This window comes from Micromonospora lupini (genome assembly GCF_026342015.1).
Lineage (GTDB): Bacteria > Actinomycetota > Actinomycetes > Mycobacteriales > Micromonosporaceae > Micromonospora > Micromonospora lupini_B.
On the sequence record NZ_JAPENL010000001.1, the window covers coordinates 2058930 to 2968308 of the forward strand.

The 909379-nt window shown below is 72.0% G+C and carries 854 protein-coding genes, 37 tRNA genes, 2 other RNA genes, 19 pseudogenes and 1 riboswitch; of the genes and pseudogenes, 460 read left to right on the forward strand and 452 right to left on the reverse strand.

The window, feature by feature from the left end; translation table 11 throughout:
* Window positions 1-144: 144 nt before the first annotated feature.
* Window positions 145-432: a winged helix-turn-helix transcriptional regulator gene (locus OOJ91_RS08995; RefSeq protein ID WP_266244182.1), complete on the reverse strand. Its 288-nt coding sequence runs from the start codon at window positions 430-432 to the stop codon at window positions 145-147.
* A 148-nt stretch (window positions 433-580) separates the two neighbouring features.
* On the opposite strand from OOJ91_RS08995, the gene OOJ91_RS09000 reads away from it, so the two are divergent.
* Both OOJ91_RS09000 and OOJ91_RS09005 read left to right on the forward strand, forming a co-directional pair.
* Window positions 581-1162, forward strand: a complete 582-nt coding sequence (locus tag OOJ91_RS09000; RefSeq protein WP_266244183.1) for a carboxymuconolactone decarboxylase family protein — start codon at window positions 581-583, stop codon at window positions 1160-1162.
* Window positions 1163-1413: 251 nt separating this feature from the next.
* Entirely contained in the window at window positions 1414-1848 is a 435-nt protein-coding gene (locus tag OOJ91_RS09005; RefSeq protein WP_266244184.1) for a PQQ-dependent sugar dehydrogenase, read from the forward strand.
* Window positions 1849-2002: 154 nt separating this feature from the next.
* Here the strand turns inward: OOJ91_RS09005 and OOJ91_RS09010 are convergent, their stop codons facing one another.
* The gene (locus OOJ91_RS09010; protein WP_266244185.1) at window positions 2003-4630 is read right to left on the reverse strand and encodes a tetratricopeptide repeat protein; all 2628 of its coding nucleotides are present in this window, start codon (window positions 4628-4630) and stop codon (window positions 2003-2005) included.
* Between the two features lie 591 nt (window positions 4631-5221).
* Between OOJ91_RS09010 and lanKC the strand changes: the two genes are divergently transcribed.
* The 4 genes from lanKC to OOJ91_RS09030 all read left to right on the forward strand — a co-directional run bounded on the left by lanKC (window position 5222) and on the right by OOJ91_RS09030 (window position 11467).
* Complete coding sequence (lanKC, locus tag OOJ91_RS09015; RefSeq protein ID WP_266244186.1) at window positions 5222-7900, forward strand: class III lanthionine synthetase LanKC; 2679 nt, start codon at window positions 5222-5224, stop codon at window positions 7898-7900.
* On the forward strand, window positions 7897-9444 hold the full coding sequence (locus OOJ91_RS09020; protein WP_266244187.1) for an ATP-binding cassette domain-containing protein: 1548 nt from the start codon (window positions 7897-7899) through the stop codon (window positions 9442-9444). The genes lanKC and OOJ91_RS09020 overlap by 4 nt, the downstream gene beginning before the upstream one ends.
* Window positions 9445-9753: 309 nt before the next feature.
* A complete protein-coding gene (locus OOJ91_RS09025) occupies window positions 9754-10014 on the forward strand; it encodes a hypothetical protein (RefSeq protein WP_266244188.1) in 261 nt (86 codons plus the stop codon).
* 268 nt (window positions 10015-10282) lie between these two features.
* Entirely contained in the window at window positions 10283-11467 is a 1185-nt protein-coding gene (locus OOJ91_RS09030; RefSeq protein ID WP_266244189.1) for a low temperature requirement protein A, read from the forward strand.
* A 373-nt stretch (window positions 11468-11840) separates the two neighbouring features.
* Here the strand turns inward: OOJ91_RS09030 and OOJ91_RS09035 are convergent, their stop codons facing one another.
* The 12 genes from OOJ91_RS09035 to OOJ91_RS09090 form a co-directional block, all read right to left on the reverse strand.
* Window positions 11841-14510, reverse strand: coding sequence for a cation-translocating P-type ATPase (locus OOJ91_RS09035; RefSeq protein ID WP_439117033.1), 2670 nt, complete (start codon window positions 14508-14510; stop codon window positions 11841-11843).
* Window positions 14511-14575: 65 nt separating this feature from the next.
* Entirely contained in the window at window positions 14576-15616 is a 1041-nt protein-coding gene (locus OOJ91_RS09040; protein WP_266244190.1) for an Acg family FMN-binding oxidoreductase, read from the reverse strand.
* Between the two features lie 38 nt (window positions 15617-15654).
* Window positions 15655-18060, reverse strand: coding sequence for a phosphoketolase family protein (locus OOJ91_RS09045; protein WP_266244191.1), 2406 nt, complete (start codon window positions 18058-18060; stop codon window positions 15655-15657).
* 485 nt (window positions 18061-18545) lie between these two features.
* On the reverse strand, window positions 18546-21359 hold the full coding sequence (locus OOJ91_RS09050) for a cation-translocating P-type ATPase (RefSeq protein WP_323178430.1): 2814 nt from the start codon (window positions 21357-21359) through the stop codon (window positions 18546-18548).
* A 161-nt stretch (window positions 21360-21520) separates the two neighbouring features.
* Window positions 21521-22555: a magnesium transporter CorA family protein gene (locus OOJ91_RS09055; RefSeq protein WP_266244192.1), complete on the reverse strand. Its 1035-nt coding sequence runs from the start codon at window positions 22553-22555 to the stop codon at window positions 21521-21523.
* Window positions 22556-22964: 409 nt separating this feature from the next.
* The gene (locus OOJ91_RS09060) at window positions 22965-23408 is read right to left on the reverse strand and encodes a hypothetical protein (RefSeq protein ID WP_266244193.1); all 444 of its coding nucleotides are present in this window, start codon (window positions 23406-23408) and stop codon (window positions 22965-22967) included.
* A gap of 412 nt (window positions 23409-23820) precedes the next feature.
* Window positions 23821-24372 (reverse strand): DoxX family protein, encoded by a 552-nt coding sequence (locus OOJ91_RS09065; RefSeq protein WP_439117055.1) that lies wholly within the window; start codon window positions 24370-24372, stop codon window positions 23821-23823.
* A gap of 256 nt (window positions 24373-24628) precedes the next feature.
* Complete coding sequence (locus tag OOJ91_RS09070; RefSeq protein ID WP_266244195.1) at window positions 24629-25501, reverse strand: slipin family protein; 873 nt, start codon at window positions 25499-25501, stop codon at window positions 24629-24631.
* Window positions 25502-25565: 64 nt separating this feature from the next.
* On the reverse strand, window positions 25566-26513 hold the full coding sequence (locus tag OOJ91_RS09075; RefSeq protein ID WP_266244196.1) for a universal stress protein: 948 nt from the start codon (window positions 26511-26513) through the stop codon (window positions 25566-25568).
* 23 nt (window positions 26514-26536) lie between these two features.
* Window positions 26537-26779, reverse strand: coding sequence for a hypothetical protein (locus OOJ91_RS09080; RefSeq protein WP_266244197.1), 243 nt, complete (start codon window positions 26777-26779; stop codon window positions 26537-26539).
* Between the two features lie 157 nt (window positions 26780-26936).
* Window positions 26937-27983 carry a zinc-dependent alcohol dehydrogenase family protein gene (locus OOJ91_RS09085; RefSeq protein WP_266244198.1) on the reverse strand — a complete coding sequence of 349 codons (1047 nt, stop codon included), beginning with the start codon at window positions 27981-27983 and terminating at the stop codon, window positions 26937-26939.
* A 57-nt stretch (window positions 27984-28040) separates the two neighbouring features.
* Window positions 28041-28328: a hypothetical protein gene (locus tag OOJ91_RS09090; protein WP_266244199.1), complete on the reverse strand. Its 288-nt coding sequence runs from the start codon at window positions 28326-28328 to the stop codon at window positions 28041-28043.
* Window positions 28329-28760: 432 nt separating this feature from the next.
* Here OOJ91_RS09090 and OOJ91_RS09095 point away from each other — a divergent pair.
* A pseudogene (locus OOJ91_RS09095) lies at window positions 28761-28958 on the forward strand (response regulator transcription factor); the annotation flags it as partial.
* A 97-nt stretch (window positions 28959-29055) separates the two neighbouring features.
* Here OOJ91_RS09095 and OOJ91_RS09100 read toward each other — a convergent pair.
* The 5 genes from OOJ91_RS09100 to OOJ91_RS09120 form a co-directional block, all read right to left on the reverse strand.
* Complete coding sequence (locus OOJ91_RS09100) at window positions 29056-31023, reverse strand: amino acid transporter (RefSeq protein ID WP_266245321.1); 1968 nt, start codon at window positions 31021-31023, stop codon at window positions 29056-29058.
* Between the two features lie 418 nt (window positions 31024-31441).
* Window positions 31442-31978: a tyrosine-type recombinase/integrase gene (locus OOJ91_RS09105; protein WP_266244200.1), complete on the reverse strand. Its 537-nt coding sequence runs from the start codon at window positions 31976-31978 to the stop codon at window positions 31442-31444.
* Window positions 31979-32239: 261 nt separating this feature from the next.
* Window positions 32240-32575, reverse strand: a complete 336-nt coding sequence (locus OOJ91_RS09110) for a hypothetical protein (protein ID WP_266244201.1) — start codon at window positions 32573-32575, stop codon at window positions 32240-32242.
* Between the two features lie 1521 nt (window positions 32576-34096).
* Window positions 34097-34516 (reverse strand): hypothetical protein, encoded by a 420-nt coding sequence (locus OOJ91_RS09115; RefSeq protein WP_266244202.1) that lies wholly within the window; start codon window positions 34514-34516, stop codon window positions 34097-34099.
* A 103-nt stretch (window positions 34517-34619) separates the two neighbouring features.
* Entirely contained in the window at window positions 34620-35006 is a 387-nt protein-coding gene (locus OOJ91_RS09120; protein WP_266244203.1) for a hypothetical protein, read from the reverse strand.
* 224 nt (window positions 35007-35230) lie between these two features.
* On the opposite strand from OOJ91_RS09120, the gene OOJ91_RS09125 reads away from it, so the two are divergent.
* Complete coding sequence (locus tag OOJ91_RS09125; RefSeq protein ID WP_266244204.1) at window positions 35231-39709, forward strand: AAA domain-containing protein; 4479 nt, start codon at window positions 35231-35233, stop codon at window positions 39707-39709.
* Complete coding sequence (locus tag OOJ91_RS09130) at window positions 39706-40539, forward strand: hypothetical protein (RefSeq protein WP_266244205.1); 834 nt, start codon at window positions 39706-39708, stop codon at window positions 40537-40539. The genes OOJ91_RS09125 and OOJ91_RS09130 overlap by 4 nt, the downstream gene beginning before the upstream one ends.
* Before the next feature lie 505 nt (window positions 40540-41044).
* On the opposite strand, the gene OOJ91_RS09135 is transcribed toward OOJ91_RS09130, so the two are convergent.
* Window positions 41045-42115, reverse strand: coding sequence for a tyrosine-type recombinase/integrase (locus OOJ91_RS09135; protein ID WP_266244206.1), 1071 nt, complete (start codon window positions 42113-42115; stop codon window positions 41045-41047).
* Window positions 42105-42269 carry a hypothetical protein gene (locus OOJ91_RS09140; protein ID WP_266244207.1) on the reverse strand — a complete coding sequence of 55 codons (165 nt, stop codon included), beginning with the start codon at window positions 42267-42269 and terminating at the stop codon, window positions 42105-42107. Before OOJ91_RS09140 ends, OOJ91_RS09135 begins: the two co-directional genes overlap by 11 nt.
* A 486-nt stretch (window positions 42270-42755) precedes the next feature.
* Between OOJ91_RS09140 and OOJ91_RS09145 the strand changes: the two genes are divergently transcribed.
* Complete coding sequence (locus tag OOJ91_RS09145) at window positions 42756-43841, forward strand: Fic family protein (RefSeq protein WP_266244208.1); 1086 nt, start codon at window positions 42756-42758, stop codon at window positions 43839-43841.
* A 159-nt stretch (window positions 43842-44000) separates the two neighbouring features.
* Here the strand turns inward: OOJ91_RS09145 and OOJ91_RS09150 are convergent.
* Window positions 44001-44087, reverse strand: a tRNA-Leu gene (locus OOJ91_RS09150).
* Between the two features lie 230 nt (window positions 44088-44317).
* Between OOJ91_RS09150 and OOJ91_RS34360 the strand changes: the two are divergent.
* Window positions 44318-44756: pseudogene (locus OOJ91_RS34360) on the forward strand (tetratricopeptide repeat protein); the annotation flags it as partial.
* Between the two features lie 1234 nt (window positions 44757-45990).
* Here OOJ91_RS34360 and OOJ91_RS09160 read toward each other — a convergent pair.
* The gene (locus tag OOJ91_RS09160; protein WP_266245402.1) at window positions 45991-46221 is read right to left on the reverse strand and encodes a hypothetical protein; all 231 of its coding nucleotides are present in this window, start codon (window positions 46219-46221) and stop codon (window positions 45991-45993) included.
* Between the two features lie 4 nt (window positions 46222-46225).
* On the opposite strand from OOJ91_RS09160, the gene OOJ91_RS34560 reads away from it, so the two are divergent.
* The 5 genes from OOJ91_RS34560 (at window position 46226) to OOJ91_RS09185 (ending at window position 54469) form a co-directional block, all read left to right on the forward strand.
* On the forward strand, window positions 46226-46945 hold the full coding sequence (locus OOJ91_RS34560) for a fibronectin type III domain-containing protein (RefSeq protein ID WP_439117065.1): 720 nt from the start codon (window positions 46226-46228) through the stop codon (window positions 46943-46945).
* Between the two features lie 236 nt (window positions 46946-47181).
* A complete protein-coding gene (locus OOJ91_RS09170) occupies window positions 47182-49809 on the forward strand; it encodes a fibronectin type III domain-containing protein (protein WP_266244209.1) in 2628 nt (875 codons plus the stop codon).
* A 27-nt stretch (window positions 49810-49836) separates the two neighbouring features.
* Entirely contained in the window at window positions 49837-50832 is a 996-nt protein-coding gene (locus OOJ91_RS09175) for an AAA family ATPase (RefSeq protein WP_266244210.1), read from the forward strand.
* Window positions 50833-50846: 14 nt separating this feature from the next.
* Window positions 50847-52010 carry a DUF58 domain-containing protein gene (locus tag OOJ91_RS09180; protein ID WP_266244211.1) on the forward strand — a complete coding sequence of 388 codons (1164 nt, stop codon included), beginning with the start codon at window positions 50847-50849 and terminating at the stop codon, window positions 52008-52010.
* Window positions 51986-54469 (forward strand): transglutaminaseTgpA domain-containing protein, encoded by a 2484-nt coding sequence (locus OOJ91_RS09185; protein ID WP_439117034.1) that lies wholly within the window; start codon window positions 51986-51988, stop codon window positions 54467-54469. The genes OOJ91_RS09180 and OOJ91_RS09185 overlap by 25 nt, the downstream gene beginning before the upstream one ends.
* Window positions 54470-54518: 49 nt before the next feature.
* Here OOJ91_RS09185 and OOJ91_RS09190 read toward each other — a convergent pair whose 3' ends face one another.
* Both OOJ91_RS09190 and OOJ91_RS09195 read right to left on the reverse strand, forming a co-directional pair.
* Entirely contained in the window at window positions 54519-55043 is a 525-nt protein-coding gene (locus tag OOJ91_RS09190) for a hypothetical protein (RefSeq protein ID WP_266244212.1), read from the reverse strand.
* Between the two features lie 65 nt (window positions 55044-55108).
* Window positions 55109-56053: a hypothetical protein gene (locus tag OOJ91_RS09195; RefSeq protein ID WP_266244213.1), complete on the reverse strand. Its 945-nt coding sequence runs from the start codon at window positions 56051-56053 to the stop codon at window positions 55109-55111.
* A 263-nt stretch (window positions 56054-56316) separates the two neighbouring features.
* Here OOJ91_RS09195 and OOJ91_RS09200 point away from each other — a divergent pair, with 263 nt between their 5' ends.
* Window positions 56317-57120: a class I SAM-dependent methyltransferase gene (locus OOJ91_RS09200; protein ID WP_266244214.1), complete on the forward strand. Its 804-nt coding sequence runs from the start codon at window positions 56317-56319 to the stop codon at window positions 57118-57120.
* Between the two features lie 6 nt (window positions 57121-57126).
* On the opposite strand, the gene OOJ91_RS09205 is transcribed toward OOJ91_RS09200, so the two are convergent.
* Complete coding sequence (locus OOJ91_RS09205; protein WP_266244215.1) at window positions 57127-57918, reverse strand: SDR family oxidoreductase; 792 nt, start codon at window positions 57916-57918, stop codon at window positions 57127-57129.
* Window positions 57915-58898 (reverse strand): LLM class F420-dependent oxidoreductase, encoded by a 984-nt coding sequence (locus OOJ91_RS09210; RefSeq protein ID WP_266245325.1) that lies wholly within the window; start codon window positions 58896-58898, stop codon window positions 57915-57917. Before OOJ91_RS09210 ends, OOJ91_RS09205 begins: the two co-directional genes overlap by 4 nt.
* 154 nt (window positions 58899-59052) lie before the next feature.
* Here OOJ91_RS09210 and OOJ91_RS09215 point away from each other — a divergent pair, with 154 nt between their 5' ends.
* Window positions 59053-60270 carry a low temperature requirement protein A gene (locus OOJ91_RS09215; protein WP_266244216.1) on the forward strand — a complete coding sequence of 406 codons (1218 nt, stop codon included), beginning with the start codon at window positions 59053-59055 and terminating at the stop codon, window positions 60268-60270.
* 39 nt (window positions 60271-60309) lie between these two features.
* The gene (locus OOJ91_RS09220; protein ID WP_266244217.1) at window positions 60310-61173 is read left to right on the forward strand and encodes a DUF1028 domain-containing protein; all 864 of its coding nucleotides are present in this window, start codon (window positions 60310-60312) and stop codon (window positions 61171-61173) included.
* A 326-nt stretch (window positions 61174-61499) separates the two neighbouring features.
* Here the strand turns inward: OOJ91_RS09220 and OOJ91_RS34565 are convergent, their stop codons facing one another.
* The 3 genes and pseudogenes from OOJ91_RS34565 to OOJ91_RS09235 form a co-directional block, all read right to left on the reverse strand.
* Window positions 61500-62168, reverse strand: a complete 669-nt coding sequence (locus OOJ91_RS34565; RefSeq protein ID WP_439117056.1) for a maleylpyruvate isomerase N-terminal domain-containing protein — start codon at window positions 62166-62168, stop codon at window positions 61500-61502.
* Window positions 62169-62186: 18 nt separating this feature from the next.
* Window positions 62187-62513: pseudogene (locus OOJ91_RS09230) on the reverse strand (maleylpyruvate isomerase N-terminal domain-containing protein); the annotation flags it as partial.
* A gap of 8 nt (window positions 62514-62521) precedes the next feature.
* Complete coding sequence (locus tag OOJ91_RS09235; RefSeq protein ID WP_266244218.1) at window positions 62522-63409, reverse strand: phosphatase PAP2 family protein; 888 nt, start codon at window positions 63407-63409, stop codon at window positions 62522-62524.
* Window positions 63410-63627: 218 nt separating this feature from the next.
* On the opposite strand from OOJ91_RS09235, the gene OOJ91_RS09240 reads away from it, so the two are divergent.
* The gene (locus OOJ91_RS09240) at window positions 63628-64281 is read left to right on the forward strand and encodes a DUF3159 domain-containing protein (protein WP_266245327.1); all 654 of its coding nucleotides are present in this window, start codon (window positions 63628-63630) and stop codon (window positions 64279-64281) included.
* Window positions 64282-64565: 284 nt separating this feature from the next.
* Here OOJ91_RS09240 and OOJ91_RS09245 read toward each other — a convergent pair whose 3' ends face one another.
* Window positions 64566-67472, reverse strand: a complete 2907-nt coding sequence (locus OOJ91_RS09245; protein WP_266244219.1) for a glycoside hydrolase family 48 protein — start codon at window positions 67470-67472, stop codon at window positions 64566-64568.
* A gap of 844 nt (window positions 67473-68316) precedes the next feature.
* Between OOJ91_RS09245 and OOJ91_RS09250 the strand changes: the two genes are divergently transcribed.
* Complete coding sequence (locus OOJ91_RS09250; RefSeq protein ID WP_266244220.1) at window positions 68317-69660, forward strand: GH1 family beta-glucosidase; 1344 nt, start codon at window positions 68317-68319, stop codon at window positions 69658-69660.
* A gap of 79 nt (window positions 69661-69739) precedes the next feature.
* Here the strand turns inward: OOJ91_RS09250 and OOJ91_RS09255 are convergent, their stop codons facing one another.
* The 3 genes from OOJ91_RS09255 to OOJ91_RS09265 form a co-directional block, all read right to left on the reverse strand.
* Window positions 69740-70162, reverse strand: a complete 423-nt coding sequence (locus OOJ91_RS09255) for a roadblock/LC7 domain-containing protein (protein ID WP_266244221.1) — start codon at window positions 70160-70162, stop codon at window positions 69740-69742.
* Window positions 70159-72711, reverse strand: a complete 2553-nt coding sequence (locus OOJ91_RS09260) for a sensor histidine kinase (RefSeq protein ID WP_266244222.1) — start codon at window positions 72709-72711, stop codon at window positions 70159-70161. The genes OOJ91_RS09255 and OOJ91_RS09260 overlap by 4 nt, the downstream gene beginning before the upstream one ends.
* A gap of 95 nt (window positions 72712-72806) precedes the next feature.
* The gene (locus OOJ91_RS09265; protein ID WP_266244223.1) at window positions 72807-74219 is read right to left on the reverse strand and encodes an FGGY family carbohydrate kinase; all 1413 of its coding nucleotides are present in this window, start codon (window positions 74217-74219) and stop codon (window positions 72807-72809) included.
* Between the two features lie 271 nt (window positions 74220-74490).
* On the opposite strand from OOJ91_RS09265, the gene OOJ91_RS09270 reads away from it, so the two are divergent.
* Window positions 74491-76395 (forward strand): anthranilate synthase family protein, encoded by a 1905-nt coding sequence (locus OOJ91_RS09270; RefSeq protein ID WP_266245329.1) that lies wholly within the window; start codon window positions 74491-74493, stop codon window positions 76393-76395.
* A 138-nt stretch (window positions 76396-76533) separates the two neighbouring features.
* Here OOJ91_RS09270 and wrbA read toward each other — a convergent pair whose 3' ends face one another.
* The 4 genes from wrbA to OOJ91_RS09290 all read right to left on the reverse strand — a co-directional run bounded on the left by wrbA (window position 76534) and on the right by OOJ91_RS09290 (window position 79022).
* A complete protein-coding gene (wrbA, locus tag OOJ91_RS09275) occupies window positions 76534-77151 on the reverse strand; it encodes an NAD(P)H:quinone oxidoreductase (RefSeq protein WP_266244224.1) in 618 nt (205 codons plus the stop codon).
* A gap of 289 nt (window positions 77152-77440) precedes the next feature.
* Window positions 77441-77809, reverse strand: coding sequence for a DUF3037 domain-containing protein (locus OOJ91_RS09280; protein WP_266244225.1), 369 nt, complete (start codon window positions 77807-77809; stop codon window positions 77441-77443).
* Window positions 77806-78564 (reverse strand): HipA family kinase, encoded by a 759-nt coding sequence (locus tag OOJ91_RS09285; RefSeq protein WP_266244226.1) that lies wholly within the window; start codon window positions 78562-78564, stop codon window positions 77806-77808. The genes OOJ91_RS09280 and OOJ91_RS09285 overlap by 4 nt, the downstream gene beginning before the upstream one ends.
* Before the next feature lie 65 nt (window positions 78565-78629).
* Window positions 78630-79022 carry a hypothetical protein gene (locus OOJ91_RS09290; protein ID WP_266244227.1) on the reverse strand — a complete coding sequence of 131 codons (393 nt, stop codon included), beginning with the start codon at window positions 79020-79022 and terminating at the stop codon, window positions 78630-78632.
* A 111-nt stretch (window positions 79023-79133) separates the two neighbouring features.
* Here OOJ91_RS09290 and OOJ91_RS09295 point away from each other — a divergent pair, with 111 nt between their 5' ends.
* Window positions 79134-80243, forward strand: coding sequence for a winged helix DNA-binding domain-containing protein (locus tag OOJ91_RS09295; protein ID WP_266244228.1), 1110 nt, complete (start codon window positions 79134-79136; stop codon window positions 80241-80243).
* On the opposite strand, the gene malQ is transcribed toward OOJ91_RS09295, so the two are convergent.
* The 6 genes from malQ to OOJ91_RS09325 all read right to left on the reverse strand — a co-directional run bounded on the left by malQ (window position 80225) and on the right by OOJ91_RS09325 (window position 87185).
* Entirely contained in the window at window positions 80225-82264 is a 2040-nt protein-coding gene (gene malQ / locus OOJ91_RS09300) for a 4-alpha-glucanotransferase (protein WP_266244229.1), read from the reverse strand. The genes OOJ91_RS09295 and malQ overlap by 19 nt on opposite strands.
* A 114-nt stretch (window positions 82265-82378) precedes the next feature.
* The gene (locus tag OOJ91_RS09305) at window positions 82379-83590 is read right to left on the reverse strand and encodes an ABC transporter ATP-binding protein (protein WP_266244230.1); all 1212 of its coding nucleotides are present in this window, start codon (window positions 83588-83590) and stop codon (window positions 82379-82381) included.
* Window positions 83591-83600: 10 nt separating this feature from the next.
* Entirely contained in the window at window positions 83601-84437 is an 837-nt protein-coding gene (locus tag OOJ91_RS09310) for a carbohydrate ABC transporter permease (RefSeq protein ID WP_266244231.1), read from the reverse strand.
* A 1-nt stretch (window position 84438) separates the two neighbouring features.
* Window positions 84439-85419, reverse strand: a complete 981-nt coding sequence (locus tag OOJ91_RS09315; protein ID WP_323178431.1) for a carbohydrate ABC transporter permease — start codon at window positions 85417-85419, stop codon at window positions 84439-84441.
* Window positions 85416-86705, reverse strand: a complete 1290-nt coding sequence (locus OOJ91_RS09320) for an ABC transporter substrate-binding protein (protein ID WP_266244232.1) — start codon at window positions 86703-86705, stop codon at window positions 85416-85418. The genes OOJ91_RS09315 and OOJ91_RS09320 overlap by 4 nt, the downstream gene beginning before the upstream one ends.
* A 225-nt stretch (window positions 86706-86930) precedes the next feature.
* Window positions 86931-87185, reverse strand: coding sequence for a flavin reductase (locus OOJ91_RS09325; protein WP_266244233.1), 255 nt, complete (start codon window positions 87183-87185; stop codon window positions 86931-86933).
* A 278-nt stretch (window positions 87186-87463) separates the two neighbouring features.
* Between OOJ91_RS09325 and OOJ91_RS09330 the strand changes: the two genes are divergently transcribed.
* From OOJ91_RS09330 to OOJ91_RS09350, 5 genes are all read left to right on the forward strand, one after another.
* On the forward strand, window positions 87464-88264 hold the full coding sequence (locus tag OOJ91_RS09330; protein WP_266244234.1) for a helix-turn-helix domain-containing protein: 801 nt from the start codon (window positions 87464-87466) through the stop codon (window positions 88262-88264).
* Entirely contained in the window at window positions 88258-88440 is a 183-nt protein-coding gene (locus tag OOJ91_RS09335) for a DUF397 domain-containing protein (RefSeq protein ID WP_266244235.1), read from the forward strand. The genes OOJ91_RS09330 and OOJ91_RS09335 overlap by 7 nt, the downstream gene beginning before the upstream one ends.
* A gap of 17 nt (window positions 88441-88457) precedes the next feature.
* A complete protein-coding gene (locus tag OOJ91_RS09340; RefSeq protein WP_266244236.1) occupies window positions 88458-89159 on the forward strand; it encodes a VOC family protein in 702 nt (233 codons plus the stop codon).
* Window positions 89160-89344: 185 nt separating this feature from the next.
* Window positions 89345-89776 carry a hypothetical protein gene (locus tag OOJ91_RS09345; RefSeq protein ID WP_266244237.1) on the forward strand — a complete coding sequence of 144 codons (432 nt, stop codon included), beginning with the start codon at window positions 89345-89347 and terminating at the stop codon, window positions 89774-89776.
* A 47-nt stretch (window positions 89777-89823) separates the two neighbouring features.
* The gene (locus OOJ91_RS09350; protein WP_266244238.1) at window positions 89824-90141 is read left to right on the forward strand and encodes a hypothetical protein; all 318 of its coding nucleotides are present in this window, start codon (window positions 89824-89826) and stop codon (window positions 90139-90141) included.
* 402 nt (window positions 90142-90543) lie between these two features.
* Here the strand turns inward: OOJ91_RS09350 and OOJ91_RS09355 are convergent, their stop codons facing one another.
* A complete protein-coding gene (locus OOJ91_RS09355; RefSeq protein WP_266244239.1) occupies window positions 90544-91254 on the reverse strand; it encodes an HAD family hydrolase in 711 nt (236 codons plus the stop codon).
* 86 nt (window positions 91255-91340) lie between these two features.
* Here OOJ91_RS09355 and OOJ91_RS09360 point away from each other — a divergent pair, with 86 nt between their 5' ends.
* Window positions 91341-91976 (forward strand): hypothetical protein, encoded by a 636-nt coding sequence (locus OOJ91_RS09360; RefSeq protein WP_266244240.1) that lies wholly within the window; start codon window positions 91341-91343, stop codon window positions 91974-91976.
* Window positions 91977-91987: 11 nt separating this feature from the next.
* Here OOJ91_RS09360 and OOJ91_RS09365 read toward each other — a convergent pair whose 3' ends face one another.
* The gene (locus tag OOJ91_RS09365; RefSeq protein WP_266244241.1) at window positions 91988-92566 is read right to left on the reverse strand and encodes a TetR/AcrR family transcriptional regulator; all 579 of its coding nucleotides are present in this window, start codon (window positions 92564-92566) and stop codon (window positions 91988-91990) included.
* Window positions 92567-92717: 151 nt separating this feature from the next.
* Here OOJ91_RS09365 and OOJ91_RS09370 point away from each other — a divergent pair, with 151 nt between their 5' ends.
* From OOJ91_RS09370 to OOJ91_RS09395, 6 genes and pseudogenes are all read left to right on the forward strand, one after another.
* The gene (locus OOJ91_RS09370) at window positions 92718-93257 is read left to right on the forward strand and encodes an ArsR/SmtB family transcription factor (protein ID WP_266244242.1); all 540 of its coding nucleotides are present in this window, start codon (window positions 92718-92720) and stop codon (window positions 93255-93257) included.
* Complete coding sequence (locus tag OOJ91_RS09375) at window positions 93254-94534, forward strand: MFS transporter (RefSeq protein WP_266244243.1); 1281 nt, start codon at window positions 93254-93256, stop codon at window positions 94532-94534. The genes OOJ91_RS09370 and OOJ91_RS09375 overlap by 4 nt, the downstream gene beginning before the upstream one ends.
* Window positions 94535-94582: 48 nt before the next feature.
* Window positions 94583-95350 (forward strand): GNAT family N-acetyltransferase, encoded by a 768-nt coding sequence (locus tag OOJ91_RS09380; RefSeq protein ID WP_266244244.1) that lies wholly within the window; start codon window positions 94583-94585, stop codon window positions 95348-95350.
* 134 nt (window positions 95351-95484) lie between these two features.
* Window positions 95485-96687: a low temperature requirement protein A gene (locus OOJ91_RS09385; protein ID WP_266244245.1), complete on the forward strand. Its 1203-nt coding sequence runs from the start codon at window positions 95485-95487 to the stop codon at window positions 96685-96687.
* 15 nt (window positions 96688-96702) lie between these two features.
* Window positions 96703-96951 (forward strand): annotated as a pseudogene (locus tag OOJ91_RS09390) (DUF4291 family protein); the annotation flags it as partial.
* A gap of 38 nt (window positions 96952-96989) precedes the next feature.
* Window positions 96990-97382, forward strand: coding sequence for a hypothetical protein (locus OOJ91_RS09395; RefSeq protein WP_266244246.1), 393 nt, complete (start codon window positions 96990-96992; stop codon window positions 97380-97382).
* 21 nt (window positions 97383-97403) lie between these two features.
* Here OOJ91_RS09395 and OOJ91_RS09400 read toward each other — a convergent pair whose 3' ends face one another.
* A complete protein-coding gene (locus OOJ91_RS09400) occupies window positions 97404-97871 on the reverse strand; it encodes a hypothetical protein (protein ID WP_266244247.1) in 468 nt (155 codons plus the stop codon).
* Window positions 97872-97989: 118 nt separating this feature from the next.
* Here OOJ91_RS09400 and OOJ91_RS09405 point away from each other — a divergent pair, with 118 nt between their 5' ends.
* Both OOJ91_RS09405 and OOJ91_RS09410 read left to right on the forward strand, forming a co-directional pair.
* The gene (locus OOJ91_RS09405; RefSeq protein WP_266244248.1) at window positions 97990-98445 is read left to right on the forward strand and encodes a MerR family transcriptional regulator; all 456 of its coding nucleotides are present in this window, start codon (window positions 97990-97992) and stop codon (window positions 98443-98445) included.
* Between the two features lie 18 nt (window positions 98446-98463).
* Complete coding sequence (locus OOJ91_RS09410; RefSeq protein WP_266244249.1) at window positions 98464-99516, forward strand: NAD-dependent epimerase/dehydratase family protein; 1053 nt, start codon at window positions 98464-98466, stop codon at window positions 99514-99516.
* A gap of 156 nt (window positions 99517-99672) precedes the next feature.
* Here the strand turns inward: OOJ91_RS09410 and OOJ91_RS09415 are convergent, their stop codons facing one another.
* Complete coding sequence (locus OOJ91_RS09415; protein ID WP_266244250.1) at window positions 99673-102381, reverse strand: MGH1-like glycoside hydrolase domain-containing protein; 2709 nt, start codon at window positions 102379-102381, stop codon at window positions 99673-99675.
* 42 nt (window positions 102382-102423) lie between these two features.
* Here OOJ91_RS09415 and OOJ91_RS09420 point away from each other — a divergent pair, with 42 nt between their 5' ends.
* From OOJ91_RS09420 to OOJ91_RS09470, 11 genes are all read left to right on the forward strand, one after another.
* Window positions 102424-104367, forward strand: coding sequence for an amylo-alpha-1,6-glucosidase (locus OOJ91_RS09420; protein WP_266244251.1), 1944 nt, complete (start codon window positions 102424-102426; stop codon window positions 104365-104367).
* A gap of 137 nt (window positions 104368-104504) precedes the next feature.
* The gene (locus OOJ91_RS09425; protein WP_266244252.1) at window positions 104505-105839 is read left to right on the forward strand and encodes a glycosyltransferase family 4 protein; all 1335 of its coding nucleotides are present in this window, start codon (window positions 104505-104507) and stop codon (window positions 105837-105839) included.
* An 83-nt stretch (window positions 105840-105922) separates the two neighbouring features.
* Complete coding sequence (locus tag OOJ91_RS09430; protein ID WP_266244253.1) at window positions 105923-107797, forward strand: serine/threonine-protein kinase; 1875 nt, start codon at window positions 105923-105925, stop codon at window positions 107795-107797.
* Window positions 107798-107895: 98 nt separating this feature from the next.
* Window positions 107896-109611, forward strand: coding sequence for a serine/threonine-protein kinase (locus tag OOJ91_RS09435; RefSeq protein WP_266244254.1), 1716 nt, complete (start codon window positions 107896-107898; stop codon window positions 109609-109611).
* Between the two features lie 103 nt (window positions 109612-109714).
* A complete protein-coding gene (locus tag OOJ91_RS09440; RefSeq protein ID WP_266244255.1) occupies window positions 109715-110524 on the forward strand; it encodes a metal-dependent hydrolase in 810 nt (269 codons plus the stop codon).
* A 305-nt stretch (window positions 110525-110829) separates the two neighbouring features.
* Window positions 110830-111879: a LacI family DNA-binding transcriptional regulator gene (locus OOJ91_RS09445; protein ID WP_266245332.1), complete on the forward strand. Its 1050-nt coding sequence runs from the start codon at window positions 110830-110832 to the stop codon at window positions 111877-111879.
* A gap of 85 nt (window positions 111880-111964) precedes the next feature.
* Window positions 111965-113269, forward strand: a complete 1305-nt coding sequence (locus tag OOJ91_RS09450) for an ABC transporter substrate-binding protein (RefSeq protein ID WP_266244256.1) — start codon at window positions 111965-111967, stop codon at window positions 113267-113269.
* A gap of 67 nt (window positions 113270-113336) precedes the next feature.
* Complete coding sequence (locus OOJ91_RS09455; RefSeq protein ID WP_266244257.1) at window positions 113337-114308, forward strand: carbohydrate ABC transporter permease; 972 nt, start codon at window positions 113337-113339, stop codon at window positions 114306-114308.
* Window position 114309: 1 nt separating this feature from the next.
* Window positions 114310-115185, forward strand: coding sequence for a carbohydrate ABC transporter permease (locus OOJ91_RS09460; RefSeq protein WP_266244258.1), 876 nt, complete (start codon window positions 114310-114312; stop codon window positions 115183-115185).
* Window positions 115182-117422: an alpha-xylosidase gene (gene yicI / locus OOJ91_RS09465; RefSeq protein ID WP_266244259.1), complete on the forward strand. Its 2241-nt coding sequence runs from the start codon at window positions 115182-115184 to the stop codon at window positions 117420-117422. The genes OOJ91_RS09460 and yicI overlap by 4 nt, the downstream gene beginning before the upstream one ends.
* On the forward strand, window positions 117419-118828 hold the full coding sequence (locus OOJ91_RS09470) for a GH1 family beta-glucosidase (RefSeq protein ID WP_266244260.1): 1410 nt from the start codon (window positions 117419-117421) through the stop codon (window positions 118826-118828). The genes yicI and OOJ91_RS09470 overlap by 4 nt, the downstream gene beginning before the upstream one ends.
* Window positions 118829-118920: 92 nt before the next feature.
* Here OOJ91_RS09470 and OOJ91_RS09475 read toward each other — a convergent pair whose 3' ends face one another.
* Entirely contained in the window at window positions 118921-119514 is a 594-nt protein-coding gene (locus OOJ91_RS09475) for a nucleotidyltransferase family protein (RefSeq protein ID WP_266245334.1), read from the reverse strand.
* Window positions 119515-119737: 223 nt separating this feature from the next.
* Complete coding sequence (locus tag OOJ91_RS09480) at window positions 119738-121444, reverse strand: bifunctional 3'-5' exonuclease/DNA polymerase (protein WP_266245335.1); 1707 nt, start codon at window positions 121442-121444, stop codon at window positions 119738-119740.
* A gap of 99 nt (window positions 121445-121543) precedes the next feature.
* Between OOJ91_RS09480 and OOJ91_RS09485 the strand changes: the two genes are divergently transcribed.
* Both OOJ91_RS09485 and OOJ91_RS09490 read left to right on the forward strand, forming a co-directional pair.
* Complete coding sequence (locus OOJ91_RS09485) at window positions 121544-123280, forward strand: ABC transporter ATP-binding protein (RefSeq protein ID WP_439117057.1); 1737 nt, start codon at window positions 121544-121546, stop codon at window positions 123278-123280.
* A 50-nt stretch (window positions 123281-123330) separates the two neighbouring features.
* Window positions 123331-125028, forward strand: a complete 1698-nt coding sequence (locus OOJ91_RS09490) for an ABC transporter ATP-binding protein (RefSeq protein ID WP_266245336.1) — start codon at window positions 123331-123333, stop codon at window positions 125026-125028.
* Between the two features lie 4 nt (window positions 125029-125032).
* Here the strand turns inward: OOJ91_RS09490 and OOJ91_RS09495 are convergent, their stop codons facing one another.
* The 5 genes from OOJ91_RS09495 to OOJ91_RS09515 are packed head-to-tail and all read right to left on the reverse strand — an operon-like array spanning window position 125033 to window position 130055.
* Window positions 125033-125962 carry a carbohydrate ABC transporter permease gene (locus tag OOJ91_RS09495; protein ID WP_266244262.1) on the reverse strand — a complete coding sequence of 310 codons (930 nt, stop codon included), beginning with the start codon at window positions 125960-125962 and terminating at the stop codon, window positions 125033-125035.
* Window positions 125962-126870 (reverse strand): carbohydrate ABC transporter permease, encoded by a 909-nt coding sequence (locus OOJ91_RS09500; RefSeq protein ID WP_266244263.1) that lies wholly within the window; start codon window positions 126868-126870, stop codon window positions 125962-125964. Before OOJ91_RS09500 ends, OOJ91_RS09495 begins: the two co-directional genes overlap by 1 nt.
* A gap of 18 nt (window positions 126871-126888) precedes the next feature.
* On the reverse strand, window positions 126889-128328 hold the full coding sequence (ngcE, locus tag OOJ91_RS09505) for an N-acetylglucosamine/diacetylchitobiose ABC transporter substrate-binding protein (RefSeq protein WP_266244264.1): 1440 nt from the start codon (window positions 128326-128328) through the stop codon (window positions 126889-126891).
* Between the two features lie 27 nt (window positions 128329-128355).
* Window positions 128356-129105 carry an SIS domain-containing protein gene (locus tag OOJ91_RS09510; RefSeq protein ID WP_266244265.1) on the reverse strand — a complete coding sequence of 250 codons (750 nt, stop codon included), beginning with the start codon at window positions 129103-129105 and terminating at the stop codon, window positions 128356-128358.
* Complete coding sequence (locus OOJ91_RS09515) at window positions 129102-130055, reverse strand: MurR/RpiR family transcriptional regulator (RefSeq protein WP_266244266.1); 954 nt, start codon at window positions 130053-130055, stop codon at window positions 129102-129104. The genes OOJ91_RS09510 and OOJ91_RS09515 overlap by 4 nt, the downstream gene beginning before the upstream one ends.
* A 205-nt stretch (window positions 130056-130260) precedes the next feature.
* On the opposite strand from OOJ91_RS09515, the gene OOJ91_RS09520 reads away from it, so the two are divergent.
* Both OOJ91_RS09520 and OOJ91_RS09525 read left to right on the forward strand, forming a co-directional pair.
* The gene (locus OOJ91_RS09520) at window positions 130261-131247 is read left to right on the forward strand and encodes an N-acetylglucosamine kinase (RefSeq protein ID WP_266244267.1); all 987 of its coding nucleotides are present in this window, start codon (window positions 130261-130263) and stop codon (window positions 131245-131247) included.
* Between the two features lie 927 nt (window positions 131248-132174).
* On the forward strand, window positions 132175-133068 hold the full coding sequence (locus OOJ91_RS09525) for a glutamate cyclase domain-containing protein (RefSeq protein ID WP_266244268.1): 894 nt from the start codon (window positions 132175-132177) through the stop codon (window positions 133066-133068).
* On the opposite strand, the gene OOJ91_RS09530 is transcribed toward OOJ91_RS09525, so the two are convergent.
* Both OOJ91_RS09530 and OOJ91_RS09535 read right to left on the reverse strand, forming a co-directional pair.
* A complete protein-coding gene (locus OOJ91_RS09530; protein ID WP_266244269.1) occupies window positions 133052-133873 on the reverse strand; it encodes a hypothetical protein in 822 nt (273 codons plus the stop codon). The two genes, OOJ91_RS09525 and OOJ91_RS09530, sit on opposite strands and share 17 nt — an antisense overlap.
* An 18-nt stretch (window positions 133874-133891) precedes the next feature.
* Entirely contained in the window at window positions 133892-134788 is an 897-nt protein-coding gene (locus OOJ91_RS09535) for a hypothetical protein (RefSeq protein WP_266244270.1), read from the reverse strand.
* A gap of 87 nt (window positions 134789-134875) precedes the next feature.
* Between OOJ91_RS09535 and OOJ91_RS09540 the strand changes: the two genes are divergently transcribed.
* The gene (locus OOJ91_RS09540; protein ID WP_266244271.1) at window positions 134876-135835 is read left to right on the forward strand and encodes a hypothetical protein; all 960 of its coding nucleotides are present in this window, start codon (window positions 134876-134878) and stop codon (window positions 135833-135835) included.
* Window positions 135836-135868: 33 nt separating this feature from the next.
* On the opposite strand, the gene murD is transcribed toward OOJ91_RS09540, so the two are convergent.
* On the reverse strand, window positions 135869-137215 hold the full coding sequence (gene murD, locus OOJ91_RS09545; RefSeq protein WP_266244272.1) for a UDP-N-acetylmuramoyl-L-alanine--D-glutamate ligase: 1347 nt from the start codon (window positions 137213-137215) through the stop codon (window positions 135869-135871).
* A gap of 83 nt (window positions 137216-137298) precedes the next feature.
* Between murD and OOJ91_RS09550 the strand changes: the two genes are divergently transcribed.
* Window positions 137299-138648 carry a hypothetical protein gene (locus OOJ91_RS09550; protein WP_266244273.1) on the forward strand — a complete coding sequence of 450 codons (1350 nt, stop codon included), beginning with the start codon at window positions 137299-137301 and terminating at the stop codon, window positions 138646-138648.
* A gap of 611 nt (window positions 138649-139259) precedes the next feature.
* Here OOJ91_RS09550 and OOJ91_RS09555 read toward each other — a convergent pair.
* The 3 genes from OOJ91_RS09555 to OOJ91_RS09565 are packed head-to-tail and all read right to left on the reverse strand — an operon-like array spanning window position 139260 to window position 143315.
* Window positions 139260-140981: a PucR family transcriptional regulator gene (locus OOJ91_RS09555; RefSeq protein ID WP_266244274.1), complete on the reverse strand. Its 1722-nt coding sequence runs from the start codon at window positions 140979-140981 to the stop codon at window positions 139260-139262.
* 41 nt (window positions 140982-141022) lie between these two features.
* Window positions 141023-142474 carry an argininosuccinate synthase gene (argG, locus tag OOJ91_RS09560; protein ID WP_266244275.1) on the reverse strand — a complete coding sequence of 484 codons (1452 nt, stop codon included), beginning with the start codon at window positions 142472-142474 and terminating at the stop codon, window positions 141023-141025.
* A gap of 28 nt (window positions 142475-142502) precedes the next feature.
* Entirely contained in the window at window positions 142503-143315 is an 813-nt protein-coding gene (locus tag OOJ91_RS09565) for a TrmH family RNA methyltransferase (protein WP_323178432.1), read from the reverse strand.
* Window positions 143316-143433: 118 nt separating this feature from the next.
* Here OOJ91_RS09565 and OOJ91_RS09570 point away from each other — a divergent pair, with 118 nt between their 5' ends.
* From OOJ91_RS09570 to OOJ91_RS09585, 4 genes are all read left to right on the forward strand, one after another.
* A complete protein-coding gene (locus tag OOJ91_RS09570; RefSeq protein WP_266244276.1) occupies window positions 143434-145281 on the forward strand; it encodes a thiamine pyrophosphate-requiring protein in 1848 nt (615 codons plus the stop codon).
* Between the two features lie 87 nt (window positions 145282-145368).
* Entirely contained in the window at window positions 145369-146244 is an 876-nt protein-coding gene (locus OOJ91_RS09575) for an MBL fold metallo-hydrolase (protein ID WP_266244277.1), read from the forward strand.
* On the forward strand, window positions 146241-146714 hold the full coding sequence (locus OOJ91_RS09580) for a MarR family winged helix-turn-helix transcriptional regulator (RefSeq protein WP_266244278.1): 474 nt from the start codon (window positions 146241-146243) through the stop codon (window positions 146712-146714). The genes OOJ91_RS09575 and OOJ91_RS09580 overlap by 4 nt, the downstream gene beginning before the upstream one ends.
* A 36-nt stretch (window positions 146715-146750) precedes the next feature.
* Window positions 146751-147191: an SRPBCC family protein gene (locus OOJ91_RS09585; protein WP_266244279.1), complete on the forward strand. Its 441-nt coding sequence runs from the start codon at window positions 146751-146753 to the stop codon at window positions 147189-147191.
* A 99-nt stretch (window positions 147192-147290) separates the two neighbouring features.
* Here the strand turns inward: OOJ91_RS09585 and OOJ91_RS09590 are convergent, their stop codons facing one another.
* The 4 genes from OOJ91_RS09590 to OOJ91_RS09605 form a co-directional block, all read right to left on the reverse strand.
* The gene (locus OOJ91_RS09590) at window positions 147291-149489 is read right to left on the reverse strand and encodes a transglycosylase domain-containing protein (RefSeq protein WP_266244280.1); all 2199 of its coding nucleotides are present in this window, start codon (window positions 149487-149489) and stop codon (window positions 147291-147293) included.
* A gap of 254 nt (window positions 149490-149743) precedes the next feature.
* Window positions 149744-150511 (reverse strand): hypothetical protein, encoded by a 768-nt coding sequence (locus tag OOJ91_RS09595; protein WP_266244281.1) that lies wholly within the window; start codon window positions 150509-150511, stop codon window positions 149744-149746.
* Window positions 150512-150736: 225 nt separating this feature from the next.
* Complete coding sequence (locus OOJ91_RS09600; RefSeq protein ID WP_039908693.1) at window positions 150737-151843, reverse strand: SPFH domain-containing protein; 1107 nt, start codon at window positions 151841-151843, stop codon at window positions 150737-150739.
* A gap of 5 nt (window positions 151844-151848) precedes the next feature.
* Complete coding sequence (locus OOJ91_RS09605; protein ID WP_266244282.1) at window positions 151849-152322, reverse strand: NfeD family protein; 474 nt, start codon at window positions 152320-152322, stop codon at window positions 151849-151851.
* A gap of 120 nt (window positions 152323-152442) precedes the next feature.
* Here OOJ91_RS09605 and OOJ91_RS09610 point away from each other — a divergent pair, with 120 nt between their 5' ends.
* Window positions 152443-153756: a serine hydrolase domain-containing protein gene (locus OOJ91_RS09610; RefSeq protein ID WP_266244283.1), complete on the forward strand. Its 1314-nt coding sequence runs from the start codon at window positions 152443-152445 to the stop codon at window positions 153754-153756.
* Window positions 153757-153958: 202 nt separating this feature from the next.
* Here OOJ91_RS09610 and OOJ91_RS09615 read toward each other — a convergent pair whose 3' ends face one another.
* Window positions 153959-154771, reverse strand: coding sequence for a DUF3097 domain-containing protein (locus tag OOJ91_RS09615; RefSeq protein ID WP_266244284.1), 813 nt, complete (start codon window positions 154769-154771; stop codon window positions 153959-153961).
* 181 nt (window positions 154772-154952) lie between these two features.
* Between OOJ91_RS09615 and OOJ91_RS09620 the strand changes: the two genes are divergently transcribed.
* Window positions 154953-155747: a hypothetical protein gene (locus tag OOJ91_RS09620; RefSeq protein ID WP_039908695.1), complete on the forward strand. Its 795-nt coding sequence runs from the start codon at window positions 154953-154955 to the stop codon at window positions 155745-155747.
* 206 nt (window positions 155748-155953) lie between these two features.
* On the opposite strand, the gene OOJ91_RS09625 is transcribed toward OOJ91_RS09620, so the two are convergent.
* From OOJ91_RS09625 to fabG, 4 genes are all read right to left on the reverse strand, one after another.
* On the reverse strand, window positions 155954-156733 hold the full coding sequence (locus tag OOJ91_RS09625) for an HAD-IIA family hydrolase (protein ID WP_007462546.1): 780 nt from the start codon (window positions 156731-156733) through the stop codon (window positions 155954-155956).
* Entirely contained in the window at window positions 156726-157778 is a 1053-nt protein-coding gene (locus OOJ91_RS09630; RefSeq protein ID WP_266244285.1) for a ferrochelatase, read from the reverse strand. The genes OOJ91_RS09625 and OOJ91_RS09630 overlap by 8 nt, the downstream gene beginning before the upstream one ends.
* 100 nt (window positions 157779-157878) lie before the next feature.
* Window positions 157879-158646 (reverse strand): enoyl-ACP reductase FabI, encoded by a 768-nt coding sequence (fabI, locus tag OOJ91_RS09635; protein WP_266244286.1) that lies wholly within the window; start codon window positions 158644-158646, stop codon window positions 157879-157881.
* 27 nt (window positions 158647-158673) lie between these two features.
* On the reverse strand, window positions 158674-159378 hold the full coding sequence (gene fabG, locus OOJ91_RS09640; protein WP_007462552.1) for a 3-oxoacyl-ACP reductase FabG: 705 nt from the start codon (window positions 159376-159378) through the stop codon (window positions 158674-158676).
* A gap of 155 nt (window positions 159379-159533) precedes the next feature.
* On the opposite strand from fabG, the gene OOJ91_RS09645 reads away from it, so the two are divergent.
* The 4 genes from OOJ91_RS09645 (at window position 159534) to OOJ91_RS09660 (ending at window position 163668) form a co-directional block, all read left to right on the forward strand.
* Complete coding sequence (locus OOJ91_RS09645; RefSeq protein WP_266244287.1) at window positions 159534-160763, forward strand: sensor histidine kinase; 1230 nt, start codon at window positions 159534-159536, stop codon at window positions 160761-160763.
* Window positions 160760-161422: a response regulator gene (locus OOJ91_RS09650; RefSeq protein ID WP_266244288.1), complete on the forward strand. Its 663-nt coding sequence runs from the start codon at window positions 160760-160762 to the stop codon at window positions 161420-161422. The genes OOJ91_RS09645 and OOJ91_RS09650 overlap by 4 nt, the downstream gene beginning before the upstream one ends.
* Before the next feature lie 99 nt (window positions 161423-161521).
* The gene (locus OOJ91_RS09655; protein WP_266244289.1) at window positions 161522-162418 is read left to right on the forward strand and encodes an alpha/beta hydrolase; all 897 of its coding nucleotides are present in this window, start codon (window positions 161522-161524) and stop codon (window positions 162416-162418) included.
* The gene (locus tag OOJ91_RS09660) at window positions 162415-163668 is read left to right on the forward strand and encodes an acyltransferase family protein (protein ID WP_266244290.1); all 1254 of its coding nucleotides are present in this window, start codon (window positions 162415-162417) and stop codon (window positions 163666-163668) included. The genes OOJ91_RS09655 and OOJ91_RS09660 overlap by 4 nt, the downstream gene beginning before the upstream one ends.
* Before the next feature lie 348 nt (window positions 163669-164016).
* On the opposite strand, the gene OOJ91_RS09665 is transcribed toward OOJ91_RS09660, so the two are convergent.
* Genes OOJ91_RS09665 through OOJ91_RS09675 form a run of 3 tightly spaced genes read right to left on the reverse strand, consistent with a single transcriptional unit; the run spans window position 164017 to window position 167044 of the window.
* Window positions 164017-164967 (reverse strand): VWA domain-containing protein, encoded by a 951-nt coding sequence (locus OOJ91_RS09665; RefSeq protein ID WP_266244291.1) that lies wholly within the window; start codon window positions 164965-164967, stop codon window positions 164017-164019.
* A complete protein-coding gene (locus tag OOJ91_RS09670; protein ID WP_266245337.1) occupies window positions 164964-165959 on the reverse strand; it encodes a DUF58 domain-containing protein in 996 nt (331 codons plus the stop codon). The genes OOJ91_RS09665 and OOJ91_RS09670 overlap by 4 nt, the downstream gene beginning before the upstream one ends.
* The gene (locus tag OOJ91_RS09675; RefSeq protein WP_007462567.1) at window positions 165938-167044 is read right to left on the reverse strand and encodes an AAA family ATPase; all 1107 of its coding nucleotides are present in this window, start codon (window positions 167042-167044) and stop codon (window positions 165938-165940) included. Before OOJ91_RS09675 ends, OOJ91_RS09670 begins: the two co-directional genes overlap by 22 nt.
* Before the next feature lie 239 nt (window positions 167045-167283).
* Here OOJ91_RS09675 and OOJ91_RS09680 point away from each other — a divergent pair, with 239 nt between their 5' ends.
* From OOJ91_RS09680 to OOJ91_RS09695, 4 genes are all read left to right on the forward strand, one after another.
* Window positions 167284-167514, forward strand: coding sequence for a hypothetical protein (locus OOJ91_RS09680; RefSeq protein WP_266244292.1), 231 nt, complete (start codon window positions 167284-167286; stop codon window positions 167512-167514).
* Complete coding sequence (locus OOJ91_RS09685) at window positions 167511-167636, forward strand: hypothetical protein (RefSeq protein ID WP_266244293.1); 126 nt, start codon at window positions 167511-167513, stop codon at window positions 167634-167636. The genes OOJ91_RS09680 and OOJ91_RS09685 overlap by 4 nt, the downstream gene beginning before the upstream one ends.
* 278 nt (window positions 167637-167914) lie before the next feature.
* Window positions 167915-168454, forward strand: a complete 540-nt coding sequence (locus OOJ91_RS09690) for a PH domain-containing protein (RefSeq protein ID WP_266245338.1) — start codon at window positions 167915-167917, stop codon at window positions 168452-168454.
* A 43-nt stretch (window positions 168455-168497) separates the two neighbouring features.
* Window positions 168498-170120 (forward strand): PH domain-containing protein, encoded by a 1623-nt coding sequence (locus tag OOJ91_RS09695; protein WP_439117035.1) that lies wholly within the window; start codon window positions 168498-168500, stop codon window positions 170118-170120.
* Window positions 170121-170138: 18 nt separating this feature from the next.
* Here OOJ91_RS09695 and OOJ91_RS09700 read toward each other — a convergent pair whose 3' ends face one another.
* Window positions 170139-171164: a phosphatase PAP2 family protein gene (locus OOJ91_RS09700; RefSeq protein ID WP_266244295.1), complete on the reverse strand. Its 1026-nt coding sequence runs from the start codon at window positions 171162-171164 to the stop codon at window positions 170139-170141.
* Window positions 171165-171290: 126 nt separating this feature from the next.
* Here OOJ91_RS09700 and OOJ91_RS09705 point away from each other — a divergent pair, with 126 nt between their 5' ends.
* Both OOJ91_RS09705 and OOJ91_RS09710 read left to right on the forward strand, forming a co-directional pair.
* The gene (locus OOJ91_RS09705; RefSeq protein WP_266244296.1) at window positions 171291-171695 is read left to right on the forward strand and encodes a thioesterase family protein; all 405 of its coding nucleotides are present in this window, start codon (window positions 171291-171293) and stop codon (window positions 171693-171695) included.
* Entirely contained in the window at window positions 171692-172522 is an 831-nt protein-coding gene (locus OOJ91_RS09710) for an MBL fold metallo-hydrolase (protein WP_266244297.1), read from the forward strand. Before OOJ91_RS09705 ends, OOJ91_RS09710 begins: the two co-directional genes overlap by 4 nt.
* Here the strand turns inward: OOJ91_RS09710 and OOJ91_RS09715 are convergent.
* Both OOJ91_RS09715 and OOJ91_RS09720 read right to left on the reverse strand, forming a co-directional pair.
* On the reverse strand, window positions 172519-173454 hold the full coding sequence (locus tag OOJ91_RS09715) for a carbohydrate kinase family protein (protein WP_266245339.1): 936 nt from the start codon (window positions 173452-173454) through the stop codon (window positions 172519-172521). The genes OOJ91_RS09710 and OOJ91_RS09715 overlap by 4 nt on opposite strands.
* A 134-nt stretch (window positions 173455-173588) precedes the next feature.
* Complete coding sequence (locus OOJ91_RS09720) at window positions 173589-174740, reverse strand: XdhC family protein (RefSeq protein WP_266244298.1); 1152 nt, start codon at window positions 174738-174740, stop codon at window positions 173589-173591.
* A gap of 475 nt (window positions 174741-175215) precedes the next feature.
* Between OOJ91_RS09720 and OOJ91_RS09725 the strand changes: the two genes are divergently transcribed.
* Window positions 175216-176367: a lytic polysaccharide monooxygenase gene (locus tag OOJ91_RS09725; protein WP_266244299.1), complete on the forward strand. Its 1152-nt coding sequence runs from the start codon at window positions 175216-175218 to the stop codon at window positions 176365-176367.
* 85 nt (window positions 176368-176452) lie between these two features.
* Here OOJ91_RS09725 and asnB read toward each other — a convergent pair whose 3' ends face one another.
* Window positions 176453-178414 (reverse strand): asparagine synthase (glutamine-hydrolyzing), encoded by a 1962-nt coding sequence (asnB, locus tag OOJ91_RS09730; protein ID WP_266244300.1) that lies wholly within the window; start codon window positions 178412-178414, stop codon window positions 176453-176455.
* Between the two features lie 134 nt (window positions 178415-178548).
* Between asnB and OOJ91_RS09735 the strand changes: the two genes are divergently transcribed.
* The 3 genes from OOJ91_RS09735 (at window position 178549) to OOJ91_RS09745 (ending at window position 185010) form a co-directional block, all read left to right on the forward strand.
* Window positions 178549-180030, forward strand: a complete 1482-nt coding sequence (locus tag OOJ91_RS09735; RefSeq protein ID WP_266244301.1) for an aminopeptidase P family protein — start codon at window positions 178549-178551, stop codon at window positions 180028-180030.
* Window positions 180031-180717: 687 nt separating this feature from the next.
* Window positions 180718-183063 carry a hypothetical protein gene (locus tag OOJ91_RS09740; protein ID WP_266244302.1) on the forward strand — a complete coding sequence of 782 codons (2346 nt, stop codon included), beginning with the start codon at window positions 180718-180720 and terminating at the stop codon, window positions 183061-183063.
* Window positions 183064-183363: 300 nt separating this feature from the next.
* Complete coding sequence (locus OOJ91_RS09745; protein ID WP_266244303.1) at window positions 183364-185010, forward strand: hypothetical protein; 1647 nt, start codon at window positions 183364-183366, stop codon at window positions 185008-185010.
* A 68-nt stretch (window positions 185011-185078) separates the two neighbouring features.
* Here the strand turns inward: OOJ91_RS09745 and pulA are convergent, their stop codons facing one another.
* Together pulA and OOJ91_RS09755 are read right to left on the reverse strand one after the other, a co-directional pair.
* Window positions 185079-190622, reverse strand: a complete 5544-nt coding sequence (gene pulA / locus OOJ91_RS09750; RefSeq protein WP_266244304.1) for a pullulanase-type alpha-1,6-glucosidase — start codon at window positions 190620-190622, stop codon at window positions 185079-185081.
* A gap of 110 nt (window positions 190623-190732) precedes the next feature.
* Window positions 190733-191020, reverse strand: a complete 288-nt coding sequence (locus tag OOJ91_RS09755) for a cellulose binding domain-containing protein (RefSeq protein WP_266244305.1) — start codon at window positions 191018-191020, stop codon at window positions 190733-190735.
* Here OOJ91_RS09755 and OOJ91_RS09760 point away from each other — a divergent pair.
* Window positions 190995-191447, forward strand: coding sequence for a hypothetical protein (locus tag OOJ91_RS09760; RefSeq protein ID WP_266244306.1), 453 nt, complete (start codon window positions 190995-190997; stop codon window positions 191445-191447). The two genes, OOJ91_RS09755 and OOJ91_RS09760, sit on opposite strands and share 26 nt — an antisense overlap.
* Before the next feature lie 49 nt (window positions 191448-191496).
* On the opposite strand, the gene OOJ91_RS09765 is transcribed toward OOJ91_RS09760, so the two are convergent.
* The 3 genes from OOJ91_RS09765 to OOJ91_RS09775 all read right to left on the reverse strand — a co-directional run bounded on the left by OOJ91_RS09765 (window position 191497) and on the right by OOJ91_RS09775 (window position 193479).
* Entirely contained in the window at window positions 191497-192165 is a 669-nt protein-coding gene (locus OOJ91_RS09765; protein ID WP_266244307.1) for a hypothetical protein, read from the reverse strand.
* Window positions 192166-192300: 135 nt separating this feature from the next.
* The gene (locus OOJ91_RS09770) at window positions 192301-192690 is read right to left on the reverse strand and encodes a hypothetical protein (protein ID WP_266244308.1); all 390 of its coding nucleotides are present in this window, start codon (window positions 192688-192690) and stop codon (window positions 192301-192303) included.
* A gap of 36 nt (window positions 192691-192726) precedes the next feature.
* On the reverse strand, window positions 192727-193479 hold the full coding sequence (locus OOJ91_RS09775) for a hypothetical protein (protein WP_266244309.1): 753 nt from the start codon (window positions 193477-193479) through the stop codon (window positions 192727-192729).
* 19 nt (window positions 193480-193498) lie between these two features.
* On the opposite strand from OOJ91_RS09775, the gene OOJ91_RS09780 reads away from it, so the two are divergent.
* Together OOJ91_RS09780 and OOJ91_RS09785 are read left to right on the forward strand one after the other, a co-directional pair.
* On the forward strand, window positions 193499-193687 hold the full coding sequence (locus OOJ91_RS09780; RefSeq protein WP_039906551.1) for a hypothetical protein: 189 nt from the start codon (window positions 193499-193501) through the stop codon (window positions 193685-193687).
* 492 nt (window positions 193688-194179) lie between these two features.
* On the forward strand, window positions 194180-194839 hold the full coding sequence (locus OOJ91_RS09785; protein ID WP_266244310.1) for a C39 family peptidase: 660 nt from the start codon (window positions 194180-194182) through the stop codon (window positions 194837-194839).
* A gap of 68 nt (window positions 194840-194907) precedes the next feature.
* Here OOJ91_RS09785 and OOJ91_RS09790 read toward each other — a convergent pair whose 3' ends face one another.
* Window positions 194908-195624 carry a DedA family protein gene (locus OOJ91_RS09790; RefSeq protein WP_266244311.1) on the reverse strand — a complete coding sequence of 239 codons (717 nt, stop codon included), beginning with the start codon at window positions 195622-195624 and terminating at the stop codon, window positions 194908-194910.
* A 259-nt stretch (window positions 195625-195883) separates the two neighbouring features.
* Here OOJ91_RS09790 and OOJ91_RS09795 point away from each other — a divergent pair, with 259 nt between their 5' ends.
* From OOJ91_RS09795 to OOJ91_RS09805, 3 genes are all read left to right on the forward strand, one after another.
* Entirely contained in the window at window positions 195884-198736 is a 2853-nt protein-coding gene (locus OOJ91_RS09795) for an aconitate hydratase (RefSeq protein WP_266244312.1), read from the forward strand.
* Window positions 198737-198855: 119 nt separating this feature from the next.
* Window positions 198856-199110 (forward strand): type II toxin-antitoxin system Phd/YefM family antitoxin, encoded by a 255-nt coding sequence (locus tag OOJ91_RS09800; protein WP_266244313.1) that lies wholly within the window; start codon window positions 198856-198858, stop codon window positions 199108-199110.
* A complete protein-coding gene (locus tag OOJ91_RS09805; RefSeq protein ID WP_266244314.1) occupies window positions 199107-199481 on the forward strand; it encodes a type II toxin-antitoxin system VapC family toxin in 375 nt (124 codons plus the stop codon). The genes OOJ91_RS09800 and OOJ91_RS09805 overlap by 4 nt, the downstream gene beginning before the upstream one ends.
* A gap of 4 nt (window positions 199482-199485) precedes the next feature.
* Here the strand turns inward: OOJ91_RS09805 and OOJ91_RS09810 are convergent, their stop codons facing one another.
* Window positions 199486-199800 carry a hypothetical protein gene (locus OOJ91_RS09810; RefSeq protein WP_266244315.1) on the reverse strand — a complete coding sequence of 105 codons (315 nt, stop codon included), beginning with the start codon at window positions 199798-199800 and terminating at the stop codon, window positions 199486-199488.
* Here OOJ91_RS09810 and OOJ91_RS09815 point away from each other — a divergent pair.
* On the forward strand, window positions 199732-199956 hold the full coding sequence (locus tag OOJ91_RS09815) for a DUF397 domain-containing protein (RefSeq protein WP_266245340.1): 225 nt from the start codon (window positions 199732-199734) through the stop codon (window positions 199954-199956). The genes OOJ91_RS09810 and OOJ91_RS09815 overlap by 69 nt on opposite strands.
* Before the next feature lie 14 nt (window positions 199957-199970).
* On the opposite strand, the gene OOJ91_RS09820 is transcribed toward OOJ91_RS09815, so the two are convergent.
* From OOJ91_RS09820 to OOJ91_RS09860, 9 genes are all read right to left on the reverse strand, one after another.
* Window positions 199971-201230 (reverse strand): RNA polymerase sigma factor, encoded by a 1260-nt coding sequence (locus OOJ91_RS09820; RefSeq protein ID WP_266244316.1) that lies wholly within the window; start codon window positions 201228-201230, stop codon window positions 199971-199973.
* 4 nt (window positions 201231-201234) lie between these two features.
* Window positions 201235-201570, reverse strand: a complete 336-nt coding sequence (locus OOJ91_RS09825; RefSeq protein ID WP_266244317.1) for a YciI family protein — start codon at window positions 201568-201570, stop codon at window positions 201235-201237.
* Window positions 201571-201654: 84 nt separating this feature from the next.
* The gene (locus tag OOJ91_RS09830; RefSeq protein ID WP_266244318.1) at window positions 201655-202266 is read right to left on the reverse strand and encodes a GTP-binding protein; all 612 of its coding nucleotides are present in this window, start codon (window positions 202264-202266) and stop codon (window positions 201655-201657) included.
* Window positions 202247-202633, reverse strand: coding sequence for a DUF742 domain-containing protein (locus OOJ91_RS09835; RefSeq protein WP_266244319.1), 387 nt, complete (start codon window positions 202631-202633; stop codon window positions 202247-202249). The genes OOJ91_RS09830 and OOJ91_RS09835 overlap by 20 nt, the downstream gene beginning before the upstream one ends.
* Before the next feature lie 5 nt (window positions 202634-202638).
* A complete protein-coding gene (locus tag OOJ91_RS09840) occupies window positions 202639-203061 on the reverse strand; it encodes a roadblock/LC7 domain-containing protein (RefSeq protein WP_007462632.1) in 423 nt (140 codons plus the stop codon).
* Between the two features lie 91 nt (window positions 203062-203152).
* A complete protein-coding gene (locus OOJ91_RS09845; protein WP_266244320.1) occupies window positions 203153-205738 on the reverse strand; it encodes a sensor histidine kinase in 2586 nt (861 codons plus the stop codon).
* Window positions 205739-205860: 122 nt separating this feature from the next.
* Window positions 205861-207471 carry a prenyltransferase/squalene oxidase repeat-containing protein gene (locus OOJ91_RS09850; protein ID WP_266244321.1) on the reverse strand — a complete coding sequence of 537 codons (1611 nt, stop codon included), beginning with the start codon at window positions 207469-207471 and terminating at the stop codon, window positions 205861-205863.
* On the reverse strand, window positions 207464-208381 hold the full coding sequence (locus OOJ91_RS09855; protein ID WP_266244322.1) for a terpene synthase family protein: 918 nt from the start codon (window positions 208379-208381) through the stop codon (window positions 207464-207466). The genes OOJ91_RS09850 and OOJ91_RS09855 overlap by 8 nt, the downstream gene beginning before the upstream one ends.
* The gene (locus OOJ91_RS09860; protein ID WP_266245341.1) at window positions 208378-209715 is read right to left on the reverse strand and encodes a cytochrome P450; all 1338 of its coding nucleotides are present in this window, start codon (window positions 209713-209715) and stop codon (window positions 208378-208380) included. The genes OOJ91_RS09855 and OOJ91_RS09860 overlap by 4 nt, the downstream gene beginning before the upstream one ends.
* Window positions 209716-210169: 454 nt before the next feature.
* Here OOJ91_RS09860 and OOJ91_RS09865 point away from each other — a divergent pair, with 454 nt between their 5' ends.
* Window positions 210170-210418: a DUF2630 family protein gene (locus OOJ91_RS09865; RefSeq protein ID WP_266244323.1), complete on the forward strand. Its 249-nt coding sequence runs from the start codon at window positions 210170-210172 to the stop codon at window positions 210416-210418.
* A 67-nt stretch (window positions 210419-210485) separates the two neighbouring features.
* Here OOJ91_RS09865 and OOJ91_RS09870 read toward each other — a convergent pair whose 3' ends face one another.
* The 3 genes from OOJ91_RS09870 to OOJ91_RS09880 all read right to left on the reverse strand — a co-directional run bounded on the left by OOJ91_RS09870 (window position 210486) and on the right by OOJ91_RS09880 (window position 213188).
* Window positions 210486-211418 carry a serine protein kinase RIO gene (locus OOJ91_RS09870; protein WP_266244324.1) on the reverse strand — a complete coding sequence of 311 codons (933 nt, stop codon included), beginning with the start codon at window positions 211416-211418 and terminating at the stop codon, window positions 210486-210488.
* 199 nt (window positions 211419-211617) lie between these two features.
* Entirely contained in the window at window positions 211618-212262 is a 645-nt protein-coding gene (locus tag OOJ91_RS09875; protein WP_007462648.1) for an HAD family hydrolase, read from the reverse strand.
* A gap of 65 nt (window positions 212263-212327) precedes the next feature.
* Entirely contained in the window at window positions 212328-213188 is an 861-nt protein-coding gene (locus tag OOJ91_RS09880) for a carbon-nitrogen hydrolase family protein (protein ID WP_266244325.1), read from the reverse strand.
* A gap of 77 nt (window positions 213189-213265) precedes the next feature.
* On the opposite strand from OOJ91_RS09880, the gene OOJ91_RS09885 reads away from it, so the two are divergent.
* From OOJ91_RS09885 to mug, 6 genes are all read left to right on the forward strand, one after another.
* A complete protein-coding gene (locus OOJ91_RS09885; protein ID WP_039906560.1) occupies window positions 213266-213838 on the forward strand; it encodes a TetR/AcrR family transcriptional regulator in 573 nt (190 codons plus the stop codon).
* An 86-nt stretch (window positions 213839-213924) separates the two neighbouring features.
* Window positions 213925-214863: a TIGR04222 domain-containing membrane protein gene (locus OOJ91_RS09890; RefSeq protein ID WP_266244326.1), complete on the forward strand. Its 939-nt coding sequence runs from the start codon at window positions 213925-213927 to the stop codon at window positions 214861-214863.
* Window positions 214860-215678 carry a DUF692 domain-containing protein gene (locus OOJ91_RS09895; RefSeq protein WP_266244327.1) on the forward strand — a complete coding sequence of 273 codons (819 nt, stop codon included), beginning with the start codon at window positions 214860-214862 and terminating at the stop codon, window positions 215676-215678. The genes OOJ91_RS09890 and OOJ91_RS09895 overlap by 4 nt, the downstream gene beginning before the upstream one ends.
* Entirely contained in the window at window positions 215675-216145 is a 471-nt protein-coding gene (locus tag OOJ91_RS09900) for a hypothetical protein (RefSeq protein ID WP_266244328.1), read from the forward strand. Before OOJ91_RS09895 ends, OOJ91_RS09900 begins: the two co-directional genes overlap by 4 nt.
* Window positions 216146-216241: 96 nt before the next feature.
* Window positions 216242-217003, forward strand: coding sequence for an SDR family oxidoreductase (locus tag OOJ91_RS09905; RefSeq protein WP_266244329.1), 762 nt, complete (start codon window positions 216242-216244; stop codon window positions 217001-217003).
* A 107-nt stretch (window positions 217004-217110) separates the two neighbouring features.
* A complete protein-coding gene (mug, locus tag OOJ91_RS09910) occupies window positions 217111-217686 on the forward strand; it encodes a G/U mismatch-specific DNA glycosylase (protein ID WP_266245342.1) in 576 nt (191 codons plus the stop codon).
* Here the strand turns inward: mug and OOJ91_RS09915 are convergent, their stop codons facing one another.
* From OOJ91_RS09915 to OOJ91_RS09925, 3 genes are all read right to left on the reverse strand, one after another.
* Window positions 217687-219663 (reverse strand): ABC transporter ATP-binding protein, encoded by a 1977-nt coding sequence (locus tag OOJ91_RS09915; protein ID WP_266245343.1) that lies wholly within the window; start codon window positions 219661-219663, stop codon window positions 217687-217689.
* Window positions 219664-219777: 114 nt separating this feature from the next.
* Window positions 219778-220545, reverse strand: a complete 768-nt coding sequence (locus OOJ91_RS09920) for an enoyl-CoA hydratase/isomerase family protein (RefSeq protein WP_266244330.1) — start codon at window positions 220543-220545, stop codon at window positions 219778-219780.
* A gap of 46 nt (window positions 220546-220591) precedes the next feature.
* A complete protein-coding gene (locus tag OOJ91_RS09925; RefSeq protein ID WP_007462679.1) occupies window positions 220592-220819 on the reverse strand; it encodes a helix-turn-helix domain-containing protein in 228 nt (75 codons plus the stop codon).
* Window positions 220820-221031: 212 nt separating this feature from the next.
* Here OOJ91_RS09925 and OOJ91_RS09930 point away from each other — a divergent pair, with 212 nt between their 5' ends.
* Window positions 221032-221631 carry a cadmium resistance transporter gene (locus tag OOJ91_RS09930; RefSeq protein ID WP_266244331.1) on the forward strand — a complete coding sequence of 200 codons (600 nt, stop codon included), beginning with the start codon at window positions 221032-221034 and terminating at the stop codon, window positions 221629-221631.
* Between the two features lie 63 nt (window positions 221632-221694).
* Here the strand turns inward: OOJ91_RS09930 and OOJ91_RS09935 are convergent, their stop codons facing one another.
* On the reverse strand, window positions 221695-223299 hold the full coding sequence (locus OOJ91_RS09935; RefSeq protein ID WP_266244332.1) for an ABC-F family ATP-binding cassette domain-containing protein: 1605 nt from the start codon (window positions 223297-223299) through the stop codon (window positions 221695-221697).
* 263 nt (window positions 223300-223562) lie between these two features.
* Here OOJ91_RS09935 and ypfJ point away from each other — a divergent pair, with 263 nt between their 5' ends.
* Window positions 223563-224489 carry a KPN_02809 family neutral zinc metallopeptidase gene (gene ypfJ, locus OOJ91_RS09940; protein WP_266244333.1) on the forward strand — a complete coding sequence of 309 codons (927 nt, stop codon included), beginning with the start codon at window positions 223563-223565 and terminating at the stop codon, window positions 224487-224489.
* A 56-nt stretch (window positions 224490-224545) separates the two neighbouring features.
* Here ypfJ and OOJ91_RS09945 read toward each other — a convergent pair whose 3' ends face one another.
* The 12 genes and pseudogenes from OOJ91_RS09945 to OOJ91_RS10000 form a co-directional block, all read right to left on the reverse strand.
* Window positions 224546-224911 carry an SgcJ/EcaC family oxidoreductase gene (locus OOJ91_RS09945; protein WP_266244334.1) on the reverse strand — a complete coding sequence of 122 codons (366 nt, stop codon included), beginning with the start codon at window positions 224909-224911 and terminating at the stop codon, window positions 224546-224548.
* A gap of 2 nt (window positions 224912-224913) precedes the next feature.
* Window positions 224914-225225: a muconolactone Delta-isomerase family protein gene (locus OOJ91_RS09950; RefSeq protein WP_266244335.1), complete on the reverse strand. Its 312-nt coding sequence runs from the start codon at window positions 225223-225225 to the stop codon at window positions 224914-224916.
* 239 nt (window positions 225226-225464) lie between these two features.
* Complete coding sequence (locus OOJ91_RS09955; RefSeq protein WP_266244336.1) at window positions 225465-226127, reverse strand: acVLRF1 family peptidyl-tRNA hydrolase; 663 nt, start codon at window positions 226125-226127, stop codon at window positions 225465-225467.
* 232 nt (window positions 226128-226359) lie between these two features.
* Complete coding sequence (locus OOJ91_RS09960) at window positions 226360-226992, reverse strand: LysE family transporter (RefSeq protein ID WP_266244337.1); 633 nt, start codon at window positions 226990-226992, stop codon at window positions 226360-226362.
* A gap of 1054 nt (window positions 226993-228046) precedes the next feature.
* A pseudogene (locus OOJ91_RS34365) lies at window positions 228047-228445 on the reverse strand (metal-sulfur cluster assembly factor); the annotation flags it as partial.
* A 292-nt stretch (window positions 228446-228737) separates the two neighbouring features.
* Window positions 228738-229211 (reverse strand): Fe-S cluster assembly sulfur transfer protein SufU, encoded by a 474-nt coding sequence (gene sufU, locus OOJ91_RS09970; RefSeq protein WP_266245345.1) that lies wholly within the window; start codon window positions 229209-229211, stop codon window positions 228738-228740.
* A 2-nt stretch (window positions 229212-229213) separates the two neighbouring features.
* Complete coding sequence (locus tag OOJ91_RS09975) at window positions 229214-230518, reverse strand: cysteine desulfurase (protein ID WP_266244338.1); 1305 nt, start codon at window positions 230516-230518, stop codon at window positions 229214-229216.
* Window positions 230519-230538: 20 nt separating this feature from the next.
* Complete coding sequence (gene sufC / locus OOJ91_RS09980) at window positions 230539-231312, reverse strand: Fe-S cluster assembly ATPase SufC (RefSeq protein WP_266244339.1); 774 nt, start codon at window positions 231310-231312, stop codon at window positions 230539-230541.
* On the reverse strand, window positions 231312-231638 hold the full coding sequence (locus tag OOJ91_RS09985) for a non-heme iron oxygenase ferredoxin subunit (protein WP_007462703.1): 327 nt from the start codon (window positions 231636-231638) through the stop codon (window positions 231312-231314). The genes sufC and OOJ91_RS09985 overlap by 1 nt, the downstream gene beginning before the upstream one ends.
* Window positions 231638-232780 (reverse strand): Fe-S cluster assembly protein SufD, encoded by a 1143-nt coding sequence (gene sufD, locus OOJ91_RS09990; RefSeq protein WP_266244340.1) that lies wholly within the window; start codon window positions 232778-232780, stop codon window positions 231638-231640. The genes OOJ91_RS09985 and sufD overlap by 1 nt, the downstream gene beginning before the upstream one ends.
* Before the next feature lie 91 nt (window positions 232781-232871).
* Window positions 232872-234302, reverse strand: a complete 1431-nt coding sequence (gene sufB / locus OOJ91_RS09995; RefSeq protein ID WP_266244341.1) for a Fe-S cluster assembly protein SufB — start codon at window positions 234300-234302, stop codon at window positions 232872-232874.
* A complete protein-coding gene (locus OOJ91_RS10000) occupies window positions 234299-234952 on the reverse strand; it encodes a helix-turn-helix transcriptional regulator (RefSeq protein WP_144057198.1) in 654 nt (217 codons plus the stop codon). Before OOJ91_RS10000 ends, sufB begins: the two co-directional genes overlap by 4 nt.
* 242 nt (window positions 234953-235194) lie before the next feature.
* On the opposite strand from OOJ91_RS10000, the gene OOJ91_RS10005 reads away from it, so the two are divergent.
* Window positions 235195-236157: a COX15/CtaA family protein gene (locus OOJ91_RS10005; RefSeq protein ID WP_266244342.1), complete on the forward strand. Its 963-nt coding sequence runs from the start codon at window positions 235195-235197 to the stop codon at window positions 236155-236157.
* A 601-nt stretch (window positions 236158-236758) separates the two neighbouring features.
* Here OOJ91_RS10005 and OOJ91_RS10010 read toward each other — a convergent pair.
* The 3 genes from OOJ91_RS10010 to OOJ91_RS10020 form a co-directional block, all read right to left on the reverse strand.
* Window positions 236759-237679: an ATP-grasp domain-containing protein gene (locus OOJ91_RS10010; RefSeq protein ID WP_266244343.1), complete on the reverse strand. Its 921-nt coding sequence runs from the start codon at window positions 237677-237679 to the stop codon at window positions 236759-236761.
* Between the two features lie 14 nt (window positions 237680-237693).
* Window positions 237694-238029 carry a hypothetical protein gene (locus OOJ91_RS10015; protein WP_039906575.1) on the reverse strand — a complete coding sequence of 112 codons (336 nt, stop codon included), beginning with the start codon at window positions 238027-238029 and terminating at the stop codon, window positions 237694-237696.
* A 285-nt stretch (window positions 238030-238314) separates the two neighbouring features.
* Window positions 238315-239268 (reverse strand): heme o synthase, encoded by a 954-nt coding sequence (locus OOJ91_RS10020; protein ID WP_266244344.1) that lies wholly within the window; start codon window positions 239266-239268, stop codon window positions 238315-238317.
* A gap of 265 nt (window positions 239269-239533) precedes the next feature.
* On the opposite strand from OOJ91_RS10020, the gene tkt reads away from it, so the two are divergent.
* The 6 genes from tkt (at window position 239534) to pgl (ending at window position 247978) form a co-directional block, all read left to right on the forward strand.
* Window positions 239534-241672, forward strand: a complete 2139-nt coding sequence (gene tkt / locus OOJ91_RS10025; protein WP_266244345.1) for a transketolase — start codon at window positions 239534-239536, stop codon at window positions 241670-241672.
* 15 nt (window positions 241673-241687) lie between these two features.
* Window positions 241688-242863, forward strand: a complete 1176-nt coding sequence (tal, locus tag OOJ91_RS10030; protein WP_266244346.1) for a transaldolase — start codon at window positions 241688-241690, stop codon at window positions 242861-242863.
* A complete protein-coding gene (locus OOJ91_RS10035; RefSeq protein WP_266244347.1) occupies window positions 242860-244509 on the forward strand; it encodes a glucose-6-phosphate isomerase in 1650 nt (549 codons plus the stop codon). Before tal ends, OOJ91_RS10035 begins: the two co-directional genes overlap by 4 nt.
* Before the next feature lie 2 nt (window positions 244510-244511).
* Window positions 244512-246065 (forward strand): glucose-6-phosphate dehydrogenase, encoded by a 1554-nt coding sequence (gene zwf / locus OOJ91_RS10040; protein ID WP_266244348.1) that lies wholly within the window; start codon window positions 244512-244514, stop codon window positions 246063-246065.
* Window positions 246062-247078, forward strand: coding sequence for a glucose-6-phosphate dehydrogenase assembly protein OpcA (locus tag OOJ91_RS10045; protein ID WP_266244349.1), 1017 nt, complete (start codon window positions 246062-246064; stop codon window positions 247076-247078). The genes zwf and OOJ91_RS10045 overlap by 4 nt, the downstream gene beginning before the upstream one ends.
* A 129-nt stretch (window positions 247079-247207) precedes the next feature.
* The gene (gene pgl / locus OOJ91_RS10050) at window positions 247208-247978 is read left to right on the forward strand and encodes a 6-phosphogluconolactonase (RefSeq protein WP_266244350.1); all 771 of its coding nucleotides are present in this window, start codon (window positions 247208-247210) and stop codon (window positions 247976-247978) included.
* A 30-nt stretch (window positions 247979-248008) separates the two neighbouring features.
* Here the strand turns inward: pgl and OOJ91_RS10055 are convergent, their stop codons facing one another.
* The 8 genes from OOJ91_RS10055 to rapZ form a co-directional block, all read right to left on the reverse strand.
* Window positions 248009-248353 (reverse strand): RNA polymerase-binding protein RbpA, encoded by a 345-nt coding sequence (locus OOJ91_RS10055; RefSeq protein WP_007462733.1) that lies wholly within the window; start codon window positions 248351-248353, stop codon window positions 248009-248011.
* Window positions 248354-248492: 139 nt separating this feature from the next.
* Window positions 248493-248753 (reverse strand): preprotein translocase subunit SecG, encoded by a 261-nt coding sequence (secG, locus tag OOJ91_RS10060; protein ID WP_007462735.1) that lies wholly within the window; start codon window positions 248751-248753, stop codon window positions 248493-248495.
* Window positions 248754-248848: 95 nt separating this feature from the next.
* Window positions 248849-249640, reverse strand: coding sequence for a triose-phosphate isomerase (gene tpiA / locus OOJ91_RS10065; RefSeq protein ID WP_266244351.1), 792 nt, complete (start codon window positions 249638-249640; stop codon window positions 248849-248851).
* Window positions 249641-249642: 2 nt separating this feature from the next.
* Window positions 249643-250842 (reverse strand): phosphoglycerate kinase, encoded by a 1200-nt coding sequence (locus tag OOJ91_RS10070; RefSeq protein WP_266244352.1) that lies wholly within the window; start codon window positions 250840-250842, stop codon window positions 249643-249645.
* Entirely contained in the window at window positions 250839-251843 is a 1005-nt protein-coding gene (gene gap, locus OOJ91_RS10075; RefSeq protein ID WP_124853956.1) for a type I glyceraldehyde-3-phosphate dehydrogenase, read from the reverse strand. The genes OOJ91_RS10070 and gap overlap by 4 nt, the downstream gene beginning before the upstream one ends.
* A gap of 265 nt (window positions 251844-252108) precedes the next feature.
* A complete protein-coding gene (gene whiA, locus OOJ91_RS10080) occupies window positions 252109-253089 on the reverse strand; it encodes a DNA-binding protein WhiA (protein ID WP_074312802.1) in 981 nt (326 codons plus the stop codon).
* A 54-nt stretch (window positions 253090-253143) separates the two neighbouring features.
* A complete protein-coding gene (locus OOJ91_RS10085; protein ID WP_266244353.1) occupies window positions 253144-254340 on the reverse strand; it encodes a gluconeogenesis factor YvcK family protein in 1197 nt (398 codons plus the stop codon).
* Window positions 254337-255227, reverse strand: coding sequence for an RNase adapter RapZ (gene rapZ / locus OOJ91_RS10090; protein ID WP_266245349.1), 891 nt, complete (start codon window positions 255225-255227; stop codon window positions 254337-254339). Before rapZ ends, OOJ91_RS10085 begins: the two co-directional genes overlap by 4 nt.
* A 267-nt stretch (window positions 255228-255494) precedes the next feature.
* On the opposite strand from rapZ, the gene OOJ91_RS10095 reads away from it, so the two are divergent.
* Window positions 255495-255839 carry a hypothetical protein gene (locus OOJ91_RS10095; protein ID WP_266244354.1) on the forward strand — a complete coding sequence of 115 codons (345 nt, stop codon included), beginning with the start codon at window positions 255495-255497 and terminating at the stop codon, window positions 255837-255839.
* 76 nt (window positions 255840-255915) lie between these two features.
* Window positions 255916-257757 carry a DNA helicase RecQ gene (gene recQ, locus OOJ91_RS10100; protein WP_266244355.1) on the forward strand — a complete coding sequence of 614 codons (1842 nt, stop codon included), beginning with the start codon at window positions 255916-255918 and terminating at the stop codon, window positions 257755-257757.
* Between the two features lie 64 nt (window positions 257758-257821).
* Here recQ and OOJ91_RS10105 read toward each other — a convergent pair whose 3' ends face one another.
* The 5 genes from OOJ91_RS10105 to rsgA form a co-directional block, all read right to left on the reverse strand.
* Complete coding sequence (locus OOJ91_RS10105; protein ID WP_266244356.1) at window positions 257822-258484, reverse strand: C39 family peptidase; 663 nt, start codon at window positions 258482-258484, stop codon at window positions 257822-257824.
* A gap of 1853 nt (window positions 258485-260337) precedes the next feature.
* Window positions 260338-262326, reverse strand: coding sequence for an excinuclease ABC subunit UvrC (gene uvrC / locus OOJ91_RS10110; protein WP_266244357.1), 1989 nt, complete (start codon window positions 262324-262326; stop codon window positions 260338-260340).
* A 142-nt stretch (window positions 262327-262468) separates the two neighbouring features.
* Window positions 262469-262951, reverse strand: a complete 483-nt coding sequence (locus tag OOJ91_RS10115) for a Rieske (2Fe-2S) protein (protein ID WP_266244358.1) — start codon at window positions 262949-262951, stop codon at window positions 262469-262471.
* A gap of 152 nt (window positions 262952-263103) precedes the next feature.
* Window positions 263104-266049 (reverse strand): excinuclease ABC subunit UvrA, encoded by a 2946-nt coding sequence (gene uvrA, locus OOJ91_RS10120; protein ID WP_266244359.1) that lies wholly within the window; start codon window positions 266047-266049, stop codon window positions 263104-263106.
* A gap of 191 nt (window positions 266050-266240) precedes the next feature.
* Window positions 266241-267311 carry a ribosome small subunit-dependent GTPase A gene (rsgA, locus tag OOJ91_RS10125; RefSeq protein ID WP_266245351.1) on the reverse strand — a complete coding sequence of 357 codons (1071 nt, stop codon included), beginning with the start codon at window positions 267309-267311 and terminating at the stop codon, window positions 266241-266243.
* Between the two features lie 242 nt (window positions 267312-267553).
* Here rsgA and OOJ91_RS10130 point away from each other — a divergent pair, with 242 nt between their 5' ends.
* Window positions 267554-268207, forward strand: coding sequence for an MBL fold metallo-hydrolase (locus tag OOJ91_RS10130; protein WP_266244360.1), 654 nt, complete (start codon window positions 267554-267556; stop codon window positions 268205-268207).
* A 227-nt stretch (window positions 268208-268434) separates the two neighbouring features.
* Here the strand turns inward: OOJ91_RS10130 and OOJ91_RS10135 are convergent, their stop codons facing one another.
* Both OOJ91_RS10135 and OOJ91_RS10140 read right to left on the reverse strand, forming a co-directional pair.
* Window positions 268435-269043 carry a DedA family protein gene (locus tag OOJ91_RS10135; RefSeq protein ID WP_266244361.1) on the reverse strand — a complete coding sequence of 203 codons (609 nt, stop codon included), beginning with the start codon at window positions 269041-269043 and terminating at the stop codon, window positions 268435-268437.
* Window positions 269044-269144: 101 nt separating this feature from the next.
* Window positions 269145-269828: a class I SAM-dependent methyltransferase gene (locus OOJ91_RS10140; protein ID WP_323178438.1), complete on the reverse strand. Its 684-nt coding sequence runs from the start codon at window positions 269826-269828 to the stop codon at window positions 269145-269147.
* A 195-nt stretch (window positions 269829-270023) separates the two neighbouring features.
* On the opposite strand from OOJ91_RS10140, the gene OOJ91_RS10145 reads away from it, so the two are divergent.
* A complete protein-coding gene (locus OOJ91_RS10145) occupies window positions 270024-270227 on the forward strand; it encodes a cold-shock protein (RefSeq protein WP_007072071.1) in 204 nt (67 codons plus the stop codon).
* Between the two features lie 48 nt (window positions 270228-270275).
* On the opposite strand, the gene OOJ91_RS10150 is transcribed toward OOJ91_RS10145, so the two are convergent.
* From OOJ91_RS10150 to OOJ91_RS10170, 5 genes and pseudogenes are all read right to left on the reverse strand, one after another.
* Window positions 270276-271556 (reverse strand): MFS transporter, encoded by a 1281-nt coding sequence (locus OOJ91_RS10150; RefSeq protein WP_266244363.1) that lies wholly within the window; start codon window positions 271554-271556, stop codon window positions 270276-270278.
* On the reverse strand, window positions 271553-272128 hold the full coding sequence (locus tag OOJ91_RS10155; protein ID WP_266244364.1) for an ArsR/SmtB family transcription factor: 576 nt from the start codon (window positions 272126-272128) through the stop codon (window positions 271553-271555). The genes OOJ91_RS10150 and OOJ91_RS10155 overlap by 4 nt, the downstream gene beginning before the upstream one ends.
* A 105-nt stretch (window positions 272129-272233) precedes the next feature.
* The gene (locus OOJ91_RS10160; protein ID WP_266244365.1) at window positions 272234-273115 is read right to left on the reverse strand and encodes a hypothetical protein; all 882 of its coding nucleotides are present in this window, start codon (window positions 273113-273115) and stop codon (window positions 272234-272236) included.
* A 165-nt stretch (window positions 273116-273280) separates the two neighbouring features.
* Window positions 273281-274949 (reverse strand): annotated as a pseudogene (locus tag OOJ91_RS10165) (CocE/NonD family hydrolase); the annotation flags it as partial.
* Between the two features lie 14 nt (window positions 274950-274963).
* Entirely contained in the window at window positions 274964-275479 is a 516-nt protein-coding gene (locus OOJ91_RS10170) for a MarR family winged helix-turn-helix transcriptional regulator (RefSeq protein WP_266245353.1), read from the reverse strand.
* A gap of 122 nt (window positions 275480-275601) precedes the next feature.
* On the opposite strand from OOJ91_RS10170, the gene OOJ91_RS10175 reads away from it, so the two are divergent.
* Entirely contained in the window at window positions 275602-277728 is a 2127-nt protein-coding gene (locus OOJ91_RS10175) for an MMPL family transporter (protein ID WP_266244366.1), read from the forward strand.
* A gap of 45 nt (window positions 277729-277773) precedes the next feature.
* Here OOJ91_RS10175 and OOJ91_RS10180 read toward each other — a convergent pair whose 3' ends face one another.
* Together OOJ91_RS10180 and OOJ91_RS10185 are read right to left on the reverse strand one after the other, a co-directional pair.
* Window positions 277774-278661 carry a lytic transglycosylase domain-containing protein gene (locus OOJ91_RS10180; protein WP_266244367.1) on the reverse strand — a complete coding sequence of 296 codons (888 nt, stop codon included), beginning with the start codon at window positions 278659-278661 and terminating at the stop codon, window positions 277774-277776.
* 33 nt (window positions 278662-278694) lie between these two features.
* Window positions 278695-280104 (reverse strand): DedA family protein, encoded by a 1410-nt coding sequence (locus OOJ91_RS10185; RefSeq protein ID WP_266244368.1) that lies wholly within the window; start codon window positions 280102-280104, stop codon window positions 278695-278697.
* Between the two features lie 133 nt (window positions 280105-280237).
* Here OOJ91_RS10185 and typA point away from each other — a divergent pair, with 133 nt between their 5' ends.
* Window positions 280238-282106: a translational GTPase TypA gene (gene typA / locus OOJ91_RS10190; protein WP_266244369.1), complete on the forward strand. Its 1869-nt coding sequence runs from the start codon at window positions 280238-280240 to the stop codon at window positions 282104-282106.
* A gap of 113 nt (window positions 282107-282219) precedes the next feature.
* Entirely contained in the window at window positions 282220-283071 is an 852-nt protein-coding gene (locus OOJ91_RS10195) for a serine hydrolase (RefSeq protein WP_266244370.1), read from the forward strand.
* A gap of 10 nt (window positions 283072-283081) precedes the next feature.
* On the opposite strand, the gene OOJ91_RS10200 is transcribed toward OOJ91_RS10195, so the two are convergent.
* Window positions 283082-283879 carry a tyrosine-protein phosphatase gene (locus tag OOJ91_RS10200; protein WP_266244371.1) on the reverse strand — a complete coding sequence of 266 codons (798 nt, stop codon included), beginning with the start codon at window positions 283877-283879 and terminating at the stop codon, window positions 283082-283084.
* A gap of 44 nt (window positions 283880-283923) precedes the next feature.
* Between OOJ91_RS10200 and OOJ91_RS10205 the strand changes: the two genes are divergently transcribed.
* Together OOJ91_RS10205 and OOJ91_RS10210 are read left to right on the forward strand one after the other, a co-directional pair.
* Window positions 283924-285021, forward strand: coding sequence for a mandelate racemase/muconate lactonizing enzyme family protein (locus OOJ91_RS10205; protein WP_266244372.1), 1098 nt, complete (start codon window positions 283924-283926; stop codon window positions 285019-285021).
* A gap of 59 nt (window positions 285022-285080) precedes the next feature.
* On the forward strand, window positions 285081-285998 hold the full coding sequence (locus OOJ91_RS10210; protein ID WP_266244373.1) for a C40 family peptidase: 918 nt from the start codon (window positions 285081-285083) through the stop codon (window positions 285996-285998).
* A 12-nt stretch (window positions 285999-286010) separates the two neighbouring features.
* On the opposite strand, the gene OOJ91_RS10215 is transcribed toward OOJ91_RS10210, so the two are convergent.
* The 3 genes from OOJ91_RS10215 to pnuC form a co-directional block, all read right to left on the reverse strand.
* A complete protein-coding gene (locus tag OOJ91_RS10215; RefSeq protein ID WP_266244374.1) occupies window positions 286011-287009 on the reverse strand; it encodes a TerC family protein in 999 nt (332 codons plus the stop codon).
* A gap of 308 nt (window positions 287010-287317) precedes the next feature.
* Complete coding sequence (locus OOJ91_RS10220; RefSeq protein WP_266244375.1) at window positions 287318-288442, reverse strand: AAA family ATPase; 1125 nt, start codon at window positions 288440-288442, stop codon at window positions 287318-287320.
* Window positions 288439-289107 carry a nicotinamide riboside transporter PnuC gene (pnuC, locus tag OOJ91_RS10225; protein ID WP_266244376.1) on the reverse strand — a complete coding sequence of 223 codons (669 nt, stop codon included), beginning with the start codon at window positions 289105-289107 and terminating at the stop codon, window positions 288439-288441. The genes OOJ91_RS10220 and pnuC overlap by 4 nt, the downstream gene beginning before the upstream one ends.
* A 96-nt stretch (window positions 289108-289203) precedes the next feature.
* Between pnuC and OOJ91_RS10230 the strand changes: the two genes are divergently transcribed.
* A complete protein-coding gene (locus OOJ91_RS10230; RefSeq protein WP_266244377.1) occupies window positions 289204-289497 on the forward strand; it encodes an antibiotic biosynthesis monooxygenase family protein in 294 nt (97 codons plus the stop codon).
* Between the two features lie 108 nt (window positions 289498-289605).
* On the opposite strand, the gene OOJ91_RS10235 is transcribed toward OOJ91_RS10230, so the two are convergent.
* Both OOJ91_RS10235 and uvrB read right to left on the reverse strand, forming a co-directional pair.
* Entirely contained in the window at window positions 289606-290463 is an 858-nt protein-coding gene (locus OOJ91_RS10235) for a helix-turn-helix domain-containing protein (RefSeq protein WP_266244378.1), read from the reverse strand.
* 150 nt (window positions 290464-290613) lie between these two features.
* On the reverse strand, window positions 290614-292722 hold the full coding sequence (gene uvrB, locus OOJ91_RS10240; protein WP_266244379.1) for an excinuclease ABC subunit UvrB: 2109 nt from the start codon (window positions 292720-292722) through the stop codon (window positions 290614-290616).
* Between the two features lie 340 nt (window positions 292723-293062).
* Between uvrB and OOJ91_RS10245 the strand changes: the two genes are divergently transcribed.
* On the forward strand, window positions 293063-294739 hold the full coding sequence (locus tag OOJ91_RS10245) for a hypothetical protein (protein ID WP_266244380.1): 1677 nt from the start codon (window positions 293063-293065) through the stop codon (window positions 294737-294739).
* A 29-nt stretch (window positions 294740-294768) separates the two neighbouring features.
* Here the strand turns inward: OOJ91_RS10245 and coaE are convergent, their stop codons facing one another.
* Both coaE and rpsA read right to left on the reverse strand, forming a co-directional pair.
* The gene (gene coaE / locus OOJ91_RS10250; RefSeq protein WP_266244381.1) at window positions 294769-295953 is read right to left on the reverse strand and encodes a dephospho-CoA kinase; all 1185 of its coding nucleotides are present in this window, start codon (window positions 295951-295953) and stop codon (window positions 294769-294771) included.
* Window positions 295954-296099: 146 nt separating this feature from the next.
* Window positions 296100-297599: a 30S ribosomal protein S1 gene (rpsA, locus tag OOJ91_RS10255; protein ID WP_266244382.1), complete on the reverse strand. Its 1500-nt coding sequence runs from the start codon at window positions 297597-297599 to the stop codon at window positions 296100-296102.
* A gap of 439 nt (window positions 297600-298038) precedes the next feature.
* On the opposite strand from rpsA, the gene OOJ91_RS10260 reads away from it, so the two are divergent.
* The 4 genes and pseudogenes from OOJ91_RS10260 to OOJ91_RS10275 all read left to right on the forward strand — a co-directional run.
* A complete protein-coding gene (locus OOJ91_RS10260) occupies window positions 298039-298845 on the forward strand; it encodes a class I SAM-dependent methyltransferase (RefSeq protein ID WP_266244383.1) in 807 nt (268 codons plus the stop codon).
* A gap of 57 nt (window positions 298846-298902) precedes the next feature.
* On the forward strand, window positions 298903-299505 hold the full coding sequence (locus tag OOJ91_RS10265) for a Uma2 family endonuclease (RefSeq protein ID WP_266244384.1): 603 nt from the start codon (window positions 298903-298905) through the stop codon (window positions 299503-299505).
* 36 nt (window positions 299506-299541) lie between these two features.
* On the forward strand, window positions 299542-299760 hold the full coding sequence (locus tag OOJ91_RS10270; RefSeq protein ID WP_266244385.1) for a DUF2945 domain-containing protein: 219 nt from the start codon (window positions 299542-299544) through the stop codon (window positions 299758-299760).
* Window positions 299747-300094 (forward strand): annotated as a pseudogene (locus OOJ91_RS10275) (DUF3140 domain-containing protein); the annotation flags it as partial. The gene OOJ91_RS10270 and the pseudogene OOJ91_RS10275, both read left to right, overlap by 14 nt.
* Window positions 300095-300324: 230 nt before the next feature.
* Here the strand turns inward: OOJ91_RS10275 and polA are convergent.
* The 8 genes from polA to OOJ91_RS10315 form a co-directional block, all read right to left on the reverse strand.
* Window positions 300325-303024, reverse strand: coding sequence for a DNA polymerase I (polA, locus tag OOJ91_RS10280; protein ID WP_266244386.1), 2700 nt, complete (start codon window positions 303022-303024; stop codon window positions 300325-300327).
* Window positions 303025-303158: 134 nt separating this feature from the next.
* The gene (locus OOJ91_RS10285; RefSeq protein WP_266244387.1) at window positions 303159-303872 is read right to left on the reverse strand and encodes an ABC transporter ATP-binding protein; all 714 of its coding nucleotides are present in this window, start codon (window positions 303870-303872) and stop codon (window positions 303159-303161) included.
* On the reverse strand, window positions 303859-304776 hold the full coding sequence (locus tag OOJ91_RS10290) for an ABC transporter ATP-binding protein (RefSeq protein ID WP_439117058.1): 918 nt from the start codon (window positions 304774-304776) through the stop codon (window positions 303859-303861). The genes OOJ91_RS10285 and OOJ91_RS10290 overlap by 14 nt, the downstream gene beginning before the upstream one ends.
* A 16-nt stretch (window positions 304777-304792) precedes the next feature.
* Window positions 304793-305950: a branched-chain amino acid ABC transporter permease gene (locus OOJ91_RS10295; protein ID WP_007462817.1), complete on the reverse strand. Its 1158-nt coding sequence runs from the start codon at window positions 305948-305950 to the stop codon at window positions 304793-304795.
* Complete coding sequence (locus OOJ91_RS10300; RefSeq protein WP_266244388.1) at window positions 305947-306930, reverse strand: branched-chain amino acid ABC transporter permease; 984 nt, start codon at window positions 306928-306930, stop codon at window positions 305947-305949. Before OOJ91_RS10300 ends, OOJ91_RS10295 begins: the two co-directional genes overlap by 4 nt.
* Before the next feature lie 66 nt (window positions 306931-306996).
* Window positions 306997-308148: a branched-chain amino acid ABC transporter substrate-binding protein gene (locus tag OOJ91_RS10305; protein ID WP_266244389.1), complete on the reverse strand. Its 1152-nt coding sequence runs from the start codon at window positions 308146-308148 to the stop codon at window positions 306997-306999.
* A gap of 354 nt (window positions 308149-308502) precedes the next feature.
* Window positions 308503-309705, reverse strand: coding sequence for a hypothetical protein (locus tag OOJ91_RS10310; protein ID WP_266244390.1), 1203 nt, complete (start codon window positions 309703-309705; stop codon window positions 308503-308505).
* 57 nt (window positions 309706-309762) lie between these two features.
* Window positions 309763-310386: an ANTAR domain-containing response regulator gene (locus OOJ91_RS10315; protein WP_266244391.1), complete on the reverse strand. Its 624-nt coding sequence runs from the start codon at window positions 310384-310386 to the stop codon at window positions 309763-309765.
* A 96-nt stretch (window positions 310387-310482) separates the two neighbouring features.
* Between OOJ91_RS10315 and OOJ91_RS10320 the strand changes: the two genes are divergently transcribed.
* Both OOJ91_RS10320 and OOJ91_RS10325 read left to right on the forward strand, forming a co-directional pair.
* Window positions 310483-310558, forward strand: a tRNA-Leu gene (locus OOJ91_RS10320).
* Window positions 310559-310590: 32 nt separating this feature from the next.
* Window positions 310591-311340 (forward strand): transcriptional regulator, encoded by a 750-nt coding sequence (locus tag OOJ91_RS10325; protein WP_266244392.1) that lies wholly within the window; start codon window positions 310591-310593, stop codon window positions 311338-311340.
* A 9-nt stretch (window positions 311341-311349) separates the two neighbouring features.
* Here OOJ91_RS10325 and OOJ91_RS10330 read toward each other — a convergent pair whose 3' ends face one another.
* A complete protein-coding gene (locus tag OOJ91_RS10330) occupies window positions 311350-311577 on the reverse strand; it encodes a hypothetical protein (RefSeq protein WP_266244393.1) in 228 nt (75 codons plus the stop codon).
* A 52-nt stretch (window positions 311578-311629) separates the two neighbouring features.
* On the opposite strand from OOJ91_RS10330, the gene OOJ91_RS10335 reads away from it, so the two are divergent.
* Complete coding sequence (locus OOJ91_RS10335) at window positions 311630-312280, forward strand: NAD-dependent epimerase/dehydratase family protein (protein WP_266244394.1); 651 nt, start codon at window positions 311630-311632, stop codon at window positions 312278-312280.
* Here the strand turns inward: OOJ91_RS10335 and OOJ91_RS10340 are convergent, their stop codons facing one another.
* Entirely contained in the window at window positions 312281-313459 is a 1179-nt protein-coding gene (locus OOJ91_RS10340) for a trans-sulfuration enzyme family protein (protein ID WP_266244395.1), read from the reverse strand.
* Between the two features lie 83 nt (window positions 313460-313542).
* Between OOJ91_RS10340 and OOJ91_RS10345 the strand changes: the two genes are divergently transcribed.
* Window positions 313543-314022 (forward strand): Lrp/AsnC family transcriptional regulator, encoded by a 480-nt coding sequence (locus OOJ91_RS10345; RefSeq protein ID WP_007462834.1) that lies wholly within the window; start codon window positions 313543-313545, stop codon window positions 314020-314022.
* A gap of 15 nt (window positions 314023-314037) precedes the next feature.
* Window positions 314038-315081: an LLM class flavin-dependent oxidoreductase gene (locus OOJ91_RS10350; RefSeq protein WP_266244396.1), complete on the forward strand. Its 1044-nt coding sequence runs from the start codon at window positions 314038-314040 to the stop codon at window positions 315079-315081.
* 199 nt (window positions 315082-315280) lie between these two features.
* On the opposite strand, the gene OOJ91_RS10355 is transcribed toward OOJ91_RS10350, so the two are convergent.
* A complete protein-coding gene (locus tag OOJ91_RS10355; RefSeq protein ID WP_323178448.1) occupies window positions 315281-317566 on the reverse strand; it encodes a cellulose binding domain-containing protein in 2286 nt (761 codons plus the stop codon).
* Between the two features lie 238 nt (window positions 317567-317804).
* Between OOJ91_RS10355 and OOJ91_RS10365 the strand changes: the two genes are divergently transcribed.
* Window positions 317805-319244: a pyridoxal-dependent decarboxylase gene (locus tag OOJ91_RS10365; RefSeq protein ID WP_266244397.1), complete on the forward strand. Its 1440-nt coding sequence runs from the start codon at window positions 317805-317807 to the stop codon at window positions 319242-319244.
* Window positions 319245-319436: 192 nt separating this feature from the next.
* Here the strand turns inward: OOJ91_RS10365 and OOJ91_RS10370 are convergent, their stop codons facing one another.
* Together OOJ91_RS10370 and OOJ91_RS10375 are read right to left on the reverse strand one after the other, a co-directional pair.
* On the reverse strand, window positions 319437-320435 hold the full coding sequence (locus OOJ91_RS10370; protein ID WP_266244398.1) for a sulfite exporter TauE/SafE family protein: 999 nt from the start codon (window positions 320433-320435) through the stop codon (window positions 319437-319439).
* Between the two features lie 182 nt (window positions 320436-320617).
* A complete protein-coding gene (locus tag OOJ91_RS10375; protein WP_007462839.1) occupies window positions 320618-321082 on the reverse strand; it encodes an RrF2 family transcriptional regulator in 465 nt (154 codons plus the stop codon).
* Window positions 321083-321317: 235 nt separating this feature from the next.
* Between OOJ91_RS10375 and OOJ91_RS10380 the strand changes: the two genes are divergently transcribed.
* Window positions 321318-321980, forward strand: a complete 663-nt coding sequence (locus OOJ91_RS10380; protein ID WP_266244399.1) for a YceI family protein — start codon at window positions 321318-321320, stop codon at window positions 321978-321980.
* A gap of 25 nt (window positions 321981-322005) precedes the next feature.
* On the opposite strand, the gene OOJ91_RS10385 is transcribed toward OOJ91_RS10380, so the two are convergent.
* The 4 genes from OOJ91_RS10385 to OOJ91_RS10400 form a co-directional block, all read right to left on the reverse strand.
* On the reverse strand, window positions 322006-322890 hold the full coding sequence (locus OOJ91_RS10385) for an acyl-CoA thioesterase (protein WP_266244400.1): 885 nt from the start codon (window positions 322888-322890) through the stop codon (window positions 322006-322008).
* Entirely contained in the window at window positions 322887-324335 is a 1449-nt protein-coding gene (gene pyk / locus OOJ91_RS10390) for a pyruvate kinase (protein ID WP_266244401.1), read from the reverse strand. The genes OOJ91_RS10385 and pyk overlap by 4 nt, the downstream gene beginning before the upstream one ends.
* A 199-nt stretch (window positions 324336-324534) precedes the next feature.
* Complete coding sequence (locus OOJ91_RS10395; protein WP_266244402.1) at window positions 324535-325917, reverse strand: FAD-binding oxidoreductase; 1383 nt, start codon at window positions 325915-325917, stop codon at window positions 324535-324537.
* 131 nt (window positions 325918-326048) lie between these two features.
* Entirely contained in the window at window positions 326049-326414 is a 366-nt protein-coding gene (locus tag OOJ91_RS10400) for a YciI family protein (RefSeq protein WP_266244403.1), read from the reverse strand.
* Window positions 326415-326628: 214 nt separating this feature from the next.
* Here OOJ91_RS10400 and OOJ91_RS10405 point away from each other — a divergent pair, with 214 nt between their 5' ends.
* A complete protein-coding gene (locus tag OOJ91_RS10405; RefSeq protein WP_266244404.1) occupies window positions 326629-326943 on the forward strand; it encodes a hypothetical protein in 315 nt (104 codons plus the stop codon).
* Window positions 326940-327404 carry a hypothetical protein gene (locus tag OOJ91_RS10410; RefSeq protein ID WP_266244405.1) on the forward strand — a complete coding sequence of 155 codons (465 nt, stop codon included), beginning with the start codon at window positions 326940-326942 and terminating at the stop codon, window positions 327402-327404. The genes OOJ91_RS10405 and OOJ91_RS10410 overlap by 4 nt, the downstream gene beginning before the upstream one ends.
* 7 nt (window positions 327405-327411) lie before the next feature.
* Here the strand turns inward: OOJ91_RS10410 and OOJ91_RS10415 are convergent, their stop codons facing one another.
* The gene (locus tag OOJ91_RS10415) at window positions 327412-331368 is read right to left on the reverse strand and encodes a CHAT domain-containing protein (RefSeq protein ID WP_266244406.1); all 3957 of its coding nucleotides are present in this window, start codon (window positions 331366-331368) and stop codon (window positions 327412-327414) included.
* Between the two features lie 189 nt (window positions 331369-331557).
* On the opposite strand from OOJ91_RS10415, the gene OOJ91_RS10420 reads away from it, so the two are divergent.
* Window positions 331558-332430, forward strand: coding sequence for an aldo/keto reductase (locus OOJ91_RS10420; RefSeq protein ID WP_266244407.1), 873 nt, complete (start codon window positions 331558-331560; stop codon window positions 332428-332430).
* A gap of 45 nt (window positions 332431-332475) precedes the next feature.
* Here OOJ91_RS10420 and OOJ91_RS10425 read toward each other — a convergent pair whose 3' ends face one another.
* Window positions 332476-333258 carry a lipase family alpha/beta hydrolase gene (locus OOJ91_RS10425; RefSeq protein ID WP_266244408.1) on the reverse strand — a complete coding sequence of 261 codons (783 nt, stop codon included), beginning with the start codon at window positions 333256-333258 and terminating at the stop codon, window positions 332476-332478.
* A 180-nt stretch (window positions 333259-333438) separates the two neighbouring features.
* Window positions 333439-334014, reverse strand: a complete 576-nt coding sequence (locus tag OOJ91_RS10430) for a TetR/AcrR family transcriptional regulator (protein WP_266244409.1) — start codon at window positions 334012-334014, stop codon at window positions 333439-333441.
* 216 nt (window positions 334015-334230) lie between these two features.
* Between OOJ91_RS10430 and OOJ91_RS10435 the strand changes: the two genes are divergently transcribed.
* From OOJ91_RS10435 to OOJ91_RS10450, 4 genes are all read left to right on the forward strand, one after another.
* Window positions 334231-335697 carry an MFS transporter gene (locus tag OOJ91_RS10435; protein WP_007462852.1) on the forward strand — a complete coding sequence of 489 codons (1467 nt, stop codon included), beginning with the start codon at window positions 334231-334233 and terminating at the stop codon, window positions 335695-335697.
* Between the two features lie 105 nt (window positions 335698-335802).
* Window positions 335803-336780, forward strand: a complete 978-nt coding sequence (locus tag OOJ91_RS10440) for an SEC-C domain-containing protein (protein ID WP_266244410.1) — start codon at window positions 335803-335805, stop codon at window positions 336778-336780.
* 165 nt (window positions 336781-336945) lie between these two features.
* Complete coding sequence (locus OOJ91_RS10445; RefSeq protein WP_266244411.1) at window positions 336946-337413, forward strand: nitroreductase family deazaflavin-dependent oxidoreductase; 468 nt, start codon at window positions 336946-336948, stop codon at window positions 337411-337413.
* A 68-nt stretch (window positions 337414-337481) separates the two neighbouring features.
* Window positions 337482-337889, forward strand: a complete 408-nt coding sequence (locus tag OOJ91_RS10450; RefSeq protein ID WP_266244412.1) for a hypothetical protein — start codon at window positions 337482-337484, stop codon at window positions 337887-337889.
* Window positions 337890-338134: 245 nt separating this feature from the next.
* Here OOJ91_RS10450 and OOJ91_RS10455 read toward each other — a convergent pair whose 3' ends face one another.
* Together OOJ91_RS10455 and OOJ91_RS10460 are read right to left on the reverse strand one after the other, a co-directional pair.
* Entirely contained in the window at window positions 338135-338398 is a 264-nt protein-coding gene (locus OOJ91_RS10455; protein ID WP_007462863.1) for a DUF6244 family protein, read from the reverse strand.
* A 336-nt stretch (window positions 338399-338734) separates the two neighbouring features.
* Window positions 338735-338953, reverse strand: a complete 219-nt coding sequence (locus tag OOJ91_RS10460) for a winged helix-turn-helix domain-containing protein (RefSeq protein WP_266244413.1) — start codon at window positions 338951-338953, stop codon at window positions 338735-338737.
* A 297-nt stretch (window positions 338954-339250) separates the two neighbouring features.
* Between OOJ91_RS10460 and OOJ91_RS10465 the strand changes: the two genes are divergently transcribed.
* The 4 genes from OOJ91_RS10465 to OOJ91_RS10480 all read left to right on the forward strand — a co-directional run bounded on the left by OOJ91_RS10465 (window position 339251) and on the right by OOJ91_RS10480 (window position 341702).
* On the forward strand, window positions 339251-339487 hold the full coding sequence (locus OOJ91_RS10465; protein WP_266244414.1) for a hypothetical protein: 237 nt from the start codon (window positions 339251-339253) through the stop codon (window positions 339485-339487).
* Window positions 339484-340095, forward strand: a complete 612-nt coding sequence (locus OOJ91_RS10470; RefSeq protein ID WP_266244415.1) for a hypothetical protein — start codon at window positions 339484-339486, stop codon at window positions 340093-340095. Before OOJ91_RS10465 ends, OOJ91_RS10470 begins: the two co-directional genes overlap by 4 nt.
* Window positions 340089-340535 carry a hypothetical protein gene (locus OOJ91_RS10475; RefSeq protein ID WP_266244416.1) on the forward strand — a complete coding sequence of 149 codons (447 nt, stop codon included), beginning with the start codon at window positions 340089-340091 and terminating at the stop codon, window positions 340533-340535. Before OOJ91_RS10470 ends, OOJ91_RS10475 begins: the two co-directional genes overlap by 7 nt.
* Window positions 340536-340601: 66 nt before the next feature.
* On the forward strand, window positions 340602-341702 hold the full coding sequence (locus OOJ91_RS10480) for a phosphotransferase family protein (RefSeq protein WP_266244417.1): 1101 nt from the start codon (window positions 340602-340604) through the stop codon (window positions 341700-341702).
* Here OOJ91_RS10480 and OOJ91_RS10485 read toward each other — a convergent pair.
* Window positions 341590-342873: an FAD-dependent monooxygenase gene (locus OOJ91_RS10485; protein ID WP_266244418.1), complete on the reverse strand. Its 1284-nt coding sequence runs from the start codon at window positions 342871-342873 to the stop codon at window positions 341590-341592. The genes OOJ91_RS10480 and OOJ91_RS10485 overlap by 113 nt on opposite strands.
* A 592-nt stretch (window positions 342874-343465) precedes the next feature.
* Here OOJ91_RS10485 and OOJ91_RS10490 point away from each other — a divergent pair.
* Window positions 343466-344731, forward strand: a complete 1266-nt coding sequence (locus tag OOJ91_RS10490) for a condensation domain-containing protein (protein WP_266244419.1) — start codon at window positions 343466-343468, stop codon at window positions 344729-344731.
* Complete coding sequence (locus OOJ91_RS10495; protein ID WP_266244420.1) at window positions 344728-346008, forward strand: MFS transporter; 1281 nt, start codon at window positions 344728-344730, stop codon at window positions 346006-346008. The genes OOJ91_RS10490 and OOJ91_RS10495 overlap by 4 nt, the downstream gene beginning before the upstream one ends.
* 29 nt (window positions 346009-346037) lie before the next feature.
* Here the strand turns inward: OOJ91_RS10495 and OOJ91_RS10500 are convergent, their stop codons facing one another.
* The 8 genes from OOJ91_RS10500 to OOJ91_RS10535 all read right to left on the reverse strand — a co-directional run bounded on the left by OOJ91_RS10500 (window position 346038) and on the right by OOJ91_RS10535 (window position 357227).
* Entirely contained in the window at window positions 346038-346949 is a 912-nt protein-coding gene (locus tag OOJ91_RS10500; RefSeq protein WP_266244421.1) for an NAD-dependent epimerase/dehydratase family protein, read from the reverse strand.
* The gene (locus tag OOJ91_RS10505) at window positions 346946-348031 is read right to left on the reverse strand and encodes a hypothetical protein (protein ID WP_266244422.1); all 1086 of its coding nucleotides are present in this window, start codon (window positions 348029-348031) and stop codon (window positions 346946-346948) included. Before OOJ91_RS10505 ends, OOJ91_RS10500 begins: the two co-directional genes overlap by 4 nt.
* A 21-nt stretch (window positions 348032-348052) precedes the next feature.
* Window positions 348053-349324: a hypothetical protein gene (locus OOJ91_RS10510; protein ID WP_266244423.1), complete on the reverse strand. Its 1272-nt coding sequence runs from the start codon at window positions 349322-349324 to the stop codon at window positions 348053-348055.
* Between the two features lies 1 nt (window position 349325).
* Complete coding sequence (locus OOJ91_RS10515; RefSeq protein ID WP_007462887.1) at window positions 349326-349577, reverse strand: acyl carrier protein; 252 nt, start codon at window positions 349575-349577, stop codon at window positions 349326-349328.
* A gap of 4 nt (window positions 349578-349581) precedes the next feature.
* On the reverse strand, window positions 349582-350760 hold the full coding sequence (locus OOJ91_RS10520) for a radical SAM protein (protein ID WP_266244424.1): 1179 nt from the start codon (window positions 350758-350760) through the stop codon (window positions 349582-349584).
* Between the two features lie 192 nt (window positions 350761-350952).
* On the reverse strand, window positions 350953-351873 hold the full coding sequence (locus OOJ91_RS10525; RefSeq protein WP_266244425.1) for a hypothetical protein: 921 nt from the start codon (window positions 351871-351873) through the stop codon (window positions 350953-350955).
* Between the two features lie 2 nt (window positions 351874-351875).
* On the reverse strand, window positions 351876-354431 hold the full coding sequence (locus OOJ91_RS10530) for an FtsK/SpoIIIE domain-containing protein (protein WP_266244426.1): 2556 nt from the start codon (window positions 354429-354431) through the stop codon (window positions 351876-351878).
* Window positions 354432-354530: 99 nt separating this feature from the next.
* Window positions 354531-357227 (reverse strand): hypothetical protein, encoded by a 2697-nt coding sequence (locus OOJ91_RS10535; RefSeq protein WP_266244427.1) that lies wholly within the window; start codon window positions 357225-357227, stop codon window positions 354531-354533.
* A 144-nt stretch (window positions 357228-357371) separates the two neighbouring features.
* Here OOJ91_RS10535 and OOJ91_RS10540 point away from each other — a divergent pair, with 144 nt between their 5' ends.
* Complete coding sequence (locus OOJ91_RS10540) at window positions 357372-358904, forward strand: M1 family metallopeptidase (RefSeq protein WP_266244428.1); 1533 nt, start codon at window positions 357372-357374, stop codon at window positions 358902-358904.
* Window positions 358905-359675: 771 nt separating this feature from the next.
* On the opposite strand, the gene OOJ91_RS10545 is transcribed toward OOJ91_RS10540, so the two are convergent.
* The 3 genes from OOJ91_RS10545 to gltB all read right to left on the reverse strand — a co-directional run bounded on the left by OOJ91_RS10545 (window position 359676) and on the right by gltB (window position 366525).
* On the reverse strand, window positions 359676-360164 hold the full coding sequence (locus tag OOJ91_RS10545; RefSeq protein WP_266244429.1) for a hypothetical protein: 489 nt from the start codon (window positions 360162-360164) through the stop codon (window positions 359676-359678).
* 120 nt (window positions 360165-360284) lie between these two features.
* On the reverse strand, window positions 360285-361820 hold the full coding sequence (locus OOJ91_RS10550) for a glutamate synthase subunit beta (protein WP_266244430.1): 1536 nt from the start codon (window positions 361818-361820) through the stop codon (window positions 360285-360287).
* A complete protein-coding gene (gltB, locus tag OOJ91_RS10555; protein ID WP_266244431.1) occupies window positions 361813-366525 on the reverse strand; it encodes a glutamate synthase large subunit in 4713 nt (1570 codons plus the stop codon). Before gltB ends, OOJ91_RS10550 begins: the two co-directional genes overlap by 8 nt.
* 153 nt (window positions 366526-366678) lie before the next feature.
* Here gltB and OOJ91_RS10560 point away from each other — a divergent pair, with 153 nt between their 5' ends.
* Window positions 366679-367515 carry a GNAT family N-acetyltransferase gene (locus tag OOJ91_RS10560; protein ID WP_266245358.1) on the forward strand — a complete coding sequence of 279 codons (837 nt, stop codon included), beginning with the start codon at window positions 366679-366681 and terminating at the stop codon, window positions 367513-367515.
* Window positions 367516-367546: 31 nt separating this feature from the next.
* Here the strand turns inward: OOJ91_RS10560 and OOJ91_RS10565 are convergent, their stop codons facing one another.
* Window positions 367547-368734 (reverse strand): FAD-dependent monooxygenase, encoded by a 1188-nt coding sequence (locus tag OOJ91_RS10565; RefSeq protein ID WP_266244432.1) that lies wholly within the window; start codon window positions 368732-368734, stop codon window positions 367547-367549.
* Window positions 368735-368749: 15 nt separating this feature from the next.
* Window positions 368750-369940: a prolipoprotein diacylglyceryl transferase gene (gene lgt, locus OOJ91_RS10570; RefSeq protein ID WP_266244433.1), complete on the reverse strand. Its 1191-nt coding sequence runs from the start codon at window positions 369938-369940 to the stop codon at window positions 368750-368752.
* 101 nt (window positions 369941-370041) lie between these two features.
* Here lgt and OOJ91_RS10575 point away from each other — a divergent pair, with 101 nt between their 5' ends.
* Window positions 370042-370656 (forward strand): NUDIX hydrolase, encoded by a 615-nt coding sequence (locus tag OOJ91_RS10575; RefSeq protein WP_266244434.1) that lies wholly within the window; start codon window positions 370042-370044, stop codon window positions 370654-370656.
* A 214-nt stretch (window positions 370657-370870) separates the two neighbouring features.
* Here the strand turns inward: OOJ91_RS10575 and trpA are convergent, their stop codons facing one another.
* From trpA to trpC, 3 genes are read right to left on the reverse strand one after another with little or no spacing between them, the layout of a single operon-like run.
* Window positions 370871-371674, reverse strand: a complete 804-nt coding sequence (gene trpA, locus OOJ91_RS10580) for a tryptophan synthase subunit alpha (protein ID WP_266244435.1) — start codon at window positions 371672-371674, stop codon at window positions 370871-370873.
* A 1-nt stretch (window position 371675) separates the two neighbouring features.
* A complete protein-coding gene (trpB, locus tag OOJ91_RS10585; RefSeq protein WP_266244436.1) occupies window positions 371676-372914 on the reverse strand; it encodes a tryptophan synthase subunit beta in 1239 nt (412 codons plus the stop codon).
* Between the two features lie 37 nt (window positions 372915-372951).
* The gene (gene trpC, locus OOJ91_RS10590) at window positions 372952-373755 is read right to left on the reverse strand and encodes an indole-3-glycerol phosphate synthase TrpC (RefSeq protein WP_039906616.1); all 804 of its coding nucleotides are present in this window, start codon (window positions 373753-373755) and stop codon (window positions 372952-372954) included.
* 488 nt (window positions 373756-374243) lie between these two features.
* Here trpC and OOJ91_RS10595 point away from each other — a divergent pair, with 488 nt between their 5' ends.
* Window positions 374244-374513 carry a hypothetical protein gene (locus tag OOJ91_RS10595; RefSeq protein ID WP_266244437.1) on the forward strand — a complete coding sequence of 90 codons (270 nt, stop codon included), beginning with the start codon at window positions 374244-374246 and terminating at the stop codon, window positions 374511-374513.
* On the opposite strand, the gene OOJ91_RS10600 is transcribed toward OOJ91_RS10595, so the two are convergent.
* The 4 genes and pseudogenes from OOJ91_RS10600 to OOJ91_RS34370 form a co-directional block, all read right to left on the reverse strand.
* Complete coding sequence (locus OOJ91_RS10600) at window positions 374514-375044, reverse strand: Trp biosynthesis-associated membrane protein (protein WP_439117059.1); 531 nt, start codon at window positions 375042-375044, stop codon at window positions 374514-374516.
* A 103-nt stretch (window positions 375045-375147) separates the two neighbouring features.
* Window positions 375148-376701, reverse strand: coding sequence for an anthranilate synthase component I (locus tag OOJ91_RS10605; RefSeq protein ID WP_266244439.1), 1554 nt, complete (start codon window positions 376699-376701; stop codon window positions 375148-375150).
* On the reverse strand, window positions 376698-377126 hold the full coding sequence (hisI, locus tag OOJ91_RS10610; protein ID WP_266245360.1) for a phosphoribosyl-AMP cyclohydrolase: 429 nt from the start codon (window positions 377124-377126) through the stop codon (window positions 376698-376700). The genes OOJ91_RS10605 and hisI overlap by 4 nt, the downstream gene beginning before the upstream one ends.
* A gap of 180 nt (window positions 377127-377306) precedes the next feature.
* A pseudogene (locus OOJ91_RS34370) lies at window positions 377307-377993 on the reverse strand (phosphoribosyl-AMP cyclohydrolase); the annotation flags it as partial.
* A gap of 192 nt (window positions 377994-378185) precedes the next feature.
* Here OOJ91_RS34370 and OOJ91_RS10620 point away from each other — a divergent pair.
* The 3 genes from OOJ91_RS10620 (at window position 378186) to OOJ91_RS10630 (ending at window position 380348) form a co-directional block, all read left to right on the forward strand.
* Window positions 378186-378911: an ABC transporter ATP-binding protein gene (locus OOJ91_RS10620; RefSeq protein ID WP_266244440.1), complete on the forward strand. Its 726-nt coding sequence runs from the start codon at window positions 378186-378188 to the stop codon at window positions 378909-378911.
* Window positions 378908-379663, forward strand: coding sequence for an ABC transporter permease (locus tag OOJ91_RS10625; RefSeq protein WP_266244441.1), 756 nt, complete (start codon window positions 378908-378910; stop codon window positions 379661-379663). The genes OOJ91_RS10620 and OOJ91_RS10625 overlap by 4 nt, the downstream gene beginning before the upstream one ends.
* An 88-nt stretch (window positions 379664-379751) precedes the next feature.
* The gene (locus tag OOJ91_RS10630; RefSeq protein WP_266244442.1) at window positions 379752-380348 is read left to right on the forward strand and encodes a TetR/AcrR family transcriptional regulator; all 597 of its coding nucleotides are present in this window, start codon (window positions 379752-379754) and stop codon (window positions 380346-380348) included.
* A gap of 25 nt (window positions 380349-380373) precedes the next feature.
* On the opposite strand, the gene OOJ91_RS10635 is transcribed toward OOJ91_RS10630, so the two are convergent.
* The 3 genes from OOJ91_RS10635 to OOJ91_RS10645 all read right to left on the reverse strand — a co-directional run bounded on the left by OOJ91_RS10635 (window position 380374) and on the right by OOJ91_RS10645 (window position 384876).
* The gene (locus OOJ91_RS10635; RefSeq protein WP_266244443.1) at window positions 380374-381123 is read right to left on the reverse strand and encodes a DUF2470 domain-containing protein; all 750 of its coding nucleotides are present in this window, start codon (window positions 381121-381123) and stop codon (window positions 380374-380376) included.
* An 85-nt stretch (window positions 381124-381208) separates the two neighbouring features.
* Window positions 381209-382996 (reverse strand): ABC transporter ATP-binding protein, encoded by a 1788-nt coding sequence (locus OOJ91_RS10640; RefSeq protein WP_439117036.1) that lies wholly within the window; start codon window positions 382994-382996, stop codon window positions 381209-381211.
* Window positions 382993-384876, reverse strand: coding sequence for an ABC transporter ATP-binding protein (locus OOJ91_RS10645; RefSeq protein ID WP_266244444.1), 1884 nt, complete (start codon window positions 384874-384876; stop codon window positions 382993-382995). Before OOJ91_RS10645 ends, OOJ91_RS10640 begins: the two co-directional genes overlap by 4 nt.
* Before the next feature lie 173 nt (window positions 384877-385049).
* Between OOJ91_RS10645 and OOJ91_RS10650 the strand changes: the two genes are divergently transcribed.
* From OOJ91_RS10650 to OOJ91_RS10660, 3 genes are all read left to right on the forward strand, one after another.
* Window positions 385050-385679, forward strand: a complete 630-nt coding sequence (locus OOJ91_RS10650; protein ID WP_266244445.1) for a TIGR03085 family metal-binding protein — start codon at window positions 385050-385052, stop codon at window positions 385677-385679.
* Window positions 385680-385880: 201 nt separating this feature from the next.
* A complete protein-coding gene (locus tag OOJ91_RS10655; RefSeq protein WP_266244446.1) occupies window positions 385881-386759 on the forward strand; it encodes a terpene synthase family protein in 879 nt (292 codons plus the stop codon).
* Between the two features lie 137 nt (window positions 386760-386896).
* The gene (locus tag OOJ91_RS10660; RefSeq protein ID WP_266244447.1) at window positions 386897-388723 is read left to right on the forward strand and encodes an AMP-dependent synthetase/ligase; all 1827 of its coding nucleotides are present in this window, start codon (window positions 386897-386899) and stop codon (window positions 388721-388723) included.
* A 63-nt stretch (window positions 388724-388786) separates the two neighbouring features.
* On the opposite strand, the gene OOJ91_RS10665 is transcribed toward OOJ91_RS10660, so the two are convergent.
* A complete protein-coding gene (locus OOJ91_RS10665; protein ID WP_266244448.1) occupies window positions 388787-390244 on the reverse strand; it encodes a PLP-dependent aminotransferase family protein in 1458 nt (485 codons plus the stop codon).
* Window positions 390245-390303: 59 nt separating this feature from the next.
* On the opposite strand from OOJ91_RS10665, the gene OOJ91_RS10670 reads away from it, so the two are divergent.
* Together OOJ91_RS10670 and OOJ91_RS10675 are read left to right on the forward strand one after the other, a co-directional pair.
* Entirely contained in the window at window positions 390304-390963 is a 660-nt protein-coding gene (locus OOJ91_RS10670) for a YczE/YyaS/YitT family protein (RefSeq protein WP_266244449.1), read from the forward strand.
* A gap of 102 nt (window positions 390964-391065) precedes the next feature.
* The gene (locus OOJ91_RS10675; protein WP_266244450.1) at window positions 391066-391527 is read left to right on the forward strand and encodes a hypothetical protein; all 462 of its coding nucleotides are present in this window, start codon (window positions 391066-391068) and stop codon (window positions 391525-391527) included.
* A 63-nt stretch (window positions 391528-391590) separates the two neighbouring features.
* On the opposite strand, the gene OOJ91_RS10680 is transcribed toward OOJ91_RS10675, so the two are convergent.
* A complete protein-coding gene (locus OOJ91_RS10680) occupies window positions 391591-392133 on the reverse strand; it encodes a GNAT family N-acetyltransferase (protein WP_266244451.1) in 543 nt (180 codons plus the stop codon).
* Window positions 392134-392147: 14 nt separating this feature from the next.
* Entirely contained in the window at window positions 392148-393365 is a 1218-nt protein-coding gene (locus OOJ91_RS10685) for a helix-turn-helix domain-containing protein (RefSeq protein WP_266244452.1), read from the reverse strand.
* Between the two features lie 177 nt (window positions 393366-393542).
* On the opposite strand from OOJ91_RS10685, the gene OOJ91_RS10690 reads away from it, so the two are divergent.
* Entirely contained in the window at window positions 393543-393791 is a 249-nt protein-coding gene (locus OOJ91_RS10690) for a hypothetical protein (RefSeq protein ID WP_266244453.1), read from the forward strand.
* 283 nt (window positions 393792-394074) lie between these two features.
* Here the strand turns inward: OOJ91_RS10690 and OOJ91_RS10695 are convergent, their stop codons facing one another.
* The 13 genes from OOJ91_RS10695 to hisD form a co-directional block, all read right to left on the reverse strand.
* The gene (locus OOJ91_RS10695) at window positions 394075-394281 is read right to left on the reverse strand and encodes a DUF397 domain-containing protein (RefSeq protein ID WP_266244454.1); all 207 of its coding nucleotides are present in this window, start codon (window positions 394279-394281) and stop codon (window positions 394075-394077) included.
* A gap of 176 nt (window positions 394282-394457) precedes the next feature.
* Window positions 394458-395225 carry an imidazole glycerol phosphate synthase subunit HisF gene (hisF, locus tag OOJ91_RS10700; protein ID WP_007462965.1) on the reverse strand — a complete coding sequence of 256 codons (768 nt, stop codon included), beginning with the start codon at window positions 395223-395225 and terminating at the stop codon, window positions 394458-394460.
* Window positions 395226-395299: 74 nt separating this feature from the next.
* A complete protein-coding gene (locus OOJ91_RS10705; protein WP_266244455.1) occupies window positions 395300-396298 on the reverse strand; it encodes an NADP-dependent oxidoreductase in 999 nt (332 codons plus the stop codon).
* A 47-nt stretch (window positions 396299-396345) separates the two neighbouring features.
* Window positions 396346-396777, reverse strand: coding sequence for an organic hydroperoxide resistance protein (locus OOJ91_RS10710; RefSeq protein ID WP_323178449.1), 432 nt, complete (start codon window positions 396775-396777; stop codon window positions 396346-396348).
* 5 nt (window positions 396778-396782) lie between these two features.
* On the reverse strand, window positions 396783-397229 hold the full coding sequence (locus OOJ91_RS10715) for a MarR family winged helix-turn-helix transcriptional regulator (RefSeq protein ID WP_266244457.1): 447 nt from the start codon (window positions 397227-397229) through the stop codon (window positions 396783-396785).
* 78 nt (window positions 397230-397307) lie between these two features.
* Window positions 397308-397697 carry a RidA family protein gene (locus tag OOJ91_RS10720; protein ID WP_266244458.1) on the reverse strand — a complete coding sequence of 130 codons (390 nt, stop codon included), beginning with the start codon at window positions 397695-397697 and terminating at the stop codon, window positions 397308-397310.
* Window positions 397694-398419 carry a bifunctional 1-(5-phosphoribosyl)-5-((5-phosphoribosylamino)methylideneamino)imidazole-4-carboxamide isomerase/phosphoribosylanthranilate isomerase PriA gene (priA, locus tag OOJ91_RS10725; RefSeq protein WP_266244459.1) on the reverse strand — a complete coding sequence of 242 codons (726 nt, stop codon included), beginning with the start codon at window positions 398417-398419 and terminating at the stop codon, window positions 397694-397696. The genes OOJ91_RS10720 and priA overlap by 4 nt, the downstream gene beginning before the upstream one ends.
* A gap of 14 nt (window positions 398420-398433) precedes the next feature.
* A complete protein-coding gene (locus tag OOJ91_RS10730; protein WP_266244460.1) occupies window positions 398434-398757 on the reverse strand; it encodes a hypothetical protein in 324 nt (107 codons plus the stop codon).
* 39 nt (window positions 398758-398796) lie between these two features.
* Window positions 398797-399432 carry an imidazole glycerol phosphate synthase subunit HisH gene (hisH, locus tag OOJ91_RS10735; protein ID WP_266244461.1) on the reverse strand — a complete coding sequence of 212 codons (636 nt, stop codon included), beginning with the start codon at window positions 399430-399432 and terminating at the stop codon, window positions 398797-398799.
* Window positions 399429-399602 carry a hypothetical protein gene (locus tag OOJ91_RS10740; protein WP_266244462.1) on the reverse strand — a complete coding sequence of 58 codons (174 nt, stop codon included), beginning with the start codon at window positions 399600-399602 and terminating at the stop codon, window positions 399429-399431. The genes hisH and OOJ91_RS10740 overlap by 4 nt, the downstream gene beginning before the upstream one ends.
* 117 nt (window positions 399603-399719) lie before the next feature.
* On the reverse strand, window positions 399720-400331 hold the full coding sequence (gene hisB / locus OOJ91_RS10745; protein ID WP_007462985.1) for an imidazoleglycerol-phosphate dehydratase HisB: 612 nt from the start codon (window positions 400329-400331) through the stop codon (window positions 399720-399722).
* Window positions 400328-401401 (reverse strand): histidinol-phosphate transaminase, encoded by a 1074-nt coding sequence (locus tag OOJ91_RS10750; RefSeq protein ID WP_266244463.1) that lies wholly within the window; start codon window positions 401399-401401, stop codon window positions 400328-400330. The genes hisB and OOJ91_RS10750 overlap by 4 nt, the downstream gene beginning before the upstream one ends.
* On the reverse strand, window positions 401398-402720 hold the full coding sequence (hisD, locus tag OOJ91_RS10755) for a histidinol dehydrogenase (protein WP_266244464.1): 1323 nt from the start codon (window positions 402718-402720) through the stop codon (window positions 401398-401400). The genes OOJ91_RS10750 and hisD overlap by 4 nt, the downstream gene beginning before the upstream one ends.
* Window positions 402721-402826: 106 nt before the next feature.
* Here hisD and OOJ91_RS10760 point away from each other — a divergent pair, with 106 nt between their 5' ends.
* Window positions 402827-403531: an LON peptidase substrate-binding domain-containing protein gene (locus OOJ91_RS10760; RefSeq protein WP_266244465.1), complete on the forward strand. Its 705-nt coding sequence runs from the start codon at window positions 402827-402829 to the stop codon at window positions 403529-403531.
* Here OOJ91_RS10760 and OOJ91_RS10765 read toward each other — a convergent pair.
* The 25 genes from OOJ91_RS10765 to mraZ form a co-directional block, all read right to left on the reverse strand.
* Entirely contained in the window at window positions 403446-404345 is a 900-nt protein-coding gene (locus OOJ91_RS10765; RefSeq protein ID WP_266244466.1) for a DUF2567 domain-containing protein, read from the reverse strand. The two genes, OOJ91_RS10760 and OOJ91_RS10765, sit on opposite strands and share 86 nt — an antisense overlap.
* A 56-nt stretch (window positions 404346-404401) precedes the next feature.
* A complete protein-coding gene (locus tag OOJ91_RS10770; protein ID WP_266244467.1) occupies window positions 404402-406141 on the reverse strand; it encodes a MinD/ParA family ATP-binding protein in 1740 nt (579 codons plus the stop codon).
* 95 nt (window positions 406142-406236) lie between these two features.
* Window positions 406237-407274 (reverse strand): hypothetical protein, encoded by a 1038-nt coding sequence (locus OOJ91_RS10775; protein ID WP_266244468.1) that lies wholly within the window; start codon window positions 407272-407274, stop codon window positions 406237-406239.
* Between the two features lie 42 nt (window positions 407275-407316).
* Window positions 407317-408261 (reverse strand): RluA family pseudouridine synthase, encoded by a 945-nt coding sequence (locus OOJ91_RS10780; protein WP_266244469.1) that lies wholly within the window; start codon window positions 408259-408261, stop codon window positions 407317-407319.
* Window positions 408258-408872, reverse strand: coding sequence for a signal peptidase II (gene lspA, locus OOJ91_RS10785; RefSeq protein ID WP_266244470.1), 615 nt, complete (start codon window positions 408870-408872; stop codon window positions 408258-408260). Before lspA ends, OOJ91_RS10780 begins: the two co-directional genes overlap by 4 nt.
* A gap of 65 nt (window positions 408873-408937) precedes the next feature.
* Window positions 408938-409357, reverse strand: a complete 420-nt coding sequence (locus OOJ91_RS10790; protein ID WP_007463005.1) for a TraR/DksA family transcriptional regulator — start codon at window positions 409355-409357, stop codon at window positions 408938-408940.
* 223 nt (window positions 409358-409580) lie between these two features.
* Window positions 409581-411080, reverse strand: coding sequence for a potassium/proton antiporter (locus OOJ91_RS10795; RefSeq protein WP_266244471.1), 1500 nt, complete (start codon window positions 411078-411080; stop codon window positions 409581-409583).
* A 22-nt stretch (window positions 411081-411102) separates the two neighbouring features.
* Window positions 411103-411414 carry a DUF167 domain-containing protein gene (locus OOJ91_RS10800; RefSeq protein WP_266244472.1) on the reverse strand — a complete coding sequence of 104 codons (312 nt, stop codon included), beginning with the start codon at window positions 411412-411414 and terminating at the stop codon, window positions 411103-411105.
* A 5-nt stretch (window positions 411415-411419) separates the two neighbouring features.
* Window positions 411420-412007: a hypothetical protein gene (locus OOJ91_RS34570; RefSeq protein WP_439117060.1), complete on the reverse strand. Its 588-nt coding sequence runs from the start codon at window positions 412005-412007 to the stop codon at window positions 411420-411422.
* Between the two features lie 347 nt (window positions 412008-412354).
* Window positions 412355-413161, reverse strand: coding sequence for a DivIVA domain-containing protein (locus OOJ91_RS10810; protein WP_007463015.1), 807 nt, complete (start codon window positions 413159-413161; stop codon window positions 412355-412357).
* A gap of 44 nt (window positions 413162-413205) precedes the next feature.
* Window positions 413206-413511 (reverse strand): YggT family protein, encoded by a 306-nt coding sequence (locus OOJ91_RS10815; protein WP_266244473.1) that lies wholly within the window; start codon window positions 413509-413511, stop codon window positions 413206-413208.
* 30 nt (window positions 413512-413541) lie between these two features.
* On the reverse strand, window positions 413542-414246 hold the full coding sequence (locus OOJ91_RS10820) for a cell division protein SepF (RefSeq protein WP_266244474.1): 705 nt from the start codon (window positions 414244-414246) through the stop codon (window positions 413542-413544).
* Between the two features lie 189 nt (window positions 414247-414435).
* Complete coding sequence (locus OOJ91_RS10825; RefSeq protein ID WP_266244475.1) at window positions 414436-415179, reverse strand: YggS family pyridoxal phosphate-dependent enzyme; 744 nt, start codon at window positions 415177-415179, stop codon at window positions 414436-414438.
* Between the two features lie 9 nt (window positions 415180-415188).
* On the reverse strand, window positions 415189-416304 hold the full coding sequence (gene ftsZ, locus OOJ91_RS10830) for a cell division protein FtsZ (RefSeq protein ID WP_266244476.1): 1116 nt from the start codon (window positions 416302-416304) through the stop codon (window positions 415189-415191).
* A 244-nt stretch (window positions 416305-416548) separates the two neighbouring features.
* Entirely contained in the window at window positions 416549-417367 is an 819-nt protein-coding gene (locus OOJ91_RS10835; RefSeq protein ID WP_266244477.1) for a cell division protein FtsQ/DivIB, read from the reverse strand.
* Window positions 417364-418929, reverse strand: coding sequence for a UDP-N-acetylmuramate--L-alanine ligase (murC, locus tag OOJ91_RS10840; protein ID WP_266244478.1), 1566 nt, complete (start codon window positions 418927-418929; stop codon window positions 417364-417366). The genes OOJ91_RS10835 and murC overlap by 4 nt, the downstream gene beginning before the upstream one ends.
* Window positions 418926-420032, reverse strand: a complete 1107-nt coding sequence (gene murG / locus OOJ91_RS10845; protein ID WP_266244479.1) for an undecaprenyldiphospho-muramoylpentapeptide beta-N-acetylglucosaminyltransferase — start codon at window positions 420030-420032, stop codon at window positions 418926-418928. Before murG ends, murC begins: the two co-directional genes overlap by 4 nt.
* Window positions 420032-421444: a peptidoglycan glycosyltransferase FtsW gene (locus OOJ91_RS10850; protein WP_266245362.1), complete on the reverse strand. Its 1413-nt coding sequence runs from the start codon at window positions 421442-421444 to the stop codon at window positions 420032-420034. The genes murG and OOJ91_RS10850 overlap by 1 nt, the downstream gene beginning before the upstream one ends.
* A gap of 471 nt (window positions 421445-421915) precedes the next feature.
* On the reverse strand, window positions 421916-423040 hold the full coding sequence (gene mraY / locus OOJ91_RS10855; protein ID WP_266244480.1) for a phospho-N-acetylmuramoyl-pentapeptide-transferase: 1125 nt from the start codon (window positions 423038-423040) through the stop codon (window positions 421916-421918).
* Window positions 423037-424434 carry a UDP-N-acetylmuramoyl-tripeptide--D-alanyl-D-alanine ligase gene (locus OOJ91_RS10860; RefSeq protein ID WP_266244481.1) on the reverse strand — a complete coding sequence of 466 codons (1398 nt, stop codon included), beginning with the start codon at window positions 424432-424434 and terminating at the stop codon, window positions 423037-423039. Before OOJ91_RS10860 ends, mraY begins: the two co-directional genes overlap by 4 nt.
* The gene (locus OOJ91_RS10865) at window positions 424431-425993 is read right to left on the reverse strand and encodes a UDP-N-acetylmuramoyl-L-alanyl-D-glutamate--2,6-diaminopimelate ligase (protein ID WP_266244482.1); all 1563 of its coding nucleotides are present in this window, start codon (window positions 425991-425993) and stop codon (window positions 424431-424433) included. The genes OOJ91_RS10860 and OOJ91_RS10865 overlap by 4 nt, the downstream gene beginning before the upstream one ends.
* Window positions 425994-426045: 52 nt before the next feature.
* Entirely contained in the window at window positions 426046-428271 is a 2226-nt protein-coding gene (locus tag OOJ91_RS10870; protein ID WP_266244483.1) for a penicillin-binding transpeptidase domain-containing protein, read from the reverse strand.
* A 3-nt stretch (window positions 428272-428274) separates the two neighbouring features.
* Window positions 428275-428880, reverse strand: coding sequence for a hypothetical protein (locus OOJ91_RS10875; RefSeq protein ID WP_266244484.1), 606 nt, complete (start codon window positions 428878-428880; stop codon window positions 428275-428277).
* 59 nt (window positions 428881-428939) lie between these two features.
* Entirely contained in the window at window positions 428940-429980 is a 1041-nt protein-coding gene (gene rsmH / locus OOJ91_RS10880; RefSeq protein ID WP_266245364.1) for a 16S rRNA (cytosine(1402)-N(4))-methyltransferase RsmH, read from the reverse strand.
* A gap of 206 nt (window positions 429981-430186) precedes the next feature.
* On the reverse strand, window positions 430187-430618 hold the full coding sequence (mraZ, locus tag OOJ91_RS10885; RefSeq protein ID WP_007463034.1) for a division/cell wall cluster transcriptional repressor MraZ: 432 nt from the start codon (window positions 430616-430618) through the stop codon (window positions 430187-430189).
* 356 nt (window positions 430619-430974) lie between these two features.
* Between mraZ and OOJ91_RS10890 the strand changes: the two genes are divergently transcribed.
* Genes OOJ91_RS10890 through OOJ91_RS10900 form a run of 3 tightly spaced genes read left to right on the forward strand, consistent with a single transcriptional unit; the run spans window position 430975 to window position 433611 of the window.
* On the forward strand, window positions 430975-432222 hold the full coding sequence (locus OOJ91_RS10890; RefSeq protein ID WP_266245367.1) for a MurT ligase domain-containing protein: 1248 nt from the start codon (window positions 430975-430977) through the stop codon (window positions 432220-432222).
* Window positions 432212-432931, forward strand: coding sequence for a type 1 glutamine amidotransferase (locus OOJ91_RS10895; protein WP_266244485.1), 720 nt, complete (start codon window positions 432212-432214; stop codon window positions 432929-432931). Before OOJ91_RS10890 ends, OOJ91_RS10895 begins: the two co-directional genes overlap by 11 nt.
* Window positions 432928-433611 (forward strand): TVP38/TMEM64 family protein, encoded by a 684-nt coding sequence (locus OOJ91_RS10900; protein ID WP_266244486.1) that lies wholly within the window; start codon window positions 432928-432930, stop codon window positions 433609-433611. Before OOJ91_RS10895 ends, OOJ91_RS10900 begins: the two co-directional genes overlap by 4 nt.
* 277 nt (window positions 433612-433888) lie before the next feature.
* Here the strand turns inward: OOJ91_RS10900 and leuS are convergent, their stop codons facing one another.
* Window positions 433889-436729: a leucine--tRNA ligase gene (gene leuS, locus OOJ91_RS10905; protein WP_266244487.1), complete on the reverse strand. Its 2841-nt coding sequence runs from the start codon at window positions 436727-436729 to the stop codon at window positions 433889-433891.
* Between the two features lie 402 nt (window positions 436730-437131).
* On the opposite strand from leuS, the gene OOJ91_RS10910 reads away from it, so the two are divergent.
* The 3 genes from OOJ91_RS10910 to OOJ91_RS10920 are packed head-to-tail and all read left to right on the forward strand — an operon-like array spanning window position 437132 to window position 441975.
* Complete coding sequence (locus OOJ91_RS10910) at window positions 437132-438184, forward strand: AAA family ATPase (protein WP_266244488.1); 1053 nt, start codon at window positions 437132-437134, stop codon at window positions 438182-438184.
* Between the two features lies 1 nt (window position 438185).
* Complete coding sequence (locus tag OOJ91_RS10915; RefSeq protein WP_266244489.1) at window positions 438186-439484, forward strand: DUF58 domain-containing protein; 1299 nt, start codon at window positions 438186-438188, stop codon at window positions 439482-439484.
* 16 nt (window positions 439485-439500) lie between these two features.
* Window positions 439501-441975, forward strand: a complete 2475-nt coding sequence (locus OOJ91_RS10920) for a transglutaminase family protein (protein WP_266244490.1) — start codon at window positions 439501-439503, stop codon at window positions 441973-441975.
* Window positions 441976-442315: 340 nt separating this feature from the next.
* Here OOJ91_RS10920 and OOJ91_RS10925 read toward each other — a convergent pair whose 3' ends face one another.
* The 9 genes from OOJ91_RS10925 to OOJ91_RS10965 all read right to left on the reverse strand — a co-directional run bounded on the left by OOJ91_RS10925 (window position 442316) and on the right by OOJ91_RS10965 (window position 452928).
* Window positions 442316-442714 carry a DUF3040 domain-containing protein gene (locus OOJ91_RS10925; protein WP_007463044.1) on the reverse strand — a complete coding sequence of 133 codons (399 nt, stop codon included), beginning with the start codon at window positions 442712-442714 and terminating at the stop codon, window positions 442316-442318.
* Between the two features lie 116 nt (window positions 442715-442830).
* Window positions 442831-444090, reverse strand: coding sequence for a DNA polymerase IV (locus OOJ91_RS10930; RefSeq protein WP_266244491.1), 1260 nt, complete (start codon window positions 444088-444090; stop codon window positions 442831-442833).
* 62 nt (window positions 444091-444152) lie between these two features.
* Window positions 444153-445325, reverse strand: a complete 1173-nt coding sequence (locus tag OOJ91_RS10935; protein ID WP_323178450.1) for an alkaline phosphatase family protein — start codon at window positions 445323-445325, stop codon at window positions 444153-444155.
* Entirely contained in the window at window positions 445322-446092 is a 771-nt protein-coding gene (locus OOJ91_RS10940; protein WP_266245369.1) for a methyltransferase domain-containing protein, read from the reverse strand. Before OOJ91_RS10940 ends, OOJ91_RS10935 begins: the two co-directional genes overlap by 4 nt.
* A complete protein-coding gene (locus OOJ91_RS10945; protein WP_439117061.1) occupies window positions 446089-446268 on the reverse strand; it encodes a hypothetical protein in 180 nt (59 codons plus the stop codon). The genes OOJ91_RS10940 and OOJ91_RS10945 overlap by 4 nt, the downstream gene beginning before the upstream one ends.
* 93 nt (window positions 446269-446361) lie before the next feature.
* Window positions 446362-449745, reverse strand: a complete 3384-nt coding sequence (locus OOJ91_RS10950; protein WP_266244493.1) for an error-prone DNA polymerase — start codon at window positions 449743-449745, stop codon at window positions 446362-446364.
* A 264-nt stretch (window positions 449746-450009) separates the two neighbouring features.
* Window positions 450010-451656 (reverse strand): DNA polymerase Y family protein, encoded by a 1647-nt coding sequence (locus OOJ91_RS10955; RefSeq protein WP_266244494.1) that lies wholly within the window; start codon window positions 451654-451656, stop codon window positions 450010-450012.
* Window positions 451653-452378: a hypothetical protein gene (locus OOJ91_RS10960; protein WP_266244495.1), complete on the reverse strand. Its 726-nt coding sequence runs from the start codon at window positions 452376-452378 to the stop codon at window positions 451653-451655. Before OOJ91_RS10960 ends, OOJ91_RS10955 begins: the two co-directional genes overlap by 4 nt.
* A 100-nt stretch (window positions 452379-452478) precedes the next feature.
* The gene (locus OOJ91_RS10965) at window positions 452479-452928 is read right to left on the reverse strand and encodes an SAV_6107 family HEPN domain-containing protein (protein WP_007463070.1); all 450 of its coding nucleotides are present in this window, start codon (window positions 452926-452928) and stop codon (window positions 452479-452481) included.
* Window positions 452929-453381: 453 nt separating this feature from the next.
* Between OOJ91_RS10965 and OOJ91_RS10970 the strand changes: the two genes are divergently transcribed.
* The 6 genes from OOJ91_RS10970 to OOJ91_RS10995 are packed head-to-tail and all read left to right on the forward strand — an operon-like array spanning window position 453382 to window position 458718.
* Window positions 453382-453870, forward strand: a complete 489-nt coding sequence (locus tag OOJ91_RS10970) for a YbaK/EbsC family protein (RefSeq protein WP_266244496.1) — start codon at window positions 453382-453384, stop codon at window positions 453868-453870.
* Window positions 453867-454637 carry a monooxygenase gene (locus OOJ91_RS10975; RefSeq protein WP_266244497.1) on the forward strand — a complete coding sequence of 257 codons (771 nt, stop codon included), beginning with the start codon at window positions 453867-453869 and terminating at the stop codon, window positions 454635-454637. The genes OOJ91_RS10970 and OOJ91_RS10975 overlap by 4 nt, the downstream gene beginning before the upstream one ends.
* Window positions 454634-455185 (forward strand): GNAT family N-acetyltransferase, encoded by a 552-nt coding sequence (locus OOJ91_RS10980; RefSeq protein ID WP_234589082.1) that lies wholly within the window; start codon window positions 454634-454636, stop codon window positions 455183-455185. Before OOJ91_RS10975 ends, OOJ91_RS10980 begins: the two co-directional genes overlap by 4 nt.
* On the forward strand, window positions 455182-456096 hold the full coding sequence (locus OOJ91_RS10985; protein WP_266244498.1) for a carotenoid biosynthesis protein: 915 nt from the start codon (window positions 455182-455184) through the stop codon (window positions 456094-456096). Before OOJ91_RS10980 ends, OOJ91_RS10985 begins: the two co-directional genes overlap by 4 nt.
* The gene (locus OOJ91_RS10990) at window positions 456093-457220 is read left to right on the forward strand and encodes a glycosyltransferase (RefSeq protein WP_266244499.1); all 1128 of its coding nucleotides are present in this window, start codon (window positions 456093-456095) and stop codon (window positions 457218-457220) included. The genes OOJ91_RS10985 and OOJ91_RS10990 overlap by 4 nt, the downstream gene beginning before the upstream one ends.
* A 10-nt stretch (window positions 457221-457230) precedes the next feature.
* Window positions 457231-458718 (forward strand): phytoene desaturase family protein, encoded by a 1488-nt coding sequence (locus tag OOJ91_RS10995; RefSeq protein WP_266244500.1) that lies wholly within the window; start codon window positions 457231-457233, stop codon window positions 458716-458718.
* 50 nt (window positions 458719-458768) lie between these two features.
* On the opposite strand, the gene OOJ91_RS11000 is transcribed toward OOJ91_RS10995, so the two are convergent.
* The gene (locus OOJ91_RS11000) at window positions 458769-459458 is read right to left on the reverse strand and encodes a CDP-alcohol phosphatidyltransferase family protein (RefSeq protein WP_266244501.1); all 690 of its coding nucleotides are present in this window, start codon (window positions 459456-459458) and stop codon (window positions 458769-458771) included.
* A 44-nt stretch (window positions 459459-459502) separates the two neighbouring features.
* On the reverse strand, window positions 459503-460420 hold the full coding sequence (gene metF / locus OOJ91_RS11005; protein ID WP_266244502.1) for a methylenetetrahydrofolate reductase [NAD(P)H]: 918 nt from the start codon (window positions 460418-460420) through the stop codon (window positions 459503-459505).
* A gap of 215 nt (window positions 460421-460635) precedes the next feature.
* On the opposite strand from metF, the gene OOJ91_RS11010 reads away from it, so the two are divergent.
* Together OOJ91_RS11010 and OOJ91_RS11015 are read left to right on the forward strand one after the other, a co-directional pair.
* Window positions 460636-461037 (forward strand): helix-turn-helix domain-containing protein, encoded by a 402-nt coding sequence (locus OOJ91_RS11010; RefSeq protein ID WP_266244503.1) that lies wholly within the window; start codon window positions 460636-460638, stop codon window positions 461035-461037.
* Window positions 461038-461046: 9 nt separating this feature from the next.
* On the forward strand, window positions 461047-462129 hold the full coding sequence (locus OOJ91_RS11015) for a polyprenyl synthetase family protein (RefSeq protein ID WP_266244504.1): 1083 nt from the start codon (window positions 461047-461049) through the stop codon (window positions 462127-462129).
* A 101-nt stretch (window positions 462130-462230) separates the two neighbouring features.
* On the opposite strand, the gene OOJ91_RS11020 is transcribed toward OOJ91_RS11015, so the two are convergent.
* Window positions 462231-462620, reverse strand: a complete 390-nt coding sequence (locus OOJ91_RS11020; RefSeq protein WP_266244505.1) for an Rv2175c family DNA-binding protein — start codon at window positions 462618-462620, stop codon at window positions 462231-462233.
* Between the two features lie 156 nt (window positions 462621-462776).
* Between OOJ91_RS11020 and pknB the strand changes: the two genes are divergently transcribed.
* Window positions 462777-464765 (forward strand): Stk1 family PASTA domain-containing Ser/Thr kinase, encoded by a 1989-nt coding sequence (gene pknB, locus OOJ91_RS11025; protein WP_266244506.1) that lies wholly within the window; start codon window positions 462777-462779, stop codon window positions 464763-464765.
* A complete protein-coding gene (locus OOJ91_RS11030) occupies window positions 464765-465631 on the forward strand; it encodes a deoxyribonuclease IV (RefSeq protein WP_266244507.1) in 867 nt (288 codons plus the stop codon). The genes pknB and OOJ91_RS11030 overlap by 1 nt, the downstream gene beginning before the upstream one ends.
* Window positions 465632-465661: 30 nt before the next feature.
* Here OOJ91_RS11030 and OOJ91_RS11035 read toward each other — a convergent pair whose 3' ends face one another.
* From OOJ91_RS11035 to OOJ91_RS11050, 4 genes are all read right to left on the reverse strand, one after another.
* Window positions 465662-466693: a threonine aldolase family protein gene (locus OOJ91_RS11035; RefSeq protein ID WP_266244508.1), complete on the reverse strand. Its 1032-nt coding sequence runs from the start codon at window positions 466691-466693 to the stop codon at window positions 465662-465664.
* A gap of 35 nt (window positions 466694-466728) precedes the next feature.
* Window positions 466729-468135: a class II 3-deoxy-7-phosphoheptulonate synthase gene (locus tag OOJ91_RS11040; RefSeq protein ID WP_007463096.1), complete on the reverse strand. Its 1407-nt coding sequence runs from the start codon at window positions 468133-468135 to the stop codon at window positions 466729-466731.
* 87 nt (window positions 468136-468222) lie between these two features.
* Window positions 468223-468738, reverse strand: a complete 516-nt coding sequence (locus tag OOJ91_RS11045) for a nuclear transport factor 2 family protein (RefSeq protein ID WP_266244509.1) — start codon at window positions 468736-468738, stop codon at window positions 468223-468225.
* A 180-nt stretch (window positions 468739-468918) separates the two neighbouring features.
* Window positions 468919-470553, reverse strand: coding sequence for a glycosyl hydrolase family 18 protein (locus OOJ91_RS11050; protein ID WP_266244510.1), 1635 nt, complete (start codon window positions 470551-470553; stop codon window positions 468919-468921).
* 242 nt (window positions 470554-470795) lie between these two features.
* On the opposite strand from OOJ91_RS11050, the gene OOJ91_RS11055 reads away from it, so the two are divergent.
* Together OOJ91_RS11055 and OOJ91_RS11060 are read left to right on the forward strand one after the other, a co-directional pair.
* Window positions 470796-471284: a glutathione peroxidase gene (locus OOJ91_RS11055; protein ID WP_266244511.1), complete on the forward strand. Its 489-nt coding sequence runs from the start codon at window positions 470796-470798 to the stop codon at window positions 471282-471284.
* A gap of 257 nt (window positions 471285-471541) precedes the next feature.
* The gene (locus OOJ91_RS11060; protein WP_266244512.1) at window positions 471542-472216 is read left to right on the forward strand and encodes an NADPH-dependent F420 reductase; all 675 of its coding nucleotides are present in this window, start codon (window positions 471542-471544) and stop codon (window positions 472214-472216) included.
* A gap of 27 nt (window positions 472217-472243) precedes the next feature.
* Here the strand turns inward: OOJ91_RS11060 and OOJ91_RS11065 are convergent, their stop codons facing one another.
* A complete protein-coding gene (locus tag OOJ91_RS11065; protein WP_266244513.1) occupies window positions 472244-473845 on the reverse strand; it encodes a glycosyltransferase 87 family protein in 1602 nt (533 codons plus the stop codon).
* 88 nt (window positions 473846-473933) lie between these two features.
* Here OOJ91_RS11065 and OOJ91_RS11070 point away from each other — a divergent pair, with 88 nt between their 5' ends.
* The 3 genes from OOJ91_RS11070 (at window position 473934) to OOJ91_RS11080 (ending at window position 476403) form a co-directional block, all read left to right on the forward strand.
* On the forward strand, window positions 473934-474605 hold the full coding sequence (locus tag OOJ91_RS11070) for a class I SAM-dependent methyltransferase (protein ID WP_266244514.1): 672 nt from the start codon (window positions 473934-473936) through the stop codon (window positions 474603-474605).
* Between the two features lie 299 nt (window positions 474606-474904).
* Window positions 474905-475762: a DUF4397 domain-containing protein gene (locus OOJ91_RS11075; protein WP_266244515.1), complete on the forward strand. Its 858-nt coding sequence runs from the start codon at window positions 474905-474907 to the stop codon at window positions 475760-475762.
* Window positions 475732-476403 carry a class F sortase gene (locus OOJ91_RS11080; RefSeq protein WP_266244516.1) on the forward strand — a complete coding sequence of 224 codons (672 nt, stop codon included), beginning with the start codon at window positions 475732-475734 and terminating at the stop codon, window positions 476401-476403. The genes OOJ91_RS11075 and OOJ91_RS11080 overlap by 31 nt, the downstream gene beginning before the upstream one ends.
* A 116-nt stretch (window positions 476404-476519) precedes the next feature.
* Here OOJ91_RS11080 and OOJ91_RS11085 read toward each other — a convergent pair whose 3' ends face one another.
* The 8 genes from OOJ91_RS11085 to OOJ91_RS11120 all read right to left on the reverse strand — a co-directional run bounded on the left by OOJ91_RS11085 (window position 476520) and on the right by OOJ91_RS11120 (window position 482844).
* Complete coding sequence (locus tag OOJ91_RS11085; protein ID WP_266244517.1) at window positions 476520-476870, reverse strand: DUF2203 domain-containing protein; 351 nt, start codon at window positions 476868-476870, stop codon at window positions 476520-476522.
* A 79-nt stretch (window positions 476871-476949) separates the two neighbouring features.
* Complete coding sequence (locus OOJ91_RS11090; protein ID WP_266244518.1) at window positions 476950-477438, reverse strand: NUDIX domain-containing protein; 489 nt, start codon at window positions 477436-477438, stop codon at window positions 476950-476952.
* Window positions 477435-478595: a hypothetical protein gene (locus OOJ91_RS11095; protein ID WP_266244519.1), complete on the reverse strand. Its 1161-nt coding sequence runs from the start codon at window positions 478593-478595 to the stop codon at window positions 477435-477437. The genes OOJ91_RS11090 and OOJ91_RS11095 overlap by 4 nt, the downstream gene beginning before the upstream one ends.
* Window positions 478592-479326: a hypothetical protein gene (locus OOJ91_RS11100; RefSeq protein WP_266244520.1), complete on the reverse strand. Its 735-nt coding sequence runs from the start codon at window positions 479324-479326 to the stop codon at window positions 478592-478594. Before OOJ91_RS11100 ends, OOJ91_RS11095 begins: the two co-directional genes overlap by 4 nt.
* Before the next feature lie 224 nt (window positions 479327-479550).
* On the reverse strand, window positions 479551-480369 hold the full coding sequence (proC, locus tag OOJ91_RS11105; RefSeq protein ID WP_007463113.1) for a pyrroline-5-carboxylate reductase: 819 nt from the start codon (window positions 480367-480369) through the stop codon (window positions 479551-479553).
* Window positions 480370-480578: 209 nt separating this feature from the next.
* The gene (locus tag OOJ91_RS11110) at window positions 480579-481607 is read right to left on the reverse strand and encodes a 6-phosphofructokinase (RefSeq protein WP_266245370.1); all 1029 of its coding nucleotides are present in this window, start codon (window positions 481605-481607) and stop codon (window positions 480579-480581) included.
* Between the two features lie 158 nt (window positions 481608-481765).
* On the reverse strand, window positions 481766-482269 hold the full coding sequence (locus tag OOJ91_RS11115) for a pyridoxamine 5'-phosphate oxidase family protein (protein WP_266244521.1): 504 nt from the start codon (window positions 482267-482269) through the stop codon (window positions 481766-481768).
* Between the two features lie 77 nt (window positions 482270-482346).
* A complete protein-coding gene (locus tag OOJ91_RS11120; protein WP_266244522.1) occupies window positions 482347-482844 on the reverse strand; it encodes a polyadenylate-specific 3'-exoribonuclease AS in 498 nt (165 codons plus the stop codon).
* Window positions 482845-483151: 307 nt separating this feature from the next.
* On the opposite strand from OOJ91_RS11120, the gene OOJ91_RS11125 reads away from it, so the two are divergent.
* Window positions 483152-483844 carry a Crp/Fnr family transcriptional regulator gene (locus tag OOJ91_RS11125; protein WP_007463121.1) on the forward strand — a complete coding sequence of 231 codons (693 nt, stop codon included), beginning with the start codon at window positions 483152-483154 and terminating at the stop codon, window positions 483842-483844.
* A 117-nt stretch (window positions 483845-483961) separates the two neighbouring features.
* Here the strand turns inward: OOJ91_RS11125 and OOJ91_RS11130 are convergent, their stop codons facing one another.
* Window positions 483962-484159: a hypothetical protein gene (locus OOJ91_RS11130; RefSeq protein WP_266244523.1), complete on the reverse strand. Its 198-nt coding sequence runs from the start codon at window positions 484157-484159 to the stop codon at window positions 483962-483964.
* A gap of 152 nt (window positions 484160-484311) precedes the next feature.
* Between OOJ91_RS11130 and OOJ91_RS11135 the strand changes: the two genes are divergently transcribed.
* A complete protein-coding gene (locus OOJ91_RS11135) occupies window positions 484312-487875 on the forward strand; it encodes an ATP-binding protein (RefSeq protein ID WP_266244524.1) in 3564 nt (1187 codons plus the stop codon).
* A gap of 6 nt (window positions 487876-487881) precedes the next feature.
* Here the strand turns inward: OOJ91_RS11135 and OOJ91_RS11140 are convergent.
* A pseudogene (locus OOJ91_RS11140) lies at window positions 487882-488599 on the reverse strand (lysophospholipid acyltransferase family protein).
* A gap of 190 nt (window positions 488600-488789) precedes the next feature.
* Between OOJ91_RS11140 and OOJ91_RS11145 the strand changes: the two are divergent.
* Both OOJ91_RS11145 and OOJ91_RS11150 read left to right on the forward strand, forming a co-directional pair.
* Complete coding sequence (locus OOJ91_RS11145) at window positions 488790-489650, forward strand: DUF308 domain-containing protein (protein WP_266244525.1); 861 nt, start codon at window positions 488790-488792, stop codon at window positions 489648-489650.
* Between the two features lie 168 nt (window positions 489651-489818).
* A complete protein-coding gene (locus tag OOJ91_RS11150) occupies window positions 489819-491300 on the forward strand; it encodes an alpha,alpha-trehalose-phosphate synthase (UDP-forming) (protein WP_266245371.1) in 1482 nt (493 codons plus the stop codon).
* Window positions 491301-491313: 13 nt separating this feature from the next.
* On the opposite strand, the gene OOJ91_RS11155 is transcribed toward OOJ91_RS11150, so the two are convergent.
* From OOJ91_RS11155 to OOJ91_RS11180, 6 genes are all read right to left on the reverse strand, one after another.
* Window positions 491314-492126: an alpha/beta hydrolase gene (locus OOJ91_RS11155; protein ID WP_266244526.1), complete on the reverse strand. Its 813-nt coding sequence runs from the start codon at window positions 492124-492126 to the stop codon at window positions 491314-491316.
* Window positions 492123-493529: a flavin-containing monooxygenase gene (locus OOJ91_RS11160; RefSeq protein WP_266244527.1), complete on the reverse strand. Its 1407-nt coding sequence runs from the start codon at window positions 493527-493529 to the stop codon at window positions 492123-492125. Before OOJ91_RS11160 ends, OOJ91_RS11155 begins: the two co-directional genes overlap by 4 nt.
* Before the next feature lie 114 nt (window positions 493530-493643).
* The gene (locus OOJ91_RS11165; RefSeq protein WP_266244528.1) at window positions 493644-494348 is read right to left on the reverse strand and encodes an endonuclease/exonuclease/phosphatase family protein; all 705 of its coding nucleotides are present in this window, start codon (window positions 494346-494348) and stop codon (window positions 493644-493646) included.
* An 11-nt stretch (window positions 494349-494359) separates the two neighbouring features.
* Complete coding sequence (locus OOJ91_RS11170; protein ID WP_266244529.1) at window positions 494360-495307, reverse strand: ROK family glucokinase; 948 nt, start codon at window positions 495305-495307, stop codon at window positions 494360-494362.
* Window positions 495308-495384: 77 nt separating this feature from the next.
* A complete protein-coding gene (locus OOJ91_RS11175; RefSeq protein ID WP_266244530.1) occupies window positions 495385-496077 on the reverse strand; it encodes a hypothetical protein in 693 nt (230 codons plus the stop codon).
* Between the two features lie 31 nt (window positions 496078-496108).
* Window positions 496109-496564: an SRPBCC family protein gene (locus tag OOJ91_RS11180; RefSeq protein WP_266244531.1), complete on the reverse strand. Its 456-nt coding sequence runs from the start codon at window positions 496562-496564 to the stop codon at window positions 496109-496111.
* A 122-nt stretch (window positions 496565-496686) separates the two neighbouring features.
* Between OOJ91_RS11180 and OOJ91_RS11185 the strand changes: the two genes are divergently transcribed.
* The 7 genes from OOJ91_RS11185 to OOJ91_RS11215 all read left to right on the forward strand — a co-directional run bounded on the left by OOJ91_RS11185 (window position 496687) and on the right by OOJ91_RS11215 (window position 504938).
* Window positions 496687-498501 (forward strand): AMP-dependent synthetase/ligase, encoded by a 1815-nt coding sequence (locus OOJ91_RS11185; RefSeq protein ID WP_266244532.1) that lies wholly within the window; start codon window positions 496687-496689, stop codon window positions 498499-498501.
* A gap of 77 nt (window positions 498502-498578) precedes the next feature.
* Window positions 498579-500207: a sensor histidine kinase gene (locus OOJ91_RS11190; RefSeq protein WP_439117062.1), complete on the forward strand. Its 1629-nt coding sequence runs from the start codon at window positions 498579-498581 to the stop codon at window positions 500205-500207.
* Between the two features lie 7 nt (window positions 500208-500214).
* Window positions 500215-500883 (forward strand): response regulator transcription factor, encoded by a 669-nt coding sequence (locus OOJ91_RS11195; RefSeq protein WP_007072219.1) that lies wholly within the window; start codon window positions 500215-500217, stop codon window positions 500881-500883.
* Between the two features lie 187 nt (window positions 500884-501070).
* Complete coding sequence (locus OOJ91_RS11200; protein ID WP_266244534.1) at window positions 501071-501880, forward strand: SAM-dependent methyltransferase; 810 nt, start codon at window positions 501071-501073, stop codon at window positions 501878-501880.
* A 79-nt stretch (window positions 501881-501959) separates the two neighbouring features.
* Window positions 501960-503618, forward strand: coding sequence for a putative bifunctional diguanylate cyclase/phosphodiesterase (locus OOJ91_RS11205; RefSeq protein WP_266245372.1), 1659 nt, complete (start codon window positions 501960-501962; stop codon window positions 503616-503618).
* A 53-nt stretch (window positions 503619-503671) separates the two neighbouring features.
* On the forward strand, window positions 503672-504256 hold the full coding sequence (locus OOJ91_RS11210) for a TetR/AcrR family transcriptional regulator (protein ID WP_266244535.1): 585 nt from the start codon (window positions 503672-503674) through the stop codon (window positions 504254-504256).
* Window positions 504257-504269: 13 nt separating this feature from the next.
* Complete coding sequence (locus OOJ91_RS11215) at window positions 504270-504938, forward strand: lysophospholipid acyltransferase family protein (protein ID WP_266244536.1); 669 nt, start codon at window positions 504270-504272, stop codon at window positions 504936-504938.
* 13 nt (window positions 504939-504951) lie between these two features.
* On the opposite strand, the gene OOJ91_RS11220 is transcribed toward OOJ91_RS11215, so the two are convergent.
* From OOJ91_RS11220 to OOJ91_RS11230, 3 genes are all read right to left on the reverse strand, one after another.
* Entirely contained in the window at window positions 504952-506076 is a 1125-nt protein-coding gene (locus tag OOJ91_RS11220; protein WP_266244537.1) for a glycosyltransferase family 4 protein, read from the reverse strand.
* Window positions 506073-507332, reverse strand: a complete 1260-nt coding sequence (locus OOJ91_RS11225) for a M48 family metallopeptidase (protein ID WP_266244538.1) — start codon at window positions 507330-507332, stop codon at window positions 506073-506075. The genes OOJ91_RS11220 and OOJ91_RS11225 overlap by 4 nt, the downstream gene beginning before the upstream one ends.
* 342 nt (window positions 507333-507674) lie before the next feature.
* Entirely contained in the window at window positions 507675-507890 is a 216-nt protein-coding gene (locus OOJ91_RS11230) for a hypothetical protein (RefSeq protein ID WP_266244539.1), read from the reverse strand.
* A 306-nt stretch (window positions 507891-508196) separates the two neighbouring features.
* On the opposite strand from OOJ91_RS11230, the gene OOJ91_RS11235 reads away from it, so the two are divergent.
* Window positions 508197-508589: a hypothetical protein gene (locus tag OOJ91_RS11235; RefSeq protein WP_266244540.1), complete on the forward strand. Its 393-nt coding sequence runs from the start codon at window positions 508197-508199 to the stop codon at window positions 508587-508589.
* Between the two features lie 33 nt (window positions 508590-508622).
* Window positions 508623-508955, forward strand: coding sequence for a hypothetical protein (locus OOJ91_RS11240; protein WP_266244541.1), 333 nt, complete (start codon window positions 508623-508625; stop codon window positions 508953-508955).
* 127 nt (window positions 508956-509082) lie between these two features.
* On the opposite strand, the gene OOJ91_RS11245 is transcribed toward OOJ91_RS11240, so the two are convergent.
* Window positions 509083-510513 (reverse strand): NYN domain-containing protein, encoded by a 1431-nt coding sequence (locus tag OOJ91_RS11245; protein WP_266244542.1) that lies wholly within the window; start codon window positions 510511-510513, stop codon window positions 509083-509085.
* A gap of 127 nt (window positions 510514-510640) precedes the next feature.
* On the opposite strand from OOJ91_RS11245, the gene OOJ91_RS11250 reads away from it, so the two are divergent.
* The 5 genes from OOJ91_RS11250 to OOJ91_RS11270 all read left to right on the forward strand — a co-directional run bounded on the left by OOJ91_RS11250 (window position 510641) and on the right by OOJ91_RS11270 (window position 516821).
* Window positions 510641-512395, forward strand: coding sequence for a DEDD exonuclease domain-containing protein (locus tag OOJ91_RS11250; RefSeq protein WP_266244543.1), 1755 nt, complete (start codon window positions 510641-510643; stop codon window positions 512393-512395).
* 128 nt (window positions 512396-512523) lie between these two features.
* Entirely contained in the window at window positions 512524-514317 is a 1794-nt protein-coding gene (locus OOJ91_RS11255; RefSeq protein WP_266245373.1) for a RelA/SpoT family protein, read from the forward strand.
* Between the two features lie 53 nt (window positions 514318-514370).
* Window positions 514371-514913: an NUDIX hydrolase gene (locus tag OOJ91_RS11260; RefSeq protein WP_266244544.1), complete on the forward strand. Its 543-nt coding sequence runs from the start codon at window positions 514371-514373 to the stop codon at window positions 514911-514913.
* An 86-nt stretch (window positions 514914-514999) separates the two neighbouring features.
* Window positions 515000-515869: a nucleotidyltransferase family protein gene (locus tag OOJ91_RS11265; RefSeq protein ID WP_266245375.1), complete on the forward strand. Its 870-nt coding sequence runs from the start codon at window positions 515000-515002 to the stop codon at window positions 515867-515869.
* A gap of 664 nt (window positions 515870-516533) precedes the next feature.
* Window positions 516534-516821, forward strand: a complete 288-nt coding sequence (locus OOJ91_RS11270; RefSeq protein ID WP_007463184.1) for an Lrp/AsnC family transcriptional regulator — start codon at window positions 516534-516536, stop codon at window positions 516819-516821.
* An 87-nt stretch (window positions 516822-516908) separates the two neighbouring features.
* Here the strand turns inward: OOJ91_RS11270 and OOJ91_RS11275 are convergent, their stop codons facing one another.
* The 5 genes from OOJ91_RS11275 to ctaE all read right to left on the reverse strand — a co-directional run bounded on the left by OOJ91_RS11275 (window position 516909) and on the right by ctaE (window position 522075).
* Window positions 516909-517589: a DUF4142 domain-containing protein gene (locus tag OOJ91_RS11275; protein ID WP_266244545.1), complete on the reverse strand. Its 681-nt coding sequence runs from the start codon at window positions 517587-517589 to the stop codon at window positions 516909-516911.
* Between the two features lie 193 nt (window positions 517590-517782).
* The gene (gene qcrB / locus OOJ91_RS11280) at window positions 517783-519414 is read right to left on the reverse strand and encodes a cytochrome bc1 complex cytochrome b subunit (RefSeq protein WP_266244546.1); all 1632 of its coding nucleotides are present in this window, start codon (window positions 519412-519414) and stop codon (window positions 517783-517785) included.
* The gene (gene qcrA, locus OOJ91_RS11285) at window positions 519411-520499 is read right to left on the reverse strand and encodes a cytochrome bc1 complex Rieske iron-sulfur subunit (RefSeq protein ID WP_266244547.1); all 1089 of its coding nucleotides are present in this window, start codon (window positions 520497-520499) and stop codon (window positions 519411-519413) included. Before qcrA ends, qcrB begins: the two co-directional genes overlap by 4 nt.
* Before the next feature lie 64 nt (window positions 520500-520563).
* The gene (qcrC, locus tag OOJ91_RS11290; RefSeq protein WP_266244548.1) at window positions 520564-521403 is read right to left on the reverse strand and encodes a cytochrome bc1 complex diheme cytochrome c subunit; all 840 of its coding nucleotides are present in this window, start codon (window positions 521401-521403) and stop codon (window positions 520564-520566) included.
* Window positions 521404-521475: 72 nt separating this feature from the next.
* Window positions 521476-522075, reverse strand: a complete 600-nt coding sequence (gene ctaE / locus OOJ91_RS11295; RefSeq protein ID WP_266244549.1) for an aa3-type cytochrome oxidase subunit III — start codon at window positions 522073-522075, stop codon at window positions 521476-521478.
* A 108-nt stretch (window positions 522076-522183) separates the two neighbouring features.
* Between ctaE and OOJ91_RS11300 the strand changes: the two genes are divergently transcribed.
* The 4 genes from OOJ91_RS11300 to OOJ91_RS11315 all read left to right on the forward strand — a co-directional run bounded on the left by OOJ91_RS11300 (window position 522184) and on the right by OOJ91_RS11315 (window position 525273).
* On the forward strand, window positions 522184-523173 hold the full coding sequence (locus OOJ91_RS11300; RefSeq protein ID WP_266244550.1) for a cytochrome c oxidase assembly protein: 990 nt from the start codon (window positions 522184-522186) through the stop codon (window positions 523171-523173).
* A gap of 105 nt (window positions 523174-523278) precedes the next feature.
* Window positions 523279-523674 (forward strand): hypothetical protein, encoded by a 396-nt coding sequence (locus OOJ91_RS11305; protein WP_266244551.1) that lies wholly within the window; start codon window positions 523279-523281, stop codon window positions 523672-523674.
* 89 nt (window positions 523675-523763) lie between these two features.
* The gene (trpD, locus tag OOJ91_RS11310; protein WP_266244552.1) at window positions 523764-524828 is read left to right on the forward strand and encodes an anthranilate phosphoribosyltransferase; all 1065 of its coding nucleotides are present in this window, start codon (window positions 523764-523766) and stop codon (window positions 524826-524828) included.
* Window positions 524829-525066: 238 nt separating this feature from the next.
* On the forward strand, window positions 525067-525273 hold the full coding sequence (locus tag OOJ91_RS11315; RefSeq protein ID WP_266244553.1) for a hypothetical protein: 207 nt from the start codon (window positions 525067-525069) through the stop codon (window positions 525271-525273).
* Window positions 525274-525528: 255 nt separating this feature from the next.
* Here the strand turns inward: OOJ91_RS11315 and OOJ91_RS11320 are convergent, their stop codons facing one another.
* Entirely contained in the window at window positions 525529-525954 is a 426-nt protein-coding gene (locus OOJ91_RS11320; protein ID WP_266244554.1) for a cytochrome c oxidase subunit 4, read from the reverse strand.
* A 9-nt stretch (window positions 525955-525963) separates the two neighbouring features.
* Window positions 525964-526935, reverse strand: coding sequence for an aa3-type cytochrome oxidase subunit II (gene ctaC / locus OOJ91_RS11325; protein WP_266244555.1), 972 nt, complete (start codon window positions 526933-526935; stop codon window positions 525964-525966).
* A gap of 287 nt (window positions 526936-527222) precedes the next feature.
* Here ctaC and OOJ91_RS11330 point away from each other — a divergent pair, with 287 nt between their 5' ends.
* Window positions 527223-528374 (forward strand): cysteine desulfurase family protein, encoded by a 1152-nt coding sequence (locus OOJ91_RS11330; protein WP_266244556.1) that lies wholly within the window; start codon window positions 527223-527225, stop codon window positions 528372-528374.
* Window positions 528371-528604 carry a sulfurtransferase TusA family protein gene (locus tag OOJ91_RS11335; protein ID WP_266244557.1) on the forward strand — a complete coding sequence of 78 codons (234 nt, stop codon included), beginning with the start codon at window positions 528371-528373 and terminating at the stop codon, window positions 528602-528604. The genes OOJ91_RS11330 and OOJ91_RS11335 overlap by 4 nt, the downstream gene beginning before the upstream one ends.
* 6 nt (window positions 528605-528610) lie before the next feature.
* Here the strand turns inward: OOJ91_RS11335 and OOJ91_RS11340 are convergent, their stop codons facing one another.
* The 3 genes from OOJ91_RS11340 to OOJ91_RS11350 all read right to left on the reverse strand — a co-directional run bounded on the left by OOJ91_RS11340 (window position 528611) and on the right by OOJ91_RS11350 (window position 531467).
* Window positions 528611-529588 (reverse strand): carbohydrate kinase family protein, encoded by a 978-nt coding sequence (locus tag OOJ91_RS11340; RefSeq protein ID WP_266244558.1) that lies wholly within the window; start codon window positions 529586-529588, stop codon window positions 528611-528613.
* 199 nt (window positions 529589-529787) lie between these two features.
* Window positions 529788-530156, reverse strand: coding sequence for an iron-sulfur cluster insertion protein ErpA (gene erpA / locus OOJ91_RS11345; RefSeq protein WP_007463211.1), 369 nt, complete (start codon window positions 530154-530156; stop codon window positions 529788-529790).
* A 171-nt stretch (window positions 530157-530327) separates the two neighbouring features.
* Window positions 530328-531467, reverse strand: a complete 1140-nt coding sequence (locus tag OOJ91_RS11350; protein ID WP_266244559.1) for a glycerate kinase family protein — start codon at window positions 531465-531467, stop codon at window positions 530328-530330.
* A 68-nt stretch (window positions 531468-531535) separates the two neighbouring features.
* Between OOJ91_RS11350 and nadA the strand changes: the two genes are divergently transcribed.
* The 6 genes from nadA to OOJ91_RS11380 all read left to right on the forward strand — a co-directional run bounded on the left by nadA (window position 531536) and on the right by OOJ91_RS11380 (window position 542059).
* Window positions 531536-532711 carry a quinolinate synthase NadA gene (nadA, locus tag OOJ91_RS11355; RefSeq protein ID WP_266244560.1) on the forward strand — a complete coding sequence of 392 codons (1176 nt, stop codon included), beginning with the start codon at window positions 531536-531538 and terminating at the stop codon, window positions 532709-532711.
* 212 nt (window positions 532712-532923) lie between these two features.
* On the forward strand, window positions 532924-534279 hold the full coding sequence (murA, locus tag OOJ91_RS11360; protein ID WP_007463216.1) for a UDP-N-acetylglucosamine 1-carboxyvinyltransferase: 1356 nt from the start codon (window positions 532924-532926) through the stop codon (window positions 534277-534279).
* Window positions 534280-534393: 114 nt separating this feature from the next.
* Window positions 534394-534987 (forward strand): DUF3043 domain-containing protein, encoded by a 594-nt coding sequence (locus OOJ91_RS11365; RefSeq protein ID WP_266244561.1) that lies wholly within the window; start codon window positions 534394-534396, stop codon window positions 534985-534987.
* Window positions 534988-535176: 189 nt separating this feature from the next.
* Complete coding sequence (locus OOJ91_RS11370; protein ID WP_266244562.1) at window positions 535177-535737, forward strand: helix-turn-helix domain-containing protein; 561 nt, start codon at window positions 535177-535179, stop codon at window positions 535735-535737.
* 374 nt (window positions 535738-536111) lie between these two features.
* The gene (locus tag OOJ91_RS11375; RefSeq protein ID WP_266244563.1) at window positions 536112-541016 is read left to right on the forward strand and encodes a WG repeat-containing protein; all 4905 of its coding nucleotides are present in this window, start codon (window positions 536112-536114) and stop codon (window positions 541014-541016) included.
* Between the two features lie 44 nt (window positions 541017-541060).
* The gene (locus OOJ91_RS11380; protein ID WP_266244564.1) at window positions 541061-542059 is read left to right on the forward strand and encodes an aldo/keto reductase family protein; all 999 of its coding nucleotides are present in this window, start codon (window positions 541061-541063) and stop codon (window positions 542057-542059) included.
* Between the two features lie 93 nt (window positions 542060-542152).
* Here OOJ91_RS11380 and OOJ91_RS11385 read toward each other — a convergent pair whose 3' ends face one another.
* Complete coding sequence (locus OOJ91_RS11385) at window positions 542153-542950, reverse strand: site-2 protease family protein (RefSeq protein ID WP_266244565.1); 798 nt, start codon at window positions 542948-542950, stop codon at window positions 542153-542155.
* A complete protein-coding gene (locus OOJ91_RS11390; RefSeq protein ID WP_007463228.1) occupies window positions 542950-543150 on the reverse strand; it encodes a hypothetical protein in 201 nt (66 codons plus the stop codon). The genes OOJ91_RS11385 and OOJ91_RS11390 overlap by 1 nt, the downstream gene beginning before the upstream one ends.
* A 248-nt stretch (window positions 543151-543398) precedes the next feature.
* On the opposite strand from OOJ91_RS11390, the gene OOJ91_RS11395 reads away from it, so the two are divergent.
* From OOJ91_RS11395 to OOJ91_RS11405, 3 genes are all read left to right on the forward strand, one after another.
* Window positions 543399-545360, forward strand: coding sequence for a bifunctional adenosylcobinamide kinase/adenosylcobinamide-phosphate guanylyltransferase (locus OOJ91_RS11395; protein ID WP_266244566.1), 1962 nt, complete (start codon window positions 543399-543401; stop codon window positions 545358-545360).
* Window positions 545350-546123 (forward strand): adenosylcobinamide-GDP ribazoletransferase, encoded by a 774-nt coding sequence (locus tag OOJ91_RS11400; RefSeq protein ID WP_266244567.1) that lies wholly within the window; start codon window positions 545350-545352, stop codon window positions 546121-546123. The genes OOJ91_RS11395 and OOJ91_RS11400 overlap by 11 nt, the downstream gene beginning before the upstream one ends.
* A gap of 66 nt (window positions 546124-546189) precedes the next feature.
* The gene (locus OOJ91_RS11405; RefSeq protein WP_266244568.1) at window positions 546190-547485 is read left to right on the forward strand and encodes a DUF2314 domain-containing protein; all 1296 of its coding nucleotides are present in this window, start codon (window positions 546190-546192) and stop codon (window positions 547483-547485) included.
* 269 nt (window positions 547486-547754) lie between these two features.
* Here OOJ91_RS11405 and OOJ91_RS11410 read toward each other — a convergent pair whose 3' ends face one another.
* Window positions 547755-549032 (reverse strand): glycine cleavage system aminomethyltransferase GcvT, encoded by a 1278-nt coding sequence (locus OOJ91_RS11410; RefSeq protein ID WP_323178455.1) that lies wholly within the window; start codon window positions 549030-549032, stop codon window positions 547755-547757.
* A gap of 123 nt (window positions 549033-549155) precedes the next feature.
* Here OOJ91_RS11410 and OOJ91_RS11415 point away from each other — a divergent pair, with 123 nt between their 5' ends.
* Window positions 549156-550730 (forward strand): leucyl aminopeptidase, encoded by a 1575-nt coding sequence (locus tag OOJ91_RS11415; protein WP_266244570.1) that lies wholly within the window; start codon window positions 549156-549158, stop codon window positions 550728-550730.
* Between the two features lie 49 nt (window positions 550731-550779).
* Here the strand turns inward: OOJ91_RS11415 and OOJ91_RS11420 are convergent, their stop codons facing one another.
* The gene (locus OOJ91_RS11420; protein WP_266244571.1) at window positions 550780-551109 is read right to left on the reverse strand and encodes a hypothetical protein; all 330 of its coding nucleotides are present in this window, start codon (window positions 551107-551109) and stop codon (window positions 550780-550782) included.
* A 178-nt stretch (window positions 551110-551287) separates the two neighbouring features.
* Here OOJ91_RS11420 and lpdA point away from each other — a divergent pair, with 178 nt between their 5' ends.
* Both lpdA and sucB read left to right on the forward strand, forming a co-directional pair.
* Window positions 551288-552679: a dihydrolipoyl dehydrogenase gene (gene lpdA / locus OOJ91_RS11425; RefSeq protein ID WP_266244572.1), complete on the forward strand. Its 1392-nt coding sequence runs from the start codon at window positions 551288-551290 to the stop codon at window positions 552677-552679.
* A gap of 67 nt (window positions 552680-552746) precedes the next feature.
* Window positions 552747-554591, forward strand: coding sequence for a 2-oxoglutarate dehydrogenase, E2 component, dihydrolipoamide succinyltransferase (gene sucB, locus OOJ91_RS11430; RefSeq protein WP_266244573.1), 1845 nt, complete (start codon window positions 552747-552749; stop codon window positions 554589-554591).
* Window positions 554592-554654: 63 nt separating this feature from the next.
* Here sucB and OOJ91_RS11435 read toward each other — a convergent pair whose 3' ends face one another.
* Window positions 554655-555590 carry an SDR family NAD(P)-dependent oxidoreductase gene (locus OOJ91_RS11435; protein WP_266244574.1) on the reverse strand — a complete coding sequence of 312 codons (936 nt, stop codon included), beginning with the start codon at window positions 555588-555590 and terminating at the stop codon, window positions 554655-554657.
* Between the two features lie 152 nt (window positions 555591-555742).
* Here OOJ91_RS11435 and OOJ91_RS11440 point away from each other — a divergent pair, with 152 nt between their 5' ends.
* Both OOJ91_RS11440 and OOJ91_RS11445 read left to right on the forward strand, forming a co-directional pair.
* Window positions 555743-557080 (forward strand): low temperature requirement protein A, encoded by a 1338-nt coding sequence (locus tag OOJ91_RS11440; RefSeq protein WP_266244575.1) that lies wholly within the window; start codon window positions 555743-555745, stop codon window positions 557078-557080.
* A 91-nt stretch (window positions 557081-557171) separates the two neighbouring features.
* Complete coding sequence (locus OOJ91_RS11445) at window positions 557172-557666, forward strand: hemerythrin domain-containing protein (RefSeq protein ID WP_266244576.1); 495 nt, start codon at window positions 557172-557174, stop codon at window positions 557664-557666.
* Here OOJ91_RS11445 and OOJ91_RS11450 read toward each other — a convergent pair.
* Complete coding sequence (locus tag OOJ91_RS11450) at window positions 557656-558069, reverse strand: MerR family transcriptional regulator (protein WP_266244577.1); 414 nt, start codon at window positions 558067-558069, stop codon at window positions 557656-557658. The genes OOJ91_RS11445 and OOJ91_RS11450 overlap by 11 nt on opposite strands.
* 60 nt (window positions 558070-558129) lie before the next feature.
* Here OOJ91_RS11450 and OOJ91_RS11455 point away from each other — a divergent pair, with 60 nt between their 5' ends.
* Together OOJ91_RS11455 and OOJ91_RS11460 are read left to right on the forward strand one after the other, a co-directional pair.
* A complete protein-coding gene (locus tag OOJ91_RS11455; RefSeq protein WP_266244578.1) occupies window positions 558130-559131 on the forward strand; it encodes an aldo/keto reductase in 1002 nt (333 codons plus the stop codon).
* A gap of 136 nt (window positions 559132-559267) precedes the next feature.
* Complete coding sequence (locus OOJ91_RS11460) at window positions 559268-560167, forward strand: TIGR01777 family oxidoreductase (RefSeq protein ID WP_266244579.1); 900 nt, start codon at window positions 559268-559270, stop codon at window positions 560165-560167.
* 112 nt (window positions 560168-560279) lie between these two features.
* Here the strand turns inward: OOJ91_RS11460 and OOJ91_RS11465 are convergent, their stop codons facing one another.
* Window positions 560280-561515, reverse strand: a complete 1236-nt coding sequence (locus tag OOJ91_RS11465) for an extracellular catalytic domain type 1 short-chain-length polyhydroxyalkanoate depolymerase (RefSeq protein ID WP_266244580.1) — start codon at window positions 561513-561515, stop codon at window positions 560280-560282.
* Window positions 561516-561726: 211 nt separating this feature from the next.
* On the opposite strand from OOJ91_RS11465, the gene OOJ91_RS11470 reads away from it, so the two are divergent.
* Window positions 561727-563553 (forward strand): DUF2079 domain-containing protein, encoded by a 1827-nt coding sequence (locus OOJ91_RS11470; RefSeq protein ID WP_266244581.1) that lies wholly within the window; start codon window positions 561727-561729, stop codon window positions 563551-563553.
* 64 nt (window positions 563554-563617) lie between these two features.
* A complete protein-coding gene (gene lipB, locus OOJ91_RS11475; RefSeq protein ID WP_266244582.1) occupies window positions 563618-564259 on the forward strand; it encodes a lipoyl(octanoyl) transferase LipB in 642 nt (213 codons plus the stop codon).
* Window positions 564260-564360: 101 nt separating this feature from the next.
* On the opposite strand, the gene aspS is transcribed toward lipB, so the two are convergent.
* On the reverse strand, window positions 564361-565647 hold the full coding sequence (gene aspS, locus OOJ91_RS11480) for an aspartate--tRNA(Asn) ligase (RefSeq protein ID WP_266244583.1): 1287 nt from the start codon (window positions 565645-565647) through the stop codon (window positions 564361-564363).
* 448 nt (window positions 565648-566095) lie between these two features.
* Between aspS and lipA the strand changes: the two genes are divergently transcribed.
* Together lipA and OOJ91_RS11490 are read left to right on the forward strand one after the other, a co-directional pair.
* Window positions 566096-567103, forward strand: coding sequence for a lipoyl synthase (gene lipA / locus OOJ91_RS11485; RefSeq protein ID WP_266244584.1), 1008 nt, complete (start codon window positions 566096-566098; stop codon window positions 567101-567103).
* A gap of 53 nt (window positions 567104-567156) precedes the next feature.
* A complete protein-coding gene (locus tag OOJ91_RS11490; RefSeq protein WP_266244585.1) occupies window positions 567157-568821 on the forward strand; it encodes a hypothetical protein in 1665 nt (554 codons plus the stop codon).
* Window positions 568822-568837: 16 nt separating this feature from the next.
* Here the strand turns inward: OOJ91_RS11490 and OOJ91_RS11495 are convergent, their stop codons facing one another.
* Both OOJ91_RS11495 and OOJ91_RS11500 read right to left on the reverse strand, forming a co-directional pair.
* The gene (locus tag OOJ91_RS11495) at window positions 568838-571729 is read right to left on the reverse strand and encodes a helix-turn-helix transcriptional regulator (RefSeq protein WP_266244586.1); all 2892 of its coding nucleotides are present in this window, start codon (window positions 571727-571729) and stop codon (window positions 568838-568840) included.
* A 215-nt stretch (window positions 571730-571944) separates the two neighbouring features.
* Window positions 571945-572115, reverse strand: a complete 171-nt coding sequence (locus tag OOJ91_RS11500) for a hypothetical protein (RefSeq protein ID WP_266244587.1) — start codon at window positions 572113-572115, stop codon at window positions 571945-571947.
* A 205-nt stretch (window positions 572116-572320) separates the two neighbouring features.
* Here OOJ91_RS11500 and OOJ91_RS11505 point away from each other — a divergent pair, with 205 nt between their 5' ends.
* Window positions 572321-573007 carry a DUF4191 domain-containing protein gene (locus tag OOJ91_RS11505; RefSeq protein ID WP_266244588.1) on the forward strand — a complete coding sequence of 229 codons (687 nt, stop codon included), beginning with the start codon at window positions 572321-572323 and terminating at the stop codon, window positions 573005-573007.
* A gap of 361 nt (window positions 573008-573368) precedes the next feature.
* On the opposite strand, the gene OOJ91_RS11510 is transcribed toward OOJ91_RS11505, so the two are convergent.
* Window positions 573369-573767, reverse strand: coding sequence for an RDD family protein (locus OOJ91_RS11510; RefSeq protein ID WP_266244589.1), 399 nt, complete (start codon window positions 573765-573767; stop codon window positions 573369-573371).
* Between the two features lie 261 nt (window positions 573768-574028).
* Here OOJ91_RS11510 and glnA (OOJ91_RS11515) point away from each other — a divergent pair, with 261 nt between their 5' ends.
* The 3 genes from glnA (OOJ91_RS11515) to OOJ91_RS11525 all read left to right on the forward strand — a co-directional run bounded on the left by glnA (OOJ91_RS11515) (window position 574029) and on the right by OOJ91_RS11525 (window position 576987).
* Window positions 574029-575453: a type I glutamate--ammonia ligase gene (gene glnA, locus OOJ91_RS11515; RefSeq protein ID WP_266244590.1), complete on the forward strand. Its 1425-nt coding sequence runs from the start codon at window positions 574029-574031 to the stop codon at window positions 575451-575453.
* 197 nt (window positions 575454-575650) lie between these two features.
* Window positions 575651-576016 (forward strand): PadR family transcriptional regulator, encoded by a 366-nt coding sequence (locus OOJ91_RS11520; RefSeq protein WP_266244591.1) that lies wholly within the window; start codon window positions 575651-575653, stop codon window positions 576014-576016.
* A complete protein-coding gene (locus OOJ91_RS11525; protein WP_266244592.1) occupies window positions 576013-576987 on the forward strand; it encodes a hypothetical protein in 975 nt (324 codons plus the stop codon). Before OOJ91_RS11520 ends, OOJ91_RS11525 begins: the two co-directional genes overlap by 4 nt.
* Window positions 576988-577045: 58 nt before the next feature.
* Here OOJ91_RS11525 and mptB (OOJ91_RS11530) read toward each other — a convergent pair whose 3' ends face one another.
* Both mptB (OOJ91_RS11530) and mptB (OOJ91_RS11535) read right to left on the reverse strand, forming a co-directional pair.
* On the reverse strand, window positions 577046-578539 hold the full coding sequence (gene mptB / locus OOJ91_RS11530; protein ID WP_266244593.1) for a polyprenol phosphomannose-dependent alpha 1,6 mannosyltransferase MptB: 1494 nt from the start codon (window positions 578537-578539) through the stop codon (window positions 577046-577048).
* Between the two features lie 16 nt (window positions 578540-578555).
* Window positions 578556-579956, reverse strand: coding sequence for a polyprenol phosphomannose-dependent alpha 1,6 mannosyltransferase MptB (gene mptB, locus OOJ91_RS11535; RefSeq protein WP_266244594.1), 1401 nt, complete (start codon window positions 579954-579956; stop codon window positions 578556-578558).
* A 44-nt stretch (window positions 579957-580000) separates the two neighbouring features.
* Between mptB (OOJ91_RS11535) and OOJ91_RS11540 the strand changes: the two genes are divergently transcribed.
* On the forward strand, window positions 580001-581599 hold the full coding sequence (locus OOJ91_RS11540; RefSeq protein ID WP_266244595.1) for a hypothetical protein: 1599 nt from the start codon (window positions 580001-580003) through the stop codon (window positions 581597-581599).
* Window positions 581600-581604: 5 nt separating this feature from the next.
* On the opposite strand, the gene OOJ91_RS11545 is transcribed toward OOJ91_RS11540, so the two are convergent.
* Both OOJ91_RS11545 and OOJ91_RS11550 read right to left on the reverse strand, forming a co-directional pair.
* Window positions 581605-584766: a bifunctional [glutamine synthetase] adenylyltransferase/[glutamine synthetase]-adenylyl-L-tyrosine phosphorylase gene (locus OOJ91_RS11545; protein WP_266244596.1), complete on the reverse strand. Its 3162-nt coding sequence runs from the start codon at window positions 584764-584766 to the stop codon at window positions 581605-581607.
* Window positions 584766-585533 (reverse strand): type 1 glutamine amidotransferase, encoded by a 768-nt coding sequence (locus tag OOJ91_RS11550; RefSeq protein ID WP_266244597.1) that lies wholly within the window; start codon window positions 585531-585533, stop codon window positions 584766-584768. The genes OOJ91_RS11545 and OOJ91_RS11550 overlap by 1 nt, the downstream gene beginning before the upstream one ends.
* 235 nt (window positions 585534-585768) lie before the next feature.
* On the opposite strand from OOJ91_RS11550, the gene OOJ91_RS11555 reads away from it, so the two are divergent.
* Window positions 585769-586704 carry a S66 peptidase family protein gene (locus OOJ91_RS11555; RefSeq protein ID WP_266244598.1) on the forward strand — a complete coding sequence of 312 codons (936 nt, stop codon included), beginning with the start codon at window positions 585769-585771 and terminating at the stop codon, window positions 586702-586704.
* A gap of 116 nt (window positions 586705-586820) precedes the next feature.
* Here OOJ91_RS11555 and OOJ91_RS11560 read toward each other — a convergent pair whose 3' ends face one another.
* Complete coding sequence (locus OOJ91_RS11560) at window positions 586821-587708, reverse strand: Vgb family protein (protein ID WP_266244599.1); 888 nt, start codon at window positions 587706-587708, stop codon at window positions 586821-586823.
* 392 nt (window positions 587709-588100) lie between these two features.
* Between OOJ91_RS11560 and OOJ91_RS11565 the strand changes: the two genes are divergently transcribed.
* Window positions 588101-588586: a hypothetical protein gene (locus OOJ91_RS11565; RefSeq protein ID WP_266244600.1), complete on the forward strand. Its 486-nt coding sequence runs from the start codon at window positions 588101-588103 to the stop codon at window positions 588584-588586.
* Window positions 588587-589032: 446 nt separating this feature from the next.
* Here OOJ91_RS11565 and OOJ91_RS11570 read toward each other — a convergent pair whose 3' ends face one another.
* From OOJ91_RS11570 to glnA (OOJ91_RS11585), 4 genes are all read right to left on the reverse strand, one after another.
* On the reverse strand, window positions 589033-589410 hold the full coding sequence (locus OOJ91_RS11570) for a VOC family protein (protein ID WP_266244601.1): 378 nt from the start codon (window positions 589408-589410) through the stop codon (window positions 589033-589035).
* Between the two features lie 163 nt (window positions 589411-589573).
* The gene (locus OOJ91_RS11575) at window positions 589574-590266 is read right to left on the reverse strand and encodes a helix-turn-helix transcriptional regulator (protein WP_266244602.1); all 693 of its coding nucleotides are present in this window, start codon (window positions 590264-590266) and stop codon (window positions 589574-589576) included.
* Between the two features lie 154 nt (window positions 590267-590420).
* Entirely contained in the window at window positions 590421-590846 is a 426-nt protein-coding gene (locus OOJ91_RS11580) for a DUF350 domain-containing protein (RefSeq protein WP_266244603.1), read from the reverse strand.
* Between the two features lie 87 nt (window positions 590847-590933).
* Window positions 590934-592283, reverse strand: a complete 1350-nt coding sequence (gene glnA, locus OOJ91_RS11585; protein WP_007463316.1) for a type I glutamate--ammonia ligase — start codon at window positions 592281-592283, stop codon at window positions 590934-590936.
* Window positions 592284-592523: 240 nt separating this feature from the next.
* Between glnA (OOJ91_RS11585) and OOJ91_RS11590 the strand changes: the two genes are divergently transcribed.
* The 4 genes from OOJ91_RS11590 to OOJ91_RS11605 all read left to right on the forward strand — a co-directional run bounded on the left by OOJ91_RS11590 (window position 592524) and on the right by OOJ91_RS11605 (window position 597028).
* A complete protein-coding gene (locus tag OOJ91_RS11590; protein WP_266244604.1) occupies window positions 592524-594281 on the forward strand; it encodes an NAD+ synthase in 1758 nt (585 codons plus the stop codon).
* 151 nt (window positions 594282-594432) lie between these two features.
* Window positions 594433-595278 (forward strand): 3-methyl-2-oxobutanoate hydroxymethyltransferase, encoded by an 846-nt coding sequence (gene panB / locus OOJ91_RS11595; protein ID WP_266244605.1) that lies wholly within the window; start codon window positions 594433-594435, stop codon window positions 595276-595278.
* A gap of 152 nt (window positions 595279-595430) precedes the next feature.
* On the forward strand, window positions 595431-596681 hold the full coding sequence (locus tag OOJ91_RS11600) for an HNH endonuclease signature motif containing protein (RefSeq protein ID WP_266244606.1): 1251 nt from the start codon (window positions 595431-595433) through the stop codon (window positions 596679-596681).
* A 134-nt stretch (window positions 596682-596815) separates the two neighbouring features.
* Complete coding sequence (locus OOJ91_RS11605) at window positions 596816-597028, forward strand: Imm32 family immunity protein (protein ID WP_266244607.1); 213 nt, start codon at window positions 596816-596818, stop codon at window positions 597026-597028.
* A gap of 44 nt (window positions 597029-597072) precedes the next feature.
* On the opposite strand, the gene npdG is transcribed toward OOJ91_RS11605, so the two are convergent.
* The 4 genes from npdG to OOJ91_RS11625 all read right to left on the reverse strand — a co-directional run bounded on the left by npdG (window position 597073) and on the right by OOJ91_RS11625 (window position 600828).
* Window positions 597073-597771, reverse strand: a complete 699-nt coding sequence (gene npdG, locus OOJ91_RS11610; protein WP_007463329.1) for an NADPH-dependent F420 reductase — start codon at window positions 597769-597771, stop codon at window positions 597073-597075.
* 184 nt (window positions 597772-597955) lie between these two features.
* Window positions 597956-599386: an RNB domain-containing ribonuclease gene (locus tag OOJ91_RS11615; RefSeq protein ID WP_266244608.1), complete on the reverse strand. Its 1431-nt coding sequence runs from the start codon at window positions 599384-599386 to the stop codon at window positions 597956-597958.
* A gap of 188 nt (window positions 599387-599574) precedes the next feature.
* Entirely contained in the window at window positions 599575-600543 is a 969-nt protein-coding gene (locus tag OOJ91_RS11620; RefSeq protein ID WP_266244609.1) for a histone, read from the reverse strand.
* Between the two features lie 81 nt (window positions 600544-600624).
* The gene (locus OOJ91_RS11625; protein WP_266244610.1) at window positions 600625-600828 is read right to left on the reverse strand and encodes a hypothetical protein; all 204 of its coding nucleotides are present in this window, start codon (window positions 600826-600828) and stop codon (window positions 600625-600627) included.
* 199 nt (window positions 600829-601027) lie between these two features.
* Here OOJ91_RS11625 and OOJ91_RS11630 point away from each other — a divergent pair, with 199 nt between their 5' ends.
* Window positions 601028-602302, forward strand: a complete 1275-nt coding sequence (locus OOJ91_RS11630; protein WP_266244611.1) for a M48 family metallopeptidase — start codon at window positions 601028-601030, stop codon at window positions 602300-602302.
* Window positions 602303-602361: 59 nt separating this feature from the next.
* A complete protein-coding gene (locus tag OOJ91_RS11635; RefSeq protein WP_266244612.1) occupies window positions 602362-602859 on the forward strand; it encodes an NUDIX hydrolase in 498 nt (165 codons plus the stop codon).
* Window positions 602860-602869: 10 nt separating this feature from the next.
* On the opposite strand, the gene OOJ91_RS11640 is transcribed toward OOJ91_RS11635, so the two are convergent.
* The 4 genes from OOJ91_RS11640 to OOJ91_RS11655 all read right to left on the reverse strand — a co-directional run bounded on the left by OOJ91_RS11640 (window position 602870) and on the right by OOJ91_RS11655 (window position 606612).
* Window positions 602870-603736: an AraC family transcriptional regulator gene (locus tag OOJ91_RS11640; RefSeq protein ID WP_266244613.1), complete on the reverse strand. Its 867-nt coding sequence runs from the start codon at window positions 603734-603736 to the stop codon at window positions 602870-602872.
* 99 nt (window positions 603737-603835) lie between these two features.
* A complete protein-coding gene (locus OOJ91_RS11645) occupies window positions 603836-604408 on the reverse strand; it encodes a GNAT family N-acetyltransferase (protein ID WP_266244614.1) in 573 nt (190 codons plus the stop codon).
* Window positions 604409-604443: 35 nt separating this feature from the next.
* Window positions 604444-605385 carry a redoxin family protein gene (locus OOJ91_RS11650; protein WP_266244615.1) on the reverse strand — a complete coding sequence of 314 codons (942 nt, stop codon included), beginning with the start codon at window positions 605383-605385 and terminating at the stop codon, window positions 604444-604446.
* Complete coding sequence (locus OOJ91_RS11655) at window positions 605386-606612, reverse strand: epoxide hydrolase family protein (RefSeq protein ID WP_266244616.1); 1227 nt, start codon at window positions 606610-606612, stop codon at window positions 605386-605388. It abuts the gene before it with no gap.
* A 430-nt stretch (window positions 606613-607042) separates the two neighbouring features.
* Between OOJ91_RS11655 and OOJ91_RS11660 the strand changes: the two genes are divergently transcribed.
* From OOJ91_RS11660 to OOJ91_RS11670, 3 genes are all read left to right on the forward strand, one after another.
* Window positions 607043-607966: an expansin EXLX1 family cellulose-binding protein gene (locus OOJ91_RS11660; protein WP_266244617.1), complete on the forward strand. Its 924-nt coding sequence runs from the start codon at window positions 607043-607045 to the stop codon at window positions 607964-607966.
* A gap of 652 nt (window positions 607967-608618) precedes the next feature.
* Window positions 608619-609005 carry a hypothetical protein gene (locus OOJ91_RS11665; RefSeq protein WP_266244618.1) on the forward strand — a complete coding sequence of 129 codons (387 nt, stop codon included), beginning with the start codon at window positions 608619-608621 and terminating at the stop codon, window positions 609003-609005.
* Between the two features lie 167 nt (window positions 609006-609172).
* The gene (locus tag OOJ91_RS11670) at window positions 609173-611971 is read left to right on the forward strand and encodes a TIM-barrel domain-containing protein (protein ID WP_266244619.1); all 2799 of its coding nucleotides are present in this window, start codon (window positions 609173-609175) and stop codon (window positions 611969-611971) included.
* Between the two features lie 66 nt (window positions 611972-612037).
* Here OOJ91_RS11670 and OOJ91_RS11675 read toward each other — a convergent pair whose 3' ends face one another.
* Together OOJ91_RS11675 and OOJ91_RS11680 are read right to left on the reverse strand one after the other, a co-directional pair.
* Entirely contained in the window at window positions 612038-612304 is a 267-nt protein-coding gene (locus tag OOJ91_RS11675; protein WP_266244620.1) for a hypothetical protein, read from the reverse strand.
* The gene (locus OOJ91_RS11680) at window positions 612301-612594 is read right to left on the reverse strand and encodes a hypothetical protein (protein WP_266244621.1); all 294 of its coding nucleotides are present in this window, start codon (window positions 612592-612594) and stop codon (window positions 612301-612303) included. Before OOJ91_RS11680 ends, OOJ91_RS11675 begins: the two co-directional genes overlap by 4 nt.
* Before the next feature lie 242 nt (window positions 612595-612836).
* On the opposite strand from OOJ91_RS11680, the gene OOJ91_RS11685 reads away from it, so the two are divergent.
* The 3 genes from OOJ91_RS11685 (at window position 612837) to OOJ91_RS11695 (ending at window position 614224) form a co-directional block, all read left to right on the forward strand.
* Window positions 612837-613643, forward strand: coding sequence for a helix-turn-helix domain-containing protein (locus tag OOJ91_RS11685; protein WP_266244622.1), 807 nt, complete (start codon window positions 612837-612839; stop codon window positions 613641-613643).
* The gene (locus OOJ91_RS11690) at window positions 613630-613821 is read left to right on the forward strand and encodes a DUF397 domain-containing protein (RefSeq protein WP_266244623.1); all 192 of its coding nucleotides are present in this window, start codon (window positions 613630-613632) and stop codon (window positions 613819-613821) included. The genes OOJ91_RS11685 and OOJ91_RS11690 overlap by 14 nt, the downstream gene beginning before the upstream one ends.
* Window positions 613822-613891: 70 nt before the next feature.
* A complete protein-coding gene (locus tag OOJ91_RS11695) occupies window positions 613892-614224 on the forward strand; it encodes a glyoxalase superfamily protein (RefSeq protein ID WP_266244624.1) in 333 nt (110 codons plus the stop codon).
* Window positions 614225-614234: 10 nt separating this feature from the next.
* On the opposite strand, the gene OOJ91_RS11700 is transcribed toward OOJ91_RS11695, so the two are convergent.
* Both OOJ91_RS11700 and OOJ91_RS11705 read right to left on the reverse strand, forming a co-directional pair.
* Window positions 614235-614702: a DUF4265 domain-containing protein gene (locus OOJ91_RS11700; protein ID WP_266244625.1), complete on the reverse strand. Its 468-nt coding sequence runs from the start codon at window positions 614700-614702 to the stop codon at window positions 614235-614237.
* A gap of 98 nt (window positions 614703-614800) precedes the next feature.
* Window positions 614801-615283, reverse strand: a complete 483-nt coding sequence (locus tag OOJ91_RS11705; protein WP_266244626.1) for a DUF7660 family protein — start codon at window positions 615281-615283, stop codon at window positions 614801-614803.
* Between the two features lie 113 nt (window positions 615284-615396).
* Between OOJ91_RS11705 and OOJ91_RS11710 the strand changes: the two genes are divergently transcribed.
* A complete protein-coding gene (locus OOJ91_RS11710) occupies window positions 615397-616911 on the forward strand; it encodes a cellulose binding domain-containing protein (protein ID WP_266244627.1) in 1515 nt (504 codons plus the stop codon).
* A gap of 61 nt (window positions 616912-616972) precedes the next feature.
* Here the strand turns inward: OOJ91_RS11710 and OOJ91_RS11715 are convergent, their stop codons facing one another.
* Both OOJ91_RS11715 and rnpB (OOJ91_RS11720) read right to left on the reverse strand, forming a co-directional pair.
* Complete coding sequence (locus OOJ91_RS11715) at window positions 616973-619465, reverse strand: ATP-binding protein (protein ID WP_266244628.1); 2493 nt, start codon at window positions 619463-619465, stop codon at window positions 616973-616975.
* 275 nt (window positions 619466-619740) lie between these two features.
* Window positions 619741-620157, reverse strand: an RNA gene (gene rnpB / locus OOJ91_RS11720) — RNase P RNA component class A.
* 129 nt (window positions 620158-620286) lie between these two features.
* Here rnpB (OOJ91_RS11720) and OOJ91_RS11725 point away from each other — a divergent pair.
* On the forward strand, window positions 620287-621048 hold the full coding sequence (locus OOJ91_RS11725) for a sulfite exporter TauE/SafE family protein (protein WP_266244629.1): 762 nt from the start codon (window positions 620287-620289) through the stop codon (window positions 621046-621048).
* 114 nt (window positions 621049-621162) lie between these two features.
* Here OOJ91_RS11725 and OOJ91_RS11730 read toward each other — a convergent pair whose 3' ends face one another.
* Together OOJ91_RS11730 and OOJ91_RS11735 are read right to left on the reverse strand one after the other, a co-directional pair.
* Window positions 621163-622287 (reverse strand): IS30 family transposase, encoded by a 1125-nt coding sequence (locus OOJ91_RS11730; protein ID WP_266244630.1) that lies wholly within the window; start codon window positions 622285-622287, stop codon window positions 621163-621165.
* 171 nt (window positions 622288-622458) lie between these two features.
* Window positions 622459-623691 carry an MFS transporter gene (locus OOJ91_RS11735; protein ID WP_266244631.1) on the reverse strand — a complete coding sequence of 411 codons (1233 nt, stop codon included), beginning with the start codon at window positions 623689-623691 and terminating at the stop codon, window positions 622459-622461.
* A gap of 54 nt (window positions 623692-623745) precedes the next feature.
* On the opposite strand from OOJ91_RS11735, the gene OOJ91_RS11740 reads away from it, so the two are divergent.
* Window positions 623746-624204 carry a MarR family winged helix-turn-helix transcriptional regulator gene (locus OOJ91_RS11740; RefSeq protein WP_266244632.1) on the forward strand — a complete coding sequence of 153 codons (459 nt, stop codon included), beginning with the start codon at window positions 623746-623748 and terminating at the stop codon, window positions 624202-624204.
* A gap of 435 nt (window positions 624205-624639) precedes the next feature.
* Here the strand turns inward: OOJ91_RS11740 and mctP are convergent, their stop codons facing one another.
* The 7 genes from mctP to OOJ91_RS11775 all read right to left on the reverse strand — a co-directional run bounded on the left by mctP (window position 624640) and on the right by OOJ91_RS11775 (window position 631430).
* Window positions 624640-626289, reverse strand: a complete 1650-nt coding sequence (gene mctP, locus OOJ91_RS11745; RefSeq protein WP_266244633.1) for a monocarboxylate uptake permease MctP — start codon at window positions 626287-626289, stop codon at window positions 624640-624642.
* Between the two features lie 58 nt (window positions 626290-626347).
* A complete protein-coding gene (locus OOJ91_RS11750) occupies window positions 626348-626590 on the reverse strand; it encodes a DUF3311 domain-containing protein (RefSeq protein ID WP_266244634.1) in 243 nt (80 codons plus the stop codon).
* 165 nt (window positions 626591-626755) lie between these two features.
* Window positions 626756-627916, reverse strand: coding sequence for a bifunctional RNase H/acid phosphatase (locus OOJ91_RS11755; RefSeq protein ID WP_266244635.1), 1161 nt, complete (start codon window positions 627914-627916; stop codon window positions 626756-626758).
* 3 nt (window positions 627917-627919) lie between these two features.
* Entirely contained in the window at window positions 627920-628657 is a 738-nt protein-coding gene (locus OOJ91_RS11760) for a zinc ribbon domain-containing protein (RefSeq protein ID WP_266244636.1), read from the reverse strand.
* Window positions 628647-629483, reverse strand: coding sequence for a Nif3-like dinuclear metal center hexameric protein (locus tag OOJ91_RS11765; protein ID WP_266245379.1), 837 nt, complete (start codon window positions 629481-629483; stop codon window positions 628647-628649). The genes OOJ91_RS11760 and OOJ91_RS11765 overlap by 11 nt, the downstream gene beginning before the upstream one ends.
* 131 nt (window positions 629484-629614) lie before the next feature.
* On the reverse strand, window positions 629615-630187 hold the full coding sequence (locus tag OOJ91_RS11770) for a flavoprotein (RefSeq protein WP_266244637.1): 573 nt from the start codon (window positions 630185-630187) through the stop codon (window positions 629615-629617).
* 16 nt (window positions 630188-630203) lie between these two features.
* Window positions 630204-631430: a helix-turn-helix domain-containing protein gene (locus tag OOJ91_RS11775; protein ID WP_266244638.1), complete on the reverse strand. Its 1227-nt coding sequence runs from the start codon at window positions 631428-631430 to the stop codon at window positions 630204-630206.
* A 249-nt stretch (window positions 631431-631679) separates the two neighbouring features.
* On the opposite strand from OOJ91_RS11775, the gene OOJ91_RS11780 reads away from it, so the two are divergent.
* Window positions 631680-632351 carry a bifunctional DNA primase/polymerase gene (locus OOJ91_RS11780; RefSeq protein WP_007463422.1) on the forward strand — a complete coding sequence of 224 codons (672 nt, stop codon included), beginning with the start codon at window positions 631680-631682 and terminating at the stop codon, window positions 632349-632351.
* A 428-nt stretch (window positions 632352-632779) separates the two neighbouring features.
* Here OOJ91_RS11780 and OOJ91_RS11785 read toward each other — a convergent pair whose 3' ends face one another.
* From OOJ91_RS11785 to OOJ91_RS11805, 5 genes are read right to left on the reverse strand one after another with little or no spacing between them, the layout of a single operon-like run.
* Window positions 632780-633502: an FAD:protein FMN transferase gene (locus OOJ91_RS11785; protein WP_266245382.1), complete on the reverse strand. Its 723-nt coding sequence runs from the start codon at window positions 633500-633502 to the stop codon at window positions 632780-632782.
* 49 nt (window positions 633503-633551) lie between these two features.
* On the reverse strand, window positions 633552-634151 hold the full coding sequence (locus OOJ91_RS11790; RefSeq protein WP_266244639.1) for an FMN-binding protein: 600 nt from the start codon (window positions 634149-634151) through the stop codon (window positions 633552-633554).
* 11 nt (window positions 634152-634162) lie between these two features.
* Window positions 634163-635581 (reverse strand): ferredoxin reductase family protein, encoded by a 1419-nt coding sequence (locus OOJ91_RS11795; RefSeq protein WP_266244640.1) that lies wholly within the window; start codon window positions 635579-635581, stop codon window positions 634163-634165.
* On the reverse strand, window positions 635578-636969 hold the full coding sequence (locus tag OOJ91_RS11800) for a DUF1501 domain-containing protein (RefSeq protein ID WP_266244641.1): 1392 nt from the start codon (window positions 636967-636969) through the stop codon (window positions 635578-635580). Before OOJ91_RS11800 ends, OOJ91_RS11795 begins: the two co-directional genes overlap by 4 nt.
* A gap of 8 nt (window positions 636970-636977) precedes the next feature.
* Window positions 636978-639101 carry a DUF1800 domain-containing protein gene (locus OOJ91_RS11805; protein WP_266244642.1) on the reverse strand — a complete coding sequence of 708 codons (2124 nt, stop codon included), beginning with the start codon at window positions 639099-639101 and terminating at the stop codon, window positions 636978-636980.
* A gap of 430 nt (window positions 639102-639531) precedes the next feature.
* Here OOJ91_RS11805 and OOJ91_RS11810 point away from each other — a divergent pair, with 430 nt between their 5' ends.
* The gene (locus tag OOJ91_RS11810; RefSeq protein ID WP_007463435.1) at window positions 639532-639789 is read left to right on the forward strand and encodes a DUF3040 domain-containing protein; all 258 of its coding nucleotides are present in this window, start codon (window positions 639532-639534) and stop codon (window positions 639787-639789) included.
* A gap of 4 nt (window positions 639790-639793) precedes the next feature.
* Here OOJ91_RS11810 and OOJ91_RS11815 read toward each other — a convergent pair whose 3' ends face one another.
* The 3 genes and pseudogenes from OOJ91_RS11815 to OOJ91_RS11825 form a co-directional block, all read right to left on the reverse strand.
* Window positions 639794-640693, reverse strand: a complete 900-nt coding sequence (locus tag OOJ91_RS11815; protein WP_266244643.1) for an SWIM zinc finger family protein — start codon at window positions 640691-640693, stop codon at window positions 639794-639796.
* A complete protein-coding gene (locus tag OOJ91_RS11820; RefSeq protein WP_266244644.1) occupies window positions 640693-643956 on the reverse strand; it encodes a DEAD/DEAH box helicase in 3264 nt (1087 codons plus the stop codon). The genes OOJ91_RS11815 and OOJ91_RS11820 overlap by 1 nt, the downstream gene beginning before the upstream one ends.
* Window positions 643957-644142: 186 nt before the next feature.
* Window positions 644143-644283 (reverse strand): annotated as a pseudogene (locus tag OOJ91_RS11825) (mini-circle protein); the annotation flags it as partial.
* An 82-nt stretch (window positions 644284-644365) separates the two neighbouring features.
* On the opposite strand from OOJ91_RS11825, the gene OOJ91_RS11830 reads away from it, so the two are divergent.
* Window positions 644366-644572 carry a hypothetical protein gene (locus OOJ91_RS11830; RefSeq protein WP_266244645.1) on the forward strand — a complete coding sequence of 69 codons (207 nt, stop codon included), beginning with the start codon at window positions 644366-644368 and terminating at the stop codon, window positions 644570-644572.
* A 7-nt stretch (window positions 644573-644579) separates the two neighbouring features.
* On the opposite strand, the gene OOJ91_RS11835 is transcribed toward OOJ91_RS11830, so the two are convergent.
* Window positions 644580-645722 carry a polysaccharide pyruvyl transferase family protein gene (locus OOJ91_RS11835; protein ID WP_266244646.1) on the reverse strand — a complete coding sequence of 381 codons (1143 nt, stop codon included), beginning with the start codon at window positions 645720-645722 and terminating at the stop codon, window positions 644580-644582.
* An 80-nt stretch (window positions 645723-645802) separates the two neighbouring features.
* Window positions 645803-646291: a GNAT family N-acetyltransferase gene (locus OOJ91_RS11840; protein ID WP_266244647.1), complete on the reverse strand. Its 489-nt coding sequence runs from the start codon at window positions 646289-646291 to the stop codon at window positions 645803-645805.
* Window positions 646292-646326: 35 nt separating this feature from the next.
* Here OOJ91_RS11840 and OOJ91_RS11845 point away from each other — a divergent pair, with 35 nt between their 5' ends.
* On the forward strand, window positions 646327-646506 hold the full coding sequence (locus tag OOJ91_RS11845; protein ID WP_266244648.1) for a hypothetical protein: 180 nt from the start codon (window positions 646327-646329) through the stop codon (window positions 646504-646506).
* A gap of 41 nt (window positions 646507-646547) precedes the next feature.
* Here the strand turns inward: OOJ91_RS11845 and OOJ91_RS11850 are convergent, their stop codons facing one another.
* Complete coding sequence (locus OOJ91_RS11850) at window positions 646548-647174, reverse strand: HAD-IA family hydrolase (protein WP_266244649.1); 627 nt, start codon at window positions 647172-647174, stop codon at window positions 646548-646550.
* 425 nt (window positions 647175-647599) lie between these two features.
* On the opposite strand from OOJ91_RS11850, the gene OOJ91_RS11855 reads away from it, so the two are divergent.
* Entirely contained in the window at window positions 647600-648511 is a 912-nt protein-coding gene (locus OOJ91_RS11855; RefSeq protein ID WP_266244650.1) for a hypothetical protein, read from the forward strand.
* A 7-nt stretch (window positions 648512-648518) separates the two neighbouring features.
* Here OOJ91_RS11855 and OOJ91_RS11860 read toward each other — a convergent pair whose 3' ends face one another.
* Window positions 648519-649070: a DinB family protein gene (locus tag OOJ91_RS11860; RefSeq protein ID WP_266244651.1), complete on the reverse strand. Its 552-nt coding sequence runs from the start codon at window positions 649068-649070 to the stop codon at window positions 648519-648521.
* A gap of 89 nt (window positions 649071-649159) precedes the next feature.
* Between OOJ91_RS11860 and OOJ91_RS11865 the strand changes: the two genes are divergently transcribed.
* Both OOJ91_RS11865 and OOJ91_RS11870 read left to right on the forward strand, forming a co-directional pair.
* Complete coding sequence (locus tag OOJ91_RS11865) at window positions 649160-650032, forward strand: class I SAM-dependent methyltransferase (RefSeq protein ID WP_266244652.1); 873 nt, start codon at window positions 649160-649162, stop codon at window positions 650030-650032.
* 256 nt (window positions 650033-650288) lie between these two features.
* Window positions 650289-650477, forward strand: a complete 189-nt coding sequence (locus OOJ91_RS11870; protein WP_266244653.1) for a hypothetical protein — start codon at window positions 650289-650291, stop codon at window positions 650475-650477.
* Window positions 650478-650670: 193 nt separating this feature from the next.
* On the opposite strand, the gene OOJ91_RS11875 is transcribed toward OOJ91_RS11870, so the two are convergent.
* Window positions 650671-651096: a hypothetical protein gene (locus OOJ91_RS11875; RefSeq protein ID WP_266244654.1), complete on the reverse strand. Its 426-nt coding sequence runs from the start codon at window positions 651094-651096 to the stop codon at window positions 650671-650673.
* A gap of 398 nt (window positions 651097-651494) precedes the next feature.
* Here OOJ91_RS11875 and OOJ91_RS11880 point away from each other — a divergent pair, with 398 nt between their 5' ends.
* Window positions 651495-652940: an RICIN domain-containing protein gene (locus OOJ91_RS11880; RefSeq protein ID WP_266244655.1), complete on the forward strand. Its 1446-nt coding sequence runs from the start codon at window positions 651495-651497 to the stop codon at window positions 652938-652940.
* Window positions 652941-652951: 11 nt separating this feature from the next.
* On the opposite strand, the gene OOJ91_RS11885 is transcribed toward OOJ91_RS11880, so the two are convergent.
* The 3 genes from OOJ91_RS11885 to OOJ91_RS11895 form a co-directional block, all read right to left on the reverse strand.
* Complete coding sequence (locus tag OOJ91_RS11885) at window positions 652952-653125, reverse strand: hypothetical protein (RefSeq protein ID WP_266244656.1); 174 nt, start codon at window positions 653123-653125, stop codon at window positions 652952-652954.
* Between the two features lie 211 nt (window positions 653126-653336).
* On the reverse strand, window positions 653337-653840 hold the full coding sequence (locus tag OOJ91_RS11890; RefSeq protein WP_266244657.1) for a hypothetical protein: 504 nt from the start codon (window positions 653838-653840) through the stop codon (window positions 653337-653339).
* 291 nt (window positions 653841-654131) lie between these two features.
* Entirely contained in the window at window positions 654132-654491 is a 360-nt protein-coding gene (locus OOJ91_RS11895; protein WP_266244658.1) for a hypothetical protein, read from the reverse strand.
* A 440-nt stretch (window positions 654492-654931) separates the two neighbouring features.
* On the opposite strand from OOJ91_RS11895, the gene OOJ91_RS11900 reads away from it, so the two are divergent.
* A complete protein-coding gene (locus OOJ91_RS11900) occupies window positions 654932-656059 on the forward strand; it encodes a helix-turn-helix domain-containing protein (protein ID WP_266244659.1) in 1128 nt (375 codons plus the stop codon).
* Window positions 656056-656634, forward strand: coding sequence for an HD domain-containing protein (locus OOJ91_RS11905; protein WP_266244660.1), 579 nt, complete (start codon window positions 656056-656058; stop codon window positions 656632-656634). The genes OOJ91_RS11900 and OOJ91_RS11905 overlap by 4 nt, the downstream gene beginning before the upstream one ends.
* Window positions 656635-656946: 312 nt before the next feature.
* Here the strand turns inward: OOJ91_RS11905 and OOJ91_RS11910 are convergent, their stop codons facing one another.
* Entirely contained in the window at window positions 656947-657669 is a 723-nt protein-coding gene (locus tag OOJ91_RS11910) for a hypothetical protein (RefSeq protein ID WP_266244661.1), read from the reverse strand.
* A gap of 222 nt (window positions 657670-657891) precedes the next feature.
* Between OOJ91_RS11910 and OOJ91_RS11915 the strand changes: the two genes are divergently transcribed.
* On the forward strand, window positions 657892-658539 hold the full coding sequence (locus OOJ91_RS11915; protein ID WP_266244662.1) for a hypothetical protein: 648 nt from the start codon (window positions 657892-657894) through the stop codon (window positions 658537-658539).
* A 387-nt stretch (window positions 658540-658926) separates the two neighbouring features.
* On the opposite strand, the gene OOJ91_RS11920 is transcribed toward OOJ91_RS11915, so the two are convergent.
* Window positions 658927-659415, reverse strand: coding sequence for a helix-turn-helix transcriptional regulator (locus OOJ91_RS11920; protein WP_266244663.1), 489 nt, complete (start codon window positions 659413-659415; stop codon window positions 658927-658929).
* 208 nt (window positions 659416-659623) lie between these two features.
* On the opposite strand from OOJ91_RS11920, the gene OOJ91_RS11925 reads away from it, so the two are divergent.
* The 28 genes from OOJ91_RS11925 to OOJ91_RS12060 all read left to right on the forward strand — a co-directional run bounded on the left by OOJ91_RS11925 (window position 659624) and on the right by OOJ91_RS12060 (window position 673863).
* Window positions 659624-659893, forward strand: coding sequence for a hypothetical protein (locus OOJ91_RS11925; protein ID WP_266244664.1), 270 nt, complete (start codon window positions 659624-659626; stop codon window positions 659891-659893).
* Complete coding sequence (locus tag OOJ91_RS11930) at window positions 659886-660179, forward strand: hypothetical protein (RefSeq protein ID WP_266244665.1); 294 nt, start codon at window positions 659886-659888, stop codon at window positions 660177-660179. The genes OOJ91_RS11925 and OOJ91_RS11930 overlap by 8 nt, the downstream gene beginning before the upstream one ends.
* A gap of 385 nt (window positions 660180-660564) precedes the next feature.
* Window positions 660565-660789, forward strand: a complete 225-nt coding sequence (locus OOJ91_RS11935; RefSeq protein WP_266244666.1) for a hypothetical protein — start codon at window positions 660565-660567, stop codon at window positions 660787-660789.
* A complete protein-coding gene (locus OOJ91_RS11940; RefSeq protein WP_266244667.1) occupies window positions 660786-661013 on the forward strand; it encodes a hypothetical protein in 228 nt (75 codons plus the stop codon). The genes OOJ91_RS11935 and OOJ91_RS11940 overlap by 4 nt, the downstream gene beginning before the upstream one ends.
* Window positions 661010-661342, forward strand: coding sequence for a hypothetical protein (locus tag OOJ91_RS11945; protein ID WP_266244668.1), 333 nt, complete (start codon window positions 661010-661012; stop codon window positions 661340-661342). Before OOJ91_RS11940 ends, OOJ91_RS11945 begins: the two co-directional genes overlap by 4 nt.
* Window positions 661343-661359: 17 nt before the next feature.
* Window positions 661360-661542, forward strand: a complete 183-nt coding sequence (locus OOJ91_RS11950) for a hypothetical protein (RefSeq protein ID WP_266244669.1) — start codon at window positions 661360-661362, stop codon at window positions 661540-661542.
* Window positions 661539-661892, forward strand: a complete 354-nt coding sequence (locus OOJ91_RS11955; protein WP_266244670.1) for a hypothetical protein — start codon at window positions 661539-661541, stop codon at window positions 661890-661892. Before OOJ91_RS11950 ends, OOJ91_RS11955 begins: the two co-directional genes overlap by 4 nt.
* A complete protein-coding gene (locus OOJ91_RS11960) occupies window positions 661885-662130 on the forward strand; it encodes a hypothetical protein (protein WP_266244671.1) in 246 nt (81 codons plus the stop codon). The genes OOJ91_RS11955 and OOJ91_RS11960 overlap by 8 nt, the downstream gene beginning before the upstream one ends.
* Window positions 662127-662324, forward strand: coding sequence for a hypothetical protein (locus tag OOJ91_RS11965; protein WP_266244672.1), 198 nt, complete (start codon window positions 662127-662129; stop codon window positions 662322-662324). The genes OOJ91_RS11960 and OOJ91_RS11965 overlap by 4 nt, the downstream gene beginning before the upstream one ends.
* A gap of 87 nt (window positions 662325-662411) precedes the next feature.
* Window positions 662412-662849, forward strand: a complete 438-nt coding sequence (locus OOJ91_RS11970) for a hypothetical protein (protein WP_266244673.1) — start codon at window positions 662412-662414, stop codon at window positions 662847-662849.
* A gap of 147 nt (window positions 662850-662996) precedes the next feature.
* Entirely contained in the window at window positions 662997-664226 is a 1230-nt protein-coding gene (locus tag OOJ91_RS11975) for a hypothetical protein (protein WP_266244674.1), read from the forward strand.
* On the forward strand, window positions 664223-664714 hold the full coding sequence (locus tag OOJ91_RS11980; RefSeq protein ID WP_266244675.1) for a hypothetical protein: 492 nt from the start codon (window positions 664223-664225) through the stop codon (window positions 664712-664714). Before OOJ91_RS11975 ends, OOJ91_RS11980 begins: the two co-directional genes overlap by 4 nt.
* Window positions 664711-665274: an HNH endonuclease gene (locus OOJ91_RS11985; RefSeq protein ID WP_266244676.1), complete on the forward strand. Its 564-nt coding sequence runs from the start codon at window positions 664711-664713 to the stop codon at window positions 665272-665274. The genes OOJ91_RS11980 and OOJ91_RS11985 overlap by 4 nt, the downstream gene beginning before the upstream one ends.
* Window positions 665271-665783: a hypothetical protein gene (locus tag OOJ91_RS11990; RefSeq protein WP_266244677.1), complete on the forward strand. Its 513-nt coding sequence runs from the start codon at window positions 665271-665273 to the stop codon at window positions 665781-665783. Before OOJ91_RS11985 ends, OOJ91_RS11990 begins: the two co-directional genes overlap by 4 nt.
* Before the next feature lie 12 nt (window positions 665784-665795).
* Window positions 665796-666917 carry a hypothetical protein gene (locus OOJ91_RS11995; RefSeq protein ID WP_266244678.1) on the forward strand — a complete coding sequence of 374 codons (1122 nt, stop codon included), beginning with the start codon at window positions 665796-665798 and terminating at the stop codon, window positions 666915-666917.
* Window positions 666910-667380, forward strand: a complete 471-nt coding sequence (locus OOJ91_RS12000) for a hypothetical protein (RefSeq protein ID WP_266244679.1) — start codon at window positions 666910-666912, stop codon at window positions 667378-667380. The genes OOJ91_RS11995 and OOJ91_RS12000 overlap by 8 nt, the downstream gene beginning before the upstream one ends.
* Entirely contained in the window at window positions 667380-667553 is a 174-nt protein-coding gene (locus OOJ91_RS12005) for a hypothetical protein (RefSeq protein WP_266244680.1), read from the forward strand. Before OOJ91_RS12000 ends, OOJ91_RS12005 begins: the two co-directional genes overlap by 1 nt.
* Window positions 667544-668125, forward strand: a complete 582-nt coding sequence (locus tag OOJ91_RS12010) for a hypothetical protein (RefSeq protein WP_266244681.1) — start codon at window positions 667544-667546, stop codon at window positions 668123-668125. Before OOJ91_RS12005 ends, OOJ91_RS12010 begins: the two co-directional genes overlap by 10 nt.
* Window positions 668118-668768 carry a J domain-containing protein gene (locus tag OOJ91_RS12015; RefSeq protein ID WP_266244682.1) on the forward strand — a complete coding sequence of 217 codons (651 nt, stop codon included), beginning with the start codon at window positions 668118-668120 and terminating at the stop codon, window positions 668766-668768. The genes OOJ91_RS12010 and OOJ91_RS12015 overlap by 8 nt, the downstream gene beginning before the upstream one ends.
* Window positions 668761-669786 carry a DUF5131 family protein gene (locus OOJ91_RS12020; protein ID WP_266244683.1) on the forward strand — a complete coding sequence of 342 codons (1026 nt, stop codon included), beginning with the start codon at window positions 668761-668763 and terminating at the stop codon, window positions 669784-669786. Before OOJ91_RS12015 ends, OOJ91_RS12020 begins: the two co-directional genes overlap by 8 nt.
* A complete protein-coding gene (locus OOJ91_RS12025; RefSeq protein WP_266244684.1) occupies window positions 669783-670298 on the forward strand; it encodes a DUF4326 domain-containing protein in 516 nt (171 codons plus the stop codon). The genes OOJ91_RS12020 and OOJ91_RS12025 overlap by 4 nt, the downstream gene beginning before the upstream one ends.
* A complete protein-coding gene (locus OOJ91_RS12030; RefSeq protein WP_266244685.1) occupies window positions 670295-670588 on the forward strand; it encodes a WhiB family transcriptional regulator in 294 nt (97 codons plus the stop codon). The genes OOJ91_RS12025 and OOJ91_RS12030 overlap by 4 nt, the downstream gene beginning before the upstream one ends.
* A 34-nt stretch (window positions 670589-670622) precedes the next feature.
* Entirely contained in the window at window positions 670623-671135 is a 513-nt protein-coding gene (locus OOJ91_RS12035; protein ID WP_266244686.1) for a single-stranded DNA-binding protein, read from the forward strand.
* Window positions 671135-671335 carry a hypothetical protein gene (locus OOJ91_RS12040; protein WP_266244687.1) on the forward strand — a complete coding sequence of 67 codons (201 nt, stop codon included), beginning with the start codon at window positions 671135-671137 and terminating at the stop codon, window positions 671333-671335. The genes OOJ91_RS12035 and OOJ91_RS12040 overlap by 1 nt, the downstream gene beginning before the upstream one ends.
* Window positions 671336-671349: 14 nt before the next feature.
* Window positions 671350-672027: a hypothetical protein gene (locus OOJ91_RS12045; protein WP_266244688.1), complete on the forward strand. Its 678-nt coding sequence runs from the start codon at window positions 671350-671352 to the stop codon at window positions 672025-672027.
* 39 nt (window positions 672028-672066) lie between these two features.
* The gene (locus OOJ91_RS12050) at window positions 672067-672729 is read left to right on the forward strand and encodes a hypothetical protein (protein WP_266244689.1); all 663 of its coding nucleotides are present in this window, start codon (window positions 672067-672069) and stop codon (window positions 672727-672729) included.
* Window position 672730: 1 nt separating this feature from the next.
* On the forward strand, window positions 672731-673009 hold the full coding sequence (locus OOJ91_RS12055; RefSeq protein ID WP_266244690.1) for a hypothetical protein: 279 nt from the start codon (window positions 672731-672733) through the stop codon (window positions 673007-673009).
* Window positions 673009-673863: an SPFH domain-containing protein gene (locus OOJ91_RS12060; RefSeq protein ID WP_266244691.1), complete on the forward strand. Its 855-nt coding sequence runs from the start codon at window positions 673009-673011 to the stop codon at window positions 673861-673863. The genes OOJ91_RS12055 and OOJ91_RS12060 overlap by 1 nt, the downstream gene beginning before the upstream one ends.
* Window positions 673864-674163: 300 nt before the next feature.
* On the opposite strand, the gene OOJ91_RS12065 is transcribed toward OOJ91_RS12060, so the two are convergent.
* Window positions 674164-674352, reverse strand: coding sequence for a hypothetical protein (locus OOJ91_RS12065; protein WP_266244692.1), 189 nt, complete (start codon window positions 674350-674352; stop codon window positions 674164-674166).
* A 294-nt stretch (window positions 674353-674646) separates the two neighbouring features.
* Between OOJ91_RS12065 and OOJ91_RS12070 the strand changes: the two genes are divergently transcribed.
* The 28 genes and pseudogenes from OOJ91_RS12070 (at window position 674647) to OOJ91_RS12200 (ending at window position 688610) form a co-directional block, all read left to right on the forward strand.
* Window positions 674647-675930, forward strand: coding sequence for a hypothetical protein (locus OOJ91_RS12070; RefSeq protein WP_266244693.1), 1284 nt, complete (start codon window positions 674647-674649; stop codon window positions 675928-675930).
* Window positions 675930-676283: pseudogene (locus OOJ91_RS34575) on the forward strand (DnaB-like helicase N-terminal domain-containing protein); the annotation flags it as partial. The gene OOJ91_RS12070 and the pseudogene OOJ91_RS34575, both read left to right, overlap by 1 nt.
* Window positions 676284-676370: 87 nt before the next feature.
* Window positions 676371-677309: a replicative DNA helicase gene (locus OOJ91_RS12075; RefSeq protein WP_439117063.1), complete on the forward strand. Its 939-nt coding sequence runs from the start codon at window positions 676371-676373 to the stop codon at window positions 677307-677309.
* Between the two features lie 14 nt (window positions 677310-677323).
* The gene (locus OOJ91_RS12080; RefSeq protein WP_266244695.1) at window positions 677324-678085 is read left to right on the forward strand and encodes a DnaB-like helicase C-terminal domain-containing protein; all 762 of its coding nucleotides are present in this window, start codon (window positions 677324-677326) and stop codon (window positions 678083-678085) included.
* The gene (locus OOJ91_RS12085) at window positions 678085-678450 is read left to right on the forward strand and encodes a hypothetical protein (protein WP_266244696.1); all 366 of its coding nucleotides are present in this window, start codon (window positions 678085-678087) and stop codon (window positions 678448-678450) included. The genes OOJ91_RS12080 and OOJ91_RS12085 overlap by 1 nt, the downstream gene beginning before the upstream one ends.
* Window positions 678447-678677, forward strand: a complete 231-nt coding sequence (locus tag OOJ91_RS12090; protein WP_266244697.1) for a hypothetical protein — start codon at window positions 678447-678449, stop codon at window positions 678675-678677. The genes OOJ91_RS12085 and OOJ91_RS12090 overlap by 4 nt, the downstream gene beginning before the upstream one ends.
* Window positions 678674-679552 (forward strand): hypothetical protein, encoded by an 879-nt coding sequence (locus OOJ91_RS12095; RefSeq protein ID WP_266244698.1) that lies wholly within the window; start codon window positions 678674-678676, stop codon window positions 679550-679552. The genes OOJ91_RS12090 and OOJ91_RS12095 overlap by 4 nt, the downstream gene beginning before the upstream one ends.
* Window positions 679552-679746, forward strand: a complete 195-nt coding sequence (locus OOJ91_RS12100; RefSeq protein WP_266244699.1) for a hypothetical protein — start codon at window positions 679552-679554, stop codon at window positions 679744-679746. Before OOJ91_RS12095 ends, OOJ91_RS12100 begins: the two co-directional genes overlap by 1 nt.
* The gene (locus OOJ91_RS12105; protein ID WP_266244700.1) at window positions 679743-680009 is read left to right on the forward strand and encodes a hypothetical protein; all 267 of its coding nucleotides are present in this window, start codon (window positions 679743-679745) and stop codon (window positions 680007-680009) included. The genes OOJ91_RS12100 and OOJ91_RS12105 overlap by 4 nt, the downstream gene beginning before the upstream one ends.
* Window positions 680010-680014: 5 nt before the next feature.
* Window positions 680015-680191, forward strand: a pseudogene (locus OOJ91_RS12110) (BldC family transcriptional regulator); the annotation flags it as partial.
* A 29-nt stretch (window positions 680192-680220) separates the two neighbouring features.
* The gene (locus OOJ91_RS12115) at window positions 680221-680646 is read left to right on the forward strand and encodes a hypothetical protein (RefSeq protein ID WP_266244702.1); all 426 of its coding nucleotides are present in this window, start codon (window positions 680221-680223) and stop codon (window positions 680644-680646) included.
* Window positions 680643-680897: a hypothetical protein gene (locus OOJ91_RS12120; protein ID WP_266244703.1), complete on the forward strand. Its 255-nt coding sequence runs from the start codon at window positions 680643-680645 to the stop codon at window positions 680895-680897. The genes OOJ91_RS12115 and OOJ91_RS12120 overlap by 4 nt, the downstream gene beginning before the upstream one ends.
* Window positions 680894-681700, forward strand: coding sequence for a hypothetical protein (locus OOJ91_RS12125; RefSeq protein WP_266244704.1), 807 nt, complete (start codon window positions 680894-680896; stop codon window positions 681698-681700). Before OOJ91_RS12120 ends, OOJ91_RS12125 begins: the two co-directional genes overlap by 4 nt.
* A 307-nt stretch (window positions 681701-682007) precedes the next feature.
* Window positions 682008-682208: a hypothetical protein gene (locus OOJ91_RS12130; RefSeq protein WP_266244705.1), complete on the forward strand. Its 201-nt coding sequence runs from the start codon at window positions 682008-682010 to the stop codon at window positions 682206-682208.
* The gene (locus OOJ91_RS12135; RefSeq protein ID WP_266244706.1) at window positions 682205-682447 is read left to right on the forward strand and encodes a helix-turn-helix domain-containing protein; all 243 of its coding nucleotides are present in this window, start codon (window positions 682205-682207) and stop codon (window positions 682445-682447) included. The genes OOJ91_RS12130 and OOJ91_RS12135 overlap by 4 nt, the downstream gene beginning before the upstream one ends.
* Complete coding sequence (locus tag OOJ91_RS12140) at window positions 682444-682731, forward strand: hypothetical protein (RefSeq protein WP_266244707.1); 288 nt, start codon at window positions 682444-682446, stop codon at window positions 682729-682731. The genes OOJ91_RS12135 and OOJ91_RS12140 overlap by 4 nt, the downstream gene beginning before the upstream one ends.
* Window positions 682731-683105, forward strand: a complete 375-nt coding sequence (locus tag OOJ91_RS12145) for a hypothetical protein (RefSeq protein WP_266244708.1) — start codon at window positions 682731-682733, stop codon at window positions 683103-683105. The genes OOJ91_RS12140 and OOJ91_RS12145 overlap by 1 nt, the downstream gene beginning before the upstream one ends.
* A gap of 328 nt (window positions 683106-683433) precedes the next feature.
* Window positions 683434-684357, forward strand: coding sequence for a hypothetical protein (locus OOJ91_RS12150; RefSeq protein ID WP_266244709.1), 924 nt, complete (start codon window positions 683434-683436; stop codon window positions 684355-684357).
* Window positions 684354-684602, forward strand: a complete 249-nt coding sequence (locus OOJ91_RS12155; RefSeq protein WP_266244710.1) for a hypothetical protein — start codon at window positions 684354-684356, stop codon at window positions 684600-684602. Before OOJ91_RS12150 ends, OOJ91_RS12155 begins: the two co-directional genes overlap by 4 nt.
* Before the next feature lies 1 nt (window position 684603).
* On the forward strand, window positions 684604-684975 hold the full coding sequence (locus OOJ91_RS12160; protein ID WP_266244711.1) for a DUF6221 family protein: 372 nt from the start codon (window positions 684604-684606) through the stop codon (window positions 684973-684975).
* Window positions 684972-685286, forward strand: coding sequence for a hypothetical protein (locus OOJ91_RS12165; RefSeq protein WP_266244712.1), 315 nt, complete (start codon window positions 684972-684974; stop codon window positions 685284-685286). Before OOJ91_RS12160 ends, OOJ91_RS12165 begins: the two co-directional genes overlap by 4 nt.
* A 27-nt stretch (window positions 685287-685313) precedes the next feature.
* Window positions 685314-685634, forward strand: a complete 321-nt coding sequence (locus OOJ91_RS12170) for a hypothetical protein (RefSeq protein WP_266244713.1) — start codon at window positions 685314-685316, stop codon at window positions 685632-685634.
* Between the two features lie 19 nt (window positions 685635-685653).
* A complete protein-coding gene (locus tag OOJ91_RS12175) occupies window positions 685654-686058 on the forward strand; it encodes a hypothetical protein (protein ID WP_266244714.1) in 405 nt (134 codons plus the stop codon).
* Between the two features lie 123 nt (window positions 686059-686181).
* A complete protein-coding gene (locus OOJ91_RS12180) occupies window positions 686182-687003 on the forward strand; it encodes a hypothetical protein (protein WP_266244715.1) in 822 nt (273 codons plus the stop codon).
* Window positions 687000-687401: a hypothetical protein gene (locus OOJ91_RS12185; protein ID WP_266244716.1), complete on the forward strand. Its 402-nt coding sequence runs from the start codon at window positions 687000-687002 to the stop codon at window positions 687399-687401. The genes OOJ91_RS12180 and OOJ91_RS12185 overlap by 4 nt, the downstream gene beginning before the upstream one ends.
* Before the next feature lie 118 nt (window positions 687402-687519).
* On the forward strand, window positions 687520-687876 hold the full coding sequence (locus OOJ91_RS12190; protein WP_266244717.1) for a hypothetical protein: 357 nt from the start codon (window positions 687520-687522) through the stop codon (window positions 687874-687876).
* Window positions 687877-687930: 54 nt separating this feature from the next.
* Entirely contained in the window at window positions 687931-688203 is a 273-nt protein-coding gene (locus OOJ91_RS12195) for a hypothetical protein (RefSeq protein ID WP_266244718.1), read from the forward strand.
* A gap of 38 nt (window positions 688204-688241) precedes the next feature.
* Window positions 688242-688610 (forward strand): hypothetical protein, encoded by a 369-nt coding sequence (locus OOJ91_RS12200; protein WP_266244719.1) that lies wholly within the window; start codon window positions 688242-688244, stop codon window positions 688608-688610.
* Between the two features lie 62 nt (window positions 688611-688672).
* Here OOJ91_RS12200 and OOJ91_RS12205 read toward each other — a convergent pair whose 3' ends face one another.
* The gene (locus OOJ91_RS12205; protein WP_266244720.1) at window positions 688673-689284 is read right to left on the reverse strand and encodes a hypothetical protein; all 612 of its coding nucleotides are present in this window, start codon (window positions 689282-689284) and stop codon (window positions 688673-688675) included.
* Window positions 689285-689378: 94 nt separating this feature from the next.
* Between OOJ91_RS12205 and OOJ91_RS12210 the strand changes: the two genes are divergently transcribed.
* Together OOJ91_RS12210 and OOJ91_RS12215 are read left to right on the forward strand one after the other, a co-directional pair.
* Window positions 689379-691574, forward strand: coding sequence for a pyridoxal-phosphate dependent enzyme (locus OOJ91_RS12210; RefSeq protein WP_266244721.1), 2196 nt, complete (start codon window positions 689379-689381; stop codon window positions 691572-691574).
* 44 nt (window positions 691575-691618) lie between these two features.
* A complete protein-coding gene (locus OOJ91_RS12215) occupies window positions 691619-691876 on the forward strand; it encodes a hypothetical protein (protein WP_266244722.1) in 258 nt (85 codons plus the stop codon).
* Window positions 691877-692027: 151 nt separating this feature from the next.
* Here the strand turns inward: OOJ91_RS12215 and OOJ91_RS12220 are convergent, their stop codons facing one another.
* Window positions 692028-692399, reverse strand: a complete 372-nt coding sequence (locus OOJ91_RS12220; protein WP_266244723.1) for a hypothetical protein — start codon at window positions 692397-692399, stop codon at window positions 692028-692030.
* Window positions 692400-692494: 95 nt separating this feature from the next.
* Between OOJ91_RS12220 and OOJ91_RS12225 the strand changes: the two genes are divergently transcribed.
* The 14 genes from OOJ91_RS12225 (at window position 692495) to OOJ91_RS12290 (ending at window position 706176) form a co-directional block, all read left to right on the forward strand.
* Entirely contained in the window at window positions 692495-692941 is a 447-nt protein-coding gene (locus tag OOJ91_RS12225) for a hypothetical protein (protein ID WP_266244724.1), read from the forward strand.
* Window positions 692892-694412: a phage terminase large subunit gene (gene terL, locus OOJ91_RS12230; protein ID WP_266244725.1), complete on the forward strand. Its 1521-nt coding sequence runs from the start codon at window positions 692892-692894 to the stop codon at window positions 694410-694412. The genes OOJ91_RS12225 and terL overlap by 50 nt, the downstream gene beginning before the upstream one ends.
* A gap of 17 nt (window positions 694413-694429) precedes the next feature.
* Window positions 694430-696499, forward strand: coding sequence for a phage portal protein family protein (locus tag OOJ91_RS12235; RefSeq protein WP_266244726.1), 2070 nt, complete (start codon window positions 694430-694432; stop codon window positions 696497-696499).
* Between the two features lie 2 nt (window positions 696500-696501).
* The gene (locus OOJ91_RS12240) at window positions 696502-696744 is read left to right on the forward strand and encodes a hypothetical protein (protein ID WP_266244727.1); all 243 of its coding nucleotides are present in this window, start codon (window positions 696502-696504) and stop codon (window positions 696742-696744) included.
* A complete protein-coding gene (locus tag OOJ91_RS12245) occupies window positions 696741-697037 on the forward strand; it encodes a hypothetical protein (RefSeq protein WP_266244728.1) in 297 nt (98 codons plus the stop codon). Before OOJ91_RS12240 ends, OOJ91_RS12245 begins: the two co-directional genes overlap by 4 nt.
* Window positions 697038-697053: 16 nt before the next feature.
* Window positions 697054-699357, forward strand: a complete 2304-nt coding sequence (locus tag OOJ91_RS12250; protein WP_266244729.1) for a hypothetical protein — start codon at window positions 697054-697056, stop codon at window positions 699355-699357.
* Between the two features lie 2 nt (window positions 699358-699359).
* Window positions 699360-699719, forward strand: coding sequence for a capsid cement protein (locus OOJ91_RS12255; protein ID WP_266244730.1), 360 nt, complete (start codon window positions 699360-699362; stop codon window positions 699717-699719).
* Window positions 699720-699877: 158 nt separating this feature from the next.
* On the forward strand, window positions 699878-700813 hold the full coding sequence (locus tag OOJ91_RS12260) for a phage major capsid protein (RefSeq protein WP_266244731.1): 936 nt from the start codon (window positions 699878-699880) through the stop codon (window positions 700811-700813).
* An 11-nt stretch (window positions 700814-700824) separates the two neighbouring features.
* On the forward strand, window positions 700825-701337 hold the full coding sequence (locus tag OOJ91_RS12265) for a hypothetical protein (protein WP_266244732.1): 513 nt from the start codon (window positions 700825-700827) through the stop codon (window positions 701335-701337).
* A gap of 147 nt (window positions 701338-701484) precedes the next feature.
* Window positions 701485-703191 carry an SGNH/GDSL hydrolase family protein gene (locus OOJ91_RS12270; protein WP_266244733.1) on the forward strand — a complete coding sequence of 569 codons (1707 nt, stop codon included), beginning with the start codon at window positions 701485-701487 and terminating at the stop codon, window positions 703189-703191.
* An 87-nt stretch (window positions 703192-703278) separates the two neighbouring features.
* Window positions 703279-704784 (forward strand): SGNH/GDSL hydrolase family protein, encoded by a 1506-nt coding sequence (locus OOJ91_RS12275; protein WP_266244734.1) that lies wholly within the window; start codon window positions 703279-703281, stop codon window positions 704782-704784.
* Window positions 704785-704803: 19 nt separating this feature from the next.
* Window positions 704804-705289: a hypothetical protein gene (locus OOJ91_RS12280; protein WP_266244735.1), complete on the forward strand. Its 486-nt coding sequence runs from the start codon at window positions 704804-704806 to the stop codon at window positions 705287-705289.
* A 33-nt stretch (window positions 705290-705322) separates the two neighbouring features.
* Window positions 705323-705640, forward strand: coding sequence for a hypothetical protein (locus OOJ91_RS12285; RefSeq protein WP_266244736.1), 318 nt, complete (start codon window positions 705323-705325; stop codon window positions 705638-705640).
* 2 nt (window positions 705641-705642) lie between these two features.
* Window positions 705643-706176 carry a hypothetical protein gene (locus OOJ91_RS12290; RefSeq protein WP_266244737.1) on the forward strand — a complete coding sequence of 178 codons (534 nt, stop codon included), beginning with the start codon at window positions 705643-705645 and terminating at the stop codon, window positions 706174-706176.
* Between the two features lie 10 nt (window positions 706177-706186).
* Here OOJ91_RS12290 and OOJ91_RS12295 read toward each other — a convergent pair whose 3' ends face one another.
* Both OOJ91_RS12295 and OOJ91_RS12300 read right to left on the reverse strand, forming a co-directional pair.
* A complete protein-coding gene (locus OOJ91_RS12295; RefSeq protein ID WP_266244738.1) occupies window positions 706187-706741 on the reverse strand; it encodes a hypothetical protein in 555 nt (184 codons plus the stop codon).
* Entirely contained in the window at window positions 706738-707070 is a 333-nt protein-coding gene (locus OOJ91_RS12300) for a PadR family transcriptional regulator (RefSeq protein ID WP_266244739.1), read from the reverse strand. Before OOJ91_RS12300 ends, OOJ91_RS12295 begins: the two co-directional genes overlap by 4 nt.
* 73 nt (window positions 707071-707143) lie before the next feature.
* On the opposite strand from OOJ91_RS12300, the gene OOJ91_RS12305 reads away from it, so the two are divergent.
* The 15 genes from OOJ91_RS12305 (at window position 707144) to OOJ91_RS12375 (ending at window position 721372) form a co-directional block, all read left to right on the forward strand.
* Complete coding sequence (locus tag OOJ91_RS12305; protein WP_266244740.1) at window positions 707144-707575, forward strand: hypothetical protein; 432 nt, start codon at window positions 707144-707146, stop codon at window positions 707573-707575.
* Between the two features lie 22 nt (window positions 707576-707597).
* Window positions 707598-708020, forward strand: a complete 423-nt coding sequence (locus OOJ91_RS12310) for a hypothetical protein (protein WP_266244741.1) — start codon at window positions 707598-707600, stop codon at window positions 708018-708020.
* A 67-nt stretch (window positions 708021-708087) separates the two neighbouring features.
* A complete protein-coding gene (locus OOJ91_RS12315; RefSeq protein ID WP_266244742.1) occupies window positions 708088-708666 on the forward strand; it encodes a hypothetical protein in 579 nt (192 codons plus the stop codon).
* A complete protein-coding gene (locus OOJ91_RS12320) occupies window positions 708659-708838 on the forward strand; it encodes a hypothetical protein (RefSeq protein WP_266244743.1) in 180 nt (59 codons plus the stop codon). The genes OOJ91_RS12315 and OOJ91_RS12320 overlap by 8 nt, the downstream gene beginning before the upstream one ends.
* On the forward strand, window positions 708835-709311 hold the full coding sequence (locus OOJ91_RS12325) for a hypothetical protein (RefSeq protein ID WP_266244744.1): 477 nt from the start codon (window positions 708835-708837) through the stop codon (window positions 709309-709311). Before OOJ91_RS12320 ends, OOJ91_RS12325 begins: the two co-directional genes overlap by 4 nt.
* 206 nt (window positions 709312-709517) lie before the next feature.
* Window positions 709518-713378 (forward strand): hypothetical protein, encoded by a 3861-nt coding sequence (locus OOJ91_RS12330; RefSeq protein WP_266244745.1) that lies wholly within the window; start codon window positions 709518-709520, stop codon window positions 713376-713378.
* A complete protein-coding gene (locus tag OOJ91_RS12335; protein WP_266244746.1) occupies window positions 713378-713752 on the forward strand; it encodes a hypothetical protein in 375 nt (124 codons plus the stop codon). The genes OOJ91_RS12330 and OOJ91_RS12335 overlap by 1 nt, the downstream gene beginning before the upstream one ends.
* The gene (locus tag OOJ91_RS12340) at window positions 713749-714021 is read left to right on the forward strand and encodes a hypothetical protein (protein WP_266244747.1); all 273 of its coding nucleotides are present in this window, start codon (window positions 713749-713751) and stop codon (window positions 714019-714021) included. The genes OOJ91_RS12335 and OOJ91_RS12340 overlap by 4 nt, the downstream gene beginning before the upstream one ends.
* 1 nt (window position 714022) lies before the next feature.
* Window positions 714023-715144, forward strand: coding sequence for a hypothetical protein (locus OOJ91_RS12345; protein WP_266244748.1), 1122 nt, complete (start codon window positions 714023-714025; stop codon window positions 715142-715144).
* The gene (locus tag OOJ91_RS12350) at window positions 715129-715836 is read left to right on the forward strand and encodes a flagellar biosynthetic protein FliO (protein ID WP_266244749.1); all 708 of its coding nucleotides are present in this window, start codon (window positions 715129-715131) and stop codon (window positions 715834-715836) included. The genes OOJ91_RS12345 and OOJ91_RS12350 overlap by 16 nt, the downstream gene beginning before the upstream one ends.
* Window positions 715837-715847: 11 nt before the next feature.
* Entirely contained in the window at window positions 715848-717983 is a 2136-nt protein-coding gene (locus OOJ91_RS12355; protein ID WP_266244750.1) for a hypothetical protein, read from the forward strand.
* 85 nt (window positions 717984-718068) lie between these two features.
* Entirely contained in the window at window positions 718069-719043 is a 975-nt protein-coding gene (locus OOJ91_RS12360) for a peptidoglycan-binding domain-containing protein (protein WP_266244751.1), read from the forward strand.
* Window positions 719040-719507, forward strand: coding sequence for a hypothetical protein (locus OOJ91_RS12365; protein ID WP_266244752.1), 468 nt, complete (start codon window positions 719040-719042; stop codon window positions 719505-719507). Before OOJ91_RS12360 ends, OOJ91_RS12365 begins: the two co-directional genes overlap by 4 nt.
* A gap of 59 nt (window positions 719508-719566) precedes the next feature.
* Window positions 719567-719974 (forward strand): hypothetical protein, encoded by a 408-nt coding sequence (locus OOJ91_RS12370; RefSeq protein WP_266244753.1) that lies wholly within the window; start codon window positions 719567-719569, stop codon window positions 719972-719974.
* A gap of 822 nt (window positions 719975-720796) precedes the next feature.
* Window positions 720797-721372 (forward strand): hypothetical protein, encoded by a 576-nt coding sequence (locus OOJ91_RS12375; protein ID WP_266244754.1) that lies wholly within the window; start codon window positions 720797-720799, stop codon window positions 721370-721372.
* A gap of 695 nt (window positions 721373-722067) precedes the next feature.
* Here the strand turns inward: OOJ91_RS12375 and OOJ91_RS12380 are convergent.
* Together OOJ91_RS12380 and OOJ91_RS12385 are read right to left on the reverse strand one after the other, a co-directional pair.
* A complete protein-coding gene (locus tag OOJ91_RS12380) occupies window positions 722068-722649 on the reverse strand; it encodes an RNA polymerase sigma factor (protein ID WP_266244755.1) in 582 nt (193 codons plus the stop codon).
* A gap of 130 nt (window positions 722650-722779) precedes the next feature.
* On the reverse strand, window positions 722780-723157 hold the full coding sequence (locus tag OOJ91_RS12385; RefSeq protein ID WP_266244756.1) for a hypothetical protein: 378 nt from the start codon (window positions 723155-723157) through the stop codon (window positions 722780-722782).
* 97 nt (window positions 723158-723254) lie between these two features.
* Here OOJ91_RS12385 and OOJ91_RS12390 point away from each other — a divergent pair, with 97 nt between their 5' ends.
* The gene (locus OOJ91_RS12390; RefSeq protein WP_266244757.1) at window positions 723255-723692 is read left to right on the forward strand and encodes a hypothetical protein; all 438 of its coding nucleotides are present in this window, start codon (window positions 723255-723257) and stop codon (window positions 723690-723692) included.
* A 144-nt stretch (window positions 723693-723836) separates the two neighbouring features.
* On the opposite strand, the gene OOJ91_RS12395 is transcribed toward OOJ91_RS12390, so the two are convergent.
* From OOJ91_RS12395 to OOJ91_RS12410, 4 genes are all read right to left on the reverse strand, one after another.
* The gene (locus OOJ91_RS12395; RefSeq protein WP_266244758.1) at window positions 723837-723965 is read right to left on the reverse strand and encodes a hypothetical protein; all 129 of its coding nucleotides are present in this window, start codon (window positions 723963-723965) and stop codon (window positions 723837-723839) included.
* Between the two features lie 143 nt (window positions 723966-724108).
* Entirely contained in the window at window positions 724109-724324 is a 216-nt protein-coding gene (locus tag OOJ91_RS12400) for a hypothetical protein (RefSeq protein ID WP_266244759.1), read from the reverse strand.
* A complete protein-coding gene (locus OOJ91_RS12405) occupies window positions 724321-724512 on the reverse strand; it encodes a hypothetical protein (protein ID WP_266244760.1) in 192 nt (63 codons plus the stop codon). The genes OOJ91_RS12400 and OOJ91_RS12405 overlap by 4 nt, the downstream gene beginning before the upstream one ends.
* Window positions 724513-725116: 604 nt before the next feature.
* A complete protein-coding gene (locus tag OOJ91_RS12410; protein WP_266245384.1) occupies window positions 725117-726322 on the reverse strand; it encodes a helix-turn-helix domain-containing protein in 1206 nt (401 codons plus the stop codon).
* Between the two features lie 259 nt (window positions 726323-726581).
* Between OOJ91_RS12410 and OOJ91_RS12415 the strand changes: the two genes are divergently transcribed.
* Both OOJ91_RS12415 and OOJ91_RS12420 read left to right on the forward strand, forming a co-directional pair.
* Complete coding sequence (locus OOJ91_RS12415; protein ID WP_266244761.1) at window positions 726582-726746, forward strand: hypothetical protein; 165 nt, start codon at window positions 726582-726584, stop codon at window positions 726744-726746.
* Window positions 726747-726770: 24 nt separating this feature from the next.
* On the forward strand, window positions 726771-727433 hold the full coding sequence (locus OOJ91_RS12420) for a hypothetical protein (protein WP_266244762.1): 663 nt from the start codon (window positions 726771-726773) through the stop codon (window positions 727431-727433).
* Here OOJ91_RS12420 and OOJ91_RS12425 read toward each other — a convergent pair.
* Window positions 727412-728143, reverse strand: coding sequence for a metal-dependent hydrolase (locus OOJ91_RS12425; RefSeq protein WP_266244763.1), 732 nt, complete (start codon window positions 728141-728143; stop codon window positions 727412-727414). The two genes, OOJ91_RS12420 and OOJ91_RS12425, sit on opposite strands and share 22 nt — an antisense overlap.
* Before the next feature lie 66 nt (window positions 728144-728209).
* Here OOJ91_RS12425 and OOJ91_RS12430 point away from each other — a divergent pair, with 66 nt between their 5' ends.
* A complete protein-coding gene (locus OOJ91_RS12430; protein ID WP_266244764.1) occupies window positions 728210-728407 on the forward strand; it encodes a hypothetical protein in 198 nt (65 codons plus the stop codon).
* On the opposite strand, the gene OOJ91_RS12435 is transcribed toward OOJ91_RS12430, so the two are convergent.
* The 4 genes from OOJ91_RS12435 to OOJ91_RS12450 all read right to left on the reverse strand — a co-directional run bounded on the left by OOJ91_RS12435 (window position 728400) and on the right by OOJ91_RS12450 (window position 734822).
* Window positions 728400-730733 carry a hypothetical protein gene (locus tag OOJ91_RS12435; RefSeq protein WP_266244765.1) on the reverse strand — a complete coding sequence of 778 codons (2334 nt, stop codon included), beginning with the start codon at window positions 730731-730733 and terminating at the stop codon, window positions 728400-728402. The two genes, OOJ91_RS12430 and OOJ91_RS12435, sit on opposite strands and share 8 nt — an antisense overlap.
* Before the next feature lie 1770 nt (window positions 730734-732503).
* The gene (locus OOJ91_RS12440) at window positions 732504-732755 is read right to left on the reverse strand and encodes a hypothetical protein (RefSeq protein WP_266244766.1); all 252 of its coding nucleotides are present in this window, start codon (window positions 732753-732755) and stop codon (window positions 732504-732506) included.
* Complete coding sequence (locus OOJ91_RS12445; protein WP_266244767.1) at window positions 732752-732946, reverse strand: hypothetical protein; 195 nt, start codon at window positions 732944-732946, stop codon at window positions 732752-732754. The genes OOJ91_RS12440 and OOJ91_RS12445 overlap by 4 nt, the downstream gene beginning before the upstream one ends.
* 16 nt (window positions 732947-732962) lie before the next feature.
* On the reverse strand, window positions 732963-734822 hold the full coding sequence (locus tag OOJ91_RS12450) for a DUF2637 domain-containing protein (protein WP_266244768.1): 1860 nt from the start codon (window positions 734820-734822) through the stop codon (window positions 732963-732965).
* Between the two features lie 237 nt (window positions 734823-735059).
* Between OOJ91_RS12450 and OOJ91_RS12455 the strand changes: the two genes are divergently transcribed.
* The 3 genes from OOJ91_RS12455 (at window position 735060) to OOJ91_RS12465 (ending at window position 736065) form a co-directional block, all read left to right on the forward strand.
* Window positions 735060-735308, forward strand: coding sequence for a hypothetical protein (locus OOJ91_RS12455; RefSeq protein WP_266244769.1), 249 nt, complete (start codon window positions 735060-735062; stop codon window positions 735306-735308).
* 73 nt (window positions 735309-735381) lie between these two features.
* A complete protein-coding gene (locus tag OOJ91_RS12460) occupies window positions 735382-735855 on the forward strand; it encodes a hypothetical protein (protein WP_266244770.1) in 474 nt (157 codons plus the stop codon).
* Window positions 735856-735864: 9 nt separating this feature from the next.
* Complete coding sequence (locus OOJ91_RS12465) at window positions 735865-736065, forward strand: hypothetical protein (RefSeq protein WP_266244771.1); 201 nt, start codon at window positions 735865-735867, stop codon at window positions 736063-736065.
* A gap of 42 nt (window positions 736066-736107) precedes the next feature.
* On the opposite strand, the gene OOJ91_RS12470 is transcribed toward OOJ91_RS12465, so the two are convergent.
* The 31 genes from OOJ91_RS12470 to OOJ91_RS12620 all read right to left on the reverse strand — a co-directional run bounded on the left by OOJ91_RS12470 (window position 736108) and on the right by OOJ91_RS12620 (window position 753557).
* Window positions 736108-736362, reverse strand: coding sequence for a hypothetical protein (locus tag OOJ91_RS12470; protein ID WP_266244772.1), 255 nt, complete (start codon window positions 736360-736362; stop codon window positions 736108-736110).
* A complete protein-coding gene (locus tag OOJ91_RS12475) occupies window positions 736359-737111 on the reverse strand; it encodes a hypothetical protein (protein WP_266244773.1) in 753 nt (250 codons plus the stop codon). Before OOJ91_RS12475 ends, OOJ91_RS12470 begins: the two co-directional genes overlap by 4 nt.
* Window positions 737108-737416: a hypothetical protein gene (locus OOJ91_RS12480; protein ID WP_266244774.1), complete on the reverse strand. Its 309-nt coding sequence runs from the start codon at window positions 737414-737416 to the stop codon at window positions 737108-737110. Before OOJ91_RS12480 ends, OOJ91_RS12475 begins: the two co-directional genes overlap by 4 nt.
* 2 nt (window positions 737417-737418) lie before the next feature.
* Window positions 737419-737775 carry a hypothetical protein gene (locus OOJ91_RS12485; RefSeq protein ID WP_266244775.1) on the reverse strand — a complete coding sequence of 119 codons (357 nt, stop codon included), beginning with the start codon at window positions 737773-737775 and terminating at the stop codon, window positions 737419-737421.
* Window positions 737772-738458 (reverse strand): NUDIX domain-containing protein, encoded by a 687-nt coding sequence (locus OOJ91_RS12490; RefSeq protein ID WP_266244776.1) that lies wholly within the window; start codon window positions 738456-738458, stop codon window positions 737772-737774. Before OOJ91_RS12490 ends, OOJ91_RS12485 begins: the two co-directional genes overlap by 4 nt.
* A complete protein-coding gene (locus tag OOJ91_RS12495) occupies window positions 738455-738694 on the reverse strand; it encodes a hypothetical protein (RefSeq protein ID WP_266244777.1) in 240 nt (79 codons plus the stop codon). Before OOJ91_RS12495 ends, OOJ91_RS12490 begins: the two co-directional genes overlap by 4 nt.
* Window positions 738687-739157, reverse strand: coding sequence for a hypothetical protein (locus tag OOJ91_RS12500; protein WP_266244778.1), 471 nt, complete (start codon window positions 739155-739157; stop codon window positions 738687-738689). Before OOJ91_RS12500 ends, OOJ91_RS12495 begins: the two co-directional genes overlap by 8 nt.
* 11 nt (window positions 739158-739168) lie before the next feature.
* A complete protein-coding gene (locus OOJ91_RS12505; RefSeq protein ID WP_266244779.1) occupies window positions 739169-739345 on the reverse strand; it encodes a hypothetical protein in 177 nt (58 codons plus the stop codon).
* The gene (locus OOJ91_RS12510; RefSeq protein WP_266244780.1) at window positions 739342-739833 is read right to left on the reverse strand and encodes a hypothetical protein; all 492 of its coding nucleotides are present in this window, start codon (window positions 739831-739833) and stop codon (window positions 739342-739344) included. Before OOJ91_RS12510 ends, OOJ91_RS12505 begins: the two co-directional genes overlap by 4 nt.
* Window positions 739834-739849: 16 nt before the next feature.
* On the reverse strand, window positions 739850-740161 hold the full coding sequence (locus OOJ91_RS12515) for a hypothetical protein (RefSeq protein WP_266244781.1): 312 nt from the start codon (window positions 740159-740161) through the stop codon (window positions 739850-739852).
* Window positions 740162-740254: 93 nt separating this feature from the next.
* Entirely contained in the window at window positions 740255-740626 is a 372-nt protein-coding gene (locus OOJ91_RS12520; RefSeq protein WP_266244782.1) for a hypothetical protein, read from the reverse strand.
* A gap of 64 nt (window positions 740627-740690) precedes the next feature.
* Window positions 740691-741068, reverse strand: coding sequence for a hypothetical protein (locus OOJ91_RS12525; RefSeq protein WP_266244783.1), 378 nt, complete (start codon window positions 741066-741068; stop codon window positions 740691-740693).
* Window positions 741069-741192: 124 nt separating this feature from the next.
* Window positions 741193-741759 carry a hypothetical protein gene (locus tag OOJ91_RS12530; protein WP_266244784.1) on the reverse strand — a complete coding sequence of 189 codons (567 nt, stop codon included), beginning with the start codon at window positions 741757-741759 and terminating at the stop codon, window positions 741193-741195.
* Window positions 741760-741920: 161 nt separating this feature from the next.
* On the reverse strand, window positions 741921-743201 hold the full coding sequence (locus OOJ91_RS12535; RefSeq protein ID WP_266244785.1) for a hypothetical protein: 1281 nt from the start codon (window positions 743199-743201) through the stop codon (window positions 741921-741923).
* Window positions 743202-743331: 130 nt separating this feature from the next.
* Window positions 743332-745143 carry a UvrD-helicase domain-containing protein gene (locus OOJ91_RS12540; protein ID WP_266244786.1) on the reverse strand — a complete coding sequence of 604 codons (1812 nt, stop codon included), beginning with the start codon at window positions 745141-745143 and terminating at the stop codon, window positions 743332-743334.
* 40 nt (window positions 745144-745183) lie between these two features.
* Window positions 745184-746074, reverse strand: a complete 891-nt coding sequence (locus OOJ91_RS12545) for a hypothetical protein (RefSeq protein ID WP_266244787.1) — start codon at window positions 746072-746074, stop codon at window positions 745184-745186.
* Window positions 746071-746460 (reverse strand): hypothetical protein, encoded by a 390-nt coding sequence (locus OOJ91_RS12550; RefSeq protein ID WP_266244788.1) that lies wholly within the window; start codon window positions 746458-746460, stop codon window positions 746071-746073. The genes OOJ91_RS12545 and OOJ91_RS12550 overlap by 4 nt, the downstream gene beginning before the upstream one ends.
* Window positions 746461-746665: 205 nt before the next feature.
* Window positions 746666-747397, reverse strand: a complete 732-nt coding sequence (locus tag OOJ91_RS12555; RefSeq protein WP_266244789.1) for a hypothetical protein — start codon at window positions 747395-747397, stop codon at window positions 746666-746668.
* 163 nt (window positions 747398-747560) lie between these two features.
* Window positions 747561-748154, reverse strand: coding sequence for a DUF6573 family protein (locus OOJ91_RS12560; protein WP_266244790.1), 594 nt, complete (start codon window positions 748152-748154; stop codon window positions 747561-747563).
* A gap of 32 nt (window positions 748155-748186) precedes the next feature.
* Window positions 748187-748489, reverse strand: coding sequence for a hypothetical protein (locus tag OOJ91_RS12565; RefSeq protein ID WP_266244791.1), 303 nt, complete (start codon window positions 748487-748489; stop codon window positions 748187-748189).
* Between the two features lie 113 nt (window positions 748490-748602).
* Window positions 748603-749202 (reverse strand): hypothetical protein, encoded by a 600-nt coding sequence (locus tag OOJ91_RS12570; RefSeq protein ID WP_266244792.1) that lies wholly within the window; start codon window positions 749200-749202, stop codon window positions 748603-748605.
* A gap of 122 nt (window positions 749203-749324) precedes the next feature.
* On the reverse strand, window positions 749325-749981 hold the full coding sequence (locus OOJ91_RS12575) for a hypothetical protein (RefSeq protein ID WP_266244793.1): 657 nt from the start codon (window positions 749979-749981) through the stop codon (window positions 749325-749327).
* A 156-nt stretch (window positions 749982-750137) separates the two neighbouring features.
* Window positions 750138-750386, reverse strand: a complete 249-nt coding sequence (locus tag OOJ91_RS12580) for a hypothetical protein (protein ID WP_266244794.1) — start codon at window positions 750384-750386, stop codon at window positions 750138-750140.
* A 68-nt stretch (window positions 750387-750454) separates the two neighbouring features.
* Window positions 750455-750679 (reverse strand): hypothetical protein, encoded by a 225-nt coding sequence (locus tag OOJ91_RS12585; RefSeq protein ID WP_266244795.1) that lies wholly within the window; start codon window positions 750677-750679, stop codon window positions 750455-750457.
* A complete protein-coding gene (locus tag OOJ91_RS12590) occupies window positions 750679-751248 on the reverse strand; it encodes a hypothetical protein (protein ID WP_266244796.1) in 570 nt (189 codons plus the stop codon). The genes OOJ91_RS12585 and OOJ91_RS12590 overlap by 1 nt, the downstream gene beginning before the upstream one ends.
* Window positions 751249-751380: 132 nt before the next feature.
* Window positions 751381-751512: a hypothetical protein gene (locus OOJ91_RS12595; protein WP_266244797.1), complete on the reverse strand. Its 132-nt coding sequence runs from the start codon at window positions 751510-751512 to the stop codon at window positions 751381-751383.
* A gap of 105 nt (window positions 751513-751617) precedes the next feature.
* Window positions 751618-752079: a hypothetical protein gene (locus OOJ91_RS12600; protein WP_266244798.1), complete on the reverse strand. Its 462-nt coding sequence runs from the start codon at window positions 752077-752079 to the stop codon at window positions 751618-751620.
* Window positions 752076-752348, reverse strand: a complete 273-nt coding sequence (locus tag OOJ91_RS12605; RefSeq protein ID WP_266244799.1) for a hypothetical protein — start codon at window positions 752346-752348, stop codon at window positions 752076-752078. Before OOJ91_RS12605 ends, OOJ91_RS12600 begins: the two co-directional genes overlap by 4 nt.
* Entirely contained in the window at window positions 752345-752833 is a 489-nt protein-coding gene (locus tag OOJ91_RS12610) for a hypothetical protein (protein ID WP_266244800.1), read from the reverse strand. The genes OOJ91_RS12605 and OOJ91_RS12610 overlap by 4 nt, the downstream gene beginning before the upstream one ends.
* Window positions 752833-753021: a hypothetical protein gene (locus OOJ91_RS12615; protein WP_266244801.1), complete on the reverse strand. Its 189-nt coding sequence runs from the start codon at window positions 753019-753021 to the stop codon at window positions 752833-752835. Before OOJ91_RS12615 ends, OOJ91_RS12610 begins: the two co-directional genes overlap by 1 nt.
* A 101-nt stretch (window positions 753022-753122) precedes the next feature.
* Window positions 753123-753557, reverse strand: a complete 435-nt coding sequence (locus tag OOJ91_RS12620; protein WP_266244802.1) for a hypothetical protein — start codon at window positions 753555-753557, stop codon at window positions 753123-753125.
* 157 nt (window positions 753558-753714) lie between these two features.
* Between OOJ91_RS12620 and OOJ91_RS12625 the strand changes: the two genes are divergently transcribed.
* The 63 genes from OOJ91_RS12625 to OOJ91_RS12930 all read left to right on the forward strand — a co-directional run bounded on the left by OOJ91_RS12625 (window position 753715) and on the right by OOJ91_RS12930 (window position 777008).
* Complete coding sequence (locus OOJ91_RS12625; protein WP_266244803.1) at window positions 753715-753951, forward strand: hypothetical protein; 237 nt, start codon at window positions 753715-753717, stop codon at window positions 753949-753951.
* A 138-nt stretch (window positions 753952-754089) separates the two neighbouring features.
* Entirely contained in the window at window positions 754090-755028 is a 939-nt protein-coding gene (locus OOJ91_RS12630; RefSeq protein WP_266244804.1) for a helix-turn-helix domain-containing protein, read from the forward strand.
* Between the two features lie 70 nt (window positions 755029-755098).
* Window positions 755099-755437, forward strand: a complete 339-nt coding sequence (locus OOJ91_RS12635) for a hypothetical protein (RefSeq protein ID WP_266244805.1) — start codon at window positions 755099-755101, stop codon at window positions 755435-755437.
* A gap of 222 nt (window positions 755438-755659) precedes the next feature.
* Complete coding sequence (locus tag OOJ91_RS12640) at window positions 755660-758278, forward strand: MXAN_6230/SCO0854 family RING domain-containing protein (protein WP_266244806.1); 2619 nt, start codon at window positions 755660-755662, stop codon at window positions 758276-758278.
* 193 nt (window positions 758279-758471) lie between these two features.
* Window positions 758472-758963 (forward strand): hypothetical protein, encoded by a 492-nt coding sequence (locus OOJ91_RS12645; protein WP_266244807.1) that lies wholly within the window; start codon window positions 758472-758474, stop codon window positions 758961-758963.
* A gap of 22 nt (window positions 758964-758985) precedes the next feature.
* Window positions 758986-759795, forward strand: a complete 810-nt coding sequence (locus OOJ91_RS12650; RefSeq protein ID WP_266244808.1) for a phosphotransferase family protein — start codon at window positions 758986-758988, stop codon at window positions 759793-759795.
* Between the two features lie 219 nt (window positions 759796-760014).
* Window positions 760015-760479 (forward strand): Panacea domain-containing protein, encoded by a 465-nt coding sequence (locus OOJ91_RS12655; RefSeq protein ID WP_266244809.1) that lies wholly within the window; start codon window positions 760015-760017, stop codon window positions 760477-760479.
* 181 nt (window positions 760480-760660) lie between these two features.
* On the forward strand, window positions 760661-760942 hold the full coding sequence (locus OOJ91_RS12660) for a hypothetical protein (RefSeq protein WP_266244810.1): 282 nt from the start codon (window positions 760661-760663) through the stop codon (window positions 760940-760942).
* 380 nt (window positions 760943-761322) lie between these two features.
* Window positions 761323-761395 (forward strand) — tRNA-Trp (locus tag OOJ91_RS12665).
* A 126-nt stretch (window positions 761396-761521) separates the two neighbouring features.
* Window positions 761522-761595: transfer RNA gene (locus OOJ91_RS12670), tRNA-Ala, on the forward strand.
* Between the two features lie 236 nt (window positions 761596-761831).
* Window positions 761832-761904: transfer RNA gene (locus tag OOJ91_RS12675), tRNA-Phe, on the forward strand.
* Between the two features lie 54 nt (window positions 761905-761958).
* Window positions 761959-762031: transfer RNA gene (locus OOJ91_RS12680), tRNA-Glu, on the forward strand.
* 10 nt (window positions 762032-762041) lie between these two features.
* Window positions 762042-762113 (forward strand) — tRNA-Gly (locus OOJ91_RS12685).
* Between the two features lie 141 nt (window positions 762114-762254).
* Window positions 762255-762326 (forward strand) — tRNA-Gln (locus tag OOJ91_RS12690).
* Between the two features lie 6 nt (window positions 762327-762332).
* A tRNA-Leu gene (locus tag OOJ91_RS12695) sits at window positions 762333-762410 on the forward strand.
* Between the two features lie 739 nt (window positions 762411-763149).
* Window positions 763150-763225, forward strand: a tRNA-Thr gene (locus OOJ91_RS12700).
* 1 nt (window position 763226) lies between these two features.
* A tRNA-Gly gene (locus OOJ91_RS12705) sits at window positions 763227-763299 on the forward strand.
* Between the two features lie 71 nt (window positions 763300-763370).
* Window positions 763371-763814, forward strand: coding sequence for an HNH endonuclease (locus OOJ91_RS12710; RefSeq protein ID WP_266244811.1), 444 nt, complete (start codon window positions 763371-763373; stop codon window positions 763812-763814).
* A gap of 34 nt (window positions 763815-763848) precedes the next feature.
* A tRNA-Gln gene (locus tag OOJ91_RS12715) sits at window positions 763849-763922 on the forward strand.
* Between the two features lie 127 nt (window positions 763923-764049).
* Window positions 764050-764126, forward strand: a tRNA-Leu gene (locus OOJ91_RS12720).
* Window position 764127: 1 nt separating this feature from the next.
* Window positions 764128-764204 (forward strand) — tRNA-Thr (locus OOJ91_RS12725).
* A gap of 6 nt (window positions 764205-764210) precedes the next feature.
* Window positions 764211-764283 (forward strand) — tRNA-Thr (locus tag OOJ91_RS12730).
* A 5-nt stretch (window positions 764284-764288) separates the two neighbouring features.
* Window positions 764289-764362: transfer RNA gene (locus OOJ91_RS12735), tRNA-Met, on the forward strand.
* A 12-nt stretch (window positions 764363-764374) separates the two neighbouring features.
* Window positions 764375-764457, forward strand: a tRNA-Leu gene (locus tag OOJ91_RS12740).
* Between the two features lie 175 nt (window positions 764458-764632).
* Window positions 764633-764708 (forward strand) — tRNA-Ala (locus tag OOJ91_RS12745).
* 1 nt (window position 764709) lies between these two features.
* Window positions 764710-764784 (forward strand) — tRNA-Asp (locus OOJ91_RS12750).
* A gap of 5 nt (window positions 764785-764789) precedes the next feature.
* Window positions 764790-764878 (forward strand) — tRNA-Ser (locus tag OOJ91_RS12755).
* A gap of 1 nt (window position 764879) precedes the next feature.
* Window positions 764880-764954 (forward strand) — tRNA-Ile (locus OOJ91_RS12760).
* A gap of 9 nt (window positions 764955-764963) precedes the next feature.
* Window positions 764964-765323, forward strand: an RNA gene (gene rnpB, locus OOJ91_RS12765) — RNase P RNA component class A.
* 11 nt (window positions 765324-765334) lie between these two features.
* A tRNA-Arg gene (locus tag OOJ91_RS12770) sits at window positions 765335-765407 on the forward strand.
* Window positions 765408-765411: 4 nt separating this feature from the next.
* Window positions 765412-765485: transfer RNA gene (locus OOJ91_RS12775), tRNA-Pro, on the forward strand.
* 5 nt (window positions 765486-765490) lie between these two features.
* Window positions 765491-765564 (forward strand) — tRNA-Pro (locus OOJ91_RS12780).
* 5 nt (window positions 765565-765569) lie between these two features.
* Window positions 765570-765657, forward strand: a tRNA-OTHER gene (locus OOJ91_RS12785).
* Window position 765658: 1 nt separating this feature from the next.
* A tRNA-Lys gene (locus tag OOJ91_RS12790) sits at window positions 765659-765734 on the forward strand.
* A 3-nt stretch (window positions 765735-765737) separates the two neighbouring features.
* Window positions 765738-765811: transfer RNA gene (locus OOJ91_RS12795), tRNA-Arg, on the forward strand.
* Window positions 765812-765821: 10 nt separating this feature from the next.
* Window positions 765822-765895: transfer RNA gene (locus tag OOJ91_RS12800), tRNA-Lys, on the forward strand.
* A gap of 1 nt (window position 765896) precedes the next feature.
* Window positions 765897-765975: transfer RNA gene (locus OOJ91_RS12805), tRNA-Met, on the forward strand.
* A gap of 86 nt (window positions 765976-766061) precedes the next feature.
* Window positions 766062-766133, forward strand: a tRNA-Val gene (locus OOJ91_RS12810).
* 5 nt (window positions 766134-766138) lie between these two features.
* A tRNA-Glu gene (locus OOJ91_RS12815) sits at window positions 766139-766212 on the forward strand.
* A gap of 1 nt (window position 766213) precedes the next feature.
* Window positions 766214-766290, forward strand: a tRNA-Asn gene (locus tag OOJ91_RS12820).
* A gap of 1 nt (window position 766291) precedes the next feature.
* Window positions 766292-766363: transfer RNA gene (locus tag OOJ91_RS12825), tRNA-Val, on the forward strand.
* A 20-nt stretch (window positions 766364-766383) separates the two neighbouring features.
* A tRNA-His gene (locus OOJ91_RS12830) sits at window positions 766384-766457 on the forward strand.
* A 287-nt stretch (window positions 766458-766744) separates the two neighbouring features.
* Window positions 766745-766817, forward strand: a tRNA-Arg gene (locus OOJ91_RS12835).
* Between the two features lie 5 nt (window positions 766818-766822).
* Window positions 766823-766896: transfer RNA gene (locus tag OOJ91_RS12840), tRNA-Cys, on the forward strand.
* A 158-nt stretch (window positions 766897-767054) separates the two neighbouring features.
* Entirely contained in the window at window positions 767055-767732 is a 678-nt protein-coding gene (locus tag OOJ91_RS12845; RefSeq protein ID WP_266244812.1) for a hypothetical protein, read from the forward strand.
* Between the two features lie 5 nt (window positions 767733-767737).
* Window positions 767738-768331: a hypothetical protein gene (locus tag OOJ91_RS12850; RefSeq protein WP_266244813.1), complete on the forward strand. Its 594-nt coding sequence runs from the start codon at window positions 767738-767740 to the stop codon at window positions 768329-768331.
* The gene (locus tag OOJ91_RS12855; protein WP_266244814.1) at window positions 768328-769635 is read left to right on the forward strand and encodes a DUF7221 family queuine tRNA-ribosyltransferase-like protein; all 1308 of its coding nucleotides are present in this window, start codon (window positions 768328-768330) and stop codon (window positions 769633-769635) included. Before OOJ91_RS12850 ends, OOJ91_RS12855 begins: the two co-directional genes overlap by 4 nt.
* 88 nt (window positions 769636-769723) lie before the next feature.
* Window positions 769724-770221, forward strand: a complete 498-nt coding sequence (locus OOJ91_RS12860; RefSeq protein ID WP_266244815.1) for a hypothetical protein — start codon at window positions 769724-769726, stop codon at window positions 770219-770221.
* 27 nt (window positions 770222-770248) lie between these two features.
* A complete protein-coding gene (locus OOJ91_RS12865; protein WP_266244816.1) occupies window positions 770249-770644 on the forward strand; it encodes a DUF6205 family protein in 396 nt (131 codons plus the stop codon).
* Window positions 770644-771030 (forward strand): hypothetical protein, encoded by a 387-nt coding sequence (locus OOJ91_RS12870; RefSeq protein ID WP_266244817.1) that lies wholly within the window; start codon window positions 770644-770646, stop codon window positions 771028-771030. The genes OOJ91_RS12865 and OOJ91_RS12870 overlap by 1 nt, the downstream gene beginning before the upstream one ends.
* Window positions 771027-771524 carry a hypothetical protein gene (locus OOJ91_RS12875; protein ID WP_266244818.1) on the forward strand — a complete coding sequence of 166 codons (498 nt, stop codon included), beginning with the start codon at window positions 771027-771029 and terminating at the stop codon, window positions 771522-771524. Before OOJ91_RS12870 ends, OOJ91_RS12875 begins: the two co-directional genes overlap by 4 nt.
* Window positions 771521-772003 (forward strand): AAA family ATPase, encoded by a 483-nt coding sequence (locus tag OOJ91_RS12880; RefSeq protein ID WP_266244819.1) that lies wholly within the window; start codon window positions 771521-771523, stop codon window positions 772001-772003. The genes OOJ91_RS12875 and OOJ91_RS12880 overlap by 4 nt, the downstream gene beginning before the upstream one ends.
* Before the next feature lie 71 nt (window positions 772004-772074).
* Window positions 772075-772296, forward strand: coding sequence for a hypothetical protein (locus OOJ91_RS12885; protein ID WP_266244820.1), 222 nt, complete (start codon window positions 772075-772077; stop codon window positions 772294-772296).
* A gap of 12 nt (window positions 772297-772308) precedes the next feature.
* On the forward strand, window positions 772309-772578 hold the full coding sequence (locus tag OOJ91_RS12890; protein WP_266244821.1) for a hypothetical protein: 270 nt from the start codon (window positions 772309-772311) through the stop codon (window positions 772576-772578).
* On the forward strand, window positions 772575-773360 hold the full coding sequence (locus tag OOJ91_RS12895; protein ID WP_266244822.1) for a hypothetical protein: 786 nt from the start codon (window positions 772575-772577) through the stop codon (window positions 773358-773360). Before OOJ91_RS12890 ends, OOJ91_RS12895 begins: the two co-directional genes overlap by 4 nt.
* The gene (locus OOJ91_RS12900) at window positions 773353-773796 is read left to right on the forward strand and encodes a hypothetical protein (RefSeq protein ID WP_266244823.1); all 444 of its coding nucleotides are present in this window, start codon (window positions 773353-773355) and stop codon (window positions 773794-773796) included. Before OOJ91_RS12895 ends, OOJ91_RS12900 begins: the two co-directional genes overlap by 8 nt.
* The gene (locus OOJ91_RS12905) at window positions 773789-774178 is read left to right on the forward strand and encodes a hypothetical protein (RefSeq protein ID WP_266244824.1); all 390 of its coding nucleotides are present in this window, start codon (window positions 773789-773791) and stop codon (window positions 774176-774178) included. Before OOJ91_RS12900 ends, OOJ91_RS12905 begins: the two co-directional genes overlap by 8 nt.
* A complete protein-coding gene (locus OOJ91_RS12910) occupies window positions 774175-774498 on the forward strand; it encodes a hypothetical protein (RefSeq protein WP_266244825.1) in 324 nt (107 codons plus the stop codon). The genes OOJ91_RS12905 and OOJ91_RS12910 overlap by 4 nt, the downstream gene beginning before the upstream one ends.
* 80 nt (window positions 774499-774578) lie before the next feature.
* Complete coding sequence (locus tag OOJ91_RS34465) at window positions 774579-774815, forward strand: WhiB family transcriptional regulator (RefSeq protein ID WP_353962108.1); 237 nt, start codon at window positions 774579-774581, stop codon at window positions 774813-774815.
* Window positions 774812-775336 (forward strand): hypothetical protein, encoded by a 525-nt coding sequence (locus OOJ91_RS12915; RefSeq protein WP_266244826.1) that lies wholly within the window; start codon window positions 774812-774814, stop codon window positions 775334-775336. The genes OOJ91_RS34465 and OOJ91_RS12915 overlap by 4 nt, the downstream gene beginning before the upstream one ends.
* The gene (locus OOJ91_RS12920; RefSeq protein WP_266244827.1) at window positions 775333-775578 is read left to right on the forward strand and encodes a hypothetical protein; all 246 of its coding nucleotides are present in this window, start codon (window positions 775333-775335) and stop codon (window positions 775576-775578) included. The genes OOJ91_RS12915 and OOJ91_RS12920 overlap by 4 nt, the downstream gene beginning before the upstream one ends.
* Entirely contained in the window at window positions 775575-775943 is a 369-nt protein-coding gene (locus OOJ91_RS12925) for a hypothetical protein (protein WP_266244828.1), read from the forward strand. The genes OOJ91_RS12920 and OOJ91_RS12925 overlap by 4 nt, the downstream gene beginning before the upstream one ends.
* A 501-nt stretch (window positions 775944-776444) precedes the next feature.
* Window positions 776445-777008, forward strand: coding sequence for a hypothetical protein (locus tag OOJ91_RS12930; protein WP_266244829.1), 564 nt, complete (start codon window positions 776445-776447; stop codon window positions 777006-777008).
* Here OOJ91_RS12930 and OOJ91_RS12935 read toward each other — a convergent pair.
* From OOJ91_RS12935 to OOJ91_RS12965, 8 genes and pseudogenes are all read right to left on the reverse strand, one after another.
* On the reverse strand, window positions 777005-777946 hold the full coding sequence (locus OOJ91_RS12935) for a tyrosine-type recombinase/integrase (RefSeq protein WP_266244830.1): 942 nt from the start codon (window positions 777944-777946) through the stop codon (window positions 777005-777007). The genes OOJ91_RS12930 and OOJ91_RS12935 overlap by 4 nt on opposite strands.
* Window positions 777947-778207: 261 nt before the next feature.
* Window positions 778208-778279 (reverse strand) — tRNA-Val (locus OOJ91_RS12940).
* A 77-nt stretch (window positions 778280-778356) separates the two neighbouring features.
* On the reverse strand, window positions 778357-778821 hold the full coding sequence (locus OOJ91_RS12945) for a peroxiredoxin (protein WP_266244831.1): 465 nt from the start codon (window positions 778819-778821) through the stop codon (window positions 778357-778359).
* An 89-nt stretch (window positions 778822-778910) separates the two neighbouring features.
* The gene (locus tag OOJ91_RS12950; RefSeq protein ID WP_007463483.1) at window positions 778911-779348 is read right to left on the reverse strand and encodes a DUF3052 domain-containing protein; all 438 of its coding nucleotides are present in this window, start codon (window positions 779346-779348) and stop codon (window positions 778911-778913) included.
* Between the two features lie 112 nt (window positions 779349-779460).
* Window positions 779461-781434, reverse strand: a pseudogene (locus OOJ91_RS12955) (thiamine pyrophosphate-dependent enzyme); the annotation flags it as partial.
* Between the two features lie 84 nt (window positions 781435-781518).
* Window positions 781519-781866 (reverse strand): annotated as a pseudogene (locus OOJ91_RS34580) (transketolase); the annotation flags it as partial.
* Between the two features lie 51 nt (window positions 781867-781917).
* Window positions 781918-782322 (reverse strand): MarR family winged helix-turn-helix transcriptional regulator, encoded by a 405-nt coding sequence (locus OOJ91_RS12960; protein WP_266245386.1) that lies wholly within the window; start codon window positions 782320-782322, stop codon window positions 781918-781920.
* A 131-nt stretch (window positions 782323-782453) separates the two neighbouring features.
* On the reverse strand, window positions 782454-782858 hold the full coding sequence (locus OOJ91_RS12965) for a YjbQ family protein (RefSeq protein ID WP_007463493.1): 405 nt from the start codon (window positions 782856-782858) through the stop codon (window positions 782454-782456).
* 185 nt (window positions 782859-783043) lie between these two features.
* On the opposite strand from OOJ91_RS12965, the gene aceE reads away from it, so the two are divergent.
* Window positions 783044-785782, forward strand: coding sequence for a pyruvate dehydrogenase (acetyl-transferring), homodimeric type (gene aceE / locus OOJ91_RS12970; protein WP_323178459.1), 2739 nt, complete (start codon window positions 783044-783046; stop codon window positions 785780-785782).
* Window positions 785783-785971: 189 nt separating this feature from the next.
* Here the strand turns inward: aceE and OOJ91_RS12975 are convergent, their stop codons facing one another.
* A complete protein-coding gene (locus OOJ91_RS12975; protein WP_266244833.1) occupies window positions 785972-786418 on the reverse strand; it encodes an SRPBCC family protein in 447 nt (148 codons plus the stop codon).
* A gap of 188 nt (window positions 786419-786606) precedes the next feature.
* Here OOJ91_RS12975 and OOJ91_RS12980 point away from each other — a divergent pair, with 188 nt between their 5' ends.
* Genes OOJ91_RS12980 through gltX form a run of 3 tightly spaced genes read left to right on the forward strand, consistent with a single transcriptional unit; the run spans window position 786607 to window position 790690 of the window.
* Window positions 786607-787956, forward strand: a complete 1350-nt coding sequence (locus tag OOJ91_RS12980; protein WP_266244834.1) for a GH1 family beta-glucosidase — start codon at window positions 786607-786609, stop codon at window positions 787954-787956.
* Window positions 787953-789230 carry an MFS transporter gene (locus OOJ91_RS12985; RefSeq protein ID WP_266244835.1) on the forward strand — a complete coding sequence of 426 codons (1278 nt, stop codon included), beginning with the start codon at window positions 787953-787955 and terminating at the stop codon, window positions 789228-789230. Before OOJ91_RS12980 ends, OOJ91_RS12985 begins: the two co-directional genes overlap by 4 nt.
* 50 nt (window positions 789231-789280) lie before the next feature.
* Window positions 789281-790690 carry a glutamate--tRNA ligase gene (gltX, locus tag OOJ91_RS12990; RefSeq protein ID WP_266244836.1) on the forward strand — a complete coding sequence of 470 codons (1410 nt, stop codon included), beginning with the start codon at window positions 789281-789283 and terminating at the stop codon, window positions 790688-790690.
* Window positions 790691-790737: 47 nt separating this feature from the next.
* On the opposite strand, the gene OOJ91_RS12995 is transcribed toward gltX, so the two are convergent.
* Window positions 790738-791367 (reverse strand): copper resistance CopC family protein, encoded by a 630-nt coding sequence (locus OOJ91_RS12995; protein ID WP_266244837.1) that lies wholly within the window; start codon window positions 791365-791367, stop codon window positions 790738-790740.
* A 242-nt stretch (window positions 791368-791609) separates the two neighbouring features.
* Between OOJ91_RS12995 and OOJ91_RS13000 the strand changes: the two genes are divergently transcribed.
* The gene (locus OOJ91_RS13000) at window positions 791610-792260 is read left to right on the forward strand and encodes a hypothetical protein (RefSeq protein ID WP_266244838.1); all 651 of its coding nucleotides are present in this window, start codon (window positions 791610-791612) and stop codon (window positions 792258-792260) included.
* Window positions 792261-792357: 97 nt separating this feature from the next.
* Here OOJ91_RS13000 and OOJ91_RS34380 read toward each other — a convergent pair whose 3' ends face one another.
* Window positions 792358-792690 carry a hypothetical protein gene (locus OOJ91_RS34380; protein ID WP_323178476.1) on the reverse strand — a complete coding sequence of 111 codons (333 nt, stop codon included), beginning with the start codon at window positions 792688-792690 and terminating at the stop codon, window positions 792358-792360.
* Between the two features lie 111 nt (window positions 792691-792801).
* Window positions 792802-793101 (reverse strand): annotated as a pseudogene (locus OOJ91_RS13005) (hypothetical protein); the annotation flags it as partial.
* Between OOJ91_RS13005 and OOJ91_RS13010 the strand changes: the two are divergent.
* The 5 genes and pseudogenes from OOJ91_RS13010 (at window position 793053) to fabF (ending at window position 797955) form a co-directional block, all read left to right on the forward strand.
* Complete coding sequence (locus tag OOJ91_RS13010) at window positions 793053-794456, forward strand: PucR family transcriptional regulator (protein WP_439117037.1); 1404 nt, start codon at window positions 793053-793055, stop codon at window positions 794454-794456. The pseudogene OOJ91_RS13005 and the gene OOJ91_RS13010 sit on opposite strands and share 49 nt — an antisense overlap.
* A gap of 78 nt (window positions 794457-794534) precedes the next feature.
* A pseudogene (locus tag OOJ91_RS13015) lies at window positions 794535-795452 on the forward strand (ACP S-malonyltransferase); the annotation flags it as partial.
* A 5-nt stretch (window positions 795453-795457) separates the two neighbouring features.
* Complete coding sequence (locus tag OOJ91_RS13020; RefSeq protein ID WP_266244840.1) at window positions 795458-796402, forward strand: beta-ketoacyl-ACP synthase III; 945 nt, start codon at window positions 795458-795460, stop codon at window positions 796400-796402.
* 84 nt (window positions 796403-796486) lie between these two features.
* The gene (locus OOJ91_RS13025; protein ID WP_007463517.1) at window positions 796487-796726 is read left to right on the forward strand and encodes an acyl carrier protein; all 240 of its coding nucleotides are present in this window, start codon (window positions 796487-796489) and stop codon (window positions 796724-796726) included.
* A 2-nt stretch (window positions 796727-796728) separates the two neighbouring features.
* The gene (gene fabF, locus OOJ91_RS13030) at window positions 796729-797955 is read left to right on the forward strand and encodes a beta-ketoacyl-ACP synthase II (RefSeq protein WP_266244841.1); all 1227 of its coding nucleotides are present in this window, start codon (window positions 796729-796731) and stop codon (window positions 797953-797955) included.
* A 91-nt stretch (window positions 797956-798046) separates the two neighbouring features.
* On the opposite strand, the gene OOJ91_RS13035 is transcribed toward fabF, so the two are convergent.
* From OOJ91_RS13035 to OOJ91_RS13045, 3 genes are all read right to left on the reverse strand, one after another.
* Window positions 798047-798265 carry a hypothetical protein gene (locus tag OOJ91_RS13035; RefSeq protein WP_266244842.1) on the reverse strand — a complete coding sequence of 73 codons (219 nt, stop codon included), beginning with the start codon at window positions 798263-798265 and terminating at the stop codon, window positions 798047-798049.
* A gap of 101 nt (window positions 798266-798366) precedes the next feature.
* On the reverse strand, window positions 798367-800100 hold the full coding sequence (locus OOJ91_RS13040) for a glycoside hydrolase family 3 protein (RefSeq protein ID WP_266244843.1): 1734 nt from the start codon (window positions 800098-800100) through the stop codon (window positions 798367-798369).
* Window positions 800101-800185: 85 nt separating this feature from the next.
* Window positions 800186-800677, reverse strand: a complete 492-nt coding sequence (locus OOJ91_RS13045; protein ID WP_007463525.1) for a DUF3145 domain-containing protein — start codon at window positions 800675-800677, stop codon at window positions 800186-800188.
* A gap of 307 nt (window positions 800678-800984) precedes the next feature.
* On the opposite strand from OOJ91_RS13045, the gene OOJ91_RS13050 reads away from it, so the two are divergent.
* Complete coding sequence (locus OOJ91_RS13050; RefSeq protein WP_266244844.1) at window positions 800985-801314, forward strand: hypothetical protein; 330 nt, start codon at window positions 800985-800987, stop codon at window positions 801312-801314.
* Between the two features lie 410 nt (window positions 801315-801724).
* Here OOJ91_RS13050 and OOJ91_RS13055 read toward each other — a convergent pair whose 3' ends face one another.
* Window positions 801725-802348, reverse strand: a complete 624-nt coding sequence (locus tag OOJ91_RS13055; protein ID WP_266244845.1) for a carbonic anhydrase — start codon at window positions 802346-802348, stop codon at window positions 801725-801727.
* A 148-nt stretch (window positions 802349-802496) separates the two neighbouring features.
* Here OOJ91_RS13055 and OOJ91_RS13060 point away from each other — a divergent pair, with 148 nt between their 5' ends.
* From OOJ91_RS13060 to OOJ91_RS13080, 5 genes are all read left to right on the forward strand, one after another.
* Complete coding sequence (locus OOJ91_RS13060) at window positions 802497-803441, forward strand: alpha/beta fold hydrolase (RefSeq protein WP_266244846.1); 945 nt, start codon at window positions 802497-802499, stop codon at window positions 803439-803441.
* Between the two features lie 107 nt (window positions 803442-803548).
* Complete coding sequence (locus OOJ91_RS13065; protein WP_266244847.1) at window positions 803549-805666, forward strand: HelD family protein; 2118 nt, start codon at window positions 803549-803551, stop codon at window positions 805664-805666.
* A 107-nt stretch (window positions 805667-805773) separates the two neighbouring features.
* A complete protein-coding gene (locus OOJ91_RS13070) occupies window positions 805774-806691 on the forward strand; it encodes a cation diffusion facilitator family transporter (protein WP_266244848.1) in 918 nt (305 codons plus the stop codon).
* Between the two features lie 142 nt (window positions 806692-806833).
* A riboswitch (cyclic di-AMP (ydaO/yuaA leader) is annotated at window positions 806834-806965 on the forward strand.
* A 5-nt stretch (window positions 806966-806970) separates the two neighbouring features.
* Complete coding sequence (locus OOJ91_RS13075; RefSeq protein ID WP_435821160.1) at window positions 806971-808038, forward strand: coiled-coil domain-containing protein; 1068 nt, start codon at window positions 806971-806973, stop codon at window positions 808036-808038.
* A gap of 122 nt (window positions 808039-808160) precedes the next feature.
* Entirely contained in the window at window positions 808161-808685 is a 525-nt protein-coding gene (locus tag OOJ91_RS13080) for a hypothetical protein (protein WP_266244849.1), read from the forward strand.
* Between the two features lie 93 nt (window positions 808686-808778).
* On the opposite strand, the gene OOJ91_RS13085 is transcribed toward OOJ91_RS13080, so the two are convergent.
* Window positions 808779-809246, reverse strand: coding sequence for an SRPBCC family protein (locus tag OOJ91_RS13085; protein ID WP_266244850.1), 468 nt, complete (start codon window positions 809244-809246; stop codon window positions 808779-808781).
* Window positions 809247-809418: 172 nt separating this feature from the next.
* Here OOJ91_RS13085 and OOJ91_RS13090 point away from each other — a divergent pair, with 172 nt between their 5' ends.
* Together OOJ91_RS13090 and surE are read left to right on the forward strand one after the other, a co-directional pair.
* Window positions 809419-810396 carry a 1-phosphofructokinase family hexose kinase gene (locus OOJ91_RS13090; protein WP_266244851.1) on the forward strand — a complete coding sequence of 326 codons (978 nt, stop codon included), beginning with the start codon at window positions 809419-809421 and terminating at the stop codon, window positions 810394-810396.
* Window positions 810393-811220 (forward strand): 5'/3'-nucleotidase SurE, encoded by an 828-nt coding sequence (surE, locus tag OOJ91_RS13095; protein ID WP_266244852.1) that lies wholly within the window; start codon window positions 810393-810395, stop codon window positions 811218-811220. Before OOJ91_RS13090 ends, surE begins: the two co-directional genes overlap by 4 nt.
* Before the next feature lie 17 nt (window positions 811221-811237).
* On the opposite strand, the gene OOJ91_RS13100 is transcribed toward surE, so the two are convergent.
* The gene (locus tag OOJ91_RS13100) at window positions 811238-811600 is read right to left on the reverse strand and encodes an STAS domain-containing protein (protein ID WP_007463546.1); all 363 of its coding nucleotides are present in this window, start codon (window positions 811598-811600) and stop codon (window positions 811238-811240) included.
* Between the two features lie 390 nt (window positions 811601-811990).
* On the opposite strand from OOJ91_RS13100, the gene OOJ91_RS13105 reads away from it, so the two are divergent.
* Window positions 811991-812131, forward strand: coding sequence for a hypothetical protein (locus OOJ91_RS13105; protein WP_266244853.1), 141 nt, complete (start codon window positions 811991-811993; stop codon window positions 812129-812131).
* 138 nt (window positions 812132-812269) lie between these two features.
* Entirely contained in the window at window positions 812270-812677 is a 408-nt protein-coding gene (locus tag OOJ91_RS13110; protein WP_007463548.1) for a hypothetical protein, read from the forward strand.
* Between the two features lie 275 nt (window positions 812678-812952).
* Here the strand turns inward: OOJ91_RS13110 and OOJ91_RS13115 are convergent, their stop codons facing one another.
* The gene (locus tag OOJ91_RS13115) at window positions 812953-815733 is read right to left on the reverse strand and encodes a cellulose binding domain-containing protein (RefSeq protein ID WP_266244854.1); all 2781 of its coding nucleotides are present in this window, start codon (window positions 815731-815733) and stop codon (window positions 812953-812955) included.
* 421 nt (window positions 815734-816154) lie between these two features.
* On the opposite strand from OOJ91_RS13115, the gene OOJ91_RS13120 reads away from it, so the two are divergent.
* The 3 genes from OOJ91_RS13120 (at window position 816155) to OOJ91_RS13130 (ending at window position 817961) form a co-directional block, all read left to right on the forward strand.
* On the forward strand, window positions 816155-816841 hold the full coding sequence (locus OOJ91_RS13120) for a BON domain-containing protein (protein ID WP_266244855.1): 687 nt from the start codon (window positions 816155-816157) through the stop codon (window positions 816839-816841).
* Window positions 816842-816918: 77 nt separating this feature from the next.
* Window positions 816919-817416 (forward strand): redoxin domain-containing protein, encoded by a 498-nt coding sequence (locus tag OOJ91_RS13125; protein ID WP_266244856.1) that lies wholly within the window; start codon window positions 816919-816921, stop codon window positions 817414-817416.
* A complete protein-coding gene (locus OOJ91_RS13130) occupies window positions 817413-817961 on the forward strand; it encodes a DsbA family protein (RefSeq protein ID WP_266244857.1) in 549 nt (182 codons plus the stop codon). Before OOJ91_RS13125 ends, OOJ91_RS13130 begins: the two co-directional genes overlap by 4 nt.
* Window positions 817962-817995: 34 nt before the next feature.
* On the opposite strand, the gene OOJ91_RS13135 is transcribed toward OOJ91_RS13130, so the two are convergent.
* The gene (locus OOJ91_RS13135; RefSeq protein ID WP_266244858.1) at window positions 817996-821019 is read right to left on the reverse strand and encodes a helix-turn-helix transcriptional regulator; all 3024 of its coding nucleotides are present in this window, start codon (window positions 821017-821019) and stop codon (window positions 817996-817998) included.
* 67 nt (window positions 821020-821086) lie between these two features.
* Between OOJ91_RS13135 and OOJ91_RS13140 the strand changes: the two genes are divergently transcribed.
* The 5 genes from OOJ91_RS13140 to serS all read left to right on the forward strand — a co-directional run bounded on the left by OOJ91_RS13140 (window position 821087) and on the right by serS (window position 826539).
* Window positions 821087-821536, forward strand: a complete 450-nt coding sequence (locus OOJ91_RS13140) for a hypothetical protein (protein ID WP_266244859.1) — start codon at window positions 821087-821089, stop codon at window positions 821534-821536.
* A complete protein-coding gene (locus OOJ91_RS13145) occupies window positions 821533-822681 on the forward strand; it encodes an alcohol dehydrogenase catalytic domain-containing protein (RefSeq protein ID WP_266244860.1) in 1149 nt (382 codons plus the stop codon). The genes OOJ91_RS13140 and OOJ91_RS13145 overlap by 4 nt, the downstream gene beginning before the upstream one ends.
* Window positions 822682-822731: 50 nt before the next feature.
* Window positions 822732-823979: a saccharopine dehydrogenase family protein gene (locus OOJ91_RS13150; protein WP_266244861.1), complete on the forward strand. Its 1248-nt coding sequence runs from the start codon at window positions 822732-822734 to the stop codon at window positions 823977-823979.
* Between the two features lie 25 nt (window positions 823980-824004).
* Window positions 824005-825159, forward strand: coding sequence for a MerR family transcriptional regulator (locus OOJ91_RS13155; RefSeq protein WP_266244862.1), 1155 nt, complete (start codon window positions 824005-824007; stop codon window positions 825157-825159).
* A 96-nt stretch (window positions 825160-825255) separates the two neighbouring features.
* Window positions 825256-826539: a serine--tRNA ligase gene (gene serS / locus OOJ91_RS13160; protein ID WP_266244863.1), complete on the forward strand. Its 1284-nt coding sequence runs from the start codon at window positions 825256-825258 to the stop codon at window positions 826537-826539.
* Window positions 826540-826560: 21 nt separating this feature from the next.
* Here serS and OOJ91_RS13165 read toward each other — a convergent pair whose 3' ends face one another.
* From OOJ91_RS13165 to OOJ91_RS13180, 4 genes are read right to left on the reverse strand one after another with little or no spacing between them, the layout of a single operon-like run.
* Entirely contained in the window at window positions 826561-827451 is an 891-nt protein-coding gene (locus OOJ91_RS13165) for a cytochrome c biogenesis CcdA family protein (RefSeq protein WP_266244864.1), read from the reverse strand.
* A complete protein-coding gene (locus OOJ91_RS13170) occupies window positions 827448-828074 on the reverse strand; it encodes a thioredoxin-like domain-containing protein (protein ID WP_266244865.1) in 627 nt (208 codons plus the stop codon). Before OOJ91_RS13170 ends, OOJ91_RS13165 begins: the two co-directional genes overlap by 4 nt.
* A 41-nt stretch (window positions 828075-828115) precedes the next feature.
* Entirely contained in the window at window positions 828116-829579 is a 1464-nt protein-coding gene (locus OOJ91_RS13175; protein WP_266244866.1) for an NADH-quinone oxidoreductase subunit NuoF family protein, read from the reverse strand.
* On the reverse strand, window positions 829579-831237 hold the full coding sequence (locus OOJ91_RS13180; protein ID WP_266244867.1) for a hypothetical protein: 1659 nt from the start codon (window positions 831235-831237) through the stop codon (window positions 829579-829581). Before OOJ91_RS13180 ends, OOJ91_RS13175 begins: the two co-directional genes overlap by 1 nt.
* A 268-nt stretch (window positions 831238-831505) precedes the next feature.
* Here OOJ91_RS13180 and OOJ91_RS13185 point away from each other — a divergent pair, with 268 nt between their 5' ends.
* Both OOJ91_RS13185 and OOJ91_RS13190 read left to right on the forward strand, forming a co-directional pair.
* Window positions 831506-832951: an alpha-amylase gene (locus tag OOJ91_RS13185; protein WP_266244868.1), complete on the forward strand. Its 1446-nt coding sequence runs from the start codon at window positions 831506-831508 to the stop codon at window positions 832949-832951.
* Window positions 832952-833017: 66 nt separating this feature from the next.
* A complete protein-coding gene (locus OOJ91_RS13190) occupies window positions 833018-833923 on the forward strand; it encodes a L,D-transpeptidase (RefSeq protein WP_266244869.1) in 906 nt (301 codons plus the stop codon).
* Window positions 833924-833933: 10 nt separating this feature from the next.
* On the opposite strand, the gene OOJ91_RS13195 is transcribed toward OOJ91_RS13190, so the two are convergent.
* From OOJ91_RS13195 to OOJ91_RS13210, 4 genes are read right to left on the reverse strand one after another with little or no spacing between them, the layout of a single operon-like run.
* Window positions 833934-834566 carry a response regulator transcription factor gene (locus OOJ91_RS13195; protein ID WP_266244870.1) on the reverse strand — a complete coding sequence of 211 codons (633 nt, stop codon included), beginning with the start codon at window positions 834564-834566 and terminating at the stop codon, window positions 833934-833936.
* A complete protein-coding gene (locus OOJ91_RS13200) occupies window positions 834563-835696 on the reverse strand; it encodes a sensor histidine kinase (protein ID WP_266244871.1) in 1134 nt (377 codons plus the stop codon). Before OOJ91_RS13200 ends, OOJ91_RS13195 begins: the two co-directional genes overlap by 4 nt.
* 26 nt (window positions 835697-835722) lie before the next feature.
* Window positions 835723-836556, reverse strand: coding sequence for an ABC transporter permease (locus tag OOJ91_RS13205; RefSeq protein WP_266244872.1), 834 nt, complete (start codon window positions 836554-836556; stop codon window positions 835723-835725).
* Between the two features lies 1 nt (window position 836557).
* Window positions 836558-837457 carry an ABC transporter ATP-binding protein gene (locus OOJ91_RS13210; RefSeq protein ID WP_266244873.1) on the reverse strand — a complete coding sequence of 300 codons (900 nt, stop codon included), beginning with the start codon at window positions 837455-837457 and terminating at the stop codon, window positions 836558-836560.
* Between the two features lie 189 nt (window positions 837458-837646).
* Between OOJ91_RS13210 and OOJ91_RS13215 the strand changes: the two genes are divergently transcribed.
* Window positions 837647-838501, forward strand: coding sequence for an alpha/beta hydrolase (locus OOJ91_RS13215; RefSeq protein WP_266244874.1), 855 nt, complete (start codon window positions 837647-837649; stop codon window positions 838499-838501).
* Between the two features lie 18 nt (window positions 838502-838519).
* Here OOJ91_RS13215 and OOJ91_RS13220 read toward each other — a convergent pair whose 3' ends face one another.
* A complete protein-coding gene (locus tag OOJ91_RS13220; RefSeq protein WP_266244875.1) occupies window positions 838520-838930 on the reverse strand; it encodes a type II toxin-antitoxin system VapC family toxin in 411 nt (136 codons plus the stop codon).
* A complete protein-coding gene (locus OOJ91_RS13225) occupies window positions 838927-839208 on the reverse strand; it encodes a hypothetical protein (protein ID WP_266244876.1) in 282 nt (93 codons plus the stop codon). The genes OOJ91_RS13220 and OOJ91_RS13225 overlap by 4 nt, the downstream gene beginning before the upstream one ends.
* 96 nt (window positions 839209-839304) lie before the next feature.
* Between OOJ91_RS13225 and OOJ91_RS13230 the strand changes: the two genes are divergently transcribed.
* Both OOJ91_RS13230 and OOJ91_RS13235 read left to right on the forward strand, forming a co-directional pair.
* Window positions 839305-839502 (forward strand): type II toxin-antitoxin system VapB family antitoxin, encoded by a 198-nt coding sequence (locus tag OOJ91_RS13230; RefSeq protein ID WP_266244877.1) that lies wholly within the window; start codon window positions 839305-839307, stop codon window positions 839500-839502.
* A 61-nt stretch (window positions 839503-839563) separates the two neighbouring features.
* The gene (locus tag OOJ91_RS13235) at window positions 839564-840709 is read left to right on the forward strand and encodes a site-2 protease family protein (protein ID WP_266244878.1); all 1146 of its coding nucleotides are present in this window, start codon (window positions 839564-839566) and stop codon (window positions 840707-840709) included.
* Here the strand turns inward: OOJ91_RS13235 and OOJ91_RS13240 are convergent.
* Window positions 840694-841971, reverse strand: a complete 1278-nt coding sequence (locus OOJ91_RS13240; protein WP_266244879.1) for a D-arabinono-1,4-lactone oxidase — start codon at window positions 841969-841971, stop codon at window positions 840694-840696. The genes OOJ91_RS13235 and OOJ91_RS13240 overlap by 16 nt on opposite strands.
* Window positions 841968-842738, reverse strand: coding sequence for a hypothetical protein (locus OOJ91_RS13245; protein ID WP_266244880.1), 771 nt, complete (start codon window positions 842736-842738; stop codon window positions 841968-841970). The genes OOJ91_RS13240 and OOJ91_RS13245 overlap by 4 nt, the downstream gene beginning before the upstream one ends.
* A gap of 101 nt (window positions 842739-842839) precedes the next feature.
* Here OOJ91_RS13245 and OOJ91_RS13250 point away from each other — a divergent pair, with 101 nt between their 5' ends.
* Complete coding sequence (locus OOJ91_RS13250; RefSeq protein WP_266244881.1) at window positions 842840-843262, forward strand: hypothetical protein; 423 nt, start codon at window positions 842840-842842, stop codon at window positions 843260-843262.
* A gap of 34 nt (window positions 843263-843296) precedes the next feature.
* On the opposite strand, the gene OOJ91_RS13255 is transcribed toward OOJ91_RS13250, so the two are convergent.
* The 3 genes from OOJ91_RS13255 to OOJ91_RS13265 form a co-directional block, all read right to left on the reverse strand.
* The gene (locus tag OOJ91_RS13255; protein WP_266244882.1) at window positions 843297-844226 is read right to left on the reverse strand and encodes an LLM class F420-dependent oxidoreductase; all 930 of its coding nucleotides are present in this window, start codon (window positions 844224-844226) and stop codon (window positions 843297-843299) included.
* 234 nt (window positions 844227-844460) lie between these two features.
* Window positions 844461-845498, reverse strand: a complete 1038-nt coding sequence (locus tag OOJ91_RS13260) for a hypothetical protein (protein ID WP_266244883.1) — start codon at window positions 845496-845498, stop codon at window positions 844461-844463.
* The gene (locus OOJ91_RS13265; protein WP_266244884.1) at window positions 845498-845767 is read right to left on the reverse strand and encodes a hypothetical protein; all 270 of its coding nucleotides are present in this window, start codon (window positions 845765-845767) and stop codon (window positions 845498-845500) included. Before OOJ91_RS13265 ends, OOJ91_RS13260 begins: the two co-directional genes overlap by 1 nt.
* Window positions 845768-846354: 587 nt before the next feature.
* Here OOJ91_RS13265 and OOJ91_RS13270 point away from each other — a divergent pair.
* Together OOJ91_RS13270 and OOJ91_RS13275 are read left to right on the forward strand one after the other, a co-directional pair.
* Window positions 846355-847557, forward strand: a complete 1203-nt coding sequence (locus OOJ91_RS13270; RefSeq protein WP_266244885.1) for a hypothetical protein — start codon at window positions 846355-846357, stop codon at window positions 847555-847557.
* A 112-nt stretch (window positions 847558-847669) separates the two neighbouring features.
* A pseudogene (locus OOJ91_RS13275) lies at window positions 847670-850765 on the forward strand (amino acid adenylation domain-containing protein); the annotation flags it as partial.
* Here the strand turns inward: OOJ91_RS13275 and OOJ91_RS13280 are convergent.
* Genes OOJ91_RS13280 through OOJ91_RS13295 form a run of 4 tightly spaced genes read right to left on the reverse strand, consistent with a single transcriptional unit; the run spans window position 850752 to window position 856517 of the window.
* Complete coding sequence (locus tag OOJ91_RS13280) at window positions 850752-851789, reverse strand: GntG family PLP-dependent aldolase (protein ID WP_266244887.1); 1038 nt, start codon at window positions 851787-851789, stop codon at window positions 850752-850754. The pseudogene OOJ91_RS13275 and the gene OOJ91_RS13280 sit on opposite strands and share 14 nt — an antisense overlap.
* On the reverse strand, window positions 851786-854059 hold the full coding sequence (locus tag OOJ91_RS13285) for a pyridoxal-phosphate dependent enzyme (protein ID WP_266244888.1): 2274 nt from the start codon (window positions 854057-854059) through the stop codon (window positions 851786-851788). Before OOJ91_RS13285 ends, OOJ91_RS13280 begins: the two co-directional genes overlap by 4 nt.
* Window positions 854059-854994 (reverse strand): GHMP family kinase ATP-binding protein, encoded by a 936-nt coding sequence (locus OOJ91_RS13290; RefSeq protein WP_266244889.1) that lies wholly within the window; start codon window positions 854992-854994, stop codon window positions 854059-854061. Before OOJ91_RS13290 ends, OOJ91_RS13285 begins: the two co-directional genes overlap by 1 nt.
* Before the next feature lie 2 nt (window positions 854995-854996).
* The gene (locus OOJ91_RS13295; RefSeq protein ID WP_266244890.1) at window positions 854997-856517 is read right to left on the reverse strand and encodes an argininosuccinate lyase; all 1521 of its coding nucleotides are present in this window, start codon (window positions 856515-856517) and stop codon (window positions 854997-854999) included.
* A 152-nt stretch (window positions 856518-856669) separates the two neighbouring features.
* Between OOJ91_RS13295 and OOJ91_RS13300 the strand changes: the two genes are divergently transcribed.
* The 4 genes from OOJ91_RS13300 to OOJ91_RS13315 are packed head-to-tail and all read left to right on the forward strand — an operon-like array spanning window position 856670 to window position 866706.
* Window positions 856670-858457: a non-ribosomal peptide synthetase gene (locus OOJ91_RS13300; protein WP_266244891.1), complete on the forward strand. Its 1788-nt coding sequence runs from the start codon at window positions 856670-856672 to the stop codon at window positions 858455-858457.
* Window positions 858454-858675 carry an MbtH family protein gene (locus tag OOJ91_RS13305; RefSeq protein ID WP_266244892.1) on the forward strand — a complete coding sequence of 74 codons (222 nt, stop codon included), beginning with the start codon at window positions 858454-858456 and terminating at the stop codon, window positions 858673-858675. Before OOJ91_RS13300 ends, OOJ91_RS13305 begins: the two co-directional genes overlap by 4 nt.
* Before the next feature lies 1 nt (window position 858676).
* Window positions 858677-866008 (forward strand): amino acid adenylation domain-containing protein, encoded by a 7332-nt coding sequence (locus OOJ91_RS13310; RefSeq protein ID WP_266244893.1) that lies wholly within the window; start codon window positions 858677-858679, stop codon window positions 866006-866008.
* A 5-nt stretch (window positions 866009-866013) separates the two neighbouring features.
* On the forward strand, window positions 866014-866706 hold the full coding sequence (locus OOJ91_RS13315) for an aspartate/glutamate racemase family protein (RefSeq protein WP_266244894.1): 693 nt from the start codon (window positions 866014-866016) through the stop codon (window positions 866704-866706).
* A gap of 166 nt (window positions 866707-866872) precedes the next feature.
* Here OOJ91_RS13315 and OOJ91_RS13320 read toward each other — a convergent pair whose 3' ends face one another.
* Both OOJ91_RS13320 and OOJ91_RS13325 read right to left on the reverse strand, forming a co-directional pair.
* Complete coding sequence (locus tag OOJ91_RS13320) at window positions 866873-868666, reverse strand: AfsR/SARP family transcriptional regulator (protein WP_266244895.1); 1794 nt, start codon at window positions 868664-868666, stop codon at window positions 866873-866875.
* Between the two features lie 4 nt (window positions 868667-868670).
* Window positions 868671-870320, reverse strand: coding sequence for an AMP-binding protein (locus tag OOJ91_RS13325; protein WP_266244896.1), 1650 nt, complete (start codon window positions 870318-870320; stop codon window positions 868671-868673).
* Window positions 870321-870545: 225 nt separating this feature from the next.
* On the opposite strand from OOJ91_RS13325, the gene OOJ91_RS13330 reads away from it, so the two are divergent.
* The 4 genes from OOJ91_RS13330 to OOJ91_RS13345 are packed head-to-tail and all read left to right on the forward strand — an operon-like array spanning window position 870546 to window position 874059.
* Window positions 870546-871433 (forward strand): ATP-grasp domain-containing protein, encoded by an 888-nt coding sequence (locus tag OOJ91_RS13330; RefSeq protein WP_266244897.1) that lies wholly within the window; start codon window positions 870546-870548, stop codon window positions 871431-871433.
* 48 nt (window positions 871434-871481) lie between these two features.
* The gene (locus tag OOJ91_RS13335) at window positions 871482-872336 is read left to right on the forward strand and encodes a family 3 encapsulin nanocompartment shell protein (RefSeq protein ID WP_266244898.1); all 855 of its coding nucleotides are present in this window, start codon (window positions 871482-871484) and stop codon (window positions 872334-872336) included.
* A 30-nt stretch (window positions 872337-872366) separates the two neighbouring features.
* On the forward strand, window positions 872367-873275 hold the full coding sequence (locus OOJ91_RS13340) for a sulfotransferase (RefSeq protein WP_266244899.1): 909 nt from the start codon (window positions 872367-872369) through the stop codon (window positions 873273-873275).
* A gap of 13 nt (window positions 873276-873288) precedes the next feature.
* Complete coding sequence (locus OOJ91_RS13345; RefSeq protein WP_007463653.1) at window positions 873289-874059, forward strand: SDR family NAD(P)-dependent oxidoreductase; 771 nt, start codon at window positions 873289-873291, stop codon at window positions 874057-874059.
* Between the two features lie 48 nt (window positions 874060-874107).
* Here OOJ91_RS13345 and OOJ91_RS13350 read toward each other — a convergent pair.
* The 8 genes and pseudogenes from OOJ91_RS13350 to lysW form a co-directional block, all read right to left on the reverse strand.
* Window positions 874108-875286 (reverse strand): annotated as a pseudogene (locus OOJ91_RS13350) (MFS transporter); the annotation flags it as partial.
* Window positions 875283-876290: a transketolase family protein gene (locus tag OOJ91_RS13355; protein WP_266244900.1), complete on the reverse strand. Its 1008-nt coding sequence runs from the start codon at window positions 876288-876290 to the stop codon at window positions 875283-875285. The gene OOJ91_RS13355 and the pseudogene OOJ91_RS13350, both read right to left, overlap by 4 nt.
* The gene (locus OOJ91_RS13360; RefSeq protein WP_266244901.1) at window positions 876287-877252 is read right to left on the reverse strand and encodes a transketolase; all 966 of its coding nucleotides are present in this window, start codon (window positions 877250-877252) and stop codon (window positions 876287-876289) included. Before OOJ91_RS13360 ends, OOJ91_RS13355 begins: the two co-directional genes overlap by 4 nt.
* A gap of 1 nt (window position 877253) precedes the next feature.
* Window positions 877254-878483 carry a [LysW]-lysine hydrolase gene (locus OOJ91_RS13365; RefSeq protein WP_266244902.1) on the reverse strand — a complete coding sequence of 410 codons (1230 nt, stop codon included), beginning with the start codon at window positions 878481-878483 and terminating at the stop codon, window positions 877254-877256.
* A complete protein-coding gene (locus OOJ91_RS13370; protein WP_266244903.1) occupies window positions 878476-879324 on the reverse strand; it encodes a [LysW]-aminoadipate kinase in 849 nt (282 codons plus the stop codon). The genes OOJ91_RS13365 and OOJ91_RS13370 overlap by 8 nt, the downstream gene beginning before the upstream one ends.
* Window positions 879321-880367, reverse strand: a complete 1047-nt coding sequence (gene argC, locus OOJ91_RS13375; RefSeq protein WP_266244904.1) for an N-acetyl-gamma-glutamyl-phosphate reductase — start codon at window positions 880365-880367, stop codon at window positions 879321-879323. Before argC ends, OOJ91_RS13370 begins: the two co-directional genes overlap by 4 nt.
* Window positions 880364-881221, reverse strand: coding sequence for a RimK family alpha-L-glutamate ligase (locus OOJ91_RS13380; protein ID WP_266244905.1), 858 nt, complete (start codon window positions 881219-881221; stop codon window positions 880364-880366). The genes argC and OOJ91_RS13380 overlap by 4 nt, the downstream gene beginning before the upstream one ends.
* On the reverse strand, window positions 881214-881399 hold the full coding sequence (gene lysW / locus OOJ91_RS13385; protein ID WP_266244906.1) for a lysine biosynthesis protein LysW: 186 nt from the start codon (window positions 881397-881399) through the stop codon (window positions 881214-881216). Before lysW ends, OOJ91_RS13380 begins: the two co-directional genes overlap by 8 nt.
* A 213-nt stretch (window positions 881400-881612) precedes the next feature.
* Between lysW and OOJ91_RS13390 the strand changes: the two genes are divergently transcribed.
* Window positions 881613-882278 carry a response regulator transcription factor gene (locus OOJ91_RS13390; protein ID WP_266244907.1) on the forward strand — a complete coding sequence of 222 codons (666 nt, stop codon included), beginning with the start codon at window positions 881613-881615 and terminating at the stop codon, window positions 882276-882278.
* Between the two features lie 9 nt (window positions 882279-882287).
* Here OOJ91_RS13390 and OOJ91_RS13395 read toward each other — a convergent pair whose 3' ends face one another.
* A complete protein-coding gene (locus OOJ91_RS13395; protein WP_266244908.1) occupies window positions 882288-883079 on the reverse strand; it encodes a class I SAM-dependent methyltransferase in 792 nt (263 codons plus the stop codon).
* Window positions 883080-883394: 315 nt separating this feature from the next.
* Here OOJ91_RS13395 and OOJ91_RS13400 point away from each other — a divergent pair, with 315 nt between their 5' ends.
* The 3 genes from OOJ91_RS13400 (at window position 883395) to OOJ91_RS13410 (ending at window position 885946) form a co-directional block, all read left to right on the forward strand.
* Window positions 883395-883646: a hypothetical protein gene (locus OOJ91_RS13400; protein ID WP_266244909.1), complete on the forward strand. Its 252-nt coding sequence runs from the start codon at window positions 883395-883397 to the stop codon at window positions 883644-883646.
* Between the two features lie 84 nt (window positions 883647-883730).
* Complete coding sequence (locus OOJ91_RS13405; RefSeq protein ID WP_266244910.1) at window positions 883731-884675, forward strand: RNA polymerase sigma-70 factor; 945 nt, start codon at window positions 883731-883733, stop codon at window positions 884673-884675.
* Window positions 884676-884758: 83 nt separating this feature from the next.
* Entirely contained in the window at window positions 884759-885946 is a 1188-nt protein-coding gene (locus OOJ91_RS13410; RefSeq protein ID WP_266244911.1) for an NAD(P)/FAD-dependent oxidoreductase, read from the forward strand.
* 11 nt (window positions 885947-885957) lie between these two features.
* On the opposite strand, the gene OOJ91_RS13415 is transcribed toward OOJ91_RS13410, so the two are convergent.
* Window positions 885958-886848, reverse strand: a complete 891-nt coding sequence (locus tag OOJ91_RS13415) for an NmrA/HSCARG family protein (protein ID WP_266244912.1) — start codon at window positions 886846-886848, stop codon at window positions 885958-885960.
* 84 nt (window positions 886849-886932) lie between these two features.
* Between OOJ91_RS13415 and OOJ91_RS13420 the strand changes: the two genes are divergently transcribed.
* The 6 genes and pseudogenes from OOJ91_RS13420 (at window position 886933) to OOJ91_RS13445 (ending at window position 889870) form a co-directional block, all read left to right on the forward strand.
* Window positions 886933-887472 (forward strand): TetR/AcrR family transcriptional regulator, encoded by a 540-nt coding sequence (locus tag OOJ91_RS13420; protein WP_266244913.1) that lies wholly within the window; start codon window positions 886933-886935, stop codon window positions 887470-887472.
* Window positions 887473-887817: 345 nt separating this feature from the next.
* Window positions 887818-887959 (forward strand): annotated as a pseudogene (locus tag OOJ91_RS34585) (cell division protein DivIVA); the annotation flags it as partial.
* A 313-nt stretch (window positions 887960-888272) separates the two neighbouring features.
* Window positions 888273-888536 (forward strand): hypothetical protein, encoded by a 264-nt coding sequence (locus OOJ91_RS13430; protein WP_266244914.1) that lies wholly within the window; start codon window positions 888273-888275, stop codon window positions 888534-888536.
* A 2-nt stretch (window positions 888537-888538) separates the two neighbouring features.
* Complete coding sequence (locus OOJ91_RS13435) at window positions 888539-888799, forward strand: hypothetical protein (RefSeq protein WP_266244915.1); 261 nt, start codon at window positions 888539-888541, stop codon at window positions 888797-888799.
* The gene (locus OOJ91_RS13440) at window positions 888796-889491 is read left to right on the forward strand and encodes a hypothetical protein (protein WP_266244916.1); all 696 of its coding nucleotides are present in this window, start codon (window positions 888796-888798) and stop codon (window positions 889489-889491) included. The genes OOJ91_RS13435 and OOJ91_RS13440 overlap by 4 nt, the downstream gene beginning before the upstream one ends.
* Window positions 889442-889870 carry a hypothetical protein gene (locus tag OOJ91_RS13445; RefSeq protein WP_266244917.1) on the forward strand — a complete coding sequence of 143 codons (429 nt, stop codon included), beginning with the start codon at window positions 889442-889444 and terminating at the stop codon, window positions 889868-889870. The genes OOJ91_RS13440 and OOJ91_RS13445 overlap by 50 nt, the downstream gene beginning before the upstream one ends.
* A 75-nt stretch (window positions 889871-889945) precedes the next feature.
* Here OOJ91_RS13445 and OOJ91_RS13450 read toward each other — a convergent pair whose 3' ends face one another.
* The 5 genes from OOJ91_RS13450 to OOJ91_RS13470 all read right to left on the reverse strand — a co-directional run bounded on the left by OOJ91_RS13450 (window position 889946) and on the right by OOJ91_RS13470 (window position 892828).
* Entirely contained in the window at window positions 889946-890113 is a 168-nt protein-coding gene (locus tag OOJ91_RS13450) for a DUF397 domain-containing protein (RefSeq protein ID WP_266244918.1), read from the reverse strand.
* A 27-nt stretch (window positions 890114-890140) separates the two neighbouring features.
* Complete coding sequence (locus OOJ91_RS13455) at window positions 890141-890365, reverse strand: Scr1 family TA system antitoxin-like transcriptional regulator (RefSeq protein ID WP_266244919.1); 225 nt, start codon at window positions 890363-890365, stop codon at window positions 890141-890143.
* Between the two features lie 271 nt (window positions 890366-890636).
* Window positions 890637-891806, reverse strand: coding sequence for a serine hydrolase domain-containing protein (locus OOJ91_RS13460; protein ID WP_266244920.1), 1170 nt, complete (start codon window positions 891804-891806; stop codon window positions 890637-890639).
* A 125-nt stretch (window positions 891807-891931) separates the two neighbouring features.
* Entirely contained in the window at window positions 891932-892453 is a 522-nt protein-coding gene (gene pyrE / locus OOJ91_RS13465) for an orotate phosphoribosyltransferase (RefSeq protein ID WP_266244921.1), read from the reverse strand.
* 114 nt (window positions 892454-892567) lie between these two features.
* Window positions 892568-892828 (reverse strand): hypothetical protein, encoded by a 261-nt coding sequence (locus OOJ91_RS13470; RefSeq protein WP_266244922.1) that lies wholly within the window; start codon window positions 892826-892828, stop codon window positions 892568-892570.
* Between the two features lie 180 nt (window positions 892829-893008).
* Between OOJ91_RS13470 and OOJ91_RS13475 the strand changes: the two genes are divergently transcribed.
* Window positions 893009-893527 (forward strand): hypothetical protein, encoded by a 519-nt coding sequence (locus OOJ91_RS13475; RefSeq protein WP_266244923.1) that lies wholly within the window; start codon window positions 893009-893011, stop codon window positions 893525-893527.
* A gap of 123 nt (window positions 893528-893650) precedes the next feature.
* On the opposite strand, the gene OOJ91_RS13480 is transcribed toward OOJ91_RS13475, so the two are convergent.
* The 4 genes from OOJ91_RS13480 to OOJ91_RS13495 form a co-directional block, all read right to left on the reverse strand.
* Window positions 893651-894559, reverse strand: a complete 909-nt coding sequence (locus OOJ91_RS13480; protein WP_266244924.1) for a hypothetical protein — start codon at window positions 894557-894559, stop codon at window positions 893651-893653.
* Window positions 894547-895269 (reverse strand): hypothetical protein, encoded by a 723-nt coding sequence (locus tag OOJ91_RS13485; protein ID WP_266244925.1) that lies wholly within the window; start codon window positions 895267-895269, stop codon window positions 894547-894549. Before OOJ91_RS13485 ends, OOJ91_RS13480 begins: the two co-directional genes overlap by 13 nt.
* Window positions 895270-895361: 92 nt before the next feature.
* Window positions 895362-898142 carry an AfsR/SARP family transcriptional regulator gene (locus tag OOJ91_RS13490; RefSeq protein ID WP_266245393.1) on the reverse strand — a complete coding sequence of 927 codons (2781 nt, stop codon included), beginning with the start codon at window positions 898140-898142 and terminating at the stop codon, window positions 895362-895364.
* Between the two features lie 83 nt (window positions 898143-898225).
* Window positions 898226-899020 carry a hypothetical protein gene (locus OOJ91_RS13495; protein ID WP_266244926.1) on the reverse strand — a complete coding sequence of 265 codons (795 nt, stop codon included), beginning with the start codon at window positions 899018-899020 and terminating at the stop codon, window positions 898226-898228.
* Between the two features lie 226 nt (window positions 899021-899246).
* On the opposite strand from OOJ91_RS13495, the gene OOJ91_RS13500 reads away from it, so the two are divergent.
* Window positions 899247-902297, forward strand: coding sequence for a BTAD domain-containing putative transcriptional regulator (locus OOJ91_RS13500; protein WP_266244927.1), 3051 nt, complete (start codon window positions 899247-899249; stop codon window positions 902295-902297).
* 9 nt (window positions 902298-902306) lie between these two features.
* Here OOJ91_RS13500 and OOJ91_RS13505 read toward each other — a convergent pair whose 3' ends face one another.
* Window positions 902307-903113, reverse strand: coding sequence for a helix-turn-helix transcriptional regulator (locus tag OOJ91_RS13505; RefSeq protein WP_266244928.1), 807 nt, complete (start codon window positions 903111-903113; stop codon window positions 902307-902309).
* Window positions 903114-903909: 796 nt separating this feature from the next.
* On the opposite strand from OOJ91_RS13505, the gene OOJ91_RS13510 reads away from it, so the two are divergent.
* Entirely contained in the window at window positions 903910-904191 is a 282-nt protein-coding gene (locus OOJ91_RS13510) for a PqqD family protein (RefSeq protein ID WP_266244929.1), read from the forward strand.
* Between the two features lie 31 nt (window positions 904192-904222).
* Here the strand turns inward: OOJ91_RS13510 and OOJ91_RS13515 are convergent, their stop codons facing one another.
* Complete coding sequence (locus OOJ91_RS13515; protein ID WP_266244930.1) at window positions 904223-904627, reverse strand: lasso peptide biosynthesis protein; 405 nt, start codon at window positions 904625-904627, stop codon at window positions 904223-904225.
* 352 nt (window positions 904628-904979) lie between these two features.
* Window positions 904980-905354: a YciI family protein gene (locus tag OOJ91_RS13520; protein WP_266244931.1), complete on the reverse strand. Its 375-nt coding sequence runs from the start codon at window positions 905352-905354 to the stop codon at window positions 904980-904982.
* A gap of 244 nt (window positions 905355-905598) precedes the next feature.
* Here OOJ91_RS13520 and OOJ91_RS13525 point away from each other — a divergent pair, with 244 nt between their 5' ends.
* Both OOJ91_RS13525 and OOJ91_RS13530 read left to right on the forward strand, forming a co-directional pair.
* A complete protein-coding gene (locus OOJ91_RS13525) occupies window positions 905599-906483 on the forward strand; it encodes a PhzF family phenazine biosynthesis protein (protein ID WP_266244932.1) in 885 nt (294 codons plus the stop codon).
* A gap of 486 nt (window positions 906484-906969) precedes the next feature.
* Window positions 906970-907356 (forward strand): hypothetical protein, encoded by a 387-nt coding sequence (locus tag OOJ91_RS13530; RefSeq protein WP_266244933.1) that lies wholly within the window; start codon window positions 906970-906972, stop codon window positions 907354-907356.
* Window positions 907357-907436: 80 nt separating this feature from the next.
* Here the strand turns inward: OOJ91_RS13530 and OOJ91_RS13535 are convergent, their stop codons facing one another.
* Window positions 907437-909224: a carboxypeptidase-like regulatory domain-containing protein gene (locus OOJ91_RS13535; protein ID WP_266244934.1), complete on the reverse strand. Its 1788-nt coding sequence runs from the start codon at window positions 909222-909224 to the stop codon at window positions 907437-907439.
* Between the last annotated feature and the right edge of the window lie 155 nt (window positions 909225-909379).

Consider the following 909379-nt stretch of genomic DNA (forward strand, 5'->3'; position numbering starts at 1 on the left):
CCTCCTCGCTCAGGATGTCCTGAAGGAGCAGCGTGTTGACGTGCGCCACTTCAGCCTGGGGAGCAGGTTGAAGTCGCATGTGGGCGAAGGACCGAAGGCCTCTCACAGGCGGCGTGAACTCCGGGGCCCAGGCCTCCCCTGCCTTCATGCCTCCACAGGATTCTGATCGTTCTGCTCTTGCGCCTGCGCCCAGGTGATCGCCCATTCGTCGAGCGGTCGGAGGGCGTGACCGAGTGCTGTCCCCAGCCGCGTGAGCTCGTAGCCATCGGCTGAGGGGACGATGATCCCGCTCGACGTGAGTTCGCGAAGCCGCTGGTAGAGGACACTGGATGACAGACCTGCGCAGCGTGCCAGCAGCGCACGCGCACCGAGCGGACCCGCACGCAGCTCCCAGAGAATTCGCAGCGCCCACCGACGGCCGAAGAGATCCATCGCGGCCATGATCGGACGGCCGGTAGTCGATCCACGAACCGGTGTTCCTGGGCGCGGTGTCGGCATGCTCCTCCTTGTGTTCCGTTATTCGAAACGCTAGCATCCATCCGCTGTTTCTAATTTAGAAACAACCTCAACGGGAGCGCCGATGTCGCGAATAGCCCTGCTGGAACCGCCGTACGCCGACCAGACCGGCGCGCTACTCGCGCGCATGATGCCCGGGGAAGTGCCGCCGATCGGGCTGTTCCGGATGTTCGCCAAGAACCTCCCGATGGCCAGCGCCATGCACGGATGGGGGCGCTATGAGCTGGGCCGACAGCTGACCCTGACCATGAGGGAGCGCGAGATCGCCATCGACCGGACATGCGTGCTGTGCGGCTGCGAGTACGAGTGGGGCGTGCACATGATGATGTTCGCCGAACGGGTCGGGCTCACCCGCGAGCAGGCGGCCTCCCTGGTGCACGGCGGCCCCGCCGACGAGTGCTGGACGTCCGAGCGGGAACGGCTGCTCATCCTCGCCGTCGACACGCTGCACGAGCGTTCCGACATCGATGACGCGCTGTGGGCACGACTCGCGTCGGTCTTCGACGAGGTCCAACTGCTCGACCTGCTTCTGCTCTGCGGGTGGTACCACGCCGTCAGCTTCGCCGCGCGCGCCGCGCGCCTGCCGCACGAGCCCGGCGCGCCTCGCTTCGCCGACTTCCCCATCACGACCAGGACCAACCGATGAGCGCTAACCGGGAGCACTGTGAGGCGTGGCCGCTGTCCCCTCCCATGTTCATTGCCCTGGTAGTGGCGGCAGTCGCCAGCCTCGGGGGGCACCGCTGATCACCGCAGTCCCGACCGGCGCGCCCAGCCAGGGCCGGCCACGATGCTCATGTGCGGCCTCGCCGACCCCCGCATGAAGATCGAGATCGAGGTGTACGCACGGCGCGTCACCGCGTAGCAGCCCGCACACCAGGTCTGGGGGGAACGGGCGATATGCCGGTCAACACCGACGCCTACAACAACCTGCTCGCCGCGGCGGCCCCGTCCTGGAACACGCCCGCGTCGAAGGTGGCGGTGCAGGGACTGGCGTGGGACCGGCGGGGCCGGCTCTACGCGACCGAGGTCGGCGCGGGCGCCTGGGACGAGGTCAACGCGATCGTGCCCGGCGGCAACTACGGCTGGCCGGTGGTGGAGGGTCGGGCCGGCGACCCGCGCTTCCGTGACCCGCTGGTGTGGCGGTCCGCCGAGGCGTCGCCCAGCGGCCTGGCCATCGTGGGGAACACGCTGTGTCTCGCCGCCCTGCGAGGAACCCGACTCTGGGTCGTACCGCTGGACCGGACGGCGCCGGCACGCCCACCGCGCGACTCGTCGGCTCCTACGGCCGACTGCGCACGGTCGTGCGCGCACTCGACGGAGCGCTCTGGGTGACCACCAGCAACCGGGACGGTCGCGTCACCCCGGGGCACGACGACGACCGGATCCTGCGCTTCTCGCCGCTGCGCCGCTGGTGGTGACGGGTACGGTGACGATCGCCGGCCTGGGGGTGGCGCGTGGCATGCCACGGGAGTGATCCGATTCGTGCTCAGCGTGGTTGGGCGTTCCGCGCGGCCGTAGCCGGTCGGCGCTCCGCACCGCCGTTGTCGTCGATGCCGGTGAGCCGCGCACGAACCAGGTCGGCCTCCGGTGTGCCGAGCTCGGTGTAGAGGATCAGGGCCTGCTGGTAGTGCTGCCGGGCCAGGGCCGGATCGGACAGGGTCTCGCGGGCTCGCCCGATGCCGGTGTGGGCGCGGGCCTGCTGCTCGAGTTCGCCGATGTCGACCGCGATGGTATGGGCTGCGGAGTGCTCGGCCAGGGCGCCCCAGGGGTCGCCGGCGGCGTGGGATGCTTCGCCGAGACCGTTGAGCGCGCTGGCTTCGCCCGATCGGTCGCCGGTCTCGCGGAAGATCGCAAGCGCCTGCCGGTGGTAGCGGTCCGGCCGGCCGAGGCGGGTCTTCACGGTCCCGAGAATGTCCAGCGTCCAGGCCTCGCCGACACGGTTGCCGAGCTGCCGGTACAGCCCCAGAGCCTGCCGGAGATGGTTGATGGCCGGTCCGTGTCGGCCCTGGCGCAGCTCGGCCTCGCCCAGACTGTTGAGCGTCCATGCCTCGCTGGTGCGGTTGCCGAGCTGCCGGATCAGGGTCAGCGCCTGCCGGAAGTGGTCGGTGGCCGGTCCGTGCCGGCCCAGTCTCGACTCGACGCTGCCAAGGTTGGTCAGCGAGTGGGCCTCGCCCGCCTGGTGGCCGGCCTGTCGGAACATCACCAGGGCCTGCGCGCAGTGCTCTGCGGCCAACCGGTTGCGGCCCAGGCGTGCCATGACGACGCCGAGGTTGATCAGGGCGCGGGCCTCCCCGACCCGGTCACCGCCCTGTCGAAAGAGGCGCAGGGCCTCCCGGAGGTTCTCGGCGGCCGGTCCGTGCCGGGACAGCTGCGCGTGCGTGGCACCGAGGCCGGCCAGCGCGTGCGCCTGCCCGTTCGGGTCGCCGAGGTCGCGGGCAGCGTCGCGGGCGTGCTCGTGGACGGTCAGGGCGTCGGTGAAGTATCCGCCGTCGAGGTATCGGAAGAGGACGCCGGACAGCCGGATGGCGTGGGTGGCCCAGCCATGGCTGGCGGTGTGCGCGGCGACGGCGACCAGGGTCGGACGTTCGGTGTCCAGCCAGACGCGGGCACCTGCGGGTTCGCTCAGGTCAGGGGCGGGGCCCGCGGGTCGCGGGACGGCCGGCCGCCGCTCGGCCTCGGCCGGGTACAGGGTGTCCATGGCGGCGGCCGCGCCGGCCAGGTAGAAATCGAACAGGCGGGTCAGGGCGGTGCGTCGTCCGGATGGGGGATCCTCGTCGGCGGCCCGGCCGGCGGCATGGGCACGCACCAGGTCATGCAGGGTGTAGCGGCCGGGGGCGGCCGGTTGCACCAGATGATCGCGGCTCAGGTCCAGGAGGAGGGACCGGGTGGTCGGCAGGTCGCTGCCGGCCAGGGCCGCGGCGGCGTGCGCGTCGAGGTCCTGGCCAGGGTGCAGCGCCATCAGCCGCAGCAGTCGCTGTCGCTCGGCGGGCAGGTGCTGATAGGACAGGTCGAGTGCGAGCTGGACGTTGGTGTCCAGACGCCGCTGGCGGTGGCGTTCGTCAAGCCGGTCGGCGTGGTCAGTCAGCGTCCAGCCAGGTGTGGCGCGGATGTGCCCGGCCACCAGGCCCAGCGCCAGCGGTAGGTGGCCGCAGCGCAGGGCGATCCGGGCCGGCGCCTGCGGGTCGTCACCGACGGGCGTCCGTGGTGCCGCCAGGGCCAGGAACTCCATGGCCTCGCCGGGGGCGAACACGTCCATCGTCAGTTTGGTCCCGGCGCGCAGGGCCGTGAGGTCGCGCCGGCTGGTGACCAGCATCGGGCAGCCGGCGGTGTCGGTCAGCAGCGGCCTGACCTGCTCGACGCCAGCGGCGTTGTCCAGCACCACGAGTGTGCGGCTGCCGGCGAGCCGGCGGCGGTAGGCGGCGGTGCGGGCGGCCAGGTCGAGCGGGATCTGATGAAACGGCATGCCCAGCAGGCGCAGGAAACCCTCGAGAACAGCGGCCGGGTCGACGGCCGGCTGGGCCGGATCGGCGTGGAACCCACGGAGGTTCACGAACAGGACCCGGTCGAAGCGCTGCTCGCGCGTGACGAGGTGCGCGGCATGCACGGCGACGTGAGTCTTGCCAGCCCCGGCCATGCCCGACACCACACAGAGCGCCGCCGCGCCACCTCCGGTGTCGCGCAGCGCGCGGAGGAGCTCACTCAGCTCAGCGGCCCGGCCGGTGAAGGTCGCCGGCTCGGGTGGCAACCGGTCCTGGACGTGGACCTGCGATGCTGCCCGGGCCTCCCCCGTGATCATCTGCAGCGCCTGCCGCCACTGGGTGACGTACCCCTCGTCCGGGTGCAGGGCCCGCACCACCGAGATGACAAGGTCGGTGTTGAGCCGCCGCCGACCAGCCCGAAAGCAGTCCGCGACGGTGGTCTTGCCCGTCAGCTCCCCGGCGGGCCGGCCGGCCGCCGTCCAGGCCGCGTTGACCCGACTCCTGATCGCGTCGTAGGACGGGTCGCCGGCCCAGACCTTGAGCACCCGCAGCAGGTCGACGAGCTCCTCGAGCGAGCCGGCCCGGCCCGGGTCCGGTGGCACCACGAACGCACGCTCCGGCGGCTGCACAGACATGGGGTGGATCCTCTCGGCGGGTGTCCGTGAACCCTGCGTTCCTCATCGGAACACATGGCACCGGCGGCTCCCGGGGATCTGTCCGCAATCCGCCTCAAGCAGCGATCACTATCTATGTGAATGCGTTCGGGATCGTCCGGGATTCCGCCACGGCTCCCGCCGCTGGCGAACGCTCAACGGCAGACCGCCGGCAGTTCTGGCGTGGAACCGCTTCCCGCCGGACGGCCGCCGGATCGCAAAGGAGCCGCCCGCGTTCGCGGGCGGCTCGGATGGACGGCCCAGGAGGAGGTGACACCACATGAGCGTTCTCAGCCTGCAGACTCTGCAGCCGCTCGCCACGGATCGCGGCACGCGCGGCAGCAGCTGCTCGAGCAGCCAGAACCAGTGCTGCTGGTGGCAGCAGTAATCCGGTGACCGCGTGGGGGGCGGCACCGCCGCCCCCCACACGGCTCGACTCCCGCCTTCCGTGCGGCAGGGGCCCGCCCCGGAGACGGCGCCGCGCGCCCCACCACCGCCCGTGCACGCCGCCTCCGGCGCCAACGGCGCCCCTGCCGGCGCGGCAACCTCCCGGCTCAGGACAAGGTGATAGACATGCGTGATGATCGATGGGTTAACCGCTTCTTCTTCGCGTGGAACGACACGTTGTTCTACGACCCGCTGGAGGTGTACTACCGGCCGTTGTCGGAGAACTTCCTCTCCTCGCTGAACGAGGAGCTGCGGTCGCGACTCGTCCGCATGGGCATCTGGTGGAACTACCGGAGCAACCCGTCGCTGCCGGCGCAGGGGTGGAAGATCCATGTCTCCGCGACCTACCACAACATGTACGACACCGCCGCCGTGGTCCTGGACTATCTGATCGGGCGCGACATCGACTTTAAGATCGCGCTCGACCGCAACATCTTCGAGATGCTCAACTCCAAGGCCATCGCACGGGGCAGCGGCGGCAAGTTCCTCACCGTCTATCCGCCCGACGACGACACCTTCCGGGCCTGCCTGGCGGACCTGGCGCGGCTGCTCGGCGACGCCGAGGGCACCTACGTGCTCTCGGACCTCCGCTATCGCGACAGCAAGGCGCTCTACTTCCGGTACGGCCAATTCCTCGACACCCACACTGTCGACGCCATGGGCAGACAGGTGCCGTACGTCGTCGGGCCGGAAGGACCGATCTCCGACGAGCGTCGCACGGCTTTCGTCCAGCCGTGGTGGCTGCCCTGGCCCTTCGCCGACTGGAAGCCGGACCCCGAACCCGAACAGATCGAGCCGTTGGGAGGGCGGTTCCGTGTCACCGAGGCCATCCAGTTCTCCAACACCGGCGGGGTGTACCTGGCCGAGGACACCGCGGACGACGATCGTGTCGTGGTGGTGAAGGAAGCCCGCCCGCACACCAATCCCAATCCGCGCCAGGGCTACGACGCCGTCGACATTCTCGCCCGCGAATGGCAGTTCCTCCAGCGCCTGGCCGGCACCGGTCGTTTCCCGGCTCCCATCGCCAAGTTCCGCCACTGGGAGCACCACTTCATCGCCGAGGAGCGCGTCGTCGGGGTCGACATCCGGGATGTCTTGTTCGCGCACAACCCCTTGGTGCAGCCACGGTTCACGCCCGAACAGTCGCGGCACTTCCTGCGGGTCTTCCTCGCGGTCTTCCGCGGGCTGACGCGGGCGATTCAGGCGGCGCACGAGCGGCAGGTGGTCCTGGGCGACCTGAACGCCACGAACCTGCTCATCGACCCCGACACCTTCGAGGTCACCGTGATCGACCTGGAGTCCTGCCGGCTGGCCGGATCCGCCGCGGCCGACCAACACCTGCAGGGGCTGGTCGAGCTGTACACAGCCGGATTCAGCCACTCCCGGCGCGGCGTCGAGGACTCCACCCCCGAGGGGGACCTCTACAGCCTGGCGGCCGTGATGGCGTACCTCATCTTTCCGATCGTCGCGATGTCGTTCCTCCGCGACGACGTCTTCGACCTCTACCGACTCTATGTCGAACGGCTCGGATGGCCGACGCGGATCCACGAGCTGATCACGGACCTGGCGCACGCGAGGATCTCCCTCACCGAGGTGCTCGACGCCCTACAGGACGAGGCGGCACTGGTCGACCGCGTCGCCGTCCCACCCCGCGCACCCATCGTCGAGCAGCAGCTCGCCATGCCCGAGACCCGGGCGAGGGTGGCCGCGTTCATCACGGCCGTCGCCGACCCGCAACGGGCGACCCTGTTCCCGGTGGACCCGTTCGCCCACCTCACCAACCCGCTGAGCCTCGGGTTCGGGGCGAGCGGCGTGCTGTGGGCGCTGGACGCCTCGGGGGTCCCGGTTCGGCCCGAGTGGCTGCGATGGTTGCGCGACCGGGTCGCCGGCATCGACGTCGCCCAGTACCCTGCCGGGCTGATGAGCGGCCTCGCAGGCATCGCCTGGGCGACCGGTGACCTCGGGCTCCGCGCCGAGGCGCGGGACCTGCTAGCGCAGGCCAACGAGCGGGTGGGCGAGCAGGACGACTACACGTTTTACTACGGTCTCGCCGGGCTCGGCATGACGAACCTGAAGTTCTACCTTCGTGACCACGACGAGGGCGACCTCGCCGCGGCCGAGCGGTGCGCGCGGACGCTGTGCGACACGGTGCAGCGCGACGGCCGGCTGGCCTACTGGTTGAACGACTTTGCGACCGACGGACCGCTGACCGGTCTCGGCTTCGGGCAGGCTGGCGTCGCGTTGTTCCTGCTGCGGATGCACCAGATCACCAAGGACGAGTCCTACCTGCGGCTCGGACGGGAGGCGCTGGCCTGGGAGATGGCACATACCGAGCTGTGGGACGGCGACTCGGTCATCTTCGAGCACGACGGGACCCTGCTGCCGTACGTCGAAGTGGGCTCGGCCGGTGTCGCGCAGGTCCTGCTGCGCTACGGCGACGCCGATGCCGCGCGGACCGTCCTACGCGGGCTCGCGATCGACTACACCGCGATGCCCGGATACGCGTTCGGGATGTGCGGGATCGCCGACGCGATGCTGGACGCGGCAACGATCCTCGGCGAGCCCGCGTTCCGCGACACCGCGCTGCGGCAGCTCGAGTACGTGCGTAACGTCTTCCTGTTCGAGCCGCCGAAGCGATTCGAGGTGCCGCACGACGGCGGGATCTCGCCGCTGGCCGTGCCCGGTGAGGGTCTGCTGCGTTGCAGTTGCGACTACGTGACCGGCTCCGCCGGCGTGCTGCGGGTGCTGCACCGCGTGACCAACGGCGGCACGGCGGACTTCCTCCTCGACGAGGTGCGCCCATGAAGGAACTGTGGCGCACGCTGCACAGGCATCGACGCCAGCTCACGATGATCGTCGCCTTCGAGGCGGTCCTCAGCGGCGTCGAGGCCGCAGCGCACCCGCTGCTGCTCAAGGAGCTGTTCGATCATGCGATCCTGGCCGGCGACGTGGCGGTGTTCCTCGTCCTCGGCGCCGGCTATCTGGCGCTGGGTCTCGCCATGAATTTCGGCTCCTACTGGACCTCCGTGCGGCGCAAGCGGTACGAGAACGCGTTCGTGCTGTCGCTCGAGGCGGAGTTGCTCGACCGGGCCCTCGACCAGGACGGCCGGGGGATCTCCGCGGCGGGCAACGCCTCGTTCGTCAGCCGCATCCACAACGACGTCGCCGAGGGCGTCCTGCCGGCCATCGACGTCGCCGTCCGCGTCGCCAAACAGGCGACGGCCTCGGTCGTCTTCGCCGGTGTGCTGCTGTACCTGTCCTGGCAGGCCAGCATCGTGCTGCTTCTCGTCGTGCCGCCGCTGGTGCTCATCAGTAACCGCCTCGCCCGGCGGATCGAGGAGAACACCGAGCCGGAGCGGGAGGCAGAAGCGCGGTACATCAACACGCTGACCCGGACACTCGCCTCGTTCCGCGCGGTTCGCGGCCTGCCGTTGCTGCGGCCCCTTGCCCGAGCGGTCAGCGCGGACGCGTTGCGGGGCTTCCTGGACATCACGCTCGTGAACTCCCGGCTGCGGCTGCGACAGCGCACGCTCAGCGACCTCACCATGAACCTCTCCGACACCGCGTCCCTGGTCGTCGGGGCGTTCTTCGTGTTCGCCGGTCGGATGTCGTTCGGCAGCTTCCTCGCCTTCGTGAACTCCCTGTGGCGCGCCGTCACGGGCATCGTCGGCGTCATCAACCTGATCCCGCAGCTGCGCCGCAGCTCCGCCGTGCTCCGGCGGATCCAGGTCCTGCGCGGTACGCGGGCACCATCGGGTCACGGACGGGGATCGATGGTGGCGCTGCGGGGGGTACGGGCCGCCTTTGGTTCCGGAGCCACCGTCTCGATCGACAACTTCACGCTGCGGGTGGGCGAGCACGTGCTGCTGCGCGGATCCAACGGCTGCGGGAAGACGACGCTGCTGCACGTCATCGCCGGAATACTCGCGCCGGACGCCGGGACGGTCACGGTGCCGCCCAGGGTCGCCTGTCTGAGCGCGCCGGTGGAGCTACCGCCGTTGCCGGTGCACGCGCTGGTCGCCGACGAGCGGCTGCGCGAGACGCTGGGGCTGCAGGGCCTGGCCGGGCAGCTGCCGGCGGACCTGTCGTCCGGCCAGCGGCAGCGGTTGGGCGTCGCCGCGCTGCTCTGCGAGGATGCCGACGTCTACCTCGTCGACGAGCCGTTCGCGAACCTGGACCCGGACGGCAGGGATCTGGTGCTGCGCGTTCTGCAGTCCCGCACCGTGGGTCGCGGTCTACTCGTCGTGCACCACGGCGACGAGGTCCTCGACGGCCAGTTCGATCGGGTGGCGACCCTTTCGGGGACCTCCAGGGCGGCAGCGCTGCCCACGTCTGCCGCACCCGTCTGACCGAGCTTCATCGTTCGACCGCCACGTAGCACCTGCGGTAGCTGGGGCGGGCAGCCGACCGGAACGCTCGGCGGGACACGTTCGTCGCGGGGGATCGCCCGCGCGATGTCCTCCCGCTGCTCATCGTGCGGCGCGCGCGGGATGACTGGCCGGTGGACGAGGACGGGGAGACGCGCCTGCGCGTGACGCTGCTCGGCGCTGTCGAGGTGCGTCGCGGCGACGCCGTCCTGCCCGTTCCCGGCGCCCGGCGCGGTCACCCGGCCGCAGCGTGCGGGAAGAGCCATCCACGGCAGCAACTCGGAAGGGCCGGTGGGTGCCGACGGGACGACCCGGGCAGGTAGCGCGGGCATCGGCACCGGGAATGGGCTTGGGCTGGCGGGATCAAGTCTCGACCCGGCAGCCGAGACGACCGCCCGGGACCTGACCGACCGGGAAAGCTCCTGCTGCTCGTTCTTCACCTTCACTTACACCCACGTCACAGGCGCACTGCGCCTCGACGTGCAGGTACCGGCCGCACGCGTCGACGTCCTCGACGCACTCACTCAGCGAGCCGCCTCCAACGCCTCGTGATGCACAAACCACCGGATCACGGGCTTCGGATCGACTCGCGGAGCATACGCGCAGCGCTGACGCAGCTCATCGGGGTACTTTTTCGGTGCCGCCACAGAAACTTCCTCCCACGGCCATCAGACCATGATTACGAACCTCCATGAAAACGGGGTTAGCTCAGGTCGTCGGAGCATCTGTGGCGATGATCGAATCGCCCGTCGGCCTGACCTGCCCGTGGTATGACTCTTCCGGGAGCCGGTAGTCCGGACGGGTGAAGAAACGGGTCGGAATGAAGACGGAGAAGCGCCCCGGGCTGGTCCGCGATCTTGACCAGCCGAAGCAGGCCACCTACGTCGAATTGTTCTTCGATGTGATTTACATCTTCATCCTCTTCCGGCTCTCTCAGACCCTGCTCAACCAGCTGGACTGGACCGGCGCTTACCAGACGCTGATCCTGCTGTTGGCAGTGTGGTGGGTCTGGTCCTACACCAACCTGGTGACCGACACCCTGGACTCACGGCTCATCCATATCCAGTTGCTGGTAATCGCCACCATGTTCGGTGGCCTACTAATCTCCACGACCATCCCGGAGGCGTTCGAACAGCGCGGAATACTGTTCGCGATCGCATACGTCGCGATCAACCTGGGCCGCAGTTCCCTGCTCGCCATCGCTCTGCGGCGGGATCCGCTCGGCTGTCGACCGCTGCGCGCAGTTCCCTGGTTCGCGGTCTCGGCGGTGCCCTGGTTCGCCGGCGCACTGGTCGATGAGACAGCCCGGGTGGCGCTATGGAGCCTGGCCATCGCAATCGACTACCTGGCCGCGCTCTCCGGATGGCCGACGCCGAAGATCGGTCGCACGAACCCCTCAGAGTGGAACCTGGCCAGCGAACATCTCGCCGAGCGCTACCGGCAGTTCATCATCATCGCGCTCGGTGAGACGGTCATCACCACCGGGCGAACATTCCACGCCAGCGAATTCAGCCTCCACCGAGGTACGGCGTTCACGGTGGCTTTCGTTACCAGCGTGCTGCTCTACTTCACCTACTTCTACCGCACCCGAGAAAAGCTCGGTACGGCCTTCTCCCATGCGCACGAGCCGGGCTTTCGAAACAGGGAATCCGCCTTCGCCCATCTGCTCATGGTGGCCGGCATCGTCGCCATCACCGTCTCCGACGAGATGGCGATCGGGCACGCGACCGCAACGGCCCCGGTGTCCTGGCTGGTCATCATCCTGAGCGGACCGGCGCTCTTCCTTGCCGGACATGCACTACTCGGGCGGCACGTGTTCACCCGCGTGTCCATGCCTCGGCTGATCGGTCTGGGCGTGCTCATCGCCATCGGCCCGCCCCTGGTCGGGCAACCCGTACTGGTGCCCGCTGCGGCAGCCGCCGTCGTGCTCGCAGGGGTCGTCGGCTTCGACCTACTGCACGGTGGCCGGGAGGTGGGCGATCAATCCTTGCCCCCGCGGCTCTGAACCCGCCCACCCCAGCTTGGCAGCAAGCCTTCACTCAGCTAACGATCTTGTGGGTGATTGAGTGGGGCATATCAGCTGCTCTGTTGCGGGTTGGCTACCAGGTAATCATGCGGTCAGATACCAGGTCAGCGATGGCGTTGATGCTCTCGGATGAGAGTTCTCGGCGACCGGTGAAGCGTTGGAGTTGACGTCGCCACTTCAGTTCAGCGATCGCGTGTCCACCGGCGCCGGGGCGAAAGGACACCGCTACTACGACGAGGCGTTCGTGACGATTGCGATGCCGAACAGCTCGAGCTGCTGGCGGGCCAGTGCCGTCAGGGAGAACCTCTGCATGACAGCTCCTGTCAGTCTCGTCGTAAGCCGCCCGGCCAGCTCAGATCGACGCCGGAACGGGCCGACTATCCCCCGCCTGTGGCGGGGTCGAGTGGATGCGGCGGTCGAGACGGATGGCGGCGTAGCCCAGAGCGGACACGGCCGTCACGATCAGTAGGTCGGTGGCGGCGACCGGTTCGGTGCCGAGCAACTCACGCAGCGGTGGGGCGTAGATGGCGGCGAGTTGCAGCAGTAGAGCGGCGCCGACGGCGGCGAACAGCATGGGGTTGGCCGCTGTGCCGGGACGGGCCCGTGATCCTAGGGCGACGGCGAGTTGGGTGAGGCCCAGGGCGAGGAACGTCAGGGTCTGCCAGGGCCGGTCGGTGGTGTGCGCCCACACGCCGACGCCGATCGTGACGGCGGCGATGACCGCCGCGACGCGTAGGACGCGTTGCCACAGTCCGGCGCCGAGGACGGTTTCTGCCGGCGGGCGTGGGGGCCTGCGCATGGCGTCGGGGTCGGCGGGTTCGCTGCCCATGGCCAGGCCGGGCAGGCCGTGGGTGAGCAGGTTGATCCAGAGGATCTGGGCCGGGAGCAGCGGCAGGGGCAGGCCGACGAACGGCCCGACGAGCATCACGGCGATCTCGGCGGCGCCGCCGGACAGGGCGTAGAGCAGGAATCGGCGGATGTTGGCATAGACGCGGCGACCCTCCTGCGCGGCGGCGACGACGGTGGCGAGCTCGTCGTCGGCGAGCACCAGGTCGGCGGCTTGGCGGGCGACTTCGGTGCCGCGCCTGCCCATGGCCACACCGATGTCGGCGCGATGCAGTGCGGGGCCGTCGTTGACGCCGTCGCCGGTCATCGCGACGACCTCGCCGGCGGCACGCAGGGCGTCGATGATGACAACCTTCTGCTGCGGGGTGGCGCGGGCGAAGACCCGCACGCCGCGGGTGGCCGCCGGGCCGGGATCGGTGGTACGACAGTCGACCGCCGTCTCGCCGGCTCCGATGATGTGCAGTTCGGTCGCGATCGCGGTGGCGGTGGCGGGGTGGTCGCCGGTGATCAGGACCGGGATGATGCCGGCGTCGCGGCACGCGGCGATGGTGGCTGCGGCAGACGCGCGCGGCGGGTCGAGGATCGCCACGAGGCCCAGCAGCCGCAGGCCGTGCTCGTAACCTGCGGCGTCGCCGGGCACGGTGTCGCGGTCGGCCTGGGCCACGCCGAGGACCCGGTAACCCTCACCGGCGAGGGTGTCGGCACGGTCGGTGGCCTGACGCAGCACGTCAGGATGGTCGCTGAGGACCGCCGGCCGCAGCAGCGACTCCGGTGCCCCCTTGCAGATGATCCATATACGGCCGTCGGCCAGCCGGTGAGCGGTGCTCATCCGTTTGCGGTCGCTGTCGAACGGCGCCTCAGCATGCCGGGGCGACGCCTGGTGCAGCGCGTCGACGTCGATGCCGAGCTTGCCGCCGGCGGTCAGGAGCGCGGCCTCGGTGGGATCACCGACGGCCGCCCATTCGTCGTTGTCGGGGCCGGGCGCCCGCAGTGACGCATCGCTGCAGAGCACTGCCGCCCGCATCAGCTCCACGAGGTCGGGAGCCTGGCAACCGGCTTGGCCTGCGATGATGTTCTCGCCGTCGCGGTGGATCTGCCCGTTGGGAGCGAAGCCGAAACCGCTGACCGAGGCGTCCCCGTGTGGGGTCCACAACTGCCGCACGACCATGGTGCCTTCGGTGAGGGTGCCGGTCTTGTCGGTAGCCAGGATCGTCACCGATCCGAGGGTTTCCACCGCCGGCAGCCTGCGGATCACGGCGTGGCGGGCGGTCATCCGCCGTGCGCCCAGGGCCAGGCTGAGGGTGACCACGGCCGGCAGGGACTCCGGTACGGCGGCCACCACCAGGCTGATCGCCGTAACGATCATCAGCTGCAGCGGTTGTCCGCGCACCAGGCCGAGGGCCAGGACCAGCCCGCAGAGCAACAACGCGCCGACAGCGAGCTGGCGGCCCACGCCGGCCAGGCGACGCTGCAGGGGCGTCAGGCCGGGCCTGGTGACCATCATGGCGGCGATGCGGCCCATCGCGCTGTCCGCGCCGGTCGCGCTGATGACGGCGCGCCCGCGGCCCCGGACGACGACCGTGCCGGCCGACACGACCGCTGAAGAAGCCGAGTCCGCGCCGGCGGCGGAGAACTTGTCGACAGGCGCGGATTCTCCGGTCAGCGCCGCCTCGTCGACGAGCAGCGCGACCGACTCCACGAGGCGGGCGTCGGCGGGTACGACGTCGCCTTCGGCCAGGATCAGCAGATCGTCCGTGACCAGGTCCGCGGCGGGGACCTCACGTTGCCTGCCGTCGCGGACTACCCGGGCGGCCGGGGCGGTCAGGGCGGACAGGGCGGTGATGGCCCGCTCCGCCTTGATCTCCTGAAGCACCCCTACGGTGGTGTTGACGGCGATGACCAGCAGGATGACGGCCGCGTCGGTGAAGTCGGCAGTCGCCAGGGTGAACCCTGCCGCGGCGAGCAGGACCAGCACCAGCGGGTCGCGCAACTGCGTGACGATCCTTCGCCACAACGGCGTGGCCTTCGGCGTCGGCAGCACATTTCCGCCATCACGCGCCAACCGCGCCGCAGCGTCGCCCGACGACAGGCCACCGGCCGGGGCCGGGCTCAGACCGCCGTTCGACCGGGGCTCCGAGCCCACACCCGGTGCGAATTGCGTCTTCGGTACGGTCACTGTGGTTCGCCCGCCTTCTCGGTCGTGGTGACAGCCTCGCGGGGCCGGTGGTGCGCGACGGCTGGTCAGGCCCGCTCGATGACCTGATCGGCAGGGATTCGCGGAGTGTGCGCAGCGGCGGTGCCGCCCGGGTCCGCGGTGGTGAAGCGCAGCACGAGCTGCGGGTGACCGAGGTCGGCCAGCAGGCGACGCAGCTGCTCACGGGTGCCGGCCACCTCGATCGTGGCACTCAACGGCAGGACGGACACCCCGAGTTCGGTTGCGGAGAGCCAGGCGGCGGAGAGCGCCTCGCCGGCGCGGAGCCAGTCGAGCTTGCCATCCTCAAGCCCGTAGAGAATCGCGAAGGTGGCCGCGTTCTCGTGCGCCTCGGAGATGGGCAGGTCGCCGTAGTGGCCGAAGTCGCGACCGGGCACTGTCGTTTGCGGGGCGCGGTCACCGATGGCGGAGTCCGGAATGCCGGTGCCCAGCGGCCGGGTGCCGCCGGTCCAGTAGGCGAGTTCGGCCTGCCAGGCGACCTCGTCGGCCTCCGTGCGCTGAGCGTGATCGACGGCGGTGGCCAGGTCGTACACCTGGTCGGGCCGGAGCAGGTGAAGGTGAGCGCCGGCGGATTCGACGGCCGTGACGACGGCGTGCAGCTTGTCGGCGGTAACCGGGTCACTCACGACGGGCCTGCGGTCGGTGTGCCGTAGGGCGATGGTTTGCAGATGGCGTACCGCAGCCGGGGTGACCGGGGTTCGGTGGTCGACGCGCACCTGCGCGAGGTGGTCGGGGTGCGCGGGGTTCGGCATCCGGGCGACGCGCGTGTGCCAGCCGGCTGCGGCCAGGCTGACCAGAGCATGGTGCAACGCCGCACCACAGCTCAGGACGGCAAGGCGGGAGTCGGGGTCGGTGATCTCGAGGCCCCGGCTGTGATCGAGGTAGAGGTCCAGCTCGTTGCCGGTCACACGCCAACGCCAGGGTTGTGTGTTGTGGATCGACGGGGCGTGCCCCGCCGCTGCGGCGGCGGTGGACAGCGCCCGGGCCTCGGCGCCGGTGTCGGCGGCCCGGGTGTCGGTGCGGGTGTCAGCCCGGTTGTCGGCGGCTCGGATGGAAGCGTCAGTGCTCATGCTCGGATCTCCTTCGGGATGACTGGACGTCGGACCGGTCAGGGCCTGTGCGGCCACGTCCAGCCGCGGATCTCGGGCAGGTCCTCGCCGGTACGCCGCACGTAGGCGCGGTGCTCGGCGCGTTTGTCGACCATCTGCTGGCGCAGGACGGCTGCCTTGCGTCCGAGGCCCGGAACCCGATCGATGACGTCCATGACGAGGTGGAAACGATCCATGTCGTTGACGACGAGCATGTCGAACGGTGTGGTGGTGGTGCCCTCTTCCTTGTACCCGCGCACGTGCAGGTTGTGGTGGTTGGTGCGGCGGTAGGTCAGGCGGTGGATCAGCCACGGGTAGCCGTGGTAGGCCAGGATGATCGGCCGGTCGGTGGTGAAGATGGCGTCGAACTCCGGGTCCGGCAGGCCGTGCGGGTGCTCGGAGTCGGGCTGTAGGCGCATCAGGTCGACGACGTTGACCACCCTGACCTTGAGGTCGGGCAGGTGGTGGCGGAGCAGGTCGGTCGCGGCGAGGATCTCGCCGGTCGGTACGTCCCCGGCTGCGGCGAGGACCACGTCGGGGTCGCCGTCGTCGTTGCTCGCCCAGTCCCAGATGCCGAGGCCGCGGGCGCAGTGCAGGGCGGCCTCGTCCATGTCGAGCCAGGTGGGGGCGGGTTGCTTACCCGCGACGATGACGTTGACGTAGTCGCGGCTACGCAGGCAGTGGTCGGCCACCGAGAGCAGGGTGTTGGCGTCCGGTGGCAGGTAGACCCGGACGACTTCGGCCTTCTTGTTGACGACGTGGTCGATGAAGCCGGGGTCCTGGTGGGAGGTGCCGTTGTGGTCCTGGCGCCAGACGTGCGAGGTGAGCAGGTAGTTCAGCGACGGCACGGGCTTGCGCCAGCCGAGGTGCCGGGTGGTCTTGAGCCATTTCGCGTGCTGGTTGAACATCGAGTCGACGATGTGAATGAAGGCCTCGTAGCAGGAGAACAGCCCGTGCCGGCCGGTGAGCAGGTAACCCTCCAGCCAGCCCTGGCAGGTGGTCTCGGAGAGGATCTCCATGACGCGGCCGTGCCGGTCCAAGTGCTGGTCCACGTCGTCAACGCGGGCCTGCCACGCCTTGCCGGTGGTGTCGAGGACGGCGCCGAGCCGGTTCGATTCGGTCTCGTCCGGACCGACGAGGCGGAAGTTGCGGTATTCGACGTTCGCTGCCATGACGTCGCGCAACCACCCGCCCAGCACCCGCGTCGCCTCGGCGATCTCACCGGCCTTCACCGCGTAGTCACGGAAGTCAGGCAACTCCAGGTCCCGGGGGAACCGACCGCCGTTGGTGTGCGGGTTCGCCGACATGCGCAACTCGCCTCGGGGCAGCCAGTCGACCACCCAGGACTGCGGCGCGCCGTCGGCGTCGAACAGTTCCTCCGGCCGGTAGGAGCGCATCCACGTCTGGAGGGCGTCGAGGTGGGCGGCGTCGTCGCGGGCCGCCGTCAGCGGGACCTGGTGGGCACGCCACGTCCCCTCCACCTGCAGCCCGTCGACAACCTGCGGGCCGGTCCACCCCTTGGGGGTACGCAGCACGATCATCGGCCAGCGCGGCCGGTCGGTGACCTCATCCTCGCGGGCGGCCCGCTGAATCTCGGTGATCTCATCGAAGACCACGTCGAGGGTGGCGGCGAGGAGCTGGTGAACGGTGGTGGGGTCGTCACCGGCGACGAGGTAGGGCTTGTGGCCGTACCCCTCGAGAAGTTTGCAGAGTTCGTCGTCGCCGATGCGGGCCAGAACGGTCGGATTGGCGATCTTGTAGCCGTTGAGATGCAGGATCGGCAACACCGCACCGTCACCGACCGGGTCGAGGAACTTGTTCGAGTGCCACGACGCCGCCAGCGGGCCGGTCTCGGCCTCACCGTCGCCGATGACGCACGCCACGACCAGGTCGGGGTTGTCCAGGGCCGCGCCGTAGGCGTGCGACAGCGAGTAGCCCAGTTCACCGCCCTCGTGAATCGACCCAGGCGTCTCCGGCGCGACATGTGACGGGACGCCGCCGGGGAAGGAGAACTGCGTGAACAACCGTTGCATACCGACCGCGTCCTGCGATATCCGCGGATAGATCTCCGAGTAGGTGCCTTCCAACCAGGTGTTCGCGACCAGCCCGGGGCCACCATGACCCGGACCGGTCACGTAGATGACCTCCCGGCCACGGGCGGCGATGATCCGCGACAGGTGGGCGTAGAGCAGGTTCAGACCGGGAGTGGTGCCCCAGTGCCCGAGCAGCCGCGGCTTGACCTGCGCCGGCTGCAGCGGCTCACGCAGCAGCGGATCGCCCATCAGGTAGATCTGCCCGACCGACAGGTAGTTCGCCGCCCGCCAGTACGCGTCGATACGGTGCAGCTCGTCGGAACCCAACGGCTCGCCCGCCGCCACCAGGAGAGTGGATGCGGTGTCCAGAGGTGCGGTGCGGGTCGCGGTCATCAGGACCGCCGCCTTTCCTATCGGTATGGGAGGCAGTGCCGTGCACGCGTGCATGACGACGGTCAGCCGAGGGCGCGAGGCGTTCACCCGGGCAACCGTCAGAAGCCCGGGGCGTGCCAGCGGTCTGCCAATGGCCACCGGGGCGGTGGCCGCGGCTGATCGGCTCGGCGGTGACGTGAGCGCCGCGCTGCTCTCGCGGAAGACGAACGCCCACGTTCGCCGATGTGCTCAGTCTGCGCTCGCCACCGGCACATGGTCAGGGCCAGAAGACCCCTTCAGCCCGGCCTGTCTCCTCGGGCTGCTACCGAGGTCTGGAACAGATGACGGACGTGTCGCTACGGCGGCGCATGGCGGGCGCGAATACAGGCGCGCATCGAACGCTCCTCGATCATCTCAGCGCGGGCCCGGGGACCCCGGCCGCACCGCCGCCGACAAACTGGTTCCCGGCTGGAACCTGTCGGCCCGATGTCATTTCGGGTCGGGTATCACCGAACAGCCTTCGACGGCCCGGTCGCTGCGGTTCCTACGCTCACCGAGCCCGCGTGGCGTCGCTGTGCACGCAGCACGGCCTTGCGCATCTCGTCCGCTGCCAGCAGCAGAACACCGCAGGCCACGAGGATCGCCCAGTCCGCCACGGACAGCGCGGCGGTGTGGAACAGGCGCTGCAGCGGCGGCAGGTAGGTGATCGCACAGATCGCGACGAGGCTGAGGCCCTGGGCGGCGAGCATCCGGCCGCTGGACCGCAGGCCGAGGGTGACAATGCTGAGCCGGTCGCTGCGCAGGGTCAGCCCGACGAAGATCTGGCTGATCACGATGCCCGCCTGGGTCATGGTCAGGGCCTCCCGGTAGACCGTGTTGTCGGCGGTGAAGGCACTGAAGGGCAGTCCGGCGCTGTGGATGTGCCAGAAGAAGACGCCGGTGACCCCGGCGGCCTGGATACCGCCGAGGAACAGGATCCTGCGGACGACGGCGGCCGAGAACAACGACTCACGAGGGTTACGGGGCGGCTTGTCCATCGTGCCGGGTTCGGGCTGCAGCGTGCCCAGGGCGAGAGCGGGCAGCACGTCCGAGCCAAGGTCGATCGCGAGTACCTGAACGGCGGACAGCGGCACGAGCGGGAAGCCGGCGAAGGTGGCCGCCACGATGGGGACGAGCTCGCCGACGTTGGACGTGAAGACGTAGATGAGGAACGTGCGAATGTTCTGGTAGACCGACCTTCCCCGTTCGACCGCGGCGGCGATGGAGGCGAACGAGTCGTCGAGCAGCACCATGACAGCGGCTTCGCGGGCCACGTCCGTACCGGAGGCGCCCATCGCCACGCCGATGTCGGCGCGGCGCAGGGCGGGAGCGTCGTTGGCGCCGTCACCGGTCACCGCGACGATCTCTCCCAGGTCCTTGAACGTCGACACGACGCGCATCTTGTGTTCGGGCTTGACCCGGGCGAACAGGACCGGCGACGGGTCCGCCAGCAACGTGCGCAGCTGCTGATCGTCCAGGCGGTCGAGATCTGCGCCCGTCAGGGCGCGAGGGGATGCTCCGGTGATGAGGCCGACCTTGCGGGCGATGGCTTGGGCGGTCAGCACGGAGTCTCCGGTCACCATGACGATCCGGATGCCGGCGCGCTGACAGGTCGCGATCGCCGCGGACACTTCGGGGCGCGGCGGGTCGAGCATCCCGATGAGGCCGAGCAGGATCAGATCCCGCTCCGCCTCGGCCTGCCCGGTGTCCGCCGGAACCGGCCGGTAGGCGACGCCCAGTACGCGCAGTGCGTCGCGGGACATGTCATCGGTGACCGCGATCGCTCGCCTGCGCATCGCGTCGCCGATGGCGACGACATCGTCGCCCTGCGCGAGGTGGGTGCAGCGGGCGAGCAGCTCCTGCGGTGCGCCTTTGACGTACGCGACGACCGCATCGTTCTCGCGGTGCACCGTGGTCATCAGCTTCCGGTCGGCATCGAACGGGAACTCCTCGACGCGGGGGGCAGCGCGTTGCTCCGCGTTGATGTCCACGCCTGCCTTGGCGGCCACCACGAGCAACGCGCCCTCGGTCGTATCCCCCAGCACCCGCCAGCGCCCACCAGGCTGAGGTGGCAGGAGCCTGGCATCGCAGCACAGGGCGGCGGCCCGCAGCATCCGGCGCAGCGGCTCGGGATTCTCGACGTCACCGACCGGTTCGTAGCCCGCCCCGGACACCGCGTGGATCTGGTCGGGGACCCAGACCGCCTGCACCGTCATCTCGGCCTTCGTCAACGTGCCGGTCTTGTCGGTGCAGATCACCGTGGTGGATCCCAGGGTCTCCACCGCGACCAGCTTCTTGATCAGCGCCTTACGGCGCGCCATCCGCCGGACCCCGACCGCCAGGGCGACCGACATCGTCGCCGGGAGCCCTTCCGGCACCAGTGCGACCATCACGCCGAGCGCGAACACGAAAGACGTCACCACCGGACCACCTGCGGGCAGCCGGATCGCGAACACCAGAGCACCGATGCAGAACGCGCCGACGGCCACCCGGCGCGCCATCCCGGCGACCTGCCGTTGCAGCGGGCTTCGCTCGGTGCGGGTCTGGGCGGTCAGCCGGTAGATGCGGCCGAACTCGGTGTCCGTGGCGGTCGCGACGACGACCGCGCGACCGGTACCCGCTGAGACCGTCGTGCCCATCCACACCCGGTTGCCGGCGTCCAGCGGCGCCACGCCTGCCGCAACAGCGTCAGATGTACGCCGAGCCGGCTCGCTCTCGCCGGTCAGCGCAGAGTTGTCGACGCTCAACCCGTGCGCCTCGACGACCCGAGCGTCGGCGGGCACCGCGTCGCCCGCCTCGAGCACCAGGGTGTCGCCGACGACCAGGCTGACCGCCGACACGTCGACGCGTTCACCATCGCGCAGGACCACACTCCGACGCGGCACCATGGCCCGCAACGCCTCGGCCGTACGTTCGGCGGCGAACTCCTGTCCGAAGCCGATCACCGCGTTGAGCAGCACCACCGCCAGGATCGCGACCGCCAGCTGCAGGTTCCCGGCGTCACGCGGCCGGCCCAGCTCGTAGGCAATCAGCGTGATCACCGCAGCGACCAGCAACATCACCGCGAACAGGTCGGTGAACTGGGCCACGAACCGGCGAAGCACCGACGGACCACGGGCTGCCGGCAGTTCGTTGGGCCCGTCGCGGGTCAGCCGCACCGCAGCCTCGTCGGCCGACAGCCCGCGCGGACTGATATCCAATCGGTCCAGTTCTCCCGTCACATCCAACGAGGCGGACCTAACTCCGCTCTGTGGGATGGACGTCTGCGGACCGGATGTCACCGTGGCTCCCTTTCGACCGCTCAGGGCGGCTCTGTTGGCGAAACACAGGCGAGGGCTTCAGGAGAGTTCCGCCGCGTCGAGGGCGATGAGAACTGCCGGCCGGCCGGCGCTGTGCAATCCGGCCGCGTGTTCCCGCCAGTCGCGGTGTTGCTAGCCCTGCGCTACAGCCAGTCTTTGCGTTTGAAGACCCCGTACAGGCCGGCGGAAAGCGCCGCGATCAAGGCTGTCGAGGCCAGCACTCCCCCTTGGGAGCCGAATCCGGGGTACGGCAGGTTCTGGCCGTAAAAGCCGGTGACCGCAGTGGGGACGGCGATAATCGCCGCCCAGCTGGTCACCTTTTTCATGATCAGGTTCATCTGGTTCGCCTGGATCGTCAGATTCGTCTCAACTGTCGTCGCGACGAGGTCGCGCAGAGACTCGGTCCACTCCGTGACCCGCAGGACGTGGTCGTAGACGTCCTGATAGTACGGCGTCATCACCTCGTCGACGACCTGCAGGTCCCGACGCAGCAGGCTGTTGAGGACCTCCCGCATCGGCAGCACCACCCGACGCAGCACCACAAGGTCGCGACGCAGCGCGAAGGAGCGCCGCTGCACGGCCTGGATCTGCGCCCGGCGCTCGCCGAACAACAGCTCCTCCAGCCGCTCGATGCCCTGGTCGAGCTGCTCCACCGCGCGGAAGTGCCCGTCGACGATATGGTCGAGCAGGCCGTGGAGCAGGAACGCGACGCCGTGACCCGCGAGATCGGCCGAGGAGTCCCAGCGGGCGAGGACCGGCGCCATGTCGAAGCCCTCGTCCTTGCGCACGGTGATCAGCGCCTGGTCGGTCAGGAACACGGCTATCTCACTGGTACGCAGGCGAATCCCCGGGGACTCGGTCGTGACCGCGTAAGCACTGATGAACAGGTGCGTGGCGTACCGGTCAAGCTTCGGGCGCTGCGACTCCTGGAGGGCGTCCTCGATGGCGAGCTCGTGCAACCCGAACTGGGTGTCCACCATCTCGAAGTCGCCAGCGGTGGGCCGACACAGATCGAGCCACACCACGGAGTTGGGGTCAGCGAGATGCGCGGAGATCTCAGCGACCGGAAAGTCCCGCGCGACACAGACGCCTTTGTCGTACAACCGGGTTCGGACGCGGGACTCCGGTCCGGTCAGGTCACCCGTCTCCTGGGGCACGGCCTCGACAACCGCAGTCATCGCAGCGGGCTCCGGGATGTCCGGACCCTGTCCCCTGCGATCGCGCCGGGAGAGTTCCCCACGACGGTCGTCCGCTGTGTGCCTGTCACCACGTCGCCGCCTCCTGTCCTCGTGCTCGACTCAACCGTGCCTCGGGAGGCGGCGTGTCGGACAGGGCCACAAGACCCGAACGTTTGACCGCTCTCCCGCTGCCCTCCAGGGATGTTGGCCCTGACGTCGGTCGGTCGCGCACCGACGGTGGCGCTGAAGCGCTGCCGCCCGTTCCGCTGATTTCGGGTCCTGCTGGGTCACCCGCACCAACTGCTGCACCCGGTCGCGATCTGAGACGGCGCGCCTCAGGTACCGCTCGACCACCGGCGGAAGCGCGCCAGATGACGCCGAACCGGGTGACCGACGATCGGGTGAACGGTCACGGGGTGCGCTCCGTGGTGAGATAGCGACGCACCGGCACGAGCATGGGGAGCACGGTGAGAGCGGCGCCGACCGCGCCATAGACGAACAGCAGGAGCGACGGGCCGACGTAGCGGAACTCCACCAGGAGCCAGGCCAGTTGGCCCAGCCCGAGCAGAATCGTGGCCGGCCAGGACCAGTGACGGCCGGTCAGGCGCCCGACGGTCGCGAACCACGGCCATGGTGGCCGAAGTAGGACACCGTAGGCGGCGATCAGCGATCCCAGGCCGAAGCCCACGGCCAGCACCAGCCCGGGAACGAGCCAGCTGTCAATGAGGGGAATACGGGCAAGTGGTTCACGGGGTATCTGGTCCATGCCCCAGATACCGAAGATCAGACCGACTCCGCCGAACAGTCCGCTCATGCCGAGGAACGCCAGCAGCCCGACAGTGGCCCACACCATCGCCGAACGACGTCCTGCTGTCGCTAGCGGAGTTCTCGCGTGAACCCTTGTTGTCTGCACTGTTTCCACGGTCCCCCTGCGCAGGCAGGCAGAACAGAGTCGAAGGGCCTCTATGACCGCGCTGGCGCCTACCAGAGCTTCTGGTTCGCCCTCGTACGCAGGCCGGCTGGGCCGCAGCCGCCGGCCTCAGTCGCTGATCCCACCCCCACCGGAGCGGAACGTGCCCGTCGAGGCGTCAGCTCGCCGCAACTGCTGATCAGTCGCGGTCATGGCCGTCAGCGAGCGCCAATCGTCCGCGATGGCGGTGACCAGCACCGGAGCGTCGGGGTGGGCCCGAAGCGTTGCTGCCGGGGCGGCCGAATCCCGGGCGCTGCGGGCCACCGCAACATCGGGTGACCCGCAGCGGGTCGGGCTACTTGAGCCAGGTGGCGTTGCGGACCAGCGGGGTGGCCGACCACGCCTTGCCGAAACCGAACGTGTTCCCGGCGTTGAGCAGGGCCAGGACGATCAGGATGGCCGCGTAGACGAGGTGGTCGTCCATGAACGGGTTGCTCGACGGCGGTAGGACCGCTGCCCACATCATGACGACCAGGACCGCGCCGCCGACAGCGGCGAGCCGCATCCCGATGCCGAGGATCAGCGCCGTGCCGATGGCCAGCAGCGCACCCATGAACAGCACGTTGGTGACGGTGTCACCGGCGATGGCGGTGAAGAAGCCACTGAACGGGCCCTCGGAGCCGCCGAGGAAGCCCGCGGTGGGGCTGCCGCCGTTGAGCCAGGACCGCGCCGACGGGGTGGCGAATCCCCACCCGAACAGCTTGTCCAGGAAGGCCCAGAGGAAGACCCAACCCAGCGCGATCCGGATGCCCGCCAGCAGGTAACGGGCCGCGACGGCGGAGCGGCTTTCGACGCCGGGTAGTGCCGCTGACGACTCGCGACCGGCGTGCCGGACGTCGACGTCCACGGAGCGCCGGCCGTCCGCGGTCCGGCGGGCTGCGGTGTCGGGCACAGCGACGGCCAGGGGCGCCGTCGGTGCCAACGTGGGGCCGGCCGCCGTGGGGGTTACGGTGTTGTGGTTCCGGGCGATGTCGACCATCGCACTCACGTTCCTTCTTGGGCTGGTCGTGCGGTGTCCCGCGGGGCGTGCGCCCGATGGGTCGGCTGACTGATCCCGGCCGCCGTCGGTCCTTAAGACAGACGGCGACCAGACACTCGATCTTCTATGTGGTGGCCTCGGCGAGCGCGGCCTTGCCGTTGGGTGCGGGCTGAGCAGGCAGCGACTGGTCAGAAGCTGGCGTGGCTGTCACGTTCGGCGGGGTTGCGGCGGCGGCCGCGTTCTCCCGAGCCAGGAACGAACCCAGCTCACCGATGGTGGACATCAGCGGGGCGGGGAAGACGACTGTGGAGTTCTTGTCGACGCCGAGCTCGACGAGGCTCTGCAGGTTGCGCAGCTGCAGGGCGAGCGGGTGGGCCATCATGATGTCGGCGGCGGTGCCGAGGGCGTCGGCGGCAAGCGCCTCACCCTCCGCGGCGATGATCTTCGCGCGCTTCTCCCGCTCGGCTTCGGCCTGGCGGGCCATCGCTCGTTTCATACTCTCGGGCAGTTGAATGTCCTTGAGTTCGACCAGGGTGACCGCGACACCCCATTCTTCGGTGGCGACGTCGAGGATCTCGCGGATGTTGAGGTTGATGCGGTCGGTCTCGGACAGCGTCTCGTCGAGAGTGTGCTGGCCGACGACCTTGCGCAGGGTGGTCTGGGCGATCTGGTTGATGGCGGCTTCGACGTTCTCGATCGCCACCACCGACTTGACCGCGTCCGTCACCCGGTAGTACGCGACGGCGGAGACGTCGACGCTCACGTTGTCACGGGTGATGATGCCCTGCGACTGGATCGGCATCGTGATGATGCGCAGGCTCACCCGGTGCAGCACGTCGACGAACGGGATGATCGCGGTCAGCCCGGCCTTCTTGACGCCGATGACCCGGCCGAGCCGGAACAGCACCCCCTGCTCGTACTGCTTGACGACCTTGAGGGACAGCGCCAGCAGGAGCACTGCCAGCGTCGCGACGATGATCCAGATGGTGGTGGTCATGATGCGTTTCCCCTTGCTGGCACCGGAAACCCGGAGCCGTCTACGTGCAGGGACGAGCTGGTGATCAGTGCGTGCCGGCGTGGATGACCGCAACCGGCCCATGAGCGTGGTGAACGAGCGCGCCGCTGAGCGAGCCGAGCAGCAGCCCGGAGAAGCCACCGCGGCCACGACAACCGACGACTGTCAACGCCACGTCACCGGACACGTCGACCATGCTGTGCTCGGCGTTGAGGCTTCGGATCGGCCGGGACTGCACGTCCACACGCGGGTGGCTGGCCCGCACGGTCGCGGCCGCGTCGGCGAGGACCTGCTGAGCTTCCTGCTCGGCGGCGCGCTCCGCGGCGGCCTGCGCCTCGACATCGGTGCCGGCAAAGCGCTCCCACGGGCCAGGCCAGTAGACATGCGCGAGGATCAGCGGCACCTGCCGCTGGTCGGCTTCGGTGGCCGCGAAGTCCCGGGCCGCGTCCGCGGCCGGTGAACCGTCGAGGCCGACCAGCACCGGCCCGAGGGCAGGCACCGGCAGGTCCGGCTGCTCCGGGCCACGCTCGACGACGGTGTCGGCAACCGGGGGCCGGACCACGATGACCGGGCCGTGGGCGTGCGCGGCGAGCTGCGCCGAGACGGAGCCGAGCAACAGTTCGGCGAAGCCGCCGACGCCACGGGCGCCCACCACGGTCACCGCAGCGGTGCGCGACTGCTCAACGAGCACCGACGCGGCGCCGCCGGCGATCCGCTGGCACTGCACCTCTCCCAACTCCGGGTGCTGCTTGCGCAGCCGCTCGGAAGTCTCGTGCAGCAGGGCGTTGCCGGCCTCCTCCACGCCCTGATCGACACCGCCCAGGTAGGGATCAGACATCATGGTCGGTCCGAAACCGTAGAACGGGGTGAGGTAACCCGACACCAACCGCAGCTCGGCTCCCCGGCGAAGCGCGAGGGTGGCCGCGTAATCGGCGGCCGCCAGGCTGGACGGTGAGCCGTCCAGCCCTGCGACAATGAGCGGAATCTGGGACATGGGAGTTCCTGTCTGGTCGACGTTCACGGGCGCAGCGGGACGTGCGTGCTCAGGTCGTTGCCGATTCGCCGGGGTGCAGTTGCTGGCTGCCCGGCGGGCGCTTGCTCGACCCGGAACGCCTCGCGGTCGGTGTACAGGTGCAGACCTGACGCGTCGACGTTCCCGCGCCACGGCTGGGTGTTCACGATCAACGGCTCGGAGCCAGCGGTGCGAAACTGTCGCTCCCGGATGGCTGCCGTGTTCGCCGTGTCGCTGTCGGTCTGCATACGCTCAGCCTGCGCCTGCACTGCTGTGCGGGGCAGAGGCGGTGGGCCCTGCCGGTGGGGGCCGTTGTACCCGCGTTGGCACGTGCCGAACGCTGGATCCCCAGGTCGAACGCGCCCGACGAAGCTATCGTCGAGCGGGACGGCGGCCCGGCGGACATCAGCTGGCGCGGCTGAGCACCACCTCGAGCGCGCCGGTGTCAGCAGCGTTGGCGAACACGTCGTAGGCGTGTACGAACTCGTCGAATCCGTACCGGTGTGTGACGAAGCGCTGCGCGTCGATCCGCCGGGTCGTCAGCAGGCGCAGCAGGGTGGGCGTCGAGGAGGTGTCGACGAGACCGGTCGTGATCGTGACGTCACGGTTCCACAGCCGCTCGAGGTGCAGGGTGACCGGCTTGCCGTGGACGCCGATGTTCGCGATCCGGCCCACCGGTCGCACCAGGTCGGCGGCGAGCTCGAACGTCGCGGGCAGGCCGACAGCCTCGATCGCGACGTCAGCGCCGAGCCCACCAGTGAGGTCCCGGACCGCGGCGATCGGATCGTGCTCCGCGTTGTTGATCACGACGTCGGCGCCGAACTGCTTGGCTGCCTCCAGCCGCGATGACGCCTGGTCTATCGCGACGACCAGGCTGGGGCTGAACAGCTTGGCGCCGCTGATCGCCGACAGCCCGATCGGCCCGGCGCCGACCACGGCCACCACGTCACCAGGGCGGACCTGCCCGTTGAGAACTCCGACTTCGTACCCGGTGGGCAGGATGTCGGCGAGCATCAGCAGTTCCTCGTCGCTGACGCCAGCCGGCACCGGGTAGGTGGAGTTGTCGGCGAACGGGACTCGCACGAACTCGGCCTGGGTGCCGTCGATCTCGTTACCGAGAATCCAGCCGCCACCACCGGCGCACTGCCCGTAGCGACTCTCCCGGCAGAACCGGCATGCCCCACACGCGCTGACGCAGGACACCAGCACCCGATCGCCGACCTTCAGCTTCTTGACGCCGGAGCCGATCTCAGTGACGGTGCCGACGGCTTCGTGGCCGATGATCCGTCCGTCGACCACGGCGGGCACGTCGCCCTTGAGAATGTGCAGGTCGGTGCCGCAGATCGTGGTCGTATCCACGGAGATGATGGCGTCGGAGTCAGCGGCCAGTCGGGGTCGGTCGACCTCTTCCCATGCCTTGACGCCGGGTCCGTGATAGACGAGTGCCTTCATGACGACCTCCGTAGTCGAGTGGCTGGAAACGAACTGGATCGACGTCGTGCAGCGCCGTCAGGCGGCAGGGCCGGCCAAAACTGCCTGGGCGCGCAGGCTGTGAGTGGTGGAGACCATGACGTCAAAGTGGCTGGGGATGGTGGCGCTGCGGGAGGTGAAGTCGCCACGTCCTCGGGTCATCGCGTAACCGACAGCGGCGAACACGAGCCCGAATGCGACACCCCAGAGGATCCCGAGAACCATCGCCCGCGCGAATCCGACGGCGCCGAGCAGGTTGATGAGCAGGCCGAGAAGACTCCGAACCAGGCGCCGCTCGCCGAGCCGGACAGCAGGGCACGCGGCCACGGTGCCGACGATCTGGGTGGTGGCGACTCAAAGTCGTGGTCGGCAAGGTAGTCGACGAGCTGCTGGGCCTCGGGGTAGGTGTCGAATGAACCCAGTGAGGTCTGCGTGCCAGCAGCGAACGGCGTTCCTCCACCTGCGGTGGTTGTCATAGTCATGATCGGTCGCCTCCCGGCGCTTTCCAATGAATTGGCAGCTTATCGGCCGTGGTGCCGCGTTATGGCGAGGATCCGTCTGGGCCACGACGAAGACGGCTACCGCAGGCCGGCGAGCGTGAGTTGTTGCTGGCGGCTTACGCGTAACTGGCAGCGTGCGCTGGAAGGGGGCGGACAGGCAGGGCCATAAGACCTGAAACCTTCGTGTGTCTCATGGCGAAATGCCAGGAAGGGCCGTTGGACCCTGCTCAACCAGGCCGCCACGGAGTACAACGGAAAGGTGATTCGTGTTTTTCTGCTCGATGACCATGAGGTCGTCCGTCGCGGCATCTGTGAGTTGCTGACTCAGGACGGTGACATCGAGGTCGTCGGACAATCCGGATCAGCGGTCGAGGCCGTACACCAAATACCGGCCCTGCGGCCGAATGTGGCAATCCTCGACGCCCGCCTGCCGGACGGCAACGGAATCGACGTCTGCTACCCGCAGGCCACGGCCAGTGCGGAACGCGCGGGTTGACGTGAGATCGCGCCGGCTCGCCCTGGGAGCTCGAGACGATGGTTCAGGCGAGCGGGTGTCAGCCGCCGACGTGGATGCCCGGTCGGCGAGCCGGATCGGGTTCGACCTTGCGGATGATCTCCCGGACGACGGGTGGGGTGTCACCGCGGCCGAGCAGGAGGTACCGCAGTAGGTGCGCCACCGGGTTGCCTTCGGACCATTCGAAGTGGGCGTGGGGTCGGACGCCGGTGGCGTCGCGCAGGGCGAGCAGGATCGCGGCGATGGCGTTCGGGGCGGCGGGAGCGGTGGTGCGCAGGACCCGGTGGCCGCCGACGTCGATGCCGGTGACGTGCAGGATGCCGCTGAATTCCGACGGGTCGGCCACGTCGATTTCGAGGAAGAGCACGTCGGCGGCGCCGGGGACCGGGTTGAGGCCTCGTTGGGCGCGTTCCTTGAGGCGGTACTCACTCGCGACGCCGCTCTGACGGCGGTTGGCGATCAGGTGCAGCCGCCCATCGTGGGCGATCGAGTCGGCGATGAACCGGCGGGCGGTGTCGTCGAACTCGATGCGCTCGGCCCGCAGTTCCGTGGTGCGCGAGATCCGGGAGATGAGGGAGACGGTGATGATTCCGGCGATGAACAGCCCGGAGATGGCGATGCCGTCGGGTTTCTCGATGACGTTCTCGACCAGCGCGTAACCCAGCACGGCCGTCAGCGCCGCGAACCCGGCGGTGGCGGCGCGTTGCCGGCGGCGCAGCGCGGAGATGGTGACCGCGACGGCCCCGGACACCATCATCGCCAGGATCCCGGTGGCGTACGCGCCGGCCTGGGCGTCCACATCCGCGGCGAACGCGACGGTGATCGCGATACTGATCAGGGTGTAGACAATGACCACGGGCCGCACGGCACGTCCCCACTCGGGGGCCATGCCGTAGGAGGGCAGGTAGCGGGGCACGATGTTGATCAGTCCGGCCATCGCTGACGCGCCGGCGAACCACAGGATCAGCACGCTGCTGACGTCGTAGACCGTGCCGAAGGCTTCGCCGAGGCGTTCGTGGGCCAGGTAGGCGAGCGCGCGGCCGTTGGCCGCCCCGCCGGGCTGGAACTCCTCGGCGGGGATCAGCACGGTGGTGACGAGCGTGGTGGCGATCAGGTAGCCGGACATGACCAGCGCGGCGGTGGTGAGGAGCTTGCGGGTGTTGCGGATCCGCGCGGCCAGTCGCTGCTCGGCGTCGAGACCGTCACCGCGCACGAGGGGCATCATGCTGACTCCGGTCTCGAAGCCGGACAACCCGAGCACGAGCAGCGGGAAGGCCAACACTGCGGGGCCGACGACATCGCCGACGCCGCTGCTGCCGGCGGTCAGCGCGTCGGTCCACCCGGACAGCAGCGCCGGATCCTGCGCAATCGCCACGAATCCAGCCACGACAATGGCAGCGTTCAATGCGAGGAACACCGCGACCAGGGGGATGGCCACGCCGACGGCCTCGTTGAAGCCGAGCAGGAACACCCCGCCGAGGACCAGCAGCAGCACCACCGTCACCACCACGGCCGCGGTCGTGCCGTGCGGAAAGCTGTCGGGCAGGACCGGGTTTTCCAGCAGGTGCACCGTGGCGTCCGCCGACGACAGGGTGATCGTGATGATCCACGACGTGGCCACGAACCCCAGCAGGACCAGGACGAACAGCTTGCCCTTCCAGAACGGCAGAAGTCGTTCCAGCATCGCCACCGATCCCTGCCCGTTGGGGCTCTCCCCGGCCACCCGCCGGTACATCGGCAGCACCCCGAACAGCGTCAGCGCCACGATCAGCAGCGTCGCCAGCGGTGAGAGCGCCCCCGCAGCGAGGGCCGCGATGCCAGGCAGGTACGACAAGGTGGAGAAGTAGTCCACCCCGGTCAGGCACATCACCTTCCACCAGGGATGCGGCGTGGTGTGCGACTCGCCGCTCTCCGGGCCCGCCGGCTGCACCCGGTGCTTGAGCAGCCACCGCGTCACCGTCTTCGACGGCGGGCGCAGCGAACTGGGCACCTCCACTCGAGCGGGCATCGTCGGCGCGCCGGCTGGACTCGGGTCGGCGTCACGGTCGGCGGCAGAGGCTTGTGAGGAGACCGGCCGACGCGACCGCGCGCTTGTGTCCTGCCCACTGCCCATGTCGGCTCCGTCCCCTACGTCGGCCACCTCGTCACGCGAACCTCGAATGATCACGAGTGCGGCAAGCAGCGGACAGCGTACCCAGCCGACGCATCGTTCATCCGGGCTGAGCACCGTGATCGACACCGATCCAGCGCAGCCGAGCGGCGTCGGAGACGGGTTCGACGTTGCGGCAGCGCAACGCCGCGAGCCTGTATCTTCCGACGAGGTTGCGGTCGATCCCTGGTCTGTGCCCGCGAGGCTGGCCAGGCGTTGGCCGATGCCGTACGTGAGGTCAGCGGACCGGACCTGGCCGATGACCCCACCTTGTTCATCATCGACTGGCACGGCGGGCGCAGCGCGGACCGGTATACCAGCGCCGGCGCCGACCAGACGCGTGCCAGCATGGCGCTGCCCTACTGACGACCGGCAGCGCATCAGTCGGTGCGAAAGCGCCGCGGGCTCGGGCATGGTCATCCAACCGGCTGGCGAGCATCGGGGTGATGGGCTGCCAGCGTTGCGTGCCGCCCTTCTCGCGTAGCCGGATGAGCGCGTGGTCGGTGTCCAGGTCGGTCAGGCGTAGCGCGAGGGCGCCGCCGCGTCGGCAGGCCGTTTCGGTGTGCAAGCGCAGCAGCAGGGCGTCGAGCACGATGTCGTTGCCGCCGCTGCGGGCGGCGGCGTTGATGTCGGACAGTTCGTCGGGGGTGAGGGCACGGCGGGTGTTGGGCAGCCGGCGGGGTTTGCGGACCCGATGGGCCGGGCTGTCCGCGATGGTCAGGTAGCCGTCGGCGACGGTGCGGTTGTAGAAGGCGCGGGCTGCGGCGATGAGGTGCTCGCCGGCCGTTTCGGCAGTTGCGGCGAGGGCGGGCACCGGCGACGGCCTGTCGCATGAGGGCTTCGATGTCGCTGGCGCGCACCGCGTCGATACGCCGATCGCTGAGGGCGGCGGCCATGCGCCGCCAGGAGCTGCCGTAGGTGCGTCGGGTGCCTGGGCTCGCCGCGGCGACGACAGCAGGCAGGTACTCGGCGACTGTCGGCACGGCAGGCCAGTTACTGCCGGTGAGGTCGGCGGCGGTGAGGCCGAGATGCGCGAGGAGCGCTCGGGCGGTGGCGACACGATCGGGATCCGTGGTCATGAGGGCTCTGCGAGGATGCGGGCGTGCAGGTCGGCCAGGACCGCCGTGACGGTGTTTGAGGGGTGCACGACGATGCGGTTGCGGCGGGGCAGGGCGGCCAGGAGGACGGGTTCCCCGGTGGCGATGCCGCACAGGTGTCGGGCGGCGGCCGGTAGGGGCAGCTCCTCCCGGGCACCCACGACATGCGCGCCAACGGCGGCCGGGGTAATCAGGATCGCGCCGCGCACGACGTCGACGTACAGCGCGAGGCCCGGTGTCCAGCCCAACGCCCGCAACAGCGCACGAGCGGTGACCCGGCCGGCGGCGTCGGGGCGGCCCACATCGAACAGCACGCCATCGCCCGTGCGGGCGGCGGGCGCGGGCAAAGTCGGCAGCGGCGCCGGTTCCGGCGACGCGACCGGCAGTGGGTAGGAACGAGCGCCTCGACGAGCTGCTCGTCGGGCCAGCGACGGCGCGAGCGGTCGCGATTCACCTGGGCCCCCGCCAGCGCGGAGGCAAGGGTGTCAATGCAGGTGGCACCGATTTCGTGGGGCCGGTGCACACATATGAGTCGTCGCAGCTCGCGTCCCCACGCGAGAGGAAGTTGATCTCGCGTGGATATCCACGAACTCTGGTGTCCGAGGGGGGATTCGAACTCTTGTACGTATCATCGGTGCTCCATTTCGGGTGCACATGCTCATAGATTACGGCACGTTCAGGGTTGGCTCAACCTCGCGCGCCCATTACCGGGCGTGAGCATGAATCGAAGTCGGGCCGCTTATGGTCCAATCTTGCCAGCCAGCTGGCTCGGTTATCGACTGACCGAAATGACCGTGCAGGCATCAAGCTGGAGCCCACCGCTTGGGTCCTGGTGAGTTTCAGTCGGCCGGCGTTGACGGCAACCCGTGCCGCTCGCGTTCTTCGGTAGCGAGCGCACCAGGTTCACCGCCTTCGGCGAACTCTGAAATTCACCACAACCGCGGACAGCGCACAGCGCATCCGGCGCCGACCAACGCCATGCAACGAGGTATTCCCGCAACGCGCAGATCTGCGCTCGCACCGCCAGGGCGAGGGCCTGGATCCGGATGAGTCGCCGGACCGCCGCGGTGTCGGAGCTGGGGTAGACAGTCATGGCGACGGCATAAGCCCTGACGAGCAGGCTGGCATACCAGGCCGGGGCAGGCCTCGAGGCCACCCCGCACCTGCTTCGCGCAGAGCATCACTCCACTTGACCCTGCGCACTCTGATCGATACTTTCCGTGCATGACTCAACGTGCGTTGTCCCTGAGTAGAGGGGACCTCGATCGGGCCTCGGGCAGCATCCGCTCATGGCTGCCCCTCGCATCAGCCCTGAAGCCTTACAGCGAATGCAGTGGCAAATCCCCTCTGGACGCCGATCGGTGCCAGGAGCGTCCGCCACGGGAGGTCGCTACCCTTGGCTCACTGTGACGTCTGTTGTCTGCGTCTGAAGCTCACGAAGATCAAGACTTTGCCGAAGCATTACGGCGAAGAGACGTACGGCATGTTCGGCCACGGTGCCCAGAAGGAATGCGATGGCTCGGGAACGACTCGTCACACTGCGGATCGTGATATCCCAAGACAGTGCAGGCGTCCACGCAGCCGTCAGATCTGTCCATCCTGCCGTCGCACGTCCCTGACGCTGAACAGGAACGGCAGATTCCCGAAGCACCTCTCCCCCGACGGCACCAACTGTTCCATGTCCGAGGCGAACAACCGCAGATAGGATTCTGAGCAAGCGCCGCGCTTTACGGTCACGCTTCACGCGCTTTTGGCGGACACGTGAGGATCCTGCTTAGAGGCCTGAGCCATCGGAAGTGATCACATTGACCGCCGCGCTGCATGGGGGATCCGAATCATCCGAAAAGTTCGCGGATAACTCCCATTGCTCGTGGCGAGATCGCTTCGTCGGGGTAAGAGTCACTGCACAGACGTATAGCGTCGTCCACCGTCGTTACCTTGGCCAGCGCCGCCAGGGCGCGAAGGTCGTCCACGTCGAGGGTTCGCCCTGCGAGCGCTTTCATCGCGAAGATGTGCTCCGGCGAGGCGGCCATCACGCGCAGGCCAGGGTGGTCGAAGACTCGTCGCTTGCCCGGGTCGTCCTTGCCGGAGACATAAACGCTGGCCTGCTCGTTGAGCCACCACGGCGGTAGGCCCAGTTCGTCGGCCACTGCACGCGCCTCATCGAGGACGACTCCGTGCGGGACGAACATTGCGTCGACGTCCCTGGTCACCCGTTTCGCGTCGTGGGCGAGCGCTATCGCGGCACCACCCACGATGAGATGTCAGCGACGACTCCGCGGCGGACCATCCGGTCGCCCAGGTGAGCGAAAGCGCGTTCGAGTTCCGCGCGCCCCATGAGGACGCCGTCTGATCCGCTCACGCTGCGGCCAGGTCGTGAACGGACAGGTACACCCCGTGCTTCCGGAATGCAGCCGGGGCCCATGCCAGGGCGTCGGCCCGGTGGATGGCCAGTTCGGCCGGGAACCATGCCCGGCGCAGAACACGTGCGTCGACCCATGCGGGCGGGGCAAGATCCGCCTGAGCTAGCAGGTGCTCCGCGAGCGCGGCAAGCAGCGCGTCCCACCGTGGGTCTCCGCTCAGCGCGGGTTCATCTCGTAACAGGTCGACCCTGGTGTCGGCGGGTTCCCAGCGGTACTCCTCCAGAAACTCCCATACGAGCTTCCAGCGAGTCTGGTCGGTGTCCGCGGATGCCAGATGGGTGGCCAACCTGGCCAGACTCATCGGTTCGTAGCTGGTACCCATCGGGCAAGCCTTACCTTCGAGCCGACGGCTTCATCCGTTGCAGACTATCGCGGTGCCGCCCGCGAGCACCGCAGAGGTGAGGTGGCGGCGGGTGCGCGATTTTGGCCCGCGCCCCTGCTCGGACCGTTCACTCATGCCGCGCCACGGCATCACCCTTGTGATCTTGGTTGTAGGCAGCGCAGTCTGTGACGTTGCCTGTCAACTAACAGGGGGTGCATGCGAGCGTGACTCTCAGTCAGGATGCGATCGGGAAGACTACGAAGCTGATTGATTTTCTCGCGGATGTGACAGCCGCAGTCGAACGGGATCCGGTTTGCGACATCCTGGAGGATCTCGACCTACCAGATCTCCTTGTCTGGCTCGATGCCCTGCCGCAGGGTGTCCAGTGGGTAGCCAGCCCCGCCGACGATGTGATCATTCGTTTACGCCCGGCCCGGGCGCCAGCGGAGCCGGCGCCACCGGAGTTGCTGCACGAGTGGCTTGACATGAAGTCCATGCGTAAAGCAGGTGGTCCCGCGCCGCGCCTGTTGAGCGCCCCGCCTCAGGACGAGGACGGTCGCGCAGGGCCGCCCGGTCGCATTGTGCGTGCCTTCGACGCCTGGTCCGAACAGTGGCAGGCCTGGTCCGACGAGACACAGCGCGTACACGCGGTCCGGCGGCTATACGAGCAACTTGAGCGCGCTGCCAAGCTGTTGGAGCAGCAAAACGACGAGTACGAGCTCATTCTCGGGATCGGCCTGCTCCGGTGGACGGCCCCGGACGGCACGCGTTTTCGTCGCCACCTTGCGACCGAAGGTGTCGTGGCGCGGCTGGATCGAGCCACGGCTGAGGTATCGGTGTCGATGGGGACTGGACGCCGCCGGACCGAGGACCGGGAACTTCTCGGCGACCAGGAGTTGTTCCGCAGCGAGCGTGGAAGACCTCACCGTCAGGCGATCGTCGATGGCAACCGGCCATGGCTGGAGCTGCTGCGCCCGATCGTGGAGCTGCTGGAGGAATGTCTCGACACCGACGTGCAGACCGAAGCTCCACCGATCGTGATGGAAGACGAGCTGCCGAGCGCACCGACGGTTAGTCTCTCGCCGGCGCTGGTGGTACGTCGGCGCAGTCGGGTACTGCTGACCGAGGCCTACCAGCACATTGGTCAGGCGCTGCGCCAACCTGACACGCAGGTGCCCGTCGCGCTTGCTCAACTGGTGGTGGACACCGAGCCCGAGCATCGCAACCAGTGGCTCAAGCATCAGGGCGCTGCCAGCGGCGACGTCCTCGGCAGCGACCCGCTGTTTCCGTTGCCCACCAACGATGAGCAGATGCACGTCATCGAGCTGCTTCGCTCGGAGACGGGTGTCGTAGTCCAAGGGCCTCCCGGGACCGGCAAGACGCACACGATCGCCAACCTGGTGTCGGCACTGCTGGCTCGCGGTCAGCGGGTGCTCGTTACCAGCCAGAAGGATCAGGCGCTGCGTGAGCTTCGCGCGAAGGTACCGGCGTCGTTGCGTGACCTGTGCGTGTTGATGACCGATGGTAGGAACGCCGCAATCGAGGTCGGCTCGGGCCTAGACGCGCTGTCGGACCTGACGGCGGGCACGGACAACGAGACGTTGTCCAAGCTGGTGGAGGTGCTTCGCGGTGAAAGGCATGAGCTGAGGTCTCGGTCCGCCGGCCTCAACCAGCGTATTCGCCAACTCCGCGAGATCGAGTTCATCGCGCACGACCCGGTCGCTCCCTGGTTCAGCACCGAGCTGTATCGGGGGTCGCTGGGTCAGATCGCTCGTCAGGTCAAGAGCAACGCAGGACGGTGCGACTGGATACCGGCCGCGGTCCCCGACCCGCCTGACACGCCGCCCCTGACGGCTGCGGACGCTGTCGAGCTGGTTCGCCTGATCCGGTCAACGAATCCGCTCCGCAATGCGCGGCTCACGCAGACGATTCCCGACTTGGCGGAGCTGCCCTCGCCGGCGGCGCTCGCCGAGGCGTTCACCGCCGAACTCGACGCCGCGAGCGCGGTGGAGGAATACACCACCGTGTGGGCGCCCCGCCTGGCGGCCGCCGGTGAAGGCCTGCTGAACAACCTGGACCTGCTCGGGCAACGACTCACCGCCCTCATCGACCGACTCGGCGTCGACCCTGACACGGCATCGCCTTCCTGGGTGACCCGTGCCATCGGCGATCACTTCGTGGGTAGGCGGCAGTCTCTGTGGCGGCACTTGGCCGAAGTGGCCGGCCGCGCCGACCGCTTGCAGGCGAAGCTGCGAACGCACGCGTTAGGTGCGGAGGTGCGGTTTACGAAATTTGGCGAGTTGGACCTGGGGCAAGCCCGCCACATGCTCACCGTGGGCCGTGACTTGCGCACCCACCTGCAGAGCCTGACCTGTCGCACACTGCTCACCGTCCCACCGGCCCGCATCAGGGCCGCGGCGCTGATCAACGGCATACGCGTTGATGGACGGCCGCCGACCACGGTGCCGCTGCTGGATGCGGCGCTGGACCACCTTGAGGTGCATATCGAGACAACACAGCTCCTGCGGCTGTGGGCTGACGTCGGCGTGGCGATCAAAGCTGGCAGCATCACCACGGCCCTGGCTGAGCTGCAAGATTCCTATCGGCTCCTTGCGCAGGTCCAGGAAATCAGCGCCGTCCACACCACCATCCGGGACCACATGGAAGCCGCCGGCCTACCGGCCAGGATGTCCACCACTGACGACGTCATCAAGGTGACCTCATCCACGACGGCCGCTCGCCACCACATCCGCCTAGAAGCAGCGCAGCAGACGATAGTCGGACACCGAGACGTTGTCCGACAGCACCTCACCTACGACAATCCGTGCCCCGAGGTTGAGCTACTCATCACCGCCGTCGACGAGCGATCCCTCGACAGATATCGCCGAGGACTCGTGGCGCTGAATACGGCACGCCAGGAACGCCACGCCGAGCAGCGCCGTCTCAGACTCACCCACCTCCTGCACAGCACTCACCCGCAGCTGCTTCACCTCCTACAGGACAGCATTCACGATCCGCAGTGGGAGGACCGCATGCGGGATCTCCCTGCGGCATGGGCCTGGCAACACGCGAACCGCTTCGTGCGCGGGCAGCGCACTGCCGAGGCGGAACAACAGGTCAGGCGAGAATACGACGGTGTCGAGACACATCTTGCCGAGGTCACGGCGCAACTCGCGGCGGCCGAGGCCACGCTCGCGTTCGTCAACCGCACGACGGACGCCGACATGCGGGCCATCCGCGCCTTCCGCGGTTTCCGCAAGCAGATCGGCGCCGGCACCGGACGTAAGGTCCGCGAGTTGCGCCAGGCGGCGCAGGCCGCGATGGACCAGGCTCAGGGCATTGTGCCCGCCTGGGTGGTTCCCCTGCCGAGCCTGCTAGAACATCTGACTATCACACGCCATGCCTTCGACGTGATCATCGTCGACGAGGCCAGTCAGGTGGGCGTAGAACATCTCTTCCTCCTATGGCTGGCCCCCAGGATCATCGTCGTCGGCGACGACCAACAGTGCACACCGGCGCCCAACCGAATGGGCAAGAGCTTCGACGAACAGTTTCAGGCACTTCAGGAGCACCTCGGGGACCTCCCCGCCGAGATCCGGTACCACTTCACTTCCAAATCGCACCTCTACGGCCTGCTGTCGGCGCGATCCGGGAAAGACGCGGTTGTCCGCCTTCGAGAGCACTTCCGCTGCATGCCGGAGATTATCAACTGGTCGAAGGACCAGTTTTATCGCGGCGCCAGCGAAATTATTCCGCTACGCGAGCGGACGGCTGACGACCTGGAACCCCTTCGCGTCGTTCAGGTCGACGGCGCGTATCTCGACGGAACCGCCCAGGCTGTCCGCAACCCCGTCGAAGCCAAACGCATCGTGTCGCAGTTGCTGGACTGCCTCAACAACCCAAAATATGCGGGCAAGACGTTCGGCATCATCGTTCTGCACGGGCAGGGGCAAATCAAACTTCTCGACCACGAGATCAATGCAGCCATCGCGCCGGAAGTCCGCGCCGCTCGGCAGATCAGCGTCGGGTCGGCGCCGAACTTCCAGGGAGCGGAGCGTCACATCATCTTCCTGTCCACAGTCGTCACCGCAGCACCTCGACGGATCAGCCAGTACCTCTACCAGAACTACAACGTCGCCGTTAGCCGCGCCCAAGATCAGCTCTGGCTGTTCACCTCTGTGGCACCCCACGACTTCAAACCCGACGACTTGCGCTCCTCCCTGGTCAACTACATGCTGAACCCCCCATCCGTCTACGGGGTATCGCCGGAACTCAAAAGTGTCAGCGCCGATCGCCAGAGTCCCCCGTTCGAATCCTTGCTCGAACAGCGCGTCTACCGGATCCTCAAGCGGCGCGGCTACCACGTCGTGCCTCAGTTCAAAGTGGGGTCCCGCACACTGGATCTCGTGGTCGTCGGAAGCGGTGGAAGACTCGCAGTCGAATGCGACGGCCATCGCTGGCACACCAGACCAACCGATGTCACCGCCGACGGACGGCGCGACCGAGAACTATCCCGTATGAGATGGGAAGTCATTCGGATACGCGAAAGCGAGTTCGAGCTCGACCCCGACAAAGAACTCGCGCCCCTGTTCACCCGCCTCGCCGAACATCGAATCAGCCCTCGGCGCGCGCAGGACGTGACCACCGAAGCGTGGACGCCGATCGAGTTGCCTTCCGACAACGAGGAGGAACTGAACCGATGACAACCGATCCCGTCAGCCCCGGCAACAACCGGCCGATCGAACTCGACGGTAACGTCCTCGACCGACTCGCTGAAATCATCTGCGGCGACGACAGCACCCCCTACTACCGTACCGGCCGACAGATCACCGCCCTGTTCGAAGCCGCAGGCTGGCGGCGCGTCGGCGACGTCGGCGGCGGTCGCCGCGAATGGGTCCTGCAGACGCTACGTCGCCGCCGCGACCCCGACGGGCTCCGTCGACTGCTCCTGCGCCTCGCCGACCCCCGCGAATACCTCGACGACGACGAGGCCCGGCGGCATCTCGTCGGTGACCTCAACGGGATCCTCGCCTTTGAGGGCTACCAGATCCGCTATACATCGGGCCGCCCGGAACTCGTCACGCAGACGCCGACGATGAAACGACCCGCCATGCAGGCACCTCTGGAACTCACTGCGAGCCTGGCCACGATCCTGCAAGACCCGGACTTCGGCCACCACCTCACCGCTCGTCTCAACGAAGCCCACATCTGCTGGCAATCCGGCGCCTACACCGCCGCTGTCATCATGCTCGGAAGCCTCCTCGAAGGCGTCCTCTACGACGTGGCAGTAGCTGAGCACCGCGGAGGGCAGCGGCCGACCGATCACCTCGAGTCACTGATCGACTTGGCCGGTGAGAAACAGTGGGTTGCTCGGGATGTGATCGACTACGCCCACGTCCTGCGCAATCACCGCAACCTGGTCCACCCGAAGAAGCAGATCAAGCAGCACTACTCCCCCGACGACGACACCGTCCGGATCGCCTGGAACGTCGTCGTCGCCGCACTCAATGACCTCGAACAACTGCGCAAGTAACACCGGTGTCTGCGCGACATCAAGATCGGCGTTTACCACATTCGTATCGCCCGCGACCCGGTAGACATGACGCCGGCTATCGGTGCGGTGGCGACCGTGGCGGGCCACGACGGAGGCTGCGATCAGGACGGTGTTCGGCGCGTCGCGCAACCCGGGGCCGAGCAGAAGCGCGGACAGCAACTATGCGAGCGCGACCACGGGGAGGCGGGCGGCAGGCCCGTCGCAGAAAGGCCTGTCGGCGAGCCAGGTTCCGCCGGACCAGCCAGCAGCGTGATGACGCTGACGCCAGCCACAAACGCTGGCGCGCCCTGGGCGGACAGATGCAGCGCAAGAGTCCGCCGCTTCACGGTTGCTGGCCGAGCCGGATCAGCGTCTGGACGTCGCACCGGTCGGCCGCGTCGAGGTAGACGGCGACCAGGCACGCTGGCCGGCTTCGGCAACGCGCCGAGCCGCGTGCGGCGCATCCGGAGCTGGTTCCCCCAACACCGCACGCGGCTGCTGTCCCCTACTCGGACTTGGGCGATGCGACGTGGTTCACCTGCGACCACCTGTCGGCGTGATCTGTCAGACGGGCCAGCGGATGAGGTTGGCCGGTCATGGCCGACAGCGCGTTGGCCACGTCGTGCAGATCCGCCTTGATGTAGGTGGTGGTGGAGGAACCAGGACTGTCGGTGTGTCCGGCGTAGGCGCGGGCAATGCCATAGCCGAAGTGCCGTTCGACCCAGGTCAGCGTGGTGTGCCGCAGCCAGTGGGTCGAGATGCCGTGCACGGCTACCCAGGGCAGGCGCTCACCTAAGCGTTTCCACAGGTGGTCGTAGCGGCGGCTGGTGATGGGTTGGCCGTTGCGCGCGCGCAGGAGCGGATCGGTCGGCAGGAGCGCGCCGCGAGCGGCGGCGTGCTCTCGCAGGTGTCCGGCGAGATCGAGGGTGATGGGCTGCCAGCGGACAGTGGATCCTTTCTCGGTGAGGCGGACGAGCCCGTTGGTGGTGTCGAGGTCGACCAGCCGTAGGGCCAGGGCGCCGCCGCGGCGGCACGCGGTCTCGGTGTGCAGGCGCAGGAGCAGCGCGTCGAGGATGACGTCGTTTCCGCTGGTGCGCGCTATCGTGTTGATTTCCTCCAACTCGTGTGCGGTCAACGCGCGGCGGGTGCCGGGTAGGCGTCGGGGTTTCGCGACTCGGTGCGCGGGGCTGGCGGCGGCGTCGATCAGCCCGTCGGCGATGGCACGTCGGTAGAACGCGCGGGCGGCGGCGATGACGTGCTCACCGGCGTGCCGGCCGTTGCGGCTGTTGCGCCGCGACACGGCGCTGGCGATCATCGCCTGTTTCAGGGCCTCGACGTCGCTGGCGGTGACGGAGTCCACGGGCCGCTCGGACCACGCGGCGGCCATCCGTTCCCAGTAGGTGCCGTAGGTGCGGCGTGCTCCGGGCCCGGCAGCGGCGACAACGCGGGGCAGGTACTCGGCGACCGTCGGCACAACGGACGGCGTCGCGGGATGCGATTGCAGATCGGTCACCGTGACGCCCAGGTGAGCCAGAACCTGTCGTGCGGCAGCGACGGCGGCGGGGTCAGCGGTCATTGCCCACTCCCGCCAGGTGAGTGTGCAGGTCGGCGAGCAGGCGTACGACGGTGCTGACGGGATGCACGACGAGCAGGTCGTGCGCAACGATGGCGGCGAGCAGCACGGGTTGACCGGGCTCGATGCGGCACATCTGCCGGGCACTCGCCGGCAAGGGCAGATCACCTCGGCTGCCCCACCTGATGGCGGCCGTCACTGGCCGAGCAGATGACGACCATGCCGTGGCGCGTCTCAATGTCGAGGCGGTGGTACGGGGGCCAGCCCAACGCGCGCAGGAGGTGCTGCACGCTCACCCGGCCACAGCGTGCCGGAAGAGCCATCCCCAGGACCAGGCTGGCGTCGGTAATCGCCGGTGGGCAGACTCGGGCAGGTAGAGCTGGCATCGGCATCGGGCTTGGACCCGGACGCGCGGGCAGGACAGCAGGTACGAGTGGACCGACGAGATGTTCCTTCGGTCGGATAAGTGGTGTCATGACCGAACAACCTCATGCAGTGCGGTACGCGACGGGGCGTGACGCGTCAGGAGCGGCCTGGTGCCCCCACCCCGTAATGCTGGAATCAATCTGGGATTAAGCGGGAAGTATTGTATGATTGGCGTATGCTGTATCGGACTCCTGCACTTGACGATGACGATAAGCGCGTGCTCGGCGAACTGGACACCATGCGGGACAACCTGCGGTATCAGATCGCTGAGCCACACCGCTGGACCGGGCAACTCCGACGAACCCTGATCGCCCACGCGATCCAGGGATCGAATTCGATCGAGGGCTACCAGGTCTCCCTGGACGACGCCGCCGCAGCCGTCGCCGGCGACGAACCGGTAGAGACCAACCCGCAAACCTGGGAGGTCATCACCGGCTACCGCGACGCCCTGACCTACGTGCAACAACTCGCCCGCTCACGCGAGTTCACCTGGCAGCACATGCTGCTCAACGCGCTGCACTTCATGATGCTCCGCCATGACCTCAGCAAGTGGCCGGGCCGCTACCGCCCGGGAGACATCCACATCGACGAGGCGCACACCGGCCGACGCGTCTACACCGGGCCAGACGCCGACGACGTTCCATCGCTGATCTCCGAGCTGATCGACTGGCTGGCCAACGGCGAACCGGAAACCCCGCTGCTCGTCCGAGCCTCCATGGCCCACCTGAACCTGGTCAAAATCCACCCCTGGCGGGACGGAAACGGCCGAATGTCACGCTGCCTACACACCCTCGTACTCGCCCGCGACGGCGTCCTCGCCCCGGAGTTCTCCTCGATCGAGGAGTGGCTCGGCGTCGGCCGAAACACCTACGCCTACTACGACGCGCTCGGTGACGCAGGCGGCCCAACCTGGCAGCCCGACAACGACACCAGCAGGTGGATCCGATTCTGCCTCAGCGCCCACCACCAACAAGCCCAACTGGTCCGGCAACGCCTCGACCAAGCCGCGCATCTCTGGGAACTGCTCGACACCTGGGTCCGACGTCACGGCCTGCCGGAGCGGGTGGTCAGCGCCCTACACCTCGCCGCGACCGGCGGCCGAGTGCGCCGCACCCTCTATCAACGCGACGAGAACCTCACCGACGACCAAGCAACCCGCGACCTACGCGCCCTCGTCCGGGCGGACATGCTCGAACAACACGGCGAGACCCGCGGCAGGTTCTACCTCACCTCGCCGACGCTGCGCGACCTCGCCGCCCCCGCGCTACGCCCAAAGGAAATCATCGACCCATACCGACAGTGACGCGCAGGCCCCGGCACTGCCACTCTCCGACGGTCAACGCGCTGCGGATAGACCAAATTGGGCCCACCCACCAGGCAAACCAGACTCATGACATTTGGGCCCAAATAGGCACAATAGGACAGTCAATCTTTCCTATTTATCGTGATTTTCCACGAAATTTGGTGTCCGAGGGGGGACTTGAACCCCCACGCCCTATACGGGCACTAGCACCTCAAGCTAGCGCGTCTGCCATTCCGCCACCCGGACCTGCTCGTTCAGCCTACCCTGCCGCCCAGATGATCTTTCCATCCGAGGTCGGCACGGCGAGCCGCACGGGGAGTTACTGTACACGGCACTCGTGGATCATGCACATCGCCTTCCGGGCCCCGCCGACACGCTCTCCCGCCGCTGCTCACACCCGTCACCAAAGGTCACCGAAGCGGGATCGGGTGTAGGCCCGGGTAGCGTCGGCGGCCCCGTGACGGCAGCATTGCCCTGTGTCCCATCCCTCTCCTCTGGCCGCCGTCCAGCAACAGGCCCTCGCACTGCGCACCGCGGGCGACCTCAGCACTGCCCGGCAGCTGCTTGCGGACGCTGTCGGGTCCGCCCGTCCGCCGTTCGGCGAGGACCATCCCGAGATGCTGCACACCGCGCACCTGCTGGCGCGCCTGCACCGCGAGGCGGACGATCCGCTTGCCGCCCGCCGGGTGCTGGAGGAGGCCTTCGCGGCGGGCGAGCGGCGCTGGGACCACTCCGAGCCGATGATGCTCGCACTCGCCTTCGAACTGGCCGAGGTAGCCGAGGAGTTGGGCAACAGGCACGAGGCCCGCCGCAACTACACGCGCGTGGCCAGCGCCGGGCCCGCCGTGCTCGGCGAGCACCACCCGGTGGTACGCGCCGCCCGCGACTACCTCGGCGAGGCCGACCCTGGCCCGAACCGGCCGGACGTCAGGCCGTCGACGTCCACCTCTGCTACCACGGCGGGGACCTCCGGAGCGTTGACCGGACCGACGCTGTCCCTGGCGACCCTGGCAGCGATGCGGCCGGCAGCGGGCAACCCTGCGGCTCCCGCGTCGCCCTGGGCCCCGCCGCCTCCCCCGGCCCCCACCCAGCCGGCGCCCCAGACGTCCACCATGCCTCCGACGCGAGGCACCCCTGCCCAGCCGGCGCTGCCCGCCTCGGCCACGTCACCGGCGGCCACCCCCACACATCCCGCACCGCCCACGTCCGCCACGCCTCCGGTGGCAGCCACCCTCGATCGTCCGGTGCCGCCGCGCCAGCGAGCGGAGCAGCAGCCAGCGGCTTCGCCCCGGCCACCGGTCACGCCAGCGCCTCGGGCGGCCGGCCAGCAGGCGCCCGTCCGGCAGCAGCCGCCACCCGCGCCACCGCGTCAGCGCACTGGTGATCAGCCGATCCAGCCGGTCGTCGAGGCGCCGCCCCCGGCGCTGGCGGCCCCGGCGCTGGCGGCCCCGAACCCGGCCCCGCCGGCCGCCGCGCAGCCCGCCGTCGCCCCGCCGGCACCCCCACCGCCGGTTCCGGCTCCACGGTGGGCCGACCCGACCATTCAGGTACGGCAGATCGAGCCCCTGCTGGCCGAGGAGGCCGCCCGGATCGCGGCGACCGGACCGACCCGTACGACGGACGGGCCGGGGCCCTCCGGGGCGCTTCCGACGACGTCGGGCGCAGGTCCCTCCCGCCCGGTGAGCGGGCCGCCCCTGCACCACGCGGTCGGCGCGACGCCCGTCGCCCCGCAGCAGGTATCCGCGCCGCCTGTGCAAGGCGGCCCAGCCCTCGCACCGGCTGGGGGTCCTTTCCGTCCGGTGTCGGCCCCGCCCGATCACGGCCAACCCGTCTCCGGACCGCCCGACCGGTCCCACGTTGCCTCCGGGCCACCGGCGCCCCACAGCCAGCCGGTGTCCGGACCACCGGGCCACAGCCAGCCCGTCTCCGCGGCACCCCTCCACACGTATCCCGTGTCGGGGCCACCAGCACCGTCGTTCCCGGTGTCCGGACCACCCGGCCACCCGTACCCCGTGTCCGGACCACCCGGCCACAGCCAGCCCATTTCCGGACCACCCGGCCACGCGTTTCCTGTTTCGGGACCACCAGCACCGACGTTCCCGGTGTCCGGACCACCCGCCCACCCCTACCCCGTGTCCGGACCACCCGGCTACAGCCAGCCCGTCTCGGCGCCGCCGGTGAGCGCGCCGCCCTGGGGACTGACCGCCCCGCCCTGGAGCAGCAGCGCGCCCCCGCATGCGCTGCCCACGGCTGGCGGCGACCCCGTGGTGCCGAGCCGGGCGACCTTCGGGGAGCCCGCACCGGACGGGGAGACCACACCGGATAGCGCGGCCACCGTGGGCGACAGGTCCACCGCGGGTGACGAGGGCACGTCGGACACCAGCGTGATGTTGTCGACCGCGCAGGGCGAGCCGTCGGGGCTCGCGTCCGCGTCGACGGAGGTGTTCCCGGCCGTCGGGCCGGCGCCGGCACCACCCCCGGACACGACGGCGGAGCAGCTCGCGACCTACCCGCCGCCGGTCACTCCCACGTACCCGCCCGCTGCGCAGTACGCGGCCAGTCAGCAGTACCCGGGGCAGCCCTATCAGCAGAGCCACGAGGTGTACCCGGGACAGCACTACCGGCAGGACGCCTACTCCACCGCGTACGCCGACGAGGGTGGTTCTACGAGCCGCAGTCGGGCGACGCTGATCGGTACGGCGGTGGCGGCCGGGGTTGCCCTGGTCGCGGTCGTCGGCCTGGGCGCGGTGGTGTTGAACCGCGACGACGCGCCGCCGCCACCCGGTGCCACAGTGGTAGCGACGCCGTCGGCGAGCGGGCCCCCTCCCGGCGACCTGAAGCTCCGCGACGACCTCGTGACGATCACTCTGACCTGGACGGATCCGTCCGGGGGCGCGGTGCCGTTCATGGTCGCCGGCGGGCGGGCCGGTCTGGCGCTGGGGGTGATGGCCACCGTGGAACCGGGGCGGACCAGCCACACGGTCAACGGGCTCAGCTCCCGAGTGGACTACTGCTTCACGGTGCTGGCGGTCTACTCCACTGACAGCTTCGCCACCTCGGGCCAGGTTTGCACGAACCGCGAACGGTCCACGCCCCCGAGTTGACACGGAACGGATTCCGTCGCCAGGGTGACCGCGAACGGTAGACGCCGCCGAGCCGACACAGTCGGGTTCGCGATCGTCGAGTTGAGCTGGGCGTCCACTGCGCACGCTCGGTATCCACAGGGGTGACCGTGCGGGTTCCCCCGTTCCCGGCCGGGCCATATGATGGCACCCGGCTCAGGGGAGGGGTCGCCGCGAGGCGTACGCCACCTGCCACGACTCAGGGAAGGCAGCCGGCTGTGGCCAGCATCGACGACGCCGAGCGGACCGACGCCCCCCGTTCCCGGTCCCGACTGCGCGGCGGGCTGGTGACGGTCGGCACGGTCACCGCGCTGCTGGCCGCCATGGGGCTTACCGTCCTGGGGCTGGGGGCGGCGGACAACGCGGTGGCCAACTACGACGCAAGTTCCTGGCTGTGGAGCACGGTGCGCAGCGAGCTGGCCCGGGTCAACGGGGTCACCGCCAGGGTGGACACCCGCACCGAGGTTCCCGGCGCCCGCCGACACCCGATGCAGGTCGCCCAGACCGATCGGCTGCTGATCCTGCGCGATCTGCAGACCGGGCAGATCAGCTCGCTGGACCTGGCCACCCTGCAGCTCACCGCTACCACGCCGACCACACCCGGCCTGGGCGTGAGCGTCGCCCTGCACGAGGACGCGGCGTTCGTCGTCGACGCCGTGCAGGGCATCGTGCGGCAGCTCGACCCGCGGTCGTTGAGCCCGATCGGCGAGCCGGTGCGCTATCCGCCGGGCATCACCGGGGGCACCTTCGACGGCGAGGGCCGCCTCTGGATCGCGGTGCCCAGCGAGGGCACCGTCTCGGCGGTCACCGCCGCGAAACTGCCGTCCGCGCCGGCCTCGGCCGCGCCGGCCGGGGGCGGGCTCAGCCCGGAGCGGGTCGAGACGTACGACGTGGCCGACGCCAGCCACGAGCTGGTGGTCTCCACCCTGGACGACGGGGTGGCGGTGCTCGACCGCACGGCCGCACGGCTGGTGCGGGTGCAGCGCGGTGCGGTCCACCCGACGCCGTTGACGCTGCCCGGCCCGGCGGCGATGCCGACCCGCACCTCCGGCCCGCGGGTGCCGGTGACGGTGCCGGCCGAGCGGCGGGTGCTGGTGGTGGGTGACGCCGGTGAGGAGCGGGCGTTCACGGTGCCGGGCAGCGGCGACCGGCTGAGCCCGGCGGTGGCGTGGGCCGACCGGTTCTACTGCGCCGACGAGGCGACAGGCACCATCTACTCCTTCGACGCGGGCGGCCAGTTGGTCGACACGATCAAGGGCCGGGCGAACGGGCCACTGGAGATGGAGGTGCGGGAGAACCACCTCTTCATCAACTCGCCCGACTCGGCGACGGCCCGGGTGGTGGACGACAAGCACCAGGTGCGCGAGGTCGACAAGTACGCCAACGACGTGCTGGGTGGTGACCCGCCGCCTGCTCCCCCGCCGCCGCCCCCGCCGAAGAAGCCCCGGGTGGGCAAGCCGAGCGCGCCGCGCAGCGTCACCGCCGCCGCCGGCAACGCTCAGGCCCGGGTGAGCTGGCGGCCGGCCGCCGCGAACGGCGCCGAGATCACGAAGTACGTCGTGCAGGGCGCCGACCAGCGCCTGGAGGTGGGCGCCAACCAGCGTTCGGTGGAGGTCAAGGGGCTGACCAACGGCGAGACGTACCGTTTCGCGGTGCATGCCGTCAACGCCAAGGGTGACGGCCCGGCGCGCAGCAGCAACCCGGTGACCCCGACCGCCGCGGTGCCCGATCCGCCGGCCAGTGTCACGGCGCAGGAGCGGCCGGACGGCACGGTGGTGGTGAAGTGGCCGGCCGCGAACGGGCAGGGCAACAAGATCGCCAAGTACGCGGTGACTGCCACGTCGGCGGGGACGAACGCGCCGGCCGGTGAGTCGACGAAGACGGAGCTTGTGGTGCCGGCCGGTGAGCTGGAGTTCGGCACCCAGTACGCGTTCACAGTCGTGGCGGTCAACGACAAGGGGGCCGGCTCGGCGGCGTCGCCGGTCAGCAACACGGTGGTGCCGTTCGCGGCGCCCGGCCGGCCGCTGGACCTGCAGGCCGGGACTGTCGCCGACCAGCCGGGCGCGGTCACTGTGCAGTGGTCACCGGCCGAGGCGAACGGTCGGCCGGTGACGAAGTACCAGGTGGACGTCGGTGGCAAGACCAGTGAGGTGACCGAGACCCGAACGACGGTCACCGGTCTGGGCAACGGCCAGAACGTCACGGTGAAGGTGAAGGCGGTCAACGAGGCCGGGCCGGGTCCGGAGGCCACCGCCACGGCCCGTACGGTCGCCGCGCCGCAGGTCACTGTCACCGGCTCGTCGGCGACCGCCACGTCGGCGACTGTCACGTTCACGGTGGACGCGGGCGGCGGCAGGGCCACCTGCTCGCTGAGCACGTCGGGTGAGCCGGCGAAGGCCGGGGCGTGCTCCAGCATCACGATGACGGGGCTGACGCCGGGCACGAAGTACGCGTTCACGGTGACCGCCACCAACGCGGCCGGCAAGGGGACCGCGCAGCGGGCTGAGGACACGCTGGCGTTGTACGGCGTCGCCACCTGCAACAACGGGCCGGACGGCGATCAGCGGACCTACTGCGACAAGGAGGTCGCCAGCCGCCGCAACGGTAATGAGGTCTTCTCGGTTGCCGCGCAGGACAACGACAAGCAGGTGGGCTGGGCGAAGCCGGGCCGCCGACTCCAGGCGTACTGCAAGAAGTCCGGCGAGGACGTCGACTCGTGGATCTACAACAACCAGAAGCGCAGCACCTGGTGGGTGCAGGTCGAATTCAACGGGAAGAACTACATTCCCTGGGCCTGGCTCAACCTGGAGGGCGGCGACAACATCAACGTCCTGCCCACCTGCTGAACCACCAGCCGAGGAGCACCGCCGACCGTGAACACCCACGAGCCGCTCACCCAGCCGGAGGTGCAGGGCTTCGCCGCCCTGGCCGCCCGGCTGGCCGAGAACGTCAACGCGGTGGTGCTCGGCAAGCCGCAGGTGGTCCGGCTGGCCCTGACCGCGCTCTTCGCCCAGGGTCACGTGTTGCTTGAGGACGTGCCGGGGGTCGGTAAGACGACCCTGGCGCGGGCCATCGCCGCGACAGTGAAGGGTCAGTGGCGGCGCATCCAGTTCACGCCCGACCTGCTGCCCTCGGACGTGTCCGGTGTGACCATCTTCAACCAGGCGAGCAGGGACTTCGAGTTCCATCCGGGGCCGGTGTTCGCCAACATCGTGATCGCCGACGAGATCAACCGGGCGTCGCCGAAGACCCAGTCGGCGCTGCTGGAGGTGATGGAGGAGCACACGGTCACCGTGGACGGGGTCCGGCACCCGGTGCCGTCGCCGTTCCTGGTCGTCGCCACGCAGAACCCGGTGGAGATGGACGGCACCTACCGGCTGCCCGAGGCGCAGCTCGACCGTTTCCTGGTGAAGCTGTCCGTCGGCTACCCGGACGAGGCGGTCGAGGTGGAGGTGCTGCGCGGCGCGACGGTCCGCTCCCCCGAGGCGCTCGCCCCGGTCACCGACACCGCGACGGTCGGGGAGATGGTCCGGATGGCCCGCCGGGTGCACATCGCCGAGCCGCTCTACGCGTACGCGGTCCGGCTGGCCGCCGCCACCCGCACCCATCCGCAGGTACGCGTCGGTGTCAGCCCCCGGGGTGTGATCGCGCTGACCCGGGCGGCGTGCTCGTACGCGCTTATCGACGGCCGAGGCTGGATCATGCCGGAGGATCTGAAGATGCTCGCCGAACCGGTGTTCGCGCACCGGCTGCTGCTCACCCCGGACGCGCAGGTGCGCGGGGTGACCCCCGCGGAGGTGCTGCGCCAGGCCATCGCCTCGGTGCCGGTGCCGCTGCCGTCCGGGCAGCCGGCCCCGGTGCAGGGCTGACCGGCAGCAGCGCCATGGGGATCACCGCCCGCGGGGTCGGGCTGCTCGTCGCCGCTGTCGTCCTGCTCGGCCTGGGGTTCCGCTTCGCGTACCCCGAGTTGACGTTGCTCGGCGCGGCGGCCGGCGCGGCAGTCGGCTACGCGGCGCTTACCGCGGCCTGGCGGCCTCGCCTGCTGGTCAGCCGCCGGGCGGACCCGGACCGGGTGGCGCGCGGGGAGCCGGCGAGCATGACGCTCACCGTCCGCAACGCCGGCCGGCTGCGGTCGGCGAATCTGCTGGCCGAGGACCGGTGCGGCAGCCGTGCGGTGCCCGTGCCGCTGCTGCGCCTGCGGCCGGGTCGGGACACCGAGGTCCGCTACGACGTGCCGACCGTCCGTCGGGGGGTGGTGCCGGTCGGTCCGCTGCGGGTCACCCGGCGCGACCCGTTGGGTCTGGTGGCGTTGGCCCGCCCGTACGGAGAGACGGCGCCGGTCTGGGTGCACCCGCGGATCCATCCGCTGACGGCGGTGCCCACCGGCGCGGGGCGCAGCCTCGACGGCCGGGTGGACGGGGTGCCGAACGGGTCGATCACGTTCAATTCGCTGCGGGAGTACGTGGTGGGTGACGACCTGCGTCGGGTGCACTGGCGTACGAGCGCCCGGGTCGGCGAGCTGATGGTGCGCGAGAACGTGGACACCAGCCTGCCCCGCCTGATCGTCCTCCTGGACAACCGCGCCGCCGCGCACCCGCAGCAGGTGGACGGGGTGGCCGAGTCGTTCGAGTCCGCCTGCGAGGCGGCGGCGTCGGTCGTCACCGCCGCACACCGTGCGGACCTGCCGGTGGTGATGCTGCTGGTCGGCCCGGAGCTGATCGAGCGCGGGCCGGCGGGGGCCGGCGAGATGCCGCCGCTGGACCGGCTCGCCGCCGCCGAACTGTCCGACGAGGACGACGCGTTGCACGCGGTCACCACCCGGCTGCGCCAGGACCGGCTCGGCGACACGCTGATCTTCCTGACCGGCCCCGGTGGGCGGGACGGGTTGGGACACGTCGGTGCGCTGCGCGGCGCGTACCCCTCGGTGGTGGTCGGGGTGTTCGGGGCGGCCGAGCCGACGCCTGCGGGCACGGCCGGCCTGGTGGTGGTCGACGCGGTGGACGGCGCACAGTTCGCCGCCGAGTGGGACGGGGTACGCCGGTGGTGACGGGCGTCGAGCCGCTGCGCGCGCCGGACGTCGCGGCGACGGACCCGCGGCGGACGCCGTCGCCAGCCGGCGGCGCGACCGGGCGGGTGGTACACGCGCTGCGGGCGGCCGTCGTGCCGCTGGCGCTGATCGCGCTCACCGGGCTCGCCGGGGTGGTGCTCGGCCGGGTGTACGCGGGCGACCTGCTGACCCGGCTGGTCATCGGCGCGGCGGTGGGCTCGGTGCTGGTAAGCGTGGCCGCCCGACGGCTGCCGTCCTGGCTTGTCGCGCCGGTGTCGATGGCGGCGTTGGCCGGTTGGACGCTGTGGTCGTTGCGGCTGGCCGCCGCCCGCGCCGATCTGCCGGGAAGCCTGCTGGAGGTGAGCGCGGACGCGGCGCGCAATGGTATTCCCCGGCTGCTCACCGCGATGATCCCGGTGGAGCCCACACCGGACACGGTGCTGGTCCCGGTGGTGGCGGCGTGGCTGGCCGGCCTGGCGGGGGCGGAGGTGGCGCTGCGCACCGGCCGGGTGCTGCTCGGCTACCTGCCGGCGGCGGGGCTCTACGCCGCGGCCCTCTACGTGGTCGGTCCGAACGCCGAACCGGCGATCGGGACGACTGTTGCCTTCGTCGCGATCGCGGCGGTCGGGCTGGCCGCGCCGTCGGGTGCGTCGCCGGCTGGCGGTGACCCGACGGCAGGTCTCGCCCCGGGGATGCGCGCGGCGGTGCGGCTTCGGCTGGCGGCGTCGGCGGCGCTCGGCGTGGCCCTGGTGATCGGCCTGGTCGCGCTGCTCGGCCCGGTGGTCGCCGGTCAGGTCGACGGGCGGCCGGTGGACCCGCGCCGGTACGTGGAGCCGCCACAGGTGCAGACGCTCGACGAGAACCCGCTGATCCGGATCTCCGGGTGGGCGCTGCGCCCGGAGCAGAAGCTTCTCGACGTGCGCACGATGGGCGTCGCACCACCGCCCGGCGGCGCGGACGACGCGACGGCGACCGGCGCGGCGGACGACCCGACGTCGTCCCGCAGCGTGCGGATCCGGTTGGCGGTGCTCAGCGACTACGACGGGATCACCTGGCGGGTCGGTGCGACGTACCGCAACGCGGGGCGGATCCTGCCGGCCACCGCGCCGACCCGGGACAGCGCGGTGGAGACGGTTCGGCAGGAGATCACCGTGGCGGAGCTGAGTGGTCGGCTGCTCCCGGCCGTGGCGACGCCGCGTGAGGTCAGCGGCGCGCGGGTGGCGTACGACCCGGCGACGGGGACGCTGATCCGGCCGGAGGGGCTGACGCCGGGGCTGCGGTACACGGTGACGTCGGCCCGGGAGCGCCCGGACAACAATCTGCTGGCCACCGCGAACGTGCCGGCCGGCGAGGAGGTGGCCCGGGTGCTGCGGGTCGCCGACGGGGTGCCCGACCCAATGCGGCGGCTGGCGGCTCAGCTCGCCGAGGAGAACGGCGCCCCGTACGCGCGGGCGGCGGCGATCGAGCAGTTCCTGGCCGAGCACTACCGGGTGGTGGCGGACGCGCCGAGCGGGCACGCGTACCCGAACCTGGCCTTCTTCCTCTTCGGCCCGCGCAACGGGGGCGGGCAGCGGGGCACGTCGGAGCAGTTCGCGGCGGCGTTCGCGGTGCTGGGCCGGCTCTCCGGGCTGCCGACGCGGGTGGTGGTCGGCTTCGAGTCCGGTGGGCAGGGGCCGGTGCGGGCCGGTGACGCGTACGCCTGGCCGGAGGTGCTCTTCGACGGGTTGGGCTGGGTGGCCTTCGACCCGCTGCCCCGCCCGGAGAACGAGCCGAGGCCGGTGGAGGAGGACTTCCGTCCGACCCCGGAGGACCCGCCGCCGTCGGAGGTGCCGGCGCCCACAGTGGAGCCGACGGCGTCGCCGGAGCCGGCAGCCGCCGCCGACGGGCCGCCGGTACGAGGTGGCGTGTCCACGCCGGTGCTGGTCGCGGGTGGCAGCGGTGGTCTGCTGCTCGTGGTGGGGGCGCTGCTGCTGACCCTGTTGGCGATGCGCCGCTCCCTCTCCCGCAACCGGCTGGTGCGGGGTGACCCCGGCCAGCGCATCGCCGGCGCCTGGCGGGAGGTCACCGACGCGTTGCGACTGGCCGGCCGCCCGGTCGGCGACGACCTGGCGGCGACCGAGGTCGCCGCGCGGGCCCGGCAGGCCCTCTCCGACGCCCGAGCGGGCACGACCGGAGGCGGCACGACCGGAGGCCGCGCAACCAGCAGCGGCGCAACCAGCAGCGGCGTGCCCCGCCACGAGCCGGCCGGCGACGACGGGCCGGCCGTCGACGAGTTGGCGGCCCTGCTCAATCAGGTGGGCTTCGCCCCGGGTGCCGCAACGCCTGATCAGGCGGCCCAGGCCGCCGAGGTGGCCACCGCCTACGTGGCCACCCTGCGCTCCGCGCGCCCCCGGTGGCGTCGCCTGCTCTGGTCGCTCGACCCAGGTCCCCTGCGCCGAGCCCGCCGCTCTCCGCAGTGATCAGGAACCCATCCGCCTCGGGGCAGGGATGCTCTCGCGTCGACGGACGTTATCGGGCCGGTGATCGAACCAGGGCCGCCCGACGACCGTAGTCAACGGCCACGGCTATGACGAGCGGCCCCCAGGCCAGCATCGGGGCGTAGTACCGGAGCACCTCCCAGCCGGGACGCGGGTGCACCGGTTCGTCTTCTCCGACTCCGACCCACGTGCGCTGCACGAAATGAAACCTCTGGTTCAGGAGGAAGTACGCGCAGATGGCGACCAGCAACGATCCGCCGATCAGCGCGACGAGCACAACTGCGCGCGCCGGGACCCGGCGACCGCCCAGCACCGGCACCCAGCCCGGCAGCCGTTGTCCCCAGCGCTGCACCAGCCCGAGTGTCAGCAGCGCCAGTCCCATCGACAGGACGGACAGGAAGATCATGTACCAGGTCGTGACGGCGCTGTCGGTGAACACGAGCGACAGTCGCCACAGCGCGGACGGCAGGACGCAGAGCGGGACGGCGTAGGCGGCCCGGACGGCCCAGGGGTTCGGGGCGGCCGCCCAGGTGCGGCCGACGTCAGCGGGGCTCATGGTTGCTCCGATCTGTGCGGGCCAGAGCCGCGGAGGCGCTGGCGATTGTGGACGCAACGCCAGCCTCACGACGACATGCCTGCGGTGGCCGTCTGCTCCTGGCGTGCTCGGGTGGTGCGGGCGTAACCCGTGGTCGTGACGCCCAGCGCGACTCCCCAGCCGAGGAACACCAGCAACGTGGCGGCCACCGCCCACTCCTGCGCCACCTCGGACCAGGACAGCTCGCCCGTCACCAGTCGGCCGACGGCGATGCCACCGCTCAACACGCCGTAGGTGACGAGCGTGAGCGCCACCGCCCCGGCCGGGATCAGCGCCAACAGCCGGGGAACCGGTCGACCGCGCAGCCCCGGCACCCAAGCGGGGAACTGCTGCCCCCACCGCTGTACCAGCCCGAGAACGAGCAGGCCGGCGAGCGGCGGAACGAGCGTGATCGCCACGCCTGTCCATGTCGAGAGGCCCCCGCGGTTGTCGTTCAAATCCCCCGCGGGAATGCCGAACGGAACGCCGAGCGCCCAGAGCCCGTGCGGCACGGCCCAGCCCACGACCGGTAGAGCGACGGCCGCGTACGCCCAACGGCGTGCCCACCGTGGCACCGGACGGTAGCCGGCGGCCACCGGCGCACGCCGGGGACCGGAGGCGTTCGCGAGCCCGGCGAACAGGACGCCACCGGCCACCAGCGCGAGCCGGCCGCCCAGGTCACGCCAGTCCGAGGGACGCCCCGACAACGCGGCTGGCAGCTCGAAGATCAGGTGCAGCGGGAAGGCGAGGACCGCCAGCAGGGCCGCCGCGGCCCAACTGACCGCCGACGCGAGGCGGCCGGGGAACCGGACCGCGTGGAGGACCACCGCCGCGAGGACGACGCCGGCTCCCACCGCTCCCCATCCCGCCCCGAAGGGCAGCGACTCGACGCGGTCGGCGCCGCACCCACCCCCGGGGTCGACCAGATCGGTGCGGTCGCAGGCGGTGTACCCCCACCGGCCACCCGCGATCCAGTACAGACGCAGAGCCACCTCACCCGCGACGAAGACGACGCACGCCACCGCCCACGGTCTGGTCGGGCCGGACGCTGCGGATGGGCGAGGACGAGCGGCGACAGTCATGCACCGATGATCTGCGCCGCTGGACGGTCTGGTCCTCCCCGGCGGAGGGGAACCCGCTCCCGTCGCCGGGGGATGCCCGGTTCCCCACCGCCGCCCGCCCGGCTCGTGCCGACGGGTCGGTCGACTGGTGAAATGCGTTGGCGCGCGCGCGGCACGGCGAAGACCATCAGCGTGTGGACCAGCATTCGAGCGACATCGTCGACTACTACACGCAGCACTACCGTGAGGACCAGCGGCTGACCGGGCGACCCCAGGCCCGTCTGGAGTGGATCCGGACGCTGGAACTCCTGCGGGATCTCCTGCCGAAAACCGGCGCCCGCGTCCTGGATGTCGGCGGCGGCACAGGCGCGTACGCTCGCGCGCTCGTCTCCGCCGGTCACGAGGTGCGCCTCGTGGACCTGGTGCCGGGTCACGTCGCACACGCCCGTGCTGGCCAGCCGTCCATCGAAGCGCAGGTCGCCGACGCGCGTGCCCTCCCCTACGCCGGCGACACGTTCGACGCCGCGCTGCTGCTGGGCCCGCTCTATCACCTGGTGCGGCGCGCGGATCGGCTACGGGCCCTACGGGAGGCCGTCCGCGTCACCCGCCCCGGTGGCCGGGTCGTGGCGGCGGTCATCTCGCGGTTCGCGGGGGCGCTGGACTTCGCGGCCACCGGCCGACTGGACGAGCGGACTCTCGCGGAGGCACGCTCGCTGCTCACCGACGGCACCAACGACCCGCGGATCGGTTTCACCCACGCCTACTTCCACCGGGTCGAGGAGATCACCGACGAGTGCCTGGCGGCGGGGTTGACCGAGGTGGTCGTGCACGGGGTCGAGGGTCCGGCGTGGACGGCAGCGGAGGCAGCAATCGGCGGCACGGCGGAGGAGACGGTCTTCGGTGGCGCGCTGGACCTCGCTCGGGTGTACTCCAGCGAGTCGGCGCTTGTCGCGTCGAGCGCGCACCTCCTCGCCATCGCGCGCGTGCCCGAGCGGTAGCGGCGGTCAGGCGGTCAGCCGGCGGACCAGCTTGCGGAGGCCGGCCTGCCAGCCGTCCGGGTCCTCGGCGCGGCGGCGCGCGTAGTCGGCGACCTCCGGGTGCGGCAGGATCAGGAACCGCTCCTCGGCCAGCCCGGCGATTGTCGCCTCGGCGACCTGGTCCGGGGTGAGCACCGCTCCGGAGGCGGCGATCACCCGCGCGCCCAGGTGACCCTCGACGATGCCGTCGGCGAGCATCGGGGTGTCCACTCCCTGCGGGCAGAGGGCGCTGACCCGGATGCCCCGGTCACGGTAGGTGATGGCGAGCCACTCGGCGAAGCCCACCGAGGCGTGCTTCGTCGCGGTGTAGGCGGCGTCGCCCACCGCGGTCAGCACCCCCGCCGCCGAGCAGGTGTGCAGCAGGTGGCCGCCGCCGCGGGCGAGCATGCCGGGCAGCACCGCCCGGGTCGAGTAGACGTGGGCGAGTACGTTCACCCGCCACGCGCGGTCCCAGGCCGCGTCGTCGACCTCCACTCCCCCGCCGGTGGTCACCCCCGCGTTGGCGCAGAACAGGTCGATGCGGCCGAAGCGCCGTTCGGTGTCGTCGACGAGCGCGCGGACCTGCGCCTCGTCGGTGACGTCGAGGGCGGCGGCGTGCGCCACCGGGCCGATGCCCTCGGCCACCGCGTGGGCCGCCTCGGCGTCCAGGTCGGCGACCACCACCGCGGCGGCGCCCTCGGCGGCGAAGCGCCGCGACAGAGCCGCCCCGATGCCGCCGGCGCCGCCGGTGACCACCGCGATCCGGTCGGTCAGGTTCACGCCGACGCTCCCACGGGCTCGGTGCCCAACCGGGCGATGAGGGTCATCAGCGCGGCGGCGCTGCCGGCGCTCACCTCCGGGGTCGGCAGCAACGCGAGGACCGGCACCTGGACTCCGGCGTCCGCGTAGCGGCGGACCTGGGCTCGGCACCGCTCCGGTGAGCCGTGCAGCACCAGGGCGTCGACCACCTCGTCAGGGACGGCTGCGCTGGCGCCGCGCCGGTCACCGGCGGCCCACGCCTGCCACATCGGCGCGAGGACCTCGTCGCGGCCGAGCCAGCGGTGGAACTCGGCGTACGCCGGCACGGTGAGGTAGCTGGTGATCAGCCGGCGGCCGAGTGTCCGGGCGTACGTGGCGTCCTCGGTGGGGCAGACGAAGATCCGTGCGGCGACCTCGAAGCCGGCCCGGCGCTCGCCCAGCTCGGCGAGGGTCCGCGGCACGTCGTCGGCGCTGAGCCAGTTGAGGATGACGCCGTCGGCTTCCGCGCCGGCGAGCCGGAGCATGCCCGGGCGCAGCGCGGCGAGCAGGATCGGCGGCGGCACCGCCGGTGGACGTTCGAGGGTGAACCGGCGCACGGTGAAGGTGTCGTAGACCTCGTCCACCGTCTCGCCGCGCAGCGCGGCGCGCAGGAACCGCAGGACGTCGCGGGTGCGTCGGAACGGCTCGTCGAACCGCACCGCGTTCCAGTCCCGGACGAGCACCGGCGAGGACGCGCCGATGCCGAGCGCGAACCGGCCCGGGGCCGCCTCGGCGAGCGCCGCCGCGCTCATGGCGAGCAGCCCGGGGCCACGGGTGAAGACCGGGGTGATCGCGGTGCCCAGCCGCAGCCGTGGCTGCCACGCCGCCGCCAGCGCCAGCGGGGTGAACGCGTCGGTACCGGCGACCTCGGACGACCAGACGTCGGTGAACCCGGCGCGATCGAGGGTCGCGTAGACCGCCTCGTGATCGGCAAGCGGGATCCCGCCCAACGGCACAGTCATGCCCCATCGATTCGTCACCGGTCGATCGTGCCCGTTGACGGGGCCCGCGAGCAAGATCCCCGAAGTGGGCAGAATCGCCGGTTTCCGGCCGTGCGCGCGGACCGGGGTGCTACGACTTCGGGGTGGACCGGAGCATCGGCGCAGGCCGCTGACCATGGGTTTCAGGGAATCTGGGCGCCTGGAGCCCGTCGCCTCGGCGGCCGCGCCCGGCCGGGCCACCTTCCTGGAACTCTTCTTCGACCTGGTCTACGTCTTCGCCCTCACCCGGATCTCCACGCGCGCGTTCGAGGACCTGACCGACCCGGAGGCCGACCACGGCGCGGCGGTGGTCACCGGCGGCGGCAAGACGTTGCTGTTGCTGCTCGCGCTCTGGGCGGTCTGGCAGGGGACCGCGTGGACGACCAGCCGCTATGACCCGTACCGGCTGTCCCTGCAGGCCGTGGTGTTGATCGCGTTGGTGTGCAGCATGGTGATGGGGGTGGCGATCCCCCGGGCGTTCAGCCAGACCGGGTTGATGTTCGCGGTGGCGTACGTGGTCGCGCAGGTGTCCCGGCCGCTGATCCTGGCGGTCGCGCTGGGTCCGCACCCGTACCGCCGGTTGAAGGTCCGCATGACTGTGGTGTTCGCCGCCACCGGGGTGTTGTGGATCGTCGGAGCGCTGCTGCCCACCAACGCGCAGGTGATGCTCTGGGCGGCGGCCCTGCTCGTCGAGTACCTGGACGCCCGGTGGGGCTGGCCGGTGCCGGGGCTGGGCCGGTCGACGGTCTCGAAGTGGGAGATCGCCGGGGAGCACCTGGCCGAGCGGTACCAGCAGTTCTTCCTCGTCGCGCTGGGCGAGACGATCCTGGTGGCCGGCTTCGCCTACACCAGGGGGACGGGCGAGTCGGGGCAGGTGTGGGCGATCACGCTGGCGGTGGCCACGTCGATCCTGCTGTGGCGGATCTACGTCCAGCGCGCCGGGCAGATCCTGGGCGAGGCGGTGATGAAGGCCCGACATCCGGCCAACATCGGGCGCTCGGCGGCCGACACGCACCTGGTCATGGTGATCGGCCTGGCCGCCACTGCGATCGGCTACGAGCTGATCATCGAGCATCCGTTGGGCCACCCCCCGGCGTCGTGGCTGGTCGTGGTGCTCGGTGGACCCGCGCTGTTCCTGGCCGGCCGGGCCCGTTTCGAGTACGAGGTGTTCGGGCGGATCTCGCCGTCGCGGTGGATCGCCGTCCTGGTGCTGGCGGCGGCCGCCGTACCGCTGCTGTTCCTGCCGGGGTTGCTCGCGTCGGCCACCGGCGTGCTCGTGCTGGGCGGCGTCGCGGTCGCGGACGCCCGCCGGGCGCACGGCGCGCCGCCGGAGGCCGCCGCGACGCCGTTCTGACCCGTCGGCGTACGCCCCGAGGCCGGTTAGTCTCGGCGGGTGACCTTCTCCCTCGTCGCCCGCTCCGCCGACGGCCGCCGCCACGGAGTCGTCGTGGCCAGCAAGTTCCTCGCCGCCGGCGCGTTGGTGCCGGCGGCGGAGGCCGAGGTCGGCGCGCTGGCCACCCAGGCGCACGTCAACCTCGCCTACCGCCCGCAGGGGCTGACGCTGCTCCGCACCGGGGTGGCCGCCGCCGACGTGGTGGCCGGCCTGGTCGCCGCCGACGCCGAGCGGGAGCACCGGCAGCTCGGCGTGGTGGGTGGCAGCGGCCCGGGCGCGAGCTGGACCGGCCCGGCCTGCCACCCGTGGGCGGGCGGGCGGACCGGTGACGGCTGGGCCGCGCAGGGCAACGTGCTCACCGGCCCGGAGGTCGTCGACGCGCTGGGCGACGCGTGGCTGGCCTCCACGGCGCTGCCGTTCGCCGAGCGGCTGGTCGCCGCGCTGCGCGCCGGTGACGAGGCCGGCGGGGACCGGCGGGGCCGGCAGAGCGCGGGCCTGCTGGTGGTCGAGCGCGGCGGAGGGTACGGCGGCACCAGCGACGTGCTGGTCGACCTGCGGGTGGACGACCATCCCGACCCGGTCACCGAGCTGGGTCGACTGCTGGCCGTGCACACCATGCTGTTCAGCCGACCCGACCCGGCGACCCTGCTCGACCTGAGCGGCGCGGTCGCCGACGAGGTGGCGGCGTTGCTCACCGCGCTGGGCCATCCGGTGGGCCACGCCGGGGCCGAGGCGGCGCTGGTCTCCTGGGCGGGGCTGGAGAACCTGGAGGAGCGGCTGGTGCCGGGGCGGATCGACCCGGTGGTGCTCACGCACCTGCGGGGCGTCGCCCCGCACGTGCCCGCGCCGCGCAAGGCGAGCTGACCACCAGCCTGGCTGGCTATCCCGGGACGACGCCGTGCCGACGCCGTGGCGACGCCGTGCCGACGCCGTGCCGACGCCGTGGCGACGCCGTGCCGACGCCGTGGCGACGCCGTGCCGACGCCGTGCCGACGCCGTGGCGACGCCGTGCCGACGCCGTGGCGACGCCGTGCCGACGCCGTTAAAGATCCGCACAGTTTCGGGGAAACTGCTGCATCAGGGGCCGGCGAGGCAGCAGTTTCCCCGAAGTTGCGCGAATCTTGGGCCGCATGGGCCGGGCTCACGCCGCCTCGTGGGCGGTGGTGACGCCGGCCTGGCCGGTAGGTAGGTCAGCGACCGAAGACGAGCCAGCGGAAGCCGGCGGCATCGATCGCCGCCTGTTCCGCGACTGTCAGCGTCGCCCGCCCGGTAGTCTTGCGGATCACTGTCAACCGATCCCACCGCAACCCCGCCGGCGCCGGTCGCCCACCGGTGAGCAGGTCGGCGATCACCACCTCCGCCTGCGGGGTGAGCCACGGCGGTCGGCCCAGCGCGGCGGCCAGGTCCAGGCCATGCACTCCCACCTCGACCACGCGCGTCCGCAGGAACTCGGTGAGGCTCATCGCGTCACCATGCCGGGTCTGGACCACCCGCTCGGATGGGGCGTCAGCGACCGCGGCGTCGGCAGCCTGCCAGGTCTGTTCGAACTCGATCGCCAGCGCCGCCCGCCCCACCTGCCCCGCAACCCGCCCGCTGCCACCGATCCGCACGGCGTCGGACGGCGCGGCGTCCATCCGCGCAGAGTCGGATCGCGCGGCCTCGGAACGCGCAGAGTCGGACCGCGCGGCCTCGGACCGCGCGGCGCCGGACCGCGCGGCGTCAGACGGCGCGGCGTCCATCCGCGCTGCTTCGGACCGCGCTGCTTCGGACCGCGCGGCGTCGGACCGCGCTGCTTCGGACCGGGCGGCGTCCATCCGCGCTGCTTCGGACCGCGCTGCTTCGGACCGCGCGGCGTCCATCCGCGCTGCTACGGACCGCGCTGCTTCGGACCGCGCTGCTACGGACCGCGCTGCTTCGGACCGCGCTGCTTCGGACCGGGCGGCGTCGATCCGGGCGGCGTCCACCTCCGAGGTGAACTTGGCCGCGCCGAAGTAGCTGGCGGCGTCGACCTCGGCGCGCGGCGGGGCGGAGGCGGCGAGCATGTCGGCCAGCCGCCCGGCGCCGGTGCGGACGTGTGCGATCAACTCACGGACTGTCCACGGCGGGCAGGGGGTGGGCCGGTCGAGGTCGGCGTCGTCCACCTCGGACAGGATGCCGGTGAGCCGTGCGCACTCGGCACGGAACGCCGCGCGAACCGGGTCCACCTGTCGACTCAGCCCTTGACCCGGGGCACCAGCCGGTGCACGACGGTCAGCACCAGCGCCATCACCAGCGCCATGGTGCCGGCGATGCCGGCGGCGCTGCCCGCGTACCCGACGAAGAGCGGGCGGCGGCTCAACTCCTCCGGGCCGGTTCCGCGCAGGTCCACCAGCCAGGTGAGGGCCAGGCCGGAGGCGATCAGCGCGAGGACACCGGCCACGCCGAGCACGATCGCGGCGACACGGTGGGCGTCGCCGGACGCGATCTGGGCCTGCTCGCGCTGGGTGATCAGCAGGACCAGGCCGGCCAGCGCCGCCCAGACGCCCACCACCAGGTAGGCGGCGACCGCGTCGCTGGGTCGGTGCCAGCCGGCGGAGAGGGTCGCCACCCCGGCGATTGCGGCGTAACTCGCGCCGACGAAGGCGCCGACGGCCCGCACCTTGGGCGGCAGGACGAGCATGAGCGCGAGCGCCACCGACGCGGCCACGGCGGTGTGCCCACTGGGGAGACTGTTGCCCACCGCGGCGCGATCGGGGTCGAGGCCGAGGTCGGGCCGGCTCAGGCCGTACTTGAGCAGTTGGGTGGAGACGTTCGCTCCGGCGATGAGCAGGGTCGCGGTGACGGCAAGGGCGATCCGCCCCCGGATGAGCGCGATGAAGCCGATCATCGCGGTGGCGACGAGCAGGGAGACGATCGACATCGCGTTGAGGATCCGGTCCACCGGCCCGTCGATGCGATCGTGGCCGATCTCGTTGCCCGTCAGGGCGACCGTGTCGATCCACTGGCCGATCTCGGTATGCACGGCAACCCGCCAGACGGCGAGGAAGGCAGCCGCCTGGACGAGGGCCAGTACGACCAACCAGACCGCGGTCCAACCCCGTGCCGTCGCGCGCATCCGCACACCGTAGCGGCCGGTGCCGGCCGGTCGGCCGGTGGCCCACCGGCTCCCGGCGGTTAGGTTGAGGCGGAGGCGAGGAGGTGGCGGTGGGCGGCACACCGGAGCGGGAGTCCGGCCAGGTCAAGCCCGGTCCGGACGGGCCGACGACGGCCGGTCCGGGCGGGTCGACGACGGCCGGTCCGGGCGCCGGTGGGGCGGCCCGGCCCGAGTCTCTGGCGGACCTGCTGGGCGGGTGGCGTGGCGCGGTCGACGCCACCCTGCCGCCTGTGGCGTTCGCGCTGGGCTGGCTGCTCGGCGACGAGTCGCTGTGGGCCGGGGTGGGCGCGGCGCTCGCCGCGGGCGTCGTGGTGGCCGGCGTACGCCTGCGGCGGGGTGACCGGCCGCGCTCGGTGCTGATCGGGCTGCTCGCCGTCTGCGTCGCGGCGCTGATCGCGGCGCTGACCGGCCGGGCCGAGAACTTCTTTCTGATCCAGTTGCTGTCGAACGGCGCCAGCGCGCTGGCCTGGGCCGTGAGCATCGTGGTGCGCTGGCCGCTGCTCGGCATACTGGTCGGCACGGCGCTGGGCCAGCGGGCCCGGTGGCGACGGGATCCGGCGCTGTTGCGGGGGTACGGCCGGGGCAGTTGGGTGTGGACGGCGACCTACCTGGTGCGGCTGGCGGTGCTCGTCCCGCTCTACCTGGGTGGGCAGGTGCTCGCGCTCGTGGTCGCCCGGGTCGCGTTGACCTGGCCGCTGGTCGCGGCGGCGCTTGCCGTGAGTTGGGTGGTGGTGCGCCGGTCGCTGCCGGCCGGGCACCCGGGGCTGCGTCACCCGGTCGTCGGCGGCCCGGACAACCGGCCCGACGAGCCGGCCGGGAAGGGGCCTCGACGGGCATAAAAGTGGAGAGGCCGCCACGGGGGGAGCGGCCTCTCCGGTGACGTACGTTACTCCGTCATCCTCATCGGTGTGATCCCGCGCCAGCCCGAATTTCTGGGCTTTTTCGCGGCAGTCTTCAGTCCGGGCGGTGGGGTGGGCCGGTCGACCCGCTGCGTTGACCAGATGACCGGCCCACCCCGGCCTGACCGTGGGTGTCAGGCCGTCCGCCGGCCGGGTCCCGTCGTTCCCCCGGACCCGGCCGAACCCCGGGGTGGGCGGGGCACTCCACCCACCCCGGGTCGCTCTCAGCCGTTCGGGAACAGGCTCCCGTAGTCGGCGTATGCCATGGCCACGTCGGCCTGCGCCCAGAAGCGGTGGTAATTGAACGTGGGTTCCGGGCCACCGTTCAGGTACGCCTGCACCTTGGGCCAGTCCGGGTCGTTCTTGTAGAAGGACCGGATGTCGAGGAAGCTCTTCCCGGCGGCGATGGCGTCGCCGTTGGGCATCTTCCCGGTCCAGCCCGGCGGGACGTAGAGGCCCTGCCCGGTGGACGCGTCGTAGGTGTCGTCGAAGCGCTTGTAGTCGCCACGCGTCTCGGTGGTGGAGACGCCCTTCGCGTCACTGGCGGCGTCGAGCGCGTCGAGGAGCCCCTTGGCGGTGGTCTTCGCCGCCGCGTTGCCCGACTTGGCGGCGTACGCGATCAGGATCCGGGCGTAGGAGGCGGCGACGCCGACGTCCTGGCCCTTGCTGATCACCTCGACGTGCAGGTTGGTGTTGGGCTGCGGGCTGGACGGGTTCCAGGTGGTCGGCTGGCCGGTCCACTTCATGTCCGACGGGATCGACCAGTTGGTGCCGACTGTCGTGTTGGCGATCGCCCAGGGCACCCACTTGTCCAGCAGCGCCTTGGCCTTCGCGTTGCCGGTCTGCAGGTACAGCTCGGCGATGCGCTGCATCGACCACGCCTGCATGCCGAACCACTGGTTCGACGGCGGGTCGTTGTAGACCGGGTCGACGTCGTAGAACATGCCGTAGAAGGTGCTGGTGCCCGACGGCGGCTGGGCGTAGCTGCCGTCCCAGCTGTTGGTCGCGCCGCCGGCGATGCCGCCCTCGCTGGACTGCAGCCAGGTGTAGAACTCCAGCTGACGGTCGAAGCTCTTGGTCCAGTCGGCGACCGCGGTCGACGACTGCGGCTTGAGCTCCGGGGTGTTGGTGAGCGCCCAGGCCGCGAACGGGTTCTGGTAGCCGAAGTGGTTGTGGCTGGAGCCGATCCGCCAGGACCAGTTCTGGCTGGCGTCGTACGCGCCGCCCCAGGCGTAGTACCAGGACAGCAGGTAGTGCGCCGAGTCCTTGCCGCTGCCGGCGGGGCAGGTGCTGGCCCCGACGCAGTTGCCGATCTTCTTGAAGTACTTGTCGAACATCGCGTACCGCAGGTAGTCGCCCATCTTGGCGGCCTTGGCGACGGTGGCGGCGACGTCGGCCTGCTTGCCCTGCGCCTTCGCCCAGGTCAGCGCCCAGTACGCGGCCTGCACGGCGCGTGCGTCGGCGTCCGGGGCGTTCGTGTACTTCCACTGCTTGGCGGGAGCGCCGGTGTCCTTGACGAAGAGGTCGAGGTAGCCGTACTGACCGCCGTGCTTGAAGGTGTCGCAGGACGGCTGCGGGACGGTCTCCCACACCGACTCCTGGGTGCCCCGCTGGAAGGTGTTGATGTACGCCGGCTTGGTGGTGCCGTCACCGCAGTGGCCGAAGCCGTAGGTGTTGTCGACGTCCATCAGCCAGTGCATGCCGTAGATGTCGCCGGTGCCGTAGGTGGACTGCAGCTCCGAACGCAGCGGGTCCTGCCCGACGGAGATGTTGGGCTGCAACGCGGACGGGTACTGGCTGGGCAGGTTGTACTCCGCGGCGTACTGCGGCGTGCCGGCGGAGCCCGCGGTGGGCTGGTCGGCGTGCGACGGGATGATGTACTTCTCCATCACCGTCCAGGCGTTGTTGAACGGCGCCCAGTTCTGGGTGACGCGGCCGTACTGGGCCTCCAGCCAGATCCAGAAGCTGAACGCCTCCGAGGTGGTCTCGTGGCCGTAGTCGGGCGCCTCGACGATGAGCGTCTCGACCGAGTGGTACGGCACGCCCTCGGGGCTGAAGTAACCCGAGTTCTTGATCTTGCCGTACTGGTCGAGGAACTTCTTGATGTAGGCGTTGTCGCCGCCGGGGGTGTCGTTGTCGATCTCGGTGGCGGTGACCGCCAGGGACGCGAGACCGGTGGCGGACGCGGTGATGGTGGCGGCGCCGCCGACGGTGTCGGTGTCCTCCGCCGCGGCGACGGTGACGGTGACCCCGGTGTTCCAGTTGCTCGACGTCAGCGTGGCGCTTGTCGGCGAGACCGTGACGTCGGTGTCCCCGCTGGGGGTGAGGGTGACCGGCACGCTTGAGCTCGGCGCGGCGCTGAGCTTCAGGTTGAAGGTGGTCGTGCCACCCTCGTTCACGCTCACCGCGGACGGCGTGGCGATAAGCGTCGGGCCGCTGGCGGCGCCGACGGTGAACGCCTTCTCGGCGACACCGATGCCGTTGGCGTTGTCGTACGCCTTGGCCTGCACGGTGTAGCTGCCGGCCGGCAGGTCCTCCTGCGTGTACGCGTACGGCGCGCTGGTGTCGGTGTTGATCAGCAGGCCGTTGCGGTAGAACTCGACCTTGCTGATCGTCCCGTCCGGGTCGCTGGCGGTGGCCGTCAGCGGCACGTCGGCGGGCGCGGTGAACGGCCCGGTCGGCAGGCTGAGGGAGACCGACGGCGGCTGGTTGGCCGGGGTGCCGTTGCAGGAGGTGCCGTTCAGGGTGAACGAGGTGGGCTTCGGGTTGCTGCCCGAGTAGGAGCCGTTGAAGCCGATGGTGGTGGAGGCGCCGGTGCCGAGGTTGCCGTTGTACGACTCGTTCGTCGCGGTGACCTCACTGCCCGTCTGGCTGAACCTGGCCGACCAGCCCTGGGTGACCCGCTGGCTGCTGTTCGGGAAGGTCCACTTGAGCGTCCAGTTGCTGACCGCGTCGCCCAGGTTCTTGATGGTGACGTTTGCGGTGAAGCCGTTGTTCCAGTCGTTGGTCGCGTAGACCACGTCGCAGGCGGGTGCGGCCTGCGCGGCGCCGGCGGGCAGGGTCACCCCGCCGATGACGAGCGCGGCGGCGGCGATGATCGCCACTCGGCGGCGTCGTGCCAGTTGTCTCATGTGCGCGGTGTCTCCTCGGACCAGGCCGGGGTGGTCCCCGGCGTGGCGCCTGCCCGCGGGGTGTGGTGGTACGCGGGGGATTCGAGGCGCCGGGAAGGTGGTCGCCCCGGGCCCGGCCGGGGTGCGGCGGTGCGGCCCGGCGGGAGGGGGTCCCGCCGGCTGCGTTCGGGTGCCGTGACCGGAAGTCGTGCTGCCGGCTGCCCTCGGCGGACCCGCGCCCACGCGATCTGGCTCCTGTCGCGTTGAATCGACAGTCTGCCATGGAAGCGCTCCCACAACAAGCGCGCTGGGGACAGGATCACCCAGTTGTTTCGATCTCGTTTTGGGTCTTTCACAAAGGCGTGACGGGGGTTACAGTCGCAACATCGGTCGATGGGAGCGCTTCCATCGACAAAGGTTCCAACTGGAAGATCACCGGGACCGTCCTCGTGGCGGGCCCGGGGAACCAACCCGAAGGCCGACGGCGGGCCAGCCCGGACGCCGCCGTCAGCCATCATCCCGCCACAGGGAGGGAGGTGGAACCAGAGCCACTCGCGTGGCCCGGCTCCCGCGCGACACGCACGGCAGGACCCAAATTCCGCCCGTGTGTGTGCAGTTACGGTGGGGACGGGGGTTGCCCTCCCCCGTCCCCACACTAAACCCCCGTACACAATGGGAAAAGAGGCCGACGGGACAGGCGCGAAGCGCCGCCCGGTCGGCCTCGTTCGCTGTCCGGGGCCCTCACCCGCCTCGACCCGCCATGTCCGGCCGCCGTGACGGCCGGCTCACGGGGCCGGCCGCTCCTGGCCTATCCTGGGAGCGCTCCCGAATCTCGGCGGCGGCCCCGTATCCACGAGGAGAATCCATGTCGATACCTACCGGGCCCGCCGGCCCGCTGCGCTTTCCCCGCGACTTCGGCTGGGGCGCGGCCACCTCCGCCTACCAGATCGAGGGCGCTGCCAAGGAGGACGGCCGCGGCGAGTCGGTCTGGGACACCTTCAGCCGTGTCCCCGGGCGCACCCGCAACGGCGACACCGGCGACGTGGCCGCCGACCACTACCACCGGTACGCCGAAGACCTCGACCTGATGCGCGACCTCGGTCTGCGCAGCTACCGCTTCTCCATCTCCTGGCCCCGCGTCCAGCCCGACGGCACCGGCACGCCCAACCAGCGCGGGCTCGACTTCTACCGCCGGCTCCTGGACGGCCTGCACGAGCGCGGCATCGCCCCGATGGCCACCCTGTTCCACTGGGACCTGCCGCAGGCGTTGCAGGACGCCGGCGGCTGGGAGTCCCGCGACACCGCCCACCGCTTCGCCGACTACGCCGACGCGGTCTTCACCGCCCTCGGTGACCGGGTGCCGGTCTGGCTCACCATCAACGAGCCCAAGACCGTCGTGCAGAACGGCTACCTGATGGGCCACCACGCGCCCGGACGCCAGGACCCGGACGCCGCCTACCTCGTCGCTCACCACCTCCAACTGGCCCACGGCCTCGCGGTGCGCGCGCTGCGCGCCGGCAACGCCACCGGCCGGATCGGCCCCGCCCTCAACCTGCACCCCTGCTACCCCACCGACGACTCCCCCGAGGCCACCGCCGCCGCCCAGCTCTACGACGGCTACGAGAACCGCCTCTACCTCGACTCGCTGCTCAAGGGCAGCTACCCGCAGGACGTGCTTGCCGACCTGGGCCCGCAGAGCCGGATGGTTCGCGGCATCCACGACGATGACCTCGCGGTGATCTCGTCCCCGGTCGACCTGCTGGCCGTGCAGTACTACACGCCCATCTACGTCACCGCCGACGGCAGCACCGAACACCGCTGGCCGACCTCCGAGGCCGGTTGGCAGCAGATCTACCCCGACGGGATGTACGACATCCTGACCCGGGTCACCCGTGACTACGGCCCGATCCCGCTCACCGTCACCGAGAACGGCCTGCCCACCCCCGACACCCTGGCCGGGGACGACACCGTCGACGACAGTGGCCGGATCACCTTCCTGCGCGACCACCTGACCGCCGCGCACCGCGCCATCGGCGCCGGAGTGCCGCTGGAGAGCTTCCACGTGTGGTCGATGCTCGACAACTTCGAGTGGGACGAGGGGTACGACCAACGCTGGGGCCTGGTCTACGTGGACTACGCCACCCAGCGCCGGGTGCTCAAGCGCAGCGCCCACTGGTACCGCTCCGTCATCGCCGAGGGCGGTTTCTGAGCAGGCCGCCCGGACGGCCGGGCCCGGACGGCTCGGCTCCGGGTGAGCCGGTGACCGTCCGGGTCACGGTCGGAAACGCTCAGCGGGGCAGCGCCTGCTGCAACTCCGCCCGCAACGCAGGGGTGAGCATCTCCCCCGCCTGCTTCGCCAACCGGGCCATCTCGTAGCCCACCACGCCGATGTCCGCGTCGCCTGCCGCGAGCGTGGCCAGGATCGACCCGTCACGCACCTGCATCACCAGGAAGTAGCCCCGGCCCATCTCGACGACCGTCTGCTTGACGATGTCGCCGTCGAACATCTGCGCCGCGCCCGCAGTGATGCTCATCAACCCGGACGTCACCGCGGCGAGCTTGTCCGCGTGGTCGCGGGGCAGATGATCGGAGATCGCCACCAGCAGCCCGTCGGAGGAGACCACCACCGCGTGCGCCACACCCGGCACCCGGTCGGCGAACGCGCTCACCAGCCAGCTCAGGTCACGTGCCTCCTGGCTCAACGTCGTCACTGTCGTCGTCCTCCTTCGTCGTGCCCCCACGAGGGTGGCACCGGTATCTCGGTGGTGTCCTCGGCCTCGGCACGCCGCACTCCGTTGTAGAGCCGGGAGAGCATGCCGCCGACCGCCTCCGGGTCCAGCTCGGCGCGCGTCGGCGCCGACTCCGGCTGGGCCGGACGGGTGACCGCGGAAAGCTGCGCCATCGGCACCCGTACCGGCAGGCCCCGCTCGTTCGTGCCGGCCGTGACAGGAGTGGCGGGCGGCACGGCCGGGCCGGGGGCCGCCGCCCCCGGGGTCGGCCCCTGCCGGGACCACCAGCCGCCACCGTCGTCCGAGGCTGCGGCGGCGGCCGGGGCCAACACGTCCTCGGCGCGTACCGGCACGGGTCGGGTCTGACGCGGCACGGCTGCTGCCGGCGGACGGCCGGCCACCGGCAGGTCCAGCGGCGCGGCGGCCGGCCCACGGGCAGCAGCGGAGCGGGACGCCCCCGACATCCGCTGCGCCGCGGCGCCCCGCGCGGCACTGGCCGCCAGCATCCGGGCCGGCGCCGGCGGGTCCAACTCCACCGCACCTGCCGGCGCCAGCAGGGCGGCCGGCAGCACCAGCCGCGCGACCAGCCCGCCCTGGCCCGCGTCGAGCTGCACCCGCACGCCCAGCCGGCTCGCCAGGTGGCTGACCACGAACAGGCCCATCCGCTCGACCGCCGCGACGTCCGCGGCCGGCGGGGTGGCCAGCACGGCGTTCGCCTCGGCAAGCGCTGCCGGACTCATGCCCAGGCCGTCGTCCACGATCTCGATCAACGCGGCGGAAGCCTCGGCCCGGGCGTTCACCAGCACCACCGTGTCCGGCCGGGAGAACGCCGTCGCGTTCTCCAGCAGCTCCGCCAGCATGTGCACCAGTTCCCCGACCGCGTGCCCGAGCACGTTGACCTCGCCCACCGAATCCAGCCGGACCCGCTGGTACTGCTCGATCTCGGCGGCGGCGGCCAGCAGCACGGTGCCGAGACCCACCGGACGGTTCCACCGACGGGTCGAGTCCGTACCGGCGAGCACCAGCAGGCTCTCGTCGTTGCGGCGCATCCGGGCCGCCAGGTGGTCCAGTTTGAACAGGTTGTCGAGCTGGTCCGGGTCGCTCTCCTCGCGCTCCAGGTCGTCGAGCAGCTCCAGTTGGCGCTCCACGAGCACCTGGCTGCGGCGGGCCAGGTTGACGAACATCGCGTTGACGTTGCGGCGCATCAACGCCTGCTCGACGGCGACGGTCACCGCGCTGCGGTGCACCGCCACGAACGCCTCCGCCAGCTCACCGATCTCGTCGAGCGAACGGACCACCGCCGGCGCGACCTCGATGCCCGGCACGCCGCCGGTGACGGTCCGCAGCCGATCCAACGCGTCCGGCAGCTCGATCTGCGCGATGCGCAGAGCCTGGCTGCGCAGCAGCCGCATCGACCGGGCGACCGACCGCCCCACCAGCAGTGAGATCAGCAGGGCGACAAGCAGGACGGCGACGACACCGCCGACCACCAGCAGGGTGGTCCGCAACTGGCCGCTGCTGGCATCGTCGGCCTGGCGTACCGCGTCGTCCAGGACACCTGCCTCGACCTGACGCAGCAACTCCTGGCGCTGCTGGCTCGCCGACCACCACTGCTCCGACGGCAGCACCTCGGGCGCGGCGTTCCCCACCGGCAGGCTGCGCTCCTCCAACTGGGCGGCGACCAGGAACAGCGGGTTCACCGACGTCTCGTCGTACCGGCGGATCTGATCCGAGGTGGCGGCCACGCGGAACGCGCCGAGGGCGGTCAACTGCTGGGCGCGCAGATCGCTGAGGAGCACCCGGTCCTCCGTGCCGTAGCGACCGGCGCGGGCGGCGGCGTAGAGCTGGGCGCGGACCCGGGAGGAGAGCTCCTTGACCCGGGCCAGCTGCACGTAGCGCAGCACCGAGTCGCTCAGCGCCGCCTGGTCCTGACCCGGCGTCGGCTCGGCGAGCAGATCCAGCAGCGCGCCCACGGCCCGGTGGTAGTTGCTCAGGATGGTGTCGTTGCTGAGCACCGCCGGCGGGATCGCCGGACGGATGTCGATCACCTGGTCGTACGCCTCCTGCGCCTCGGAGAAGGCCACCCGCCAGGACGCGTCGGCGTCGGCCAGCGGTCGGGCCGCTCGACTCAGGTCGGCCATCGCCCGGTCGGAGGCCACCTGCAACGGCCGCAACGCGCTGGCGGCGGCCTGCCGGTCGCCACCGCGGCGCAGCTCGCCCAGCTCACCCGCCGAGCGATCCCGCTCCTGCTGGAGCTGGTCAACCACCGCGGTGATCTGCCGGCCGATGTCGACCTGCCGGGAGAAGTCGTTGAGCGCGGTCGTCCGTCCGACCAGGGCGCTGGTCTGCACGCCCGCGAGCACCAGGAACGCCAGAGACGGCACCACCAGCACGGTGGCCAGCTTGGTGCTCATCCGCCAGTCCCGCAACCGGAACGGCGAGCGGCGGCGATGCGGAACGACGCGGACGTCGAAGCGTCGCCGGCGGTGGTTCGACACCCCGCCGGTCGCCGGGTCGGGACCTGCCGCCACCCTGCCTCCTCCTGCCGCGTCCACCGCGACCCGGGGAGCGCAGTCCATCCAACCAGGCTCGGTAGCTCTGTCAACGGCCCGGGCAGGGCGAAAGTTCAGGAAGGATACTGCGGGTGGGAACGTCCTGTCGTGGTCGGTAAGACCAGCTCATCCGTCCGGCCGATGTCGGCGAGCTCGGCCGCCGCGCCAAGGCGGCCCAGCGCCACCAGCGCGGCGCCGGTGGCGCCGATCTCCGGATTGCGTTGGTGCGACACCGGTCGCGGCGCGAGCGCGGCGGCGAACGCCTGCCGCCACCACACCGAGGCGGCCACCGCGCCGCCACCCAGCACCACCCCGACCGGCTTGTCGACAGTGGACTCCAGCACCGCGAGATCGTCCGCGACCAGCTCGCACAGCCCCTGCATCAACCCGGCCAGGATGTCCACAGCAGTGGTGCTGAAGCTCAGACCGCGCAGCTCACCCGAGCCCGCCGGGGCCAAGCCCGGGGGACGGTCACCCCCGAAACGGCTGTCGGCCGGCCGACCGCCGCCCGCCGGCACCAACGCCAGCGCCGCGTCCAGCTCGTCGCCGCTGGGCAGTCGCAGCTCCCGGTTGGCCCAGGCGAACAGGTTGCCACCGCTGGAGTACGCCGCACCTGTCACCACGTGGTCGTGGTCGACCCGGTAGCGCCAGAGTCGTTCGGGCAGCCGCGGCAGCGGCTCTCCGGCCGGGATCCGCTGCATCAGGCGTACGGCCGCGGAGGTGCCCACCGTGACCGCGGCCCGGCTCGGGTCGGCGCAGCCCGAACCGACGTTCGACGCCCCGCCGTCACCCACCGGCGGCGCCCACCGGGCCTCGGCCAACTGCGGCCAGCGGCGGGCGCGGTCGGGTCGGAGCCGGCCGTGCCAGTCCAGCTCGCCCAGGGACGGCAGGTCGCGCGGTCGCGCGCCGGCAAGCGTCAACGCCTCCTCGTCCCAGCGCAGGCTGCTCAGGTCCAGCAGGCCGGTTCCGGAGGCCTGGGAGACCGACATGGGCGCCGCCTGCAGCAGCTCGCCCAGCACGTACTCCGGCAGGCCGACGAACCGGGCGATGGGCGTGCCGGACTGTTCCCGCAGCCAGGGCAGGCGCATCGACCAGTAGGAGCGGTGCCACCAGCAGCCGGTGCGCTGGTGGAACCCGTCCGGGTCGGCGGGGCCCGACGTGTCGCCGACCGGCCTGGGCCGGGTGTCCAGCCAGGTGACGACCGGGCCCAGCGGGCTGCCGTCGCGGTCCAGCGGAAGCACCGAGTGCCACTGCGCGGAGGTCGCCACCAGGTCGACGTCGTGCAGGTGCCCCGCCTCGGCCAGCTCGTCCAGACACTCGATGAGGCAGGCGAGGTAGTCGGGGCCGGAGAGCGTGCCGGTGCCGTCGTCACCGATGGCGAGGTTGACCTTCCGCCGGGCCAGGGCGCCGGGCAGTGGCTGGGTCTCCCCATCAAGCACCAGCCCCCGTACGGAGGAGGTGCCCAGGTCGAGCGCGAGAATGTTCATCGCCGGTCAAGTTACCCGGTGCCGGGCGCGCGGTAACGGTGGTCCGGCCGGGCACACCGGTACGCCCGAAGGGGTCCCGAGCCGGGCCGCGACCGCGTAAGGTGGATCGCATGCTCGCGCACCCAACCTCCTGGTGGCCCGCCGACCCGGCGGCCACCCCCCGCGCGTAGCTTCATCCACGCGGCCGCCACCGAGGCGGCCGCCGGATCTCCCGGCCCGGATGGCCGCCACCGCTGGCGGCGCCCGGCCCACGGAGACCACGATGACCAGCCTGACCCACCTGACCGACCTGCTCGCCGCCATCTCCCGTGGCGACGACCCCGGCCCGTTCGCGTTGCTGCGCCGCGAGGGCGCCGACGAGCTGGAACTCTTCACCGGCGTCGTCACCACCGTCGACCGGCTGGCGGACATCCCGCTGTCGCCGGGTGCGCCCGGGGCGCGGACGCTGGCCCTGGTGCCGTACCGGCAGATCGCCGAACGCGGCTTCGCCTGCGTCGACGACGACGCCCCGCTGGAGTGTCTCCAGGTCGGCGAGCACCACCGGATTCCCCTGGCCGAGGCCCTGGCCGCGCTTCCCGACCAGCCGGTCCGCACCCGCGACGCCGCGTTCGACGTCAGCGACGAGGAGTACGCGCGGATCGTGCAGCAGGTGCTCACCGAGGAGATCGGCCGCGGCGAGGGCGCGAACTTCGTCATCCACCGCACCCTGCACGCCACCGTGCAGGGCGCCCCGCTGGTGGCCGCGCTGGCCGCGCTGCGTCGCCTGCTGGTCGCCGAGCGCGGCGCCTACTGGACGTTCGTGGTGCACACCGACACGCGGACCCTGGTCGGTGCGAGCCCCGAACGCCACGTGAGCGTCGACGACGGGCTCGTGATGATGAACCCGATCAGCGGCACCTTCCGGCCCGGCGGCGACACCCCGAACCGGGAGGCGCTGCTGCGATTCCTCGCCGACCCGAAGGAGGTCGAGGAGCTGTACATGGTGCTCGACGAGGAGCTGAAGATGATGGCGACCGTCGCCGAGCACGGCGGCCAGGTCATCGGCCCGTACCTGAAGGAGATGTCGCACCTGGCGCACACCGAGTACCTGCTCGCCGGGCGGGGCACCCGCGACGTGCGGGAGGTGCTGCGGGAGACGATGTTCGCGCCCACCGTGACGGGCAGCCCGATGGAGAACGCCTGCCGGGTGATCGCCAGGCACGAGCGCCGGGGCCGGGGCTACTACGCGGGTGTGCTGGCCCTGCTCGGTCACGACGACGCCGGCCGCCAGACGCTTGACGCGCCGATCCTGATCCGTACCGCCGAGATCTCCCCCACCGGCCGGCTGCGGGTGCCGGTCGGCGCCACCCTGGTCCGGCATTCGACGGCGGCCGGCGAGGTGGCCGAGACGCACGCCAAGGCGGCCGGGGTGCTGGCCGCGCTCGGTCTCGGCCCGGCGGCGCCCGCCGGCGACCGCGGGCCGGTCGTGCGGCTGGCCGACGACCCGGCGGTACGCGACGCGCTCGCCGCGCGGAACACCCCGCTGGCCCGGTTCTGGCTGGACCAGCGGGCACCTGACGCGCCGGGGCTGCCCGGGTTGGTAGGTCTGCGGGCACTGATCGTGGACGCCGAGGACACCTTCACCGGCATGTTGGCGCACCAGTTGGGCGCGTTGGGTCTGGCGGTCACGCTGCGGCCCTGGCACGCCGGCGGCCCGGTCGACGAGTACGACCTCGTGGTCGCCGGGCCGGGACCGGGCGACCCGGGCAGCCCGGACGACCCGAAGATGGCCGCGTTGCGGGAGCTGCTGGACGGGCTGCTGGCGACCGGCCGACCCACTCTCGCGGTCTGCCTGGGGCACCAGGTGCTGGCCGGGCTGCTGGGGTTGCCCCTGCACCGCCGGGACGCGCCTTATCAGGGGTTGCAGCGGGAGGTCGCTCTGTTCGGCCGGGCCCGCCGGGTCGGCTTCTACTCCTCGTTCACCGCGCGGGCCGACGTGGACCGGCTGGACACCGCGTACGGGACGGTGGAACTGGCCCGCGACGAGCGCGACGGGTCCGTGCACGCCCTGCGCGGGCAGGGTTTCGCGGGGGTGCAGTTTCACCCGGAGTCGGTGCTCAGCCCGGACGGCGTGACAGTGCTGACCGAGTTGCTTGCCGATCTGCTGCCGGCGCCGCGTCCGGCCCGGCAGGCGTAGCCGCGTCCGGCCCGGCAGGCGCAGCACGTCTGCTGGCTCCGCACGGCATGGTCACCGCCGTTGTGGGGTAGGGCTGGTGCGACCGGTGGTGCGAGCGGGCCGAGAGCCCCCGCCCGCGCCACCGGTCGCCCGCGTCGGTCAGCCGGCCATGCCCTGCTTGAGCGCGGCGCCGATCAGCACCGCCCGGCGGGCGGTGAGGGCGCACGCGCCAAGCGCCACCGCGTCCGGGGCGATCTCCCCGTTGTTGCTGGTGTGCGAGGCGCCGTACGGGTTGCCGGCGATGAACTGGCTGGAGTCGGTGTAGCCGGGGGGCACCACGACACCACCCCAGTGGTAGAAGACGTTGAAGAGCGAGGTCAGGGTGGTCTCCTGACCGCCGTGCGAGGTCGCCGTCGAGGTGAAACCCGCGTAGACCTTGTTGGCCAGCGCGCCCTGCGCCCACAGCGGACCGGTGGTGTCGATGAACTGCTTCAGCTGGGCGGCGATCATGCCGTACCGGGTGGGCGATCCGAAGATCACCACGTCGGCCCAGGCCAGGTCGTCGATCATCGCCTCGGGCACGTCCTGGGTCTCCAGGTGGTGTGCCTGCCAGCCGGAGTTGGAGCGGATCGCCTCGTCCGGCGCCAGCTCCCGCACCTTGCGCAGGCGCACCTCGGCGCCGGCTTCCCCGGCGGCCTCGCACACGGCCTGCGCCATCTGGTACGTGATGCCGGTGGCACTGTAATAGATCACCGCTACCTTGGTCTGGGCAGCCATCAGATGTGTCCCCTTCTCGTCTCGGGTCAGCTCCCGCGACTACCCCTGGGGTTCTGTGACAAACGACCGACGGCGGGCTTCCGGTAGTCGGGGCTCAAGTTTTCCGCAAGTTCCCGGTCGTTCCGGCCCGGCCGCCCGTGCGTGCGGCGATCCTGATGCCATCCGGTGTCGGCGCGCTCCCGCGCCCCCCGGACACCGGGCGCCTGAACGGGGGATCGCGCTCCGCCGGCAACGACGCTGGCGTAGCGCGATCAGGGGACGCCTCCCCCGCGGGCCACCGCCGGCCCGCTCAGCGGACCAGCGTCGCCATCAGCCGGTCCAGCTCCGCCGCCGGGCCGGCGGTGAGCCCGGTGTGCACCGGCCCGGCCTGGATCATCGTGCTGCGGGGCGCGACAAGCCAGTGGAACCGCTCACCGAGCCGCATCCGGGTCGCCGGCCCGTCGCCGGAGCAGGTCCGGTCCAGGGAGTCGAGCACCGCGGCCACCGCCGGCAGATCGACATCGGGCGCCAGCGCCCGGACCCGGTCGGCGTCCAGGTGCGTCCGCGCGGCCAGAAAGTCGCGCTGCTGGCAGTAGAGCAGCACCCCGACGTTGATCTGCTCGCCGCGCTCGATGCGGGGCACCAGCCGGATGAGGGCGTACTCGAACGGATGCCTCATGCCACGCCCCCCGCCGGTAGCCAGTCCGCCCGGCTGGCGACCCGCCGCGACAGGTGCGCCACGTACGCCTCCCGCGCGCCGTCGGCCGAGTCGAAGTCGGCGGCGGTCAGCCATTCGGCCGGCACCAGCGCGAGCACCTCCCGCAGGAGGTCCGGGGTGACCCGGGGCGCAAGCTCGGCGTCGGCCTCGGCCATCCGTGACGCGTACGGCTCCAGCACGTGATCGTCCGCGCGGTAGGCACGGTGCACGGCGGCGTCGGCGCGCGGCCAGTTGTGGTGGAAGTACAGCGCGGCGCCGTGGTCGATGAGCCACAGCTCCCGGTGCCAGACCAGCAGGTTCGGGTTACGCCAGCTCCGGTCGACGTTCTCCACGTACGCGTCGAACCAGAGCACCCGCGAGGCCAGCGCCTCGTCGACGGGGTGCGCGACCGGGTCGAAGCCGAGCGCTCCCGGGAGGAAGTCCATCCCCAGGTTGGCGCCGCCGCTGTTGCGCAGCAGCTCCTGCACCTCCTGGTCGGGCTCGGCCCGCCCGATCACCGGGTCGATGTCGAGGACCACAAGCGGCGGCACCCGCAGTTCCAGGCGGCGGGCCAGCTCACCGCAGATCACCTCGGCGACCAGCGCCTTGGGCCCCTGCCCGGCGCCTCGGAACTTCGCCACGTACGTGCCGAGGTCGTCGGCCTCCACGACACCTGGCAGCGAGCCACCCTCGCGCAGCGGCGTGACGTAACGGATCGCGGTGACCTGGCGGAGCACGTCGCCCACCCTACTGGGGCCGGCCGGGCCGGGTGCCGGGCCGGCCCAGCCCCGGCACGCGCGTGTCAGTCGAGCTTGTCGCGCAGCTTGTCGACCTGGGTCTGCAGGCGGTTCACGGCGTTCTCGTTGTTGACGAAAGTGGTGATGCCCGCGGCGAGGCCCAGGCCGATCAGCACCGCCAGGATGCTGAGCACCAGACCGCCTATCGACACACCGCGCCCGGTCACCCCCGGTCGGCGTGCCATCTTGAGCCCGACGATGCCGAGGATGATCCCGATGATGCCGAGCACCAGCCCCAGCCAGGCAAGGATCGCGGTGAACACACTGAACAGGCCGGCCACCCCGAAGACCAGTGCGAAGGTGGCGGCCGCGCTGGTCTTGGCATCGGTGGACGCCCGGTGCGTCCGGGACCCGGCCGGCATGCCGGCGCCCCGGGCCGGCTCGCTTGCGGCAGTCATGAGACTCCCCTTTCGTACGCGCGGCTCGCGTACTTCCGGTCGGCCGCCTTCCCGCTGCTCCGGTCGTTATGCGCAGGCGATGCTGTCGGTCGGGTGTCCTACCCTGACCCGATGACCGGGGAGCTCACCGCATCCGAGGCGCTCGACCTGCGGATGACGAGCCTGCTGCTGCGCCCACACCCGGCCGTCCGGCCCGCTGACGTGGCCGAGGTGGTCGAGTGGTTCGGCGCGATGCAGGCGCAGGATCTGGCGAGCGGCCTGTGGTCGCTGGGCGCCCGGCTGCCGGGGTGGACCAGGTCCGACGTGCAGGCCGCGCTGGAGCGCCGTGAGGCCCTGCGGACGTGGCCGATGCGGGGCACCGTGCACCTCGTACCCCCCGCCGACACCCGCTGGATGCTGGAGCTGACCGGCGTCCGCTCGCTTGCCGGTGCGGCGACCCGTCGAGCGCAGCTCGGCCTCACCGAGGCCGACGCGGACCGGGCGCTGGACGTGCTCGGCGCCGCGCTGGCCGGCGGGGGGCGGCTCACCCGGGCGCAGTGCCTGGCGGCCCTTCGCGCGGCGGGCCTGTCGACCGACGAGCAGCGCGGCTACCACCTGCTCTGGTACGCGAGCGCGCGCGGGGTGACCTGCGTGGCGCCGAACGTCGGAAGCGACCAGACGTTCGCGCTGCTCGACGAGTGGGCGCCGGAGCAACGTCGGCTGGAGCGGGACGAGGCGTTGGCCCTGCTCGCCCACCGCTACGTCCGGGGGCACGGGCCGGTCACCGCCCGCGAGTTCGCCGGCTGGAGCGGCCTCACCCTGACCGACGCGCGGCGCGGCCTGGCCGCCGCCGGCGACCTGCTGAGCACGGTACGTGTCGACGGCGAGCCGATGCACGTCGCCGCGGCGCTGGCCGATGCGCCGCGCACCCCGCCCGACGACGTGCTGGCGCTGCCCGGCTTCGACGAGTACCTGCTCGGCTACCGCGATCGCACGCTGATGCTCGACCCCGCGCACCAGGCGGCCGTGGTGCCGGGAAACAACGGCATCTTCCAGGCGACAGTGGTCCGCGCCGGCCGGGTGGTGGGCGTCTGGAAGCGCACGCTCGGCCGGACCGCCGTCACCGTGACGATCCGGCCGTTGACCTCGCTGAACGCGGGCGTTCGGGCCCGGGTGGAGCAGGCCCTGGGGCGGTACGCCGACTTCCTCGGGCTGCCGGCCCGCTACGACTGGTCGGCCTGACCGCCGCTCGCCGCCGGCCGACGCGTGCCACCCGCCGGCGGCGCGGCCGGTCGGGGGCGCGCGGCGGTGAGCAGGTCGACGATCCGGGTCACCCGTTCATCGGCGCGGATCTGCGCCACAGTCGCCGGCAGCGGCAGCCGCCAGTTCGGGTACTCGTCGACCGTGCCCGGCATGTTGGGTTGTCGCACCTCACCAAGCACGTCGTAGAGGGAGACGCCGAGCAGCCGGGTGGGGCTGGCCGCGAGGGCGGCGTGCATCGCCACCACCACGTCATCGTCGGGTGGGGCGGGCTCGCCGTCGGCCGCCGACCCCGCGTCTGCCGGCTCGGGCAGCAGCGCCTCGTCGCGCAGCATCGCCAGCAGCCGCTCGCGGTCGGCGGCGGCCCGGGCGCGCTCGACCGCCACGTCGGTGCCGAGCAACTTCAGCTCGTCACGGACGCGGACGTGCTCGCCGGCAAGGAAGCCCGGCGCGGTGGGCAGGTCGTGGGTGGAGATGGTGGCCAGCGCGTTACGCGGCCAGCGGGCCGGCGGGATGAAGTTCCCGTCGTCGTCCCGGGCGAACCACAGCACTGTCGAGCCGAGCATGTTGCGCCCCCGTAGACCCCGGGTCACGACGGGTTGGACCGTCCCGAGATCCTCACCGACCACCACCGCGCCGGCCCGGTGGGCCTCCAGCGCGAGGATGCCGAGCATCGCCTCGGCGTCGTACCGGACGTAGGTGCCCTCGGCGGCGCCGGCGCCCGGCGGCACCCACCACAGCCGCCACAGCCCCGCGACGTGGTCGACCCGGAGGCCGCCCGCGTGCCGCAGGGTCCGCCGCAACATGTCCCGGTACGCCGCGTACCCGGTCTCGGCGAGTCGGTCCGGCCGCCACGCGGCGAGGCCCCAGTCCTGGCCGAGCTGGTTGAAGTCGTCCGGTGGGGCGCCGACCCGCACGCCCTGGGCGAGGACGTCGGCGAGCTGCCAGCCGTCCGCGCCGCCCGGGTCGATGCCGACGGCCAGATCGTGCACCACGCCGACAGGCATCCCGGCCGCGCGGGCCGCCGCCGTGACGGCGTCGAGCTGCTCGTCGCACAGGTGTTGCAGCCAGGCGTGGAAGGCCACCCGGTCGGCGAGCTGCCGACGCTGCTCGGCGACCGCCGGGCCGTCCGGGTGGTGCAGCTCCGCCGGCCAGGCACGCCAGTCGTTGCCGTGCCGCTCCGCCAGCGCGCACCAGGTGGCGAAGCTGGCGAGCGCCGGGTCCGCGGCCAGGTCGACCGGCTGGGCGTACGGGTGCAGCAGCTCCAGGGCGTGCCGCTTGGCGGTCCACACCACGTCGTAGTCGATCAGGTCGCCACGGTCGGGGCGCAGCGCGTCCACCACCGCCCGGGTCGCCGGGTCCGCCGCGGCGTACGCGGCGGTGTCGCTGACGCGCAGGTAGAGCGGGTTGACGAAGCGCCGACTGGCCGGGGAATACGGTGAGGCGGCCACCGGATGCGCGGGCCCCACCGCGTGCAGCGGGTTGAGCAGCACCAAACCCGCGCCGGTGGCACCGGCCCAGCCGGTGAACTCGGCGAGGTCCCCGAGGTCGCCCATGCCCCAGGAGCGTTCCGAGGTGAGCGCGTAGAGCTGGAGCATCCAACCCCAGGTGCGCGGCGGCGCGGGCAGCCGCCGGGGCACCACCACGAGCGTCACCTCACGGCCGGCGCAGCCCAACCGGTGCCAGCCCAGCGGCAGGTCCCCCGGCAGTTCGCCGTCGACGTCGCGGCGGCCGCCGTCCTCCAGGGTCACCACACCGGGGCCGGGCAGCGCCCGGGTCGTGCCGTGGGTCAGCACCACAGTCGCCGGCAACGCGGCCCGGTCGACCGCGCGGGCGGCGGCGAGCGCGTCGGCCACGGCAGCCGGGCTGGTGGCGTCCACGCCCAGCAGGCCGAGCACGCCCACGACGGTCTCCGGCGCGACCTCCACGCGACGGTGTCGCCAGTCCTCGTACCACGTGGACACGCCGTGCGCCTTGGCCAGCGCGGCCAGTCGTCGGTCCATCACGCCCCCCGCCTCACGATGCGACCTCCGACCACCTTGCCACGACCTGCGGCGCGGCGCAGGGCACGGACGGGGCCGGCGGGCGATCCGCCGGCCCCCACGTGGTCGACGCCGTCAGTCGGCCAGTGCGCCGGCCGCCCGGCCCTCGTGCAGGGTGAGGTTGCGGCCGTTGGTCGGGTCGAACAGGTGGATCTTCTCCAGGTTGAACCAGACCCGGCGGGACTGCCCCTCCGCGACAGGCGACTCGGCCGACAGCCGGGTGACCAGGTTGCCGCCGCCGCCGCCCGCGAAGTCGCCAGCCCCCGCGTCGGCGGCCAGCTCCTCCAACTCGGCGGCGCTGGCCCGCTCCCCCTCCACGGTGAAGTAGACGTACTTGTCCGAGCCCATCGACTCGACGATCTCCACCGGGGCCTCGAACTCCAGGCCGCGGCGGCGGGTGTCCTCGTCGACCAGTTCGGCGTCCTCGAAGTGCTCGGGGCGTACGCCGAGGATCAGCTCGCGGGGCGCGTCGGCGGCCTCCAGCTCGCGGCGGACCCGGTCGCCGAGCGGCACCTCGCCCAGCGCGGTGTGCAGGCTGCCTTCCTGCACTTTGGCGTGCAGGAAGTTCATCGACGGGGAGCCGATGAAGCCGGCCACGAACAGGTTGCGGGGGTGGTCGTACAGCTCCTGCGGAGGCCCGACCTGCTGGATCGCGCCACCCCGCATGATGACCACCCGGTCGCCGAGGGTCATCGCCTCGGTCTGGTCGTGGGTGACGTAGACGGTGGTGGTGCCGAGCTGCTTCTGGAGGCGGGACACCACGGTGCGCATCTGCACCCGCAGCTTCGCGTCCAGGTTGGACAACGGCTCGTCCATGAGGAACGCCTTGGGCTGGCGGACGATCGCCCGGCCCATCGCCACCCGCTGACGCTGCCCACCGGAGAGGTTGGCCGGCTTGCGGTCCAGCAGCGGCCCCAGCTCCAGCACCTTGGCCGCCTCGTCGACCTTGGCGTTGATGGTCTCCTTGTCCAGCTTCGCCAGCCGCAGCGGGAACGCCATGTTCTCCCGCACGGTCATGTTCGGATACAGCGCGTACGACTGGAACACCATCGCGATGTCCCGGTCCCGCGGGGCCTTGTCGTTGACTCGCTGGCCCGCGATGCGCAGCTCGCCGGAGGTGATGTCCTCCAGGCCCGCGATCATGTTGAGGGTGGTCGACTTCCCGCAGCCCGACGGGCCGACCAGGATGACGAACTCGCCGTCGGCGATCTCCAGGTCGACGTCCTGCACGGCGACGGTCCCGTCGGGGAAACTCTTGCTCACCTTGTCGAGCACGATGTCAGCCATGACTACTCACCTATCCCTTGACTGCGCCGGAGGTCAGGCCGGACACGATGCGGCGCTGGAAGAAGAGGACGAACAGGATGATCGGTACGGTGATCACCACGGCGGCGGCGCAGATCGCCCCGGTGGGGTCCTCGAACTGCGACGCGCCGGTGAAGAACGACAGCGCGGCCGGCACCGTGCGGGACCGCTCGGTGGAGGTCAGCGAGATGGCGAACAGGAAGTCGTTCCAGCAGAAGATGAAGACCAGGATCGCCGTGGTGAACAGGCCGGGCGCGGCCAGTGGCGCGATCACCCGTCGGAACGCCTGAGCCTGGGTGGCGCCGTCCATCTTCGCCGCCTTCTCCAGATCCCAGGGGATCTGCTTGAAGAACGCCGACAGCGTGTAGATCGCCAGCGGCAACGCGAAGGTGATGTACGGCAGGATCAGCCCCACCCAGGTGTCGAAGATCTTGAGCTGACGCTCGATCTCGAACAGCGGCGACACGAGTGACACCTGCGGGAACATCGCGATCAGCAGGGAGACCCCGACCAGCAATCCCTTGCCGGGAAAGTCCAGCCGACTGATCGCGTACGCCGCCATCGCGCCGAGCACGACCGCGACGAGCGTGGCCACCAGGGCGATGCCGATGGAGTTGACCAGCGCGCGGACGAACTGGTCGGTGTCGAAGATCGTCTTGTAGTTGTCGAGCGTCCACTCCCGGGGGATGAAGTTCCCGTCGGTGAGGGTGGCCGGCGTCTTGAACGACAGCGAGGCGATCCACAGCACCGGGACCATCGCGAAGACGACCACGAGAACGTCGAGCAGACCCCAGCGCAGCTTCGCCCGGGTGGTGGTTTCGACAGCCATGTCAGCGCCTCTCCCCGTCGTCGCTGCCGGGGGCAGCGGTGCCGAACAGCTTCACGAAGACGAAGGCGATGATCGCCACGGTGATGAAGATGAGGACCGACATCGTGGAGCCGATGCCGAGGTTCAGACCCCGGATCAGGTTGTTGTAGGCGAGCATCGACACCGATGAGGTCTCGTTGCCGCCTGCCGTCAACACGAAGATGTTGTCGAAGACCCGGAACGCGTCCAGGGTGCGGAACAGCAGCGCGACAAGGATCGCCGGCTTCATCACGGGCAGCATCACCTTGGTGAACTTCTGCCAGGAGGTCGCCCCGTCGGTGGAGGCGGCCTTGAGCAGGTCCTCCGGGACCAGCGCCAGCCCGGCCATCAGCAGCAGCGCCATGAACGGGGTGGTCTTCCAGATCTCCGCGAGCATGATGATCGCCAGCGAGCTGGCCCGCTCGGTGAGCGGAGCGCCGTCGCTGAACAGGTCTGCCAGGTAGCCGGTGCCGGGCGTCCAGGCGTACCGCCAGGAGAACGCGGCGACCACCGTGACGATCCCGTACGGGATGAGCGCCGAGGTGCGGACGATGCCCCGCCCGACAAGCGTGCGGTGCATGATCAGCGCCAGCCCCATGCCGAGCACCAGTTCGACGGCCACGGTGACCACCGTGATCAGCGCGGTCACCCCGAACGCCGTCCACCAGAACTCGTTGGTGAGCACGGTGACGTAGTTCTCCAGCCCGATGAACTCACGCTGGTCGGGGAAGCGCAGGTCGTAACGCTGCAACGACAGCCAGACCGAGTAGATGATCGGGTACGCGGTCACCGCGACCATCACCAGCGCGGCGGGCGCGCAGAGCAGCCAGCCGAGCCGGCGTTCGGCCTTCTTGTTCTCACTCAGCGGCGGCTTGCGACGGCCGCCCCGCTGGGTGGGCACCCTGCTGGGTCGTTCCGCCTCGGCGCTCACCTGCGCGCCGGCCGGCGTGGCGTTGACACTCACGGCAGGACCCCCTTGGACTGAAGGGCGTCGGCGATGGCGCCGCGCAGCTCGTCGGCCGTCTGCTGCGGACGGATCGCCGACGGCGGCGACAGGATCGCCGACATGACTGTCGAGATGCTCTGGTAGGCCGGGGTCAGCGGACGGGTCCCCGGGTCCTTCAGCTCTTCGAGGATGGTGTCCTTCATGGGGTACGCCTCGGCCATCTCCGGCTCGTCGAAGACCGCCTCGATCGTCGGTGGGACGCCGTCGTTGATTGCGGAGAACTTCTGGTGCTCGGGGCTACGCAGACACCGGGCCGCCTCGAACGACTGCTCCGGGTGCGTGGAGTAGGCGCTCACCGCCAGGTTCACGCCGCCGATGGTGACCTTGCTGGGGGTGTTCTCGTCGACGCCGGGCACCCGCGCCCAGCCGACCTGCTTGGCCAGCTCCGGGTTCGCCTCCTGCAACGCCGGGTAGACGAACGGCCAGTTCACCTGGAACGCGCCAGAGCCGGACTGGAACTCCAGCCGTACCGGATCCTCGGTGGCGTTGCTGAACGACGGCGACGTCACGCCCGACGTGGCGAACTTCTTCAACTGCTCCAGCGCCCGGACCGTGCCGTCGTCCATCACGGCCTTCTTGCCGTCGTCGGAGAGGACCTTCCCGCCGGCACTCTCGGCAAGCGTGTTGTAGAGGACTACCAGCCCCTCGTACTGAGCGCCCATGGTGAGCACCTGGTACGGCTTGCCCTGGTCCTTGAGCTGCTGGGCAGCCGTGATCATCTGGTCCCAGGTGGTCGGCGGCTGCGGCACCAGGTCCTTGCGGTACCAGAGCAGTTGGACGTTCGTGTTCTTCGGCGCGGCGTAGAGCTTGTCCTCGTAGCGGGCGGTGTCCAGCGGCCCGGCGAGGGTGCCCTGCTCGACGTCGGAGCGGTCCTGGCCGGTCCACTCGCGGATCCAGTCGGCGCTTGCGAACTCCTGGGTCCAGGTGACGTCCAGGCCGAGGACGTCCATCCCGCTGTCCTCGGCGGCCAGCCGGCGCACCATCTGCACCCGCTGGTCGTCGGCCTGCCGGGGCAGCACCCGATAAACGATCTTGTATCGCCCCTGGGCCTGCGCGTTGCAGTCGTCGACCACCTTCTGCAGGTTCTGCTCCGGCGGGTAGTACAGGTTGATCGTCGGCGTACCGCCGCCACCGTCGTCGGCGCCGCACGCGGCCAGCGGCGCGACAAGCGCCAGCGCGGCGGCAGCGGCGCCGAGCCGGGCAACCGGCCGACGCCGGTGTCGAGCCGTTTCGGGGTCCGTCATCGCCCTCCCCCTCTGTTCGGCGAGAAACCGGGGAGGGGCATCCGTGCCCCGGCGCACGGCGAGACCTTTCCGGGCCAATGAGCTGCGGAAACGCCCCGGTCCGGATGCTCCTGGCGGCTACACTGCCCCACCTGCCATGTCACGAAACCTGCCTGTCACAGCGGGACACGCTCGGGCGCCAACAGAAAGTCACCGCACAGACCCGCCGCTGGCTGAGCGGCGACCTCAGCCGCGGGCCCTCGCCCAGGAGAGGAAGCGCTCGGTCATCTTCGCCGGCGGGTGGTTCGGGTGAAGCTGGGTGAGCTGGGCCGTCGCCTCGTTCATAAGCGTGCCGAGATAGATCAGCAGCCCGATCCGGTTGGTCCGGTACTCCGTCAGCAGGGCCAGCTTGGCCGGCTGGCAGGGCCACTCCCGGCCGCAGCTCCGGCACCGCCACAGCGGGCGCATGGCGACGTGCGGGACGGGTGGACGCACCACCATCACCGCCACCACGTTTCGTCGTGGTGGTCTGTCGGGCTCAGCACGGTGACCTCCTCGGGGATTGGGTAAGGGGGTCGCTCCCGCAAGGGGGGACGGGAGCGACCCCGACGCAGAGCCCGCCGCCGCCTGTCCGGCCACCAGCGAGCCCGCCACTGGTGACAGTTTGCGAGGACCCGACTACGGTCGATACATGCTCGCGCCATCCGCGCAGCTCAGCGGTCGGGTCGAGCGGCCACGAAGGACACGCCGGTTCAGGTTGGGCAGGGATTGGGGATTCGATGGGCAACGTCACCGACTACGTGTTGGAGGAGCTGCGGTTGTTCCGCACGGGGCTCGGGCTCAGTCAGGACGACTTCGGCCGGGGAATCGGCTATTCCGGCTCGCACGTCAGCTCGGTGGAGACCGGCGGGCGACCGCCCACGAAGGAGTACATGCGGGCGGTCGACGCCCACCACGAGACCAGCGGACGCTTCCAGCGCATGCTGGATCGGTTGGCCCGACTCGACGCCGAGCCGGCCTGGCTGCGCGAGTGGATCGAGTTCGAACGCGAGGCGACCACGCTGCGCTGGTTCGAGTTGGCGTACGTGCCGGGCCTGCTCCAGACCGAGCGGTACGCGCGGGCCACACTGGCCGGTGGCCGGTTCGACGCCGAGGACGTGGACCGCATCGTGGCCTCCCGGTTGGAGCGGCAGTCGATCCTGCACCGTCCGCGTCCGCCGCAGCTCATCGCCGTTCTGGACGAGGCGGTGCTGCGCCGGCCGGTGCTCGACCAGCCGGGCCTCATGGTCGAGCAGTGCGAGCACCTGGCGCAGTTGGCGACGGCGGAGCATGTCCAGGTGCACGTCGTGCCGGTGGACGCCGGGATGTATCTGGGGATGGGCGGTCAGTTCATCATCGCCGAGATGCCCGACGGTGAGCGAGTGACCTATGCGGACAACCAACTCACGGCGCAGATCGTCGATGCACCGCCCGACGTGGCTAAGCTGGCGAAGACGTGGGAGATCGTGCGCAGCGAGGCTCTCCCTCGTCGGCAGAGCATCGAGCTGATCGAGAGAGTGGCGAAGTCATGGACATGCTGACCCCTCAGTGGCGCAAGTCGACCAGGTCCGGCGGCAACGGCGGAGCCTGCGTCGAGGTCGCCGACAACCTGCCGCACGTGGTGCTGGTGCGCGACACCAAGGACCGCGAGGGCGGCACCCTGCGCGTCGACCCCACGGCCTGGAAGGCATTCGTCGCGTACGCCAAGCGACACTGATCGGGCATCCTGGGGGCGTGATCGCACGCTTCAAGGACCTCTGCCTGGACGCCTCGGACGCACGCCTGCTGGGCGCCTTCTGGGCCCGGATGCTCGACGGTGACGTGGCCGACGCCGGCGGCGACGACACACGCGTGGACCCCCGCTCCGCGCGTTCCGACGCCGAGTCGATCTGGGTCAACCAGGTGCCCGAGCCGCGGGTCGGCAAGACTCGCGTACACCTGGATCTGCGGTTGGGCGACGCGGACCCGGCGGCGTTGCTCGCGGCCGGCGCACGGTTGGTCCGGAAGCCGGCCGGTGCGGCCACCTGGTGGGTGCTTGCCGACCCGGAGGGCAACGAGTTCTGCGCTTTCCCGGCACACGAGGGCACGCGGCCGGGCCCGTTCGAGCTGGTCGTCGACTCGGCCGGCCCTGCCGCGCAGGCCACCTGGTGGGCCGGTGTGGTCGGTGGCGTGGTCGAGCACGGGCCGTCCACGGCGTCGGTGGTCGGCGCGGCCGGGTTCCCCTGGGAGCACTGGGTCTTCCCCGCGGTGCCCGAGCCCAGGACGGTCAAGAACCGGATGCACTGGGACGTCGAGATGGTCGCCCCCGAGCCGACCGCGTTGCTCGACGCGGGCGCGACGCTCGTACGCGAGCCGCGCGACGAGGCGCACTGGTGGGTGCTCGCCGACCCGGAGGGCAACGAGTTCTGCGCCTTTGCGCCACGCCCCACCGGGTGAACGACCGACTACCCAGCGCGGGTGGCGTCGGCTAGCGTTTCCGTAGCGCCGCAGCCGGCGCGTTCGCCGCCGACGTCGACACGCCTCCGGCCGGCCCAGCCTGCCCGATCGGTTGGTTATCGCGGGAATGTCCCACCGCCGCTGCACCGGTTCGGCAGGATCGTCCCAATGAGGGAGGTGCCGTCGTGCAGGACACCCGCGCTCTCGCCCTGACGTTCGAGGTGAGCGGCCTGCCACCGGTCAAGACCGAAGCGTTGTCCCTCTTCGCCGCCGGGCATCGGCAGGCGACGAGGGTCCGTACCCTGCTCCAGGCCGCCCTGGGCGCGGCCCAGCGCACCGGCTGGACGCCGTTGCCCGGGCCGATCGAGGTGGACCTGGTTCTGCGCTGCCCGCCCGGGCACCGTACGTCCGACGCCAGCACCCTGCTCGGCGGCGTCTGCGCGGTGTTGCAGGACAAGAAGCGCGTCTCCACCATCGGCCTGGCGCACCTCGGGGTCCTGGTGGACGTCGCTCTCTACGACGACGACAGGCAGATCCGCCGCTTGTCGTACCACGAGGAGCCGGCGGAGGACTTCTCGTACCAGGTTCGGGTTGCCGCCGTACCGACAGGCGTTTGACCGACGGCCGCGGTGGGGTATCGCGGACGCCGACGAAGGGAGCACCGATGTCGGAGCCACATGTCACGCTCGACCCGCGCGGGCTCGATCCCGTGCAGCAGAAGCTGCGCGGGCCGCTGGAGGACCAGCTGACCTCGGCTCTCCAGGCAGCCACCGACCGGATTCGGGCCGGCTACGCCGGTGAGCCTGTCGAGTCGGTGTGCCAGCGGCTGTTGGACGAGACCCGCTCCGGGTTGCATCCCGACATCGCCGCCGGGTTCAACCCGGACATGGACGAGTTCTGCCGGGTGGCGATATCGATCGTCCGCGGCGGGTCCGACGAGTCGGACGCCCGCCACACCGGCGACGGCCGGCACCGCGCTTAGGGGCCTGCACCGCGCTTCAGGGCCGGCACCGCGCTTCAGGGCCGGCACCGATCGCAGTGGCCGGGTCAGGACCGGGTCCGCAACTACCCGGTCCTGACCCCCGGCCGTCCGACGGGGGAGCGGACAGGCCGGCACCCACCACGCGCGTGGGCGTGGCACGACGCCACGCGGCTCGGCGGGGAGGTCCGGCCGCCCTGCACTCAGCTCCACGGTGCTCACCTGCCGGACGCCGGTGCGCCCCGGCACACCCCGAAAGGCCGTGAGCGCCGGCCCAGGTTAGGCCGATCGCGGAGGGCCGGACAAGCGTCGCCGGGCCGTCTGCGACGTGACTGATCTCAAGGGCGAAAAGCGGCATGTGCGCGTAACGAGACCATGATCGTCGACGCTGTTCGGGTTCGACGGTCAGAAGTGTCGGAGCAGGTCCCGGAAGGCGGCCAGGCGCAGCACGCCGCCGTCGGTCGGGTCCAACTCGTCGTCCTCCAGCACCCACGTGTTCTCGTTCGGAATGAACACCGCGTTCAGCCCGGCCGCCCGCGCCGGGAGGATGTCGGACTTCGGGGAGTTACCGATCATCCACGCGCTGGCCGGCTCGAACCCGTGCTCGCGGATGAGCCACCGGTAGGTGTCCACGTCCTTCTCGGCGACGATGTGCGCGGCCCGGAAGTGGTGCAGCAGGCCGCAGGCATCCAGCTTGCGCTGCTGTTCCTCCCGCTCGCCCTTGGTCAGCAGCAGCAGTTCGTGCCGGCCTGCCAACTCGTCGAGCGCCTCGGCGACACCGGGCATCAGCTCCACCCGGTGCTCCACGAGCGCCAGGGCCAGCCGGTCGATCTCCCGGCGCTCGGCGTCGGTGGCCGGCCGTTCACGCAGCCGCTCCAGGCACTCGGCGAGGCTGCGGAGGAAGACCTTGCTGCCGTACCCGTGCGCCACCGCGTTGGCCCGCTCGATGTCGTCGAGGATCGCCCGGGTCTCGGCCCGGTCCAGCGTGGGGTGGTCGAGCCAGGCCAGGAAGTCGTCGATCACCCGCTCGAAGACGACGTTGTTCTCCCACAACGTGTCGTCCGCGTCGAAGATCAGCACCTTCGCCTGCCGCCGCGCCGTCTCGCCGACAGTCATCTGTCCCTCCCCCGCACCGGCGATGCCCGAAGGCCGAGGGCCCAGAATAGGCGGGCGAGAGTCCGGGACCGTTCGAGGAGTACGCCATGTCCACGGTGAATCGAGTTGCCGGCGCGGTGCTGCTGGCGTGCGCCGGCGCGCTTGTGGCGTGCGGCAGCAGTCCCGACAAGGCGCCGGGCGCCCCGACCGGCACCGCGTCGCCGTCGGGCGCCGCGGCGAGCACGACCGCCGCGGCGGCGACGCCGAGCGCCGCGCCACCGGCGACCGACCCGCTGTTGTCCGGCAAGCGTGAGGTCTCGATGGTGCGGGTGCAGGGGTCCGGGAGCACGCTGGAACTCAGCGGCCGGCTCGAGGAGGGCGGCGACACAGGTGGCCGTGTCCTGTTCGTTCCGACGCCGATCGGCAACGGCCAGTACGTCATCAAGGCGTACGGCACGAAGGACGGGCACCCCGCCAACGACGATCCGTCCTGCTGGCAGGTCAACGGCCTGGACATCGAACCGGAGCTGACCATCGAGGCCGCCGTCTGCGACGAGGACAATCCGATCCAGCGGTTCACGATCACCCCCAAGGGCAAGGCGACGTACGCGATCGGCAGCGAGACCCGGTTCCTGCAGCACAAGGCGGGCAACGGCCTGATTCTCAAGGAGTTGGGCACTACCTCGCTGACCACGTTCCGGTTCGTCGACAAGGGCCCGGCCAACCGCGAGCCCCTCAACTGAGCCCGATGTGGTCACGGCCACCGCAGTAGCCGTCGTGCGATCAGCGCCTCCCGATCCTCCTGCCCCTCGGGTCGCAGTCGGCCACCCCGGGTGAGCATCACCACGCCGTGCAGCAGGCTCCAGCCCACCTCCGCGAGGGTGTCCGGGTCACGGCCCGCCGCCAGTGGGGTCAGCGCCGCCCGCAGCTCGGCGAAGACCGCCCGCGGCGCGGCCGGCACGCCGTCGACGCCGAGGGCGAGGTCGGGGGTCAGCGCGAGCATCGCGTCATAGACCTCGGGATTCGTGTACGCGAAGTCGAGGTACGCGGTGGCGACCGCCGGCCAGACGCCCTCGGGGCTGTCGACGGCCCGACTGTGCGCCTGCGCGAGAGCGGCGGCCAGGTCGGCGAAGGCGCACACGGCGACGGCGGCGAGCAACGCCTCCAGGTCCGCGAACTGCCGGTAGAGGTCGCCGACGTCGACCTCGGCTCGCTCGGCCAGCCGTCGGGTGGTCATCCCCGCCCAGCCCTCCGCCTCGGCCAGCTCTCGCGCGACCGTGACGATGAGGTCGCGCCGGTCCTGTTCAGTGGCCTTCTCTGCGGGTCCGGGCACGCCCACGAGCGTAGAGGCGAACACGTGCCGTGGTCATCGGCTGACGGATTGGTGACTGGCACGGCACCCCCGGACAGCCTGCACACACCTTTCACATCCCGCACCACGAAACCCCTTGCGCAATGGTCAAGAAACGTTGACCATTGCTCGCATGCCTACCGACGATCTCCCCGAGACGGTCCACGTCACCACCGACGAGCAGCTACGTGCCGTCTCCAATCTCACCCGTCACCGGATCATGGCCATGCTCCGCTTCGAGCCCGCGACGATCACGCAGATCGCCGAGCGGGTGGGCCTGGCGAAGGGAAGTTCCAGCTACCACGTACGCCTGCTGGAGCGGGCCGGCCTCATCACAGTGGTGCGGACGCGGAAGGTCCGGGGGGTCACCGAGCGGTACTACGCGATGGCCGCGCGGTCGATCGTGCTGCCGGATCCGGGCGAGGGAGGGCCGGACATGCTGATGCGGCATGCGGTGGCCGACCTGGAGGCGGCGCCGGCGCAGAGCGAGCGACACGTACGGATGGCCCACCTGCGGCTCACCGAGGAGCAGTTCGCGGAGCTGGGGGCGCGGCTACAGGCACTCGCGGACGAGTACCGGGAGCTGTCGGATCCGTCGCTGCCCGACGCGTCACTCGTCTTCGCGCTGTTCCACCCGGCCCGGCGCCAGCAGGCCGAAGGAGACGTCAAGTGACCGCAGACCAACAGAAGTTGCCGACCGGGTTCGGACGACTGTGGACCGCGCAGACGGTCTCCTCACTCGGCGACGGGGTGTCGCGTGCCGCGTTGCCACTGCTCGCGTTGACGTTGACGCGGGATCCGATGGCGCTCGCCGTCGTCGCGGCCGCGGGGACGCTGCCGTGGCTGCTCTTCGGAGTGCTCGGCGGTGCGCTCGTGGACCGCTGGGACCGTCGGCGCACGATGTGGATCACGGATGCCGCGCGTGCGGTGCTGCTCGGGATACCCGCGGCGGCGGCCCTGCTCGACGTGCTGAGCATTCCGCTGCTCGCGACCGTCGCCTTCCTGCTCGGCCTCGGCGGCCTCTTCTTCGACACGGCCGCCACTGCCTACCTGCCGGACCTGCTCGGCCGTCACCCCGCACTCCTGGAGCGCGCCAACTCCCGCCTGCGCGGCGCCCAGACCGCCATGTCCGGCTTCGCGGGGCCGCCCGCGGGCAGTGCCCTGCTCGCACTCGGACGGGCGGTGCCGCTGCTCGCCGACGCGGTGTCGTTCGCGCTCTCCGCACTGCTCGTACGGTCGCTGCCCGCCGTACCCCGGCCCGTGCCGCAGGTCCGTGAGTCGCTGCTGCGGCAGGCGCGGGCCGGCGCCTCGTACGTCTTCCGGGATCGGCTGCTGCTCGGCCTCGCGCTGCGTCCGGCGGTCGGGAACGTCGCCTTCCTCGCCGTGGAGACCGTCCTCGCCCTGTTCGCGCACGACCGCCTCGGCATCGACACCTACGGCTTCGGCCTGCTCCTCACCGCGGAGGCCACCGGCGGTCTGCTCGGCGCGGGAATCGCCTCTCAGCTCGGCCGACGACTCGGCACCGGCACCGCACTGACCTGCACAGCCGCCCTCGAAGGGCTCGCCATCCTCGGTCTGGCCGCCGCCCCGAACCCGTACGTCGCCGGTCTCGCGCTCGCCGTCTGCGGAGCGGGCATGGGCGCCACGATGGTGCTCGGCCCCTCCCTCCGACAGACGATCGTCCCCGCCCACCTGATGGGCCGGGTCGCCTCCACGTCCCGCATGCTCGCCATGTGCGCCGCCCCGCTCGGCGCCTTCCTCGGCGGCTGGCTGGCCACCGCCTACGACGTACGCGCCCCGCTCTACGCCGCCGCGGGCCTTCTTCTCGCCATGACCGCCGTCACGGCGACCATGACCAGCAACCGTCGGGTCGAGGCGGCGCTCCGGCGGTCTTCCGAGCCGGAGAGTCCGGCGGAGGACAGCCACACCGACGTACTGACCTCTGTCTGATCGACGCACCCACCCGCGCCGACCTCTCGACTGCCGGAAAGGCACCAGATGCTCTACTCGACCGCACGCCTGAGCACCGACCGCCCCCGCCGCCACATCACGCAACTCGTCTCCCACCTGGGGCACGAGGCGTCCACCGAACTCGACGAGGAACGCTTGTCCATCACGTTCGGTGGCGGCACCTGCCTGCTCGTGGCGTCGGCGACCCACTTCGACATGATCGTCAAAGGCGGCGGGGCTGACGCCGTCGCCGCGGTGGAGGACACCATCACCCGCCACCTGCTGCGATTCGTGACCGGGGACGAGCGCACCGTTGACTGGCGGCCCCTGGTGCGGCCCGCCACAAGCGACGACGACGGCGCGCTCCGCACCCTCGACCGTGCGGCGTGGACCGCCGGATCGGGGCTCCCCTCCACCCTGAGCGAGGAGCGAACGGCGTACTTCACGGAACGACGCAGGCCCGAAACCCACCTGGTCGCCGCTCTCGGCGGCCAGATCGTCGGCGCCGTGAGCACCCACCCGACGACCCCCTTCCCGGAAGGGGCTCACGTCTTCGGCCTGTGGAACCTGGTGGTGGCCGAGGAGGCCCGCCGCAGGAACATCGCCTCGGCCCTGCTCTCGGCCGCCGAACGCCGCGCCGGCGCACATGGCGCGAAGAAGGTGGGCCTGCGCGTCCTGGCGACCAACACCGGCGCGGTACGCCTCTACGAACGGCACGGTTACGCCGTCGAAGGCCGACACGTCGACGAGTTCCTGATCGACGGCGCCTACGTCGACGACATCAGCATGGGCAAGCGCCTGACGCCGCTCTCCTGACGGACGTCGCCGCCGAAGCCCGCGCCCCGTAGCTGCCTCCGCGTGCCACAGCCGATCCCTCGCTCGTTAGGCGAGGAGATCACCACGACGGGAGGGCACGTGGCCGTTGGGCGGCACCCGCCCGTGGCGGGCCGATGAGCGGGAAGCCTGGCGTGCCGCTGGTGCGCGGCGAGGCCAGCCTCCAGCGGGCCACCTTCCTGGAGCTCTTCCTCGACCTGGTCTTCGTCTTCGCCCTCACCCGGATCTCGGCACGGGTGATCGCCGACTTCACCGACGGCCAGCGCGGGGTGCTCGCGGGTCTCGGTCAGGCCCTCCTGCTGTTCCTGGCCCTGTGGGCAGTCTGGTCGCTCACCGTCTGGTCGACCAGTTGGCTGGACCCGGAGGCGCCGATAGTCCAGACCGTGATCGTCCTGACGATGATCGGTGCCATGACGATGGCAGTCGCGGTGCCCGACGCCTTCGGCGCGCGGGCCGCCCTCTTCGCCATCACCTACGTGAGCCTCCAGATCGGCCGCGTGGTCTACTTCCACGTCGCCGGGCGCGGCCGACCGGATCCGCGCCAGACCCTCCGGGTCCTGCTCTGGTTCGGAGTGAGCGCGCCGCTCTGGATCATCGGCGGGCTGGCCGACGACGGCACGGTCCGCGGACCGCTGTGGACCATCGCCGTCCTGGTCGACTACACCGGGCTGTACCTCGGATGGCCGACCCCCCGCATCGGCGCACAACGGATCGGCGGCCGGATGATCGCGGCCGAGCACCTGGCCGAGCGGTACCAGCAGTTCCTCCTCATCGCGATCGGGGAGGCGATCTTCGTGCTCGGGCTGGCGTTCAGCGGCAGCGGGTTCCACGCCGACCAGACGGGCGGCTACGTCCTGGCGCTGGCGACCACCGTGCTGCTGTGGCGGATCTACTTCCATGTCGCGGGCCGGGTGCAGGACGCCGCCGTCAGTCACTCCCACAACGCTCCCCGGCTCGCCACCGAGATGGCGTTCGCTCACCTGGTCATGATCGCGGGGATCGTGCTGACAGGCGTCGGCTTCGAACTGTTCATCGCCGAGCCACGCGGGCCCCTCCGGGCAGCCTGGCTCATCGCCATACTCGGCGGCCCCGTGCTCTTCCTCGCCGGACGGTCGGCCCTCGAATACCAGGTGTTCGCACGGGTCTCCCGCTCCCGGCTGGCGGGTCTGCTGGCCCTCGGTCTGCTGGTGCCGGTGACGATCCGCCTCGAACCGCTCAGCGCCGCGGCCGCAGCCGCCGTCGTGCTGGCTGCCGTCGCCGTCGGGGACGCGCGCCGCTCCCACGGCCGGCTGGCGGAGACACCCCGGCCCCCGTTCTAGCTCCGTCCGGCGGCTCAGCGAGGCGCGCTGCCCTACCGCTCGCTACAGGTCGGGCTGTCCGGCGAGGCTGTCGACCGGTACGTCGACGACTGGATCGTCGCGGTCAGCGACATCACCCCCACTGTTCACCGCATCCACGAACTGCTCGTCGTCAACGACGAACCAGCGGCGGCGGCGCTGCTCCCCGCCGAGGGGGTCTACCCACTGCCGGCGGGGATCGGCGCCCGGGTGGACGCCAGCCAGGACGCCGGCGCGGAGACCTGAGCCGCATAGCTTCGATCTTGCCCCGCTACCCTGGCGTCATGACGTTGGAGGCCGCGCCGAGGAGACGCCGGGCGAAGCGCGTCCTCGTGGCCGTCTCCGTCACGGTGGGTCTGCTGTCGTGCCTGTGGGTTCTGTGGTTCCTGTCGCTGCGGGCATTCGGCGACGAGGGAGCCCTGCCGCCGAAGTCGCGACTGCCCGAGGTGCCGGCCGGGGCGAGCGTCGTCGACGAAGGCACGGAGTGCGCCTCCGGTGGTTGCTGGCGGCAGATCACCGTGGCGCCCGCGGCCGGGCAGACCCCGGAGGACCTGGCACGCGAGATGGGCCTCACCGAGGAGCGGACGTTGCCTCCGAAAGTGTTCGACCCCGGGTCCGTCTACGTGGGGGCCCGCGTCGCCGAGGGCAAGCTGGTCGTGCACGTCGGCTACGAGTGAGAACCCGGGCTCCCGGAGGGCTCAGGGGTCGGACAGCGTCTTGATGCCGTGTTGCTCGAGCAACGCAGGCAGCGGGTCCGCGAGGCGCCGACGACGGGGGCGCCAGATGCGTCCCACTGTGGTCGGCGTGTTCGGTCCCGGCACGTCGTAGGGACCGCCTCGGGGGTAGACCGTCAGGGTGCTCCCCCACAGCCCCGCATCCACCCAGCCCAGGCGCACGATCTCGGCCCAGGCGTACGAGCGTCCCAGGCCGCCGCTGCCACGGACCAGCAGCCCCACATCATCGGCGAGCACCGCGTTTCGCCGGGCGATGACGGCGACGATTATCGAAGCGGCGGCAGCCGCCAGAATGTTCCAGCCGAACAGGTCGAAGACCACCCCGACGACGATCACCACGACCAGGACCGCGACGGGTATCGCGATGGCGGGCCAGGCCCGGGACTCGCCGAGGACACGCACCTCACCCACCGGCCGCACCGACTCACCCACAGCCGTTCACGATAGTGAATGAGTCACACATTCTCGCCCCCGAGCTGGTGGGTGTCTGACGCGTACGTCGCGTCACATCGTTTGACTTGAAGCGCTTGAAGTTGGGGACGCTTCACCCATGGCAGCGACGACGGCGGGGCGCACCGGATTTCCCCTGACCATCCAGGAGATGGCCCAGCGGTCGGGCTTCAGCGAACCAACGCTGCGGTACTACGAGAAAGTCGGCCTGCTCGGCGTGGTGCCACGCGACGACAGCAGCGGCCACCGCCGCTACGACACAGGACTCGCCGAGCGCGTCGACGCCCTGGCCTGCCTGCGATCGTCCGGGATGAGCGTGGCGGACATGCGCCGGTACCTGACGTTGCTCGCCGAGGGCGACCGCGAGGCGGCCGCCGCGCAGCGCGACCTGTTCGCCCGGCACGCCGAACGGCTCTCCGCCGAGATCGAGCGCCTCCGGGTACGCCAGGCGTACATGCGTGGCAAGGCGGACATGTGGGACGCCCGACACCGAGGTGACGCCGCTGCCGAGACCCGCGCGATCGAGCAGGTCGAGCGCGCTCTTCAGGATTTCTGAGAAACGGAGGAACAAATCATGTCGAACGACATTCAGCTCCGCGCCACCGACGACCCGCTCGTCCTGGTGACAGGTGCCACCGGGCACGTCGGCGGGTACTCCGTCGCACGACTGCTCGACGAGGGCTACCGGGTACGGGTGACAGTCCGCGAGCCGAGCCAGCAGGACGAGGTGCTCGACCGGGTCCGGCAGACCGGCGCCAACCCGGACGGCCGCGTCGAGTTCCGGAGCGCGGCCCTCTCCGCCGACGAGGGCTGGGCCGAGGCGGTCGGGGGGGCGCGGTACGTGCTGCACCACGCGTCGCCCTTCCCGTTCACCCCGCCCGAGAACGACGACGAGGTGATCCGCCCGGCCCGCGACGGAGCGCTGCGGGTCCTGCGGGCCGCCCGCGAGGCCGGGGCACGGCGGGTCGTGCTGACCTCGTCGTACGCCGCGGTGGGCTACACGGTGAAGCCCGACGGCCGGTACAGCGAGGCGGACTGGACGAACGTGGACGACGACATCCCGGCGTACCACCGGTCGAAGACGCTCGCCGAGCGGGCCGCCTGGGACTACGTCCGGGACAACGGCGGGCTCGAGCTGAGCGTGGTCAACCCGACAGGCATCTTCGGGCCGCTGCTCGGCGCACGGATGTCCGCGTCGACAGGGCTGGTGCAGGCGTTCCTTGAGGGCTCGATGCCTGTCGTACCCCGGATGTACTTCGGGGTTGTCGACGTCCGCGACGTCGTCGACCTGCACCTACGCGCGATGCTGCACCCGGCCGCCGCCGGCGAACGGTTCATCGGCGTCGGCGGCCCGTCGATCAGCTTCCTCGACATGGCGGGAATGCTGGCGCGGCACCTGCCCAGCCTGGCCGACAAGGTGCCGGCCCGGGAACTCACCGCAGAGGAGGTCCGCGAGGCCGCGAAGACCGAGCCGGCGCTACGCGACGCGGCCGCCCTGCGGGGCCAGGTGCCGGTGATCAGCAACGACAAGGCGCGCAATGTCCTCGGCTGGCAGCCCCGTCCGGTGGAGACGACCATCACCGACACCGCCGACAGCCTGATCAAACTCGGCCTGATCACCGCCTGACCGACGGTCCGCGCCCCCGCGGATCGCCCCGCTGTTGCCCGCAAGATCCGCGGAGTTTCGGTGATGTTGCTGCCTCCAGCGGCACTGAGGCAGCAACATCAGGAATATTGCGCGGATCTTGCGGACCGGCGCGGACCAGCGCGGGCGCGCGACCCGTCAGCGGCGCAGGGTCAGGATCAGGTCGGCGATCAGGGCCGTCCAGCCGGTCTGGTGCCAGGCGCCCAGACCGGCGCCGTTGTCGCCGTGGAAGTACTCCGGGAAGGCCACCAGGTCGCGCCAGTCGGGGTGGGTCTGGAAGAGCCGGCACGCGCCGTAGATCGGTCGGCGACCCCAGTCGTCCTGGGTGAAGAGCGAGATCAGCCGGGCCGACAGGTCGTCGGCGATCTCGTCCAGCGAGCGCTTCACCCCGGAGCGGGTCGGATACTCCACCTGCAGGTCGTCGCCGAAGAACGCCGCGTAGTCGCGCAGCGCGCTGATCAGCAGGAAGTTCGTCGGCATCCAGATCGGCCCGCGCCAGTTCGAGTTGCCGCCGAACAGGCCGCTCGTCGACTCGGCCGGTTCGTAGCCGACGGAGAACTCCTGCCCGCCGAGCGTGACCGAGAACGGCTTGTCCAGGTGCGCGCGGGACAGCGTCCGCAGGCCGAAGTCGGAGAGGAACTCGTCGGGGTCGAGCATCCGGGCGAGCAGCCGGACCACCTGCTCCTGGCCGACCATTGACAGCAGCCGCTGCTGGCGGCCGTCCGGCCCGAGCCGGCGGGTGCCGATCACCTGGGCGTACTCCGGGCGGTTGGTGAGGAACCAGCGCAGCCGGGCGCCCAGCTCCGGCAACCGGTGCAGGGTTTTGGCGGTGAGGCGGGTGGTGGCGGCCAGCGGCAGCAGCCCGACCACCGAACGGACCTTCAGTGGCACCTTCGTGCCGTCGGCGAGGCGCAGCACGTCGTAGAAGAAGGCGTCCTCGTCGTCCCACAGCCCCTGCTCGTACGCGGCGGCGGCGATGTAGAGGAAGTGCTCGAAGAACTTCGTGGCGGTGTCCACCCACGTCCGGTCGTGCTCGGCCAGCACGATGGCCATGTCCAGCAGGTTGAGGGCGTACATGGCCATCCAGCCGGTGCCGTCGGACTGCTCCAGCACGCCTGCCACCGGAAGCGCCGCCGAGCGGTCGAACGGCCCGACGTTGTCCAGCCCGAGGAAGCCGCCCTCGAAGACGTTGTTGCCACCGGTGTCCTTGCGGTTGACCCACCAGGTGAAGTTGAGCAACAGCTTGTGCATCACCCGGCCCAGGAACTCGAAGTCCCGGCCGCCGTCGATCTCGAACACCTTGAGCGCCGCCCACGCGTGCACAGGCGGGTTCACGTCGCCGAACGCCCACTCGTACGCCGGGATCTGCCCGTTGGGGTGCAGGTACCACTCGCGCAGCAGGAGCAGGATCTGCTCCTTGGCGAAGCCCGGATCGACCCGGGCGATGCTCACGCAGTGGAAGGCCAGGTCCCAGGCCGCGTACCAGGGGTACTCCCACGGGTCGGGCATGGAGATGACGTCGAAGCTGGTCATGTGCCACCAGGCGCTGTTGCGCCCGTGCCGACGCCCGGTCGGCGGGGGCGACGAGCCCGGGTCACCGTCCAGCCAGCGCTTGACGTCGAAGTGGTAGAACTGTTTGCCCCACATCAGCCCGGCGATGGCCTGCCGCGCCACCAGCGCCTCGTCCGCCGTCGCGGCCTCCGGGATCACGCCGGCGAAGAAGCGGTTCGCCTCGGCCCGCCGTGCCCACACCACTGCCTCGAAGCCGTCGCGGAGGTCGGCCGGGGGCGGCGGGGCGGCGGCCGGCGGGGACGCGGTACGGGTCAGCCGCAGCCGGATCTGGCGCTGCCCGCCGGCCGGCACGTCGAGCACGTAGTGCAACGCGCCCTTGGTGCCCTCGCGGGCCGGGTTGACCGTGGCCGCGCCGTTGACCACGTGGTCGTTGATGCCGTCCTTCGGGTACGGGGAGCGGCCGGGCAGCCCCCAGAGCCGTTCGGCGTTCGTGTCGTTGTCGCAGAGCAGCGGCACCGGGCCGCCGTCGCCCTCCAGCAGCAGTTGGCCGAGCACCCGGTGCTCACCGACCAGCCGGGTGCCCTCCCCGGTCAGCCGGGGGATCCGGTCGCCACCGGGCAGCCCCCAGGCCCACGTGTTGCGAAACCACAGGGTGGGCAGCACGTGCAGGGTCGCCGTCCGGTCGCCCCGGTTGGCAACTGTCACCACGATGCACAGGTCGGTAGGTGACGCCTTGGCGTAGTCGACGGTCACCGCCCAGTACCTGTCGTCGTCGAAGACTCCGGTGTCCACCAGCTCGTACTCGGTGTCGTCCCGGCCGCGCAGCGCGTTCACCGCGACGAGCTCGTCGTACGGGAAGGCTGCCTGCGGGTAGTGGTACCGCCAGCGCATCCAGGAGTGGGTGGGCGTGGAGTCCTCGTACCACCAGTACTCCTTGGCGTCCTCCCCGTGGTTGCCGCTGTCGCCACCGAGCCCGAACATCCGCTCCTTGAGGATGGGGTCCCTGCCGTTCCACAGCGACAGGGCGAAGGCGAAGGTCTGCCGGTCGTCGCAGACGCCTGCCATCCCGTCTTCGTTCCAACGGTAGGCTCTGGACCGCGCATGGTCGTGTGGGAAGTAGTCCCACGCCGTACCGTGCTCGCTGTAGTCCTCCCGTACCGTCCCCCACGCCCGTTCGGACAGATAGGGACCCCATGCGCGCCAGTCCTGCTCCCCCGAGTCGGCCTGGGCGAGCCGGAGCCGCTCAGCGTCGGGTGGCGAGGCGTCGGAGGACGAGCGGTCATTGATCACGTGCACATCTTTGACGCCGCCGCGGTGCTTGACCACAGCGGCCATTCTCGTCGTGGCGTGTTACACCTCGGCGGCGGTGGAGGAAAGTTGATCGACATTAACTTCGGCCCGCAGGTCTGCGGCGATCTGACCAGCGCGTCCAGCCGGGAGTGGCTGGTGCCCGACGGCCTCGGCGGGTACGCGATGGGCACCGTTGGCGGACTGCGGACCCGCCGTTACCACGGTCTGCTGGTGGTGCCGGGCGAAACTCCCGCGTCCCGCCAGGTGGGACTCGTAAGCCTCGACCCGACTGTCACCCTGCCGTCCGGCGCGCGGGTCCGGCTCGGCGCCCACGAGTGGTCCTCCGGCGACGTCGACCCGCGTGGCTTCGAGCTGCTGGAACGTTTCGAGCTGGTCGACGGACTGCCCCGGTGGCGGTGGCGGATCGGCGCGGTCGTGATCGAGCGGGAGCTGGCCATGCTGCCCGGCCGCTCCTGCGTGGCGGTCGTCCACCGGCTGGTCGCCGGCGGTCCGGTCCGCCTGGAGCTGTCTGCCGCGTGCACCTGGCGCGACGCGCACGGCGAGCGACGGGCCGACGGCCCGACGCCGCAGGTCGAGGCGGTCGCCGACGGCGCGGTGGTCGAGGGCGCGTACCGGCTCGCCGGGCCCGGCTGGGCGCCGGAGGGGCAGTGGTGGCTGGGCGTGCACCACCGCGAGGAGGCCGTCCGGGGTCTGCACCCGGACGAGGACGTCTGGTACGCGGGCCGCTTCGCCGGCGAGCTGGAACGCCCCGGCGACACGGTGTCGGTGCGGGCCTGGGCGGGTCGGCTGGACGAGGAGCCGCCGCCGGCCGCCGAGGTCGTGGCGACGGCCCGGCGACGCAACCGGCAGGTGGTGGCCGCGGCGAAGCCCGCCGACGAGGTGGACGCGACGCTCGCGCTGGCCGCCGACGCGTTCGTGGTCCGTCCCGGCGGCGCGGCCGTCGACGTGGTGGCCGGCTACCCGTGGTTCGGCGCCTGGTCGCGGGACACGATGATCTCGTACGAGGGGCTGTTCCTCTGCACCGGCCGGGCCGCCGAGGGGCGCGAGCTGCTGCGGGCGTACGCGGCGACGCTGTCCGAGGGGATGCTCGCGAACACGGCCGACACCGGCCGGGTGGAGTACAACACAGTCGACGGCACGCTGTGGTTCCTGCACGCGGTGAGCCGGCACGTAACGGTCACCGGCGACACCGATCTCGGCGACGACCTGCTGCCGGCGCTGCGCACGGTCGTCGACGCGCACGTGGCCGGCACCCGGTACGGGATCGCCGTCGACCCGGCCGACGGGCTGCTCGCCCAGGGTGCCCCGGGCGCCGCCCTCACCTGGATGGACGCCCGCGTGTACGGGGTGCCCGTCACCCCACGCACGGGCAAGCCGGTCGAGGTGAACGCGTTGTGGATCAATGGGCTGGCCGGTCTCGCCGAGCTGACCGAGCTGGCCGGCCAGGACGCGGCCGAGCTGTGGCGGCGGCACGCACGAGCGACAGCGTCGTTCCGGGACCGCTACCCGGCCCCGACCGGCTGGCTGCACGACGTGCTGGACGCGCCCGCGCCGGCGTACCCGCTGGGTGGGGCGGCCCTGCACGACGACGACGCGCTGCGCCCCAACCAGTTGCTGGCCTGGTCGTTGCCGTTCGCGCCGTTGGAGCCGGACGAGCCGACGTTGCGCCGGATCGCGACCGGGCTGCTCACTCCGCTCGGGCCGCGCAGTCTCGCAGCGGATTCGGCGGAGTTCGTCGCTCGGCACCGGGGCGGCCCGGCCGAGCGGGACGGCGGCTACCACCAGGGCACGGTGTGGCCGTGGCTGCTGGGGCCGTACGTGGACGCCTGCCGCCGGGGCAAGATGTCGGTCGATGACGTATTGATCGGCATAGAGTCCCATCTGACCGAATATGGGCTAGGATCGGTAAGTGAGACGGCCGACGGCGTCGCGCCGCACTCCGCGACCGGCTGCCCGTTCCAGGCGTGGTCGGTGGCCGAGCTGCTGCGGGTGCGCCGAAAAGGCCAGTAGCGCTTTACACGACCGCAACGGCGGTGTCTCCGCTGGTTATCTCGGCCCCGGCAGGATTGGCCCCGATCCAGACGCGACGGCGACATCGACTCCGGTGTCGGTCGGCGCGCGCCCGGGGACAACTCAAAGGGGGCCGCATGTCACCCGACGCCCACGTGATCGACATCCACCCCGCTCGTCACCTGCGGGTGCTGATGCTGTCCTGGGAATATCCGCCGGTGCTCGTCGGCGGCCTCGGCCGCCACGTGCACGCCCTCTCCGTCGCCCTCGCCGCCGCCGGCCACGACGTCACGGTCGTCACCCGCCACGCCGAGGGCGCACCCCTTGAGGAGTACGCCGACGGCGTGCGCATCCTGCGCGCACCCGAAGACCCCGTCGCCTTCCCCCTCGCCACCGGCTCCCTCCTCGCCTGGACGATGGCCTTCAACCACACCCTCACCCGCACCGCGCTGCGCGCCACCCAGGCCGGCAGCTACGACGTCATCCACGCCCACGACTGGCTCGTCGCCCACACCGCGACCACCCTCGCCGAACACCTCGACCTGCCGCTCGTCACGACCATCCACGCGACCGAGGCGGGCCGGCACCAGGGCTGGCTGCCCGAGGAGATGAACCGCACCATCCACGGCGTCGAGCACTGGCTCAGCGGCTCCTCCACCCGGGTGATCACCTGTTCGGGTTACATGCGCGAGCAGGTCAGCGCGCTTTTCGACGTACCGGCGGGGCTTGTCGACGTGGTCCCCAACGGGGTCGACGACCGGGCCTGGCGGGCCCGCCCGCGCGCGGTCGCCTCGGCCCGCGCACGGTTCGCCGCGGACGGCCCCCTCGTCGGGTACGCGGGACGCCTGGTCTACGAGAAGGGCGTGCAGCACCTCGTGCACGCGGTGCCCCGGCTGCGCGAGCGGCACCCCGGGCTGCGCGTGGTGATCGCCGGCGACGGCCCGTACCGCCCCGAGTTGGAGGCGCAGGCCCGCCGCCTGGCACTGGGCTCGACCGTCAGCTTCACAGGCTTCCTCGACGCCACCCAACTGCCGGCGGTGCTCGGCGCCACCGACGCGACAGTGGTTCCCAGCCTCTACGAGCCGTTCGGCATGGTGGCCCTGGAAGCGGCCGCGGCCGGGGCGCCCCTCGCCGTGGCCCGCACCGGCGGCCTCGCCGAGATCGTCGAACCCGGCGTGACAGGCGTGACGTTCCCGCACAGCGACCCGGCGGCCCTCGCGGGCGCGGTCGACCAGCTGCTCGACGACGAGGTCTTCGCCCGGCGGGTGGCCCGACGGGCCCGCACCATGGTCGGCGAGCGGTACGGCTGGGCCACCATCGCGGCCCGCACCGCCGCCACCTACGCCACCGCCCGTCGCGAGCACGGCCCGCTCCAGGCCCGCCGCGCCGCCGCCCGACTGGCCGGCGGACGTAACCGGATCGCCATCCCCGAGGGCAACCTGCTCGCCGCCGCCGACCACGCCGCCTGCTGAGCAAAGTCGGACGACCGATAGGTGACTTCCGATCCGCTGGTTAGGGTGTACCCCGGACAGCGGCTGAGGAGGAGCGTGCGCAGGTGCTGATCGCCGGTCGGTACCGGCTGCTCGACCTGGTGGGTCGCGGGGGCATGGGTCGGGTGTGGCGAGCCCGCGACGAGATGCTGCACCGCGAGGTCGCCGTCAAGGAAGTCGTACCGCCGACTTGGCTGGCCGACCACGAGCGGGCCGAGCTGCGCTCGCGCACGCTGCGGGAGGCGCGCGCCGCGGCCCGACTCAACCACCCCGCCGTGGTCCGGCTCTACGACGTCGTCCCGGTCGAGGGCAGCCCGTGGATCGTGATGGAGTACGTCCCGTCGCGCACCCTGCAGGACGTCATCGACACCGAGGGGCCGCTGGAGCCGGCCCGCGCGGCCCGGATCGGCCTGGCCCTGCTCGGCGCGCTGGAGGCCGCGCACACGGCCGGAGTGCTGCACCGTGACGTCAAACCCCAGAACGTGCTCGTCGCCCACGACGGCCGGGTGATGCTCGCCGACTTCGGGCTGGCCACCTTCGACGGCGGGGACGGCGCGATGACCCGCCCGGGGATGGTGCTGGGCTCTCCGCAGTACGTCGCTCCGGAGCGGGCCGCCGAGGGGGTGTCCACGGTGGCCGCCGACCTGTGGTCGCTCGGGGCCACCCTGCACGCCGCCGTGGAGGGCCGCTCCCCGTACGCCCGCAGCAACGCGATGGCCACGCTCAGCGCCCTGGCCGCGGGCCCACCGGATCCGGCCCCGCACGCCGGACCGCTCGCGCCGGTGCTCGCCGGGCTGCTGCGCCGCGACCCGAGCGACCGCCTCGACCACGACGGGGCCCGCCGGCTGCTCACCGCTGCCGCGACCGGACAGCCCAGCCGGCCGACGCTCCCGCCGGAAGCCGTACCCGACGCCCCGACCCGCTCCGCAGGCTCGACCGGCTCCGCAGGCGCGATCGGCTCCGCGGGCTCGGGGGCGTCCGCTGCCGGGGAACCGGCCGACCAGGACGCCACCGTCTCGCTGTCCGAACCCGGCCCGACCGCCGCCACCAACGGCAGCGGGGCCGTTCCACCTGGGAACACGTCGACGGGCGCCCGCCCGAGCGCCGAACCGGGCGTCCGGGCCTCGGCCGAGGCGACCGCCGCCACCCCTGCCGCGCCGGAGCGACCGGGCGGAAGACTGGGCGGGCGTCCCACCGCGCGGCGGGCGGCGCTTGCCGTGACCGCGCTGCTCGTGGCCGCCGCGGCCGGCGTGGGCACCGCGCTGGCGGTCGCCGGTGACGCCCCGACCGACACCGCCGGGCGGTCCACCGCGCCACCGACGGATCGTCCGAACGACGGCGGCGGCCCGTACGGCGGTGGCGGCCCCGGCGGCCCGTACGGGGGTGGCGGCCCCGGCCGGCCCGGCCCGCCGCCGAACGGGCGCGACGTGCCGCCGCCGCCCTTTCCCTGCGTCCGCCCGGACGTCGCCGGCCCGCCGGTCCCGACCGGATCACGCCTTCCGGGCGAGCGGTTCCGGCCGCCCCCGGGGTGGGTCTGGCACACCGACAGCGCCGGCTTCCGGATCTCGGTCCCGGCGAGATGGCACTACTCGCGCGAGGGCACGGTGGCCTGTTTCCAGGACCCGGCCACCGGCCGGGCGTTGAGCGTCACGCAGGGCGGCACCGCCGACCCGCTGACCCGACTGCGGTCGGTACGCGACGACGCGGCAGACGCCGGGGCGCTGCCGGGCTACGACGAGATCCGGTTCGCCGCGGACGGTGGCGGCGCGGAGTGGGAGTGCCGGTGGACGGCCCCGTACGGCGGCCCGCTGCTGCACGCCCGGCAACAGGTCCTCCCGGACCGGCGCTGGATGCTGGGCTGGATCACCGACGACAGGGACTGGACGGCCGCCGACGCAGACTGGACGGTAGTGCGAGACAGTTTCCGACCACCCCGCTGACCTGCGCCGTATGGCCCTGATCGGCCCTCCGTCCGGCGTGGATCGAGGCCGCTCAGCGGATGGGAAAAACAGCGTTGGTGGCTATCGTGTAACTCGGGGTGACCGAGGGGGAAGCGACAGTGCGGCAGTTGCTGATCGCGGGTCGGTACCGGCTGCTCGACCTGGTCGGCACCGGCGGGATGGGCCGGGTGTGGCTGGCCCGTGACGAGATGCTGCACCGGGACGTGGCGGTGAAGGAGGTCGTGCCGCCGGCCTGGCTGGCGGAGGCCGACCGCGCCGAGCTGAGACTGCGGACTCTGCGCGAGGCGCGCACGGCGGCGCGGCTCAACCACCCCAACGTCGTGCGGCTCTACGACGTGGTGCACGACCGGGAGAACCCGTGGATCGTGATGGAGTACGTGGCGTCCCGGTCGGTGCAGCAGATCATCGGCGATGAGGGCCCGCTGAGTCCACAACGCACCGCCCGGATCGGGCTGGCAGTGCTCGCGGCGTTGCGGGCGGCGCACACCGCAGGCGTGTTGCACCGCGACGTGAAGCCGCACAACGTGCTTGTCGCCGACGACGGGCGGGTGGTGCTCACCGACTTCGGGCTGGCCACCTTCGACGGCGGCGACGGGGCGATGACCGGCCCGGGCCTGGTTCTCGGCTCGCCGCAGTTCGTCGCGCCGGAGCGGGCCCGTGAAGGCGTGTCGGATCCTCGTACCGACCTGTGGTCGCTGGGCGCGACGCTCTACGCCACGGTCGAGGGGCAGTCCCCGTACGCCCGGTCGAGCGCGATGGCGACGTTGAGCGCGCTGGCCACCGAGCCGCCGGATCCGATGCGTCGGGCCGGCCCGTTGCATCCGGTGATCACCGGCCTGTTGCAGCGCGATCCCTGGCGGCGGTTGACCGCCGTGGAGGCCGAGCCGCTGCTGCGCGCCGCGGCCGCCGACCACGACCGGCCGGCCGGACCGGCCCCCTCCTCGGCGGTGGCGGCGGTCCGCAGCGCGGGTCGTTCCGCGGTACCCGTTCGGGGCGGCCAGGCCGGTCCGCCGGACGACGCGCCACCGCCGACCCGCCCGCCGGTGGCCCGCCCGCTGGCGATCCACCCACCGGACGACGCGCCGCCGCCGGCCCGCCCACCGGTGACCCGCCCGGCCGGCCGGCGCGGCCGGCTGATCGCGCTGGGTGCCGTGGCGACGGCCGCGGCCCTGCTCGTCGCCGGGGGTGTCACGGCGGTGCTGCTCAGTCGCCACGACGAGCGGACGCCGCCGTCCGGGTCCGGAGGAGGCGCGACCGCCACCCGACCGGCCGCGTTCGCCTGCGCGGCGGCTCCGCCGTCGACGGCCACCCCGGTGCCGTCGGTGTCGCCGCCCGCCGACGCGCGGTACGGGCTGCGCGACGGTTGGACCTGGCACGTCGACCCGAGCGGCTTCCGCATCGCGGCGCCGGTGGACTGGGCACGCTGGACCGAAGGGGCGGTGACCTGCTTCCGGGAGCCCAGCGGCGCCCGGGTGCTCAGCGTCGAGGCGGGGCCGCCGCAGGCCGATCCGGTGGCGCACTGGAAGGCCGAGGAGAAGCGGCTCGTCGGCGGTGACGCGCTGCCGGGATACCGCAAGCTGGACATCTCGCCGCTCGACGTCTTCGACGGCGGCGCCCTCTGGGAGTGCAGTTGGGAGAACGCCGCCGGTGAGCGGGTGCACAGCATCCGGCTGCTCGCCAACACCTCGGCCGGACGCGCCTACACCGTCTCGTGGTTGACAAAAGAGTTCGACTGGCAGGTCAACGCGGCATACTTCGTGATGATCCGGCAGAGCTTCACGCCCACCCACTGACGATGTCCGTTGTGGACGCTCGGACTGACGCCCCTGCGACACCGGCGCTGGCCACAGTGGCGTAGTTTTGGGCGCTCAAGATCCCTGGGGAGGGTGAGCCGAGATGATGGGACCGTCGCACGCGCTGTCCGGCGCGGCGGTATGGCTGGCCGGGTCCTGGGCGCTGGACCAGTTCGCCGACTACCACCAGTCGCCGCTGGCGCTGGCGGTGGGCACTGCGGTGTGCGCGGGTGGGGCGCTCTTCCCCGACCTCGACCTGTCCGGCAAGGTGACCCGCAACCAGGGTGGCGCCACCGTCGCCCGCACGTTCGGGGTCTTCTCGCTCTTCGTCGCCGAGGTGATGGAGAAGATCTCGCTCGGGGTCTACTACGCCACGAAGCTCAGCAAGGATCCACGCCGCAACAACGGGCACCGGACGCTCACCCACACGCTTCCGTTCACGCTGCTGGTCGGCTGGGGCACCACAGCGCTCTGCGCCGCGTACGGCAAGTGGGCGGTGATCACGATCCTGTTCTTCATGTTCGGCCTCGCCCTGCGCGGGCTCTTCGACGAGTGGGCCGAGCGGGCCGGCTGGGTGATCGTGACGCTCGCGTCGGCCGGGGCTGCCTGGTTCACCTTCGCCACCCTGCCGGGCGGGCGTGGCTATCCACTGATCGGCACGGCCGTCGGGGTGGGCTGCTTCGTGCACATCCTCGGCGACATGATCACCAGAGCCGGGGTGCCCATCCTCTGGCCGATCCCGATCCGTCGGCGCATGTGGACGATGATCGGCCTGCCCAACAGCATCGCGCTGCGTACCGGTAGCAAGACCGAGGTGGTCGTGCTGCGCGCCGTCCTGACCGTCGTGGCGGCGCTCGCCACCGCCGGCCTGATCGCCCCGTCGGTGTTGCAGCGGTTCAACATCGACATCTGACCGACCCCGCGCCGCAGTCACCTCCGGCGCAGGACGCACGGGTGCCGGAGTTCTGGGGCGCGCTCGGGCTGCCCGGCCTGGCGGACGCGCACGTGCGGGAGGCAGCGGATCTTGACAGGCAGGCGGCGCGGAAGGGCGTGGCACGCGGTGCGGGGCCCCGCGCACGCCTGACTTCTTCTCGACACCGACTGTTGACGTCGCCGCAACAGGTGGCCTAGCGTCTGTCGAACCGCTTCGTCGAAACGCTTCGACGATCATTCGGGAGCGATCCCACGCCGGGCCGGAGGAGGTGCGCGGTGGCCACCATGCACGACGTCGCCCGCCTCGCTGGGGTCTCCGCCAGCACCGTGTCGTACGTGCTCACCGGCGCTCGGCCGATCTCCCAGGCCACCCGGGACAAGGTCCTCGCCGCGATGGCCCAGCTCGACTACCAGCCCAACGCGATGGCCCGTGGTCTGGCCAGCCGGCGCAGCCGGATCCTGGGCCTGCTGATGCCGATGGACGAGCGCGGCCTGGGCGCTACCGAGACCGCGTTCGTCACCGGCGCCGCCGCGGCGGCCAGCGCCGTCGGCTACCACCTGGTGCTCTCGCCGGTCGGCGGCGGCAACCTCGACGACCTGCGGCGGCTGGCAAGCCAGCGGATGCTCGACGGCGTCGTGTTGATGGAGGTGCAGCTCGCCGACGAGCGGGTCAGCGTGCTCCAGGAGGCGGGCGTGCCGCTGGTGCTGATCGGGCGCACCGGCGACACCACAGGGCTCTCCTACGTCGACATCGACTTCGAACAGACCGTGCGGGAGGCAGTCGCGCACCTGGTCGGCCTGGGGCACCGTCGGATCGTCTACGTCAACCACTCGGCGGCCACGCTTGCCAGCGGCTACGGTCCCGCGTTGCGGACCCGGGACGCGTTCGTCTCCGCGATGAGCGGGCACGGCCTGGAGCCGGTCATGATCCCGGCCGAGGACAGCGCCGCCGGCGGACGGGCCGCCCTTGCTGCCGCGCTCGCGCGGACGCCGGAGCTGACCGCCGTGCTGGCGATGAACGAGACCGCGATCTTCGGCATCCTCGGCGAGCTGACCGGGCGGGGGCTGTCGGTGCCCGGCGACGTCTCGGTCGTCTCGATGGTCACCTCGCCACAGGTCGCCGAGCTGGCCACCCCGGCGCTGACCGCGATGACGTCGCCCGGGTCGACCCTGGGCCGGATCGCGATCGAGGCGCTTGTGCGTCACCTGGACGGGCGTGGCAACGAGCGCCACCAGCAACTGCTGCCGTGCGCGCTGGAGATCCGGGGATCGACCGCCGAGCCACGACGGCAGGCCCCGGCCAGCGCCGAACCGTCTCCGACGAGCGGAGGCTGACCAGCCAAAACGGCCCGCCGCCGCGCGGCAACGCGACGACGGACCCAGTGAAGTACCGGCTCGATACTCAACGAGGAGGATAGCAATGCAGCGATTCCGCCGGATCGTCGCGGCGCTCGCCCTGGCGGCGACCGCGACGACAACCGTGGCCGCGTGCGGCGGCGGCGAGAGCGAGGACGACAGCGGGGCCAAGACCCTCAAGCTCTGGCACTACGAGGGCGAGAACAGCGCGATGGGGGTCGGCTGGAACCGGGCGATCGAGATCTTCAAGGCCGAGCACCCCGGCGTCGAGGTGCGCTTCGAGCGCAAGGCGTTCGAGCAGATCCAGCAGAACGCCGGCATGATCATCAACTCGTCCGAGGGCCCGGACATCATGGAGTACAACAAGGGCAACGCGACGGCCGGCCTGCTGTCGTCGCAGGGTCTGCTCACCGATCTGAGCACCGAGGCCGACAAGCGTGGCTGGGCCGGCAAGCTCAGCCCCAGCCTGCAGACCACCGCCCGGTACAGCGACAAGGGCGTGATGGGATCGGGCAAGTGGTTCGGCGTGCCGAACTACGGCGAGTACGTCACGGTCTACTACAACAAGGACCTGTTCGAGCGAAATGGCGTCAAGGTGCCGACAAACATGGCCGAGATGACCGCCGCGATGGACACCTTCGTCGGCAAGGGCGTCACGCCGCTCGGCATGGCCGGCGCCGAGTACCCGGCCGGGCAGCTCTTCTACCAGTTGGCGCTCTCCAGGGCCGACCGGCAGTTCGTCGACAACTACCAGCTCTACAAGAACCCGGTCGACTTCACGGCGGACCCGCTGAAGTACGGCGCGGACACCTTCGCCGAGTGGGTCCGTAAGGGCTACGTGGCCAAGAACTCGGCGAGCCTCAAGGCCGAGGACATGGGCACCGCGTTCATCGCCGGCAAGACCCCGATGATCGTTTCGGGCAGCTGGTGGTACGGCCGGTTCAAGACCGAGATGAAGGCCAACTGGGACACCTTCCTCTTCCCCGGCAACACCCTGCACGCCGGCTCGTCGGGCAACATCTGGGTGGTCCCGGAGAACAGCAAGGCCAAGAGCCTGGCGTACGACTTCATCGACATCACCCTGCGTCCGGAGATCCAGGACCTGATCGGCAACAACGGTGGTGTCCCGGTCGCCGCTGACGCGTCGAAGATCAGCGACCCGAAGGACCGCAAGCTGATCGAGGACTTCAACACGGTAAGCAAGCAGGACGGCCTGGCCTTCTACCCGGACTGGCCGGTGCCCGGCTACTACGACGTGCTCGTCGGTGGCTTCCAGGGCCTGATCAACGGGTCGAAGTCCCCCGACCAGGTGCTCGACACGATCGCCAAGCCGTACGCCGACGGCGTCAAGGAGATCACCGGCAAGTGACACGGCGAGCGGCGGGCACGACAGGCACGACAGGCGTGCCCGCCCGCTCCACCGGGAAGGATCTTCCATGGCAGTCTCCGAGACCGTCGCCGCCACCTCCCCGACGGCAACGACACCCACCCCGCGCACGCCCCGCCGCGCACCGCGCGGCCGCAACGCGGCGTACTGGCTCTACCTGCTCCCCGGAGCGGTGCTGTTCGTCCTGGTCATCGGCGCTCCGCTCGTCGGCACCGTCTACCTGTCGCTGACGAAGTGGTCCGGGATCGGCGACCCCACCTTCGTGGGGTTCGACAACTACCAACGGCTGCTGCACGACGACGTGTTCTGGGCGTCGTTCCGCAACACCGTGGCGATGATCGTCGCGATGGTGGTGGTGCCCACAGTGCTCGGGCTGCTGCTCGCCTCGGTGCTGTTCGACGTCATCGGGCGTCGGTTCAAGCCGCGTACCGCCGCCGCGCTGCGGGCCGCGTTCTACCTGCCGCAGGTGCTGCCCGTGGTGGTGGCCGGCATCGTCTGGGGTTGGATCCTGCGCCCCGACGGCGCGTTCAACAGCCTGCTCGACGCGGTCGGCCTCGGCGCGCTGCGCCACGACTGGCTCGGCGACCCGGGTACGGCCCTGCCGGCAGTCATGGCGGTGATGATCTGGGTGCAGATCGGCTACCCGGTCGTCGTGTTCATGGCGGCGTTGCAGCGGGTCGACCCGGAGCTGTACGAGGCGGCCGAGGTCGACGGCGCGAACTGGTTGCACCGGTTCCGGGCGATCACCCTCCCGCAGATCCGGCCGGAGACCTTCGTGGTGGCCCTGACCTGCACCATCGCCGCGTTGAAGGTGTTCGGGCCGATCTTCGCGCTCACCCGGGGTGGCCCGGAGAACGCCACGAACGTGCCGTCGTACTTCGCGTACTACACGTTCTTCAAGAAGCTCCAGGTCGGCTACGGCTCCGCGATCTCCACAGTGCTGACGCTGATCATCGTCGTGGTGGCCGCGGTCTTCATCGGGATGCAGGCGCGCAGCGAGCGCCGGGACCGGGGGTTCTGACATGGCCGTCACGCTCACGCCAGTACCGGTGCACCGGCCGGTACGCGACAGGCACCACCGCGGCGTCAGCCGCTGGGTCGTGCTCGTCCTGGTCACCCTCGGCGCGCTCGTCATGCTGGTGCCGTTCGCGTTCATGCTGCTCAACGCGTTCAAGTCGCCCGGCGACTACTCGTCGGGCGGGCCGCTGAGCTGGCCGACGGAGTTCTACACCAAGGGTCTGCGGACGTACTGGACCGCTGTGAACTTCCCCCTCAAGCTGTGGAACTCCGCGCTCATCGCCGGCTCGGTGGCGGTGCTCGGCGTCGTCGTGTCCCTGCTCAACGCATACGCCCTGGGCATCGGCCGGGTCCGCGGCCGGCTGTGGATCGTCGGGTTGTTCCTGCTGGCCAACATGCTGCCGCAGGAGGCGCTGATCTACCCGCTCTACTACGTGGCCAAGGAGGTCGGGCTCTACAACACCCGACTCGCGGTGATCATCATCTTCACGGTGATCCAGAGCGCGTTCGGCACGTACCTGCTCGCCTCGGTGCTGGGCACGTTCCCGCGTTCGCTGCTGGAGGCTGCCGCGCTCGACGGCGCCGGCAAGTGGACGGTGCTGTGGCGGGTGGTCTTCCCCAACCTGCGGCCCACCCTCGCCGTGCTGCTCATCTTCTTCTTCATCTGGACCTGGAACGAGTTCCTCATCCCGCTTGTCATGCTCATCGACAACCAGACGCAGACCATCCCGGTCGCGCTGGCGTCGTTGCAGGGCGACCGGCTGATGGACGCCCCGACGACAAACGCCGGCGCGTTGATCAGCCTGGTGCCGGCCATCCTCTTCTTCCTCATCTTCCAGCGCACCCTGGCGCGCGGCATCACGGCAGGAGCCGAGAAGTGAAGTTCACCGACGGGTACTGGCAACTGCGCCCGGGGGTACGCGTGCTGCGCCCCGGCACAGTCGAATCGGTCGAGCCGGACGACCGCGGCTTCACCGTCTTCGCGCCTGCCGGTCAGATCACCGGGCGGGGCGACACCCTCAACCGGCCCGTCGTCACCGTCCGGTTCTTCTCCCCCGCCCCCGGCGTCGTCGGGGTGACAATCGGCCACCACAGCGGCGGACTGCCCCGCGAGCCGCACTTCGGGCTGAGCACCGACGAGGAGCACCCGGTCACCGTCGACATCACAGGCATCACCGCGTCGCTCACCACAGGCGAGCTGACCGCCCGGGTCGCGCTCATCGACGGCTGGCGGGTCGAGTTCCTGCACGGCGACCGGTTGCTCACCGCGTCCACCGCGCGCAGCGTCGGCATCGTCACCGACGGCGAGGGCCGCCGGCACGTGCACGAGCGGCTCGCCCTCGGCGTCGGCGAGACGGTGTACGGGCTTGGCGAGCGCTTCGGCCCGTTCGTGAAGAACGGCCAGACCGTCGACATCTGGAACGCCGACGGCGGCACCGCGAGCGAGCAGGCGTACAAAAATGTGCCGTTCTATCTGAGCAGCGCCGGCTACGGGGTCTTCGTGGACCACCCGGAGCACGTGTCGTTCGAGGTCGGCTCGGAGGTCGTGGCGCAGAACCAGTTCAGCGTCGAGGGTCAGTCCCTGACCTACCACGTCATCGACGGGCCCACCCCGAAGGACGTGCTGCGCCGGTACACGGCGCTGACCGGCCGGCCGGCCCGGGTGCCCGCCTGGTCGTACGGGCTGTGGCTGTCCACGTCGTTCACCACCTCGTACGACGAGAAGACGGTGACCGAGTTCGTCGACGGGATGGCCGAACGGAACCTGCCGCTGTCGGTGTTCCACTTCGACTGCTTCTGGATGCGCCAGTTCCACTGGGTCGACTTCGTCTGGGATCCGGCGACCTTCCCCGACCCGGAGGGGATGCTGCGCCGGCTGCACGAGCGCGACCTGAAGGTGTGCGTCTGGATCAACCCGTACATCGCGCAGCGCTCGTACCTCTTCGAGGAGGGCCGCGAGGCCGGCTACCTGGTCCGCAACCCGGACGGGTCGGTCTGGCAGTGGGACAAGTGGCAGGCCGGCATGGCGCTCGTCGACTTCACCAACCCGGACGCGGTCCGCTGGTTCACCGGCAAGCTCAAGGTCCTGCTGGACATGGGCGTCGACTGCTTCAAGACCGACTTCGGCGAGCGCATCCCGACCGACGTGGTGTGGCACGACGGGTCGGACCCGCAGCGGATGCACAACTACTACTCGTACCTCTACAACAAGGCCGTCTTCGAGCTGCTGGAGACCGAGCGCGGCGAGGGCGAGGCGGTGGTGTTCGCCCGCTCGGCCACCACAGGCGGGCAGCAGTTCCCGGTGCACTGGGGCGGCGACTGCGAGTCGACGTTCGTCGCGATGGCCGAGTCGCTGCGCGGCGGGCTGTCCCTGGCAGCCTCCGGCTTCGGCTACTGGAGCCACGACATCGGCGGCTTCGAGGGCACCCCCGACCCGGCAGTCTTCAAGCGGTGGATCGCGTTCGGCCTGCTCTCCTCGCACTCCCGGCTGCACGGCTCCGGCTCGTACCGGGTGCCGTGGGCGTACGACGAGGAGGCAGTCGACGTGCTGCGGCACTTCACCCGACTCAAGCTCAGCCTGATGCCGTACCTGGCCGCCGCCGCGCAGGAGGCGCACCGCGACGGCATCCCGATGATGCGTCCGATGATCGTGGAGTTCCCGGACGACCCGGCCGCGGCGCACCTGGACCGGCAGTACATGCTCGGCGCCGACGTGCTCGTCGCACCCGTGCTCAACGCCGACGGCCAGGTCACCTACTATGTGCCCGCCGGCACGTGGACGCACCTGGTGACCGGCGCGCAGCTCACCGGCCCGGCCTGGGTCACCGAGAAGCACGAGTTCGACAGCCTTCCGGTGCTCGTCCGGCCGGGCGCGGTCATTCCGTTCGGGGCGCGCTCCGACCGGCCCGACTACGAGTGGGCGGACGGCGTGCGCCTGTGCCTCTACGCCCCGGCGGAGGGGCAGCGGCAACGGGTACGGATTCCGTCGCCCGGCGAGGGGCCGGGCGCGGAGTTCGAGGTGAGCTTCCGCGACGGCGTGGCCAGCGCGGAGCTGGTGGCGGGTGAATCGTCGGCGTACCACTGCGTGGTCGCCGGGACGGAGGTAGCAGGACGATGACGGCACGCACCTTTCCGGAGAGCTTCCTCTGGGGTTCGGCCACTGCGGCGTACCAGATCGAGGGCGCGGCCGCCGAGGACGGCCGCGGGCCGTCCATCTGGGACACCTACAGCCACACCCCTGGGCGGACGCTCAACGGCGACACCGGCGACGTGGCCGCCGACCACTACCACCGCTGGCCGCAGGACCTCGACCACATCGCCGAGCTGGGCCTGGGCGCGTACCGCTTCTCGATCTCCTGGCCGCGCGTGCAGCCGGGCGGGTCCGGCCGGTTCAACCAGGCCGGCCTGGACTTCTACTCGCGGCTGGTCGACGGCCTGCTGGAGCGCGGCGTTCGCCCGGTCGCCACCATGTACCACTGGGACCTGCCGCAGGAGCTGGAGGACGCCGGTGGGTGGCCGGTGCGGGACACCGCGCTGCGCTTCGAGGAGTACGCGTCGGGGATCGTCGCCGCGCTCGGTGACCGGGTGCACACCTGGACGACGCTCAACGAGCCGTGGTGCTCGGCGTACCTGGGCTACGGCTCCGGGGTGCACGCGCCGGGGCGGACCGAGCCGGCGGCCGCGCTGGCTGCGGTGCACCACCTGAACCTGGCGCACGGCCTGGCCGGCCGGGTGGTCCGGGAGCTGGCCCCGACCGCCGAGCTGTCGGTGACGCTGAACCTGCACGTGATCCGCCCGGCGTCGGACTCGGCGGTGGACGTCGACGCGGCCCGCCGCATCGACGCGCTGGCGAACCGGGCGTTCCTCGGCCCGATGCTCAACGGGGCGTACCCGGCCGACCTGCTGGCCGACACCGCGGGGGTCACCGACTGGTCGTTCGTCCGCCAGGGCGACGAGAAGGTCGCCGCCGTGCCGCTGGACGTGCTGGGCGTCAACTACTACTCGAGCACTCTGGTTCGCGCCTGGGACGGGCACTCGGCCCGCTCGGACGCCGACGGGCACGGCGCGTCGACGCACTCGCCGTGGGTCGGCGCCGACGACGTCGACTTCCTGCCGCAACCCGGCCCGTACACGGCGATGGGTTGGAACATCGACCCGCCGGCCCTGACCGAGCTGCTGCTACGGCTGGGCCGGGAACACCCGGGGCAGCCGCTGATGATCACCGAGAACGGCGCGGCCTTCGACGACGCCGTGGCGGCCGACGGCCGGATCCACGACGACCTGCGGATCGACTACCTGCGCCGGCACATCTCCGCCGTGGCGGACGCCCGCGAGCAGGGCGTGGACGTGCGGGGTTACTTCGTCTGGTCGCTGCTCGACAACTTCGAGTGGGGCTACGGCTACGACCGCCGGTTCGGGATCATCCGCGTCGACTACGACACCCAGGAACGCACCTGGAAGGACAGCGCGCACTGGTATCGGCGGCTCGCCGCCACCGGAGAACTGGACCAGTCGGTGGACTGACGGCTCCGATCGGGCGATCGGTGGCAGTTCAGCAGCGCGCTGCGCGGCGTGTCGAATTGCTCAGCTGCCACCGATCATGAAAACCCCAGCGCTCAGACCCCTACGCGCTGGGGCGGGACCGTGAGCCCGTAGAGCGCCATCAGCTCCGGAGTGTCGACGCGACTGCCGTCGGCAACCGTGTCGCAGGCGATGTCGACGATCTGGTCCTTGTGCGCCAGCAGGTACGGCCGGGCGCCCACGTCGGCGCTGGCCAGGGTCGCGATGCCGGGCCAGTGCCGGCGGCCGAACAGCATCGGGTAACCGCGCAGCCCGTCGTAGGTGGCGCAGACCAGCACATCCGGGTACGGCAGAGCGGCCACCCGGCGGACCGCCGCGGCGGTCAGGCCCGGCATGTCGACGGGCACCACCACCACCGCCTCGATCCCCGCGTCGTCCATGGCGGCCAGACCGGCGCGGATGGACGAGCCGACCCCGGTGCCCCACGCCTTGTTGATCACAACGGTCGCCTTGCCCAGGTCGGCGGTCTCCCGGACCTGCTCCGCGGCGGCCCCCAGCACGACCACGATCTGCTCGCAGTCCGCCTCGGTCATCGTGTCGATCATCTGGTTCACCAGGGGCTTCTCACCCTGGTGCAGCAGCGCCTCGGGCCCGCCGATGCGGCGTCCCCCGCCTGCGGCGATGATCATTCCTGCGATCCGGTTCAGCTGCGCCCCCTCAAGCACGGGACCGACCGTGACGGCCGGCCCCCTCCTACGGACACTGCAACGAGGAGGGCCGCGCACGAGTGGCGGGGCAAAAAGGAGAAATAGCGCAACCGTTACACGCCCGGCACCTCCCGGCGCAGTCTGAGGGGAATGCGCACCGTGCACAGTCGAGCGGCGGCAGCTCCGGCCCGCCCCGGCTCGCCGGTCAGGCGTCGGCGTAGCACTCGACGATGGACAGGTCCAGGGGAAAACGCACAGGCGTGTCACCGAACAGCAGGGCGGTGGCCCGCTCACCCGCCCGGCGCACCGCCGCCGCGACGGTCTCGGCCTGCTCGGCCGGACAGTGCGCCACCACCTCGTCGTGCTGGAAGAAGACCAGCTCGGCGTCGGTGCCGGCCAGCTCGGTGCGCAGGGTGGCCAGCAGAGTCGAGGCCCACTCCGCAGCGGTGGCCTGGATGACGAAGTTGCGGGTGAAGCGCCCCCGGGACCGGGCTGCCCGCGCCCGGGGGCTCTGCCGATCGGCCGCGGCGTCCGGATCGGCAGGCCCCTCGTCGGGGTCACCGAGCCCGACCGCGCCGGGCGGGCAGGTGCGCCCCAGCCACGAGCGCACCAACCCGCCCGCCTCGCCGGTGCGCGCCGCCGCCTCGACGTAGCCGAACGCCGTCGGGTAGCTGCGTTTCAGCACCGCCAGGGCCGGCACCGCCGCACCGCCGGTCTGCCCGTACATGGCACCGAGCAGGGCCACCTTGGCCCGGGGGCGGTCACCACCGAACGAGTCCCGGGCGAGCGCGGCGTACAGGTCGCCGGCCCCGCCCGCCGCCGCCAGCCGCGCGTCCCCGGAGACCGCCGCCAGGACGCGGGGCTCCAACTGGCCGGCGTCGGCGACCACCAGCCGCCAGCCCGGGTCGGCCACCACCGCCCGGCGGATCACCTTGGGGATCTGCAACGCGCCACCGCCCCGGGTCGCCCAGCGGCCGGAGACCACCCCGCCCGGCACGTACTCCGACTGGAACCGCCCGTCACGCACCCACTGCTCGCGCCAGGACCAGCCGTGCGCCGTCCAGATCCGGTACAGCTCCTTGTATTCCAGCAGCAGGGGCACCGCAGGGTGGTCCACCCCGCGCAACACCCAGGCCCGGGTGTTGGGCAGCTCCACCCCGGCCCGGGCGAACGCCTTCAACAGCTCGGCCGGGGAGTCGGCGTGCAGGTGGCGGACGCCGAACGCGTCGGCTATCCGGGCCGCCAACTCGGCCACCCGGCGCGGTGGCCCGCCGACCGGGGACGGCTCCCCCAGCAGCTCGGCGAGGATCGCGTCGTGCACCTCGGCCCGCCAGGGCAACCCGGCGACGCCCATCTCCACCGCGATCAGAGCACCGGCCGACTCGGCGGCCACCAGCAGCCGGAACCGGCCCGGGTGCGCGGTGGTGGCGACCCGGGCGAGCTGGTCGGCGTACACCTGGGTCAGTGCTTCGATGCCCGGGCCCGGCGGGCCGGGCAGCGTGTCGAAGAGGGCGCCCTGGCCGTGCCCGGGTGGCGCGGCGGCGCGCGGCGGCGGGTCGGCCGGCACCGGCCCGCCGGTCAGGCGGCCCCAGGCGGCGGCCAGCGAGCGGGGCTCGCCCCAGCGGCCGGCGTGCCCGAGGAGCAGCGCCTCGGTCAGCTCCACGTCGTGGCAACGCTCGACGCGCACCCCGGCCCGCAGCAGGCTCGGGTAGATCGCGCCCGCGGTGGCCCAGACCCACCGCGGATGCTCGGCCGCCTCCCGTGCGGCCATCGCTGCCGCGAGGTCGCTGACGGTCTCGGCCGGGCCGACGGGTCGGCCGGCGGCGTCGAGCGGACGCAGCTCTCCCCCACCCCGCTCGCCCGCCACCACCGCCACCAGCACGAATGTGATTCTGCCTTCCCCCTCCGACAGGAAAACGGGTCGGTGGGTCGGCCCGGCGCTCGGTAGCGTGACCAGGTGCCTCCCCAGATCCCGCACGCCGACCCCGGCACCCCCGACACCCGCGGTCCGATGCGGTACCTGTGGTGGCTGGTCCGGTGTCAGCCCTGGCGGGTGCTGCGCGGCAGCCTGTTCAGCATGGCCTGGATGACGGGACTCTCGGCCCAGCCCTACCTGATCGCCCACGCCGTCGACGACGGCCTGCACGCCCGCGACACCCGCGCCCTGGCCCTGTGGGTCGCGGCGGTCGTCGTGGCGGGGGTGGCTCTGTCGTACCTGGGCATCATGCGACACCGGACGATGACCTTCATCCGCGAGGACGCCAAGGCCCGCTCGGCGGAGGTGCTGCTGCGCCAGCTGTCCCGGGTCGGCGCGGCGCTGCCGCGCGGTTCCGCCGCCGGTGAGGTGGCCACCGTGGGCGGTTCCGACATCGACTGGACGGCGCAGGTGCTCACCCTGACCGGGCCGGGGGTCGGCGCGATCGTCGCCTGCGGGGTCATCGCCGTGGTGCTCTGGTCGATCTCGCCGCTGCTCGCGCTCTGCGTGCTGGCGGGGGTGCCTGCGGTCGCGCTTGTCGTCGGGCCGCTGCTGCGCCGACTGGAACGGGCGGAGTCGATCTACCGGAGGCAGCAGGGCGCGCTCACCGCCCGGTCCGGCGACATCGTGGCCGGGCTGCGCGTGCTCGCCGGGGTGGGCGGGCGGGACCTCTTCGCCCGACGGTACGCGGCCCGATCCCAGGACCTGCGCGCCGAGGGTTACCGCGTCGGCGCGGTCGTCAGCTGGATCGACGCGGCGACAGTCGCCATTCCCGGGCTGTTCCTGGCGGTGGTGGTCTGGTTGACGGCCCGGATGGCGGTCAGCGGCGCCGTCAGCGTCGGTGAACTCGTCGCCGTCTACGGCTACGTCGCGAGCCTGATCGTGCCGGTCTGGTTCCTCATGGAGGGCAGCCACCAGCTCATCCGGGGTCGGGTCGCCGCCCGGCGCATCGCCGACCTGCTCCGGCTCACCCCGGACGATGTCGGCGGGCCGGGTCGCCGATGGCCGGGCGCCGTCGTCCCCGACGCGCGGCACCCGGACGCGGTGGCCGCGCCGAGCGGTCCCGCCGACCTGCACGACCCGGTGACCGGGCTGACCGTCCGCGCCGGCCAGCTCACCGCGGTGGCCGCCGACGACCCGGCGGCGGCCGTGGCACTTGCCGACCGGCTGGGCCGGTACGTCGTCAGCGACACCACCTGGGGCGGCGTACCGCTGACCGGGGTCGCCCTGGACGAGGTCCGCGCCCGGATCCTGGTCGCCGACCACGACTCGTACCTCTTCGCCGGAGCGCTGCGCGACGTCCTGCGCCCCGGAGTCGACGACGAACGTCTCCGCGCCGCCCTGCGGACCGCGTCGGCCGACGACATCGTCGACGCCCTCCCGGCCGGGCTGGACACCCCGCTGGACGCCCGGGCCCGGACCCTCTCCGGCGGTCAACGCCAACGGGTACGCCTGGCCCGGGCGCTGCTCGCCGAACCGGAGGTGCTGATCCTCCTGGACCCGACCTCGGCCGTGGACGCGCACACCGAGGCGCGGATCGCCGAGCGGCTGCGGACCGCCCGTGCCGGGCGGACCACAGTGGTGCTCGCCACGTCGCCGCTGCTGCTCGGCCGCGCCGACGCCGTCGCGCTCCTGAGCGGGGGCCGGATCACCGCCACCGGCACCCACGAGGGCCTGCTCGAATACGTCCCGGGCTACCGGCACCTGGTGGCCCGCGGCGGCGACGATCCGGTGGCCGAGCGGCCCGCCGACGCCGAGGAGGCGTACCGGTGACCCGGCTGCCTGTCGCGGACCGCCGCGCCGTACGCCGCGCCCTGCGCGTCATGATCAGCCGGCATCGCCGGGCGGTCGGCGTCGTGTTGGCGCTGCACAGCGCCGCCGCGCTCGCCGGACTGGCCCCACCCTGGCTGCTGGGCACCATCGTCGACCGGGTCACCGCAGGTACCGACGTGGCAACAGTGGACCGGCTGGCACTCGCGATCGCCGGCTGCGTCCTGGTCAGCGCGCTGCTCTCCCGCTACGCCCAGTACGCCGGTCACCGCTTCGCCGAACGGGCCGTCGCCGAGCTGCGCGAGCAGTTCGTCAGCCGCACGCTCGGGCTGCCCGTCTCGGTCGTCGAGCGCGCCGGCTCCGGCGACCTGGCGACCCGCAGCTCGGTCGACGTGGCTACCGTCGGGACCACGGTGCGGGACGTGGTGCCCGTCATCGTCATCGCCTCGGTGCAGTTGACGTTGCTGTTCGGGGCGGTGTTCCTGCTGCATCCGCTGCTCGGGCTCGCGGCGCTGGCCGGGCTTCCGTCGATCGTGGCGGTGACCCGGTGGTACCTGCGTCGGGCCAGCTCCGCGTACCTCACCGAGGGCGCCGCGGCGGCCGAGTTGACCGAGACCCTGACCACCACCGCCGAGGGCGCCCGAACTGTCGAGGCGCTGCGGCTGGCCGACGACCGGATCCGGCACGGCACCGCCCGCGTCACAAGCGTGTGGCAGGCCCGGCGGGCGACCCTCGCGCTGCGTACGGTGTTCTTCTCGGCCGTGGAGGCCAGCTACCCGCTGCCCATCGCCATGGTCCTGCTCGTCGGCGGCTACCTGCTCACCGCCGACCGGGTCTCGCTCGGCGCGGTGGTCGCCGCCGCGCTCTACCTCCAGCAGGCAGTCGACCCGATGGACCGGCTGTTGCAGTGGACGGAGCAGGCGCAGCGCGGGTTCGCGTCGTACGCCCGGGTGCTCGGCGTCGGCCTGGTTCCCCCGGAGCCGCCCGGCGCCACGGCCACCTCGCGGGGCGAGCGGCTCGTCGTCCGCGAGGCGCGGTTCTCGTACGCCGACGGGCACGACGTGCTGCACGGCATCGACCTGGAGGTGCAGCCCGGTGAACGGCTGGCGGTCGTCGGCCCGTCGGGCGCCGGCAAGTCGACCCTGGCCCGGCTGCTGGCCGGCATCGACGCGCCTCGGCAGGGCGTCGTCAGCATCGGCGGCTGCCCGGTCACCGACCTGGACCCGGCCGAACGTCGGCGGCGGATCGCCCTGGTCACCCAGGAGCACCACGTGTTCATCGGCTCGGTGCGCGACAACCTCGCGTTCGCCGCGCCGGACGCCTCGGACGAGCAGATGCGCGCCGCGCTGGCCACGGTGGGCGCCGACTGGTACGAGGAGCTGGCCGACGGTCTGGCCACGGCGCTCGGCGACGGCGCCCGGCAGCTCGGCGCGGCCGAGGCCCAGCAACTGGCGTTGGCTCGGCTGGTGCTCGCCGACCCGCACACGCTGATCCTGGACGAGGCGACCGCGGCGCTCGACCCGAGCACCGCCCGACGGACCGAGCGGGCCCTGGCCGCCGTGCTCGTCGGGCGGACAGTCATCGCCATCGCGCACCGGCTCAACACCGCGCACGACGCCGACCGGGTGGCCGTCCTGGCCGACGGCCGGATCACCGAGATCGGCAGCCACGACGACCTCGTCGCGGCCGGCGGGGCGTACGCGGCGCTCTGGCGCTCGTGGCACGCCCACGCGGACGAGCGCCAGAGGTGAGCCCCTACTTGACGGCGCCGGAGGTGAGGCCGGCCTGGATCTGACGTTGGAAGACCGCGTACACGATGATCATCGGGAGGATGGCGATGGTCAGCGCGGCGAACAGCCCGGACCAGTCCGCCTCGTAGCCGGCGTTCACCGAGATGTCGGCGATGCCCTGGGTGAGCACCCACTTGTCCTTGGCGTTGGAGAGCAGCACCAGCGGGAGCTGGTACTGGGCCCACTGCCCGATGATGTTGAAGATCGCCACGCTGATCAGGCCCGGCTTCGCCATCGGCATCATGACCTGGAAGAACAGCCGGGTGTGCCCGCAGCCGTCGATCAACCCGGCCTCGGCCACCGAGCTGGGCAGCGTCTTGAAGAACGCGGCCAGGAAGAAGATCGTGAACGGCAGCGAGTACGCGATGTAGACCAGGATCACGCCCTGGTAGGTGTCAAGCATGCCCAACTGCTTCACCACGAAGAAGAGCGGCACCAGGGCCAGGAAGACCGGGAACGCCAACCCCGAGACGAAGAGGTAGTAGATCGCCCGGTTGCCCCAGAACCGGTAGCGGGCCAGCACGTACGCCGCCATCGAGCCGAGCAGCATGGTACCGAAGGTGCTGCACGCGACCACGAAGACGCTGTTGAGGAAGTACCTGCCGACGTGCGCCTTGGTCCACGCCCGGCCGAAGTTCTCCCACCGCAGCTCCGCCGGGAGAGTCCACGGGCTGCTGAAGATCTCGCTGGTGTTCTTGAACGCGGCGAGGAAGGTCCAGAGGATCGGCACGATCACGATCACCGCCCACACGGCGAGCGCGACGTGCCCCAGGCCGGCGAAGAGCCGTACCTCGGAACGGGGGTCCTTGCCGCGCCGGCCGCCGGGCGCGGACTCCTCGCCGGTCTTCGGCGGTAGGGCCGCCGGCGTCGGCGGCAGCGTCGACTGCGGGTTCATCAGTACTCCACGCTTTCCCGCTTGGTGAGCCGCAGCGTCAGCGCCGCGAACGTGAGGGTGAGGAAGAACAGCGCCACGCCCATCGCCGAGGCGTAACCGTACTTCGAGTAGACGAACGCGTTGCGGTAGATCTCCATGGCCAGCACTGTGGTGGCGCCGTCCGGGCCGCCACCGTCCACCGAGAGCACCGCCACGATGGCGAACGCGTCGAACGCCGCGATGCCCAGATACACCCACGCGACCTGGAGCGTGTCCCAGAGCAGCGGCAGGGTGACCCGGAAGAACAGCGTCACCCTGCTCGCCCCGTCCATCTCCGCGGCCTCGTAGATCTCGCCCGGGATGGAGGCCATCCCGGCCGAGAAGAGCACCACGTAGAAGCCGACGGCCTGCCAGACCAGCACCGCGAGGATCGACCAGAGGGCCAGGTTCGGCTCGACCAGGAAGAGGATCGGATCCAGGCCGAGCTTCATCAGCACGCCGTTGATCAGACCCGACTCGTTCGGCCGGTAGACCATCTGGAACAGCACCGCGATGATCGCCACCGCCAGGACCTGGGGGAAGAAGAACACCACCCGGTAGAACTTCGCCCCCCAGACCCCCTGGCGTTGACCGCCACTGCTCTTGCCACCCACGTTGAGCAGGAAGGCGAAGAACAACGCGATGGCGATGGTGATCAGCGGCAGGGCAAGCAGCAGTACGCCGTGGTGCTGGACCGCCTTCCAGAAGGCGCCGTCGTCGAGCAGCCTCCGGTAGTTGTCGAAGCCCACCCACTGCGGGGCGGAGAGCCCTCGCCAGTTGGTCATCGAGATCTGGAACGCCTGCGCGTACGGCCAGATCACGAATGTCACGTACAGCGCGACCGGGGCGAACAGGAACCCGACCACGAATGGATACTTGCCGTGCCGCATGACCCTAGCTCCGATCGATCAGCGCTTGAACTTGGCGACCGAGCTGTCCTTCTTGATCGCGTCGGCGCGCTTCTGGATCCGCTCCACGAAGGCGTCCGCGTTGATCCGGCCGAACATCAGCTCGTTGGTGGCGCTGCGCGCCTCCGTGTCGAGCTCCTTGTACCAGCCGTCGAAGTACAGGTTGAACACGTCCTGCCCGGCCGCCTTGAGCGCGGCCTGCGAGCTGGCCACACCGGGCGGGAAGGCGAAGCCCTCCGAGCCGGCGGTGACCACGGTAGGGGCCTTGACCACCTCGGTGAAGCCCTTCGCGCCCGCCTTGGAGAGCATCTGGCGCATGTACTCCAGGCCGCCCTTGGGGTTCTTGCTCTTCGCCGAGACGAAGTAGCCCTCGCCCGCGGTGGCCCGCAGCGCCGTGACCGGGAGCTTGTCCGACGCGGTGAGGCTCGGCACCGGCATGAGCTGGTAGTCGAAGCCGGCCGGGGTGTCCTGCTTCTGCTCGCCCTCCAGCCAGTCACCGCTGGGGTACAGGGCCACCTTGTACTGGTTCTGCCGCAGCTGCACGTCGGTGTGCTTGAGCCCCTCGAAGCTCTTGTCGCTGAACTTCGCGCCGACCTCGGCCCACGCCGTGGCCGCCTGCTTGACCGCGTCCTGCTTCCAGGCGCCGTCCTCCAGGTTGTCGATGTTCTTCAGTACGTCCACGCCACCGATCTTGGCGGCCTGGGTGAGGATCACGTTCCACTGGTAGTAGGCCGCGTTCGCCCCGGCGTAGCCGTACGGGGTGATGCCCTTGGCCTTGATGGAGGTGAGCAGGGCGATGAACTCGTCCCAGGTCTTCGCCGGCGCCCAGTTGTTGTCCTTGAACAGCTTGGCCGAGTACCAGATGCCGAAGACAGTGGAGACGTAGTACAGCACGTACGGCTTGCCGTTGAACGAGCCCGCCTCGACGGTGCCCGGCACCACGGTGTCGCGGACCTTCTTGGCCGGGTCGTCGACCGACGGGGCGTCCCACAGCTCGGTGAGGTCCTGGAGCTGACCGTCGGCGACCAGCGCGCCGAAGTCCATCAGCTTCTCGCCCGAGTTGTTCACGAACTCCGGCGGGTTGCCGGACGCGAACCGCGGCTGCAGGACGGTGGAGACGGCCTGCGTGGACTGGTGCTTGATCTCCGCCTTGGGGAACGCCGTCTTGTACAGCGGCTCGTGCACGTCGGTGGCGTACTTCTCGCCGTAGCCGCCGTTGAAGATGATCACCTCGATGGGCGCGTCCTCCTTGACGCCCAGCGGGTTCTTCGCGCTCTTGGTGCCTTCGGCGGCCTTCTCGTTCTCCTTGTCACCGCCGCTGCTCGTGGCGCAGGCGCTGAGCAGGCCGATGGCCGGGGTGGCGAGCATGCCCACGGCGGCGGCGCGACGCAGCACCGTGCGCCGGTCGAGTGCGGCCGGGTGCTCGGGGGTAATCGACATCGTCGTCTCTCCTTGTGGAATTTCGGGTCAGGCGGTGCGCCGGAGACGCCCGGCGTACCGCGACTCGAGGGCGATGTTGTGCTCGTCCCCGCCGGGGACGTTGGCGGAGAGGTAGATAGGGGGTACCTCCCCGGCCTGGTGGAACCGTCGTACGACCTCGGCGGTCAGCAACTGCGCCAGCAGCGCCGTGGTGACCGAGGAGACCGCACAGACCGCGCCGCCGCCCTCGAGCGGCAGCAGTGCGTCACCGTACGGCGCGCCGTTGTCCAGCACGACGTCGGCGAGGTCGGCGAGCCGTTGACCGGACGGGTGCCGTGGCGCCACCCGTGCGGTGTGCTCGACCGAGGTGACCGCGATCAACGGGTGACCGCGCTCGGTGACCAGCGCCGCCAGCTCGACCACCGAGCCGTTGATGCCGGACTGGGACGCCACCACGAACACGTCGCGCGACTGGGGCGCCGCGAGCGCGTAGATCTGGTGGGCGATGGAGGGATCGCGTTCCAGCTTGGGGTCGGCGAGCACGCCGCGCGGGGCGTCGCCGTGCACCACCAGATCCCGTACCGAGAGCCGGTTGGTGGGGACCAGCCCACCGGCGCGGGCGACAAGTTCGGCGGCGAACGCCTCGGAGTGCCCGGCGCCGAACGCCTGGAGCACGCCGCCGGCGCGCAGGCTGTCGGCGATCAGGTCGGCGGCCCGGGTGATCCCGTCGGCCTCCGAGTCGAGCAGGCGGTCGAGCACCGGGCGGACGGCGTCCGCGTACCCCTGGGCGCTGATCATGAGACGACCCCTTTCGCGGCCTTGTGCCCGTCGACGGCCTGCGCGGTACGCCGGAAGGCCGCGTGGGCGCGGTCGTGGGTGCGCTGGGCGACGGCGATGTAGAGCAGGTCGAGGACCACCAGTTGCGGGTGGCGGGCGGAGAGCGCGTCCGGCCGGAAGGTGGTGGCCTGGCTGGCGGTGAGCAGCACGATGTCGGCCAGTTCGGCAAGCGGTGAGCGGGGAAAACCGGTGAGGGCGAGGGTCGTGGCGCCCCGGCTGCCCGCCTCCGCGAGCATCTCGATGGTCTCCCGGGTCTGGCCGGTGTGCGAGATGCCGAGCGCGACGTCGCCGACGCCGAGCAGCGCGGCGCTGGCCAGCCCCTCGTGCACGTCGCTCCAGGCCCAGGCGGCCACCCCGATGCGGTGCAGGCTGAACTGCATCTCCTCGCCGACCAGGGCGCTGCCGCTGGCGCCGAAGATGTTCACCCGGTTGGCCCCGGCGATCGCCACCGCGGCGCGTTCCACCTCGCCCAGGTCGAGCAGCGTGGCGGTGTCGTGCATCGCCCGGGTGTCGGCGGCCATGATCTGGTCGAGGACCCGCGCGAGGGGGTCGTTCGGCTGGATCTCGCGGCCGATGTCGACTGTCCAGCCGGCCGAGCGGGCCCGGCCGGTCTCGGCGGCGATGCCCAGCCGCAGGTCGGCGTACCCCTCGAAGCCCATCGCCCGGCAGAAGCGGGTGATGGTGGCCGGTGAGGTGCCGCTGCGCTCGGCCAGCTCCACGATTGTGGCGCGTGCGGCGGCCTCGGGGTCGCTGAGGACGTGCTCGGCGACGCGGCGCAGCGCGCCGGTCAGCTCGCCGAGCCCGTTGCGCACCCGGGCCAGCACCCCGTCGGACGGTGAGTTCCTCCGGTCGGTCACGTGGGCGTCGACCACCGCGGTCACCGCGGCGGTGTCCACCTCGTGATCAACCATGGGTCGCCTCACCTTTCCGAAAAGACTGTTAACTGTTAGTGGTAAAAGTTCTTACTGAACGGCCCTCTGTGTCAAGACTGTGGGCGAAGTTTTCAAACTGTTACCTGCTGCACAGGCTCCCGCGCTCGCCCGAGGTTGCCCCGCGCGGCCGCGCCGACCAGCATGAACAGGCCCAGCACCGCGCAGCGCAAGGAGGCCCGTGCCGATGTCCGACACCGTCGTGGTCGGTCTCGACGTCGGGGGTACGTCCACCCGGGCGACCGCCCTGACCCTCGCCGGCGAACGCCTCGGCACCGGCCGAGCCGGCGGTGGCAACCCCACCAGCCACGGCGCCGAACGGGCCGCCGCCGAACTGTTGACCGCGCTCCGCGAAGCGCTCGCCGACGTCGACCCGACCCGGGTGGCCGCCGGCACCATCGGGCTGGCCGGCGCACCCCGGCTCCTCGCCGACCCCGCCGGGCGGGCCGCCTTCGACCGGGCCTGGCACGACGCCGGCCTGCGCTGCCCGTACGCCGTGCACGGCGACGCCCTGGTCGCCTACGCCTCCGGCACCGCCGAGCCCGACGGGACGGTGCTCATCGCCGGCACCGGCGCGATCACCGCACAGGTCACCGACCTGCGACTCGACCGGATCGCCGACGGCCACGGCTGGCTGCTCGGCGACGCCGGCTCGGGCTTCTGGCTCGGTCGCGAGGCGGTCCGCCGGCTCCTCGCCGACCTGGACGCCGGCCACGCGCCGGGCACGCTGGGCACGGCGGTGCTCACCGACCTGCTGGGCAGCGCCGACGTGGCCCCCCGCCCCCGCGACACCGTGGACGCCACGATCCAGGCGGTCACCCGCAAACCGCCGATTGAGCTGGCCCGGCTGGCACCACTTGTCGTCACCGCCGCGACCGACGGCGAACCGGTCGCCACCGCGCTGATCGCCGAGGCCGCCGCCCACCTCGCCGGGAGCGTCGGCCGGATCCGCCCCGCCGGGGCGACGACGCCCGTCGTGCTCGGCGGCGGGCTGCTCACCGCGGACACCCCGCTGGCCACTGCGGTCCGTGCCGAGATCGCACGACACTGGCCGACCGCTCCCGTGCGCACCGCCGGCGACGGAGCCGCCGCCGCAGCCTGGCTAGCCGCCCGCGGCCTATCCGAGGTGACCGACCCAGCCGCCCTGCACGCCCGCCTCTTCCCCACCCCCTGACCCGCGCACCCCCGCGCCCCACCACGCGCCCCCCGCGCCCCCCGCGCCCCGCCACGCCGCGCCACGCCACGCCCCGCACCCCCGCGCCCCGCGCCCCGCCGCGCCCCCGCACCCCAAGATCCGCCACGCCCCGCGCCACGCCCCGCGGCCCGCGCGCCCCCCGCGCCCCGCGCCCCACGCGCACCCGCGCCGCCCGCCCCGCGCCCCAAGATCCGCGCAACTTCACTGAAGTTGCGGCCTCAGCGCGCCGGGAGGCAGCAGTTTCACTGAAGTTGCGCGGATCTTGGTCGCGGCGCGGGCGGCGCGGGCGGGCGCGGGCGGGAGCGGGCGGGAGCGGGCACCTCGGGGCGGGTGGGCCTGCGCCGCACCGCGATGATGGAAATCGGTCAGGCGCGACTGCGGGATGTCGGGCAGGGGGTGCGGAGCCGGGGTTCGTCGAGGCGATTGTCGCCCCTGCCACGCCGCATTCGTCGGGTCGGTCGCGACGGCCCAGCGGGCCGGGGGTCAGAGGGCTTGGGCGGTCCTGCACGAGTTGGCCGGCGGTGCCCCCCGCCTGGAACCACTGTTGAAGGACCACCTGGTTCACCAGCCCCGGTACCGCGATGCCCAACTGGCGAAAGGCCGACCGTAGCCGCCCGCGTAGCCCCTGACCCACAGGCAACGCGACCAGCCCTCCGGGCTCGCAACCACGAGGACTCGTTGCGCTGCATCAGCACCTGCGGCGGCAGGGACTGGTCCGGCGGATGAGGGAGGTGGAAGATCCGTATCCTGATCACTAACGGACGCATGATCGCCTGCATCACCCGGAGGGCAGCCGAACGCGACCGCCTGGGCCGCCGAGGTCGGCAGGGTCCGGAAGAACGCGCTCAGGGGCCTGGCCCGGGCCTCCTACCCTGGGTCCGTCCACTGTCGCCGGGGAGGCACGCGGTGCGTATCGACGAGACCATCGCCGCGTTGGAACGCGTCGCCGCGCGCGAGGTGGGCCGGGGCAGCGAGGCACTGGCCCGGCCGGCTGCCGGCGGACTGCTGGCCGCCGCCCGGTCGCTCGCCGCCGCCGCGCCGGACGCCGCGGTGTTCACCGGCTTCTTCATCCCGGGCGCCGAGCCACCGGCCGCGGAGACCGACGGTCCGCTCGGCGCGGTCCAGATCGCCGCCGCGCTGTGCCTGCTCGGTGGGAGGTGCCGGCTCGTCACCGACCAGCCCTGCGCACCGGTGGTCGAGGCGGCCGTCGCCGCCGCCGCGCCGGGCCTGCCGGTCGACGTCGCGCCACTGCGGGGGTACGAGGAGTGGGCCGCCGCGCTCCTGCCCCGCTACGGCCGGCTGACGCACCTCATCGCGTGCGAACGGGTCGGGCCCGGAGTGGACGGTCGACCCCACAACATGCGCGGCGAGGACATCGGCGCGCACACGGCACCGCTGGACCGGCTCTACACCGTCGGGTCGGCGTACCGGATCGGCATCGGCGACGGCGGCAACGAACTCGGCATGGGCCGCCTGCCGGCGGACCTGATCGGTCGGGTGGTCGCCTCGGGCGAGCGGATCCGGTGCGTCGTGGGCGCGGACGCGCTGCTCGTCGGCGGCACCTCCAACTGGGCCGCCGCCGCCCTCGTCGGCGCGCTGTCGCTGCTGCGCCCCGAGGTGCCCGCGCTTCGGACGCTGCTGGCGCCCGCCTGGTCGTCCGACCTGTTGGCCGCGATCGTCTCGGCGGGCGCGGTGGACGGGATTCGCCGCCGCCCCACGCTCAGCGTCGACGGCCTCGACTGGCCCGCGTACGCCGAACCGCTCACCGAGATCGCCGACCTCGTCAGGGCAGGCCGGTAGGGGTGGGTGGCTCGGCCGCCGGCCGCAGAGGTGTCGACGCGCGTCTCGATGGGTCGGCCCGGGCGGCACCACGGCGGCGCAGCGGCAGGTGCAGGGCGGCGGCGACCACCGCGAAGGCCACCCATCCGGCGCCCAGTGCGACGGCCGACGAGGCGTCCTGAACGTAGTGGTACGCGGTGAGGAAGCCGACGAGCGCGAGGCTGTTGCGGGCGAAGTGCCCGCTGAACTCGAACAGCTGCCGGCGAGCCTCGACGGCGACCAGCACCCCGGAGTACGGAAACGTCACCACCATGCCGCGCAACACCGCGCCGAGCAGCGCGGTGAGGATCGCCCCGACGAAGATCACCACCAGCTTGAGCAGGGCGGGCAGCCCGTCCGTACGCGTCTCGGCGACGGCGGGGGCCTCGGCGGGTGCGGTGCCCGGGCCGGCACCGGGGCGGGCGCGACGGCGCAGCAGCAGCATGGCCGCCACCCAGAGCACGAGCGTGCCGGCGAGGGCCGCCTCGAACGGGATGTCGACGGCAAGCAGGCCGGCGCTCAGCGCCACGTACACACCGATCCCCGCGGCGTCGGCGAGCAGGATCGGCCACCGCAGCCGGTGGTGGGTGACCGCCACGGTGACGAAGAAGAGGTTGAGCCCGAGCACGCCGAGCACCTGCGCGCCGCCCACTCCGTAGGGGGTGCTGACCAGGGCCAGCGTCATCGGCAACGGCAGGCTGTAGACGAGCGCCCGGAGCCGGACCGAGCGGATCACGCTGACCGCCCAGACCACGGCCGTCACCAGCAGGACAGCACTCCACGTCATGGCTCCCCGTCTCCGCCGTCAGTCCTGGAAGGTCGCGGCGTTCACGCAGACGTCGAACACGCGGGTGAGGCGCTCGACGTCCGTCCGGTTGACCGAGAACTGGTTCTCGCCGATCTCGCCGTGTGCGGTCATCCGCGCCTCCCAGCAGCTCGACCCGTCCCAGACAGTCAGGTTGACGAGGAGCTGTGGACTGACCACACCGAAGGGCAGCAGCCCCACCCGCGCCCCGGCCGCGCGCTGCCGCTGCACCAGGGCGGACAGCTCGTCGGTGAGCGTGGCGTAGACGAAGACCCGGGTGATCCGGACACCCCGTTGCAGGGCCGCGAGGTTCGCCTCCCAGTAGCGCCGGCCGATCTCGCTGCGCCACCAGCTCAGCTCCCCGCTCACCCGGGGCATCACGTTTGTCAACGCGTCCAGCCGGTGCACGCAGCCGCGGGTCGCGCCGACCAGGTCCTCGTCCTCGTCGCCGCGCCGGATGATCCGCCCCTGCGCGAGCTGCTCGGCCTCCAGCCGGAACTGTTCGTAGCGCCGCTGCGCCTCCGCCGCGACACGGGTGCCCGCGTGCTGCTCGGCCGCCTCCCGCATCGCCCCGGCCAGCTCCGTGGTGGTGTGCACGAGCCACGGTGGGCCGTCCAGCAACGTCCGCAGGTGAAACCGGCGTTCCGCGCGGGCCAGCGAGTCCACCAGCAGCGAGATCGTGATGCCCATCAGGCCGGCCAGCAGCGACTCCACCCCGGAGGCGGCGTTGGTGAGGTCGAGAATGACGCTGAGGCTGATCGACAGCGTGATGCCGACCAGCGCCACCGGGTCGGTGTGTGCCACCAGACGGGCGAAGCCGTCGGACGCGCCGCCGCGCCCCCGCAGCCGTCGGCGGGGCACGTCCCGGGGCATGTCAGGGGCCATGTCACGGGCCATCGAACGTCTCCCATCCGCCGGTGCCGCCAGGGTAGACGCCTCCCACAATCGCCGGCCCCGCCGAGCCGGGGCGGTAGCATCCGGCAGGTGCAGAGCGCGGACGCGGCCCCGTCGACCGGGACGGTCGCCGACCAGATCACGGCGGACATCCGGGCCTGGGTCGACTCCACCCCGCTCCGTGGCCTGGTCCGGCACTTCGGCGGTCACTGGCCGGCCGGCGACCTCGCCGAGGTGCTCCGGTTCCTCGACGACTTCTCCGCCCGGCACTGGGACTTCCGGCAGGGGCGAGAACGCCCGGACGCCCGGGAGCCGACCTTCGACGCGCCCACGGCCAGGTTGGTCCTCGACGCGGCCGCCACGCTCGGCATGGTGCGGGCCACGCCGCCGGCCCGTCCGACGTACGCCCATCTGGTCGTGCTGGGCGGCCTGGCGCACGCCTGCGTGCGTCGCGTCGCGTACGCCGCGCACCTACTGCGTACCGGCCTGCGGGTGACCGGCGAGGTCGCGGTGCTGGGCAGCTTCCGACAACTGTCCGAGTGGGAACGCGCCACACTCGCCGACGCCTGCCTGCCGCCGGACGAGACCGAGGTGGACGTGCTGGACACGGCGGTCCGCCAGGTCTTCGGGGTGACCGCCCCGAGCGAGCAGGCAGGCGTCGACGCCGGCCACCCCCACCACTCCTGGTCGTCGCGGACCTACCGGCCTGCGGGCCTGCCCGCGGTACGCGTGCTGGCCGCGCCGTCCAGCGAACCGCACCGGCGGCGTGCCCACACGGCCGACACGCAACGGTTCTGGGCCGAGCACGTCCGGCTCGCGCCGGGCGACGAGGTGTTGATGGCGACCGCGCCGATCTACGTGCCGTTCCAGCACTGCGACGCGCTGCGCACCCTGGCCGTGCCGTACGGGTCCGCCATCGAGACCGTCGGGGTGGACCCGACGCTTGCCGACCTCGCGGTGCTGCCCGAGCAGACGCTCACGCCGGGGCGCTACCTCCAGGAGATCCGCTCGGCCATCCGCTCGATGCGCGCCCTGCACGACCTCCGCTGACCCGGGTCACCGGAGGGTGTCTCCCGAGCCGGGTCAGCCGGCGGTGTCGGCGACGGCCTGGGCGAAGACCTCGGAGCGGTGCTCGAAGTTGCGGAACCGGCCGTAGCTCGGGGCGGCCGGGGACAGCAGCACCACCCCACCGGCCGGGGTCACCTCCCGGGACAGCCGGACCGCGTCCATCAGGTCGTCGACAAGCTCCGTACGCACCTTGGGCAGGCCGTCGAGCGCCGCCACGATGCGGGCGCCGCTGTCCGGGATGCCGATCACTGTCAACTCCCGCTCGGCGAGGTGCTCGGCCAGCGGCGTGTAGTCAAGCCCTCGGTCGTTGCCGCCGACGATCACCGTCAACGGCCGCCCCTCGTACGCGTCGATGGCGTGCATGGCCGCGTACGGGCTGGTGGCCAGGGTGTCGTCGACGAAGGTCAACCCGGACGGGTCGGTGATCTCGGTGAGCCGGTGGGCCAGCCCCTGGAACTCGGCGACCGCGACGGCGAGGTGGTCCTTGGCGGCCACCACGTCGATGCCGAGCGCGTCGAGCACGGCCAGGGCCACGCACAGGTTGCCCTCGTTGTGCCGGCCGACCAGCGGAAGCACGGCACGCGGGAAGAGCGGCCGGTCACCGAGGTGGAACCACTGCGTGCCGTCCGCGCCGGTGGCGACGTGTGTGGTGTCGGGGCGGCCGGCGCGGACGGCAGGCAGCTCCCCCAACTCGGCGGCGAGCCGGGGGTCGGCGCCGTTGACAACTATCGTCTGCGGGTCGTGGGCGAGCAGGTTGAGCTTGTCGCGGTAGTACTCCCGCTCGCCGCCGTGCGCGTCCAGGTGCTCGGGGAAGAGGGCGGTGACCACTGCCACCCGGGGCGAGTCGGTGAGGTCGCTGCACTGGTAGCTGGACAGCTCCAGCACGTACAGCTCCGCCTCGGGCAGGTCGAGGGTGGGCACGCCGATGTTGCCGCCGAAGACGTTCGGGCGGCCCATCGCGGTGAGCAGGTGGCTGATCAGGCTGGAGGTGGTGCTCTTGCCCTTGCTGCCGGTGACCCCGACGGTCCGCGCGGCGTGGTCCGCCATCCACAGCGCGGTGCCCTGGGTGACGGGCACGCCGCGTCGGCGCAGCTCGACAAGCCAGGGGTGGGTCTGCGGTACGCCTGGCGAGCGGACCACCACGTCGGCGGCGGCCAGCCGGGCGAAGCCCGCCTCGCCGGTGACCAGCGGGGCCGCCTCGGCCAGCGGGCCGTCCCAGGGCAGGGACAGGAAGTTGGCGCTGTCGTCGACGGCGACCAGCTCGGCGGGGCCGTGCGCGGCGATCGCCGTCACAGCGGCCCGGCCCTCCCGGCCGGTCCCCCAGACGGCGACTGTACGTCCGCGCAGGTCAGACAGGCGCACTGGGCTCTCCTCGGGGTCGCGGCGGCGGCAGGGCGGGGGCCCGGTCCGGACACGGCCGGACGAACCAGGGCCTAGTATGGCGTGTGCCCAACGAGCAGCTCCGGCGGATGGACGCCTTCACCTTCCCGTCCTACTCGATCGACTTCGCCACCGGCGAGGTGTTGTTCGACTACGCGCTCACCGGTCCGGCAGGTGAGCAACGGTTCAGCGAGGTGATCACCCTCCCGTTGCCGGCGCAGCCGCCGTCGGACGAGACGGTGGCCACCCTGAGCCGGGTGCTGGAGGTGCTGCACCTCGTCGCCGGGGTCAGCTACTACAAGGTCGCCGCGCCGCCCCGACTGGTGCTGCCGGCGCCGCTGGGCGCGGCCACAGTCGACTACGTCACGGCCGTCTACACCAAGGGCCTCGCGGAGTACGCGTACCGCAACCAGTTGCCGCACGTGCTCGCGTTGCGTCCGGAGGTGCCGGCCGGCTCACCGGAGTCGCCGCGCGTCCACGACGACTCGGACCGTCGCCCCCTCTCGGCGGTCGGCGGCGGCAAGGACTCGATCGTGAGCTTGGAGGCGCTGCGCCGCGCCGAGCTGGACCCGGTGCCGTTCTCGGTCAACCCGAACCACGTGATCGTCTCGGTAAACGAGGCGTCCGGGCTCACCCCGTTGGCCGCCCGGCGGCGCATCGACCCGGTGCTGTTCGACCTGAACGCGGCGGGCGCGCTGAACGGGCACATCCCGGTCACCGCCATCAACTCGCTGATCGCGGTGGCGACGGCGGTGCTGCACGGGCTCGGCCCGGTGGTGATGTCCAACGAGCGCTCCGCGTCCGACCCGAACCTGGTCTGGAACGGCCACGAGATCAACCACCAGTGGTCCAAGGGCGTCGAGGCCGAGGGACTGCTGCGGGGGGCGCTTGCCGAGCACGCCGGCCTCACCGAGCCGTACTTCTCGCTGCTGCGCTCGCTGTCCGAGCTGCACATCGCCCGACTGTTCGCCGAGTTCACCCGGTACGACGACGTGGTGACGAGCTGCAACCAGGCGTTCAAGCTACGCGACGCGTCCGCCCGCTGGTGCCGGGACTGCCCGAAGTGCCGGTTCGTCTTCCTCGCGATGGCGCCGTTCATGCCCCGCGAGCGGGTCACCCACATCTTCGGCGGCGACCTGCTCGCCGACCCGGAGCAGATCCCCGGCTACCGGGAGCTGCTGGGCGTGGACGGGCACAAGCCGTTCGAGTGCGTGGGCGAGGTCGAGGAGTCGGTGGTGGCTCTCGGCCTCCTCGCCGAGCAGGACCAGTGGCGCGACGCCCCGGTGATCAAGGCCCTGGTCGAAGCCGTACCGGAAACGGCCTGGTCCGCGGTGGCCACGTCGGACGTCTTCACTCCCGGCGGCCCCAACCACATCCCCCCAACCTACGCAAAAGCCCTAGCTGCCCTCACCTAATCCGGAGAGTGCAGCAACCTCCTCCCGGTCAAGGCCTCTTCGTGAGGCGAGGCAGCAGGGGCCAGCCCTCGCACCACTGCGCCCCGGCCCGCCGACACTCCGCCGCTGCGACGCCGCGCCGCCGACGCCGCGCCACACCGACGCCGCGCCACACCGACGCCGCGCCCCACCGACGCGGCGCCCCCACCGACGCCGCGCCCCCCACCGACGCCGCGCCCCCGGGACGTCTACCGCAGCCCCTTTGGAGTTGATGTCGTAGACGAATCGGGGCCGGGCTCGACCCGACCCGACCCGAGCCGAGCCGAGGCCGGACCGAGCCGGACCGAGCCGAGCCGAGCCGAGGCCGGACCGAGCCGAGCCGGACCGAGCCGAGCCGAGCCGGGCCGAGGCCGGACCGAGCCGGACCGAGCCGGGCCGAGCCGGACCGAGCCGGGCCGAGCCGGGCCGAGGCCGAGCCGAGCCGAGCCGAGCCGAGCCGAGCCGAGCCGAGCCGAGCCGAGCCGAGCCGAGCCGAGCCGAGCCGAGCCGAGCGATTCGTTCACGGCATCAACTCGACAGCGTGCCGAACCCACCTGCCCAACCCCTACGCCCGGGCCAGAAGCCTCCCGGCGTCAGGGGGTTCGGACTGCTTCCAGGGCCAGCAGGGCCACGTGCAGGGAGAGGCTTGCCTCCACCGAGTCGAGGTCCACGTCGAGGATGCGGGCGATGCGGGCCAGACGTTCGTAGAAGGCCGGTCGGGACAGGTGAGCGGCGGCTGCGCCTGCGGACTTGTTGCGCCCCTGCTCCAGGTAGGCCCGGAGAGTGTCGAGCAGCCGCTCCCGCGGGTGCTGGGCGTCGTACTCCAGCAGTGGGCCGAGTTCGCGTTCCACGAAGGTCTGCAGCCGGGGCTCGTCGCGCAACAGGTGCAGCAGCCCCGCCAGGCCCACGTGCGGCAGTCGGAAGATCGGCAGGTCGCGCCGATCCCGCCGGGCCGCCTCGGCGATCTGCCTCGCCTCGACGAGCGACCGTCGCGCCTCGCGCAGGCTGCTCACCCCGGACCCGGCGGCCACGATCACCGCGCCGAGGCCACCACCCCGGGAGCCGTCGCCGGCTGCCGCGCGGCCCGTGCCGGCGTCGAGGCGTACCCGACGAAGCGCGCTTGCGAACGCGGACAGCGCGCGGTCCTCGGCGGCCGGGTCGGGGAGCGCCAGCAGCGCGCCCACCGAGTTGTCGTCGACCGCGCTTGTCAGCGCGGTCAGCTTCGCCTCCCGCAGCGCCTGGCCGACGGCCTCGGAGAGGTCCCGCAGTCGGGCCTGGCCGGCCTCGGGGCCGCCCTCTCCGGCGGGGTCGTCGGCCCGCTGGCGAACCATCACGCCGACGAGGTGCCGCCGGTCCAGCGCCACGCCGAGCGCCTTGGCCCGCAGCGCCACCTCGTCGACAGGTCGGGAGTGGTCGAGCAACGCCGTGAGCAGGGTGCGGTGGAGCTGCCGTTCCAGCCCTTCGGCGTCGCGGCGGATCAACCGGCCCAACGCGAGGGTCGACGCGGCCCGCTCGATGAGGATGGTGAGCCGGGTGGGCGGGGCGACTGTCGGCTCGTCGGCTCGGGCGCTTGGCGCATCCCCGCTGGCCGGCCAGCGCAGCAGCAGCCGCCCCCAGTCCTGTCCCCGGGCGCCGACGACGGTCACCAACCAGCCGCTGTCCGGGTCGTACGCGGTGCGCCCGGCCGGCCGGATCCGCCGGGAGTGCTGCTCCCAGCCGTCCAGCAGCAGTTCGGCGCTCTCCCCCGCCGGGTCGTACCCGAGGACCTGCCGGGACAGGTTCTCCAGCACGACGGGGCACCCGGACAGCTCGGCGGCCTGCCGGATCACCTCGGCCGCGTCGGCGCCCTCGACGGAGAGGTCGGTGAACCGCTGGTGGATCTCCTCGGTGGCCCGCAGCTCGGTGAGCTGCGCGTCGACGATCAGCGCGTGCACCGCCTCGGTGATCCGCACGAACGGGGTGGCCCGGCGCAGCTCGACCAGCGGCAGGTCGCGCCGCTCGGCGGCGGCGACCATCACCCGGGGCACGCCGCTGACGTACCGGCGGCCCAGCTCGACGACGAGCCCGGAGACACCCACGTCGGCGAGGTCGCCGATGAACGCGCGCAGTCCCGCGTCGTCGGCCGGCAGCCCGATGCCCGTGGTGAGCACCAGCTCGCCGCCGCCGAGCAGGGTGGCGATGTCGGGCACCTCGGCGACGTGCACCCAGCGCACCGGCCGGTCCAGCCCGGCGTCCCCGGCCACCACGCGCGGAGCGCCGTGGCGGACGGGATCCAGGGCGAGGACCTCACGGACGGTAGGGAACACGGCCGCCACGCTACCGTCCGTGATCCCGGACCTCGACGTGCCGGGGCCGGTCAGTCGACGCCGAACTCCATGGCGGCGCGGTCGAGCGCCTCGTCGGCGGCGGAGGCGACACCCCGGGAGGCGATGGCCTCCGCGCCACCCTCGGGCATCGCGCCGATCAACCCGGTCGAGGCCGCCTGCGCGGCGCCGATCATCGGCTGCCGCGCCGCGCCGCCGACCATGCCGAGGGAGGCGTACTGCTCGAGCTTCGCCCGCGAGTCGGCGATGTCCAGGTTGCGCATGGTGAGCTGGCCGATCCGGTCGGACGGGCCGAACGCCGAATCCTCGGTGCGCTCCATCGACAGCTTGTCCGGGTGGTAGCTGAACGCGGGGCCGGTCGTGTCCAGGATCGAGTAGTCCTCGCCCCGGCGCAGCCGCAGCGTCACCTCGCCGGTGACCGCCGTGCCGACCCAGCGCTGCAACGACTCGCGCAGCATCAGGGCCTGCGGGTCGAGCCAGCGGCCCTCGTACATCAGGCGGCCGAGGCGGCGGCCCTCGCTGTGGTAGTTGGCCAGGGTGTCCTCGTTGTGGATGGCGTTGACAAGCCGCTCGTACGCGGCGTGCAGCAGCGCCATGCCGGGCGCCTCGTAGATGCCCCGGCTCTTGGCCTCGATGATCCGGTTCTCGATCTGGTCGGACATGCCCAGGCCGTGCCGGCCGCCGATGGCGTTGGCCTCCAGCACCAGGTCGACGGGGCTGCCGAACTCCTTGCCGTTGATCGTCACCGGTCGGCCCTGGTCGAAGCCGATCGTGACGTCCTCGGTCGGGATCTCCACCGACGGGTCCCAGAACCGGACTCCCATGATCGGGCTGACCGTCTCGATGCCGGTGTCGAGGTGCTCCAGGGTCTTCGCCTCGTGGGTCGCGCCCCAGATGTTGGCGTCGGTGGAGTATGCCTTCTCGGTGCTGTCCCGATACGGCAGGCCGCGTTCGAGCAGCCACTCCGACATCTCCTTACGACCACCCAGCTCGGTGACGAAGTCGGTGTCGAGCCACGGCTTGTAGATGCGCAGTTGTGGGTTGGCCAGCAATCCGTAGCGGTAGAACCGCTCGATGTCGTTGCCCTTGAAGGTCGAGCCGTCGCCCCAGATCTGGACGTCGTCGGAGATCATCGCCCGCACCAGCAGGGTGCCGGTCACGGCGCGGCCCAGCGGGGTGGTGTTGAAGTACGCCCGCCCGCCGGTGCGGATGTGGAAGGCGCCGCAGGTGAGCGCCGCCAGGCCCTCCTCCACCAGGGCGGCGCGGCAGTCGACCAGCCGGGCGACCTCGGCGCCGTAGCTGAGCGCACGGCCGGGCACCGAGCCGATGTCGGGCTCGTCGTACTGGCCGATGTCGGCGGTGTAGGCGCAGGGGACGGCACCCTTGTCGCGCATCCACGCGACCGCGACAGAGGTGTCGAGGCCGCCGGAGAAGGCGATGCCGACACGTTCGCCGATGGGCAGGGAGGTGAGAACCTTGGACACGGGGAAGATTATTCAACAAGACGCATGGTCATGCAAGCGGATCGTCGCGACCCAGTTCCCAGAACGCCACCGCCGCGGCGGCGGCGACGTTCAACGAGTCCACGCCGCGCCGCATCGGGACGACCACCCGCACGTCGCTTGCCGACTGCGCCGCGGCGGTGAGGCCGGGACCCTCCGCGCCGAGCAGCAACGCCGCCCGCGCGCGCTGCGCAGGGGTCAACCGCTGAATGGGTACGGCGTCCGGCGCCGGCGTCATGGCGAGCACTGTGAAGCCCGCCTCCCGCACCTCGTCGAGGCCGGCGGGCCAGCGCTCCAGCTTGGCGTACGGCATCGCGAAGACCTCGCCCATGCTGACCCGGACGCTGCGCCGGTAGAGCGGATCGGCGCAGGACGGCGACAGCAGCACGGCGTCGATGCCCAGCGCGGCGGCGCCCCGGAAGATCGCGCCGAGGTTCGTGTGGTTGTTGACGTCCTCCAGGATCACCACCCGGCGCGCGGCGGCGAGCACCTCGGCCGCCGTCGGCAGCGAGCGGCGGTGGAACGACGCCAGCACCCCCCGGTGTACGTGGAAACCGGTGGCCCGTTGCAGCACGTCCTGGGTGGCGGCGTAGACGGGCGCGTCGCCGGTGTCCAGGTCGGCGAGCTGGTCGACGCGCTTGGCGTCGACCAGGTACGACCGGGCCGGGTAGCCGGCGCGCAGCGCCCGACGCAGCACCAGCTCGCCCTCGGCGATGAACAGGCCGTGCGGAGGTTCCCAGCGGGTGCGCAGCTCGACGTCCGTGAGCGCGCGGTAGTCGGCGATCCGGTCGTCGTCGGGGTCGGTGATCTGGTGGACGGGCACCCGACGATTCTGCCGGACGGCCGGCCCTCACCCCCACGCCCGCCCGACGGGGTGTTTTGTCCGGTCAGGAACGGGAACGACCGGTGCAGTACCGGACTCGACGGGAAGGACCAGCCAGGTGAGCGCAGACCACACGGCACCGGGCGAAGGGGGCGCCCTGCCCCGGCGTCCGACAGTCGCGGACCACATCGTGTCCCGCCTGGCGAGCTGGGGCGTGCGCCGCTACTTCGGCTATCCCGGCGACGGCATCAACGGCATCACCTCGGCCCTGCAACGCACGAACGAGCGCGCCCAGTTCGTCCAGGTACGGCACGAAGAGACCGCCGGCTTCGCCGCCTCCGCGCACGTCAAGTACGGCGGCGGGCCGCTTGGGTGCGCGCTGGTGACCAGCGGGCCCGGCGCCATCCACCTGCTCAACGGCCTGTACGACGCCAAACTCGACCACCAGCCGGTGGTCGCCCTGGTCGGGCACACCGCTGTCACCGCCGAGGGCGGCGGCTACTACCAGGAGGTCGACCTCCTCGCCCTCTACAAGGACGTCGCGGCGGCGTTCCTGGCCCAGCTCGACCACCCGGCGCAGGTCCGCCACCTCGTCGACCGGGCGTGCCGCACGGCGCTGTCCCGGCGTACCGTCACCGCTCTGGTGCTCCCCTCGGACCTGCAGGACGAGCCGGCCATCCCCGATCCGCCGCACGCGCACGGCTACTACCACACGAGCAACGTGCCGAGCAGCACGCCGACCGTACCGCCGCAGGCGGACCTGCGCCGCGCCGCCGAGGTGCTGCGCGGCGGCGAGCGGGTGGCCATGCTTGTCGGGCAGGGCGCGCTTGGCGCCGAGGCCGAGGTCCGCGAGATCGCCCACCGGCTCGGCGCAGGGGTGGCCACCGCGCTGCTCGGCTTCACCACAGTCGACCATCGCGAGCCCTGGGTGACAGGTGCCATCGGGCTGCTCGGCACCCGGCCGAGCTGGCAGCTCATGAGCGGCTGCGACAGGCTGCTGATCGTCGGCAGCAACATGCCGTACTCGGAGTTCTACCCGCCGCCGGGACAGGCCCGCGCGGTGCAGATCGACCTGGACGGCACCCAGCTCGGGCTGCGCTACCCGACCGAGGTGAACCTGACCGGCGACGCCCGCCCCACGCTGCGGGCGCTGCTTGACGAGCTGGGCCCCGGCCCCGGCCCGACCGCCTGGCGGGGGGAGATCGCCGAGGCCACCTCGGCGTGGCGGCGCGTCCAGCGCGACCTGGCCGCGCAGACCGCCGACCCGGTGAACCCGCAACTGCTGTTCACCACGCTCAGCGACCGGCTCCCCGACGACGCGATGCTCGCCGTGGACTGTGGCACCGCGACCGCCTGGTACGCCCGGCACGTGCAGGTCCGGCCCGGGATGCTGGCCAGCCTCTCCGGGACGCTGCTGTCGATGGGCGGCGCCATGCCGTACGCGCTGAGCGCCAAGTTCGCCCACCCGGACCGGCCCCTGATCGCGATGATCGGCGACGGGGCCATGCAGATGAACGGCGTCAACGAGCTGATCACCGTGGCGAAGTACTGGCGCGGCTGGACCGACCCGCGGTTCGTGGTGCTGGTGCTCAACAACCGGGACCTGGCGTTCGTCAGCTGGGAACAGCGCTCCAGCGAGGGCACGCCGATGTTCCCGGACAGCCAGCAACTGCCGGACATCGGCTACCACCGGTGGGCCGAGGTGCTCGGGCTGCACGGGGAACTCGTCGACGCGCCCGAGCAGGTGCCCGGCGTCTGGGAGCGCGCGCTGACCGCTGACCGGCCGGTCGTCATCAACGCCCTGGTCGACCCGGCCGAGCTGATGCTGCCGCCGCACTTCACCGTCGAGCAGGCCCGCAAGACCGCGGCGGCGGTGCTTCGGGGCGACACCGACTGGGCCGGCATCATCCGCCGCGGCCTGCCCGCGACTGTCGCCAGCTACCGCCCCCGCCGCCGCGAACGCTGACGGCGCGACACCGCTTGACACCGGGGCTCCAGAGTCGTCTAATTCATGTCGCGACATACATGTCGCGACATGAAAAGGAGTACCCCGATGAACCCGATCAAGCGCGTCGCCATCGTCAGCACGGGCACCGTCCGGATCCGTCCGGAGCACGTCGAGACGAACGGCACTCCATTTCTGTGGTGGCTCAACACGTCACGTCGGTGGACCGACCCCCTCCCGATCAACGTGTACGTGATCGAGCACGACAAGGGGCTGGTGCTGTTCGACACCGGCCAGGACCGGCGCTCGGTCACCGACCCGGGATACTTCCCCGGCGGCGCGGCCGGACACATCTACCGCCGGCTCGCCACCTTCGACGTGCCTTCGGGCGCGACCCTGACCGACCGCCTCCGCGAGCAGGGCTACGACATCGCCGACGTGCGCGTGGCCGTCCTCTCGCACCTGCACCAGGACCACATCGGCGGTCTACGGGAACTGCCCGGATCGGCGCGGATCCTCGTCCACGCCGCTGAACTGGCCGAGGTCGACAAGAGGTTCGCGGCCTTCGCCGGTCTGCTGCGGGAGCACATCCGCGTGCCAGGTGTCAGCTTCACGGCCGTCACGCCGCAGCGGCTCGACGACCCGTCGATCGCGCCGTTCACCCACGCACACGACGTCATGGGTGACGGCTCCCTGCTCCTGCTGCCCACCCCCGGGCACACGCCCGGATCGATGTCGCTGCTGCTGCGCGGTCAGGGGATGCCGCCCATGTTGCTCGTCGGCGACGTCACCTACGACGTGCGGCGGCTCGCTGCCGACCGCGTCCCCGGAGTCGGCGACGCCGCCCGGCTGCACGAGGTCACCGGGCGAGTCAACGCGCTGGCCGCCCGCTACCCGAGCATGCCGATCCTCGCCGCACACGATCCCGCGGCGGCCGGGCTTCTGGCCAGCGCGCTGGGCGAACACGGCACCATACCTGTGTGAGAACAGCCGAACAGCTCCGCTACCTCATCCTCGCGGCACAACGAGAAGGCAATCGTCAGCTCACCGTGCTGCTGTCCGCGATCGGCGTCACGCCGGCGCAGTCCGAGGCGCTGCGCATCATCGCGGACCACGGACCGCTTGCACTCCGGGAACTCGGCGACATGCTCGTCTGCGACACCGGCACCAACCCCAGCCGCATCGTCGACAGACTCGTCGCCGCCGGCCTCGTGGAGAGAACCAGTAGTGAACACGACCGGCGGCAGGTCACGCTCACGCTCACCGCGGCGGGCCAGGACAAGGCCCTGCGCGTCGCAGAGATCGAGAACCAGCTGTACGACCTGCTCGACCATGCCAGCGCGGGCACTGACGTGGGCGCCTTCCTCGCGTTCCTGGACGGATTCACCCGACAGTCACCCGCCGGAACCGCCCTCGCGAACCGCCTCGCCGCCGAGAAGAAACAACCCGACTGAACCGTCGCCGAGTGCGACACGCCCCAAGGGAATCGCATGAGCTTCCAGCTAGCCCTCGACATCAAGGCCCCCGCAGCGCAGGTGTTCGACTTCGTCGCCGACTTCACCACCATGCCGAGGTGGTACTCCGCCGTGCGACGCGTGGAGCGCGTCGACGGCACCCACGGCCTCGGCACGCGGTACCAGGTGTATCGGGACCTGCCCGGCGGGCCAGCCCGCAACGACGTCTCGATCACCACGTACGCGGCGGGTGAGGAGGTCACCTTCACCTCGGTGAGCGGGCCGACCCCGTTCACCTACCGCTACCTCGTCCGACCGTCGGGCGGCATGACGACACTCGTCCTCGAGGGCACGATCAGCGCCGCCGGGCTCACCGGACCTGCGGCACTCCTCGGACCGCTCGCCGAGAAGCTCTTCCGCGGTGGGATGCGCGACAACCTCGGCACGCTCAAGCAGATCCTGGAGGCGGCCTCCTGAAGCGAGTTGGTGGACGTCGAGCAGTTGACGAACAAGAAATAGGTCGGACGCGTCGGCGCCTCCCCACCCTGCGGTGGGGAGGCGCCATCGCGTTGCGGGTCAGCCGCGGCGGTCGAGCCAGCGTTGCAGGGCCGAACGCGGGTCCTGGGTGGGCTGCTGCGGACGGTCCGGGACGGCGGGGCGCTCGACCGGGCGGCGGGGTTCGCCGGCCAGCTCCTTGCTGGGCGCGGCGAACGCCTTCTCCGGTTGGCCCTGCACCGCCGTGGCGATGACCCGGGCGACCGCGTCGATCACCTTGCTCTGCACCGCCGAGCCCACCGAATCGGCCGGGTCGTCCGGGTTCGCGGCGATGCCGGCAACTGCCACCTGCGGGGTGAAGCCGACGAACGTCTCGGTGGCGTTCTCCTCCGAGCTGCCCGTCTTACCTGCCACCGGCCGCCCGTCGAGGATGTCGTTCACGCCGGTCGCGGTGCCGCCGTTGCACTGCCCGAAGGCCGACTGCTGGCCCACCGGGCACCGAGCGGCGTCGGTCGCGGCACGGGCGACGTCGGCGTCGAGGACCCTCTTGCAGGACGGCTGGCCGACCGGCACCTTCGCGCCGTTCGCGTCGGTCACCGAGACCACAGGCACCGGCGTGCAGTAGGTGCCCTCGGCGGCCACCGTGGCGTACGCGTTGGCCAGGTCCAGCGGCGTGGTGGCGGCGACGCCGAGGGTGAACGACCCCCAGTTCGCGGCGTTGTCCTTGGCGAAGGCGGCGTCCGAGTCGGCGCGGAAGGTGATGCCGAGGCGCTGCGCCATCTGCACCACCTTGTCCTGGCCTACCTGCTCGGCCAGCCAGACGAAGTAGGTGTTCACCGAACGGCCGAAGCCGTCCCACATCATTCGGTACCCGTCCATCCAGTCCGGGTTGGCGTTCGCCGGGCACCAGTGCCCGTCGCAACTGCCCGGGCCCTCGGCTGCGTACCGCGTGGGCAGTTTGGCGGGCGCGTCGAACCCGGTGGAGAGGGTACGGCCCGACTCCAGCGCGGCGAGCATGGTGAACAGCTTGAACGTCGAACCCGCCTGGTACCCGTCGACACTGGTCCCGCCGGAGATCAACGGGTTGACGGTGTTCGGGTAGTTCGCCTGCCCGGCCGGGTTGTCGGCCAGGCTGTAGTGCCTGTTGACCGCCATCGCCAGCACCTGCCCGGTGCCCGGCTGCACGGCCGCGATCGGCAGGGCGCGCTTGTTGTCGTACCCGTACACCTTTGTGGCCTGCTGCTGCGCGGTGGCCTGGACCTGCGGGTCCAGCGAGGTGACGACTGTGTAGCCGCCCGAGCGCAGGGCCTGCTCGCGCTCGGCGGTGGTGGCGCCGAAGGCCGGCTGGGTCAGCCACCACTGGCGCAGATAGTCACAGAAGTAGCCCCAGTCGTCGTGGCCCTGGGCGACGGCGGTGCAGCCGTTGGGCTGCGCGGTCGCGTGCAGGGCCAGCGGCTCGGCCTTCGCCTGCGCGGCCTGGACGGCGGTGATCGCGCCGGTGGCGACCATCGAGTCCAGCACGTACGACCGGCGGGCCACCGCCTCGTTCTTGTCGCCACCGATCGGGCTGTACGCGTCCGGGGACTGCACCAGGCCGGCGAGCAACGCCGACTCGGCCAGGGTCAGCTTCGCCGGCGGCTTGCCGAAGTAACGCTGGCTGGCCGCCGCGATCCCGTACGCCCCGGCGCCGAAGTAGGCGATGTTCAGGTACCGGTTGAGGATCTCGTCCTTGCCGAGGCTCTTCTCCAGCGCCCCCGCGTACCGGATCTCCTGGAGCTTGCGGCCGACGGTGGGGTCGGTGGCGGCGGCGCGCTCCTCCGGCGTGCGGGTGGGGTCGGTCTTGAGCACGTTGCGGACGTACTGCATGGTCAGCGTGGAGCCGCCCTGTTCGGTGCCGCCGCCCTTGACGTTGGCGACCAGCGCTCGGGCCAGGCCCCGCAGGTCCGCGCCGCCGTGGTCGTAGAACCGCCGGTCCTCGGCCGCCACGATCGCCTGCCGCATCACCGGGGCGACGTCCGCCAGCGCGACGTCGGTGCGGTTCACGTCGTAGAACGTGGTGAGCAGCGTCCTGCCGTCGTTGGCGTAGAGGTACGAGCGCTGCGGGGTGGCCGGCGTCTTCAGCGAGGCCGGCAACGCGGCGTACGACCCGATCGCGGCGCGCGCGGCGAACCCGACCAGCAGGTTGCCGGGCAGCGCGGCGACGGCCAGGGCGAGCCCGGCCAGCACGCCGGCGAGCAGCACGGTGAACAGCCGCGACAGCGGCGAGCGAGAGGCGGCCATGCTCCCCAGGATTGCCACAAAAACCGCCAACCGACCACCCCCCAAACCCAACTGTCACCAACTTCACCCACCCCCCTCCCCCCACGCCCGGGCCCCCCGGCCCCCCGGCCTTCGCGCGGTGATCAAGAGATTTGCGTCAGAATCGGCCCTCCGGCTGACGCAAACCTCTTGATCACCGGGACGGGCGGGGGCCGGGGGCTGGGTGGGAGCTGGGTGGGTGGGTGGGTGGGTGGGTGGGTGGGTGGTGGGTGGGTTTAGGGGGTTGGGGTGCTTAGGCTGGCGCTTGCTGCGTCTCTGGCGGTTTCTCGGGGCATCAGGCGGCCGGAGCGGTAGCCGATGCCGATGCCGGCGATCAGCACGAAGATCGCGCCGAACGTCTGGAGTGAGCCGATCAGGGCGCCGCCCAGGCCGAGCAGCGGCGCGGCGATGATCAGCATGACGCCGTCACCGAGGCTGAAGGTGCCCGAGCGAGCCACCGCCCACCCGGTGAGGAACCAGCCCACGCTGTAGAACGTCGCGCCGAGCAAGACCAGCGACCGCGCGGTGGTCCCGAAGACCGGCGTCTGCTCTTCCAGCCCGGCGAAGGGCAGCATCAGCACGGTGCCGGCGATGCTGACCAGCAGGCCGGCGGCGGCCACCCGGCGACTGCGCGTGGCGGCCAGCAGGCCGGTGAGGGCCAGCAGCGCGAGCAGGCCGAGCCAGACCGCGGCCACCCAGCCGATCAGGTACACGGCACGGCCGTCGGCCGGATACGGGTCGTTGCCCACCCCGCCGTCGCTGGCCATCGCCACCGCGCCGTAGAGGATGGCGTACGCGGGCAGCAGCCACACCGCGGCCCGCGCGAACCGGCGTACCGACCAGGCCCAACTGGCGTTCGTGGCCGGCCCGGCCGGGGTCGGCTCGCCCACGAAGGGCAGTACGCCGAACCCACCGCCGGTGCTCCGGGAGCCCAGTGGAGCGGCCGGATCGTGCGCGCCTGGCACCGGGGCCGAGGACCACATCCGATTCGCCGGATCCTTCATGCGTCACCTCGCTCGTCCGCGAGCGGTGCGGAACGCGCCGGGGCGCCCCGATTGCCTGGTCACCACCCGTCCTAGGACCGATCGTGGCAGGCATCGGAGCGCCCCATGAGTCTTTCTCGCATTAGGCCCTGCAGCAAAGCCCTCGGCCGAGTGCTTTGAACAGGCCCCGAGGCCGAGCATGGGAGCCCTCGGTCGAGGCTCACCCTGCCCGGCCGGTGTGCCGGATCAGCCGCGCTCGCGCTGGTCGGCCGGGTCCTCGGTCAGGCTGGCCGGGGTGACCGGCTCCGGCGCGGGCAACCCCTGCGGCTTGTTGCCGCCGGTGGCCTGCGCCTCGGCGACGCGTACCTCGTCGTGGATCTGCTGGGCGGCGTCCGCCGCGGCCTGCGCCGCCTCCGCTGCCTCGCGCTCCACCTGGCTCGCGTGGTCGGCAGCCTCCGGCGAGGGCAGGTCCCCCACCATCTGGCTCAGCCCACCGAGCGCGCCACCCATGCCCTCCAGGGCCTTGGTCAGCTCGGCCGGGATGATCCAGACCTTGTTGGCGCTGCCCTGGGCGATCTGCGGCAGAGCCTGCAGGTATTGATACGCGAGGACCTTCTGGCTCGGGTTGGCCTGGTGGATCGCGTCGAAGACCGTCCGGATGGCCTTCGCCTGACCCTCGGCCTGCAGGATCCGGGCCTGCCGGTCACCGTCGGCCCGCAGCACCGCAGACTGCTTGTCACCCTCGGCGGTGAGGATCACCGACTGCTTGTGGCCCTCGGCGGTCAGGATCGCCGCGCGACGGTCCCGCTCGGCGCGCATCTGCTTCTCCATCGAGTCGCGGATGCTGGCCGGCGGCTCGATCGCCTTGATCTCGACCCGGGTCACCTTGATGCCCCACCGGCCGGTGGTCTCGTCCAGCACGCCGGAGAGGTGCCGGTTGATCTCGTCCCGGCTGGTCAGCGCCCGCTCCAGGTCGAGGGAGCCGATCACGTTCCGCAGCGTGGTGACGGTGAGCTGCTCGATGGCCTGGAGGAAGCTGGAGATCTCGTAGGTCGCCCGGACCGAGTCGACCACCTTGAAGTAGAGGACCGTGTCGATCGAGACCACCAGGTTGTCCGAGGTGATCACCGGCTGCGGCGGGAAGCTGACGACCTGCTCCCGCATGTCGACCTTGGTGCGTACGGCGTCGATGAACGGCACCAGCAGGTTGAGGCCGGGGTTGAGGGTGCGCTTGTACTTGCCGAGCCGTTCCACCACGTCCTGGCGCTGCTGCGGCACGATCCGCACCGCCTTGGCCAGCGTTATCACGGCGATCAACGCCACCGCGATCACCAGCACACCCAATATCGTCATCCCGTTCACCCTCTCGCTTCCGGCAGCTCGCCGGCGGAAGAAACGTCGTCCTGCCAGACCAGGGCGGTCGCGCCCCGGACCTTTATCACCCGAACCCGTTGACCGGGCTCGAAAGTCTGCGTCGTGTCGTAGGGCCGGGCGGTCCACAGCTCCCCGTCGATCTTGACGAGGCCGTGGTCGGCGTCCACCCGCTCCAGCACCAGGGCCGTGGAGCCCTCGATCGCCTCCACGCCGAACGGCTGCTCGCCACTCTCCAGCGCCGAACGGCGATGCCGCCGGATGACCGGACGGGCCACCACCAGGCTCAACGCGGACACCACCGCGAAGACCAGAGCCTGCACGGCCACCGGCGCACCGAGAGCGGCGGCGCCGGCGGCAGCGAACGCGCCGAGCCCGAACATGATCAGAAAGAGCGTCGTCGTGAAGATCTCGGCGACCGCCAGCACCACACCCAAAACGATCCACACCACCGCGTCCACCCCCTGATCGTGACACGCAAATGCACGCACGGCCTCCCCGGGAAGATCAGTAGGCTCATCGACGCCCTTTCCGGCCCGCCGAAACGCCACCAATCGGCGCCCGACCCGAGGAGGTCCCCCTTGACCCTGTTGCCCGAGACCGCCCGTCAGATCGACGCCCGGGTCGCGCAGGCCCAGGCCGACGGCCATGTCCCCTCGCTGGTGCTTGGCGTGGTACGCGACGGCACCCTGGCGCACCTGGCCATGGCCGGAGAGCATCCGCGCCCGGACGTCGATCTCCAGTACCGTCTGGGCTCGATCAGCAAGACCATGACCGCGACCCTGATCATGCAGTTGCGCGACGCCGGCCGGCTCGCCGTGGACGACCCGCTGGAGCGACACCTGCCGGGCACCGGCGTCGGCACGCTCACCCTGCGCCAACTGCTCGCGCACGTCAGCGGCATGCAGCGTGAACCCGAGGGCGACTGGTGGGAACGGGCGGCCGGCGTGGACCTCACCACCCTGCTCGCCGGGATCACCCCCGACCGGATCGCCTACCCGCCACACACCACCTACCACTACTGCAACCTGGCGTACGCACTGCTCGGCGGCGTCCTCGAACGACTCACCGGGACACCCTGGGCCGACCTGCTCGGCGAGCGGATCCTCACCCCGCTGGGCCTGCGCCGCACCACGTACGCGGCCACCGAGCCGTTCGCCCGCGGCTACGTCGTACACCCCTGGCACGACACCCTGCGCGAGGAGCCGCGCACCGACACCGGGGCGATGGCCCCGGCCGGGCAGCTCTGGTCGACGATCGAGGATCTGGGCCGCTGGGCCGCGTTCCTGGCCGACCCCGACCCGTCGGTGCTGACCGCCGAGACGCTCACCGAGATGTGCTCCCCCGTGGTGATCAGCGACCAGGAGTCCTGGAGACACGGCCACGGCCTCGGGTTGGAGCTCTTCCGGGAAGGCGACCGGGTGTACGTCGGACACGGTGGCTCCATGCCCGGTTACGTCGCCACGCTTGCCGTGCACAGGCCCAGCCACACCGCGGTCGTGGGCTTCGCCAACTCGTACGGTTTCCGCACCGGCTACCTGGGCGGGCTGGGCCGGCAACTGCTCACGCTGGTGCTGGACGCCGAACCCACCCCGGTCACCCCGTGGCGGCCGGCCGCCGCCCCACCGCCCGCCGAACTCGCCGAGCTGACCGGCCGCTGGTGGTGGATGGGCACCACAATCGAGGTGTACGCGGACGCCGCCGGCGACCTGCACGCCGGACCGGTCGGGGCGCCGAACCTCCGCTTCGTCGCCGAGGGCACGGACCGCTGGCGGGGCCGGGCCGGCGGACAGGACGGCGAGATCCTCACGGTGCGCCGCGACGAGCAGGGCCGCGCGGTCGCGCTGGACATCGCCACGTTCGTCTACTCCCGCAACCCCGACCAGGAGCCGTGAGCGCCCACCCGCGCCGCGCCGACCGCGCCACGCGGGGGTGCGCCGTCGGCCCAAGATCCGCGCAACTTCGCTGATGTTGCTGCTTCCAGTCGCGCGGAGGCAGCAACATCAGCGGAACTGCGCGGATCTTGCGGGCGGGCGGGGCACGGCGTCGGCGCGGGCGGGGCGGGGCGAGGGCGGGGCGAGGCCGGGGCGGGGCGGGTCAGGCGGGCTCGGTGACGAAGTCGATCAGGCGTTCCATGGCGTTGATCAAGGGGGTCTCGACGTCGGCGAAGCTGTTCACCCGGGACAGGATGTGTCGCCACATGTCGGCCGGCTCGGCCACTCCGAGAGCCGCGCAGACCCCCTCCTTCCACGGGCGTCCCGGCGGCACCACAGGCCACGCCGCGATGCCCAGCGCGGCCGGCTTGACCGCCTGCCACACGTCGACGTACGGGTGCCCGGTCACCAGCACGTACGGCGAGTTCACCCGGGCCACGATCCGGCTCTCCTTGCTGCCCGGCACGAGATGGTCGACGAGCACGCCCAGCCGCCTGGTGGTCCCGGGGCCGAAGTCGCGTACCGCGGCGTCGAGGTCGTCGATGCCGTCCAGCGGCTCCACGACCACGCCCTCGATCCGCAGGTCGTCGCCCCAGATGCGCTCGACGAGCGCGGCGTCGTGGATGCCCTCCACCCAGATCCGGCTGGCCTTGGCCACCTGGGCGCGAACGTTGTCCACCGCCACCGAACCGGACGCGGTACGTCGACGGGCAGCCGGCACCGGCGCGCGGCTCGGGCGGCGCAGCGTCACCGGACGGCCGTCGAGCAGGAACGCCGCGGGCAGCAGCGGGAAGTTACGCCGTTTACCGTGTCGGTCCTCAAGCACCACCGCGCCCGCCTCGAAGCCCACCACCGCGCCGCAGAACCCGGAGTCGGCGTCCTCCACCACAAGCTCCGGTTCGGCGTCCACCTCGGGGGTTACCTTCCGCCGCCGCCAGTCCCCCGCCAGCACGTCCTCGCCGTATCGCCCCGCCATGTCGATCACGCTAACCCCGCGCCACCGACCCGTTCACCCCGACACACCGGCACGTGTGCGACCGGGGGCGGGAGGTGGGCCAGCCCGGGAGCGGATGGGGCGAAGGGGGCAGTTCGGGGCACGCAGGGCAGCCGGAGCGGCAGTCGAGACAGGGCCACCGATGACCACGTACCCTTTCGGCATGTCCACCCCCGCAACGGGCGCGGCCACTCTTGCGCCGCGCCGGTCCAGCCGGTTCGTTGCCTGGGTGCGCGCGTGGCGCGCCGGGCTGGTGCCGTACGACGAGGTCGCCGACGCCATCGCCGGTGACGAGGAGCACCTCGTCGCAGACGCCCCCGGCACCTGGACCGACGTCCCGCTGGGTGCCGCGCTGCCCACTCTGGCCAAGCTCTCCCCCGACGAGATCCGTCTGGTGCTGCCCGCGCCGGGCGACCCTCGGGGTCTGCCCGGCCCTGGGGACTTCGCCGGGGCGGCGCTGGTGGCGGGCGAGGCGGTGGTGGCCGGTGGGCTGGGTCTGATTCCGCAGGTCCGCAGTCACACGTCCGGCTCGGGGGACTGTTTCGAGACGGTGCTGTGGCGGGTGTACCCGCTGCCGGCCAACGCCCCGGCGGCCTCGCTGTCGCTGCCCGGCGCCGCCGAGGCGGAGGCCGAGCTGGCCGCCGCGCTGGCCGAGACGACTGCCGCGCTGACCCGCCTCGACGTGGCCCAGTGGCGGCCCGAGTTGGCCGGAGCGCTCGCCGCGCTACGCCGCCCGGACGGCGCCACCGACCTGCCGCCCGGCTTCGACCCGCGGGCCCGCCGGCTCTTCGCCCGGGCCGCGGTGCTGGACCGGGTGCTCGCGCTGGCCGGGCACGCCGCCCCCGGTGGCGCGATCAACAACTACGAGGCCCAGCAGCGCGACGCCGCCCTGCGCCCGCTTACCACTGCCTGCCGGCAGGCGCTGGTCGCCGCCTGCAACGCGCCACTACGCCCCTGACCCGCCGGCAACCGGCGACCAGCGACCGGCAACCGGCGACCAGCGACCGGCGACCAGCGACCGGCGACCGGCGACCGGCGACCGGCGACCGGCGACATGATCGCGCTCGATCCATGATGTCGTGGCCTCGGGCACGACAGTGACCACTACATCCTGGATGCAGCGCGATCATCGCCGCCGCAGCGCGGCGCAACGCGGCGCGGGTGTCAGATCTCGTCGAGCAGGTCGGCCACCGAGTTGATGATCCGGGACGGGCGGTACGGGTAGCGCTCCGCCTCGGTGCGGCTGCTGATGCCGGTGAGCACCAGGATGGTCTCCAGCCCGGCCTCCAGGCCGCAGAGGATGTCGGTGTCCATCCGGTCGCCGATCATCGCGGTGGTCTCCGAGTGCGCGTTGATGGTGTTCAGCGCGGAGCGCATCATCATCGGGTTGGGCTTGCCGACGAAGTACGGCTCCACCCCGGTCGCCTTGGAGATCATGGCGGCGACCGAGCCGGCGGCGGGCAGCGCGCCCTCCACGGACGGGCCTGTCACGTCGGGGTTGGTGCAGATGAACCGCGCCCCGTCGTTGATCAGCCGCACCGCCTTGGTGATCGCCTCGAAGCTGTAGGTGCGGGTCTCGCCGAGCACCACGTAGTCCGGCGCGAAGTCGGTGAGCACGTAGCCGACCGCGTGCAGAGCCGTGGTCAGGCCGGCCTCCCCGATGACGTACGCGGTGCCGCCCGGCCGCTGGTCGGCGAGGAACTGGCCGGTCGCCAGAGCGGACGACCAGATCGACTCCTCCGGAACGTCCAGGCCCATCCGACTCAGCCGGGCCGTGAGGTCCCGCGGGGTGTAGATCGAGTTGTTGGTCAGCACCAGGAACGGCTTGCCGGAGGCGCGCATCCGGTTGATGAACTCGGGTGCCCCGGGCACCGGCTGGCCCTCGTGCACCAGCACGCCGTCCATGTCGGTGAGCCAGCTCTGCACGGGCTTGCGGTCATGCATCGGTGCTCCCAGCGGGTGTCGGACGGCGGGTCGGCACGCAGCACACGGTGGGACAGCTGTCCCACATGGGCAGTTCGCCGAGACGGCGACGCAGCTGCGCGCCGTCCGGGTCGGTCCGTTCGGTGACCAGCTCCCGGACCATGGTGACGAAGCGCGTGTCGGTGCCCGGGGTGCCGGCCCGGACGAAGTCCAGGCCGAGCTGCTTGGCCGTCTCCAGCGCCTCGGTGTCGAGGTCCCACACGACCTCCAGGTGGTCGGAGACGAACCCGATCGGGCTGACCACCACGCTCGTGGTGCCGTCCTCGGCGAGGGCGGCCAGGTGGTCGTTGATGTCCGGCTCCAGCCACGGCACGTGCGGGGGGCCCGAACGGCTCTGCCAGACCAGGTCGTACGCCAGGTCGGGGGCGGCGGCAGCGGCCACCAGCGCGGCGGCCTCGCGCAGTTGCGCCTCGTACCGGCCGCCGTGCGGGCCGGCGTTGGCCGCCATCGAGGTGGGGATGGAGTGGGCGGTGAACACCAGCCGGGTGGTGTCCCGCCGGGCCGGGTCGAGCTGGCCCAGCGCGGCGCGGACGGCGTCGACGTGCGGCTCGATGAAGCCGGGGTGGTCCCAGAACTGCCGGATCTTCTCGATCACCGGGGCGTCCGGGCCGACGGCGGCGCGGGCGGCGGCGATGTCCTCCTGGTACTGCCGGCAGGACGAGTAGCCGCCGTACGCGCTGGTGACGAAGGCGAGCGCCCGGGTCACCCCGTCGTCGCGCATCTGCGTCACGGTGTCGGCGAGCATCGGGTCCCAGTTGCGGTTGCCCCAGTAGACGGGCAGGTCGACACCGTGCGCGGCGAAGTCGGCGCGGACGGCGGCCAGCAGCTCGCGGTTCTGCTTGTTGATCGGGGACACCCCGCCGAAGTGCTGGTAGTGCTCGGCGACCTCGGCCAGCCGCTCGGGCGGCACGCCTCGGCCGCGGGTCACGTTCTGCAGGAACGGCATCACGTCCTCGGGCCGTTCGGGCCCGCCGAAGGACACCAGCACCACCGCGTCGTACACCATGGGGTCATTCTCGCCCCTCGGCCGCGACGGCCCGGCGACGCCCCCTGGTCCGGACGCGTGGATCACGCGGACGGCGACCAGGGAGCGGCGCGGTGCGGCGTCAGGAACCGATGGCGTGGTAGCCGCCGTCGACGTGCACGATCTCCCCGGTGGTGGCCGGGAACCAGTCGGAGAGCAGCGCCAGGCAGGCCCGGGCTGCCGGCTCCTGGTCGGTGAGGCTCCAGCCCAGCGGAGCACGCTCGGCCCAGGCCTCCTCGAACTGGTCGAAGCCGGGGATCGACTTCGCGGCGATGGTCCGCAGCGGCCCGGCGGCGACCAGGTTGCTGCGGATGCCCTGCTTGCCCAGGTGCATGGCGAGGTAACGGGACGCGGACTCCAGGCCGGCCTTGGCCACGCCCATCCAGTCGTAGACCGGCCACGCCTTCGTCGCGTCGAAGGTCAGGCCGACCACCGCGCCGCCGGACGACATCAGCGGCAGCGCCGCCATGGCCAGCGACTTGTACGAGTAGGTGGAGACGTGCAGGGCTGTCGCCACGTCCTCCCAGGGGGCGTCGAGGAAACCGCCGCCCAGGCAGCTCTGCGGGGCGAAACCGATCGAGTGCACCACGCCGTCGAGGCCGTCGACGTGCTCGCGGACCCGGTCGGCGAGGCTGGCCAGGTGCTCGGTGTTGGTCACGTCGACCTCGATCACCGGCGCGGGTTCGGGCAGCCGCTTGGCGATCCGCTCGACAAGGGAGAGCCGTCCGAAGCCGGTCAGCACGACCTGCGCGCCGTTCTCCTGGGCGAGTTTCGCCACCGAGAAGGCGATCGAAGCCTCGGTGATCACACCGGTGACGAGCAGCCGCTTACCGGCGAGCAGTCCGGACATCGCAGATTTCCTCCGTAGTCAAAAAGGTCAGTGGCCCATGCCGAGGCCGCCGTCGACCGGGATCACGGCGCCGGAGACGTACCCGGCGCTGTCCGAGGCCAGCCAGGCGACCACGGCGGCCACCTCGTCCGGGCTGGCCATCCGACCGGCCGGGATGGACTTGCGGATCTCCGCCTTGCGGTCGTCGCTGAGGCTGGCGGTCATGTCGGTGTCGATGAAGCCGGGCGCCACCACGTTCGCGGTGATGTTGCGGCTGCCCAGCTCACGGGTGATCGAGCGGGCCACGCCGACCAGGCCGGCCTTGCTGGCGGCGTAGTTGACCTGGCCGGCGCCGCCGGAGAGGCCCACCACCGAGGAGATGAAGATCATGCGGCCCCACTTGGCCCGCAGCATCTTGCCGGAGGCCCGCTTCGCGACCCGGAACGCTCCGGTGAGGTTGGTGTCCACCACACCTGTGAACTGCTCCTCGGACATTCGCAGCAGCAGCGTGTCGTCGGTCATGCCGGCGTTGGCGACAAGCACCTCGACCGGCCCCAGCTCGGCCTCGACGGCGGTGAACGCGGCGTCGATCGAGGCCGCGTCGGTGACGTCGGCGCGTACGCCGAACAGCCCGTCGGGGGCGTCGCCGCTGCGGTGGGTGACCGCCACCCGATCGCCCTGCTTGGCGAAGGCCTGCGCGATGGCCAGGCCGATCCCCCGGTTACCCCCGGTCACCAGCACGGTTCGGGCCACGGTTCCTCCTTGCGAATGGTCAGCGCGGACGCGTCGGAGCCTAGGCGTTACCGGCAGGTAAGCGCTAACGGGAGTCGCGTCACACTGGGGTACGACACCGGGATCAACCCCTGGTGGCACGCCCCGTGACGGGGTCGGCCCGTAGCCTCCGGGTGGTGAACCGGCAACCGATCGTCACGCCCCTGCGGGCGCTGCGGCAGACCCTGTGGGGGCCGGACGCCCCGCCGGGTCGACAGCTGTTGGCCCGCTGGCCCCGGCTGGCCCGAGCCGCCGCCCCGATCGGGCTGCTCGCCGCGCTCGGCCTTTTCTGGATCACGCTCACCGTGGAGAGCGACTGGGGTCTGCCGCCTCCGATCGCTGTGCTGTTCGCGGCGATGACAGTGGCGCCGCTGCTGGCGCTGCCCAGGCGTCCGCTGCTGGCCTGGCGGCTCACGGTGCTGGCCCTGCTGATCTGCACGTTCAACGCCCCGGCCGGGCTGCCCGGACCGTGGACGCCGCCGCTGGCGCTCGGGTCGATCGCGGTGGTCGCGGTGGTCGTCGCGCGGGTCGACAGGCCGGTGCTGGCCTGGGTGGTGGCGATCACCACGGTGCCGGTGCTCACCCTGGCGCACGCCGAGAACCGGGCCGCCGTCCTGGCGCTGCTCGGGGCGCTGGCGATCGTCGGTGACCTGATCCGGCGCAACAGGCTGTCCCGGCGGGCGCTGGCCGCGCAGACCGAGCTGAGCGAGCGGGAGCAGGAGCGCCGCGCGGTGCTTGAGGAACGCACCCGCATCGCCCGCGAGCTGCACGACGTGGTGGCGCATCACATGTCGCTGATCGCGGTGCAGGCCGAGACCGCGCCGTACCGGCTGACCGACGTGCCGGCGCCGGCAGCCGCGGAGTTCGCCGCCATCGCCGGCTCGGCCCGCGACGCGCTCACCGACATGCGGCGGCTGCTGGGGGTGCTGCGCAGCGAGGCCACCGGCCCGCAGACCGCTCCCCAACCCGATTTGGGCGACCTGGGCGCGATGGTGGACGCGGCCCGCCGCGCCGGGCTGCCGGTGACGCTCGACGTCGACCCGCCGGTCGACGGGCGGGTGCCCGCGCCGGTCGGGCTGGCCGCGTACCGCATCGTGCAGGAGGGCCTCGCCAACGCGGCCCGGCACGCGGCCGGCGCCGCGGTGCGCGTCACCGTCCGCGACCGCCGGTCCGGTCTGGGAGTACGCGTCGAGAACTCCCCGGCCGACGCCCGACCGACCGCCGACGGCGGCCCGGGGCACGGGCTGACCGGCATGCGGGAGCGGGCCACCTCGCTTGGCGGTACGTTCACCGCCGGGCCGCTGCCCGACGGCGGTTACGCGGTGGCGGCCGAGCTGCCGTACCAGGCGGAGAGCGGAGACGCATGATCAAGGTGCTGATCGCCGACGACCAGGCGATGGTCCGGCAGGGCTTCGGCGCGCTGCTGGCCGCCCAGCCGGACCTGCTCGTGGTGGGCGACGCCGCCGACGGCGCGCAGGCCGTCGCCGCCACCCGCCGGCTCGACCCGGACGTGGTGCTGATGGACGTGCGGATGCCGGTCATGAACGGGCTGGAGGCCACCCGCAAGCTGCTGGGCGACAGGTCGGCGCAGCGTCCCCGGGTGCTCATCCTCACGACGTTCGACCTGGACGACTACGTGTACGAGGCGCTGCGGGCCGGAGCCAGCGGCTTCCTGCTCAAGGACGCCCCGGCGGCCGACCTCGTGCAGGCGGTGCGTGTGGTGGCGGCCGGGGACGCCCTGCTCGCGCCGGCGGTGACCCGCCGGCTGATCGCCGAGTTCGCGGCCCGCCCGGACCGCCGCCGACCCCGCCCCACCGACCTGGCCGGACTCACGCCCCGCGAGACCGAGGTGCTGCGGCTGATCGCCCGGGGCCGCAACAACACGGAGATCGCCGGTGATCTGGTGGTGGCCGAGCAGACCGTGAAGACGCACGTCGGGCGGATCCTCGGCAAGCTGGGGCTGCGCGACCGGGCCCAGGCCGTGGTGCTGGCGTACGAGACGGGTCTGGTCGCCGCCGGCGAGTAGTCCCCCGGAGCCAGCCGGAAACGGCTCCCCGGTGCGACGACCGCGACCCGTACGCTCCCGCACTCTCCCTCCGGACGACATATCCGGAGGGAGAACGTGATGCGACGACGAGGTGCCGCCCGTTTCGCACTGAGCGCACTGCTCGGCGTGAACCTGGTCCTGCCCACCCGACCCGAGCCGGTCGCCGCGGCGGGGTTCGTGGAGGCGTACCCGGTCAGCGCGGCGGCGATGCGCGCGGCCGGCCCCCCGTACGCGGACTGGGCCGCCGACGGACGCCGGTTCCTGACCTTCGACCCGCGCGGTGACGGCCGTGCCGTGGAGGTGCTCGGCGACCTGGCCGGCGCGGACCGGATCGCCGTGCTGGTGCCCGGGGTGGGCAGCACCCTCGCGGACTTCGACCGCGGGTTGGGCGGCGTCGCCCGGCGGGCGCCTGCGGTGCAGGCGACACAGCTCTACGCGCAACTGCTGTCGACCGACCCGACGGCGCGTGTCGCGGTGCTGGCCTGGCTCGGCTACGACCCGCCCGACGGAGTGCTGACCGCCGTCAGCGACGCCGGCGCCCGGCGTGGGGCGGCAGGGCTGGCCGGGCTGCTGCGGGAGCTGGCCGCACGTCGTCCCACGGCGACGATCACGGTGATCGGGCACAGCTACGGGGCGCTGGTGGCGGCGCTGGCGACGACGCACGCCCCGGCGCAGGTCGCCGACGTGGTCAGCCTCGGTGGCGTCGGCGCGGGGGTGCAGCGCGCCGCCGACCTGCGCGACGGACTGCGGTTCTGGGCGGCCGAGGCGCCGTCGGACTGGATCCGCCGGGTGCCACAGGTGCGGCTGCCCGGACTCGGCTACGGGCGTCGCCCCGGCGATCCGGCGTTCGGTGCCCGGCCGCTGCCTGTGGACGGGGTGGACGGGCACGACGGCTACCTGGCGACCGGCAGCGCCACACTGGTCGCGGTCACGGCGGTCGTGCTCGGTGTCGGCCCGGTCGGGGACGCCCGGTGAGCCGCGACCGCGCTGTCGACGCGCTGCGGGCGTACGCGATCGGTGGGGTGGTGCTCGGGCACTGGCTGGTCACCGGTCTGGTGCTGGCCGGTGACGGCGGGCTGCACCAGGCCAGCCCGCTGACCACGATGCCCGACCTGGCCCCGATGACCTGGGCGCTGCAGACGCTCGGCCTGTTCTTCTTCGCCGCCGGCTTCGGCTCGGCCCGCTCGCTGGCCCGGCACCGCGGCGGGACCTGTCGCTGGCTGGCCCGCCGGTCGCGCCGGCTGCTGCTGCCCACCGTGGCGCTGCTGGGCGCCGGCGCCGCCGTGCTGCTGGCCGCCACCGTGGCGGGCGCACCCGACGACACGCTCACTGTCGGACTGCACCTGGCGGTGAGTCCGCTCTGGTTCCTGGCGCCGCTACTGCTCCTGGTGGCCGCGAGCGGCCCACTGCGCGCCGCCGTACGCCGGTGGGGGGTGACCCGCTGCGTCGTCCCGGCGGTGGCCGTGGTGGCGGCGAGCGACGTGGCGGTCCGCCTGCTACCGCACGGGGTGGCCGTGGCACCGGTGAGCGTGGTGGCGGCCTGGGCGGTGCCGTACCTGCTCGGCCTGGCGTACGCCGACGGGCGTCTGGCCGGGCGGCGGGCGGCCGGCCTGCTGGCGGCCGGTGGGGCCGCGGCGTTGGCAGTGCTGCTGGCGGTGGGCTACCCGGTCAGCGCGGTCGGGGTGCCCGGGGACGGGGTGTCCAACCTGAACCCGCCGTCGCTGCTTGCGGTGGCCCTGGCCGTCACCCAGGTCGGGCTGGGTCTGCTGGCCCGGCCCGGCTGGGAACGGCTGCTGGCCCGACCACTGGCGGGCCGGGCGGTGACCGCGGTGAACCGCAACGCGGTACGGATCTACCTGTGGCACCAGCCGGTGCTTGTCGCGGTGACGGCGCTCACCGCCCGGAGCGGTCTGGCCCTGCCCGGGCTGCACACCGCGCCGGACGTCCCGGGGTGGGTGCTGGCCCGCTTCTGCTGGCTGCCCGTGCTCGCCGCGGTGCTGGTCACGGTCGTGCGTACGGGCCGGCGGAGCGGGCCGGCGGACCGCACCGACCGGTGGCGTCGGCCGCGCGGTGGAGCGGTGGCCGACCGGTCGGCCGAGTGCGTCCCGGCGTCGGCTCAGGTGTACGATCATCGACGTTCCGGCCGGCCCGACTTGCAGGAGGTGATCGCTGTGCGAGATAGCGATCCTCCCAGTCGTGGCCGGGCCGATGGTCAGCCCCACTGAGCCACGACTCAGTCCGGCGAGCTGACCCCGCTCCGCTCCCCCACCGCCTCGGCTGACGCCGGGGCGCGTGTGCCGCACCGTCCGATCACCGGACGGTCGCCGGGAGCCGCCCGGTCACGACTTCGTGTGCGCGTCCCCACCCCCTGCGGTCCGCCCCCGCACGCGGACCGTCCAGCCGCCACTCGGAGCCGTCCATGAGCCGCTACGTCGCCCCGCTGGGCTTCACCCTCGCCGCCGTCTGGGTGGCCGTCGTCTTCGTCCTGGCCGGCGGCGGCCACTGAACCGCGCTCGGCTGGCTGGCCGAACCGCGCTGCCGGCGGCGGTCGCTGACCACCGCCGGCCCGGCGATCAGACGATCCGCGACGACCAGAGCAGGCTGAGCGCTCCGGCGCAGAGCGCCAGCAGCAGCGCCAACCCCGCGTACCACTGGGTCACCTCGCGCGGCTCGGTGCGGAACCCGATCGAGCTACCCATGTCCTGGTAGACCTGCTTCAGCTCGCTCACCGAGGCCGCCTCGTAGAAGTAGCCCTCGGTGGTCTCGGCCAGCTCCGCGAGGGCCAACCGGTCCACCGGCACCCGCTGCAACTGCCCGCCGATGTCGACCTGACCGGTGTCGGTGCCGAACGCGATCGTGGAGACCGGCACGTTCGCGGCCTGCGCGGCGGCCGCCGCCTCCTCCACCGACCGGCCGGAGGTGCGGAACCCGTCGGACAGCAGCACGATCCGCGCCGGTGGCACACCCGCCGCGCCGTCGGCAGGCACCGACCGGATCGCCTCCAGGCAGGTGAACACCGCCTCGCCCGTCGCGGTCGCCTCGGCCAGCACCAGCCCGTCGATGGCGGTGGTCACCGCATCCCGGTCCTTGCCGGGCGGCACCAGCACGTTCGCCGCCTTGGCGAACGAGACGAGGCCCAGGTTGTAGCTCTCCGGCAGCTCACCGACGAACTGCTTGGCCGCCTCCTGCGCGGCCTCCAGCCGGTTCGGCGCCACGTCGTCGGCCTGCATCGACAGCGACACGTCGATGGCGAGCATGACCGTCGCCCGCTCCAGCGGCTCCTTCGTGTCCACCGCCGGACGGGCCAGCGCCGTGGCGAGCACCAGCAGGCAGAGCAGGAACGCGGTCGCCGGCACGTGCCGCCGCCAGCCCAGACCCTTCGGCGCGACGGTCCGCAGCAGGTCCACGTTGGTGAACCGCATCGCGTACGCCCGGCGGTGCAGCTGCCGCCACACGTAGAACGCGGCGAGGGCGAACACCGGCAGCACGGCCAGCAGCCACCACGGTTGCAGAAAACGGATCATCGTGTCGTCCCCCGGGTGCGGGCGTGCCGCTGCGCGGCCACGAAACGCACCATGTCCAGCAGCCAGTCTCGGTCGGTACGCAGACGCAGGTGGGCCGCGCCGGCGCCGCGCAGGGCAGCGGCGATCGCGGCCCGTTGGGCGGCGGCGGCCTCGGCGTAGCGCTGCCGCAGCCGCGGGTCGGCGGTCTGCACCTCGTGCAGCTCACCGCTCTCCGGGTCGACCACCGGCAACACCCCCACGTCGGGCAGTTCCAGCTCGCGCGGGTCGACCACCTCGATCGCCAGCACGTCGTGCCGGACGCGCAGCTTGCGCAGCGGCCGGGCCCACTGCTCGGTCGGTGCCAGGAAGTCGGAGACCACCACTGCCACCCCGCGCCGCCGGGGCGGGCGGTTGAGCATCTCGACAAGCGCCCCCAGGTCGCCCCGGCCGGGCTGGATCGCGGTGCCGGCGACGGCCCGCAGCAGGCCCTGTGCCTCCTTGCGGCCGGAGCGGGCCGGCAGACGGGTGAGCACCCCCGGCCCGACCGGCGGCGGGCCACCCCGCCATCGGCGCGCCGGTGCGGACGCGCCGCCGCCGGTGCCGATCACCGCGCCGATCCGGTTGCCGCCCCGCACGGTCAGGTGGGTGATGGCGGCGGCGGCGGCCACCACCACCTCCCGCTTGAGCCACTGCCCGGTGCCGAAGTCCAGGCTCGCCGAGAGGTCGAGCGCCAGCCACGTCTCCAACTCCCGGTCCGCGACCGTCCGCCGCACGTGCGGGGTCGTGGTCCGCGCGGTCACCGGCCAGTCCATCCGGCGTACGTCGTCGCCGGGGCGGTACTCCCGCGACTCCCCCGCCTCGCTGCCCGGCCCCGGGAGCAGGCCGGCGTAGTCACCCTGGAGCAGACCGTCGAGCTTTCGGGTGACAAGCAACTGGAGTCGGGACAGCACGGCCTCGCTGCGGTCGGGGGCGGGACGAGGGGTGGGTGAGGTCACGGCCGCTGCCCGGGCCAGCCGGCACCCGGCGGCGGGGTGCTCGACGGCGGGGTGGCCTGCTGTCGGGGCGCGACCGCCGGGAGCGGGATGGTCGACATCACCCGGTGCACGATGTGGTCGGCCGGCACGTCGTCGGCGAGCGCGTCGTAGCTGAGCACCAGCCGGTGGCGCAGGATGTCCGGGGCGATGTCCTGCACGTCCTGCGGCAGGGCGTAGTCGCGCCCGCGCAGCAGCGCCAGCGCGCGGGTGGCCCGGACCAGACCGAGCGAGGCACGCGGGCTGGCCCCGTACTGGATCAGTTGGGCGACGTCCGGCATGCCGTGCTCGGCGGGCGCGCGGGTGGCCAGCACCAGGCGCACCGCGTAGTCGACGAGCGCGTTGTGCACGAAGACCTGGTCGGCCTTGCGTTGCAGAGCGATCAGCTCGGGGGTGTCGAAGACCGCCGTCGGCTCCGGGGCGGTCACGCCCATCCGGTAGACGATCTCCCGCTCCTCGGCGTCCGTCGGGTAGCCCACGACGATCTTCATGAGGAACCGGTCCCGCTGCGCCTCCGGCAGCGGGTAGACGCCCTCCTGCTCGATCGGGTTCTGGGTGGCCATCACCAGGAACGGATCGGGCACCCGGTGGCTCTCCCCGCCGATGGACACCTGGCGCTCGCTCATGACCTCCAGCAGTGCCGACTGCACCTTGGCCGGAGCGCGGTTGATCTCGTCGGCGAGCAGGAAGTTGACGAACACCGGGCCCAGCTCGACGTCGAACTTCTCGCTCGACTGCCGGTAGATCCGGGTGCCCATGATGTCGGCCGGCACCAGGTCCGGGGTGAACTGCACCCGGGCGAAGGACCCCCCGACGACCTTGGCGAGGGTCTCCACGGCCAGGGTCTTGGCCACGCCGGGCACGCCTTCGAGCAGGCAGTGGCCGCGGGCGAGCAGCGCGACGAACATCCGCTCGACCATCCGGTCCTGCCCGACGATCACCCGTTTGATCTCGAAGAGCGCCTTCTCCAGCAGGGTGGCGTCCTGCGCGGGTGTGGTCACCGGCGCGGGTTTCTCCGGTGCCACCCCGTTCGGCGTCGGGGCGTCGGGCATGGTCGGCTGGGCCACCGGTCCTCCACAGCGTTTGTCGGTCGTCGCGGCTGGTGCGGTATCAAGACTCGCATGCCTTCCTGAGTGTCGAGGTGGGGAGAAGCCGATTTTCGCCGCGGCATCCAATGTCCGAATCGCGCATCACGGGTGGACAGGAACCCGCCCGCCGTGTGTACGATTCACCCCGTCGCCGGGCGGCTCCCCCCGTGGCCGCCCGGCGCTCAAGCTCTCCGTCCGGCCGCCCTAGACTGGCCCGGATGAGCATCCCCTCCCCTGCCGACGAGCCCCTGGTCTGCTCGGCCCGGGGCTGCCGCGCCCCCGCCGTCTGGGCGCTGGAATGGAACAATCCACGCCTGCACACCGCCGATCGGCGCAAGACCTGGCTGGCCTGCGCCGAGCACCGCGGCAGCCTCGGCGAATTCCTTGAGGTTCGCGGCTTCCTTCGTGCCGTCACTCCGGTGCCCGGATCGCCTACCCTCGACACGTGAGCGAGCGCAGCGAGCGACCGATGAGGCACGGCAGCGTGGCGCTCGGCGCCGCCGACGGGCAGGGCGAGGCGGCGGCACGGATCGTGCGGCGTCGCGGCGTGCGGAACGGCGCCCGCCGGTGAGCGCGGAGGACCGCGTCGACCGCCCGACCTCCCCCGACCCCACCTCCCCCTCCGGGCCATCCACCCCGGCCAGCGCACCTCCCGGCGTCGCGCCGCCGCCCGGCGCGTTCCCGGCACCCGGCACACTCGGCCCGGACCCGTCCCCACCGGACGTGTCCTGGCCGGCCCCACTGCCGCCGAGCGCCCTGCCCCCGCCCGGCGGGCACCACGCCGGCTCTCCCCCGCCCGGCGGGCACCACGCCGGCTCTCCCCCGCCCGACCTGCCGTTCCCTGGTCTCCTGCCGCCGGGCCCTGGACCGTTGGCCGACTCCGGCCCGCGGTCGTCGGGGCGCGGTCCGCTGGAGCCCTGGCCGGACAGCGTCAGGTGGCAGCCGATCTCCACCGACCTGATCTGGGTGGAGCTGATCCGGCTCGCGGTAGTGGTGGCCATCGGCCTGGCGGTGACCGCGATCGGCTGGGCGCTGAGCGGCCACTGGCTGCTCGGGCTCGCGCTCGCCCTCGTGGTGGTGCTCGGCGCGTGGCGGGCCACGGCCGTCGTCCGCGCGGTACGCGCCTGGGGTTACGCCGAGCGCGACGACGACCTGCTGGTGCGGCACGGGCTGCTGGTCCGGCGGTTGTCAATCGTCCCGTACTCCCGCATGCAGTTCGTCGACGTGAGCGCCGGCCCGCTGGAGCGTGCCTTCGACCTGGCCACCGTGCAGTTGCACACGGCCGCGGCCGCCAGCGACGCGCGGGTGCCGGGCCTGCGTCCGGCGGAGGCGTCCCGGCTGCGCGACAGGCTCACCGCGCTCGGCGAGGACCGGGCGGAGGGCCTGTGACCGCCCGCGCTGGCGACCGTCGGCGCCGCCGAGAGCCGGCCCGATGAGCGACGGCCCCGCCGAGCCGGGCACCCGGCCGCCGCTACCGGCCGGCAGCGCGCCTCCCACCGGCACACCACACCCTGCCGGCCCGCCCGGTCCGCCGCCCGCCGGCCCGCCGGTGCCGCCGCCGCCCGCCGGCCCTCCCGGTCCGCCGCCCGACGGCCCTCCCGGCCCGCCCGACGGCCCTCCCGGCCCGGCGCACGCAGCCGGCCCAACTGGTCCGTCATACCCCGTGGGTCCGCCCGGCGGGCCATACCCCGCCGGCCCGTCCGGGGCGGTGCACCCCTGGCCGACGGCGCCGGACGGCGTTGACGGTGAGCCCCGGCGGCGGCTGCACCCGCTCAGCCCGCTGCTGCACGGCGTCAAGTCGCTGGTCGTGGTGATCGCGGGCCTGTCCTGGTCGACGCTGTCGCGGGTCGGCTTCGGCTGGTTCGCCGCGATGGTGGCGGTGCTGGCGCTCGGCGCGACAGTGCTGTCGGTGATCAGCTGGTACAACACCGGCTACCACGTGGTGGGCCGCGAACTGCGGGTGCACGAGGGGCTGCTCTGGAGGCGTACCCGGGCCATCCCGCTGGAGCGGTTGCAGGCCGTGGAGGTGGTCCGGCCCCTGCTCGCCCAGCTCACCGGCCTGGCCGAGCTGCGCCTGGAGGTGGTCGGCGGAGGCAAGACCGAGGCGCCGCTGGCGTACCTTCCAGTGGCCGACGCCGCCCGCCTGCGCGAGCGGCTGCTGGCGATCGCCGGACGGACGACGCCGCCACCCCCGCCCGGCGTCACCGCGCCCCCGACGGAACCCGGGACTCCGGCGGCCACGCCGGGCCGGCCGCTACACGCGGTACGCAACAAGGACCTGCTGGTCAGTCAGTTGCTCACCCCGCAGGCGTTCCTGCTCCCGTTCGGTCTGGCCTTCGTCGTGGTGCAGTTCGTCACCGCCGGGTCGTGGTCGTTCGTCGCGGTGGCGAGCACGCTGACCGCGATGGCCGGTGTGCTGCTGCAACCGATCCGCCGCGTCCTCGACGACTGGAACTTCCGGCTGGCCCGCGACGGCGGCATCCTGCGGGTACACAACGGCCTGCTGGAGACGCGTGCGCAGACCGTGCCGCTGGACCGGGTCCAGACCCTGCGGGCCACCTGGCCGCTGCTGTGGCGGGTGAACGACTGGCTGCGACTGCGGTTGGAGGTGGCCGGCTACTCCGTGGCGGAGGCCGACGACCGCAACCGGCCGGACCGGTTGCTGCCGGTCGGCGACCTGCCGACCGCCACGATGATCGTCGCCGAGGTGCTGCCCGGCGTACGCCTGGACGCGCTGGCACTGAGCCCACCACCGCCCCGGACGCGCTGGCTGCACCCGCTCGGGCGCGGCGCGCTCGGGGCGGGTCTGTTCGAGCGGGTGTTCGCCACCCGGTCCGGTCTGCTCACCCGGCAGGTGGCGATCGTGCCGTACGGGCGGATCCAGAGCGTGCGGGTGGTGCAGGGGCCGGTGCAGCGCCGGCTGGGCCTGGCGACCGTACACGCGGACACGGCGGGAGGTTCAGGCGCGACCGCCCAGGACCGCGACGTAGCCGAGGCATGGACCCTGGCAGCCGAGCTGACAACCCGAGCGCAAGCGGCCCGCGCCACCCCCTAGACCGCGTCGATCATGAAGTTATTGCCTCGACACGCCGGTCGGGACGGCAACAACCTCATGATCGACGGAGTCTTGGGTGGGGGGCCGGGGGTGGCGGGGGTGGCGGGTGCGCCAGGCTCGCTCGGCGAGGCCGACGACCAGGTAGGTGAGCCCGACGTACGTCCAGCCCACCAGCACGTCGATCACGTAGTGCTCACCGGAGTAGACCAGGGTGAACGTCATCGCCAGCGGGTACGCGAGCAGAAGCGGCCACCAGCGGCGGCGGGTGGTGCGCAGGAAGAACAGCACCACGAACAGCGCCCACGCGGTGTGCAGCGACGGCATCGCGGCGACCGGGTTCGAGGCGATCTGGCCGGCGTTGAGCACGTTGCCGGCGCCGTGCATGCCGAACGCCTTCCAGCCCCGGGTGGAGATCCGGGCGACTTCGGTGAGCAGGCCGTTCTGCGCGGCCCACCAGGGCGGGGCAGCCGGGTAGATGAAGTACGTGGCCAGGCCGGCGGCGCAGAGGAAACCCCAGCGCCGCATGTACGAGGCCCAGCGGTGCCGGTCCCGCAGCCAGAGCACCGCGGCGGCGGCCAGCGTCACCACGAAGTGCGAGAAGTACACCCAGCTCGCCGCGATGTCCCACCACTGCACCTCCGGGCGGTAGAGGTGCTGCTGCAACCAGACGGTGGGCACCTCCCCGCCGGTGGCCCAGCCGAACATGAACCGGTCGGCGACGATCAGCTCCATGGCGTGCGGGGTGGCGCCGTTGTCGGCGAACCCGCGCGACAGGTTGTACGCGGCCAGCAGCAGCACCACAGGCACCCAGTCCCGGGCGAAGCGCAGGTGGCTGCGCCACGGGCGGTCGCTGTTCCAGGCGATGGTCCCGAGCCAGATCCACACGAAGGCGTACGCGGGGTCGGTGGGCAGCCCGATCGCGAGCCAGGCGGCGACGAAGGCGACCGCCCAGACCGTCATGGCGACGATGCGCCGACGGCCCCCGTCCGGGGACGCGGGCGGGTCGGTCCGGGCGGGGGGCTGGGGGTCAGTCACGACGGCCATCGCGGTCAAGGTTAACGACGGGTACGGCATCGACCGACGGGGACCCAACTGGGCCGCTGCGGACGGGTGCGCCCGGATCGCCGGGCGCGTGCCCGACGCATCCGGCGAGCACCTAGGCTGACGACCATGCAGGAGCAGCCCGAGCCGGCCCTCGCGCCGGGTCTGACCGCCCAGGTCGAACTGACCGTCACCGACACGGACACCGCCCAGGCGGTCGGTTCGGGGGACGTACCGGTGCTGGGCACACCCCGGGTGCTCGCGCTGGCCGAGGCGGCCACCGTCGCGGCCACGGCGGCCACGCTGCCTCCCGGGTCGACAACTGTCGGCACCCGGGTCGAGTTGGAGCACCTGGCGCCGACTGTGGTCGGGCGCACGGTGCGGGCGCAGGCCCTGCTGGCGACTGTCGACGGTCGCCGGTTGTCGTTCGAGGTCACCGTCGCCGACGGCGACCAGACGGTGGCCCGGGGCCGGGTCGACCGGATCGTGGTGGATCGGCAACGCTTCGTCGACCGGGCCGGGCGGCAGTCGTGAGCGCCGGGTTCGCCGAGGTCGCCGACCGGGTGTACGTGCTGCGCGAGCCTCTGCTGCGTGTCAACGTCACACTTGTCGTCGGCGACGACGAGGCGCTGCTGGTGGACACGCTCTCCTCGGCCCGGCAGGCCACGGAGCTGGCCGCCGCCGTCGGGCGGGTCACCGACCGTCAGTTGACGCTCGTCAACACCCACCACCACTACGACCACTGCTTCGGCAACGCCGTCCTGGCCGGCGACCCACCCCGCCCGGTGTACGCGCACGAGCGGGCCGCCGCGGCCCTGCGCGAGGAGCCGGAGCGGCTGCGCCGGGAGGCGTACGAGGAGGTGCGTACCGAGCACCCGGAGCTGGCGGCCGAGCTGGTCGACACCCCGCTGCTCGCTCCGACGCACCCGGTGCACACCGAGACGGCGCTCGACCTGGGCGGCCGGCGGGTCGTGCTGCGGCACCCGGGGCGCGGGCACACCGACGCCGACCTGGTGGTGCACGTGCCCGACGCGGACGTGCTCGTCGCCGGTGATCTGGTGGAGCAGAGCGGCCCGCCCGCCTTCGAGGACTCGTACCCCCTGCAGTGGCCGGACGCGGTCGCGGACCTGCTGCGGCTGACGTCCGCGCGCACTGTGGTCGTGCCGGGCCACGGCGACCCGGTGGACGTCGGGTTCGTCCGCGCCCAGCACGCCGAGCTGGTGCGACTGGCCTGGCTGATCCGGGCCGCGCACACAGGCGACGCGCCGCCGGAGCGGGTGGCCGCCGAGGCGCCCTTCGGCGCCCGCGCCGCCCTGATCGCCGCCCGCCGCGGCTACACCGAACTCAACGGCTCGCCCTAACGTCCGAAGCGGCGGGTGACGTCGGTGCGGGTGGGCATGGCGGTGGCGCCACCCGGGGATTCGCAGACGAGACCCGCCACCCGCAGCGCGAAGGCCACCCGCTCGACCCAGCCCGCCGGGTCGTCCGGCTCGCCGTCGAGGAGCAGGTCGGCGATCAGCGCGGCCATGACCGAGTCGCCGGCGCCTGTGGCGTCGATGGCGTCGACCTTGGGAGCGGGCACCCGCACCGGATCGGCGCCGGCGGCGGCCAGCACCGCGCCGGCCGCGCCGAGCGTCACCACCACCGTGGCCGCGCCCAGCTCACGCAGGTACGCGGCCACCCCCTCGACCGGCTCGCCCGGGTAGAGCAGCTCGGCGTCGGCGGTGCTCAGCTTGACCAGGTGCGCGCCCGCGGCCAACTCGGCCACCACCTCGCGCAGCCCGTCCAGCGCGGCCGGCCCGTCGAGCAGGCGGGGGCGTACGTTCGGGTCGAGGACGCGCACCCCGGCGGCGAGCGACCAGGCCCGACGCGCGGCGGCAAGGGTGCGCGGCTGCAGCAGCACGACCGAGCCGCAGTAGAGCACGTCCGCGCCCTCCAGCAGCGCCAGGTCCAGATCGTCCGGGCCGAGCAGACCGTAGGAGGGCGGCTCTCCGTAGAAGCGGAAGTCGGGTTCCGGCCCGGAGTACGTGACCACCGCGAGCGTGGTCGACACCGGCGCCGTGACCGCACCGGCGAGACCGACGCCGACGTCGGTCAGAAAGCCGCGGATCCGCCCGCCCAGCACGTCGTCACCGAGCGAGCCGACGAACTGTGCCGCGCCGCCGAGCCGGGTCACCCCGACGGCGACGTTGAGCGGCCCACCGCCGATCGCCTGCAGGTAGACCCGTTCCCCGTCGCGCTCGGTGTCGAGCAGGTCGACGAGCGCCTCGCCGAACACCACCGCGTACCCCATCGAAGTCCCTTCGTCGTCGTCGGCCGGCAGCGCCCCGGCCCGCCGGGGACGGTCGGGCCGGACATGGTCGGCTGGCACCAGGCTGGCACAACGGACGCCCTGCTGGGCGGCGAAGACGCGGTACCGGTGCGGCGTCAGCCCGGGTGGTGGATCGGTCCGTCGAGCGCGGACAGGGGCCGGCCGCTGCCGCCCCAGCGGGCGGCGACGATCTGCGCGGCGACGCTGACCGCGGTCTCCTCGGGTGTACGCCCGCCGAGGTCCAGCCCGATCGGTGAGGCGAGGCGGCCGAGCTGCTCCGGGCTGAGCCCGGCCTCGCGCAGCAGCTTGTGCCGCTCGTCGTGGGTGCGCCGCGACCCCATCGCGCCGACGTACGCCACCTGTTGGCGCAGGGCCAGCGCCAGCAGCGGCACGTCGAACTTCGGGTCGTGGGTGAGCACGCAGACGACTGTGCGCGCGTCGACCCGGCCGGCGTCGATCTCGGCCCGCAGGTAGCGGTGCGGCCACTGCACCACCACCTCGTGCGCGTCCGGGAAGCGCCGACCGGTGGCGAAGACGGCCCGGGCGTCGCAGACGGTCACCCGGTAGCCGAGGAACGCGCCGATCCGGGCCACCGCGGCCGCGAAGTCGATCGCCCCGAAGACGATCATCCGGGGGGCGCTGGCGTACGCGGCCACGAAGAGGCTGAGGCCGGTGCCGCGGCGCTGCCCGTGGTAGCCGTACCGGAGCACGCCGCTGTGTCCGGCGGCGAGCAGCCCGAGCGCGTCGTCGGCCGCGGCGTCGTCGAGCCGGTCGTCGCCGAGCGAGCCGGTCACCTGCCCCCCGGCCAGCGCCAGCCGTCGACCCAGTCGCCCCGCCGGGTCGGTAGGCGTCGCGCCCGGGGGGTCGCCGGCGTCGGCCGCCACGCAGGTGACGACAGCTGCCGGTTCGCCGGCCCGCCGCGCGGCGGCGACCGCGTCCAGGTGCGCGAGGGCGCCGTCGTCGATCCGCTCCACGAACACGTCGAGCATCCCGCCGCAGGTCAGGCCCACGGCGTACGCCTCGTCGTCGCTGACGCCGTAGTGGACCAGCTCCGGTACGCAGGTGTCGAGCACGTGGCGGGCGCGCTCGTAGAGGTCGGCCTCGACGCAGCCACCGGAGACGCTGCCGGTGACCGTGCCGTCGGCGGTCACGAGCATCGCGGCGCCGGGCGGCTGCGGCGCGGACCGCCAGGTGGCGACGACTGTGGCCAGGGCCACCGCCTCGCCGGCGCGGCAGCGGCGGTGCAGGTCGTCGAACACGTCGGGCACGCGCTGCCGCCTCCTTCGTCTCGTCGCCGTCCGGTCCCGTCGTCCGACCGACCGGGCGACGTGCGCCGCGCGCCGAAGCGGGTGATGCCCGGACGGCTGTCGTCGCCGTGGGGATGCAGACCATCACTATAGGAGAGAACCCGTCGATCCGATCGGGAGACGAGCGAGCCGGCGGCCACGCCAGCCGTGTTTGGCACATCGAGGTTCGACTATTGCGCTGACGGCGGACGGCGTGATGGGATGACGCATACCGGGCGGTGCGAGGGCTGCCGCGCCGCCGGTTGCCGGGTTGGTTCAACGCGAGGGCACCGGTCCAGGACAGGACCGTTGATGGCGTGTGTCCGCTGGCTGATCTTCTGCCGGGGCACGTCACAGTGATCGCCGCATCCGCCCCCACGGCGCTGTGCCGACACCACACCCCACCCGATTGCGGCGGGGCGGCTCGGGCGGCACGCCTCGCGAGTCAGGAGAACCCGTGAACCGTTCCCGTACGGCCGCAGTGCTCACCGCGGCCCTAACCTTCGCTCTGGGCGCCGTCGCCCTGGCGTCCAGTCCGCAACCGGCGGCCGCGCACGGCGCGGCGATGACGCCGGGCAGCCGTACCTACCTCTGCTGGCAGGACGGCCTCAGCCAGACCGGCGAGATCAGGCCGAACAACCCGGCGTGTTCCGCCGCCGTGGCGCAGAGCGGGTCGAACTCGCTCTACAACTGGTTCAGCGTGCTGCGCTCCGACGCCGGTGGTCGCACCACAGGCTTCATTCCGGACGGGCAGCTGTGCAGTGGCGGCAACTCCGGTTACAAGGGCTACGACCTGGCGCGCACCGACTGGCCGCTGACCCACCTGACCTCCGGCGCGCGGCTGGACTTCCGGTACAGCAACTGGGCGCACCACCCGGGCACCTTCTACTTCTACGTCACCAAGGACAGCTGGAGCCCGACGCGGGCGCTGGCCTGGAGTGACCTGGAGGAGCCGTTCCTGACGGTGACCAACCCGCCGCAGCGCGGCAGCGTCGGCACCGCCGACGGGCACTACTACTTCAGCGGCAACCTGCCGTCGGGCAAGAGCGGCAGGCACATCATCTACTCCCGCTGGGTGCGCTCGGACTCGCAGGAGAACTTCTTCGGCTGCTCCGATGTGACCTTCGACGGCGGCAGCGGTCAGGTGACAGGTGTGGGTCCGGGCGGCTCGAACCCGCCCACCACGCCGCCGCCCACGACGCCTCCGCCGACCACCCCGCCGCCCACGACGCCGCCGCCGACCACCCCGCCGCCGACCACGCCGCCGCCCACCACCCCGCCGCCGACCACGCCGCCGCCGGGTGGCAGCGACTGCATGGCCGTCTACAAGGTGACAAGCGCCTGGCAGGGCGGCTTCCAGGGCGAAGTCACGATCATGAACCACGGCAGTACGGCGTTCTCCGGCTGGACCGCGAGCTGGACCTGGCCCAACGGGCAGGCGATCAATCAGATCTGGAGCGCCACCCAGACGACCTCCGGGGCGTCGGTGACGGCGACGAACGTCGGGTACAACGGCACGGTCGCACCGGAGGGCACCACCACGTTCGGCTTCCTGGCCAGCAGCACAGGAACGAACGGCATTCCGACTGTCACCTGCGCCCGCCGCTGAGCCTTCCCTGAAATGATCAAGAGGTTTGCGTCACCCGGAACCGCTCGGGTGACGCAAACCTCTTGATCGACAGGGTGGAACGGGGTCAGCGGACCATGCTGCCGACCACCGGCTTCGTCAGCAGGGCGGACTGGTTGCGCTGGATGCCCGGGTCGAGGGTCTTGGCCACAAAGATGGCGTGCCAGATGCAGAAGATCAGCACCGTCCACACCTTGCGGGAGTGGTCGGCCTCCTCCCGCTTGTGCTCGTCGAGCAGCCGCAGCGCGTACGACAGGTCGAGCAGGTCACCCGCGCCCGAGGTGCTCAGCACGTGCCGGGCCCACTCGTACATCTCGCCGCGCAGCCAGACCCGGGTGGGCGTCGGGAAGCCCAGCTTCTTACGGTTGACGATCGCCGGCGGCACGACACCCTGCAACGCCTGGCGCATCGCGTACTTCGTGGCGTCCGAGCGCGGCGGCAGCTTCAGGTCCACCGGGATCTTGGCCGCGACGTCGAAGACCTCACGGTCGAGGAACGGCACCCGCACCTCAAGCGAGTGCGACATCGAGATCCGGTCGGCCTTGACCAGGATGTCGCCGCGCAGCCAGGTGTAGAGGTCGACGTACTGCATCTTGGTGACGTCGTCCAGCTCGGTGCACTCGGCGTAGATCGGGGCGGTCACGTCCGTGTAGCGCACCGAGGGGTCGTAGCGCCGCAGCAGGTGCTGCTTCTCCTCCTCGGTGAACATCCGGGCGTTGCCGTAGTAGCGCTCCTCGATCGGAGTGGTGCCGCGCTCCAGGAAGCTCTTGCCCTTGACCCCCTGCGGGATCGCCTTGGAGACCGCCCGCAGGCCCTTCTGCACACCGCCGGGCAGGCCGTTGACGGTGCCGAGCGACAGCGGCTCCCGGTAGATCGTGTAACCGCCGAAGAACTCGTCGGCCCCCTCGCCGGAGAGCACCACAGTGACGTGCTCGGCGGCCTTCTTCGCCACGAAGTAGAGCGGCACCAGCGCCGGGTCCGCCACCGGGTCGTCGAGGTGCCAGACGATCTTCGGCAGCGCGTCGATCATGTCCTGCGGACCGATCTTGGTGGGGATGGTGGTGACGTCCAGGTGCCGGGCCGACTCCTGCGCGACGTCGATCTCCGAATATCCCGGCACGTCGTAGCCGACGGTGAAGGTGAGGATGTTCGGGTTGAACTCGCGGGCCAACGCGACGACTGCCGTCGAGTCGATGCCGCTGGACAGGAACGAGCCGACCGGCACGTCGGAGCGCATGTGCATGCGGACGCTCTCGCGCAGCGTCTCCCGGATCTCGTGGTAGAGCTTCTGTTCGTCGTCGACCGGCGCGGGCCGGAACACCGGCCGGTACCACCGGCGTACGTCGATGCGTCCACCCGGGGTCCAGCTCAGGTACTCCCCCGAGCCGATGCGGCTGATGCCCTTGTGCAGGGTGCCGGGCTCCGGAACGTACTGCAGGGTCAGGTAGTGGCTCAGGTTGGCCGCGTCGACACCCGCGTCGCCCTGGTAGTTGCTGTGCGCGAACGGCAGCAGCGCCTTCTTCTCCGACGCCAGGTACAGGCCGTCGGCGGTCTCCAGGTAGTGCAGCGGCTTGATGCCGAAATAGTCGCGGGCGCCGAACGCACGCCGTTCCTGCCGGTCCCAGATGACGAAGGCGAACATGCCGCGCAGGCGGGTGAGCACCTGCTCGCCCCAGAAGTGGTAGCCGGCGACGACCACCTCGCCGTCCCCGGCGGTGGCGAACTGCGCGCCGAAGGTCCGGACGAGCTCGTCACGCAGCTCGATGTAGTTGTAGATCTCACCGTTGAAGGTGAGCAGATAACGGCCGTTCGCGTAGGGCAGCGGCTCGTGACTCGACGCGACGTCGATGATGGCGAGCCGCTTGTGGGCGAACACGCCGTCCGCGTACCGGCCGGAGGCGTCACCGACCACCTCGACCCCTGTCTCGTCGGGGCCGCGGTGGTGCAGGCATTCCAATGCTCCGGCGATGTGGTCGCGGTGCGCTGCGGCGTTGCCGTTCGCGCTGAAGAAGGCCAGGAGTCCGCACATGGTGGTCATCTTTCCACGCGGTCCGTCGGCCCGTCGCAGCCGTCCGTCGATCCGGAGGGCTCCCGGGCCTCACCAACACGAACCGGGCACGCGGTACCGTCGGGACCAGCAACGACGCGGAGGGAGCGGCGCACATGACCGAGGAACGCACCGACGGTACGCCGACAGACGGCACGGAATCGCACGATCCGGACTTCCCGGAGGCGTTCCTGTCCTTCATGCGGCAGGGCTGGCGCGACACCGAACTTCCGGTCACGCCCCGCCCCGAGGCGCCCAACTACGCCAAGCGCCGCGCCGCGCTGTCGGCGGCCTTCCCCGGCGAGACACTTGTCATCCCGACCGGCGGCGAGAAGGTCCGCGCCAACGACACCGCCTACCCGTTCCGGCCGGGCAGCGACTTCGCCTACCTGACCGGGGACCACGACCCGGACAGCGTGCTGGTGCTGCGCCCGAACGGCTCGGGGCACGACGCGACGCTGTACATGCGGCCCCGCTCGTCCCGCGAGACCGACGAGTTCTTCCGCAGCCGCCACGGCGAGCTGTGGGTCGGCCGGCGGCACACCCTCGGCGAGAAGTCCACCGAGCTGGGCCTGCCCACCGCCGACCTGACCGGCCTGGAGGCGACGCTCGCCGACCTGGCGCCCGGCCGCACCCGGGTGCTGCGCGGCTTCGACGCCCAGGTCGACGCGGCCGTCCGCCCGTACGACGGGGTCCGCGCCGAGGGGCAGCCGCCGCGCGACCGGGAGCTGGCGATCGCCATCTCGGAGCAGAAGCTGGTCAAGGACGAGTGGGAGATCGGCCAGCTCCAGGACGCCATCAACGCCACGGTGCGCGGCTTCGAGGACGTGGCCCGGATCCTGCCGGCCGACCGCGCCGTCTCGGAGCGTCTGCTGGAGGGGATCTTCGCGCTGCGGGCCCGCCACGACGGCAACGACGTCGGGTACGGCTCGATCGTCGGCGCCGGTGAGCACGCCACGATCCTGCACTGGGTGCACAACCACGGCGCCACCCGTCCGGGCGACCTGCTGCTGATGGACATGGGCGTCGAGGGCCGCAACCTCTACACCGCCGACGTGACCCGGGTGCTGCCGGTCAACGGCCGGTTCACCGCCCTGCAGCGCCAGGTCTACGACATCGTGTACGCCTCGCAGCAGGCCGGCATCGACGCGATCCGGCCCGGCGTCACGTTCAAGGACGTCCACCTGACCTGCATGCGGGTGCTCGCCGAGGGCCTCGCCGACCTGGGCCTGCTGCCGGTGAGCGTGGACGAGGCCATGGACGAGAAGTCCTCGGTCTACCGCCGGTGGACGTTGCACGGCTTCGGTCACATGCTCGGCATCGACGTCCACGACTGCTCGAACGCCCGCAAGGAGACCTACCGCGACGGCGCCCTCGGCGAGGGCTACGTGCTCACCGTCGAGCCGGGCCTGTACTTCCAGCCGGAGGACGAGCTGGTCCCCGCCGAGCTGCGCGGCATCGGCATCCGCATCGAGGACGACGTACTGGTCACCGCGACCGGCGCGGTGAACCTGTCCGCCGGCCTGCCGCGCACCGCCGACGAGGTGGAGACCTGGCTCGCCGAGCAGCGCGAGGCGGGCCCTCGCCTGCCCGCCTGACCTCTTTTCCGCCTCACCGCCTGACCGCAGGCCCCGCCCCGCCCCTTCCCCGCCCCCGACCTCCGGGGTGCCGGCGGGAGGGGCGCGGCGTTGCTCCACCCCGTCGCGCCGACGTAGCGGTATCCGGCCGCCGAATTACCGCCCTGTCGGCGCAACGGAGCGGACCACAGTCCCCCGCGCGCCAGCCGTCGATCGACTCGACTTCCTTGATCCGGGGCTTCCGACCCGCTCGGACAGCGCGCTCCCAAGGAACCCGAGTGGAGCACGCCCGAGAACGGGCACGCCCTGCCTGGCGGGGTCCGGGACCACCGAACTCGGCCCGCCGCCATTGATCCACTCCAGATCGCCGATGGTGCGCTGTCCGGGCGCCGGGATACCGCGATATCGGCGCAACGGAGTGGATCACGCCCAACGGCGGCGCTCGGCGGGGGCGTCGAGCGCCTTCACGCCCGGTCCGGGCGAGCGCCGGTACCGCGTTTGGGCTGGTCACGCCCCTTCCTGTCACCCCCGCACGCTTAGCGGGTCCCTGCCCTAACCTGAGGCATATGCGGGGTTTTCTCGGATACGTCCGCCTCGCGAAGATAGTTCTCATACGGTGGGCATCGGAGGCTGCAACCGATTTGTGGCTGGTCGTGGCGCTGCGGGCGGTGCGACCCCGTCTGGTAGTAGGAAGGGCGGAAGGCTCTGATGTCCAACGACGTAACGAGTACCGACGGCGGGGCCTCGACGGCTCCGCCGACACGACGACGACGGGCCCTGTGGGTTGCCGGCGTCGCCGGCCTGACCGGGGTGGTCGGCCTGGCCGCCCTCGGTGGTGTGGCCGCCCGGGACGACAAGCCCACCTCCGATCGGGTGTCCGACGCCCAGCCGTCGACCAACAGGCAGAAGAACGTCAGCGACGCCGGCGGGAGCACCGACGGTGGCGGGGAGAGCGGCGCCAAGGACAACGGCGACGACGACTGGAGCGGCGACGACTGGAGCGGCTTCGACGACCGCGCCGGCAAGGACGACAAGCGGGACGAGAAGGACCGCACCAAGCAGGTGCCCTGCGACTCGGACAAGCTGATCCAGGCGATCACCTTCGCCAACAACGGCGACGGCGGTGTGCTGGAGTTGGCCAAGGGCTGCACGTACACCCTGACCCGCAACCAGGACGGCAACGGCCTCCCGGTGATCACCGAGCCCATCACGCTCAAGGGCGAGCACACGACCATCGGCCGTGAGGCCACCGCCGACTACTTCCGCATCCTGAACGTCGGCCCGGGCGGGCAACTCACCCTCAAGGGCCTGAGCATCAAGGGCGGGCAGACAATCCAGCAGGCCATGACCGTGGAGCCGGCGACGGTCTGGGCGCCGTACTCGACCTCGGTCCGGGCCACCGCGCCGACGGCCGAGTCGGCGGCGGCCAGCGCGTCCGGTGCCGCAGCCAAGCCAGCAACGGCGACGGCAGCCAAGCCGGCAGCGGCGACGGCAGCCAAGCCGGCAGCGGCGACGGCAGCCAAGCCGGCAGCGGCGACGGCAGCCAAGCCGGCAGCGGCGACGGCAGCCAAGCCGGCAGCGGCGACGGCAGCCAAGCCGGCAGCGGCGACGGCAGCCAAGCCGGCAGCGGCGACGGCAGCCAAGCCGGCAGCGGCGACGGCAGCGAAGCCGGCAGCGACGGCAGCGACGGCAGCCAAGCAGACAGCGACCAGTGCGGGAGCTGCCAAGGCGGCGGAGCCGGGAGCAGCCACAGCGATCAAGCCGGGAGCAGCCAAGGCGGCGGAGCCGACGGCGGCAACCAAGGCTGCGACCAAGCCGGCAGTGCCGACGGGAGCAGACAAGGCGGCCGCGGAGGCGGCGGCAGCCAAGCAGTCAGCGGCAGCGGCCAAGACGGCTGCGGCTGCGGCTGCGGAGGCAGCGGCCAAGACGGCTGCGGCTGCGGAGGCAGCGGCAGCCAAGCAGGCGGCCGTGGCAAAGCAGGCCGAGACCAAGCAGGCGGCCACGGCCAAGCAGGCCGACGCCAAGCAGGGCGAGGCCAAGCAGGGCGAGGCCAAGCAGGCAGCCGCAACCGAGCAGGCAGCCGCCAAGCAGGCAGCGACCACAGCGCCGCAGCAGCCAGCGACAATCGCCAAGGCCCCGCCGGCCGCGGCGAGCACGGCGGCTGTCGTGCCGCTGGTCGAGGAGCCCGGGTTCAACGACGGCGCCGGGGTGCTCGTACAGCCTGGGGGCCGGGCGGAGATCCTGGACAGTGAGCTGCTCTACAACCAGTCCGGCGGCAACGGCGGCGGGTTGGCGAACTTCGGCACGACCAGGCTCAGCAAGAGCACCGTGGCACGCAATACCGCCTTCTTCTACGGCGGCGGCATCTTCAACACAGGTGTGCTCCAGGTCGACGAGTCCAAGGTCACGGACAACACGGGGATCGTCGGTGGCGGCGGCATCGCCAACGGCGCGGCCTCGATCGTCACCGAGAGCATCGACGGCGGCGCGGTCTGGGTCTACAAGAGCGAGATCACCGATAACGAGACGCTCGGTGTCGGCGGCGGCGTCCTGGACGTCGGGGGCACCACGACCCTGCACGACACGAAGGTCACCGACAACACCGCGGTCCTGGACGGCGGCGGCGTGGGCGTGGCCGACGGTCAGCTCACCCTCACGCACGCCACGGTGGCCAGGAACAGCGCCGGCCGCGAGGGTGGTGGTGTGGCTGTCGTCGCCGACAGCACCGCGACGATCGAGGACACCGCCATCGCGGACAACACCGCGGGGTCGACGGGCGCCGGCCTCTTCAACGATGAGAGCCGCACGACGCTGCGCGACAGCGAGGTCGTCGGCAACCGGGCCATCGGCCCGTTCGCCCGGGGCGGCGGCATCCTCAACGCCGAGGGGAGCGAGGTCACGCTCTACCGGACGACTGTGGCGCACAACTTCGCCACCCTCGAGCCGGGGGGCATCTTCAACAGCATCGGCGGCACGGTCCTGCTTGACGACGAGTCCGTGGTCACTGCCAACCGCCCGACGAACTGCTTCAACGTTCGGGACTGCTTCGCCTGATCGGGTGGGGCTGAACCACATAGAGGGCGCGCCCCTCCGAGCCGGTCACGGCACGGAGGGGCGTACCCATTTGGGCTGGTCAGAGGCCCGACGGCCCGTCTTGGGGGCGGCGTGCCCGGCCGGGGTCTCCCGCCCGGCGAACGCGGAACATGAACCTAATGTGGGGTTGTTTCGGATACGCCCCCGAGGCGAGGAACATTCTCATACGGTGTTTTTGGGAGCTACAACCGATTTGTAGCAGGGGACGACCGCCTGAGGGCGGCGACCCTGTCTGGTACGAGGAGAGGGCAGAGAGCTCCGATGTCCAACTACCTAACGAACAACGAAGCCTCCGGGCGGGCGACGGCCAAGCGCCGCCGCAAGCTCTGGCTCGCCAGCGGCGTGGCCGGTCTGACGGGCGTGATCAGCCTCGCGGCGGTGGGCGTCGCGGGCAGCGCCGGAGCGGTCGGCCTGAACTGGAACACCGCCCAGGTCAGCAAGGACGGCGACCAGCACGGTGACGAGGGTCGCGACTGGGACAAGGACCAGGACAAGGACAAGGGCAAGGACCGCGACAAGGACCACGAGCGCGGGAAGGAGGTGCCCTGCGACACCGACAAGCTGATTCAGGCGATCGTGTTCGCCAACAACAAGCACGGCGGTGTGCTGGAGCTGGCCAAGGGCTGCACCTACAACCTGAGCCGTAACGACTACCAGGGCAACGGCCTGCCGGTGATCACGGAGAACATCACCCTCAAGGGTGAGCACACCACGATCGTCCGGGAAGCCACTGCCGACTACTTCCGGATCCTGAACGTCGGTAGCGGTGGGCACCTCACCATCAAGGGCCTGACCATCAAGGGCGGCCAGACCCTCGAACTGGACAACGCCGTCGAGCCGGCGGCCGTCTGGGCGTCCTACTCGGACTCCGAGGCGATCGCGGCGCAGGTGAAGGCGGGCGTTCCGCTGAACCAGGCGCTCGCGACGCGGCAGGCCAACCCGAAGGCGGGCCTGAAGGCCGCGCCGAAGGTGACGCCGAAGGCCGCGACGAAGGCGGCGCCGGGCGTCGTCACGCCGCTTGTCGAGGAGCCGGACGAGAACGACGGTGCCGGCATCCTGGTCCAGCCGGGTGGCACCGCCGAGATCCTGGAGTCCGAGGTCGTCCTCAACCAGTCGGGCGGCAACGGCGGTGGCGTGGCCAACTTCGGCACCACGAAGATCTGGCACAGCACCGTCACCCGCAACACCGCGTTCTTCTTCGGTGGGGGTGTCTTCAACGCCGGCCTGCTCAAGGTCGAGGAGTCGAAGATCACCGACAACACCGCAGTCATCGGTGGTGGCGGTATCTCCAACGGCGCCGCGGAGATCTTCACCGACGACGTCGACGGCGGGACCGTCGAGCTCAAGAAGGCGGAGATCACCGACAACGAGACGCTTGGCTTCGGCGGCGGCTACCTCGACATCGAGGGCAACACCACGGCGTACGAGACGAAGTTCGCCTCGAACACCGCCGTCCTCGCCGGTGGCGGTCTGGCCGCGGCCGACAGCCAGCTGAACCTCTACAACAGCACTGTCGAGAAGAACAGCACCGCCGGTGTCGGCGGCGGCGTGGCCATCGCGTTCGACAGCGCGGTCACGTTCGAGAAGGGCGCCATCAAGGACAACACCGCCGGCTTCTTCGGCGGCGGGCTCTTCAACGCCGGCAGCCTCACCACGCTGCGTGAGACCGAGGTCGTCGGCAACCGGGCGATCGGTCCGATCGGGGTCGGTGGCGGCATCTTCAACATCTTCGGCGAGGTCAACCTGTCGAAGGCGAAGGTCGCCTACAACTTCTCCACCTTCGAGCCGGGCGGGGTCTTCAGCTTCTTCGGCGAGGTGCACGTGGACGACAAGTCCGCGATCACCGCGAACCGTCCGACGAACTGCCTGGCCATCCCGGGCGGCACCATCGAGAACTGCTTCGCCTGATCAGGGCGCAGCGCCAGCACGACGGGCCGGCCCCCTTCCGCACGACGCGGAAGGGGGCCGGTCGCCGCTCACTTCTGGACGAACACCGCCACGCTGCGCGCCGGGACGGTGAACGTGCCGGCGGCCCGGTCGAACGACGCCTTCCGCAGCGCCGGGTCGGCCGAGTTCACCAGCACCGGGTGTAGTGCCACGTCCGCCCCCCGCAGACCGGTGACTGTCTGCGTCGCCGTCTGCGGCGTGCCGTTGAGGACGACTGTCACCGACTTCCACTCCCCGCCCAGGCCACGGGCGTCGAGAGTCATGGTCAGCACACCCGGGGTCTCCTGCTCCCCGGACAGCGGGAACGCCACCCGCCGCTGCACCTGCTCGGCGGTGCCCAGCCCGAACACCGGCGAGGACGCCCGGATGCGCAGCAGCTCGGCGTACCGGGCGTCGGTGGTGGTGATCGCCGCGCAGTCGGGCACCAGGGCCGGGTCGGCGAGCAGGGGCTTGGCGTACGGCCACTTGTCCTGGTTGTCAGGCGCCGGCGGCAGGCCGGCGCCGAACCCGTTGCCCCGTGCACAGTCCCAGCGGATCTGGTTGAACCAGTCACCGGAGTTGAACGAGTTGCGGTCCAACGACTTCGACCGCAGTCGCTCGGTGCCGGCGGTGACGAATCCGGTGCCCTGCCCCAGCACCACTGTGCTCAGCGCCAGCACCTGCATCCGCGAACGGTCCGCCGCCGAGGTGACCTGCGGCAGCTTGTACGCCAGCGCGTCGTACAGGATCTCGTTGTCGTGCGCGTCGACGTAGGTGACGGCCTCCCCGGGCGCCGCCGTGTAGCCGGCCGGGGAGCCGTTGTAGTCCACCTGCGCGCCGGTGACCGTCCGTCCCGAGGTGTCGGTGAACCGGTAGTCCCGCAGGTTGCCGGTGAGACCCACCTTGATCACGTCGTGGGCGTGCAGCAGGCGGGCCTTCTGCGCGGCCGCCGACCCGTTCACCGGGTCGCCGTTGGGGTCGGTGTAGAGCCCGGAGGCGAAGCCCTGCACGCGGGGGTTGGTGTCGAACGGTCCGCCGCCGCGCACGGCGTCGCGCAGCCGGTCGTTGAACGTGCCGATGCCGGTGCCGGCCATGTTGGCCTGGGTGGCCTGCACGAACCGGGCGTCGTCCGCGACCTCGCCGAAGTTCCAGCCCTCGCCGTAGAGCATGATCGCCTTGCCGTCCACCCCGTCGCGGGCGACGGTCAGCCGGTCCAGCGCGGCGCGTACGGCCAGGATGTTCGCCTTCGGGTGGTGCCCCATGAGGTCGAACCGGAAGCCGTCCACCCGGTACTGCTTCGCCCAGGTGACAAGCGAGTCGACGACCAGCTTGCCCATCATCGCGTGTTCCGGGGCGGTGTTGGCGCAGCAGGTGGAGTTGGCAACGGTGCCGTCCTCCAGCAGCCGGTGGTAGTAGCCGGGCACGATCTGGTCGAGCACCGACGTGTCGTCGACGCCGGCCGCCGAGGTGTGGTTGTAGACCACGTCCATGACCACCCGCAGGCCGGCCTCGTTCACCCCGGCGACCATCCGACGGAACTCGGTGGTCCGCGCCGCGCCGACCGGGTCGACGGCGTACCCGCCCTCCGGGACGGTGTAGTGCAGCGGGTCGTACCCCCAGTTGTAGCCGTCGGTCTCGGCCACCGCCGCCACGCACTTCTGCTGCTGCTCGGAGTCCGGCGGGAGCGCCGCCAGGTCACAGGCCGGCTGGCGCTGGTCGGCCCGCTTCTCGGGGATCGTGGCGAAGTCGAACGCCGGCAGCAGGTGCAGGTGGGTGACACCGGCGTCGCCCAACGCCCGCAGGTGGGTCATCCCGGCGGACTTCGGGTCGGTGAAGGCCAGGAAGGTACCCCGCCGCTCGGCCGGCACCGTGTCGTCGGCGATGGAGAAGTCGCGTACCGACAGCTCGGAGATCTGCGCCTTCGACGCCGGCACGGCCGCCGGTTTACGCAGGGTCCGCCAGCCCGGCGGGGCCAACGCCGAGTCGTTCAGGTCGACGAGCTGACTGTGCGTGGAGTCCGCGGCGAGGGCCACGGAGTACGGGTCGGTCACCGACGCGGTGACCATCCGCTGCGCGGCCGGCTGCCACGCCTGCACCTGGTAGCGGTAGTACTTCCCCGTCCAGGCGTGGCTGCCGCGTACCGACCAGACGCCGGTGCGGTCGTCGCGGCGCATCGGCACCGTCTTCGGTGTCGCGGTCGGCGCGTCGAACAGTTGCAGCGCCACCGTCCGGGCGGTCGGCGCCCAGAGCGCGAGGCTCGGCGTCCGACCGGTGAAGGTCGGGCCGAGCGTGACCTGGGTGGCCCGGGAGTACACGTCGTCGAGCACGCCGGGGATCTGCACGCCTGTCGCGGCGAGCAGGGCGCCCGACGCGTCGCGCTCGGTGACCAGCAGCTGCCCGCGCAGCGCCGCCGGCACCTTCGCCAGGTCACCCCGGTCCAGCGTGAAGGCACGGTAGGACCACAGGTGCGGGAACGCCGCGCGCTGGGCCTCGGTGAGCCCGTTGCGCTGCGCCCGCAACCGCAGACTTGTGTACGTCCCGGACAGCTCGCCGTCGACGACGCTCACCCCGCCGGTCGGGGCGGCCACCACTGCGTACACCCGGCCGTCGGTCGGTGGTGTCCGCCAGGCCACTGTGGCCCTGTCGATCCAGTGCGCGTTCTGCTCGCCGATGTCGGTGTCCCCGCCTGCGCTTGTCGCGGTCGACGGCAGCAGCCGCCCCGGGGTGGCGGCGAGCAGCCACACCTCCCGGCCCGCGCCTGCGAAGTCGAGCCGCTGATCGTCGGGCAGATCCTTGGTGTCGCCCTTGTGAAGGATGTAGTTCAGCCCGGTGGCTCCGGTCGCCAGCGGCACCCGGAACACCGCGCCGAACGCGTCGGTGGAGGTCGGCGTGAGCGGGGTGGCCCAGTCGGTCGGGTTGGCCGCCCCGTCCCACAGGTGCAGCCCCCACCCGTCGTAGTTGCCGTCTGCCCGCCGGTAGTGGATGACTGCGGTGCCCTCCTCGACTGGCGGGTCCGGTTGACCTGTCGCCGCCTGCCTGCTCGGATAGACCGTCGGGTCGCCCTGCTTGAGCCAGACCTCACCGGTCTGCGTGACGTCGATGGTGCGGTCCTGGGCGACGTCCTTCGTGCCGTCGGCGTCGACCACCACGAAGCCCACCGACGTCGCGCCCGGCTTGAGCTTCACCCAGGCGAACCGACCGTAGGAGTCCGCACCGGCGAACGGCTGCCCCTTCGGCCACTCGGTGACGTACGCCGGGTCGATGTCACCCCACGCGTACAGCGACCAGTCGTCGTACCCCCCGGCCGGACGCTTGTAGTGCACCACCGCCCACTCCCGGGATCCGCCCTGCTCGGGTGTCCCGACGACGGCGACGGACCGCGCGGTCGCGGTGCGGCCCCGGCCGTCGCGGACGACGGCGCGGTACTCGATCCGGGTGCCACCGGCCAACCCGTCCAGGTCGTGGTGCACGGTGTACGGCGCGTGGTCGGCGCTGCCCAGCAGCGTCCACCTGCCGCCGGCCACCCGGGCCGCCACGGTGACGGTCGCCAGCGGGTCACCTGTCACCTTCGCGGTGACCGCCGCGCGGGTGGCCACCGACGCGCCCGGCGCGGGAGTGGTGATGGTGATGGCCGGGTTGCCGGTCGGCCGGGCGATGGCGGTGCCCGCCCGGTACACGGCCGCCGACAGCGGCGGCACGGTCAGCGTCAGCCTGCCGTCGCCGCCCGCCGTCGCGGTCGGACGGCCCGGGGGCGCTCCGGCGCCGCCGGCCTGTTCGCCGTTCGATCCGCCGTAGATGCCGGTGAAGGTGGCGCCGGCCGACCAGGTGTCCACTGTGACAGTCTGCGCGGTCGCGGCGTTGTTCACCGCCACCACGTACTCGGTCCGGTCGGCGGGAGCGATACGGGAGGCGGCGAACACGCCGGGGCCGTCGGCGGCGTACCGGGTGACCTGGATGCCGTCGCGCAGCGCCTGATGCGCCTGACGCAGTCGGCTCAGCTCGGCGATCGTCCGGTACAGCGGGTGGCCGGTGTCGAACTGGTCGCTGGCGTGGGTGCGGTCGGTGCCGAGCAGGTCGTCGTCGAGATAGTCGGGAACTTTCGACGCGAACATGTCCTGCCGGGCGTCCTTGTCGCCGCCGGGACCTGTGAAGCCCTGCTCGTCGCCGGAGTAGACCACCGGCTGGCCACGGGTCAGGAACATCAACTGGTGGGCCAGCTGGTCCCGACGCAGGTGGCTGGCCGGGTCGGTGCCGCCGCCGGCGATGAACGACCCGATCCGGCCCATGTCGTGGTTACCGAGGAAGGTGGTCAGGCGACCGGCGTCGGTGTCCCGGGCGGCGTAGAGGTCGTCGCGGGCGTACACGTCGGCGAGGGCCTTCGCCGAGCCGGCGCCCGCCGTGTAGCCCCGCGCTGCCTCCTGGAACGCGAAGTCGATGGTGGCGGGCAGGCCACCCCGCCGCACGTACGTCGACGTGACCTCCGGGTTGGCGCTGTACACCTCGCCGAACAGGAAGAAGTCCTTCTTGCCGGCCTTCTCGGCGGCCCGCTCGACACCCCGGGTGAACTGCGGCCAGAAGTCCATGTTGACATGCTTGACGGTGTCCAGCCGGAACCCGTCGACGCCTGTCGCGCCGATCCAGTCGCCGTACGCCTTCGTCATTCCCCGCACCACCTCGGGACGCTCGGTCCACAGGTCGTCGAGGCCGCTGAAGTCGCCGTACTCGCTGTTCTCGCCGGAGAAGGTCGAGTCACCCCGGTTGTGGTACATGGTCGCGTCGTTGAGCCAGGCCGGCACCTTCACGGTGGCGTCACCGGGGTCGGGAAAGACCGGCGTGTACGGGCCGGAGTTCCTGTCGACAGTCGGGAAGTCACGGCTGCCGTCGGCGTAGTTGCGGTCCTCGAAGGCCCGCCCCTGCGCGTCGGTGTACGGCGAGGTGGCCTTGTCCACGTAGGCGTAGGAGTCCTCGGCGTACCTGATGACGTCGGCGGTGTGGTTGACCACGACGTCGAGGTAGACCTTGATCCCCCTGCGGTGCGCGAGCGAGACCAGCTCCTTGAGCTGCGCGTTGGTGCCGAAGTGCGGGTCGACCTGGGTGAAGTCGGTGATCCAGTAGCCGTGGTAGCCGGCCGAGACGTCATCACCCCTGCCCTGCACCGGACGGTTCTTGAAGATCGGGGCGAGCCAGATGGCGGTGGTGCCCAGACCCTGGATGTAGGCCAGCTTGTCGATGACGCCCTTGAGGTCGCCGCCGTGGTAGAAGCCCTTGTCGGTCGGGTCGAGCCCGGTGCGCAGCCGGTCACCGGTCAGGCCACCGGAATCGTTGCGCCGGTCGCCGTTGGCGAACCGGTCCGGCAGGACGAAGTAGAACTGCTCGGCACGCGCGCGGTCGGCGCCGGCGGCAAGCAACGCCTCGGCGGTGGGCTCGTCGCGCCACTGCACGGCGCCCGCCGCGGCGAGGGGGTCACCGCCGGACGGTGAGGGGCCGGCCTCGGCGCCGAGGGGACGCGCGGATTCCGGCGTACCGACGAGGGTGAAGGTGAGCAGGCAGACGAGCGCGAGCACTGCGGTACGCGGGATCGGCGGGGGTTTCATCGACGGCCTTCCTCTGGTCGTGATTGGCCGCACGCTAACTCTTGCCGAAACAATCTGCAATACCTTGCAAACAAAGTCGTAACCGAGCAAGGTCTTTGCGGAAGGGCAGCTCAGAACCCGCTGCAGCGCACCCCGTCGACTGTGCACCCGCGCGGCGTCGTGGACGCCCGCTCCAGGTGGAACCGCAACGGCACCGACCTGCCGGCCGGCACGTCCACCCCACTGACGTACGTGAAGCTCCCGTCAAACTGCCGCAGCGTCCCCTGTGGCGCCCCCTCCACCCAGGTCGTCACCAGCCGCCCACCGGCGAAGTCGAACCGCACCGTCCAGCCCTGGTCCGCACCCGACGCGTTGACGATCAACACCTCGCCGATGAAACCCCCGTCGAAGCTCTGCACGACCCGGTACCGCCCGCTCACCGCTGGCGGCCGCTGCGGCGACCGGGTCGACGGCCGCGCCAAGGTCGGCGCCACAGTCGGGCCTACCACCGGTGGCCGCGACACGGCCGGCGTACTCGGCGGCAACCCGCTCGCCCGCGGCGACAGCCCCGGCGCCCTCTCCGGCAGCGGCGTCGACGACGTGTCGGACGGCACGACCGGCGCCTGCGGCAACGGCAACCCCGCCGGCGGCGGCCCGTCGTCGGACGCCGGACTACGCCCCCGGTACGCCCCCAGGGCAACGAAGAGCAGGACCAGCATCACGACGAGGCCGGCGCACGCCACGATCCACGGCGACGACGCGATGGCGGCCGGACCGTGCGACGATCGCGGCGCGCGGCGCATGCCGGACATGTACCTCCCTCAGCGGGCCGTCCGGGCAGCGTAGCGATCGACGGTCCGGCCCGGAAGCGCCGACGGCCACCACCGGCGCTCCTTCAGCCGAAGCGGCAGTCGACCCCGTTGACGGTGCACCGCACCGGCCGCTGCCCCGACCCGTCCCAGGCCAGCCGCAACCGCAACGTCTGCGTGTCACCCGGATCCAGCGCCGCCCCGCCGCTCAGCACGAACTCGCCGTCACCCTGCGCCGACACCGAGATCCCCGCTTCACCGCTGACCCGCAGACCCCGCATGTCGTCCTCGAACGCCAGCTCCACCCGCCAGTCCGTCGAGCGGGCCGACTCGTTCGTCAGCGACAGCACCGCCTCGGTCGCGTTCCAGCCGTCCGTTCCGACCTGGTAACGGGCGGTCACCGCCCCGGTCGCCGCCGCGACCGCCGGGGCGCTCGTCCGGGCCGGCGACGGCGAACCGGTGGTGGCGCGCGGCGACGGCGTCCGGCTGCTGCGCGACGGTCGCGGCGACGCCGTGCGCCGCTCCACCCCAGCGGGCGTCGGCGGCAATGACGACGCCGTGGCCGGCACGGTCGGCAGGAACACCGGCGGCGCGGCCTGCGGCGCGCTCTCCCGCTCCCGGGTACGGAACGACAACAGCGCGACCACCAACAACACCACAAGCGCGCCGATGCCGAGCAGCACCACGATCCACGGCACCGACACCAGTACCCGCGCCGTCCGCGGACCGCCCGCGCCCTCCGGCCCCACCGCCATCAGGTCTCCCCTCGTCCCACCGACGCGACAGCGTAGCCAGCGGCGGCCAGACCGAAAACCTGGCGGGTACGGATCGGACCGACCGGCCCACATGATGCGGAAAACGGCTCGCCCGCGTGGACGGTCCGCCGCCCGTCAGGCCGTCCGGATGACAGTGCAGATGAGCGGACCCTCACCCGACGTACGCAGCAGGTAGCGGTACCGCTCCCCCGGCACCGCGTGCCCCCGGCTGTCCAGGAACTCCCACTCCACCGACACCATGGTCAGCAACGCCGACACCTGTTGCACGTCCTCGATCCGAGCGTGCGCGGCGATCAACTCCCGGTCCTGGTAATCGGGTGCGGCGCCCACGAAGGACAGCGCGACCGCCGCCAGCGACGTGAACGAGAAGCTGTACGTGTCGGCCACCACCAACCCCGGCAGGGCGTAACAACCAGCGAGGGACGGCAGATCGCCGGAGGTCATCGCGGCGCCGTACCGGTCGAAGAAGCCGGTAAGCGTGTCGAGATCCGTGGAGGCGTTCACGCGACAGCAATTGCCGCTCACCGGGCGGGCCAAACCTCAGCGGGGCGGAACCCGCACCTCGATCTCCGCACCCAACCGGGCGCCGCCGGTCAACCCCAGATCGTCACCACTCCAGAACCGCCCCGGGTCGTACCAGTTTGGACGCTTACCGGCCGGCAGCAGGCCCATCGCCTCGTAGGTCACCGCCACCACCTCGGCGCAGTACGCCGTCTCCAACGCCCTCTCCCGCGCAGCAGCGCTGACCGGAGCGGCCGGAGCGGTCGGGTTCGCCCGGCTGGCCGCGGGCCCGGGAGCAGCCGGGTTGACCCGGGTCGCCTGGGCGGCCCGCGACACGGCTCGGAGTGCGGCCCGGCCGGGGACCGGCAGCGACGGCACCCGCCCGCGGACCCACCGCCACGCCAACTGCGCGGTCGACGGGAACGGTGTGCCGTCCAGCCGCGCGACGGTCCGCAGCACCGCCCGCTCCATCTCGCCGGCCGCCGGCGGGTCGAGCTGCCGCAGCCAGGCCCGCTGACCGTACCGGTTGGCCCACACGCAGACCGCGTCCCGCAGGTCGTGCAGCTGCACACCGCGCTGGTGCGTGCCCGACCACAGGTCCGGCAGGGACCTGCCCAACTCCGCGTGCCACATCAGCGGCGGCATGTCGTCCAGCACCACCGCCATTCCGACGTGGTTGACCGGGCTGTTCGTGGTGAACTGAATCGCCCGGTCCGGCACGCTGCGACCCCGGAACACCCACACGTCACCGGTGCGGGTCAACTCGACGGCCTCATCCAGGCTGATGCTCATGAGGGACTAGCCTAGGCCGATGCGGCAAGGAATGCGGTGGTGGAAGGTCCTCGGGCTCGCCGGTCTCGCCGGGGTCGCGGCGTCCGGCGTGGTCATAGCGCGGGCCGAGCGGCGCCGACGGGCGTACACGCCGGAGGAGATCCGGCAGCGGCTGCTGGAACGACACGCCCAGGCCAGCGAGGCCCCGAAACCCGCCGACCCCGCCTGACCCACCCGGCAGGTCCTACCTCCCCTGTGGCCAGTCGCCGGACACCGCGCGGCCTGGGTGGTTTGGGTGGTTTGGGGTCGGCCGTCCCGTGGTCGGTGCCACCCGGGCGGCGGAATCGTGGGCCCGGCGCGGTCGTTATACCTGGCATGCCGCCGCGACCCCCGGGCCGCGGCGCACGGCAGCCGCCGGGAACACCCGACCGGCCGCCACGGTTACACCCCCGCACGGCCGAGCAGCACCACGTGCTGGCCCGTGCGGCCGTCGCCGGGAACACCCCGCCGGTCGCCACGGTTACACCCCCGCACCACCCGAGCACCGCGACCGTCGAGAGCCCGGCGGAATGACCCGCCGCCCCGCACGGTTACACCTTGTCCCGACGCCGGCCCCCTCGGGCCGCCGGGCAGAACCCCAGAACCTTCCCCCCAGCACGCCGCGGCACCCCGTCCCCCATGGGGTGTGCCGCGCACCCCCGATGCAGAGGAGCACGCCATCATGCGTACCGATCTGATTCGTAAGACCGCTCTGACCGCTGCTGGCCTGGCGTTCACCGGTGGCGCCATCGCCGGCCCGGTGACGACCGCGTTCGCCGCGTCGGACGCCAAGCCCACCACCCAGACCCAGACCGACCGTAAGCCGTCGGGTGAGCGTCAACTCGGCGTCCGCTACCAGGCGCAGCCGAACTTCTACTACTGCGGCCCCGCCGCGGCCCGTAACGCCCTGTCCGTGCAGGGCAAGGACATCAGCGTCGACGACATGGCCAAGGAGATGGGCACCACCGAGGCCGGCACCAACAGCATCAACGACATCACCCCGGTACTGAACAAGGAGACCGGCAAGGCCGACGCCTACCACTCCGTGGAGATCAGCAAGCCCGACGCCGACGCCACACAGACCGACACGCTGCGCGCCGACGTGGTCAAGACCGTCGACAACGGCCGGGCCGTGGTCGCCAACATCGCCGGCACCACCACCGACACCGACGGCGGCACCCACTCGTTCGAGGGCGGGCACTACATCAGCGTCGTGGGCTACCGCGACAACGGCACGATCGTGAGGATCGCCGACTCGGCCGACCCGAACACCGCCTCCTACGACGTCACCATCGAGCACCTCGCCGACTGGATCGCCACCCGCGGCTACGCCACCAGCTGACCCCGCGAACACACAAACCGAAAAGGGCCGGACCCCCACCAGGGGTCCGGCCCTTCGGCATATCCGGGTCAGCGACTCCTGCCGGTACGGGTCGGCTCGGCACCCACCACCGGGGTCGGCTCCACGGACTGTGCCGGCTCCGTGGACGGCGCCGGCTCCGCGGACGGTGCCGGCGCGGTCGCGTCCACGCGGTGGGCCCGTCGGCGTAGCCACCACGTGCTGACCAGCCCGGTGAGCACCGCCAGGACCAGGCCGGCCCACGAGATGTCCTTGAGCCAGTGCTCGGCGGCCCGGCCGACTGTGAACAGCAGGTACGTGGTGCCGAACGCCCACACCAGCCCACCGGCGGCGTTCGCCAGCAGGAACCGCCGGTACGGCACGTGCAGCGCCCCGGCGAGCGGGCCGGCCAGGATCCGCAGCAGCGCCACGAACCGGCCGAAGAACACCGCCCAGACGCCGTGCCGGGCGAAGCTCTGCTCGGCCCGGGTGAGCTGGGCGGGGCCGAGATGGCGGGGGAAGCGTCGGCCCAGCCGGGCCAGCAGCGGACGGCCACCCCGGCGCCCCACCGCGTACCCGATGGAGTCGCCCACGATCGCACCGGTCGCGGCGGCCGTGGCCACCCACTCCGGCTCGACCACTCCGGTGGCCGCGAGCAGGGCGGAGCTGACCAGGACGATCTCGCCGGGCAGGGGGACGCCCATGCTCTCCACGCCGATCACCCCGGCGACGAGCAGGTAGACCGCGATCGGCGGCAGCGACACGAGCCAGTGCTGGACGTCGAACACGGGTGACCCTCCTCCGACCGGGCCTCGAACCCTACCCGCGGCAGGTGTGCTCGACCGGCCCGCAGCCAGGGCCCACACCCTCTACCCGTCCTAGGAGGCTAGGTGCAAGGCGGGCGGCGGGACGTGCGGCCGGGTTGCGGAACTAGCAAGACGGACGTACGGTTTTGTTTGAGAGCGGAATCGGCGGTAAGTGTCACCTAACCTCGGCGGCACCCCGGCCGGTGCGACACACTGCTCAGGACTACTCACGGTCGCTGGTGTGAAGGAGTACGACGTGGCGAGCCTCGACACCTTCGGTGCGAAGACCCAGCTACGCGTCGGAGACGCGAGCTACGAGATTTTCAAGATCGAGAAGGTGGACGGCCACGAGCGGCTGCCGTACAGCCTGAAGATCCTCCTGGAGAACCTGCTGCGGACCGAGGACGGCGCGAACATCACCGCCGACCACATCGAGCAGCTCGGCGGGTGGGACCCGACCGCCGACCCGAGCGTGGAGATCCAGTTCACCCCGGCGCGGGTGCTCATGCAGGACTTCACAGGCGTGCCCTGCGTGGTCGACCTGGCCACCATGCGCGAGGCCGTACGTGAGCTGGGTGGCGACGCCACCAAGGTCAACCCCCTCGCCCCCGCCGAGCTGGTCATCGACCACTCGGTGATCGCCGACCTGTTCGGCCGCGAGGACGCGTTCGCCCGCAACGTCGAGCTGGAGTACGAGCGCAACAGGGAGCGCTACCAGTTCCTGCGCTGGGGCCAGACCGCGTTCAACGAGTTCAAGGTCGTCCCCCCGGGCACCGGCATCGTGCACCAGGTCAACATCGAGTACCTGGCCCGCACCATCATGGAGCGTGGCGGCCAGGCGTACCCGGACACGGTGGTCGGCACCGACTCGCACACCACGATGGTCAACGGCCTGGGCGTGCTGGGTTGGGGCGTCGGCGGCATCGAGGCCGAGGCCGCGATGCTCGGCCAGCCCGTCAGCATGCTGATCCCGCGCGTGGTGGGCTTCAAGCTCTCCGGCGAGATGCCGGCCGGCACCACCGCCACCGACCTGGTGCTGACCATCACCGAGATGCTGCGCAAGCACGGTGTGGTCGGCAAGTTCGTCGAGTTCTACGGCCCTGGCGTGAGCGCCGTACCGCTGGCCAACCGGGCCACCATCGGCAACATGTCCCCGGAGTACGGCTCCACAGTCGCGATCTTCCCGATCGACGCCGAGACGATCCGCTACCTGGAGCTGACCGGCCGCGACGCCGCGCAGGTCGCGCTCGTCGAGGCGTACGCCAAGGAGCAGGGCCTCTGGCACGACCCGAACCACGAGCCGGAGTACTCCGAGCGCCTGGAGCTTGACCTCGGCACCATCGAGCCGTCGCTCGCCGGCCCGAAGCGTCCGCAGGACCGGGTGCCGCTGGGCGCCGCCAAGACGCTGTTCCGCTCGGCGCTCACCGACTACGTCGCCGACGACTCCGTCGGTGAGCGTGACCTCAAGCCGGGTGTGGCGCGCGAGCAGTTGCCGGTGGGCGCGAACGGGCCGGCCGACGAGGCCAGCGCCGAGTCGTTCCCGGCCAGCGACCCGCCCGCCAACCAGTTCAGTGACCCGGCCGACGAGCCGCGCGACCTGGAGACCGCGGCGGTCGGCGCGGGCGGCCGGGCCAGCAACCCGGTCCGGGTCACCGCCGCCGACGGCGTCGAGTACGAGCTGGACCACGGCGCGGTGGTCATCGCGGCGATCACCTCCTGCACCAACACGTCCAACCCGCAGGTGATGATCGGCGCGGCTCTGCTGGCCCGCAACGCCGTGGAGAAGGGCCTGACCCGCAAGCCGTGGGTGAAGACCACCCTGGCGCCGGGTTCCAAGGTCGTCATGGACTACTACGAGCGGGCCGGCCTCACGCCCTACCTCGACAAGCTGGGCTTCAACCTCGTCGGGTACGGCTGCACCACCTGCATCGGCAACTCGGGCCCGCTGCCCGAGGAGGTGTCGGCGGCGGTCAACGAGCACGACCTGTCGGTCGTCTCGGTGCTCTCCGGCAACCGGAACTTCGAGGGCCGGATCAACCCGGACGTCAAGATGAACTACCTGGCGTCCCCGCCGCTCGTGGTCGCGTACGCGCTCGCCGGCACGATGGACATCGACCTGGCGAACGAGCCGATCGGTGAGGACAGCGACGGCAACCCGGTCTTCCTGCGCGAGATCTGGCCGAACAGCGCCGAGATCCAGGACGTCATCGCCCAGGCGATCGGCGCGACCGGGTTCAGCGCCGCGTACGCCGACGTCTTCGCCGGCGACGAGCGGTGGCAGTCGCTGCCCACCCCGACCGGTGACACCTTCGCCTGGGCCGACGACTCGACCTACGTGCGCAAGCCCCCGTACTTCGAGGGCATGCAGCCGGAGCCGAGCCCGGTCGTCGACATCTCCGGCGCCCGGGTGCTGGCCAAGCTGGGTGACTCGGTGACCACGGACCACATCTCGCCGGCCGGCTCGATCAAGGCCGACTCGCCGGCCGGCGCGTACCTCGCCGAGCACGGCGTGCCGCGCCACGAGTTCAACTCGTACGGCTCCCGCCGGGGCAACCACGAGGTGATGATCCGGGGCACCTTCGCCAACATCCGGCTGCGCAACCAGCTGGTGCCCGGGGTGGAGGGTGGTTTCACGGTCAACCACCTCACCGGCGAGCAGACCTCGATCTACGACGCCTCGATGGCCTACCAGGAGGCCGGCATCCCGCTTGTCATCCTGGCCGGCAAGGAGTACGGGTCGGGCTCGTCGCGGGACTGGGCGGCCAAGGGCACCATGCTGCTGGGCGTCCGGGCGGTCATCGCCGAGTCGTACGAGCGGATCCACCGCTCGAACCTGATCGGCATGGGCGTGCTGCCGCTGCAGTTCCCGGTGGACGTCACCGCCGAGTCGCTCGGGCTGACCGGCACCGAGATGTTCACCATCACCGGGGTGACAGCCCTCAACGACGGTGACACCCCGCGCACGGTGACTGTCACGACCGACACGGGCGTGGAGTTCGAGGCAGTCGTGCGGATCGACACTCCGGGCGAGGCGGACTACTACCGGCACGGCGGCATCCTGCAGTACGTGCTGCGCCGCATGATCGCCAACTGACGTACCGACGTCGCCAGGCTCCTTCCCGCCCTCGGCGGGAGGGAGCCTGCGTCGTTCCCGGGTCGTTCCTCGTGCCGGGCCCCGCCACGGGCTAACCTCTTAGCTAAGGAGGTGCCACGGTGGCCGGTGAAGCTGCGGCGCAGTTCAACATCCACGATGCGAAGACGAACCTGTCACGCATCATCGAACGGGTCGAGCACGGCGAGGAGATCGTGATCAGCCGGGCTGGTAACCCGGTCGCCAAGGTCATTCCTCTGCGTCGTACCACACGCACCGGTCGCGGGTCTCTGCGCGGTGCGCTTGATCTCACCGGTGACTGGGATTCCGACGAGGTCAACGACGAGGTTGCTCGCAACTTCGGGCTGTCCGGATGAGGCTCTTGCTCGACACGCACGTGGTGCTCTGGTGGCTGACCGACGACCCGATCCTCGCCTCGGACATCAAGGACCGCATCGACACCGAATCCGACGTGTACCTGAGCCCGGTCACGCTGTGGGAGGTCGCGATCAAACAGTCGTTGGGCAAGTTGGCCGGCCCGGCCGACCTCGCCGAACGACTCCGCGACGCCGAGCTGCGGGAACTTCCGGTCCGCCACGGTCACACCATCGCGGCTGGTCGGCTGCCGCTGATCCACCGGGATCCCTTCGACCGGATGCTTGTCGCGCAGGCCCTGCACGAAGGGCTGACCCTGGTCACCCGGGACGACCGCATCCAGAAGTACGACGTGCCGATCCTGGTGGTGTGAGCGCTCAGCGCAGCCGCAGCGCGACCGCGCGGGACCCTTCGTCGCTGAGGGGCAGGAACCAGAGGAAACGGCGAACGATGGCGACCGGGTCGGGCCCGCCCGGCCGGCCGCGCAGGTCGCGGATCGCCCGGCGGGTGATCCGGGAGAACTCGGGGATCAGGGTCGCGCGGCGGGCGGCGTCCGTCGGGGTCGCCCGCACCGTCGGGCAGGGCCAGTCCCGCCCGCAGGCGTCGCACGTCCAGGAAGGACCATCGGCGGTGCGCCCGACCGGCGGGCCGCACCGGGAGCGCCAGCGCGCCTCGGGTACGACGTTCGGCACGCGACCCGCAAGCGCAGCTTCGCGGACAAGGCGGTCGACGTTGCAACCCTGGACCGACGGTGGGAGCGCATTCGCGATGGTGACCCGGCCGGTCCGGCGCTCACCTTCGCCCCGGCGGCCTGGACCCGATTCCTGGTGCTCGCCAAGCGGGGCTGACCCCGAGGTCCGGCCTACCCCGCGAGATCCGCCGCCCGGTCGAGCAGCGCACGGCGCTCGCCGGCCGAGCCAGCCATCTCGGCGGCCTCCCGGAAGAGCGCGGCGGCCCGCGGCCGGTCACCCTGCCGGGCGACCAGATCGGCCCGCACCGCAACGGCGAGCGGGTTGCCGTCCAACCCTCCCCCGGCCTGCGCCGCGTCGAGCAGACCCAACCCGGCGGACGGCCCGTACGCGTAGCCGTGCGCGACGGCGCGGTTGAGCGCGATCACCGGCGAGGGCCGGATGTCGACAAGCGCGTCGTAGGCCCGCGCGATAGCCGGCCAGTCGGTGTCGTCGGCGGACGGCGCGATGGCGTGGCAGGCGGCGATCCGGGCCTGCCACGCGTACGGCCCGTCATCGCGTACCCGGGCAAGGGCGGCCTGGCCCTCGGCGATGGCCGCGCGGTCCCACCGCGCGCGGTCCTGCCGATCCAGGGTGAGCAGGTTGCCCGCGGCGTCCCGGCGGGCGTCGCGGCGGGAGTGCTGGAACAGCAGCAGCGCCAGCAGCGCGGCGATCTCGGACTGCTCGGGCATCAGCCGGTCGAGCAGGCGGGCCAGCCGGACCGCCTCGTCCGCGAAGGCCGGCTCCCCGTCGACGACGTAGCCCCTGGTGAACAGCAGGTACAGCACGGCGAGCACGCCGGGCAGCCGTTCGGCAAGCGCCGGCCCGCTCGGCACCCGGTACGGGATGCCCGCCTGCGCGATGCGGGTCCGGGCGCGGGTCAGCCGGCGGGTCATCGTCGACTCGCTGACAAGCAGGAGCCGGGCGATGTCGGCGGTCGGCACCCCGCAGACGGTCCGCAGCGTCAACGCCACCCGGGCCTCGATCGCGAGCGCGGGATGGCAGCAGGTGAAGATGAGCCGCAGCCGGTCGTCCACCACGGCCTCCCCCGTCGGGGTCTCGGGCCACGCGTCGTCCGGCGCGAGCACCGCCAGCTCGTGCAGCTTGCGGCGCTCGACGGCGGCCCGACGCAGCACGTCGATCGCGCGGTTACGGGCCACTGTCAGCAGCCAGCCGCCCGGGTTCGCCGGCACGCCGTCGTCGGGCCAGCGTTCCAGCGCGACAGCGAGGGCCTCCTGCGCGCAGTCCTCGGCCAACGCCCAGTCCCCGGTCAGCCGGATCAGGGTCGCGACGATCCGGGGATACGCGTCCACGCCGACGGCCGCGACGGCCTGAGCCGCCGCGGCCACGCCGACGCTTTCGGGCGCACCGGTGGTGGTGTCGGTGCCTGTCATCCGATCAGGCGGACAGGTCCGCGTACGGGCGCAGTTCCAGTCGCCCCTCCCGCGCCATCGGGTGGGTGCGCGCCACCTCGATCGCCTCGTCGAGGTCGGCGCAGTCGAGCAGGTCGAAGCCCACGATGACCTCCGTGGTCTCGGCGAACGGCCCCTCGGAGACGAGCAGTTCCCCGTCGCGGACGCGGACCAGGGTCGCCGCGCTTGTCGGTGCCAGCACGTTGCCGGTGAGGCGGCGGCCACGGGAGTCGTTCTCGGCCACCCACTTGTGGATGTCGGGCAGCTCGGTCGGGTCGGTGTCCGGTGCGGTGTCGGTGCAGACGAACATCATGAACTTCATCTGGCGCTCCCTCGTGTGTCCGGGTGTCGCCAGCATGACGAACGGCCGGAGCCGTTCCGGACAGCCTCCCCGAAAAAACCTCTCTCAGTCCGTGCCGGCAGCCCGGCGACGGGCCTCGCGAGTCTTCATGGCGTGCTCCATGAGGGTCACGAGCACCTCCTTGCTGGACTCGCGCTGACGCGCGTCGCAGAGCAGCACCGGCACGCCCGGGTCCAGGTTCAGCGCGGTCTGCACCTCGTCGAGCCGGTACTGGCGGGCGCCCTCGAAGCAGTTCACCGCCACCACGAACGGGGTGCCCCGGCCCTCGAAGTAGTCGATCGACGGGAAGCAGTCGGCAAGCCGGCGCGTGTCGGCAAGCACCACCGCGCCGATCGCGCCCAGCGCCAGCTCGTCCCAGACGAACCAGAACCGGTCCTGCCCGGGTGTGCCGAACAGGTAGAGCACCAGGTCGTCGCTGATGGTGATCCGGCCGAAGTCCATCGCCACGGTGGTGGTGGTCTTACCCTCCACCCCGGACAGGTCGTCGATACCGACGCCGGTCTCGGTCAGCACCTCCTCGGTGCGCAACGGCCGGGTCTCGCTCACCGCTCCGACCATCGTGGTCTTGCCCACGCCGAAGCCGCCGGCGACCAGTATCTTGATCGCGGTGGGCAGTGGCGTCGCTCCCGCCGGCCGGTCAGAGTGCCCGTAGTCCATTGATTACCGCCTCGAAGATGCTGTTGTCGGGAAGACCGGCCGTGGTCTGCGGTTCGCGTACCTGCACGAGGTTGCGGGCCGCCAGGTCGCCGAGGAGCACCCGGATGGTCCCCACCGGCAGGTCGAGGTGGGCGGCGATCTCGGCGACGGACTGTATTCGCTGGCACAGTCCGACGATCGCCAGGTGCTCGGGACCGATACCGACCTCCGGCGTCACGTCGGCTCGGGTCGCGGTGACCAGGGAGATCAGGTCGAACGTGCCGGTGACCGGGCGGGCGCGCCCGCGAGTCACCGCGTACGGGCGCACCACCGGGCCCGCGTGGTCATCCACCCACTGATGCTCTGCGGACTCCCCCTGCACCGTCATGGCCGCTACCTCTCGCCAGCCGACTGTTCGGTGCCCCGCGACGGGGACGCCACGTACTTCCCGACCCGGGTGACGAGCATCGCCATCTCGTACGCGATGAGACCGACGTCGGCGTCCTCGCTGGCGAGGACCGCCAGGCAGGCGTTGCGGCCGGCGGCCGTGACGAACAGGAACGACGACTGCATCTCGATGATGGTCTGCTGCACCTGCCCGCCGCCGAAGCGCTTGCCGGCGCCCCGGGCCAGGCTCTGGATGCCGGCCGCCATCGCCGCGAGGTGCTCGCCGTCGTCGCGGCTCAACCCCTGCGAGGAAGCCATCAACAGCCCGTCGGTGGAGAGCGCGACCGCATGCTCGGCCTGCTTCACCCGACCTACCAGATCATCCAGCAACCACGTCAGGTCGGCACTCGAAGCCGTCTTCTGGGCCACTTCGTCGTCCTCTTCTCGCCCGGCAGTTGCGCCGTATTCGTCGTGGGCTTGACCGTCACACCGCGCGGAAACCCGCAGCACCGGCGCTCGGTCAGGTGGCTTGCGATTCCTCGTCGGTCGGCTCGGGCGTCGCGCTGGACGAGGCGTCGGACGCGCCACCGAGCAGTCGCGCCGCGTCGGTCCGACCGCGCCGGGTGCCGGTCTGATACGAGCTCATCATCCGGCGTACCTGCTCCGGCGGCCGCACCACGTCCTCCTCGTCGGACTCCGTCGTCGCCGGGTCGTCGCGCAGCTCGGGAACGATGTTCGCCTGGCGAACGCGGACCGGCAGGCCGGAGCCGGTCCGGTCCGTCTCGGCCAGCGCCGGAACCGGCCCGCCGTCGGCGCCCGGCTCGCTGCCGCCGCCGCTCGGTGCGGCACGGTCCACCGCGGGCAGACCGGTGGGCACCGTCGGGCCCTCCAGGGCCGGCTGGCCCAGGCCACGGCGGGCCCGGGTGGGCAGCTCCGCCGCCGTGGCGCCGAGGGTCGTCCGCCGCCGGGTGGGGAGTACGACGTCGGTGTCGGTTCCGTCCACCTGCTGCTCGGTAGGGGTGCTGCTCTCGGCCAGCACCGGGGCGAGGGGGGTCACCGGCTGCGCCGCGCCGGGACCGTTGGTCTCCGTCGCCGCGGCTGCCACCGCGACCGAGGAGAGGCTGGCGGTTCGGCCGCCGTCGGTGGGGCCGGTGGTCGTCGGGCCTGCGGGCAGCGCGATTGCCGTCGGCCCGGCCGGCAGCGCGCCGGAGTCCTCCGGGTTGGTCCCGTTGGCGGTGACCAGGTCCTGCGGGATGAGCACGACGGCTGTGGTGCCGCCGTACGCCGACTCCTTCAGCCGGACCCGCACGCCGTGCCGCTCGGTCAGCCGGCTCACCACGTAGAGGCCGAGCCGGGCGGCGTTGGCGAGGTTCAGCTCGGACTGGTCGACGATGCGGTGGTTCGCCGCGGCCAGGTCCTCCTCGCTCATGCCGAGGCCCCGGTCCTCGATCTCGATCGCGAACCCGTTGGCCACGAGCTGACCGCGGACCTCCACGCTTGTGTGCGGCGGCGAGAACGACAGGCCGTTCTCGATCAGCTCGGCGAGCAGGTGGATGATGTCGCCGACCGCCCGGCCGGCGAGCGAGACGGGCCCGAGCGGCAGCACGTTTACCCGTGTGTAGTCCTCCACCTCGGCGACCGCGCCGCGCACCACGTCCACCATCGGGACGTTGCGTCGCCAGGCCCGACCAGGGGTGGAGCCGGAGAGCACGATCAGGTTCTCCGCGTTACGCCGCATCCGGGTGGCCAGGTGGTCGACCCGGAACAGGTCCTCCAGCTCCTCCGCGTCGTGTTCCCGCCGCTCCATCGCGTCGAGCAGGGTGAGCTGGCGGTGCACGAGCGCCTGCGTACGCCGGGCCAGGCTGAGGAAGACCTCGCGGACGTTGCGGCGCAGCTCGGCCTGCTCCACGGCCGTGCGCAGGGCGGTCTCCTGGACGGCGTTGAACGCCTTGCCGACCTGGCCGATCTCGTCGACGCCGAACTCCAGCGGGGGCGCCTCGGTGGCGACGTCGACCTCCTCGCCGCGGCCGAGCCGCTCGACCACCCGCGGCAGCCGCTCGTCGGCGAGCTGCCAGGCGGCCTGCCGCAGCCGTTCCAGCTGGCGCAGGAGGGTCCGGGCCGTGGTGATCGAGACGACGACCGAGGCGATGACGGCGAGCAGACCGAGACCGGTGGCGAGCACCAGCCGGACGACGACCATCACCGCCACGCCGGTGGCCCGACCGACGATGCCCTCGCCGCCGTCGGCGACCGCGTCGTTCACCTCGGCGAGCGCCGGCTCGACGGTGCCGCGCCACTGCTCGGCGCTCACCGGCAACTGGGTGGTCGGCCGGCCGTCGTGGATGATGCTGTCCTGCACGGCGCGCAGCCGGGTGAACGCCTCACCCTCGACGAGCTGCTGGTAGCGGCGCTGGTCGGTGTCGGCGAGCCGGGCCCGGGCCTCCTCGCCGAGGAACCGCTCGGCGGAGACCAGGCTTACGTAGCGGGCGTACTCCGGCCCACTCATCCGGCCGTTACCGAAGAGGCCGCTGAGCAGCGCGTCCTCCTGCGAGATCAGCTCCTTCATCCGGTTGAGCTGGATCAGGGCCGCCGCGTCGGCGGCGATCTCCTTGTCGTCCAGGCTGCCGGTGACGTCGTAGACCCGGAAGATCGATTCGATCGCGTCCGTGTAGGCGTCGGCGGCGGAGATCCGGTCGACCTTGCGGGCGAGCACGTCGGTGCGGGTCTGCTGCAGCCCGTCGATCTGCGCGATCGTGAGGTCCAACTGGGCGTTGAGCGCCGCGCTGCCGGCCACGTCGACCTGCCAGTTGCGGACCGAGCTGGCGAAGTCGCCGGCCAACTGCGCGGCCTTGCGCTGTTCGGTCTCCAGCGCCGCGCGCTGCTCGGCGTCGGGGTTGCTCAGATACGCCTGGGTCAGCCGTCGTTCGAGCTGGAGCTCCTGGAGCAGCGGGTCGGTGGGCGTGTAGACCTTGCTGTTGATCGCCTGGACGCCGAGCAGGTTGAAGCCGTCGCGCAGGGTCACCCATGCCGCGAACATCCAGAGGGCGACCAGGGAGAGCAGCAGGGCGACAACCTTGGTGCGGATACTCGTACCGCGAGAACGCATTGAACCGTCCCAGGCCGGGCGTTGACTCAGCTCATCAACGGGTGATCATGGAAGACGACGTCCCGCCACAGCGGGCATCGGGGCTGAGGCTCTGCGTACGCTAGCAGTGTCCACACAACCCCTCAAGTTGTTGTTTTTGTTGCCTGGTAACCACAATCCACCATCGAACGGTCGGCGTCCGCCAGGTGGACGGAGGCCAGCCGGCAGGCGGCCAGCACCGTCGCGTGAACGATCGCGGTAGGACAGTACAACTCCTTGCCGTACCACAGTGGAGGGTGCGGCCGGTCGGACGGTTGGTGCAGGTAGGCGTGGCCTCGGGCCACCGCGTCGTCGACACGCGGCGCTCCCGTCGGCGCGGCCAGCAACACCTGCAGGGCGTACGCGGTCTCCTCGGCCGTCCCGCCCCAGCGCCCCCACGAGCCGTCGGCACGTTGGCTCTCCAGCACCCAGCGGGCCGCCCGGTCCACCGCCTCGGCCGCCGCGCCGCCGCGACCGAACTCCGCCAGGGCCAGCACGCAGCAGGACGTCGCGTAGTACGGCGAGGCGTGCCACCGGTCCTGCCAGGGGCCCTCGGGGAGCTGGTGGGCCGGCAGGACGACGCTGAGCCGATCGACCACCCGGCGGTACCGCGCGTCCACGTCGGGCCGCGCGGCCAGGTGCTGGCCGAACGCGTCCAGCACGTGGGCGTTCGTGGTGACCGAGAAGCCGTCCTCGCTCCCCGGCCAGGTGCAGAAACCGTCAGCCGTCTCGTACGCCCACAGGCTCGCCGGATCGGCGGGGCGGCCGAGCCGGGCCAGCGCGTCAAGCGTGACCGAGGTGGTGTCGGCGTCGGTCGGCAGACCCTCGCCGGTGGCGACGCCCTCGGCGGCGCCTGTCGCGGCGGCCAGGGTCCGCAGGACGGTGGCCGGCGGGTCGACCGCCACACCGGCGCGGCGCAGCCCGCTGAGCACCCAGGCCCGCTCGAAGACGGTGATCGGGGTGGGGCAGGGCACCGGCCCGTCGCCGTCGCGGATCAGCTCCCGCAGGAAGGCGTCCGCGGTGGGGCCGGCGTCCGGGCCGACGGCTGTCAACCAGGCGGCGGTTGCGGCGGGCGACGCGCCGACTGCGGTGAGGGTCGGCCCGGCGTCGGCAGGGGTCGCGCCCAGCACCTCGTAGAAGTGGGCCACCTTGGTCGGCAGCGCCGCCCCGGCGGCCACCGCGGCCCGTACCGCCCGCAACCGGTCGGGGCCGAGCCCCGGTGGCAGGGTCAGCGGCGGGTGGGGCAGCCGGTCGGCGACCGCACGGTCCAGCCGGGTCAGCCGGTCGTTGAGCGACTCGACGAGCGCCGGGACGATGAGGTCCAGCGCCGGGGTGTCCGGCAGTGCCCGCGCGGGCGTGGCGAGCAGCCGGCCGCCGAGCGCGTCCAACCCGCGCGCCACCGGGGCGAGCAGGTCCGCACCGGACCACAGGCCGTCGGCCAGCACGGCGAGCAGCGCGTCGGTGGCGCTGAGCGTCGGCACCAGGGCGTACCCCTCGGGTGGGCCCCACGCGCCGTCCGGGCGCTGCTGACGCAGCAGGAACCCGATGCGCTCGTGGTGCCCCGGCAGCCAGGACGCGTCGGCGACCAGCCGGGCGCTCTCGTACACCGAGGCGGCGACCTGCCCCCACGGCCGCAGCGCGACACCCGCGATCAGCTCGCGCGCGGCGGCGTCGGCGGCCGGCTCGGCCAGTACGCGGGAGGAGCCCTCACTCACCGCGTTCTCCCCAGAAGTCCGACACCTCGTAGAAGCCACCCGTGAAGGAGATCTGCCGGTGCAGGTACTCCGCCTGACGGGGGCAGCGCTCGGCGAGCGCTGCCAGGTCCCCCCGGGACCTGGCGGTCAGCTCGGCCAGCCGGGCGTGCACCCGCGCCGGATCGTCGACGAGCTGCAACGCGTTCAGGTCGCCCCACTCGGCGTCCCGGTCCTGGGTGGCGAGGTCGTTGACCAGCCGCAGCACGCGCTGCACACCCCGGCCGGCGTCCAACAGGTCGGTCAGCTGGGCGAGCGTCCGGTCGTCGCCGGTGGCGATCCAGTGGGTGACGTTGACGAAGGAGCTGCCGGAGTTGTCGGCGTTCTCCAGGTAGCGGTCCAGGTCCGGCAGACGCCGCCCGGTGGTCGGGTCGGTCGGCAGGTTCTTCCAGTCCCACTCCCGGGCCGCAGCGGCGAGCATCCGGGCCAACTCGTCGCGCCAGATCGGGCGCAGCCGGGCGAACGCCGGCACGGTGGCCAGCTCGTCGCGCAGGTCGGCCAGCAGCCGCGCGAGGTGCCGGCCCGGCGGGGGCGCGGCGCCGTCGGCCACCGCCAGGCAGTCGGTCACGATCGCCCGGACGTCGTCGGCGGACCGGGCCAGGTAGTCGACCTGCCAGTCGGCGGCGAAGACCCAGAGCACGGTACGGGTGGTGATCCGCAGTTCGGCGGCGGTGTGCCAGGGCGCGATGAAGGCGACCACGGTGGCCACCGAGCTGAGCAGCGCCGGGTCGAACGGCGCGGCGTCGAACAGCTCCGGGTGGGCGGCGGTGACGGCCTGCAGGTCGCGGACGCCACGCACGGCGAGCGCGCACACCCGGCCCTGCTCGGCGACCGCGTCGGTGCCGGCCTGCACCGGCCACGGCGTGCCCGTCATGAGGCGACCGGGCGCTCGACGGGGGTGACGATCAGCTCGGCCCGCTGCTTGGGTTGCAGCGAGGCGCCGAGCCGGGGTGTCAGGCCGACGGGTTCGCGCAGTCGGAACCGGAAGCGGCTCAGCACGGTGCTGACGATGAGCTGCGCCTCCAGCAGGAAGAGGTACTGCCCGAGGCACTGGTGCGGGCCGCCGCCGAACGGGAAGTAGGAGTAGCGGTAACGCCGCCGGGGCCGCTCCGGCGCGAAGCGCTCCGGGTCGAACAGCGTCGGGTCGTCCCAGAACGTCGACATCCGCTGGGTGACGTACGGGCTGACCAGCACGGTGCCACCGGCCTTGATTCGCACTCCGCCCAGTACGTCGTCGCCGACAGCGGTCCGCGGGATCATCCAGCCGGCCGGGTAGAGCCGCAGCATCTCGTCGAGCACCATCCGGCCGTAGCGCAGCTGGGGCAGGTGCTCACGGCCGACCCGGTCGGCGCCGACCACCCGCTCGATCTCGTCGGTCATCCGCTCGGCCACGTCGGGTCGGTTGGACAGCACCGGCCAGAGCCAGGAGAGCAGGGCGATTGTGGTCTCGGTGGCGGTGGAGAACATGGCCACGACGTCGCCGCGGATCGCGTACTCGTCGGGTTCGCTGCCGTCGGCGCGCGGCCGGCAGAGGGTGGAGATGATGTCGTCCCCGTCGCTGGGGTTGGCCCGGGCCTGCCTGATGATCGGCAGCACCACCTCGTCGATGGTCCGCACCGCCTCGGTGAAGGCGCGGTCGCGGGGCATCGGCACCGCGTACGGCACGAAGGGCACCAGCAGGCGCGGAAGCATCGCGGTCGTGAGGGTGTCCAGTGCGGCGCTGATCCGCAGCGCGTCCGGCACCGAGATCCGGTCGGCGAAGAGCACCCGCATGGTGGTGCGGAGCACGATCCGGGTCAGCTCGGCCCCGCCGTCGATGGGGCGGCCCTCGCGGGCCGGCTCCAGCCACTCGTCGACGGCCTCGTTGATCGCCTCGGCCATCCGGTCGACGAGCGTCTCGGCCCGCTTCGCGGTGAACAGCGGTTGCAGCGCGCCCCGGCTGGACTCCCAGATCTCGCCCTCGGCGACGAGGATGGCGTCGCCGACGATGCGGCGTACCGGCCGCCACAACAGGCCGTCTCCGTCGCGGGTGTAGTTGGCAACGTTGTCCCTCAGCACGCGTTGCAGGTGCTCAGGGTGGCTGACGAGGTAGGGGCGGAACGAGCCGAGGTTGAGCCGGACGACCTCGCCACCGGCGTCGTCCGCGAAGCCGACGAGCGCGCCGAGCGGGTCGCGGACCAACGCGGGCAGGGCGCGTCGCAGGGGGATCATCCGGGGTTCGGTGCTGACGGGGGCGGGGCCGGCATCGGACACCTGGGTCATGCAACGTCTCCTCGTCGTTCCGCCGGCAGCCGAGCTGTCCACTGTGGCCGGACGGGACTGTGAAAATTTCACCTTCTGGGCGACGGAAGCATCTCACCAAATCCGAGGCACCTCCATAGCTGCGACAGGTGAGATTCCCCGCTCGATTCTGACCGGCATCGATGTCACGGGCCAACTTTCGTCCTGAGTGGATGGTCGGGTCGAGGCACCCGCGCAGGTCGCGCCCGTACGCCCGGGCTCGCGCGGGCCGCGCGGACGGCCCGCCGACTCCCGGAGGCCGGGCCGCCCGCCGCCGGGTCCGGGCGGTACGGCAGCGGGCCGGGCCCACGGGAGTGAGCCAGGACCCACCGGTACCCCCGAATCCGGGCGATGCCGGGCACCCTGTGCCAGGCTCTGTGGCATGGACGACAAGACCATCCTGAACCGGATCTCCGAGCTGGTCGACGAGGAACACAAGCTGCGCTCCGATGCCCAGGCCCACGAGTCGGGCACCGAGGGCGAGGCCAGCGAGCGGCTGCGCGCCCTGGAGGAGTCCCTCGACCAGTGCTGGGACCTGCTGCGCCGCCGCCGGGCCGCCCGGACCAGCCACGGCGACCCGGACTCCCAGGGCGAACGCCCCAAGCCCGAGGTGGAGCGCTACCTGCAATGACCCCTGCGGGCGGGTCGGGCAGCCGCTGGGGCCGCCCGACCGGCCCGTACCGCCCGACCCGCTCCGGTCAGCGCAGGCCCGCCTCCCGCAGCAGCTCCCCGGTCAGCGCGCCGGGGTCGACAGGCTCGGCGGTCAGCCCCCGGGCCACGAACCAGGCGCTGACCACCCGCACGTCGCGGGCCAGGAACTCGGGCCCCTGCGGGTTCGCCACCACGTCGACCACCTGCGGCAGGTCGATCACGACCAGCCGCCCGGCGTGCACGAGCAGGTTGTACGGCGACAGGTCGCCGTGCGCGTAGCCGGCCCGGGCCAGCACGCGCAGCGCCTCCACCAGTTGGTCCCACAGGTCGCGCAGCTCGGCCGGGCCGGGCCGCAGCTGGGCCAGGCGGGGCGCCGCCTGCCCCGACTCGGCGTCGCCGACGAACTCCAACATCAGCTCGGTGCCCCGCAACTGCACCGGGTACGGCACGGCGATCCGGTCGTGCCCGGCGCCGATCTCCCAGAGCCGGGCCAGCGCGGCGAACTCGGCCGCCGCCCACTGCCCGGCGATCATCTCCCGGCCGAAGGCCGTCCGGCCGGCCATCGCCCGGTTCTCGCGGGACCGTCGCACCCGGCGGCCCTCCAGATAGCCGGCGTCGCGGTGGAACAGCCGGTGCTCGGCGTCCCGGTATCGCTTGACCGCCAGCAGGCAGGACCGGTCCGTGTCCGGTACCGCACGGCGGACCAGGTGGACGTCCGCCTCCTTGCCGGTCTTCAGCACACCCAGCTCGGTGTCCTTCGCGGCCAGCTCGGTGACCAGCCACTGCGGGTGCGGCGCAGGGCCGTGGACAGCGTCGTCCCAGGACGACCAGCGCTCGCCGGTCGCCGGGTCGGGTTCGCTGTCGGGGTCGGCGGGCGGCTCAGTGGGCCGCCCGCGCTTCAGAAACTGCGGTTCGTCGTCGTCGAAGCGGCTCTTGCCGCGGCTGCGGCGCTCAAGCGCCGGCAGGTCATGATCGCGCACTGTGGTGAGGTTCCCTTGGTCGAGGCTGAGATAGGCAGCTGGAAGCGACCTGCGAAGACGGCCATGACCGACCCCCTCTCCTCGACCGGGCGTACGCCCGGGTGCACGATGCGCGCTCATCCTGTCGCCGCCCCGACGGCCGGTCAATCGAATTACGGCCGCCTCGACCGCTTGACAGCGCGTCCGGCGGCGAACCGCGTCAGCTCGCCAGCACCGTGGCGACCGCGGCGATCAACCCGTCCACCGTGCGGCTCGGCGCGAACCGGACGTCCGACCAGGTCCGCCCCCGGTGCAGCCAGACGCTCGGCAGCCCGACCGCGGCGGCGCCACCGATGTCCGCCTCCGGGCTGTCGCCCACCACCCAGGCGCCCCGCAGCGGCATCCGGACCCGCTGCGCGGCGAGCGCGAAGATCCGCGGGTTGGGCTTGCTGACCCCGGCCTCCTCGGAGATCACCCAGTCCGCGACGTACCGGTCCAGGCCGGTACGGCGGATCTTGGCGTCCTCCACGCGTACGGTGCCGTTGCAGACCACCACCGGCACCCAGCCCGCGTCGTCGGCGATCCGCAGCGCGCAGGCGGTCAGCGGATCGAGACGGGTCTGTGCCACCACCCCGTCGTGCAACTCCTCCACCAGGTCGATCGAGGGGATGCGCAGCTCGTAGCGGTCCCGGATCGCGTCGGCCAGGTCCCAGCGGTCGGTCAACCCGTCCGCGTCGATCGAAAGCAGCCAGTCGATGTCGGTGGGGGGCGCGCCGATGCTGTCCAGGAAGCGCTCACCCCAGCGGCGGAACGGCCCGGCCCGATCCAGCAGGGTGTTGTCCAGGTCCAGCAGGAGCAGTGGCACTCGGGCACCCTACGGGACCGACGTGTCCGCCAACAGATCCCAGGGGTGTCGACCTCACGGTGGGCTCAACCGGTCAGCGAGACCCGTGGGCCCCCCTGGCTCGGCAGCAGATCGGCGAGCATCGAATGGGCCGCCCGGGTGTCCGCGAGCACGGCCGGATCGAGCGTCGCCACAAGCACCGCCGTGCCCTCGTCGGCACCCCGGGCGAGCGTACGTCCCTGCGGGTCGTAGATCGCCGCGCCGCCGTTGAACCGCCACGGGTCACTGCCGCCGACCGCGTTGGCGAAGACCACGAACATCGTGTTGTCCAGGGCCCGCGCGGCGTAGTACAGGTCCCGGCGGTGCTCGGAGCCGGCCAGGTAGCCGCTGGGGCACAGGTAGGCGTGCGCGCCGTCGAGCGCTGCGGCGCGGCCGTGCTCGGGGAAGCAGCCGTCGTAGCAGATGCCCAACCCGAGCCGCCAGTCGTCGACGAGCAGCGTGGCGCCCCGACCGCCGGCGCTGAACAGCTCGCGTTCGTCGCCCCAGAGCTGCTGCTTGTCGTACCCGACGCGGACCGTGCCCGCGTGGTCGACCACCAGGGCGGCGATGGTGCGCCGGCCGTCCGGGTGCCGTGCCGCCGCGCCGACCACCACGGTGATCCCGGCCGTCCGCGCGGCGGCGCGCAGCGGGTCGAGCCGACCGTCGGCGACCACCCCGGCCGGGTCGGCCACGACGTCGGTGCCGACCGGGTCGGCAGCGAGGGTCGGCGGGTGGTACGCGCAGAGGTACAGCTCGGGCAGGACGACTACCCGGGCGCCCTGCCCGGCGGCCCGACGGGCCAGCTCGGCGGCGGCGAGCGCGTTGCCGGCCACGTCACCTGGCGTCGGTGTGGCCTGGACGGTGGCCACGGTCAGCGGAGTCGACGGCACGGGGTACGGCGGGGTCACCGGCCGATGGTAGACGGCGACATACCAAGCCGTACGTACGGTTTGCGTGGCCCGGGGTGACCTGCGACGATCGCCGTGTGCCCAGAGTAAGCCAGGACCAGCTCGACGCGCGCCGGCAGGAGATCCTCGCCGCCGCGCGGGCGTGTTTCGCGCGGCTCGGCTACGAGGGAGCCACCGTTCGCCGCCTCGAGGAGGCCACCGGGCTGTCCCGGGGCGCCATCTTCCACCACTTCCGGGACAAGGACTCGCTCTTCCTCGCCGTCGCCGAGGACGACGCCGCAGTCATGGTCGAGACGGTGGCCCGCAACGGTCTGGTGCAGGTCATGCGCGATCTGCTGGCCCGCGCGATGTCTCCCGACACCACCGGCTGGCTGGGCAGTCAACTGGAGGTCTCACGCCGGCTACGCACCGATCCGGCGTTCGCCAGGCGCTGGGCCGAACGGTCCGCCGCGATCGCCGAGGCGACCCGCGACCGCCTGGCCCGCCAACGCGACGCCGGGGTGCTGCGGGAGGACGTACCAATCGACGTGCTGGCCCAGTTCCTGGAGCTGGCCTACGACGGCCTGGTGCTGCACCTGGCGATGGGCCGGCCGGCAGGCGACCTGGGTCCGGTCCTCGACCTGGTCGAGGAGGCGGTCCGCCGCCGCTGACCTCCGCCGCCGCACACCGGCGCGGGGCCCGTGGCGGTGGTGCTCCACAATGGGGCCGCCGATCCCTCCGGCGACAGGAGCAGCCGATGATCGTCCACGCCGCGTCGGGCGACACCTGGGGTGTCCCGGGCCCTACCTTCCTCCGGTTCTACCTCGTCGCGGCCGCCGTGGTGGTCGCGTTCGCGGTGCTGCACCGGGTCCGTCCCGCCACCGCAGGCGGGCACGCCACAGTCGACCCGCTCGGCCCGCAACAGGTCGCGTACCTCAACGGTGGTGCCGGCCTCGCCGTACACGCCGCGCTCGGCGGGTTGCGCGGCAGCGGCGCGATCGGCGTACGGCCGGACCGCCGGCTGACCACCGTCGGGCCCGTGCCGACGGGGCTCACCCCGCTGGAGGGCGCCATCCACTGGGCCGCCCACCAGCACTCCCGTGTCCGGGACCTGAGCCAGAACGAGCGGGTGGTCACCGCGCTCCACCAGCTCCGCATCGGTCTCGAAGAGCGTGGGCTGCTCGTGAGCCCGACGCGACGGGCCACCGCGGGACGGTGGGCGCTGCTGCTCACCGGGCTGTTGGTGCTCGGCGTGGTGCGGCTGTTCGCCGGCCTGGCCAACGGGCGGCCCGTGGGTTACCTGCTGCTCACCCTGGTCGGGGTGCTGGTGGCGACGCTGCTGCTTTGGCGCATTCCGCGGACCACCCGGGCCGGTCGCGCCGCGCTGCGCGACCTGCGCAAGCAGCACACCCACCTGACCCCCGGCTCGTCCCCCGCGTACGCCACCTACGGCGCGGCCGGCGCGGCGATGGGCGTGGCCCTGTTCGGCACCGCGTCGCTCTGGGCGATCGACCCGGGCTTCGCCGAGCAGGCCGAGATCCAGCGTCAGGCCATCGCCGGCGGTGGCTGGTCCTCGGGCTCCGGCAGCGGAACGTCGAGCAGCGGCAGCTCGTGTGGCGGTGGCAGCTCCTGTAGCGGTGGCAGCTCCTGCGGTGGTGGCGGCGGGTGCGGCGGCGGTGGTGGGTGCGGCGGATGACCGGCCCGTCCGGCGTCGGCATCGGCTGGCGTCCCGAGATCGCCGGTTTCGTGGCCGAGCTGCCCGGGTTGCGCTTCGTCGAGGTGGTGGCCGAGTCGGTGCCGCCGACCGGGCCACTCCCGCCGGGGCTGGCGCAGCTACGGGAACGCGACGTGACAGTCGTACCGCACGGGGTGCGGCTCTCCCTCGGCGGCGCCGAGCCGGTCGACCCGAGCCGCGTCGCCCACCTGGCCGCGGTGGCGCAGCGGGTCGACGCTCCGCTGGTCAGCGAGCACATCGCCTTCGTTCGGGCCGGCGGGCTGGAGGCCGGGCACCTGCTGCCGCTGCCGCGCAGCCGCGAGGCGGTCGACGCGGTCTGCGCCAACGTGGCCCGGGCACAGGCCGAACTGCCCGTGCCGATCGCGCTGGAGCCGATCGCCGCCCTGTTCGACTGGCCCGACGACGAGTTGGACGAGGCGGACTTCCTCACCGAGATTCTCGACCGCACCGGCGCGCTGCTGCTGCTGGACATCGCCAACGTGCACGCCAACGCCCGCAACCGGGGCGCCGACCCGCTCGCGCTGCTCGACCGGCTGCCGCTGGACCGGATCGGCTACGTGCACGTCGCCGGCGGGGCCGAGCACGGCGGGTTCTACCACGACACGCACACCGATCCCGTACCGCCGGAGGTGCTCGAGCTGGTCGGCGCGCTCTGCGCCCGGCAGCGGCCACCGGCGTTGCTGCTCGAGCGCGACGGCGGCTATCCCCCGGCCGCCGAGCTGCGCGCCGAACTGGACGCCCTCGCTGCCGCCGGGGGCTTCCCGGCCGTGACATGACGGGCACGCTCGCCGAGCGGCAGGCCGAGCTGGTCGCGGCGCTTGTCGCCGGAGGCCCGTCACCCGCCGGGTTCGCGGCCGGGCCGCTTGCCGCCGCCCGGGCGGCGCTGCTCCGCAAGCGGGCCGGTGAGGTGGCCCGGCACTGGCCGCTGCTCGCCGCCGGCCTCGGCACGGCCTGGCCGTCGACCTTTGCCGACTGGGCCGCCGAGCGCCCCACCGCCGGATCGCTGCGTGACGGCTGGGACCTGGCCCGGGCGCTGCGGGAGCGCGACGCGCTGCCGCCGGGCGGCGCCGAGGAGCTGACCGTCCGGGACGCGGGCCTGCGCTACGACGGGCGTCGCGCGCCGCGCCCGCGCCGGCTGCCGGCCGTGGCCCGCGCCGGCGGCGCCGTCGCGGTGCAGATCGCCGGTCGGGTACGCCTGGTGCGCCCCGCCGCGCGTCCACCCGCCCAGGTTGGCGGGCGGTAGGCCCTGTTTCCTGAGGGCTGTCGAGCCGAGGCGGAGTCCGGGGCCCGCCGGGGGGCTTTGCCACGGGCCCGAGCCCGATGCGGCAGGATCGGCGGCATGGATCTCGGACTGACCGATCGGGTGTACGTGCTCACCGGCGCCTCGCGCGGCCTCGGTTACGCGACGGCGCAGTGCCTGGTGGCCGACGGCGCGCGGGTGGTGCTCTCGGCCCGTGACGCCGACGCGGTCGCCGCCGCCGCCGAAGGGCTGGGCGGCCCGGACCGGGCGGTCGGCGTCACCGCCGACCTGAGCGACCCGCAGACCCCGGATCGGCTCGTCGCGGCGGCCCGGAAGCACTTCGGCCGGATCGACGGCGCGCTCATCTCGGTCGGCGGCCCACCCCCCGGCAACGCCGCGTCGATCACCGACGAGCAGTGGCGGCACTCCTTCGAGACAGTCTTCCTGGGCACCGTCCGCGCGGCGCGCACGGTCGCCGCCGCCCTGCCCGACGGGGGCGCGATCGGACTGGTGCTCTCCACCTCGGCCCGTGGCCCGGTGCCCGGCCTCGGCATCTCCAACGGCCTGCGGCCCGGCCTGGTCGGCGTCGCCAAGGACATCTCCGACGAATACGGCCCGCGCGGCGTACGTGTGGTGGGCCTGCTGCCCGGCCGGATCATGACCGACCGCAACCGGGAGCTGTTCGCCGCCACCGGTGACCCCGACCGGGCCCGCGCCGAGGCGGAGGCGAACATTCCGCTGCGGCGCATCGCCGACCCGGCCGAGTTCGGTCGGGTCGCCGCGTTCGTGCTCTCCCCCGCCGCCAGCTACCTGACCGGGCTCACCGTGCCGGTCGACGGCGGCGCGCTGCGCGGGCTGTGACAGCCGACCCGGTCCAGCCCCGTCACCCGGCCGTTGCCCGACTCGGCTGCACGGAAGTCGAGCTGTCGACGCGATCAGGACACCCCGACTCCCAGGAACCCGAGTCGATCAGCACGCGGGACGCCGGGACGTTCCGGCCGACGCGAGCGGACCTGGCGGCCGCCGCCGACCGGACCATCCCCGACGTGCTCGCGCCGGGGCTGGCGGTGGTGTTCGTCGGCATCAACCCGGGCCTCTGGTCGGCCGCCACGGGCTGGCACTTCGCCCGACCCGGCAACCGGTTCTGGCCGGCGCTGCACTCCGGCGGGTTCACCCCTCGGCTGCTGCACCCGAGCGAACAGGGCGAGCTGCCCGCCCTGGGCCTCGGCATCACCAACATGGCCGCCCGGGCCAGCGCCCGCGCGGACGAGCTGACCGCCGCGGAACTCCTCGACGGCGCGGCGATCCTGACCGACAAGGTGACCCGGTACCGGCCGCGCTTGGTGGCGGTGGTGGGGGTGACCGCGTACCGGATCGGTTTTCAGCGGCCGAAGGCCACCTTCGGGCCGCAGCCGGAGTCGTTGGCCGGGGCGCGGCTGTGGGTGCTGCCCAACCCGAGCGGCCTGAACGCGCACTTCACGCCTGTCACGCTGGGCGCCGCGTTCGCCGAGCTGCGGGCCGCGACCGAGCTGGCGGACTGTTGATCAGTTGGCGGCGGCCGGAGGCATGGCCTCGTCGGCGACGTACGTGCCCAGGGGCATGACCACCGGCTCGGGGCCTGTCGCGTCCACGTACGGCTTCGGCGAGTCCACGACAGCGAACTGCGTGCGGTACAGCTCGGCGTAGAGCCCGCCGACCGCGACCAGCTCGTCGTGGCGGCCCCGCTCGACCACCCGCCCGCCGTCGAGCACGAGGATCTGGTCGGCGTCGCGAACTGTGGAGAGCCGGTGCGCGATCACCAGGGCGGTACGACCGGCCAGCGCCACCGACAGCGCCCGCTGCACCGCTGCCTCGCTCTCCGAGTCCAGGTGTGCGGTCGCCTCGTCGAGGATCACTATCGACGGGGCCTTGAGCAGCAGTCGGGCGATGGCGATGCGCTGCTTCTCGCCGCCGGAGAACCGGTAGCCGCGCTCGCCCACAGTGGTGTCCAGCCCGTCGGGCAGCGCCCGGACCAGATCGGCCACCTGCGCCCCGGCCAGCGCGGCCCAGATCTCGTCGTCGGTGGCGTCGGGCTTGGCGTAGCGCAGGTTCTCGGCGATCGTCTCGTGGAACAGGTGTGAATCCTGGGTGACGACGCCGATCTCGTCGCGCAGGGAGGCGAGGGTCGCGTCGCGCACGTCGACCCCGCCGACAAGCACCTGCCCGTCGGTGACGTCGTAGATCCGGGAGATGAGCATGGACAGCGTCGACTTGCCGGCGCCGGACGGGCCGACGAGGGCGACCATCTGCCCCGGCTCGACGCTGAACGAGACGCCCTTGAGCACCGGCTCGTTGACGGTCCGGTCGAGCGTGGCGACCTCCTCCAGCGACGCGAGGGAGATCTCGGCGGCGCTCGGGTAGCGGAAGCGCACGTCGCGGAAGTCGACCCGGCCCGTGCCGCGGGGCACCGGCACCGCGCCGGGCTTCTCCACGATGCCGGGTTCGAGGTCGAGCACCTCGAAGACGCGGTCGAAGGAGACGAGCGCGCTCATCACGTCCACCCGGACGTTGGAGAGCGCGGTGAGCGGCCCGTACAGCCGGGTGAGCAGCAGCGCGAGGGTCACCACGGTGCCCGCGCTGACGCCGCCGGTGACGGCGAGCCAACCGCCGAGGCCGTAGGTGAGCGCCTGCGCCAGCGAGGCGACGAGCAGCATCGCCACGAAGAACGTCCGGGAGTACATGGCGGACTGGATGCCGATGTCACGCACCCGCTCGGCCCGGTCGGCGAACCGGCGGGCCTCGATCTCGGGCTGGCCGAACAGCTTCACCAGCAGCGCGCCGGCCACCCCGAACCGCTCGGTCATGGTCGCGCTCATCTTCGCGTCGAGGTTGTACGCCTCGCGGGTGATGTCGGCGAGCCGCCGCCCGACCCGTCGCGCCGGGATGATGAAGATCGGCAGCAGCACCAGCGAGAGCGCGGTGATCTGCCAGGAGAGGGTGAACATCACCGCGGCGGTGAGGACCAGCTGGATGACGTTGCTGACCACACCGGACAGGGTGGAGGTGAACGCCCGCTGGGCGCCGAGCACGTCGTTGTTGAGCCGGCTGACCAGGGCGCCGGTCTGGGTGCGGGTGAAGAACTGCAACGGCATCCGCTGCACGTGGTCGTAGACCCGGGTGCGCAGGTTGAGGATGATGCCCTCGCCGATGCGTGCCGAATACCACCGCTGGGCCAGGGACAGCAGCGCGTCGGCGACCGCCAGCCCGGCGATGAACAGGGCCAGCCGGACCACGAGCCGGCCCGCCTCGCTGCCGCCCCGGTTGATCGCGTTGATGACGTCACCGGCGAGCACAGGCGTCGCCACGCCGATGATGGCTGCCAGCACCACTGTGGCCAGGAAGACGATGATGTCGCGCCGGTAGGGCTGGGCGAAGGCCACGATGCGGCGGGCCACGCCGCGCGTGAGTCGATGGGTGGAGACCTCGTCGCGGTTGCGCATCGACCGGAGCATGCTCCACCCGGCCATGCCACCGCCGGACATCGGGTTGGACACCGCTCACCTCCGGGTCGTCGGGCGGACCTCACACGTCAGGTCAATTCTCCCGACGACTCTGACAACCTCGGTCGTAACCCGGATCTTCCCGCGCGGTCCTTACTATTCTCCCCGGCCGGCCAGATCCCGCAGGCGGCGGGTCTGCGCCTCCCGCTCGGCGCGCTGCTGATCGGCGTGCGACCGGCCGGACGCGCCCGCGAGCAGAGCCTTGATCTCCACCACCGCGTCGCGAGCCCCGGCCAGCAGGCCCGCGGTCAGGTCACGGACCGCGTCGTCCAGCTCGGCAGGCGGTACGACGAGAGTGGCCAGCCCGATCCGGTCCGCCTCGGCGGCGTCCAGCCGGCGGCCTGTCGCGCAGATCTCCAGCGCACGGGAATAGCCGACAAGCTCGACGAGGCGCTTCGTGCCGGCCAGGTCGGGCACCAGCCCGAGGGTCACCTCGGCCATCGACAGTTTCGCGTCGGCTGCCAGGACGCGCAGGTCACAGGCCAGCGCAAGTTGGAAGCCGGCGCCGATCGCGTGCCCCTGCACGGCGGCCACGGAGATGACGTCCGGACGGTGCAGCCAGGTGAAGCCGGCCTGGAACGCCGCGATCTGGTCGGCGCACTCCTGATCGGGCAGCGTGGCCAACTCGGCGAACGATCCCGGGCCGGAGGCGCCGGCCACCGCGAGGTCGAGACCGGCGGAGAACGCACGCCCCTCGCCCCGCACCACCACCACCCGGACGTCGCCGGGCAGGTCGCGGGAGAAGTCGCTCATCGCGCGCCACATGGCAGGCGTCTGGGCGTTGAGCACGTCGGGCCGGCACAACGTCACCGTGGCAACCGGCCCGTCGCAGGTCAGCCGGACCCCGGTCGCCTCGGCGGTCACCGGGCGGCCCGGGGCGCGGCGCTGGTGGACGACGCTGAGGGGCGGGTCACGCCTTCTTGCGGCGCCGGGCACCGCCGCGCTGACGCAGCTGAACCCCGGACTCGGTGAGCACTCGGTGGATGAACCCGTAGGAACGGCCGGTCGAGGCCGCAAGCGCGCGGATGCTCTCCCCCGACGTGTACCGCTTTACCAGGTCCTTGGCGAGCGTCTGACGCTCGGCTCCGACGATCCGGCGACCCTTCTCAGTGCTGGTGGCTGTGCCAGTGGCTGCCATGCTGTGTCCTCACGTCCCAGACTGTGCGGTTCGGATACGGTCCCACCTATTAGACCGTCTCGGACGATCATGCGCCAGATATCAACTCTTCGCCAACCGACACGCTATGCAATGTCAGCTACCCGATAGAGTGATCCTCGCGATCGGTTCCGGCGCACCGCCCGGAAGGGCCACCACCGAGGGGCGACACCTCGGCCCGTACGCTCCCGGACGTGATCGACCTGCTGGGCACCGCAGCGGGAGCGGCAGTGGTCTTCGCCGCCACCGACATCGACGACATCGTCATCCTCACGCTGTTCTTCGTGGCAGCCCGCACCACCGGCCGGCCCCGGACCTGGCAGATCGTCGCCGGCCAGTACCTCGGCATCGGTGCGCTGGCGCTGGCCAGCGCGGTGGTCGCGGCCGGGCTGCTGGTCGTGCCGGACCCGTGGACCGGGCTGCTCGGCCTACTGCCGATCGCGCTCGGCGTCCGTGCCCTGGTGCGGCGCGACGACGACGAGGCGCCGAGCGTGGTGGCGTCCACTCTCGGCGTGGCCGGGGTGACCATCGCCAACGGCGCCGACAACGTGGCCGTCTACGTACCCGTGTTCCGGGCCCTCGGCCCCGCCGACAGCGCTGTCTTCCTGCTGGTCTTCGTGGTGCTCGTCGGTCTGTGGTGCGCCGCCGCTGCCTGGCTTGGTGGTCACCGCAGGGTGGTCCGGCTGGTGGAGCGCGCCGGCCACTGGCTGGTGCCGGCGATCTTCGTCGCCATCGGCGTGGTCATCCTGGTCAGCTCCGGCGTGCTCGGCCGGCTGCTGGACCTGCTCGGCTGAGAACGGGCCGGCCCGCCGACCCGACCCCGACGACCCGGGCCGGACGGCCCCGAGCCGGGCCGGTCAGGCCAGCTCGACCAGTTCGAGGAGGTCGTCGCTCCAGGCGTCCTCGTCGCCGTCGGGCAGCAGGATCGCGCGGTCGGGCTTGAGCGCGAGCACCGCGCCCGGGTCGTGCGTGACAAGCACGATGGCACCCGGGTAGTTGGCGATCGCGTCGAGCACCTGCTCGCGGCTGACCGGGTCGAGGTTGTTCGTCGGCTCGTCGAGCAGCAGCACGTTCGCGCCGGAACAGACCAGGGTGGACAGCGCCAGCCGGGTCTTCTCGCCGCCGGAGAGCACCCCCGCCGGCTTGTTGACGTCGTCGCCGGAGAACAGGAACGCGCCGAGAATCTTGCGCAGGTCGGTGTCGGACTGCTCGACGGCCGCGGCGCGCATGTTCTCCAGCACCGTCCGCTCCACGTCCAACGTCTCGTGCTCCTGGGCGTAGTAGCCCAGGCGCAGCCCGTGCCCCGCGTGCACCTCGCCGGTGTCCGGGTTGAGCAGCCCGCCGAGCATCCGCAGCAGCGTCGTCTTGCCGGCGCCGTTGAGCCCGAGGATGGCCACCCGGGAACCCCGGTCCACCGCGACGTTGACGTCGGTGAAGATCTCCAACGAGCCGTACGACTTGGACAGGCCGGTCGCGGTGAGCGGCGTCTTGCCGCACGGGGCGGGGCTCGGGAAGCGGACCTTGGCCACCCGGTCGGCGACGCGTACCTCCTCCAGGCCGGAGATCAGCTTCTCGGCACGGCGGGCCATGTTCTGCGCGGCGACGGTCTTGGTGGCCTTGGCCCGCATCTTGTCGGCCTGCGCCATCAGCGCGCCGGCCTTCTTCTCCGCGTTGGCGCGTTCCCGGCGGCGGCGGCGCTCGTCGGTCTCGCGGGCCTCCAGGTACGCCTTCCAGCCCAGGTTGTAGACGTCGATCACGGACCTGGTGGCGTCGAGGAACCAGACCTTGTTGACCACCGACTCCAGCAGCGCGCCGTCGTGGGAGATCACGATCAGGCCGCCCTTGTGGTTGGCGAGGAAGCCGCGCAGCCAGGTGATCGAGTCGGCGTCGAGGTGGTTCGTCGGCTCGTCGAGCAGCAGGATGCCGCCGCCGTTCTCACCGGCGTCGCGGAACAGGATCCGCGCCAGCTCGATGCGCCGGCGCTGACCACCGGAGAGGGTGCCGATGGTCTGGGCGAGCGCGCGGTCGGGCAGCCCCAGGTTGGCGCAGATCCGGGCGGCCTCGGCCTCGGCCGCGTACCCACCCAGGGCGGCGAACTGGTCCTCCAGCGCGCCGTAGCGACGGACCAGCTTGTCGCTGGCGTCCTCGGCGAGTTGGGCCTCGATCTCCTGCATCTGGGACATCAGCACGTCCAGGCCGCGGGCCGAGAGCACCCGGTCGCGGCCGGTCACCTCCAGGTCGCCCGTGCGCGGGTCCTGCGGGAGGTAGCCGATGGCGCTGCGCTGATCGATCTGCCCGCCGTACGGCTGCCCCTCGCCGGCGAGCACCTTCAGGGTTGTCGTCTTGCCGGCGCCGTTGCGGCCGACCAGGCCGATCCGGTCACCGGGCTGCACGCGCAGGGTGGTGTCGGACAGCAGGATCCGGGAGCCGGCACGCAACTCCAGGCCGGTGGCGGTGATCATGAATTCGGGCTCGCTCTCGGGGTCTGGAAGGCTGACTCGGGGCACGCGAAACGGCCGACGGGCTCAAGGGGCCCGGCGGCGCGGGGCGGTTCAGCCTTCGCAGCGCAGCACCCGACAAGTGTACCGGGCGCTCCCCGGCGCCCCGCCCGGATTACCAATCAAGATCATCGGGTACCGGAACGCCTGTCCGGACCCCGTCCGGCACTGAAGCGACACAACGACACACAAACGACATTCACCGGCATACGGCGATCGGGGTCACCATGGAACTCAACGAGCGGGCCGAGCTCGACACCTCGCAGGCCAACGACCTGGGGCGTGGATCCGGAGGTGGGGGCGGCGGCATGGGCATCCCCATCCCCGGCGGCGGCGGTCGGGGCGGCATCATCGGCATCGTGGTGGCCGTGCTCATCGCCCTGCTCGGCGGCGGGTTCGGCCTGAACGCCATGACCAACGGCGACGACGGCAGCCAGGGCGGGGGCGGCGGCGATCTGGAGCAGGCGTGCGGCACCGCCAACCCCGACCGTCTCCAGGACGCGCGCTGCCGCAACCTGCTCTACGTCAACAGCATCCAGGCCTACTGGCAGAAGGAGTACCCGGAGTTGGGCAACGGAAAGTACGAGCCCACCACCACCAACTTCTTCCAGCAGGCCGTGAACACCGGCTGCGGCCAGGCCGACTCGGGTGTCGGCCCGTTCTACTGCCCCGCCGACAAGCTCGTGTACATCGACCTGAGCTTCTACGACGAGCTGGCGACCCGGTTCGGGGCGAAGGGCGAGTTCGCCCAGCCGTACGTGCTCGCGCACGAGTACGGCCACCACATCCAGGACCTGCTCGGCACCAACGCGAAGGCCGGCCAGGGCGACCAGAGCGGCCCCAAATCCGCCTCCGTACGACTGGAGTTGCAGGCCGACTGCTACGCCGGCGCCTGGGCGAAGCACGCCACCGAGAGCAAGGACAAGTCCGGCCAGCAGCCGCTGTTCAAGTCGATCACCGAGGCCGACATCAGCCAGGCCGTCGACACCGCCGAGGCGATCGGTGACGACAGCATCCAGGAACGCTCCGGCGGAAAGGTCAACCCGGACCAGTTCACCCACGGCACGTCGGAGCAGCGCAAGCGCTGGTTCACCCAGGGCTACGACGGCGGCGACCCGAAGAACTGCGACACCTTCGGCACCGACCAGCTCTGACACCCACCGAACGTCGTGGCAGGTCCTCCGGGGCCTGCCACGACCATGTCCGCGCCTCAGTCGAGCCGGGAGACCTGGTAGTGACCTATCAACCAGGCGTCGCCGATCCGCCGGACGACCACGCCGAGGTGCACGGTCAGCGTGGGCCGGTCGGTGAAGCCGAACTCGACCTCCAGATAGCCGAGCACCGCGTCGTCGGCGAGACGCCGGGTCTCCCGGATCTCGTACGTGGCGGTGAGGCCGAGCGGCTGCGCGTCGTAGTACGCGGCCACGCCGTCCCGGCCCACGCTGTACGGGTGCAGACCCTGGAAGATCGCGTCCTCGGTGAAGGCCGACGCGACGCGCTCCGGCTCGTGGGCGTCGACCGCCGCTCTCCAGCGGTCGAGGACGCTCCGCAGGATCTCGGCCTCACTGTTGACCATTGTCAAGCCCCCGGTTGCCGGGGCGGCTGACCCGGGTCGTTCGGGTGCGGCGTCAACGGGGTGACGGTCTCTCGCCGCCAGGCGCGCAGCGGCATCGACGCGAGGACCGCCTCCAACTCGTCGGCGTCGGCGGCCTGGAAGAGCCCCCACGTACGCCACTCCCCCGGCGCCAACGGTGGCCGCCACAGCCGTAGGAGACTGCCCTGCGCCGCCAGCTCGGCCGAACGCGCCGCCTCGCGTGTGCGCATGTCGGCGACCTCGTCCTCGGACGTGCCGTCGGGCACCGTCGTCACCATGTCCACCAGGAACTCCACAGGCCCATCCTCCGACGGCCGATCCGGGAGCACCGCGGGAACCCCGATCCGCGTGGCGGTCGTCTCCCCTGCGGCCGCCGTAGCTGGTGCCGGAGAGCGCCGGCGGCCCCCCGTGGAACGCGGTGCCGGAGAGGGCCGGGCGGTCCGCCCCGCGCATCCGGCCGAACGCGGTGCCGGAGGGCGCCGGGCCGTCTACACACCCGGCGGGGCGGCCCGCACATCCGGAACGCGTGCCGGCGTCACCCGGCGAGGTCGGGTGCCGGGTCGCGCAGCCGGATACGTACCGCCCGAGCCGCGCCCACCGCCGCGACCAGCACCGCGTGTCGCGGCTCCGGCACGTCGAGCAGCCGCTCGGCCCGCAGCGGCACGAGCGGGGCCAACCGCCGGTCCTCCAGCACCGTGTCCACGGCACGCCGGTCACCGCCGCACACGACCGCCGCCAGCCGCGCCGCCTCCGGTAACAGCAGGCGTACGGCCAGGTCCGCCGCGTCACCCAGCGCCGCCTTGGCCTGGTTGTCGCGCCGGCGCGCGAACCGGTGCTGCGACCATCCCCCGGCGGCGGTGCGCCCCTGCACGTACCGGGTGTCCACCTTGGAGACCACGAGGTCGGGGCCCTGCGCCACACCGACCGCCACCGCGCCCTTACGGGCCAGCAGCAGGCCGATCCGGTGCGGCGTGCCGGCGGCGGCCACGAAGGCGTCCACGTCCGCGCCGACCGGAGCGCCCGGTGGGGCGTACAGCTCGGCGGTGCTCCCGTCGGGGGCGGTGAGCAGCAGCCCGTACTCCCGTGCGGTGGTGGTGGGCGGGCCGTGCCGGTCGGCGAAGCCCTCGACCCAGCGGCCGACGCGGGCCGGGTCGACCTCGACCCACCGGCCGCCCCCGGCTGCGGGTCGACTGGTCACGGCCCCGACCGTACGCCACTGCCGCTCCGACCGGGCCGTCGGGCGGTGCGGCTCAGCCAGGCAGCAGCGCCACCACCCCGAGCGCGACTCAACCCGGCAGCAGCGCCACCACCGCGAGCGCGACTCAACCCGGCAGCAGCGCCACCACCGCGAGCGCGACTCAGCCCGGCAGCAGCGCCACCACCGCGAGCGCGACTCAGCCAGGCAGCAGCGCCACCACCCCGAGCGCGACTCAGCCCGGCAGCAGCGCCACCGCGGCGAGCGCGGCGATGAGCGCGCTGGAGACCAGGCCGGTGAGTAGCCGGCCACGCGGCCCGGTCAGCGCCCGACCGACAATCGTGCCGCCGCCGGCGATGAGCAGTTGCCAGCTCGCCGACGCCAGGAACACGCCGGCCACGAAGAGCGCGGCGGTCAGCCCGTTCGCGTCCGTGGTGTCCCGGCGGCCGAGCACCAGCGCGGCGAAGTAGAGCACCGTCGTCGGGTTCAGCAGGGTCAGCCCGAGCACCGCCGCGTACGCCCGCCCGGGAGTGCGCAGGCCCCCACCGGCCGACCGCTCCGGCGCCTGCCGGGCGCGGTGGGTGGCGCACGTGCGCCAGAGGCCGTGCGCGGCGAGACCGAGCAGGACCACGGCGGCGACCACCCGCAGCGGGCCGGCCGCAGGCGCGACGACACCGGCCAGGCTCGCGCCGCCGAGCGCGGCGACCGCCGCGTACAGCCCGTCGGCCGTCGCCACCGCGAGCGCCGCGGCCGCGCCGACCCGGAACGAGGTACGGGCACTGAGCCCCAGAATGAGGACCGCGATCGCGCCGACCGGGATGGCGACGCCGTACCCGGCCACCAGACCGGCGAGGAACGCCCCGCTCACGACGGCGGGCGATGGATCGAGGCCATTCCGGGCACGGTCCGCTGTCGACGCGCGGCAGTGGCCGCACGGACAGAAACCTGCTTCGGGTACGCCTCGATCACATGCGCATCCTCCGCGCCAAACCCCCGCCCACGCCACCAATTTCCCCCGCCCCCCGCCGGCGCCCCCGCCCCCCGCCCCCCGCGGTGATCAAGAGGTTTGCGTCACCATGACCGCGATTCCTGACGCAAACCTCTTGATCACCCCGGGCGGGGTGGGGCACTGGCCGCGCTTTGCGCACCTTCGGGGATGTTGCTGTCTCTGGGATTGCGGAGGCAGCAACATCGCTGATGTTGTGCGGATCTTCGGCTCGGTTGGGCCGAGATCGTGCTCGATCCTGGAACTAGTGGCCTTGCCGAGTCGCGGACACCACTACAACCAGGAAACTGTGCGATCTTGCCGCGCGGCGGGAGAACGGCCACGTGCGAGGCGGGCAGCGCAGCGCAGGGCAGGAGGGGACAGCTCGGGGCGGCCAGTGCGGCGGGCGGGAGCGGGCAGCGAGGTGGGCGGCGCAGCGCGGGCAGCGCAGCGCGGGCAGCGCAGCGCGGGCAGCGCAGCGCGGGCAGCGCAGCGCGGGCAGCGCAGCGCGGGCAGCGCAGCGCGGGCAGCGCAGCGCGGGCAGCGCAGCGCGGGCAGCGCAGCGCGGGCAGCGCAGCGCGGGCAGCGCAGCGCGGGCAGCGCAGCGCGGGCAGCGCAGCGCGGGCAGCGCAGCGCGGGCAGCGCAGCGCGGGCAGCGCAGCGCGGGCAGCGCAGGGTAGGCAGCGCAGGGTAGGCAGCGCAGGGTAGGCAGCGCAGGGTAGGCAGCGCAGGGTAGGCAGCGCAGGGTAGGCAGCGCAGGGTAGGCAGCGCAGGGTAGGCAGCGCAGGGTAGGCAGCGCAGGGTAGGCAGCGCAGGGTAGGCGGCGCGGGGTGGGAGAGGGCGTTGTCGGTGCGCGTCTGCTTCGACGTGAAACGGGTCGAGCGCGGCGCCCCTGGTGGGGCGTCGCGCTCGACGGGTGGAGCCGACCGGGGTCGGGTCAGACGTTGAAGCCGAGGGAACGGAGCTGGTCCCGACCCTCGTCGGTGATCTTGTCCGGGCCCCACGGCGGGAGCCACACCCAGTTGATCCGGATGTCGTTGACCAGACCGCCGCCGGGGCCGGTGGTCAGCGCCTGCCGGGCCTGGTCCTCGATCACGTCGGTAAGCGGGCAGGCGGCGGACGTGAGCGTCATGTCCAGGGTCGCGACGTTCTCGTCGTCGACGTGCACCCCGTACACCAGGCCCAGGTCGACCACGTTGATGCCCAACTCGGGGTCGACGACGTCCTTCATCGCCTCCTCGATGTCGGCGATCATGGCCTTGCTGACGCCGCCCGTCGAGGTGACGGCATCGCCGGCACCCGCCGTCGCAGTGGCGTCGGCCGCAGCGCCGTCGCTCGCAGCGACATCGGCCGCAACGACATCGGCCGCAACGACATCGGCCGCAGCGACATCGGCCGCAACGACGCCGTCGCCGGCGGCCGGCGTCGCCGCGGCGTTGGTCGTCGCAGCGGCGCTCGCCGTCGCGGCTCCGTTGGTCGTCACGGCGTCGGTCTGCGGCGCCGCGGTGGCGTCACCGGCCTCAGCCGTCGCCGCGGTAGCGGTGTTCTCGCTCATGCCGTCCCTCCGGTTCGCTTCGTGATGCCACCGGGCACCACAGTGCTGCTGGAACTCGCTCGCTGGCGCTCGCTCACGCCTTCACCTCCGGGCTCGCGCCCACGCCGGCGCGTGCCGCGGCGTCCTTGAACGCCATCCACGGCAGCAGCGCGCACTTGACCCGGGCGGGGTAGCGGGCGACGCCCGCGAAGGCCACCCCGTCACCGAGTACGTCCTCGTCCGGCGTGACCTGGCCACGTCCGGACATCAACTCGACGAACGCCTCGTGCACCTCGAATGCTTCCCCGGCGCCCCGCCCGCGCAGCAGCTCGTGCAGGACGCTCGCCGACGCCTGGCTGATCGAGCAGCCCATGCCGTCGTACGAGATGTCGTGCAGCACGTCGCCGTCGGTGGCCACCCGGACGGTGACCTCGTCACCGCAGGTCGGGTTGACGTGGTGCGCCTCCGCGACCCGGTCGGCAGCGTCGTCGGCGTCGCGCAGGCCACGGCCGTGCGGATGCTTGTAGTGGTCCAGGATGATCTCCTGGTAGAGCTGGTCGAGTTGCACCATCAGTCGAACACCTTCCGTACCTGCTCCAGACCGCCCACCAGAGCGTCGATCTCCTCGGTGGTGGTGTAGAGGTAGAACGAGGCCCGGGTCATCGCCGGGACGCCGAACCGGCTGCACACCGGCTTCGCGCAGTGGTGGCCCACCCGCACCTGCACGCCGAGCGAGTCGAGCACCTGGCCCACGTCGTGCGGGTGCACGTCACCCAGCGCGAACGAGATGGTGCCGCCCCGGCCGATCGGCACGGTCGGGCCGAAGATCCGCAGGTCCGGCACCGTGCCGAGGGCGTCCAGCGCGTACGCCGTCAGCTCCTTCTCGTGCCACTGGATGGCCTTCATGCCGATGCCGGTGAGGTAGTCCACCGCCGCGCCGAGCGCGACCGCCTCGGCGATCGGCGGGGTGCCCGCCTCGAAGCGGGCCGGCGGCGCGGCGAACGTCGAGCGGGCCATGGTGACCGTCTCGATCATCGAACCGCCGCCGAACACCGGTGGCATGGCCGCCAGCAGCTCGCCCCGGCCCCAGAGCACGCCGATGCCCGTCGGGCCGCACATCTTGTGCCCGGTGAAGACGATGTAGTCGGCGTCCAGGTCGACCACGTCGATGGGCAGGTGCGGCACCGACTGCGAGCAGTCCAGCAGCAGCAGCGCGCCCACCTCACGGACCCGCGCGGTGATGCGGGAGGTCGCGTTGACGGTGCCGAGGATGTTCGACATGTGCACCAGCGAGACGATCTTCGTCCGTTCGGTGACCAGGTCCTCCAGGCCGGACTCGTCCAGCCGGCCCTGCTCGGTGACCGGGAACCAGCGCAGGGTCGCGCCGGTGCGCTCGCAGAGCAGCTGCCACGGGACGATGTTGGAGTGGTGCTCCATCTCGGAGATCACCACCTCGTCGCCCGGCCCCAGCCGGAACCGCGGGTCACCGTCCGCGCGCAGCGAGGCGTTCGAGAAGGCGTACGCCACGATGTTGATCGCCTCGGTGGAGTTCTTGGTGAACACCACCTCGTCGACGCTCGGCGCGTGAATGAACGCGGCGATCTTCGCGCGCGCCCCCTCGTACGCCTCGGTGGCCTCGGTGCCCAACGTGTGCACCGAGCGCGACACGTTGGCGTTGTGCCGCGTGTAGTGCTCGTCGAGCACGTCGAGCACGTGGCGGGGCTTGTGCGAGGTGTTGGCGCTGTCGAGGTAGACCAGCGGGTGCCCGTTGATCTCCCGATCGAGGATCGGGAAGTCGGCGCGCACCCGGGCCACGTCGAAACGCGGCACGTCGTCGTACTGCGGCATCCCCTGCGGGATCGCGATGCTGGTCATCTCGGCAGCGCCTCTCTCGCTCAGGCCTTGGCCGTGCCGGCCCCGGCGGCGTACCGCTCGTAGCCCTCGGCCTCGAGCTTGTCGGCAAGCTCCGGGCCGCCCTGCTCGACGATCCGGCCGGCAACGAAGACGTGCACGAAGTCCGGCTTGATGTAGCGCAGGATCCGCGTGTAGTGGGTGATCAGCAGCACGCCAGTGTCGCCGTTGTCGCGGACCCGGTTGACGCCCTCGCTGACCACGCGCAGCGCGTCGACGTCGAGGCCGGAGTCGGTCTCGTCGAGGATCGCGATCTTCGGCTTGAGCAGCTCCAGCTGGACGATCTCGTGCCGCTTCTTCTCACCGCCGGAGAAGCCCTCGTTGACGTTGCGCTGGGCGAACGCCGGGTCCATCTGGAGGCGCTCCATGGCGCCGCGCAGCTCGCCGCCCCAGGTGCGCAGCTTCGGCGCCTCACCGTCGATGGCGGTCTTCGCGGTCCGCAGGAAGTTCGCCACCGAGACGCCGGGCACCTCGACCGGGTACTGCATGGCCAGGAAGAGGCCGGCGCGGGCGCGCTCGTCGACAGTCATGGCCAGCACGTCCTCGCCGTCGAGCGTCACCGAGCCGCCGGTGATCTCGTACTTCGGGTGGCCGGCGATGGAGTACGCCAGGGTGGACTTGCCGGACCCGTTCGGGCCCATGATCGCGTGGGTCTCGCCTGACTTCACGGTCAGGTCGACGCCGGCCAGGATCGGCTTGAGCTCACCCTCGGGCAGCTTGACCGACACCTTCAGGTCGCGGATCTCCAGGGTGCTCATTATCGGGTCACTCCATTACTCGGCGTCAGGCTGAGGTAGATGTCGCCGTCGCGGACTTCGACGGGGTAGACGGGGACGGGTTCGGTGGCGGGCAGGCCGCTCGGCGCGCCGGTGCGCAGGTCGAAGCGCGAGCCGTGCAACCAGCACTCAAGCGTGCAGCCGTCGACCTCACCCTCGGAGAGGGCGACCGCGGCATGCGAGCACTCGTCGTAGGCGGCGTAGAACTCGCCGTCCTCGCCGTGCACCAGGGCGATCGGGGTGCCGTCGACATCCGCGCTGATCGCGGTGCCCTTCGGCACGTCCTCGGTGGAGCAGATCCGGATCATCAGGCGCCGCTCCTCGCCAGGCGCTCCTCGATCGCGTCGCCGAGGCGCTCGCGCAGCTCCTCGACCGGGATCTTGTTGATCACCTCGGCGAAGAAGCCGCGGACCACCAGACGGCGGGCCTCACCCTCCGGGATGCCCCGGGCCATCAGGTAGAACAACTGCTCGTCGTCGAAGCGGCCTGTCGCGCTGGCGTGGCCGGCGCCGGCGATCTCGCCGGTCTCGATCTCCAGATTGGGTACGGAGTCCGCACGCGCGCCGTCGGTGAGCAGCAGGTTCCGGTTGATCTCGTACGTGTCGGTGCCTGTCGCCTCGGCGCGGATGAGCACGTCGCCCACCCAGACGGTGTGCGCGTCCGCGCCCTGCAGGGCGCCCCGGTAGCCGACGTAGCTGCGGCAATCCGGCACTGAGTGGTCGACCAACTGGCGGTGCTCCAGGTGCTGGCCGCCGTCGGCGAAGTAGACGCCGTACAGCTCGGCCTCGCCGCCCCGGCCCGTGTACTCCACGCTTGTGAACTGGCGCACCAGGTCACCGCCCAGGCTCACCTGGACGTGCGTCACCCGGGCGTCCCGACCGAGCTTGATCTTGAGGTGCTGCGCCTGCACCGCGTCCGGCGCCCAGTCGGCAACGGTGACAAGGGTCAGCTTGGCCCCGTCGCCCACCGACACCTCGACGTTGTCGGCAAGGGTCGCCGAGCCGACGTGCTCCAGCACCAGCGTCAGCTCCGCGAATCGGCCCACCTCGACGAAGGTGTGCCCGAACGCCAGACCCTCGCCGCCGTCGCCGACCACCCGCACGCTCACCGGGGCGCCCACCACGACATCGCTCGCCACCGAGAGCAGCAGCGCCTGCTCGGCGCCGCCGTACGCGAGCGCGCTGACCCGGTCGACAGGGGTGAGCACGCTGCCCACCCGCGGGTCGTCGGTGCCGATGCGCTCGATGGCCACGCCCTCGGGCAGGTCGCCGTACTCGTGCCGGACCGTGCCGGCGCCGGCCTGCGGCTCGCCCGCGAGGCCGCGGAGGCGCTTGAGCGGGGTGAAACGCCACTCCTCCTCCAGGCCGGTGAGGGCCGGGAAGTCGGCGACGTCGTACGAGCGCAGCGCCTGCGACTTGGTGCTGGGCGGCGCGGAAGCCTGGGTAGTCATGTCTTCCTTGGTCTGTCTGTTCCGTGGCGACGAGGGTGGGGCGGGGTGCGGGCGGGCCGAGGTTCCGGCCCGCCCCGCGGGAGCGGCGGCGTCAGCCGACCGCGCCCTCCATCTGAAGCTCGATCAGGCGGTTCAGCTCCAGGGCGTACTCCATCGGGAGCTCCTTGGCGATCGGCTCGATGAAGCCACGCACGATCATGGCCATCGCCTCGTCCTCGCTCAGGCCCCGGCTCATCAGGTAGAAGAGCTGGTCGTCGCTGATCTTGGAGACGGTCGCCTCGTGCCCCATCGACACGTCGTCCTCGCGGATGTCGACGTACGGGTAGGTGTCCGAGCGGGAGATGGTGTCGACAAGCAGCGCGTCGCACTTGACGGTGCTCCGGCTGTGGTGCGAACCCTCCAGCACCTGCACCAGACCCCGGTACGAGGTGCGGCCGCCGCCCCGGGCGATCGACTTGGAGATGATTGTCGAGGAGGTGTGCGGCGCGGCGTGCACCATCTTGGCGCCCGCGTCCTGGTGCTGGCCCTCGCCGGCCATCGCCACCGAGAGCACCTCGCCCTTGGCGTGCTCGCCGGTCATGTAGACCGCCGGGTACTTCATCGTCACCTTGGAGCCGATGTTGCCGTCGACCCACTCCATTGTCGCGCCCTCGTGGCAGACGGCGCGCTTGGTGACCAGGTTGTAGACGTTGTTCGACCAGTTCTGGATGGTCGTGTACCGGCAGCGCGCGTTCTTCTTGACGATGATCTCCACGACCGCGCTGTGCAGCGAGTCGGAGGAGTACAGCGGCGCGGTGCAGCCCTCGACGTAGTGCACGTACGCGCCCTCGTCGACGATGATCAGCGTCCGCTCGAACTGGCCCATGTTCTCTGTGTTGATCCGGAAGTAGGCCTGCAGCGGGATCTCCACCTGCACGCCCTTCGGCACGTAGATGAACGAGCCGCCGGACCACACGGAGGTGTTCAGGGCGGCGAACTTGTTGTCGCCGACCGGGATCACCGTGCCGAAGTACTCCTTGAAGACGTCCTCGTGCTCGCGCAGCGCGGTGTCGGTGTCCAGGAAGAGAACGCCCTGCTCCTCAAGGTCCTCACGGATCTTGTGGTAGACGACCTCGGACTCGTACTGCGCCGCGACGCCGGCGACCAGCCGCTGCTTCTCCGCCTCCGGGATGCCCAGCCGGTCGTAGGTGTTCTTGATGTCCTCGGGCAGGTCCTCCCAGCTGGTGGCCTGCTTCTCGGTGGACCGCACGAAGTACTTGATGTTGTCGAAGTCGATGCCGGTGAGGTCCGCGCCCCAGGCCGGCATCGGCTTGCGGCCGAACAGCCGCAGACCCTTCAGGCGCAGGTCGAGCATCCAGGCCGGCTCGTTCTTCTTGGCCGAGATGTCCCGCACCACCGCCTCGTTGATGCCGCGCTGGGCGACCGCCCCGGCGGCGTCCGGGTCGGACCAGCCGTACTCGTAGCGACCCAGGGCGGCGAGCTGCTCTTCCTGGGTCAGGGGCTGGACGATCTGCTCGGTCATCTATCTGTCCTCACAGTGGTGACGGGATTACCGGATTGGGCGCGGCCCGGCTGGGTCGGGATGTGCGTGGTGCACACCCCGTCGCCGTGCGCGATGGTGGCCAGGCGCTGTACGTGGGTGCCGACCAGACGGGAGATCACCGCGGTCTCGGCCTCGCACAGCTGGGGAAACTCGGCGGCCACGTGCGCCACCGGGCAGTGGTGCTGGCAGAGCTGGCCGCCGGAGGCGATCGTGGTCGCGTTGGCAGCGTAACCCTCGGCGGTGAGCGCTCCGGCGAGTGCCTCGGCCCGCGCGAGGGGCTCGTCGCCGGCGTCCTCCATGGCGGCACGGCAGCGCGACTCCAGCGCGGACACCTGCTCGGCGGCGAACGCCTCGACCGCGTCCGGACCACCGCTGCGGGCGATCCAGCGCAGCGCGGCGGTGGCCATGTTGTCGTAGTGGTGCGTGCCACAGCGGACGCGCGCCGCCTCGGTCAGCACGAACACCTTGGCCGGACGCCCCCGACCGCGGCTGCCCTGCACCGTCTGCTCGCGGGCGACGACGTCACCGTCGGCGAGCATCGCGTCCAGGTGCCGGCGGATCGCCGCCGGGCTCAGGCCGAGCGCCAGACCGAGCTGCGCGGCGGTGGTCGCGCCCCGCTCCAGCAGCAGCTGGGTGACGCGGTCACGGGTCGAGGTCTCGGTGGCGGCGCCGCCGAGGGTCGGCGACGGGGCCCCGACGAGGGCGGACGCGGACGCGCCGACGGCCGGAACAGCCGTCGGCTGGTGCCCGGAGAGCGCCGCCGCGTTTTTCACAACGCCAACGTTACGTAATTACCTCAACGGCCGCAAACCCGGGCCCCGGTGATCCGAACCACCGAGTCGCCGGAGTCGGACGAACCTCGATCACTACGGTGCGTAGGATTTGCGCCGTGAACCGCATCGTCCGCCAGGTCTCCGGCACCCTGCTGCGCCGCCTCGCGCTCGCCTCGATCATCGCGAACGTCGGCATCGTCGTCACCGGCGGGGCGGTCCGGTTGACCGCGTCGGGCCTCGGCTGCCCCACCTGGCCCCGGTGCACCGACGACTCGTACGTCACCACCCCCGAGATGGGCGTGTACGGGGTGATCGAGTTCAGCAACCGGCTGCTGACCTTCGCGGTGGGCCTGATCGCGCTTGCCACGGTGCTGGCCGTGCTTGCGCACCGGCCGCGCCGCCGCGGGCTGCTGACCCTCGGCGTCGCCGTCTTCCTGGGCATTCCCGCCCAGGCGGTGATCGGTGGCATCACGGTGCTCACCAACCTCAACCCGTGGGTGGTCGGGCTGCACTTCCTCGCCTCGATGGCGGTGATCGCCGCCGCGTACGCCCTCTGGCGGCGGGCCGGCGAACCGGACGCTCCGACCGTCGCCGTGGTGCCCACTCCCCTGCGCGCGCTGGCCCGGGTCACCACAGGCGTCGCCGTGGCGGTGCTGGTGATCGGCACCTGGGTCACCGGAAGCGGCCCGCACGCCGGGGACCACGGCGCGGCCCGTAACGGGCTCGACCCGGAGTCGATCTCCCAGGTGCACGCCGACGTCGTCTTCCTGCTGATCGGCCTGTCGGTGGCGTTGATCTTCGCGTTCCGCGCGGTCGGCGCGGCCCGGGCCACCCGGGCCGCAGTCGTCCTGCTCGGGGTGGAGCTGGGCCAGGGGCTCATCGGCTTCGTGCAGTTCTTCACCCACGTGCCGGCGATCCTGGTCGGCGCGCACATGCTCGGCTCCTGCCTGGTGCTGCTTGCCGCGCTGTCGGTCCAGTGGTCGACACGCGAACGCCGCCCGAGCACCCCGGCACCCCAGACCACCGCAGCCGACGTCGAAGCCGTCCCCGCCAACGCCTGACGGCCCCCACGCCCCGCGCCCGCACGCCCCACCGCCCACGCCCCACGTCCGCGCCCACGCGGCGCCGCCCCAGGCACGCCTCACCGCCCCGCGCCCCGCGTCCGCGCCCACGCGGCACCGTCCCAGGCACGCCCCACCGCCCACGCCCCACGTCCGCGCCCACGCGGCACCGTCCCAGGCACGCCTCACCGCCCGTGCCCCGCGCAACTTCAGGGATGTTGCTGCCTCAGATGCGCCGGAGGCAGCAACATCGCTGACGTTGCGCGGATCTTGGCCATGAGCAATCCCGTGACCGCCCGGGAGCGGGATTGGGCGCCCCAGGCGGGCCCGACCGGCACCGACGGGGCGCGCGCCTGTCAAGAGCGCGCTTGATCCAGGAAGTAGTGGCCTCGCCGCCGCACCGATGCCACTACTTCAATGAAGTTGCGCGATCTTGGTGGGTGTTGCGGTCGTTGAAGCAGAGCAACGGCTCCGGCGCGACCGCCGCCGCTGTCCGATCCGAGGTCCGCGCAACGTCGGGCCGGTGCTGCTCCCTCGCGTGATAAGGCAGCAGCACCGATTGACGGTGGCACCGCAGCCGCGGCGCCCTCGCTGAGGCCGCTCAGGCGCGCAGGGCCAGGTGGGTGGCGATCGCGGTGGCGAGCCGGTCGGGAGCGCCGTCGGCGTACCCGATGAAGAGCGAAGGCTCGGTCAGCTCCAGCTCGACCAGGACCGGGTCGCCGTCCGGGCCGGGGATCAGGTCGACCCGGGCGTAGAGCAGGTGCCGCGTGCCGCCGGGCACCGCGGCGAGGGTCTTCTCGGCGACCGCGAGCTGTTCGGGCAGGGCGGTCCGGGAGGTGATCTCCTCGGCCTTGTAGAGGCCGTCCGGGCCGAGGTCCGGGCCGGTAAGCATCGGGCCCTTGCGGATCGCGTGGCTGTACGTGAGCCCGTCCGGGCCGGCCAGGAAGAGCAGTGCGGTCTCGCCCTCGCTGTCGACAGCGCTCAGGTACGGCTGGACCATCGTCGTCCGGCCGGCCCCGGAGAGCCGGCGTACGTGCGCGGCGGCCAGGTCGCGGTGCTCCGGGTCGGCCAGGTCGTACCGGCCGGTGTCCTGACTGCCGGCGCTGACCGAGGGCTTGAGCACGTACTCGCCGGTCTCGGCGGGAGGCGACCAGGTCTCGCCCGGCTCGACCCAGGACGTCGGCACGGTCGGCACCCCGGCGGCGCTCAGCTCGGCCAGGTAGCGCTTGTCGGTGTTCCACCGCACCACGTCGGCCGGGTTCACAAGGGTCGGGACCGTTGCCGCCCAGGCGACGAACTCGTCGCGGCGCAGCGCGTAGTCCCACGGTGAGCGGAGCACGACGAGGTCGTACGAGGTCCAGTCGACGTCCGGGTCGTCCCAGACGGCCGCCTCGACGGCGATCCCCCGGGCGGCGAGCGGGTCGAGGACGAGGCGGTCGTCGGGGTCGAGGGCGACAAGTTCGGTGCAGGTGACGAGAGCGACCCGGGGTTCCCCCCGGGTCGACTGGTGGTGGTTGGTCAATTCAGCTCTCTATCTCAACGGGCCATCGTGCGCCGGGCCATCGACCGCCAGAGGTCGTTGCTCGGTCGCATCTGGTCCATCAGTTCACGCTCCCAGGCGTTCTCGACGGTGACTCCCGCCTTGGCGCACGCCTCCCGGGCGGTGACGGTGTCCTCGGCGAACTGGTCGCCCCACTCACCGTCGGTGCCCACGAGGACGATCCGTGCGCCGCGCTTACCGACGTACTCGATGACGGCCTTCGCGCCGCCGTGCTCGGCGGCGAACGACTTGAGGCCCGCGACCAGGCCGTGCGGGGCCTGCTCGCCGGCGGTCTGCTCGGCCGTCAGCGTCGTATCGGAACCATCTGCCATGACGCGAAGCCTAAGCAGAGTTGCACTCGCGCGGGCGAGAACCATGAACCTTTTGTGATGCCAATTACCTACAGGTTTACGGAAGACCACTGCCTACCTGCCCGGTTATATCCGGACTTTCCCGTACTAACCAGTCGGCTAAACCCGGCTCGATCCCCGCGAGTTGAGTCGATCCGACTCATGCCGAAAGTTACTCTGATGTGACGTTAAACCCGGACAACTCATCCATGGCCATGATTAGCCGGCTGATTTCCGCCAGAGACGCGCGGGATCCCGCGACGCGCGTCAGATCAGCGCGTCGAGCGCGACGGCGACGAAGACGATCGTCAGGTACGTCGTGGACCAGTGGAACAGCCGCATCGGCTTGACCGCCTCGCCGCGGGTCGCCCGTCGGCAGAGCCGGTGCGCCTCGACCACGAAGAGGGCGCCCACCACGAGCGTCGGCACCCCGTAGATCGCGCTGAGGCCCAGCGGCCAGACCGCGAGGGAGGTGAGCACGGTGAGCCACGCGAAGATCAGGATCTCGGCGTTCACCCGACGGGTGGAGGCCACCACGGGCAGCATCGGGATGCCGGCGCGGGCGTAGTCGTCCTTGTACTTCATCGCGAGGGGGTAGAAGTGCGGCATCTGCCAGAAGAAGACCACCGCGAACAGACCCCAAGCCGCCGGGGCCAGCCCGCCGGTCACCGCCGCCCACCCGATCAGCACCGGAGCGGCCCCGCAGGCGCCACCCCAGAACGTGTTCGTCGGGGTGGAGCGCTTGAGCCACAGCGTGTAGATGACGTCGTAGTAGACGATCGCGGCCAGGGTCAGCCCGGCGGCGAGCAGGTTGGTGAACGCCGCCATCAGGACGATCGAGATCGCCGCCAGCACCAGACCGAAGACGAGCGCGTTGCGCGGCGACACCGTGTGCGCCGGCAGCGGACGCCGCTTGGTCCGCCGCATCAACTGGTCGATGTCCCTGTCGATGTAGCAGTTGAGCACGCTTGCCGCGCCCGCGGCGAGGGAGCCGCCGACGAGCACCACTGCCATCAGCCACAGCGACGGCAGTCCCCCGTCGGCGAGCATCATCGCCGGGATGGTGGTGACCAGCAGCAGCTCGACGATGCGCGGCTTGGTGAGCGCCACGTACGCCGAAATCATCGCGCGCACGTCCCGCCGCGCCACCGGACCCTCGGCCGCCCGCGCCGGGGGCTGCCCGGCGGGGTTGCTCGCGGGGCGCTCGGTGATCATGCTCACGGATTGCCACCTTCCGGCATCGGCACGGGGAGATCGAGTCGGCGGGGCCCGCTCCGGGACCGCACACCGACCCACACACTACGCGTTGTCGTTTTGGCTGCCCGGCCGACCCGACAACGGTGCGGGCCGTCACACCACCGGGTTGAACGTCTGGGCGCAGAGTCACGTACCGCACACCATGCGGAGATCCCCGGGCGGACGTTTAGTCGCGCTCGATAGGGTCATCAGTGAGGGTTCCGCCCATCTGCCGAGGAGCACAACCATCGTGGCTGCCAACCGACCCGAGCACTCCGAACTCAACTGGTCCGACCTCGATCGCCGGGCTGTCGACACCGTCCGCGTCCTGGCCATGGATGCCGTCGAGAAATCCGGCAACGGCCACCCGGGCACCGCGATGAGCCTGGCGCCCGCGGCCTACCTTCTCTTCAACCGGGTGATGCGGCACAACCCGGCCGACCCGAACTGGCCCGGCCGGGACCGGTTCGTGCTCTCCGCCGGGCACTCCAGCCTGACCCTCTACATCCAGCTCTTCCTCTCCGGCTACCCGCTGAGCCTGGAGGACCTGAAGTCGCTGCGGCAGTGGGGCTCGATGACCCCGGGTCACCCGGAGCACGGCCACACGCCGGGCGTGGAGACCACCACCGGCCCGCTCGGGCAGGGTCTGGGCAACGCGGTCGGCATGGCCATGGCGGCCCGTCGCGAGCGCGGCCTGTTCGACCCGGAGGCCGAGCCGGGCGCGTCGGTCTTCGACCACAACATCTGGTGCATCGTCTCCGACGGCGACATCGAGGAGGGCATCAGCCACGAGGCGAGCGCCCTCGCCGGGCACCAGCAGTTGGGCAGCCTCACGGTGATCTACGACGACAACGAGATCTCCATCGAGGACGACACCCGCATCGCCAAGAGCGAGGACGTGGCGGCCCGCTACGAGGCGTACGGCTGGCACGTGCAGACCGTCGACTGGCGTCTCGGTGACGCCGACCAGGGCGACTACCACGAGGACGCCGAGGCGCTGTACCGCGCGCTGGTGGCCGCCAAGGCGGAGACCGCTCGTCCCTCCTTCATCGCGCTGCGCACCATCATCGGCTGGCCCGCGCCCAACAAGCAGAACACCGGCAAGATCCACGGCTCGGCGCTGGGCGCCGACGAGGTGAAGGCCACCAAGCGGATCCTCGACTTCGACCCGGAGCAGACCTTCCAGGTCGACGAGGAGGTGCTCGCGCACGCCCGCAACGTGATGGGCCGCGGCTCCGACGCCGAGCAGCAGTGGACGAGCGCGTTCGACGCCTGGAAGAAGGCCAACCCGGAGCGCACCGCCCTCTACGAGCGGATGGCCGGCCGGGTGCTTCCGGACGGCTGGACCGACGCGCTGCCGGTCTTCCCCGCCGACGCCAAGGGTGTGGCCACCCGGGCCGCGTCCGGCAAGGTGCTGGAGGCTCTCGCGCCGGTGCTGCCGGAGCTGTGGGGCGGCTCGGCCGACCTGGCCGAGAGCAACAACACCACGATGAAGGGCGAGCCGTCGTTCATCCCGGCCTCGCACGCCACCAAGGACTTCCCCGGCCACGAGTACGGCCGCACCCTGCACTTCGGCATCCGTGAGCACGCGATGGGCGCGGTCCTCAACGGCATCGCGCTGCACGGCGGCACCCGCCCGTACGGCGGCACGTTCCTGGTCTTCAGCGACTACATGCGTCCGTCGGTGCGGCTTGCCGCGTTGATGAAGCTGCCGGTGACGTACGTCTGGACGCACGACTCGATCGGCCTGGGCGAGGACGGCCCGACCCACCAGCCGGTGGAGCACCTGACCGCGCTGCGCGCCATCCCGGGCCTGGACGTGGTCCGCCCGGCGGACGCCAACGAGACGGCGTGGGCCTGGCGGCAGGCGCTTGTGCACACCGACCGGCCCACCGCGCTGGCGCTGAGCCGCCAGCCGCTGCCGACCCTGGACCGGGACGTCCTGGGCAGCGCGGACGGGGTGGCCAAGGGCGGCTACGTGCTGGCCGAGGCGTCCAACGGCAAGCCCCAGGTGATCATCGTCGGGACCGGCTCCGAGGTGCAGCTCTGCCTGACCGCCCGGGAGCGGCTGGAGGCCGACGGCACCCCCACCCGGGTGGTTTCGATGCCCTGCCAGGAGTGGTTCTACGAGCAGGATGAGGCGTACCGGGAGTCGGTGCTGCCACGCGGGGTAAAGGCACGTGTGAGCGTGGAAGCGGGCATCGCCATGTCCTGGCGCGGCGTCGTCGGTGACCTGGGCGAGAGCGTCAGCCTGGAGCACTACGGGGCGAGCGCCCCGCACACAGTGCTCTTCGAGCAGTTCGGGTTCACCCCCGACCGGATCGTGGCGGCGGCACACGCCTCGCTGGCCCGGGTGGGCGACATCACCGGTTTCACGACCGGCAACTGAGGGAGCGTGGACGGCATGACGGACAAGTTGCAGGAGCTCACCGCCGCGGGTGTGGCGGTGTGGCTCGATGATCTTTCCCGGGTACGTTTGAGCTCCGGCGGGCTGGACCAGCTCCGCCGTGAGAAGCACGTCGCCGGCGTCACCACCAACCCGACGATCTTCGCCAAGGCGTTGAGCGACGCCGACGAGTACAACTGGCAGCTGCGCGACCTCGCCATCCGTGGCATCGAGGTCGAGGAGTCGGTGCGCATGCTCACCACGTACGACGTGCGGTGGGCGTGTGACGTGATGCGCCCGTCGTACGACGGCAGCGAGGGCGTCGACGGCCGGGTCTCCATCGAGGTGGACCCCCGGGTGGCGCACGACAGCGACAAGACCGTGGCCGAGGCCAAGGCCCTGTGGTGGCTTGTCGACCGCCCCAACCTCTTCATCAAGATCCCGGCCACCGAGGAGGGCCTGTCGGCGATCACCGACACCCTCGCCGAGGGGATCAGCGTCAACGTGACGCTGATCTTCGGTCTGGACCGCTACTCGGCCGTGATGGAGGCGTTCCTCACCGGTCTGGAGAAGGCCAAGGCCAACGGTCACGACCTGTCGAAGATCGGCTCGGTGGCGTCCTTCTTCGTCTCCCGCGTCGACTCCGAGGTCGACAAGAGGCTTGAGAAGATCGGGTCCGAGCAGGCCAAGGCCCTGAAGGGCAAGGCCGCCGTCGCCAACGCCCAGCTGGCGTACGAGCGCTACACCGAGGTGTTCTCCTCCGACCGTTGGAAGGCGCTCGCCGCCGCCGGCGCGCACCCGCAGCGGCCCCTGTGGGCCTCCACCTCGACCAAGAACCCGGACTACCGGGACGTGATCTACGTCGAGGAGCTGATCGCGCCCGGCACTGTCAACACCATGCCGGAGTCGGTCATCCACGCGTACGCCGATCATGGCGAGACCCGCGGCGACACCATCACCGGCGCCTACGACGCGGCCCGCAAGGTCTTCGCGGACCTGGAGTCGGTAGGGGTGGACATGGACGACGTGATCGTCACCCTGGAGCGCGAGGGCGTGGAGAAGTTCGAGGCGAGCTGGCAGGAGCTGCTCGACGGCGTCCGCAAGTCGCTGGAGGCGGCGGCGAAGGGCAAGGGCTCGCCGAACAAGGCCGCCAAGGGCAACGCCAAGGGCGCCGAGAAGGCCGGTGGAGCATGAGCGACCTGTTGTCAGGGCCGGTGGAGGCCGCCGCCGGGCTCGCCGTGTACGGCGCGGACGCGGTCGACAAGTCCGCGCCCGCCTCGACCCGGGAGGCGCTGGTCAAGGCCGGCGTCCCGGGCAAGCTGGCCGGCAAGGACGCGAGCCTGTGGGGTCCGGACGCCGAGGCCGAGGCGAAGGTCCGGCTCGGTTGGGTGGACACCCACAGGCGCAGCCGGGAGCTGGTGGCCCAGTTGGCCGAGCTGAAGGCCGAGCTGGCCGACCTGGACCACGTGGTGCTCGCCGGGATGGGCGGCTCGTCGCTCGCCCCCGAGGTGATCACGCGGACCCTGGGCCGGCCGCTGACCGTGCTGGACACCACCGACCCGGGCCAGGTCCGGGCGGCCCTCGGTGACCGGCTGGAACGCACAGTGGTGGTGGTCGCCAGCAAGTCCGGCTCGACGGTGGAGACCGACAGCCACCGTCGCGCCTACTGGCAGGCGTTCCTGGACGCCGGGATGACCGAGGCGGAGGCCGGCCGGCACTTCGTCATCGTCACCGACCCGGGTTCGCCGCTGGAGACGACAGCGACCGAGATGGGCGCGTTCACAGTTATCGCCGACCCGAACGTGGGCGGCCGGTACTCGGCGCTCACCGCGTTCGGGCTGGTGCCCTCGGCGCTGGCCGGCGTCGAGGTCGCCGAGCTGCTCGACCAGGCCGACGCGCTGGCCGAGTCGCTCGCCGGTGACCGCGACAACCCGGCGCTGGCGTTGGGCGCCGCGCTGGGCGCCGCGGCCACGCTGGCCCGCGACAAGGTCGCCCTGGTGTCCGACGGGACCGGCATCGACGGCCTGGGCGACTGGGCCGAGCAGTTGATCGCCGAGTCGACGGGCAAGGCCGGGGTGGGCATCCTGCCCGTCGTCGTCGAGTCGCCGCAGAGCCCCGGCGCCACCGGTCCGGACGTGCTGACAGTCAGCTACGGCGGCGCGCTGGCCCCCGGTGACGTGCCGGGCGGCGGCGCCGACCCGGACGTGGCCGTCAACGGCCCGCTCGGCGCGCAGTTCCTGGCCTGGGAGTACGCCACCGCGGTGGCCGGCGTGGTGCTCGGCATCGACCCGTTCAACCAGCCGAACGTCACCGAGTCCAAGGAGAACACCAACAAGATCCTGGCCTCGGGCCTGCCGGCGGAGACGCCGTCGTTCACCGAGGGCGCGATCGAGGTGTACGCGCCGCAGGGCGCACCAGGTGACCTGGCGGGAGTGCTGCGCTGGCTGCTCGACGGGCTGGGCGACGACGGTTACCTCGCGGTGATGGCGTACCTGGACCGCTTCGCCGACGCCGACGCGGCCCGGCTGCGGCCGCTGCTGGCCGGCGCGTCCGGCCGGCCGGTCACCTTCGGCTGGGGGCCACGGTTCCTGCACTCCACGGGCCAGTACCACAAGGGCGGCCCGCAGGTGGGCAGCTACCTCCAGGTGACCGGCGCGGTCGCCGAGGACCTGGCGGTGCCGGGCAAGCCGTACACCTTCGGTGAGTTGCAGGCGGCACAGGCCGCCGGCGACCGGCAGGCCCTCGCGGGTCGGGAGCGGCCGCTGCTGCGGCTGCACCTGACCGACCGGGCAGCCGGCGTCGCCCAACTACTCGACGCGGCCGGTGAGCTGCGCGCGTGAGGATGGACGCTGTGACAGAAGCGGAGCGAGAAGGCGGTTCGGTGAACCCGCTGCGCGACCCGCAGGACCGCCGGTTGCCCCGGATCCCCGAGCCGTGCGCTCTGGTGATCTTCGGGGTGACCGGCGACCTGGCCCGCAAGAAGCTGCTCCCCGCGGTGTACGACCTGGCGAACCGGGGGCTGCTGCCGCCCGGTTTCGTGGTTCTCGGCTTCGCCCGCCGCGACTGGGGTGACGGCGACTTCGAGACCCTGGCGTGCGAGGCGGCCCGCAAGCACGCCCGCACCCCGTGGCGGGAGGAGGTCTGGGCACGGCTGGCCGGCAACATCAAGTTCGTCGGCGGGTCGTTCGACGACGACGCGGCGTTCGACCAGCTCGCCTCGACGCTTGACGACCTGCGGCAGACCCACGGCATCGCCGGCAACGCGGCGTTCTACTTCTCCATCCCCCCGGCCGCGTTCCCCGTCGTGCTCAAGCAACTGGCCCGCACCGGGATGGCCGACAACGAGAAGTCCGGCGGCTGGCGCCGGGTGGTGGTGGAGAAGCCGTTCGGCAACGACCTGCCGTCGGCGAAGGCGCTCAACGACCTCGTCGACGACGTGTTCACCCGCCAGGACGTCTTCCGGATCGACCACTACCTGGGCAAGGAGACCGTCCAGAACATCCTGGCGCTGCGGTTCGCCAACAACCTGTTCGAGCCCTTGTGGAACTCGAAGTACGTCGACTCGGTGCAGATCACCATGGCCGAGGACGTCGGCATCGGCAGTCGCGCAGGCTTCTACGACACCGTCGGCACCGCCCGCGACGTGCTGCAGAACCACCTGCTCCAACTCCTGGCCCTGGTGGCCATGGAGGAGCCGACAAGCTTCGACGCCGACGAGATCCGCGCCGAGAAGCTGAAGGTGCTCAAGGCGATCACCCTGCCGAAGGACGTGGCCCGGGACACCGTCCGCGGCCAGTACCTGCCCGGCTGGGTGGGCGGCGAGCGCGCGGTCGGCTACCGGGAGGAGCAGGACGTCCCCGCCGACTCCACCACGGAGACGTACGTGGCGGTGCGGCTGGGCATCCAGAACCGGCGCTGGGCCGAGGTGCCGTTCTACATCCGGGCCGGCAAGCGGCTGCCCCGGCGGGTCACCGAGGTCGCCATCATGTTCAAGAAGGCGCCGCACCTGCCGTTCAACGACGCCGACATGGAGTCGCTGGGCAACAACCAGCTCGTCATCCGGGTGCAGCCGGACGAGGGCGTGGTGCTCAAGTTCGGCTCGAAGGTGCCCGGCACCACGATGGAGGTCCGCGACATCGCGATGGACTTCCAGTACGGCGAGGCGTTCACGGAGTCCAGCCCGGAGGCGTACGAGCGGCTGGTGCTGGACGTGCTGATCGGGGACCGCACCCTGTTCCCGGACGCGGCCGAGGTCGAGCAGAGCTGGCAGGTGATCGACCCGCTGGAGCACGCCTGGGAGGGCACCACGCCGGAGCCGTACCGGGCCGGTGAGTGGGGGCCGCGGGCGTCCGACGAGATGCTGGCCCGCGAGGGCCGCGCTTGGAGAAGAGCATGATCGGGCTGTGGGACACCACCGGCAACGAGGTGGTCAAGGCGCTCGCCGCCGAGCGGCGCAGCGCCGGTGGTGTGGCCAGCGGCATGGCGCTCACCCTCATCGTGGTGGTGGACGAGAAGCGGGTGCGGGAGGCGGAGGCGGCGGCGACGATCGCCGCCGCCGCCCACCCGTGCCGGCTGGTGGTCGTGGTCCGCTCCGACATCGAGCGGGAGCGCAACCGGCTGGACGCGGAGATCGTGGTCGGTGGTCGACTCGGCCCCTGCGAGGCGGTGGTCACCCGGATGTACGGGCGGCTCGCCCTGCACGCCGAGTCGGTGGTGATGCCGCTGCTGGTGCCGGACGTGCCCGTGGTCACCTGGTGGCACGGCGAGCCGCCCGCGGAGATCGCCACCGACTTCCTCGGAGTGGTCGCCGACCGCCGGATCACCGACTCGGCGCAGGCCGCCGACCCGGTGGAGGCGTTGCGGCAGCGAGCCCGCGACTACGCCCCGGGCGACACGGACCTGGCGTGGACCCGGATCACCCCGTGGCGGACCCTTGTCGCGGGGGCGTTCGACACCGCCAGCGAGCAGGTCGTCGAGGCGACAGTCGTCGCGCCGCCCACCGACCCGACGGCGGCGCTTATGGTCGGTTGGCTGTCCAGCCGGCTCGGCATCACCCCGCACCGGGTGGACACCGACGAGTTTCCCCGGATGCGGGAGGTGCGGTTGAGCTGCGCCAACGGCGACCAACTGACGCTGACCCGCGAGGACAGCATGGCGGTGTTCCGGCGCACCGGTCAGGACGACCGGGCCCTGCCGCTGGTCCGTCGGCCGCTCGGTGACGAGCTGGCCGAGGAGCTGCGTCGGCTGGACGCCGACCAGGTGTACGCGGAGGCGCTGGGCGCGACCGCCGGGCTGCGGGGTCTGGAACAGCGCCCCCCGCAGCGGGTACACGTCTGGAAGGATCCGGCCACGGCCCAGCGCGCCGAGGCCGGGGTCACCGCGCACACCGGCACGAGCGGCGAGAGCTGAGCCGCAACGACCGCAGCACGACAACCGGGAGGGCCGGGATCGTTCCGGCCCTCCACCGGAGCGCCTCCCGGCGTACCGGCCCGGAGACGACGCGACAGCGACCGCCCAGCGGTCGGGAAGGCACAACCCATGAGTGAGGCGAGTGTCGCCGTCCACGCCGACGCCGACCTGCTGGCGCAGGCCGTGGCCGCCCGGCTGCTGGTGAAGATCCTCGACGCCCAGGCCGACCGGGGGGAGGCGTCGGTGGTGCTCACCGGCGGTCGGATCGCCGCTGCCGTGTACCGGGCGGTGGCGGCGCTGCCGGCCCGCGACGCGGTCGACTGGTCCCGGGTCGACGTGTGGTGGGGTGACGAGCGGTTCCTGCCCGCCGGCGACCCGGAGCGCAACGAGACCCAGGCCCGCGCCGCTCTGCTGGACGTGGTGCCGCTGGACCCGGCCCGGGTGCATCCCATGCCGGCCTCCGACGGCCCGGCCGGCAACGACCCCGAGGCGGCCGCCGCCGCGTACGCCGACGAGTTGGCCCGGGCCGCCCGGCCGGGGCACGCCGCGCTGCCGCACTTCGACGTGCTGATGCTGGGTGTCGGCGAGGACGGGCACGTGGCGTCGATCTTCCCCGAGCACCCGGTGCACTACGACACCCGCCCGTGCAGCGCGGTGCGGGGCAGCCCGAAGCCACCGGCTGTGCGAACCACCCTCACCCTGCCGACGATCAACACCGCCGAGGAGGTCTGGCTGGTGGCCGGCGGCGCGGACAAGGCCCGTGCGGTGGGCATGGCGCTTGCCGGCGCCGGCTCGGTGCAGCTGCCGGCCGCCGGGGTGCACGGCGTGGACCGCACCCGCTGGCTGCTGGACCGCGCGGCGGCCGCCGACGTGCCGGCCCGGCTGCGTAGCCTGCGCTGAGCGGTGGGAGGCCCCTCCGCGGGGCCTCCCCTAGCTTTCGCCCCGGCGGCGGCGCAGCGCGGCGAGCGCCTCCGCCAGCAGCGCCTCGCCCTCCTCGGCGGTACGCCGCTCCTTCACGTACGCCAGGTGGCTCTTGTAGGGCTCGGCGCGGACCCGCCCGGGCGGGTTCTGCGCGTCCGGGCCGGCGGGCAGCCCACAACGGGGGCAGTCCCACAGCGGAGGCGCCGTGGCGTCGGCAGCGATCCGGATGTCGGTCCGGTGGTCGTTGCGACACCAGTAGGTGACGTCCTGTCGGGGTGCGGGTTGGTGCCGCTCGTCCGGGCGCATGGGTGCGGACCCGACGCGGGCGCCGCGGATGACGTTGCCACTGGGCACGGCTGCTCGCTCCTGTCGTCGGAGGGGACCCGCCGTCGTCAGGGGTGGGCGGCGGGCGACGCGGTGCAGCGGAGAAAGAACTGCGCGCGGCCCGTCGAGTGACGGACCGCGCGCAGATTGTACGACTTCGCGGGCCTGCTCAGGTGCCGCTGTTCATCTGGAGGCGGAGCCAGAGCCCCAGCCCGACGATCGCCGCGAACCAGACGACACCCACCAGAACGGTGTAACGGTCCAGGTTCTTCTCGGCCACCGAGGAGCCGGCGAGGCTGGAGCTGACGCCACCGCCGAACATGCTCGACAACCCGCCGCCCTTGCCGCGGTGCAGCAGGATGAGCATGGTGAGCAGGATGCTCGTGATGACCAGCAACACGATCAACGTGTATGCGAACCAGATCGGCATGGCTGGGGGCAGTCCTCTCGTAGCGATCCTCGCCCGGACAGGTCGGGCACGGCGGCACCGGCCGGTGGACGGGCGGTGTCCAGGATAGCGAGCGATCAGCGAGCGATGTGCTCGGGGAACCGGCAGATCTGCGCGAATTCTTCCGCGTCCAGGCTGGCGCCGCCCACCAGGCCCCCGTCCACGTCCGGCTGGGCCATGATCGAGGCGACGTTCGACGCCTTGACCGAGCCGCCGTAGAGGACCCGGACGGCGTCGGCGGTCTCCTGGTCGAGGCGCTCCGCCAACCGCTTGCGGACCGCACCGCAGACCTCCTGGGCGTCCTCAGGCGTCGCGGTCTTGCCGGTGCCGATCGCCCAGACCGGCTCGTACGCGATGACGACCTGGCGCACCTGCTCGGGGGTGAGCCCGGCGAGGCCCCCGTCGAGCTGGTCGGAGCAGTGCGCCACGTGGGTGCCCTGCTCGCGGATGTCCAGCCCCTCCCCCACGCAGAGGATCGGGGTCAGGCCGTGCGTGAGCGCCGCCTTCACCTTCGCGTTGACCACCCCGTCGTCCTCGTGGTGGTAGGCCCGCCGCTCGGAGTGGCCGACCACCACGTACGTGCAGCCGAGCTTGGCGAGCATCGCGCCCGAGATGTCCCCGGTGTACGCGCCCCCGGCGTGCGGGGAGAGGTCCTGCCCGCCGTAGCCGATCAGCAGCTTGTCGCCGTCCACAGCCGTCTGCACGGTGCGCAGGTCGGTGAACGGCGGCAGCACGACCGTCTCGACCTCGGTGAGCTGCTTCTCGGTGAGGCTCGCGGCCAGCTTCTGCACGAGCAGGTTGGCCTCGAGGTGGTTGAGGTTCATCTTCCAGTTGCCGGCCATCAACGGTCGGCGGGTCGTGCTCGCCATGCTCAGTTCTCCAGGGCCGCGATGCCGGGGAGGGTCTTGCCCTCCAGGTACTCCAGGGAGGCGCCGCCGCCTGTGGAGATGTGACCGAAGCTCGACTCGTCCAGCCCCAACGCACGTACCGCCGCGGCGGAGTCGCCGCCACCGACGACGCTGAACGCGTCGGCCTTGGTGATCGCCTCGGCGATCCCCCGGGTGCCGGCCGCGAACGCCGCCATCTCGAACACGCCCATCGGGCCGTTCCAGAAGATCGTCTTGGCCTGGGACAGGGCGGCGGCGAAGCCGGCGACCGTCTCCGGGCCGACGTCCAGGCCGAGCCGGTGGCTCGGGATGCCGTCGACGCGGACCGTGTCGTGCGCGGCGTCCGGGGCGAACGCGTCCGCGACCACCACGTCGACCGGGAGCATGATCTTGCCCTCGGACCGCTCCAGCAGGTTGCGGCAGGTCTCGACCATGTCCTTCTCGAGCAGCGAGGTGCCCACCTCCAGGCCCTGGGCCTTGAGGAAGGTGAAGCACATCCCGCCGCCGATGAGCAGCCGGTCGACGGTGGGCAGCAGGGCCTCGATCACCGCGAGCTTGTCGGAGACCTTGGACCCGCCGAGCACCACCACGTACGGCCGCTCGGGCTCGCTGGTGAGCTTGGAGAGCACCTCGACCTCGCGCAGCACCAGCCGACCGGCCACGTGCGGCAGCCGCGCCGGCACGTCGTACACGCTTGCGTGCTTGCGGTGCACGGCGCCGAACGCGTCGTCGACGTACGCGTCGCCGAACGCGGCGAGCTGGTCGGCGAAGGCGCCCCGCTCGGCCTCGTCCTTGCTTGTCTCACCGGCGTTGAAGCGCAGGTTCTCCAGGAGGGCGACCTGGCCGTCGGCCAGGTCGGCGACTGTGGAGCGGGCCGAGTCGCCGACCGTGTCGGTGGCGAAGCGCACCGGAGCGCCGAGCAGCTCACCGAGCCGCGCGGCGACCGGGCTCAGGCTGAACTGCGGGTCCGGAGCGCCCTTCGGGCGGCCCAGGTGCGAGCAGACGACCACCTTCGCGCCGGCCTCGACCAGCGCGCCGAGCGTCGGCAGCACCGCGCGGATCCGGCCGTCATCGCTGATGTCGCCGGTCTGCTTGTCGAGCGGGACGTTCAGGTCGGCGCGCACCAGCACGCGCCGACCCGACACCCCCTCGGCGAGCAGGTCGTCGAGGGTCCGGATGCTCACAGCGAGGAACCCACCAGCTTGACGAGGTCGACGAGCCGGTTGGAGTAGCCCCACTCGTTGTCGTACCAGCCGACGACCTTCACCTGGTTGCCGACGACCTTGGTCAGCGGCGCGTCGAAGATGCACGACGCCGGGTCGGTGACGATGTCGGTGGAGACGATCGGGTCCTCGTTGTAGACCAGGATGCCCTTGAGCGGGCCGTCCGCGGCGGCCTTCAGCGCGGCGTTGACCTCGTCCACGGTGGTCTCGCGACCCACGTTGACGGTGAGGTCGGTGACCGAGCCGGTCGGGATCGGCACCCGCAGCGCGTACCCGTCGAGCTTGCCCTTCAGGTCCGGCAGCACCAGGCCGATGGCCTTCGCGGCGCCGGTCGAGGTCGGGACGATGTTCAGCGCGGCGGCGCGGGCCCGACGCAGATCCGAGTGCGGCGCGTCCTGCAGGTTCTGGTCCTGGGTGTACGCGTGGATCGTCGTCATCAGACCGTGCTGGATGCCGAACGTGTCGTGCAGGACCTTCGCCATCGGGGCGAGGCAGTTGGTCGTGCACGAGGCGTTGGAGATGATTGTGTGCTTCGCCGGGTCGTAGGTGTCGTGGTTGACACCCATGACGACTGTGACGTCCTCGTTCTTCGCCGGGGCGGAGATGATGACCTTCTTGGCCCCGCCGTCGACGTGCGCCTTCGCCTTGGTGGCGTCGGTGAAGAAGCCCGTCGACTCGATGACGACGTCGGCGCCCACCTCGCCCCACGGCAGCTTCGACGGGTCCTTCTCGGCGTACGCCTTGATGGTCTTGCCACCGACGGTGATCTCGTCGGCGGTGGCCTTCACCTCGTACGGCAGGCGGCCGAGGATGCTGTCGTACTTGAGCAGGTGGGCGAGCGTGGCGTTGTCGGTCAGGTCGTTCACCGCCACGACCTCGATGTCGGCGTCGGACGCCAGCACTGCCCGGAAGAAGTTACGGCCGATTCGGCCGAAGCCGTTGATGCCAACCCGGATGGTCACAGGTCCCATCTCCTCGCGTTCTGGTCCGCCGGCTGCAGACAACGCGCCGGCGGGAATGGTGTGCGCCGACCGTTGGAGCCGGCCGCTGACGGTTCATCTCGGCCACCCCGCCGCGCGGTCTGAGGACCTGACCGCCCGAGGCGGTGGGCACGGCGAGGAGTGCCGGTGTCGGCCCCCTTGCCGTACGCAGCGACCCTATCCGAGCGCGTGAGACCACGCTGCGCCGGGGCGTGCTCCCGCCGCACCGTACGGCCCCACCGTCCTATCAGACCACGAGCATGTCGGGCGTGACGGCCGCTTCGGTATCAGGGATGCCGAGGTCCCGGGCCCGCTTGTCGGCCAACGCCAGCAGACGCCGGATTCGTCCGGCGATGGCGTCCTTGGTCAGCGGAGGCTCGGCCAGCGCGCCCAGCTCCTCCAGCGACGCCTGCCGGTGCTCCAGGCGCAGTCGACCGGCGTCGGTGAGGTGGTTGGGCGCCTCGTCGGCAAGGATCTCCAGCGCCCGGGTCACCCGGGCGGCGGCGGCGACCGCCGCCCGCGCCGAGCGGCGCAGGTTGGCGTCGTCGAAGTTCGCCAGCCGGTTGGCGGTGGCCCGCACCTCGCGGCGCACCCGGCGCTCCTCCCAGGCCAGCACGCTTGAGTGCGCGCCGATGCGGGTGAGCAGCGCGGCGATCGCGTCGCCGTCCTTGACCACCACCCGGTCCACCCCGCGCACCTCGCGGTTCTTCGCGGTGATGCCGATCCGTCGGGCCGCGCCGACGAGCGCCAGCGCCGACTCCGGCCCCGGGCAGGTGATCTCCAGCGCGCTGGAGCGGCCGGGCTCGGTGAGCGAGCCGTGCGCCATGAACGCGCCCCGCCACGCCGAGACGGCGCAGCAGACGTTTGCCGCCACCACGTGCGGGGGCAGCCCGCGCACCGGCCGGCCGCGCACGTCAAGCAGGCCGGTCTGCCGCGCGAGCGCCTCACCGTCCTTGACCACGCGGACGATGAAGTGGCTGCCCTTGCGCAGCCCACCCGACGCCAGCACGTGGATCTCGCTGGGGTAGCCGTAGACCTCGGCGATCTCCCGCCGCAACCGGCGCGCGACCGCCCCGGTGTCCAGCTCAGCCTCCACCACCACGCGGCCGGAGACGATGTGCAGCCCGCCGGCGAAGCGCAGCAGCGCGGCCATCTCCGCCCGCCGACAGCAGGGCTTGGGCACGTCGACCCGACTCAGCTCGTCCTTGACCGCAGCCGTCATCGCCATTGTGCGTCCCCTCACGGACCTGTTCCGGCGTGTCGCCGGAGATTACGTACGTGTCTAACGATCGGCGCCCAGGACAGGCACCAGCGCGGCGCCCAGGGCAGCCGGATCATGGCGGGGAGTGCCGTCGGTGACGGCGACGGGGGCGAGGACCAGGCGGGCACCAAGCGATTCTGCCGCACGTTCGACCGGTTCAGGGTCACCCACCGCCTTGGCGTCCGCGAGCACGAAGTCGACCTTGAGTTCGGGCAGGTACCAGCGCAGCGCCGCCAGATGATCGGCGACCGAGAGGCCGAGAGTCTCCTTCTCCGCGGCCAGGTTCAGCGTGACCAGCCGCCGGGCCGAGCTGGACACGATCGCGTCGGCCAACTGCGGCACCAGCAGGTGCGGCAGCACGCTCGTGTACCAACTGCCCGGGCCGAAGATCAACCAGTCCGCTGCGCCGATCGCCGCCAGGGCTTCGGCACAGGCCGCCGGGGCGGCCGGGGTGAGGCGCAGCGACTCGACCCGCCCGGTGGTGACCGCCACCTGGTGCTGGCCGCGTACGGTGCGCACCTCGTCCGGGGCGGCCGGGTCGGCGCCGCGTACCCGCGCCTCGATGCCGACCGGCTGGCGCGACATCGGCAGGACCCGCCCGACCGCGCCCAGCATCGCTCCGGCGTGTTCCAGCGCGGCCACCGGGTCGCCGAGCAGCTCCATGAGGCCGCAGAGCACCAGGTTGCCCACCGCGTGCCCGGCCAACCCGTCGGCGCGCGCCGCCGTCGGTCCCGCGGCATCCTGGCCCGAGCCGTCTGCGCCCGGGCCGCGCGAGTCCGCGCCTCGGCTCGCGCCGCCCGCGCCCTGGCCTGCGCCGCCCGCGCCCTGGCCTGCGCCGCCTGCGCCCTGGCCGTGCGGGTCCGGACCGTTCGTCCCCGGTCCGCGCGGGTCGGGGTCGTCGGTCGCCGGCGGGACCGGGTCGGCTTCACCGAGCGGGGGTACGCCTGCCGGCACGGCGGCGAAGCGGTGCTGGAACAGCCCGGCGCTGCGTCGGGTGGCCGGGTGGTCGCCAGCAAGCGCCACCAGGGCCTGCCGCAGGTCGCCGGGGGGCAGACCGCCCCGTTCGGCTCGCAGCCGGCCGCTGGAACCGCCGTCGTCGCCGACCGTGACCACCGCCGTGATGTCCAGGTCGAGTTCGGGGGCGCAGTGGCGCAGCGCGCGCAGCGACGCGGACAACCCGTGCCCTCCGCCGAAGGCCACCACCCGACGCGCCGTCATTCCCGCCCCAGGTCGCGGTGCTGCGCGTTGGCGGCCAGCCCCGACTGGCGCAGCCGACCGGCCAGCTCCTCGGCGATTGCCACGCTGCGGTGCTTGCCGCCGGTACAGCCCACGGCGACCGTCAGGTACCGCTTGCCCTCCCGCTCGAACCCGGCGGTCGTGGCGTTGACCAGGTCGGCGTACGAGGCGACGAAGGCGTCCGCGCCCTCCTGGCCCAGCACGTACGCGCTTACCGCCTCCTCCCGCCCGGTGTGCTCGCGCAGCTCCGGCACCCAGTACGGGTTCGGCAGGAACCGGGCGTCCAGCACGAAGTCGGCGTCCGGCGGCAGGCCGTACTTGAATCCGAACGACAGCACTGTGACACGCAGCCGGCGGGCGTCCTCGCCGCCGAACAGCTCCTCGATCCGGCGACGGAGCTGGTTGACGTTCAGGTGGCTGGTGTCGATGATCACGTCGGCCTGGTCGCGGGCCTCCTCCAACAGCCCGCGCTCCACGGCGATGCCGTCCGCGAGCCGCCCGTCGCCCTGCAACGGGTGCGAACGCCGGACGCTCTCGAACCGGCGGATCAGCACCTCGTCGTCGGCGTCGACGAACACCACCCGGGGCGAGAAGCCCCGCTCCTTCAGCTCGCGGATCGCCCCGGCCAGGTCAGTGGAGAAGGCCCGCGAGCGCACGTCCAGGACCATCGCGGTACGCCGGGCCGCGCCGCCGGCCTTGAACGCCAGCTCGGCCATGTCGAGCATGAGTGCCTGCGGCAGGTTGTCCACGACGTAGTAGCCGACGTTCTCCAAGGCCCGGGCGACGGTGCTGCGACCGCCACCGGACAGCCCGGTGACCACCACGAGGGTGGTCTCCGACTCGGCCGCCGGCTGCCCGTCCGCGGCCACCGGAGGATCGGTCCGGTCCCCGTCTGCGCGCGCCTCGCTCACCCGTACCCCCAAGCCGTGGCGCCGCGGCCGCCATCGGCCGCGATTGGTCAATCAGCGACTCTATCCCGCCGCCTGCGGAGTGGTCGGGCACCCGTGGCCGATCGGACGCCGACGGACTCGGCACCGGTCGTCCTCCCGACAGTCACCACTCTTGATGACGATCAGTAGTCGTCTATACGCTCTTCGTGATCGCCGCAGGTCAACGCCGACATCTGGGAGGGTGCGATGCACGATCTGGCCGACAAGAACAAGTACGTCGGTTTCCTGTTCATGCGGATCAGTCCGGAATACTTCGCCCTCGGCCGGGAGGGCATCCACGAGGTCTCCGCCGAGCACGCCCGGGATCTGGGCCGCTTCGCCAAGCAGCTCACCCACGTGGTCTGCACGGGGGTGAACGGAAAATACGACCAGGTCACCATGGTGGAGGCCGACACCCTGGAGGAGATCAACGCTGCGGCCACCGCGTTCCGGATGGGCGCCAAGGCCCGCTACATCGAGATCGTCGACATCGTGGTCGGGATGAAGGCCCCGCCGCGCGGCCTGGCCAACCGGTCCAGTCAACCGAGCTGACCGCGTCGCCCGTCCGGTGTGCCCGGCCCGGGTGCGCCGGGCGAGCGGTGTCGGGGTGGGCTCGTAGACTCCGCGAATGGCTTCCCCCACCGACCTGCGTACCGAGGACGCGCTGCCGGTGCTGCGCCGGGTGTTCGGGTACGACGCCTTCCGTGGCTTCCAGCAGCAGGTCATCGACCATGTCGTCGCCGGTGGCGACGCGCTGGTGCTGATGCCCACGGGTGGCGGCAAGTCGCTGTGCTACCAGATCCCGGCGTTGGTCCGCGACGGTGTCGCGGTCGTGGTCTCCCCGCTTATCGCGCTCATGCAGGACCAGGTGGACGCCCTCACCGCGGTCGGTGTCCGCGCCGGATTCCTGAACTCCACCCAGACCCTGGACGCCCGACGGCGGGTGGAGGCCGCGTTCGTCGCCGGCGAGTTGGACCTGCTCTACCTGGCACCGGAGGCGCTCGGCGTCCGATCCACCCTCGCTCTGCTGGACCGGGGGCGGATCTCCCTGTTCGCGATCGACGAGGCGCACTGCGTGTCCCAGTGGGGGCACGACTTCCGGCCCGACTACCTGGCGCTGTCGATGCTGCACGAGCGCTGGCCGCAGGTCCCCCGGATCGCGCTGACCGCCACCGCGACGAGCGCCACCCGCACCGAGATCGCCAGCCGGCTGGGGCTGGACGACGCCCGGCACTTCGTGGCCAGCTTCGACCGGCCCAACATCCAGTACCGGATCGTGCCCAAGCGCGAACCCCGCAAGCAACTGCTCGCCCTGCTGCGCGACGAGCACCCCGGCGACGCCGGCATCGTCTACTGCCTGTCCCGCGCCTCGGTGGACAAGACCGCCGAGTTCCTCGTCGCCAACGGCATTGCCGCCCTGCCGTACCACGCCGGCCTGGACGCGACCACCCGCGCCGCCAACCAGCAACGGTTCCTCCGCGAGGACGGCCTCGTCATGGTGGCCACCATCGCCTTCGGGATGGGCATCGACAAGCCGGACGTACGCTTCGTCGCCCACCTCGACCTGCCGAAGTCCGTCGAGGGCTACTACCAGGAGACCGGCCGCGCCGGCCGCGACGGGCTGCCGTCCACCGCCTGGCTGGCGTACGGCCTGCAGGACGTGGTCCAGCAGCGCAAGATGATCGAGACGTCCGACGGCGACCTCGCGCACAGGCGCAACCTCGCCGCACACCTGGACGCGATGCTCGCGCTCTGCGAGACGGTCCGCTGCCGACGGGTGCAACTGCTCGAATACTTCGGCGAGACGACCCCGACGGCCTGCGGCAACTGCGACACCTGCCTCAACCCACCGGAGTCGTGGGACGGCACCGTCGCCGCCCAGAAGCTGCTCTCCGCGATCTTCCGCCTCGACCGCGAGCGCAACCAGCGGTTCGGCGCCGGGCACTGCGTCGACATCCTGCTCGGCAAGCAGACCGACAAGGTCAGCCAGTACGGTCACGACTCGCTTACCGTCTTCGGCATCGGCACGGAGCTGAGCGAGGCCGAGTGGCGGGGCGTGGTCCGGCAACTCCTCGCCGAGGGGCTGCTCGCCGTGGAGGGCGACTACGGCACCCTCGCGCTGACCGCGGCGAGCGCCGACGTCCTGGGCCGCCGCCGTACCGTCACGATGCGCCGCGAGCCGGAGCGGCAGGCGTCGAGCCGGTCGTCGAAGCCGCGCGGGGCGGCCACGGTCGTCGCCGAGCTGACCCCGGCGGCCGCGTCGGTCTTCGAGCGGCTGCGGGCCTGGCGCGCGGCCACCGCCAAGGAGCAGGGCGTCCCGGCGTACGTCATCTTCCACGACGCCACCCTCCGACAGATCGCGGGCGACGCGCCCACCTCTCTCGCGGAGCTGTCGCGGGTCAGCGGGGTCGGCGAGAACAAGCTCGCCAAGTACGGCGAGCAGATCCTGGCCGTCCTCGCCACCGACTGAGGTCATGCCGAAGGGCCGGACCCCTGGTGGGGGTCCGGCCCTGTCGGTTTGTGTGTTCGCGGGGTCAGTTGGTGGCGTAGCCGCGGGTGGCGATCCAGTCGGCGAGGTGCTCGATGGTGACGTCGTAGGAGGCGGTGTTCGGGTCGGCCGAGTCAGCGATCCTCACGATCGTGCCGTTGTCGCGGTAGCCCACGACGCTGATGTAGTGCCCGCCCTCGAACGAGTGGGTGCCGCCGTCGGTGTCGGTGGTGGTGCCGGCGATGTTGGCGACCACGGCCCGGCCGTTGTCGACGGTCTTGACCACGTCGGCGCGCAGCGTGTCGGTCTGTGTGGCGTCGGCGTCGGGCTTGCTGATCTCCACGGAGTGGTAGGCGTCGGCCTTGCCGGTCTCCTTGTTCAGTACCGGGGTGATGTCGTTGATGCTGTTGGTGCCGGCCTCGGTGGTGCCCATCTCCTTGGCCATGTCGTCGACGCTGATGTCCTTGCCCTGCACGGACAGGGCGTTACGGGCCGCGGCGGGGCCGCAGTAGTAGAAGTTCGGCTGCGCCTGGTAGCGAACGCCGAGTTGACGCTCACCCGACGGCTTACGGTCGGTCTGGGTCTGGGTGGTGGGCTTGTCGGTGCTCGGCGCGGCGAACGCGGTCGTCACCGGGCCGGCGATGGCGCCACCGGTGAAGGCCAGACCAGCAGCGGTCAGAGCGGTCTTACGAATCAGATCGGTACGCATGATGGCGTGCTCCTCTGCATCGGGGGTGCACGGCACACCGCATGGGGGACGGGGGTGCCGCGGCGTGCTGGGGGGGAAGAATTCGGGGAACCCGGCGGCTCGGCCTGCTCGGGTGTCCGGGGGTGTAACGGTCCGGGGCGGCGGGTCATTCCGCCGGGCTCTCGACGGCCGCGGTGCTCGGGTGGTGCGGGGGTGTAACCATGGCGACCGGCGGGGTGTTCCCGGCGACGGCCGCATGGGCCAGCACGTGGTGCTGCTCGGCCCTGCGGGGGTGTAACCGTGGCGACCGGTCGGGTGTTCCCGGCGGCCTCCCCGATGGGGGAACGCCGAAGTGGTGCTCTGGCGCGCCGGGGGTTGAACCGTGGCGACCGGCGGTGTGTTCCCGGCGGCGGCCGCACGGGCCAGCACGTGGTGCTGCTCGGCCCTGCGGGCTTGTAACCGTGGCGACCGGCGGGGTGTTCCCGGCGACGGCCGCACGGGCCAGCACGTGGTGCTGCTCGGCCCTGCGGGGGTGTAACCGTGGCGACCGGCGGGGTGTTCCCGGCGGCCTTGGGGGAACGCCGAAGGTGTTCTGGCGCGCCGGGGGTGTAACCGTGGCGACCTGGCCGGTGTTTCCGGCGGGGGCGCCGGCGCGCACCGGGCCGGTCAGGCGCGGTGGCATGCCAGGTATAACGACCCCGGCCGGGCCACGATTCCGCCACGGGGGTGGCGCCGACCACCCGACACCCGATCCCAAACAAGACAGGTCGGCGGCGTCGAACCGGACGATCGGGACGTGGGCTGCTTGATCGACTCCAGGTCGGCGATGTGGCGGTGTCCGGGCCCCCCGCATACCCCCACATCCGCGACATGGAGTCGATCAACTGGCGCACCGGCCAGCTTCGCCGCACTTCGCCGACTTCCACGGCACCGCGCCCCGCCCTACCTCCGACATCGCCGCGCTCGCCCGGCCTCCGGGCGCCGCCCGCGCCCCCCCGCCGGGACTCCGGGGTCGCAGGGCCCGGGCACTGAAGGCCCCCGCCGAAGCGCAACGCAAACCGACGCCCCGCAGCGGATGTCAAACCGGACAACCAACCCGATCCGACCCATCGCCCGGTGAACATCGGCCCGAGCACTGCCACCTCACGCCACCTCCGAACCCGCCCACAACGACGCACCCACCCAAGATCGCGCTCGATCCAGGAAACAGGCCCCTCACCACGCGGACGAGGCCACTGGTACCTGGATCGAGCACGATCATGCGAGAGGGCCGGCCCACCACCGCCCCAGTGCCGACACGCACCGTAGGTGACGGTCGCGCTGCCGTGATCCGCGCACTATCGGGGAAACTGCTGCCTCCCCGCCGCCGTGAGGCAGCAACTTCCCCGAAGTTGCGCAGATCTTGACCGGAGGGCGGGGCGGGGGCGCAGGGGGCGGCGGCGGGCGGCGGGCGGCGGGCGGGGGCGCAGGGGGCGGCGGGGCAGCGGGCGGCGGCGGGCGGCGGCGGGCGGCGGGCGGGGGCGGCGGAGCGGCGGGCGGCGGAGCGGCGGGCGGCGGAGCGGCGGGCGGCGGGGCAGCGGGGCAGCGGGGCAGCGGGCGGCGGGCGGGGGCGCAGGGGGGCGGCGGGCGGCGGGCGGGGGCGCAGGGGGCGGCGGGCGGCGGGCGGGGGCGCAGGGGGGCGGCGGGCGGCGGGCGGCGGAGCGGCGGGCGGCGGGCGGCGGGCGGCGGGCGGCGGGCGGCGAGCCGACCCCCCATCGGAGGCACGCTGACGTCGGGGACCGCGCAGGAACCGCCTACCGGCAGCCGCAGCTCGGGGCCGCTCAGTGGCAGCGGCATTCACGTGCTTGGAGTCGCCTCGGTGCTGTCGGCGGCATTCAGGTGCTGGGGGTCGCCTGGGTGCTGTCGTCGGTTGTGGCGCCCTTGTCGAGGGCCGCCAGGATCGCCTCGGCGGTGCGTCGACCTACACCGGGCACCTCGGTGATCTCTTCGACGGTCGCCGTGGAGAGTCGCTTCAGCGAGCCGAAGTGCCGTAGCAGCGCCTTGCGGCGTACCTCGCCCAGGCCGGGGACGTTGTCCAGCGCGGACTCGGTCATCCGCTTGGAGCGACGCTGGCGGTGGAACGTGATGGCGAAGCGGTGCGCCTCGTCGCGGACGCGTTGCAGCAGGTAGAGACCCTCCGAGGTGCGCGGCAGGATGACCGGGAACTCGTCGTCGGGGAGCCACACCTCCTCGAGCCGCTTGGCGAGGCCGCAGAGCGCGACGTCGTCGATGCCCAGGTCGGCGAGTGCCTGGGCGGCCGCCGCGACCTGCGGGGCGCCGCCGTCGACGACCACCAACTGTGGCGGGTACGCGAATTTTCGCGGCCGGCCGGTGGTCGGGTCGACCAGGATGCCGACCTGTGGATCCGTGGCGCCTCCGGGCGCGGTCGGGTCGTCGGCCGACTCCACGCCCACCTCGCCCGTCTCGGCCCGCGCGTCGAGGAAGCGGGCGAATCGGCGGCGCAGCACCTCGGACATGGCGGACAGGTCGTCGGTGGCGCCCCGGACGATGAACCGCCGGTACTCGCTCTTGCGGGGCAGCCCGTCCTCGAAGACCACCATGCTGGCGACCACGTCGGTGCCCTGGATCTGGGAGATGTCGAAGCACTCGATGCGCAGGGGTGAGGTGCGCATGTCGAGCGCCTCACTGATCTCGTCCAGCGCCTTGCCGCGGGTGGTCAGGTCGCCGGACCGCTTGAGCTTGTGCCGGGCCAACGCGTCCTTGGCGTTGCGCTCCACCGTCTCCATCAGCGAGCGCTTGTCGCCGCGCTGCGGCACGCGCAGCGACACCCGACTGCCCCGGTGGTTGCTGAGCCACTCGGCAAGCGCGTCGGCGTCGGCGGGCAACTCGGGCACCAGCAGCTCGCGGGGCACGTCGGCTTCGCCGTGCTCGCCGCCGTACACCTGGGTGCAGAAGTGGTGCACCAGGTCGCCGGTGCTCAGGTCCTCGGTCTTCTCCACGACCCAGCCGCGCTGGCCGCGGACTCGGCCGTCGCGGACGTGGAAGACCTGCACGGCCGCCTCGAGCGGGTCGTCGGCGAACGCGACCACGTCGGCGTCGGTGCCGTCGCCGAGCACCACGGTCTGCTTCTCCATGGCCCGGCGCAGGGCGGCCACGTCGTCACGCAGGCGGGCGGCACGCTCGAACTCCAGCTGCTCGCTCGCCTCGGTCATCTCGCGCTCGATCTTGCGGACCATCGTGTCGGTGCGTCCGGCCATGAAGTCGCAGAAGCCGTCGACGATGGCACGGTGCTCGTCGGCGGAGACGGTGCCGACGCACGGCGCCGAGCACTTGCCGATGTAGCCCAGCAGACACGGACGCCCGACCTGGCCGGCGCGCTTGAACACGCCTGCCGAGCAGGTGCGCGCGGGGAAGACTCGCAGCAGCAGGTCGAGGGTCTCCCGGATGGCCCAGGCGTGCGAGTACGGACCGAAGTAGCGCACACCCTTGCGCTTCGCGCCGCGCATCACCTGCAGCCGCGGATATTCCTCGTCGAGGGTGACGGCGAGATAGGGGTACGACTTGTCGTCGCGGTAGCGGACGTTGAACCGGGGGTCGTACTGCTTGATCCAGGTGAACTCCTGCTGGAGCGCCTCGACCTCGGTGCCGACGGTGATCCAGTCCACCGACTCGGCGGTGGTGACCATCTGCCGGGTGCGCTCGTGCAGGTTCCAGACGTCGCCGAAGTAGGAGTTGAGCCGGCTGCGCAGGTTCTTCGCCTTGCCGACGTAGATCACCCGGCCGGTGCCGTCGCGGAAGCGGTAGACCCCCGGTGACTCCGGGATGGTGCCGGGTGCGGGACGGTAGGTCGAGGGGTCAGCCACGTCGACAAGCCTAGTCCGCACCCCCGACACCCCACCGCGAGCGCTTGATCCACTCGGCTTCCGGGAAGGCGGGGTGTCGGCGGGCCGCGGACACCCCGACTTCCCGGAACACGAGTCGATCAAGCCGCCGAGCCGCGCGGTGTCAGGCGAGGGAGATCTGGTCCCCGGTCACCTTGATCTCCTTCGGCGGCAGCGGCTTCTTGGCCGGCCCGGCCTTCACCGAGCCGTCCTCGATCGAGAACTTGCTGCCGTGGCAGGTGCAGTTGATGGTGCCGCCGTCGACGTTCGTGACCGGGCAGTTCTGGTGCGTACAGATGGGGCTGAAGCCCTTGAACTGGCCGGCCGCCGGCTGGGTGATGACCACGCCCTCGGCGGCGAGGACCTTGCCGCCGCCGACCGGGATGTCGGCGGTGGTGGCCAGCGACTGGGCGTTCTGCCGGTCGCCGCCGCCGGCGTCGCCGGTGCTGGGCACGGCGGGGCCACCACTCGTGGGACCGCCACTGCCACCGCCGTCGTCACTGCCGCAGGCAGCCAGGACGACAGCCGCGCCGACTGCCCCGACGCCGGTGAGCAGGGTACGACGTGTCTGCGTACCCGGACCGGTCAGCGCCTGATCGTCACTCATGCCTCGCCTCTCTCTCGCCCGCTGCGCCGGTCAACAGCCGACACACTTTTCCACACGGGCAACTGTGCCGGATGGTTCATCGCGGCAACCGTCCGACCCGGGAAATGGGTGCGGGGCGGAGCGCCGAGCGCCCCGCCCCGCAGAGATGGAGGTCAGCGTGCGCCGGCCGGCACCTTGCGGCTGGCCCGCGCCTTGGTGACGCCGTTGGCCTTGGCCGCCCGGGTGGTGGCGGCAGCAGCACCCTTGGCCTTGCCGTCGAGCTTGAGCACCTGGCGCAGGAACTCGCCGGTGTGACTCTCGGCCACCTCGGCGACCTCCTCGGGGGTGCCGGTGGCGAGCACCATGCCGCCCCGGTGGCCGCCCTCCGGACCCATGTCGATCAACCAGTCGGCCGTCTTGATCACGTCGAGGTTGTGCTCGATGGTGATCACCGTGTTGCCCTTGTCGACCAGGCCCTCCAGCACCATCAGCAGCTTGCGGATGTCCTCGAAGTGCAGGCCGGTGGTCGGCTCGTCGAGCACGTAGACCGTCCGACCGGTGGAGCGCTTCTGCAGCTCGGACGCGAGCTTGACCCGCTGCGCCTCACCGCCGGAGAGGGTCGGCGCGGGCTGCCCGAGACGGACGTAGCCCAGGCCCACGTCGACGAGGGTCTTGAGGTGCCGGTGGATGGCCGGGATGGCGGAGAAGAACTCGGCGGCCTCCTCGATCGGCATCTCCAGCACGTCCGAGACGGTCTTGCCCTTGTAGTGCACCTCCAGGGTCTCCCGGTTGTACCGGGCGCCCTTGCAGACCTCGCAGGGGACGTACACGTCGGGCAGGAAGTTCATCTCGATCTTGATGGTGCCGTCGCCGGAGCACGCCTCGCAGCGGCCGCCCTTGACGTTGAACGAGAACCGACCCGGCCCGTACCCCCGGACCTTGGCCTCGGTGGTCTCGGCGAAGAGCTTGCGGACGTGGTCCCAGACCCCGGTGTAGGTGGCCGGGTTGGAGCGCGGAGTACGGCCGATCGGCGACTGGTCCACGCCGACGACCTTGTCCACGTGCTCCAGACCGGAGACCCGGGTGTGCCGGCCGGGCACCAGCCGGGCGCCGTTGATCTGGTTGGCCAGCACGGCGTACAGGATGTCGTTGACGAGCGTCGACTTGCCCGAGCCGCTGACCCCGGTGACCGCGATGAGCTGGCCCAGCGGGAACGAGACCGTCAGGTTGCGCAGGTTGTGCTCGCGCGCGCCGTGCACCACCAGCTCACGGGCCGGATCCTGCGGCCGTCGGCCGGCCGGCGTCGGGATCGACCGCTTCCCGGAAAGGTACGCCCCGGTGATCGACTCCTTGTTCTTCAGCAGCGCCGGCACCGAGCCGCTGTGCACGATCTTGCCGCCGTGCTCGCCGGCGCCGGGCCCGATGTCGACGATCCAGTCGGCGACGCGGATGGTGTCCTCGTCGTGCTCCACCACGATCAGCGTGTTGCCCAGCCCGCGCAGCCGGATCAGGGTCTCGATCAGCCGGTGGTTGTCGCGCTGGTGCAGGCCGATCGACGGCTCGTCGAGCACGTAGAGCACGCCGACCAGACCGGAGCCGATCTGGGTGGCCAGCCGGATGCGCTGCGCCTCGCCGCCGGAGAGCGTGCCGGCCGGCCGGTCCAGCGAGAGGTAGTCCAGGCCGACGTCGAGCAGGAACCGCAGCCGGGCGTTGATCTCCTTGAGGACGCGCTCGGCGATCATCTTCTGCCGGTCGGTCAGCTCGATGGCGGCGAGCAGGTCGGCGCACTCCCCCACGGACAGGTTGCAGACCTCGGCGATGCTCTTGCCGGCGAGGGTGACCGCGAGCACCTCCGGCTTGAGCCGGGCGCCGCCGCACGCCGCGCACGGCACGTCGCGCATGTAGCCCTCGTACTTGTCGCGGGACCACTCGGACTCCGTGTCGGAGTGCCGGCGCTCGATCCACTGCACGACGCCCTCGAAGCCGGTGTAGTAGGAGCGCTCGCGCCCGTACTTGTTGCGGTAGCGCACGTGCACCTGGTCGTCGGAGCCGTGCAGGATCGTCTTCTGCGCCCGCGCCGGCAGCGCCCGCCACGGGGTGTCGACGTCGAAGTGCTGGGCCTCGCCGAGCGCCTCCAGCAGGCGCAGGAAGTATTCCAGGTTGTGCCCGGTGGACCAGGGCTGGATGGCGCCCTCGCGCAGGCTGCGCTCCGGGTCCGGGACCAGCAGCTCCGGGTCGACCTCCTTCTTGGTGCCCAGGCCCGTGCACTCCGGGCAGGCGCCGTACGGCGCGTTGAAGGAGAAGACCCGCGGCTCGAGATCCTCGATGGCGAGCGGGTGGTCGTTGGGGCAGGCCAGGTGCTCGGAGTAGCGACGCTCCCGGTCCGGGTCGTCCTCCGGCAGGTCGACGAAGTCGAGCAGCACCAGCCCGCTGGACAGGCCCAGGGCGGCCTCGACCGAGTCGGTCAGCCGCTGCTTGGCGCTCGGCTTGACGGTGAGCCGGTCGATCACCACCTCGATTGTGTGCTTCTCCTGCTTCTTGAGCTTCGGCGGCTCGGTCAGCGGGTGCACCACGCCGTCGACGCGGGCTCGGGCGTAGCCCTTGGCCTGCAACTCGGCGAAGAGGTCGACGTACTCGCCCTTGCGGCCACGGATCACCGGCGCGAGCACCATGAACTTGGTGCCCTCGGCCATCGCGAGGACCCGGTCGACGATCTGCTGCGGGCTCTGCCGGGAGATCCGCTCGCCGCAGACCGGGCAGTGCGGCTCACCGATGCGGGCATAGAGCAGACGCAGGTAGTCGTAGACCTCGGTGATGGTGCCGACTGTCGAGCGCGGGTTACGCGAGGTGGACTTCTGGTCGATCGAGACGGCCGGGCTCAGCCCCTCGATGAAGTCGACGTCGGGCTTGTCCATCTGGCCGAGGAACTGCCGGGCGTACGACGAGAGCGACTCCACGTAGCGCCGCTGACCCTCGGCGAAGATCGTGTCGAAGGCCAGGCTCGACTTGCCCGACCCGGACAGCCCGGTGAACACGATGAGAGCGTCGCGGGGCAGGTCGAGACTGACGTCACGCAGGTTGTGCTCGCGCGCGCCACGGATGATCAGACGGTCGGCCACAGTGCGTGTACTCCCGGGAGAAGACGAAGCGAAGGATGTGTCCCGCTCTGGGTGCCTTTGAGCGGTCGTGCGGGCGCGGAAAACACGCCTCGGCAACTCTAGCCCCGAGGTGTGACAGTTTCCCCCGCCCGCACATTCCCCCAGCTCAGCCCGGTCGGCCGCGTCGTCGGCGAGCCCGCGTACGGCAGCCGTCAGAAACCTCCGGGCGACGGTGGCCGGGCCGCCCTGCGGCGTGCCGAGCGCCATCCGCCGCGCCGCTCGGCGGCCAGCCGCGCCTCGCGTCGCCGGCTCTCGTGGGTGACCTCCGACTGCAGACGCCGCCAGCTCTCCCACCGGCGGGTGGACAGCTCACCGGTCCGCAGCGCGTCGCGGACCGCGCAGGCAGGTTCGCCGTCGTGGCCGCAGTCGGCGTACCGACAGCCCTGGGCCAGCCCGGCGATGTCGGCGAACGCCAGGTCCAGGCCGGCCACGCCGTCGAGCAGGCCGACCGCCCGTACACCTGGTGTGTCGATCACGGCGCCGCCGCCCGGGATCGGCACCAGGGCCCGCCACGTGGTGGTGTGCCGGCCCTTGCCGTCGACCCGACGGATCGCCTGGGTCGGCATCATCAGCGCGCCGGCGAGCGCGTTGACAAGGCTCGACTTGCCCGCGCCGGACGGCCCGAGCAGCCCCAGCGTGCGACCCGGCGCGACCTCGGCGCGCAGCGGGTCCAGACCGGTGCCGCGCTCGGCGCTGACCGACAGCACCGGCACGCCGGGGGCGATCGCGGTGAGCTGGCGGGCCAGCGCGGCCGGGTCGGCCGCGAGGTCGGCCTTCGTCAGCACCACGAGCGGCCGAGCCCCGGACTCGTGGACCAGGGAGAGCAGCCGCTCGATGCGGCCGACGTCCGGCTCCGGGTGCACCGGCTCCACCACGGCTGCGGCGTCGAGGTTGGCGGCCAGCACCTGGCCGCTGGCGTCCTTGCCTGCGGTACGGCGGACCAGCGCGGCCCGCCGGGGCAGCACGACCACCACGGTGATCCGGCGGTCCGGCCAGTGGTGCAGCAGCACCCAGTCGCCCGCGCAGGGCAGCGCGGAGGGGTCCTGGGCGGCGGCGGCCAGCACGGACGGGCCGAGGCTGGCCCGGACCGGGCCGTCGACGGTGAGCACCGTGCAGACCCCCCGGTCCACGCGGGCCACCCGGCCGGGGTGGTGTTCGCCGCGTCGGGCGGCGTAGGTAGCCCGGTCGGCGTCCCAGCCGAGGGCGGTCAGATCGATGGTCATGGCATCCTCATCGGTGTCGAGCTGGTGATGGCGGAACACGCGTGCCACGTCCGGCATGAACACCACCTCCGTCCGACGTCCCGGTGCCGCTTGTCAGGCCGACGGTAGGGCGCGGGGCGACGCGCCGAAAGCGATTTCCGCGACGACGGCGCGGCGCCGGCCGGCTAGGGTCGGCTGGGCCACGTACGCCGTCGACCCCGACGGTCCCCTGCCTACTCCACCGGAACGGATACGGACACGACATGACCTACAGCGGAGATGTCACCCACGGCGGCCCGCCAGCGGTACGGGAGTTGGACGGGCTCACCATCAGCAAGTTGTCGGTGGGCCCGATGGACAACAACGCCTACCTGCTGCGCTGCACCGGCACCGGCGACCAGGTGTTGATCGACGCCGCCAACGAGGCGCCCCGGCTGCTGGAGCTGGTCGGCGACGGCGGTCTGGCCGCTGTGGTGACCACCCACCAGCACATGGACCACTGGGTGGCGCTGGAGGAGGTGGTCGCCAAGACCGGCGCGCGGGCGCTCGTGCACGCCGACGACGCGGCCGGGCTGCCGATCGAGGCGGAGCAGCTCGCCGATGGCGACACCGTCGCGGTCGGTGACTGCGCGCTGGAGGTCATCCACATCAAGGGCCACACGCCTGGCTCGATCGCGTTGCTCTACCGCGACCCCAACGGCACCGGCCACCTGTTCACCGGCGACAGCCTCTTCCCGGGTGGCGTCGGTAACACGGACAAGGATCCGCAGCGCTTCGCCGCGCTGATCGACGACGTCGAGCACAAGCTGTTCGACAAGCTGCCGGACGACACCTGGTTCTACCCGGGCCACGGCAAGGACAGCACCCTCGGAGCAGAACGCCCAGCCCTCCCCCAGTGGAAAGCCAGAGGCTGGTAACCCACCACCACGTGCAGGGTCACCAAACGCTGACCGCGAACCCCAAAAGATCCACAACCAGTCTGCGGCCGCAACCCGGTCGACGAACCGCCACCACGACGGGGGCGGGGGCCTGCCGTGCCGGGCGCAGGGATCAAGCCTGACCGCCGGAGCCGGGCACGGCAGGCCCCCCAACCACGGCAGGCCCCGCCCCAGCGCAACCGACAACAAGCGACCAGCAACCACGCTCAACCAGCAAGGGCAGCGAACCGCCGCCGCGCCCCCACCAGCACGACAAACGCCAGCACCAACCCCACCCCCATGGTGACAAGCAGCGGGCTGGGCGCCCCCGGCAGCAGCCCGGCAAGCGAACGCGACGCGGTGCCCAACGCCAGGTAGAGACCGGCCCAGGCCGCCGCGCCGAGCGTCGCGCAGCCGAGGAACCGGCGGTACGACATCCGCAGCCCGCCGGCGGCCAGCGGCAGCAGCGCGTTGAACACCGGCAGGAACGGCGCGACCACGATCATCCGACCACCGCCGGAACTGAGGATCCCCTCCGCGGCGCTCCAGCGCGACTCACCGATCCAGCCTCCGATCCGGCTGCGGCGCAGGCGTTCGGCGTAGCGGCGACCGACCAGGAAGCTCAGCGACCAGCCGGCCAGGCAGCCGGCCAGCACGGCGGCGAAGGTGGCCAGCCCGGTGGCCGGGCGGCCCACCCCGACCGCGGCCAGGATCGCCACGTCACCGGGGATCAGCACACCCAGCAGCGGTACGGCGTCGAAGAGCATGACCAGCCCGAGCGCGCCCATCAGCACCAGGATGGGCAGTTCTCCTACCTGGGCCAGCCATTGCGTCATGACTCGTACGCTATGGGCGCCGCACCTGCGCGGACATCCGGTCGCAGCCCCCAGCGTCCCCTGGTATCCGCCTCGGGGTCGCCCCTGAGGGAGCCCGGGCGTCAGGCGGGTCGCAGCACCTGCACCCGGCGCAGCGACGAGTCCACCGACGGCTCGGTGGTGGGCACCGGATAGTCGGCCAGCACCCGTAGCCCGTCGGCCGGCAGGTGCCCCCGGCCGGGGTCCCCGACCAGCACCTCGGCGCCGGAGGCGACGGCCCGTTGCAGGAACGGCAGCATTCGCTCGGCCATCGTGCGGCTGTAGAAGACGTCTCCGGCGACCACCAGGTCCGCGTCGACGCGGGCGCTGTCGAGCAGGTCCTCGCCGCTGGCGTCGACGGCGACCCGGTTGGCGCGCGCGTTGACGGTGATGGCCGCCACGGCGTACGGGTCGATGTCGTTGGCCACGACGTCGGCGGCGCCGGCAAGCGCGGCGGCGATGGCCACCAGCCCGGAACCGGCGGCGAGGTCGAGGACGCGGCGTCCGGCGGCCAGCTCCGGGTGGTCCAGCAGGTGCCGGGCCAGGGCCTGGCCGCCGGCCCAGGCGGAGGCCCAGTACGGCGGCGGCAGGGCGTGCCCGGCGAGCGCCTCCATCCGGGCCCACCAGACGATCGCGTCCTCGGCGAGGTGCAGCCGCACCTCCGGGACGAACGGGGTGGGCACCAGATGGAGCCGGTCCAGGCCGAAACCGGGCGCGTCGATCTCGCGTTCCAGCTCGGTCAGCGCGGTGGCTGCGGCACCCCTCATCGGCGCAAGCATGCCGCAGCGGAGGGTGGTCGGGGCGGCTTTCGCATGCCGGCGCGCACAGAGTTCATCTGAGTTCGAGTAAACACCTACGGCACTTCGGCCGGCAGATCGGGGTTTCTCCCGTTACTGTCGAACAGGTACGGGCGACCATCGGCCACAGGCCGGTGGTCCGCCGCTTTGAACAGGGAGAGATGCATGGCAACCGGCACGGTTAAGTGGTTCAACTCGGAAAAGGGCTTCGGCTTCATCGAGCAGGATGGTGGAGGGCCGGACGTGTTCGTCCACTACTCCGCCATCGCGACGAGCGGTTACCGGGAGCTCAACGAGGGCCAGAAGGTCGAGTTCGAGGTGACCCAGGGGCAGAAGGGCCCGCAGGCGGACAACGTCCGCCCGATGTAGCTCCGTGCCGGTGACGGCGGTCGGTTCCCGGCCGCCGTCGCAGTGCACTCAAGACGCTGCCGGGGCGGCGGGCAGGTCCCGCCGCCGCCGGAGCGGTCCGATCAGCAGGATCAACGGGGTGATCGCCAACCAGGCGGTCATCACGCTGATAGCCGTGCCGACGCCGTAGCGCGCGCCCAGGGCTCCGGCCAGCACGGCCGCCAGCGGAATGGCACCGAAGTTGAGTAGCTGCATGCTCACCGTCACGCGGCCGAGCAGGTGGTGCGGCGTGTACGTCTGCCGGAAGGCGCCCTTGACCACGTTGCCGATGGCCACTCCGAGGCCGATCAGCACGCCGCCGAGGGCTGGCCAGACCAGCCCGACGCCCGGCGCGGCCAACGGGATGAGCAGGGCGGGCGGGCCGGTGAGCGCTGCCCCGATCAGCATGGCGCGCGCGGTGCCACACCTGCGGGCCAGGGCGGTGGCCACTAGCGCGCCGATGATCCCCCCGACGCTCATCACTCCGACAAGCACGCCCACCAGGCCCGGTGCGAGCCGCAGCTCACGCACCAGAAACACCACAAGGACGGCCTGGTAGCCGGTCAGCCCGATGTTGCTCGCCGCGCCGAAGACCGTCAGCACCCGCAGGTACCTGTCGCGGACGACGAAGCGCAGTCCCTCGGCGATGTCCCGACGCAGCGACCGGGACCGGTCCGGCCGGGCGGGCCGCGGCTCGACGGCGCGGATGCGCAGCAGGAGAATCGCCGAGAGCAGGAACGTCAGCGCGTCCAGCAGCAACGCGGCGACCGCACCGGTGAGCTGGGCGATCAGACCGGCGATGCCGGGCCCGACGACGTAACTCGCGGTCTGCGTGGCCTGTAGCTTCGCGTTTCCCTCGGGCAGTTGTTCGGGCCGCAGCAGCACCGGCAGGTAGACCTGGTCGGCGGTCTCGAAGAAGACCCGCGCGGTGCCGGCGCCGAGCGCCACCAGCAGCAACTGCCCGACGGTGAGGCGGCCCAGGGCGGCGGCCACCGGCACGCTGAGGAAGGCCAGCGCGCAGAGCAGGTCGCAGACCACCATCAGCGGCCGGCGGGACAGTCGGTCCACCCACGCGCCGGCCGGCAGGCCGATCAGCAGCCAGGGCAGCCAGGCCGCGGCGGTGAGGACCGCCACCTGGAAGGTGCTGGCGTCGAGGACGGCGACAGCCACCAGGGGCAGCGCGACTGTGGTGACGTTGCTGCCGATGCTGCTGATCGTCTGCCCGGCCCAGAGCAGGCGGAAGTCGCGGTGCCGCAACAGCCCGCCGGCCGTTCGGACCGGGCTCGGGTCGATGCGGGTGGCCGCCGTCACGGCCGGGCCGGTACGCCATGGACGAACACGAAGACGGGCTGCCGTTCGCGGCCGTCGTCGGGCAGCGGCCGGGCGGCCCAGCGATCCAGCAGGTCGATCATCTCCCGGCTCAGCTCGGCCAGTTCCTCCGGCGCGAGGTGCAGCCACTTGTCAGTCGAGAACGGGGCGTCCGCCCAGGCGGCCTGCGCGGACTCGTCGGCGGCGTGCCAGGCCCGGGCCAGGGCGACGTGCCGGTCCAGGTTGAGCGAGGTGGCGGCGTCGGCGACGGCGCGGGCGGCCGGGTCGGCGTCGAAGTCGCGGCTGGACCAGGCAACCCCCCTGGTGACCAGCCGCCACCACCGTTCGCGGCGGTCCCGGGCCAGCTCGGGGGCCTCGGTGACGAGGTCGGCGGCGGCGAGCACCTTGAGGTGGTGGCTGACGTTCGCGGGCGCCTGGTCGGTGCGCTCGGCGAGCAGGCCGACTGTCGACGGGCCGTGCACCTTGAACACGTCCATGAGACGGCGGCGCAGCGGGTGGGCCATGGCGGCCAGCACCCGGGAGTCGGTGACCTGGCGTACGTCGGGCGTGTCCATGTCCCCACCATCGCATCCGCAACAACAGTTGCGCAACAGTTATTGCTCAATTGTTGTTGCGGATGCTGAAGAGGGGCGGCCCGGTGGGGACGGGCCGCCCCTCGCTCAGGCGACGAGCCGACGAGCCAACTCGTCGGCGACCTGCTTGGCGATGGTGGGCGGGATGGCAGCGGCGATCTTCTCCGGAGTCAGCCCGGCCAGCACGGCCGCGATGATCGCCGGCTCGTCGGTGAAGTCGCGCCCGGCCAGCGCGTTCAACGCCGCCTGTATCGCGGTGATCTGCACGCCGAGGCTCTTGAGGTTCGGATGGCCGGTCACCGGCGCGCCCGTGTCGTCCCGGCCCTCCGCCATCCGGGTGTAGATCTGCCCGATCGGGTTGCGCCCGTCGAGCACTGTGAGGTTCTTGTGGACGGTGGCCAGCCAGTTGTGTTCTTCGGGGGTCATGTCGTCGTCCTCCAGGAGTCCGATGGAGCTGAGGTAGCGGCGGAACAGCGGCCGCTGGTCGCGGCCTGCCTTGGTGGCGTCACGGAAGAAGCTGAAGTGGGTGTGCCAGCGGTGTGAGCTGTCGCCGCTCGTGCGCTTGCCGAGCCGGTCCCACCGCTTCACGGCCGTACCGTCGGGGCTGTAGATGATCTCGCGGATGTCCCGCGTGTCCGCCGCGTTCGCGGCGCACTGACCCACACACCAGATCGAGAAGCTGGGCAGTGTGTGCGTACGTCCGCCGGAGCGGACCTCGAAGCCGCCGACGTCGAGCGCAGCCGCGTCGAGGGTCAGGCCGTTGCGGTCCCGCGACGACTCCACCACCGAGTAGTCGTCGGTCACCACCCGGTCCGATCCGCAGTGGTAGCCACCCCGGTGGGCCGGGTCGCCGACGATCCCGACCTCCGCCGGTTCCAGGTCGGCGGGGCGGTCGGTGTTCGGGTCGACGTTGAGGTGGGTGAGAAGGAGACTTCGGACGGCCAACAGGTTCGTCGGAGCCCGGGTCATGGGGCCCCCCTTTCGATTGGCGGGGGCCGAGCGCACGACATCACACCGCGTACGCGGTGTCGGTTTTTCGGGCGAGCCCGGCCTACTTGTGCACGGCGCCGGGCGTTGACCTAACCATAGCCCGCATAAAACGTGAATGCCCAGCTCAGAGGGGGTCTATTCGTTTCAGATGCTGCGCGGAGCAGTGTGGACGATCGGCAGCCACAGCGCCGAGGGGTGCGCCGGGTCGTGCAGGACCTGCCGCCAGCCGGCACGCAGCGTCACTGCCGTGCCGAGGGGTTCACCGCTACCCGGGTTGCGCGCCCACCGTGGATGCGCGCCCCCGGCGACCTGGACGCGCAGTCGGTGTCCGGCCGCGAACCGGTACGCGGTCGGCCAGAGCGGCACCGGGACCCGCAGCGCCCCGGACCCGTCGGCGGGGAACCGACCGGGCGCGACGCGGACCAGCCCGTCGCACACGTTGCGGGAACGCCCTCGCCGGTCCACATCGCACAGTCGGACGTAGACGTCCAGGTACGCGAGGTCGCTGCGGACGTGAATCTCCGCGCGTACGCCACCGATCACCTCGACCGGCTCGGCGAGCGGGGCGCTGGTGTACGTCAGCACGTCGGGTCGGGCCTCGACGGGCCGGTTGTCCACCGGGCCGGCCCGCTTGGCGACCAGCAGGGGGCCACCAAGGGACGGGGTGGGATCGGCCGGGTCGTACCGGAACTCGTCCGGCGCCGAGGGGGTCGGCGGGCGGATCGCCAGCTCGCCGCCCGGGTGCAGGTGCCACGGGGTGTCGGTGGCAGCCGGCGGCCAGTCCGGCAGGTCCCGCCAGCCGCCGCCGGGACCGCCGACGTGCAGCCGGACCGGGGCCCTGCGGGAGAACTCGGTGAGCCGCCGCCCGTCGGCCTCGACCCCGTCCAGGTGCTCGTCCAGCCAGGCCAGCCCCTCGCGCAGCGCGGCCACGAAGAGGCCGGGGCTGCCGTGCGTCCACCTGCCGATCACCAGCCGCGGCCGAGCGCCCGCGGCGCGCAGGGTGGCGTGGTCGTCGAGCTGGGCGGGCAGGAAGATGTCGTGCCAGCCGGTGACCATGACCACTGGCGCGCGCACCCGGGCCACCCGGTCGGCGAAGACCCGGCTGCGCCAGTACGCGGCGTCGGGGTCGTGGTGGCGCAGCCACTCCTGGAAGAACGGGATAGTGACGCCTGTGGCCACCCGGTCCGCCTGGGCCAGCGGCAGGTGGTTCAGGGCCGCCGCCAGGCGAGGCTGCCCACGCTTGAGCTCCCACTGCCGGGCCAGCCTCGGCACGGTCTGGGCGTGCAGCAGCTCGGCCCAGGTCAGCACGGTGTCCAGGGCGAACGACTCCCCCGCGTACGTCGAGTCCCGGGTGGACGACGCGGTCACCACCGCGACCATCGCGCGCAGCTCGTCGCCGGCGTCGGCGGCGAGCGCCCACTGGGCGAAGCCCTGGTAGCTGACCCCGAACATGCCGAGCGCTCCGGACCACCAGGGCTGGCGGCGCAGCCAGTCCAGGGTGTCCACCCCGTCGTCGCGTTCGTGCACCAGCGGGGCGAACGTGCCGCCCGACCCTCCGGTGCCCCGGCAGGACTGGATCACCGCGTGTCGGCCGCGCGCGGCGAGCAGCATGCCGAGCAGCCGCAACGGCCCACCCCGCCCGTACGGGGTGCGGATCAGCACGGTCGGGGCGGGCCGGCCCCCCCGGAGCGTAGTGGTCGGTGCGCAGCACGACGCCGTCACGTGCGCGGACCGGGATGTCGCGGGTGATCCGGACCGGGCCGGGGCGCACGGCTGGCAGCCGCAGCGCGGCGGCGGCGAGACGGGCGAGGAGTCGGCCCGGCACGCTCAGCCCGTCGCCCGGCGGGGCGACTCGGGCCGGGCGGCGCGGACCGCGTCGCGGTGGGCCCGCAGCGACTCGCCCATCTCCGCCAGGAACCGGTGCACCACCTCCAGCTCGTCCTCGCCGAAGCGGTCCATCACCGTGTCGGTCCGGGTGCCCAGCGGCCGGAAGAACTCCATGGCCAACGCAGCGCCCTGGTCGGCGTAGTGCAGCAGCACCTTGCGTCTGTCGACGGTGTCCCGGTCCCGGCGGATGTGCCCGGCCCGTTCCAGCCTGTCGACCAGGGCGGTGACCGAGCCGGACGACAGGTTGAGCTGCGCACCGAGGCGGCCGGGGGTGATCGGGTCACCGAACAGCTCGGCGTCCATGACCGCGATCAGCGCGTTCAGGTCGGTCGGGTTGAGGCCGTGCAGGTTGGCGAAGGCGTGGCCGACCTGCTGGGCATCCACCGCGTACCGCCGGAGGTTGTTGGTGATCTCCGCGACCAGCCGCTCGCGGCGCGTGTCGCGCCGCCGGTACATGCCGTGAGTCGCCACCTCGCGCCGCTTCTCCCCGTCGTCGGTTCCCGGCTTGCAGCATAGAACAGCCACCGATAATCTCGGCCATCAAGATACTCGGCTCTCGAAGGACCTAGGGGTCAGTGATGTCCGTCTTCACCACTGTCGCGCGCGGCCGGCTGGCCGCCTGGCTCACCGTGGCCGCCGCGCTCGTCGTCGGCGCGGCAGTCTTCGGGATTCCCCGACCGGACAACCCGGCGCCGGTCTCCGCCACCGGCCTGTCGGCGCAGTGGCAGTCGACCCAGGTGCAGCGCCTCCAGGACCAACTGCCGTCAAGCGAGGTCCAGCCGGCCATCGTGGTGGTCAGTCGCGGCGACGGTGGGGCGCTGAACGAGACCGACCGGGCCGACCTCGCGGCCCGCTCCGGCGACCTGGGCCGCTTCGCGGTGGGCGGGCAGGTCAGCCCCGCGCAGCTCTCCCCGGACGGCACTGTCGCGCTCGTCGCCGTGCCGCTGGACACCGGCGGCGGTCAGGAGGCGGTCACCGCGACGGTCACCGACCTGCGCGACGCGCTGGCGGCCCTGCCCGACGGGCTGACCGCCGAGGTCACCGGCGCCCCCGCCTTCACCGCTGACCTGTCCTCGGTCTTCGAGGGCGCCGACGTCACCCTGCTCGTGGTGACCGCCGCCGTGGTCGCGTTACTGCTGTTGATCACGTACCGCAGCCCGTTCCTGTGGATCGTGCCGTTGGTCGTGGTCGCGGCCGCCGAACAGCTCACCCTGCGCGCGGTGGACACGATCGTGCCGGCCGTCGGGATCAACCTCCAGCAGGGCCAGGTCACCGGCATCGCCAGCGTGCTGGTCTTCGGCGCCGCCACCGACTACGCCCTGCTGCTCATCGCCCGCTACCGGGAGGAGCTGCGGCGCGAGGAGGACCGGTACGCGGCGATGCGCGCCGCGCTGCGGCGTACCGCCGAGCCCATCCTGGCCAGCGGCGGCACCGTGGTGCTCGGCGTGCTCACCCTGCTGCTCAGCGAGCAGGAGACGAACCGGGCGTTGGCAGTTGCCTGCGCGACAGGTGTGGTCGTCGCCATGGCCTCGGCGCTGTTCGTGCTGCCCGCCGTGCTGGTGCTCTTCGGTCGCGGCCTGTTCTGGCCGTTCGTACCCCGCGTCGGCGGCCCGGTCCGGGAGGGCCGACTCTGGGGCCGCCTCGGCGCGTCCGTGCAGCGCCGCCCGGTGGTGGTCGCGGTGCTGGCCACACTGCTGCTCGGCGGCCTGGCGCTGGGCGGGCTCGGAATCCGCACCGGCCTGTCCGAGACCGAGCAGTTCCGGGCCGAGCCCGAGGCGGTCACCGGCGCGAAGACCCTCGCCCGCGCGTTTCCCGCCGGCAGCACCCAGCCGGTGGCCGTGCTCACCACCCCGGCGGCGGCGCGGGCGATCACCGACGTCGCCGCCGCCGTGCCCGGCGTCGCCTCGGCGCGACCCGGCGACGCCGGCCAGGCCGTCGCCCAGGTCGACGTGGTGCTGGACGCCGAACCCGGCACGACCGCCTCGGACCGCACGATCGAGGCGCTGCGCGACGCGGTCGCCGCCGTTCCCGACTCCGCTCCCCCGGCCGCCGCCGGGGCCGAGGCGCCCACCGGGGCGATCGTCGGCGGCACCGTCGCCGCCACCTACGACTCGGAGCAGGCCAACGACCGGGATCTGCGGCTGATCCTGCCGATCATCCTGCTGCTCGTCGGCGCGGTGCTCGTGCTGCTGCTGCGGAGCCTGCTGGCACCGGCGCTGCTGGTGCTCACCGTGATCGCGTCGTTCTTCGCCAGCCTCGGCGCGGCGTGGCTGCTCTTCGACCACGTCCTGAATTTCCCGGCGCTCGACAGCGGCGTGCTGCTGCTCGCCTTCGTGTTCCTGGTGGCGCTCGGTGTGGACTACAACATCTTCCTGGTCACCCGCGCCCGCGAGGACGCCCGCAGCACGGGCACCCGCGCCGGGATGTTGTCCGCCCTGCGGGTCACCGGAGGTGTGATCACGAGCGCCGGTGTGCTGCTCGCCGCGGTGTTCGCCGTGCTCGGCGTGCTGCCGCTCATCACACTCACGCAGATCGGCATCATCGTCTGCATCGGCGTCCTGCTGGACACCCTGCTGGTCCGTACGGTGCTGGTGCCGGCGCTGGCGTTCGTGCTCGTGGACCGCTTCTGGTGGCCGGGCCGCGTCGACGCCCACCCGGGCGTGGACGTGCCGCCGACGCGCGAGCCGGTGGCCGCGCGGGACTGACGCGCACGAAAAGGGGCGGGCTCGACCCCGCCCCTTTTCGTGTGCTCAGTACCCGAGGCAGACGCACTCGGTCATCAGCGCCCGCACGTTGCGCACGTACGACGGATTGGGGATGGCGAGGGGCTCGCCCTCCTGCGCCACCGCCCCGTGCCCGTAGTTGTACGCGGAGATGACGGCGTTGAGCAGGCAGGAGTCCAACTCGGCGGTGCACAGGTCCGCGTCGAGCCGGTAGTCGGCCTCGAAGTACATGTCGCCGATGTACTTGGTCAGCCAGGCCAGGTAGTTGGCCCCCAGGTAGGCGTTGTCCCGGTAGTCGGCGATGTCGTAGCTCTGCTCGAACCGCTGGTTCATCCAGGTCGCGGTGCCCGGCATCACCTGCATCAGCCCGACGCCGCCGTCGCAGGCGTAGATGTTTGACTGCCAGCCGCTCTCCTGCCAGGCGGTGGCCTTGACCAAATCCAGCGGGACCTTGAGCTCCGGCGCCGAGCCGGGCCAGTAGGTGCGGCCGGCGGCGGCGCTCAGCGCCGCCTTCACGTCGGCACGGCTCGCCTGGGTGCCCTTGTAGGTGGGCTTGCAGGACGCGGGGGCGGGCTTCGGCGGCGGCGGCGGGACCTTCGTCTCGGTGGGCGGCTTGGCGACCGCGCGCGGCTTCGGCGCGGCGCTCGTCGAACGGGTCGGCTTCTTCGACGGCGTCGGGGACGCCGACGGCTTGCGGCTCGGGGCGGCGCCCATGGCGGCCACCGCGCTCGCCGACGGGCTCGGTTCGTCGGCGGCCTCGTCGACCGGGGCTTCCCCCGTCGGACCCTCGCTCACCGAGACGGGAGCGGCCTGGTCCTGCGGGCGTTCCCCCTTGCCGGCGCAGCCGACCACACCGCAGGCGACCAGGAGCCCGGCGAGCACGAGTGCGCCCACCCGACCGGTCCGTTCACGCATGGTGGTCCTCCCCTGTCCGACAGCCGCCGCAGATTAGCAAGGTTCGACCGGTCGGCGGGGCCCCTGCGGCGGCGCGACCGGGTCGGTCTGGTGCTCCCGGTCACCCACCGCGCGGTCCCGGGTGGCCCAGGCGACCATGAACACCACGGTCCACAGCACGCCGAGCAGCACCGCCGCGGCCGTACCGCTCGCCGTGTCCAGACCGAGGTAGAGCCGAGCGGCGCCGACCCCCAGCACGCCCGCGGCGGCGACCGTCCACGCCGCCACCGCCACCGGCCAGTGGGCGCTGCGCGACACCAACCACGCCAGGGTGCAGAGGCTCGCCGCGACCACGGCGTTCTGGGTCGAGAACGGGACCGCCTCGTGCCCGCCCCCGTCGGAGGCGCCTGTCAACTCGGCCACCACGGCCAGCACGACCAGCGGCACGAACGCGCCCACCGTGCCGACCACACTGAGCAGATCCGTACGCCAGGGTCGGTTGCGCCACGCCAGCACCGCGGCCATCACGGCCACCAGCACGATCAACACCCACCCGCGTACCAGGGACACCACGACAAGTGTGGCGTCGGCGGCGTCCGGGGTCCGGCGGGCGGCGAACCAGGCCCCGATCGCCCCGTCCAGCGCGGCCAGCCCGCTGTTGCGTACCACCACAGCGAGCAGGCCGGCGATGGCCAACCCGGCGGCGAAGAGCAGCAGCAGCCCGGCGGCCAGGTTGAGCAGCAGCGTCCAGGCCGGCCCGATCCGCATGGCCACCAGGAAGAACAGCACCCCGTAGCGGGCGGTGAGCCAGCGCACCGGCGGCAGCGCGGCGGCCCGGGACAGCAGCGCGCGTACGGGGTCGGGGTTGCGGCCGAGCCACCGCCCGGCGAGCACCACCCCCAGCAGCCCGGCGAGCAACGCCAGCGCCGCGCCGGTGGCCCGGCCGAGCAGCCGGGAGACCGTGTCGTACGACTCACCGGCGAGGTGACCGAGCAGCACCGAGCCGCCGACCCAGGTGACGATGCCGGCCAGGTTCCACGGCGCGAACCGCCGGTACGACATGCCGGCCGCGCCCGCCAGCCGGGGCACCAGGGTGCGGGCGAAGGCCACCCAGCGCGCCGCGAACACGCCCCGGCCGCCGAGGCGGGCGAGCATCGCGTCGGCCCGACTCCACCGCTCGGGCCCGACCCGGTGGCCCAGGCCGGCGCGCAGCTTCGGCCCGTAGCGCCGCCCGGCGCGAAACGCCAGCGCGTCCCCGGCGAACGCCGAGACGATCATCGCGAGCAACGCCGGTCCGAGCCGCAAGGTACCGTTGTAGGTGAGGAAGCCGACGAGCAGCAGGGTAGCCTCACCCGGCACCAGCAGGCCGAAGATCACCGCGGTCTCGCCCGCCACGATCAGCGCGGCGACCAGGTAGATCCACAGAGTGGGCAGACCCTGCACCCAGGTCAGCAGGTCGTGCACTCAGGCCCCCGGGACACGGGAGCCAGCATGCCAGCCGGCGCAACGACCAGGACAGCAGTTTCACCATAGATCAGGGGCACCTGGGGGTGACCCCGACGCAGCCTGCGCGAGCGCAGGCGGAAGGATAGAGGGTATGCAGCTTCGCACCGACCTCCGCAACGTCGCCATCATCGCTCACGTCGACCACGGCAAGACCACCCTGGTCGACGCCATGTTGCGGCAGGCCGGCGCCTACGGTGCCCGTGGCGAGAACACCGAGCGGGTGATGGACTCGGGTGACCTGGAGCGGGAGAAGGGCATCACGATCCTGGCCAAGAACACAGGCGTGCGTTACCTGCCTGCGGACGGCTCCGACCCGGTCACCATCAACATCATCGACACCCCCGGCCACGCCGACTTCGGCGGCGAGGTCGAGCGTGGCCTCACCATGGTCGACGGTGTGGTCCTGCTTGTCGACGCCAGCGAGGGCCCGCTGCCGCAGACCCGCTTCGTGCTGCGCAAGGCGCTGCGGGCCCGGATGCCGATCATCCTGGTGATCAACAAGGTGGACCGCCCGGACGCCCGGATCAAGGAGGTCGTGGACGACACCTACGAACTCTTCCTCGACCTGGACGCCGACGAGGAGCAGATCGACTTCCCGATCGTGTACGCCTGCGCCCGCGACGGCATCGCCTCGCTGACCCAGCCCGCCGACGGCTCGGTGCCGGACGACAGCACCTCGCTGGAGCCGCTGTTCCGCACCCTGCTGGACACCATCCCGGCCCCCGCGTACGAGGACGGGGCGTCGCTGCAGGCGCACGTCACCAACCTCGACGCCTCGCCGTTCCTCGGCCGTCTGGCGCTGTGCCGGGTCCGCCAGGGCACGATCAGCAAGGGCCAGACGGTGGCCTGGTGCCGCACCGACGGCAGCACCCAGCGGGTCCGCATCTCCGAGATGCTGATGACCGAGGGCCTGGAGCGCAAGCCGGCCGAGTCGGCCGGCCCGGGCGACATCATCGCGGTCGCCGGCATCCCCGAGATCATGATCGGTGAGACCCTCGCCGACGTGGAGAACCCGGTCGCGCTGCCGCTGATCACCGTCGACGAGCCGGCCATCTCGATGACCATCGGCACCAACACGTCGCCGCTCGTGGGCCGGGTCAAGGGCTCCAAGGTCACCGCGCGGATGGTCAAGGACCGGCTCGACAAGGAGCTGATCGGCAACGTGTCGCTGCGGGTGCTGCCCACCGAGCGGCCGGACGCCTGGGAGGTGCAGGGCCGTGGTGAGCTGGCGCTGGCCATCCTGGTGGAGCAGATGCGCCGGGAGAGCTACGAGCTGACCGTCGGCAAGCCGCAGGTCGTCACCAAGGAGATCGACGGCAAGACCTGCGAGCCGGTCGAGCGGCTGACCATCGACGCCCCGGAGGAGTACCTGGGCGCGATCACCCAGCTCCTCGCCACCCGCAAGGGTCGGATGGAGCAGCTCGTCAACCACGGCACCGGCTGGATCCGGATGGAGTGGCTGGTCCCGGCGCGCGGCCTGATCGGCTTCCGCACCGAGTTCCTCACCGACACCCGGGGCACAGGCATCCTGCACCACGTCTTCGAGTCGTACGAGCCGTGGTTCGGCGAGCTGCGCACCCGCAACAACGGCTCGCTTGTCGCCGACCGGTCCGGCGCGGTCACCGCCTTCGCGATGATCAACCTTCAGGAGCGCGGCCAGCTCTTCGTCGACCCGACCACCGAGGTGTACGAGGGCATGATCGTCGGGGAGAACTCCCGCTCCGACGACATGGACGTCAACATCACCAAGGAGAAGAAGCTCACCAACATGCGGGCCTCGACCTCCGACGAGACCGAGAAGCTGATCCCGCCGCGCAAGCTCTCGCTGGAGCAGGCGCTGGAGTTCTGCCGCGAGGACGAGTGCGTCGAGGTCACCCCGACCTCGGTGCGCATCCGCAAGGTGGTGCTCGACCAGCAGCAGCGCGGCCGGGCCGCCGCCCGCCGCAAGCACGCCGGCTGACGACACCAGCACCCGACACCGGGCGCGTCGGCCGCTTGCGGCCGGCGCGCCCGTCGGTCTTCCGGCGGGGGTACGCGGGCCCGGCCGCCCCGTGATCGGCTACGGTCACCCGCATGAGCTGGGACGATCTCGACGCCCATCTGGACCGGGTGCCGGGCACCGTCTCGGCGTACGTCTGTCGACTCGACGCGCCCCCGACCTGGGCCCGGCACGCCGACGCCGCCCACTACGCCGCCAGCACCATGAAGGTGGGGGTGCTGGCCGCGCTGCACCGCGCCGCCGAGGCCGGCACGCTGGAGCTGGACGCCGACGTCCCGGTGGTCAACGAGTTCGACTCGGCCCAGCCCGGCGCACCCCGGTTCTCCTGCGCCCCGCACTACGACAACGACGACGCCGTGTGGGACCGGCTCGGCGGCGTCGCGCCGCTGCGCTGGCTCGCCGAGCGGATGATCGTGCGGTCCAGCAACCTGGCCACCAACCTGGTCATCGGGCACGTCGGGCTGCCCGCGGTGGCCGAGGTGTGGTCGCTGGCCGGAGCCCGCAACAGCGTCACCGGCCGGGGCATCGAGGACTTCGCCGCCCGCGAGGCAGGCATCACCAACACCGTCACCGCCGCCGACCTGGCCGCCCTGCTGGGCGCGCTTGCCAGCGGCGCCACGACTCCCGGCCGCCTCGCCTCGCCGGCCGGCTGCGCCGCCATGCTCGACGTGCTGCTCGCCCAGGAGCACCGCGACGACCTGGCCGCCGGCCTGCCCGAGGGCACCCGGATCGCGCTCAAGAACGGCTGGGTACGCGGTGTGCGCCACAGCGTCGGCGTGGTGCTTCCCGACGACGCCCCGCCGTACGTGCTCGCCGTGTGCACCACCACCGACCTGGCCGGTGGCGACGAGGGGGTCGAGGACGACGCCTGCCGCCTGCTCGCGCACATCTCGGCGCAGGTCTGGGCCGCCCGCCACCGGCTCTGACCCCGGCGGCTCACTCCAGCAGGTGCGCCCGCAGCGCCATGAGGACGTCCTCGGTCAGCCCGAGCCCGTCGCGCAGATAGCCGTCGAACGAGCCGTGCACCCGGCGCACCTCGTCGTAGCCGGCATCGAGGTACTCGGCGCGGACCTCCAGCACCGGCAACACCGCGTCGACGTCCAGCTCGGGGTTCCGCCGGCGCATCGCCTCGACGATCACCGCCCGCAGGCTGTCGGTCAGCTCGTTGTTGCGCAGGTAGTCGGCGCGAATTGCCGCCTCGTCCACCCCGAGCGCCGTCAACAGGATGACGGTCAGCCAGCCGGTGCGGTCCTTGCCTGCGGAACAGTGGTAGAGCAGCGGCAGATTTTCCGGCCGGGCCGCCAGCCGCACCGCCTCGGCGAAACCGACCCGCGCCGACTCACCCGTGACGAACCAGCGGTAGATCGCGGCCATCGCCCCCGCCGTGCCCTGTCGGGCCAGCTCGGCGTACGCGTTCAGGTCGTGACCGAGCAGCACCGCCGAGACGTACGTGAAAACTGGGTGCTCCGCGTCGTGCACCGGCAGGCGCGCCACCCGTGGCTCACCGGCGAAGCGGTCCTCCGGGGCGACAGCGATCTCCGAGGCGTCGCGCAGATCCACCACGCACGCGGGACCGAGCTTCGCCAGCACCGGTAGGTCCTCGTCGGTCAGCCGACCCAGCGCCGGAGTGCGAATCAACTGCCCGACGCGGACCCGCCGCCCGTCCGCGCCGACGAGCCCACCCAGGTCACGCGCATTCGGCGCACCCAACAGCTCCCAGCCCTGCCCGGTCATCCGGTCCCCCCTCCCGCCGCGTGCATACGTATAGGGTGCCCGACATGACGATCTCGGCGGTACGCACCCACCGGGTTTCTGCCCCCTTACACACCCCGTTCGTCACCGCGCTGCGCCGCACCACCACCGTGGACACCCTGGTCGTCGAGCTGATCGACGCCGATGGTCGGTCCGGCTTCGGCGAGGCGCCGCAGGTGTGGCAGGTCACCGGCGCGTCGGTCGCCGGCGCGCAGGCGTGCGTACGGGAACTGCTCGGACCGCTGCTCACCGGGCGTGACCCGGACGACCTGGTGACCCGCTGCGCCGAGGTGCAGCGGGCGGTGGTCGGCAACGAGGCCGCGAAGGCGGCGGTGGACGTGGCCCTGCACGACCTGGCCGCGCGGCGGTTGGGCGTACCCCTGGTGCGGTTGCTCGGCGGCACCACCCTGCGGGTTCCGACGGACGTCACCCTCGCTGCGGGCGACGCGGTGGATCTGGCGGCGGCCGCGCGCCAGCGGCAGGCCGACGGCTTCGGCGTGCTGAAGCTGAAGGTCGGTACGGACGCGGCCGGCGACCTGGACCGGGTGCGGGCGGTCCGCGCGGCGGTCGGCGCCGGTGCCCGGATCCGGCTCGACGCCAACCAGGGCTGGACGCCGCGCGAGGCGGTCCGGGTGATCCGTGGGATCGAGGACGCCGGGCTGGACGTGGAGCTGGTCGAGCAGCCGGTCGCCCGCTGGGACCTGGACGGGCTGGCGTGGGTGAGTGACCGGGTGTCCGTGCCGATCCTGGCCGACGAGGCGGTCTTCGGGGTCCGCGACCTGGTCGAGGTGATCCGCCGTCGGGCCGCCGACCTGGTGAACGTGAAGCTTGCCAAGTGTGGCGGGCTGCACCCGGCGCGCACCCTGCTGGAGCTGGCCGCCGCGCACGGCCTCGGCACTGTGGTCGGGTCGATGATGGAGAGTCAGGTCGGCATCGGCGCGGCGGCGAGCCTGGTCGCCGCGTACGGCACCACGGCGGTCTCCGACCTGGACGCCGCCTGGTGGCTGGCCTGGTCCCCGGTGCAGGGCGGGATCCGCTACGAGGGGCCGACCGTGGTGCTGCCGGACGCCCCTGGCCTGGGCATCTCCGGCATCGCTGAAGCAAAGATGCAGAGTCATGGTTGATGATCGTTGGTTTCTTTCATAGGGTTCCCCTGGACAGCCGACACGAGCTGGGGGTTGACGTGGAGCTCCAACCGGGCCGCGAGGCCATCGTCCGAGTCGCGGTGGCGACGCTGTGGTCCTCCCCCGAGGCGGTCCGACCGGTCGACGGTCCCGCCCTCACGGCCGGCGTCGACATCCCGACCTGGGTCTCCGGAATGGACACCGACCAGCAGGTCGGCGACTGCGTGCTGAGCCAGCTCCTGCTCGGCGAGCGGGTGCTCGTCGACGAGCTGCGCCCGGACGGCTGGGCGCGTGTCGTCGCCGTCGAGCAGCCGGCCGCCAAGCTCGATCCCCGCGGCTACCCGGGCTGGCTGCCCGCCGACCAGCTGACCCCCGTGGATCCCCACGTCAGCGGTGACTCGCTTGTGGTGGACGCCACCAGCACCGAGCTACGCGCCGCCCCGGGCGGGCCGGTGGCCCTGCCCGGCGTCGTCGTCGGCACCCGCCTCGTCCCGGCCGGCCCGGTCCACGACGGCTGGCAGCCGGTCCACGTCCCCGCTCGGGCCACGCCGCTCTGGCTGCCCGACGGGCAGCTCGCCCCGGCGCCGACCGCGCCACCAAGCGCCGCCGACGCGCTCGCGGTGGCCCAGCGGCTGCGGGACGTGCTCTACATCTGGGGCGGCCTCTCCGCGTACGGCATCGACTGCTCCGGCCTCGTCCACCTGGCCTGGCGCCGGTTCGGCGTGCTGCTGCCCCGCGACGCCGACGACCAGGCCGTCGCCACGACCCCGCTGCCCCTGGGCGCGGAGCGCCCCGGCGACCTCTACTTCTTCGCCCGCCCCGGGCGGAAGATCCACCACATCGGCATCGTCACCGCGGTCGCCGGGGACCTGACCGACCGGCGGATGCTGCACGCCTGCTACCGGCGGCGACGGGTGCTGGAGGAAGCGCTGCCGGCCGACCGGATCGCCACCCTGGTCGGCGTCCACCGGGTCTGACCGCCCGACGGGTCAGCGTCGGGCCCCGGCCAGCTCGCGGCGCCTGTCGCGGGCGGACTTGACCAGGCTGGCGATGGTGGCGATGCCGAGCGTGCCGAGGATGACCAGCAGGGACAACCAGATCGGGATGTGCGGCGCCCACGCGACGTGCTTTCCGCCGTTGATGAACGGCAGGTTGTTGTCGGCAAGCGCCTCCAGCACCAGCTTGACGCCGATGAAGCCCAGCACGACGGCCAACCCGTAGCTCAGGTAGATCAGCCGGTCGAGCAGGCCGCCGAGCAGGAAGTAGAGCTGGCGCAGACCCATCAGCGCGAAGACGTTGGCGGTGAAGACCAGGTACGGCTCCTGCGTGATGCCGAAGATCGCCGGGATCGAGTCCAGAGCGAAGATCAGGTCGGTGGTGCCGATCGCGATCATCACGATGAGCATCGGCGTGAACAGCCGCCGCCCGTTCTCGTGGGTCGTCATCTTCGCGTCGTCGTAGCCCTTGGAGATCGGCAGCGCCCGCCTGCTCCAGCGGATCAGCAGGTTCTCGGAGAACTCGTCCTCGTCCGGCTCACCCTGGCGGGCCAGGTTGACAGCCGTGTAGATGAGGAACGCGCCGAAGATGTAGAACACCCAGGAGAACTGCGAGATCAACGCCGCGCCGGCGGCGATGAATCCGCCGCGCATCACCAGCGCCAACACGATGCCGATGAGCAGCACCTTCTGCTGGTACGGCCGGGGCACCCCGAAGCGGGCCATGATGATGACGAAGACGAACAGGTTGTCCACCGAGAGGCTGTACTCGGTGAGCCAGCCGGTGTAGAACTGGCCGGCGGAGCTGGCCCCGGCGGTCAGCCACACGCCGGCGCCGAAGAGCAGCGCGAGGCCCACGTAGAAGGCGACCCAGAGGCTCGACTCCCGCACGCTCGGCTCGTGCGGGCGCCGACCAATGATCAACAGGTCGACGAACAGCACCGCAGTCAGTGCGACGAGGGTCCCCGCCCACACCAATCCGGACACGTCCAACGTTCATTCCTCCGGCAGACACGCGGCGTCGGGCACACCGTACGCCCCCGCGGGGGCCGGCGTGCCGCTGTCGCTCACTCTGGTGACTGTCGGAGGTCTCTTCCGCCCCCGACCCGCGAACGGGACGGCGACCGACGAAGCCGGGTCGAACGCCTGGGTGCCGGCGAACGTCCGTGCTGACGACTTCGTCACGGGGGAATACTCCCCTCCTCGGTGACCATTGTTGCCCACCACTCGCCGTGATCACACCCCGGGCGGGCGGTGGCGCCCGGCCGTGCCGCCACACACCCCGCGGGAATCCTAGGAGGCTAGTGCGTATGGGGTGCGGCGAGGGGATCGGCGAGGGACCAACCGGCGGCGAGCAGGGCGTCACAGGCCTCCACGGCCCGCGCCAGCCGCGCGGTGTGCGACCCGGTCAGCTCCACCACAGGCACGCCGCAGCCCGCCAGCTCGGTCCGGAACCGCCCGGTCATCCAGCTCCGCAGGTGCTCGCCGTCGCGCAGCCCGTCGTCGTCGAAGGGCACACCCCTGTCGTCGGTCAGCAGGTACAACGCCGGCCGGCGGGCAGCCGCCCGAACCTGCGGCGACGCGCTGCCGAGGTAGCGCTCCTCCCAGACCGCGGTGGCCCGCGCGTCGGTGTCGCAGATCAGCAGCGGCCCCGACGAGCGGGCCGCCGCGTCCTCGGCCGCCTGCTGCTCGCGGACCACCGCGCGGAAGTCGTCGGAGTCCCAGCGGACGTCGAAGACGCTCGCCTCCGGCGATCGCTCCCGTAGCCGGGCGAGTTTGCGGGCCGTCAACTCCCGGCCGTACTCCGGCACCCAGGCCGTGCCGTAGTGCGCCGCGAGCGCCGCCGCCATCGTGGTGGTGCCTGTCGACTCGGCGCCGACCACCACCACCCGCCGCACGAACCAGGCCCGCACCGGCGGGCTCAGAAACCGCCAGGAACCCGCCGGGTCCGCGCGGACCGCTGTGCCGGACACCGGCACGGTCCGCCGATCCGGATCCACCGCCACGGGTACGGCGTCGAAGCGGCGGGCCAGCTCCACGCCGTACGCCTCGGAGGAGAAGACCGCGTCCACCGGCCCCGGTCCGACGGCCTCGCGGAAGACGACGCAGTGCGCGTCCCAGATCGCCGGGTCGGCGTAGTCCACCGGGTGGTCGTCGTACCGACCGACGAACCGGACCCACGGCGTGTCCGCGTGCACCTCCCGCAGCCAGTCCAGCCGCAGGTCGAGCGGGATGGACTCCCGCCGCGACGGCGCCACCACCACGGTGACCGTGGCGCAGCGGGCCGCGGCGGCCGCGATCAGCGCGTGGTGCCCGGCGTGTGGCGGGTAGAACTTCCCCACCACCATCCCGTGCCCGAACTCCGGAACCGACGCCCGCCCCGACTGGCCCGGTGTCGACGTGCGCTCGGGAGTCCCGGCGGTCACGCGGTGGCCGGAGCCGGGCCGGGTGGCACCGGGGTCGGGGTCGGGGTCGGGCGGTCGGGGCGGCGCAGATCGGCTCGCCAGGCACGCAGCCCGACCACGCACAGGGCGAGGAACACCAGGTACAGCGCGGCGGTCAGGTGCAGCCCCTTGTACGCGTACAGCGGGATGTAGATCAGGTCGGCGGCGATCCAGAGCCACCAGCTCTCCACCCGCTTGCGGGTCTGACCGTACGTGGCAAGCAGGGACAGCGCCGTGGTCAGCGCGTCCGGCAACGGCACCGTCGAGTCGGTGGCCCGGTCCAGCAGGGCCCAGAGCGCGCCGGTGAGCAGCACTCCGACGACGGCCAGCGTCAGCCACTCGCCCCGGCCGGTCCGGCTCACCTCGATCCCGGTCCGCCGCTCGCCCCCGAACAGCCAGTGCCACCAGCCGTAGCAGCCGAGCGCGACGTAGACGACCTGCAACCCGGCGTCGGCGTACAGGCCGGCGGTCCCGAACAGCAGCATGAGCAGCAGCACGTTGGCGATGCCGATCGGCCAGTTGGCGATCCGCTGCCGGGCCACCAGCCACACGTTCACCACACCTGTGGCGAACCCGAGCAGTTCCGCCCACGTGGTGCCGGTGCCGCCCACCCGGAACGCGGTGCCGGTGAGCCAGTCGATGATCACAATGCCCCTCCCGGGCACCCACCCTAGGGTCTGCGCCGACACGGGAACAGACCCCGCGACACCCCCGCGACACCCCGCCGTGGGAGGCTTCCCGGCATGGTGCTTGAGGTCGCGCTCATCGACGTACTGCCCGGACACGAGGACGCGTTCGCCGCCGCGTACGCCGAGGGTCACCCGGTGCTCGCCGGGACGCCCGGCTGCCGGTCCGTGCGGATGACCCGGGGCATCGAGTCTCCGACCCGGTTCGTGCTGCTGGTCGAATGGGACTCGGTCGAGGCGCACGAGAAGAACTTCCGGGACACCGAACGGTTCGCCGAGTGGCGGGCGTTGATCGGGCCGCACTTCGCCGGGCCGCCGCTTGTCGAGCACTTCCTCGACGTACCGGCCTGAGCGAAGCTGTCGTACCCCGCGGTTACCGTGCCTTCCGCACGCGCCGGCCGCCGGCCCCGACGGGCTCGGGGGCGCCGGGTCCGGGGGCCGCGCGGGCCGCGCCGGCCCTCACTCGCCGACGCGGCGAGCCAGCGCGGTGACCGTCTCCTCAGGTGACAGGGCTGCCGCCAGCAGCGCCTCCGTCATCCGCTCGTACCTGTCGACGTCGAGCATGGTCGCCAGCCGGACGTCGGTGGTCAACGCCTCCAGCATCACCGTCCGCGGGTCCGCCGGGTCGGGAAAGGCATACCAGGAGTACGGGGTGAGCGGGTGCAGCCCGCTGCCGGCCACCCCGCGCGGCAGGAGTCGCACCGTCACGTGGGCCAGCCCGGTCACCGTCACCAGGTGTCGCAACTGGTCACGCCAGACGTCGACCGGCAGGTCACCCGGATCGCACGCCGCCTCGGCGAGCACCGCCGTGTAGCGCGGCGGCTCGGCCCGGCGCAGCACCTCCTGCCGCAGCGCCCGGGCGCGCACCTCCACCTCCACGTCGACCTCCGGCGCGAGCAGGGTGCCGGCGGCGACCCGCGACCGGGCGTACGCCGGCGTCTGGAGCAGCCCCGGCACGACCGCCGGCTGATATTCGACGATGTCGGCCGCGCCCGCCTCCAACTCGGCGTAGACGCGCTGCCGCTCGCTCATCTCGCCGAGCGTCTTCCACCAGCCGCGGCTGGTTGCCGCATCCCGCGCGATCACGATCAGCGCGTCACGGGCCGCCGCCGGCACCTGGTAGATGTCAAGCAGATCCAGCACGTCGGCGAGATCCGGACGGCTCTGCCCCAGCTCGATGCGGGACAGCTTCGACGTCGAGGCCCAGCCCAGCCGGTCGCAGACCTGCTCCAGGGTCAGCGCCTCGCGCCGACGTAGCTGACGCAGCTCGGCGCCGAGCCGCGCGCGTCGAATGACAGGACTTGTTGGCAACGGCATCCCCGCCTCCCCATCGAGGGAGCGTACGCAGGACGATCACCCAGTGCAATAGTTTGCTTGCGCACCGCAATCGGGTGGTCGGCCGACGGACCGGGCGAGGACGCCCCACGCCTGCCGTTCGGGCGGCCCGGCCCGCCGGCCGGGCCGCCCTCACTTCACGCCTGCGGCGTCCATGCCACGCAGCTCCTTCTTCAGGTCGGCGACCTCGTCGCGGATCCGCGCCGCCAGCTCGAACTGCAGCTCACGGGCGGCGGCCAGCATCTGATCGTTGAGTTCCTGGATGAGCTGGGCGAGGTCGGCACGGGCCATCCCCTCCCGGGACGTGGTCGTGGCGGCCGACCGGCTGCGGCTGCGGGTCTCCTTGACCGGCGCCTTGCCCCGGGAGAGCTGACGCGCCGCGCCGCCGACCCGGGAGTTTTCGGTGTCCTCCGCCTCGCGGTAGATGTCGTCCAGAATGTCGTGGATCTTTTTGCGCAGCGGCTCCGGACTGATCCCGTGTGCCTCGTTGTGCGCGATCTGCTTGGCGCGACGTCTGTCGGTCTCGTCGATAGCCGCCGCCATCGACGGGGTGATCTTGTCGGCGTACATGTGCACCTGGCCCGAGACGTTCCGGGCGGCCCGCCCGATGGTCTGGATCAGCGACCGGCCGCTGCGCAGGAAGCCCTCCTTGTCGGCGTCCAGGATCGCGACGAGCGACACCTCGGGCAGGTCCAGACCCTCGCGGAGCAGGTTGATGCCGACGAGCACGTCGTACTCGCCCTTGCGCAGCTCGCGCAGCAACTCCACCCGGCGCAGCGTGTCGACCTCCGAGTGCAGGTAGCGCACCCGGACGCCGTTCTCCAGGAGGTAGTCCGACAGGTCCTCGGCCATCTTCTTGGTAAGCGTGGTGACAAGCACCCGCTCGTCGCGGTCGGTCCGCAGCTTGATCTCGTGCATGAGGTCGTCGATCTGGCCCTTGGTCGGCTTGATCACGACCTGCGGGTCGACCAACCCGGTGGGGCGGATGACCTGCTCGACGAACTCCCCCTGGGCCTGTTCCAGCTCCCACGTGCCCGGGGTCGCCGACAGGTAGACCATCTGGCCGACCCGCTCCAGGAACTCGTCGAAACGCAGCGGCCGGTTGTCGGCCGCGCTGGGCAGCCGGAACCCGTGGTCGATGAGCATCCGCTTGCGGGAGGCGTCACCCTCGTACATGCCGCCGATCTGCGGGATCGTCACGTGCGACTCGTCGACAACTGTGAGGAAGTCGTCCGGGAAGTAGTCGAGCAGGGCGTGCGGCGGGCTGCCGGGCAGCCGCCCGTCCATGTGCATCGAGTAGTTCTCGATGCCGGAGCAGAAGCCCACCTGCCGCATCATCTCGATGTCGTACGTGGTGCGCATCCGCAGCCGCTGCGCCTCCAGCAGCTTGCCCTGCCGCTCCAGCTCGGCCAGCCGCTCGGCCAGCTCCACCTCGATGTCGCGGATCGCCCGCTCCATCCGCTCCGGACCGGCCGCGTAGTGCGTCGCCGGGAAGATCACCAACTTGTCGACCTCACGGACCACGTCACCTGTCAACGGGTTGAGGTAGTAGAGCTTCTCCACCTCGTCGCCGAACAGCTCGATGCGGACCGCCAACTCCTCGTACGCCGGAATGATCTCCAGCGTGTCGCCGCGGACGCGGAAGGTGCCGCGCTGGAAGGCCATGTCGTTGCGGGTGTACTGGATGTCGACGAGCCGGCGCAGCAGCTTGTCGCGGTCGAGATCCTGCCCGACCTCGACCCGGACCGCCCGGTTGAGGTATTCCTCCGGGGTGCCCAGGCCGTAGATCGCCGAGACGGTCGCCACCACGATCACGTCGCGGCGGGTGAGCAGCGACATCGTCGCCGAGTGCCGCAGCCGCTCGACCTCCTCGTTGATCGAGGAGTCCTTCTCGATGTAGGTGTCGGTCTGCGGGATGTACGCCTCGGGCTGGTAGTAGTCGTAGTACGAGACGAAGTATTCGACCGCGTTGTGCGGCAGCAGCTCGCTGAACTCCTTGGCCAGCTGCGCGCAGAGCGTCTTGTTCGGGGCGAGCACCAGGGTGGGGCGCTGCAGCCGCTCGATCAGCCACGCGGTGGTGGCGCTCTTGCCGGTGCCTGTCGCGCCGAGGAGCACCGTGTTGCGGTCGCCGCGCCGCACCCGGCGCTCAAGGTCGTCGATGGCGGCCGGCTGGTCGCCGGCCGGCTGGAATTCACTGACGACCTGGAAGCGGCCGTCGAGCCGGGGAATGTCGAGCGCCATGACCTCAACGGTACGCCGCAGGTCCGACAGGTTCGGCCGTCGCGCAGGGTGCGTGATCGGCTTCAATATTCCCATTGTGTGGCCCATGTCACCGGGACTACCCTCTCCATGTAGGCCGCTCGCGGCGGCCGACCGGGCCGGAGGCCAGGCCATCATCAGGCCGGCCGCCCCCGGCACAGCGGTCGCAGCACCCGGCTCGTCCGGCGTGCGCACCCGTGTGGTCGCGCTCGAGGCGCAGACCGGCCGCCGCGAGCGCCCCTGCCGCTTCACCCCCAGCTCGTCACCCTCGGCTCGTCACCCTCAGCTCGTCACCCCGCGCCGTCCCGCCCGTTTCACATCCGTGGACACCTCTCCGGCACCGGCGCGCGACCCCGCTCCCCACACCACGGGCGTCGGCGGCCCCTTCCCCGACCCTGACGGGCGCACGTTCGAGTCGGACGCCACCGACACCGACAGCGCCGGGCACTCCCGGGCGAGCCGTCGCCGGCGTACGGTGCTGCTGCTGCTCGCCCTGACCGCTGTGACATCCGCGACGGCGCTCGTGGCCGGGCTGCTGAGCTGGGCTCCCGACCCACCCGAGCCGGCCCGGCCGCTTACCGTCACCGAGGCCGAGCGGCTGGCCGCCATGCGGGTCACCAACCTGCGGGACCTGCGCGCCGGCGTCCATGTCACGGCCGGCGCCGGCGCCGCCCGTACCGAACTGGTGGGCTGGGTGGACTGGTCGCGGCCCCTGCTCTACCTGGACGTCGGCGGGCCGGGGGCGGGCGCCGAGCGGGGCCTGCTGCAGAGCGCCGGCCCGGTGCTGGTCACCCGGCCGGACCCGGCGGCCGTGCCCACCCCGGCCGCGCCGCCCCTGGTGCCGCCGCCGGACCGCTGGCGGCTGCACCACCTGACGCCCGGCGCGGGCCTGGCACCGGTCCTCGACCTGCTCCTCGGCCTCGCCGCCGACCGTCCGGACCCGTCCCCGGCGATGGACGGCGGCGCCGCCCGGTGGGTCGCTTCGGACGTGGTCGCGGCCGGGCCGGTCGACGTCCTGCAGGCGCCGCTGCCCACCGTGACCCCGCCCACCCCCGGAGGCACGACGACGGCCGGCACGACGACGGCCGGCACGACGACGAACGGCACAACGACGAACGGCACGACGACGAACGGCACGACGACGAACGGCACGACGACGAACGGCACGACGACGAACGGCACGACGACGGCCGGCACGACGACGAACGGGCCGGACGGGGCGACCCGCTACTGGCTCGACCGGGACGGTCGACTGCACAAACTGGTGACCCGGTTGCCCGGCGTCGGCCCGGTCACGATCCTCCTCAACCGGATCGACCGTCCCACGCTGCGCCCGATCGACGCGCTCGGCGGCCGACCCGGACTGCCGCGTGCCCTCACGGACGCGGAGCAGCGCCGCCTGGACCGGCTGCCCGCCCGGCTACGCGGTCAGGGCGGCGCCACGCTGACGCTTACCGCGCCGGTGGGCACGGACACCAACCTGCGGGGCGCCGGCTGGTTGAGCTGGGCCGCCCGCACCGCGTACGTGGCGGTCGCCGACCTGGGCGTACCGGGCCGCCGGACCCTGCTGCACCGCGACGCCGCCGGCCTCACCCGGGCGGACGTGCCGGCCGAGGCCGGTGGCGGTGGCGCCGCCGAGACCCCGGGTCGGCCGCCGTTTCCGGTCCCGGCCGGGTCGTGGCGGCCTACCCGGTCCCCCCGCGACGACCTCGACCTGCTTGTCGACGCCGCGGTGGCCGCCGCCGGGCCGGTGGCACAGCGCGGCGCGGCCGTGCGGGTGCGCGAGGACCTCGCCGCCGGACGGACCGTGGACGTCGTGGAACTCCGCACGGGCGACGCGCGCCTGCGCTACTGGATCGACCGGGACGGGTCGCTGCGCCGGGTGGAGCTGCGCACCGGTCCCGGCGCGTGGGCGCAGATGGACCTCAGCCCCGCCGTGGTGCCCCGCCTCGGCCCGCCGCCGCGCCCCACCCCACCGAGCGGCTCACCACGGCGCTGACCACGCCCCCCGACCGCTGGGCAGGGCTGTCAGGGCCGCCAGCCGGTCCGCGCGGCCCACTGCTCGGCCCGCAGGTACTCCTCGTCGAACCAGGGGTCGCCGGCCGTGCCGGAGTCGCCGACGTGTGGCGCGGCGTCGACCAGATCCCGCTTGAACAACAGGTACGCGGCCCGCTGATCCGGGTCGGCGCGCAGGTGGTCACGCATCAGCAGCGCGTACCGCCAGCCGGGCGACTCGGCCTCCCGCACGTGCAGGCGCACCGGGCGACCCGGGTCGGCGCTGCCGTGCAGCCGCTTCTCCCACCGGCCTCGGCCGGCCGGGCGCGGATCGTCCCACCAGTGCCCCGGCACCCGGGGAAACCCCGCGTTCGCCAGCCGGTCGGCAAGCGGCCCGTCGGCGTCGGCGAGGCGGGGCACCGCCACCTGCACGTCGATGACGTCGTCGGCGGCGAGCCCGGGCACCGCCGTCGCACCGATGTGGTCGATCCGCAGGTCCGTCGGCGCGAGCGCGTGACGGATCCGGGCGACCAGCCGGGCGTACTGCTCGGGCCAGGTCGGATCGACCCCTGCCCCGTCGCCGCGGCCCAGCGCCGGCACGACACGCCGCTGCCGCAGGTTGTCCTCGTAGGGCTGGAGCCGCTGCCGCCACAGCGCGTCCACCGCGGCGTGCAGCGCCACCAGACTTCCGTCGTTGGTCAGCACCACGTCCGCCGCGGCGCTCCGGCGGGCGTCGTCGGCCTGCGCGGCGATCCGCCGCTCGGCCTCCGCGCGGTCCATCCCCCGGTCGCGCGTCAGCCGCTCCAACCGCGTCGGCACGGCCGTCTGCACCACGATCACCAGGTGGTACGTCGGCGCGAGCCCCACCTCCACCAGCAGCGGCACATCGTTGACCACTATCGCGTCAGGTGCCGCCGCGGCGACCAGCTCGGCCGTACGCGCCCGCACCCGAGGATGGGTGATCGCCTCCAGCCGACGACGGGCTGCCTCGTCGGAGAACACGACCGCGCCCAACGCGGCGCGATCCAGGGTGCCCTCGGCGTCCAGCACCGTCTCCGAGAAGGTGGCGACGATCTCCGCGAGGCCCTCGGTGCCCGGCGCGACGACCTCCCGGGCGACCTGGTCGGCATCCACGAGCACCGCGCCCAACTCCACCAGCCGCGCGGCCACCGCGCTCTTGCCCGACCCGATCCCGCCGGTCAAACCCACCCTCAGCACCCGACCAGTCAACCGGATCACGCGCCTCCCCGCCAAACCATCCCCAGCTCCGTACGCCGGTGTCGGGCGGGATGCGGGTATGGCGAGGGCCCCGCCCCCGGCGATCGGAAAGATCGCGGGGACGGGGCCCTTCGTCGTTCAGCGGGTCACTTGCCGCCGGCGAGCTTCTCCCGCAGAGCGGCGAGCGCCTCGTCGGTGGCCAGGGTGCCGGCCGGCTCCTCGGCCTGCCGGCTCGGGGCCGGGCTGGACGAGGAGGTGGTGCCGCCACTGGCAGCCGGGACGACCGGAGTCGGGTTGGCAGCGGCCTCGGCGTCGGCGGCGCGAGAGGTCTGCACCTGCTTGGTGTGGGCCTCCCAACGCTGACGGGCCTCGGCGTACTGGTTCTCCCAGGTCTCGCGCTGCTTGTCGTACCCCTCGAGCCACTCGCCCGTCTCCGGGTCGAAGCCCTCCGGGTAGATGTAGTTGCCCTCGGTGTCGTACGTCGCGGCCATGCCGTAGAGGGTCGGGTCGAAGTGCTCCTCGCCCTCGACGAAGCCCTCGTTGGCCTGCTTGAGCGACAGCGAGATCCGGCGGCGTTCCAGGTCGATGTCGATGACCTTGACCATGACCTCGGAGCCGACCTGGACGACCTGCTCCGGGATCTCCACGTGGCGCTCGGCCAGCTCGGAGATGTGGACCAGGCCCTCGATGCCGTCGTCGACCCGGACGAACGCACCGAACGGCACCAGCTTGGTGACCTTACCCGGCACGATCTGCTGGATCGCGTGGGTGCGGGCGAACTGCCGCCACGGGTCCTCCTGCGTCGCCTTCAGCGACAGCGAGACGCGCTCGCGGTCCAGGTCGACGTCCAGAACCTCGACCTCGACCTCCTGGCCGACCTCGACGACCTCGGACGGGTGGTCGATGTGCTTCCAGGACAGCTCGGAGACGTGCACCAGACCGTCGACGCCGCCGAGGTCAACGAAGGCGCCGAAGTTGACGATCGAGGACACGACGCCCTTGCGGACCTGGCCCTTCTGCAGCTTGTTGAGGAACTCGGTGCGCACCTCGGACTGCGTCTGCTCCAGCCAGGCCCGGCGGGACAGGACCACGTTGTTGCGGTTCTTGTCCAGCTCGATGATCTTGGCCTCGAGCTCACGCCCGACGTACGGCTGCAGGTCGCGCACGCGCCGCATCTCGACCAGGGACGCGGGCAGGAAGCCGCGCAGCCCGATGTCGAGGATGAGGCCACCCTTGACCACCTCGATGACCGAGCCGCGGACGACACCGTCCTCGTCCTTGATCTTCTCGATCGTGCCCCAGGCCCGCTCGTACTGCGCCCGCTTCTTGGAGAGGATCAGACGACCCTCCTTGTCCTCCTTCTGGAGGACCAGGGCCTCGATGTGGTCACCAACCGTCACAACCTCGGCGGGGTCCACGTCGTGCTTGATCGACAACTCCCGAGAGGGGATGACACCCTCGGTCTTGTAGCCGATGTCGAGCAGGACCTCGTCCCGATCGACCTTGACGACGGTGCCTTCGACAATGTCGCCGTCGTTGAAGTACTTGATGGTCTCGTCGATCGCGGCGAGGAATGCCTCCTCGGAACCGAGATCGTCGTGGGTGACCCGGGTGGCGCTCGAGGGGGCCTCGATGCTGCTCGTCATGTGGGCGGTTGCTCCGGTCGGATGGGTTGTCACAGCAGGCTGGTGTCGCGGTGACCTGTTCGCGCCAGCGGATCCGTCGCCGGGCACACCGAACGATCACCTACTGGGATCATGATGTGCTCCGTCGACCGCGCACCTGCTCCCTGCCGAGACACACGATCCGCGAGCGCATCGTCTAGCCTACCGTGCGCATTACCACAGCGTGCAAGCCCTCCCGACTCGTCGCCGCCTGATGACCTGCGAAAGCCGAACAATCGCCCGGAAACGACCCCTCCTGTCTCGTACGTCACAGCGGCCCCAACGCCACCTCGGCTTGATCGACTCGGTCTTCTGGAAACCGGCGTGTCCCGACGGCCCGGACACCGCGACTTCAGGGAAACCGAGTCGATCGGCCCGCGCCGCCGCCTGCATCGGGATGACGGGGGCCTAGCGTGAGCGCGTGGATGACGACAGCCGGGTGACCCGGCGCCGGGTGGGTGACGCCGAGGCCCGGCGGGCCAACCGCGGCTGGTGGGACACCGACGCGGACGACTACCAGGCCGAGCATGGGGGGTTCCTCGGCGACGTAAACTTCGTCTGGTGCCCGGAGGGGCTGCGTGAGGCAGACGCCTGCCTGCTCGGCGACGTGTCGGGACGGCGGGTGCTGGAGGTGGGTTGCGGCGCGGCGGCCGCCGCCCGCTGGCTCGCCACCCAGGGCGCGCGGCCGATCGCCTTCGACCTGTCCGCAGGCATGTTGCGGCACGCCGCGCAGGCCGCCGACCGCACCGGCGTACGCGTACCGCTGGTGCAGGCCGACGCGCTCGCCCTGCCGTTCGCCGACAGTTCGTTCGACGTGGCCTGCACGGCGTTCGGCGCGATTCCCTTCGTGGACGACTCGGCGGCCCTGCTCGCCGAGGTGCACCGGGTGCTGCGACCGGGCGGCCGGTGGGTGTTCTCCGTGACCCACCCGATGCGCTGGATCTTCCTCGACGATCCCGGCGAGGGCGGCCTGACGGCCGTGCACTCGTACTTCGACCGCTCCCCCTACGTCGAGCAGGACGACACCGGCGTCGCCACCTACGTCGAGCAGCACCGGACCCTCGGTGACCGCATCCGCGAACTGGTCGGCGCCGGGTTCCGGCTGCTCGACCTGGTGGAGCCGGAGTGGCCCGAGGGACACGAGGGGCTCTGGGGGCAGTGGAGCCCGCTACGCGGACGACTGTTCCCCGGCACCGCCATCTTCGTCACCGAGAAGCCGGCCGAATGAGCACGTCGCACCCGCGGTCCGACCTCAGTCGCATCGACCGCCGGTAGGCTCGTCACCATGAGCGCCGAGCCCATCCCGACATCACCTGGCCCCTGGTGTCCGGATCCGATGCGGCAGCAGCGTGCCGACTACACGCTTGAGGACCTGCTCGCCCTGCCGGACGACGCCCCCCGCGTCGAACTCGTCGACGGAGTTATCCAGGTGACACCCTCCCCCACCCTGGGCCATCAGAACATCTCCAGCCTGCTGTGGCTCTGGCTGCACAGCCATGCACCACAACACCTCGGGGCGGCCCAGGCCATCGGTGTCAGGCTCAGCCACAACACGAGCAGGCAGCCCGACGTGCTGCTGCACCGCGCCGGCGTCGCGTCCGTCAATTCCATCCTGCGGGCGGAGGATGTCGTGCTCGCCGTGGAGATCGTCTCGCCCGGCACGCGACGGATCGACCGATTCGCGAAACCCGGGGAGTACGCCGCCGCCGGCATCCCGTTCTACTGGCGGATCGAGCAGGACCCGGTACACGTCTACGCGTACCGGATCGGCGACCGGGTCGGGCCGGGCGGTGAGCGGCAGTACGAGCTGGTCGCCGACGGCGCCGACGTCATCGAGCTGACCGAGCCGTTCGACATCAAGCTGCCGGTCGCCGAGATCACCCCGTAGCCGTTTCGCCCCGGCGGCGGCGGGTAGCCGAGGGCCATGGCCGAACAGAGGTTCCACAAGGGCGACCATGTCTCCTGGTCGGCCCACGGCAGCCGCGCGTACGGCGTGGTGCAGGAGGAGATCACCGACCGGACGCGGATCCGCGGGCGGGCCGTGAACGCGGCCCCCGACGATCCGCAGTACCGGGTCCGCAGTGACGGTACGGGCCACGACGTGGCCCACCGCCCCGAGGCGCTGCGTCATGAGCAGAGGTGACGAGCAGGGCCGGGACACCTACCGGGAGTTCACCGAGGCCGTGAACATGAAGCCCGGCGAGCTGTCGTCCTGGCTGGAGACCGACGAGTCGAAGCAGGTCGGCTGGCACAAGGGTGGTCGCTCCGGCGGCGGCGAGTCCGTCGGGCACGAATCCGGCAGGAAGATCATCAACCTGTTGCGCCGCAAGCGCGCCGACCTGTCCGAGGGCGACTACAAGCACATGCGCAAGGTGGTCGGCTACGTCCGCCGGCACATGGCCCAGCGGCCGTCCGGCGACGTCCGCGACACCAAGTGGCGCTGGTCCCTCATGAACTGGGGCCACGACCCCCTGAAGTAGCCGGTCATTCGCGCAAGATCCGCGCAACATCGGTGAACTTGCTGCCTCACAACGCCACGACCCAGCACTTTCCCCGAAGTTGCGCCGAGTGGTCGGTGCGAGGGCGAGGGCCGCGATCAGGGCGACCGGGTCAGGGGTTCCGGGGCAGCCTGACCCGCGCAGGGATCAAGCCTGACCGCCCGGAGTGGGTCGGGCTGCCCCGGAACCTCCACACCGCAACCACGAAATCAGTGGTCAGCGGAATTCCAGTCCCGGCCCAGGCCGACCGACACCTCCAGCGGCACGGACAGCGGGTGCGCCCCACCCATCTCACGCCGCACCAGTGCCTCCAACGCCTCCCGCTCACCCGGGGCGACCTCGAAGACCAACTCGTCGTGCACCTGCAACAGCATCCGCGAGCGCAGGCCGGCGTCGCCGAGGGCGGTGTCGACGTGCAGCATCGCCACCTTGATGATGTCGGCGGCCGACCCCTGGATGGGGGCGTTGAGAGCCATCCGCTCGGCGATGTCGCGGCGCTGCCGGTTGTCGCTCACCAGGTCGGGCAGGTAGCGACGCCGACCCAGGATGGTCGACGTGTAGCCGTCCTGACGGGCCCTGGCGACGACCTGGTGCAGGTAGTCGCGCACTCCGCCGAAGCCGGCGAAGTAGTTCTCCATCAGGCCGCGCGCCTCTTCGGTGCCGATGGAGAGCTGCTGGGACAGGCCGAACGCGCTGAGCCCGTACGCCAGGCCGTAGTTCATCGCCTTGATTTTGCGCCGCTGGTCAGGGGTGACCTCGTCGACAGGCACGCCGAAGACCGACGAGGCGGTGGCGGCGTGGAAGTCGGCCCCTGAGTTGAACGCCTCGATCAGCGCGTCGTCCGAGGAGAGGTGCGCCATGATCCGCATTTCGATCTGGCTGTAGTCGGCGGTGAGCAGGGACTCGTACCCCTCGCCCACCACGAAGGCCCGCCGGATGCGCCGGCCCTCCTCCGTGCGGATCGGGATGTTCTGCAGGTTGGGCTCGGTCGAGGAGAGCCGCCCGGTGGCCGCCACCGTCTGGTTGAAGGTGGTGTGGATCCGGCCGTCGTCGGAGACGGACTTGAGCAGGCCGTCGACAGTCGACTTGAGCTTGGCGACGTCGCGGTGGCGCAACAGGTGAGCCAGCACCGGGTGCGGCTGCTGCGCGTAGAGCCACTGCAGGGCGTCGGCGTCGGTCGTGTAGCCCGTCTTGATCTTCTTGGTCTTCGGCAGGCCCAGCTCGGTGAAGAGGATCTCCTGCAACTGCTTGGGCGAGCCGAGGTTGAACTCCCGACCCACCGCCTCGTACGCCCCCTGCGCGGCGGTCTTGACCTCACCGGCGAAGTGCGCCTCCAACTCCTGGAGGTAGTCGTTGTCGGCGGCGATGCCCGTGCGCTCCATGCCGGCGAGCACCCGCATCAGCGGCAACTCCACCCCGGCCATCAGCCGCGCGGACTGCTCACCGTCGCGGGACAGCTCGGCGTCGATCGCGTCGGCGAGGTCGAGGGTGGCGCGGGCCTGGAGCATGAGGTTCTGCTCGGCCACGCCCTCGTCGCCCAGCCCGTCGAGAGTGAGCTGGCCGGTCTCGGGGGCGTCCACCCGCAGCTCGCGGTGCAGGTAGCGCAGGGCCAGGTCGGTGAGGTCGTAGGACCGCTGGTCGGGGCGGGCCAGGTACGCGGCGATCTGGGTGTCGCGGACGATGCCGGCCAACTCCCAGCCGTGCGCGGCGCAGGCCAGCACCGCCGGCTTGCTGTCGTGCAGCACCTTGGGCCGCTGCGCATCGGCCAGCCAGCCCGCGAGGGCGCTCTCCTCGGAGGCGTCGAGCCCGGTGGGGTCCACCCAGGCGGCCGCGCCGCCGGCGCTGGCCAGCGCCAGACCGGTGATCGAGGCGGTGTGCCGGCGGTTGGGGCCGGTGTCGAGCTTGACCGCGAGCCCGACCGGGGTGCCGGTCGGGGCGTGCGTGCCCAGCCAGGCGGCGAGCCCACCCGGCTCGGTGAGCACCTCGCCGGTCAGGTCGAAGCCCGACTCGGCCTCCGGCTCGACGGCCTCCAGGTACTGGTAGAGGCGGTCGCGCAGGATGCGGAACTCGAGGGTGTCGAAGACCTGGTGCACGGCCTCCCGGTCCCAGCCGGCCCAGCGGGTGTCCTCCGGGCGCAGCGGCAGCTCGAGGTCGGAGACGAGCCTGTTGATCTCGTAGTTGCGGATCACGTCGGCGAGCCGCTCGCGCAGGCTGTCGCCGGCCTTGCCCTTGATCTCGTCGGCGCGGGCGATCACGCCCTCCACCCCGCCGTACGTGGTGATCCACTTGGCGGCGGTCTTCGGGCCGACGCCGGGGACGCCGGGCAGGTTGTCGCTGGTCTCACCGACAAGCGCGGCGAGGTCCCGGTACTGCTGGGGCCCGACGCCGTACTTCGCCTCGATCGCCGCCGGGTCCATCCGGGCCAGGTCGGAGACGCCCTTGCGCGGGTAGAGGACGGTGATCTGGTCGTCGACCAACTGGAAGGCGTCGCGGTCACCGCTGCTGATGAGCACCGACATGCCCTGGTCGCGGGCCTGGCAGGCGAGCGTGGCGATGACGTCGTCGGCCTCGTAGCCCTCCATCTCGACCACCGGGATCTGGAGCGCGGCGAGGACCTCCTTGACGAGGCTGACCTGACCCTTGAAGTCGGTAGGGGTCTCGCTGCGGCCCGCCTTGTACTCCGCGTACTTCTCGGTGCGGAAGGACCGGCGGGAGACGTCGAAGGCGACGACGATGTGGGTGGGCTGCTCGTCGCGCAGGACGTTGATCAGCATCGAGGTGAAGCCGTAGACCGCGTTTGTCGGCTGACCCGTCGTGGTGGAGAAGTTTTCCACGGGCAGGGCGAAGAACGCCCGGTATGCCAGGGAGTGTCCGTCGACGAGGAGCAGGCGCGGCGTCGTAGCTGTCACGGCAGCGACTCTAGTCCGTCGCACCGACAACCCCGGGTGGCGGCACCGCGCGACGGGCGCGAAAACACACCACCGGCACGGACGCCGGCGGCCGGCCGCCCCTGAGGGGACGACCGGCCGCCGGATGCGGTGTGTCAGGCCACGCCGAGGTAGGCCTCCTTGACCGACGGGTCGTGCAGAAGTTCCTGACCGGAACCCTCCTTCACGATCCGGCCGGTCTCCAGCACGTACCCGCGGTGTGCCCGGGAGAGCGCCTGCTGGGCGTTCTGCTCGACCAGCAGGATTGTGGTGCCCTGCTGGTTGATCTCCGTGATGATGTCGAAGATCTGCCGGATCACCAGCGGAGCCAGACCCATCGACGGCTCGTCGAGCAACAGCAGCTTCGGCCGGCTCATCAGCGCCCGGCCGACCGCGAGCATCTGCTGCTCGCCGCCGGAGAGGGTGCCGCCGGCCTGCTTGCGCCGCTCGGCCAGCCGTGGGAAGAGGGTCAGCACCCGCTCCAGGTCGGCGGCGATGCCAGCGGAGTCCCGCCGGGTGTACGCCCCCATGTCCAGGTTCTCCATGACCGTCATGCCGGGGAAGATCTGCCGACCCTCCGGCGACTGACACAGCCCCCGCACCACCCGCAGGTCGGCCCGGAGCTTGCTGATGTCCTCACCGTTGAACGTGATCTTTCCGCCGGCGAGCGACCGGGTCCCGGAGATGGCCCGCATCGTGGTGGTCTTGCCGGCGCCGTTCGCGCCGATCAGGGCCACCACCTCGCCCTCGTCCACCCGGAGGCTGATCCCGTGCAGCGCCTCGATCCGGCCGTACGCGACGGCGACGTTCTCGAGCTCAAGCAGCGTCATCGGCGGGCTCCCCCAGGTACGCGGCGATCACCTTCGGATCGCGGCTGACCTCCGCGGGCGCACCCTCGGCGATCTTGCGGCCGAACTCCAGCACCACGATCCGGTCGGTGACCCCCATGACCAGCCGCATGTCGTGCTCGATGAGCAGGACGGTCAGGCCCTTGTCACGGATCTGCCGGATCAGGGCGAGGAGCTCCTCCTTCTCCGCCGGGTTGAAGCCGGCGGCCGGCTCGTCCAGGCAGATGAGCTTCGGCTCGGTGGCCAGCGCGCGGGCGATCTCCAACCGGCGCTGGTAGCCGTACGGCAGGTTGCGCGCCTCGTCGTTGGCCCGGTCGGCGATCCCGACGAAGCGCAGCAACTCGAGCGCCTTGGCCTCCGCCGCCCGCTCCTCCAGGATGTGCCGGGACAGGCCGAAGATCTTCGCGGCCGACAGGCGTACCTGCTGCCAGGTCCGGGCGATCCCGGACGCGGCGGTGACCTGCGGCAGCTCCTCCGGCTTGGGCCGGACCCGGTAGAGCCGGAACAGCGCTCCCGGCACGCTCGTCTTGTGCCGGGAGTCCGTGCCGACCATGACGTTCTCCAGCGCCGTCATCTCCGGGAAGAGACGGATGTTCTGGAACGTCCGGGAGATGCCCAACTGGCTGATCTGGTGCGGCTTGCGGCCGGTCACCTTCTGACCCCGGAACCGGACCGCGCCCGAGGTCGGCTTGTAGACCCCTGTCATCACGTTGAAGCTGGTGGTCTTGCCGGCGCCGTTGGGTCCGATGAGGCCGAGGATCTCGCCCTCGTAGATCTGGAAATTGATCTTGTCAAGCGCGACCACGCCGCCGAAGCGGAGCGTGACGTCGTCGACTTCGAGAAGCACCTGCCGAGGCCCCGGCTGAGTCGGGATCTTCGGCGTCACGGCGCTGGTGGACTGGTCAGACACGAGCGGGCACCTCCTCTGCCTCGGCCGCGCGGTCGGACAACTCGCGGGCACGCCGCCGGCTGGGCACGAGACCCTGCGGACGCAGGATCATCACCAGCACCATGGCCAGACCGAAGACCAGCCACCGGTAGTCGGCGAAGTCGCGGAACCGCTCCGGCAGGTACGCCAGCAGCACCGCGCCGAGCGAGACGCCGATCATGTTGCCGGAGCCGCCGACCACCACCATCGCCACGAAGAGGATGGACAGGTTCGCGTTGAACTGGGTCGGGTCGATGAACGCGTTCCGGCTGCCGAAGAGGAAGCCCGACAGGCCACCGAGCGCCGCGCCGATGGCGAACGCCCAGAGCTTGAACTTGAACGGGTACACACCCATCACCGCGGCGGCGTCCTCGTCCTCGCGGACCGCCAGCCACGCCCGGCCGACCCGGCTGTGCTCCAGCCGGCGCACCAGGAAGACCATGATCAGCACGAACGTGATCGCCAACCAGTACCAGGGCTTCGCGTCGATCAGGCCGAAGACCTTGTTGTCCGGCGACGGCGCACCCTCCGGGCCGGGGATGGCCGAGATGCCCACCGGGCCGTTGGTGAGACCTGTGGCGTTGCGGGCCACGATGCGGATGATCTCACCGAAGCCCAGCGTCACGATGGCCAGGTAGTCACCGCGCAGCCGCAGCGTCGGCCAGCCCAGCAGCACTCCGGAGATCATGGTCAGCACGATCGCGATGAACAGGCAGATCGCCCAGGTCACCGCCCACGTGGGCGGGAGGTTGAACTCCTGCTGGATCCACTTCACGACCGGGGAGTTCACCGAACCGAACAACGCCACGCTGTACGCGCCGATGGCGAAGAAGCCGATGTAGCCCAGGTCGAGCAGGCCGGCGAGACCGACCACCACGTTCAGGCCGATCGCCACCAGCACGTAGATGGCGCAGACGAAGAGCACGCCCGCCCAGTTGTTGCCGCCCTGGATCGAGTCGGTCCGCAGCCAGGTCAGGCCCGGAATGCCCAGGAGCGGCAGGTAGTAGAGGATCGCCACGAAGGCGGCCAGCCCGAGCGCCTGCTGCCACTTCGTGAGCGCCCGCCAGCGGTCGCCGATGCCTGTCAGCAGCGTCACCCGACGCTGGTCGGCGGAGCGAATCTTGTTGATCATGCGCGGGCCCTCCCGAGCGACTCGCCCAACAGACCGGTCGGCCGGAACATCAGCACCACGATCAGCACCACGAAGGCGATGACGTCCTCCCAGTTGGACGCGAAGAGCGTGGCGCCGTAGACCTCGACGATGCCGAGGAAGAGGCCACCCAGCAGCGCGCCGCGCAGGTTACCGATGCCGCCCAGGACCGCGGCGGTGAACGCCTTCAGACCGAGCACGAAGCCGATGCTGTTCTGGGTGAACCCGAACCGCATGCTCCACAGCAGAGCCGCGGCGCCGGCCATGATGCCGCCCAGCACGAAGATCAGCATGATGACGCGCTCCTGGTTGACGCCCATCAGCGCGGCCGTCTCCGGGTTCTGCGCCACCGCGCGCACGCCCCGGCCGTACCGGGTGCGGTTGATGAACCAGTCCAGCAGCGCCATCATCGCCACAGCCGCGACGAACACGATCAGCTGGATGTTCGTGATCCCCGTGTTGCCGATCGTGAACAGGGTCTTCTGCTCGATGATCGTCGGCATACCGACGATCTGCCGGGGCCGGCCGAACACGTCCGGCAGCACGCCACCCAACAGCTTGGGCAGCACCTGCCCGAAGAGCTCCACGAACACAAGCGACAGGCCGATCGCGGTGATCAGGAAGATCAGCGGCGGCGCGTTCTTGCGCCGCAGCGGCCGGTACGCGACCCGCTCCAGCGCCAGAGCCGTACCGCCCGAGGCGACCGCCGCGACGATGAGGCCGAGCACCAGGAACAGGATCGCCTGGCCGATAGGGGGGTTATTTTCCACCCCGAGCTGGTTCCACAGGATCAGCACCGCGAAGGTGCCGACCATGAAGACCTCGGAGTGCGCGAAGTTGATCAGACGGAGGACGCCATAGACGAGTGTGTAGCCAAGGGCGATCAGGGCGTAGATGGCGCCCTTGGAAAGGCCATCGACCGTGTGCTGGCCGAGATGACCGATCAGTTCATCGAAATGCACCGGGGGTCTCCTTGAATCGAGTGCGGCCGGGGTGATTCACCCCGGCCGCACTCCATCGCCTTGGCGTCAGCTGAGCTTGAGCTCCTGCAGCGGCTCGATGGCCTCGCCCTTGATCTGGTAGGCCCAGATGACGACCTTCGACGGGTCGACGTCGCCCTTGGAGTCGAACTTGATGTACTTCGACACGCCCTGCTTGTCGTACGCCTTCACGTACGCCAGGATGTCCGCCCGGGTCTTCTTGCCGTCCTTGAAGGCGTCCAGGTAGATCTTGGCGCCGTCGTAGCCCTCAGCACCGTAGGAGCCCGGCGCGATGCCGTACTCCTTCTGGTAGTCGGCGGAGAAGGTGCCGCCGGCCTTGTCGGCCGGGAGGCACGGGCAGGTGATGATCGCGCCCTCGGCGCCACCGGAGGCACCCTTCGGGAACGCCGGGTCGTACAGACCGTCCGGGCCGACGAACTTGGCCTGGACACCGGCGGCGCGCATCTGCTTCACCAGCGGCGCGGCCTCACGGGTGTAACCGCCGTAGAAGACGTAGTCCGCCTTCGCCGACTTGATCTTGGAGATGGTGGCGTCGAACTGCGCCTGCCGCTCCTGGATCTTGTCCTTGTTGACCACCAGCGGGCCGAGCTGCTTGCCCAGCTCCTCGGTGATGCCCGCGCCGTACGCGCTGGCGTCATCGACCATGAAGACCTTCTGCGCGTTCTGCGCCTTCAGGTAGCTCGCCACCGCGCCGGCCTGCGTGCCGTCGTTGCCGACCACCCGGTAGAAGGACGTGTTGCCCTTCTGGGTCAGGTCCGTACGGGTCGCCGACGGGCTGACCATGGCCAGACCAGCGGCCTGGTAGATCGGCATCGTGGCGTCCGACTCACCGGAGAAGTGGCCACCGATGACACCGAGGAACGAGTTGTCACCCGCGATCTGGTTCGCGAACGGGGTCGCCACGGCCGGGTCGCCCTGGGTGTCGAACTCCTGCATGGTGACCTTGCAGTTCGGGTTCGCCTCGTTGAACTGCTTCACGGCGAGCTTCGCGCCGTTGAGCGACGGGATCACCAGACCCGCGTTGTCACCGGTGAACGCGCCGAAGATCGCGATCTTGCCACCGCAGTCACCGGACGCGGTCCCACCGTCACCGCCACCGGTGTCCTGGCAACCAGCCGCGACCACCAGGGTCGCGGCGAGCGCAACAGTGCCCAGCGCCCGTACATAGCTTCGCCTCACGGCTTCCTGACCTCCTCCAGATGCGGACGCGGCTGACCCGTAGTGACGGCGACAGCACGCAGCCCGCAGATCCACCCACCCCGCAGGGACGCCCCCTGCGTAACGGCTCGTGATGGCGGAGCGTACCGACACCGCATACCGTCCCGGAAGGCCTGGACGCGGGGTCTGCGAAACCGTTACGAAGACGTGGGCAATCCTGTCGATGCGCGTAACAGGTGAATCCGTCGATCGGTCCTTAAGCCCGCGGCCGGTCGGAGCACGCCCACACCCATCCGGACCGCCAACGACCACCGAACAGCCACCTGACCTGCGGAAACAACCCGATGGGCAGCCCTGCGGCGCCGCACCCCACCCTCAGGCGCCCACCCCGTCCGCCCACCACAACCCGGACCGCGAACCGTCGTCCACCGCCAACCACCACCGGTCACCCACCGCCACCAACGCCACATCCCGGTCAGCGCCCGCCGCCACATCCAGTGGCATCGCGGCCTCCCGCCACGACCCACCCCGATCCGTCGACACCCACACCGAGTAACGCCCACCGTCCGCCACCGCGGCGAACAGCCGATCACCGGAGGCCACCAGCGACGCCACCTGGGGCACCCCCGACCCCGACCGCCCCCCGAACGCCCCCGCCGCCACCCAGCCGGCCGCCTCCTGACGCCACGCGCCGAACGTCGCCCCCCGCAGCCCGACCGCCACCGGCACCCCGCCGGCCAGCACCACCCGCTGCAACTCCTCGTACTCCGGACCACCCGGCAACACCGTGCGCTGCCACGACCGCCCGTCCGGCGACGACCACACCGCCGGGTCCCGGTCGATCCGGCCGGCCGGCAGCAGACCACCCACCGCCAGCCAACCCGACGATGTCGCCGCCGCGTCGAACGCCCAGGTCACCCCCGTGGCGTCACTCGCCAACCCCGGCGCGCCCTCGACAAGCGCGAACTCCGCGGCCGCCGGCGACGACACCCACGAGGCCGCACCCGCCGAACGGTTGCCCACGATCAACCAGCCCGACGGACCCGCCGCCAGGCGGGACACGTTGACCGCCTTCGGCCCGCCGTACGTCTCGAACGACGCCTGCACCTCGACGAGCGCGCCGTCGGCCACCTGCCGCCACGTGCTCACCCGCGGATAGCCGTGCGCCCCGCCGACCTTCGCGCCGATCACCGCGGCGCGAGCGTCGCGGCACGCCACCGACGAGAGCACGTTCTGCTTGCCGTAGAACGAATCCGCCCGCACCGGCAGCACCGTCCACGCCGTACCGTCCACGCTGGTCCAGGCCGCCGGGCGCGTGCCGCCAGCGGAGTCCGCGACACCACCGACCAGGAACCACCGGCCGGCGCACGCCGCCACGTCCCGCACCAACAGGCGGCCCGCGCCACCCGGAGGCGCCGGCAGCGTCAACGACTGCCACGCCGGCCGCAACCCCGGCGCGGCAGCCACAGTCGGCCCGGCGCTCGTCGACGCGTCGCCGCTCGGCGCGGCCGGCCCGTCACAGCCGGCGAGCAGCAGCGCGAAGAGGCCGAACACCGCAATCACCCGTCGGAGGGACACCCCTCGATGCTAGCCACCATGGGGCGTACGCGGTGACCCCGAGCAGGGCAGACGCGCTCAGACTGTCGGCTGCTGCGGCACCTCGCCGCCGGCGGTCTCCGTGAGGATCCGCTCGGCGACCTCCTTCATGGTCATCCGGTGGTCCATCGCCGTGCGCTGGATCCACTTGAACGCCTGCGGTTCGGTCATCCCGTACGTCGTCATCAGCGCGCCCTTGGCACGCTCCACCGCCTTACGGATCTCCAGACGGTCGGTAAGGCTCGCGACCTCGGCCTCCAGGGCCGCGACCTCCGAGTAGCGCGACAGCGCGATCTCCACCGCCGGGACCAGGTCACTCTTCTGGAAGGGCTTCACCAGGTACGCCATCGCGCCCGCCGCCCGCGCCCGCTCCACCAGGTCCCGCTGGCTGAACGCGGTCAGGATGATCACCGGGGCGATCCGGGCGCCGGCGATCCGCTCGGCGGCGGCCAGCCCATCCATGATCGGCATCTTGATGTCGAGGATGACGAGGTCGGGCTTCAACTCCTCGGCGAGGCGCACGGCGGTCTCGCCGTCGCCGGCCTCCCCCACCACCTCGTAGCCCTCTTCGACAAGCATCTCGGCGAGGTCCAGCCGGATCAACGCCTCGTCCTCGGCGATCAGTACGCGCCTACGCTCGGCATCCGTCGGCGTCTCAGCCACCAGCCCTACCCCCACCAGTCAGAACCCGACACCCGCCCAGCCGGGTGTCACCGCCCTCAGCGTAGTGGGTAATCTATCCAGGCCGGGAAACCGACGGCCCCTGTAGTCCAATGGCAGAGACGATGCACTCAAACTGCATATAGTGTGGGTTCGAATCCCACCGGGGGCACCAAACCTGTCGTACGGCTGTTCCAAACTAGGCCCGTGCATCCACTCGAACTGCGCATTCGTGCGCGGCAGCAGCACCGTGCTGGCAGCACGGTCGCCGAAGTTGCCCGACGCTTGAGTCTTCCTTACCCAACCGTTCGAGGCTGGTGCAAGGGGCAGGCCGAGCCGAGAGAGCACGGCACCGGGCTCCGGTGCTTCCGCTGCCGACCCGACGTCGACAATCAGACAGACCCGTCTGCGTACCCCTACCTCCTCGGCCTCTACCTGGGCGACGGGCATCTCGTCATGTCCGCCCGGGTCCCCGTCCTGCGCATCGCCTGCAGCGATACCTGGCCGGGCTTGATCGAGGCATGTGACGCGACGATGCGGACGGTGCTCGCCACAAAGGTGCAGCGCGTCCAGCAGACCGGGTGCGTGAGTGTGCAGAGCTACGGCAAGCACTGGCCATGCCTGCTCCCCCAGCATGGCCCCGGCAAGAAACACGAACGGCCGATCATCCTGGCCGACTGGCAGCGCGAGCTCGTTGCTGAGCACCCAGGCCACTTCCTGCGCGGGCTGTTCCACTCCGACGGCTGCCGCATCGCCAACCGGGTCACCACGCGCGGCAGGCACTACGTCTACCCGCGCTACCTGTTCGTCAACGAGTCGAGCGACATCATGGGGCTCTGCCAGTGGGGCCTCGACCTGCTCGGCATCGCCTGGCGGACGAACCGCCGCAACTCGCTGTCGGTGGCGCGGCGCGGCGCCGTCGCCGCACTGGACCGGCACGTCGGCCCGAAGTCCTGACGGTCGACGTTACGCGCGGGCCATCGTCGGCGCGCCGATGAAGTCCGTGATCGCCTTGTTGACCTCGTCGGCGTGGGTCCACGGGATGCCGTGCTTCCTCGCTGACCTGTTGGTCGTGCGCAGGAACGGTGCGAGTGGGGCGAGCAGGATTCCTCGGCTGACCCGGTCGGAGCCGTATCTGCTGATGTAGCGGGTGACTCCGCCGGTGCCCGGCTTTCCCGGACCGTTGGCGGTCATGCCGCCCGTGGGAGCCTGACGGGAACGACGTCGACGACAGGGGTGCAAGCTGATGCGGGTGGTCATTTTCGGTGCGACCGGGATGGTCGGCCAGGGCGTGCTGCGGGAGTGCCTGCTCGCCGAGGACGTGCGGGAGGTGGTCACCGTCGGCCGGCGGCCGACCGGTCGGCAGGATCCGAAGCTGCGCGAGCTGACGGTGCCCGACGTGGGTGACCTGGAGGCGGTACGCGCGGAGCTGACCGGAGTCGACGCCTGTTTCTACTGTCTGGGGGTCTCGTCGGTGGGTATGGACGAGGCGTCGTACACGCGGGTCAGCTACGACTATCCCCTCGCCGCGGCGCGGGTGCTGGCCGAGGTGAGTCCCCCTGTCACGTTCATCTACGTCTCGGGTGTGGGCACCGACTCGTCGGAGCGGGGTCGGGTGATGTGGGCGCGGGTCAAGGGTCGTGCCGAGAACGCGATCATCGATCTGCTGCCCAACGGGTACGCGGCGCGACCGGGGTTCATCCAGCCGACGTACGGGGCGGTGTCGAGGACGCGGTGGTACCGGGTGCTCTACGCGGCGACCGGTCCGTTGGTCCCGGTACTGCGCCGACTGTTCCCGAACCAGGTCACCACCACCGACGGGATCGGCCGGGCGATGCTGCGGGTGGCCCGGGAGGGCTCGCCGACCCGGGTGCTGGGTAACCGCGAGCTGCGCTGATCAGACGATCGTGTCGAGCGCCCGGGCGAGATCGGCGCGCAGGTCGTCGGGGTCCTCCAGGCCGACGGAGAGGCGCAGCAGCGCGCCGTCGGGTTTCGCGTCGCCCTCGACGGGCCGGTGGGTGAGCGAGGCGGGGTGCTGGATGAGGGTGTCCACGCCGCCGAGGGACACGGCGTGGGTGATCAGCCGGCAGGCGGCGGCGACTGTGGCGGCGGCGGGCGCGCCGCCGCGTACCTCGAAGGCGAGCAGGCTTCCGGGGCCGGCCATCTGCCGGCCGACAAGCGCCGCCGGGTCGTACACCGAGGGGTGGTGCACCCGGTGTACGGCCTGGTGGCCGGCGAGCCAGCCGGCGAGTTTCTCGGCGGTGGCCTGTTGGGCGCGGACCCGCAGCGGCAGGGTCTGCAGGCCGCGGTGCAGGAGGTAGCCGCCGAGGGGGTGCAGGATCGCGCCGGTGACGGCGCGGACCTGGCGCAGTCGGACGGCCCAGTCGGCGTCGCAGGCGACGACGCCGGCGAGGACGTCGCCGTGCCCGCCGATGCTCTTGGTGGCGCTGTGCAGGACGAGGGTGGCGCCGTGCCGGGCGGGCTGTTGGAGCACGGGGGTGGCGACTGTGTTGTCGACGAGCACTGGTACGTCGCCGGCGGCGGTGGCGAGGGCGGCGATGTCGACGAGGTCGAGGGTGGGGTTGGCGGGCGTCTCGATGACGATCAGCGCGGTGTCGGGGCGGATGGCGGCGGCGACCTGGTCGGGGTGGGCCCAGGTGACTGTGGTGCCGAGCAGTCCGGTGGCGAGGACGTGGTCGGTGCCGCCGTAGAGGGGTCGGACGGCGACGATGTGGCGCTTACCGTCGCGGGTGGCGGCGAGCAGGGTGGCGGTGAGGGCGGCCATGCCGCTGGCGAAGGCGACGGCCTGGGCGGTGCCCTCCAACTCGGCGAGGGCGGTTTCGAAGCGGGCGACTGTGGGGTTCCAGAGCCGCTGGTAGACGGCGCTGCCGTCGGCGGGGAGGGTGCCGCCGGTGGCGAGGTGTTCGTAGGCGTCGCCGCCGCCGTCGACCGAGGGCAGCGGGTTGGTGGTGGAGAGGTCGATCGGTGGCACGTGCACGCCGAGCGTGCGCAGGTCGTCGCGGCCGGCGTGTACGGCCCGGGTGTCCACCGTCGTCATGGCGGTAGCGTCGAACATCCGGTGCCGGTGAGGCAATGGCTCGGTGGATAATTCTGAACCGCATACTGGATTAGTCGAGACATTCGGTGAAGGATGGTCGGATGCCCCCTGAGCCGAACGAAGTACGGCCGTATCCGGCCCTGGACGAGGTGGACCGCGCGATCCTCGCCGAGTTGGCGGCGGACGGCCGGCTGCCGAACAACGCTCTCGCCGAGCGGGTGGGGGTGGCGCCGTCGACGTGTCTGACGCGGACGCGGGCGTTACGCGAGCGCGGGGCGATCCGGGGATTCCACGCGGAGGTGGACCCGGCCGCGCTGGGCCTGCCGTTGCAGGCGTTGGTGTCGGTGCGGTTGACCGCGCACGAGCGGGCGGCGGTGGACGCGTTCCGGGCCCGGTCGGTGCGCCTGCCCGGGGTGGTGTCGGTGTTCCACGTCGCCGGCGCGGAGGATTACGTGCTGCACGTGCGGGCGGCGTCGGGGGACGCGCTGCGGGACTTCGTGCTGGACCATCTCGCGGTCGACCCGGTGGTGCAGCACACACAGACCAGCCTGATCTTCGAACAGGCTCGCGGGATGGGCTGAGCGCAGGCCCGCGGAATGAACGGGCAGGCCGGGGAGTTGGCACTGCGTGTGATCACCGTACCGTTGTCTGTTCTTGATCTTGCCCCGGTCGCCAAGGGCACCACCGCCGGCGCGGCCTTGGAGGCCACCACCGAGCTGGCCCGGCGCACCGAGGAGTTGGGCTACCACCGGTTCTGGGTGGCCGAGCACCACAACATGCCGGCGATCGCCAGCTCCGCGCCGGCGGTGCTGCTGGCGCACCTGGCCGCGAACACGTCGACGATCCGTCTCGGCTCGGGCGGGGTGATGCTGCCCAACCACGCGCCGCTTGTGGTGGCCGAGCAGTTCGGCACCCTGGAGGCGCTGCACCCCGGTCGGATCGACCTGGGCATCGGGCGGGCCCCCGGCACCGACCAGGTGACGGCGCTGGCGTTGCGGCGCACCATGGAGGGCCTGTCGGCGGAGGGTTTCCCGCGTGAGCTGACGGACCTGATGAACTACTTCAGCGGGGAGAAGCCGGGGCAGATCATCGCCACCCCGGGTCGGGGTGAGCAGCCTGCCGTGTGGCTGTTGGGCTCCAGCGGTTTCAGCGCCCAGCTGGCCGGCCTGCTGGGTCTGCCGTTCTCCTTCGCGCACCACTTCAGCTCGGCGAACACGCTGCCGGCGTTGGCGCTGTACCGGCAGAACTTCCGGCCGTCGCAGTGGCTGGACAAGCCGTACGCGATGGTGGCCGTCAACGCGGTGTGCGCCGAGACCGACGAGCGGGCCGAGTGGCTGGCCGGGCCGAGCGCGCTGTCGTTTCTGAAGCTGCGCTCCGGTCGACCGGAGCCGCTGTCGACGCCCGACGAGGCGGCGGCGTACCCGTACACGGAGATCGAGCGGGAGTTCGTGCTGCAGCGGCGCGACGGTCAGGCGCTGGGCTCGCCGAAGACGGTGCGCCGGCAGCTGACCGAGTTGCAGGAGCGCACCGCCGCGGACGAGCTGATGCTCACCACCCTGGTCTACGACGTGAAGGACCGGGTGCGGTCGTACGAGTTGATCGCCGAGCAGGTCGCGGGGGGTCTGCGCCGGGACGCGTGAAACACGATCTTCACGTCAGCGTCACCCCCGCGACCCGGACGGTGCCTAATGTTGGTGCCGGTGGTGGTACGGCATTCCCGGTCGGGACGGGTCGGGAATGCCGCGGTGTGGAGCACCGGGCCGGAGCTGTGCGGATTCCGCGGCTGCGGCCCGGTGCCTGCCACCTTAGGCGAACCCGATCAGGACCGCCAGAGTTAGATCAGCGTAGGTAGATGTTCGGGGTGGGTGGGCTGCTCATTCCGTCGCCGATGAAGAACCCCGGATGTGGCGGCTGGTTGTAGGCGGTGTTCTGCCACGCGATCGCCACGCGGTACTGCGGGTCGTGCATCAGGGTGTAGATCCGGGTGCTGGTCGGGGTGGGCGTGCTGTAGATGCGCAGGGCCCGGCTGTCGGTGGTCCGCCAGATCACCTCCTCGCGCCAGTCGCCGAGGATGTCGCCGGAGAGCGCCGGGGTGGCCTTGGTGCCGTTGTTGGAGGCCACCTGGTCGCCGGTGAGCAGCCGGGTCTCGCCGCCGGTGCCGTACTTGTCGATCTTCGTGCCGTCCAGCAGCTCGCGGACCGGGTCACCGTCCCACCAGGCGAGGAAGTTCGTCGACGACGGCTTACGCCCCACGTTCTGTCCGCGCGTGTTGGCCAGGCCGGAGACCGCCGCCGACCACGACTCCGCGCCGGGGCTGCCCGCCCAGATGTCCGCGGAGACACCCCGGCCGTTGTCGCCGGAAGCCGGCGTGGACCACAGGATCTGACCGGTACGGGCGTCAGCGAACCACGAGCTGGGCTTGCTGCCGTCCTCGTCGACCTTGAACACCTCCAGGCCGGCGCGGCCCGGGTCGAGATCCCCGACGTGCATGGCGTCGCCGTGCCCGTTGCCCGTCGAGTAGAGCAACCGACCGTTGTCGTCGATGGTGGCGGCGCCGTACACGATCTCCTGGCGGCCGTCGGCGTCGACGTCGGCCACGGACAGCTGGTGGTTGCCCTGGCCGGCGGCGGCGCCGTTGCCTGACGAGTTCGAGTCGAACGTCCAGCGCTTGGTGAGCGTGCCGTTGCGGAAGTCCCAGGCCGCGATCACCGCGCGGGTGTAGTAGCCCCGAGCCATGATCAGCGACGGGCGCTGCCCGTCCAGGTAGGCGGTGCCGGCGAGGAACCTGTCGACCCGGTTGCCGTACGAGTCACCCCAGGACGACACGGTGCCGCGCGGTGGGTCGTAATTGACTGTGGAGAGGATCGCGCCGGTCTGACCGTTGAACATGGTCAGGTACTCCGGACCGGAGAGCACGTAGCCGCTGGAGTTGCGGTAGTCCGCCGACGACGAACCGATGAGCTGGCCGGTGCCGGAGCGGGTGCCGTCGGCGGTCTTCATGGCCACCTCGGCACGGCCGTCGCCGTCGTAGTCGTACACCTGGAACTGGGTGTAGTGGGCGCCGGCGCGGATGTTGCGGCCCAGGTCGATCCGCCACAGCCGGGAGCCGGTCAGGGTGTACGCGTCGACGTAGACGTTGCCGGTGTAGCCGGACTGGGAGTTGTCCTTGGCGTTCGACGGATCCCACTTGAGCACGATCTCGTAGGTGCCGTCGCCGTTGAGGTCGCCGACGGAGGCGTCGTTGGCGCTGTAGGTGTAGCTCTCCCCGGTGGGGGTGGTGCCGCCCGCCGGCACCTGCAACGGCACGTCCAGGTAACCGTTTGCGAACTGCAGGGCGGAAGCGGACGCCTCCTGCTCGGCGCCGCCCACCACGGCCCGCACGGTGTACGTCGACCCGGCCGCCGCCCCGCTGTCGAGGTAGGAGGTGGCGCCGGTGATCGGGTTGGCGTTGACCCTTGTCGAGCCCCGGTAGAGGTTGAACGCCACGCCTGAGGTCTCCGTGCCGAGCAGCCGCCAGGACACCAGGTTGCCGCTGCCGGAGCGGACGCTGATCAGACCTCGGTCGAGGTCCTCCATCTGTTTCGCCCCGGCCGGGGGCGTGGTGGGCGGTGGCGTCGTCGGCGGCGCAGTGGTCGGGGGTGGCGTGGTGGGCGGCGCCGTCGTGGGTGGTGGGGTGGTCGGTGGTGGGGTGGTCGGGCCGTCGGTGGCCGGGGCCCCGGTGCAGGTCACGCCGTTGAGCGCGAAGCTGGTCGGTGCCGGGTTGCTGCTCGTCCACGAGGCGTTGAACCCGAACGAGGCAGTGCCGTTGGTGGCGAGGACGCCGTTGTAGTCGACGTTGCGCGCGCTCACCTGGGCGCCGGACTGGGTGACTGTGGCGTTCCACGCCTGGGCGACCTGCTGACCGGCGGAGTACGACCAGGTGAGGGCCCATCCGTTGACCTCCTCGCCGAGGTTGGTGATGGTGACGTTGGCGCCGAAGCCGCCCTGCCACGAGTTGGTGACCTGATAGTCGACGCGACAGCCGACTGCGGCGGCCGAGGCGACGACCGTGCCGACGGCGCCGGCCACGACGGCGGCGGCCGTCGACGCGGCCAGCAGGATCAGCCGTTGTCTGGACGGGTGCATGAACTGCCTCCGGAGGATCCGGTGATGACCGCTGTGGTCCACCTGCCCTGCCCGGGAAGCACGGTGAACGGCCCGCCGCGGTGGCGACGAACGGCGATCTGGTCGGGATGAACGCCCTGGAACTCACGGATCCGGCTCAGCCGCATCGTAGGGCAAGCGCTTTCCGCTGCGCAATATCGACGACTGTCACGACCGGCGGCTCTTGCCCCGCGGTGTGATGCCTGATCAACTCGTACGGATGAGCGCCCCGCACATGGACCCGGACGAGTTCCGCCGCGCCGGCCACGCCGCCGTCGACTGGATCGCCGACTACTGGACGACGCTGCACCAGCGGCCGGTCGCCCCGGCCGACCCGCCCGGGACGGTGGCGACGGCCCTGCCGAGCGGGCCACCCACCACCGGCGGCGAGCCGGTCGAGGCGCTCCTCGCCGACCTGGACGCGATCGTCCTACCGGGACTGACCCACTGGCAGCACCCCGGATTCTTCGGCTACTTCCCCGCGAACACCTCCGGCCCCAGCCTGCTCGGTGACCTGGTCAGTTCCGGCCTCGGCGTGCAGGGCATGCTGTGGGCCACCAGCCCGGCCTGCACGGAGCTGGAGACGGTCATGATGGACTGGCTGGCCCAGCTCCTCGACCTTCCGCAGCGCTTCCGGTCGACAGGCGCCGGTGGTGGCGTCATCCAGGACTCGGCGTCCTCGGCGACGCTTGTGGCCACCCTGGCCGCGCTGCACCGCGTCAGCGCGGGCCGCTGGCGCGTCACAGGCGTCGACAGGCGTTACCGCGCGTACGCCTCCGTGCACGGGCACTCCTCGATCGAGAAGGCCGTACGGATCGCCGGGCTGGGCGCCGACGGGATCCGGTCGATCGACGTGGACCCGGACACCCAGGCGCTGCGCCCGGACGCGCTGCGGGCCGCGATCGAGGCAGACCTGGCCGCCGGGAAGGTGCCCGCCATCGTGGTCGCCACCATCGGCACCACCTCCACCACCGCCGTCGATCCGCTGCCCGCGATCGGGGCGATCTGTGCCGAGTACGGGATCTGGCTGCACGTGGACGCCGCGTACGCGGGCGCCGCCGCCGTCTGCCCCGAGCTGCGCTGGTCGCACGCCGGCCTGGAGTACGCGGACTCCTACTGTTTCGACCCGCACAAGTGGCTGCTCACCGGCTTCGACTGCGACGCGTTCTGGGTGGCCGACCGCGGTGAGCTGATCGAGGCGCTGACCGTGCTGCCGGAGTTCCTGCGCAACGCCGCCTCCGAGTCCGGGGCGGTGATCGACTACCGGGACTGGCAGGTGCCGCTGGGTCGCCGCTTCCGGGCTCTGAAGCTGTGGTTCGTGCTGCGCTGGTACGGCGCCGAGGGGCTGCGGGCGCACATCCGCTCCGGGGTCGCGCTGGCCGCCCGGTTCGCCGACCGGGTCCGCGCCGACGACCGGTTCGAGCTGGCCGCGGCGCACCCGTTCTCGCTGGTCTGCTTCCGGCTGCGCGCCGACGACGACACCAACGCCGAACTGCTGGCCCGGGTGAACGGCACCGGGCGGGTGTTCTTGACGCACACCCGGGTGGGCGGCCGGTACGTGCTGCGACTTGCGGTGGGCTCACCGCAGAGCACCGAGACGCACGTCGACGAGGCGTGGACGCTGCTCGCCGAGACCGCGGACAAACTGCTGACCCGCTGACCTCGCGGTCGCCGCTCTTCAGCCCGGGTCACCGGTTGCGCGGCATGGGTGGCGGCCACCATCAGGCTGGTGGGGCCGGCGGTCAGAGCAGCGCGCCGGCCCACGGGCCCGAGGACTCGGTTGAGCGGTATACCTGTGAGTCATAGTTATGACTCACAGGTATAGCGCTCGCCAGGGACAGGGTGCCCAGGGTCAGCGGGCCGCCGGCGTGGCGGCAGCGGTGAGTCCGACGCGCGCGTCGTCGTCGCTGGGCAACGGCCCGGTTGCGGTGGGCGCGGTAGCGGTGGCGGTGGCGGCGCTCGCCGCCGTGGCGGTCGCGACGGCGGTGCGGGCTCGACGGGTACGGCGCAGGGCCCGCACGGCGAACACAAGCGCGGCCAGCCAGCCGGCGGCCAGCAGGGCGTAGAGCGCGGGACGGACCGGGCCGCCCAGCTCGGCGGAGCGGATCAGGGTGCGGGCGTTCGTCAGCACGATCACGCCGCCGACGGCCGCGCCGAGCAGTTGGGCCGGGACGATGCGTACCAGCCAGGCGGCCAGCGGAGCGGCGATGAGCCCGCCGATCAGCAGGGCGAGGACTGTGGGCAGCAGGAACCCTTCGGTGCCCAGCCCGATCAGGAAGCCGACGCTTGCGGCTCCGGCCACCACGAACTCGGCGGTGTCGACCGAGCCGATCACCTTGCGCGGCTCCAGGCGACCGGAGACCAGCAGCGCTGGGGTGGCCACCGGGCCCCAACCTCCACCGCCGGTGGCGTCGACGAAGCCGGCGACCAGGCCGAGCGGGCCGAGGAAGCGACCGCGCAGCCGGCCGCCGATCCGGTCGGTGCGCAGCGGTCGGGAGAAGCGGACCAGCAGGTACGCGCCGAGCGTGAAGAGGATGCCGGCCATCCACGGCGCGGCCGACTCGGTGGAGATCGAGCTGAGCAGGGTGGCGCCGGCGAACGCGCCGACCGCGCCGGGCAGCGCGATGCGGGACACCACCCGCCAGTCGACGTTGCCGAACCGCCAGTGCGCCACGCCCGCGGCGAAGGTGGTGCCGATCTCGGCCAGGTGCACCGAGGCCGAGGCGGCGGCCGGCGCGACCCCGACGACGAGCAGCAGCGTGGACGAGGTCAGCCCGTACGCCATCCCGAGCGAGCCGTCGACCAGCTGCGCGGCGAGCCCGACCAGAGCGAGAACCAGCAGCTTGCGCACGAGCGCCCCCTGACTTTTCGGTATCTCCTATCGACTTGGTCGACAATGCGCCACGGCAGTGCCCGGGTCAAGTGTCTGATCGGTGGATGGGACGCCGACGGGTCGACGCCACGAACGGGGCGGTCAGCGCGCGGGGGGTCAGCGCGGGCGGTCTGCGCGCGGCGGTCGTCCCCGAAGGCGGGTCAGATCCAGGCGCGCGGGTCGGCCGCCAGCTCGGTGACCCGGGCCGGCAACGTGCCGGCGGCCACGTCGGCGACGCTTACCAGTTCGAGGATCTCCCGCTCGCTGGCGCGCAGCGCGATCCAGACCTCCTGGAGGGCACGAGCCGGGCCGTGGTAGCCGAGCTGTTCGGGGCGCTGCCCCCGAACGTGCGCGAGCGGCCCGTCGATCACCCGGATCACCTCGGCGAGGGAGATCTCCTCGGCCGGGCGGGCCAACCAGTAGCCGCCCTCCGGACCGCGTTGGGCGTGCACGATGCCACCCCTACGCAGTTGCAGGAGGATGCTCTCCAGGAACTTCGGCGGGATCTCCTGCGCACGCGCGATCTGGTCGGCGGTGACGGGCCGTCCCCGCCCGGGGCCACTGGCCGTAGCGGCGAGCTCGGCGGCCGCGCGGAGGGCATAGTCGACCCGGGCGGAGAGACGCATGCCGGCAAGGTTAGCCCGCGGGTCATCCGGGCGGGTCGGCGACCCTCGGCCGATCGGTCACGCATCGACGAATAGCCAATAGCGTCGGACGCCGTGATCCACTACCCGGTGGGGCCCGGAAAGCCGATTTCCCGCGTCCTTATGCTGGGCGGGCAGTATGACTGCCGGACCGGATACGGGGGCTCGGGCAGGACATTGATAAACACCCGGTTCGGCCCGGGGGGAAGGCAACACGATGACCGATGTCGCCACACGCACCTGGGATGGCATGACCATCCCGATCGCCGGCACCTATCGCCTCGATCAGGCGCACAAGCGGATCGGTTTCCTGTCCCGCCACATGATGGTGAGCCCCGTACGCGGCGAGTTCGCCGAGGCGACCGCGGAGATCTTCGTGGCGGAGGATCCGCTGCGTTCCGGGGTGACCGCCACCATCGCGGCGGCGAGCATCTCCACCGGGAGCGTCGACCGGGACACCCACCTGAAAAGCGCCGACTTCCTCGATGTGGAGCGTTATCCCACGCTCGAATATCGAAGCACGGGCATCAACTGGCAGAGCAACGAGGACCCGATTTTCCAATGGGCCCGGCTGCGAAACCACCGACTCGGCGGACGAGGCAGAAGTCACAATCCCCCGCCGCAGTCCGAGCCCGGTCGATTCGTGCTCACCGGTGAGTTGACGGTAAAGGGGATCACCCGCGGGGTGGACCTTCAGGTGAATTTCGGTGGTGCCCGTCGTGATCCGTACGGTCAGAACATCTTCGGATTCAGCGCGACCGCCGAGATCAACCGGGAGGACTACGGCCTGCTCTGGAATGTCGCGCTGGAGAGCGGCGGCGTTCTGGTCGGGAAGACCGTGCAGATCGAAATCGCCGGCGAGGCCATCCACGAGGCGTGACCCCCCGACGGCCCGTGCCGGCCGTTCAGGCGCCGACGCGGCGCAGCAGACCCTCCTGCACGGCGCTGGCGATCTGCCGGCCGTCGGTGGTGAACATCCGGCCGGTGGCCAGCCCTCGCGCGCCGGACGCCGACGGGCTCCAGCAGTCGTAGAGGAACCACTCGTCGGCGCGGAACGGCCTGTGGAACCACAGGGCGTGGTCCAGGCTCGCGCCGACCACACCGCCCGGCCCCCACACCTCGCCGTGCACGGAGAGCACCGAGTCGAGCAGGGTGAGGTCCGAGGCGTACGTGAGCGCGCACGCGTGCAGCAGCGGGTCGTCGGGCAGCTTGCCGTCGATGCGCATCCAGACCCGCTGGTGCGGGTCGGCCGGCCGGTCGCCGGGGCGGACCCAGCCGGGCTCCCCCACGTAACGCACGTCGATCGGGCGGGGGATCTGCCCCCAGATGCCCAGGCGCTCGGGGTAACGGGAGAGCCGGTCGGACATCGTCGGCACGTCCTGCGGGGCGGGCACGTCAAGCGGCGCGGGGGCCTGGTGGTCCAGCCCCTCCTCGGCCCGCTGGAACGACGCCGACATGAAGAAGATCGGCTTGTCGTGCTGGAGGGCGACAGCCCGGCGCACCGAGAAGGACCGGCCGTCGCGGATGTTCTCCACCTGGTACTCGATCGGCTCGACCGGGTCGCCGGGGCGGACGAAGTAGCCGTGCAGCGAGTGCACGAACCGCTCCGGGTCCACCGTGCGGCCGGCGGCGACCAGGGCCTGACCGGCAACCTGGCCGCCGTACACCCGTTGTGGGCCGACCGGCGGGCTCATCCCCCGGAAGGTCATGTCCCCGGTCGGGTCGAGGTCCAGCACTTCCAGCAGCTCATCGACCGCTGCCTGGCCGACCGCGACCCGACCGTCGCTCACTGCAGCGCCCGCGCCGACGCCGCGTCGACAAGCGACCCGAGCTGGTGTACGCGCAGCGTGTTGGTCGAGCCGGGGGTGCCGGGCGGGCTGCCCGCCACGATCACCACGTAGTCGCCGGGGTTGGCCCGGTCGAGGCCGAGCAGCGCCTGGTCGACCTGGCGGAACATGTCGTCGGTGTGCTGCACGAACGGCATGAGGAAGGTCTCCACGCCCCAGGTCAGGGCGAGCTGGTCACGCACCTCGGGGACCGGCGTGAACGCCAGCAGCGGCAGGTCGCAGTGCAGGCGGGAGAGCCGCCGGACGGTGTCGCCGGTCTGCGAGAAGGCGACGAGCGCCTTGGCGTTGATGGCCCGGGCGATCGACGAGGCGGCCACGGTCAGCGCGCCACCGTGGGTACGCGGGTCGTGCTGCAGCCGGGGCACGCCGATCGAGCCGGCCTCGGTCGTCGTGACGATCTTGGCCATGGTGCTGACGGTCAGCACCGGGTACTTGCCGACGCTTGTCTCGCCGGAGAGCATCACCGCGTCGGCGCCGTCGAGCACCGCGTTTGCCACGTCGGAGGCCTCCGCCCGGGTGGGGCGCGAGTTCTCGATCATGGAGTCGAGCATCTGGGTGGCCACGATGACAGGCTTGGCGTTCTCCCGGCAGAGCTGCACGGCCCGCTTCTGCACGAGCGGGACCTCGTCCAGCGGCATCTCCACGCCGAGGTCGCCGCGGGCGACCATGACGCCGTCGAAGGCCAGCACGATGGCCTCCAGGTGCTCCACGGCCTCCGGCTTCTCGACCTTGGCCAGCACCGGGCGGTACACGCCCTCCTCGGCCATGATGTTGTGGACGAGCTTGATGTCCTCGGCCGAGCGCACGAAGGACAGCGCGACCAGGTCGACGCCGAGCCCCAGCGAGAAGCGCAGGTCCTCGGCGTCCTTGTCCGACATGGCGGGCACGCTGACCGCCACGTTGGGCAGCGACACGCCCTTGTTGTTGGAGACCGGGCCGCCCTCGGTGACCAGGCAGCGGATGTCGTTGCCGGTGACGTCGGTGACCTCCACGGCGACCCGGCCGTCGTCGATCAGCAGGCGGTCACCGGGCTTCACCTCGTGCGGCAGCTTGCGGTAGGTGCAGGAGACCCGCTCCTTGGTGCCGAGGATGTCGTCGCCGGTGATCACGACGGAGTCGCCGGTGCGCCACTCGTGCGGGCCGTCGGCGAACCGGCCGAGCCGGATCTTGGGGCCCTGCAGGTCGGCGAGGATGGCGACCGGCTTGCCGGCGGCCTCGGACGCCTCCCGGACCAGTCGGTAGACCGCCTCGTGGTCGGCGTGGCTGCCGTGGCTGAAGTTGAGCCTCGCCACGTTCATGCCGGCCTCGACGAGGCCCCGGATGCGCTCCGGGGACGAGGTGGCGGGACCAAGAGTGCAGACGATCTTCACGCGGCGTGTCACGCCCATCAGGCTAGTCTCTCCTTCAGGTCGGACTCGGGGCCGACCCCTTGCAGGCAGCGGAACAGGTGTCCAACAACGCGCGGCGCGCGTCGGACCGGCGGGCGGAACCGCACCGGGAACGTTGTGGCGACGGGCAACGGCGACCGCGCGCCGGGAATCGTACGCCTGTCGCGGCGGGCGGTGTCGGGGCGCTCCCGGCCCCGGCTCACTCCGGGTGCCCCGACGGGGGCAGCGTGGGCACGGCGGTGAGCAGGTCACGAGGGTCGTAGTGCCGCTTGGCCCGACGCAGACGCGCCCAGTTCGCGCCGTACGCCAGCCGGACCCGTTCGGTCTCGGTCGGGGCGAGCAGGTTCGGATAGCCCCCGGGCAGGGCGAACGGGGCGAGCGCCGCCGAGGTGCGATCGGCCCACTCCCGGTGCGGCCCGGCCTCCCCGCCCGGCGGCCAGACCGCGATGATCTCGGTCAGCAGGTGCGCGGCGCGCAGACCGAACGCCGTGTCGCCGAGCCGGACCCTGGTGGCCGCGCCGTGGAAGTGGTGCAGGGCCAGCGCGGAGAACGGCGAGGTGACCTGCCGGGCGGCCTCGACGAGCGCGTCCACCGCGCCGCCGACGAGCGAGGGCAGCCAGCGGGTACGCAGCAGGTAGTGGTTTCCGTCGACCATTCCGCCGTCGAACATCCGCAACGCGTCCGCGTACGGCAGCGGGTCGACCTGGTCGACGAGCGGGGTGCCCAGCGCGCGCAGCCGGTCCAGCCACGGCCGGCCGGCGTCCAGGTCCGGGCCGCTGTAGAAGGGGCACACGAAGACCACCGGTTCGCCGGCCGGGCCGGGCAGGAAGCCGGCCATCACTGTCACCTCGTCCGGGGCGTCGGCGAGCAGCGCCGCGTAGCCGCGCAGCACCGCCGGCGCCTCGGCCAGCGCGAACATGATCATGCCGGCGAGCACGGCGGGCAGCCGGTGCGCCCGGTACCGCAGCTCGGTGACCACGCCGACGTTCCCGCCGCCGCCGCGCAGCGCCCAGTACAACTCGGCGTCGTGGCGCGGGTCGGCGGTGACCCGACGGCCGTCGGCGAGGACGACCTCCGCCCCGAGCAGGTTGTCCAGGGCCAGGCCGAACCGCCCGCAGAGCGGACCGTACCCACCGGCCAGGGTCAGCCCGGCCATGCCCACGCCCCGGACCACACCCGTGGGGACCACCAGGTCGTACGGGGCCGCCGCGGCGAGCAGGTCGGCGGCGCTGGCACCGCCGGCCACCGTCACCGTGCCCCGGTCCGCGTCGACCCGGACCGTGCGCAGACCTGTCAGGTCGAGCACCAGGCCACCGTCGCGCAGTGCCCGGCCGGCCCAGTCGTGCCCGCCGGAGCGGACCGACACCGGCAGGTGGCACCGGGCGGCGACGCGGACCGCCGCGGCCACCTCTTCGGCGTCCAGGCAGTGGGCGACCAGGGCGGGCGTACGGTCGACGGCGGCGTTCCACAGGCGGGTGGCGGTGTCGAACCCGGGCTCGCCCGGCTCGTGGAGGCGGTCACCGAGCAGGGCACGCAGCCGCGCGGCGGCGGACGCGACGTCGGGGGTGGCGGCGGAGCTCATGGCGTCTCCTCGACCGGGCCCGGCCGATGACGCCGGGTGCGCCCCGACAGCGGTGCTCGGTGCGCGCGACCGTAGCACCGGCGGACGCCTGATCGCCGTCACCATCACGACACCCGTCGCCTGACCGACCGTCAGCTCTCGGCTTTGACCAGCGGAAACTCCAGCGAGCCGGCCGGGCAGAGGAAGGTCAGCACGTCCACCCGGTAGAGGCCTGCCTGCACCGCCGGGTCGGCCTCCAGCACGCTGCGCACGTCCTCGACACTGCCCGTGCGGGCCAGCCCGAAGCCGATCGGCGGCTCCGGCGTACGGGCCGGGCCATCCACCGAGCCGGCGACCAGGATGATCCCGCTGCGCTGCAACGCCTGCATGTGCTCGGTGTGCTCGGCCTGCAACCGTTGCACGGTCTCCGGGGGCAGCGCCCGTGCGGCCGCGCCGGGATAGATCACGATGCACTCGTACGTGTCGAGCGCGAAGTCGACCTGCGGCGTTCCCGCCATGGTGCTCCCTCCGCCGTCGCGCCGGCAGGCACCGGCCGGCCGCCCGAGCCGGCGTCACCGGCACGCGCCCAGCGTCGCATGCCGACGAGTGCGGTACCTGTCGCTCCGCGCAACTGGCCCCGGTCGGTCGACAACTCCGCCGGCAGGTCGGTCGGCCCCGGTGCCGGCACCGACTACGGTGGACGGTCCGGGCACGGGTGGTGGGGAGGTCGGGATGCGCGACGACGAGCCGGGGTCGAGCCCGCTGCCGTACGCCGAGGTGACCGACGAGGCGTACGCCACGCAGGCCGCGGCGGGCTTCCAGCCGCAGGAGTTCGAGTTCGCGGTGGTGCTCAGTGGGCGGTGCCCCAGGTGTGACCACCCGAGCACCACGACGCTCGTCGACGAGGTGTACCGCAAGGACGCCGCGACCCCCGATACCGGTTACCGGACGCTGCTGTGCGAGTGCGACGCCGAGCACCCGGGGCGCCCCGCCGGGCTGCGCGGCTGTGGGGCGTACTGGACGCTGTGGTTGGAGGTCGAGGCGTGATCCGGCTTCGTCCGGGGCCGCCCGCGAGCGTCGCCGACCTGCACCGCGCACAGCAACTGGCGGGCCTGCTGCGCGGCGAGTTGGAGCGCGTCCGCGCGGCGGCGGTGGCCTGGCGTAACGGGCTGGGTGGCCTGCTGGTGGCGCTCGTCGGGTTCAGCCTGATCCGGGGCCGCGCCGACGTGACCACTCTCGCGGCGGGCTGGGGCGCGCTGGTCGGGGTTCTGCTGCTCGCCGCGCTGGCCGCGGGCGTGGCCGGGGCGCTCGCGCTGCTCCGCGCCGCGCACGGCCGGTTGAGTGTGACACCTGTGGCTGCCCTCCCGCCGGCCCCGCTCGGCGACCACGTGGAGGCCGTGGCGGCGGTCCGGTCCCTGCGGACCGGGGTGGGGCTGGTCCTGCTCTGCACCGCGCTGCTGGTCGCCGCGGTGGCTGTCACCTGGTACGCCCCCGCGCAACACCTGTGACGTGTCGTCAGGGGCCGAGGTGGGCGTAGCCGGCCCAGACGTCGGGTAGGCCGGGCAGGGCGGCGCGGAGCCGGCGGACCGCCTGGTGCAGGGCCGCCGCCGCCCGGTCGGGTGCGATCCCGCCGGGCACCGCCAGACCGTCGTACACGTCGGCGCAGAGCCGCACTGTCAATGTGTCCGAGATGGACCAGAGCGCGCCGATGACCTGCCGAAACCCGGCGAGTTGGAACGCGGTGCCGAGGGTGAGCGCCTCGTCGGGCAGGGCGGCGCCGCCGCGTACCGTCTCGCAGGCGGAGAGGACTGCCAGCGCGGCCGGGTTGCCGGCGGGTCGCCACAGGTCCCGGACGTGCAGCGCGCCACCGGCCAGCGCGAGACGCCCCCACGCCGGGGCGCGCAGGTCCTGTGTGCCGTGACAGGACAGGTGGACGACCGGTTGGTCGGGTAGCGCCGCCAGCACCGCCGCCGGAGTGGCCGCCGGGCCGAGCAGCGAACGGACCCGGGGCAGGTGTCGACGGACGATCTCCTCCTCCCGCCCGACGCCTGGCAGGTCGGCCAGGCCCGGGGTCTGCGGCATGCCGACCAGGAGCGCGGAGTCGACCGGTTCGGCTCGGACCGGTACACCGCGCCGTGCGTGCGCCAGCGCCCGCAACGAGGCCGTGTACGACGGCGTCACCCGGTCCAGGACCCCGTCGCCGCCGTCGAGCGGGCCGGCGGCGTGCAACGGCAGCAGGGTGAGCAGCCCGGTGGGACACCACCACAGACGTGGCCAGTCCGGGCCGGACGACGCCGCTGTGGGCCCGGCCGCGTCGAGCACCGGCGCCGCGACCGTCCGCCACAGCCAGTCCAGGGTGTCGGCGGCCTCGGCCCGCGCCGCCGCCCGGCGGCGCTGCGTCTCCGGCGCGGAGGCGTTCGGCGCCGCCGGGCCGGTGAGCACCGCGATCGCGGTGAGGAAACCCGCCGTCCGGGTGACCAGCTCGGCCAGCGTCAGCTCGGGCAGGGGCACCAGGTCGACCCGGCCGTCGGCGACGACGAGCGCGTCGCAGCGCCGGGCGGCCACGTTGACGAGCACCACGGGGCCACCGGCGGCGGCGGTGGCCAGCGCGGCGAACGGCGGCGGGCGGAGGAAGTCGGCGAACCCGGGCTGGTCGCGGATCTCCGTCAACAGGTCACGCCTGCGTACGGCGAGGTCGTACCGCCGCTCCGGCGCGGACCCGGCCCCGCCGACAGGTGACAGCGCGCCGGCCGAGGGGACGGCGAAGTCGTCGAGCGCGGCCTGCACCTCGGCGAGTCGGGCGGCCAGCCGGGGCGCCCGCGCGCGGAGCGCGGCCAGGTCGGCGCCCGCGTCGTGAGCCCGGGTCAACAGGACGCCCCGGCCGTACTCCAGCAGCTCGACCGCGCGCTCCGGCTGGCGCAGGGCGACGGCGACCGCCGCCGCGTCGCTGGCCAGCCCGGAGAACAGCCCCAGCAGCCGGGCCTGGTCGTCGTGGTCCATGCCGTGCCACGCCACCAGGTCGATCAGCTCGATCGCGGAGGCGTACCCGCCGAGCGCCGCCGTCAGATCACCGGCCGCGGCGGCGCGTGTCGCGTACCGCGCGGCTGTCCTGGCGCGCAGCAACGACGGCGCGGCCTCCACCTGGGCGGCGGCGCGCAGCGCCTCGGTCGCCTCGGCCGACGCCGCGGACCCGTCGCCCGCGGCGTCGGCGACCGCTTCGAGTGCGGTGGCGAGGTTGTTCAGGCACATGGTGCGGGCGGGATGCTCGGCGGCCAGCGCGTCGACGGCCCCCCGGTACGCGGCCAGCATGGCGTCGGCGTCGGCCTCGGCGTGTCCCGCCTCGAAGCGCACCAGCAGCGCGTTGCCGAGGTTCGTGCGAATCCGGTGCCGGTCCATGTCGGCCGACGGCCGATCGTTCAAGCGTTCCAACAGCCGGATCGCCTCGTCGAGTGCCGCCGGGTCGTCGCGCAGTTCGTGCCGCAGCAGGTGAGCCAGGGCGAGGGTGGCGACCGCCTGGGCGTACTCGGACGGGTCGGCTTCCCGCTCGGCCAGCTCGGCGGCCTCGCGCAGCGCGGCGACCGCGGCCTCGGAGTCGGCGGCGATGTCGGCCGCGACCTGTTCGGCGGGCTGGCCGCCGACGGGCAACTGATCGGCCAGGAAGAGCTCGACCCGGCGGTTCAGGGCCGAGCCGTAGTTGATCAGCGCCGGCATCCGGTCCGGGTGCCCGGGTGGTGTGGTGTCGCTGACCTGCGCCAGCACCTGCACGGCCTCGGTGAGGGTCGCCAGGTCCTGGGTCGAGGCGAACAGCGCCTGCAGCACCAGGCCGAGGTTCGAGCGGTACCGGGGCAGGAGCGTGGCGTCCGGCGCGGCGGCGGCCACCGCGGCCCGCAGCGCCACCGCCGCCGGTTCCAGCAGTGCCGGTTCGCCGGCCAGGTCGGAGAGTTCCCGCAGGGTGTTGCCGAGGTTGTTGAGCACCTGGTGGCGCAGCGGGTCGGTACCGGGCAACAGCCGTTCGGCCTCGGTCAGCGCGTCCCGACCGGCGCGCAGCGCGCGCACGCCGCCCAGGTCGGCATGGCCGGCACCGAGCGCGTGGCCGAGCTCGGCGAGCCTGCGCGCCCGCCGCTCGGTGTTCCGGGCGGCGGCCACGCCGTCGCGCAGCAGCCGTACCGCCTCGGTGACGTCGTCGGGTCGTCGCCGCCGCTCGTAACGGGTCACCAGCAGGACGGCCAGAGCCTGTCGCAGCTCGTCGAGGTCAATCCCGCCGGGCGTCGGTCCGGCGCCGAGCGCCGCCCGGTAGGCGTCGACCGCCGCGTCGAGGTCGACCGGGTCGGCGTCGGCCTGGTGCCGTTCGGCGAGCAGGGTGGCGAGCCCGGCCTGGGCGCTTCCGGCCAGTTCCGGGTCGAGCCCGCCGAACCCGGCAAGCGCCGACCGGTACGCCTCGATCGCGGCATCCCGGTCGGCAGGTGTCCGATCGCGCAGGAACCGTTCGGCGAGCGCGGTGCCGTGCAGCGCGGCGACGCGTGGGTCGCCGCTGCCCTGGGCTGCGGCGAAGACGTCGACCGCCTCGTCGAGGTCGCCCGGCCGGCCGTGCAGCCGCCACCTGTCGCGCAGCCGCTGACCGAGGTTCATCCGCGCCATCGTGCGCACGGGCGTGCCCGCGGCGGCAGCCCGGGCGGCGTCGCGCAGCGCCGTGATCGACTCGTCGAGCGCGGCCGGGTCGTGGTCGACCTCGTACGTGTCGCCCAGGACGTTGCCGAGGTTGAACAGCCGCACCGGACGTTCCGGGTCGCCGACCGCTGTGGACTCCAGGCTCTCCCGGTGCGCCGCGACGGCCGCCGGGAGGGCCCTGCGCCGGCCGAGGTGCTGGAACTGGTCACGGTGGACCTTGCCGAGGGCGGACAGGTAGTGCAGCCGCTCTGGTGCCCCCGGCGGCGTACCGTCGAGGGCCTGGCGCAGCAGCGGTTCGGCCCGGTCGGCCGCCCGGTAGTCGCGGCTGGTCTCGGCGGCGGCCATCAGCAGGACCGCCTCGACGTAGTGGGCGCCGGCGGCGTCGGCGCCCGGGCCGGCCGACCGCAGGCCGGACCGAGCCGGCGGCGCGTCGGCGGGTGGGACGCCGGCGCCTGGCGGTCGGTGCGCGTGCAGCAGCGCCCGCATCGCCGGCGGGACCCGCTCCGGTGCGAAGCGCAGCAGGAACTCGGTGAGCCCGAGCGCCTGGCCGAGGTCGTCGGCGTCCTCGCCCGAGGGCAGCAGGTGGTAGCGGTACCAGTGCAGGGTGGCCAGGAGGAACACGCCCTCGGCGACCCGCTCGGGCAGCGGCTTGTCCGTGGGCGTGGCGGTCACCAGCTCGATGACCGCCTCGCCGTCGCGGATCGCGCCGGAGTCGAGGACCGCACGGTGGTCGCCGGTGGCGTCGAAGCGGTCCAGCCGCTCCCGCAGCCGACCGACCGGGTCGGGTCTGAACCGTCGCCACATCGCGCCTCCCCCGGCCGGCCGCACCGACTCGGATCAGGCGTAGCAGACCGGACAGGACGGACGCTAGAGCCTGTGTCAAAGTCCTCGGTCGAGCCGGTGGCGGCATGACGGGCTGTTTCCGGGGGATGATCACCAGGTGGTGGGTTGTCCTTCTCCCCCGCCGCGACGAAGACGATTGGGGATACGCGTATGGCCACCGACATCAGCAAGCAGCCCGCGAAGGCGTCCGGCACGTACCGGATCGGGGGCGACGTCACTGTCAACCGGCTCGGTTACGGGGCGATGCAGATCACCGGGCCGGGTGTCTGGGGTGATCCGAAGGACCCGGCCGAGGCGCTGCGGGTGCTGCGCCGGTCGGTCGAGCTGGGCGTGACGTTCATCGACACCGCCGACTCGTACGGCCCGTTCGTGTCCGAGTTGCTGATCCGCGAGGCTCTGCACCCGTACGCGGACGACCTGGTCATCGCGACCAAGGCCGGGCTGACCCGCTCCGGCCCGGGCGACTGGCGTCCGGTGGGCCGCCCGGAGTACCTGCGCCAGCAGTGTGAGCTGAGCCTGCGTCACCTGGGTCTGGACAGCATCCCGCTCTACCAGCTGCACCGGATCGACCCGCAGGTGCCGCTTGCCGACCAGCTGGGTGAGCTGGCCCTGTTGCAGCAGGAGGGCAAGATCCGCCACATCGGGCTGTCCGAGGTGAGCGTCGAGCAGATCGAGCAGGCCCGCGCGATCACCACTGTCGCCTCCGTGCAGAACCTGTACAACCTCGCCAACCGCAGCGCCGAGGACGTCCTGGAGTACTGCGAGCGCAACGACCTCGCGTTCATCCCGTGGTTCCCGATCGCCACCGGCGAGCTGGCCCGCCCGGGCGGCCCGCTGGACGCGATCTCCACCGAGCACGGGGCGACGCCCGCGCAGCTCGCGCTGGCCTGGCTGCTGCGCCGCTCGCCGGTGATGCTGCCGATCCCCGGCACGTCCTCGGTGGCGCACCTGGAGGAGAACGTGGCCGCGGCCGACGTGCGGCTCACCGACGACGAGTTCGAGTCGCTGGCCAAGGCGAGCTGAGCGAGGCCGTGCGGGTGGTCCCGGCCGGGACCACCCGCACGGCGGTCACACCGCGAGGCAGTTGGGTCGCACCGGGCCGTCGACCAGGGCGCCGCGCACGATTGTGTACGCGGTGCCGTCGAGCACCAGGCCGAGGTGGCCGACCACCCGCAGCGGGCAGTACCCCTGGATGAGGACGTTCGTCGCTCCGTCGTTGACTGCCGCGTTGCCGGTCGGGCGGACCAGCTCGTCCTGGAGCGTGCGGACGGTCGTGTAGCGCACCGACCCGGGGGTGTCGTCGCCGGCGTTGAGGTCGGCGAGGAAGGCGGAGCCGATGGTCATCTGTTGGCAGGCCACGATGCCGGCGCAGCTGCCGAGGCCGAGGAACGCCACGATGTTGGCGACGTAGGTGCCGTACTGGGGTGTGCCCAGGCTGACGTACCGGCCGACGCCTGCGGTGCCGCCCAGGCGCTTGAGGTAGTAGCGGCTGACCAGGCCGCCCTCCGAGTGGGCGACGAGGTCGACGGTCGCCGCGCCGGTGCTGGCGCGCACCTGCTCGACGTAGCCGGCGAACGCGCGGGCCGAGGCGGGGATGTCACCGAGGCCCAGCCCGGGGAGCTGGTAGATGAAGGTCCGGTAGCCGTCGGCGCGCAGCCGGGCGGCGATGGGCTCGTACGCCACGGCGACGCCGCTGAGGCCGCCGACCACGATGACCGGGTTGGCCGCGGCGGCGGTTCCCGCAGCGGCTGCGGGGGTCGGGGTGGAGGAGGCCGCTGTCGCGGCGCCGGCGGATGCGAGCAGGGCGGCGGTGGCGAGGGCTACGACGAGGACGGTCTTTCGGAGCAGCATGACTGCACCTCCGGGGGGAGGCACCCGGCGAACCGGGCAGGTGGGTGGGGGTGTCCGGTCGACCGTGCGACGATCATGCCCGCAACAATTGAGAAACGTCAATCACTTGTTACGCACCGGTAACCCGTTGTCCCACCGAAGGCGCAAACCGGCAATTCAGGCGGTCGCGCTGGCGCGTTCTCAGCCGGCTGTCGCGCGCAGCCCGTCCAGGGCCACGCCGAGCACCCGGTCACGTTGCTCGGGCGCGGCGAACTGGGCCATCGTCAGGCCGCTGATCAGGCGCACCACGTCGTCGAAGCCGATGTCGTCGCGGACCGCCCCGGCCGCCTGGGCGCGGCGCATCAGCGGCTCGCCGGCGGCGTAGATCTCCGTCCGGCAACTGGTGAAGATCTCCGAGTCGTGCAGCAACTGCTCGGCGAGCGCCCGCTTCGTGGCGACGTACGCGACGAAGCGGTGCAGCCACGCGACAAGGGCGTCCCACGGGGGCAGTTCGGCCAGGTCGGCGGCGGAGTTGCTCAGCGCGCGGACCTCCTCGACGTACACGGCCTCGAACAGGTGCCGGCGGGTCGGGAAGTTGCGGTAGAGGGTGCCGATGCCCACCCCGGCCCGGCGGGCCACGTCCTCCAGGGAGGCGGCGGCGCCGTTCTCGGCGAACGCGTCGCGCGCCGCGGCGACCAGGGCGTCGTAGTTGCGCCGCGCGTCGGCCCGCTTGGGCCGTTGCGCGAAGACCTCGGGCATCTGCCCCGCGCTGGTCATGACGTGCGTCACCTCACCTTGGTTGCATCCGGAGGCACCCCTCCGCTAGCTTAGTGGAGGCACCCCTCCGGAAATGCCGGAGGACAGCCTCCGGTTAGCTTACCTCGGGACCCGCCCGATCCGCCTGGCCACCCGATCGCCCGGACCCGACAGACCTGCCCGCCTTTGACGACGGGCGACAAACCTCCTTCCGTACCACATAGGGAGTTTTCTCTCGTGTCAGTGACCTCCCGACGCAGCTCGCGTCGGCTCACCTTCACCGTGCTCGCGGCAGGCGCCGGGTTCTTCGCGATGCTCCAGTCGTTGATCACCCCGGTGCTGCCGACCATCCAGCAGGACCTGCACACCTCACAGAACACCGTGACCTGGGTTCTGACCGCCTACCTGCTCTCCGCGTCGATCTTCACGCCGATCCTCGGACGGGTCGGCGACATGGTCGGCAAGGAGCGGATGCTCGTCGTCTCGCTCGCCGCCCTCGCCCTCGGCTGCCTGGTGGCCGCCATCGCGCCGAACATCGGCGTGCTCATCGTCGCCCGGGTCGTGCAGGGCATCGGCGGCGCGGTCTTCCCGCTGTCGTTCGGCATCATCCGCGACGAGTTCCCGGCCGCGCGGGTCGGCGGCGCCGTCGCCGCCATCTCGGCGATCGTCGCCGCCGGCGGTGGCCTCGGCGTCGTGCTCGCCGGCCCGATCGTGGCCGCGCTCGACTACCGCTGGCTGTTCTGGATCCCGCTGGTCGTGGTCGGCCTGACCGCCGTCGCCGCGCACCTGTTCGTGCCCGAGTCGCCGGTACGGACCCCCGGTCGGATCGACTGGCGTGCGACCCTGCTGCTCTCCGGCTGGCTCGTCGCGCTGCTCCTGCCGATCAGCCAGGGCGCGGCCTGGGGCTGGACCTCCACCCGGGTGCTCGGCCTGCTGGCGCTCGCCGTGGTGCTGCTGGTCGGCTGGCTCGTCGCCGAGGTGCGCTCGACCAACCCGCTCATCGACATGCGGATGATGCGCCTGCCCGGCGTCTGGACCACAAACCTGGTCGCCCTGCTCTACGGCGCGTCGATGTTCTCCGTGTACGCGTTCCTTCCCCAGTTCGTGCAGACCCCGACCGCTGCCGGCTACGGCTTCGGCGCCAGCATCAGCCAGGCCGGTCTGCTCATGCTGCCGATGCTCGTCGCGATGTTCGTCGCCGGCCTCGTCGCCGGCCGGCTCCAGGCCGTGTTCAGCGCCAAGGCGCAGCTCGCCACCGGCGCCGCGTTCAACGTGGCCGCCTCCGCGATGCTGGCCGCCGCGCACGACACCCGCTGGGAGGTCGGCATCGCCGGTGGGCTTGTCGGTCTCGGCATCGGCCTGGCGTTCGCGTCGATGGCCAACCTGATCGTCGGCAGCGTGCCCGCCAGCCAGACCGGCGTGGCGACAGGCATGAACGCCAACATCCGTACCATCGGCGGCGCGATCGGCGCGGCAGTGGTCAGCGGCGTGATCACCGCCCACCCGCAGGCCAGCGGCCTGCCCCGGGAAGCCGGCTTCACGATGGGATTTCTCGTCCTCACCGCGATCGCCCTGGCGGCCGCGCTCGCGGCCCTGGCCGTCCCGTCCGCCCGGCGGGCGTCGGCCGGTCGCCGGCCGTCCACCGCGACGATCGTCGAGTCCGAGCTAGCCGGCGAGTTCGCCACCATGCCCGCGACCCGCTGAGGGAACGTGACGCAGCCCGGGCGGTTCGCCGCCCGGGCTGCTCCATGTTCGGGAGTACGCTTGCCGCTCCCCCGTCCACCGCTCGTCGTCTTTCAGGATGCGCCCATGTCCGAGTTGCTGACCGCCGACCGCATCGACGAGATCGGCGCCCTGGGCTTCGACAGCCCGGACCCGGCCCCGCTGGTCGCCGAGCTGGTGGGTGCCGTCGACGAGGGGCGCGTCGCCGACCCTGACGACACCGGGTACGCCCTGCTTGTCGCCGCGGACATCCTCGAGCAGGCGGGCGACCTGGCCGACGCGCTCACGCTGGCCACCCGCGCCATCGCCGAGCAGCCCGACGACAACGCGTACGCCCGAGCGGTGCGCGGTGGTCTGCTGCTTCGCCTCGGTCGCTCGGACGAGGGCATGGCCGAGCTGACCGCCCTGCGCCCGCTGCTGGAGACCGATCCCGCGGCCACGTACCTGGTCGACGAGCTGGCCGAGTCCGACCACAGCGAGACGGCGCTGGAGTGGCTCACCGGCGCGCTGGACGCGATCCTGGAACGGACCCGGACCCAGCAGCACGAGTCCGAGGACGCCCAGGACGAGGCCGCGGCCATGATCTACGGCCTGGCCCAGCGGCGGCACGACCTGCGCGAGGAACTGGGCCTGCCGCACGACGAGTACGACAACCTCGCCGACCGACTGCGCGCCGCCAGCAGCCACGCCCTCGACGCGCTCGACGACGGCCCCGCGACGCTGCTGTACTGGCCGCAGGCCGAGTTCAACGCGTTGCTGATGCGCTGGCCCGCGCTTGTCGACAGCTACCCGAAGACGTGGGACGAGCACCGTACCCAGATCGAACGCGCCCTCGTCGAGGCGTCCGGGCTGGGCGGGGGCGACCTGGGCGTCGTCGCCGCCACCGTCGCGGGCCTGGCGGCCTTCGCCGGCGACAACCCCGTCGACGAGGAAACCCTCGACGAGTACGCCGACAGCCTCGACGAGGTGGGCCTGACGGCCTGGCCGCCCGGCCGCAACGACGCCTGCTGGTGCGGGTCGGGCGCGAAGTACAAGAAGTGCTGCCTGCCGCGCTCGCGAAGCTGACCTCTCCTCCGTGTCGGCCGGCCCGGATGGCGTGGCGCGGCACACGCCCGGAGGTAATGTCCCCTGAGCGTCTATACCTGTGAGTCATAACTATGACTCACAGGTATACCGTCCACTCACGATCGACGTTCTGTGATCGGTCGGCTCGGCGACGGAGGCGATGGAGTGACCGCACAGGAACAGCACGAGACGATCGAGGACAGCCCGGTCGGCTGGGTCGCCACGCACGTTCGGCGTTACGTGGAGACCGACGGGGCCGAGGGCGGCACCTACCACGGCTATCCCGCCCTGCTGCTCACCACCCGGGGACGCCGGTCGGGCACACTCCGCCGTACCGCGTTGATCTACGGCCGCGACGGCGACGACCACCTGGTGGTGGCGTCCAACGGCGGCGCGACCACCCACCCCGCCTGGTACCTGAACCTGAGCGCCGACCCGACGGTGGAGATCCAGGTCGGCGCGGAGAGGTTCGCAGGGTGCGCCCGCACGGCGACCGCCGAGGAGCGGGCCCGGCTGTGGCAGCTGATGACGACTGTCTTCCCGACGTACGCCCGCTACCAGAAGGACACCGACCGCGAAATTCCGGTCGTCGTCATCGAACGCGTATCCGGGGAAGATCCCACGATCGATTGATCTGCGTAAGTGCCGTGGAAGGCTATGGTGACCGCAGGTAAGCACCCACTCCGACAAGGAGAACCGCCGTGCGCCGCATCACCACCACCATCGCACTGCTCGGGCTGTCCCTGGTCGTGCTGCTGACGCCGTCGCCGGCGAGCGCGGCGAGCACAGTCGAGGTCACGTCCGCGACCCTGGTCGCGAAAGGCGTCGCCGTGGACGTCACCCTCACCGTGACCTGCCAATCCGGCCTCTCCGGCACCACCGAGTTGACCCTGCGCCAGCGCTCGGGCGACCGCGTGGCCTACGGGACCGGCTGGGCGCCCCTGTCCTGTTCGGGCGAGCCGCAGACCGTGACGGGGCGGGTGTACACGGAGGCGGGCGGGTTCGCCTTCAACAAGGGAGTGGCGCTGGCCAACGGATCCTTCGAGTTGTGCGAGCAGGAATACTGCGACTTCCTGCAGTTCAGCGACACAGTCCGCGTCACCCGCTGAACCGGTCGGACGCCTTCCCCTCGCTGGTCAGCACCGAGGCATCCGGGTTCCAGCACGTGCGACAACACCACCTCATGGGCCGAACGCGGATACGCGTACCGCCTGGCCAGTTGCTCCCGCTTGACCCCGCGCCGCACGTCGGCTGTCACGGTTGGGCAGCTCCGATGTCGACAGTGGGACCGCGGGTCGCAAGGTGATGTCGGCCGTCGCGGGTGGTTGGAAAGTCGTGCTGCCACCACCCGTGGTCAGTTTCCCAGTGCGCGGACCTTGGCGATCGTCTCCTGGACGTGCTGCTTGGCCGGTTCGCCGCCCTGGGACGCCTGCGCGAGCGCCTGGCGGTACGCGTCGATCATGCCGACCAGTGGACCGGCGGCGACGCCCTCAAGCGCACCGGCAACAAGTGATCGCGCCTCGGCCGCGTCCTGTGCTGCCGCTGCGGTCTTGGCCTTCGCCTCGTCGAGCTTCTGCGACGCCGCCGCCAACCTCGCGATGATCTGTGCTGCGCTCACGCGCACCCTCCCCCTGATCGACCATCACCTCCGCCGCCGCACCGGCGAAGACCACAAGGGAGCGTACGAGATCCCTGCACCCAGCGCGACCGCTCGCTAGCTCCCGCGTGATGGCAGAGGTTCCTGCGCCTCACCGCGAAGATCACTTGACGCTGAGCAGTCAGGGCAGGGCCAACACACCTACTCGACATCAAGTGATCGTGAAGCCCGCACGAAATTCCGTGGCGCGGAGCCGCAAAGAAGATCGACTGACAGGGGTCCCGGTAGGAGTCGCTACCCGAACCCGGGGTGGTGAGCGGTCAGCGGGCGGCGACGAACATAGCTACGCCACCAACCTCAGCGCTCGGCCACGTAGACGCCGACGCCAGGCACGCCGACGACGAGTCCTTCCGCCTTCAACGTGAGCATCGCGTTGCGCACGACAATCGCAGAGACGCCGTGAATCTGGCAAAGCTGGGAGGTCGACGGCAGCTTGTCGCCGGGCGACAGCTCGCCCGAGGCGATCTGCTTGCGGATGTGTTCGGCAAGCTCAACCCACTTGGGGCTTGGTGGCATGGCAGTACTCCCTGGTCAGCACCGCCATTCGACCACTCATCACCTTGTTATCGCAAGTGATAGCTTGACTGCGATAGCTTGTTATCCTAGGCTCCGAACTGACCGGCTCCCTGGTCAGCACCCGAGGAGTTGGTTTCTTCCCACCGCAGGAAGCGCTCGGTCGGTCGGTCCCCCCGCCCGGCCGGGCGTGCCGCGGCGTGCCCGCACGCTGCCCCCACCGCCCCCACCGCCGAGCGGCACATGCCGCCACCAGCAGCGCCCAGCCCCGCAAGGAGACCGACCGGACGGGAGCACCCGATGCCCGATCGACCCGACGACCAGCCCACCGACCCACCAGCCCGACGTCCACCAGATGAGCGCCCATCAGCCCAGCGCCTCGTGTCCGCACAGGACGTCGAGGACGCCGACGACACTCTCTTCGCCCATCCCCCGCGCGTCGTCCGCAGGTGGGTCTGTGAATGCGGCGCGGACTACCCCTGCACCGACGTGCTCTTCGCCCGTCTGGTCAAAGCCACCGCCGAGGCCGACAAGTGAGCGCCACCGCCGAATGCGACAAGCAGGCGCACCAGGGCAACACGGTGGATGACCTACGCGGCGCCTGGTTGGCCACGATCGCCGCCGCCGACCGGGCCGGCGCGCACCTGCACGGCTCGGGGTCACCCGGGCGGCGGCTGCCCTGGCAGGACGCGGTCACCGAGTGTTGGCGGGCGCTCAGCCTGGTCTACGCCGGCCTGGCCGCCGATCGGGCCTCGGCGGCGACCGCGACAGCGGGTGAGCTGCTCGCCGGCCTGCGGGCGGCTCGGGTCGACGCTGACCGTGCCGCCGCGCTGGCCGCCCGTACCCGATGGCGGTTGGGGGCGGCCGAGGACCGGCTGCGACGTACCCACAGTGTGGCGGACGTGGTCGCGGCCCGGCGCTTCGCGGCGGCCATCACCCGGTTGGACCTTGTCGTTGTGCGACTCGCGGTCGGCGCGTGCCGCATCGACCGCTCGGTGGCGGCGCTTACCGGCGAAGCGGTGACGCCCACGCCCGATGCGACCAGGAGCACGGCTACCGCCGGGGAGATCGCCCGCGGCTGTCGGGTGGCGAGCGCGCTCGCGACGAGGAGACGTCGACGAAAGATCAGGGAGTCGCGATGGTGAGCGATCCGCACGCCGCGCTGCGCGGTCTGCTGGCGGGGCGGTTGCGTGGCCACGAGCGGCGGCTGCGGCGGTTCAGCGAGGCGGACTGGCTGCGGTACGCGGACCTGCTCGCCGGGGCGCTGCTGGTGGCGGTGCGGCGGCGGTTCGTCGCCGGGCAGGACCGGGCGCCGGTGATCCGGTTCGTGGCGTCCGCGCGGGAACGCTACGACGTCACCGGGTGCGACGTGGAGCCGGCGCTGGCCGAGGCGTTGGTGTGGGCGGCGCTCGGTGAACGCCCACCGGTGCCCGACGACGCGCCGGCGATCGTCGCCCGGACGGTGCTGCTGCTCGGGCTCCTGGAGGACGAGGGCTGCACCGACCGGGAACGGGACGACGTCCTCGCGGCGGCAGCGCAGGCCGCCGACAACGCGGCGCACGGCGACGAGCGGGAGGCGCACTAGAACCCGGACCACAATTTTCCGACGGCTCTGGCACGCTGACGATCGTCACCGTAGCGACGACCGCTCGTGACGGATCGACGTCCCGGCACCGGCGGGGGCGGGGAGAAGGGACGACGGGTGGAAGCGCTCAGCCGCACCCAACGGTCGCTGGATCATGATCAGGTGCAGGGCTTCGTCGACGCGTCCTTCGGCGCGGATCGCCGGGTGGTGGACTGCGGGCCGATCCCGGGGGGCGGCTTCGCGACGGTGTGGCGGGTGGCGCTCGACGACGGGCGCGATGTCGTGCTGAAGGTGCCGCCACCGCCCGACGCATCGCTGCTGCGCTACGAGCGGGGCCTCGGCGGGGCGGAGGCCCGATACTTCCGCCTCGTGGCCGCGCGCGCGCCGCAGGTGCCCGTGCCGCCGCTGCTGCACTACGGCAATGATCAGCAGCACGGCGAGTGGCTGTTCAGCGGCCTGCTGCCCGGGCGGTCGCTGAAGGAGTGGTCGGACTCCGAGCAGCACCTCGACGACGGCCCGGCCCGACACGACTTCGGCGCGGCGATCGCCGTGCTGCACACGGTGAGCGGCGACCACTACGGGTACGACGGCGGCCGGGCGAGCGGCGCGACGTGGCGCGCGGCCTTCTCCGCCATGCTCGGCGACCTGCTCGCCGACGCGGCGGACTGGGGGGTGCGGCTGCCCACCTCGCCGGCGCGGATCCGGGAGCTGCCCGACCGGTACGCCTGGGTTCTGGACCAGGTGCGCCGGCCGTCGCTGCTGCACTTCGACGGTTGGGACGGCAACGTGCTTGCCGAACCCGGCCCCGGTGGCGTTCTGCGCCTGCGCGGGATCGTCGACGGTGAGCGGTACCTGTTCGGCGATCCGCTGATGGATCTCGTGTCGCCCCTGATCTACCGGCGGGTGGAGGACGACGAGGACCATCCCTTCCTGCGGGGCTACCGCGCCGCGGCGGCCGAGCCGCTGGTCTTCGACGAGGCCACGCTGCGGCGGCTCAGCCTCTACCGTCTGCACCTGTATCTGTTGATGACTGTCGAGATGCCCAGCCGTGGAATCACGCGGGAGACCCGTCCGGACCGGTTCGAGCGGCTGGCCGACCTGCTGGATCATGAGCTGACCGAGCTGCGGCGCGCGAGTCCGTCGGCCATTGCAGACGGTACCGACTGACGTCCTCGGAGGCGGCCACCCCGGCCTTCATGAACATCGTCAGCACGGCGTCGCGCGCCCGCCGTTCGCGGGCGCCGGTCGGGAACTTCAGGCTGCCGGTGCGGCGGGCCAGCCCGGCGACCGTCTCCACCCGCGACTCACGGAGTTGTTGAAAACGCACGAAGGCCTCGTTGAGGTCGTCGGCGCCGGCGAGGCAGCCGGCCAGGACCATTGCGTCTTCGAGCGCCATCGAGCTGCTCTGCCCGTCGTGCGGCGGCATCGCGTGCGCCGCGTCGCCGACCAGGCACATCCGGCCGCGACTCCACCGCGGCGGAGGGTCGAGGTCGTAGACCGGCCACCTGATGACCGGGCCGGTGCTGGCGTCGATGACGGCGGGGATCGGTGAGTGGTCTGAACCGTGCAGGTCGACGAGCCGCTGCCGCCACCGGTCCATCGGATCGGCCCGCGGGCCCGCCACGACATCCCCGTCCCCGCTGAGCATGCTCTGGAACCAGACCACCTCGCCGTCCGGTAGTACCTGATAGCCGAAGAACGCGTTGGCGCCGAACGTCAGGCGCAGCACCGGCTCCGGTGCGATCCCGTCGACTCGCGGGGCCGAGCCGCCGCCGTCGATGACGCCCGTGAACCGCGCCGACGGATGGTCGGGGAACATCGTCCGACGGGTGTGCGAGTGCACCCCGTCCGCACCGATCACCACCTCACCGCTGTGACTCGATCCGTCGGCGAGGGTGGCGACGACCCGGTCGTGCCCGTCGTCGCGCAGCCCGACGACCCGCTCACCCTCGACGATACGGACGCCGGCGCGACGGGCCGCCTCGCGCAGCACCTCGCCGAGCCGGTCCCGCCGGATCAGCGTGCTCACCTGGTTGTTGCTGCCGATCTCTCGTCCCCGGTGGTCGTGGAAGGAGATGCGGTCGGTGGGCGTGCCGGCGGCGTCGACAACGGCGAGGAGACCCAGGTCGCGCAGCACTGTGCGGCCGTTGTCGGCAAGGCTCAGGTGCGACCCGAGTGGTCGCTCGCGCGCCGGCCGGGACTCCAGAACCGTCACGCGCCACCCGATCCGGCGCAGGAAGAGACCGACGGCCGTGCCGGCGATTCCCGCGCCGACGACCACGGCGTGCGCCGGACTGATCATGTCGGGCCGGCCGTCGCTGGTGGCCCGAAAGGACATGTCGTACCCATTTGCTCCCCCGTGTGGCGGGCGCTGTGGACACGTCCGCCGCACCGACCGTAATCACGGCGGCGACAGTGGTCAAGGCAGCAAGATCCATCAATGTGAGGCTTGACACAGGCATTGACGGCCGGAATGCTGTGGGAGTCCTGCTAACCGAGGCGGGGCCACGTGTCGGGGGGATCGGTTCTTCTACTGCATTCGCCTGCGCGCGGCTCCATGGCCAGCACTTGAGGTTTCTCCGCCACCGAATGCTCCGAATAGGACGGCCATCACCCGTGTTCGCCGCAGGATGCCGCAATGCATCCGACGTAGGGCGTGGACAATTGCCGTACCAGCTCGGTCGATCGCTGGTCGGGATGCCGCACAGTGATTCCAACCGTCATCCGACGGTGGCGCGTCATGCACCCCTAAGCACGGCGTAGGGCCACGGCCTCACTTCCGACAACCGCATTTATTCGGGAGGTGTCGTGATGAAGAACAACTCGGCCGGCTGACACACACCAATTATCTTTCGTCCCGATGAGCGTGTGTCGCTTCGCGGCACACGCTCATCGGCAGCGCAGCCGTTCCCGCTCGGGAAGGAACAGGTGTGACCCCGGAGACGACCCACCCGATGACCCTCGGCCAACTGTCGGTCTGGCGGGACATCGAAAGAATGCATCCGGAGAAGTGGTGGGAGGGCAACCTCTGCTTTTCCTGGTCGTTGCCGGAAAATGTGACAGCCGCGGACGTCTGGCGTGCGGTCGGGGCGCTCGGCATGCGGCACGCCTCGCTGCGCACGACGTTCGACGTCGAGGACCCGGCAGATCCGCGGCAGCGCGTCGCGGTGGGATCCCCCGCCGACGTGGTCGCGGCGGTACGACAGCCCGACGGCGAGACGGGGATGTCCCGGATCGAGACCGAGGAGATCAAGCGCCCGTTCACGCTCACCACCGACCTGCCGTGGCGGGTGTGGCTGACCGAGGGCGACGGCCGACCCCGCGACCTGCTTGTCGTCATCCACCACATGGCCGCCGACGGCGCGGGCATCAACACCATGGAGCGGGACTTCTACGCGCTGCTGGCCGGAGAGGCCCTGCCACCGGCGCCGCAGCCCGCCGAACTCGCGACGCGGCAACGCTCCGGCGACATGGACGCGCGGCTGCTCGCCGCCGAGTCGTACTGGCGCAAGCTGCTGTCGGGAGCACCCCGGCGGACCCCTCCCGCACCGGGACCGGTGCTCCGGGCGACGATGCACACAGGCATCCCCGAGCCCATCCTCCGCCAGGCGGCGCGCGGCATCGGCGTCACAGTCGCGGGGGTGCTCCTGACCGCGTACTGCCGGGCGATCATCGCGACGGGCACCAGCAGCACGCCGGTTCTGCTCTATCCGATGTCGTCCAACCGCTTCGACCCGGCTGTCACCTCGCTCGTCACCTCCATGAACCAGTGGGTCCCGCTGCTGGCCGCACCGGCCCCGGACGACTCGTTCGCGCACACCGCGCGCGCCCTGTACGTCCGGAACATGCGGGCCCTCAAGCACGGGGTCTACGACCCCGACTCGGTGGCGCGGATTCGCGAGGACGCCGAACGGGAGGGCGGCCCGCTCGACCCGGGATACCACTTCACGTTCCTCCTGCCCCCGATGGTGGTGCGGCCACCGGAGACGATCCAGGAATCGCGGATCGAGTGGCACGTGCCGATCCGGTCGACCGGGCCCGGCTTCTACCTGATGGCCAACGCCGACACCACCGTCCGGTTGACCGTCCGGGTGATCCGCGAGGGCTACCGCCGCGAGGAACTCGACGCTCTGCTCGCCGCCATGCGCGACGACCTGCTGGACCTCGTCCGCGCGAACGCGGAGGCCACCGAATGACCACGACCGCGCCGCCCACCACCGTCCCGGTCACGCCGAGCCTGTGGCGTCACCGGGACTTCATGACGCTGTGGACCGGGCAGACCCTCAGCGAGACCGGTTCCGCGGTGTCCACCCTCGCGGTTCCGCTCATCGCGGTGTCCGTGCTGAACGCGTCGACGTTCTCGGTCAGCCTGCTCCAGGCCGCCGGGATGGCGGCGTACCTGCTCGTGGCGCTGCCGGCCGGGGTCATCGTCGACCGGATGCGCAAGCGGCGACTGATGGTGTTCTGCAACCTGCTGCGGGCCGTCGCGATGGGCACCATCCCGCTGGCGTTCTTCGCCGGTGAACTCACCATGGCGCAGTTGTGGCTGGTGGCGGCCCTGTGCAGCGTCTGTTCCGTCTTCTTCGAGGTGGCCTACCAGTGCTACCTGCCGGCGGTGGTGCGCTCCGACCAGCTGCTGGACGCGAACGGCAAACTCAGCACCACGTACTCGGTGGCCCAGGTCGCCGGCATCGGGCTCGGCGGAGGTCTGGTCGCGGTCTTCGGCGCGGCGCGGACGGTCCTCATCGACGCCGCCTCGTTCGCGGTCAGCGCCGTCTCGCTGCTCCTGATCCGGCGCAAGGAGCCGGAGGTCGCCGCGCCGGAGGGCCCCCGGCCACGGCTGCGGGAGGAGATCTCGGCCGGCCTGGCGTTCGCCTTCCGGCATCCGGTGCTACGGAAGATCGTCGCGGCCAGCGGCACCCTGAACGTGTTCAGCCAGGTCATCTACGCCCTCTCGGTCATCTACCTCGTCCGGGTCCTCAAGCTGACGCCGGCCGAGGTGGCCGTGCAACTGGCTCTGGGCACGGCCGGCGGCATCGCCGGCGGGCTCGCCTCGGGCCGGCTGGCTCGACGGATCGGCACCGCCCGCATCATCTGGGTCTCCCTGCTCGGGCTCGGTTGGACGATGCTGCTGGTGCCGCTGGCCGAGCCCGGCTGGCGGGTCGCGTTCTACACCGTCGGGATGACAGGCTTCGCCGCGCTCTGCGCGATCTACAACGCGGCCCAGATCAGCTACCGGCAGCAGATGTGCCCGCCGGAACTGCTCGGCCGCCTCACCGCCGGGGTCCGCTGGATCGTGTGGGGGGCTCTGCCGATCGGCGCGGTCCTCGGTGGCGCGCTGGGCACCTGGCTCGGCGTCCGCGAAACCCTGGTGATCGCCGCCCTCGGCGTCTGGGCCTCCGGACTGTGGGTCTACTTCTCCCCGCTGCGCAGGATGCGAAACTTCACACCCGAGCCGGCCACCCAGCCCTAGGAGCGAGTCGTCGACGAGGCGCACGGACGTCAGCGCGTCGAGCCGGCCAGCGCCGCCCACGTCCGCGCCACCCCGGTCCGCAGGTCGGTGACGGGACGCCAGCCCAGCACCGCCGACGCGCGCGTGACGTCGAGCCAGATGTCCCGCCGGTCGAAGGCCCGCCGGTCGGCGTACCGGATGGTCAGCGGCCTGTCGACGGTCGCCGTCACCACCTCCAGCAGCTCGGCGAGGGAGGTGGGACGGCCCGCGCCGACGTTGAGCACGACGCCGTCGAGCGCCTCCCGGGCGTCGGGGTCCAGGTGCCGGTCCCACACCGCCAGCAGGGCGGCCACGACGTCGTCGATGTAGACGTAGTCGCGGCGGGTGACCGGGTCGCCGAACACCTGCAACGGCCGGTGCGCGGCCGCCGCCTCCAGCCAGTGGGACACCACACCGAGCCCACCCTCGGCGCGCTGGCCGGGCCCGTACACGTTGGACGGCCGCAGCACGACCGGCCGGAGGTGGTCCGCGGCCTCGCGCAGGGCCTGCTCCTGGGCCAGCTTCGCCCGGCCGTAGACGCTGTCGGGGCCGAGTGGGCGGGTCTCGTCCACAGGCGGGGGCACGTCCGGGCGGTACGCCGTCCCACCGGACCCGAGCAGGACGACTGTGGGCCGACGGGCGCCCAGCTTGCACGCCTCCAGCGCGGCGGCGAGGGCACGCTGGTCCAGCTCGACGAGTTCGGGTCGGCTCGCGGCCCTCTTCGGCGTGACCGTGCCGGCGGTCCAGAAGACCAGATCCGCCCGCCTGATCGCGTCGACGTAGCGGTGCTCCTCGGCGGCGTTGCGGGGTCGGGTCAGCCGCTGCGGAGGCCGGCGGCGGCGTTCGAGCGCACGGCACAGACTGGCCCCGATGAACCCGTCCGACCCGACGACCACGGTGACCGGGGCAGCTACCGCACTCACCCCGGCACCTCGGTCCGCGCGGCGTGGGCCGCCAGCTCGGCGGCGTAGTCGGCGGTCCCCTCGCGGGCGGCAAGCAGGTTGCGGTGCAGGGTCTCCAGCAGGTCGAGGGAGTAACCGCTGTCGCGCCACTCCTGCTCGGTGACGCCGTAGCCCAGCCGACGCCACAGGTCGGCGTTGACCTGCTCGTGCGCGCCGAAGGGCGCCAGCAGCACGATCGGCGTGGCCGACCAGAGCGAGTCGATCAGGGTGCCGCCGCCGGTCTTGCAGAGCATGGCGACGCGGTGCCGGGCGAGATCGAACGAGTCGTGGTGCGACAGGCCCCTTCGGTACCGCACCGTGCCGTCGGGAAGGATCTCCCCGAACGGCGGGAAGCCGTCGTCCTGCCACGCCTCCCACTCCGGGTCGATCATGTACGCCCGGCAGCCGGGGGGCAGGCCGGACACGTCGGCCGGGTCGTGGGTCACCACGTCGACAGCCAGCCCCGCCCGGGCGAGATCCGCCGCCCGGTCCCGGTAGGTGCCCAACCCCCAGCCGCCGCCGTGCGCCAACAGGCGTGGCTCCCGCCGCTGCCACGGCACCGGGTCCTCGTCGCCGACGCGGATGCTCGTCGGCGCGGTGCCCCGCTCGGCGTCGAACATCCACACGTGCCGGAAGCGCTCCGTACGCGCCCGGAAGAGGTTGAAGGAGGCTGTCGGCGCGGCGTCGAGGTGGCAGATGTCGACCCGGGGCGTCCGGGCCGTGAGCGCCTCGTACCGTTCGACGACGGGCACCCAGAAGCCGGAGAAGATCACCACCTGGTCCACGTCCGCGGCCCGCCACCCGTGCAGCAGGTCACCGACAGCGGCGTCGTCGAGCGCCGGCATCTGGTCACGCACCATGCGCTGGGCGGCCACCGCGAGCTTGAAGTTTCCGCGGAAGGCCAGCTTGGCAGCCCGCAGCCTGTCGAGTTCGTCAGGTCGCAGCAGCCGCTCGAACACCTCCACGCGCACCTCGACCCCGAGGTTCCGCAACCGACCCGCCAGGATGAGGGCCGGTACGTGGGTGCCGAGCGTCGCGCCCGACGTCAGCAGCACAGTCGCCATCGTTGCTCCGATCGTCGGGAGTCAGGTGACGAGACTCGGGGCGCCGGCCGTCGCGACGAGCGCGTCACCCACCTGCGCTTCCAGGGCGACCCGGGTCGCGTCGTCCGGGGCGAACACCGCGAAGAAGAGCCGGCCACGGGGCGGGGTGAGCGTCCCCGAGGCCAGCGGCAGCACCCCGGGGTCGTCGCCTCGGAACAGCACCTTCGCGTCGTCAAGCGCCGACACCAGCCGGGCCACCGTGTCACCTGGCCGCACCGGCGTCGTGCGGCAGCGCAACCAGGAGCGCAGGCCGACCGTGCGGGCCCGCCGGTCGAGGTGCAGGTTCAGCAGGCCCATGGATCGCCTGGCGTTCACCTCCAGCACCGGCACGAGCGTGCCGTCGCGCAGCCGCAACCCGTCGACGCAGGCGGGACCGGTGTAGCCCTCCGCCGCGAGGGCAGTCCCGACCCGCGCGATCACCTCCCGATGGGCGGTGGTGTCGAGGCTCGCGTGCTGATCCGCGGGGAGCGGACCGGAACCGCGGTACGCGAACTCGGCGTTGTCGACGTGCTGCACGCCCCACCACCGCACCGCGCCGCTCGGGTCGACCTCGATATGGGTGGAGAAGCTGGACGCCTCCTCGAAGAGGGGCTGCACCAGCAGTTCCACCCGAGCGCCCCGCGCGACCTGCCGCTCCAGGTGCCGGACGACGGTGTCCAGCACCCGAGGGTTGGTGACCCGCAGGGCGCCCCGGCCGGCGACCCCGTACGGATCCTTGAGCACGACGTCGCCCTGCGCGTCCTGCGCCAGCCGCCGCACCTGCCGGGGCGTGGTGGCCAGGACGGCCGCGCCGGGCAGGCAGACGTCCCGGACCAGGTCGTTCGACCAGACCTTCGAGTTGACGCGGGCGGCGACCTCGACGGCGGGGACCGCGGCACGGAGGCCGAGTCGGTGTACCGCCACGGAAGTGTCCGGCCGGACGGCGTAGAACGCCGCGGCCCACCCGGACATCGCCGGCAGGGACGTGCCGCCGGTCGCGGCCAGGCGCTCCTCCACGGTGTCGTCCCGCGGACCCGGCACGGCCGCGACCCGTGGCGCGATGCCGGCGACCGCAAGCGCCTCGACCAGGGCCTGCTCCATCGGCTCGGCGGTGAGCAGCAGATCGCCGGGAGCGCACCCGACCGCCAGCAACTCGTCCATGCCGCGACGTCCCCGGCTGCCGCCCGCCGTCGGGCCGGCGGGCAGCCCGGCGAGGTCCTCCGGCCGCCACGCCGCCTCCGCGTCGAACGAGCCGAAGTGAACGGTCCCGCTCACCTCACCGGCCATCGCCGTCGAGGGCGAAGTGACAGAACGCCTTCACCGACTCCAGGTGGATGCTGTCCAACGACTCGAAGTCGATCTCGACGTCGAACTCCTCCTCGACGGCGAGCAGGAACGTGATCATGTGCAGCGAGTCGATGCCGAGGTCGAGCAGCAGATTCGTGTCCGCCGTCACCTCCTGGGCCAGCGCCGGATCCTCCAGAACCCGCGCGAGCAGGGCCGCCATGCGGGTGACCACCTCTGCCATGCGTTCACTCCCCGCTCAGGTAGAGAAGGATGCACTTCGAGCACACAGGCATGAGCCCGCTGTCGCGCAGGATGCCGCGGACCCGGGTGAAGCGCTCGCTCTGCCAGATGTCCTGCATGGACTGCTCACCGAGGTCGCCGATCACGAACTCGGGGAAGAACTTGCACGAGCTGACCCGGCCGTCGGCGTGGATCTCGATCCGGTTGGACACGGCCAGGCAGCGGCTGCGCCGCTGGGCGGGACGGGAGGTGCCGCGGATGAAGTCGTCGATCTCATCCGCTTCGACCTGCGGCTGGTAGCGCACCCGCAGATCCCACACCCGGCTCGCCAGTCGCGCCATCGACTCCTTCAGCACCGGCAGGTGCTGCTCGGGCAGCGCATAGGTGTACGAGTGCCACGTCGGCTTGTCGCCCGGCTCCGGCGGGTTGAGCCAGGAGAACGACTCCTCGTAGAGCCGGTCCATCGCCGACGCCGTCTCCGGGCTGATGTACCAGGGCAGCAGCCAGTACACCGAGTTGAAGCCCGTCTGCTCGGCCCACTCGGTGAACTCGTACATGCGGCCGACCATGTCCTCGCTGACCATGCACGCGACGGACAACTCGCCCTGGTACTCGCCGCGCCGTTGGAGGTCGAGCATCGCCTCGACGTTGCGCATGGTGCGCCGGAACGATCCCTTGCCCCGCAACGCCTCGTGCTCCGGCTCGAAGCCGTCGAGGCTGACCAGCAGGTTGAGTCGTGGCCCGATGGTCAGCAGGTGTTCCGCGTTGCGCTCCATCAGCAGGCCGTTCGTGCACATGTTGACGACTCGCGGCACGGCGCCGAGCAGCTTCGCGATCTCTCCGAACCGGGTGTGCATCAGGGGCTCGCCGCCCCACAGGAAGACCTTCGACTGCTCGGGCGCGGTCGTCTCCAGCACGTCCCGGACGATGTCGAGGTCGAGTTCGGAACGCCTGCGCTGGCTGTCGTAGTTGTGGAAGAAGCCCTGCTCGTTCCACTGGAAGCAGTGATGGCACCGCAGGTTGCACCGGTAGGTCAGCTGCATGCTGACCTCCTGCGGCAACGCGGTGGCGTAGAGGGGATCCGCCGCCAGATTGCGACGCGTCGCCGACCTGATCGCCACCGTCCGGCGCAGGTCGTGCAGTTCCCCGGACGTGAAGACCTTGTTGGTACGTGGGTAGGACATGCAGGCTCCCCGCTCGTCTGCCACGAAACGATTCGTGATGGATCGGGGGCCGTTCGCATCCCTACATGCGCACGAACCCCCGGTATCACAAGGGAACCGGCGGCGGTCGTCCGACGTGGATGTGAGTGTCCTGCTCACCCCGCCACGGGTCGTTCACCACCCTGACACATGAGGGTCTTCGCCGTAAACCCCTCAGCGCAGGGCGCGGAACAGCAGCAGGTAGGCGCAGTAGCCCAGGGGCACCACCAGGAAGCAGATCAGGAACCCGAGTGGCAGATAGCGGGGTGGGGTGCCGGCGACCATCGCGGGTCTCCCCCACCGACCCAGCACCAGATATCCCCCGAAGAACGCCAGCGCCGGCAGCCCCGCACAGATCCACGCGCCGAGTGTGAAGCCGTCGACCATGCCGACCCCGGAGGCGACCACCAGGATCAGCATGAGCACCCCCGCCGCCGCGCCGCACGAGGCGTAGACGGCTACCGCCCGCGCCAGCGGCGACCACGTCGGCAGCAGCGCCGGTCGTTGGGCCAGCAACTCGGCCTGCTGCCCGTGCCGGTCCGCCTCGTCGGCCATCCGCCGGGCCAACTCCAACTCCACCACCGGGTCGACCGCCGCCGCCCGCTGCGCCGGAACCCCGACGCCCGCCGGGCTCACCGCCGTCGGCAGCGCCAGCGGCGCCTGCACCGCCGGCAGCTCGGGGTACGCCCCGACACCCGCCCGCCCCGGCACGCCTGCTGCGCCGGCGGATCGGCCGTCCCCCGATCCGGGTGCGGCGGCCGAGCCGGACCCCGTCGGCGGACCAGGCCAGGCGGCGGAGTCACCTGCCGACCCGGTCGGCACCGGCGAGCCGGACCCCCCGGGCGGGACGCCGGGCCTCGCTCCCGGCATGTCGTCGCCCGGTGCGGCGGTCGGGCCGGGTGGTGGCTTGTCGACGCCGATCGCGCGGCCGAGCTGGTCGAGGCGGTGCCCCTGGGCGGTCAGCCGCTGGTGCAGGTAGTCGGCGGCGGCGTGCAGGCCACGGCGGCGCTCGGACTCGGCTGCGGCATCCCGCTCGCCGGCGCGGCGGTGCTCGGCGAGCTGTCGGGCCAGCGCCACGTACTCCTCGAAGGACACCGTCAACGCTCCCCGTACGACTCGTGCCCGTCGCGGGCGAACGGCACGATCAGCCTCGTGCGCTGGTCGTGCCGGTCGACAAGCAGCGCCCGGTCGGCGCGGGGCGTGTAGGCCAGGTCGTGCACCCCGAGGTGCAGGGCCAGCTCGGCGCCGGGCACGTTGAGCGCGACGAGGCAGGCGACGTCGTCGCGGTTCTGGGTGCCACCGAGGTCGTCGGAGAGCCGCCGCAGGCCACGCCACCAGCCGAGCAGGTGCACGCCCTGGGCGGGGCCGTGGCGCAGCAGCGTACGCAGGTCGTCCAGGCCGGAGCGGAAGGTGACCGGGTCGGCAGCACCGAGGACTCCGGCGGCGGTGTCCATCCCGAACACCACAAGGTATTCGCGGCCGGCCGGCTCGGCGGCCAGCGCGACGATCCGGTCGCGCAGCCCGGCCGCGTCGAGGCGGTGCACCGGGTGACCCGCGGCCCGCAGCGCCGCCTCGGTCTCGGCCGCGATCGGGTCGGCGGCGGTGACCAGGCAGGCCACCTGGAACCGGGCGTCGCCGGGGCTGTGCTGGCGGGCCAGGCTCAGCGCGGCGGCGCGCAGCACGTCCGCACCGGCCGGTGCGGTGCCCACCACGGCGAGGTGCCGGCCGGGGGTGGAGTCCATCAGGAACAGCGCCGTGGTGCCGTGCACGTCGACAGTCCGGCCGACAAGCGCCATGGGGCGCCGGCCACCGGGGCGCAGCCCGGCGAAGGTGGGATCGTCCTCGACGCGCGCCGCCTCGTACCCCTTGAAGACCGCCGGGGCCCGCGAGCCCGCCGGGCGGGCCTGCCACAGCTCGTGGCGCAGCGCGGCGAGGTCGGCCGCGGCGGCGTGCGCGTCGGGGAAGCGCAGCACGGTGTCCGCGCCGACCGCGCCGGCGGCCGTGTTGACCACTGCGGAGCCGATCGGCAGGGCCGCAGCGGCGTCGTTGAGCTGGTCGAGGACACCGCCGCCGCCGGGCAGCGCCACCCGCAGCGCGAACTGCCCGAAGATCGCCTCGGCCCGGCCGTAGAGCGCCTCGATGCCTGTCATGCTCTGACTGGCCAGCACCAGGTGGATGCCGTAGGAGCGGCCCTTGCGGGCCAGTTCCTCCAGCAGGTCGACGGATTCGCGGGCCAGCGCGTCGTTGCCGGCGAGCAGCACGTGGAACTCGTCGATGACGGCCACGATGCGCGGCAGCGGACTGTCCCGCGGCAGGTCGGCGAGCTTGGTGACGCCGTGCCGCTTCAGCGCGGTGGCCCGGCGCTGTGCCTCCCGGCGCAGCTCGCGCAGCACGGCGAGGCCGTACTCGCGGTCGGACTCGATGCCTACCGCACGGGCGTGCGGCAGCCAGGACGGGTCGCGGCCGGTGGGCACGAACTCGGTGAAGCTGACGCCCTCCTTGAAGTCGAGCAGGTAGAGCTGCAACTCGGCAGGCGAGTAGCGCGCGGCCAGCCCGTAGAGGACGTCGAGGAGGAAGACGGTCTTGCCGGCGCCGGTGCGCCCGCCGACCAGCCAGTGCGGGGTTGCGTCGTCGAAGGCGACAGTCAGCGCAGTGTCGAAGGCGACGGTCAGCGGCGCGGCGCCGGTCCTGCCGACGACTGTGCGCAGGCCGTTGGCCGCGGACTCGGCCCAGCGCCGCTCGGGCAGCAGCTCGGCGAAGGGCAGCGCGTCGGCGCGGCGGGCGGCGGCGCCGAGGTGCTCGGCGAGCGCACGCACCGAGGCCGGCGGCGGGTCGCCGTCGAGCAGCACCGGCGCGGCGAGGCCACTGCCGTCGGCACTGAACGGGGCGCCGGGCGGGTCGCCGACGTGCGCGTACCCCTCAGTGAGCCGGAGGGCGGTGGTGCTGCCCAGCGGCGGCGAGGTCTCGCCGGGCAGCCGGGACGGGTGGCCGGCGAGGAGCACGCAGACGGCGGCGGCCGGGCCGGCGTGGGTGAGCGCGGCGAGCCGGGCCAGCTCGCGCGGCGGCGGGGCGGCGGTGGCGACCACCAGCAGCAACTGACGGGTGGCGGGGTCGGCGTGCTGGGCGGCGCGGGCGTGCCGTTCGGCAGCGTCCAGCAGGGCGGCCACCTCGGCCTCGCTGGTGGCCGGAGCGTCGAGGACGCCGGCGTCGAGCAGCGGACGCAGCGGGCCGAAGGTGGCGCCCAGCGCGGCGGTGTCGATGCCGGTGACCCGGACCCGACCGGGTGGCGCGGTGGCGACCAGCCGCAGCACCAGCGCCCGCAGCAGCGCGGCGACGCGCCCGTCCCGGGCGTCGGTGTCCAGTGCCAGGTGGTGGCCGCCGCCGAGCGGCAGCAGGACGGGGAAGCCGCCGTCCTGGGTGGACGCCTCGCCGATCCGTACCGGAGCGGGCTCATCGGTGAGCGGCGTCGCTCCCGGGTCGGGAGTGGCGAGCGCGCCGCCGACACGGGCCAGGCGGGCCACCAGCTCGCCGACGCCGCCGGGAGCGGCAGTGGTGGCTGTCGTGCCGAGCGCCCCAACGGCATTGGCCAGATGTGCCCGGGCCGCCCGGTGGGAGTTGACCGCCTGCCCGTACGCCGACGCGAGCCTGCCCACCCTCTGCCCCCAACGCCAACGGCCGTCTGGTCCCGGAAACCCTAACGGACGCCGGTGGCACCCGGACAGTCCTGCGAGGACGTGTCACAGGCCGCTCGGTCACACCGGGCCGCAGGCCGGGGGGCCGGCGGCGTCGGCCACCCCGCAGCGGAACACCTCCACCGGCGCCGCGGCCACGTCGGGCACCTGTTCCACCCGCATCAGGGCCAGCCGCTTGTCGACCGGCTCGCCCGAGTCGGGGGTGAACCGGATCAACCCGGCCACCCCGAGGTAGCCCTGGCCGGCGTTCTGCCGGAGCACCTCCGCGTGCACCGCGACCGGGTTGACCGACCTCGGTTCCCAGCGTTGCCCCGGGTCGGCGTGATGCAGCCGGGCGGCGAGGCTCTCCACCGCCCGGATGAGCATCATCGCCGCGTCGTAGGCGAGGCTGACCCGCTCGCCTACCTGTTGTTCGGACCCCGGTCGGCAGCGCGGCGGGTCGAGCAGGTCGTCGGACTGGATCAACGCCAGGAAGCTGGCCCGCGCGTCGTCGCGCCGGTCCCGGGCCGCCCGCAACGCGGCGCAGGTGGCCAGGGCTGCTTTGGAGACGTACGTGACGGGCAGGTTGCCGGGCGCGGCGGCGCGCAGGCCGGGGTTGGCCATGTAGCGGTTCGCCGAGTCGTCGGCGACCAGGTGCCGGGGCGGGTTGCCGCCGCACTCCCGCAGCGCCCGCAGGAACCCGTCGAACTCGGACCACCGTCCGGCGTAGAAGAGCAGGCCGGGGTAGCCGCACTCGTCGGTCAGCCGCTGCCCGGTGCGCCACTCGTCGAGGCGGGTGATCCGAGGGCCGAACCGTTGTCGGAGCCCGTCGACGAGGGTGCCCACGTAGAGGTCCTCGGTGAGCGAGCTGCCCTCCAGAGTGGTGTAGAAGACGTGCGCCTCGTTGACCTTCAGCACCTGTTTGGCGTACGCGTCGACAAGCTGCACCTGGTCCTTGTTCGGCGCGGAGATCTGGAGGTAGAGGCGGGAGTTGGCGTCCATCCTGTCGGCGGAGAGCGTGGGCGCCAGCACCGGCAGCCCGACCTGGTTCAGATCGCGCAGCGCGCGGGCGGTGCTGGTCCGGCTCTCCACCAGCCCGACCACCCCGAGCACCGTGGGGTCGTCGCGGGCCAACTCGGCAAGCATCGCCACCGCCCGGTCGGCGTAGATCATCTGTCGACCGGCGTTGGCCACCACGATCCGCAACAACGCCGCGCCGTCGGCGCCGGCCGACTCCTTCAGCAGCGCGTACTGGGCGGTGGCCATGCCCTCCAGCTCCTCCCGCTCGGAGACGTACGACTCCTCGTCCGCGCGGGTCCGGTTGCCGGTCAGGGTGCCCAGGTAGACAAGCGTGAGGAAGGGCCGACGCCGATCGCTGCGCTGCCAGACCTCCTCGGCGGCGCGGTTCTGCGCGAAGATCCGCCGCTGGACGGTGCGCAGCCGGTCCTGGCCGGGGTCGTTGTTGAACACCTGCGCTGCGCGGTCGCTGTAGCCCACGCACTCGCCGCTGGCGGCGATCTCGACCGAGACGCGACCGCCGGTGAGTGAGGGGTGGCAGCCCAGCCCCCACCTGGTGCCCGCCCACAGCCCGAGCGCCGCCACCAGCACCAGGCAGAGCGCCGCCGGCAGGAAGCGCCGTGACCACCAGGGCGGATCGGGTGCGGAGAAGGGCCGGATGCCGCCCCGCGACGGCGGGCCGGTGTCGGTGTCGTCGGGACGCAGCACCACAAGCCACGCGGCCGGGCGGCGCAGCCGCCGCATCTCCGGCAGCGCCTCGGCCCACTCGTCGTACGCCTCGTCGGCCTCGGTCAAGGGGTGCGGTTCGGGCAGCTCCGGCGGGGGCTGTCCGCCGGATGCGACGATCAGCAGCGGGTCGTTGCGGCCGGTCTCGGTGCGGACGTCGCCGATCAGCCGGACCAGCTCCCCGCCGGCGTTGCCGGGAGCGACGTGGTCGAGCAGTAGCGCCGGGTACGCCGTGCGTCGCCAGTCCGACGGCCGCCAGACCCGACGCCGGTACGCCTGACGCAGGTCCTCCAGGAACGCGTGCAGCAGAAGCTTGTTGACCTGGTCGGGTTGCTCTCCGTCGCGCCACCCGGCGGTGAGCCGCTCGGCGAAACCGAGGAAGGTGACCGACTGCCGGGGCGCCAGGTACTGCTGACGCATGAACCAGCGGTAGTGCCTGCCGAGCAGCGGCACCCGACCGGAGACGGCGGCCCGGAAGACCACTCCGGGCACCGCGCGGCGGACCAGCCAGAGCAGCACCTGGGAGACCATGCTGACCGTGTCACCGCCGGAGGGCAACGCCCCCGAGGTACGCGGGCCACGCCTGTCACGCAGCCGGCGGACCAGGGCCGCACGGCTGTCGTCGGCGTCGACGCCGAAACTGAGGCTCTGCTGCATCAGCCAGTCGGCGAGCGGGTAGTGCCGGAAACGCAGCCGGGCGGCGCCGAAGGCCTCCAGGGAGAGCTGGCGGTGCAGTTCGCGCAGCAGCGCCGGCACGTCCCCGGCAGCCGGTGGCGCCTCGACGTCAAGCACGGCGTGCGGCACTCGGCGTCGGGGGCCCTGGCCGAAGAAGCGCCGCAGCGGCACCATCAGTTCCTGCGTCTCGGCGCGGACCAGCCAGAGCAACGGCAGCCGGCGGTCACCGCGGCGGGGACGCCGCAGCAACTGGGCGAGCAACGTGAAGAGCTCCAGACCCCCGGCCGGCAGGCGGTCTCGATGGCCGGTCGTCTGCCGCTGGCCGATCAACTCCTGTTTGGACAGCTCCGACCGCCGCACGCGTCACCTCCGATTCACCAAGTGTGACCTTGCGGTGCAAGATGCGCCAGAGATCGATGATCTGGCGCGCGGGCGGCGGGCGGCGATGTTCACAGTTGTCGATTAGGTTGGCGGTGCGTACATCCGATGGAGGGAGTCCACCTCGTGCGACGAGTCCTCACGGCGGCCACCGCCGCCCTGACCCTCACCACCGCCGGCACCATGCTCACCGGCGCGCCCGCCCCGGCCGCCCCGACGGGCTGGGGCCGGCCCGTCGTCTCGGTCGCGCCGCAACCCGGCGCCGCGGGCCTTGGCGACACCTACTTCCCCGACTACGGCAACGGCGGCTACGACGTCTCGCACTACGACGTCCGGCTGCGCTACGACCCCGCCACCGACCGGCTCACCGGCACCACCACGATCCTCGCCACCGCGACGCAGGACCTCTCGGCGTTCAACCTGGACTTCCTGCTCGACGTCGAGTCGGTGCGGGTCAACGGCTGGGAGGCTGGCGCCGCCAAGGCGGGCGCGCACGAGCTGGTGGTCACCCCGACCCGCACGATCACCCGGGGCCAGCAGCTGACCATCGTGGTGCGCTACGGCGGGATCCCGTCGGAGACCCTTGTCAACGGCTACACCGGCTGGACGCGCACCGACGACGGCGCGCTCGCGGTAAACGAGCCCGAGTCGGCGTGGTGGTGGTTCCCGAGCAACGACCACCCGCTGGACAAGGCCACCTTCGACATCTCCGTCTCGGTGCCCAACGGCGTTGAGGTGATCAGCAACGGCGTGCAGCCCCGGCCGCCGGCGGCCGAGGCCGGCAACCGCACCCGGTGGATCTGGCGGACCACCTCCCCCACCGCCACCTACCTGGCCTTCATGGCGATCGGTCAGTACGACATCGTCACCGACACCACCCCGGGCGGCCAGCCGGTCATCAACGCGTACAGCACCTCGCTGGGCGCGCTCGGGCCGGCCGCGCGGGCCAGCGTCGAGCGGACCGGCGAGATCACCGACTGGGAGAGCGGGATCTTCGGCCCGTACCCGTTCGAGGCACGAGGTGGCGTGGCCGGGCCGGTGGACGGCATCGGCTTCGCCCTGGAGACGCAGACCCGCCCGGTGTACGGCCCGGGCTTCTGGCGTCGTGGCGCCAACACGTACGTGGTGGCCCACGAGAACGCCCACCAGTGGTTCGGTGACTCGGTCTCGGTCGCCGAGTGGCGCAACATCTGGCTCAACGAGGGCTTCGCCTCGTACGCCGAGTGGCTCTGGTCGGAGGAGCAGGACGAGGGCACCGCGCAGGAGGTCTTCGACTTCACCTACGCCAGCTACCCGGCCGACGACGAGTTCTGGCAGGTGCTGCCCGGTGACCCGGGCGCGGACCGGGTCTTCGACAACGCGGTCTACGACCGGGGCGCGATGACGCTGCACCAGCTCCGGCTGGCCGTCGGCGACGACGCGTTCTTCGCGATCCTGCCGGCGTGGACGGCCGAGCACCGGTACGGCAACGGCACCATTGAGGAGTTCCAGGCCCTGGCCGAGCGGATCTCCGGTCTGGACCTGGACGAGCTGTTCACCACCTGGCTGTTTACCGCCGGCCGACCGGACGTGGCCAGCGCCGCGCGCAAAACCGCCCCGCCCACCGAACCAAAGTCCTGGTCCAAAATCCACGAATCCCACGAGTTGCTGTCCCACTAACCGCCCACCCCTACCCCACCCCCGCCCCGGCCCACCCTGTCGATCATGAAGTTGTGGCTGGCAGAAGATGACTGATGCCCTAAATCTGAGGCACCACAACTCGATGATCGACGCGGTCGGGGGTGGGGCGGGGGTGGCGGCGGGTTGAGGGCGAATGGCGGAACCGCCCCCGCTGATCCGCCCTGCGCCGTACGCACGGCCGTCACGGCCACACTCCACCGAAGTGGGGCAACCGGAGGCCGGCCGAGCGGAGAGGTACGGCCGAGCCGGAGGTACGGCCGGGTCGGGGCCGAAGGGTGGTGGACGAGTGCTTTGGAGCTGATGCCGTCAACGAATCATCCGCGGACGGGACCCATCCCGATTCGTCTATGACATCAGCTCCAAAGCATCCGAAGCCCACCCACTAGGCCAAGCCGAGCCGGGCCGGGCCAAGCCAGGCCGGGCCAAGCCAGGCCGGGCCAAGCCAGGCCGAGCCGAGCCAGGCCAGGCCAGGCCAGGCCAGGCCAGGCCGAGCCGGGCCGAGCCGGGCCGAGCCGGGCCGAGCCGGGCCGAGCCGGGCCGAGCCGGGCCAAGCCGGGCCAAGCCGGGCCGAGCCGGGCCGAGCCAGGCCGAGCCGGGCCAAGCCGGGCCAAGCCGGGCCAAGCCGGGCCAAGCCGGGCCAAGCCGGGCCAAGCCGGGCCAAGCCGGGCCAAGCCGGGCCAAGCCGGGCCGGTGAACGCGACCCCGATCGGTGAACACCTCGGCGGCGGGGCAGCGGGGCAATGGGATGGGTTAGGGCTGGGTGGCTTCGACGGCGCGGATGTGTCGGTAGGCGAACCAGAGCGGCGGGAAGGCACCCACCGCGAAGGACAGGTCGATGAGCGTCCAGAACCACGGGATGTCCCGGATCGGGCCACAGATCAGCGCCAGCGGGACGATCCCCGCGCAGGCGATCATGCCGACCTGCACCACCCAGACGTTGCGCACCGGGTCACGCAGCGGCCCCCAGAACGCCACCGCCAGCACCAGGTGGGCGAAGGCCAGCCAGTCGGTGCCGTAGAGCAGGAACGGGTAGTCCTCGCCCGCCGTCACGAGTCCGGTGTGGACTCGTTCGATCCAGTCGACGAGCGCCGGCACCTGACCGGCGAGCGGGTCCAGCGCGCGCAGCAGCCAGCGCACCTCGATCTCCAGCGGGAACGCGGTGGCACCGCTCAGGAAGAGCCCGATCAGCACGATCCACAGCCAGCGACGGGTCCGTCGTAGCCGCTCCTCATTGTCCATGAGCGCAGCGTAACGATGATCTTCAGGCCGGTACGTCCCGTCGGCGGTGACCGCTGTCTCACCGACGGACGGCCGGCGCGGCAGATGCCTGCCGCGCCGGCCGGAACCCCTCGAACAGCCTCAGCGCACGGCGAGCGCCTGCGCCGCCGGGCCGACCGGGGCGGGTAGCGCCCCGGCACCGCCCAGGTAACCGTGGATCGCGGCGGCAGCCGCACGGCCCTCGGCGATGGCCCAGACGATCAACGAGGCGCCCCGGTGCATGTCACCGGCGACGAACACGCCGTCGGCGGCGGTCTGCCAGTCGTCGCGGGCGTCGATCGCGCCCCGCGGATTGCGGGTCACGCCGAACTGCTCCAGCAACGGCTGCTGCTCGGTGCCCTCGAAACCGATCGCCAACAGCACCAGGTCCGCCGGCAGCTCCCGCTCGGAACCCGGGACGACGGTGACGACCCGCCGGCCGTCGCGCTTCTCGACTGTCACCTCGGCGATCCGCACCGCGCGCACCTGACCGGTGCCGTCGTCCACGAACTCCTGCACCGCCACGGCGAAGACCCGCTCGCCGCCCTCCTCGTGCGCCGGGTAGCTGCGCAGGACCCACGGCCACGTCGGCCACGGGTCCCGGGCCTCGTCGCGCTCCTGCGGCGGCTGCGGGTACAGGTCGAGCTGGTTTACGCCTGCGGCGCCCTGCCGGTGGGCGACGCCGAGGCAGTCGGCCGCCGTGTCTCCGCCACCGATGATCACCACGTGCTTGCCGGCAGCGTCGATCGGGGTGCCGTCCGGCAGCACCGCCCGCGGCAGCCGGCGCTCGCCGGTGGCCACCACGCCGGCCTGGTCGGTGGCCGCGGTAGCGACCGCCCGATTCGCCGCGACCAGGTGCGCCATCGCCTGGTGTACGCCCCGCAGCGCCCGCCCCGGGGTCTCCGGGGTGTCCCGGCCCTGCAACGCCCCGGCGGCCAGCAACACCGCGTCGTGCTCGGCGCGCACCTGATCGGCGGTGACGTCGACGCCGACGTGCACGCCGGTGCGGAAGCGCACCCCCTCGGCGGTGAGCTGCGCCAACCGGGCGTCGATGTGCCGCTTCTCCAACTTGAAGTCGGGGATGCCGTACCGGAGCAGGCCGCCGATCGCGTCGTCGCGCTCGTACACAGTCACGGCGTGACCGGCGCGGGCCAGTTGCTGGGCGGCTGCCAGGCCGGCGGGCCCGGAGCCGACCACGGCGACCGACCGGCCCGACGGCGCCGGAACGGGGCGCGGGGTGAGCCCGCGCGCCGCGGCCGCGTCGGCGATCTCCACCTCGACCTGCTTGATGGTGACCGGCTGGCCGCCGGCGATACCCAGCACGCAGGCCGCCTCGCAGGGCGCCGGGCAGAGCCGGCCGGTGAACTCCGGGAAGTTGTTGGTGGCGTGCAGCGACTCCACTGCGGCGTCCCAGTTGCCGCTGCGGACCAGGTCGTTCCAGTCCGGGATGCGGTTGCCCAGCGGGCAGCCGTCGTGGCAGAACGGGATGCCGCAGTCCATGCATCGGGTGGCCTGCTCACGGACCAGTTCCTCGCCGGCCGGCGGGTACACCTCCCGCCAGTCGCTGATCCGCACCGGCACCGGGCGGCGGGCCGGCAGCCGCCGGTCGTAGCGCAGGAAACCGTTCGGGTCAGGCACGTGCCACCTCCTGGGCAGCCACCCGCGGGGCGGGCGGCACCGGCATCGCCGGCACAGCGGGTGCGGTCAGTTCTGTCATGACCGCGTCGTCGACGTCGCGGCCGGCTGCTTCGGCGGCCCGCATGATCTCCAGCACCCGGCGGTAGTCGCGGGGCACCACCGCGGTGAACTCGGCAACCGCCTCCGGCCACCGCTTGAGCAGCTCCTCGGCGACCGCCGACCCGGTCTCGGCCACGTGCCGCTGCACCAACTCGTGCAGCAGCGCCTGCTCCTGCTCGCCCAGTGGCGCCAGGTCGACAAGCTCGGTGTTGACCCGCGCCCGGTCCAACCTGTGCACGAACGCCGTCCCACCGGACATGCCTGCGGCGAAGTTGCGCCCGGTCGTGCCGAGCACCACCACCGTGCCGCCGGTCATGTACTCGCAACCGTGGTCGCCGACGCCCTCGACGACGGCGACCGCGCCGGAGTTGCGGACCGCGAACCGCTCCCCCACCCGACCGCGCAGGAAGACCTCGCCCGCCGTGGCCCCGTACAGGATGGTGTTGCCGCCGATGATCTGGTCCTCGGCCCGCTGCCCGGGCTCGGCGTCGGGGTCGAGGAACGGCGCGGCGGCGTCCGGGCGGACGACGATCCGGCCCCCGGAGAGGCCCTTGCCCACGTAGTCGTTGGCGTCACCGTGCAGGCGCAGGGTCACCCCACGCGGCAGGAACGCGCCGAACGACTGCCCGGCGGTGCCGTGCAGCACGAACTCGACCGTGTCGTCCGGGAGGCCGCCGCCGCCGAAGCGGCGGGTCACCTCGCCGCCCAGCATCGCGCCGACACTGCGGTGCTCGTTGCGTACCGCCACCTCCACGCGGACCGGCGCGCCCTCGGACAGCGCCGGCTGGGCGAGCGCGATCAGTTCGTTGTCCAGAGCGTGCTCCAGGCCGTGGTCCTGGGCGCGTACCCCGCGCCGGGCAGCGCCGGGCGGCAGCTCCGGCAGGTGCAGGACGGGCGCCAGGTCGAGCCCGTTGGCCTTCCAGTGCGACACCGCCGGGGCCACGTCGAGCAGTTCGGTCTGCCCGATGGCCTCCTCGATGGACCGGAAGCCCAGCTCGGCCAGGTAACCCCGGACCTCCTCGGCGAGGAACAGGAAGAAGTTCTCCACGAACTCCGGCGTGCCCGTGTACCGCTCACGCAGCACCGGGTTCTGGGTGGCGATGCCGACCGGGCAGGTGTCCAGGTGGCAGACCCGCATCATCACGCAGCCCGAGACGATCAGCGGCGCGGTCGCGAAGCCGAACTCCTCCGCGCCGAGCAGCGCCGCGACCAGCACGTCCCGGCCGGTCTTGAGCTGGCCGTCGACCTGCACGGTGACCCGGTCGCGCAGCTTGTTGAGCAGCAGCGTCTGCTGTGCCTCGGCCAGCCCCAGCTCCCACGGGGTGCCGGCGTGCTTGAGCGAGTTCATCGGGGACGCGCCGGTGCCGCCGTCGTGGCCGGAGATCAGGATGACGTCGGCCTTGAGCTTGGCGACCCCGGCGGCGACCGTGCCCACGCCCACCTCGCTGACCAGCTTGACGTGCACCCGGGCGGCCGGATTGACGCACTTCAGGTCGTGGACGAGCTGGGCCAGGTCCTCGATTGAGTAGATGTCGTGGTGCGGCGGCGGCGAGATCAGACCGACGCCGGGAGTGGCGTGCCTGGTCCGGGCGATCCACGGCCAGACCTTGTTGCCCGGCAGTTGGCCGCCCTCGCCGGGCTTCGCGCCCTGGGCCATCTTGATCTGCAGGTCGTCGGCGTTGACCAGGTATTCGCTTGTCACACCGAACCGGCCGCTGGCGATCTGTTTGACCGAGGAGCGCCGCAGCGGGTCGTGCAGCCGCTCGACATCCTCGCCGCCCTCGCCGGTGTTGGACTTGCCGCCGAGGCGGTTCATCGCGATGGCGAGCGTCTCGTGTGCCTCGGCCGAGATGGAGCCGTACGACATGGCGCCGGTGGCGAAGCGCTTGACGATCTCGGTGGCCGGCTCGACCTCCTCGATCGGCACCGCCGGGCGGACCCCGGTGCGCAGGGTGAACAGTCCGCGCAGCGAGCCGGCCTGCGCGGCGAGCGCGTCGACCTTGGCCGTGTACTGGCGGAAGACGTCGTACTGCCGGCTGCGGGTGGCGTGCTGGAGCAGGAAGACCGTCTCCGGGTTGAACAGGTGCAGCTCACCCTCGCGGCGCCACTGGTACTCGCCGCCGACCTCAAGGCGGTCGGAGGTGGCGGCGCCGGCGGGCGGCCAGGCCAGCGCGTGCCGGGCGGCCACCTCGGTGTGCACACCGGCCAGCCCGACGCCGCCGATCCGGCTCGGGGTGCCCCGGAAGTAACGGTCGATCAGCCGGGTGTCCAGGCCGACCGCCTCGAAGACCTGCGCACCGCAGTACGACGAGACAGTCGAGATGCCCATCTTGGACATGATCTTCAGGACGCCCTTGCCGAGCGCCTTGGCGTAGTTGCGCACCGCGGCGGCGGGTTGCACACCGGCCAGCACGCCCGTGGTGATCATGTCTTCCACCGACTCGAACGCCAGGTACGGGTTGACCGCCGCCGCGCCGTACCCGATCAGGACCGCCGCGTGGTGCACCTCCCGACAGTCGCCGGACTCCACGATCAGCGCCGCCTGCGTGCGGGTCTGCTCCCGCACCAGGTGCTGGTGCACGGCGGCGGTGAGCAGCAGCGACGGGATCGGCGCGAGATCGGCGTTGGAGTCCCGGTCGGAGAGCACCAGGATGCGGACGCCGTCCTCGATGGCCTCGGAGACGTGTCGACAGATCTCGATCAGCCGCGCCTTGATCCCGGCGGCGCCCTCGCGGATGCGGTACAGCCCGGAGACCCGCACCGCCTTGAAGCCGGGCAGGTCGCCGTCCTCGTCGATGGAGAGGATCTTCGCCAGCTCGTCGTTGTCGATGATCGGGTGCGGCAGCACGATCTGCCGACAGCTCGCGGCGCTCGGGTCGAGCAGGTTGCCCTCCGGCCCGATCGTCGACGCCAGGCTGGTCACCAACTCCTCGCGGATGGCGTCCAGCGGCGGGTTGGTGACCTGGGCGAAGAGCTGGTGGAAGTAGTCGTAGAGCAGCCGCGGTCGGGTGGACAGCGGCGAGATCGGGGTGTCCGTGCCCATCGAGCCCAGCGGCTCCGCGCCGGTACGGGCCATCGGCGCGAGCAGGACCTTCAGCTCCTCCTCGGTGTAGCCGAAGACCTGCTGGCGACGGCGCACCGAGTCGTGGGTGTAGACGGTGTGCTCACGGGGCGGCAGGTCGTCAAGCTCGATCAGCCCGGCGTGCAGCCACTCGCCGTACGGCTGCGCGGCGGCCAACTCGGACTTGATCTCGTCGTCGTGCACGATCCGCCCGGCCACCGTGTCGACGAGGAACATCCGGCCCGGCTGGAGCCGCCCCTTCGCGACCACGTGGGCGGGGTCGAGGTCGAGCACGCCCGCCTCGGAACCGAGCACCACGAGGCCGTCGTCGGTCTGCCACCAGCGCCCCGGACGCAGCCCGTTGCGGTCCAGCACCGCGCCGACGATCTCGCCGTCGGTGAAGGCCACCGACGCCGGACCGTCCCACGGCTCCATGAGGCTGGCGTGGAAGCGGTAGAAGGCACGCTTCGCCGGATCCATCCCGGGGTCGTTCTCCCAGGCCTCGGGGATCATCATGAGCACCGCGTGCGGCAGGCTCCGCCCGGCCAGGTGCAGCAGCTCCAGGACCTCGTCGAAGTTCGCCGAGTCGGAGGCGGCGGGCGTGCAGACCGGGAAGACCCGCCGGATGTTTCCCGGCACGTTCGGCGAGCGCAGGAGCGCCTCGCGGGCCTGCATCCAGTTGCGGTTGCCCCGGATCGTGTTGATCTCGCCGTTGTGGGCGATGAACCGGTACGGGTGCGCCAGCGGCCAGGACGGGAAGGTGTTTGTGGAGAAGCGGGAGTGCACGAGCGCGATCGCACTGTCCACCCGCTCGTCGCGCAGGTCGGGGTAGAACGCCGGCAACTGGTCGGGCGTGAGCATGCCCTTGTAGACAATGGTGCGACTGGACAGCGACGGGAAGTACGCGGGCACTCCCCGCTCGGCGGTCTCCCGCTCGGCCTGCTTGCGCAGGCAGAAGGCCACCCGGTCCAGCTCGATGCCGCTCAGCGCGGAACCGGCCGGCCCGGCGGGCGAGTCGGTGAGGCGGTGGGCGGCCACGAAGACCTGCCGCACCCGGGGCATGGCCGCCAGGGCGGTGTCGCCGAGCCCCTGCGGCTCGATCGGCACGTCCCGCCAACCGAGCACATCCGCGCCCTCGACCAGCGCGTACTTCTCGACCACCCGACGGGCACGCGCCTCGGCGGCGTCGTCGTCGGGGAGGAACACCAGGCCCGTGGCGTACTCGCCGGCCGGTGGCAGCGTCACGTCGGCGACCGCGCGCAGGAACGCGTCCGGGACCTGGATCATGATGCCCGCGCCGTCGCCGGTGTTGGGCTCCGCGCCGCGGGCGCCACGGTGGTCCAGGCGGCAGAGCGCACCGAGCCCGTTGGCGACGACCGCGTGGGACCGTCGGCCGTGCATGTCCGCCACGAAGGCCACCCCGCAGGCGTCGTGTTCCTGCGCGGGGTCGTAGAGACCCTGGGCGGGCGGGTGGGGGCCGGGCGTCGGGGACGCCTGCGGGCTGTGCGGGTGCGGCTGTGTCGTGTCCGCGTACGGCTGAGCCACCGGGCCTCCTGTCGTCACTCAGGTTGGATCATGGTGGGGACGACGTCGGCCCGTGGGTCTATTGAGTCTACGTTAGGGCTGGGGGCGCAAGGCCACTCAAGATTGATCACACCGTCCAGAGTCTGGGACGTGTAGTCTCGCGCGGTGGATTCGGTGCACAAGGACATCTTCGACCGGTTGGAACGTTTCTACGACGCGGTGCCCCGCGACGTCGCCGGTGCCGAGGAGCATGGCGGGCTGGTGCTGTTCGTCCGCGAGGGCGCCGGCTGGCCGTTCTACGCCCGGCCCCGCATCGACGCCACCGAGGCGCCGTCCCTGGCCGACGTCAGTTCCGTGCGGGAGCGCCAGCGGGAGCTGGGCCTCCCGGAGTCCTTCGAGTGGGTGCACGAGACGACCCCGGAGCTGCTGGCGGTGGCCCGCTCGGCGGGGCTGAACGTGCTGGAGGCCCCGCTGATGGTCCTCGACCCGGCCGCGCTGCCCGATCCGGCGACGCTGTCCGACGTACCGGTGCGGGTGCTGGCGGCGGACGCGCCCGACTTCGCCGCCGACGTGGCCGCCCGGCGGGCGGTGGCGGCCGTGGCGTTCGGCGCCGCCGGCACCGCGCCCGGCCCGGCCGGACCGGCCGAGCGGGACGCCGCGGTCACCGAGTTGGAGCTCGCCGCGCTGGAGGAGGAGCGGGCCCGGATCGCCGACGGCCGGCGGATCTCCGCGCTGGCCGGGACGCCGACCGAGGGCGCGCTGGCAAGCGGCATGGCGATGCGGGTGGACGACGTCGCGGAGATCGCCGGAGTGGCCACCCTGCCGGCCGCCCGCCGTCGCGGCATGGGCGCCGCGCTGACCGCCACCCTCGCCCGTGAACTGCTCGCCGCCGGCACCGGGCTCGTCTTCCTCTCCGCGGGCAGCGAGGAGATCGCCCGGGTCTACCTGCGGGTCGGCTTCCGCCGCGTCGGCACCGCCTGCATCGCCGAACCCACCGCCCTGATCCCCTGAACCGCCCCGATGACCTGAGCGGCGTGGACGATCAGGCCGGTGGCCGCCACTGGGCCGCGGAGGCGGCGGCGCTGGAGAGCAGCCGCGAGTTGATCGTGCCGAGCGCGGCGTCGCGGGCGCGCAACGCCAACCGGCCCCGGGTCTGGAGCACCGCCGACATGCGGCGGGTCTGGCGGACCACCGTCGCCGCCCGGGGACGGCGCACCCGGTCGTACGTCTGCACGGCGTCGGGCAGGCGGGCCTCGCGCAGCAGCGAGGCGAGCGTGGCGGCGTCCTCGAAGGCGAGGCACGCGCCCTGGCCGAGGTGCGGCGGCATGGCGTGCGCCGCGTCGCCGAGCAGCACCACCCCGCCCGGCCCGACTCCGAAGCCGTAGGCGCGGGGCAACGGGCGCAGCTCGCGGACCTCCTGTTGTACGAGGTCGCTCGGGTCGGTGGCGTCGAGCAGCGCGGCGATCGGCGCCGGCCAGCCGGCGTACCAGCGGCGCAGGAGGGCGAGCTGGGTCTCCGGTGGCTCGGGGCGGGGAGCGCCGGCGGCGGTGGCCACCCAGTAGATGCCACCCCGGCTGGAACCACCCGAGGAACCGCGCTCACCCAACGAGGCGGCCACGAACCGGTAGCCCGCGCCGAGAACCTCGCCGGCGATCTGCTGGTCGGCGGCCAGCCGGGGTGCCCGGTACCAGGGGATGACGGCCCGCCAGGCCGCGCAGCCGGAGCTGACCACGCCGGACTCGGGGGCCAGTTGGCGACGGATGACGCTGTCCGTGCCGTCCGCGGCGACCACCAGGTCGGCCTCGATGGTGTGCCGCCCGTCGTTCACCCCGGGGCGTTCGCCCGGCTCGACGCGGACGTGGCGCACGGTCACCCCGGTACGCAGCTCGACCCGGTCACCGAGGCCGGCGATCAACGCGTCGTGCAGATCCTCCCGGTGCACCACCACAGGCATCCGGTCGGCCGGGGTCGGCCGGGGTTGCACCAGCCAGTGCCCGTCCGGACGGCGGACCCCACCGTCGGGCAGCGGGGTGGCGATGGCGGCCAGACCGGCACCGAGGCCGAGGGCCTGCAACGCGCGGACGCCGTTGGGCCAGAGCACCACGGCGGTCGGCTCGGGACGGACCCGTTCGGCGCGGTCCAGCAGGGTGACCTGCCAACCCGAGCGGGCCAGCGCGCCGGCGACCGCGAGGCCTCCGACCCCGGCGCCGACCACCACCGCGCTTCGCATCGGTGCCGCCCCCGCTCAGCTGTCCCGGTCGGCGGGGCGTACGCCGGCGGCGTCGGCCCGGTCGTCGTCGCGCGCCTCCCGCGTCTCGCCCACCGGCCCGTCGGCGCGGGCGCTGGCCGCCTCGTCGTCGGCCGGCTCGTCGTCGAGCGGCTCGGCGCCCTCGGGGCGTAGCTCGTCGGCCTGCTCCGGCGGCGCCACGCCGGTGTCCCGCCAGGTGTCGTACTGCTCCTCGCTGACCACCCGGTAACCCTCGGGGGCGGCGGCGCGCGCGCTGGTCTGGCCTTCGGAGATGTCGACCTGGGACAGGTCGGACGTGGTGGGCGGCGTGGGGGTGGCCGCCACGCCGATCGGGATCAGGTACTCCCGGGGGCCGCGGACCCGCACGAAGTAGATCAACGCGCCGAGGAAGACCAGGGCGGCGGTCCAGACGTTGAGCCGTACGCCGAAGATCTGGTTCGCCTCGTCGGTGCGCATCAGCTCGATCCAGAACCGGCCGGCGGTGTAGCCCATCACGTACAGCGCGAACGCCCGACCCCGCCCGAGCCGCAACCGCCGGTCCAGGATGAGGACCAGTGCGACGACGCCGAGGTTCCACAGCGCCTCGTAGAGGAACGTCGGGTGGTAGAGGCCGGGTTCGAGGATCGGCTGCCCGGCGTCGTCCCGCAGCGCGTGCCCCGGGTTGTCCGGATCCATCCGGTGGATCTCCAGACCCCACGGCAGCGTCGTACGGCCACCGAACAGCTCGTTGTTGAACCAGTTGCCGAACCGCCCGATCGCCTGGGCCAGCGGCAACCCCGGCGCGAGCGCGTCGGCCAGCACACCGAACGGAATGCCGAGCTGCCGGGCCGCGATGAACGCGCCGACCGCGCCACCGGCGACGGCGCCCCAGATCCCGAGGCCACCCTCCCAGATGTAGAACGCCTTCAGCGGTTCGCCACCGGCGCCGAAGTACTTCTCCGGGGAGGTGATCACGTGGTAGATCCGGGCCCCGATGATGCCCGCGGGCACCGCCCAGACGGCGATGTCGAGCACCGCTCCCGGAGCGACGCCGCGCTGGCGCAGGCGGCGCTCGGTCACCCAGCAGGCCACCACGATGCCGGCGATGATGCACAGCGCGTACGCCCGGAGCGGGAACGGCCCGAGCTGCCAGACGGCGGTGCTGGGACTGGGCAGGGCCGCCTGGGGGGACAGCGAGGCGATGGTCACGGGTGCACACGCTACCGCTGCGCACCCCCACAGCGGCACCCCGGGCCGCCGCGCGCGGATCCCGATGACTTCTGGTTTGCGCCGCCGTACGCTCTTTGTCCATGAGCGCGCTCACCTGGGCGGTCGCCGCGGTCGTCACCGACGACGCCGGCCGCGTGCTGCTCTGCCGCCAGGGCCGGGGCCAGCGCCGGTACGCGTTGCCAGGCGGCCGGTTGCGGCCGGCGGAGGGCCCGGCGCGGGCGGCGCTGCGCGACATCCGCGCCGAGACCGGCTGGGAGATCGACCTTGTCGACCTGGTGGGCGTCTACCACCTCGGCGGCCCGACGACGCCCTTGCGGGCCGGTCGGGCCGGGCCGCTGCCGGACATCCTGGTGCACGTGTTCCGCGCGCGTGTCGCCGAGGGGCGACCGAGCGCGGACCCACCGCCGGGCTGCCGGCTGTCCTGGCACACCCCCGGCGCGCTGCCCGAGGCCGTCACCCCACTCACCCGGGCAGCCGTCACCGACGCGCTCGCCGGCCGCTCGGGCGTCCTGCGGAACGTCTCTCGCTCACCCGACACCGCCGACACCGCGCCACCGGTCGCGACCCGCCCGAGCGGGGAGACCCGCCCGACCGGCGAAGACCGACAGACCGGGGATCGCGACGGGCGACCGGGAGCCGGTCAGCCGCCGGAGCAGCGCGGCGAGGCGCCCGCAGACCCGTCCCTGCTGCCCTGACCGATGCGTTGCCCTCCGGCGTCGCGTTGGTCCCCGGCGCCGCTTGCCCCTGACGCCGCACACGCATCCGCCTGCACGTGTCGTGGGCACACGGGGTCCTGGCAGACCACTTTCGCTGGAGAGAGGTATACCTGTGAGTCATAAATATGACTCACAGGTATACCTCTCGTGAGGGAATGGCACTCCCGACGCTCACGCCGCGCGGCGGGACGGCTCAACGGGCGGGGTTGCGGACGCCCTCGGCGAGTTCGGCGCTCAGTGTGCGCAGCGCGGCCAGCCCTTCGGCCTCGGAGGGGGCATCGAGCACGCAGCGGACGAGCGCGCTGCCGACGATCACCCCGTCGGCGTACCCGGCGACGGTGCTGGCCTGCGCGCCGGTGCCCACGCCCAGGCCGACACCGACGGGCAGGTCGGTGACCGCCCGCACCCGCGAGACAAGCGTGGGGGCGGCGTCCGAGGTACGCGCCCGAGCGCCTGTCACCCCCATCACGGCGGTGGCGTAGACGAAGCCCCGGCAGTTTTCCACAGTCATCGCCACCCGGGCGTCGGTGGACGAGGGCGACACCAAAAAGGTGCGGTCCAGGCCGTGCGCGTCCGAGGCGGCAAGCCACTCGGCCGCCTCGTCCGGGATGAGGTCCGGCGTGATCAGGCCGGTGCCGCCGGCGGCGGCGAGGTCGCGGGCGAACACGTCCACGCCGTACCGCTCGATGGGGTTCCAGTAGGTCATCGTGACGACCGGCGCGCCGGTCGCCGCGACCGCCTCGATGATGCGCAGCGTGTCGGCCGTACGGACGCCGCCGGCCAGCGCGATGTCGCTGGCCTTCTGGATGACCGGCCCGTCCATCACCGGATCGGAGTACGGAATCTCCACCTCGATGACGTCGACGCCGGCCTCGACCATCGCCGTCATGGCCGCGATGCTGCCCTTGACGGTCGGGAACCCGGCCGGCATGCAGCCGACAAGCACGGCCCGCCCGTCGGCCCGGGCCTTGTCGAAGGCCACCCCGATGCGGCTCATCTCAGTGCTCCTTGTCGAGGATGCCGAAGTAGTCCCCGGCGGTGTGCACGTCCTTGTCGCCCCGCCCGGAGAGGTTGACCACGATGGTGGGCTCCCGGCCCAGCTCGGCGGCCAACTTCGGCGCCAGCGTGACGGTGCCGGCGAGGGCGTGCGCGCTCTCGATCGCCGGGATGATCCCCTCGGTGCGGCAGAGCAGCTCGAACGCGGCCATCGCCTCGGCGTCGGTGACGGGCAGGTAGCTGGCCCGGCCGGTGTCGTGCAGCCAGGCGTGCTCGGGCCCGACCCCCGGGTAGTCCAGACCCGCGGAGATCGAGTGCGACTCCAGCGTCTGCCCGTCGGCGTCCTGCAGCACGTACGTGCGAGCGCCGTGCAGCACGCCCGCCGACCCGCCGGTGATGCTCGCCGCGTGCCGACTGGTGGTCACCCCGTCGCCGCCGGCCTCGAAGCCGTAGAGCCGCACGTCCTCGTCGGGAACGAAGGCGTGGAAGATGCCCAGCGCGTTGGAGCCGCCGCCGACGCAGGCGGTGACGGCGTCCGGCAGCGCGCCGGTCAGGTCGAGGCACTGTTGGCGGGCCTCGTCACCGATGCCCCGGACGAAGTCACGGACCATCGCCGGGAACGGGTGCGGCCCGGCGGCGGTGCCGATCAGGTAGTGGGTCTCGTCGACGTTCGCCACCCAGTCGCGCATCGCCTCGTTCATCGCGTCCTTGAGGGTCCGCGAGCCGGTGGTGACCGGGACGACCGTGGCGCCGAGCATCCGCATCCGGGCCACGTTGAGCGCCTGCCGCTCGGTGTCGACCTCGCCCATGTAGACCACGCACTCAAGGTCGAACAGGGCGGCGGCGGTCGCCGTGGCGACGCCGTGCTGGCCCGCCCCGGTCTCGGCGATCACCCGGGTCTTGCCCATCCGCTTGGTGAGCAGTGCCTGGCCGAGCACGTTGCGCACCTTGTGCGCGCCGGTGTGGTTGAGGTCCTCACGCTTGAGCAACACCCGCGCGCCGATCTTCGCGGAGAACCGCCGGGCCTCGTAGAGCAGCGACGGCGTGCCCGCGTAGTCGCGCAGCAGCGCCCCGAACTCGGCCTGGAAGGATTCGTCCGCGATCGCCGTACGCCAGGCCCCGTCGAGCTCGTCCAGCGCGGCCACCAGGGCCTCGGGCACGAAACGACCGCCGAAGCGGCCGAAATGGCCGGCGGAGTCGGGCTGCGAGCCGGCCACCGGGGCCAGCGCATCGGCGCTCATCGGAAATCCTCTCGGTGGGGCGTCACACCGGCGCGGGTCAGCGCACCGGCCGGGGCGTCGCCGGGTGGTTGCCGGCGTTGACCAGTTCGGCCACCGCCTCGCGTGGGCTCTTCTGGGTGACCAGGCCCTCGCCGACGAGAACCGCGTCCGCGCCCGCGGAGGCGTACCGGATCAGGTCGTGCGGCCCGCGGACGCCGGACTCGGCGATCTTGACGACGCTGCTGGGCAGGCCGGGCGCGATCCGCTCGAACACCGACCGATCCACCTGAAGGGTACGCAGGTCACGGGCGTTGACCCCGATCACCTGCGCGCCGGCCTCCAGGGCCCGGTCGGCCTCCTCCTCGTCGTGGACCTCGACCAGCGCGGTCATGCCCAGCGACTCGATCCGCTCCAGCAGGCCCATCAGCACGTTCTGCTCGAGGGCGGCCACGATCAGCAGGACCAGGTCGGCGCCGTGCGCGCGCGCCTCGTGCACCTGGTAGCTGGAGACCACGAAGTCCTTGCGCAGCACCGGCACGGTGACCGCGGCACGCACGGCGGCCAGGTCGTCAAGCGACCCGCCGAACCAGCGCCCCTCGGTCAGCACGCTGATGGCCCGCGCCCCGCCCGCCGCGTAGTCGACGGCGAGATCGGCCGGATCGGCGATCTCGGCCAGCCGGCCCTTCGACGGCGAGGAGCGCTTGACCTCGGCGATGACGGCGACGCCGGGCTTACGCAACGCCGCGTACGCGTCGAGCGGCGGCGGCGCCGCCGCTGCCAGCTCACGGATCCGTTCCAACGGAACCTGTTCCTGGCGTCGGGCCACGTCCTCGCGCACGCCAGCCAGAATCTCGTCGAGCACGCTTACGGACGCCGCCTGACCGGCCTCGTCCCCCTCCGCGTGCGCATGCTCAGCAGTCACCAACGGACTCCCCTCTCCGGGTGTCATGGGCCGATGCTAGGGGCAGCCGACCGACGCCGGGAGCCGGGGGTATGGCGCTGCTCACGAAAAGGGCTGCGGCATAATGGCCGACTTGCCGTGAACGGGATGTCACGCAGCGCCACCTCCGGTATCGACCGCCGTCACACGACGGGAGCCCGGCGGCCCCGGTCGAACCGGGCCGACCCATCGATCATGCCACTGGTTCCGGTTCTCCGCGCGACGACAACGACATCTGTCGATCCTGTGAGCAAGCTCAAGGCCGAACGGCCGGTCCCAGGTCACGGGGTTGGCGGGACAGTTGACCGGGCGGTCACCCCGGCGAAACGTCAGCCGGTCAGCATCGTCCTCGGGCAGACTCGATGACGCGCCTGCCCGACCGTCCGCCAACTCCTCGTGCGGGGTGACCCATGAGCATTGCCGAGTCGAACCCGAGCATCGGACTGACCACCATCTCGCGGACCGTGGCGTCGCTCGCCGTCGGCGTGGTGCACACCCTTGAGCGTGCCGTCGTCGGCGAGGGCCGGGTGCGCACGGCACGCGGCAACGCCTGGGAGGCCGTCTGCGCCGACCGGGCCCGCGCCGACAAACGTGCCGAACTGGACCGCCTGGTGGCCGAGCTGACCGCCGCCCGTGCCGTCTCCGCCCACCGGCAGCGGGAGCATCAGCCGGTCGGCTGATCAGCCGGCTGTCGGGTCCTCGCCGCGGTCCAACGCGTCCCACGCCTCGGTGGTCCGACGCCCGGCCATCCGGCCCGGCGGAGCAACAGTGGTGGGCGCACTCTCCGTGACGGTCCGCGTGGGCCGCTCGTACCGGGCGCCCATCGCCGGCCACACTCCGCCCCGCAGCGCCGTCCACCCGCCGCCCACGGCGGCGAGCAGACCGCCGAGCAGGCAGAGCGCCGGCCACTGTCGGCTCACCACGCCGTCGAGATCGGCGACCAACCCGTAACCGCCACCGGCGGCCACCACCAGGCCCAGAGCGCCCAGCAGCACGCCCAGCAGCCGCCGTACCCAACCCCGGGTGGCCAGCACCGCGCCGCCGCCGGCCAGCGTGACAAGCGCCAGCGCCGGCAGCCACGGCAGCAGGGCCGCCCCGCTGCGGGCCTCACGCACCGGCGGCAGCGGCGCCGGGCGCGCGGTCACCTCGACCGACCAGCCCCGGGTCGCCGCCCAGAGCGCCAGGCCCGCGCCGGCCAGGCTGAGCAGCATGGCGTACGTCAACTGACGCCGACCCCCCACGCCCGCGCCCGCGCTCACCGGGCTTGCCTTTCGTTCGCGACTGCGGGGCTCCGCTGCGCTGCACTCCTCGCGCTCACCGGGCCGCCCTCAGCGTTTCGGCGGCGGCTATGGCGGCCAGCACGGCGGCGGCCTTGTCGCGGGTCTCCTGCTCCTCGGCGGCCGGATCCGAGTCGGCGACCACCCCCGCGCCGGCCTGCACGTAGGCCCGCCCGTCGCGGATCAGCGCGGTCCGGATGGCGATCGCCATGTCCAGGTCACCGCCGAACCCGAAGTAGCCGACAGTGCCGCCGTAGACGCCGCGCCGGACCGGCTCCAACTCCTCGATGATCTCCATGGCCCGCACCTTGGGCGCCCCGGAGAGCGTCCCCGCCGGAAAGGTCGCGGCGAGCGCGTCGAACGCCGACCGGTCGTCACGCAGCGTGCCGGTCACCGTGGAGACGATGTGCATCACGTGGCTGTACCGCTCGATTGTCGCGAACTCCGGCACCTGGACGCTGCCCGGCTCGCAGACCCGGCCCAGGTCGTTGCGGCCCAGGTCGACGAGCATCACGTGCTCGGCGCGCTCCTTCGGGTCGGCGAGCAGCTCGGCGGCGAGCCCGGCGTCGGCGGTCGCGGTCGCGCCGCGCGGCCGGGTACCCGCGATCGGGTGCAGCAGCGCCCGGCGCCGCCCGTCGACGCCCGCGGTGACCTTCAGGTGCGCCTCCGGCGACGAGCCGACGATGTCGAAACCGTCGAAGCGCAGCAGGTACATGTACGGGCTGGGGTTGCTGGTGCGCAGCACCCGGTAGACGTCCAGCGGGTCGGCGCGCGTCGCCCGCTCGAAGCGCTGGGAGAGCACGATCTGGAAGCACTCACCGGCCCGGATCGCCTCCTTGGCGGCCTCCACCGCCTTCAGGTAGCCACCCTCGGGCGTACGGCAGAGGACCTCGCCGGCCGGTGGACGCTCGACCGTGGAGATCATCGGTGGGATGGGTCGGGACAGCGCCGTGGTCATCGCGTCGAGGCGGCCCACCGCGTGGTGGTACGCGGCGGTGACCTGCGCGTCGCGGCCCGGGGTGTCAAGCGGCGGCAGCACCGCGTTGGCGACCAGGATCGCCGAGCCGTCGTAGTGGTCGAGCACCACCAGGTCGGTGGCGAGCATCATGCCCAGCTCCGGCACGCCCAGGTCGTTCTCGGTCAGCTCGGGCAGGCGCTCGAAGCGGCGGACGAGGTCGTAGCCGAGGTAGCCGACCATGCCCCCGGTCAGCGGGGGCAGACCGTCGGACGGGTCCCCGAGTGGGCCGGCGAGCGCCGCGACGGTGTCCCGCAGCACCCGCACCGGGTCGCCGTCGGTGGGCAGCCCGGCCGGCGGCTGGCCGAGCCAGGTCGCCACCCCGTCCCGCTCGACGAGTGTGGCGCTGCTGCGGACGCCGATGAACGAGTACCGCGACCAGGCGGTGCCCGCCGAGCCGACTCCCTGTTCGGCGGATTCGAGCAGGAACGTGCCGGGCCCTCCGGCGAGCTTGCGGTAGACACCCACCGGGGTCTCGGCGTCGGCCAGCAGGCGTCGGGTGACAGGCACGACGCGCCAGCGGGCAGCCACGTCGGTGAACGTGTTCAGGTCGGGGCTCACCGCGCCGTCGGTCATGTGCCGGCCCCCGTCACGGGCAGCTCGGTGAAGAAGCAGGTCCGGTGCCCGGTGTGGCAGGCCGCGCCGACCTGGTCGACGCTTACCAGCAGCGCGTCGCCGTCGCAGTCCAGCGCGACCGAGCGCACGTACTGGTGGTGACCTGAGGTGGCGCCCTTGACCCAGTACTCCCGGCGGCTGCGCGACCAGTAGGTGGCCCGGCCGGTGGTGAGGGTGCGGTGCAGCGCCTCGTCGTCCATCCAGGCCACCATCAGCACCTCGCCGGACTCGTGGGCGCGTACCACGGCGGCGACCAGGCCGTCGGCGCTGCGGCGCAGCCGGGCCGCGATGGCCGGGTCGAGCCGGGACGGACGGGCCGGCGTGGACGCCGCCGGGCCGCTCGGATCGCTGGGGACGCCGGTCACCGGCGCGTCAGGTACGGGCACAGTTTCCCATTGTCCTGCACGCGGCGCGGGCACCGGCGACGACTCCCGCCGAGGGTTCGGCGGGTGGCCCACCTGCCGGGCGAGCTGGGCCACGTAGCGGTCCAGCCGGCCGTCGACCAGGGCGTCGGCCAGGTCGGCGCCGGCCACGTCGGCGATCTCCCCGGCGTACGGGCGGATCAACTGCAGGATCCCGGCGACAAGCCGTACGGCGGCGGCCCAGAGTTGCCCGGTGCCGCCCGGACGCAGCCCGAGGCAGAGCAGCATGTCCTCCCGGTAGCCGGTGGGGGCGACGGGAAGCTCCAGGGCTGCCGCGAACGCCGCCCGACGGGAGGACACCCGTACCGACGGGTTCGCCGGGCGCAGCACCGACGGGCAGAGTCGGGCGAGGTCCGCCACGGCGAGCCGGACCCCGAGGCGGTCGGCGGCGGCCCGGGCGGCGGCGGCCTTGCCGAGCGCGGCGATCAGCTCCTCCAGCCGGGGTGGCTCGGCGGGCTGGCAGAGCACCGGCAGGTCGATCCGGGGCCGCCAGTGCGGGTCGGCCCAGAGCAGCCGGGCCGGCGCGGTGACCGGCAGCCCGAACGCCCAGTCGGCCGGCTCGCCGAGGCGGTGCACCCAGGATCGGACGTCGCGTGCGGCCACCGAGACGTGTGTGACCCGACCGGCCGTCTCGGCCAGGTACGCGCGGCGGGCGGCGTACGGGGCGCCGCCGACCAGCACGTCGAGGTCGACGTCGCTGTGCGCGGTGGCGGCCCGTCGGGCGTGACTGCCGCGCAGCAGGATGCCGACCACCGGCCGTTCGGCGGCGTCCCGCAACCGCGCGGCCCAGTCCTCGAGAAATCCGCTGTGCGGTAACGGAGCGTGACCCACGGCGCCATCGTGCCGTACGTCCGATCGGTACGCAATGCCCGTTGCCGGACCTGCTGTCCGGTCCGAAGCCTACTGCCCGTTCTACCGCTGGGCGCGACGGCGGGCACCGGCGGGGAGGCGGGCCGTTGCGCGGGCGGCGTTATCTCATCTAGCGTTGAGTTCAACAGACGATGAGTTTTTCGGAGGTGCGGGATGGACGACGCGATAACCGTCCGCGACCTGGTGGTCGACCGGGGTGGGCGGCGGGTGCTGGACGGCATCAGCTGTGCCGTTCCGCGCGGCGCCGTCACAGGTCTGCTGGGCCCCAGCGGCAGCGGGAAGACCACGTTCATGCGCGCGGTGGTCGGGGTGCAGGTGGTCAGCGCGGGGTCGGTGAGCGTGCTGGGCCAGCCGGCGGGCACCCCGGCGCTGCGGCACCGGGTGGGTTACCTCACCCAGGCGCCAAGCGTCTACGCGGACCTGACGGTCCGGGAGAACGCCCGCTACTTCGCGGCCCTGTACGGGCGTGGTCGCGCCGAGGCCGACCAGGCTGTCGCCGACGTCGGGCTCGCCGAGGCGGCCGGTCAACTGGTCGTCACCCTCTCCGGTGGCCAGCGCAGCCGGGCCTCGTTGGCCTGCGCCCTGGTCGGCGAGCCGGAGCTGGTCATCCTGGACGAGCCGACAGTCGGTCAGGACCCGGTGCTGCGGGCCGACCTGTGGGCACGGTTCCACGCCATGGCCGCCGCCGGCACCACCCTGCTGGTGTCCAGTCACGTGATGGACGAGGCGGCCCGCTGCGACCGGCTGCTGCTGATCCGCCAGGGGCGGCTGATCGCCGACGACAGCCCGGCCGCGATCCGCGCGGCCGCCGGCGTGGACGACCTCGACGAGGCGTTCCTGCGACTGATCAGGGCCGGCGCACGGCAGGAGGCATCGTGAACCCGCGGATCCTGGCGGCCACCACCGGCCGCATCCTGCGCCAGCTCAGGCACGACAGGCGCACGATCGCGCTGCTCGTGGTGGTGCCTGCCGTCCTGCTCACCCTGGTCTACTTCATGTACGTCGACCAACCGACCCCGCCGGGGCAGCAGTCGATGTTCGACCGGATCGCGTTGGTGATGCTTGGCATCTTCCCCTTCGTGATCATGTTCCTCGTCACCAGCATCGCGATGCTGCGGGAGCGCACCTCCGGCACCCTGGAGCGGCTGCTCACCACCCCGCTGGGCAAGCTCGACCTGCTCTTCGGGTACGGCATCGCGTTCGGGCTGGCCGCCGCCGTGCAGGCAGCGGTCGCCGCCGGAGTGGCGTACTGGATCTTCGATCTCCGCACCGTCGGGAGCAGTGGTCTGGTGATCGGGATCGCGGTGCTCGACGCGGTGCTCGGCGTCGCCCTCGGGCTGCTGTGCAGCGCTTTCGCCCGCACCGAGTTCCAGGCAGTACAGTTTCTGCCGGTCGTGGTGGTCCCCCAGCTGCTGCTCTGTGGGCTGTTCGTGGCCCGCGACCAGATGGCCGGCTGGCTCCAGGCGCTCAGCGACGCCTTCCCGCTGTCGTACGCCATCGAGGCGTTGCAGGAGGTCGGCGCGAACGCCGAGCCGACAGGCGTCCTGTGGCGGGACGTGGGTGTGGTGCTCGGCGCGGTGGTGCTGGCGCTGGTGCTCGCGGCGGCGACCCTGCGCCGGCGCACCGGCTGACCGACAGGCGGCGGCCCGCGCCCGCGGGTTGCCGCCAGCCGTCGGGCGATCGGCGGCGTGAGCGGGAGCGGACGAACGAGGGGCGGCGATGACGCGGCGGACCGGCCGGCGACCCGGCAACCCGGACACCCGGGAGTCGATTCTCGACGCGGCGCGGGCGGCGTTCGCCGAGCGCGGCTTCGACGCCGCTCCGATCCGCGGCATCGCCGCCGCCGCAGGTGTGGACCCGGCTCTGGTGCACCACTACTTCGGCAGCAAGGACCAGCTCTTCCTGGCCGCGATGAACTTCCCCGTGGACCCGGGCGAGATGTTGCCGAGGGTGCTCGCCGGTGACCGGGACGGTGTCGGTGAGCGGCTGGTGCGTACGTTCCTGAGCATCTGGGACTCTCCGGCCGGCAGCGCCGGGGTGGCGCTGCTGCGTTCGGCGGTGAGCAACGAGTGGACCGCTCGCCTGCTGCGGGAGTTCATCACCACGCAGGTGCTGCGCCGGGTGCTCGACCAGCTCGACGTCGACCCGGCCGAATTGCCGCTGCGCGGCTCGCTTGTCGCCACCCAACTGATCGGGTTGGCGATGATCCGGCACGTGGTGCGCATGGAGCCGGTGGCGTCCGCCGACCCGGAGACCCTGGTCGCGGCCATCGGCCCCACCATCCAGCGGTACGTCACCGGCCCGTTGCCGACCTAGAGTCGTGCCGCCGGCCGGGGTGGGGTCAGCGCGGTGGGTGGGCGTCGGCGGGGCGTCGCAGCGGCGGCAGCAGCCGACCCAGCTCGTCCGGGTCGGCCACCGGACCCGGGAACGCCAGCCGGACGCGACGCCGCGCGCCGGGGCGTCCGAGGGCGACCACCAGGCCGTACCTGTCGATGCGCACCACACGCGGTGGCCCGTCCGGGGTCTGCTCGGTCAACCCGAGCTGCCGGCGCAGGTAGTCGGTCACCTGGTCGGCGTCGCGCTCGGCGAAGTCGGCAAGCAGCAGCGCCTCGAACGGGTGCACCGGGTCCGGCTCGGCCTCGGCGTACTCCAGCGGGTCGATCCGTTGCACGACGCCGGCCCGCTCCCAGCGGACCTCGGCCACCTCGAAGCGGAACAGCCGGAACCGGACGCCCACGTCGAGCAGGTCGCCGGTCGGCTCGACCGCGGCGAAGTCGACAGCGGCGCGACGCGCCTCCTCGTCGTGCAGCTCGGCCGCCCAACCGGAGACCCAGGCCCGCCCGAGCCCGGGAGCGCCGGCCGCGGGCGGCAGGTCGAGGACGTCCAGGACCACTGCGACGTCGGCGCCCCCGGCGACCGGTTGCAGCGCGGCGCCCAGGTGGCTGGCCACCGGCACCAGCAGCAGCACCCGGCCGTCGGGATCGGTCACGTGCCGGGCGTGGTGCGGGCCCGGCCGGCGGGCCAGGTGGACGAGACCGGGCAGCCGACCGGCGACGAGGGTACGAACGATCTCGGCGGGGCTGGGCCGCATGGCGCGACCTCCTTAAGAGGTTAGGCTTACCTAACCCGGAGCGTAGAGCACCCGGACCACGGCGTCCACCAGCCAGTGCGCTTCGTTATCGGGTCTGCTCCAGCCAGGAGGCGTACAGCAGGCCGTAGACCGAGTCGGCGTCGTGCACCAACTCGTCGTGCGGGCCACGCTGCACGATGCGCCCCCGATCCACCACGATCACCTCGTCGGCCGCCTGGGCTGTGGAGAGCCGGTGCGCGATGGCGAGCGTCGTGCGCCCCCGCGTGACGGCGTCCAGGGTGCGTTGCAGCCGCACCTCGGTCGCCGGGTCGACAGCGCTCGTCGCCTCGTCAAGCACCAGCAGGTCCGGGTCGGCCACGTACGCCCGGGCCAGCGCGACGAGCTGCCGCTCCCCGACGCTCAACGCCTCGCCACGCTCCCCCACCGGCGTGGCCAGGCCGGCGGGCAGACCATCCAGCCAGTCCGCCAGGCCCAGCTCCGTGAACGCGGCGCCGAGCTGCTCGTCGGTCAGCTCCGGCCGGGCGAACCGCACGTTGTCCCCCACCGTCGCGTCGAAGAGGAACCCGTCCTGCGGCACCATCACCACCCGGGCGCGCAACGAGTCGAACCGGACGTCCGCCAGCGGCACCCCGGACAGCAGCACCGCTCCCGCCGACGGGTCCATCAGGCGGGTGAGCAGCTTCGCGAAGGTCGTCTTGCCGCTGCCCGTCTCGCCGACCACCGCCACCCGGCTCTTCGCCGGAATCTCCAGGTCGATGTCGTGCAGCACCGCAGGGCCACCCGGATAGGCGAACCGCACCCCGGCGAACCGGATGTCCAACGGACCGGCCGGCAGGTCCCGGCCCTGCTCGCCCGGATCCGCCACGTCCGGGGCGACGTCGAGCACGTCCAGCACCCGCCGCCAGCCCGCGATCGCGTTCTGCGCCTCGTTGAGCACCTCGGTGGCGATCTGCACCGGCTGGATGAACAGCGTCACCAGGAAGAGGAAGGCGGTCAGCTGGCCGATCGACAGCGTGCCGTCCACCCCCAGCGTCACCCCGAGCACCACCACGCCGGCAAGCGCCAACCCGGCCGCCAGCTCGCCTACCGAACTGCCCACGATGCTGATCCGGATCGCCCGCTGCTGCGCCACGCGCTGGTTGTCGATGGCGTCGTCCAGCCGCCGCGCGGTACGCCCCGCGATGCCGTACGCCCGGATCACCGGGGCGCCCACGACGCTCTCGCCGATCGCGCCCAGCAGCGTGCCGGTGCGCTGACGCACCGTCGCGTACGCCGCGCCGAGACGACGCTGCAACCGGCGGATGACGAGCACCGCAGGCAGGAACGCCGCCAGCACCACAAGGGTCAACTGCCAGGAGTACGCCAGCATCACGGCCGTCGTCACCACCAGCTGACCCAGGTTGACCAGCAGGATCACCCCACCCCACTGGAGAAACTGGGTGATCTGGTCGACGTCGCTCGTCACCCGCGAGACGAGCGACCCACGCCGCTCCGACTGCTGGTGCAACATCGACAGGTCGTGCACGTGCCGGAACGCCCGCGTCCGCACATTCGCCAGCGCCGTCTCGCTGACCGTGAACAGCCGGCGCATCATCAGGTAACCGCAGGCCGTGGTGATCACGAGGATCGCCGCGGTGACCGCCACCACCGACCAGACCACGTCGAGGTTCAGGCCACCGATGATGCCCCGGTCGATGCCCTGCTGCACCGCGACCGGGACGGCCACCCGGCCCACCATGTAGACCAGGGCCAGGCCCAGGGTGGCCGCCAGGCCGGTCCGCAGCTCCGGGGAGAGCGCCAGCCCCCGCCGGAGGGTCTGCCAGGTGGTCTCCACCCGCGCGTCCCGCTCGTCGTTCGTCACAGTCGTACTCAATGGTCCACCTCGATCTCCAGGCCCGACGGCAGCTGCGCCACCTCGTCGTCGTACGCGCGCTCCTGCGCGCGGTCGACCTCCGCCTGCTCGTACGCGGTGACCAGGTCCACGTAGCCGGCGACGGTGGCCAGCAGCTCGCTGTGCGTGCCCCGGGCGACCACCCGGCCCTGCTCCACGTAGACGACCTCGTCGGCGAGGGCGATGGTCGCCCGGCGGTACGCCACCACCAGGATCGACGCGGCAGGCACTCCCGGCTCACCCGCCGACGCGCGCAGACCGGCGAGGATGGCCGCCTCCACGCGAGGGTCCACGGCGCTCGTCGCGTCGTCGAGCACCAGCAGGCGTGGCCGTCCGGCAAGCGCGCGGGCCAGCGTGAGCCGCTGCCGCTGGCCGCCGGAGAGTGAGGTGCCCCGCTCGCCGACCATCGTGTCCAGCCCGTCGGGCAGCGCGGCGACGAACCCGTCCGCCTCGGCCAGGCGCAGCGCCGCCCAGACGTCCTCGTCGTCGATGCCCGCCCGGTCCAGGGCGACATTGGCACGTACGGTGTCGTCGAAGATGAACGGCACCTGCGCGACAAGGGCGACAGTGCCGGCGAGCGACGCGGCGGTCAGATCGCGCACCTCCACGCCGTCCAGCTCGACGACGCCGGAGTCGGGATCGACAAGGCGGACGGCGAGCGAGGCGATTGTGGACTTCCCGGCGCCTGTCGGTCCGACCAGGGCGACCGTGCGACCGGCCGGCACGGTGAAGCCGACCTCGCCGAGCACCTGCGCGCCGACCTGGTGCGCCTCGGCCGGCGGGTAGGAGAAGTGCACGTCGGTGAACGTGAGCGTGGCCGGCCCCGACAGTGCCGGGTCGAGGACACGCTGCCCGTACGGCATCTCGCCGGTGGCGTCGAGCACCCGGCGCACCCGGTCCCAGCCGGCGACGCTGCGCGGCAGCTCGGCCAGCACCCAGCCGATGGCCCGCACCGGGAAGGCCAGCACGGTGAAGAGGAAGGCGACGCTGACCAGCTCGGTGACACTTATCGCGCCCTGGCGCAGGCGGAACGCCCCGACCACCAGCACCGCCAGGGTGCCGAGGCTGGGCAGCGTCTCCAGCAGCGGGTCGAAGACGCCCCGCAGCCGACCCACCGAGATCAACGCGTCGCGCAACTCGCCGGCGCGACCGGCGAACCGGGCCGTCTCCTGCGCCTCGCGGCCCATCGTCTTGACCACCAACGCGCCGTCGAAACTCTCGTGCGCGATGCCACTGACCTCGGCGCGCAACCGCTGCGCCCGGGCCTGCCGCGGCGCCATCCGGCGCGAGTAGACCACGTTGAGCGCGAACAGCGCGGGGAAGACCGCGAGGCCGACCAGGGCGAGGGCCCAGTCGGTGGCGAAGAGCGAGACGATCGCGCCGACAAGCATCACCAGCGTGCCCACCGCGAAGGGCAGCGGGGCGATCGGGTACCAGGCCGCCTCCACGTCCGAGTTGGCGTTGGACAGCAGCGTGCCGGTGGCGTTGCGGTGGTGCCACGACAGCGGCAGATCCAGGTAGCGGCGGGTGACCCGGCGGCGGTAGGCGGCCTGGAGCCGGTACTGCATGTAACCGGCGCCGAGCCGCCGGCCGAAGATGCCCACCACCCGCAGCACGCTGATCCCGAACAGGGCGACCGCCGCCAGCGCCAGGGTGCCGACGCCCACCTCGCCCCGCGCGATGGCCGGCACCACCACGTCACCGACCACCGCGCCCACCACGTACGCGCTGACGATGACCATCGAGCCGAACAGCACACTGCCGATCACGGCAATCGCGAAGATCCGCGGCTGCTCCCGGATCGCCTGCCGCAGAACCCCCAGCCCTCTGCCGAGCACGTCCCGACTTGTCCTGCTCGCCACGCTCTCCCCCGCCGTAAGCCACAATTATCTCCCTCATCCTTACCGCTGTGGGCCGGTGCCGCCGACCCGGACGGGATATGTCGACCGTCACGTACCGGACGTCCTCGCTTCGCCGGGCGCGACCCGGTGCCCGCCGGCGCGCGGCGGCGGGCGCGCGGGCCTACGATCGGGCCATGTCGCGGTACGCCCGAGCCGAGCGCGAGGCGCTGGCCGATCTCCTCCTGGCCCTCGGGCCCGACGCGCCGACGATCAACGAGGGCTGGGCGACCCGTGACCTCGCCGCGCACCTGGTGTTGCGGGAGCGCCGTCCGGACGCGGCCGGCGGGATCCTGCTGGCGCCGTTGCGGGGGCACGCCGAGCGGGTCCGCAGGCGGCTCGCCGCCGGGCCCTACCCCGAGCTGGTGGCGCAGGTGCGTCGGCCGCCGGTCTGGAGCCCGATCAGCAACCCGCTGACCGACGAGCTGGTCAACACGGTGGAGTTCTTCATCCACCACGAGGACGTGCGACGGGCCGCCCCGGGGTGGCAGCCGCGCGAGCTGTCCCGCGGTCTGCAGACCACCCTGTGGAAACGGGTCGCCCCACTGGCCCGGCTGACGCTGCGCCGCTTCCCGGCGGACCTCTACGTGCAGGCGCCCGGGTATGGCGAGGTCTCCGTCGGCCGTGGCGGCGAACGACTGCGGGTGGTGGGCGCCCCGGCCGAGTTGACCCTGTTCCTCTCCGGTCGGCAGCGGGTGGCCCGGGTTCAACTGGACGGTTCGCCGACGTCCGCCCGGCAGCTCCGCAACGCCAGCCTGGGCATGTGACTTACTGCACCTAATCGGTCACACGAACGACGGGCATTTGCCGCAGTCCCAGCGACGCGCGCCGATACCTCCTCCCGTACGCTTCAGCGCGCCGTTCCGCGCCGGGGCGGCACGATGTGGGGGCACACGATGCGGAGCTTCGCGATCTCGGCGCTACGGGAACCCTCCTTCAGGGCGGGGCGCCACAAGTCCACGGATCGGGTGGCCAGCGAGAGCGTCGAGTGGGCGCGCGCTTTCGGCCTGGTCAATTCCGGTCATCAGGTTCATCGACTACAACAGGCGGACGCCGCTGGCCTGGCCGGCCGGGCCTGCCTGGAGGGGCCGCCGCAGGGGTTGCGGCTCCTCACCGATCTGATCTCCTGGCTCTTCGTCATGGACGACGCCTGCGACGAGGACGGCCTCGGCGCGGACCCGAGCCGGCTGGCGCCGGTCATCGCCGCCCTGCTCGACGTGCTGGACCGGTGCGGTGACCCGCTCGCGGCCCTGCCGCCGGGCGCCGGGCCGTTGGGCGCCGCGCTGCACGACCTGTGCCGCCGGACCCGGGCGCAGGGCCGCGCGCCGATGTTGCTGCGCTTCGTCAGTCAGGTGCGCCAGTACCTGCTGGCGCTGCTCTGGGAGGCCGCCAACCGGGAGCGCCGGCGGGTGCCGGGGGTGACGGAGTACGTCCAACTGCGTCGGCACATCGGCGGCGTGCACCCCTGCCTCACCCTGACCGACCTGGCGTCGAAGCAGCCACCCGGGCCGAGCCGGCGTACCGATCCGGCGCTTACCGCCCTGGACCTGCTGGCCGTGGACCTGGTCTGCTGGTGCAACGACCTCTTCTCGTACGGCAAGGAGAGCCGGAGCGACCCGGACGCGCACAACCTGGTGACGGTCATCGCCCAGGAGGGCGGTCTGGCCGAGGCGGACGCGCTGCGGGCGGCCGCCGACCGTTTCAACAGGGGGTTGGCGGCGTACCTGGCGGCGGAGGAGAGGTTGCTGGCAAGCGGCGTCGACGCGTTGCGCTCGCCGCTGGCGGCGCGGCGCAACTGGGTCCGGGCCACCTACGACTGGTCGGTCGTGGCTGCCCGCTACGCCTGATCCGGAGCGCCGGCCGGCGGGACCGGGCCGCCTGTCGATCACCCGCACTAGCCGATGCCCGGTGCCAGGCAATACTCTTCGGTAACCACTATGACGTGACGACCGTCACGCCACCACCCCCGAAGGCGGCTACAGCGATGGCTCTCGATGTACCGTACCGTTCCATCCCGGACATGTTCCTCAAGCGCGTGGCGGCCACCCCCGACCGGCACGCGTTCGCGTCCCCGACCCCCGACGACTCGGGCCCCGACTGGCTGACCTGGGAGCAGGTCGGTCAGCGCGCCAAGGCGGTCGCCGCCGGCCTGCACGCGCTCGGCGTAGGCCAGGAGAATCCGGTCGCCATCCTCGCCAACACCCGGCTCGACTGGGTGGTCGCCGACCTCGGCATCATGTGCGCCGGCGGGGCGACCACCACCGTCTACCCGACCACCGAGCCGGCGGACGCGACATACATCATCGCCGACTCCGCCTCGCGGGTCCTCTTCGCGGAGAACCCGGCGCAGGCCGCCAAGATCGCCGGAGCGGACCTGCCGGCGCTTACCCACGTGGTGCTCTTCGACGGCACCCCGGACCCGAGCGCCGCGGTGCCCCAGCTCAGCCTGGCCGACCTGGAGGAGCGGGGCGCACAGGCGCTGGCGGCCGAACCCGATCTGATCGACATGCTGGTGGCCGGCATCGGCCCGGACCACCTGGCCACGCTGATCTACACGTCCGGCACCACGGGCCAGCCCAAGGGTGTCGAGCTGCTGCACGGCGGCTGGTGCTGGGAGGCCGTGGCGCAGGCCGAGGTCGGGCTGCTGCGCGACGACGACCTGCAGTACCTGTGGCTGCCGCTGGCACACTCGTTCGGCAAGACGCTGCTCTGCGGCGCGATCCATGTCGGTCTGCCCACCTACGTCGACGGGCGGGTCGAGAAGCTCGTCGACCTGCTCGCGGTGATCCGGCCGACCCTGATGTGCGGCGCTCCCCGGGTCTTCGAGAAGGTCTACAACCGGGCGGTGACCACCGCGCAGGGCGCCGGCGGCGCGAAGGCGAAGATCTTCGCCTGGGGCGTCCAGGTCGGCAAGGAGAAGGTCGCCCTGGAACAGGCCGGCAAGCCGGTGCCGACCGGGCTGAAGCTGCGCTACGGGCTGGCCGAGAAGCTGGTGTTCAGCAAGCTCCAGGCCCGCCTCGGCGGGCGGATGCGGGTGCTGGTCTCCGGGGCCGCTCCGCTCAGCCCGGAGATCGCCACCTTCTTCGCCGCCGCCAACCTGCCGATCTCCGAGGGCTACGGCCTCACGGAGACCAGCGCCGGCAACTTCGTCAACCCGCCCTCCGGGCTGCGGATCGGCACGGTCGGGCAGGCGATGGGCGACCTGGAGTGCAAGATCGACACCGATGGCGAGATCCTGGTCCGCGGCCGGCCGGTGATGCGCGGCTACCACAACCTGCCGGCGGAGACCGCCGCCGCGTTCACCGAGGACGGCTTCTTCCGCACCGGTGACATCGGCAGCCTGGACGAGCAGGGCTACCTGCGGATCACCGACCGCAAGAAGGACCTGGTCAAGACCTCGGGCGGCAAGTACATCGCGCCCTCGCACATCGAGGGGATGTTCAAGGCCATCTGCCCGTACACCTCGCAGGCGGTCGTGGTCGGTCAGGCCCGCAACTTCTGCACGATGCTCGTCACGCTGGACCCGGACGCCATCCGGGGCTGGGTGGCCGGCGGCCCCCTGGAGGGCCGCGACTACACCGAGATCGTCGCCTCACCGGAGGCGCAGGCGATGGTCGAGGAGTACGTCGCCCAGCTCAACGCCAAGCTCAACCGCTGGGAGACGATCAAGAAGGTGGCGATCCTGCCGCGCGACCTGACGATCGAGGACGGCGAGATCACCCCGTCGTTGAAGATCAAGCGGCGTGGCGTGGAGAGCAACTTCGCCGCCGAGATCGACAAGATGTACGCCGGCACCCTCGCCGAGCTGTAGAAACGGCCGCCGGTGGCCCCGCACCCGCCCGGGTGTGGGGCCACCTGCGTGTGTGTCGGGGGCTCAGGCGATGACGGACGGCTCCCGCCAGCGCTGCCGGCCGGTCCGATCCAGGTCGTAGCGGACCGTGGCGATCCGCTCCACGGCCTCCACCAGGTCGGCGGCCGGCAGCGTGAACGGCAGCCGCAGGAAGCGTTCCAGGGTGCCGTCCAGACCGAACCGGGGGCCGGGCGCGAGCCGGACGCCCACCTCCTCGGCGGCCCGGGCGAGCGCGCTGGAGACCGGGCCGTCCAGCTCGGCCCAGAGGGTCACTCCGCCGCGCGGCACTGTCACCCGCCAGTCCGGAAGTCGGTGCGCCAGAGCGTCCAGCAACGCGTCGCGCTGGGCGGTGAGCTGGGCACGGCGGTCCGCGACGATGGCCGCCGCGTCGGCGAGCAGGTGCACGGCGACCAACTGGTCGAGCACCGGGCTGGACATGTCCATGCCGACCCGGACGGCGGCCAGCCGCTGCACCTGCGGCGCGGAGGCGCGCACCCAGCCGATCCGCAGGCCACCCCAGTACGGCTTGCTCATCCCCCCGATGCTCACCACCCGGGAGTGCCTGTCGAACGTGGCAGTGGGCGGCGGCAGCTCGGTGCCGTCCAGCGGCAGGTCCACGAAGGACTCGTCGACGATCAGGTCGGTGCCGACGGCGTGGGCGGCCGCGACCACCCGCTCGCGCAACGCGGACGGCATCAGGTGCCCGGTCGGGTTCTGGAACTCCGGAATCAGGTACGCCAGCTTGGGCCGGGTCTGCCGCAGGCTGCCCAGCAGCAGGTCGGGCTCCCAGCCGCCGGCGTCGGCGGACAGCCCGTGGGTCGTGATCCGGGCCCGCCTGCTGCCCAACGCGGCGAGCGCGTTGGGGTAGGTCGGGGACTCCACCAGAACGCTCCCGCCGGGTGCCAGGGCGAGGCGCAGCACCAGGTCCAGGGCGTGCTGGGTGCCGCTGGTGACCATGATCTGGTCGGCCGAGGTGGGCAGCCCGCGGGCGGTGTAGCCGGCGGCTACCGCCTCTCGCAGCTCGCCGATCCCGGTCGGGTGGTAGCCGGCCCCGCCCAGGTAGCGCGGCAGATCCTCGGCGGCGGCCCGCGCGGCGCCGAGCAGCTGCGGCGGAGCGGCCAGCGCGGCGACACCGAGGTCGATCATCTCCCGGTCGTCCAGCGGGGTCCACAGACCCGTGCTGGCGACCCGGTGGTTGCCGGGCAGCATCGTCCAGCTGCCGGCGCCCCGGCGGCTGGCCAGGTGCCCGGTCTCGCGCAGCTCCCGGTACGCGGCGGTGACAGTGGTACGGCTGATCCGCAGCGCCTCGGCCAGCTCGCGTTCCGCCGGGAGGCGGACACCAAGGGGAAGCCGGGCGTCGGCGAGCAGGCCACGCACCGCGCCGGCCAGGGCGGCGTAGTCGGGACTGCGGCGGCGGCCCGGCAGGGCGTGCCACTGCCCCAACAACCGGGCCAATTGGACGCCTCGCACCTGAGCTGTCATGGCCACTCCTCGGATATTGGCCTCTTCCTCAGGGAGGATTGGCACCTAGGGTGGCATGCATGGCACTGATTGGCAATCTGCGGCAGCGGCCGGTGCGACGGCTCACCCAGCTCTACGCCGGGCTCGTCGTCTACGGGGTCAGCATGGCCCTGATGATCCGCTCCGACCTGGGCCTCGACCCGTGGGACGTCTTCCACCAGGGGTTGTCCGAGCGGACCGGGCTCTCCTTCGGCACTGTCACCATCGGCGTCGGCGCCCTGGTGCTGCTGCTGTGGATTCCCCTGCGCCAGCGGCCCGGCCTCGGCACCGTCAGCAACGTGGTGGTGATCGGCCTGGTGGTGGACGCCACCCTGGCCCTGCTGCCCACCGGTGGCCCCCTCGGCGTCCGCATCGTCCTGCTGATCACCGGGATCGTCGCCAACGGCGCCGCCACCGCCCTCTATCTCGGCGCCCAGTTGGGTCCCGGCCCACGCGACGGGCTGATGACCGGCTTCGTCGCCCGCCGACCCGGGCTGTCGATCCGCCTGGTGCGCACGGTCATCGAGGTCACCGTTCTCGCGCTGGGCTGGCTGCTCGGCGGCACGGTCGGCGTGGGCACCGTCGCGTACGCGCTGGCCATCGGCCCGCTGGCGCAGTTCTTCATCCCGCTCGTCGCGGTGCCCGCCCCGGTTGCCACCGCTGGCGACCCGCCGGGCGCCGCTCCCGCCCCGGCCGGCTGAGCGTTCACCGACCGTTCACGCCTCGGCACGGCGCGCTGGTACAAGCGGGCTCGTTGGAGGGTGGGTGTTCCCTTCCGCGACGCTCGCCGTCATCATCTCTGCATGGGGGAGAACGGTTGGCGCTGGAGCGACGCCTGGATCTTCGTGTCGTTGGTGATCGCGAGCGGGGCCGGGCGGCACCGACGGTCCGCGACCAGTCGCCGGCCGGAGGGCGTACGCCTGACCGACGTGCTGTCCACCGCCGACCACCTCAACCGGGCGATTCCGCAGCGGCACGAGGTGGAGGTCGCCGTCCAGCGACTGGTCGGCGCGGGTCTGGTCACCGTCGCGGACGGCTGGTTCCGCATCACCGCGGAGGGTGAGCAGCTCTGGCGGACCCGGCCGCGCGCCGGGGTGGCGACGATGGTGGACACCGTGCAGGGCGTGCTGAGCCGCAGGCACGCGCCGGGTCGCGCCGAATGGATCCTGGACGAGGCCGAGCACGCGGCGGCCGTGCAGGAGTACGCGGTGCGTTCGATCCCCACCCCCCGCCGGTCACCGGAGGGGCAGGCCGGGGGCTTCTGAGCCGAATGCAGATCTTGGACAGTTTCCGTTAGCTGTCAACGGAAACTGTCCAAGATTGCACGGTCAAGGCGCGCCGACGGGTGTGGCGGGTAACGGCAGGACGAGCAGGTGCATGGGTGTGCCGTCGGGCATCGCCGATCCGCCGACCTGCTGCCATCCCGCGCGCTGGTAGATGGCGCGGGCCGGTGCGGCCGGGTTGGACGCGAGTGTCGCCCACTGCTCGGGCCGCCCGTCGAGAAGCCGGCGTAAAAGTTGCGCGCCGATGCCCTCGCGCCGCCGGTCGAGACGCACGGCCCACTCCATGACCGCGAACTTGTCCACGCCACGGAGATCGCCGGGAGGCTCGACGTCGGCACGCGTCCACCAACGCCCGGCGGCCATCGTCGACCCGTACGCCGCACCGACCAGCTCGCCCACGTCGTCCGCCACCACGAGGGTGAACCCCGGGCGCCTCGCCTCACCAGGCAGGGCGGCGGCGAACGCGGCCACCTGATCCGGTCCCTCGGCGTACGGCGGCTCCGCGTAGACGACCGCGTACAGACGCACCAGCGCCGGAAACACGGCCGTGGCCGATCCGGCGTCGTACATGCTGTATCTGACAGGCATGGCAGCAACGGAGGCTAGGAGCGAATACGCTCGGCGAGATCAGTGAACGCGGGCCGGAATCGTTCCACCGTGGGTACCGCATCCATGACCTGAGCGGCCACTGAGTGCAGCGAGTGGTTGTGCAGGTGAGCCGGCAGCGCATCGAGTGTGTCGGCGGCGTGCCGCAATCCGTCGGGGATGTGCCCGCCACGGATCAGCCGGGCAGCCTGGTGCAGTTGCACCTGCGCACGTAACCGGGTCTGCGAGGCGGGATACAGGCCGAGGGCCAGATCCTGCGCGACCTCGGCGTCGGCCAGCCGGCCGGCGTGGGTGCACACCCACGATTCGGTGTGGTGGACCCGATGCTCCGGCCACCCCCACAGCGACTCCACGTCGCTCACGATCGTGGACGGCAACCGCGGAGCGAGGTCGACGAGTTGCCGCACCGTCGCCACCGCCTCCGCATGCCGCCCGGCCAACGAGAGGGCCTGGGCCCGGCCAGCGAGTAGCCCACACGCGGCTGACGTGGCCTGCCGACCCAACAGGGGCAGCACCTCGTCCGACAGGGTGACGACCGCCGATGGTGGACGTCCGTCGTAACAGCCGTTCACCACATCCCAAGCCCGCACCAACACCCGGGTCTCGGTGTCCTCGGACTGGTCGGCGATCCGATGGGCGGTCTGCCACCAGCGCCGGCCCATCAGAACCTGGCCCGACGCGACAAGGCTCAACGCGACGATGACGGACAGGCGCGCAGCAGCCCGCAGGAGACCAGGTCGACGCGCGCCAGGGTCGGCGGCAATCTGGTGTTGCAGCACCGTCAGGTCGGCACTCAAATGGGCCATCAACGCGGGACGGGGTTGCCGGTAGTAGCCGTGGCCGTAGTCAGCCGCAATCTGCTCCCACTCGTCGTGGCCGGGGGTCGCCGCGTCGCCGAGGCCGTGGCGAAGGGCCTCCAATCCGGCCAGGGGCGCGACGGCAGGGGCGGCGGCCAACGCCGTCATGGCACGCAGCATGGTGCGCCGGTGCAGGTCGGTGACACCGGCCCGCTCGCTCCGGTACGCCTCGACGAGCGCGCCGCCGGCGTGCAGTGCCCGTTCGCAGGCCGTGGCCAGCGCCTCGGTGGGGCGGCGGTCACCGCGTTCCACCTGGGAGATGTGGCTGTACTGGAAATGGATGATCGCACCGAGCTGTCGCAGGGACAGTCCAGCGCTCTCCCGATGCTGCCTGAGCAGCTTCCCGAAAGCGTCCATGGTCGGCTCCCAGCGTCTGCAGGAGCGTGTGCACACCGCGCACGCCTGCCGTATGGGCAGCATATCGGCCAATCTCGACCTGTCAGCCCACCTGGCACAGCAGCGTCCAGCGGGAGTAACGGGAACTGTCGCTCCCGTGCAGGTGGTGCCCATATCCCCCTGCCCTCGGAGCCGAGCATGACCGACAGCCTTCATGTGCCTGCGGGCACCCTGCTGCACCTGCTGGCATGGGAGATCACCCCCAATCCCACCAACCGCGACGAACTGGTGTGGACGGTGGTCGTAGACCAGCAGCCGGTCGGCGGCACGGTGCGGATGCGAGGGCACACGTGTGCTGGCCCCGTACCGGGCTGTGCCGGCGGGTGGTGCTTCGAAGCGCAGGTCTCGGTCGCGGCGGTCCGCGCCAACATGGGTGGAGCCCGGTGACTGCACCCGCCGCCCAACTACTGGCCCGCTGGTGGCGAATCCTGGCTGAGCATGAGCAGCGACACGGGCGATGCCCGATCTGCGGCACCCGCGCACAGTGCTGGGAACGGGCGGGAGCGTTCGCGAATCTGATCGCGCACGACGCTTACCATGTGCGCCCGCCGTCACCGCGTTCCGAAGCCGGCGGGTCACCGCCAGCCGCGTCCCCAACCTCCATGGCAGAACACCTAGCACGACGACAGCTTGAGGCCGATCAATGACCTCGGTGTTTGAGTCGCACGGATCAGGGCCGCAGGCCCGCGTCCTTGACCCCGTCGACGAATGCCATCCATTGTGGAGCGGTCACGACCAGGGAGGGGCCGCGCGGGTCTTTGGAGTCACGGATACCGACTGCGTGCAAAGCCAGAGCGACCTCGATGCACTGTGCGTTTTCGTTCAGGCTACGGCTGCTCTTGCGCCAGGTAGCGGTGGTCAGGAAATCACGGTTCATGTGGTCTCCCTGCCACGGGTTGGTGGGTGGCGTTGGTACCAGTCAAGCGTAGGTCACTTGGGTCTTGCGTTGAAGCAGGAGACATCGACGACATGGGGGGTACCACGTGCGCGGGGGCGAGGGTCGACCGAGCTGGGGCGTTGGACCGAGCGATAAGGACGTCGACCAGAAGTCGGCTAGCGCACCGGGTGGCCGCTGCGGCGCAGCGCGTCCTTGACCTCGCCCACCGTCAGCTCGCCGAAGTGGAAGACGCTGGCGGCGAGCACCGCGTCGGCACCGGCCCCGATCGCGGGCGGGAAGTGCGCCACCTCGCCGGCCCCACCGCTGGCCACGACCGGCACGTCCACCACGGCCCGCACCGCGCCGATCAGCTCCAGGTCGAAGCCCGCCTTGGTGCCGTCGGCGTCCATCGAGTTGAGCAGGATCTCCCCCGCGCCCAGCTCGGCCACCTGCCGTGCCCAGCGCACCGCGTCGAGGCCGGTGCCGCGCCGGCCGCCGTGGGTGGTGACCTCGAACCCGCTGGGTGTGCCGCCGGCCGGAGCACGGCGTACGTCGAGGGAGAGCACGAGCACCTGCCGGCCGAATCGGTCGGCGATCTCGGCGATCAGCTCCGGCCGCGCGATGGCGGCCGTGTTCACGCCTACCTTGTCGGCGCCCGCGCGCAGCAGCGTGTCGACGTCGCCGACCTGCCGGACCCCGCCGCCGACGGTAAGCGGAATGAAGACCGACTCGGCGGTGCGGCGCACCACGTCGAGCATGGTGCCCCGGTCGCTTGAGGAGGCGGTGACATCGAGGAAGGTCAGCTCGTCGGCGCCGGCCCTGTCGTACGCGGCGGCCAGCTCCACCGGGTCGCCGGCGTCGCGCAGGTCGAGGAAGTTGACCCCCTTGACGACGCGGCCGGCGTCCACGTCGAGACAGGGGATCACGCGCACCGCCACCGTCATGCCGTCACCCTATCCTCCGCACGTGCAACGGCGGCCGGCCCGACCCGGGCCGACCGCCGCGCACAACTAACCGATCACACGCGGACGAGCATCTTGCCCAGGTTCTCGCCGCGCAGCAGGCCGAGGAACGCCGCCGGGGCGTTCTCGATGCCGTCGACGACAGTCTCGTCGTAGGAGAGCGTGCCGTCGCGCAGCCAGCCCGCGACGTCGCGGACGAACGCGTCGCGCAGGTGGTTGTGGTCGCGGACCAGGAAGCCGCGCAGGGTGAGCCGCTTGCCGATGACCAGGGACAGGTTGCGGGGCGCGGCGGGCGGCTCGGTGTCGTTGTACTGGGCGATCATGCCGCAGATGGCGGCTCGGCCGTGCAGGTTCATGGCCGAGATCGCCGCCTCCAGGTGGTCGCCGCCCACGTTGTCGAAGTAGACGTCGACGCCGTCCGGGGCGGCGGCCCGCAGCGAATCGCCGACCGGCCCGTCGTGGTAGTCGAACGCGGCGTCGAAGCCCAGCGCCCGCAGCCGCTCGACCTTGGCGGCCGAGCCGGCGCTGCCGATGACCCGGCCCGCGCCCTTGAGCTTGGCGATCTGGCCCACCAGGCTGCCGACCGAGCCGGCCGCGGCGGAGACGAAGACCGTCTCGCCGGGCTTCATCGCGGCGACCTCCAGCAGACCGGCGTACGCGGTCAGTCCGGGCATGCCGAGCACGCTGAGGTACGCGCTTGCCGGCGCCAGGCTCGGGTCGACGCGCCGGGCGGCGCTGGCGTCGAGCACCGCGTACTCCCGCCAGCCCAGCCCGTGCAGCACGGTGTCGCCGACCGCGATGTCGGCCGACTCGCTGGCCACCACCTCACCGACCGCGGCCCCGTCGAGCGGGGCGTCGAGGGCGAACGGCGGCACGTACGACTTGACGTCGTTCATCCGTCCCCTCATGTACGGGTCGACGGACATGAACTGGTTGCGGACCACGATCTGGCCCGGTCCGGGCGTCGGGACGTCGGTCTCGACGAGCCGGAAGGTGTCCTCGGTGGGCCAGCCCTCGGGGCGGCTGGCCAGGTGGATCTCACGGTTGCTTGTCATCGGGTGGTCGTCCTCTCGTCCGCGGTCGGGGTCCAGGTCCGCGGGCGTCAGGCGGCCAGGGTCTCGCGGACGGTAAGCGCGACGTCGATGTTGCCGCGGGTGGCGTTGGAGTACGGGCAGACCTGGTGGGCCTGCTCGACGAGCTGCTCGGCGGCGTCGCGGGCGACGGCGGGCAGGTCGACGACGAGCCGCACGGTGAGCCCGAAGCCACCGCTGCCGTTCGGGCCGATGCCGACCTCGGCGGCGACGACGGAGTCGCTCACGTCGGCCTTGGCGCGGCGGGCCACCAGGCGCAGGGCGCTGTGGAAGCAGGCCGCATAGCCGGCGGCGAAGAGCTGCTCGGGGTTGGCGGCGCCACCCGCGCCACCCATCTCCTTCGGCACCGCCAGGTCGAGCACGAGGGTGCCGTCGGAGGTCTCGACGTGGCCGTCGCGGCCGTCGCCGGTGGCGGTCGCGGACGCGGTGTAGAGAGCCTGCATGAGAGTCACTGCTCCTTCTGTCGGTGGATGGTGTCGGTGACCCGGGTGAGGGTGTCGCGCAACGCGACAAGCTCGCTGATGCCCAGACCGGTGGCCTGCGCGATCCGCAGCGGGACGTCGCACACCTGCTCGCGCAGCGCTCGGCCCCGCTCGGTGAGGCCCACCTCGACCCGCCGCTCGTCGCGCGCCGACCGCCGCCGCACCACCAGGCCCGCCCCCTCCAGCCGCTTGAGCAGCGGGGAGAGCGTGCCGGAGTCCAACCGCAGCTCGGCGCCCAGCTCGGACACCGTGGGCGCGTCGTCGGGGCGTTCCCAGAGCACCAGCAGCACCAGGTACTGCGGATAGGTAAGCCCGAACTCGTCGAGGATCGGCCGGTACACGTCGGTCAGGGCGCGCGACGCGGCGTAGAGCGCGAAGCACACCTGCCGGCGCAGCACCAGGTCATCGGTCACCCGTGAACCGTAGCCCGCAATTAAGTTGTGCACAACTTATCGGGCCGACGAGTGGCCGTGACGAGGGCCACCGGCAGCTCACCTGTCGCCGACGTACGCCTCCAACTCCACCTCGACCAGATGCTCCGGATCGAGCAGACCCGCCACCACCACAAGCGTCGCCACCGGCCGGACCGCACCGAAGACCACGTTGTGCGCCCGACCCACCTCGTCGGCGTGCAGCCGGTCGGTCACGTACATCCGGGTCCGGACGACGTCACCCGGCTCCACGCCCACCTCGGCGAGCGCCGCCAACCCGATCCGCAACGCCTGCGCGGTCTGCGCGGCGGCGTCCCCGACGTGGACCACCCGACCGTCCACGGTCGCCGTACACCCGGCCGTCATAGCCAGGTCGCCGGCCCGCACCACGCGGGAGTAGCCGTAGCTCTGCTCCCATCGGCCCCCCGAGCCCAGCCGGGTGACCGTCACGACTCGGCCAACGTGCGCAACGCCTCGGCCACCGTGAACGCGCCCGCGTACAGCGCCTTGCCGGCGATCACGCCCTCCACGCCCAGCGGCTCCAACGTGGCCAACGCCCGCAGGTCGTCCAGTGTGGACACCCCACCCGAGGCGATCACCGGCCGGTCGGTACGCACGCACACCTCGCGCAGCAGCTCCAGGTTCGGCCCGCGCATCGTGCCGTCCTTGGTGATGTCGGTGACCACGTACCGCGTCGCGCCCGCCTTGTCCAGGCGCTCCAGCACCTCGTACAGGTCACCGCCGTCGCGGGTCCAGCCCCGCGCGGACAGCGTCTGACCGCGTACGTCCAACCCGATGGCGACCCGGTCGCCGTACTCCCCGACCACCCGGTCGCACCACTCCGGGTTCTCCAGCGCGGCGGTGCCGATGTTCACCCGGCTCGCCCCGGTGCCCAGCGCCGCGCGCAACGACTCGTCGTCGCGGATGCCACCGGACAACTCCACCTGCACGTCCAACTGGCGCACCACCTCGGCGAGCAGGTGCGCGTTGGTGCCCCGGCCGAACGCCGCGTCCAGGTCGACCAGGTGGATCCACTCGGCGCCGTCGCGCTGCCACGCCAGCGCGGCGTCCAGCGGCTCGCCGTAGATGCTCTCGCTGCCGGCGGCGCCCTGCACGAGCCGGACGGCCCGGCCGTCGGCGACATCCACGGCGGGTAACAGGGTGAGACTCAACGTCTTCTCCTCGATCAGGTACGACGGTCCAGAGCGATCACCACGATCGCCGGCAGTACGAGCAGCAACAGCACGATCAGCGCGACACGCAGCGCCAGATCGTCGACGAACGTCCAGATCAGGATCAACGCCGCCCCGGTGAGCAGCACGATAGCCGCCCGCTCACCCCGGGTGTGCCGAGCCAGCCGCCCCGTGCGGCCCCGCCGCAACTGCGGCGTCAACAGGCGCACCACCGCGCGGCGGCGCTGCCGACGCGCCACCCGGCGCTGCCGGGCCGCCCGCTCCCGCGCCAGGACTGCCTCACGTTCCGCCCGCCGACGGGCCCGCTCCCGGCTCACCGCGACGCCCGCCCGCCGCACGCCGGGCGGTGCCGGCGCTCAGTCACCGGCGGGCAGGGTGGCGAGCCAGTTGCGCAGCAACGCGGCACCGGTGTCGGCGGACTTCTCCGGGTGGAACTGCGCCGCCGACAACGGCCCACGCTCCACCGCCGCCACGAAGTCGGTGTCGTGGTGTGCAGTCGTCACCACGGCCCCCGCAGCCGCCAACGCCGCCGGCTCACCCATCGCGTACGAGTGCACGAAGTAGAACCGGCTCTGCGCCGGCAACCCCGCGAACAGCACCGACCCCCGCGGCGCGCGGACCGTGTTCCAACCCATGTGCGGCAGGCGGTGCGCGGCCAGCCGGGTCACCCCGCCGGGCAGCAACCCGAGGCCCTTCGTCACCACTCCGTGCTCCTCGCCGTGCTCGAACAGCACCTGCATGCCCACGCAGATGCCGAGCACCGGACGACCCGCCGCCACCCGCTCCGCGATCACCGGGCCCGCGCCGAGCGCCTCGATACCCGCCATGCACGCCGCGTACGCGCCCACGCCCGGCACCACCAGACCGTCCGCGGCCGCCGCCGCAGCGAGGTCGTCGGTCACCCGGACCGTCGCGCCCGCCGCGGCCAGCGCCCGCTCCGCCGAGCGCAGGTTGCCCGAGCCGTAGTCGAGCACCACCACGTCCGCGGTCACGACCCCGACTCCGGGATCAGCCGGAGCACCCCGGCGGCCGTGGCGAGCAGCGCGAGCAGCGCGGTGACCACCACGGCGCCCCTCGGCGCGCCCTGCCGGTGCAGCGACCACGCGCCACCCACCAGCACACCGGCCAGGATCAGCAGCAACGTCGGCAACGCGGCACCCATCAGAGCCACCCTTCATTCGCGACTGCGGGACTCCGCTGCGCTGCGCTCCTCGCGCTCATCAGAGCCACCCTTCATTCGCGACTGCGGGACTCCGCTGCGCTGCGCTCCTCGCGCTCATCAGAGCGCCCCCTTCGTGCTCGGGATCGCGCCCGCCGCCCGCGGGTCGATCGCGGTCGCCTCGCGCAGCGCCCGGGACACCGCCTTGAACTGGGCCTCCACCACGTGGTGCGCGTCCGGGTGCCCACCCGGACGGGCCGCCCGCAGCACGTCGACGTGCAGGGTGATCCGGGCCGCCTGGCCGAACGACTCCCAGATGTGCCGGGTCATGCTTGTCGGATAGACCGGCCCGATGTACGGCGCCAGCACCGGCTCGTCGTGCACCACGTACGGCCGGCCGGACAGGTCCACAGCGGCCCGGACCAGCACCTCGTCCATCGGGACGGTCGCCGAACCGTACCGTCGGATGCCGGCCTTGTCGCCGAGCGCCTCGTCGAACGCGGCGCCCAGCGCGAGCGCCGTGTCCTCCATCGTGTGGTGCGCGTCGATCTCCAGGTCACCCACGGTCCGCACGGTCAGGTCGTAGCCGCCGTGGCGGGCGATCTGGTTGAGCATGTGGTCGTAGAAGCCCACGCCGGTACTGATCTCGGCGGCGCCGGTGCCGTCGAGGTCGATCTCGACGAGGACCTTGGTCTCCTTGGTGATCCGCTCCACCCGGGCGGTCCGACTCATCGCAGGGTCTCCATCGCAGCTAGGAAGGCGTCGGTCTCGGCCGGGGTGCCGGCGGTCACCCGCAGCCAGCCGGGCAGGCCGACGTCGCGGACCAGCACCCCCTGCGCCAGCAGGGCCCGCCAGGCGACGGCCTGGTCGCCGCCGGACTCGAACAGCACGAAGTTGGCGTCGCTGTCAGCCACCCGCAGGCCGCCACCGCGCAGCGTCGCGACGATCCGGTCCCGCTGGGCCATGATCGCGCTCACCGTACCCAGCAGGGCGTCGCGGTGGGCGAGCGCCGCGCGGGCGGCGGCCTGGGTCAGAGCGGACAGGTGGTACGGCAGACGGACCAGCTGCACCGCCCCCACCACCCCCGGGTCGGCGGCCAGGTAGCCCAGCCGGCCACCGGCGAAGCCGAACGCCTTGCTCATCGTGCGGGTCACCACGAGCCGCGGGTGGCCGGGCAGCACCGCGAGGGCGCTCACCGTGCCCGGCCGGGCGAACTCGGCGTACGCCTCGTCGACGACCACCATGCCGGGCGCGACGTCGAGCACCGCGGCGACCACAGTCGGGTCCAGCGCCGTGCCTGTGGGGTTGTTCGGCGAGCAGAGAAAGACCACGTCGGGCCGGTGCTCGCGGACCTGGGCCACCGCCTCGTCGGCGGTCAACCCGAAGTCGACGCCGCGCGCGGCGGGCACCCACCGGGTGCCGGTGCCGAGGGCCAGCAGCGGGTGCATCGAGTACGCCGGCACGAAACCCAACGCGGTACGCCCCGGCCCCCCGAACGCCTGCAACAGCTGCTGCTGGATCTCGTTGGAGCCGTTGGCCGCCCAGACGTGCTCGACGGTCAGGCCGTGCCCGAGATATTCGGCCAGGTCGGCGCGCAGCGCCACCGCGTCCCGGTCGGGATAGCGGTTCAGGTCGCGCAGCTCCGCCGCGAGCGCCTTGCCGATCGCGTCGACGACCGGCTCCGGCACCGGGTAGGAGTTCTCGTTGGTGTTGAGCCGCACGGCCACGTCGAGCTGCGGCGCCCCGTACGGCGAGAGCCCGCGCAGGTCGTCGCGGATCGGCAGATCGTCGAGCGAGGTCACGCCAGCCCTCCCGGGAAGCGGGCCTGCACGGCCTGGCCGTGCGCCGGCAGGTCCTCCACGTTCGCCAGGGTGACCACGTGCGGGGCCACCTCGCGCAGCGCGGCCTCGGTGTACTCGATCAGGTGCACGCCGCGCAGGAACGACTGCACCGACAGCCCGGACGAGTGCCGGGCGCAGCCACCTGTGGGCAGCACGTGGTTGGAGCCGGCGCAGTAGTCGCCGAGCGACACCGGCGACCAGGCGCCCACGAAGATCGCTCCGGCGTTGCGCACCCGCAGCGCCCACTCCCGGGCGTCGACCGTCTGGATCTCCAGGTGCTCGGCCGCGTACGCGTCGACCACCCGCAGCCCCGCCTCGAGGTCGTCGACCAGGACCACACCGCTCTGCTCGCCGGTCAGCGCCGTGGTCACCCGCTCGGCGTGCTTGGTGGCCGGCACCTGCCGGGCCAGCTCCCGCTCGACCGCCTCGACGAGGGTCGTCGACGGGGTGACCAGCACGCTCGCCGCGAGCGGGTCGTGCTCGGCCTGGCTGATCAGGTCGGCGGCCACGTGCGCCGGGTCGGCGCTGTCGTCGGCCAGGATCGCGATCTCGGTCGGGCCGGCCTCGGCGTCGATGCCGACGACACCACGAAGCAGCCGCTTGGCGGCTGTCACCCAGATGTTGCCCGGGCCGGTGACCAGGTCGACGGGCTCGCACCGCAGCGCTCCCGCCGGGTCGACCGCCGCGCCGTACGCAAGCATCGCCACCGCCTGGGCGCCGCCCACGGCGTACACCTCGTCGACCCCGAGCAGCGCGCACGCGGCGAGCACCCGGGGATCGGGCAGGCCTCCGTTGTCCTTCTGCGGCGGGCTGACCACCACTAGCGAGCGCACCCCGGCCGCCTGGGCCGGCACCACGTTCATCACCACAGTCGACGGGTACATGGCCAGGCCGCCGGGAACGTAGAGGCCCACCCGGTCGACGGGCAGCCACCGCTCGGTGACAGTGCCGCCGGGCACCACCCTTGTCGTGTGGTCGGTGCGCCGCTGGTCGTCGTGCACCCGGCGGGCACGGGCGATCGACTCCAGCAGCGCGGCCCGCACGGCCGGGTCGAGCACTCCCTCGGCCTCGGCGATCGCCTCCACCGGGACCCGCAGCACCTCCGGTGAGATGCCGTCGAACCGCTCACTCGCCTCCCGGATCGCCGGGTACCCATGATCCCGGACCGCCTCGACGAGCGGCTTGATCCGCTCGACGGCCACCGACACGTCGAGCTGGGCACGGGGCAGCAGGCGGCGCGGGTCACCGAGACCGTCGCGCAGGTCGATCCGATTCAGCACCCTTGCGAGTCTAGGCGGCCCGCCCGGAGCCCACCCCAGCCGCCCGCTCGGCGGGACGGTGAGCCGGGCCACGCCGTCGCGGGCGCGATTGGTTAGGCTCGACCATGTGACCGCACGGCTGCCGGTGTTCCCGCTCGCAACGGTGCTCTTCCCCGGGTTGGTGCTGCCGCTGCACATCTTCGAGGAGCGCTACCGGGCCCTGGTCCGGCACCTGGTCGACCTGCCCGAGGGCGCGTCCCGCGAGTTCGGGGTGGTGGCCATCCAGGCCGGCTGGGAGGTCGCGCCCGCCGGGCCGGGCGCCCGCGCGACGCCAGGCGTCGGCGACGTCACCCTGCACGAGGTGGGCTGCACCGCCGAGCTGCGCCAGGTCACCGAGCTGGCCGACGGCGGCTTCGACATCGTCACCGTCGGCCGGCGGCGGTTCCGGATCGCCGACGTCGACGAGAGCAGCGAGCCCTACCTGACCGCCGAGGTCGAGTGGCTACCCGAGGCGACCGGGTCGGACGAGGTGGCCGACCTGCTGGCCGCCCGCGTGATCGCGGTGTTCCGGCAGTACCTCGGGCTGATCCGCTCCGACCCGGAGGAGATCTCCGAGCAGCTTCCGGAGGATCCGACGGTGCTCTCCCACCTGGTGGCGGCCACCGCCGCGCTGACCGTGGACGACCGGCAGCGGCTGCTGGCCATCGACGACACCGCCGCCCGGCTCCGCGCCGAGCTGCGGCTGCTCAACCGCGAGGCGGCTCTGCTGCGCCAGGTGCGGGCGGTTCCGGTGCCGCTGTCGGAGCTGGCGTCTCCGCCGACACCCAACTGAACGCCGCCGGGTCCGGCTCCGGCCGCAGGCCCGGCCACCGCGACCAGCCGGCCAGCAGGGTGTACGTGACGGCGGCGCCGAACGCCGGCAGCAGCAGGTTGCCGTGCGGCACCGGCACCACGCCTAGCAGCCAGTCGATTCCACCGGCGCGCAGGTCGGCGGGTTTGGTGAACGCCTGCCCGGCCGGGGCGCTGTCCAGCAGCCGGTCGAAGGTCGGCAGCCCGACCCGACGCCCCACCTGCCAGGCCACCGGCGCGGCGGCCAGCGTGCCGAGCACCACGCCGAGCAGCCCCACCGGGCCGCGTCGGCGGCGCAGCAGGAACCACAGGGCCAGCGCCGCGAGCACCCCGAAGGCCAGCCCGAGCAGACTGAACCAGCCGTCTGCGGCGATCGGCTGCTCCGGCTGGGGCTCGGCGTAGATCGCCCCCTCGGCCGTCTTGAGCACCGGGGTGTCCGGCGCGAGCACTGCCCAGAGCAGCCCGAGCGGCCCGCCCAGCACGGCCAGGGCCAGCACGGCCCCGAGCACCGTCGCCACCGTCCGCAGCGGCCGGCGCGGCTCGTCGGGGGCCGGCTCCGGCTCACCGGGGTACGCCGTCGAGCCGGCACCCTCGGCCGGGTACGCCGTCGAGCCGGCACCCTCGCCCGGGTACGCCGTCGAGGCGGGACCCCCTCCGGGGCCGAACCCGGGCGGGGGCGCGGCTGGTGGCGGCGCGGCCGGCGCGCTCTCCGCGGGCGCCGCACCCGGCGGTGGGGGTGGGGCAGGCCGGTCGGCGTCGTCGACGTGCCGCTCAGGGTCGGGGTTGTCCGGGCTCACCCGATGATCCTCTCAGGCCCCGCGACGGGCCGGGGCGCCGGTGGCGGCGAACCAGCTCACCGGGCGAACGGCTCCGCCATGGCCGCGGCGGCCCGCAGCCACGCCTGCCGGGTCTCCGGCTGGAGCTGGTGGTACTCGATCGACGAGCCGGTCTCCAACGCCGGGTCGTACGGCACCACTGCCACCGCGCGGGTACGCGTGGCGAAGTGCCGCTCCAGGTCGTCCTGCAGGGGCGAGCGGCCGGGAGTGGGGCAGGAGATGAGGGTGACCGCGTTGTCGGCCAGCTCGCCCATGCCCTCCTCGTGCAGCAGGTCGAGCATCCAGTCGGCGCTGAACGCCGCGTCCTCGCGGGGCACGGTGGTCACCACCAGCTGGTCGGCGGCCTGCATCACGGTGCGCCAGTTGGCGCTCTCCACGTTGTTGCCGGTGTCCACGCAGACCACGTCGTGCGTACGCCGCAACAGCTCGAGCACCCGCTTGACGGTGAACTGGTCGAGCCGCTGGGCGAAGCGCGGGCTCTCCTCGCCGGCGAGGACGTCGTACGAGCCGTCGGAGGCGTGCCGCAGGTAGTCGTCCAGCCGCTCCAGCAGGGTGGCGTCCTCCAGGATCTCGATCTGGGCCAGGTCGCTGATCAGGTGTCGGATGGTGCGCGCGTGCCGGGCGCTGCCGGCGCGCAACCCCAGGGTGCCGCGCAGCTCGTTGTCGTCCCACGCCAACACGCCCCGCCCCCGGACGCTGCCGACGGTGGCGGCGGCGAGCACCGTGGCGGTGGTCTTGTGCACGCCGCCCTTGGGGTTGGCGAACGCGAAGACGCGTGGGGTGCCCAGGTCGCGGCGGAGCACGCCGGTGGCGCGTTCCAATTCCTGGTCGACGCCCTGCGGCCGCCACTCGATCCGGGCGGGGTAGCCGCGCTCGGCGATGGCCGAGCCCGGTGGCGGCGCGACCGGCGGGGCGGGCGGCGCGGTGGCCGGTGGTGGCGCGACAGGTGGCGGCGCGACAGCCGGGACCGGCGGGGTCACCGGCGGCACCTGAGTCGGATAGCCGGTCTCCGGCTGGTAACCGGTCTCCAGCAGCGCGTACCGGGACTCCCCCGCCGGGTTGCCCTGCCGGTAGCCGTTGTCCAGGAGGGCGTAGCGCGACTCCGGCTCGGCCTGGCGCGGCGGCGTCTCGGGCTCGGCCTGGTAACCCGGGTCGGCACGGTACGTCGGCTCGGTCTGGTAGCCCGGGTCGGCGCGGTAGGTCGGCTCGGCCCGGTACGTCGGGTCCGCGCGGTACGTCGGCTCGGCGCGATAGTCCGGCTCGGCCCGGTACGTCGGCTCCGCGCGGTAGTCCGGCTCGGCCCGGTAGTCCGGCTCGGACCGGTACGTCGGCTCGGCCCGGTAGGCCGGCTCGGCCCGGTAGTCCGGCTCCGCCCGGTACGTCGGCTCGGACCGGTACGCCGGCTCGGCGCGGTAGTCCGGCTCGGACCGGTACGCCGGCTCCGCGCGATAGTCCGGCTCGGACCGGTACCCCGGCTCGGCACGGTAGGCGGGATCGACCCGGTAGGTCGCCTCGGCCCGGTAACCGGGCTCCTGGCCGTACGACAGATCGGCCGGATGCCCGATGGCCGACGCCCGCCCCGCGTAGCCGTTGGGGGCCGCGCGTCGCGGCAGTGGATCCGGTGCCGCCTCGTCGGCGCGGCGCTCGGGCTCGGGCTGCTCAGCGGCCCGGCCACCCAGCCGGGCACGGTCCAGCAATGCCCGCCACCTCGGCGCTGGTTCGGCCGGCCGGCCCCAGCCGGTCTCACTGCCCTCCACGGCCCGCCCTCCCAGCACCATCGATCTCTGTCTGACAGGCTACGAACCAAACCCTATTCGGACCACACCTGAGCACGCACACCACCCGGCGCAGATCACGACGGGGAGGGCGGCAGCAACCCGGCGCCTGTCGCGTCCGGGGAGGTGGTGACACTCGGCGGGGCCGCCTCGGTGGGCTCGGCCGAGGGCGACTCGGGTGACGGGATTGTTACGAGCGGTGCGGGTTCCGACGATTCGCCCATCGGCACCGGCGGCCGGGGCGTGCTCGGCGTGCTCGGCGTCGACCATCCGCTCGACAGCGGCGTCGGCACCGGACCGGACCCGGTGTCGGCAGGCGGGCGGACCACGTCGCGTTGCTCGGGCAGTGGCGGGTTGAAGACCGTGCGGTCGAGTCGGTACACCTCGGGTGCCGGGTCGACGGCCCGCACGTCCGGGCGGGAGGCGACGCCCCGCAGCACCGCCGGCACCGCGCGCACCACCGCCGCGTAGACGCAGGCGCAGCCGGTGCGGAACGCCGCCGCCTCGGCGCTCGCCACGTCGGCGTCGGTGGCGTACCGCTCCCGCAGCTCGCGGTCGGCGGCGCCGTCGCCGCGCACCCCGGCGGCCCTGGCCCGGTAGTCGGCGGCCTCGCCGTCCTTGCGGGCGGCCACCTGCGCCATGCCGGCGACCACGTCGTCCGGCACGCGCAGCGCGGGGATCCGGACGATCTCGGTCTGCCGGCCGGGCAGCGGCACCCGCCCGAAGACCGTCGAGACCGACACGTCGCCGAGCACCGCGGCCAGCCGCTGCGGTGGCAGGTACGCGTCGAGCACGACCAGGGCGTACGTCCCGTCCCCGGTGGCCGGGGCGGTCGGGCTCAGCGCGGCCAGGTCGGCCGCGGCCGAGCGCAGGTAGCCGGGGACGGAGTCGCCGTCGGCCACCCCGACACGTGTCACCTCGCCCACCGTCCGGTCGCCCACCGGCGCGTCGTCGGCGGCCCACACGGCGGTGCCCAGCACCGCCGCAACAGAGAGCACCGCGGCCCAGGTGAGCACGCCGGACCGCCCCGACCGGTCACCGAGGCGGGCCACCGCCCGGGTCAGCGGCGGCAGCAGCCGTTGGTCCAGCTGCCGCAGCAGGTCGCCGGCGCGCACGGGCGGGATCCCCTCGTCGGATCGTCGTCGGGTGGTCGCCGCTCAGTCACGCAGGATCTCAAGCGCACGTTCCAGATCGTCAGGGTAGTCGCTGACGAACCGGACCTCGTCCCCCGAACGGGGGTGCACAAAGCTCAGTTCGCGGGCGTGCAGCCACTGTCGGGCCAGGCCGAGACGGGCCGAGAGGGTGGGATCGGCGCCGTACGTGAGGTCACCCACACAGGGGTGCCGCAGCGTGGAGAAGTGCACCCGGATCTGGTGCGTCCGGCCAGTCTCCAGCCGGACGTCGACAAGGCTGGCCGCCGGGAACGCCTCAAGCGTGTCGTAGTGGGTGATGCTCGGCTTGCCGCCGGACACCACAGCCCAGCGGTAGTCGTGGGTGGGGTGCCTGTCGATGGGCGCGTCCACGGTGCCCCGCAGCGGGTCCAGGTGCCCCTGCACCACCGCGTGGTAGCCCTTGTCCACCTCGCGGTACTTGAAGGCCCGCTTCAACGCCGTGTACGCCTGCTCGCTCTTGGCCACCACCATGATCCCCGTGGTGCCCACGTCGAGGCGGTGCACCACGCCCTGCCGCTCGGCGGCGCCGCTCGTGGAGATGCGGTGTCCGATCGCGGCGAGGGCGCCGATCACGGTCGGGCCGGTCCACCCGGGGCTGGGATGCGCGGCCACGCCCACGGGCTTGTCCACCACCACGATGTCGTCGTCGGCGTACACGACGCGCAGGCCGGGCACCGCCTGCGGCACCACTGTCGGCGGGGCGACCGGGGCGGGCAGCGTGACGTCAAGCCAGGAGCCGGCCTTGACCTTGTGGGAGTTGGGTCGGGGAGCGCCGTCGACGAGGGCGTCGCCCGCGTCGACAAGCGCGGCGGCGGCGGTCCGGGAGAGGCCGAACAGCCGGGACACCGCCTGGTCCAGGCGCATGCCGTCGAGACCGTCGGGCACGGGCAGCGAACGGTGGTCGCCACCGGCGGCGAAAGTGGAGGTCATGCCCGCTCCCTCTGCTCGGCGTCGGCGGTGGCACCCGCGTCGGCGGAGCCGCCGTCACGGCCGGCCCGGCGGCCGTCACGCTGACGACCGGTCAGCTCCAGCAGCACTGCCAGCAGCACACCGCAGACAAGCGAGCTGTCGGCCAGGTTGAACACCGGGAAGTACTCGCCGTACGGCCCGAAGACGCTGATCATGTCGACCACGTGGCCGTGGAACGGTGAGGGCGCCCGGAAGATCCGGTCCATCAGGTTGCCCAGCGCGCCTCCGAGCACCAGGCCGAGGGAGATCGCCCACGGCAGCGACCGCAGCCGCAGCGCCATCCAGACGATCCAGCCGACCACACCGATGGTGATCAGCGGAAACACCCAGGTGTAGTTCGCTCCGATGCTCCACGCGGCGCCGCTGTTGCGGGTCAGGCTCAGGTAGACCAGCCCGCCCAGCACCCGGACCGGCTCCCGGTCGCTGAGCGCGGCCAGCGCGAGGTGCTTGGTCACCAGGTCTGCCACCAGGGCCACCAGGGCCACCCCGGCGAGGATCGCGACGGCCCGGGGCCGGGGCTTGCCGCCGCCCGGGTCGGTACGGCCGGGTTCGGCGGGCGGTGCTGCGGTCATGCGCTCCCCATCGAGGTGTCTCGGCGGTGATCGCTCACCGTCTCATCGCAGACGGGGACCGGGCCTCAGCGCCGCTCCTCCAACTGCTTGCACGTCACACACAGGGTGGCCGACGGGAAGGCGGCGAGGCGCTCGACCGGGATCGGGTTGCCGCACCGCTCGCACCAGCCGTAACCACCCTCGTCGAGGCGCTCCAGGGCGCGCTCGACCTGCGTGATCCGTTCCAGAATGCTGTTGGCGAGAGAGATCTCCTGCTCCCGCTCGAACGTCTTGGTGCCGGTGTCGGCCTGGTCGTCCCCGGCCGAGTCCGTCAACCGATCGCGCTGCAGCTCGGTGATCTCGCTCAGCGTCTGATCGTACTCGGCGCGCAGCTCGTCCCGCCGCGCCGCCAGCGCCGCCCGGATCTTCTCGGTCTCCGCCGCGCTGCGGGTGGCCTTGGCCACCGGCTTGCGGCCGGCGGTCCTGGTGTCGGCTGGCTTCGCCATGGGTCGCTCCCTCGGCCGCGGAGCCGCGCGGTCGCGGCACCTGGTCAGGGGCGCCGACGAAGGCGGCCCCCAAGTACGAAAAGGGGCGCGCGGCGACGATGGCCGCGCACTCCGGAGGTTGGCAAGAATACGGAACGTACAGGCGTCCGACAACGTGGCGCACCGTCGTACCGCTCAACAGCCCCGATCCCTGCCTAACCGGGGCAAAGGGAACGCTAGCAGATCAACCGACCGCCTCCTCCCCGTACTCGCCAAACCATCGGGCCAGCCGGCCCCGTCGGCTGACCGCCCGCAGCCGCCGTTCGGTGGCGTCGCGTACCCCACCGGTGGCGACGATCAGCAGGCTGTCGCCGGTTTTCAGCCGGGTGTCCGGGCCGGGCACGAAACCGACCCCGTCGCGCAGCACCAGGGTCACCGAGGCGCCCACCGGCAGCCGCAGTTCGTCGACGTGCACGCCGGCCAGCCGCGACCCCTCCGGCACCTCAAGCTGGAGCAGATCGGCACGCATCCGCTCCAGCGGCGCGGTCTCCACGTGGATCTCGGTGGCCTCGGCCGGCGCGGTGATCCCCAGCCGACGGGCGAACGGACCGAGCGTGCTGGTCTGCACCAGCGTGAAGATCACCACCAGCACGAAGACCGCGTCGAAGAGACGCTCCGCGCCCGGCACCCGCTCCGAGAGCGGAATGGTGGCCAGCACGATCGGCACCGCCCCGCGCAGCCCGGCCCAGGACAGGAACGCCTGCTCGCGCAGGCCGACCCGGAACGGCAGCGCCGACACGGCCACCGACAGCGGCCGGGCCAGCAGCACCAGCGCCAGACCGGCGACCACCGCCGGCAGCACCGCCGCGTCCAACCGGCCCGGCGAGACCAGCAGACCGAGCAGCACGAACAGCCCGATCTGGGCGAGCCACGCCAACCCGTCGGCGAAGCCGAGGATCGCCCGCCGGTGCGACAGCCGGGCGTTGCCCAGCAGCACCCCCGCCACGTAGACGGCGAGGAAGCCCGAGGCGTGCAGCACGGCGCCGGCGGCGTACGCCAGGACGGTGATCCCGACCGCCGCGATCGGGTACAGCCCGGCGGACGGCAGCGCCGCCCGGCGCAGCGCCCACGTGCCGGCGAGGCCCGCACCCACGCCGACCGCCGCGCCGACGCCCAGCTCGTAGCAGACCAGAGCGACCTCGTACCACCACGGATGCGAGAAGCCCTCGTGTGACAGCAGCACCACCAGCAGCACCACCGGGGCGTCGTTCATGCCCGACTCGGCCTCGAGTGTGGCCGTCAGCCGCGGCGGCAGCCGCAGCCGTCGCAGGGTGGCGAACACGGCCGCCGCGTCGGTGGAGGACAGCACCGCGCCGTAGAGCAACGCCAGCCGCCAGTCCAGACCCAACAACAGGTGTACGGCGATGCCGACCACCACGATGCTGACGATCACGCCGACCGTGGAGAGCGCGGAGGCCAACCCGAGGACCGGACGCAGCGCGCTCCACCTGGCGGTCAGGCCACCCTCGGCGATGATCACGATCAGCGCGCAGAAGCCGAGGGTCCGGGTCAACTCCACGTCGTCGAAGCGGATACCCAGCCCGGCCTCGCCGATGGCCACGCCGAGCGCCAGGTAGACAAGCAGGCTGGGCACGCCGAGGCGACTGGAGAGCCGGACGGCGCCGACGGCCACCAGCAGCACCGCCGCGCCGAGCAGCAGCGCGATATCCAGCCCGGGCGTCACGGTTGCCGGGCCCGGGCGGTCCTCACCCTGCGGATCCGTCGCGCAGTCGGTGCAGCACGTCGGTCAGCCCGGGGCCCGGCCGGTCGACGAGGAACAGCTTGTCCCGGCTGGTCGCGCCGGTGCGCAGCGACACCATGGCCGTCCGCACGCCCAACGCGTCGGCGAGGGCACGGCGGGCCGCCTCGGTCGCCCGGCCGTCCACCGCCGGAGCATGGACCGCGATCACCAGGGCGGGACCGTGCGGGCCGTCGAAGCGGCCACCAACCGTGTTCCGGGAGGCGCCGGGCTTCACCCGCACCGCCACGGTGAGCGCGTCCTGCGGGGGCACCGGCACCGCGCTCAGATCGGCCGAGCATCGGTGAGCAGGGCGGTCGCCGGCGCACACGCCGCGCACGGCGTGAAGCCCAGCTCGACGGCCTCGGCGACCGGAAGGGGCTCGGACACACGGCCGGCCAGGTGCGGGCACCCGGCCAGGTGGTAGCGGGGCCGCCCGTCCACCACCACGACGGGGTCGGGCAGCCGGGAGACCCGGGCCGCCTCGGCAGGGGTGATCGGTTGCTCGGCCGGCTCGTCGGCGAGCGCGTCGACCGCCGCCGCGTCGGAGGGGTACCCCTCGTCGCCCCGCGCCACGAAGGGCGATGCCGGGCTGACGGGCGAGGAGCGTGTCCCGTCGGCCGGGGACACGAACCGCGTCTCCGGCTCGAACGGCGGCGCTGCGACAAAGGGCGAGGCGGCGTCATGCGGCGAAGCCACATCGAAGGGCGAGGCGGCGTCATGGGACGAAGCCACATCGAAGGGCGCGGCCGCGTCATGCGGCGGCCACGCGTCCGACGGTGGCGCCGCGTCGGGGTCGGACGGCGGCTCGGGTGGTTGCCGCCACCCGGCGCCGCCGTTACCGACAGTCGAAGGTACGTGCTGGACCGGCACGTCCGGCTCGGCCAGCGGTGGACCGTACGCGAACCCCGGCTCGGCCTGGCTGGCCCTGCGGAATGTCGCGCGGTCCCGCGGACCGGGCCGACCGGAATCCGCCGTCGCGCGGTTGGCGGCTGCCTGGCGGGCGCCTGCCACCAACGCCACGGCGGCCAGCAGACTGGCCGCGATGGAAATGGTCAACAGAATGCTGGAGCCACCGGCCAGACCGAACACCAGCAGCACCACAGCGACGAGGATGAGCAGAAGACTCGCAACTATCACGGCTCACCCCCGCCGCTTCGTACCGTCCAGGCAGGGCCGGCGACCGTCACCATCTGCGGACAGCGATCGCCGGCCGGTGCTCAGCGTCCGGCTTCGAGGGCGCCGGAGCGCCCGCCGCCGTACGAACCGGCGAGCCCTGCCGCCGCCAGTCCGTTGCCGCCGGCGACCCGACCTGCTTCGGAGCGGGTCATCTCGGCTTCGAGGCCCTGGCCGCGACCGTCGAGGTCCCGCAGCTGGCTCTCCAGGTACGCCTTGAGCCGGGTGCGGTACTCGCGCTCGAACTGCTTGAGCTCCTCGATGTGCTTCTGCAGGGCCGTGCGCTTGGCGTCCAGGCCACCCATGGCCTCCTGGTGCCGCTGGCGGGCGTCCCGCTCCAGGGCGTCGGCCTTCGCGCGAGCCTCGCGGGTCACCTCCTCGGCCTTGCTCCGGGCCTCGGACAGGAGCTGGTCGGCCTCGCGGCGCGCGTCGGACACGTGGTCGTCGGCGGTGCGCTGGGCCATCATCAGCACGCGCAGGGCCTGCTGCTCACCGTCACCGGTGACGCCGCCGGCCGGGCCGCCAGTCGCCCGGACCTGCTCCAGCTCGGCCTGCATGGCGCGGGCGGCCTGCTCGGCAGCGGACTTGTCGCGCTGCACCCGGTCCAGCTGGGCCTTGACGTCGTTGAGCTCCGCCGCCAGTCGGGCGTCGCCGCCGGGGCCGGCGGGGGCGCCGCCACGGCCGCCGCGCTCCACCTGGGCGCGCAGCTCGTTGTTCTCCTCGATGAGACGGGCGAGCTCGCGCTCGACCTCGTCCAGGAAGGCGTCGACCTCCTCCTCGTCATACCCCCGTTTGCCGATCGGCGGCTTTTTGAAGGCGACGTTGTGGACGTCGGCCGGGGTCAGCGGCATCGAAACTCCTCGGGTCAGTTGCGGCCGCGAAAGCGCGTCGGTCATCAGGCAGATGCCGTGATCGACGGCCCTAACACGAACTCCATCAGCACGAACAGGATAACCAGGAGCACAAGGGAGGCCAGGTCGATGCTCACGGTACCAATTCGCAGCGGAGGGATCACACGCCTCAACGCGTTGAGAGGGGGATCAGTGACGCTCCACACGGATTCCAGTCCTGCAGCCGCGCCCCGCCCCGGCTGCCACCGACGGCCGTACTGAAGAACGGCGCTCAACACGAACCGGGACAGAAGAAGAAGCAGGAAGACATAAAGGACCAAGTACAACACTTGCAGTAAGATCGACAACACGGTAAGCGACGTCCCTCGGGTCGGGCGGGGTCAACTCAGGCTGAAAAAACCACCCTCAGCGATCTTGGCCTTGTCCTCAGCGGTGACCTGGACATTGGCCGGTGAGAGCAGGAACACCCGATTGGTCACGCGCTCGATCGTACCGCGCAGCCCGAACGCCAGACCGGCCGCGAAGTCAACCAGACGGCGGGCGTCGGCCTCATCCATCTCGGTGAGATTGATGATCACTGGTACGCCGTCGCGGAAGTGCTCGCCGATGGTGCGCGCCTCGCGGTAGGTGGTCGGGTGCAGAGTGGTGATCTGGTAGCGCTGCTCCTCCTCGGGCACGGCCACGCGCTCCCGGGTCGCGGCCTGCGGCGCGAGGGCCAGATTGTCGCGCGTGTGGTAACTCAACGCGCCCGACGTGTCGCCTGCCGAGGACCGCGTGATCGACCGCACGCTTGCCCGCTCGGCACGCTCCGCCCGCTCGGGACGCTCACCGTCACCGCGGTCGGAGTCGCCGCCGCGCCCGGTGGACCGCTCGGAGAGCCGGCCCCGCTCGCTGGCGCGCGGCCGGGGAGCCGGCGGCTCCTCGGCGTCGTCGTCGTCCTCGTCGGCGAACTCCTCGGCGTACCGACTCTGCCGGTACCGCGACTCGCGGTAGCCACCCTTGTCGTAGCCGCCGTCGTCGTAGGCCCGCTCGTCGTCTTCCTCGACGAGACCGAGCCAGACCCCCGCCTTGCGCAGTGCACCCATCCCGCGCCCTTCCGTCCGCCGTGCGGCACTCGCCCCCGTGCCATGTCGCCCGTCGCGAGTGGACAACCATGCCCATCGGACCGGAACGGCAATCCCCCTGGCGCGCGATTCGCGTCGCGCGTCACGACCCCCACAAGGATCCGCCGCCCTGAAACAACACTGATGTAATTTGCCTGTCTCGCGGTCAGGCTACCGCAGCGTGGGACGCATTCCGAGCAACGCGCTACCGACGCGGACATGTGTCGCGCCGTATCGGATCGCGATTTCCAGGTCGCCGCTCATTCCCGCCGACAACGCTGTCGCTCCCGGATGGAGCGTCCGAAACGCCTCGGCCACCTCGGCCAGTCGGGCGAAGGCCCGCTCCGGCGTCCACCCCAGCGGCGCCACCGCCATCAGACCGGCCAACCGCAGCGCGGGCGCGTCGGCCACCGCCGCGGCGACCGCCTCCAACCCCGCTCCCGGGTCGGCCGAGTCGGGCAACGCGCCGCCGCGCGCCGGGTCGCCGTCGATGCTCACCTGGACCAGGGCGTCAAGCGGTCGTTCCCGCTCCGCCGCCGCGTTGCCCAGCGCGCGGGCCAGCCGCACGCTGTCCACCGAGTGCACGACGTCGGCATAGCGGACGACTGAGCGGGCCTTGTTGCGCTGCAACTGTCCGATGAAGTGCCACCGTGGACGTACCCCGGCCGCAGCCACCTCGGCGGCCTTGCCGGCCGCCTCCTGGTCGCGGTTCTCCCCCAGGTCGGTCACCCCGAGACCGGCCAACGCCAGCGCGTCCCCGGCCGGGTACGTCTTGGTCACGGCGATCATCGTGACGTCGGCGTGGTCCCGGCCCGCGTCCGCGCAGGCGTCGGCGATCCGGGCCCGCACCTGGGCCAGGCCGGCCGCGAGTTCGGCGCGCCGTTCCGGTCGTACCGTGGCTGAGCTGTCGGTCATCGGCGGCGCTCAGGAGCCGTTCTTGAGGAAGTCGGGCACGTCCACGTCGTCGAAGAGCACCCGGCGCGGCGACTGGGTCGGCGCCGGCAGGGTGGCCGGCGGAGGCACCGGGGCGCTCTGCGGCGCCGGCTGGTTGGTGTTGGTCTTGCGGGTCGGCTCGGCCGCCTTGTACGCCGGGGTGCCACCGTCGAAGCCCGCCGCGATGACAGTCACGCGCACCTCGTCGCCGAGCGCGTCGTCGATGACCGCGCCGAAGATGATGTTGGCGTCCGGGTGGGCCGCGTCGGTGACCAGCTGGGCCGCGTCGTTGATCTCGAACAGGCCCAGGTCGGAGCCACCGGCGATGGAGAGCAGCACGCCGCGCGCGCCGTCCATGCTCTGCTCCAGCAGCGGGCTGGAGATGGCCGCCTCGGCCGCCTCGACCGCGCGGTTCTCCCCGCGGGCGCTGCCGATGCCCATCAACGCGCTGCCGGCGCCGCTCATCACGCTCTTGACGTCGGCGAAGTCCAGGTTGATCAGACCCGGGGTGGTGATCAGGTCGGTGATGCCCTGCACACCGGAGAGCAGCACCTGGTCGGCGGTGCGGAAGGCGTCCATCATGCTGATGTTGCGGTCACCGAGCGCCAGCAGCCGGTCGTTCGGGATGACGATGAGCGTGTCGCACTGGTTGCGCAGCTCGTCTATCCCCGTCTCGGCCTGCACCTGGCGGCGCTTGCCCTCGAAGGAGAACGGGCGGGTCACCACGCCGATGGTCAGCGCGCCGAGCTTGCGGGAGATGTTGGCCACCACGGGCGCGCCGCCGGTGCCCGTGCCACCGCCCTCACCGCAGGTCACGAAGACCATGTCGGCGCCCTTGAGCACCTCCTCGATCTCGTCGCGGTGGTCCTCGGCGGCGTTCTTGCCGACGTCCGGGTTGGCCCCGGCCCCCAGACCGCGGGTCAGCTCCCGGCCGACGTCGAGCTTGACGTCGGCGTCGCTCATCAGCAGCGCCTGGGCATCGGTGTTGATCGCGATGAACTCGACGCCCTTGAGCCCAACCTCGATCATCCGGTTGACGGCGTTGACGCCGCCGCCCCCGATGCCGACGACCTTGATGACCGCCAGGTAGTTGTGCGGAGGTGTCATCTCCGGTCCTTTCCTTCGAGATTGGCTTCGGCCGACCGGGTACGGCGTGGCCAGACCAGCGGCCGACGACAGCTGTCACCAGCGAGAGTCAGGGGCGAACCCTCACCCTCTACTAGAGGCTTACAGTTATGTCAACCACTGAACCTCTTCGGGGCAACGTAAGCGCCACCACGCGATGAGCCAAGGACCCGACCGGCGTGTCGCCGCCGGAGCGCGACTCGTCACGTCCCCGCACGCTCACCCGTCAGCGGAAGGTCACCACGTCCGGGGCGCTCACGTCGATCCGGTCGCTGTCCTCACCGAGCAGCGCCGTCGCCACCCGGGCCTTGTCCGTACCCCGCGTGGCGTCGCCCCAGACCACCGTGCGGTCCCCGCGCAGCCGCAGGCTGATCCGGGCCAGGCCCTCCACCCTCAGGTCCACCAGCTCGGCACGCAGTTGCGGGGTCAGCGCCCCGAGCACCTCAAGCGCGGCCCGGGTTTCCGGGTCGGCGGCGGCGGGCCGGGCCACCCGCACCAGCGGCAGCCCGGCGGGGCGGCGGGCCACCGTCTGGAACGCCACGCCGGTGCGGTCGACAAGCGCGAACGTATCCGCCTGCGGCACCACCGCCACCGCCGTCCGCTCGGTCACCCGGACCACAAGGGTGCCCGGCCAGTCCCGCGACACAGTGGCCCGCTCCACAGGCGCCAACCTGCCGACCCGACGCGCGGCGGCCGCCAGGTCCACCCGGGCCAGCGGCACCCCGTCCGCCACCCCCACCGCGTCGCGCACCTGCACGTCCGTGACCAGCTCGGCGCCCTCCACAGTCACCGCGCGGACCCCGAGCAGCCCGGTACCGAGGACCGTCCAGGCGACCAGCCCGAGCAGGGCCAGCACCCCGGCGGCCACCGCCCACGGCAACGCCGCCCGCATCCGACGCTGCCGGGCCCGGGCCATGAAGCGGCGGGTCGACGGCGGCACCGCGTCGCTGCCGGCCCGGACCAACTGCCAACGCCGCGCCGGACCGCGCCGCGGGGCGCCACCGTCGGCGCCGCTGGTCCGCCCTCGGGCGGGGCCGGGGCTCATCCGGCCGTGGGGGCCGCGCCGTCCGGTGCGGCAGCGCCACCGAGCGCCGCCCCGTCGCCACCGGCCGTCGACCCGCCCGGCACCGGCTGGCCGATCGCCGGGGTCGTGGCCACCGGGTCGACGGTCGCGGTCGGCGCGGACTCGGCGGTACGCGCGCCCAGGGCGGCCAACAGCTCGTCACCCATCAGCGAGATCGGCGGAGCGCCCATGGTCACCACCACGTCCCCCTCGCGGGCCCGGCGGACCACCTCGACCGGCGCGTCCTCCCAGGAGTCGACGAACACCTTCCGCTCGGCCGGAAGCGCCACCGCCTCGATCAGCGCCGCCGAACCCTCACCGGGCTGGCGCAGCTCGCCCGGCCCGAAGACCTCCAGCAGCACCACCTCGTCGGCGATGGCAAGCGCCTCGGCGATCTCCGCCTGGGAGTCGCGGGTGCGGTACAGCCGGTACGGCTGGAAGACGACTATCAGCCGCCCGTCACCGGCCACCTCACGCAGCGTCTGCATGGCAAGCGTCATCGACGTGGGGTGGTAGGCGTACTCGTCGTAGACAAGCACGCCGTCCGCGACACCCTTGCGCTCGAAGCGCCGCCGGACGCCCGGGAAGACCGCCAGCGCCGCCTCCGCCGCCGGAAGCGGCAGCTCCAGCAGGTACGCGGTCAGCACCGCCGAGGCGCTGTTGAGCCCCATGTGCCGGCCCGGCACGGGCAGCCGGAACTCGCCGAGCGACCGCCCGTCGATCGCGGCCAGGTAACGCACTCCCCGCGCGGAGGAGACGATCTCGGTCAGCCGCAGGTCGGCGTCCTCGGCCACCCCGTACGTGTGCACCCGCCGCCCCTCGGCGCGCAGGGTCGCCGCCAGCCGCCGACCGCCCGGGTCGTCGGCGCAGGTGATGATGAACCCGTCCGGGTCGGTGAGCCGGGCGAACTCGACGAACGCCGCCTCCAGCGTCGCGTAGTCGCCGTAGGTGTTCAGGTGGTCCGCCTCGACGTTCGTGATGATCGAGACGTACGGGCGGTAGATGAGGAACGAGCGGTCGCTCTCGTCGGCCTCCACCACGAAGTACTCGCCGGTGCCGTGGTGCGCGCCCGAGCCGACCTCGGAGATCTCCCCGCCGATCACGAAGGACGGGTCGACCCCGGCCTGCTGGAGCACCATTGTCACCATCGAGGTGGTGGTGGTCTTGCCGTGGGTGCCGGCGACCGCCACCGCCCGGCGACCTGTCATCGCCGCGGCCAGGGCCTCCGAACGGTGCAGCACCCGTAGGCCGCGCCGACGCGCCTCGACCAGCTCCAGGTGGTCCTGTGGGATCGCCGAGGAGTAGACGACGGTGTCCACGCCGTCGAGGTTCGTCGCCTCGTGGCTCATGTGGATCGTTCCGCCCAGCGCCCGCAGGCCGGCCAGCGACGGCCACTCCCGCAGCTCGCTGCCGGAGGTCGGGATGCCCCGGGTGAGGAAGAGTCGGGCCAGGCCGCTCATGCCGACCCCACCCACCCCGATCAGGTGGATGGTGCCCAGGTCCTCGGCGGTGAGCGTGCCGGCCGGGGTGAACTGCGCGGTCATCGGGCCACCGCCTCGAGGACGAACGAGCGCAGCGCCTCGTCACCGTCGCGCCGCCCGTACGCCGATGCCGCGGCGCCCATCGCGTACAGCCGCTGCGGGTCGCGGATCAGTGGGATCACCGCGCGCTCCAGCCAGTCCGGGGTCAGCTCCGCGTCGTCGACGAGCAGCCCGCCGCCGGCCTCCACCACGGGCAGCGCGTTGCGCTTCTGCTCCTGGTTGCTGTGCGGGTACGGCACGAAGATCGTCGGCAGGCCGATCGCGGCGACCTCGGCGACGGTCATCGCGCCGCCCCGGGCCAGCATGAGGTCGGCCGCGGCGTAACCAAGCTCCATCTCGGACAGGTACGGCAGCGTCACGTACGGCACCGGCAGGTCGGTGGGGATCGGCACCGGCTCGTTGCGGGCGCCCATCACGTGCAGCACCTGCACACCGTTGCGGGCAAGCTCCTTGGCCGCGCCGGAGACCGCCAGGTTGATCGAGCGGGCGCCGGACGAGCCGCCCGCGACGAAGAGCACCGGCAGGTCCGGGCGGAGCCCGAAGCGGGCGCGGGCGGCGTTGCGCAGCGCGTACCGGTCCAGGGAGGCGATGCTGCGGCGCAGCGGCACCCCCACCACCGTCGCGTCACGCAGCGACTCGGCCTGGCTCGGCTGGTGCGGGAAGCCGACAGCGATGTTCTTGGTGAACTTCATGCCGAGGCGGTTGGCCACGCCCGGCGGCACGTTCACCTCGTGGATCACCATGGGCAGCTCGCGGCGCCACGCGGCCAGGTAGGCAGGCACCGAGACGTACCCGCCGAAGCCGACGACCGCGTCGGCGCGTACCTCGTCGATGATCTTGCCCGCGGCGCGGGCCGCGGTCCACATCCGGCCCGGGGTACGCACCAGGTTCATGTTCACCGAGCGGGGCAGCTGGTACGCCGGGATCTGCCGCAGGTCGTAGCCCTGTGGCGGGATCAGCTCGTTCTCCATGCCCTTGGGTGTGCCGAGGCAGGTGATCCGGACGCCCGGGTCGTGTCGGCGCAGGCAGTCGGCGAAGGCGAGCAGCGGGTAGATGTGTCCCCCGGTGCCACCTCCCGCGAGCACCACCGAACGCAGCGGACCCATCAGCGTCTCCTCTCGCTCGCCGTACCCTGGCGGCTCCGGCCCTGCCGGACGCCGCGCGGTGCGGCCTGGTCGTCCTGGCGCCGCTCGCGGGACCGGGGCACGGACCCTCGGCCAGCCGGCGGCGTCGCCGGTCGGCGACGCCGGCCGGGAAGCGGCGGCAACGGGGCCCAGAGTAGTCGGACCCACCGGGCCGGCGGACGGGCATGCAGCGCTCTGGCCGCATCGGGTTCGGCGCGGGCGAAGGACGCCAGCATCCCGATCGCCGCCAACGTCACGACCAGGGCACTTCCGCCGTCGGAGATGAACGGCAGCGGCAGACCGGTGATCGGCAGCAACCCCACCACCCCACCGATGTTGATCACCGCCTGGCTCACCAGCCAGGTCGTGACCGCGGCGGCGGCGAGCCGCCGGAACGGGTCGTCGACCCGCCGGGCGATGCGCAGACCTGTGTACGCGAGCACCGCGAACAGGCTGAGCACCACCGCGCAGCCGATCACCCCCAACTCCTCCGAGATGATCGCGAAGATGAAGTCGTTGTGTGCCTCGGGCAGCCAGTCCCACTTGAGGCTGCCCTTGCCCAGTCCGACGCCGAACCAGCCGCCGTGCTCGATGGCCAGCCGGCCCTGATAGAACTGGAGACAGCCGTCGAGCTTGCACTTCTCCGGGTCAGGTGGATTGAAGAACATGGCGAGCCGGGCGAAGCGGTAGTTCTCCGCGCCCTGCTCGCCGGAGCCGGCGCCCAGCGAGGCCACCGCGACGAGCAGTCCGACGCCGACCAGCCCGGCCGCCGCGAGGGTGCCGAAGATCCGCATCCGCACCCCGGCGGCCCACAGCAGGCCGACCACCAGGGCCAGCAGGCAGAGCATCGTGCCCGTGTCGTTGTAGCCGACCAGGACGAAGAGCAGACCCATGACCGGAAAGAGCGGCGTGGCCAGTTCCCGCCACCAGCCCAGCGCGGCGCCCTTGCGGGCGATGACATGCGAGCCCCACAGCACCAGCGCGAACTTGGCCAGCTCGGACGGCTGCACCTGGATCCCGCCGACGAACAGCCAGTTCAGCCGTGCCTCGACCGGCCCGAGGACTACCGACTTCTGGTCGGTGAGCCGGCCGTAGGCCACCAGCAGGTTGAGCACCAACAGCAACGCCACCGACGTGAACAGCAGCGGCCGGCCCAGCGAGCGGTAGGTGCTGGCGGGCAGGCGCTGGCAGACCCAGAAGGCCCCGATGCCGATCACCGCGAAGATGGCCTGCTTGGTCACCGAGGCCGAGGCGTTGCCGTCCTCGGCGTAGTCCCTCACGCTTGTCGCCGAGAAGACCATTGTCAGCCCGATGAGCAGCAGCAGGCCGGCGCTGGACAGCAGCAGGTAGTAGGACGCCAGCGGCCGGTCCAGCAGGCCCCGAAGCGCGGCCAGCCCGCCGGCCGGATCCAGCCCGCGCAGCGGGACGGCACCGCCGCCCTCCGGCTCACGCCCCGCCGAGCCAGCGGCACGCCCCGCCTCACCACGCCCCGGGGCGCCCGGCTCGCGCGCTCCCCGGCCCGACTCACGCGCCGCGCCGTCCACCTCGCGTGCGGCGCGGTCGGGCTCACGCGCCGCGCCGTCCGCCGCACCCGCCGCGCGATCGGGCTCACGCCCCGCGCGGCGGGGCTCGCGGGCCGCGCGGCCGGGCTCGGCGCTGCGCGCCGTACCCGGTGACCGTCGCGGCCGACCGGCTGTCCTGTCCTCGGTGCCTGGTTCCTCCCCCACCCGGACATCATCACCGCTCGGCGCGCCCGACAGGCCCACAACGACGCACCGGGCGTGTCGGGCCTCGGCCCCGGGGAGCGCAGCGCGCAGCCCGCATCGCCGGCCGGCCTGCCGGCCAGGGCGGCCGAACAGGGTGGATCAGGTCATGTTGGCGAGGAACTCGCTGTAGAACAGGCCCAGCGCGATGGCCACACCGATGCCGGCGATGATCCAGAACCGGACCACGATGTTGACCTCGCTCCAGCCGGCCAACTCGAAGTGGTGCTGCAACGGCGACATCCGGAACACACGTTTGCCTGTGGTCCGGAAGGAGATGATCTGGATCACCACGGACATCGTGATGATCACGAAGAGCCCGCCGATGATCGGCAGCAGCAGGATGGTCCGGGTGGACATCGCCATGCCGGCGATCAGGCCGCCCAGGCCCAGCGCCCCGGTGTCGCCCATGAAGATCCGCGCCGGGGACGTGTTCCACCAGAGGAAGCCCACACAGGCCCCGGCCGCGGCCCCGGCTATCAGCGCGATCTCCAGCGGATCCCGGACGGAGTAGCAGTACGCCTGGGTGTAGCTCGGGTCGGCGCACCAGTGCCGGTACTGCCAGAACGCGATGAGCGCGTACGCCGCGAGGACCATCACCGAGGCGCCGGTGGCCAGGCCGTCCAGACCGTCGGTGAGGTTCACCCCGTTCGTCGCGGCCATCACCACGAAGATGAAGATGATCACCGCGCCGATCTTGCTGACCTCCAGGGCGTCGATGTCCCGGATGAAGCTCAGCGTGGTGCTGCCCACCGTCTCGGTGTTGGTCTTCGCGCCCGTCGCGTCGGTCATCGTGCTCGGGAAGTACAGCGCCACGACGCCGAAGACCGCGCCGACCAGGATCTGGCCGAGCAGCTTGCCGCGCTTGTTCAGACCGGCGCTGTTGCGCTTGCGCACCTTGAGGAAGTCGTCGAGGAAGCCCACCGCGCCGGAGAAGACCATCAGCCCCAGCAGCACAAGCGCGGTGATGGTCGGCTCCACCTGGGCGATCTGCAGGTCCGGCAGCGTGGTCAGCGCCAGGTGGCCGGCGACGTACGCGATCACCGTGGCCAGGATGAAGACCACGCCGCCCATCGTGGGCGTGCCCTTCTTGCCCTGGTGCATGGCGGGGCCGTCGGACCGGATCGGCTGGCCGGCCTTGAGCCGGGTGAACACCTTGATCGCGATCGGCGTGCAGAACAGCGAGACGAGGAAGGCCACCCCGATCGCGACGATGACCGCCCTCATCGGGTGGCCTCCTCGGCGGCGTCGGCCCGCAGGGCGTCGGCCACCTCCCAGGTCCGGTACCGGGAGCCCTTGACCAGGACGACATCGCCCGGCCGTAGCTCGCCCCGCAGCACCTCGACGGCCGCCGCCTGATCAGTGAGCAGCACCGACTCTCCTCCCCAGTTCGCTACCGCTGTCGCGCCTTCGTGGATCGGCGCGGCCGGCTCACCCACCACGAGCAGCCGGTCGACACCCAGCTCGGCCGCGAGTCGGCCGACCTCGGCGTGGCCGTCGCGCTCGAACGGGCCCAGCTCGGCCATGTAACCGAGCACCGCGACGGTACGCCGTTCCCGGCCGAGGCTGGCAAGCGCCCGGAGCGCGACAGCCATCGAGGCCGGATTGGCGTTGTACGAGTCGTCGATGACCGTCACCCCGTCGGGCCTGTCGAAGACGTCCATCCGCCGGGTGGACTTCAACCCCAGCGCGCCGAGCGCCGGGGCCAGGTCGGCCAGCGGCATGCCCAGCTCCCGGGCGACCGCGGCGGCGGCGAGGGTGTTGCCGACCTGGTGACGGCCGGTCAACGCGAGCCGCACCGGCACCCGCCCCTCCGGCGTGACAAGGGTGTACGACGGGTGCCCCCGCTCGTCGAGCGTGACGTCCTCGGCGCGCAGGTCGGCGTCCGGCGCCTCGCCGTAGCGGACCACCCGGGCCCGGGTGCGACCGGCCATGGCGTCCACCCGGGGGTCGTCGGCGTTCAGCACGGCCAGCCCGTCGGCCGGCAACGCCTCGACCAGCTCGCCCTTGGCCTGGGCGATGTTGTCCTGGGAGCCGAACTCGCCGATGTGCGACGTCCCGACGTTGAGCACCACCGAGATGCGGGGCGGCACCAGCTCACACAGGTAGCGCACGTGCCCGATCCCGCGGGCGCCCTTCTCCATGACCAGGTAGCGGGTGTCCGGTCCGGCCAGCAGAGCCGTGTACGGGTGGCCCAGCTCGTTGTTGAACGACCCGGGCGGGGCCACCGTGGCGCCGAGGCGGGCGGTGAGCTGGCCGATCAGGTCCTTCGTGGTGGTCTTGCCCGAGGAGCCGGTCACGCCGATCACGGTCAGCTCGGGCAGCCGGGCCACCGCCGCGCGGGCCAGCCGGCCCATCGCGGTCAGGGCGTCGTCGACGAGCACCATCGGCACCTCGGGCAGCTCGCGGGTGCCGAGCACCGCCACCGCGCCCGCCGCCAGCGCCGTCGCCGCGTAGTCGTGCCCGTCGACCTTCTCCCCCGGGAAGGCGACGAAGAGCGAACCGGGCCCGACCTTGCGCGAGTCGAACTCGACCGAACCGGTGACGGTGGCGGCCGGGTCGGCGTGCACGAGCCGCCCGTCGACCGCCGTGGCCACCTCGGCCAGGGTCAGCGCGATCACCGCTGACCCGCCCGGTCGGAGAAGCGGGCCCGCAGCGCGTCGGCCAACTCGGTGCTGTCGTCGAACGGGTACATCTCGCCCGCCACCTCCTGGCCCCGCTCGTGACCCTTGCCGAGCAGCGCGATCACGTCACCCGGCTCGGCCAGCCGGACCGCCTCGTCGATCGCGTCCCGGCGACCTGCCACCTCGATGATCCGGGCGGCCGTGCCGGCCCGGTACGCCCCGGCGAGCACCTCGGCGCGGATCTGCGCGGGGTCCTCGGTACGCGGGTTGTCGTCGGTCACCAGCACCACGTCTGCCCCCTCGGCCGCGGCGGCGCCCATCACGGGGCGCTTGCCCCGGTCCCGGTCTCCGCCGGCGCCGATCACGCAGATCAGCCGGCCGGCGCTCAGCTCCCGCAGCGCGGCGAGGGCTGCCACTATCGCGTCGGCCTTGTGCGCGTAGTCGACCACCCCGCGCACCGGCCCGACGACGTCGACCAGTTGCAGGCGGCCGGGCACGCCACCGCAGGCGGCCACACCGGCCGCCGCGGTCACCGGGTCCACCCCGGCGCCCACCAGGGTGGCGATCGCCAGCAGCGCGTTCGCCACGTTGTGCCGCCCGGGCAGCGCCACCCCGGCGGTCAGCGCCAGTCCGTCCGGGCCGTGCGCGGTGAACCGCTGCGCGTACCCCTCGCCGTCCACGCCGTCGGCCCACCACGTCGCTGTCGGATCGCCGAGCGCCGAGTAGCTGACGGTCGCCGGCTTGTAGAGCGGCTTCAGCGCCGGGTCGTCGTGGTTGAGCACCTCGACCGCGCAGCGGCCGTCGAAGAGCTGCGCCTTGGCGGCGAAGTAGTCGGCGCTGTCGGCGTGGAAGTCCAGGTGGTCGGAGCCGAAGTTCGTGTACCCGCCGACGGCGAACCGCACCCCGCCGACCCGGCCCATGGCCAGGGCGTGGCTGGAGACCTCCATGACCACTGCGGTGACGCCGCGCTCCCGGGCGGTGGCAAGCATCGCGTGCAGGTCGGTCGCCTCGGGGGTGGTGCGCACGCTGTCGATCACCAGGTCGCCGAGCCGGGTCTCCACCGTGCCGATCAGCCCGGTGGTGTGGCCCGCGGCGCGCAGACCCGACTCGACCAGGTACGCGGTGGAGGTCTTGCCTGCGGTTCCGGTCACGCCGATCACGGTGAGCGCTGCCGTCGGGTCGCCGTACACCGCCGAGGCCAGCTCGCCGAGCACCGCGCGCGGGTCGGGCACCACAAGGGCGGGCAGGCCGCTCGCCGCCGCCAGCTCGGCGCCGGCCGGGTCGGTCAGCAGGGCCACCGCGCCGGCCTCGGCCGCGCCGACGGCGAACTCCGCGCCGTGGCGGCGGGCGCCGGGCAGGGCCGCGTACAGGTCGCCGGGGCGGACCTCCTGGCTGGCGTGGGTGGCGCCGGTGACGACCACGTCGGCGGCGTCCGCCGGGAGGTCGACGGCGAGCCGGACGGCGAGGTCACCGAGCCGGACGCCGGTCACGGTACGTGGACGTGGATTGCCGGGCACGGCGTCAGACCCTACCCGGTCGTCCGGTTCCGGCCGCACAGCCGCCCCGGTGGTTCGTCGGCACTCACCGATGATGTCGCGCCTCCGCTGGTCAGCGCGGATAGACCACGAACTTGGGTGCGGAACCACTCGGGGACGGCGGCACGCGGTAGTGACGCAGCGTGAACTGCATCATGTCGCGGAACGCCGGGTTGGCGACCGCCGCACCCCCACCACCTGGCGCGTACACGAAGACCGCGATGACGTACCGGGGCTTCTCGGCGGGGGCCATGCCGATGAAGGAGGACACCTCGCCGGGCTGCTTCTTGCCGTCCACGAGACGCCAGCCGGTGCCGGTCTTGCCGGCGACCCGGTAGCCCGGGACCGCCGCCAGGGTGCCGGTGGCGCCCTCGACTGTGGTGACCGCCTCCAGCATGGTGCGCAGCGCCGCAGCGTTCTGCGGGCTGAGCACCGAGCGGGTGACAGGCGCGGGCGCGGGGGTGTGCTTGCCGTCCGGGCCGATCGTCTCCTTCACGAGGTGCGGCTGCACGTACGTGCCGTCGTTGGCGATGGCGGCGTACGCGGCGGCCATCTGCAACGGCGTGGCGTCGACGCTGTGCCCGATCGGCACCGACCCGCGCGACGACTCGCTCCACTCGTCGGCCGGCAGCAGCCGGCCGCTGGCCTCGCCGGGCAGGCCCTCGCCTGTGGGCTTGCCCAGCCCGAACCGCTTCTGGTAGTCGATCAGCCGGTCCCGGCCGAGCCGGTCGGCGACGGTGATCGCGCCGACGTTCGACGAGAAGGCAAGCATTCCCGGCACGCTCATCTTCCGGCCGTTGGCCGGATGGGTGTCGGAGAACCAGGTGTCACCCTTCTTGATGCTGTTGGCGATGGGCAGCGTCGTGTCCGGGGTGATCACCCCCTCCTGCAGCGCCGCGCCGTAGGTGATCGCCTTGTGCACCGAGCCGGGGTCGACCACGAAGCTGGTCGCGGCGTCCTCCCGGGCGACCGGGTCGCTCGGGACCGGCTTGGCGGCGTTGTAGGTGGGATCGCTGGCCTGGGCCCGCACCTCGCCGGTGGCCACGTCGATGATCACGGCGGCGGCGGTCGCGCCCCGCTGCCCCGCCATCCCCGCGCTGAGGATCTGCTGGGTGCGGAACTGCAGGTCACGGTCGATGGTGAGGGTCAGCGAGCTGCCCGGCTTGGCCGGGGTCGTCTTGCTGTAACCACCGGGGATCGGCGCGGCGAGGTCACCGAGGCCGGCCTCGTACACCCGCCTGCCGTCCTGCCCGGCGAGCAGGTCGTCGTAGCGTGCCTCCAACCCCTCCAGGCCGTCCATGTCCTGGCTGGTGAAGCCGATCAGGTTGGCCGCCAGATCGTCGCCGGGCACCTCCCGGCGCTCGTCGCGGTGCACCCCGATGCCCGGCAGCTCCAACGCCTGCACCTGCTTGGCCGTCGGGATCTCCACCCCGCGGGCCAGGTACTCGAAACGGGACGGGTTGCCGTTCTCCAGCTTGCGGGGCTTCATCAGCTCGGTGAGCTTGGACGCCGGAATGCCGAGCAACGGAGAGAGCGCCCTGGCGGTGGCGTCGGCGCCGATCCACCCGGCGTTGGTCCGGTCCTCGATCAGGGTCGGGTCGGCGAAGACGTACCGCGCCTCGACGCTGTGGGCCAGCGGCTCGCCCCGGAAGTCGTAGATCGCGCCGCGCGGCGCGGGCAGCTCGACCGTGCGGGTCCGGTCGGCGACGCCACCACCGGCGTACGCCGGGGTGTCGACCGCCTGCAGGAAGATCAACCGCACCCCGATGACGACGAAGAGCGCGAGGGTGAGCACGGTGCCCAGGCGCAGTCGCAGCCGCGGGTCGGCGAGCTTCGGCGGGCGCGGTGGCTTGCGCGACGGCCGGCGAGCCGCCGGTCGATCGGCGCGGCCGGGCGCGCGCGGCGTGGTGCGGCGGCGCGGCGGCGGCTCGTCGCCGGCCGGGCCGCGCGGGGCGCGCGGCGCGACGGTGCGCACGACGCCGCCCCGGCCGGCCGCCGGAGCGTCCCGGCGGCCCGAACGGGCGGCGGCACGGCCGCCGTCGAGCACCTGCAACGCCGGCCGGAACGGGTCGCCGGACCTGGTGCTGCGCGGGGTACGCCGCTGCTCGGGGGCCGCGCCGCGTGCCGGCGTGCCCTCGCGGACGGTCCGGCCCCTCGGGGTGTACGCGCGGGCGCCGGAGATGCCCCCGATGCCCGGCTCGCCGGCCCGCGACTCCTCGTCGGACGGGCCTGCCGCACGCGAAGAACCGCGCCGAGACCCCGTGGGGTCCCGGCGCGGCTCGTCCGACCTCGGTGGCACCGGTCAGCCTCCCGCGCCCTGGCTGGTGACCGACGGCTGGCCGGTCGCCGGCTTCGGCACGCCGATGGTCTTGCCGTCCGGCATCCGGATGTACGCCGGCTCACCGGCGTCCACCAGTCCCAGCCGACGCGCCTCGGCGGTCAGGTTGCCCGGCGCCTCGTACTCGGTGATCTGCTTGTCCAACTGCTGCTTCTCCAGGTCCAGCCGGGACTGCTGCTGCTGCAGCTTCTCCAGCCGGAACGCGTTCTCGTTGATCTTGGTGTTGACCGCCAGGATGCCGAGCACCCCACCGACCACAAGCACCACGATCAGCGCCGCGAACGGCGCACGCGGCACCGACACGGGCGGCGGCGGCGCCACCCGCAGCCGGGGCGAGCGGGCGGTGGCCGCGGCGCCTGCCTTCTCGGCCGGACGCAGCGCGGCGCTGCCCTGGGTCGGGAACTCGCGCGCCCCCCGGGCGCGAGTCTCCCCCTGCCGGTTGACTCGATCGATGCGTGGCGTACCGTTCCCCACGCGCGGGGCTCGCTCCGCCGCGGTCCGGCCCCCCGACCGCGGTGCGCGCTGCCCGCCGCCGGTGACGTCCCGGCGGTCGCGCTTGTCAATGTTCATGTCCCCTCCCCCTCAACATCCGTCCCTCTACCGGGCCGGCGCCCCTGATCCCCCACGGATCAGGCTGACCCCGCGCCCGGCTGGTGCATCCCCTTCACCCTGCGGCGGGACCGTTCGCGGTCGGTCCGCCCCTGCTCTGTCGCGTTCGGGTCGAGTCGTTCCGCTGCCCGCAGCCGCACCGAAGCGGCGCGCGGGTTCGCGGCGACCTCCGCCTCCCCGGGCAGTTCGGCGCCCCGGCTGAGCAGCCGGAACGTCGGACCGGACCCGGGCAGCTCAACCGGGAGGTCGATCGGGCCCTTACTGCGAACCCGGTCCGCGAGCGCCACCTTGGTGAGCCGGTCCTCCAGCGAGTGGTAGGACAGGACCACCATGCGACCGCCCACGGTCAGTGCGTCGAGCGCGGACGGCAGCGCCGTCTCCAGCGCTGCCAGCTCTCTGTTTACCTCGATCCGTAAAGCCTGAAACGTTCTCTTTGCCGGGTGTCCGCCCGTTCGTCGCGCTGGCGCCGGGATGGAGTCCCGGACCAGCTCCGCCAGCCGCGCGGACGAGGTGATCCGCGCGCGTTCCCGCTCCCGGATGATCGCCGAGGCGATCCGGCCGGCGAACTTCTCCTCGCCGTACACCCGCAGCACCCGGGCCAGATCCGGATGGGCGTACGTGTTGACCACCTCTTCGGCGGTCACCCCCCGCGTCTGGTCCATCCGCATGTCCAGAGGAGCGTCCTGGGCGTACGCGAACCCGCGGTCGGGCGCGTCCAGTTGCAGCGACGAGACACCCAGGTCGAACAGGATCCCGTCGATGCCCGGATAGCCCAGCCGCTCCAGCACCTCGGGCAGCTCGTCGTAGACGGCGTGCTCCAGGTGCACCCGGTCGGCGAACCGCGCCAGCCGGACCCGCGCGTGAGCGAGAGCCTCGGTGTCCCGGTCGAGCCCGATCAGGACCGTCTCCGGGTGTGCCTCCAGCACCGCCTCCGCGTGCCCGGCCAGGCCGAGCGTCGCGTCGACGTGCACAGTCCGGCCGCCCCGACCCAGCGCGGGGGCCAGCAGCTCGAGACACCGCTCGAGCAGCACCGGCACATGTGTGCCGCGCAACTCCCCCATGTTGACCCCCACTGGTTGAAACGTCCGTTCTTCTCGCGCGCCTGCCGTGGCGACGGCGCTGCCGTCGTACCGCCAGATCCCCATCCGCTCCCGCCCGACACCAGGCCGTCGCCCGATGACTGGATCGTGCGCCTGGCACCGGGGAAGGGGTGCCAGGAACTCGAAAGCGGCTGGAGATCTCGCAGTACGTCGGGCGCCGTTCCGCCCTACAGACCGCCGGGCAGCACCCCCTCCTCGATGTCGGCGAAGTCGTCTTCGCTCTCGGCGAGGTAGGTCTCCCAGGCGACCTTGTCCCAGATCTCCACCCGCGTGCTCGCGCCGATGACCACCAGGTCACGGTCGAGCGCGGCGTACTGCCGAAGGTGTGCCGGAATCGTCACACGGCCCTGCTTGTCCGGCACCTCGTCGTGCGCGCTGGCGAAGAAGACCCGGCTGTAGGCCCGGGCCGCCTTGTGCGTCATCGGCTGCGCGCGCAACTGCTCCGCGATCCGCTGGAACTCGGGTGTCGGAAAGACATAGAGGCAACGATCCTGCCCTTTGGTGACCACGACACCCCCCGCCAGCTCATCCCGGAACCTGGCCGGAAGGATCAACCGGCCTTTGTCGTCCAGGCGCGGAGTATGGGTGCCGAGGAACATCCGGCCCTACCCCCTCGCCCTTGAGCGGCGTTCGCGGCGCCGCTGACCCCCCGGGCCGGTGAGCCCTCCCGGCCTCACCATTGGGCCCCACCTTACTCCACTTCCCTCCACCTGCAACCAGATTCGCCCGCGTGGCGCGTCCGATCCGCCCGCAAAACCGCACGTCACAAGGGGTGGAGCGGAGTGGAGGGCTCCAGCGCCCGCCCGGCGTGGTCCGCTTTCCGACATAGATCGACTCCGTCCGGTGGAGCGCGATCCGACTACCCGCACGAATGCCACGGCCGAACGGTTCACCGTCGGCGGCGATCTGGTGAGGCGGGCGGTCCGGTAACCTCGCTCGCGTGACGGACGCGAAAATGCCCCTACGGGCCAAGGTGGCCAGCTCCGTGTCACGGACCGCCGCGGCGCTCTCCCGGGCCGCCGGCCGTGGCGACGGATCGGTGATCGGCGGATGGATCGGGCTGAAGATCGACCCGGACCTGCTGGCGCACCTGTCGGCCGGACGCGCCATCGCGCTCGTCTCCGGCACCAACGGCAAGACGACCACCACCCGATTGACCTCCGCAGCGGTCGGCGTGCTCGGCCGTGTCGCCACCAACTCCTTCGGCGCCAACATGCCGAGCGGGCACACCTCGGCGCTGGCCAAGGCCGGCAGCACCCCGTACGCGGTGCTGGAGGTCGACGAGCACTATCTCGCCCAGGTGCTGGAGTCGACCGAGCCGCACGTGGTGGCGCTGCTGAACCTCTCCCGCGACCAGCTGGACCGGGCCAAGGAGGTCGCCATGATGGCGCAGCTCTGGCGCGCGGCCCTGGTCCGGCACACAAACGTCCGGGTGGTGGCCAACGCCGACGACCCGCTGGTGGTGTGGGCCGCCACCCCGCCGGGCGACCCCGCCCGGGGCATCAACCCGCCGCACGTGACCTGGTTCAGCGCCGGCCAGCGCTGGCACGACGACTCCTGGGTCTGCCCGGAGTGCGGCTCCACGATCCAGCGCTCGGGCGAGCAGTGGTGGTGCACGGGCTGCGCGCTGCGCCGACCGGAGCCGAACTGGGTAGTCGAGGACGAGGGGGTGCTCGACCCCACCGGGGCCTGGCACAAGGTCTCCCTCCAACTGCCCGGCAAGGTCAACCTCGGCAACGCGGCGACCGCGCTGGCGGTGGCCGCCGAGTTCGGCGTACGCCCGGTCGACGCGGTGTCCCGCCTCGGCATCGTCACCTCGGTGGCCGGCCGGTACGCGCAGGTCGACAAGGACGGGCGCAACATCCGGCTGCTACTGGCCAAGAACCCGGCCAGCTGGCTGGAGGCCTTCGACATGGCCGACGAGGCGCCGACACTGCTCTCAATCAACGCGCGCGACCCCGACGGTCTGGACACCTCCTGGCTCTACGACGTCGACTTCGCCCCGCTCCGTGGCCGGCAGGTGTTGATCACCGGCGACCGGGCATACGACCTGGCGGTTCGACTGGACGTCAACGACGTCCCGTTCCAGCACGTCCGCACGTTCGACGACGCGCTCCGGTCGGTCCCGCCCGGGCGGCTGGAGGTCATCGCGAACTACACCGCGTTCCAGGACATCCGAGCGGAGTTGGACCGTGTCATCTGAGAGTCTGCGCATCGTCTGGATCTACCCCGACCTGCTGTCCACCTACGGCGACCGGGGCAACGCCCTGATCCTCGCCCGACGGGCCCGCCAGCGTGGCATGCCTGTCGAGGTGCTCGAGGTCCGCTCCGACCAGCGGCTGCCCGCGACAGCCGACATCTACCTGGTCGGCGGCGGCGAGGACGGCCCGCAGGCGTTGGGCGCCCAGCGGCTGATCGCCGACGGCGGCCTGCACCGGGCGGTCGCCCAGGGGTCTGTGGTGTTCGGCGTCTGTGCCGGTTACCAGCTGCTCGGCACCTCCTTCTTCGCCAAGGGTGTGCAGTGTCGAGGGCTGGAGCTGCTCGACCTGCAGTCCGACCGGGGCGAGAGCCGGGCCGTCGGCGAGCTGGCCGGTGAGATCGACCCCCGGCTGGGCCTGCCCCCGCTGACCGGCTTCGAGAACCACGGCGGTCGTACGCACCTCGGTCCGGAGGTCGCCCCGCTCGCCCGGGTCACCACCGGGATCGGCAACGACGGCGCCACCGAGGGCGCGTGGCGCGGCAAGCTGCTGGGCACGTATTCGCACGGCCCGGCACTGGCCCGCAACCCGGCCCTGGCCGACCTGCTGCTGCGCTGGGCCACCGGGGCACACCAGCTCCCCCCACTTGACGACACCTGGTCGGACCGGCTCCGCAACGAGCGCCGCTCCGCAGTGGCCCCCGCCCGGGCATGATCCGAGCCGTCCGGCGGCTGCTCCGGCAGCCGTCGGCCGCCCGGTTCGCCCTGCTCGTCCTGCTGATCGGCGCCTGCGGGCTGCTGCTGCTCCTGGTGCCCCGGCCGGATCCGGCGCAGCTGCCGCTGCTGGCCGACCGGCTGGGTGACTTCGCCCCGGTGGCGGCGATCCTCGGCGGGGCGCTGCTGCTTGTCGCGCTGGTGCCCCGCACCTTCCTCACGCTCGCGGCGGGCGCGATCTTCGGCCCGCTGGAGGGCGCCGCGTACGCCCTGGGCGCCGCGCTTGTCGCCGCGGCGATCGGGTTCACTGTCGGCCGGCTGCTCGGCCGGGAGTTCGTGGCCGAACGGGTCCGGGGCCGGCTGGCCCGCCTCGACGGCTGGTTCGCCCGGCAGAGCGTGTTCGGCGTGATCACCGTTCGACTGCTGCCGATCGCCGGGTTCGGGCTGGTCAGCTACGGCTACGGCACGACCGGCGCGCGGGTGCTGCCGTTCCTGGCCGGCAGCGTGATCGCCTCCGCGCCGACAGCCTTCGGCTACGCGGCGATCGGCGCGGCCGCCAGCTCACCCGGCCACATCAACTGGTACGCCGCCGCCCCGGCCAGCCTCGGCCTGATCGCCAGCCTCGTGCTCGTACACAAGTGGTGGCGCGGCGAACGACGCCGCCGCCGGATGCCGGTCTGACCGGCGCGGCACCGACGCCGACCGCGACGAGCCGGGCATAAGCCGACGCGGGCGCGGCCGACGGAGTACGCCGTTGGCACGACTGGCTACGCGCCCACCGCGGCGTCGTGGCGGCGCTGTCCGCGTGACAGCGCGGCTCGCCGGGGGCGACAGGTCCGGTGAGCGCTATGACTCAGAGGCATATATATACCTGTGAGTCATAGCGCTCACCGCAGCCTCCGCTCCCGGCGAGGTCACGCTCGGTAGCGCCCGGCCACGGGTCGCAGCGCCGGCTCTGTCAGGCGACGACCGAGACCAGCCGGCCCGGGACCACGATGACCTTGCGGGGTTCCTTGCCGGCCAGCACGGCAGCCACCGCGTCCAGCGCCGTCGCGCGGACGGTCTCCTCGGAGGCGTCGGCGGGGACCTCGACGCGGCCACGGACCTTGCCGTTGACCTGCACCGGATAGGTCACCGTCTCGGCCACCAGCAGCGCCGGGTCGGCGGTCGGGAAGTCCGCGTACGTCAGCGAGGTGTCGTGGCCCAGCTTGCGCCACAGCTCCTCGGCCACGTGCGGGGCGAACGGCGCCACCATCAGCACCAGCGGTTCGGCCACCTCGCGGGGCGTGGCCGACAGGCCGGTCAGCCCGTTGGTCAGCTGGATCAGCTTGGCGATCGCGGTGTTGAACCGGATGCCGTCCATGTCGCCACGGACCCCGTCGATCACCTTGTGCAGCAGCCGGCGGGTCGCCTCGTCGGCCGGATCCTCGGTGACCCGCAGCGCGCCTGTCTGCTCGTCGACGATCGCCCGCCAGACCCGCTGCAGGAAGCGGTACGACCCGACCACCGCCCGGGTCTCCCAGGGGCGGGACACCTCCAGCGGGCCCATCGACATCTCGTACACCCGGAAGGTGTCGGCGCCGTACGCGGCACTTATGTCGTCGGGGGTCACCACGTTCTTCAGGGACTTGCCCATCTTGCCGTACTCGCGGTTGACCGTCAGGTCACCCAGGTAGTACGCGCCGTCGCGCTCGACGACCTCCTCGGCCTGCACGTAGCTGCCGCGCGAGTCGGTGTACGCGTACGCCTGGATCATGCCCTGGTTGAACAGCTTGCGGAACGGCTCGAACGACGAGACGTGCCCCAGGTCGAACAGCACCTTGTGCCAGAACCGCGCGTACAGCAGGTGCAGCACGGCGTGCTCGGCGCCGCCGACGTACAGGTCGGTGCCCCCGCAGTCGCCCTCGCCGCGCGGACCCATCCAGTACCGCTCGTTCTCGGCGTCGACGAACCGCTCGCTGTTTGTCGGGTCCAGGTAGCGCAGCTCGTACCAGCAGGAGCCGGCCCACTGCGGCATCACGTTCGTCTCGCGGGTGTAGCGCTTCGGCCCGTCACCCAGGTCCAGCTCGACCTCGACCCAGTCGCGGCGGCGCGACAGCGGGGTCTCCGGGTTGGAGCCCGCGTCGTTCGGGTCGAACGTCTTCGGGGAGAAGTCGTCCACCTCGGGCAGCTCGACGGGCAGCATCTCCTCCGGCAGGGCGATGGCCGCGCCTGTCTCGTCGTAGACGATCGGGAACGGCTCACCCCAGTAGCGCTGCCGGGAGAACAGCCAGTCGCGCAGCCGGTAGGTCACCGCGCCGGTGCCGTGCCCGTTCGCCTCCAGCCAGGCGATGATCGCCGCCTTGGCGTCGGCGACCCCCAGCCCGTCCAGGTCCAGGCCGCGCTCGGGCGCGGCGCTGTTGATCGCCGGGCCGTCCCCGGTGTACGCCTTGCCGTCGAAGCCCTCCGCCGGCTGCACGGTACGCACGATCGGCAGCTCGAAGACCTCGGCGAACGCCCAGTCCCGCTCGTCCTGCGCCGGCACCGCCATGATCGCGCCGGTGCCGTAGCCGGCCAGCACGTAGTCCGCGATGAAGATCGGGATCTGCCCGCCGGTGACCGGGTTGGTGGCGTACGCCCCGATGAAGACGCCTGTCTTCTCCTTGCTGTCGGACTGCCGCTCGACGTCGGTCTTGGCGGCGGCGGCCTTGCGGTACGCCTCGACGGCCGCCCGGGGGCTGGCCTGTCCCCCGGTCCAGGCGTCCCGCGTGCTCTCCGGCCAGGCTGCCGGCACCAGCGCGTCGACCAGCTCGTGCTCGGGCGCCAGCACCATGTAGGTGGCCCCGAAGATGGTGTCCGGGCGGGTCGTGAACACCCGGATCGGCTCCCGCTCGGTCGGGAAGTCGATGTGCGCGCCCTGCGAGCGACCGATCCAGTTGCGCTGCATGTGCTTGATCGGCTCGGGCCAGTCCAGCGCGTCCAGGTCGTCCAGCAGCCGGTCACCGTAGGCGGTGATCCGCATCTTCCACTGCTTCAGGTTGCGCTTGAAGACCGGGAAGTTGCCCCGGTCGGAGCGGCCGTCGGCGGTGACCTCCTCGTTGGCCAGCACGGTGCCCAGCCCCGGGCACCAGTTGACCGGGGCCTGCGAGACGTACGCCAGCCGGTGGTCGTCGACGACTCCGCGGCGCTCGGCGACGCTCAGCTCGGCCCAGGGCCGGCCGTCCGGGGTGGACCTGTTACCGCCCTCGAACTCGGCGATCAGCTCGGCGATCGGCCGGGCCCTGCCGGCGTCGCGGTCGTACCAGGAGTTGAAGATCTGCAGGAAGATCCACTGCGTCCAGCGGTAGAAGTCGGTGTCGATGGTGGCCACCGAGCGGCGCTCGTCGTGCGCCAGCCCCAGCCGGCGCAGCTGGGTCTTGTACCGCTCGATGTTGGCCACGGTGGTGGTACGGGGGTGGGTTCCGGTCTGCACGGCGTACTGCTCGGCGGGCAGACCGAACGCGTCGAACCCCATCGCGTGCAGCACGTTGCGCCCGGCCATCCGCTGGTAGCGGGCGAAGCAGTCGGTGCCGATGTAGCCCAGCGGGTGACCGACGTGCAGGCCGGCGCCGGACGGGTACGGGAACATGTCCAGCACGTACAGCTTCTCCGCCCCCGCCCGGGGGTGGCCCGGGTCGGCCAGCGGCCCGGTCGGGTTCGGTGCGTGGAAGGTGCCCTCGCGCGCCCAGGTGTCCTGCCAACGGGTCTCGATCTCGTCGGCCAGGGCCGCGGTGTACCGGAACGGGGGGATGTCGCCCGCCGGTGCGGCTGCCTCACTCATCGTCTCTCCTCGCTTCGCTTCGCTTCGTCTCGGCACCGCCGGGCCGGACCGGCGGCGGGCACAAAAAAGCCCCTCGCGCAGGAGGGGCCGCCGTGCTGTCGCGCGTTCAGCGCATCAGCACGGCCCGGTAAGAAGCAGGAAGACTCCGGCCATGTCCGGCAGTGTACCGCGTTGCCGTGCGGGTCGTCGGGGGCGTGGGGTGACGGTGGGTCGATCCCCCAACTCGGCGAATATCCGTCCGTAAGCGGCGGACTACCTGCGGGGGTCGGCGATAACGACAAACATGGTTAGCCTGAGAGGCCAGTGAGAATCCTGCGGCAAACGAGGCTCGACGTCGCGAACCCAACGGCGGGTCCAGGTGCTCTCTACAGAGCTGCCGTCATGGCGACGAGGAGGAGGCCCGTGACACAACAGACCTGGGACGAGGTGGGCGGCCTGTTGCCGCACGACGAGTTCCGCGCCGCCAGCGAGGCCATCGTGGCCAACATCGAGCAGGTCATCGAGGGTAAGACCGCCACCGTGCGGCTGGCCCTGGCCGTCCTGCTCGCCGAGGGTCACCTCCTCATCGAAGACGTTCCCGGCGTCGGCAAGACCAAGCTGGCCAAGGCCCTCGCGCGGTCCATCGACTGCACGGTGCGCCGGATCCAGTTCACCCCCGACCTGCTGCCCAGCGATGTCACAGGCGTCAGCGTCTACAACCAGGAGACGCACGACTTCGAGTTCCGTCCAGGGGCGGTCTTCGCCAACCTGGTCGTCGGCGACGAGATCAACCGGGCCTCGCCGAAGACCCAGTCGGCGTTGCTCGAGTGCATGGAGGAACGGCAGGTCACCGTCGACGGCGTGACCTACCAGCTGCAGACCCCGTTCATGGTCATCGCCACCCAGAACCCGATCGAGATGGAGGGGACGTACCCGCTGCCCGAGGCGCAGCGCGACCGGTTCACCGCCCGCATCGCGATGGGTTACCCGGACTCCAACGCCGAGCTGGCCATGCTCGACGGGCACGGCGGCACCGACCCGCTGAACGAGCTGCGCGCGGTCTCCGACGCGAACATCGTCCGGCAGCTCATCGCCACCGTCCGGCAGGTGCACGTCGCGGACGCCGTCAAGCAGTACGCCATCGACCTGGTCACCGCCACTCGCGAGGCCCCCGACCTGCGGTTGGGCGCGTCCCCACGGGCGACCCTGCAACTGCTGCGCACGGCCCGTGCGGTCGCCGCGCTGGAGGGCCGCGACTACGTCCTCCCCGACGACCTGCAGGCCCTGGCGGTGCCGGTGCTCGCCCACCGGATCATCCCGACGGCCGACGCGCAGCTCGCCCGACGCACCACCGACGCGATCGTCTCCGAGCTGGTGCACCGACTGCCGTTGCCGCACGACAGGCAACGCAACCCCTACGACACCCGGCCCGCCACCGGCAACGGTCGCGCGCCCTACGAGCCGCGGAGGCCGTGACGTGCGTGCCGGGCTGCGCGGGCTGACCACCCGCGGGCGCTCGTTCCTCGCCGCCGCGATCGCGGCGGCGATCTCGGCAGTCATCCTGGGCGAGAAGGACCTGCTCCGGGTGGCCGTGCTGCTGGCCGTCCTGCCGCTGCTGGCGGCCGCCTACGTGGGTCGCAGCCGTTACAAGCTGGCCTGCAACCGGTCGCTGGACCCGCACCGGGTCTCGGTCGGGGCCAACTCCCGGGTGGTGCTGCGCCTGCAGAACCTCTCCCGGCTGCCCACCGGCACCCTGCTCCTGGAGGACCGGCTTCCCTACGCGCTGGGCAGCCGGCCACGGGTCGTGCTGGAGCGGCTCGGCGCGCACCAGGCAAGCTCCGTGGCGTACACGGTCCGCGCCGACGTGCGGGGCCGCTACGACGTGGGCCCGCTGGTCGTCCGGATGACCGACCCGTTCGGTCTCTGCGAGCTCACCCGGGCGTTTCCCAGCACCGACCACCTGACGGTCATCCCGCAGGTCACCCCGCTGCCGTCGGTCCGCCTCCCCGGGGAGTACGCGGGCAGCGGCGACAGCCGGGCGCGGTCGGTGGCGGTGCACGGCGAGGACGACGCGGCGACGCGGGAGTATCGCCGCGGCGACGACCTGCGCCGGGTGCACTGGAAGTCCACGGCACGCACCGGCGAGCTGATGGTGCGCCGGGAGGAGCAGCCCTGGGAGAGTCGGGCCACTGTCGTCCTGGACACCCGCGCGTACGGCCACCGGGGCGACGGCCCGACGGCGAGTTTCGAGTGGGCGGTCTCCGCCGCCGCCAGCATCGCCGTGCACCTGCGGCAGGCCGGCTACAAGCTCCGCCTGGTCACCGGTTCGGGGGCCGACGTGGACGCCTCGGAGGGCGGCGGCGACGGTGTGCTGCTCGACCACCTGGCCGAGGTGCGTCTGGACCAGCGGGCCGACGTGGCCGAGCTGGTGCAGCGGGTGCGGCAGCGCGCCGACGGTGGTCTGATCATCGGGCTGTTCGGCGCGGTGAGCGTCGCCGAGGCCGAGTTGCTGGCCGGGCTGCGGGGCAACGGCGCGACGTGCGTCGGTTTCCTGTTGGACAGCTCCACCTGGCTGAGCCTCCCGGAGAAGGCCCGCGCCGAGGCGGAGCACGCGCACGGCGCGGCGGTGCTCGCCATGGTGCGCAACGGCTGGCGGGTGGTCGGCGTCGACCACGGCAGCCGGCTGCCCGCGCTGTGGCCGCAGGCCGGCCGAGGATCCCAGGGCTTCGCCCTGCGCGCCGCGCTGGCCGAGACGGTGGCCGGCGGCGTGCGATGAACGGAAGGTTCCCCTCATGATCGCCAGCCGGAACACCGGCGCGGTGGCCGCCGCCGCGACACTGCTCGCCGCCGCGCCGCTGTCGGCCATCTTCCAGACCTGGACGTGGCTGATCCAGTGCGCGATAGCGGTGGCCGTGGTGGCCGGGGTCGCCGCGCTGACGCGGCTGGTGCGCGCACCGCTCTGGGGCCAGGTGCTCGGCATGCTGGCCGCCCTGTTGCTCGCGCTGACGTGGCTGTTCCCCAGCGGCAGCGAGCTGCTGACGTTCCTGCCCACGCCTGCCACTATCGGGCACTTCGCCGACCTGTTCACCGGCTCGGCGCAGGACATGCGCTCGTACGGCGTCGAGGTTCCGGACACGGACCCGCTGCTGTTCATCACCGCGCTCGGCGTCGGCGGGGTGGCCGTGCTCGTCGACGTGCTGGCGGTGGGGCTGCGCCGGCCCGCGCTGGCCGGGCTGCCGATGCTCGCGATCTACTCGGTGCCGGTCGCCGTCTACGTGGACAGCGTTCCCCCGGTGCCGTTCGTGGTGGGCGCGGCCGGTTTCCTGTGGCTGCTGGTCACCGACAACGTCGACCGGGTCCGTCGGTTCGGCAGGCGGTTCACCGGCGACGGCCGTGACGTCGACGTGTGGGAGGCGTCGCCGCTGGCCTCGGCCGGCCGTCGGCTCGCCGTGGTCGGCGTGGTGGTGGCCGTGGCGCTGCCGCTGGCGGTGCCGGGCATGACCGGTGGGCTGCTCGACACGCTCTCCGGCGGCACGGGCAACGGCAGCGGCACCGGTCGGGGCGCGGGCGGCTCGTCCGGCCGGATCGACCTGTTCGCGTCGCTCGCCGGTCAGCTCAACCAGTCCGAGGTGGCCGACCTGGTCAAGGTGACCACGTCCGAGCCGAACCCGTTCTACCTGCGCTACGCGGTGGCCGACGAGCTGCGCCCGAGTGGTTTCCAGGCCCGCAGCCCGAGTGGCCGACCGGCCAACCGGGATCTGCCGGACCCGACCGAGCGGGGCGGCCAAGGGGTGCAGCAGGTCCGCTACCGGGCGACAGTCGAGGTCACCAAGAGCCTCAACATGTCCCTCATGCCCGTGTACGCCGAGCCGGTGCACACCGAGGACCTCAACAGCAACTGGCTGTACGACCCCAGCCAGCAGGTCGTCTTCTCCAACCGGGAGAACTCCCGGGGCCGCAAGTACGCCTTCGACTACGTTCGCTCGACGTACACGCCGGCGGCGCTGCGGGCCGCTCGGCCGCTGCCCGCCGACCACCCGCTCCGCCGCCAGCTCACCGCCACCCCCGGGCCGGTGCCCGAGGTGGAGGAACTGGTCAAGGGGTTGACCCAGGGCAAGCGCACCGACTACGACCGCGTGCTCGCGATCTACCAGCACTTCTCGGCGGACAACGGGTTCAGCTACCGGCTCAGCACCGCGAGCGGCAGCAGCGGCCAGGACATCGTCAACTTCCTCACCAACAAGGTCGGCTACTGCCAGCAGTACGCCGCCGCCATGGCGTGGCTGGTTCGTTCGGCAGGCATCCCGGCCCGGGTCGCGTTCGGGTTCACCAACGGCAGCAAGCGCGACGGCGACACGTACACGCTCACCAACCTCAACCTGCACGCCTGGACCGAGGTCTTCTTCGACGGGATCGGCTGGGTGCCGTTCGACGCCACCCCGGCGTACGGCGTGCCCGGCTCCACCCGCTCGGCCTGGGCTCCGGACACTGACGCGCCCGAGCCGTCCACCCCGGAGTCGGGCGCCACGGACAGCCCGACGGGCCCGGACTCGTCGGCGGGGCCGGCCGGTCCGGACAACGCCGACCGGGACACCGACACCGGGCTCTCCCTGGGGGGCGAGACGCCTACCGAGCAGGCCCCGGTGTGGCCATGGTGGACGGCGGGCGTACTGGCCCTGTTGGCGCTGCTGGCGGTGCCGGCGCTACGTCGACTGGCGCTGCGCCGGCGGCGGGCCGGCCGCGCGGACGCCACGGTGGCCGCCGCCATCCCCGACGACGCCCGGTCGGACGACGGCGGGCGCGCGATGGTGGTCGAGGTGGACGCCGGTCGCGCTCGCGCGGACGCGCACGCCGCCTGGGCGGAGCTGCTGGACACGATGGTCGACTTCAAGGTCCGGGTGGACCAGACCGAGACGCCCCGGGCGACCGCGGACCGGCTGGTCCGCGATGTCCTCGCCGACGACAGTGCGGCGGTCGGCGCGGCGCGGCTGCTCGGCCGGGCGGAGGAGCGGGCCCGGTACGCGCGGGACCCACTGACCGGCGAACCGCTGCCGCCGGCGCTACGCGCGATCCGCGGCGCGCTCGCCACCCGGGCGGATCGATGGACCCGACTGGTCGCCGCCGTGCTGCCGCCGTCGGTGCTGCTGCGCTGGCGGATCGCCCTGGCGGACGCCTCCGGCCGCCTGGTGGCGCTTACCGGACGGATCCGCTACCGGCTGCTGCGCTGGAACCCGCGGCGGATGCTTGCCGACCGGGCGGCCCGCTGACCGACGCTTGTCGGTCTCGGGGCGACGGTCACCGGCCGTCGCCCCGAACGCTCTGCTCGACTCCAGATCGGCGATGTCGGCGGATCCGAACATCGGCCCCAGATCGGCGCACCGGAGCGGATCATCGCGCTGCCCGTCGCCGGGAGCGGGGTTGACCGGCCGGAGGGAAGCACGAGGAGGCGCGGAGCAGCCAGGCCGCGCGAAGCGGGCAGGGCTCCCTCGCGAAGCGGGAACGGCCCGCGCTGAGGATGGCGGGCGCGCGGATACGAGAGTGGTCGCCGGGAGGTTCCCGGCGACCCGCTCGTCGCGGTGTACGGCCCGCCTCAGCGGCGGGACGGGCTCAGCGGTGCCCCTCCGGGCGCTGCCGCCACCTGTCTTCCATCCGGTCCAGGATCGACCGGCGGCGACCGGACCGACCGCCGCGGGGACGGCGACGACTCGTCGTGCCACCCACCACGTGCAGGTCGGGTGACTGCGCCCGTCGGTGCGACTGCACCGCGAACGCGGCCGACGCCAGCATGACGACGAAGCCCGCCACCGCCAGCGGTGGAGTCTTGATCACCGCGCCATAGACCAGTAGAGCCAAGCCAGCGATGATCACGCCGGCAGCGACGAGCAGGCGACGCCGCGCGTGGAAGCGCGGATCGCTGGCGCGCACGGCCGAGGCGAATTTGGGGTCCTCGGCAAGCGACCGCTCGATCTGCTCGAACAGCCGCTGCTCGTGCTCCGAGAGCGGCACGGCACTCCTCCCCGGTCACGTTGGTCGGGCCCACTCGGGCCGACAGACCGTGGCAGCCAACCGGCTGCTTACCCGCAAGTCTACGAGGGGGGTCGCGCGTCGGAAAGCGGGACGACCTACGGGTGGGGTGGATTTTCCTTTCGATGGGCGTCACGGTCGCCCATCAGACTGGCCGGACCTATGACGGACCGCCCGAATCGGGCAGCGGCGGCGTCCGCGGCAGCTTCCGCCTCCCGCCAGCCGCGCTCGGGCGCGCCGAGGGTGAGCTGTCGGGGTGCGCCCTGTGCCGGGGCGAGCCCCTCCACCCGGACACCGACGAGTCGGATCCGCTCGCCCGGGTCCAGCGCGGTGTAGAGCGCCCAGACCGTGTCGAACATCTCGCGGGCCGTGTCGGTGGGCACGCCGAGGGTGCGGGAGCGGTTGACGGTGCGGAAGTCGGCAAGCCGCACCTTGAGGGTGACAGTGCGCCCGACCTGGCCGGAGCCCCGCAGCCGGACGCCCACCTTCGCGCTGAGCGCGAGCAGGGCGCGGCGGATCTCCGCCGGGTCGGCCACGTCGACGTCGAAGGTCACCTCGGCGCCTATCGACTTGTCGACCTGCTCGGGGCTGACCCGCCGCGGGTCACGGCCCCAGGCCAGCTCGTGCAGGTGCGCCGCGGACGCCGCGCCCACCGCCCGGCGGAGCATGCCCACCGGGGCCTCGGCGAGGTCGCCGACGGTCGCCAGGCCGAGCCGGCGCAGCGCCTCGGCGGCGCGCTCCCCCACTCCCCACAGGGCGTCCACCGGAAGCGGGTGCAGGAAGTCGAGGACCTGGCCCGGCGGCACGACCAACAGGCCGTCGGGTTTCGCCCGGGTGGAGCCCAGCTTGGCCACGAACTTGCTCGGCGCCACCCCGACCGAGCAGGTCAGCTCCTGCTCGTCGGCGACCCGACGCCGGATCAGCCGGGCGATCGTCGCCGGGGAGCCGAACAGTCTGCGGGCGCCTGTCACGTCGAGGAACGCCTCGTCGAGCGAGAGCGGCTCGACAAGCGGGGTGACGTCCCGGAAGATCTGCATGACCGCCCGGGACGCGGGCGTGTACGCGGTGAAGTCCGGAGGCAGGTACACCGCGTGGGGGCAGCGGGCGCGGGCCTGGCTGGTCGGCATCGCGCTGCGGACGCCGTACCGGCGGGCCTCGTAGCTGGCCGAGCTCACCACGCCGCGCGGCCCCACGCCCCCCACGATGACCGGCTTACCGCGCAGCTCCGGGCGGCGGCGCACCTCGACGGCGGCGAAGAAGGCGTCCATGTCGACGTGCAGGATCGGGCTTGCGGAATCATCGGCGTCCGGCCCGAAGCGCGGATCGTCGCCCCGGGGCAACGACTGGCTGCGGCCCATCCCGGCAGGTTAACCCGGGGGTACGACAACACCACCGGCCGACCGGCCGGACCGCGTGCCGCTCAGCCCCGGACGACAAGCAGCGGCACGGTCAGCTCGGCGGCCGTGTCCGCCCCGTGGTACGCCACCAGCTTCGACGCCATCGGCCGCTCGGTGCGGCTGGCCATGACGGCGTACGTGTCGTTGCAGGTCACCACCACGTCGCCGATCCGTTCCAGGTGCTCCTCGGACACCGGCCCGAACCAGCCGGTGGCCACCGTCTCCGCCCGGGTCCGCACCCGGGCCGCGTCGCCGAGCACCCCCGACCAGACGGCCACCACGTCGTCGACAGCGCCCGGCTCGACGTGCAGGTAGCGCACCCGGGCCTCGCCGGCCACGACCCGGACCCCGTCGCGCAGCCGTGGATCGGTGTCCAGGTCGAAGCGGTGCTCCAGGGGCACGTCGAGCTGCCCGTGGTCGGCGGTGACCAGCAGCGCCGCGTCCGGCGGCAGCCCGTCGACAAGGCGGGCGAGAAGGCTGTCCACCTCGGTGGCGGCGACCCGCCAGGGCGCCGAGTCGACTCCGCTGAGGTGCCCGTGCCGGTCCAGATCGGGGTGGTAGCCGGAGACCAGGGTCGGCCCCGGGCCTGCGGACAGCGCGGCAAGCATGGTGGCGGCCACCTCGTCGACGCCGGCGGCGCCCCGGAAGTCGCCGCCCCGGTTGGCGGCCACTGTCAACCCGCTGCCGCCGAACTCCGGCCGGCTCACCACGCTCACCGCCACCCCTGCCGCGCGGGCCCGTTGGAGCTGCGTGGGCACCGGCTGCCAGCGCAGCGGCGACGGGTCGGCGGCCCAGTCGGTGTGGGTGAGCACCCGGTCGGTGCCGGGCACCCGCACGGTGAAGCCGAGCACCCCGTGCGCGCCGGGCGCGACACCGGTGCCCAGCGTCACCAGGCTCGTCGGGGTGGTGGACGGGAAACCGGCGATCAGCGGCCGACCCGCGGTCGCGGCCAGCCCGGCGAGCGTCGGCGCGTGCGGCGCGGCGGTCGGCACCTGGTACCAGCCGAGCCCGTCGACAAGCAGCACGGCGATCCGGCGTACCCCGTCCAGGGCGGGCACGAGCCCGAGCGGGTCGGTCGACCCGGGCACGCCCAGCACGGCGAGCGCGCTGGGCAGCACGTCGGCGAGCCGGTCCCCGCTGTCCGCCGGGCCGAGGACGGCCAGCGGTGGCGGCGCACCACCCGGCGCGACGGTCATGCCGGCCGGCGGGCGAACAGGTGCAGTTGGGCGGCCAGGTCCCGGTACGGGGACTGCGCGGCCAGCGCCAGTTCCAGCTCGACCAGGGACGCGGACTGCCCGTCGGCGACCGCGGCAGGCAACAGGTCGGCAAGCACGCGTACCCCGTGGATCTCCTCGACCTCCAGCCCGGCGGCGGTGAGCAGCGCGGCGGCGCCGGGGGCGTCGTAGCGGCGGCGCAGCGTGTCGCGCGGCCCGGCGGTGCCGGCCGGGTCGGCGGCAAGCGCCGCCGCGACCTCCAGGTGACCGTTCATGGCACGGCCCAGCACGGCGGCGGCCCGCCCCGCGACCAGGACGCTCGCCGCGCCGCCGGGGCGCAGCGCGGTGGCCAGCGCGGCGACCACAGGCGTGGGGTCGTCGACGACCTCCAGGACGGCGTGGCAGAGCACCAGGTCGACGCCTGCCGGCTCGACGAGCCCGGCCAGGGCGTCGCCGTCGCCCTGCACGGCCACGATCCGGTCGGCGACCCCGGCCTCGGCGGCCCGCCGGGTGAGCGCCGCGAGGGCGTCCGGGCTCGCGTCGACGACTGTGACCCGGTGCCCGGCGCGGGCCAGCGGAACGGCGAACCCGCCGGTGCCGCCGCCCACGTCCAGCACCGTCAGCTCGGCGTCGCCGCGCCGGTCCAGCTCGGCGCGCAGCACCGACCAGAGCACTGCGGTACGGGGGGTCGGCGGCGGCCCGGCGAACGGGCCTCGGGTCTGCTCCACCCGGTCGAGCCTAGTGGTCAGGACTCGGCGCCCTCGACCGCATCCTCGGCCCGGGATCGACGCTCGTTGGCCACCGGGCCGTTCGTCACCTCGTACTCGCGGGGGTCGGTGAGGTGTGACGGCATCCAGCCGGCGCCCAGCCGGGTCCGTCGGGCGTTGGCGATTCCACCACCGGCGTACGTGTGGTTCCCCAGCACTGTCATTCCCCCTTACGGATCACGGGCCGCTCTGCCCGTTCAGCACGAGTCTCCCGCTCGGAGGCGTCGAAAACCGTAATGTGGATCACTGTCTCAGCGGAAGTCACGGGAGGCGGGACGGACCGGCGGCTCGATCGCGTCCAGCCGATCGGCGACCAGGTTCGTCACCCCCTCGTGCCGCTGCAGTCGCCCCCGAACCACGAGCGCGGCGCTGGTCCGCGCCACCCGCCGGTAGCGCTGCCACAACCCCGGCGAGCAGGTGACGTTGAGCATCCCGGTCTCGTCCTCCAGGTTGAGGAAGGTGACCCCGCCCGCGGTCGCCGGGCGCTGCCGGTGGGTGACGATGCCGCCGACCCGGATCCGTTGGCCGGGCTCCACCCGACCGAGCCGGGCGATCGGCACCGCCCCGAGCACGTCGAGCTGACCCCGGATGAAGCGGGCCGGATGGCTCTCCGGCGACAGCCCGGTGGCCCACACGTCGGCGACCAGCCGATCCACCGCCTCCATGCCGGGCAGCGTGGGCGCCGCCGCGCCGGTCACCGTGCCGGGCAGCCGGCCCGGTCGGTCCTGGGCCGCCGCGCCGGCGGCCCAGAGCGCCTCCCGCCGGGTCAGCCCGAAACAGGCGAAGGCGTCCGCGGTGGCCAGCGCCTCCAACTGCGCGGCGGTGAGACCGACCCGCCGGGCCAGATCAGGCATGTCGCGGTACGCCCCGCCGGCCGTCCGCTCGGCCTCGATCCGCTCGGCCACCTCGGCGCCGAGGGTACGCACGCTGGACAGCCCCAGTCGGACGGCCGGACCGCCCAGCCCCCAGGCGTGCGGCGGCTCCTCCGGCCCGCTGCCCCACCGGGTGTCCGGGGTGGACTCCAGCACCGCCAGAGCCCCGCTGGCGTTGATGTCCGGGCGGCGGACCTCCACCCCGTGCCGGCGGGCGTCGTCGACAAGGGTCTGCGGCGAGTAGAAGCCCATCGGTTGGGCGTTGAGCAGCGCCGCCAGGAACGGCGCCGGGTGGTAGCGCTTGAGCCAGGAGCTGGCGTACACCAGGTAGGCGAAGCTCATCGCGTGGCTCTCCGGGAAGCCGTAGCTGGCGAACGCGGTGAGCTTGCGGTAGACGTCGTCGGCCAGCTCGCCGGTGATGCCCCGCTCGGCCATCCCGACGTAGAGCCGGTCGGCGATGCGGGTCATCCGCTCGACCGACCGTTTCGCGCCCATCGCCCGGCGCAACTGGTCGGCCTCGGCCGCGTCGAAGCCGGCCAGGTCGATGGCGAGCTGCATCAACTGCTCCTGGAACAGCGGCACACCCAGGGTCTTCTCCAGCGCGTTGCGCATCAGTGGGTGGGCGAAGGTCACCGGCTCCTGGCCGTTCTTGCGCCGGATGAACGGGTGCACCGAGCCGCCCTGGATCGGACCGGGTCGGATCAGCGCCACCTCGACCACCAGGTCGTAGAACTCGCGGGGCTTGAGCCGGGGCAGGGTGGCCATCTGGGCGCGACTCTCCACCTGGAACACCCCGACGGAGTCGGCCCGGCAGAGCATGTCGTAGACCTCCGGGTCGTCCAGGGTCATGTCACCCAGGTCGAGGCTCGCACCGATCATGTCGTAGCCGTAGTGCAGCGCGGAGAGCATGCCGAGCCCGAGCAGGTCGAACTTCACCAGGCCGACGGCGGCGCAGTCGTCCTTGTCCCACTGGAGCACGCTGCGGCCGGGCATCCGCCCCCACTCCACCGGGCAGACCTCGATCACCGGCCGGTCGCAGATCACCATGCCGCCGGAGTGGATGCCCAGGTGCCGGGGGAACGTCTGCAGCTCGTTCGCGTACTCCACCACCTGCTCCGGGATGCCCTCGACGTCGACAGTGGCGACCGAGCCCCACCTGTCGATCTGCTTGCTCCAGGCGTCCTGCTGACCGGGTGAGAAGCCGAACGCCTTGGCCACGTCCCGTACCGCCGACCGGGGCCGGTAGGAGATGACGTTGGCGACCTGCGCGGCGTGCTCCCGGCCGTAGCGGGTGTAGACGTGCTGGATCACCTCCTCCCGACGGTCGGACTCGATGTCCACGTCGATGTCCGGTGGGCCGTCCCGTTCCGGGGCGAGGAACCGCTCGAAGAGCAGCCGGTGCCGGACGGCGTCCACGTTCGTGATGCGCAGCGCGTAGCAGACCGCCGAGTTGGCCGCCGAACCCCGGCCCTGGCAGTAGATGTCCTGCTCGCGGCAGAAACTGACGATGTCGTAGACCACCAGGAAGTAGCCGGGGAAGCCCAGCTCCTCGATCATGTTCAGCTCGTGGTCGAGCTGCGCGTACGCCGTCGGGTGCGCCTGCGGCGGCCCGTAGCGCTCGTGCGCGCCGTCGGCGGTCAGCTTGCGCAGCCAGCTCATCTCGGTGTGCCCCGGCGGCACCGGGTACGCCGGCAGTTGCGGCGCGACCAGTTGCAGGTCGAAGGCCAACTCGGCGCCGAACTCGGCGGCCCGGGCCACCGCGCCCGGGTACGCGGCGAACCGGGCCGCCATCTCCGCGCCACTGCGCAGGTGGGCGGTGGCCGCCGCGGGCAGCCAGCCGTCGATCTCGTCGAGGCTGCGCCGGGCCCGCACCGCGGCGACTGTGGTGGCCAGCCGACGCCGGCCAGGGCTGGCGTAGTGCACGTTGTTGCTGGCCACCGTCGGCAACCCGGCCGCGGCGGCCAGCTCGGCGAGCGCGTCGTTGCGGTCGGCGTCGATCGGATGCCCGTGGTCGGTCAGCTCCACCGCCACCGTCTCCGCGCCGAAGAGCGCGGTCAGCCGGTCCAGCTCGCGGGCCGCCGCGTCCACCCCCTCGGTGAGCAGCGCCCCCGGCACGTGCCCCTTGCGGCAGCCGGTCAGCACCAGCACGTGGTCCTTCAGCTCGGCGGCGACCTCCTCCAGCTCCCCGTAGACCGGGCGGCCCTTCTCCCCTCCGCGTAGCTGGGCGCGGGCGATGGTGGTGGCCAGCCGCGCGTACCCCTCGTGGCCGTGCGCGAGCACCAGCAGGTGCGCGCCGTGCGGGTCGGGCTCACCGTTCTGCGGGCCGGGCAACCCGAGGGACAGCTCCGCGCCGAAGATGGTCGGCAGGCCCAGCGTACGAGCCGCCTCGGCGAAGCGGACCACCCCGTAGAAGCCGTCGTGGTCGGTGACGGCGAGCGCGGTGAGCCCCAACCGGGCCGCCTCCTCGGCCAGTTCCTCCGGGTGACTGGCGCCGTCGAGGAAGCTGAAGTTGGTGTGCGCGTGCAGCTCCGCGTAGGGCACCACGCCGTCGGGGCGGGTCAGCTCCGGCGGCTGGTACTGCTCGCGCCGACGACTCCAGGCCGGAGAGTCCCCACCGTCGGCGTCCACGGCGAGCGGATCCACCACGTGCAGGTGCCGCTCGCCCCTGCTTCCCCGGTCGCCACCTGCCCGGGTGCCGCCGGCCCGGCCGGAGAGCACCCGCTCCAGCTCCGACCAGGGCATCTTCGGGTTGTGGAAGCTCATCCGGCCACTCCGGCCACTCCGGCCACTCCGGCCACTCGGGCCACTCGGGCCGGCCTGGCGGCGATGGCACGACCGACCAGCCACCGGGCAGCACGCGACCCCGCCGGCGGCGAAGGGCGCGGTGAGCGGTATGACTCACAGTCATAAATATGACTCCCAGTCATATCGCTCATCGGGACATCCGCTCCCCAACCACCGCCGAACCGGCCACCGCCGAACCGGCCACCGCCGAACCGGCCACCGCCGATCATGGACCGACCTGGCTCAGTCATAGATCGCCTCCACCAGCCACTGCCCGGACTCCACGGCGAGCAGCAGAGCGGTGCCGTCGGCGAGGCTGACCTGGAACCGGGCCCGGCGGCGGGCCTCGGCCGGCGCCCACCAGCGCTCGTCCACCGGCCACGGCCCGGCCCAGCCCACGATCTCCGCCGGCCGGCCGGTGCCGACCACCAGGCGGGCGGGAACAGCGCTCACCGCCAACCGCGCGCTGATCACCACCGGCTCGCCGGCGGCGTCGTGCACGGTCGCGGCGAGCGGGCTGGGCAGCACCACCGCGGGCGCGGGCGGCGGCAACCGGCCCGGCCACGGCGGAACTCCCCCACCGCGGTCAGCGGGCCGACCGGCACCGCCAGCCCGGTCACCGCCGGTGGCCGGGTCGGTGCCGGCAACGGCCGGCGGGCCGGGCCGAACGGGGAGCCGCTCGTCGCCCCACGGCACCAGGCGCACCTGGTCGGCCGGGGAACGCCCACCGCCGAGCACCGCCGTGACCACCGCTTCCGGGCCGAGGATGCCCTGCACCCGACTCAATGCCCGGTGCGCCCGTTCCCGCTCCTCGCCCGTCTCCCCCCAGAGGCCGGTCTGCAGGCCGGCCTGGGCGAGCACCCCGTCCGGGATCAGCCGCAGCCGGATGATGCCGGCCGTCGGCCGGGCCGGTCGGGCACCGGCGCGGCCGTTGCTGCCGGAGAGCCAGCCGTCGAGCTGCCAGCGCACCCGGTCGGCGATGGCGGCGGCGGTGAGCAGACCGTCGTGCCGCCACACCCGGTGCAGCTCCTGCCCGTGCTCGGTGACCGCCTCGATGCCGAGCCGGGTGCAGGCCAGCCCGTACCCGGCGAGCCGGTCGTGCAACTGCTCGGCCAGCGCGCGGCCGGCGAACGCCGCCGCGTCGACCCGGTCGATCGGCTCGTCGTACGTGGAGGTCACCGTCAGGTCGGCCGGCGGCTGCCGGACGGCGAGCGGGCGGTGGTCCCGGCCGGCGGCCAGCCGGTGGGCCAGCGCGCCGTCGAACCCGAACCGGGCCAGCACGTCGCCGGCCGGTAGCGCGGCGAAGTCGCCGAGGGTCCGCACCCCCAGCCGGCGCAGCAGATCGGCCAGCGCGGACCGGCCGAGCGCCTCGACCGGCATCCCGGCCAGGAACGCCTGTGTTCCACCCGGCTCCACCACCCGGCCGGCGCGGGCGGCCAACCCCGCGGCGAACACCCCGTCGGCGATGCCCACCTGGCTCTCCACCAGGCAGGACTGGGCGACGTGCTCGATGAGCCGCTCGGCGGCCGCCTCCTCGCCACCGAGGTAGCGACTCGGACCCCGGGCGGCAACCGCACAGGCGCCCGGACGGACAACCTCGACGCCGGCGACAAGTTCCTCAAGCGCGGCGACCACCGGCTCGAACGCCCGGGCGTCCCGGCCGGGGTCGTACTCCACGACGGTGAGCTGCGGGCAACGGCCCTGCGCCTCCCGCTTGCGCAGCCCTCGACGTACGCCCTCGGCGCGGGCCCGCTCGGAGCAGGCGACCACCCGGTTGGCGTGCAGCACGGCGACCGGACCGGTGGCCGGCACGCCGTCGACGATCTCGGCGGCGAGCACCGGCCAGTCCGGGCACCAGAGCAGCAGGGTCCGGATCGGAGAGTCGGTCACCCCGACCCGACCAGGGCGAGCGGCACGGACGGACGGCCCACGGTCGACCGCGCCGCCCGGGGAATGACCCGGGTGAGCTCGGCGCCGGGGAGCCAGACCTTGATCTCCTTGGGGCGGGCGGCTGCTCCCCGCCCGCGCGCCGAGACGGTGACCTCCCGGCGACGCAGCCGCCCCCGGCCCTGGCCGAGCCCCTCCCAGACGCCACGAACCACCTGCAACGTCACGTCCGCGCCGTCCCACCGGCCGTACGGAACGAGCACGCTGCCGCGCTGCCGGGCCCGCGCGGCCAGCCGGGTGGCGACCGAGGCGGAGACCGCGGCGGGCACCGCGGTGACCACGACGTCCACCCCGTCGATCAGCGCGGCGACCACGGTGGCCCACTCGGGGCCGGGATTCGGCACCAGGGCCAGCCGGTCCAGGGCGATGCCCAGCTCGGCTGCCGCACCCGCGCCGAACGTCGGCACTCCGACCACGGCACACCACGAACCGGCCCGGGACGCCTCGGCCAGCAGGGCCAGCACCAGCGAGGTGCCGCCACTGCGTCGGGGTTGACCGGCGGCGACCGCGATCGTGCTGCCGCGACGCAGGCCCCGGTTGGGCAACAGACCGGTCAGCTCGGGCGTCACCGGTAGCACCCGCTGGCCGCCGACCGGATCGGGTGCGCTCGCCGGGCGTACCAGATCGGCCAGTGCGGCGGAACCGACCACCATGCGGCCCGCCATGGGACCAACCCCCCGTCATTGCTGTGAAACAGATCAGGACCGACGCACCGTGACGCCGGCCGCCCGGCTTCCCTTCCAGGCGGTCGGCGTCACGGCGGGCTCACGCGGCGAGGCCGTCCAGGGCCGGTTGGTGCGCCACGCCGAGCGCGGTCTCCACCACCGTGACGAACTGTTCGGCGGCGCGGAGCAGATCGTCGGCCTCCCGGGCGCTGACCACCCGGGGGATGCCGGCTTCGGCGGCGGCTCGCTTGCTGGCCCCGGCGGCGAAGAACCGGGACCACTCGTCGAGCTCGGGGGCGACGGCGCAGAGCAGGACCCAGACGCTGGTGATCCGGTTACGCCGGCTCGGGGCGGGCCGGGCCCGGGCGGCGAGCAGGGCAGCCGCCGCGCGCAGCGCCGCCAGGTGGGCGGCCGCGTAGCGCAGGCCGTCGGGTCGGGTCTGGCCGGCCTCGACCAGCCCACGGCGGGCCAGGGTGAGGAGCTGGGCAGGGGTGCGGTGCGGCAGCACGTGCGCCGGCACCGTCGGTGCCTGAGCCGGGTTGGTCGGCATGGACTGTCTCCTCCACGTGGCCGGGGCGTCGGCCGGGGCGGTGGTGCCGCCGACGAGACGCCGAGGTCGGGTGGTGCGGAGGAAGACGCACCGGGTGTGGCCGGCCGGGTGTGGATGCTTCCCCACACCACACCCGGCCGGCGTACCGGCGGGTTCGTCGCCCGCCGCCCGGGGGTCGTGGGCGGCGAGCGACGCTCCTGCCTGATGGGACCGGGCTCGCGACTGCCCGGAAACCCAGGTGCGGCCCGCGAAGCCACACCGCCCGGAGCTGGCGCCGCGAAACACCGCGCTCCGGCTGGTTGGAACGGGCGTTCGAGGAAATCGAACACTCGTTCTAACTGCTCCTGACAGTACACCTCCCCTCCGACGAAAATGCAACGTGTGACGCGCCAGGGCTCGCCGTCGATGCGTACCGGCGTGAGCCGGCACCGGCGGACCGGGAAGAATGTCCCCATGCAGCCACACCCGAACGTACGGGCGGTGCAGGACGCACTCGACGACGCCGGTGCGCGCGACGGCGCCGGCCAGCCCAGCACGGTCCGCCTGCTGCCCGACGCGGTGCACACCGCCGCAGCCGCCGCCGAGGCGCTCGGCGTCGAGGTCGGCCAGATCGCCAACTCGCTGATCTTCGACGCGGACGACGCGCCGCTGCTCGTGCTCACCTCCGGCGCGCACCGGGTCGACACCGCCGGCCTGGCCGCGTCCATCGGAGTCACCCGGCTGCGCCGGGCCACCCCGGAGTTCGTCCGCGAGCACACCGGGCAGCCGATCGGCGGAGTCGCCCCGCTCGGGCACCCGCAGCCGCTGCGCACCCTGGTGGACACCGCGCTGGCGGCGTACCCGCAGGTCTGGGCCGCGGGCGGCGTACCGCAGGCGGTCTTCCCGACCACCCACGCCGAGCTGCTGCGCGTCACCGCCGGCACCCCGGCCGAGGTGGCGTGAGCGAGCGGAGCGAGCGAACCGGCCGGCACAGCAGCGCCGTACCGGAGCTGGTCACCCTGCACGTGTGGCGGACTCCCCGCGGCGCGTTGCCCCGGGCGCTGACCCGGATGGCGGTGGACCCGCGTCGGCTGCGGGCCCTGCCGGGCGTCCGGTTCGGCAAACTGCTGGGCACGGGGACCGGCACCGGCTTCGGGCCGGGCGACGCCGACCTGACCCGGTGGGCGGCGCTCACCGTCTGGGACTCCCCCGCCGCGGCGGCCGGCTTCGACGACTCGCCGGTCGGACGCGCCTGGGCGCGGATCGCCCACGCCCAGGCCCGGGTCGACCTGCGCCCGCTGAGCAGCCGGGGCGAGTGGTCCGGCCAGCAACCGTTCGGCGAGCCGCCGGGCGGCCGGGTCACCGGCCCGGTGCTGGCGCTGACCCGGGCCCGGTTGCGGGCCCGCCGGGCGGCCACCTTCTGGCGGGCGATCCCGCCGGTGGCCGCCGCCCTGCGCGACGCGCCCGGGTTGCTGGCCCGGTTCGGCGTCGGTGAGGCCCCGCTGGGTTGGCAGGGCACGGTGAGCGTGTGGCGTGACCCGACGGACCTGGTGGCGTTCGCGTACCGTCACCCGGAGCATCGGGCGGCGATCATGCGAACCCCCACCGCGGGCTGGTACGCCGAGGAGCTGTTCGCCCGGTTCGAGGTACGCGACGTGGTCGGCGACCGGACGGTCCTCGGGTGGGTCGTCGACGACGACCAGGCGACAGTGAAGGGTGGACGGGCATGAGGTTGGTGCGCTGGACGCCGGACGATCTCGTCCGGCGGCTGGACGACGTGGTGGCCGTCTACGGCGAGGCGATGGGATACCGCACCGACCTGCTGGAGGCCCGGCGCGGCTACATCGCCACCCACGTCCGCCGGCCCGGGTTCCGGGCCGTGGCCAGCCTGACCAGCGAGGGTCACCTCGCCGGCTTCGGGTACGGCTATCTGGGCGGTCCGGGCCAGTGGTGGCACGACCAGGTGCACCGGGCGTTGGACGGCCCGACCCGCAAGCGCTGGCTCACCCACTGCTTCGAGGTGGTCGAGCTGCACGTCCGCCCGCCGGCGCAGGGGCACGGGCTGGGCGCCGGGCAGTTGCGGGCGCTGCTCACGATGGCCGAGGGCGACACCACGCTGCTGTCCACCCCGGAGGCCGAGGAGCAGACCTCGCGGGCCTGGCGGCTGTACCGACGGTTCGGCTTCGTCGACGTGCTGCGCGACTTCCACTTCCCCGGTGACGAACGGCCCTTCGGCGTACTCGGTCGAGATCTGCCGCTTGAGCCGTCCGCGTCATGACCCGGCGGATCTCCTGGACGCTGCTCGCCGTCCTGGTGCTCGCCCAGATCTGCTATCCGCTGACCACCGGCGCCACCCGGGCCGGGCTGACCGTGGCCACCGTCGTGCTCGGCTGGCTGCTCTCGGTCGGGCACGCGCTGCTCAGTCGCGGCCCCCGGGTCGCGGCGGCGCTTGTCGCGGTGGCCACCGGCGGCGGTTTCGCGATCGAGGCGATCGGGGTGGCCACCGGTGTGCCGTTCGGCAGCTACGACTACTCCGGTGAGCTGGGGCCCAAGCTGGCCGGGGTCCCGTTGATCATCCCGCTGGCCTGGACCTGGATGGCCTGGCCGGCGTGGCTGGCCGCGGTCCGCCTGACCGGCGGCAGCGGCACACCGACCAGCGCCGGCACGACGGCCGGCGGCAGCGGCACACCGACCAGCCACGGCACGACGGCCGGCGGCAGCGGTACGACGGCCGGCCGGTGGGTGGGCAGGATCGCGCTGGCCGCGGTGGGGCTGGCCGCCTGGGATCTCTTCCTCGATCCGCAGATGGTCGCCGAAGGCTACTGGATCTGGCGGGACGCCAGCCCGGCGCTGCCCGGCCTGGCCGGCATCCCGGTCAGCAACTACCTGGGCTGGCTGCTCTTCGCGGTGCTGCTGATGAGCGCGCTGCGCCCGCTGGCCGGGCCGGCCGCCGAGCACACCGATCGGCGGGACCACCCGATGGTCGCGCTGTACCTGTGGACGTACTTCTCCAGCATCCTGGCCCACGCGGTCTTCCTGGACCTGCCCGCGTCGGCGCTCTGGGGCGCGGCCGGCATGGCGGTCACCGCCGTGCCGTTGACGGTGACCCTGCTGCGCGCCCGCCGGCCCCACCACGCGCGCCGGAACGACAACCAACCGCACCGCACCGGCGTCGACGCGACCCGATGATCGTCCTGGCCGCCCTGCTGCTCGCCGTCGCCGCGCTGACCGGGCACACCTGGGTCAACGCCGCCGGATGGCTGCGCCGCCCCACCGACCGACCCGACGACGTCGACGAGCCGGTGGCCGTCCTGCTGCCGCTGCGCGACGAGGCCGCCCGGGTCACGCCCTGTCTCCGCGCCCTACTCGCCCAGCGTGGTGTGCCGGCGCTGCGCATCGTGGTCCTCGACGACGGGTCCACCGACGGCACCGCCGAGGTGGTCCGCGCGGTAGTCGGCGACGACCCGCGGGTCACAGTGCTCAGCGGGGTCGCCCCGCCGTCGGGTTGGCTGGGCAAGCCGCACGCCTGCTGGCAGTTGGCCACCCGGGCCGACCCGGCGGCCACCGCGCTGGTCTTCGTCGACGCCGACGTGGTGCTCGCCCCGCACGCCGTGGCCGCCGCCGTCACCGAGCTGCGCGCCGCCCGCGCGACGCTGCTGTCGCCGTACCCCCGGATCGTGGTGGCGACGGCTGCCGACCGGCTCGTGCAGCCGCTGTTGCAGTGGTTGTGGCTGACCTTCCTGCCGCTGCGGGCGATGGAGCGCTCACGGCGGCCGTCGCTGGCCGCGGCGGGCGGGCAGTTCCTGGTGGTGGACCGGGCCGGCTACACCGCCGCCGGCGGGCACGCCGCCGTCGCCGACAAGATCCTGGAGGACGTCGAGCTGGCCCGGGCCGTCAAGCGGGCCGGCAGGCGGATCGCCCTGGCCGACGGCTCCCGGCTGGCCACCTGCCGGATGTACGACGACTGGCCGCAACTGCGCGACGGGTACTCGAAGTCACTGTGGGCGTCGTTCGGGCACCCCGGCGCGGCGGCCGCCGTGGTGACGCTGCTGCTCCTGCTCTACACCGCCCCGCCGCTGGTAGCGCTGGCCGGGCTCGTGGTCGGCTCGGCGCAGGTGGCCGCCGTGGGCCTGGCGAGCTACCTGCTCGGGGTGGCCGGGCGGGTGCTCACCGCCCGCGCGACAGGTGGCAGGTGGTGGCCCGACGCGCTCGCACACCCCGTGTCGGTCGTGGTCCTCGGTTGGTTGACGCTGCGGTCGTACCATCTGCGAAAGCGACGCCGCCTGGCCTGGCGGGGCCGCCCGGTCAGCTAGGAGGCGCGGCATGGCGCGGATCGTGGTCGTCGGCGCCGGGGTGGGTGGCCTGGCCACCGCCGCCCGGCTGGCCGCAACCGGGCACCAGGTGACCGTCTTCGAGGCCGCCGACACGGTCGGTGGCAAGCTCGGCCGGTACGTGCACGACACCCCGGCCGGGTCGTTCCACTTCGACACCGGGCCGAGCCTGCTCACCCTGCCCGAGGTCTTCCACGACCTGTTCGAGGCGACCGGGGCGAAGCTCGACGAGTACCTGGACCTGACGCCGCTGGACCCGATCGTCAGGCATGTCTTTCCCGGTGGCGGCCCGACAGTGGATTCGTGCGCCGAGCCGGTGGAGTTCGCCGCGCGGATCGGAGCCGCCCTCGGGGACCGGGCGGCGGCCGACTGGCAGCGGCTGTGGCGCCGGGCCGAACGGGTGTGGCGGGCCTCCGAACGGGACATCCTGCGCCGTACCGTCGACTCCCCCCGCGACCTCGCGTCGCTGGCCTGGCGCGTCGGTGACCTGGCCGCCATCGCCCCGGGCCGCACCCTGCGCGGGCTGGGCCGCCGGCACCTGTCCGACCCGCGGCTGCGGATGCTGCTGGACCGGTACGCCACCTACACAGGCGCCGACCCACGCCGGGCGCCGGCGGCGCTGGTCGCGGTCCCCTACGCCGAGCTGACCTACGGTGGGTGGTACCTGCGTGGCGGGCTGGGCACGCTCGCCGACGCGCTGCTGACCCGCTGCCTGGACCTCGGCGTGGTCGTGCAGACCGGCACCGCGGTGACCCGGATCGACGCGGCGGGCGGACGGGTCCACGGGGTACGCCTCGCCGGCGTCACCGCGCCGGTGCCCGCCGACGTGGTGGTGGCCAACGTCGACGCGCTCACCGTCTACCGCGACCTGCTGCCGCACGCGCGCCGGCTGGCCGGCCTGACCGACCGCAGCCTCGCCGGTTTCGTGCTGCTGCTCGGCGTCTCCGGCAGCACCGGCGTGGCGCACCACAACGTCTTCTTCCCGCGCGACTACGACGCGGAGTTCGACGCGGTCTTCGGTGACCCGGGGCGGGGCGTACGGGCCCGACCGGCGGCCGACCCGACTGTGTTCGTCACAGTCGCCGACGACCCGATGGTCCGCCCGGCCGGACACGAGGCGTGGTTCGTGCTGGTCAACGCACCTCGCCACGGCAGCGCGGCGGGCGCGGTCGACTGGCGACGCCCGGGGCTCGCCGACGCGTACGCCGACCGGATCCTGGACGTCCTGGCCGAGCGTGGCGTCGAGTTGCGGGACCGGCTGCTGTTCCGCGAGGTGCGCACCCCGGCCGACCTGGACGCGGCGACCGGTGCGCCGGGCGGCACGATCTACGGCACCGCCGGTGGGCTGCTCCGCCCGGCCAACCGGGGCCCGGCGCACGGGTTGTGGCTGGTGGGCGGCTCCAGCCACCCCGGCGGCGGCCTGCCCATGGTGACCCTCTCCGCGCAGATCGTCGCCGACGAGATCGGCCCCGCCTGGTAGGCCCGGCCGCTCACCGGCCCCGTCCGGCTCAGCGCGCCGGGCCGGCTTGCTCAGCCGGCGTCGAGCAGGGCGCGGCGGACGGTGGAGAGCAGTTGCCCCAGCCCGAAGCCGGCAAGCAACACCCACACCGCCGTCGCCATGGTGATGGTCCCGGCGGCCAGGTCCGGTTCGATCAGACCGGCCAGCCCGGCGACCAGCAGGCCCGCAAGCGCGACCGAGACCCGGGTGGGTCGTTCGCCGACGGTCACCGCGCCGATGTCACGCATCCCGGCGGAGACCGCGCGGGCCCGGACGTACTCGTGCAGCCAGGACAGCGCGCCGCCCGCGACGACAAGCGCGCCCGGCGCGCCGACAAGCCAGAACGCCAGCAGCCACGCCACCTCGCCGAGCCGGTCGGCAAGCGAGTCGTAGACGTAGCCGAGCCGGGTGGTGCGGCCGGTGGCGACCGCCACCGCGCCGTCCACGCTGTCGGCCACCGCGGCGAGCAGCACGAACAACGCGCCGAGGAACGGGCCGTCGCCGGGCCGGGTCGCCAGCAACGGTACGCAGAAACAGAGCAGCACCCCCGCCACGGTGACCGGGGTGGGGCCGACCCGCAGCCGACCCAGCACATACCCGACGTGGTACGCGAACCGCAGCCAGGCGCGTACCACCGGCGCGGCGACCCGCGGGTCGAACCCGCCGTGCAACCGCGCCCACGCCGTGGCGTACTGGTCCCAGTTCAGCTGTGTGCCCACCATGGATCAACCGTCGTGCCGGGCATCAGGTGTCGCAGACTCCGCGTTCACACCCGCGCGCCGGCCTTGAGGTTCTGCCAGACCTCCCGGGTGGCGGTGGACCTGTTGAGGGTGATGAAGTGGATTCCCGGGACGCCCTCGTCCAGCAGTCGACGGCACATGTCGCTGGCCTGCTCGATGCCGAGCCGGCGCACCGCATCCGGGTCGTCGGCCACCCGCTCGAAGCGCGCCGCCAGCGCCGGCGGGAAGGGCGCCCCGGACAGCTGCACGGACCGCTCGATGGTGGCGATCTGGGTCACCGGCATCACCCCGGCCAGGATGGGGGTGTCGCAGCCGGCGGCGGCCACCCGGTCGCGCAGGCGCAGGTAGTCGTCGGCCTCGAAGAACATCTGGGTGATCGCGAACTGGGCGCCGGCCCGGCACTTGCGGACGAACTGGGCGGTGTCGCTGGCCACGTCGGGCGAGCGGGGATGCTTGTACGGGAAGGCCGCCACACCGACGCTGAAGTCACCGGAGTCGCGTACCAGCCGGACCAGGTCCTCGGCGTAGTCGACGCCCTCGGGATGCCGGACCCACTCGCCGCCCGGGTTGCCCGGCGGGTCACCGCGCACGGCCAGCACGTTGCGCACCCCGACCCCGGCGAGCCGACCGATCACGTGCCGCAGCTCGGCCACTGAGTGGTTGACAGCGGTCAGGTGGGCCATCGGCAGCAGTGTGGTGTCGGTGGCGATCCGCTCGGTCACCGCCACCGTGGTGTCCCTGGTCGAACCGCCCGCGCCGTAGGTGATCGACACGAACGACGGGCGCAGCGACTCCAGCTCGCGGATCGCCTGCCACAGCAGCCGCTGCCCCACCTCGGTCTTCGGCGGGAAGAACTCGAACGAGAAGGTCGGCTGGCGGTCACGGATGAGCTCCCCGATCGCCGGCTGCGGATTGGGGAGTACCGAGGGAAGACCGAGCGCCACGACCCGACTCTAGCGGGCGATGCCATCGACACCCAGGTGCTTCCCACCGGCGGGGAAGGCAGTCGTACCCCAGGGGTAGGAATGAGGGGCGCGGGAGGGGCGGTGGGGGCGGCCCGGGGGTCCGGCGCGGGGGTCACGAAACCGAGAGGTGCACCGGTCCCGTCCCGCCGGACGGGTGGGGTGTCACCGCGCCGACGCCCCCGCCGGGAGGACCCATGACCTCGCCCCCACCGCCGACCCGCACCCCGCTCGGGCCGCTCCTGGTTTGGCTCCGGCTGGCCCGGGGTTGGAGCCAGCGGCGCACCGCCGCCGAGCTGTGCGCCGCCGCCGGAGTGCCGACGTTGAGCCGCCACGAGGTGTCCCGGTGGGAACGGCAGCGACGCGTACCCGGCGGGTTCTGGCTCGGTTGGCTCGCCGTCGTGCTGGACGTGCCGGTGGTGGTGCTCGCCGAGGCGGCCGCCTGCACCCGACGAACCCGCTCGACGGCAGCCGCCGGGCCGGGCCGGCGCGGGGTGGCGGGTGCGCGGCCGGCCGGCCGGGTCGGGCCGGGTCACCCGGGCGGGCGACCCGGCGGGACTGCGCGTGGCGGTGGAGCACGGGCCCGGGCTACCCGCTAGCGTCGTGGCGTGACCCACGCTGCTCCCGTGTCCCCCGTCGACCGTGCCGGCCTGCGGGAGCGGGTCGACAAGGCGCTCACCGAGTTTCTGGCCGGCCAGCGGGCCCGGTTGACCCGGGTGGACGAGGCCCTCGTCCCGGTGGCGGAGGCGATCGAAGCCTTCGTGCTCGGTGGCGGCAAGCGCCTGCGCCCCGCGTTCGCGTACTGGGGGTTCCGGGGTGCGGGCGGGGTGGACGACGACCAGGTCCTCACGGCCCTCGCGGCGCTGGAGCTCGTGCAGGCCAGCGCCCTGATCCATGACGACCTGATGGATCGTTCCGACACCCGGCGCGGCGAGCCGGCGGTGCACCGACGGTTCGCCACCCGGCACCGGGCGGCCGGCTGGGGCGGCGACCCGGACGGGTTCGGCGACGCCGCCGCGCTCCTGCTCGGTGACCTCTGCCTGGTGTGGTCCGACGAGCTGCTGCACTCCGCCGGCCTGGACCTGCGGGCGGTGGCCCGGGCCCGGCCGGTCTTCGACGAGATGCGCACCGAGGTCACCGTCGGGCAGTACCTCGACGTGCTGACCCAGGTCACCGGGGACACGTCCGTGGAACGGGCCAGCAAGGTCGCCCGGTACAAGTCGGCCAAGTACACCGTCGAGCGTCCGCTGCTGCTCGGCGCCGCGCTGGCCGACGCCGGGGAGGACATCCGGACGACCTACTCGGCGTACGGGTTGCCGTTGGGCGAGGCGTTCCAGCTCCGCGACGATGTGCTGGGGGTCTTCGGCGATCCGGCGCAGACCGGCAAGCCGGCCGGGGACGACCTGCGCGAGGGCAAGCGCACGTATCTGGTGGCGGCGGCCGTGGAGGCCACCGACGACGCGGGCCGGGACCTGCTGCTCAGTCGCCTCGGCGACCCGAACCTGGACGAGCAGGGCGTGGCCCGGCTCCGCGAGCTGATCCACGCGAGTGGGGCGCTGGCCCGCACCGAGCAGCGGATCGTCACGCTCACCGACTCCGCGCTGGCCGCGTTGACCGCCGTCGACCTCGACACCGAGGCCCGCCAGGCCCTGGTGGACCTGGCCATAGCCGCAACCCGCCGAGCCGACTAACCCCCCTCCCCCACGGCGTTGATCATGAAGTTATCGCCACTCGCCTCGGCGTGTCGTGGCGATAACTTCATGATCAACGCGGAGAAGGGCGGGGGCGGGGGTTAGAAGCCTTGGGCTTGGGCTCGGCGTTTGACCTCGCGGGCCTGGTCGCCGGAGAGGGCGGCGGCGGGGGTGTTGCCGGGGAGCGTGTCGTCCGGCTCGTAGAGCCAGCGCAGCGCCGCCTCGTCGTCGTAGCCGTTGTCGGCGAGCAGGTTGAGCACGCCGGGCAGGTGCTTGAGTACAACATCGTTGGCCACCAGGTCCGCGGGTATCCGGCGGATGCCGTCGCGGCGAACCGCCAACAGCTCCCGGTCGCGGATCATCTGGTGCACCTTGCTGATCGACACGTCGAGCCGCTCGGCGACGTCGGGCAGGGCGAGCCAGCCCGCCGGGTCGGTGGGGCCGGCGAGCTCGGGGCCGGGTACGGCCTGGTCGGGTACGGGTTCGGTCACCCGATCACCCTGCCACGCCGCCGACGACGAGGGCCACCGGCACCCCGCACGACCGGTCCGGACGGGTTGGCGATCACGACGGGACGGACCAGGTACGCCGCCGCGCTGTAGCATCCTGTTCAACTCTCACCTCCTGGACACATAGACTCCCTGCCGATGGACACACAGGTCGCCGACACGTTGCTGGGCTCGCTGATCGACGGGCGCTACCGCATTCGCGGTCGCGTGGCCCGTGGCGGCATGGCGACCGTGTACACCGCCACCGACGAACGCCTCGAGCGCACCGTCGCGGTAAAGATCATTCACCCGACCCAGGCGCCCGAGGCGCGGGCCCGGATCGCCAACTTCGTGGCCCGGTTCACCGACGAGGCGAAGACCATCGCCCGGCTGACCCACCCGAACGTGGTCGCGGTCTACGACCAGGGCACCCACGCCGGCCTGCCGTACCTGGTGATGGAGTACGTGCGCGGCCGTACGCTGCGCGACGTGCTGGCCGAGCGACGCCGGCTCAACCCGGACGAGGTGCTGGCCATCGCCGAGCAGATGCTCGCCGCGATCGCCGCCGCGCACCGGGCCGGCCTCGTGCACCGCGACGTCAAACCGGAGAACGTCCTGGTCGCCGAGGCACCCACCGGCGGCGTCGCCAACCTGGTGGACAGCGTGGTCAAGGTGGCCGACTTCGGGTTGGCCCGCGCGGTCGAGGCCAGCGCCGACGACGAGCAGGGCAACCAACTGATGGCCACCGTGGCGTACGTCGCCCCGGAGCTGGTCACCGAGGGTCGGGCCGACCCGCGTACCGACGTCTACTCCGCGGGCATCGTGCTGTTCGAGATGCTGACCGGTCGGGTGCCGTACGACGGGGACCGTCCCGTGGACGTCGCCTGGCAGCACGTCGACCGGGACGTACCGGCGCCCTCGACGCTGGTGCCCGGCCTGCCGCCGGCGCTCGACGGCCTGGTGCAGCGCGCCACCCGGCGTGACCCCGCCGCCCGGCCCGCCGACGCCGGAGCGCTGCTGGCCGAGGTTCAGGTCGCCCGGGACCGCCTGGGTGACGTCAACAGCACCAGCACCGCCGTGCTGCAACGGGTGACGGACGAGCCGCCGGTCTCCCAGCCGACAATGATGGTCGCCACGGTCCGTCCGGCCGAACGGCCGACCTGGGCCCGGCTGCCCGAGGGCGCCAGCCAGGGGCCGGGCCGACGGCGGGCCGCACCGGAGCCGTCGGAGGGTCTGGCGGCCCGGCTCGCGACGCTGCGCACCACCCTGCTGAGCACCTCGCGGGGCCGGTTGGCCGTCGCCGCCGTGGTGGTGTCGCTGGGCCTGGTGGCGGCACTGGGCGGCTGGTGGTTCGGTGTCGGCCGCTACACGTCCGCCCCGCAGCTGGTCAGCCTGAGCAAGACCGAAGCGCAGGCCCAGGCCGACCGCGCCGGCCTGATCCTGGCGTACGGGGAGCCGCGCTACGACGAGAAGGCTCCGAAGGACAGCGTCCTCGGGCAGGACCCGGCGTCGGCCAGCAAGATCGTCAAGGGTGGCACGGTCACCCTGACCCTCTCGCTGGGTCCGGAGCGCTTCCCGGTGCCGGACGTGATCGGCAAGGAGTACGAGCTGGCCGAGGCCGATCTGGTAGACGTGAAGCTGGTGGTGGCCAAGGGCACCCCCCGCTACGACGACACCCTGCCGGCCGGCGTCGTCCTGGACAGCTCCCCGAAGGTGGGCGCCGAGGTCAAGCCGGGCACGAAGATCACACTCATCCTGAGCCGCGGCCGGGCGCCGGTGTCGGTACCGAACCTGGTCGGCAAGTCCCTGGCCGAGGCCCGCACCACCCTCGCCGGGCTCAACCTGAAGCCTGTGGAGACCTACAAGGACTCCGACAAGCCCAAGGACGAGATCCTCGGCCAGAGCCCTGCCGACGGCGCCGGCGTGGAGAAGGGCACCGAGGTCAAGCTGGACGTGAGCAAGGGTCCGCCGCTGGTCGTGGTGCCCCGGGTGATCGACCTGCCCTGCCTGCAGGCCAAGCAGGTGCTGGAGAGCCAGGGCTTCCCGGTGACTGTCGCGGTCAACCCCAACGCGGTGGCCCGGATCCAGGCTCCCGGCGAGAATTCGCAGGTGCCGCCGGGCACCCCGGTCGTCATCACGTGCTTCTGATGCCGGCGGTCTCGTCGCGCCCGGTGGGCGCGCACACTCCGACCTCAGGCGGGCTGGCCAGGGCGGCCCTGCCGTACCTCGACGCGACAGGCGCCGAGGCCGTGCAGGTGTACGTCTCCAACTCACGGGGCTGGGCGCTGCCCGCGGGCGATCCGGCACAGGACGCGCTGTTCCGCGAGGGCTGCGTCGAGCGGGGCATCCCGGCGTTCATCCACGCCTCACTGCTGGTCAACCTGGGCTCGCCCACGGCGGCCACTGTCGAGAAGTCGGCACAGACGCTGGCGCACGCGCTGCGCCGGGGTGTGGCGATCGGCGCGCGGGCGGTGGTGTTCCACGCCGGCAGCTCGGTCGACGAGGGGCACGCCGAGGCGGCGATGCGGCAGGTCCGCCGGGAGCTGCTGCCCCTGCTCGACTGGGCCGCCGAGGCCGGTGGGCCGATGCTGCTGGTCGAGCCGAGCGCCGGCGGCGGCCGCTCGCTCGCCTCCCGCGTGGAGCAGCTCGGCCCCTACCTCGACGCGGTGGACGGGCATCGGATGCTCGGCGTCTGCTTCGACACCTGCCACGCCTGGGCCGCCGGGCACGACCTGGCCGCCGAGGGCGGCATGACCGCGACCCTGGACACGCTTGTGGCCACAGTGGGGGCCGACCGGTTGCGGCTGGTGCACGCCAACGACTCGAAGGATCTGTGCGGCTCCACCCGGGACCGGCACGAGAACATCGGTAAGGGCGCCATCGGCGAGCCGGCCTTCGCGGAGTTGATGGCCCACCCGGCCACCGCAGGCGTCCCGATCGTTGTGGAAACCCCAAGCGAGAAGCACGAGGGTCACGCCGCCGACCTGGCGATCCTCACCCGCCTGCGCCCCTGACCAGCCCACTCCTCACCTGTGGGTTCGGGGTCAGCCGGCCAGGATCTTCGTCAGAGTGGTGGCCGCCCGGTTGATCGCGGCGTCGTCGATGCCCAGGTGAGTGACCAGGCGGGCGGTACGAGGGCCGAGCACCGAGACCAGTACGCCCTCCGCACGGGCGGCGGCGGCCAGAGCACGGGCGTCCAGCGTGTGCTTGGTCAGGTCCAGTGGGACGAGGTTGGTGCGGACCGTGCTGGCGAGCACCCCGAACGGCGCGACCGCCTCGGCGAGTCGGGCCGCCCTCGCGTGGTCCTCGGCCAGCCGGTCGACGTGGTGCGCGAGCGCGTACCGGCCGGCGGCGGCGAGGATGCCGGCCTGACGCATGCCGCCGCCCATCCGCTTGCGGATCATTCGGGCCCGTTCGATCTTCTCCGCGCTGCCCACCAGGAGCGAGCCGACCGGCGCGCCGAGCCCCTTGGAAAGGCAGACGGAGAGCGTGTCGAAGAGCCGGCCGTACTCGGCAAGCGGCACCCCGTCGGCGACGTGCGCGTGCCAGATCCGGGCGCCGTCGCAGTGCAGCGCCACCCCCGCGTCGTCGGCGACACCGCGCAGCTCCCGCAGGGTGGCCAGCGGGATCACGCCGCCACCGCCCCGGTTGTGCGTCTGCTCGACGGCGATCGCGCGGGTGGGCACGGCGAAGTAGCCGTCCGGACGGATCATCCGGGCCACCAGCTCCGGGTCGATGTCCGCGCCGACCGCCGGCCAGGTCCGCGAGGAGATCCCGCCGTACGCGGCGGCGGCGCCGATCTCGTAGGTGACGACGTGCGCGTCGGCGTCGCAGAGCAGCTCGTCGCCGGGCGACACCAGCAGTTGCAGGGCGATCTGGTTGGCCATCGACCCGCTCGGGGCGAAGAGCGCCGCCTCGTGCCCGAACAGCGCGGCGACCTCGGCCTCCAGCGCGTTGACTGTGGGGTCTTCGCCGTAGACGTCGTCACCGACCTCGGCGGCGGCCATCGCCTCCCGCATACCGGCGGTCGGCCGGGTCACCGTGTCGGAACGCAGGTCCACGAACGCCTCAGCCATGATCATCCCTTCGTCCACCGACCGTGCCAGGCAACTCAGCCACGCAGCATCTCCGCCACGAGGAAGGCCAGCTCCAGCGACTGCTGGGTGTTCAGCCGAGGATCGCAGGCGGTCTCGTACCGGTCGGGCAGGTCGAGGTCCTCGATGCCCTGGGCGCCGCCGAGGCACTCGGTGACGTCCTCACCTGTCAACTCGACGTGGATGCCACCCGGGTGGGTGTCCAGGCCACGGTGCACCTCGAAGTAGCCGAGCACCTCGTCGACGATGCGGTCGAAGTGCCGGGTCTTGTAGCCGTTCGACGACTCGTGGGTGTTGCCGTGCATCGGGTCGCACTGCCACACCACCTTGGCGCCGGACGCGGTGACCTTGGCGACGATCGGCGGCAGGGCGTCGCGGACCCGGTGGTTGCCCATCCGACTGATCAGGGTGAGTCGACCGGGAATGTTGTCCGGGTTGAGCTTCTCGCACAGCTCGATTGCCTCGTCCGGGGACGTGGTCGGGCCGAGCTTCACGCCGATCGGGTTGGCGATCCGGGAGATGAAGTCGATGTGCGCGCCGGTGATCTGTCGGGTGCGCTCGCCGACCCAGAGGAAGTGCCCGGACAGCCCGTACGCCCGGCGGTCGGAGACGCGGGTGAGCGCCCGGTCGTACTCCAGGGCGAGAGCCTCGTGGGAGCAGTAGAGGGTGACGGTCCGCAGCGCCTCGTCGTCGGTCATTCCGCAGGCCCGGATGAAGGCAAGCGCCCGGTCGATCTCCCGGGCGATCGCCTCGTAGCGCTCCCCCGCCGGGGATGTCTTCACGAAGCCCTTGTTCCAGTCGTGCACGGCGTGCAGGTCGGCGAGCCCACCGGCGAGGTACGCCCGCAGCATGTTCATCGCGGCGGCCGAGTTGGCGTACGCCCGGATCATGCGCTGCGGGTCGGCGACGCGGGCGGCGGGGTCGGTCTCCAGCGAGTTGATCATGTCGCCGCGGTAGGCGGGAAGGCCACGCGCGTCGGTGGGCAGCGAGCGGGGCTTGGTGTACTGGCCGGCGACCCGGGCGACCTTGACCACCGGCAACGACGCGCCATAGGTGAGCACGATCGCCATCTGGAGCAGGGTGCGGGCGTTGGCCAGCAGGTGGCTCTCGGTGTTGTCGACGAAGGTCTCGGCGCAGTCACCGCCCTGGAGCAGGAACGCCTTGCCCTCACAGACGAGGGCAAGCTTCTGCCGGAGCTGGTCCACCTCGTAGGGCGCGACGACCGACGGCACGGTGTCGAGCACCTTGCAGACCGCGGCGACGGCCGCCGGATCGGACCACGGTGGGATCTGCTCGCGGGGCAGCTCCCGCCAACGGTCCAGACCGAGGGCGGCGTCCTCGGCGGAGTCGACTGTCGGACGGCTGGTCTGCAGGCCCGGGCTGCCCACCGCGGGATGGCTCAGCTGATGCCACTCATGGCGCATGGGAGAAAGCGTACGGCGACAGTGGGTGTGCCCGGGCGGCGAGGGGGACGGTTCCGGCAAGTGGGAGATCAATCCCACCGATGTCGGTCAGGACGCCGGTGAGGCGCCGCCCCGGGTCGGCGGCGGGCTGGCGGCCGGATTGCCGCCCGGCCCCTCCCCGGCGATGCACCAGTCGCCGCCGTCGCGGGTGACGGTGAACAGCAGCGGACGGGTGACCTTGCTCTTGCCGGCGGTGACCGTGACCGAGACGCTGACCTCCTGGCCGCGCGGGCCGGACCGGACGTCGGTGATGGCCGCCGCAGGCACCTGGAAGTGGTCGGCGAAGTCGCCGTTGGGGCCGGTGGCGGCGAGGTCGAACCCGTCGTGCAGCAGCTCACAGAGCTGACTGCGGCCGGCGGCGACGTCCTTGGCGGTCATCGCGTCGAGGTACGCCTGCACGCGCTCGCGGGACCGGGCGCCGGCCTCCTCGGCGGGGGCACGCTCGGTCCTGGCGGCCGGCTCGCCCTTGTCATCACTGCCGCCGATCCCGCAGCCGACCAGGGTGGCCGGGAGCAGCACCAGCCCGGTGGCGGTCGCCGCCAGCCTGCGGTGGATCGGGCGCATGACCACCTCCGTCGACGGGGTATCGAGACGTGCCGAGCCGCGAGTCTGCCACATCGGGCCCAACCCGCCCAAGGCCGGCGACCCGGCCGACGCTGGGCGTCGACCGGGCCGGTACGGCACGGGCGGGGAGAGGCGGTGCGGGCCCCTCCCCGCCGTGTGGGTGGTGCGTCGACCTTCGGCTCAGCCGAGGCCGCCCTTGATGGCGCCGATGAGCTCGCCGTTGCTGGTGTCGCCGGAGAGCTCCCAGAAGAACGCGCCACCGAGGCCCTGGTTGTTCGCGTACGTCATCTTGCCGTTGATGGTCGACGGGGTGTCGTAGCTCCACCAGTTGCTGCCGCACTTGGCGTACGCGGTGCCGGCGACCGTGCCGGTGGCCGGGCAGGTGTTCTTGAGGACCTTGTAGTCCTCGATGCCCGCCTCGTAGGTGCCCGGCGCCGCTCCGGTGGCGCTGCCGCCCGGTGCGGCCTGCGTGACGCCCGTCCAGCCCCGACCGTAGAAGCCGATGCCGAGCAGCAGCTTGTTGGCCGGGACGCCCTTGCTCTTGAGCTTCTGGATCGCCGCGTCGGAGTTGAAGCCCTGCTGCGGGATGCCTGTGTACGAGGTGAGCGGCGAGTGCGGCGCCGTGGGGCCCTGGGCGTTGAAGGCGCCGAAGTAGTCGTACGTCATCGGCATGAGCCAGTTGAGGTTGCCGACGGCGCCGGCGTAGTCGGCGGCGTCGATCTTGCCGCCGCTGCTGCCGTCCGCGGTGATCGCGGCGGTGACCAGGGCGCTGGACCCGAACCTCGACCGCAACGCGCCGATCACGTTCTTGAACGCGTTGGGACCGCTTGTGTCACAGCTCAGGCCGCAGGCGTTGGGGTACTCCCAGTCGACGTCGATGCCGTCGAAGACGTCCGCCCAGCGCGGGTCCTCGACCAGGTTGTAGCAGCTGTCCGCGAACGCGGCCGGGTTCTGCGCGGCCTGGGTGAAGCCGCCGGACCAGGTCCAGCCACCGAACGACCAGATCACCTTGAGGTGCGGGTTCAGCGCCTTGAGCTTGCGCAGCTGGTTGAAGCTGCCCCGCAGCGGCTGGTCCCAGGTGTCGGCGACGCCGTCCACGCTCTCCGCCGCCGTGTACGCCTTGTCGTAGTCGGCGTAGCTGTCACCGATGGTGCAGCGGCCGCCTGTGGTGTTGCCGAAGGCGTACAGGATGTGGGTCAGCTTGGCGGCCGAGCCGCTGGTCTGGATGTTCTTGACGTGGTAGTTGCGCCCATAGACGCCCCACTCGGCGAAGTAGCCGACGACCTTCTTGCCGCCGGTGTTCGGCGGGGTGGTGGTCGGGGGCGCCGTGGTGGGCGGAGCCGTGGTGGGCGGCGCGGTGGTCGGCGGCGCCGTGGTGGGCGGCGCGGTCGTGGTCGGCGGGGTGGTCGGGGTGCCGCCGCCGCAAGGCGCGCCGTTGACCGTGCAGTTCAGCGGCGCCTTGTAGGCGCCGCTGCCGTTGTAGCCCCAGCTGAACGAGGCGCCCGGCGCGAGTCCGCCGGCCCAGCTCTTCTTGACCGCGACGTAGTGGTTGCCGCTGCTGGTGACGTCGGCGTCCCACGCGCTGCTGATGGTGGTGCCCGAGGGCAGGTCGAACTCGATGCGCCAGGTGGCGACCGTGGCGCTGGAGCCGTTGGTCACGGTCACCTTCGTCTCGTGACCGGTCCCCCAGTCCTGCGCCTTGGTGAACGTGGTGGTGACCGTGCCGGCGCCGAACGCGGTCGTCATCGGCACCGCCGCGACGGTCACGGCGACCACGGCACCGGCCCAGAGGGCCCGGCGGAGCGATCTTTTCATGAGGCGTCTCCCGAACTGTTAGGAAACTTTCCAAAAGAGATGGTGAGACGGTACTCACGCCGTCATCACTTCGTCAAGATGTCCATGTTTCGATTTCTCCTGGTGCGTGGACTGGTTTCTCCTGGTGCGTGGACTGGTTTCTCCTGGTGCGTGGACTGGTTTCTCCTGGTGCGTGGACTGCGCCCTGGTCGAGCCGGCGGCAGGCCGTCGGAGCTCCCGGGCCTGCGCGTAGCCTCGGGCCCATGACCGTCTTCGACATCCCGATCGACGCCCTCAGCGGCGGGCCCGCCGACCTCGCCCAGTACCGGGGCCGGGCGCTGCTGGTGGTCAACGTCGCCTCCCGCTGCGGCCTCACCCCGCAGTACGCCGGCCTCCAGACCCTCGCCGACACCTACGCCGAGCGTGGCCTGGTGGTGCTGGGCGTGCCGTGCAACCAGTTCGCCGGGCAGGAGCCGGGCACCGCCGCCGAAATCAACGACTTCTGCCAGGTCAACTACGGGGTGACCTTCCCGCTGACCGAGAAGGTCGACGTGAACGGGCCGGACCGGCACCCGCTCTACTCCGCACTGGTGGACACCCCGGACGCCGACGGGCACACCGGCGACATCCGCTGGAACTTCGAGAAGTTCCTGGTGGCCCCGGACGGCACTGTCGCGGCCCGCTTCGCCCCCACGGTCGAGCCCGACGACCTCCGCACAGCGATCGAGAAAACCCTCCCCACCCCCGCCTGAGGCAGCCGCTGATCAAGAGGTCTGCGTCACGGATGAGCCTCCACCTGACGCAAACCTCTTGATCACCAGGTGGGAGGCCGGCACGGCGGCCCACCGGAGGGGTGGAACGTCCCCGCAGGACCGGTCGACGGCACGCCTGAGCAGTACGTTGTGCACGACCCGCTCGTGGCGTGGCCGGGCGTTCGGCGACGGGCCACCGGAATAACCCACCATGCCGGTCGGGAATGCGTCGTGGGTGGACGAAGTTGGGAAGAAGCATGACAACTGTGGGACTGATCGGCAGCGGCAACATCGGCGGCACCCTGGCCCGGCTGGCGGTGGCCGCCGGCTACGACGTGGTGCTGAGCAACTCGCGCGGGCCGGAGACGCTCACCGACCTGGTCGACGAGCTGGGCGAGCGGGCCAGCGCCAGCACGGCGCAGGAGGCGGCGCAGGTCGGTGACCTGGTGGTGGTCAGCGTGCCGCTCAAGGCGTACCGGGCGGTGCCCGCACAGCCGCTGGCCGGCAAGATCGTCATCGACACCGACAACTACTACCCGGAGCGCGACGGCGTCTTCCCGGAGCTGGACGCCGACGAGATCACCAGCAGCGAGCTGCTCCAGCAGCACCTGCCGACCTCGCGGGTGGTCAAGGTCTTCAACAACATCTACTTCAAGGCCCTGGCCGCGCTCCCCCGGCCGGCCGGGGCGGCCGACCGCAGCGCCCTCGCGATCGCCGGTGACGACACCGCCGCGAAGGCCGAGGTGACCGCCTTCCTGGACCGGATCGGCTACGACGTGGTGGACGCCGGATCGCTTGCCGAGGGGTGGCGCTACCAGCCGGACACCCCGGCGTACGGCACGATCTACTCCGCCGACGGGACGGACTGGGAGACGCCGGTCCCGGGCGACGCCGAGAAGCTGCGCGCCGCCCTGGCCGCCGCCACCCGCTGACCACCGCCGCCGCCCTGAGACGACCGCCTACCGGGTGGCCGTCTCCAGGGCGGCGGCGAGCTCGTCGTCGTAGCTGGCGACGGGCTGGCCGTCCGCGTCGTACGCGATCAGTCGGCCGTGCGCCATGCTCGCCGACCGGAACGAGAACGTCCGCGTACCGGGGTAGGCCGCCAGCAGGGGAATGTCGCGGGGCGCTCCGCCCGGGGCGGAGTAGTACGCCAGCCGGGCCACCCGCGCGGAGACCACGCCGTTGACCCGTACCTTCGTCTTCTCCGCGCGGGTGCCGAAGGTGACCGGCGCGGCGGTGGCGTAGGCGGCGCACTCGGCCGGGCCCCGGCAGACGAAGAAATACCGCGGATTGACGACGTCGTCGAGGGTGTACGCCTTGAACGTCGGATCGGCTCCGGCGGGCAGGGGTTGCACGGCGAAGAAGGCGAGAGCCACCGTGGCCGTGACGCCCACCCGCAACCAGGCCCGGCCGGCCGCCGGTCGCCTGTTGCTCCGGGCGGTCGCGACCGCGACACCGCCGAAGCCGGTCAGGCACAGCAGGCACACGCCGACGGCACGGGCGTTCTCGAACAGGAACTGCACGCCCGGCCGTGTCGACACCGGGCCGAGGACCGCGCCCAGCGAGACGACCATGGCGGCGAGCAGCGCCGCGCCCGCCACCCGCTGGGTGATGCCGGACGCGCCGACCAGCAGCATCGCGGCGAGCACCGGCCACACCTGGTGGTGGGTCCAGGACACCGGGGACGCGGCGACAGTGCCGCAGCCGACGAGCACCGCGGCGTGCCCGGGGCGGCCATGCGTGGCCAACTGCCGGGCGCGCAGCAGCGCCGCCCCGCAGATCACCGCCACCAGAGCGGCCCAGAGCACCGGCAGCGTCGCCTCGTCGACTCCGATGCGCAACAGCATCCCGTGCACCGACTGGTTGCCCAGCGAGGCGAGGTTGCCGATCCGCGAGGTCTGCCGGACCGCCTCGGTCCAGTAGGTCCAGCTCTCGTCGGGCAGCACGACCGCCGCCAGTCCGGCGCAGGCCACGAACGTCGCCACCGCGCGGCCTGCGTCGCGGTAACGACCGGTGGCGAGGAAGTACGCGACGAAGAGCAACGGGGTCAGCTTGATCGCCGCAGCCACCCCGACCAGCACCCCGCGCATCCGGGGTGGAACGACATCCATCCCGTCCAGCAGGGCCAGCAGCACGATGAAGATGCTGACCTGGCCGAAACGCAGGTTGCTCTGCACCGGCGCCGAGAGCATCAGCACCAGGGCGGCCACCGCGACGACAAGCGGACGGTGCGACAGTCGGATGGTCAGCGCGACGCCGACCAGGCCCGCGATGGCGACGACCGCCGCGCACGTCGCCACCAGCCAGACGCCCTGGAGCACACCCTCGCTGACGGCCGTGATCGGGCCCAGCACCAGGGCGGCGAACGGCGGATAGGTGAACGGTCCGCCGTTTCGGGCGCGGTACTCGTACAGCGGCCGGCCGGCGTGCAGATCGGACAGTGCGCCGTAGTAGATGTGCAGGTCGGAGAGCCGGTCGTGACGCGTCAGCACGAGCACACCGGACACCAGCGCGACGACGACGAACGCCGCCCACGCCAGCGCCACCCGCCGATCCCGCATCGACCGAGGATAAGGGTGTACGACGGGTCACGTCTGCCCTCGGAAGAACGGGGACCGCGCGCCGGGCAAGCGTCCATAGCATCGGTGGATGGGAGCGACGAGCACACCGGCGTACGACGCCCACGCGGACTGGTACGAGGGCTTCATCTCCGGCGGCGGCGACTATCTCCGACGGGTGCACGCGACAGTGGCGGACCTGCTCGGCGCGGGGGTGGGCCGCTGCCTCGACATCTGCTGCGGCACCGGCGCGCACGCGTCCGTGCCTGGTGGCCTGGGCTGGACGCCGGTGGGCGTCGACCTGTCCGGCGGGCAGTTGCGGCACGCGCGCGGGCGACTGCCGGTGGCCCGGGGGGACGCGAGCGCCCTGCCGATCGCCGACTCGTCGGTGCCGGCCGCGATGTGCGTCCTGTCCAGCACCGACGTGCCCGACTACCCGGCCGTGCTGCGTGAGGTCGGCCGGGTGCTGCGCCCGGGCGGGCGGTTCGTGCACGTGGGCGTGCACCCCTGCTTCGTGGGCGCGTTCGCCGACTGGGGTCGGCACCCGAGCGTCGTCGTCGACGAGCGCTACGCCGACCGGTCACGCAGCTTCGACAGCTGGAACACCGACGGCGTCCGGGTTCGGGTCGGCGCGTGGCACCTTCCGCTGGCCGACCTGCTCAACGCGACAGTGGCCGCCGGCCTTCGACAGGTCCGGTTCGTCGAGGCTGGCTCGGGTGGCGTGCCGGACCTGTTCGGCTTCCTCGCCGAACGCCGCCGGTAACGCCCGCCGGGAGCATCAGGATCTGCGCAACGTCGGGGAAGTTGCTGTCTCGACTCGCGCTGAGGCAGCAACTTCCCCGATGTTGTGTGGATCTTGGGCGCGGCGCGGGGCGGCGCGGCGCGGCGCGGCGCGGGGCGGCGCGGCGCGGGGCGGCGCGGGGCGGCGCGGCGCGGGGCGGCGCGGGGCGGCGCGGCGCGGCGCGGAGAAACTTCGCGCGTACAACTTGCGTTGGAGTCCCACACACGGGACTCTTTCCGTGGGTTGCCGCCCGCTCACCGAACGTGCCTTCCGGAGGCGACATGCACACGCTTCGTACCGCGTCCCACCGGCTGCTTGCCGGGGCTGGCGCGCTCCTGCTCGGCACCGCCCTCGCCGCCGCTGCCACCGCGGCCCCGGCCGGCGCCGACACTGTCGGATACGTCCGGCTCGCCCACCTCTCCCCCGACACCCCGGCCGTCGATGTCTACCTGGCCGCCCCCGACGCCGCGAAGCCGAAGGTGTTCCCGGGTGTCGGCTACGGCGTGGTCTCCGACTACCTCAAGTTGCCCCCGGGCCGCTACGCGGTGGCCATGCGCGAGGCCGGCACCCCCTCCAGCGACCCGCCGGTGCTCACCACCGAGGTCGCGGTGGTCAGCGGCCGCGCGTACACGGTGGCCGGTGTGGGCCGGCACGCCGACCTGGGGCTGCGGGTCCTGACCGACGATCTGAGCGCCCCCGCGCAGGGCCGGGCCAAGGTGCGCGTCGTGCAGGCGTCGGTGCGGACGCCCGTCCTCGACGTGGCTGCCGCCAACGGTCCGACCATCGCCGACGGCGTGCAGTTCGCCACCACCACCGACTACCAGCAGGTCGAGCCGGGCGCCTGGCGGCTGCGACTGACCGGCGCGGGCGGCCCGAGCACCGACGCCGAGGTGCGGCTCACCGGCGGCGCGGTCTACTCGTTGCTGGTGCTCGACGGCAAGCAGGGCGGGCTCACCGCCGAGCTGCGCCGCGACGCCGAGGGCGGCACCGTCGTACCGGCCGGTGGGGTGGACACCGGCGCGGGCGGCACGTCCGATGCCGGGTTCGGCGCGTACCCCCTGGTGGCCGGCGGGTTGGCCGCGGCGGCCGGCGCGGCGAGCCTGCTCCTGTGGCGCCGGCGGCGGCGCACCACCTGGTGAGCATCGGGCCCGCCGCCGCGATCCGACGGCACCGCGACCGCCGGGCACCGCTGGCGGCGCTTGTCGCGGCCGGCGCTGCGGTTTGCCTGGCCGCCGGGACCGGGGTCGGGTTGGCCACCACCGGCCCGCCGCCGCCTGCCGCGAGCTGGCACCCCGGCTGTGCCGACGGCTGTCCGTCCGTGGCCGCGCCGCCGCGGCCGGCGGGTCCACCCACTCGGGTACGCGTGCCGCGCATCGGCGTCGACTCGGGGCTCACGGTGTTGGGCCTCGACCGTGCGGGCGCGCTCGTCCCGCCTACCGCCTTCGACACCGCCGGCTGGTACGGCGGCGGTCCGGCGCCCGGCGACACCGGCCCGGCGGTGCTGGCCGGGCACCTGGACTCGCGGCGCGGCCCGGCGGTCTTCGCCCGGCTCGGTGAGCTGCGTCCGGGTGACCAGGTCGAGGTGTGGCGCGGCGAGCGGCGGCTGTCGTTCCGGGTGACCGGGTCGCTGCGTACCCGCAAGGACCGCTTCCCGACGGCAGTGGTCTACGGCCCGACGCCCGGTCCGGAGCTGCGTCTCGTCACCTGCGGGGGCGATTTCGACAGGCAGCGCGGCCACTACCGGGACAACGTGGTGGTCTTCGCGGTCGCCGACGGCTGACCAACTCGGCTTCCGGGAAGTCGGGGTGTCCGGCTCGATCGGATGCCCCGGATTCCCGGATCCCGAGTCGATCACCGCCCGTCGGTAGTCGGCGTCAGATCGGGCGGCGGCCGGCGTCAGATCGGGCGGCGGCCGGCGAAGCCGCACTCGGCGCGGTGGTACCAGCGCACGTCGGAGTCGCCCTCCAGCCAGCACCAGAGCACCGCGCGGCCGGCTCGCTCGCCGGGGAAGTCGAGCAGCACCGGCGCGATGCCCTTGACCTGGATCTCGTGCTGGTGCAGCTCCTCGACGACGCCGTGCAGCCGAGCCTCCAGCCCCTTCACCTCGGCCAGCCCACCGAGCGCGCTGACGCCGTGGTCGGCCAGGTCGACGCGCAGCTCGGCGAGGTCGGCGCGGAGCCGGATCAGCTCGTCGACACGCGGCTGCAGGGTGGCCACCAGGTGCCGGGCCTGAGCGAGTGTGAACACGCCGCCAGTATGCGCCACGTGCCTCGCGAGCGGGGCACCCCCGAGGTCTCCCTGAGCCGAATCAAGCTGCGCGAGCCGATTAGTAGGTGTCCCCCCAGTACGGGTCGGTGCCGGAGTTCAGCAGCCCTTCCAAGTTCCGCAGACCCGTGGGAAAGATATTCAACTCCCGCAGATCCGCAACATCGCACCAGCGCATCCCCTGCTGCCCTTCGTCCGCGACATCGTCGGAGGCGAGGTAGTCGGCGTGCAGGTCCGATTGCAGGTCGGCAAGGAAATAGAACTCAATCTTGTGTTGGTCCCGACCGCTATCTGCCAACTCGTGACGAGCGTGAACGTACTCCCGGACAAACAGGAGGCGACCTGGAACCACTTCCGCCCCCAACTCCTCCCGGCACTCCCTAACCAACGCCTCGGCCAACGTCTCGCCAAACTGCTGCCGACCCCCGGGCAGCGAATACCAGACCCCCAGGCCCATCTTGCGGTCCAGGTATCGAAGGACGAGAACCTTGCTGCCGTTCAGGATGATGGCCTTCGCGGAGTTTTCGAGCAGACCTACAGCACGTGTCATGCGGTCCCTCTCAATCCCGCCGCCTCGGCCATGTCCTGGAAGGTATGCGGGGGCGGGCTGTTGTGCCAGCCGTTAGCTGACAAGCGGTCGAGCAGCGCTCGCTTCAGATCAATGATCGCGGTGAGCGGCTCACCGAACCGCTCGTCCATGGACTTCAGATCAAAAACGATCTCGTTCCACAGTGTGTCTGCCTCCCGGTAGCACTCCCGCATGATGCCACCCGACACGAGAGTCTCCAACAGGACCTCATGCACCTCCATCAGCTCGGGGTCGCCGGTGAGGGCTCGATTGAGCAGGCCGGCATCGCTCGTCCGACCGCCGATGATCGTCTGCGCGCGTGCCCACAGGCGACCGACCAGGGTACGTAGACCGGCCTCGATCGCCGGCTCGGCCAGTCCTCTCGCAATCGGGTAGCTGACAAGCCCGGTGACGGTGTCCTCGAACAGATCAGCCAACTCGTCCACCCGTTGGCGCAGCCGGCGCATCTTCGTGAGCACGTCGGCGAGCCCGTCTGGTGGGCGCTGCTCGGCATAGGCCAACAGCCCGAGGATTCCGGACGAATAGAAGCCGGAGCCCAGATGCCGCGACCGGCGGTCCGTCTGGTACCAGGAGACCAGGAGATCTCCGTCAGCGAGGGCATCCAATTCGAATCTACCCGCGTAGTTGTCGTGCATGGATTGCACGATCTCGGCCGTGACCTCTGCCATCGCCCCAAGAGCGCGGAGGCCGGCCGGAGTGCGGGCTGCCTCCTGAACCATCGTCAGCAGGCTCGTGACGGCGAAGCACATTGTCGAATTTACGTCAGCCAGCAGCAGCGTCGGATCTCGCAACGAGTAGGACGCCGAGAGGTCGAGATGGCGGTCCATGTTGTTGAGGATGAGCGTCTGCCCCAGGGCGTAGATCTTCACGAACTGGGTCAGGATCGCGGGCTCGACCCCGAGTTGGGTCCCCACTGCCGCGGGCGGGAGCGTCTGCCGAAAAAGCAGCTCGGGATCGATGGCGTCCTGGTGCAGCAAGCTCATCTGAGGGAAGAGGTATTCAACGGTGCGGAGTTGACCGACTGCCGCGAGAATGGGTCCGCCGAACTCGCCGAGAAGCTCGACCGTCGTCCGGAAGTCGTACTCAACCGGGTCGGTGCCCGGCACGAAGCGTCTCACCTGATGGCCTTCCCGGATCGCGCCCGCTTCGCCCGGCGCAGGAAATCCCAGGTGAACTCCATCTGGAGCACGAAGTAGACCACAGCGGTCCCTGCGGAGAGCAGAGGCGTCCAGGCGATGTCGGTGCCGTACGTGATCAGGCGATCGGTGCCGACAGCTACGTAGCCAGCGTTGAGCAGGCCGATCACGACTGATGTCAGGGCCGCAGCCTTGAGCTTCCGGCGACTTTCCAGGTAGGGGTTGGTCGACCCCCAGACCGGCTCCCAGCCTTCGGGGAACTCCGACGCAAGGGCGTGCAGATAGAGGCTGCGTAGCCGGTTGACCTGGTGCTTCGCCTCGGTCTGCACACGATCGGTCACGACGTATGCCCGCAGGACGACAGTGTTCAGAACGCCTGCTGCCAAGGCAGCAGCGTAAATGATCGGCAGTTGCAGGACCGTCCCCACCTGACCTACCGACGAGATCAGCTTCGCCGACACCAACGCTCCGGCCACCAGCACGGGTAACGCGAGGATGCGGAGACTGAGTTTGTAGAGATCACGCTCGGCATCCTTGTAGTCGTTGTGCAGGACGAATGCCTGTTCGAAGTCGATCAACAGCATCTTGCGGGCCGTCTCGACATCGATTCCCTCATGCTGGGTCTGCTGGCCGGGAGTGCCGACAATAGTTGCGCCCGACGGATTCAGCGCATGGCTGAGGACTTGGCGTAGGCGGTCGCGACGAGTCGGCACAGGCGATCAAGACCCCCGAGAAATCGTGTGTAGGGCATTATCGCGTGAGCCTTCCGCGAAGCGAACCGTCCTGAAGAGAAGACAAAGCGGGGGACACCGTCGGCGACCGTCACATCCCGACGTGAGCACGTCGGATCAAATGAGGGCTATTCCCGGATCCGGATCGGCAACATCGGTGACGGGGCGCAGGGGGAGCCAAAGGAACGCGGCCCGCTCCGCGATCGTCAGTCGGCCTGGGCGGCCAGTTCGCGGGCGCGGTCCCGGGCGGCCTCCAGCGCGGCGAGCAGCGCCGCGCGTACGCCGTGCTTCTCCAGCTCGCGGATCGCGGAGATGGTGGTGCCGGCCGGCGAGGTGACCGCCTCGCGCAGCTTGACCGGGTGCTCGCCGGAGTCGCGCAGCATCACGGCGGAGCCGATCGCGGTCTGCACGATCAGCTCGTGCGCCACCTGCCGGGGCAGCCCGAGCAGGATCCCGGCGTCGATCATGGCTTCGACAAGCAGGTAGAAGTAGGCCGGGCCGGAGCCGGAGAGCGCGGTCACCGCGTCCTGCTGTGACTCGGGCACCCGGATCGTCTGGCCGAGGGGCTTGAACATCTCCTCGGCCAGGGCGAGGTGCTCGCCGGTGGCGTACGCGCCCGCCGAGATGGCCGTCATCGCCTGGTCGACGAGCGCCGGGGTGTTGGTCATGACGCGGACCACCGGGGTGCCCTCGGGCAGCCGGCGGTTGAAGAAGCTGGTGGGCAGGCCGGCGCAGAGCGAGATGACCAGCTTGTCTGCGGGCACCTTGGGGCCGATGTCGTCAAGCAGGGCGGCGGCGTCCTGTGGCTTGACCGAGACCGCGAGCACTGCTGCCTCGTCGACGGCGGTCAGGTTGTCGACCACCCGGACGCCGTAGCGGGCGGTCAGCTCCTCGGCACGGGCCGGTCGGCGGGCGGTGGCGAGCAGCCGCTCCACCGGCCAGCCGGAGCGCAGCAGCCCGGAGAGCATCAGCTCGCCGATCTTGCCCGCGCCGATCACCGCGACCGTGTGCACCCCTGCTGACATCTCGGCCGTACCCCCTCGCGTCGTGCTGCGGCGCGGCGGGCCGCACGCCCGCTGCGCCGTCGAACGTCGGGTCACGGCGCCGCTGGCCGCTGGCCCGCTGAGCCGTCGAACGTCGGGTCACGGCGCGGTGCGGCGGTGGGCCGCGTGCGCCGTCGAACGCCGGTGTGCGGCGCGACGACCGCAGGGGTCGCCGCGCCGCCTACCGTCGGTCAGCTGCCGAAGAAGACCTCGGCCTCTTCGTACCGCTCCAGCGGCACGGTCTTCAGCTCGCGGGTGGCCTCCACGAGGGGCACCCGGACGATGTCGGTGCTCTGCATCGCGACCATCTTGCCCCAGTCGCCGTCGTTGACGGCGTCGATGGCCTGCAGGCCCAGGCGGGTGGCGAGCACCCGGTCGAAGGCGGTCGGGGTGCCACCGCGCTGGATGTGGCCCAGCACCACGGTGCGGGCCTCCTTGCCGGTCTTGGCCTCCAACTGCTCGGCCAGCCACTGGCCGATGCCGCCGAGGCGGACGTGGCCGAACGAGTCCAGCTCCTGGTTGGCGAGCACCATCTGACCGTCCAGCGGCTGGGCGCCCTCGGCGACCACCACGATCGGGGCGTACTGGTGCTGGAAGCGCTTCTCGACGTAGCCGGCCACCTGGTCGACGTCGAACTGCCGCTCGGGCAGCAGGATCACGTTGGCGCCGCCGGCCAGGCCGGCGTGCAGGGCGATCCAGCCGGCGTGCCGGCCCATGACCTCGACGACGAGGGTGCGGTGGTGGCTCTCCGCGGTGGTGTGCAGCCGGTCGATGGCCTCCATCGCGATGTTGACAGCGGTGTCGAAGCCGAAGGTGTAGTCGGTGGCGCCCAGGTCGTTGTCGATGGTCTTCGGCACGCCGACCACGTGCACGCCCAGCTCGTAGAGCTTGGTGGCCACGCCGAGGGTGTCCTCGCCGCCGATCGCGATGAGCGCGTCGACGCCCTGGGTGGCGAGGTTGTCCTTGATCCGCTCGACGCCGTTCTCGATCTTGAACGGGTTGGTGCGGGACGAGCCGAGGATGGTGCCGCCGCGGGGCAGGATGCCGCGGACGTCCGCGATGCCCAGGGGACGGGACAGACCCTCCAGCGGGCCCTTCCAACCGTCCCGGAAGCCCACGAATTCGTGACCGTAGGTGGCGACGCCCTTGCGGACCACCGCCCGGATGACCGCGTTGAGTCCCGGGCAGTCGCCGCCGCCGGTGAGCACGCCGATACGCATGATCCGCTCATCCTCCTGGAGCATCAGGTAAAGCCCGATATGCCCCAGGGTATGTGTCAGGTCAGACCATCGGCGCCATTGCCGGCCCGGGGCGGGCCGTCACTGCGCACTGTAGTCGGCCTACCTGCGCGACGACAGCGCGCCCCGGGGGGCGAGGGTCAGTAGGTCACCTCGTGGTTCTCGCCGACGGCCGACGGGTGACCCGTGACGGCGGCCTTCGCGAACCCGAGCAGGTTGACCACGGTGCTGCTGGGCGAGTCCCAGTACTCGGCGGAGCTGGCGTGCACCTTGAGCAGGGTCAGGCCGGGCGTGTCCAGTCCGTCCGGAAACCAGGTCTTGAGCAGCGGGTTCCACAGCCGCTTGGCGCGCTCGGCGTCGAAGCCCTCGCTGGCGGTGCCCGAGACCGACACCCAGGCGTTGTGCCTCTGGTCCGAGAAGGCGACGTTGACCTCCGGGTTCACCCGGATCTGGCGCACCTTGGCCGAGTCGTCGTACGCGAAGAACCACAGGTCGCCGTCGAACTCGGCCTCCTGCAGCCCCATCGGCCGGCTCACCTGCCGCCCGTCCAGCGCGATAGTGGTGAGCATGCAGATCCGGGCGGCGCGGACCAGCTCGGTGACCCGCGTCCGGGCCTCGGTGACGCTTGTCGGATCGTTGCTCATGGCGGTCTCCCTCGGCTCGACTGGTCGAACCGATGCCCGGGACAGAACCGGCCAAACCTGCAAACGTACGACGACTCTCAGCGCGCCGTCATCGCCCGCCAGCGCGCCAGGTTGTGCCGGGCGTCGACAAGGGCGTCGTGCCGGGCCGCGTCCGCGTCCGGCAGCGTCGGCCGGCCCCTGTCGTCCCAGAGCTGCCGCAGGTCCTTGGTGAACCGGGGGATCTCCCGGGGCAGCGCCGGCATCGCCCCCCAGAGCTGGGCGAGGACGACGTGGTCGTACGCCGCGTACCAGGCCCACAGCTCCAACTGCTCCCCCGGCCGGTCCCGGACCGGCTCCATGAGGAAGTCGTACAGGTCGTCACGGATGCGCTCCCGGGAACGCCAGGAACGGTCCGCCGGCGACGGCAGCCTGTCCAGCACGTTGCGCCGGACCCAGGGCACGGCGCGGGAGTCGTCGAACTCGGTGGAGACCGCGTAGAACTCGCGGCCGTACTCGTCGACGACACCTATCGAGACGAGGTCGACGGTCCGGCCGTCCTCGATGAACTCGCAGTCGTAGAAATAGCGGTACACCATTCCGGCCATCCTCGCCCACCGCCGGCCGGCGACACCCGGCGGGGGCCGGGTGCGACCCACTGCCGGTCCGCCGCGGACCAGCGGCGACCCGGGCCGCCGACCTGCGACCAAGGGCCCGGGCAGGGGGTACGTCGCAGCTCGCGACGGTCACGGAAGTGCTTCGAGGGGTGTACAGCAAGCGACCGGACCGTCATGATCTGATGTGTACCGCTACCGGACGCCGAATCGGTGTCAGTTCACCTTGTCAGGGCCATCAGGTTCACCCGGTGAGCGATTGTGTGGTCCATGACCGTGGAGGGGTTGGGCCGTGGAGATGCGCCTGCCGGAGCCGGGTGACGCGCTCACGGGTGTCGAGATGTTCGCCGGGCTGGAGCCCGAGGTGCGCCAGCGTGTCATCGCGGCCGCGGTGCCGCGGACGTACCGCAAGGGTCAGTTGCTCTTCGTGGAGAACGACCCGGGCGAGTCGCTGATCGTGCTGCGCCGCGGCGCGGTCGCCGTCTTCCGCACCGCGCCGACCGGCGAGCGGGCGGTGCTGTCGGTGATCCGTCCCCCGGACGTGCTCGGCGAGGTCTCCCTACTCGACGCCTCCACCAGGTCCGCGTCGGCCGAGGCCATCGAGGACTGCGCGGCGCTCGCCCTCTCCCGGGGCGCGTTCATGGAGCTGGTGCACTCCAACCCGCGCATCCTGGACGCGGTGATGCGCTCGCTGGGCGGCCTGATCCGTCGCCTCACCGAGCAGAACGCCGACCACGTCTTCCTCGACCTGCCTGGCCGGGTCGCCAAGACACTGGTCCGGCTGGCCGGCGAGAGCCAGGCCCCGATGATCACGATCGAGCTCAACCAGAGCCAGCTCGCCGAGATGGCGGGCGGTTCCCGTCAGAGCGTCAACCAGGCCATCGGCTCCTTCGCGAGTCGCGGCTGGCTGCGCACCGAGGGCCGCCGGATCGTGGTGACCGACGTGGCCGCGCTGCGCCGCCGCGCCGGCATGAACGACCGCTGAGCAGCGCCGACGCGAACGAGCGCCGAGCCGAGCCGACGCGGTGGCACGACCTGGACATGACACGGCCGGGTCGCCCGTGGGCGGCCCGGCCGTGTCGTCGCGTCACCGAGGCGTGGTTCAGACTCCCGGGCTGCCCGGGCCGGCCCACTTGTCCGGGCCCTTGCCCTCGCCGCCCGGGCCGTGGGACTGCTCGCTGACGATGCCCTCGGCCTGGAGCGTGGCCAGCGTGGCGGCGTCGACGTCCACCGAGTCGCCCGCGGAGTGGCTGACCCCGTTGCCGTCGGTCCAGTCGCTCTCCAGCTTGACGTACACCATTGACCTCTCCCCCTCTGGTCGCTGATCGAAGATGTGGCGGACTGAATGTAGTCCGCCGGAGCACTTGTGGACTGTCCACAAACCAACAGGCCGGTACCTGACACAAGCCGAGAGGCCGGTACCTGACGGGCGCGCGGGCGTGGATACTCCCTGTGACGGGACGACGGGGGGCGTCGGGCCCGGTTCGCCATGGAGGGTGTGTCATCGCCGCGCAGTGTGGGCGCTGTGGACGCACGGCCGCCGACGGTGACCGCTTCTGCGGTGGCTGCGGCGCCGAGCTGGGTGCCGTCTGCCCGCACTGCCTGCGCCCGCTCGCCTCGGACGTCACGTTCTGCACCTCGTGCGGGTCACCCCGGCCGGGCACGGACCGGGCGGCCGCCGCCACCCCGCAGGAGGACCGCCGCCGGGTGAGCGTGCTCTTCGTCGACCTCATCGACTTCACCCCGTACGTCGAGCGGGCCGACCCGGAGCAGGTCCGCGGCATGCAGACCGGCTTCTTCTCGGCGGCCCGCCGGGTGGTCGGCCAGTACGGCGGGGTGGTGGAGAAGTACATCGGTGACGCGGTGATGGCGTTGTTCGGGGCGCCCATCGCCACCGAGACCGACGCGCTGCGCTGTGTCCGGGCCGGCCTGGAGCTGCAACGGGTGCTCACCCGGTTCGCGCCGACGGGCAGCACGGAGATGCGGTTCCGGGTGGGGGTGGCGACCGGGGAGGCCCTCGTCGACGTGGCCGCCGCCCGTGACGGCGGCCAGGCGATCGTGGCCGGCGACGTGGTGAACACCGCCTCCCGGATGCAGTCGGTCGCGCCACCGGGCGGGGTGCTGGTGTGCGGCACCACGCATGCGCTGACCAGGGACACGATCCGCTACGAGGAGCAGCCCCCGGTCACCCTGCGCGGCCGGTCGTCGCCGACCGAGGTGTGGCTCGCGCTGTCGCCGCTGCGTCGCCTGCCGACCGACCGGGAGCCGGACACCACGCCCCTTGTCGACCGGGAACACGAGCTGGGCATGCTTGTCAACGCCCTGCACCGGTCGCTGCGCGACCGGCTGCCGCAGGTGGTCACGATCTTCGGCCGGGCCGGCATCGGCAAGAGCCGGCTGCTGCGCGAGCTGTACCGGCACACGGGCCGGCTTGTCGACGAGCCGCTGACGTGGCGGACGGGGCGCTGCCCGCCGTTCGGGGAGAACGTCACGTTCGCCGCGCTTGCCGACATCGTCAAGACCGAGGCCGGCATCCTGGACACCGACCCGGCCGCCAGCGCGGCGCAGCGGCTGGCCGGCGCGGTGAGCGAGTTGATCGGCCCGGGCGAACGGGACCGGGTGGTGGACGCCCTGCGCCCGCTTGTCGGGCTGCCCGGCACGCCGCTGCCGGCGGAGGAGGCCGAGTCGGCGTGGCGGCGGTTCCTGCTGGCGTTGGCCGCCCGCCGCCCCACAGTGCTGGTCTTCGAGGACCTGCACTGGGCCGACGACGCGATGCTGCGCTTCGTGGAGCTGCTCGGGGCGGCCGCCCGCGAGGCGCCGCTGCTGCTGCTCTGCACCGCCCGTCCGGAGCTGGTCGACCGGGACCCGAGCTGGGCCGGGACCATCACCGGCTCGGTGACGATCACCCTGCCGCCCCTGCGCGACACAGGCATCGCCGCCCTGTACGCGCACCTGTTCGGCCAGGCGGCGTTCTCCGCCGACATGCTGACCCCGCTCATCGAGGTGGCCGGCGGCAACCCGCTCTACGCGCACGAGTACGTGCGGATGCTCATCGAGCAGGGGGCGCTGCGCCAGTCCGGGCGGGGCTGGTCGCTGGACAAGCAGCTCGAACTGACGATGCCGGAGAGCGTGCACGCGGTGATCGCCAACCGGGTGGACCTGCTGGACGCGAAGGACCGCTCGGTGCTGCTGGCGGCCTCGGTGGTCGGGGTGCAGTTCTGGCCGGGCGCGGTGGCCGCCGCGCTGGGGCAGCCGGTCGAGGCGGTCGAGCGTGCGCTGCGCCGGCTGGAGCAGCGCGACTTCGTGCACGAGCAGGCAGCGTCGACGATGGCCGGGCAGGCGGAGTTCCGGTTCCGGCACGTGCTGGTACGCGACGTCTGCTACCAGCGGCTGCCGCGCACCGAGCGGGTGGCGCGGCACGAACGGGCCGCGGACTGGCTCGACGCGCTGTCGCACAGCCGCGACACCGATCTGGCGGAGGTGCTCGCCCACCACCGCTGGGCGGCCCACGAGATCGCCCGCTCGCTGGGCATGCCGGTCCGCAGGTACGCGGGGCCGGCGCGGCAGGCGCTGCACCGGGCGGCCCGCCGGGCGTACGCCCTGCACGGGCTGGACGCGGCGGCGAGCCACGCGGGTCGGGCGCTGGGCCTGGCCGACGACAGCGACCCGGTGGGCCGGCTGCAACTGGAGCTGCTCAGCACGGAGATCTCGTTCTATCGCGACGGCAACGCGTTCCTCTCCGGCGGTGGGCCGGAGCAGGTGCACGCGCTTGCCGACCGCCTGACGGCGCACGGCGACGACGCGTGCGCCGCGCGGGCGTGGACGCTGCTCGGCCAGGCGGCCTGGCTGCGCGCCGACCGGGGCGACGCGCTGGCCTGCCTGGACCGCGCGGTCCAGTTGTTCGAGTCCTTGCCGGACAGCCCGCAGAAGGCCGACGCGCACGCCGAGCTGGGCCGCCTGCACATGCTCAACTACGAGCGCGATCCGGCCGTGTCGGCGGCGGACACCGCGGCGGAGATCGCGGAGCGGCTGGGCCTGACCGAGACGCGCACCAACGCGCGGATCACCGCGGCCACCGCCCGCTACCAGGCCGGCGACCGGGTCGGCCTGGACGAGCTGCACGCGATCGTCGAGTTCGCGCGCTCCGGTCAGCTGCTCGCGCTGCCCCGCGCCACCCAGAACCTGGCCTGGGCCATCCGCGAGGAGGGCGACTGGCTGCGCTCGAACGCCCTGCTCTCGGCCGCGCCGGCGCGTACGGCAAGCGGCCAGACGCTCACCACAAGCTATTCGGCCGAGGCGATGCGGGCCTGGTTCGAGGGTGACTTCGGTCGGCTGCTCGCCGCGGCGGAGGCGTTCGTGGACACGCCTACCGGCAGCTGGGACATGCAGGTGCGAGGGCTGCGCTGCTGCCTGCTGGTGCTCCGCGACGACGAGGATCCGACCGATCTGACCGACGCGCTGTCGACCGCGCGGCGCAGCGGCTTCCACCGGCTGCGCTGGACGATGCTGAGCATGGCGGCGCTGTGCCGGGCGCTGCAGGGCCGCGCCGACGAGGCGGCGGAGCTGATCGACGAGCTGGACCGGTCCTGGTCGGCGGTGCCGGCGCTGGCCAGCGGGGAGTGGATCGCCGCCGCCGCGTACGCCGCCGCCCTGGCCGGGCGGGACGCCTCCGTGCGGGTCCGGGCGATGCTGGACCGGGTCGGGCATCGCACGCCGTGGTCGGAGGCGGCGCTGCGGACGGTGACGGCGGCGGTGGCGGCGGCCGACGGCGACCACCGGCGGGCGGCCGAGCTGCACCTGGCCGCCGCCGAGACGTACGGGCGGATTCCGGACGTCAGCGACCGGGTGTTGGCGCTGGCGCTCGCGGCGGCGGAGTTGACATGCGCCGGCGACCCGGCGGGCGCCCGGGTGCCGCGGGCCGAGGTGCGCACCTTCGCGCTGCGCAACGACGCCCCGGGCCTGCTGGCGCTGGCCGGCCGGCCGATCAGCCCGACCGGGCCGGCCGTGGCCTGCTGAGACGACTCAGGCGGGCACCGGTTTGAGCTTCTGGGCGTAGATGTCGACGTACTCGCGGCCGGAGAGCTCCATCAGCTCGTACATGATCTCGTCGGTGACGGCGCGCTCGACGAACCGGTCGCCGGCCAGCCCCGCGTAGCGGGTGAAGTCCAGCGGGGCGCCGAAGCGGATCCGCACCCGGTCGATGCGGGGGATGAGCGTGCCGGGCGGCTGGATCTCGTCGGCGTTGAGCATCGCCACGGGCACCACCACCGCGCCGCTCTCCAGCGCGAGCCGGGCGACCCCGGTCTTGCCCCGGTAGAGCCGCCCGTCCGGGGAGCGGGTGCCCTCGGGGTAGATGCCCGCCACTCCCCCGGCGCGCAGCACCCGCAGCTGGGTGTCCAGGGCGGCGCGGGCGGCCTGGCCGCCGGGAGCGGTCCACCGGGATGGTGCCGGTGCCGACGAAGAACATCTTCGTCAACCAGCCCTTGATCCCCTTGCCGGTGAAGTACTCGGCCTTGGCCACGAAGGTGACCTTCCGCGAGATGATCAACGGGGTGAAGATCGAGTCGGCGAAGGAGAGGTGGTTGCTGGCCAGGATCACCGGCCCGGTCGCCGGCACGTGGTGCAGGCCCTCCACGCACACCACAACGGACGAGGCTCGGGGTCGAGGTGCCGCCTCGATCGCTGGCAGCTCACCAGGGCGGTGCACGGCGTGTCGAGTGACTCCGCTGCCAACGATCATCGAGATCGCACGTGTCGCGCAAGAACGGACAAAGAGCCACCGCCGCGACCTGCGGCAGCGCCCCTGACTTTGGAAGACGCGACACAACGCACTCCCGGAACCGGCCTCCGACGTGTCACGATTCAGAGCACGGCGTGCGGACGGGCGCCGAGGGGGCCGCGCCGCAGGGCGCGTTGAGGAGGATTGCCGGGTGTCAGCGGGTGGGGCCCGCCGGGGACGGCGGGACAACGGGCTCGACGCGAGCGAGTACGCCATCGTCGGCGACGTCGATCCGCGCGTCGGCGAGCACCTGCTCGACGTGCTTGCCGCCGGCGGGATCGCCGCGTACCTGCAACCCTCCGCCGACCTCAACCCGGTCACCCGCACCACGACGGTTCCGGCCCGCCCGGTCGACAGGCTCTATGTCGACCGCTCGCATCTGACCACCGCTCGCGACTACCTCACCCAGCTCGCCGACGAGAGCGCCCCGGAGCAGCCTCCGGCCCGCGACGAGCCGGACATCGACGCCGAGTGGGCCCGGATCGTGGCCGGCTTCCACACCACCTCGACTGCCGACGAGCGCCCGTGGCCGGCCGCGGAGGACGTGGACGAGCGCGACGACCGGGACACCCGGGACGAGCCGACGGCGGGTCCGCTCGCCCGCTCCGGCACCGACGAGGCCGGACCGACCGCCACCGACGTCCGCCGGCTGCCGTCCGCCACCGACATCTCCGGGATCTCGGTCGGCCGGGGCACCCGCGGTGACGAGCCCTCGCTGCTTGACGGTCTGGACACCTTCGGCGCCGACCTGCCCGACGACGACGAGGACGAGGGTTACCACCCGCCTCCCCCGCCGCCACTGCCCCGGATCTCCAAGTACGCGGTGGTCGGCGCGCTCGCGGTGGTCGTCGGGTTCGTGCTCTTCCTCTTCCCGTCGCTGCTCCCGGTGGACCGCTCGGCGGTCACCCTGTTCGGGTTCACAGGCATCCTGGCCGGCTTCGTCACGCTGATCTGGCGCCTGCGCCCCGGCGACGAGAACGACGACGACCCGGACAACGGCGCCGTCGTCTGACGCCCACACCAGCGGACCGCATCGCGGGACGACGACGCCCCCGCTCGGGGCGTAACAATGGTGTAACTTACTGTCAGTAGGAATACCGCTGTACGTCACTTCCCCCGCTGACTGACCGGTTTTTCCTTGCTCGTGGCGGTCAGTCCTCTGCTGATCGGAATGCCCGAGATGCGACAGAGTTCCCTCGTGGTGGTGGCCAACCGCCTCCCCATCGACGACAGCCAGGCGCCCGACGGCGCCTGCGAGTGGCGCCGCAGCCCCGGCGGGCTGGTCAGCGCGCTGCACCCCCTGCTCCGGCACACCCCGGCGACCTGGGTCGGCTGGGCCGGCGGCACGGGTGCGGCACCCGCCCTGCCGGACGTGGACGGCGTCCACATGCACACGGTCGCCCTCAGCCACGAGGATCTACGCGACCACTACGAGGGCTTCTCCAACGCCACCCTCTGGCCGCTCTACCACGACGCCGTCGAGCAACCCGAGCACCACCGCCGCTGGTGGGAGGCGTACCAGCGGGTCAACCAGCGCTTCGCCGAGGCGACAGCAGAGGTGGCCGAGCCGGGCGGCGTGGTCTGGGTGCAGGATTACCACCTGCAACTGGTTCCCGGGCAACTGCGCGCGCTCCGCCCCGACCTGCGCATCGGATTCTTCCTGCACGTGCCGTTCCCGCCGCCGGAGCTGTTCATGCAACTGCCCCGCCGTGCGGAACTGCTGCGCGGCATGCTCGGCGCCGACCTGGTCGGCTTCCAGCGCGCCCAGGCGGCGCACAACTTCGCGCAACTGGTCACCCGGGTGCTGGAGCTGCCGGCCACCGACCGTCGGATCGGCATCGACGACCGGGTGGTGCGCATCGGCGCGTTCCCGGTCTCCATCGACACGGCCGAGATGGCCGCCCTCGCCGCCCGCCCCGACGTGGCCGCGCGGGCCCGCCGCCTCCGCCAGGATCTCGGCGATCCCCGCCAGGTCATCCTCAGCGTGGACCGAATGGACTACACCAAGGGCATCGAGCAGCGCCTCAAGGCGTACAGCGAGCTGCTCGCCAGCGGCGACGTCAAGGTCCGCGACACGGTGCTCGTGCAGGTCGCCATGCCGAGCCGGGAACGCGTCGGGCAGTACCAGATCCTGCGCGAACGGATCGAGCGCGAGGTGGGCCGGATCAACGGCGAGTTCGGCCGGGTCGGCGAGCCCGCCATCCACTACCTCACCCAGCCCTTCGACCGGGCCGAGCTGGCCGCGCTCTACCGGGTCGCCGACGTGATGGCGGTGACCCCGCTGCGCGACGGGATGAACCTCGTCGCCAAGGAGTACGTCGCCGCCCGGGTGGACGACGACGGCGCGCTGCTGCTCAGCGAGTTCGCCGGCACGGCCGCCGAGCTGTCGCAGGCGTACCTGGTGAACCCGCACGACCTGGAGGGGCTCAAGCAGGCGCTGCGTACGGCGCTGCGGGCCAGCCCCGCCGACGTCACCGAACGCATGCGAGCCATGCGCGCCCACCTGCACCAGCACGACATCCGGGCCTGGGCGCGCTCCTACCTGAGCGCCCTGGACGAGCGCGGCGCGCTGGTCGGCAGCCTCGCCAACGCCGACGGCGCGGCCCTGGTGCCGCGTCCCGCGACCCGCGCGACCTCCGCCACGCAGCACACCGGCGGCTGACCGGCGCGACCACTCACCTGGCGGCGGGCTCCTTCTCCAGCCAGTCCAGGATCGCGTCGATCGGCTCGGCCCACCGCGCGTCGAGCATCAGGTCGTGCCCCATGCCGGGGAAGAGCAGCGGAGCCGACCCGTACCGGCGGGCGATCCGCGTCAACGTCGACGCCGGCACCACGCGGTCGTCCGGGCTGCCCAGCACCAGGACCGGCGGCGTGCCCACGGCCGGCTCGGCCTCCGGCTCGCCCAGCAGCGCCCACTGCGCCCGCCGACCGGCCCGACCCAGCCGCGCCACGTACCGCCGGGCCTCCTCGTCGGGCAGCTCCCGGCTGAACAGCTGCGCCCGGCTGAGCCGCAACGGCCCGCCGAACACCGCCGGCAGCGTCCCGGCCGGGTTGCGGCGCAGCGCAGTGGACACCATGCCCCAGCCGCCGAAGACAGGCGCCACCAGCACCGCGCCGCGGGCCGGGTAGCGCGCCAGCGCGTGCGCCACCACGAGCGCCCCGGCGCCGTGCCCCACCAGCACCGCCTGGCGCGGCAGGCTCGCCGCCACCTGGACCACATCATGGGCGTACGCGCGCAGCGTCGCCTCCGGTGCCGGCTCACTGCCGCCGTGCCCCCGCAGGCTCAGCGCGTACGCCGGGAAGCCCCGCGACGCGGCGTGCCCCAGCCAGTGCTCGGCGAACGCCCACGCGCCGTGCCCGAACCCCGGAACGAAGAGCAGCGGGGGCCGCCCCTCCTCCACCTCGGGGACGGCGCTGAGCACCTCACGTCGCGCCGGCCGGACCGGCCGGGACCACTCCCGGCCCCGCATGATCCGCAGCTCGGTCATTTGGCCTCCAGGTCGTGCAGGGCGCGCTGGACGGCGCGCAGGTAGTCGGCGTGCCCGACCTCGAACCAGTGCCGGCTGCTGTCCTTGACCTGCCCCGAGTAGCGCTCCCCGGCCCGGTCGCGCACCCGAGACGCGAACGCCGCGGCCCGTTCGGGCCGGTCCCGGCGGGCCCGCAACAGCCGGGCGAAGAGCACCGTCTGCCAGTGCGCCAGGGTGAACATTCCGGAGTCCGGCTGCACGAGGCCGGCGACCGCAAGCGTGGGATGCCCCGGGGTGAAGGCGTTGAGCCAGAGCGTGGGCCGGCCCGTGCCGGCACTGTCGCCGAACACCGACGCGTCGAGGAACTCGAACCGCGGCAGGTAGCCGGTGGCGAAGATGACCAGGTCGGGGTCGATCTCGCGGCCGTCGGCCAGCTCCACGGCGTACGGGCGGAAGCGGGCCAGGTCCGGTACCGGGCCGATCCCGCCGTGGCCCACGTAGTAGACGAGTTGGCTGTTGGCGATCGGGTGCGTCTCGTACACCCGGTGGTCGGGCTTGGGCAGGCCGAAGCGGGTCAGGTCGCCGACGGTCAGGCGCAGCGTCCAGTGGTAGAGCCACTGGCGGACCCGCAGCGGCACCCGCATCGCCAGCAGGGCGTCGTTGACCTGGTCGGCCGGACGCCCGAGGACGTACTTCGGGGCGTACCAGTAGCCGCGGCGGGTGGAGTGCCAGCAGCGCGACGCCTGCTGGGCTGCCTCGACGGCGATGTCACAGCCGGTGTTGCCGGCACCGACCACGAGCACCCGCTTGCCGCGCAACTGCGCCGGGTCCTTGTAGGACGACGCGTGCATGATCTCGCCGCGGAACTCCTCCAGCCCCTCGTAGCGGGGCAGCTTCGGCGACCAGTTGTGCCCGTTGGCGATGACCACCGCGGCGTACCGGGAGGTGCGCTCGGGCCCGTAGCCGCCTGTGGAGCGGGTGGTCACGTCCCAGCGGTCCCCCTCGGCGGGCTCCACCCGGATCACCTCGGTGCCGAACCAGACGTGCGACCGCAGGTCGAAGTGGTCGGCGTACCGCTCGAAGTACGCCAGGAGCTGGCTGTGGTGCGGGTAGTCCGGCCACGAGTCCGGCATCGGGAAGTCGGGGAACTGGGTGAACGGCTTCGACGACAGCAGGTGGGTGCTGGCGTACACCGGGCTGCGGTCGTGCCGCCAGTTCCAGGCGCCGCCGACGCCTGTCTCGCGTTCGTAGCAGTCCACCCCGAACCCGTGCTCGCGCAGGTTCTTGATGGCCGTCAGGCCGCTGGCCCCGGCCCCGATGACGCAGACCGTGTCGCCCCGGTCGGAGAGTGGACGGCCCTCGGGGCTCTGCGCGGACGGGGTCGCGTCCGGGTCGGGCCGGCCGTGGTCGGTGGAGGTGGACACCGGGACATCTCCTTTTGTGCGGCACGGGTGCCGGTCGCCGCGAAATCCTCTCCACATCGGAGCCGGATGTCCAGCCCCGGCGCGGACCGATCGGCGGGTCCCGGCCGGTGGGGGTCAGCCGGTGGTGGGCAGCAGCAGGTCGACGAGGACCGGGAAGTGGTCGCTGGCCCGGCGGGTCTGCGGAGTGTCCACCACGTCGTAGTCGACCACGCTGATCCGGGGGTCGACGAAGAGCGCGTCGATGCGGTGGCGCGGGTCGGCGCACGAGTAGGTGAGCCGGTCCGCCCGGTCGGCGGCGATCGCCGCGTCGGTCAGGCCACGTGCCACCGTGGCCCACGCCGGCCCGTCCGGCCCCTCGTTCAGGTCGGCTCCGGCCACCACCGGGCTGCTCGCCGCGTCCAGCCCTCGCCGGAACTCGGCGGCCTGCGCGGGCCGCTCGGTCGGGTCGGTGGACAGGTGCGAGCCGGCGAGGGTGAACCGGGCCTCGCCGACCCGGCAGTCGGCGTACGCGGCGCCGCGCAGGTGTCGGCCCGGGGTCAGCGGAAAGCGCTGGCAACGGGTGCCGCGCACCTGCACCCGCAGGCTGGTCAGCAGCAGGTTGCCCAGGGCGGGCAGACCGCCGGCGGCCACCACCAGGCCGAAGGACTCGGCCAGAGTGGCGGACTTCTGCCGCCACCGGAACCGCCGCGGCCCCTCCTGCACGATCACCACGTCCGGCCTCGCGGCCCGGACCACCGCCGCCAGCGCCGCGGTGTCGTCGCGCTGGCTGTGGATGTTGTACGACACCACGCGCAGCGGCACGCCGGCAGCCTCGCCCATCGCCGGCCGCCTCAGATCCGGCGGGCCAGGTCGGCCGCGCCGATCACCCCGGCGCTGTTGCCCAGCTCGGCGGGGAGCACCTCGGCCACCGGCAGGCGGCCCCGCTGGGCGAGCGCGTCGAGGTACGAGCGGCGCGTCGGGCCGAGCAGCAGGTCACCGGCGTCGATCACGCCGCCGCCGACGACGAGGGTCTGCGGGTCGAGGATCTGCGCCATGTCGGCGAGGCTGGTGCCCAGCCAACGGCCGATCTGCGCGAACGCCTCGGCGGAGACCGGGTCGCCGCCCTGCGCGGCGGCGGTCACCATGTGGCCGGTGATCGCCTCGGCCTCGCCGCCGGCCAGGTCCAGCAGAGCGGCGGCCCGCTGCGGTTCCTGCCGGGCGCCGGCGCGGGCGAAACGGACCAGGGCGCTGCCGCTGGCGTACTGCTCGATGCAGCCCAGCCGCCCGCAGCCGCACTGGTGCCCGTCCGGCACGGCCAGCATGTGGCCCAGCTCCGCGGCGACGCCGTGCGCGCCGCGCATCAGCTCGCCGCCGAGCACGATGCCGCCGCCGACGCCGGTGCCGATCGTGAACATGATCATGGAGTCGTCGGCGTCCCGGGCCGCGCCGTAGCGGAACTCGGCCCACGCGGCCACGTTGGCGTCGTTCTCCACGATCACCGGCAGCCCGACCGCGGCGCTGACGTACTCGCGCAGCGGCTCGTCACGCCAGGCCAGGTTCGGGGCGAAGAGCACGGTGGAGCGGGTGGCGTCGATCCAGCCGGCCGCGCCGATCCCGACGGCCTCGATCGTCCGCCCGGCAGCCAGCTCGCCGACCAGCTCGATGATGACGTCGCGGGTCTTGCCGACGTCATCGGCGGGAGTGTCCCGTCGGCCCTGCACGAGAACCGTGCCGGTGTCGTCCACGACACCGCCGGCCACCTTCGTGCCACCGACGTCGACTCCGATGGTCAGCGTCACCGCTGCCGCTCCCCTCTGCTGTGCTGTCCGGGTCCACGCGCCGATGGCACGCCGGTCCGGATCGCGATGTCCCGCGCTCAGGCGCCGCCGCCCGGCGCGTCCGCGCCGGTGTCGTCGGACGCCCGCGACGCGGGCACCGCGGGTCGACTGGTCGGCGCCGGTGCGGCCACCGACCCGGCGTCGTCGACGGGTGCTGCGGTGGTCGGGGCGGGTGGGTCCGCCGACCGGGTGGCGACCGACCAGACATCCCGCTCCGGCGCCGGCTGAGAATCATGCCCGGTGCGGGTGGCATCGCGCCACACGTGCTCGTCGTCGGTCTCGCCGCCCCGGTCGACCGGGACGGCGGACGGGCCCTCGTCCTCGCTGCTCGCGGCGGACGCCGGCCGCGACGGCGCGGCGGGCCGGGGTGCGGCCGTCGTGGGTGGCTCCGGCGGCGCGAACGCGCGGAGCAGGCTGGCCACGCCGGCCGCGAGGTCTCCGGCGCCGGTGGCGAGCCGTTCGGCGAATTCCGGACTCGGGTCGCGCAACGCGGCGATGCCGCGACAGACCGGGCAGACACAACATTCGGCCGAACCGGTGGCGAAACCACCACCGCCGTGGCCGCTGGCGCCCGGAGCGGCACTGTGACCGAGGACACCGGCCAGCATCCCGCCCAGCGGGCCGAACGCGCCGGCCGCCGACCCGCCGGAGGCCAGTCGCGCCCCCGCGAGCAGGGTGGCGACCAGACGCTCCGCCTCTTCCCGGGCCGAACCCGGATCCGTTCCGCCCACAGTCGGCTCCTCTACCCTGCCGGCGGACGCGTCACTGCGCCGCACCGGGTGCTTCTACCCGGCGCTTGAGCTGCTTCAACGCCGTGTCCATGATCATCTTCTCGGCCTTGCGCCGAAACATGCCGAGCATCCCCACCGACAGCTCGACCTCAAGCGTGTACGTCACAGTGGTGCTCCCGTCCGGGTTCGCCACCAGGTCGTACGAGCCGCGCTGGCTCTTCTGCATCTTCGAGGGGGCGAGCAGGCGCCACTCGACGCGGGACAGGTCCTCGGCGTACTCGTAGGCGAGCACGTACTCGTCGGCCATCACCCCGGCGTCGATGACGAAACGCACCTGGCTCGCGTAGCCGTCCTCGTACTCCTCGATCACCTCGGCGTGGCGTACCGCCTCGGTCCACTCCGGGTAACTCGGGAAGTCGCAGATGACCGCCGCCACCCGATCCGGTGACGCGCCGATGATGATCGACTGGGTGGAGGAGTCCGCCATGGGGGGAGGCTACCCGGCGGGTACCGCCCGTACGCCGCGCCGCCCCCGCCGGGTAGGTTTCGACAGAGCCGACAGCCGTGGATGGGCAGTGGCCCGGCCAGTGCGAGCACGAAGGAGTGCAGGTGCGCGAGTTCTCCGTTCCGCCGATCGTCACCGTTGGCGACGCGGCCAACCTCACCGATCCGGTCTGGGACAACGCCGAGGCCGCGCCGGACACCGTCCAGTTCGCCCGCGCCACCCGCTCGCCCGACGGCAACGGCACGGCCTGGGCCGAGGTGACCTGCCTCCAGTTCCGCGACGAGGTGGCAGCGGTGGCCCGGGGCCTGATCGCCGCCGGCGTCTCCCCCGGCGCCCGGGTCGCGCTGATGAGCCGGACCCGCTACGAGTGGACGCTGCTCGACTATGCCATCTGGACCGTCGGCGCGGTCACCGTGCCCATCTACGAGACGTCGAGCGCCGAGCAGGCCGCCTGGATCCTGGCCGACTCCGGCGCGGTCGCCGCCGTGGTGGAGACCGACGCGCACGCCGACCTGGTCGCCGGCGTCCGCGACCGCCTGCCCGAGCTGACCCATCTCTGGCAGATCGAGCGCGGCGGGGTCGACGAGCTGGTCACCGCCGGCGCGGCCGTCGAGCTGGCCGAGGTCGAGCAGCGCCGCAAGGCCGTCCGGGCCGGCGACCTGGCCACGATCATCTACACCAGCGGCACCACCGGCCGCCCCAAGGGTTGCGTGCTCACCCACCGCAACATGTACGCCGACATCGCCAACGCGGTGCCGGTGCTGCCGAACCTGTTCAACGCCGGCGCGGCCACCCTGCTGTTCCTGCCGCTGGCGCACGCCTTCGCCCGGCTGATCCAGATCGGCGTGGTGCAGGCCCGCGCGACCCTGGCCCACTGCTCCGACACCAAGAACCTGGTCGCCGAACTGCAGGACTTCCGCCCCACCTTCGTGCTCTCCGTACCCCGGGTGTTCGAGAAGGTCTACAACGCGGCGAAGCAGAAGGCCGAGGCCGACGGCAAGGGCGGCGTCTTCGCCCGCGCCGAGCAGGTCGCCATCGCGTACAGCGAGGCGCTGGAGACCCCGCGCGGACCCGGCGTGGCGCTGCGCGCCCAGCACGCGGTCTTCGACCGGCTCGTCTACCGCAAGCTGCGCGCCGCGCTCGGCGGGCGGTGCCGCGACGCCATCTCCGGCGGCGCGCCGCTGGGCGCCCGGCTCGGGCACTTCTTCCGCGGCGTCGGCGTGACGGTGCTGGAGGGGTACGGCCTGACCGAGACCTCGCCCGCCGCCGCCGCGAACCTGCCCACCGGCACCCGGATCGGCACCGTCGGCCGGCCGCTGCCAGGCGTGACAGTCCGGATCGAGGACGACGGCGAGATCCTGATCTCCGGCGACCTGGTCTTCCAGGGCTACTGGCACAACGAGGCGGCCACCACTGAGGCGCTCAGCGCCGACGGCTGGTTCCGCACCGGCGACCTGGGCCAGCTCGACGCCGACGGCTACCTGAGCATCACCGGTCGCAAGAAGGAGCTGATCGTGACCGCGGGCGGCAAGAACGTCGCCCCCGCGGTGCTGGAGGACCAGGTCCGCGCCCACCCGCTGATCAGCCAGTGCGTCGTCGTCGGGGACGCCAAGCCGTTCATCGCCGCGCTCGTCACGATCGACGAGGAGGCGTTGCCGACGTTCCTCGCGAGCGCCGGACTGCCCTCGGACACGCCCGTGGAGGAGCTGCGCGAGCACGAGGGCCTGCGCGCCGAGGTCCAGTCCGCGATCGACGCCGCGAACCAGGCCGTGTCGAAGGCCGAGGCGATCAAGGTCTTCCGGATCCTGCCCCGCGACTTCGCCGAGGCCACCGGTGAGCTGACCCCGTCGCTCAAGGTCAAGCGACAGGTCGTCCACAAGACGTACGCGGCGGAAATCGCCGACATCTACCGAGGCTGACTACCATCCGTCACGTGCCCGCATCCGCATCCGCCACACCACATCCGCATCCCCTCGCCGCGGCCGCCCGCCTGGTGATGCTGGCGCTGGTCGCGATCCTGACCCTGTTCGCCACCCGCGACGTCACCCAGCTGTGGTGGATCGCGCTGCTGGCGGTCGCCGGAGCGCCGTCCCTGCTCGCCCCGCAGCACCGGCTGATCGGGCCGCTGAGCAGGGTGGCCGAGGTGGTGGTGCTGGGGCTGGCCGCGAGCCAGGTCGCCGCGGTCGCGTCGATCGGGGGCACTGTCGACGGGCTCGGCGCCTCCGCGGTGCTGCCGTACCTGGCGGTGCCGGTGACCGTGACCGCCCTGCGCCGCCGCTTCCGCGAGGGCGCGGCGCTGCTCGCGGTGACGGCCGGCACGCTGCTCCTCGCCGGCGCGTTGACAGAGGTCGACGGCGGGCGTCAGCTCGGCCAGGTGGGTTACCTGGCGGTCTGCGCGCAGTGGCTGATCCTCGCCGCGCTCGGGCTCTACGCCGCCGGCACCCTGCACCGGGTGATGGCCGTCCGTGGGGAGGGCAAACCCCAGCCGTACGCCGAGGCGACCCGGCTGCTGACCCAGCTGCGGACCGTGGCCCGGCAGCTGCCCGGGGCGACCCTGGACCCGGGCGGCATCTCCGAGCACCTGCTGGAGGAGCTGCGCACGGTGGCTCGGGCGGACCGGGGGGCTGTGCTGTCGGCAAGCGGCGGGGGCCGGCTCGTGGTGCTCGCCCAGGCCGGCGTGGACCGGGTGGACTGGGAGACGACCCTGGACGCGGACTCGGCGATCGCCGACGCCTGGGCCAGCCAGCAGGCCACGACGGCCGCCCGCTCGCAGTCGCGCTCACACCGGGGCGGGGACGTGTCGGCGCTCATCGTCCCGCTTGTCGCCGGGGTGCGCACGGTCGGGCTGGTGGTGCTGGAGGCGGACGTCGCGCACGCGTACCCGCCGCCTGTGGTGTCCCGGGTGACCGGGCTGACCCGACCGGCCGCGCTGCGGCTGGAGGCGGCGCTGCTGTTCGACGAGGTCCGCTCGCTGGCCACCAACGAGGAGCGTCAGCGCCTGGCCCGGGAGATCCACGACGGGGTGGCGCAGGAGCTGGTGATGGTCGGCTACGGCATCGACAACGCCATGGCCACCGTCTTCGACGACGCCGACGAGACCGCCGAGGCCCTGCGTACGCTGCGCGGCGAGGTGACCCGGGTGATCCAGGAGCTGCGGCTGAGCCTCTTCGAGCTGCGCAGCGAGGTGGACCGGCAGGGCGGGCTGGCCGCGGCGATCGCCGAGTACGCCCGGACCGTCGGCGCCTCGGGCGGGTTGCGGGTGCACCTGTCGCTTGACGAGTCCACCGCGCGCCTTCCGGCGGCCACCGAGGCCGAGTTGCTGCGCATCGCCCAGGAGGCGGTGACCAACGCCCGCAAGCACGCCGGAGCCTCGAATCTCTGGGTCACGTGTGAGGTGGACCCCCCGTACGCCCAAATTGAAGTGTCGGATGACGGTCAGGGGATGGCTGACCAGCGCCCCGACGGACGGTACGGTCTTGCGATCATGGCCGAGAGGGCGGAACGTATCCGGGGCCGGTTGGAGATCAGGCCGCGGCAACCCAGCGGCACGACCGTGGCGGTGGTTCTCGGCACCTCGTCCCGGCGCGACAACGTGCGCAACAGCGCAGCACCAGAAGGGGAGTAACCCGAGGATGACCACAAGTCCGACACCGGCCACCCGCACCAAGGTCCTCCTTGTCGACGATCATGACCTGATTCGCAAGGGCCTGCGGCACGCCTTCGAGCGCGACCGCCAGTTCGAGGTCGTCGGCGAGGCCGCGACCGCGGCAGAGGGGGTACGCCAGGCCGGCGCCCTGCAGCCGGACGTGGTGATCATGGACCTGCGGCTGCCCGACGGCAGCGGCCTGGAGGCCACCCGCGCGCTGCGCAAGTCCAGCGCGTCGATGGGCATCGTGGTGCTGACCATGTACGCGGGCGACGACCAGCTCTTCGGCGCCCTGGAGGCCGGCGCGAGCGCGTTCGTGCCGAAGACCGCCCCGGCCGACGAGGTGGTGGCCGCCGCGCGGCACGCCGCCTCCTCGCCCAGCGCGTTCACCGCCGCCGACCTGGCCGAGGCGATGAAGCGTCGGCTCGCCCCGTCCGGCCCGCAGCTCTCCCCCCGGGAGGGGCAGGTGCTGCGGCTGCTCGCCGACGGGATGAGCGTGGCGGGCATCGCGAAGCAGCTGTTCGTGAGCGAGTCCACCGCCAAGACGCACATCTCGAAGCTCTACGAGAAGCTCGGCGCCGCCAACCGGGCACAGGCGCTGATGACCGCGCTGCGGCTCGGCCTGCTCGAGGCGCCGGACGCCCCGAAGTTCTGACAGACGCCCGCTCGTCGAGCGGGACACGCGAGCGAAGGTCCGCGCCGGCTCCCCCCGGCGCGGACCTTCGCGTATCGACCGACGTCGGCGGGAATTCGGCGGCACGCTATGGTCTGGCGGGTACGTCGGGGGCAGAATACCCGCGCGGGCGACGACGCCCGTGTCGTGGACTCAAGGGGTTGAGCGCATGCAGCGGCCGGACTGGGCACCCGACACCATCGACATCGAGCGCCCGAGCGTCGCGCGGATGTACGACTACTACCTCGGCGGATCGCACAACTTCGCCGCCGACCGGGCCGCCGCGCAGGCGATGGTGGCCGCCGTCCCGGAGGCGCCGCTGATGGCGCAGGCCAACCGGGCGTTCCTGCGTCGGGCGGTCCACCACCTCGCCGAGGCCGGCGTCCGACAGTTCCTGGACATCGGCTCGGGCATTCCCACAGTCGGCAACGTGCACGAGATCGCCCAGCGCATCGACCCGGAGTCGCGTGTGGTCTATGTGGACGTCGACCCGGTCGCGGTGGCGCACAGCCGGGAGATCCTGGCCGGCAACGACCGCGCGGTGGTGGTGCAGGAGGACGTGCGGCGCCCGGAGGCGATCCTGGCCCACCCCGACGTCCGCAAGCTGCTCGACCTGAGCCAGCCGGTGGCCGTGATGATCGTGGCCGTCCTGCACTTCGTCTCCGACGACGACCGGCCGGCGGAGCTGCTGCGGGCACTGCGCGACGCGTTGGCGCCCGGCAGTTACCTGGTGCTGTCCCAGGTCAGCGACGACGGGCGCAGCGGGGACGAGCGAGCCGAGGCCGAACGGGTCTACCAGCGCACCGACAGCCCGCTCTGGATTCGCAACCGGGCCGAGCTGACCGCGCTCTTCGACGGGTTCGCCCTTGTCGACCCCGGCGTGGTCTGGGTGCCGCAGTGGCGGCCGGACACCCCGGAGAGCGCGGAGGACGCCGAGCGTGCGGCCTTCATGGGCGGCGTCGGGCGACTCGGTGACTGAGTCGCCCGAGGCGGCCACCCGCCCGGGCACCTTCGCCCGCGCCTGGGCCAAGGCGGTCTCCGGCACGAGCTACCTGCCGATGACCCAGGCGCAGCTCGAGGCCCTGCTGCACCGGCTCACCGGGCAACTCGCCGGCGCGCTGCTCGCCGAGCCGTTCGACCTGCGGGCCGGGCACCGGGTCGGCGCGGAGCTGGTCGCCGCGCACATCGCGTCCGCGGAGGGGCTGGGTCGTACGGTCGAGGTCATCCAGCTCCGGCTCGTGCGGGACCTGGGACTGGTGGCCGAGGACGTCGAGGACCGGATGGCGCGGCTGCTGGCCGCCGTGGCGACCGGCTACGCCCGCGCGCTGCGCGACCGGACGCTCGACGAGCAGGAGTCGATCCGCCGGGCCGCCATGATGGCCCGCACGCAGGCCGAGCGGGCGCTGCGGGCCAGCGAGGCGCGGTTCCGCCACCAGGCCACCCACGACCCGCTCACCGGCCTGCCCAACCGGACGCTGTTCACCGAACGACTCACCGCCGCGCTCAACGAGCCGGGCCGGGGCGCCCAGCGTGTGGGGGTGTGCTTCCTCGACCTGGACCGCTTCAAGGTCGTCAACGACAGCCTGGGGCACCAGGTGGGTGACCGGCTGCTGACCACTGTGGCCGAGCGGCTGCGTCAGACCCTCGGTGAGCATCTGGTGGCCCGCCTGGGCGGGGACGAGTTCGTCATCCTCGTGGAGGGCGCCGCCGGCACCGACGCGGTGGTGGAGGTGGCCGAGAGCGCTCTGGCCGCGGTCCGCACACCGGCGGTGGTCGACGGGCACGAACTCCAGGTCACGGCGAGCATCGGCATCGTCGAGCGGCAGGTGGCCGGTGCCAGCCCCAGCGACCTGATGCGGGCCGCCGACAGCACCCTGCACTGGGCGAAGTCGGCGGGCGGGGCGCGCTGGGCGCTCTACGACGCCGAGCGTAACCGCCGCGAGCTGGCCCGTTACGCCCTCTCGGCGGCCATCCCGGCCGCGCTGGAGCGGGGCGAGTTCTACCTCGACTACCAACCCCTCACCTCGCTGCGCGACGGCCGGCTGCTCGGCGTGGAGGCGCTGGTCCGCTGGCGTCATCCGGAGCTGGGCGTCCTGCGGCCGGACAGCTTCATCGCGCTGGCCGAGGAGACCGGCCTGATCGTGCAACTGGGCGGGTGGGTGCTGGCCGAGGCGTGCCGGGAGGCGGAGGCGTGGTCGGCGGGGGGCGTCGAGGCGCCGTTCGTGAGCGTCAACCTGGCGGTCCGGCAGGTGCACAGGCCCGGCCTGGTGCAGGAGGTCCGCGCGCTGCTGCGCCAGACCGGTCTGCCGCCCGAGCGACTCCAACTGGAGATCACCGAGAGCACGATGATGAGCAGCGCCAAGGAGCCCGTGCGGGCGCTGCGGGTGCTTGCCGATCTCGGGGTGCGCATCGCCATCGACGACTTCGGCACCGGCTACAGCAACCTGGCGTACCTGCGGGACCTGCCCGTCACCGAGCTGAAGGTGGCCGGCGAGTTCGTGGCCGGCCTGCGCTCGCCGGCGGTGGGGCGTACCGACGAGCGGATCCTCGCTTCGCTGGTGTCCCTGGCGCACGCGCTGGACCTGACGGTGACCGCCGAGGGTGTGGAGACCGCCGGGCAGGCCGAACGGCTGCGGGCGATCGGTTGTGACGCGGCCCAGGGCTGGCACTTCGGCAGGCCGGCCCCCGCCGACCGCATTCTGGCCCGCATCCGCTGAGCCCTCCGAACCGCCGGTAGACAACGTCTACGCCCGGCTGGTAGACACTGTCCATGAGCGCGGAGGAGACGGGCGTACGGGCCCGGCTGGTGGCCGCAGGGGTGGACCTGGTGCTGCGCGAGGGCCAGTCGGCGGTGTCCCTGCGGGAGATCGCCCGTCGGGCGGGCGTCTCGCACGGCGCTCCGCGCCGCTACTTCCCCACCCACGTCGACCTGCTCTCCGCCATCGCCCGGGAGGGCTTCGCCGACCTCACCGCCCGCGTCGGGGCGACCATGGACGCGGCCGGCGCGGATCCGCGTACCCGCCTGGTCGCGCTGGCCCGGACGTACCTGGACTTCGCCGCGGCGCACCGCGGCATGTTCGAGCTGATGTTCCGCCACGACCTGCTGGCCAGCGGCCGTCTGCGGCTGCGCGAGACGAGCCTGCCGCTGTTCACCCTCCTGGTCGACCTGGTCGCCCAGGTACGCCAGCCGGCCGACAGGCCCGCCCCGGTGCTGGCCGGCGCGCTCTGGGCCAACCTGCACGGCATCGCCCAACTCTGGGCCTGGGGCAGCCTTCCGCTGGCCACCGGCGCCACCGACGACGACACCCTGCTGCGGGCCGCGCTCGACGCGCACCTCGGTCCCGCGCCGCACTGAACCGGGAGAAGACGTGCCCCTGCTGTACGACATCGGCAAACTGACAGTCGGCGCCACCCTGCGGCTGGGCTGGCGGCCCCGCGTGGAAGGACTGGAGCACCTGCCCCGCCACGGCGGCGCGATCCTCGCCAGCAACCACCTGTCCGTCGCCGACGAGGTGCTCCTCGGCTGCCTGACGCCGCGCCACGTCACCTTCTGGGCCAAGGCCGAGTACTTCACCGGCCGAGGCCCGGGTGGTTGGCTCAGCCGGCAGATCGTCGCCGGCATGGGCGCCATCCGGGTCGAGCGCGCCGGCGGCCGCGCAGCCCTCACGGCCCTCGACGCGGCCGTGCCGGTGCTGCGCGCGGGCGGTCTCGTCGCCATCTACCCGGAGGGCACCCGCTCCCCCGACGGACGGCTCTACCGGGGTCGGACCGGCATGACCCGGCTCGCCCGCGACGCCGAGGTGCCGATCATCCCGGTCGGCGTGCTCGGCACCGCCGAGGTCCTGCCTGTCGACGCGCGACTGCCCCGCCGACACCCGGTCGCCCTGCGGTTCGGCCCGCCGATCCCCGTCGCCGAGCGCATCACCGGGCCCCGCGACATCCGGACGATCACCGACGAGGTGATGGCCGCGATCCAACGGCTCACCGACCAGGAGTACGTGCCCCACTACGCCCCGCCCCGGCCGGCCCGCACCTGAGCACGGGCGGCGGTCAGCCGGCGAGCAGAGCCGCCATCCGCTGCGCCTGCGCCTCCCAGCGCCACTCCCGCTCCACCCACGCCCGGCCCGCCGCGCCCAGTTGGCGGGCCAGGTCCCGGTCGGCGAGCAGGCGGGCGACCCGGTCGGCGAGCTGGGCGACGTCCCGGCCGCGGACCACGTACCCCGTCTCTCCCTCACGGACCGCGTCCGGGGCGCCGCCGGAGTCCCCGGCCACCACCGGCAGGCCGGTCGCGGACGCCTCCAGGTAGACGATGCCCAGCCCCTCCACGTCCAGGCCACGGTTGCGGGTGCGGCAGGGCATCGCGTAGACGTCACCGGCCGCGTAGTGCGCCGGCAGCTCGGCCGCCGGCACCGAACCGGTGAACACCACGTCCCGCTCGACGCCCGTCTGCCGCGCCAGCTTTTCCAGGGTCGCCCGGTACGGCCCACCGCCGACGATCAGCAGCGCCGCGTCGGGCACCCGGCGACGGATCTCCGGCAGCGCGCGGATCAGCATGTCCTGACCCTTGCGCGGCACCAGCCGGGACACGCAGACCACCACCGGCCGGTCGGTCAGCCCCAATCGGGCCCGGACCGGCTCACCGTCCACAGTCGGGTGGTAGGCGTCCACGTCCACCCCCGGCGCCAGCCGGCGCAGGTCGGTCAGCCCGTCCAGCACGCGGGCCAGCCGGACACGGGTGTACTCACCGAGGTAGGTGGTCACGTCCACACCCCGACCGATGCGCCGCAGCGCCGGCCGGGCCGCCGGCAGCGCCGCCCAGCCGACCTCGTGCCCGTGGGTCTGCGCCACCACCCGGCGGACGCCAGCCCGTCGGCGCAGGCCCGCGGCGAGCAACCCCAGCGGGGCCGCCGCGCCGAACCACACCGTGTCGCAGTCGTACGCGCGGGCGAGGCGGGCCGCCCGGCGGGCGATCAGCGGGGTGGGCAGCAGCACCCGGGTGCGCTCGCGGATCACCTCGAAGGGCTGGTCGGCGTCGAACTTCGCGGCGCCCCGCCAGCTCGACGCGTACACCACCACCGACCCGGCCGGCTGACGCACGGCGAGGTTGTGCACGAAGGACTGGATGCCGCCCGGCCGGGGCGGGAAGTCGTTGGTGATCAGCAGCGTGCGGTTCATCGGGCGGCCTCCCGGGCGTACGCGCGGGCGGCGGCCATCCGCTCCACGGTGGACGGATGCGAGGCCGAGTAGAGGTATTCCCAGCGCGGCGGATCGGGGTCGCCGAGGTTTACCGAGCCGAGCCGGCGCTGCATCGACTCGAACGACACCGGGTCGCCGGTGAGCGCGAGCGCGTGCGCGTCGGCGCGCGCCTCCACCCGCCGCGACAGCAGCGCCTGCACCGGGGTGGCGACCAGGCCGGCCACCGTGACCAGGGCGATCAGCAGCGGAAACGCGCGCGGATGGGCCACCGAGTCGACGCCTGCCAACCGCAGCAGCAGCCCCCACGAGCCGAGCAGGTAGAGCGCCACCACGGCAGCGGCGGCGCCCAGCGCCCCGGTCAGCGTGCCCACCGCCACGTCGGAGTCCTTCGCGTGGCCCAGCTCGTGCGCCACCACCGCGGTCACCTCGGCCGGGGTGGCCTCGCTCAGCAGCGTGTCGTAGACGACAACCCGGCGGGTCGGCCCGAGGCCGGAGACGTACGCGTTGACCGCCCTGGTGCGCCGCGAGGCGTCGGCGACCAGCACGTCGCGCACCGGGACGCCGTCGCGGGCGGCCATGCTCATCAGCTCGGTGCGCAGCGCGCCCTGCTCCATGGGGGTGAACTTGTTGAACACCGGCTCCACCAGCACCGGCAGCACGAACGAGAGCAGCACCACCAGCAGCGCCGCGCCCGCCGCCCCGAACGCCCACCACCAGCGCGGCGCGAGCCGGATGACCGCGTAGAAGCCGAACAGCGCCACCGCGCCGATCACGGCGCTCACCGCGTACGACTTGAGCAGGTCCACGGCCCAGCCGTTCCACCCGTTGGTGCTCAGCCCGTAGCGGGTCAGCACGCTCTGCCGCCAGGCGGCGAACGGGAGGGTGAGCAGGTCGGCGACGAGCACCACGGCGAGCCCACCGAGCACCGCCTGCGCGATCCAGTGCCCACCGAACGGCCGGCCCACCAGCTCGACGAGGCGGCTGCCCAGCGGGGTGAGGCCGAGCGCGACGGCGATCAGTAGCCCGACGGCGAGCGCGGCGTAGCTCCCGGGGCGCAGCGCGGCACGGAATTCGCGCCCCTTGGCCACCTGCTCCGCCGGGAGGTCACGCAGCGCGGCGAGCTGGTCGGCGCGGGGCGCCGGCGGCCGGTGCCAGGGAATGAACAACGCGGCGGTCACCAGCAGGGCCACCGTCAACCCGGCCAGCGTCAGCAGCGCCCACCCGCGCGGAGTCACCGGGGCACCGCCGCGCGCGCCACACAATGGGCCCGCGCAGCACCGACGAGCCCGCCGTGCTCACGTCGTACCCCGCTCATCCCGCCGCTCCTCCCGCCGTGACCGCCCATCCTATGGCCCGCGAAAAGCCCGCTTCGCCCGCGGTGTCGCGCTCCGCCGCCCGGCGGGCGGCAGCGCTGACCCTCAGGCCAGCCGGCGTGCGGGGACGTCGGGCCGCGCGGCGGACCTGGCGTGCGCGGCGACGTCGAGCCGCGCGGCGGGACCGGCGTGTGCGGGGAGGTCGAGCCGGTGGACCCGGCGTGCGGCGACGTCGGACCGCGCGGCGGACCGGCGTGCGGGAACTCAGGCCACCCGGCGGACCCGGCGTGCGGCGACGTCGGGCCGCGCGGGCGCGGCCAGCACCTCGACGTCGAAGCCGGCCCGGGCGAACACCTCGATCGCCTCGACCTCGGCGGCGACCAGCCCGGCCGCCGGGGACGTCTCGTCGAACAGGGCGGTCAGCGGGCAGCCGGAACAGCCGTCGGCCCGCTTCGCGCACCCGTCGCAGTCGATGAGCATCGCTCCTCCTGATCGCTCGCGCTGCGCAGCCGACGCCCTGTCGTCGTCGCCCGAGCACCGTCGGTAACATCGACGCTATCCACCGGGTACGACAGAACCGCCCGTTGAGGGCTAGATCGACTCCAGATCAGCGAAATCGGGGTATCCCGGCCGGTCGGACACCGCGACATCGGCGATCCCGTGCCGCGCCAATCGCCGGTCAACTGCCGGTCAAGCGCCTGTTCCGTCCATGGTGGCCACTGCGATCGTGATGCCACGGCCGAGCGGAACCGGCCGAACCCCAGGTCGACCCACGGAGGACTCGACATGCGCGGACCATCCTCGACCACACGCTCCCGCCTCTCGGCCGTCGCGCTCCTCGCGGGCGCCGCGACGGCCGCGAGCGGCCTCGTCGCCACGCCGGCGCAGGCCACCTCGGCATTCGGCTGCAACTACCCCCGCGTCTGCTTCTGGGTGACCGGGAACCCGTACAACGGCAATTCGCCGACCGCGTCGTTCCAGGACAACTACTACCAGACCCTCGGCTCCCGCAGCCGGGGCGCCGACTGGGTCTACAACAGCCGCAACGACGACGGCGCGAAGATCTTCTACTCCAACGGCGACTGGGTCTGCATCGCGCCGGGCGAGCTGGCAAACCTCGAGCCGTACGGCTACGCGGTCGCCCTCGACATCATGGACTCCCCCTACTGCTCCTACTGACCGCCCGCGTCGACCCCTGATCGAGGTGCAGACATGAATCCACGACGCCTTTTGGCCGCGTGCGCCGTCACGGTGACCGCAGCGGTCGGCCTCGTCGCCACCCCCGCGTTCGCCGGTGGCACCTTCCAGACCCAGACCGACCTGAACCTGCGCTACTGCCAGTGGCTGAACAACTCGCAGTGCTCGGTCATCCTCACGATCCCGAAGGGCCACTCGGTCTACCTGAACTGCTGGGCGACCGGCTCGTCGGTAAACGGCGACACCGTCTGGTACAACGCGTTCTACGGCAACGCGAGCGGCATGCTCGCCGGTGACTACGTCAACACGGGCCACGACCCGAACCCCGCCGTCTCCCACTGCGTCTAACGGCACCTGGGCACCCGAGAGTTCGAGATCCACTCCAGATCAGTGATATCGGGGTGTTCCGACGGCCGGGACACCCCGACATCGCCGAACTCGTGTCGATCACCGGGCGGCCTGCGGCCTGCGGCCCTCAGGAGCGGGCGAGGCGGCGCAGCAGCGAGTCGGCCCCCAGCGGGTACGCCCCGTGCCGGCGTACGCCGTCGGCGACCTCGCGGTCGGACGAGACCACGACGACCGGACGGCCCGCCGGCTCGGCGCGGACCAGGCGGCGGATCAGCTCGTCGGCGGTCTCGCCCTTGCGGGAGAAGAGCACCCGGACGCCGCGGGGCGCCGGGGGCAGCCCGTGCATCCGTTCGGCGCCGTCGAACACGACTGTGACCTCGTCACCGGTCTGCGCGGCGATCCCGCCCAGCCCGGTGATGAGGCGCTTGCGCTGCTGCTCCAGGGACATCTCGCCGAAGCCGCGCTTGGTGACGTTGTAGCCGTCCACCACGAGGTGCGCCCGGGGCAGGGCGAGCAGCTGGTCCAACCGGGCCGGGTCGTCGGTGTCGCGGGCACGGGCTGCCGGGCCGGCCGGGGCGGTGCCCGGCTGCTCGGCGAACGCGTCGGCGACGAAGTCGGCGGGGAGCTTGTCCACCGGGTCGAGCGCCAGCTCCCGGCGCAGCCCGACGGCGGCCTGGCCGATGGTCTCCAGCAGCAGCCAGAGGCGGGCGTCGTCGACCGAACGTGCCTCCTTCGCGCTGGCCCGGGCCACCCCGGCGGCGGCCTCCGCCTCGGCGAGCCGGGCACGGGCGCGGCGCAACTCGGCGTCCACGTCGGCGCTGGCGCGTGCGGCCCGGCCGCGTTCGGTAGCCAGGACTTCGGTGGCCTTGCGCTCACGCGCCTGCGTCTCGCGCAGGGTACGGGCCAGCTGACGGGACTCCTCGCGGAGCTGGCCCAACTCCTCACGGACCCGCGCCAGCTCGTCGCGGAGCTTCTCGGCCTCGACCCGGGCCACCGCCCGGTCGTGCTCGGCGCGGGTGGCCCGCTGCTCGGCCTCGCGGACCAGCTCGGCCACGACCGCGCTGTCCGCCTCGGCGCGGACCGCCGCGCCGCTGGCGTCGATCAGCTCCCGCCAGCCACGGGGCCGGGCCAGGTAGGCCAGCGCGGCCACCTCGACCGGGTCGGCGGCGGCCGGCGCGGTGCCCTCGACCACTGCCGCGCCGAGGTCGCCGGCGTCGGCAAGCACCCGCGCGGTGACCCGCTGCCGGAACAGCGGGTCGGCGGTGAGCTGTGCGGCGATGGCCGGGGCGCCGAGCCGGGCCCGGCGGTTGGGAGCGAACTTGGCCACCCGGCGCAGTGGCACGGGCACCTCGTCGGCGGGCAGGGTGGGCAGCACGGTGGCGGTCAGCGCCACGATCCGCTGCCGAACCGGCTCGGGCAGCGTCGGCTCCGGCTCGACAGGCGGGTCACCACCCGAATCGGCAGGTGTGTCACCGATGTCCGGGTCGCCCACGGCACCGTCGACGGCGACCGGATCCTCCTGCGGGAGGTGGTCGTCGTGCGGCTCGGTGAGGGGCATGTGGCAAGTCTCCCACCGCGACCGGGCCCACCGCCCGGTGAGTGAGCCGATCTCTCATCCTAGCCCCATGGTGACTGCTGGGACTGCTGCGACGGGAGTGTCGGACCGAGGCGCTAGCGTGCCGCCGATGGCACAGGCGGAGTACGTCCAGGAGTCACTTGCCGGTCTCGACCCGGCGGTGGGCGGGGTGGACCCGGCCCTGCCGCTGTACGCGACGACCTTCGTGGTGGTCGACCTGGAGACCACCGGAGGCGCCCCCGACGGCGGCGGCATCACCGAGATCGGCGCGGTCAAGGTGCGCGGCGGCGAGCAACTGGGTGAGCTGGCCACCCTGGTCAACCCGGGGCAGCCGATTCCGCCGTTCATCACCGTGCTGACCGGGATCACCCAGGCCATGCTGGTGCCGGCGCCCCCGATCGAGCAGGTGCTGCCCAGCTTCCTGGAGTTCATCGCCGACGCGGTGCTGGTCGCCCACAACGCCCCGTACGACGTGGGGTTCCTCAAGGCCGCCTGCGCGAAGCACGGTCACCGCTGGCCCAACCCGCGCGTGCTGGACACGGCGGCGCTGGCCCGGCGGGTGCTGACCCGCGACGAGGTGCCCAACCGCAAGCTGGGCACCCTGGCGGCCTATTTCCGCACCGCCACCCAGCCCACCCACCGGGCGCTCGACGACGCCAAGGCCACCGTCGACGTGCTGCACGGGCTGATCGGCCGGCTCGGTGGGCACCGGGTCGACACCGTCGGCGACGCCATCGAGTTCGCCCGCGCGGTCACCCCGACGCAGCGCCGCAAGCGGCACCTGGCCGAGGGGCTGCCCAAGGTTCCCGGGGTCTACATCTTCCGGGCCGCCGACGACCGGCCGCTCTACGTGGGCACCTCGGTCGACATCGCCACCCGGGTGCGCAGCTACTTCACCGCGGCCGAGAAGCGCGCCCGGATCTCCGAGATGCTGGCCGCCGCCGAGCGGGTCGAGGCAGTGGAGTGCGCCCACTCGCTGGAGGCGGAGATCCGCGAGCTGCGCCTGATCGCCGCGCACGCGCCTCCGTACAACCGACGGTCGAAATATCCGGAACGGATGGTCTGGCTCAAGCTGACCGACGGTCCGTACCCCCGCTTGTCGATCGTCCGGGACCTCTCCCCCACGGACACCGCCTACCTCGGGCCCTTCACCTCCCGGCGGGCCGCCGAGCTGGCCGCCGCCGGCTTCCACGACGCGGTGCCGCTGCGCCAGTGCACGCACCGGCTCTCGCTGCGCACCGTCACGCCGGCCTGCGCGCTGGCCGAGCTGGGTCGCTGCCCGGCGCCCTGCGAGCACAAGATCACCCCTGAGGAGTACGACGACAGAGCCGCCGGGCCGTTCCGCACCGCCACCGCCAGCGACCCGCAGCCCGTGGTGGACGCGTTGCTGGCCCGGATCGACGTGCTCGCGGCCGACAAGCGCTACGAGGAGGCCGCCGTGGTGCGGTCCCGGCTGGCCGCGGTGCTGCGCGCCACCGTGCGGATGCAGCGGCTGGCGGCGCTCACTTCGATCGTGGAGCTGGCCGCCGCCCGGCCGGCCGCCCGGGGCGGCTGGGAGCTGGCCCTGGTCCGGCACGGTCGCCTGGCCGGCGCCGGGGTGTCCCCGCCAGGCGTCCACCCGCGACCCACCCTGAACGCGATCCGGGCCACCGCCGAGACGGTGTCGGGCGGGCACGGCCCGGTGCCGTCGGCCACGGCTGAGGAATCCGAGCGCATCCTGTCCTGGTTGGAGCGGCCGGAGACCCGGCTGGTCGAGATGTCGTCCGGTTGGTCCTCGCCGGCGGGCGGGGCGGGCCGGTTCCGTGACCTGCTGGCGAAGGCCGAGAGCGGGGCGTCGCACCAACTCTCGACCGAACGCTCATGACCAACTGACCGATCGGACTACGTCGACTCCCTTAGGCTGTTAGAGAAGTGCAGTCCTGCCCGTTTCGTGGGCCTGCTCCCGATCGCCCGGTCCGGCGGTCGCGGAGCCGGGGTGAGGAGGTGTCCCTCGTGGACGTCGACGCCGGACACGGCGCCGCCCTGGGGGGCGCCCTGCCGACCCAGTCGGGTGAGCTGCCCCTGACCCGCCGACTACGGTCGTTGCTCACCTGGCCGACCACCGACTCCGACCCGGTCACCCACCTGGTCCGCACCCATCGGGGCATCCACGCCGGCACCGACCCCGCCGTGCTGCGCCGGGCGTACACGATCGCGGAGAACATGCACCGCGGCCAGTTCCGCAAGAGCGGGGAACCGTACATCACCCATCCCCTCGCGGTGGCGCAGATCTGCGCCGAGCTGGGCATGGACACCACGACCCTGGTGGCGGCGCTGCTGCACGACACAGTCGAGGACACCCGCTACACGCTCCAGGCGCTGTCGGAGGACTTCGGCGGCGAGGTGGCCCACCTGGTCGACGGGGTGACCAAGTTCGACAAGGCGTTCTACGGCAAGGCCGCCGAGGCGGAGACGGTCCGCAAGATGATCGTCGCGGCCGCCAAGGACGTCCGAGTGCTGATCATCAAGCTGGCCGACCGGCTGCACAACATGCGTACGCTCGGTGTGCGCTCCGCGGCGTCGCGGGAACGGATCGCCCGCAAGACCCAGGAGGTGCTGGTCCCGCTCTGCGACCGGCTGGGCATCCAGACCCTCAAGCGCGAGCTGGACGACGTGGTGCTGCTGCACCTGGAGCCCGACGAGCACGCCCGGCTGGCCCGGCACGTGCACGATCGGCCCGGTTGGGACTCGTACCTCGACTCGGTGGTGACACAGGCCCGGGTGGCGCTGCGCCGCAGCCGGGTCGACGCCGTGGTGAGCCCGCGTCCCCGGCACCTCTACTCGATCTGGAAGGACACCATCGCCGGCGGCCACACCGCCCCGTACGACCTGCCCCGCATCTCGGTGGTTGTCGACGGCCCGGCCACCGACTGTTACGCCGCGCTGGGCGCGATCCACGGCACGTGGCGGCCCGTCCCGGGCCGTTTCAAGGACTTCATCGCCTCACCGAAGAACAACCTCTATCGCTCGCTGCACACGAGCGTCTGCGGCCCGCAGGACCGCACGGTGGAGGTGCTGCTCCGCACTGAGGAGATGCACCGCTCGGCCGAGTACGGCATCGCCGCCGACTTCCGCTTCCCGCGCTCGGGCAGCAGCAGCGCGGCGGCCCGGGCCGAGCAGTTGGACTGGCTGCGCCGCGTGCTCGACTGGGAGCCGGACGCCGCCGACCCGGCGCAGTTCTACGAGTCGCTGCGCTGCGACCTCGCCGAGGGCCAGATCCAGGTCTTCTCCGACGGGCGTCAGGTGGTGCTGCCGGCCGGCGCCACACCCGTCGACCTGGCGTACGAGCTGGGCAGCCAGCGGGGCGACCACTGTCTCGCCGCCCGGATCAACGGCCGGCTGGCGCCGCTGAGCTCGGAGCTGGACGAGGGCGACGTGGTGGAGATCTTCACCGAGAACGACGGCGACAACGGCTTCGAGGCAGGCGTGGCGCCACGCGGCCCCCGCAAGGAGTGGCTGGGCTTCGTCAAGTCGCCGCACGCGCAGATGCAGATCAACAGGTGGTTCGCCGAGCACACCGAGCCGGGCATCACCATCAGCGACAAGGTCCGCCTCGGCCGGGCCACCATCGGGCTCGCCCTGCGCCAGCACAACCGCGGCCTCGCCAGCGACCTGCCGCTGCTGCGGCTCTCCGAGGAGCTGGGCTATCCCGACCTGGAGACCCTGCTCGTCGCGGTCTTCGACCGGGTGATCGAACCGGACACCGTGGTACGCCAGCTCATCGACCTGGTCGACCATCGACAGTGACCGTCCGGCCCCCAGCGCGTCCGAGGGACATTCGTGACCACTAACCTGGGGTCATGATCCCCCGTTCCCGCGCCACCGGTCGGGCCATCTTCTACCAGGCCTTCTACCGGCTGCCGCTGCCGGTGCGCCGTCGTCTGGTCAAGTTGGCCGTGCCCAAGTACATCGTCGGGGCGGTCACTCTGGTCCGGGATGCCGAGGCGACGGGCGCGGGCCGGCTGCTGATGCTGCGCCAGCCCCCCGGCAAGGGCTGGTCGCTGCCCGCCGGCCTGCTCAATCGGGCGGAGCCACCGGTCGTGGGCGCGGCCCGCGAGCTGTTCGAGGAGTCCGGCATCCGGCTGCCGCCGTCCCGGCTGCGCCCGGCGGCGCCGAACGCGATCGTGCACGCCAAGGGCTGGGTCGACATGGTCTTCGAGACGGAGGTGCCGGCGTCCAGCACCGAGCTGGCGGTCGACGGCGCGGAGGTCTTCGAGGCCGCCTGGCATCCGCTGGACGACCTGCCCAAGCTGACCTGGCCGACGGCCCGGCTGCTCGCCTACTACGACATCGGGCCACTGGCCGGGCAGTTCCCGCCCCCGATCCCCGACGACCTGCCATGACCGGCCGGCCTGCCATGGCCGGTCGGGCTGCCATGGTCGGTCGGGCTGCCATGGTCGGTCGGGCTGCCATGGCCGGTCGGGCTGCCATGGCCGGTCGGGCTTCGGTGCCGGCCGAGCTGTGCGCGGTCGTGCTCGCCGCGGGTGAGGGCACCCGGCTGCGCCCGCTCACCGCACGGGTGCCCAAGGCGCTCTGCCCGGTCGGCAACGTGGCACTGCTGGACCGGGCGCTGGCCCGTCTGGCCGGCCTCGGTCTGAGTGGTCCCGCACGCGTCGCGGTGAACGCCTGCTACCTCGCCGACCAGGTGGTCACACACGTCGACGATCGCGCCCACCTGTCGGTGGAGCCCGGCGACCCGCTCGGCACCGCCGGTGGGGTGGCCAACCTGCGAGACTGGATCGACGGCCGGCCGGTGCTGGTCGGCAACGCCGACGCATACCTGGCCGACGCCGCCACTCCCCCGGGCCCCGACGTGGCCGCGCTGCTGGACGGCTGGGACGGGACCTCCGTACGCCTGCTCGGCCAGCCCGCCGCCGACCCGACGGCGCCCGGCACCTTCGCCGGACACTGCTTCACCGGGTTCTCGCTGTTGCCGTGGCGGCTGGTCCGCGACCTGCCGGTGACCTTCTCCGACCTGGTACGCGCGGTGTGGCGGCCCGCCGAGGCGGCCGGCGCGCTGGAGGTGGTGCCCTACCCGGGCACCTTCTACGACACCGGTACCCCCGCCGACTACCTGGCGGCCAACCTGCACGCCGCAGCCGGCGGTGCTCTCGTCGACCCCTCCGCGACCGTGACCGGCAGCTGCGTGGAGTCGGTGGTCGGCGCGGGCGCACGGGTGGACGGCGACGTGCGCCGCACCGTGGTGTGGCCGGGCGCGCTCGTACGCGACGGCGAACGGCTGCACGACGTGATCCGGTTCGGGGACGACTGCACGGTCCAGGCCGCCGCGCACGGCTGAGCCGGCCTGACGCCCCGCGCCGGCCGACCCACCAGACACGGCAGCCCGGCTACCCGCCAGCCGGGCAGCCCAGCAGCCCAGCGACCCGCCAGCTCGGCGGCCCAGCGGCCCGCCAGCCCGGGCAGCCCAGCGGCCCGGCAGCCCAGCGACCCGCAAGCCGGGGCAGCCCGGCGGCCCGGCAGCCCAGCGACCCGCAAGCCCGGGCAGCCCGCCGGCCCGGCGGCCCGGCAACCCGCCAGCCCGGGCAGCCCGGGCAGCCCGGGCAGCCCGGCGGCATATACCTCTGTGAGCGATATACCTGAGCGTCATATTTATGACTCGCAGGTATATGGCTCACCGGCGACACGGGCTCGGCGGTCCCGGAACGTTCCAGACGGCCGATGACAACGGCGCCCAGGCCAGGCGGCGGCAGGTGGCAGGCGCCCAGGCGGCACGCCACCGCGACGCCACTCCCACACGGCCCCAAAGGAACCCGTCAACCCCACACGGCACGCCGACTTCACGCGACACGCCAGGCCGCGCAGCAGGCAGCACACAGCACGCCAGAGCCGCGCGCCACACCGGGGCCAGGTCGACGAAGCCGACGCGACGGGGTGCACCCTCTGCCGGTCCGGTCGGAGACATCTAGCATGAACGACGACGCCGACGAACGGAGAATTGCCCCGTGATCACCGCGATCGTGCTGATCGACTGCGCCACCGACGCGATTCCCGAGGTGGCGGAGACCCTGGCCAATGTCACAGGCGTCAGCGAGGTCTACTCGGTGGCCGGGCACGTCGACCTCATCGCCATCGTCCGGGTCCGCGAGTTCGACCAGATCGCGCAGGTCATCGCGGGCAGCATCTCCAAGGTGCCGGGTGTGCTGAACACGGAGTCGCACATCGCGTTCCGGGCGTACTCCCAGCTCGACCTCGAGGAGACGTTCGCGATCGGCCTCGCCGACGCCGACTGACCCGCCGGGCCGCGTGGGCCGGCCGGCGCCGGACGCGGCGCGGCCGGTCCACCCCTTCGAGTGGACCGGCCGTCTGCTGCCGCTACGTCAGCTCTCGCTGGGAGCGGGCCGCTCGGTGGTGCCGAGGCCCGGTTCCGGGGACTCGGTGATGCCACCGCTCGGAGCGGGCGACTCGGTGGTGCCACCCGGAGCCTGCGACGAGGTACCCGGGCTGGGCGTACCGCTGGCGCTGGTCTGCGGGACCGGGATGCCGAGCTGGTTGGCGAGCTGGACCAGCTCGTCGTAGTGCGCCTGCAGCGTCGGCAGCGCGGTCGTAGCCAACTGGACCACCGACTGCTCGGAGCCCTGCGAGATCTCCGTCTGGGTGGCCTGGATGGACTGGACGTGACCGGCCAGCTCACTTGTCACCCAGAGCCTGTCGAACTCCGCGCCGCTGGCGTTGTTCAACTTGTCGATGACCGCCTGCTGATCGGCGCTGGGCTCGTTCGGCAGTTCGACGTTGAGCTGGGACGCGGTCTGCTGCACCGTCTGGTCCAGCTGGGTGTGGTCGGTCTTCAACATCGCGCCCAGGTCCTTGACCCCCTGGTTCTGGCCCTTCTGCTGAGCCAGGTCACCGGCGGTGATCTCGAACAGGTTCACCTGGTGCACCGCCTGCAGATACTGAGTGTCCTGCGTCGACGGCTGTGCCGCGGCCTGCGCGGCCACAGCCGGCGCGACGCCTACCAGCACCAGCGCGGCCAACAGGCCGAGGCGTTTGAGACCCAACATGCTTCCCCCCCTAGAGACGTTGGACAGCACGGATACCCGGCTCACGGGGGTTATTCCTGCGATCGCCCGGCGCGCGGGGTCGACCGGTCCCGCCGTGGCCGTCCGACTCCTGCTCGGATGGGTGACGGGACACCGACAACGACGTGGCGCCCGCCGGAAGTCCGGCGGGCGCCACGTGACGGTGCGGTCGGGGTCAGTGGCGGCTCTCGCCGCTGCCGATCTCCGCGCGCTCGGGCCGGGGCTCGACCGGCGGGTGACCCGGCGAGACCGGAGCCTCGACAGGCTTCTCGATCGGGTAGAAGAAGCCCCGGACCGCCGGGCCGAGGGCCCCGAGCCGGTTCATCTTCTTCGGCACGACCCAGCCGACGTAGTCCAGCTCACCGTGGCCGTCAGCGTGCCCGTTCGCCGCGCTGAGCGGCTGGTGCACCTCGACGAACCGGCCGTCCGGCAGGCGCCGGATGATGCCGGTCTCCACGCCGTGCGCGAGCACCTCCCGGTCGTGCTGCTGCAGACCCAGGCAGAGCCGGTAGGTGATGTAGTACGCCAGCGGCGGGACCACCAGCAGGCCGACACGGCCCGCCCAGGTCATCGCGTTCAGGCTGATCTGGAACTTGTCGGCGATCACGTCGTTGGCGCCCGAGAGCGTCAACACGACGTAGAAGGCCACGGCCATGGCGCCGACGGCCGTACGGGCCGGAACGTCGCGGGGCCGCTGGAGCAGGTTGTGGCTCTTGCGGTCCTTGAGGTGCCGGGCCTCCAGGAACGGGTACATCGTCGACAGGCCGACCAGGATGCCGGGCAGCACGACAGTCGGCCAGAACAGAGGCGGGATGACGTACCCGTCGCCGATCGGGATGTTGAGCTGCCAGGCCGGCATGAGTCGGGTCGAGCCGTCGAGGAACATGACGTACCAGTCGGGCTGGCTGGCGGCCGAGACCACCCACGCCTCGTACGGGCCGAACAGCCAGATCGGGTTGATCTGGAACAGACCGCCAAGCAGCGCGATGACGCCGAAGACGACCATGAAGAAGCCGCCCTGCTTCAGCGCGTAGCGGGGGAACATCCGCTCGCCGACCACGTTGCCGTTGGTCCGGCCGGGGCCGGGCCACTGGGTGTGCTTCTGCTTGAAGACCAAGCCCAGGTGGGCGCTGATCAACGCGAGCAGGAGGCCCGGGATCAGCAGGACGTGGGCGATGAAGAACCGGCTGATGATGATCGTGCCGGGGAACTCGCCACCGAAGATCGACGACGTGAGCCAAGAGCCGATCACCGGGATGGACAGCATGATCGCCGAGGCGATCCGCAGGCCGGTGCCGGACAGACCGTCGTCCGGAAGCGAGTAGCCGGTGAAGCCGGCCAGGAAGCCGACCCAGAACAGCAGCGAGCCGATGATCCAGTTGGTCTCGCGCGGCTTGCGGAAGGCGCCGGTGAAGAACACCCGCAGCATGTGCACGACGATCGCGGCCATGAACAGCAGCGCCGCCCAGTGGTGCATCTGCCGCATCACCAGGCCGCCGCGGACATCGAACGACAGGTCCAGGCTCGAGGCGTACGCGGCGGACATCGGCGTGCCCTGCAACGGCGCGTAGCTGCCGTCGTAGACCACCTCGGTCATCGCCGGCTCGTAGAAGAAGGTGAGGAACACACCGGTCAGGAGCAGCACGATGAACGAGAACAGCGCGATCTCGCCCAGCAGGAACGACCAGTGGTCAGGGAAGACCTTGTTCAGCAGCCGACGGAGCGGGGTGGCCACCTGGAAGCGGTCGTCCACCCCCACCGCGGCCTTGCCCGGCGTGGCTGCCAGGTCAAACTTTCGACGCTTCATGGCCGCTCCCAGAAATCAGGCCCGACGGTCTCGGTGTAGTCGGACTTCGCCACGAAGAAGCCCTCGGAGTCCACCTCGATCGGCAGCTGCGGCAGCCGCCGGCTGGCGGGGCCGAAAACTGGCCGGGCGTTGTCGGTGATCAGGAACTGGGACTGGTGGCACGGGCAGAGCAGGCGGTTGGTCTGCTGCTCGAAGAGGCTCGCGGGGCAGCCGGCGTGCGTGCAGATCTTGGAGAACGCCGCGTAGTTGCCCCACATGTAGTCGCCGTGGCCTACCCGCTCGTTGGCCCGGCGCGACTCCTGCGCGTCCGAGTCCCGCAGGTGGATCAGCAGCGTCGGCGAGTCGGCGTGCCTGTTGCTCACACCGTGCTCGATGCCCGGGAAGACCGTCAGCTGGCCGCCGGTGCTGACGTCCGCCGGGCGCACCGGGCGGCCGTCCTCGCGGACGAGGCGGATCCGCTGGCCACCCTCGGCGGTGGCGAACCCGGTGGTGAACATCTGGTTGTTCTTGTGCGGCTGCGAGATCAGACCGCCGACCAGCGGCGCAGCCGCGACCGCGGCGACCGGCGCGAGGCCGGCCAGCAGCGAGATGCCGAGCAGCGGACGACGCTTCACACCCAGCTCGTCGGCCATGTAGAGCATGGTCTGGCCGGTGATGGTGCGACCGTCGGCGTCCACCGCGCCCTCGTGCCGGTCCTGGATCGAGACCTCCTTGGGCAGCAACTTCTTGCCCCAGGTCAGGATGCCGAAGCCGACGGCGAGCAGCGCGATGCCGAGGGTGGCGCCCAGCAGCGGGGTGTAGAACTTGTCGCCGCCGCGGCCCGGCGCGTACTGCCACGGCCACCAGATGTAGATGGCCAGGAACGCGGTCGCCGCCAGGCCGGTGATCAGGAAGAAGCCGGCCACCACCCGGGTCAGCCGACGCTCGGCCTTCGTGCCGGGCAGCACCTGCGGCTCGTAGTGCACGATCTCGATGTCGTCCCGACGCGCGCCCTCACGGACGATGTCGAACCGGGTCAGCCCGGGGTCGTTCACGTCGAGCGGCTCCCGGCCCTGCGGGGCCTGGTGCTCGGTGTGCGTGCTCATGCCGTCACCTCGCTACGGGTGGCGCCGAGCGGCACCACGGCACTGAATCTGACGATCCGCTCGGTCACGACTTACCCGCAATCCACAGGCTAGCGAACACGAGCGCCACAATGCCAACCAGGAAGATCGCCAGGCCCTCGGTGGACGGCCCGTACCGACCGAGGTTGAACCCGCCCGGGTCCTGGTCGGTCTTCAGCGTCTCCTGGATGTAGGCGATGATGTCGGCCTTCTGCTCCGGCGTGATCTGGTTGTCGCCGAACACCGGCATGTTCTGCGGGCCGCTCAGCATCGCCGCGTAGATCTGCCGGTCGGTCGCCGGGTGCAGGCTCGGGGCGAACTTGCCCGACGAGAGAGCGCCGCCGCCGCCGCCGAAGGCGTGGCACTGGGAGCAGTTGATCCGGAACAGCTCGCCGCCGGCCGCGACGTTGCCGTCCCCGTGGAGGTTTTCCTCGGTGCCCGGGACGACCGGGCCGCCACCCAGCTCCTGGATGTACTGGCCGAGCTGGCGGACCTGCTCGTCGGTGAAGACCGGCGGCTTGCGGTGCGCCTGGGCCTCCTGGCGGGCCAGCGGCATGCGGCCCGAGCTGACCTGGAACTCGACCGAGGCCGCGCCGACGCCGATCAGGCTCGGCCCGCGACCCTCGACACCCTGGGCGTTGCGGCCGTGGCAGGTCACACAGCTCACGTCGAACAGCGCCTTGCCCTCGGCTGCGGCGCCGGTCAGCGGCGGATTGTCCTGCGCCTGCGCACCGGGGGCGAAGACGGTGTAGGCGCCGCCGGCGAGCATCAGCGCGGCGAACAGCCGGACCGCGGCGCCCAGCCGGCGGCGGCCCCTGCTGCGCGCGGCGGGCCGCCCGCGCAACCGCGCGAGCAGGCCGCGTCGGCGGTCGTTGTCAGAAGTCATGAGCTGTGTCCTTAACCGGTTGGACCTTGTCTCAGGGGACGGAGCAGCGGCGCGGTTCGTGACGCGCCAAGATCACTGAAGCCAGTAGATCATGGCGTACAGCCCGATCCACACGACGTCGACGAAGTGCCAGTAGTACGACACGACGATCGCCGAGGTCGCCTGCGCCGGCGTGAACCGGCCCATGGTCGTGCGGACCATGAAGATGATGAAGGCGATCAGACCGCCGGTCACGTGCAGGCCGTGGAAGCCGGTCGTCAGGTAGAACATCGAGCCGTAGCCGTCGCCGTTGATCCTGACGCCGTCCTCCACCAGGTGGCGGTACTCGTTCACCTGGCCGAGCACGAAGATCAGGCCCATCACGAAGGTGACGGTGAACCAGCGGCGCAGCGCGTGCACGTCACCCTTCTCCGCCGCGAAGACGCCGAGCTGGCAGGTCACCGAGGACAGCACGAGGATCACCGTGAAGGTGGTCGCGTACGGGATGTTCAGCGACTCGGTGTGCTTCTCCCACTGCTCCGGCGCAGCCGCGCGGATCGAGAAGTACATCGCGAAGAGCGCCGCGAAGAACATGAGTTCGCTGGAGAGCCACACGATCGTCCCGACGCTGACCATGTTGGGTCGCGTCAGAGAGTGGATCCGGCTCTTGTCAATGGCTGGGGCCGCAGTCACGCCGTCATTATTGCCCCTGACCGGGGCCGGCGATCAGCGGGGTGGCAAACCTGCGCCTTCCGTGGCCCGACCGTCAGGGTCCGGTTCGCCTGGCCTAGCCTGAAAAGCGTGCTGCACGTCGATCCGATCCTCGCCGCCACCTCGGCCGTCCCGGCCGATGTGTTCGCGGCCACTGTGGCAGGCCCGTCCACGCTCGCCGCCGGGGCCGAGGCGACCCCGCCACCGTTCACCGTCGGCGCGGTGCTGACCGAGACCCGGCTGGACAGCTGGCTGGCCCTCGGCCTGGTGCTCGCCGCCGGCCTCTACCTCTACGGGGTGCACCGGTTGCGCGTCCGCGGGGACCGCTGGCCGATCGCCCGTACGGCGTTCTTCCTCGGGCCCGGCCTCGGCGGCATCGCCCTGGTCACGGTCAGCGGCCTGCACGCGTACGACACCACGCTGCTGTCGGTGCACATGGTCCAGCACATGGTGCTCTCCATGGTGTCGCCGATCTTCCTGGCGCTGGGCGCGCCGATGACGCTGGCCCTGCGGACCCTGCCGGTCGGGCCGCGCAAGCGCCTCCTGGCGATCGTGCACAGCCGCGTCGCCCGGGTCTACAGCTTTCCGCTGGTGGCGTTCGCCATCTTCGTGGTCAACCCGTTCGCGCTGTACTTCAGCGACCTGTACCGCTTCACCCTGGAACACGCCTGGGCGCACGAGCTGGTGCACGCGCACTTCATCATGACCGGCTGCGTGTTCTTCTGGCCGCTGCTCGGCCTCGACCCGCTCCCGGGCCGCTGGCCGTACCCGGCGCGGGCCCTGTTGATGCTGCTCTCCGTGCCGTTCCACACCGTGCTCGGGCTCACCATCATGCAGAGCACCACCCTCTTCGGCGGCGACTGGTACCCGTCGCTCCACCTGAGCTGGGCCGACCCCAAGGCCGACCAGGTGGTCGCCGGGGGCATCCTCTGGGCCGGCGGCGAGTTCGTCAGTGTGACCATGCTCGCGGTGCTCGTCGTGCAGTGGGTGAAGCAGTCCGAGCGGGAGGCCCGCCGGGTCGACCGCGAGCTGGACCGCCAGGAGGCCCGCGACCGCGCCGCCGACGCCGCGACGACCTGAGCTGCGCAGACGGTACGCCGGCGGCGGGGCGTCGGGCGGGATGTCGGCTACGTCACGTCGACCGGTACGATCGGCGGGCAGCTACGAGGTGGGAGCCTGTCAGCCATGAGCGATCGTCTGTGCACCGTCCTGCTCTACAGCGACGACCCGCAGGTCCGTGACCGGATGCGGCTCGCTGTCGGCACCCGGCCCGCGCCCGGGCTGCAGATCGAGTTCGTCGACGCGTCGACGTACGCCGAGACGATCCGGCTCGTCGACGACTACGAGATCGACCTGCTGGTGCTCGACGGCGAGGCGAGCCCCGGCGGCGGCATCGGCATCGCCCGCCAGATCAAGGACGATCGGGACGACGCCCCTCCCACCTGCCTGGTGATCGCCCGCGCCGCGGACCGATGGCTCGCCGCGTTCGCCGAGGTCGACGCGACGCTTGTACACCCGCTCGACCCGGTGACCACCGGCAGCACGGTTGCCGAGCTGCTGCGGACGCACGCACCCGCCTGACGTTCCCCGCTCTCCGGCACCGACGCGGCGCCGGACAGGCCGGCGCCGGTTCCAGCCCACCCGCACTTCGTACGCTCGGGAGGCCCGCCATGGGCGATCGGACCTGGCCGCACCTGCTCAACTCGCTGGTGCGCGGCGAGGAGCTGTCCACCGCCGACACCGCCTGGGCGATGGGCGAGATCATGGCCGGCTCGGCGGGCGCGGCGCAGGTCGCCGGCTTCGCCGTGGCCCTGAGAGCCAAGGGCGAGACCTCGGCCGAGCTGGCCGGCCTGGTGGAGACGATGTTGAGCCGGGCCGTCCCGGTCGACCTCCCCGACGAGTTGCGCTCGACCGCTCTGGACGTGGTGGGCACCGGCGGCGACCTCGCCCACACGGTCAACATCTCCACCATGGCCGCGCTTGTCGTGGCGGGCGCCGGCGTCCGGGTCGTCAAGCACGGCAACCGGGCGGCGTCCTCCCTGTGCGGCACCGCCGACCTGCTGGAGTTCCTCGGCGTCCCGCTCGACCTCGACCCGGACGCCATCGTGCGCTGCGTCACCGAGGCAGGCATCGGGTTCTGCTTCGCCGCCCGGTTCCACCCGGGGATGCGGCACACCGGGCCGGTCCGCCGCGAGCTGGGCGTCCCCACCGTGTTCAACTTCCTCGGCCCGTTGACCAACCCGGCCCGACCCCGCGCCGGCGCCGTCGGTTGCTTCGACGCACGGATGGCGTCGGTGATGGCCGGCGTGTTCGCCGCCCGGGGCGACTCGGTGCTGGTGATGCGCGGCGAGGACGGGCTGGACGAGTTCACCACCGCCGCGCCGACCCGGGTGTGGGCGGCGCAGGGCGGCACCGTACGCGAGGCCGTGCTGGACGCGACCGACCTGGGGGTACCCCGGTCCACCCTCGGTGACCTGCGCGGCGGTGACGCCGCGTACAACGCCGGCGTGGCCCGTCGCCTGCTCGCCGGTGAGACCGGTCCGGTCCGCGACGCGGTGCTTGTCAACGCGGCGGCGGCGCTGGCGACCCAGGGTCCGCTGGACGGTGACCTGACCGAGGCGCTGCGGGCCGGCCTGGACCGTGCCGCCGAGTCCATCGACTCGGGCGCGGCGGCTGCCACCCTGGACCGCTGGATCGAGACCGCGACCACCGCCGAGACCGCCGCCACCGCCTGACCCTCGCCACCGGGAGCGTGACCGACCCGGGTTCCGGGGAGCGGCGCTGTCCGGCCGGTCGCGATGCCGCGACTTCCCTGATCTCGAGTGGATCACGTCGTGACCGGGGTGCCCGAGCGGTGGCCGCGGAGATTTGTCGGACCCGCGTGGGAAACTACAGGCGAGTGATTCTCCGCTTCCGTTGTGCGTCGCTGTCGCATTTCGGGGGCCTGTCGCCTGGAGTGAAGAGGAGACGCCCGTGTCGCATCACGAGCTTTACTGCGACGTCTGCGAGGACGTGGCACCGTTCGAGGCGCCGCCCTGCGTCGACGGCCACGGCAGCGACTGCCCCGAGCTGGTCTGCACCGGTTGCGGCGCCGCCGTGGTGATCGCCACGTACACCGTCGGCGTCACCCGGCTGGCCGACCGCCGACGTCGCCAGCCCGCCCACCGCCACGCCGCCTGACCCCTCGGTCGACGCCGCCCGCGCGGCCGACCCGGCCTCGACCACGGCGCCGCCGACGCGGAGCCGACCACGGCGCGGCCGACCCGGCCTCGACCACGGCGCCGCCGACGCGGAGCCGACCACGGCGCGGCCGACCCGGCCTCGACCACGGCACCGCGGACGCGGAGCCGACCACGGTGCGCCACGACGAAGGCCCGCTCCCCCGATGGGATGCGGGCCTTCGTCACGCAGGTCGGTCGCGAGCGACCGGGTGGATCAGTGCTCGGCGGTGCGCCGGGTGCCGGTGTAGTACTCGAACAGCAGGCCACAGGCGGCGAAGACGACCGCCAGCAGGCCGAGGCCGATCAGCCAGAACTGCCAGAACACCATGCCCAGCGCGGCGGTCGCGGCGGCCAGCGCCAGACCGAACGGCCAGTAGCTGCCCGGGCTGAAGAAGCCGACCTCACCGGCGCCGTCGGAGATCTCGGCGTCCGGCCGGTCCTCCGGGCGCAGGTCGATCCGGCGGGAGACGAACCAGAAGAAGCCACCGCACATCGAGCAGAGCAGGAACGACAGCAGCAGGGCAACGGTGCCTACCCACTCGACGTTGCCAGACTCACCGTGGGTCCAGGCGCCGTAGAGGATGGTGGCGCCGAAGAGGAACCCGGCGATGATCAGGAAGATACGCCACTCGGTCTTCATGCGGCTGCCTCAGCTTCCCGTGCGGGCCGGAGCGTCGTCCGGGTTGAAGTTGCTCTGCGTCCGTCGGGTGTCGAACGGCTGCGTGGTCTGCGCGTACGGCTCCTCGCCGATCTGGGCGAGGGCGTCCTGCGTCGACTTGCCGCTCTGCTTGGCCGCGAGGAACTGGTCGTACTTCTCCGGCGAGACCACCCGCAGCTCGAAGTTCATGAACGCGTGGTAGCTGCCGCACAGCTCGGCGCAGCGGCCGACGTACGCGCCCTCGGCGTCCAGGCTGGAGACCTCGAAGACGTTGCGGATCTTGCCCGGCATGACGTCCCGCTTGAACAGCAGCTCCGGCACCCAGAACGAGTGGATGACGTCGCGGCTGGTCTCCTCGAACCGGATGGACCGGTTGGTCGGCAGCACGAGCACCGGGATGACCTCACTGGTGCCGAGCGTCGACGCGGTGGTGCGGGCCTCCGTGCCCTGACCGTCGCGGTAGTTGAACTGCCAGTTCCACTTGAAGGCGACGACCTCGACAGTGACGTCCGGGTTCTTCGACAGCTTGTCGACGTCGGTCTGCACGATCGCCGTGTAGTAGAAGAGCACGGAGACGATCAGGATCGGCGCGATGGTGTAGAGGAACTCCATCGGCAGGTTGTAGCGGGTCTGCACCGGCAGGGCGTTGCCGCGCTTGCGGTAGCGCACCACACACCAGAAGATCAGGCCCCACACGAAGACGCCGACCGCGAGCGCGGCGACGCAGGAGGCGATCCACAGGTCGTACATCCGGTGCGACTCGGGCGTGATGCCACCCTGCGGCCAACCGAAGCCGTCGAACGTCTGCCCCACGTCACAGCCCGTGAGCAGAACCAGCAGAGCCACGCCCCCGAGACCGAGCCCGGCCAACCGACCAGCACCGCGTCCCCGGCGTCCACCGACTCCTGGCGCAGCACCGTGCCGTACGGCCGACGGCCGTACCTCCGAACTCCTTGCGACCACCTGGTCCTGCCTCCCTAGCGCGCCGCGGTGCGTCGTTCCTCAGCACCGGCGGCAAAGGCGTCACCGACGGTCGCAGATTACTCGACCATGACGGACTCGGCCGTGGTGGGGTCACTGTCCGCCCCCATCGGGGGGATCCTGGGCATAACGTCGCGATAGCGTCTGATCCGTGAGCGCGAGGAGTGAGCCGGGGTTGCGAGCCCCGCAACCGCGAACAAAGGCAGGTCCGTGAGCGCGAGGAGTGAGCCGGGGTTGCGAGCCCCGCAACCGCGAACAAAGGCAGGTCCGTGAGCGCCTCTTCGGTCTACCTGGACGCGGCTACCGCCGCGCCGCTGCATCCGGTCGCCCGGCAGGCGCTGCTGGCCGCCCTTGAAGACGGCTGGGCCGACCCGGGAAAGCTCTACAGCCAGGCGCGTCGCGCGCGGCAACTGCTCGACGCCGCCCGCGAGGCCGCCGCGCAGACGCTCGGCGTCCGCGCCGACGAACTGTCCTTCACCAGCAGCGGTACGACGGCAGCCCACGGCGCGGTGCTCGGCGGCCTGGCGGGACGGCACCGGGCCGGTGCGACGCTTGTGCACTCGGCGATCGAGCATTCCGCAGTCCTGCACGCCGCGGAGCGGCACGTAGCGGCGGGCGGCGTCGCCGACTCGGTGCCTGTCGACCGGGTGGGCCGGCTGGATCTGGCCGCCTGGTCGGCGGCCGTCCGGGCCCCCGGGGTCGCGCTGGCCGCGCTGATCACCGCCAGTCACGAGGTGGGCACCGTGCAGCCTGTCGCCGAGGCGGCGGCCGTCTGCGCGGACGTCGGGGTGCCGCTCTACGTCGACGCGGCGCAGTCGGTCGGGCGGGTGCCCCTGCCGGCCGGCTGGTCGATGCTCAGCGCCAGCGCCCACAAGTGGGGCGGGCCGCCCGGGGTGGGGCTGCTGGCGGTCCGCAAGGGCACCCGCTGGGAGTCGCCCTGGCCAGCCGACGAGCGGGAGGGTGGGCGTACCCCAGGGGTGGTGAACCTGCCGGCGGTGGTGGCGGCGGCGGCGAGCCTGCGCGCGGCGGCGGCCGACGCGGCAGCTGAGGCGACCCGGCTGGACCCGCTGGTGAACCGAATCCGGACGCGGGTCGCGGCCGAGGTGCCCGACGTGGAGGTGGTGGGCGACCCGGTGCTGCGCCTACCCCACCTGGTGACGTTCTCCTGCCTGTACGTCGACGGGGAGACGCTGCTGCACGCGCTGGACCGGCGGGGGTTCGCGGTGTCGTCCGGCTCGTCCTGCACGTCGTCCACGCTGCGGCCGTCGCACGTGTTGGAGGCGATGGGGGTGCTCTCGCACGGCAACGTCCGGGTCAGCCTGCACCGGGACACGACCGAGTCCGACGTCGAGCGGTTCCTCGTCGAGCTGCCCGGGATCGTCGCCGGGCTGCGCGCCGACGCCGGGGTGGTGGGGCTGTGACGATGCCGGACGAGGTGCTCGACTGTCGGGGGCAGCGCTGTCCGCTGCCGGTGATCGCGGCGGCCCGCCGGATGCCGCAGGTGCCGGTCGGCACTGTGGTCCGGGTGCTCGCCGACGACCCGGCGGCGGCGGTGGACCTCCCCGCCTGGTGCCGGATGCGCGGCCAGGAGTTCCTCGCCGCGATCACCGGCCCGGAGGGCCCCGCCTACGACATCCGCCGCACCCACTGACCCGGGTTACGGGAGGAGGTGGGGGCGGACCTCGTCGGCGGCGGCGTCGCCGTAGGACTCGGCGAGGCGCTTGACGAACAGGTCGCGGCGGACGTCGTACTCCTGGGTGCCCACCGTCTCCAGGACGAGCGTTGCCAGCAGCGAGCCGACCTGGGCGGCCCGCTCCAGACCGACGCCCCAGGAGAGCGCGGTGAAGAAGCCGGCCCGGAAGCCGTCGCCCACTCCGGTCGGGTCGACCGCCCGGATCTCCCGCGCGATCGGCACGTGGATCGGGTCGATGCCACGGCCGGCGATCTGCACCCCGTCCTTGCCCAGCGTGGTGACGCGTACCTTGACCAGGTCCAGCAACTGGTCGTCGCTGAGCTGCGCCTTGCTCTGCAGCAGCGACTTCTCGTAGTCGTTCGTCATCAGGTACTCGGCGCCTTCGATGAGCGCCACCACGTCCTCACCCGGCATCCGGGCGAGCTGCTGGGAGGGGTCGGCGGCGAAGGCGTACCCACGGGTGCGGCACTCGGCCGAGTGCCGCAGCATCGCCTCCGGGTCGTTGGCGCCGACCACCACCAGGTCCAGCCCGCCGAGCCGGTCGGCGACGGGAGCCAGCTCGATGTTGCGCGCCTCGCTCATCGCGCCCGCGTAGAACGACGCGATCTGGCACATGTCGGTGTCGGTGGTGCAGACGAACCGGGCCGTGTGCGCCACCTCACTGATGTGCACGGAGTCACAGTCCACACCGTGCCGCTCCAGCCAGGAGCGGTAGTCGGCGAAGTCCGCGCCCACCGCCCCGAGCAGCACCGGGCGCAGCCCGAGCTGGCCCATGCCGAAGGAGATGTTCGCCGCGACCCCGCCACGGCGGAGCACCAGGTCGTCCACCAGGAAGGAGAGGGAAACCTTGTGCAGCTGATCGGCGATGAGCTGGTCGGCGAAGCGACCCGGGAAGCTCATCAGGTGATCGGTGGCGATCGAGCCGGTCACGGCGATCTTCATGTCAACCCTCGGGGTCGGGAGCAGGGCGCGGTCAGCCTACCGGCCCGGCAACCCGGACGTGTCCGGTCGGTCGGGCAACGGCAACCCGCCGGCCACTCACCGGCCAAGGGCTCCCGGGACCGCTCCCACAGTCACCCGGACACGACGATGGGGCCGTCCCGCGGGACGGCCCCATCGTCGGTGGTGCGTGGCGCGCGACTCAGTTGAACGAGTCGCCGCAGGCGCAGGAGTTGCCCGCGTTGGGGTTGTCGATGGTGAAGCCCTGGGCGTCGATCCGGTCGGCGAAGTCGATGGTCGCGCCGGACAGGTACGGGGCGCTCATCCGGTCGACGACGACCTCGACGCCACCGAAGTCGGTGACGACGTCACCGTCGAGCGAACGCTCGTCGAAGAAGAGCTGGTACCGCAGGCCGGAGCAGCCACCCGGCTGCACCGCGACGCGGAGCCGCAGGTCGTCGCGGCCCTCCTGCTCGATCAGGGCCTTGACCTTCTGCGCCGCGACGTCGGTGAGGACGACGGAAGTAGGGGCCTGGGCCTCGGTCGACTCGGTCTGCGCTGGCGTGGTCACGTGGAAGTCTCCCTGCGCGGTTTTGGGTCCGGACGCACTGGCCAACGCCGCGCGCCGTCCAGTGATTCCCGGTTGTGGTCCAGTTCCGATCGTACGCCGCCCCGGCCGCGCCCACCCGCGTGGCGTGATCGCCGCCGCAGGTCGGCCCCGGTGACGCGTGGACGGGAGCCCTCAGCGGCTCCACTGCCGGGCCAGTCGGGCGCCCAGCTCACGCAGCCCGTCGGCCGGACGGCTCAGCGCGGCGTCGAGCCCGCCGGCCTGCTCCCCGCCGAAGTGCTCGACCAGGCTGTACGCGTCGGTCACCCCCGCCGAGGCGGCCTCCCGCCGGCCGGTGCTGACCTGGCCGGCGACCACCACGCAGGGCACCCCACGGTCCCGGGCGGCCCCCGCCACCCCCGCGACGACCTTGCCGCGCAGCGACTGGTGGTCGAAGGACCCCTCCCCGGTGATCACCAGGTCGGCGGTGTCGAGCGCGGCCTCCAACCGGGTGGCCCGGGTGACCATGCCGATGCCCGACTCGCAGGTACCGCCGAGCGCGAGGACTGCCGCGCCGAGGCCGCCGGCGGCCCCACCGCCGGGCAGCGCGCCGAGCCCCGCCGGGCAGCCGGGGAGGTCCCGCTCAAGCACCGCCGCGAAACGCTCCAGGGCCGCGTCGAGCAGCAGGACGTCGGCACGGTCGGCCCCCTTCTGCGGGCCGAACACGTTGCTCGCGCCGTGCAGGCCGAGCAGCGGGTTGTCCACGTCGGTGGCGGCGACCAGCCGGGTGCCGCGCAGCCGGGGAGCGCCGTCGAGGGCGTCGACCAGGGCCAACGCCGCACCGCCGTACGGCAGCGCCGCACCCGTGGCGTCGAGCGCTGTCGCGCCCAGCGCGGTGAGCATGCCGGCACCGCCGTCGTTGGTGGCGGAGCCACCCAGCCCGATCACCACAGTCCGGGCCCCGCTCTCCACCGCGGCGGTCACCAGCAGACCCAGCCCGTACGACGTGGTGGTCTTCGGGTCGCGCTCGGCCGCGGAGAGCAGGTGCAGGCCGCACGCCTGCGCGCTCTCCAGGTAGGCGGTCGTGCCGTCGACGGTGAGCAGGATCTCACCGGCCGCCGGCCGGCCCAGCGGATCGACAGTCGGCACCGTCACCCGCCGGCCGCCGAGCGCGTCGGCGAGCACGTCCACGAAGCCCGGCCCGCCGTCGGCGAGCGGCCGGATCAGCAGGTCGTCACCGTCGGCGACGCTGCGCCATCCGTCCGCCACCGCGGCGGCCACCTCCGGTGCGGGCAGGGTGCCGGCGAACTTGTCCGGGCAGAGCAGCACGCGCATGCCGAGCAGTGTGGCAGCCCACACCGAGCGGAGCTGCGGCGCGCTCGCGCTGTGGGACCATGGGCTACGTGACTTCGACCTGGGTGGAACCCTCCAACACGGCGACGGCTCTGCTGCTGCTCGGCCGGGGCAGCGACCCCGACACCGAGCGCGGCGTCGAGTGTCCGGGCGACCTGCCGGCGCCCAGTGACCCGGATCTGGTGGCCCGGGCCACGGCGGCGAAGGCGAAGCTGGGCAGCAAGGTCTTCGTGCTGGGGCACCACTACCAGCGCGACGAGGTGATCCAGTTCGCGGACGTGACAGGTGACTCGTTCAAGCTGGCCCGGGAGGCCGCGGCCCGCCCGGACGCCGAGTACATCGTCTTCTGCGGCGTGCACTTCATGGCCGAGAGCGCCGACATCCTCACCACTGACGCCCAGCGGGTGATCCTCCCCGACCTGGCGGCCGGCTGCTCGATGGCGGACATGGCCGTCCTGGGTCAGGTCGAGGCCGCCTGGGACACGCTCGCCGAGCTGGGCATCGCCGACGAGACCGTGCCTGTGACGTACATGAACTCCTCGGCCGACATCAAGGGCTTCGTCGGCCGCAACGGCGGCGTGGTCTGCACGTCGTCCAACGCCAAGCGCGCCCTGGACTGGGCGTTCGAGCAGGGCTCGAAGGTGTTCTTCCTGCCGGACCAGCACCTGGGCCGCAACACGGCGGTGCTGGAGATGGGCCTGTCGCTTGACGACTGCGTCCTCTACGACCCGCACAAGCCCGGTGGCGGGCTCACGCCGGAGCAGCTGCGCGACGCCAAGATGATCCTGTGGCGGGGGCACTGCTCGGTGCACGGCCGGTTCACGCTGGAGAGCGTCAACGACGTCCGCGAGCGGGTGCCCGGGGTGAACGTGCTGGTTCACCCGGAGTGCCGGCACGAGGTGGTCACCGCGGCCGACTACGTGGGCTCGACCGAATACATCATCAAGGCCGTCGAGGCCGCTCCGGCCGGTTCGGCGTGGGCGCTGGGCACCGAGCTGAACCTGGTCCGCCGGTTGGCGCTTGCCCACCCGGACAAGCAGATCATGTTCCTCGACAAGGCCGTCTGCTACTGCTCGACGATGAACCGGATCGACCTGCCGCACCTGGTCTGGGCGCTGGAGGAGCTGGTCGCGGGCCGGGTCGTCAACCAGATCACGGTGGACGCCGACACCGCGCACCACGCGCGGGTGGCGCTGGACCAGATGCTCGCCCTGCCGGGCGCGTGATCACGATCAGTGACGCCCTTGGTACGCAAAAGTGCCGGATCACCGATGAATGCCACACACGCCGGTGTGACCGAGTCCTTTTTCGTCACCGAGGGCTATGCTGCCGGGGCGAGGACGCAAGCGGGCCGTTTCGATATGGCCGCATCCGGGGTAGCGACAGAGTTCATGCTCCCCACCATCAACACAGCAGCACCGACGCGCTGGAGGTTGCGTTGACCGACGACGTCCTGGTCGTGCATGGAGGCACTCCGCTCGAAGGGCGGATCCGCGTGCGCGGCGCGAAGAACCTGGTTTCGAAGGCGATGGTCGCCGCACTGCTGGGCGACAGCCCGAGCCGGCTGTTCGACGTGCCGAAGATCCGCGACGTCGAGGTGGTCCGGGGTCTGCTCGGTCTGCACGGCGTCAAGGTGACCGACGGCGCCGAGGACGGCGAGCTCGTCTTCGACCCGGCGAACGTGGAGAGCGCCAGCACCGACCAGATCAACGTGCACGCCGGTTCGAGCCGGATCCCGATCCTGTTCTGCGGGCCGCTGCTGCACCGACTCGGGCACGCGTTCATCCCGGATCTGGGCGGCTGCCACATCGGCCCGCGTCCGATCGACTTCCACCTGCAGGCGCTGCGGGAGTTCGGCGCCACTGTCGACAAGCGGCCCGAGGGTCTGCACCTGTCCGCGCCGAACGGGCTGCACGGCACCAAGTTCGCCCTGCCGTACCCGAGCGTCGGCGCCACCGAGCAGGTGCTGCTGACCGCGGTGATGGCCGAGGGCGTCACCGAGCTGCGCAACGCCGCGGTGGAGCCGGAGATCATCGACCTGATCTGCATCCTGCAGAAGATGGGCGCGATCATCAAGGTCCACACCGACCGGGTGATCGAGATCCAGGGCGTGCCGAAGCTGCACGGCTACACCCACCGGCCGATCCCCGACCGGATCGAGGCCGCCAGCTGGGCCGCGGCCGCGCTGGCCACCCGTGGCCACGTCGAGGTGCTCGGCGCGCAGCAGGCCGACATGATGACCTTCCTGAACATCTTCCGGTCCGTCGGCGGCGAGTACGAGGTCACCGACACCCGGCCGCCGAAGCTGGGCGACCCGGGCCAGGAGGGCGGCATCCGCTTCTGGCACCCCGGTGGCGAGCTGAACGCGGTGGCGTTGGAGACGGACGTCCACCCCGGCTTCATGACCGACTGGCAGCAGCCGCTGGTCGTGGCGCTGACCCAGGCCCGCGGCCTGTCGATCGTGCACGAGACGGTCTACGAGCAGCGGCTGGGCTACACCGAGGCGCTGAACTCGATGGGCGCCAACATCCAGGTCTACCGGGACTGCCTCGGCGGCACCCCGTGCCGCTTCGGCCGGCGCAACTTCAAGCACTCGGCCGTGATCGCCGGGCCGAGCAAGCTGCACGCCGCCGACCTGGTCATCCCCGACCTGCGGGCCGGTTTCAGCCACCTGATCGCGGCGCTCGCGGCCGAGGGCACCTCCCGGGTGTACGGCGTCGACCTGATCAACCGGGGCTACGAGGACTTCGAGGCGAAGCTCGCCGACCTCGGCGCGCACGCCGAGCGCCCGTAACCTGTCCCACCCATCGTTCGGCTACGACGGCTCCAGGTCGCGCGCTGCGACCTGGAGCCGTCGCCGCTGTACCGCGATGTGCGCCGAGCGCGGACCGTTGGCTACCCTTGCCGCGTGCCGTCGCTCTTTCGCCGCAAGTCCACCGACCTCGTCGACGAGGCCGTCTCCTCGCTGACCCCCGAGGAGACCGCCGACCGTCCCCGGGGTTACACCCCGGCCAAGGGTCGGGAGACGCCGAAGCGACCCACCGTCGGCCGTCGCCCGGCCGGCCCCACCCGCCCCCTCACCAAGGAGGAGGAGCGGGAGCGGCGCCGCCAGCTGCGCACCGAGGCCGCGGCCGACTTCCGCCGCGAGGGTGGCCCCCGTGACCGGGGCCCGGAGCGGCTGCTGGCGCGCAACGTGGTCGACTCCCGGCGTACCGTCGGCACCTGGTTCTTCGGCGGCGCGTTGATCGTGCTGATCGGCTCGAACGCGGCGATGCCGCCGGTGGTCCGGCTGATCTCCAACGTGCTCTGGGGCGCGCTGGCCCTGGGTGTGGTCGTCGACTCGCTGCTCATCTGCCGCAAGATCGGCAAGCTGGTCCGGGAGCGCTTCCCGAAGACCGGCCAGCGGATGGGCTCGCTCTACCTCTACGCCGTGATGCGGTCGATCACCTTCCGGCGGATGCGCGCCCCGGCCCCTCAGGTCAAGCTCGGCGAGAAGGTCTGACACCGGCTTCGGCGAGCCGGCGCCGCCCCTGCGGCGGCTGCGGCCAGGGTGGGGTCCGCGTTGGGGTCAAAGCACAGCGGGAAGCATCCGGGCAGCGGCTGTTCGTTGTACCGTGCGCGTAGTTCACCACGGTGAACAGGTCGCCCGTTGTTCGTCATCGCGAACGTTGATCCAATGGAGCGAACACGCATGCCTGGAGAACCGGCTGCCCCGTTGGCCAACATCGCCGCCGCCCTGCGCCGCGAACGGGAGCGGGTCGGTGTCTCGCTCGGCGAGCTGGCTCGTCGGGCGGGGGTGACCGAGTCGACGCTCTCCCACCTGGAATCGGGGACGGGCAACCCGAGCGTCGAGACGCTCTGGGCGCTCGGCGTGGCGCTCGGCGTACCGTTCAGCCGGCTCGTGGAGCCGGCCGACGTCGACATCCGGGTGATCCGCGCCGGGGAGGGGCCTCGGGTCGGTTCCGAACAGGCCGACTTCACCGGGACGCTGCTCAGCGCCGGCACGGCGCACCTGCGCCGGGACGTGTACCTCATCGAGTTGGAGCCGGGCGCGGTCCGGGAGGCGGACGGGCACACCCCCCGCAGCGTCGAGCACGTGGTGGTGGCCGCCGGACGGCTACGCGTCGGCCCCGAGGCGGGCACGGTGGACCTCGGTCCAGGTGACTACGCGACGTTCCCCGGCGACACACCGCACCGGTACGAGGCGCTGGTCCCGGGCACCTTCGCCGTCCTCGTCATGGAGCATCCCTGACCCGATGCTCCGGTCCGTCCCGTCGGCGGGTGGGGTATCGTCAAAGGTCAGATAGGGTTATCGACCTAAATGTCCGGAACCATCGGATAACGTTTGCGCTCGTGGGCGGTGCCACAGTGGCGGTGAGCGAGCCCGCGCCGTTACCCTCCATCCGCAGCCACGCCCTGCCGGAACGGGCGACCCGACCGGCACGCGAGGCCCCAGCGCGACAATTTGCAACGAGGTGACAACGCCGTGAGCGAGCGGACGCGAGCCGGCCACCGGGGCGTGGCAGGCGGCGACCGGACGCCCATCGGTCACCGGGGCACGACCGCGGACACCGCACCGTCGACGGGGAGCGGCCACACGGCCGGGTGTGGCGACGGGCTCGGCGGATGAACGGCCGCTACACCGACCGGTGGCGGGACCCGAACGAACCGTCCTGGGTGGTCGAGCCGACCACCGAGTGGCACCCCCAGTTCCCCGGCCAGCGCTACCCCGGCGACATCGGCGTCACCCACCAGCCCGCACCGCCGCCGCGTGGACGAGCCAGCGTGGTCGGTCGTACCGAGGTGCCGCCGCTCGCGCCCACCCGACCGGACGGCACCTACCTCGGCCGCTCCTGGGCCGACGAGTCTCCGGCCGAGCCGGCCCCCAACGGTCGGTGGGGGGCGGACGACGAGCCGGGCGAGACACCGTCCTACGGCTGGTCGCGCGGCGACGAGCGCCCGGCCGACACGACACACCACGGGCGACCCGAGACCCCGCACTACGACCATGAGCCGTACCGCCGGCCGCTCCCCGAGCCGCCCCGGCGGGAGGAGCGCCGCTCCCCCGAGTCGGACCGGCGTACCGCCTGGTCCGACCGGCGGCCCGGCGACGACCGGGGACCGGCCCGGGAGGCCGCCTGGCACCGCGAACAGCCCACTTCCGAGCGGCACGACGGCCGACCGCCCCGCCACGAGCCGGCCGACCGGGACCGGGCGTATCCGACGGCGCCACCCGTCTCCCCCGGGCCCTACTCCCCCGCGCCGCGCAGTGACTCCGGCTGGGTGCCCGAGCCGGACGAGGCGCCGCGTCGGCGCGGCACGTCGGAGCGGCCGGCCGCCAGTCACGACCGGCACCCCGGCGACGGGTACGGCACCCGACCGGCCAGGGGCCACGACGGCCGCCCGACCGACGGCTGGGCCGCCGAGGGGGCCGGCCAGTGGGCACCCGTCGACAGTCGCTCCCGCTACCGCGCCGACGGCCACCCCGACCGCGTACCCGACGACGCCCGCCGTTCCGAACGGCTGCCCGACGACGCCCGCCGCGCGGAGCGCCTACCCGACGACATGCGCCGCGCGGAACGCCTGCCTGACGACGCCCGCCGGATGGAGCGGGGCGTTGCCGACGGTCGGTCCCGGGTGGAGGCTGGCCCCGGTGCGCCCACCGACAGGCAGCGCCGGCCGGACGAGGCATTCGGCCCGCCACCGACGTCCGAGGGCGGACGGCGGCGACGCCCCGAACCGGAGGCACCGGAGCAGCCCCGCCGCGACGACGAGCGCCGCCGTCCCGATGTCGAGCCGCACCGACACCAACCCCGCGAGGCGGCAGCCCGCACCGAGGCGTACCCGGACCGTCGCCCGCACGAGAACACCCGGCCGGAGCGGTACGGCGAGGAGCAGTACCGCGAGGACAGCTACCGCGAGCCTCGGTCGCAGCCCGGCCCTCGGTCGGGTGGCAGCCTGCCCTGGCCGACGCCCGGACCGGTGCACCCGGACCGCACCCGCGAGCCGGGCTACCGGCCCGAGCCGCACCGCGGCGCCGAGCCGGAGGTCCCGTCACGTCCGGCCGCCCGACCCGAACGGCCACCGGCGGAGCCGCCCCGGTACGACGAACGGCCCGCGCGGCCCGCCGCTACGGCACCGCCCACCTCCCGCCGGGCCACCCCGGTCCCGCCCACACCCGTCTCCCCGGCCGCACCGGGCACCGGCCGGGCGGCATCGGCTCCGCCCACACCCGTCTCCCCGGCCGCACCGGGCACGGGCCGGGCGGCATCGGTTCCACAGGTGTCGCCAGAGCGACAGGTGTCGCCGGTGCCCGTGTCGCCCGCCGGGCCCAGCGGCGACCGGCCGGTGTCCGCGGCCCCCATCTCCCCTGCCCCGGCTGAGCAACTGTGGCAGCCGTCCCCGTCGTCCGCTCGTCCGGAGCGCGACAGGCCGGTGTCGGCCGCGCCGGTGTCCCCGGCGGACGTCCCCGTCTCCGGTCCACCGGCCGCCCGGCTGCGGCTGGAGTTCCTGCCCGCGCCGGTGGATCCCCCGTCCTCCGACGAGCGGCCCGAGTCGCCGCAGCGACCCGAGCACCGTGCACCTACCGAACGGGCCTCGACGGCCGACTCCCGGTCCACCGCGCCACCGCGGTATCCCGGCCCGGACACCGGCAACCGCTCGCCCGACCGACGGCGGGACGACGAGCCAGCGGCCGACCAGCGGCAGCCGGCTCCGCCGGTCCGTCCTGTCCCGGCGGACCAGCCCACGCACACCACACCTTCGCAGCGGCCCTCGCCGACCGTGCACGACCGCCCGCCGGTCGCGCCGCCGCCGGCCTGGCAGCGGCCGGAGCAGCCCGCCACTCCCGTGACACCGCAGTCCTCGGGACCCGCGCCGGACGCCGAGCCGGCGCTTCCGATCGCCCCGGGCGTGCCGCGTCGCTACGTGCCCCCGGCGCCCTCGGAGGCGACCGTGCCGAGCGCTCCGGAGCCAGCGGAGACGCCGGCGCGGGGGCCCGAAGCGTGGTTCAGCAATGCCGGCCAGCCGGTCGAGTCCGACCAGGACGAGACGCCAGCCGACCAGCGACCGACCGAGGGAACCGCGACCCCCACCGTCGCCGGGACGACCGACACCTGGGAGTCCGGCAGCGGGTCGGCCGACTCGCCGCCACACGACGAGGACGAGCACGGCCGGTCGGCGGCATCCACCCAACCGCTGTCCGGCGACCCCGCAACCGACCGGCGACCCGACTCGGCCGTCGAGGCTGCGACGCCGATCCCCGGACCGCTTGCCGACCCGGACTCCCCGCCACCGATCCGGCCGGTGTCCGCACCGCCGGCCGACCCGACCGCCGCACGGCCCGCCCCGCCCGACTCGGCACGGCCAGTCTCGGCACCGCCAGTCTCGGCACCGCCAGTCTCCGCACCGCCAGACTCCGCGTCGCCGCCGTCGGCATCGCCCGACCCGGCCTGGCCCGTCTCGGCACCGCCGGACTCCGCGACGCCGTTGGAGGTGGCCGACGGTGAGCGCTACCCCGTGGTCGACGACCTCGGAACCCACGTGCAGCCCGCCAGCGAGCCGACCCCGATCGACGGCCCGGAGCCGGTCTCCGGATCGCCGACACACCCGGTCTCCGGCGCTCCACGCGCCTGGTCGGACGACCTGCTCGACGACACAGCGGACGACACAGCCGCAACCGTCGAGCCGGCACCCGCCGAGATCCACCGTCCGACCGGGGACGAGCCGTACGCCGAGACGCCGGGGCACCACGGTGAACGCGCCCCCGACGACGTCCACGAGGCCGCTGGTCCGACAAGCGCGCCGACCACCGACGCCTCCACCGACGCGTCGTCGCCCGAGGGCCACGCCGACGCCGAGCCGTCGGACCGACCGACGTCGGCGCCGCCCGCGTCCAGCAGCGCGTACCCGTCGACCGCCGGGCCGGACACGGATGCCGACCCGGCCGGGTCCGGGCCGGCGACCGAGGCGACGCGCACGCCGCCCGAGCCGGCAACGGAACGGCCCACCGCGACGGCACCCGTCTCGGCACCACCCGCCCCCACACCACCGGCCGCGCAGGCGCCCGTCTCCGCTCCACCGGCCGCGCAGGCGCCCGTCTCCGCGCCACCGGCCGCGCAGGTCTCCGCCGTACCGTTCGATGGCATTCCCGCGCCCCGCAGCGGGTTGTCCGACCAGGACGCGCCGGTGTCGGCGCCGCCCGTCACGGCACCGGAGACGCCTCGTCCCTCGCTTGCCGATCAGGGCGACCCGGAACAGGTACTGGCCGCGTACCGCTGGCGGCTGGACCCGGTGACCCTGCGCGAGGAGTTGACGGAACCGGACGCCATGCGGGCCATCCGCCGGCGGTTGACCGAGAAGCTGGGCTCGGCAGTGGACAACAGGGCCCGTGCGCGGCTGCTCAGCCTGCGCGCGGTCGCGTCGCGGATCCTCGGCGACCTCGACGACGCGTTGGCCGACGGCCGGCTCGCCCTCACCTACGCGGAAGCCACCGGCGAACTGCGTCGGACCGCGCTGGCCCAGGCCCGGCTGGCTCACGTCCTGCGGTGGCGGGGCGACTACGCCGAGGCCGACCAGCTCTTCGCCGAGGCCAACTCGATCGAGCTGCCCGACCGGCTGCGGGCCGCCCTGCACGAGCACGCCGGGCGGTGCTGCTATGACCAGGGCCGGCTGATGGAGGCCTGCCACCACTTCGAGCGGGCGCTCGACCTGCGCGGGGCCGCCGACGCCGAGCTGCTGGACCGGGTCCGGGTGGCCCTCGACGCGGTGACCGCGCGGGCTTCGGCGGATGGCTTCGGGCCGTACGCCAGGGGTCGGGAAGAGGTGCTCGACCGTGACCGGCCCCCGCAGCCGGACCGGGACGGACCGCTGTGGGGTTACACCGATCACGCCGGCGACCTGGTCATTCCCGCCCGGTACGCCGAGGCGCAGCCCTTCCACGACGGGCTGGCCTGGGTCCGGCGGCCGGACACCGACAGGTGGTCCCTGATCAATCTGTTGGGTACGACTGTGATCCCGCCCTCGTTCCGGGCGGTGCGCCCGTTCAGCGACGGCCTGGCCTGGGTGGTCACCGACGGTGGGTGGACGGCGATCGACCCGACCGGCGCGGTGCAGGTTCCGCCCAACTTCGCCGACGTACGGCCGTTCCGTCGAGGGCTGGCCGCGGTGAAGCGTGAGGGGTGGGGAGCTGTCGACCGGACCGGGCGGATCGTGGTGCCGACCCGGTACCACGGCTTCGTCACCGAGCTGACCGAGGGAGGGCCTGTCGACGGCTTCACCGACGAGGGTCTCGTGGTCGTCGACGTGGCCGGGCGGCGCGGTGTGGTGGACCGGACGGGCGCGGTGCTGGTGCAGCCGTCGTACCCGATGGTGGTCATCCACCCGGTGGCGTTCCTCGTGGGCAGCGGCGGCGGTCGCTGGGGCGCGCTGGACCGGCGGGGTGCGCCGCTGATCGACCCGGTGCACCCCGATCGCGCGGCGGTGCTGGAGGAGATCGACCGGCTGCTGACCGACGCCAACCCGGTGCTCTGAGTCGCCGCTCGGCGATCGTGATCCACCGGAGTTAGGGTCGGGGCATGGAATTCCGACACCTGGGCCGTTCCGGCCTGATGGTCAGCGAGATCTCGTACGGCAACTGGATCACCCACGGTTCACAGGTCGAGGAGGACGCGGCGAACGCCTGCGTCCGGGCCGCCCTCGACGCGGGGATCACCACCTTCGACACCGCCGACGTGTACGCCGGCACCCGGGCCGAGGACGTGCTCGGCCGGGCGCTGAAGGACGAGCGTCGCGAGGGCCTGGAGATCTTCACCAAGGTCTACTGGCCCACCGGGCCGGGTCGCAACGACCGCGGCCTGTCCCGCAAGCACATCATGGAGTCGATCAACGGCTCCCTGCGCCGGCTGCGCACCGACTATGTGGACCTCTACCAGGCCCACCGGTACGACTACAGCACGCCGCTTGAGGAGACGATGGAGGCGTTCGCCGACGTCGTGCACTCCGGCAAGGCGCACTACATCGGCGTCTCCGAGTGGACCGCCGAGCAGCTTCGGGCCGCCCACCCGCTCGCCCGTGAGCTGCACGTCCCGCTGGTCTCCAACCAACCCCAGTACTCGATGCTGTGGCGGGTCATCGAGACCGAGGTCGTGCCGGCAAGCGAGGAGCTGGGCATCGGCCAGATCGTCTGGTCGCCGATGGCCCAGGGCGTGCTCTCCGGCAAGTACCTGCCGGGTCAGCCGCCGCCGGCCGGCTCCCGGGCCACCGACGAGAAGTCGGGCGCGAACTTCATCTCCCGGTTCATGAACGACGACGTCCTGACCCGGGTGCAGCAGCTCAAGCCGCTCGCCGAGCAGGCCGGGCTGAGCATGGCCCAGCTGGCCGTGGCGTGGGTCCTGCAGAACCCGAACGTCTCGTCGGCGATCATCGGCGCGTCCCGCCCCGAGCAGGTGCACGACAACGTGAAGGCTGCCGGTGTGAAGCTCGACGCCGAGCTGCTCAAGGCCATCGACGAGATCGTCGAGCCGGTCACCGAGCGGGACCCGGCGAAGACCGAGTCCCCCGCCGAGCGTCCCTGACGCGACTCCGGTCCGGTCGGCGCGAGGGTTCGCGCCGACCGGACCGGACAGCTCAGCCCAGCCCGGTCAGCCCAGCCCGGTCACCGGGCCCGGTCAGCTCCGCCAGAAGCGGATCAGGTCCAGGCCGGCGGCGTACAGCCACGACGGCAGGCCGAGCACGTCACCGACGGCGAAGACCGCGTCGAAGAACCAGCCGCCGATGCGCGGGTTCCACAGCAGCGCGAAGAGCAGAAGGAAGCCGTACGGGGCGAACAGGTCGTACATCCTGCGCCACTGCGGATTGAGCCACGGCTGGATCATGTTGCCGCCGTCCAGGCCGGGCACCGGCAGCAGGTTGAGCACGCTGGCGGTGAGCTGGAGGAAGGCGAGAAGCGCCACCCCGGCCCAGAACTCCACCGGGCCGTCGGAGGACGCGCCGAGTCGCACCGCCGCCACGAGCAGCAACGTGAACAGCACGTTCGTCGCCGGGCCGGCGAGGCTGACCAGGGTGTGCCGCAGCCGTCCCGGGATGGCGTGCCGGTCCACCCACACCGCGCCGCCGGGCAGGCCGATGCCGCCGAGCAGCACCACCACCACCGGCAGCACGATCGACAGCAGCGGGTGGGTGTACTTGAACGGGTTGAGCGTCAGGTAACCGCGATGGGCGATGCTCCGGTCGCCGGCCCGGTAGGCCACCACCGCGTGCGCGTACTCGTGCAGGCAGAGCGACACCAGCCAGCCGGAGACCACGAACAGGAACACGTCGAAGCGGACGCTGCCGTACCCGTTCCAGGCCAGCGCCCCGCTGACCGCGAAGAGCGCGACCAGGCCGAGGAAGACCGGGCTGGGCCGGAACGCCGCCTTGGGCACGCCGAGCACCAGCCCGTCGGCACCCGGCCGGTCGTACGCCATCACTCGGCCGTGGGCAGCAGGCTCATCCGGTAATCCACCCGGTCGTCCTCCACGAGTGCGACCGAGGTGACGCCGGACGCCGCGAGCTCACGCCAGGTCTGACCGATCCAGGATTCGGCGTCGGCCTGGCTGCCGAACGACTCCGCCGGGCCCTCGACCGTCTGACCGTCCGTGCCCTCGTACCGCCAGCTCCACGCCATGAGGCGTCTCCCCTCGCCGCTGAAGTCCCCGTGGGACGAACCCCCGCCAGCGTAGTCGGCCCGGCGCGCAACGGCCGCTCGCTCGCCCCCGCGGCAACCCACGGGCTGATCAACCCACGTCGTGCCGGGCCTCCGCGGCCGGCGGGGATCCGGACGGTTGCCGGCAATGGACGCGGATCGGACTTTCGATCGTCGTCGGGGCTGGGGCGACGTGCCCAACACCGAAGGATGCGAACTAAGGTACGGACATGTCCGTTGACGGGTGGAACACGGTCCTGGTGCTCGGCGGTATCCGGTCCGGCAAGTCCGAGTTCGCCGAGTCCCTGGTCGCCGACGCGCCGGTGGTCCGTTACGTCGCCACGGCGCCCGAGGGCGACCCGGAGGACACCGAGTGGGCGACCCGGCTGGCGACGCACCGCGCCCGACGACCGGGCAGCTGGACCACCGAGGAGACGGCCGGAGAGCCGCGCCGGCTGGCGGACGTGCTCGAATCCGCCGAGCCCAACGAGACGCTTCTCGTGGACGACCTGGGCGGCTGGGTGACGGTGCTGCTCGACCCGGAGTACCAGCCGGCCGACGACGTGGCGACGATCGCCGAGCTGGCCGAGGCGATCCGCACCTGCGCGGCGCGTGTCGTGGTGGTGAGCCCCGAGGTGGGGCTGTCGCTGGTGCCGACCACCCCGCTGGGCCGGGCGTTCACCGACGCGCTCGGCGCGGCCAACCGCGCGGTCGCCGACGCCTGCGACGCCGTGGTGCTCGTGGTCGCCGGTCAGCCGGCCTGGCTGAAGCCGACCGCCACCCTCGCCGCCGCCCCGACCGTGAGCGCGTCGGCGAGGTCCGTGCCGCCGACCGCCCGCCACGCCGCCGACCAGGACGCGAGCCGGGCCGACGCGAGCCTGGTCGACGCCGAGCCCACGCCCGAGGTGCAGCTCCCCGACGTGCTGACCCACACCCCGCCCGTCGCTCCGAACCAGGAGCCGGGCAACCCCTGGGCCGCACCGACAATGGCGCTGCCGATGGTGGCCACCGGGCTGGTCATCCAGCCCGGCATGGAGCTGCCGATGCCCGACGACTACGCCGGCCCGCAGGCTGTCGACCGGCTGGCCACACTGGACGTACCGGGCGCCGGGCTCGGCGTCCTGGACCGGGTGGTCGGCTTCGCCGCCGCCACCCAGGGCACGTCGACGCCTGTCGCCTGGGGTTCGGTGCGGGTGCTGCTGCTCAACGGCGACCACGCCGGTGGCGCGTCGGCAGGCACCGTCGCGGGCGAGTCGGCCCGTCGGGCCGCGCAGGCGCGCGCCGGGCGGGGCGCGCTGGCCCGACTGGCCGCCGAGAGCGGCGCCAGCCTGCAGGTGGTGGACACCCCCGTCTCCGCCCCGATGGAGGCCCAGCCGGCGCTCTCCGGTGACCAGGTCGAGTCGGCGCTGCGCTACGGCTGGCGGCTGGCCGAGCAGGCGGCCGACGCGGGCGTACAACTGCTGGTCCTGGGGGCGTGCGGCGCCGGCACCGAGGCGGCAGCGGCGGCGGTGCTGGCCGCCACGGCCGGCGCGGAACCACCTGCCGTGCTGGGCCGGGTGATCACCGATTCCGGTGAGATCGACGACGCGGCCTGGATGGTCCGCTGCGCGGCCGTGCGCGACGCGCTGCACCGCACCCGCCGCTCGCCGCGCGGCGCGAAGGACGTGCTGTCCGAGCTGGGCGGCGGCGATGTGGCGGTGGCCACCGGCGTGCTGCTGGGCGCGACGGCCCGCCGGGTGCCGGTGCTGCTGGACGGGCCGGTCGGGCTGGCCGCCGGGATGGTCAGCCGTGACCTCGCCGGGCAGGCCCGGCACTGGTGCCTGCTGGCCGACCACGGCGGGCACCCCGCGGTGCGGCTGGCCGCCGACGTGCTCGGCCTCACGCCACTGCTCGACCTGCGGCTGGACCTCGGCGAGGGCGCCAACGCGCTTGTCGCGCTGCCGCTGCTGCGCTCGGTGCTGGCGCTGGCCGCCACGTTGCCGGTCCACCCGTCGCTGGCCACCGACGCGGACGCCGACCGGGCCGACGAGCCGCAGACCGACCCGGAGTACGTCGAACCCGACGAGGCCGAGCCGGCGTACACCGGGCCCGACTACACCGACCCGGAGTTCGCCGAGCCGGAGCCGGCTGGCCCGGGCCCCACCCGCACGGAGACGGACGAGCAGCCGGCGTCGGGCTGGCGTGCCGGCTGAGTCGCGGTTCGTCGCGGGCCTCCGGCTGGCCGTCACCACCTTCAGCACGTTGCCGGTACGCGCCGGGCGGATCGACCGTCCGGTGGCCGGTACCGCGATGGCGCTCGCCCCGGCCGTCGGCGCGCTGCTCGGCGTGCTGCTGGGCGGCATCCTGCTGCTGACCGGCGCGCTCGCTCCCCCGCTGGTCGCCGCCGGCGTGACAGTGGGCGCCGCAGCCCTGCTGACCCGGGGGCTGCACCTGGACGGGCTGGCCGACACCGTGGACGCGCTCGGGTCGTACCGGCGGGGCGCTGCCGCCCTGGAGATCATGAAGAAGCCGGACGTCGGGCCGTTCGGCGTCGTCGCCCTGGTCGTCGTCGTCCTGGTGCAGGCGGCGGCGCTCGCCGAGCTGGCCGGCCGGTCCTGGCCCGCCTGCCTCGCCGCGGTGGTCGCGGCGACCGCGGCCGGGCGGCTGGGCGTCACGGTGGCGTGCCGGCGGGGCGTGCCCGCCGCCCGGCCGGACGGCCTCGGGGCCATGGTGGCCGGCACGGTCGGCCCGGTCGCCGTGACAGTCGGCGCGGTCGCCGTCGCGCTGCTGGCGGTGCCCGCGGTGCCGGGCCGTCCGTGGCAGGGGCCACTCGCCGTCGTCGCCGCGCTCGCCGTCGCGGTGCCGCTGCTGGCCCACGTGGTACGCCGCCTCGGCGGGATCACCGGCGACGTGCTCGGCGCAACCGTCGAGGTGGTCACCACGCTTGTCTACCTGGGTGTGGTGCTGTCCGCCTGAACCCGGCACGGCGGGCCGGGTAGCGTTCGGCTCGACAGCACCGGCGCGGCCACCGGGGGAACCCACATGCTCATCACTGACGACTTCCTGCCCGTACCGGTGCCGGAGTCGCTCAGCGCGACCTACCTGGTGCCGATGGCGGGGCTGCCGAAGGTCAGCGCGAAGACGGCGGTGGCGGCGCTTACCGGCCGCCTGGCCGAGCCGGTGCACGGGCTCGCCCGGCAGATGCTGGACAGCCCGCTGATGAGCGTGGACACCCGGTCGATCGCCGAGTTCCCCGCGCTGCCGCCGGATCTGCTCACCGCGTTCGGCGCCACCGAGGCGCAGTTGGCCCGGCTGGCCGCGGCGACACACCTGGTGGTGGTGCAGGCGGAGTACCGGCCCGGCTGGCCGCCGGCGCACGAGTGGGCGGCCCGGGCGGTGGCGGCTGCGGTGGCCGAGTCCGTCGACGGCGACGTGGTGGACGTGTTCGGCCTCCAGTTCCTCGACCCGGCGACCGCGCTGCGCTCGCTCCCCGACGAGCAGGGCCGGATCAGGCTTGTCGACTGGGTGCTGGTGCCGTACTCCTCGGACACCGAGGGGCTGTGGTTCACCACGAAGGGGCTGCGGCGCTTCGGTCTGCTGGAGTTGCAGACCCAGGGGGTGCCCGACCATCTGACCCGTGCCTGGGGCGCGGTGATGACCGGAGCGGCGCGGCGGCTGCTTCGGGACTGGACCGACGGGCTCACCGGCGAGGAGGTGCCGGCGTTCGTGCAGCTGCCGGTGCTGGCCACGGTCACCGGGCACGACATCGCGGTGGCGTACGGCAACCCGGAGCAGCACGGCGCGACAGCCCCGGTGCTGCTGCGCCTGGAGCTGGACCCGGCGACCGACCCGGACGCCGACTCGTTCCTGAGCCTGCGCCCGCCGGCCGGGCACCCCGGTCCCGACGGGCGCTACTACGCCGCCGCCTGCGCGACGTTGTTCTCCGGCATCCAGCCGGACGTGCGCTACGCCCGCTCCGGTGACGCGATGAGCCGTGCGGTCGCCACCGCCCGCGCCGCGCTGGACGACGCGCGGGCGCGTTTCGTCGCCGGCCAGCTACCTGTGGAGTCGCAGCTGGTGGTCAAGTACGGCCTGCCGGGCGACGACGGCCCGGAGTACGTCTGGGCGGGCGTCACCGCGTGGGAGACCCCGGAGCGGATCGTCGGCGTCAGCGCCAGCGACGCCAACACCGACCCCAGCGTGCGGATCGGCGCCCCCGTGGTGGTGGAGGCGACAGACGTCGTCGACTGGGCGATCCTGAACGCCACAGGTGTCATCGAGGGCGGCTGGACCCAGGCGGTCCTGGACGCCGGCGAACCCCCAACCCCAACCCCCTAAAAACCCACCCCACCCAGCCCCGCCCCGTCCAGCCCTGCCCCGTCCCCGGCTGCCCCCGTCCCCGGCTGCCCCCGTCCCCGGCTGCCCCCGCCCCCGGCTGCCCCCGGCTGCCCCCGCCCCCGGCTGTCCCCGGTTGATCAAGAGGTTTGCGTCAAAATCTCGCCCTCGAATGACCCAAACCTCTTGATCACCGGGGCGGGCTGGGGGAGGCGAGGGAGGCGGGGTAGGCGCCGGGGCGGGGTGGGGGCCGGGGGTGGGGGGTTGGGGGGTTAGTGGACTGAGGGGGTTACGAAGGGGGGTTTGGTGAGGGTCAGGGGGGCTCGGCGGCCTCGGATGTCGATCTCGACCTGGTCGCCGTCGGCCAGCTGGGCGTCCGTGTCCAGCAGGGCCAGGGCGATGCCCTGCTTACGGGTCGGGGAGAAGGTGCCGCTGGTCACCGTGCCGACCTGCTTGTCGCCCACGTGCAGGGTCATGCCGGGGCGCGGGATGGCGCGGTCGACGGCCACCAGGCCGCGCAGCGTACGCCGGGGGCCTGCGGCCTTCTCGGCGAGCAGCGCGTCGCGGCCCCAGAAGGCCGGCTTGTCCCACCCGACCGCCCAGCCCGAGCGGGCCTGCACCGGAGTGATGTCCAGTGAGAGGTCCTGCCCGTGCAGCGGATAGCCCATCTCGGTGCGCAGCGTGTCCCGGGCGGCCAGCCCGCAGGCGCGCAGCTCGAACGCCTCGCCCGCCGCGAAGAGCGCGTCCCACACCGCCACCGCGTGCTCCGCCGGTACGACCAGCTCGTAGCCCAGCTCACCGGTGTAGCCGGTCCGGCAGACGGTCAGCTCCACGGCAGCGGAACCGGCCGGGAGACCGGCGGCGGGGTCGGCGGCGGAACCGGCTGCGCGGTCGGCGGCGGAACCGGCTGCGCGGTCGGCGGCGGAACCGGCTGCCGGGTCGGCGGTGAGGCTGGCGGCGTCGAAGCTCATGTAGCCGTGCTCGGTGGGCAGCCCGAGGGCGGCCAGCAGCTCGCCCGAGCGAGGGCCCTGCACTGCCAGCACCGCGTACGCCTCGTGCTCGTCGGTGACGGTGATCCGCTTCGGGGCTGCGGCGCGCAGCCGGCGCACCAGCTCGGCGGTGTTCGCGGCGTTCGGGATGAGGAAGACGTGGTCGTCGGCGTACAGGTAGGCGATGATGTCGTCCACCACGCCGCCGGTGGCGTCGTCGCAGCACAGCGTGTACTGCGCGCGGCCGGGCCCGATGCGGCCCAGGTCGTTGCTGAGGCAGGAGTTGACGAACTCGGCCGCGCCGGGGCCTGTCACCCGGGCCTTGCCCAGGTGCGACACGTCGAAGACCCCCACCGCCGTACGCACCGCCGTGTGCTCCTTGAGCACCCCGCCGCCGGCGTACTCCAGCGGCATCTCCCAGCCCCCGAAGGGGGCGAACTTGGCGCCGGCGGCGGTGTGCCGCTCGTGCAGCGGGGAACGACGCAGCCGGGTCGCGGCGGCGTCGGAGGTCACGTCGGTCATGGGTGGCAACTTACCGGGGGCAACGCCGCTGGTTAGCATCGGCGGGACCCCGTTGGCGTGATCGACGGGACAGCCCTGACGTCCGGCGGGTAGGTTCCGCCGGAGACCTTCACCGCTGGTACGCGACGCCGCGACCGGCCCGGCCCGCCCGGAGTAGCTTCAGTGACATCACCCCGCACCACCAACCTGAGCCTGGTCGACACCGACCCGGCCGAGCTCGCCGTCGACGCGATCGTGATCGGCGTGCACAGCCAGCCCGGAGAGCAGGGCGCCACCAGCGGCCTCGCCGGCACCCTGCTGCTCGGCAGCGGCGCCGAGAGCATCGCCGTCGCCTTCGACGGCAAGCTGACCGAGACCCTCGCGCTGCTCGGCGCGACCGGTGGGCCGGGTGAGGTCGTCAAGCTGGCCACGCTGGGCACCGTCACCGCCCCGCTTGTCGTCGCGGTCGGACTGGGCCCGGAGCCGACGGGCGCCGCCCCGGCGCCGGAGACGCTGCGTCGCGCCGCCGGCGCGGCGGTCCGGGCCCTGGCGGGCGCGCCGAAGGTGGCGCTGAGCATGCCGCTGCCCGACGACGCGGACGCGCCGGCCGCGCTGCGCGCCGTCGCCGAAGGCGCGCTGCTCGGCGGGTACCGGTTCGCCGGCTACAAGACCCGGCCGCAGCCGATCCGGCGGGAGCCGGTGGCCGAGGTGCTGATCGCCGTTCCGGACGCCGCCGATCCGGCCGCCCAGGCGGAGATCACCCGCGCGCAGGCGGTCGCCGGCGCGGTCCGGCTCAGCCGGGACTGGGTGAACACCGCCCCGAACGAGCTGCGTCCCCCGTCGTTCGCCGACGCCGTGGCCGCCGCCGCCCGTGACGCGGGCCTCGGCGTCGAGGTGTTGGACGAGGCGGCGCTGGCCGCGGGCGGGTACGGCGGCATCATCGCGGTCGGGCAGGGGTCGGAGGCCCCGCCGCGACTGGTGAAGCTCACCTACACGCCGCAGGACGGCGGCAACGGCAAGCGTGTCGCGCTTGTCGGCAAGGGGATCACCTTCGACACCGGCGGCATCTCGATCAAGCCGGCGCAGGGCATGTGGGAGATGAAGTCCGACATGGCGGGCGCCGCCGCGGTGGGCGCGGCCATGCTGGCGATCGCCGCGCTGAAGCCGGCGGTGGCGGTCAGCGCGTACCTGCCGATGGCCGAGAACATGCCGTCGGGCACCAGCTACCGGCCGGGCGACGTGATCAGCATGTTCAGCGGCAAGAAGGTGGAGGTGCTCAACACCGACGCCGAGGGTCGGATGGTCCTGGCCGACGCCATCGCCCGCGCGTGCGCCGACGGCACCGACTACCTGTTCGAGACCTCCACCCTGACCGGCGGTCAGGTGATCGCGCTGGGCAAGCGGGTGGCCGGCGTGATGGGCACCCCCGAGCTGTGCGAGCGGGTCCGGACGGTAGGCGACGCGGTCGGCGAGCCGGCCTGGCCGATGCCGCTGCCGGACGACGTGCGCAAGGGCATGGACTCCGACGTGGCGGACATCTCGCAGGTGAACGCCGGGATGGACCGGGCCGGACACATGTTGCAGGGCGGCGTGTTCCTGCGCGAGTTCGTGGCCGACGACGTGGCGTGGGCGCACATCGACATCGCCGGGCCGGGCTACCACTCGGGCGAGCCGACCGGCTACTGGACCAAGGGCGGCACCGGCGTGCCGGTGCGCACCCTGGTGCAGCTCGTCGAGGACGTCGCCGTCAACGGCTGACGGACGTGCGAGCGAGGGGCCCCCTTCCCCGGGGGCCCCTCGGCTCTTCTCAGTACCGCTCGGGTCGGCGCTTGCGGCGCTCGTTGAAGTCGCGCATCCGCTGCGGGTAGCCCATCAGCCGGACGTCGTACACCGGAATGCCCATCCGGTACGCGAAGCGCCGCGCGCCGTCCGGGCCGTCGATGCGGCGGCGCGTCCACTCCCCGTCGTCGGCGATCAGGATGACAGTGGTCTCGGTGACAGTCGTCCGGGGCTCGATGAACGCCTCGACGCCGCGCCGGCTGCGGATGAAGGTCTCGAGATGGTCCAGATCGCCGCGATCGGCCGCGCGGTCGTGGCTCAGCACACGCGCCTGTTTCCGGCGCCGGAACAACCCCACCGAACCTCTCCCCCACCTCGCGTCATCGACAACGGTGCCAAGGGTACGTGTCGATGACGTGTCGTTGGGCACCTCAGTACGCACCCTGTGCCCAGTGGTGACAAGATGACCGAGGTGGGGTGTGTCCGTGTTACAACCCCGTGACCCCCGATGCAGCGACGCGACCTGGGAGTTGGACGTGAGCGAGCCGAACGAAGCGACCTTCGACATCGTCATCCTCGGAGGTGGCAGCGGCGGCTACGCGGCGGCGCTGCGCGCCGCCCAACTGGACCTGTCCGTCGCGCTGATCGAGAAGGGCAAGCTCGGCGGGACCTGCCTGCACAACGGCTGCATCCCGACCAAGGCCCTGCTGCACGCGGCGGAGATCGCCGACCAGGCCCGCGAGTCGGAGCAGTTCGGTGTGAAGGCCGAGCTGATCGGCATCGACATGGCCGGGGTCAACTCGTACAAGGACGGTGTCATCTCCCGCCTGTACAAGGGTCTGCAGGGCCTGCTGAAGGGCAACAAGGCGATCACCATCGTCGAGGGCCACGGCACGCTTGTCGGCAAGAACGTCGTCGAGGTCGACGGCAAGCGTTACACCGGCCGCAACATCGTCCTGGCCTCCGGCTCGTACGCGAAGAGCCTGCCCGGCCTTGAGGTCGACGGCGAGCGGATCATCACCAGCGACCACGCGCTCACGATGGACCGGGTGCCGTCGTCGGTGATCGTGCTCGGTGGCGGCGTGATCGGCGTCGAGTTCGCAAGCGTCTGGAAGTCCTTCGGTGTCGACGTGACGATCGTCGAGGCGCTGCCCCGGCTGGTCGCCGCCGAGGACGAGGAGTCGTCGAAGGCGCTGGAGCGGGCCTTCCGTAAGCGGAAGATCAACTTCAAGGTCGGCAAGCCGTTCGAGAAGGTCGAGAAGACCGAGAACGGCGTCAAGCTGACCATCTCCGGCGGCGAGACCGTCGAGGCGGAGCTGCTGCTGGTCGCCGTCGGTCGCGGCCCGAACACCGCGAACCTCGGGTACGAGGAGCAGGGCGTCAAGATGGACCGCGGCTACGTGCTGACCGACGAGCGGCTGCGCACAAGCGTGCCGAACGTCTACGCCGTCGGCGACATCGTGCCCGGCCTTCAGCTCGCGCACCGGGGCTTCCAGCAGGGCATCTTCGTCGCCGAGGAGATCGCCGGGCAGACCCCGGCCGTCATCGACGAGGTCGGTATCCCGCGCGTCACCTACTGCGACCCGGAGCTGGCGTCGGTGGGCCTCACCGAGGCGAAGGCCAAGGAGCAGTACGGCGCCGACAAGGTCAAGAGCATCAACTACCCGCTCGGTGGCAACGGCAAGAGCCAGATCCTCAAGACCACCGGCTTCGTGAAGCTGGTCCGGGTCGAGGACGGCCCCGTCGTCGGCGTGCACATGGTCGGCGCCCGGGTGGGTGAGCTGATCGGTGAGGCGCAGCTCATCTACAACTGGGAGGCGTACCCGGCGGAGGTCGCCCAGCTCGTGCACGCCCACCCGACCCAGAACGAGGCCCTGGGCGAGGCGCACCTGGCCCTCGCCGGCAAGCCGCTGCACGCGCACGCCTGATCACCCAAACCGCGGCGTCCGGCGACGGGCGAAGATCCCCCAAGGGGAATGAAGGAGTCTGGAGAACATGCCGGTATCGGTCACCATGCCCCGGCTCGGCGAGAGCGTCACCGAGGGCACCGTCACGCGCTGGCTCAAGCAGGAGGGCGACACGGTCGAGGTCGACGAGCCCCTGCTTGAGGTCTCGACCGACAAGGTCGACACCGAGATCCCGTCGCCCGCGGCGGGCGTGCTGAGTCGGATCGTGGTCGGCGAGGACGAGACCGCCGAGGTCGGCAGCGAGCTGGCCGTCATCGCCGGTGAGGGCGAGTCGACCGGTGGCGGCGAGGCCGCCCCGCAGGAGCAGACCCCGGCCGAGTCGGTGGAGCCGGCCGCCGAGCCGACGGCCGCCGCCGAGGGCACCGCCGACGAGGTCGCGCAGGACGAGGCCCCGGCCGAGACGCCGGCTCCGGCCGCCGCGTCGTCGGGCGAGGGCACCGCGGTGAAGATGCCGGCCCTGGGTGAGAGCGTCACCGAGGGTACTGTCACCCGCTGGCTCAAGCAGGTCGGCGACACCATCGAGGTGGACGAGCCGCTGCTGGAGGTCTCCACCGACAAGGTGGACACGGAGATCCCGTCCCCGGTCGCCGGCACGGTTCTGGAGATCAAGGTCGCCGAGGACGAGACCGCCGACGTCGGCGCCGACCTGGCGATCATCGGCGTCGCCGGTGGGGCCCCCGCCCAGGCGAAGCCCGAGCCGAAGCCCGAGCCGAAGGCGGAGGCCACGCCGGCCCCGAAGGCCGAGCCGAAGCCGGAGCCGAAGGTCGAGGAGCCCACCCCGGGCATGTCGTACAACGAGCCCGCCGCGGAGACCGAGAGCGCGGCGCAGCCCGCGAAGACCGAGCAGGCCGCGCAGCCGTCCGCGCCGACCGCCGCGCCGCAGCGCCCGTCCGCGCCGGCGCAGGGTGGCGGCGAGGAGACCGCCGGGTACGTCACCCCGCTGGTCCGCAAGCTCGCCAGCGAGCACGGCGTCGACCTGGGCTCGCTCAACGGCACCGGCGTGGGTGGCCGGATCCGCAAGCAGGACGTCCTCGACGCGGCCGAGAAGGCGAAGGCCGCCAAGGCCGCGCCCGCTCCGGCCGCACAGTCGACCGCCGCACCGTCGGCCGCTGCGGCGAAGCCGGCCGCGAAGCCGCAGCCGAGCAGCAAGCGGGGCACCACCGAGAAGCTGCCGCGCATCCGGGCGACCATCGCCAAGCGGATGCAGCAGTCGCTGCACGAGACGGCGCAGCTGACCACTGTCGTCGAGGTCGACGTCACCAAGGTGGCCAAGCTGCGGGTCCAGGCCAAGGATTCGTTCCAGGCCAAGCACGGCGTGAAGCTGTCGTTCCTGCCGTTCTTCGCGCTCGCCGCCATCGAGGCGCTCCAGACCCACCCGATCATCCAGGCCAGCATGGACCTGGAGGGCGGCACGATCACCTACCCGGCCGCCGAGCACCTCGGCATTGCCGTGGACACCGAGCGCGGCCTGCTCGTGCCGGTCATCCACAACGCCGGTGACCTCAACATGGGCGGCATCGCCAAGCGGATCGCCGACCTGGCCGAGCGCACCCGGGCCAACAAGATCACCCCGGACGAGATGGCCGGGGCGACCTTCACGCTCACCAACACGGGCAGCCGGGGCGCTCTGTTCGACACTCCGATCGTGCCGTCGCCGCAGTCGGCGATGCTCGGCACGGGTGCCGTGGTGAAGCGTCCGGTCGTGGTCAACGACCCGGAGCTGGGCGAGGTCATCGCGGTCCGGTCGATGGTCTACCTGGCCATGTCCTACGACCACCGGCTGATCGACGGCGCCGACGCGGCCCGCTTCCTGACCGCGGTGAAGGAGCGGCTGGAGGGCGGCAACTTCGAGTCGGAGCTGGGCCTGGCCTGATCCGTTCGCAACGCCGTGAGGGCGCCCCGGTCGTCGACCGGGGCGCCCTCTCGTTTGCGGTCCTCAGCTCTTGAGCAGGGTGGTCGAGACCTTCCAGAGCCGCTCGGCCGCCTCCGGGTCCAGCGCGTAGTCGGCGACGCCCGTCCGCCCGCCGGGTTGGGCCGGAGCGGCCTCCTGACAGTCCTCGAAGTAGCGCCCGCCCACACCGTCGAGCAGCGGCGAGGCGGCGACCAGCACCGAGGTGGCGGCACCCTGCTCCACGGTCTTCCAGGCCGCCGTGTTGCCCGCGCGCAGCCGGTTCAGCTCCTCCTCGCTGACGTAGCGCTGGAGGTTGGTCCGGATCGCGCCGGGCATCAGCGAGTTCGCCGTGATCCCGTCGTCGGCCCAGAGCCGGGACGCCTGCACGGCGAAGAGCACGTTCGCCGTCTTCGACTGCCCGTACGCCTGCCACGGCTCGTACTCCCGCGTGTCGTACTGGATGTCGTCGAAGACCACAGGCGAGCGCAGGTGGGCGGCGGAGCTGACCGAGACGATCCGGGCCCCGTCGGCGGCGGCGAGCGCCGGGCGCAGCCCGGTGGCGAGCGCGAAGTGACCGAGGTGGTTGGTGGCGAACTGCATCTCCCAGCCCTGCGGGGTCCTGCTCAGGGGCGCGGCCATGATGCCGGCGTTGTTGACCAGGATGTGCAGCGGGCCGTCCCAGTTGGCGACGAAGTCGGCGACGGAGCCCTGGTCGGCGAGGTCGAGCGGCGCGACCATGACCCGGTCGTTGCCTGTGGTGCCGGTGATGTCGTCGGCGGCCTGTTGGCCGGCGTCCGGGTTGCGGACGGCCAGGGTGACCTCCGCGCCGGCGCTGGCCAGGGCACGGGCGGTCTCCACGCCGATGCCTGACGATCCGCCGGTGACGACCGCCCGCCGCCGGACGAGGTCCACACCCCGGATCACGTCCATGGCCGTGGAGGTATGGGCGAACGAGGTGGTGATCGGGTTGTTCGTCGTCATGATCCATCCTTGTCCAGGGTGGGTCGGGCCGACCGGCCGCTGCCGGAGGCCATGGTCCCGGTGTTTCCCGAGCCGGGCCGGAGGTAACGCCGGACACCGTCGCCATCGCTGTTCGGGCCTCCGAGCAGGCCGGACGCTGCCAGAGTGGGACCGTGGGCGGCTACCGGCGGGGTGGACAACTGGGACCGGCCGTCCCGATCGCTCCCGGTGCCCGGGTGGACAAGTTCGAGGTCTTCTTCGACCTGGTCTTCGTCTTCTCGTTCTTCATCATCACCCGGGCGACCGCCGCCAACATCTCCGGCCGGCAACTGCTGCACGCCGCCCTGGTGCTCGCCGTGCTCTGGTGGATCTGGGTGGTGCACAGCCTGGTCGCCACCCGCGTCCGGCTCGGCGAGGGCTACGTCCCGGTGCTCATGGTGGTCTCGATGGCCGCCCTGTTCTCGTTCGCGCTGGCCCTGCCGCAGGCGTTCAGCGACCCGAAGGCCGGCGCCGCCGGCCCGATGCTTGTGGCCATCAGCTACGTCGTGGTCCGCGGCATCCACTGGATCCTCTACCAGCACGTGGTGCGGGACAGCCCGCAGGAGCGGCGGCAACTGCGGCGCTTCGCCCCGGAGCTGGCGGTGAGCATCGTGCTGCTGCTGACCGCCGCGCTGCTCCCGACCCTGATCGACGACCCCGGCCGGGCCGCGCTGGTCCGCGACGGCCTGTGGATCACCGTGGTGGTGGTGCAGTACGCCACAGGCTTCATCGTCGGCACCTGGGGCTGGGGGGTGACAAGCGCCGAGCACTGGACGGAGCGCTACGACCTCATCCTGATCATCGCGCTGGGCGAGTCCATCATCTCCACAGGGGTGGGCGGCAATCTGCTCGGCAAGCCGGTGACCTGGCCGGCGGTGGCTGCCGCGGCGCTCGGCATCGTGGTCACGGCCGCCCTGTGGTGGGCGCACTTCGACTTCATCGGGCCGGCCGCCCGGATCGCCCTGCACGCGGCGGAGGGTGGCCCCCGGGTGGCCATGGCGCGCGACGCGTACGCGTATCTCTACCTGCCGATGATCGCCGGGGTGATCCTCTTCTCCATCGGCAACGAGGAGATCCTGCACAAGATCACTGACCCGGCCGGCGGGATCGCCGAGAAGGTGGAGGGACCGGCCGTGCCGATGCTCTTCGGCGGTTTGATCTGCTACTTCGCCGTCAACATGTTGTTCCAGTTGCGCACCCTGCACACCGTCAGTTGGACCCGCGTCGGGGTGATCGTGGTGCTCACGGCGGCCCTCCCGGTCGGCCAGCACCTGCCGGCGCTGGGCGCGCTCACCCTCGCGACAGTGATCTGCGTGGCACTGGTGGCCGTGGAGGTGATGGTGATGTCGGAATCCCGGCACGCGTTGCGGGCCGTGGTCTTCGAGGAGCGGACCAGCCACGAGGCCCACGAGGCTGCCTGGCGGGCACGCTGGCACGACGTCCGGGAGACCGACGAGCCGACCACGCCGTGATCGGTTCGGGATAGACTCCGGCGCAGCGTCGCGGTGTACCCGGCACGAAGGCCGCCGTGGGCATGGAGGCGCGGGACAGCATGGGACGAACGTGCACCCGACTGGTTCACCGGCCGACCGGCTCGCCGCCGTCGGCAATCAGATGATCGAGATCCACCTCTGGCTCAGGGCGGAATTGACCCGCCTGCGGGAAAGCCTCGGCGGCGCCCGCCCCTCGCGAGACCTGCGGGCCCACTGTCTGACCTTCTGCGCCGCACTCGGCCGCCATCACACAGGTGAGGACGCCGGGGCGTTCCGGGTCCTGGCCGACGAGGTTCCCGAACTACGCCCGGTCATCGCCAACCTGATCACCGATCACGAGGTGGTGGCGGGGATCCTGGAGCGGGTCGAGGCGCTGCTCGCCGACGACGCGACTGTGCCACTCGCCCAGGTGCGCGGCGAGCTGGACGGGTTGGCCGCCCTGCTGGAGACGCACTTCCGCTACGAGGAGAAGCGGTTGGTCTCCGCGTTGAACGCGCTCACCGGCCGACCCGGGACGGCCGAGGGCCTCCTCGGCCTGACCGTGCCGGGGCAGGTCAGCGGCTGACTGCTGGGCCGGACCGGGTGGCGGTGGGCTGCCCGGCCGCCGGCCCGGGCAGCCGCTCGTAGAAGCGGATCTTCTCCCGGAGGTGCTCGTACTGGCGGCTCAGCAGGAGCATCTGCTCCTCGACCCGCGCCGCGTGCTGTTGCAGCAGCTCACGGCGCTCGTCGACGGTGTGGTCGCCCTCGCGGGCCAGCTCGGCGTAGCGGCACATCTGGGCGATCGGCATCCCGGTGTCGCGCAGGCAGCGGAACAGCACCAGCCAGCTCAGGTCGTCGTCGGTGAAGACGCGCTGGCCGCCCGCCGTACGGCCCACGTCGGCCAGCAGGCCGATCTTCTCGTAGTACCGAAGCGTGTCAAGGCTGAAGCCGCTGCGCCGGGCGGCCTCCGCGGGGGCGTAACCGGTCATGTCTCGGCATCGTAGCCACCCCTTGACCTGGAGCGCACTCCAGGTTGGAGGCTGGTCTCCATGACGACGACGACACGGACGCTGGGACGCAGCGGCATCGAGGTGAGCGCGATCGGGATGGGGTGCTGGGCGATCGGCGGGCCGCTCTGGGGTGACGGTGGACAGCCGTTCGGGTGGGGAGAGGTGGACGACGACGAGTCGATCCGCACCATCCACCGGGCACTCGACCTCGGGGTGACCCTGTTCGACACGGCAAGCAACTACGGCGCCGGGCACAGCGAGCGCATCCTCGGCCGGGCCCTGACCGGCCGGCGGGACAGCGCGGTGATCGCCACCAAGTTCGGCAACGTCAGCGAGGAGGCCACCCGGCGGGCGCTGGGCACCGACGCCAGCCCGGCCTTCGCCGTGCGCAGCCTGGAGGACTCGCTGCGACGGCTCGGCACCGCCCACGTGGACCTCTACCAACTGCACATCAACGAGCTGCCGGCGCCCGCCGCGCTCGACCTGGTCGGCGCCCTTGAGGACCTGGTCGACCAGGGCAAGATCCGGGCGTACGGCTGGAGCACCGACAATCCGGCCTCGGCCGAGGCGTTCGCGGCTGCCGGCCCGCACTGCGCGGCGATCCAGCACGACGAGTCGGTGCTCAGCGACAACGCGGCGGTCCTCGCCGTCTGTGACCGCCACGACCTGGCCAGCCTCAACCGGGGGCCACTGGCGATGGGGCTGCTCACCGGGTCGACCCGGGCCGTCGGGGCGGACGACGTGCGCGGCCGCGCGCCCGAGTGGTTGCAGTGGTTCACCGACGGCCGGCCGACGCCACGGTGGGCGGCCCGGGTGGAGCAGGTCCGGGAAGCGCTCACCGCGGACGGGCGGACTCTCGCCCAGGGCGCGCTGGGCTGGCTGCTGGCCCGCAGCCCGCGTACGGTGCCGATCCCCGGCCTCCGCACCGTGGCGCAGGCCGAGGAGAACCTGGCGACCCTGACCGTGGGCCCGCTACCCCCCGAGGCGTACGCCGAGGTGGAACGCCTCCTCACCGACCTACGCCCCACCCCCGCGCTCTGACTCCCTCGCCGATCTTGCACGTGTCTGTCCGGGCAGAACGGACTTTGTCCGCCAGAACGGCGACACTGAGCGCAAGATCGGCGAGGAGTGGGGGCGGGGCGCGTCCGGGAGTGGCGTTTTCGACGAAGATAAGGGCATGCGGATCCTTCTGGCCGGCGCGTCCGGCTTTCTCGGTACCTGGCTGGGCGACCGGCTGGCCGCCGACGGGCACGAGGTCACCAGGCTGGTGCGCCGACCGGCGCGCGACCCACGGGAGCGGCAGTGGGATCCCGCCGCCGGTCAGCTCGATCCGGCTGCGGTCGCCGGGGCGGACGCCGTCATCAACCTGGCCGGCGCGGGCGTCGGCGACAAGCGCTGGAACGACGACTACCGGCGGCTCATCCGCACCAGCCGGGTGGACAGCAGCAGCACGCTCGCGACGACGATCGCCGGGCTGCCGGCCACCGACCGTCCCCGAGCCCTGCTCAACTCGTCGGCCGTCGGCTGGTACGGCAACACGGGCGACCGGGTCGTCGAGGAGGACGCGCCCGCTGGCGAGGGTTTCCTGGCCGACGTCTGCCGTGTCTGGGAGGCCGCGACGCGTCCGGCCGAGGACGCCGGCGTACGCGTGGTGCGACTGCGCACCGGCCTGCCCCTGCACCGCGACGGCGGGCTGCTCAAGCCGCAACTGCTGCCGTTCAAACTGGGCATCGCCGGGCGGCTGGGCAGTGGCCGGCAGTGGCTGCCGTGGATCTCGATGGCCGACTGGCTGGACGCGACAGTCTTCCTGCTGACCCACGACGAGATCGCCGGCCCGGTCAACGTGGTGGGTCCGCATCCGGTGACAAACGCCGAGTTCACCCGGGAGCTGGCCCGGCAGCTGCACCGGCCGGCGATCATTCCGATCCCCGCCCTGGCCCTGAAGGTGGCCCTGGGCGGCTTCGCCCACGAGGCCCTGACAAGCACGAGAGTCCACCCCGCCGTCCTGACCCGAGCCGGATACCCCTACCAGCACCCCACCCTCCCCGAGGCCCTCCAGGCAGCCCTGACCCCCTGATCACTCCCCCCTGACCACTCCCCCCTGACCACTCCGCGTTGATCAAGAGGTTTGCGTCATCCGGGAGCCGGATTCTGACGCAAACCTCTTGATCACCGGGGGGTGGGTGGGGTCAGCAGCCGATTACCCAGTAGTTGGGGGCGGTCTGCTTGAGGGTGCTCGTGTAGAAGGTGTTGTAGAGGCCCATGCGCTGGTTGGAGCCGTTCGCGTAGGCGTACCCGCCGGACTGGTAGGCCCGACCGGCCGTGACGTGCGCGTAGTTGCTTGCCGTCACGCAGGTCGCCGGCGCGGTCGGGGTCGGCGTCGGCGTCGGCGTGGGGCTGGCCGTCGGGGTCGGCGTGGGGGTGGCCGTCGGGGTGGGGGTGCTGCCGCCGCCGTTCAGGCCGAAGAAGAGCGCGTCGCGGTACGTCGAGCAGATGGTGTCCAGGAGGTACGCGCCAGCCGTGCCGCACTGGTCCGCGGCCGAGCCCGGGTCGACAGGGGTGCCGTGGCCCATCCCGGAGACGCGGTAGAGGCGCACCTCGTCGTTGCCGTACACCTCAAGGCTTGTGTTGGCGGGCAGCGACGACGTGCTTGTCGGCGTCTGCGAGATCCCCCGCACGTTGGTCCACTGGTCGCGGGACTCGGTGCCGTTGAGCGGGGTGACAGTGGTGTCCGAGGTGCCGTGCCAGATGGCCACCCGGGGGCGCGGGCCGGTGTAGCCGGAGTACGCGCCACGGACCAGGTCGCCCCAGGCGGCCGGGGACTTGTCCGAGCCCGGGTTCATGCAGCTGAACGCGTTGACCATGCTGGTGGCGCAGCGGTACGGGATGCCCGCGATGATCGATCCGGCGGCGAAGACGTCCGGGTAGGTGGCCAGCATGACGGCGCTCATCGCCCCGCCCGCGGAGAGGCCGCTGACGAAGACCCGGGAGCCGTCGACCGCGAAGTTCGCCTTGGCGTGGTCGACCATCTGCTTGATCGAGAGCGCCTCCCCCTGGCCTCGGGCGGTGTCGCCGGCCTCGAAGAAGTTGAAGCAGGAGTTGGCGTTGTTGCCGGAGGGCTGCTGGGCGACGATCAGAGCGAACTTCCACTGGTCGGCGTACTTCTGCCAGCCGGAGCCGGCGAAGTAGCCGGAGGCGTTCTGGGTGCACCCGTGCAGCAGGACCACGGCCGGGGAGTTTGCCGGCAGGTTGTCCGGCCGGTAGGCGTACATGGCGAGGTTGCCCGGGTTGGAGCCGAACCCGGTGACCTGGGTGAGCGTGGCGGCCTGGGCGGGTGTGGCGAGGGCTATCGCGCCCGCCGCGGCGAGGACGAGGCCAGCGACCGCACCGAGCAGCCGGTTGAGGGTGGATGAGGAGCGGCGCACTGCGGCCTCCTGAGGGGGCGGACTGTGAACTGGGTCACGGTCGAGTTGCCGAGACGTTACGACGATGTGTCGCCGCTATGACATGGGGCACAGTCACACATTCACGGCAGCCGCTGTGTACGACGAACCGCGCCAATCGCGAGGGCAGCGGAGCCGACAACAACCGCCGGTCTGACCGGCTCGTCCAGGTCCGGTTGGTAACGTCCGCTGCGTGCCCTCCTCCCCGTCGCTGGCCACCGGGCCCGCACCAGCGTCGCCACCGCGCGCCCTCCGGGACCGCCGGGCCGACCTGATCGTCGTGCTGGTGGCGCTCGCGCTCGCCGTCTGGGTGACCAGCGGCCTGTGGCGGGACCCGAACGTGCGCACGATCACCGTCAACTCCAGCGACCAGGCGCTCTTCGAGTGGTTGCTGGCCTTCGGCGGGCATGCGGTCACCCACGGGGAGAACCCCTTCTTCACGTACCTGATCAACGTCCCGGATGGCGTGAACCTCGCGGTCAACACCTCGATCACTGTGTACGCGGTGGTCTTCGCCCCGCTCACGTACCTCGTCGGGCCACCGGCGACGTTCCTGGTGATCCTCACCCTGAACCTGCTCGCCACCGCGCTGGCCTGGTACTGGCTGCTCTCCCGGCACCTGGTGCGCAGCCGCCTCGCCGCCGGCGTGGGCGGCCTGTTCATCGCCTACTCCCCCGGCATGGTCTCGCACGCCAACGCCCACCTGAACTGGACCGCCGGCTGGCTGGTGCCGCTGCTGATCTGGCGGCTGTTCGCGCTGCGTCGCCCCGGGCACTGGCTGCGCGACGGAGTGATCCTCGGCGTGCTGGTGGCGGTGGCCTTCTCGATCGCCGCCGAGGGCCTGTTCTTCGCCGCCCTCGCGCTCGGCGTGTTCGTCGCCGTCTGGGCGGTGCACCCGGCCCACCGCGCCGAGGCCCGAGCCGCCCTACCCACATTCGTCCGCGGGCTCGGCGTGACAGCTGTGGTCGCCGGTGTGCTGCTGTCGTACCCGCTGTGGCTGCACTTCGCCGGGCCGCAGCGGTTCCACGGCACCGGCTTCGATCCGGTGATCCACTCCGAGGACATCGTCGCCTTCGCCGCCTTCCCGCGCCGCTCCCTGGCCGGGGAGGTCGGGCTGGGCACCGCGCTGGCGCCGAACCCCACCGAGGAGAACTCGTTCTTCGGGATTCCCCTGCTCGTGCTCACGGTGGTCTGCTTCGTCGCGCTCTGGCGACGCGCCGACCCCGGCCGCCGGGCCGTCCTCTGGGCGCTGGGCGTCGTCGCGGTGATCTTCACGGTGCTGTCCTTCGGGCCGGTGGCGAAGATCGACGGACGGCGTACGGACCTGCCCATGCCGTTCGACGTGCTCGGGCAACTGCCGGTGGTGAACGCCGCGCTGCCCGCCCGGCTGGCCCTGGTGGTGGCGCCGGTGATCGGGGTTCTGCTTGCGTACATCCTGGATCAGTTGCGTGCCGCGCCGCCCCGGCACCGTTCGACGGAGCTGGCCTGGTCGCTCGGGTTCGCGGTGGCCCTGCTGCCGCTGCTGCCCACCCCGCTGCTGACCCGCGAGCGGGAGCCGATCCCGCACTTCATCACGTCCGGTGCCTGGCGCGAGTACGTCTCGCCGGACGGGGTGCTGACACCGGTGCCGCTGACCGTGGACATCTACCCGGACGGACAGCGTTGGCAGGCGTACGCGCTGTCGCACCGGCAGGGCGAGTTCGCGATCCCGGGCGGCTTCTTCCTCGGCCCGGGCGGCCCGGACGGGCGGGGCCGGATCGGCCCGGTGCCGCGCACCCTGAGCGCGCTCATGGACCAGGCCGGCCGCACCGGGCTGGTGCCGATCGTCACCGACGGCACGATCCGGGAGGTCCAGTCGGACCTGCGGCACTGGCGGATCGAGACGGTGGTCCTCGCCGACGAGGTGCACGGCGCGAAGTTCCCAGTCGACGAGGCGGCGGTGCGGCGTACCGCCACCGCCCTGTTCGGCGAGCCGCAACGGATCGACGACGTCTGGCTCTGGCGCATCCCGCCGGCCTGACCGGCTCACCCGGTGAGGCGGCTCACGACGGATCTGAGCCGTCGACGGGACTAGGCTGGACGCCGTGACGACGACGACCTCCGGCCTGACGGCCGTCCGCGCCGGCCTGCTCGACTACCAGGCTGCCTGGGACGAGCAGCGGCGCCTGCACGAGTCGGTGGTGGCCGGCGAGCGCGGCGACACCGTGCTGCTGCTGGAGCACCCGAGCGTCTACACCGCGGGCAAGCGCACCGAGCCCTGGGATCGGCCCATGGACGGCACCCCTGTCGTCGACGTGGACCGGGGCGGCAAGATCACCTGGCACGGGCCGGGGCAGCTCGTCGGCTACCCGATCCTGCGGCTGCCCGACCCGGTGGACGTGGTCGCCTACGTCCGCCGCACCGAGGAGCTGCTCATCGACGTGTGCGCCGAGTTCGGGCTGGCCGCCGGCCGGGTCGAGGGGCGCAGCGGGGTCTGGGTGCCCGCGGACGACCGGGGGCCGGCCCGCAAGGTGGCCGCCATCGGCATCCGGGTGGCCAGGGGCGTCACCCTGCACGGCTTCTCGATCAACTGCGACTGCGACCTGACGTACTTCGACCGGATCGTCCCGTGCGGCATCCGCGACGCGGGCGTCACCTCGCTCACCGCCGAGCTGGGCCGGCCGATCGGCGTCGCCGACGTGCTGCCGGTGGTCGAGCGCCGACTCTCCACCCTCGTCGAGGTCTGAGCGTCCAACCCGCGGCCGAGGGTCGCCGGCCAGAAAGTCCGCACCGGGTGTCGCGGGGGGCGCACGGGCCGGCGTCGGACGACGCCGGCCCGTGCGGCCTCCTACGGGGTCAGGCGGTGTAGGTCGCGCGGGAACGCGGTGACCTCCCGGATGTTGTCCGCGCCGACCAGCCGGGCCACGAACCGTTCCAGGCCGATGGCGAAGCCGCCGTGCGGCGGCATGCCGTGCCGGAACGCGTCCAGATATCCCGCGTACGGTTCGACCGACTCGCCCCGGGCGGCCAGCGCTGCCAGATAGTCGGCGTGCCGGTGCAGCCGCTGCCCACCGGTGACCAGCTCAAGACCGCGAAAGAGCAGGTCAAAACCATTCGAGTACGCGGGCCGCGCCGGGTCCGGGTGGGTGTAGAACGGCCGCTTCGCCATCGGGTAGCCGGTGACGAAGAGGAAGTCGGACCCGTGTTCGCGGTGGGCCCACTCGCCAAGCGCCCGTTCGTGGGCGGGCGCGAGGTCCGGCTCGTCGGCAGGCGCCCCGGCGATCGTCAACGCCTCCGTGAAGTGCACAGCCGGGATCTCCGCCGGCACCTGCGGCAGTGCGACGCCGACCGCCGCCAGGGCCCCAGCGGCCCGCTCGCCCACCGCTGCCAGCATCCCGGCCAGGGTGTCGCGCAGCACCCGCATCACGTCGTGGTGGTCGTCGACGAAGCCCAGCTCCACGTCGAGCGAGGTGTACTGCGCGAGGTGCCGGACGGTGTCGTGCGGCTCGGCCCGGAAGACCGGCCCCACCTCGTAGACGCGTTCGAAGACGCCGACCATCAGCTGCTTGTAGAACTGCGGCGACTGGGCCAGGTACGCGGGCCGGCCGAACCAGTCCAGCGCGAAGACGTTCGCACCGCTCTCGGTGGAGGAGCTGACCACCTTCGGCGTGTGGACCTCCACGAAGTCCCGGGCGTCGAGGGTGGCCCGGAAGCCGGCGACAGCAGCCGCCGAGACGCGCAACGCGGCCGATCGGGTCGGGTGGCGCAGCGCGGTCGGCGCGTTGTCGAGTTGGGTGGGCAGGCTCGCGGTGAGCGCCGGCCGGTACAGGTCGAACGGCGGCGGCACGGCGGGCGGCCCGAGCGGCCGTACCGTCGGGTCGGTCAGCTCGACCCCGGCGGGCGCCGTCTCGTTCGCGGTGGCCGTCGCGATGATCTCGACGACCGTCTCCTCGGTGAGTTTCTCCACCTCGGCGCGGACAGCCGGGTCGGTGACCACCACCTGGGCCAGGCCGGCGGCGTCCCGCACGATCAGGAAGGCCACCGACTTGAGCAGTCGGCGGCGGTGGACCCAGCCGGCGATCCGCACGGTCGTGCCGATCTGGGCGGGTAGGTGGTGGGACAGGGTTCGTTGCATGGCGGGCTGCTCCTCGGTCGATCGCCACGCCGTCGCCGCCCGGGGGAAGCGATGCGTCGCATCAGCCCCAGGGAGGTGTGGGCGAGCGGGAACCTCGCGGTGCCACCACACCTTCGCCCCCGCCGAAACGGGGACCTCGTTCGACGCCTGATGACCGGGGCCAGCCGGGCGGGCTCTAGTAGGCGTCACCGCCGTTCTGCCCGCAGCTCGGGAGGGTCTTCGCGCACCCGTCGCCAGACCGCCTCTCAGCACACCGGCGGCTCTCTGCACTGGCGGGTCGGGGCGCTACTCGGCTCCGTCGTCGCTGTTGCGGGCGACGCTAACACCTGCGCCCCACGCGTGTGACGCCAATTTTCGGCTCGCCGGTGTCCGGCGTCACAAGGTTCGGGGCGTGACGCCGGTCGCCTGACGCACATAGACACCCGCCGTCCGGCGTAGGCTCGTTTTCGTGACGATCGAGCACTCCGCGCCGACGACCGGCCAGGCAGCGCGCACCGCAACGGCCGCCCCCGAGGGGCGTCGCCTGCTGCGGATCGAGGCGCGCAACGCCGAGACGCCGATCGAGCGGAAACCGCCATGGATCAAGGTCAAGGCCAAGATGGGCCCGGAGTACACCCAGCTGCGCGGGCTCGTCTCGCGTGAAGGGCTGCACACCGTCTGCCAGGAGGCCGGCTGCCCCAACATCTACGAGTGTTGGGAAGACCGGGAGGCCACCTTCCTCATCGGCGGCGACCAGTGCACGCGGCGCTGCGACTTCTGCCAGATCGACACCGGCAAGCCTGCCGAGTTCGACGCCGACGAGCCGCGTCGGGTCGCCGAGTCGGTGGTCGCGATGGGCCTGCGGTACGCGACAATCACCGGTGTCGCCCGCGACGACCTGCCCGACGGCGGTGCCTGGCTCTACGCCGAGACCGTCCGACAGATCCACGCCCTGCAGCCCGGCTGCGGCGTGGAGCTGCTCATTCCCGACTTCAACGCCGTGCCCGAGCAGTTGGCCGAGGTCTTCGGCTCCCGGCCCGAGGTGCTGGCCCACAACGTGGAGACCGTGCCGCGCATCTTCAAGCGCATCCGGCCGGCGTTCCGCTACGACCGCTCGCTGGACGTGATCCGGCAGGCCCGCGCCGACGGCCTGGTCACCAAGAGCAACCTCATCCTGGGCATGGGCGAGGAGCGGGCCGAGGTCTCCCAGGCGCTGCGCGACCTGCACGAGGCCGGCTGCGAGCTGATCACCATCACGCAGTACCTGCGCCCCTCCCCCCGGCACCACCCGGTGACCCGCTGGGTCAAGCCGGAGGAGTTCGTGGAGCTGCGCGAGGAGGCCGAGGAGATCGGCTTCGCCGGGGTGATGAGCGGGCCCCTGGTGCGCTCGTCGTACCGGGCCGGCCGGCTCTACAAGCAGGCGCTCGACGCCCGCGCCACCACCCCGGTCGCCGCCCCGGTCGCCACCGCCGGCTGACCCGCCGACAGCGCCGCACGGACCGTGCGGCGCCCGGGTGTCATGATCGTGCGATGACCGCCGGGGTACGCGAACAGCCACGCGGCGCGTGTCGACCGCTCCCGCGGCCCGGCACGCGCCTCGGACTGGTCGGCTGGCTCACCGGGCTGACAGTGCTCGCCGGTGTCGGCTACCGGCTCTGGCTGCTAACCCACGCCACTCCCCCGACGAACAGCGACGAGGCCACCATGGGGCTGGCCGCGCTGCACATCGCCCGGGGCGAGGATTTCCCGGTCTGGTTCTACGGCCAGCAGTACATGGGCCCGCTGGAGGCGTACCTGGCCGCGCCGGTGTTCGCAGTGGCCGGCCCGTCCCTGTTCGGTCTGCGGCTACCCACGCTGGCGCTGTACGCGCTGTTCCTGCTGCTGACGTGGCGGTTGACGCTGCGGCTGACCGGGGACCGCTGGTTCGGCCTGCTGGTGGTGGCGCTGCTGGCGCTCGGCTCCGACCGGGTGGTCAAGAACCAGTTGATCGCCGGCGGCGGCTATCCCGAGATGAACGCGGTCGGGGTGGCGCTCGCCCTGCTCGCCGTCGACCTGGCCGCCGGCCGGCCGGGGTGTCGACTCGTACGCTGGGCGACCTGGGGGTTCCTGGCCGGCCTGCTGCTCTGGGTCGACCCGCTGGTGCTGCCGTACGTCGCGGCGACCGGGGCGGTGCTTGTGGCGTTCCGCCACCGGGAGCTGCGCGGGCGGGCCGGCGCCCTGCTCGGGGCGGCTGCCGTGCTGGGGGCGGCCCCGCTGCTGGCGCACAGCCTGCTGACCGGCCGGAACCCGCTGCACGCGGTGCTCGCCGCCGGCGGGGCGGACGCCACCGCGAGCTGGGCGGACCGGCTGCACGGCGGGCTGCTGCTCGGGCCGCCGCTGGGCATGGGGTTCTGCGGCCCCGGATCCTGCGCCACCTGGCAACTGTGGTGGGCGTACGCGCTGCCGGTGCTGCTGCTCGTCGCCGCCGGCACGGCCTGGTGGACGCTTCGCCACCCACCCGACTCCACGGGTGCGGACGGTTCGGCGCCCCGGGTCGCGGCGGCCCTGCGGCTGGCGCTCGTGCTGGCCGCGGTGGGCACCCTCGGCGCGTACACGGTGAGCAGTTCCTCAGGTCTGACCCCGGTGGAGAGTTCGCGCTACCTGTCCACAGTGCTCATCTCCGTACCGGCGCTGCTCTGGCCGCTCTGGACGCTGGCCCGGCCCGGTCGCGGTGCGACGGCCGCGCGGCCCGGTCCCGGGTGGGCGACGACGCGGTCGTGGCCCGGGTGGAGAGTGGCGCGGCCGGTGGCGCTCGTCGTCCTCGCCGCCACGCTCGTCACCGCGGCCCACGCCACCATTGAGGCGGTGCGGACCGCCTCGGCGACCCGGGCCGCCGAGGCCCGGCACGACGAGCTGGTGGCCACGCTGCGCCACCTGGGTGTACGACACGTGCGCGCCGGCTACTGGACCTGCAACCGCCTCACCTTCGCCACCGCCGAGGAGGTGGTCTGCGCGGTCGTCGACGACACCCTGCGCCCCGGCTTCGACCGCTACCCCGCGTACCGCCGCGAGGTGGACCGCGCGGCGGCGCCGGCCTGGGTCGCGCCGACCGGCTCGCCGCTGGCGGCCCGGCTCGACGAGCGGCTCGGCGCCGGCCCGGGCGACCTGGACCTGGTCACCGTCGACGGCTGGCGGATCTACCTGCCGCGCGGCTGAGGAGACCGCGCCGCCGTCAGCGGGGCGCGGCGGGCTCGGCGAGCAGGCCGAGACGGTGGGCCAGCGCGGCGGCCTCGCCCCGGTTGGTGACGTCCAGCTTGGCGATGATCCGGGAGACGTGCACGCTTGCCGTCTTCGGTGAGATGAACAACCGCTCGGCGATCCGGCTGTTGCTGTGCCCCTCGGCGACCAGCCGCAGCACCTCCCGTTCCCGGGACGTCAGCAGATCGGCCCCGGCACCGCCGGTGCCCGTCCCGCGCAGGCCGACCCGCCGCGCCAGGGTGGCAGCCGTCTCGGCCAGCGGCGTCGCGCCGAGCAGCCGGGCGATCCCCGCGGCCTCGGTGACCGCCGCCGACACCTCGTCCCGCTCGCCGGCCGCGGCGGCGGCCTCGGCCAGCGCCACCAACGCCCGACCCAGCGGGTACGGCTGCCCGTCGGCCCGCCACGCCAGCACCGCCTCCCGCCACGCCGGCAACGCCTCGTCGTCGGCCGCCAGCAGGGCGCTGACCTGGGCGGCGTGCGCCCGTGCGGCCGGGTGCCGCGTCGGCAGGTCGGCCGCGAGCGCGGCGACGGCGGCGCCCAGCTCCCCGTCACCCACCCGGGCGGCGGTACGCGCCCCGGCGCTCAGCACCGGCCAACCCTCGCGGGGCAGGTGCGGCAGGCTGTCGTCGGCCACCGCGACACGGGCCGCGCGTACCGCCTCGACCTTGTCGTCGGCGGCCAGCGCCGCCTCGATGCCCAGCTCGTGCAGGGGCAGCCGGTGATTCGGCCACAGGTAGGGCCGGCCGAGGAAGGCCAACGCCCGGTCGACCATCTCGTCGGCGCCCGGGTGCGCCCGCGCCAGCCGCAGCCCGGCGCCCAACTGCAGCCAGTGCAGCCCGGTGACGCCTGACAGGTCGATCCGGGCGGCCTCCGCGCAGACCTTCTCGGCCTCGTCCCACCGACCCAGCGCGATGAGCGCCTCGGCCCGGTTGGACAGCAGGTACGCACCGGTCGAGCGGCCGATCCCCACCCGCCGCGCCTCGGCCAGCCCGGCCTCGGCCGCCTGCGCCGACTCGGCGTAGCGGCCCAGCTCGCCGAGCACGTCCGACTGGAACACCTTGACCAGCACGAGAGCCGCCGTGTCCCCGGCCGCCTCGGCCACGGTCTCGGCCCTGCCCAACTCGGCCAGCCGGTCCCCGTGTTGCTGGCGGCAGAGCAGGGCGATCCGCGTGGGCAGCAGGACCAGCTCCTCACCGAGCGTCTCGGCGTCCGTGCTCGCCTCGGCGGCGACCCGGGCCGCCTGCTCAGGATCGATCTTGACCAGGTGGGCGGCGATGTCGGCCAGCAGCCGGACGCGCTCCACCCCGAGGGGCCCGCCGGCCGCCAGGCGGTACGCCTCGTCCAGCTCCCGCCTGCCGTCGCTCTTGCCGAGCAGGGCCATCAGTCGGCCCCGCTGGTCCAGCAGGCGGGCGGCACGCAGCGGCTCGGCGTCGGCGTCCACCTCGGCCAGTCCGGCACGTGTCAACGTGATGGCCCGACTGAAGTCGCCTGCGGTCACCGCCGCGTCCAGGGTCTGCTCCAGCAACGCCAGGTGGTCCATGCCGAGCAGGTCGGCCGCGTCGGGCACCAGCTCCCACAGCTCCAACGCCCGCTCCAGCAGTCGACGCTGCTCGGCGTAGGCGTACCGGTCGGCGGCGGCACAGGCCGCGACCCGCGCGGCGACCAGGGCACGGGGGTGATCGTGCGCCGCGTGCCAGTGGTGGGCGATCTCGGCCGGGGCGCGGCCGGCGACGACCAGGTGCGGCTGGGCCTCGATCGCGGCGGCGAACCGCGCGTGCAGTCGGGCGTGCTCACCGGGCAGCAACTCGTCGTGCACGGCCTCGCGGACCAGCGCGTGCCGGAACTCGTAGTCGCCGTCGTGGTCGGCCACCACCAGTTGGGCGGCGACGGCGGCGCGCAACGCGTCCTCCAGCTCGGCCTCGGGCAGGCCGGCGACCTCGGCGAGCAGACCGTGGGCGAAGCGGGTGCCGCCGGCCGCGGCGATCCGCAGCACCCGCTGGGCCGGCTCGGGCAACCGGTCCACCCGGGCCAGCAGCAGGTCGCGCAGCGTCTCGGGCAGCGCCGCGCAGCCCAGCGGGGAGCCGGCGACGGCCAACTCCTCGATGAAGAAGGGGTTGCCCTGCGTACGGTCGTGGATGTCGTCGACGGCACGGGGGGCCGGCTCGCCGCCGAGCAGGTCGGCGAGGATCGCGCCGGTGCCGTCGCGGTCCAGCCGACCCAGCTCGACCCGCTCGACATCGCGTGCCCGGTCCAGCTCGGCGAGGAACGGACGCAGCGGATGGCCGCGCTGCAACTCGTCGGTGCGGTAGGTGCAGACCAGCAGCAGTCGCCCCGGCCGCACGGCCCGGACCAGGAAACCGATCAGGTCCCGGGTGGAGCGGTCCGCCCAGTGCAGGTCCTCGATGATCAGCAGCAGCGGCCGGGCGTCGGCGAGCCGCTGGAACAGCTCGGCGACCAGGTCGAACAGGTAGCCGCGGGGGGCGTCGGTGAGTGGTCGTACGCTCGGCGCGGCCAGCCCCGCCGGCATCCGGCCCAGCTCCGGCAGCAGGCGGGCGAACTCCGCCTCGTAGCCGGCGAAGACCTCGGCGCCGTCGGCCCGCAGCACCGCGCGCAGGGCCGCGGCGAACGGCGCGAACGGCAGGCCCGCCTCGCCCAGCTCCAGGCACTGCCCGACGAGCACCCGAGCGCCCGCGGCGGCGGCCCCGGCCGCGAACTCCTCCAGCAGCCGGGTCTTGCCCACGCCCGCCTCGCCACCGACCAGGACTGTGGCCGGCTCGCCCTTCCCGGCCCGGCCCAGCGCGTCCCGCAGCGTCGTGATCTCACGCTGGCGGCCGACGAGAACGGAACTGGCGGCACGTACGGTCACGGAACCGAGCATGCCATGACCGGACGGAACACCGGTCCCGCCGATCGGCCGGCGACGCGACGACGGGCCCGCCGCCCCGGACCCGAGCCGAGCGGCCGGCGGCACGGACCCGGGTCCGCCGGCTGACGGTCCGGACCCGGGCCCCCGTTCGTCGTGCCGACCGGCAGGCGGCTCGGACCCGGGTCCGCCCGGCGCGGTGGGTGCGGCGGTCGAGGTCACCGGCGGTCGTCGCCCGGGCGGCGGGCCGGCTGGCGGCGGCCCAGCCAGGTACGACCGGCGCGGCGCGGCACCGACCGGGCCAGTCGGTCCGCCGCAGCCTCGGCCCGCAGCTCAGCGGTGTGCGTACGGTGCAGGGAGAGCAGGAAATCCACGTCGTTGCCGAACATGTCGGGCTCCTTCGTCGCGTCGTCGTCTCTGCTGACGACTCTTCGCGCGAAGGCCCCGTCCGGGCATGGGCACACCGCCTCATCTTGTCCCGCCGCACCCTCCTTACCCGCCCGGTCGGGGCGCCTGAGGCGACGTAAGGTACTCAGCCGGCCAGCACCCGGACGCGGATCAACGGGGCCGGCGGGGACCACTAGACTCTGCGGCATGGCAAAGCCCCAGGAGAAGGTCTCGTTCGGCCAGCGGCTGAAGCAGATCGGGATGGTGTTCCAGTTCACCGCCAAGCAGGATCGGTGGTTTGCGCCGCTGGTCGCCGCAGCGGTGCTCATCCCGCTCGCGCTCACCGTGGTCGCGGTGATCCTCTGGAGCTGGATCTGGCTGCCGCTGGGCATCCTGTTCGCCCTGCTCGCGGTGCTGATCGTGCTCAACCTGCGGTCCAACGCGGCGATGATGAACGCCGCCGAGGGGCAGCCCGGCGCGGCGGCGCAGATCATGGACAACATGCGCGGCGACTGGCGGGTCACCCCGGCCGTCAGCTCGACCACCCAGATGGACATGGTCCACCTGGTGATCGGCCGGCCGGGCGTGATCCTGCTGGCCGAGGGCAACCCGCAGCGGGTGCGCGGCCTGCTCGGGCAGGAGAAGCGGCGGCTGGCCAAGGTCATCGGCTCCGCACCGCTGCACGACTACGTGATCGGTCAGCAGGAGGGCGAGCTGCCGATCCGCAAGCTGCGGACGACGCTGCTGCGGCTGCCCCGCGCGCTCAACGGCAAGGACGTCAACGCGCTGGACAAGCGACTCAAGGCGCTCACCGCCCGGCCGCAGATGCCCAAGGGCGCGATCCCCAAGAACATGCGGCCGCCGGGCGCCTCCCGCCAGTCGCGGGGCCGCTGACCCCAAAGGTGTACGCGTGAAAGAGCCGGCCCCGGACGGGTCCGGCTCTTTCCGCGCCCCGCGCCCCGCGCCCCGCGCCCCGCGCCCCGCGCCCCGCGCCCCGCGCCCCGCGCCCCGCGCCCCGCGCCCCGCGCCCCGCGCCCCGCGCCCCGCGCCCCGCGCCCAAGATCTGCGCAATATCCCCGATGTTGCTGCCTCCGACGCGCGGGAGACAGCAATATCCCCGATGTTGCGCGGATCTTGCCGAGGCCGGCCTCCGGGATGCGGGCCCTCGACAGGCGCGCTGCCGAGGTGCCCGCCGAGCCGGCCAGCGAGGCCCCATCGGTGTGGTGGGGGCGCGGGAGTCCGGGTGTCGGGCGCGTCAGCCGCGGGGGGCGTCGACGATGACCGAGTCGACGAGGCGGTCGTGCACGCCACGACGGTGCTCGTCCATGATCAGCGCGGGGACGACGAGCGCCAGCAGCACGCCCCGGGCCAGCGCGCGGGGCAGGCCGATCCGGCCGCCGTCGTGCCAGTTCACGCAGCGGACCTTGGTGATGTACATGCCCGGCGTCTGGGCGAAGAGGCCGAGGAAGATGCCGTACTCCAGGATCAGCACCAGCACCGGCGCCCAGCCGTCGCGTACCGGGTCGGCGAAGATGTTGGCCACCAGCAGGCACAGCACCCAGTCGATGATCAGCGCGCCGAAGCGCCTACCGAGGCTCGGTGGGGTGAAGGTGGGGTCGGTGGCCGGCGCTGCCGGGACGTGCGGACCTGTCACAGCGATCAAGGGTATCCGCGACCGGATCCGCGCCTCGGAGCGCCGTCACCACTGCGTGCCGATTCGGGCGAATGGCATCAAGTGTCATTACACTGGCACAGCCGGTACGCCGTTCGTGCAGGCTGAGTGCGTGGACAGGAGCGTCGCTGACGCTCCGCGAGGGACGTAACACGGCAGAAACACCGGAGACATGGCCGGGCAACCGCTCGGCCCTAGCGTCGCCAGAAGCCTAGCCACCCCGTGGACGTGCCAGGAGGATGTGTGTTCGCCAATCCCGAGGAACTGCTGCGATACCTCAAGAACGAGGACGTGAAGTTCGTCGACGTTCGTTTCTGTGACCTGCCCGGCGTGATGCAGCACTTCAACCTGCCGGTCGAGTCCGTCAACGACGACCTCTTCACCGACGGCCTCGCGTTCGACGGTTCGTCGATCCGCGGTTTCCAGGCGATCCACGAGTCGGACATGCTCCTGCTCCCGGATGTCGCCACCGCGTTCATCGACCCGTTCCGGGCGCAGAAGACCCTCGCGCTCAACTTCTTCATCCACGACCCGTTCACCCGCGAGGCGTACAGCCGCGACCCGCGCAACGTGGCGAAGAAGGCCGAGGCGTACCTGGCGGCGAGCGGCATCGCCGACACCGCCTACTTCGGCGCCGAGGCGGAGTTCTACATCTTCGACTCGATCCGCCACGAGACCTCGGCGCACCAGTCGTTCTACTACATCGACTCGATCGAGGGCGCCTGGAACACCGGCCGCGATGAGGCGGGCGGCAACCTCGGTTACAAGACCGCGTACAAGGGCGGCTACTTCCCGGTGCCGCCGGTCGACCACTACGCCGACCTGCGTGACTCGATCGTGCGCCGGCTCGTCGACACCGGCTTCAACGTGGAGCGCTCGCACCACGAGGTGGGCACCGCCGGCCAGTCCGAGATCAACTACCGGTTCTCGACCCTGCTGCACGCCGGTGACCAGCTTCAGCTCTTCAAGTACATCGTGAAGAACGAGGCGTGGGCCAACGGCAAGACCGCGACCTTCATGCCCAAGCCGCTCTTCGGCGACAACGGCTCCGGCATGCACACCCACCAGAGCCTCTGGCTCAACGGTGAGCCGCTGTTCTACGACGAGACCGGCTACGCGGGTCTGTCCGACATGGCCCGCTGGTACATCGGCGGTCTGCTGCACCACGCGCCGTCGCTGCTGGCCTTCACCAACCCGACGGTCAACTCGTACCGCCGTCTGGTGCCCGGCTACGAGGCTCCGGTCAACCTGGTCTACTCGCAGCGCAACCGCTCCGCCTGCACCCGCATCCCGGTGACCGGCAGCAACGCGAAGGCCAAGCGCGTCGAGTTCCGCGTTCCGGACCCGTCGGCAAACGTCTACCTGGCCTTCTCGGCCATGATGATGGCCGGCCTGGACGGCATCAAGAGCAAGATCGAGCCGCCGACGCCGATCGACAAGGACCTCTACGACCTCCCGCCGGAGGAGTGGGGCGACGTCAAGCAGGTGCCGGGCTCGCTGCCGGCCGTGCTCGACTCGCTCGAGGCCGACCACGACTACCTGCTCGACGGCGGCGTCTTCACCCCCGACCTGATCTCCACCTGGGTCGACTGGAAGCGCGCCAACGAGGTCGACCCGGTGCGCCTGCGCCCGACCCCGCACGAGTTCGCGATGTACTACGACTGCTGAGCAGTACTACGACTGCTGAGCAGTACTACGGCTGCTGAGCAGTACTACGGCTGCTGAGCAGTACTACGGCTGCTGAGCAGTCCCCGCACCACCGGCCGGGCCGGCTCCGCGTACGCGGAGCCGGCCCGGCTGCTTTCCGCCCGCCGCGCTGACCTATCGGACACCGGAATACCTTCGCGTCCGTTATATTGGACGCCATGGACACACCCCTGCGGGAACCCACGTTCCTGATCCTCACCGCGCTCGCCGGCGAGCCGCTGCACGGCTACGGGCTGATCGGCGAGGTCACCGCCCTGTCCGACGGGCGGGTGACGCTCCGCCCGGGGACCCTCTACGGCGCGCTCGACCGGCTTGTCGACGCCGGTCTGGTCGAGGTCGACCGGGAGGAGGTGGTGGACGGTCGGCTGCGCCGCTACTACCGGCTCTCCCCCGCCGGCGACGCCACCCTGGGCGCCGAGACCGAGCGGCTCCGGCGCAACGTCGAGGCCGCCACCGCCCGGCTGGCCCGGCGCGCTCGCACCACCCGGCCGATCACCCCGCGTGTGGCCGGAGGGCTGGCATGACCGACCTGGAGCGCCGTTACCTGCGACTGCTGCGCGCGTACCCCGTCGAGTACCGGCGTTCGCGCGGCGCCGAGATCGTCGGCACCTACCTGGACCTGGCCGCGCCGGGTCGCCGCTGGCCCTCCCCCGCGGACGCCGCGGACCTCCTGCGCGGCGGGCTCCGCCAGCGGGTACGCGTCACCGGCGCGACCGACCTGATGCCTGGCGTACGCCTCGCGGCCGCCGTGGCCCTGCTCACCGCCAGCACGCTCGCCGGCATGTGGACGGTGCTCGAACTGCGCCCCGCACCGCCGGGCTTCGGTGAGCCGTCGGTCGGGCCGTTCGTGTCGCTCGGCATGGTGACGTGGGTCGGCTGGCTGCTCGCCGCGGCGGCGCAGGCGCTGACACCCGGCCGGTGGCACCGACGCGCGGTCGCGGTCGCGGTGCTCCTCACGGTCGCGCTCGTCCCCGCCGCCGCGCTCACCGGCCTGCCCCGCCCGCCGCTGTTCGTGCTGCTTCCCCAGGTCGGACTGGGGCTGGTGGCGCTCGGCGTCTCCCGCGATCGGCAGGTGTCGCTGCGGGTGACGCCGCTGGTCGCCGCCGTCGCCGGCCTGGCGTTCGCGGTGAGCTCGGCGTGGGACAGTTTCGCCTGGACCTACCGCTCGGATAGTGCGGTGATGTTGCAGAGCGCCGCCGTGGCGATGCTCGTGGTGGCGGTGCTGCTCGCCCTGGGACTGGCGCTGCGCGGCGACCACCGGGGCGGCTGGGCGACCCTGATCCTGCTCACCCCGGTGGGCCTGCTGGCCCTGCAACCGCTGGCCGGGGCGGCGGACGGCGTGCCTGCCGCGTTCGCTCCGAGCTGGACGGCGCTGGCCGCGACGGCCGGCCTGGTGGCAGTTGTCGGCCCCGCCCTGCTACCGGTGGCACTCGCCGTACGCGCCCGACTGGGCCGGACCTCCACCCCTGACCCGACCTGGAACCCCCACCGCTGACCGTTCGAAGATCGTGCTCGATCCAGGAAGTAGTGGCCTCGGCGGTTCGCCGATGCCACTACAACCATGTTCGAGCGCGATCGTGACCAGCGGGCGAGCGCTGGTGTCCGTGGTGCCGGATCCGGAGGAGCAGGAACAGGACCAGGGCGGTCATCGCCACCGCGCCCGGGGCCTTCGTGAAGCGGGCCAGGTTGGTGCCGTCGGGCAGGGCCAGGAAGGTCGCCGCCCCGGCCGGCAGCAGGAACCACGTGGTGCGGGTGGCGGTGAGCGCGAGCAGCGCCAGCGGCCAGGTCGCGTACCAGGGGTGGAAGACCGGGGACAGGGTCACGGTGGCGGCCAGGGCCAGGCCGGCGCCGTGCAGCGTGACCCAGGGGCGGGCTGAGCTACCTGGACCCGACCAACGGCGGGCCAGGGCCGGATCACCCGAGGCCCGCAGGTCCCGCCAGGCCCTGCACCACAGGACCACAAGCAGGACCGCGAGCAGCAGCAGCGCCACCGCCCGGACCACAGGCACCGCCTGCGGGTCTCGCCCGGCCAGCGCGCCGACGTAGTCCACCACCAGGCCGACGGCGGTGGGCGGTGACGTCCACTGTTCGGAGTCGCCGCTGCGGGTCAGCCCGCCCACCCAGCCGAACCCGAGGCCGGACAGCGCCGAGGTGACAAGCGGCGCGGCCAGCAGCCCGCCGGCCAGCCAGCCGCCGTCGCGCAGCAGCGCCCGTACGGTGTGCCGGCCGTGCACCGCGGCCAGCGCGGCGAACGGCGTCACCACCACGGCGGTGGCCTTCACCGTGACCGCCAGGCCGAGCAGTGCCCCGGCGACGAGCAGCGCCGCCGGTCGACCCGGTCGCCGAATCGCCACCAGCAGCCCGCACAGCAGCAGCCCGAGCATCACGGCGTCGTTGTGCGCCCCGCCCACCAGGTGCACGCCGATCACCGGGGCGGCCAGCGCCAACCAGGCGGCACGACGGGTCGGCACGCCCGCCGCCCGCGCCAGGCCGGGCAGGCAGAACGCGGCCAGCAGCAGGCCCGCCACGGCGATGACCCGCAGCGCCACGACAGTCCCGGTGAGCCCACCACCGACACCCACCGCGAGCGCCGCGAGCAGCACGAAGACCGGCCCGTACGGAGCGGGCGTGTCCCGCCAGATCGGCGCCACCGCGTCCAGCCACGGGCAGCCGGCCGCCGCCACCGGAACCGCGTACGGGTCGACGCCGCGCGCGTACGTCCAGCCCTGACAGGCGTACGAGTAGACGTCCCGGCTGCCCAGCGGCGGCGCGACAAGCAGCGGCAGGATCCACAGCCCGGCGGTGACGTACGCCCACCGGCCCGACGGCGCCCCGGCGCGCAGCGACCACCAGGCCCCGACCAGCAGCGCCGTGCCGATGAGCCAGCAGGTGAGCGTCGCCGGGCCGCCCGGGGCTCGCCAGATCGACACAGGTGTCGCGCCCAGCGGGGCGTCCGGCAGCGCTCCACCGAGGTACCCGGCGACGGTGAGCAGGATCGCGCCGGCCAGGCCCCCGTACCGGGAGAGGCGCGCGCCGGGTTCGGTCACCGGCGCACCGTCCCCCTCAGTCGGCGGCGACCGGCTGACGGGCCGCCCGAGCCGACCGTACCAACCGGATGACCAGCACGATCACCAACAGCGTCATCAGCGGCGCACCGACCGACTTGGTGAACCGGGGCAGCCCGGTGCCGTCCGGCAGCACCAGGAACGACGCGACAAGCGCGACCACCGTGAACCATCCGGTACGTCGAGCGGTGGCCGCGAGCACCGCGAGGGGCCAGATCCAGTACCAGGGGTGGAACAGCGGCGCGAGGGCGACAGTGGCGGCCAGCGCCAGGGCGGCGTGCCACAGCGGCTCCCGGGTGCGGGCCCGCCACCACAGCCACACCAGCAGCAGCGCCAGCACGGCCATGCCGATCCCCCGGGTGGCCGGGAGGGCGTCGACGTGCCCGCCGAAGGGCACCGCCAGGTAGCCGACTGTCTGCCCGACCGCGGTCGACGGCGACGTCCAGGCGATCACGTCGCCGCCCCGGGCCAGGCCGCCGACCCAGCCGAAGTCCAGTCCCGCCGCGAAGGTCACCCCGACGACGACGGCTACCGCGGCGCCGACCACCCACCCGCCGTGACGGATCAGCGCGCGGATCGAGTACCCGCCGACGATCGCGGCCAGCGCCGCGAAGGGCACCACGACAAGCGCCGTCACCTTGATCGCGGCGGCCAGGCCGAGCAGCACGCCACCGGCGAGCAGCGGGCCGGGGCGTCCGGGTCGGGAGGCGATCACCGCCAGCCCGGCGACCAGCAGGCCGACCATCAGGGCGTCGTTGTGCGCGCCGCCCACCAGGTGCACGGCGACGAGCGGGCAGGCGAGCGTCAGCCAGACGGCCCGACCGGCCGGTACGCCGGCTCGTCGGGCCAGCACCGGCAGGCTGGCCGCGGTCAGCGCCACCCCCGCCACGGCGATCAGCCGGAACACCACGATCGCGCCGGTCAACGAGCCGGTGGCCTTGACCACCGCGCCGGAGAGCACCACGAACAGCGGCCCGTACGGCGCCGGGGTGTCGCGCCAGATGTAGGAGATCGTGTCCAACCAGGGGCAGGGCAGCGCCGAGACGCCCTGCTCGTACGGGTTGATCCCGGCGGCGTAGCTGGCGCCCTGGCAGGCGTACGCGTAGACGTCGCGGCTGGCCAGCGGCGGCGCGATCAGCACCGGCAGCAGCCACAGCCCGATGGTGACAAGCGCCCAGCGGGTCGACGGCACGCTGTCGCGCAGCGACCACCAGGCGTACCCCAGCAGCGCGGTGCCGAGCAACCATGCGACGAGGACCAGTGGCCCGTGCGGGCCCTGCCAGATGCTGACCGGGGTGGAGCGCAGGGGCGACCCGGGCAGGGCGCCGCCGAGGAACGCGGCGACGGCGAGCAACGCCGAGCCCGCCAGTCCGGTCCAGCGCGCGAGGTGGTGAGGCACGCCGGACATGCTGCCAGTACGGTTGTCGCGGTACGGAGGTGGGCATGCGGCGCAGTCGGGTGGTGGCGGTGGCCACCGGTTCCGCAGTCGTGCTCGGCGCGCTCTGGCTGGCCCTGCCGCTGATGGGCTCGGACCTCGCCGCGCAGGTCGCCCGCTCGGACTTCTTCGCCGCCCACGGCCCGACAGCGATCGATCTGCGCTGGTACGGCGGGGTGCAGCAGTTCGGCTACAGCCTGGTGTCCCAGCCGGTGATGGCGGTGCTCGGCGTGCGGGTGACAGGTGCGCTGGCCCTCGTGGCGTCGGCCGCCGCGTTTGCCGCGCTGCTGGTCCGCGGTCCGGTGCCCCGACCACTGCTGGGCAGTCTGGTCGGCGTGGTCACGCTTGCCGGAAACCTGGTCTCCGGCCGGGTGACGTACGCCCTTGGGGTGGCGTTCGGGCTTGCCGCGCTGCTCGCGCTCACGCTCGCCCGCCCGACCAGGGTGCCGCAGCTCGCGCTCGCCGCCGCCTGCGCGCTGCTCGCGTCGGCGACGAGCCCGGTGGCGGGTCTGTTCGTCGGCCTGGCGGGCGCGGCGCTGCTGCTCACCCGTCGCTACGCCGACGGTCTGACGCTCGGTGTCGCGGCGGCCGTGCCCCTCGCCACGACCGCGCTGCTCTTCGGCGACGGCGGCTGGATGAACATCAGCCGCACCGACACCCTGCGCGCGGTGGTGACAAGCCTGGTGGTGGCGGCGCTTGTGGCGTACCGGCAGGTGCGGTTCGGCGCGCTCCTCGCCGCCGCCGGGGTGCTCGCCGCCGCGGCGGTGCACACCCCGGTGGGGTTGAACGCGACACGGCTGGCGACGATGTTCGCGCTGCCGCTCCTCGCTGCCGCCGCCCGGCCGCCGGCCTGGCTCGCCGCCCGCCTGGCCCGCCGCCCGGCCGCCGGCGCCGGGCCGACCCGCCGCGCACGGCTGCTGGGCGCGGTGGCCCTGACCGCCCTGCTGGTGGCCGTCTGCGGGTGGCAGCCGCCGGTGGTCCCCGCCGACCTGCGCGGCATCGGCGATCCGACAAGCGCGCCCGGCTACCACGCGCCGCTGCGCGCGTTCCTGGCCGGGCAGCGGCTCACCGGCCGGGTCGAGGTGCCGCCGACGCGCAACTACTGGGAGGCGGCCCGCCTCGGCGAGGTCCCGCTGGCCCGGGGCTGGCTGCGACAGGCCGACATCGACCGCAACCCGCTGTTCTTCACCACCGTGCCGGGCGCGGCGGGCACCGGCGTGCCGCTGACCCCGGCGAGCTACCGGGCGTGGCTGGCGGAGAACGCCGTGCAGTACGTGGCGGTGCCGGACGCCCCGCTGTCCTGGGTGGGACGGGCCGAGGCGGAGCTGGTCGAGGGCGGCCTGCCGTACCTGACGCCCGTCTGGTCCGGCGCGCACTGGCGGGTCTGGGCGGTGGCCGACCCGACGCCGCTTGTCGCCGCGCCCGCCGAACTGGTCCGCGCCGACGGCGCGGCGGTGACCTTCCGGGCACCGACCGCCGGCCCGGTCGCGGTCCGCATCCGCCACAGCCGTTGGCTCGTCGCGTCCGGCGACGCCACGGTCACCGCCGACGGGGACTGGACCACAGTCACCGTGCCCCGCGCCGGCGAATACACAGTCGGCAGTTGAGGGCCCTACGCTTCGAGCACCCGCTGGGCGGCCGCGCGGGAGCGCCTGCCGGTGCGCAGGTACTCGTCGAGGAACTCCCCCGGGTCGTCGCGGCCGAGCAGCCGGACCACCCCGGCCAGCTCCACCCCGTGCCGGGGCAGTTGGTCACCGGCGCGACCCCGGACCAGCATCAGCGCGTTGCGGACCTGCGCGGCCAGGGACCAGCCGGCGGCCATCTCCGCGGCGTCCGCCGGGTCGATCAGGCCGGCCCGCTCGGCCGCCGCGAGGACATCGAGGGTACGCGTGCCACGCAGCGCCGGAACCGCGCCCGCGTGCCGGAGCTGGACGAGCTGGACCGCCCACTCCACGTCGGCCAACCCGCCCCGGCCCAGCTTGGTGTGGGTCGCCGGGTCGGCGCCGCGCGGCAGCCGCTCCGTCTCCACCCGGGCCTTGATCCGGCGGATCTCCACTACCTGCTCGCGGGTCAGCCCGTCCGCCGGGTAGCGCACCGGCTCGATCATCGCCTCGAACTCGGCGCCCAGATCGGCGTCGCCGCAGACGAACCGTGCCCGCAGCAACGCCTGTGCCTCCCACACCCGCGACCAGCGGGCGTAGTACTGCGCGTACGCGGCGAGGCTGCGCACCAGCGGACCCTGCCGGCCCTCCGGACGCAGGTCGGCGTCGACGCCGAGCGGCGGATCGGGCGCGGGCACCCCGAGCAGTCGCCGCAACTCCTCGGCGATCGCGTGCGCGGCGGCGCTGGCGGCGCTCTCGCTGCTGTCGGCGGGCGGGTCGTAGACGAAGAGCACGTCGGCGTCGGAGAGGTAGTTCGACTCGTACCCGCCCAACCGACCCATCCCGATCACCGCGAACCGCAGCCCCTCCGGGGCCGGCTGGCTGGCCCGGGCGGCGCGCAGCGCGGCGGCGAGAGTGGCGTCGGTGACGTCGGAGAGCGCCGTACCGACCTCGGTGATGTCGGCCAGGCCCGGGGCCGGCCGGTTCGTGCCGTCCGGCCGGCTCGGGGTGGGGGCGAGCGCGCCCGCGTGGCAGAGCACGTCGGCGCACGCCACCCGGACCAGTTCCCGTCGGCGCAGCGCCCGCACCGCGCGGGTCGCCTCGACCGGGTCCGTGTGTCGGGCCGCCGCCGCCAGGAAGCCCTCCCGGAGGATCTCGCGGGGGCGTGGCGCCAGCTCGTTCTCCTCGGCCAACAGCCGCAGCGCCTCCGGGTCGCGGGCGAGCAGGTCGGCGACGTACCGGGAGAGGGCCAGGACCCGGGCCAGCCGCCGGGCGACGGGACCGCCGTCGCGCAGCAGCCGCAGGTACCAGGGTGTGCTGCCCAGCTTGTCGGAGACCTTGCGGTAGTTGAGTAGCCCCCGGTCCGGCTCCGGCGCGTCGGCGAACTCGCTCAGCAGCACCGGCAGCAGGGTCCGCTGGATGGCCGCGGTGCGGCTCACCCCGCCGGTGAGCGCCTGAAGGTGACGCAGCGCCCCTGCCGGGTCGGCGAACCCGAGGATCTCCAACCGGTGCCGGGCCGCCTCCGGGGTGAGCCGCAGCCCGTCGGCCGGCACCCGGGCCACCGACTCCAGCAGCGGCCGGTAGAGCAGCTTGGCGTGCAGTCGGCGTACCTCGGTGGCGTGGGTGACCCACTCGGCCCGGAAGCTCTCCACGGCGCTGCGCCCCGGCGTGGCCGTGTAGCCCAGCGCGGCGGCCAGCCAGCGCAGCGCGGACGGCTCGGTGGGCACGGTGTGCGTACGGCGCAGGCCCTGCAACTGGAGGCGGTGCTCGACGGTGCGCAGGAAGCGGTAGCCGCGCAGCAGCGCCTCGCCGTCGGCGCGGCCGACGTAGCCGCCGGCGACAAGCGCGCGCAGCGCCGGGATGGTGCCCGGCGGTCGCAGCGTCTCGTCGCCGCGCCCGTGTACGAGTTGCAGGAGCTGGACGGCGAACTCGATGTCGCGCAGCCCGCCGGGACCGCGCTTGATCTCGCGCTCCAGCTCCTTGGGCGGAATGTGGTCGATGATCCGGCGGCGCATCGCACGGACGTCCTCGACCGCCTCGGGTCGTTCGGCGGCCCGCCACACCAGCGGCGCGAGCTGGTCGATCCACTCCTGGGCCACCGGCAGGTCACCGGCGGCGGGACGGGCCTTGAGCAGCGCCTGGAACTCCCAGGTGCGCGCCCACCGCCGGTAGTAGGCCAGGTGGCTGGCGAGGGTGCGCACCAGCGGGCCCCGGTTGCCCTCGGGGCGCAGCGCGGCGTCCACCGGCCACGCGACAAGTCCACAGATGTTGATCAGCCGGGCCGCCACCACTGTCGCGGCGGGCAGGTCGGCGTCCTCGGCCGCCACGAAGATCACGTCCACGTCGGAGACGTAGTTCAGTTCGCCGCCGCCGCACTTGCCCATCGCCACCACTGCCAGCCGGGGCCGCTCGGTGCCCTCCGCCAGTTCGTCGACAGCGATCTCGTACGCCGCGGCCAGCGTCGCGTCGGCCAGCGCCGACAGCGCCGCCATGGTCTGCTCCAGCGCCCGGCCGCCGGTGAGGTCGGCCGCCGCGATCCGCAGCAACGCCAGCCGGTACGCGGTCCGCAGCACCGCCACGGGGTTGCCGTCGCCGTCCGGTTCCAGTCGACCCTCGGCGATCGGGGCGAGCCCGTCCGGGGCGGTGCGCAGCGCCAGACAGTGCTCCGGGTTCGCCACCAGATGATCACCGAGCGCCGACGACGCGCCCAGGACGGCGATCAGTCGACGCCGCAGCCCGGGATCGGCGTGCAGCTCCGCGATCAGCCGGGAGCCGCCGATCGTGCCGGCGCTCGTGCCGGCCGCGGTGCCGGCGGTCGTGCCGGCCGCGGTGCCGGCGCTCGTACCGCCGGTCGTCCTGGCCGCGGTGCCGGCGGTCGTGCCGGCCGCGGTGCCGGCCGTCGTGCCGCCGCTGGCGGTGCCGGCGGCGCGGGCACGGCCTTCGGCCTCGACGATGCGGTGCAGTTGGCGGAGCGCCAGATCCGGGTCGGCGGCCCGGGACAGCGCGGCGAGCAGTTCCGCGGCCGTCTCGTCGACCGGCTCCTGCTCGACCGGCTGCCAGAGGCCCAACCCGTCCGGGCCGAGCAGGTCGGCGGCCCGGGCTCCGCCGTCGCCGTCGGCGACCCCGAAGCCGTAGCGGGCGAGCCGGCCCGGCGCCCTCGTCGGCCTGCTCATCAGTGCCCGAGCAGCGGCAGGCCGCGCCGCGTCGTACTGTCGTCCAGCTCGCCGAGGGCCAGCGCCGCGAATCGGGCGGCGAACGGCTGCCAGACCTCCTCGACGTCGACCATCACCGCGTCGCAGGCCGCCACGACCAGCTCCGGGTCGTAGCCCAGCTCGGCGAGCTGGGCCGAGTCGGTGGCCCAGTCGGCGATCATCGCGGTGTCGCACTCGATGTGGAACTGCAGCCCCCAGGCCCGGTCGCCGAGCCGGAACGCCTGGTGCGGATACCGGGTGGAGGCCGCCAGCAGGGTGGCGCCCCGGGGCAGCTCGGTGATCTCGTCGGAGTGCCACTGGAGCACGTCCGGGATCAGCGGCACGTACCGGAACAGCGGATCGCCGTCGGCGGCATCGCGCCGACCGACCACGCCGGGCCCGATCTCCGGCCCGGACGGGCTCCGCTCGACCAGCCCGGCGTGCGCGGTGGCGAGCAACTGCGCGCCCAGGCAGACGGCCAGGGTGGGCACCCGGTACCGGACGGCCTTGCGCAGCAGCCCCTCCACGGCCGGGAACCACAGTGCGCCGGGCGAGCCGTCCGGCAGCGGGTACGCCTGCTGGTCGCCGCCCAGCACCACGAGCGCCGCGTACCCCTCCAGGTCGGCGGGGAGTTCGTCACCGGCGTGCGGGCGGACCACCCACAGCTCCAGCCCAGCCTCGGTCAGCCACTCACCCAACCGGCGTGCGTCGTCGGTCGGGTCGTTCTCGATCACCAGCGCGGTTGCCACGCGTCGAGGCTAGCCGGTAGGTCCCACAGCGCCACGCCCCGCCACGGCCCACGCCGCTCGGACGCTTCGACCCGTACGCCATTGTTCGGCCCGTGCGCGAGCGTTCGCGGCCGACGTGCGCGCTGGCGTTCGCGGCCACGCGCGCTGGCGTTCGGGACCGACGTGCGCGAGCGTTCGCGGCTGGACCGCGCGGTCGTCGACGGCCGGCGTTCGCGGCTCGTTAGGCTCTGCCGTTGTGATCAGCGAGGATTCCGCCGCCGTCCGTCCACCAGTCCTGCGCCCCGGGGACACGGTGCTGCTGGTGTCACCGTCGGGGCCGACCTCACCGGAGCGGGTCGCCCGGGGGATGGAGTTGCTCACCGGGTGGGGCCTGCGGCCGGTGCCGGCGCCCAACGCGTACGCCCGCCACGGCTACCTCGCCGGCACCGACGACCTGCGGGCCGCCGACCTGAACGCGGCGTTCGCCGACCCGCAGGTACGCGGCGTGATCTGTACCCGGGGCGGATACGGCGCCCAGCGGATCGTGGACGCCATCGACATGGCCGCCGTCCGCCGCGACCCGAAGGTGGTGGCCGGTTTCTCGGACATCACCGCGTTGCAGCTCGCCCTGTGGCGGGGCGCCCGGCTGGCCGGTGTGCACGGCCCGGGGGCCGCCTGGCGGGACGAGCGGACGTCGCTGCGCTCCGCCGAGTCCCTGCACGCGGCGCTGATGACCACCGAGCCGGTGACCGTCGAGGCGGTGCCCACCGAGGAGACCTTCGGCGTACGCGTGCCGGGTCGCGCCACCGGCACCCTGCTCGGCGGCAACCTGTGCCTGATCGCCGCCTCGATCGGCACGCCGGACCTGCCCGACCTGACCGGTGCGGTGCTGTTGATCGAGGATGTGCAGGAGCCCCCGTACAAGGTCGACCGGATGCTTACCCACCTGCGCCGGGCCGGCGCGTTGGACGGGCTGGCCGGGGTGGCGGTCGGGCAGTTCACCGACTGCGGCGACGGCTGGGACACCACGATCGTCGACGTGCTCACCGAACGCCTCGGCGACCTGGGCGTACCGGTCCTCGGCGGCCTCCCCATCGGCCACGGCCCCGACCAGCTGACCGTCCCGGTAGGCACGACCGCAACCCTGGACACCACCACGAACACCCTGCAAACAACCCCCGCAGTCCAGTAACCCCACCCCCACCCCCTTTTCCCGGTGATCAAGAGGTTTGGGTCATTTCCGGGCCGGATCGTGACGCGAACCTCTTGATCACCAGAGCCCGCGGCTCGGGACGGCTGGGCCGCGGGTCAGGTGGTGGGCGGGCTCAGGTGGGCTACCGCGCCGATCTCAAGTGCTACCCAGACTCCGTCGGGGGTTCGGGTGATGCCGTGGGGTTCCGCTCCGGGGGTGGGCAGGTCGTAGCTCTCGATCCGGCCGGTGGTGTCGATGTGGCCGATCCGGTTGGCGCCCCACTCGGTGAACCACGCGCCGCCCGCCGGGTCCGCCACGATCGCGTGTGGACGGGCCGCCCGGTCCGGCAGCGGCACCTCGACGAGCACGCCGTCCGGATCGATCCGGCCGAGCTGACCGGCCGCGATCTCCACGAACCAGACGGACCCGTCCGCGCCGAGGGTGACGCCGACCGGTCCGGCGTCCGCGGTGGGCAAGGGGTGCAGCGTCACCCGGCCGTCGAGGTCGATCCGGCCGATCGCGTTCGCCCGGTTGAGGGTGAACCAGAGCGCATCGTCCACGCCAGCGGTGATCATCGAGGCGAACCCACCGCTCACCGGAAGCGGAAATACGGTGACCGTACCGCCGGTGTCCACCCGGCCGATCGCGTCGGAGGTCATCCCGGCGTACCAGAGCGCGCCATCGGGCCCGGCCGCGATGCCGCCCGGCCCGGTCCCGGCCGGCAGGGCGATCGTGCGCTGGTCGCCGTCGACGGTGAGCCGCCCGATCCGGTCGTCTCCGGAGCGGGTGAACCAGAGCGCGCCGTCCGGTCCCGTCGTAATGATCAACGGGCGGCCGCCGGCCGGCTCCAGGGGGTAGGTCCGGACCTCACCGTCCGGCCCCAGGCGGGCGATGCCGCCGGCCTGGACCAGCGTCAGCCACAACGCGCCGTCGGGCCCAACCGTGATGCCGTACGGGCCCGTGTCCGACCCGGCGATCGAAATCTCCCTAATCTCGACTGTCATCTCGCGTGTCCCTCCGTTGGCGACCACCAACCCTGACCGTCCGACCAACGACGACACAACCGATTTCACCGAGCGCCGGCCCGACTGTCGGCTCACGCCGCTCGACTGTCGGCCCGGCCGGCCAGCCCGCCGCCTGCCTGTCAACCCGCCGCTCGACTGCCCGCCCGCCCGCTCGACTGCCAGCCCCGCCGCCCGACCGTCAGCCCGCCGCCTACCTGTCGACCCGCCGCTCGACTGCCGGCCCGCCCGCACGACTGCCGGCCCGCCCGTCGGTCCGTCAGCCTGGTCGCTTGATTGTCAGCTCGCTGACAGGGTCGCCACGGGTCGCGCCCAGGATCGCCGGTCACTGTCGGTGACGACATTGCCGCATCATCGACCTTCTGGAGGACAGCATGTCCCGCACCATCCGTAGGAAGCACCTGCTGGCCGGTCTGGCCACCGCGGGCGTCCTCGGCGTGGGGGTCGCCGCCCCGACGATCGCGTTCGCCGCGGACACTCCGACGCCGGCCCCGAGCGCCAGCACCGCGCCCGCTCCCGCGCCCGTTCCCGGAGCGAAGGCCGACCGGCAGGGTGACTTCGCCGAGGCGCTCGCCAAGGAGCTGGGTGTCCCCACCGACAAGGTGACCGCGGCACTGGAGAAGGTCCGCGACCAGCACCGGCCCGCCGATCGTCCGGCGCGCCCGTCCGCCGAGGACCGGCAGGCCGCACTCAAGGAGCGGCTGGACCAGGCGGTCAAGGACGGCAAGCTCACCCAGGAGCAGGCCGACGCCATCACCAAGGCCGTCGAGGCCGGCGTCTTCCCCGGCCCCGGCGGCCTCGGTGATGGCGGTCACCGCGGTCCCGGCATCCACCACGGCGAAGGCACGCCCGGCAAGTAGTCCGGCGGGTGCGGCCCCGGCCGGTTCTGGCCAGCCGGGGCCGGCCCTGATACGCCCTGGACGGCCTCATGTGTCACGTCCGTCCCTGACACGCCCCGCCGGTACGTCACGGCCAGCGGCACCACCGACGCCGCCCGTCCTATACGTCCCGACCAGCCCTGATACGCCCGGCCAGTCTTTACGCCCTGGCCGGCCCTGATGCGCCCCAGCGAGCCTGTCCGCCCTGTGGGGCCGGGGCCGGACGCGGCCTGTCGCGGCTTGATCCACCCGACTTCGGTGAAACCGCGGTATCCGACCCACTGATCCACTCGACTTCCGTGAAGTCGCGGTATCCCACGCACTCCGACACCGCTATTTCATGGAAACGGAGTCGATCATCGGCCGGGAGCGTGGCGGCCAGGCGGACCGGATCAGACCGGGCCGAGACCAGGACCAACCCGGAGGGGTCAGCCCTGCCCGGGTGGCTGTGCGAACACGCCCAGGTGGTTGCCGGCCGGGTCGAGCAGGTGGGCCAAGGTGAGGCCGCTCGGGGCCGTCCGCACCGGCACCAACACCCTGCCGCCGGCTGCCTCGGCTCGTCGGCAGGTCTCCGCGACGTCGGCGACCTCGGCGTAGAACACCGCGTAGTTCGGGGACGTTCCGTCGGTCGCCCGGATCGCCCCGCTGATTCCGGTGTCACCGCCGGCGCCCGTCACCCGGTAGGACCCGCCGCTACCCGCGCCCTCCTCCTCGAAGGTCCAGCCGAACAGTTCGCCGTAGAAGCGTTCCGCCTCCTCCGGCCGGTCGGTGCCGATCTCGAACCAGGTGATGGGCGTCGTGGACACGTGCTGCCTCCAGAGTTGCCGGGACGGCGTGTTGCCGTCGTCCAGAGCAGTTTCGGGCCCGTCCGCGACACCGTCCTGTCGGTGTTTCCGGATCACCCGACGGAGGTTGGCGCGGGCGGACCGCGCCCGACACGCTCCGGACCGCTGGCTGACGCGCCCCTGGCTAGACGAGGCTCAGCGGGCGGACGCGTTCGTGGGGGATGTCGAGATCCGTCAGGCGGAGGTCCCGGACCACCACCTCGGGCAGCGCCCGGACGTCTCCGATCCGGTCGGTACGGAAGCAGCGCAGCTCGTCGCGCAGTCGGCACCAGGCGAGCAGATACCAGTGTCGGGGGTTGCCGAGGTAGCCAAGCGGCTCGACGTCGCGCACCGAGTCGATGCCGGCGCGGTCGGCGTACCGGATGCGCAGCACCCGCCGCGCGGTGACCGCGCCGGCGACGGTGGCCGGGACGGGTGTGGCCGGCCCGTCACCGATCAGGTGCACCCGGCCGGCGAGGCGGTGCGCCTCGGCGGCGTCGGCGGCCGGCAGCACCGCTACCAGCTTGCGCAGCGCGGTGGCACCCGGCCCGGCGAACGGGGTACCGGCGAGCCGGTGCAGCGCGACGGCCATCGCCACCGCCTCGGCCGCGGTCAGGTTGACAGGTGGCAGCGTGCGACTGCGGTCCAGGACGTAGCCGCCGGTGCGCCCGGGCTCGGCCCAGATCGGCACGCCGGCCTCCTGGAGCGCGCCGATGTCCCGCTCGATGGTCCGGCTGCTCACCTCGAAGTGGGCGGCCAGCCAGCGGGCGCTGCGCGGCCGGGGCGACACCGCCCGCAGCTCCTCGACCAGGGCGTAGAGCCGGTCCGTGCGGTTCATGCCCCGCACGCTACGGCCGGGGTACGACGCCCCGCAGCGACCGCCCCCAGGCGACGCGCACGAACGCCCGCGCAACGAGCGCGCCACGCGCACGAACGCCCGCCCAGCGAGACGAGCGACCGGGCTCAGGCGACCGGGTCCAGACGGGCCGGGCTCAGGCGATGCAGGCGCAGACGATCAGTGCCGCGCCGAAGTGCGTGGCGGCGCTGACCCGGGCGGCCGGGTGCGGCTCGGGCGAGCAGATGACCTCACCGAGCTTGCCGGGGGTGAGCAGGTCGAGCACGAAGAAGGCCAGCGCCATGATGGCCAGCCCGACCAGCCCGAACACCACGGTGGAGGCCAACCCCCGGCCGAAGTCGCTGTAGCTGGTCAGGATCGCCGTGAAGACGATCCCGGCGATGCCGAGCTGGTTCGCGGCGAGCAGCAACCCCGCGTTGGTGTTGCGCTCGACCCAGATCAGCTCGCGCAATCGCCCCGGGGTGAGCAGGTCGACCAGCCCGAACCCGGCCGCCATGAGCCCGACGCCCACGACACCGAACACGACGCTCTGCCAGGCACCGCTGAGCAGGTCCTCCAGCACCGACTGCCTCCCGACTCTCCGCCCGGAGGGGTACCGGCGCGGTGATCGAGACGATAGCGGCAGCGCGCAACCGCGTCAGCCCCGCGACTACAGCGCCAGGTAACGCTGCCGCTCGTACGGGGTGACCTCGCGGCGGTACTGCTCCCACTCGGCCCGCTTGTTGCGCAGGAAGAAGTCGAAGACGTGCTCGCCGAGCACCTCGGCGACCAGTTCGGATTCGGCCATCACGTCGATCGCCTCGGCCAGGTTCTCCGGCAGCGCCTCGTACCCCATGGCGCGGCGCTCGGCGCTGCTCAGCGACCAGACGTCGTCCTCGGCGCCCGGCGGCAGCTCGTAGCCCTCCTCGATGCCCTTCAGGCCGGCGCCGAGCAGCACCGCGAAGGCGAGGTACGGGTTGGTCGCCGAGTCCAGCGACCGGACCTCGACCCGGGCGGAGTTCGGCTTTCCGTACGCCGGGACGCGGACCAGCGCGGACCGGTTCAGGTGACCCCAGCAGACGTACGCCGGGCTCTCGGTGATCCGGTCCGGCAGGGCCTGCGGGAAGAGCCGCTTGTACGAGTTGACCCACTGGTTGGTGACCGCCGTGTACTCCCGGGCGTGCACCAGCAGGCCGGCGATGAAGGACTTCGCCACCTTGGAGAGCTTCATGGGGTCGCCACCGTCGTGGAAGGCGTTGCGCTCGCCCTCGAACAGCGACAGGTGGGTGTGCATGCCGCTGCCCGGCTGGTCGGTGAACGGCTTCGGCATGAAGCTGGCCTGCACACCTGTGGAGAGCGCGACCTCCTTCACCACGTGGCGGAAGGTCATGATGTTGTCGGCGGTGGTCAGCGCGTCGGCGTAGCGCAGGTCGATCTCCTGCTGGCCGGGCGCGACCTCGTGGTGGCTGAACTCCACCGAGATGCCGATCCGCTCAAGCGCCAGCACGCCCTGGCGGCGGAAGTCGCGGGCCACCGCGTGGGTGGTGTGCTCGAAGTAGCCGCCGGTGTCCACCGGGGTGGGCACCGAGCCGTCCTGCGGGCCGTTCTCCAGCAGGAAGAACTCGATCTCGGGGTGCGTGTAGAAGGTGAAGCCCTTCTCGGCCGCCTTGGACAGCGCGCGGCGCAGCACGTGTCGCGGGTCGGCCCAGGAGGGGCCGCCGTCGGGCAGCAGGATGTCGCAGAACATCCGGGCGCTCTCGCCGCTGACCCCGCCCTCGAAGGGGAAGACCTGGAAGGTGGTCGGGTCGGGCATGGCCACCATGTCCGATTCGAAGACCCGGGCGAAGCCCTCGATGGCCGAGCCGTCGAAGCCGATGCCCTCCTCGAAGGCCGCTTCCAGCTCCGCGGGCGCCACCGAGACGCTCTTGAGCGTGCCCAGCACGTCCGTGAACCACAGCCGGACGAACCGGATGTCCCGCTCTTCCAGCGTACGGAGGACGAACTCCTGCTGACGGTCCACTTCCCCAACCCCTCGCGACAACTCTTTTGTCCGCCTTGGTCGGGCTGCACCCGACCTGACCGCCCAGTGTTCCCGGGCCTGGTTACGCAGACGTTACGCGAACCGCCGCCGCACGTCCCCTCGTGTCCCGGCCGCCGAGCGGTACCGATCCGGCCGGACCGGCCGCGCGGCGCCCGAGCGTGGCCACCATCTCGTCCGGCGGTACGGAATGCTCGGGCCGTGCTGGGGCAAGATGAGGACATGCCCACCCTGCGTCTCGCCCTGTCCCAGGTCAACCCGAGCGTCGGCGACCTCGCCGGCAACGCGGACCTGGTCCGCAGCTGGACTCGCCAGGCCGCCGACGCCGGAGCCCAGCTGGTGCTCTTCCCGGAGATGATGCTGACCGGGTACCCGGTCGAGGACCTGGTCTTCCGGCGCTCCTTCGTCGCCGCGTCCCAGGCCGCAGTCGAGCGGCTCGCCGCCGACCTGGCCGCCGACGGCCTCGGGGACCTGCCGGTCGTGGTCGGCTACCTGGACGCTGACGGTCCGCCGCAGGTGAGCGGGGACGCCGAGCCGGGCCGGGGCGCCCGCAACGCCGCCGCGCTGCTGCACCGGGGCACTGTGGTCGCCCGCTACTTCAAGCACCACCTGCCCAACTACGGCGTCTTCGACGAGGACCGCTACTTCGTCTCCGGCGACCAGTTGACAGTGGTGCGGATCGGCGGGGTGGACGTCGCGCTGACCATCTGCGAGGACCTGTGGCAGGCCGGAGGCCCGTTCGCCGCCGCCCGGCAGGCAGGCGTCGGTCTGGTGGTCAACATCAACGGCTCGCCGTACGAGCTGAACAAGGACGACATCCGGTTGCCGCTGGTGCGCCGCCGGGCCGCCGAGGCGGGCGCCGCCATCGCGTACGTCAACATGATCGGCGGGCAGGACGAGCTGGTCTTCGAGGGCGACTCGATGATCGTCACCGCCGACGGTGAGCTGCTCACCCGCGCCCCGCAGTTCGTCGAGCACCTGCTCGTGCACGACGTCGAACTGCCGGCCGCGACCACGGCCCCGGGCAGCCGCAACGTCGCGGACGGCATGCGGGTGGCACACCACACGCTGGACGTGACCCCGCCGGCGCCGTCCGGCCCGGCCGTCTCCGGCGGGCTGATCGAGCCGGTGGCCGACGAGGCCGAGGTGTGGCACGCGCTGGTGCTCGGCCTGCGCGACTACGTCAACAAGAACCGCTTCGCGTCGGTGGTGCTCGGGCTCTCCGGCGGCATCGACTCGGCGGTGGTGGCCGCCCTCGCCGTCGACGCGCTCGGCCCGGACCGGGTGGTCGGGGTGTCGCTACCCAGCCAGCACTCCTCCGAGCACTCCCGCGAGGACGCCGCCGACCTGGCCAAGCGCACCGGGCTGGACTACCGCGTCGAGCCGATCCAGCCGATGGTGGACGCCTTCCTGGCCAACCTGTCGCTGTCCGGGATCGCCGTGGAGAACCTCCAGGCCCGCGTACGCGGTGTCATCCTGATGGCGCTGTCGAACCAGGAGGGCCACCTGGTGCTCACCACAGGAAACAAGAGCGAGCTGGCGGTCGGCTACTCCACCCTGTACGGCGACTCGGTGGGCGGCTTCAACCCGATCAAGGACGTCTGGAAGACGCTCGTGTGGCGGCTGGCGAAGTGGCGCAACGCGGACGCGGCCCGCCGCGGCGAGACCGCCCCGATCCCGGAGAACTCGATCGGCAAGCCGCCGAGCGCCGAGCTGAGCCCGGGCCAGCTCGACAGCGACTCCCTGCCCGACTACGACGTACTGGACCCGATCCTGATCGGCTACGTCGACGGCGACCTGGGCCGCGACGGGCTGGTCGAGTCGGGGCACGACCCGGCCGTCGTCGACAAGGTGCTGCGGCTGGTGGATACCGCCGAGTACAAGCGACGCCAGTCGGCGCCCGGCACGAAGATCTCCATGAAGGCGTTCGGCCGCGACCGTCGTCTGCCGATCACCAACCGGTGGCGCGAGAACGGCTGAGCCCGTACGCCCGGGCCGGGTCACCGAACCCCGGCCCGGCGCGGTCGTGAGTGACATCTTCCACTGCGCCCTGCCGTCACCCGGTCAACCGGTGCGACGATCGCGACGGAACCCGGGGACCGCGCAGGCGGCCTCGAGGAAGGAGACAGTCATGACCGAGTCCACTCCGAACGAGGTGACCGCGCTGTACGGCGGACCGGCCACCCGTCGGATCCGCACCCGCGACCTGATCGCCGCCAAGGAACGCGGCGAGCGGTGGCCGATGCTCACCTCGTACGACCAGTACACGGCGGGGATCTTCGACCGGGCCGGCGTGCCGGTGCTGCTGGTCGGCGACTCGGCCGCAAACAACGTGTTCGGCTACGAGACCACCCTGCCGGTCACCATCGACGACCTGCTTCCGCTGGTACGGGCAGTGGTGCGCTCGACCCGGCAGGCCCTCGTCGTCGGCGACCTGCCGTTCGGCTCCTACGAGGAGGGGCCGACCCAGGCGCTGCGCACCGCCGTCCGGTTCATGAAGGAGGGTGGCTGCCACGCGGTGAAGCTGGAGGGTGGCCGCCGCAACGCCGCGCAGATCGCCGCGATCGTCGGGGCCGGTATCCCGGTGATGGCGCACATCGGCTTCACTCCGCAGAGCGAGCACACCCTGGGCGGCTACCGCGTGCAGGGCCGCGGCGACACGGCCGACGAGGTGCTGGCGGACGCGCGGGCGGTGGCCGAGGCGGGCGCGTTCGCGGTGGTGTTGGAGATGGTGCCGGGTGAGGTGGCCAAGCAGGTCACCCATGAACTGGCGATCCCCACGGTAGGCATCGGCGCGGGCCCGGACACCGACGCCCAGGTGCTGGTCTGGCAGGACATGGCCGGCCTGCGTACCGGCAAGGCGCCGCGTTTCGTGAAGCGTTACGCAGACCTGGCCGACGTCCTCACCGACGCCACCCGCCGCTTCGCCGACGAGGTTCGCGGCGGCGAGTTCCCGACAGCCGAACACACCTTCTAGAGCGGCCCGCGGGCCACGGACCCCGCGAGCGGCGGGGCTGGCGGCACGGTGTTGCCGTTCGCCGGCCGGCCCCGCCGCTCGCAACCCGAACCACCGGCAGACCAATCGATCTTGGTCAGTAAAGTGTCGTACGTATGTTCTAGTCTCAGCTCATGGTCGAGGGGTTGGCGCAGGCAGAGGCCGCAGTCGCGGTCTGCGCCGACACGGCGGTCTGGTCCCTCGGAGCGGATGACCTCGTCGCGGCGCTCGACGCCGCGCACCGCATCGAGCAGCGCCTCGCCGCCGTCAAACTGGCCCTGATCCGCGAACTCGACGCTCGCGGCACGCCCATCGCCCAGGGCGCGTCCTGCACGGCGGTGTGGCTGCGCGAGCGCCTGCGCCTCACCGTCCCCGCAGCCCGCCGCCTCGTCGACCTCGCCACCACTCTCGACACCGGCAACCCCGGCATACGAAAGGCGCTGGCCGACGCCGACATCACCATAGATCAGGCCCGGGTCATCGCCGACACCGTCACCACTGTCGAGAGCGCCGCCGGCAGCGCGGCCGCAGGCAAGGCCGTCGGCGTACTCGTCGAGTGGGCCGGGCAGTTCGACCCCACCCTGCTGCGCAGACTCGGCACCCGCATCCTCGACCACGTCGCACCCGACATCACCGACCGCGCCGCCCAGGCCGCCCTCGACGCCGAGGATCGCCGAGCCTCCCGCGACCGCCACGTCACCCTCTCCACGCTCGCCGACGGCCGCCTGCGCCTCACCGGCATCCTCGACACCGAGACCGCCGGCCTGTTCCGCGCCGCAACCGACCCACTGACCGCACCCACCGGTCCGGACGACCAGCGCTCCCCCGGGCAACGCCGCCACGACGCGCTCGCCGATCTCTGTCGACTCAGCCTGCGCACTCGTGAGCTACCCGAACACGGCGGCGAACCGGCGCAGCTCGTCGTCACCACGAGCTACGACGACCTCGTCCAGCAGCTCGGCACAGGCACTCTGGACATCGGTTTCGACCTCACCCCGCAGACCGTGCGGCGCTTCGCCTGCGACGCCACCATCCTCCCCGCCGTGCTCGGCAGCGCCGGCCAGGTCCTCGATGTCGGCCGGCAACGCCGCCTCATCACCGGCCCACTCCGACGCGCCCTCGTGCTCCGCGACCGCGGCTGCGCCTTCCCCGGCTGTGACCGCCCACCACGCTGGTGCGACGCCCACCACATCCGACACTGGGCCGACGGCGGCGGCACGAGCCTGCGCAACGCCGTGCTGCTCTGCGGGCACCACCACCGGCACGTCCACAGCGGCGGGTGGGCCGTCCGGTCGGGCGGCGACGGCCACCCGGATTTCATTCCGCCGGCCTGGCTCGACCCCACCCAGGTCCCCCGCCGCAACCACTACCACCGGCGGACGTGACCACGCCTCGGAATCTGCCACACCCCCGGACCGACGAGTGCACGCACTGATCGAGCAACCCAGCAGGGATGCCGAGCCTCCGGCACGATCGGATAGGGACACCCGCCCACAGAGCGGCACCTAGGGGTTGCGGAATGGAGCTTGACTACTACTCCGCTGGCAGAGGCGTCGACATCACGAGTGACCGGGCCGCTTTCTGTCGCCTCGCCGACCAGCTACGCGACATAGCCACCATTGACGACGGCGGCCACGTTCACCTGGAGTACGTCGAGGGCCACAGGTATCTGGCGCCGGGAAGCGTGCCGCTCATCGTCAACAGCCCCTGTGGCGGGATGCCCCGACGCTGATCACGCGAAGGCACGACGGAACGAACGCTCTCCGTCAGGAGCTGTCAGAGGTCGGTGACGCGGATGCCGGCGTGGGCCTTGTAGCGCTTGTTGATGGCGATCAGATTCGCCGTGAACGCCTCGATCTGGTGGGCGTTGCGCAGCCGGCCGGCGTAGATGCCGCGCATCCCGGGGATCCGGGCGGCGAGCGCTCCGACGATGTCGACGAGTTCCCGGTCTTCGGTGCAGATCAGCACGTCGAGGTCGATCCGGTCGACCTCGGGATCGGCCAGCAGCGGGGCGCTGACATGGTTGAACGCGGCGCAGACGCGGGAGTCGGGCAGCAGCGCGGCTGCCTGCTGGACGGCGCTGCCCTCGGCGACGGTGAGGGCGTACGGGCCCTGCTTGTCGAAGCCCAGCGGGTTGACGCAGTCGACGACTATCGTTCCGGCGAGCGGCTCGGCGAGGGCGGCGACCGTCGCGGCGTGCCCGTCCCACGGCACCGCGATGATCACCACGTCGCTGCGGCGGGCCACCTCGTCGTTGGCCGCGCCGGTGATGCGGACGTCCGCAGGCATCCGGGGCAGGGCCGCGATCTCGGCGGCGGACTCGGCGGCCCGCTCCGCCGACCGGGAGCCGATCAGCACCGTCTGCCCGGCCCGTGCGAGCCGGTAGGCGAGGCCACGGCCCTGGTCGCCGGTGCCGCCGATGATGCCTACCGTCAGCCCGGACACGTCGGGCAGCGTGCTCGCGTCGTATGCCATGGGCTCATCCTCGCAAACCGCCCGGTCCGTCAGCAGCGCCAGCCGCTGTGACAATCCCCGCTACGCGCCCGCCCGCCGACGACGACCCGCCGACATCGCCCGCCAGACACGGCGAGACAGCCCAGCCGCACCCGCCGACACAGCCCAGCCGGACCAGCCGAGCCGGCCAACCACGACAGCCGGCTCAGGCCAGCTCGAACAGCACCGTGCGGACCGCCGGGTCGGCGGTGACCAGGCGGACCCGGACCCGTTCGCCGAGCGGCAGCGCACCGAGGCAGCGGCCGCGTACCGGTGGGGCGTCCAGCGCCACCGTCCCGCCGGGCGGGCGGGGCCGGGACTTGCCGTTGGGCGGCGCGTCGACGTCGAGCACCGCCGCGTCGAAGGTCTCCCCCACCCGGTGCTCCAACAGCACCGCCTCGGTCAGTTCGACGGCGCCGCGGCTGGCCGCCGAGGCGGTCCGGTCGGTGCTGGCCATCACCTCGGGCAGCCGGGGCAGCGCCGCGCGGGCCCAGTCGGGCACCTCCCGGCCCGCGTGCAGGGCCAGGCAGACCTCGGTGGCGTACCTGTCGGCCAGGCGCCGCAACGGCGCCGTGACATGGGCGTACGCGGCGGCGACACCGCCGTGCTCCGGCTGCTCCGGCCGGGCGCCGTCGAAGGCGGTGTACGCGGCGCCGCGCATCAGCTCGGCCGCCTGGTCGATGAACGCGGCGGAGCGCGGCTGCGCGGCGTCCAGGCCGGCGATCACCTCACCGGGGCCCGCGCCGTCCGGCCAGTGCACGCCCAGCGGAGCGGCGGCCGCCCGCAGGCGTTGCACGGCTTCCGGCTTCGGTGCCGGCATCGTACGCAGCAGGCCCACCCCGCCGGCCAACATGATGTCGGCGGCGGCCATCCCGGTCAGCAACGAGATCTGGGCGTTGTGCTCCTCCATCGGCACCGGCCCGCGCAGCACCAGCCGCCAGCCGTCACCGTCGGGCTCGACGTCCTGCTCGGGCAGCGGCAGGTTGATGGCGCCACGGCGCAGCCCCCGGGCGGTCAGGCGGTCGCCGATCTCGGGCAGCAGCGCGATCGGCTCGGGCAGCCGGCCGGCCTCGGCCGCCGCCTGCACCCCGGTGTAGTCGAGTTTCGCCCGGCTGCGCACCAGAGCGCGCTCCAGCTCGACGGCAACGGTGCCGCCGTCGGCGTCCAGATCGATGGTCCACACGACGGCGGCCCGGTCGTCGTCGGGCAGCAGACTGGCCGCGCCCTCGCTGAGCGTCAGCGGGTGCAGCGGCACGTGGCCGTCGGGCAGGTAGACCGTCTGCCCCCGCCGCCAGGTCTCCTCCTCGAGCGCGCCGCCCGGCGTGACGTGCGCGGCGACGTCCGCGATCGCGTACCGCACCCGGTAGCCGCCGTCCGGCCGGCGGGCGAGGTGCATCGCCTGGTCCAGATCACGTGAGCTGGCCGGGTCGACAGTCACGAACGGGATGTCGGTGCGGTCGACTGACGGCCGGGGCGGCGCGGCAGCCGCCGCGTCGGCCTCCCGTTGGGCGTCCGCCGGGAAACCCTCGGGCAGGCCGAGTTCGCGGCGCAGCGCGCCGAAGTCGATGCGGGGCGCGAGTACGCGTCGGATGACCACGGGTCAATCCTGACAGTGCCGCCGGTGATCTGCTTCCGGTGACCGGCCGAGATCTCCGTCGCCCGCCGACGAACCGCCCCGCGCGGCGCCGCATCCGAGCCCGCCACCTCCCCAGCGGCGTCGCGGTCCGCCGCGTCGGGCACGACGGCCCGTGGAACGAGCCGGTGTCGAGGCGAGGCGGCCTGCGGTCAGCCGGTCGCCTTCCGGGCGGTGCTGCGCGTACCCCGGGGGGTGGTGGCTCGTGCGGCGGCCGGGCGGGCGGTCACCTTGCGGGCCGGGGCCTTGGCCGCAGCGGTGGTCTTCTTCGCCGGGGCCTTCTTCGCCGCCGCCTTGCGGGCGGTGATCGTCGAGGTGCCGGTCGCCTTCGCGGCCGGTGCCTTCTTCGCCGGGGCGTTGCGGGCGCCGCCGCTCGGGCGGGTGGAAGCGGTCTTCTTCGCCGCGGTCTTCCTGGCGGGAGCCTTCTTCGCCGCCGTCTTCTTCGCCGGGGCCTTCTTGGCCGCCGTCTTCTTCACCGCGGACGCCTTGGTCGCGACCTTGCGCGCGGGCGCCTTCGCAGCCGCAGTGGTCCGCTTCGCCGCCGACGCCGTGGTCTTCTTCGCGGCGCCTGTCGTCTTCTTGGCGGCGCCTGTCGTCTTCTTCGCCGTACCCGTCGTCCTGCTCGCGGCGGTGGTGCTCTTGCGCGCCGTGGACGCCGGGGTCCGCTTCGCGGCGGTGGTCGTCTTGCGGGTGGCGGTCGAGGTCTTGGCCGGGGCCTTCTTGGCCGCCGCGCTGGTCCTGGCCGTGGTCTTCTTGGCCGCCGCGCTCTTCGCCGCCGCGGTCTTGGTGGCGGCCGTCCTGGTGGGGGCGGCCTTGGACGCGGCGGTCCTGCTCGCGGCGGCCTTGCTCGCGGTCGTCTTGGACGCGGTGGTCCTGGTCGCGGTGGTCCTGGTCGCGGTCTTCTTCGCCGGGGCCTTCTTCGCCGCCGTGGTGGTCTTCTTGGCCGGGGCACGCCCCGCGCCGCCGGCTGCCTTGCGGGCCGGCGCCTTCGCGGCGGCTGTGGTGGACTTGCGCACGGGGGTGGTCCGGCTCGCCCCCGTGTTGCGCTCCGCCGCGGCGGTCTTCTTCGCGGTGGTGCGTCGGGCGGCCGGACGGGTGGTGGCCTGCTGTGCTTCGGCCATCGTGGTTCCTCCTCGGGGACGTGCTCTCGCGTGCGTCCTCGCGGAGCACGAACTACCGCGACGCGGGCTGTCCCGCGCCGTCTACCTGTCCTCCCCGGACCAACGAGCGTCCTCGGCCTCCCACGCCTCGTTACGCTCCTGCACTCGCTGCAGGGCGTTCTCCGCGTCGGCCGCCGAGTTGTACGGGCCGAGGACGTGCTTCGCCGGACACACGTCGGCGTCCGTCTCGACCCGGTGGTGCCGAGTGCACCAGTAGAACTGCCCACTACGTTCGCTGTCGCTCATGGCAATCACTGTGCACCGCGAGCCGGCTGACCGCCACCGGATCACGCAAGTCGCCGAACCCTCTCCACAGTAGAGACGGTCGACGCGCTGCGGGCGAAAACGCCGAAAGAAGTGCAGGTGGGGGCGTTGGACGCGAGAAAAGGGCCGTGGCCGAACGGCCAATTCCCGCGTACGGCGGGCTGGGGCAGGATTCGTGCCCGTGATCAACGTGACGACCGGTGCGGGGGCGTGCCCGGGATGCGGAACCACCACCACGTCGATTCGCGACGCGGTGCCGTGGTGCCCCGGCTGCGAGTGGAACCTGGACGCCTACGACCCACGGCGGCGCGAGCGCGAGTTCGGCTGGACCTGGGTCGACAGGTGGACCCACCGCTTGGCGTTCCGGGCAACCGGGCGGCAGTTCCGGCAGTTGGTCGGCCGTCCGCTCGGCGGTGGTGGGTCGAACAGGGCACGGACCCTGACCGCTGTGGCGTCTCTGCTGCTGATCGCAGCCGTGCTCGCCCTCGCGGTCGTCGGCGGGTGGCTGATCGTGGCGTTTCCCTTTCCCAACCTGGCGATCCTGCTGGGTGTGGCGATGGTCGGCCTGGCGGTCGCCCTCCGGCCGCGCTTCGGCCGGGTCGACCCGGATCTGGAGGTGCTGTCCCGCGACCGGGCGCCGGAGTTGTTCGGGCTGATCGACGAGGTGGCCGCGGCGGTCGGTGCGCCCGCGCCGGACGTGGTCGGCGTCGACGGCGACATCAACGCGTACGCGAACGCGGTCGGGTTGCGACGCCGCAGGGTGCTCGGGCTCGGGCTGCCGCTGTGGGGCTCGCTTCCCGCCGGCGAACGGGTGGCGTTGCTCGGGCACGAGCTCGGCCACTTCGTCAACGGCGACCCGCGTCGGGGTCTGCTCACCCAACCCGCGTTCACCATGCTCGGGTCGGCCGCCGACCTGTTCCGGCCGGTACGGACCACTGTCGGTGGCGGGCTGGTGGAGATGGTGGGTGACGCGCTGGGCCGCGCGTTCCAGTGGGTGGTGTCCCGGGTGTTGTTCGGCGCGCACCTGGTGCTGGTCAGCGTGGCGCTGCGGGACAGCCAGCGCGCCGAGTACCTCGCCGACGACCTGGCCGCCCGGGTCGCCGGCACGACTGCCGCAACCGACCTGCTCGACGCCATGCTGGCCGGCGAGTCGATGGCGCTGGCGGTGCGCGTCCACGCGCGGGCGGGGCACGGCCCGGACCGCTGGCGGTCGGCGTTCGCCGAGGCGCGCGCGGCCAACACCGACAGGCTGCCGCTGCTGCGTCAACTGTCGGTCCGCGACGAGGCCTCGCTCTTCGCCGCCCACCCGCCGATCGGACTGCGTCGCCGGATGCTCGCCGGACGCCCGTGGCAGGACCCGACAGTGGTGGTCACCCCCGACCGTCTGGAGCGGATCGACGCCGAGCTGGCCGGGGAGTACGCGCGCTTCCGTCGTACCGTCGCCTGGTCGGGCTGAGCACGGCGCGACGGCGACGGGACGGCGGTGGCCGCCCGCGTGCGGCCTATGATCGCCGGATGGCGGTACCGGACTACATCGTGCGGATGCGCAAGCACATCGGTCATGACCTGCTGTGGCTGCCCAGCGTCAGCGCGGTGATCCGCAACGACGCCGACGAGCTGCTGCTCGGCAAACGCGCCGACGACGGGCGGTGGTCGATCATCAGCGGCTTCGTCGAGTCGGGCGAGCAGCCGGCCGCCGCGCTACTGCGGGAGGTGCGGGAGGAGACGGGACTGGACGTCGCGCCGGTCCGGATGTCAAGTGCCGTCTCGCACCCGCACACCTACCCCAACGGCGACCAGTGCGAGATCCTCAACCTGGGCTTCCTCTGCCGGGTGGTGTCCGGCACCGCGCGTGTCAACGACGACGAGTCGGTGGCCGTGCGGTGGTTTCCGCTGGACCGGCTGCCCGAGTTGACCCCACACGACCTGCTGGTCATCGCCTACGCGCTGCGCGACAACCCGTTGGCCGGCTACCTGCCGCCCGGCACCAACTGGGAGGACATTCCCACCTGAGCCGCGCCCGTCAGGTCGCGACCCGCTCGACGGGGATCCACAGTTCGGCGTCCGCCGTGGTCCCGTCCGCGGACACCCGCACCCGGGAGATCTCCGGTCCGGGTCGGCTGCGGTACGGGTTGGACGGGAACCACTGGGTGAAGACGTCCCGCCACAGGTACTGCACGGCCTGCGGGAACGCGCCGGAGGTGGTGAACACGGCCCACGTTCCGGCCGTCACCGGCAGCGCGTCCAGGTCGTCCGGTGGCGTGACGCCGGTGACCGCCCCGTGCCAGTAGTCCAACTCGCTGCCCTCGGCCCGACCGTCGGCGAGGTTGTCGCTGACGTTGACGATCCCGGAAGGCTCCTGATCGGAGAGCGCCTCGATCCGAGCGGTCGTCTCCTGGTCGATGCTGCGGATGAACGCGACGATCGCCGGGTTCATCCCCTCGTGCACGAGCGGAACCCGGGCCTTGCGCCCCACAAGCGCGAACGCGTCCTTGGTGACGATTCGGTACTCCATGCTGCCACTCCCTTCGACTGTGAGCCGGAAGGACATCCGGGGCTGGGCCCGCAGCGCTGCCCCCGTACGCCGGGCTTCTCCCGGCCCCACGCCGTGCACGGCGTGGAACGCCCGGGCGAACGCCTCGGCCGATCCGTAGCCGTACCGCACGGCGACGTCGAGCAACGTCCGCTCCCCCGCCAGCACGTCCGCCCCGGCGACGGTGAGCCGACGCCGACGGATGTACTCGGACAGTCCGATGCCGGCCAGCGCGGAGAACAGCCGTCGGAAGTGGTACTCCGACGTCAGCGCGATCCGCGCCAGGTCGGCCACCTCGATCTGCTCGTCGAGGTGCCGCTCGATGTGCGCCATGGCCTCGTTGAGCCGCTCCAGCACCCGGGTCTCCTTCCCCTTACCAGCAGCAACGCTAGGCGGCAGGGCAGGAAGCCCACCCGACATCCGGTGCCCGCAACGATCGGGTGGGGCCGAGTGGGATCAGCGGGTCGGCTGCTGCATGATCCAGGTGGGCACGGGCTGCGGCAGGGAGCCCACGACCTCCCAGCCGGCGCGGCGGTACAGCTCGACGTTGGCCGGCTTGCTGGTCTCCAGGATCGCCGGCAGGCCGTCGGCGGCGGCACGATCCAGCCCGGCTCGCATGACGGCACGGCCCCACGCGCGACCGGCGCTGTCCGGGTGGGTGCCCAGGACGCCGAGATACCAGAACGGGTACGTCGGCAGGGCGGCGTGCACGACCTCGTCGTAGCCCCGCACGCGGGCCAGCACGTCGGCCGGGTAATCGGGGGCGAGGTCGGCGTCCGTCGGCGTGTGCACTGCGGCCGGCGGCTCCCAGATGGCTACCGAGGCGCCTCCGCCGATCGTCCAGATCGACGACAGGTGCACCCGCTTGTCGAAGAGGTCCCCGAAGAAGACAGCGGCGTAGCGCGGATAGGTGTCCTCGTCCGGAAACAGGTGCCGCAGGATGGGATCCCTGACGAACGCGGCAACAAGCGTGCCGACCACCGCATCGCGGTCCGCTGGCGTGGCGAGAGTGATCTCAGGCGTTGTCACAGCAGTCGACACTATCGCGGGCGGTGCGCGCGGGCTCACCCGAACGTGAAGGCGTACGCCGCCGCGCCGGGCTCGTCGAACGTGATCTCCAGGGTCCGCTCCCGGACCGCGTCGTGCTGGCGTACGAGCTGGTGGAGGCGCCCGTCGGCCAGGACGCCGTTGCCATCGGCGTCGACGTCCACACCGTGCGACGGGCCGGGCGCCTGCCCGTCGAGGAGCACGCGGAACGGAACCGACCGTCCCGCCCCGGGGGTCAGCACGAGGTGCGCGTCGCGTGCGTGGAACCGGAAGGCGATGCTGCCACCGGCCCGGTCGAGCGCGACGTGCTCCGACCCGATCGTCCACTCCCCCGCCAGGGCCCACTGGTTGAGCGCAAGGCTCGCGGGGAGGTCGTAGGCGCGGCGTTCGTCGAGCGCCGCGCCGTTGGGCGACGCGAAGTGGTCGCCGCGACGGAATCCGAGGTACGTCTCGGGCGTCCGCAGACTGTCCCAGTCGGCCTCCGCCTCCGGGCCGACCCCGTTGACGGGTACCGGATTGCGCTCGATGCCGAGCAGGTCCTGAAGCGTCCGCTCGGACTGCTCGTAGCGCCCCTCACCGAAGTGCTCGTCGCGGATGACGCCATCGGTGTCGACGAAGTACAACGCGGGCCAGTACTGGTTGGCGAAGGCACTCCAGATCGCGTAGTCGTTGTCGACGGCGACCGGGTAGTCGATCGAGCGCGCCGCGACTGCCCGGCGCACCCAGTCGACCTCGTGCTCGAAGGTGAACTCCGGCGTGTGCACCCCGACGACGACGAGGCCGTCGTCGCGGTAGGCCTGCGACCAGGCCCGGACGTACGGCTCCTGACGCAGCCAGTTGATGCAGGTGAGCGTCCAGAAGTTCACCAGCACGACGCGACCGCGCAGTTCGGCGGGGCCGAGCGGCTCGGAGTTGAGCCACTCGACCGCGCCGTTCAGCGGAGGCAGGTGCACGGCCATCTAGCGCAGCGACCGGAAGGCGGTCCGCAGTTCCTCGGAGAAGATCTTCGGCTGCTCCCAGGCCGCGAAGTGCCCGCCCACGTCGAGCTTGTTGAAGTACATGAGGTTCGGGTACGCCTGCTCGGCCCAACTCTGCGGCGCCTCGTACAGCTCGTCGGGGAAGACGCTCACGGCGACCGGGACGTTCACGCCCTTGGCGGCGAAGAACGACAGCTTGTTCTCCGCGTACAGGCGGGACGCGGAGATCGCGGTGTTCGTCAACCAGTAGAGCGAGATGTTGTCCAGGATGTCGTCACGGGTCAGGCCCGCCCTGGCCCCGTCGAAGACCTGCGCGATGAGGGCCAGACTCTTCGCGTCGTGGTCGAGCAGGAAGGCCGCCAGGCCCACCGGAGAATCCGCCAGGCCGGTAAGGGTCTGTGGGCGGGTCGCCATCATGAGGGCGTACGCGACGTGCTTCCAGACGTAGTTGACCTCCTCGGCGGCGCGCATCTCGTCGGCGGACAGGCCGGAGGGCAGTGAGCCCATGGCGTTGTTCGCGCCTGTGGTGTCGCCCTGGAACAGCAGGTCGATCTCGGGTGGGACCGCGCCGGGCATGTTGGTGTGGATGCCGAGCAGTTCCGGGGGCGCCTGGATGCCCATCTGGTCCACGATGACAGCTCCCCAGTCGCCGCCCTGGGCGACGAACCGGGTGTAGCCGAGACGCGTCATCAGCTCGGTCCACGCGGTGGCGATCTTCTGCGGGTTCCAGCCCAGCTCAGTCGGCTTGCCCGAGAAACCGTGGCCAGGCAGCGACGGGATCACCAGGTGGAAGGCGTCCGAGGCGCTGCCGCCGTGGGCGGTGGGGTCGGTCAGCGGCTCGATGATCTTCAACTGCTCGATCACCGAGCCGGGCCACCCGTGGGTGACGATGAGCGGCAGCGCGTCCTCGTGCTTCGAGCGCACGTGGATGAAGTGGATGTCCACCCCGTCGATCGTGGTCATGAACTGCGGTACGGCGTTCAGCCGCGATTCGACCTTGCGCCAGTCGTACTCATTTTCCCAATAACGCGCGACGGCCTGGATCGTCGCGAGTGGCACGCCCTGCGACTGGTCGTCGACGATTTCCTTTTCCGGCCAGCGGGTGGCCGCGATTCGCCCTTTCAGGTCGTCGAGGTCCGCCTGGGGGATTTCCACCGTGAACGGCCGGATCTCCGTGGTGCCGGGACGTGCCTTCGTCTTGACAGCCATGCGTGCTTCCTCTCTGTCGGAGTTCGCGCCTCGCGAGGGGAATCATGGGTGAGGGCACTGCCCGAGCTTGTGCGCCAATTCGAAGTGGGCACGCCGCCGCCATATCTCGGAGCCTAGAACGCCACGCCGCGACCTCGTGGCGATACGGCACTCAGGGTGCGACGGGGCTGCGACCGGCTGCTCGACAGCCCGACCGACCTGCTCCCAGCCCGCCCAGGTGTCCATCCGCTGGCGGGAGCCGCCTGATCCACTCGGCTTCCTGGAAACCGGTCCATCCCGGGGAGCACGACACCCCGCCTTCCTTGAAGCCGAGTGGACCAAGCACCGGGCTGCGACGCCCTGGACGGACTGCGACCGACCCGGTGCGGCAGGTGACGGCTCGCTCGACGGCTTTGCGCTGCCGCAACGGAGTGCGGCAACATCAGCCGCCGTGACGGCAGCACCAGGCACGGATCCCGAGAACGCCCCTTCGGCCGGCGACAACGGCATGCCCCGGTTGACTCGACGGGTCAGGCACTGGTTTGCCGGCACCGGGATCGCCGCGTTGGCCGCCGTACTCGGCATCACCCTCGCCGTACGCGGCGGCGCCACCCCGGCCTGCGCCGCGCCGCCCACCGGCAGCTCTGTCCACAAGGGATCAGCGAGTTTCTACGAGGCCGGCCGCTCGGGCGGCACCTGCTCCTTCCCGAGCCCACCAGCGGACCGGCTCTACGCGGCCCTGGGCTCGGCGCAGTACGCCGGGGCAGCGGCCTGTGGCAGCTACCTGGACGTCACCGGCCCGAAGGCCACGGTCCGGGTCCTGGTCATGGACCAGTGCGGCGGGTGCGGGGGCGGCAAGATCGACCTCTCCGGCGAGGCGTTCGCCCGGATCGCCGACCGGGCACAGGGCATCGCGCCTGTGACGTACCGGGCGGTGGTGAACCCGCCGCTCGACGGAGGGCTCACCTTCCGGATGAAGGCCGGCGCGTCGAAGTACTGGTTCGCCGTGCAGGTCGGCAACCACGGCAACCCGCTGCGCTCGGTCGAGGCGAAGGGGTCGAGCGGCGGCTTCCGCAAGGCGACCCGCCAGGTCGACAACTACTGGACCATCGACGACGGGATCGGCCCCGGGCCGTACAGCATCAGGGTCACCGACGTGTACGCCCACCAGGCGACCGCCACCGCTGTCAAGATGGTCACGAAGCAGGTCCAGCGCAGCACGGCCACCCTCGTCACCCCGACGCCGAGCAGTTCACCCACGGCCTCGCCGAGCCCCACCATCGCGCCCTCGCCGACCCCGGCGGAGCCGGCCGCACCAACGGCGACAGTCGAAGCCCTCGCCGGCGCAGCCCCACTCGACCGCCCCCGCTGCTGACCAGGTGAACGACCTCCCATTCCAGAGCTGACCAGCAGTCCCCGAGCCTCACCATGCGTTCCCTGTTCGAAGGGGGCTGCCCGCCGTGTCGATGTGCTGGTGAGCGGTATACCTCAGAGGTATGAATATGACTCTGAGGTATACCGCTCACGACCACATCCGCCCTTACGGACGTGACTAGGGCATGCCCGCGTAGCGGAGCGGCAGCGGAGGTCGCGGCCGGCGCCAGACGACGTAGGCCATGATGACGGCGGCGGTCAGAATCACCACCGCGATGATGAGGACGTACCAGGGCGATCGGTCGCCGACCTCGCGCACTCCCAGACAGGGATGGTTCCCTCGACGTCCCGCACCTCGGCCGATGCCTCCGATGTCCGCTGCTCGCCCACGATCGACCAGGCGACAAGCGCCGTGCCCGTCAACGCGAGGACGAGATAAAACGCCGAGAACACCCGGAGAAAGGTTCGGCTCGGCCGTCGGCGGGTCATGGTCGGCACTGTAAAAGGGCCTGGCAACGCCGGATTCTGAGTTGCGTCGGGGCAGGTAGCGGGCTGAGTATCCGCTTGTGGATGCCGTGGTGCAGTGGGTTCGGACGTCGTGGACCAGGCGTTCGCGCGGCGGCATCGAGGCAACTCGGCGTAACGCGGCACCTGTGTCGTTCGCCCTGCCGGCACAGGCGGTGCCGCTCACCCATGAGGTCGACCTGGCGGAGGCCGATGGGTTCGAGCCTCGCGAGGCCGTCGCGGCACCTGGGCCGTACCGGAGCGAGGTGCGCCTCCGGGTGGTGGACGGTCAGCTTCAGGTCGAACTGGTTGCCGCTTCCTGGGGCGTGCCGCGCCGTCACCGCCGGCCGCCCACCGTGCGACTGGCTCGCGGCGAATGGCTGCGCTGGCAGATCAACTATCGCTTCACAGGCATGAACGGTGGCGCCACGCTGTACCGCCTGGACACCCTCAGCCTGGCGCACGGAGCGGTTCCGGCCGACACCTTCCTCGGCGACCCGCCTCGGTTCATCGACGAACGCGCACACATCTGGTAGCTACCCGTGTGGGCGCGGTGACGTGGCCTCGCCCCTCCCGCGCCATGGCCGTCAACCTGTGCGCGAAAGAGAGAAGGGACACTCTCCGGCGCCCGTTGACAGGTGTTTCGGTCGAGTGACAGCGTTGTCATCGACTCATTTCCTCCATATGAGACGAGGAGCGCATCTTGCTCTATCGGAACTCACCACGCCGCCGCGCGACAGCGGCCGCCGCGGCCGGCATTCTCGTCACGGGGCTGGCACTCGCCCCGGCCGCGCCGGCCCAGGCCAGCCACCACCCCCGGGCGCAAGACGAGGCCGTACGGTCGGGCGACGCCCGTTTCGAGGTGTTGTCCCCCACCCTGATCCGCACCGAGTACCAGAAGGACGGCAGGTTCACCGACGCCGCCACGTTCAACGCCATCGGGCGCGACGACTTCCCCCGTACGCGGTTCACGAAGCACGTCGATCATGGCTGGCTCACCATCGACACCGGCGCGATGACTGTGCGATACAAGGTCGGCTCGGGCGCGTTCACCGCCGACAACCTCACCGTGCGGCTCGCGGCCGGCAAGCAGACCGTGCAGGGGCAACCCTGGGCCGGCCACACGGCCCCGGCCTGCGCGTTCGGCGCGCTCTGCGAGGCCGAATCACTGCAGTTGAGCGGCCCCGGCGTGGCCACCGACCACAGGGGCTTCACCGGGCGCGGCTTCGCGGCCGGCTTCGCCTCGTCCGGCGACTCGGTCACGTTCGCGCTCGACGCGCCGGAGGGCGGCACGAAGCAGCTCTCCGTCCGCTATGCCAACAGCACGGGCGGCGACGGCCAGAACGTGGACCGCACCCTGAGCGTTCAGGTCGACGGCGACGCCGGCCACACGCTGACGCTGCCGCCCACCGCGAACTGGGACACCTGGGGCCTGGCCACCGTGCCTGTCGACCTCGCCGCCGGCCGGCACGAGATCAGAGTCGTACGGGGTCCCACCGACTCCGGCAACGTGAACGTCGACAGCCTCGCGGTGGTCAACCCGGGTGACCCGTTCCCGGCGCCGACCCCGCCCCAGCCGCAGCCCCTGCGGTTCGGCACGCTTGCAGAAGCCGAGACCGGCGCGCTGACCGGCGGCGCGAGGCCCGCGAACGACCACAACGGCGCTTCCGGTACGGGATTCCTGGCCGGCCTGGAAAGCACCAGCTCCGCCGACGCGCTCACCGTGACGGATGTTCCGTCGGCAGGTGACTACCAGGTGCAGATCCGCTACGCCAACGGCCAGGCCGGTGCCCAGCCGAGCCAGCCGCGCACCATGTCGGTCACGGCCGGAACGGCGGCGCCGGTCACGGCGACCCTTCCGCCGACAAGCGGATGGGACTACTGGAACACCGTCTCCGTCCCGGTCCACCTCGAGCGCGGCACCAACAGCGTGACGCTGGGCTGCCCCACGGACGCCAGCTGCAACGTCAACGTCGACACGGTCGCCGTCACGAGCAAGGGCTCCCCGCTGCTCGCCCCGCACGCCCCGCTCGGCGGCTACCGCCGGGGCCTGGACGGTGTGACCGGTTCCGCGCTCACCGCTCCGGGCATGCTCTACCAGGACGGCTGGTACCTGCTCGACGACTCGGCCTCGGCTTTGAGCACCACCAAGCCCCGGCCCGCCGCCGAGCAGGACGGCTACGTCTTCGCGTACGGGCAGGACTTCACCCGTGGGTTGAAGGACCTGTCGACCCTCACCGGGCCCACGAAGCTGCTGCCCAAGTGGGCGTACGGGGTGTGGTACTCCGAGTACTACGACCGCACCGCCGCCGAGTTCCAGGACCTGGTCGCCCGGGCCAAGGCCGAGGGCGTACCCATGGATGTTCTTGTCCTCGACACCGACATCAAGGCGCCGGACAAGTGGAACGGCTGGAGCATCGACCCCACCCGGATCCCCGACCCGAAGGCGTTCTTCGACTGGGCACAGAAGCAGGGCCTGCACACCGGCATCAACATCCACCCGAGCATCCTCGGCTCGGACCCGAAGTTCGCACAGGCGCAGGCCACCGCGAAGGGCAAGCTCCAGCGCGTGGGCTGCAACGGCGGGACCGACTGCTACGCGTTCGACTTCGGCGACCCGGACCAGCTCAAGGCGTACCTGCAGCTGCACGACGGAATGATCCCGAAGGGCAGCAAGGGCCCCGACTTCTGGTGGCTGGACTGGTGCTGCGACAACACGAAGTCCTCGCTCGCGGGGGTGACCGCTGACGCCTGGATCAATCAGCAGTACGCCGACAAGACCGGCTTCGCCTTCTCCCGGGCGTACGGCTCGTTGCAGGCCGGCGGCTACAGCAGCCCGACCCCGGTGGCGACCGGCCCGTGGGCCGACAAGCGCACCACCCTGCACTTCACCGGCGACACCACCTCCGACTGGTCGACCCTGCAGATGGAGGTCGGCTACACGCCTGGCGAGTCGGCCGCGACAGGGCTGGCCGCGGTCAGCCACGACATCGGCGGACACACCGGCGGCCTGAAGGAGCCGGGCAGCGAACCGGGCAGCACCAAGCTGCCCGACGACCTCTACGCCCGGTGGGTGCAGTTCGGCACGTTCCAGCCGATCGACCGGCTGCACTCCAACCACAGCGACCGGCTGCCCTGGCAGTACGGCCCGGAGGCGAACGCGTCGGCCAAGAAGTTCCTGAACCTGCGGGAGAAGCTGCAGCCGTACACCTACGCCGCCGCCAAGGAGGCCACCCGCACGGGTACGCCAATCGTCCGCTCGATGTACCTGGCGTACCCGCATGAGCAGGCCGCCTACGCCACCGCCGGTTCCCAGTACCTCTACGGCCCGGACTACCTGGTGGCACCGGTGACGACACCGGGCACCACCGCCACGACGTCGGTGTGGTTCCCGCCGGGCAACAGCTGGACCGACATCTTCACCGGGAAGACGTACCGGGGCGGCACCACGCAGAACATCACCACCACGCTCGACGCCATGCCGGTGTTCAAGAAGCACTGACGGTCCAGGGATCCGGACGGCCGGGTGGGGGCAACCCTGCCCGGCCGGTTCGTTTGGTCGGCTGGCTCAGCGTCGGCGAGGTCGACGGGCCAGCGACAGCCAGCCCAGGAATCTGGCGTGCATAGCGGGAACATCCGGGCGTAGCCCCAGGCTGTACGCGTCGTCTATCGCCTCCTGCATCGACGCGGCAAGGTAGAACGCCAGCGCGATCGAGTGGCCGTAGAACTCGGCGGCGAGTGCGAGTTGGGCTGGGCTGCACGGCCAAGGCGCGGCGCAGTTGCGGCAAAGCCAGGCCGGGCGCATCGGGAGGTGCGGGCGAGGACGGGCGGTCATCCGACCCGCACCGGAGGCCGGCGGCGTGTGGCGGACCTGGTCGGTTCGACGGGCAGGGCCTGCAAGCGCACGCCCGCACGCAGCACGTACAACTCGCGCCGCGCGACCGCGTCGCCCGCCGCGTTCAGCTGATAACCCTCAATCCAGACCCATCCGACGTACGTGTGCCGCTCGGGCAGCTCGCGGATGACGCGTACGAAGATCGGGCGCAGGAACTGCACGCTCGCCACGGTGGTCAGGTGGATGACGTCGCCGGCCTTCAGGGGCCTTTCGGGTTTGTCGTCGGGCACGGTCTCCCCCTTTGGTGCCGTTGGGAAGGGGCCGCTCCCGTGAGTGCTCGCCCGTCGGGAGCGGCCCCGCTACGAACGCGACCGCCGGATCTCGTGGGCCTACCAGCCGCGCCGCCTGGTGACACTCTGCTGTGGAGACCACTACGCTCGGAAGGTGCTTCCCGCGTCCGGGGTGACCTGGCCCAACAGGCTTCCGACGTGTGGCACTTCGAGTAGTCGATCTTCGAATTGAGGGGCGTTGCATGGCTGACGTGCCAGGGCCGTTGTCGGCGTTCATCGTTGGCGAGATCCGCCGCGCCCGTGGGACTTCCGGCATGACGCAGGAGTCATTCGGCCGCGGTGCGGGCTTCAGTGCCTCGCATGTCAGCGCCGTGGAGAGCGGCACCCGAGCGCTGACGATGGACTTCATCAAGGGGACTGACCGGGCGCTGAAGAACGGCGGACTCTTCGAGCGCCTGGCGACGAAGTTCGGCACCCCGTCGTGGTTCCTGCCCTGGCTAGATGCCGAGCGCGAGGCGACACAACTTCGCTACTTCGAGCCGAATCTGATCCCCGGCCTGCTACAGGTTGAGCACTATGCCCGCACGGTCCTGCGGACGGACGAAAGCCTTGCTGACGAAGAGGTCGAGCAGCGTGTGCAGGCGCGCATGAGCCGGCAGGCGATCCTGACCGGCGAGCACCGGCCACAGTTCGTCGCCGTGCTGGACGAAGCCGCGATACGGCGCACGGGTGATGGTCTGGGCGGGATCATGGCCCAGCAGGTCGCCCACCTGGTCGCGATGGCCGAACTCCCCCACGTTCACGTCCACGTCATCCCCATCGGTAGCGGCCTGCACATCGGGCTGTCCGGGCCGTTCGCGCTGGCTCGGTCCAGCGAGGGGGTGTGGGTCGGACACCTGGAGAACCAGCTTGGCGGGGACGTCATCGACAAGGACGATGAGGTAGCTACGCTTCAGGCAAGGTGGGAGAGCGTCCGGAACGAGGCTCTACCGCGCCGGCAGTCCATCGACCTGCTGAAGGAAGTTGAGAGCCATCATGGACCTCAGTAACGCCCAGTGGCGCAAGTCCACCCGCAGCGGCGCGAGCGGCGGGAACTGCGTCGAGGTCGCCGACAACCTGCCCGGCGTCGTCGGCGTCCGGGACAGCAAGGACCCTGCCGGTCCGGCCCTGACCTTCGGTCCGGCGGCCTGGCAGGCGTTCGTCAACCACGTCGGCGCGCGACGCTAACCGAAGCCGGGCGCGCTTCACCGCCCGTCGCGGGATCGTCTCGTCGCAGGCCGGCTGAGAGACTCCCCGGATGACCGAACGCCTAGCGCCTGTCCTGCGGACCACGGACGCGAACACCGCCGTGGCCTGGTACGCCCGCCTTGGTTTCGTCAAACAGTGGGAGCACCGGTTCGCCCCGGGCTTGCCGCTCTACGTGAGCATCGCCCGAGGCAGTGCCGAGATCCATCTGTCGGAGCACACCGGGGACGCACGGCCGGGGACCCTGCTGTACCTGTACGTCGACGACATCGACGCTGCGGCGGCGACCTGCGGCCGCGCTGTCGACCAGAAGGACTGGGGTCGTGAGTTCGAGGTGTCGGACCCCGACGGCAACCGACTTCGCGTCGGTGCGCTCCACCGATGACAACACATGATTATGGAGCGGCTGCCTGCCATGACGCGCTGACACACAGCTCATCGACGGTCCATCGACCAGCGCGCTCACCCTCGCGCAGGAGCCGCCGCACCCTTGCCAGATCCACGGTCGGCGGGACGTCGAGGACGACGAGTCCGAACATTCCAGTCCCGCTCACGTCCAGCGGGGCGAAGTCAGCCAGGACAGCTTCCTCGAAGTGCTCGAGTACGGCATCGTCCGGAGCCCAGACGCGGACAGCGCAGTAGCCCGACGCCGCGATCTTCTCCTTGACCCACCACTGGCCGTCACCGTCACGCTCAACACGAAGAATGTCGTGCATCGCGGCGTCGAACGCGGCCCACGGCGCCCTCGGTAGCCGCACACGATCCGGTGCCACCAATTCTGCGCCCATCCCGATGCTCGTCGCATTGCTGCCGGGCGGCATGAGAAACCACACCTGCACCCACCCGTCCGACGGATCGGTCATCACCATCCTCTTTCTCGCCGATCTACCAACGTTGCTAACGGACGCGCTAGGACGTCTGGGCGTTTCGGCAGTCTAGGCACGCGGTCGATCGCGGAGGATCACTCGTAACCACTTGCCATGACGAGCACTTCAGCAAGGAGCTTCCAAGTGGGCTGCTCGGGCAGGTCTCCGCCCTCGTTCGCGTAGAGGCTGGGCAGGGCTGACAGCGACGCCGACAACGCGCCGAGGAAACGTTCCAGCGTCGGGTTCTCCCACTGGTTCGGGTGCTGGCGAAGGTCGCTCAGCTCCGACTCGACCTCGCCACCGCCGAGGACCTTCGCAATGCGTTGTACGACCTGGGCGAGCATCAGGCCGCAGGCAGGCCGATCCCCTACCTGGACACCGAGACCAGCAGACGGCTCGGCGCCCTCCTGCGAGATTTGGACATCCGGTTGGGCGGCACCGGCAGATTCGCTTAGCCGGCTTGCCAGTGAGCGGTACGGGAGCCGACGTGCCGACCGCCATCGTGAGGCGGGAAAGCCTTGCGCTGTGCCGAACAGTTCCGCACACGTCGCGTTCAGGCCGAGCACCGATCCGCGCACGCCGAGCACGGTGTGGCAGACCACTGACGACTGCCGGCAGGACCGCCGGCATGTTGACTCCTGCCGGGCGTCCTGCCTGTCTCCCGGCAGCGGACGTTGCTTGACTCAGTGGCATGACATCAATACGGAAAGCGATCACCCGTACGGTGGTCGTCGGGGCACTGGTCGGCGCGACGGCGCTCACCGGTCCCACCTCCGCGTCCGCGGAGTCCGACCAACCGGGGGCCGTCGGGGCCGCCAAGTCCCTTCTCGACATCATCCCGGCACCGACCCTGGACCAGATGGTCGCCCAGGCCCCACTGGTAGACGCGGCCAATGTCATCCGCACCGCGGTGGACCGCGCGCCGGCCCGCGGCTATGCCGGCATCGGCCTGGTCGACGATCACGTCACCCTGTGGTGGAAGGGCGCGCCGCCCACCGAGATCGCCGCAGCCGTCACCGCCGCCCGCCACACCGCGCCGGTCGAGGTGGCCAACGCCACCTACTCCCGCGCCGAACTACGCAAGGCGGCCGCCCGACTCACCCCGGTGGTACAAGCCGACCCGGCGGACGCCAGCCACTCGGTCAGGCTGCGCACGGACGGTACCGGCATCGAAATCGCCGTTGACCACATCCCGGGTGCCAAGCTGCCGAAGCTACCGGTCACCGGCGTCCGTACCAGCATCGTCGAACGTGACCGGATGGTCGAACGGTCACGGGCCAACGACTCGGCGCCGTTCGACGGCGGGGCGGGCATCGGGTTCACCACGCCCGGGTGCACCGCGGGCTTCGGCGTACGCAACGCGAACACCAACGCCGGTTACCTCCTCACCGCCGAACACTGCGGAGCCATCGGCTCGCCCTGGCACGTCGGCTGGAACACCACCACCGGCACCGGCACCCTGGTCGGCTACGCGGTCGACAGCAATGACAACCACGACACGATGATCATTTCGACGCCGACGCCCGGCGGTTACCTCTACGTCGGCGGCCAGCAGGACGAGGTCCGCGCCCAGGTGGTCGGCTGGACCGAGGTCTTCCCCGGCCAGCTGTTGTGCCAGTCCGGGTACACCTCCGCGGGTGCGATCGGCGGTCCGGTCTGCAACCTGCGGGTCGATTACCACTACGACGACATCGAGGACCTCGTCGAGGCCACCCAGCTCGACGGCCAGGAGTCCGCACGGGGCGGCGACAGTGGCGGCCCGGTCTACGCCGTCAACGCCAACGGCACCGTGCTCGCCGCCGGCACCACCACCCGATCGGCCGGTCCGGGCTTCGGGTTCCAGGACTTCGCCACCGCCCGCGACGACTATGGCAACCTCCTGCCGGCGACAGCGATCGCCAGCACCTGCCGGGTCTCCTTCGTCGTCACCGACTCGTGGGACACCGGCTACAGCGCCAGCGTCACCGTCTACAACGACGGCCCGGCCACCAACGGCTGGTCGCTGGGCTTCGCCTTCCCGGGTGGACAACTCGTCCAGGGCCACTGGAACGGCGTCTTCCAGCAGGCCGGCCCGGCGGTGACCGTCTCCAACGAGACCTACAACGCCACCATCCCCACCGGCAGCGCGGTCAACTTCGGCTTCACCGCGAACGGCTCCCCCACCACCCCGGCACCGTTCACCCTCAACGGCACCACCTGCAACTGACCCCTGTCCATGCACACCGGGTCCCGCCGCATCCTCGGCGGGGCCCGGTGCGTGTCCGGGATCAGGACTCGGCCAGCTCGCGTCGCAGGGTGGCGCGCAGGGTCCGCACCTCCGGAGCGTCCAGTTCGCCGCACCGGTCGAGCGCCCGCTGGCGCAGCAGGCGGGCGTCGGCGGCCCGGCCCGGAGCCGAGCCGGCCAGCGCCGCGAGCGCGGACAGAGTCTGCGCCTCCCACCACAGGCAGGACAGCGCGGCATACAGGGCCAACGCCGCCCACAGCGCCTCGGCCGCCGCGTCGACCTCGCCCAACGCCTGAAGCGCGAGCCCGTAGCGATGGATGGCGATGGCCTCGCTGAACGTCGCGCCGCACCTGTTGAACACCCGCCGGGCGCGGGCGTACTCATCGGCGGCGTCGCGCCAACGGCCCATCCCGGCCAGATCCGCGCCGAGACTCATCATCGCGCCGGCCTGGGCCACCGCCGCGCCGGTAGGGCTGAGACCGTTGCCCTCGACGTAGAACGCCAGCACGTCGCGGTGCAACTCGGCCGCCTCGGCGAACCGGCCGAGCGTTGCCAGCGCTCCGCCCAGCGCGCTCGCCGCGCTGTGCTCGCCGAGGGCGTACCCGATCTCGCGGAACAGGCCCACGGCCCGGCGGCAGTGGTCGACGGCCGCCCCGCCGCGGCCGATTCGAATGAAGATCGCAGCGGTGTAGGTCAGCGCCCACGCCTCCTCGCGGCGGTCCCCGATCCGCTGGGCCAGTTCCAGCGCCCGGTCCAGCGCGGCCAGCCCGTCGGTGTTGCGGTCCCGGCAGAAGTACCGGGCCCAGCCCAGGAAGTTCAGCAGTACGGCCTCGTCGCGGAGGCTACCGGCGGCCCGGGCCGCGGCCACTCCCAGCGAGAAGATCTCGTCCCAGGAGTGCCGGTGGCTGTTGGCGTCCGAGTACCAGTGCAGAGCCCTGGTGACCGCGACCACGTCGGCGTGCCGACCACGCCGCGCCGCGTCGCGCAGCGCCGCCAGCCAGTTGCCGGACTCCCGATCCAACCAGGACGCCGCGGCCCGATCGTCGTCGAACGGGGAGTCGACCCGAGAGGCGACCGGTTCGAACATCAAGCCGGCCTGCCGCGTACGCCGCAGCAGCCAGCCGACCATCTGATCGTGCGCGCCCGTCCGGCTGGACTGCTGTTCCTCGGCGTCGAGGCGTTCCTGAGCGTAGAGCCGGACCAGGTCGTGGAACTGGTACCGGTCCCCTATGGTCAGGAGGAGGCTGGCCTCGACCAACTCCTCCAGGGCCGCCGCCGCGATCTCCCCGCCGGTGCCGGCCGCGGCGGCGACCAGCGCGGCTTCGAAGTCGGTGCCGGGGATCAGCGAGGCCCGCCGGAAGACTCGTGCGGTCATCGGGTCCAGTTGCCGGTAGGAGACCTCGAAGGCAGATCGGACGCCCAGATCTCCGGCGGTCAGCACGGTCAGCCGCCGACGCTGGTCGTGCAGCAGGTCCACCAGCCAACCGACCGACCATTGCGGTCGGCTGGCGAGGCGGTTGCCGGCGATCCGGATGGCCAGCGGCAGCTGGCCGCAGAGTTTGACGAGTTGGTCGGCCGCGGCCGGCTCGGCGTCGATCCGGTCGGCGCCGACGATCGCCGCGAGCAGCAGTCGACCGGCCGCCGGGGCGAGCAGGTCAAGCGGCAGGCGGACCGCACCGGCAAGACCCGTCAGTGGACGCCGGCTGGTGACCAGCGCGAGGCATCCCCGCCCGGCCGGCAGCAGCGGGCGTACCTGTGCCTCACTTGCGGCGTTGTCCAGGACCACCAGCAGCGGCCGGTCCCGGGTTAGGGTGCGGAACAGACCACCCCGCTCGGCCGCCGACACCGGCACCCGGCTGTCCGGCACCCCGAGCGACCGCAGCAATCCGGCCAGCACCTCGGCCGGGTCGACCGGGCCGTCCGGCGAGGCGCCCTGCAGGTCGACGAAGAGCTGTCCGCCGGCGAAGGCCGGGCTGAGTCGATGTCCCGCGGCGACGGCGAGGCTGGTCTTGCCGATCCCCGGCGGCCCGTGCAGCACCACCACCGAGGCGGTGTCCGGCCGCCATGCGGTGACGTCGGCGGCCAGCGCCGAGAGCCGTTCCAGGATCTCCGTCCGGCCGGCCAGGTCCGGAACGGCGGCGGGCAGTTCCCCGGGTACGACCACCGCCAGGCGGTCGTGCGGCACCTCCGCGACGCGGTCGTGCGGCACCGCGACACGGTCCTCCGGCACCGCGACACGGTCCTCCGACACCGCGACGCGGTCGTCCGACACCGCGACGCGGTCGTGCGGCTGCCGCTCGACCCGGGCCAGGGTGACGAAACGATCGCGGTCCTCCCCGGTTAGCCGCAGGGCGTCGGCGAGCAGCACCACCGTCCGTCGTTGCGGGCTACGCACCCGGCCGCGCTCCATCTCCCGGATGCCGCGGACACTTGAACCGGCCGCCTCGGCAAGCTCCTCCTGGGTCAGCCGCCGCTCCAAGCGGAGGGTCCTGAGGAGGCCTCCGAAGTGTTCACGCCGCACCTGACTCCTGGGCATGCTCTCCCAACCACCCAACGCCCGCACTTACGTAACGTGCATCGATGCTCGCATGTGCGTGACGAGTTACGGGCCACTGTGCACCGAGTGTGAGTATTGCCATGGCGGGCGGTGAGCCACCGACATCTGCCGGGACAACGCCGCAGAGACCGGAGGGGCCAGTTGCAGCGAGGCCGTGACGGACGCAGGCGGGTCGGCCCGATTCCCGTAGAAAGGGCCTCCGGCTGCCGCCCGGTCCCACAGAGCCATGATCAGGTCTCTGAGCTGGTGGGCGACGGACGAGTCGACCTGTACGCCGGATTCTGTGCGCGGCGCGTACCCCAAAGGGGTTTGCGCCGGCGGCGGCCATCCATCTCGGCCTGCCGTTGCCGGCAGGCTCCAGCGGCCTACCCGCAGACATCGGGCGGGCAGCCCTCAAGCGTCTGCGCCGGGTCGTCATCTTGCGGTGACGGCCCTTGCTTGGCCTTGCTCCGGGTGGGGTTTACCGAGCCACCCCGGTCACCCGGGGTGCTGGTGGGCTCTTACCCCACCGTTTCACCCTTACCGTCCCCGTTGGGGTCGGCGGTCTGTTTTCTGTGGCACTGTCCCGCGGGTCGCCCCGGGTTGCCGTTAACAACCACCCTGCCCTGTGGAGTCCGGACGTTCCTCGGCGGCGGGCCGGAGCCCGCCGACGCGACCGCCCGGTCGACTCGTCCGTCGCGCTCCCATCCTAACGACGAGCGTGCCGCCGGTATTGCCGCCCCGCCCGAGCAAGATCGCGCAGCTCAAGGGGGCGGTCCGGCGGATGGGCCCCGCGCGGCGGGCGCTAGCCTCGTGGGGCTATGGATCTCTCCCACGCCGCGCTGCTGCTGGCCGCCGGTCTCGCCGCTGGCACGGTCAACGCGGTGGCCGGTGGCGGTTCACTGATCACCTTCCCGGCGCTGATCGCGATCGGCTTGCCTCCGGTGCCGGCGAACGTCAGCAACTCCGTCGCCGTGTTCCCCGGGTACGTGGCGAGCGTGGCGGGCAGCCGGCAGGACCTGCCGCGCCCCCGGGCGCTTGCCACACTCGTGCCCACCACGATCGTGGGCACCATCGTCGGAGCGCTCCTGTTGCTGGCCACTCCGGCCCGCGCGTTTGAGCTGGTCGTACCCTTTCTGGTCCTCGGCGCGACAGCGGTCCTGGCCTTCCAGGACCCGCTGCGCCGGCTGGTCGGCCACCCCCGCGACCTGTCGCCGCGGCAGCGGACGGTCGCGGTGCAGACGATGGTCGCGCTCGGTTCGGTGTACGGCGGGTACTTCGGCGCTGCGCTCGGGGTGATGCTGGTGGCCGGCCTGGCACTGGTGCTGGATGCGACCCTGGCGCGGGTGAGCGCGATCAAGAATCTGCTCTCCGCGATCGTGGGGCTCACGACGCTCGTGGTGTTCGCCCTGTTCGGCCCGGTGAACTGGGCGGCCGTCGCGGTGGTCGCGCCGGCCACCCTGATCGGGGGGTACGCGGGCGCCCGGCTGGTCCGCCGGCTGCCGCCGGTGCTGCTCAAGACGCTGATCGTGGTGTTCGGTACGACGATCGGCCTCTACCTGCTCTACCGCGCCCTGAGCTGAGCAAGCCGCCCGGCACCCGGCACCCGGCACTCGGCACCCGGCACCCGGCACCCGGCACCCGGCACCAAGATTCACGCAACTTCAGGGATGTTGCTGCCTCAAGCGGTGGCGGTTTCAAGCGGCGGTTGCAACCAGGTGCTTGTGGAGTACCTCGGCTGGATTCTGCCAGTCGAGGGTTTGGCGTGGTCGTCCGTTGAGTTCGCGGGCGACGGCGTCGAGGTCGTCCTGGGACCAGGTGCGGAAGTCGGTGCTGGAGCGGGGGAAGTACTGGCGTAGGAGACCGTTGGTGTTTTCGTTGCTGCCGCGCTGCCACGGGCTGTGGGGGTCGCAGAAGTAGACCTTGCAGTCGGTGGCCAGGGTGAACACGGGATGCCGGATCATCTCGATGCCCTGGTCCCAGGTCAGGGTCTTACGCAACTCGGCCGGCAGGCGGCGCATGAGACCGGTGAGGGTCTCGATGACCTGTTCACTGACCCGCGATTCGGGCAGAGCGCCGAGCATCACATACCGGGTGGCCCGCTCGACGAGGGTGACGATCGCGCTGGACCCTCGGGCGCCGATGACCAGGTCACCTTCCCAGTGCCCCGGCACGGCCCGGTCAGCGACCTCCGCCGGGCGAGTCGAGATGTGAAAGTCACGCACCCACGGGCGTCCCCGCAGCGCGCTGGCCTGTCGTGACTGCTGGCGGCGGCCGGTGCGTCCTGAGCGCAGAGCGACCTGCCGGGCGAGTTCTTGGCGCATCCCACCCCGGGCCTGGAAGTAGATCGCCTGGTAGATCGTCTCGTGTGACACCCACATCTCCGGTCTGTCGGGGAACTCCCGCCGCAACGACCGGGCGATCTGCTGCGGCGAATGCCGCTGCGTCAGACGATCCCTGACCGTCTCCCACAACGGCGGCCACGCCCGCCCCCACCTCGGACGCAACTTCCCCTCACGAAGACGCCGCGCCCGCTCATCCGCCTTGCCCTGAGCGTTGCGGTGACAGTACTTCCACCGATACACCCCACCCCACCCCTTCGGGTAGCCCACCCCCGCCACATACCCCGGAGCAGGACCATGCGGATGCCGCTGACCCGTCGGCACCCGACCCCCCGTACCGCAGTGATTCCGCGACAACTCCCGCCACACCGTCGAGCGATCCCGCCCGATCACCTGCCCGATCTGCGGACAACTCAACCCCTGACCGAACAACACCTCAATCTGCGCCCGCTCCGCGGACGACAACCTCTGCCCCGGCATGACCCCTCATCCTGACGAGAATCCACCCCGTTGCAACAACCACTTGAGCCCAAGGGTCGCGAAGCAGCAGTTTCCCCGAAGTTGCGCGGATCTTGTGCCGGCGTGTGTCGCGGAACGGGGGGCGGGGGGCGGGGGGCGGGGGGCGGGGGGCGGGGGGCGAGGGGCGCGTGGTTAGTAGGCCTCGCCTACCGGCTCCTCGGCCGCGTGCTCGGTGTCGGCGGCCTTGCGGTTCCAGCGGGACCAGAGGACCCGCTCGCCGTAGCCGGCGGCCATCACGTGCGCGAACGCCAGGTAGACCAGCACGCCGACGGCGAGCACCCCGAAGCCGACCCAGAAGGGCAGGGCCAGCGAGCGCTCGGCGAGCTTGCCGGAGATGATCGGCGCGGGGGCGGCGGCGCCCCAGCGGACCAGGTTGAACGCGCCGGTGGCGAGCCTGCGGTCGCTGGAGCCGAGGCCGAGCGCCAGGTCGGTGAGGTTGGCGTTGGCCAGGCCCATGCAGAGGCCGGCGAGCACGAGCACGACGAGCGCCTCGGCGGTGCTCGTGGAGGTGGCGAAGAGGACCATGCAGACCAGCAGGCCGGCGATGGCCACGCCGACGGTCTGCACCGCGCCGATCCGGTGGGCCAGTCGGTGGCCGATCACCAGGATGCCGGTGGCCAGGCCGAGACCCCAGCCGGTGAACGCGAGCCCCAGCGGGACGACGTCGAGGCCGAGGAAGAGCGGCGTGTAGCCGAGCACGACGAAGAACACGAAGTTGTACGCGGCGGTCACCACGCAGAGGGCGATGAACGCCGGCCGGCGGTAGGTGGCGAAGATCTGGCCGACGCGTACCGGGGCCTGCCGGTTTGTGGGTTCGCGCAGCTTGCCGGCGGCCACGCCGAGGGCGAGGACCATGAACACGCCACAGACGAAGAACGGCAGCCGCCAGGAGACCTGACCGAGCAGGCCGCCGATCAGCGGGCCGACGGCGAAGCCGAGGCCGAGGGCTGTCTCGAAGAGGCCGACGACCCATTCCCTGTCGATGGCCAGGTTGACGAGCACCACCATGGCGGTGGCGAAGAACATCGCGTTGCCCAGCCCCCAGACACCGCGCAGCACGGACAGCTGCACGATGTTGTCGCTGAACGAGGCGAGGATGGCGGCCAGCCCGACCACCGAGACACCGGCGATCAGCACCGGCTTGAACCCGAACCGGCCGCTGGCGAGCGTCGCCGGGATCATGCCGAGGGCCATGACCGCGATGTACGCGGTGAACAGCAGCTCGACCTGCCAGGCGGTGACCCCGATCGCCTCGCCGATGGCCGGCAGGATCGGGTCGACGACGGCGATGCCGGCGATGGCGAGGAAGGCCACAAGTGTGGTGGCGTAGATGGCACTGCGGTTCGGTTCGGAACTCCGATCCACTCCGACTCCCCAATTAGCTGTATCGTACAGGTACTTACTCTGTATCATACAGCTATGAGCGACGACCACGAGAGCACCCTCGGCCACATCGAGACCGAGGTGGCCCTGCTGATGCGCTTCGGCGAGGCCACCCGCCGGGCCACCGGCACCGACGAGCACCGGGTGCTGGACCGCGCGGCGTACGTCATCCTGCGGCACCTGGACTCCGCCGGCCCGCAGAACGTCTCCGCCCTCGCCGCGCGACTCAACCTGGACGGCTCGACCGTCACCCGACAGGTGTCCGCGCTTCAGCGCGACGGTCTGATCGTCCGCGCCCCCGACCCGACGGACGGTCGCGGCACTGTCATCTCCCCCACCTCGGCCGGGCTACAGCGGATGGCAGCCGTGCAGGCCGCCCGCACCCGGCTCTACGGCGACATGCTTGCCGACTGGAGCGCCGAGGACCGGGCCGCCCTGGCGACCCTGCTGGGCCGCCTCAACCACGCCCTGGTGAACCGCAACCGCAACCGTTGACCGCGCCGCCGCTGACCCGTGCTGCCAAGGGTCGTCGGGCCTGAACCGCCGACGGGCCTGATTCGCCTGCGGGCCTGATTCGCCTGCGGACCTGATTCGCCTGCGACATCAGCTCCACAGCGCCCGAACGAGGCCCACCCGCCCGGCGGTGGCTCGCCCCGACGCCGACCACGCCGAACTGCCCGCCGAGGCACCGATCAGGCCGAGGCTCGCCGGACGGCGCATGGCCCTTCGACTGCCAAAGATCGCGCGACATCCTTGTTGTAGTGGCATCCCCCACGGCCCGACACCACTACGACAAGGATCGAGCACGATCTTGGGGCGAAGCCGCGGCAGGCGACGCCCGTAGAGCGGCGGGCCTGCCCGCCGAGGCACCGACCACGCCGGGACGGCCGCCCGGACGCCGACCACGCCGGCGCCCGGGCGTACGCGAGGTCAGGCGACCGGTTCGCGGGCCGGGTCGGCGTCGCGCTCGGCGCCGGGGGTGACGCGGGGGTCGCCCTCGTCGGCGAAGTAGTCGTCAGGCGTGGTGCCGTCGACACCCTCGGGCGCCTTGGTGGCTCGCAGGATCAGCGTCAGCAGGGCGGCGACCGCCAGGTTGACGAGCACCGCCACGATGCCCACGTAGATCGTCTTGGGCGTGTCGAAGCCGAACTTCTCCAGCGGGAAAGCGGACCCGCCGAAGTGCTTCTTCGTCGGGCTGGCCACCTGGTAGAGCATCCACATGCCGAGCCCCATGCCGGCGACCCAGCCGACGATCAGGCCGGTGCGGTGGAACCAGCGGGTGTAGAGGCCCAGCGCCACGGCCGGCAGCGTCTGCAGGATGATCACGCCGCCGATGAGCTGAAGGTCGATCGAGAACTGCGGGTCGAGGAACACGATGCAGGCCACGGCCCCGACCTTGACCACCAGCGAGGTGATCTTCGAGACGTTCGCCTCCTGCGCCGGGCTGGCGTCCCGCTTCAGGTACTCCTTGTAGATGTTGCGGGTGAACAGGTTCGCCGCCGCGATCGACATGATCGCCGCGGGCACCAGCGCGCCGATGCCGATCGCCGCGTACGCGACGCCTGCGAACCAGTCCGGGAACTGCTGATCGAACAGCAGCGGCACGACCGTGTTGTTGTCGACGCTTCCCGCCGACGCTCCCGGCAGCGGCTTCACCCCGGCCGCGATGGCCATGTAGCCGAGCAACGCGATCAGACCGAGCAGCAGGCTGTACGCCGGCAGCGCCGACATGTTGCGCTTGATCACGTCGCGGTTCCGGCTGGCCAGCACGCCGGTGATGCTGTGCGGATAGAGGAACAGGGCCAGCGCCGAGCCGAACGCCAACGTGACGTACTGCAACTGGTTGTTGCCGTTGAGCAGGATCCCGTCGTTCGGGTTCGGTGACGCCTGGAACTTCGCGTCCGCCGCGTCGAAGATGTCGCCCCAACCGCCGAGCTTGTACGGCAGGTAGATGACCGTCACCAGGATCACGACGTAGATCAGGCTGTCCTTGACGAACGCGATAAGCGCCGGCGCGCGCAGCCCCGACTGGTAGGTGTAGGCGGCCAGGATGGCGAACGCGATGATGATCGGCAGGTGCCGGGCCACGGTGCTCTCACCCGTCACGCCCATCGTCTTGAGGACCGCCTCGATGCCCACCAGTTGCAGCGCGATGTAGGGCATCGTGGCGACGATGCCGGTGATCGCGATCAGCAACGCCAGCACCGGCGAGTCGAACCGCGTACGGACGAAGTCGGCCGGGGTGACGAAGCCGTGCCGGTGCGAGACCGACCAGAGCCGGATCAGCACCAGGAAGACCAGCGGGTAGACGACGATCGTGTACGGCACCGCGAAGAACCCGGCCGCCCCGGCGCCGAACATCAGCGCCGGCACCGCCACGAAGGTGTACGCGGTGTAGAGGTCACCGCCGACCAGGAACCAGGTGATCCAACCGCCGAAACTGCGCCCGCCCAGGCCCCACTCGTCGAGGTGCGCCATGTCCTTCGGCCGCCGCCAGCGCGCGGCCACGAAGCCCATCGCGCTGACCAGGAGGAACAGCAGGGAGAAGACGATGATCTCGGTGAGATGGTCGCGCCACATCACTGAACTCCCTTCGTTCGCGACTGCGGGGCTCGCAAACCCGGCTCACTCCTCGCGCTCACCGGGACCCCCGCTTCTTCGTCATCTGGTAGACAAGCGTCGTCGTGGAGACGCCGAGCAGGATCCAGGCCAGTTGCAGCCAGTAGTAGCGCGGGAACCCGAAGATCCGGGGCGCGTCACCGTTGAAGAACGCCGGGATCAGCGGCACCACGATGGGGAGGAAGAGCAACCAGTTCCAGGGACTGTGGTCCTTCGCCCGGGTCGGCGCCGTGGTGGGCGCCTCCGGTTCCGGTGCAGGCATCTGACACACCTCCGGGGAGTCGTGGCACGCGATGTAACGGCCGGAGGCTACGACTCTGTGACCGCCGTCACGATCAGCGCGTGGACGGCTCTGCGCCGAACGGCGTGACGGCTGCGCCGAACGGCGCGACCGGCCGATCGGCCAGATGGGTTGGGGTGTGCCGGCTCAGAGGGCGGCGAGGTGCGCGGTGTCGTTTACCGTGCGTACCGCGATGCCGCCGTCGGGCCACAGGTCGAGCACCGAGATGCCGGCCGCGTCCAGGAAGAGCCGGTGCAGGAAGGCGTCGCTGGCGGCGAGGGCGTCGCGCAGCGCCAGCTTGATCGGCGAGACGTGCGAGACGACCACCACGGTCTCCCCGGGGTACGCCTTCGGCAGCGCGTCGACGACCCGGTGGACGCGTTCGGCCACCTGGGTGAACGACTCACCGCCCGGCGGGGCGATCCGCGGGGAGGCGAGCCAGGCGTCCATCTCCCCCGGCCACTGCTGGCGTACCTCGGCGAAGGTGCGCCCCTCCCACTGGCCGAAGTCGCACTCGATCAGGTCGGCCTCGGTGCGCACCGGCACGTCACCGAGCGCCCCGGCGATCGCGGCTGCGGTGGCCGTACACCGGGACAGGGGTGAACTGAGCACGGCCGCGACGGACGGGGCCAGCCCGGCCACCCGGGCGCCTGTGGCGCGGGCCTGGGCCCGGCCGCGCTCGGAGAGCGGCACGTCGCCGCGGCCGGAGTAGCGGCCCTGCTCGGTGTACGCGGTCTCGCCGTGCCGCACGAGGATCAGTCGGGTGGCCGTGAAGCTCGGACGCGGCTCCCACGAGGCCGGCGCGGTCGCCGGGTCGCTGCCCGTCGACGCGCCCCCGGCCGGGGCGCTGGCCGAGGCCGGCGCCCCGAGGGAGGCCGGCGGCGGCGTGGGTCGGCCGGCGGCGGCGTCCATGGCGGCGTTGGCGAGCGCGTCGGCGTGCCGGTTCTGCTCGCGGGGGATCCAGGTGAAGCGGACCGCGCCGAAGCGGCCCACGAGCGTGGCCGCCTGGGCGGCGAGCGGGCGCAGGCCCGGGTGCTTGATCTGCCACCGGCCGCACATCTGCTCGACCACCAGCTTGGAGTCCATCCGGACGTCCACCTCGGCGGCGCCCACCTCGGCGGCGGCCCGCAGACCGGCGATCAGACCCTGGTACTCGGCGACGTTGTTGGTCGCCGTGCCCAGCGACTCGGAGCGCTCGGCGAGCACCTCGCCGGTCTCCGAGTCACGCACCACCGCGCCGTAGCCGGCCGGCCCCGGATTGCCCCGGGACCCGCCGTCGGCCTCGACGACGACCACGCGCGGCGCCACGACCTACAGGCCCGACTCGTTGGTACGGACCATGATCCGCCGGCAGTCCTCGCAGCGGACCACGTCGTCGGGGGCGGCCTTGCGGATGCGGGCCAGGTCGGCGCCGGAGAGGTCCAGCCGGCAGCCGCCGCAGCGGCCCGCGGTGAGCAGGGCAGCGCCCAAACCGGTGTCCGCGCGGATCTTGTCGTAGAGGGTGACCAGCTCGGCGGGGAGGTCGGCCGCGAGCGGCTGCCGGGCGCCCCGCTTGAACTCCTCCTCCTTGGCGATCTCGGCCAACGCGTCGTCGCGGCGCTGCTCGGTGGCGGCACGCTTCTCCCGGGTGTCGGCCAGCCGCTGCTCCACGCCGTCCAGTACGCCCTGCGCGGTCTCCCGCTGCTCCATCAGCTCCAGCTCGGCGTCCTCCAGGTCACCCTGACGCCGGTTCAGCGAGGCCAGCTCGTGCTGGAGCGCCTCCAGCTCCCGGGCCGGGCCGGTGCCGGCGGCGAGCCGGTTCTGGTCCTTCTCCTTGCGGGCCCGCACCTGCTCGACGTCCTTCTCCAGGCGGGCGATGTCCCGGTCCAGATCGTCGACCGCCACCTGGGCGCGAACCCGCTCGTCCTCCAGCGACGACAGCTCCCGGGCCTGCGCCTCCAGCTCGGCCCGCTCCGGCAGCGACCGGCGGCGGTGCGCGAGCTGGGCGAGGTTGGTGTCGATCGCCTGAAGGTCGAGCAGGCGGCGCTGGACCTGGGGGTCAGCCTTCACGGTCGGGCTCCTTGTCGTCCACAACGGGTGCGGCGGCGTGCACGGTCCACGGGTCGGTGTCCAGGTCGGACACCAGCGTCTCGACGCCCGGCGCCTCTCGGAGGAGGGCGGCCAGGTCGTCCAGCCACGGTCGTTCGGTCGCCCAGTGGGCGGCGTCGATCAGGGCGGGACCATCGGCGGCGAGGTGCTCGCTGGCCGGATGGTGCCGCAGGTCGGAGGTGAGAAACGCGTCCACCCCGGCGGCGGTCGCGGCGCCGAGGAAGCTGTCCCCCGACCCGCCGCTGACGGCGAGGGTACGAACCATACGCCCGGGATCCCCCGCGGCGCGAACTCCCCAGGACGTGACGGGAAGCACGGCGGCGGCGTGCCGGGTCAGCTCGGCGAGGGTCATCGGACGGGGCAGCTCCCCGATCCGGCCGATGCCCCGGTCGTCGCCATGGGCGGCCGAGCCGGTCGCCGGCCGTTGCAACGGGCGCAGCCCGGTCAGGCCGAACCGGGCAGCGAGAGCGTCGGAGACGCCTGGGGACGCCACGTCGGCGTTGGTGTGCGCCACGTACAGGGCCACGCCGGCCCGGATGAGCTGGTGGACGATCCGCCCCTTGACTGTCGTCGGGGCGACCGACGAGACCCCCCGCAGCAGCAGTGGGTGATGCGCGACGATCATGTCCGCGCCGACCGCCAGCGCCTCGGCGACCGTCTCGGGCACCACGTCGACCACGCAGAGCACCCGGCGGACCGGGGCGGTCGGCTCGCCGAGCACCAGGCCGACGCGGTCCCACTCCTCGGCCCAGCTCGGCGGATAGCGCCGTTCCAACTCGGCGACCACGTCCGTCACCGTGGCTGTGGATGCGCTGATGCTCACGGCGGGCCAGCTTACCGGCGCGGGGAGCTTCGGGCGGCGACGCCCGGCCCGGCCGCGCCGGTCCAGTCGACCCGGCCGAGGCGACCTCCGGACGCTCAGGCGGCCCGGTACGCGACGGTCCGCAGCGCGGCCAGCGGCATCTGCCAGGGGAACGCGTGCAGATGCTGCTCACCCGTTCCCGGCGGGTGCAGGGCGACCACATGGTCGCCGAAGAGCACAGTGACGCCCCAGTCGGCCAGCCGGGCCACACCGGCCCGGAACGCCGGGTGGGCGGCCATCGCCACATTCGTGTACGGCACCGCGACGATCGGAACGCCCTTGCCCTGCGCCTCGACGAGCAACCCGAGAGCGAGGGTGTCGGCGATGCCGGCTGCCCACTTGTTCACCGTGTTCACCGTCGCCGGGCAGACGATCATGGCGTCGGCCGGCGGCAGCACGTCCGGGTCGCCGGGGTTCTTGTAGTGCGTCCGCACCGGGTGGCCGGTCTGCCGGACCAGGGCCGGCTGGTCGACGAACTTGGCGCCGTCCGGCGTGGTGACCACGCAGACGTCCCAGTCGTCCGACTGGGCCAGCTCGACCAGGCGACCGACGTGGCGGGCCAGCGGCGAGCCGCAGGCGATGACGTAGAGCACCGCACGGTGCTCGCTGGTGCGTGGTGCGCCGGTCATCACGCCGGCTCCGCGCTCATACCCCTACTCCCATGTGCTCAGCCAACTCCGCTATCGGAGAAGGCGGCGCACCACGTGTGCGACGAAGGACGTCCGACATCACCTCGTGGGCGATCGGCCGGCAGCGGATCTCCGACGGCGCGAGCCGATCGCCGAGCAGCAGCATCTCGCCGGCGTTCGCCACGTCGCCGATCTGGGCGTACCCCCGGGCGATGTCGAGCAGGTGGTGGGCGCGGCGCTCGGGCAGCAGCGCGTTGAACGCGGGCTCCACGATGCGTACGTGCACCTCGACCGCGCGGCCTCCGTCGCCCAGCTCGACCGCGGCGGCAGCCCGGTGCAGCTCGACGTTCGTCGGGCCGAACGAGGTCCAGTAGTGGTTGTGGTCGCCGCCGAGCAGGGTGGCGGCCTCCTGCGCACAGTTGATCAGGTCGTCGACGCTCGCCGAGTCGCCGATCCGGGACGCGGCCATCGCCCCCTGCAACAGCAGCATCCCGTAGACGGACAGCCGGGCCGGGGAGACCTCGTTGCTGCCGCCGGGCGCCAGCCGGTTGGCGATCTGGACGTTCAGCTCAAGCGCCGGCCGGGCCCGGCCCATGGCGACCAGGGCGTTGCAGACCCGGGTCGTGGCGATGCCGGCCAGCAGCGGATCGTCGGCCCGCTGGGCCACCGCCATCGACCGGTCGGCGGCCAGCCAGGCCAGCTCGAACTCGCCGAGCTTGCGCAGCACCGACGAGGCGATCTGGTAGACCTGCCCGAGCAGGTGGGCCGCCTCCGGCGCCTGCGTTCCCCCGTACGCGGCGTCGGCCGCCTGAGCGTCGCGCAGCAGCTTCGGCAGCGCCCGGGTGAGCATCCCGTAGCGGCCGTACTGGTAGGTGAGCCAGGCGTGGTTGACGGCCTTGCGCATGTCGTCGAGCGGAGGCGGGTACGGCACGGCGTCGAAGTAGGCGCTCATCGAGTCGTACCGCTCCAGGGCCGCTCGGATCTCCTGCACCTCGACCTGGTCGATGCAGTTCAGCGCGTCGGTACGCCGCTCCGGGTCCCGGCCCATCAGCAACTGGACGTCCATCTGGAGGATGTCGGCGATCTCGTAGAGGACGGAGAACTTGTCCAGCCGGCGGACGCCCCGCTCGACCTTGTCCACCCAGCTCTTCGACTTGCCGAGGCGGTCGGCGAAGACCTGCTGCGACATCTTGCGTCGCCCCCGCCAGTAGGCCACTCGCCGCCCAATGGGTAGCTCGTCCATCTCCCCATCCCTCCCCTGCCGCCGCCACCCATCGGGCGCCGACGATGTCCGCGGGTGCGGCGATCAGTCGTCCGTCTTGAAGTTTTCGCTGGTCGCACAGCCTGTACGTCAGTCGGACAGCCAGTCCTCGTAACTTTCGTGCAAGTTGCACGAGCCGTTCGTCAACCTCAACGATCGTGGGTTACGGCAGTGACGGTGCTCGACATGCGACCTGGCGTTCGCCGGGCCCAACGAGGGGAGATGGCACACATGTGGGGGAACGTCGTACCGCGCGTCGCCGAACTGTCGCCGCTGGAACGCGTCCGGCTGCGCCGGGTCGCCATCCGGTACGCCGTACACGGCTGGGAGGTGACGCCGGGCGCCTGCCTCGCCCGCAGCAGGTTCGTGTGCGGTCGGGCCGGCTGCCCCACTGTGGGTTGCCACCCCGCCCTGGAGAACTGGGAGCTGGCCGCCACCACCGACCCGGCCCGGGTCGCCACCTGGTGGCGCACCCGCCCGCACGGCGTGCTGCTGCCCACCGGTCGGACCTTCGACGTGCTGGAGGTGCCCGCCCACCTCGGCCGGCACGTGCTCGACGCCGTGCAGGTCCACCCGGCCGGCACCGGCGTACGCGGGCCCGTGCTTGTCACGCCCACCGGCCGCTGGATGTTCCTGGTCCGCCCCGGCGACCCGCTCCGACCGGAGTTGGAGCACTGCTTCCACGTCGTCCGGCACGGGCCCGGCTCGTGGATCCCGGCGCCACCCACCCGGCTGCCCGAGGGGACCGTCCGCTGGGCGGTCGCCCCGGAGCAGGCCCGCTGGCAGCTCCCCGACTCCTACCTGGTGCAGAACACCCTGATCGAGGCGCTGCGGGCCAGCGGGGTGACGCTCGCACCCGACCTGCTCCCCGGTCACCTGCCGCTGCCCCGCCGGGGTAGGTGAACCGGCCCCGGCCGACGATTCGATCCGGTGACCGACAGCGTCGCCGGGCGGCCGGCGCTCGTTGAGCAGGTGACAGCGCGAAAGCGCGCCACGAACGGGGGAACGATGTCCACACACGACAGGTCGCCGTATCCCGGCGGCACCGAACCGCCCCGTCGCAGCCACCCGCGCCACCGTTGGGCGGGCACCCGCCCGGCCGGCTCGCGCCCCGGGCGGCCCCGCCCCACCGGTACCCGCCCCGCCGGCACCCATCGCCCGCTGCGTTAGGGCCGGTTTCATAAGGACTGGCCGGCCTGCGGCGGGCCCGGACGACGACCGGCGGCGTTGCGGTTCCGTCCGGATACAACATCGGTATCCGAACGAAACCGCGCCTTGCCGGATCGCCGCCCGGACTCCACCTCGGCTCGACCGTCCTTATGAAACCGGCCCTAGACCGTCAGCGGGAGTGCTGTGGAGTGGAACTGGCGGGCGTCGTCGGTGACGACCGCGTGCGTGTGGTCGCCGAGACGGTCCAGCCAGCCGATCCCCGCCGCTCCCATGGCCAGGGCGGCGGTGGCGTAGGCGTCGGCGACGCCGAGGTCGCTGCCGACCACTGTCACCGAGCGCAGCCCGCTGGCCGGCGCGCCCCGGCGGGGGTCCAGCACGTGCCGGCCGCGCTCGTACACGCCGGAGGTGGCCACGGCCAGGTCGGTGCCGGCAAGCACCAGACACGTCGCCATCGCGTCCCAGGGGTGCCGGATGCCGATCCGCCACGGCTCACCGGCCGGCGAGAAGCCACGGACGCGTACGTCGCCGCCGGCGTTGACACAGTGGTTCGCCGCGCCGGCGGCGAGCAGCCGGTCGGAGGCGACCTGCGCCGCCCAGCCCTTCACGAACCCGGACGGGTCGAGCCGTCCGGTGGCGTACGCGTCGAAGAACCCGTCGGTGGCGCCCCACAGGTCGGCGCACGCCTCCAGCACGAAGCGCAGGTCAGTCGACGCCTCGGAGAGCAGCACCTCGCCCCTGTCGAAGCGGCACACCTCGCTGTCGTCCTTGTACGTGCTGAACCGGGCGTCGACCTCGCGCATCCAGGCGAAGACCTCGTCGGCCAGCTCGTGCAGCCGGGCGGGGGGCAGGTCGTCGGCGAGGTCCAGGGTGATCGCCGTACCCATGATCTGCTCGACCCGGCACAGCCCGGGTCGGATCATCGCCGCCGGCACGTCAGAACGCCTGCTCGATCGCGGCCCGCAGTGACTGCTTGTACGAGTTGCTGGTCTCGGTGGCGCCGGAGACGGTGTTGAGGTTGGCGCTCTGCTTCTGCACCACCTCACCGCCCGAGCCGTTGTACATGGTCCGGACGTCGCCGCTGTGGATGTCGGACTCTCCACCGCTGGGCAGCTGCAACGTCACCGCGTCGACGATCTTGTTGCCGGAGACCACGATCTGCACCTGCACGTACCCGTACTCGTTCTTCTGTTCCGATCCGGTCACCCGGCGGGTGGTGGGCTGCTGCGGTGCTTTGGTGGTCTTCGGCGCGGTCGGGGCCTTCGCGGTGGTCTTCGTGCCCGACGGCCGCGTGGTGCTTTTGGTCGGCTTGGGCGACGACGACGGCGGGCCGGCGGTCACCGACGGTCTCGGCGCGGCGCCCGACGGGCCGGCGGCCGGGTCGGCGCTCGGGTCGACGTCCTGCGGGGTCGGATTGACCGGCTGCGCGGTCGGCAGGTTCTGGGCGACCTGGGTGGTGCCCGGCGAGCCCTTGAGCACCACCAGGGCGGCGGTGCTGGCGGCCAGACCGGTGATCGCGAACAACGCGCGACGCATGCGATGCCTTCCTACAGCTCGAAGGTGGCCAGGTGGATCTGCCTGCGGGGGACGCCGGCGCGGCGCAGCGCGCGCACCGACTGCTCCACCAGCCCGGGGGGCCCGCAGAGGTAGACGTCGCGCCGGGCCACGTCGGGCACCAGTTGGCGCAGCCCGTCCGGGCTCATGAGCTGCCGGGGGCCGGGGTCGTCGCGGGAGCCGATGACGTACCAGATCGACGTGTCGCGTTCCTGGGCCAGCCAGTCCAGTTCCCGGCTGAGCAGCACGTCGGCGGGCGTACGGGCCCGGTAGATCAGGGCGGCGCCCGGCGGCAGCTCCTCCAGCATGGCCCGGATGGGCGTGATGCCGCTGCCGCCGGCGATCAGCAACGCCCGCTCGCGCACCCGGTGCGCCGCGGTGAAGGTGCCCGACGGGCCGTGGGCCCAGACCCGGGTTCCCGGGTCGAGGTCGCGCAGGTCGGCGGTGTGCCGGCCGACGACCTTGACGGTGAGCCGCAGCCAGCGGCCGTTGGCGGCTGCGGAGACGGAGAACGGGTGCGACTGCCACCAACTGCCGGGGGTGAGGAAGCGCCAGCGGAAGTACTGGCCGCCGAGCATCTCCAGGCGGTCCAGCCGCTCCCCGGTGAGGTAGATGGAGATGGTGTCCGGACTCTCGGCGACCACGTCGGCGACCCGCAGCCGGTAGCGCATGTTGAACGCCAGCGGCGCGATCACCCGGCCCCAGAGCAGGGCGGCGACCACGAGCAGGTACAGGGCGATCCAGCCGGTCCGCACCGGGCCCGGCCGGTAGAGCTGCCCGCCGTGGCTGAACTGGTGCCCGTAGCCGAGCAGCAGCACCAGGTAGCTCGACCGGTGCAGCAGGTGCCACACCTCGTAGGGCAGCGCCCGACGGATCGCCCGTACGCTGCTGAAGCCGACCACGAGCATGATGCCTGCGGCGACGAAGGCCGAGAGCATGTCCTCGTACTCGCCGAGCAGCGTGCCCACCTCGGCGAGGATCGAGTGGTTCCGCAGGTCGGCGTACCCGACGAGGATCAGCGACAGGTGCGACAGCACGGCGACCAGCAGCGTCGCGCCGATGTCGCGGTGCCAGCGGGCGAGCTGCTCGCCGCCGATCCACCGCTCCAGCACCGGCAGCCGGCTCATCATGAGCACCTGCACGAGCAGCAGGTAGCCGGCGATCAGGCCGGTGATCCGGCCGGCCGCGGTGACGGTGGCCGCGGTGGTCCGCAGCGAACCGGCGGGGGTGCCCAGCCACCAGGGCAGCACGCTGGCGAGCAGCCCGACCAGGAGCAGCGCGGCCAGCAGCCGTCGGCCGCCGGGTCCGCGCCGGGCCGGGATCTGCGGGAGTACGGGTGCAGCCGACCGGCCGCCGTGCCGGGACGAGGTCCCGGTGCGGCGGCCGGCGGCGTGGGTGTGCGAATGCGTCACGCGTACAGCTTCATCGGCTTGTAGGCCCGGTCGCTGCCGGGGAAGAGCATCTTCTCCACCTGCGCGTTGGTCAGGCCGAACCGGCCCTGCGCCACCGAGCCGTACACGTTGAACATGTTGTTGTACTCCGGCACGTCGCCGGAGTCCAGCTTGTCCAGGCCGTTCCAGGTGCCCAGCAGAGAGCTGGCCAGCTTCTTGCCGGAGAGCACGGTGACCACGCCGCCGTGCCCGTGGTCGGTGCCGCCCTTGTTGGAGCTGACCCGCCTGCCGAACTCGCTGGACACCATGATCGTCACGTCGGCGGCCTGCGGACCGAGGTCGGTGAAGAAGGCGGCCATCGCGCTGGCCAGCTCGCCCAGTCGGCGGTGCAGCTGACCGCCCTCCTGGGTGCCCTGGTTCTCGTGGGTGTCGTAGCCGCCCATGCCGACTGTGGCGACCCGGACGTTGGCGCCGCCCTTGATGAGCTGGGCGAGCTGCTGGAAGGCGTTGCCGATGCCCTCGTACTTGACACCCGCGGCGGGCTGGTACGGCTTGGCGGCGAGCTTCTGCGCGGTGGCAAGCGCACCCATGCCGTCCTGCACGGCCTCCTCGACCGGGTGGTTGATCCCGGTGAAGAGCCCCTTGATCGCCTTCTCGGTGGCGGCCCGGAACTTGTCGTCGCCGTTGAGCCGCAGCGAGCCGACGCTGTTCAGCGACAGCGCGCCGTTGTTGCCGACAAGCGAGCGGGGCAGGGTGCTGCCGATGCCGACGCCACGGAAGGCGGTGCCCGTGCCGAGGTTGTCGACCAGGTTGTCCAGCCAGCCCCGGCCGCCGGTCTCGTGCGGCAGACCGCCCAGGTTGCAGGCGTCCGCGGCCTGGAAGTGGCTTCGGGACAGGCGCTCGTCGGAGACGGCGGGGATGAAGCCGAGCTGGCCGGCCTTGAGGTACTGCTCCAGCGGCTTGAACGCGCTGGTCAGCTTGAAGCCGCGGGCCAGGGCCAGCGAGTCGTTGCCGAGCAGCAGCTCGGGCCGGCCCTTGGTGAGTGCCGGGTCGCTGTCAGGTGCGACAAGGCTCAGCCCGTCCAGCCCGCCGTAGAGGAAGACGTGGATCAGGGTGCCGGTCTTGGTCGCCGCGAACGACGCCGAGGTGGTGACGAACTGGGCGGTGGCCAGCGCGGTGGCGGTGGCCGCGGCACCGGCGACGAAGGTCCGCCGGGTGACGCCGCGACCGTCCTGCTGGGCCTCCTCCAGATCCTCCAGGGTCCGGTAGCGGTCGGCCTCGGCGGCCTGCTCGGCGGCGACGATGTCGGCCTCCGCGCGCAGCAGGGCCTCGGTCGGGTTGTCGGCCAGCCGCGACAGGTCGGGGCATTCGGGGTGCAGGGGGAAAGAGTTGTACACAGTCTTCTCCATCGGGTGCCTCACCGGAGGTGGTGCTGGGGGGACGCGAGGATCGCCCGCGCGACGGCGGTGATGGCCCCGTTGAACGTGGCATCGACCTTGGTGGTCGCCGAGACGCCGGCGACGCCGAGGATCAGGTTCTTCTCCCGGGCGGTGAGCTTCTGGTGGATCAGCCGCTGGGCGAGCGCGTCCACGTACGCCCCGGCGGTGGCCGGCGGCTTGGCGACAAGCTTCTCCGGCGCCGTGTACGTGAAGGAGGTGCGGTAGCCGGCCACGATCTCGCCAGCCTCGTTCCAGCCGTTGACCATGGTGCCGGCCGAGGTCCACGCGACGTAGACGTCGGGGTAGCCGTCCGGGGTGGGCTGACCCATCGGGTACTGGCCCAGCTCGCGCAGCTTGTCGTGGATCTGCCGCAGGCCCTTCGCGAACGGGGTGCGCTTGTTGTCGCCGTTGTCGTTCTTCGCCGACGCCTCCGGCGAGACGCCCAGGATGCGGTACGTGGCGACCAGGTACTCCATCGGCCGGCGCACCTTCTGGCCCACCGCCGCCCAGAACTCCGACGAGCTGAACAGCGCCATCAGCACCGGCTTGATCATGCCGTTGTTGCTGGTGTACGCCTTGGCCAGCCGGTCCACGAGGGACTTCGGCGGGGTGTCCGAGACGAAGCGGGTCGCGAGGCTCTGCGCCACGTACTTCGCGGTCGAGGGGTGCAGCGCGATGTAGGTGATGTACTTGTCGATCGCCGCGTCCACGGCGGCGACCTCCTTGGCCGTCGGGTTGTTGACGTCCTTGATGCTGAACGTGTTGGCGTGGGTGAAGCCGAGGATCTTCACCTTGCCCATGTAGTGCTGGTTGACGCGCAGGACGTACTGGCCCTTGTCGTCGACGCCGCGGCCGGTCTGGAGCATGGCGGCCTGCCGGACGTCGCCCTCCTTGTAGCCGCCGTCGACGCCCACCGAGTACAGCTCCAGGTTCTCCCGGGCGAGGTTCTCGTTGATGGCGTCCTTGCGGGAGTCCTTCTGGTTCAGGTAGATCAGCAGCGCGGGGTGCTTGTTCGCCGCGACAAGCATCTCGGGGTAACTGCCCAGCGCGTGCTTGCGGACCACGTCCTTGTCGAACGAGGTGCGGTACACCTCGCCGCCGTCGAAGTCGGCGGCGACGTGCAGGAAGTCGTTCCAGAAGTCGACCATGACCTCGAACAGCTGGCGCTTCGACCAGATCTGCCGGGCCAGGGTGGCGTCGACCACCTCACGCTCCGGCTGGGCCCCCTGCTCGTTGAGCTTGTCCCGCTGGTCGCGCAACTGCTGCACGGAGAGCGTCTGGGTGGGCAGCTCGGCGAGCTTCAGCTCGGCCTTGCTCGGCTCGATCTTGTCCGGGTCGAGCTGCCCGCGGATCCAGGCGTCGATGCCCTGCTTCTTGATGTCGGCGACCACGGCTGGCGTCGCGCCGAGAGTGGCCCGCCGGGCCAGGTGCAGGATCGGGTCCTTGGCGAGCACCGTCTTGACTGTCACCGTGGTCGCCGCGGCGGCCGCGGCCGGGCCGGAGAAGGTCCGGCCACCGCTGGGCGCGTTCTTCTTCAGCGCCTCGCCGGCCCGGGAGCCCATGTAGCTCTCGTTCTGCTCGGTGTAGGTGCGCACCGTGCTCGGCTGCTGGCCGCTGGGGCGCGCCAGGGTGCCGTCGGTGACGGCGCTGCCCGTCGCGTCGCCCGCTGCCGCCTCGTCACCGAAGAGGCTGCGGAACTGCGGGGTCATGGCGAGCGCCGCGCCACCGGCCACGACTGCGGCGGTGCCACCGAGCGCGACGATGGCCTTGCGCCGGCCGACCTTGCGGCCCGGCTCGTCGTCATCGTCCAGGGTGGGCAGTCCGGCGCCGGCCGGACGCGCCGGTGCCGGGCGGCCCAGACCCTCCGGGCCGACCCACTGCGGCCCACGGGGGGCGGGGGCGGGCTGTCCGGCGTGCGCGTACCCGTCGCCGTACTGCTCGCGCGGGTCGCCCTGGGCCGGGTAGCCGCCCTGGTAGGGGTGGGGCGAGTCGTATCCGTACGACGCGGTGGGGTCGCCGTAGCTGTCCGAGGTGTGGTGCTGGCGTCCGTCCCAGCCGCGGTCGTCCCGCGGTCGACGTGGTGGCACATTCTGGTCGGCCATGTACCAATCCCGATTTCTGATGAGCGCCGGAAGCTGCGACCGAGCGGGTGCGGCAGGTGCGGCGACTGTTGCCTGAGGGGGTTGCTACGGCAAGGTAACCAAGCGCTCAGGTGCCTTCAAGGTGGGCCGAACGCGCCGGTGAGGGCACTTAAGACAGCCCTCACCACCGCGTTCGTGGCAGGCCGGCCACCCGGGCGGCGCTCCGACCTTCCCAGCAGGGCGGACGCGCGGCAGCCGGGTACGGATCGGACCACGCCGCCGTACGCGACACGTTCCGCGTCGTTCACCACCACAGGCAAACTTAAGGTTTGGCTAAGCCGGACGTGAAGTCTCCTCACGCTGGGAAAAGTAGGAGGAGCGGGCGAGCGTGAGCCGCCGCCGCAGCGGGTATGCCGCCGAACCGCTGAACGCGTGAGGGGAAGGCAGCGCCATGCTCAGCAAAGAGGATCAGCGCAGGTTCGACCAGATCACCCGTCAGCTCCGGGAAAGTGACCCGGCCTTCTTCGCCCGGCTGGACCACCGGGCGCGAGCCCGCAGGGGCCGCTACCTGATGTTGTTGACCATCGTGCTGTGGGCGTCGCTCCCGGCGATGGCCGTGTTCGCCGGCCGGCTGGCCGGGGCGATCTGCGCGGTGGTGCTGGTGGCCAACGCGGCGATCATGTGGCGGTTCCGCCGTCGCTGGACGTGACAGCTCACCCCGGGCCGAAAGCCCGGTACGCGCGACGCAGCCGTTCCAGCAGGCCCGGCCCACCGATGGCCGGCGCCGGCGGGCCGAGTTGGCGCAGCAGGAGATCCGGGCCGGTCGCCAGTCGCGGCGGCCGGTCGGGCAGCGGCACCGGCGCCGCCCAGAAGCGGTCCACCGCCTCCGCGAGAGGGGTGGCCGCCAGCCCGGCGAGCGCCCGGGCCGCACCGACCGGCGGCAGTACGTCCACAGTGTCCACAACCGACGGCAGCGCGTCCGGTACGGATGGTTCGGGAGGCGACGCCGTGCCGGTGGCCTCGGCCCGGCGGGCGCGCAGCCGGTCGAGCAGGTCCGCGCGCGAGCGGCCACGCCAGTGCAGCAGCTCGAACGGGTCCGCGTCGAACGCCTCGGCGAGCAGATAGAACGTGGCCGCGAGGTGCTTGCACGGCACCGCGAAGTCGGGGCAGTTGCAGCGCTGGGTCAGCTCGCCCACGGCGGCCGGGAACAGCGGGGCGCCCGCCGCCACGAACAGCTCCTCCAACTCGTCGGGCAGGTCCCCGGCGAGCAGGCGGGCGCTGAAGAACGCCTGCCCGGCCAACTCGTCCTCGATCCGGGTCCAGAGCGCGGCCGGGAACGCCGCCAGCGCGATGGAGACCTCGTACGGCCGGGGCCGGGAGCCCTGCACCTGGGCGGTGACCCGGCCCGGCGCGATGTCGAGCCGGAGTACCTGACCCGCCCGCGCGTACGACCGGCCCCGGGTCAGCCGGGTGCCGAGCGCGAACGACTCCAGCACCTCCAGGAAGCGCCGGGACCACCAGGACCGCCCGATCGCGCCCCGGGCGCTGCGTGCCCGCAGCCCACCGTCGACCTTGCGGGGACGGCCGTAGTCGGCGAAACGGTCGGTGCTCATCACTCCACCACAGCCCCGGCCTCCAGGGCGAACAGGTCCCGCAACTGACCCGTGGACAGCTCGGTGATCCACTGTTCGCCCGTGCCCACCACCCGCTCGGCGAGGGCGCGCTTGTCGGCGATCATCGCCGCGACCTTCTCCTCCACGGTGCCGGCGCAGACGAACTTGCGGACCTGCACCCGCCGGCGCTGCCCGATCCGGAACGCCCGGTCGGTGGCCTGGTCCTCGACCGCCGGGTTCCACCACCGGTCCACGTGCACCACGTGGTTGGCGGCGGTCAGGGTGAGCCCGGTGCCACCCGCCTTGAGCGACAGGACGAACAGCGGCGGCCCGTCGGCCGACTGGAAGCGCTCGACCAGGGCGTCCCGCTCGGCCTTGCCGAGCCCACCGTGCAGGAACAGCACCTCCCGGCCGAACCGCGCCGACAGGTGACCGCGCAGCATCGCGCCGAACTCCGCGTACTGGGTGAACAGCAGCGCCCGCTCCCCCGCCGCCAGCACCTCCTCCAGGATCTCGGTGAGGCGGGCCAGCTTCCCGGAGCGGCCCTCCAACGCCGAGCCGTCGCGCAGCAACTGGGCCGGGTGGTTGCAGACCTGCTTGAGCCGGGTCATGGTGGCCAGCACCAGACCGCGTCGCTCGATGCCGTCGCTTGTCTCGATCCGGGCCAGCATGTCGTCGACCACCACCCGGTACAGGGCGGCCTGCTCCGCGGTGAGGTTGCAGAGCACCTCCATCTCCAGCTTCTCCGGCAGGTCGGAGATGATCGACGAGTCGGTCTTGAGCCTGCGTAGCACGAACGGGCCGGTGATCCGGCGCAGCCGCTCGGCGGCCTCGGCGTCGCCGTGGCGCTCGATCGGCTCGGCGAACCGCTTGCGGAACGTCGCCGCCGGCCCGAGCAGCCCCGGGTTGGCGAACTGCATGATCGACCACAGGTCCGCGAGCCGGTTCTCCACAGGCGTACCGGTCACCGCCACCCGCTGCCGGGCCGGCAGCGCGCGGACCGCCTCGGCCTGCCGGGTGGAGGCGTTCTTGATCGCCTGCGCCTCGTCCACCACCACCCGGTGCCAGTCGATGCCGGCCAGGTCGACGGCGTCGCGGGCGGCCACCGAGTAGGTGGTGAGGACCAGGTCCGCGCCGTGCGCGGCAGTCGTGAACTCCGCCCCCCGCGCCCGCTCCGCCCCGTGGTGTACGTGCACCCGCAGTCCCGGAGTGAACCGGGCCGCCTCCCGCTGCCAGTTGCCGACAAGCGACATCGGACAGACCAGCAGGGTCGGCCCGGCCTCCGGCGGGTCCCCGGCGAGCAGCGCCAGCAACTGCACGGTCTTGCCCAACCCCATGTCGTCGGCGAGCACCCCGCCCAGGCCGAGTGACCGCAGGAACGTCAGCCAGGCCAGTCCCCTCCGCTGGTACGGCCGCAGCGTCCCCTGGAAACCCGGCGGCGGGTCGAGTGGGGTGAGCCGGCTCTCGACCGCACCGGCGAGCAGGTCGCCCAACGCCCCGTCGGCGGTCACCTCCAGCACCGGCAACGCCTCGGCGTCGTCGCCGTCGGCGAGCCCGAGGCGCAACAGGTCGGCGACGCTCAACTCGCCGGCCGAGCGGAGCAGACGCAGACCGGCAGCGAGCCGACCCGGGTCCAGCTCCACCCACCTGCCGCGCAGCCGTACCAGCGGGGTCTTCAGCTCGGCCAGCGCCGCCAACTCGTCGGCGGACAGCGGCTGGTCGCCGAGCGCGACCTCCCAGCGGTAGTCGACAAGCGCGTCCAACCCGACGCCGGCCTCGGTGCTCGCCACCGTGCCGGGCGCGGTCCGGCTGCGAGCGCGCAGTCGCGCGCCGAGCCGCGTCGTCGGCCGCCGCCACCAGGAGGGCAGCAGCACCCCGAAGCCGGCGGCGTGCAGCACCGGGGCGCCCTCGCTGAGGAACCGGTGCGCGCCCTCGACGTCCAGCTCCATCGCCTCGGGCGCGGCGGTGCGCAGCGCGGCGTCCAGGTCGGGCCAGAGGCGGCTGGCCCGGCCCAGCTCCGCGAGCAGGGTCTCCTGCGGGCTGGCCGTGCGGTCGGCGAGACCGTCGAGCGTTCGCGCCCGCCAGACCTCCCCGGCGTCGATGTGCAGGCCCGGCTCGTCGGCCGCCAGCAACCCGAACTCCAGCCGCCATCGCGCGCCGACGGCAGGCGCCTCCTCGACGAGGCCGACCTCCGCCAACCCGGCCGCGTCGCCCGGTAGCGGGCGGGTGACCAGGATCGGCTCGGTGATCTCGTCGGGGGCCGGCTCCACCAGGCGGAAGCTGGCCCGGACAGCGCCGCCGGCCGCGTCCCGCTGCCAGTCGTCCAGCTCGGCGCGGAGGATGTCCAGTGCCGCCTGGTCGACAGTGAAGTCGCGGCGAGGGCCGGCGAGCGCGGCCAGCCAGGCGGGCGCGGGCCCACCCGGGCGCACCCCGCGGGCCAGCGTCGTGGTCGCGAGGGCCGCCCGGCCGGCGGCGTCGGTGAGCGCGTCGAGCGCGTCCGCGACCAGCGCGGCAGCCGTCACCTCGGACCCGTCGGACCCCGCGCTGCTCGGCCCGGTCGGAGTCGTGGCGGCACCCCGGACGGCGGGGACAACACCGGCTGCGGGCACAGCAGCGCTGGCGGTGGGTGCGGTGGTGGGCATTGCGGCGGCGCGGGCGGCGGGCGGTAGGGCCAGTGCCAACGATCGCGCCCAGCCGGCGTCGGTGCCGGTCAGCAGTGGACGCCAGACCGCCCGCGCAGTCACCTGGGCTGCCCGGTCCGCCGCCGCCGGTCCGGTGGGGTGGATCGGCGTGCTGACGCCGGGGAGGACGCGGCCCCGGGCCACCAGGTCGGCGGCGAAGTCGGCAAGCTCGGCGAGATGCCGCAACGTCGCCCCGGGCACCGCCGGGAGGTCGTCCAGGGCGCGCAGGAGAGGTAGGGCGTCGTCTGGGGCGTACACCAGGGTGGGCACCCGCCACGCGGCGAGCGTGAGCCGGCCGCGGGCCGGAGGTGCGACGGTGGTCCGGATCAGCTCGGGTGAGTCCGTCGGCGTGCCCGCCCGGGTGGGCAGGGTGAGCAGTGCGGTGGCCGGGCGGGCCGGTTCGGCGGCGTCGGCGAGGGCCGCGACCAGGTCGGCGTGCCCGGCGGCGAAGGGGTGCGGGCGTTCCCGGGGTGGCCGGCCCGAGCGGGCGGCGGGGGGCGGCGCGGCGCTGTCCTCGGCCCAGACGGCGAGGCCGGCGGTCGAGCCAGAGTCGGGCAACCACAGCCCGTGGATGACCAGCACCTACTCCCCCTCGTCGCCGCCCGCGCCCAGGATAGGCGGCCTCGCTTGGCGACCGTCAGCACCCACGGCACGACACCCACGACCCGGCGGCTGATCGACTCCATATCGGCGATGTGGGGCTGTCCGAGCATCCGGATGCCACCACATCGGCGACCTGGGTGTGGATCAAAGCAGGCCCGGGAGGGTCGCCTCGGCGTCGGACAGGCCACGCAGCTTGCGCAGCACCACGGCACGGTGGAAGTCGAGGAACGAGTCCAGCACGGCGCGCTCGTCACCGACGCGCGCGAGCACCGGGCCGAGCGTCGGATCGATGGTCTGCTCCGCCATTCGCCGACCCTAGCGACGCCGGGGTCCGCACGCTGCCCCGCATCCCGCTGCGAGGCGCGCTCGCGACAGGCAGGATGGGCGCATGGCTTCATCCGTGCAGATCCTCCTCGTCGGCGGCGCGGCGGACGGGCAGACCGTGACCGTCGAGCTGGACACCAACGGCCGCCCGCCGCTCACCCACCACCACCTCGGGTCCGGTGGGCTGGCCGAGGCGCAGATCTACGAGTTGGAGTCCGCCCGCGAGGAGAGCCGCGAGTGGCGCTACCGGTGGACCGGCCCGGCGGTGTGACAGTGGGTCACGCCCGGGTCAGGGTCTGACTGCGCAGCCGGTCCAGCACGCCACGTGTGACCTCCGAGGTGCCCCGGGCCTGCTCGCAGACCTCGGCGACCCGGCGGGCCGTGGCCTCGGCGCGTTCCGCGCGTTCGTCCCACAGCCTGTCGACCTCGGCCAGCAGCGGCCCCTCCACCTCCCGCTCCACGCCGCGCAGCGCCGGCACACCGAGCCGCTGGGCCAGGTCGAAGACCTTGCCGGCGTACGGCAGCGGCAGGAACGGCGTGCCCACCATCGCCGCGAAGATCAGGAAGTGCAGGCGCATGCCGACGGCCAGGTCGAAGTGGCGCATCAGCCCGAGCACCTGCTCCGGCGAGTAGGTGCCGTGCAGGATCCGCCCCCGCTCGGCGGCGACCATGTGCGACAGCACCCCGTGGGCGTGCCTGATGTCGTCGCGTTCCATGGGCACGAACAGCACGTACGCGTCGATGCGGTGCACCAGGAAGTCACCGATCTGGGCGAGCAGCCGGTGGTAGCCGTCGACGTCGAGGCGTTCCGCGGCCCGTCCCGGCTCCCGCACGCTGATCCCGACCAGCCTCTTACCGGCCGGCACCCCCTCCTCGGCGAGCAGGTGCGCCGGGAATTCGGCCGGCTGCAACAGGAACGCCGGGTCGGCGGTGACCGTGATCGGGTTGAGCAGCCCCGCCTCTTCCAGGACCATCCGGGACTCCTGGTCGCGGACTGTCACCTGGGTCGCGCCGGCGAGCGTCTCCCGAACCATGCCGGTGTCGACCGCGTCGCTGAGCGGCCCGACCCCCACCGCATACGTGATGAGGGGCAGACCCCGTTCCTGGGCGACCCGGACGACCCGCAGGTAGCGGCGGGCCTCCCGGTCGTAGAGGATCCCGCCGCCGCCCAGGATGAGCAGGTCGAGCTGGGCCAGCACCAACGCCGAGTCGGTGCGGCTGACGCCCTCCCAGGGCACTGCCTCCACGTCCGGGTGGGCGCCCCGGGTGTGTTCCGGGTTGCGGGAGAAGACGATGATCCGGGCGTTCGGTTCCTGCGTGCGTAGATCGGTGAGCAGACCGGTGAGGATCGCCTCGTCGCCGAGGTTCCGGCCGCCGTACGAGCCGAGCACACCGATGGTCAGTCCGGCGCCATGCGTCATCCGTCGCTCCTCCCCAGGTGCGGTCCGCAGCGGTTTCCCGCTGGTCAGGGGAACAGTCCTGGACCGGGGCCGGGGGTGGCTCAGACCGTCGGGTCGAGGCGCTTGGCCATCTGTTGAGCGGTGACCTCGAAGCCCAGACTCCGGTAGAGCCCGATCGCCACGGCGTTCGTGCCGAAGACGTTCAACCCCAGCTCAGGCACACCGAGTCCGACAAGTTCGGCCTCGATGAGCTGGATCATCCGCCGCGCGTGCCCACGCCCCTGGTACGCCGGATGGACCTCGATGTTCAGAATCCACGCCTGCGTCGGACCGCCCGCCGTACCCACCCCGGGCAGGCCCACCCAGATCCACCCGACCTCGGTGTCGCCGACACGCGCCAACCGCAGTAGCACTCCCTCGGTGGCCGCGCCCGCCGGCAGCCCCTCCCGCAGTTGCTGCGCCGACCGCTCCCGGGCCGCCTCCGGGGTCATGCCCCGGTGCGCGACCAGATCCTCGGCGTAGCCCACCTCAAGCGGTTCCCACAGCCGGGCCAGTTCCTCTTCGGTCATCGGCGACAACGTCAACTCCACCGGGGCCTCCCCTTCGATCTCGGATCCAGCGCGTAGTGCAGCAGAACACCGCCGACGCCGCCACCGGGAATTGGGTTGTTCGTCGGTCCGGGCTGGCCGGCTTCTTCGCCGACAGCGCCCGCCGCCCGCCGCCGCCCGGCATCCCCACCGTACGGGCGTTCCAGCAGGCCCAGGCCGACGCGCCGCTGCCCTGGCTGGCCCAGCGACTCGCCTGACCCGACTCACCGCCGATATCGCTGGGCTTCGGGCCGGCCGGTCAGCGTGCGGTGGCGGCCGCCAACTCGTACGCCAGGTGCGTCAGGTCGGCCAGCCGCAGGTCGCCGTCGAGTCCCTTGAGCGCGGCGGTCATCGCGCCGGCCGCGCGCCCGGCCTGCAACCCGACCTCGGCGTCCTCGACGACAAGGCAACGCGCCGGTGACACGTCGAGCAGCGCCGCGGCCCGCAGGTAGCCCTCCGGGGCGGGCTTGCCCACGCGTACGTCCTCGACTGTGACAAGCACGGGCGCGGTGATGCCGGCGGCACCGAGCCGCGCCTGCGCCAGCCGGACATCCGCGCTTGTCACGACCGCCCAGGGCATCCCCAACCGGTTCACCGTCGACAGCAGCTCGTGGGCACCCGGGGTGGCGGTCACGTCGGACAGGTCGTCGTACTGCAACGCCAGTTGTCGGGCCGCCGCCACGGCGACCCCCGCGTCGTCGAGCGCGGGAAGGAGCCTGCGGATCGTCTGGTCGGCGGGCCTGCCGTGCGCGATCGCGAGTGCCGCCGCCGGCTCGACGGCGTACTCGGACGCCCAGCGCTCCCAGGCCCGCTCGACGGCGGCGTCGGAGTCGACAAGGGTGCCGTCCATGTCGAACAGCACCGCGTCGACGTCTGCCAGCTCCACGACCACGCTCCCCCCGTACGCTCCGTGACGAGGATAGGGCGTCACTTACCGGTGGCGGAGAACGGACCCGGCGTCATCCGTCGCGATCCAATACCTGACGCACCGCGTCGACGAACGAAAGCCGGCGATCCGTCCGTACCTCGATGGCCGCGAGCCAGCGCTCGCGATGCCCGTCACGCAGCGGCACCCCGGCGTCGCCCGGCTCGTCGGCGAGCCGGCGCTGCTCGGCGTACTCCGTCGTGAGGCTGGCCAGCAGCGGCCAACGTGGACAGTGACGTGATCAGCGCGACGGCGACGGTGTCCTGCACCCGCCCATCATGACTGCCGACCGCACCTGAGTCCGAGGAGCTGCCAAAACGGGGTCACGGTGTGTACGCGCGGTTGATACAGTCACGTCTTCCCCTTGATCAACAAAGGACGTCGCCATGACCGGGGCTGAACCTGCCGCAAGCCCGCCGCCGGACCCCACCCCGGCCTCAGATGCAACTCCAGATCCCGCTGCCGCACCGGAGACGTCGCCCGAGCGCGCGTCGACCCCGGATCAGGCACCAGCCACGGAGCTGCCACCGCAGCCGGGCTACCCGACCGGCCCGCCCGCGTGGGTTGCCGCCGAGCCGCCCACCAGCTCGAACCGCACCGCCATCGTCGCCGCCGTCGTCGGAGGCGTCGTGGTCGTCCTGCTGGTGCTGTGCCTCGGCCTGGTCAGCGGCTTCTTCCTGCTGCGCGACAGTGATACCAGCGCGTCCGGCCCGGAGGCCACCGCGCCTGCCCGCCCCCCGACGAACGCCAGCCCCTCCCCCAGCCTCTCCGAGGAACCCGTCGTGCAGGGGCCGCAGGCCAGCGCCTACCCGGCGGAGAAGATCGAGGACCTGAACCGGGTGTGCGACGAGGACATCTACTACCCCGAGTTGCCCAAGCGCGCCGGTAAGGCGCCGCACCCGGTCGTCCTGCTCCTGTCGGACACCCCTGGTCTGCGCCGCAAGGACGACACCTACTACTACGACCTGGGCCTGTCCAAGAAGGTCGAGCAGACGTGGTCCTCGGAGGACCCCAAGCTCGTGCAGATCGTCGCCTGCCTGGACCGGGTCAGCTCCGGCTCGACGATCCGGACCTGCAAGTTCGACGACCCGAAACCGCAGAGCCTGCCGCTGGTGCGGACCAGTTGGCGTCTGCGGGTCTTCGAGGCGGCGACCGGCCGCAAGCTGCTGGAGAAGAAGATGACCGGCGACGACCAGAAGTGCCCGTACGTCGTCCTTGTCGGCGCCGACAGGAAGATCTACGCCGAGGTCAGTGACCGGGCTGCTATAGCGGCACTCCGCAACCTGGTGACCAAGTAGCCCTCGGTCAATGCGGCGGGTCCTCGCCGGTGAGGCCGTCCACCGACTCCCGGATCAGGTCGGCGTGCCCGACGTGCCGGGCGTACTCCTCGATCAGGTCGACCAGGACGCGGCGCAGGCTGGGCACCCGCCCGTCGGGCCACTCGCCCCGGGCCAACTGCTCCGGGCCGCCGTCGGCGAGCAACTCGGCGACTGTGGCCCGGGAGCGAGCCACCGCTTCCCGCCACAGCGTGTAGAGCTGCTCCGGGGTGTCGTCGGCGGCCGAACGCCACTCCCAGCCGGGGTTGGCGTCCCAGTCGACGGTGTCCCACGGTGGCCCGGGTGAGCGCCCGGCCAGCTTCAGCGAGAAGTAGAGATCCTCGACCAGCGCCAGATGCTTGAGCAGCCCGCCCAGGGTGATCGACGACGGGCCGAGCGTCGCCCGCAGGCCGGCCGCGTCGAGCCCACCGGTCTTCCAGGCCAGGGTGGCGCGCTGGCGGTCGAGGGAGCCCAACAGGGTGGCGGTCTCGTCGCCCGCGATCGGTGGTTCGGCGCGACCGTGCTCATTCGCGTTGGTCATGGCGATCGAGGCTAGCGGGCCGACCGGTCTCACGCGAGACTACCGTCGGCCCCAGAGCCGATGCCTGAGCAAGGATGGGAGTGACGCCAGTGCCGAGAACCCCACAGCCGAGCCGTACGGCCGTGCTTGTCTGCCAGGGCCGCGCGGCGGCGGACGGACTTGTCGCTCCCGGCCGTTTCGCGGACCCGACGGCCGTGCGCCTGCTCCGCGCCGACGAACGGGAGGCCGTCGAGTGGGTACGCGACGCCGCCGCCCCCGGGCCGTGGCGGCAACGGGTCGACTACGAGACGGTACGCGCCAACGCCGAGTTGATCGTGCCCCGCACGGTCGCGATCGACGACGCCGTACGCGCCCACCCCAGCTCGCAGGTGGTGATCCTGGGCGCCGGGTTGGACGGTCGCGCCTGGCGGATGGCGGAACTCGCCGACGCGACGGTCTTCGAGGTCGACCAGCCGAGCAGCCAGCGCGACAAACGGGAACGCGTCGAGGGGCTGCCCGGCACCGGGCCGACGTTCGTCGCTGTGGACTTCGGCCGCGACCGGCTCGCCGAGGCGCTGGCAGCCGCCGGGCATCGCCCCAGTGAGCCGACGACGTGGATCTGGGAAGGCGTCGTGCCGTATCTGACCAGGGCCCAAGTGTCCGCGACTGTTGCCGCTGTCGCCGCCTGCTCGGCACCGCGCAGCCGTCTCATCGTCAACTTCCAGATGCCCGGGACATCCCTGACGCTGGGCCGGCTCGTCGCACGACTGCTGATGGCGTCCACCGGCCGGCGGAGCGTCTGGGCGAAGGAGCCATGGCGCTCGACCTGGACGCCCGACGCCATGGCCGCCCTGCTCACCCGCCACGGCTTCACCGTCACCGGCGACCACGACCTGCTCGACACGGCGCGAGCACTCGCCCTGCCGATCCGCCGTGCCACGTCCCTGGCCCACAGCAGGGTGATGGTCGCGGATCGCGCCTGACCCCGCGTGGGACTACTGCCTCAACGCCGGGTGCGCTTTCGCCGCACGGCCCAGACACCACCGGCGATCACCGCCGCCGTCGGCAGCAGGCAACAGAGACTGAGGAGTACGAGGTGCCACGGCTTGATTGCGCCCATGGCTGCGAAGGCTAGCGGGTGCGGTCAAACGAGCCGTGCCGGGCGAGGGCGCTTAAACATCCTGCGACGACTGGGACCACGGGTTCTACGAGGTGCAGGGATCGCCGTGGCCTGACCGGTTGGCGGCACAGAACCGCGTCACGATCCCCGACCAGACGGCCTCGGGGTCGCAGCGCCACTTCCTCGTGGTGTGCCATGAGGACCTCATTGAGGTCCTCTCCGACGATGTGGCGGTCGAGCTGTTCGACGAGCCGTTCGAGGAGGTGGCGATGCGCGCGCTACGGCTCAACATGAGAGAGCTTGGGTGACACCGCCGCCCGAACGGAGGTCCAGAGCGGTCGGCGCTCGTCTCGGGCCTCGGACGGTAACCGCCGCTGGCCCACACGGTGAAGGGTCTGCTACCACTTCCGACGCCATTCGAGGCGACCTCGATGCGGCACAACCGCTGCGTCGTCGCGCTGTACGTACAGCACCTCGTCCTCGACCGACCAGGTCAGTTGGTCACCTGGCTGGCAAGTCGTCTGATGGCCAGCCATTGGATCGAGCCACCGAACGCCAGGCGTCGAAAGCCCAACTGAGGTCGCCCGTGTCCGCGCTGATGAAGATCGTTATCAGGTACGTACTGTCGGTGAAGTTGTAGCCGTAGAGGGTGAACTTGACGTCGACATCGTGGCGGTAGAGCCAGGCGGCACGATGACCGACCCCGCCTCGGCCGCCCTCACCCACCTTGCCTGTCGGGTTCGGCGGCAGTTCGGCATCGAGCGAGGCGATGATGAGAGCCCCATCGGCGCACCGCCATGGACTTCCTGGCATGACTCGCATCGCGCGTCCGGGTGCGCGCCACGTCGTGGCACCGTCTTTGGCACCGTTCCGCGCCCAAGCACCGGAAAGTTCGATCGACCAGCCATCGCCCAGTGACCTCCGCACGGACCGAGTATGACGCAGGGCTGGCTTTCCTCGATCCGTCAAGAGGCACGGAGATGACCTCTTCGGTGTGAAGGACGTCCGCTGTCGCTCGTAAAACGGCAGCCTTAGCTGGGCATCGCCACCCGCCGACCACCGGACCGGGTGCTGCTCGATCCCCACCCCGCCGTCCGCGAATCCACGACGGCACTAGCCGGCGGATGCGGTCGGCAACCACGACCACAATAGATGTACATTCATGGATGGATTGTTTCGGACGGTGGCACCGTGGTCCTCAGTCGGTAATCACGGTGTCACCCCGGTGTGAACCGGCACCGGTCAGCGGTGGATGGCACCGGGGGCCGGGGGTGTCGCTCCGATGCCGGCGGCGGTCGCCGCCCGCCCACGGAAGGACGAACGAAGTGAAACGCAACAGACGGCTTCTTTCCCTGGTGGCAGCGCTCACCCTGGTCGGAACGGCGATCGTGGCGGTCACCACCTTGGCCGCCGCCCCGGCCCAGGCCGCACCGGTCACGATCCCCAACGGCACGCAGTTCACCGACACCAGCGGCAACGTGCTGCACGCGCACGGCGGTGGGGTGCTCAAGGTCGGCGACTACTACTACTGGTTCGGTGAGAACCGCAACGCCAACAACACGTTCCGGGCCGTCTCCGTCTACCGCTCCACGAACCTGCGCGACTGGGAGTTCCGCAACAACGTGCTGACCCAGTCGTCGGCGGCGGAGCTGCAATCGGCAAACATCGAGCGGCCAAAGGTCATCTACAACGCCAGCACCGGCCGGTACGTGATGTGGATGCACAAGGAGAACGGCAGCGACTACGGCGAGGCCAGGGCCGCCGTCGCCTCCTCGGCCACCGTGGACGGCACCTACACCTACCACGGCAGCTTCCGGCCACTGGGCAACATGTCGCGGGACATCACGCTCTACAACGACGGCGGTACCGCCTACATGATCTCCGCCGGCGACGAGAACCGCGACCTGCTCATCTACCGCCTCACCGCCGACTACCTGACCGTGGCCACGCTGGTAGGCAACTTCTGGAACGACGGCAACCGTGAGGCACCGGCGTTGTTCAAGCGCGGTAGCACCTACTTCCTGATCACCTCGGGCCTGACCGGTTGGAGCCCGAACCAGGCCAGGTACGCCACGGCGTCAAGCATCTCCGGTCCGTGGACCGGCATGACGAACGTCGCCGACTCGACCACCTTCCGCTCCCAGTCAGCCTTCGTGCTCCCCATCCAGGGCACGTCGACGACGAGCTACCTCTACCTCGGCGACCGCTGGGCCGGCGCGTGGGGCGGGCCGGCAAACGATTCCCAGTACGTGTGGTTGCCGATCGCCTTCCCCTCGGCCACGACCATGAGCCTGACCTGGTATCCCACCATCACCATCGACGCCGCCACGGGCACCGTCACCGGAGAGACGCCGTCCTCCTACCGCATCACCAACCGCAACAGCGGCAAGGTGGTCGACGTGCTGGACAGGGCCACCACCGACAACGCCGAAGTCAGACAATGGTCCTGGAACGGCGGCGCGAACCAGAAGTGGGAGTTCCGCGACGCCGGCAGCGGCTACTTCCGCATCGTCAACCAGAACAGCGGCAAGTGCCTCGACGTCGCCAACGCCTCCACCGCGAACAACGCCAACGTCGTCCAGTACAGCTGCGGCGGGGGCGCCAACCAGCAGTGGCAGTGGGTCGCCACCGGCGACTACTACCAGCTGCGCGCCCGACACAGCGGCAAGTGCCTGGACGTGGTGAGCAGCGGCACCGCGGACGGCACCGACATCACTCAGTACACCTGCGGAACCGGCACCAACCAGCAGTGGACCCGCACCCAGTCCTGACATCGCTGCCGTCAGACGAGGCGCTGGATGCGGACCTTCGGGCGCTCGTTCCTGAGGTGGCCGTGCGTGTGTTGGCGGACCTGTTCGTCCCAGACCTCCTGGTCATAGTCCGGGTCCGGTGGGATCCACCTGTGCGAGCCGTCGCTGTAGTGGAACTTCTCGTCACCCGACCGCAGGATGCTCACCGAAGCCAGCGGTGCGGGCTCTTAGCCGTGAACGGGCTGGCGTTTCTGCTGCTCGCTTCGTTCGTGCCGTATTGGATCAACTGATGACGTTCCGCGTGGAGCCAGAGTCGTTGAGGCAGCTGGCGCGGGATCTGGTGGAGGGGCGTCTCCAACTTCGCGACCTCGCTATGACCGAGGTGCACTCCGACGGACTGATGGCAGGCGTCTTGGTTTACCCCGCGTCTCCCTCACCGTCCGCCTTGGGGGCAGTCGCTGAAGCACTTTGCAGCCTGTCACGAAGCGATGCAGGCCAATCAATTAGATTTCCGGCGTGGTCCCGCTTGGCACGCTTGAAAGACAAATAGAACTTCGCGTACCCCATCCAACCGATCAGGCCGCCGATGATTATCAAAGGTATGGAAATCCACGCCGGACGATCATTTATCATGCTGCCGAAAATCAGTAGCCCGGCGAAGGCAATGATCACCACTCCGCCGAAGGCCCCCCAAAGGTCCCGACGTCGCTCACCTTCATCCTCGATCAGGTGCAGAACTCGCTCATCGACGTACCTTGCAAGAGCTTCCCTGGATTCACTTCCTTCAGGCAAAGCGTTGTAGATTTCTAAATCTTCCTTCACTTCTTTCCGGGGATTGCGCGAGCGGAACGGATTCTGAACTAGAGCCACGGCGAGGGCTAAAGCAGCTACGGCAACCTTGGTCGCGATATCCCAGTTCATATCGAAATATTAGCAGTCTTTCTCCATAGGCCCAGGCCAGCTCGAACGCCCTCGCCCATGCACTATTACGGGTTCTTGGCTGAACCGGTACACGCACGCCACAGGCGAACGTGGCCGCCGGGTGCTGGCATCATTCGCTACCTTTCGCTGCCTCCCGGCCAGCATTGATCCACAGAAATGACTACAGGCCCCACAATTTCCAGACCTCCTGGTCGTAGTCCGGGTCCGGTGGGATCCACTTGTGCGAGCCGTCGCTGTAGTGGAACTTCTCATCGCCAGGCCGCAGGATGCTCACCGAAGCCAGCCGAGGAAACGTCTGTGCAGTGCATCCGCCGGCACCCAGGTCAGGTCCTCGGAGGCCCGCACCAGCTGGGCACCTAGGTAGAGAGCCAGGGAGATCGGAGCATCGTCAAACTCGGCGCGTAGCTCGCGCTGACGCGCGCGGCAGGGCCAGGGCGTATGGCAGCCGCCGCAGCTCCAGATCGGCAGCACCGGGCCGTGCATGGTCATGCGCGGCCTCCGAGCAGCGCCGCCGTCATCGACCGCGCCTGCCGGCTGGTCGCCCAGTCCACTGACCGGCATGGGTACGGCGTGATCCGCGACCACCACGCCCGACAGCCGGTGCAAAGGCCGCTTTTCCCGTGCAGACATACGACCAGGATTTGCCGCTCGGCGTCGTTGCTCACTGTTCCTCCTCGGCGGGCCAGTGCCCCCGATTGATCGGAATGCGATGTCGGCTGCGACAGGGCAGCTCCGCCCCACAGCGGCAAATCCAGCTCCACTTCCGCCACGACCAAACCGGGCGGTGTCGCCGCGCCAGGGTCATCGCGACGGCGATCAGGTACTGGTCGTAGGTAACGCGTCGCCGTGGTGGTGTCCTGTCCCGCATCACTGGCTCCCTCCACCGGGCAGCACTCCATGGCCGACCTCGAAACGACGGGACCGGATCTGGAACGTTCGGTGACTGCGACGCTACGATCACGACGGCGGCGGTTGGACTCACCCGCAGTACGAGTGAGCAGGCCGGATGAGCTGCCGCAGCATCGGTTTCACGGCGGAACGTCGACCACGGGTCAACGTAGGGATGACGGATGACAGGTCGCGGACGATCAGCACCACATCGTGGCCAGGTGACCGGCTACCTGTTCAAGCTGATCCGGGAGTCCATCCCGCTCACCCAGGAGCAGCTCGCCGTCGACCTGGACGTCGATCGCGTGACCGTGCAGAGCTGGGAATCCGGGCGCCGACCATTCACCGCGGTACCGCTCGGGCAGGCGATCGCCGTCCGACGCCGGCTCGGACGGCTCGGCGCAAACACACTCCTGCTCGCAGCATTTGACGACGCCGCGGAGGCGGATCTGATCCTCGCCGCCGTCCTCACCGAGCAGGTGGGCCGCTGCGACATCGCCGAACAGCCGCTGGGTTGGTCCGTACTCACGCACCGTCTGACCGACTTGATCCTCTGGGCCGTCCTCGGGCAGACACCGACCTTCGCCAGAGGGCTACCCATCGCCCATCCCCGGCGGGGTCCAGTCGCCTCCGGGCCGACCCTGCCCGTCGACGAGCAACGTACGTTCTTCGCTCACCTTCACGTACTCGCCGAACGCGCCGCAGCCGGACGGCACAGGAACGTGCTGCTGCACCGGCAAGCCTGCTTCCTCGCCGGCATGGACCCCACCAAGGCAGCAGCAGGTTGGCTCACCCAGACCACCCCCCGAGCACACCGCACGACCACCTTCCGCACCTGGTCACCGCTGTGGCCCGACGCCCGCTCCGTCGTCACGTCCCTCGCCAACCAGGGTGACCCGGAGCCGTTACGAGACTTCATCGCTCGCGCACATCCCGATGACGCCTGCGAGCGAGCGGCTCTCAACTACTCGGCTTACTGGGTGGGCGAGATCCCGTACCGCCACCGCGACGACTCCTTCATGCCCGACGCGCTCGTCGACTGGCACGGCTCAGTCCTTCTTCGGCACCTGGTCCACCGCCTCGAACCAGGGCACCCCTTCATCGACCTCAACATCCACAACATCTGGGCTCTGCTTGCCGCACGACGTGGTCTCGCTCTCGACAACCCCGCCGCGACTCGGGCGCTCCTCGACCGCAGTGTCCCGCTCCTGGACAGTGACCGGATCTCCGCGCAGTCGCGGCAGGAACTAACCTCAATCGTCTACAGCCTGCGGGCGGACGGACACACCGGCACAGGGACGGGCAGATGACCGACGACCATGACGCCACCGGAGCGATGAACTTCATCTTCGAAGCCGGCGTCCTCAAACGCGCCGCCCGGACCGGCTGGTGGTTCGCCGGCGTCAAGCAACCCGAGTCCATCGCCGAGCACTCCTTCCGAACGACGCTCATCGGAATGATGCTCGCCGCCATGGAGGGCGCCGACCCAGCCCGAGTGTCGATGCTCTGCACCCTGCACGACACTCAGGAAACCCGAATCACCGACATCCCACACATCGCCAAGCGCTATCTCACCGCCGTACCCAACACCGCCGTCACCGCCGACCAGGTCGCCGCCTGCCCACCGGCCGTCGCCGAAGTCATCACCGCCGCGGTCGCCGAATACGAAGCTGGCGAGACACTGGAGGCGGTCGTTGCTCGTGATGCTGACAAGCTGGAATGCCTCGTCCAAGCCGTCGAGTACCGCCACCAAGGCATCGACAACGTGCAGCGCTGGATCGACAGCTCGCGGGCCGCGCTGAAGACTGCCAGCGCCCACCGCCTTGCCGACGCCGCCCTCAGCGGACAACCCCTGGCCTGGCTCACTCCCCCGGCGAAGGAGTAAGCGTTTCAACACTTGGCGTTGCATTGATCCAAAGCAGAGGCGTAGTCGGGCAATAGGGACGACTAACCTCCTAAGCTGCTGCGACGCCTGGCATTAACGGTCAAGAGTAGGCAGCGCAGGTCCTCCTCCTACGACCCAAAAACGGGATGATCTTGGGAAGCTGCTCGACCATCAACGGGCGCCCAGTCTTCCAAATGCTTACTGCCAGGCAGATGATGCGGGCACAACGTGCGCCTAGCTTCTTCGGAAGGCAACCCAGCCTCTGCCGCAATCCATCGACGCCCGATGGCGGCCGCCCTGATGCTAACGCAGTTAGTCGCCTAGGATCAGCCGTGACAGCGAGTGAGTCGACGCCCTGCGAGGCATGATCAGTGCCCCTGGATCCTCACGCGCCCATGTTTCGAGGTCAGCCCACGTCGGTGCGAGTCGCTCTGCCAAGTTGTCTGTTCGTCCGAGTGCATCGACAGCCCGACCAGCCGCAAGGTATGTCGTTCTGGCGTGCAGCAGGGCGTCGCACAAGACTAGATCCTCCAGAAGGATCGAGATGTCCCTACCCGTTACTTGGGAAGTTGCGAGGATAGGTCCCACCCATGCTTCGCCCTCCGGTAGAACGACCCGGCCAGCCGGTCGAGGATGTCCAGCAAGGCCGCAGTGTTGGCTGTATTGCGTGCCGTCGAACCCGCCCGCCCGCCGCAACGCCGACGGTTTGAACTCGCTCGACGGACTAGCGAAGTCTCCATCCGAGGTGCCTAGCCAACGAGCAGCACCGGATGAGTCGTTCGCGAAGAAATCAAGCAAGTGAAAGACCTCGATGAGCTGCCGGTGAAGGGCAAGGCTCGCGTAGTAGTTGGTCTTGCCGGCTAGATCGACCGAACCGAGGATCAGTTCTCCAGCCATCTGCGTCACGATGCCGATGGCGCGTGCCTCAGCCGGGTCTGACCTCTTGCTACGCAACATCGTGCCGACAGCAAGCAGCGCATCACCAGTAGCTCGCCCTAGCGTTGCTCGATCCTCAGTGGAGTAGATGTCACCCATAGACTGAGGATGCCATGCGCGACTTGGTCTCCAGCTCAGCCGACAACCTCGAATATTCGGCATGACTGCATTACTAGTCCGCCCCATATGAACGGAAGATCCGATATGCGGCTCTCGCGTAAAAACTCTCAGTCGGGTTTGCTACAGCGGATCTCAGACGTTTACTTTCGACGGTAGAGCGTCTACTTTTACTCTCCCTGTTTCCTACAGGAAGGACTACAAGTGGGTCACTACGGCTACCGACTCTTCTTGGTGCGAGTCAGGGATGGCATGAGCCGAAAGAATCTGGATTTCGGCGACATCGAAGATCGGCACTTCGCGGATATTCTGCAACCCGACATTGCTGACAGCATCAATGAGACGCTTAAGCTCGAAGACCCGCCGAAAATCCTTGAGAACGGATCATCAGCCCCACCTACTGGCTCGGTGGTGCGATTCACCGCCTTGGACCGCAAAAACTATGAACTTCGCCTTGACTTCTTCCATGGTCCATTCGGCGACGGTGGCACCCTCATCGACCCTGAGGGAGAGGATGAGGACCAAGATGTCGAGGGCCGGGCTCTCTCGAACCCGTACCGCGCGATTCTCTGGCTTCCAGAAAAGGGCACCGCTGGAATCCTTGCCGTCGAAGCTAGGGGGAGGGCATGCCCATATAGGCGAATCCTGGGGAGCCTCAAATACCTACAGTCCACGACTCATCGCCTCTTTGTCGAAGCAGGTGTTGCCGACAGAGCGGCGGTTGCTCACTTCATTCGCAATGGCATAGTCCGTGAGCTAGAGGTCACCTCTCACGGAACAGCGCGAGATGGTGACGTACTAGCAGACCGTGTAAAGATGGTCGTAAAAATCAGCGGAGCGTCCAAGCTATGACAACACCAACATCGCCGCCCCGCTGCCGCGCCGTCACCCGCGAGGGCGCTCATTGCCCCATCAGCCCACGCCCGTCGGGCCGTCAGGTATAGAGAGCCCGACATCGTCGGCAAGTTCGGCCGCTGGCTTCACTCGGGTGGTTGCGTGGCTGCGCCACGGGAGTGCCCACGCCAAGGACTCCCTGCTGTCGCCGCCCCGACAATTGATCTTCGCGGGGCGGTTTCCGCTTTCGGTGAAGGGTGGGCGCGGCAGGTTTCGAACCTGCGACCCCTCGCTTGTAAGGAGAGTTGCGCTGAACGACTAAGCGCGAGCGTGTGACTAGGGCCGCAGGGGCAACGAGAAACGCATAAGCGGGTGCTCGCTGGCAGGTCCCCTGAGGCGGCATGGTCAGACCGCCTCGGCTCCGGCCGGGGGCTCCTGCGGCTCCTGGGCGGCCTCGTCGACCTGGGCGGGGTTTGCCGCTGCGGGTCGGCCGGCGAGCTGGGCACGCAGGAGTCCCCGCAGCGCGTCGCGCTCGGCGGTCGAATAGCGGTCGTCCTGAAGCATCGCCAGGATGTCCTCCGTGGCGGGGTCGTACCGGCGCCACCGGACCCGCTCGGGCGGTAGGCCCATCTCGTCGCGGGTGACGAGGCCGAGGGCTACGGGGATCTCGCGGGGGTCGAGGCCGGGGATGGCGACGACGATCGCGCGGACGGTTTCCAGCTTCGGGATTTCCCTGGCGTTTTCGAGGCGCTGGATGGTCGCGCGGCCGATGCCGCACCTCTCGGCAAGTTGACCTTGGGTCAGGCCGGCGTCTAGGCGGGCTTGGGCGATGAGTAGCCCGAGGCGTTCGTAGGGGTTTTCGGGGCTCTCGTCGCCGCCCGCGCCCGCCTGCATGGTCGCACCATACGGCCGGCCCTCACGCCTGTCATGTACCACCACAGGTATGTATCGCGCGTGATGCGCGAACAAGCCACGCGTCTGGTAGATCGACCCCCCGCTAATCGCATTCATTTGGATGACTATAGGACGGGCAGACCACCCGATCGGGTACATCCCGCGTGTCCCGTTGCGCATCACGCATGATGCCGGCAAGGTGTGCATCATGGGTGATACACAAACGCTGGAACGGGGCATCACGCCTGATGCACCCCCTCGCCTGCGCCTCACCGACGCTGCCGTGAAGCGGCTGATGCGGGCCACCGGCATCAAGTCCGTCATCGCCCTCGGCAGGCACTTCGGCTATCCCCCGATGACCTGGTGGCGGCTGCGGGTCGGCCTTTACGACTGCCGCATCTCCGAGGCGCAGCAACTGGCTGACTGCGCCGGCTGGCCCGTCAGCCGGATGTTCGAGCAGGTGACCCACGATGCCTGAGCGCAGCCGCCACCACCAGCAGATCGGCTCGATGGGCGGGCTCACCCGCGCCGCCCTCAAGACGAACGAGGACGGCCGCAAGGCCGCCGCCCAGGCCGCCCGGATGCGCCGCTACGACGCGAAAGTCCCCGCGCACATCACCGACCCCGTCGAACGCGCCCAGGCAGCCGACCTGCTCATGCGCGCCGACATGAAGAACCTCGGCCGACTCTCCGGGCTCGCCCGCAGCAAGGGCGGCAGCCAGCCCCGCACCCCGAAGGCGAACACAGGAGGGCAGGCCGCGTGAATGGCTGCCCCTCCCCCACATCTCCGGCCCGTCAGCCGGAGCCCGGACCGGCTGCGTCGACGTCACCGGTCCGGGCCACAACCACCCGCCCCTACCGGGTGAGGCCGCACGCCCGGCTTGCCGTCGCCGCATCGGCCCCCGCAGCGACGCGAAGCCCCGACCGTTTCGCGGCGGTCGGGGCAGGCGCAAGCCATCCACGGAAGGAGGTGGGGGTGCCGCTGTCGGTGAGGGCCTGCGGCACCCCCGCCCAGGACGTCTCGTCCGCCCCCGGGTGAACGGAAGGGCGGACGCCCTGGCCGGCGTCCGCCCGTTCTTCCCGCCCGCTGCCGGACCGACCCGGCTCGGGGGCTTACCGGAACCACCAACGGATTGGAGCTGGTCCCAGATGACAGTCACCGTACAGCCCGCGACCATCGACGACGAAGCCGTGACCATGCCCGGTGACATCCTGGACGACAACTGGGTCAACCGGCGGCCCAACCCCGGCGCACCGACCACCGTGGAGGGGTTGCGCGCCACCTACGGCACCGCCGACCCCGACGAGCTGGCGGCACGGTTCGCCATCGACGAGGACGTTGCCACCGCTCGCGCCCTGGCGGCGTCCCGATGACCGCCGAGAAGGGCCGGCTCCGTCGAGTCGGCACCCGCATGGTCAAGCCCGCGCCCGCCATGGTCGTGGTCGAGCCACTGAACCTGGCCGTACCCCGCGACGAGGGCGACGGGCCCTCGCTGCGCGACATCCTGGCCGACTACGGACCCCTCGTCCTGCTCCTGGTCGTCGTCGGCATCCTCGCCGTCGCCGCCTGGTACGGCCTGCGCTGGGTGCTGTCGTGATGGTCGCCCTGCCCGCCGGCCTCGCCCCGTTCGACCCGGTGCTGCTACCCCGCACCGCGACTCTCCACGACGCCTTCCACCGGACGAGCGACCGCCCCACCGTCACCGGCTGCGGACAGAACCTGGCCGAGCTGGGCACGGAGGCAGTCGACGTGGCCCTCGGCATGGGCTGCCTGCCGTGCGAGGCGTGCTGGCCGACGCCGGCCCCGCCGATCTACCCGGGCGGGCCGCGGCTGCGTCGCGCCGCCCCCTGGCCGGGCAACCGCGCCGGGCGCCGGTCGCAGTTCGACACCGTCCGCTTTCCCCGACCGGCGATCCCCGCCGCCTGACCCGGGAGGACACCGCTGTGGCTATCACCTGGTCGCGTCTGTGGGCGCTTACCGCCGATGTGCGGTCCGGGCCGCCGGTCGGCCTCGCCGACCTGGTGGGTGAAGACGTCATCGACACGGTGGAGGTGCCGCCGGTTGACCCGTCCGACCCGAGGCTCGGGCATCGCGCGTACGGCGCCGATGGGCGGGTGCGGTCGTGATCGCCTGGCTGATCCGGTACGCGCCGGGGGTCTACGTGATCGGCGGGGTCGCGGTCGCGGTCGGCGGCGGGCTGCTCTGGCACGTCGCGCATGAGTGGCGGCGGGTGCGGGTCGAGCTACGCCGGGCGGAGGCGATTGCCCGGCAGGACGCCGTGTACCGGCATCCGGCTCACCGGCGTCGGCACGAGCCGATGCGGACCATCCGGACGGTGGTGCGCGCGGTGGCGCCGCGTCCCCGCCGGGCTCCTGACCCGGGCGCTCTGCCCGGCTTGGGGTCGGCGCGGATGCTGCTGCCAGTCATAAGCCGGGCCGAGGAGATCCCTGGGCAGCGGGCGGTGCCGCGTGCCTAGTCAGTGGTGGTCCTGGGCCCTTGCGGTCGTCGGGGTGTTCGGCCTGTACCTGGCCGGCCGCCGGTCGCCGTGGGGGTGGGCGGTCGGTATCGCTGCGCAGGTGTTGTGGCTGGCGTACTCGGTGGTGACCCGCCAGTGGGGGTTCCTGGCGTCGGCCGTCGCGTACGGCTGGGTCTACACGCTCAACTTCCGGCGGTGGCGGCGCGACGCGAGAGCTGCGGCCGGTGATGGCCGGTGAACCGGACGGACTGGATCGCGGTCGGGCTGGTGCTGCTGGTGCTCGGGCTGGTGTTCGACGCGGTGGGTCCGGTGCCTGCGGCCGGCATGGCGGCGTTCTGGGTGGGCTTGGCCCTGCTGATGCGAGGGCTGTGGCTGGCCGGCCAAGCGGTGGGGGGACAGAGAGAGCGGCCCAAAAACAGCGGAACTCCTTAGGTGTTTTCCTAGAAAGTCCTGAGGAATATCGGTAGTGTCAGAGGTGTCAGCGGGGGCAACCGCACCCCCTCTCACCAGGAGGATTGCATGACGGACTTTCAGACCGGCGAACTCGTCGACATCACCATCCGAGGCGCACAGGTAACCGAGGTGTTGCCCGGCAGCGTGGCGATCTCCTACGCGACGGCCGCGAGCGAATGCGTGGTCCATGTGGCGAACATCCACACAGGTGCGACGGGGGTCGAGGTCACACGGGTCGCCCCTGCCGAATGGCCGCCGGAGACCGGCGACGTGTGGCGCGACCGGGAGAACGTCCTGTGGTTCATCTCCGTTCGCGAGGTCGGCGACGACTTCCGCACGGAGAAGGTGTTCACGCCGTCGAGCACACGCGCCGTGAACCGTTACGCCGCCTACCAGGCGAGCCGGCTGCTCGACGAGCGGGGACCGATGGCCCTCGTGCACCGCGAGCGCCCCGAGCCGGACGACTCCGACGAGCCGGACGGCTCCGAGCCGCCCGCCTTCTGACCGCGACGGCGACCCGATCTCCCGGCATGACGCCCGCAGGCACCACGCCCGCACCGACCGTCTCCGGCAGACCGGTCGCCGTCGCCCCAAACAACTGATCACCGGCTCTCACCAGCCGCAGCGCAACCGTAAGGAGCACCACCAACCATGACGCTGATTACCCGCGATCCCACCTGCGAGGTGCCGCCGCCCGTCGTCTTGCTGGAAGGCGAGACGGGGTCGGGCCGGAGCTGGACCGCCGTCGAGTTGTCGAAGTCGGACAAGGTCGGCCGGATGTACTGGATGGAGCTGGGCGACGAGACGACCGCCGACCAATACGGGGCGATCCCCGGTGCGCGGTACAAGATCGTGGTCCCGGACAACCAGGCGAAGGTGTGGGACTACGCCGCCCTGTACCGGGCCGCGTGCGCCTTCCGCGACGAGGCCGCACGTGCCTTCGAGGCCGGCGAGAAGCCGCCCGTCTTGGTCGTCGACCAGCAGGGTGCGGTGTGGGACCTGCTCAGCGAGTGGGCCGACAACCGTGCCCGCAGCACCAAGGCCAACCGGGCGAAGCTGGCCGAGAACCCCAACGCCGAAATCGACATCACCTCCAACTTCTGGAACGACGCCACCGCCCGGTGGAAGAAGCTGATGACGGTGCTCCTCACCACCAAGGGCGTCGTGATCCTGCTGTCCCGGGGTGAAGAGGTCACTGCGTTCGAGAACGGCAAGCCGGTCACGAACAAGACGACGTGGAAGGTCGCGGGCCAGAAGTCCTTCACGTCGTCGATGCCGATCTGGGTGCGGATGACCCGCGACGGCAACCCGAAGCTCATCAAGCTGCGGACGGTGGTCAACGGTGTTCGGCCCGGCATCGACCCGGAGCGCGGATTTCCTGGGTTCACCCTGGAAAAGCTGATCTTCGAGCGGTACGGGTGGAACCCGAAGGCCGGCACCGCCCGGGAGATGGTACCGATGGTCGCCGGCAGCGACGCCCCGTTGTCGGAGATGGCGGCCGTGATCGAACTGGCCGTCGAGTCCGCCGAGAACCTTGGGCAGCTCAAGCAGGCGTACGACAAGATCGAGCCCGCCCTTAAGGACGGGAAGATCACCGAGGCCGAGCAAAAGCACCTGTTCGGGCTGATCAACCGGCGTAAGCCGCAGATGCCCGACGCACCCGCAGCCCCGGCCAACGGTCGGCCCGCTCAGGCCGCGCAGGCAGCGGAACAGCCCCGACGGGAGCGCGTGCCCTCGCCGGTGGAGACGGCGACCGACCACGGCCGGTTGGCCGCCGACCAACTGTCCGCGCGGGAGGCCGACGACGACCCGCACGGGCACGCGTACCCGACCCCGCAGGGTGAGCAGACCGTCGCCGAGTTGGCCGGAGCGACGGCGTGAACCGCGCCGACATGATCCGCGCCGTCGCCCTCCACGAGGCCGCCGCGAAGGTGCTCCGCGCCCGGCTCGCCTCCGCCGCCGAAGCTGACTTCCGCGATCAGGGCATCGTCCCGTCGTGGAAGCAACCCGGCATCACCCTCGCCGGGTCCACCACCCAACCGTCAGTCACGGTCACGGACGAGGCCGTGTTCCTCGCCTACGTCGAGCAGCGGTTCCCCAGCGAGGTCGAGACGATCCGCCGCCCCCGCCCGGCCTGGTGCAAGAGCTTCCTCGAAGGCGTAGCCGACCGGGGCAGCCCGGCGTGCGATGCGCAGGGCGAGGAGATCCCCGGCTTGGAGTGGCGGGCCGGTGGCGCGTGGAACGGCTTCTCGATCCGCATCACCTCCGAGGCGAAAGCGGCCATCGCCGCCGAAGCAGCCGAGTTCGTGGCACTCGCCGTTGATAGGCCGCGCCCGGAGCCGGCCGCCGAGGAGGCGCAGGCGGCATGAAGCGGTCCGGCCCCATCACCCGCTCGGCACCCCTGAACCAGGTGTCGAAGAAGAAGCTCGCAGCCCTCGCCGCTGCTGGCGAGCGACTGCCGTTCTCGACTCTGGTCAACCGGCCCGCACCGTCTGGGACCAGCGGTGATCGGGACCGGAAGCCGGCCGCGCGGTTCGCGAAGCCGGCCGACACCGACCCGACCATCGAGACGGTGCAGGTCGTCGCCGAGCGGGACCAGGGCCGGTGCGTGCGCTGCGGCAAGCACCTAAGCGGGGAGCGGGGCCTGGACTGGTCGGTGCAACACCGGCGGGCACGGGGCAGCGGCGGCACGAGCCGCCCCGACACCAACGAGCCGCAGAACCTGATCCTGCTGTGCGGGTCGGCCACCTCCCCCGGCGGCTGTCACCTGGCCGTGGAGTCGAGCAAGCGGGCTGCCCGGCCCCACGGGTGGGCGATCTGGCTCCCCGAGGACCCGGCGCGGGTGCCAGTCGATCACTACCTGCATGGGCGGGTGTGGCTCGACGCTGACGGCGGCTGGACCGACCAGGAGCCGGCGGAGGCGTCGTGATCGGCGGCACGTGGCGGCTCCTCGTGACCGGCTCCCGGGAGTGGGACAACACGGTCTGGTTCCGGCAGGAGATGGACCGCGTCGAGCAGACCGCGGTGGCGGCGGGGGCGTCACGGCTGATCGTGGTGCACGGGGCCTGCTACCCGTCGCCGCACCGCCCGTCCGGTCACCGGCCACACAAGTCGGCGGACTGGTTGGCCCACCTGTGGGTGACCCTCCTGCCCCACCCGATCGAGGTGGGCGAGGAACCACACCCGGCGGACTGGGCGGCCTCGTGCCGGCCTACCTGCCGCCACGGTGAGCGCCGGCAGCGGCCACGGCAACGCGGCTCGATCTGCCCGACCGCCGGCAACTACCGCAACCAACACATGGTCGACCGAGGCGCAGACCACGCGCTCGCGTTCTGGCGCGGCCGGTCCCCCGGCACCCGCGACTGCCTCGGCCGCCTCGCCGCCGCCGGCATCCCCACAGACCTGTTTCACACCCCCGCACCCGCCCGCACGGCCTGAAGGAGAACCCGCATGAGCCACTTCACCGTCCTGGTCTGCCTTCCGGCCACCACGGACCCGACCACCATCGAGCAGACGATCGGCGAGCGGCTGGCCCGCTGGGACGAGAACCGCGACGTCGAGCCCTACCGCGACTTCGAGGACGGCACCGCCGAGGAGTTCTGGTGGGTGTCGTCGGTCCGACGGGGTGCCGAGCATCACCGCAACGGCACCGGCATCCTCCCGCACTACCCGGACGACCCCCACGGGATCAAGCACGCGGGCCGGTGCTCCCGGCAGACGGAGGACGAGCAGCGCGCCGAGTTGGCCGACGACGCCATCTGGGCGGACAAGCTGGGCGAGCACCCCACCTGGGAGACGGTGGCCAAGCTCTACAACGAGAAGTACCACCCGACGAACGCTCTGGCCGTGGCCGGTGACACCAGCGACAGTGAGCGGCTGCTGTACGACGCGGAGTCGGACCGCGCCTACACGATCTCGACCCGCAACCCGGAGGGCTTGTGGGACTGGTGGGCGCTCGGTGGCCGGTGGCACCGCACGATGATCGGCGTTCAGGGCGCGGACCGTAGCGTCCTCGTCTTCGGTCGGGCCGGGTTGTTCGGCGACCGGGGCAACCCGGAACGGGCCGACAACGGGGGCCTCTACTGCGACGGCGGACCCCGATTCGTCCTCGACTTCAAGGCCATGCGGGACAAGGCCGCCGTCGAAGCCAACGCCCGGTACGACCTCTGGGACGCCATCTGCGAGAAGGCCGACCCGGCCAAGCCGTGGTCGCACTTCTCCGGGCTCGCCCAGGTCAAGGAGATCACCTGGGACGAGGCCCGCGCCCAGTACGGGGAGCAGGAGCGCATCCGGCTCACCCACCAGAACGAAGACCTGCGCTGGCTGGACTGCCCGGTCGAGCACTTCATGTCCGGGCGGGAGGAATACGTCGAGGAGGCCCGCCGGGGGGCGGTGCCCGGGTACGCGCTGGTGACGTTGGAGGGTGACTGGCTCGCGCCCGGCCGGATGGGTTGGTTCGGGATGTCCAGCGAGGGCGAGGGTGAGCGGTCGGCGTTCCGGGTCGGTGTGAACCGGTACCTCGACGACATGGACCCGCAGACGTACGTCGTCTTGGTCGACTGCCATGTCTGACGGCATGGACGGCCTTGACCCGCGCACCGTCGCCGCCGACATCATGTGCGGCAACGCCCGGGACATCACCCCCGGCGAGGTGTGGGCGCACATCGGGCAGGCGTACGACACCACCGAGATCGACGCGACGATCGCCGACGACGTCACCGCGCTGATCCGCGCGGCCGGTATCGACCTGATCTGGCCCGACGGCACCAAGAACACCGAGCTGGACGCCTCACGGGTCGAGAACGAGCGGCTGACCGCCGAACTGGTCAAGGCAACCGACGAGGCCAACCGGCTGCGCACCGAGTGGGACCGGCTCGTCAACGAGCGGGCCGCGATGCTTCGCCTGGTCGACGCCGTGAGGGTGTGGCGGCACCAGTTCTCCAAGCCGTCCGGCTTCCCCCGTCAGGCGGCAGTCATCGCCGCCTTCGATGCGCTGCCGGCCGACGCGCTGGCTGGCGAGGCGGTGACCCGCTGATGGCCGACTTCCTGATCGGGCTTGTCATCTCCGCTGTGCTAACCCTGCTGATCAAGGGCGGGTTCGCCCTCGCCCACCAGTCGATCTCCTGGGTGCTGGCCGCGATCATTGCCGTGCTCATCGTGTTCGGCGGCTGGGTCGTGTTCGTGGACACGGACGGGTCGTGCGACTGATGCCGCCGACCACACGCCGCACCCCGGCTGCGCCGAAGGTCCGCATGCCCGCCGCCGCCAAGCCGGACCGCAACCGTGAAGAGGACGAGTTGCTGGGCAAGACGTTTGACCTGGCGCAGCGGATCGGTCTCCTCGCCTACCACCCGTTGCCGGCGCAGATCCGGCCCGGCCGGTACGTCACCGCAGCGCAGGGCAGCGGGGCGAAGGGCTTCGTTGACGCGGTATTCGCCGGGCCCGGCGGTCAGTTGTGGCGCGAGTTCAAAGCCGCCGACGGGATCGTCAGCGTCGAGCAGCAGCGGTGGATGGACATGCTCGCCGCCGGTGGCGCCGACGTCGGCGTGTGGCGACCCGTCGACCTGGTCAGCGGGCGCATCACCGCCGAGTTGAACAGCATCCGCCGGCCCCGCAAGCCGCTCGGTGACGTGGACGCGTTCCGAGCCGCGTTGGAGCAGATCCGCGACGCCAGCCCCGAGGCTGTGGCCTGCTCGACGCTGCTGGCCTCCGTGCAGCAGCTCGCCGCCGACACCCTCCACGGCCGGTACCACGACCTGACGGAGGCCGGCCGTGGCTGACACGCGCTACGACATCCGCCCGCTCGGCGTATGGGATCGGCCCGTCACTGTCAACCGAGCCGCCTCGCACCGCTTCAAGGCCAACTGGTCGGAGACCCTCGACCTCCTAACCCGCGAAGTCGACCTGCTCGGCGCAGCCCTCGTCGTGGTGCAGATCGACGTCACGGACGGGGAGATCCGCCGCGACGGGATGCTTCGCGCCAACGCCCGCGTCGGCTTCCCCGGCGTCAAGGTGTCGTTCGACTCCCGGTACGGGCCACTCACGTACGCGACCGACGCCTACGAGCAGCAGTACGGGTTCGCGTTGCCTGGCTGGCAGGCCAACGTGCGTGCCATCGCGCTCGGACTCGAAGCGTTGAGGGCCGTCGACCGGTACGGGGTGACCCGCAGCGGCGAACAGTACCGCGGTTGGACGGCCATCGCGGCGACGTCGGGCGAGTTCGACATGACCCGGGAACAGGCCGCGACGCTGCTTGCTGCGGAGACGTCGTGGACGGCCGGGGATCTGCTCGCCGACCCGGACAAGGTGGCGGCGGCGTTCCGCATCGCGGCCCGGAAGCACCACCCGGACGTCGGTGGCGACACCGAGCTGTTCCGGCGGCTCGCGGCTGCCCGTGACCTCCTGGCAGGCGACCGTGGCTGAGTTCAGCGGGATCTCCTGGTGTGATCACACATTCAACCCGTGGTGGGGCTGCGCCAAGGTCAGCCCGGCGTGCCGGTTCTGCTACGCCAACACCACTGACACCCGGTGGGGCGGCAAGCACTGGGGCCGCACGGCCCCGCGCCGCATGATGTCCGAGGGGTACTGGGCGAAGCCGAAGCGGTGGAACCGGGAGGCCCTGGCCGCCGGGAAGCCGCTGTTCGTCTTCGCCGCGTCGATGGCTGACGTGTTCGAGGACCACCCGGATGTGCCGGACGCGCGCCGCCGGCTGTGGGACCTCATCGAGCAGACCCCCGCGCTGGTGTGGATGCTGCTGACGAAGCGGCCGGAGAACGTCGCCGCCATGGTGCCTTGGGACAGGGCGTGGCCGTCGAACGTGTGGCTTGGGGTGTCCGCCGAGAACCAGCGGTTCGCCGACCAGCGCATCCCGCTCCTGCTCACCCAGTCGGCCACGCGAAAGTTCGTCAGTGCCGCGCCCCTGCTGGGTCCGGTGAACCTCGACCCCGCGTACTGCGATGCCCACGGTCGGTCCGAGGTCGTGACCGACGAGGGTGGCCAGGAGTGGTGCGGGTACTGCGCCGCCGACGGCTTCACCGGTGAACTGTCGTACGGGCACTGGTTGGACCCGCTGAACGGCGGCATCGACTGGGTCATCACGGAGGGCGAGTCGGGCGCGAAGGCCCGGCCGACGCACCCGGACTGGTTCCGGTCGCTGCGCGACCAGTGCCAGACGGCCGGGGTGTACTTCCACCACAAGCAGAACGGCGAGTGGCACCACCGCTTCCCGGCGGACTGGTCGCCCGCCGACGCGTGGACGAACCCGCAACGGCACCGCTGGGTGGATCCGGTTACCGGCAAGACGAAGCCGTTCGCCGAGTTCACCGGCACCGATGACCGGGCGTGGGCGCACGTCGCCCGGGTGGGGCTGAAGGCCGCCGGCCGGCTGCTCGACGGCGAGCTGCACGACGCCCGCCCGTTCCCGGTCGGAGCGCCAGCGTGAGCCCGAAGCGCATCCGCTGGACCCGGTTCGTCGGTGCGTCCCTGCCCCCGAACACCAGCCTCATCACCCGGTCCACCCGGTACGGCAACCCGTTCCCGGTGTGCGAGCACCGCAGCCAGCAGCAGGCGGTCGACCAGTTCGGCGCCTTCCTGGCGACCCGCGTCGTCGACCCGGCGTGGTTGTGCTGCGACCGCGACATCCTGCGGCGAGCCGAGCGGTACCCGACCGCGCAGCAGATCCGCCGGGATCTGGCCGGCCGGGACCTGGCCTGCGCCTGCCAGCCGGGCACCCCGTGCCACGGCGATCCCCTGCTGGCCCTCGCGAACGGTCCCCCAACGGTCACCGCCAGCCGCCCGGCCCGCCCCCTGATTGACCTCGACCTGGGCCACGCCCACCAGTACGGCTACCGCCAGCCCCGCTACATCCCGACGGACGACGGCGAGGCCCTGCCCGCCGACCAGACCCGCACAGAACAGGAGCCGACATGGGACACGGATCAACCCACGGAATGAGCAGCCAGTCCACGTCCGCCGACAGCGTGCCTCTCGACTGGCGGCACCTGGGCGTCTGCCGCGACGAGGACCCCGAACTGTTCTTCCCCATCGGCACCACCGGCCCGGCTCTGTTGCAGGTCGAGCAGGCCAAGGCGGTCTGCCGCCGCTGCCCCGTCGCCGACCAGTGCCTCTCCTGGGCGATGGAGTCCGGTCAGGAATTCGGGGTGTGGGGCGGCATGTCCGAGGAGGAGCGCCGCGCCGCCCAGCGCCGCGGTGGCCTCCGGATCCTGCGCGCCCACCAGGCGTAACCCAATCACCCCACCAACCAGAGGGAGGTCACCCATGGCGGGAGACACCACCATCACGGTCGTCGGCAACCTGACCGATGACCCCGAACTGCGGTTCACCCCGTCCGGGGCGGCCGTCGCCAAGTTCCGGGTCGCGTCGACGCCCCGGTTCATGGACAAGACGACGAACGAGTGGAAGGAAGGGGAGCCCCTGTTCCTCGCGTGCACGGCCTGGCGCGACATGGCCGAGCACATCGCCGAGTCGTTGCAGCGCGGCGCCCGCGTCATCGTGACGGGCCGGCTGCGGCAGCGCTCGTACGAGACGCGTGAGGGTGAGAAGCGCACCGTCATCGAGCTGGAAGTGGACGAGATCGGTCCGTCGCTGCGGTACGCCACGGCGAAGGTGCAGAAGGCGTCCCGGTCCGGCGGCCCCGGCAGCTCGACCGGGTCCGCGCAGGCGCCGGCAGGCAGCGGCTTCGACGACCCGTGGGCGTCCGGTGCCCCGGCCAGCCCCGCGCACGGCCGCTCCGCCGCCGGCAGCGGCTTCGACGAAGAGCCCCCGTTCTGATGGCCGGCACCTCATCGAGCAGCAGCGCCGGGGGCATCGGCTTCGTCGGCGCACTCACCATCACGTTCATCGTCCTGAAGCTGACCGGCGTCACCGACTGGTCCTGGTGGGTGGTGGTCTCCCCCATCCTGGCCGCCATCGCCGCGGTCGTCCTGATCGTGCTGGCCGTCATCGGCGCCGCGATCCGCAAATCCAAGTAAGGAGTCCCGCTCTCATGACGACCTACATCCCCACTGGCGAGCTGACCGGGCTGCTCGACGACGTGATGGGCTTCGCCTGCCCCGACCCGGAGTTGCCCCGGATCCACGCGGTCCGCCTCGACTTCGACGGAGAAGCCCTGCACGCCTCCGCGACCGACGACATGCACGCCGGCATGTCCACTTGGCACCCGGGCGACCTTCCGGAGAGCGCCACGCAGGAGGGCCTGTTCTCTCGCGTGGGTGGCCGGGACGATCCCTGGTCGATCGTCATCGCCCTCAGCGACGCCGCCGATCTGGCGAAGAAGGTAAAGCTGAAGGAGAAGGATCGGTGGGTTCCGTTGGGCCTGGACTTCATTCAGGGCGTGACGGACGAGCACCGGTTGCGGGTGGCGCGCAACACCGACTGCGGGTACCCGGGCCTCGCTGTGACCGTCCTGGACCGGGACGTGGACATGCCGAACGTCCGACGCGGCCTCGACATCAACGTGATCCCGTTCCCGGTCGCGGAGATGGAGTTCAACCCGCTGCTCCTGGCCCACTTCGGTGCGGTCCGGATGCGCGGCGACTCGATGCGGCTCGTCTACACCGGCCCGGACACCCCGGCGATCGTCACGATCGGCGACCGGTTCATCGGCGGCATCAAGCCGGTCCGCAAGTCCTCGCGCCGACTCAGTTCCGTCGCCGCCGCCTGACCCGCGTCGTCTCCCCAACTCCCGAAAGGAGCACCCCGCATGTCCAAGCCCACCACATACGTCCTGCTCATCGTCGACATGTCCGGCTCAATGAACAAGCTCGCCGACGACGTCCGCGGCGGCTTCAACGCCTACGTCGACGAGCTGCGCGCCGACACCGATCGGGAGTACCGCCTGTCGGTGACCCTCTTCGACACCGAGTTCATTCCGCTGTGCACGGCTCACTCACTCGACGGGGCGCCGGCCATGACGGAGGCCAACTACCGGCCGCGCGGGTCGACCGCGCTGATGGACGCGGTCGGGTTGACCATCGGCCAGTTCGAGTCGGCGGCGGCCCTCGACGAAGACGACCGGGTTTTGGTCGTGGTGCAGACCGACGGCAGGGAGAACAGCTCGCGGGAGTTCACCGCTGCGGACATCACCCATCTGATCAAGACGCGGGAGGCGGGCGGCCGGTGGTCGTTCGTGTTCCTCGGCGCCGGCCCGAACACCTGGCGGCAGGCCGAGGGCATGGGCTTCCAGATCGGTTCGACCGTCGCCCTGGACGCGTCGGAGCAAGCCACGAAGGGCAGCTACTTCGGGCTGGCCACGGCGACGCGCAGCTACTCCCGGGGTGGGTCGGCCGCCGACAGCGCCGCGACGGTCGCTGCTGCCTCAGGCGGTCGAGTTCCCTCCGGCTCCGACAGCGGCGCCGGCTACTGACGTGGCCGTGGTCGTCGCGGCCGTGGTGCTGCTGTCGGTTATGGCCGGGGCGGCCGTCGGGTTCACCGTCGGCGCTAGCACCAACGCCACCCAGTCCCTGCGCGCGCTGGGCTTCACCAAGAACTCGGCGAAGCTCTACGCCCGCGCCATCAAGATCCTCAATCGCATGAGTCGGGTCATCGAACTCGACGGCGACTTCGCAGGCGACGTCCTGTCACCCGAAACCAAGAAGCAGGTCGACGACCTGCTCGATGACTACCGCAAGGAGATCAACCGCTAATGCCATTCCTGTTCTACGTCGCCATCTTCTTCTTCGTGGTCGCGGTACTCGCCGCCCTGGGAGCGGCGGTCGTCAGCGACAAGCGGCGACCGGCCCGAGCCGCTGTCGCGTTCCTCGCCTTCGGGCTGATCCTCTGCCTCCTTGCGTCCATGAACACCGTGCCCGTCAGATACGTCGGCATCGTCACTAGCTTCGGCAAGCCCACCGGCGAGACCACCGGCGCCGGACTTCAGTTCGTCGCGCCGTGGGAGAACGTCGACGACTGGGACGCCTCCCGGCAGGCATACGACCACCGCAGCGAGAAGACCTGCGTGCAGGTCCGCATCGCGAGCCTCGCCAACGCCTGCGTGGAGGCCCTGGTCGAGTGGCACACCAGGCCGGGCCGTGCCCCGGAGCAGTGGGCCAGCTACAAGAAGGAGTTCGAGACGTTCACGGCCCGCCGGGTGGACCCGGCGTTCGCAGAGGCGTTCAACGAGGCGTTCAACCCGCACGACCCCCTGAAGAACATCGACGGCCAGGGCAACCTCAACGTCCCGCTCGGCCCGTACGCCGACACGGTCAAGGCCGGCATCGTCAAGCGCATCGGCGAGGACGTCGAGGTGCTGTCCGTGGTGGTGACCCGGGTCAACTACGACGACAAGACGCAGGGCTACATCGAGGCGTTCCAGCAGGCCGTCCTGAAGACCCGGACGCTCGAAAAGGAGAAGGCCAACGCCCTGATCCAGAAGCAGATCACGGAGACGAACGCCCAGGTCAACGACGTCACCCGCTGCTTGGAGATCGCCGACAGGCACGGCAACGAGCCCGGGTTCTGCCTGGGCGGCGGCAACCCGGTCCAGAGCGGCAAGAAGTAGCCCGCGGCTGGCGCGGCCCGTCGAGAGGGCGGGCCGCGCCGCCGGCCGGATCAACCAGGGGGGGGAGGTGGTGGCGGTGAGCCGTCAGAAGTTCACGGTCGTACCCCGGCCGGTGCCGGGCTTCGTCCGTCAGCCCCCGCCGACCCGGCCGTGCGGCGCCGGTGTGACCGCGTGCGGTGCTGAGCCGGCCCGCCTGTACCCGTGCGGGTGGCGGTGCGACGCCCACTGCCCGGCGGTGTACGCCGCACAGAAGCCCGACACCGGGATGGTGTCGGGCTCAGGTGGTGTGGGGTGAGGCGGCTACAGCTCGGTGGGATTGCCGTCCTTCTTGCGAAGCCGGCGGTACTCGGCGATGGGGATGATCACGGCACCGACCTTGCCGTGCCGGGTCACCGGGAAGTGCTCCTCAAGCGTGCCGTCGATGCCCTGCTTGACGATCTCGCCGATCTCCGTGCGTACGTCCTCGACGGTGAGCTGCCTCAGTTTCACCCCGGCATCGTATCGGTCTTCCTGCGGATCTCCTGCGGTACTCCTGTGCCCCGCGCCTGTCGTCACCGAAACTCCTTAGGTAGTTCTCTGGAAAGTCCTTAGGAAAGAGGTTAAGGTCGGGACGTGTCCAGGTCAACCTGACCAGGCAAAACGGCAGCGCAACACCCCTGCACCACCCCGCGCCACCAGAACGGAGCACCACGTGACCCAGGCCCACTCCACCGGCAACGCCGCGACAATCGCCGCGAGCAGCCGCCGTGGACGCGCCGCCACCCTCGCGGGAGCGCTGGCCTGATGCGGAACTACGCGCAACTGTTCACCGCCATCTGGCGGGACGACGACTTCAAGGCCCTCAACCCGGCCCGGCAGCAGGCGTACTTCCTGCTCGTCACCCAGCCGAACATCTCCGCCGGTGGCGTACTGCCACTGACCGTGCGCCGGTGGGCGAAATTGTCCGAGGGCGACACGACCGCCGACCTCCGGGAGCGCATCGAGCACCTGGACGCGGCGGCGTTCGTCGTGGTGGACGAGGACACCGAGGAGCTGTTGGTCCGGTCGTTCATCCGCCATGACAACGGCTACCGGAACCCGCGCCGTCAGCCGTCGATCCGTGAGGCGGTCCGGGCGGTCGAATCGCCCCGGCTGCGGCAGGTGCTCGCCGAGGAGCTGGCGCGGTTGGGGTGCCCGGCGTCGTGGTTGGAGGGCGACGCAAGCGACGCCCCGCCGGAAGACCCGGCTGATGACCCGTTTCCGCAGGTCAATAGCCATTCCGATAGCCATTCCGATGCCCCGGACGGCACCGGCGGAATGGCTAACGAGTCAGCACCGGCGCGTACCGCAACCCCCAACCCACAACCCACAACCCACAACCCGGCCGACGCCGCGCCGGCCTCACCACCGGCCGCCGAGCCGACAACCATCACCCCGGGGTGGCTCACCACCCACATCAAGCCGACCGCACGCCCCGGAGACACCGGCACGCAGGCCGGCCTGTTCTCCACCCGCACGGTCAAACTCACCGAGCGGCAGCAGATCATCTACGACTGGTCGCGCGCCGACTACCCCGAGACGACCGAGGATGACGCCCGCGCCGTCGAAAGGCTGGTCCGCCTCGACTACCCGGGCAAGCCCGTCGGCTACATCCGGGCGATCGCCGGCCCCGAGGGGTCCGGCTTCGGTGCCTGGTACGAGCGGATGCGCAAGGAGCGCGGGGAGGCCACCGAACGGGCCATCCGCGAGATGGAGAAGACCGAACCGGCCTGCGAGCACGGCACCCTCGCCGGCCGCGCCCTCCACCCGACGCACCACACGCTGATCTGCCCGCAATGCCGCAGCGGTGCGCCAGCCCGCGTCAACGACGCGACCACCCACCCGGACGTGATCGCCGCCCTCGCCGCCTACCAGGCCGCTAGCCACGGGCTGCCCCTGCCAACCACCACGCTGATCGCCCTCACCCAGCAGGCCGAAGCCTTGCGCCGGGCAGGGGTTCCCGCCGAACAGCTGACCGCCCTCGCCCGTGCCGCGGCTGCCGCCGGTACAGGGCTGCTCACCGCTGCCCGGAAGGACTCCGCCGCATGATGACCGCCACCGACCCCCGTGCCCAGCAGACGGGCCAGTTCGACAACGTCCCGTCGTTCGACGTCGCCGCAGAGCAGATCCTGATCGGTTGTCTCCTGATGGCCGGGGACCTCGACAAGGCCGACGAGGTGATGGCCGACGTGGAAGATCTCGACCGGGAGGTGTTCTACCGGCCGGTCCACGGGGAGCTGTTCGACGCCATCCAGGACGCCTACCACCTCGGGAAGCCGATCGGCGCGGCGTCGATCGCGGCGATCCTCCTCGACGCCGATGCGGCAAACTTCAAGCGCCTTGGCGGGGCCCCGTACCTGCACACCTGCCTTGCCGCCGCCACCACCCTGTCGCAGGTCCCTCACTACCGGGACCGGCTGTTGGAGTGCGCCGGGCGGCGCGACGCGCAGGAGGGCGGCGTCAAGCTGGTGCAGGCCGCCACTTCCGGCATGAGCACCGACAAGTTGGCGCAGATCGCCGCCGGGTTGGCGGAGAAGGTGACCGCCCGCAGGCGGGGTCCAGAGAAGGATCTGGTCGACCTGGGGTCGCTGATCAACCCGGCGCTCGACGACATCGGTACCCGCCGCAACAAGCCGAAGGGCATCACCACCGGCTACGCCGACCTGGACAAGCTGCTTGGCGGGTTGCGCCGCAAAGAGTTGATCATCTTTGCGGGGGCGACAGCGATGGGTAAAAGCATCGCCCTGGTCGACATCGCCCGGCACGTCTCGATCCGCCTTGGCCTCACGGTCGCCCTGTTCTCGTTGGAGATGGACCGAGGCATGATCTTCGACCGGATCCTCTCGGCCGAGTCGGGTGTCCCCCACACGCTGATCCGTGACGGCCTGCCCAATAACGCTCCCGAGTGGGATCGGATCATGGCGCACATCGGGCCAATGGCCCACGCCCCGCTGTACGTGTCCGACCGGGCCCCGATGCGGGTCGCCGACATCGACGCCTGCTGCCGCCGGTTGCAGCGAAGCCCCGCCGGCCTCGACCTGGTGATCATCGACCACATGCACCTGCAGTCGCCGAGCAGCGACCGCATCACCGACCCCACCGCAAAGATCGCCGACATCTCCACCGGCAACAAGCGCCTCGCGATGGGCCTGGACGTGCCGGTCCTCGTCGCAGCGCAGTTCAACCGCGCCCCCGGCGCGCGAATGGACAAGACACCGCAGCTCTCGGACCTGCGCGGGGCCTCGAACATCGAACAGGACGCCGACAAGATCGTGCTCCTTCACCGGCCCGACTACTACGACCGAGACACCCCCCGGCGGGGTGAGGTCGACCTGATCGGGGCCAAGAACCGGCTCGGCGAAACCGCCACCGTCACCGTCGCCGCCCAACTTCACCTGTCCCGCTTCCGCGACATGGCCCACGCCTGAAAGGCGGCAAACCCATGACCAACACCGACCCAATCACCACCGGCCTGCCGTCCCTGGACCGGCTCCTCGACGGCGGTCTGCGGCCCGGCACCCTCACCGTCATCGCCGGCCAGTCCCAATCCGGCATGACCACGATGCTCGACACGATCGTCTGCGCTGCGGCGTTCCACGCGAACGAGCCCACGGTCCTCGTCGACCTAGAAACGGAGCCGGCGGCCCGGGGCGCTCGCCTGTGGTCGGCCCTGTCCGGGGTGCCGCTGTCCCGGGTGCTGCACGGCGGCCTGACCGACGCCGAAGTCACCGACCTCGCCCGGGTCGCGGACCTAACCGGGGCAGCGACGTTCTGGCTGTCCGAGGACCGCACCATCCCGGACCTCGACGCAGCCGTCCTCGGCGTCCACAGCAGCACCTCCGGAGCCCGCCTCCTCGCCATCGACGCAATGCGGATGCTGTCCTGCGAGTCGCCAGGTGCCGCCGCAGCCGCACTCGCCGACCTGGCCGTCCGCCGCGACGTGGCCGTTGCCGCCACCACGCCCCTGCTGTGGAACGCCGTTGGCCCCCTGCCGGCCGTCGACCATTTGCCGTCGGGGGTCGTCGAGGCCGCCGACGTGGTGATCCTTCTGCGTCGCCCCGACCTCGATGGCACCACCGACCGGGTGGGGGAAGTCGAGGTGACCGTGGCGAAGCACCGCGCCGGCCCGACGGGCAGCGTGGTCGTCGCCGCCCGCTTCGACCGTGCCCAGCTCTGCGAACTCGTCACGGACCCGGTGTCCTGATGCGCGCCTGCGACGTCTGGCTGCGCCGGGACTTCCTCACCCGCCTGGTGGCCGATCAGGGCGGCGAGTGGCTGTCCCCGACCACGTCCCGGACCTCTGGCGGGCTTGTCGAGCTGCCGGCCCCGTGTGACCACCCGGCCGAGGACTGCCCGCCCCACCCAGCCGCCAGCGAGCCGGTTTGCTGCGGGGAACCGATGGTGCACAACTCGTGGACCGGCGAGTACGAGTGCGCCGCCGCCTACTTCGCGCTCGTCGATGGCGGGGTCCTCGGGGACACCGGGCTCCGCCTCGACATGACCGACCTCGACGCGGACCAGCGGGCGCTGGTCGAGCACTGGCAGTCCCGACGGGTGGTGCCGGCGTGACCCGCGCCGCCCGGCTGGCCGCCGGCCTGCTCGTCGCCTCGGTGGCGTGGCTGCTGCTCGTCGCCTTCTTCGCCGACCCCGCAGGCTCTGCGCTCGCCGGCGTGGCCGGGCTGTGGCTGGGCCGACCTGTCACCGGCGCCGCGTTCGCACGCCTGCGCCGAACAAACACCGTCCCGAGGGTCACCCACCCGACCACACCATCACGCACCGCCGGAGACACCCCATGACCACCGAACCCACTAAGCGCGTCCTCAGCCTCGGCGCGGGCGTCCAATCCACCGTCCTCGCCCTCATGACCGCCGACGGCACCCTGCCCCGCATCGACGCGGCGATCTTCGCCGACACCGGGTGGGAACCGAAGGCCGTCTACGACCACCTCGCCCGGCTGAAGACAGTCCTCGACGACGCCGGCATTCCGCTGGTCAAGGTCGGGACACGCAACCTCCGTGACGACACCGTCAACGGCCCATACCTGCGACTGCCCGTCTTCGTCGAAGGCGGGGACGGCAGGGCGTCGATGCTGCGGCGGCAGTGCACCGAGCGGTACAAGATGGAGCCGATCCGCCGGCACATCAAGCTGCTGCTCGGCGCAAAGCAGTCCCGGTCCGGATCGATCCTGCACCCGCCGGCCGGCGCGGTCGCTGAGCAGTGGATCGGGTTCTCCGTCGACGAGATCGGTCGGGTCAACGACTCGAACACCCCGGCCTACCTGCGGAACGCCTACCCGCTGCTCGACCTGCACATGAGTCGGTCGAACTGCATCGCCTGGTTGGAACGGCGCGGCTGGGGCTCTACCCCGAAGTCGGCGTGTATCTCGTGCCCGTTCCACGGCAACCGGATGTGGCGGGAGCTGCGGGACAAGCAGCCTGACGAGTGGGCGCAGGCCGTCGCGGACGACGAGGCGATGCGGGCGGTCAGCTACAAGGGGCTGAAGGGGGTTCCGTTCCTGCACCGGTCGCTGTTGCCGCTCGCTCAGGCACCGATCGACCGCGTGCAGCGTAAGGACGCCGCTGCCGACGCCGGGGACCTGTTCGACTTCATGGAGGAAGGCGAGCCGGACGGCTGCTCGCCTTACGGGTGCCGGTCCGGGTCGGCCGCCTGATGGCCGTCCTCGTGGTCGTCGACCTGTGCTGCGACAGGTGCAAGACCAGTTTCGCGGCGCGGCCCGAGGCGCGTCGTGACGCCGGCACCATCCGGGCCGCCGCTCAGGCCGCCGGCTGGCAGGTCGTCGGTGAACCCGGCTCCCGTACGGACCGCTGCCCTGCCGATCGCACGATTCGACGGGTCGCCGCGTGATCGCCATCCGCCCGGGTGACCAGGTCACCGCCACCGTCGAGGACACGGCCGGAGTCGTGGCCGCCGCGACGCTGAGCGTCCACCGGGTCGACCGCCTCGAATGCGGCTGCCTGCGCCTGGTCGTCGACCGGCCCGGCCCGACACCGAAGCCGCGCGGGGTCCACCTGTTGACCGGCTGCTTCCACGGCCACGCCAACGCCGTGCACCACCACGAAGCCGTACCGTGCCGGCTTCCCCTGACCACACGATCCGCGAAGGAGTGATCCACATGCCGACCAACCAGCCGCCCACCGATCCCCTGATGACACCGGGTGAGGTCGCCCACCTGTTCCGGGTGGATGCGAAGACCGTCACCCGGTGGGCAAAGACCGGGAAGTTGCCGGGCATCAAGACGTTGGGCGGGCACCGCCGGTTCTACGCGTCGACGGTGCGCACCCTGCTGAAGCCAGCAGCGGACCCGCAGGAGCCGGCGGCATGAGTTACCTGAACCCGCACACCACCGGCAGCACCGACGCCAGCGAGGCGGTCAACGCCTGGCACAACCGTCCGCCCGTGGCCGATCAGGACGTGGAGCGCACGGATCGCACCGGAGGGGTCCTGTACGAGGTCGCCCGCGAGCGGTCCCGCCAGGACGCGCGTTGGGGCGAGCAGAACCACCCCGACAGCAACCCGGAGGACCACTACACCGGCCGGGCCGAGTTCGCCGAGAACGCCGAACGGTGGAAGCTGATCAACGCCGAGCGCGCGGGACGTGGTGCTATCGCGTGGGATGGCGTGCTGCTGGAAGAGGTGTTCGAGGCGCTGGCCGAGGACGACCCGGTGAAGCTGCGCGCCGAGCTGGTGCAGGTGGCCGCGGTCGCTGTGGCGCAGATCGAGGCGATCGACCGGCGGCAGCCGTGACCGACTCGACTCCCGCCGGCCCGGCGCCGGTCACCCCCAGCACCCCGATCTTCGACGCGGATACCTGCGAGGAAATCTTCCTTGCCGCCCTCGACGCCGGGGACTTCCAGGGAGTGGTGGCGGCCCTGACCGTGATGGCGCCGCAGGACCCGCACCGCGCCGAGATGCTGCTCAACACGCTGCGCGTCGGGTTGGCGATCGCCGACGAGCGGCAGCGGGCAACGGCCGGCACGGAAGGCGCGCCGACATGACCAACCAGCAGACCAAGGTTCACGCCGACCTCGAAACGACCGCCGTGCACTCGCAGCGCCGTGCGTGGGAGGCCGGTGCGATCGTCAGCCGGCCAGGCCAGGAGGACACCGAACACCACTGGATCGTCGACGTCCGAGACCTGGACTTGCACAACGCCGACCCGGTATCGCTAGATATCGGCGGGTTCTGGCAGCGGCACCCGCAGGCGTCGCTGGTCGACGGGGAGCACGGGGGCCCGATCCGGCTGCGCGTCGGGGAGTGGGCACCCCACCCCGACGTCGTCCGGGAGAGCGTGATGCTGCGCGGCGTCGCCGACCTGGTCCGCGACAAGGCGGTCATCTGCGGGTCGAACCCGGCGTTCGACCAGTACACCCTGGAGCCCCGGATGCTGGTCCACGGCATCGCCCCGGGCTGGTACTACCACCCGTGCGATGTGCCGGAGCGGGCGAAGGGCTGGCTAGCCGCGCAGGGCCTGCCGGCGCCGGACCGCACGGACGATGTGGTCCGGGCGTGCGGCTTGGACCCGGCCTGGTACGCGCGGCACACCGCCGTTGGGGACTGCCGCCTGTTCCGGGACCTGTACCGCATCGTGACCCGGCCGCCGAAGCGCCCGCCGGGTGGCTTCTGGCCCGTGGGCGGCCGGCCCGCGCGGCGGCGGCGGACCTGCGCGGGCTGCGGCGACGACATCTGGCCCAACGAGCTGGTCTACCCGGCCGACGCCAGCGGCGACACCTCGGACACGGCGGGTGTGCAGTGCGCGGTGTGCGAGTCGCAGTCCATCCAGGCGGGGATGGGCCTGTGACCGAGTCAACCCCTGCGGCTGCGGCGCCCGTGCAGTTCGGGCGCACCGTGGCGTTCGAAGTCGTCACCGTCGCCGGCCGCTGGGGCTACATCGTGCAGGGCGTCCGCGAAGGCGGCCTTCTCCCCCGGCGGAACGTGTCGCAGCACTGGTGGCGGTGGACCGCTGAGCGGGCCGCCCGGCGCCTTGCCGCCCGAGAGGCAGCGCCGACCCGGGTCACGCTGCTCCGGGTGCCCGTCCCCGGCGACGGGACAGGCCCCATGAGCGGGAGCCGCACGTACCAACCAACCACACCACAAGGAGATCGATCATGAAAGCTGCACGGTTGAACACCGCGCCACCACCACGCTGCCGCCTCGACCTGCTGTGCGACCGCACCACCGACGACCTCGCCATCCGGCCCGTCCGGCTCCACACCGGCGCCGTCGCGCCCACCCTGTGCTGCGAGGCGTGCGCGAACCACATCAACCAGCCGGCCGACGTCGGCCACGACGCGTCGGTCCCAGCGTGACCGCCACCCTGACCGGGCCGAGCGGCGACCTGTCGTCCTACAGCGAGCTCGGCGACGTCCTCGCCGCTCTGCCCGTGCTGCTGCGGGGCGAGCGGCGCCGCCGGCAGCTCTCCATCCGGGCGGCGGCCGACGAGCTGGGCTGCTCGGCGTCGACGATCAGCCGGATCGAGGCCGGACACGACTGCGTGCTGTCCATCACGATCGCCGTCCTCCGCTGGATCGACCGCGACCGCAAATGACCACGCCGCTCTTGCCGGCCGGGCCGCTGCGGCGCTGCCGCTGCTGCCACCGTCCGGTGCCGAGCGGCCCCATGTACGACGGCTACGGCGAGAAGTGCGCCGAGAAGCGCGGCCTGATTCCCCGGTCGATCCGGCTGCGGCGTCCGAAGACGACCACGGACGGGGGGCCGGGGCTGCTCGGCTTCCTGCCTGGTGCCGTTGCACCCGAGGAAGGGGATCCCGACGACGAGCCCGAGCCGACCCTCGCGCAAACTTGTACCGAAAGTGACGAACAGGACACTTAATGATCTCCAATCCCGGGTCGACACCCGCCACCGTCAACACACTGTCACCGGCCCTGCTGGAACCGACCCGGCGTGGCCCGGACTGGGTGCTCTACGGCGAACGCCTGGCCGACGGCCAGGCAGCCGTCTTCGCCAGCACGGAACTCACCGGAGCCGAGCTGCGCTACGAACGCGACATGCTCTTCCCCGTCGACTCCCTCTACGCCCCCGAGCGGGACAAAACCCGGATCTACCTGACCGTTCAGATGAAGGCGTACGTCATGGTCGTCGCCGACACCTACCAGCAGGCGATGCGCTCCCTGTTCGACGAGTGGTCGCCCGACGGGGATCAACTGGCACTCCCTGCGGCTCCGGATGGGGGGCCGGCCCGGTGAGCCTCCTCGACACGATCGACCGGGCTATCGACGGCGTCTGCCCGTGCGGCGCCCAACCCCGGCCCGGGTCCGCCTACTGCGGCCAGGACTGCGAACCGACGCACATCAGCGACGACACCGACACCAACGGCCCCGGCCGCGTCAGCCTCCGGCACGGGATCGCCACCCCGGCCCGCTGGCGGCCTGGACTCGCCACCACCGAAGAGAACGACTTCGGGTATGAGCCCGTGCGGACGGACACCCACTACGACGGCCCGTACTTCGCCTGGCTACTGCGCCCCGTGACGCCGACGGCCTGCACCTTCGCTTGGACGACGGCGACCGGTGGGTGGGCCACACGATCGACCGGTTCGACAGCGACTTCACCCCGGCCACGATCGCCCGGATGAAGCGGGTGTGGCGGAAGTTGGAGAAGCAACTGAGCGACCCGGGCGACGTGGCTGCGGAACCGGCTCCGCCGGACCTGCGGCCTGCTCTGCTGCGTGACGTGCCCGTCGAGGTGCAGGACGGCTGGGAGTGGTGGTGCGGCACCTGCCGCCGTCCGTTGCCGACCGCCCGGTGGCACGGCCTTTTCTCGTACCACCTGCTCGACGACTACAGCCTCTTTCACCGCGTCATCCGCAGGCCCGACAACTGCTCGGCGGCACGACTGCTGCGGGAGGTCCGCGAGCGGTCCACCAACCGAGCCCGCGAGCAGGAAGACGCAAGGACCCGCCTCGGGATCCCGAACTGGGAGCGCCACTGCCGCAACTGCGGCCGGCACGGGGAGCCGCAGCACGGGCTACGCATAGCCGACGGGTCCGCCGAGTTCCGCGCGACGGCCGGCGAGGTGGTCGTTGCGGTGGAGCTGTGCCAGGTGTGCCCGCACTGCCAAGCCACCTACCCGGGGCCAGTCCTGCTGGCGACGACCGAGCACCGCCCGGCCGAAGGGGAGTGGCACTACCGGTTGCGCACCTACGTCGGTGACCGTAAGTACGGCCACCAGACGGTAGTGCTGGAGTCCCGACTGACCGCCGTCCGCAACCCGGCCGAGTACGTGCGCAGGAAATGGGACCGGATGGAGTCCCAGTTGCTGCGTCGGATCGCCGACGACGAAGCTGGCCGGCGAGAGCCCGACCTGATCGACTCGGCGCGCTACGCCTTCGCCACGGTCGGGCAGGTGTTCGTCGCGCCGACCGACTCGGACCTCACCGACCCGAGCGCGTGGCGGTACGTGGGCACGACCACGGCCGACGGGATCACGACGCCGTGAAGATCGAGGCCCGTAGGGAGCGGAACGACACCCAGTCCGGTGGCGACGTGGTCATCCGGACCGGCCGCCGGTGGCTGCGGCTTGCGGCCTACTACGGCACTCCGCCTGGCTCGCACATCGGCTTCTGGCGTACCCGGGGCGGCTTCTCGGGTGGCATACACGGCTGGAACCTGCGAGTCGGCAAGCGGTACATCGGCCCCTGCCTGACGGCGTTCGTGCACACCCGGCCGCGAAGGGCCAGGTAGGATGGCTGATCCGGCCCTGGCGACCTGGTTGAGCGCCCAACTCGACATGAACCAGGAGAGCACCCGCACTCGGCTCTACTGGGCGCAGCAGACGATCCTGACCCTGCGAGACCCGAAGCTGCTCGGGAAGTACATTCCCGGCTGGCACGACTGGCCGCAGGTCGAGGCTATGTGCCAGCAGCGCCTGGCCGAGCTGGACGCGGCGCGGCAGATCATCTCCCTTCATGCACCGCACAGCTCGGGCGCTTGCCCGACCTGTTGGCGTATCACTGCCCGGTCGGCCACCCGCGAGGACTACCCCTGCCCGACGCTGTGCCGGCTGGCTTCGCCATACGCGGCCCGGCCCGGCTACCGCGAGGAGTGGCGGCCATGATCGGAATTCTGTGCCTGGGTGGACCGCTGCACGGCCAGCGGATCGCCCCGCGGCAGTGGCCGCCACCACCTGAGGTCATCGCCGCTGCGCCGCGGTGGATGCAGGTCAACATGATCGACCTCGACCAGCCACCCGCACCGGACGAGCCGCCGGACCAGGTGCCGTACCGGTTGCAGCAGCGGCACGTCGGCTGCCGTGACCCGGAGTGGTTGTACGTCGCCCCCCGACTACGTCCTCCGCCCTTTCACGCCGCCGATCGTCGGTCCGGCCCTCGCCGCCATCTACGAGGCGCACGGTCTACGCCGCGATGAGCACTTCATCGTCGAGTGGGACCAGCCATGACCGACTTCCGCACACCCTGGGCGCACCCGCTCGACGCCCTGGGGGGCATCCCGATCGTCGTCGACGCGGAGGTGCCGCCCGGTACTGGCGTGTTCGACCTCGACCCGGCCGAGCCCCGACACATCGTCCGCGTCCGCTCTGCCGCCACAACGGCCGCCGAGGTCCGATTCACGGCCGACCAGCACAACCAGATACGCGACCACTACCAGGCGATGGACGAGCGTGCGGGACGGCTGCTCGCCCAGTGGCGGGCCTTGGAGCGGTTCGCCGCCGCCGCAGTCCCAGAGCCGCCCCGCCCGCCGTTTCTCGGCATCTGACCGAAGGAGATCACCAGCCATGGCGGTACGCCTCAAGATCGAACTTCCAGACGGTCGCAGCGCCGAGTTCGAGGAAGACCTGCTGGTCTACAGCTTCGGCACGTACCGGTACGACGCCCGCGCGCAACTCGACCGCCAGTACGAGGCCGCGAAGCGGTGGCTCGACGACCAAGACCTCAACACCCCGAGGACAGTGACCATGAAGACGATCGAGATCAAAGGCGTGTGGCTGATCAAGGCCACCGAACACAACGGCAACGGCTTGCAGGTGCTGGTCGAGCTGACCGACGGCACGGTCCGTACCGTAATCAGCGAGGTCGCGGACGATGGACCGATCAGCCACTACGTGCACCCGGCAGGCATCCTCAACGCCCCGGTACACGACCTGACCTACGCCGAGGGCCGGCAGCCGGCCGGCCAGTAGAAGTCAGCGGCGGCCGGACCCGCCAGGTCCGACCGCCGCCACGATGATCCCCCCGAACCCTCGACGGTGCGCGTAGATCACCACCCACGGTAGCCGCCCGCTACGCCGGAGGAGATCGCCCGCATGACTGACACCCACCACCCCGACCGGCAATGCATCTCCGACATCCGCTGCAAGGGCTACGACCACGTCGCCAAGCACCCCGCGTGGACCGACCCGGGCAGCCCTTTTTGCGAAGCGTGCCTTGCTGCTGCCCGCCGCGACGTCCGCACCCTGCTGTACGACTGGGTGGACCTCGCGCAGATGCAGGCCCCGTCGCTGTCGCAGGCCATGAACGCGCAGCCCGGCGCCCGCCGCGACCCGCCCATGCCGCTACGCGGTGACCCTGAGGCGTTGCAGCAGGAGATCCACCACGTCCTCACCACCTGGGAGACGGAGGTCCGGGCCGCCGCCGGCCTGGCCGACCTGCCGCCTCTGTCCCAGCACGGTGCGGCCGTGCAACGCGCGGTCACGATCCTGGAACCCAGGGTGCGGCTCCTGTCCGCCCTGCCCCCGACCGCGGTCTACCCGACCGGCTGCGAGGACCCCGTCACCGACCTGGCCGGCTGGGAGGCCGTCGAGCATCTGCAACGCCTGCGTGCCCGCGCCCGCTCGATGCTCGGGTGGACGTTCCGGTCCCGGTGGGTGCCCGGGGACTGCTGGGCGTGCGACGGCCGCGACGCCGACGACAAGGACGGACCCCTGTTCCGGGCGGAACCCCGTTACGAGCAGGACGACTGCGAGGTGTGGTGCGCCCGCTGCCAGCAGCACCGCCCGGCCGACGAGTACGACGAGTACGTGCAGACCCTCCGTTGGCCGGGCACCATCACAGCGACCAGCCCGGCCGAGCCCGCCGAGCAGCCCGGCGGCCCGCCGGCCACCGAACCCGCTGCGGCGCCGTCGTGATCCCCGACTACGACCGGCAAGCCAACCCGCGCTGGCCCAACCACCTCGACAACCCCACCCACCGGGCGCGGGCGGTCGCCCGCATGTACCGGGCGCATCTACGCGCCGCCCGCCCCGACCTGTGCGACCAGGCCGACGGCACCGCCCGCCGGTTCGGGGAGACGTGGCCGCTAGAGCGGGAGGAGCTGATCGAGCCGGAGCAGGAGTTGACGACCGCTGAGGCCGCCGCACTGGTCAACGTGCCACCGGCCACGATCCGGAAGTGGGCGTGCCTCGACCACCCTGAGCGGCCCGGCGAGAAGCTGCTCCCCCGCTTCAAGAAACGGGGCCGGGAGACGGTCTACCTGGCCGGGAAGGTACTCGAAGCGGTTGCTGTTCTCCGACGCGCGAAGACGTAACCGCGGGGTCACTTGCGGTGACGTGTTCCGGGCGGTATACGTTTGAGAAGCACCACTGTCTGCAAAGCCCGCCCGACCTGGATGGTCGCGGCGGGTTTTCGTCGTTCCGGGGGTGCTCGTGACCGCCCACCCCGGCCGCTGGAAGGTGTGGTTCCACCGCTCCCGCGCCGTCGTGTGGATGGCCGTCGGGGCGTTGTCGTTCCCGCTCGGTTGGGCCAACAGCGTCGTCCTCGTCTGGGTGGCCAGCCTGAACGCCAACGTCGTCACCGACATCGGCGCCGCCGAGGCGGCCGACGACCGGAACGTCACCGCCCGTCTCGACCGCATCGAACGACTCCTCAACGAGTTGGTTGACGAGCCCGAGGAACCCCGCACCGTCGCCGACCGGCTCGCGCAGATCCGGGCCCACCAGCGGGAGCACGAACACCTGCTGACCCGGGTGGCCGAAGCGGTCGCGGACCTCGCCCGGCGGTGAACCGACTCCCGCCGTGATGGCGGATGCCCGCGCCCGGGGAACAGGGCGAATCCCGTGACGGGAGATGGCGTGATGCCAAAGGAAACGATCAACGACCAATCCGGCATGTACGACGTGCAGGTGGGCTGGCAGCCCAGCCCCACCGGCTCCGTGCAGTTGGGCGTCGAAAGCCACGACGGTCGCAGCATCGCCGAGCACCTGACCGGCGAGAACGAAACACCGGCGAACTTCACCGGCTTGTGGGGATCCCTCGACCGCGACGGGGTCAACCGGCTGATCCGCACCCTGCGCCGCGCACGCGATTCCGCGTACGGCGCCGACGCATAACCCGACCCCGCACACCGATCCCCGCTGGGAGGCACACCATGACTGACCCGCGGCTGACCCTCTGGGACTGGGTTCGCTCCCAGTTCCGGGACGACACCCTGCACGACCGACTCACCCGAATGGAGAACACCATGGCCACCGCCAAGGACCAGCTCACCGACCTGAAGACCGCCTTCACGGACTTCGCCGCCGACGTCGACGCCAAGCTCAACCAGCTCATCGAGGCGCAGGGCAACCTGACCCCCGACGCGCAGGCCGTGTTCGACGAGCTGAAGGCCGCCGTCGCCGACGCCGACACCCGCGTGGGCGACGCCGACGGCTCCGACACCCCGCCCACCCCGGAGGAGCCGACGGAGCCCACCGACCCGACGGTGCCGGGCGAGTTCCGCAGCACCCGCCGCCGCTGACCACAGCCGCCAGGACCGGCCCGGGACGCCCACTGCGGGGTGGCGTCCCGGGCCACCGGCCACTACCGGACGGTCTTCAACATCCCCTGCACCCCGGTCAGGTAGAACGTCTCCCGCTCCCCGTCGACCGCCGGCAGCCGCAACGCCAACGTCAACTCCCCGAGCGACCCCACCGGCACGGTGCTGGACTCCACGAACCGGAGCGTCTTCCCGACCGGGATGCGGGTACCGCCGTCCTCCGACAGGCTCTTCCGCCGCGCCTCGGCCGGGTCGTGGTACGAGTAGCCGGCCTCCGCTTCGGCCTCCACCCGGACACCGCCGTGCAGCAGCGTCGTCCGCCGTATCCCTGACTCCATCGGCAGCACGTCACCGGTGCCGTTGCGGACCTCGACGGTGACCCTGACGATCGCCATCGACTTCGGCACGTCTGCACCCCACGAGTTCGGCACCCGTTCCACTGCGACGAGTTTCGCGGTGAGCCCGTCGGGCCACGCGGCGCCGGCCGCCGCCGGCCCCTCCGTGATGGGCAGCAGGTCACTCGGCTCGCCGGCATCACCCGACGCGGCTGACGTCACCACCGGAGACGGTCCGGCCTGCGGCTCGTCGTCCCCGGTGCAGCCGGACAGCAGCCCGGTGATGGCGGCAACAACTACGACATATCGGTAAACACGCATCGGACCATGCTCGCCCACGGGCTGTGAGCGGGCTGTCACCGACACGACTCAATGCCCGTGCCGGCTTGGCCGGGCAGCCTGGAGAACCCGCACCGTGGAATACGTCGAAACCCGCGACGTGCCCATCCGCGAGCTGACCCGGTTCCCGGGCAACGCCCGCCGAGGCAACGTCGACCGCATCCGCGAGTCCATCCGCCGCACCGGCCAATACCGTTCCATCGTCGTCCGCGACACCGGCGAGCAACTCGTCATCCTCGCCGGAAACCACACCCACGACGCGATCAAGGCCGAGGGCCACACGACCGCCCGCTCCGAGATCATCACCTGCGACGACGTCGAGGCCCGCCGCATCAACCTGGCCGACAACAAGCTCGCCGAACTCGGCGACTACGACCTCGACGCCCTCGCCGAGCTGCTCTCGTACCTGGAGGGCGACTACGCGGGCACCGGATACACCGACGAGGACATCCAGGCCCTCATAACCCCAGCCGACGGTTCCGGCGGAGACAGCGACGGCAGCGACACCACCGGAGCGCGTAAGTCCCTCGCCGAACGGTTCGGGGTGCCCCCGTTCACGGTCCTCGACGCCCGCCAGGGCTACTGGCAGGAGCGGAAGAAGTCCTGGCTCGCCCTCGGCATCGACAGCGGCGCTGGTCGAGGCGGCGAACTCACGGGCGGGTTCGCCAACGCCGCCGCCCAGCAGGCGAAGTATCACGGCGGCGACGCCACCGAAGTCCCGTCCTGGGCGGGCACAAGCATCTTCGACCCCGTCCTGTGTGAGCTACTCGTCCGCTGGTACTCCGCGCCCGGACACCGCGTCATCGACCCCTTCGCCGGTGGTTCGGTGCGGGGCCTGGTTTCCGCTCGCCTCGGCCGCCACTACACCGGCATCGACCTGCGGCCCGAACAGGTCGAAGCCAACGATGCCTCCGCAACCGACTGGGTCAACCGCGGCCTCCTCGGCATCACCACCCCGGACACCCCCAGCGCCTACGGTCCCGACGACCTCACCCCGATCGAGGTGCACGCGGGGTATCGCGTGAAGCGGGATGACCTGTTCACCATCCCCGGCGGCGCGGGCGGCAAGGTACGAACGTGCCTCACCCTCGCCCGTCGCGCGACCGCCGGCCTCGTCACCGCCGGCAGCCGACAGAGCCCACAGGTCAACATCGTGGCCGGTGTCGCCGCGTCGCTCGGTCTTCCATGCCGTGTCCACGTCCCGGCCGCGAAGGGCCCACTCACCCCCGAACTGGCCGCCGCTCGAACGGCTGGCGCGGAGATCGTCGAGCACCGGCCCGGCTACAACAACGTGATCATCGCCCGCGCCCGCGAGGACGCCGCACAACACGGCTGGACCGAAATCCCGTTCGGCATGGAATGCGCCGAGGCGGTACGGGCCACCGCCGCGCAGGTCACGAACCTGCCGGCCGACGCGAAACGGCTCGTGGTCCCCGTCGGCTCAGGGATGAGCCTGTCGGGCATCCTCGCCGGCCTCACCGCCGCCGGCAACACCGTGCCCGTCCTCGGCGTCGTCGTCGGCGCCGACCCGACCGGCCGCCTCGACACGTACGCCCCGGGCTGGCGCGACCGCGTAACCCTTGTCCAAAGCCCGCTGGACTACCACACGCCCGCCGCCGAAACGGAACTCGGCGACCTGCCACTCGACCCCGTCTACGAGGCGAAGTGCCTTCCGTTCCTTGAGGACGGGGACGTGCTGTGGGTGGTCGGCCGCCGGGAAACGGCCCTGGACACCCCACCGGCCGAACGCCCCCGATGGGTAGTCGGCGACTCCCGCAACCTTCGCGACCTGGTCGAGGGCGACGACCTGTACGACTTCATGCTCACGTGCCCGCCGTACCACGACCTGGAGGTCTACAGCGACGACCCGGCGGACCTGTCCCGCGCCGGTGACTACCCCACCTTCCTCACCGCCTACCGGGAATGCCTGTCGGCCGCCACGGACCGGATGAGGCCTGACGCGTTCGCAGCGATCGTCACCGGCCCGGTCCGGGACGCGAAGGGCTACATCCTCGACCTCCCGACCGACACCACGCGGATCATGGAGGATCTGGGTTGGCGGCTCTACCAGGACGCGGTCCTCGTCACCGCCGTGTCCACGGCGGCGATCCGCGCGGCTCGCGGGTTCGTGTTGCGGAAACTCACCCGCACCCATCAAGCGGTGGCCGTCTATCACCGGGGCAACCTGAACGACGTGCGGACCTGGCCATCCGTCGAGGCTGGCGACCTTGAGGGTGAAGCTTCCGAAGAGGGCTTGCAGCAGTCGGAGTGATCTCCACAAGCTGGGACTCGACAGCCCGCACACCGGAGGTAGACATGGGACTGGCCCGAGAGTTGACGATGGGAACCCGCAGGACCCGCGCCCGGGTCGGATTCACCGGCGACTTCACCACCCTCCGGAGGCTGACCGCCGCGACGGCCCCGGACGTGGCCGAGTTCCGGGCCACCATCGAGCGCGTGGCCGCGACACCGACGCGCCTGCGGTTCGCCGAGGGCGCGGCGTACAACGCGGCGTGCAAGCGGTTCCGGGAGTTGACGGGCGAGAAGATCGGCCCCGAAACCGGCACCTACTGACCGCCGCCACACGATCGGCCCCGCACCCGGGAGGGTGACGGGGCCGTAGTCGTCGGACAGTCGATGGGCCAACCAGTAGGGACCGGCCAACAACGCCGGGCAGCGGAACGGCCCCGGGGCGTGTGCCGCCGGGGCCGTCGGGGTTGGGGTGTCAGGCTGCGGCGGTCGCTGTGGTCAGGGCGTCGAGCAGGCGCTTGAACGTCTCGATCTGCTGGAAGCCTGCGTTGAGCTTCGCGCCGGCTTCGGCGGCGTGCTTGGCGTGGGTGGTCAACCACGACGGGTCAAACGCGAGGTCGTTGCCGGCGAGGTTTGCGATCTGGGTCGTGGTGATGCTGGCGATCTGGGTGAGCGCTTTGTTGGCGTTGCGCTCGGCGGACTCCATGGACCACAGGGCGCTTTGGATCATGTAGACGCACTGGCCGATGGGGCTTGCGTCGCCGTGGGTGGTCTGGAGTTCGTACATCGTCTTGGTGTCGACGCCGAGTTGGGTCTTGATGCTGTCGGTGTACGGCGTGCGGCTCATGACTACCCCCAAGAAGAAACTTGCTAGCCCTTACAACTATCAAGTTATACGACGGGGCCACCCACGGCACCCAAACACGCAGAAGGACCCGCGCCATGCCGGCATCCCGCGCCCAACGCGCCGCCACCGCCGAACGCCGAGGCAAGGCCGTAGCGATGCGCCTCGCCGGCCTCGACTACCAGACCATCGCCGACCGCCTCGGCTACGCCGACCGGGCCGCCGCCCACAAGGACATCACCCGCGCCCTCGAATCCAACGTGGCCGAGATGCACCGCAACGCCGACGTCCTCCGGCAGGAGGAGCTGGACCGGCTCAACCGGCTGCAGGCCGGCCTGTGGCCCACTGCGGCAGCGGGTGACCCGAAGGCCGTCACCGCCGTCCTCGGGATCATCGACCGGCGGTGCAAGCTCCTCGGCCTCGACGCCCCGGTTCGGCACGAGGTGGTGACCCTGGATGCCATCGACAACGCGATCCAGGAACTCGCCGCAGAGCTTGGCCGAGATCAAGTTGGAGAAGCTGCTTCAGCTCCGGCACCTGCATGAGCTGAAAGCCGAACGGGACCGCCACCAGGCGATGAACCGGCCCCGCCGGTGGACGTCACCCCTGGACCTGGCGTGCGCCCTCGACCTGACCATGGTCCGCACTCCCGCCCTGGAAGCCATCAACCACGGCCTCGTCGACCTGGCCGAGGGTCGCCTACCGGGCAACAAGCTGGCCGTGTTCATGCCCCCGCAGGAGGGCAAGTCAACGCTCTGCTCGTACTGGCACTGCCTGTGGCTCCTCGCCGACGTCAACGCCGACCTGCGGATCATCGACGTCTCGTACTCCGACGAGATGGCCCGCCGGTGGGGCGCCGACGTCAAGCAGGCCGTGGAGACGTACACCGGCGACGAAGGCACCACCGACCTCGGTATCCGATTGCGGGCCGACTCGCGGGCCGCTGGGCGGTGGCAGGTCGCCGGCCGGCGCGGCGGCATCTACTGCGCCGGGGTCGGCGGCTCCATCACCGGTAAGCCGGCGGACTACATCGTCGTCGACGACCCGCTCAAGAACATGGAAGAGGCCCAGTCCGAGGCGTACCGCAAGCGGGTCATGCGGACGTGGCAGTCGGTGCTGGTCCCGCGCATGGGGCCGAACACCCGCGTGGTGTGGATCCAGACGCTGTGGCATGAGGCCGAGCCGATCCAGGACATCACCGGCGGGGACAACGCCGGCGACTGGAAGATCATCAGGATTCCGGCGATCGCCGACCGACCCAACGATCCCCTCGGCCGGAAGGTCGGCGAGCCGATGGTGTCCGCCCGCGGCGCGCGGGACTGGGCGAAGATCCGCCGCATCGTCGGCGCGTACACGTTCTCCGCCCTGTACCAGCAGTCCCCCACCCCCGCTGAGGGCAACCTGTTCAAACGGCTGTGGTGGCGCTATTGGACCCCCTACGGCACCAAGCTCACCCTCGGGCAACGCACCTACGACCTGCGGGACTGCTGGCGGTTCGCCACCGTCGACCTCGCCGCCTCCACCAAGGCATCCGCCGACTGGACGGTCATCTCCGCGTGGGCGCGCACCATCGCCGGGGACCTCGTCCTCCTCGACCGGGTACGCGCCCACATCTCCGAGAACGACCACTTCAAGTCGGCCCGCCCGCTGGTCGAGCGGTGGCAGCTCGACACCCTGTTCGTGGAGGCCACCCAGCACGGGCTCACGCTGACCCGTGAGGCCGCGAACAACCTGATCCCCATCACCCCGGTCACGGCCGAGACGGACAAGCTGTCCCGCGCCCTGCCCGCCTCCCGGTGGGTGGAGGGCGGCCGGGTGTGGCTGCCCGCCGGGGCGACCTGGTTGGACGACTGGGTCAACGAGCACGCCGGCTTCCCGAATGCGTCGCACGACGACCAGGTGGACACCCTCGCCTACGCGGTGCGGGTCGCGATCACACAGTCCGCCCCCGGACCGGCCCAACCGCCGGCCCAACCGCCGGCCGGCGAGGTCGACTGGAACAACGAACCGCTGTAGCAGGACGGGGGCACCCGTTGACTGCCCCCACCTCGCTCGTCGGCATGGTCGACGACAACCAGTACGGCACGATCGTCACCGACGTCTACGAGCACATCCCGAACCTGCTGTACCCGGCCAGCGTTCCGGTGTACGCGGAGATGCGCCGCGACCCCCGCCTGACGTCGATCCTCGACGGGTACGGGTTGCAGGTTCGCCGCGCTCAGTGGCAGCTCGACGGCGCCGGATGTCGGCCCGAGGTGACCCAGTTCGTCGCCGACTGCTTGGGACTGCCGATCGCCGGGGCAGACAAGCCGGGGTCGGCTCGCCGCCGGGGCGTGTCGTGGAACGACCACCTCCGCTCGGCGCTCCTGTCGCAGGTGTGGGGTCACTACGCGTTCGAGATGGAAGCGACCATCGTCGACGGGCGGGCCCGGTTGACGACGCTGGCCGAGCGCATCCCCGCGACGGTGACCGCGATCCACGCCAACCCGCGCACCGGCGCGCTGCTGGGCATCGACCAGCAGATCACCACCCGGCAGCCGTCGCCGCAGATCACGGCAGACCGGCTCGTCTTCTACAGCCGCAGCCGGGAGGGTTCCGGCTGGCAGGGCACGTCGTTGTTGCGGCCGGCGTACGGCCCGTGGCTGATCAAGCGGGAGATGATGCGCGTCAACGCCATCTCCAACCGGCGTTGGGGTGCCGGCGTGCCCGTGGCCGAAGCCCTGCCCGGCACCAACCCGTCCCCGGGCCAGTTGGCCGAGGCACAGCGCATGGCGTCCGCCGCCCGCGCCGGGGACCAAGCCGGCGCCGCAGTGCCGCCCGGCTTCACCCTGAAGATCGTCGGGCTCAGCGGCTCGATCCCCGACACCCTCGGCTTCATCCGCTTCCTCAACCAGGAAATGGCCGGCTCCGTCCTGATGTCGCACCTGGACCTGGGCACCAGCGAATCGGGCTCCCGCGCCCTCGGTACCGCGTTCATCGACTCGTGGACCCTGGCGTTGGAGTCGGAAGCGGAAGCGATCGCCGACACCGCCACCAGGCAGGCCGTCGTCCCCGTTGTCGATTGGAACTGGGGCGACGACGAGCCGGCGCCGCGCATCGTGGTGTCCGGTGTCGGTTCGCGCCGCGAGGTCACCGCCGAATCGCTGCAACTCCTCCTCACCTCCGGTGCGCTCGCAGCTGACCCGAAGTTGGAGGCGTGGGTACGCCGCGAGTATCGGCTACCCGAACGCGACCCGGACGCCCCCCGCCCGCTGCCTGCCGGCCCGCCGGCCCGTGTCCCCGACCGGCCGCCGGTCGAGGACGAAGAAGCCCCGGGGGGCGGCGTCGGCGAGCGGGTCGCCGCCGCCGCCCCACCGGTCAACGTCAACCCCGCCCAGCTCGACGCCGAGTACCGGCAGGCGGTCACCGACATGACCGCCCGGTGGGAGAAGAAGGCCGGCCCGCTGGTCGGCGCCCTCGCCGCTGCGGTGGCCGCCGAGGCTGCGGGTGGGGCGCTTGCCGGCCTCGCCCTACTGGCGGTCCCGCCGGCAACGACGGCCGCACTCCTGAAGGTCGTCACGGACGGCATGGTGGCCGTGGCCCGCAAGGCTGCCCGCGCCACCGCTGCCGAGGTGCGGCCCATCGCCCGGGTGTCCCCCACCCTGACGCCGGCGACCCTCGACCGGATCGCCGGCACGGCCAGCGCGGTCACTGACCTGATCGTGGCCGGCTACCGGTCGGCCGCTACCCGGGTTGCCCTGCACCAGTCCGGCGGAACCCCCGACGTGGAGTCGGTCCGGAAGGCGGTCGCCGCCGCCCTCACCGACGTGTCCAAGGCGAAGGACTCCGGCCTGATCGCGGGGAACCTCGCCCAGGCCGCCGGCACCGCGCAGGGCGCCGCGCGGGAGCAGGTGTTCGGGGAGCTGCCCGACGGCGTCCGCTTCCGGGCGTTGGAGATCAACGACCGGAATCAGTGCCGGCCGTGCCGGAAGGTCGACGGCCGCGAGTACCCGACGCTCGACGCGGCCCTCGACGACTACCCGGCCGGCACCTACCGGGACTGCCTCGGTGGGCACCGCTGCCGCGGCTTCTTCTACGCCTTCACCGACGACGAAGGCGAGTAGCGGTGGCCCGGGTCGAGATCACCACGGCCGGGCACACCATCTCGGTCGACGCCGATGGCCCCCTGGACCAGGTGGCCGGCAAAGCCCTCTACCTGTGGGAACGCACCCGCGATCCGAACCTGGTCCGCGCGTACCCGACCGGTTTCGCACCGGTCCTCGAACGCTCCGACGGCCCGTCCTACGTCAGTAGCCACGGCGTCGACCTCTGCCATCCCGACACCCAGAAAGGACGGGATGGCCAGTGAAGCCAACCGTCGCCCGCGCCGTCCACTACGTCGCCCGGGGAAGCGCCGACGGGAAGTTCCCGCCGGCCTGCCGCGCCGCGATCGTCACCGAAGTCGGCTCCGACGGCCGGGTCGGTGTCGCCGTCCTCAACCCGACCGGCGTGTTCTTCCACCCGCTCGCCGACGGTGGCCTCGAACGCCACGACGGTGACTTCTCCGACACCCCCGGCGCACCCACCGTCCCTTCGTACCCGGGCGGCACCTGGCACTGGCCGCGGCCGGCGGAGACCGGCGGTTGCGACGGCACACGGTGACCGGGAGGTGGTGACCATGCCCGACACGGCTCCCCTCTCCCGCCGCGACGGCGTCGAACTGGTCCGCACCGGCCGTTGGGACATCTCCACCGGCCAGTGGACCGCCGCACGAGAAGACCTGACCGCCGCAGTGGCCGCCCTGTCCTGCCCGGCCGTCCAGAAGCCCATCGTCAAGATCGGCCACACCGATCGCCGGTTCACTCCCGGCGATGGGGAACCGGCTATCGGCTGGTACGAGAACCTGCGCATCACCGACGGTGGCCACACCCTCATCGCCGATCAGGTCGCCCCCTCCTGGCTGACCGACGTGCAGGCCGCCGCTTGGCCCAATCGTTCCGTCGAGGGCTCCTACAACAAGCGGTGCGGGCTCGGCCACACCCACCCGTTCGTCCTAACCGCAGTGTCGCTGCTCGGCGTTACCCCGCCCGGGGTGTCGACCCTGACCCCGCTCAACAGCCTCGCCGACGTGAAGACCCTCTTCGGGCTCGCCGCATCGGACGCCGCACCGGACGCGGGTGAGGTCCGGATCGCCGCGTCGGTGCCGGGCGACCTGACTCTGCACGTCGACGCCGCCGAGCAGACCGTGCACACGGGGGCGATGGTCGCACTCATCCCCACCGCCGCTGACGCCGCCCGGCTGGCGGTCGAGGGTGGGGAGCCCGTCGACGAGCTGCACGTCACCCTCCTGTACCTCGGTGAGGCCGCAGAGTTCAGCCCGAAGGCCAAGGCCGCGGTCATCGACGCGGTGCGCCGCGCCACCGGCGACGTCCCCACGATCGACGCGCACGCGCACGCGTTCGCGGTGTCGGTGTTCAACCCGCCCGGGTCCGCCAGCCCGGATGGCCGCGACCGGGACACCTGCCTGGTCCTGGGCATCTCCGGTGACGACCTCGGATACGCGCAGGCAGTCACCGCCGCAGCAGCGCAGGTCACGGCGCTTCAGTTCTCCGTGGAACTGCCGGAGAACCACAAGCCGTGGGTGCCGCACCTGACCCTCACGTACACCGACGACCTGTCGCAGATCCCCGCGCTGGCCGCCCGGACCGGACCAGTCGTGTTCGACCGGGTCCGCATCGCATTCGCTGGCGAACGCGTCGACATCCCGCTCACCGCCGTCGACCTGGCCGACATCTACGGCCACGCCGACCCGGTCGCCGCCGCAGCAGCCGACACCGAGAGCAACCAGCTCAAGCGGTACTGGCTGCACGGCGAGGGCCTGAAGAAGTGGGCGACGTCCCCGCACCCGTGGACCGCCCTGTACCGGCACCTGAAAAAGCACGTCGACAGCGAGCGGGCCAAGCGCATCGCGTCCGAGTGGTTCCACGAGCACTTCGGCTACTGGCCGGGCTCCAAGGAGCACCGCGCCTCCGCTGACCTGCCAGGAGAGGACACCATGCCCAACCCGACCCCCAGCCTGGTCGAGCGGATCCACAGCGCGTGGAACGCGGCCGGGCAGCCCGAGCAGCAGTGGATCGTCGAGGCCGCCCCTGACGAGGTGATCGTCATGGACAACACGGACCGGTCGCTGGTGCGGGTGCCGGTGACTGTGGCCGGCGACAGCATCGAGTTCGGCGCCCCGCAGCGGGTCCGGCCGGCGTACGTGCCCGCCGATGACCAGGTGGCCGCCGCGCGGATGGTGTTCGCCTCGGCCGAGGAGTCCCGGCCCCCCGCCCTGGAGCAGCCGCCGCACGACCGAGGCGGCAACTGGCCGCCCGGCGAGCCGGCCACCGCGCCCGTCCTCAGCCCCGCCGAGGGCGAGGCCGCCCCCGCCGAGCCCGCCCCCGGCGAGCCGGCCCCCACTCCCCCGGCCGCCGAGCCGGAGCCCAACCCCACCGATCCGAAGGAGGACCCCGTGTCCACCCTGAGCACCGACGTGCGCTCGCGGCTCGGCCTGCCCGCGACCGCCGACGACGCCGCCGTTCTGGCCGCGCTCGACGGCGTCAAGGCCAAGGCCGACACCGCACCCAACCCGGAGCTGGTCGCCGCGGCCCGCGACGAGATGAAGTCCGAGATCACCCGCCTGTCCGGCGAGCTGGCCGAGATCCGGGCCGGCGCGGCGAAGACCGCGAAGCAGGCCCTCTTCGACGCTGCGGTGCAGGTCGGCCGCATCAAGCCGGCCGACCGGCCGAAGTGGGAGGAGCGGTACGACCGCGCCCCCGAGGTCACCGCCGACATCCTCGCGTCCCTCGCGCCGAACACCGAGGTCCCGGTGGCCGCGACCGGCTACACCGGCGACGTCGACCAGGCCACCGGCGAGGACGGCTACGACACCCTCGTCGCCGGCATCGACGGCCCGTTCGCCACCACGGGAGGTAACTGATCATGGGCGCTTACGAGCCGAAGTTCCTGTACAGCGACCAGGCCACCGCGACGTTCTCCGCGAACACCACCGGCGGTCAGACGATCATGGTGACCGGTAACGGCACGGTCGGTCCGGCCACGGCCGGCAGCCCCGCCTGCGTGGGTACGGCCGCGCATGACGTGGCCGCGAACGCGCGGGGCAGCTTCCACCCCCGAGGCAAGATCCACATCTCGAAGGCGTCCGGCGCGATCACCGCCGCAGCCCGCGTCGACACCGGCGCCGCCGGCACCGTCGCCTCCGGCACCGCCGGAGTCAACAACGTCGGCATCGCCCTCACCACGGCCGCAGACACAGCGGACGTGGAGTGGATGGAGATCTGACCCACCCCGCCCTGACGCCCGCCGGCCACCTCTGACCGGCGGGCGTCCGCGCACCCGCACCACAACCTCACCCGCACACCACCAAGGCCCCACGCACTCCGCGTGCCGGGCCTTTTCGTCGTGCCCGCCAGCCGGGCAACTTTGGAAGGACCACCCGAATGCCGGGCGCATACCCTCCGGCCGCCCCCACGCTGGCCGGCGACCTCCTCACCGTTCACCGCCTCTTGCAGAACCCGACGTACCTGAAGCGCCGGCTGCGCACCATCGCCGAGCTGCGGTTCGTCGCGGACCGCATCCTCACCGGCCGCTACCGCACCACCGGTGGTGCGATCGCGTTCGAACAGTCCGAGCCGATCATGAACACCCGGCCCGTCGAGTCCGTCGCACCGGGATCCGAGTACCCCCGGGACAGCACCCCCGAGGGCACCGCCGCCCTCGCCGCAGTCAGCAAGTGGGGCCAGGCCGTGGGCTTGACCGATGAGAAGCTGAAGCGGTCCGTCTACATGGGCCAGGAAGTCAACCGCGCCCTGATCAAGACGGCGAACTCGGTCATCCAGAAGGTCGACCGCCTCGCGACCGCCGCCGTGGCGTCGGCCGTCACCAGCTCCATCGCCGCCGCCGCGAACTGGAACGCCGCAACCCCCGCCCTGTTCCGGGACGTCGAGCTGGCGGCGGCGAAGGTCGTGGACCTCAACCAGGGCTACAACCCCCGCGCGGTGCTCATGTCCACCACCAAGTACGCGCTGCTGATCACCGACCCGGCGATCGCCGCGCTGCGCCGCCGCGAAACGTCGGACAACCCGATCTACGGCGGAGACATCGAGACGCTGGGCAAGTACCGGATCATCGCCACCCCCGCGAGCAACCTGCCGTCGGACGACGTGTGGGTGTTCGACCCCGACCAGCTCGGCGGCATGGCCGACGAGACCGAGGTCGACCCGGGCTACGCGACCATGGACAACGGCCTTCAGTACAAGACCAAGCGCATCGACGAGCGGGACTCCTGGGACATCTGGGCCCGCCGCATCACCGTCCCCGTCGTCCAGGAGCCGGGCGCGGCGATCCGCCTCACCGGCACCGGAACCCTGGGCTGAGGCGGCTGACCATGACGTACCAGCTCGTAGGCGAGTGCGCCTACATCTCCACGAACACGGCGCTGGGTCGGGCGAAGGTGCTGATGCACAAGGGCGCGCTCGTCCCCGACGACGCCCCCGAGCTGAAGCACCTGCTCAGCATCGGCATGGCCGCCCGGGTGGGCGGCGACGAGACGGGCGGGGTGAACGCGGCCGGTGAGCCGGCGGCGGTCGCCGACGGCATTGTCGTTCCGGCGCCGGACGGGTCGCGGGCGCTGGCCCCGGCCGAGCCGGAGCAGGACACCCCGGCCGACGACGCCCCCGTGGGTGAGCAGTCGGACGAGGACAAGTCCGCCGCCGACACGGCCGAGCGGCGCCGGGTCGCCCGGGAGAAGCTGGCCGCCCTCGGCGGCAAGACCCCCGACGGCCGGCAGTCCGCCGACGTCCTCGTGGAGTACCTGGTCGCCCAGGGCGGCTCCTACGACGACCTCGCCCGCGCGGAGAAGCCGGACCTGCTCGACCTGGTCAAGCAGCGCCAGAGCTGACCACTGCTGGTTGGTCCGGCCGACCCCCGCAACCCCACGCCGGGGGCGGCCGGATCACCGCTCGCATACAGCCACGCGCAGGCGAATCCAGCCCCGCAGCCTCTCACCCGGGCGATCACCATCCATGCTTCCAAGGAGGGAGCCTCCGTGGCGCGTTTGATTGGCCCAGACGAGGCGTACCGCACCGTCTACCTGCCCGATGGCACCGCCCGCGCGCAGGGCTACCCAGTGCCCCTGTTCACCGATGAGGGCCTATCGGAACCTGCCGACGTGCGGACCCTTGACGGCGACACCATCGCCGGATCGGTGGTGCACGTCGACGTGTACTCGCGTGTGCCGCTGGTGTTGTACCCGGACGGCGAGGACGTGGTGTGGACGTCGATTCAAGGCGGCCCACCGACGCCCCTGTTCGCGCGTCTCGACGGCCGCCTTGATGCCCTCGTCGCGGACCTGGCCGGCCAGGATGGCCTGGTCGCCGAGGAACGAGACGCGCGGGTAGCCGCCGACGATGAGCTGAGCGACCGGGTGGACGCCGTACAGACGTCGCTGACGTCAGGGCAGTCCACCACCACCGCAGCCCTCGCCGCCCTGCCCACCACCTACACGGGTGTCGGCGGGAACATCCAGGCCACGCTGCGCCGCCTGCAAGACGACGTCGGTGATGTGACGGTGCTCGTCCTGGGAGACGGCGCCGCTGCCGGGGCCGGGCAGTGGCCGTACCTGCTCGCCGCTCAGGTGCAGGCCCTCTACCCTCACCGCACGCTGAAGCAGACCGTGTGGAACGGCACCGCCTACCCGGCCCTGTCGACGATCACCGCCGGCACCGGCTCGGGCAACATCAACTGGTATCAGGGTGCGGTCACGTCGACGAACCCGGAACACACGTTCTTCGCCTGGGATCCACAAGTCGCCGCCGTGCAACCCGACCTGATCATCACGCACTTCGGGCACGGCTACGGTGCGACCGCCAGCGGCGGCGGGTTCGCCAACGACGCCGAGCAGGACCGGATCACCCGGGAACGGCTCACCCGCTGGGTGGCGCAGGTGAAGGTGTCGTGCTCGGCCGCCGACGTGATCGTGACGTCGCAGAACCCGTACCTCGCGGTCGGCGCCCGGACAGGGCTGTCGACGCTGCGGGCGCAAATTTGGCGGGACATCGCTGCCGACATGGGCTGCGCGTATGGCCCAATCCTGGAGGCGTACCAGGGCGTCGGTACACCCGCCGCCTACCTGGCCGGTGATGGTGTCACCCCCACCACGTCCGGTTCGACGAACGGGGCCGCGTTGGCGGCGGCGGCGCTGCTGCCGCTGTTCCGGTATCAGCGGCACCTCGCGCCGAGCCCCCGGGTGCCGTCGCCGCTGCTGCGCCGCAACCGATCTTTGCTCGTCAACGGCGACTTCTCCTCGTTCACGTCGCCGCCCACCCTGCCCGGATGGACCGCCCTCAACTCCACCCTCAGCAAGAACACCACCACGTACGAGTCGGGCAGCGGCTACTCGCTGCGCATCGCCGCCGCCGCCGGCTCCGGCTTGGCCACCATCTACCAACTGCTGCCCATCTACTCGGTGCGCGGGCAGGTCATCACCTGCGCGGCCCGCATCTACCTGCCGGCCGCCTCGTCGAACACCGGCGGCCGGCTCCAGCTCTCCGGGGACACAGGTGTCGCCACGGCCGCATCAGGGACGCTGTTCCAGGTCCGGGACCGGTGGGTGTGGGCGTACGTGACTGGTCGGATTCCAGCGACCGCGAACTTCGCCACCCTGTCGATCATCGGCGGGACCGCTGGCAGCAGCGACGAATGCTACGTCGACCGGGTGGTGTGTGTCCTCGGGCACTTGCCGTCCGACGTGTAAGGGGGGTGTGCGATGCCGATCCCTTCCGGAGGGCAAGCCCCCGATCTGATTCCCCGCCAAATCGGCCCCGACGAGGCGTGCCGTGTGGTGTATCTGCCCGATGGGCGGGCGCGCGCCCGCGGCTACCCGGTGCCGATGTTCCTCGACGAGGGGCTTTCCACGCCGGCCGACGTGCTCACCCTCACGGGCGATCCGATCCCCGAGTCGACGGTGATGGTGGACGCGTACTCCCGCATTCCCCTAGTCCTGTACCCGGTGGGCGCGGACACGGTGTGGACGTCCATCAACGGCGGCCCGGCGATCCCTCTGTACTCGCGGGTCGACTACCGGATTGATGTGCTGGCGGCGAAGGTCGGCACAGCGGAGTCGGGCGTCGAGTCGGAACGGCTTGCCCGGGTCGCGCAGATCGCGGCCGAACAGTCGGCGCGGGCGGCGGCGATCACCGCCGAGCAGCAGGCGCGGGTCGCCGCGGTGACCGCCGAGCAGCAGGCGCGGCAGTCGGCCGACGCAGTGTTGGGCGGCCTGGTCGACGCCGTTGAGGGCTCACTGGCGGTGTTGGACGGCCGCGTCGATGACCTTGATGCTGCCATCGAGGCGAAGGCCGACGAGGACAAGACGGTCGAGTACCTGGACGTCTACAACGGCCTGTTCGGCGGTAACCCGTTCGTGGTCGGTCAGGCGACGACGGCGACAACGTTGACCGCTCCCGCGTCTGCGGGCGCGACGACGCTGACCGTAGCGTCGGCGACGGGCATGTTGGCGGGTGTGCTGCTGGCGACGAACCAGGGCACAGCGTCACAACAAATCCTCAAGATCACAGGGGTGGCGGGGTCAGTGCTGACCGTCACCCCGGCCGTCGCCACGGCCCTCAACACCGGTGCCGCCGTCGCCCCCGTTTGGACGAACGCCAGTCACGTCACGTTCGACACCGTCGGCGGATCCCGCGCCTACGGGTGGTGGCTGGCCAACTCCCGCCGTTCCGACAACACGTACGTGTTCTTCGAGCCCAACCCGAGGATCGTGTGGCTCGGTGACTCGTGGACCGCCGAGTGCATCAAGGAGTTCCGCGCCGAGCTGACCACCCGCCTCGGGTCGGGCACCACCGTCGTCGACGCCGGCATCTCCGGTAACACGCTCGTGCAGATGATGGCCCGCTTCGCCGCCGACGTCGCCCCCGCCAACCCCGACATCGTGGTGCTGGAGTACGGCGTCAACGACATCTACAGCGGCTTCACCAGGACGCAGATGGCCGCCGACTTGGAACGCGCCGTCGCGATGTGCCGGGCCATCGGTGCCCGGGTCGTGATCCCCGGCATCGTGCCCCTGTCCGACTATCCGACGGTGTCGCGGGACCGCAGCCTCGAACTGAAGGGGCAGGCGACGTCGGCGGTGTTCCCGGCAGCCACCACCAGCGGCTACCTGACCCGCATCGACACCCTCGGCCTACCGTTGCCGGCGTCCACGACGACCCGAGCGCCGCTGAACATTCCCCACGGGGCCGCCCCAACAAGCCCGGTCGACGGCGACATGTGGACCACCACGGCCGGGCTGTTCGTGCGGATCAACGGCGCGACGGTCGGACCTCTGACCTGACCGGAAGGGAAGCCCGATCATGCCGGTTCCCATGGGCGGCGATGACCTGCCGATCATCCCCGACGAGGCTCCGGTCTGGGCGCCCGAGCTGGCGACGGTCGCCGACCACGTCCCGTATATGACCGTCGACACGGTCACCCCGGGCGTCCAGGAGTACCTGGGCACGTTCAATCACCGGACCACGCCGACTGGGGAGCAGGCGCAGCGGCTCATCGACGGGGCGTGGCCGTCGGTGCTCGCCGCCACCGGGGCGATCGTCGAGCAGGTGTGGCCGCTGGCACGGTCAGTGGCCGCCCTGCGCGCCGCAGCGGCGATCGTGCGCGCCTACCCCCGCGACGACGGCGACTTGGCCCGCGCCGCCGCCCTCGACGCCGCAGCGGACGCCGACCTGCGTCGGCTGATCGCGGCGAACGACGCCGCCGGTGGTGGTGACGGCAACAGCGTCGACCTGCTGCCCGTGTACGCGTTCCCGCCGCCCGTCCCGTGGGGCGACAACCTCCTGTAACCCCGGTCCTGGACACCGAAAGCGAGCCCACCAATGACCGACTTCAACGCCGAGCTGCCCACCAACACCGGCGTGACCCTCACCCCCCGCACCGGTACGACGAGCGGCGACACCGTGCCCGCCGGGTGCGTCGTCGTCGCCCGCAACACCGGCGCCGGCTCCCACACCGTCACCCTGACCGTCGGCGCGCAGTTCGACGGCCTCGCCGTCGCATCCCGCGTGCACACGGTCGCCGCCGGAGCCGTCGCCGGTATCCGAGTGCCGGCGACGTACGCCGACGCCAACGGCCGGGTGCCCATCGCCGTCAACGCCACCGCCAACGAAGTCACCTACTACGTCCTGGGGATGTGACCATGCGACCGAACGCCGACTACATCGCGCAGCGGCCGATCTTCGTGCACGGGGTGCGCGGCTACAACCCGGGCGACGACATCCACACCGTCGCCGTGGAGAACCTGGGCCTCACCGTCGGCGTGGACGTCCTGCCGGCCCGACCCGACGTGATCCCCCGCCCCGCTAAGGATGCGCTCCGCCCCGACTGGGTGGCGTACTGGCTGGGGCAGGGCATGTCGCAGCAGGAGATCGACGAGCTGAACCGTAACCAGCTCGCGGAGAAGGAGCCGGAGGTGATCGGCGGGGTCGACCCGTCCGCGACCGCCGTCAGGGTGGAGAGCCCGATGCCGGACAACACCGCCGCCCAGGCCGCCCCACAGCTCGCCGAACCGGCCGAGCGGGTGGAGCGGCCTGGGCAGGGTGCCCGCAAGGCGGACTGGGTGGCGTACGCGGTATGGCGGGGCATGGCCAAGGAGACGGCCGAGGACTCAACGATCCCGCAGCTCGCCACTACCGACTACGACAACCTCTTCGGACCCGAGCGGCACGCGTGATCTTCGCCGACTACCGGGGGTCAGGCGGCGTCTCTGACCGCCAGAGCAAGGCCATCCGTCCTCTGTAGCGCTCGCGCTCGGATCTATGTACCGCCCGCAGGGCGAGGTAAGTCACGCCACTCCAAATCGGAACAGCGATCGCCACCGGAATGGCCTGTGCCAGCGCCCCTTGTCCGGCCCCTGAAACGAAGCCGGTAATGCCCGTGGTCAGGAGCCCCACAGCAAAGACGGGCAAGAGCTCGCGCGCCGGTCGCATCGGGATATCCAGCCCGTCCGCGACCACCCGCGTAGCGCTGTCACCAACGGCCGCCCACACCCTGGGCAGCGCCCTACCCGCTGCGCCCAGGCTGAACTGCGCGGCCGTCAGGAGTTTGAGCAGCTTGCCGGGACGTTCCTCGACGATCGCCGTCCACTCCTCTGCGTACCCGGCGGCGATGTCCGGGTCGGTCGTCCACCGGTAGGCCGCCCAGCGGACCAGTCGTCGCGCAGCCCACGGCGAGAGGTCCGTCATCTCGTTGACCAGCAGTCCGAAGACGAAGCTGGCCGCGATCTCCCAGCCGTTCACGCCTCACACCAGCCGAAGGCCAGCCGGGCACGCACCGTCGGTGCAGGCTTCGGCTGCCGTGCGGTGATCAGTTCGCGGGCACTGGTCGCACCGTGCGGCGTAAGGCGGTAGTACCGACGGCGGGGCTTGCCCGGTTCGGCATCGTCCTCCCAACGGGAGGTCACCCACTTCGACTCGTCGAGCCGTTCGAGGATTTTGTAGATCGTGGGGCCTGACTTCCCGGTCGTCCGCATGATGGCCCAGCCGTGCAGCTCGTTGTCGTCTGCATCGAGGAGGGCGTTGAGGACAGCCAGGAGTGGCCCGGTGATGCGTACGGGTCCATCCGACATGGACTTAACGATACTAGGTGAAATAAGAGTTGGCGAATCGATCATCCTGAGTGGCGCGGCGGGGGTGATGCTCGTGGCCCGGGTCGTCTGGAATTACGGCGAAGCCGAACGACTCCTCCACTCCGAGTCAGGGCCTGTCGGCCGGGACATGGCCCGCAAGGGTGAACGGGTCGCCGCCGAACAACGCCGCACCGCCCCCGTCTCCCCCGACGGCTCTCACGGCCGCGAGCCCGGCTACATGCGCGACCACGTCAGCTCGAACCTCGGCCGGGACACCCTCGGCCTGTACGTCGACGTCGGTACCGACGCGCGCACCCCCGACGGCCACGCCTACCCGCTCGATGTGGAGCTGGGCACCCGCCCTCACGTGATCAAGTCGAAGGGCAACTACCCGCTGCGCAACCCCAAGACCGGGCAGGTGTTCGGCCCTGAGGTGCACCACCCCGGCACTGACGCGCAGCCGTTCCTGCGGCCCAGCTTGGACGTGCTGCGCCACGAGATGTAGCCGCCAGAGGGGGTGACCCCGGGTGGGCACCTACGTGGACGCCGAACGCGCCGTCGCCGGCTGGATCAACTCCCTGACCGGCAGTCTCGTCGGCCCCGGCCGCCCCCTGTTGAAGGGCGCGCACCTCACCGCACTGCGCGGCGCCGCGTCGAGCTGCTACGCCCTGCTCAGCCTGTTGCCCGGTTCCGTCGCCCTGGGCGTCGAGAACCCCGACCACCGGGCCAGGGTGTCCGCCTCCATCTACGGCCCCACCAAGGAGGCCGCCACCACCGCGGCGATCGCGTACGCGAACGCGCTGCTCACCCTCGACGGCCGCCGCCAGCCGATGACCGGCGCGGTGTGCCTCGTCGTCGACCCCGACAGCATCTCCGGCCCCGCCTGGCTACCCGACCAGGCCGGCCCCCGGCTGCTCGTCGACGCCGATTTCTACCTCCGGGCGGCGTAGCGCCCCCGGCCCTTCCCCCTGTTTTGCCCCAACTTGCCCGGCGTAGCGCCGGGGAGAGGACACCGCAATGCCTACTGCCGTCGCACCCAAGAACGCGCTGGCGTTCGGCGCCGGGTGGCTCTACTACGCCACCCCCGGCACCACCATCCCCGCCTGCACCGTCGGCGGATCGATCTTCACCGACTCGTGGACCGGCTGGACGTTGCTCGGCGTCACCCGCGAGGGCCACGAGTTCTCGTACGAGGTGTCCACCGAGCCGGTCGAGGCCGCGGAGTACCTGGACCCGATCGCCACCGTGTCGACCGGCCGCACCGCCGGCATGTCCTTCGACATGATGCAGATCCACGCGCAAAACTTGCGGCGGGCACTCAACGGCGGCTCGATCATCACGTCGGGCTCCGGCGCGACCCTCCGGTCGGAGTACACACCCCCGGCCATGGGCCAAGAGGTCCGCTGCATGATCGGCTGGGAGTCGCAAGACCTCACCGAAAGGCTCTACGCCGAGCAGGCGTTCCAGGTCGGCTCGCTCACGATCGCCCGCCGCAAGGGCGCCGACAACGCCAGCCTGCCGGTGGAGTTCCGGCTGGAACCGGCCGCCGATGGCAACCCGTTCCACCACATCTTCGCCGGGGCGCTCCGTGGGTAACCCGGCCCGCCCGCCGGTCGAGCCGAGCGCCGACCTACGCCAGTTCGCGTCCGGTGTCCGGCAGATGTTCGTCGCCCTCGTCAACGAGGGCTTCACCGAGCGGCAGGCCCTCGCGGTCATCGGGACCGCGCTCGCCGCGACCATCAACAGCAGCGGGGGTGAACCGTCGTGACCGTGCACGAGTTGCAGGCCCGCTCCGAGGGCGTCGAGATCGTCGGCGGGGCCCAGAAGGTCACCATGCTCGGCGAGGAGTACCGCATCGCCGACAAGGTGGGCTTGATGCCGCTGATGCGGTTCGCGATGACCGCGAAGGCCGGGGCGGACGCCGACGACATGGAGGGCCTGGCCGCCATGTACACCCTCATCCGCGACTGCATCGACCCGGGCGAGTGGTCGAGGTTCGAGAACGACGCGATCGAGAAGAAGGCCGAAGCGCCGGAGCTGATGCAGGTCGTCCAGGACGTCATCCAGACACTGTCCGCCCGCCCTACCCAGCGGCCCGCCGACTCCTCGGCTGGGCCGCAGACCACATCGGAGAACTCGAAGGAGTCCTCCTCCTCCATGCCGGAGGGGCGCACCCCGCCGGAGGGTGCCGGGGAGCTGGTGTCGATCACCGCGCTGCTGGAAGCCCGCTCGACGGCCTGACCCCCCGGCAGGTCTGCAACATCGTCTACGCCTACCAGCGGGCCGACCTCGTGCAGGCCCTCGCCATGGCCACCGGCAAGGAACGCCAGCAAGCCCTGTCGGACTTCGACGCCGCCCTCTACGCCCCCCTCGGGGGGTGGGACGACGCGGACCGACGGCTGAACCAGGCACTCCACCGCGCGTGACGTCGGGGACGGGGGTGCCCGATGGCTATCCCCCTCGCCGAGGCGTTCGTTCGGGTCCGCGCCGACACCCGCGATTTCAAGCGGGACACCGAACGAGACGCGAGCCAGTCCGGTGACAAGGCCGCCGGTACCTTCGCTGGAACCTTCGGGCGGACCCTCGCCGCGAAGGCCCGCGGCATGTTCTCCGGGCTGCGCCGGGACGCGGAGTCCGCCACCGATGGGGCTGGGACGGTCGCCGGCCGCCGTTTCGGCACCGAGTTCACCCGCGACGCCCTGGGCAAGCTCCGCGACGCGCGGGGTCGGTTCGTCGCCGAGGGCTCGGCGGGCGGCGCCGGGTTCGGCGGGGCGTTCGTCCGCGACGCGGCCGGCAAGCTCCGCGACGCCCGGGGTCGGTTCGCGGCCGAGGGCTCGGCGGCCGGAGACGGCTTCTCGTCCGCGTTCAACCGGGGCGCCGGCCGGGGCCTGACCGGCATGGGCATGTTGATCGCTGCCGGGGTCGCACTCGGCCCGGCGATCATCCCTGTGGCCGCTGCTGCCGCCGCGGCGATCGCCGGGATCGGCACGGCCGGTATCGCGGCGACCGCTGGCCTCGGCGTCGGCATCCTCGCGTTCGTTGGGATCGCCGATGCGGTCAAGGCGATGGGTGCAGCGGAGAAAGCGGCATCCTCCGATGCCGCCACCCTGTCGCGGGCTCACTCGGCGGTCGCGTCTGCCGCCGATGGGGTCCGCTCGGCTGAGCAGTCGTTGGCGCGGACCCGCGAGCAGGTCGCCGAATCTAACGCGTCCTCGGCCCGCCGCGTGGCCGAGGCCCAGCGGGACCTCAACCGCGTCGAGGCGGACGCCCGCGACATCGCCTTGGAGTTGAACGACGCCCGTCGGGAGGCCCAAGAGCGGCTGGCGAACCTGACGCAGTCGGTCAAGGAGAACGCGCTCGCCCAGCGGCAGTCGAACCTGGACATCGCCGAGGCCAAGGCCGCCTTGGACAAGGTCATCGCGGACCCGAAGGCCACGGAAGCGCAACGCGAGCAGGCCCGCATCACCTACGAGCGGGAAGTCCTCCAACTCGATGACCTGAAGCGGCGCGGCCTGGACATGGCCGCCGAGCAGGCCCAATCGGTCAAGGCCGGCGTCGAGGGGTCGCGGGAGGTCGTGGCCGCCCGGCAACGCATCGCGGACGCCGATGAGCGGGTCCGTGACGCCCAGACGGCGTTGGCGGACGCCCGACGTGACCAGCAGCGCCAGGAACGCGACGGCCTCTACCAGATCCAGCAGGCCGCCCAGCAGTTGGTTTCCGCGCAGCGGTCCCTGCGGGACGCGACCGTCGCTAGCGGGACGGCCGGCGCGGCGGCGATGACCAAGCTCCGCGACTCGATGTCCGGGTTGTCACCGGCCGGCCAGCGGTTCGCGAAGTTCCTGCACGGGCTGCGCGACGAGGCCCGTGGTCTGCGCGACGCCGCCGCCGAAGGGCTGCTTCCCGGGGCGCAACGGGCGATCGAGAACCTGCTGCCGTACCTGCCCCGGGTGGAAGGCTTCATCGGCCGGATCGCCGGCCGGCTCGGTGACATGGCGGTGCGGGCGTCGGAGGCGTTGGAGTCGCCGTTCTGGCTGCGCTTCTTCACCATGATCGATCAGACGGCCGGTCCTGCCCTCGACGGCATGTTCGAGGCCACGGGCAACATCGTCACCGGCCTGGCCGCGATCTTGCAGGCGTTCCTTCCGCTGAACAAGGACATGGGCTCCGGGCTGGTCGGGCTGACCGCCAGCTTCTCGGAGTGGGCGCAAGGGCTCTCCGACTCCAAGGGTTTCCAGGGGTTCATCGCGTACGTCCGCGAGAACGGCCCGGTCGTCCTCAACTTCTTCCGCAACGTGTTCGTCCTCGCCGGCAAGCTGGTTGCCGGGCTCGCCGGGTTCGGTGCCGGCACGCTGGTCGGCCTCAACATGCTGGTCGGGCTGCTCGCCGGGATGTCCCCCGAAACCCTGGGACGGATCGGCGTCGGCGTCTCGGCCATCGCGAGCGCGATCTTCGTGTTCAGCACGGTGGCGAAGGCCGCCGCCGCTGCCACGGTGCTCTGGAACGGAGCGCAGAAGGTCGCTGCGGCGACGACGCAGATTTGGGCCGGCGTCCAGTGGCTGCTCAACGCGGCCTTGGTCGCCAACCCCATCGGCATTGTGGTCGTCGCGCTCGTCGCGCTCGTCGCCGCCCTGGTGGTCGCATACAACAGCTCGGACCGGTTCCGGGCGATCGTGCAGCAAGCGTGGGCCGGGATCCAGGTCGCGATCTCCTACGCCTGGTCGAACGTGATCAAGCCGGTGTTCGAGGCCCTGAAGTGGTACGTCACCGAGGTCATGGCCCCCATGTTCCTGTGGTGGTACCGGGAGGTCATCAAACCCACCTTCGAGCGGGTGACGCTCGCGGTGCAGGTCGCCTGGACCCTCATCAAGGTCGTCTTCGGGTTGTGGCAGATCTACTTCAAGACGGTCCTCGCACCGCTGATCACCTGGTTCTACGACAGGGTCATCCGGCCGGTCTTCGCCGGGATCTCGGCCACGATCCGGACGATGTGGGAGTCCGGCATCAAGCCGGTCTTCCAGGCCCTCGGCGGGTTCCTCGGTAAGAGCGTCGTCCCCGCGATCGAGGCCGGTGTCAAGGGAGTCGGCAAGGCGTGGGAGAAGATCCGCGACCTGACGAAGATCCCCGTCCGGTTCGTCGTACAGACCGTCCTCAATGAGGCGATCATCCGGAACTACAACAAGTTGGCCCGGGTCTTCGGCGTCGACGAGGTCAAGGAGATCGGCCTCCCGAAGGGATTCGCGAGGGGCGGTGTCCTGCCCGGCTACACGCCCGGCCGCGACACCCACCGGTTCGTCAGCCCGACCGGCGGGGCACTCGACCTGTCCGGCGGTGAGGCGATCATCCGACCCGAGGGCACCCGGGCCCTCGGCCGGGGCTGGGTCGACGGAATCAACCAAGCTGCCCGCTCCGGCGGTGTCAGCGCCGTACAACGCTTCCTCGGCCAGGGCTACGCCGACGGCGGCATCCTCGACCGGCTCGGCCGCGCCGCGTCGGCCGCGCGGAAGAAGGCAGGCGACGTCCTCTCCGGCGTCGGGAACATGCTCACCGACCCGGCCGGGGCCATGCGGACCGTCGTCGACAAGGTGCTGAATCTGGTGCCCGGTAAGGACTCCGGGTTCGGTCGGCTCGTCACGGCGGTACCCCGCAAGGTCGCCGGGACGGTCATCGACAAGGTGAAGTCGTTCTTCACCGGCGGTGAGGACGGCGGGGCGGGCATCTTCGGCCCGTCGCCGCTGGGCGGGTCCGGCGGCATGATGCGGATCCTCCGCGCGAAGTTCCCCGGTTTGAAGCTGCTCAGCGGGTTCCGACCCGGCTCGATCACCCTGACCGGTAGCCGGTCGTACCACTCGACGAACAGGGCGGTCGACGTTCCGCCCATCCGGGCGGTCGCCGAGCACATCTTCACGAACTTCCGGGCAATCACCAAGGAGCTGATCACGCCGTGGCAGGAATTCAACCTGCACAATGGCAAGCCGCACCACTATTCGGGCGCGGTGTGGAATCAGCACAACTGGCAAGGCGGCAACGCGCACGACCACTGGGCGGCGAAGGGCGGCGGGATCATGCCCGCCCGCCTCTACGACCGCGGCGGCGACTGGCCCTCCGGGACCGTCGGCGTCAACCTCTCCGGCCGTACCGAGCATGTGTCGACGGGGGCGAGCATGGACCGCGTCGCCAACCTCCTCGCGACGATCCTCGTCGCGCTGCGCACCCTCACCGACGCGGTCCGGGCCGTCGCCCCCGGTGTCGGCCAAGAGATCAACGGGGCCGCATCCGGCGCCCTGCAACGAGGGCGGGCGATGGGCTGATGGCAACCCTCAACCTCACCCGCGTGTGGATCAACCTGATGAGCACCGGCGAGCCGGTCGCCGCGTTCTCCACCGACCGGGCGCGACGCAAGTCCGTTCAGGGCGAGAACCGCACCTACGGCGGCGGCCGGCGCCGGTCCATCAGCCAGGTCGGCGTCACCGACATCATCACCGTCACGCTGCGTCGGGTCACCACCGCCCAGCGGGACCTGCTTGAGCAGTGGCTGGGCCGGGAGGTGATGTACCGCGACTACCGGGGTCAGCGGGCCGTCGGCGTCCTGTTCGACCTGGACATCCGCGAGTACAAGGCGGAACGGGACCTGTACGACGTGGCGACAGCGGTGCAGGTCGTGACGTGGGTGGAGGGCGCATGACCCCCCGGTTTGAGCTGGTCGGCGCGGTCACTGCTGCCGAGGACGTCAGGTCGGTCTGGTGCGACACCTGCATGTCGTCGAACGCGTTCGAGGCCGCGCTGTTCGCCCTGGTCCCGTCGGGGCTGCAACAGCTCGGCACGTTCCGCACCTGCGAGCGGTGCAACCCGGACCGGTCAACGCTCACCTGCTTCTACTGCGGGACGACCGTCGACGACGGCGGCCGGTTCTGGGTGCACATCCGCGACGTTCACAGCAAGTCGGGAGGCTGACGTGCAGCCGATCACCGCCGCGCCCCGCGAGTTGATGACGGAGGCGGCGGTCACCCGGCTGCTGCGCGACGCGCCCGCCATCCAGGTCGGCCGCGGCCTGGAGTTGATCGACCGGAACCTTCAGGTCGTCGAGGACATCAGCGACGCACTGTCCGGCGGGTCTGTGTCCCGCAACTCGTACGCGACGCTGCACTCGACCGCGACGCTCGCGGTGACCCGACAGTTGGCGTGGTCGTCGGCGCTCGTCCGCCCGTACATGACCCTCTCCGACGGCGTCGGCGAGGCCCGGTTCAACCTGGGCGCGTTCTACACCAGCGCGCCCATCGTCGACCTCGCTGAGCAGCCTGCTACCTACGACGTCACCGGCTACGACATCCTCCACGGCCTCTACTCCCCCACCGGCGAGGCGTACGCGGTGGACGCCGGTGCCAGCTACCTCGCCGAGGTTGAAGCGATCCTCCAGCAGCAGGGCTACACCCGGTACCTGATCGACCAGACCCGCGCCGACGCGGTGTTGCCGTCGGCGAAGGTGTGGCCGTTGGACGACCAAACCCGTTGGTTGTCCATCGTCAACGACCTGCTGGGGGCGGTCGGCTATCAGGGCATCTGGTCGGACTGGGACGGGCGCCTGCGGTGCCAGCCGTACGTGCTGCCCCGTGAGCGGGCGCCGGAGTGGTTGTACGACGCCGACCAGCGGACGTCGATGCTCGGCACCCGGCAGGTGGAGCGGGACTACTTCGACGCCCCGAACCGCTGGGTTGCGGTGCGGCAGAACGACATCGACGGCCCACCACCGACCGAAGGCGCTGGCGTCTACACCGTCACCAACACCGACCAGGGCGACACCAGCGTGCAGAGCCGCGGCAGGGTCCTCACGAAGGTGATGTACGTCGACGCCGCCGACCAGGCCGCGTTGGAACGCTTGGCCCTGGTGACGATCGACGCGGACATGCGTATCCCCACCACCCTGCGTGTCAGCACGTCCCCGGCGCCGCTGCACTGGCACTTCGACCGGCTCGTGGTCGACGAACCGGCCATCGGCCCGTACGCGGATGTCCTCGGAACGTCATGGACGCTGCCGCTCGACGGCAGCGATATGACCCACGAGTGGAGCGTCTTGTAGAGGGGGCCGCCGTGTTCGGCCTGGACCTGCTGCGACTCATCGACGCCCGGATTGAGTCGGCGCGGGATCGGGCGACCGCGACCGGCACGGTCCAGGAGCGGCAGTCCGCCACGCGGGCCGCGGTCACGTTCGACGGGTCCGCGTTGGCTGTCCCCGTCAAGGTACTCACCCACGTGCAGGTGCGGGAGAACTCCCGGGTCACCCTCGTCAGGTTCGGCAGCGAATGGGTCGTCGTGGGGGTCTTCGGTGGCGCGGGGAACCTCGTCAGGACGTGGACGGCCTCCACGAGCTCGTCGGGGGTGTCCGGGGAGACGGCCGTCCTCGCCGTCACTGACCTGACCGTCGAAGCGCAGGCGGTGTACCGGCTACGCCTCGGCGGGCAGATCCAAAGCAGTGCGGCCGGACACAGCCTGTGGCGGGTCCGCGACCGGGTCACCGGCCCGTACCCGGTCGACTGGGGCCTGTTCGGGCACTACAGCACCCCCGTTGCCGGTATCGCGTTCGGCATCCTCGCCGAGCATTACCTGGCCCGCACCGCCACCACCCCGTTGGAGGGGCAGACGATCGCGGTCACCGCGCAGGCGTCCACGGGCACGGTCCAGCACATTGGCACGGCCACGAAACGCCGTTACCTGGAAGTCGAGCGGATGCCCGGCACCCCCGCCGACTACCCACACGCCACGGTCATCTGAAAGGGGTCCTGGTGGGATACATCGTCGACTCCAACCTCACCGATCCGCTCGGCGGTGCCCCCGCCGCCGCTCGCGTCGACCGGCAACTCAACGGCCTGCTGTGGATGGCGATGATCGCCAACGGCAACATCGGGGTCGTCTACTTCCGGTCGACAGACAAGGGTGCCACCTGGACGTACGCGGGCGGCTGGAACTTCTCCGTCACCATCCTGGAGATCTCCGGCCTGCACATCACCTCCGGCGGAGAGCTGTGGTTGGCGTACCGCGCCAACGAGAGCAACCGCGACGGGATCTCCATCATCCGCGCCCTCGGCACCGCCACCACCTTCAGCTTCGGGGTACCGATGGCGGTCGCCCTACCGGCCAACGGCGGCGTCCCGGGCTCCGTTCACCAGGGCATCGAGATCGCCGTCATCGGCTTCCCCTCAACAGGGCAGGCCCGGGTGATCGTCGCCGCCGGCACCCGCGTCGGCGCCCAATCCGGGGTCACCCTGTACGGCGCGAACGTCGCCGCCAACGGCACGATGTCCGTCAACAACGCCCTGATCAGCGGCAAACGACAGTGGCTGTATGACTCGCCGGCAGGCCGCGTCACCCCACAGATGGACATCGAGCACTCCGGCGACGGCAAGGGCGCGTCGGTCCCCCACCTGTGGGTCTGCTTCGGCCGCACCGACCTCCGGGTCGTGAAGCTCGCGTGGAACGGCACCGTGTTCTCCGGGCCCACGAACACCGTTTCCCTGGCAACCGGGTTCACCGCGCAGAACGGGGTCGGCGGCCGGTGGGACGGCGCGCGGTTCATGATGGCCGTACCGAATCCGACGGTTGAGCCGACCGACCCGGAGATGGTGCTGTTGCTTGAACGCAACCAGGCCAACAGTGCGACCGTCCGCCGCACCACGCCCGTCCATCCGGCCGGAGTGGTCCGGAATTGCACCCTGGCCTACAACGCGGTGTCCGGTGACGTGCGGATCTTCGCGGTCGGCACGAGCACCAACGTCGTCTGGTACGTCGACTACATCCGGGCGAGCGGCACATGGACGTCGTGGGCGACCGCGAACGCCACCCCCGTGATCAACGGTAGTAACTACTCCGTGCGGCACGAGTCGTTCGGGTCCGCCCGCTACGACATGATCACCGCCCACGCCGGCACACCCAACGACGTCGTGTCGACCAGCCTGGCATTGACCTACGCCCCGAACGCGCCCCGCTGGCTGTACGGCACGAACCCCACCACCCCACCCGCGAACGGCGCGGCCATGGACGTCACCCAGGCCCTGCTGCTCGACTGGGAGTTCTCCGACCCCGACCCCAACGACGCGCAGACCGCGTGGGCGTTGTCCCGGCAGATCGGGTCCGGCACGATCGAATACCTGCGGGCGTCCGACTCGACGTGGCAAACCACCGAGCAGACGAACTCCGGCGCCACCACACAGATCAACCTCAGCACCGGCCTGTGGCTCGGTGGTGGTGGGGCGGCCGATCCGGCGCACACCTACCGGGTGCGGACGTGGGACAGCGCGTCCACGGCATCGCCGTACTCGTCCGCGCTCGTCATCGTCCCGTCGGCGAAGGTCGACCCGACGATCACGAGTCCCACCCCGGACGGCGCGACGTGGACCAGCGACACGGTCACCCTGTCGTGGAGCGTCGCCGAACAGACCGCCTACCGGGTGCAGATGCTCGACGGCGCGTCGGCGCTGGTCCACGACACCGGCTGGTTGGGCGGGACCGCCACCAGCTACGCCCCGCCCGTGGTCGTCGCAGACGGCGGCACGTACACGCTGCGGCTGTGGACCCGTAACAACGAGGGCTTGTCGTCGTCACTGGTCAGCACCGGCATCGTCGTCGACTACGTCGAGCCGCCAGTCCCGGCGGTCACACCGACCGCCATGCCGGGCCTCGGGTTGATCCGGGTGGTGATCGCTACCCCCGCCCCGTCGGGTCCGCAGCCGGCCGTGCTGTCCGTGGACCTGATGCGCCGCCACAGCGGCGTGGCCTCGGGCACCGACGTCACGATCGCCGCTGGGCTCAGTGACGACGCGACGTGGGACGACTGGACGGCCCGCTCGGGGCAGCCGTACGAGTACCGGGCGCTGACGAGGGGCGCGAACGGCACCGTCGGTGTCGGCTCCTGGACGGCCTGACCCCTGCCCGCCGGCCCGGCCGGCTCTCCCACTGCGGCCCTGCCTGTCCGGCGGGCCGCCACCCCTACTGGGCGGAGGTATCCCCATGACCCGGGCCCCGGCGAACCTGTTGGCCGTCCGAAGTCTCCTTCTCACGCACCTCAACGTCGACTCGAACACCAACCGCCCGGCCGACCTGGAACCGGCGGAGGTCGGGATCGTCGGCGACCCGGCCCACCGGGGCGGCTACCACTGCGGATCAAACCGTGTGGTCACCGGCGACTACTCGGTGGTGGAGTCGTCGCGGGACCGCAACGGCCTGACGCTCGACGCGGCGGCGTTGGACGTCGGCGGTTTCGAGGTCCGCTCCGGCGGTCGCACGCACACCCTGGCCAACTTCTCGCTCTGGTGTGTCGGCGAGTGCCAGCGCAACGCGCCGGACGCCCGCGACATCCGCGAGATCATCTACAGCCCCGACGGTACGACCGTGAAGCGGTGGGACCGGCTCGGCAAGCGCAGCACCGGTGACAGCTCGCACCGCTGGCACACCCACTTCAGCTTCTTCCGCGACGCGATCAAAGCCGGCCGCGACCAGCAGCCCCTGTTCCGTCGCTACCTCAACTCCATCGGACTTAACCAGCAGGGAGGTTCGCTGCTCATGTTCTGCAAGCAAGGCGACAAGGGCGAACACGTCCAGGCAATGCAGTACAAACTTCAGCTCTGCGGGTTCTACACCGGCGAGCTTGACGGCGACTACGGGCCGAAGACCGCCGCCGCGGTGGCGGCGGCGCGCGCCTCGGTCGGGTCGAAGCAGGATGGCACTCAGTACGACGCGCACGCCATGGTGCAGATCGACCTGTGTTTCGCGCGCAAGTTCGGCCCTGCGGCTTCGCCCGGCCCCGCCGGTCCGCAGGGCAAGCAGGGCCCCGCCGGTCCCGCCGGTCCCGCCGGTCCCGCCGGTCCCGCCGGCCCGGCCGGGCCCATCGGGCCGCAAGGCTTGCCGGGCAAGCTGGAGCTGCCGTCGACGTTCTCGTTCATCGGGACCGTCGTTCCCGGTGAAGCGACCGAGCCTACGGGATGAGCCCCCTGCGGCCGGTCCAGATCGCAAGCGGCCGGCACCCGTTCGAGGTGGCGGTCCTTGTCGCCGCCGTCGCCTGCGGCATCGCCCTCGTCGTCTTCGACCGCCGGCCCGCGTCCGTCAGCGCCGCCATGCCCGCCACCGTGCAAACGCTCTGGGCGGCCGGGCTCATCACCGCCGGTGTGGTCGGCCTCGTCGGTGTGATCTGGCCGGGTGACCTCTCAACGTCGATGGGCGTCGAGCTAATCGGCATGATCCTGCTCGGCACCGTCACCACCATGTACGCCATCGCGCTTTACTTCGTGTCCGGTGGGGCAGCCATCGCGGCTGGTGCGTTCGTTATCGCCGTCGCGGTCGCCTCGTGGGCCCGCTGCGTGCAGGTGGTCCGGGACCTACGCCGCGTCGGCCGCGCAGCCCAGAAGGGGCACACGGCGGACGTCCCTCTGCTCGTAGAGGGGGACCGATGATGGTGTGGGCCGTGATGGTGTGGGCCGCCGATGTGCCCCCGTCCGCCGGGGGTTCGTGGGTGCAGACCCTCATCACCGTCATCGGCCTACTCGGCGGGGCCGGCGGTCTAGCCGCCCTCGCGGCGACCCTCCTGCAACGCCGCAAGATCCGCGCGGACGCCGCCGACGTGATCACCGACACTGCGCTCACCCTCGTCGAGCCGCTACGTGGACGGGTCAACGAGTTGCAAGCCGAGGTGGCCGAGGCCAGGCGTGAGGCGACCGGCGCCCGGCAGCAAGCCGAGGCCGCCAACGCGGAGATCGGCGACCTGCGCAACGCGGTAAGGGAGCTGACGCACCTGCTGCTGCGGTGGCGCAACGCCGTCCTCGAAACCGCCGGCACCCCCGACCCTGGCGTTGCCCTGGCGCGGCTACGGGTGATGGTGTCCGCCGACCACAACGGCACGAACGGACACCGGCCCGGCTAGCGAGGCAGCTTTATCACAGCAGTACCGCAATGCGACCCAGTCTTGATCTTCAGAGGCAGGAATTGGCAGCACGGCATGGTTCGCCCAGCGATTGAGTTCGAGGTCTTTGACGGCACGACGGTGCCGCAGCGCCCAGAAGTTCCAGCATATACATGATGCCCGATACGTCCTGTGCAGGCAGAGACAGGATGGGTCACCCGGATCGCAGTCCCACTCTTCGCCCAACAGCCAACCCGCAGCCTGCCGCTTGCTTCGGACCCGACCGAAGACCTTAGTCGCGCTCACACCGCGGGCCAGGCTCCCCGTGACAGGTTTGGTTCGGGAGGGCGACTGACACCGCTTGTGGCACCGGAAGGTGACCATAGGGAGCGACCCCGCGGGAAACGGCGGCGGGGTTGGATCGGACGTTTGCGCAGGCGTGGCAAAACCTTCTTCTGGTACGCGAGTCACCCTTAACAATCGGGGCACCGGAAATTTCAATATCGAACCGATCCGCTCGATGCCGTTCATGTTGTCTCAACTGAGCAATGACAGAAAGAAAACTGCCAATACGCACTTAAAGCGATTCTCGACCTTTAGATTGAATAAGCAAAGTTTGCCCAAAACTTCTGGAATGTACTGTTAGTGAGATTTATTGACGTTGACTTCGATGGGTGCCCCGCTGTAAGTTGCGAATTGCACTTGCTGCTAGTTCTAATCCACGGGGAAGGTGTCACCTTGTCAAAACCTGTATTTCGGCTTGCTAAAGTCGTGGCGGCTGCTCTATCCACTGCCTGCCTATCTCTACTCATGACCGCAGTGCCTAGTAGCGCCGCTCCGACAGTGTCGAGTAGCGCCGCCCCGATCTCGACGAACAGCTACGACTGGCAGTCGTCGACGGTCGCACCTACCGCAGAACAATTGGCGGCCGGCATCGCGGACGTCTTGAAGCGGACGCCGGGATCCCGTCAGATTAGTCAAGCAGAAGTTGAACTAGCCCCTGGATTGGTACTGCGGCTACCGCAAGCCAGCGGCGGGGCAAGAATGATGTCGGACCCATGTCCGAGCCTCTATATGTGCGCCTATGCAAATCGCCAGTACGGTGACCCGAGCCTGAACTTCACCACATGTGGCAGGGAATGGAACTTGGGCAACTACGCCTATCCGGGCGGCGGCGTTTGGAATGACAAGATTTCCTCCGTCAACAACCAGCAGAGTAGTGGAACCTGGGGCTTCTTCTTCAATCACCTGGGCAACAACAATTGGACTAAGATCCTGTCAGTCGCAGCTGGCACAAAACGAGCAAACTTGGCGCTAGACGCCGACGAGTCGACTGGCATTGGTAACGTCAACGACAAGATCGACGGTGTCCATGTCTGTGGCCCCGTTCGTTCACCATGGACGCCAAACTACCCGTGACGTTGGAACACCGGCAGGCGTGTCCGGAGAGTGTCTCCGGACACGCCTGCCGGCTTTTGCCGAGTGTCAGGAAGATCCCTTGGGGGCCGGTGTAGGCGCAGCAGGAGACGTGGTGTCGCTGGCTTTCGAAGGTAGCGACGAGGTGCTTGGACGTGGGGGAGCCACCTGGAGACCAACGGATCCACAGGCCTCTGGGGCGTTTCCAAACTTATCGCCATCTAGAACGTAGACCAGTTTTCCGCCAGAGGGCTGGTCTGGTGCCTGTGTTGCAGCGGTCGGTCTGCCGATTACGCAGTAGAACAAATTCCGCGGCGCTTTGTCGCCGAAAGATCGATGCCATACTCTGCGGCACGCATCAGCCGGCCGCTCTCCTTCACGAAGGGTCGTATCCGTTTGCTTTTGGAGGCCTGCGGTGGAACACACAAAGGCCGAATCAGAGGCGGGCAGGTACTCGGGCGAGGCAACTGGAGCGTCGTAACGGGCGATCGCCGCAGTAGCCCCGCCAGCGATCAGCACCCCCAAGGTTGTGGCTACGAGCATCGCGCGTCGCGATGGACGACGGCGCCGAGCAGGCCCTCGTTCTGCAGCAAGCACGTCGTTCAAAACTGCCCGCCCATCTTCACTGCTGACAAATCCATTAGACGGTTCCGGCCTGGAGTTGATCAGGAGTTGCTCCACCTGACCCTTTGAAATTTTCAACGCATTACTCCTGCTTGAAGATGGTCTGCAATCGAACGGGCGTCTAATCCATTCTCAATGACCTGCGCTTGCACCGCTTCAGCGAATCTGCGCTTCGCTCGGTGCAAACGGACAGCGAAGGCCGCTTGACTACATCCCGCTGCGTGTGCCGCATCCCTTCCTGTCAGGTCATACCAGTAACGAAGCCACAGAACTTCGCGATCCGCCTCGCTGAGGTTGCCCAGCGCGGTTATCACCTTGCGACGCTCGACGATACCGTCCGCCTGATCATCAAGGTGCTCGTCTGGGTATTCCCGTAGGCGTTGGTGCAACGCAATCCAATCAGCTGCCTGCCGTCTTTCGGTGGCAATGACGCGCCGTGCGACCCCGAATAGCCATGGACGTTCTTCTCCAAGGCGGATCGAGTCGAGCCGACGCCACGCCACCGCGAAAACCTCACTCACGACGTCGTTAGCGGCTTCAGCGGTCACCTTGTTTCTGGCGTATGCATGTATCGCGTTCCCATGCTGAAGAAACAGGTCGGTCAGCCGCTGTCGATCTGCTGCTGCTGAGGCAGCGCGGTTCCGTTCGGCGTGCACTATGCCTCCAGGGATGCGTCTGCATGTACTTGCTCCGAACCTCGGACTCTCTTACACCCCCACGACGTCGATCCTCCTGCCCCCGTCGTGGCGTGACAGCGGAACCGGGCGTGTACTGGCCCGAGGTGGCCTAGCGGGCTCCTGGCCCGAAGTACGGGGCGGCGTCGACATCGCTGTGGGGCGGCCACTGCTGCACGTCCCCGCACACCCCGCAGGTCCACGTCCGGTGCAGCCCTGAAGGGCTGCACGAGCACGCTGCCGTGCCCAACGCCACCCGGCCGGGCTTGAGCGGGTGCCGATCGGCCCCGGCGCATGTCTGCGGGATGGCCTCCTGCCACACCACCACCTTCAGGGTGGGGTCGAGCACCGCCCGATGGGCGGCCCGCCCGCAGTCCCGGCACGCCGGCACCAGCTGCTGCCACGGCTGCACGATCCCGTGCACCGGGCACGCGTACTGGCCCGGCCGGGCCTTGATCTGCCCCCAGTCGACCTGCCCTGGCTCGTCCACGCCCGGCAGCGTACCCGCCCACCCGTGTCCGCCCGGCCGCCCTCGCTCAGGGCCGCCGGGCTTCTTCCTGTCTGCCCTTGCATCCCCGGGAGGGGTCATGTCCGTGCCCACCAACCTGCCCGCGAAGGTCACGATCTTCGGCCGGGAACCCGCCGTGCTGATCATGGCCGCCGCGTCGGTCCTCGCCCTGTTCGTCGCCTTCGGCGCGGACTTCCTCACCGCCAAGCAGGCCGGGGCAGCCGAAGCAGTCTTGGCCGCCGCCGCGTCCACCTGGCTCGCCTTCAAGGTTCGGCCGCTCGCCCCAACGCTGTTCGTCGGCCTGATCACCACGTGCGCCACCCTCGCCGCCGCGTACGGCTTCGAACTCAATCAGGAACAGGTCGGCTCTATCACTGCCGCGTCGATCGCCCTGATGACCGCCCTCGTCATCCGCCCGCAGTCCACGCCGACGGCGGACCCCCGCACCATCGACGGCGTTGTAGTTGCCGGTGACGTCCGTATGGCCTACGTACGGCCCACGTCCCGGTTGCGCTGATCACTTCTGGTAGCCGGCTGATCGCCGCTGGTATGAGGCGACCCCTGCTCGGCGGTAAACTGGACGAGGACCGCTCCTGAGAAAAGTTGATCCTGCGCCCCGCTCACCCTCACGGGTGGGCGGGGCGTTTTGGTCGTCCTGGGCTCAACGGCGGCGGCCGGCAAGCTCACGGCGGAACGCCTCCAACCGGGGCCGGCTCCACTCCCGCAGCTCGCAACCCTGCGGGGTGCATTGGTGGCAGGCGCGGTCGTTGCGGTGCAGGTCCTCGATCATGCTCGCGACGACCAGGTCACCGGCTGGTGCGTGCCGGTCAGGGCAGCCGCACGGCTCCCTCCGGCCGTCGACGACCACCACCCCAGCGCAGTCGTGCCCCAGATCCAAGGGCCGGCCGGACCGGCAGCCCGCGCACCACTGCATCACGCCGCCCGGGTCAACAGGTTCGGCACGTACGGCGGCTCCCCCACGACTTCGAGGTAGTAGGCCGCGTTGCCTCGGGCTGTACACGCGGCCACGCGGCAGATGGGGCACCGGTCAGGGCTCGGCCAATGATCGTCAACGATCGCTTTCGCGGTTCGGATCATCTGCGTGCGCAGATCACCCAGATCGTCGAAGAACGGCCCGCCGTCGGTCATTTGCCCACCTGCCGATCCTTCACCGGCCGCCGACGGCGTGGCTGAGCGGCCGGCGCTGTCTTGTCCGGCCCCTCCGGCGCCACCCGGGCAGCGGGGCGGGACCACGCGACGATCCGCTGATACAGCTCCTCCGGCGGCGTGCCAGGAAGGTCGACTGCCGCGTCGTAGTAGTAGCCGGCCAAGCTCATGGCCAGGCCCTGTGCGTCTCCCCTGTACAGCTCCGACAGGTTCACTTTCGCTGGCGCGCACGGCCACGGCTGCTCGCACACAAGGCAATCCCAACCCGGCTTGGTGGGTGCGTGCTCGATCGGTTTCTGCGGGCTGAGGCCGGCCATGACCGGGGGCCGGGTCACCTCGGTCGCCCCGACGATCGGTGGTCGCTGTCGGAGTCAGGTGCCGAGGGCGGATCCGCTTCGTCGTCGGCGCGGTGGTCGGGTAGAGCCCCGGCGCGGTTCCCGTAGAGGGTCGCGGGTCCGGTCCGGTCCAAAGGTCCCGGCTCTGCTCTGCGCCACCACCTGAACAGCTTCACCGCGCCGCCCTCCTGCCAGAAGGGTGGGGGCGATCTCCTCCCAGGCGGGAGGTGTGGACCGCTGACGATCGCCCCCACCCGGAATGGGTGGGGGCGACGACGGTGCACGCACACCACGCCGGATGCGGGTAGACGCACCGTCGTCGCCCCGGTCGGTCGATACCGTGTCGGGGGGACCGGTTCGGACGACCTGCAACAGACCGTAAGGCGGCGGTCACGCAGCCGGCGTCACGGCGTGGGGGACTACCCCGCAGCGGGGTACCTCAGACCACGCCCACCCGCTCGGCGAGGACCCGCAGGTCCGCCCGGGTGGTGGGGGTTTCCCGGATCAGCAGCTCCCGCACTGTGGAGCGCATCAGCAGGTTCAGGCGGGACTCCTCCGGTGACTCCCGGTCGGCGCGCAGCAGCATCGTGATCGACGCCAGGTCGTCGCGCTTCGACGCGTACGCCCGCGCGAGGTGCGTCAGGTGCGAGTGCCGGCGCTCGATGCTCGGCGACCGTTCGATGTCGACGCGCTCCCCGATGCGCAGGGCCTCCCCCGGCCGGGACAACTCGAGAACGGCGGCGGCGCGGTGGATCTGCACGTTCGTCGGCCCGAAGAAGATGTGGTGGTGCTCGGTTTCGCCGGTGCGGCGGGCGATCTCGTCGGCCCGGTCCAGCACCGCCAGCGTTCGCCGTTCGTCGCGGGAACGCGCGTACTGGATGGACAGGAGCAGGTGCAGGCCGCCGAGGACGGACAGGCGCACCGGGTCGCCGTCGCCGGCCCGTTCGAGGTCAGCGATGGCCTGCCGGCACATCTCCACCGACTCTTCGGTGTGCCCCCGGTTGGACAGCACCTGGCCCATGTTCCACGCGCTGGCGGCCCGGTACGACGGGTCGTCGGCCTCGTACGCCGCGGTGAGCGCCCGGTCGGCGGCCAGCACGGCGATGTCGTTCGCGCCGACCCGCTTCGCATACGCGCGCACGAGCAGGTACAGGTCTGCGGTGACCCGCTGCGCGTGCCGCCGCTCCGCGCCGTCGAGGCCGACGGCGACCGCCCGCGCCGAGTGGACCAGCTCCGGCAACACCGGAGCCGTGTACGTGTACCGCTGCCGCGACTGGTACCAGGTCGTCCACGCCAGCCGTACCCCCGCGTCGAGCTCTCGCAGCGACGGCACCTGGTCGACGACGGGCGCGTACGAGTGCATGGCCGCGCGCAGCGGCCGGACGCTGTCGTGTTCGGCGGGGTCGTCGGGCATCGCCCCTATCGGCAGCCCGGTGAGCCGGTACAGGTCACGGACCCGCAGGATGCGGGCGATGTCGATCCAGTCGCCGAGGCTGTTGACCGAGCGTTCGCCGGATTCCCATTTCCGCCAGGCGGAGACGGTGACGCCCTTGAGCTGGGCGGCGACCTCTTGGGTGAGGCCGGCGCGCTGCCGGTACAGCTTGATCCGCTTGCCCGGGGGCATCGGGTCGTCGACAAGCTCCATGGTGACCTCCTGCACGAGGTTCAGCTGCCACCATCGACGGTACCGCGTGGACGGTCGATATCATTGTGTCGTCGCCACGACGACGCGAGGGGGAGCCGGGCTGCACACCGGGCTCCCCCTCGGCGCGTCCCCGGACCGTGATCATCGGCCGGACACGCCCGGGACAGGTCGGTTTCAGCGGAACTCGCGCTGCCAGGCGATGTGGGAGCGGGTCGACGTGCCATGCGTCGGAGGGCCAGTCGATGGCCGCTCCCTGCTCGTGCCCCTCGACGACGATGGGTCACCGCCGACGGCGATCGACCAGACGTGGCTGTGGATCGAGTACGGGGGCGAGCTTCTGGACGCCGACGTCGACGGCGTGTACGAGTTGGAGAGTCAGGCCGGCGCCGGTCCTCCCTGGCTGTACGTCTGGGCACCCCGGTAGCGCCGGGTTCGTACTCTCTCCGGTGTGCTGTCGATCTACGTCCTGCTGTCCGTGTGGCTGTCCCGCGCCGAACTCGGTGACCTGGCGACGTGGGTGGGGGCGCTCGCCAACGTCGCCACCCTCGCCTTCGCCCTTGTCGCTGCCATCGTCGGGTTCCGCGTCTACAAGATCGAGTCCGGGCGTGACCGGCGAGCCGAGGACGAACGACGGGAACGGGCGCTCGACGAGAGGCAGGGTCAGGCTTCACTCGTCTCGGTCTGGTTCGACAAGGAAACAACCAACGCCACCCCAAGACTCGGCAGGGTCCAGTGGCCCATGACTACGTGGGGCGCGCACATTCTGAACGCCTCGACCTTACCGATCTACGACGTGCTGATCTTCTTCCGCTTCTTCGGCCTATTGGACACCTGGACGGGGGGTCAGGTTCCGGTGGTGCCGCCGCATAAGCGCGACGTTCAGGAAGTGCTGCCGCAGGAGATGTGGGATCTGATCCGCCTCAGGTACCCGCACGGTATTGACGGTTTGAACGTCGTCCGGGTCGCCATGGAATTCCGCGACTCGGCCGGGCGGCGCTGGCACCGCGACTGGGATGGGGTCTTAAGCGAGTTGCCCAACTACCAGCTTCCAGTGAGGTCACCACGGTCCGGCGGGGCGGACGTTGCCGTTCAAGCAGCGCCGAGGAGGTAGCTACCCGCGCCAAGCGCCCCGACTAACAGTGCCACCCACACCACCCGCTCCGCACCACTGCCGGTGCGGAACCGCAGCCACCGCGGCGACCCAACCGGCTGCCACCGGCACCCGCGCACCCGCAGCGGCCACCACAGCGGGCACCGGCTCAGCGTCATCGCGTCACCCAGGCAGTGCGCCCACGCCCCCCACGCCGCCGGCAGCCCAATCCACCACCACCCCGGACCACCCTCGGCGAGGGTCGCGCCGACCGCGACAGCCACCACCATGATCCCCAGCCAGCCGCGCCGCCGCCGGCTGACCAAGCCCCGCACGGCAAGCGCCGCTGACACCCCCACCACCGGCACGCCGGCCGCCGCCCCGACCCGCCACCCGGCCACCCCGAGCAGCACACCCATCACGACCGCGAACGCGCCGGTGTGGGTGAGCGCCCGATGCCCGTCGGAGTCCCCGTCGCAGCACCCGCAGGTCACCCGCGACACCACCCGACTCACCGCGGCGGTTACCCACGACATAGCGCCGGTGACCGGGCCGAGGCTGATCGACGCGGTCGCGTTCGGGTGGTCCAGGTCAGGCACCAACGCCCACCCGGCAGAGATCACCGCCCCCGCCACGACAACGTGGGCCGGCACCGGCTCGGTGATGGCGGTGAGGGCGGCGCAGCCCACCAGCCAGCCCGTCGCGCCGCTCAGCGCGTGGGTGCGGCCCATCACCGCGACACACCGCCCGAAAGCGACACAGTGACGAAAGTCGTACTCATCTGAGACACTGCGTACATGACAGCGCGTGAGCAGGACCGCCAGCGGTGGCTGGAGCGGTTGACGGCTGCGGTGACTGAGGCCACCGACAGCGGTGCCACGCCCGACGACCTGCGCGACGCGTTCGACGCGGGTGTCCGGGCGGCGGAGGAGCGGGACCGGCTGCGCGCCGGTGTCCCGTCGCCCCGCCGCGCCCAGGCCAAGCAGCTCACCTGACCACCTGCCGGTAGTACGGGCCGCTCGTAGAGGTGTCGTCCCGCTCCACCTCGCCGGCCCTCACCATCGCCGCGAGCACCTGGCCGCTGCGTGACCGATTCACGTCGACGCGCGTCTCCGCAGCGATCCGGCGGCGAATCTCGGCGTCGGTCAACCACTCGGTGCCGGCCTGCCGCACCACCATCCGGATCAGTTCCCGGACAGTGGTCTGCACCCCGTCGCCGGTCGCGACGGGCACAAGGTCGGTACTCGGGCCGGCGGGGCGGGGCCTGCTGGCGAACACGTCGGCCGGCCCCACCTCCCGTTCCCGCTGTGCCGGCACAGCGGCGCCGGCCGGAACAACCTCCGGTTCGCGGCTGCGGCGGAACGCCTTCGCGTCGAGGAGGAACTTCTCCACCAGCGACCCGGGCTCCGCAGCGGTTGGCCGGTCGGGGACGTGCACCCGCACCGGCTCGTCGTCGAACTCGGGCACGTCCTCACCACGTAGCTCAGCGAGCTGGCGGGCCGCCCGGTCCCACCGGCCGGCGTAGGCACGGCCAGCCTCAACATCCCGCATGACCGGGTGTCGGGCGATGTCCGGGAAGTCGCGGGGGTCCTTGCCGCCGAGGACGTCGCGCACGGTCACCCGCGCGGCGACCTTCTGCGCCCGCTCGTCCAGGTCCGGCCGCAGGTGCGCGGTGGCGATCGAGTGCGCCTCGATCATGTCGGGCGTGACGTCTTCGGTCTTCGTCTTCACCGGTCCCTCCCCCGACTCGGGGAAGTTCACGAACATGTCGCCGTTGGGCATCGGCCCCTTGTAGCGGGGGTCGACGCCGAGGACGTGCCCGTACTCCTCATGCAGTGCCATACGCAGGCACACCATGACCGCCATGGCGGTCTTGAGCGCCCGGTCCAGGAGGTCACTGGTGCCCCGCAGGATCGACATCACGACGCGGACGCCCTCTGCGCGGGCGATCTGTGCCGTGCGGGTGATGCCCATCTTGACGAGCTGGCCGATGAGGGTCGTCGCCTGTGCGATTTCGGCGCCCTCGTCGGTGATGAGGATGATCGCCGGCAGGTCCTTGTCGACGGGCAGGACCGTGGTGTTCTTGGCCTTGCGGCGACGTCGAGCCTCGGGACTGATCTTCCGGTCCTTGGCGACGGCCTGGGTGATGGCGACCATGACGGCCGCCTCGAACTCGTTGTCGGCGACCCAGTCAACGATCGGCTTGGTGGCGAGTCCTTTCGCGTATGCCTCGACCCACGGCCACGCGGTTCCGCCGCCGTTGAGGTCGATCACCCAGATCAGTGCGTCGACCCAACGGGCCATACGCATGATCAGCCGGTGAAGGAACGTGGTCTTGCCGGAGCCGGTCATGCCGCCCACGAGCATCGACTTCTCGCGCAGGTACGCCATGACGTGGCCACCCTGCGGCAGCCGCGCCAGCGGGATCCCTTCGTTGATCGACGAGGGAGTGATGTCTTCCTCTGCCCGCCGGTACTCGGCCAGGCAGTTCCGCAGCATCACGTTGAGGACGATGACGCCCTGATGCGCGCCCGGCTTCGTCTGGACGGTGCACCCCTGCTCAAGCTGGGCGCGGGTGGCGATCGTCGAGCAGGCCCCGATGAAGCTGTCGAACGTCAGCCCGTCGGGGATCTCAACGACAACCTCCTCGCCGTCCTCCGGCACGTTCCAAGGGACCACCCGCAGGACCGGCACCTGCTGTTTGAACGTCCGCCGCAGCACTTCGGCCCACCACGCCTCGCGGGACGTCGACGCGGCCGGCACCTGCTCGACGAGCGGCTGCGGGATACCTCGGATCACCCATTCAGTCGGGGCAAGCCACCGTTCGAACAGACCCACGAGCGCGGCCCCGCCCGCGAGCAGAATCACGCTCGTCCATGGCCAGCCCACCGTGGCGATGTACGCGGTCCACACGCCACCCATCACCGAGGCCGCCGCCCGGTGCGCTGCCGCCTTATCTCGATCCCCGATCACGCTGATGAGCACCGCGCCGAAAGCGCCGAACAGGCCAGCTCCGACGGCGAGCGCCCACGCCCACCCGATCGCACCGGACTCGGCGCCTCGCCGGAGCAGGCCCGCTACGACGAGCACCGCGAGCACCCAGAAGGGCACCCATACGGTGCCGCCGGAGCGGACCAACTCCCGCTGAGGCATGGCCTGCGGCCTCCTTTCCGTTGTCGTTGTCATGGCCGGCTCAGGTGTCCTGCTGGGCGTAGGTGACGTCGGCCTTCTTCTCCCGCTCGACGCCACCGCGGGTGCCGTTGAGCCGGTTCTCGTCGCCCTCGTGGCGGTTCTTGTACATGCCGGGCAGCGCTTCGGCACGCGCGGACACCCGGCGGAACCGGCCCAGCGCCTCTTCGTAGTCGGACAGCGCTGTTGCTGCTTCCGCCTTGATCGCTTCGACTTCGGCGACGACGAAGTTGTCGGCGGGCAGGTCGTCACGGCCGGCGACGACGAGGTCGTCGATTGCCTTGACGACGCCGGTCAGGAGGTCGGCCTGGGCTGGCATCTTCTCGATGGCCTCGTCGACGACGCGGCTGATGACTCCGATGCTGCGGCCCCATCCCTGGAGGCTCGAATCTGCGGCCATTGTGGTCTTCCTTCCGGTTGGTGCCCCTGGTTGGGGCGTCTGGTTTCGGGTCGGCTCCGGGCGCTGCTGGGCCCCGGACTGCCGTTGGTCCTTCTGCTGTTGGGCGTCGGCTGGGCGGGGCGTCGGCTCGGCTCGGGTCGGCTCCGGACGGGTGGCCTGCGCCGGTTCCGGCTTCCGGGCCTTCGTCTCCTGACCGGTGTCGGTCTGCTCCCCCTTCGGCTTCGGCACGCCGACGCCGTTGACTGCGTCCGCGCCCTCCCCGGCACCCGTTTTCAGGTCCCGGCCGAGGCGACGCCAGAACCCGGGCTCCTTGCCGCCGCTGCCGGTGTCGGTGTTGGTCGAGGTGCGGTTGTCCCCGTTCCCGCCGCTCCTGTTCTTGCCGCCGCGCTTGCCGCGTCGGGTGGGTCGCCCGCCGCCGCCACCTCCGCCGCCGTGGTTGCCGCCGCCCCCGTTCGAACCCGACGAGTGGCCTGCACCGGACGGCTTCCCGCCCTTGCGGCGGAGGAACGACGGCATCTTCAGCCCGCCGAACTTGCCGCGCTTACCGCCGCCCCCGCCATGGCCGCCGCCGGATGGCTGGCCGCCACTGCCGTGCCCGGCCGTGTTGCTGTGCCCGCCGCCCTGCTTGCGGTTCCGGCCGAACCGCTCACGCAGCCGTCCCAGCGGACCCCGCTTACCGCCCCCGTGACCGCCGCCATGAGCGCCGCCCCCGGCGCCGCCACTGTGGCCGCCACCGGCCCCGCCACTGTGGCCGCCGCTCGGCGTCCCGCCGCCACGACGTCCCGTGAGCAGTCCGGCGATCCGGCTCCGCAACCCTGGGCGGCGGTGCCGGCCAGGACCGCCACCACCGCCATGAGCGGCGTCACCCGACCCGCCGCCGTCACGGCCACCACCGTCACCACGGCGACGCAGCAGACCGACCAAACCGCGACGGCGGGTGTCACTCCCCTTGCTGTCCTTACCGCGGGCAGCAGCTCGGGCCGCGGCCTTGCGGGCGACCGCCGAGCGACGCCACGCCAGCAGCGCCCAGAAGACGATCGCCCCGAGGATGAAGTTGACGGCCAGGGTCCACACCCACCCGCCGACCAGAAGCAGGAGCACCTGCAAGCCGACAACGGCCATGCCAACGGTGGCGAGGACCGGCGGGGTCAGCAGCTTGGCCATCGCCTTGGCGACGAGCGGGTGGACCTGCTTCACGCGCACCTTCGGTTCGGCGTTGGCGGTGGTCGCGCCAGGCGTGCCGGTGGTGGTCGTGGTGGGTTGGGCGCCGGTGGTCGGTCCCGTCGTTGGGGCGGTCACGCCGGCGGCTTGGGGCGTAGTGGTGCCTCCGGCGGCCGCCGGGGCGGTGACGCTCTGCGACGCGTCAAGGGGGGTGGACGTCGAGGGGTTGACGGAAGAGGAAACACCCCCCGTTGAGCGCTGGGCGTCCGTCTCAGCCCCCGCGTCAAGGGGGGTGGACGTCCACCATGTCAAGAGGCTACCGATACGCACAGTGACTCTCCTCAGAACGCCTTGGCGACGAACCCGATGAAGGACTGGATCCAGCCGATCAAGCCGAGCAGCAGATTGCTCAGCAGCCCGTCGCCGGCCGAGGCGATGACCACGCCCAAGAGCACGGCGGCCAGCGTGTCGAACCAGGTGAAGCCGGTGCGCCAGGTGCGGAACAGCACGTAGAGCAGCAGCAACGCGCCGATGACGGCGATGGGGACGATGGTGGCCGGCTTCCCGGCGGCGGCCGCGGCGAGCGCGGTCATCGGGTGACCGCCGCGACGATCAGGGCAGCCACGACCGCGCTGACGACGATCGCGGGCCACGAGGTCAACGCCTTGACCGTCCGGGCTCGGGCCTTCGCCCGGAGCTGCGTGGCTGCGTGCTGGCGTACGGCGGCGTGCCGTCGGACGGCCTTCGCGCTGAGGTGACCCGGTGGGGTCGTGTCGGGTGCCATGGTGGATACCTCCTGGTCAGCGGGTTACGGGTGTGCCGTTGGTGCCGGACAGGGCCGGCTCCTTCGGGGCGGGGATCAGGCTGGTCGGCACGGCGGCGAGACTGTCGAGGTGCTTGCGCCGGTTGTCGAACCAGCGGCGCACGCTGCTCTCCCCCGCGCCGACCTCGGCGGCGATCGCGTCGAAAGTCCACTTCTTCTTGTCGGCGTCGCGCAGCTTGAACGCTCGCTCCTGCTGGGCGCTCCACGGCGGGCTGCTCGGTGAGCGGTTCGCCGACCCGCCGCCGGACCGCTCACCGCCGGACCGGCCGGCGCTCGCGGGTTGACCGCTCGCGGCGCTGCCGTGAGCACCACCGGCCGGAGCGCTCACCGGCCTGCTCGCGGCGGCGCTCGCGTGAGCAGCCTCCACGGCGGCGTCCCGCTCACGGGCGAGCCGCTCGGTGGTGGCGCTCAGCTCGGCCGCGTGGCGGTCGGCCAGCACGTCGAGCTGCCGCAGCGCGTCGGCCGCCGCCCGGTCAGCGTCGGCGCGCACCTGGTCGAGCCGGGCGGCCAGCCGGCCGCTGTCGTGCTGGGCGGCCCGCAGCTCCCCGGCAAGGCGGGTGATCTCGTCGGCGCGGTCGGCGGCGGTCTGCCGGGCAGCGGTCGCGTCGGTACGCGCCCGGTCGGCGTCGGCCTCGGCTGTGGTCGCCCGCGCCTCGGCGGCCGTCCCGTTCGCGTGGGCCTGGTCGAGCTCGGCCGACGCGGAGTTGAACAGGTCGGTCGTCGCGGCAAGCTCGCCGCTGACGCGGTCCAGCTCGGCGTGCACCCGCGCCAGGTCGGCGGCGAACCGCTCCTGCGCGGCGGCCAGCTCATCGGCGGCGACCTTCACCAGGCGGGCCTGCGCCTCGGCGGCCTCGGTACGGAGCGTGGTGCGCTCCTCGGCGGTCGTCTGCCGCAGGTCCGTCAGCGCGGTGTCGAGCTGCCGGACTCGCAGCCACGGCCAGATCCGTGCCCACCCGGCAGCCGGCAGGGCGGCGGCGGGGACGTCGAGCCGGTACCGGGCGATCCGCTTCGCCCGGCGGACCGCTTCGAGGTGGGCGACGGCGTGCCGCACCGACCCGTACCACGCCTTCTGCTCGTCGGTCGGGTCCGCGCGCAGGGGCCGCGGCGGGTGGTTCCGCCATGCCAGCCACGCGGCGGCGGTGTTCGACGGCCAGGTCACCCAGCGGATGCCGAACACCGGGTTGACCCGGATCACCAGGGCCGCGCCCTCACCGAACAGGTCGAGCAGTTCGTGGAGGATCGCCATGCCGAACAGGGACAGCAGGGCGAAGTACCCGCCGCCGAGAGCGGAGCCCCCTGCGGCGCCGGCTTCGTGGGTGAAATTGATGAGCGCCGACGCGATGGTGGCACCCCACACGACGCGGTAGGCGCGGGCTGGGCTGCGCTTGCGTTTGATGGCGAGGAACGCGAGGAAGCCGAAGGTGACGGCGACGCCGTCGAGCGTGGCGGGGACGAGGAACTGCCACCCGTCCTTCCAATGCAGGGTGTCTTCGGCGAACTCGATGAGGCTGCGGAACGAGCCGGCGAGCACGGCGACCCAGAACAGGACGGCCGCGGTGACGGTGGCCTTGAACAGCGCCCCGTACTCCTCGCCCTCGTCGTCGGTGGTGGTCTTGCCGGTGGAGGCACGGCCGGCGGCGCGGATGGCCTTCGCGGCGCGGGAGCGCAGGACGAGCACGACGGTGGTGAGGACGGTGAAGCCGAGCAGCCACGCCCAGGCGGGGATGTAGTCGACGCCGGTCATGAACGCGTCGAGCGCCTGCCGCCACAGTGGGGTGTCGGCCGCCGAGGCGACGGTCAGCCCCGGGGTGGTGGTGTGCTCGGCGGTCAAGGTCACTGGCGTTCCTCCCACGTTTTGGCTGCTCAGACATCGACCTGACTTGACGGTCGTGGCACTATGATGGCACAAGTTCCGGAGTTTTCGTAGTTTCTGGAGGTGGCGGAAGATGTGGAAGACGGGTTGACGGTCGTTACGCCTCTACCGCGTGGATCTCGCACACCGGCTCGGCCGTCTGCCACACTGGGCGCGATCTGGAAGACCCGAAACACGCGGAAGATGACGGGGGCGGCACCGGTGGCAGATGAGGGCGAGTACGTGTCGCCGACAGAGGCGACAGAGCTGGTTCGCCCCCGCCACGGCGCGACGTCCATCCGCGAGTTCGCCGACGCCGGCCTGCTGCGCGTCACCTACACGGCCGGCGGTCACCGGCGGATCGAGCGCGCCTCGATCGACGAGCTGAACACCTGGCTCGCGATGCGACCCGGCCCGGAGAAGCAGGCCGCCCGGGAAGAGCTGATCCGGCGGAACCTCGGCACTGGGTAGTCCGCTTCCGGACTATCCGCCGAACGCGTCACGGCGGACTCCATGTCGCCGCGAGGTTCTACCCTCAGCCACCATGGACACACACACTGATACGTCGGCCGTCGAGGTCGCTCGTCGTCGCGCTACTCGCGCCACCATGGCCTGCTGGATCTTCTCGATCGCCGCGACCGTCTTCAGCGTCGTCGGCTTCTCGCCGCTGGAGCGGGTCACAGCCTTCTGGCTGGCCGGGCTCCTCGCTGCGGTCGTCATCGCGTTGCCGTCGCTGCTGGCCCGCGCGTTCGCCCTGGGCACCTCCGGCGTCACCAGGGTCGGCTACACGGCACTCGGGCTCGCCGGGCTCGCCTTCACCGTGGCCCTGCTGTGGGGGTACGGGGAGCAGATGGCGCTGTGGATGGGGATGAACGGGGCCGACAGTCCGACCACAGGCGGTGAGCGGTTCTCGAATGTCGCTTTCGTGGCGGTCGCGCCTGCGGTAGGGATCCTGGCGGGCTTCGTGCACGAGTGGAACAAGCTGCGGGAGGCCGGGCGTGTCGGCCGCCCCGGATAGGCTCTATACGTGAATGTGCTGCTCAGTGGTGGTCCCGGCGCCGGCCAGGTCGCAGAAACGACCGGCGGGGACACGCTGGTGTGGCGGGCGTGCCTGTACGAGCGAACCGGCGAGACGGGCCGGGCCGGCGGGGAGTCGCTGCGGGTGTACGCGCACCGGGAGGACTGCTGCGAGGCGAAGGGGCGCGGGTCCGAGGACCGCTGCGAGTAGCCGGCCACCCCTCGGCGGGGTGACCGGCCTGGCCGCTTTGGGTCAGAACGGCGGCTCGACGTCCCCACCGCGTGCAGGACGTCGCCGCACCAGGCCGCGCAGCCGGGCGCGCACCAAGTCGCCGCGGCTCGGCGAGCAGTTGGGGCACGAGCGGCGCCGGCCGAACCATCCGCGTACCGTCCGGCTGTCGCTGCACTCCCAGCAGTCGGGCTCCTCGCGGGGCGGGCCGATGCAGTCCTCCGGGTTGCCATCCGGGTCGAACGTGCAGCAGTCAGGGTCGTACGGGTGGTCGGTCACTCGCCACCTACGTAGGTGTCCCGGCCGCAGTCGTGGCCGGTTGGGGTCTTGAAGAACTCCTCGAACTCGGCCTGACTGCTGCCGCCCGTCTGCACGGCCTCGATGCCGGCGGTGGGCGACCCGCCGAAGTAGGTGCACAGCAGCCGCTGCTGCCCGGTGGTGAGGCATCGGGCGTGCGAGCAGTGGGAGTCGTGCGGGTTGCCGGCCTTGACGTTGCAGCCGTTGCACTGATCGGCGTGGTCGGTGACCGTTGGCAGGGCCGCCGGGTCAACCTCGATGCCAAGGGCTGTCAGGTCGATGCTGGCGTACTCGCCCACCTCGACGGTGTCGGCGTCGGCGCGGCCCATGCCGAGGATCTGCACCACCAGACGACCGTCTTGCCACACCACGGCCAGGGCGCCGCGTGCCCCGCCGCCGCCGTCGGGCCACCAGAACCCGGACAGCGCCACGGCCGGGTGGTCCTCGGGGACGTTGAACGAGTGCGTCAGCCGGAATAGGTCCCGGCCGCAGGCGGCCTCTGCGCTGTGAACGCTGTTGTCGGAATTCCACTGCCACGGGGACTCTTCGAGGAGGAACCCCAGGTAGGTGCCGGTGTGGTCAGCGGCGGCCATGGCCGGGTCGATCCGGCGGGCCTGGTAGACGGTGCGGGCCGGCCGCTCCGGCAGGGTGACGGCGAAGACGACGTATCGGCCGCACAGGCTGCGCCACACCCCCGGTTGACTGTTCGCCCACTGAAGCTGCACGGTCACCGTGCCCCCATGCGGTTTCGGAGGCCGGGCACGAAGCGTCGCCAGCCCTTGTAGGGCTGGGAAAGGGGCCAGAAGTTGAGCACGGCGATCCTGTCCGCCGGGAAGTTTTCCGCGCGGCTGATCGTGTGCCGGAACTCGTTGATCGTGGCCTGGTCAGTCGCTGGGCTGCTGCTGCCGATCGGGAGATGGCCCAGCCCGATCCGGCCGCCGTCGGTCTCGGCGGCGTACGACACCAGGTATTGATAGGGCAACTGCTGGCCGCGCTCGAATTCGGGCGACGCGCTGTTGGGCTCACCGCCTGGCATGGTCACAGCCCGGCCGCCTCTCGTGGTGCGGTCGCGTGCTCGGCGACCAGCTCGTCCAAGCCGGTGAGCCGGACCTTCCGGTTCGTCTCCCGCCCCAGGCCGCGAGGGCTTTCGATGACCAGCCCGTCCGGGTCGGTGCGGAAGTAGTCGTACCGCGTCGACGTCTCGGTGCCACGGGTCACCTCGGAGCGCAGGACCCGCAGTTGGTAGCCGCCGTCGCGGGTCTTCCCCACGGCGGGGCACCAGGTGATGCCGAACCAGTAAGAGGCGAGCTGGTAGCCGGCGACCAGCGCGGCGGCGGGCATCTCCCGCACGGTCCGGCTGCGCTTCGGCTTCGTGGTCGTGCTCGGGTCGGTCATCGTGGTGTCTCCTTCGGGTCGAGTTGGTCGCGGAGCATGTCGCAGTGGGCGGGGAACACCTGCCCGCCGTAGGTGTCGGCCAGGTGGGTGACGAGGTCGGTGTACGAGCCGGCGCGGATCCAGGCGGCCCGGCGGGCGTCGTCGGAACCGACGACCAGCGGCCGGCGCCGGGTGAAGTAGATGCCGAGGTGAGTGCGGGCGAGGACGGTGACCATCCACGCCTCGTCGGAGGCGCGCGGGTCGGGCACGTACCGGGCGGGGCTGACGCGCCAGTGGGCGCCGGGCAGGTGCAGGCCGGTTTCCTCGCCCAGCTCGCGGATCGCCCCGTGGAGTGGGGTTTCGCCCTGGTCGACCTTCCCGCCGGGCAACGCCCACCCGTGCCGGTCCTTGCGTTCGATCATGAGCAGCCACCGGTGGCCGGCGGCGTCGCTGACGGTGACCATCGCGTCGGCCGCGACCTGCTCACCCCAATGGCCGAGCTGGTTACGGCCGTAGCGGATACCGGTCGGCGCGTGCGGGTTGACCGGACGCCCGTCGACCACCTCGAAGGGGATCAGCGCGTCGGCCCGCCGCCGCTTCCAGTTGATGCGGGTCGGGTCCATCTCCGGATCGGCCCAGTCCTTGCCGGCGGCGATACCGGCCAGCACGGACGGGTCGGTGAAAGTGCGCGCGGCCCCGGTCATTGGTCGACGCTCGACAGGTCGAGGTGCCAGTAGGCGTCCCCGTCGTGGGTTGCCTCGGTGATGTCGTCGACGTGCCAGACGCCGTCCTCGTCGACGATCACGTCTCCTTCGACGACGGCGTCCACGAAGACCTCCACCCCGTCTACCTCGACGAGGGCGGCCGACGGGTAGATGGCGCAGCCGTCACCTTCGGTGTGGGGCCGCTCATGGACGGCGGTCGCGTTGCCGTCAGTCATGGCGCACCGCCGCAGCTTGCCGGCGCAGGATGTCCCGGATACCTTCCACCACGGCCATCTCGGGGTCGTGGTGGCCGGCGTCGAGCTTTGCCCGCAGGTCCGGTGTCAGCGCCGGGTACCGGCCGACGAACTCCCGCACCGCGTTCAGCTCGGTGGCCTGGTCCTCGACCTCCAGCCGGACATCCGAGGCGTCCAGCAGCGGAGCCACCCACTCGGGTGCCGTCGCCGCATCGCCGGCCCAGTCGAGGCTCCATGACTCCTCGTGCCGGTTGACACCAGCCGTGCCGTCCTTCTTGGCGTTGGGCCCCTCGATGACGAGGCGGGTGGGGGTGCCGTTGAGGAACGTCACGGTCACCTTGTCGGGCAGGATGCGGACGCTCCTGTACTTGGCCGGTACCAGGTCAGCGCCGGTCACCGCGTAGGCGCGGATCACGGTCACGTCGGTCGGTGCGAAGGTGGTCATGGTCGGTGTCCTTACTGGTGGTCGCGGATGGCGGCGTTGCGGGCGGCGGCGCGGGTGCGCTGCCGACGCGGGCGGGAGTCCTGTGGGCCTGCGGCGCCGGAGCGGCGGCGCTCCTGGTCGGTGCGCACGTAAGCCGGGTTCGGGCCCACGGTCCGGGTGGCGCGGGTCTTGGCGGCCACGGCGGTCACTCCCCGGCCTGCTCGATCGGGTCCACCCACACGTCGACGGTGTTTCCGGCGATGGTGAGGTTCGTGGGGAGGGACACCCCGGGCGAGCAGGTGCAGGTTTCGCACATGGCGTGCTGGTTGAAGAACGCCCCGCCGATCGCGGCGTTCAGGTCCCCGTCGACGTAGCCCTCCAGCAGGGGCAGCAGCTCGCGGGCGACGGCCACGGAGACGACGTCGGTGCGGGCGTTCAGCCGGTCGTACAGCTCGTCGACGTCGGGGATCGTGCCGCGCTCGGCGTACCGGCGGCCGGCCGGGAGCTGCTTTTCCTCGGCGGCGAGGCGGGCCAGCTCGGGATCGGCGGCTTCGCAGACGGCGCGGGAGACGATGACGGCCGGGTGCAGTCGCTCGTACTCGGAGCGCGGTCCGAACTGGATGCGGTACCGGCCGGTGGTGATGAAGTACCGGCCGTGGTCGTTGGGGCCGGTCACGGTGTGGGCGGGAATGGCCATGGCGGGTGCTCCCTGGTCAGCAGTTGGCGGGGTTGATGGCGTGGCGGGTGGCGGCGGCGGCGTGGTCGGCGGCGGGCCCGAGGTCGGGGCAGGAGGCGTGGCCGGCGTGGCGGGCGACGTCGCAGAGCATCAGGGCCAGTTCGAATGCGGCTCCGCGCTGGTTGGCGGTGAGGTCGGCGAGCCGGTCGGGGGTGGCGGGCTGGTCGGCGAGGTAGTCGCGGACGAGGTTGCCGGCGATCTGGCGGGCGGCGTGGTGGCTCGCGCCGAGGTCGCGGAGCAGGTTGACCATGAGTCCGTCGCGGATGTCGGTGACCAGGGCCTCGCCCATCACAACCCCCAAGATTGGTAGCGGTTACGTCTATCAAGTTACGCCACGATCGGGCCTGCGTCCACGACTTCTACCGATTTCCCCGCGCCGTGTTCAGCGGCACCGCGTGCACCCGCAGGCGCACGGGCCGGCGCAGCCGTCCGGGTCGGTCGAGGTGCAGACGCACCGGTCGGCGTAGACGTACTGGCCGCCGGTCCACGGGGTGCGGGTGAGCAACATCGCGCGGCGGGCGAACTGCTCCAGCACCCGCCACACGGTCCGGGTGACCGCGTCGTCGGCCTGCGCGGGGGCCTCCATGAACGCGACGATGCCCTGCTCCTCGACCATGACGAGCACGTCGCAGACGACGCCGAAGATGTCCCACTCCTGGTCGGGGTGGAACTCGCTGACCCGGTACCAGCGCATGACGATCGACTCGAACCGCTCGGCGGCGGTCTGGGTGACGAACTCGGCGGTGGCGGTCATGGCGGGCTCCCTCACGGTTGATGGTCGGCGGGTGGTGGCCCCGGTCGGGGCGGGGCCGGGCGGGTCAGTCCTGGCCGGCCCGGTAGGAGGCGGGGTGGATGGTCTGGTCGTCGACGCGGATGCCGAGGATGGTCACGTCACCCCAGGTGCGGCCGGCACCGTGGCGGTGCAGGATCGCGGTGAGCGCATCACCGATGACCTTCGCCTCGGCGGTGGGCTTCACGACGTCGCCGAGCGCGCCGTGCCCGGTCGTGAGCGCCCAGTCCCGGTCGACGTCGGTGACGGCAATGGTGACACCGCTGCCCAAAGAGAAGTTCTCCGAGGTGATGCGGATCTTCGCGCCGTCGGGGAGGACGAGGGTGCCGGCCTTGCGGGCGGCCTTGATGTCGGCGCGAGCGTTGGCGGCGATCTGCGCGGCGGGGGTGAGGGTCCTGGTGGCCATGTCGTCCTCCGTAACTCGGTAGCTCTTACAACTACCAAGTTACGGCAACGGCAGAGCCGTCACCGCTACTTCTACCAAGTTCTGCGCCACGTCACCCAAACGGGTGACCGCCGGCGGCCGACCCCTACAGGTCGACCCCGGCATCCACCAACGTCCGCGCCGCCGACGCATACTCCCGCGCCCGCGACTTCGACATCTCGAACCCGGCCACCAGGCCCTCGGCCACCGCGTCCACACTGCGCGGATGCTCCCGACGCAGCTCCACCGCCCGACGCAGAATCGGAGCCTCGAACGTCCGCACCTGGTCACCCACGTGGACCTCGGCGACACCCTTCGTCTGCCTCACCGTCACGCCGGGCGTCACGCGCCGGACCGGTGCCTGCTCGGGCCGCTCCGACCGCTCGGCCTTCGGCCGCACACCGCCGATGCCGTCGCCGGGCTGACGGCGCGGGTGGCGCTCAAACCAGGCGACGATGTCCTGCTCACGCTCTAGCGCCCACCACGGCTTCTTCCCTTTGCCCGCGTACGCGCTGGGGGCCGGGAACGGGTCCGAGGCGTACTTCCCACGCCGGGTGCCGCCAGTCTTCACCGGGATCGCGCTGCCTGACTCGAACAGGTGCTGGCTGATCGTCTTCGGCTGCATGGACGCGACGCCCTGGACTCGTGCGCCGATCTCGGCGATGTCGGCCATCGTCAGGAACGGCTGATCCGGCATCTCGTCGTCCCCCATAACTTGGTAGTCATCGGGGGCACCATACGTCAACGTGTCGCTCATCGTGGCGTTCACCTCCTTCTCATGTTGATAGATGTCACGTACCAGGGCTGGTACGTAACAGTCGGGGGAATGGCCGGTCAGGTGGACACCGGCCGGCGGCCGGAAGCGTCGAGCACCGCCAGGACGTCATCGAGGCCACTCCCCTCCCCTGCCGCCGCGCGAGCCCGGTACAAGGTGTCGACCCGGCGCTTGATCTCGTCCAGGGCCGCGTCACCCTCGGCGCGGACACGGAAGTACCGGCGGCCCTCGTACGGGCTGAAGTGCTGGGCGTGGGCGCGGGCCTCCCCGTGGATACGGGCCAGCTCGACCAGCGAGGCGTCCGCGAGCACGACGTCCCGGTCATCGAGCCGCACCGAGGTCGGCTCGACCTCAGCGGGCCGCGGTTCCGTGAGCGGCACGGCGGGGGCCGGCACCGGGCCGGGTTCGGCGTCGAAAACCCGAACCTCGTCGGCCCACCGGACCGTGACCCCGTCGGGTGAGCCTCCGTCGACGGCGGTGAGGTACACCGGGATTCCACCGGGGCCCCGGTGGCCGATGTTCTTGACGGTGGCCTTGCGGCCGTGCAGCGGGTCAGTGTCGGCAGCCACCTCAACCCGCGTGCCGGGGCCGTAGTCGCGGCCGTCGCAGTCCTTGACGCTGCGGGGCTTGGCCGCCCGCTCCTCGGCGCAGTCGGCCACGCTGTGACCGACAGCCCGGCCGCAGGTGGTGGCAGCCAGGGCTGCATCACGGTCAGTCACCGTTATCACCGGCTCGTGGTGCACGACGGTCTGTGTCCGCTGCTCAGCATCGCCGCAGCGGCCCGTCTCGTCGAATTCGCCCGAACGCCACCAGTTGCCCTCACGCCGGGCCACCGAGGCGTAGAGGTAGATGTAGTGGCCGCAGTGCTGGCACGTCGCGACCTGCGTTCCCGCGCTGTCAGCCAGTAGAGCGAACGCGCCCTCGGCGAGGGGAATCACCTGCGGGGAGTGCCCGCGTACCAGGCGAATGTGCTCGACGGTGTGCGGGTGGCAGAAGGTCTTGGCGTGGCTGCTGCCGGGCGACGTCCAGTTGACGACGTTGACCGCGCGGGCCGAGCAGGAGTTGTCCCCGCAGGAGGAGGTCACCTTGACGACCGCCCGGAGAGCCGCCTCCTCCGCGATCCTTACGTCGGCACCCATGGCCAGGCAGCCCTCAACGGTGATGCGGTGCCGGATACGACCAGTGCCGTCCCCCCAGGGCTCCTCGATCGCCCAGCCGTTGGCGACGCTGGCGTTGATCGGCCGCCGGTCCCCCGCGAGGGTCATCGCCTCATCGGAGACACCGCCGTCGTCGGCGATCTTCCGGAGGAACCGGGTCTCGGCGGTGGTGGGCTTCGGCATGGCGAGCTCCCTGCGGGTGCGGGTGGTCAACTAATTGGTAGTAGTCATATCTATCAAGTTACGGCATAGGGGTCGGGCGGGCAATCGCTTCCGACGCATTTCGGGGTGGCTGGCCCGCCCGACCTGGAACTCAGCGGGAGGCTCCGACTGGCGTGCCGCAGGCCGAGCACTTCGGATTGCGGTAGATCCGGCAGCGGTTGCACAGTGAGCCGAACAACCCGGGTGCAACCGCGACGGCCACCGGGGCGGGCGCGATCACCACCGGGTCGACCGGGGCCGGAACCGCGGCCACCGGGACAGCGGGCATCTCGAAGTCGTGCGCCGGGTCGCACTCCTCGTTGGCGTCCAGGTGGACGCCGGTGCAACCGAGCTGCCCGCAGTGGAAGGTCGCGCTCTCGGCCCGGTCCAGGACCAGCGGCGCCGCCTCGTCCCGGCTCGGCAGCGGTGTGCGCGCCACTTCCTCAGCAGGCGACTCCATCCGGCCGAACGTCTGCACGTACTCGTCAACCCAGACGAGGCCGAACCGGTCGAGCACCTTCCGCGCCCGGGTGACCGCCACGTAGGCCAGCCGCAGTTCGTCCTTCACCAGCACCGCTTCGCCGGTCTGCTTGTCGCGGCGGGGCTCGCGGAAGTCACCCGCGATCTTCACCCGGTCCCACTCGCGGCCCTTCGCCTTGTGGGCGGTGCTGACGACCACGTCGGCGCGCTTCTCGTCGACCAACCCGTTGACGACGTTGATGATCTCGGCCGGGGTGTGGTCGTCGATCAGCTTGACGAGCACCTGGAGGTTGCCGGAAGCGTCGTCGTGTTGGGCGTGCTCGCGGACCTGGTCCCAGGTCTGGAAAGCGACCAACTCCGGGTGGCCGGTGGGGCGGCCGTCCATCAGTTCCTCGGCGGCCTCGGCCAGCCGGCGCAACTCATCGGCCTTCCCGACGAGGGCGACCCTGCGGCCGGCCGCGGCGGCCTGCATGACCTGGCTGATCGCCCCAGCGTTGGAACGGCACAGAATCGCCTCAGGCTGGTCGAGGTGGGCGAGCCGCGAGCCGGCGGGCGGGAAGCCCCGCAGCCTCAGGGGCGCGTCGAGCAGGTCGAGCCACTTGTTGGCCTCGTCGGCGACGGCCGGGCCGAACCGGAACGACTGGGACAGGGTGAGTCGCTGGTCGGCGTGGAACTTCGCCATGGCGTCGATCGCGCCCCGGAAGGCGTAGATGGCCTGCGCGGAGTCGCCGACCATGATGCGCTGCGCGTGGTCCTGGAAGTGGAACAGCGACGCCATGACCGGGGAGAGGTCTTGGGCTTCGTCGAGCAGGACGTAGTCGACGGGGATGCGGGGCCGGGTGAGCTGGTACATCTTCAGGTAGGCGTCGGGGGGGAACTTCAGCAGTCCGCCGCGCTGAAGTTGGAGGTCTTTCCACGCCTTGCGCATGTACGGCAGCAGGTAGGTCGCGAGGTCCCGGGTCTGCTCCCGGGTGTAGCCGTCGACCCGGGCGACGTGCTGGACGCTGGGCTCCTCGTCGGCCGAGTTGAGGAACTTGCCGACGGCGTCGAGGGTGAGCCGGCCCAGGGTGTTCGGGACGAGCGGCGCCAGGTCGTCGGCGATCTGCACGGGTGTGTGGAAGCCGAGGATCTGCGCGACCCGGAAGGCGGGAACGCGGGGGCCGTCGAGGCGGTCCCGGTAGAAGCGGCCAACCGGCCCGAACGCCAGGGAGTGCGCGGTGCGGCAGTCGACAGCCGAGGGAAACTCTTTGCTCGCTTCGAGCTGAAGCGCCTTGCTGAACACGACGTAGAGGCCCTTGCGGTTGGGCTGGGTGTGGGCGGCCATCTTGAGGGTGGAGGACTTGCCGCAGCCGGCGCCGGCCTGGACGACGAGGGTGGGTCGGTCGGCGGAGGTGAAGGCGTCGATGACGGCCTGCTGCTCGTCGGTGGGCCGGTGGGCTTCCATGGCGCATCTCCCGTACTCGGTAGCGGTTACAACTACTAAGTTAGGGCATGGGTGGGGTGCTGTCCACGACTTCTACCGAATTCCCCCCGGCGAGTTCCCCCACGCTGACCAGCGGCGCGGCCGGACCGGCGATCACCGGCCGGAACTCCTGACACCCGCAACCCTCGATCCCGCAATCACCGTTCCCAACCCCCGGCACCTGCGTGTAGTCGGCCTTCGACGAGCTGTGCGACGCGCACAGGTGCCGGCACGCACACAGCCGGAAGTCGTTGTCCTCGACCCACGAACGCACCCCACCCAGCCCGGCGGTGTGCCAGGCCAACCACCGTTCGGCCGTCGACCGGTGGCAGACCAGCACCACCTCACCGGTGAGGGTGTCCCGAACCCGCGCCTCACTGCCGGCGATCTCACCCAACCGGAACCGGCCAACAGCCGCCGCCCGCTGCTCGACGACCAACTGCGCGTGGATGCAGTCGCGGATGCCCGCCAGGCGGTGACCCAACGCGCGGCTGCCACCCACCCCCGGCAGCCGATGGTCCGGGTCCAGCGCCATCGCCTCGTTGAGCAGCCGGGCCACCTGAACGAGGTCATCAGCCCGCAGCGCCCGCTGGGCCTCGTCCACGATCGCGTCAACCCGGGCGGTACGGGCCTGCGCGTCAGCCGCGGCCTGCTGCGGGGACCGTTCGATCACCGTCGGGTCCTGGTCGATGACCTCGGCGACGGCCTTCCATACGGTGCGCCAGGAGTGCCGGTCGGCCAACTGCTTGCCCAGCTCCCCTTCGGCGAGGTAGCGGGCGACGTTGGCCCGGGAGCCGCCCCCGAGGGGTGAGGCGAAGATCCCAGGGCCTCGGTCGGCGACCGCGTTGCGGACCCGCTGCTGATCCTCGCCCGTCATCAGGTGCAGCCGGCGGTCCGGCGCCGGGGCCGTCATGCCGGGCTCCCCTGCTCGGCGCTGCGGGCAGCGGCGATGCCCTCCCACACGTGCCAGCGCCCGTCCCGAGTGATCGTGGCGTAACCGGACTGACCCGGCCGGTCGCCGAGCTGGTCGGCCGCAGCCCGGTCGGCCGCGTCCCGGGCGACCGAGTACGACAGCGGCCCCTCCCAGGTGCTCCGGTCGGCGAGCCAGAACTCGCGACCGGCCTCCACCTCCTGGCCGACATCCCAGACGCCGCGGGTCTTGCCGGGCAGGACCAGGGGCACGGCGACGGTGTCGGCGCCGGCCGGTGCGGCGGCGAGCATCGCGACGGCCACGCGGATCTGCTCGTCGGTGGGCCGCCAGCGGGCGGCGAGGTCGGCGGCTGCGGTGAGGATGGACATCGGCGTTCTCCTGGTTCTGGTGTGGCGGTTCAGTGGGTGCGTTCGTGGGTGGCGCAGTCGCGGCAGAGCCAGCCGCCGATGCGGCCGATCCAGCGGCACCGCAGGGTCAACTTGCAGCGGTCGCAGCCGCGGTTCTCACTGCGGGGCATCGGTCGTCCTCCTGGTCGTCGGGTGTCCCGCCCGGGTGGGCGGGCCACGTGGCGCGTCAGGCGCTCGCGGGAGCCTTCGGCTTGTGGGCGCGGAGGCCGCCGTTGACGTTGATGTACGGCCTGTCGGAGCACTCGGGGCACTGGCCGTAGAAGCGCATCCCCTGCTTCTTCCTGGTGCCCTCGACGGGGGGCCGGTCGGTGCCCTTGCACCGGTCGGTGCGCTCGGTGTGGACGGTCCACTCGACCGGGGCGTCCGGGTAGCACACCGTGCACAGGACGTAGGCGCGGCGGTCGAAGTGAGTGATCGCCTCGGCCATCGACATCCCGGAGAGGTCGGCGTTCCAGCCGAACTCAGTGGCGTAGACGCCGCGGTTGCAGGTGGAGCAGTTCATCGAGCTGTGGATGTGGCCGTTGTGCTGCTTGACGCTGAAGAAGCGGGTCCAGCCGCCCCGGCGGGCGAACTCGGCGTTCAGGGGGTCGGCTTCGGCGCGGACGGCGTCGAGGGCGGTGACGGCCGTCTCGTAGGCGGTGAGGCTCTTGGCGGGCGAGCCGCCCCAGGGAACCTCGCGGTACTCGGGGTCAGCGACCCGGGCGCGGACGGCGGCCAGGGCCTCCTCCGTGGTGGTCGGCCACGTCTCCCGGCGGCCGTAGCGGACGCGCCTCTCGTTGAGGGCGTAGTGGAGGCCGCTGGTGGCGCTTATGACCTTCTGCTGCGCCTGCTGGGCGCGGCCGTAGATGTCGGCGAGCTTGGTGTCGATCTCGGCGGGTGTGGCGGTGGTGATGTCCATCTCCGGGCCTCCGGTAATCGGTAGCGGTTACAACTATCAAGTTACCGCAGAGGCGTGCCCGTGTCCACGACTTCGCCGAACTGCCCCAGCGTGTTCCGCCCCAGACACGACCGAGCGCCCGAAGGGAGGGCACTCCCCCGGGCGCTCCTCGCGGACTCGGAAGTCAGTCCTCCTCCGGCAGCATGATCGTGATGACGGGCTCCCCCTCGTCGCCGGGGCCGATGACCATGGCGAGGGTCGTCAGGCGCGGCCGAACGCCCCGGCCGGCGACCGGCACCCGAACCAGCTCGAACGGCACCCGCTGCCGATCACCGGCCCGCCGGGCGGCGAGCATCGCCATGGTCAGGACGTCCCAGAGCCGACCCTTCTCGTCCTGCACGGTGCCCTTGCGCTCACTGTCGGCGTCGGTCCAGGCCACACAGTCGGCCCAAGCGGCTTGAGTGAGGGCGAGCGGGATGCGGAACCCGGCTTCGCGGGCCACGGGGCCGGCGTCGACCAGCGCCCCGTCGGCGAGGGCCTGGGCGCGGGTGTAGGCGTGGATGATCTCGGCGTCGACCCAGAAGTCATCGGCGGCGGGCGGAGTGCCTTCCTCGAAGCCGGCAAGGCCGGGGTGCCACCGGGCCGAACTGTCCGCCGTGTTGGCTGCCCTGTGCGTCGGCTCGCACAGTTGGCCGCAGTACGCGGACCCCGGACGCGGTGCGGCGCCGCACGGGCAGTCACCAGCGACGGCCCGGTCGATACGGGTAAGCAGGGACATGATGGTGCCTCCTCATGCAGGTGGTGGTCGGGTCAGGCGTGGGCGAGGGCGTCGGCCATGGCGACGTCGAACGGAATGACGCCCATCGCGGCCTCGTGGTCCTCCTGGGCGCGGGCCGCCCAGTAGCCGGCGTCCTCCAGGGCGCGCTCCCCGGCCAGCTCGGCGGCGTGGTCGGCCTCGGCGGCGTCCTCTTCTTCCTGCCAGCGGCGGTAGCACTCGCGGACGGCGGCCACATTGGCGTGCCGGACCGGGTCGGCGGTGTGGTGGTTGCCGCAGCGGACGCCGGTGTCGGTGGCGACGGGGAATCCGAAGTCGTCGTAGGCGATGCCGTCCATCTCAACCCCCGGTACTCGGTAGCGGTTACAACTACCAAGTTACACCGGGACGGCTGCTTCTTCACCCAATCCGCAAAGTCACCTCGCTGCCACGTCGCGGCAGGCGGAGATCGCTACCCGCCCTCGCCGCAATCGGGAGCAGGCTTCCGCGTCCCAGGGACCTCCTCAAGCCCTAACTTGGGAGTGCGTTCAAGCGGCGGCCAATCCTCCTCGGCCAGCGGGACAGGCGCCCGGACCGCACCCAACTCGATGCTGTCCTCCGTCGTGATACGCCACCAGCCAACGGTGTCGAGGAACCGCATATTCAGCGGCCAGTCGTGCATCGGGACTGTCGGTGGGCCGCCAGGATTTCTTTGGATCACCCGGACCGTCAATATGGAGCACGGCGGGGCGTCCAGATCGCCCCCATAAAAATAGCTTGGTTCTGGTTCTACGCTGCCGCGATCCATCTCGAAAGCGATGCGCATGATCGGCACTGGCGACGGGTTGTAGATCAGGAAGGTGGGGTAGGGGTCCACCTGGCCCCCCGGCGGGCTATCCGCCCACGAAAAGGACACGCGGGCGGCGTACCGCCCCTCATACCGCTTGTTCTCAATTTCGGCCAACCGCACCTGCGCCTGGTTGACCTCCAACTGCGACCGGTTGATGGCCTGCTGGTCACGCCATGTGACAACAGCGATCACCAGTGCGGGAACCGCCGCCAGGGCCGCCACCGCCTGAAGCCAATCCGTGACTTTCGGACGCTCCGCGGACGTCTTCCGCCTACGGCGGCGGATCGGGATCGTCCGCCGCCGCACTGCCCTCCTGGCCACAGCCACCCCTTCTCCCGGTGTGGTCAACCGCCCTCGCCGCAGTCTCCCGCCGACTGCCGTGTGCCCGGCACCTCCGACGCCAGGAAGCGCCCGCTCCAGCCGAAGCGGATCGGGGGCTCAGTCCCCTCATGTGGCCGTAGACCTCTAGGTGCATCGATTGGCGAAGGATAGCCAGTCCGAGGATGCTCCCATCGCCCCACGGCATCCGTGAACCGTAAGGTAGTCACAAAGGGATGATGCAGATCCTGGATATCCTCAAATACGTCCGGCTCAACTTGCACTTGCAGTCGGAGCGTGAGAATCGAGCAGGGCACGGCGATTTCGCGGGCCGGGTAGACATCTTGGTCTTCCAATTGCACTCCGGAATCGTCGTCCCACCCAAACACGATGATCCGGATTTCGGTGATCGGTACGGGCGATCGATTCTGAACCTTCACCACCAGGAAGTCCTTGCCATCCACGCTCATCCACTCGACCCAATAGCTGACTCGAACGGCGTACCGCTCCACATAGCGCCGCTGCTCTAATTGCGTCGACTCAAGCTGAGCGCGAGTCACCTGCACCTGGTCCCGATACGTGGCAAGGCCGACCCAGAGAGCCGGCGCAGCGAGGATCACAGCCAGTAGGGCGGCGACCGCTTGCACCCAGTCGGTTGGCTTGGTGCGGTCGCCGCCGCCCACGGAGTCGTCCGGTCGGCGCACACCACTGCGAGAGACGCGTAGGCGGTACGGAGCACGGTCGGTCAGGCGGCCGAGCAGGCGACGAGGCACCGTTCACTCCCAGTGGAGGTTGGGGCCTCCCATAGTGAGGGTGGCTGGCAACCTCGTCGCCTCGCATCACTCGTCGAGCGCCACCGACGCCCACGGCACCGTCATCGTCGTCTCGTGCCCGTGCACCGTCACCGCATCGACGGTTGCGTCGACCGGCCACCAGCCGCGGCCCTCGCCCTCCACGATCAGCGTCGGCGGGTCGCCGGCCTCGATCGCGGCGAGAATTCGGGCGATGACGGCCTGGTCGCCGACGTTGACGCTGGTCATCACCTGGTCGACCACCGTCCGGTCGGTGGCGTCGGCGTCGGTGGTCACGCGGTCCACCACGGCGTCGTCGACGTCAGGGTGCCGGCGGGGCCGCACGCGGCGGCGGGCCGGGGCGGTCACTGGGCTTCCCGCCGGTTGGCCACGTCGAGCAGGCCCTTCGCGGTCAGGGCGGCGACGACCGCGATGGGTATCCCGATGGGGATGCGCCAGGTTCCGGCGTGGATGTCGGGCAGGGCGCCGCCGGTGGCCCGGTCGATGAGGAGGAGCAGCAGCCCGACCACCGCGAGGAGCGCGAGGAGGAAGCCGACGGTGCGGTATCCGCTGGGGTGTCGGCCGTCCATCAGTCGGCCTGCGGGAGCAGGGCCGCCGGCAGGGGCAGCGCGAGGATCGCGGTCGCGGCCCGCTTCCCCACGACGGGGACGACGGCGTCGTGCAGGTCGTCGAGCAGTTGGGTGCGGGCGATCAGGTCCGGGGTTGCGGCCATCCGGTCGAGGACCAGCCCGGCGGCACGCTCGATGCGGGGGACGGTGCGGGTGCGGCGGGTGCCGTACACCACGGAGAGTTCCACGACCGACAGGGCGTGGTACAGGCCGCCCTCCAACAGCAGCGACGTCGCCTTGCTGCGGGGCTCGTCGTCCATCCGCTGAATCCCGTGCAAGGTGCGGTGGAGCACGCCGAGACGGTGGGTGGTGCTGGCCAGGCGCAGCAGGAGGTCGGCCCGCTGGCCGGCGTCGACGACCTGGGAGAGATTCGCGCGGATGCTTCGGAGCTGTTCCTGGTGGTAGGCGTACTTCCGTTGGTCGGAGCGGCGCTGCTGGCGGCGGGTGATCCAGCCGCGCAGGCCGGCTCGCTGTCCGGGCAGGGTCTGCGTTCCCAGCAGCACCCGGCGCGGCTCGATACTCTCAGCCATGGTTGGCCTCCCTTTCGGGTTGGTCGGCCCCTCCCACGGCGTTGCGAGCGCCGATGCGGGGTGGGTCCTCACGGGCTGGGGACAGCGGGGGCGGCCGGCGCCGTAGGAAGCAGTGGCCGCCCCCGCGCAGCGCTACCGGCTGCGGCTACCGGAGTTGCCGGAGCTGCCGGAGTTCCCGGCGTTGGTGGTGGTCGCCTGCCGCTGCTTGTTGGGCGACAGGTCGCCGTACGAGGAGCCGGTCGTCTTCGGGTCGTTGTTCGGCACGTGGGCCTCCTGTGAGTCAGGTGTTCGGATTGGGTCCGCCGGGTCCGGCGGCCCCCGCGCGCTGCCCGCTCCCCCTGAATGGCGGGCAGCGACGGGGGCGGCCGGCTACCGGAACAGGAGCACCGCCGTCGCGTAGTCCACTGCGGTCAACGCCGCGACGACGGGGGCGTACATCAGCCCGTACACCGCACCTCGGACGGCCTGGTACTTCCGCCGAACGATTCGGGACAACCAGCGGATCTCGCGCTGCTCGTCGACCTGGTCGGCGATGATGGCCCGCTCCAATTGGGCGGGGGTGTTGGTCCGGGCGTACGCGACGAACCCGTAGTCGCCGGTGAGGATCGGGGCGACGGCGTTGAGCAGCCGCCACAGCGACCACAGCACCACCGCGGTCCCTGCGCCCGCGCCGACCCGGACCGCGTCCGGCACGTCGGTCCGGACGAGCGCAGCCCCGAAGAGGCCGACCGCGCCGAGGTTGATCGCGGACAGGCCGAGGGCTTTCGTGTCGACCCGGCCGAGCTGCGCGCGTAGCTCGTCACGCACCCGGGCGTAGTCCGGGGCGGTCACCACTGGCCGCCGATCGCCTTGATGACGGCCCGCTTGTCCCTGTAGGGCAAGCCGAGCTGCCGGCCGATCTCGAACACCAAGACGATCGAGGGCCGTCCGTGGGCGAGGTGGTGGAGCCTGACGGCGATGTAGAGCGCGAGCTGGTCGTCGGTGAGCGCACCGAACCAGTCACCGGTCACGCGCGCCCAAAGACGGCGGGCGAGGCGCACCATGCCGCCGGTCAAACGCGCCCAAAGACGGCGGACTGGGCCCGCCATGCGGCCGGTCATCGTCCGGCCTGCATGGCGAGGATGGCGATGGCGGCACCGGCGGCGAGCAGCAGCACCGCACCGGCGAGCTGCCTGGCGGTACGCAGCCAGCGGCGCCGGTGGGCGGCCTCCGCGACCTCGGCCGCCCGGTCGGCGGCCTCCGCGTGAACCTCGTCCCGCCCTCGCTGCCGGGCCTGAACGATGGCCTTCTGCACGGCCAGGACGCGGGCCGAATGCAGGAAAGTGAAGGCGAACCGGCCGGCTCGGGTGAGCTTTAGCCGGGCCTGGTCCTCGACGCCGACCTTTGCGGCCAACCCGAGGTCGATCGCGGTGCGGGCGTCGCGGGACACATCGATTACCCACCGGCTGCCGATGGCGACGACCCGGCCGTGCCGAATCGCGGTGACCAGCTCGTCGAGGGCGATGGTGCCGGCGCTGCCGGCGGCCGGGGTGGGGCTGTGCGCCTCCTCGGTGAGCAGCGCCATCGGCTTGCTGTCGGCGGTCATCAGGCGGTACCGAACTGCGACGCGGCGATCGCGGTGCGGTCGGAGGTCTGCCGCGACGGGCGGCACGGCCGCTGCCGGCGGCGGATCGGCTCCCCGTCGGCGTTGGTGACCTCAACGATGACCGGCCGGCGGCGGGCGCGGACCTCGACGCGGGCGGCGCGGCGGGCGATGACGGCGATGCTGTCCATGACGTACTCCTGACGTGGGTTGATGGACGCTCTGGGTAGACGGGTGGTGCTGTGCCGGCCCTCGCCCCGGTGGCGGGGCCGGCGGGTGAAGCGGGGAAAGGTCAGGCGGCGCGGGCGGCCCGGTCGCGGGCGTGGCCGGCGGCGAACTCGTCGCGCAGGGTGGCGAAGGTGCGCTCCACCGGGCTGGCGAACGCCAGCGGCTCGACCTGGTCGAGGGCCCGGTCCAGTTCGGCGACGCGGGGCTCGTACCCGGCCCGGTCGCGCAGCTCGGCGGCGATGCACACCAGCCGCTCCCGGACCACGTCGGCGATGCCCTCGATGCTCACGCCGGCGATGCCACCGTCGCGGATGGCGCGGTAGATCTCGGCGGCGTCGAGGTAGTTGCTGAAGCGCAGGCCGGACAGGGCGTCGATCCGCTCGGGCCCGGCGAAGGTGTTGAGGGCGACGCCACCGCCGACGCAGAGGTTGGCGACGAGGGTGAGCGGGCCGTAGACCTGGCTGTCGTTCTGGCCGACCTCGGTGAGCTTCGTGATCATGTCGGGGACCTCTCCCGATCGGTGGCCCCGGTGGTGTTGGTAGCACCGGCCGTTGCCGCTAGCGGTTACAACTACCAAGTTACACGAGCAAACGCCCAGGTCAACCAACTTGGCAAAGTTGGTTGGAACTTTTTGGACTCTGTGTGATGATCAGGGCATGACCGACCATCAGACCCGACTACGGGAGGGGGGTGAGGCGTATCAACGCGCCAAAGAAGAGGCGAAGCGGATCGTCGAGGAACCCCGAGACAAGCTCGCCGACGCAGCCCGAGCGGCGTACGCCGACGGGGTGAAGAAGGCCGACATCCTGCGCTGGACCGGCTACGCCTGGTCCGACACCTGGCTCAACACGATCCTTGCCGGCGTCGAACGGAAGACCACCCCGACGACCTGACCCACACCAGAAATGGTGCGACCCGGGCGGTGCTACCAACACCGTGCTCCCGGGTCGACTCACCCAGAAAGGTCCTGGGCTGTGCAACAGAGTAACAACGCTGGTCCGCCTGCCACACCAACCACGATGCCGTGGGGCATGGTCCCGATCTGGATCCTCGATCCCGACCAGTACCTCCCCGCAGTCGACCCCGCCACGCTCAAAGAGGGCGACGACAAACCCCTCAACGGGACGGACATGCGGGTCTACGTGGCACTGCGGTCCTTCGCTGACCCCGACGGGTTGTGCTGGCCGACGACGCGCACAGTCGCCGAGCGGGCCAAGGTCGGGAAGTCCACGGCTGAGAAGGCCATCGGGAAGCTGCGGCGGACCGGCCTGCTCACGTCGGAGGTGCGATCCCGGCCGGACGGGTCAATCTCGGGGTGCCTGTACCGGCTACGCAACGACCCGCCGGCCGGCGGGCACACCCCCTCGGATTCGGAGGGGGGCACCCTCGAATCCGAGGGTGGGGTACCCCAGGATCCGAAGGGGGGTACCCCCGAATCCGAGGGGGAGGTACCCGCCGATCCGATGGGGGGTACCCGCCAATCCGATGGAGCAGGAACTAACCAGGGAACACACCAGGTGAACACCCCAGAGGAACATCCCAACGAAACACCCCCCTCTTCTCTCGCCCCCGGCCCGTCACCACCGCCGGCTGCGGCGCGCTCTCGGTCAAGGCGAGGAGAGAAGGGGCGGCGAAAGAAGTCTCTCGACGAGCAGGCCCGCGACGAGGGAACGCGGCATCTCACCGACCTGCGGGACTACCAGCCCGCCGAGGCCACCTACCTCGTTGACGAGCTGACCCGCCGTCACGCCATCTTCTCGCCGCAGTGGTGGCGCACCGCCCACGAGAACGGCACCCTCGACGACCGCATCAACGAGGTGATCGCCGAGTACCAGGCGGCCCGCGAGCCCGGAGCGGGCGCGGCGCCGGCTGGCATTCCGGGCCGGCGGTCGGGGCACGCGCCTTTCCAGAACCAACCCGCTCAGGCGTACCTCGACTGGGCCGGCCAGTCCGATCCGGAGGCAGCATGAGACGACACGCACCGATGCGCCGCTGCCGGCCGTAGGCTCCCCCGAGAATCCCTCATGGACGGAGCTGCCGATGACCACCGCCGAGCACGACGACGACCTACAGAACGCCGGCCAGAACCTCGCCGACGGGTTTGCCGAGTTCGATGCGACGTTCCTCGCCAGGCTCACCCCCGAGCTGCGCGCCGTGCAGCTCGACGCCCGACGCCGCCTCTACGAGCACATCGACGCGGTGTGGGAGCGGCCCAAGCACGCCGGGGTGCACCCGGTCGACATGGGCGGCTACGGGGCGGTGGCCGGCCTGCGGGACCTCTTGGAGAACCTGGTCGGGCACGTCGAGCAGGCCCAGGAGGTAGCCGGCGACGACCCGGACAGCTTCCGGGTGAAGTTGAGCATCGAACCGGTGGAGTGACCGCCGGGTCACCGGATCGGGTGCTTCTCGACGCGCCGGGACGGTAACTCGGTATATGTTATTGCTATCGAGTGGGCGCTGACGTACCGTCCATGTTGCGGGGCCGGCTCCCGGGTGTGCTTCCTTCTATCGACTACTCATCGGCTGAAAAAGCGCGCTCAATCACCGGCCCCGCACGCATGTCCAAATCCAGTTCACCCCGACGAAAGGCCGGTGATCGGCATGGCAACCACGACCCCCACCAAGACCACCCGGACCCGGCCGGCCGACCTCGTCCGGGTGCTCCTGCGTCGCCGCGGCCTCGTCTACCCCGGGCCCGTCGGCGGCCAGTTCAACCCCGACGCTCGCGCGGGCGTGGCCCTCCTCGAAGCCGACTTGGTCGAGCGAGGATGGCTGCTCTCCCCCGCCCTGTACGACGCGCTGCTGCGCCTCGACACCGCGCACCTCATCGGCCTGGGCGCGCGGCTGGTCGCCGACTGCGACGAACTGCTCGGCGCAGACCGCGACCACACGCCGCTGTTCCGGCGCTTCCCCGCCGACGTGCCGGCGAACACCTTCGGATTCCTCGTCGACCGGCTGCTCGCCGCCTGGTTCCAGACCCCCGAGCAGCCGTGCGTGCTGTGCTCCACCACCGGCAGCGTCCAGCCGCTCGACCCGTGCGCGCACCTCGTGTGCACCTCCTGCTTCGACCCCAACGTGTTCTCGGCGTGCCCGATCTGCCACCGGCAGCTCGACCCGCGCGACCCGTACCTCGTCGCAGGCCGCGCGCCGGAGGAAGTGGACCGGCTGCGTGACCGCCGGCCGGTCACCGGACCCGGGCCGGCGCGGCTACGGGTGCTGCACCTCGGCACCGACCTGCGCGGCGACGTCCGGGCCGAGCTGCGGGCGCTGCTCGCCCGGCCCACCGCCCTGCCGCCGGCCGACGTCGACGACCTCGGGCTGCTCCTGGCCGGCGAGGACCGCGCCGACGTGTCGTGGCTGCCCGCCACCGTGCCGGGCCGGGAGGCGAAGGCCCGCCTGCTGGCGTGGCTGCTCGCCGACCCGGTCAACCCGGCCGTGGTGCAGGCGCACGTCACCAACCTGGTCGACACGGCCACGGACGTGCTACGGCTCCTCGTCGCCCGCTCGGGCGGGGAGTCGCTGATCGACCGGCCGCGTATCGCCCCGGTGGCCCGGCCTCTGCGCCGGGTACTCCTGGCGGCCCTCGACGCGATGGGCACCGTGCAGCTCGTCGAGGACATGCGCCGGCACCGTCGGGCGTGGATCGCCGTCGGCGAGCGCCTACACCCGGGCGAGCACGCGCACCGGTGGCCGAACGTCGCGCTGGCGATCGCCGCGCTGCGCGGCACCGTGCTGACTCCGGTACAGGCCGGGTCGCTGATGCTCAGCGGCGTGCTCAGCGGCGGCGCTGCCCGCACGGAACACGTTCGCGTCCGCAACGGCCGGGTGTTCGTCGCCATCCGGGCCCGCCGGGTCGAGGAGGCCCTTCGCGACGGTGACGTCACCGCCGCTGTGCGTGCGCTGCGCGCCCGTCCGGGCGAGCTGCTGCGCCGCGCCGACCACCTCCTGCGCATCGGCGCCGGCCGGCACGCGGAGTTGGTCGAGGAGATCGGCCGGGCCGCCCGGCAGGCCGCCCCGGCGGTGGCCCTGTCGGCCCTGGGTGAGATCCGCACCCGGGCGGTCACGCACGAGCGGCGGGTGTTCTTCCCCGCCGGCCGCACCGGCACCGCACACGTCATCGGCGACACCCGCGAGCCGCTGCCCCTGCACCTCGTCGCGCAGGCCGAGCGGGCGTTGAAGGCTGCCGTGTTCGAGCGTGCCGCCGCGCTGCCGGCCGTCGACCGGGCCGTCGTGGACACCGCGTTGGAAGGCGTGATCGTCCCGTTCGCGGAGCGCACCGCCTTCCGCGCTCTCGTCACCCTCACGCGCGGTTCGGTGCTGCCGATCCCGGCGGGCCGGGTCGTGCGGCTGTTCCTGCACTGGATGGAGTCCGACGAGCGCGTCGACCTGGACCTGTCGGTCGCCATCTACAACGCGGAGTGGGAGTACGTCGGGAAGTGCGACTACACCAGCCTGCGGATGCCCGGCGCGGTCCACTCGGGTGACTTCACGTCCGCCCCGGCGCCGCGCGGCGCGTCCGAGTTCATCGACCTCGACATGGACGTCCTCGCCGAGCAGGGCGGCCGGTACGCGGTCATGTCCGTGCTCAGCTACAACAACGTGCCGTTCGTCAACATGGCGGAGGCGTTCGCCGGGTTCATGGTCCGCGACCAGGCCGGCGAGCGGGGCGAGCCGTTCGACGCCCGCTCGGTGGAGCAGCGGTTCGACCTCACCGGGCCGGGCAAGGTGACCATCCCGTTCGTGGTGGACCTGCACGCGCGGACGATGCGGTGGTTGGACGTGGCCGCCCGGGTGACCGGCACTCACCACTCCGTGCACCGCCACAGCGACCAGTTCGCCTCGGCGGCGCGGGCCCTGGTCGACTCGTTCGAGGCCGGTGGCCGGGTCACCCTCGGGGAGCTGGGCCGGTGGATCGCCGCCGCCCGCGCCCGTGAGGTCATCGTGCGTGGCCCCGGTGGGATGGCGCTGTTCCGCCGCGCGGAGGGTGAGTCGGTGTCGACGTTCGCGCTGCGGTTGCGCACCGGGATCAGCGACGCCCCAGCCACACCCCAGGATGCGGCGACGGCCGGCTTGCAGTTCGTGGCCTGCGGTGACCTGCCGGCGCCGGACGGCGCGGAAGTGTTCGCGCTACACCCCGGGCAGCTCGACGCCGGTCGGGTGCGGCTGCTCGCGGCTGCCGACGTGCCGGCCCTCCTCGCCGCGCCGGCCGCCCAGCAGTAGACAGGTGCCCCGCCGTGGGGTAGTCCCCCACGGCGGGTCAGCCCTCCCGTAACCCCCCGCCTACGTTGTGTTAGATCGACGGCGACCACTGAGGATCCTCGATCTCCTCGGCAGTCGCCGCCGGTCACTGCACAGGCAAGGCCCACGGCGCGGAACCAACACCGCGGCGACCTCGTCACCCGTAGGAGGAGTCTTGAGCACAACCACGAACCACCCGGTCGGCACCGAAGCGGACCCCCGAACGCTCGTCTCGAAGGGCACGTTCGACGAACTCGCCGGCTACTTCGCCGCCCGGCAGGAGGTCACCCACACCTACGCCGAACGGGCCGTGGGACAGTTCCTCGTGTTCCTGAAGGCCCACGCCGACGCGGTGAAGGCCCCGGGCTTCGGGATGAAGCTGCCGGGCGGCGAAACCTACCGCGTGGTCCCGACCACACCGGTCGACGCCGTCTGGCACGCGCTGTTGCAGAGCAGCGAGGCGTACACCGCCGCGTGCGAGCAGATCGCGGGCGGGTACGTGCACCACCGTCCGATCCTCACGCGGGAGATGGAGGACGGCACCGCCATCGCGTACACGCTGATGGCGTTGCGTGGCACCGGCTATCTGGTGGACATGGAATTCTGGGACGGCGCGGCCGAGAGCTGCTGCCCGCCGAACCCGCCCCAGCCCGGCAATAAGGGCTGAGGTCGAACGGAGAAGATGACCCATGCGCAGTGACTGGACCGCCCTGCCCGCAACCGTCACGTACAAGATCGCCGAACGGGTCGGCGGGGCTTTCGACGTCATCCCCGCGACCACGGGCGACCACGCCGAGATCGCCTCGACCGTCGTCGGACCGGACGCGACGATCTTCGTCAAGGCGGCCTCCGGGCCCATCAGCGTCCCGTCGCTGCGTTACGAGCTGGCGGCCACCACGATCATCGACCGGTGGCCGCCAGCCGTGCTGTGGCACTTCGAAGTCGACGGCTGGTTGGTGGTGGCGACCGAACACCTGCACGGCCCCCACCCTGACCTGTCGCCCGGCAGTCCCGACCTCGATGTGCTCGCCGCGGCCCTCGACCGGCTTCAGGCAACTCCGGCGCCGGCCGGCACCTGGTACGACCCGGCCAGCCGCCTCGGGTTCGAGCTGCCCGCGGCGGCCGGCCCGGGGCTGGTTCACACGGACCTGAACCCGACCAACCTGATCATGACGGCGGGCGACCTGCGGATCGTCGATTGGGCGTACACGACCAAGGCCGCGCCGTGGGTGGAGTTGGCGTTGCTGGTGCAGTGGCTGATCGGCAGCGGCCACACCCCGGAGCAGGCCGAGGCGTGGTTGGGGCGGTTCCCCGCCTGGGCGGCGGCTGACCGGCTTGTGCTGGACCGTTTCGCGTCGGAGTGCGCCGCGAAGTGGTTGACCAAGTCCCAACGGAGCACCGCGCAGTGGGTGCACGGGCTGGCCACCTGGACGGGCGAGTGGGCGGACTACCGACGGATGATCGGGCATCGGGGTCTATCCGTTACGGGCCGTCACTAGACCCGCTTAAAGGCGTTACCTTCGGCGTACTCCGCACGGCGTGGTGTATCTCACCAGCGGCCGTGTTTACTGACGTAACGCGCAACGTAGGACAAAAGGTCAGCCGAGCGATAACAACGGCGTAACGTTGTCCTTAGAACCATCGTAGGCAGCCGCTACCCTGTGACCGCCTCACCACCGAGGAGGCACGGGACTCCCCCCATCCCGGAGGTGATCGACATGGCCCGCATCGAAACCGTAGCCGTCTACGTGCTGACCCAGCTCGGCCCGATCACAGCGATGAAGCTGCAAAAGCTCTGCTACTACGCCCAAGCCTGGCATCTCGTCTGGGACGACGAACCCCTGTTCGGTGAGCGCATCGAAGCGTGGGCGAACGGGCCAGTCATCCCCGACCTGTACGCGATGCACCGCGGCCGACTCACCCTCAGCCCCGCTGACTTCGACGGCGACCCGAACGAACTCAGCACCGCCGAGCGGGAAACGATCGATGCCGTGCTGGAGTTCTACGGCGACATGACCGCACATCACCTGTCCGACCTGACCCATCACGAGGACCCCTGGGTGAAGGCTCGGGAGAGCGCCGGACTCGCGCCGATGGCTCGTGGTCACGCGGAGATCACGACCGCGTCGATGCACGAGTACTACCTGGGTGTGGCGACTTCGACCGACGGCGATTCGGAGTAAGTTTCTCCGTGTGGCCAAGGGTTCTGGGAAGAAGGTCCCAGCGTCCAGAGTCGACGCTGGGGCCCCCCGGAAGGCGGTGCCTGCCCGCGCCGGCCGCCCTGCCCTGTTCACTGCCCAAGCTGATCATCTGCTGCGGGTGAGGTGGAACCGGTTCGACTACGGCGGTCCGTGGTGTTTGTCGGTGTCGTCGTCGGACGAGATCGTCGCGATGATGCGGCGGGTCTGCGACATGGAGCAAATGCCCCCGCTCCAGGTCTTCTCCGGCGAACCAGGCAAGGACTACGGAGACCCGGCCCGCCTGCCGAACAAGGCGGCGAAGGACCGACTGGTCGAGCTGGGCCTGATCGACGAGACGTGCGTGAGCCGGCTGCGGATCAGCGGCCCGGGGCGGCTGTACGGGTTCCGCCGTGACCCTGAGTTCTACGCGGTGTTCTGGGATCCGAAGCACGAAATCTGGTCGTAGCGGCACTCCGTGACGAAACTTCAGCGGGAACTCGGTAGAAGTTATTGCCACCGGCCCTGCCGTGTCGTACCGTCAGTAGTGCCACGGTTACCCGGTGGGTGAGCAAGCGGACGGAAACTCCGTTGCTCGCTTGCCCGCCGGGAACCTACGGTCAACACCAACCGAACGAACCAATGAGGAGCAGCCGGTCATGATGCGCCACACGAACCCAGAACCGCAGCAGCGTTTGTCGCTGCGCGGGGAGTGGTGCGTGGCCATCACCGCAGCCTCCGTCGACAACTTCAAGCTCGGTAGGTGGGGCGACTAGCCCGGTCCTCGGACTCGGAAGCCGCCCACCCGCAAGGGGCAGGGCGGCTTTTTCGTACTCGACAGAAGTTCATAGGGGTGTGGCGCAACTGGTAGCGCAGCGGCCTCCAAAGCCGAAGGTTGCAGGTTCGAGTCCTGTCACCCCTGCTCAACGTCCCGACCATTCGTGGCCGGCTTGGCGATGATCATTCTTAACTCCACAGCGGATGGCATACAGACGACACCCGGCCGGCGGCAGCACCATTGCCCGCCGCCGGCCGGGGTCGACATCTTGGGGCCGTAGCTCAGTTGGTTAGAGCGCTGATCTGGCAGGTCAGAGGTCATGGGTTCGATTCCCTTCGGCTCCACGAGGGTGTGTCAGCGAATACGGACCCGGGTGACCCCCGGCCGGGCGGCTCGTCACCGCCCCCGCGAGCAAGCGGGGCAAGCTGGGACACCCTGTGAGCGGCGCGGGCGTACGGCCGCGCAAGTCGTCAGGCTGCGACCCCGTTTGACTCGGGGACCGGGTACGCGGAGCGGGGTGGCCACCTTGCCCGTGGAGGGTTCGACTCCCGGCGGATGCCCGCAGACTGGCGCACCTCTCGCCCGCTAGGCCCCAGCGGTGGGGCGCCCGGTTGAAGCCCGGGAGTGGCACGGTTCGACTCCGTGAGCGGGCACGTTGGCAGGGGGGAACCTCCCGGGCGAGGCTCCCGGCCCCCTGCCGGCTTCATGGGCCGTTGGAGCAATTGGCAGCTCACCCGGTTCTCAGCCGGAAGGTTACGGGTTCGAGTCCCGTACGGCCTACGTACGTCATGCGGTGCTAGCTCATCGGGTAGAGCGGCAGCCTTCCAAGCTGCTGGGCGGGGTTCGAGTCCCCGGTACCGCTCGACGGGGCAGGGAAACAGGGGCGGCGGACGCCGTGAAACCAGAGGCCAGGTTGCGCAGCTTGGTCGACGGCCGGCGCGGGGTAGCTCCCCGAGTCAGCGCGGAGGGTCACCGCCCCCGAGTACCTGCCCTGTTCACGCTTTGGGGGCTCGGCTAACGGGCAGGCCACCTGATTTTGGTTCAGGCCGTGGGGGTTCGAATCCTCCGCCCCCAGCTCGATGCCCTGCTACCCCAACTGGCACGAGGGCGCCAGCTCAAACCTGGCGGGTTGGCGGTTCGAATCCGCCGCAGGGCACCATGCCAGTCTCACGTATTGGTGGCTACCCTCCAAGGTCAAGAGTCCGGGGGGACCACATGGAGCAGACAGCACAGGACAGGTTCTCAGCGTTCGTTCGCATCGCCATCGACAACGCCGCCTACGAGCAAGGCAAGCCCATCAGCGAGGTAGTCGACGGACGTGTTAGCAAGTCCACCGTCTTCCGATGGATCGCTGGCGGCTGGGCGACCACGCCAGGGCTGGACAAGATCGAGGCGTTCTGCAGGGCCACCGGCGCCGACTACAACGATGCCCTTGCGGCTCTGACCGGACGGCCACCGGCACCGAAGGCCACCGCGGCTCCAACCGAGCAGCGCCCGCCTCAGGCATCTGCCGCAGCGGCCCGATGCAGCCTGACTCGGCGGTGCCCGCACTGTGCTGCTGGCCGCCCTTCGGCACCGCAGCGTCTCACCGTCGAGGACATGCCGAGGATCGCCGGACTGACCGAGCCCGCCCGGCGGGCGCTCCCTCCAAGGTTCCACCGGCCTCACTGGGATGAGGTGCGTCGGCAGTGGATGTGCCTGGTGTGCCCGAGGCGGCCGTGGCCGTGCCTGGTTGCCCAGGCCCACGGCGACCTCGTCGGGATCTGACCCGGTTCGTACACCGGACGCCTCGTTGTGACCACGGTAAAACCGTACGACCGGCCGACCCGGCACCAGCGGGACCGAATCGCCTCAGGGGCGACAGGTACGTTCCCGCCCATTGTGGGAGAGGCACCCACGCCGTCGTAGCTCAGGTGGAAGAGCACACCCTTGGTACGGGTGAGGTCCGGGGTTCGAATCCCCGCGTCGGCTCCACGCGGTTGTAGCGCAGTTGGTAGCGCGCCACCTTGCCAAGGTGGAGGTCCCGGGTTCGAGTCCCGGTAGCCGCTCAATGTCTCTTAGATAGAGACAAAGCGACATCCCGTCGCGGTCCACTACGACACCCGAGGGGAGGGACCTGGTGGACGCCGTACTCGTCATCAACGCCGACCTTGGACCCCTCCACCGGGTCACGGTCGCCCACGCGATCCGGATGCTGTGCCGCCGGGTCGCCGAGATCCACGAAGCCGAACCCGACCGGACCCTCGGTGTGTTCCCCATGCCGAAGGTCGTCCGCCTGGTGCGGTACGTCGTCACCCGGTGGCGGTACACCCACGGCCCCGCCTGGTCCAAGGGCGGTGTCCTGGCCCGCGACGGCCGCCGGTGCGGCTACTGCTCGGGTCCGGCCGCGACGGTCGACCACATCCTGCCCCGCTCGCGGGGTGGGCAGAACACCTGGCGGAACACCGTCAGCGCGTGCGCCCCTTGCAACCAGGCGAAGGGCGACCGGACCCCGGCCGAGGCCGGCATGGTGCTCCGCATCAAGCCGCTCGTGCCCGCGTGGGGGTCGCTGCCGCAGCGCTGACCCGGCCGGCGGGCCATCACCCCGCCGGCCGCGATGCGGGCTGGTGCAATCTGGCAGCACACCCGGTTCTGACCCGGGAGGTTGGAGGTTCGAGTCCTCCGCCCGCAGCAAAGGAACCCGCCACGCTAACGGACCTGCGTGCGGCCCGTATCGACCAGTCGGGCCGGGTTCTGGGTGGGGGTTGATGTGGCGGCCGGTAGCGCTGCTGAACGCCACACCGGCCCCCACCACCGATGCTCTCGTAGCCCAACGGCAGAGGCGCTGTCCCGAGATGGCAGTCATGTGCGCGTTCGACTCGCGCCGAGAGCACCAAGCCGGCGTAGCTCAGATGGCCAGAGCACCGCCCTTGTAAGGCGACGCGCGCCGGTTCGATCCCGGTCGCCGGCTCCACACCTTGCCGCCGTAGCTCACCTGGTAGAGCGACGTCCTCGTAAGACGTAGGCAGTCGGTTCGAGTCCGACCGGTGGCTCTCTCGCCGACGTAGCTCAGGTGGTCAGAGCGCTCCGCTCATAACGGAGAGGTCCGGGGTTCGAGTCCCCTCGTCGGCACGCACCAACCACGCGCTCGTGGTGGAACCTGGTAGACACGCCGGCCTCAGAAGCCGGTGCCGCAAGGCGTGGGAGTTCGACTCTCCCCGAGCGCACGACAGGCCCGCCGCGGCCCAGCCAAGCACGGCCCGGCGGGGCGGTGTCGAGGGCGAACGCGGAACCCGGCAACACGGCGCTGACGCGGCGCGGTGACCGGGAACACCCGGAAGGTGGATGGGCGCCACCGCCCCGCGACAACGGGGAGATGCGGTTCGAGTCCGCCCGGGTCTTGGGGTCGTAGCTCAGTTGGTAGAGCGCTGCTTTCGCAATGCAGAGGTCGGCGGTTCGATTCCGCCCGTCTCCACCAAGCCCTGTTGGTCCAGCCAGGAGTGGACGCCGGATTGTCAATCCGGAGATCGCCGGTTCAAGTCCGGTACGGGGCGCGCACGGAGGGGTGGCATGAGCGGTCTATGGCGCTGCCCTGCTAAGGCAGACCGGGGAAACCCGGCCCGGGTTCGAATCCCGGTCCCTCCGCCAAGCCGTCGTAGCTCAGCCCGGTAAGAGCACCGACCTGATAAGTCGGGGGCCGCTGGTTCGAATCCAGCCGTCGGCACGCAGCGAGAATGCCAGCCAGGCGACCGCGTCGAGCCCACCAGCTCGCCGAGGAACGTCCGGGCTCCGCAGGGCAGGGTGGTTCCTAACGGGAACCCGGCGAAAGCCGCGGGACAGTGCCACAGAGAACAGACCGCCGGCAGCTCGACAGCCGGTAAGGGTGAAACGGTGGGGTAAGAGCCCACCGCGCTGCCGGTGACGGTGGCGGCACGGTAAACCCCACCCGGAGCAAGGCCGAACAGCACGCGGGCTGCCCGCCTGATGCGTGCGGGTTGGCCGCTAGAGCCTGCCGGCGACGGTAGGCCGAGATGGATGGTCGCCCCCACCTTCCGGGGTGGGACAGAACCCGGCGTACCGGCCGGCTTCCCTCGCTTGCAACATGCCCCCGTAGCTCAGTGGATAGAGCACGAGATTACGGATCTCGGTGTCGCTGGTTCGATTCCAGTCGGGGGCTCTTTCGGGATATGGCGCAGTCAGGTAGCGCTCCGGTCTGGGGGACCGGAAGTCGTCGGTTCGAATCCGGCTATCCCGACTCAACGGGTTGTAGCTCAGTTTGGTGGAGCGCGCGGTTCGGGACCGCGAGGACGCAGGTTCGAATCCTGTCAGCCCGACTCATGGAGGGTAGTGCGGAACAGGTCCGCAACCGGTCTCGAAAACCGGCACCGGGTGAAAGCCCGAGGGTTCAACTCCTTTACCTTCCGCCATGCGCCGGTAGCTCAGCGGCCAGAGCTGCTCACTCTTAATGAGTAGGTCGTGGGTTCGAGTCCCACTCGGCGTACCAAATCCCCCGGTAGCTCAGCGGATAGAGCGCTGGTTTCCTAAACCGGGTCGTCGCAGGTTCGAGTCCTGCCCGGGGGACGTCTATTTCGGGCCGCTAGCTCAATGGCGTAGAGCTGCTGACTTTTAATCAGTAGGTTCGGGGTTCGAGTCCCCGGCGGCCCACTGCGGGGTAGAGGAGTTCGGTTGTCCTCGCCGGCCTCATAAGCCGGAGAACGCGGGTTCGAATCCCGCCCCCGCCACCACGTCCCTATCCGTTCGGGTCGGCCCTGGCACAGGGAGTGCCGGGCGTAAGCGCGGCACACACTCCGCGACCAGCCCTCTACTCCTTGCCCTGGTAGCTCAGTGGGAGAGCACCGGTTCGACAAACCGGGGGCCGCTGGTTCGAATCCAGCTCGGGGCACGCAACGCGCGTTCGGTTATGGGTAGGCCCTGGGTCTTTCAAGCCCATGAAGCGGGTTCGAGTCCCGCACGCGCGACCATTCCGGCGTCGCCCAATTGGCAGGGCAACGCACTGTTAATGCGTACAGGTGCAGGTTCGAGCCCTGCCGCCGGAGCCAAGCCCGCGTAGCTCAACGGGAGAGCGCCTGGTTTACACCCAGGGGGTCGGAGGTTCGACACCTTCCGCGGGTACTGGCCTTCGGGCCGCAGTTGTGGCTGTAGCTCAATGGCAGAGCGGCGGGTTGTGGCCCCGCAGATGCCGGGTCAGTACCGGCCAGTCACCCCAACTCCATGAGGACCCCGGCGCGGCTCGGTGGCCGTCGCAAACCGCCGTCGGTACGCTGCTAGCGGCTGCATCTTCGTAGTAGGGATGTTGCTACCGTGGACGCGGCAGTGCCGCGTACATCAAGGGGCCCCGGCTACCGTTTCGTCCTGCAAGGCGACTCGGCCCGGGGCTTTCCCTCCCCCGCCGACTCCTCGTTGTCTTGCGCGTCGTGGGCGGCGGCACGCCCCCCGGACTGTAAATCCGGCGCTTTCGAGCAGACCTGGGTCGGCACCAGGGACGCGCACCATGCCCCCGTAGCTCAGTGGATAGAGCACCGGCTTCCGGAGCCGGGTGTCGCTGGTTCGATTCCAGTCGGGGGTACGCAGGATCGAGTGCCCGAGTGGTCAGGGAGCGGTCTGCAAAACCGCGCACGCCGGTTCGAATCCGGCCTCGGTCTCCAACCTGATGCCGTCCGCCGTGGGGTCTGGCCCCTCCGACCTGCCCAGGTCGGAGGGGCCTTTCGCGTGGGGGAACTTGGTAGAAGTCGTGGCCTAACCGCCCGCCTTGCCGTAGCTTGATAGATGTAACCGCTACCAAGATTGCCGGGAGGTTGGGCAGATGACCAGCAACGAAGAGGCCCGAGAGCCCATCGCGGTGCCCCGCCAGGCCATCGCCGGACTCCCTCAGTGGGCCGACCTGCTCCCTACGAACGCGGACCTGATCGCCACCCTCGGGGCGCTCGACGCGATCCGCGCCGCGCACCTCGACGCGGTCACCCGGCGCAACGCCGCCGAGGAAGACCCGAACTACCGGAGCATCCCCGAGTTCGTCTCCCCGGTCGCCCTCGGCGCGGTGGACCCGGACAGCGCGGAGTGGGACGCGGCCATGGACGCCGTCCTCGACGCCAGCCGTGATTACTACCTCAGCCTCAGCGACGCGCAGCGCGCCGCCCAACAGGCCCACCAGGACGCCGCCGGGCTGGCGATCGACCTCAACAAGATGATCGTGTTCGCCCAAAGCCACCAGGTCATCGACGGGGTCGCCGTCTTCGTTCAGCACTCGAACACGGGCATGGAGTCCATCGGGATCGGCAGCAACGCCACCGACGTCCGCCGGTACGTCGAGGCCGAGAAGCGGGGCGGCCGGTGGCGGGTGCAGTTGGGTGACCTCGACACCCCCGGCCGATTCATCGACGACTGCTCGACCCTGTCGGCCGTCGACGCCGACGAGGTGATGCGGGTCGGCCTGGCCCACATCCTCGAACCGCTGCGCCTCGCCTCGACGGGCGGGCGGTGACAGGGGTGGACAGCGAGGCACTGAGCCGGGCGCTCGGATGTGACCTGTTCGTCGAGATGCTTGACGGCCTGGAGAACGACACCATCCGGACGCACGTGCTGGAGAAGACCGGCACGGAAGCTACGGACGAGCAGGTCGAGGACGTCCTTGACGAGTGGATCAAGGTCCGCAACTACCTTCGACCGACGGGCCGCGAAGTACCGACGGGACGCCAAGTGAGTCGGCGGCGTGCTCGCCGGGGCCGGGACCGGGTGGCCGAGATGGACCAGCTCTACGCCGAGCTGCCCGAAATCGACTGCAAGGGCCTGTGCCACGAGTCGTGCACCGCGATCGTCATGACCCCCGTCGAGCAGCAGCGCGTCCGTGAGCGGGGTGTCGAGGTCACCCCGCTGGACATGCCGTGCCCGGCGTTGACGCAGCTCAACCGCTGCTCCGTCCGCGACGTTCGGCCGCTCATCTGCCGGCTCTACGGCCTCGTCGAGCAGATGGCCTGCCCGCACGGGTGCCGGCCCGAGGGTGGGTTCGTGCCGGAGGCGACCGCCCGGCGGCTGATCGAGCGGTCCATGGTGATCGGTGGCCGCCCGGCGGGGCTCGGATGACACCGCCCGCCGAGGCCCTTGCGCCGGCGCCAGGGTATGCGGGGATCACCTACGTCGTGCCGTGCGGCGGGCAGAAGCTCGACCGGCGGGCACCGGCCCGGGACCTGTACGTCGGCAGCCTGTTCCGGCACACCTTCGAGAACGCCGAGCGATCCGCGCGCCTCGACACCGAGGAACTGGGCCGTCCAGCGCGGGTGCTGATCCTGTCCGCCATGCACGGCCTGATCGACCCGGCCACCGAGTTGGACCCGTACGACCTGCGAATCGAGGAGCCCGGGTCGGTCACCGCGGCCACGCTCGCCGGCCAGGCGGCGGCGTTGGGCATCGACTGGGGCAGCGATGTGTACGCGCTGCTCCCCCGCCCCTACCTGGCCCGCCTGGACGAGGCCCTGCGGACCCTCGACGTGTGGGTGCAGGACGTCTACGAGGCGTGCGGCGGCAACGGGGATCAGCGGCACGTCAACGCAATCATCGGCCGCCCCAACGTAACCGCGGCGACCGCCCCCGAGCCCGAGCCCGACTCCCCCGGGCCGGTTGTGTGGCTCGGTGGGGACGTGTCCGCCCTCTGGTGGGGTGTGCGGCTCCTCGTGTCGTACGTGCGGCTGCGCGGGGTGGTGAACCTGCCGGTCGCGGTCGAGGAGTGGCTGCTGGACTCGGGCGGCTACGACCAGATCATGCGCTACGCAGGGTGGACGGTCCCGGCCGGCGCGTACGCGGCGGACATCCGCCGATACGGGCAGGAGATCGGCCGGCTCCGGTGGGCGGCGCCGCAGGACTGGCCCGCCTCCCGGCAGGCGTTGGCCCGCACCGGGCTAACCGAGGTCGAGCACCAGCGGCGCACCCTCGCGTCGGTGCAGGAGCTGCGAGCAGCCGACACGGGCGTGCACATCGCCGCCCTGCTGACCGGGACTACACCGGCCGGGTACCTGCGGCACGCCGCCATGTACGCGGCGGCCGGCATCGACCTGCGGGCGGAGCCGGCGGTGGCGGTCGGTGCGCTGCTGCGGCGGCCGGTGCGGGAGGCCGCGGCGATCGTGCGGCTGCTGCACGCCGCCGGCCTGACCCGGCTGCACACCCTCGGCGGGAAAGGCCCCCTGCTGGACCAGGTGGGCGGCCTAATCGCGTCGACGGACTCGGCGGACTGGTCCGGTGATGCCCGCAGGCATGTCGGGTTGTGCCCGCACGGCCTGGTGCGGTGGGAGACGAACTGCCCTCGGGCGGCACAGGAGTGGGGGGCGGCGCAGCGGGGACGGGCGGCGCGGTCGCAGGTGCAGCCGATGTTGCCGCTCGCCGCGACCGGCTGAACTTGGTAGAAGTCCTGGCAAGCCGGGTCGACATGCCGTAGCTTGATAGATGTAACCACTAGTGAGATCCGCGAGAGGCGGTGGCCCCATGGCCCTCCCGACGTTCCCCGACCTGCACCTGAGCGACGTCAACGACCGGGAGCTGACCGCGCTCGCCGACTGGCTTGCCGCGAGCGCCGCGACCGTCGCCGCCGAGCAGTCCCGCCGCGCCGCCGTACAGGACCGGGTCCGGCGGGCCGCCACCTGGCGCATCGCCGCCGAGGCCGGCGACGACCCCCGGTGGACACCCCAGCAAGGGGACGGGGCGCGGATCTGCGCCGGCCCATCGACCGGCTGGCAGGGGTTCGTGATCGGCCGGTGCGGCGACGGCTGCGAGCAGGTCGACGGCCAGCCCCGCTGGCGGCTGCACAGCGCCGTCACCGGATGGCAGACGTGCATGACCCGGGAGCACCTGCGGCCAGTCCAGACCGTCCGCCGACCGGGCTCGCCGGGCCGGACCCGCTGCGACCACGGCTGCCTGTGCTGCATGGGCGACCCCCGCGACAGCTTGCCCCGAACCCAACTGCTGGCCACCGGCCGGCGCTGACCACCACCCGCCGAGGAGGCAACCAGCATGAGCTACTTCGTGAGTATCACCGGTGAGATCGAGATCGTCCCGCCGATCCCGTGGGGGCAGATCAGGGACAGCGTCTTCCTGCCCGACAAGGCCCGCCACCACAAGGACGCCAAGTTCCGTATCGAGGAGCAGGAGGTCGAGACGGACGAGGGTGTCCTGAACATGCGGTCGGCGACCGCGCTGCTGTCGACGTGGGGCGATGAGGCGCAGGGCCGTCACCTCGTCAAGGACGTGCAGGAGGTGATCGACGCCTACCCCGGCCACGAGTTCATTGGCCGGCTCGACTGTTCCGGGGAACGCCCGGGCGACCTGTGGAGGGTGGAGATCCACGGACGGCGCGCGGTGAGGGTGGAGCCCCGCATCGTGTGGCCGGACGGGTCGGAGGGCGTCTGATGCCCGGATTCGACGAGTACGGGCACCCGTCCGAGGACATGGTCATGGACTGGGAGGAGCACAACGCGCACGCCGACGACGCCGAGCCCGACGACGAGCCCGCCAACCTGATCGGGCCGCTGACGGCCGAGGAGTGGTGCGAGTTCCGCCAGCGCGACGAGGACGACCTGTTGCAGTGCTGCGGGGTCACCTCAGCGTTCCGCGACGCCCTGTTCCACCTGCTCAGGATGGGCGGGGACCGGGCTTTCGCCCGGATGCTCGCCAGGTTGTGGCCGGCGATGGAGGCCCACGGCTTCCCCCAGGGCGACGAGGTGACACCCATGCTGGACAAGCTGCGGGCCTACTACATCGACCCGCCGGCCACAGGCCCGGAGGCGACATCGTGACGGGCGTGGTGGCCGAGCTGGGCGCGCTCGCTGACCTGCTCGACGCCGGCCAGGTCCCGGCCCCGCACGGGCTGCACATCAGCTTCGGGGAGGCCGACGCCCGGTGGGCTGCGGTCGTCGCCGCCGATCCGGTCGTCGCCGGCAAGGTGGGGTTGCGCCCCCGATTCCTTACCCACCCGGGCCGCAGCGTCGGGGGCGTCGAGTACGTGGAGGTGCGGCTGTCGTGGCTGTCCGACGACCCGGCGCCGCAGCGGCAGCGGATGGTCGATGCGGTGCGCGCGGTCGCCGGCCTGGTCGTGGCGGCGGAGATGCCGCCGCCGATCCGGGTGGACGCCCTGCACGCCCTCACGCACGTCGGCCTGGCTACGCGGCAGAGGGTCGGCCACGCCGCCGCACTGCTCAATGAGCGGCCGATCGCGGACAGTGGGTCCGCGCTGGTAGCGAAGCGGTTCGGCCGGGTCGTGTCGTACACCGTGCACGGGTTCCTGCGATGAGCGCCCGGCCAGAAATGCTCGCGACCAAGGGGTTGCCGGGGTGCGGCAAGACCACGTTCGCCGAGCAGTGGGTCGCCGAGGACCGGTCGAACCGGGCGCGGATCAGCCGCGACGACACGCGGAAGATGCTGCACGGCGGGTGGATCGGCACCGAGGAGCACGAGCGGCAGGTGACCGTCGTGACGCACGAGGGCATCCGGGGCCTGCTGCGCCTCGGGGTGTCGGTGGTGGAGGACAGCACCAACCTCGACGACCTGCACCTGCTGCGGTTGGCGGAGATCGCGGAGCAGGTGGGTGCCTGGTATCGGGTGGTCGACTTCACGAAGGTCCCGTTCGAGACGTGCGTGGCCCGCGACGCCCGCCGGGAGGGTCCGGCACGGGTGGGCCGGGCCGTGATCCTGGCGATGCACCAGCGGTATTTGCAGGGCGGTGGGCAGGACCGGGCGTTGCCGCCGTCGCCACTGCTCCCGGTCCGGTGAACTTGGCAGAAGTCCTGGCAGGTCAGGCCCGCTTGCCGTAGCTTGATAGATGTAACCACTACTGATATTCGATGGGGGACGTCATGGTCACCGCCACCCAAACCGCGCCGAGCACCTACGTCCTCGACGCCCCTCGCGTCGCCCAGGGCCAGCAGTTCACCGCCCACGGCAACACCTTCCACATCGTCGGCGAGCCGATCGCCGCCGGCTGGAACTCGGCCACGGTCCGCGTCCGCGAGGTCGGCGGCACCCACGACGGCAACGAGTTCGCCGCCTACCTGCACGCACGCTGAGGAGCCATAACCATGACCACCTGCCCGGACCTGACCGCCTTGCAACTCGCCGACGAAGCGCACACCCACGACGAACCCCGGCTCGGTCCGGGCGTCTACCCCAGCAAGGGTCACGCCCTCCTGGTCGGCGTCAACCGGCGCAACCTGACCGTCCTCGACCTCGGCGGCGCGATCAGCGTCGGGGGAATCGAGGTCGAGAACCCCGACGACCTCATCGCCCTCGCCGACCACCTGCGCGAGCGGGCCGACCGCATGGCCGAACGACTGCGGGCACGGCGATGAGCCTGTACCCGACCAAGACCCGCGTGCGGCTGCTCCAGGACGTCGCCGACGGTCTGGTGCAGTTCTCGCCACACGGGCACCCGGCCGTGGCGAACGTAGCCACCACTCCCCCGGCGAACGTCCTCGCGGCGGCCAGCGAACAGCGGCAGGCCGGGTGGATCCACGTCGACATCACTGAGGGCAAAGACGTCCTCGGCGCGTACCCGTACAACCCGACCGGCGCCGGCTGGGGCATCCTCGCCGCCCACGGCAACCCGGACCTCGACAGCTTGCCGCCGGTGTGGCTCCTCGACGTCGACGGCGTCGTCAACGCCCGCGAGCCCGGCTGGTCCGCCGCGGCACGCGAGGGGACGGCGTACTACTCCGGCGTCGACTACATCCTCCGGTGGGCACCCGCCCTCATCGAGCGCATCGAGGCCCTGCACCTGGCTGGCACGGTAGAGGTGCGTTGGTGCTCCACCTGGTGTGCGTACGTGGACCAGCTCGAACGGCTCTGGTCGCTGCCCGAACTGGGCCGGGCCTTCACCGAGGACATCAACGGGTACGCCGCGATCTTGGCGAAGATCGCCGCCGCCCGCCGGGTCATCGCTGAGGGCCGCCGGCTGGTCTGGACCGACGACGACGTGGTGCCGATGCCCAACGACGGCCCCCTGCACGGGGAGCTGACCGCCGACGGGCGGGCACTGCTGATCCGCCCGGACCACCGGGTTGGGTTGCAGCCCGAGCACCTGGACGCGATCGAGGCGTTCGCCCAGCAGACCGAGGATGCACGCCATGGCTGACGGCACCCGCAAGGCCATCGGGCTGTCGCCGCCGATGCTCGAACTGCTGACCGACATCGCGACCAAACCGCAGATGTTCATCACCCGGTGGTCCGTCTGGGACCGCACCGCTCGCGCCCTGATCGCGAGAGGGCTCGCCGAAATCGTGGGTGCCAGCTACTACCAACAGTACGAGCTGCGAATCACCGACAAGGGACGCGCCGAGGCTATCCGCAGGGGTATCGCCGGAACCCCGGCCGCCATACCGGAGCCGAGCGATCCCGAATGCGACGGACTGTGCGTGTCCGCCGCCGACATCGGCGTGGGTCGCCCTGACCAGATCGCTTACCCCCACCCTTCGTGCCCGCTGCACGCACCCGGCGAGGTTTGCCAGTGCGGCCAGCCTGACCGGTGCCTGTCGCCGACTCACAGCCGCGCCGAGGCCCCCCGTGAGTGACCTCGCCCCGCAGCGCCCCGACGTCGACCCACTGGCCGAGCTGCTGGCCTCCCTCAGCCCTGAGGAAGCCGCCCGACTCGCCACCATGCGCGCGGACCTCCACGGCTGCGGCTACGTCGACACCGACGAGCACGGCCGCCTCCGCCCCGGGGTGCGGGTCTACCACCGCGGCCACCAGTGGCCGGGGGCCTCGGACGGCACCGGGACGGCTCTGGTGTTGACCGAGAAGCCGGACTCCGGGTGGTCCCGTAGCTGGGGGGCCGCCGACATTGAGTTGATCGTCCTGTGGGACAAGGCCCAGTTCGGATCACGGTTGTCGCAGGTGGCCCAGTACCACGTCTACGCAGTCGAGGTGCTGCCGGAGACGGGCGGGACGACGTGACGACGCCCAGCGTGGAGGTGATCGCGCGGCCGAACGGCAAGGCGTACCGGCCGCGCAAGGCTGGGCTTCGTGCCCGACCGTGGGAGGACGACAGCGGTTGCGGGGTGGTGGTGTTCGGCACCCTCGACCCGGATCGAGCCCGGCGCTTCGCTGGGGAGATGTGCGCTTACTGGTACGACCTGCCGGCGGTGGTGAACCCGCAACCGGGCTGGTACCGCGACGGCTTCCGGTACGGCGAGCGGGCCTGGGTGCGGGACGAGAAGCGTGGGGCGCCGGGCGTGATGTTCGCGGCCGAGGATGGTCCGCTGTGTCGGGGGTGACTGCTGTCGCTGCCCCACCGGCAGCCGGCGAGGTTGACGAGTTCGTGGGCCAGTGGCCGGAGTTCCTGACCCGCGCCCGCGTGCGGGAGATCGTCCCCGCCTGCGACAGCGTCGACCCTGCCCTGTTCTTCCCCGGCCCGGGGCAGAGGCCCGACGGGGCCAAGGCGGCGTGCCGGGGGTGCCCACTGCTTGAGGACTGCCGCGCGTGGGCGCTGTCGCGGCCGAAGTATCAGCTGTATGGCATCTGGGGCGGGATGACCCGGCAAGAACGCATCAACGCTGCGGCGGCGCAGCCAGGAAGGACCACCATTCGATGATCGAGATCCTGCATGAGAACCCGTGGCTGTCCCTGCGGGCCGTCCGCGACCCAGAGCGGGGCATCAACGGGTACGTGTTCTCCCACGAGGACCGCTGCCAAGGCCGCATCGTTGCGGTGCTGCCGTTTATCGATGCCTGCTCCGGCCGCCACTACCTGGTCCGGAGCGAGGTAACCCCCTGCTGGTCACTCGACCCGCAACTGTCGGCCCTCACCGGCGGCTACGAGGGCGGCGACATTGAGGACGACGCGGTGCGGGAGGTGCTGGAGGAGTCCGGGTACACCATCACCCGCGCCGACCTCATCCCCCTCGGGGAGAGCTACGCCAGTAAGAGCGCCGACACCGTATACAGCTTGTTCGCGGTCGACGTCACCGGCCGGACCCAAGAGGCGGCCGTCGGGGATGGGAGCCTGCTGGAGGCGCAGGGGTCGACGGTGTGGCTCGACGACGTCGAGGTGTGCCAGGTGCGTGACCCGCAGGTCGCCGTGATGGTCATGCGGCTCGGACACCATCGGCGATGACCGTCCAGGATGTCGCCGGCCAGGGCAAACCGGAGCCGACAACGGCGCTCCGCTGCCCCGACCGGGCACGCCGACGTGACCGCTGCACCGACACGTTTCCGGTCCCGCCGGCAGATCCAGACGCGGCCCTGGCCGAGGTGATCGCGCACCTGACCGGCGACCGGCACTGCCTCGACATCGCCGACGCCACCCGGCTCCTCATCGTCATCGACGAAATCCAGATCCTTCGGGAGGCAGCGTGAACGTCCTCGGCTATCTGCTCGGCCTGGCGACCATCCCCGCCCTGGTGGGTGGCTGGTGGCTGCTCCGCTTCGCCAACCAGCAGGTCCGGCGAGCCGTCAACGCGGTGGTCCTGCGGGTGGAGCCTCAAGACGGACGGGAACGGGCGAGGCTTGGCGCGGCGGCGGCGTGTTCCCGCCGGGTCTACATGACCGAGGCCGGCGGTGTGACCGTCGCCGTGCTGCTCGGGCACGACCGGTCGCAGTGGCCGGAGCTGCATCGGGTAATCCGGCAGGTGATCGCACCGGTGAGAGCACCGCGAGTCCGGGCGCCGGGCGAACGAACCCCGCACGACCCGGGCATCGACTACACCGACCAGGACGTGTGATGTCGGACTTTTGGATGGGGGTGCTCGCCACGTTCGCCGCGGTGGTGGGCTTGCCGAGGGGCTGCGGCGGGCCAGGAGGGCCATGCCGCCTGGTGAAAGCTGAGCTACCGCTCGGTTTGTAGCAGGCGTGATACGGCGTGGCACCCTCCTAACAGCGGAGCGTGCTGGGACAGTTACTCCACTGTGGGAACACTCGACGGTGAAACTAGCGGACCGTTCGCCCGGCGAACTGGGGCGAGCCGGCCATGATCGGTGCCCGACCGGAGGTCAGGAGCCGACAGCCGGATTGATTGTCGCAGGACAAGCGCGACACTCCGCCTCGCCGCCGCCACGAGACATACGATGAATGTGACGCTCCCGCCACCCAACGTTCACCTCCGGACGGGCGCGTTGGACCGGAAGTCCCGCTCACGGGATCGAACAGGGGGTACAGAGTTGACAGGCCCGCCCCGGCGCCCCGCAGCCACCACCCCGGCCGACGCCATCACGAAGCGAGCGCAGATGCGCCGCGAGCAAGCCGTTGAACACATCCTCGCGCGACGCCGCGAAGCCAAGCCCCCGCGCCGATACACCCAGGTCACGCTCCTCGTCGCCGCAGCGGCGCTCGTTGACTGGATGCTGGTCGTCGTGCACGCCGCAATCGACCGGCACCAACCCGTCGACGCTGGCCTCGCCACCCACCTCTGCGTCGCCGGTACCCTCGCCGGCTGTGCTGCTGTCCTCGGCGCAGGGTGGGCGCTGCTCAAGGACCGCGCGAACCGCGACAAGGACCGCGACGAGATCGAAGAGGACCGGCAGGAGCGGTGGTCTACGTGGGTCGATCACGTCATGGAGTCCATGCGTGAACGGGAACTAGCCGCATGGGCCGATGGGATTCGGATCGCGGGTAGCGGCCCGACCGAACCCGCGCAGGCCCTCAGGCAGGCGAGCGGCGGTAGCTCGAACCCCAACGATGAGCCGACGGTGGTGCTGCCCCGGCCGATCCGGACCGCGCCAGCGAAGGGCCGCGCCGCGAGTCCGCGCTTCGGGCACAACGAGGGGCGTCGGTTCCCCCACCAGGGTTAGACGCCGCGCATCACGTCAATGCGGTCGTACGCCCGCTGCGCTCGCGCTCCCTTGGCGACCGACCCGTACAACAGAAGCATCTGCCTCGACTCCCAGCCGTTGAGTTCCATCAAGTCGCCCTCCTCCATCCCAGCGTCAAGGCAATTGTGGGTGAACGTGTGCCGGAACAGGTGCGGGTGAATCTTCATGCCGAGGCGGGCGCCGCGACGTCGGACGATCTGGCGCACCCCCGACGGCGTCATCGGAACGCTGCGCCGCACCCCAATCCACAAGGCGTTGGTGAACCTCGACGCCTTGTGTTCAGCGCGCTTGCGCAGGTAGCGGTCGAGCGCGAGCGCGGCTTTGACGTCGAACTTAACCACGCGCTGCTTGCCTCCCTTCCCCGTCACCAGGGCGGTCCGCTTGGCCACGTTCACGTCGTCGAGTTCCAGGCCGGTGATCTCGGCGAGCCGGCAGCCGGTGGCCGCGAACAGTCTCAACAACGCGGCGTCGCGGCGGTCCTCGAAGCCTTTACCGCGCTCCGCATCCTTGATTAGCACGGCCATCTGTTCGGTCTCGATGATGGGTTTGCGCTTGGCCCCTAATTTCTCTGGCGGCGGTGCCTTGAACTTGTCGAACGGGTCCGGGACTTCCTCTTCGGCGGCGTACCACTTGAAGAAGGCTTGCAGCGCGCGGCCGATGTTGTTGCGGTAGCCGCGGGCGTACTCGATCTCCTGCATGTAGAGGAAGAACAGCCGCAACTCATCGCGGCTGACGTCGCCCCATGAGCGCACCTTCGTGGTCTTGGTCAACCACTGAGCGAGCCACCTCGCCGCGTCGGTGTAAATCTCGATCGTCTTGGGCGACCGCTCCGCGATCTGAAGTGACAGCTCAAACGAGCCGATCCAGGGTCCGAACGCCCCGATGTCCGTGGGCAGATCACCGCGTCTACTGGCCATGGCAGCCTCCATCGAGCACCCGCGTGTGATTCGAGGGCTGTCGGGAACGACGGCCGGAGGGCACTACTGGGGCGCGATGACGCCGCTGAGGGTGCTCCTGACTCCAACCGTGCCTCGCTGGTCCGTCTACGGCCGTCTGGCGGGCCGGCGGATCGGCGAGGGCTGTTCCCGCTGCAACGACTAAGCGGGTGCTCGCTGAACGATTAAGCGTATGGAAAGTGCTGCACGCCCTCGACGTTTTGCCTGGTCGGAGGGGGGTTGTGGGCGCGGCAGGTTTCGAACCTGCGACCCCCCGCTTGTAAGGCGAGTGCTCTCCCACTGAGCTACGCGCCCGGATCGCCCGTGTGCGGCGGGCCGGTGGCTGGCAAGCCTACCTGTTCGCCGCCGACCCGGCCGCACGCGTACCCCTGTCAGGCGGTCGCGTCGGCGATGGCCTTGCGCCAGCCCTGCTGGTCGCGGGCCTCGCCGGGGCCGTTCAGCTCGGCGAAGCGGACCACGCCGGCCTTGTCGATGACGAAGGTGCCCCGGTTGGCGAAGCCGGCCACGTCGTTGAAGACCCCGTACGCCTGGGCGACGGCGCCGTGCGGCCAGAAGTCGGCAAGCATCGGGAACTGGTAGCCCTCGCGCTCGGCCCAGATCTTGTGGCTGTAGGCCGAGTCGACGCTGACGGTCAGCACCTGGACGTCGTCGTTCACGTACTCGTCGAGGTTGTCCCGCACCTCGCTCAGCTCACCCTGGCAGGTGCCGGTGAAGGCGAGGGGGTAGAAGACCAGCAGCACGCTGCGCCGGCCACGGAAGTCCGACAACCGGACCTCCTGGTTGTTCTGGTCCTTCAGCACGAAGTCCGGCGCCTCGGCGCCAACCGCGATGGGCATGCGAACTCCTGGGGGGGTCGAGTCGGGGACGACGCCAGCCTGCCACACCCGGCGGCGCGGGCCGCCGGGCGCGAGGGGAGCGGATCGGGCTACTTCTTGGCCTTGGCTCCACGGCGCAGCACCAGGCGGGCGCCGCTCCAGTCCCGGCCGGCGTTGACGGTCGAGGTCTGCTGGAGGCCGGCGGTGGGCGCGGACTCCGCGACCTCGCTCGGCTCGACGTGCCCGTCACGCCCCGCCTTCGGGGTGAGCAGCCACACGACCCCGTTGTCGGCCAGCGGGCCGAGGGCGTCGACGAGAAGCTCGAAGAGGTCACCGTCGCCGTCGCGGTACCACACCAGCACGGCGTCGACCACCTCGTCGGTGTCCTCGTCGACCAGATCTCCACAGCGGTCGGTCAGGGCGTCGCGGAGATCCTGGTCGACGTCGTCGTCGTACCCCATCTCCATGACGACCATCCCCGGTTCGATGCCGAACCGGTCCGCCAGGCTGCGTACCCCGTCGGCGGCCTGACCAGCGGTCGCGCTCACTGTCGCGTGCCTCCTCATCTCGTCCCTGCTCGCGGCGTCGGACCGACGCCGTCAGGCAAAGTCCACACAGTTGTTCCTCTGCGCGCAAGTGGCGCACCGGGTGCAACGGAATTTACCGTGCCAGCAGCGTACGGGCACCGTCGGTAATGGCTTCCGGGGAGACCAGAACGTGACGTGCTGCCGGACCTAATGGTACAAACGAGTCAACTCCGGCCACCCGTCGCGCGGCACCGACATATCCGGCGTCGACAAGCGCGGCGATCACTCCCTCGCCGACCCCGCCCGACCGGCGTGTCTCGTCCACCACCAGCACCCGGCCGGTGGCCGAGGACTCCCGGATGATGTCGGCCACCGGCAGGGGCGCCAGCCAGCGCAGGTCCACCACGCGGGTGCCCACCCCCTCCTCGGCGAGGACGGCGGCGGCCCGCAGCGACATCCGCACCCCGTTACCGAACGTGATGATGGTCAGGTCGTCGGCCGAGCCGACCCGGTAGACGCGCGCTCGGCCGATCGGCACGTGCCCGGCCACCCACGAGCCGGGCTCCGGATAGCCGGCCAGCCACTCCCCGTCACCCTCGGTGTACAGGTCGCGGGTGTGGTAGAGCGCGATCGGCTCCAGGAACACGCAGACACTGCCGTCCACCGCGGCACTCGCCAGACAGGTCCGCAGCATGGGCGCGGCGTCGTCCGGCCGCGCCGGCACCGCGACCACCAGACCCGGCACATCCCGGAGTACGGCCACCGAGTTGTCGTTGTGGAAGTGCCCCCCGAAGCCCTCCTGGTACGCCAGCCCGGCCACCCGCACGACCATCGGGTTGCGGAAGGCGCCCCGCGAGAAGAACTGCATGGTGGCGGCCTCGCCGCGCAGTTGGTCCTCGGCGTTGTGCAGGTACGCCAGGTACTGGATCTCCGGCACCGGCAGCATCCCGGCCAGCCCGGCGCCGAGGCCCAGCCCCAGCACCGACGTCTCGTCGAGCAGGGTGTCGAAGACCCGAGCCGCCCCGAACCGGTCCCGCAGGCCCTTCGTCACGCCGTACACGCCGCCCTTGGCGGCCACGTCCTCGCCGAAGACTGCCATTCGAGGGTGGTCGAGCAGCCCGTCGGCGAGCGCCGCGTTGATGCTCTGCGCCAGGGTGAGCGGGCCGGCCAGCTCCGGCGGTTTGCCCCCGAACGCCTCCTCCCGCACCGCCGAGCCCGGCCCGCTGGCCCGTGCCGCCGAGTCGGCAACCGCCCGGGCCACCCGCACCGGACGGCGGGGCGCCAGCGCCGACACCACGTCGGCGGCGGAGGCCAGCTTCGGCTCGCTCAGCACCTCCTCGGCCAGCCGGCGGACCTGCCAGCCGGTCTCGTCGTACCGGGCCAGCAGCTCGTCGGCGGTCGCCACGCCGGCGTCCACGAGCTGCCGGGCCGTGGCGGCCACCGGATCGGCCTGGAGGTCCTCGGCCAGCTCGGCGGAGCTGCGGTACGCCGATTCCGCGTCCGCGCCGGCGTGGCCCATCAGCCGGACCGTGCGCAGGTGCAGCACGGCGGGCCGCCGGTGCCGGCGCACCCAGGCGGCGGCCTCCCGCGCCACCTCGTACGCCCGCACCGGGTCGGCCCCGTCGGCGCTGAGGTAGTGGATGCCCGGCTTGGCGCGCAGGGTCGCCTCGACCCAGCCCTCCGGCGAGCGGACGCTGATGCCCAGCCCGTTGTCCTCGCAGACGAAGAGCACGGGGATGCGCAGCCCGGCGTGGTCGTACCAGCCGGCGGTGTTAAAGGCGGCGGTGGCGCTGGCGTGGTTGACCGACGCGTCGCCGAACGAGCAGACCACTATGGCGTCCGGTGGCCAGGGGGCGTGTGCCGCGCCGGCCCCGCTGCCGACCCGCACCCCGGCCCCGGCACGCCGTCCGGCGGTGTCCAGCCGGCGCAGCCGCTCCACCGCCAGCCCCATCCCGACCGCGCGGGGCAGGTGCGAGGCGATGGTGGAGGTGGTCGGCACGATCGCCAGGTCGGCGCGGCCGAACACCTTGTGCCGGCCACCGGCGATCGGCTCCTCGCTGGAGGCGACCATTCCGCGCAGCACGTCCCGGGCCGCCTGCGCGTACGCCGCGAATCCCCCGACGGGTGGCGCGGACCCGGCCGGCTCGGGTTCGGCGGCCGACTCCGGCTCGGACGCGGAAGCGTCGGCGGCGTCGGCCACCTGGGCGGCGCGGACGCAGTAGAAGGCCCCGGAGCGGTAGTGCAGCAACGCCGGGTCGGTGGGGCGCAGCGCGGCGGCGACCACCGCGTTGCCCTCGTGTCCGGCCGAGCCGATCGTGTAGAAGCCCTCGCCGAAGCTACGCAGCCAGCGGCCGGCCAGGTCGAGCTGCCGGCTCGTCACCTGGGCGTCGAACAGGTCCAGCAGCTGGGCGCCGGTCAGCGGAGCGTCGTCAGTGACCGGGTCGGCGGGGTCGCGCCGCCGCTGCGCGGCGGGGAGTGCCGCCAGCGTCTCCCGGAAGCGGTCGTCGAGATCTTGCGGGGTGGTCACGTCGCACAGCATTACCGACGCAGGCCCTGGTCGCCCAGTGGGACACGGCCGCGCCGCGCCGACTCACCGCCTGTCGCACTGCTCCGGGCAGCCGTCGTCGGACACCTTCCACACCAGGTCACGAAGGGTGCCCAGCTCCTCGTCGCTGAGCGCGGCCAGGAGTCGGGAGTCGGACATCACCTCGATCACCCCGGCGCGTACGCCCCGGCCCGGACCGGTCACGACCAACGTCTTCTGCCGGCGGTCGGCCGGGTCGGTGCGGCGCTCGACCAGCCCGGCCTGCTCCAGCTTGTCGACGAGCGCCGTCACGTTCGAGCGGTCGCAGCCCAACCGTTCGGCCAGGTCCCGGGCCGGCGACGGGCGGTCCGGGTCCAGCTCGTGCAGCGCCCGGGCGGCCGCCGGCGTGAGCCCCAGCGCGGCGAACGCGGAATCCTGCCGGTGCCGCAGCGCGGCGGAGACGTGGGCCATCCGCCGCACCACGTCGGCCGCCAGGGCTGCGCGATCCTCCGGCCCACCCGCTCGCGTCACGGCTCACATCCTACGCAGCGCGCTGTTCGTCCAGCTCAAGCCGCACCACCCGGAAGATCCGCGCGGGCCGGTCAGGCGGGGAGGAAGGAGAAGCGGACCTGACGGGTGGGGTTGTCGCCGTTGGTGTCGACCAGGCAGATGGACTGCCAGGTGCCCAGGGCCAGCCGTCCGTCGAGCACCGGCAGCGTCGCGTACGGCGGGACGAAGGCCGGCAGCACGTGGTCGCGGCCGTGGCCGGGTGAGCCGTGCCGGTGCCGCCAGCGGCTGTCGGTGGGCAGCAGCGCGTCGATGGCGGTGAGCAGGTCGTCGTCGGAGCCCGAGCCGGTCTCGATGATCGCCAGCCCGGCGGTGGCGTGCGGCACGAAGACGTGCAGCAGGCCGTCTCCCTCGCCGGAGACGAAGCTCTGGGCCTCGGCGGTGATGTCCCGGACGGCCGGCCGGGACCCGGTCTGGACGGTTATCACGTCACTGCGCATACGTCGCATTCTGCCGCAGCGGCCCGGGAGCCTCGGCGCCTGGGGAAAGAAGCGCCGTAGCGCTAAGTTACCGAAGGGTACCTGTGTTCAGCATCGCGTCCGGGGGACCTAGACGTGACGACGGGTGCCACCAGGGGGCAGGATGGCGCTAGAGACCTATCCCACACACAACCGAGGGAACGCCTGTGGCTACGGAACGCAAGCGCCCGGTGATCAGCGACGGCCTACCGAGCCAGCTTCCGGACATCGACCCTGAAGAGACAAGCGAATGGGTCGAGTCGCTTGACGGTGTCATCGACGATCGCGGTGCCAAACGCGCCCGCTACGTCATGCTGCGCCTGCTGGAGCGGGCCCGCGAGCGCCAGGTCGGGGTTCCGCCCCTGACCACCACCGACTACATCAACACCATCCCGCCGGAGCAGGAACCCTGGTTCCCGGGTGACGAGCACGTCGAGCGGCGCATCCGGGCGTACGTCAGGTGGAACGCCGCGATGCTCGTGCACCGGGCGCAGCGCCCGGAGATCGGCGTCGGCGGGCACATCTCCACCTTCGCCAGCTCGGCGTCGCTCTACGAGGTGGGCTTCAACCACTTCTTCCGGGGCAAGAACCACCCGGGCGGCGGCGACCAGATCTACTACCAGGGTCACGCCTCCCCCGGCATGTACGCGCGGGCGTTCCTGGAGGGGCGGCTCAGCGAGCACCAGCTCGACGGGTTCCGTCAGGAGCTGTCGCACCCGGGCGGCGGGCTGCCGTCGTACCCGCACCCGCGGCTGATGTCGGACTTCTGGGAGTTCCCCACCGTCTCGATGGGCCTCGGCGGGCTGAACGCGATCTACCAGGCCCGGTTCAACAGGTACCTCCAGCACCGCGGCATCAAGGACACCTCGCAGCAGCACGTGTGGGCATTCCTCGGCGACGGCGAGATGGACGAGCCGGAGACGCTTGGCGCGATCGGTGTGGCCGCCCGCGAGGAGCTGGACAACCTCACCTTCGTGATCAACTGCAACCTGCAGCGGCTGGACGGCCCGGTCCGGGGCAACGGCAAGGTCATGCAGGAGCTGGAGTCGTTCTTCCGGGGCGCCGGCTGGAACGTGATCAAGGTGGTCTGGGGCCGTGAGTGGGACCCGCTGCTCGCCGCGGACACCGACGGCGCGCTTGTCAACCTCATGAACACCACGACCGACGGTGACTACCAGACCTACAAGGCGGAGTCCGGCGCGTACGTGCGGGAGCACTTCTTCGGTCGGGACGCCCGGACCCGCAAGATGGTCGAGCCGCTGAGCGACGACGAGATCTGGAACCTCAAGCGGGGTGGGCACGACTACCGCAAGCTCTACGCGGCCTACAAGGCGGCCACCGAGCACACCGGTCAGCCGACTGTCATCCTGGCGAAGACGATCAAGGGCTGGACGCTCGGCTCGCACTTCGAGGGCCGCAACGCGACCCACCAGATGAAGAAGCTGACGCTTGAGGACTTGAAGACCTTCCGCGACCGGCTCTACCTGGACATCCCGGACAAGGCGCTGGAGGACAACCCCTACCTGCCGCCGTACTACCACCCGGGCGAGAAGTCCGAGGAGCTGGCGTACCTGAAGGAGCGCCGCGAGCAGCTCGGCGGCTACCTGCCGTCGCGGCGGACCAGCACCAAGCGGCTGACCATCCCCGGTCCGGAGCGGTTCGCCGACGTCAAGCGCGGCTCGGGCAAGCAGAAGGTGGCCACCACGATGGCCTTCGTCCGCCTGCTCAAGGACATCATGAAGGACAAGGAGTTCGGCAAGCGCTGGGTGCCGATCATCCCGGACGAGGCCCGCACCTTCGGCCTCGACTCGATCTTCCCGACCGCGAAGATCTACTCCCCGCACGGGCAGCGCTACACCTCTGTCGACCGGGAGCTGTTCCTGTCGTACAAGGAGTCGACGACCGGGCAGATCCTGCACGAGGGCATCAACGAGGCCGGTTCGGTCGCCTCGTTCACCGCCGCGGGCTCGGCGTACGCCACCCACGACGAGCCGATGATCCCGATGTACATCTTCTACTCGATGTTCGGGTTCCAGCGGACCGCCGACGGGCTGTGGGCGGCGGCCGACCAGATGGCGCGGGGCTTCCTGCTCGGCGCGACCGCGGGGCGGACGACGCTCAACGGTGAGGGCCTCCAGCACGAGGACGGCCACTCGCTGCTGATCGCCGCCACCAACCCGGCGGTGGTCGCGTACGACCCGGCGTTCTCCTTCGAGATCGCGCACATCATGGAAGCCGGCCTGCACCGGATGTACGGGGACGCGCAGGAGAACGTCTTCTACTACCTGACGGTCTACAACGAGCCGATCCTCCAGCCGGCCGAGCCGGCCGGGGTTGACGTGGAGGGCCTGCTCAAGGGCATCTACCGCTACTCCCCGGCGCCGCAGGTCGACGGCCCGAAGGCCAACGTCCTCGCCTCCGGCACGGGCATGCAGTGGGCGCTCAAGGCCCAGCAGCTGCTCGCCCAGGACTGGGGGGTGGCCGCCGACGTCTGGTCGGTGACCTCCTGGACCGAGCTGCGTCGCGACGCGGTGGAGACCGAGGAGTACAACCTGCTCAACCCGGGCGCCGAGGCCAAGGTGCCGTACATCGCGCAGAAGCTTGCCGACGCGGACGGGCCCAAGGTCGCGGTCAGCGACTGGATGCGCGCCGTACCGGACCTGATCGCCCGCTGGGTACCAGGCGACTACACGTCGCTGGGCACCGACGGCTTCGGGATGTCGGACACCCGGCACGCCCTGCGCCGGCACTTCCACGTCGACGCCGAGTCGATCGTGGTGGCCACGCTGCGGCAGCTCGCCCGCAGCGGCGCGCTGCCGGCCACCGTGCCGGCCGAGGCCGCCAAGAAGTACGCGATCGACGACGTCAACGCCGCCCCGGTCGGCGAGACCGGCGGCGACAGCTGATCCAGCACGATCGAGAAAGGGCCCGGCGCACCCCGCGCCGGGCCCTTCTTGGTGCACCCGCACCCTCGCTCCCGGCCCCGACCGACCGGGCGGACGGCGGGTGAGAAGGGAGCGGCGGCGCTCCGGGGCCCCTGGCGGAGGCCCGGGACCACCGCCGGGGGCGGGTGACGCCGGGAGCGGACGCGCTCGTCAGCCGACGGCGGCCAGGTCGGTGAGCCGGGCGAGCGAGTCCTCCAGGTCGGCGCCGACCCGGCGCAGGCCCAGGCGCAGCAGGGCCGCCTTGACCGGGCCGGCCGGCCAGCGGACCACGATGAGCCGCACGACCGTCCCACCCTCGTCGTCGTCCTCGGTGAGCTGGACGTAGATCTCGGTGCGCGCCTCCGCACGGGCACCGGCGCCCTTGGCCCGTTCCCGCCAGCCGATGAGTGTCGGCTCCTGATAGGCGATCACCTCGGCCTCATGCGCCGAACCGCGCCCCGCCTGGACCAGTTGCCGCCGCCCGAAGCCCTCTCCGGAGAGCACTTCGGCCGCGCGGACCCCCGCCAGCCAGGCCGGTAACTGCTCGGCCCGCTGTACGACGTCCCAGACCACTTCCACCGGCGCCGCCACGTGCGCACTGCGTTCCACGAGGATCATTTCCGTCTTTCCTCCAGTGAGGACATCCCACGATATCGGCACTCTATGCGCTAAATCGGACTTACACGGACGGGTTGGGAAAAAGACACGCCGATCAACCATTGCGGATTGCGCCAACCCGGCCTATGGCGCATTCATCGACAGCGCCCTAGAGTCCCGAACACGTTTCACGTTCACCGGGAGGGCGCATGCCTGCCGCACCGATGCCCGAGTTCCCCACCGGCTTCCGCTGGGGCGTCTCCACGTCCGCCCACCAGATCGAGGGCGCCGCCACGGCCGGCGGACGCGGACCGTCCATCTGGGACACCTTCGCGGACTCCCCCGGCCGGATCAGCGACGGCAGCAGCGGCGCGGTGGCCTGCGACCACTACCACCGGCACACCGAGGACGTCGCGCTGCTGGCCGGGCTGGGCGTCGACGCGTACCGGTTCTCCATCGCCTGGCCCCGGGTGCAGCCCCGCGGCAGCGGCGCGGCCAACGCCGCCGGCCTGGACTTCTACGACCGCCTGGTCGACGACCTGCTGGCCGCCGGCATCGACCCGGTGGCCACCCTGTACCACTGGGACCTGCCCCAACCCCTCGAGGACGCCGGTGGCTGGCTCAATCGCGACACCGCAGCCCGCTTCGCCGAGTACGCCGACCTGACCGCCGCCCGCCTCGGCGACCGCGTCAAGCTGTGGATCACCCTCAACGAGCCGTTCATCCACATGAGCCTCGGCTACGGCATGGGCGTGCACGCCCCCGGCCAGATGTTGCTCTTCGACGCCTTTCCCGCCGCCCACCACCAGCTGCTCGGGCACGGCCTCGCGGTCGCCGCGCTGCGCGCCAACAGCGCCAGCCCGGTGGCGATCGCCAACAACTACTCGCCGGTGCGGGTGCTCGGCGACAGCGACGCCGACCGGGCCGCCGGCGCCGCGTACGAGGCGCTGCACAACAGGCTCTTCACCGACCCACTGCTCGGCCGCGGCTACCCGGAGCTGCCCGGCCTCGACCCGAGCGTCGTCCACCCCGGCGACCTCGACGTCATCGCCGCGCCGATCGACGTGCTGGGGGTCAACTACTACAACCCCACAGGCGTACGGGCCGCCGAGGAGGGCTCGCCGCTGCCGTTCGACCTGGTGCCGCTGGACGGCTACCCGCGTACCGCCTTCGACTGGCCGGTCGCCCCCGACGGGCTGCGCGAACTACTCGGCTGGCTCCACGACACGTACGGCGACGCGCTGCCGCCCATCGAGATCACCGAGAGCGGCTGCGCGTACGACGACGTGCCGGACGCGCACGGGCAGGTGGCGGACCCGGACCGGATCGCGTACCTCGACGGGCACCTGCGGGCACTCCGGGCCGCCATCGACGACGGGGTGGACGTGCGCGGGTACTTCGTCTGGTCGCTGCTGGACAACTGGGAGTGGGCCGAGGGGTTCACCAAGCGCTTCGGTCTGGTGCACGTCGACTACGCCACCCAGCGGCGTACGCCGAAGTCGTCGTACACCTGGTTGCGGGACATGCTCGCGGCCTCTCGGGACGGGTCGGCGCGGTGACCACCCTCGACCCGACGCCGGCGGCGCTGCCGGCGGCGCTCGCCGAACCGACGGTGCCGGTGCGGCGCGGCTGGATCGGTCTGGTCTTCGCGGCCAACCTCGGCGTGTGGATGGCGTTCTTCACCCCGATCCAGGTGCTGCTGCCGCAGCAGATCGAGCGGATCGCGCCCGGCGACAAGGAGACCATGCTGGCAGTGGTCACCGGCCTGGGCGCGTTGGCCGCGGTGCTGGCCAACCCCCTGGCGGGCGCGCTGTCCGACCGGACCTGCCTGCGGATCCTCGGCCGGGAGTTCGGCCGGCGGCACGTCTGGACCGCGGGCGGCGCGGTGCTCGGCGCGGCGGCGCTGGTGCTGCTCGCCCAGCAACGGACCATCCTCGGGGTAGCCGTCGGGTGGGTCGCCGCCCAGGTCTGCTTCAACGCGATGCTTGCCAGCCTCACCGCCGCCATCCCCGACCGGGTTCCGGTGGTGCAGCGTGGCGCGGTCTCCGGCTGGGTGGGCATCCCGCAGGCACTCGGGCTGGTGCTCGGCGCGGTGCTGGTCACCGCCGTCGTCACCGGCAACGCCGCCGGCTACCTGGCCGTCGCGGTGGCCATCCTGCTGCTGTCGCTGCCGTTCGCGCTGCTCACCCCAGACGACCGACTGCCCCGCGCACACCGGCCGGCGTTGCGGGCGCGGGCGCTGTTCGCCTCGATGTGGATCAGCCCGCGCCGGCACCCGGACTTCGCCTGGGCGTGGATCACCCGGTTCCTGGTCCAGCTCGGCAACGCGCTGGGCACCCTCTACCTGCTGTACTTCCTCACCGACGGGGTGCGCCACCCCGACCCCGAGGGCGGCCTGCTGGTGCTGATCCTGCTCTACACGCTCGGCATGATGCTGACCGCTGTGGTCGCCGGTCGACTGTCGGACCGCTCCGGGCGGCGCAAGGTCTACGTGATCGTCTCCGGCCTGATCATGGCGGTGGCGGCGCTGCTGCTCGCCATCGCGCCGGTCTGGTCGATGGCGATCGTCGCCGCCCTGCTGCTCGGCGCCGGTTACGGCGTCTACCTCGCGGTGGACGCCGCACTGATCACCCAGGTGCTGCCCCGGGCCACCGACCGCGCCAAGGACCTGGGCGTGATCAACATTGCCAACTCGGCGCCGCAGGTGCTCGGCCCGGCGCTCTCCGCCCCGCTCGTCGTCCACCTCGGCGGCTACCCGACGCTCTACGCCGTCACCGCCGCGGTCACCCTGGTCGGCAGCGCGCTCGTCGTCAAGATCCGCTCGGTCCCCTGACTCAGGGGGCCGTGGCCGAATCCCGTCGACGGTCGCCGTAGGCTGGGGGCGTGACGGTACGTGTGCGCTTCGCCCCCTCCCCGACCGGTATGTTCCACGTCGGCGGCGCCCGCTCGGCGCTGCAGAACTGGATCTACGCCAAGCAGCAGGGCGGGGTGTTCGTGCTGCGCATCGAGGACACCGACGCGGCCCGCAACAAGCCCGAGTGGACCGAGGGCATCCTCTCCGCGCTGGACTGGATCGGCATCTCCCGGGGCAGCTACGAGGGGCCCTACTTCCAGTCGGCGAACGCGGGCGAGCACCGGGCCGCCGCCACCCGGCTCTACGAGTCGGGTCGGGCCTACTACTGCGACTGCACCCGCGAGGACGTGCAGGCCCGCACCGGCTCGCAGTACCAGGGCTACGACGGCTACCACCGCGACCTCGGCCTCGGCCCGGGGCCGGGGCACGCGCTGCGCTTCCGTACGCCCGACGAGGGTCTGACCGTCGTGGTGGACCTCATCCGCGGCGAGCCCACCTTCGAGAACAAGCTCATCGAGGACTTCGTCATCGCCCGCGGCGACGGCTCGCCGGTCTTCCTGCTGGCCAATGTCGTGGACGACATGACCATGGGGATCACCCACGTGATCCGGGCCGAGGAGCACCTGCCCAACACCCCCAAGCAGCAGTTGCTCTGGGACGCCCTCGGGGTCAAGCCGCCGATCTGGGCGCACGTGCCCGTGGTGGTCAACGAGAAGCGGCAGAAGCTCTCCAAGCGCCGCGACAAGGTCGCCCTGGAGGCGTACCGCGACGAGGGCTACCTCGCCGGCGCGATGCGCAACTACCTGATGCTGCTCGGCTGGGCGCCGTCCGGCGACCGGGAGATCGTCGAGTGGTCGGTCATCGAGGACGAGTTCCGGCTGGAGGAGGTCAACCCCTCCCCCGCGTTCTTCGACGAGAAGAAGCTGCGCGCCTTCAACGGGGAGTACATCCGGGCGCTGCCGGTGGCCGAGTTCGTCGACGCCTGCCAGCCGTGGCTGACCGGCACCGGGACCATCGCGCCGCCGCCGTGGCAGCCGGAGGAGTTCGACGCCGACGCCTTCGCCGCCGTCGCACCGCTGGCGCAGACCCGACTCGCCGTGCTCAGCGAGATCGTGCCGAACGTCGACTTCCTGTTCCTGGCCTCGCCGCTCATCGACGAGGCGGCGTGGACCAAGACGATGAAGGACGGCTCGGCCGACCTGCTGGACGCCGCCATCGCGGCGTTCGAGACGCTGGAGCCGTGGAACGCCGAGTCGCTGAAGTCGACGCTGGAGGCGGTCGGCGCCGAGCGCGGCCTCAAGCTCGGCAAGACGCAGGCACCCGTCCGGGTCGCGGTCACCGGCCGCACCGTCGGCCTGCCGCTGTTCGAGTCGCTGGAGGTGCTCGGTCGCGAGCGCACCCTGACCCGTATGCGTGCGGCCCGGCTGCGCCTGGTCTGACCGGCCCGGCGGCGGGCCGGCGTCGTACCTGTGCGTCGCCGCCCTGATCAGCGCGCCCGGCTCCTGCGGCGGAACACCAGGCCGGCGGCGAGGGCGGCGAGCAGCACCAGGCCGCCGAGCGCCCAGAGCCACCAGCGGCCGCCGGAGGCCGACCGAACCGAGGGTGCCGGCACAACGGACTCCAATGAGCTGCCCGTCGGCGTCGATGACGGCCCGGCCGAGGGCGAGCCGGTCGGAGCGGCGCCGCCGGCCGAGGGCGAGCCGGTCGCAGCGGCGCCGCCGGCCGACGGCGTGGCGGTCGGATCGGCGGCGGTGCCGCTGGTGAGGGTGAACCGGACCTCGCCCTTGATCGGGTGGCCGTCGCTTGACGCGAGTTGGTAGCCGACGATGTAGAGCCCCGCCGCGCCGGGCGTGAACGGCACGCGCACCCGGCTGCCGTCGAAGGTCGGCCGCCCGCCGGCGACCACATTGTCCGGCCCGGTTATTGTGATCTTCGTCGTAGCGGGGGCCGGCTTGGCCAGGAACCGAAGCTCGACCCGGGCGGGCGCGGTGGCCACCCGGGCGCCGTCGCGCGGATTGCTGCCGGTCAGTGAGTTGTGCGCGGCCGCCGGTGTCGCCGGGGCCAGCAACGACACACCGAACGCCACGCCGAGCACCACTGGCACGACCCGTGCCAATCGTGTAACCCTGCCCCCCATGAACCCCTCCGTAAGGGTACGATCCGCCCGCTGATCAAAACAGCTCCTCATTAGTCGAGCAGAGATCGCAGATAGTTCCAAATACTGTTCCACTAGCTGCAATTCATCGACGTTCTGCGGAGTCTGTGAGAGTGGGCCCGACCGCCCGGTCGGTGTCGTCACCGGCCGACCGACCCGGACGTCACGACGAAGCCATCCATCGAACGGGGCGAGGAGGCGGGATGGTCCGACAGATGAGGCGCTGGGCCGCCGTGCTGGCGGGCACGCTGGCGGCGGCAGTGCTGGTGCTCGGCGCCGCCGGCCCGGCCAGCGCGGCGCCCAAGCCGGCACCCGCCGGTGTGGACATCACCGGCGAAGGGCTGACCGAGCCGCTGCGGCTCCGGTCGGAAACCCAGCCCGCACACGTGATGGCGGTCGTCGACCAGGTCAACTTCTTCGCTCGTACCGGCATGCCGACCGGGCCGAAGGCGGCCGACCTCGGTCCGAAGTACACGGTGGTGGTGCTCGCCGGTGAGACGCCGAAGCAGACGTACGACCTCTACCCCAAGGCGGCCGGTGGACCGCGCGTCTATCGACCGGCCAAGCAGCCGGACGGTCGCAAGACCAGCGCCGGCTGGTTCCTCGGCCGGCTCAGCATGTCCGAGACGCTGCGCACCGCAGGAGTGCCGCTGGAGCGGCAGTTCGACACGGTCAGCGGCGGCGTGGGCGGCGGCGAGCGTGTCCTTCCGGAGGACACGATGGACCCTGCCCGGGACATCGATGAAGCGCTCGGCGAGTTGCAGCGGCTGCTGTTGCTCAACGTCGCGGTGATGCTGACCATCACTGTCGGTCTCGCCGGGATCGCCCTGCTGATCCGTCGCCGGACCCGCTGACCTCGGGCAGCGGGTCAGACCAGCCGTCGCGCGGTCAGCACCAGCCGTCGCGCGGTCAGCACCGGCCGTCGCGCGGTCAGCACCAGCCGTCGCGCGGTCAGCACCAGCGGCGCGGCGGGCGCTCCCGGCGGGTGGCCCGCTGACGCGGCCGGACCGGGCCGTGCCGGTGCGCACCGGCCCACCCGGGCAGGTCGCTTCGGCAGCCGGTGACGTCGTCCGGCTCGGGCGGCGCCGGCTCGGCGGCCCGTTGACGTGGCACGGCCACGTCGTCGTCGGCCCACTCGGTCGGACGGCCGCCTGTCGACTCCGCCGGGTGCGCCGGCGCCCCGCCGACCGGCCGGCGCGGCTTGCCCGCCGTCTGTGGGTCGTGGTGCCCCAGCCGGCAGGGCTCGCCCTGGGCGCAGCCGTGCTCGGCCTCCCCGTGCGCCATCCCCGGTCTCCTCACGCTCGCACTCACGCGCGGGGGCGCTCCCCCCGACGTGCCCTGCCACCGTACTGGCCGGGACCGACGGCCTGTGCACGGCGTACCCGGCGTCAGCGCGTCGTAACGGGTGCGGGCCCAGCCGTGGCGGGGCGGCCGCACCGGCGGCGGACCATCGGCGAACCGGTGGGCGAAGCGCTGGTCCGCCCAGCGCACCATTGAGTGGCCGAAGGCCACCGAGAAGCCGAGATAGGCGGCGGCCAGACCGTGACTGACCCCGGCGGTCACGCCACCGCGCAGATCGATCACCGACGCGGCGAGCAGTGCCAGATCGACGAGCGGTACGCAGACCAGCAGCGCCGCGCCGAGTCGTGGACGGCGCAGCGGATAGCGGGCCACCAGCCCGGCGCCGAGCAGCACCCAGCGTGATCCGCTCCCGGACCGGCCCTCCCGGGCCGCTTACCGGTGCCGACGTGGATGGCCTGCTCACGACGTGTCAGGCTAGGGCGGTGAGTACGCCAGACGGTGGGGAGTTGGCGGCCACGCTGCGCCGGATCGAGCGTTCGGCGGGAGCGTTGGCCACCGCCAGCGTGGCCCGGATGGACGAGACGCTGCCGTGGTTCCGCGCCCTGCCTGCCGACCAACGCTCCTGGGTGATGCTCGTGGCCCAGGCGGGCGCCCGGTCGCTTGTGCAGTGGCTGCAGGACGGCGGCGGCACTGCGGACAGCACCCAGGAGGTCTCCGACGACGTCTTCGACGCCGCTCCGCAGGCGCTGGCCCGGTCGATCACCCTCCAGCAGACCGTGGCGTTGATAAAGGTGACCATCGACGTCGTCGAGGAGCAGGTGTCGCAACTGGCCGCCGAGGGCGAGGAGCAGTTGCTGCGCGAGGCGGTGCTGCGCTTCTCCCGGGAGATCGCGTTCGCCGCCGCCCGGGTGTACGCGCGGGCCGCCGAGTCGCGCGGCGCGTGGGACGCCCGGTTGCAGGCTCTCCTGGTCGACGCGCTGCTGCGCGGTGACTCACCTGACGTCCTGGCGAGCCGGGCCGCCGCCCTGGGCTGGGCGGACGCGCCGCCGGTCGCGGTGGCGGTCGGCCGTTCCCCCGGCGGGGAGGTCTCCGCCGTACTGCACGTGGTGTACCGGCAGGCGCGGCGGATCGGCGTCGAGGTGATCGGCGGGGTGCACGGCGACCGGTTGGTGATCGTGTTGGGCGGCGCGGCGGATCCGCTCAGCGCCACCGGCAAGCTGCTGGACGCTTTCGGTGACGGCCCGGTGGTGGTCGGTCCGGCCGTACCCAGTCTGGACGAGGCGACGGAGTCGGCGCGGGCCGCGCTGTCCGGCTTCCGGGCGGCGCCGGCGTGGCCGACCGCCCCCCGGCCGGTGCCGGCCGCGGACCTGTTGCCGGAGCGGGCCCTCGCCGGCGACGCGGAGGCCCGGCGCCGGTTGCGCCACGACGTGTACGCGACGCTTGTGCGCGCCGGTGGCGAACTGCTGGAGACCCTGGACGCCTTCCTGGCCGCCGGTGGCACGCTGGAGAGCGCGGCGCGGGCGCTGTTCGTGCACCCGAACACGGTGCGGTACCGGTTGCGCCGCATCGCCGAGGTGACCGGCTTCTCGCCGCTGTCACCCCGGGACGCGTTCGCCCTCCAGGTGGCGTTGACAGTCGGTCGGCTCGATCCGGTGGTACCTGTGGCAACTGCGGTCCCGACCCAGACATTGACCCCGGCCGCCCGGAAATCCTCCCAAAGCAGTGATGATCCCCGCCGATCTTTGTGAGAAACCTCCAAAGGTTCTAGTGCGGTTTGGTCGGCCTCGGCACAGCGCCAGCCACGCGTATCCGGGAGAGTCATAGGCGTGCTCGCCGTACTTAGTCCCGGCCAGGGTTCCCAGAAACCCGGCTTCCTGACCCCCTGGCTCGACCTGACCGGCACCGAGGCGCGACTGCGTGACTGGTCGGCGTTGGCCGGGGTCGACCTGCTGCACCTGGGCACCGCCGCCGACGCCGACGAGATCAGGGACACCGCCCGCACCCAGCCTCTGCTGGTCGCCGCGGCCCTGCTCGCGGCCGAGCACCTGCCGCTGGACGGCGTCGCGCTCACCGCCGGCCACAGCGTCGGCGAGTTGGGTGCCGCCGCCCTGGCCGGTGTGCTGTCGGCCGACGCCGCGATCACCCTGGCCGGCGTACGCGGCCGGGAGATGGCCGCCGCGTGCGCGCTGGAGCCGACCGGAATGGCCGCGGTGCTCGGTGGCGACCCCGACGAGGTGATCGCCGCGATCGAGGCGAACGGGCTGTACCCGGCCAACCGCAACGGCGCCGGCCAGATCGTCGCCGCGGGCGCCCTGGACGGGCTCGACAAGCTCGCCGCCGAGCCGCCCGCCCGGACCCGGATCATCCGACTCCAGGTGGCCGGCGCGTTCCACACCCCGTACATGGCTCCGGCCGAGGCCGCGCTCGCCGCGGAGGCTGCCGGGATCACCCCCGCCGACCCGGCTCGAACCCTGCTGTCGAACCTCGACGGCACCGCTGTCGACAACGGCGCCGCCATGGTGCAGCGCCTCGTCAGTCAGGTCACCGCGCCGGTGCGCTGGGACCTGTGCATGCGCACGCTGGCCGACCTCGGTGTCACAGGCGTGATCGAGCTGCCCCCGGCCGGCACCCTCGCCGGCCTGGTCAAGCGGGAACTCAAGGGCGACGGCGCCCCGGAGATCGTCACCCTCAACACCCCGGACGACCTACCGGCCGCACGGGACCTGATCGCCCGTATCGGAGGTCGTTCATGACTGGCAGTCGCATCGTCTCGATGGGGCACTACCAGCCCTCCCGGGTGGTGACCAACGACGACATCGCCAAGCTCGTGGACACCAACGACGAGTGGATCCGCGACCGGGTGGGCATCGTCAGCCGGCGGATCGCCGACGGCGAGACGGTTGCCGACATGGCCGCCGCGGCCGCCGGCAAGGCGCTTGCCAACTCGGGGCTCAGCGCCTCCGACATCGACCTGGTCGTGGTCGCCACCTGCTCCTCGATCGACCGCAGCCCCAACGTGGCCTGCCGGGTCGCCGCCAAGCTTGGCATCGCCGCGCCGGGCGCGTTCGACGTCAACACCGCCTGCTCGGGCTTCGCGTACGCCCTGGGCACCGTGGACCACGCCGTTCGGGCCGGGGCGTCGCGCAACGCGCTCGTCATCGGCGCCGAGAAGCTGTCCGACTTCACCGACTGGACCGACCGCTCCACCTGCATCATCTTCGGTGACGGCGCGGGCGCCGCGGTGGTCACCGCCACTGCCGACGACGAGCCGGCCGGCATCGGCCCGGTCGTCTGGGGCTCCGTGCCGGAGAAGAGCGACGCGGTCCGCATCGAGGGCTGGCGCCCGTACATCCAGCAGGAGGGGCAGGCGGTGTTCCGCTGGGCCACCACCGCGATCGCGCCGCTGGCCCTCCAGGCGTGCGAGCGGGCCGGGGTCGACCCGTCGGAGCTGGCCGCCTTCGTGCCACACCAGGCCAACGCCCGGATCATCGACGGCATCGCCAAGCGGCTCAACATCCCCGACGCGATCATCGCGAAGGACATCGTCGAGTCGGGCAACACCTCTGCGGCGAGCGTGCCACTGGCCCTGTCGAAGCTGGTCGAGCGTCGGGAGGTGCCCTCGGGCGCCCCGGTGCTGCTGTTCGGCTTCGGCGGTGGCCTGACCTACGCCGGTCAGGTCGTCCGCTGCCCCTGAAACCCCTCGGACGCGTACGCGTCGAGGAGTGGCGGTCGGCGACGCCGGCCGCCGGAGAACCCCCTATGAGAGGAACCAACCGCAATGACCCGTGACGAGATCACCACCGGCCTCGCCGAGATCCTCGAAGAGGTTGCCGGGGTGAACCCGGACGACGTGGCCGAGGGGAAGTCCTTCACCGACGACCTCGATGTCGACTCGCTCTCCATGGTGGAGGTCGTGGTGGCCGCCGAGGAGAAGTTCGGCGTCAAGATCCCGGACAACGAGGTGCAGAACCTCAAGACCGTCGGGGACGCCGTCAGCTTCATCGAGGCGCAGTCCTGATCATGAGTCGTCCTGACGTCGTCGTCACCGGGCTCGGCGCGACGACCCCGCTCGGCGGGGACGTCGCGTCGACCTGGGACGCCATGCTCGCCGGCCGCTCCGGGGTGAGTGCCCTCACCCAGGAGTGGGCCGCGCAACTGCCGGTCCGGATCGCCGCCCAGTTGGCCGTGGAGCCGTCCGAGGTGCTGGACCGGGTCCGGCTGCGCCGGCTCGACCGCTCCGAGGCGATCGCGATCATCGCGGCGCAGCAGGCCTGGGCGGACGCCGGCCTCGCCGGCTCCGACCTCGACGGGGAGCGGTTGGCCGTCAGCGTCGGCTCCGGCATCGGCGGTGCCACCACCCTGCTCGCCCAGGACGACATCCTGGAGGCGTCCGGGCCACGGCGGGTCTCCCCGCACACGATCCCGATGCTGATGCCGAACGGTCCGGCCGCCTGGGTCGGGCTGGAGCTGGGTGCCAAGGCCGGGGTGCACTCGATGGCCAGCGCCTGCGCCACAGGTGCCGAGGCCATCGCTCTCGGCCTCGACATCATCCGCTCCGGCCGGGCCGACGTGGTGGTGGCCGGCGGCACCGAGGCGGTCATCCACCCGCTGCCGATCGCCGGTTTCAGCTCGATGCGGGCCATGTCCACCCGCAACGACGACCCCGAGCGCGCCTCCCGCCCGTGGGACCGGGGCCGGGACGGCTTCGTCCTCGGCGAGGGTGCCGGCATCCTGGTGCTGGAACGGGCCGAGCACGCCGCGGCCCGGGGCGCCCGGGTCTACGCGCGCCTCGCCGGGGCCGGCATCACGTCCGACGCGTACGACATCGTGCAGCCGCACGCCGAGGGTGAGGGCGCCATCCGGGCCATCGCCAAGGCCATCGCGGACGCGGACGTGGCCAAGCGGGACATCGTGCACGTCAACGCCCATGCCACGTCGACGCCTGTGGGTGACATGCTGGAGATCGGCGGGCTGCACAAGGCGCTCGGCGACCACCCGGTGCTGTCCGCGACGAAGTCGATGACGGGGCACCTGCTCGGTGCGGCAGGCGCGCTGGAGTCGATCGCCACCATCCTGGCCATCCGCGACGGTGTCGTCCCGCCGACGATCAACCTCGACGACCCGGAGCCCGGTCTCAGTCTGGACGTCGCGGCGCACAAGGCACGCCACATGGAGATCCCCGCCGCGTTGAACAACGCGTTCGGCTTCGGCGGCCACAACGTGGCGCTCGTCTTCGCACGGCCCTGACACGGCTGTCCGAGACGGCGGCGGCCCGGAAACGACAGCTCCGCAGGCTTTACCGAAGGGCCCCCTCTGGTGAGGGGGCCCTTCGGCACGTTCAGCCCCGGTTGCGGGGATGCTGCTTGGCGGTGCGTTCGTTGCCGTGGCGGTAGTTGCCGGTCCAGCGTGCCATCACCAGTTGCGGGTCGTCGTCGACCTCGGCGAGGAACTCCGCCGCCCGGGCGCCGCGCAGCGTGCCCGCCAACCGGCCGTGATGCGTGATCACCACCGTCCCGTCGGCACGCTCGTCGTACCGGAAGCCCTGTGCGGTTGTCATGCGGCGAGGCTGCCAGGCCGGTGCCACCCGGGGCGAGGCGTTTTCCGGGCGGCGGGAGAACAGACTGCCGGCGGGAGACCGGCCGGGCGGCGCCGGGCGGCTCAGGCGCCGCAGGTGGTGGCGGGCAGGCCGGAAACGGCCACCGGGGACCGGCCAGCCGGGCGGGCCTTGCCGGCCAGCACGGCGGCCAGCGCGGTCATCGACGCCCGACTGGAGGAGTACGTCGCCAGCAGCGTCGGTGACGTGGCCTTGGCCAGCACGTACGGGGTGTCCATGGCGACGGTGACAGCCGCGTCGGCGCGCAGGTCGCCGTCGCCGTCGCCGTAGCCGACCAGGTGCACCACGGTCCCGCCGCTCGCCTTCACGGTCACGCCGGCCTTGGTCAGCGCGGCGGTGAGCGCCGCCCGGGTCGCGTCGCGACCACCGGAGGAGGTGACGGTGACGGGCCCGTGTACCGCGCCGCCGCACGCGCCCCGCAGCACGGTGACCGCGCCGGCGGCCAACGCGTCCGCCGCCGCCCGGTGCGCCGGGGTGTTGAGCGTGGACATCGGCTCCGTGGGGGCAGCCGCCAGCCGGAACTTCATGGTGAGCACCCGGGTGACCGCCTCGATCAGCCGGGCGCGGGGCAGCGAGCCGCCGCGCAGGGCGGCGAGCAGCCCGTCGTACGCCTGGCCGACGTTCGGGGTCATGAGGATCAGGTCGTTGCCGGCGTTCAGCGCCCGGACCGCGGCCTCGCCTGGCGCCCAGCGCTTCGCCGGCGGCATGTTCATCCCGTCGGTGATCACCACGCCCTTGAAGCCGAGCTGACCGCGCAGTACGTCGGTGAGCAGCTTGTGGGAGAAGGTCGCCGGGGTGCCCGGGTCGATGGCCTGCGCGTCCAGGTGGCCGGACATCACGGCCATCGCGCCGGCCTCGAACCCGGCCGTGAACGGGGGCCACGCGCCGCTCTGCAGCTCCGCTGCGGACTGGGTGAGCACCGGCAGGTCCTTGTGCGAGTCGTCGGCGCTGTGGCCGTGCCCCGGGAAGTGCTTCAGGGTGGCTGCGACGCCGCTGGCCTGCAAGCCCCGGACCGCGCCGCCGACCTGCGCGGCGGCCTGCTTCGGGTCGGCGCCGAACGACCGGGAGCCGATCACCGTGCTGCGGGTGGCCAGCACGTCGGCCAGCGGGGCGAAGTCGACGTTGATGCCCATCGCGGCGAGTTCGGCGCCGGCGGCCCGCCAGGCGGCCTCGGTGAGCTTCGGGTCGCCTGCCGCACCGGCGGCGAGCGCGCTGGGCAGGATGGTGACCCCGTCGGTGACGCGTGTGACCACGCCGTACTCCTGGTCGGTGCCGATCAGGAAGGGCGCCGGGCCGGCGGCCAGCCGTCCGGCCGCGCCCCGCAGCCCGGTGGTCAGCTCGTGGACCTGCTTCGGGTTGTCGACGTTTGTGGTCTCCTGGTTGCCCTTGGTCGGGTCGTCGGCGCTGAAGCCGACCAGGATCAGCCCGCCGAGGCGGTACTTGGCGATCATCTCGGCGGGGGTGTCGACGCTGGCGAGGGCCTGGTTGCCGGCCGCGGAGCCGGTCGAGACCTTCGTGGCCGAGTCGCCGTAGGCGTACGGCATCAGCACCTGCCCGACCAGGTCCTCGTCGGAGAGCGTCGCGACCAGGGCGGCGGCCCGCGCGGCCGGGTCGTCGGCCGGGGTCGCTGCGGGAGCGCTCGGGGCCGCCGAGACGCCTGTCGGACCGGGTGTCGGGTCGGGCCGGTCCGGGGCGCCGGAGCAGCCGGAGACGAGCAGGGCGGTCAGGGCGGCGACGGCGACACCGGCGTGTCGCGGGCGATTCGGCACGTCGCCCATCCCACCAGCTTCCCCCTTATCGGGGCAACTTGACCTTACCGGTCGCAGCGCCCAAGGACGCCTGGCCAGCGGACGGTGGCCGCTGTCAGCCGACCCGGGTGAGCAAGGTCACGGGTGCGCCGTCCCCGGCGTACCGGTAAGGCTCGAGGTCGGCGTCCCAGGCGGTGCCGAGCGCCTTGTCGAGGGCGTGCGACAGCGCCTCCGGGGCCCGGGCGGAGGCCATCAGGGCCCGCAGCCGGTCCTCGCCGAGCTGGATGTCACCTGCCGCGCCGACGGTGGCCCGGAACAGGCCACGGGCGGGCACGTACATGAAGCGCTCACCGTCGGCGCCGGGACTCGGCTCCTCGGTGACCTCGAAACGGATCATGGGCCACTGCCGGAGGGCAGCAGCCAGCTCGGCGCCCGTCCCCGGACGGCCGGTCCACCCGCACTCGGCCCGGCGGGCGCCGGGGTCGACGGGCTGAGCCGTCCACTGCAGGTTGACCGGCGCGGCTAGGACGCGCGCGATCGCCCACTCGACGTGCGAGCACACGGCGAGCGGGGTCGAGTGGACGTATACGACGCCACGCGTTGGCACGGTGACCTCCCGGAGAGCGAGGTGCGTCTTCCCCTACGACCTCGTCCACCCGAGTGGTTGCTGCAACACATGATGACTCGTGTGACTGATGGTGCGCCAGGGAATCGGAAAAAACGCCTCCCGGAATAGCCGGACGGGTGGTCTCCGTTGCCTCTCAGGACACCGCGACGACCAGCCTGATGTCGTGGTCCTGTACAGTTCCATCGGCGGCTTCTGCCGCGTTACACCTTCGCGGGCCGACCCAGTGTCACCCGCACACAGCCCCCGGACGTCCAGTCCTCCCGTACGTCTTGCAAGGAGTACCTCCGTGGCGAGCAACACCTCTAAGACCGCGCGCGCGTCCGTCCGGGCCGGCCAGGCTGGCCAGGGTGGCGCCCTCAGCGTGCTGGGCGAGTTCAAGTACCTCATCCCGCTCAACGGCGGCAAGCACGCCTACGTGCGCAACCTGACCAACGGCAAGACCGCGCACCTGCGCACCGACTCCGACGCCTTCGTCGAGGAGATCCGGGTACTGGCCGCCGCCGGCCACGCCGCCAAGATCCGGGCGGAGATCAACAACCTGGCCACCGTTCACCCGAACGACGGCTGGGAGGCCACCGAGAAGCGTCTGGTCGCGGCCGGCGTCTTCGAGGGCTGAGCCCCTCCCCCACCACAGCACCAGCAAACCGCCCGCCGGGGACTCCCGGCGGGCGGTTTCGCGTCCGCTACCCGTAACCCGCGACAACGGGGTCGGCGCGCGCCCTGATCAACCTGCTGCACGTCGTCTCGGTACCCCGGCGCCTGTCCAGGCTGTGCCGCCGAGACGCTTTGGAGCTGATGTCGTAGACGAATCAGGCGCGACTCAGGGCGGCGCAGAGGTGATGTGATTCGTTTGCGACATCAGCTCCAAAGGGGCCGTGCGGCAGTCCGACCCCCGGCCTGGGAGCGGACCGCGCCGGACCAGACCGAGCCGAGCCGAGCCGGACAGAGCCGAGCCGAGCCGAGCCGAGGCCGAGCCGAGGCCGAGCCGAGGCCGAGCCGAGGCCGTGCCGAGGCCGAGGCCGGGGTTCAGCTCGGGTCGAGCAGGGCGACCTCGCCGGTGGCCAGGTCGTAGAGGCCGCCCACCACGGCCACCCGCTCCTCGGCGACCGGCCCGGCGAGGAGGTCGTCGACCCGCAGCGCGTCGACGGTGCGCCGGACGTGCCGGCGGATCGCCAGCGGGAGCACCGCCGGATCGTCCAGCCCGGCCTCGATGACCGCCGGGGCGATCTCGTCGACCAGGTGGGCGAGCGAGCCGCCGGGCCGCTCCCCCGCCCGCAGCGCGTCCACAGTTGCGCCCACCGCCCCGCACCGCTCGTGTCCGAGCACCAGCACCAGCGGCACGCCGAGCTGACCCACCACGTACTCGATGGAGCCGCACACCGCGCGGTCGAGCACGTGCCCACCGGTGCGGATCACGCAGATCGCGCCGAAGGTCTGGTCGAAGATCGCCTCCAGCGGCACGCGCGAGTCGATGCACCCGAGCACCACCGCGTACGGCTGCTGGTCGCCGGAGGCGGCCGCCGCCGCGGCGGTGACGTCGTGGCCGTGCACGGGTTGGCCACTGACGAAGCGCCGGTTGCCGGCGAGCAGCTCGGCGAGCGCGGCGCGGGGCGTGCCGCCGGCCTGCCGCCCCTGCCCCGCCGCTTCCATGCCGTTCAGCTTGGCTCGCCGCCCACGGGTCGCGGGCGGGGTCGGGAATGTTCGCCCCTGCGCGATTGGCGTGGCGTCCTGGCGGGTAGCCGGTGTTACCGCCGGGTATCCCGGTGCTGGTGGTGCCGGGGCGGCCGGGAAGGTGGCGATGCCGGAGCGGTGCGAGGTCAGTACGCCCGACGGCGTACGGCTGCACGTGGAGACCACGGGGCCGACGGACGCCCCGGTCACGGCCGTCCTACTGCACGGCTGGACGCTTGACGGGCGCAGCTGGCATCGGCAGCTCGACGGGCTCACCGCCTCGTTCGGCGACGCGGTGCGGGTGGTCACCTACGACGCGCGGGGCCACGGCCGGTCGAGCTGCATGGCGCTGCCCACTGCCACCCTGGCCCAGCTCGGCGACGACCTGGCCGCCGTCCTCGACGCGGTCGCGCCGACCGGTCGGGTGACCCTGGTGGGGCACTCGATGGGCGGAATGACGATCATGGAGTACGCGCACCGCCACCCCTGCCACTTCGCGGCCCGTACGGCAGGTCTGGTCTTCGTCTCGACCACCGCCGAGGGGCACACGCACACGGTCTACGGGCTCTCGCCGCGCATCGCCCGGCTGATCCGGCTCGCCGAGACGACGGGCGCCGGCGTCCTGGCCCGGTGTGGCTCGTGGCGCGCGCCCCGCGCGCTGCTGAACGCGTTGCAACCGAGCATCAGGTGGATGCTCTTCGGCGACCGCTGCGAGCCCTCCGACATCCGGCTGGTGACCTCCGCGGTGGCCCGCGCCTCGCTGCGCTCGATCGGCGGCTTCCGCGCCTCGATCGGCGCCCAGCACCGGCTGGACACCCTCACCGCGCTGGCTCACCTGCCGGCCGCCGCCCTGGTCGGTGACCGGGACCGGCTGACCCCACCGCCGTGCGCCGAGTCGATCGCCGCTGCCCTGCCGGCCACCGAGCTGACCGTCTGTCCGGGCGCCGGGCACATGCTGATGATGGAGCGCCCGGACGAGGTGAACGCCGCGCTGACCGGCGTACTCCGTCGGGTGCTCGCGGCGACGGCGCCGGACGGGCACGACGCGAGCGCCGCAGGGACCTGTCGCTGACCACGTTCCCGCACCTCGGGCGCAAGGCGCCGGGCCGGGGGCCGTACCCTTCTGCGGTTGGCCCGCGCGGTTCGCGCCGCTTGCCGGCGACATCGAAGGAGCGTGCGTTGACCGACCAGACCACCCTGGAGCAGGAGATCGCCGTCGAGCAACGGCACCTCGACCGGGTGTACGCCCGACTGGCCGAACTGCGCCAGTCCGCGGTTCGGGCCGAGCGGGACGGCTACCGGATGGCGCGGGTGGGCACGTTCGGGGCGCTTGTCGAGCGCGACGCGATGGTCTTCCACGCCGCGCAGCGGCGGCACACCCTCGACGCCGAGCACGAGGGGCTTGTCTTCGGCCGTCTGGACCTGCGCGACAGGCAGGTGCTGCACGTGGGGCGGCTCGGCATCCGCGACGAGGACGCCACCACGCTTGTCGTCGACTGGCGCGCGCCGGCCGCCTCCGCGTTCTACCAGGCCACCCCGGCGCAGCCGCTCGGCGTGGTGCGTCGCCGCACCATCCAGTCCCGCTCCGAGCGGGTCACCCGGATCGAGGACGACCTGCTGGACCCGGACGCCGCCCCGGAGGGGATGACTGTGGTCGGGGACGGCGCGTTGCTGGCCACCCTGTCGCGGGCCACCGGTCGGGGCATGCGCGACATCGTGGCGACGATCCAGCGGGAGCAGGACGACGCGATCCGGTCGCCCGGCTCCGGGGTGACGATCGTCGCGGGCGGCCCGGGCACCGGCAAGACTGCTGTCGCCCTGCACCGGGCTGCCTTCCTGCTCTACTCCGACCGCAGCCGGTACGCGGGCGGCGGCATCCTTGTGGTCGGGCCTTCCACAGTCTTCGTCGAGTACATCGCCTCGGTGCTGCCCTCGCTCGGTGAGGACACGGCGACCCTGCACTCGCTGGGCACTCTCTTTCCGGGAATGACAGCCACCCGCACCGACCCGCCCGAGGTGGCGGCGGTGAAGGGCTCGCTGCGGATGCGTCGGGTGTTGGAGCGCGCGGCCCGCGACGCGGTGCCCGGCGGCCCGGGTGAGCTGCGGCTGCTCTACCGGGGCACGCTGCTACGGCTGGACCGGGCCGAGCTGGACCGGATCCGGGACCGCGCGCTGCACCGCGGCGCCCGGCGCAACGAGGCACGCCGGGCCGGCTTCGACGGGGTGTTCGCCGCGCTGTGGGCGCAGGCCCGCGCGGTGGGCATCACCCGGCTGCCGGAGCAGCGGGCCTTCGAGGGTGAGATCGCCGAGCGGCAGGAGTTCCGGGAGTTCCTCAAGGCGTGGTGGCCGCGCCTGCACCCCCGACACGTGCTCGGCTGGCTGGCTCGGCCGGATCGGCTGCGCCGCTACGCCGGCGGGATCCTGTCCGGCGCGGAGATCCGGCTGCTCACCGCCGCGTACCAGAGCCTGGACAGCGCGGGTCTGACCATCGCGGACGTGGCGCTGTTGGACGAGTTGGACGCGCTGCTCGGCAGGCCGTTGCAGCCGGCGCGCGCCCGCCGCGACCCGTTCCAGCTCGCCGGCGGCGTGCGCGAGCTGAGCACCGCGAGCGACAGGCAGCGGGCCGCCCGCGCGGCGGCCCGCGAGCGTCCGGAGGACTACCGGGAGTACGCGCACGTGGTGGTGGACGAGGCGCAGGACGTCTCGCCGATGCAGTGGCGGATGGTGGGACGGCGTGGCCGCCTGGCCTCGTGGACCGTTGTGGGTGACCCGGCGCAGACCGCGTGGACCGGTGATCCGGAGGAGCTGGCCCGCGCCCGGGACCAGGCGCTGGGCCGGCGCAAGCGGCACGATTTCACGCTCACCACCAACTACCGCAACTCGGCGGAGATCTTCGCGGTGGCGGCGGCGGAGATTCGCCGGCTCTACCCGGACCTGTCGCTGCCGACCGCCGTCCGCTCCACCGGGATCGATCCGGTCGAGCTGGTGGTGCCGCCCATCGGGCTGGAGACCGCGGTCGTGGAGGCGGCGACCGGCCTGCTGGCAGAGGTGGACGGCACAGTCGGGGTGATCACGCCGGTCACCCGCCGCGACGAGGTCGCCGGCTGGCTCGGCGCGCTCGGCGCGGCGCGCTTGCAGGTGGTGACCAGCCTGGAGGCCAAGGGCATGGAGTACGACGGGGTGGTGCTTGTCGCGCCGAGCGAGATCCGGGCCGATCCGGGCTCCGGTGTACGCACGCTCTACGTGGCGCTCTCCCGGGCCACGCAGCGGCTCACCACCATCGACCCGACCGGCTGACCTGCCCGTTGGCGGTGTCGGCGGTCGGGCCCGCCCGTACAGTTGCATACATAGCGATGTGAGCATACATTTGACCGGGTCCCGGGCGGCGACGGAGGGTGGATCTCGTGGGAGCAGGTCATGACCACCACCACGGGTCGGTCGCCAACGCCGCCCACCAGCACCGGGGCCGACTCTGGGCCGCGTTCGGGCTGCTCGCCACCCTGATGGTGGTCGAGGGTGTGGCCGCCTTCCACACCGGCTCACTGGCGCTGCTCTCCGACGCCGGGCACATGTTCACCGACGTGCTCGGCATCGGGATGGCGCTCGCCGCGATCACCGCCACCCGGCGGGCCACCGGCGACCCGCAGCGCACCTTCGGGCTCTACCGCCTCGAGGTGCTGGCCGCCCTGGCCAATGCCGTCCTGCTCTCCGGCGTGGCGGTCTACGTGGTGATCGAGGCGATCGGCCGGTTCGGCGACCCCCACGAGGTGCTGACCGGACCGATGCTCGTGGTGGCCGTCCTCGGCCTGCTCGCCAACCTGATCGCGTTCGCGCTGCTGCGCGCCGGCGCCCGGGAGAGCATCAACCTCCAGGGCGCCTACCTGGAGGTGCTCGGCGACCTGCTCGGCTCGCTCGGCGTGATCGGAGCGGCGCTGCTCATCACGGTCACCGACTGGTGGTGGGCCGACCCGCTGGTCGCGGTCGCCATCGGCGTGTTCATCCTGCCGCGCACCTGGCGGCTGGGACGCGCCGCCGTCCGCATCCTGGTGCAGGCCGCCCCGGAACACCTCCAGGTCACCGCCGTGCATGACCGGCTGGCCGCGGTGCCCGGCGTGGTCGAGGTGCACGACCTGCACGTCTGGACACTCACCTCGGGCATGGACGTGGCCTCCGCACACCTGATCATGGCGCCCGGCGCGGAGGTCGGCGCGGTGCTGGACGCGGCGCGCGCCGCCCTGCGGGAGGACTTCCGCATCGAGCACGCCACGCTGCAGATCGAGCCCGGCACCGCCCCCGGAGCCTGCGGCTCGATCGAGTGGTAGCGGTATTTGCAGAGCTTCCCTCGCATTCGCCGCAATTTGCCGTGGCGGGGCAGGCACCGTCTGTCACAACTGCTGCATCCGCCCCACCTGCCCCGGTAGGCTCGGTCCCGGCCACCACCCGGTGGCGCCCTCCCGGCGCCGGTGGCGGCCGCCGCCTAATCACTCGAGAGGGCGAACCGGGGAACCACGTTCCTGGGGTGCATCCGCGTCAGCGGTAGGGATCTTCCGTCCCGAACCCGTCAGCTAACCCGGTCGGCGGCTAACGGAAGGACATGCTCAGTGGCACCAGCACGACCACCCGCCGCCCGACTCGCGGCACTCATCGTCATGATGGTCACCCTCGGCGTCGCGGTACCGGTCGGCGCCGCCACCGCCGCTCCCCCCGGCGGTCTGCGGGCCGCCGCGGCGCCCGACGGCGACGAGGAGGGCGGCACCCCCGCGCTGCGGGCCCAGCTCGAAGCGGCAAGCAAGGGCTACCTGGACGCGAAGCGCGCCCTGGACACCTCCGTCCAGCGACAGCAGCAACTCGCGACAAAGCTCAAGGCCACCGAGGCTGAGATGACCGTGCGCAACGGCAAGGTCGGCGAGATCGCCGGCGTCGCGTACCGCACCGGCCGGCTCAGCACCGTCTCGGCATTGCTCAACACCAACACGCCCGAGGGCTTCATGGACCGGGCGGCAGCGCTGGACGTGGTGGCCGCCAACGAGGACCGGGTGCTGCGCGACCTGCACGCCACCCGGGACGAGGCCAACCGCACCCGCACCGCCCTGGACGGCGAGATCCGCGAGCAGCGCAAGCAGGTCGAGGTGATGGCCAAGCGCAAGGAGCAGGCCGAGCGGGCCCTCACGGTCGCCACCAGCAAGCCGCGCACCACCGCCGCCGACACCAGCTCCAACCGGGGCACCTCCACCGCCAACGCCCAGCCCGCGCCACGCAACTCCGACGGCTCCTGGCCGTCCGAGTCGTGCAGCATCAACGACCCCACCCCGGCCAGCGGCTGCATCACCCCACGCACCCTGCACGCCCTCAACCAGGCCAAGGCCGCAGGCTTCACCCACTACGTCTCCTGTCACCGCTCCGGCGGCTCCGGCGAACACCCCAAGGGCCGGGCCTGCGACTTCGCCGCGGCGAAGGGCGGCTTCGGCGGCGACGCCACAGGCGCCGACAAGACGTACGGCAACAACCTGGCCGCGTACTTCATCCGCAACTCCGACCGGCTCGCCGTGCTCTACGTGATCTGGTACAGGCAGATCTGGCTGCCCAGCAGCGGTTGGAAGTCGTACAGCGGAGGCAACGGCGACCCCTCCAGCGACCACACCAACCACGTACACCTGTCGGTGTACTGACCCCACCGGTGGCCGGCGCACCGTCGACACGGGGCGCCGGTGCCGGGTACGTCAGCGGACGTAGCCTGGACGTCGCCGACGGTCAGACGACCCGGGCCGATCGAGCCGGCAGCATTTCCGGTATGCCGCGAATCCGGCCCACCACGCGCAAGGCGCTGCTCACCCTGCACCTGATCACCTCGCTCGGCTGGCTCGGGGCGGACCTGGTGCTGCTCACCCTCGGCATCGCGGCACAGCGCGGCGCCGACCCGGCCGTGGTCTACCCGGTCGCCGGGCTCGTCGGCACCGTGCTGTTCGCGCCGCTGAGCGTGCTCGTGTGGCTCGTCGGCGTCGCCAGCGCGCTGCTCACCCCGTGGGGCCTGGTGCGCTACCGGTGGGTGCTGGTCAAGCTCGTGATCACCACGGTGATGGTCGGGCTGGTGCTGTTCCTGCTCACCCCGAATCTGCGGCACGCCAGCGCGCTGGGCGCCGCCCTGCCCGCACGGGATCGCGCCGACCTGGTGATCGCACCCTCGGTGTCGACCACTCTCATGATCATCGCGACGGTGCTCTCCACGTACAAGCCCTGGGGCCGCCGACCCGGCCGGCCCGCCGGGCCCACGAACGCGCCCGCCGCAGCGCAGGATCGCGCAACAACAAGGAAGTAGTGGCCATCGCGCCGCGGGGGCACCACTACAACCAGGATCGAGCACGATCATGCCGGGAGACCACGACCGACCGGGCCGGGGGCGAGCGGTGGGTCAGGCCGGCGGTTGGTTTTCGTGGGTGGTGTCCAAGGCCGCGCCGAGACGGGTGGCCAGGGCGAGGTGCGCGGCGCGGGCCTGCCGGAAGGCGTACCGGAACAGGGGCGTCGGGGCGCGCAGGGTGATGTCGACGTCGATCCGGACCAGGCCGTCCGGCTCGGCGCGCAGCCGGGTGTGGTTGCGGACGGTGGTGGCCGGCCACTGGCGGGCCACCGTGACGATCTCGTCAGGCTCGCAGATCAGCACGTCCGCCTGGTAGGTGGTGCGGAAGCGCAACGGCCCCGCCGCGAGCCTGTCGTTGATCGTGTAGCTGGCTCGGGCGCCCGGGCGGGGCGGCACCCGGCGGACCCGCACGATCAATGGGTGCAGCTCAGCCTGGCGGGTCAGGTCGCTCAACAACGCCGCCGCCTCGGCGAGTGAGCAGCGGGCCTGGACGGTGTAGCTGAAGGTATCGCTGCTGAGCACACCGTCTCCCGACGTCGCTGGTCGCACGATCGTCCCGTACGAGGCTCAGGCTGGCAACGCCCGGACGGACACCGTCCGTTGTCCCGGCATTCGCGCAGCGTTCCCATTACGGTCGGCTGATGGGAAATCACCGATGGTGACGAAGGGTGGGACACATGTTCGGTGACGACCGGTGAGCGGGCACGTGATGGTCTTCGCGCCCACTCCACAGCTCACGGTGACCGTGGACCAGCCGAACGACCAGCCCGAGCTGCACCTGCACCCCGGCGGCCAGGGCGTCTGGCAGGCCCGCATGGTGCTGTCGCTCGGAGTGGACGTGGTGCTCTGCGCCGCGCTCGGTGGCGAGATCGGTCAGGTGCTGGAGCCGCTGCTGGTCAGCGAGGGAGTGAATCTGAAGGTGGTGGTACGCGACTCCGGCAGCGGCGCGTACGTGCACGACCGGCGGGGCGGGTCCCGCCAGGAGGTCGTGGACGTGCCCGGGGAGCGACTGAGCCGCCATGAGCTGGACGAGTTGTACAACCTGGCGCTCGGCGAGGGCCTTCGGGCCGACGTGAGCGTCCTCAGTGGCCCGAACGCCCCGTGGCTCGTCCCGGCCGACCTGTACCGCCGCTTCGCCGCCGACCTCGGCGCCAACGGCAGCCGGGTGGTCGTCGATCTGTCCGGTGACCACCTGGGCGCCGTGCTGGCCAGCGGCGTGTTCTTTCTGAAGGTGAGCCACGAGGAGCTGATCCGTGACGGTCGCGCCCGCAGCGGCGACGGCCCCGAGCTGACCCGGGCGATGTACGACCTGCACGCCGCCGGCGCCGAGACGGTGGTGGTGAGCCGAGCCGACCAGCCGGCGCTGGCGCTCATCGACGGGGACCTCTTCGAGGTGGAGATGCCCCGGCTGGAGGCCGCCGATCCGCGGGGCGCGGGCGACTCGATGACCGCCGGGGTGGCCGCCGTGATCGCCCGTGGCGGCGACATTCGGACCGCCATCCGCACCGGCGCCGCCGCCGGCGCGCTGAACGTGACCCGGCACGGGCTGGGCACCGGACGGTTGGACTCGATCACGGGGCTGGTGGAGCGGGTCCGGCTGGTCCCGGCGGACAGCCGGCAACAGGAGCGGACGACCCCCGACGAGCTGGCCGACCGGGTGGTCGAGCGGTGACGCTGCGGGTGCTCGTGACAAACGACGACGGGATCGCCGCGCCGGGCATCCAGGCGTTGGCCCTGGCCGCCGCCCAGCGGGGCCTGGACGTGGTGGTCGCGGCGCCGCTTGAGGAGGCCAGCGGCACCAGCGCCGCGATGAGCGCGGTGGAACGCGACGGGCGGGTGGTGGTGCACGACCATCCGCTGCCCGAACTGGCGGGTGTGCCCGCGTACGGCGTCGGTGGCTCACCCGGCTTCATCACGCTCATCGCGCTGCACGGCGCGTTCGGCCCGCCGCCGTCGGTCGTGTTGTCGGGCATCAACCGGGGTGCCAACGCCGGCCGCGCCGTGCTGCACTCCGGCACGGTGGGCGCCGCGTTCACCGCCGCCTCGAACGGGTGCCGGGCCATGGCGGTCTCGCTCGACGTGCTCTCCGCGGGCGAGGCGACGGCCGCCAGCGGCGGGGCCGCGGTGGATGCCGCCGCCCGGGTACGCGACGCCGAACGGCATTGGGACACCGCCGCGCGGGTCGCCCTGGACCTGCTCCCCCGACTGACCTCCGGGCCACCGGAGAGCGTGCTCAACGTCAACGCCCCCGACCTGCCGCACGGGCGGCTGCGCGGTGTGCGGCGCGGCTCGTTGGCCAGTTTCGGTCAGGTGCAGATGACGGTGGCCGAGTCGGGGCACGGCTTCGTGCGTACCTCATTGGAGGAGCCCGGCCAGGCCGCGCAGCCCGGCACGGATGTGGCGTTGCTTGCCGGCGGGTACGCGTCGGTGACGGCCATCCGGGCGGTCACCGAGGTGACCGACGTGGACCTGACCGGTCTGGACGAGCAGCCCTGACGGCGGGCGTGGCCCGCTCAGGCGCCGGGAAGCACCTCGGGGGTGGCGGCCCCGGCGAAGTACGGCTCCGGTGCGCCGAAGAGACCGAGCAGACCTGTCACCCAGAGCTGACGGTGCACGAACCGGCTCGGTTCGGTGACCACCAGCTTGACGCCGCTGACCTCCGCGGTCTGGAAGCCGGCGACCATGGCGCTGATCCCCACGGAGTCGATGAAGGTGACAAGCCTCATGTTCAACTCGATGCGGAGCGGGCGGCTCTTGGCCAGCACCTCCGCAATCGCTTCACGCACCTCGTACGCTGTGTCGACGTCGATCTCGCCCCGCGGGGCGATCTCCACGACTCCACCGGACAGGACCGACTTCACGATCGACAGGCTCACGCGAGCACCTCCACCCGCCCGTCCCCCGGGCGTCTCATCAGTACGCGGGCCGCGACCGAGAGTATTCCTCCGACGGCCTCGGTCGCCACCCCTCGGGATGAGCAATTCACGGATCCGGACGCACAAAGTCGCCCATATCCCCACTTTTCGGCATCTGATCATTCAATACTTTTCGTTATCTGCCCACTCCGCGATCGGTCGGCACCGACGCGTCGCCGGACCAGGGTAACGGGCGTGGCTCGACACGCCCGACAACCGGCGTGCCCTGGACATCGGCCCCGCACAGGGCCGGCGTGTCGTGCGACGGCACCCGGTCCGGTCCGGGCTGGACGGTTGCCGACGCCGCCTAGCATCGGCCCGGAACACCCACCGTGACGGAGAGGATCTTCGATGATCAAGCGACTGGCCGGGCTGGCCGGGGTAGGCGTGCTGCTCGCCCTCGTACTGGCCTGCGGTTTCGGCGGCGGGGACGACGATGACGACGACGATGACGACTTCGCCAGCGGTGTGGCAGCGGTGGCGGTGCGCTGAGGGAGCCGCCGAGCCGCACCCGACCGGGTTTGCCGCCGCTCGGCCCGGGGCACTGCGGAGTGAGCGAACCGTGCCGCGCTGGACAGACGCCGAAGTCCGAAGTGGCCGGCGGCTTCGGCACCCGAGGAGGTAACCACGATGTTCGGAACCAACCTGCTGGACCGGCGCAGCAAGCCGGAACGGATCGCGGACCAGGCGTGGGAGCACCTGCTCTCCGCCGTCGGCTCCGCGGGAGACAGTGTCCGGGACACCGCCCGTTCGGCCCGTCGCAGCAGCGGCGATCTCGCCGAGGGGGCGGGTGACCTGGTGGGCTCCGCGGCCGAGGAGGCCCGGCGTCGGGCCTCGCGCGCCTTCGACGCGCTCGCCGGGCGTCAGCCGGCGCTGCCGTGGACGCTCCTGATCGGGGCCGCCCTGGTCGGCGCGGCTGTCGGCTGGGCCGTCGGCTCCGCTGCCCGCGCCGCCGGCAGTCGGGACGACCGCGCGGTCGACGACGTCGAGTTCGTCGACGTCGACCGCCCCAACTCCCCCGTCGGCCTGGACGACTAGCCTTCCGACATCCCGAGCGGGCCCCGCCGACCTCACGGTCGACGGGGCCCGCTCGCGTCGGTCGTCACGGCCTGGCGGGACGACACCGGGCTGCTGAGCCTGGCGGGCGACACCCGGGCTGCTGAGCCTGGCGGGGCGACACCAGGCTGCTGAGCCTGGCGGGCGACACCGGGCTGCTGATCCGATTGGGGCCGGCCCGCCAGGGTGCCGGACCCCTCAGGCAGCCCCGGCGGACCGGTGTTCTCGGGCGGCCCGGACGACGCCGGGCCACCGGGTCAGCGACTCGTGCAGGTCACGGTGGCCGGCGGCGCGTTGCTGCCGGTCCAGGAGGCGAGGAAGCCGATGGTGGTGCTGGCGCCGACGCCGAGCGCGCCGTTCCAGCCGCTGTCCACGACCGAGACCGCAGCTCCGGTCTGGGTGTGGGTGCCGCCCCAGAGTTGACTGATCCGCTGACCGTTGGGGAAGGTCCAGCCGAGCGTCCAACCGGCGATGGGCCGGGTCCCCGGGTTGCTGACCACCACTTCGGCCTGGAACCCGCCTGACCAGGAACCTGTCACCCGGTAGGCCGCGGCACACCCACCAGCCGGAGGCGGCGTCGTCGGGGGCGGCGTCGTCGGCGGGGGCGTGGTGGGAGGCGGCGTGGTGGGAGGCGGCGTCGTCGGCGGGGGCGTGGTCGGAGGCGGCGTCGTCGGGGGCGGCGTCGTCGGCGGGGGCGTGGTCGGAGGCGGCGTCGTCGGGGGCGGCGTCGTCGGCGTGCCGCCGGTGCGGTCGGCGACCAGGATGCCGCGACCGTTGGTGCCCAGGTAGACACGTCCGTAGACACGCGGGTCGCCGGTCAGCGCCTCGGTCGGGTTGCCGTACTGGTGGCGGTCGTCGTTGATGCGTACCCAGGTCGTTCCGCCGTCGTCGGAGCGGTGTACGCCGGGCTGGCCGTCCACAGTGCCGTAGAGGAAGACCGCGGGGTTGGTCCGGCCGGGCGCCGCCTTGCCGAAGCCGACGTTGCCGGAGGCGCTGACGCCGCCCAGTTTGGTGAAGCTTGCGCCGGAGTCGGTGGAGCGCCACAGCCCGCCCGGCCCGGCCAGCCACAGCTCACCGGATTTGCCGGGCAGCGCCTTGAACCGGACGTCGGAGGTGGGCAGGCCTGTCGCCGCCGTGGCGGTGAAGGTCGCGCCGCCGTTGGTGCTCAGGTAGACCCGCCCGCCGCTGAAGCCGTAGAACCGGTTGGGGTCGACCCGGTCGGACTCGATGATCGCGTTGGCCGGGATGCCTGCGGACGGCGACCACGAGTTGCCGAAGCCGACTGCGTAGACGACGCGTTGGCCGGCGTCGCCGGGCGCCCAGACGAAGCGGCTGCCGTCGGCCGCGGCGGCGACCGTGCCGCCGGTGTTGACGCCGGACGGCTCGGTGCCCTGGAACCAGGTGGCGCCGCCGTCGGTGGAGAAGGCGACGTGGCTGTCGTTGGGCCGGTCGGCGTCGGTGAAGCTGCCGGCGCGCGCCAGCACGGCCGGCTTGCTCTCGGCGTAGTCCAGGCTCGTGGTGGTCGTGAAGACCGGCTGGGTGAAGAGCATCGACGGGATGGTGTCCAGGTCGGTGTGTCGGAACCCGCCGACGTCGCCGAGCGCGCTGATCAGTGGTGCGCCGCTGGGCGGGCTGACCAGGTCGAGGACGGCGGTCTCCTCCAGGCCGCGGACCATCGGCCGGAGGGTGAGCTGACCGCCGGTGTCCCACTTGGTGAGGTCTGTGGTGCCGTAGATCGTGGCGCCGGTGCCGTACATCATCCGGTTGGAGTCGTGCGGGTCGATCTCCACCGACTCGTTCATCCAGCCGAGCTTGGGCGAGGCCTCCGGGGGCGCCGGGTTGACGCCGAAGGTCAGCCAGGGCACCGAGCTGATGTCCATGGTGTAGCGGCGGGACCGCTCGGGATAGCTGGTGAAGTCCCAGATCCGGGTCCAGGTCGCCCCGCCGTCCGTGCTGCGGAAGAAGATCGCGTCCGGCCACCAGGAGACCTGGGTGGCCACCATCAGGGTGTTCGGGTGCTGCCGATCGATGGTCAGGCCGCTGTAGCCGAAGTAGTCGTCGGCGCTCGTGGAGGGCACCGGGCTGATCCGCGTCCAGGCGCCCGTCGACCGGGTGAACTTCCAGACGTCGCCCTTGCCGCCGTCGTACGGGCCGCCGGTGTCGCTGGTGGCGATGTAGAGGTGACCGCCGACCGGGTCGACGACACCCTTGTGCGCCAGGTAGCCGGTGGGCTGCCCGGGAACGCGCGCCCAGGTGACACCGCCGTCGGTGCTGCGGTAGACCGGATTCTCCTTGTCCGCCACGCCCACGTAGATCGTCTGGGTGGTGGCGCCGGCGGCGCCGGTGCTCTTGTCGAAGCTGACCCAGGTGAGGCCCTGGTTCTGCCCGTTGTAGCCGTTGGGGTCGCTGGGGTCGGCCCGGTAGTTGCCGGCGTTGGGGAAGGCGGTGACCCGGGCCCAGGTAGCTCCGTAGTCGGTGCTGCGCCACAGCCCGTTGCCGCCCTCGGCGCCGTAGTAGACGATGTTGTTCCGGTTGGGGTCGACCGCCAGCCGCTCACCCATGCCCCGGCCCGGCATGTTGCCGCCGTTCTTGAACGGCAACTCGGTGGCCTGCCAGGTGGCGCCCTTGTCTGTCGAGCGCAGGATCGCGCCGTTGTTCGGGTCCCAGCCGTTGGTGTACATGCCGACCGCCGCGTACACCCGGTTGGTCTGCACCGGGTCGGTGGCGATGCTGACCACGCCGTTGTAGCCCCAGCGGTCCGCGCCGACCCAGTCGAGCAGCGGCGTCCACGACTGGCTGGACTGCTCCCAGCGGTAGGCCCCGCCGATGTCCGTCCGGGCGTAGATCAGGTTCTTCTCGGTGGGGTTGAAGACGATGCCGGGCACGAAGCCGCCGCCGCCGACCGGGACGTTGCGCCAGGTGTACGCCTCGGCGGCGGCCGGGACCGGCGCCGAGCCCGCGGCGGTGATGGGGACCGCCACGACGGCCGTGGCGACAGCCAACGCCGACACGAGTGCGCCGGCCAGTGATCTGGGCATGTGGTTCCTCTCCGGGGGTGGAGACCCGGGAGACGGGATCGACCACTGCGACGTCGGGGCCCGGGGGACGAGCACGCCGACGCGGGGACGGATCGACCGAACGTGGTGCGTCGGCGGCCCGGGGAACGGACGACGACGCGGGGGAAGGATCGGAGCTTGCCCTGGCTCCAACCACCCGACGCGAGGCTCCCGCGATCGAGGAACGCACTCACCCTAACCGATTCGACGCCGCTATGGAAGCGCTCCCATCATCGACTGTGGTATGTGGTCGACGGGCGGCGCGGCAGGTCCGGCGCGTTCGTCGCCCGCATCGGGTGAGGTCCGCTCACCCGGGCGGCCGGCACGATCGGACACCGGCGGGCCTGCCGGCCACTGTCGTCATCAGGTCCGCCAACCAGTGCACGCAGCGGAGGGAGGGCCGATGGCCATCGCGACGATCACGCGTACCGACCAGGACATCCAGTCCGCCGTACTCGACGAGTTGACCTGGGAACCCCGGGTGCAGCCCCACGAGATCGGCGTGACCGTCGCCGAGGGCGTCGTCACGTTGACCGGGCGGGTGGACAGTTACGCGAAGAAGTGGGCCGGGGAACGGGCCGCGCACCGGGTCGTCGGGGTCCGGGCGGTCGCCAACGACCTGACCGTGCAGCTGCCCGGCAGCGACGAGCGCGCCGACCCGGACCTGGCCGCCGCGGCGGGCCACGCCCTGGAGTGGGACGCGTTCGTGCCCATCGAGAAGCTCCAGGTCACCGTCTCGGCCGGCTGGGTGACCCTGCACGGCGAGGTCGAGTGGGAGTACCAGCGCCGGGCGGCCGAACGAGCGGTCTGCCGGCTCACCGGCGTCCGTGGAGTCAGCAACGGCGTCACCGTACGGCCCAGCGCGTCGCCGGACAGCGCGAGCCTGGCCGGCCGGATCGTGGACGCGCTGGCCCGGGCCGGCGCCACCGAGGCCGAGCGGATCACCGTTCGGGTGCACGGCGACACGGCGGTGCTCGCCGGGTTGGTGCACTCGATGCCCGAACGCGCCGAGGTGGAGCAGGTGGCCTGGTCCGCGCCGGGCATTCGGGAGGTCCAGAACCACATCGCGGTCGCCCCGGTCCTGCGCTGAGCCGACCGCCAACGGCAGCGCGCAACCACCCGGGACGGGTGAGCCGGCCTCACCCGTCCCGGGGGCAGGCTTGGTGCATGAGTGATCCGAACGGGCTGATCCAACCCGGGCGCCCCGCGCCCGGCTTCACCCTGCCGAGCACTCCGGACGGGCGCCAGACCGGCCCCGAGCAGTTCCGGGGTCGCCCGGTCGTGCTCGCCTTCTACCCCGCCGACTGGAGCCCCGTCTGTGGTGACCAGATGTCGCTGTACCAGGCGGCGGCACCGGTGTTCGACCAGTACGAGGCGATGGTTCTCGGCATCTCGGTGGACAGCGTCTGGTCGCACCGGGCGTTCGCCGAGAGCCAGGGCATCACCTTCCCGCTGCTCTCCGACTTCGAGCCCAAGGGCGAGGTGGCTCGCCAGTACGGCGCGTACACCCCGCGGGGTGAGGCGGCGCGCGCACTCGTGGTGCTCGACCCGGCCGGGACGGTGGCGTGGAGCTACCTGTCGGCCCCCGACGTCAACCCGGGCGCGGACGGGATCTTCGACGCGCTCGACAACCTCGCCCGCGAGCGGAAGGTGATGGCCCGATGACCACCCCACTGCAGGTCACCGCCCGGCTCCGGGAGCCGGTGACAGTCGAGGACCACGTGCGCGGGCCGTCCAACGCCCCGGTGACAGTCATCGAGTACGGCGACTTCCAGTGCCGGTTCTGCGGTGCGGCGTACCCGAACCTGCACGAGTTGTTGCGCCAGCGTGCCGACACGGTACGGCTTGTCTACCGCTACTTCCCGATCGCCAACGTCCACCCGTACGCCGAGCGGGCCGCGGAGACGGCGGAGGCCGCCGCGGCGCGGGGGAAGTTCTGGGAGATGCACGACTGGCTGTACGAGCACCAGGACCAGTTGGACCCCGTGCACCTCTCGCTCGGCGTCGAGCAGCTCGGGCTGCCGCCGGACGAGCTGAACGGCGAGGTGGAGCGCCGGACGTTCGCCGACCGGGTGCGCCGGGACTTCGTCGGCGGGATCCGCAGCGGGGTCAACGGCACGCCGACGCTGTTCGTCAACGACGTCCGGCACGACGGCGGATACGACCTGCCCGACCTCCTGGCAGCCGTGGACGCGGCGGCGAACGCCTGACCGGGACGGCAGGTCCGGGTGGCCGCCAGGTCGTTCAGATCAGCCGCAGCTCGCGCGCCCGCCGGACCGCCTCGCGCCGGCGGGTCGCGCCGAGCTTGCGGTAGATGTTGCGCACGTGGGTCTTGATCGTGTTCACCGACAGCGACAGCTCGGCGGCGATCTCCACGTTGGACAGGATGCTCTGCAGGTAGCGCAGGATGGTCAGCTCCCGCTCGGTGAGCGGCTCGTCGAGTAGGCCACCCGGCTCGACCGCCGGCCGGGGCGCGCTCTCCTCGACGCCCCGGACCAGGTCGCTGACCAGCGAGAAGTGCGCGGTGCCCGCGTCCAGGTGGGCGGCCAGCAGGTCCCGTACCGACGGTTGGGCCCTGGTGAACGCCCGGCGACAGCCCTGCGGGCCGGCCAGGTCCAGCACCTGTTCCAGGACGCGCCCGGCCCGGCGTCCGTCTCCGGCCCGCTCGGCGAGCACCGCCTCCAGCAGGCCGGCGTCCAGGCGTACCGGAAGGGGCCAGGCGGCGGCCGACGACGGCTGCCAGTCCGGCAACGCCCGTTCGGCGGCGCCCAGATCGCCGGCCCGCAGCTCGACCCGGGACAGCGCCACGTCGAGCGCCGGGGTGGCCGCGTCGCCTGTGACACCGGCCAACAGGTTTCGGGCGCTGTCCAGGTCACCCCGTTCGGCCCTCGCCTCGGCCTCGGCCGCCCGCAGCAGGCTCGACAGTTCGCCGGCGGCAGGCTCGTCGGGCAGCGCTTCCCGGGCGCCGGCGAGCAACCGCTGGGCGGCCGCCGGATCGCCGGCGTCCCGGTCGAGCCCCGCACGACACAGCGCGAAGACCGCGGCCGCCACCGGCTCTCCGGCCGGCCCCGAGCCGGCGGAGGAACCCGCCTCCGCGAGGCCGTCGACCGGGCCGGCCACGCCCACCGGGCCGGCCCCGCCGGTCGCGCCGGCCCCGCCGGTCGCGGCGGCCCCGCCGGTCGCGCCGGTCGCGCCGGTCGCGCCGGTCGCGGCGGTCGCGGCGGCCCGGCCGGTTGCGCCGGTTGCCGGGGCGGCGAGCGCGAGGTTCGCGGCAGCCTCCTCGGGCTGGTCGCGGTGCAGGGCCACCACCGCCAACGCCAGGTACGCGTAGCCGCAGTCGAGCCGGCAGGACCAGCCCCGACAGGGCGGCATGCCGAGCGCGTCACGGGCCGCCGCCTCGGCGGCGCGCAGGTCACCCCGGACGGCGAGCAGGAGCGCGGCGCGGCTGGCGTCGACCAGCTCGGTGCGGGGCCGACCCGCCTCCCGGGCCGCCGCGCGGGCCCGGACGAAGCGTGCGTCGGGCAGCGCGCCAGCGGACAGCTCGACGAGACCCAGCGCGGTGCCCGTGAAGGCCCGCAGGTCGGCGTCGTCGGCGGCCGACGGGCGCTCGCGCACCCGGACCGCCGAGCCGTCCGGCGGGACGGCGGCTCGGTCCTCCGGCACCCCGGCCGGTGAACCATCGGTCGGGCGCGTGCGCAGCAGCCGGGCGGCGGCGGCACGCGCCTGCGGCAGGTCACCGGCGAGCCGGGCCACCGTCAGCTCCAGCGCGGTGGCCAACCGCAGGAACCGGTCCCGCCGCGGCACGGGCAGCGCGCCGGCGTGCGCCGCGGCCGTGCGCAGGTGGCCGGCGGCGGCGGGCAGGTCACAGGCGTACGCCCGCTCGGCGGCACAGGCAAGGGCCACCTCCGGGTCGGCGTGCACCACCTCCGGCGGCGGGGACGGCGGGGACGGCGACGGCCCGCCGGCCGGGTCGGTGTCGTAGCGGGTCAGCTCCGGCCAGTGCGCGACGAACAGGTCGCCGGCCAGGTCCCACCGGCCGGCGGCGAGGGCGTGCCGCAGCCCGTCGACGGGGCGGCCGGCGCCCGCGTACCAGTCGGCAGCCCGCACGTGCAGCTCCCGCACCTCGTCGGCGGGCAGCCGGGCCAGCTCGGCGCGCAGCAGGTCGGCGAGCAGCGGGTCGCAGCGGTACCAGGGCGGGCGGGTGCCCTCCGGGTGCAGCAGGCCACCGGCCCCGGCCAGGTCGGCAAGCGCCTGCCCGGCGTCCGCGCGGCCGGTCAACGCCTCGGCCAGGTCGGCGCAGACGGTCTCGGCGAGGGCCGTACGGCGCAGCAGGTCCCGGTCGGCGGGGTCGATGGCGGCCAGCACCTCCTCGTGCAGATAGCCGGCGATGTCCGGTTGATCGCCGCCGAACTGCCCCACCCAGCGCTCCGGGTCGGGCTGCCCGCGCAACGCCAGTGCGGCGATCCGCAGCGCGGCCGGCCAGCCGCCGGTGCGCTCGCGGAGACGGCGCACCGCGGCTGCCGGCAGTGGCGCTGCGTGCGCGGTGAGCAGGTCGGCCACCTCGTCGTCGGTGAAGGCCAACTCGTCCGGGCCGATCTCGGTGAGCTCGCCGGCGAGGCGCAGCCGGTGCAGGGCCAGCGGCAGCCCGGCCCGCGCCCCGACCACGAGGTGCAGCCGCTGCTCGGAGTGCCGGAGCAGGAACTCAAGCCCGGTCAGGGCCGCCGGGTCGGTGATCCGGTGCAGGTCGTCCACGACCAGCAGCACGGGCTGCTCCGCCGCGGCGAGCCCGGCCGCCAGCAGTTCCAGCTGGTCGGGGCGCGGCGGTCCGGTGGGCAGCGGCGTCACCAGGTCGTCGTCGGCGGCCCCGGTGGCGGTGCGCAGCGCCGCAGCCAGGTACGCCCAGAGCCGGTCGCCGTCGTCGCCGGCCTCCACCGACACCCAGGCCGGTGAGGACGTGGACCCGGGCTCGGTCAACCGGACCCAGGAGGCGAGCAGGGTGGTCTTGCCCCAGCCGGCGGGCGCGGCGACCAGGGTGACAGGCCCGGCGCCGCCCTCGTCGAGGCGGCGCAGCAGGCGGGGTCGTGCCACCACCGGCTCGGGCGGCACGGTCGGGGTCAGCCGGGACGCCAGCAGCGGTCGCTGCTCCTCCCGGCGTTCCGGTGCCGTGCCGACTCGCGAGCGATCCTGCTGTTCCGGCACCCGGCCCCACCCCCACCGACGCGTTCCACCCCCGGTCGGCGAGCGGTTACCCGGCGGGGACCCGTTCACCCCTTCCGGGCGAGCCCGCTTCACCCGGGCGCGCCCGACGATCGGGGGACGTGGACCGGGAGGACGGATGGGACCGATCAGACGGCTGGCGCGGGCACGATCCGCCCTCGGCGGCGGTGCGCGGGCCGGGGCGGCGCGGCTGGTGCGCGTACCCCGGCGCAGCGGCAGGCCCGGCGCGGACCGCGACCTGAGCGCGGCGGCCGGATGGGAGGTCGTGACCGTGAACCGACCCCCGGAGCAGGTCCTTCCCGACGGCTTGTGGCCGGAGCCGTTGCGCCAGCTGGACGGCGCGGTCGAGGTGCGGGTGCGGCCGGCGCCGGGTGACCGGGGCACCGAGCTGGCCGCCCGCCCGCTGGCCGGCGCCGCCGCGGCGGCCGGCCTGGCCGCGCACCTGGTCGGCGACGACCCGGGGCTGCTGGTCCGCCGGACGCTGCGCCAGGTCAAGCAGCGTGTGGAGGCCGGCGAGGTGCTGCGCGCGGACCGCTCGGCGCTGGACCGCCGGACGGCCCGCGGGTGAGGGCGCTGTGCCTGGTGGCCGCCGACGAGCTGGCGGTACGCGAGGTGCCCGACCCGGAGCTGCGCAACGAGCGGGACGTCATCGTCCGCGTCCGACGCAGCGCCACCAGCGGCGGCGACCTGCCGCTGCTGGCCGGTCGGGACCCGCTGCTGCGCGCCGATGACGTGTTGGGGGCGGAGTTCCTCGGCGAGGTGGTCGAGGCGGGTCCTGCGGTCCGACGGCACCGGATCGGCGACCGGGTGGTGGTCGGGGCGAGTGCGGCGTGCGGTGGCTGCTGGTACTGCCGCCGGGGACGGCACTCCTGCTGTGACAACGGCGGCCCCGCGGTGGCGAGCGTCGATCCGGACCGGGGGCGTTCGGACGCCGGCTGCTTCGGCCGGCCTCGCGCGGCGGGTGGCTTCGCGGGCGGGCACGCCGAGTACGTCCGGGTGCCGTACGCCGACGTGGGCGCGTTCCGGGTGCCGGACGCGGTAGCTGACGACAGGGCGCTGTTCGCGGCCGACGCGGCGCCCACCGGCTGGCTGGCGGCCGAGCTGGGCGAGGTGCGGCCCGGCGACGTGGTGGCGGTCTGGGGCGCCGGGGCGGTGGGGCAGTTGACCGCTCGCGCCGCGACGCTGCGCGGCGCCGCCCGGGTGCTCGTCGTCGACAGGTACGCCGACCGGCTGCGGATGGCCGAGCGGCACGCCGGGGCGGAGCCGCTGGACTACCGCCGCACCGACGTCGCGGCGGAGTTGCGGGAGCGCAGCGGTGGGCGCGGCCCGGACGTGTGCGTGGTCGCGGTGGGCGTACCGGCGACGCGGTCGGTCGCCGAGCGGCTGGCCGGCCGGGGCGTCGACAGCCCGGACGCGGTGCGCGAGGCGGTGCACGCCTGCCGCAAGGACGGCGTGGTGGTGGTGCTCGGCGGCGCGGAGGGGAACGTGGACACGTTTCCGCTTGGCACGGCGACCGACAAGCGGCTCACGGTGCGGGGGTCGCGCCGGCCCGACCTGCGGGACGTGCCGATGCTGCTGCACCGGATGGCCCGCGACGAGCTGCGTACCGAGCACCTGGCCACCCACCGGCTGCCGCTGGAGGAGAGCCCTCGGGGGTACGCGCTGTTCCGCGACCGCGCCGACGGCTGCGTCCGGGCCGTGTTCACGCCGTGACGGGGCGTTCGGAATCGGCGCTGGGCGATGGCGGGTGGCAGACTCGGGGGATGGCTGGGGAGCGGACGTACGACGTGGTGCTGTTCGGGGCGACCGGCTTCACCGGCGGGCTGACGGCCGAGTACCTGGCCCGGCACGCGCCGCCCGGGTTGCGGTGGGCGCTGGCCGGGCGCAACGCGGATCGCCTCGCCGCCGTGCGCGACCGGCTCGCGGCGATCGACCCCACGCTCACCGACCTGCCGCTGCTCACCGCCGACGTGACCGATGCCGGGTCGCTGCGCGCCGTGGCGGAGAGCGCCCGGGTGGTCGCCAGCACCGTCGGCCCGTACGTCCACCACGGGGAGCCCCTGGTCGCGGCCTGCGCCCGAGCCGGCACCGACTACCTGGACATCACCGGGGAGTCGGAGTTCGTCGACCTGATGTACGTCCGCCACCACGCCGAGGCGACCGCCACCGGCGCCCGGCTGGTGCACGCCTGCGGGTTCGACTCCATCCCCCACGACCTGGGCGTCTGGTTCACCGTGAAGCAACTGCCCGCCGACGTCCCGATCACGGTCGACGGCTACGTCCGCGCCGGTGGCCGGTTCTCCGCCGGGACGTACCATTCCGCGCTCACCGCGTTCGCCCGCACCGGGGAGGCCAGCCGGGCCGCCCGGGCCCGCCGGGCGGTCGAGCCGCGCCCCACCGACCGCCGGGTCCGTTCGGTACCCGGCAAGCTGGCCCGCTCGACGGAGCTGGGCATCTGGACCGTGCCGCTGCCGACAATCGACCCGCAGGTGATCCGCCGCTCGGCGTCGGCCCGCCCGGAGTACGGCCCGGACTTCCGCTACCGGCACTTCGCCGCCGTGAAGCGGCTGCCGACCGTGCTTGTCAGCGCGGTGGGGCTCGGCGCGCTTGTCGGCCTGGTGAAGGTGCCGCCCACCCGGCGCTGGCTGCTCGGGCGGCTCGCCTCCGGGCAGGGTCCGACCCCGCAGCAGCGGGCGTCGTCCTGGTTCCGGGTCCGGTTCGTCGGCGTCGGCGGCGGGCGGCGCGTGGTCACCGAGGTCGCGGGCGGCGACCCGGGCTACGACGAGACGGCGAAGATGCTCGCCGAGTCGGCGCTGTGCCTGGCGCTCGACGACCTGCCGCCGACCGCCGGCCAGCTCAGCCCGGTCGCCGCGATGGGTGACGCGCTGCTGGACCGGCTGGTCCGGGCCGGGCTCACCTTCCGGGTGCTGAAGCAGGACGAGAGCGCCCCGACGCCGCCTGTGGCGGCCGGACCGGAGGCGGCGACGCGGGACGCGGAGCCGGCGGCTTGACCCTCGACCAGGTCGAGGGGGCAGGATGCCCGGCGTGGTGAGCGACCTGCACAGCATCGGCGAGTTGGCCCGGGCCAGCGGCCTGACCGTCAGCGCGCTGCGCTTCTACGACTCGGCGGGCGTGCTGACGCCGGCCCTTGTCGACCCGACGACGGGTTACCGCTGGTACACCGACGAGCAGATCGGCCCGGCCCGGCTGGTCGCGGGGCTGCGCCGGGTCGGCATGCCGGTGCCCGAGATCGCCGCCGCCGTCCGCGCCGCGCCGGCCGAGGTGCACCGACTGCTCGACGCGCACCTGCGCCGGCTGGCCGACGGGTTGGCCGACGCCCGCCGCGAGATGGTCCGGCTCCGGGCCCTGGTCGACCCCGCGCCCACGACTGTGACCACGCTGCTCCTCTCCCCCGCCGACCTGGCCGCCGCGCTCGACGCGGTGCGCTTCGCCGTCGGCGTCGACCCGGAGCTGCCGGCGCTGTCCGGGGTGCTGCTCGACGTCGAGCCGGACGGTGTGCGGCTGGTCGCCACCGACAGGCACCGGCTCGCGCTGGCCCGCGCCGGCGCCGCCGTCGACGGGCCGCCCGTGCGGGTGCTCGTGCCTGTCGACCTCGTCGACCGGCTGCGCCTGCTGCTCGACACCGCCGACGCCCGGCCGGTGCGGCTCGGCGTGGAAGGCGTCGACCTGCGGGCGGAGGTGGCAGGTCGGACGCTGACGGGCACCGCCCTGCCGTACGACTTTCCCGACTACCGTCGGCTGCTGCGCGAGGCGGTCGGGGAACGGCCGGCCGCGTACCGCATCCCGGTGGACGTGGGGGCGCTGCGGGCGGCGCTGCGCGACCCGGCTGCTCCCACGCTGGCCCGCGAGTACGCCGGCACGCCGCTGGCGGTCTCCGTCCTCGGCCTCGACGACTCCGGCGGTCTGCGCCTGCTGCACCCCGCCGAGCTGTCCACCGCCGAGCTGTCCACGGCCGAGCCGGGCGCGGCCGAGCCGGGCGCGGCCGAGCCGGGCGCGGAGCCGAGAGGCGGGCTGCGGTTCGGGGTGAACGGCGCGTACCTGCTCGACGCGCTGGACGCGGCCGGTGGCCCGCAACTGGTGCTGGAGGTGGACGGGCCCATCGCCCCGCTGGCCGTGCGCCGCCCGAACGACGAGGACACCTTCTCCGTGTTGATGCCGATCCGGCTGTAGAAACCGGTCGCGCTCCCCGTAGTCGGGTGGAAACGTGCGCGACGGTAACATCTGTTGGTTCACCAGTGAACCCCGGACGGAGGCGTACGGAGCAGCATGCTCGACATGGAGTTGATCCGGAAGGATCGCGAGGCGGTGGCGACCGCGCTGGCGAAGCGTCTGGATCCCGCCGAGGTCGATCGGGCCCTGGACGAGATCCAGCGACTCGACCAGGAACGACGCGCCCTGATCACGGAGATCGACGCCGACCGGCAGCGCCGCAAGGCCGAGGCCCGTGCGTACGCGCAGGCGAAGCGCGCCGGCACCGAGCCGCAGGTGAGCGCGCCCGAGGCGGAGCGTAAGCAGCTCGCCGACCTGGAGTCCCAGTTGGACGAGGTGCAGGCCCGGCTGCGCGACGCGATGAGCGAGCTGCCCAACCTGCCCAGCGACGACGTCCTGCCCGGCGGCAAGGAGGCCAACCGGGTCGTCAAGACCTTCGGCGAGCCGCCGGTGATCGAGAAGGTCCGCGACCACGTGGAGCTGTCCCGCGCGCTGGGTCTGGTCGACTACGAGCGCGGCGTCAAGCTCGGCGGGTCCGGCTTCTGGATCTACACGGGCGTCGGCGCGCGGCTGGAGTGGGCGCTGCTCAACTACTTCATCGACAAGCACATCAAGGCCGGTTACGAGTTCCTGCTCCCGCCGCACCTGCTGCTCGACTCGGCCGGATTCGCCGCCGGTCAGTTCCCCAAGTTCTACGACGACGTCTACCACCTGGACGCCGACTCCGCGCCGCGCGGGCAGTTCCTGCTGCCCACGTCGGAGACGGCGATCCTGGGCGCGTACCAGGACGAGATCCTGGAGACCACGAAGCTGCCGCTGAAGGCATTCGCGTACACGCCCTGTTACCGGCGGGAGTCGGCCGGGTCGCACTCGGACGAGCGCGGCACGGTGCGCGGGCACCAGTTCAACAAGGTGGAGATCTTCCAGTTCACCCTGCCCGAGCAGGCGGACGCGGCACTTGAGGAGATGCTCGCCCACGCCGAGAGCCTGGTCGAGGGGCTGGGCCTGCACTACCAGCGGACGCTGCTGTCGGCAGGTGACGCGAGCGCCTCGATGAAGAAGACCCTCGACATCGAGGTGTGGATGCCGAGCACCGGCAAGTACAAGGAGGTGTCGTCGGTCTCCTGGGCCGGCGACTACCAGGCCCGTCGGGCGGCCATCCGCTATCGCGAGCCGGGCGCCAAGCAGACCCGCTTCGTGCACACCCTCAACGGCTCCGCGCTGGCGACGAGCCGGCTCTTCCCGGCCATCCTGGAGCAGTACCAGCAGGCCGACGGCAGCGTCCTGATCCCCAAGGTCCTCCAGGACCGCCTAGGAACAGACCGCCTCACCCCCCGCTAGAACCCAACGTCGATCATGAAGTTATTGCCCGGCGCCCTGGCGTGTCGCGGCAATAACTTCACGATCGACGCCGGGAGGGCGGAGGGTGCGTCGCTTTCGGAGCAGCAGGGCTGCCAGCAGCAGTGCTGCCAGGGTGGCCAGGAGCACTGCTGGGCCCACGGTTTCGACAGTTTCGGCCAGGGTGTGCTGGAACTTCGACGCCGCTTGGATCACCGGGTCGCGCAGGGCGTCGCGCCGGCCGGCGGCCAACCGCAGCTCGTACCAGCCGTACCAGGCCACGTACCCGCCCGCGAGCAGCAGCACCAGGCCACTGAGCCGGGGCACCAACGCGCCGGCGACGCGCAGCCGGGCCACCAGCCCGTCGCGCAGCAGCGCCACGCCGAGCGCGGCGACCGCGACCACCAGACCCATCCCGAGGGCGTACGCGCCGAACAGGGCCAGCCCGCGACCGGTCGAGCCGGCCTGGAGGCTTGTCACCACGATGGCCAGGAACGGTGCGATGGCGCAGCCGAGCGAGGCGAGCGCGTACGCCGCGCCGAACAGCGCCATCGACGGCCAGGACCTCGTCAGCCGGGGCGCTCGGGCCGACCAGCCGGGGGCGGGCAGCCGCCGGCCGGCGAGCAGCCAGCAGCCGGCCACCAGCAGCAGCAGCCCCAGCGCCACGGTCAGCCACGGCAGCCGCGGGCGCAGCCAGCCGGCCAGCGGCGCGAGCGCCAGGCCGAACGCGCCGAAGACCACCACGTACCCCAGGGTGAGCCCGGCCGCCGCGGTGAGCGCGCGGCCGACCGCGCCGCGGGCGTCCGACGCTCCGGCGACCAACAGCGAGAGGTACGCGGGCAGCAACGCGAAGCCGCACGGGTTGACGGCGCCGAGCATGCCGGCGGTCAGCGCGAGCAGGAGCGGGGCGGTCACGCCCCGGCCAGGGCTGCGACGCGGGCGCTGAGCGACTCACCGTCCAGGAAGCCCTGGTGGACGACGGTGCCGTCCCGGTCGATGATCACGAAGATGCTCTGCTCGGTCACCTTGAACCGCTTCCAGAGCGTGCCCTTGCGGTCGTCGATCTGCGGCGTGTCGCCGAGGTCGAACTCGCTGACGAAGTTCTTCATGTCCCGCTGCTCGCCGAGCCCGGCGACGCCGACGATCGGCACGGTGTCCCGGTAACGGGGCGCGATCTCGGCCACCGTCCACGCCTGGCTGGCGCAGGTGGCGCACCACGGCGCCCAGAACCAGAGCACCACCGGCCGGCCGGCCAGTCGCGTCGCGTCGAACGCGCTGCCGGTGAGGGTGGTCCCGGTGAAGCGCAGGGTGTCCGGGACCGGGACCGGGACCGGGGCCGGCGCGGCCGACGGCGAGCCGGTCGCGGGGGCAGCCGGGATGGCCGGGGCGCTGGTCGGGGCCGGCGCGGTCCCGGCGGCGGCGTCGGGCGGCACCGTGCCGGTGCAGGCCGCCGTGGCGAGCAGGGCGGCGACGAGCGCCCCCACGATGGCGGCGCGGGGCGCGTACGCCGCCGCTGTCCGCCCGGTCGGCTTGCGCATCCGCAGCTCCGTTCGACAGGTGTGGTGGTCAGTGCCTTTCCCTACTCGGCCTTGGCGAGGCGCAGGGCGAGTTCCGGGCAGACCTTGACGGCCTTCAGGGCGCCCTCGCGCAGCCAGGTCGGCACCGGCGTGGCCGGGAACGCCGGGTAGCCGTTGCCGTCGAGCCGGATGAAGTCCGGCACCACGTGCGCGCAGAGGCCGTGGCCGTCGCAGCGGGACCAGTCCAGGGTGAGCTTCTGCGGGTTGGGGTCGGGCGCGCCGGGCAGCCCCATGACGCCCTTGACCCGCCGGCCACAGCCGTCGCCGGTGCTGTGCAGCCGCAGGTCGTCGGCGAAGACCTCGATCGCGGAGAGTGCGAATCGGGCGGTGCCGTCCGGGTGGCTGCACGCGCCCCGGCCCTTGACCTCGCCGGCGGCGGCCCGCACCACGTCGGCCGGTTGGCTGCCGGCCACGGCCAGGTCGACCGCGCGGGCCAGGTCCGGCAGGCCCATCTTGCACGGGCCGCACTGGCCGGCGGACTCTCCGGCCAGGTAGCGCACCACCTGGGCGGACTCACCGAGCGGGCAGGTGTCGACGCCGATCGGGATGATGATGCCCGCGCCGAGGGTGCCGCCGACAGCGGCCAGGCCCCGGCGGGAGACCTCGGCCTTCTCCGCCGCCTCCGCGGTGATCCACTTGCCGTGGTAGCCGCCCATCAGGATGCCCTGGACGTCCGGGACCTCGCACAGGTCGAGGACGTCGCGCAACGGCATGCCTGCCGTGCACTCCACCACCGCCGGACGGCCCGCCGCGCCGGTCACGGTGAGCAGCACGGTGCCCGGCTCGTCGTCGGTGCCGAGCGCCGCGTACTCGTACGGGCCGAGTCGCGCGCCGACGGCGAGCTGGGCGTACGTCTCGGCGTTGGACAGCAGGGTCGGCAGGCCGCTGACGCCGGAGTCGCTGGAGCGCTTCTTGGTGCCCGGAGGGATGTGCGGCAGTCCGTTGATGCCGTTGACAAGCGCGCCGCCCTCCCCGGAGATGAACCGGTGCGGCACGGTGACGATTGTGGTCGGCACCGGCATCCGGCGCTCCGCGAGGGCCTCCATCAGCGAGTCCCGCCCGACGCCGTCGTCGGCCACGCCGATCACGATCTCCTCGGCGTCCAGCGCGTACGCGGTGAGCGCCGCGCCGTCGAGGATCAGGTGCGGGGCGCGGGTGAGCAGCACCTTGTCCTTCCAGCTCGCCGGCTCTCCCTCGGAGGCGTTGACGACCACCACCGCGGCGAGGTCCTGCCGCTCGCAGGACTCCAGCACGGCGCGCAGCTTGCGGGCGAACGGGAAGCCCGCGCCGCCCTTGCCCTTGAGCTGCATGCCCTCGACGAGTCGGAGCAACTGCGCAGGCTCCATCGGGCCGATCGGCCCGTGCACCTCCTCGTGCGCGAGCAGGTCGAGCCGCCCGTACTCGGCGAAGCCGGCGGTCAGCCGGGGCTCGCCCACACAGGCGACAGGTGGTACGGCTGTCCGCATCACTTCGCCTCACCCCGCAGCCCGGCCCAGTACGCCCCGTCCACGGCGTCGGCGCTTGCCTTGCGGCGCTTGGCGGACCGGCCCTCGCCGGCGGCCCGCCGGGCTCGCCGCGACGCCAGGTCGACAAGGGTCGGGGTGTCGTCGACGGGCGGCGGCACCTCCTCGGGGACGTACCGCGCCGGCGGGCGCCAGTAGTCCGGCTCCTCCGGCAGGTCGTCGTCGGCACTGTGCCTGCCACTGCCGCTGCGCGGCGCGGCCGAGATCGGACCGGCCGAGATGGGGCTCGCCGAGATCGGGCCGGCCGAGATCGGCTCGGCGGAGACCGGGCCGGCGGAGATCGGCTCGGCGGCCTGCCAGCGGCGCGGGCTGTCCCACGGCTCCTCGGGCTCCTCGACGGCCCGTCGGGGCGGCGCCGAGTACCGGGTGCCCTCGTCCTCGGAGCGGGACCGGCGGCTGCTCCGCTCGGCGGCCGGCTCCTCGTCGCGACGGCGGCGGGTCGGGGCGGTCTCCTCGTCCCGGTCGCGGGTGCGCGACGCGCGCCGCCGGGTCACCGGCTCCAGCTCCTCCTCAACGCTGCGCCGGCTCGACCGGCGGGTGGTGGTCTCCGCCTCGTCGCGCCGCCCACGCGTCGACAGGTCGGCGTCCTGCCGGGCCGCCGGCGTCTCGTCGCGCCGCCGGCGGCTGGGCCGGGCCGGCTCGGCGAGCGAGCCGGGCTCGGGCACCACCGGAACTGTGAACCGCTCGGGGTCGCGCCGCCGCGGGCCGGCCGGCGCGGTCCAGGTGGCGGTGGTGGCCTCTGCCCAGGCGGGGCGCTTGTCCTCGCCTGTGGCGCGGCGGCGGCTCAGGCCGGCCAGCAGCGACCGGCCGCGGCCCTCCTCGGTGGCCCGCCCGGCCAGCACCGCGTTGCGCACGGCGGCCTGGTGCTGCTCCCGGCTGCGCCGGCCGATGGTGACCGAGAGCCGGACCAGCAGCGCCAGCACGACGAACAGGATGCAGGCGAGGTAGCTGAGCACCACCCAGGACTTCGCGGCCCGGCCGGCGTTGAGGCCGTGCAGCACCGCGAACGGCCACGCGAGGTACGCGGTGGAATGCAGCGACCGCCACAGCCACTTCGGACCGACGCCGGCGAAGCGGGCCCGGATGATGCCGGTCCAGATCACGCTGACCATGAGCAGAGCCGCCACCGTGCCGAGGCCGACGTAGAGTCCCCGGCCGCCGACGAACGGCACCAGCGAGTCGGTCGCCGCCGCCCGACCGGTAGCGATCTTGGTGAGGACGTGGAAGAGCAGCCCGGCAGCGCCCAGAACGCCTGTGGCGCGGTGCGCCGACTGCATCAGCACCCGGTGCGAGATGCTCAGCACCAGTCGGTCGGTGGCGAGCAGGCCCAGCATCACGGTGAGGCTCAACGACACCAGGGCGATCACCCCGGCGAAGAACTCGGTGAAGAAGAAGCCGTACGCGTACGCCGTCTGACCGGCGCCGGTCAGCATCGTCGCCGCCCAGAGCCCGGCGAGGACGGACGCGATCAGCAACATCGTCGCCGAGCGCGACCGGGTCCGCACCCCCCGACTGCTGGTGCTGGTCCGGACCTCGGTGGCCTTCTCGTTCTGCTTTGCCCGGGCCATCTGCTCCTCGATCGTCTCGCGGCGGCGTACCACCGGCCGACCCCTGCTCCCCCATCCAGTACGGAACGGCGGGGTGAGCGGATCACCTGGGGACGGAAATTTCTGGGCCGGATCGAACCGACCGGCGCCGGGACGCGTGCACAGGCCACCGTGGACAGTGACAACCGTCCATGCATTGACAGTCGTTGCAACACGCTTGTAACCTTTCGGCAAATTTCAGCATGGGTTGCAAGATTCGAGCAGCCGATGCGATCCCCCGCCGCACCGCCACCCCCCACCCCCGCTCCCGTCAGGAGTCCCGATGCACAGACGTCGACGTGGCTCGGCGATCCTCGCCCTCGGCCTGGTCGCCAGCCTGCTCGTCCCCCTCACCGCGACGGCGCCCCCGGCCGCCGCCAGCCCGTCCGGCGCCAAGAAGGTCATCGTCCAGCTCTTCGAGTGGAACTGGCAGTCGGTGGCAAGCGAGTGCCAGAGCACCCTCGGCCCGAAGGGCTACGGCTACGTGCAGGTCTCGCCCCCGCAGGAGCACGTGCGGGGCAACCAGTGGTGGCTGGCGTACCAGCCGGTCAGCTACCGGATCGAGTCCCGCAAGGGCACCCGGTCCCAGTTCCAGTCGATGGTGAACACCTGCCACGCGGCAGGTGTCAAGGTCCTCGTCGACGCCGTCATCAACCACATGTCCGGTCAGGACAACGGCGGCACCGGCTGGGCCGGCTCGTCGTACGCGCACTACGACTACCCGGGCATCTACCAGACCCAGGACTTCCACCACTGCGGGCGCAACGGCGGCGACGACATCGCCAACTACAACGACAGGTACGAGGTGCAGAACTGTGAGCTGGTCAACCTGTCGGACCTGAAGACCGAGTCGGACTACGTCCGAACGAAGATCGCGTCGTACCTCAACGACCTGCTCTCCCTCGGCGTGGACGGGTTCCGGCTGGACGCCAGCAAGCACATGCCGGCGGCCGACATCGCCGCCATCAGGGGCAAGCTCTCCCGCTCGGCGTACCTCGTCCAGGAGGTCATCTACGGCGCCGGCGAGCCGGTCCAACCGACCGAGTACACGGGCAACGGTGACGTGCACGAGTTCCGCTACGGCAAGGACCTGGCCCGGGTGTTCCGCTCGGAGAAGCTGGCGTACCTGCGCAACTTCGGCGAGGGCTGGGGCCACCTGCCCACCGGGTCCGCCGCGGTGTTCGTGGACAACCACGACACCCAGCGCGACAACAGCGGGGTGCTTACCTACCGCGACCGGGGCATCTACGCCCTGGCGAACGCCTTCATGCTGGCCTGGCCGTACGGCTCGCCGACAGTCATGTCCAGCTACACCTTCAGCGACCGGGACGCCGGCCCGCCCTCGGACGGCGCGAACAAGACGCTGAACACCACCTGCTACGCCGGCTGGGAGTGCGAGCACCGCTGGCCGGTGATCGCCAACATGGTCGGCTTCCGCAACGCCACCGAGGGCGCCGCGGTGGCCAACTGGTACGACAACGGCACCAACCACATCGCGTTCAGCCGCAGCGGCAAGGGCTTCGTCACGCTCAACGACGAGGATTCGGCCGTGAACGGTCGCTCGTACTACACCGGGCTGCCCGCCGGCCGGTACTGCGACGTCATCCACGGCACGTACGCGGGCGGCACCTGCAGCGGGCCGGTGATCACCGTGGACGGTAACGGCTGGTTCGCCGCGAACGTACCCTCGCACGACGCGGTCGCGATCCACATCGGCGCGCGGGTCTGAGCGTCGGGGCCCCCGGGTATCGGCGAACCGGGGGCCCCGAACCACCCATCGACATAAAGTGGTTTGGTGCCGTTTGACCGAATGAGCCCGTACCGTCGCCGGGGTGCCTGGGTGGTCACCGCCGTCGCCGTGGCCGCCCTGCTGATCACCGCGCTGCTTGTCGGCCAGGCCCTCACCCCGCGCTCGACGAACCCCGACCGACCCGCGGCGGCCGACCCGACGCCGAGCAGCATCGAGCAGAGCCCGGACGAGTCCGTCCCGCCGGCCGCGCCCGCCCCGGCCGGGCTGCCGGTGCTCGACTACGACCCCGCGCCCAGTGGCTTCCCCGCCGACCCGGCCACCATGGACATCACGCCGCTGACCGAGGGCGTGCACCCGACCGGGCGGATCGCCGCGTACGACGCGCCCGGCGGACGACCGCTGGCCTTCCTCGAACCGACGCTCGCCGGTGTCGAGCTGACCGTGCCGGTCGCGCAGCGGCGGGTCGGCTGGACGGCAGTGCTGCTGCCCTCGGCCAACAGGCGTCTCGCCTGGCTCGCGCCCGGCGGGTTCGACACCGTGGCGCTGCGCGACCAGATCGTGGTGGAGCGCAAGGCGCACCGGCTGACCTGGTACCGGGCCGGCAAGGCGGTGCGCTCCTGGGAGACGAGCCTCGGCCAGTCCGGGCAGGAGACACCGCTCGGGCGGACCTTCGTCCTGGGCCGCACCCCACCGCCCGAGGAGGTCTACGGCGGGGTGGACATCTACGCCCTCGGCTCGGTGCCCGACGACCCGGAGGCGGTGCCCACCGGGCTGCGCGGCGCGCACATCGGCCTGCACACCTGGTACAACGACGACGACCTGGGCGAGAACACCACCAACGGCTGCATCCGGGTCACCCGCAGCGGCCAGCGGGAACTGCTCGCCGAGGTCCGGCCCGGCAGCAGCCTGGTGGTGGTCGACCAGCTCCCCACCCCGCCGCCGACCGCCTGAGCCGCGCCACTCAGTCGCCGAGCAGCCAGCCGTTCTGCTCGGCGATGCGCACGGCCGCGGCCCGGTTGCGGGCGCCGGTCTTGCCGATCGCCGCCGAGAGGTGGTTGCGCACCGTCCCCTCGGACAGGTGCAGCGCCTTCGCCAGCTCGGCGACCGCACCACCGGCCCGGGCCGCCCGCAACACCTCGGTCTCCCGCTCGGTAAGCGGGCTCGCCCCGGTGGCCAGGGTCTCCGCGGCAAGCGTCGGATCGACCACCCGCAGGCCGGCGTGCACCCGGCGGACCGCGTCGGCGAGCTGCCGGGCCGGGGTGTCCTTGACCACGAAACCGTTCGCGCCGGCCTCCATGGCCCGGCGCAGGTAGCCGGGCCGACCGAAGGTGGTCACCACGAGCACCCGGCAGGCCGGCAGCGCGGCCCGCAACGCGGCGGTCGCGGCGATCCCGTCCAGGCCGGGCATCTCCACGTCCAGCAGTGCCACGTCGGGAGCGGTGCGGCGGGCCTCGGCCACCACCTCGTCGCCGCGGCCGACCTCGGCCACCACGCTCAGGTCCGGCTCCAGCGAGAGCAGCGCGGCGAGCGCGCCCCGCACCAGCGCCTGGTCATCGGCGAGCAGGAGCCGGATCGGCGTACCCGCCGTGCTCACCGGGCCTCCACCGGGGCGTGCACCCGCAGCAGGAAACCGGTGCCGTCGTCCCGCCGGCGACCGACTGTCACCACGGCGTCCAGCCGGCGGGCCCGTTCCCGCAGACCGACCAGCCCGTACCCGGTGGCGTCCGGCGTGGACGGCCCCCGGCCGTCGTCGCTCACCTCGACGCCGTCCGGACGCACCCGGATCGTGCAGCACCGCGCCCCGCTGTGCCGGACCACGTTCGTCACCCCTTCGCGTACCGCCCAGCCGAACAGCCGGTCCCACTCCCTGGGCAGCTCCGGCGCCTCGGCCGGCAACTCCGCCGCGATGCCCGCCGCGGCGAGGGCGGACCGCGCGCCGGCCAGCTCCCCGGCGAGCGTGACCTCCCGGTACGCCCCGACGGTCTGCCGCACGTCGGCCAGCGCCGCCCGCGCCAGGCTCTCCACCTCGGCGATCTCGGCTGCCGCCCGGGCGGTGTCGACGTCGATCAGCCGCCCGGCCAGCTCGGCCTTGATCGCCACCACGGTCAGCGAGTGCCCGAGGATGTCGTGCAGGTCGCGGGCGGCGCGGGCCCGCTCCTCGGCGACCGCGAGCCGGCCGATCTCCTGCTGGGCGGCCCGCAACTCGCTGTTGCGCTGAGCCAGCCGGGACACACCGAACATGGCGAACGAGGCGAGCAGCACCGCGACGGTGACAGTGCTCTCCCCCGTCCAGGTCGGCACCAGCCAGGCCCCCACCAGGGGAATCAGTGCGCAGAGCACCACGATGACCAACGCCTGCGTCGCCGACAGCAGGAACACCGCCGACGCGGCCACGAACACCAGCGTGGCCGTCCAGTCCCCGGCGGTGCCCGGGATGCTGGCCAGACCCACAGCCACCAACCCCAACAGCGCGATCCCGGCCCGCCGTGGAGGAATCGGTTGAAGGTGCTCACGCAGGTAACGGGCCCACTGGAACAGCAGCACGTAGCCCAGGCCGAAGACCAAGAGGGTGGCCACACCGACGACTCGCCGCCACGGCTGCGCCTGGTCCAGCGCCGTGGAGATCGGCACGTTGAGGAAGAACAGCCACACCGCTGCCAGCATCCAACCGGTGAGCCGCCATCGGCGGCTCACCGGTCGGGGCTGACCCGTCAGGGAGTCCATCGGGTCCACGCTAGCGGTCGCGGCGGTCAGACCCGAGCGGTGTCCCGGCGGAACAGCCGGGCCGCGCCGATGCCGAAGGCCAGGGTCCAGAAGACCATGTTGGCCACCCCGGCCATGCTGATCCCGTCGCCGGTCAGCGGGGCGCGGGCCAGCTCACCCATGCCGTACACCGGGGTGAACTTCGCGGCCTGCTGGAGCACGTGCGGCAGCACCTCGACCGGCACGAACAGCCCGCCGAACATGGCCAGCACCGCCAGGATCGGCCCGATGAACTGCATGACGTTCTCGGCCGGCACCAGGTAGCCGATGAACAGACCGAACGCGGCGAAGACCAGCGAGCCGAGCCACGCGGCGAGCCCGGACAGCAGCCAGACGTCCAGCGGGAGACGGACGCCGGCCGCGGCGCCCACCACGAACTCGATGACGACCGCGAGCAGGCCGAGGGTCATCGCGGTGGCCACCTTCGTCGCCACGTATGCGGTCGGGCGCAGCGGGGTGAGCCGTAGCTGCCGGCTCCAACCCAACGCCCGCTCGGTGGCCACCGCGCCGCCCGCGCTCGTGGTCGCCACCATCGCCGCGTACACGGCGAGGCTGATCATGACGTACGCCGTCACGGGCCGGCCGTTGTCAAGCGTCTGCCCCCGCTGCGGGAGGCCGAAGATGAGGAAGAAGACAGCCGGCATGATCAGCGTGAAGGCGAGGGTGCGGCGGTTGCGCAGCACGCGGCGCAGCTCGATGCCGAGAACGGCCGGGGCGAAGCCACCCAGGGCGGGCAGCCGGCGGTCGGGCGGGCCGGGTCGGTCGGGCTGGGTGGGTCGGTCGGTGCGGGTGGCGGCGGGGGCGGCCGGCAGGGTGGACATCTCAGGCTCCGATGCGCTCGGTGGTCAGGGCGAGGAAGGCGTCCTCGAGGTTGCGGGAGGTGATCTCCACGTCCCGGGCGGCGGTCCGGGTGAGCAGGTGGCGGGCGATCGCGTCCGAGTCGCCGGTACGCACCAGCACGCTGTCGCCGCGTATCTCCACGGCGTCCACGCCGGGCAGCGCGGCCAGCGCCGCCTGGTCGGCGCCGGGCAGGGTGGCCCGCACCGTACGGCCGGCGGCCAGGTTCTTGATCTCCGCGGTGGTGCCGTCGGCGACGATCCGTCCCTGCCGGACCAGCACGATCCGGTCGGCGTACGCGTCCGCCTCGTCCAGGTAGTGGGTGGCGAAGATGACAGTCCTGCCGTCGCGGGCGTCGCGGCGCAGGGCCTGCCAGAAGTCCCGGCGACCCTCGACGTCCATCCCCGTCGTCGGCTCGTCGAGCACCATCAGGTCCGGGTCCGGCAGGAGGGCCAACGCGAAACGCAGCCGCTGCTGCTGGCCGCCGGAGCACCGCCCCACGATCCGGTCGGCGATGTCGGCGATGCCGGCGCGCTCCAGCACCTCGGCAGCCGGGCGGGTGTGCCGGTAGAAGTGGGCGGTCATCCGCACGGTCTCGCCCACGGTGAGGTCCTTGAGCAGTCCGCCGGTCTGGAGTACGGCGGCGATCCGACCCCGGGCCACCGCCTCGTCGGCGGTGCCGCCCAGAACGCGGACCGTGCCCGCGTCCGGGCGGGCCAGGCCGAGCAGCATGTCGATGGTGGTGGTCTTGCCCGCCCCGTTGGGGCCGAGGAACGCCACCACCTCGCCGGGCTGCACCCGCAGGCTCAGCCCGTCGACCGCGGTGACCGTACCGAAGGTCTTGGTGAGGCCGTTCAGCTCGACGGCCGGATGCGTACTGGTCATGGCACAGATGCTCCGGCGTCGCGGACCGGGGTTCCCGGAGCGGCCGTCACGTTCCGGCCGTGACATTTGTCAGGGGCCATGCGTCGGCGCCACGCGGGGCCCGCCCTCCGGCCGGGCCGCGACGGGAGGAATTCCGGGCGCGGCAGCGGGTAAGCGCGCGGCCGGACACCGCGACACCGGGAGGAAGCGATGGGTGCCACGCCGCAGGGCCGGGTCGACACGGTCGTACTGATCCACGGACTCTGGATGACCCCACGCAGCTGGCAGGGGTGGATCGAACGGTTCACCGCGCGCGGCATGCACGTCATCGCCCCCGCCTGGCCCGGGATGGATCGGTCCGTGGAGCAGTTGCGCGACGATCCCACCCCGATCGCCCAGCAGAGCATGGCCACGATCGTGGCGCACTACGACCGGATCATCCGGGCGCTCCCCCGACCGCCGATCATCATGGGGCACTCGTTCGGTGGCCTGTTCGCGCAGGTCCTCGCGGATCGGGGCCTGGGCGCGGCGGCGGTGGGGGTGCATCCCGCGGCGGTGAAGGGGGTGCTCAAGGTGCCGCTGAGCCAGCTGCGCTCCGGCTTCCCCATCCTGCGCAGCCCCGCCAACCGGAGCAGGGCCGTCCCGTTCACCGCCGACGACTTCGCCTACGCCTTCGGCAACACGATGAGCCGCGCGGACTCCGACCGGGCCTGGCAGCGCTACGCCGTCCCCGGCGCCGGTCGGGTGTTCTTCGAGGGCGCGTTCGCCAACCTCGACCCGCGCTCACCCGCCCGCGTCGACGTCGGGCGCGACGACCGCGCGCCGCTGCTGCTGATGGCCGGCGGAGAGGACCACGTGGTGCCGGCGTCGGTGGTCCGGACCAACGCGGGGCTCTACCAGAAGTCCCGGGCACTCACCGCGTACGAGGAGTTCCCCGGCCGGTCGCACTTCACGGTCGGGCAGGACGGCTGGGAACAGATCGCCGACTACGCGCTGGACTGGGCGCTGCGCGCGGCGGCGCTGCCCCGGGAGGCGACAGTCGCCAGCGAAGCCCCTCGCCGCTGACCACCCAACGGATTCACCTCAGCTCCAGCCCAGCGAGATGTCGAGGATCTCCAGATCCGGCGGGGCTGCCGGGACGACCCGCTTGGGATCACGGGTGACCAGGTAGCAGCGGTACAGGACCGCGGTCGCCACGGCATGCGCGACATCCGGTGGAACATCGAAGCGCGCCGCGATCCGGGCCACCCGTCGACTGGTCGGCGCGTCGTACACCGCGACCCTGATGTCCCGTTCCGCGCTGAGGAGCAGGTCGAGCAGGTGTACGGCCGGCGTGCCAGCCAGCTCGAGCTGCGCCTGCCCCAGGCAGAGCGCCGGAATCCACACCTCCTGCGCCGGGTCCTCCTCGGCGAGGGTCAGGATCGCTCCCGGTTCGACGCTGGCGCCGGAGGCGTAGGCGAGCAGGGCGGAGGTGTCCAGGACCAGACCGTTCACGCGGCGGCCGACCCGTCGTGATCGAACTGGCGCAGCCACTCGGCGTTGCGGGCATGCTGCTCGTCGGTGATCGGCGCCTGTGCGGCGAGGTGCGCCCGGGTCCGCTCGACGTCCTCGTCGGTGACCACGTAGCCGAGGTGCGCCCAACGGGCGCGAAGATCGTCGGCGCGCATCTTCCGGCGCAGGATCCCGGCTATGAAGCCCGACGTGTTGCCCTGGGTGCGTTCCACGTACGCGGCCACGTCGTCGGGCAGGCTGATGGTGATCCGGCGAGTCATACTCTGACCTTACCCGCTGCATACTCAAGGGCGGCCATAACACCAGCTCGGTGTGTCGTCCGCACCCCCACGCATCTGGATGTCAGCCTGACAACCATGAGCCGGGCCTATCTTGATGTCGATGACGAACTACTGGCCGAAGCCGGCGAGATCCTCGGCACCACAACGACGAAGGCCACCGTCAACGGTGCCCTCAAGGCAGTCGTCGACCGGGACAAGCGGTGGCAGTTTGCCGACTGGCTCAAGAGCGGCGGGCTGCCCGATCTGACCGGCCCCGTCGGCACCGCTGAGTGAGCACGCGGTCGTTCGGAACGTCCCTCGGCATGCCTGCGGTTTTCGGGGGTATCTCGGTGGGATGAGGGCCAGTTTCCGGCTTGGCCGGATCGCGGGGGTGCCGGTCGGCGTCAACTGGAGCGTTCTGGTCATCTTCGCGCTTATCGCGTGGGGCCTGGCTGCGAACCAGTTCCCCCGCTCGTACCCCGACCGCTCGCCCGTGGCGTACACCCTCGCCGGTCTCGCCGCGGCGGTGGTCTTCTTCGTCGGCCTGCTCGCCCACGAGGTGTCGCACGCCGTGGTGGCCCAGCGCAACGGGCTGACAGTCGACGGCATCACGCTCTGGCTGTTCGGCGGGGTGGCCGAGCTGAGGGGCGAGCCGCGCGACCCCGGCGCGGAGCTGCGGATCGCGGGCGTCGGTCCGCTGGTCAGCCTGCTGCTCGGGGCGTTCTTCGGCGCCATCGCGGCGCTGCTCGCGCTGGCCGGGCAGACCGGGCTGCTGTTCGGGGCGGTGGCCTGGCTGGCCGGCATCAACGTGCTGCTGGCGGTCTTCAACGTGCTCCCGGCCGCGCCGCTGGACGGCGGTCGGCTGCTGCGGGCGGCGGTGTGGAAGGCCACCGGCGACCGGAACCGGGCGTCCGTGGTCGCCGCCCGGGCCGGCTGGGTGCTCGGCGCGCTGCTCATCGGCCTCGGGCTGTGGCAGTTCCTGTCCGGGGTCGGCTTCGGTGGGCTCTGGCTGGCACTGATCGGCTGGTTCCTGATCGGCGCCGCCGGGACCGAGGAGCGGCAGGCCCGCGCCGGAAGCGCGCTGCGCGGAATCCGGGTCGCCGACGTGATGACGCCGCAGCCGCAGACGGCCTCGGCGGACATGACCGTCGCCGACTTCGTCGACCACTACCTGTTCGCGTACCGGCATTCGGCGCTGCCGCTCACCGAGGGGGGCCGGCCGAGCGGACTGGTCACCCTGGACCGGGTGCGGGGCGTACCGGCCGACAAGCGGACGTCGACCACGCTTGCCGAGGTGGCCTGCCGGGCCGACCAGTTGGTCCTCGCGCGGTCGGGGGAGCAGCTCAACGACCTGCTGCCCCGGCTCAGCGAGTGCGCCGACGGCCGCGCCCTGGTGGTGAGCGACGACGGCCTGCTCACCGGCATCGTCTCCCCCAGCGACATCAGCCGTGCCGTTCAGCGCGGCAGCCTGCGCACCCCCGTCGGTCAGCGGGGGAAGTAGCGGTCCAGCAGGTCGGTGCGGAACGTGCCGGTCGGGTCCAGGCGGGTCAGCAGAGCGGCGAAGTCGGCGTGCCGGGGGTAGCGGGCGGCCAGCTCGGTCGGGTCGGTGACGAAGACCTTGCCCCAGTGCGGGCGGGGCGCGAACGGCGCCAGCCGGTCCTCCACCTCGGCAAGCACCGGCAGCACCGCGTCGGCGTCGTCGACCCAGGTGAAGTGGACCACGAAGCTGTCCCGCCTGTGGTTGGGGCTGAGCCACAGCTCGTCGGCAGCCACCGTCCGCAGCTCGCAGACCTGCAACACCGGGGCGATCAGGTGCGCCACCTCGGCCAGCGCGGCGAGCGCCTCGGCCGCCGCCGTACGCGGCAGGTTGTACTCGGACTGGAGTTCGTCACCGCTGCTCGGGGTGAAGCCGAGCTTGAAGTGCGGCAACCGCTCGTGCCACGGACCCGGCTCACCGAGCTGCGGGGTGCAGTTCTCCGCAGGCATGCCGAGCACCGGGTGTCGCGGCTGGTCGGCGGCCGTGGTGCCGAGCCAGTCCGCGTCCGGTGGCGGCTGGTCCGCGAGCTGCTTGCGCCACACCTCGCGCAGACGCGGCGTACGCCAGTCGGTGAACACGCTCACGCTGTACGCCGAGTCGAACGCCTCGTCCAGCGCCTCGGCAGCAAGGTCGAGGCGTACGTACTGGCGCAGCTCGAACGCCGGCACCAGGTCCAGGGTGACCCGCGTGACCAGGCCGAGCGCGCCGAGCCCGACCACCATGCCGGCGAACGTGTCGCCGTCGGTGTCGCGGTCCACGCGCGTCAGGTCCCCGTCGGCGGTGACCAGCTCCAGGGCGGCGACCGAGGTGGCCAGGTTGCCGTGGGTGGGGCCGGAGCCGTGGGTGGCGGTGGCCACCGCGCCGGCGACCGAGATGTGCGGCAGCGAGGCGAGGTTGGCCAGCGCGTACCCCTGTGTGTGCAGGTGTTGGGCGACGTCGCCGTAGCGCAGCGCCCCGGCGACGGTGACCCGCAGGCGCTCGCGGTCGACCTCGATCGTCGGGGGCAGCCCGGCGAGCGAGACCAGGTCTCCGGTGGTGTCGCCGAGGCGGTTGAAGGAGTGTCCGGTGCCCACCGCGCGGATCCGGGAGCTGCCGGCGACCAGCCGGCGCACCTCGTCGACTGTGCTGGGGCTGTGGAACTCCCGGGCGGCGTAGCGCACGTTGCCGGCCCAGTTGCGGCGCGGCACGTCGGTGCTCGACGTCAGGTGCTGTCCCTGCGCGGTCATGGGGCGGTCTCCCGATCGGTGGGCTGGTGGTCGGCCAACGCGGCGACGAGGGCGTCCAGAACCGCGTCCGCCTGGTACGAGTTGTAGCCACGTTGGGCGATCGGCAGACCGGCGGCCACAGCGCGTTCGATCTCGCCCCGCGCCGCCTTCCGGGCCGCCGCGTCCCCGGACATCAGGGCGTCCTGGCCCCGTCGGATCAACCTGTCGACCCGGTCCATCTGGTAGCCACGCAGGCCGACCGTGAGGTCGGGTGCCGCGAAGGCGGCGCGGCGCAGAGCGAGCAGGTCCACGAATCGGTCCCCGGCGCAGCGGGTGAGCGCGGCGGCCACCTGTTCGGGTTGCTCCCGGACCTGGTCGAAGACGAGCAGCTCGATCGCCGGCCGGCCGTCGATCGGATGGCGGGCGGTGACCGGTTCGAACGTCACGCCCCGGGCGGGCACCAGCAGCAGGCGCGGCGCCGTCGAGTAGCCGTCGCGGCGGGGCGGCTCGTCGAGGACCAGCGCGTCGACCTCGGCCCACGGGATCTCCCGGCGCAGGCCGGGCCGCCGGATGCTGAGCCCTTCCGGGGTGATCCCGAAGCGGAACGGCCGCAGCGCGCTGACCAGCGCCAGCGCGCCGAGCGCGATCGCGCCCACAGCAATGATCATCCGTAGCGGGGCGCGGTCGCTGGGATAGACCAACAAGAGCACCCCACCGAGTACGCACACCAGGGCGAGCATCCGGGCTCCCCGGCTCCGGCGCAGCTCCACGCTCGGACCCCCGTTCATGACCGTGGCGTCGGTCCCCGCATCCTCCGACAGACCGGGTGCCACGGACACCGGTCGATCGGGCACGGTTGTTCTCGCCATCGTCGGGGAACCCTACGCCCATGAGCAGCTACCGTGATCCGGCCCCACGGGGCGACGTCTTCCCGTCGGAGGAGGAGCTGGACCCGACCGGCAGCGCGATCGAGCCGGCCAGCGCCCCGCCGGGCGCCCGGATGCCGAGCCACCCGGCGCCGACGCCCGGCCCTCGTCCGACACCCGCACCCGCGCCCGCGCCGACGCCCGTGCCGGCGCCCGGTCCACCACCGCGTGAGCCCGCCGCCGAGTCACTGTCGATCGTGACGCGACACCTGGACGGCTCGGTCGAGGTGGTCACCGACCTGGACGGCGACGGCCTCGCCGACGTCGTCCAGATCGACGTGGACGGCGACGGGGTACCGGACATCACCTATGTGGACAGTGACCGTGACGGCCGACTGGACACCGTGCTGCGCGACCCCGGCCACCACGCCCACCACCGCGCCTGACGCGACGGCCGGGACCGGGCGGCCGGGACCGGGCTCAGAGGTTGGCCATGACCTCGCTGGCGACCAGGTCGAGGTGGTCCAGGTCGGTCAGGTCCAGCACCTGGAGGTAGAGCCGCTGGCTGCCGATCTTCGCGTACCGGCCGATGGTCTCCAGGACCTCGTCGGGCGTGCCGGCGAGACCGTTGGCCCGCAGCTCGTCCGGCTCGCGGCCGATGGCGGCGGCCCGGCGGGCCACCTCGGCGTCGTCGCGCCCGCAGCAGAGGACCAGGGCGTTTGACCAGACCAGGTCGGCGGGGTCCCGACCGATCTCGGCGCACGCCGCGCGGACCCGCTCGAACTGGGCCGTCGAGTCCGCCGCCGAGGCGAACGGCAGGTTGAACTCGTCGGCGTAGCGGGCGGCCAACCGGGGCGTGCGCTTCGGGCCCATCCCGCCGAGCAGGATCGGCGGGCGGGGCTGCTGGACCGGCTTGGGCAGGGCCGGGGAGTCGCTGACCGGGTAGTACCGTCCGGCGTGGTCGAACCGCTCCCCCGCCGGCGTGGACCACAGCCCGGTGATGACCGCGAGCTGCTCCTCCAGCCGGTCGAACCGCTCGCCCAGCGCCGGGAACGGGATGCCGTACGCGGTGTGCTCGTCGGCGTACCAGCCGGTGCCGATGCCCAGCTCCACCCGGCCGCCGCTCATCTGGTCGACCTGCGCCACGGTGATCGCCAGCGGGCCGGGCAGCCGGAAGGTGGCGGCGGTCATCAGGGTGCCGAGCCGGATGCGGCTGGTGTCGCGCGCCAGTCCGGCGAGCGTGGTCCACGCGTCGGTGGGGCCGGGATCGCCGCTCCCGGCGCCCATCCTGAGGTAGTGGTCGGACCGGAAGAACGCGCCGAAGCCGGCGTCCTCGGCGCGGCGGGCCACCGCGAGCAACTGGTCGTAGCTGGCGCCCTGCTGGGGCTCGGTGAAGATCCGCAGTTCCATGGTCCGAGCATAGGTAGCCGCTCCCGGCGCCGCTCCGGGACCAGCCGGCTTCGTCTCCTGCCGCTCGGCCACCCGGCAGCGGATCTACCGCCTCGATCCAGGTCCCTTGCCTGCGGTGGACGGCTGGCTCGGGCGGCGCGACACGTACGCCGAGCGGTACGGCGAGGGCTGAGCGGCCCCCGCCGGCCTGCGCCGGCGAGGGCCCGCGGTGGCGGTCGGACGCCGCCGGACCGATCAGACGTACGGCGGGGTGGCGTACGCCGCTCGCAGTGCGGCGAGCCCGGTCGCTTTCGGGGTCAGGGTGCCCCAGCCCGAGTTGAAGTAGTTGGTCCGCCCGATCCACGGCCGACCCTCGGTGTTGAGCTGGACGATTGCCGCCGGCACGGTCGCGATCCAGGCGGCCTGGTTGGGGATCTCAGCCACCCGTACCCCCCATTCGGCGATCAGCACCGGACGGGACAGGGCCACCGGGCCGAGGTCGGCCACCGCCCAGTCCTTCGTCCTGCGGAAACGGGCCAGCGCGGTGTGGCTGGCGTTGGTGGCGTACGCGTTCCACTGCAGGAAGTCCAGCCGGGCCATCAGCGCCTCCGGGTGGATGCGCTGGAAGCAGGCCCGGTCGAAGCCGCCGACTCCGACCGAGAAGGTCGTCCCCCCGGGCAGTGTCCGCGCCTTGAACCAGGTGAGGATGTAGTTGACGGCCTGCACGGCGCGGTCATCGGACTGCGCCCAGGTGTACGCCGCGCCAGCCTCGGTGGTGCCGAACTCGTGGTCGGTGTCGAACTCGGAGGCGAGCTGGATGTTCACCCCGAAGCCGAGCGTGCGGTACTGGGACAGGGCACGCGCGAACAACCCGTCGCACTGGCCGCTGATGACCTGGCCGTACCCGTACGCCTTCGGCCAGGTCGTGCCGGGACGCTGCTGGATGGTCATCGACGGCGCCGGCACGGTGTAGGTGGTGCCGTCCACGGTGAAGGTCTGCGGCCCGTCCGGAGCGCCGTAGTGCTTCAGCTCCAGGACCATGTTCATCATCACCCCGGCCTTGCCGAGGCTGACCAGCCAGGGCCGGTTGTAGCCGGGGAAGATGAATCCGTCGGCGAAGCTGCGGTACTGGGTCAGCGAGCGGAAGTTGCCGCCGGCCATGTCGGCTGTCGGGTCGGCGCCGCCGGACAGGTAGTAGCCGCCCAGCACCGGTTGCAGTCCGATCGTGTAGTCGGCGGTGGCGGTGGCGGTGTGGCCGCCGGCGTCCCGCACCGAAACGGTGACGCGGGCCATCACGCCACCGACCGGTACACGGCGACGGCGCCGTTGTCGGAGACCCGGGCCCAGGCGCGTCCGGAGTCGTCGGTGACGGTCAGGGTGAGCGGGTCGATGACCACTGTGGCCTTGACCGGCGCGCTGCTGTTGCCCTGCGCGTCGGTGACCACGATGGTGACGGTGAGCGGTTGGGTGTCGGCATCGGAGTAGGTGACTGTCAGCAGCATCTGTTGTCCCGGTGCGAAGACCGATCCGTTCAGCGCTGCGGTCACGGTGGGAGCAGCCATGTCAGGCCCTCTCTGATTGGTCGCCGGAGCGGGGCGCGGTGGAGCGACGCCGGACCCGGCGGTGGTGCACGGATGTGCAAGAGAGATGCGGGAAGGCGGTGTGGCCCGGAGGCGACGCCGTGGACGTCCCGATGGGCGGTGGCACTGCTGCGGGCGCCCGTAGCGGTGTCGGCGGAAGCGGTGGCCGGACCGCACGCCCGGCCGGCGGGCTACGCCGTGTCGGCCGCGTCGGCGGGGCCGGGTGGTGGCCTCGTCGGTGCGGACGATGTTGTCCGCACCGGGCCGTGGGATTCGGATGCGTGGCTCGCTATCTGTACCCTTCCCACCTGCCCTAACAGTGCTCCACCAGGGGCTTTGCCGTCTTGTCCGGTTCCTGACAGTCCCGGCCACGGACCCAGCCGATGACCTGCGCGACCGTCGGGGCAGCGGCGCGGCGCATCGCGGAACGGCTGACACATTCGTAAACTTGAGCCGCAACTCGGCCGAATTGAGACGGTTTCCTCCGTGGATACCATGCGGGCGTCTCCGTCAGGCGCGACCCGAAAAGGTGCCGAGTGCTCAGGACGGCGAGAAGAGTCAGCACGACGATGAGCATCTGGCGGCAGGGCCTGTGGCGGTACCGCCTGACCACCGCCGGCGTCGGCCTGGCGGTCCTGAGCGCGGCGACCGCGGCACAGAGCCCACCGCTGGCGCTCAGCGTCGCGGCGGCCACGGCCGGTGTCCTGGTCTCGACGCTGGAGATCCTGGCCAACCGTCGGCGGACCCGACAGTTCCGCTTCCACCCCCGCGACGGCGACGACTACCGGGACGTCGCCGAGCAGGTTCCCAGCCCGAAGCGGGTCTTGACGAGCGCTCACAGCACCGGCGTCGTCCCCACCGCCGAGAGCGTCCGACTGCGCGGCCAGCGGATCCGCTGCGTCGTGTCGCCGACGAGCTACGTCCTCGGACGGGACCTACGGCGCTGGTCGTTCGACTTCCTGGCCCGGCACGCCCGCACGGCCGCCATGTACAACGGGGCGGTGCTGGGCCTCGCCGACGACCTTCCCACCGGCGCCGACGACCCGGTGGTCACGCTGCGGCCGGCGCACTACTTTGACTTTTACTGCAGCAACCTCCTCGCCCCCTACGACGTCTACGAGGCGGGCCGGGACACCCTCGCGATGCGCGGACGGGACCTGCTCCTCGACCATCGCCACCGGCTGCGGCGGTTCGCCGACAGCCGGCTGGCGAACGTCGTGGGCATCTCCACACTCGCCTTCACCATCGACGGGCGGCTCCTGCTCGTCGCGCAGACCCGGGACAACGTGGGCAGCCCCGGGCTCATCGCCCCCTCCGGGTCCGGTTCGCTGGAGCCGCAGGACGTGTCGGCGACGCTCGCCGCGCCCAGCCTCCAGGATGTCATCGTCGCCGGCGCGCTGCGGGAGCTGCGCGAGGAGTGCCACCTCGAACCACACGAGATCGCCGAGAGCGCGGTCCTCGGCTTCGGGCGGTGGATGAGCCGCGGTGGCATGCCCGAGTTCTGCACTGTCACCCTGCTCAAGGTCACCGCCGAGCAGGTGCTGCGCCGGGCCGTCCGCTGGACCGAGCGGCCGTACGTCGGTGAGGTGCTGGCCGTGCACGTCCCACCCACCACCGAGTGGAACCCGGACGCCCCGCTGGCGCTGTTGCCGGCCGAGAACCGGCACAGCGCCTCGTGGCCGCTGGCGTTCAGCCTGTCCTGCCTCACGGATTGCATGACCGACGAGACGTGGCCGCAGCGGGCCGCCCTGACGGCTGTCGTCGACACGTGAGGGGCCACCCGGCGCGGGTGCCGGGCCACCGGCAGCGGGGATAGCCGATCGAAAGCTCGCCGACAGCGCGCTGTGCTGGACTACAGGAGTGCCGCGAGCCGACGACAGGTGCCTGCACGACCTGGTGACCGAGCAGGCAGCCCGGACGCCCGACGCGGTGGCCGTGCTTGCCGACGACGGGGTGCTCCGCTACGCCGAGCTGGTGGCCCGCGCCAACCGGCTGGCCCATCGCCTGCGGGCCCGCGGGGTCGATGTGGACACTCCCGTCGGGGTGGTCGCCGAACGCGGTGTGGACCTGGTCGTCGCGCTGCTCGGGGTGCTTGTCGCCGGTGGCGCGTACGTGCCGCTCGACCCGGATCTGCCCGCCGACCGGCTGGGCTACCAGCTCGACGACGCCGACCCGCCTGTGGTGCTCGCCCAGCGGCACCTGCTCGACCGCGTTCCCGGTGTGGCCCCGGCACGGTGGTGTGTCGTCGACGACGAGTCGCCACAGCGGTGGCCGGCCACCCCACCACCACCCCGGGCAAGCCCGGACAGCCTCGCCTACGTCATCTACACGTCCGGCTCCACGGGTCGGCCGAAGGGCGTGTGCGTGCCGCACCGGGGCATCGTCAACCGGATCCGCTGGATGCAGGACACCTACCGGCTACGCGCCGACGACGTGGTGTTGCAGAAGACCCCGTACGGCTTCGACGTGTCGGTGTGGGAGTTCTTCTGGCCGCTGGCCGCCGGGGCCCGGCTGGCGCTCGCGCGCCCGGGCGGGCACCGCGACCCCGCCCACCTGGCGGCGACTATCGTCGAGCGGGGCGTGACCACGCTGCACTTCGTGCCGACGATGTTGGCGCAGTTCCTGGCCGACCCCGACCTGCCCGCCCTGCCGACGGTGCGCCGGGTGATCTGCAGCGGCGAGGCCCTGCCTGTCGCCCTGGCCCGGGAGGCGACCCGGCGGCTCCCCGGTGACCTGCACAACCTGTACGGCCCGACCGAGGCGTCGGTGGACGTCTCCGCCCACCGGGTCTGCCCGCCGCTCGACGGGGCCAGCGTGCCGATCGGCACGCCGATCGCCAACGTCAGCCTGCACGTGCTTGACGACGACCTGGCCCCGACCCCCACGGGTGTCGTCGGCGAGCTGTACATCGGCGGGATCGGCCTGGCCCGCGGCTACCACCGCCGGCCGGGGTTGACGGCCGAGGCGTTCGTGCCCGATCCGGGCGGCTCCGGCCGGCTCTACCGCACTGGCGACCTGGCCCGCCGGCTGCCGAACGGCGAGTTCGACTTCGTGGGCCGCCGCGACGGGCAGGTGAAGATCCGCGGCAACCGCGTCGAGCTGGGCGAGATCGAGCAGACGCTGTTGGAGCACGAGGGGGTGCGCGAGGCCGCGGTGACCGTCCGGCACCTCGCCTCCGGGCATCCGCAGTTGGTCGCGTACGTGGTGCCGCCCGGCTCCCCGGTGGCCGAGCTGCGCGCCCGGTTGGCACGCCGGCTGCCGGACTACATGGTGCCCGCGCTGTTCGTGCACCTGGACCACCTTCCGGTCACACCGAGCGGCAAGACCGACCGTCGGGCGTTGCCCGCGCCACCCGACGACGGGCCGGCGTCGGTCGACCCGCCGGCCGACGGGGTGCCGGCCCGGCTGGCCGCGCTCTGGGCGCAGGTGCTGGAGCGGGGCCGGGTGGGTCCCGACGACGACTTCTTCGCCCTCGGCGGTGACTCGGTGCTGGCCATGCGGGTGGTGGCGCTGGCCCGCCGGGCCGGGCTCGACGTGACCACCCGACACCTGTTCGCGTACCCGACGGTGGCGGCGCTCGCGCCGCACGTGACGGTGGCCGATCCGGCGGCGGCGCTCGACCCGGCGCGGTGGGACGGCCCGCCGTTCGCGCTCAGCCCGGTCGACCCGGCGCTGTTGGCGGGCCCGTCTGCCGGCCCGGCGCGGCTCGTCGACGCGTACCCGCTGACACCGATGCAGGAGGGCATGCTCTTCCACACGCTGCTCTCGCCCGGCGAGGCGGACTACCTCCAGCAGCACGTCTACCGGCTGGCCCGGCCGGTGGACGTGGCCGCGCTCGCCGACGCGTGGCGCGAAGCCGTGCGCCGGCACCCGGCGCTGCGCACGACAGTCCGGTGGGACGACGTCGCCGAGCCGGTGCAGCTCGTGCACGAGGGCCACCCGCCGGACGTGCGGGTGCTCGACGGGCCTGTCGACACGCGACGGCTGCTGACCGACGAGCGCCGCGCGGGACTCGACCTGGCTGCCGCGCCGCCGGTGCGGCTCACAGTCGTCCGCCGGGCGGCGGACTCCGTCGACCTGGTGCTCACCTTCCACCACCTGCTGCTCGACGGGTGGAGCCTGGCCGTCCTGCTCGCCGAGGTGTTGGACGGGCGACGCGAGCAGGTGGCGCCCTTTCGGCGGCACCTGCGCTGGCTGGCCGCCGCGGACCGGTCGACAGGTCACTGGAAACGGCTGCTCGCCGGCTTTCCGGAGCCCACCCCGTTGCCCCGCCCCGCGCCGGGCAGTCCCGCCGCCGGGGACCCGCCTGTCGACGCCGCGCCGCAGGTGGGACTGCCGGGCACCCGGGTCGCACGGCTGACCCTCACCGGCCGGCTGCGGGCCGCGCTGACCTCCCGCGCCGCGACCGCGGGCGTGACGCCGTACGCGGTGACGCTCGGCGCGTGGGCGCTGGTCCTGGCCGGCCACGCCGACCGCGACGACGTGGTGGTCGGCGTGACTGTCGCCGGTCGGCCCGACGACCTGCCCGGCGCGGACACGATCGTCGGCCTGCTGATCAACACGGTGCCGCTGCGGGTGCGGTTCGACCCCGCCGCGACGTTCGCCGAGACGGTCCGGGCCGTGCAGGCCCAGCAGGTCGCCACCCGGGAGTTCGAGCACCAGTCGCTCACCGACATCACCCGGGCCAGCGAGGTGCCAGCGGGGACACCGCTGTTCCAGAGCATCGTGGTCTTCCAGAACCACCCGCCGCTGCCGGCGGCGCTGTCGCCGGTGGACGTGGTGGAGAGCACCGGTTACCCGCTCACCCTGGTGGTGGAGCCGACCCCGGAGCTGGTGCTGCGGCTGCTGATCGAGGGCGACGCGCTGAGCCCGGCCCAGGGCGGGCGGTTGGTGGCCGACCTGCGCCGCGTGCTGGAGGTCGTGGCAGCAGACCCGGACGTGCCGACAGGCGCGGTGCGGGCCGTGCTCAGGAACCCTTGAGCACCGCGTCGATCACCGTGAGCGCGCGGTCGACGTCCGCGCCGGCCACTCCCGAGTGGGTGACCGCGCGGACCCTGCCGTGTCCCAACTCGGCGAGCGCCACCCCGGCGGCGTGTGCCTCGGCGAGGAACCGCGCCCGGGTCAACCGGTGCTCCGGCACCCGGAACATGACGATGTTCGTCTGCACGGACGCCGGGTCGACCTCGATCCCGTCGATGGTGGCGAGCCCATCGGCGAGCCGGCGGGCGTTCGCGTGGTCCTCGGCCAGCCGGCCGTGCTCGCGGATGGCGATGATGCCGGCCGCCGCGATGATGCCTGCCTGACGCATTCCGCCGCCGAGCATCTTGCGGACCCGACGCACCCGTTCGATGAGGTCGGCGTCGCCGACCACCACCGAGCCGATCGGTGCGCCGAGTCCCTTGGAGAGGCAGAACTGCACCGAGTCGGCGTGCCGGGCGATCTCGGCGACGTCGACGCCCGACCCGACCGCCGCGTTGAAGATCCGCGCGCCGTCGAGGTGCACCGGCACCCCGCGCTCGTCGGCGAACCGGCGGACCTCGGCCAGGTAGGTCGGCGGCAGGATCATCCCGCCGCAGCGGTTCTGCGTGTTCTCCAGGCAGATCAGGGCGGGCACGGCGAACTGCGGGTCGTCCGGGTCCTCGGGGAACCCGGCGGCCAGGTCGGTCAGCAGCAGCCGGCCGTCGGGCTGATTCGGCACCGGCAGGTACGTCACCCCGCCGCAGACCGCCGCGCCGCCGGCCTCGTAGATGTAGATGTCGCTCTCCACGCCCACGAGCATGGCCGCGCCGCGCGGCGCGTGCGCCATGATCGTTGCCAGGTTGGCCATGGTGCCGCTCGGGGTCAGGCAGGCGGCCTGCTTGCCCAACGTGGACGCGGCAAGCTCCTCCAGCTCGCGGACGGTCGGGTCCTCGGCGTACACGTCGTCGCCGAGTGGCGCTCGGGCCATCGCGTCGCGCATCGCCTGGGTGGGCAGGGTGAAGGTGTCGCTACGCAGCTCGATCACGGCACGTCCACCCGGACCGTGAGCAGGTCACTGGCCTCGGCGAGGGCGGTGAGCACCTGCCCGGCGTCGTCTCCGACGGCGATGACGTGCCCCACCCGGTCGTACGCGTTCTCCGGTGGCCGCACACGCGTGCCCGCGCGGGCGGTGACTGTCACCCGCAGCACCCCCGCGCATCGTTCGGCCCGGTCCACCCCGTCCACGCCGGCCAGGGCGCCGGTGCGGTCGGCGGTCAGGAAACGGATGCCCGCGTACCCCTTGCGTGTCGGTGTGAGCGTCACCGGCAGTCCGGTGGCCGCGCGCAGTTGCTGGTCGAGCAGCTCCACACCTGTCGCGGCCCGGATCAGCTCGGGAATCATGCCGCCGGCCGGCCGCGGGTTGATCTCGATCAGGGCCGGCCCGGCCGGGGTGAGCCGCACCTCGCTGTGGGTGGCGCCGACGCTCATGCCGACCGCCGCCAGTGCGCGGCGGACCAGGTCGACCACCTCCGTGGCGAGCGCCGGGGACAGCCCCGCCGGGAACACGTGCCGCCGCTCCACGAAGTGCGGCGGCCTGTCGACCTGCTTGTCGGTGATGCCCAGGCAGTGCTGGGCGTCACCCGTGCCGAACAGCTCCACGCTCACCTCCGGCCCCTCCAGGTACTCCTCCACAAGCACCCGCCGGGCCGTGGGCAGGCCACGCACGTTGTGGCGTACGGCGAGGACGCGCTCGGCCTGGGCCAGCGCCTCGGCGGCAGTGGCGCAGAGCCGGACGCCGTTGGACCCGGAGTCGTCGACGGGCTTCACCACGCACGGCAGGCCCACCTGGTCGACCGCCGCGGCGACCCGGCCGGCGAGCGTGTCGTCCGGACTCTCCTCGACGAGCACGTGTCGAGGTTGGCGCACCCCGGCGGCGTCAAGCGTCGTGCGCAGCCGACCCTTGTCCCGGCAGCTCAGCACCGCGTCGACGGGGTTGCCGGGCAGCCCGAGCCAGCCGGCCAGCTCGGCCACCGCCGGGACGAAGAAGTCGCTGGTGCTCGTCACCCCGGCCAGCTCGTCGCGGCGGTAGCGGGCCTGCACGAACGCGCGCAGCGCGGGAACCGACCCGGTGTCGCAGACCGCCACCTCGGCGGCCGTGTCGCCCAGTCCGGCGTAGCGGGTCGGGTCGGCGGTCAGCAACACCGGGTCGAAGCCCAGGTCGGCGGCGCGGCGCAGGGCGAGCATCCCGGTGCCTGTGGTGTTGGACTCGACGAAGAGCAGGTACCGCCGGCCGGTCGGCGGGGCGAGGACCGCCCGCGACCACGAGGTGACCACTGTGTCGGGCTCGACCACTGCCGGCTCGGCGGCCAGCGGCAGCGCGGTCAGCCCGGTGGCGGCCCAGTAGTCGTCGTCGTAGACGGTGTCGGCGTACCTGTCGCCGCGGTCGGGGAAGATGCCGACCACCCGGCCGCCGGGCGGCGTACGGCGGGCCACGTCGTGCAGCACCCGGTAGACCGAGCCGGACGTGTTGCCGGCGAAGATCTGCTGCTCGCGGGCCAGCTCCCGGGTGGCCACGAACGCCTCGTGGTCGTTGAGCCAGTGCACCTCGTCGACCAGCCGGCGGTCCAGGTTCCTCGGCAGGAGACTGTTGCCCAGCCCGCTCTGCAGACGCCCAGGCTGGTCCGGTTGGCCGAACAGCATGCTGCCCACGCAGTCCACCCCGACCACCCGCAGGTCGGGCAGGCTGCGGCGCAGCGCCCGGGAGCTGCCGCAGAGCGATCCCCCGCTGCCCACCGAACCGACCAGCACGTCGAACGGGCCGAGGTCGGCGAGCAGCTCGTCGGCCAGCCACCGGTACGCACCGGGATTGTCCGGATTGCTGTACTGCTGCGGCCAGAACGCCCCGGGCAGCCCGGCGAGCAGCTCCTCCAGCCGCTCGATGCGGGCGCTCTGCCAGCCGTGCGACGTCATCGCCGACACGACGTGCACCTCGCAGCCGAGCGCACGCAGCTTCGCCAGGGTCACCCGGTCGATCCGGGGGTCGGTGACGATGTGCACCGGGTGCCCGAGCGACCGGCCGACCAGGGCCACCCCGAGGGCCATCGTGCCCGACGAACTCTCCACCACCGGGTCGCCGTCGGCGAGCACACCCAACCGGCGGGCCTCGAGGATCATGGCGCGGGCGACCCGGTCCTTCATCCCGTACAGGTTCTGCGACTCGAGCTTCGCGTACACCTCGACGGCCGGCGCGCAGGGCATCCGCAGCCGGACCAGCGGAGTGTGGCCGATGGCGTCGCTGACCTGGTCGAAGCGCATCAGCCGCCCCCGGACAGCTCGTCGGCGCCGAGCGACCGGTGCACGGTCACCTGGCCGGGCAGCGCGGCGCAGGCGGCGCGCACGTGGTCGATCTTCGCGGCGCGCTCCGGGTCGTCCTCGGCGAGCAGGACACCGAGGGCGGTGCCGCTGTGCGCGATGACCAGGCCGTAGCCGTCCACCTCCCGGCAGAGCCGGTGCAGCACGTCGAAGTGCCGGCGGGGGCGCAGCTTGCCGTTCAGCTCGGCGCTGCGGGTGGTGACCCGGCCGACGGCGGGCAGGTCGCCGGCGCGGACGGCCGCGGTGAGCGCGGCGAGCAGCCGGGCGTACTCCTGCTTGTCGGCGTCGTCGAACGGCTTCGGGATGCGGTTGAAGCGGATCGTGTCCACCGCGCCGCCCTCGTCGTGGGCCACAACGGTGAGCGGGGGCAGCACGCCTATGCGTTCGCGCAGCCGCACCTCCCGGTGGTAGAAGGCGACGACCCCGTCGTACATGACGCCGTCGGAGGGCTCGATCTGGCGTAGCAGCGACTCGATTGTGCGTTCGCTCAGCGGCATGCCGAACGCGTCCCCGACCGCCCGCGCCGTGGCCACCAGGTCCGCCGACGAGCTGGCGAAGCCCTTCCCCTCGGCCAGCTCACCGCCCAGCTCCAGCACGCCGCCGCCGGACAGGCCGAACAGCTCCATGATGGTGGCGGCAAGCCGGGCCGACTTCCGCTTGTGCTGCGGGAAGACGCGGATGTGGTCCAGCTCGTTGCGCGGCCAGAACGTGGCGGTGGCCCACTGCGCCATCGGGAAGGTCACCAGGAAGTCCCGGTCCGCGTCGGGCAGGACGCCCTGCAACAGCTCCCCGAAGGTGCCGAACGCGGTGCCGACGCCGAGCCGGCCGGTGGCCGCCAGCAACGCGTCCCGGTCGGCGGTGCACGCCCCCTCCCCCATCGTCAGCCGATCCCGTGGCCCGCGCCCGCCGGGACCAGCCCCAGCAGCCGATCGGTCTCCTCGACCGCCGCCCGGTCGGTCGCGGCCCGCCGCGCCCACTGCGCGCGCAGCTCGTCGTAGTCGAGCGCCTGCGTCGCCAGCAGGTCGGTCACCGCGGAGGGCCGGGTCGAGCCGGCGGTCCGCCGGGCCAGCCCGGCGTGCACGTCGAACGCCTCGCGCAGCAGCGTCGCCGGGTCGGCCAGCCGGTAGCCCTCGGCGGCGGTGGTGGCCGCCAGCAGCTCCGGGTCGGTGTCGTGGGGCGCCCGGCCGGTCGCCGCCGCGGCCACCACGTACCGGCCGGCGAGCACCTGGGCCCGCCGCCACGGCACGCCCTCGCGCAGGGTCAGCAGGTTGGCGAGCGCGAACCCGCCCAGGAACTCCCGCTCGCAGGCGGCGAGCATCTTCTCGGTCCGGAAGCGCAGATTGTCCACCACAGCGGTGAGCAGCCGCAGCAGCGAGCGGGTGGCGTCGATCGCTGTGTACAGGTGGGCGCCGGCCTCCTTGGACACCTCGACGAGGTTGGCGTACGGGGTGTTGCGCTGGCCGAGCAGCGCGTCGGTGTGGAACGCGCCCAGGTGCGCCGAGCGGCCCCTGATCCGTTCCAGGATCGGGAAGTTCTTCTTCTGCGGCATCGCCGAGGAGATGCCGCTCAGCTCGTCGGGCAGATCAAGGAAACCCAGGTCGCTGCCGCCCCAGGCGATCAGATCGGTGACGAACCGGCTGGTCTCCGCGCCGAACAGGGACAGCTCGGCGGTGACCTCCAGCACCCAGCGGCGGGACGCCACCGCGGTCAGCGCGTGCGGCTGGGCCGCCCGGAAGCCGAGCAGTCGGGCCATCCGGTCCCGGTCCCACGGGAGGTCCTGACCTGCCATCGCGCCCGCGCCGAGCGGGCAGGCGTCGATCGCGTCGTACGTGGTCAGCAGCCGGCGCAGGGTGTGCAGCACGTGCCCGGAGAACGCGGCCAGGTGGAAGCCCGGCGTGATCACCTGGGCGGCCTGGAAGTGGGTGTAGCCGGGCATCGGGCTTGTGGTGTGCTGACCGGCCCGCCGGTGCAGGCTGGCCCCCAACCCGAGCAGCGCCTGTGCCACCCCGACCACCTGCTGCCGGGCGAACAGCAACTGGGCGGTGGCCTGGAGGTCGTTGCGGCTGCGGTCGACGTGCCACAGCGGCAGCGGCTCGGCAAGCGCCGCCTCGACGTGCCGCTCCAGGGCGAACGCGAGATCCGACAGGTTGGCCACCGGGTCGGCGCTGAGCGCGGCCGGGGCGGCGCTGTCCAGGCCGACGGCCACGGCGGCCGCCTGGTCGGCGGTGAGCAGCCCCATCCGCTGGTATTCCAGGGCCAGCACCTTCTCCGCCGCCACGTACGACGCGAGCAGGTGCTCGACCTCGAAGCGGAACTGCGGCGCCAGCACCTCGTCGTGGAGGAGCCGGCCGGGTGGCTCGTCGATCCGCCCGGTCAGGCCGGACGGCGCGCTGCTGTTCACGATCGGCCTCCCCGTTGCGCCGGCGGCAGAAACATACCCAGGCCCGCAGCGACGTGACAACCCCTGTCGATATTCGCCGGCCGGGCGACATACCGCGGCGAAAGCGCATCGATAGCGGACTCTGGCACCGTGACTGCCGGCGAGGAGGTGCCGTGACGTCACTTCACGAGATGTTCGCGCGACAGGCCCACCGGACACCGTCGGCGCCGGCCGTGGTGGACGACGGCGGGACGCTCGACTACGCGGCGCTTGACGCCCGCGTGGGCGACCTGGCGGCCGCGCTGCGCGAGGCGGGCGTACGGGCCGACCAGCCCGTCGGGCTCGTCCTCGACCGGTCGGCGCACATGGTGGCCGCCGTGCTGGCGGTGCTGCGCGCCGGCGGCGCGTACGTGCCGATCGAGCCGGAGACGCCTGCCGCCCGGCGGGAGGCGATCCTGACCGACGCCGCCGCGACCGTGTGCGTGGTGGGTCCATCCCTGGCCGGGGAGGTGCGCGCCGCCGGCCGGATCGCCGTGCTCCCCGACGCCACGCCCACCGGCGGCACGCCGCTGGCACCGACGCCGCCGCACCCGGACCAGCTCTGCGCGATCTACTACACCTCCGGCTCGACCGGCCGACCCAAGGGCGTCGCCTGCACCCACGGCGGCTGGGCCAACCGGATGCGCTGGATGCAGGAGCGGCACCACCTCCAGCCCGGCGAGACAGTGCTGCAGAAGACCACCCTGACGTTCGACGACGCGGCGGTCGAGCTGCTGTGGCCGCTGCTGGTCGGCGGTCGGGTCGCCATGCTGACCCCCGGCGCGCACCGCGACCCGCGCGCCATCATCGACGCGGCGATCCGGCACGAGGCCGTGCACCTGCAGTTCGTCCCGAGCGTGTTCGACCTGTTCCTGGAGACGCTCACCGACGGCGACGTGGCCGGGCTGACCCGCCTGCGCAGTGTGCTGTGCAGCGGCGAGGCGCTGCGCCCGGAGCTGGTGCGCCGATTCTTCGCGCGGTTCCCCGACGGGGTCTCACTGGACAACACCTGGGGCGCCACCGAGGTCTCGATCGACTCGACGTACCACATCTGCCGGCCCGCCGACGGCCTCGCCGACGGCGCGAGCGTGCCCATCGGTCAACCGATGACAGGCAACCGGGTCACCGTGCGCGACGCCCGGCACCACCCGGTCCGCGGCGCCGACGTCGGCGAGCTGTGCATCGGCGGCGTCGGGCTGGCCCGCGGCTACCAGGGCGACCCGCGACGCACCGCTGCTGCGTTCGTGCCCGACCCGGACGGCTTCGGCGCCCGGATGTACCGCACCGGCGACCGCGGCGCGCAGCGTCCGGACGGGACGCTCGCCTTCGTCGACCGGGTCGACCACCAGGTCAAGATCCGCGGTGTACGGATCGAGCTGGGCGAGGTGGAGACAGCGCTGCGCGGCCACCCGCAGGTCGCCGACGCGGTGGTGCTCGCGCTCGGCGCCGGCACGAAACACCTCGCCGCCTACCTGGTGCCCCGGCAGGCCGGCCGCTGCTCGGTCGACGACGTGCGCGCCCACCTGCGCACGGTGCTGACCAGCTACGCCGTGCCGACCCACCTCACGGTGGTCGACCGGCTGCCGCTGCACCCCAACGGCAAGGTCGACCGGGCCGCGCTGGCGGCCCTCCCGACGCCCGGCAGCGACGACGGAGCGTTGTTGGCACCCCGGACGGTCACCGAGGAGACCGTCGCGGAGATCTGGTGCGCCGTGCTCGGCGTCGACCGGATCGGCGTCGACCAGGACTTCTTCGCCACCGGCGGGCACTCGCTGCTCGCCGTACGCGTCCTCAGCCGGTTGCGGCAGGCGTTCGGCCTTGACATCCCGCTGCGGCTGATCTTCGACCACCCGACGATCGCGGCGTCCGCGGCGGAGCTGGAACGGCTCGTGCTGGCGGACCTGGAGGGAGCAGCGCGGTGACGAACGAGACCGACGAGCTGTCGTACAGCGTGGTGGTCAACCACGAGGAGCAGTACTCGATCTGGCCGGCCGAGCGGCAGGTGCCGGCGGGCTGGCGGGCCGAGGGCACCAGCGGCAGCCGCGAGGAGTGCCTCGCCCACGTCGAGCGGGTCTGGGTGGACATGCGCCCGGCGAGCCTGCGCCGGCACCTGGACGGCGAGCCGGACGACGTGGCCTGACGTGTCGAGCACGGCGGACCTGCTGGCCCAACGGCTACGCGCGGCACGCGAGGCGAGCCGGGCCGCACCGTCGCCGGCCCTGCCCCGCTGCCCCGACGACGCGCTCGTCACCTCACCGGCACAGGAATCGGTGTGGCTTGCCGACCGGTTCCTCGACGGCGCACCCGACTACAACGTCGCCGAGGTGCTGCGGGTCCGCGGCCCCCTCGACGCCGCCGCGCTGCGGCTCGCGTTCGGCATCGTGCTGGAGCGCCACGAGGTGCTGCGCACCAGCTACCCCGAGGTGGACGGTCGACCTCGGCCGGTGCCGCGCGAGCTGGGCGCGATCCCGGTCGCCGTCGCCACCGTCGCGGACCCGTTGGCCCGCGCCCGGGAGCTGGTCCGGCAACCCTTCGACCTCGCGACGGGGCTGCCGCTGCGCGCCGAGCTGCTGACCGCCGGGGACGCCGAGTGGTACGTGGTGCTGGTAGTCCACCACATCGCTGTGGACGGCTGGTCGATGGCGCTGCTCTGGGCCGAGCTGGCCACGGCGTACCGGGCCCTGCTGGCGGGCACCGTGCCGGCCCTGCCGGAGCTGCCCGCGCGGTACGTGGACCACGCGTACCAGCAACGGGAGCACCTGCGCGGCGAGCGGCTGGCCCGGCAGCTCGACTACTGGCGGCAGCGGCTGGCCGGGTTGTCGCCGCTGGAGCTGCCGACCGACCGTCCCCGACCGCAGGTGTTCGGCGGCCGGGGCGACAGGTACGACTTCGCGGTGCCCGACGCGCTCGCCGACGGGGTTCGTGAGCTGGCCACCCGGCACGGGATGACGCTGTTCCACGCGCTGCTGGCCGGGTTCACGGCCGTGTTGCACCGCTTCAGTGGCCGCACCGACGTCGCCGTCGGCACCCTCTTCGCCGACCGGCAGCACGCCGAGCTGGAGTCTGTCGTCGGGTTCTTCGGCACCACAGTGGTGATCCGGTCGCAGGTACGCCCCGAGCGGCCGTTCGCGGCGCTGCTGAACGACGTACGCGACGCGGTCGTCGACGCCCACGAGCACCGCGACGTGCCGTTCGAACGGCTCGTCGAGGAACTGCGCCCTTCCCGGGACCTGTCCCGCAATCCGCTGTTCCAGGCGATGTTCACCGTGCAGGACGAGGAGACCGCCCCGTTCGAGCTGCCCGGCTGCGTGGTCGAGCCGGTGCCGCTCGGCACCGGCACGGTGAAGTTCGACGTCGAGCTGGTGCTGACCCGCCGCGAGGGCCGGCTGAGCGGCTTCGTCGAGTACGCCACCGATCTGTTCGAGCAGGCCACAGTGGCGCGTCTTGTCGACAGCTACCTGTGCCTGCTCGCCGACGCGGTGGCAGACCCGGGCAGCCCGGTCGCCGCGCTGGCGGTCCTGCCACCCGCCGAGCACACCCGGATCACCGAGGAGTGGAACGACACCGACGCCGCGTACCCGGACGACCGGCTGCTCGGCGACCTGGTCGGCGACCGTGCCCGGCGCTTCCCGGCCGCGGTCGCCGTCCGTTGCGACGACGTCGAACTTACCTACGGCGAGCTGGAGCGACGCGCCAACCGACTGGCGCACCTGCTCGTCGACCACGGCGTCGGCCCCGACGTCACTGTGGGCGTCTGCCTGGACCGCGCGCCGGAGCTGGTGGTCGCGCTTCTCGCCGTCCTCAAGGCCGGCGGCGCGTACGTGCCTGTCGACCCGGACCACCCCGCCGACCGGGTCCGGCACGTGCTCGCCGACAGCGCGGCGGGGCTGCTGCTGACCACCTGTGACGTGTGGGACCGGCTCGGCGCACCGCCCGGCCCACGGCTGCTGCGCCTCGACCGGCTGGGCGACCGGCTGGCCGGGCTGCCGGACACCCCGCCGGTAACCGCCACCGGGCCGGACGACCTGGCCTACCTGATCTACACGTCCGGCTCCACCGGGCGACCCAAGGGCGTGATGGTTCCGCACCGGGCGATCGTCAACCTGACGACGGCGTTCGTGCGGCTCTTCGGGGTCACCGACACCGACGTGGTGGCCGCCGTCGCCTCACACGCCTTCGACCTGTCCCTGCCGGAACTGCTCAGCCCGCTCACCGTCGGCGCGACTGTGCTGCTGGCGTCGCGCCGGACGGCCACCGACGGCGTGGCGCTCGGCGCGCTGCTGGCCAGCGGCGGCGTCAGCGTCATGCAGACCACGCCGACGATGTGGCGGATGCTCGTCGACGCCGGTTGGACCGGCGGCGACCTGCGGGCCGGCGCGTCCGGCGAGACGGTGCCGAGCGCGTTGGCCGCCGAGCTGCTCGGCCGGGTGTCCCGGTTCTGGTGCCTGTACGGGCCGACCGAGACGACTGTCTGGTGCACGGCGTACGAGGTGCACGCCGTCCAACCGGACCGGCCGATGCCCATCGGTCGGCCGCTGCCCAACAACACGGTGTACGTGCTGGACCCGGCGCTGCGGCCGGTCCCGGTCGGAGTCATCGGCGAGGTGTACGTCGGCGGCGTGGGCGTCGGTCGCGGGTACGCCGGGCAGCCCCGGTTGACCGCCGAGCACTACCTGCCGGACCCGTTCGGCTCCGGCGGCCGGCTCTACCGCAGCGGCGACCTGGCCCGGCTGCGCCCGGACGGGACTATCGAGTTCGTCGGCCGGGCGGACACGCAGGTGAAGGTGCGCGGCAACCGGATCGAGCTGGGCGAGGTGGAGGCGGCGCTGGCCGCGCACCCGGCGGTGGCCGGCGCGGCGGTGACCACCTGGGGCGAGGACGCCGACCGGCAGCTCGTCGGGTACGTGGTGTGGCGCGATCAGCCCCTGGACGTGGCGACGTTGCGCGCGCACCTGCGCGGCACTCTGCCCGACGCCTTCGTGCCCGGCATCGTGGTCGAGCTGCCGGAGCTGCCGCTCAGCCCGAACCGCAAGGTGGACCGGGCCGCGCTGCCCCCACCGGACGTACGCCCGGCCGGCCCCGACCACGTCGCGCCACGGACCGACCTGGAACGCCTCGTGGTGGACACCTGGACGGCGGTGCTCGACCGGGACCGGATCGGCGTGCGGGACGACTTCTTCCAGCTCGGCGGGCACTCGCTGCGGGCGTTGCAGGTGGCTGCCCGGCTGCGCGCGGCTACCGGCGTGGACGTGTCCCTGCGGACCCTGTTCACCCACCCCACGCCGGCCGAGCTGGCCGCCACGCTCAGCGCCGTTCCGACCGGCACCGCCGGACCAGCCGGCACCGCCACGCTCGACGCCCGGCCGGCGGACGCCGACCGCGACGCCCGGCCGGCGGGGGCCGGCAGCCACGTCGACCCGTCCTCCGCCGGCCGTCCGCCACTCACCGCCCGGCCGGCCGGGGCTGTCGCCCCGCTGTCGTACGCGCAGCGCCGGCTGTGGTTCCTCGACCGCCTCCACCCCGGCGACGGCAGCTACCTGGTGCCCAGTGTGCTGCGCCTGCGCGGGCCTCTGTCGACGTCGGCGCTGACCGAGGCGCTGCGCACGGTGCTGGCCCGGCACGACGCGCTGGCCGCTCGGTTCGTCGCCGACGGGGCCGCCGACCGGCAGATCCCCGGCCCGCCGTGCGAGGTGGTGCGCACCGACCTGCCCGACGCCGAGGACTCCACCGTGCTCCGGCTCGCCGCCACAGACGCGGCCCGACCGTTCGACCTGGCGCGCGGCCCCCAGGCCCGGGCTAGGGTCGTCCGGGTCGCCGAGGACCACCACACGGTGGTGCTGGTGCTGCACCACGCGGCGGTGGACGGCTGGTCGCTGCGGGTGCTGTGGCGGGAGGTCGGCACGGCGTACGCGGCACTCGCCGCAGGCCGGGCGCCGGAGCTGCCGGCGCTGCCGCTGACGTACGCCGACTACGCCTACTGGCAGCAGCGGCGCGGCCCGGCGGCGTTCGCCGACCAGCTCGACCACTGGCGGGCCCGGCTCGCCGACCTGCCGCACTGCTCGCTGCCCACCGACCGGCAGCGGCCGGCCACCTGGTCGGGGCGAGGCGCCCGGGTGGACTTCACGGTGCCCGCCGAGACCGCGCGGGCGGTGCGGGAGCTGGCCCGGCTTTCCGGCGCGACGACGTTCATGGCCCTGCTCGCCGCCTTCCAGGTGGTCCTCGCCCGCTTCACCGGCCAGGACGACGTGGTGGTGGGTACGCCGGTGGCCGGCCGGGACGACGCCGAGCTGGAACCGGTGGTCGGGTGCTTCGTCAACACGCTGGTGCTGCGCGGCGACGTCGGCGGCGACCCGACCTTCGCCGGGCTGCTGGATCGCGTGCGGCGGGCCGCCGCCGTCGACTTCTCGCACCGGGACGTGCCGTTCGAGCGGCTTGTCGAGGAGCTGCGGGTCGCCCGGGACCCGTCCCGGAACCCGCTGTTCCAGGTGGGTTTCCGCCCGGAGGAGCGCGACGACGCGGCGCTGCGGCTGCCAGGCGTCGGCGTGGAAGCGGTGGACCTCGGCCCGGGTGGGGCGAAGTACGACCTGAACGTGTCGGTGGTGGAGGTCCCGGACGGGCTGCGCGGCACGGTGGAGTACGCCATCGACCTGTACGACGCGGCGACGGTCGAGGCGTTCGCCGCCGCGTACGTTCGGACGATCCAGGCGGTGGTTGCCGCCCCCCGGCGGCGGCTGTCCGAGCTGGGCCCGACGGCCGCCGAGCGGCGGCTGCTGGCGCAGTGGGGCGGCGACGTCGGGCCGGCCCCGGATCAGCCGTCGCTGCCGGAGCTGGTGGCCCGGCAGGCGGCGCGCACACCTGACGCGGTGGCGGTGTGCCTCGCCACGCCCGTCCAGGGCCCACCGGTGGACATCGGGGCGCACGAGCCGACGATGACCGCGCACACCACGGCCGCGCCGACCACGACCGAGCTGACCTACGCCGAGCTGGACGGACGGGCCAATCGGCTGGCCCGCTGGCTGCGTCGGCGCGGCGTCCGCCGGGACGTGGTGGTGGGCGTGGCGCTGCCCCGCTCGACGGACCTCGTGGTGGCGCTGCTCGCGGTGCTGCGCTCGGGTGGGGCGTACGTGGCGATGGACCCTGCCGCGCCGCCCGGCCGGCTCACCCACCTCGTCGCGGACAGCGCGCCCCTGCTGGTCCTGACCTGCCGCGACGCGCTCGCCCGGCGCGGGCCGGCCGCCGCCACCGAGGGCGTGCCGACGTACTGCCTGGAAGAGGAGTGGCCGGCCGTGCTTGCCGAGCCGGCCACCGACCCCGGGCACGTGCCGCACCCCGACGACAGGGCCGCGATCTACTACACCTCCGGGTCGACCGGAGCGCCGAAGGGCGTACCGACGCCGCACCGGGGCATCGCCAACTTCCTGGCGTACCTGAGCGGGCCGATCGGGTTGACCGAGCGGGACGTGGTGCTGCAACTGGCGGCGATCTCCTTCGACGCGTCCATCAGGGACATCTTCGGCCCGCTGGTTGTCGGCGGACGGGTGGTGCTGCCGCCCGACGGTGCGACGCGCGACCCGTACGCCCTGCTCGCCGCGATCGAGCGGCACCGGGTGACGGCGCTGCTGACGCTTGTGCCGCCGATGCTGATCGCGCTGGCGACCGCCGCCGGCGCTCGACCGGACGCCGCCGGGTCGGTGCGACTCGGCCTGGTCAGCGGCGAGGCGTTGGGCGCGCAGCACGTCCGCGCCGCACGACAGCTCGCCCCCGGCATCGTGCTCGTCAACCAGTACGGCCCGACCGAGGCCACGATGACCTCGACGTACCACGAGGTGAGCGACGAGGACGGCGCGGTGCCGATCGGACGGCCCATTCCGCACGTGCGCTGCCACGTCCTCGGCCCGCGCGGTGAGCTGCTGCCGCCGGGCGCCCTGGGGGAGCTGTACCTCGGTTCGCCGGGGCTGGCCCGGGGCTACCAGCGGGCGCCCGGGCTGACCGCGCAGCGGTTCGTGCCGGATCCGTTCGGGCCGCCCGGTGGCCGACTGTTCCGCACCGGCGACCTGGTCCGGTGGCGCGCGGACGGTCGGCTGGTCTTCCACGGCCGCCGGGACCAGCAGGTGAAGATCCGCGGTGTCCGGGTGGAGCTGGGCGAGGTGGAGGCCGCCCTGGCCGCCTGCCCGGGGGTCCGGGCCGCCGCGGCGGCGGTGCACGACGGCGAGCTTGCCGGCTACGTGGTCGTCGGCGGTGCCGTCGACCTGGGCGGGCTGCGCGACCGGCTCGCCGACACGCTGCCCGAGCAGTCGGTGCCGGCGCGACTCCAGACGCTTGACGCGCTGCCGCTGACCCCACACGGCAAGCTGGACCGGGCCCGGCTGCCGGCCCCGGCCCCGACGACACGCGTCGACGCGCTGCCCCCGCGCGACATCCTGGAGCTGACCCTCGTGCGGATCTGGGAACGGGTCCTCGGGCACGGCCCGATCGGCGTACGCGACGACTTCTTCGCCGTCGGCGGCCACTCGTTGCGGGCCGTGGACCTCGTCGAGGCGATCCGCGGCGAACTGGACGTCGCCGTACCGCTAAGCGTCGTCTTCACCCACCCCACAGTGGAACGGCTCGCCGCGGTGCTGGGCACCGGAGCCGCCGCCACCGACCTGTTGCTCGTCCCGCTTGCCGACGGGCCCACCGCGCAGCCGCCGCTGTTCCTCGTCCACCCGCAGGGCGGCGACGTGGCCTGCTACGCGCAGCTCGCCCGGGAGCTGGCCGGGGTCTGCGCGGTGCAGGGCGTCGAGGCGGTCGGCTACAACACCGACGACACGCCCCTGACGGCCATCGAGGAGATGGCCCAGCGCTACGTCGACGAGATCCGGGCGGTGGCGCCGGGCGGGCCGTACCGGCTGGCCGGCTGGTCCTTCGGCGGCAACGTGGCCTTCGAGATGGCGGCCCGGTTGGAGGCGGCCGGCGAGACCGTCGACTTCCTCGGCGTCCTGGACGCGCGCGCGTTCGGCCGGGAGGAGTTGGAGCCGTGGTTCACCGGGCGCAGCGAGCTGGAACGCTACGGGCTGATCGCCGAGCTGGCCCCGGAGCAGGTCGCCGAGCTGGCCGCCGCCGAGGAGCAGGAGGCGCTGGCCATCCTGCTGCGCGACGCGCAGCAGCGGGGCCGGGTGCCGCGCGGCGCGGACACCGCAACGCTGCGCCGGATGGTGGCGGTGTTCACCGCGAACGGCCGGGCCGCCGACAGGTACGCGCCGCGCGCGCCGATCCGCGCCCCGATCCACCTGTTCACGGCCACCGAGCGGCATCCCACGCTCACCAACCCGCAGGTGAACCCGGCGAGCTGGCGGGCACGCACCCGGGGCCCGGTGTACGTGGTGCCGGTGCCGGGCAACCACCACGACCTGGTGTACGCGCCACACGCGACAGTGCTGGCGGCCCGGATCTCCGACGCGTTGCGGGAGCGGGGTTGGACATCCGCCGACTAGGCGTCGTGGGTGGGGTGGGTCCGCTGGCCGTCGCCCACTTCTACCAGCGCCTCATCCAGCTCACCCCGGCGGTGGAGGACGACGAGCACCTGGAGGTGGTGCTCGTCGCCGAGCGGGTGCCCAGCCGGATCGCGTACCTGCGGGGGGTCGGGCCCAGTCCGGTGCCGGCGCTCCTGCGGGCCGCCAAGCACCTGGAAGCCGCCGGGGTGGACGCGCTAGTCATCCCGTCGGCTACCACGCACGCCTTCCGCGACGACGTGGCCCGGGCGGTGGCCGTACCGGTGCTGGACCTGCTGGCCGAGGTGGGCGCGGTGCTGGCCGGGCGGGGCTTTTGCCGCCCGGTCTTCCTGGCCACCGCCCCGACCGCCCGGCTGCGGCTGTACGAGCCGCACCTGAGAGCCGGGACCCGCCCGCTGTACCCGAGCACGGCGGCCCAGCGCCGGGTGGACGCGCTCATCGACGGGGTGAAGCGGGGTGAGCCGATCGAGGCGCTGCGCGCCGGCCTGGCCGAGCTGATCGCCGCCGGGCCGTGGCCGGTCGGGGCCGACTGCGTGGTGCTGGCGTGCACGGAGCTGCCGGTGATCGCCCCGCGCGGCGGCGCGGGGCCGCTTCCGCTTGTCGACGTGACCGAGGTGCTTGCCGACGCGGTGCTGGCCCGCGCGGTGCTGGCAGGCCGCCCGCTGCCGGCAAGGCGCTGACCGGAGCGCCAGGGTGCGTGCCGCCGACGCCTGCCGCGTTCGGTCCGACTGGCGTCCCCCGAGGACGACAATCGCGTGGTGGGCCGCGCGCGGTGGTGGGGGCAGGCGTCCAGCACGCATCCCGTCGCCCTCTACTCGGCGCCGGGTTCCTGAGAGACGGGCGTCGTCAGGCCGATTCGGCGCGGGTGATCGGCTCGTCGCCGGCGAGCCGCTCGGCGGCGTAGAGCCGCACCAGGCCGGCCAGCCGGTACCGGGTCGGGTCGACCCCGACCTCGACCAGTTGCGCGTCGACGAGCTCCTCCAGGGCGTCCTCGACGATCTCGTCGCGGACGCCCGGTAGCCGGCCGGCGAGCGGGAGCGGCAGGTCCGCGTCGGGCAGCGCGCCAAGCGATCGGAACAGCAGCCGCGCCGCCGGGGAGAGCGCCGCGTAGCTGGTGGCGAGCCGGGCCCGCACGTCGAGCCCGCCGAAGGCCAGCTCGTCGAGGCGACGGGCCTCGTCGCGCAGCCGGTCGGCGAGGTGCGCCATCGTCCAGTGTGGACGGGCAGCGAGTCGGGCGGCAGCGATCCGCAGCGCCAGCGGGAGCCCGTCGCAGAGCCGGGCCAGCGCCCTCGCGGCAGCCGGGTCGGCGGCCAGCCGGGGCGGGCCCAGGGCGGTGGCGAGCAGCCGCACCGAGTCCTCGATGTCGAGCGGATCGAGGTGCACCGCTCGGGCGCCGGTGAGGCCGGTGAGCCGCCGCCGGCTGGTGACGAGTACACCCGCGCCCGAGGCGCCGGGCAGCAACGGCAGCACCTGCCGTTCGTGTGTCACGTCGTCGAGCACGACAAGCACGCGCCGGCCGGCGATCCGGTCCCGGTACAGCTCGGCGCGCTCGTCGAGGCCGGCCGGCACGGTGTCGCCGGACAGGCCGAGCGCGCGCAGGAACCGCTCCAGGGCCGCCGCGGGCGCCACCGGCCGGCCGTCGGGGTCGAGGAGATTCAGGTACAGCTGACCGTCCGGGTACGCCGGCGCGAGCGCGTGCGCGGCGCGGACCGCGACAGTCGACTTGCCCACGCCGACCGGGCCGGAGATCGCCACCAGCGGCACCGCGGCGCCGTCGTTGCCGGCCAACGCCTCCCGGAGCACGGCCAGCGGCCGATCCCGCCCGGAGAGCTCGGCCGGGTCGGCGGGGAGCAATCGGGGCACCGGCGGCGACACCGGCACATCGTCGGCCGGCTCGTCGGCCCGCGCGTCGGTGAGGATGGCGCGCTCCAGGCGGCGCAGCTCACCGCCCGGCTCCAACCCCAGCTCGTCGAGGAAGACACGACGAGCCGACCGGTACGCGGCCAGCGCCTCGGCCGGTCGTCCCGCGCCGGAGAGAGCCCGCATGTGCTGCGCGTGCAGCCGTTCCCGCAGTGGATGGGTGGCGACCAGCTCGCGCAACTCCCCGACGACGTGCTGGTGCCGGCCGCGGTGCAGCTCGACGTCGAGCCAGTCCTCGGTGACGGCGAGCCGGCGCTCGTCGAGGCGGGTCGCGGCGGCCCGCAGCGCCTGGCTCTCCACCCCGGCCAGGGCGGTCCCCCGCCACAGGGCGAGGGCCCCGCTCAGGGCCTCCGCCGCGTCGTCGAGCCGCGACTCGGCGAGCGCCTGCTGCCCGGCAAGCACCAGCCGGTCGAAGTAGTGCAGGTCCAGGTCGCCGTCGGCCACCTCGATCAGGTAGCCGGGTGGGCGGGTGACGATGCGGTCCGGCAGGCCGAGGCGGGTGAGCGTCTTGCGCAGCGCCGACACGCAGATCTGCACCTGACCGCGTGCTGTGGTCGGCGGGGCGTCGTCCCACAGCGCGTCGGCGAGCTGCGCGGTGGAGACCACGCAGTTCGCGTCGAGCAGCAGGGTGCTGAGCACCACCCGCTGCCGTGCGGCGGTGACCGTCAGCGTGTGCCCGGCGCCGGAGATCTCGAGGGGCCCGAGGATCCGGAAGCGCACGGGGTCAGCTCCGCGCCGACGCCGCGATCTCCAGGCGCTGGCGCAGCGGATGCCGCAGCGGCTTGCCGAGCGCGTTCTTGGGCAGGATCCGGACGAACTGGAGCCGGTCCGGCCAGAGCACCCGGGCCACGCCCTCGGCTTCCAGGTAGTCGTGCAGGCCCTGAAGAGTCGGGGTGTCGCCGCCGCCGGGGATCACCACGGCGCAGACCAGGTCCGCTCCGGGCACGGCCGGGTCCGGGTAGCCGACCAGGACGGCCTCCACCACGTGCGGGTGCCGCTGCAACACTGCCTCGATGTCGAGCGTGGACACCCGCAGGCTGTTCGCCCGGGTGATCAGGTCGACCCGTCGGCCGGTGATCCGGATGCCGCCGCGCCCGTCGTCGCGGGCCAGGTCGCCGGTGTCGAACCAGCCGTCGTCGTCGAGCAGCGACTCGTACAGCTCGCGTTGGTTGAGGTAGCCCAGGCACTGGGAGGCGCCCCGGGCGTACAGCCGGCCCGCCTCCTCGCCGGGATCGGTGTCGATCCGCACCTGCATCCACGCCACCGGCCGGCCGTCGCTGTGCACCGCCCAGTCGTCCGGGTCGTCAAGCCTGGTGACGGTGACCGCCCCGTTCTCGGTCATCCCCCACAGCGCCCGCATCGGCACCCCGAACGACTCCCGCACGTCCGCGATGAGCTGCGGCGCGATCGGCGCCGAGCCGGAGACGATCTGGCGCAGGGTCGGGGTCCGCACCGGCGCGTGACGCTGGGCGGCGAGCATGCCGATGACGAAGCCGGGTGCCGCGTAGACGAACGTGCCACCGTGCCGGGCGATCAGCGACACCATCAGCGCCATGTCGTCGCCGGAGTCCATCACCACCGCCGTGCAGCCCAGGTGGACGGGGAGGTAGACGGCGTGCGTGACCCCGGCCATGTGGGTGAGCACGCTGGGCAGCAGGACCACCTCGTCCGGGGCGAGCCCGAGCGGCTCCGCCGACGCGCGGACGCAGGCGTACATGGTGTTCTGGCTGTGCACGACGCCCTTCATCGGGCCGGTGGTGCCCGAGGTGTGCAGCACCAGCGCCGGCTCGTCGGGGCCGAGGGCGTCCGCCCCGTCGTCCGGGGCGCGCTGCTCCCACGGGGTGTCGACGAACACCTGCCGGAAGTCGACCGCGCCGACCCGGGCGGCGTCGCCGATCACCACCCGGTGCTCGAGCGTCGGCACGTCCAGCTCGGCGAGCCGGGTGGCGTAGTCGGTGCCGGCGAACGTGTCGAGCGTGATGCAGACCTTCGCCCCGGTCGACTCCAGCACCTGACGCAGCTCGCGCGTGCTCAGCATCGGGAAACCCGGCGAGCTGACCGCCCCGATCTGGTTGCAGGCCAGGTAGAGCGGCGTGAGCACCCACCGGTTCGGCAGGTAGATCATCACCACGTCACCGCGGCCGACGCCGAGCGACCGCAGCGCCCCGGCGAACCGGGCGACCATGGTGGCCAGCTCGGCGTACGTCAGTGTGCGCGCGTGTTCGCCGCCCTCGTACGTGATGATCGCCGGGTGGTCCGGGCGGTCGCGCGCCGCCGCGGCGAGGTCGTCGAGGAACGTCTCCGACCGCCACCAGCCCGCCGCGACGTACTCCTCGGCCTGTCGCTTGTCGACAGGTGCCAATGAATCCCACATGTTCGGTCGCCTCCCGGCCATGCCCCGTCACGTCCACATGAGATGTGTCTGCCGGGCAAGCTACCACCCCCAACCGCCGCTGTCGCCTCCGCGAAAATCGCGGTTACGCACAGCAAACCCGCAGCTAGCCGCCCTCATCCAGTGACCTTGACAAATGATCAGACATGGACGACTCTCACCAGAGTCATAGATGCCTGTCGGGGTGCGCGGAAGCGTGGAGGTGTCATGCGGATAGGTGTTCTGGCATGGGATCACGGCGAGGAGGACGACGACTCGCCTGTCATCGCCGAGCTGGGCCGCGAGCGCGGTCACGACACATCCCTGTTCACCGTCGAGGAGATCGCCGTCGCGGCGGCCCCGGGCGGCGGCCCGGAGGTCATGTTCAACGGCGAGCTGGGGCGCTCCTTCGACGCGGTCATCTCGCGGGCGCAACTGCACGGCGACTGGCGTGACCGCGTGGAGCGGCTGATGCTCGCCAGCAACATCCCCGGGGTGACGATGTTCGACCCGGTCGAGGTGTGGCAGGCCGCCTACAGCAAGTTCCGGATGATGCAGGTGCTCGCCGACGCGGGCCTGCCCGTGCCGCCCACCCGGGCCTGCCGGACGCCCGCCGACGTCGAGGCGGCGAGCCGCGAGTGGGGCACAGTCGTGGTGAAACCGTCGTACGGTCGCGCCGGCATCGACGTGGAGCGGATCGCCGACGTCGCCGACGAGCTGCCGCTGATCGAGACGCTGCTGGCCCGCTACGGGGTCCTGGTGTGCCAGCCCTACTACCCCACCCAGTACGGCGAGTACCGGCTGACCGTGTCCGGCGACACGATGCCGATGAACATGGTGAAGTATCCGGCCGTCGGGCAGTGGAAGACCCGGACCCTGCTGGGGGCGAGCTTCGAGCGGGTGGACATCCCGCCGGAGTTGGCGGACATCTCGATCCGGGCCACCCGGGCGATGGGGATCACCCTGTCCGGGCTGGACATCCTGCCTACCGAGGACGGTTACGTGATCCTGGAGTGCAACGCGATCCCCGGCAACCTCAACATCCTCGGCAAGGAGTCCCAGCGGCTCGCCTTCGAGGCGATGTACGAGTGGGTCGAGGCCCGCACTCCCTGCTGACCCGGCGATCCGGTCTTCCTACCTGCCCCCGCTACGGACGGAGTGTCGATGCAGCATGCCCTGGCCGACTACGACCTGACCGAGCACGGCCCCGGTGAGCAGTTCGCCCGCGCGGTGCTCGCCTCCGACGGTGGTGACGTCGACGTGCCGATCGCCGCGTCCCTGCCCACCCTGTTTCCGCTTGCCAAGCACCGACCCCGCTACACGGTGCGGCACCTGCTCAAGAGCGCGACGGTGACCGAGGAGCCGGTCACCTACGTCAGTGAGGCCCCGACCCCGGGCACCCCGGAGATCGCCGGCACCAGTTACGAGACCAGCCCCGAGGCGACCTTCGTGCCCCGGCTTGTGGAGACGAAGCTGACCGAGGTGACCGCCGGGGTGGCCGTCCCGCCGGATCTGTTGCGGGACCCGACGCTGCTGGCCGGTTTCGTGGACTACCGGGTGCTGGTGCGGCTGGGCACCATCGAGAACGAGGTGCTGCTGCACGGCAGCGCCGACTCGGTGATCCCCGGCCTGATCGGCCTGCCCGGCGCCCGGCGGCGGGCCGCGCCCGGCGAACTGACCGCCGAGGTGATCACCGCCGCCGGCGAGGTCGAGGAGATGGGCGGGTCGTGCGACGCGATCGTGGCCCACCCCAACCGCTACTGGGACCTGCTGGGCAGCGGGATGCTGGCCCGACTCGGCGAAGTGGGGATCCGGGTCAGCCGCACCCGGATGATCGCGCCGGACCAGGTGCTGCTTGGTGACTTCCGGGCGGCGGTCACGCTGCTGGAGTCCGGCACCTCGCAGGTGAGCCTGTGCCGGGGCGCGGGCCCGGACGGGTCCGACGTGATCACCGCGGGCCTGCGGCTGGGCCTGGCCGTGCACCTGCCGCAGCACTTCCTGCTGTTGGACCTGCGATGACGCTGGGCCTGCGATGACTGTGGGCCTGCGATGAAGGTGGTCTACCTGACCGGCTGGAACCGCAGCGGCTCGACAGTGCTGGGCAACCTGCTGGGTGAGCTGCCCCGGGTGGTGCACGTCGGTGAGCTGTACTACCTGTGGCGCAACGGCGTCCTGCGCATCGGCACCAACACGTCCTGTGGCTGCGGCGAGACGCTCACCGACTGTCCGTTGTGGAGTCGAGTCGTCGACCGGGTCGGCGGGCCGGACCCGGCGCGGGCGGCCCGCCGGATCGTGGCCGAGCAGCGGCGCCACGTGCGGGTTCGGCACACCGGCGCGCGGCTGGCCGAGGTCGCGGGGCGTCGGCCACGGCCCGCCGGGGTGACCGAGGTGGCCCGACGGATGATCGGGACGTACCGGGCGGTGGCCGAGGAGACCGGCGCCGAGGTGATCGTCGACGGCTCGAAGTACCCGGCCGAGGCGGCGGTGCTGCTCGGCGACGCCGGGTTGGACCTGCGGGTGCTGCACCTGGTCCGCGACCCGCGCGCGGTGGCCCACTCGTTCGCCCGCCCCAAGCAGTACCTGCCGCAGATGAGCGCGGCCCGCAGCACCGGGATGTGGACCGCGATAAACGTGGCGTCGGACCGGATCGGCCGGGCCGCCCCGGAGCGCTACCTGCGGCTGCGCTACGAGGACTTCGCCTCATCCCCGTACGAGGTGCTGGGCCGGGTGCTGCGCTGGGCCGACCTGCCCGGCGAGCCGCCCGTCGGGCCGGACGGGCGGGCCGTGCTGGGCGTCAACCACACGGTGACCGGCAACCCGGACCGACTGCGGCGGGGGCCGACGACGATCCGGCCCGACCTGGCGTGGCGCGACGCGTTACCGGCCCGCGCCGCGGCGGTCGCCACCACGCTCGCCGCGCCGGTGCTGCGCCGGTACGGCTATCCGTTACGACCCTGAGGGAGTGGTTGGTATGGATCTCGGTATCGCGGGACGGGTGGCGCTCGTCGCCGGCGCCAGCAGCGGCCTCGGTCGGGCCACGGCCCGCGCGCTCGCGGCCGAGGGCTGCGCCCTGTCGGTGGGGGCACGTAACCCGGAACGGCTCGCCGAGGCCGCCGACGAGCTACGCGCCGCCGGCGCCCCGGACGTGCTGGCCCGGCCGGTGGACATCACCGACGAGCAGGGGGTGGCCGGCTGGGTCGCCGACACCGTGGCGCACTTCGGCGCGCTGCACATCGTGGTCGCCAACGGCGGCGAGGTGCCCGGAGGCCCGGTCGACAGCTTCGGGCTGGACGCGTACCGGCAGGCGCTGGACGCCGCCTTCCTGCCACACGTGGGCCTGACCCTGGCGGCCCTGCCGCACCTGCGCGCGGCCGGCTGGGGCCGCGTCCTCATCGTCGCCTCGGAGACGGTCCGCCAGCCGATCCCGGAGTACGGGCTCTCCGCCGCCGCCCGGCCGGGCCTGCTGGGCTTCACCCGCGCCCTCGTGCAGGCGCTCGGGCCGGGCGACATCACGGTGAACGTGCTGGCCCCCGGCTACCACGACACCGAGGGCGTACGCGCCGACTACGGTTCAGCGGCCGACGCCCGGCTCGCGGAGATCGGCGCGGGCATCCCGCTGGGCCGGGTGGGTCGGGCCGGGGACTTCGGCGCGGTGGCCGCCTTCCTGGCCAGCGAGGCCGCCTCGTTCATCACCGGCACCTGCCTGCTTGTCGACGGCGGACGGACCCGCGGCCTCGGCTGACCCGCCCGGGGCGTACGCGTCCATGGCGTGCAACGACCTGCCGCGCAGCGCCACGGCGACGAGCAGCAGGTACGCGCCACCGAAGGCGGCAAGCGTGGGGACGAGCCCGGCGGTCCCGACGGACCAGCCGGCCAGCAGCACCGACAGCGGGGCGCCGCTGAGCGCGACGGCGCTGCCCAGCCCGAAGACCCGACCCCGGGCCTCCTCCGGCACGTGTTCGAGGGTGACTGTGGTGAGCAGCGGGTTGAGCGGGCCGGCGGCCAGGCCGAGTAGCAGGCAGATGCCGATCAGCACGGCCGGTGGCGGGGTGGCCGCGATGGACAGCCGCAGCGCGCCGATGACCACGAAACAGCCCAGCATCGTGCGCCGCCGGCTGGCCAGCAGGCGGCGACTGGCCGGGGCGTACAGGAAGGTGCCGAGCACGGCTCCGCAGCCGGACGCGGCGATCAGCCAGCCCAGGTACCGCCCGTCGTGCAGCACGTCGTGCGCGTAGACGGGCAGCAGCACGGGTGTGAACGCCGCGTCCAGCAGGTTGGTGACGAAGACGAAGGCGGTCATCGCGGCGATCACCGGCATCCGTCGTACCAGCGTTGCGCCCTCGAGAAGTTGCCGCGCGAAGCCGGCGCGGCCGGTCGTCGGCGCGACGGCCAGCGCGGGCACCCCGACGGTGACAAGCAGCGCGGCGAGCAGCAGGCCGGCCGCGTCGACGTACAGGCCGACGGCCGCGCCCAGGGCGGCGACCAGCAGCGCGGCGAGGGGCGCGCCGACCACCAGGCCGAGCCGGGGTGCGGCCTGGTACCACGAGTTGGCGGTCTCCAGCCGTACGCCGGCCGCGGCGGCGACCGGCCGGATCAGGCTCACCCGGGCCGCGTTCGCCGGTGTGGCGACCAGGCTGCGGGCGAACAGCAGCGCCAGCAGGGCGGGCATCGGCAGTCCGACGGTGGCGTCCAGCACCGGGACCAGGGCGGTGAGCAGGCCGGCGAGCGCGTCGGAGAGCACGCTGACGCGACGGCCACCGAGCCTGTCGATCCACACCCCGCCGACCGCGCCCGCGAAGATCAGCGGGAGGGTCCCGGCGAAGCCGGCGAGGCCGGTGGCCGCCGCGCTGTCCGTGCGCGCCAGCACGTACAGCGGCACGGTGACCACGGTGACCGCGTTGCCGAAGGACGACAGGTAGTGCGCGCTCAGCAGCGCCACCAGGCTCCGGCGTTCACCCGCGCCGCTCATCGCAGCGCCGCCACCGCCCGGTCCACCACCGCGGCGGCGGTCACTCCGGCCCGTTCCAGCAGGTACCGCTGGTCGCCGGCGACGGCCACGAACCCGTCCGGCACCGCCACCCGCAGCACGCGCGTGGGCCGGCGTTCGGCGAGCGCCTCCGCGACGGCGGACCCCAGCCCGCCGCTGGGCCAGTGCTCCTCCACGGTGACCACCACCGGACGCCCGGTCGCCCGGACCGCCGCGTCGAGCGTCTCCACGTCGAGTGGGCGGATGGTGTGCACGTTGAGCACCGTGGCCCCTATCCCCCGGCGGGCCAGCTCGTCGGCGGCGTCCAGCGCGGCCAGCACCGGGTACGGCCCGCAGGCGGCCAGCACCACGTCGCCGCCGGTGCGCAGCGGCTGCACCCGGCCCAGCCGGACCGGCGGCGCGTCCGGGACGTCGGCAGTGGCGAGGGTGGCCGCCAGATCAGGCGTCGCGGCGCGACCGAGCCGCAGGTAGACAGGCCCGGGCAGCTCCAGCGCCTGCCGGAACAGCCGGGCGCAGGCGTCGGCGTCGGCAGGCGCCACCACTGTCATGTTCGGCAGCGTACGCATGATCGCCAGGTCCTCGAGGGCGTGGTGGGTCGGCCCGAGGTGGCCGGCGGCCAGCCCGCCGTGGGTGGCCACGATCCGTACCGGCAGGTCGTTGAAGGCAATGTCCACCTTCACCGCCTCCAAAGCCCGGGTGCTGGCGAAGGTGGCCATGGTGTTGACCATCGGGATCCGCCCGCTGCGGGCCAGTCCGGCGGCGACGCCCATCAAATTCTGCTCGGCGATGCCAAGATTGACGTAGCGGTCGGACGCCGGCCCGAAGTCGACGCCGCTGAACAGCCCGGTGTCGCTGTCCAGGCAGACCAGTCGGGCGTCGGTGGCCATCAGCTCGACGAGCAGGTCCCGGTAGACGTCCCGCCCGGCACGCGGCCCGCCCGCCGGGGCCGTCGTGCCAGCCGCGGCTGCCGGGCCCGCCGCGCTCACCGGATCCCCCGGCGTACGGCCCGCAGCGCCCGCCCTCGTTGGGTCTCGCCGAGCCGGGCGAAGTGGCTGCGCACCTGTCCCTCCACGTAGGGCAGTCCCCGGCCCTTGACGGTCCGGGCGATGACTGCCACCGGTCGGCCCGCGCCCGGCTCGGTCAACGCGGCACGCAGCGCGCCCCGGTCGTGCCCGTCCACCTCGCGGACAGTCCAACCGAACGCCCGCCACCTGTCGGCCAACGGTTCCAGCATGATCACGTCCTCGGTGCCGTCGCCGAGTTGCAGGCCGTTGCGGTCGATCACCGCGGTCAGTCGGTCCAGCCCGAGGCTGCCGGCGGCCATCGCGGCCTCCCAGACCGAGCCCTCCTGCAACTCCCCGTCGCCGAGTACGACGACGCAGCGCCTGTCACTGCCGTCGAGCCGGGCGGCGAGCGCGTGCCCGACGCCGAGCGCCAACCCGTGTCCGAGCGAGCCGGTGGGCATCTCCACGCCGGGCACCGCACGGTTCGGGTGGGCCAGGAACGGCCCGCCCGGCGCGGCGTACCTGTCGAGCCACTCCACCGGGAAGTAGCCCCTGGTGGCGAGCACCGCGTACAGGGCGATGGCCCCGTGGCCCTTGCTGAGCAGCAGCACGTCCCGGTCGGGTGCCTGCGGTCGGGTCGGGTCGATCCGCAGCACCTCGTGGTAGAGGGTCACCAGGATCTCCACAAGCGACATCGAGCCGCCCAGGTGCCCGCCGTCGGCGCTGGCGCACATCCCCACGATCAGCTCCCGCACGCGTACCGCGACCGCCGCCAGGTCGACGGCGGCCTCCGCGACCTGGGCGACCTCGGCCTCCGCGAACGCCGGCCGGTCGCCCAGCGCGGCCGACTCGGGCAGCTCGGGCCGCTCGGCCGACTCGGGCGGCTCGGGCGGCTCGGGCAGCTCGGCCGGCTCGGCGACCGCGAGCGGTTCCCGGGGCGGCACGTCAGGCCCCGCTCGGGGCGAGGCGGAAGCCGTTGACCTGGGCGGCCGGCGGCGGTGGCGCGGCCGACCCGGGCGCGTCCAGCTCGCGCAGCGCGTGCCGCAGCACCGCGATCCCGCGCAGGTAGTCGGCAAGCACTATGTGCTCGTCGTCGGAGTGGTCCAGGCTGCTGTCCCCGGGGCCGTACGTGGCCATCGGGACGTCCCACTGCTCGGCGAGCACGTTCATGTCCGAGGTGCCGGTCTTCACCTTCAGCGCGGGTCGGGCCCGCTGGGCGCGGATGCCCGCCGAGAGCGCCCGGACCACCGGGTTGCGGTGGTCGGCGCGGCAGGCGGCGACGCGGTTGACCACTGTCAGTTCCCCGTCGGGCGTACGCTGCGCCAGCTCGCGCAGCAGCCCGTCCACGTCGTACCCCGGTGGGGTGCGCACGCTCAGCTCGGCCTCCGCCTGCACCTGGTCGGCGCGCAGCGAGAGGAGGGTCGCGCCGGGCCTGTCGAAGGAGCCGTTGCCGCTGTCCGGCCCGAGCAGCTCCAGCAGCGTCGTCCAGCAGCGCACCGCCAGCTCGGACGCCTTGGCCACCGGGTTGCTGGGATGGGTGGCCGGCACCGACACCCGGTAGCGAAGGTCGAGTTTGCCCTTGTAGCCGAGCGTGATCGTCGACCAGCCGCTCGGTTCGCCCACCACCACCGCGTCCGGCCGGGGCAGCCGCCGTCGGATCTCCCGCGACCCGCGCGACGCGATTTCCTCCTCGACCGCGCCGACCACGACGATCCGCCCGCCGACGTTCGCCGACGCGGCGGCGCACACCATGGCCGCGAGCGGTCCCTTGGCGTCCACCGCGCCCCGACCGTAGAGCCGGCCGTCCTCGGCGCGGACCGCCGGACCGCCCGGCACCGTGTCCAGGTGGCCGATCAGCAGCACCACCGGCCCGTCGCCGCGGCCGATCTCGCCGACGACGTTGCCGACCGGATCGACGTACGCCTCGAAGCCCAGCTGCCCCATCGCGTCCACCAGGGACCGGGCCAGCGCCGCCTCGTGGTACGACGGTGACGGCGTCTCGACCATGCGGCGCAGCAACCCGGCAGCGAAGGTGTCGGTGACGGCGCCCGGCCGCATCCGCGGCGAGTCGGGTTCGGGCCGTACCCGGGGCGTGCCGGGCTCCGGCAGCAGCCGTGGCGGATCGGACTCCGGCAGCAGCGGCGGCGGATCGGGCTCGGCGGCGTCCTCAGGCATTCGGGCTCCTCGTGGTGATCTCGGTGGCGGCGCCGGCCAGCGCAGCTCGGACGGGGTCGCCGCGCCGGCCGTCGGCGACCAGCACCCGGCCCACCCCGCCGAGCAGCGCCTCGCGGGCGGCGATCAGCTTCATCGCCATTCCGCCGCCCACACGGGGCGGCACGCCGATCGTCGGCACGGCGCAGCGGGCCAGCACCGACCGTTCGTCGCCCGGATCGGTGAGCACCCCGGGCGCCCCGGTGAGCAGGACCAGGGTGCGCGCGCCCAGCGCGGCGGCGAGTGCGGCGGCGGCGCGGTCGGCGTCCACGTTGACCGGCAGGCCGTCCTCGCCCAGCGCCGGTGGCGACACCACAGGCACCGTGCCGGCCGCCAGCAGCACCCGGAGCAGGTCGGGGCGTACGCCGACCAGCCGGCCGCCGTGGTTGTCGCGCAGCACCATCCGGCGGCCGTCGACGACCGCCCGGTGCGCCTGGGTACGCCGGGCCCGCAGCAGGCCGGCGTCCAGCCCGGTCAGCCCGACCGCGTCGACGCCGGCGCGGGCCAGCGCGGCGACAAGCCGGGGCTTGACCGCGCCGGCGAGGGCGAGCACGACGACCTCCAGGGTGGCCGGGTCGGTGTAGCGGGTGTCCACCCCGTCGTCGGTGACCATCCGCCGCTGCGGCACACCCAGCCGGTCGCCGAGCGCGCCGATGTCGGCGGAACCGCCGTGCACAAGCACCACCCGCTGCCCGGCGCGGACCAGTTCGGCGACGTCGGCGCAGACCGCCGCCGCGTCCACGCCTGCGGTGCCGCCGCACTTGACCACTGTCAGCTCGCCCGGTGGGGGCGCTGCGGCGTTCACGCCGGGTGCAGGCCGGGGAACTCCAGCCCCAGCCGCTCGGGCCAGCCGAAGCGGACGTTGAGGCACTGCACCGCGTTGCCCGCGCCGCCCTTGACGAGGTTGTCCAGTGCCGCGACGAGGAGCGCCCAGCCGCCGTCCGGGTCGACGGCGAACCCGACGTCGCAGAAGTTGGAGCCGGCCAGGATCTTCGGCTCCGGCAGCCGGTACGTGCCGCGTCGCGCCGCGACCACACGTACGAACGGCTCGTCGCGGTAGTAGCGGCGGTAGACGGCCCGGGTGGCGACCTCGTCGACGCCGTCGGCGAGCGGCACCCGGCACAGCACCTGCACGCCCCGGACCGCCTCCACCCCGGTCGCCGTCATCCGCGCCGGTACGCCCACCGCCTGGGTGATCTCCGCCTGGTGCCGGTGGGCCGTCGGAGCGAAGACCCGCAGCGCGCCGCTGCGCTCGGCGTGCACGTTCGCCGCCGACGGGGCGCTGCCGGAGCCGCTGGAGCCGGTCCGCCCGTCGACTGTCACCTCCCCCGCCCCCAGCAGGCCCGCGTCGGCGAGCGGGTGCAGGGCGAGGATCGCGGCGGTGGCCATGCAGCCGGGCACGCTGATCCGGTCGGCGTCGCGCAGCTGTTTGCGGTGCAGCTCGGGCAGCCCGGTGACGAACTCGGCGAGCAGGTCGGGCGCGGCGTGTGGGCCGCCGTAGTACGCCGCGAAGACCGCCGGATCACGCAGCCGGAAGTCCGCCGACAGGTCGACCACCGTCTCCGCCAGGTCGAGCAGGCCGCGCATCGCGCCCATCGCCAGCCCGTGCTCGGTGGCCAGCAGCAGGACGTCCTGCCGCCCCAGGTCCTCCGGGGCGGTGAAGGTCAGCTCGGTGAGGCCGCGCAGGTTGGGGTGTGTGGTGCTGACCCGCCGGCCGGCGAGCCGGCGCGACGTGACAGTGGCCAGCTCCACCCTCGGGTGCCCGAGCAGCAGACGGACCAGCTCGCCGCCGATGTAGCCGGCGCCGCCGACGACAGCCGCGCGGACCGGTCCGGCCCGGCCGGTCACGCCAGCCTCGTCAGGACGTGGTCGACGATCCGGCCGGCGACGTCGACGGTCCCGTCGTACGCCCGCTCGAAGCCTGCGAACTCCACACCTGAGTTGACCTCCAGGACGTACAGCCGGCCGGTGTCGTCCTCCACCAGGTCGACGCCCGCGAGGTCCGCGCCGACCGCGGCGGCGGCAGTGGTGGACAGCTCGACGATCCGGTCGGTGAGTGGGCACCGCTCGGTGCGGGCGCCCCGGGCCACGTTCGTACGCCAGTCCGCGCTGTACCGGTACACCGCGCCGAGCACCTCGCCGCCCACGACCACCACCCGGATGTCGCGGCCGGGTTTGCGGACGTACTCCTGCACGTACACGATGTGCGCCTGCGGGCCGGGCAGCGCGGCCACGTACTCAAGCACCGTGCGCGCCAGATCCGGGTCCGGCACTGTCGTGACCAGCCGTCCCCACGACCCGACAAGCGGTTTGACGACGGCCGGGTAGCCGATCGCGGCCAACGCGGAGAGCGCGGCCTCCGGGGTGGCGGCCAGGGCGGTACGCGGGGTGGGCAGGCCGGCCGCGCGCAACGCGAGGGAGGTGTGCCACTTGTCGGCGCAGGTCTCGATGGCGGCGGCGGAGTTGACGCCGATCACGCCCAGCCGTTCCAGGGCGCGGGCGGCGTAGCCGGCGCGGATCTGGCCGATCTCCCGGTTGAGCACCAGCCGCCACTCGGGTGCGGCGCCGTCCAGCGGCCACCACGCGGTCCGGGTGTCGACGTGGGCCACCGCGACGTTGCGGCGTTCCAACGCCTCCAGGATCCGCTTGTCGTCGATCCGCAGCCGGGACGTGAGCACCGCCACCGAGGCCGGTTCACTCACCCCAGTCCTCTTCGACCTCGGGGGCCGGCGCGAGCGTCACCGGCTGCACCGTGACGACCTCCAGCTCGACCTGGCACTCGCCGCACTCGACCAGCTCGCTGAGCCGGGGCGGTTCGGCGAAGGTGACGTCGGCGGCGCACTCGGGGCAGCGGGCGGCGGTCTGTTCCTGGACAGTCACGGGAGGGCTTCCGTTCCTTCGTGGGGGCCGGGGACCGCTCCGACCATAGGAATCCCACCCCGGGTCCCGCGTCCGCGCGCCGTCGACACCCGGTCAACGCCACGATGACCCGGGGCCGGCCGCGTGACACGACTGTCGCAGCCGCGTTCGACCGAGTAACATCGCGATCATCGATGTGTTGAATTCACCGGCGGCAGTACGTAAGGCGGGGGAATGTCAATCCGGGTTCTTGTCTGCGACGAATTGCCAATTGTCCGAGATGGCCTCCGTACGCTGCTGGGCAGCGAGCCCGATGTCTCCGTGGTGGACACCTCGGACAGCGGCAACCACGCGATAATGCTGGCCCGCACGCATCGCGTCGATGTCATCGTCACGGGCCTGAAATTGCGCGGCATTTCCGCGGTCGACCTCATTCACAAAATCAACGCCGAAAAACTGTCTCCCCGACCCCGTTTCGTGGTGTTCGCCACCGACGACAGCGACGACCTCGTCAGCAGCGTGTTCCAGGCGGGCGTCAACGGGATCCTGATGCCGGACGCCACCTGGGAGGAGGTCGCCGCCGCGGTGCGTGCCGCCGCCGCCGGCCAGACCACCCTGGCCCCCCGGATCGCCGACCGGCTTGTCGACTGGTTCCGGCGTCGACAGCCGTACCCGGAGGAGGTCTTCCAGCCCGCGGTGTCCACGTTGACCCCACGGGAACGGCAGGTGCTGCTGCTGATGGCGGACGGAAAATCCACCGAGGAGGTCGCCACCGAGTTGTCCATCGGCCTGACCACCGTGCGCACCCACGTCTACCGGCTGCGGTGCAAACTCAACGTCAAGGACCGGGCCCAGTTGGTGTCCTTCGCCTATCGCGCCGGCCTCATGCAGCCGGCCTGACGCTCGCGGTCACGCCGCGGTGCCCCGTACGGCCCAGGCCCGCGCGGTGAGCCGGATCGAGCCGTCGGGCTCGATCGGCAGCCGGGCGGCCAGCACGTCCCGCAACGCCGCCCGCTCCGGCTCCCCCAGGGAGGTGACGTACGACGGGGCGCTGCCCTGCCCGCCGAGGAACGGCAGCCAGTAGTCGGCGAAGTCGACGAAGACCGTCGGCACGTCCACCGGCCGGACCGACACCTCCGTCAGCCCGGCGTCCACCCACAGCGCCCGCAGGGCGTCGGGCGCGCACACGCTGCCGCGGTTCGCCTCGTCCCGGGCCGCCGAGGCCGGGTCGAGCTGCGTGGCGGCGGCCCAGAAGTGCCTCATCATCGCCATGCCCTCCGCGTAGTCCCACACGTACGCGGCCACCACCCCCGCCGGCCGGACGACCCGGGCGAACTCGGCCACCGCCCGCTCCGGCTCGGGCACGAAGTTGAGCGTCAGCCCACTGACCACCACGTCGACGGCGCGGTCGGGCACCGGCAGCGCGCGGGCGTCACCGACGTGGAAGCTCGCCCGGGCGTCCTCGACGCGGGCACGCGCCTGCGCGACGAAGCCCGCCGAGGGGTCGATGCCCGTCACCCGAGCGGGATCGGCCTCGACGAGGACCGTCGAGGTCAACGCGCCGGTGCCGCAGCCCACGTCCAGCCAGTGCCGCCCGGGTGGCACGGCGAGCCCGCGCACGAAGTCGGCCGCGACCAGGCGACTCCACCGACCCACGTACGCCTCGTACGCGTCACCGTCCGCCCACACCGGGTGCGTCATGCCGGCACCATACGACAGGCGGGGTCACCCCACGGACCAGACGCTCAGTCGAGATGGTCCCCGGGAGCCGTCATTCGTGACCCTCCCTGGGGCGGTGGGCGCCGGTGACCCTCGGTCACCTCCGTGGGGGCGGACGCGGTCGTGAGCGGTATACCTCAGAGTCATATTCATACCTCTGAGGTATACCGCTCACCAGCACATCGACATGGCGGGCTCCGCGTGACTCTCGTGCAGCGGGAGGAACGGCGATCGTGGCGTCGTTGCCCCGGGGCGGCACACTGCCTCTCGTGACGACACCGACCCGCGCTGGTCCTCTTGGCCACGACTGCGGATCCGCGCCGGGCACCGTGGCGGGCTCGGTTGTCGGTGCTCGTCGCCACGGCGCTGGCCGTCGTCGCGACGGTGGGGTCGGTGGGAGCGGTGCACCGCTCGCTCACGTCCCCGTCGGCGGGGTTCGTCGTGCACAGCGACGCGCGGGAAGGGCTGCGCCGCCGGTTGGCGGAGGCGTCCGGGGTGTCGAAGGTCTGCTCGTGGTACCGGGACAACCGCCTCCGCTCCGCCTGCTGACCTCCGACACCGTCCCCCAGCGGCCGATCCCGTCCCGGCCCATCACCGATATCGCCGCGCGACGAAGGTGGCTACTGTCGAGCCATGCCGCTGCGTCCGGACGAGGTCGAGGTGTTCGAGCGCTCCAGGGCCCGCCTGGAGGCGATCGCCTACCGGTTGCTGGGCTCGGCCAGCGACGCCGAGGACGCGGTCCAGGACACGTTCCTGCGGTGGCAGGCCGTCGACCGGGAGCACGTCGAGACGCCCGAGGCGTGGCTGACCCGGGTGCTCACCAACCTGTGCCTCAACCAGCTCACCTCGGCGCGCGCCCGGCGGGAGACCTACGTGGGCACCTGGCTGCCCGAGCCGGTCCTCGCCGGGGACCGGATGCTCGGCCCGGTCGACTCCGTCGAGCAGCGCGAATCGGTCTCGATGGCGGTGCTCACCCTCATGGAGAGGCTGTCGCCCAACGAACGCGCGGTGTACGTGCTGCGCGAGGCGTTCGGCTACGCGCACGGTGAGATCGCCGAGATCCTCGGCGTCAGCGAGGTGAACTGCCAGCAGCTCTACCGGCGTGCCAAGCAGCACGTCAGCGCCGACCGGGTCCGCGCGCAGGTCGACGGCGCCGCCGCGCGGAAGATCGTGACGGAGTTCCTCACGGCTGCCAACAGCGGCGAGATCCAGCGACTGGTGCAGTTGTTGACCGACGACGCGACGAGCATCGGTGACGGCGGCGGGAAGGTCCCGGCCCGGACCACGCCGGTGGCCGGCGCGCTTGCGGTGGCGAAGTTCCTGCGGGGTCTGTTCCGGCCCAGCGACGTGAAGCGGAACCTGGTGGGCGGCAGCCCCGCCCTGTACGCCGGGGTCGTCAACGGCGGCCCCGCGGTGGTGGTGGTGACCGACGGCCGGGTCGTCGGCGTCATGTCCCTGGAGGTGACAGCCGAGGGTGTCGCGGCCCTCCACACCCAGGTCAACCCGGACAAGCTCGAACGCGCCACCCGCCAGTGGTCCGCCGCTGAGCACGGGGAACCGCTCCTGCACGTCTGGTGACCCAGGTCATAGCCGACTCCTGTCAGCAATCGCGTCGCTGTCCGGTTCAGGAGGTGACCATCCACCGAGACAGGAGTGCCACCATGAAGCACCGCATCGTCGTCCTCGGGGCCGGATACGCCGGAGCCATCGCCGCCGGACGTCTCGCCAGGCGGCTGCACCCCGACGACGTCGACATCACAGTCGTCAACGCCGTCGCGGATTTCGTCGAGCGGGTTCGCATGCACCAGCTCGCCACCGGGCAGGATCTCAAAACCCACGAGCTGAGCGAGGTGTACGCGGGCACCGACGTGCGGGTCCGCCTCGCCCGGGTCACCGCCGTCGACGTCGAGCACCGGACCGTCGCGCTTGCCGACGAGCACGGCGCCGACGAGATCGCGTACGACACTCTGGTCTACGCCCTCGGCAGCGCCGCCGCCCACCACGGCGTGCCCGGTGTCGCCGAGCACGCGTACGACGTCTCCGGCCGGCCGTCGGCGCTGCGGTTGCGCGACCGCCTCGCCCACCTCGCGGCAGGTGAGACCGTGCTCGTCGTCGGCGGGGGCCTCACCGGTCTCGAAGCGGCCACCGAGATCGCCGAGGCCCACCCCGACCTCCACGTCACGATCGCCACCCGCGGCGGCCTCGGTGACTGGCTCAACGAGAAGGCGCGAGAGCACCTGCGGGGTGTCTGCGACCGGCTCGGCATCACCGTCCACGAGCACGCCGACATCGCCCGGGTGGAGGCGAGCGGCGCGGTCACCGGCGACGGTCGGACCATCCCGGCCCAGGTGACCGTGTGGACCGCAGGCTTCGCCGTCCATCCCATCGCCGCCGCCACGACCCTGACTGTCGCGACCACCGGGCAGATCGTCGTCGACGACACGATGCGCTCGGTCTCGCACCCCGACGTGTACGCCGTCGGCGACGCCGGACTCGCCGACGGGCCGGGCGGCAGGCCGTTGCGCATGTCCTGCGCCTCGGGAACCCCGATGGCCTGGCAGGCCGCCGACGCCATCGCCGCGCGCCTGACCGGTCGGACGAGGATCCCGAAGGCCCCGCTGCGCTACTTCAACCAGTGCATCAGCCTCGGCCGCCGCGACGGCATCATCCAGTACGTGACCGCCGACGACCGTGCCAAGCCGGCCCTGCTCACGGGGAGGTTGGCGGCCCGCTACAAGGAGGTCGTCTGCAAGGGCGCCGCCTGGAGCATCTCCCACCCGATCTTCTACCCGGTGCGCCGCCGCCGCGTCACCACGACGCGATCGGAGACCCCCGCGACAATCTCGTGACCGGGTGAATCTCAGGAGAAAGTGCGTCGGGCCCACGTCCGGAAGTCGGTGCGGGGCAGGCCGAGTCCCTGGGCGATCTCCGGACGGGCGGGGCTGCCGTTCTCGTTGATCCGCTCGACCGTGTTGACCATGGCCGGGTGCAGGCCGCGCTCGACCGCCTGCTGCGGGGTGAGCACGGGCGCGACGATCGCTCGACCGGTGACCTCGCTGAGGATCGTGGCGACCTCGGTCATGGTGAGCAGGTCACCGGCGAGTTCGACGTCCAGGCCGTCGAACTTTTCCGGGTTCGTGAACGCGGTCGCCGCGGCCTCCCCGATGTCGTCGACGGCGATCCAGGGAAGCCGGGCGTCCGCCGCGAACCCGGTGATGATCGTGCCGCTCGACCAGTCGCCGAAGAGGTAGGACCAGCCGACGAGGTTCTCCATGAAGGTCGAGGGCAGGAGCACTGTCCAGTGCGCGAAGCCGCCGGTGCGCACCATCTCGTCGATGGCGGCCTTGCTCTCCCAGTAGTGCCGGTCCCAGCGCCCTTCGGCCCAGCCGGGCTGGTTGCGGTGGAAGTCGCCGGCGCCGGAGACGCTGCTGTGCACGACGTGCGAGACACCGGCCCGGCGCGCGGCCTCGACGACGTTGCGGCCGCGGGTCAGCTCGGCGTCGCCCTGCAGGTTCGCCACATCGGGGTACGGAATGGAGAAGAGGCCGTCCATCCCCTCGGCCGCGGCGAGCAGCGATCCCGCATCGTCCAGGTCGCCCCGGACCAGTTCCGCGCCCCGCTTCAGCAGTGCCTGGGCGCTGTCGGCGTCGGGGTCGCGGACCAGGGCACGGACCGCGACGCCACGGTCGAGCAGTGCGCGGGCGGTGGCCCCGCCCTGCTTGCCGGTCGCGCCGATGACGAGGACAGCCATGATGCCTCCCAAGAAAGTGGGGCGTCCCCCCACTTGTCGTCGGCTACGATATGGGGGACTACCCCACTTTGGCAATGGCGGGCCATGAGAGCAGACGCACAACGCAACTACGACCTCATCGTGAAGGCGGCCACCGAGGCGACCGCCCGCGACGGCGCGTACGCCTCGCTTGAGGAGATCGCCCGATCCGCCGGGGTGGGCTCGGCGACCCTGCATCGGCACTTTCCGTCCCGGTGGTCCCTGCTCCAGGCCGTCTTCCGGACGTGCGTCCGCAACCTCGCCGGCCGCGCCGAGGACCTGCGTGCCGAGCCGGACTCTCTCGCCGCCCTCACCACCTGGCTGCGCGAGGTCACCGTTTACGCCACGACAACCCGCGGCCTGGCGGTGACGCTGCTCAACGCGCCACCCGAGGAGAACGACACCTGCGGCGGGATGCTCGCCGCCGCGGGCGAGAAGTTGTTGCGCCGAGCCGCCGACCAGGGTTGCGTACGCGCGGATGTCGTCATGGCGGACCTGATGACCCTCGTCAACGCGATCTCACTCGCCGCCCAGCCGGCAGACGCCACGAAGGCGGAACGACTCCTGACCCTCGCCCTGGCGGGAATCCAGCCACCCGGGCGATGAAGCGCGCCGTCGCGGTGGACGTGCATCGAGGGTCGACCGGTTGACTCGCTCGTCATGCTGGAAGCCGAAGCCCCCGCCCGTGCCACCGCAGGAGGACCCGTGCCCAAGCCAGCCAGGACCGCCGCCGTCCTCGTCGGGCTCGGCGTCGGCGCCGCGGTCGGCCCGTCCCTCGGGCCGGCCGCCATCTGGTCCGGCGTGGCGGTCGCCGCTCTCGGCGTCATGCTCTTCCTGGTCGGCGGCACGGAGTCCCGTCTCGTCGAGGACGGCCTGGTCGATCGCGGCGATGCCGCCGAGGCGGTGGCCGGCGGAACGGCGGTCGCCGCGCAACGACGGCCGAAGCGGGAGACGCCAACCCTCAGCGGCCTCGGTACCCGGGTGGAGCAGATCCTCGACCTCGCCGAGAAGCAGGCCGACGACCACCGCGCCAGTGCGCGGAGCGAGGCGGAGGGCATCGTGACAGCCGCGCGACGGGAGGCGGAGACAATCCTGAACCGGGCGCACGAACAGGCTGCCGGGATCACCGGCACCCGCTGGGAGCCCAGTCCGATACCGCCCACCCGAGCGTCGGCGGCGGACGACGATCCGAGTCGTCACGCCTGACGAAGTGGATGCGTCCCGAGGCTTCCTCGAACGATGCCTACGAATCAGCGCTCAAGTGACACCCGAGGCCAGGGGCTGCGCGGCTGCCCACGTCCAGAAGACGGGCTACGGAGAGGGATTCATGTTGGGTAGTGTCGGCGTCGCTACTGCACGTGCAGCCCGCCGGCATCCCTCGCCGCGCAGTCGATCGGAAGGACGGCATGGCCAGCATCGAGCAAGTCAAAGCCGCGCTTGCCCAGGCAGCCGAGCAGAGCAACACGACGACAAGCCAGATCCGGGCCACCATCGAGAGCACCGAGCAGGTACTTGCCCGCCTGCGCGCGGTCGCCGCCGGCACCGGGCACCCTGCCCTCTCCGAGGCCATCGCCCGAGCAGAGCAGAGCAAGCAACGTCTGATCGAGGCAGCCACCACTCTCCAGGGCAGCACCGCGGCAGCCCGGCAGTACATCAACATCCTTGGCTGACCGTGAGTATCGGCGAGGTCAAGGCAGCCCTCGGAGAAGCGAGCCAACTGCTCGACCAGGGCAGAACAACTGTCGAAGGTATCGGCGATTCCTTGAACGAGGCTGCCGGGTTCATGCTCGCCACGCTGCATGACAGTCGACGGGACGAGGCCGAGAAGGCCCGCAAGGCCATCGCCGAGGCGGTACGCGAGGTGACGTTGACCCTCCGCGCCATCACCGCCGCACAGGAGAGTGGGAACGAGTTCGGAAAGGCGCTGGGGTGAGCGGCTTGCTTGCCCAGGTGGTGGCCCAGCTCAGATCCACGATCGAGCGACTGGACGCCGTCGCAGTCCAGGCGAACCGTGCCGCGACGGATGTCGCCGAGGGCAACGCCCGGTACGCCGGTGTCGGCAGGGGCACCGACCATCCAAAGTTGCGGGCGGCGGTGAGCCAGAGCCGCACCGGCGCGGACAAGGCCCACCGGATTGCCCGATTGAGCAGCGACGCCGCCCGTAACGTCGCCGACTTTCTGAACGTCATCGCCCCGGGTTCGGCACCACAGTCGGCGGCAGCCGCCTCGGGACCACCGTCCGGGGAGGACCTTCTCGCAGACAGCGACCGTCGAGACCTCAAACGGCGGAGTTTCCTCGAACGCTCGGTGCGAAGGGCCGATGACATCCAGGAGCATGTCTCAGCGGGCACTGACGCACTTCAAAAGGGTGCGAAGGCCCTCCGGGACTTCGACGGCCCTTCCGGAACCCATTCGACCGGCACAGGCACCCCAAGCGTCCCAGGTCCCCCAGCGCGGCCGAAGATAGATGGCGCGGAGGCCGCCGGAAATCTTGTGGTCGTCGGCCTGTTGGCTGGTGTCGCAGCGCATCGAACCCTCAAAGTGATGGGCACATGGATAGCGAGGTTCAGCAGACGTGACGGAACAACCGCTCAGCGAACTGATCCGGGCTCTGGCAAGAGCTGACTGGGATGCGGTCGACGCTCTGGTGGTGGAGATCGGTCAACACGGCCTGGCGAGTGGTCTCCAGGTAATCGGTGCTGCTTTCGCGATCGCCGTCGACCAGCGCTTCGGCCCCGACACCACCCCCACGGACGTAGCCCGCTGGGTCGCCGATGTTCGCGCCCAGAACAAGGGAGGAGAAGACCTCCCCGCCCTGGAGATGGAGGGCCTCATCCGGGCTGCCCTCGGCGAACCTGAGCTGGTCGACAGCGTCAGTCCCGAAACCGCCCTCGGGGCCGAGCTTTTCATGCTCGGGCGGATCCTCCTGGAGGCCAAGCTCACTCCGGCCGAACTCGACGAGTTCATCGCGGAGGCAGAGCAACTCGCTGCAGAACATCGTTAGGAAGGCAATGGGTGCCGGCTGTCACCAACTGGCAACGGCCGCAGGGTAATCGCCGCTACACACCACGCGATCCGCTCAGGACTGACCAGTCTCCGCCTTGATGCTGCCGATGAACATGCCCGAGGCCGCCGGCTCGAAGCTCAGCATGCCGGCTTCGGGGGCCTTGGAGTCGCGGATGTCGACCTGAGCGCCGCGATCCCGCACCTCGACGCCCAGACCGTTGCTGCCGGACCGGCTCGACATGCGCCACGCGTTACGTTGCATCCTCGCTCAACTTCGAGCAGGACGAAGCCGCTGCTGATCGCCAAATAAGCGCCGGCCTCGAAACGCAACACCTGGATCGTGACGTTCGGCAGTCGGCAGCGTGACCAGATGTTCGAGTTGCTCGCGCAGCACGGCCGCGCCGCCGACCTCGGTGCGCACCGACGCCTCGGAGAGGATGGCGTGCATCCGCAGCGGCGTCGGCTTGCGGTGCAGAACTTCCTGCCGCGTCATCCGAGCGACGACTCATCCTGGACCGCAGTCCCTCGCCGACGCCGACACCATCGCGCCCGCCGAAGTTCGCTGCCGCCCTGCCGCCCGTACCCTCATCGCCGAGATCGCTCACAGCGGCCCCGCGGCCACTCACGTGGCGCGATTGGCCACGCTCGTCGGGCTCACCCGATGAGGCCGGATCTGCTCGGCGACCCGATCCGGGCAGCGCGCCGCGCCCCGCAGGCCGGCGAGATCCGGTCCGTGGGGCGCGGGAGGAGCAGCCTGTGCGCCCTCAGTGGTCGGTGGCGCACAGCGCCGTTTCGACGCTTTCGTTCACGTCGGCGAGCATCTCCTCACCGGTCGGCAGGGCGGTCACCGCGACGACGGCACTGCGGCCGTCCCTGGTGACGAGGTTGCGGGTCTCGAAGCCCTGGATGTCGCCGCCGTGGCCCCAGGCGTCGCCGCCGCAGGGCAGCTCGTGCCGGGCGATGCCAAGCCCGTACGCGTACTCGCCGGTCGGCTCGAAGCCGGGCGCGGGCACGGTCGTCATCATGGCCGCCTGCTGCGCGGGCTTGAGCAGCCTGCCACCGACGAGCGCCTCGAAGAAGGTCCGCAGCTCGTCCGGGGTCGAGACGAGTTGGCCGGCGGCCCAGCCAAGGGACGGGTCCATGTCGGTGACGTCCACCCACGGGGCGCCCGGGGCCACCGCTACGTAGCCGCGCGGGTGCGTTCCCCGGAGGCGCTGCTCCCCGACGCCCGGCCAGTACGTGTCGCGCAGACCGAGCGGACGGATGATGCGGTTGGTGATCTCCTCCCCGATGGGTCGTTCGGTGACCTGCTCGACGATGAGCCCGGCGAGGACGTAGTTGGTGTTGCTGTACTCCCACTTGGCGCCTGGCGTGAAGTGCGGGGCGTTCGTGAGCGCGGCGTCCACCAGCCGGCGCGGCTGGTAGTACGAGTGACTCTTGTCGACGAGATCCTGCGGCTTGGTGAACAGCACGTCGTCGTAGTCGGACAGGCCGCTCGTCTGCTGCAACAACTGGCGTACGGTGATTGCGCTGCCGTCGTTGCCGTTGCCCCGCACGACGCCGGGCAGATAATGCTCGACAGTGGCGTCCAGGTCGATGCGGCCCTCCCCCACCAACTGCAGGACGACCACGGCGGTGAAGGTCTTGGTGTTGCTGCCGATGCGGACCTGGCCGTCGCGGGGAACGGGGCCGGCGGTGTAGTCGCGGACCCGCCCGTCGGCTCCCCGGACGGAGGCGAGCACGCCGGGGAAGCCGTCCTCGCTGACCAGCCGGTCCAGGTGCCGCTGCACGGTGTCTCGTGGGCCGGCGGGCCGGCCGCTCTCGACGGCGGCGAACGCCGGAGGGCCGGTCAGGACGGCGACGGCGGCCAACGCCCCGGCGGCGACCCGCATGGTCCGACGACTGCGGGTGGAGGGAGGGGTGTGCAGGGGCATGATGACTCCTCGGTATCGAACGCTTGACGCCATCAATGGTTCAAGAATTCCGATACCGGGACGATCCCTCCTGCTGCCCTCCTCGGGTACAGCCTGCGCTACCCCGCCGGCCCCTGCCGCGGCCGTCAGGTCAGGGAGGATTCCAGCTCGCGACGGTTGAGGGCGGCCCGCAACAGCAGCCCCTCGGCGGCCAGGTTTTCCCGCCCGCCCTGCTCACGGTCGATCGCGCACACCACCGTTTCCAGCACCGCCCCGCCGGCGCGAAGGAGCCGGCACGAGGCCAGCAGCGCGCCGCCGGTTGTGACCACGTCCTCGATCACCACGACGCGCCGGCCGTCCACCGGGCCGCCCTCGGCGGCCTTGCCGGTGCCGTACTCCTTGGCCTGCTTGCGAACGAAGACCGTCGGCAGCCCGGTCAGCTGCGCCATGACTGTGGCGATCGGTATGCCGCCCATCTCCATGCCCGCCAGCACGTCGCACTCGGGCAGCAGGGCGACCATCTCCTGGGCCACGTCACGCAACAGACCGGGCTGCCCCTCGAACAGATACTTGTCGAAGTATTCGGCGCTCACCTGCCCGGAACGCAGTCGGAACGACCCGGTCAGGTGGCAGGCTTCGTACACACGACGCGCAAGCGAGGACGGCACGCCCCTCAGCCTCGCATCCCGACCGACGCGACTAGTACCTGACCCCGTCGACGAGGAAGTGCCGTGGCGTGTGCGCGGCCGGGCTCGCACGTGGTGCAGCGGCTCGATCCGGTGTCAGTCTGCCTCGATGCCGGCGGCCCGCAGGATCTGTCGGACCCGTTCACGGCTGTAGCCGGTCCGCTTGACGAGATCCACCTGCCGGGCGCCGGCCCGGTGCTCCGCGACGATGGCACGGTGCAGCGCCGTACGGGCGCGCTCGACCCGGGCGCGGGCATCGGCCTTGATCTGGCGGGCGGCCTGCGCCGCTTGCTCTTCCGCCTGAGGTAGGGCCTCCTCGGCGGCCTTCAGTGCGCGCATAGCCCCATCGAGATCCACTTGGCCATCTTGGCCACCGACCGTCTAGGCCAATTACATTGGGGCTATCAATTGGCCAAACACGCGGGTTCCAATAGTTGGCCTAGAGGGATACTGTACGTATTTGGCACTGGTAGACGCGTCCCCCGGCTCGCGCTGCGAACGCTGACCGGAGGACTTGATCGCCCCAGGGAGGCGACCATGACCAAACTACCTTTCGCGCTGGTTGACTGCGGAGAGCCGGCGGCCGTCCGAATCGAGGTCTACAGCCACCTCAAGGCGGAGTCGTTGGACGGTGTGGCCTACGTCTGCTCCACCCATCCACAGACGGCGGTCGACGCCATCACGGCGGCCGGATTCACCACCGCCCTAACCCGGATGACACGAGACGTGCAACGGCGATGCGGGTTCGTGCACGTCTTCCCCACCGGGACGATGGCGGTGAACCACGAGCACCCCCGGTGGTGTGGCCGCGACGGGTGCGACCGACGCCGGGAACACCGGTCGCCGGTCGTGGACGTGGACATCGCCCGACACGAGGCGTCGATCATCGACGTGGCGTTGACGCAGTCGACACGTCCGGCGGCAGAACCCCTGGTGGTGCTCACCGCGACCGACGGCGCGGCGTCCGACCGGGTGGTGTTGTCCATCGGCCAGGCGCGCGTCCTGCGCTACCGTCTCGACGCTCTGATCGACACGGCCGAACGCGGACGTGCATAGGCCAGCGGCATCGGGTCCGCAGGCGTGGAATCCCGCTCCGCGTCCACCCGAACGGTAGGCGCGAAGCGGGATCGTCGGTTTACCAGGAGTCGCCGACCAGGAACACGGCGACCCAGCCGGCCGCTAGAACCCGCCCCAGGGCTTGGCCGAGCACTTCCAGGTCTTCCCGTCGTTGTGCGAGACGCAGACCACAAGGATCTTCCCGAGGATGGGAAGCCCGACGGTGAAGATGTGGATCCTCGTCTTCAGGTAGGGGACGCCCGACTTCTCGGCGACGTCGCCAAGCGCCCAGCCGGCGTCCGGGCCCTGGACGGTCGCCACCCGACGCAGCGACTCGACGTCCTTGCCGTCGAGGAGCATCTCGACCTCCTCGGCCGAGGGCTCGGCGTCGCCTGTCAACGTATCCACCGCGTACGGCCCTTCGGCGGCGACGCCGTTGGCCTTCTCGAAGGCGGCCTTCATCCCGCCCACGGTGGTGCCGCCGTCGAGATCCAGGGTGAGAGTCTGGTCGCCGCGACGCGACAGGACGCATTCCCAGAAGGACTTGCCCGAGGCCATGCACATGGTCAGGCACCACTCCCGGCCTTCCGGTGTGGACGAGGCGAAGAGCAGGGAGGACGTTGCGGTCCCACTGGCACCCCTGCCGTCGTACACGCCGTCGGCGAGGTCGGCCATTGTCGTGTCCAGGATGTCCCGGCCGCCGGACATCGTGCCCAGGACCTTGACGCCGTCGACCTCCTTGCCGGCGGCGAGCGCTTCGAGCTGGTCGCCGGTGAGGTTCCGCCCCCCGGTGTCGACGGCCAGCACCGTGTCCAGATCGCCGACGGGCCGGCCGGTCAGGTCCTCCAACTGTCGCAGCATGATCCCCGGAGCGCCGGGCTGGTCGGTGACAGTCGTGCGGGCCGTGTCGTCGGCGGCGTGCGACGGAGCGTACGAGGCCACCAGCGCGACGACGAGTGCCGCGGTGACGATTGTGACGCGCCTGGTGATGACCCGCAGAGCTGTCGGGGTCGTACGGGCTACCAGCGACATGTGACCACCACGCCCAGGCCGTTGGGAGAGGGTCCCCAGCCGCAGTGCCTGTCGATCCACTCACCGATCTCGCCGATCGTGTCCGCGACCCACGAGAGCGCCGCCTTGATCGCGCCCCAGAAGCTGAAGTAGACGACAGTGGTCTCGGGTGTGCCGCCGGCCTCGTCGATGATGTCCTTCGCCGACAGGGCGGCATCCGGCTTGTCGATGGTCTTCAGCACGCGTACGCCGGTGGTGTCCTTGCCGGCCAACAGCGCCTCGACCTGCTCCGGGGTCCGCTCCTTGCCGTCGTCGACCGCCACGATCGCGCGGTCGATCAGCACGTCGCCGCTGCCGGTGACGGCCTGGGCGATGGCGGCGATCTCGCCCATGGTGAGGTCGTTGCCGAGCGCGGGACCTGTGAACCGCCGGACCGAGACGGCGCCGGACGGATCGATCCAGATCTCGTCGGCCACGATCCTGTCGTCCGCCCCGAACGGGTCCCAGGCGAACGTCCACTGCCCGGCGACGCAGCGGAACCGGCCGTGCTCCCGACCCTCGGGTTCGGTCTCGGTGCGGACGATTCCGCCGCGCTCGTCGATGTACTGCACCACACAGTCGGTGCCCCTGGTCGGCGGCTTGTCGGACCGGGCCACGGCCGCGGAGGACGTGGCCAGCAGCATCCCGCCGACCATCCCCACCACCGCGAGGTTACGTGCCAAGCGACTCATCGAACACTCCGTTCCTAGCGAGCGAAACTGGTGCCCGAAGAGTGCCGGCCCGCGCTGAAACGGCCCGGAAAGCGTGCGGAAAGCCCGGCGCGTCAGGACAGTCGGGTGACGTCGAGCTGTTCGAGGTCGGCGCGGAGCGAGTCGGCGTCGGCGTCGCCGAGGTCGTCGAGGATGCTCAGGGCACGGCGCCACGCGGCACGGGCGGCACCCAGGTCGGCGAGCGCCCGGTGGCTGCCGCCCAGATTGACGTACGTGCTCGCCACCGCGTAGCGGTCGTGGACCTGCGCGAAGAGTTCGAGGGCGTGCTCGTAGCAGGTGATCGCCCGCCGGTCGTCGCCGAGCTGGTGATGGGCGTGGCCGAGGCTGTCCCACGTGTCGGCCTGTCCCTGCACGTCGTCCACCTCCTGCAACATCCGCAGCGCCTCACCGCACGCCTTGAGGGCACGGTCGTGGTTGCCGAGCAGCCCTTCCTGCCAACCGACCGCGTTGAGGGTGTACCCCTGCCCGGCCCGGTTTCCGGCGCTCCGGAACAGCGTCAGCGCCCGCCGGGAGTGGCCCAGCGCCTGGTGGTGCTGCCCCTGCCGCTCCGCGAGTTGACCGAGGTTGAGGCAGGTGTGTGCCCGCCCGGCGTCGTCGCCGACGTCGGTGAACAGGTCCAGCGCGCGCCGCAGGTGGTCGTCCGCCTCGTCGTACCGCCGGAGCCGGGAGCAGACGAGACCGAGGCTGCGGTGGGCGTGGCCCTGCCCGGCCCGGTCGCCGATGCGCGACGCGGCGGCGAGAGCGATCCGCTGCGTGCCGAGCCAGTCCTGCCAGTGCCCCTGCCGGTGCAGGAAACCGGCCATGGCCCAGGCGAGCCGCCAGGCGTGTCCCTCGAACCCGGACCGCGCCGCGAGCGGTACGGCGGCGAGCAGAACGGGGATCTCGGCGGTGAACCACGCCGTGGCGGCCGACTTGTTCCTCGGCTGCTCCGGCGTCACGTCGGCCCGCAGCGGCGGAAGGCTGATCTCGCTGAAGTGCGGGTGCAGCGCGAGGTCCGCGGCATGTGCGGCGCGCAGGCAGTGGTCGAGAAACCGGTGTACGGCGTCCTGCCGGTCGGCAGGCGGTTCCGTCTCGTCGGCGAGGCTTGCGGCGTACGCGCGCAGCAGGTCGTGGAACGCGTACCGCCGGTGGGTGTGCTCGGTGAGGAGGTTCGCCCGGGTCAGCTCGGTGAGCAGGGGCCCGATCGCCGCCGGGGTGACGCCGGCGAGGCTGGCCACGGCCGGGGCGGCGGCGTCCGGACCGGGATGCAGGCTCAGCAGCCGGAACAGCCGGGCCGCGGGCGGGCTGAGCGTGCGGCACGACCAGGAGAACACCGCCCGGACGTCGGTGGCCTCGTCGCCTCCGTGGAAGGCGTTCAGGTCACCCAGCTCACCGGCGACCGCGGCAAGCGAGAAGCGCCGATTGGTGGCGGCTCGGGCCGCGACGATGGCAAGCGCGAGGGGCAGCCGCGCGCAGCGGTCGGCGATGTCGTCGGCCGCGACGGGTTCGGCGGCGACCTGGTGTGCCCCGAGCCGGCGGACCAGCATGTCGCGGGCCTCGTCGGGGCTCAGCAGGTCGAGGATCACCGGTTGGGCGCTCTCGGTGACGACAAGCGGGGTGAGCTGGTCCCGGCTGGTGATGATCGCGAGGCAGTTGGGTGAGCCGGGCAGCAGCGGTCGGACCTGTTCGGCGTCGCGGGCGTTGTCCAACACCACAAGCAGACGCTTGCCGGCCACCGCCGTGCGGTACAGGCTCACCATCAGGTCCGGTTCGCTGGGCATCCGCGCCGCCGGGACCCCGAGCGCCTCCAGGAATCCGCGCAGCACCCGCGCCGGGTCGGTAGGTGTGGCCGCCGGGTCGAAGCCGCGCAGGTTGACGTAGAGCTGGCCGTCGCGGAAGCGCTCGGCCGCGCGGTGCGCCCAGTGCACGGCGAGCGCGGTCTTGCCGACGCCCGCGGTGCCGGACACAACGACGGCGCCGCCCCGGTCGACGAGCGCGTCGAGGGCGGCGAGTTCCGCGTCGCGCCCGGTGAACGTGGGTACGGGGGGAGGCAACTGCGCCGCCACCGCCACCGCCCGTGCCGTCGCAGCCGGTGCGGGCGCGGCGATGGCGGTGTCCTGGCGCAGGATGGCGCGCTCCAGATCCCGCAGCCGCGGACTGGGGTCGATGCCGAGGTTGTCCCGCAGGGCGTCGCGCAGCCGCCGGTACGTGGTGACCGCCTCGCCCTGCCGGCCGTCGCGGTACAGGGCGAGCATCAGCTGTGCGTGCAGGTGCTCGTCGAGGGGATGCTGCCGGACGAGCCGTTCCAACCCGGGGACGAGCCGCGCGTGCTCGCCCACCGACAGCCGGGCCTCGGCGAGCGCCCGTTCGGCCTCCAACCGCAGGCGTGCCAGGTGTTCCGCCTGCTCCTCGAGCCAGGCCGACCCGGCCACGTCGGCAAGCGGCGGCCCGCGCCACAGTGCCACCGCCTCGGTCAGGTGGGTCACCTGCTCCGTCCGGTCCGTCGCGCGGCGGGCCAGTTCCAGGAGGTGCTCGGCGACCTGGACGTCGGTGGACTCCGGCCCGGTGTTGAGCAGATAACCGGGCCGACGCGCCACGATCGATCCGGGCTCGCCGAGCACCCCACGCAGGTAGGAGACGTGGCGCTGGAGCGTGTTCTCCGCGGTGGCCGGCAGGCGCTCGCCCCAGACCACGTCGATCAGCCGGTCGACGCTCACGACCCGACCCACGTGCAGCGCCAACGTCGCCAGCACCGCCTTGCGGCGCAGCCCGTTCACCGCCTGCGGGCCGTCGGCGGCAACCACCTCCACCGGGCCGAGCAGCCGGACACGTACGCCCGCGCCACCCATCGACATCACCGGATCAGGCTAGTTCCGCAGCTCGCGGGCTCGACCTGTTCGTCGCGCAATGGACACGACGCCGGATCCGTCAGGTGTCGTCAGCCGGTGTACTTGCCGTTGCGGGTGTCGCCCTCCGCGCCGTCGTAGAGCACCTTGCGGTAGCGGTGCACCGAACCCTTCTTGACGGCCTGCCAGTGGGCGTACGCCACCTCGTAGTCGTGGTGCTTGTGGTAGGAGCCGCCCGACTTGTAATAGATCCTGTGCCGGGCGTACCCACCGCAGTTGGCGAGGTAGCTGTAGGAGTACATCTTCATCCCGCCGAAGTCCGACGAGTAGTACGTCTTCGTCGGGTGCCACACCGACGCCGGATTCGGGTAGCCGGGCAGCTCGGCCCAGTTGTACGAGTTCCAGTACAGGTCCCAGCAGGTCATCGTGGCGGTGGCCGACATCGCGCTCGACGTCGGCACGGCGAGGTTGTCGGCGACGACCAGGGACGCGACGATGGTCCGGTACGCCAGCTCCGGCGGGGTCGGCGTGCCGGCCGGCGGCTCCGACAGCAGCGCCCGCGGGACCGGCACCGACCGGGGCGTGAGTGTCAGGTACGCCGCCAACATGCTCTGCTTCTCGTCGTACGCCAGGGGCGCGTTGCGGCCCATCTCCCCGTCCTGGCGAAGACCCCAGTCGCCGGACTCCTCGTCGCGGGAGAACACCACACGCACACCGTTCAGGTAACCCAACCGCGCCACCTCGACGTCGCGGTCCACGGGTTCGTCGTCGTACACCCCCGGGCTCGACTGACCGGCGGCGCCGGCCGGCGCGGCACTCCACGCGGTCAGCGTCGGCAGGACGACCAGCACCGCGAGCAGCGCCCGTCCCGACAGCACTCTTGCCATCACCACTCCTCATCCGATCGATCACGAGACGCCGACCCGGACGGTCCGCGCCTCTGCGTGCCTTTCCGGGGACATCCTTCGAGGCGGGGTTCAGAGCGGCGTCAAGGTGGCGTCAAATACGCCGGGATTCGGTGTCGTAACGGCGACGTTGGAGTACGCGTAGCCGTCGGCACGCCGCCAATTGAGGGATGGACCAGCTTCGACGTGCGGGCAGCCGGTGAACGCGATGGCGGATCAGGGGGTGAGCCAGCGGCGCACCCTCGTGGTCGCCGCGGCGGGATACGGCAAGACCTCGGCCGTACGCGGCTGGCTGGGCGACCGACCGGCGCGCTGGTGTGCCGGCCCGGACGTGGCGTCGCTGGCGACCGCAGGTCCGGAGTGGCTGGTCATGCTTGGCGACCGGTTCGCGCGGGACCTGCCCGTCGACGAGCCGGGCTGGCTCGTCCTGGACGACGTGCCGCGACTTCCCCGTCGCCTGCTGACGGCACTGCTGGACACCCTGCAACGGCTTCCCCCGCAGCTCAGGATCGTGCTGGTGACCCGCCACCCGCCCACGCTCTCCCGTCGGCAGGCGGGGCTGTTCGTCGAGCGCGGCCCGACGGATCTCCGACTCTCGCCCGATGCGGTGGCGTCCGTCCTCGCCGCCGGCCGCGGGACGACCGACCCGGCACTCGCGAGCCGGGTCCACGCCGCGACCGGTGGCTGGCCGGCGCTTGTCACCCTGGCCGGGCGGTCGGCCACGGCCGACCGGGCCGACCCGACCGAGCCGGGCACACCACTGGAGTCCTACCTGGTGCGGGAGGTGTTCGCGGAGCTGCCACCCGAGGCCCACCGGCTGCTGCGGGACGCGGCGCACCTCGACCCGCTCCACCCCGAGCTGTGCCGCCTCCTCGGGCACCGCCACGGCGGCCACTGGCTCGACCACCTGGCCCGCGCCGGCCTTCTCGTCGCCACCGCGGCGGGCGGGCACGCGTACCGGATGGTGCCTGTCGTCGCCGACGTCGCCCGCCGCCGTCTCCCGTTGGTCCCGGCCGCGCAGCGACGCCTGCACGCGAAAGCGGCAGCGTGGTACGCCGAGCGCGGGTTCCTCGTTCCGGCCCTCGCGTCGTACGGCACATCCGGTGTCGTCGCGGCGACGGCGCGGATTCTCACCGACCACGGCGCGGAGCTGCTCGCCTCGGGCGACTCCGAGGCCGTCGTCGACGCCTTCCAGTCCCTGCCCGAGTACGCCCGGACCGACGGCCCGCGGCTGCTCTACGGGGAGGCGCTACAGATGCGCGGCGACGTCGACGCGGCGCTCGCCGTGTACGCCGCGCTCGCCGATCGTCCGGAACCCCTCGACGCCGGGCTCGCCTGGCGGTACGGCCTCGCGCACTACCTGCGCGGCGAGCCGCAGGCCGCCCTTGACGTCCTGGAGCGCGGCGGGCTCGACCCGCACCCGTCCACCGACAACGTCCGGCTGCTCGCCTGGACCGCCGCGGCGCAGTGGACGATCGGCGACGCCCAGGCGTGCCGGCACAACGCGGAACGTGCCCTCGCGGCAGCGACTGCTGTCGGCGGCGACGCGGCGCTCGCCGCCGCGCACACCGCGCTCGCCCTGGACGCCAAGCTGCGCGGGGATCGACCGGCGGCCGACGAGCACCACGAGAGGGCGCTGCGGGCCGCCGAGGCGGCGCGCGACACAGTTCAGGTGGTCCGCATCCGCGCCAACCGCGCGTCCGCCCTGGTCGGCGAGGGTCGATATCCGGACGCCCTGGCCGAGGTGCGCCCCGCGGTGGAGCTGGCCGAGGCCAACGGGCACGCCGCGATGCTGGCGCTGGCGCTCTGCAACGAGGGCGCGGCCCACTTCCACCTCGGTCAGCTCGCCGAGGCCACCGCCTGTTACGAACGTGCCGTGCCGCTGCTGCAGCGCATGGGATCCCGCAAGGTGGCGTACCCCCTGGTGGGGATCGGCGACGTCCACGCGCTGCGGGGCCGGACCAACCTGGCCCGCGCGGCGTACGAGGAGGCGCTGCGCGCCAGCGAACCCGTCAACGACCACCAGATCCAGGTGCCGGCTCTCGCCGGACTGGCCCGCGTGCTCGCCTCCGAGGACGGCCCCGCGGCGTTCGCCCTGGCACAACGCGCGGTCGAGCGGGAACGCGGCCCCGACTCGGCGACCGCCCGACTCGCGCTCGGCTGGGTGGCGCTGCAGATCGGCGACCGTCGGCGGGCCGCCGAGGTGGCGCTGCTGGCGTCCACAGCCGCCCGGCTGCACCGCGACCGTGCGGCGCTCGCCGAGGCGTTGGAGCTTCGCGGTGCCGCCGCCGTCGACTCCGACGACACCCGTCGCGCCTGGCGGGAGGCGGCGGCGACCCTGCGCGACATCGGGTCGGCAGTCGCCGCGGACCGACTCGCGGTGCTGCTCAGCCTGCTGCCCGGGGCGGATCCTCAGGAGCGCGTCGACGCCCGGCTGGCCGCCGAGCGGCTGACCGCTGCCGGTGTGCCGCAGCCGACGCCGCACCGACAGGGCCCGCGCTGCGTCACCCAGGTCGCCGTCCGCACCCTCGGCCGCTTCGAGGTGTTCGTGGACGGCTCGCAGGTGCTGGCCGCGGCGTGGCAGTCACGCAAGGCACGGGACCTGCTCCGGATCCTCGCCGCCCGGCGTGGTCGCGCGGTGCCCCGCGAACAGCTCGGCGAGATGCTCTGGCCCGCCCAGGACCCGGGCCGGGTCAGCCACCGGCTGTCGGTGGCCCTGTCCACCCTGCGCGGCGTCCTCGATCCGGACCGCCGTACGCCTACGGACCACTTCGTCATCGCCGCGCACCCGAGTCTCGCGCTCGACATCGGCCACGTCGAGCTGGACGTCGAGGAGTTCCTCGCCGAATCGGCACACGGCCTCCGGTTGGCCGAGCACGGTGCGACCGGGGACGCGCGCGCCACGCTCCTGCTCGCCGAAGAGCGCTACCGGGGCGACTTCCTGGAGGACGAGCCGTACGACGACTGGTCCCGACCTACCCGCGAGGAGGCACGACGGGTCTACCTGCGGGTGGTACGCACCCTCGCGTCGCTGGCGCTCGGCGCCCAGGAGATCGACGAGACAGTCCGGCACCTCGGACGCGCTCTGGAGCTGGAGCCGTACGACGAGGGCGTACACGGCGAGTTCGTCCGGACACTGGCTGCCGCGGGCCGGCACGGCGAGGCCGCGCAGGCGTACCGACGCTATGTGGAGGCGATGGCCGCCATCGGCGTGCCGCCGCGGGCGCGGGGCGCACTGTGCGATGCCGACCGTGCGTGACGTCGTTCGTCATCGACCCGGCTCGCTCGGTGCCGACACGCCCGTCCCCCGCAGGGTGTCGTAGGGATGGCAGCCGTACGCCTCGCGATACGCCTGCGCGAACCGCCCGGGATGGGTCCAGCCCCAGCGGCGGGCCGTCTCCGCCACGGTCTGGCCCGGCTTGGCGTGTTGCAGGTCCCAGTGCGCCTGGCGTAATCGGACGGCACGCAGGAACGCCATGGGCGTCTGGCCGTGGTGACGCTGGAACGCCGCCTGTAACGCGCGTTGGCTGACCTCGCAGGCTTCCGCTATCCGGCCGACGGTCATCGGCGCCGCGGCATGTGCCTCGATGTACTCGGCGGCCCGGCGCACGATCGCCCGGCCGACACCCGCCTGGCCGGGCAGGTAGTTGATGGTCATTGTGGTGTTCGGGAACACCGCGACGGCTGTGGTCGCCACCAGGTCCACCAGGCCCGCCCGGGCCAGCGGACTGGCGACCACAGCGCTGACGGCGAGTTGTCGCCGGGCGAACGCCGTCACCGACTGCCAGAGCAGAGCGAGCGCCGGGGAGAGCGGCGCCATCGTGGTGAACTGGAAGTTCGCGGCGGGCAGGCCGGTTCGGATCGACGCCGCCGCCGCGATCCGTTGCATCGGCAGCCGGACGACGACGGAGGCCAGATCGTCGACGAGGTGGATCGCGTCCACGTCCGGATACCTTCCTGTCGTGCCGGGGCCGAGGCGCAGTTCCTCGTCGTCGGTGCGGACCGCGTACCGGCCGTGCGTCACGCTCACGGTGGCGAACTCGGGATAGGGCAACGACTCCGTGCGGCTGCGCATCGTGTACCGAGTCTCACCGATCTCCACATCGTCGGCGCGCAACGTGACTCGTCGGTAGCGGAACCGGGCAGATGGACCGGAGATCCGAGTCCGGTGTTCTCCGAACCTGAGTGCGATCAGATGGTGCGCACGTTCTGGGTCATCGGTCTCGACAATGTCTCGGGTAACAGGCTCCTGCCCGTCAGGGTTCCCCGTCCACGGCATGAGCAGTCACCTCCGTCGGACCGTCACTCCGGCCCGATCTGATTGAACGTGCCACGGGGTGGTTCGCAACGGCCTGTCGACTACTTCCGGGGCATCGGTGCCGGCATCCACCCTCGATGCGACACGCCGCGCCGGTGACCCGAGCCGGTTCCCGTACGTGGCTGGCCGATTCGCGAACGACGGGTCGCGGGATGGTTTTCCGCCAGGTAACAATCGAAGTCGTCCAGTTGTCTCCCCTGGCTGCTCCGAGGCGGTCTACGGGGATGAGTGGAATGACTGTGACAATGTGGTGACGCGTTTCTGTCCCCGAAACTGTCGGCTTCTCGACTCCTCACCAGGCGCGGTGCGGTCCGTACACCGCACCTAGCCTCTGCCTGACCGAGCCATTCACCCTGGCCCGGCCCAGTCGGCCGGTCGGCCGGGGTTACGCGACGATGCGACCCCGGTCGGCCGGTCTTGCGCCCATCGGAACGACGGGCGCGAGCAACCCGTCGATCATGCTCGGGGAGGAACCCATGGGGCGCTTCGAGGCGGTGGTGGCCACGGTCACCGCCGGGATGCCGCAGGAACGGCCCAACGTGGAGGTGCCGAAGTGAACGCCGACACGTCGACCGTGTACCGGGTCCGGGGCAACCGGGTCGCCTGGCGTGCGGCCGGCGACGAGACCGTGCTGCTCGACATCCGGCAGTCCGTCTACCTGGCGCTGGACCGCTCGGCCGCGATGCTGTGGCCGCACCTGATGGCCGGAGCGACCGCAACCGAGCTGGCCGAGGTGCTGACCCGACAGGGGCCGGTCGAGCTGGAGCGGGCCGTCGCCGACGTCCACGCGTTCCTCGCCGAGCTGGAGGCCATCGACCTGATCGAACATCTGTGACGCGCGGGCCGCACCGGTCCCGCCGGCCTGATCAGCGCAGCCAGCCCGGCGGGACCGGATGCCGCAGGATCTCGGCCAACCCGTGCCGGTGCGGGTCCGGGTCGCCGTCGAGCCAGGCGTGGGCGTGAAAGCCGGCAGCCGGGGCGCTGACCCCGATGACCACGGTCCGCGACACCCCTCGCTCGGCGAACCAGCGCTGCCGCACCAGCGCGCTCTCCAGACAGTTGCCGCCGCTGCCGCTCAGCGCCCGGCGGACAAGCGTGTCGGTGCCGCCGGACGGGGGCGCGGCGAGGCGCACCGCGCCCAGCCCACCCCGGGCGAGTTGGCGACGCACTCGCCGACAGGCAAGCATCGTCCACGCCACCAGGGCCAGGCCCCGCGGTCCGTGCCCACGGATCAGCCGGGCCAGGGCGCCCAGGCGGGACGAGCGTGACATCCGACCTACCTTTCCGGGTGTGGCGCGGCGCGGTGGGCCGTGGCCCGCGCCACGGGGCCAGGACCGCCGACCAGGCATCCCGCCGAAGTGGACTTACGCGTGGAAACTCAGACCTCCTCGGACTACCACGCGCGCCCCGCTCTGGCCCCTTTCAGTGGCCCCGGGCGACGCAATCTGGCCCGTCGCGTGCGGCTTGTGGACAGAACACGCCCGATTCCGCTGCGACCGTCGGTGGCCATGCCGGCACACGAGGCCACATCGGCTGAGCCGCGCCTTCGTTGAAGACAGGGCGCTGGGCGACCTCGGTTACCGCCTCGCGCCCTGCTCCCGGCCGGCGCGGAGACGCGCGCCGTCATCCGCGACTGGCGGTCTCGCGGAGCAGCGCGTCAGTCTCGGGGTCGGGCATCAGCTCCCGCACCTCCTGGGCGCAGCGGCAAGCGGCGGCGATCTTGCCAGCCCACGCCTGCGCCTCCTCGCGGGTGGCCACGTCGACGACCGCCAACCCGCCGACGACCTCCCTGGTCTCCGGGTAGGGGCCGTCGGTGACAGTCCCGTCCGTGGCCACGATCGTCGCCCGCTGCCTCTCCAGTCCGGCGCCGAACACCCACACGCCGGCGTGCACGGCCTCCTCGGTCACCGCGTGCGCGGCCTTGCCCACATCGGGCCAGTCCTCGGCGGGGATGTGGTCCATGGCGCCGTCGTCGAACGAGATCAGGTACCGCGGCATGCCCAGACTCCTTCGTCCCGGCGGCCTCTGCCGACCGCCTCCTGCCTGTACTACGAACGGCTCGCCCCGGATTCGACGCTACGCCAGAACGTTCTCACCTGACCTCTGTGGCTCGGGGTTACCGTGTGGGAGATCGAAGCAGGGGAGGGGTGGCACAGGCGATGACGGCACCCAGGCCGGGACGGCAGGTACGAGGATCGAGCACCGGACGGCCACCGATGACCGTCCTCGGCGCCACGGCCTGATGCCCGGCCCACGGCTGATCGTGGTGGATGCCTGCACCCGCGATGGGCGAGGTGGCAGCCCCACCGCGGTCGTGATCGACGACACCACCCGCACCGACGACGAGCGACGCGCTGTCGCAGCGACCGTCGGCACCTCCCACACCGCGTTCGTCGATGGCAACAGTGCGGCCCCGCCCCGCGTACGGTTCTTCACCAGCGAGGGCGAACTCCGTAACTGCGGCCACGGCACCATCGCCGCGCAGGCCGTCCTGCTGCACCGCTCGGGCGGCACCCAGCGCCACGGGTACCAACGCACCGGTAACCGAACCGTCGCCGTGACCGCCGCCCGCCGGCCCGAGGGCATCGCAGTCTGGTTCGAGCAGGGCGTCATCGCGCTGCGGGACCACGCCGAGCCGGGCGGCAGCGCCATCATCGCGGCCCTCGGCCTGACGGCTGGCGACATCGCCGACGACCTGCGGGTCGCCTCACCCGGCACGCCCCGGCTTCTCGTCCGTGTCCAGGAACGCCGGACGCTGTCGGCGATGCGGCCCGACTTCGCCGGGCTGGCAGCCGAGTGCCGCCGGCTCGGCTATCTCGGCTGCTTCGCCTACGCGCTCTCGCCGTCCACAGGACCAGCCACCGCCCGCATGTTCGCCCCCGCCATCGGCGTCGACGAGGACATCGTCAACGCCAACAGCGTCGGCTGCCTCGCCGCCCACCTGCTCGACACATCCCGTACCAGCCAGATCGAGGTGCACCAGGGCGACGCGCTCGGCCGCCCGTCGGCGGTCTTCGCCACCGCGACACACACCCGTGACGGCATCGTGGCCAGGATCGGCGGTCTGGTTCGCCACCCGCAGGCCCCGCCATCCGTTCCCCGCACCGGTGTCACCCCCGCCCAGTAGCCTGCCCGGGCTTTTCCCGACAGCATCACCGAGCTGGCCCGTCGAGCCCGCACAGCACCGCAGCCCACAAAAGGTTCCTGGATCAGCTCGACCCCGCCGGGCACCGCGCCGAGGAGTTGGCCGCCCACTTCGAGGAGATGGGGATGGCCTTCGAGGAGAGCGGCACCGTCGGTCTGGACGGGCTAACGCTGTTGCGCGACTGCATCTCCGACCTCAACGATGACCAGGTTCTGCTGCTGCGCCTCGGCTGAGGCCGACTCGACTCGGTCCATTGGCCGCTGGTGGCTGGAGGCGGACAGCGCAGGATTACCGGACTGGAGGCGCGGTCGGATGAGGTCGAGGCTACGCAAGCTGCACGTCGACGGTCGGACGCTCACCTGGAAGGCCGACATCCGCGACGCGTTCGATCGCGATGGTCGTCTTCATCGCTGCATCCGAGTCCGGGTCTGGGGAGCGGGGAAGAACGGCCGTGCCCTGCAGGTCGACGTGACTGAATGGCCTTACCCGCCGACGCCCTGGGAGGAGAGGTACGCGTACCCGACGGCGGAGAACGTCCGTGAACTTGCCCGCTACGCCATGAGCGTTGGCTGGACGCCCGAAGCGGTCGGCGGCACCTTCCGAATCGTTTCCGGCGCGGACGTCGCGCTGCCCGGACTTGCCGTCACTGATCTTCTGTCGACCGCGGACCTCTCCGGACCCACTGCCGGTCAGCTCTACCCGGTCGGCGAGGAGCACGATGGGCCCGCCAGCGTGGCCATCGACGCCGACGGCACGATCAATCTGCTCTTCGACGACAGGGTCAAGAGGATCGGCCCTGGTCTGACCGGCCCGGGCCGACTGCTCGAGGGTGAGGACGCCCCGGCGGGGCACTGATGGCGACAGGCAAACCACCAGGCCCAAACAGGCGCGAGGGCCCACCCTCCGCGGAAGGCAGGCCCTTGCGTCCGTCGTGGTCAGGCTGCCGGAACGACGATCGCGACGCCGGTCACCGCTTCGCCCGCCTTGGTACGCAGCCGGGTCGGATACTCGACGAGGTCGTCCCCGACGCTGTAGTAGAGCCTGATGTCCTGCGAGTTGAGGCCCGTCATCGTGAACGTCCCGTCAGCCCGGACCCGCGGGCTGACGCCGGCATAGTCACCGGTCGACGCGTCCACCGCCTGGATGGTCACGCACGTGACGCACTGGCCCGCGGGCACGGTGACCGTGCCGCTGATGGTGCCCGTGGCGACCAGGCTGACGTCGAGGGTGGTGCTCTGCCCGGCGACGACCCGGACCGGGGTGGCGGAGGCCCGGTTGGGGGCATTCCCCGACCAGGTCCACGCGTGCTGGCCGCCGTACGCAGGGAATGCGAGCTTCCACTCGTAGGGGCCCAGCATCGTGATGCTGTATCGGCCGTCGTCGTCAGTGCAGTACGAGTTCGCACTCGGGCCGTACGAGGACGGCGGCGCGGTGGCCGTCGGGCAGACACTCCGCACGCCGTTGCCGGTCGCGGCGTCCTTGACCACACCGGCGACCGTTCCCCCAGCGTCCAGCTTGGCGGTCACTTGGACGTGCTCTCCGGCCGCCGGTCGAAAGACCCGGGCCGCAGCAGGGTCACCCGTCCCGACGCCGGTCGTGGACACCCATTGAGCCCCGTGCGTCCCGTCGTACGGCGCCACGAAGAGCCGGAACGCGTCTTCGGCGAAGAGAGTGTCGTACTCGACAGACGAACCGCACTGCCCGTTCTGGCCGACGTCGGCGCGGACGGGGTCGGCCAGCGTGACACAGGCGCCGTCAACGGGGTCACCGGTCACCGCGTCCACGAAATCGACGCGCAGGTGCACGGACTTGACCAGCAGGACCGTGGTGCTCACCGTCCTGCCTTCGACCACCTCGGTCGGGCCGAACAGGGCGTTGGCATAGACCTTGTTCGGGTCGTAGCCGCCGCCGCGGTACGTACCGACCGGCAGGTCGCGCAACCGGGCCCGGCCGGTGTCATCCGAGCAGGTGGTGTGGAAGTTGAGCGGACCCTCCTGTGGGTACCAGCAGAAGTTGACGACGGGCTTGCGGGTGACCGCGTCGAGCGCCCGTACCGTCAGGTGCCCCACAGGTGGTCGGGTGAGGTTGACCTGCGTCGTCTGGGTGGCGGAGACGGTCAGCGGCTGGGCCTCGTACTCTGAGTTGGCCCCACCGTTGAACAGGACCTGACCACTGGGGAAGGTGAACTGCACCGTGTAGGTGGAACCGGTCTCGACATGGTCGAAGCGGTAGCGCCCCTTCGAGTCAGTACCTGTGTCGGCCACCGAGTTACTGCCGCGCCGCAACTGAACGTTGACGTTGGCGATGGCGGCACCCGTGCTGCTGACGACCCGACCCGCGACACTGCCGTACTGAATGGGCATGAGCGGGACGCGCAAGGTGGCGGGGACCGTTATGGGGTCCGCCTCCCACTGGTTCTGGTGGCCGTTGAGCCACTGCTCGACGTAGCCGTCGGCCATGACCTGCACGATGTACTGGCCGGCTGCCGTGTCCGGAAAGGCGAACCGCCCCTGCGAGTCGCTGTTGGTGAAGTTCCAGCCGGAGCCGTCCTGCTGCTGGATGACGATTCCGGCGCCGGAGACCGGGGCACCCGTCACCTTGTCGACCACAACGCCGTCCAGGCCAGCGGAGCTGGCTGCGCCGGCCGGGCCGGTCAGGCCCGTGATGGCCACCATTGTGGCGACCGCTACTGCGCCGAGAATGCGCAGCGCCTTACGCGTCATATTTCCCCGTTTCTTGAGCTGGACGCGTCGAACCAGGACACCCGGCGGCGCGTCCCCAATGGTGTGTGGGTGAAGATACCAACGACGACCGACAGATGTAGACCGACTTTGACCGTGGCCGGTCCAACGGCGTCAGACCGATGATCCTCGATCGG

Bases quoted from the DNA above. Each gene is read 5' to 3' on its own strand.
- OOJ91_RS08995 (WP_266244182.1), bottom strand. From the start codon at position 432: ATGGATCTCTTCGGCCGTCGGTGGGCGCTGCGAATTCTCTGGGAGCTG.
- OOJ91_RS09000 (WP_266244183.1), top strand. From the start codon at position 581: ATGTCGCGAATAGCCCTGCTGGAACCGCCGTACGCCGACCAGACCGGC.
- OOJ91_RS09005 (WP_266244184.1), top strand. From the start codon at position 1,414: ATGCCGGTCAACACCGACGCCTACAACAACCTGCTCGCCGCGGCGGCC.
- OOJ91_RS09010 (WP_266244185.1), bottom strand. From the start codon at position 4,630: ATGTCTGTGCAGCCGCCGGAGCGTGCGTTCGTGGTGCCACCGGACCCG.
- lanKC (WP_266244186.1), top strand. From the start codon at position 5,222: ATGCGTGATGATCGATGGGTTAACCGCTTCTTCTTCGCGTGGAACGAC.
- OOJ91_RS09020 (WP_266244187.1), top strand. From the start codon at position 7,897: ATGAAGGAACTGTGGCGCACGCTGCACAGGCATCGACGCCAGCTCACG.
- OOJ91_RS09030 (WP_266244189.1), top strand. From the start codon at position 10,283: ATGAAGACGGAGAAGCGCCCCGGGCTGGTCCGCGATCTTGACCAGCCG.
- OOJ91_RS09040 (WP_266244190.1), bottom strand. From the start codon at position 15,616: ATGAGCACTGACGCTTCCATCCGAGCCGCCGACAACCGGGCTGACACC.
- OOJ91_RS09045 (WP_266244191.1), bottom strand. From the start codon at position 18,060: ATGACCGCGACCCGCACCGCACCTCTGGACACCGCATCCACTCTCCTG.
- OOJ91_RS09055 (WP_266244192.1), bottom strand. From the start codon at position 22,555: ATGACTGCGGTTGTCGAGGCCGTGCCCCAGGAGACGGGTGACCTGACC.
- OOJ91_RS09060 (WP_266244193.1), bottom strand. From the start codon at position 23,408: ATGGTGTGGGCCACTGTCGGGCTGCTGGCGTTCCTCGGCATGAGCGGA.
- OOJ91_RS09070 (WP_266244195.1), bottom strand. From the start codon at position 25,501: ATGACCACCACCATCTGGATCATCGTCGCGACGCTGGCAGTGCTCCTG.
- OOJ91_RS09075 (WP_266244196.1), bottom strand. From the start codon at position 26,513: ATGTCCCAGATTCCGCTCATTGTCGCAGGGCTGGACGGCTCACCGTCC.
- OOJ91_RS09080 (WP_266244197.1), bottom strand. From the start codon at position 26,779: ATGCAGACCGACAGCGACACGGCGAACACGGCAGCCATCCGGGAGCGA.
- OOJ91_RS09085 (WP_266244198.1), bottom strand. From the start codon at position 27,983: ATGAAGGCACTCGTCTATCACGGACCCGGCGTCAAGGCATGGGAAGAG.
- OOJ91_RS09100 (WP_266245321.1), bottom strand. From the start codon at position 31,023: ATGCCCGCTCGAGTGGAGGTGCCCAGTTCGCTGCGCCCGCCGTCGAAG.
- OOJ91_RS09120 (WP_266244203.1), bottom strand. From the start codon at position 35,006: ATGGGTACCAGCTACGAACCGATGAGTCTGGCCAGGTTGGCCACCCAT.
- OOJ91_RS09130 (WP_266244205.1), top strand. From the start codon at position 39,706: ATGACAACCGATCCCGTCAGCCCCGGCAACAACCGGCCGATCGAACTC.
- OOJ91_RS09135 (WP_266244206.1), bottom strand. From the start codon at position 42,115: ATGACCGCTGACCCCGCCGCCGTCGCTGCCGCACGACAGGTTCTGGCT.
- OOJ91_RS09180 (WP_266244211.1), top strand. From the start codon at position 50,847: ATGGGGATCACCGCCCGCGGGGTCGGGCTGCTCGTCGCCGCTGTCGTC.
- OOJ91_RS09190 (WP_266244212.1), bottom strand. From the start codon at position 55,043: ATGAGCCCCGCTGACGTCGGCCGCACCTGGGCGGCCGCCCCGAACCCC.
- OOJ91_RS09210 (WP_266245325.1), bottom strand. From the start codon at position 58,898: ATGACTGTGCCGTTGGGCGGGATCCCGCTTGCCGATCACGAGGCGGTC.
- OOJ91_RS09215 (WP_266244216.1), top strand. From the start codon at position 59,053: ATGGGTTTCAGGGAATCTGGGCGCCTGGAGCCCGTCGCCTCGGCGGCC.
- OOJ91_RS34565 (WP_439117056.1), bottom strand. From the start codon at position 62,168: ATGGACGCCGCGCGGTCCGAAGCAGCGCGGTCCGAAGCAGCGCGGATG.
- OOJ91_RS09245 (WP_266244219.1), bottom strand. From the start codon at position 67,472: ATGAGACAACTGGCACGACGCCGCCGAGTGGCGATCATCGCCGCCGCC.
- OOJ91_RS09250 (WP_266244220.1), top strand. From the start codon at position 68,317: ATGTCGATACCTACCGGGCCCGCCGGCCCGCTGCGCTTTCCCCGCGAC.
- OOJ91_RS09265 (WP_266244223.1), bottom strand. From the start codon at position 74,219: ATGAACATTCTCGCGCTCGACCTGGGCACCTCCTCCGTACGGGGGCTG.
- wrbA (WP_266244224.1), bottom strand. From the start codon at position 77,151: ATGGCTGCCCAGACCAAGGTAGCGGTGATCTATTACAGTGCCACCGGC.
- OOJ91_RS09280 (WP_266244225.1), bottom strand. From the start codon at position 77,809: ATGAGGCATCCGTTCGAGTACGCCCTCATCCGGCTGGTGCCCCGCATC.
- OOJ91_RS09290 (WP_266244227.1), bottom strand. From the start codon at position 79,022: ATGACTGCCGCAAGCGAGCCGGCCCGGGGCGCCGGCATGCCGGCCGGG.
- OOJ91_RS09295 (WP_266244228.1), top strand. From the start codon at position 79,134: ATGACCGGGGAGCTCACCGCATCCGAGGCGCTCGACCTGCGGATGACG.
- malQ (WP_266244229.1), bottom strand. From the start codon at position 82,264: ATGGACCGACGACTGGCCGCGCTGGCCAAGGCGCACGGCGTGTCCACG.
- OOJ91_RS09305 (WP_266244230.1), bottom strand. From the start codon at position 83,590: ATGGCTGACATCGTGCTCGACAAGGTGAGCAAGAGTTTCCCCGACGGG.
- OOJ91_RS09310 (WP_266244231.1), bottom strand. From the start codon at position 84,437: ATGGCTGTCGAAACCACCACCCGGGCGAAGCTGCGCTGGGGTCTGCTC.
- OOJ91_RS09320 (WP_266244232.1), bottom strand. From the start codon at position 86,705: ATGACGGACCCCGAAACGGCTCGACACCGGCGTCGGCCGGTTGCCCGG.
- OOJ91_RS09325 (WP_266244233.1), bottom strand. From the start codon at position 87,185: ATGGTGGTGCGTCCACCCGTCCCGCACGTCGCCATGCGCCCGCTGTGG.
- OOJ91_RS09330 (WP_266244234.1), top strand. From the start codon at position 87,464: ATGGGCAACGTCACCGACTACGTGTTGGAGGAGCTGCGGTTGTTCCGC.
- OOJ91_RS09335 (WP_266244235.1), top strand. From the start codon at position 88,258: ATGCTGACCCCTCAGTGGCGCAAGTCGACCAGGTCCGGCGGCAACGGC.
- OOJ91_RS09350 (WP_266244238.1), top strand. From the start codon at position 89,824: ATGTCGGAGCCACATGTCACGCTCGACCCGCGCGGGCTCGATCCCGTG.
- OOJ91_RS09355 (WP_266244239.1), bottom strand. From the start codon at position 91,254: ATGACTGTCGGCGAGACGGCGCGGCGGCAGGCGAAGGTGCTGATCTTC.
- OOJ91_RS09360 (WP_266244240.1), top strand. From the start codon at position 91,341: ATGTCCACGGTGAATCGAGTTGCCGGCGCGGTGCTGCTGGCGTGCGCC.
- OOJ91_RS09370 (WP_266244242.1), top strand. From the start codon at position 92,718: ATGCCTACCGACGATCTCCCCGAGACGGTCCACGTCACCACCGACGAG.
- OOJ91_RS09380 (WP_266244244.1), top strand. From the start codon at position 94,583: ATGCTCTACTCGACCGCACGCCTGAGCACCGACCGCCCCCGCCGCCAC.
- OOJ91_RS09385 (WP_266244245.1), top strand. From the start codon at position 95,485: ATGAGCGGGAAGCCTGGCGTGCCGCTGGTGCGCGGCGAGGCCAGCCTC.
- OOJ91_RS09395 (WP_266244246.1), top strand. From the start codon at position 96,990: ATGACGTTGGAGGCCGCGCCGAGGAGACGCCGGGCGAAGCGCGTCCTC.
- OOJ91_RS09405 (WP_266244248.1), top strand. From the start codon at position 97,990: ATGGCAGCGACGACGGCGGGGCGCACCGGATTTCCCCTGACCATCCAG.
- OOJ91_RS09410 (WP_266244249.1), top strand. From the start codon at position 98,464: ATGTCGAACGACATTCAGCTCCGCGCCACCGACGACCCGCTCGTCCTG.
- OOJ91_RS09415 (WP_266244250.1), bottom strand. From the start codon at position 102,381: ATGGCCGCTGTGGTCAAGCACCGCGGCGGCGTCAAAGATGTGCACGTG.
- OOJ91_RS09425 (WP_266244252.1), top strand. From the start codon at position 104,505: ATGTCACCCGACGCCCACGTGATCGACATCCACCCCGCTCGTCACCTG.
- OOJ91_RS09440 (WP_266244255.1), top strand. From the start codon at position 109,715: ATGATGGGACCGTCGCACGCGCTGTCCGGCGCGGCGGTATGGCTGGCC.
- OOJ91_RS09445 (WP_266245332.1), top strand. From the start codon at position 110,830: ATGCACGACGTCGCCCGCCTCGCTGGGGTCTCCGCCAGCACCGTGTCG.
- OOJ91_RS09450 (WP_266244256.1), top strand. From the start codon at position 111,965: ATGCAGCGATTCCGCCGGATCGTCGCGGCGCTCGCCCTGGCGGCGACC.
- OOJ91_RS09455 (WP_266244257.1), top strand. From the start codon at position 113,337: ATGGCAGTCTCCGAGACCGTCGCCGCCACCTCCCCGACGGCAACGACA.
- OOJ91_RS09460 (WP_266244258.1), top strand. From the start codon at position 114,310: ATGGCCGTCACGCTCACGCCAGTACCGGTGCACCGGCCGGTACGCGAC.
- OOJ91_RS09470 (WP_266244260.1), top strand. From the start codon at position 117,419: ATGACGGCACGCACCTTTCCGGAGAGCTTCCTCTGGGGTTCGGCCACT.
- OOJ91_RS09475 (WP_266245334.1), bottom strand. From the start codon at position 119,514: ATGATCATCGCCGCAGGCGGGGGACGCCGCATCGGCGGGCCCGAGGCG.
- OOJ91_RS09485 (WP_439117057.1), top strand. From the start codon at position 121,544: ATGCGGTACCTGTGGTGGCTGGTCCGGTGTCAGCCCTGGCGGGTGCTG.
- OOJ91_RS09490 (WP_266245336.1), top strand. From the start codon at position 123,331: ATGATCAGCCGGCATCGCCGGGCGGTCGGCGTCGTGTTGGCGCTGCAC.
- OOJ91_RS09495 (WP_266244262.1), bottom strand. From the start codon at position 125,962: ATGAACCCGCAGTCGACGCTGCCGCCGACGCCGGCGGCCCTACCGCCG.
- OOJ91_RS09500 (WP_266244263.1), bottom strand. From the start codon at position 126,870: ATGCGGCACGGCAAGTATCCATTCGTGGTCGGGTTCCTGTTCGCCCCG.
- ngcE (WP_266244264.1), bottom strand. From the start codon at position 128,328: ATGTCGATTACCCCCGAGCACCCGGCCGCACTCGACCGGCGCACGGTG.
- OOJ91_RS09510 (WP_266244265.1), bottom strand. From the start codon at position 129,105: ATGATCAGCGCCCAGGGGTACGCGGACGCCGTCCGCCCGGTGCTCGAC.
- OOJ91_RS09515 (WP_266244266.1), bottom strand. From the start codon at position 130,055: ATGGTTGATCACGAGGTGGACACCGCCGCGGTGACCGCGGTGGTCGAC.
- OOJ91_RS09520 (WP_266244267.1), top strand. From the start codon at position 130,261: ATGTCCGACACCGTCGTGGTCGGTCTCGACGTCGGGGGTACGTCCACC.
- OOJ91_RS09530 (WP_266244269.1), bottom strand. From the start codon at position 133,873: ATGACGTGGAGTGCTGTCCTGCTGGTGACGGCCGTGGTCTGGGCGGTC.
- OOJ91_RS09535 (WP_266244270.1), bottom strand. From the start codon at position 134,788: ATGGCCCGTGACATGGCCCCTGACATGCCCCGGGACGTGCCCCGCCGA.
- OOJ91_RS09575 (WP_266244277.1), top strand. From the start codon at position 145,369: ATGAACCCGATCAAGCGCGTCGCCATCGTCAGCACGGGCACCGTCCGG.
- OOJ91_RS09585 (WP_266244279.1), top strand. From the start codon at position 146,751: ATGAGCTTCCAGCTAGCCCTCGACATCAAGGCCCCCGCAGCGCAGGTG.
- OOJ91_RS09590 (WP_266244280.1), bottom strand. From the start codon at position 149,489: ATGGCCGCCTCTCGCTCGCCGCTGTCGCGGCTGTTCACCGTGCTGCTC.
- OOJ91_RS09595 (WP_266244281.1), bottom strand. From the start codon at position 150,511: ATGAAGGATCCGGCGAATCGGATGTGGTCCTCGGCCCCGGTGCCAGGC.
- OOJ91_RS09600 (WP_039908693.1), bottom strand. From the start codon at position 151,843: ATGACGATATTGGGTGTGCTGGTGATCGCGGTGGCGTTGATCGCCGTG.
- OOJ91_RS09615 (WP_266244284.1), bottom strand. From the start codon at position 154,771: ATGGCGGGGCGATACGGCGAGGACGTGCTGGCGGGGGACTGGCGGCGG.
- OOJ91_RS09620 (WP_039908695.1), top strand. From the start codon at position 154,953: ATGTCCACCCCCGCAACGGGCGCGGCCACTCTTGCGCCGCGCCGGTCC.
- OOJ91_RS09625 (WP_007462546.1), bottom strand. From the start codon at position 156,733: ATGCATGACCGCAAGCCCGTGCAGAGCTGGCTCACCGACATGGACGGC.
- OOJ91_RS09630 (WP_266244285.1), bottom strand. From the start codon at position 157,778: ATGGTGTACGACGCGGTGGTGCTGGTGTCCTTCGGCGGGCCCGAACGG.
- fabI (WP_266244286.1), bottom strand. From the start codon at position 158,646: ATGTCCGGACTGCTCGCCGGTAAGCGGCTGCTCGTCACCGGTGTGATC.
- OOJ91_RS09650 (WP_266244288.1), top strand. From the start codon at position 160,760: ATGATCAAGGTGCTGATCGCCGACGACCAGGCGATGGTCCGGCAGGGC.
- OOJ91_RS09655 (WP_266244289.1), top strand. From the start codon at position 161,522: ATGCGACGACGAGGTGCCGCCCGTTTCGCACTGAGCGCACTGCTCGGC.
- OOJ91_RS09665 (WP_266244291.1), bottom strand. From the start codon at position 164,967: ATGATCCGTTTTCTGCAACCGTGGTGGCTGCTGGCCGTGCTGCCGGTG.
- OOJ91_RS09680 (WP_266244292.1), top strand. From the start codon at position 167,284: ATGAGCATCCCCTCCCCTGCCGACGAGCCCCTGGTCTGCTCGGCCCGG.
- OOJ91_RS09695 (WP_439117035.1), top strand. From the start codon at position 168,498: ATGAGCGACGGCCCCGCCGAGCCGGGCACCCGGCCGCCGCTACCGGCC.
- OOJ91_RS09700 (WP_266244295.1), bottom strand. From the start codon at position 171,164: ATGGCCGTCGTGACTGACCCCCAGCCCCCCGCCCGGACCGACCCGCCC.
- OOJ91_RS09705 (WP_266244296.1), top strand. From the start codon at position 171,291: ATGCAGGAGCAGCCCGAGCCGGCCCTCGCGCCGGGTCTGACCGCCCAG.
- OOJ91_RS09715 (WP_266245339.1), bottom strand. From the start codon at position 173,454: ATGGGGTACGCGGTGGTGTTCGGCGAGGCGCTCGTCGACCTGCTCGAC.
- asnB (WP_266244300.1), bottom strand. From the start codon at position 178,414: ATGTGCGGACTCCTGGCCTTCTTCAGCGCGAACGGCAACGCCGCAGCG.
- OOJ91_RS09735 (WP_266244301.1), top strand. From the start codon at position 178,549: ATGACCGAGGAACGCACCGACGGTACGCCGACAGACGGCACGGAATCG.
- OOJ91_RS09740 (WP_266244302.1), top strand. From the start codon at position 180,718: ATGTCCAACGACGTAACGAGTACCGACGGCGGGGCCTCGACGGCTCCG.
- OOJ91_RS09745 (WP_266244303.1), top strand. From the start codon at position 183,364: ATGTCCAACTACCTAACGAACAACGAAGCCTCCGGGCGGGCGACGGCC.
- pulA (WP_266244304.1), bottom strand. From the start codon at position 190,622: ATGAAACCCCCGCCGATCCCGCGTACCGCAGTGCTCGCGCTCGTCTGC.
- OOJ91_RS09760 (WP_266244306.1), top strand. From the start codon at position 190,995: ATGAAACCCCCGTCGAAGCTCTGCACGACCCGGTACCGCCCGCTCACC.
- OOJ91_RS09765 (WP_266244307.1), bottom strand. From the start codon at position 192,165: ATGGCGGTGGGGCCGGAGGGCGCGGGCGGTCCGCGGACGGCGCGGGTA.
- OOJ91_RS09775 (WP_266244309.1), bottom strand. From the start codon at position 193,479: ATGAGCATCAGCCTGGATGAGGCCGTCGAGTTGACCCGCACCGGTGAC.
- OOJ91_RS09780 (WP_039906551.1), top strand. From the start codon at position 193,499: ATGCGGCAAGGAATGCGGTGGTGGAAGGTCCTCGGGCTCGCCGGTCTC.
- OOJ91_RS09785 (WP_266244310.1), top strand. From the start codon at position 194,180: ATGCGTACCGATCTGATTCGTAAGACCGCTCTGACCGCTGCTGGCCTG.
- OOJ91_RS09805 (WP_266244314.1), top strand. From the start codon at position 199,107: ATGAGGCTCTTGCTCGACACGCACGTGGTGCTCTGGTGGCTGACCGAC.
- OOJ91_RS09820 (WP_266244316.1), bottom strand. From the start codon at position 201,230: ATGACAGGCACCGACACCACCACCGGTGCGCCCGAAAGCGTCGGCGTG.
- OOJ91_RS09825 (WP_266244317.1), bottom strand. From the start codon at position 201,570: ATGAAGTTCATGATGTTCGTCTGCACCGACACCGCACCGGACACCGAC.
- OOJ91_RS09830 (WP_266244318.1), bottom strand. From the start codon at position 202,266: ATGGACTACGGGCACTCTGACCGGCCGGCGGGAGCGACGCCACTGCCC.
- OOJ91_RS09835 (WP_266244319.1), bottom strand. From the start codon at position 202,633: ATGACGGTGCAGGGGGAGTCCGCAGAGCATCAGTGGGTGGATGACCAC.
- OOJ91_RS09845 (WP_266244320.1), bottom strand. From the start codon at position 205,738: ATGCGTTCTCGCGGTACGAGTATCCGCACCAAGGTTGTCGCCCTGCTG.
- OOJ91_RS09855 (WP_266244322.1), bottom strand. From the start codon at position 208,381: ATGACGGGCACGCCGTGGCCGGTGCAGGCCGGCACCGACGCGGTCGCC.
- OOJ91_RS09865 (WP_266244323.1), top strand. From the start codon at position 210,170: ATGGACGACAAGACCATCCTGAACCGGATCTCCGAGCTGGTCGACGAG.
- OOJ91_RS09890 (WP_266244326.1), top strand. From the start codon at position 213,925: ATGATCGTCCACGCCGCGTCGGGCGACACCTGGGGTGTCCCGGGCCCT.
- OOJ91_RS09895 (WP_266244327.1), top strand. From the start codon at position 214,860: ATGACCGGCCCGTCCGGCGTCGGCATCGGCTGGCGTCCCGAGATCGCC.
- OOJ91_RS09900 (WP_266244328.1), top strand. From the start codon at position 215,675: ATGACGGGCACGCTCGCCGAGCGGCAGGCCGAGCTGGTCGCGGCGCTT.
- OOJ91_RS09905 (WP_266244329.1), top strand. From the start codon at position 216,242: ATGGATCTCGGACTGACCGATCGGGTGTACGTGCTCACCGGCGCCTCG.
- OOJ91_RS09915 (WP_266245343.1), bottom strand. From the start codon at position 219,663: ATGTCCGGCGGTGGCATGGCCGGGTGGAGCATGCTCCGGTCGATGCGC.
- OOJ91_RS09925 (WP_007462679.1), bottom strand. From the start codon at position 220,819: ATGGCAGCCACTGGCACAGCCACCAGCACTGAGAAGGGTCGCCGGATC.
- OOJ91_RS09935 (WP_266244332.1), bottom strand. From the start codon at position 223,299: ATGATCACCGCCACCGGCCTGGAGTTGCGTGCCGGCTCCCGGATCCTG.
- ypfJ (WP_266244333.1), top strand. From the start codon at position 223,563: ATGGAACTCAACGAGCGGGCCGAGCTCGACACCTCGCAGGCCAACGAC.
- OOJ91_RS09945 (WP_266244334.1), bottom strand. From the start codon at position 224,911: ATGGTCAACAGTGAGGCCGAGATCCTGCGGAGCGTCCTCGACCGCTGG.
- OOJ91_RS09975 (WP_266244338.1), bottom strand. From the start codon at position 230,518: ATGACCAGCATCGCGATCCCGCAGGGGATGCCGCAGTACGACGACGTG.
- sufC (WP_266244339.1), bottom strand. From the start codon at position 231,312: ATGAGCACCCTGGAGATCCGCGACCTGAAGGTGTCGGTCAAGCTGCCC.
- OOJ91_RS09985 (WP_007462703.1), bottom strand. From the start codon at position 231,638: ATGATCCGGATCTGCTCCACCGAGGACGTGCCGAAGGGCACCGCGATC.
- sufD (WP_266244340.1), bottom strand. From the start codon at position 232,780: ATGACTACCCAGGCTTCCGCGCCGCCCAGCACCAAGTCGCAGGCGCTG.
- sufB (WP_266244341.1), bottom strand. From the start codon at position 234,302: ATGACCGAGCAGATCGTCCAGCCCCTGACCCAGGAAGAGCAGCTCGCC.
- OOJ91_RS10015 (WP_039906575.1), bottom strand. From the start codon at position 238,029: ATGGCAGATGGTTCCGATACGACGCTGACGGCCGAGCAGACCGCCGGC.
- tal (WP_266244346.1), top strand. From the start codon at position 241,688: ATGACGGACAAGTTGCAGGAGCTCACCGCCGCGGGTGTGGCGGTGTGG.
- OOJ91_RS10035 (WP_266244347.1), top strand. From the start codon at position 242,860: ATGAGCGACCTGTTGTCAGGGCCGGTGGAGGCCGCCGCCGGGCTCGCC.
- zwf (WP_266244348.1), top strand. From the start codon at position 244,512: ATGGACGCTGTGACAGAAGCGGAGCGAGAAGGCGGTTCGGTGAACCCG.
- OOJ91_RS10045 (WP_266244349.1), top strand. From the start codon at position 246,062: ATGATCGGGCTGTGGGACACCACCGGCAACGAGGTGGTCAAGGCGCTC.
- pgl (WP_266244350.1), top strand. From the start codon at position 247,208: ATGAGTGAGGCGAGTGTCGCCGTCCACGCCGACGCCGACCTGCTGGCG.
- secG (WP_007462735.1), bottom strand. From the start codon at position 248,753: ATGCCGATCTGGTTCGCATACACGTTGATCGTGTTGCTGGTCATCACG.
- tpiA (WP_266244351.1), bottom strand. From the start codon at position 249,640: ATGGCGAGCACGACCCGCCGACCGTTGATGGCCGGCAACTGGAAGATG.
- whiA (WP_074312802.1), bottom strand. From the start codon at position 253,089: ATGGCGATGACGGCTGCGGTCAAGGACGAGCTGAGTCGGGTCGACGTG.
- OOJ91_RS10085 (WP_266244353.1), bottom strand. From the start codon at position 254,340: ATGACGGCGCGTCGGGTGGTGGCCTTCGGCGGAGGGCACGGGTTGTCC.
- OOJ91_RS10095 (WP_266244354.1), top strand. From the start codon at position 255,495: ATGCACGATCTGGCCGACAAGAACAAGTACGTCGGTTTCCTGTTCATG.
- recQ (WP_266244355.1), top strand. From the start codon at position 255,916: ATGGCTTCCCCCACCGACCTGCGTACCGAGGACGCGCTGCCGGTGCTG.
- OOJ91_RS10105 (WP_266244356.1), bottom strand. From the start codon at position 258,484: ATGCGTACCGATCTGATTCGTAAGACCGCTCTGACCGCTGCTGGTCTG.
- OOJ91_RS10115 (WP_266244358.1), bottom strand. From the start codon at position 262,951: ATGAGTGACGATCAGGCGCTGACCGGTCCGGGTACGCAGACACGTCGT.
- rsgA (WP_266245351.1), bottom strand. From the start codon at position 267,311: ATGACCATCGATCTGACCGCCCTCGGCTGGGACGCCGACCGGGCTACC.
- OOJ91_RS10130 (WP_266244360.1), top strand. From the start codon at position 267,554: ATGACCTACAGCGGAGATGTCACCCACGGCGGCCCGCCAGCGGTACGG.
- OOJ91_RS10135 (WP_266244361.1), bottom strand. From the start codon at position 269,043: ATGACGCAATGGCTGGCCCAGGTAGGAGAACTGCCCATCCTGGTGCTG.
- OOJ91_RS10140 (WP_323178438.1), bottom strand. From the start codon at position 269,828: ATGAGGGGTGCCGCAGCCACCGCGCTGACCGAGCTGGAACGCGAGATC.
- OOJ91_RS10145 (WP_007072071.1), top strand. From the start codon at position 270,024: ATGGCAACCGGCACGGTTAAGTGGTTCAACTCGGAAAAGGGCTTCGGC.
- OOJ91_RS10155 (WP_266244364.1), bottom strand. From the start codon at position 272,128: ATGGACACGCCCGACGTACGCCAGGTCACCGACTCCCGGGTGCTGGCC.
- OOJ91_RS10160 (WP_266244365.1), bottom strand. From the start codon at position 273,115: ATGACCCGGGCTCCGACGAACCTGTTGGCCGTCCGAAGTCTCCTTCTC.
- OOJ91_RS10170 (WP_266245353.1), bottom strand. From the start codon at position 275,479: ATGTACCGGCGGCGCGACACGCGCCGCGAGCGGCTGGTCGCGGAGATC.
- OOJ91_RS10175 (WP_266244366.1), top strand. From the start codon at position 275,602: ATGTCCGTCTTCACCACTGTCGCGCGCGGCCGGCTGGCCGCCTGGCTC.
- OOJ91_RS10180 (WP_266244367.1), bottom strand. From the start codon at position 278,661: ATGCGTGAACGGACCGGTCGGGTGGGCGCACTCGTGCTCGCCGGGCTC.
- typA (WP_266244369.1), top strand. From the start codon at position 280,238: ATGCAGCTTCGCACCGACCTCCGCAACGTCGCCATCATCGCTCACGTC.
- OOJ91_RS10195 (WP_266244370.1), top strand. From the start codon at position 282,220: ATGAGCTGGGACGATCTCGACGCCCATCTGGACCGGGTGCCGGGCACC.
- OOJ91_RS10200 (WP_266244371.1), bottom strand. From the start codon at position 283,879: ATGACCGGGCAGGGCTGGGAGCTGTTGGGTGCGCCGAATGCGCGTGAC.
- OOJ91_RS10205 (WP_266244372.1), top strand. From the start codon at position 283,924: ATGACGATCTCGGCGGTACGCACCCACCGGGTTTCTGCCCCCTTACAC.
- OOJ91_RS10230 (WP_266244377.1), top strand. From the start codon at position 289,204: ATGGTGCTTGAGGTCGCGCTCATCGACGTACTGCCCGGACACGAGGAC.
- OOJ91_RS10235 (WP_266244378.1), bottom strand. From the start codon at position 290,463: ATGCCGTTGCCAACAAGTCCTGTCATTCGACGCGCGCGGCTCGGCGCC.
- uvrB (WP_266244379.1), bottom strand. From the start codon at position 292,722: ATGGCGCTCGACATTCCCCGGCTCGACGGCCGCTTCCAGGTCGTCAGT.
- rpsA (WP_266244382.1), bottom strand. From the start codon at position 297,599: ATGACGAGCAGCATCGAGGCCCCCTCGAGCGCCACCCGGGTCACCCAC.
- OOJ91_RS10265 (WP_266244384.1), top strand. From the start codon at position 298,903: ATGAGCGCCGAGCCCATCCCGACATCACCTGGCCCCTGGTGTCCGGAT.
- OOJ91_RS10270 (WP_266244385.1), top strand. From the start codon at position 299,542: ATGGCCGAACAGAGGTTCCACAAGGGCGACCATGTCTCCTGGTCGGCC.
- OOJ91_RS10285 (WP_266244387.1), bottom strand. From the start codon at position 303,872: ATGACGCTGCTTGAGCTCGAGAACGTCGCCGTCGCGTACGGCCGGATC.
- OOJ91_RS10295 (WP_007462817.1), bottom strand. From the start codon at position 305,950: ATGATCAACAAGATTCGCTCCGCCGACCAGCGTCGGGTGACGCTGCTG.
- OOJ91_RS10330 (WP_266244393.1), bottom strand. From the start codon at position 311,577: ATGACCGCCAACGGTCCGGGAAAGCCGGGCACCGGCGGAGTCACCCGC.
- OOJ91_RS10335 (WP_266244394.1), top strand. From the start codon at position 311,630: ATGCGGGTGGTCATTTTCGGTGCGACCGGGATGGTCGGCCAGGGCGTG.
- OOJ91_RS10340 (WP_266244395.1), bottom strand. From the start codon at position 313,459: ATGTTCGACGCTACCGCCATGACGACGGTGGACACCCGGGCCGTACAC.
- OOJ91_RS10345 (WP_007462834.1), top strand. From the start codon at position 313,543: ATGCCCCCTGAGCCGAACGAAGTACGGCCGTATCCGGCCCTGGACGAG.
- OOJ91_RS10350 (WP_266244396.1), top strand. From the start codon at position 314,038: ATGAACGGGCAGGCCGGGGAGTTGGCACTGCGTGTGATCACCGTACCG.
- OOJ91_RS10355 (WP_323178448.1), bottom strand. From the start codon at position 317,566: ATGCACCCGTCCAGACAACGGCTGATCCTGCTGGCCGCGTCGACGGCC.
- OOJ91_RS10365 (WP_266244397.1), top strand. From the start codon at position 317,805: ATGAGCGCCCCGCACATGGACCCGGACGAGTTCCGCCGCGCCGGCCAC.
- OOJ91_RS10375 (WP_007462839.1), bottom strand. From the start codon at position 321,082: ATGCGTCTCTCCGCCCGGGTCGACTATGCCCTCCGCGCGGCCGCCGAG.
- OOJ91_RS10380 (WP_266244399.1), top strand. From the start codon at position 321,318: ATGACCGATGTCGCCACACGCACCTGGGATGGCATGACCATCCCGATC.
- pyk (WP_266244401.1), bottom strand. From the start codon at position 324,335: ATGGGCGTGACACGCCGCGTGAAGATCGTCTGCACTCTTGGTCCCGCC.
- OOJ91_RS10395 (WP_266244402.1), bottom strand. From the start codon at position 325,917: ATGAGCTCCGCCGCCACCCCCGACGTCGCGTCCGCCGCCGCGCGGCTG.
- OOJ91_RS10400 (WP_266244403.1), bottom strand. From the start codon at position 326,414: ATGGCGGGAACGCCGCAGGTCGACTTCGCGCTCGACACGTACGAGTGC.
- OOJ91_RS10405 (WP_266244404.1), top strand. From the start codon at position 326,629: ATGCGCGACGACGAGCCGGGGTCGAGCCCGCTGCCGTACGCCGAGGTG.
- OOJ91_RS10415 (WP_266244406.1), bottom strand. From the start codon at position 331,368: ATGTGGCGACGGTTCAGACCCGACCCGGTCGGTCGGCTGCGGGAGCGG.
- OOJ91_RS10420 (WP_266244407.1), top strand. From the start codon at position 331,558: ATGGCCACCGACATCAGCAAGCAGCCCGCGAAGGCGTCCGGCACGTAC.
- OOJ91_RS10425 (WP_266244408.1), bottom strand. From the start codon at position 333,258: ATGCTGCTCCGAAAGACCGTCCTCGTCGTAGCCCTCGCCACCGCCGCC.
- OOJ91_RS10430 (WP_266244409.1), bottom strand. From the start codon at position 334,014: ATGACCAGCGCGGGGCAGATGCCCGAGGTCTTCGCGCAACGGCCCAAG.
- OOJ91_RS10440 (WP_266244410.1), top strand. From the start codon at position 335,803: ATGTCCGAGTTGCTGACCGCCGACCGCATCGACGAGATCGGCGCCCTG.
- OOJ91_RS10460 (WP_266244413.1), bottom strand. From the start codon at position 338,953: ATGCCACCAAGCCCCAAGTGGGTTGAGCTTGCCGAACACATCCGCAAG.
- OOJ91_RS10465 (WP_266244414.1), top strand. From the start codon at position 339,251: ATGCCCGATCGACCCGACGACCAGCCCACCGACCCACCAGCCCGACGT.
- OOJ91_RS10475 (WP_266244416.1), top strand. From the start codon at position 340,089: ATGGTGAGCGATCCGCACGCCGCGCTGCGCGGTCTGCTGGCGGGGCGG.
- OOJ91_RS10485 (WP_266244418.1), bottom strand. From the start codon at position 342,873: ATGTCCTTTCGGGCCACCAGCGACGGCCGGCCCGACATGATCAGTCCG.
- OOJ91_RS10495 (WP_266244420.1), top strand. From the start codon at position 344,728: ATGACCACGACCGCGCCGCCCACCACCGTCCCGGTCACGCCGAGCCTG.
- OOJ91_RS10505 (WP_266244422.1), bottom strand. From the start codon at position 348,031: ATGGCGACTGTGCTGCTGACGTCGGGCGCGACGCTCGGCACCCACGTA.
- OOJ91_RS10515 (WP_007462887.1), bottom strand. From the start codon at position 349,577: ATGGCAGAGGTGGTCACCCGCATGGCGGCCCTGCTCGCGCGGGTTCTG.
- OOJ91_RS10520 (WP_266244424.1), bottom strand. From the start codon at position 350,760: ATGTCCTACCCACGTACCAACAAGGTCTTCACGTCCGGGGAACTGCAC.
- OOJ91_RS10545 (WP_266244429.1), bottom strand. From the start codon at position 360,164: ATGGACAATGAGGAGCGGCTACGACGGACCCGTCGCTGGCTGTGGATC.
- OOJ91_RS10565 (WP_266244432.1), bottom strand. From the start codon at position 368,734: ATGCGAAGCGCGGTGGTGGTCGGCGCCGGGGTCGGAGGCCTCGCGGTC.
- OOJ91_RS10575 (WP_266244434.1), top strand. From the start codon at position 370,042: ATGAGCGCGCTCACCTGGGCGGTCGCCGCGGTCGTCACCGACGACGCC.
- trpA (WP_266244435.1), bottom strand. From the start codon at position 371,674: ATGAGCCGCATCGGGGTGGCCTTCGACAAGGCCCGGGCCGACGGGCGG.
- trpB (WP_266244436.1), bottom strand. From the start codon at position 372,914: ATGAGCGCCGATGCGCTGGCCCCGGTGGCCGGCTCGCAGCCCGACTCC.
- OOJ91_RS10595 (WP_266244437.1), top strand. From the start codon at position 374,244: ATGAGCATTGCCGAGTCGAACCCGAGCATCGGACTGACCACCATCTCG.
- OOJ91_RS10600 (WP_439117059.1), bottom strand. From the start codon at position 375,044: ATGCTGCTCAGCCTGGCCGGCGCGGGCCTGGCGCTCTGGGCGGCGACC.
- OOJ91_RS10605 (WP_266244439.1), bottom strand. From the start codon at position 376,701: ATGACCGACGGCGCGGTGAGCCCCGACCTGAACACGTTCACCGACGTG.
- OOJ91_RS10620 (WP_266244440.1), top strand. From the start codon at position 378,186: ATGGACGACGCGATAACCGTCCGCGACCTGGTGGTCGACCGGGGTGGG.
- OOJ91_RS10630 (WP_266244442.1), top strand. From the start codon at position 379,752: ATGACGCGGCGGACCGGCCGGCGACCCGGCAACCCGGACACCCGGGAG.
- OOJ91_RS10635 (WP_266244443.1), bottom strand. From the start codon at position 381,123: ATGCGGCCCAGCCCCGCCGAGATCGTTCGTACCCTCGTCGCCGGTCGG.
- OOJ91_RS10650 (WP_266244445.1), top strand. From the start codon at position 385,050: ATGTCGCGGTACGCCCGAGCCGAGCGCGAGGCGCTGGCCGATCTCCTC.
- OOJ91_RS10660 (WP_266244447.1), top strand. From the start codon at position 386,897: ATGGCTCTCGATGTACCGTACCGTTCCATCCCGGACATGTTCCTCAAG.
- OOJ91_RS10665 (WP_266244448.1), bottom strand. From the start codon at position 390,244: ATGACAGCTCAGGTGCGAGGCGTCCAATTGGCCCGGTTGTTGGGGCAG.
- OOJ91_RS10670 (WP_266244449.1), top strand. From the start codon at position 390,304: ATGGCACTGATTGGCAATCTGCGGCAGCGGCCGGTGCGACGGCTCACC.
- OOJ91_RS10675 (WP_266244450.1), top strand. From the start codon at position 391,066: ATGGGGGAGAACGGTTGGCGCTGGAGCGACGCCTGGATCTTCGTGTCG.
- OOJ91_RS10680 (WP_266244451.1), bottom strand. From the start codon at position 392,133: ATGCCTGTCAGATACAGCATGTACGACGCCGGATCGGCCACGGCCGTG.
- OOJ91_RS10685 (WP_266244452.1), bottom strand. From the start codon at position 393,365: ATGGACGCTTTCGGGAAGCTGCTCAGGCAGCATCGGGAGAGCGCTGGA.
- OOJ91_RS10690 (WP_266244453.1), top strand. From the start codon at position 393,543: ATGACCGACAGCCTTCATGTGCCTGCGGGCACCCTGCTGCACCTGCTG.
- OOJ91_RS10695 (WP_266244454.1), bottom strand. From the start codon at position 394,281: ATGAACCGTGATTTCCTGACCACCGCTACCTGGCGCAAGAGCAGCCGT.
- hisF (WP_007462965.1), bottom strand. From the start codon at position 395,225: ATGACGGTGGCGGTGCGCGTGATCCCCTGTCTCGACGTGGACGCCGGC.
- OOJ91_RS10705 (WP_266244455.1), bottom strand. From the start codon at position 396,298: ATGACAAGCAACCGTGAGATCCACCTGGCCAGCCGCCCCGAGGGCTGG.
- OOJ91_RS10710 (WP_323178449.1), bottom strand. From the start codon at position 396,777: ATGCAGGCTCTCTACACCGCGTCCGCGACCGCCACCGGCGACGGCCGC.
- OOJ91_RS10740 (WP_266244462.1), bottom strand. From the start codon at position 399,602: ATGGGTGCCGCGTTGCCGACGTTGCTGCTGATCCTGGCCGGTGTGCTG.
- hisB (WP_007462985.1), bottom strand. From the start codon at position 400,331: ATGAGTCGGACCGCCCGGGTGGAGCGGATCACCAAGGAGACCAAGGTC.
- OOJ91_RS10780 (WP_266244469.1), bottom strand. From the start codon at position 408,261: ATGACCTCCACTTTCGCCGCCGGTGGCGACCACCGTTCGCTGCCCGTG.
- lspA (WP_266244470.1), bottom strand. From the start codon at position 408,872: ATGACCGCAGCACCGCCCGCCGAACCCGGCCGTACCGACCCGGGCGGC.
- OOJ91_RS10790 (WP_007463005.1), bottom strand. From the start codon at position 409,357: ATGGCGAAGCCAGCCGACACCAGGACCGCCGGCCGCAAGCCGGTGGCC.
- OOJ91_RS10810 (WP_007463015.1), bottom strand. From the start codon at position 413,161: ATGCCGCTGACCCCGGCCGACGTCCACAACGTCGCCTTCAAAAAGCCG.
- OOJ91_RS10820 (WP_266244474.1), bottom strand. From the start codon at position 414,246: ATGGGTGCACTGCGCAAGGCGGGGGTCTGGCTCGGTCTCGTCGAGGAA.
- OOJ91_RS10825 (WP_266244475.1), bottom strand. From the start codon at position 415,179: ATGACCGACAGCTCAGCCACGGTACGACCGGAACGGCGCGCCGAACTC.
- ftsZ (WP_266244476.1), bottom strand. From the start codon at position 416,304: ATGACACCTCCGCACAACTACCTGGCGGTCATCAAGGTCGTCGGCATC.
- OOJ91_RS10835 (WP_266244477.1), bottom strand. From the start codon at position 417,367: ATGAGCCCCGGCCCCGCCCGAGGGCGGACCAGCGGCGCCGACGGTGGC.
- murC (WP_266244478.1), bottom strand. From the start codon at position 418,929: ATGACCGCGCAGTTCACCCCGGCCGGCACGCTCACCGCCGAGGACCTG.
- murG (WP_266244479.1), bottom strand. From the start codon at position 420,032: ATGGGTCCGCTGCGTTCGGTGGTGCTCGCGGGAGGTGGCACCGGGGGA.
- mraY (WP_266244480.1), bottom strand. From the start codon at position 423,040: ATGAGGGCGGTCATCGTCGCGATCGGGGTGGCCTTCCTCGTCTCGCTG.
- OOJ91_RS10875 (WP_266244484.1), bottom strand. From the start codon at position 428,880: ATGAACATTGACAAGCGCGACCGCCGGGACGTCACCGGCGGCGGGCAG.
- rsmH (WP_266245364.1), bottom strand. From the start codon at position 429,980: ATGGGGGAGTTGCGCGGCACACATGTGCCGGTGCTGCTCGAGCGGTGT.
- mraZ (WP_007463034.1), bottom strand. From the start codon at position 430,618: ATGTTCCTCGGCACCCATACTCCGCGCCTGGACGACAAAGGCCGGTTG.
- OOJ91_RS10890 (WP_266245367.1), top strand. From the start codon at position 430,975: ATGCCCCTACGGGCCAAGGTGGCCAGCTCCGTGTCACGGACCGCCGCG.
- OOJ91_RS10900 (WP_266244486.1), top strand. From the start codon at position 432,928: ATGATCCGAGCCGTCCGGCGGCTGCTCCGGCAGCCGTCGGCCGCCCGG.
- leuS (WP_266244487.1), bottom strand. From the start codon at position 436,729: ATGAGTGAGGCAGCCGCACCGGCGGGCGACATCCCCCCGTTCCGGTAC.
- OOJ91_RS10920 (WP_266244490.1), top strand. From the start codon at position 439,501: ATGATCGCCAGCCGGAACACCGGCGCGGTGGCCGCCGCCGCGACACTG.
- OOJ91_RS10930 (WP_266244491.1), bottom strand. From the start codon at position 444,090: ATGGGCCGCAGCCAGTCGTTGCCCCGGGGCGACGATCCGCGCTTCGGG.
- OOJ91_RS10935 (WP_323178450.1), bottom strand. From the start codon at position 445,325: ATGACCGTCGCGCCGGGTGGTGCGCCGCCACCGCTGGCCGTCCTCGGC.
- OOJ91_RS10950 (WP_266244493.1), bottom strand. From the start codon at position 449,745: ATGAGCTTCCACAACCCGAAGATGCCCTGGTCGGAGCTGGAGCGGGTG.
- OOJ91_RS10960 (WP_266244495.1), bottom strand. From the start codon at position 452,378: ATGGCGGGCCGCATGGTGGTCGGTTCCGCCGCACTGGCCGATCTGGTA.
- OOJ91_RS10965 (WP_007463070.1), bottom strand. From the start codon at position 452,928: ATGCCGACCAACCCGGCTCAGGCACCGACGGTGCCGGCGCACGTGCTG.
- OOJ91_RS10970 (WP_266244496.1), top strand. From the start codon at position 453,382: ATGCAGCCACACCCGAACGTACGGGCGGTGCAGGACGCACTCGACGAC.
- OOJ91_RS10980 (WP_234589082.1), top strand. From the start codon at position 454,634: ATGAGGTTGGTGCGCTGGACGCCGGACGATCTCGTCCGGCGGCTGGAC.
- OOJ91_RS10985 (WP_266244498.1), top strand. From the start codon at position 455,182: ATGACCCGGCGGATCTCCTGGACGCTGCTCGCCGTCCTGGTGCTCGCC.
- OOJ91_RS10990 (WP_266244499.1), top strand. From the start codon at position 456,093: ATGATCGTCCTGGCCGCCCTGCTGCTCGCCGTCGCCGCGCTGACCGGG.
- OOJ91_RS10995 (WP_266244500.1), top strand. From the start codon at position 457,231: ATGGCGCGGATCGTGGTCGTCGGCGCCGGGGTGGGTGGCCTGGCCACC.
- OOJ91_RS11000 (WP_266244501.1), bottom strand. From the start codon at position 459,458: ATGGTGGGCACACAGCTGAACTGGGACCAGTACGCCACGGCGTGGGCG.
- OOJ91_RS11010 (WP_266244503.1), top strand. From the start codon at position 460,636: ATGACCTCGCCCCCACCGCCGACCCGCACCCCGCTCGGGCCGCTCCTG.
- pknB (WP_266244506.1), top strand. From the start codon at position 462,777: ATGGACACACAGGTCGCCGACACGTTGCTGGGCTCGCTGATCGACGGG.
- OOJ91_RS11030 (WP_266244507.1), top strand. From the start codon at position 464,765: ATGCCGGCGGTCTCGTCGCGCCCGGTGGGCGCGCACACTCCGACCTCA.
- OOJ91_RS11035 (WP_266244508.1), bottom strand. From the start codon at position 466,693: ATGGCTGAGGCGTTCGTGGACCTGCGTTCCGACACGGTGACCCGGCCG.
- OOJ91_RS11040 (WP_007463096.1), bottom strand. From the start codon at position 468,135: ATGCGCCATGAGTGGCATCAGCTGAGCCATCCCGCGGTGGGCAGCCCG.
- OOJ91_RS11045 (WP_266244509.1), bottom strand. From the start codon at position 468,738: ATGCGCCCGATCCACCGCAGGCTGGCGGCGACCGCCACCGGGCTGGTG.
- OOJ91_RS11050 (WP_266244510.1), bottom strand. From the start codon at position 470,553: ATGAAAAGATCGCTCCGCCGGGCCCTCTGGGCCGGTGCCGTGGTCGCC.
- OOJ91_RS11055 (WP_266244511.1), top strand. From the start codon at position 470,796: ATGACCGTCTTCGACATCCCGATCGACGCCCTCAGCGGCGGGCCCGCC.
- OOJ91_RS11060 (WP_266244512.1), top strand. From the start codon at position 471,542: ATGACAACTGTGGGACTGATCGGCAGCGGCAACATCGGCGGCACCCTG.
- OOJ91_RS11065 (WP_266244513.1), bottom strand. From the start codon at position 473,845: ATGCGGGATCGGCGGGTGGCGCTGGCGTGGGCGGCGTTCGTCGTCGTC.
- OOJ91_RS11070 (WP_266244514.1), top strand. From the start codon at position 473,934: ATGGGAGCGACGAGCACACCGGCGTACGACGCCCACGCGGACTGGTAC.
- OOJ91_RS11075 (WP_266244515.1), top strand. From the start codon at position 474,905: ATGCACACGCTTCGTACCGCGTCCCACCGGCTGCTTGCCGGGGCTGGC.
- OOJ91_RS11090 (WP_266244518.1), bottom strand. From the start codon at position 477,438: ATGACACGTGCTGTAGGTCTGCTCGAAAACTCCGCGAAGGCCATCATC.
- proC (WP_007463113.1), bottom strand. From the start codon at position 480,369: ATGTCAGCAGGGGTGCACACGGTCGCGGTGATCGGCGCGGGCAAGATC.
- OOJ91_RS11110 (WP_266245370.1), bottom strand. From the start codon at position 481,607: ATGCGTATCGGCGTGCTCACCGGCGGCGGCGACTGCCCGGGACTCAAC.
- OOJ91_RS11115 (WP_266244521.1), bottom strand. From the start codon at position 482,269: ATGAGCAACGATCCGACAAGCGTCACCGAGGCCCGGACGCGGGTCACC.
- OOJ91_RS11120 (WP_266244522.1), bottom strand. From the start codon at position 482,844: ATGGTGTACCGCTATTTCTACGACTGCGAGTTCATCGAGGACGGCCGG.
- OOJ91_RS11130 (WP_266244523.1), bottom strand. From the start codon at position 484,159: ATGGTGTACGTCAAGCTGGAGAGCGACTGGACCGACGGCAACGGGGTC.
- OOJ91_RS11150 (WP_266245371.1), top strand. From the start codon at position 489,819: ATGCGACAGAGTTCCCTCGTGGTGGTGGCCAACCGCCTCCCCATCGAC.
- OOJ91_RS11155 (WP_266244526.1), bottom strand. From the start codon at position 492,126: ATGACCGAGCTGCGGATCATGCGGGGCCGGGAGTGGTCCCGGCCGGTC.
- OOJ91_RS11165 (WP_266244528.1), bottom strand. From the start codon at position 494,348: ATGGGCGAGGCTGCCGGCGTGCCGCTGCGCGTGGTGTCGTACAACATC.
- OOJ91_RS11180 (WP_266244531.1), bottom strand. From the start codon at position 496,564: ATGGCGGACTCCTCCACCCAGTCGATCATCATCGGCGCGTCACCGGAT.
- OOJ91_RS11190 (WP_439117062.1), top strand. From the start codon at position 498,579: ATGCTGGCGCTGGTCGCGATCCTGACCCTGTTCGCCACCCGCGACGTC.
- OOJ91_RS11195 (WP_007072219.1), top strand. From the start codon at position 500,215: ATGACCACAAGTCCGACACCGGCCACCCGCACCAAGGTCCTCCTTGTC.
- OOJ91_RS11200 (WP_266244534.1), top strand. From the start codon at position 501,071: ATGCAGCGGCCGGACTGGGCACCCGACACCATCGACATCGAGCGCCCG.
- OOJ91_RS11205 (WP_266245372.1), top strand. From the start codon at position 501,960: ATGACCCAGGCGCAGCTCGAGGCCCTGCTGCACCGGCTCACCGGGCAA.
- OOJ91_RS11210 (WP_266244535.1), top strand. From the start codon at position 503,672: ATGAGCGCGGAGGAGACGGGCGTACGGGCCCGGCTGGTGGCCGCAGGG.
- OOJ91_RS11220 (WP_266244537.1), bottom strand. From the start codon at position 506,076: ATGAACCGCACGCTGCTGATCACCAACGACTTCCCGCCCCGGCCGGGC.
- OOJ91_RS11230 (WP_266244539.1), bottom strand. From the start codon at position 507,890: ATGCTCATCGACTGCGACGGGTGCGCGAAGCGGGCCGACGGCTGTTCC.
- OOJ91_RS11235 (WP_266244540.1), top strand. From the start codon at position 508,197: ATGCGCGGACCATCCTCGACCACACGCTCCCGCCTCTCGGCCGTCGCG.
- OOJ91_RS11240 (WP_266244541.1), top strand. From the start codon at position 508,623: ATGAATCCACGACGCCTTTTGGCCGCGTGCGCCGTCACGGTGACCGCA.
- OOJ91_RS11245 (WP_266244542.1), bottom strand. From the start codon at position 510,513: ATGCCCCTCACCGAGCCGCACGACGACCACCTCCCGCAGGAGGATCCG.
- OOJ91_RS11250 (WP_266244543.1), top strand. From the start codon at position 510,641: ATGGCACAGGCGGAGTACGTCCAGGAGTCACTTGCCGGTCTCGACCCG.
- OOJ91_RS11260 (WP_266244544.1), top strand. From the start codon at position 514,371: ATGATCCCCCGTTCCCGCGCCACCGGTCGGGCCATCTTCTACCAGGCC.
- OOJ91_RS11265 (WP_266245375.1), top strand. From the start codon at position 515,000: ATGGCCGGTCGGGCTTCGGTGCCGGCCGAGCTGTGCGCGGTCGTGCTC.
- OOJ91_RS11275 (WP_266244545.1), bottom strand. From the start codon at position 517,589: ATGTTGGGTCTCAAACGCCTCGGCCTGTTGGCCGCGCTGGTGCTGGTA.
- qcrB (WP_266244546.1), bottom strand. From the start codon at position 519,414: ATGAAGCGTCGAAAGTTTGACCTGGCAGCCACGCCGGGCAAGGCCGCG.
- qcrA (WP_266244547.1), bottom strand. From the start codon at position 520,499: ATGAGCACGCACACCGAGCACCAGGCCCCGCAGGGCCGGGAGCCGCTC.
- qcrC (WP_266244548.1), bottom strand. From the start codon at position 521,403: ATGACTTCTGACAACGACCGCCGACGCGGCCTGCTCGCGCGGTTGCGC.
- OOJ91_RS11305 (WP_266244551.1), top strand. From the start codon at position 523,279: ATGAGCGATCGTCTGTGCACCGTCCTGCTCTACAGCGACGACCCGCAG.
- trpD (WP_266244552.1), top strand. From the start codon at position 523,764: ATGGGCGATCGGACCTGGCCGCACCTGCTCAACTCGCTGGTGCGCGGC.
- OOJ91_RS11320 (WP_266244554.1), bottom strand. From the start codon at position 525,954: ATGAAGACCGAGTGGCGTATCTTCCTGATCATCGCCGGGTTCCTCTTC.
- OOJ91_RS11340 (WP_266244558.1), bottom strand. From the start codon at position 529,588: ATGAAGATCGCCGTGACCGGCTCGATCGCCACCGATCACCTGATGAGC.
- OOJ91_RS11350 (WP_266244559.1), bottom strand. From the start codon at position 531,467: ATGCGCGTGCTGCTCTGCCCGGACAAGTTCGCCGGCACCCTGCCCGCA.
- OOJ91_RS11370 (WP_266244562.1), top strand. From the start codon at position 535,177: ATGCCTGGAGAACCGGCTGCCCCGTTGGCCAACATCGCCGCCGCCCTG.
- OOJ91_RS11375 (WP_266244563.1), top strand. From the start codon at position 536,112: ATGAACGGCCGCTACACCGACCGGTGGCGGGACCCGAACGAACCGTCC.
- OOJ91_RS11380 (WP_266244564.1), top strand. From the start codon at position 541,061: ATGGAATTCCGACACCTGGGCCGTTCCGGCCTGATGGTCAGCGAGATC.
- OOJ91_RS11385 (WP_266244565.1), bottom strand. From the start codon at position 542,950: ATGGCGTACGACCGGCCGGGTGCCGACGGGCTGGTGCTCGGCGTGCCC.
- OOJ91_RS11390 (WP_007463228.1), bottom strand. From the start codon at position 543,150: ATGGCGTGGAGCTGGCGGTACGAGGGCACGGACGGTCAGACGGTCGAG.
- OOJ91_RS11395 (WP_266244566.1), top strand. From the start codon at position 543,399: ATGTCCGTTGACGGGTGGAACACGGTCCTGGTGCTCGGCGGTATCCGG.
- OOJ91_RS11405 (WP_266244568.1), top strand. From the start codon at position 546,190: ATGCTCATCACTGACGACTTCCTGCCCGTACCGGTGCCGGAGTCGCTC.
- OOJ91_RS11410 (WP_323178455.1), bottom strand. From the start codon at position 549,032: ATGCTAACCAGCGGCGTTGCCCCCGGTAAGTTGCCACCCATGACCGAC.
- sucB (WP_266244573.1), top strand. From the start codon at position 552,747: ATGCCGGTATCGGTCACCATGCCCCGGCTCGGCGAGAGCGTCACCGAG.
- OOJ91_RS11435 (WP_266244574.1), bottom strand. From the start codon at position 555,590: ATGACGACGAACAACCCGATCACCACCTCGTTCGCCCATACCTCCACG.
- OOJ91_RS11450 (WP_266244577.1), bottom strand. From the start codon at position 558,069: ATGACCGGTTACGCCCCCGCGGAGGCCGCCCGGCGCAGCGGCTTCAGC.
- OOJ91_RS11455 (WP_266244578.1), top strand. From the start codon at position 558,130: ATGACGACGACGACACGGACGCTGGGACGCAGCGGCATCGAGGTGAGC.
- OOJ91_RS11460 (WP_266244579.1), top strand. From the start codon at position 559,268: ATGCGGATCCTTCTGGCCGGCGCGTCCGGCTTTCTCGGTACCTGGCTG.
- aspS (WP_266244583.1), bottom strand. From the start codon at position 565,647: ATGCAACGAACCCTGTCCCACCACCTACCCGCCCAGATCGGCACGACC.
- OOJ91_RS11490 (WP_266244585.1), top strand. From the start codon at position 567,157: ATGACCGCCGGGGTACGCGAACAGCCACGCGGCGCGTGTCGACCGCTC.
- OOJ91_RS11500 (WP_266244587.1), bottom strand. From the start codon at position 572,115: ATGTTCGGCAACGACGTGGATTTCCTGCTCTCCCTGCACCGTACGCAC.
- OOJ91_RS11505 (WP_266244588.1), top strand. From the start codon at position 572,321: ATGGCAAAGCCCCAGGAGAAGGTCTCGTTCGGCCAGCGGCTGAAGCAG.
- OOJ91_RS11520 (WP_266244591.1), top strand. From the start codon at position 575,651: ATGGACACACCCCTGCGGGAACCCACGTTCCTGATCCTCACCGCGCTC.
- OOJ91_RS11525 (WP_266244592.1), top strand. From the start codon at position 576,013: ATGACCGACCTGGAGCGCCGTTACCTGCGACTGCTGCGCGCGTACCCC.
- OOJ91_RS11540 (WP_266244595.1), top strand. From the start codon at position 580,001: ATGCGGCGCAGTCGGGTGGTGGCGGTGGCCACCGGTTCCGCAGTCGTG.
- OOJ91_RS11545 (WP_266244596.1), bottom strand. From the start codon at position 584,766: ATGAGCAGGCCGACGAGGGCGCCGGGCCGGCTCGCCCGCTACGGCTTC.
- OOJ91_RS11560 (WP_266244599.1), bottom strand. From the start codon at position 587,708: ATGACAGTCGAGATTAGGGAGATTTCGATCGCCGGGTCGGACACGGGC.
- OOJ91_RS11565 (WP_266244600.1), top strand. From the start codon at position 588,101: ATGTCCCGCACCATCCGTAGGAAGCACCTGCTGGCCGGTCTGGCCACC.
- OOJ91_RS11575 (WP_266244602.1), bottom strand. From the start codon at position 590,266: ATGAACCGCACGGACCGGCTCTACGCCCTGGTCGAGGAGCTGCGGGCG.
- OOJ91_RS11590 (WP_266244604.1), top strand. From the start codon at position 592,524: ATGCCCACCCTGCGTCTCGCCCTGTCCCAGGTCAACCCGAGCGTCGGC.
- panB (WP_266244605.1), top strand. From the start codon at position 594,433: ATGACCGAGTCCACTCCGAACGAGGTGACCGCGCTGTACGGCGGACCG.
- OOJ91_RS11600 (WP_266244606.1), top strand. From the start codon at position 595,431: ATGGTCGAGGGGTTGGCGCAGGCAGAGGCCGCAGTCGCGGTCTGCGCC.
- OOJ91_RS11605 (WP_266244607.1), top strand. From the start codon at position 596,816: ATGGAGCTTGACTACTACTCCGCTGGCAGAGGCGTCGACATCACGAGT.
- npdG (WP_007463329.1), bottom strand. From the start codon at position 597,771: ATGGCATACGACGCGAGCACGCTGCCCGACGTGTCCGGGCTGACGGTA.
- OOJ91_RS11620 (WP_266244609.1), bottom strand. From the start codon at position 600,543: ATGGCCGAAGCACAGCAGGCCACCACCCGTCCGGCCGCCCGACGCACC.
- OOJ91_RS11625 (WP_266244610.1), bottom strand. From the start codon at position 600,828: ATGAGCGACAGCGAACGTAGTGGGCAGTTCTACTGGTGCACTCGGCAC.
- OOJ91_RS11635 (WP_266244612.1), top strand. From the start codon at position 602,362: ATGGCGGTACCGGACTACATCGTGCGGATGCGCAAGCACATCGGTCAT.
- OOJ91_RS11650 (WP_266244615.1), bottom strand. From the start codon at position 605,385: ATGGCCGTGCACCTGCCTCCGCTGAACGGCGCGGTCGAGTGGCTCAAC.
- OOJ91_RS11655 (WP_266244616.1), bottom strand. From the start codon at position 606,612: ATGGCTGTCAAGACGAAGGCACGTCCCGGCACCACGGAGATCCGGCCG.
- OOJ91_RS11675 (WP_266244620.1), bottom strand. From the start codon at position 612,304: ATGACCGCCCGTCCTCGCCCGCACCTCCCGATGCGCCCGGCCTGGCTT.
- OOJ91_RS11685 (WP_266244622.1), top strand. From the start codon at position 612,837: ATGGCTGACGTGCCAGGGCCGTTGTCGGCGTTCATCGTTGGCGAGATC.
- OOJ91_RS11690 (WP_266244623.1), top strand. From the start codon at position 613,630: ATGGACCTCAGTAACGCCCAGTGGCGCAAGTCCACCCGCAGCGGCGCG.
- OOJ91_RS11695 (WP_266244624.1), top strand. From the start codon at position 613,892: ATGACCGAACGCCTAGCGCCTGTCCTGCGGACCACGGACGCGAACACC.
- OOJ91_RS11700 (WP_266244625.1), bottom strand. From the start codon at position 614,702: ATGACCGATCCGTCGGACGGGTGGGTGCAGGTGTGGTTTCTCATGCCG.
- OOJ91_RS11710 (WP_266244627.1), top strand. From the start codon at position 615,397: ATGACATCAATACGGAAAGCGATCACCCGTACGGTGGTCGTCGGGGCA.
- OOJ91_RS11715 (WP_266244628.1), bottom strand. From the start codon at position 619,465: ATGCCCAGGAGTCAGGTGCGGCGTGAACACTTCGGAGGCCTCCTCAGG.
- OOJ91_RS11725 (WP_266244629.1), top strand. From the start codon at position 620,287: ATGGATCTCTCCCACGCCGCGCTGCTGCTGGCCGCCGGTCTCGCCGCT.
- OOJ91_RS11730 (WP_266244630.1), bottom strand. From the start codon at position 622,287: ATGCCGGGGCAGAGGTTGTCGTCCGCGGAGCGGGCGCAGATTGAGGTG.
- OOJ91_RS11740 (WP_266244632.1), top strand. From the start codon at position 623,746: ATGAGCGACGACCACGAGAGCACCCTCGGCCACATCGAGACCGAGGTG.
- mctP (WP_266244633.1), bottom strand. From the start codon at position 626,289: ATGTGGCGCGACCATCTCACCGAGATCATCGTCTTCTCCCTGCTGTTC.
- OOJ91_RS11750 (WP_266244634.1), bottom strand. From the start codon at position 626,590: ATGCCTGCACCGGAACCGGAGGCGCCCACCACGGCGCCGACCCGGGCG.
- OOJ91_RS11770 (WP_266244637.1), bottom strand. From the start codon at position 630,187: ATGACCGGCGCACCACGCACCAGCGAGCACCGTGCGGTGCTCTACGTC.
- OOJ91_RS11775 (WP_266244638.1), bottom strand. From the start codon at position 631,430: ATGGACGAGCTACCCATTGGGCGGCGAGTGGCCTACTGGCGGGGGCGA.
- OOJ91_RS11780 (WP_007463422.1), top strand. From the start codon at position 631,680: ATGTGGGGGAACGTCGTACCGCGCGTCGCCGAACTGTCGCCGCTGGAA.
- OOJ91_RS11785 (WP_266245382.1), bottom strand. From the start codon at position 633,502: ATGGGTACGGCGATCACCCTGGACCTCGCCGACGACCTGCCCCCCGCC.
- OOJ91_RS11790 (WP_266244639.1), bottom strand. From the start codon at position 634,151: ATGCGTCGCGCGTTGTTCGCGATCACCGGTCTGGCCGCCAGCACCGCC.
- OOJ91_RS11800 (WP_266244641.1), bottom strand. From the start codon at position 636,969: ATGGAGAAGACTGTGTACAACTCTTTCCCCCTGCACCCCGAATGCCCC.
- OOJ91_RS11805 (WP_266244642.1), bottom strand. From the start codon at position 639,101: ATGGCCGACCAGAATGTGCCACCACGTCGACCGCGGGACGACCGCGGC.
- OOJ91_RS11810 (WP_007463435.1), top strand. From the start codon at position 639,532: ATGCTCAGCAAAGAGGATCAGCGCAGGTTCGACCAGATCACCCGTCAG.
- OOJ91_RS11815 (WP_266244643.1), bottom strand. From the start codon at position 640,693: ATGAGCACCGACCGTTTCGCCGACTACGGCCGTCCCCGCAAGGTCGAC.
- OOJ91_RS11830 (WP_266244645.1), top strand. From the start codon at position 644,366: ATGGCTTCATCCGTGCAGATCCTCCTCGTCGGCGGCGCGGCGGACGGG.
- OOJ91_RS11835 (WP_266244646.1), bottom strand. From the start codon at position 645,722: ATGACGCATGGCGCCGGACTGACCATCGGTGTGCTCGGCTCGTACGGC.
- OOJ91_RS11855 (WP_266244650.1), top strand. From the start codon at position 647,600: ATGACCGGGGCTGAACCTGCCGCAAGCCCGCCGCCGGACCCCACCCCG.
- OOJ91_RS11860 (WP_266244651.1), bottom strand. From the start codon at position 649,070: ATGACCAACGCGAATGAGCACGGTCGCGCCGAACCACCGATCGCGGGC.
- OOJ91_RS11890 (WP_266244657.1), bottom strand. From the start codon at position 653,840: ATGAACTGGGATATCGCGACCAAGGTTGCCGTAGCTGCTTTAGCCCTC.
- OOJ91_RS11895 (WP_266244658.1), bottom strand. From the start codon at position 654,491: ATGTCTGCACGGGAAAAGCGGCCTTTGCACCGGCTGTCGGGCGTGGTG.
- OOJ91_RS11900 (WP_266244659.1), top strand. From the start codon at position 654,932: ATGACAGGTCGCGGACGATCAGCACCACATCGTGGCCAGGTGACCGGC.
- OOJ91_RS11905 (WP_266244660.1), top strand. From the start codon at position 656,056: ATGACCGACGACCATGACGCCACCGGAGCGATGAACTTCATCTTCGAA.
- OOJ91_RS11910 (WP_266244661.1), bottom strand. From the start codon at position 657,669: ATGGGTGACATCTACTCCACTGAGGATCGAGCAACGCTAGGGCGAGCT.
- OOJ91_RS11920 (WP_266244663.1), bottom strand. From the start codon at position 659,415: ATGCAGGCGGGCGCGGGCGGCGACGAGAGCCCCGAAAACCCCTACGAA.
- OOJ91_RS11925 (WP_266244664.1), top strand. From the start codon at position 659,624: ATGGGTGATACACAAACGCTGGAACGGGGCATCACGCCTGATGCACCC.
- OOJ91_RS11930 (WP_266244665.1), top strand. From the start codon at position 659,886: ATGCCTGAGCGCAGCCGCCACCACCAGCAGATCGGCTCGATGGGCGGG.
- OOJ91_RS11935 (WP_266244666.1), top strand. From the start codon at position 660,565: ATGACAGTCACCGTACAGCCCGCGACCATCGACGACGAAGCCGTGACC.
- OOJ91_RS11940 (WP_266244667.1), top strand. From the start codon at position 660,786: ATGACCGCCGAGAAGGGCCGGCTCCGTCGAGTCGGCACCCGCATGGTC.
- OOJ91_RS11970 (WP_266244673.1), top strand. From the start codon at position 662,412: ATGACGGACTTTCAGACCGGCGAACTCGTCGACATCACCATCCGAGGC.
- OOJ91_RS11975 (WP_266244674.1), top strand. From the start codon at position 662,997: ATGACGCTGATTACCCGCGATCCCACCTGCGAGGTGCCGCCGCCCGTC.
- OOJ91_RS11985 (WP_266244676.1), top strand. From the start codon at position 664,711: ATGAAGCGGTCCGGCCCCATCACCCGCTCGGCACCCCTGAACCAGGTG.
- OOJ91_RS11995 (WP_266244678.1), top strand. From the start codon at position 665,796: ATGAGCCACTTCACCGTCCTGGTCTGCCTTCCGGCCACCACGGACCCG.
- OOJ91_RS12000 (WP_266244679.1), top strand. From the start codon at position 666,910: ATGTCTGACGGCATGGACGGCCTTGACCCGCGCACCGTCGCCGCCGAC.
- OOJ91_RS12005 (WP_266244680.1), top strand. From the start codon at position 667,380: ATGGCCGACTTCCTGATCGGGCTTGTCATCTCCGCTGTGCTAACCCTG.
- OOJ91_RS12030 (WP_266244685.1), top strand. From the start codon at position 670,295: ATGAGCAGCCAGTCCACGTCCGCCGACAGCGTGCCTCTCGACTGGCGG.
- OOJ91_RS12035 (WP_266244686.1), top strand. From the start codon at position 670,623: ATGGCGGGAGACACCACCATCACGGTCGTCGGCAACCTGACCGATGAC.
- OOJ91_RS12040 (WP_266244687.1), top strand. From the start codon at position 671,135: ATGGCCGGCACCTCATCGAGCAGCAGCGCCGGGGGCATCGGCTTCGTC.
- OOJ91_RS12045 (WP_266244688.1), top strand. From the start codon at position 671,350: ATGACGACCTACATCCCCACTGGCGAGCTGACCGGGCTGCTCGACGAC.
- OOJ91_RS12050 (WP_266244689.1), top strand. From the start codon at position 672,067: ATGTCCAAGCCCACCACATACGTCCTGCTCATCGTCGACATGTCCGGC.
- OOJ91_RS12060 (WP_266244691.1), top strand. From the start codon at position 673,009: ATGCCATTCCTGTTCTACGTCGCCATCTTCTTCTTCGTGGTCGCGGTA.
- OOJ91_RS12070 (WP_266244693.1), top strand. From the start codon at position 674,647: ATGCGGAACTACGCGCAACTGTTCACCGCCATCTGGCGGGACGACGAC.
- OOJ91_RS12075 (WP_439117063.1), top strand. From the start codon at position 676,371: ATGAGCACCGACAAGTTGGCGCAGATCGCCGCCGGGTTGGCGGAGAAG.
- OOJ91_RS12080 (WP_266244695.1), top strand. From the start codon at position 677,324: ATGACCAACACCGACCCAATCACCACCGGCCTGCCGTCCCTGGACCGG.
- OOJ91_RS12085 (WP_266244696.1), top strand. From the start codon at position 678,085: ATGCGCGCCTGCGACGTCTGGCTGCGCCGGGACTTCCTCACCCGCCTG.
- OOJ91_RS12095 (WP_266244698.1), top strand. From the start codon at position 678,674: ATGACCACCGAACCCACTAAGCGCGTCCTCAGCCTCGGCGCGGGCGTC.
- OOJ91_RS12100 (WP_266244699.1), top strand. From the start codon at position 679,552: ATGGCCGTCCTCGTGGTCGTCGACCTGTGCTGCGACAGGTGCAAGACC.
- OOJ91_RS12115 (WP_266244702.1), top strand. From the start codon at position 680,221: ATGAGTTACCTGAACCCGCACACCACCGGCAGCACCGACGCCAGCGAG.
- OOJ91_RS12125 (WP_266244704.1), top strand. From the start codon at position 680,894: ATGACCAACCAGCAGACCAAGGTTCACGCCGACCTCGAAACGACCGCC.
- OOJ91_RS12130 (WP_266244705.1), top strand. From the start codon at position 682,008: ATGAAAGCTGCACGGTTGAACACCGCGCCACCACCACGCTGCCGCCTC.
- OOJ91_RS12140 (WP_266244707.1), top strand. From the start codon at position 682,444: ATGACCACGCCGCTCTTGCCGGCCGGGCCGCTGCGGCGCTGCCGCTGC.
- OOJ91_RS12145 (WP_266244708.1), top strand. From the start codon at position 682,731: ATGATCTCCAATCCCGGGTCGACACCCGCCACCGTCAACACACTGTCA.
- OOJ91_RS12160 (WP_266244711.1), top strand. From the start codon at position 684,604: ATGGCTGATCCGGCCCTGGCGACCTGGTTGAGCGCCCAACTCGACATG.
- OOJ91_RS12165 (WP_266244712.1), top strand. From the start codon at position 684,972: ATGATCGGAATTCTGTGCCTGGGTGGACCGCTGCACGGCCAGCGGATC.
- OOJ91_RS12170 (WP_266244713.1), top strand. From the start codon at position 685,314: ATGACCGACTTCCGCACACCCTGGGCGCACCCGCTCGACGCCCTGGGG.
- OOJ91_RS12175 (WP_266244714.1), top strand. From the start codon at position 685,654: ATGGCGGTACGCCTCAAGATCGAACTTCCAGACGGTCGCAGCGCCGAG.
- OOJ91_RS12180 (WP_266244715.1), top strand. From the start codon at position 686,182: ATGACTGACACCCACCACCCCGACCGGCAATGCATCTCCGACATCCGC.
- OOJ91_RS12200 (WP_266244719.1), top strand. From the start codon at position 688,242: ATGACTGACCCGCGGCTGACCCTCTGGGACTGGGTTCGCTCCCAGTTC.
- OOJ91_RS12205 (WP_266244720.1), bottom strand. From the start codon at position 689,284: ATGCGTGTTTACCGATATGTCGTAGTTGTTGCCGCCATCACCGGGCTG.
- OOJ91_RS12215 (WP_266244722.1), top strand. From the start codon at position 691,619: ATGGGACTGGCCCGAGAGTTGACGATGGGAACCCGCAGGACCCGCGCC.
- OOJ91_RS12220 (WP_266244723.1), bottom strand. From the start codon at position 692,399: ATGAGCCGCACGCCGTACACCGACAGCATCAAGACCCAACTCGGCGTC.
- OOJ91_RS12225 (WP_266244724.1), top strand. From the start codon at position 692,495: ATGCCGGCATCCCGCGCCCAACGCGCCGCCACCGCCGAACGCCGAGGC.
- OOJ91_RS12250 (WP_266244729.1), top strand. From the start codon at position 697,054: ATGCCCGACACGGCTCCCCTCTCCCGCCGCGACGGCGTCGAACTGGTC.
- OOJ91_RS12255 (WP_266244730.1), top strand. From the start codon at position 699,360: ATGGGCGCTTACGAGCCGAAGTTCCTGTACAGCGACCAGGCCACCGCG.
- OOJ91_RS12260 (WP_266244731.1), top strand. From the start codon at position 699,878: ATGCCGGGCGCATACCCTCCGGCCGCCCCCACGCTGGCCGGCGACCTC.
- OOJ91_RS12265 (WP_266244732.1), top strand. From the start codon at position 700,825: ATGACGTACCAGCTCGTAGGCGAGTGCGCCTACATCTCCACGAACACG.
- OOJ91_RS12280 (WP_266244735.1), top strand. From the start codon at position 704,804: ATGCCGGTTCCCATGGGCGGCGATGACCTGCCGATCATCCCCGACGAG.
- OOJ91_RS12285 (WP_266244736.1), top strand. From the start codon at position 705,323: ATGACCGACTTCAACGCCGAGCTGCCCACCAACACCGGCGTGACCCTC.
- OOJ91_RS12290 (WP_266244737.1), top strand. From the start codon at position 705,643: ATGCGACCGAACGCCGACTACATCGCGCAGCGGCCGATCTTCGTGCAC.
- OOJ91_RS12300 (WP_266244739.1), bottom strand. From the start codon at position 707,070: ATGTCGGATGGACCCGTACGCATCACCGGGCCACTCCTGGCTGTCCTC.
- OOJ91_RS12315 (WP_266244742.1), top strand. From the start codon at position 708,088: ATGCCTACTGCCGTCGCACCCAAGAACGCGCTGGCGTTCGGCGCCGGG.
- OOJ91_RS12330 (WP_266244745.1), top strand. From the start codon at position 709,518: ATGGCTATCCCCCTCGCCGAGGCGTTCGTTCGGGTCCGCGCCGACACC.
- OOJ91_RS12335 (WP_266244746.1), top strand. From the start codon at position 713,378: ATGGCAACCCTCAACCTCACCCGCGTGTGGATCAACCTGATGAGCACC.
- OOJ91_RS12340 (WP_266244747.1), top strand. From the start codon at position 713,749: ATGACCCCCCGGTTTGAGCTGGTCGGCGCGGTCACTGCTGCCGAGGAC.
- OOJ91_RS12360 (WP_266244751.1), top strand. From the start codon at position 718,069: ATGACCCGGGCCCCGGCGAACCTGTTGGCCGTCCGAAGTCTCCTTCTC.
- OOJ91_RS12365 (WP_266244752.1), top strand. From the start codon at position 719,040: ATGAGCCCCCTGCGGCCGGTCCAGATCGCAAGCGGCCGGCACCCGTTC.
- OOJ91_RS12390 (WP_266244757.1), top strand. From the start codon at position 723,255: ATGTCCGTGCCCACCAACCTGCCCGCGAAGGTCACGATCTTCGGCCGG.
- OOJ91_RS12395 (WP_266244758.1), bottom strand. From the start codon at position 723,965: ATGATCGAGGACCTGCACCGCAACGACCGCGCCTGCCACCAATGCACC.
- OOJ91_RS12400 (WP_266244759.1), bottom strand. From the start codon at position 724,324: ATGACCGACGGCGGGCCGTTCTTCGACGATCTGGGTGATCTGCGCACG.
- OOJ91_RS12405 (WP_266244760.1), bottom strand. From the start codon at position 724,512: ATGAGCTTGGCCGGCTACTACTACGACGCGGCAGTCGACCTTCCTGGC.
- OOJ91_RS12410 (WP_266245384.1), bottom strand. From the start codon at position 726,322: ATGGAGCTTGTCGACGACCCGATGCCCCCGGGCAAGCGGATCAAGCTG.
- OOJ91_RS12425 (WP_266244763.1), bottom strand. From the start codon at position 728,143: ATGGGCCGCACCCACGCGCTGAGCGGCGCGACGGGCTGGCTGGTGGGC.
- OOJ91_RS12430 (WP_266244764.1), top strand. From the start codon at position 728,210: ATGACAGCGCGTGAGCAGGACCGCCAGCGGTGGCTGGAGCGGTTGACG.
- OOJ91_RS12440 (WP_266244766.1), bottom strand. From the start codon at position 732,755: ATGACCGCGCTCGCCGCGGCCGCCGCCGGGAAGCCGGCCACCATCGTC.
- OOJ91_RS12445 (WP_266244767.1), bottom strand. From the start codon at position 732,946: ATGGCACCCGACACGACCCCACCGGGTCACCTCAGCGCGAAGGCCGTC.
- OOJ91_RS12460 (WP_266244770.1), top strand. From the start codon at position 735,382: ATGGACACACACACTGATACGTCGGCCGTCGAGGTCGCTCGTCGTCGC.
- OOJ91_RS12480 (WP_266244774.1), bottom strand. From the start codon at position 737,416: ATGCCAGGCGGTGAGCCCAACAGCGCGTCGCCCGAATTCGAGCGCGGC.
- OOJ91_RS12485 (WP_266244775.1), bottom strand. From the start codon at position 737,775: ATGACCGACCCGAGCACGACCACGAAGCCGAAGCGCAGCCGGACCGTG.
- OOJ91_RS12490 (WP_266244776.1), bottom strand. From the start codon at position 738,458: ATGACCGGGGCCGCGCGCACTTTCACCGACCCGTCCGTGCTGGCCGGT.
- OOJ91_RS12495 (WP_266244777.1), bottom strand. From the start codon at position 738,694: ATGACTGACGGCAACGCGACCGCCGTCCATGAGCGGCCCCACACCGAA.
- OOJ91_RS12500 (WP_266244778.1), bottom strand. From the start codon at position 739,157: ATGACCACCTTCGCACCGACCGACGTGACCGTGATCCGCGCCTACGCG.
- OOJ91_RS12510 (WP_266244780.1), bottom strand. From the start codon at position 739,833: ATGGCCATTCCCGCCCACACCGTGACCGGCCCCAACGACCACGGCCGG.
- OOJ91_RS12515 (WP_266244781.1), bottom strand. From the start codon at position 740,161: ATGGGCGAGGCCCTGGTCACCGACATCCGCGACGGACTCATGGTCAAC.
- OOJ91_RS12520 (WP_266244782.1), bottom strand. From the start codon at position 740,626: ATGACCGCCACCGCCGAGTTCGTCACCCAGACCGCCGCCGAGCGGTTC.
- OOJ91_RS12525 (WP_266244783.1), bottom strand. From the start codon at position 741,068: ATGGCCACCAGGACCCTCACCCCCGCCGCGCAGATCGCCGCCAACGCT.
- OOJ91_RS12530 (WP_266244784.1), bottom strand. From the start codon at position 741,759: ATGGCCGACATCGCCGAGATCGGCGCACGAGTCCAGGGCGTCGCGTCC.
- OOJ91_RS12535 (WP_266244785.1), bottom strand. From the start codon at position 743,201: ATGCCGAAGCCCACCACCGCCGAGACCCGGTTCCTCCGGAAGATCGCC.
- OOJ91_RS12540 (WP_266244786.1), bottom strand. From the start codon at position 745,143: ATGGAAGCCCACCGGCCCACCGACGAGCAGCAGGCCGTCATCGACGCC.
- OOJ91_RS12545 (WP_266244787.1), bottom strand. From the start codon at position 746,074: ATGACGGCCCCGGCGCCGGACCGCCGGCTGCACCTGATGACGGGCGAG.
- OOJ91_RS12550 (WP_266244788.1), bottom strand. From the start codon at position 746,460: ATGTCCATCCTCACCGCAGCCGCCGACCTCGCCGCCCGCTGGCGGCCC.
- OOJ91_RS12555 (WP_266244789.1), bottom strand. From the start codon at position 747,397: ATGGACATCACCACCGCCACACCCGCCGAGATCGACACCAAGCTCGCC.
- OOJ91_RS12560 (WP_266244790.1), bottom strand. From the start codon at position 748,154: ATGTCCCTGCTTACCCGTATCGACCGGGCCGTCGCTGGTGACTGCCCG.
- OOJ91_RS12565 (WP_266244791.1), bottom strand. From the start codon at position 748,489: ATGGACGGCATCGCCTACGACGACTTCGGATTCCCCGTCGCCACCGAC.
- OOJ91_RS12585 (WP_266244795.1), bottom strand. From the start codon at position 750,679: ATGGACGGCCGACACCCCAGCGGATACCGCACCGTCGGCTTCCTCCTC.
- OOJ91_RS12590 (WP_266244796.1), bottom strand. From the start codon at position 751,248: ATGGCTGAGAGTATCGAGCCGCGCCGGGTGCTGCTGGGAACGCAGACC.
- OOJ91_RS12605 (WP_266244799.1), bottom strand. From the start codon at position 752,348: ATGACCGGCCGCATGGCGGGCCCAGTCCGCCGTCTTTGGGCGCGTTTG.
- OOJ91_RS12610 (WP_266244800.1), bottom strand. From the start codon at position 752,833: ATGACCGCCGACAGCAAGCCGATGGCGCTGCTCACCGAGGAGGCGCAC.
- OOJ91_RS12615 (WP_266244801.1), bottom strand. From the start codon at position 753,021: ATGGACAGCATCGCCGTCATCGCCCGCCGCGCCGCCCGCGTCGAGGTC.
- OOJ91_RS12620 (WP_266244802.1), bottom strand. From the start codon at position 753,557: ATGATCACGAAGCTCACCGAGGTCGGCCAGAACGACAGCCAGGTCTAC.
- OOJ91_RS12625 (WP_266244803.1), top strand. From the start codon at position 753,715: ATGACCGACCATCAGACCCGACTACGGGAGGGGGGTGAGGCGTATCAA.
- OOJ91_RS12630 (WP_266244804.1), top strand. From the start codon at position 754,090: ATGGTCCCGATCTGGATCCTCGATCCCGACCAGTACCTCCCCGCAGTC.
- OOJ91_RS12635 (WP_266244805.1), top strand. From the start codon at position 755,099: ATGACCACCGCCGAGCACGACGACGACCTACAGAACGCCGGCCAGAAC.
- OOJ91_RS12640 (WP_266244806.1), top strand. From the start codon at position 755,660: ATGGCAACCACGACCCCCACCAAGACCACCCGGACCCGGCCGGCCGAC.
- OOJ91_RS12650 (WP_266244808.1), top strand. From the start codon at position 758,986: ATGCGCAGTGACTGGACCGCCCTGCCCGCAACCGTCACGTACAAGATC.
- OOJ91_RS12655 (WP_266244809.1), top strand. From the start codon at position 760,015: ATGGCCCGCATCGAAACCGTAGCCGTCTACGTGCTGACCCAGCTCGGC.
- OOJ91_RS12845 (WP_266244812.1), top strand. From the start codon at position 767,055: ATGACCAGCAACGAAGAGGCCCGAGAGCCCATCGCGGTGCCCCGCCAG.
- OOJ91_RS12855 (WP_266244814.1), top strand. From the start codon at position 768,328: ATGACACCGCCCGCCGAGGCCCTTGCGCCGGCGCCAGGGTATGCGGGG.
- OOJ91_RS12860 (WP_266244815.1), top strand. From the start codon at position 769,724: ATGGCCCTCCCGACGTTCCCCGACCTGCACCTGAGCGACGTCAACGAC.
- OOJ91_RS12865 (WP_266244816.1), top strand. From the start codon at position 770,249: ATGAGCTACTTCGTGAGTATCACCGGTGAGATCGAGATCGTCCCGCCG.
- OOJ91_RS12870 (WP_266244817.1), top strand. From the start codon at position 770,644: ATGCCCGGATTCGACGAGTACGGGCACCCGTCCGAGGACATGGTCATG.
- OOJ91_RS12880 (WP_266244819.1), top strand. From the start codon at position 771,521: ATGAGCGCCCGGCCAGAAATGCTCGCGACCAAGGGGTTGCCGGGGTGC.
- OOJ91_RS12885 (WP_266244820.1), top strand. From the start codon at position 772,075: ATGGGGGACGTCATGGTCACCGCCACCCAAACCGCGCCGAGCACCTAC.
- OOJ91_RS12890 (WP_266244821.1), top strand. From the start codon at position 772,309: ATGACCACCTGCCCGGACCTGACCGCCTTGCAACTCGCCGACGAAGCG.
- OOJ91_RS12895 (WP_266244822.1), top strand. From the start codon at position 772,575: ATGAGCCTGTACCCGACCAAGACCCGCGTGCGGCTGCTCCAGGACGTC.
- OOJ91_RS12900 (WP_266244823.1), top strand. From the start codon at position 773,353: ATGGCTGACGGCACCCGCAAGGCCATCGGGCTGTCGCCGCCGATGCTC.
- OOJ91_RS12915 (WP_266244826.1), top strand. From the start codon at position 774,812: ATGATCGAGATCCTGCATGAGAACCCGTGGCTGTCCCTGCGGGCCGTC.
- OOJ91_RS12920 (WP_266244827.1), top strand. From the start codon at position 775,333: ATGACCGTCCAGGATGTCGCCGGCCAGGGCAAACCGGAGCCGACAACG.
- OOJ91_RS12930 (WP_266244829.1), top strand. From the start codon at position 776,445: ATGCGCCGCGAGCAAGCCGTTGAACACATCCTCGCGCGACGCCGCGAA.
- OOJ91_RS12935 (WP_266244830.1), bottom strand. From the start codon at position 777,946: ATGGCCAGTAGACGCGGTGATCTGCCCACGGACATCGGGGCGTTCGGA.
- OOJ91_RS12945 (WP_266244831.1), bottom strand. From the start codon at position 778,821: ATGCCCATCGCGGTTGGCGCCGAGGCGCCGGACTTCGTGCTGAAGGAC.
- OOJ91_RS12960 (WP_266245386.1), bottom strand. From the start codon at position 782,322: ATGGCCCACGTCTCCGCCGCGCTGCGGCACCGGCAGGATTCCGCGTTC.
- OOJ91_RS12965 (WP_007463493.1), bottom strand. From the start codon at position 782,858: ATGCGCAGTGACGTGATAACCGTCCAGACCGGGTCCCGGCCGGCCGTC.
- OOJ91_RS12975 (WP_266244833.1), bottom strand. From the start codon at position 786,418: ATGATCCTCGTGGAACGCAGTGCGCACGTGGCGGCGCCGGTGGAAGTG.
- OOJ91_RS12980 (WP_266244834.1), top strand. From the start codon at position 786,607: ATGCCTGCCGCACCGATGCCCGAGTTCCCCACCGGCTTCCGCTGGGGC.
- OOJ91_RS13000 (WP_266244838.1), top strand. From the start codon at position 791,610: ATGGTCCGACAGATGAGGCGCTGGGCCGCCGTGCTGGCGGGCACGCTG.
- OOJ91_RS34380 (WP_323178476.1), bottom strand. From the start codon at position 792,690: ATGGCGCACGGGGAGGCCGAGCACGGCTGCGCCCAGGGCGAGCCCTGC.
- OOJ91_RS13020 (WP_266244840.1), top strand. From the start codon at position 795,458: ATGACTGGCAGTCGCATCGTCTCGATGGGGCACTACCAGCCCTCCCGG.
- OOJ91_RS13025 (WP_007463517.1), top strand. From the start codon at position 796,487: ATGACCCGTGACGAGATCACCACCGGCCTCGCCGAGATCCTCGAAGAG.
- fabF (WP_266244841.1), top strand. From the start codon at position 796,729: ATGAGTCGTCCTGACGTCGTCGTCACCGGGCTCGGCGCGACGACCCCG.
- OOJ91_RS13035 (WP_266244842.1), bottom strand. From the start codon at position 798,265: ATGACAACCGCACAGGGCTTCCGGTACGACGAGCGTGCCGACGGGACG.
- OOJ91_RS13040 (WP_266244843.1), bottom strand. From the start codon at position 800,100: ATGGGCGACGTGCCGAATCGCCCGCGACACGCCGGTGTCGCCGTCGCC.
- OOJ91_RS13055 (WP_266244845.1), bottom strand. From the start codon at position 802,348: ATGGAAGCGGCGGGGCAGGGGCGGCAGGCCGGCGGCACGCCCCGCGCC.
- OOJ91_RS13060 (WP_266244846.1), top strand. From the start codon at position 802,497: ATGCCGGAGCGGTGCGAGGTCAGTACGCCCGACGGCGTACGGCTGCAC.
- OOJ91_RS13080 (WP_266244849.1), top strand. From the start codon at position 808,161: ATGCCGCGAATCCGGCCCACCACGCGCAAGGCGCTGCTCACCCTGCAC.
- OOJ91_RS13105 (WP_266244853.1), top strand. From the start codon at position 811,991: ATGATCAAGCGACTGGCCGGGCTGGCCGGGGTAGGCGTGCTGCTCGCC.
- OOJ91_RS13110 (WP_007463548.1), top strand. From the start codon at position 812,270: ATGTTCGGAACCAACCTGCTGGACCGGCGCAGCAAGCCGGAACGGATC.
- OOJ91_RS13115 (WP_266244854.1), bottom strand. From the start codon at position 815,733: ATGCCCAGATCACTGGCCGGCGCACTCGTGTCGGCGTTGGCTGTCGCC.
- OOJ91_RS13120 (WP_266244855.1), top strand. From the start codon at position 816,155: ATGGCCATCGCGACGATCACGCGTACCGACCAGGACATCCAGTCCGCC.
- OOJ91_RS13125 (WP_266244856.1), top strand. From the start codon at position 816,919: ATGAGTGATCCGAACGGGCTGATCCAACCCGGGCGCCCCGCGCCCGGC.
- OOJ91_RS13130 (WP_266244857.1), top strand. From the start codon at position 817,413: ATGACCACCCCACTGCAGGTCACCGCCCGGCTCCGGGAGCCGGTGACA.
- OOJ91_RS13140 (WP_266244859.1), top strand. From the start codon at position 821,087: ATGGGACCGATCAGACGGCTGGCGCGGGCACGATCCGCCCTCGGCGGC.
- OOJ91_RS13150 (WP_266244861.1), top strand. From the start codon at position 822,732: ATGGCTGGGGAGCGGACGTACGACGTGGTGCTGTTCGGGGCGACCGGC.
- OOJ91_RS13155 (WP_266244862.1), top strand. From the start codon at position 824,005: ATGCCCGGCGTGGTGAGCGACCTGCACAGCATCGGCGAGTTGGCCCGG.
- serS (WP_266244863.1), top strand. From the start codon at position 825,256: ATGCTCGACATGGAGTTGATCCGGAAGGATCGCGAGGCGGTGGCGACC.
- OOJ91_RS13170 (WP_266244865.1), bottom strand. From the start codon at position 828,074: ATGCGCAAGCCGACCGGGCGGACAGCGGCGGCGTACGCGCCCCGCGCC.
- OOJ91_RS13175 (WP_266244866.1), bottom strand. From the start codon at position 829,579: ATGCGGACAGCCGTACCACCTGTCGCCTGTGTGGGCGAGCCCCGGCTG.
- OOJ91_RS13185 (WP_266244868.1), top strand. From the start codon at position 831,506: ATGCACAGACGTCGACGTGGCTCGGCGATCCTCGCCCTCGGCCTGGTC.
- OOJ91_RS13200 (WP_266244871.1), bottom strand. From the start codon at position 835,696: ATGGACTCCCTGACGGGTCAGCCCCGACCGGTGAGCCGCCGATGGCGG.
- OOJ91_RS13205 (WP_266244872.1), bottom strand. From the start codon at position 836,556: ATGTCCACCCTGCCGGCCGCCCCCGCCGCCACCCGCACCGACCGACCC.
- OOJ91_RS13210 (WP_266244873.1), bottom strand. From the start codon at position 837,457: ATGACCAGTACGCATCCGGCCGTCGAGCTGAACGGCCTCACCAAGACC.
- OOJ91_RS13215 (WP_266244874.1), top strand. From the start codon at position 837,647: ATGGGTGCCACGCCGCAGGGCCGGGTCGACACGGTCGTACTGATCCAC.
- OOJ91_RS13225 (WP_266244876.1), bottom strand. From the start codon at position 839,208: ATGACTCGCCGGATCACCATCAGCCTGCCCGACGACGTGGCCGCGTAC.
- OOJ91_RS13230 (WP_266244877.1), top strand. From the start codon at position 839,305: ATGAGCCGGGCCTATCTTGATGTCGATGACGAACTACTGGCCGAAGCC.
- OOJ91_RS13235 (WP_266244878.1), top strand. From the start codon at position 839,564: ATGAGGGCCAGTTTCCGGCTTGGCCGGATCGCGGGGGTGCCGGTCGGC.
- OOJ91_RS13240 (WP_266244879.1), bottom strand. From the start codon at position 841,971: ATGACCGCGCAGGGACAGCACCTGACGTCGAGCACCGACGTGCCGCGC.
- OOJ91_RS13245 (WP_266244880.1), bottom strand. From the start codon at position 842,738: ATGAACGGGGGTCCGAGCGTGGAGCTGCGCCGGAGCCGGGGAGCCCGG.
- OOJ91_RS13250 (WP_266244881.1), top strand. From the start codon at position 842,840: ATGAGCAGCTACCGTGATCCGGCCCCACGGGGCGACGTCTTCCCGTCG.
- OOJ91_RS13255 (WP_266244882.1), bottom strand. From the start codon at position 844,226: ATGGAACTGCGGATCTTCACCGAGCCCCAGCAGGGCGCCAGCTACGAC.
- OOJ91_RS13260 (WP_266244883.1), bottom strand. From the start codon at position 845,498: ATGGCCCGCGTCACCGTTTCGGTGCGGGACGCCGGCGGCCACACCGCC.
- OOJ91_RS13265 (WP_266244884.1), bottom strand. From the start codon at position 845,767: ATGGCTGCTCCCACCGTGACCGCAGCGCTGAACGGATCGGTCTTCGCA.
- OOJ91_RS13270 (WP_266244885.1), top strand. From the start codon at position 846,355: ATGAGCATCTGGCGGCAGGGCCTGTGGCGGTACCGCCTGACCACCGCC.
- OOJ91_RS13285 (WP_266244888.1), bottom strand. From the start codon at position 854,059: ATGCGCTTCGACCAGGTCAGCGACGCCATCGGCCACACTCCGCTGGTC.
- OOJ91_RS13290 (WP_266244889.1), bottom strand. From the start codon at position 854,994: ATGGGGGAGGGGGCGTGCACCGCCGACCGGGACGCGTTGCTGGCGGCC.
- OOJ91_RS13325 (WP_266244896.1), bottom strand. From the start codon at position 870,320: ATGTGGGATTCATTGGCACCTGTCGACAAGCGACAGGCCGAGGAGTAC.
- OOJ91_RS13330 (WP_266244897.1), top strand. From the start codon at position 870,546: ATGCGGATAGGTGTTCTGGCATGGGATCACGGCGAGGAGGACGACGAC.
- OOJ91_RS13335 (WP_266244898.1), top strand. From the start codon at position 871,482: ATGCAGCATGCCCTGGCCGACTACGACCTGACCGAGCACGGCCCCGGT.
- OOJ91_RS13340 (WP_266244899.1), top strand. From the start codon at position 872,367: ATGAAGGTGGTCTACCTGACCGGCTGGAACCGCAGCGGCTCGACAGTG.
- OOJ91_RS13345 (WP_007463653.1), top strand. From the start codon at position 873,289: ATGGATCTCGGTATCGCGGGACGGGTGGCGCTCGTCGCCGGCGCCAGC.
- OOJ91_RS13365 (WP_266244902.1), bottom strand. From the start codon at position 878,483: ATGCCTGAGGACGCCGCCGAGCCCGATCCGCCGCCGCTGCTGCCGGAG.
- OOJ91_RS13390 (WP_266244907.1), top strand. From the start codon at position 881,613: ATGTCAATCCGGGTTCTTGTCTGCGACGAATTGCCAATTGTCCGAGAT.
- OOJ91_RS13395 (WP_266244908.1), bottom strand. From the start codon at position 883,079: ATGACGCACCCGGTGTGGGCGGACGGTGACGCGTACGAGGCGTACGTG.
- OOJ91_RS13405 (WP_266244910.1), top strand. From the start codon at position 883,731: ATGCCGCTGCGTCCGGACGAGGTCGAGGTGTTCGAGCGCTCCAGGGCC.
- OOJ91_RS13410 (WP_266244911.1), top strand. From the start codon at position 884,759: ATGAAGCACCGCATCGTCGTCCTCGGGGCCGGATACGCCGGAGCCATC.
- OOJ91_RS13415 (WP_266244912.1), bottom strand. From the start codon at position 886,848: ATGGCTGTCCTCGTCATCGGCGCGACCGGCAAGCAGGGCGGGGCCACC.
- OOJ91_RS13420 (WP_266244913.1), top strand. From the start codon at position 886,933: ATGAGAGCAGACGCACAACGCAACTACGACCTCATCGTGAAGGCGGCC.
- OOJ91_RS13430 (WP_266244914.1), top strand. From the start codon at position 888,273: ATGGCCAGCATCGAGCAAGTCAAAGCCGCGCTTGCCCAGGCAGCCGAG.
- OOJ91_RS13450 (WP_266244918.1), bottom strand. From the start codon at position 890,113: ATGTCGAGCCGGTCCGGCAGCAACGGTCTGGGCGTCGAGGTGCGGGAT.
- OOJ91_RS13455 (WP_266244919.1), bottom strand. From the start codon at position 890,365: ATGACGCGGCAGGAAGTTCTGCACCGCAAGCCGACGCCGCTGCGGATG.
- OOJ91_RS13460 (WP_266244920.1), bottom strand. From the start codon at position 891,806: ATGCCCCTGCACACCCCTCCCTCCACCCGCAGTCGTCGGACCATGCGG.
- OOJ91_RS13475 (WP_266244923.1), top strand. From the start codon at position 893,009: ATGACCAAACTACCTTTCGCGCTGGTTGACTGCGGAGAGCCGGCGGCC.
- OOJ91_RS13480 (WP_266244924.1), bottom strand. From the start codon at position 894,559: ATGTCGCTGGTAGCCCGTACGACCCCGACAGCTCTGCGGGTCATCACC.
- OOJ91_RS13485 (WP_266244925.1), bottom strand. From the start codon at position 895,269: ATGAGTCGCTTGGCACGTAACCTCGCGGTGGTGGGGATGGTCGGCGGG.
- OOJ91_RS13490 (WP_266245393.1), bottom strand. From the start codon at position 898,142: ATGTCGATGGGTGGCGCGGGCGTACGTGTCCGGCTGCTCGGCCCGGTG.
- OOJ91_RS13495 (WP_266244926.1), bottom strand. From the start codon at position 899,020: ATGGCAAGAGTGCTGTCGGGACGGGCGCTGCTCGCGGTGCTGGTCGTC.
- OOJ91_RS13500 (WP_266244927.1), top strand. From the start codon at position 899,247: ATGGCGGATCAGGGGGTGAGCCAGCGGCGCACCCTCGTGGTCGCCGCG.
- OOJ91_RS13505 (WP_266244928.1), bottom strand. From the start codon at position 903,113: ATGCGCAGCCGCACGGAGTCGTTGCCCTATCCCGAGTTCGCCACCGTG.
- OOJ91_RS13515 (WP_266244930.1), bottom strand. From the start codon at position 904,627: ATGTCACGCTCGTCCCGCCTGGGCGCCCTGGCCCGGCTGATCCGTGGG.
- OOJ91_RS13520 (WP_266244931.1), bottom strand. From the start codon at position 905,354: ATGCCGCGGTACCTGATCTCGTTCGACGACGGCGCCATGGACCACATC.
- OOJ91_RS13525 (WP_266244932.1), top strand. From the start codon at position 905,599: ATGCCCGGCCCACGGCTGATCGTGGTGGATGCCTGCACCCGCGATGGG.
- OOJ91_RS13535 (WP_266244934.1), bottom strand. From the start codon at position 909,224: ATGACGCGTAAGGCGCTGCGCATTCTCGGCGCAGTAGCGGTCGCCACA.